This window comes from Sphingomonas sp. 7/4-4, assembly GCF_027941955.1.
Lineage (GTDB): Bacteria > Pseudomonadota > Alphaproteobacteria > Sphingomonadales > Sphingomonadaceae > Sphingomonas.
Window position 1 is genome coordinate 226156 of sequence record NZ_CP115960.1, and the last position, 922746, is coordinate 1148901.

Genomic DNA, 922746 nt, shown 5'->3' on the forward strand with positions numbered 1-922746 from the left:
ACCGCGCCGATCAGAACGAGCGCGATCCCGATCGCCAGCATTCGCTTTGCCCAGCGACCGCGGCGGCCGGTGGGATCGAAGAAGATGGGCGGGCGCATGCCTGGGCTTTCCTGTGAGCGTTCGGAATGCACCGTCGCTACAACGCCGAAGATGTCACCCAACTGGGAGCCAGCTTAAATTTCCGTCATGTTGGCGCTGGCGGACTTCATCTCGTCAGGCCCGATCCGCACCAGCGCCGGATCGCAGGGAGACGGCACAGCTCGTACCCGCGGAGACGACAATGGCATGCTGTACGCCTCCGGCATCCACCCAGAGCTTGTATTCGAGGCATGGCGGCCCGCGAGACAGGTTAGGCGCGATCTCGAAGGGTCCGAGGTGCAGAGGTTGTGGTCTCGCACACGCCGGAGATGCAGATGACCGACGCCCAATCGAGGTTTGGTTTACCTCTGCGCAGAAAACAAAGTTGTGGGAGCGGTGGAAGCGAGGCGAGAGCATATCGTCTATCTCGCGATCATTGGACCGGCGGAGCAAGAGCGGGGTTCAGCAGATCATCAGCCTTCGCGGAGGCATCGTCCACCTGCGCGGCACCGGGCGGATCGCGCTCTTCGTCTGGGAGGAGCGCGAGGAGATCTCACGAGGGCTCGCGTCAGGTCTGCCGGTCCGGCTATTGCGCGACGGACCGGCCCGCCGAAGCCGAGGATCGCGCCGTCCCCGGTCACCGGGAAAGCGATCTGCTCATCGGCGCCGGCGACACACGCATCGCGACGCCCGTCGAGCGGCACAGTCGGTTCACGATGCTGGTGAAGCTGAGGAAGCGGGACTCGGCGTCGGCCGTGCGGGCTCTGGCCCGGAAGATCGGCAAGCTACGCCGGGGAGCCAAGGCGCTCGCTGACCTGGGACCAGGGCAAGGAAATGGCGCGTCATCGAAGCTTCACCGTCGCCACGAATGTGCAGGTCTACCGCGCCGCTCGGTCAACGTTTGAACGATCTATCGCACTGGGTACAGATCTACTATTTGACGCCCCGCCAAAGGGTGCGGGTTGCCGGATAATGCTGTGTAAAAAGCCCCTGACTGTCGCCATATTTCCGATGGCAGGTTGCACAAGTGTTTCCAGGCGGCAGGGCTGATGTCTGCGTCACACCGCCGGGGAAGCTGTAGAAGCGGCGCCCCTCCGAATGATTGCTGTCGAGTACCTCTACCCCCACGAAGCGCTCGCCCGTCTGCGCGAGGAGTGCGGGTTCCCCGTTTCGTTCCGGGGAATGTGCCGGATCTGCCTTGAGGCCATGGAACGTTACGATGAATGTCGCGCCGTCGGGAAAGTGGCCATCTCGACGGAATCGGGCATAGGAGTCGGGTCGAACCTGCACATGCCGCATCTCGTCAGGCAGGCCCGACCCATCAGTCCGTAAGCGTAGCGTCGTCCCTAACGTCACCCACGCCTGCACATCTGTCGGGCGCGTCAGCTGCGCGGCCGCCTCGGGATCTGATTGAAGGGTCAGGCCCGAACTCTTGCTTGTCGTCGCAACAATAAGAAGTGCCAGTCCGGCGCAGAGTCCTGTGAGACCTCGCTGCCGTCCGGTAGCCCGTTTCTGCTTCGCCAGATGCGGCGATCTCGTCTCGATGTGCATGCGCCCGGCATATACATGGTCGAGTGTCGGGCCCAGTTGGACGGGCTGCTATGGAGCGCTCTCGCGGATTTTCTGCAAGTGCCCGCTCGTGAGCGCAGCCGTGCTTTCGGCCCGGGGAGCCGTACCGAACGTCAGCCGGCGCGATGTGCTGCGCTCTGCCGCAGCAGATGGCTCAGCGAAGCCCATGCCGATTGAAGCGGAGCAGGTGACTGCTCCGCTTTCGAGAGGTTCATCGCGCCGGAATATGCCGAGACGACCAGCGTCGCGAGATCGTCGGCTGCTGCGTGGCTCATGTTCATCGGGCCGGACATGCGGAATCGCTCTGCAATCGCGTCGCGCCATTCGGCGAAGATGACGAGCAGAGCCTGACGAAAGTCGGGATCCGCAAAGGCAAGCTCGACCGCGAGATTGTTCAATGGGCACCCTCTCACGAAGCCTTGGGCGAGCAGTCCCTCGCCGATTGCGCGGAAAGCCGCCTCGATGCCGTCGATCGGCGTCTCCGCCTCCCGCACGGGTGCGATCCAGCCCTCGCGCACGGCGTCCGCGACCCGATCCCGCACGACGGCCAGTCCAAGTTCCTTCTTGGAGGCGAAATGATGGTGGAGCGCTCCGCTCGTTACGCCCGCTGCACGGATGATGTCCTGCATCGAGGCGTCATGATAGCCCTTGGTCTGGAACAGGTCCGCCGCGGCATCGAGAATGCGCGCGCGCGTTGCCGCCGGATCGTTGGTTCGCAGGCGCCGGTTATCGGATTTGGTCATGCAAGCCTTCTGAACGTGCCGCAGGCTGCCGGAGCCGGACGATGGGCAGGCGGGCGTGGCGAACCTAGCGGACAATCCGCGCCACCCGCAACGCCCACGGTAGGGCAGCATCCGCCCTTCACCAACCTCCGGCACTCACGCGACGCATCATCGCCGATTACATTCGCTTGACAAAACAGGTCAACCGGTCTGTTTTGATCATGCAATGGAGGGACGGAAATGATTTGGAAGTCGACGGCGGGGATCGGCATCACCGCAATTCTGGCGGCCCTCGGGCACGCCGGCGCGGCGGGACAGGCCGCTCCGAGTATCGATCATCCCGTTCTCGAGCTGCGCCAGTACAAGCTCGTCTCCGGCAAGACGGCTGCGTTCGTCTCGCTCTTCGAGGCGAAGTTCGTCGAGAGCCACGAGGCGGTGGGCATCCGGCTGATCGGCCAGTTTCGGGATCATGATCGGCCGGACAGGTTCACCTGGCTTCGCGAGTTTTCCAGCATGACGGCCCGCGGAAAGGCGTTGAACGATTTCTATTTCGGCTCCGTCTGGCAGGCCAATCGCGGGGTCGCCAACCCGATGCTCGACGACAATGACAATGTATTGTTGCTGCGGCCCGCCCGCCCCGGAGCGGGGTTTGCGCCCACTGCGCCACGGCCAAAGCCAGGGGCGGCGCATGGTGTGGTCATCGTGATGATCGAGTATCTCTGGAAAGACCCGAACCAGGCATTTTCAGGCTTCTTTCTCGATCGGGTGGCCCCCGCGCTACGGTCGGCCGGACTGCCGGTGCTGGGAAGCTATGTCGCCGAGGAGCAGCCGAACAATTTCGCGCGGCTGCCGGTCCGCCAGGGCGAAAAGGTTCTCGTCTGGTTCACCAGGGCGGAGAGCCTGCAAAGCTACGACCTCATGATGAAGCGCCTTCAGCGCACTACGGCCTGGCGCACGGATATCGCACCTGGTTTGAAGGATTTTCGCGAGCGGGACCCGCAGGTGCTGCGGCTGGACCCGACCCTCGATCGGCGCTGCGCTGATGCAGTGGCCCGTACGCGCCGGTGCACTGCGCTTGATCGGACCGCGCATTTCTGCCGCTGGGATTGCCCGCTCGAAGCCGACCGCAGTGCCAGCCGAACCTCACAAGGGCATTTGTTGGAGACCGGAAAATGAATGATCTGCTGGAAAGGGAAACGGGCCGGCGCGCGGTCATCGCCACGGGCGGCACGCTGGCCGCCGCCGCCATGATGCCGTCGCCGCTTTTCGCCGGCGCCCGAAGTCCCGGCTCGGAGGGCTTCGACTTCCTGTTGGGAGAGTGGCAGGTTCTCCACCGCAAACTCCGCACCCGCCTCGAGGGAAGCTCCGACTGGTACAGCTTCCCGGGAACACTCGCTGTCCGGCCGATCCTGGCCGGCGGCGGGAATGTCGACGAGAACGTGCTTGAGGACCCTGCCGGACGCTATCTGGCGACGTCGCTCCGTATCTTCGATCCGAAGGCCAGGCGCTGGTCGGTATATTGGATCGACGGTCGCTCCACCGGCATCGAGAAACCGGTCATAGGCCGGTTCGCCGGGCGGATCGGCAGTTTCTACAATGACGACGAGTTTCGCGGGCGGCCGATCAGGGTTCGCTTCACTTACGAGGATCTGGGCCCCGGGCGAGCGCGCTGGGAGCAGGCATTCTCCCCGACAAGGGCCGAAGCTGGGAGCCGAACTGGACTATGAACTTCACGCGCGGGGAGAATGGCTGATGGACCAGCAGGCTGGTCTCAATGCGTTCGCGTTCCAGAACGGCAGATGGTCCGTCGTTCACCGCAAGCGCAGGCGGCGTCTCGTCGGCGAGACGGAGTGGTTGACGTTTCGCGGCTCCTGCAACGCCTGGGAGATCCTGGGTGGCGCGGGCAATGTCGATGATCACTGGCTTGAGGATCCCAGCGGCGCCTATGCGGCTGCAACGATACGCCGGCTCGAGCCGGACGGAAATTGGTCGATCTGGTGGATCGACCCCCGCTTTCCCGGTCTTGCTTCGCCGATGCGCGGAAGCTTCACGGACGGGGTCGGGACCTTTCACGGTGAAGAGGTCCTGGCGGGCCGGCCTGTGCTGGTACGCTTCATCTGGTCGAATATCAGCGCACAGGCCGCACGATGGGAACAGGCCTTCTCCGCCGACCATGGCCTCACCTATGAAACGAACTGGGTGATGGAATTCGAACGGGCGGCCTAGCAGCCCATCGTAGCGCGGCATCCGGTGAACTGCATCGCCGAGGATCGCGGTTTCGCCGGACTTGAAGTTCGATAATTGAAGGGGAAATAGCATGCGTGCAGTTTCCATCGGGCGGCGTGGGCTGCTCGGAGTCGGTGGCGCCATGGCATTGTTTCCATCCGGGCGAGCATCTGCCAGCGCCGGCGACATGCGCGGCGAGCAGCTGATCCGGCGATACTTCGAGGTCTGGAACACCGGGGTTCTCGAGCCGCTCGATGAATTGCTGAGCTCCGCTTATATCAATCACACGCCTTCCACGCCCAACCCGCCGCGCGGTCCGGAGGGCCTCAAGCCCATCATTGTGGCGATGCGGACGGCGTTCCCGGACCTTCATTACCGGATCGAGGACATCGTCGCGACGCCAGACCGAGCGGTAGCGCGCGTCGTTATGACCGGGACCCATCGCGGTGCGTTTTTCGGCTTTCCCGCGACCGGCAGGCCGGTCCGGGTCAATCAGATCAACATCGAACAGATCGACCGCCAGGGACGCATTGCGGAGCATTGGCGCGTAACCGACGAACTGACACTGATGCGCCAGCTGGGACAGGCCGGCTGACGATCTGGAGGGACGGGTCAGTCGGCGTCAGGCGGCGTCCGTCCCGCAATCTTCACAGGCCGGCCGCGAACAGGTCCGGCTTGCCGAGCCGAACCCCTTCGCGCGCAAAATCGCATAGGCGATGCTGAGATGGAAATAGGTGTTGGTCATGGCGAAGACCGACAGCCATTGGCCGGCAGGCAGCGTCGGCTCCATCACGTCGCCGATCCTGAAAGTGATCGGAACCTCGTCGCGTCCCTCAAACTGTCGCGGTGAGAGAGACGCAATGAAGCGGCGGGCATCCGCCATCGCGGCCTTGAATCCGGCCACGTCCGTATTGGCATCGATGCTCGCAGGTTCCGGCAGGCCCGCCACGCGCGCCGGCCATTGTGACGCGAAGTTCACGACCACCATCAGTTGAAAGGCGAGGGGATGCATGTCGTCGATGAGGCGCCATCGGAGGACGTCGGCCGCATCCAGGCCTTGGTCGGCACCATATGCCAAGCCCTTATCCAGCAGGTGATCGGCCGCCACCAGGGTACGGTCGAGCAGGTTCACGAAGCTGTAGAGAGTCACGGTCATCGAAATCGTCCTGGCTGGAAGAACGCTTGGGCGGGAACAGGCACAGTGAGCGACGCAGCGGGTCTTGTCTGCCATGGCCGGCTCTCGCTGACCACCTGGCCATGCAGAAACGGCTCCGTTCGCCGGGCAGGCGCTGGCGATTCCGCATCTCGCCGCACCGCCCGCGCTAGAGATAGGAGAACCACCAGTCGCGCCGTCGCGCCTTGATACCCGCAAACCAGCGGCAAAGCGGATAGCTCGCCACGACGACCGCCAGCCACGCGAGATAGGTGACCCATAGATCGAAGCCGAAGCCGATCGGGAAGCGGTCGCTCGGACCGCCCATCGACGGATAGGGCAGGAAGGCGAAGGCGTAAGCCCCGCGACCATACATCGCGAACGCCAGCGCCGTCGCGATGAGGTGGGCCAGGAAGAAGTGGACGATATAATAGAAGAGCGGCACCCTGCCGAAGACGATCGCTATTGCGACCGGCCCGCGATGGGTTGAGGCAATGCGCCCGAATGCCGCCAGCAGGGCCAATGCGAGGCCCAGTGTCACCAGGACGAAAGCGGGAGACGCCGGATATTTCGTGACGTTGAGAAACGAGATCACGGTATAGGCGAGGCTGCGCTGGTGTTCCCAAGGCACCGGGTCTCCATAGACATTCACCAGCCGCATGATCACGAAGCCTGCCAGCGCCGTGGCGGCGATCAGCCAAAGCCTGCGCGTGCGTTCCGCCTCGCCCATGGCGAAGAGCGGCCCAAGCGTGAACCCGAAAGCCATGATCGCGACCCACGGGATGACGGGATAGGGCGTGACGAACAGGATCCCGTCCAGCCGGAACGCGCCGACCTGATGGAGGATGTTCCATAGACCCGCCGCGGCTCCGAACTGGCGCGCGGTAATTCCGTCCAGCAGCGGATGAAGCAGGATTGTCGCCACGGCCAGCGCGAGGAGGAGCCGGCGCGGCAGCCATATCAACGCTGCGAGAAGGACCATCGAGAGGCCGAGGGACCAGAGAACCAGCAGCAGGACCGGATTGGCCGGCGACCAGGAGAAATAATAGCCGAGCTGCATCACGACCAGTTCCAACGCCATCAACCATAGGCCGCGCGTGGCGAGGAAGCGCGAAAGTGCGCTGCGGGTTCGCCCGTTCTGCCACCACAACCACGCGCCCAGGCCGGCGGTTAACGCGAAGGCAGGAGCGCAGAGGTGCGTTATCCACCGCGTGCCGAAGAGCAATGGCGTCGTGTTCGCAAGGTTGGTTGGCAGCGCCGACATGGCGCCCCGGTGGATGAAGTCCCGAACGTGGTCGAGCGCCATGATGATCATTACCACGCCGCGGAGCAGATCGATCGAGGGGTGCGGCCGAGGGGAGAGCTGGCTGGTGCAGGTTGGCGTTGCGTTTCGCTGTCCATTGAGTCCCCCCGCATTTGTGTCGGGTTCGTAGGGCAGGCGGTGCCCACAGCGCATCAGCGATATGCGCCCCTCGGTATTTGCGCGGTTTTTATGAAATCGCGGAAGCGGTCACACCCTGCGGGTCCGTCGCCACGCTCCGGGTGTCTGATTGCGATATTGCTGAAAGGTGCGCACGAGATGGGGCGCGGAGGCAAAGCCGCTCATCGTGGCGATGTCGCCGATCGAATGGTCGCTCGAGCGCAGAAGTCCGGCTGCATGATCGAGGCGGACTTTGCGCGCAAATGCCGCGGGCGTAGTCCCAACCGTGCCCCGAAACGCGCGCAGGAAGGCGCTGATCCCGAGCCCTGCCGTCCGGGACATGTCGCCCAGCGAAATCGGCACCGCAGGTTCCGCCTTGAGCTGCGCGATGATCCGCGCGAGCGCCGCAGGGTGCAACCAGGCATCATCCCGCCTGCGATCGGCGCGTCCGTAGACTTGGCCAACGTGACGGGCCAGCGCGTGCAGGAGAGTGTCCGCCATCAGTCGGTCGCAATGCGGCGACTGCACCGCCGTCGCGATCTGCTCGGCGAACGAGAATGCCTTTGCGTTCTCCACATTGAACGCCGAGCCCCAGCCGGCGGGCAGGCGCTGTTCGCAGGCGTCTTGCACGAAATCGGCGGCAAGCCCGATTTCCACTCCGCGGATTTCGCCCTGATCGGCGAAGCCGCTCCGGTCACGGCCTCCCGGCGTAAAGGAAATCGACCCGCGCCGGTCACGGCCGGGGCCGGGTTGCGCCGGCCGCGATGGGGATCGAACTCTGGCGAGCGTGGCATGCATGAGATGCTGCTCCGAGAACTGGGCGTAGGTGAGGGGATGGTCGACCGCCACATGGGTCACCCGAAGTGATCCGCCCTCGAACATATAGAACAGGGCCGGACCGAGCGCGGTCGCCTGGCCACTCAGGATCGTAGTGAGCGGCTCGAGCGCCGCGGGCTGCTGGGTTTGCAATCCGGCCGCTCCCGATCCGTCGCCCTTGATCCGGTATCTCTCTCGCATGGCAACAACGCCTTTCTACACCTCATTGCCCGGCGGCAGAAAGCGGCACGGGGGCGTGGTGGCGCGGCCCCGGCAACGCACTCACCGCTAACTCATATGTCGCGAACTCCGGGCCAAGCGTCCACCCGCCGCGCTCATAGATCAGGCGGGTTGTCGCCGCGCATCGCGGTGCCAGGATCGATCCAGCCGGGGAGTGCGGCGAAGCGATCGAGCCAGGCGCTCACGGCTGGATACGACGTGAGGTCGACCTCGGGGAGGTCGCAGTACAAAAGATAGGCGGCGCAGGCCAGGTCGGCGGCCGAGACTTGTTCGTCCAGGAGGAACGATCGGGCGGAAAGATGGCGGTCGAGCGTCGCGAGGTCACTCGCCAGCCGTTCCCGCAACCAGGGGATCGCTTCGTGGCGAGTGTTGCTGGTGAGGAGAGTCAGGAACCGCAGATTGGCAAGCGACAGGCCGATACGGTTCGCCTCCCAGCTCAGCCACTGTGCGACACCATCGGGGTTACGTTCCCACCCGAGCGCGTGGTGCACCCGCCCGAGATGCAGGAGAATTGCATTGGACCGAACCAATGCGCCGCTGTCGGTTTCGAGCACCGGAACTTCGCCGAAGGGGCTGACCCGCTGCCACGCCGGATCGCGCTCTTCGCGAGGCTGCAGGACGTCTACCGTGCGATACTCGTGCTCAATCCCCAGAAGAAGCAAAGCCAGCCTGACCTTGTAGGCGTGGCCCGAGTAGCGATTGCCCCAAAGCAGATATCTCTTGTGTGGCGCTCCCGGTGATATGGTCGAAGCAATCATTCGGCAATATCCGAGCACGTGGCACATGCCGGCGTCCCAGGTCGATGCTCTGGCCACGACTTCGGCAGGAGGCGACCAATCGAGCCCGCCGGAGAATCTCACGGCTCCGCTCGCGGAGCGGAACCATGTTCCAGACTTTCGTCGCCCATGAAAGGCGGGATTTAGGTACAGACCGGTCAACCTGTTTTGTCAAGGGAGCAGCTAACGGTATCCAAGCGCAGGGTACGACAAGGCGCCGGCTGAAGGGCACGAACTCCTCGCCTCCGCACGAATTTTTGAATCGAACGACGCGGGCCTGCCGACGGACGTCGACGTCGATCCCGGCGCGCCGGTCCGACCCGGCGCATCGGCGACGACGGTTCAAGGGTCCCACTGGCGGTCCCATTTCCTTTCGTTGATCTAGAGAGCGCGAGGCTGACGCGCTCGGCCCGCCCTCTTGAGAACATGGACTCGTCGGTAGTCCGCTTGCTACCAATTGCAGACATCCGCCGTCATCTGTCGAGGCCACGGGTCCGATAGCCGCAAGTCATGGCGAGGGGTTCCGGTTCTCGAAAAGCAGCGCTCGCGCATTGGGCGATTTTCGACAGAATTCTCAGAGCAGGCGTTGGCAACCGCCTGGAGCATTTCGCAACGAGCTCGATTGCCAAGTTGGATTTCTTCGGGTTGTATCTTCAGGTTCCACCCGAGTCGGGCACGAGCAAGAGGGGGTATACATGCGGAAATCGCGCTGGCTTGTCGCGTCGGCAGTAACCGTGGTGTTCGGTACTGCTGGAATAGCGCAGGAGACAACGACCTTTTCCTACGACACACTCGGGCGCCTGACCGGAAGTTCAACATCCGGTGGCCCGAATGCTGGGCGAGTGACTGGGGGCTGCTTCGATCCGGCGGGCAACCGAACACGTTACGATGTTGCAACTGCAACGCCCGCGCCCTGTCCAACAGCTACTCCCACACCAGTTCCCCTCCCACGCCATAAAAGGGCCCGCGCTTCAAACGGCGCGGTTGTTGCTCGCGAGGTGTGGTTTGCGAGCGTGCTCTTGTCGCTTGACCGGGCTTCATGCCTGATCATCCATCAGCGACAGGCACGCCGTCGATCGAAACACAATTCTGACGATCCAGGACGGTGACAGATGAAGAGTTCGTGCCGGCATGTTTGTGCGACGATCGCACTCGTGGTCGCTCTCGTGGTTACGGCCCTGCCCGGTTGGGCCCAGGACGGCATCGTGAATAATCCCGCCGAGCACTTTGCCATTGCGCCCGGCGGCGTGGACATGCGGACCGGACGCTATATCCATAACGAGACCGACCTTTCGATCGGCGACAAGACCGGCGGCCTGGCGCTGACCCGAACGACACCGGAGGCGATTTCCGGGCACTATAGTTCGTTCGGCAACTTCGCGAACAATTGGGACGTGTTCCTGGTCGTCTATCCGTTCGACACGCAGCAAGTTGGTACGAATTCCGGCTTCCGGGCCACGTTACACAATAACGGCCTTACTACCACCTTCGACTCCACCTCCAATTTTTACGGGCAGAAGTCAGACGGAGCAGGCGGCAAGCTCACCTATACAGGCGGGACCTTCATGGGTGCTTCGACCGTCTATACCTATACCGGGGACGATGGCACGATCATCGTCTTCCGTCCAATCGGTGGTGCCGATTGCATTTTCGCAGGCCCATCGGGATGTGCGGCAGCCTCGTCGGTCACCCGCCCCGACGGAACCAGGTACGCACTCAGCTACGCTTCCACGGGTAACAACAACGGCAACTATGCCCGACTAAGCAAGGTGGAGAGCTCGCGCGGCTATGCCTTGGTGCTGGAGGGAAATAGCGGTTGGGGCGGCGTCGGCAGCCTGATCACCAAGGCCTGCCTCTACAACCTCACGCTCGGCACCGCTCCCGGCAGCTGCACTGCGAGCGCGCTCGCGACCGCAACCTACAGCTATTCGGGGATGCGCCTCACCAGTGTCACCGGATCCGATGGGGCCATTTCGAGCTTCGGCTACGGAGCGCAGTCGGGCGCCTCCTATACGATGCAGTTCTATAAGCCCGGCGCCAGCACGCCCTGGCTCACCAACACGGTGGGGGTCGATCTCGAACAACGAGGAAGGCGCCCCCATCGAGTATGTCCAGGCGCAAAGCTTCGCCGACGGGCGCAGCTATGCCTATGCCTTTGACTATGCGCCCACCGGGAGCTTCACCGTGAACTATTCGACGATCGTCGGCGGCAGCTATATCGACAATCTCGGTCGCGGTACCCAGGTGCATTACGGATTCCCATATGTGCCGGGAAAGGGCCCGGGCGACACGGTGCCTTGCACGCAATTTCCATGCGAAGTCGACGCACCGGATCAGCACCGGATATTCTATCAACAGACACCCGCACCTCAGACGATTACCGACACGCTCGGGCGTACCACGACCTTCGACTATTGCGATCCGGTGGCACTGGTTTACCTGCCCAACTACGTCAGTCGCTGCGTGGTCGGGCCGCTGCAGAACTTCACGGATCCGGAGGGCATCCGGACCGAGCTGACCTATTACGACCGCTATGTCTCGCAAGCCAAACAGATCGCCAAGCCCGGATCGGGGCTCGCAAATATCGTCAAATCGGCGACCTATGATTGTTCCCAGCCCCGGATCTGCGGCAAGCCGACCTCGATCACCGATGCACGGGGCAACACGACCAACTACACCTATAAGTCCGAGAATGGGGAAGTCCTTACCGAGAGCCTGCCGGCAGATCCGAACGGCGTGCGACCAGTCAAACGTCACGAATATGTCCAGCGCCACGCCTGGCTGAGCAACGGCGCGGGCGGCTTCGTACAGGCCGCCACGCCGGTCTGGCTGCTCTCCACCACCAGGACCTGCCGCACCACTGCCACGGTCAACAATGCCTGCGGGGGCGGCACGGCAGACGAGGTCGTGACGTCTTATGACTATGGTCCGAACAGTGGTCCGAACAATCTCCTGTTGCGCGGCCAGGCGGTCACCGCGGACGGTACGACGCTGCGTACTTGCTTCACCTACGACCCGGCCGGCAACAGGATAAGCGAGACCAGCCCGCGCGCCGGTCTGGCGGTGTGTCCATGAGCGGCGTGGGGAAACGGCCATGAAGAAGGCCATCGCCACGCTGCTTTGCCTTGCCGCCATCGTACTTCCTTCGGCGGTGCTGGCCCAGGTGTCGCCGTCGGACTTTACGACAGCCACCCGGTACGACGCCGAGCGCCGCGTGACGGGTACGATCGCGCCCGATCCCGATGGTGCCGGACCGTTGCACCATCTCGTGACCCGCAACACATATGATCCCGCCGGGCGGCTGGTGAAGGTCGAGAAGGGTGAACTTGCGGCCTGGCAGTCCGAGGCTGTGCGGCCCGAGAACTGGACCGGACTGACGATCTTCAGTCAGATCGACACCGTCTATGACGGGATGGACCGCAAGCTGAAGGAAAGCGTGTCGTCTGGCGGGACGGCCTACCAAGTCACCCAGTACAGTTACGACGCGGGCGGGCGGCTGGAATGCACGGCGGTTCGGATGAACCCTGCGGCATTCGGCACCCTGCCGGCGAGCGCCTGCACCTTGGGGACGCCGGCCACGCAGGGCGCGGACCGGATCACGCGCAATTACTATGACGCGGCCGACCAGTTGCTGCAGGTCCGCAAGGCAGTGGGAACGGCCCTCGAGCAGGGCTATGTCAGCTACGCTTATACGGTCAACGGCAAACAGGCGTCGGTGATCGACGCCAACGGCAATAAGGCCGCCTACACCTATGACGGCCATGACCGGCTGGTGAAATGGCAGTTCCCGGACAAGGTGACGGCGGGCACGGCCAGCGCGACCGATTATGAAGAATATGGCTATGACGCCAATGGCAACCGCACGAGCCTGAGGAAGCGCGACGGGCGCACCTTCACCTACGCCTATGACGCGCTGAACCGGCTCACCAGCAAGATCGTGCCGGATGCCTGCGTGGCTGGCTACGCGTGTACGAATGTGGCGGCATCGGCGACCCGCGACGTCCATTACAGCTATGATCTTCGCGGGCTGCAGACCGCGGCGCGGTTCGACAGTGCGTCCGGCGCCGACGCGGTGACGAGCGCATATGACGGGTTCGGGCGGCTGAGCGCCAGCACCACCAGCATGGGCGGTGGCAGCCACACGCTAGGCTATCAGTATGACGCGAACGGCAATCGCACACGCATCACGCACCCGGACGGGAACTATTTCGACTATGCGGCTGACGGCCTGGATCGCCTCGCTTACGGTAATCTCAATGGGAATGGCGCCGACGTCACCCTCTATATCAACTACGACGCCGCCGGACGACGTCTGTCGACATATCATGCCTACGGGTATCCCGGGACAACCAGCTATATCTACGACGGAATCTCGCGCCTCATGGCGCTGGGCCATAATTTCGCGCCGGGTCCAAGCGATGTCTTGACGACATTTGGCTACAACGCAGCAAGCCAGATCGTTGCGCGCACTCGTCATAACGACGCTTATGCCTTCACCGGCTATGTGAGCGCGAGCCGCAGCTACGCACGAAACGGTCTCAATCAATATACCGCCGTGGGCCCGAACCCCTACGGGTACGATGCGAATGGCAATCTGACGTCGGACGGCATTGCCGTCTATACGTACGACGCTGAGAACAGGCTGGTGGCCACCTCAGCCGGCGCGAGCCTCACCTATGACCCGCTGGGGCGGCTGTTCCAGACCGCCGGCGGAGCCGCAGGAGCGACCCGGTTCCTGTATGATGGCGATGAACTGGTCGCGGAGTATAATGGCTCGGGAAGTCTGCTGCGCCGCTATGTCCATGGCTCGGGCGCAGACGATCCGCTGGTGTGGTACGAGGGCGCGACCTTCAATTCTCCGCGATACCTGTATTCGGACCATCAGGGCTCCATCGTCGCGGTCACCGATCGACCCGGCAATGTCCTGCACGTCAACACCTATGACGAATACGGCATCCCCGGCGACCCGAACCACGCCTATTCGGGCCGCTTCCAGTACACCGGCCAGGCCTGGATCCCCGAGCTTGGCATGTACCACTACAAGGCCCGCATCTACTCGCCGACCCTCGGGCGCTTCCTGCAGACCGATCCGATTGGGTATGACGATCAGGTCAATTTGTATGCTTATGTAGGCAATGACCCGGTAAACATTCGCGATCCCAACGGAACCGATGGGCAGGACCTGTGGAATTGGGCCAAAGAGCAGTGGGATGACTTTAAGGATAATGTTCGAAGGTTTCCAAAGGACTTGGCGGACCTTCCTGGCCACATTGTTAATAACACGACTGGCTTACCACCAACTCTGAGCGGCGGAGCGAATGTAGTCGCAGCACCAGTTCGGTTGGTGAACGCAGTTCGCATTTTTAGAACTGAGGGGCGAACCTTTCAAACATATATCAAAATAAATCCAATTACTAAGATAAAATATACCGGAAAAACGAGTGGATTGGGAACCCCAGCTCAGAATGTTGCTCGACGAGACGCCAGTCATCATATGAATGCGGAGGGATATGGACCTGCAAGCCTTGATCGTTCTTCTAGCAATTCACAGGCAATTAGAGGCAGGGAGCAGCAGATGATTGAGCGGAATGGAGGAGCTCAGTCACAAGGTGGCACGTCGGGCAATAGAATAAACGGCATTTCAGATCGCAACCCGAATGGTGCGGCTTGTCGTGCTGCAGCAACAAAGGAATTTGGGCCGTGCTGAGAAGAGTAAAAAGGAAAGAGGGGCAAGTTCTTAAAATTAAGTTACAAAACGGCATGTTTTCCTTAGGAATTTCGTTGAAGGAGCCCATAATATCTTTCTTCGATAGGGTCTATCGTGAAGATGATCTTCCGCAGAGCGTTAACAATATTCCTATAGCTTTTAGCATTATGGTTATGAATAGTGCGATCACATCTGGCAGGTGGGAGGTTATTTATAGTAGTGAAATACCAGATCAGCTAAAATCTATCCCAAAATTCTGTAAGAAGGATCAAGTCACGGGAGAACTATCAATATATCATGAAATTGTAGAGCTTGCGCCACATTATGAACGACCGGCTTCACTTGAGGAATGTAAAGAGTTAGAAGTTGCTGCGGTTTGGGAAGCGGAGCATGTGGAGGACAGGTTGCTAGACCACTTCTTAGGTAAGCCTAATATATGGGTTGATCAGTTGAGAATTAGATGATAGATGCATATTTCAATGCGAGACAAATCCTCAATTATAAGGAGGCAAGCGACTAGATCACGCTAGCCTCAAAATAGAGATTTAAGAAATTACTTCCCATGATCGCTTTGGATCATAAGAAGTTGTTTGCGCATTGTTTAGATGGCTCGCCGACGATGCCATAGACCCGATTCTGCATTACGGTGACAGTTTACTAAATCTCCGAACTTGCTATCGAGGCGGAATGGCGCGTCTCCCGCGCCTAGTCCTGCCTGGCTATCCCTATCATGTCACACAGCGCGGCAAATCGGCGGCAGCAGGCCTTCTTACTGCGACCTGCTCGGCGAAGCCGCGGAGGGGCCGGGGCGGAGATCTGGTGCTACTGCCTCATGCCCAATCATGTGCACGTCATCGTGGTGCCGGGCGATGGGGACGGGTTGCGCAGAACCTTCAGCCGATGCGCATCTCCGATACACCGGCTTCATAAGCGCACGGCACCGCTGGACAGGGCATTTGTGGCAAGGGCGCTTCGGCGCGGTTGTGATGGCCGAGGCGCATCTGGAGCATGCAATGCGCTAGGTCTTGCTCAATCCGTCGCGCGCGGGTTTGGTGGAGCGCGCGGAGGACTGGCGCTGATCGAGCGTACGCGCGCACTTTGCGGGCGAAGGCGATGGCCTGGTCCGCGTCGCGCCGGGGCTCGATCGCTACGGCGATTTCGCCGCCTTCGGATCGCCGGACGACTATGCCGACGCCTGGCGGACGCTACGGCGCTCGGAGACGACTGGGCACCCCTTGGGCAGTCTAGACTAGATCGCCGCGCTCGAGGCCCAGACCGGAAGAACCCTCGCCCTACAAAAGCGCGGACCCAAGCCCAAAGCTTCGGGTATTTAGTAAACTGTCACCGTAATCGCACCATGCCGCAGACTGCGATTCTCGGCAGAACTTTCAGAGCAGGCGTTGGCAACCGCCTGAAGCGTTTCGCAACGAGCTCGATTGCCAAGTTGGATTTCTTCGGGTTGTATCTTCAGGTTCCACCCGAGTCGGGCACGAGCAAGAGGGGGTATACATGCGGAAATCGCGCTGGCTTGTCGCGTCGGCAGTAACCGTCGTGTTCGGTACTGCTGGAATAGCACAGGAGACAACGACCTTTTCCTACGACACACTTGGGCGCCTGACCGGAAGTTCAACATCCGGTGGCCCCAATGCTGGTCGAGTGACGGGGGTTGCTTCGATCCGGCGGGCAACCGAACACGTTACGATGTTGCAACTGCAACGCCCGCGCCCTGTCCAACAGCTACTCCCACATCAGTACCCCCTCCCACGCCATAAAAGGGCCCGCGCTTCAAACGGCGCGGTTGTTGCTCGCGAGGCGTGGTTTGCGAGCGTGCTCTTGTATCCCAAGGGCGACGCGCCTGCCCCTGATCGGTCTCAGCCTGACGCTCGCAGCAGATTTCGTGCCGACACCTTCATCAAGGATTTCCCCGGATGCGCATGTCAGTATCGTCCTGTGTCTTGATCTTGCTGGTCAATCTGGCTTGTCCCGCAGGGATGCCGGCAGCCGCCCAGACTCCACCGCCGAGGCACGATACCAAAAGCCCTACGGGGGTGAGCTTCCGAAGCCTGACATTCTCATATGACGAGGAAGATCTCTCGATCGGCGGTTCCGGCCATGAGGGTCTTTCGTTCCGCCGCTCGTACAGCAGCAACCCGCCCCCGCGGACCGGCATGTTCTTTGGACTAGGCTGGACGGATAACTTCGCCACCTACATCAATAATGGTGAGGTGCCTTTGCCCCCGGCGTCGAGCCACCGCCTCCCAACGAGCGCGAATGGATGTACAATGTCAGCATTGGCATGAAATCATACGCCTTTATCGGCGGAACGACCGGAGGCACCGCGACTCACCCGACTCACGTCGCCTGGGGGCCCTATCGATCCGTTTCGAAGGATGGCGTGACCCTCGTTTATAACGGGACCAACTACACGTCGGGATATTTTACCCTGACGGAATCCGACGGCACGGTCATCAACTTCACTCCGGGCATCGCTGCCGCGGCGGTATCAAATATAACCTATCCGGACGGCACCCGTCTGGAATTCACCTACGTGGCCGGAAAGCTCGAAAGCGTCTTCAGCAACCGCGGCTGGGCAATATTGCTGGACGCGCCGACCAAGGCGTGCGTGGTCAATCTCGCGGTCACCTATGTTGCACCTGCGGCGACTTGCCCATCAACCGCTCGCGCTGTCACCTATGGGTATAGCTACGGCGTTCTCCACCCTACCGCACAACTGCTGACATCTGTCACGAAGGCTGGGAGCACGGCCGCATATGGCTATGGTACGTCGGATCACCTTTCCTGCGTGAGAAATCCCGGCGAGACCCAATGCAGGATCTCCAACACCTATTCCGACTGCCCGGCCAGCACATGGGATCCGAGCGATACGAGGATGGCGCGGTGGCCGAAGGATCCGATCGCGTCTCAGCTATTGGCTACCGGAGAAGCATATATCTTTTCCATTGACCCCTCACCGTGCGGCCTCACCAACGAAGGCGAGCCGGACCCTTATGTCTGGAATGGCAGTAACACCACCATGACGCTGAATGGCAGCCAGGTGACGTCGGTTGGGGTGGGAACTGGCGGCATGCCGTTGTTCATTTCTGATCCATTGGGCCACTCGACGGTCATCCAGTACGAAAGTCCGGAATGGCCGGTTACCACTGAAACCGTGGATGTAGCGCTCGTCACCAATCCGGAGGGAGACGCAGTCGCTTACCAGCGGGACGATCGCGGGAACGTCTATCAGACAGAACGAAAGGCAAAACCTGGATCGGGCCTGGCCGACATCGTGAGTACCGCATCGTTCCCTGCAACGTGCGCGAACGCGAAGACCTGCAACAAGCCGGCCAGCGTCACCGATGCCAGAGGATCGACCACCAGCTACGCCTATGACATAACCCATGGCGGCGTGTTGACGGAAACCGGTCCTGCTGTGGGCGGGGTGCAGCCGGTGAAGCGCTCCGCTTATGCGCAATATTATGCGTGGCTGAAGACGGCTGGCGGCGGCTATGCGCCTGCTGCAACTCCCGTGTGGTTGCCGACCGAGGAGCGCACCTGCCGGACAACGGCTACGACAGGAAATGCATGCGCGGGCGGCGCCTCCGACGAGATAGTCGTCAGCTACGAATATCAGGCCGGTAACGCTTCGGCCCCGAGCAACCTGCTGCTGCGCGGCAAGATCGTCACGGCGGACGGCATTTCGCTTCGCACCTGCTACGGCTATGATCAGGACGGCAACCGAATCTGGGAAACGAGTCCGCGCGCCGGACTGGGGAGCTGCCAGTGAGCGGGCAGCGGATGCGCGGACTGGCTAAAGCGGCGCTCGCGCTGGCAACGCTGATGTCTTCGGGAATGGCCCTCGCCCAGTCCGCGCCGTCGGTCTTTACGGCGGCCACGCGGTACGACGCCGAGCGCCGCGTGACGGGTACGATCGCGCCTGATCCGGATGCGAGTGGCCCCCTTCATCATCTGGCGGTGCGCAACAGTTACGACGCAGCCGGGCGGCTGGTGAAGGTGGAGAAGGGCGAGCTTGCGGCCTGGCAGTCGGAGGCGGTCGAGCCGAGGCTGTGGGAAAGCTATACGACTTTCACCGTCTTCAGTCAGATCGACACCGTCTACGACGCAATGGACCGCAAGCTGAAGGAAAGCGTGTCGTCTGGCGGGACGGCCTACCAAGTCACCCAGTACAGTTACGACGCGGGCGAACGGCTGGAATGCACGGCGGTGCGGATGAACCCTGCGGCATTCGGCACCCTGCCGGCGAGCGCCTGCACCTTGGGGACGCCGGGCACGCAGGGCGCGGACCGGATCACGCGCAATTATTATGACGCGGCCGACCAGTTGCTGCAGGTCCGCAAGGCAGTGGGAACGGCCCTCGAGCAGGGCTATGTCAGCTACGCTTATACGGTCAACGGCAAACAGGCGTCGGTGATCGACGCCAACGGCAATAAGGCCGCCTACACCTATGACGGCCATGACCGGCTGGTGAAATGGCAGTTCCCGGACAAGGTGACGGCGGGCACGGCCAGCGCGACCGATTATGAAGAATATGGCTATGACGCCAATGGCAACCGCACGAGCCTGAGGAAGCGCGACGGGCGCACCTTCACCTACGCCTATGACGCGCTGAACCGGCTCACCAGCAAGATCGTGCCGGATGCCTGCGTGGCTGGCTACGCGTGTACGAATGTGGCGGCATCGGCGACCCGCGACGTCCATTACAGCTATGATCTTCGCGGGCTGCAGACCGCGGCGCGGTTCGACAGTGCGTCCGGCGCCGACGCGGTGACGAGCGCATATGACGGGTTCGGGCGGCTGAGCGCCAGCACCACCAGCATGGGCGGTGGCAGCCACACGCTAGGCTATCAGTATGACGCGAACGGCAATCGCACACGCATCACGCACCCGGACGGGAACTATTTCGACTATGCGGCTGACGGCCTGGATCGCCTCGCTTACGGTAATCTCAATGGGAATGGCGCCGACGTCACCCTCTATATCAACTACGACGCCGCCGGACGACGTCTGTCGACATATCATGCCTACGGGTATCCCGGGACAACCAGCTATATCTACGACGGAATCTCGCGCCTCATGGCGCTGGGCCATAATTTCGCGCCGGGTCCAAGCGATGTCTTGACGACATTTGGCTACAACGCAGCAAGCCAGATCGTTGCGCGCACTCGTCATAACGACGCTTATGCCTTCACCGGCTATGTGAGCGCGAGCCGCAGCTACGCACGAAACGGTCTCAATCAATATACCGCCGTGGGCCCGAACCCCTACGGGTACGATGCGAATGGCAATCTGACGTCGGACGGCATTGCCGTCTATACGTACGACGCTGAGAACAGGCTGGTGGCCACCTCAGCCGGCGCGAGCCTCACCTATGACCCGCTGGGGCGGCTGTTCCAGACCGCCGGCGGAGCCGCAGGAGCGACCCGGTTCCTGTATGATGGCGATGAACTGGTCGCGGAGTATAATGGCTCGGGAAGTCTGCTGCGCCGCTATGTCCATGGCTCGGGCGCAGACGATCCGCTGGTGTGGTACGAGGGCGCGACCTTCAATTCTCCGCGATACCTGTATTCGGACCATCAGGGCTCCATCGTCGCGGTCACCGATCGACCCGGCAATGTCCTGCACGTCAACACCTATGACGAATACGGCATCCCCGGCGACCCGAACCACGCCTATTCGGGCCGCTTCCAGTACACCGGCCAGGCCTGGATCCCCGAGCTTGGCATGTACCACTACAAGGCCCGCATCTACTCGCCGACCCTCGGGCGCTTCCTGCAGACCGATCCGATTGGGTATGACGATCAGGTCAATTTGTATGCTTATGTAGGCAATGACCCGGTTAATGGGAGGGATCCGACTGGCCAAGAACAATGTGTAGGCCCAGATACAATCTGCGCACAAGCGGCGGCTGCGTTTGATAAAGTCCGAGAAGCCGCCGCCAAGTCACCGAACGGCGCCCAGCTGAGGAGAACTGCAGAGGAATTCGGCCCACGAGGAAAGGGGCAAGTAGTAGTCATTGACTCCAATATTCGCACTGCCGCAAACGTTAGCCAAGAGGATGGCTCCATACATATGAGGCCGGAAGTTGTTGGTAACGCAGAAGTTGGGGGGCAGGCGATCGCGCATGAGGGACCTCATGCTGAGGACTGGAGGAGTAACGGTCCTTTGAAGACGGGCGAGCAAAGAATGGAGACAGAGCGAAGAGCTTTCACGGTTCAAAATGAATATAGTAGCGCAATGAAGATGCAACAAGTTGATGTCGAAAAGAGCGCAAAGCAATCATTCGAAGTGTCCTGCAAGGGTAACTCGGAGCCGTCATGCAATTAGATAACGGAGAATTATATGTGCCTCCGCCTTTCCTGTGTAGCTTTAGCGCTTGGTTTGTTGTCATGTGCGTCGCCGAGCGAAAATCGCGCGCAAGTTATTTCTCCTATGGGAGGAAAATTGTTCAAGGGCGTATTCGTAGCTGGAGAATATGCTTACTTCGAGAGTGATACGGGGAGAATATTTGACATCGAAACAGAAGACAAAACCTTGTCGAAGATTTTAGGTCAGTATATCCCATTGACCTTTGGCGGTCCTCTGGTGTGTGCTCGCCTCGTCTTGGTAGGTGATACCGCTAAGCCCGCAGATGCCACGGGTCGCCCTACTTTGAACGTAACAAAGATTTTAGGACATCAAAAGGTGAATTGTCCAAAGTAATGGAGTGGCATTACGGTGGAAGTTTACTAAATCACTGAACTCCCTATCAAGACGGAATGGCTCGTCTCCCGCGCCTAGTCCGGACTGGCTATCCCTACATCCAAGGATTCGGTCGATCATCGCCTCGCGAACCTCGACCTGAAAACCGTCGGTTGCTGATGGCCACTTTGAACCGTCCGGCGCGTTGCGTCTTAGCCGCCACATTCTCCCAATCAGATCGGCCAGCCTCGGTGCCTGGAATACAGGCACAATTTAGCCCATTGATATGATAAATCTTGACACAATGGCTTGCGCTTTCGAGGATGCGCCGCAGGGCGTCTGAAGGCGCGGGTCGTAGGAGCAGGGTGTTGGCAAGACGATCGACTGGGATGGCCGCGGTCATTCTGATGCTGGCCGTGGCGACGACAACGGCGTCCGCGCAGCAGGCGCAAGTGCCGCCCGGCGCGCCCGAAACCCCTATGTCGATCCCGCCAGGGCCTATCTCTTCGCGCACATGACCAAGGCGCGCTACGGCGTCCTTTATTATTCGGTGAGCGAGGACGGGCTGCACTGGCGGCAGGTCAATGGTGGCCGTCCGGTCTCGGAGGACTATCACGGCCACGCCTCGATCGCGCGCGGTGCCGACGGGCGCTATTTCCTCGTCGGCAACAAGAGCGACGAGGATCCCTATATTCGCTTCTGGGTCTCGGACGATCTGATCCGCTGGACGCCCTGGGGCACCTACAGACCGGACCTTTCGAACATCCCGGGCCATGCGGGCGCGCTTCAACGCATCGGCGCGCCCAAGCTGTTCTTCGATCGGCGATCGGGCAAGTTCCTGCTGACCTGGCACACGCCGAACGTGCCCGGCGATCCGAAGGATCCCGAGCGCTATTGGGCCAGCCAGCGCACGCTCTATGTCCAGTCGCGCGACCTCAAGACCTTCGAGGGGCCCCGCGGCGGCTGTTCGGCTGGGACATGGCGACGATCGACACGATCCTCCAGCCCGACGATGCCGGGCCGGGCTATTGCGCGATCCTCAAGGACGAGCGCTATCCCTCGTACGACTGGACCACGGGCAAGACGATCCGGATGAGCTGCGCGCCGTCGCTGACCGGGCCGTATCCGCAGCCGGGTCCGCCGCTCAGCCCCAATTTCCGCGAGGCGCCGACATTGATCCGCGCGCCCGACAATCAGGACTGGCTGCTTTATTACGAGCAATATGCGGGGGCGAGCTATGGCCTGTCCAGGGCGCCGCGGCTGCGCGGACCCTGGTATCAGGTCTCGGGAAACAGCGGTGTCACGGCGTGGGATCGCTATGCGATGCCGGCGGGCCTGCGCCACGGATCGATGATCCAGATCGACCGCAAGCAATATGATGCGATCGTCGCCGCCTTCCCAGGCAGCGTTCCAGCCGCCGGCGAGGAGAAGTGAGGGTGCAAACCAGGTCCGTGATGCTGCTCGCTGCGGCGGTGGTGCTGGCCGGGGCGGCCGCTGCCCAGACTTCGGATCCGAAGGCGAAAGTCGGTACCTTCACCAACCCCTTGCTCCCGTCGGGGCCCGATCCGTCGGTCCACCGCGAAGGCGACACCTATTACTATATGCACACGCTGGGCGATCGGCTGGAGATCTGGCGGACGAAGGACATCACCGATCTCGCTTATGCCGAGCGCAAATTGGTCTGGCAGGCGCCGCCACAACCCGCGCCCAACGGCGTGGCGATCTGGGCGCCCGAGCTCCACCGCATCCATGGCAGCTGGTACATCTATTACACCGCCGCCGAGACCGGCCATAGTGACGACGCCCATCGCGGCATCTTCGTCCTGCGCAACAATGCCAGCGATCCGCTCACCGGCGAGTGGCAGGACATGGGCAAGCTGAAGACCCGCTATACGGGAATCGACGGCACCATTTTCACGGCGGGCGGTAAGCGCTATTTCGTCTATTCGCCCTATGTCGGGCCGGACAGCGTGCTGTCGATCGTCGCGATGCGCGATCCGGTGACGCTGGAAGGTCCCGAGACGATCATCGCGCGTCCCGACCAGAGCTGGGAGCGCCAGGGCGGCCGCCAGATCCTCGAAGGGCCGGCCTTCTTCCAAGGGCCGCGGGGCGACATCTATCTCTCTTATTCGGGAAGCGCCTGCTGGTCCGACGATTATGCGGTGGGGCTGTTGCACGCGAGGCCGGGCAGCGACCTGCTCGATGCGAAATCCTGGACCAAGCGCCTCCAGCCGGTGGTGACCAAGTCGGAGGCGGCAAGCGCCTATGCGCCCGGCCACAACGGCTTCTTCACCACACCCGGGGGCGAGACCTGGATCGTCTATCACGCCAATCCGGGGCCTGACATGCGCTGCACGCCGAAGCGCTCGCCGCGCATCCAGCGAGTGAACTGGTCGCGTGACGGGCAGCCGGTGTTCGCCCAGCCCTCGGGAGCGAGCGAACGGCTCGCCAAGCCGCGCTGAGCATTTGAAAGACATATAAAGATATCTTTATATGTCCCTTGACCGCGCCGCGGCGCGGTGCCACTCCTGATGCCGTCGAAGGTTCTTCGTCCGGGGCGTGCCCCGCGGCGGAGCTAAGACGGGAAGCCGGTGCGATGCCGGCGCTGCCCCCGCAACTGTAAGCGGTGAGCTGTGGTCCACTTGTGTCACTGGGGTTCGCGCCCCGGGAAGACGGACCGTCGGCTGTGACCCGCGAGCCAGGAGACCTGCCTGCGACGCATAACGTCCACCGGCGGGGTGTCCGGGCTGGCCGCTTGCATTCCGCCGCGGGGTCGTCCTCGCGGCGCCTGCTCGTGTCTGGTCCATGCTCCGCCCCTCTTCGGGGTTGAAGAACATGACCGTCACGATTGCCACATTGGGTTTTCCGCGCATCGGGCCGCGCCGCGAATTGAAGCACGCGCTCGAGGCGCGTTGGGCCGGCAAGACCTCTGAATCCGAACTGCTCGACGCCGCCTCGGGCCTGCGCACCGCAGCCTGGGCGCGGCAGAAGGCACTCGGCGCCGACTGGCTGCCGTCGAACGATTTCTCGCTCTACGATCACGTCCTCGATACCAGCCTGATGCTGGGGGCGATCCCCGATCGCTATCGCAGTGCCGCCGGCGAGGCGGGCCTCGCGACCTATTTCGCGATGGCGCGCGGGACGACCGGCGACGATGACGGCTGCGGCCATGCGCATGGCAGCGTCACTGCGTGCGAGATGACCAAGTGGTTCGACACCAACTACCATTATCTCGTGCCCGAACTCGCGGCGGGGCAGAAGCTCGCGCTCAATCGCCTGAAGATCGTCGACGAATATCGCGAGGCCAAAGCGCAGGGCTTCGAGACGCGTCCGGTACTGCTCGGGCCGGTTACCTGGTTGAGCCTCGCCAAGGGGCGCGGAGTCGATCCGTTCGACATGCTCGACGAAGTGCTCGGGCTCTACGCCGCGATCCTCGGGCAGCTCGCGCATGCCGGCGCCGAATGGGTGCAGATCGACGAGCCGGTGCTCGTGCTCGATCTCGACGAGAAGCAGCGGCGCGCACTGACCCGCGCTTATGCCCGACTGTCGCGGGCGGGGCCGAAGCTGATGCTCACCACCTATTTCGGCGGGCTCGGCGAGAATCTCTCCTTCGCCGCGGCCTTGCCGGTGGCTGGGCTGCACGTCGATCTGGTCCGCGCACCCGGGCAGCTCGATCCGCTGCTCAAGGCCGCGCCGAAGACGATGCTGCTGTCGCTCGGAGTGATCGACGGCCGCAACGTCTGGCGCGCCGATCTCGACGTGCTGCTCGACCGCCTTGCCCCGATCGCGGCGACGCGGGATCTGGTGCTCGCGCCGTCCTGCTCGCTGCTCCACGTGCCGGTCGACCTGGCGCTGGAAAGCAAGCTCGGCGACGTGGCCGAGTGGCTCGCCTTCGCGGTGCAGAAGGTCGAGGAACTGTCGGTCCTCAAGCGTGCGCTCAACGACGGGCGGGCGAGCGTGGCCGGGGAACTCGACAAGGCCTCGCGGGCGAATGCCGATCGACGGGCCTCGCCACGGGTGCACGATCCGGAGGTCGCGGCGCGCACCGCGGCGGTGACCGATGCGATGTACGAGCGCCGCTCCGGCCTTGGCGAGCGCATCGCGGCGCAGGCGGCGGTGCTCGATCTGCCGGCGTTCCCGACGACGACGATCGGTTCGTTCCCGCAGACCGCCGAGGTCCGCAATGCCCGGGCGCGACGCAATCGCGGTGAGCTGGACGGTGCTGCGTATGAGGCGTTCCTGCGGGAAGAGACGGCGCGGACGATCGCCTGGCAGGAGGAGATCGGGCTCGACATGCTCGTCCATGGCGAGTTCGAGCGGAACGACATGGTCCAGTATTTCGGCGAGCAATTGTCGGGCTTCGCGTTCACGGTGAACGGCTGGGTGCAGTCCTATGGCTCGCGGTGCGTGCGGCCGCCGATCCTGTTCGGCGACGTCTCCCGGCCGCAGCCGATGACGGTCGAATGGTGGCGCTACGCCCAGAGCCTGACGACCAAGCCGATGAAGGGGATGCTCACCGGGCCGGTGACGATCCTCAACTGGTCGTTCGTCCGGGACGACCAGTCGCGGGAGGCGTCTTGCCGGCAGATCGCACTGGCGATCCGGGACGAGGTGGTCGATCTCGAAGCGGCGGGGTGCAAGGCGATCCAGATCGACGAGGCGGCGCTTAGAGAGGGACTGCCGCTGCGCCGGCGGGACTGGGAGGCCTATCTCGACTGGGCGGTGGCCTGCTTCCGGCTCTCCGCGGCGGGGGTGGCGGACGCGACCCAGATCCACACGCACATGTGCTACTCCGAGTTCAACGACATCCTGCCGGCGATCGGGGCGATGGATGCCGATGTGATCTCGATCGAGACCGCCCGCTCGCAGATGGAGCTGCTCGAGGGCTTCGCCGCATACCGCTATCCCGGTGCGATCGGGCCGGGGGTGTACGACATCCACGCGCCGCGGGTGCCGGGCGAGGAGGAGATGGTGACGCTGATGCGGCTGGCGCAGCTGCACCTCAAGCCCGAGCAATTGTGGGTGAACCCCGATTGCGGGCTCAAGACGCGGAAATGGGATGAAGTGAAGCCGGCGATCGAGGCGATGGTCGCCGCGGCGCGGACGCTGCGCACCGCGGCGTGAGGCGGGCCGGCGCGCAGGGGTTGGGCCTTGCGCGCCGGTCTCATTCGCCTGTCACCAGCGGGTGCTTCCCGCGGAAATCGTCGAGCAGGCGCTCGATGATCGCATTCTCGCCGTTGCTGCCCGAGGGGGCGACCGACCAGTTGCAATGCGGATGCGTCTCGGGGCTGTAGACGCGGACCTTGCCCAGGGCCGCGCGCCAGTCGCGCTTGCTGCCACCGGCCTTGCGCACCAGGGCCGTCACCAGCAGGTCCTGCAATTCGCCCGCGGTCATTGCTCGGTCGGGCGGCCGCCGGGCTTCCACTCGGGCTTCGCCTTGCTGTCCGCGAGGCCGGCCAGCGGGGCGACCAGCGACTGGATCGCGCGGGCCATGAACGGCAAGTCGAGCCGCTCGATCGTGTCCTCGGGCGTGTGATAGGTCGGGACCGTCGCCCAGCCCGACACGGTGTGCGCGACCACGCCCTTCAGCGCCAACGCGTAATTGTCCGAGCGCTGGAAGAAGTTCTGCTCGGGGTAGGGATCGGTGGTGACCAGCGCCCCGTGCGCCTTCAGCGTCTCGCCGAAGGTCGAGCGCTCATAGCCGGTCATCATCATCGTGCCGGCGGGGAGCTTGGGATCCTGCTGGCCGATCATCTCGATCTCGAGATTGGCGACGATGTCCGAGAGCGGCACCGGGGGATGCTCGGCGAACCAGCGTGCGCCGAAGCCGCCGGCCTCCTCGCTGCCATAGGCCACGAACAGGATGCCGCGGCGATGCTTCCTGTTCGAGAGGGTGCGCGCCAGCTCGAGCACCGCGGCGGTGCCCGAGGCGTCGTCATTGGCGCCGTACATCACCTTGCCGTCGGGGCGGACGCCGAGATGGTCGACATGCGCGGTGATCAGCAGCACGCCCGCCTTCGGGTCGGTGCCGGGGAGCCAGCCCACCGCATTGGTGGTCACCTGCGCCTGCTCGACCAAGCCGGGCAATTCGAGCGCGATCTCGGCGCCGTCCTGCGCGGCGAGCTTGTCGAACGCGGCGTCGTTCAGCGCGACGACGGTCGGGCGGAGGCGCGGCGTCTCCCCCTTGATGGTGCGGGGCAGGCGGGGGCGGCCGCCGATGCGCTCATAATAGCCGCGGACCTGCTCAGTGGCGCGGATGATCACCAGTTTGACCTTGGACGGATCGACACCGCCGGCGAATTGCAGCCCGTTGACCCCCGCGCCGGTGACGATCACCGCGTCGGCGGCGGGGACGGCCTTGGGATCGGTGCCGGCGAACGCCACGAGCTTGCCGCGGACCGGCTGGCCCATGGAGGAGAAGAGCAACGGCGCCTCGACAGCGGCGCCATTGGCAGTGAGCACCGGCGTGCCGTCGAGCCGCAGGCTGACCACGTCGATCGGCTGGGTATAGCCGGTCATCCCAGGCGCCGTGGCGAGGCCATAGCCGCGGAACATCGCCGCGACATAGGCGGCCGCCGCGGCCTCGTCCGGCGTCGCGCTGCCGCGGCCGCGGAGCGCCGGGCCGGCGAGGATGTCGACATGCGCGCGGACATGCTCGGGCGTGATCTTCGCCGGCGCGCGCTGGGCGGTGGCGGGCGTGGTGAGACCCGTTGCCAGCGCGCCGGCGAGGAGGATGGTCTTCAGTCTGTGCATATTGCCCCGTGTCCTGGAATTTGCGCGGACCTTAAGAACGCGCGGGGAGGAGGGCAACGGGGCGCGAACGACAATGCCGGCTTTGACGCCGATCTGGTTGACTCGGTTGACTCGATATAAGGTTTGTCGGGCGGCGTTGACTCGTCAAGTCATTGAAATTGCTGAATTGGCCTTCTGGCGCGGTTGACTCGATGTGGGACCTGCGCAGCGGTGTGGCGACCCAAAGGTCACACGAAGGTCACACTGGTGGGGGCATCCACGCGCCGCTTGTGCGACGGCTGCGCGTCGCTTCCGCAATACCGGGGGCACCCGCGGCGACTTGACGCGAAGGTAACGCGCACGCGCCGTGCGGCGCGGTGGCGAGAGCAGGATCGATGCGACGAATCAAAGAGCGGGACGGCAAGGCCGACCGCCCGAGGCAAGCAGACGAAATCCTACATTGCAAGGGGAGGGGACAGGGTCGCTGTGGTTTTGATGCGGATAGTTTCAAAAGCGCCGCACGGATCTGATCGGTATAGAAATAGCCAATCGATACTGCTAATCGCTTGCTAGGAGTGGGGGAAGCTTTGGCTAACGCGAACGTACCTGAAATAGTGGATGACGGTTTGCGGCTCATCCAAGCCGATGTTTCGGAAGCGCTCGACCTGATCGACGACGAGACAGTGCAACTTGTCTTGACCTCGCCGCCATATAATCTCCGCAAAATCTACGAGCGCGACAAGGCGATGTCTCTCGAGGAATATATCGAGTGGCTAACACCGATTGTTGAGAAAATATGCAAAAAGGTCGCAGTTGGAGGCAGTGTCTGCTGGCAGGTAGGTAACTATGTTCGCGAGGGCGAGGTTGTTCCTCTAGATTATCATTTTTACGGCATGTTTCTCAGCCAAGGCTTTAAACTACGCAACCGCATCATTTGGAAGTTCAACTTCGGCCTGCACGCCAATAAGCGTCTGTCGGGTCGCTATGAGACGCTGCTGTGGTTTACCAAGTCCGACGAGTATGTCTTCAATCTCGATCCAATCCGTGTTCCGCAACTCTATCCGGGAAGCGTCATTCTGCCAGGAAGGGTGAGGCTAAAGCGGGCAGGCCGAGCGGCAACCCGCTTGGTAAGAATCCCTCAGATTTTTGGACCTTTTCGGCTGAAGACTGCTTCAGTGAGAATCCGATTTGGGAGATCCCCAACGTAAAAGCCAATCATCCGGAACAAACGATTCATCCCTGTCAGTTCCCGCATGAACTGGCGGAGCGATGCGTTCTCGCCTTTTCCAATGCCGGGGATGTCGTGCTGGATCCCTTCATCGGTGCTGGCACCAGTGCGATAGCGGCGATCAAGGCTGAACGGGACGTGATTGGCATCGATCGCAGCGCCGAATATATCGAACTTACCCACGAACGGGTAAAAGCGTTGCACATTGGAGCACTTGAACTGCGGCGGTCGGGTAAGGAAATACGTAGACCTCGTGCGGGTGAGAGGGTTAGCGAGATTCCCGAGGAATGGTCTGAAGCGGCCGAGTGATGGCGGCGGCGAAATCTTCGGTGGCGACGTCCGCTAAGGGTAAGCTCAAAAAGGCGAAGAAATCGCCGTTGTCGGCGACTGAGAAGGCCGCCAACAAGTTGAAGGCCGACCATCGCTCGATGATTCGCGCGTCTTTCACCCGGGCGGGATTTCATCGTGTGACGGGCGTGAGCGACCGCGAGTTCGTCTACGACAACCAGAAGTCTGACCTAGATGATATTTTCGTCTATGAGAACGTCATCATTCTCGCCGAATACACCTGCGCGCAGCCTTCGGGTGTCGGTGAGCATCTAAAGAACAAAAAGCATATCTACGATAAGATATTGGCCGATCCGGAAGCGTTTCTGACATTTCTGGCGAACAAATTCCCGGCCAGCGCGGAGCAGCTGGCGAAGGCCTATCATGTGCAGCAGGCGATTGTGAAAATCATCTACTGCTCGCGCCATGACTTCGAGGAGAGGCACAAGGTCAATGTGCCCGCCCCAGTCTATTTGGACTATCCGGCAGTTCGATATTTTGCAGCAGTCTCTGATGCAGTTCGCAAATCTTCGCGCTTCGAGCTGCTCCACTTCCTCGGCATCAATGACGCGCAGGTCGGCGTAAATGGCAAGATCGAGGTGAGCAGCCGCTCAAAGGATTATTCGGGATCTCTGCTCCCCGAGGCACATTCGCATTTCGACAAAGGCTTCAAGATCGTCACCTTCTATGCCGATCCCGATGCACTGCTCCGCACGGCTTATGTGCTGCGCAAGGACGGCTGGCGGGATTCGATGAATCTTTATCAGCGGATGATCTCAAAGCAAAAAGTCGAATCAATCCGAACCTACCTGAAAAAGCAAAAGCGCGTCTTTATCAACAATATAATTGTCACCCTTCCTCCAGAAGTTCGGCCGCTGAAAGGGCAGGAGACGGTTGATTCCGCTACGCTAAAGCAGACTGCGCCCGTCACTATCAAATTGCCCGAGAAGCCAAACAGCATCGGCATCATCGATGGTCAGCACCGCGTTTTTGCCTATCACGAAACGACCAAGGACGATCCGGAGATCGCGCTGCTGCGGGTCCAGCAAAATCTTCTAGTTACCGGCATCATATATCCGGAAGGCGTTTCGGATATTGAACGGGAGAAATTCGAGGCGCGACTATTCCTCGAAATCAACTCGACCCAGACGAACGCCAAGTCGCAGCTTAAGCAAGCAATCGGACTGGTGCTCGAACCCTTTTCGAGCGAATCGATTGCGGCGCGCGTTCTATCGCAGCTCGCAAAGACGGGACCTCTACAAGGAGTGGTCGAGCAATATTTCTTTGATACGGACAAGCTCAAAACCGCGTCGATCGTCAGCTTCGGGCTCAAGCCGCTAGTGAAAACCAGCGGCACGGATTCGCTCTTTTCGATCTGGAGGCATTCGGCCCGCGATGATGTCGCGGAAGGCAGGAATGATGAGGCGCTTGCAGAATATGTGGGCTTCTGTGTCGTGATGATCAACAGGCTTCTGGTAGCAATTAGGAAAAACCTGTCGTCGGGCCGGTGGACGACCTCTGCTAAAGTAGAGAAGCGTGTCCTCGCTACGACGTATGTGAATAGCTTCCTGATTACCCTCCGTTTGCTCATTAAGGCAGGGAATTCGCTGGCTGAAGCGGATCTTGAGAAGGCCCTTGCTGGTATAGATGAATTTGACTTCAGCAAGTATCATTCAAGCCAGTACAAAAGAATGGCTGAGCAGATCGTTGAGATTCATTTTGGTATCAAATCAGAGGAGCCAGCATAGCGCATCCAACCATTTTTGTCGGTTAGCTAACCGCCCCGCTTCACCGCCACCACCGCCGCATCCAGCGCCTGCAGGAAGCGCGAGCGATCCGCCGGCGCGAAGGGCTTTGGGCCGCCGAGCTGGTCGCCGCCGGCGCGAAGGTCGGCCATGATGGCTCGGGTGGCGATGGCGCTGCCGATCGAGCTGGTGGTGAAGGGCTTGCCGGTGGGGAGAGGACGCGGGCGCCGGCTTTCAGGGCGCGGTCGGCGAGGAGGATGTCGGCGGTGATCACGATCGCGCCGGGGGCGGATTGCTCGGCGATCCAGTCGTCGGCGGCGTCGAAGGCGTCGCTCACCACCTGCCGGGCGAGCAAGGGGTGCTGGGGCACGCGGAGGTGCTGGTTGCTGACCACGACCACGGGGACCTCGTGGCGGAAGGCGACCTTGTAGATCTCCTCCTTCACCGGGCAGGCATCGGCGTCGACTAGGATGCGGGGGTGGGCATCTGGGTTTCCCTTTCGGTGGCGCTTCAGCTTATTCTCCTCTCCCTGTGGGAGAGGTAGCGAAGCTTGGCACCCCGGCCTTCGCCGGGGCTAGCGTAGCTGGGTGAGGGTTTCCCGCTATCGAGGGCCCGATCCCTCACCCAGCTCCGACTAGGGCCCGCTGAAGAAGCGGACCCAAGTCTACGCAACCCTCTCCCGATGGGAGAGGGAAGAGTTCCCGTTCGGCCTGAGCTTGTCGAAGGCCACCTGCGGTGCGCTTGCGGATGGCCGTCCTTCGACAGGCTCAGGGCGAACGGGTGTGGGACCTCAGCGCTGCGGCGGGGGCTTGCGGTGGGGTTTGGCCTTGTAGGGGGTCTGCGGGCGGCTGGGGTCCTGGCGGCGCAGGGTCGGGCGGCCTTCGCCCTGGTGCGGGGGCGGGGGCCGCTGTGGTGCGAGGGGCGGCCGCCGCCGCCGGAGCCCTGGTGGGGGCCGCGGGCGCCGCCGCCATGTTGCGGCGGGCCGTCGCGCGAGGGCTCGATGCGGACGTCCTCGTCGCCTTCATGGGTGCGGGCGATCGCGGCGGCGAACTTGGCGGCGATGGCGCTGGGGACCTGGAAGAAGGTCTCGTTCGGGCCGATGCGGATCGCGCCGATCTCGTTCTTGGTGATGTGGCCGCGGCGGCAGATCAAGGGCAGGATCCAGCGCGGATCGGCGTTCTGGCGGCGGCCGATGTCCATGTGGAACCACGCGATATCGTCGAAGCCGGGGCGGTGGCGCTCCTGCTGCGCGGCGCGGCGGCCGTCGGGCGTCTGCTCGATCATCTCCTCGGGCTGCGGCATCGCGGCGCGGTGGGCGTGGACGAGCGCGGCGGCGATCTCCTGCGGCGTCTTCTCGGCGAGCAGGCGCTCGGCGAGGGCGGCATCCTCCTCGTCGGTCTCGACGGGGGCGAGGAGGGCCGCAAGGAGCCGCTCGCGATCATTGGCGCGGATCGCTTCGGGCGTCGGCGCGTCGATCCACTCGGCTTCGATGCGCGCGCCCTTGAGCATCATCTCGACGCGGCGGCGGCGCGGATAGGGGACGAGGAGGACGGCGGTGCCCTTCTTGCCGGCGCGGCCGGTGCGGCCCGAACGGTGCTGGAGCGCCTCGGCGTCGCGCGGCAGCTCGACATGGATGACGAGGCTGAGGGTGGGGAGATCGATGCCGCGCGCGGCGACATCGGTGGCGACGCAGACCCGCGCCCTACGATCGCGCAGGGCCTGGAGCGCGTGGTTGCGCTCGGACTGGCTGTGCTCGCCGGACAAAGCGACGGCGGAGAAGCCGCGCTCGACGAGGGTGGCGTGCAAGTGGCGGACATTGTCGCGGGTGGCGCAGAACAGCATCGCGGTCTCGGCTTCGTGGAAGCGGAGCAAGTTGATGACGGCGTGCTCGATGTCCGAGGGCGAGATGGTGACGGCCTGATAGGCGATGTCGCCATGGCCGCGATCCTCGCCGACGGTCGAGATGCGCAGCGCATCCTTCTGGTAGCGGCGGGCGAGCGCGACGATCGGCTTGGGCATCGTCGCGGAGAAGAGCAAAGTGCGGCGCTCGTTGGGCGTGGCGTCGAGGATATGCTCGAGATCGTCGCGGAAGCCCATGTCGAGCATCTCGTCGGCTTCGTCGAGCACGGCGGCCTTGAGTGCCGACAGGTCGAGCGCGCCGCGTTCGAGATGGTCGCGCAGGCGCCCGGGGGTGCCGACGACGATGTGCGCGCCGTGGCTGAGCTGGCGACGCTCCTTCGAGGCATCCATGCCGCCGACGCAGGTCGCGATGCGCGCGCCGGTGGGGCCGTAGAGCCAGATCAGCTCGCGGCTGACCTGGAGCGCGAGTTCGCGGGTGGGGGCGATGATCAGGGCGAGCGGTGCGCGCGCGGGGACGACGCGGCTGTCCTCGCCGAGCAATTCGCCGGCCATGGCGATGCCGAAGGCGACGGTCTTGCCCGAGCCGGTCTGGGCGGAGACGACGAGGTCGCGGCCCTTCGCTTCGGGTTCGAGGACGGCGGCCTGGACGGGGGTGGGCGCGGAGTAATCACGCGCGGCGAGCGCTTCGGCGAGAAGCGCGGGGAGGTTCTGGAATTCCATGGAACCGCGCACATGGGGGTGCGGAGGAGGAAGGGCAAGCGAATTCGAGGTTAGCGGGGAAGTCTTGAGGCGGGCGGGGGATTAAGCGGCGGTTCAGTCGGCGGGGGAGAGGCTGGGTGGAAGGGCTCGAAAGGGGAGACTGGCGCATGCGTGTGGTTGCGATCGGAGCAATTGTTCTGGCTGTCGTGGCGGCGGTGCCGGCCTCGGCGCAGATCGCCGGATCGATGCGGGGGCTTTCGGGTAGCAACGGCCCCTCGATCCGCGGCGATATCCGGCGACCGGTGCCGGTCGATCCGGGGCTGGTGCGCGGGGTTTCGGTGTCGCGCGAGGTCCGTGGGGTCCGGGAGGACATCGAGGCCGGGCGTAAGGCGGGGCAGCTCAGCCGGAGCGAGGCGCGGGTGCTGCGCCGCGAGGCTTATCGGATCGAATCGATGCGTGCGCGCTTTTCGAGCGGCGGCTATACCGAGGCCGAAGTGGCGCTGCTGCGCGGCCGCACCGAGGCGCTGCGCAGCGCGACGGTGGCGAAACGGACGCAGGGGCTGCAGGGCAAATAGCGGGCTAGAGCACCTGCGCGGCGGCCCAGCCGCTGGCCCAGGCCCATTGGAAATTATAGCCGCCCAGCCAGCCGGTGACGTCGACTGCCTCACCGATCACGTAGAGGCCGGGGACTTTGCGGGCTTCCATCGTCTGCGAGGAGAGGTCGGCGGTGCTGATCCCGCCGATCGTGACTTCGGCCTTGGCGAAGCCTTCGGTGCCATTGGGGAGGAAGGGCCAGGCGGCGAGGCGGCGCTCGGCCTCCTGCAGCTTGCGATCGGGGAGGTTGGCGAGCTCGCCGGGGAGCGCGAGCTGTTCGGCCAAGGTCTCGGCGAGGCGATCGGGAAGGGCTTCGGCGAGGGTCTTGCGCAGCGTCGTGCGGGGGCGGGCGCGCTTGGCTTCGACCAGCCAGCTGGCGGGGCGGCCGGGGAGGAAATCGATATGGATCGGCTCGCCGTGACGCCAATAGCTCGAGATCTGGAGGATCGCGGGGCCCGAGAGGCCGCGATGGGTGAAGAGCGCGGCTTCGGGAAAGGCGGCCTTGCCGGCGCGGGCGATCACGTCGGTGGCGACGCCGGAGAGCTCGCGGAACAGCGCCTGGTCCGGGGGCAAAGTGAGCGGGACGAGCGCGGGGCGGGGCTCGACCACCTTGAGGCCGAAGCGGCGGGCGAGATCATAGGCGAAGCCGGTGGCGCCCATTTTGGGGATGGAGGGGCCGCCGGTGGCGATCACTAGCGCCGGGGCTTCGTCGTCGCCGACGCGGTAGCGGCCGTCGGCGTGCGCGATCTCACCGACGGGTCGGCCGGTGCGGATCTCGACCTGGCCCGCTGCGCATTCGTCGAGCAGCATGTCGACGATCTGGCGGGCCGAGCCGTCGCAGAAGAGCTGGCCGAGCGTCTTTTCGTGCCAGGCGATGCGGTGGCGCTCGACCAAAGCGAGGAAGTCCTGCGCGGTGTAACGGCCGAGCGCGGACTTGGCGAAATGCGGGTTGGCCGAGAGATAGCGGTCGGGTGCGGTATGGATATTGGTGAAGTTGCAGCGGCCGCCGCCGGAGATGAGGATCTTCTTGCCGACTTCGGGCGCGTGATCGAGCAGCAGCACGCGGCGGCCGCGCTGGCCGGCGATGGCGGCGCACATCAGGCCGGCGGCGCCGGCGCCGAGGATGATGGCGTCGTAGGGTCTGTTCACGGATTCCCCCGCGCGTCGCGGCAGATTGGCGCACTCTCAATCCTCCCCCGCCAGGGGAGGTGTCAGCCGCAGGCTGACGGAGGGGCGGATGCCAGAACGCAGCGGCGTGCTTCCGCCCCTCCGTCGCGCTGCGCGCGCCACCTCCCCTGGCGGGGGAGGATTTGGGAATGGCGGACACGCTCAATGCAGCTTGGCGATGCTCAGGCCGTCGAGCTTGGCGCGTTCCTTGACCGATTCCTCGCTGCGGGTCAGCGCCTTGGCGATCGCCCGCAGGGGCATGCCCTTCTTGGCGAGGGTGTGCAGCTTCTGGATCTCGTCGGTCCGCCAGGGCTGGCGGTGGCGTTCGAAACGCTCGGACATGCTCGTCTCCTGTTCAGTCCCGCAATGCCAGCCTGGCGGACTTGTGGCCAGTTCCAGGGGAAATTGCTCCATATCCACTGGAGGCGAAGATTTCTGTGGAAAAGCCCGGCGAACGGGGCCCGGGAAGACCGCAGCACCCGGATCTGGCCTCGATTTCGCACTCGACGAGTCGGGTACCGGGGAGTCGCAGACCGCCGGTTCATCGTCCGCCCGGCGGCCGATTCCGCCGCCGCGCTCGACTGAAACGCGAACGGGGCGGGCCTCTTCCGAGACCCGCCCCGCTGCTGTCTGTCAGGCGTGCCGGCGTCTCGCCGGCGGCAGCCTTACTTGACGTGCTTCGAGATGTGCTTGTTCATCTCGAACATCGTGACCTTGTCCGCGCCGAAGATCGGCTTCAGGGTCGCGTCAGCCAGAATTTCCCGCTTGTTTTCAGGGTTCTGGAGGTTGTTCTTCTTGATGTAGGCCCACATCTTGCTGACAATCTCGCTGCGGGGCAGATCGGCGGTGCCGACGATCTTGGCCAGCTCGGGCGAGGGGTAACCGGCTTGGCGATGCCACCGCGTGCTTTCGTCTCAGCCATATTCTTCGTCTCCTGTTCTGCCCGTTGCCGGGCTATTCCTTCGTCAGCGCCCCCGGCTTGTGGGAAGCCTTTCCGCCGTTGTCGCTCTCGACGATGTACTGCGGTTCGTGCTCGGATGCACGTACCTGACCCCTTTGATCGTGGTATCGCGCGTCTGTCTAGAGAGCAGTTTGCGGTGTGCGGCGCGTCCATGCGATTTCCTGGTCGCCTCGTCGCTCTCGTTCAAATGCGGTTTCGTCGAATTTATCCTGTAATTACAAATGCAAGACTCCTGTCGGCGTATCAGGTTGCGCTTCCGGAACGGTTCGTCGCGTTCGGGAGCCGCCTTGGCGGAAAGCGCAGGAGCCGTTGGATGCAGGCGCGGACGCATGCTATCAAGGCGACGCTCAGAGGGGGATAATGATGCGATTGCTGCTGGTTGGGGGATTGCTGGCTCTGACGGGGTGCGGCGGTGGCGGGACCACGGGCACCAATTATTCGGATCCGCCGCCCATGGCCGAGATCGTCGCGACACCGAGCCCCAAAGCCAGCGAAACGCCCGAAGCGCCTGCCGCTGCGGAGGAGTCCACGCCGGACAATGCCGCGGAACCTGCAGTGGACAACGCAGTGGATGCCGAGGCTGTGGCGAACACTACCGCATGACCGGGGCGCCTGAGCGGAGCGCCTGACCGGGAAATCGGGGCTTTGGCACCCCGTAGATCAACGATGGTGGACAAAATCGCCGTGCCCGCTAACAAGGGCATCGTGACGAACGCGCTGCGCCTTCTGCGACTTATCCGCCCTTAGGGGCCGAACCGCTGCGCGCGCACGCCTCTAAGGGCAAACGGCCGAGGGCCAAAGAACTTCCAGCTTGAACTGGCACGCGCTACGGCGCGTCCGCGATCCCTTGAGAGGCACCCATGTTGCGCGATCCTAGCGTAAAATACCGTCCCTTCCCGCAGGTGGACCTGCCCGACCGGCAGTGGCCGTCGAAGACGATCACCAAGCCGCCGCGCTGGCTCTCCACCGACATGCGCGACGGCAATCAGGCGCTGATCGACCCGATGGACGGCGAGAAGAAGCAGCGCTTCTTCGACCTGCTGGTGAAGGTGGGCATCAAGGAGATCGAAGTCGGTTTCCCCAGCGCAGGCGCGACCGAGTTCGACTTCATCTCGGGACTGGTCCGCGAAGGGCGCATTCCCGACGACGTGATCGTCCAGGTGCTCACCCAATCGCGGCAGGACCTGATCGAGACCAGCTTCCAGAGCCTCAAGGGCGCGAAGAAGGCGATCGTCCATCTCTACAACGCCGTATCGCCGGCATGGCGGCGCATCGTGTTCGGGATGAGCCGCGACGAGATCCGCGAGATCGCGGTGGCCGGCGCCAAGGTGCTGCGCGACGAGGCCGCGAAGCAGCCCGATACCGATTGGCATTTCGAATACAGCCCCGAGACTTTCTCGACCGCCGAACTCGATTTCTCGGTCGAGGTGTGTGAAGCGGTGATGGAGATATTGCGCCCGACGCCGGAAAAGCCGCTGATCCTCAATCTGCCGGCCACGGTCGAGGCGGCGACGCCCAACATCTATGCCGACCAGATCGAATGGTTCGGGCGCAACATCCGCAACCGCGACAGCATCGTGATCAGCCTGCACACGCACAACGACCGGGGCACCGGGGTCGCCGCGTCCGAGCTCGGGCTGCTGGCGGGCGCGGACCGCGTCGAGGGCTGCCTGTTCGGCAATGGCGAGCGGACGGGCAATGTCGATCTCGTGACACTGGCGCTCAACATGTACACGCAAGGCGTTGATCCGGGGTTGAATTTTTCGGACATCGACGAGGTCATCCAGACGGTCGAATATTGCAACCAGCTGCCGGTGCACCCGCGCCATCCTTATGCCGGCGAACTGGTGTTCACGGCATTTTCGGGCAGTCATCAGGACGCGATCAAAAGGGCTTCGCGGCGCAGGAAGCGCGCAACGACCAGTTCTGGGACGTGCCGTATCTGCCGATCGACCCCAAGGATCTCGGGCGCGACTACGAGGCGGTGATCCGGGTGAACTCGCAATCGGGCAAGGGCGGCGTCGCCTGGGTGCTCGAGCAGGATCGCGGGCTCAAGCTGCCGAAGCGGATGCAGGCGGACTTCTCGCGGCATGTCCAGGCGCTGGCCGACGAGACCCGCCGCGAGCTCAACGCGGCGGACATCCGCCAGAAGTTCGAGGCGGTGTATCTGCCGGGGGATGGCGACCGGATCGCATTGGTCGATTACGAAGAGACCGGCGCGGCGGGGCAGCGGGTGTTCGTCGGCCGGATCGCGGTGGACGGGGTCGAGCAGTCGATCTCGGGGCGCGGCAACGGGCTGATCTCGGGCGTGATCGACGCGCTTGCGGGGACCACGGGGCCGTCGCTCGACGTGGTCGATTATAGCGAGCACGCGATCGGCCACGGCGCGGACGCGCAGGCGGCCGCCTATGTCGAGTGCCGGACCGTGGATGGGCGGACGGTGTTCGGGGTGGGGATCGATGCCGATATCGCGACGGCTTCGGTGCGCGCAGTGCTGAGCGCAGCGAACAGGGCCTGACCCAAATCCTCCCTCGCGCAGCGGGGGAGGGGACCACGAAGTGGTGGAGGGGCTTGGCCGCGGGCGATGTGCTTGCGGCCAAGCCCCTCCGTCACGCTGCGCGTGCCACCTCCCCGGTTCCCGGGGAGGATTTTTAGCGCGTCGGGTCGATCAGGTATTTCTCCCCGGTGGCCTTCTTCGCATAGGCGGTGACCACCGCCGGATCGAGCGTATCCGCCAGCGAGATCGTGGCGGTGTAGTGGCTCGCGAAGGTCGTCTTCAGTTCGGCCGCGACGCGGGCGCGCAGGCGCATCGTGCCTTCCATGCCGAGCTTCATCAGGAAAGGCGTGAGCAGGAAGCCGCTGACGCCCCAGGCGAAGCCGTAGCCGCGGTCGAGTTCGGTGGGTCCGAGATCGAGCGCGCCGTAGATATAGACCTGCTTGAAGGTCGACGAGCCGTAGCGGCTATATTCGGTCGCGTTGCGATTGGCCGCGGCTTCCATTGCGTGGAGGATCGTGTTGGCGAGCTTGCCGCCGCCGATCGCGTCGAAGGCGAGCGTGGCATTGGTCTCGGCGATGGCATCGGTCAGCTTTTCGCGGAAGTCTTCGGCGCTGCTGTCGATGATGTATTTCGCGCCGATGCCGCGCAGGATCGCGGCCTGCGCTTCGCTGCGGACCACGTTCACGAGGGGCACGCCGTCGGCGATGCAGATGCGGTTGAGCATCTGGCCGAGGTTCGAGGCGGCAGCGGTGTGGACCAACGCCTTGTGCCCCTCGGCCCGCAGCGTTTCGACGAACGCGAGTGCGGTGAGCGGATTGACGAACATCGAGGCGCCGTCGGCGGCGCTGGCGCCTTCGGGGAGCGGGATGCAGTCGCGCGCGGCGATTTTCCGGTACTGCGCATACATCGCGCCGCCGATCATGCCGACCTTCTTGCCGAGCAGGCTGGCGACATTATCGCCGGCCTGGACGACGGTGCCCGCGCCTTCGTTGCCGACCGGCATCGGCGTGTCGAGGCGGGCCTTCATCGCGCCCATCCGGGCCGGCGGGATCGCGGCGGTGAGGGTGGGGCGGTCCTTGTGCCGCCGGGCTGGAGCGTCGCGAGATCGGCGGGGCCGAGCAGCAGGCCGAGGTCCGAGGGATTGATCGGCGCAGCCTCGACGCGGACGATGACTTCGTCGGGGCCGGGCGGGGTGAGCGTGACTGGTTCGAGGGTCAGCGTGAGCTCGCCGCCGCTGGAAACGGTCGAGCGCAATTCGAGGCCGGTCAACGGGTCGGGCATGACACTCTCCTGTCGTTCAGTCGCGGCGGCGGGTGATCTCGCAGCCGATGCGGGCGTCGGGATAGACATCGAGCTTCATCGAGCGGACGCGCACTTCGCGCACGCGGGCGTCGCGCAATGCGAGCGCCGCCACTTCATCGCACAGAACCTCCTGCAGCGCGAAATGGCGCGAGGTGGCGAGCGCATGGATTTCGCGGCGGAGGAAATCATAATCGACCACCGCATCGATCCGATCCTCAGGGGCGCATCGTAGCGGCACGTCATCGCGACGTGCAGCGTCACGCGCTGCGGCGCCTGTTCGTGCGGATGGATGCCGAGGCCCATCTCGATCACGAGTTCGTCGAGCAGGATCGTATAGTCAGGCATCGGGACGTGTCCGGCCTTCGAACATCACGTCGCCGTCGCGCGGCAGGAAACGCTGGCCGCAATCGACGAAGACGTTCTGGCCGGTGATGCTGGGACAAGTCAGCAGATGTTCGACCGTCGCGGCGATGTCGTCGAGCGCGACGGGGCGCTGGAGCAGGTTCTGGCGGGCGTGCTCGGAGAATTGCTCGGGGGTCTGGTCGAGGCTGGGGAGGGTGAGGCCGGGCGACACCGCGTTGACGCGGATGCGGGGGCCGAGCGCCTGCGCCATCATTTGCGTCGCGGCGGCGAGTGCAGCCTTGCTGCAGGTGTAGGTGAAGAAATCGGGGTTGAGATTGGCGATTTTCTGGTCGAGCAGATTGACCACGGCGCCTTCGTCGAGATCTTCCTGCGCTGCCAGCGCGGAGGCGAGCGCCACGGGGGCGCCGAGGTTCACCCGCATATGCTGGTCGAGCAATGCGAAATCGGTGATCGGGAGCGCATCGAAGGCGAATTGCGACGCGTTGTTGACGAGGCCGGTGACCGGTCCGCCCAATCCCTCGCGGGCGGCGGCGATCAGCGCGGGCGCGGTGGCGGCATCGGCGAGCTCGCCCGACACGACACAGGCGTTGCCGCCCGCCGCCAGGATCGCGTCGCGCAGTGCCTCGGCGTCCTGGGGCGCGTGATGGTGATGGATCGCGACGGCGTGCCCGCGCAGCGCGAGCCGGCGCGCGATGCCCGCACCGATCCGCCGCGCGCCGCCGGTGACGAGGATGTTCATTGCCATGAACACCCCGTAACCGTTCGCTTCGAGCGAAGTCGAGAAGCCTTCGCTCCGCAACCGTTTCTCGACTTCGCTCGAAACGAACGGGAGCGCATCAATAACCCATCAAGGCGAGCACCTCGCGGCGGCTGCGTTCGTCTTCGCGGAACACGCCCATCATCCGGCTGGTGACCATGCCGACGCCGGGCGTGCGCACGCCGCGGGCGGTCATGCAGGCATGCGTCGCCTCGATCACGACCGCGACGCCGACGGGCTTCAATTGCTCCCAGATGCAGTCGGCGACTTCGGCGGTCAGCCGCTCCTGGACCTGCAGGCGGCGCGCGAAGGCGTTGAGCACGCGCGCCAGCTTCGAGATGCCGACGACGTGATCCTTCGGCAGATAGGCGATCGACGCCTTGCCGATGATCGGCGCCATATGGTGCTCGCAATGCGACTGGAACGGGATGTCCTTCAGCAGCACGATTTCGTCATAGCCGCCGACTTCCTCGAACACGCGCGAGAGATGGTGCGCGGGGTTCTCGCCATAGCCCTGGCAATATTCCTTCCACGCGCGGGCGACGCGCTGAGGCGTGTCGATCAGGCCTTCGCGGCGGGGATCGTCGCCGGCCCAGCGGATCAGCGTGCGGATCGCATCGGCGACGTCTTCGGGCACCGCGATCTTGGCGGGGGCGGCGACCAGATCGCCATCTTCCGCTGGATCGTGATTTTCCGCCATCGATTATGTCCTTCCTCGCCTTGATCCATGTTTACGCTACGGCAGGGCCGATTTCGCCGCGCCACACCTGTTGCCTATCTGTACCGCCTCGCGAAAAACGGCGGGAAACCGCGGAGTTCCGCACCGCAATCCCGTTGACGGCTCGAAAAATGCAGCGTTAGTTGCATGCGTAATAAAAGCAACGCCGACACCGGATAACGAACCGGGAGGCGATCAGGAGAGGGGACTTTCTCATGAAGAAGCTCGATTTGCTCGCGGCGACGGCGCTGAGCCTGCTTTTGGCGACGCCTGCGTTCGCGCAGGACACGGCCACTACCGCGGCGCCGGACGATACCCAGACGCAGGAATATCAGAGCGCGAACGACATCATCGTCACCGCCACCCGGCGCAACGAGACCGTGCAGGACGTGCCGATCGCGATCACTGCGATCGGGCCCGAATTGCTCCAGAACGCCGGGGTCGACAATGTCCGCGACCTCGAGCAGCTCGCGCCTTCGCTGCAGAGCTCGACCGGCCAGTCCTCGGCGACGGGCACCACCATCTATCTGCGCGGCATCACCACCGGCGGCGACAATCCCGGCTTCGAGCCCGCAGTGGGCGTGTTCGTCGACGGCGTCTTCCGCGCCCGCGCCGGCGTCGCGATCTCCGAGCTTCCCGAGCTCGAGCGGGTCGAAGTGCTGCGCGGGCCGCAGGGCACTTTGTTCGGCCGCAACACCTCGGCCGGCGCGCTCAGCATCTACACCGCGCAGCCGCAGTTCGAGACGCACGGCTATGTCGAGGGGATGTACGGCAACTACAACGCTTACGGCGTCAAGGGCGCGATCACCGGGCCGGTGAGCCAGTCGCTCGCGCTGCGCGTCGATGCGGGCTATCGCAAGCGCGACGGCTATATCAAGGACGCCAATAGCGACCGCGCGATCAACGACGTCAATCGCTGGAACGTGCGCGGCCAGGCGCTGCTCGACAGCGGCGACATCACTTTCCGCCTGATCGGCGACTATTACCAGACCGACGAGCAATGCTGCGGCGCGGTCTCGGTCGTCCGCGGGCCGCTCGCGCCGGCGCTCCAGAGCATCGCGGCGGCACAGGGGCTGGTCGGGCTCTATACCGGCGATCCGAGCAACCGCATTCAGGCGATGTCGCCCAACCGCGACTATGCCGAGAAGATCAAGGACTGGGGTTTCTCGGGCGAGCTCAACTGGGATCTGGGCGGCACCAAGCTGACGTCGATCACCGCCTATCGCAACTGGCGCGTGGTCCGGAACCAGGACATCGATTTCTCGGGCGTCGATCGCGCTTATCGCAACGGCTATCGTAACGAGCTCAACGATTTCACCCAGGAGCTGCGCCTTCAGGGCTCGGCGTTCGGCGACAAGCTCGACTGGCTGATCGGTGGCTTCTACCTCAACGAGACCAACAAGCTGCGGGACGTGGTGCAGATCGGCAATGACGGCAATCGCTATGTCGATACCGTATTCGCCGGCCAGCTTCGCGCGGGCTTCGGCACGCCGCTGCAATTCTACGGCTCGCTTGGGCCCACGGTGCCGACGTTCGGCGCGGCTCTGCTCAACCCCGCGGTTCCCAACACCCTGCCGGCGCTGACCGCGGCTTATGGCGCGCTTGCTCCGCTGGTCGGCTGTTTCCGGGCGCAGGCGGGCACCGCGCCGGCGGCGACCTGCGTAATCCCGGGCTATCCGCGCACGCCGATCCCGGGCCTGGCCGCGCTCGCGGCGAGCCCGCTTCCGGGCGCAGTGCCGGGGCAAGGCAACAGCCCCGACGATTTCCGCGTCAAGACCAACGCCTTCGCGCTGTTCACGCACAACATCATCAACGTGACCGACAAGCTCTCGGTGACGCTGGGTGCGCGCTGGAACCACGAAACCAAGGACATGACGGCCTCGATCAACAACAATCTGGGCAGCTGCACCTTCTTCAACCGCGTCCGCGCAGGCGATCCGGCAGCAACCGCCTATGCCAACGTGCTGCGTCAGGTCCCGGGGCTGTTCAACAACCTGTTCCTGCTCAGCTGCAACCCGGCGGTGAACACAGAATTCAACGGCAATTACGAAGACGAGTTCACCGATAACGAGATCACCGGCACCGCCAAGCTGGCCTACAAGTTCTCGGAGCACCTGCTGGCCTATGCGAGCTTCGATCACGGCTACAAATCGGGCGGTTATAATCTCGACCAGGCGACCTTCGATTCGGTGCTGCTCGGCGGCAACGGCGCGCAGGGTTCGGACCTGCGCTTCGGCGCCGAGACCAACGATGCCTATGAAATCGGCTTCAAGGCCAGCCCGAGCCGCGAATTCTCGCTGAACGTCGCGGCGTTCTACATGAACTTCTACAATCTCCAGTCGCTGGTGTTCTCGGGCAACAACTTCGTCGTCCAGAACGTGCCGAAGAGCATCAGCAAGGGGCTCGAGATCAGATCGACGATTCGCCCGACGCGCGACCTGACCTTCCAGCTCGGCTATAGCTGGATCAGCGCGAAATATGACGAGAGCAACAACTTCACCGGAACGCCGCTCGCGGGACAGGAAGGCCGGCAGTTCAACAACCAGCCCGAGCACACCGTCACGGTCTCCACGACCTGGACTCCGCCGCTCACTAACAAGATCAACGGCCTCATCCATGTCGACATGCGCTACAACAGCGAAGTGACGATCCCCTCGGGCAGCCCCAACCCGGTGACCGGCCGGACGCCGATCAACAACGAAGGCTATCCGCTGATCAGCGCGACGATCGGCGTGGAATCGGCGAACAAAAGGTGGCGGGCCGAGTTCTTCGTCGAGAATCTGACCAACCAGTTCTACTATATCACCGGCTTCGCGGTGCCCGAGCAGACCGGCAATTATGCCGGCTATCCCGGAACGCCGCGCTTCTTCGGCGGGCGCGTGCGCCTGGGCTTCTGAGGCGCGATCACCAAGGGGCGGCCGGGGAGCGATCCCCGGCCGTTTTCTTTGCGTCAGCGCTCGAACAGATGATCGAGCGCGCTGGCCGGCAGGCACCAGAAGATCGCGACCAGAGCCGCGCAGGCGAGGCCGAGCGCTGGCGAGACGAAAGTGAGCGCGATGCCGGAGGCATAGACGGCGCTCGCCGCCGCGCCCTTGCGGAGCGCGAGCCGGTGATAGGTCTTCGCCTCTTCCGACTGGCTGCCGGTGCGCCGGATCGTCCGCTGCAGCCACATATAGGTGAAGGACGGCAGCAGCATGATGCCCATGTAGACGAGCGTCGCGTCGCGGCTGAAGATCTGTTCCCCCAGATAGGCGGTGCCGAAGGGGATCAGCGAGAGCGTGAAGATCAATGCGATGTTCGACCAGAGCAGGCCGTTGGTCACGCGGGTGGCGTGGTGGAACAGCCGGTGGTGGTTGACCCAGTAGATCGAGACATAAGCGAAGCTGAGCGCATAGGCGACGAACACCGGCCAGAGATGGAGCAGGTGGCCCCAGCCGGGCTCCTCGGGCGCGTGCATCTCGAGCACCATGATCGTGACGACGATCGCGATGACCGCGTCGGAATAGGCCTCGACGCGGGTTACGCCGGCGCGGCCTTCGGTTTCTTCGGGCATTTGGTTCCCCTATTTGACCGACGAGACTCTGGGCGAGCGGGGGTGTCGAAGTCAAAAAATCCTCCCTCGCGAAGCGGGGAGGGGGACCACGAAGTGGTGGAGGGGAGCGCGGGGTCGAACATGCCCCGCATGTTCGAGGATCGTCCGGGGGACGATCCGACCCCGCACTCCACAAGCTATTCGCCCGTGGCCAAGCCCCCTCCGTCATGCTGCGCATGCCACCTCCCCGGTTCCCGGGGGAGGATTAGGGTGGCTCAGTTCTTGTCCTTGTCGACCAGCTTGTTGGCGCTGATCCACGGCATCATCGCGCGCAGTTCGCTGCCGACCTGCTCGATCGGGTGGGCGGCCGCGGCCTTGCGGCTGGCCTTGAGTTCGGGCTGGCCGGCGCGGTTGTCGAGGACGAAATCCTTGACGAAGCGGCCCGACTGGATGTCGGCGAGGACGCGCTTCATCTCGGCCTTGGTCTCGTCGGTGATGATGCGCGGGCCGGTCTTGATGTCGCCGTACTCGGCGGTGTTCGAGATCGAATAGCGCATGTTGGCGATGCCGCCCTCATAGAGCAGGTCGACGATCAGCTTGGTCTCGTGGAGGCACTCGAAATAGGCCATCTCCGGCGCATAGCCCGCCTCGGTCAGCGTCTCGAAGCCGGCCTGGATCAGGTGGGTGATGCCGCCGCAGAGCACGGCCTGCTCGCCGAACAGATCGGTCTCGCATTCCTCGCGGAAATTGGTCTCGATGATCCCCGAGCGGCCGCCGCCGACGCCCGACGCATAAGCGAGCGCGACGTCGTGGGCGTTGCCGCTGGAATCCTGGTGGATCGCGATCAGGCAGGGCACGCCGCCGCCGCGCTTATACTCGCTGCGCACGGTGTGGCCGGGGCCCTTGGGGGCGATCATGATCACGTCGATGTCCGCGGGCGGCTCGATCAGGCCGAAATGCACGTTGAGGCCGTGCGCGAAGGCCAATGCCGCGCCGGGCTTCATATTGCCCTTGAGGTCCTGGTCCCAGATGCCGGCCTGGTGCTCGTCGGGCGCGAGGATCATCAGGATGTCGGCCCAGCCGGCGGCTTCCTTGTTGCTCATCACCGTGAAGCCGGCATCCTCGGCCTTCACCGCCGAGGGCGAGCCGGGGCGGAGCGCGATCGCGACTTCCTTGACGCCGCTGTCGCGCAGGTTCTGGGCATGGGCATGGCCCTGCGAGCCGTAGCCGAGGATGGCGATCTTCTTGCCGGTGATCAGGTTCAGATCGGCGTCGCGATCGTAGTAAACGCGCATGTTCGTTCAGTCCTTTCTGGAATGTGCCCCTGCGAAAGCAGGGGTCCAGGGTTGCTTGGCCCTGGGCTCCTGCTTTCACAGGAGCACGTGATTGAAATTCAGGCGGCTTCCTTGCCGCGGGAAATGGCGACGACGCCGGTGCGCGCGACCTCGACGAGGCCGACTTCGCGCATCAGCTCGACGAACTTGTCGATCTTCTCCGAGCCGCCGGTGACTTCGAACACGAAGCTTGAAATCGTCGCATCGACGACGCGGGCGCGATAGACCTCGGCGAGGCGCAGCGCCTCGATCCGGTGATCGCCGGTGCCCGCGACCTTCACCAAAGCGAGCTCGCGCTCGACATGCGGGCCGAAAGCCGTGAGGTCGGTCACCTTGTGGACCGGCACGAGGCGCTCGAGCTGCGCGATGATCTGCTCCATCACCGCGTCGGACGCGGACGTCACGATGGTGATGCGGCTAATTCGATTGTCCTCGGTGATCTCCGAGACGGTGAGGCTTTCGATATTGTAGCCGCGCGCGGTGAACAGGCCGGCGATCCGGGCGAGGATGCCCGGCTCGTTGTCGACGATCACGGCAAGCGTATGCCGCTCTTTTTGCTCTTCCTTGATGTGCATGTCAGCGAACCTGTTCGATGGCGTCTAGCCAATCCTGCCATTGGGCAGCGTCCAACGGCTTGTTGTCGTTCAGGGTGCGAGTGCCCCAAGCAGCGTCGCGATGTCGTCGCTCTGCTTGCCACCACGTTCCCAGTAAGCCTCCAGAAACTGGCGCATGGCAGCGAAGCCCTGCGCCACGGAAAGTGGCGAGGTGTCCAAAATGGTGTTCATTACACCAGTGCCTTGGCTTCGTCGTCCATTTCGCCGGAGACTTCGGCGGCCTGGAGCAGCATTTCGGTATGGGCGGCGCCCGACGGGATCATCGGGAAGCAGTTGGCGAGCTTGGCCACCCGGCAATCGACGAGCACGGGCCCGTCATAGGCCAGCATTTCGGTAATGCCGGGTTCCAGCTCCTGCCGGCCCTCGATCTTGATGCCCTTCCAACCATAGGCCTCGGCGAGCCTGACGAAATCGGGGAGCGCGTCGCTGTAGCTCTCGGAGTAACGCGACTGATAGGTCAGCTCCTGCCACTGGCGGACCATGCCCATATATTCGTTGTTGAGGATGAAGATTTTGACCGGCAGGCGGTATTGGGTGGCGGTCGCCAGCTCCTGGATGTTCATCTGGATCGAGGCCTCGCCGGCGATGTCGATCACCAGCGCATCGGGGTTGCCGATCTGCGCGCCGATCGCGGCGGGCAGGCCATAGCCCATCGTGCCGAGGCCGCCCGAAGTGAGCCACTTGTTGGGCGATTCGAAGCCGAAATGCTGCGCGGCCCACATCTGGTGCTGACCCACCTCGGTGGTGATGATCGGTGCGCGGTGCTTGGTCGCCTCATAGAGCGCACGAATCGCGCGCTGCGGCATGATCGCGTCGCCCTTTTCCTCGAAATCGAGGCAGCGGGTCTGGCGCCAGCCGTTGATCCGGTTCCACCATTCGGTGAGGTCGGGCTTCGGGTGCTGACGCGCCTTCCAGCAATCGATCATCTCGCGGAGCGCAATGCCGACATCGCCGATGATCGGCAGATCGACGCGGACATTCTTGTTCACCGATGACCGGTCGATATCGATGTGCACTTTCCGGCTGTTCGGCGCGAAGGCGTCGAGCCGGCCGGTGACGCGATCGTCGAAACGCGATCCGAAGGCGATGATCAGATCGGCCTTGTTCATCGCCCAATTGGCTTCGTAGGTGCCGTGCATGCCGAGCATGCCGAGCCACTGGTCCGACGAGGCGGGCAGCGCGCCGAGGCCCATCAGCGTCGAAGTGACCGGCGCGCCGGTCATCGCCGCGAGTTCGCGCAGCAGCTTCGAAGCCTCGGGACCCGAATTGATGATCCCGCCGCCGGTGTAGAAGATCGGACGCTCGGCGGCGGCGAGCATGTCGACCGCTTCCTGGATCTTCGCCGCATCGGGCTGGGTCTGCGGACGATAGGTCTTGTGCTGGATCGGGCCCGGCGCCTCGTAGCGCGCGGTGGCGACCTGGACGTCCTTGGGGATGTCGACGACGACCGGGCCCGGGCGCCCGGAAGTGGCGATGTGGAACGCCTCGTGGATGATGCTGCCGAGCGTCTCGGGGCCCTTCACGAGATAATTGTGCTTGGTGCAGTGCCGCGTGATGCCGACAGTGTCGGCTTCCTGGAACGCATCGGTGCCGATCAGCGCGGTGGGGACCTGCCCGGTGATCACGACCATCGGGATCGAATCCATCAGCGCGTCGGTGATGCCGGTGACGGCGTTGGTCGCGCCCGGGCCCGAAGTGACGAGCACGACGCCGGGCTTGCCGGTCGAGCGGGCATAGCCCTCGGCGGCGTGGGTCGCGGCCTGCTCGTGGCGGACGAGGATGTGCTTGATGCGGTCCTGCTTGAAGAGCGCGTCGTAAATCGGAAGCACGGCGCCACCGGGATAGCCGAAGATGACCTCCACACCGAGGTCGCTCAACGCCTCGATCAGGATGTCTGCTCCGCTCTTCTCGGTCACGTCTGCCTCCTTTTGCTGCGTTGCCGCACAACGCCGGATTGGCGCTGCTAACGGCAAGAAAATGGCACGTCAAGCACTATATGTGAAATTTAGTTTCAATTCTAGCCAGTAATACCTTTGTTTCTGTCGCGCCGCTGCGTTCCCAATCGGGCGGCGGCTGGCGACGAAACCACGTATACTGGCGTTTGGCATATTGTCGCGTGGCAAGTGCGCCGGCGGCCGCGGCCTCGACGACATCGGTTTCGCCGGCGAACAAAGCGCGCAGTTCGGGCACGCCGATCGCGCGGAGGACGGGGGCGTCGGCAGGCACATCGGTGCGGGCGAGCAGCGCCGTCGCCTCGGCGCGTCCCTGATCGACCATGTCGGCGAAGCGCCGATCGATGCGGTCGCCGAGCCAGTCGCGATCGGGGAGGAGGATGAGCGGGGCGAGATGGATTTCGCCGGCGATCCCGCCCAGCCGCTGCTCCTGCCAGTGCGAGAGCGGCTTGCCGGTGGCGCGGACGACTTCGAGCGCGCGGGCGATGCGAATGGTGTCGGTGGGGTTGAGCTTCGTGGCGGCTGCGGGATCGGCGGCGGCGAGTTGGGCATGCGCTTCCGCCACCGGCAGCGCACGCACCTGTTTCCGCACCGACGGATCTATCTCGGGGACGGGAGCGATGCCCTCCAGCAAGGTGCGCAGATACATGCCGGTGCCGCCGACGAGGATGGGCAGGCGCCGTTCGTGGTGCGCCTCGGCGATCGCCGCGCGCGCCTCGGCCGCCCAGCGTGCCGCCGAATAGGCGTCGGCACCGTCGACATGGCCGAACAGGCGATGGGGAACGCGCGCTTCCTCCTCGGCCGTAGGACGGGCCGTGAGGATGCGGAGATCGGCATAGACCTGCATCGAATCGGCATTGATGACGGTGCCCCGGTGCTTTTCGGCGAGCGCGAGCGCGAGCGCGGACTTGCCGCTCGCGGTCGGCCCTGCGATGAGCGCCACCGTTGGAAGCTCGGCCACGCCCTATCTCCGTTCGTGCTCAGGGCGAACGGGAAGGGAGCGCGCCGCGTCATCAAGGAAATGAACGTGTTCATCGCGACGCTCATAGCAGACGGCCTCAGCGCGGGGCAGCTTTCCGAAGCCGCCGATCGGCTGGCGGGTGTCGATTGCGCGCCGGGGGCGTGGCACTGGCTCGACCACGGCAAAGCGGCGGACCTGCTGTTCGTGTCGCATCCGGGTGCGGCGCGGGCTGCACTTGAAGGCGCGTTTCCTGCCACCGACGTGATCGTCCAGCCGCAGCAGGGCCGGAGCAAGAAGCTGCTCGTCGCCGACATGGATTCGACGATGATCACCGTCGAATGCATCGACGAACTCGCCGATTATGCCGGAATCAAGAGCCGGATCGCCGAGGTGACCGAGCGGGCGATGAAAGGCGAGCTCGACTTCGCCGAGGCGCTCGACGCGCGAGTGGCGTTGCTGGAGGGGCTGGAGGAAAGTGCGATCGACCGCTGCCTCGCCGAGCGGGTAAAGCTGATGCCGGGTGCGAAGGCTTTGGTGCAGACGATGCGCGCGCGCGGGAGCCTGACGATCCTCGTCTCGGGCGGGTTCACCCGCTTCGCCGAGCCGGTGGGCGCCGAGATCGGCTTCGACCGGGTAATCGCCAACCGGCTCGAGATCGGCGATGCCCGGCTGACCGGGAAAGTCGCCAAGCCGATCGTCGACAGCAATACCAAGGAAGCCACTTTGCTGGGCGCGTTGGCCGAGCTGGGACTGCCGGCCGAAGCATCGATGGCGGTAGGCGACGGCGCGAACGACCTCGCGATGATCCGGCAGGCCGGGCTGGGCGTGGCGTACCATGCCAAGCCGATCGTCGCCGCGGCGGCGGGGGCGCGGGTCGATCATAATGACCTGACCGCTCTGCTCTATGCGCAGGGGATTCCGCGAGGGAGTGGGTTGGCGGCTGACGGGTTGTCAGCGGCCGGCGCCGGCTCTCGAACGAACGCCCGCTTCCTACCAACAGCAAGAGCCCTCAGGCGAGTGCCTTCGCTTCGATCCCGGCCAGCCGCATGAAGTTGGCCAGCATCGCGTGGCCGTGCTCGGTGGCGATGCTCTCGGGGTGGAATTGGACGCCGTGGATCGGCAGGTCGCGGTGGCGGAAGCCCATTACCGAGGCGTCGTCGGCGGTGGCGTTGACGATCAGGTCGTCGGGAATGTCGGTCACGATCAGCGAATGATAGCGCGTCGCGGTGAAGGGCGAAGGCAGGCCTTCGAACAGGCCGGTGCCGTCATGTTCGACCGGGCAGGTCTTGCCGTGCATCAGCCCGCCGCGGACGACCTGGCCGCCGAAATGCTGGCCGATCGCCTGATGGCCGAGGCAGACGCCGAGCAAGGGCTTGCCGAGATCGGCGCAGGCGGCGACGAGATCGAGGCTGATCCCGGCCTGGTTGGGGGTACAGGGGCCGGGCGAGATCAGGAAGGCCTGGGCATTGCTGGCGATCGCGTCGCGCGCGGTGAGCGCGTCGTTGCGGACCACCTGCACTTCGGCGCCGAGCTCCATCAGGTAATGGACGAGGTTCCAGGTGAAGCTGTCATAATTGTCGAGGACGAGGATCATGCAGGTCCGGTTAAGGCGTTTTGCGCTTTCTCACAATTGTCTTGGCCCGGAATTGCCTTGGCGTGGCCATAGTGCGGGGCAACGGTATCGCGCACAGGGGCGTTGACCCGTCGAAGGAGCTTGCATGATTTCCAGTCTGTTGTTTGCCGCGTTGATGGCGAGTCCGGCTCCGGCGCAGGTCCGCGGGCCGCAGGACGAGCCGCCCAAGCGCGTGCGCTCGATCCTGCTTTATGGCGACGAGCAATGTCCCAAGACCGAGGATCCGGACGAGATCGTCGTGTGCGCCAATGCCGGCGAATCGCCTTATCGCATCCCCAAGCGCTTCCGCAACCAGCCCAAGGAAGACGCCGGTTCCAACGCGTGGACCAACCGGGTCGAGGCGGTGGAGCAATTCAACCGCGCAGGGCTGCCGAACAGCTGCTCGCCGGTGGGCACCGGCGGCCAGACGGGATGCACGCGCGCGGCGATCCGGCAATGGTATCAGGAGCGGCTCGACGCCAAGGCGAAGGCTGCGCGGGCTGCGACGCCTTGAGGTGAAAATCCTCCCACGCGAAGCGGGGAGGGGACCACGAAGTGGTGGAGGGGGCGTAGCCTCGGGCGATGTCGCTTGGGGAGAGGCCCCTCCGTCAGGCTGCGCCTGCTACCTCCCCGCTTCGCGAGGGAGGAATTTTGGTTACTGGCCGAAACCCGCTTCGCTGGCCCTCGCCACGGCTTCGCGGGCGGCCGCAAACAACGCGCCGGCCTTGGCTTCGCATTCGCGTTGCTCGTAAGCCGGATCCGAATCCGCGACGATGCCGGCGCCGGCCTGGACGTGCATCACACCGTCCTTCACCAATGCGGTCCTGAGCACGATGCAGCTGTCCATCGATCCGTCGGGCGAGAAATAACCGACGCCGCCGGCATAGGGCCCGCGCGTCTCGGGTTCGAGTTCGGCGATGATCTGGCAGGCGCGGACCTTGGGTGCGCCGCTGACCGTGCCGGCGGGGAAGCCGGCGAACAAGGCGTCGAGCGCGTCGCTGCCGGACCTGAGCCGCCCGACCACGTTCGAGACGATGTGCATGACGTGGCTGTAGAATTCGACGGTGTAGCTGTCGGTGACACGGACGCTGCCTGCCTCCGCCGCGCGGCCGACATCGTTGCGGCCGAGATCGAGCAGCATGAGATGCTCGGCGCGCTCCTTGGGATCGGCGAGCAGACTGGCGCGATTGGCCTCGTCCTCGGACGCCGTAGCCCCGCGCGGGCGGGTGCCGGCGATCGGGCGGATCGTCACTTCGCCATCGCGGGCGCGGACGAGGATCTCGGGGCTCGAGCCGGTGAGCGCGAAGCCGGGCAGGTCGAGATGATAGAGGAAGGGCGAGGGGTTCACCCGGCGCAGCGCACGGTAGAGCTCGAACGGCGGCAGCGCGAACGGAGTGGTGAAGCGCTGGGCGAGCACGACCTGGAAGATGTCGCCGGCGGCGATGTAATCCTTGGCGCGTGCGACCATCTCGCCATAGCGGCCGGGTTCGAGCACGGGGGTGAGGGCGACCTCGGGCAGGCCGGCGCGGACGGGGGCGGGCAGCGGGGCGCTCGCCAGTCGCGCGGCAGTGGCGTCGATGTGTTCGGCGGCGGCGGCGATCAGCGCCTCCGGATCGCGGGACGCATCGGGCCAGACCGGCGCGACGAGGAACAAGGTGTCGGCGAGGCGATCGAAGATCAGGACCACCGTCGGCCGCACGAACATCATGTCGGGCACGCCGATCGGGTTCGCCGGCGGACGCGGGAGCTTCTCGACCAGTCCGACGGTCTCGTAGCTGAAATAGCCGACGAGGCAGGCGAGCGCGCGGGGCAGCTCGGCGGGCACGTCCATGCGGCAGCGCTCGACGAGGCCGCGCAATGCCTCAAGCGCGGGTTCGGAGCAGGGCGCGAACGCCTCGCGATCGGTCAGCCAGTGCGGGTTGATCGCGGCTGCGTCACCGGTCGCGCGGAAGACGAGATCGGGGGCGAGTCCGATCAGGCTGTGGCGGCCGCGGACCGATCCGCCTTCGACCGACTCGAGCAGGAAATCGCCGCGGCCGGGCTCGATCAGCTTGAGCGCCGCCGCGACCGGCGTCTCGGTATCGGCGACTTGCCGGCGCCAGAGCAGGGCCGGGCGCCCGGCGGCAAGCGCCGACCGAGCGGCTTCGACGCCCTGGGTCACGATCCGCTGGCCGTCCCCGTGCGGGCGAGATCGGCGCGCAGCTGCTGGATCACCTTTTCGTTACGCGACACCTTCACCTGGTTGCGCACCGAGGCGATGAACTGGCGGGCGAACTCGCCGCCGACCTGCGGGGCGATCTCGCCGCGCACCCGCGTCATCGCCGCCTGATCGCCGGCGGCGCTGTGCTGCTCGACCTGGGCGAGATAGACGACGTAAAAGCCTTCGCGATTGGTGCCCTCGACCAGTTTGGCCTTTTTGGGCGCCATGTTGAACGCCATCTGGAGATAGGGCGCCAGCTGGCGGTTGAGCACTTCCGCACGCTTGAAATCGAAATCCTTGGGCGGCGGGCCCTTGGTGACGCCGGATTCGGTCAGCGCCTGCTGCATCGGCACGCCCTTTTCGAGCTTGGCGACCACGGCGGTGGCGATGGTCCGCGCCTTTTGCAGCGCCTGCTCGACCAGATAATCCTTCACGACGCGCTCGCGGATCTGGGCTAGCGGACGCGCCGCGGCGGGCACGATCCGCTCGAGGCCGACCAGAGCGAAGCTGCCGTCGGGGCCGAGCGGCACGATCTGCGGTTCGTCGCCGGCCTGTTCGATGCCGAAGCCGGCGCGCATGACGGGGACGAGCAGCGGATCGGGCTTGAAGGCGGGATCGTCGGGATTGGCGGCGGCAGGCGTGAGCGCCGGCGAGCGCTCGGCGACGAGCTTGGCGTCGGCCACCGCCTCGTCGAAGGTCTTGCCGTCGCCGATGCCGTCGTCGAGCGACTGGCGCAGCTGCGCCAGCGTCTCGGCGAGCTTGCGCGCGCCGATCTCGGTGGCGAGTTCCGGCCGCGCCTGATCGAGCGTCTTGGCGGCGACCTGCTCGATCTTCTCGACCTGGAGCAGGTGCCAGCCGAGCGGCGAACGCACCGGGCCGACCACCGCGCCCTGCGCCGCGGCAAAGGCGGCATCGGCGACCGCAGGGGCGGTCTGGCCGGCAAGCGCGGGCTTTTCGACGCCGTCGAAACTGGTGGTTTCGAGACCCGCGCCGGTCGCGGCGGCGGCGAGGGTCTTGCCACCCTTCACTTCGCCGGCGATCCGGTTGGCGGTCGCCTGGTCGAGGATGACGAGCTGGCGGACGGTGCGCTTTTCGGTTGCCGCGAAGCGATTGCCGGCCTTCTTATAGGCATCGGCGATCTCGGCCTCGGTGGCGGCGGTGCGCGCCTTGAGCGCGTCGGGCTTGACCGTCGCGAAGCGGACGATGCGCCGCTCGGGCACCATGTAGCGCAGGCGCTTCGAATTATAATAGGCAGTCAGCGTCTTGTCATCCGGATCGGCGCCCGGGTCCATCGCGATCGTGGGCACGAGGCCGACGGTTCCCATGCGGCGCTCGAGCAGCAGCGAGGCATAAGGCAGGACGACGCCGTCGGGAATCTGGCTGCCCAGGGTCGCGCGGTTCAGCATCCAGTTGCTGTAGCGCGTATTGGCGATGTCTTCGCGGAAGGCGACCGGCGAGATGCGGTTCTGCGACAGCAGATCCTCGAACTGCTTCTGGCTGAACTTGCCGTCGAGCCCGAAGAAAGCCGGGTTGCTGGCGATGTCGCCGTCGACCAGCTTCTTGCTGACCTGCATTCCCGAATCCTGGGCGAACTGGACCATGGCGGCGTTGTTGATGATCTCGTCGAGCGCCATCTCGAAGCCGCCCTGGGCGAGGAACTGCTCCATCGTCACATTCTGCCCGCCGCGCTGGAGATTGCGCAGATAGATGTCGATCCGCTCACGGACCTCGCGATCGGTGATCTTGCGGTCGCCCACCTTGGCGACGACGTTGCCGCCGGCGCCGCCCACCGTGGAGCGTGCGCCGGTGATGTCGCCGGCGGCGAAGGCCAGCGCGATGATCGCCAGGAAGACGAACACTGCGATCAGGCCGAAGCGCGACTTGGTGAAGCGGCGGAAGAAACTGAGCATGAAGGGCCGTTCGAAAGAGGAATTTGGCGTGCTTTAGGGCCGCGACACGCTCCTTCAAGCTTGTGCAGCGCGTAAGGCTTGGTATCGCCTGCGACCAAACAGGAGGAGTACGACATGCGTCGCAAGCTGGTCGCCGGAAACTGGAAGATGCACGGGCTGAAGGCGCAGCTGGGCGAAGTCGAGGCGATCGCGGCCGCGGCTGCGGCGAATCCCGGCGTCGATGTGGCGCTGTGCGTGCCGTTCACCTTGATCGAACCGGCAGTGGCGGTGGCGGGCGCACTGCCGATCGGCGCGCAGGACGTGCACGAGGCCGACAAGGGCGCGCATACCGGCTGCGTTTCGGCCGCGATGCTGCGCGACTGCGGCGCGACGCTGACGATCGTCGGCCATTCGGAACGGCGCGCCGACCAGCACGAGACCAGTCACGACGCCTGGGCCAAGGCGGCGGCGGCGCGGCGGCTGGGGCTCAGGGTGATCCTGTGCTGCGGCGAGACCGAGGCCGAGCATGATGCGGGCCGGGCCGAGCGGATCGTCCAGTCGCAGATCGAGAAGTCACTGCCCGAAAGCGCGCATGGCGACTGGCTGACGCTCGCTTACGAGCCGCGCTGGGCGATCGGCACCGGCAAGACCCCGACGCTCGAGGAAATCGCCTCGATGCACGCGATCGCGCGGGCCAAGCTGCGGACGATGGTGGGCGATGCGGCCGACGGGATCCGCATCCTCTACGGCGGATCGGTGACCGGCGCGAATGCGGCGGACATTCTCGCAGTCGACAATGTCGACGGGGCGCTGGTCGGCGGCGCGAGCCTGACCGCGGAGAAGTTCGTGCCGATTATCGAGGCTGCGGCTTCGCTTTCCTGATTTCACCCAGCGTGACCAGGGCCGTCACGCTCGACGCGGCGGCGAGGGCGGCGCCGACCAATGCGCCGCCGTGGAAGGCCGCGATCAACGCGGGTCCGGCGCTGGCGATTACCGCACCAGCTATCGCGATGGCGATCAGCCCGCCGGTGCGCGCGATCGCGCTGTTGAAGCCGGAAGCGGTACCGCCATGGGTATCGTCGACCGAGGCGAGTACCGCGGTGGTGAGCGGCGCGGCGACGCTCGACATGCCGATCGCGATGACGAGGCAGCCGGGGAAGACCGAGGTCCAATAGGATGCGTCCTCGTTCACCAGCACGAGCAATGCGAAGCCGATCGCGACGATCAACGCGCCGATGGTGAGCGGCCAGCGCGGCCCGACCTTCGCAGTCACGCTTCCCATTACCCGCGACGCCAGACCCATGCCGAGGGGCATCGGCAGCAGCGCGAGCCCGGCTTGCAACGCAGTGTAGCCCGCCGCCTCGATCAGCACGAAGGGGAGTAATAGCAATACCCCGCCCAGCGCGCCGTAAAGCAGGAAGGTGAGCACGGTGAGCCCCGCGAAGGCGCGCGAGCCGAACATCGCGAATGGCATCATCGCGCGGGCGCCGCGGTGATGCTCGATCCACAGGAACAGCCCCGTGGCGAGCAGTCCGACGGCGAGGCCGATCGCGACGGTGGTGTCGAACCCTTGCCCGCTCGACCAGAGTGTGAGCGCCCAGGTGAGCGCCCCCAGCGCGATCGTGGCGGCGAAGGCACCGGGCAAATCGAGCGGGAGTTCACCCTCGGCGCTTTCCTCGACGTAGCGCAGCGCGATCAGGATCGCGGCGGCGGCCACCGGCACGTTGACGTAAAAGATCGCGCGCCAGCCGATCGCGTCGACCAGCCAGCCGCCGAGCGGCGGACCGACCGCGCCGGCGATGGCGCCGACTCCGGCCCAGGTGCCGATTGCCTTGCCGCGCGCTTCACCGGTGAAGGAATGGCCGAGCGTCGCGAGGCTGTTGGGGAGCAGGATCGCCGCGCCGATGCCCTGCAGTGCGCGCGCGGCGAGGAGGAGGGTGAGATCCGCCGCCAGCGCGCAGGCGATCGATGCGACCGTGAAGATCGCGATGCCGATGACGAGCAGCTTGCGGCGCCCGAAATGATCGCCCGCCGCACCGCCGATCAGCAGCAGTGCGGATAGCGGCAGCAGATAGGCGTTGATCGTCCATTGCAGCTCGGCAGGCGTCGCATGGAGGTCCGCCCCGATCGCCGGCAGCGCGACATTGGTGACCGATCCGTCGATAAAGGCGAGGCTCGACGCGAGGATGCACGCGACGAGGATGAGCCTGGGATGGGCGGCCTGCATGCGACCGGCGATAGCAGAGGCGCGGGGCGACGGGGAGGGGCTTGGAGTCGGAGGCGCAACGACCTAGGCTCGCGCCGACCAACACGGAGCCGTGCGATGATCGTTCGTTTGCTCGTCCTGCTTGCGATATTGGCGGCGGCGCTGCCCGCCGCGGCGGGGACGATCGAGCATCATCGCATCGACGCGGCGAGCCTGCGCGGCAATCCTGCCGGCGTGGAGAGCGTGCGCGGCGTGACGGTCTATCTGCCGGACGGCTATGCCGCGGGCACGCGGCGGCTCCCGGTCCTCTATTATCTGTCGAGCTTTTCGAGGACGACCGGGCACCGTGGACCGCCAACGGCGCCGAAGCCCTGTTCGATCGCGCAATCGCCGGGCGCGTGATCGGCGATGTGATCGTCGTCACTGCCGACTTCACCACCCCGGCGGGCGGAAGCTGGTACGTCAACTCGGCGGCTACGGGCAATTGGGACGACTTCATGGTGCGCGAGCTCGTCCCGTGGGTCGATGCACGCTATCGCACGCTCGCGCGGCCCGAATCGCGCGGCGTCGCCGGCGACCGGATGGGCGGGCACGGCGCGATCCGCTTCGGGATGCGGCATCCGGAGATCTTCGGGGCCGTCTATGCACTTCATCCGATCGGGACCGGCCCGGGGCTGCAGACGATGTTCTCGCGCCCGGACTGGGCACGGCTGGGCAGCGCGAGATCGATGGATGATCTGCGCGGCGACGGCTTTTCGCTGATCTTCACGTCGATCTTCCAGGCGCATCTTCCCGATCCCGCGCGGCCCTTGCGGTTCGCGCCGCCGGCCAGCCTCGTCGGCGGGCGCCTGGTGGTCGATCCCGCCCGCACCGAGCAGCTCAATGCGAGCTTCTTCCTCGAGCGCCAGGTCGGCCGCTATGCCGACAATCTCAAGCGGCTGCGCGGCTTCATGTTCGACTGGGCGCGCGGCGACACCAATGCCGATCACATCGTGTCCAACCAGGCGTTCACGCGCGTGCTCGACTCGTTCGGCGTGCCGTATGAGGCCGAGGAGTATCGCGGCGGCTGGGGCGAGCGGCATTGGGGCGCCGACGGACGGATCTACACCGAGATGCTGCCCTTCTTCGCGCGAACGCTGGATTTCAGGGAGCCGTAAGCGGCTCAGCCGCCGTAGCGGTCCTTCAGCACCTTCCAGGTCGCGCGCAGGCTGACTGCCTCCGCGCCCTTGGGGCGGCCGGGCTTGGCCGAACCGTTCCAGCAGAAGATGTCGAAATGTGCCCATTGCGCCTTTTCGGGCGCGAATTCCTTGAGGAACAAGGCCGCGGTGATCGCGCCGCCGAAGGGCCCTCGGCCGCATTGACCAGATCGGCGACGTCGGACTTCAGCAGATCCTTGTACGGATCGTAGAGCGGCATGCGCCATATCGGATCCGCCTCGGCTTCGGCGGCGGCGAGCAGTTCCGAGGCGAGCGTGTCGTCATTGGCGAACAGGGCCTGCAGATCCGCGCCGAGCGCAACGCGGGCGGCGCCGGTCAAGGTCGCGAAATCGAAGACGAGCTCGGGGTTGCTCTCGGCGGCCTTGGTGAGCGCGTCGCCGAGGATCAGCCGGCCCTCGGCATCGGTATTGCTGTTCTCGACGCTCAATCCCTTGCGCGAGATCATCACGTCGCCGGGGCGGGTCGCCTCGCCGTTGATCGAGTTCTCGACCGCGGGGACGAGCATGTGGAGGCGCACCGGCAGGCGGTTCTGCATCACCAGCTCGGCGAGCGCGAGCGCGTGCGCGGCGCCGCCCATGTCCTTCTTCATCAGCCGCATGCCGGCGGCAGACTTGATGTCGAGCCCGCCGGTGTCGAAGCACACGCCCTTGCCGATGATCGCGATGCGCGGATGCTCGGGATTGCCCCATTCGAGCTCGATCAGCCGCGGTTCGCGGCCCTCGCCGGCGGCCTTGCCGACCGCCCAGAGCATGCCATAGCCCTTCTCGACTTCCTTGCCCTTCACGACGGTGAGGGTGGCGCCATAGTCCTTCGCCAGATCGGCGGCGGCGGCTTCGAGATCGGCGGGCCCCATGTCATTGGCGCCGGTGTTGATCCGGTCGCGCAGCTTGAAGGTGACGCCGGCGAGGCGGAGGGCCTCTTCCATCTTCGCGGGATCGCCGGTGAGCAGCACGCGCGGGCCCTGGGCCTTGTCGTCCTTCTTCCGGTAGCGGTCGAATTTGTACTGGGCGGTGAGCCAGCCATAGAGCGCCTTGCCGGGCTCGCGGCCGTCGACGCGATAGGTGCCCTCGGGGAGTGTCTCGGCGAGCTTGGCGAGGCACCAGGGAGTGAGGCGCTCGACATTGGCGACCACGGTCACCACTGACCAATCCTCGGGTCCGTCGCCGGGGAGGATCGCGCTCGAATAGCCGGTGGGGGCGAGCTTCTGCGCCTGCGCGGCGGTGCGGTGGCGCGGCGGCTGGGCGGCAAGCCATGCGTCAAAGCCCTTGGCGTCGATCAGGTGGATATTGCGAGCGGGCTGGCCGCGGTCGGGCTGAACAAGCGTCGAGAGATCAGGCATGGCAGTGATCTAGGGGCGCAAGGCCGCTGCGCCTAGCCCCCGAAGTTCAAGATGAATTTTTGTTCATTTTCGGAACCGTTACGGCTTCGGCTGGTTAGCCAAACGCCTCGACGCTCCGGCCTCAAGAGGAGCGCCCCGTTCACGGGAGACTGCGTGTGACCGATGCTCGTGGCACTGCCGACGATCAGCCCGCGGTACAGAGCGAACCTCCTGCCAGCAGACGGCGCTGGGGGAGTTGGCTGTCGATAATCGCGGGCGTGCTGCTTGCGCTGATCGGGCTGGTTCTGGCGGTCGGTGGGGCGTGGCTCGCAGTGCTCGGCGGATCGCTTTATTACCTGCTGACCGGCGTGGCGATGATCGCGGCGGGCGTGCTGTTGGTGCGTGGGCGGATACTGGGCGGATGGGTCTATCTCGCGATCGTATTGCTCAGCGCGCTCTGGGCGTGGTGGGAAGTCGGCGCCAATGCCTGGGCGCAGGTGCCGCGGGTGATCGCGCCGGTGGTGCTGCTGCTCGCGGTGATCGCGGCGATGGCGACGTTGAGCCGGCGGCAGGACCGCTGGCGGTTGGCGCTGATCGGCGTGGTCGCGGCGCTGGTGCTCACCACGGTCGATTTCTGGGTGGCGGCGGCGAACCAGCCCAACCCGGTGCTGGCGGCTTTGCCCGCGGCGGGCACGCGCGGGATGGGCGATCCCTCGGGCCAGCAGGTCGGCGCCGACTGGCCGGCTTATGGCGGCACGACCAGCGCGCGGCGCTATTCGCCGCTCACTCAGATCAACGCGGAGAATGTCGGCAAGCTCCGGCGCGTCTGGACGATCCACACCGGCGATCTCCCGTCCTCACCGCAGATCCGCAACACTTACGGCGCCGAGAATACGCCACTGAAGGTGGGCGACAGCCTGTATCTGTGCACGCCCAAGAACATCATGATCGCGCTCGATCCGGCGACGGGCAAGGAGCGCTGGCGCTATGATCCGAAGGTGCCGGACAATGCGATCCCGTATACCGCGGCATGCCGCGGAGTGGTGCATTATGCGGTGCCGGGAATGGCGGCGGACCAGCCTTGTGCGACGCGGATCATCGAGGGGACGCTCGACGCCCGGCTGATCGCGGTCGATGCGCGCTCGGGGCGGCTCTGCGCCGATTTCGGGATCAATGGGCAGGTCGACGCCAAGGTTGGAATGGGCAAGGTCCCCGACGGGTTCGTCTCGATCAACTCGCCACCGACTCTGGTGCGCGGAGTGCTGGTGACCGGGCACCAGGTGCTCGACGGGCAGGACCGCTGGGCGCCCTCCGGCGTGATCCAGGGGTTCGACGCGCGGACCGGACAATTGCGCTGGGCGTGGGACATGATGCACCCGGAGTGGAGCGGCGCACCGCCGCAGGGGCAGGAATGGGCACGCGGCACGCCGAACATGTGGACTATGGCGAGTGGCGACGAGCAACTGGGCCTCGTCTATCTGCCGATGGGGAATGCGGCGGCGGACTATTATTCGTCGCTGCGCCGCCCGCAGGAGAACGAATTCGCCACGTCGCTGGTCGCGCTCGACGTGACCACCGGCAAGCCGCGCTGGCGCTTCCAGGCGGTGCGCGAGGACGTGTGGGACTATGATTTCGGCGCGCAGGCGACCCTGGTCGATTACAAGGGCGCGCCGGCTTTGGTGCTGCCGTCCAAGCAGGGCGACATCTATGTGCTCGACCGTCGCACTGGGCAGCCGCTGACGCCGGTCGGCGAGATGCGGGTGCCCGGCGGCGGCGTCGAGCCCGAGCAGCGCGCGGCGACGCAGCCAGTGTCGCTGTGGCATACGCTGCGCAAACCCGACCTGACCGAGCGCGACATGTGGGGCATGTCGCCGATCGACCAGATGATCTGCCGGATCCAGTTCCGCCGGGCGAGCTACAAGGGGTTCTTCACGCCGCCGGAAAGCGACCGGCATTCGATCGAATATCCCGGCTATAATGGCGGAACCGATTGGGGCGGGATCGCCGTCGACCCGGCGCGCGGGGTGATCGTCGCCAATTACAACGACATGCCCAATTACGTCCGGCTCGTCCCGCGTGCCGAGGCCGACAAACTGGGCTGGGCGCCGCGCGATCAGGCACGGGGCGAGATCGGCGGTGCCGAAGGCGCGGGCGATCCGCAGGCCAACACGCCCTATGCGATCAACGTCAACGCCGGCTGGCGGCTGCCCTTCACCGGCATGCTGTGCAAACAGCCCCCTTATGGCGGGATCCGCGCGATCGACATGGCCACGGGCAAGACGATCTGGGACCGCGCGTTCGGCGAGGCGCGGACCAATGGGCCGTTCGGCATCCCTCGATGCTGCCGATCACGATCGGTACGCCCAACAATGGCGGTGCGGTGGTGACTGCGAGCGGCCTCGTCTTCATCGCGGCGGCGACCGACAATCTCATCCGCGCGATCGACCTCAACACCGGCAAGACGGTGTGGAAGGACGTGCTGCCGGGCGGCGGGCAGGCGACGCCGATGACCTATGAGATGAACGGCAAGCAGTATCTCGTCCTCTATGCCGGCGGGCACCATTTCATGGAGACGCCGGTGAGCGATGAGGTCGTCGCCTATGCGCTGCCGTCCTGAGGTCCGGGGTCCGGACTCGATTGCAAGCCTATGGTCGCGAGGTTTGGCGCCGCGGGCGCGCATCTTGCGAACCCAAAGGTCACACCAGGGTCACACTGCCGAGCATGTTCCAGTGCGGCGTGGCCATGCGGAAAAATCTCGAAGGTTCAGCCCTACGCGATTGGTGTTCCGGCCGGGATCGACACTGTCAAAGAGCGAGGGCCGAGGCCCGAGCGTCGATCTCAGCAGGCGAAATCCTACATTTCAAGCGGTTTGTCAGGCCGCAGGGTGCGCCTTCACATAGTCGATGAAGGCGCGCAGCGGCGCGGGGACGAGACGGCGGCCGGGATAATATAGGAAGGGGCCGGGGAAGCTTTCCCACCAATCCTCGAGCACCGGGACGAGCGCGCCGCTATGGAAATAAGGGCGCAACAGGCCCTCGAACGAAGTGACGATCCCCGCGCCGGCAACCGCAGTGTCGATCAAAAGGTCGAACGCGGTGCTGAGGCTGACCACCAGCGGACCGTTGGGATCGACGCGAACCGTCTCGCCGTCGCGGACGAATTCCCAGGCATGGAGGCTGCGATTGGCGAAGCGACCGCGCAGGCAGGCATGGTCGAGCAGGTCACGGGGATGCTCGGGCGTGCCGCGGCGCGCGAGATAATCGGGTGATGCGCCGGCCGCGAAACGCTGGACCCGCGGCCCGATCGGCACTGCGATCATGTCCTGTTCGAGCCGTTCGTCATAGCGCACGCCGGCATCGCAGCCCGAGGCGAGCAGATCGACGAAATTGTCTTCGGCGATGATCTCGAGCTGGATCTCGGGATAAGCGGCGAGGAAGCCGGGCAAGATCGCGGGGAGCACCAGCCGCGCGGCGATCACCGGCACGTTGAGCTTGAGCGTGCCGGCAGGCCGATCGCGGAAGAGATTGATGACGTCGAGCGCCGCCGCGACTTCGCCGAGCGCGGGGCCGAGCCGCTCGATCAGGCGGGCACCCGCTTCGGTGGGCGCGACGCTGCGCGTGGTACGATTGAGCAGGCGGACGCCCAGTCTGGTTTCCAGCCGGCGCACCGCGCCGCTGAGCCCCGATGCGCTGGCGCCGCTGATGCGCGCCGCGTCGCGAAATCCCTTCGCGCGAGCCACGGCGAGGAAGGCTTCGAGGTCGCCAAGATCCATTGTGCGAAATTCCGTACAGCCTGTGCCGATTGTGCCGGATTATCGCGTGACGACGCAAGACCTAGATAAGCGGGGTCTCGATACAGGAGTGCAGACGATGACCGCCTATCCGACGACATACCAACTGGGCGACCGCAGCGTGAACCGCGTCGGCTATGGCGCGATGCAGCTTGCCGGGCCCGGCGTGTTCGGCCCGCCCAGGGATCGCGATCAGGCAATCGCGGTTCTGCGCGAAGCGGTGGCTTCGGGCGTCAATCACATCGACACCTGCGACTATTACGGCCCGCACATCACCAACCAGATCCTTCGTGAGGCGCTGCATCCGTATCCGGACGACCTCGTCCTGGTGACCAAGGTCGGCGCCAAACGGGACGAAAATGGCGGGTGGCTGCCGGCGTTCAGCCCTGACGAAATCGAGGCGGCGGTGCACGACAATCTTCGCAATCTCGGGCTCGAGGTGATCGACGCGGTCAACCTTCGTGTGATGGGCGATGGCGGCCATGGGCTCAGCGAAGGCACGATCGCGCCGCAGTTCGAGCGGCTGGCGAAGCTGCGCGAGCAGGGGCTGATCCGCCACCTCGGGATCAGCAACGCCACTGCCACCCAGATCGAAGAGGCGCGAACCATCGCGCCCGTGGTCTGCGTGCAGAACCATTATAATCTCGCGCACCGCGACGACGACGCGCTGATCGATACGCTGGCGGAGGCGGGGATCGCCTATGTGCCCTTCTTTCCGCTCGGCGGCTTCTCGCCGCTCCAGTCGAGCGCGCTCGACACGGTGGCGCAGCAGCTCGGAGCGACGCCGATGCAGGTTGCGCTTGCCTGGCTGCTTCAGCGGGCGCCGAACATCCTGCTGATCCCGGGCACGTCCTCGCTGGGGCACCTGCGCGAGAATCTGGCTGTGCGGGAGCTGCGGCTGCCGGAGGACGCCGTGGCGGTGCTCGACGGCATCGCGGGCTAGCGGGCGACCGGCTTCACCTTGGGCGCGCACATCGCCAGCGCGCGATCGATGATGTGGACGAGGCGGCGGCGGCCCTCGGCGAGACCGTCGGCATCGTCGCCGCGATCGAGGGTCTCGAAGTTGAGATAATCGAGATCGTGGAGCACGGCGTAATTGGAGAGCGATCGGTCGCTTTCCACGACGCGCTCCTGGACGACGTTGAAGTCGGCGGCGATCATCGCGTCGCGGCAGAAGGCGGCGGCGGGGCTGTCGCTGGTGCGGAAAGTGGCGAAGGCGACGGTGTCGTCGTCGTCCCACGGCCAGGCGCGGCCGAGCGAGGGGCTGGGGCGCAGCATATCGTCGCAATAGCGGATCGAGATCACGCCGCTGCCGGATGGATCGGACTTGTTGCAGCGCGATCTCGCCGGTGTCGAAGCCGCGCGCATTGGTGTGGAGCGCGATGATCGGCATGCCCGGCTTCAGATCGGCGAGGATGCGGCGGGCATAGCCGGGCAAAGCGGTGTCGAAATTGCGGTTGGGATCGATCGGGCGGCCATAATCGACCGCGCGGTTCATCCGGGCGCCGTCGTCGGCGATGCCGGCATCGACTGCGATCAGCGTGCCGCCATATTTGCGCACCGCCTCCAGCCCCGCCTCGAACCCGGCATTTTCGTTGTCATGCGGCACCAACCAGAGCGGCCCGCTGCGATGGCGCGCGTTTTCGATGCGCCAGAGCCGCCACGCCGCACGTTCCTCGCGGAACTCGATGCGGCTGACATCGAGGCCTTTCCACTCGGCGGGATCGCGGTGGCGGGCGAAATCGTCGTCCTGCACGGTCAGCGGATCGACGCTGGTCACTTGCGTCAGGGAATCGCTCGGGCTGGCGAGGCTCAGCCAGGCAGCGCCCGAGAAGAGCGTGGCACGGATCAACGCGGCTGGACCAGGAACTGCTCGAATTTGCCCTGCGCGCCCGGCTCGGCATAGGTGATCGCGACCAGCCGCTTGTCGTTATAGACGATCTCGTAGTTGCGGTTGACGAACCCGCCGCGCAGCCGCGGCTTGCCGAGCGGCGTGAAGCGCACCGGATCGCCGAGCGGGGCGAGGCTGTCGTGATAATCGGCGGTCGCCTGCGGGGTGAAATAGTAATTGGCGTCTTCGGTGAGCAGTGCGCGGTCGAGCTTGCCGGTGCGCAACTGATCGAACAGGGTCCGGGCGAGCGCGTCGCGCTGCTGATCGAGACTGGCTGCGGGCTGTGGCGACGTGACCGGGAAGAAGAGATTGGTGATGTCGGCGGTGATATCGCCCGGCGCGCCGCCGAAATCGGCGTTGACCAGGGCGACCACCGCGAAACGCTTCTCGGGCAGGACGAAATTTTCCGAGAGGAAGCCGACGGCCTCGCCGCCATGCTCGACCACCGGAGTCCCTTCGCGCGCGCCGAGCGATACGCCGAGGCCGTAATGCGTGGGGCTGCCGTCGGCGAGCTTCACTTCGCTCTCCTGCGCCGCCCAGTCTTCCGGCGAGAGGATCTTCCGGTCGATCCGGGCGATGTCCCATTTGGCGAGATCGCTGGCCGACATGGCCAGCTCGCCCGCTGCCCAGAGCCAGCCGTGCGCGGCGGGTCTGGCTGGTCGAACGGGACCGAGCGCAAAGCGGTGCGTGCCCTGCGGGAAGCCCTTTCCGACGGCATAGTCCTGGTCCATCGCCTGCATGCCGAGCGGCTTGAGGATCTTCTTCTGGAGATAGTCGAGCAGCTTCATGCCCGAAGCCTTCTCGATGATCATGCCGGCGACGACATAGCCGGTGTTCGAATATTGCCAGGCGGTGCCGGGCTCGAAATCGAGCGGCTTCTTCGCCCAGCGATCGAGGATCTGCTGCGGCGTAACCGGCTTTTCCATCGCCGCGAAATCATAGTCCTGCGGCCAGTAATCCTGGATGCCCGCCGTGTGGCTGAGCAGCTGGCGGACGCTGATCCGGTCGGCGCCAGTGATGTCCGGCACCCATTTCGCAACCTTGTCGTCGAGGCTGAGCTTGCCTTCGTCCTCGAGCAGCAGGAGCGCGGCGGCAGTGAACTGCTTGGAGACCGAGGCGATCTGGTATTTGGCGTCGGCGTTGGCCTTCATGCCCGGGCCCTGATCACCATAAGCCCTGGTGAAGACGATCCGGCCGTCGCGGACGATCGCGACCGAGGCGGAGGGCACGCCCGACGATTTCAATGCGTCGGAGACGATCGTGTCGACCCTGGCGGTTTCGGCAGGCGTGAGCTGCTGGGCGGCAGCCGGGGTGGCGACGATCAGGGCGGCGAGCAGGGTGCGGAACATCGGGCCTCCGGAATAGATGGCTCGAGCTTAGGCCAGCCTTTCCGCGGCGTCATCCCGGTCGCTCTTTCGATGAGGAACGGCCGCCTTGCCCGAAGGGCATGGCTCAGGGCTCAAGCGGTTCGCCCGGGAACAGCGCGAGGCGCGGTGCATAGGTCCAGGCTTCCGAACGAACCGCGCGGGCGAAGGCGAGGGCCGGGTGATCGGCGCCGAGCAAGGCGGCGAGATCAGGCCTAGTATCGGCGGCGGCGACGGGGGCGATGAGCAGATAGGGAGCGGGCGTCTCGCCGATGCCGCGATACCAGCTCGCGCCGATGACGGGGCGGGCGAGCAGCGCGGCCTCGAACCGCTTTGCGTCGGTCACGGCGACGGCATGAACCTGCACGAGCGCTTGCGGCTTTCGCTGTTCGAGCTGCTGTACCTGGCTGGCCTCGCGCCACAGCTCCCAACCCTCGTTGCCGATCGCCGCGGCATAAGCCGCCGCGTTGGCGCGAAAGTCGACGCCGTCTTCCTTGACGCGGGGACGGTTCTCGAGGCGCTCGGTCGTGGTGCCGAACGTGCCGTCGATAAATGCGCCTGCGCGATCCCCCGCAGTCACGTACCAGGCGTACCAGACCAGCTTGTCGCCGATCCGGGCATGCCATTCGAGGTGCTTGCGATACCCGGCCTCGAAGGCGGGTTTGTCGCTGAGCCGATAGGCATAGAGATGCGCGGTGCCCCCGGATTGCGCGGCCGCGGGGAGCGGCGCGGCGAGCATTGCGAGCGCAAGGAACGAGCGAGGACGCATCAGGATTCTCCTTCGTGCGGGAATCTAGTTCGAGATGCTCTGGAAAACAGCCCTCTGTGCCGATGGAAGGCAGAAATCAGGCGGAGACGGGCACGCCGTAGAGATCGTGGTCGTCGGCATCCTCGATCGCGACCTTGACGATGTCGCCCTGCTTCAGATGCCCTGCGTCGCGCAGGAAGACTTCGCCGTCGATCTCGGGGGCGTCGGCCTGGCTGCGGCCGGTGGCGCCGTCATCGCCGACTTCGTCGATGATCACTTCCAGCGTGCGGCCGATCTTGGCCTGGAGCTTGGCGGCGGAGATCGCCGCGGTCTTCTCCATCACGCGGGCGTAGCGCTCTTCCTTGACCTCTTCGGGCACCGGATCAGGCAACGCGTTGGCCGAAGCACCCTCGACCGGCTCGAAGCGGAACGCGCCGACGCGGTCGAGCTGGGCCTCGTCGAGCCAGTCGAGGAGGTACTGGAAGTCTTCCTCGGTCTCGCCGGGGAAGCCGACGACGAAGGTCGAGCGGATCGTGATGTCCGGCGCGATTTCGCGCCAGCCGCGCAGCCGTTCGAGCACCTTCGCCTCGTTGGCGGGGCGGCGCATGCGGCGAAGGACGGCGGGCGAGGCATGCTGGAACGGAATGTCGAGATAGGGGAGCACCAGCCCCTCGGCCATCAGCGGGATGACCTGATCGACATGCGGGTAGGGGTAGACATAATGCAGCCGCACCCACGGCGCGATCTTGCCGAGTTCACGGGCGAGATCGGTCATGTGAGGGACGACTTCCTGCCCCTTCCACATCCGCGGTTCCTTGCGGATGTCGACGCCGTAAGCCGACGTGTCCTGGCTGATGACCAGCAGTTCCTTCGTGCCCGCCTCGACGAGCTTTTCGGCTTCGCGGAGGATCGCGTCGGGGCGGCGGCTGACGAGATCGCCGCGCAAGGACGGGATGATGCAGAAGGCGCAGCGGTGATTGCAGCCCTCGGAGATCTTCAGATAGCTGTAGTGCCTGGGCGTCAGCTTGAGGCCCGCGTCCGGCACGAGATTGACGAAGGGCGAGGGCGGCATCGGCGCCGCTTCGTGGACTGCGCCGACGACTTCCTCATATTGGTGCGCGCCGGTGACCGCGAGTACGCCCGGGAAGCGCGCGCGGATCACTTCGGCTTCCTTGCCCATGCACCCGGTGACGATGACGCGGCCATTCTCGGCGATCGCCTCGCCGATCGCCTCAAGCGACTCTTCCTTGGCGGAATCGAGAAAGCCGCAGGTGTTGACCAATACGATGTCGGCGCCCTGATAATCGGGGGACATCGCATAGCCGTCGCTGCGCAGCTTGGTGAGGATGCGTTCGCTGTCGACGAGGTTCTTCGGACAGCCGAGCGACACCATCCCTATGCGAGGGGACTCAGGGAGTTTGGTTGCCATGATTGCCGCGCGACATAAGCTTTTTCGCGGAAAAAGCTAGCTCAGGCCGAAACCGGAGCCCGGAACAGGAAGAATGCGCCCGCGGCGATCAGCGCGAAACCGATCAGGTGGTTCACCGTGATCTTCTGCCCGAGATAGAGGATCGAGAAGACCGCGAACACCGCGAGGGTGATCACTTCCTGCATTCCCTTGAGTTGGGCGGCCGAATACACGCTGCTTCCCCAGCGATTGGCAGGGACGGCAAGCATATATTCGGGAAGCGCGATCAGCCAGCTCACGAGGATCACGAGGAATAGCGGTGCGGCCTTGAACCTGAGATGGCCGTACCAGGCGAAGGTCATGAAGATGTTGGAGAGGATCAGCAGCCCAATCGGCAGGAGACGATCGATCATGCGGTGACGATCTCGACGATTTGATCTCCGGCCCTCAACGCCGCCGCTTCGGGCGCCTTGTGACCATGGGCGACGCCGTTGCGATAGATGCGGAGGCCGAGGCCGGTCCGGATCGCGGTGAGGGGCTTGCCGACTTCCTCGCTGCGCACCGGGCGTTCGGAGAGTTCGACCTCGCCGTGGAACGAGGCGAGGTCCATCAGATATTCGGAAAGATGCGGGCCCTTGCACGAGCTGGCGAGCAATAGTCCGGCGAAGCTGACCGGATTGACCACGGTGGTGGCGCCGGCGGCGCGCGCGGGGAGTTCGTTATCCTCGTTGCGGACGATGACGCTGATCGGGATCGCCGGGGCGAGGTGGCGGGCGGTGAGGGTGATCAAGACCGAGGTATCGTCGCGGCCCGCGCAGACGATCATCGATTCGGCGCTTTCGATCCGGACGTCCTTGAGGATCTGGTCGCGCGTGGCATCGGCCTGAAGGACGATGCAGCCGCATGCCTTGGCGCGATCGAGATTTTCCTCGCGCGTGTCGATAACCACGATGCGCCCGGGATCGGTGCCGCGCGCGATCAGCTCGTCGACGGTCTCCGAACCGGTGGTGCCGTAGCCGGCGACGATGATGTGCCCCGAAAGGGTCCGCTGGATCACTGCCATACGCCATTTGTCCCAGGTGCGCTTGAGCACGAAATTATAGGCGGTGCCGAGGAATAGCAGCACCACGAAGACGCGGATCGGCGTGACCACGAACGCATCGAACATCCGCGCCGAAGTGCTCACCGGCACGATGTCGCCATAGCCCGTCGTCGTCACCGAGATCGACGTGAAATAGAGGATGTCGAGGAAGCTGACCTGCCCGTCGGCAGTGTCCTTCAGCCCGTCGCGCTCGATCCAGTGGACGCCCACGGCGAGCGCGAGCAGCGCCACCACCGCGAGCACCCGCCACCCGATCGAGAGCCAGACCGGCAGGTTGGATTTGCGCTTGAGCGTCGCAGGGGAAGCACGGCCATGACGCGTTACCGTGCGGGCAGCCTCGATACCGGATCGACCGGCGTGCGCCCCTGGCGGATTTCGAAATGGAGTTCGGGTCGGTCGGCGAATCCCGAATTGCCGGAGAGCGCGATCATCTGGCCCTTCTTCACCGATTGGCCGCGCTGCACAAGCAATTGTCCGGCATGGCCATAGACCGTGGTGGTGGCATTGCCGTGCTTGACGATGACGAGGCCGCCCAGCGCCGGCACGTCGCTGCCGACATAAGCGACGACACCGTCGGCGGCGGCGAGGACGGGCGTGTCGAGCGGGACGGCGATCTTGATGCCGTCGTTGCGTTCGCCGCTCTTGCCGGGGCCGAAGCGCCCGACGATCGCGCCCTTTACCGGCCAGGCGAACTGGCTCGCCGCACGCGTGACCGGAGTCGCGACCGGCGTGGTCGCGGGGAGCACGCGCGCCGAGGAGGCGGTCGGCCTGGCGGGCCTGGCATTGGCCGCCAGCGCGGGTTCGCCACCGGTGAGGATATCGTCGATGTCGAGATGGAAGCGCGCGGCGCGCTCCTCGATCGTCTCGGGCCGCGTGCTCGGGATCAGCAGGCGCTGGCCGGTGCGCAGGATGAAGGGCTCCTCGAGCCCATTGGTCGAAACGACTCGCGACCATTGCACGCCATAAGCGCGGGCGATCGCGATGCCGGTCTCGCCGGCGCGGACGAGGTGATAGCGGCCGCCGGGGATGCCGAGCCGCTGGCCCGGCTGGATGACGAAGGGGGCGGCGAGATTGTTGGCGCGGGCGATCGCTTCGGAGCCGGCACCGGTTTTGGCCGCGATCGAACGGAGCGAATCGCCCGATTGCACGACATAGGTCGCGCTCGCCACCTGCCGCGCGTCGGCGCTGACGCGGCGCGCTTCCCACGCCGGCGGCGGCGCGGGAAGCGCGCGCACGTCCTGATCGAGCGACCGGCGCTCGAACGGCTCCTGTTGCCGATTTTGCTCTGGCGCATCGTAACTGCGCGCTTCCCGCCCGGCCTCAGCCGGTATGCAGCCCGACATCAATATGACGCCGAACAGCAGTGCCCCCATACGGCGCATTGCAGCTCCCCTCACCCCTGAAAATTTAATAAGGGAAACGGGTATGCTTAACAATAGACCGACTTGAGACTTTCCAGCGAGTTGCGGTGCGTCAGATCGAGATGGAGCGGGGTCACCGTGATCCAGCCCTGCTCGATCGCCTCCAGATCGGTATCCGGATCCGGCGTGTGCGGCAATCGGCTCATCGCGAGCCAATAATAAGGAAGCCGCGCGGATCGACGCGCTTGTCGAGCCCGACCCGGCCATAATCGCGCAGGCCCTGCGCGACCGGCTTGATGCCCCTCACGGCTTCGGGCGGTACCGGCGGGAAGTTGATATTGACCAGGGTGCGCGGCGCCCAGGGCGCGTCGAGCAGCGGCTTGAGCGCACGTTCGCCCCACGCCTCGGCGGTGTCGAAGGGGACCTGATCGCCCATGCCGGTGCGCTCGTAACGCTGGCTGAGCGCGACCGAGCGGATTCCGGCGAGCGCGCCTTCCATCGCGGCGGAAACGGTACCCGAATAGCTCACATCCTCGCCGAGATTCCCGCCGCGATTGACCTCGAGAGGATGAGATCGGGCGGCGAATCCTTCATCGCCTCGGCGAGCGCGAACATCACGCAATCGGTGGGGGTACCGCGTACGGCATAGCGATCGTCGGCCAGGCGGCGGACGCGGAACGGCTCGGTCAGCGTTAGCGAGCGGCTCTTGCCCGATTGCTCCTCGGCGGGCGCGACGACGGTGATGTCGTCCGAGATGGTCCGCGCGATGCGTTCGAGCACGGCGAGGCCGCGCGCATGGATGCCGTCGTCGTTGGTGAGCAGGATGCGCATCAGCGCAGCGGTTCGAATCGGTTGAGCCCGCCGAGATAGGGCTGGAGCACTTCCGGTACCGCGACGGCGCCGTCCTCCTGCTGGTAGTTCTCGATCACCGCGACCAAAGTACGCCCCACGGCGAGGCCCGAGCCGTTGAGGGTGTGGACGAAGCGCGTCGGGGTTTTCGAGGATCCGCCTCCGGCGGTTGGCTCCCCTCGGGGCGATAGCGCGCGTTCATCCGGCGGGCCTGGAAATCGGTGCAGGTCGAGACGCTGGAAATCTCGCGATGGCGCGCCTGGCCGGGCAGCCACACTTCGAGATCGTAGGTGCGCGCGGCCGAGAAACCCATGTCGCCGGTGCACAATTTCATCCGGCGGAAGGCGAGGCCGAGCCTGGTCAGGATATCCTCGGCGCAGGCGGTCATCCGCTCATGCTCGGCCTCGGACTGGTCAGGCGTGGTGATCGAGACCATCTCGACCTTTTCGAACTGGTGCTGGCGGATATAGCCGCGCGTGTCGCGTCCCGCGGAGCCGGCCTCGGAGCGGAAGCAGGGCGAGAGCGCGGTGAAGCGCAGCGGCAGCATCTCTTCGGGCAGGATCTGCTCGCGCACGCTGTTGGTGAGGCTGACTTCCGAGGTCGGGATCAGCCAACGCCCATCGGTGGTCTGGAAGCTGTCCTCGGCGAATTTGGGAAGCTGGCCGGTGCCGAACATGGTTTCGTCGCGGACGAGCAACGGAACGACCGCTTCCTCGAAGCCGTGCTCGCGGGTGAGCGTGTCGAGCATGAACTGGCCGAGTGCGCGGTGGAGCCGGGCGGCGCTGCCGCGGACGAAGGTGAAGCGCGAGCCCGAAAGCAGTGCCCCGGTCTCGAAATCCAGCCCGAGCGCGGGACCGATCGCATCATGCTCCTTCGCTTCGAAGGTGAAGGAGGGGGCGAGCCGCGTTCATGGATCAGCGCGTTGTCCTCCTCGTCGGCGCCTTGCGGCACGTCGGCGAGGGGAAGGTTGGGTATCGCGGCCAGCGCGGTCGTAAGCTCCGCGCCTACTGCTTTCTCCTCGGCGTCGATCGCCGGCATTCGCTCCTTGAGCGCCGCGACTTCGGCCATCAAATCGGTAGGATCGTCGCGCCGAGCCTTGGCCGCGCCGATCGCCTTCGAGGCTTCGTTGCGACGCGCCTGGACCGCCTGTGCCTCGGTGATCAGCGCGCGGCGGCGCTCGTCGAGCGCGAGCAGTTCGGCCGATCGCGGCGGCAGCCCGCGCTTCGCCAGTCCGGCGTCGAAGGCTTCGGGGTTTTCGCGGATGAACCGGATGTCGTGCATGGCCGGGCGTATGGCTGGGCGCGTTGGGCTGCGCAACCCTGCGCCGCGCGGCTGCGTTGGAGGTGCAACCAAACGAAGGAGACGAATGATGCAGGTTCCGCACGATACGGTCGTGGTGGTCGCGGATGGCCGGAAGATGCTGTTCCTCAGGAACGAGGGCGATGCCACCATTCCCAACCTGCAGGTCGAGAAGAAAGTGATCGACAAGCACAATCCCGATCACCACGAGCAGGCGACCGATCTCGCCGGCGGAGCGATGGGGACCCGCACCGCGGGCGCGCAATGGGGCGCGGGGAACATGGACGAAGTCGATTTCCACCAGCTCGAAGAGGACCGCTTCGCCGCCGAGACCGCCGCGTTGCTCAGGAAGCGCGCGCTCAACAACGATTTCGAATCGCTGATCATCATCGCCCCGCCCAGGATGCTGGGCGAGCTCCGGAAGCATTATCACAAGGAAGTGAGCGACCGGCTGAAGGCGGAGATCGGCAAGGACCTGACCGGGCACACCGTGCCGCAGATCGAGGAGGCGTTGCTCAAGGCGGAGTGAGGGCGTGGGCTAGTCCGTACTCGTCAACCGGCGAAGGCCGGGGTCCAGAGTTGCTTTGCCGAGTCGCTGGTGGCTCTGGATCCCGGCTTTCGCCGGGATGACGGTCAGGCGGCCGCGATGTCCTTCTTCTTGCCGAGACGCTTGCGCGCGACCAGTGCGGCCGCGGCACCGCCGAAGAGCAGGATCATCGGCGGGGCGGGGACCGGCTCGGGGCCGCCCGACGAACCGGTCGAGCCGCTCGACCCGTGATGGCCGCTCGATCCGCCGCAATGCTTGCCCCATTTGCAGCCCCAGCCGCTCGACGTGCTCCAGCCGCTCGACGTGCTCCAGTTGCCGCTCGACGACGACGTGCTCGACGAAGTCGAGGACGACGTGGACGAAGAGGTCGAGGACGATGTCGATGAGCTCACGCCACTCGAAGTCGAAGTGGACGAACCGCCGGTGGACGTCGACGTCGACGAACCGCCGGTCGAGGTGGAGGTAGACGAGCCGCCGGTGGAGGTCGACGAGCCACCGGTCGAAGTGGACGAACCACCCGAGGAAGTGCTCGTGCCGCCGCTCGAGATCTCGATATTGATGCCGCTGCTGCTGCCCGAGCTGCTCCCCGAGCTGCCGAAGAAGCCGCCGGCGAAGAAGCCGCCGCCGAAGCCGCCATAGCCGCCCGAGCCGCCGACCACGCCTGCCGCCGCGCTGCTGGCAGCGGCGACCACGGGCATTTCGCGCGGGGAAGGGGGATCGGCGCGCTTTGCGCCACGACGACGACCTGGGGCGCTGCCTGAGTCGTTGTGGTCGTGGTCACGCGGCGGACGAGCTTCTTGCGCACGACGCCGGCTACCGGCCCCTTGCGGACGACTCGCTTCTTCGCGACCGTATATTGCTGGACCACGCTGGGCTGCGTCACGCGCTCGACGGCGTAGACGCCGCCGCCGCCGATGACCGCGCCGCCACAGGCACATGCGCAGAGTTTCGCCAAGGCCATGCGAACCGACATGATGTCCCACTCTTCCTGTTGCTGGCGCTCGCTCCCCACGGAACCGTCAGCAGCTTCTGCGCCCTCAATGACCAAGAAACGCAAAACAAACTATTAAGCGCAAGCGTCCCGAGGGCTGTTTACCCTGTTCTTGGACGTTTTTTCACCGGCACGACGCAGAGCTTATGGTTAATGTACGGTTTCGGTACGGTATGCCGCGGCACCGGCGCCATACTTGTGAATAGAGATGGTTAATTTGCAGCTTGGGCGACCGATGTTCATCTGCCGCTAATTTCCTCCAAGTTACCGGGGATTAGACAGGTCGGCTGTCAATAACAGCACGCTTGTCTATGCGTCCCGGCGCAAGTATAGGGCGTCCGGGCAAAAGGCAGTCGTCCAGCGGCTTGGCCACTGGGTGACCGGTTGGAGAGTGGGGATGGCTACTGTTTTGGATCGCTCCGACGAACCCGGGAAACACTTCCCACCGGCGGCGAACGATGGCGACGGCGGTTACCGGCCGAGCAACGACGAACCCTTCATGAATCCGCGGCAGCAGGAATATTTCCGCGAAAAGCTGCTGGCCTGGAAGGACGCGATCTACCGCGAGGCCGCGGGCACGCTCAACCAGCTCCAGACCGATTTGCTGCGCGAGGCCGATCTCACCGATCGCGCATCGAGCGAGACCGACTGGTCGATCGAGCTGCGCACCCGTGATCGCCAGCGCAAGCTGATCGCCAAGATCGACGCGGCGATGCGCCGGATCGACGAAGGCGAATATGGCTATTGCGAAGTGACCGGCGAGCCGATCTCGCTCGCCCGGCTGGAGGCGCGGCCGATCGCGACGATGACGGTTGAGGCGCAGGAGCGCCACGAGCGGAACGAAAAGGTTTCGCGCGACGAATAGCGGTTTTAAGGGGCGCGTGATTTTTGGTCGACGCCCTTAAATTTACGCTTTCGTCAGGGATTGCTGCTCTAATCCGCGCAGATCAATTTTTGGCGTTCGAGCAGCACCGATGGACCAATTCTCTTCCGAATCCGTGAATGCGCTCTCGGCCGATGATTTCACCGGCCAGCGCAGCGGCTCGCGCGACAGCCTGTTGCTGACTGCGCAATTCCGTGTCTTTGGCGACGACAAGGTCGTGCTGGCGCGCGTGCGCAACCTCTCGTCCGGCGGTCTGATGGCCGAATATGCGGCGCCGGTTCAGTCTGGTACACCGGTCGAGATCGAAGTGCGCGGCGTGGGCTGGGTGAAGGGCAGGATCGCCTGGGCGACCGACGGCCGTGTCGGCGTCGCCTTCGATATCGAGATCGATCCGATGTTGGCGCGCAAGCCCGTGGGCAAGGGCGCACAGACCCCGGCTTTCACCAAGCCGCTCATCACGCGCCGCTGAGGCGCGAGCCGGTTTCGGCTGTTCTATTCCTGTAGATCGACGCGTTCCTGAGCGGATTACGCTCCGGATATCGGGGAGGTGCGGCCCCGAGACCACAGCTCCCCGACAAAATATCGCGTCTCCGCGTTAGCGGCTGAGCTCCTCCTTGACGCGCAACTTTCGTTTCTTCAATTCCGCGATCAGCATCTGATCGGGAAGCGGCCGCTGCGACTCGACGGCGATCCGTTGATCCAGTGTCGAGTGCTTGGCGTTGAGTGCCGCGAAATGCGCGTTCTGCATGGAAGCGTTCCTCCTTCGATTGGCGCCGGGGGTAGCTAATAAATCACCTTTGCAGCCGCTTGTCGCCCCCCGTATTGAGTGCAATCGACAGCCCGCGGAAAAGCCGCGATGGTCCGTGCAGAGCTTTCGCGGGTCGTTACGGCGCCAGAGGCAGCGCGTGTGCGTAAAAGGGGCTGGAATGGACGAGAGCGAGACCCAGCGACGGCTCGAGACACTGCGCACGGAGCATCGCGACCTCGACGCGGCGATCGATGCGCTGCGCGGCATCGGCTCGGCGGACCAGCTCCAGCTTGCCCGGCTGAAGAAGCGCAAGCTGCGGCTGCGCGACGAGATCGCCCAGCTCGAAGATCAGCTCGTTCCCGACATCATCGCCTGAACCTCCCGCGCCGGGACGCAAGTGCCGCTATATTAAGCATTCAATTGACGCGCTTGTTATGGCACTCCATCGCAGATGACGCCGCAGGCAACCTCGACGATCCATCGCAAGCTGGTCGACTCGCTCTATGTCGAGGCGATGCTGCTGGCGGACGAGGCGCGCGCCTATTTCGACGTGCTGGGCCGCGCCGAGCGCAATTCGCTCGAAGCGCTGAGCCGAGTCACGTTCTCGTGCGAGTCGCTCAAGGTCACGACCCGGTTGATGCACATCATCGCCTGGCTGCTGACGCAGCGCGCGGTGCAGGCGGGCGAGATCACGCCGGTCGATGCGCTGTCGCCGTCGCGGCGGCTGGGGGAGGCGCCCGAGACCGAGGCCGCCACGCTGGAGACGATGCCGACACAGGCCCGCGCGATCATCACCACCAGCATCGAGCTGCATCGACGGGTGGCGCGCCTCGACGCGTCGCTGGATGAGCCGACCGCGGACACGAGCCCCGCGCGGCGGATGATGGAGCGGCTCTCGGCTTCTTTCTAAGTCTTAATTCCTCTCCCTGTGGGAGAGGTAGCGAAGCTTGGCAGCTTGCTGCCTAGCGCAGCTAGGTGAGGGTGTCCTGCTATCGATAAGGTGATCCCTCACCCAGCTCCGACTAGGATCCGCTGAAGAAGCGGACCCAAGTCTACGCAACCCTCTCCCGACGGGAGAGGGAAAGAGATGTCATCAGCCCAGCGCCGCCTTCGCCGCCGCATATTCCTTCTTCAGCCGCTCGATCTTGACCGCGGCGGACTCGACCGCGGTCACTGCGCCGATCCCCTGGCCCGAGCCCCAGATTTCCTTCCATGCCTTGGCGCCGCCGAAGTTCATCGCGCTGGGATCGCTTTCGGGCAATTTGTCGGGGTCCAGTCCGGCCGCAATGATCGAGCTGCGCAGGTAATTGCCGTGCACTCCGGTGAAGAGGTTCGAATAGACGATGTCGGCCGCCCGGCCCTCGACGATGCCCTGCTTATAGGCGTCGACGGCATTGGCCTCGTCGGTGGCGATGAAGGGCGAGCCGATATATGCCAGGTCGGCGCCGAGCACCTGCGCCGCGAGCACCGCGCGGCCGGTGGCGATCGCGCCCGACAGGATCAGCGGCCCGCCGAACCATTCGCGCACTTCCTGGACGAAGGCGAAGGGGTTGAGCACGCCCGCATGGCCGCCCGCCCCGGTGGCGACGAGGATCAGCCCGTCGGCGCCCTTTTCGATGGCCTTGTGCGCGAAACGATCGTCGATGACGTCGTGGAGGGTGATGCCGCCCCAGCTGTGCACCGCATCGTTGAGCTCGGGCCGCGCACCGAGCGAGGTGATCACGATCGGCACCTTCCACTTTGCACAGGTATGGAGATCCGCCTCGAGCCGGTCATTCGAGCGATGGACGATCTGGTTGACCGCGAAAGGCGCGGAAGGCGCGTCGGGGTTGGCGCGGTCCCACGCGGCGAGCTCCTCGGTGATCCGATGCAACCATTCGTCGAGCAGGCTCTGCGGACGGGCATTGAGCGCCGGGAAGGATCCGACGATCCCCGCCTTGCACTGCGCGATCACCAGATCGGGCACCGAGATGATGAACAGCGGCGAACCGATGACGGGAAGCCGGAGGCGATCGAACAGAGGGGAAGGGCCATGGATCAGTTTTGTAGCGCAACCGGAATGCCTGTCTATCCCGGCACCGGCGACGCTACGGTATGGCGGACCGCTCGACGGACCGGCTCAATCGACTCGGCGAAGGTCCTGCGCATAATCGCGCTGTTTGGCTGCGTAGAGCGCTGCCGAGGCCTTGAGCATCGCCTTCTGCATGTCGTCGAGCGGGCGGATCGCCCTGGCCGGCGAGCCGACGATCAGATGGCCCGGCGGGAAGGTCTTGCCTTCGGTGATGAGCGCACCGGCGCCGACGAGGCAGTCTTCGCCGATCACCGCGCGGTTGAGGATCGTTGCGCCCATGCCGATCAGCGTGCGGTCGCCGATCGTGCAGCCATGGAGGATGGCGTGGTGGCCGACAGTGACGTCCGCGCCTAGAGTGCAGGGCGCGCCGGGATCGGAATGCAGCATCGCGCCGTCCTGGACGTTGGTGCGCGCGCCCACCACGATCGGCGTGTTGTCGGCACGAATCATGGCGCCGAACCAGACGCTGGCCAGTTCGGCGAGATGCACGTCGCCGATCAGGTCGGCACTCGGCGCCACCCAGGCGTCGGGGGCGATTTGCGGCCGGTGGCCGCCGATTTCGTAGAGCGGCATCGCCCTTAGAAGAGCGGGGCGGCGGGAAGCTGCATCTTGAGTCCCAGCACCAGTGCGAGGGCGACTGCGCCCATCAGGATCGCGAGCGTCGAGGACAGCGAGAACAAGCCCCAGCCGACCATCGTCACCATCTGCGGATTGGGACGCTGCTCACGGCGGTTGCGCTGCATCGAGAACAGCACGAACATCGCCAATATGGCATAAACGAAGATAAAGAACTCGGTCATCGCACACCCGCCCGCGTGAACCCCCTGCCGTGGTTAGCGGGACAAGGTTAACGCATCAATGCCGGGATTCTGCGGATCGCCGCATTGCAGCAATTATTGGTCGCGTCGGACTGATGGACGCGGCTCGTGAAAATAAATACCATAGATAAAATATCGGGAGACGGGGCTTGAGGAACTTGCTGGGGGTGGCGGCGCTCGCCGCCATGATGGTGTCCGGCACGGCCGCGGCTTCCGAAGTCGAGCGCGTGGCGCACGGCGTGGTGATCACGCCGGACCAGGGCGCGGCGAAGCGGGTGCGGGTGCTCGCTTATGGCGACGCCAGCTTCCGGGTGACGGCGATTCCGGCGAGCGACCTCGATCTGCCGAAGAGCCTGATGGTGATTGTCGACGCGTCGGGCGATCCGGTGGTCACCGAGGCGAAGGGGCTGGTGACGCTCAAGCTGCCCAAAGCGACCGCCGAGATCCGGCTCTCGGATGGGCACGTGCAGTTCCGCGACGCCGCGGGCAAGCTCGTGCTGGCCGAGGAGGCGCGACGGCGCTTCACTGCGACCAGTGCCGACGGCAAGCCTTTCCTCGCCACCGAACAGCAATTCAACCGCGGCACCGACGAGGGCTTTTACGGCCTTGGCCAGCACCAGAACCGGCAGATGAACTATAACGGCGAGGACGTCGAACTCGCCCAGCACAATATGGACATCGCGATTCCGTTCGTGGTGTCGACGCGCAATTACGGGCTGCTGTGGGACAATGCTTCGATCACGCGGTTCGGCAATCCCGCGCCTTATGCGCATGTCGGGCTGGGACTGAAGGTCACCAGCGGCGGCAAGCCGGGCTGGAAGGCCGATTACTTCCTCGGCGACAAGCTCGCGGTGAGCCGGCAGGAGCCGTTCATCGACTATCAGTTCATCAAGGACCAGAAGAACTGGCCCGATGCCGCCAAGGCGCAGACGGTCGCTTCGCCGCAGAGCGGGCAGAACACCGCGGGCGTGGTGGTCGGCAAGCAGACCGTGGTGTGGAGCGGCAGCGTCACCCCGGACAAGAGCGGCACGCACAAGTTCCGGCTCTATTCGTCGAGCTATGTGAAGGTGTTCGCCGACGGCAAGGAAGTGCTCTCCCGCTGGCGGCAGAACTGGAATCCGTGGTTCCACAATTTCGAGCTATCGATGACCGCGGGCAAGCCGGTCACGCTCCGCATCGAGTGGGAACCGAATGCCGGTTACCTCGCGCTCTATCACTCCGACCCGTTGGCGAAGCCCGACCGCAATTCGCTGTGGTTGTCTTCCGATGTCGGGCGGGCGATCGATTATTATTATGTCGGCGGCCGCAACATGGACGAAGTGATTGCGGGCTATCGGGGGCTGACCGGCAAGGCCGAGATGATGCCGAACTGGGCCTATGGCTTCTGGCAGAGCCGCCAGCGCTACGACACGCAGGAGCAACTGCTGTCGGTCGTACGCGAATATCGCAAACGTCAGATTCCGGTCGATAATATCGTGCAGGACTGGTTCTACTGGCCCGAGGATCAATGGGGCTGTCACTGCTTCGACGCGAAGCGCTTCCCGATCCGGTCGGCATGGTGAACGAGGCGCACGCGCTGAACACCCGCGTGATGATCTCGGTCTGGCCCAAATTCTATCCGAACACGAAGAACGCGCAGGAACTGATGGCGAAGGGCTATCTCTATCTGGGCAATCTGAAGGCGAAGGAGAAGGATTGGGTCGGCAAGGGCTATGAGAATACCGACTATGATCCGTATGTGCCCGAGGCGCGGGCGATCTATTTCCGGCAGATGAAGGAGGCTTTGGTCGACAAGGGCTTCGACGCCTGGTGGATGGATGCGACCGAGCCCGACATCCATTCGAACCTGTCGATCGAACAGCGCATCGACCGGATGGGGCCGACCGCGCAGGGACCTGCCGCTTCGTTCTTCAACAGCTTTCCGCTGGTGCACGCCGAGGGCGTCGCCGACGGGCTGCGTGAGGCGCTTCCCGACAAAAGGCCGTTCATCCTGACGCGCTCGGGGTTCGGCGGGATCCAGCGGACCAGCTCGGCGCTCTGGTCGGGCGATATCACCGCCCGCTGGGACGATCTGCGCGACCAGATTTCGGCCGGGGTCAATCTGTCGATGTCGGGGGTGCCCAATTGGACGCACGACATCGGCGGCTTTGCGCTCGAGGACCGCTATACCAAGCAGGAGCCCGCGCACGTCGCCGAATGGCGCGAGCTCAATCTGCGCTGGTTCCAGTTCGGCGCCTTCTCGCCCTTGTTCCGCAGTCATGGCGAGACGCCGAAGCGCGAGATCTTCGAGATCGCGGCGGGCGATCAGGCGATGTACGACGCGATGGTCTGGTACGACCAGCTTCGCTACCGGCTAATGCCCTATATCTACACCATTGCCGCCGACACCTGGCACAAGGACGGCACGATGATGCGCGGGCTGGTGATGGACTTCCCGGGCGATCGCAAGACGTGGAATCTGGACGACGAATATATGTTCGGCCCGGCATTCCTCGTCGCGCCGGTGACCGAGTTCAACGCGCGCGAGCGAGAGGTGTATCTGCCCGCGGGCGCCGGCTGGTACGACTTCGCGACCGGCGCGTTCGTGAAGGGCGGACAGACGATCAAGGCGGCCGCGCCGCGCGAGCGCATGCCGCTGTTCGTCCGTGCCGGCTCGATCGTGCCGACGGGCGCGGCGATCCAGCATGTCGGCGAGCAGCCCGACGGGCCGATCGTGCTCCACGTCTTCACCGGAGCCGACGGATCCTTCTCGCTCTATGAGGATGACGGAGTCAGCCCGGGCTACAAGCAGGGCAAGTTCTCGCGCGTGCCGGTGAAATGGGACGAGGGGACCGGCACGCTGACGATCGGGTCGCGCGCAGGCGGCTATGAGGGGATGCCGGGCAAGCGTGCGATATCGGTGCGGTTCTACGCGCCGGGCCGTGCGGTCGCGCCGGACTTCGCGGAGTCGGCGCAAAGCTTCGTCTATGACGGCACGGCCATCACGGTGCGGCGGCCATGACGGCCGACTGGTAAAAGGGCCGCTCGCACCCCATATCGGGACCATCGCGCCGACCCTATTCGAGCAAGGCGCGGCTGAGAGATGCGTGCGCTCCCGCTCCAACGGGAGACTTATGTGTCACGCGCAATCAATATCGATGCTGATCGGGCCGACGTCATTGCCATGGCGGCGAAGCACAACGCTGCGATCAGCGCGATCGAGCCCCTGCACCCGCGCGGCACGCGTGTGGTCCTGATGAACATCGATGGCGCCGAGGCGGTGGCGAAGGCATTCGGCAAGCGCGTGTTGACCGGTGCCGTCACGCGTACCCGGCTTCGGCCATGAGCCCCTTCGTCGGCCCGGAATCTACCAAGCCGCGTCAGCAGCCGGGCCCGATTTCGAGCCCGATCCCGGAGCGAAGCCGGCCAGATCACCGCGCAGCCTGCGCCGAGCAGGATCTGCACACCGGGAACGAAGCCTGGTTCGAGATTTACCGCGCCGAACGCGTGAAGCTCACTTCGATCCTGTTCTCCGGCGAGGACTGGCGCTGGCGTTTCTGCTCGAGCGGAGGGCTGATCATCGCCTCCGGCACCGGCTTTCGCACCGAGAACGAATGCATCGCCGCAGTCGACGCCCTGCGCAGGAGCGCGGGCACCGCACGCGTGCGCGGGACGTCAGCGCGACCTAGTTGACGACAGGCTCGCGTCGCACCGGCTGCGGCGCGGTTTCCCAGCCGCCGCCGAGGGCGTTGAACAAGGCGACCTGTGCTTCTGCCAGCGCGGCGTTCGACTGCGCCAGCGAGGCGCGGGCGGTCGCCCGGTCGCGCTCGGCATCGATGCGCTGGAGCAAGGTGTCGCGGCCCGCAGAGAAGCGCAGCCCGGCGATGCGCGCGGCGTTGCTCGCAGCGGCCTCGGCCCGGCGAAGCGCGACGTTGCGCTCGATCTCACCCGAGTAACGCGCGAGCGCCTGCTCGACTTCGCGCAGTGCGGTGAGGACCGTGCCGTCGAACGTGGCGAGCGAACCCTCGGAGGTCGCCTCGGCCTGGCGCAGGCGCGCGCGGGCCTGGCCCATGTTCGGGAAGCTCCAGCTGATCAGCGGCCCGAGCGAGAAGTTGAACGAGTCGGATTTGGCGAGATCGCCGATATCCTGCGCGCCGAGCGAGACCGAACCGAGCAACCGGATCGAGGGATAGAGCGCGGCGGTCGCAACCCCGACGCGCGCGGTATCGGCGGCGAGCATGCGTTCCGCCTGGCGGACATCGGGTCGGCGGGCGAGCAATGCGGCGCCGTCGCCGACCGGGATCAGCCCGCTGACCTGCGGCGGCACGGTGCACTGTGCGGCATCGGCATCGGTTTCGGCCGGTGGACGGCCGGTGAGCGTGGCGAGCGCATAGAGCGCGGCGCGGCGTTCGGCCTCGAACTGCGGAACCTGCGAGCGCGCGCTCTCGGAAAGCACCATCGCCTGATCGACATCGCGCTGGGTGCCGCGCCCGGCCTCGAGCAAGCGGCGGGTGAGGCCGAGCGTCTGGTCCTGAAGCTGCGCGGTTTCGCGCGCGACCGCGGCCTGCGCCGCGAAGCTGCATGCCTGCGCATAGGTGCGTGCAGTCTCGGCGGCGATGGCTATCCGCGCGGCGTCGAGCCCGGCCTGCGCTGCGGCGACGTCGCCTCGGCCGGCTTCGATCGCGCGCGAGACCTGCCCGAAGATATCGACCTGATAGCCTGCGTCTAGCCCGACCTGGAAGACGTCGAACTCGGCACTCTGCACGCCCGGGATATTGGACGCGTTCGCTCCTGCCGTTGGCGGGTATAAGAGGCGCTCAGATCGGTGGTCGGCAGCCGCTGGTTGCGTGCCTCCGACAGCAAGGCGCGGGCGCGCCGCAGATTGGCCGCGGCGACACGGATGTCGGTATTGTGCGCCAGCGCGTCGACTACGAGCCGGTCGAGCGCCGGATCGCGGAACAGATGCCACCATTCGCCCTCGACGATGCCGGTCGAGACCTTGGTGACGCCGGGATCGACGAAATTGCCGGCCGCGGTCGGCGGCGTCGCGGGGCGCTGATAGTTCGGGCCGACCGCGCAGGCCGAAAGCAGCCCGGCGGCAAGGAGAGACAGGCGCTTCATGCCGTGGCCTCCGCTTCGGGCGCTTCGGGCTTCTTGCGGCTCAGTTTCGCACGTTGCCGCTCGGTCCAGCTCGCGAGCTTGCGAACTATCACATAGAAAGCCGGGGTGAAGAGCAAGCCGAAGAAGGTCACGCCGATCATCCCGAAGAACACCGCCACGCCCAGCGCCTGGCGCAGCTCCGCCGCCGCGCCGGTCGCGATCACCAGCGGCAGCACGCCGAGGATGAACGCGATCGAGGTCATGATGATCGGCCGCATGCGCTGATGCGCCGCCTGTTCGGCCGCGGCGCGCGGCTCGAGGCCCTGATCTTCCTCACCCTGTCGCGCGAACTCGACGATCAGGATCGCGTTCTTCGCGGCGAGGCCGATCAGCACCACCAACCCGATCTGCGTCAGGATATTATTGTCCAGTCCCATCAAATTCACGCCGAGGATCGCGGCGAGCAGGCACATCGGCACGATCAGGATAACGGCCAGCGGCAGCACGAGGCTCTCGTACAGCGCCGCGAGCAGCAGGAAGACGAACACCACGGCGAGACCGAAGGCGATCACGCCGGTATTGCCCGCCTGGCGCTGCTCGAAGGCGATCTCGGTCCATTCGAAGCCCATGCCCTTGGGCAACGTCCTGGCGGCGAGCGCTTCCATCGAGTCGAGCGACTGGCCGGTGGAGAAACCGGGTTTGGTGTCGCCCATCAGCTCGGCGGCGGGATAGAGATTGTAACGCACCACGCGATACGGCCCGGCATCGTTCTTCAACGCCATCACCGCGCTCATCGGCACCATCTTGCCGGCAGCCGAGCGCGTCTTCAGCGTCTGGATGTCCGACGCGTCGTTGCGATAGGCCGCGTCGGCCTGCGCCGTCACGCGGAAGGTGCGGCCCAGATAGTTGAAGTCGTTGACATAGGCCGAGCCCAGATAGGAGCCGAGCGTCGAATAGATGTTCGCGACCGGCACGCCCATCCGCTCGGCGCGGTCGCGGTCGACCTCGGCGGTCAGGCGCGGGGTTCCGACGTTGAACAGCGAGAAGGCGCCGGCGACGCCCTCCGCCTGGCCTGCCCCCATCATCATCGCCATCGATGCCTGCGCCAGTGCCTGATAGCCCTGACCGCTGCGGTCCTGGATCATCATCTTGAAGCCGCCGCCGGTGCCGATGCCCGGAACGGGCGGCGGCGCGATCACCATGATGTCGCCGCCCTTGATCCCCGCCAGCGCCGGATACAGCGCTTGCTGGATCTCGTCGGCACTCTGCTTGCGATCGGCATGCGGCTTCAGCGCGAAGAACACCACGCCCGCATTCGGCGCGGTTGAGAAGCTCGCACCGTCGAGACCCGCGAACCCGATCGAGGTCTGGATGCCGGGCAGCTTCATCGATTCCTTGATCGTTTCGCGCACCACCGCATCGGTGCGCTGCAGCGACGATCCGGGAGGCAGCGAGACGACGCCGATCAGATAGCCCTGATCCTGCGGCGGAATGAAGCCGCTCGGCGTGGCGGCGAACCGCCAGCCCACGACGAAGATCAGCGCGATATAGACTACGCCGACGATCACCAGCATGCGCACCAGCCGCGCGGTGAGGCGGCTATATTTGTGCGAGAGCCAGGTGAATCCGGCATTGAACTTCTTGCCTGCGCGCCCGGGCAGCCCCAGCAAGCCCGGCCGCGGCGGCTTGCCGTGCTCGGGCTTCTTCAGCACCAATGCGCACAAGGCCGGCGACAGGGTCAGCGAGACGAACGCCGAGAAGACCGTCGCCGACGCGATGGTGATCGCGAACTGCTGGTAGAATGCACCCGAGATGCCGGGGATGAACATCGTCGGCACGAACACGCCGACGAGCACGAGCGAGATCGCGATGATCGCGCCGGACACTTCGTCCATCGTCTTGTGCGCCGCCTCGCGCGGGCCGATGTCTTCCTCTTCCATCAGGCGCTCGACATTCTCGACGACGACGATCGCGTCGTCGACGACGATGCCGATCGCAAGGACGAGGCCGAACAGCGACAGCGTGTTGAGCGAGTAGCCGAAGGCGAACAAGACCGCGAAGGCACCGACCAGCGATACCGGGATCGCGATGATCGGGATGAGCGCGGTGCGCCAGCTCTGGAGGAAGATCAGCACCACCAGCACCACGAGGATCAGCGCCTCGATCAGCGTGTGCTCGACGGCGCTGATCGATTCGGAGATGTACTCGGTCGGATTGTAGTCGATCGAATATTTCATCCCCGCCGGGAAGCTCTGGGCGAGCGTATCGAGCTCTTTCTTCACGGCGTCGGCAGTGGCGAGCGCATTCGATCCCGGCATCTGGAAGATGCCCATACCGACGGCGCTCTTGCCGCCGAGATAGCCGTTGAAGCTATAGTCCTGCGCGCCGAGCTCGATCCGGGCGACGTCGCGCAGATAGGTCAGCCGGCCCTGGGTATCGCGCTTGACCACGACCTTGCCAAATTCCTCGGGCGTGCTCAGGCGGCCCTTGGCCTGGACGCCCAGCTCGAAGGCGGGGCTCGCCTTGCCGTAAGGCGGCTGGCCGACGGCGCCGGCGGCGACCTGAAGGTTCTGGCCGCGGATGGCATTGACCACTTCGTCCACGGTCATGTCGCGTGCGGCGGCGAGGCCGGGATCGATCCACACGCGCATGTTGTAGTCGCGTCCGCCGAACGCCTGCGCCTGGCCGACGCCGGGCACGCGCGCGATCCGGTCGAGCACCTGCAGCGTCACGTAGTTCGAGATATAGGGGATCTCGAGGCTGTTGTCGGGCGAGGTGAAGAACACCACCATCAGGAAGTCGGGCGAGTTCTTGTTCACCGTGATGCCCAGACGTCGCACGTCCTCGGGCAGGCGCGGCTCGGCCTGCTGCACGCGGTTCTGCACCAGCACCTGCGCCTGATCGACATTGGTGCCCTGATTGAACGCGATCGTGATCTGCGTCTGGCCGTTGCCGGTCGACGACGAGGTCATGTAGATCATGTTCTCGACGCCGTTGATCGCCTGCTCGAGCGGCGCGGCGACCGTCTCGGCCAGCGTCTCCGCGCTCGCGCCCGGATAGGTGGCGGTGACCACCACGGTGGGCGGCGCGATGCTCGGATATTGCGCGATCGGCAGCGAGGGAAAGGCGATCGCGCCGACGATCACGATCAGGATCGACAGCACCGCCGCGAAGATCGGCCGCTCGATGAAGAAATGCGGGAATTTCATGCGGGTCGGTCCTTAGCGGACAGTCGCCTGGCCCGAGGCCGGCTCCTGCGTCGGAGCGGTCGGCGCGGCCTGCTTGGTCGGGTCGGCCTTGATCACGCCCTTGACCGGCGAGACCGGCGCACCGGGCTGCAATCGGCCGACGCCGGTGATGACCACGCGGTCGGTGGGCGCGAGCCCGTCACGGACGATGCGCAGCCCTTCCACCATCGCGCCGACCTCCACCGGACGCGGCACCGCCTTGTTGTCGTTGCCGACGACATAGACGAGCCGGCGGGTCTGATCGGTGACGATCGCTTCGTCGGGGATCAGCATCGCCTTGTAGGTGCCCGAACCGAGCAGCCGCGCACGGCCGAACATGCCGGGCGTCAGGAAGCGAGTCGGATTCTGCACCACGGCATGGGCGCGGATCGTGCCTGAATCCGGATCGACGGCGTTGTCGAGGAACTCCATCCGGCCCGTCCAGCGATACTCGCTCTCGTCGGCCAGCTGGATCTGCACCGGGTTGGCGGTGGTGCGCGAAGAGCCACGCTCGCCACGCTGATCCTGGCGCAAATTCTTGAGATAGAAGCTCTCGGCGCCTTCGAATTCGAACCAGATCGGGTCGAGCGACACGATGCGGGTGAGCACGGTCTGGCCGTCGGCGACCGAGTCGCCGATGCTCACCTTGCGGTCCGACATGCGGCCGCTGAACGGCGCGCGGACGGTGGTGAAGCTCAGATTGAGCTCGGCGTTGGTGATCGCGGCGCGAGCGGCGGCCAGATCAGCCGCAGCGGTGCGCTCGGCGGCGATGTTCGCCTCCAACTCCTCGGTGCTGACGGCCTGCGCGGTCGCCAGCTTGCGGCTACGCGCAGTTACCTGCCGGGCGTTCGACAATGCGGCATTGGCACGCGTCGCCTGTGCCTGTGCCTGTGCCAGCGTGGCGCGATAGGGACGGGGGTCGATCGTGAACAAGGGCGCGCCCTGGCGCACGTCCTGTCCGTCGCGGAAATGGATCGCAGTCACCACGCCGTTGACGCGCGGACGGATCTCGACGTCCTGCGGTGCGACGAAGCGGCCGGTATAGTCGTCCCAGTCGACCACCTCGCGCTGGACCGGAGTCGCGACGGTCACCTGCGGCGGGGGCGGAGCAGGCGGGGCCTGTTCTCCACCGCATCCGGCAAGCAACAACAATCCTGCTAATACGTGCGCGCGCCTCACAGACGTCCCCTTTCTGCGGCGCAGCAATTAACGTTGTCAGCCCGGGTTGCAAGCAGATTCGTACCTATCGGTAGTAATTGTCTGAGATGAGCGTCCATGGCGGAAAGGTCAGGCTCGGCGAATGCACATGCAGTTTTCGCCAACACCGAAAGCGTGACTCTCGATACCATCGATTTTTCCCATTCCGACCGCGAGGAATTGCAGCCCTCACAGCATCAGACGCCGCGGCGGCGCCAAATCCGCACGCGGCCGAAACAAATTATTTACGCCGTTTCGGTGGGGTGTTCCAATCGCCGGAAGGTACCGCCTGCGTCGCCGGCTCGTGCGCACCGACGCCTGACCCGTCGCCGGTGATTTCCAGCGAAGGCGCCCGGGCCGGTGAGGACCAAGCGTTGCCCGCCTCACGCTCGCCACCCTGCGGAGAGAGCCAACTCCCGCAGGGCGGAGATGCGTGCCCTGCGCTACATGCGGAAGGACAGGCTGCCCACGAAGGTGCGTCCGTTCTTGTAGAAGGCGGAGGGCCGATCGGGCGTGCCGCTATATTGCAGATAGGTCTCGTCGAGCAGGTTCTGCGCCTGGACGCTGACCGTGACGTTGTCGGTCAGCTTGAACGCGGCCGAAGCATCGAGCTGATTGTACGGCGCGACCATTTCCTGCGAGCCGAGGCGCCCGATCGTCCGGAAATAGGAAGAGCGATAGCTATAGCTCAGGCGCGCCTGGAACGGCCCCTTCTCGAAATAGGGAATGATGTTGACGGTGTGCTTCGAAAGATAGGGGAGGTTGAGGATCTCGGTCGTGTCGAACGTCGTCGAGGTGCTGCTGTCCTGATAGGCATAGTTCGCCTGGATGCCGAACCCGCCCCAGATCTCCGCCTGCCCGTGGACGAGCACGCCGTTGACCTTCGCCTTGCCGCCATTGACCGGCTGCGAGACGCTGTACCGGTTTTCGAGCTGACCGGTCAGCGAGTTGTAGAGCGTGACGCCCTCGCGGCGGGTGTTGACGATGTAGTTGGAGATCTCGCGGCGATAGAGCTCGAGCGAAAGCAGCGCGCCCGGCGCCGGATAATATTCCGCCGTGACTTCGAAGTTGGTCGATTCATACGGCTTCAGATTGGGATTGCCGCCGCCGGCATCATAGGTGACGTCGTTCTGCGTGATCGACGCCGCCAGATCCTGGTAGCGCGGCCGGGAGATCACCTTGGCCGCCGCCCCGCGGAAGATCAGCTTCGGGCTGACTTCATAGGCGACGTTGAATGCCGGCAGGAACTTCAGATAGTCGTTCGCGGTGCTGGTCGGCACCGGGCGCGGATTGGGATCGGCCAGCGTCGGCAGCGCCAGCGCATATTGCGACAGATTCTTGGTGTAGACGAGCCGTCCGCCGATATTGCCGCGCAGCCCGCCGCTCTCGAAGTTGAACTGGACATAGCTCGCCGCGACCGTCTCCTTCACGCGGGTCGAGGCGCCCACCTTGTCCACGAGCGGCGAATTGATCGCATCGGCGAGGATGTCGATGACCGATTGCTCGGGCAGGTTCAGATACTGGGTCGCGCTACCGCTGCCGCCCGTGCCGCTGAAGACGCCGTCGGGGGTCACCAGCGTGTCGACGCCGAGCTGCGAGCCGAGGAGCGACTGCTGGAGATAGTTGTTCACACCGCGCGCATCGACGCGGTTGATATGATGCGTGAAGCGGCCGCCGATCTGCATCTGGGTGAAGAACCCGCCGACCGGAACCGTCGCGTCGAACCCGGCGAACACGTCGCTGTCGGTGGTGACGCTGTAATCGAGGCCACCAATCTGCGCGGCGTTCAGCGGCGCCCCGTTCACGATCACCGGGTTGCCCTCGATCGTCGCGGGATTATTGTTCGGGTTGGTGAAATAATTGGCCGGATTGGTGAGGTCGCCGACGAAGTTCACATCCGCCGTGGTCGGGCTGATGGAATAGCTGAACGGCAATCGGGTCTGGACGTTGAAGAGATATTCGGGGTTCCGCCCGCCCGTCGCCTTGCTCCAGCCGCCGGCGAAGGACAATTTGGCGCCGTCCTCGCCTTCCCAGTCGGCGAAGAAGTTAAGATTGTCGGTCTTGAGCTTGGTATGACGAACGAGCGTATCGAGCTGCGCGCTCTGGCCGGTGGCGGCGCCGAAGCTGGCGTCGGTCACCACGCCGTTCGAGATGGTGGCCGATTGGAGCACGTCGCCGGTCCACGCGCCGGGGATCGTGTACATCGACTGGCTGTAATTGTTGTAATTGCCCTCGATGTGCGTGCCGTTGAGCGTCAGGGTCAGGTCGCTCGTCGGGCGCAGCTGGGCAGTGCCGGCGACGCTGACGCGTTCGCGTTGCTGCTGAAAATAGGCGTAGTTGATGCCGAACGGCGATGCCGCCTTGTCGAGATCGGCGAGCGAGCCGCCGGTGATCACTGCGGCCGGGTTCTTGAGCACGCGCTCGCCCGCGCCATTCGTCGTCATGAACGGGCTGCCGGAGCCGTCGGCATTGTCGTAGCCGAAGAACTCGACGCCCGAGCGCACGAGATTCTGCTTGTCATAGGTAGCTGCGATCAGGACGCCGAACGTCTCCGCGTCGTTCTTCCAGCTGTACAGGCCGGAGCCGCGGATGTTCCCCTTCTCCGCGCGATCATTGTACGAATAGCCGCCCGAGGCGAAGATCGAATTGGCTTCCAGTTCGAGCGGCCGGCGCGTGCGGACGATCACGGTGCCGCCGAGGCTGCCTTCCTCGATCCGCGCCTCGGGCGATTTGTAGACCTCCAGCCGGTCGACCAGCTCGGGTGCGAGCAGCGAATAATTGAAGGTGCGGCTGCTGGGATCATTGTCGTTCCCGCCCCAATCGGCCGAGGCGAGACCGTGACCGTCGAGCAGCATGCGGTTGAGCGCGGGATCGGTGCCGAGGATCGCGACCTTCTCGCCCTCGCCGAAGCGGCGGTCGATCGAGACGCCGGGAATGTGCGACAGGGATTCGGCGACGTTGCGATCGGGGAACTTGCCGATATCTTCCGAGGAGATCGCATCCATCACGGCGTTCGCGTTGCGCTTGAGCTCGATCGACTGGCGAAGGCTGCTGGCATAGCCGGTGACGACGATCTCCTCGCCGGCGGCATCGGGGCCGGACTGGGCGGTGGTTTCGCTCTGCGTTGTCGTCGCGGGTGGCGTGGCGGGAGCCTGTTGTGCCTGTGCGCTCGCGGCGAAGCCGGTCAGGGCGGAGCTCAGGAGGATCGTCTGTCGCAAACGCATCACAATATTCCCCTTCAAAACACGGACCCCGATGCAGCGGATGTCCAAACTCCCGGCTGACGATCGCGCCGGACTCGCCGCTTCGTCACGATTCGGTTCGGGATCGGGGAAGCGTACCAATCGACATAACCAAAGCATACCAATTGAGCGATCGGCTGATCTCTCCACACGTCGCGATAAACGTGCCTTTTGTCGTGTTTTAGGAGAGGATTGGCGTCTTCAGCCTCAAAGTGAGGCGGAGAGTTGGGCCGTGCCAGGGTGGGGTTAGGCGTAAATGGTATAGTACCAACTACGCGCCTGGAGCGCGGGCGCCGGATCTAGAGGTCGCTGAGCTCCGCGACGAAATCATAGGCGTCCCCGCGATAATAAGAGCGGGTGACCTCGGCAGGGCGGCCGTCGCGCAGAAAGGCGCGACGCTCGATCAGCAGGCCGGGATGGCCGGGGTCGACGCCCAGCATCCGGGCGTGTTCGCCCCCGAAGGGCACGGCCCGGAGCCGCTGCAGCGCCCTCACCGGGCGATTGCCGGCTTTTTCGAGCGCGCCGTACAGCGAGTCCTGCACCACATCGACCGATGCGAGGCAGTAACCGGCGATGGTCGAGAATTCGAGCGCCATCGGCTCGTCATCCGCATAGCGGATACGCGCGAAGCGCAGCACCGGCGCGCCGGGCGAGAGACCCAGCATCATGGCCTCTTCGGGGTTCACCGTGCCGGGCGCGCGGGAGATCCAGCTGCTGCTGGCCTTGCGGCCGCGCGCCGCCATGTCTTCGGTGAACGAAGAGAGCTTGGAGAAACTTTTTCGACGCGACCGGTGACGAACGTCCCCGCGCCACGACGCCGCGTAAGCAAACCTTCCTCCACCAACCCCACGATCGCCTTCCGCACGGTGATGCGTGCCACTTCATATTCGACGGCAAGGTCGCGTTCGGGGGAATCGCATCGCCCGGAGTGAGGATTTCGGAGCTGATTGCGTCGCGGATGATCTGCTGGAGCTGGAGGTAGAGCGGCGATGGATTGTCTGCGCGGAAACGCCCGATCTGATCCGAGAATGCCATCAATACTCCCCGCCGCGCCCTCGCGGCTGTTGCCCCTCGGTTCGCCGCGACGCTATCGCAACATGCCCGATCGGGCAATGGGATGGTTGTGGATTCATATTGGTCTCTTTCTTGCCACCTCAGGATGTGAGCCGCGACGGGCCTCCCGCGGCCGCAGTAGAGCTCGCGTCGAACGCGGCTATTGTGTCGCAGGACCTATATTGGTTACATCATCGGATCGCGTCTTCGGGACGCCAGCGGGAGTAGGCGATGCGGGTTCTCAGGGTGCTGCGGCTACGCCATGTCGGTTGGGCGGCGTTGCTATGCGGTTCCTCGGTACTGGCGCAGTCCGCCGATCCGCTCCCGCTGACGCCGCTCCCGCAATCGATCGTGCACGGGACCGGCAGCATCACGATAGGGGACGGAGCGACGATCGCGGTGGTGCGGGGCGATGCCGGCGCTGAGGCTGCGGCGCGCGTGCTGACGGCGCACGTGAAGGTCGAGCGTGGGCTCACGCTGGCGACTCGCGAGGGCGACGGTACGATCACCCTGGTCCGCGATGCATCGGTGCAAGGGGACGAGGCCTATCGCCTGGTAGTAAACGCCCGGGGCATCCGCATCAGCGCTTCGGGCGATCGCGGTTTACTCTACGGCGCAATGACGGTGGCGCAGTTGCTCAGCCCCGATCGGGCTTTCGGCAAGCCGGTCAAGGTGCCGGCGGTGACGATCGAGGATGCGCCGCGCTTCGGCTGGCGCGGGCTGATGCTGGATCCGGTGCGTCACTTTCAGCCGATCGAATCGATCTACGCCGTGGTCGATCAGATGGCATCGGTGAAGCTCAACACGCTGCACCTGCATCTCACCGACGACCAGGGCTGGCGCTTCGAGGTAAAGCGCTATCCCAAGCTCACCGAAGTGGGCGGCTGGCGCATCCCGCCGTCGACCGGCGGGGCGCCGGGGCCCAAGGTCGGCGGCTTCTACACGCAGGAGCAACTGAAGGCGCTGGTCGTCTATGCCGCCGAACGCGGAATCACGATCGTTCCGGAGATCAATCTGCCGGGCCATGCCCAGGCGCTCGTCGCCGCCTATCCCGAGCTCGGTGTTTTCGGCGACCAGCCGGAAGTATCGCATGATTGGGGCGTCAATCCCTATCTGTTCGATCCCGGATCCAAGGGCATCGCCTTCGTCAAGGAAGCGCTCGACGAAGTGATGGCGGTATTCCCCGGCACCTATATCCATCTCGGCGGCGACGAGGCGGTCAAGGACCAGTGGGAACGCTCGCCCCGCGTTCAGGCGCAGATCAAGGCGCTGGGACTCGAGAACGAGAACCAGCTGCAGAGCTGGATGGTCGATGAATTCGGCAAGTATCTGGCGAGCAAGGGGCGGCGGCTGATCGGCTGGGACGAGATCTTGGAAGGCGGGCTGCCTCCCTCGGCTTCGATCATGTCGTGGCGCGGCGAAAAGGGCGCGGTCGAGGCCGCCAACCAGAATCACGACGTGGTGCTGACGCCGGCGCCGACTCTGTATCTCGACAGCCTGCAAAGCGATCGCAGCGACGAGCCGCCGGGGCGGCTGTCGATCCAGACGCTCGCCGACGTTTACAAATACGAGCCGATGCCGGCGGGGATCGACGCCGAGAAGGCGAAGCATGTGCTCGGCGCGCAGGGCAATGCGTGGAGCGAATATCTGGCGACGCCCTATCAGGTGCAGCACATGATCTTCCCGCGCGCCGCGGCGATTGCCGAGATCACCTGGTCGGCGAAGGAGAAGCGCGATTTCCCGAGCTTCCTGACCCGGATCGACCCGCAGATCCAGCGCTGGCGCCGCTCGGGGGTGGAGGTCGCCGACAGCGCGTTTGCGGTGGGTTTCCAGCTTCAAGGCACGCGCGGCGAGGCACTGCGCGCCAACCGGGCGAGCGTCGCGCTGTCGACGCAAGCGCCCTATGGCACGATCCGCTACACACTCGATGGCAAGGTCCCGACGGCCAAATCGCCGCTGTACAAGGCGCCGTTGTCGCTGAAGCCGGGCGTAACGATTGAGGCCGCCGCGTTCGACACCGCGGGCAATCCAACCGCGCAGCCGCGTAGCTTCGACACCGGCCGCGCTGCATTGCTCACCCGGACGAGCTCGGAACTGGTCGCCTGTCCGCGCGGCGCCTTCGGCCTGCGCGTACCGCTGACGTCGGAATCGCCCGAGAATACCCCGGCGTTCAACGTCAATCTGTTCGACACGTGCAGCGCCTATCCGGCGGCACCGCTCGACGTGGCGAAGAGTTTCTCCGTCGATGTCGCCCGGCTGGCGCGGCATTACGGGCTCGCGCATGAAGCCAAGGCGCTGCGCTCGCATTTCAACGTAACCACTTATGGTGAGCTGGTGATCTCCGCGCGCTGTATCGCCGCAGCCGGAGACAAGACGATCAAACCGATCGTCGTCGCCAGCTTCCCGTTGCCCGATCCGAAAACCGCTCCGACGCGGTTCAGCTTTTCAGGCACATTGCCGGCGATGGCGGGGGACGAGGATCTGTGCTTCCAGTTCACTTCGCCGCTTTCCGACCCGTTCTATGCGGTCGAGCGTGCCACGCTGAGCGAGGCCGCGAAGTGAAAGCGCGCGCACTTGCATTGTTGCCCGCGCTTTTCGCCAGCGTCGCCGCCTGGGCGGCGCCGCGCGAGACGGTTTCGCTCGACGGCGCGTGGGAAGTGCGGATCGATCCTGCCGACGAAACGGCGAAGGCGCACCCGAAGGAGGCGCAATGGTTCCCCGCGCGCGTGCCCGGCAGCGTCCAGCAGGATTTGATTGCCGCCGGCCGCGTCCCCGATCCGTTCAAGGGGATCAACGAAGCAAGGATCCAATGGGCGGGGCTGACCAGCTGGCAGTTCCGGCGCGTGATCGAGGTGACGCCCGCGATGCTGGCGCGCGACCATGTCGAGCTGGTGTTCGATGGGCTCGATACCTTCGCGAGCGTGTCGCTGAACGGTAAGCAATTGCTCGCAGCCGACAACGCGCATCGCCGATGGCGGGTCGACGCAAAGGGCGTGTTGAAGACTGGCCGCAACGAACTGATCGTCCGCATCGCCTCGCCGATCCGCACGCTCCAGCCGATGGTGCTGGCCGAGGCCAATCCGCTGCCAGGCGAATATGATTCTGCATTTGGCGACGAGCCCAAGGGCAAGCAGACTTCGCCGTACATCCGCAAACCCAAATACCAGTATAGCTGGGACTGGGGCCCGCGGCTGGTCAATATCGGCGTGTGGCGGCCGGTGCGGATCGAGGCGTGGGACGAAGCGCGGATCGACGGTTTTCGCGTTGATCAGGAAGCGCTCAACGACGCGGAGGCGCGGCTGGTAGCGCACTGGCGGATCGTCGCGGGCGCTCCCGCTAACGTGACGTTGCGCGCGCGTGTGACCGGGCCGGACGGCAAGCAAGTCGAGGTCAGCCGGTCCGCCAGCCTCGTCGCGGGCGAGAATTGGGTCAGTGCACCGCTGACGGTCGAGAAGCCGCAACGCTGGTGGCCCGCCGGCTATGGCGCGCAGCCGCTTTACGCGGTCGAGGCGACGCTCGATGCCGGCGGCGCGACCGAAGACCGGGTGATCCAGCGGATCGGTCTGCGCACCACCGAGTTCATCCGCAAGGACGGCAGCTTCGGCTTCCGGATCAACGGCGTGCCGATCTTCGCCAAGGGCGCCAACCTGATCCCGTTCGACAATTTCCCGTCGCGGGTGGGCGAGGCGCAGATGCGCCAGATCCTGACCAGCGCGCGCGACGCTAACATGAACATGATCCGCGTCTGGGGTGGCGGCTATTATCTCGACGATGCCTTCTACAGAACGGCCGACGAGATGGGCCTGATGATCTGGCAGGACTTCATGTTCGGCGGATCGATCACGCCGCCCGACGCGGCGTTCCGCGAGAATGTCCGGGTCGAGGCCGAGGAACAGGTCGAGCGGCTCCAGCCGCATCCGTCGGTGGTCGGCTGGGCCGGCGGCAACGAAGTGCTGTCCGGGTGGGAAAACTGGTCCGATCGCAAGGCGTTCAAGAAGCGCATCGGCGCCGACGAGCAGGAACGGATCGGCACGGGCATGGCGGTGCTGTTCGATCGGGTGCTGCGCGAGGCAGTGACCAAAAACGCGCCGGGCACGCCCTATTGGCCCGGTTCGCCCTCGAGCGACTATGAAGGCCCGACCGACACGGACAAGGATGGCGACCGCCATTTCTGGGACGTTTGGTCGGGATCCAAGCCGGTCGAGCGCTATCTCGATTCATGCCCGCGCTTCATGTCCGAATATGGCTTCCAGGGAATGCCCGATCTGTCGACGATCCGCGGCTTCGCGGGCAAGGGCCCGCTCGCGATCGATAGCCCGGTGCTCAAGGCGCACCAGAAGTTCCTGGCGGGCGAGGGCAATGCGCGGCTCCAGCTCTATCTCGATCAAAGACTGCGCAAGCCGAAGGACTTCGCCGACCTCGTCTATCTGACGCAGGTCAATCAGGCGCAGGCGATCGACATGGCGGCGCGGCACCACCGCGGCTGTCGTCCGGTGACCTTGGGCTCGCTCTATTGGCAGCTCAACGACACTTGGCCGGCGATCTCGTGGGCGAGCGTGGATTATGAAGGCCAATGGAAGTTGCTCCATTATGCCGCGCGCCGCTTCTTCGCGCCGCAGGCGATCGTTGCCGAGCACAAGGACGGCGCTACCCGCGTGGCGCTGGTCTCGGATGCAACGACACCCATCGCCGCCGAATGGCGCGTCCGCGCGTTCGACATGGCCGGCAAGGCGCTCCGCACGAGAGGCGCGGTGGTCACGCTCGAGCCGCTGGGAGCGCAGGAGGCGGCGAGCATCGCCGACGCCGAATTGTTCGCGGGTGCCGACGCCAAGGCGAGCTTCGCGGTCGCCGAGTTGCTGATCGACGGGCGCAGCGTCTCGCGCACGATCGTCGAGCGCGCGCTGCCCAAGGACATGGCCTATCCAGCGCCTGCGCTGATCACGCGTTGGGAGGGCAAGCGGGTGACGATCACGGCGGGCTCGCTCGCCCGCGCCGTAATGCTCGATTTCGGCGATCTGGCGGCGCAGCCGAGCGATGACGGTTTCGACTTGCTCGCCGGCGAGAGCGTGACGATTGACGTGGGTTCCGATGCCTCTGCCGCCGCGCTCAAGCGCGCGCTGACGCTCCGCACCTTGGGACCGCAGCGATGATCCTTCCGTTCCTGCTCGCCGGTGCCGAGCCCGACCCCGACGCAGTAGCCAAAGCGATCGCCACGATGACCGTCGAGGAGAAAGCAGCGCAGCTCCAGAGCACTGCGCCTGCCGACACCGAGGCCGAAATCCCGGCCTATGACTGGTGGAACGAGGGGCTGCACGGGCTGGCGCGCAACGGCTACGCCACCGTCTTTCCACAGGCGGTCGGGCTGGCGGCGACATGGGACAGCGCGCTGATGCAGCGCGTCGGCGACGTGGTGGCGACCGAGGCGCGGGCGAAGTTCAACGCGCGTCCAATTGGCGCCGATCGGCGGATTTATGAGGGACTGACGATCTGGTCGCCCAACATCAACATCTTCCGCGATCCGCGCTGGGGGCGGGGGCAGGAGACTTATGGCGAGGACCCGTATCTGACGGGGCATCTCGGCGTCGCTTTCATCCAGGGGATGCAAGGTCCCGACCCGGCGCATCCCAAGGTGATCGCTACCCCCAAGCATTTTGCCGTGCACAGCGGCCCTGAAGCCGGGCGCGACGGCTTCGACGTCGATCCGAGCCCGCAGGATCTGGAATCGACCTATCTCCCCGCGTTCCGGCTCGCGGTGACCGAAGGCAAGGCACGCTCGGTGATGTGCGCGTATAATTCGATCCACGGTGTGCCGGTCTGCGCGCTGCCCTCGCTGATGATCGATCGGCTGCGCGGTGACTGGGGGTTTCGCGGCTTAACCGTCTCGGACTGCGATGCCGTGGCCAACATTCATCTGTTCCACCATTACCGGCTCGACGGCGCGGCGGCGGCGGCGGCGGCGCTCAGGGGCGGCAACGACCTCAATTGCGGATCGGCTTATGCCGCGCTCCCGCAGGCAGTGAAGCGCGGGCTGGTGACCGAGGCCGAGATCGACACCGCGCTGACCCGCGCCCTCTCTGCCCGGCAGGCGCTCGGCACCTTGTTCGGCGCGGAAAGCCCGTGGAACCGGATCGCGCCGAGCGAAGTCGGCACGCCCGCGCACCGCGCGCTGGCGCTGGAGGCGGCACGCAAGGCGATCGTGCTGCTCAAGAACGATGCCGGCCGGCTGCCGCTCGCCAAGGGCAGCCGCATCGCGGTGATCGGCGCCGATGCCGACGATCTGAATATACTCGAAGCCAATTACCATGGCACGGCGAAGGATCCGGTGACCCCGCTGGAGGGCATCCGCCGCCAGTTCGGCGCGGCGAATGTGCGTTATGCCCAAGGCTCGATATTGGCCGACGGCGCGCCGGTGGTGGTGCCCGAGACGGCGCTCGTCGCGGACGGCAAGCCGGGGCTGAAGGCGGAGTATTTCGCGAGCTCCACCGTGACGGGCACGCCCGCGGCCGTCCGGCAGGATCGCCGGATCGACTTCAACTATACCCGCGCCGCGCCCTTGCCCGAACTCGATGCCAAGGGTTTCGCGGTCCGCTGGACCGGCCAGCTCGTGCCGCCGGGCCCGGGCCGCTACACGCTGGCGATCGACCTGCCGGCCTGCTGGAAGGACTGCACCAGGCACGACGCGATGCGGCTGTGGATCGACGGCAAGCCGCTCCATCAGGGGCTGCTCGGCAAGGCGCGCGTCGAAGTCCCGCTGGTGAGCGATGGACGGCGCCACAGCTTCCGTCTCGAGCTCGACCATCACGGCGAGGACGAAGGCATCAGGCTGTTGTGGCTTCCACCGGCCGAACCCTTGCTCGAACAGGCGGTCGCGGCGGCACGGGATTCGGACGTGGTGGTCGCTGTGCTCGGCCTCTCGCCCGATCTCGAGGGCGAGGCACTGCAGGTCAGCGTCCCCGGATTCGTCGGCGGCGACCGGACAGACGTCGCGTTGCCGCTGGCGCAGCAGCGGCTGCTTCAGGCGCTCCGCGATACCGGCAAACCGGTGGTGCTGGTGCTGACCAGCGGCAGCGCGGTGGCAGTGGATCCGGCGATGGCCGACGCGATCCTCACCGCATGGTATCCGGGCGAGGCGGGCGGCACTGCGATCGCCGAGACACTGGCCGGGCTCAACAACCCTTCGGGGCGCCTGCCGGTCACCTTCTACAAGACCACTTCAGATCTGCCGGCCTTCGTCGATTACGGGATGAAGGAGCGCACCTATCGGTTCTTCACCGGCACGCCGCTTTGGGGCTTCGGCCACGGGCTGAGCTATACCAATTTCGCTTATGCCGGGCTGGAGGCGAAGGGCGCGAGTACCGCCGCTCCGGTCGAGATTCAGGTAATGGTGCGCAATAGCGGCGCGCGGGCGGGCGAGGAGGTCGTGCAGGCCTATCTGGTGCCGCCGGCGGCGAAGGGCGGCGCGACGCTGACTACGCCGGTGCTCCAGCGCCAGCTGGTCGGCTTCCGCCGCGTGGCCTTGGCGCCGGGAAAGGCGCAGACGCTGCATTTCGCGCTCGATCGGCGCAGCATCAGCACCGTCGCCCGCGACGGCACGCGCCGCGTGGTGCCCGGCGCTTATCGGCTCTGGGTGGGCGGCGGCCAGCCCGGCGACGGGCCCGGTCAATGGGCCGACTTCACACTGAGTGGGGATGCGCTGGAACTGCCGAAATAGCGCACTGGACGAAACACGATATCGAAGAGGATCCGCATGATCGAGCTTTCCCGTCGTAGCCTGATCGCCACCAGCCTGGCGGCGAGCGCGGTTCCCGCGATCCCGGCATCGGCGCGAGCCGGCGCGGCGCCAAAGCCCTATGGCGCCGTGCCCAGCGCCCGGCAGTGGCGGTGGCATGGCCGCGAGCAATACGCCTTCGTGCATTTTTCGATCAACACTTTCACCGACAAGGAATGGGGCTTTGGCGACGAAGATCCCAAGCTGTTCGACCCCAGCGATTTCGACGCCGACCAGATCGTTGCGGCCGCCAAGGCGGGCGGACTCGAAGGGCTGATCCTCACCGCCAAGCACCATGACGGCTTCTGCCTGTGGCCGACTTTGCGCACCGAGCATTGCATCCGCAACAGCCCCTACAAGGACGGCAAGGGCGATATCGTGCGTGAGATGGCGGAGGCCTGCCGGCGCGCGAAGTTGCCCTTCGGCGTCTATCTGTCCCCCTGGGACCGCAACCATGCCGAATATGGCCGTCCGGCCTATGTCGACTATTTCCGCGCCCAGCTGACCGAATTGTGCACCCGCTACGGCGAATTGTTCGAAGTCTGGTTCGACGGGGCCAATGGCGGCGACGGCTATTATGGCGGCGCGCGAGAGGCGCGGAAGATCGATGCGCCGCGTTACTATGACTGGCCGTCGATCGTCGCCTTGGTCCACAAGCTCCAGCCCAATGCCTGCACCTTCGATCCGCTGGGTGCCGATATTCGCTGGGTGGGCAATGAGGATGGCATCGCGGGCGATCCGTGCTGGCCGACCATGCCGAACAAACCCTATGACCAGAAGGAAGGCAATTCCGGGGTGCGTGGCGGTGCATTGTGGTGGCCGGCGGAGACCGACGTGTCGATCCGCCCGGGCTGGTTCTACCACGCCGATGAGGATTCGAAGGTGAAGGGCCCCGAGCGGCTGATCCGGCTGTACGACGAGTCGGTGGGGCGGGGGACCAATCTCAATCTCAACATTCCCCCGATCGCCGCGGCCGGATCCCCGACCAGGACGTCAAGATCCTGAAGTCCTTCGGCGATGCGATCCGCGCTACCTTCGCGCGCGATCTGGCGCAGGGGGCGGTCGCGCATGCCAGCCACAGCCGCGGTCCGGGCTTCGAGCCGGCGCGGGTGCTCGACGGCAATCGCGAGAGCTATTGGGCAAGCCCCGATGGCGTGACCGATCCGACGCTGACGCTCGATCTGAAGCCGGGGACGCGCTTCGACGTGATCCGTCTGCGCGAATATCTGCCGCTGGGTGTCCGCGTGACGCGCTTCGCCGTGGATGCGGAGATCGACGGCAATTGGCGGACGTTGGCCGAGCATGAATGTATTTCCGCGCAGCGCGTCATCCGGCTCGACGCGCCGATCGCGCCACGGCGTGTGCGGCTGCGCGTTGTCGAGGCGCCGGTTTGCCCCGCGATCAGCGAATTCGCGTTGTTCCGCGCGGTTGCACCGGTGCCGGTGCCGGCGATCGTGTCGACCGATCCCAGCATTCTCGACGTGACCAGATGGACGATCGTATCGGCCAGCGCGCCTGGCGCGGAGAAGCTGCTCGACAACGAGGCGGCGAGCATCTGGGTCCAGCCGCGTCCGACGCCGGGGACGCCGGCCCGCGTGACCGTCGATCTGGGCGCGGATACGCTTCTGGCGGGGTTCAGCCTCACACCCTCGCGCCAGGTGATGACGGATGCGGCACCGCCCAAAGGGTATATCGCCGAAACGAGTCACGATGGCACCAATTGGGAACCTGGCGCCAGCGGCGAATTCTCGAATATCGCTTATGCGCTGTCGACCCAACGGATCGCCTTTGCCAAGACTCGATCCGCACGGTTCCTGCGATTGACCTTTGCCGAACCGGCCGTGCCGGCGGCGCGGCTTGCGATAGCCGGCATCGGTGGGTTCACCGCCCAGCGCTGATTTCATTGCGAGCACAGTTTGCGAAGGGGTTTCGAGATGTCGAGCCCGCCTACTCGACTGCGTGCGCGTGATCCGCTGCGTCGATAGGCGCCCAATATTGCCCTTGGTATGCTTGTTTTGCCGATAGGATAGCACCAAAGCGCTTTTTGGTATTGAAATGTCATTTCATATATGACAACTTCATTGCGTTGCCGGCGCGTGTGAACGACGATGCCGGTCGCACCCGAGTATCAGGGGTCGTGGCAATGAAGACGCCTCGTCGCAGTGCAATCGCACCAGGGCTCGGGAAAGCCGCGATGGCTGCGGCACGGCCTCAGCCGGCCCAGCCCGGGCGATACGTTCAAATCCGGCCGCAAGCGGCCGAGCAGAAGCTTCGTGCCTCGCGGTCGGCGCCGAAAACGGCGTGCCGCGGGGGAACGACGCAGATCGACAAATAATCAACGATAAAAGGGGTCACCGGATGTCACGTTTGAATCGATTGCTACTGGGCACGACTTGCCTTGCAGCCCTGTTCGCGGTGCCTGCGATGGCGCAGGAAGCCGACACTCCCGCCAGCACCGCGGCGGCGCAGAACGAGGGTACCAGCGAGGGTGACATCATCGTCACCGGCAGCCGCATCACCCGTCCCAACATGACGGCCGCGGCGCCGATCACGTCGGTCACTTCCGAATCGATCCGTGCCCAGGCGGCAGTGAACATCGAGGAAGTGCTCAACCGCATTCCGCAGATCGCGCCCGACAGCCAGCAGAATTATCAGGATTCGGACGGCCGCCAGCGCGTCAAGCTGCGCAATCTCGGTTTCGAACGTACGCTGACCCTGATCGACGGCAAGCGCGTCGGCACGATGAACGGCGTCGACGTCAATATGATCCCGACCTCGCTGATCCAGCGCGTCGATGTCCTGACCGGCGGCGCTTCGGCGGTGTACGGCTCGGACGCGGTCGCCGGTGTCGTCAACTTCATCATGAAGAACGACTTCGAGGGCATTCAGCTCAACGGGAATTACAATTTCTACGCCCACGACAATCAGCCGGGCCTCGTTTCGCAGGTTGCCAGCCAATATGGCTTCGGGCAGCCCAGCCACGGCCTCGCAGTCGATGGCGGCCGTATCGACCTGTCGTTGACCGCGGGCACCAAGCTGTTCGACGACCGCTTCCACGTCTCCGGCTATGTCAATTATCGCAAGGGCGAGCTCGTGCCCAATGAGGCGCGCGAGACCGCAGGTTGTCAGCTGATCGAGAACGTCAAGGACGGGCCGCTGGCCTGTTCGACTTCGACCTACAGCTATCACGGTTACGTGTCGCCGCGCACCGGCGCCAATAACGGCAACCAATATGTCAACAATCCGGACGGCAGCCGTAGCTTCGTTCCCTTTTCGGACGCAGTCGCTGCCAATCCCTATAGCGACTATTCCTTCCAGCGCAGGAACGAGCGCTGGAATGCCGGCGGCTTCGCGTCGTTCGCGATCTCGGACGCGGCAGAACTCTATGCCAGCGGCATGTGGTTCCGCGACAAGTCGGCCAACGGCTTCCCCGCGCGGCTCTACAGCTACACCGCCTTCGGCTCGGCGCCCTATCAGGTGAACTGCAACAACCCGTTCCTCTCCGCCTCGCAGGCGCAGGTGATCTGCGGCGCGCAGGCAGGGACCAGTGCCATGGTGCCGATCGAGCTGCGCTATCGCTTCAGCGGCGTGCCGGACCTCGAGGACCGTTATCTGAACGAAGGGCTGCGCATCACCGGCGGCGTCCGCGGTGATTTCGCCGAGGGCTGGAGCTACGATGTCGGCGGCGTCTATGCGCGCAACCAGCAGGACTGGAGCTGGTCGTTTCCGTCCGTCGATCTAGTCAACAACGCACTGAACGTCGTCAACGTCGGCGGCGTGCCGACCTGCGCTTCGGGCGCGGCCGACGGCTGTCTCCCCTCGATCCGTTCAGCTCGCGCTCGACCGTCAACAATACGGCGGTGTTCGATTATCTGACGCGCGACAGCTACGGCAGCCAGACCACGATCAACAAGCTCTACAACGTCATCGCGACGGTGCAGGGCGACCTCGGCACCTATGGCATCAAGAGCCCGTGGGCGGAGCAGGGCGTGGCGATCGCGTTCGGCGCGGAATTCCGCGAAGACCAGCTCGAGGGCTTTGCCGACCAGCTCTGGCGCGACAATATGGGCGGAACCGACCAGAGCCTGTCGCAGCATGTCTGGGAAGGCAATGTCGAGCTCCAGGTGCCGATCGCGCAGCACAAGCCGTTCGCCGACCTGCTGCAGTTCAACGGCGCGTACCGCCTCTCGAAGTACAGCAGCAATCCGAACACCTTCTCGACCTGGAAGGCGGAAGCGCTGTGGGCGCCGATCCCGGACATCACGTTCCGCGCCTCGATCAACCGCGCCCAGCGCGCGCCGACCGTGGTCGAGGCGTATCAGGGCAGCAACCTCAGCTACGACCGCATCACGACTGCGTATAACGACATCTGCGCGCCGACCCGCGTAGGGACCACGACCGACCCGAACACGGGCCAGCAGGTTCCGGTCTATGGCGCTCCCCAGGCGTCGCAGGCAGTGTGCGCCGCCACGGGGCTGGCCGCCAACCTCTATGGCAGCCCCACCTTGCTGTGCCCGACCGACGTCGGCTGCACGGTGCGCCGCGGCGGTTTCACCGTCGATCCGGAAACGGCCTATACCAAGACCTTCGGCCTCGTATTGCGGCCACGGTTCCTGCCGGGCCTGACGCTCTCGGTCGACCGGTTCATGATCGATCTGAACGATCTCGATCGGCTATAACGACTACGATTATTTCTCGAACGGGTGCCTTGCCACCGGCAACGACTTCTTCTGCCGGATGTTCGTGCGCAACGCCGATGGCACGCTCTACAGCGCGCCGGCCGGCAATCCGGCCACCGGCTATCTCCGGGGCGGTACGACCAACTACTATAAGAGCAAGTCGCACGGCTGGGATTTCCAGGGCCAGTATGCACTCCCGCTGGGCGGCGCGGGCCGGCTCGACTTCGACTTCATGGGCTCGCTGACCACCCTCGCGGGCGGCCAGGATTCGCCGATCCTGCCCAAGTATAATTGCGCCGGTTACTATGGCGGCGGCTGCGGTCAGCTGATCCCGAAATGGACCCATGCGCTCCGCACCACCTACACCACTGCCGACCAGTTCTTCAGCGCCTCGGTGAACTGGCGCCATCTGGGTCCGCTCACCAACGTGACGAACTCGGGCGATGCGGCGCTGGGCTGGACCGCGGCGGGCGAGCGGACGACCTTCTACCGGATCGATCCCTATGACTATATCGACCTGGCGCTCAGCTTCCGGGTGAACAAGGCCTATTCGTTCCGGATCTCGGCGAACAACCTGTTCGACAAGACGCCGCCGATCCTGCCGAATTCGTATAATTACGGCCTGTCGCGCAGCAACACGCTGTCGGCGCGGTATGACTCGCTCGGCCGCCAGATCGCAGTGGGAGCGACGCTCAACTTCTAATCTGAATTCCTGAACTCGAAGAGCCTCCCCGATGGCCCACCCCTTCCCCCGGGGTGGGCCCTTTTTGAGGGGCGGTCGGGCTTCACTCGTCCACAGATTTGATTTGTCGGCGGGCAGAGGTGCGCAACCCATGTTGCGTCGGGCGATGCCCAACCCCTAGATGCGGCAACGCTGATTCTGGATACGACATGACCGCTACCCATTCGACTCGCATGCTCATCCTCGGCTCGGGCCCGGCCGGGCTCTCGGCCGCCATCTATGGCGCGCGCGCCGGACTTTCACCGATCGTGGTGCAGGGTATCCAGCCCGGCGGCCAGCTGATGACCACCACCGATGTCGAGAATTATCCCGGCTTCCGTGAAGTGATCCAGGGGCCGTGGCTGATGCAGGAGATGCAGGCGCAGGCCGAGCATGTCGGCGCGCAGATGCTGTGGGACACGATCGTCGAAGTGGACGTCAGCCAGCGGCCGTTCCGCATGGTGGGCGATAGCGGCACGGTCTATATCGGCGACACCCTCGTGATCGCCACCGGCGCGCAGGCCAAGTGGCTCGGGCTCGATCTCGGAGGAGCTGCTGAAGGGCAAGGGCGTCAGTGCCTGCGCGACCTGCGACGGCTTCTTCTTCCGCGGCAAGAAGGTAGCGGTGATCGGCGGCGGCAACACCGCGGTGGAGGAAGCGCTCTACCTCACCAATCACAGCCACGATGTGACTCTGATCCATCGCCGCGACAGTCTGCGTGCCGAGAAGATCCTGCAGCAGCGGCTGTTCGCGAACGAGAAGATCACCACGCTGTGGAACAAGAAGGTCGAGCGGTTCATCGACGGTGGCGGTGTTGCCGGGCTGGTCGGCATCGAATTGAAGGACATGGTGACCGGCGAGGTCTCGACGCTCGAAGTGGATGGCGGATTCGTCGCGATCGGGCATCATCCGGCGACCGAGCTGTTTCGTGGCCATATCGCGCTCGACGACGACGGCTATATCACCGTCGAGAAGGGCACGACGCGGACCAACGTCCCCGGCGTGTTCGCGTGCGGCGACGTGATGGACAAGCATTACCGCCAGGCGATCACCGCTGCGGGCACCGGGTGCATGGCTGCGCTCGACGCCGAACGCTTCCTTGCGGAGGCCGATTTCGAGCAGGTCGCCGAAGCAGCGGAGTGATCTAGGACAGTTTCTTCAGAATTTGTTCGAAGAGCCATTGCTTGTCCCCCACCGAGGCGAAGCTGTGGCTGGCGCTGTCCAACTCCTCGATCCCGGCCTTGGCGCGGGCGGCTTCGAAGGCTGGTCCGGCCCAGGCGTCGCGGAAGGCGATCGCGGCGTTGTCGCCCTTTGCCAGCAAGACGGTGACGGGAATGCGCGCCTCCCCGAGTGCGGTTGCCAACCGGGCGGGAAGGCCGTTCTCTTGCTGAGATTTTGCGCGATAAACCTTGAGTAAGCCACTGACTAGCTTCCGAATATCTACGCTGCCTCGCAGCAGCCGGACCCATTCGCGCGGATCGCGCAGCCGCTCGGCATAGCGCGCGCGGATCGCTGCGGCGGGGGTAGGTCGTCGGTTGCTTCGATTACCCAAGGGTTGGCGAGAACCAGTTGGTCGATCCCCGCGCGGGCGTGGAAGAAGGCGAGGGCGGTGGCCGCGTCGCAATTGCCGAACGCGGCGATACGGGTGAGGTGGGGGCGGCCTGGCGAAATGCGGCTGCGGCTGCGGCAATATCGTCCGGGCTGCTCTCGAAGCCATGATTCTCGCCGCTCGAGTCGCCGACGCCACGGCGGTCGAAGCGAAAGACCGGATGCCCTGCTTCGGCGAGCCGCCCGGCGAGCAGCGCCATACCCCGGTGCGCACCCACGCGGATCTCGTTGCCGCCAGAGACGATCAGCAGGCCGGTAGTGCCGGGTGCCTCGTCGAGCGTGCCGAACAGCGTCTCGCCGGCGCAGGGGAATTCGATCAGCTTTCGCATGCGCGCACCCATGCGGCGATGTCGTCGGCGAGCGATGCGGCCAGCGCAGGGTCGTTGTCGGGCTCGGTCCGGCGCCAGAGAGGCGCGCCCGGAACCTTGAGATCGGCCGGGCGGGCGTCGCTCTCCAGACGGATCGTGCGGCTCTGCGCGGTAATGCCGGCCGCGGGGAGTTCGCCGAGCAGTATCGGAGAAACCGGGTTGCCGCCATATTCGTCACCACCGCCGGCCTGACGCAGTCGCTCGAGTTCGCGGAGCAAGTCGGGGCCTGTGGTTGGCGCGAAATGCCAGCGTCCGCCCAGCATGGCGGTGACGTCGAGCAGCGCCCCACTGCGGATGCCGAGCGCATAGGCAGTGCGGTCCGCATGGCGTGCCGCAGTCGCAAAGGCATCGCGAAGGTGCGCGAGGCGGACCGCGTCGGTCGGAACGAGGCTTTCGCTTTGTCCGGGCAAATCGGGCAGCGCGCCCGCAATGCCACGCTCGGCCAGCGCGCGCAGGATCCTGACGACGAATGCCCGTGTGCGATTGGCTTCCTCGAACAGCGGAAGCGCCGCGACTACGACCGGACCGGTATCGGGGCCGGAGCGAAGCATCGCCTCGCGGCCACCGGCCCAGTCGTAATGGTCGATCAACCGAGCGCCTTGTCGGCGGCGAAGCGGGTGAGCGCGCCGAAAGTCTCGAGCATCTCGCCGTCGACCTCGTCGTCCTCGATCAGGATGCCGAGCCGATCCTCGATCTCCGTGAGCACGCCCGCCACCGCGAGCGAATCGAGTTCGGGGAGCGCGCCGAACAAGGGCGTGTCCTCGTGGAACGCGGCGGCGCGCTCTTCGCTCAACCCCAGCACGTCGCGCAGCACCCCGCGCACGGCGTTTTCAACCTCTGCGAACCCTTCGCGCTGCAATGCATATCCCCTGCGAGCGATTTTTCGTCTCCGTAAGGCTTGGCGGGTGCGCTGCCAAGGCTAAGGTCGGTGATGATGACCGAGCTCGATCCCGTTCCGAAACCGATCGACACGCTGCCCGGGTGCGGCGCGGCGGGCGCCGTGGCGCTGGAAGATCGGGTGGGGGCTGACTTATGGGGAGCTCGAAACCAGGGTTGGCAGCATCGCGCATTGGCTGGCGGGGCAGGGGTTCGCGGCGGGCGAGCGCGTCGCGACTTGGCTGCCCAAGACGCGCACGGCTTGCCTGATGCCGCTGGCGGCCCCGCGCGCGGGGCTGGTGCATGTGCCGGTCAATCCGGTGCTCAAGCGCGCGCAAGCGGCGCATATCCTCGCCGACAGCGGCGCGCGGTTGTTGGTGACGCAAGCGGCGCGGATCGCGGCGCTGGAGCGGGGTGACCTGCCCGATGGCTGCACGGTCGTTACCGAGGAAGAACTCGTTTCCGACGATGTGCTGCCGCCTTCGCGCGCCGATACCGATGCGCTGGCGGCGATCCTCTACACTTCCGGCTCGACCGGCCGGCCCAAAGGCGTGATGCTGAGTCATGCCAATTTATGGCTCGGTGCCATAAGTGTAGCGCATTATCTTCAGATCAGTTCTGAGGATCGCGTGCTCGGCGTGCTGCCGCTGAGCTTCGATTATGGGCAGAACCAGCTCTTCTCGACCTGGGCCGCGGGGGCGGGTGATCCCGCTCGATTATCTGATCGCGCGCGACGTGGTGAAGGCAGTGGAGCGTCATGACGTCACCAGCCTGGCCGGGGTGCCGCCGCTGTGGGTGCAATTGCTGGAGGCGGAATGGCCGGTGGAGACCGCGGCGCGGCTGAAGCGGCTGACCAATTCGGGCGGCGCGCTGACGCCGCGGCTGGTGCGCGGGCTACGTGAGCAGTTTCCGAACGCAGATCTCTATCCGATGTACGGACTGACCGAGGCGTTTCGTTCGACCTATCTGGAGCCTTCGCTGGTCGACGTGCATCCGGATCTCGATCGGCCGCGCGATCCCCTTGCCGAGATCATGGTGGTACGTGCCGACGGCAGCCGCGCGGCGCCGGGCGAGCCGGGCGAGCTGGTCCATGCCGGGCCACTGGTGGCGCAGGGCTATTGGCGGGATGCGGAGCGCACCGCACAGCGCTTCCGTCCGGCCCCCGAATTCGCCACAAGCGGTGGCATGGCGGTGTGGTCGGGCGATACGGTGGTGGAGGATGCGGACGGATTGCTCCGCTTCGTCGGACGTGACGACGAGATGATCAAGAGCGCGGGTAACCGGATCAGCCCCACCGAGATCGAGGATGCGGTGCTCAGCGGCGGCGAAGTGGCCGAGGCGGCGGCGTTCGGCGTGCCGGACGAGCGGCTGGGGCAGACGATCGTGGTGGTGGCGCGGGGTGACGGTTCGCGTGAGCACGATCTGCGCGAGCGGCTGCGGAGGGAGTTGCCGAGCTTCATGCAGCCGGCGCGCTATGACTGGCGCCCGGAATTGCCGCGCAATGCCAATGGGAAGCTGGACCGGACGGCGCTGAAGGCATCGCTCTCTACCGTTCGTGCTGAGCTTGTCGAAGCACCGTTCTCCTCCTTGGGTGGCAGGCGTGAAGGAGGACGGGCCTTCGACAAGCTCAGGCCGAACGGGGAGGGGAATCATGAACGCCAAACCCTTCGGCCCGATACCGCCCGAATTCCGGGACCTCGACGCACTGCCTTGGCTCGACGAGGTGACCCCGGCCTATGTCTATGACTTTCGCATCGTCGCGGCGCGGATCGCGCGGTTGCGGCGGCGCTGCCAGCAGGTGTCGCCGTGCATTATGCGATCAAGGCCAACCCGATGCCGGCGCTGCTCAAGGCGATCGCGCCGTTGGTCGACGGGCTCGACGTCGCCTCGGCGGGGAGATGGACCGGGCACTCGACGTCATGGCGGCGAATGCGATCAGCTTTGCCGGGCCGGGCAAGCGCGATGCCGAAATCGAGCTGGCGATCCGGGCGGGAGTGACGCTCAATGTCGAGTCCGAGAGCGAGGGACAGCGCGCGCTGGCGATCGGGGGATGCTGGGGATGCGCCCGAAGCTCGCGGTGCGGGTGAATCCCGATTTCGAGCTGCGCGGATCCGGAATGAAGATGGGCGGGCGCGCCTCGCCTTTCGGCGTCGAGGCGCAGCATGTCGCAGGGTTGGTCAAGCGGTTGATCATCGGCGGTGCCGAGTGGCGGGGCTTGCACATCTTCGCCGGATCGCAGTCGCTCGACACGCAGGCAGTGATCGAGGCCCAGGCGGCGACGGTGGCGCTGGCGGCGCGGATCGCCGAGGAAGCGCACCGCGCGCCGCCTTTGGTCAATCTGGGGGCGGGTTCGGCATTCCCTATTTCCCCGGCGACGTGGCGCTCGACGTCGAGGCGATCGGTGCGGCGCTGGCGGGCGAGCTCGACCAGCTCGATACGCAGTATGCAATCGAATTGGGACGCTGGCTGGTGGGCGAGGCGGGGGTATATCTCGCACGGGTGATCGACCGGAAAGTGAGCCAGGGGAGACCTTCCTGATCGTCGACGGCGGGCTCAACCATCATCTCGCGGCGACCGGCAATTTCGGCACCGTCGTCCGCCGCAATTATCCGGTGGCGGTGGCCCATCGGATGCAAGACCCAGCCGAGGAGACCGTGACGATCGTCGGGCCTTTGTGCACGCCACTCGATCGGCTGGCAGACCGGGTGGCCTTACCCACGGCGGCGGTGGGTGACGTCATCGCGATCTTCGCCTCGGGAGCCTATGGCGCCACTGCCAGCCCTTCGGCGTTCCTCGGCCATCCGCCGGTGCGCGAAGTGCTGATCGGGGCGAACCACGCCTAACGCTATCTTTACCTCTGAAGACCATAGCTTGCCCTGATCCAGGCGGGGAAGCGGCCGAGACGTTGGCCGTGTTCGACCCTGCCGGGGAGGGAGCTCGAGCATGTTTTTCAAGTCGTTTGGCAGGGTTTTGGCGGGACTTGGCGTCACTGCCGCTTTGCTGTCGGGATGTTCCGGGGGCAACCGTCCCGAACTGCCGCCCGCGGGTGCCGTCGCGGGACGCGAGGCGCCGAGCGAGGAATATGTCATCGGTCCGATGGACCAGCTCAACGTCTTCGTGTGGCGCAATCCCGAGCTGTCGGCGAAGGTCCAGGTGCGCCCCGACGGCCGCATCACCACGCCGCTGATCAGCGACATGCCCGCCGTGGGCAAGACCCCGGCGATGCTCGCGGACGATCTGAAATACGCGCTCGGCGAATATATCAAGGACCCGATCGTATCGGTGATCGTCGAGAATTTCTCGGGCACCTACAGCCAGCAGGTCCGCGTCGTCGGCGCGACCGAGAAGCCGGCATCGATCCCTTATCGCGCCAACATGACTGCGCTCGATGCGATGATCGCCGTCGGGGGCTTGAGCGAATTCGCCTCGGGCAACCGCGCGCGGCTCGTCCGCTACGACCAGCAGACCGGCAAGCAGCGCGAGTACAAGATCCGCCTGGGCGATCTGCTCAAGAACGGAGACATTTCGGCGAACGTCCGCCTCGCACCGGGCGATGTTCTGATCATCCCCGAGAGCATGTTCTGAGGATCGCGGAACATGGGTAGCCTTTTCGACGAACTGCGCGCCGCGCTGCACGCGGTATGGATGCGGCGCTGGCTCGCGCTCGCGATCGCCTGGGGACTGTGCCTCGCCGGGTGGCTGGTCGTGTCGCAGATGCCGAGCAGCTATGAATCGCGCGCGCGGATCTTCGTCCAGCTGCGGCAGATCCTGCCGACCGACGGCGGCGCTTCGGCGGCCGCGCAGCAGCGCGACATCGATCGCGTCCGCCAGACGCTGACTTCGGCGGTCAATCTCGACAAGGTCGTGCGCGGCACCGATCTCGCCAGGACCGTTTCGACCGACCGCGACGTCGCCGATCGGATCGCGGGGCTGCAAAAGGCGATCAAACTCACCGCGCAGCAGGACAATCTGTTCGAGATCAGCGTCACTGCGCCGAGCGGCAAGATGGCGCAGCAGATCACGCAGAAGCTGATCGACATCTTCGTCGAGGAGAATCTCGCCGATGGCCGCGATGCCAGCGGGCAATCGCTGCGCTTCCTCGACCAGCAGCTCGACGTGCGCCAGAAGGCGCTGCAGGAAGCCGAGGCCAAGAAGGCCGATTTCGCGGCACGCTATCTCGGTTCGCTGCCGGGCACCGGCTCGCTCAACGATCGCATCGGCGCGGCGCGCGCCCAGCTTTCGCAGATCGAGTCGGACCTCGCGGCGGCGCAGAGCGGCCTCAGCGCAGTGAACGGACAGATGGCGGGAACGCCGATGAACGTCGCAGGCCAGGGCGCCCCGGTCACCGGGCCGGCGCGTGCGCGGCTCCAGGCGATCCAGGGCCAGCTCGCCGAAGGCCGCAGCCGCGGCTGGACCGACAGCCATCCCGACATGATCGCACTCAACAACCAGCTCGCCGCGGCGCAGGCGGCGGCGCGCGCCGAACCGGCCGTGGGTGGCGCGGCTGGCGCCAGCAACCCGCTCTATCTGAGCCTCAAGTCGATGCAGGCCGACAAGGCCTCGACCGTCGCCGCGCTCACGCAGCGCAGGGGCCAGATCGAAAGCGATCTCGACCAGTTCGAGGCCAAGATGGCCGGGGCGCCCGGGCTCGCCGCCGAGCAGGGCCAGATCGACCGCGAATATCAGGTCCTCAAGGATCAGTATGACAAGCTTCTCTCGGACCGCGAGCAGGTGCGCATCCGCAGCCAGGCGCAGACCGAGACCGACGCAGTGAAGTTCAACGTCGTCGATCCGCCAACGCTGCCGCGCGCACCGACCGCGCCAAATCGTCCGCTGCTGCTCACCGGGGTGCTGATCCTCGGTCTCGGCGCAGGCGTTGCCGGAGCATTCGGGCTGGCGCAGCTGACCACGACCTTCTCCACCGCTTCCCGGCTGGAGAAAGCGAGCGGCATGCCGGTGATCGGGTCGATCGCCGAAGTGGTCACCGCAGCGCAAATCGAGATGCGTCGCAGGAAGTTGATGATGTTCGCCGGCGCCACCGCGGGGCTTGTGATCGCGTTCGTCGGGCTGCTCGGCGTAGAATTCCTCCAGCGCGGCATGGGGGCCTGAGATGAACGACGAAACCCCGCGCCGTTATCGCGGCTCGCTGCTCGAGCGGGCGGCGGAGCAATATGGCTTCTCTCGGCCGGCAGTTGCGCGCACGCCGATCGCGACGCCGGACGAAGAGCCGCTGACGCTGAGCGTCCCCGCGCCCGAGCCCGTGCGCGAGATGCCGGCCCCCGAACCGCAGGCGCCGCTGCTGCGTCGCGGCGTCGAGCCCGAGGCGCCTGCGCCCCTCCGGGCCGAGCCGGAGCCGAAGCCCGCGCCGCACACCGGACGCCTTTATGCACCGATAGACCGCATCGCGCTCCGCGAGGGCGGGATGCTCGTCCCCGGTGGACAGATCACTGCCATGGCGGAGGAATTCCGCATGGTGAAGCGCCAGCTGCTGCTCACCGCACGCGCGGTGGCGACGAAGGACGGCGCCAAGGCCGCCGATCGTGCGCGGATGATCCTCGTCTGCTCGGCACGGCCCGACGAAGGCAAGACCTTCTGCGCGATCAACCTCGCGCTTTCGATGGCGGCCGAGAAGGACATGGAGATCCTGCTCGTCGACGCCGATTTCGCCAAGCCGGATGTGCTCGGCCGGCTGGGGCTTCCTGAGGGCCTGGCTTGCTCGACGCGTTGGCCGGAACCGTTGCCAATGTCGAGGAGTGCATCGTCGATACCGACGTGCCGCAGTTCTCGGTACTCCCGGCGGGCACCAGGACCAACAACGATACCGAGCTTCTGGCGAGCGACCGTGCCCGCGCGATCCTCGACGGACTGGCAAAGGCCAATCCGCGCCGTATCGTGATTTTCGATTCACCGCCCGCGCTCGCGGCGTCGCCCGCGGCGGTACTCGCGGCACAGGCCGGGCAGGTGATGCTCGTCGTCCGCGCCGATCGCACCAGCGAGAGCGACCTGCGCGAGGCGGTCAGCGTTCTCGACGGCTGCGAGCATATCCAGCTGCTGCTCAATTCGGTTTCGTTCCAGCCCGGCGGTCGCCGGTTCGGCAATTATTACGGGGAGGCGGGGAGTGACCCGGCTTATCATCGCCACCATGGTCGCGCTCGTCTGCGCGGCCTCGCCGGCCACTGCCCAGCGCACGCGGGTATCACCCTATATCGAGGCGAGCCAGGTGCTCGTCTCCGATCTGAGCAATGGCGGCGACGTGCTGACCTATTCGACGGTCGGCGCCGGCATCGATGCGCAGGTGACCACTCGCCGCGTCGAGGTACAGGTGAGCTACCAATACGAGCACCGCTTCTCGTACGACAAGGATCTCGCGGACGATTCGATGCACAGCGGCCTTGTCCAGGCGCGCGCGAAGATCACGCCTGAGCTTACGATGGAAGGCGGCGCCATCGCGACGCGCGGCCGTTCCGACATCCGCGGCGATGCGTTGGGCACCGCGCAGGGTAATGTCCGCAACAGCAGCCAGGTCTATTCGGTCTATGCCGGGCCGAGCCTCGCCACGCATGTCGGCAAGGTATTCGCCAATGCCGCCTATCGCTTCGGTTACACCAAGGTCGAGGCGCCCAATGGCGGCACCGGCGTTCCGGCCGGATCGCCGCCGCTCGATCGCTACAATGATTCCAAGGTTCATGTCGCGACCGCCAGCGTCGGCGTGAAATCGGGCAACGGGCTGCCTGTGGGCGTTACTGCCAGCGGTTCGTTCACCCGCGAGGATGCCGGGCAGCTCGATCAGCGCTTCGAGGGCAAGTTCGCCCGCGGCGACGTAGTGCTCCCGGTCGGCCGCGGCGTCGCGCTCGCAGCGGGCGTGGGTTATGAGAAGATCGAGGTCAGCCAGCGCGATGCGTTGCTGAGCGGCGGCCTGCCGGTGATCGACGGCAATGGCCGCTTCGTCACCGATCCGTCCTCGCCGCGCCGGATCGCTTATAATTTCGACGGCACCTTCTGGGATGCCGGCGTGATCTGGCGCCCCAGCCGCCGCACCTTCCTCGAGGCGCGTGTGGGCCGCCGCTACGGTTCGATGAGCTATACCGGCTCGGCCAGCTACCAGATCGGTCCGGGCAGCGGCGTGCAGATCGGCGTCTACGACAGCGTCGAGACCTTCGGGCAGCAGCTCAACGGCTCGCTCACGCGGCTGCCGACCAGCTTCGTCAACACCACCGATCCGTTCGGCAACCAATTCAGCGGCTGCATCTTCGGCACCACCGGCGCCGCGGCGGGCGGCTGCCTCAACCAGGTGTTCGCATCGACGGTGACGTCGGCCTATCGCTCGCGCGGCGTCACCGGCGTCGCGGTGCTCAATCGCGGCAGCACGCGGATCGGCGTGGGCGGCGGCTATGCGCGCCGCACCTTCCTCACGCCGCAGAGCGTGGGCGGGGTGAGCATCGACGGCACGTCGGACGAGAGCATCTACGCGCAGCTCTTCGCCTCGGGCGACGTCGGCCGCAACGGATCGATCAGCACCAGCGTGTTCGGCAGCTACTACAATAGCGATCTCGCCGGGGCACAGGGCATTGTCGGCTACGGCGCGAACACCGCTTACACGCACATGTTCGGACCGCTCGGGGCGACGGCGTCGCTCGGGCTGTTCGGCTTCGACAGGGAAGGCGATTCCAACGCGACTGCGCAGGCGCAGGCGTTGGTGGGGCTCCGCTACGGATTCTAGGACCGAGGCACGCAGATGTACGACGATCATTATGGACTGAGCGGCAGGCCGTTCCAGCTCACGCCGGACCCGCGCTTCTGGTTCGACACCGCGACGCATCGCAAGGCGATGGCCTATCTCGGCTATGGGCTGAGCCAGGGCGAAGGCTTCGTGGTGATCACCGGCGATCCCGGCGTGGGCAAGACCACGCTGATGGGCCATCTGCTCGGCGAGATCGACGAAGAGCGGCTCAACGTCATCAAGATCGTCTCGACCCAGCTGCGTCCCGAGGACCTGCTCCAGACCGTCTGCGCGGGGCTCGAGATCGACGCGAACGGCGCGAGCAAGTCGGCGATGCTGGCGGCAGTGGAGCATGGCCTGCACGCGGTCGCGCGTGACGGTCGCCGCACCTTGCTGATCATCGACGAAGCGCAGGCGCTTCCGGCGGAGAGCCTGGAGGAGCTGCGCATGCTCTCCAATTTCCAGGCCGGCGGCTATGCGCTGCTCCAGATCTTCCTGCTCGGCCAGCCCGAATTCCGGCTGACGCTGCACGACGGCAAGCTCGAGCAATTGCGCCAGCGCGTGATAGCGATGCACCATCTCGCGCCGATGGATGCCGATGAAGTCGAGCCCTATCTGCTGCACCGCCTGTCGTGCGTCGGCTGGCGGGGCAAGCCGCGCTTCACCAACGATGCGCTGGTGGCGATCCACCGGTGGTCTGGCGGGATTCCGCGCCGGGTGAACCAGCTCGCCGGCCGCGTGATGCTGTTCGGCGCGATCGAACAGCTCGATACGTTCGGCGCGGCCGAGCTGGCGGCAGTGATCGACGATCTCGACAACGATGCCCCGGCGCGCGTCGCACCCGTCCAAAACCATGCGCCGGTCGAGCCGCTCGAGCTACGCGACATCGCGCCCATGGCGATGGGCACGCCGATGCCGTCGGAGCCGGTCGAGGCACGGCCGCTGCGCGCCGAAACCGTTGTCGAGACGCCTGCGCCCGTCGCCGAAGCCCCGCTCGATCGCCGGATTGCCGAGCTCGAGAAGCAGCTCCAGGAGCAGGATGCGGCGCTGCGCCGGGTGCTGACCCTGCTGGTCGATTGGGTCGAGAGCGGCGACAGCGATCGCCGTCCGGACTTGTCGAGCCTGCGCGGGCACGCGGCCTGACCGACATGCTGGTCAACGGCCTCTCGGTAGATGTCGAGGACTGGTTTCAGGTCGGGGCGTTCGAAAAGACGATCGCGCGCGATGACTGGGACGGGCTCGAGCATCGCGTCGAGGCGAACACCGATCGCGTGCTGGCGCTGTTCGGCGCGGCCGGGGTGCAAGCGACGTTTTTCACGCTCGGCTGGGTGGCGAAACGCTATCCCGCGCTGATCCGCCGCATCGCCGAAGCAGGGCACGAAGTGGCCAGCCATGGCTGGGCGCACCAGCGCGTCTTCACGATGGAGCCGAAGCAGTTTCGCAAGGATCTGGCCGATGCCCGGGCGGCGCTGGAGGATGCGAGCGGCACCGAAGTGACCGGCTATCGTGCGCCGAGCTTCTCGATCGATCTCCGGACGCCCTGGGCGCATGCCGAACTGGCCGAGGCGGGTTATCGTTATTCGTCGAGCATCGCGCCTATCCGGCACGATCATTATGGCTGGCCCGAAGCGCCGCGCCGCGCCTTCCGACCGGTCGGCGATGCCGAGCTGATCGAGCTGCCGATCACCATTGCCCGGTTTGCGGGACGCGAGATCACCGCGGGGGCGGGTTCTTCCGGCTGCTGCCCAATAGCGTGACCGATCGCGCGGTGCGCACTGCCAATGCAGCGGGTTCGCCCGCGGTCTTCTATTTCCACCCTTGGGAAGTCGATCCCGACCAGCCGCGCGTCGCCAATGCGCCGCTCAAGTCGAGGCTGCGGCATTATGCCCGGCTCGGCGCGATGGCGGGCAAGCTCGAGCGGCTGATCGCCACCCATGCCTGGGGGCGGATGGACGCGATCGCCGCGCGCGAAGCGGAGCGGCTGCAATGAACGCGCCGCTGCTGACCCGCCCGCTGGCCCTGCGTGCCGCCGATCTGGGCGATGCGGGCGAGCGTGCGCGGTTCGGCGCCTGGGTACACGACCATCCGGAAGCTACGCCGTTCCATCTGCCGGCGTGGAGCGTGGCGGTGGCCCGCGGGTGCCGGCAGAAGAGCCATTACCTCGTCGCCGAGCGCGGCAATGGCGATATCGCCGGCGTGCTGCCGCTGACCGAGATGCACTCGCCCTTATTCGGGCGGGCGCTGGTTTCGGCAGGGTTCGGGGTCGGTGGAGGCGTGCTCGCCGACAATGCGGCTACTGTGCGCACACTGGCCGAGGCAGCCTGGGCGCTTGCCGGACGGTTGAGCTGCCCGAGCGTCGAACTGCGCGGCGGGGCGCTGCCCGGGCCGGACTGGCACGTCGACGATAGTACCTATCTCGGCTTCGTGCGCGATCTTGCGCAGGACGACGAGGCCGAACTGCTCGCGATCCCCGGAAGCAGCGCGCCGAGGTGCGGCGGTCATTCGGCAACGAACTGGAGGTCGTCACCGGAGACGACGCGGCGACGCACTATGCGCTCTATGCGGAATCGGTACGCAATCTCGGCACGCCGGTGTTTCCGCGTACGCTGTTTTCCGAAGTGCTGAACGAATTCGGCGAGGCCGCCGACGTCCTGACCGTGCGCCACCACGGCATGGGCGTATCGAGCGTGCTGAGCCTCTACTGGAAAGACGTCGTATATCCCTATTGGGGCGGAGGCGGCGATGCGGCGCGGGCGCTGCGGGCCAACGATGCAATGTATTTCGGGCTGATGCGGCATGCGCGCGAGCGCGGCTGCAAGCGCTTCGATTTCGGGCGGTCCAAGACGGGGACGGGCGCGGCGGCGTTCAAGAAGAACTGGGGCTTCGAGCCGGAGCCGCTGGCCTATTTTTCCCGCGCAGCCGACGGTGCGGCGCCCCGGAAAGTGAATCCGCTCGATCCGAAGTACACCCTGCAGGTAAAGGCGTGGAAGCGCATGCCGCTATGGCTCGCCAACCGCATCGGTCCGTGGATCGCGCAGGGGTTGGGCTGATGGGGGACGTGCTCTTCCTCGCGCACCGCGTGCCGTATCCGCCCGATCGCGGCGACAAGATCCGCAGCTTCCACATGCTCCGGCACCTGGCGAAGCACCGGCGCGTCCACCTCGCCGCTTTTGCCGACGATCCTCGCGATATGAACCGCCCGGAGCTGGCCGAATTCACCGCCAGCCGCGCGATCGTGCGGCGGAGGAAATCGCAGGCGGTGGCAGGGGTTCAGGCGCTGGCGTCGGGGCGGCCGCTGTCGCTCGCCGCGTTCGACGATGCGGCGATGCGGCGCACCGTCGTGGACGTGCTGGCGCGCGAGGATGTGGAGACGATCTTCGTCTTCTCGAGCCAGATGGCGCAATATCTGCCGGCCGAGCCGCATGCCCGTGTGATAATGGATTTCGTCGACATGGATTCGGCGAAGTTCGCGTCCTATGCGGAGGCGGCGAAGGGACCGATGCGCTGGATACTGGCGCGCGAGGCGCGGCTGCTGATGGCTTATGAGGGCGCTGTCGCGGCACGCGCCGATGCGAGCCTGTTCGTTAGCGAGGCCGAAGCAAGTTTGTTTCGCCAGAGCACCGACGCCGAGCGCGTGCAGGCGATCGAGAACGGCATCGACACCACGCATTTCGATCCGGCGGCGGATTTCGCGCACGTGGATGCGGGGCCAGCGTTGATCGTCTTCACCGGCCAGATGGACTATCGCCCCAATATCGAGGCAGTGACCTGGTTCGCCGAGGACATCCTGCCGTGCGTGCGCGCAACGCATCCCGATGTCCGCTTCGCGATCGTCGGCCGTAATCCCGCCGAGGCGGTGAAGGCACTGGCGAAAAGCGGCGATGTTATCGTGACCGGCGAAGTCGAGGATGTCCGCGGCTGGCTCGCCGCAGCGGCACTGGTGGTGGCACCGCTCAAGCTCGCGCGCGGGATCCAGAACAAGGTGCTCGAGGCAATGGCGATGGCGCGGCCGGTTGTGGCTTCGAGCGCCGCGGCGGAAGGCATCGACCACAAGGGAACGATCGCGGTCGCCACCAGTGGCGGGGACATCGCGGATGCCGTGACGCTGCTGCTGTCGGATCGGCGGAAAGCCGCCGAGCTTGGCCTCGCTGCCCGGGCGCGTGTGATGGCGCGCTATGGTTGGGACGCACGGCTGGCGCCGCTCGATGGCCTTATCGGCTTGCCGCCGCGTCTGGGGCGAGCGGCATGACCGTCGCGGTGCCGCAGAGCGATTTCACTCGGGACGAGGCGCGTTTCGATGCGCGCTGGAAGCGGCACGCGGCGATTCTCGCGGGGGCTTGGGTGGTGCTCTTGCTGCTGTTCCGCCGCGACGCGATCGATCTCGCGGCGATCTACTGGACCAACACTACCTTCGGGCACTGCCTGTTCGTCGCGCCGGTGATCGGCTGGCTGGTCTGGCAGCGGCGGCGCGAGCTTGTCCTGGTGCAGCCGCAGGGCTGGTGGCCGGGGCTGGCGCTGGTCGGAGCGGGCGGGCTCGGCTGGCTGCTCGGCGATGCCGCAGGCGTCGCATTGTTCCGCCATGCCGGGCTGGTGCTGATGCTGCAGGGGACTGCAGTGAGCGTGCTCGGTCCCAATGTCGGCCGCGCGCTGCTGTTTCCGCTGGCGTATATGTTCTTCCTCGTGCCCTTCGGCGATTTCCTCGAAGGGCCGCTGCAGGACATCACCGTCGCGATGGTGATGCCGTTGCTCCATTTGTTCGGGGTGCCGGCAAGCGTCGACGGCGTGCTGATCACCACCTCCAACGGCTATTTCGAAGTCGCCGAAGCGTGTTCGGGTGCCAAGTTCGTGATCGCGATGATCGCGTTCGGCGTGCTCGTCGCCAATGTCTGCTACGTCTCATGGACACGCCGCGCGGCGTTCCTCGCGATGGCGCTGGTGGTGCCGGTGATCGCCAACGGGTTGCGCGCGTTCGGGACGATCTATGCCGCGTGGTGGACTTCGGTCGAGGCGGCCACGGGGATGGATCATATCGTCTATGGCTGGGTGTTCTTCGCGGCGGTGATGGCGGCGGTGCTTGCGATCGGCTGGAAATGGTTCGATCGCGATCCAGATGCGGCATGGTTCGATCCATTGGGGCTGCAGGGACCGGTCACGGGCCGCGCAGGGGCATCGGTGACGGCGTTGCTCGCACTGACGGTCGCGAGCCTGTTCCTCGGCTGGTCGAGCCTGATCGCCGCGCGCGCAGCGCCGCTGCCGGCGAACGTCGAACTGCCGCAGGTCGCCGGCTGGCACCGCGTTGGATCGAGCACGGTCGCGCCCTGGTCGCCTCATTATCCGGGTGCGGATCATTTCCTGATCGGTCATTATGCCGACGGGCGCGGCAGGACGGTCGATCTTGCCGTCGCCGTCTATGCCAGCCAGCACGAAGGCAAGGAACTGGTCGGCTTCGGCATCGGCGCGATCCGCGAGAATGATCGCTGGGTGCGCATCGCCGACCTGCCGGACCTGGCGGGCGGCTACGCGCTGCGCATGACCGGCCCGGGGCGGGTGGAACGCGCGACGGTTAGTTGGTACCGCGTCGGCGATACGCTGACCGGGAGCGACAAACGCGTGAAGTTCGAGACGTTGAAGACCAAGGTGCTGGGGGCAATCAGGCCGCGGTCGCCGTTCTGGTGTCGGCCGAGCAAGGGCCGGATCAAGGCGCGCAGGCGGCGATCGAGGACTTTCTCGGCGCGCTCGGGCCCGTGGACGCGTTCGCCGACCGCATGGCCGGTCGCTAGACGATGTGCGGCATCGCGGGGCTCTATTACCCCGCCATAGCGAAACCCGTGGACCCCGCCCGCATCGTGGCGATGCGCGACGCGCTGGCGCATCGCGGGCCCGACGGAGCGGGCGTGTGGACCGCGCCGGGCGTGGGCCTCGGGCATCGACGGCTATCGATCATCGATCTCGAAGGCGGCGTCCAGCCGATGGCGACGCCGGACCAGAGCGTGGTCGTCACGTACAATGGCGAGATCTACAATTTCCGGGAAGTGCGCGCCGAGCTCGAGGCGAAGGGCGCGCGGTTCCAGACCGAGAGCGATACCGAGGTACTGCTCCATGGCTGGCGGGCCTGGGGTCCGGGGATGCTCGAAAAGCTGAACGGGATGTTCGCCTTCGCACTGTATGACGCGGAGAAGCAGAGCCTTTTCCTCGCGCGCGACCGGTTCGGGGTCAAGCCGCTCGTCTACACGAAGCTCGCAGATGGCGGCGTGGCTTTTGCTTCCGAAATCAAGGGGTTACTGGCGCATCCGCTGTTCCGTCGGCGGCCGGATTTTCGTGCCGTCGAGGATTATCTCGGGCTCGGTTATGTGCCGGACGACGCGTCCCTGCTGGTGGGTGTGAAGAAGCTCCCCGCCGGCCACTTCCTGCTGCTCCAGCGAGGCAAGCGCATGCCGCAACCGGTGCGCTGGTGGGACCTGGACTTCTCGAACCGCGCGACGGGCAAGACCCGCGATCTCGAAGCCGAACTGATCGAGCGGATGCGGGCGGCGGTGCGCGCGCGGATGATCGCGGATGTGCCGTTGGGGGCGTTCCTCTCGGGCGGCGTCGACAGCAGCGCGGTAGTCGCCTTGATGGCCGAGGCGAGCAAGGCGGCGGTCAAGACCTGCACGATCGGCTTCGACGAGGCCGGGCACGACGAGAGCGATTATGCCAGACGCGTATCCGAACGCTTTGCGACCGCACATCGATCGAGAATCGTCGGTTCGGACGATTTCGCGCTGATCGACACGCTGGTCACGGCGTTTGACGAGCCCTTTGCCGACGCATCGGCATTGCCGACTTACCGGGTGTGCGAGCTGGCGCGCGAGACGGTGGCCGTGGCGCTGTCGGGCGACGGCGCGGACGAGGCGTTCGCCGGCTACCGCCGCTACAAATTCTTCGCCGCCGAGGAGCGCGCGCGTGCGCTGTTCCCCGAGAAGTTTCGAACGAGCGTTTTCGGGACCTTGGGGCGGCTTTATCCCAAAGCCGACTGGGCGCCGCGGGCGTTTCGCGCGAAGACGACTTTGCTCGCACTGGCCGAGAATGGCGAGTTCGCTTATTCGAAGGCAGTGGGCGTCACGAGCCCCGCGTTGCGCGACCGGCTCTATACCAGCGCCGCGAAGCACACGCTCGCCGGGCACACCGCCGAGCAGCGTTATGTCGATACCATGCGCAAGGCACCGGCCCGCGACGCGCTCGATCGCGCGCAATATGCCGACATCCAGCACTGGCTGCCCGGCGACATCCTGACCAAGGTGGACCGGACCAGCATGGCGGTGAGCCTCGAGGCGCGCGAGCCCTTGCTCGACTATCGGCTCGTCGAATTCGCCGCGACCTTGCCGCCTTCGCTGCGGATCAAGGCGGGGCAGGGCAAATGGCTGATGAAGAAGGCGCTCGAGCCCTGGCTGCCCAAGGAAATCCTCTACCGGCCCAAAATGGGGTTCGTAACGCCGATCAGCGCCTGGTTCCGTAACGCTCTGGCCGACGAGGCGGCGGCGCTGGCGAAATCGCGCGTGCTCACCGGGACCGGCTGGTTCGAACCCGCAGCAATCGAGAAGCTGGCGGCGGACCACAAGGCCGGGCGGGCCGAACATGGACGGACTTTGTGGCAGCTGCTGATGCTGGAGCGGAGCCTCGAACGACTGTTCGGCTGAGGCCTCGATCGTCCCGGACGCAGAGACCGGGCTTTCGCCGACGGCCATGGCTCCCCATATAAGTTCAATCGCTGGCAAGCAGGCCAAAGGCCCCTCGCGCCGCTTCATAATCCGAGAGGAAATCGCCGATGAGTGACGAGCCAGCTACCAGTCCGGAGGGCGCCCCGGTCGCCGAACGCAAGACCACGCCGTTCCGCAAGAAATTTTCCAGCGCGCGCATGCCTGCCGACAGCGCCGAACGGCAGGGCCGCGTAACCACGCTGGCGTGGCGCCTGCTGGGCGGGCGCGACGAAGCGATGGCGTTCCTGAACAACCATGACGAAATGCTGGGCGGGCGCCCGCTGGACCTCGCAGTCGCCAGCGTCGAAGGTTGCGAGGCCGTCGAACGCGCGATCGCCGCCAAAGCCGCGGCCTGACACCCGCCGGCGCGGGAATCTAGTGCAGCAGCGCGATTCCCGCGTGGAGCGTCAGCGCGACCAGCGCGAACGTCGACAGCACGAACAGGCCGAAGCGCACCGCCACCTTGTTGTAGGTCGCCTGGACGAGGCTGTGGACGATGCGCAAGCCGACATAGGTCCAGGCGATCCACGCATTGATGCCGTCGCCGCTGCCGAGCAGCGCCAGCGCGAGGCAGATCGCGTAGAACAAAGTCGGCTGTTCCATCAGGTGGATGTAATTGTGCGCGGGCCATTGCACGCGCTCGTCGACCATGCCGTCGAGAATGCCGGGGCGGCCGCCGCGCGCCTTCGACATGTCGATCCCGGCCTTTTTGAGCGCGGGCAGGCGGATCGCCATCATCCAGACGAGCATGACGAGCGACCAGGCGACGAGCGCCACGACGGGCGCGAGAATCTGGCTGTGCATTCGGGTCCCCTCCGATTGTCCGGCGAGGCTGCCGCAACCGGTTCGGGAATGCAACGAACCTAGTGCTTCGCCGTCCAGCGCGCGAAAAGCTCGGGCCATAACCGGCCGGGGAAATCGGCCGGCAAGTGCAGCGCGCCAAAGCCGTGGCCGCCCTTCTCGAAGATATGCGCCTCGACCGGCACGTTCGCGGCGCGGCATTTCTCGATCGTCACCAGGCTCTGCGCTACCGGCACGGTGCCGTCGTCGACGGCGTGGACGAGGAAGATCGGAGGTGTCGCGGAGGTGATCCGATCGCTGGTTTCATAGCGGGCGAGCAGCGCGGGATCCTTGCTGTCGCCGAGCAGCATTCCGGACGAGCGGCTGTTGAGGCCAGCGGTGCTGAACGACACGACCGGATAGACGAGCCCGGCAAAGGAGGGACGGGCGCTCTGCCCGTCCATGGCGTCGATGGGCGCATAGACGGGATCGGCATGCCCGACCGCGAGCGAGGCGCCGAGATGACCGCCGGCGGAGAAGCCGCAAATGCCGAGCTTCGCCGGATCCACGCCATATCTGGCCGCATTGGCGCGGATCAGCCGCATCGCGCGCTGGGCGTCCTGCAGGGGCACGTCGGCGCGGTTGGTCCAGCCTTCGCCGGGAAGGCGATAGGCGAGGACGAATACGGTGATGCCGTGCGGCGTGAGTGCCTTGGCGACGTCGACGCCTTCATTCTCGATCGAGACGAAGTTGTAGCCGCCGCCCGGGATCGAGAGGACCGCCCGGCCGTCGGGTCTGGCCGGGCGATAGACGCCGACCATCGGTTCGGAGACGCCGCGCAGCCAGAGCTCCTTGAAGCTGCCGTTGACGGTGAAGTCGTTGGCCGGGAGTGGATTGGGCGCGCCCGGAGGGGTGCCGGGCCAGAGCTTGAAATGCTCGCGCGGGGGCCAAGCGGCGGTGCCGGTGCCAAGGACATAGGGAGTCGGTGCGCTCTGCGCGCGGGCGGCGGCGGGGGCCAGCGTAAGCGCGGCGGCACCCCGATCAGCGTGCGGCGGTCAATCGGCATGCGGCATCCTCCCTGTTTTCGGCAAACCTAGCGCGTCGGTGTCAGTGGGCAAGACAGTTGCGGCGAACGGCTAGTTCGCCTTTTTCTGGAGCGCGGCGATGGCGCGGGGGCGGTCTTGTGGCCCTGGAGCGCGGCGCGGCGGAGCAAAGCGAGCGCCTTGCTCACGTCCTTGCCGCCGCCTTCGCCCTTGGCGAGCATCGCGGCGAGATTGAACATCCCATCGGCATCGTCGCCCGCGGCGCCGGCCTCGAACCATTTGCGTGCGATGGCGAGATCTCGGGGCACCAGCTTACCCTCGTAGAAATAGGTGCCCATCGCGACCTTGGCGGCGGCGTTTCCGCCCAGCGCGGCGGTCTTGTAGAAGCCCATTGCCAGTTCGGGATCGGCCTTGACCTCTTCGCCGAGATCATAAGCGCGGGCCAGCGCATACAGCGCGCCGGCATGGCCGTTGCGCGCCGCAGCCTGATACCAGCCGAGCGCGGCCTTGCGGTCCTGCGGCACGCCGTCCTCGCCCTCCCACAGGATGTCGGCGAGCGCGACCTGCGCGCCGGGGTGATCGAGCTTCGCGGCTCGTTTGTAATAGCCGACCGCCCTGGCCACGTCGCGCGGCGTGTCCACGCCTTCGAAATAGATGTCGCCGAGCCGCTTCATCGCGGGGATATGGCCGACATCGCCGGCGCGATCATACCATTTGCGGGCCTCGGCCGGGTCTTTCCCGACGGCGCCGAAGCCGGCGCTGTAGACATTGGCGAGGATCACCGCGGCTTCGCCGACCGCGGTGTTGCGATCGGGCTGGCGCGGATCGAACATCGGCGTTTCGTTCTGCGGGTTGAACGGGGCTGTCGCCACCTTCTTGAGCCATTTGACGCCTTCGACCGGATCCGATTTGTCGCCCAGACCCTGGAGAGTGATCTTGCCGACGAACAGAGCGGCTTCGTCACCGCCCTCGCGCATCTGGAGCTTGTTGGCGGCCTTGCGGAACCAGTCGAGCGCTTCGCCGTAGCGGCCCTGATCGAAAAGCGCGAAGCCCATCGGCAGCGTCTGGTCACGGCTGGCGATGAACGAGCGTGCCTGGAGATAGCGGGCGTTCGCCGCCCCAACGCGCCATTCGGGGCTGGCCATCGGCGCGCCCTTTTCCGAATCGCCGCTGTTCGCCGCGATGAACCCGGTGTTGCCGCCGCTCGCACTGGTGTCGCCGACGCCACGTGCATAGGCGCCGCGGCACGCCGCGATTGCGGAGACGAGGCTGTTCTGGTCGAGCGATGCGGCGGTGCCTCCGTCCGCAGCGGTATCGTCGAGGGCGCTGGGGCCGAAGCTGGTCGCCACATCGCCGCCCGCGACGTCGCGCATGCCGAAGCGCGATTTGGCAAGGTCCGGCAACGGCGAGCCGGGAGGCACCGAAGGCGGCGCGCTGTAGTCGGGGCTTCGAGTAAGTCGCGTCGGCAAATAGGCGCGGTTGGCCATTCCGGATGCGCGCAGGAACGGATCGCGCGCGAGGACCTCGCAAGTCGAAGAGCGCGGCGCCTCGGCGGTAGGCATGCGCTGGCCGGTCACCTTGAGCTGGTCCTGATCGCCGGGCTCTTCGGATTGCGCCGGCGGGGAAGGCGCAGTCTGCGCATGGCTTTGCCCCGCGGCGAGCAAGGCGCTGCCGATCAACATCGCCCAGTTCCGGATCATAGGCACTCTCCCGGCACTTGTTCTGCGGAAGGGCTATCATGGACCCGTCGGGGACGGAATAGAACGCGCCACATGGCAAAACGGCCGGGGATCGCTCCCCGGCCGCTTCTTTTGTCCATCGCCTCAGGCGAAGAGCTTCGCCCAACCACGCTTGGCGCGGTCCTTCCAGTGGCCGCGGTGGTACGCGTCCGAGGCGAGGAGCGGCATCACGCTGCCCGCTTCGGCGAAGACCATCTGCTCGATGCCGGTATTGACCTTGCCCCACGATGCCGCCTCCTGCAGCGTCGAGGACGAGCAGGCGCCGTCGCGGACGTCGGCGACGGTGATCTGGACCGCATATTTGTGGACGGCAACGTCCTCGTGGCCGAGGATCTCGGCACAGACGACGGTATCCTGGATGAAGTTCTTCGGCACGCCGCCGCCGATCATCAGCAGGCCGGTGGTGCCCGCCGCGATCTTGATGTCGGTCAGCTCGCGGAAATCCGCGACCGCGTCGATCATCAGATACGGGCGGCCTTCCTTGGCCGCGTCGACCTGGTGCTTGACGAGGCCGAAGCCGGCCGAGCTGTCGACGAAGGCCGGGCAAAAGATCGGCACGTCATGCTCGTAAGCGAGCTTGACGAGGCTGTTCTCCTTCTTGCCGTGCTCGACGAGATACTTGCCCATCTCGCGGATGAACGCGCGGCTCGAATAGGCCTTGGGCTCGAGGCTCTCGGCGATCTCGAAGATCGTGTGATCGACGTTCTGAAGATCGGTTTCGTCGATGTACGTGTCGTAGATGCGGTCGATGTAGAGCGAGCGCAGCGTGTCGTCGTCGGGGATCTCGAGCGCCTGATAATGCTTGTGGCCGAGGCCCTCGAAGAAATCCATGTCGACGATGGTCGCGCCGGTGGCGACGATGCCGTCGACCATGTTGTTGCGCACCAGCTCGGCATAGAGGTCCATGCAGCCGCCCGCCGAGGTCGATCCGGCGATGACGAGGAAGATCGTGCAATCCTTGTCGGCCAGCATCTGGTTGTAGATGTTGGTCGCGCGGCCGAGATCGCGGCTGGTGAAGCTCATATCGGCCATCGCATCGACGATCGGGCGCGCGTCGAACTTGGTGATGTCGATATGCTTGACCTGCTTCGACAGCAATTCCGCCTTGCGGGTGTCGTTGATCGGCGGATTGGCCGCAGCGGTCTTGGTGAGGGTGTCGGTCATGGGATTCCCATCTTCATGGCCGTCGTCATTCAAAGGGGACGCGGAAACCCGTGAGGAGGCGGAGCGCGCAGCACCCCGCCTTCCGATTCGCTATTGGTCAGCCGTTACAGCTTGACGACGTTGTTCGCCACGGCGGGTTCTTCAACCTCGGTGTAGAGCGACACCATCGGCTCGTCGTCGACGATCACCGTCTGGTCCGATCCGAAGCCGTTGAACGCGGTGCGCATTGCCGAACCATAGGCGCCGAGCATGCCGATCTCGATATAGTCGCCGGCACGGATGTCGGCTGGGAGCAGGAACGGGCCTGCCATGTGATCGAGATCGTCGCAGGTCGGGCCGTAAAAGCTGAACTCCATATCCTTGGCGTTCGAATCCGGCTCGCGAAGGAGGCTGACCGGGAAGCGCCAGCCGACATGCGCGGCATCGAACAGCGCGCCATAGGCGCCGTCGTTGATGTAGAGTTCGGCACCACGGCGACGCTCGACGCGGACGATCAGCGAGCTGTATTCCGCGCAGAGCGCGCGGCCGGGCTCGCACCACAGCTCCGACGAATAGCTGACTGGCAGCGATCTCGAACGCGCGGTGGATCGTCGCGAAATAACGCTCGAGCGGCGGCGGCTCCATGCCGGGGTACGACGAGGGGAACCCGCCGCCGACATCGATCACGTCGACGGTGACGGCAGCCTCGACGATCGCGGCGCGGACGCGCTCCATCGCATTGGCATAGGCTTCGGGCGACATCGCCTGGCTGCCGACATGGAAGCAGATGCCAAGAGCATCGGCGACCTGACGGGCGGCCATCAGCAATTCCTTCGATCTGCCGGGGCCCGCGCCGAACTTGGAGGCGAGGCTGAGCTTCGAATGGTCCGACGAGACGCGCAGCCGCACGCAGAGCGTCAGGTCCTCGGCGCCCTTGGTGGCGGCGACGATCTTGTCGAGCTCTTCGAGCGAATCCAGGCTGAAGACACGGACGCCGTGCGTAAAATACGCCTCTGCGATCGCTTCCTCGGCCTTGACCGGGTGCATGAAGCAGAGCGTCGCATCGGGCAGCGTCGATGCGACGAGACGCACCTCGACAATCGAGGCGACATCGTAATGCGTGACACCGCTATCCCACAGGATCTGCAGCAGATCCGGAGACGGGTTTGCCTTCACGGCATACATCGAGCGGCCCGGGAACTTCTCGACGAAGAAGCGGGCGGCACGCGATGCGGCGTGCGGACGAGTCAGCGTTACCGGCTGAACCGGGCGCTGGCTGGCGATGTCGATACCGCGAAGTGCGGTCGATTGGGCCGACGCTAGCCCCAGCGCGCTAAGATGCTTGTGCAATTCAAGGGACCTCCAAATGCCTCGCGGCAAACATTGACGAAAAGCTGCCTTGCGGTTGGAAGTCCCATGGGGCAGCGGAAGGCGGCATTTAGGGACGAGGTCCCCCATGTAAAGTGATTCGGTATCCGGAAATGTACGGCGGGGTTAAACTGTGACGATTGTGCGACAGCCTACCCGGGCGGGGGTTCGTGACGCTGCAGCGAAAATTGCGGCAATCCTGCCGCAAACCCCTCTGTTTACAGCGGAAATTCGCGGGCATCTGGTGTGCTTCAAGGCGGAATCGCTGCAGCCGGTCGGTGCGTTCAAGATCCGCGGGGCATGGCATCGGCTGACCGCGTTGGACGCCGAGGCACGCGAACGGGGCGTCGTCGCCTTTTCGTCGGGGAATCATGCGCAGGAGTCGCCTGGGCGGCGAAGCGGCTGGGCATCCCGGCGGTGATCGTGATGCCGGCCGATGCGCCCAAGGTGAAGCTCGACGCGACGCTGGCGATGGGCGCGGAGGTCGTGAAGTACGACCGCGACACCGAGAGCCGCGAGAAGATCGCCGCGCATCTGGCGCATGCGCGCGGCGCAGTCCTCGTCCCGAGCTTCGACGACCCCTGGATCATCGAGGGGCAGGGAGTGCCGGGATCGAGGCGATGACCCAGATGATCGAGATGAAGCTGCCCGATCCTTCGAACGTGGTGGTGCCGTGCGGCGGTGGCGGTTTCGCCGCCGGACTGGCGCTGGCACTCCCCGATGCGGAGATCATCGTGGCCGAGCCGGAGGGCTGGGACGATATGCGCCGCAGCCTCGAAGCGGGATGGATCGAGCCGGTGGGCGACGATCCGCCGCCCACTGCGTGCGATGCGCTGCAGACGAAGCAAGTCTCGCCGCTCACCTTCGACGTGCTCAGCCGGCGGGGCGCGACCAGGTCGCGGTGAGCGAGGCCGAGATCCGGCACGCACAGCGCTGGTCGGCGGCGAAGCTGCGGCTGGTGCTCGAACCCGGCGGATCGGCGGCGCTGGCGGCCCTGCTGGCCGGCAAGGTCGATGCGAAGCCGGGATTGCTGGTGATGCTTTCGGGCGGCAATGCCGATCCGGACGCCTATGCGGCGGTGCTGGGATCGGAAAACTGATGAAGGAAACTCCGTTCGGCGCGGTTCTCGCCAATGTGATGAGCGTCGGCGCGCGCGGGCTCGGCTGGTTCCTCTGGTATTTCCTGCGGCTGATCTATCGCGGCGAACCGAGGGTGATTGCGGGATTCGTAAGCGCGGGGTTGCTCATCGCCGCACTGGTTTGGGCGATCGTGCGATGATGGATCCGCAACTCAATCCGCTGCTGCTGAGCATCGCCGTGGTGGCGATGTTCGCACTGGTCTGGGGCGGCGTGCGGACGTGGCGTGGCGGCGACCGGCAGAAGGGCGTGCTGATGGTGATCTGCGCGCTCGTGCTGCTGGGGAATCTGCTGATCTGGTCGCTGTGAATTCCCTCTCCCCTTGTGGGAGAGGGAGGGAGGCGACGCAGTCGGCGGAAGGGTGAGGGGGACGCCGGGCCTCACTCCCCTCATCCTTCCCACTCGCTTCGCGAGCGGGCCCCTTCCTTCTCCCACAAGGGGAGAAGGAGTTAGTTTCACCGAATCGGCGAGTTGGGGTCGAGCCGCATGTCGAGATAGCGGTCCACCGAGCCCATCAATTGCTCCATCTCGTCCTGGAAGAAATGGTTCGCTTGCGGGATCGTGTCGTGATGGATGGTGATGTGCTTCTGCGTGCGCAATTTGTCGACCAGCTTCTGGGTCGCGGCCGGAGTCGCGACTTCGTCGCCTTCGCCCTGGATGATGATGCCCGAGGAAGGGCAGGGCGCGAGGAAGCTGAAATCATACATGTTTGCCGGCGGGGCGACCGAGATGAAGCCGCGGATCTCCGGGCGGCGCATCAGCAGCTGCATGCCGATCCACGCGCCGAAGCTGACGCCGGCGATCCAGGTGGTCGAGGCTTCGGGGTGGAAGCTCTGCACCCAGTCGAGTGCGCTGGCGGCATCCGAGAGCTCACCGATGCCGTTGTCGAACGTGCCCTGGCTCTTGCCGACGCCGCGGAAATTGAAGCGCAGGGTCGCGAAGCCGCGGCGCTGGAAGGTCTTGTAGAGCTCCTGGACGATGCGGTTGTTCATCGTGCCGCCCGCATTGGGGTGCGGATGGAGGATCATCGCCACGGGCGCGCGCGGACGCGGAGCGGGGCGAAACGGCCTTCGAGACGGCCTTCGGGACCGGGGAAAATGACTTCGGGCAATGTGGCCTGCCTTGAATTGGGTGCGCGCAGTGGAGCGCGGGGAGTTGCGCGCTATATAGGCAGCGCCGCCCTTCACGCAATTGGAACCAACTTGGCCGACCGTATCTATCTGGACCATGCCGCAACGACACCGATGACCGAAGCCGCCACGGCGGCGGTGATCGAGGGCATGGCGCGCTGGGCCAACCCTCGTCGCCGCATGCCGAGGGGCGTGCGGCACGGGCGGCGCTGGAGGCGGCACGAATGAAGATCGCCGCGGCTTATGGCTGGGCGCACGAACTCGTGCTGACCTCCGGAGCGAGCGAATCGCTGCACATGGCGCTGACGCGATCCATGGCCGAGCACCGGCTGATCACCGCGGTGGAGCATGATTCGGTGCTGCGCCACTCCGAAGGCGCAAAGGTATTGCCGGTGGATGCGAACGGCATCCTCGATTTAGAGGCGCTGCAGGGAGCGCTGGCGGGACGCGGGCGGACGTTGCTCTGCGTGCAATGGGCGAACAGCGAGACCGGGGTGCGCCAGCCGATCGCGGCGATCGCCGAAATGGTGCATGCGGCGGGCGGCATCCTGCTCGTCGATGCGGCGCAGATGCCGGCGCATGCGGACGAGGCGGTGCTCCGCCATGCCGATCTGGTCGCGGTCTCGGCGCACAAGCGCGGCGGGCCGCCGGGGATCGGCGCGCTGCTGGTGCGCGACTTCGGGACGCTGCTGCCGATGGGCGGACAGGAAAAGGGATATCGCGCGGGGACCGAGAATCTGCCCGGCGCGCTGGGCTATGCCGCGGCCGTGAGCGAGGCCGAGGATCTGGCACGGATGGCGGGCCTTCGTGCCGGGCTGGAGCAGGCGATCCGCGACGCGGGCGGTGCAGTCGTGGGCGAGGCGAGCCCGCGCAGCCCGATGATCGGCGCATATCGCATGCCGGGAGTGTCCTCCGCGGCACAGCTCATCCGGTTCGACCTGGGCGGAATCTCGGTCTCGGCCGGAAGCGCCTGTTCTTCGGGGAGCATGCGGCCGAGCCATGTACTCTCGGCGATGGGCTGGAGCGAACCGGCCTTGCGCGAAGTCGTGCGGGTGAGCTTCGGGCGAGGCACGACCGAGGCCGAGGTCGATGCGTTCGCGGCACTCTGGCGCAGGACCGCCGACGAGGCACGGGCGCGCGCGGCATGATCTATCTCGATTATCAGGCGACGACGCCGCTCGCACCCGAAGCGCTCGCCGCAATGCTCCCCTGGCTCGAGAGCCAGCACGCCAATCCCCACTCCGCCCACGCGCCCGGCCGGGCTGCAAAGGCAGCAGTGGAGGCGGCGCGCGACGATGTCGCCGCGCTGATGCCCGCGGGGGGATGGTGAGCTTCACCAGCGGTGCGACCGAGGCGCTCAATTGGGCGATCAAGGGCACGACGGGCGCGATCGTCACGCTGGCGACCGAACATGCCGCAGTGCTCGACACGGTCGAGGCCGAGGCGCGCAAGGGACGCGACGTCACTGTGCTGTCGCTCGGCAGCGACGGGCTGGTCGATCTCGCCGCGGCGCGTGCGGCGATCCGGCCGGGGACAGGGCTGGTCGCGGCGATGCTGGTCAACAACGAGATCGGGACGATCCAGCCGGTCGAGCAATTGGCCGAACTGGCAAAGGCGGCCGGCGCGCTGCTCTTGTGCGACGCGGTGCAAGGCTATGGCCGCGTGCTGATCCCCGAAGGCTGCGACCTCGTCGCCGTGTCGGCGCACAAGATTCATGGGCCGAAGGGGTGGGAGCGCTGTGGATCCGCGACGGCGTGACGCTCGATCCGCTGCTGCACGGCGGCGGGCAGGAGCCGGCGGGGCGATCGGGCACACTCTCGCCCGCTCTGTGCGCCGGTTTCGGCGCGGCGGCGCGGCTCGCGAAGCAGCGTTTCGGGGCGGACCATGCCCATGCCGAACAACTTTTCCGCGCGGCGCTGGCGCATCTCGATGGCGATTGGGTCCTCAACGGCTCGCGCGACGAGCGCTATCACGGAAATCTCAACATCCGCCGCAAGGGGCTCGACGTCGCGCGGCTGATGTCCGATCTGCGCGACATCGCCTTTTCGGCCGGTTCGGCCTGCGCCAGCGGGTCGGGACGGCCGAGCCACGTCCTGCGCGCCATCGGGCTTGGCGATGCCGAGGCGCGATCGAGCATCCGGCTGGGCTTCGGTCGCTATACGACCGAAGAAGAGCTGCTGACGGCGCTCGACCGGATCATCGCCGCGTCGCGATCCCAGAAGGTTGCGGCATGATCCGGGTGCGGTTCGTCAGTACCGAGGGCAACAGCCGAGACGTCGAGGCCGAAGCGGGCGCGATCCTGCTCGAAGTGGCGCAGAATGACGGACAGCCGCTGGAGGGCACCTGCGAAGGACAGATGTCGTGCTCGACCTGCCACGTCATCGTCGCGCCCGAGGATTTCGCCCGGCTGCCGCGCGCGAGCGAGGAGGAGGAGGACATGCTCGACCTCGCGATCGGCGCGGCGCGGACCAGCCGGCTCGCCTGCCAGATCGTGCTTTCGCCCGAGCTCGACGGGCTGACCGTGCGGATGCCCCCGAGCACCGCGACATGCAGGGGCGCTGACTGATCCACGTTGCGATTTTCGGAACGGCGCGCGCGCCGGGTAGTTTCAGCGCCGTGTCGAAGCGGACGATCAGCCAGGCCCTTTATGTGATCGGCTGCCGTATCTCGGACGCCGGCGCGAACGTCGCGGGGCATCCGATGGCGCAGATCGTGCTGGTGCTCTTCTGCCTCGCCTGGTTCCTGTTGCCGCTCGGCGACAAGGCGACGGCGGTGCTCACGCTGGTGCTGTCGGTGCTGGCGATCACGCTCACCCAGATGGTCCTCAATCAGCAGAAACGGCACGAGGCGGCGCTGCACCTCAAGATCGACGAGCTGATCCACGCGATGAAGGGCGCGCGCGACGAAGTGATGGGGATCGAGACCGCGAGCGAATCCGAACTCGAGGCGCTGCGCATCACCGGCGACAAGGCCGGGGAGGTCCTCGCGAAACGTCGCGGCAAGCCTGTCGTCACCACCGACCCGAATGGCCCTGAGACTTGAGCAACGCGCGGAACAACGCCGCCGTTTCGGGATTGTAACGGCCTTGGGGTTTTCGCCCCGAGGTCAGGAGAGAGCCATATGAAAATCCTCACCCTAATCGCAGCCGCCGCCGCGGCGGTTCTGGCGGTCCCGGCCGCATCCGCCGCTACCGTCGCCGCACCCGGCGTCATATCGGTCGCCAGCTTTGCCGCCAGCGCGCCCGCCGCGCAGAGCGGCCGCTGGGAGCGCGAACGCCGATACGAACGCCGCACCACCAACCGGCATCGCCGCGCTGCCTGGCGGACGAGCTGCACGCGCAAATGGCGCAACGGCCACCGCGTCCGCATCTGCCGCAAGATACGCTATTGGCGCTGAGCAAAAGCGCGGGGGCGCGTATGCGCGCTCCCGCACTTGCCTAAGCCGCGGACTTTGCCCATATGCGCCGCGGGAGTCGGGCGGACGATGCCGTCGCCAACCCGGTCAGATCCGGAAGGAAGCAGCCGTAACGATTTCGTGTCGGGTCGTCCCGGCTCCCACCATTCCTTGAAGACGCAGAGCCCTCGGCCCGCTAGTCTGGCGCGCAATGTCTGATTCCTTTCTCGGCCTCGACGAACCGCCCCAGCCCAAGCAGGAGGCGTATCGCGTCCTCGCGCGCAAATACCGCCCGCAGACCTTTTCCGAGCTGATCGGGCAGGATGCGATGGTCACCACGCTCGGCAATGCGATTCGGCGCGACCGGCTGGCGCACGCTTTCCTGCTCACCGGCGTCCGCGGGGTCGGCAAGACCTCGACCGCGCGGCTGATCGCCAAGGCATTGAACTGCATCGGGCCCGACGGGCAGGGCGGGCCGACGATCGATCCGTGCGGCGTGTGCGAGCCGTGCCGCGCAATCGCAGAGGGACGCCATATCGACGTGATCGAAATGGACGCCGCCAGCCATACCGGCATCGACGATATCCGCGAGATCATCGAGGCGTCGCGTTATTCGGCGGTCTCGGCGCGCTACAAGATCTACATCATCGACGAAGTCCATATGCTCTCCAAGGCCGCGTTCAACGGCCTGCTCAAGACGCTCGAGGAGCCGCCGGCGCATGTGAAGTTCCTGTTCGCCACGACCGAGGTGAACAAGGTGCCGGTAACGGTGCTGTCGCGCTGCCAGCGCTTCGACCTGCGGCGGATTCCGGCGGAGAAACTGGCGGAGCATTTCGCGCGCGTCTCGGCGGCTGAGGGTGTCGAGGTCGAGCCCGAGGCGATGGCATTGATCGCGCGCGCGGCGGAGGGGTCGGCGCGCGACGGGCTGTCGATCCTCGATCAGGCGATCGCCCATGCCGGTCTCGAAGGCGGCGGGGTGCGTGCCGAGGCTGTCAGCGCTATGCTGGGCCTTTCGGATAGGGGCGCGATCCGCTCGCTGTTCGGGCTGCTGCTCGCGGGCGACGCTATCGGCGCGCTGGCGGCGCTGCGCGAGCAATATGATCTCGGCGTCGATCCGCAGGCAGTGCTGCGCACCTTGCTCGAAACCGTCCACGGCGTAACCCTCGCCAAGCTCGGCACCGCGGCAACCACTGGGCAATCTGCCGAGGAGTTGAAGGCGCTGCGGGACTGGGCGGCAGGTCTCTCCTTCCCGGCGCTGCACCGGCTCTGGCAATTGCTGCTGCGCGGGCATGACGAAGTCGCGAAGGCGGCACTGCCGATCGAAGCGTGCGAGATGGCGCTGCTGCGCGTGATCCACGCCTCGCAACTGCCTGATCCGGGGGATCTCGCGCGGCAGCTGGCGAACGGCAGCGTCAGCGCGCCGACGCCTGCAGCGGCATCGACGAAGCCTGCCGAGCCCGCAATGCCTTCGAGCATAGCCGAGCTGGCCGCGCATCTGGAGATGGGCAAGCGCTTCCAGCTCGCGCAACAGGTGCGCGACTATCTGCGGCCGGTGCGGTTCGAGGGATCCGAATTCGAGTTCGGCGCGGCGCGCGAGCTGCCGCACGACTTCGTTCGCGAATTGGGAGCGGCCCTTCGCGAGGCGACAGGGGTCAATTGGCGCCTGAAGTGCGTTGAGGAAGCTGCGGCGCCGACGCTGCGCGAGGAGCAGGCGGCGGGCGAGGCTGCCGAGCGCGCGGCGGTGCTGGCGTCGCCTGTGGTCGCCGCAGCGATGCAAGCCTTTCCCGAAGCCGAGCTGATCGGCTGGAACAATGTACGGAGTAACCAGGCATGAAGAGCCTCGAAGACATCATGGCGATGGCGCAGAACGTCCAGAACGAACTGACCAAGGCGCAGGCGACGCTCGACACGATCGAAGTCGAGGGTGCGTCGGGCGGCGGGCTGGTCAAGGTCAAGGCGAGCGCCAAGGGCCGGATCATCGGAGTCGATATCGACAGAATCGCTGCTGGCGCCGTCCGAAAAGGGCATGCTCGAGGATCTGGTCGCCGCGGCCTTCAACGACGCACGTGCCAAGGCCGACGCGGCATCGGCGGCCGAAATGTCCAAGATGAGCAGCGGTTTGCCCCTGCCGCCGGGCTTCAAGCTGCCCTTCTAAACGAGGCCGAAGCGGAACAATCGGCCCAGCCCCTCGGTTCGTGCGAACGTAACGGAGGAGTGAGTTGTCATGGCCGACCGAATTGTCGAACGAACCGACGGCGTGACCGCCGAGCGCGTCACCGAGACCGATTCCGGTCCCAGCACGGTGGTGGTCGAGCGCCGCGGCAGCGGAGCCGGGCTGCTGATCGGGTTGGCGGTGCTGATCCTCGTCGTGGTCGGCGCGCTGTACCTGATCAATCAGAACAATCGCGAGAATGTGAAGACTGACGCCATCACCCAGGCCGCAAAGGATGTCGGCGGTGCGGCGAAGGACGTGGGCGGTGCTGCGAAGGATGCTGCCAAGAAGATCGAATAGTCAGCGCAGGCAAGAGTCGAGCCCGTCTCCCGTCACGACGCCGATCCGGCGATTGATCGAATTGCCATAGCGCCGCGTGAAGCCCCTCGGGTCGATCGCGGCGCGTTTCTTGGGTAGCGGCAGGACGGCGGCGATCAGCGCGGCCTCGCGGTCGCTCAATTGCGAGGCGTCGTGCTTGAAATAGCGCATCGCGCCGGCATTGACGCCATAGGTGCCGATCCCCGTCTCGGCGACGTTGAGATAGACCTCCATGATCCGGCGCTTGCCCCAGATATTCTCGATGAGCAGCGTGAAATACGCCTCGAGGCCTTTGCGGAAATAGCCGCCGCCCTGCCACAGGAAGACGTTCTTGGCGGTCTGCTGGCTGATCGTCGAGCCGCCGCGGATGTGCTTCTTGCCGATGGCGTTGCGCGCGGCCGCCGCGGCGATCGCTTTGTAGTCGAAGCCGTTATGCTGGCAGAATCGCGAATCCTCGGCGGCGATCGCGGCGCGGGCCATGCTGGGATCGATGCGGTCGAGGCGCATCCAGCTTTTGCTGACGCCGTGTCCGGAGACCACGTCGCCGATCATCGTGAAGGTGATCGGCGGGTTGATGAAGCGCAAAGCCGCGACCCAGAGCAGCGAGCCGAGGAAGAAGATCAGCACCGCCTTGGCGATCCAGCCGAGGATGCGGCGCTTGAGCGACCTGCGCGGGCGCGGCGGCGCGGGCTCCGGCGCGTCGATGCGCGTCGTTACCTGCGGCGCCGGTGTACGCGCCAGATCATCGTGCCGTTCGTCACTCATTCCGGCACGATTGGCGGCGCTGGTCGCTCAACGCAACCGCTTCGTCGTCAATAGGCCGCGAGCAGCCGCTTCTCGCCCGCAAGGCGCATCATCGCCTTCTGGAGCTTTTCGAAGGCGCGGACCTCGATCTGGCGGACGCGCTCGCGCGAGACGCCATAGACTTGGCTGAGTTCCTCGAGGGTCTTCGGATCGTCGGTCAGGCGACGCTCGGTGAGGATGTGCTTCTCGCGCTCGTTGAGATCTTCCATCGCGTCCACGAGCATTTCGTGGCGGACATCGGCCTCCTGCGCTTCGGCGACGGCCTCGTCCTGGAGCGGGCCATCATCCTGTAGCCAATCCTGCCACTGGCTCTCGCCATCCTCGCGCATCGGCACGTTGAGCGAGGTATCTCCGCCCATCGCCATGCGGCGGTTCATCGAGGTGACCTCTTCCTCGGTCACGCCGAGATCGGTGGCGATCTTGGCGAGATGCTCGGGGAAAGGTCGCCATCCTCGAACGCGTCGAGCTTGGCCTTCATCCGGCGCAGGTTGAAGAACAATTTCTTCTGCGCCGCAGTGGTGCCCATCTTCACGAGCGACCAGCTGCGCAGGATGAATTCCTGGATCGAGGCGCGGATCCACCACATGGCGTAGGTCGCCAGGCGGAAGCCCCGATCGGGCTCGAACTTCTTCACGCCCTGCATCAGGCCGATATTGCCCTCCGAGATCAGTTCGGAGACGGGCAGGCCATAGCCGCGATAGCCCATGGCGATCTTGGCCACGAGTCGCAGGTGCGACGTGACGAGCTGCGCGGCCGCATCGGGGTCGCCATGCTCCTGGAAGCGCTTGGCGAGCATATATTCCTGCTCGGGCGCCAGGATGGGAAACTTCTTGATCTCGGACAGATAGCGGTTGAGGCTCGCCTCTCCGCCGAGTGCAGGAATCGTCGCCGGGACGTTGCTGCCATTTGCCATGATCAATCTCCCTTCACTGGACGCAGCACCACACGGGTTGCGCCACGAAAATCATACGATGAGCTTATTGAACAGTTCCTGCATGTCCGCAGGCATTTCGCTATCAAACGCCAAAGCGTGGCTTGTCAGGGGTGAATGAACCCGAGATGCGCCGCATGCAAGGCCTGCCGCCGGAAATTCAAGGTTGCCAGAAGTGCACGATGGATCGGGCGCGTGCTCCCATAGACCGGATCGCCCAACAGCGGATGACCGATCGAAGCCATGTGCACGCGGACCTGATGCGTCCGCCCGGTTTCGAGCCGGCATTCAACCAGGGTTGCTTCGCGAAGTTGTTCCCGAAGTTGACACCAATGCGTGATCGCGTGCTTTCCTGAACCTTCGCGGACGACTGCCATTTTCTTCCGATTCGTGGACGATCGCCCTAGGAAAGTGCAAATTGTACCCGCCGAAGTTGACACTTTTCCCGCAACGATTGCCCGATAGCGCCTGTCGATGGAGTGTGCCTTGAACTGCGCGGCGAGTCCGATATGTGCGCGATCGCTCTTGGCGGCGACCATCAGGCCCGACGTGTCCTTGTCGATCCGGTGGACGATCCCCGGCCGCGCGACTCCGCCGATCCCCGAAAGCTGCCCCGCGCAATGGTGGAGCAGGGCATTGACCAGAGTGCCGTCGAGATTGCCCGCGGCAGGATGGACCACCAGCCCCGCGGGCTTGTCGATCACGATCAGATGCTCGTCCTCGAACACCACGTCGAGCGCGATATCCTGCGCCTCGTTATGCGCCGGAGTCGGATCCGGCACTGCGATGCTGAACAGCGCACCGCCGGGCGCCTTTTTCGAGGGGTCGCGGGCGAGACCGTCTGGGCCGGTCACCGCACCGCTCGAGATCAGCACCTTCAGGCGCTCGCGCGAAAGCGCGGGCACGGCATCGGCAAGTGCACGGTCGAGCCGCCAGCCGTTCGCGGCATCCGAAATCCGCGCTTCGAGTGTAGTAACCCCCGATCCATTCTATAGGTGTAAATGGGGATGAGGGCGCATGTTTCAAGATCTGTACTGATCGGTATTCAACGCATTTTCGCGGATGCCGCCCCGCGCGAGGCGTGCGGATTGCTGTTCGGCGCACCGGATCGGATCACCGACTGGCAAGCCGTTGAGAATGTTGCGGAAGAGCCCGAGCGGCGCTTCGAGATCGAGCCTGGAGCATTGTTCGCAGCACTCCGCGCCGAGCGCGCGGGCGGGCCGAAAATAGTCGGTTACTGGCACTCGCATCCGAGCGGGGACGCGACTCCTTCGGTCACCGACGCGGCGATGGCGCAACCCGACGGCAAGCTATGGCTTATCGTGGCGCAGGGGGCGAGACGCTATGGCGGGCAGGGGATCGGGGCCCGCTGCACGGCCGCTTCACGCCGGTGGAGCTGATCCACGCCTGAAGGCTCCAGCCAAGGCGGCGCATCGTGGAACGTTTCACTCCCGTGCCACGTTTGCTCATCATAACAAAAAGGACTTCCCGGATGCTCTGGACCATCGTCGTCATTCTGCTCGTGCTCTGGCTATTGGGCTTTACGCTTCATATCGGCGCCGGGCTGATCCACATCCTGCTGGTCGTCGCGCTCGTCGTCGGGCTGATCCAGCTCTTCTCGGGGCGCCGCGTCGTCTAGCGCGGTGCACGGGCGCAGCTTGCAGCGGCAACGCGGCTGCGCCAAAGAGGCGCTGGGGTAACCGGAGCCACTTCCTTGAACATCAGCCCGACCGATTTCGCGAGCCTTTTGTGTTCAAGGCTTTGCCACGATTTGCTCAGTCCGGTTGGCGCGCTCAACAACGGGCTCGAACTGCTCGCCGACGAGCATGATCCGGAGATGCGCGCGCGCTGCCTCGAGCTGCTGAGCGAGAGTGCGAAGGCATCGGCCAACAAGCTGAAATTCTTCCGTCTCGCCTTCGGCGCGGCGGGCGGCTTCGGCGAGACCGTAGACACGCGCGAGGCGCAGGCGGCGATCGAGGGGCTGTTCGGCGAGAACCACCGCGTCAATGTCGGCTGGATGGTCGAGGACCCGGTATTGCCCAAGCAGGCGATCAAGGTGCTGCTCAACCTAGCCCTGATCGGCGGAGACGCATTGATCCGCGGCGGCCAGCTCGACATCGGCGCCGAGATCGTCGACGGATCGATCGAGATCGTCGTGCGCGCCGATGGCCCACGGATCGTGCTCGATTCCGAGCTGCGCAGCGCGCTTGCCGGAGGGCAGGAGGACATGCCGGTCACGCCGCGCGCGGCGGCGGCGTTTTGGCGCACGCGCTGGTGACGCAGGGCGAGGGGACATTGCAGGTGAGCCCGCCGGATTCCGAAGTGCTGCTGTTCGGGGCGAATTTCCGGGTGGCGTGACCGGCATGTTTATTGGGAAGCGACCGCTACCGGAGCGCTAGCCCCGGTTCGTCGGCCGCTACAAGACTTCATGCCCCATCGCGGTAAGCAGTACGGCTATGATCGCGTCGAGTGATTAGCTGAAACGCGTGCCAGTGAGCGCCTCGGAGACCTGCCACAGGCGCTCGGCTGCGACCCGGTCCAGGGTCTGTGCCGGCGTTTTCGCCAACACCGGATATCCGCGCGTCTCGCTCAGCCGGTCTGGGCCGTAATAGCCGCCGGGTTCGGCCTGGGACGAGGTTGCGGCGAAAAGTGTGGGGAGCACGCCCTGCGCCGCGGGCTGGAACAGGAACCAGAGGACGGAACGCGCGACGCCTATGGGGCTCCAGCGGCCGGGCGCACTGTGCTGGAGATCGGTGCGGGAAATACCCGGATGCGCTGCGATGCTCGCGATACCCCAATCGGCAGCCTCGCTGCGCCGCTGCAACTCGAAGGCGAACATCAGGCAGGCGAGTTTCGATTGGCTATAGACCGGCATCGGTTGGTAGTTTCTGGTCGCGTTCAGGTCATCGAAGTCGATCGCCCCGTTCCGGGCAGGAAGCGATCCGCGACGCCGTCGTGGCGGTTTGCGCACCAATCCCCGTCGACGATATGCTCGCGATCGACCGCGTGATGCGCTCCAGCGAAGCGGTCCAGGCACGAAAGCAGGCGAGCTATATTCAACATGAAAGAACGCTGTTCTCAGCGCTGCGTGAACGGTGGCCCGAGCCCGAGCGGGAAACCGGCCTGAGGCTCATCGCGATGCTCGCTATCGGCGCGATGCGCCTCTCATTCGACGCCCTGAGCCGGGAGAATGGCAAGCGTCCGATCGCTGAGCTGCTGTACGAGACGTTTGGCGCGCTGCAGGTCGTAACGCCCGAAGGCCGATAGCCCGCGGCCGTCCCTATGTGCCTGCCGATCACAGCTGAAAGGCGTCAAGCGGGACGCTCGCCGAATGAGAGTTCAAGATAGTTTCTCAAGCGTGATCGGCAGGCTTGGAAGCTGCCGCCCAGACTGCGGCGGCGCTGCTCGATGACCATCTCGATCATGCTGTCTCGGAAGCGTTCGAAATATCGACGATATCGGCATATTCGGGATGGCGGGCATAATAGGCCGCCATGAACGGGCAACGCAGAACGGCCTTGCGGCCGCTCGCGCGCAACCCGTCAAACACGCCCCGCGCAAGCGCTGAGCCGATCCCTTGCCCGGAGAATCGTTCCGGAACGATGGTATGGGTGAGAATGAAATGATCCTTCCCGATGCCGTAATAGACCGCGGCGATTTCGTGGCTGCCATCGATCGCCAGTTCGAAACGATGTTCGGCCGGATTGTCGCGCACCTTGCTCACGCCGTGTCGATCCGTGTTTGGATTGCGGATTGCCTCACTCGACATGAGTCGATTCCTTATGGTCTGAATGAAGATCAGGTCGCCGCGCGAATGATCGGCGCGACTTCGAGGCCCAGAAGTTCGATCGACCGCTTCATCGCCGCCGTCTCGATCGAGGCGCTGGTCATCTGGAGCGTGATCCGGGACACGCCGCCGAACGTCTCGCTGGCCAGGAGCATCTTGGCGGCGACCGTCTCGGGATCGCCGATCAGATACGCGCCTTCCGGGTCGGCCATGGAGTCGAACTGCTCGCGCGTCGGGGGCGCCCAGCCGCGTTCCCGCCCGACCCTGGCGAACAGATGCTGCCAGCCGGGGAAATAGGCATTGCGCGCCTCGTCGTCGGTATCCCCGACGAAACCGACCGCGTGCACGCCGACCTTGAGGGTTTCGGGATCGTGACCGGCGCGGGCCCCGGCCTCGCGGTAAAGGTCGACGAGCGGACGAAAGCGCTCGAACGTCCCGCCGATGATCGCTACCATCAGGGAAGTCCAAGCGTGCCGGCGCGCACGAAGGACTGCGGCGTGCCGCCGACTCCCAGCCAGACTGGTAGGCGCGGCTGGTGCGGACGCGGATAGACGCCCTGTCCGTCGAGCGCCGGACGAAAGCGGCCTTTCCAGGTGATGTTGGTGGCCTCGCCCAGCTTCAGGAACAGGTCGAGATTCTCGGCGAAGAGGTCGTCATAGGCACGGGTGTCGAGGCCGAAAAGCGGGAAGGCCTCCCCGAACGATCCCCGACCGACGACCAGTTCGGCTCGGCCCCTAGAGATCAGGTCGAGCGTCGCGAACTGCTGGAAGACGCGCACCGGATCGGCCGCGCTCAGGACCGTCACGGCGCTCGTCAGGCGGATCTGCGAAGTGCGGGCGGCCGCGGCGGCCAGGATGATGACCGGAGCGGAATCGAGGAACTCGGCGCGGTGGTGCTCGCCGACGCCGAACACGTCGAGCCCGACACGATCCGCGACCTCGATCTCGTCAAGGAGCTCGGCCATCCGATCGGTCGCGGCGGGCAGTGCGCCCGTTGCGGGGTCGGGGAGGATGGCGGCGAAACTGTCGATGCCGATTTCCATGAGAAGTCCTTCAGACGTTTCGGCTGGCAAGGCACCGGCGCCGCGTCGCTGTTCGGCGACGCGGCGCGCGGAACCGCCCTCATCCTGTCCGGATCAGAGGCCGGAACGCTCCAGCGTCTCCACGGGCGTGTTGAGGAGCTGTTGCTCCCACAGGAATGCGATACCGCTGCCGCCGAGGTGCGAAATCAGGATTTCAGTCACCGCTTCGACGTGCTCGGTGCGCGCCCAGTCCCGCTGCCATTCGCCCGCAAGAGCCATCCATGTCATCATGTTCACGCCGGCCGCGATCATGCGCTGGATGGCGACCTCGTGAGACTCCTTCGTAACTCCGCCGGATGCGTCGGTGATCACGGTGACGTCCCAGCCTTCACCAGCCGCCTGGATCGCGGGCATCGCGACGCAGACTTCGGTCCACAGCCCTGCGATGATCAGTTGCTTGCGGCCGGTCGCCTTGACCAGGTCCACCACCTTCTTGTCCTCCCAGGTGTTCACCCAGGTCCTGTCGATCACTTCCTGGTCCGGGAAGACGTCAGTGATCTGCTTGAAAAGAAGGCCACCACGAGCTGCGAGCACGCTGGTGAGAATGGTCGGAACATCGAAAGCTTTCGCCAGCTTCGTCAACGCGGTCGTGTTGTTGACCACCGTCTGAGGATCATGACTTCCCAGTCCCGCGAGCTGGAAGGCCTGATGATCGATCAGGACGAGGACCGAGTCCTCGGGACGAAGAAGCGAGTCGAGGCCGTTGCGAAAGCTCATGATAATCCTCTGTGCCGTTTGAAAGGGAGGGTTCGCTGACAAACCCCGGGGAGGCGCGTTGCCCGGGCAGAGCATTGCCATTCCCGCTTTTGACACGGTAGTGCGCCTTCGAGACACACTGTGTCGCGCATCGGGGAACGCCGAATGGACATCGAAGAGCTGCGAACCTTCGTGGAGGTTGCCGATGCCGGGGGTGTTTCGCCTGCCGCGCGCCGTCTGGGCGTGTCGAAATCGATCGTCAGCCGGCGGCTCGCCCGGCTCGAGGCAGACCTCGGCGTCCAACTGCTCGCACGAACGACACGGGGCGCTGCGCTCACGGAGGCCGGGACCACTTTCCGGGACTATGCCGCACGGGTCTGTGCCGAGATCGACAACGCGAAGGAGGTGATCCTGCCTGCCGGCGAACTTCGCGGCCGGCTTCGGATCGCGGCGCCGCTCACCTTCGGCCCGACCCATCTGGCGCCGGTGATCGCAGACATGGGGCGGCGCCATCCCAGGCTTGAAATCTACACCTGTTACGCCGATCGCTTCGTCGATCTCATCTCGGAAGGGTATGACTGCGCGATACGGGTTGGATTTCTTCCGGACTCCAACCTGCTCGCCCGCCGCGTCGGACCCATTCGCGGAAGCGTCGTTGCGAGCCCGAGCTATATCCGCGCGCATGGGGCGCCGGAGACGCCGGGCGCGATCCTCGCGCATGAGGCTCTCACGCAAGTGAACGAGAGTTGGAATTTCATGGATGGCGACAAGAGGATCACCATCCGCCCGCAGGGCCGCTTCAGGGCCGATAACGGCACTGCCCTGGTTTCCGCCGCAGTGGCGGGAGTGGGTATTGCCTGCCTTCCCGACGGGGTCATCGAGGCCCATGTGAGGGCCGGCGAGCTGGTGCGGATCATGACGCACTATCCGCTGCCTGAAGCAGGTATCTTCGTCATCCGGCCGCCAGGACAGCATCCCTCGCGCAAGATACGAGTGCTGACCGAGATGCTGATCGAGTGCTTTGGGTCTATGTCGCACGAGGGAGCCTGACGAACGGCGCCATCGCGTGTCGCCGGAAGCGATCTCACGCAGTGGCGCGCTTCGCGCCAATATCGGTCAATCAGTGCAGCACCGGTGGAACCTGGTAGCAGTCGTTCGTCCAGCCAACCGATCAGCGTCCGCTTTCGCTCATCGCCAGGTGTTGACGACAAACTGGGATGTAAAGGAAACTTGTGTAAAAGAGGCTTGTCATCGAGCTGCGGCCGGAGTATGGAAAAGAAGCTTTCCATAATGAGGGGCGTATCGCCGTGATGCTTAGACCCGAAGTCCGCCGCGCGATGATGATTCAGGGTAGCTGGACGTTCGCTTATGTCGCGGTGATGATCGCCGCGGTCTATGTTGCAATCGGCTATCCGCAACTGGGCAACTGGCGGACGCCGATCATGCTGCTGCCGCTGATCCCCGCCTTCGGGATATTGCGCTTCACTATCGCCCAGTTCCGCAGCAGCGACGAGATGATGCGCAAGAACCAGCTGATCGCCGTGGCCTGGGCCTTCGGCATCTTGCAGTTCCTGATGATCACCTGGTGTCTGCTCGAGGTCGTGGGATGGGCGCGGCTCCCGATGTGGACGATCTTCACGGCCGCGCAGATGGTCTGGATCGCCTGCATCTGGACGCAAGTGCTGCGTTACCGGTGAGGAACCGCCTCAAGGAACTTCGCGCCGAACGCGGCTGGTCGCAGGTCGATCTCGCCGCCAAGCTCGCGGTGTCGCGCCAGACCGTGAACGCGATCGAGAATGGCCGCTACGATCCGAGCCTGCCGCTCGCCTTCGATATCGCCGAACTGTTCGAAATGCCCATCGAGATGCTGTTCTTCAAAGACTGAACGCTCAAGGAGACGAATGATGGTCCGTGCAAAGCGCCTCGTTGCGCTGATGGTGGCGCTCGCGCTGGTGACTCCGGGTTTCGCCGCGGCTCCCGACCCCGATCGCGCCGCGATCGAAGCGCGGGAGGCGGCGATCTTCCCGACCGCAATCCGTGAAGTCCGCAGTGCGAGCGGGGTGGTCGCGGGTACTGCCTCGCCGATCGCAGTGGAGGCGGGGGCTCGGGTGCTGCGCGAAGGCGGGACCGCCGCGGACGCCGCGATCACTACCGCGCTCGCCCAGGCGACGACCATGCTCGGCGCCAATGTCTCGCCGGCAGGCGTGCTGCAGCTCGTCTATTATGAGGCGCGCACGAAGAAGGTGCATGCCCTCGACGCAGGATGGGGAACCTGGCGCGGCGAGCGTTCGCCGGCGACGATCCCCGCCACCGACCTCAGCATCGTCACCGGCGGCGCGGCCACCGTCGCGGCGGGCGCGCAGGGCCGCAAGACGCTGGTGCCCGGCTTCATGGCCGGGATCGAGGCCATGCATCGCCGTTTCGGTCGACTGCCGATGCAGCGGCTGTTCGCACCCGCAATCTGGTACGCCGATCATGGCGTCCCGGTCAGCGGATTGCTCACGGCCTACTTCCAATTGGGCACCGCGCAGCTGCTCAAGACCGCCGAGGGCCGCCGCTTCGCGCTGCCCGACGGGACGAACCTCCCGAAGCTGGGCGCACGCTATCGCCAGCCCGAACTCGCGGCTCTCTACCGCGCGGTCGCCGCCAATGGCGCGCGGGAGATGTACCGCGGCGCATGGGCGCGTCATTATGTCGAAGCCGTGCGCAGAGCTGGCGGTGCCGCGACGATGGCGGACCTGCACGCTTATGCTCCGCGCTGGGGCGAACCGCTCCGCCTCGCTTATGACGGCGCCACCGTCGCCGGACCCGATGCGCACAACATCAGCGGTTGCGCCGCGCTCGAGGCGCTCAACCTGATCGGTCATGTCCGTGGAAAAGGCGACGCCGACGCCTTCCGCAGCACCGCGCTGGCGCTCCGCGTGGCGATGTTCAGCCATTGGGGCTCCGCAGCGGCCACATTCGAAAAGGCCGCGGGCATTGGCGGCAATTGCCTGGCGCGTGTCGGCCAAGCCTATGGCGTTGCCGCATCGGCCGCGATGGAGACGATGCTCGGCGGCAGCGCCGATCCCGCGCCGGAAGGGCATCACAGCGCGTCGGTCGTGGTGGTGGACCGTTGGGGCAATATCGCAGCGCTCGTCCATTCGAGCAACACGCCGATCTGGGGCGATTCGGGGATGGTGGTGGACGGCGTGCCGATCCCGGCTCCGGCCGGCACCTATCGCCACTCGCTCGTCAACCTGGCACCCGGTGCCCGCGTCCCCAGCGATATGGCGCCGGTCATCGTCCTGGAAAGCGGCAAGCCGCTGTTCGCGGTCGCGACGATCGGATCGTCGGTGGTACCCGAGACCGTCCGCCTGGTAGCCGCGTTGCGCGGTTCGGACAGCCTCACCAATATCGTGGGCGCGCCGCCGCTGCTGCTCAATTACGAGGACCAGACCCCGCCGATGCTGGCCCGCGAGGAGTATGTCCCTGCCGGCCGCTATCCGCCTGCCCTGCTCGACGTCGTTCGAGCAAGCGGGCTGCGCATCCGCGAAATCGACGTGCAGCGCACGCTCACTCTGCGCGGTACCGCAGCGGTAGTGGTGATCGGCAGAGATCGGCGCAGCGCCGAGGTTCCGGGTGTGCTCGCCTTCGCTGCGGCGGAGTAGAATTGCCTTCTCGTGCATTCATGTCTGCCAACCCAATCGTCGGCCCTGTAAGCTGCCGGACCGCTTCCGGCCCTTTCCGGACATGCGATACGGATCAATCAAGGACGCCGGAGCAAGAACGCCCTGGGACGCAAGGTAGCGGTCGAGTTACCTACAAGGAGTGGAGGTTTACAGCCATGTCTCGACTCCTCGATGCTCAGTCAGCGAGTAGGGACAAAGTAAGAAGGTCTGCTGCCGCCGATTGCCGCGCTGCGTGACTAGGATAGTCAGGCAGGATCAGGCGGGGAGACGAGCCATTCCGCCTTGATAGCAAATTTCGGTTTATTTAATAAACTGTCCCCGTGATGGTAATGTCACCGTAATGCGTATGGGTCCAGCGATCACTTAGAACATGGTCGTACAAAGTTAGATGCTCGTTGTACTCAATCGGATCAGCCTACAATCGGGACTGTTCCACGACACCTTCTCCGATGATTCCTATCTCCCTCAACACGAATTTCGTGCCTACGGTGCAATAATCTTTAGCTAGATCGGGATAGAGAAATTGCACCGGCACTCTGGCCCTATCGCCCGGCATCAATGATCCATGATCATTGAGATTAATTCTTATATCGAAGGCATGGTTGCTTGCTTGCATAATGCAGTTGAATTTATCTTTTGGTGTCGGACCTTGTCTTCCTCCTAAGTCCGTAGAGTACATGGTAATTTCTGCTACAATATCCCAAGATTCATCCATAGCGCGATTCCTCACGGAAGTATTATTGGAGTAGCTAAACTAGGCAATACATGGGTAGGTATCACGAGTGAACTAATTCTACGATCAACCGTCGCAGACATTGCAGGAGTTAATAATGTATTCTTAATACTAGTTTGCACGAATGTATAGGGAGCATCTCCGAATCTTGCGACAGCTTGAGATGCATAAGATTGCGCACCTTCCAAGGTCGTGGCAAAATACTTGCCCTCTATTCCAATTGGATTGGAGAATCCTCCTGAAGATCTTATACTCCCCAACTCCGCGCTGCCCACGGCGCGAAATAGTGCGGTCGATTCACCAATCGCAGCCAACCCTCGGATGCCCGCCGCAATTCCGCCTATGGCTTCACCGCCGCTGAGAACGCCTAGCGCCGCGCCACCCCACTCCACGGCAGTTTCAGTGGCGAGGTCGCGCCATTGGCCGATGCCTCCATCAGCCGAGCGCTCATAGAAGCCTCCGGCCTCCATAATACGTTCACGCCCACCGGGACCTTCTGTACTGGGCAGGCTGGCAGGATCTCTTCGTTCGCCTTGAAGCGGGCCGCTAGCCACAGGCGGGCAAGGCTCCGGATCACAACTCATCATTCCCGTGGGGTCGCGGCCATTGACCGGATCGTTGCCAACATACGCATACAGGTTGGCTTGATCGTCATACCCGATGGGGTCGGTCTGCAGGAAGCGGCCGAGTGTCGGCGAGTAGATGCGGGCCTTGTAGTGGTACATGCCGAGCTCGGGGATCCAGGCCTGGCCGGTGTACTGGAAGCGGCCGATATTGTTCGCGGCCGGGATGCCGTATTCGTCATAGGCATTGACCCCGATTACGTTGCCGCCGCCATCGGCGACCGAGACCACCGAGCCCTGATGATCGACCTGCAGGCTGCGAAGGCCGGTTAGGCCAGCACCTTCGTACCAGAGCAGCGGATCGTCTTCGCCGGAGCCGTGCACGTAGCGGCGCAGCACCGTTCCGGAAGCGTCGAATTCCTCGACCAGCTGGTCGCCGTCGTAGAGGAAGCGCGTGGGGGTAGTGGACGGGCTCGTCGTTTGAATGATCCTGCCCAGGGCGTCATACACGATCTGGACGCCAGTGGAGGTCAGGATCAGCCGGTTCTCGGCGTCATAGGTGTAGCTCGTGCCGCCACTGCTGGTCAGGTTGCCGTTGGAATCGTAGCCGAAGCCCACGAATTGTACTGGTTGAGCCCGCTGACCGCGTAGCTGCGGTTCACCCCGACAGAGCCGGTAAAGGCATAGGCGTTGTGGCCGCGTAATTAGGTATAGTGTCCCCGGAACTGAAACGCGCTTTGGCCCGATTACCGCCGGCCAAAGGAGCATCTGCGCACGATCGGCGAGGTGGAGCGCATCTTCAAGCAGCACATCCTGACCGAAAAGAGGTGGCTTAGGACTTTTCTGCCGCTTGGATGACAGACGCAATGGCGGCTCTCGTCGTTAGCAAGTTAATTCGACAGATAAGTAGAATCGCCAAGTATCATCCAGCCCATGCCCGCGTAGAAATATCCACCGACCCCGCGAATATAACATCTAATATATCTTGCTTGAATGACAATCGTACATGAAACAACTTTAAATCAGCTATCGTCTCCATAGACTCAGCAGTAATCCATCTTATCATTGACGAATTATTTATAATAACAGAAAATTTATCCAATACACCAAAGTTATTCATATAGTTATTGCATAAAAGCATAAATCTTTCTTCAGTTTTTCTATAAGAAATAACATTGGAAATGATTAATTCTAGCTTTTCTCCGGATGCATCCAGCAGTAAAATACGGAGCACATCCCGATCATCGCCTATAGAAAGCAGATCTGGTATTCCTTTTACGGTGAGCCCGATGGATAGCTCCTCGTATAATTCATCTCTGCGTATTTCACGGTCTTGAGCCATATCTCACCTCATAACCACGACCGTTAGGACGTCTAACTTCCACAGTAGGACGGCCTTCCTTGCTTATGGGTCTTACGATAATTGTTCGCCCATCAGGAAGAGTTCCAACCCGAATTCCGTTTCCCTTGTTCGATACGTTATTCGGTTTAGATTTATCGAAGTCTTCGTTTGCCTCTTTGATGCCTCCGGGTTTTTCAAACTGCCTTGAGGGGCCTTTGGTTTCGGGGCCCGGTTCTGCGCCCTCACTTGGCTCAGTGCTCTCGTTGCAAAGTGCTCCAGTCCAATTACATATATTGCGCTTGCCGTTCTCTATGGATGGCCAAGTGAATCTTAAGTTTTTGACCGCCCACTCGGTCCACATGGTATTCTCTATAGTTCCTGGAATGACAACTAGAGGAACAAATAGCGGTCGCTGCCCTACGACAACAATATCCCCACAATCTGCCCAACCATCTTCCTCGGTGCACTCTCCGGAAGGATCAGTCCGATTCACCGGATCATTCCCAACATACGCATACAAATTGACCTGATCGTCATACCCGATCGGATCGGTCTGCAGGAAGCGCCCGAGGGTCGGCGAGTAGATGCGGGCCTTGTAGTGGTACATGCCGAGCTCGGGGATCCATGCCTGGCCGGTGTACTGGAAGCGGCCGATATTGTTCGCGGCCGGGATGCCGTATTCGTCATAGGCATTGACCCCGATTACGTTGCCGCCGCCATCGGCGACCGAGACCACCGAGCCCTGGTGATCGACCTGCAGGCTGCGAAGGCCGGTTAGGCCGGCCCCTTCGTACCAGAGCAGCGGATCGTCCTCGCCGGGGCCATGCACGTAGCGGCGCAACACCGTTCCGGAAGCGTCGAATTCCTCGACCAGCTGGTCGCCGTCGTAGAGGAAGCGCGTGGGGGTAGTGGACGGGCTCGTCGTTTGAATGATTCTGCCCAGGGCGTCGTACACGATCTGGACGCCGGTCGATGTCAGGATCAGCCGGTTCTCGGCGTCATAAGTGTAGCTCGTGCCACCGCTGGCGGTCAGGTTGCCGTTGGAATCGTAGCCGAAGCTCACCCCGCCGGCCGAATTGTACTGGTTGAGCCCGTTTGCCGCATAGCTGCGGTCGACGTTCACGTAGCCGGTGAAGCTGTAAGCGGCGTTGGAGCGCGTCCGGTTGGTGATCTGGTTTGCGGGATTATAGCCGAACGTGGTCGTGAGATCGTAGGCGGTGCCCGCCAGATCATTGCCTGCGCTACTCAGTCGAGAAATCGAGTCGTAGCCGTAGGAAGAGAAGATCGCACCTCGCCACTCTCCCCAGCGGCGGCCCTGATTGTCCCAGTCCGAATGGGCACGCTGATAGGTGCCGTTCTCATACACGTCGGTCGGCCGGTCCAAACCGTCAAAGTCGTAACGGAAGTAAGTGCCGTCCGGGTGCGTGATGCGCGTGCGATTGCCGTTCGCGTCATATTGATAATTGAGCGTTCGGTTGGTGATGCCACCGCCCATGATGGTCGTGCTGGCGGTCAACCGGCCGAAACCGTCATAGCTGCTCATGACACCGTCTGTGCCGCTGGCGCTGTCGAACCGCGCCGCCGTCTGCAGCCCGCGAAGATCATAGTTGTAATAGACATCCCGCGTCGCCCATGCCGCCACATTGGTACACGCGTAGCCAGCCACGCATGCATCCGGCACGATCTTCGCCGTTATCCGGTTGAGCGCGTCATAGCTATAGGTGAAGCTGCGGCCGTCCCGCTTCCTCAACGACGTGCGGTTGCCATTGGCGTCATAGCCATATTCCTCGCGGTCATTGCTGTTGACCGCACCCGCCGTGGCCAGCGCATTGGCCGGGGTCGAGGGATTGTACCCGCTCGGCGCGGCATTGGACGGGAACTGCCACTGCACCTGGCGATCATGGCCGTCATAGACCAGCTGCGCCTTGTTGCCGTTCGCGTCGACGACAAACTCCTGTTTGCCGTTGAGCGTGTAGCCGTAAGTGACATACGCCTGTTCGAGGCTCGTCCCCACTGCCTTGCGCACCTGCAGCAGCTCGCCGGCGGCGTCGTAGATGTTCTTCGTGATCCGGTCCGGGCCCTGGCTCCCTTGCGTCCCCAATGTGCAGGCGCTCGCCGGCAGCGCGCCGAACGCCGCCGGGTTCATTCGCACCGCGGTGCATTCCAACCGGCCGACCACATCATAGCTGTACTGCGTGATCTGGTAGGTCACCCCGCCAGACGACACGCTTTCCTTCAGCTTGCGGTCCATGGCGTCGTAGGTCGTGTCGACCTGACTGAAGACGGTGAAAGTCGTATAGCTTTCCCACAGCCTCGGCTCGATCGCCTCCGACTGCCAGGCCGCGAGCTCGCCCTTCTCTTGCCTGACCAGCCGCCCAGCGTCGTCATAGCTGTTGCGCACCGCCAAATGGTGGAGCGGACCCGCCCCATCCGGATCCGGCGCGATGGTTCCCGTCACGCGGCCCTGAAGATCGTAGCGGGTGGCGCTGGTAAAATCCGATGGCGAGGCTTGGGCGAGCGCCGCCGAAGGAAGTGCGAAGGCGGCAAGGCACAGCAGCCCGGCGATGGTCTTCTTCATGGCCGTTCCCTCCACGCCGCTCATTGGCACACCGACAGGCCGGCGCGCGGGCTGGTCTCCCAGATCTTGTTGCCCTTCCAGTCATAGCCGTAACAAGTGCGCCGGTTCACTCCGCTCGAGCTCACCACCACGCCGCGCGGCCGCAGGTTATCGGCGGTGCCATCCGCGCCATATTCATAGGTGGTCACCATGATCGGTGCCGCCGGGTCGCAGGTTGCTGCGCTGCTCCCCGAATAGGTCTGGCACAAGGTCTCGGTCGACGGCAGCCAGACCGGCGCCACGGCGGGCACCAGGCTCCCGCCCGAATCCTTCACCCAGGCATACTTCTGCGCATAAGTGAAAAGCTTCAGCGGCCGCGCCGCGCCTGCGCTCGGCGCTGGATCCATCTCCGAGGCAAGGTCGCCAGTAGCCGTATAGCTATAGTCGGCCTGATTGCCCTTGGGGTCCTTCTTCCAGAGTGGTCTGGTGCAATTCAATCTGGTGGCGGGCGAAGCACAGGATGGCGCATAGCCGTACTCGATAACGGAGTCGGCCAGCCCAGATCCGGGCTTCGGTGTCCAGGTCTGTTTCGTAACGGAATTATGTGGTCCGAAATATTGCGCCGTATACTTGTTCCCCTCGGGGGATGTCATTTCCACAAGCATGCTGCCTTCGGACAACGGCAAGCCCGCTATCGGATCCACGCCCCCTCCACTATATCGATACTGCCAGACATGACCGTTCGCATCGGTTCTTTGATAGGGCGAGGTCTGGGTGAATATATAGCTTGAAACTTTGCCGGCAGGGTCCGTGATACTGGCAGAAATATTCCCGTTGTAAGGACTGGGCGGATCCGGGTTACGCGTGTCCGCGTCTACTCCAAGATGACTGTACTGCCAGACTGCGCCGTCCGCCATCGTCTGCTTTTCGACCATGAAAGCGGAATATTCATTGGTCACTTGACAGGATAAGAATCCCGGCGGCGTGATGCATGAGAGATGGCCGGTAGCGGAATACTGATAGGATGTCGTCTGGCCACGAACGTCAGTGACGGAAGTTAGCTTACCCCCGGTATAGCCATAGCTGACCTTGAACGTCGCGGACGAGCAGGCGCTTGCTGCCGACACGTAGTTCACAGCGAGATTGAATCCGCAGGCCGCGGAGACGGTCTGGTCCGCGTTATAGTCGAACACGATAGCATAGCCGGTGCTGTCGCTCACCAGTTTCAGCTGCCCGCTGGCATTGTAGGAGAAGCTCTGCGTCCGGCCATTGGGGTAGGCAATCGACGCCACGCGCTGGGAGCCCGCGCTTCCGCTGACCACGTTTGCAGCCTGAACGGAAGGGTTGAACGTGTATCGTGTTCCGTCTTGCGCAGTGTACACGTAGGCGGTGCCAGATTTTGTCAGCTCGCCGGAATATCCGTCGCCGTCCTGTGGCGGCCAGCTCGAGACACCGTTTTTCTCCAGATAGGGTCCAGCTGAAGCGGTACCCATGTGGATGACAGGCTTGTAGTTGTAATAAGAGCCTGAGGGCTGGAAGTTTTTCGCTACGTAGATGTCGAACGTGTGATCCATTTTGGGCCCGAAGAAGGGTCTGTTCGGATCCTCGGCGCCACCAAGGTAGAAGCGATTCAGGGAGAGCTGTCCTAGAGACAGGTCCGTCTGCGTGTGAATAAAGGATCCATCGGCAATATTGACGCCAGTGGGAGTGGTCGTATCCACCTTGGGAGGGATGTAGTCGCTCGTCTGGGCCGTTGCCTGTTGTTGCGCTCCAAGGGCTACGACGATCAAATAGCCCAGGGCGTGTACAAGAGAAAATCGCATTTTAGTCGCCCGCTGCTTGTCAGTGTGACGGCGCCGGGGCGCCCGCGAAACAAGAGATAGGACTATTTTCTCTGCTCCCGTTCAGGCTCGGGGCTCCGATTCTGCGGCTGGGGAGCTTGCAGGCCTGTAAATTGCGTCGTGCAGGCGGGCAGTCCCGTCGTGCCCACGACATATTGAACTCGATTGCCGGCACTATCGAAGCAGATGCCCGTGGAGGTGCCGCTATTGGGCCCACCGCTCGTGCTCGTGCTCACCAGACGCCCCAGGGCATCATAGGAGTAGCTCGTGGACTCCTGTGCGCGGGCATGGCTCGACGTGGCGACCAGTGCGCCGAGCGCAGACCCGGTCATCCAGCAGGCGCGCAGGAAAGTTCGGCGCGCCGAAGGCCGCAGATTCATTTTAGATGTCCCCCATACGAGCGGGTATGCGGCCGCCGTAAGAAACCGAATTCAATCGCTATCGTGAATTTCGCCTGCGAGCCCCGTGGCGAATCGATTTTCGTTTCTAGGAGAATGTGAGCGCAAGCCACGCTTATGCGCAACATTTTATTGGATGGTTATCGAGCGGCTAAGTACGAACTCTCTCTGTGCCCGCCAGCAGACCGGTGCGCACGGTGGACCGGTGCTGGATTCGCCAACCTTCACAGCTGTGCGTCAGGTTTCGGCCACGACCTGGTCTTACGGCTCCTCGCTCACCGATCCGCCAGGTTCGAGCGTCCTCGTCGCGTCCGTTGACTGGCTGGAAGGAACGTTGCTCGGCACGATCGCGACGACCGTCGCCGTCATTTCCGTCGCCAGCATCGGGTTAATGGTGCTCCCGGCAGGGTGGACCTGAGACGCGCTGCCACCGTCATATTGGGATGTTTCATCCTGTTCGGGGCGTCGAGCATCGTCGCCGGACTCGAAGGCATGGCGAGGGAGGGGAACGCACTCGGGCTTGCGCCGCAGCAGATCGTCTTGGCGGATCTCTCGCCGCTCGCGCGGCCGCCACAGCGTCCGACCGGCTATGATCCGTATGCGGGAGCTTCAATTCCCATGCGCTAGCATCGAGTGTCGACGGCTAAGATCGTCACCTTCGAAACGCTTGGTCGCAAACACGAACGCGCGTTTTACCGCGATCGCCGGATTGACCGCATGCCTTTGGAATGGGACGTAGCGCGGGCAAGCGAGGGGTCGTATGCCGAATGAGGAAGCACTCGTTTTTATCGACCGGGCTACGAAGACATTTGGCGACAAGCTCGCGCTGACCGAAATCTCGTTCCAAGTCCCCGCCGGGCAGATTTGCGGGTTGCTCGGTCCGAACGGCGCCGGAAAAACCACTCTGTTTCGCCTCTTGATGGGAATTCTCAAGGCGACATCGGGCGTTCTGCGGGTGGCCGGGCTCGATGCCTTCGAAGAGCGCGTCGCGACGAAGCGGCTGATCGGTTTTCTGCCCGACGAACCCATATTCTATTCCTATTTGTCGGCGCGCGAGCTGCTGGAATTGAGTGCCGGGATGCATGGTCTCGATGTCGATGCGGCGATGGAGTGGGCCGAGACGCTGGCTCGGCGGCTTCGGCTGGCCGACGATCTCGACAATTACGCCGAGGATTTCTCGCGCGGGATGAAGAAGAAACTCGGCCTGCTAATGGCGATGTTGCACGGGCCGCGATTGCTGGTGCTGGATGAGCCGACCAACGGGCTCGATGTTGAATCCACGCATATCTTCTACGAGTTGATCCAGGAAGCCGCGGCAGCCGGCACGACCATCCTGTTTTCGACTCATCTGATGGATCACGTGACCCGCCTCTGTTCGCATGCCGTGATCATCAACGACGGTACAGTGATTGCGCAGGGATCGCTGGCGGAGCTGCAGGAACGCCATGGGGAAGCGAGCCTGGAATCGCTGTTCCTGAAGCTGACGTCGAGACCGCAACAGGTATGACGAACGGGGCCTCAATCGGGTTCTGGAAGACTGTCCGCCTGCTGCTTGCCGCGTCATGGCGGCGTTCGAGCGGGCGGCGGGAGCGGCAACGGGAGCTGCTGGGCAATCGCAGCGGCGGGAAAGCCACCGATTGGAGCGGACTTGCCACGATTTTTTCCGTCGGCCTGATGGCGGTGCTCCACGGCGCCGCGGCCTTCGCCGTCATCGCCGCCGTGGATGCCGGCCAGCGTCGCGAGACCGAGCGCCAGGGCAAGATCGTCGTCCATGGCTGGTTCCTCGAGGAGGTGCGAGACGCGGAGAAGCCGGCCGACACCTCGCAGGAGGATGCCTCGCAGGAGGACGGAAGCAGGATCGGACCGGACTATCCCAGGGAAGCCAAGGACATTGCCGAGCGGTCCGGGGGCGATCCGGTGGAAATCGAACGACGGCTTCACGCGGCGGTGGCCGCATCGGGCAGCCACCGGCACGACTGGGGGCAACGGCGTCACCTCTGCCGGCGCGTTCAACGATCGGCAGTTGGCGGCGCTGGTGCGGCCGGCGTGATCACAGGTTAGCGCGGGGGTGTCGGGAAACGCCGCCGCGTAGGAGCCGGGAGGATCATGCCTTGTCCCCTCCCGGCTCCGATCAATACGAAATCTCAGGCCTTACCCGGGTCAATTTCGTCATAGAATGAGCTAATCGAATGCTTCAGTGCCTGTTTGATGCCGTCTTCATCATACCCGACATAATTCACCCCGACTGAGCTGCCGATTGCTCGTTTTGTTATCGACGCGCGAAGCTTCCCATCTTCCACTCGAACTACGGTTGTGTTTGCCTGAACCTCATAGGTGCTCGAATCGAGCGGGCGCTTCTTCGGGCCGAACAGCTGAAACTCTACAGCCGGATCCGTGAATCGCTCGCGCTCCCAGTTTCTTGCGATGACCGGTCGCATGCCCTGAGCCTCACACGCGCGCTTCGCCTCATCGAGGAGCGGCGTCGCGACCGTTTCGAGAAGGGCGATGTCGCGATCCCAGCCGGCGTGCCGGTCATCGCGCTCTTTCGCCTCTCGCACCTCGTGATCTGCGGTTCTCTCTTGGTGGTCACCGCTCAACTTGCGCGTGAAGTCGTCGAATTCTCCCATCCCGCTCCCTTTCATTCCGGCCTTGCCACACCGGCCTTACCAGTCTTGCGCGAGATGGGCACGCGCCGCCGCCGCGCAGTGCGTCCGAAGGTTGAACTCGACCGCAAATCAGCCGTAGATATCGAAACTGCGGGAGGAGCATACTATGACTCTTATCGATCTCACATATCTGATCATCCAATTGAATGCGGCGATCGATTCGGGCGAGAAGGCCGAATTTAAGGAAATTAAGCAGCACATCCGAGACGGTGACGTTTTCCAATGGCTGAAGTCCAACGGCTTTTCTGTGGACGTCAGTCTCGTAACTGGTGAGCGCAACAGCGTGGGTGCAGAAATTGTGGATGAACTGCAAAGCATTTTGGAAGGCTATGACGGCAGCGAGCGCCGCAAATGGGGCATCGAGAACAACGGCCTGAACCTATTGCTGGCTTGGGTAAACGAGATCATCCAGCTGCGATTCGGTAAGCTCTGATCGCTCACCAGACGGTCGCGCCGTTCTCCTCGAGCCAGTCGCTCCACGAGCTGCCTGCGGTGCAGTCGTGGAACGGGCCACCGACTTACCCCGCGCGCATCCTGAAGATCCCGCCTGCCATCTTCCCGCTATCGATGAAGCGAATCCTATGCGCTTCCAAGGCCGAGCGCAGCTTAGCGACTGTCGCATCCTGCACGGACTTGCCCAGTTCGAACCTCGCCACCGTCGCGTAGCCCACGCCCGCCGCGTCGGCGAGATCTTGGGCGGACCACTCAAGGGCCGCTCTAGCCATCCTGCACTGGGTGGGTGTCATGGTGATAGAGATTATATCAATGCGCCTATTGCGGCAAGCTCGTCAGCCATGATAGAAACTCTATCACCATCCCAAAGCGGGGTGCGGCCGAACGGGGAAGGTGGAAGCTCCCCGCGCCCGGCCTAACCACAACCGTCGATAGGAGACGATCATGGCTAATCCGTCTGTACGGACTTCGGGCACGCCCGCCAATTCCGCGAACGAACCTCTTGCATCGCCAAGGATTGGTGAGATGGCTGGCGATGGTGCCAGCCTCCCCGAACCTAGGAGTGCTGCCATGAACATGATGACCGCGATCAATCCGGCTCGCGCAACGACTGGACGCTATCTTGATGAGAAGGGTCTCCCTTCGGAGCGCCACGGCCCTGACCTGACCAAAGCAGAATCGATCGAGGATATGCTCGCCGAGCTCTATGGCCGTAAGACCGGTCCGCACGGAACATACAGCGCGGTATTTTACTCCGCTGCCAAGGGTAGCGGCATTGAGCTGGTGCTCGAAGTAGATGAAGCGGGCGAAGAATCGGTGCGCTTCATGCTGCCCTGCGATTCGCAAGAGGATCTCAGGCGGCCTCGATATCGGGCTCTCAATGATCACCTGTACGCCAAACCCCGGCGCCTGCAGCACGTGATTGAACTTCTAGTCATATTGGGACGCTTCCACGACGCCAGACCGTTTGCGTCAATCGAGGAGGCAGCCGAAGCATATGCGGCCGCCGGGGGGCGAATCTATGTCCATGATCATTACGGCAAGATCTCGTGCGAAGAGACGATGCCGACGACCCACTGGCTAGACCTCCAAGACTCATGGGCGAGGTACCCACGGAAACGAATGCTTCAGCACTATGCGAACACGCTGGCAAAGCCTGGCGCGCGAGAGAAGCTAATCCAGCTCGTTCGGGAACGCGGAGTGCTGAATGAGGAAACGGGTTCCTACACCTACGGCTGAGACAGAGGCGGGGGCTTCGGCTCCCGCCATATTTCTTGGCCGCTTGCGTACCAATTGCGATCTGCCGAGAAGATGGCGCATGCAGGTCAGGATCATCGGGCAGGGCGAATGGGATCGCCACGACGACCTCCTTCGGTTCAACGCGACGATCGACGGCAAGGAGGTCCCGTTCTCGATCGACAGCGGCGGACTGTGGGTGATCCGCATGTCGATGAGCATCGACAGCACCGACCAGCTTCAGATCTACCAGGTCAGCGGGAGACTGCTCGCTCGAATGGTAGAGGCCGTCTATCGGGAGGGCGGGTGCGACCCTTCACGGCCCTATTATATCGGCTACAACGAAGCGATGCGCGTCACCGGCTTGGCAGAGGAGCCGGGAGCGCCGACGCCGAAGAAGTGGTTGGGCTGACGGGTGATCGACTAAGAGCGCCTCGGCCGCGGCGCCGCGCGCGAGAGATCGGCGACACAATCGACACGCTGATCGCCTTCATGGACCACCTGAGCGGCGATCCAGACCTGGAGGACGACGACTGCGACCGCTGCGTGGCTGGGGACGATCACATGATCGCCGGGCCGGTCATCCAACGTGAATGGTGGTACGGCTGCGGCCAAGCGATCGGGGACGACACCGACGCGGAGGAAAACGGAGACCGCGAATATAACGGCGACGAAGGCGACCACAGCGGCGAACCGCACGCCTGACACTCTCCCGCCGGGTTTCGGCTGGGCGGGTTTCTTCACTCATCACGATTTCCGGACACTGTGCGGACACGTTCTGCGCGAGCCGTGTCCGCTATCCGACAGGGATGCTAAACTGTTGAATAATTGAGAGTTTTGGTGGACGCACTTGGGCTCGAACCAAGGACCCGCTGATTAAGAGTCAGCTGCTCTACCAACTGAGCTATGCGTCCATTCCGGGGCGTTTCCCGGCGCTCTTGGTGAGTGCGCCGCCGCGTTTGGAGGGGCGCGGTTAGCAAAGCTGGGGCGGATTGCAAACCCTAAAATGCGCCTGCCTCGAAACTTTACCAGCGCTGCTTGCGGCGGCTCTCGCGATCGATCGACATCAGGATGCCGAAGCAGATCATGAAGGTCATCTGCGCGGTGCCGCCGAAGCTGATCAGCGGCAGCGGAATGCCGACCACGGGCGCGAGGCCCATCACCATCCCCATGTTGATCGCGGTGTAGAAGAAGATCGTCGCGGAGAGCCCGGCGGCGGTGAGCCGGCCGAAGCGGCTCTTGGCGCGCATGCTCACGCTGATGCCCCAGCCGATCAAGCAGCCGAAGGCGACGATGATGAACAGGCCGCCCATCAGCCCCCATTCCTCCATCATCGTGGCGAGCGCGAAATCGGTATGGCCTTCGGGGAGATAGTCGAGATGGCTCTGGGTGCCGTTGAGGAAGCCTTTGCCGAAGATGCCGCCCGATCCGATCGCGATCTTGGACTGGCTGATGTGATAGCCGGTGCCGAGCGGATCGCTCTCGGGATCGAGGAACACGAGCACACGGTTGCGCTGGTATTCATGGAGTACGAAATTGACGACGAGCGGAACCGCCGCCGCCAGCGCCAGCCCGCCGCCGATGAACAGGCGCAGCGGGATGCCTGCGAGGAACATCACCGCGATGCCGCCGCCGGTGATCATCAGCGCGGTGCCGAGATCGGGCTGGAGCATCACCAGCGCCGCGGGGAGGCCGATCAGCACGGCGCCCGGCCATAGCGCGCCGAACTTGCGGATCTCGCTCGCGGGCAGGATCTCGTAGAAACGCGCCATGGTGAGGACGATCACCGGCTTCATCAACTCCGACGGCTGGAGGCGGATGATGCCGAGGTCGAGCCATCGCTGACTGCCCCCGGCGACCGCGCCGAGCGCTTCGACGCCGAGCAGCATCAACAGGATCACCCCGTACATCGGAAAGGTGGCGTGCGCCCAGAAGCCTTCGGGCACGCGCGACAATACGATCGCCATGCCGAAGAAGACGAAGAAGCGCACGCCCTGCGAGAACGCCCAGGGATAGAGGCTGCCGCCCGCGGCCGAATAGAGCACGACCAGCCCGAAACAGCCGACCGCGAGGACGAGTAGCAGGACCTTCCACGGCAGCTGCGCGAGCGGCGCGGGGATCATGCCGGGGCCGAGCGTGCTCATTCGTCGCGCTCCACCGGGGCGCCGGCCACGTCGCCGACCGGCACGGTGGCATTGGCGGCTTCGGAAACGACATTGCTCGCCGCCGCTTCGGCATCCTCGGGAACGGGCGGGGGAGGGCTGCCTTCGCCGCCGCCTGCGCTGCCTTGAACGCCTCGCTCTTCGCCGCCATCCGCTCGGTATAGGTGCCGCCCCAGCCTTTCTCGAGCGCGTGCAGCGAGGCCATCGCCTTCTCGCGATCGAACAGGAAGGTCATTACGTCGCGTGCGGTGGGTGCCACGTCGGTGACCGGATTGACGTGGCCATGATGCTCGAGGACGATCGAGGCGGCGTAACGCGGATTGTCCCACGGCGCGAAGCAGACAAACAGCGCATGGTCGCGCAGCTTGAAGGGCAGCGCGGCGTTCTTGAGCACGCCTGAGCTGCGTTCTGCCGACGTGATCGCGCGGACCTGCGCGGTGCCGGTCTTGCCGGCCAGTTCGATACCGGCGATCGGCAGGCGCGCCTTGCCGCCGGTTCCGCCGCCATTGATCACTGCCCACATGCACTGACGCACCGTCTGGATATGCTGCGGGTCGATGCCGAGCGACGGCGCCGGCTGGTGCGGCTCGTCGAGCAGCAGCCGCGGCACAATCGCACGGCCCTGCGCCATCCGCGCCGCCATCACCGCAAGCTGGAGCGGGTTGGCGAGGACATAGCCCTGTCCGATCGACGCGTTGACCGAGTCCGCGATCGTCCAGGGCTGTTTGTACTTCTTCAGCTTCCACGCGCTGTCGGGCACGGTGCCGAAGCGCTGGCTGGTATAAGGCAAGTCGAAGCGCTGCCCGAGGCCCATCTCGCGTACCGTCGGCGCGAAGCGGTCATAACCGAGTTCGCGCGCCATCGAGTAGAAATAGATGTCGCAGCTCTGCGCGACGGCACGCTCCATGTTGACCGCGCCGTGCCCGCCGCGTTTGTGGCAGTGAAAGGCGCGATTCCCGACCTGCAGCGCGCCGCTGCAATGCACGGTGGCTTGGGGCGATATGCCCGCGCGCAGGATCGCGAGCGAATGCATCGGCTTGACGGTCGAGCCCGGCGGATACAGCCCTTGCAGGACCTTGTTCATCAAGGGAACGTGATCGTCGCCGGAGAGCATCTTCCACTCGCTCTGGCTGATCCCGTCGGAGAAGCTGTTGGGATCGTAGCCGGGCATCGAGACCATCGCGAGCACGTCGCCGGTCAGGCAATCGAGGACGACGATCGAGCCCGAATTGTCGGCAAGCCGCCGCGCGCAATATTCCTGCAGCCCTGCGTCGATGGTCAGCTTGACCGTCTTGCCGGGCACGTCGGGTCGCGTCGTCAGCTCGCGCACCAATTTTCCGCGCGCGGTGACCTCGACGCGCTTGGCGCCGGGCTCGCCGCGCAGTCGGCTCTCGAGCGTCTTCTCAAGTCCGTCCTTGCCCATCTTGAACCCGGGCGTGACCATCAACGGATCCTTGGTCTCCTTATACTGCTCGGCCGAGGCAGCACCGACATAGCCGATCAGATGGCCCACTCCAGCGCCGAGCGGATAGTTGCGCGTGAATCCCTGCGTCGCCTGCACCCCCGGCAATTCGGGCAGCCGGACGAGCACTTTGGCGTAGCGCTCCCAGTCGAGGCTTTCCTTGACCTGCACCGGCTTGAACCCATGGGCGCGCTTCAGGTCGGTGGCGACGCGTGCCATATCCTCCGGGGTGAGCCCCAGAATGCGCTGGAGCTCGGCCAGCGTCTCCTCGCGCTTCTCCAGCCGGTCGGGGATGAGGTCGACGCGGAAATCGGTACGGTTGTTGGCGAGCGGCTGGCCGCTCCGATCGACGATCCAACCGCGGCGCGGCGGGCTCAGTGTCCGGCTGACGCGATTGTCCTCGGCCATCAGCTTGTAGCGCTCGTTCTCGAACACCGAGAGCCAGGTCATGCGCGCGGCGAGCGCCAGCGCGACGGTGCCCTGCGCGCCTCCCATCAGCAACGCGCGCCGCGAGAAGCTGTATGCCTGCGACGCCTCGGTGACCTTCAGCACCTCAATGCTTCCTCACGTCGCTGTCGAACCAGACGCAGAGCCGGTAGATCAGTGGAAACAAGGCCGCGGAGGTGACCACCTGCAGCAGCAGCGCAGTGTCGGCATGCGAGCCCAGAGGCGAGGCGACCAGCCGCCCGGCGATCAGGCAGAAGCCGATGGCGCCGGAAGCGATCAGCCAGTCCTGCCAGAAATCGCGCCATACCAGCCGCGTATCTAGCACGTCGATTGCGAGCACGCACAATGTCCACAACAGCATCGCCGAGCCGAGCGGCTGGCCGCTCACCATATCGTCGAAGAAGCCGAGCAGCACCGGCGCCCAGACGCGCATCGAATCGCCGCGCACCATCCGCCAGCCGAGCAGGATCATCAGCCCGAACGGCGGCAGGAACGGCACCACTGCGACGACCGGGAACAAAGTGACCAGCGAGCCGAGCATCACCGACAGCGGCGCGAGCCATACGGCGCGCGGCGGCTTCTCGGCGCGGCCCATCGGGATGAATTCTACGGGGCTCACGGCGCAGCCTTGGGTTGCGCGGCACTCGGCGAGGAGGAAGGCGTCGGCGTCGCTACCGGCTCGGGCAGGAAAGTCTGCTGGACCAGCGCGAAATCGAGCGCGTCGGGATTGGCCGCGGGCTGCGCGACTGCGATGTCCCCCTGAGTGCGAACCACGCGCGCGACGGGAATGTTCGGCGAGAAGACGCCGCCCGTCCCCGAAGTGACGAAGACGTCGCCGGGGCGGAAGCCCATCGTGGCGACGCTGGCGGAGCGGATGTCGATCAGCCCGTCGCCGCGTCCCGAAGCGATCGCCGGAAGCCCGTCGCGGGTGCGGCGTACCGGCACGATGCTCTCGGGATCGACGAGCAGCAGCACGCGGGCGCTGTTGGGGCTGGTCTCGATGACCTGCCCGATCAGGCCGGTGGGATCGCGCACCGGCTGGCCGCGCTTCACTCCCTGCCAGGATCCGGCATTGAGCGTCGCATAGCGACGCGTGCTCGATGACGAGCTGTTGACCAGCCGCGCCGCGACGATCGCGTCGGTGGTCACGTCGCGCAGCTTGACCATCTCGCGCAGCCGGCGGTTCTCCTGGTCGAGCGTCTGCGCGCGCGACACTGAAAGTGCATTGTCGGCAAGTTGCTTCTTCAGGCGAGCATTCTCGCTATGGACGTTGAAATAGCTGCTGATTCCCTGGGGTATACTCCCCAGGCTGCGCCGCACCCAGTGGAACCCGGAAGCGACCGGCGTGGTCACTTCGGCGAACACGCCGCGCACCGCCGCGAAAGCGGGCGGATTGAAGGTAGAGAGTAACAGCAGCACTGCGCCGATCAGCGCACCGCCGGCCGCACCGACATAACCGATGAAGAGCCCGTATTGCGCCCGCCGCGAAAATCCGGGGCGCCGGGTCCGTGGCGGCGCCATCCGTCGCGCCCTAGACCTGGATCAGCACGCCGCGGAACATCGGGTCCTCGAGCGCGCGTCCCGTGCCAAGCGCGACGCAGGTCAGCGGATCCTCGGCGACCGTCACCGGCAGGCCCGTCTCGTCGCGAAGTACTTCGTCCAACCCTTGGAGCAGCGCGCCGCCGCCGGTGAGCACGATGCCCTGGTCGACGATGTCGGCGGCCAGTTCGGGCGCGGTGTTCTCGAGCGCGATGCGCACGCCCTCGACGATCGTGCCGACGGGCTCGCTGAGCGCCTCGGCGATCTGACCCTGGTTGATCTGGATTTCCTTGGGCACGCCGTTGACGAGATCGCGGCCCTTGATGTGGATCGTCGCGCCGATGCCGTCGGCCGGCGGCTTGGCGACGCCGACTTCCTGCTTGATCCGCTCGGCGGTGGCTTCACCGATCAGCAGATTGTGGTTGCGGCGGACGTAGGAGACGATCGCCTCGTCCATCTTGTCGCCTCCGACGCGCACGCTGGTCGAATAAGCGAGGCCGCGCAGCGAGAGCACCGCGACTTCGGTGGTGCCGCCGCCGATATCGACGACCATCGAGCCGATCGGCTCGGTAACCGGCATGTCGGCGCCGATCGCCGCCGCCATCGGCTCCTCGATCAGCCACACCTGGCTGGCGCCGGCATTCTGCGCGGCGTCACGGATCGCGCGCCTTTCGACAGAAGTAGAACCGGACGGCACGCAGATCACGATCTGCGGCCAGCGCATGAAGCGACGCCCGCCATGCACCTTTTCGATGAAGTGCTTGATCATCTGCTCGGCGACATCGATGTCGGCGATCACGCCGTCGCGAAGCGGGCGAATCGCCTCGATCGAGCCGGGCGTCTTGCCCATCATCAGCTTGGCGTCGTCGCCGACGGCCTTGACCCGCTTGACGCCGTTCAGCGTCTCGACCGCCACAACCGACGGCTCATTGAGGACGACGCCGCGTCCGCGGAGATAGACGACGGTGTTCGCGGTGCCCAGATCGATCGCCATGTCGTGGGACATGAATTTGAAAAAGCGGGAAAAAGCCATTCGTTGTTCCGTCCTGCCGCACGGGCGCCCGCCGCCGGCTGTTCGCACCAGATTTTAGCCCGGACCCTTCCGGGACGGATAAAAATCCATCTCGATGCATGCGCTTGCGGGTCGCGGGATGCCGCCCGTTGGGCTAGACAGACTGCCATGTCAATACGCCGTCTCCCCGAGCATCTTGTCAACCGAATTGCAGCCGGTGAGGTGGTCGAACGCCCTGCCAGCGCGCTGAAGGAACTGGTTGAAAACGCTGTGGATGCGGGCGCTGCCCGGATCGCCGTCCGGCTTACCGCCGGCGGCACCGAATTGATCGAGGTCATCGACGACGGCTGCGGGATGAATCCCGCCGATATGGCGCTCGCGCTCGAGCGCCACGCTACCTCCAAACTGCCCGATGATGCGATCGAAGCTGTCGCGACGTTGGGTTTTCGCGGCGAAGCGTTGCCCTCGATCGCGAGTGTCGCGCGGCTGACGATCGAGAGCCGGCTGCGCGGCGCCGACGGCTGGTCGCGCACTGTGGACAATGGCGAACTGGTCGCCGAGGGTCCGGCCGCGCTGCCGCCGGGCACGCGCGTACGCGTCGAGCAATTGTTCGCCCGCGTGCCGGCGCGCCGTAAATTCCTGCGCTCGCCGCGTGCCGAATATGGTGCCAGCCTGGATGTCGTGAAGCGGCTGGCCATGGCGCGGCCGGACATCGCTTTTTCGGTCGAGCATGACGGACGGCGCGTGCTTTCGGTGCAAGGCGGCGAAACCCGTCCCGAGCGAGTCGCCGCGCTCACCGATCGCGATCTCGCCGGGAACAGCGTCGCGATCGACTTTCAGCGCGAGAGCTTGGTCCTCGGCGGCGTCGCCGGTTTGCCGACCTTCAATCGCGGCGTGGCGGATCACCAATATCTGTTCGTCAACGGCCGCCCGGTGAAGGACCGGCTGCTCGCGGGTGCGGTGCGCGGCGCCTATGCCGAGATGCTCGCACGCGATCGCCATCCGGTGGTGGCGCTGTTCCTCGATGTCCCCGCCGACCAGGTCGACGTCAACGTCCATCCCGCCAAGACCGAAGTCCGCTTCCGCGATCCCGCGCTCGCCCGCGGCATGATCGTCAGCGGCCTGCGCCGCGCGCTCGACGAAGCCGGTCACCGCAGCGTCCAGCGCCCGAGCGAGGCGGCTTTGGGGATGTGGCAACCGGGACATGTGAGCGGGCCTGATCCGGAGGCACTCACGTGGAGTCCTGGAGGTCCCGCAGCAGACGGGGAAGAGTTGAAGCATTATTCAGGCCTCGCGCTCCACGATCGCCGCCCCACCTTCTTCACCCCGCCGCCGCAAGCCCGCGCCGAAGCCGCGCATGCGCCTGTCCCTCAGACGATAGACTTCCCCTCGGTGTCGCCCGCGGGCAGGTCGCGAAGACCTATATCGTCGCCGAGGCCGAGGACGGGCTCGTCCTCGTCGACCAGCATGCCGCGCACGAGCGCCTCGTCCTCGAGCGGATGCGGCGGGCGATGCAGGGCGGTGGCGTCGCCAGCCAGGCGCTGCTGCTGCCCGAAGTCGTCGAGCTCGAAGAGCCCGCCTGCGATCGGCTCGAGGCACGCATCGAGGAACTGGCGCAATTCGGCCTCGAGCTCGAACGTTTCGGCCCGCGCGCGATGCTTGTCCGCGCAACGCCCGCAGCGCTGGGACAGGGCGACGTCCACGGCCTCGTCACCGATCTCGCCGACGAACTCGCCAGCTTCGACGAGGCATTGTCATTGAAGGAGCGGCTCGACCACGTCGCCTCGACCATGGCGTGTCACGGCTCGGTGCGCGCGGGCCGGGTCCTTTCGGTCGCCGAGATGAATGCGCTGCTCCGCGAAATGGAAGTCACGCCGCATTCGGGCCAATGCAATCACGGCCGCCCGACCTGGGTGAAACTGGCGCATGGCGACATCGAGAAATTGTTCGGACGCAAATAGCGCGTGGCGTGATCGCATACCGTCGGCACCACTCGCGTAGCGGCGACCGCTATACGTGTGCAATACAGTATGTTATGGCGTTGCTTTGCTATCTTTCAGGGGGTGGGGATGTCGATCCGCTTGCTCGCGGCTGCTGCTGTTACGTGCCTGTTTTCGCACGCCGCCATTGCGCAGGATGCGCCGATTGATCCGGCCAAGCCGGTCCAGGAGAAGAAGCTCTGCCGTTCGGTCACGCCGACGGGAAGCGTGATGTCGAAGCGCATCTGCCTGACCAAGACCGAATGGGCGAAGCTCAACGGGGAATATGAGAAGCGGAACGAAGCCTTTCGCGAGAATCAGAGCCGCGGCGGCCAGCTCGGCGCGCAATAAGCGACCTGCCTCAGCGGGCGCGGGCGCGAACCGGTGCGGAGCGCGCGCCGTGGGCGGTCCATTGCGGCAGGCTCGGCCGACCGTCGGCGGTTGCGGCGAAATCGACGACGCAGATATGGCCATAGCGGCGATGCTCCCCGCAGCCGATGCCTGCAAAGCGGAAGTCGTTCTTGAACAACAGCGTGCGATGGCCGCGGCCGGGCACGCCGTCGTCGACGATCATCTGGCGGACCACCGCGTCGGCATCGGCCATGCCATAGGAAATGCTTTCGCCGACGAAAATGTCGCCGCCGCGGCGGCGGACGCGCTCGCCGGGGCCGGATCCGTCGCGCGACACATGGCCGATCGCGCCAATCATGCCCTGATCGTCGGCATGATCCTGCGCGGCGAGCGCGAGCAGGTCGCCCCGTTCGAGCGGCGGGAGCGGGGCCTGGCGTTCGAGAAAGCGGATCGCCTCGTCGACCGCGGACACGCCTTCGCGCGTGTAAGTGCCTTCCTCGCCCGGCAGGAACAGCATGTCGCCGTCGAAATAGTCGCGATATTCACGCAATTCGTCGGCAAAGGCGCGGGGATCCTGACGAACATCGTTGATCCGCTCGAGCACCTGCGCCTCGATCGAACGGCTGCGGGGTTCGCTATCGGTGGCGGCAATCAAAAGGGCTGAGCAGGCCGCGAGCGCGGCGGTGGCGAAACGCCCGATACGCATGTTACAGATCCCCCGGAACCCGCCGCGTACGCGCGCCGGACGTCTATGGTGATGCGGCACATCCTAACCTCATGACGAGGCGTGTGGATAGTCCGGAGTTAACCCTAAATGCGGGTTCAGCGGCGCCCGTCCGGTTTGCGCGCGAATTCGGCGACGCACATCACGCGGTAGGTCTTGTGCGGCCCGCAGCCGATTCCGACGAACCGCATCTCGGCCGCGAACACCGTGCGGCGGTGGCCGCGATTAGGCACGTCGTCGTCGACGATGAGCTGGCGCACGACTTCGACTGCAGAGGGTGGACCGTAGGTGATCGTCTCCGCGACATAGTCGCCGCCGCCGTGCCGCCGGATGCGGTCGCGCGGATCGTCGCCGTTCTTCGAGAAATGACCGGTCGCTCCGCGCGGTCCCTGTTCCGAGACATGCGCGCCGGCTGCTTGGGCGAGAAGCCGGGCAGGGGAGAGTGGCGGCACCGGCGGCTGACGTTCGAGGAACGCGATCGCCTCGTCGACGGCGGCGACGCCCTCCGCGGTGCGCAGGCCTTCGGGCTTGGCGGGATACTGCACGATCTTGCCGCGGAAATAGCGGCGATATTCGCGCAGGCGCCCGGCGTATCGGCGCGGATGCTGGCGCGCGAAGTTCAGTTCGGTGACGATCTCGCGTTCGAGCGCACTCTCGGGCACGGCAAGCGTCGCGGCGAGAGGGAGGAGGGCGGCCAGCATCCTCCAATTTTTGCGTCCCTGCCGGCTGAATGCAAGCCGCGGATCGATCATGCACGAAAAAGGCCGCCCCGGATGCTCCGGAGCGGCCCTTTATTTCGGAGTGCGACGAAAGCCTCAGCCCTCGGCGTTCTCGCTCTCGTCCGCGGCAGGCTCGGCCTGCACTTCGGCGGTCGCGCCCGGCTCGGCGTTGGGATCGTAATCCTCGGTGAAGCCGGCTTCGTCCTTCTCGAACATCGCCGTCATCACGTCGACGCCCTGCGACTGCATCTCGGCCTCTTCCGGCGAGCGGGCGACGTTGACCTTGACGGTCACCGACACCTCGGGGTGCAGCGCAACCTTGATCTCATATACGCCGATCGACTTGATCGGGCGGTCGAGCACGATCTGCGCCTTGTTGACCTTGTGGCCGTCGGCAGTGATCGCCTCGACCAGGTCACGAACCGCGACCGAGCCGTAGAGCTGGCCGGTGTTCGAAGCCTGACGGATCAGCGTGACCGAAACGTCGTTGAAGTTGCCGGCTTCCTTCTCGGCGTCGCTGCGGCGCGAAGCGTTGTCGGCTTCGATGCGCGCGCGATTGGCCTCGAAGACCTTGCGGTTGGCGGCGTTCGAACGGAGCGCCTTCTTGTTGGGGAGAAGGAAGTTGCGGGCGAACCCGTCCTTGACCTTCACCACGTCGCCGATGGCGCCGAGCTTCTCGACGCGCTCAAGCAGGATGACTTCCATGTTCTCTGCTCCTTACTTGACGATGTAGGGCAGCAGGCCCAGGTGACGGGCGCGCTTGATGGCCTGGGCCAGCTCGCGCTGCTTCTTCGCGCTCACCGAAGTGATGCGCGACGGGACGATCTTGCCGCGCTCGGACACGAAGCCCTGAAGCAGACGGACGTCCTTGTAATCGATCCGGGGCGCATCCTTCGCGGAGAAGGGGCAGCTCTTGCGGCGGCGGAAAAATGGGCGTGCCATGATCTATATGCTCCTTATTCGCCGCCGAAACCGGTGTTGCCGCCGGCATCGTCGCGATCGCGACGGCCACGGCCGCGCTCGCGGTCCTGACCCTTGCGCATCATCACGCTGGGACCTTCTTCCAGCCCATCGACTTTGACGGTCATGTAGCGGATGACGTCTTCGTTGATCTGCGTCTGGCGCTCGAGCTCGGCGACGACACCCGCGGGGGCATCGATCTCGAGCATCACGTAATGCGCCTTGCGGTTCTTGGCGATGCGATAGGCGAGCGAACGAAGGCCCCAGGTCTCGGTCTTGACGACCTTGCCCTTGTGATCCTCGACGATCTTGGTGGCGGCTTCCGCTAGTGCGTCCACTTGCGCCTGTGCCAGGTCCTGGCGCGCAAGGAACACGTGCTCGTAAAGAGCCATGCGTTTCTTCTCACTGTTGGCCGATCGCTGACGTGCACCCCATGTGCAGCGCCCCTCCGGCTGTCGTCTCAAAAGCAATCGGGCGGAGACACGTCTCCACCCCGACCGGGCGCCTATGCGGGCAAAGCGGCGGAAATGCAAGCGCCAAGGTGCACGCTTATGGTTAGATGGTCCGCCGCACGAAGCAATCGATACCGCTCGCCTGCGCCCGCGCGCAGAGCCCTTCGGTTTCGGTGCGCATCGCGGGCAGGCTCTGCAGCCGGTGGAGCGATCCGACCTGCTCGACCGTGACAGAGACCCCGGCCTCGATCAGTCGCGCGCGCTGGCGTTCGGCGGCATCGGCGGAGCTGAATGCCCCCAATTGCGCCTGCCACGCCTCGCCGGGCGGCAGATCCGCGGCCGCGGCCAAAGCGAGGCGCTGCGCGCGGGCGCGGCGCTGTGCTTCGATCAGCGCACCCAATGTGACGGTAGCCGGCCTGTCGATATGGCGGCGCGGTTCGCGACGGGTGACGTCGAATGCCGCTGCTGGGCCGGGGCCTTGCCGCGACGCCTGTGCGATGCCGAGGATTGGAAGCACGCCGACGACCGGCAAGCTCGCCAGCGCGACGAACAGCCGCCACCGGCGCGGGCGCCTGCGCAATACGATCGGAAAGGAGGAATCGATATCGGTCACACACGACTCGTTACGGTTAACGACCGTTAACGCACGAGCCCCGGATATTGCTACCCGGTCCCGAAAAGAGACGCGAAAACGGCGGAGCCCGAAGGCCCCGCCGTCTCGTGCCGGTGACAGGCCGGCGGTTTAGCGGATCATGTTGGCGAACACGGCGCCGATGATCCCGCTGGTGATCGCGACCAGCACCGCATCGTTGCCCGACTGGACGTAGCGATAGCCACGGGGCGGGGCGCGGAGACCGCGATACTGGCGATAGTCGATCTGCCGGTAGTTGCGGGCATAGCGGCTGTCGAAGCGCTGACCGCGCTGCCAGCTGCGGTTCTGATGACCGCGATCGTTCCGGTAGCCATAGCCGCGCTGGTCGTCGCGATGGACAACCTGCTGGCGGGGCGCGTCATAGCCGCGATACTGCTGCGGTGCTGCGGCGGCCATTGCCGGGGTGGCTGCGATCGAAGCGGCGACCAGGCCGAGAATGATCTTCTTCATGACTTTACTCCTCTTGTTCGCGCCGTTCCCGGCGTTGAGACCTATCTAGGAGGCGCTTGTCGCAGCCCTGTCCCGGCGATCGGGCAAAATGGTCGCGATTTGTCGCGTGGGCGTCTGGTTCGTTCAGGTTGGGAAGCGGACAGGCTTGCCCGCATTGCGCAACGGCACTAACCCGCGCGCCTTCACCAAGGAGAGGCAAATGCGCGCGTTCATCTTCCCCGGACAGGGCAGCCAGGCCGTCGGCATGGGCAGTGCGCTCGCCGCCGCGAGCCCGCATGCGCGTGAAGTTTTCCAGGAAGTCGACGAGGCGCTTGGCCAGAAGCTGTCGAAGCTGATGGCGGAAGGCCCCGAGGACCAGCTCACCCTCACCGCCAACGCCCAGCCCGCGATCATGGCCAACGCCATCGCCGTGCTGCGCGTGCTCGAGAGGGATGGCGGCATTCGTCTGGGCGAGAAGGCCGATTTCGTCGCGGGCCACAGCCTCGGCGAATATACCGCGCTCTGCGCCGCCGGTGCGTTCGATCTCGCCACCACTGCGCGGCTTCTGCGCACGCGCGGCGATGCGATGCAGGCCGCGGTGCCCGTCGGCGTCGGCGCGATGGCGGCGTTGCTCGGAACCGATCTCGCCAAGGCACAGGCGATCGCCGATGCGGCGGCGCAGGGCGAGGTCTGCACCGTCGCCAACGACAACGATCCCGGCCAGGTGGTGATCTCGGGCCATCTCGGCGCCATCGAGCGCGCGCTGCCGCTCGCCAAGGAAATGGGCGCCAAGCGCGCGCTGCTGCTGCCGGTCTCGGCGCCGTTCCACTGCCCGCTGATGCAGGCCGCCGCCGACGCGATGGAGGCGGCGCTCGCCGCAGTCGCGGTCCAGTCGCCGCTCGTCCCGGTCTATGCCAATGTCACCGCCGCGCCGGTCACCGATCCCGCGACGATCCGCACCTTGCTCGTCGAGCAGGTCACCGGGATGGTCCGCTGGCGTGAATCGGTGCTCGCGATGCAGGAAGCGGGGGTGACCGAGTTCGTCGAGTTCGGCGGCAAGGTCCTCGCCGGCATGGTCAAGCGCATCGCCCCCGACGCCGTCACCACCAGCCTCGTCACGATGGACGACATCGAGGCGCTGGCGAAGAGCCTTTGATTTTCTCACGCGAAGGCGCGAAGACGCGAAGATGCACGACATCGAAGCGACCGCTGCAGATATCATCGATGCGGCGTTGAAGCTGCACAAGGATCTCGGCCCGGGCCTGCTGGAGAGCGTCTACGAAACGATCCTGCTGCGCAGCTGATCAGGAGAGGGCACGAAGTGGCACAGCAGCGCCCCATCGACATCGAATATGACGGCCTACGTTTCCAGGCAGCATTTCGGGCCGATCTGATCGTCAATGGCTGTGTGTTGGTTGAAGTAAAATCGGTCGAACGGTTGACCGCTGTGCATGGCAAGCAGGTGCTGACCTATCTGCGCTTGCTCAAGCAGCCCCTCGGGCTGCTCATCAATTTTGGCGGCGAGACGCTCAAGGAAGGGCTGCGCCGTATCGTCAATGACTACAAACCCTTAGCGCCTTCGCGCCTTCGCGTGAATCAATAAAGAAGGACTACTCATGTTCGACCTCACAGGCATGACCGCCCTCGTCACCGGTGCTTCGGGTGGGATTGGTTCGGCAATCGCTCACGCGCTCGTAATGCAAGGCGCTCGTGTGGCGCTGTCCGGCACGAGCGAAGAGAAGCTCATTGCCGCTCGGCGAGACATTCAAACTCTCAAGGATGGGGAGAGTGTCCACTTTTCCTTGGCTGCGGCGAATGAAGAGCGCCTCGAAAACCCTATACTTCCTTGCAATCTCTCGGATGCGAGCGCGGTAGATGCATTGGTCCCGCAAGCTGTCGAAGCTCTAGGCGGCAAGCTCGACATCCTCGTCAACAATGCCGGCGTCACGCGCGACAATCTCGCGATGCGGATGAAGGACGAAGAGTGGGACACGGTGATCCGCGTCAATCTCGAAGCCGCTTTCCGCCTGATGCGCGCCGCCGCCAGGCCGATGATGAAGGCGCGTTATGGCCGGATGATCTCGATCACGTCGGTGGTGGGCGCGACCGGCAATCCGGGGCAGGCGAACTATGCCGCCTCGAAGGCGGGTCTCGTCGGCATGTCCAAGGCGCTCGCGCAGGAACTCGCCAGCCGAAACATCACCGTAAACTGCGTCGCTCCCGGCTTCATCCGCTCGGCGATGACCGACGTGCTGCCCGAGGCGCAGAAGACCGCCTTGCTCACCCGGATCCCCGCGGGTGACCTCGGCACCGGCGAGGATATCGGCGCGGCGGTGGTCTATCTCGCCAGCAAGGAAGCAGGGTACGTCACCGGCCAGACCTTGCATGTGAACGGCGGGATGGCGATGCTCTGAGCCCCGGGGCTGGAGTGACCATCATGCGTATCCTCGCAACCGCCGCGCTGCTGGTGCTCGCGGCACCCGCGCACGCCGCCGATCTCGCGACGATCGATTGCGTCGCGGGGAAATTGAACCCCGTCGTCACTGCGAAGCTCCACGCCGACGTCTCGCGCAACATGGCCGAGAGCGGCAAGCGGCCGAGCTACGATCCGGCGGTCGGCGGCAGCATCGCCAGCGCCGCCGCGGCCTGCGGGCTCGAGCATAATTGGTCCGAAGCGGCGATAAAGGCCGCGCGGATATATACGCTCGCCAAGCTCGGCATGCCGGTTGCCCAGCGAGTCATCGGCGAGCGGGGGTTCGATGCCGCGGCGCTGGAGGATCAGTTCCAGACGTTGCCCGAAGAGGCGCGCAATCGTCCGCTCACGCCGGCGGAGAACCAAGAACTGGTCAAGGGATCGGTGACCGAGGAAGCGAAGCAGACCCGCGAGAATGCCGAGCTGCTGGCCGAATATTTCGCCTTCCTCAGCACGATCCAATATGCGAGCTTCGCTTTTTCGCAGGCCTGAACGTCACGGCCGCGGGGTGTGCCCCTTGCAACGGCACCCCCGGCATTCTAGGTGCGTTCACACAGAATTCAGAGCCCAGACAAAGGAAAACAGGGACTATGGCCAACCAGGAAGAGATCACCCAGCGCGTTGCCGCGCTCGTCGTCGACCATCTGGGCGTCGATGCCGGCGAAGTGAAGCCCGAAGCGAGCTTCATCGACGATCTGGGTGCGGACAGCCTCGACATCGTCGAGCTGGTCATGGCGTTCGAGGAAGAATTCGGCGTCGAGATCCCCGACGACGCGGCCGAGAAGATCACCACGGTCGGCGATGCGGTCTCGTACATCAACGAGCACCAGGAAGGCTGATCGCCCTCCGGCGACCTGCCCGGATGGGCCGGCACTGCCATATAGCGGCTTCCCGTCCGGGCTCGAAAGAGAGGGCGGGGAGCCGTTTCGTTTTCGTAACGAGGCACATGTTGATGCCTTTTATGCGCAAAGTTCGAGAAGTTTGACGGAGAGAATGCCATGCGCCGCGTAGTCGTAACCGGCCTTGGGCTCGTCACCCCGCTGGGTGCCGATGTCGAGACGGCCTGGAAGAACATCATCGCCGCCAAGTCCGGCGCGGCCACGATCACGCGCTTCGACGCGACCGACTTCCACAGCAATTACGCGTGCGAAGTGAAGTCCGTCGATCACGAATATGGCTTCGATCCCAACAAGCGCGTCGATCACAAGGTCCAGCGCCAGGTCGATCCGTTCATCGTCTACGGCATCGATGCCGCTGGCCAGGCGATCGAGGATGCTGGCCTGCTCGACATGGACGAGGAAACCCGTTTCCGCGCCGGCTGCTCGATCGGCTCGGGCATCGGCGGCCTGCCGGGCATCGAGAGCGAATCGCTGGTGCTCGCCGAAAAGGGGCCGAAGCGGGTCTCGCCGCACTTCGTCCATGGCCGACTGATCAACCTGATCTCGGGCCAGGTCTCGATCAAATACGGCCTGATGGGTCCGAACCACGCGGTGGTGACGGCCTGCTCGACCGGCGCGCATTCGATCGGCGACGCCGCGCGGATGATCGCGATGGACGATGCGGACATCATGCTCGCGGGTGGGGCCGAGGGCGCGATCTGCCCGATCGGCATCGCCGGCTTCGGCCAGGCGCGCGCGCTTTCGACTGGTTTCCGCGACGATCCCACGAAGGGCAGCCGCCCCTGGGACCAGGACCGCGACGGCTTCGTGATGGGCGAAGGTGCGGGCGTGCTGGTGCTCGAGGAATATGAGCACGCGAAGAAGCGCGGCGCCAAGATCTACGCCGAAGTCATCGGCTATGGCCTGTCCGGCGACGCATATCACGTCACTGCGCCGCATCCCGAAGGCTCGGGCGCGTTCCGTTCGATGCAGATGGCGATGAAGAAGTCGGGCCTCGACCTGAGCGACATCGACTACATCAACGCCCACGGCACTTCGACGCCGCTCGGCGACGAGCTCGAGCTGGGCGCGGTCCGCCGCCTGTTCGGCAACAACATCGGGGCGTTGTCGATGAGCTCGACCAAGTCGGCGATCGGCCATTTGCTCGGCGGGGCAGGGGCGGTGGAGTCGATCTTCTGCATCCTCGCGATGCGCGATCAGATCGCCCCGCCGACGCTCAACCTCGACAATCCGAGCGAGAATTGCGCGGGCGTCGACCTCGTCCCGCACAAGGCCAAGGAACGCAAGATCAAGGCCGTGCTCAACAACAGCTTCGGCTTCGGCGGCACCAATGCCAGCCTGGTCATGAAAGCTGTCTCGAGACGGTGCCTCCGCGTCGTCTGCGACGGGCCGGCGGCTGTGCGATCCTCGTTGTCCTGCTCCTCGTGGCGGCGATGGGGCTCGGCGTGCTTCAGCTGTGGGCGGGCAGCGGCCCTTCTCCGGCAAATATGTCCGTGCTGATCCCGCAGGGCGCGACGCTCAGCCAGGCGGCGACCGAGCTGGAGAAAGCGGGAGCGATCCGATCGGCGCGGCAGTTCGTGCTGCTTGCGCGGGTCTTCGGTGGCGGCAGGCAGATCAAGGCAGGCGAATACCGCCTGCTCGCGGGCGAGAGCCAGTCGGACATCCTGAAGGATCTGCAGGGCGGCAAGACGCTCCAGCGCAAGATCACCGTCGCCGAAGGCGTGCCCTCGATCCTCGTTCACGAAGCGCTGATGAAGGCCGACGGGCTCAGCGGCCAGGTCGCTGTGCCGGCCGAGGGAAGCGTGTTGCCCGACACCTATGCCTATAATCGCGGCGAGACCCGTGCGGCGGTGCTGGCGAGGATGCAGAAGGCGATGACCGACTATCTCGCTCAGGCATGGGCGCGCCGCAAACCGGGCATTGCGGTCTCGACTCCGGCACAGGCGCTCACGCTCGCGTCGATCGTCGAGAAGGAGACCGGCAAGCCCGAGGAGCGGCGGATGGTCGCGGCGGTCTATTCGAACCGGCTCAAGCAGAACATGATGCTCCAAGCCGATCCGACGATCATCTATCCGATCACCAGGGGCAAGCCGCTCGGCCGGCGCATCCTCCAGTCGGAACTGCGCGCGGTGAACCAATACAACACCTATGCGATGACCGGCCTACCGGTCGGCCCGATCGCCAATCCGGGGCGCGAGTCGATCGATGCGGTGCTCGACCCGGCGCAGTCGACGGCGCTCTATTTCGTCGCCAAGGGTGACGGCGGCCACGTGTTCGCCGACACGCTCGAGCAGCACAACGCCAACGTCCAGAAATGGTATGCCCTGCGGAGAGCGCGCGGCGAGATGTAAGCATTCGTCACCCCGGCGCAGGCCGGGGCCCAGAGTTTCTCTGCTGTTTCGCTCGTGGTTCTGGATCCCGGCTTTCGCCGGGATGACGATTATGCCTTCAGCGCCGCCGCTTCGCGCGCCAGCGTCTCGACCTGATCGAGGCTCGCGCCCTTGGGGGTGACCCAGCTGCCACCGACGCAGAGCACCGGATCGAATGCCAGCCATTCCGGCGCGGTCGCAAGGCTCACGCCGCCGGTGGGGCAGAATTTAGCCTGATAGAAAGGCGCCGCCAGCGCCTTGAGCGCCTTCAGTCCGCCCGAAGTCTCGGCCGGGAAAACTTGAAATGCGTCAGCCCGAGATCGAGGCCGCGCATGATGTCGCCTGCATTGGCCACACCGGGAAGATAGGGCACGCCGCTCGCGACGATCGGCTCGCCAAGCCGCTCCGTCAGCCCCGGCGAGACGATGAACTCGACGTCCGCGTCCATCACCTGCTTGAACTGCTCGGTGTTCACCACGGTGCCGGCGCCGACGATCGCGCCTTCGACCTTCTTCATCTCCGCGATCGCCTCGATCGCCGCGCCGGTGCGCAGCGTCACTTCGAGCACGCGCAGCCCGCCTTTGACCAGCGCTTCAGCGAGCGGGCGGGCATGCGCCACATCGTCGATCACCAGCACCGGGATCACTGGAGCCGTGCGCATGATGTCCTGGATCGTCGTCGTCAAAGTGCGTGCTCCTGGGCGAAGGCCGCCGCGGCGCCATAAAGGCCCGGCTGCGGATGCGTGATCAGCTTGACGGGGATCGACGCCATCAGGTTCCGGAACCGGCCCTTGGCAACGAAGCGCTCGCCGAAGCCCGATTGCAGCAAATGGTCCTTGAGACGCAAGCCCAGACCGCCCGCGATCACAACGCCCGTTGGTCCGTGAGTCAGCGCGAGGTCGCCCGCCACCGCGCCGAGGCTTAGGCAGAAGCGGTCGAGCGCGGCGACGGCGAGGCTGTCCTCGCCTTCGAAAGCGAGTTCCCAGATCTTCTTGTCGTTATGCCGCGGGACCGGCCGCTTCTCGAGCTCGGCCAACGTCTCGTAGATCGCGACGATTGCGGGGCCGGCGACGATCCGCTCGGTCGAGACGCGGTTATATTCGCGCCGCAGCCGCTTGACGAAGGCGTCCTCGATCGGATCGAGCGGGGCGAAATCGACATGCCCGCCCTCGGTCGCAATGATGTCATAGCCGCCCTTGTGGCGGAAAACCTGCGCGACGCCCAGCCCGGTGCCGGGCCCGCATACCGTGATCGATCCGCGCTCGGGCAGCGGCATTTCGGGCCCGCATAAATGCAGGAAGTCCGTATCGCCGAGCTGCGCGACGGCATGGCCGATCGCCGCGAAATCGTTGACCATCGTCCAGGTCTCGGCGCCCAGCCGCTCGGGGATCAGGGCAGGACGGATGATCCACGGATTGTTGGTGAGCTTGATCACCTCGCCGCCGACCGGCGAGGCGACTGCGATCGCCGCCGCCTTGGGCAAGGGGCGCCCAAGCGTCTCGCCGAACGCCTGCCAGGCGAGCTGCAGGCTCGGATGCTCGGCGACCTTCTGGGTTACCGGCTCGCTGATCGAGACGACGCGACCCTCGGCTACTTCGGCAACCGCGAAGCGGGCGTGAGTCCCTCCGATATCGACCGTGACGACTTCCATGCCTTCTCCCTGAACCTCTCATGCCCGCCGCCTGTCAACGTTGGCATACGGTGCGCCGCCCTTCTCTGCGCTGGGCCGCAAGTTGTAAAGCGGGTGTCTAGAGTCCGGCCTCCGCCAGCATCGCGGATCCGCCCATTTCGGCCTCGCTGGCATAATGGCGCATCATCGCGAACAGCTCGCGACCCGTGCCTTCGGCAGGCGGCGGCGCCACGCATTGCTCGCGTGCCGCCCATTCGGCCGGATCGACCAAAGCCTCGAGCAGACCTTCTTCCGCGCAGACACGCACCACGTCGCCGTCGCGCAGCTTGCCGATCGGTCCGCCGCCCAGTGCCTCGGGCGACAAATGGATCGCGCACGGCACCTTTCCGCTCGCCCCGGACATCCGCCCGTCGGTGACCAGCGCCACCCGAAAGCCGCGATTCTGGAGCACGCCCAATGGCGGGGTGAGCTTGTGGAGTTCGGGCATACCGTTGGCGCGGGGACCCTGGAAGCGGACCACGACCACCACGTCGCGCTCGAGCTCGCCGGCCTTGAACGCGGTCTGGACCTCGCTCTGATCGGAGAAGACGCGGCACGGCGCCTCGATCGTCCAGCGATCAAGCTCGACTGCCGAAACCTTGATGCAGGCACGGCCCAGATTGCCTTTGAGGATGCGGAAGCCGCCTTCGGGCGAGAAAGGCGCGTCGATCGTGCGGACGATGGTCTCGTCGCCGCTCTTCTCGGGGTGATCGTGCCAGACGAGGGCATCGTCCTCGACGGCCGGCTTGCGCCCGTATGCAGACATGCCGTCCTTCGCGACGGTCAGCGTGTCGCCGTGCATGAGCCCGCCCTTGAGCAACTCGCGGATCACGAATGACGGCCCGCCGGCATCCTCGAAGCCGTTCACGTCGGCCGATCCGTTGGGATAGACCCGCGTCAGCAGCGGCACGGCGCGCGAGAGCCGGTCGAAATCGTCCCAGTCGATCAGGATACCGGCCGCGCGGGCGAACGCCGGGACATGGATCAGGTGATTGGTCGATCCGCCCGTCGCGAGCAGCACGATCGCGGCATTCACGATCGCCTTCTCGTCGACGATATGGCCGATCGGCCGATAGTCGTTTCCGTTCCAGCCGATCTCGACCAGCCGCTGCACCGCGGCCCGCGTCAGTTCCTGCCGCAGCTTGGTGCCCGGATTGGCGAAGGCGGCGCCGGGCACGTGGAGGCCCATCGCCTCCATCATCATCTGGTTCGAATTGGCAGTGCCGTAAAAGGTGCAGGTACCCTTGGAGTGATAGGCTGCGATCTCCGCTTCCAGCAGCTCCTCGCGGCCGACCTTGCCCTCGGCATAGGCCTCGCGGACCGCGGCCTTGGCCTTGTTGGCCAGGCCTGAGCGCATCGGCCCGCCAGGGATCATCACCATCGGCAGATGCCCGAAGCGCAGCGCTCCGATCAGCAGGCCGGGAACGATCTTGTCGCAGATGCCGAGCAGGGCCGCACCTTCGAACACGCGATGGCTCAGCGCGATCCCGGTGGAGAGCGCGATCGTATCGCGGCTGAACAGTGAGAGCTCCATGCCGGCATAGCCCTGCGTCACGCCGTCGCACATCGCGGGCACGCCGCCGGCGACCTGCGCGGTAGCACCGGCTTCGAGCGCCCAGATCTTCATCTGCTCGGGGTAGCGATAATAGACTGCATGCGCCGAAAGCATGTCGTTGTACGACGTGACGATGCCGATGTTCATCCGGTTCGCCGGCGTCATCAGATCGCGCTGCTCGTCGGTTCCCGCATAGGCATGCGCGAGGTTGGCGCAGCCGAGCTTCGGCCGGTCCGCGCCGCTCTCCCGCTCGCGGCGGATCAGGTCGAGATAGGCGGCGCGGCGCTCCTTTGAGCGCACGATCACGCGATCGGTGACTGCGGCGATTTCTGAATGGAGACTCATCTCACAACTCCGTTCGCCCTGAGCTTGTCGAAGGGCTGTCTTTCTTCATTTCCCGATCGCGCCAGGAAGAGCGGTGCTTCGACAAGCTCAGCACGAACGGGTTGGGCGGTTTCATGCCGCCCAGTGGATATCCACCGGCAGTTCGACATCAGCGAGAACGCGTCCGACCGGATAGTTGGACGACGCCCCCTGCTCGATAGCCTGCTCCAGCACATCGCGTTTCGCCTGGCCGGTAACCGCAATCATCAGCGCGCGCGCCGAGACGATCGCGGCCTTGCTCAGCGTAACGCGGGCGACCGGTGCCTCGGGCGGCAGCGGATCGGGCATGACCCCGGTCGCGCGGCGCTCCTTGGGGCCGTTCAGCGCTTCGTCGAAATCGGGGCCCGGGAAGATCGACGCGCAATGACCGTCGCCGCCGACGCCGAGCAAGCAGAGGTCGAGCGGCCAGTGCAGGTCCTGCAGGATCGCATCCGCGGCGCGGCCGGCTGCCTTGTAGTCGGCGACGGTCGCGCTGATCAGCGGGATCACGCGCGCACCCCTGGGGATGAAGACCTTGCCGATTGCAGTGACGTTGGAGAGCGGATCGCCCAGCGGTACGAGGCGATCGTCGCCGGGGACGATCGTCACGCGCTTCCAGTCGAGCTTGGCAGCGGCGAGTTTCTCGTAGATCGGCAGCGGCGTCTTGCCGCCCGCGAGCGCGACGACGGCGGCGCCGCGCGCATCGATCGCGCTTTCGATGATGAACTGCACGTCGCCCGCGACGGCCGCGGCCATCTCGTCTGCGTCGTCATAGTCCCACCATTCGATTTCGGTCGTCATGTATGCTCCTGCGTGTTCGGTGGGTTCGTCATAATATGGGGTGGCAAGGCTATTCGTTCCACGTCACCCCGTCGCGCTCGGTGAGTGCGATCGCGGCCGACGGGCCCCAGCTGCCCGAGGCATAGGGCCTTGGCTTGATGTCGTTGGCTTCCCAGCCGGCGCGAATGCCGTCGATCCATTCCCATTGCGCCTCGACCTCGTCACGGCGGACGAACAAGGTCGGGTCGCCTTCGATCAGATCGAGCAACAGCCGCTCATAAGCGATGCGGCGAGGCGTGCTGGCGAATTCGGTGTCGAGGCTGAGGTTGAGCGGCACTTCGCGCAGCCGCACGCCCTCGCGGTCGAGCCCGGGCTGCTTGGCCATCACCAGCAGCCGGACATATTCCTCGGGCTGAAGTCGGATCACCAGTGTGTTGGGCTGCAGCATCCCGCCGCGATCGGCGAAGATCGAGTGCGGCACCGGCTTGAACTGGATGACGATCTCGCTGCGACGCTCGCCCAGCCGCTTGCCGGTGCGCAGGTAGAAAGGCACACCCTGCCAGCGCCAATTGTCGACATGTGCCTTGATCGCGACGAAGGTCTCGGTGGACGAGGGCTTTTCGAGATCGCTGGCATAATCGCGGACGATCTCGCCCTTCACTGCGCCGCCGCCATATTGGCCGGTGACGGTGAGCTGCGGCGTTTCCTGCGCGCTGATCTTGCGCAGCGAGCGGAATACCTTGACCTTCTCGTCGCGTATCGCAGTGCCGTCGAAGCGGGCAGGGGCTCCATCGCGATCAGCGCAACGAGCTGGAGCATATGGTTCTGCACCATGTCCCGCAGCGCGCCGGTCTCGTCATAGAAGCCCGCGCGGCCTTCGAGACCCACCGTCTCGGAGACGGTGATCTGGACGTGATCGATTCCCTGCGCATTCCACACCGGCTCGAACAGCGAATTGCCGAAGCGGAGCGCGAGGATGTTCTGCACCGTCTCCTTGCCGAGATAGTGATCGATGCGGAAGGTGCGGTCTTCGGGGAAGGCGCCCGCGACGAGGTCGTTGATCTCGCGGCTGGAGGCCAGATCCTTGCCCAAGGGCTTCTCGAGGCTGATGCGGACATTGTCGCTCGCGAGGCCGGCGCTCTTGAGCCCTTCGATCGTCGGGCCGAACAGCCACGGCGCCGTCGACAGGAAAATCGCCAGTCCGCCGGAGATGTCGCCGACCTTCTCGGCCAGCGCCGCGAAGCCGTTGATGTCGGAGGCGTCGAGCGGCTGATAGGAAAGCCGTTCGAGAAAGCTCCCGACAGCGCTGTCATCCTTGCGGTCGGCGGGAAGGAACTCGTCGAGCGCGTGGCGGGCGAACTCGCGATATGATTGGTCGTCCTTTTCGGAGCGCGCAGTACCGGTGATGGTCAGCCCGGCCGGCAGCAATCCGTCGGCGTGCAGCGCATAGAGCGACGGCAGCAGCATCCGCTGGGCGAGATCGCCGGTGGCTCCGAACAGCAGCAATTTGCCCACGGGTTGGTGCATCATTGGCCTCTCGTCGACTGTTTCGACCGCGAGACACCAACGGGCGTCAAAGATCAAGCCGGTTAGCCGGAATAGCGATGCCTCAGCCCGTGACCCTCCATCGCCATTCCGGCTTTTGCCGGAATGGCGATGGAGGGTTAGAGAACCAGCCCCGCGGTCGGGTCGAGCCCCGCCATGATGTTGAGGTTCTGCACCGCGGCGCCCGCCGCGCCCTTGCCGAGATTGTCGAGCGTCGCCACCAGCCGCGCCTGGCCGCGCTCGGCATTGCCGAACACCCGCACGCTGAGCCGATCCGTCCCCGCATCCTCTTCGACCGATACCGTCGAGACGTCGCCGGGCAGCACGCGGATCAGCGGGCTGTCCTTATAGGCATCGCGCAGCGCGTTCTCGATCGCTTCCAGCGACGGACGCCGCGTGAAGGTGTGGAGAGGCAGAGGCGCTTCGACGACCATGCCGCGATAGGTGCGCACCACTGCGGGCTGGAAGATCGGCGGGTGCTCGATCCGCGCGTGCTTCTGCATCTCGGGCACATGCTTGTGCTCGAGGCTCAGGCCATAGCCGCGGAAGGCGGTGGCGGTGAAATTGTCGGAATTCTGGTCCTCGAACTCCGCGATCATCGACTTGCCGCCGCCCGAATAGCCCGAGACGGCGTTGACCGAGAAGACATGGTCGAGCGGCACCAGCCCGGCACGCACCAACGGACGGACCAGCGCAAGGAAGCCGGTGGGATAGCAGCCGGGATTGCTCACCCAGCGCGCCTCGGCGATCGCGGTCATCTGGCCGGGCTCGAGCTCGGCGAAGCCATAGACCCAGTCAGGGGCCACGCGGTGCGCCGTCGAGGCGTCGATCACGCGCACCTTGTCAGCGCGAGATCATCGCCACCGCCTCGCGCGCCGCATCGTCGGGCAGGCAGAGGATGACGAAATCGGCCGAATTGAGCGCATCCTCGCGCTTCGCCGGGTCCTTGCGGTCGGCCTCGTTCAGGATCAGCTGCTCGATTCCCGCGCGGCCATCCAGCCGCTCGCGAATCTCGAGCCCGGTCGTGCCGACGGCACCATCGATGAATACGCGGATCGTCATTGCGGGTCGGCCAGCGCGGAAGCGGGAATGTAGCCGACGAGACCGGCACCGGGCGCCACGCCCCAGGCATGGCTTCCCGCCAGCTCGAGCACTTCGAACACGTCGCCTGCGGCGAGGTTCGCCAGCACTTCGGAATCGGCTGCGGCGCTAAGGCGAAGATCGACGGGAACGGAAAGCGTGCGCGGCATCGGTGCGGCATAATGCGGAGCGAACACCCGATCCGCCAGCCGGACGTCGGCAAGATCGCGACGCACGGCGTCGACACGCGAATCGATGGTCGCAGAGCGGCCCTTCAGCGAGAAGCGCTTATGCGTTGGCCCTGCGGGCGGCTGGCTGGCCGATGTTGTCGCCGGCGAGGAAGTGCCCGAACTCTGCAAGAAAATCTGCCCCTTCAGCGGTACGCGCAACGAAGATGTTGCGTTTGTCTGTATCGTCTCGTTGGCGGCGCAGATAGCCGAGCGTCCCCAGGCGATTCAAGGCGCGGGTAACTACGGGCTTCGATACGTTGAGGGCCCGCGCCAATCCGCGGACCGTATGCGGCCCCGGATCGAGATACACAAGCATCAGGAGAGCCATCTGGCGATTGGTGAGGTCGGGCTCGCCCGATCGCACATAGTCGATCAGCGTGTTCTTCCACGACGATAGCGATTGGTCCGGCATCGCGTTCACGGCATCTTCTCATGGTTACGTCCCCGGTTCTGCTCGGGGACACTCACACAAACGCAGCTTGGGCACAGTGGTTTCAGTGCGTTGGCGAAATGTTATCGCTTTGGCCCGGATGCTCGTCGTCACGCCCCGTAATCACCCGCGGATAGACGCAGGTTGATCCCCGGCGGCCGCTCCCCTATGTCGCCGCTTTCGCAACAGGTCCGGTCTCAATGTTCACCTTTCTGCTCGTCGTCCACGCCATCATCGCGGCACTGCTCGTGACCGTGATCCTCATGCAGCGCTCGGAAGGCGGCGGCTTGACTTCGGGCGGCAGCCCCTCCGGACTGATGTCGGCGCGCGGCGCCGCGGACTTCCTGACCCGCGCGACTGCGATTCTCGCGACCCTGTTCATCGTGATGAGCATCGTGCTGGCGTTCATCGCCGCATCGCGGCACTCGACGACGATCGACACGTCGCTCCAGCGCGCGCCTGTCGCACCGGTCACCGCGCCGACCAGCGCGCCGGTGCCCTTCGCGGTCGGCAACAGCACCGCGCCGGCGAACGCAACTGCGCCGGCCAACGGCTCGGTTCCGCTCGCGCAATAACCCGCCGCTCTCCTCCTACGGAGAGCACAAATGAAAAAATAAGTGAGTCGCGCGCTTGTCGGCGCGCGGCCAATGACGTTAGGCGTTTACTCCCATGGCGCGGTATATTTTCATCACCGGCGGCGTGGTCTCCTCGCTTGGCAAGGGTTTGATGGCGGCGAGCCTCGCGGCTTTGCTCCAGGCCCGTGGCTATCGGGTCCGCATCCGCAAGTTCGATCCCTATCTCAACGTCGATCCCGGCACGATGTCGCCGCACCAGCATGGTGAGGTCTACGTCACCGACGACGGCGCCGAGACCGATCTCGATCTGGGCCATTACGAACGCTTCACCGGCGTAGCCTCGCGCCAGTCGGACAACGTCACCTCGGGGCGCATCTACAAGACGATCATCGAGCGCGAACGCCGCGGCGATTATCTCGGCGCCACCGTGCAGGTGATCCCGCACGTCACCGACGCGATCAAGGCATTCGCGCAGGACGAGACCGAGGATCTGGATTTCGTGCTCTGCGAGATCGGCGGCACCGTCGGCGACATCGAATCGCTGCCCTTCATCGAGGCGATCCGCCAGCTCCGCAACGATCTCGGCCGCGGCCAGACCGTCAGCATCCACGTCACGCTTGTGCCGTATATCTCGGCCGCCGGAGAGCTGAAGACCAAGCCGACCCAGCACAGCGTGCGCGAATTGGCGGCCCTCGGCGTCCAGCCCGACGTCCTGGTCTGCCGCTCGGAGCGCGAACTGCCGGCCGGCGAGCGCGCCAAGATCGCTCAGTTCTGCAACGTGCCCACATCGGCAGTGATTCCGGCGCTCGATGCGAAGAGCATCTACGCGGTGCCGACGCAATATCACCGCGAGGGTCTCGACGTCGAAGTGCTGCGCGCATTCGGGATCGATCCGGGCGAGGCGCCGAACCTCGAGCGGTGGGAGCGTATCGTCAGCCGTCTCCAGAATCCCGAGGGCGAGGTCACGATCGGCGTGGTCGGCAAATATATGGGCGTTCCCGACGCCTATAAGTCGCTCCACGAGGCGCTGGTCCATGGCGGCATCGCCAACCAGGTCAAGGTCAACATCCGCTGGCTCGACGCCGAACTGTTCGAGAAGGACGAGGATGAGATCGCGTCGAAGCTCGAGCCGATGCATGGCATCCTCGTTCCCGGTGGGTTCGGGGAGCGCGGCAGCGAAGGCAAGATCGCCGGCGTGCGCTTCGCCCGTGAGCGCGGCGTGCCGTTCTTCGGCATCTGCCTCGGCATGCAGATGGCCTGCGTCGATGCCGCGCGCGATCAGGGGCTGGCCAACGCCTCCACCACCGAATTCGGCCCGACCGAAGAGCCGGTGGTCGGCATGATCACCGAATGGATGACCGCCGAGGGCATCCAGAAGCGCGAGGAAGGCGGCGATCTCGGCGGCACGATGCGGCTGGGCGCCTATCCGGCGAAGCTTGGCGGCAACAGCGTCGTCGCCTCGATCTACGGTGCGGAAGAGATCAGCGAGCGCCACCGGCATCGCTACGAGGTCAACACCCACTACAAGCCGCTGCTCGAAAAGGGCGGGCTCGTCTTTTCGGGCATGTCGCCCGACGGCACGCTGCCCGAAATCGTCGAGCGGCCGGATCATCCGTGGTTCGTCGGCGTCCAGTTCCACCCGGAATTGAAGTCCAAGCCGTTCGATCCGCACCCGCTGTTCGCGAGCTTCATCGAAGCGGCGGTCAAGCAGAGCCGGCTCGTCTGATTCCTCGTCACCCTGGCGAAAGCCGGGGCCCAGAGCCAAACAGGACATCGCTTTCGGCTCTGGATCCTGGCTTTCGCCAGGGTGACGGTGAAAGGAATCAAATGCTGAACGCCGACACCACCTGGCCGCTCTGGGACGACGCACCCATCGAAGGTGCATTCACGCTCGCCGATCCGGCAGCGGCGCCCGAAGCTGCCGTGGTCACCGCCGTCGATCGTCCCGTCCTGCTCGGCTACGCACCCGCACGCCCCAACGGCCGCGCGATGCTGATCCTCGGCGGAGGCGGCTATACCCAGCTCATGGCCGGGCGCGAGGGTGTCGCGGTGGCGCAGTGGCTCTCCGGCCTGGGCTATCACGCCTTCGTCCTGATTCACCGCTTTCCCAATGCCGGGCACGGCATCGCCGTACCGTTGGACGATGCGATGGAAGCGATGCGATCGATTCGCGCCAGCGGGCACGCCGATAGCGGACTCGGTGTCGTAGGACTGTCCTCGGGCGGGCACCTCGCCGCGTGCCTTGCGGCCGACTATCCGGCGGAGTGGACGGCACCCGCCACACGCCATGCCGGGCTAGCGACGCGGCCGGACGTGCTGGTGGTCGGCTATGCGCCGATCTCGACCAACGCCAGGGGCCGAACGATCGTCGCGGACAAGCCGCCGCTGCCGCCGGCCGAGAAGCAGGCGATGTACGATCGCCCCCAGCCCGATGCGCAACTGATCGCGAACCCGCCGCCCGCTTTCATCGTCTATGCGGCAAATGATGCAATAGTCCCGGTCGAGAACGCCCGACGGCTGCATGCGGCGCTCACTGCGGCGGGCGGCGCGGCCGAACTGCATGTCTTCGCAGACGCGCCGCACGGTTTTGCGCTGGATGCGCCGGACATGCCGGTGTCGATCTGGCCGCGCCTCTGCGAGGCGTGGCTGCGGCAGGTTGGCTTCCTCCCGGCCTGAAGGGTCTTCACCCGCAGGCGCGCTTCGATTAGCGACACGCGCCATGCGTATCCTTGTCGCCTTCCTCGCTTTTCTCGTCTTCGTCCCTGCCAGCGCCGCGCAGCAGCGTCCGGTTCCCGGAATGATCCGTGTGAAGATCGAGACATCCGAAGGCGCGATCGTGCTCGCGCTCGATGCGAAGCGGGCGCCGAAGACGACGGCGAACTTTCTGGCCTATGTCGATGACGGCCGCCTCGACGGTACCGGTTTCTACCGGGCGTCGCGGCGCACCGGAAATCCGAAGTTCGGTTTCGTCCAGGGCGGCATTGCCAGCGATGCCCGGCGCGTGCTCCCGTCGCCGCCGCTCGAGCCGACCAACGTCACCGGCATTCGCCATACCGACGGCGCGATCTCGATGGCGCACGGCGTGAACATCGACGGGGCCACCGGCAATTTCTCGATCATGGTGGGCGACAATCCTTCGCTCGACGCGCGCGGTACCGGTCGCGGCGGCTATGCGGCGTTCGGTCATGTCGTGGGAGGGATGGATGTCGTCCGGAAGATTCTGGCCAAGCCCACGGGCGGGGGCAGGGGACCGATGCGCGGCCAGATGATCCAGTCCGGACCGGTCAAGATCCTCCGCGCGGTTCGCCTCGATGGCGCACCCCAGCCTACTGGCCGGGTCAAGCCGTGGCAGATCAGCCCGACTCCGTGGATCCAACCCAACTGAAGACAAGCGGACCGCTCTTCCGTTCGCCCTGAGCCTGTCGAAGGGCGCCACGCCTCAAGCGAGGTGCCTGCGGCCGTGCTTCGACAAGCTCAGCACGAACGGTTGGTTCTCCTGAACCTCACGCGCAAAACAAAAGGCGCCCGGGCAATGCCCGAGCGCCCCTGCTGCGGCGCCCAAAGGGAGAAAAGCGCCGCGAGCCGTGGTGGTTCTTACGCCGCGTCGCGATGCGGAATCGCGGCCGCCGGCTGGCTGCCGGCGTTCACGGCGATCTTCTTCGGCTTCATCGCCTCGGGAACCTCGCGGACCAGCTCGATGACGAGCAGGCCGTCGGCCAGGTTCGCGCTGTCGACGCGGACGAAGTCGGCGAGTTCGAAGCGGCGCTCGAAGCTGCGGTTGGCGATGCCGAGATGCAGGAACGCGCCCTGGTTGTTCTCGTTCTCGTTCGCCTTCTTGCCCTGGACCAGCAGCAGGTTTTGCTGCGCAGTCACATCGATCTCGTCGGGCTTGAAGCCGGCGACGGCGAGCGTGATGCGATAGCGGTCCTCGGCAAGGCGCTCGAGGTTGAAGGGTGGGTAGTTCTCGCTGCTGGCCTGACGCGCACTGGCCTCGAGCAAGTCGAACAGCCTGTCGAACCCGACGGTCGAGCGACGGAATGGAGTAAAGTCGAACTGACGCATTTCAAATTCTCCTGTGAGCAAGTTGAACGTCTACTTGCGCAGCGCCCGGAAATCCGCAGCGCTGCTTGCCTGGCCCATATGGCACCGTGGCAAAGCGAATGTGGTTCTGTTGCCGGCTTATTCAAGATGCGCTGAAGCGAAGGCTCCTCGCGGCGGAGAAACGGAGCTTCGGCTTCCCAAAGATTCGCTTGCTGGCTAATGCCTATCAATCTGGTGGAGATTGGCTGCGACAAAATTAGGGGATGTTGATGCGCCGTTCTTCGCTCTCACTGCTGCTGCTTCTCGGGGCCTCGCCCTTCGCCGCCGGCACTGCCCTCGCGCAGGAGGTGCCGACCGTCACTGCCCCCGACACGAACGTACCCAGCATTCCCGGCGAACAGGACCGCACCCCGAAGATGTCCAGCGCAGCTCGGCGGCCTCGGACATCGTGGTCACCGCGCGCCGCCGCCAGGAGCAGGTTCAGGACGTGCCGATCCCGATCTCGGTCGTCGGCGTGAAGGAGCTGGACAGCACCGGCAGCTTCAACGTCCAGCGCCTCCAGCAGCTGCAGCCCGCGCTGCAATTCTATTCGTCGAACCCGCGCAATTCCTCGATCAACATTCGCGGCCTCGGCGCGCCGCTCGGCCTCACCAATGACGGCATCGATCAGGGCGTCGGCGTCTATATCGACCAGGTCTATTTCAGCCGCGTCGCGGTCGCCACGCTCGACTTCCTCGACGTCCAGCAGGTCGAGACGCTGCGCGGGCCGCAGGGCACGCTCTACGGCAAGAACACCGTCGCCGGCGCGATCAGCATCACCAGCAAGGCGCCGAGCTTCGATTTCGAGGGGCGCACCGAAGTGACTCTCGGCAATCTCGCCTTCAAGCAGGCCAAGGCTTCGGTCTCGGGCCCGCTCGGAGACACCGTCGCGGTGCGGCTCGGTCTCTCGACCACCAGCCGCAAGGGTACGATCTTCAACGTCGCCAGCGGCAATTACGTCAACGAACAGGACAATATCGGCCTGCGCGGCGCTTTGCTCTGGCATGCGAGCGACAGCCTCAGCCTGACGCTGTCGGGCGACTATAACCGTCAGGATCCCGAATGCTGCGCGCAGATCTATGTGCGCTACGGGCCGACCCAGCGCGCGGCGAACCGGCAATATCCGGCGCTGACCGCGGCGCTCAATTATGCCGTGCCGAGCACCAATCCGTTCGACCGGCTGACCGATGTCGATGCCGATCTCAACGCGCTCAACGTGCTTGGCGGCGTCTCGCTGCGCGGCGAGCTCACGCTCGGCTCGGGCACGCTCACTTCGGTCACGGCGTGGCGCTTCTGGGACTGGGGCCCGGCGAACGATCGCGATTTCACCGGCCTGCCGATCACCACGCGCTCGCAGAATCCGACGCGGCAGGACCAGTTCACCCAGGAATTCCGCTACGCCGGCGAAGGCAATGGCTTCGACTATGTCGTCGGCGTCTTCGGCTTCTATCAGAAGATCCACACCACCGGCATCCAGGAGCAGGGCTCGGCGGCAAGCCGCTGGCTGCTGGCTCCCAGCAACCCGCTCTCGAACGATCCCACCGTGCTCAACGGGCTGACCGCCAGCAACGACATCCTGCTCAAGAATTTCAGCGGCGCGATCTTCGGCAAGTTCAACTGGGACGTGACCGACTCGATCACCCTCTCACCCGGCCTCCGCGTCAATTATGACGACAAGGTCGGCAGCTATGTCAGCATCGTCCGCGATGCGCAGGGCAATCTGGTGCCCTATAGCGGCGGCACCGCGCGCCAGGCCGCCCAGCGCGAGGCGATCCAGCCGCAGGCGTTCACGGACGAAGCCTATCGTGCCTGGAACCTCACCTACGATCTGACCGCGTCGTACAAGCCGTCGCGCGATATACTGCTCTACGCGACCTATGCGCACACCTTCAAATCGGGCGGCCTGAACCTCAACGGAGTGCCCGTGGTCAACGGCGTGGTCCAGACCGATCTCGCCCAGATCGATCCCGAGAAGGTCGATCACTTCGAATTGGGCGTGAAGTCGCAGTTCTGGGACCGCAAGGCGACGCTCAACGTCTCGGGCTATTGGACGATCATCAAGGATTATCAGGCGATCGTGAACAACAGCTCGACCTCGACGCTGCGCGGCTATCTGGCGAATGCCGGCGAGGTCCGCGTCCGCGGCGTGGAAGCCGATTTCTCGATCCGCCCGACCGAGCGCTTCAACGCCTATGTCAACGGCGCCTATACCGACCACGAATATGTCGAGTTCAAGAACGCGCCGTGCCCGCCCGAGCTTTCGGGCGGCACCGCGGCGCCGGTCGGCAGCCCCGGCGGCACGCCCGGCGTGCCCGGCCAGCTCAGCCCCGTGGTGTGCGACATCTCCGGGCAATGGCTGCCCGGCATCTCCAACTGGGCCTTCTCTTATGGCGCCGAGTATAACGTTCCCGCCAAGCTGCTCGGGCTGGATGGCGAATTCTACCTCGCTGGCGACGCCAATTACCGCTCCAAATTCTCGTCCAACGCCTCGCGTTCGATCTACACCGATATCGAGGGATACACGCTGGCGAACTTCCGCCTCGGCTTCCGCACCGACGATTTCAACGTCTTCGGCTGGGTCCGCAACGCGTTCGACGAGGAATATTTCGAGCTGCTCGCGACGACCCCGGGCAATACCGGCCTGGTGGCCGGCAATCCGGGCGATCCGCGCACTTATGGTTTGACGATCAGCAAGGCCTTCTGATCGGATCACGCACTAGCGTCTCGCCATGGCCGGGGGACGTTAGGGGAGGGAGGCGGCGCCCGCACCGCCTCCCTCTTTCCCTTGGGAAAAGCGGGCGTCGGGAGCCCGGAAACGGCAAACGCCCGGACCGTTTCCGATCCGGGCGCCTGCGTGACGACTGCTCGTCAGCCCCCTTTGTAAGGCTCTGCCCGCACGCTCGTACTTGCCTACGAGCGGGGCTGAGCCCTCCCCGAACCACGGCCATTTGCTGCCTGCGTTTCGACGAGCGTTTGCTACGTCGCCGGGCGGCTTTTGTCACCGGGTTTACAAGGACTAGCCGCAGATTGGTGTCACCCTGTGATGATTCGGCAACATAGCGGACATACCGCCTTTTTCGCGGCTCCATTGCCAGCCGCCACTGCCATGCCCTAGAGCGGCGGCGAACACGCACGTCAGGGCTCCCCGACCGCATGCTATTGTCGCGTTACGAGCGGATGATCGCCCGCCGCTATCTCCTGCCTGGCCGCAGCGAGGCGTTCATCGCCGTCGTCGCCGGATTCAGCCTCGTCGCGGTGATGCTCGGCGTCGCCGCGCTGATCGTGGTGATGAGCGTCATGAACGGCTTCCGGGCAGAGCTGTTCGACAAGATCACCGGGCTGAACGGCCATGCCGTGGTCCAGGGCTATGGCGGGCAACTGCGCAATTGGCGCGAGATCGCCGCGCAGGCCAAGGCCACGCCCGGCGTGATCAGCGCGACTCCGCTGATCGAACAGCCCTTGTTCGCGAGCTTTAACGGCCGCGTCGAATTCGCCCAGATCCGCGGCATGCGGGTCGAGGACATTCGCAGCAACCCTGCGCTCAAGGGCAAGGAAGTCATCGGATCGCTCAATCGTCTCCGCGCCGGTGGCGAGCAGATCGCGATTGGATCGCGGCTCGCCGAATCGCTCGGCGCGACCGTCGGCAGCAAAATCACGATCATCAATCCCGCCGGCGCCGCCACACCGATGGGCACGATGTATCGGTCGGTCAGCTACACGGTGGAGGCGATCTTCGAAGTCGGGGTCTATGATTTCGACAAGATCTTCGTCGTGATGCCGATCGAGGATGCGCAGACCCTGCTGCTGCTCGGAGACTCGGTGAGCATGGTCGAGATGGACACCAACGATCCCGACAACGTCCAGCAGATCGTCTCGCCATTGATCGACAAGGTAGGCAAGAGCGGCCAGATCGTCGACTGGCGTCAGATGAACCGCGAGCTGTTCGAGGCACTCCAGGTCGATCGGATCGTCTCGTTCACCGTGCTGTCGATCATCCTCGTCGTCGCATCGTTCAATATCGTCTCGTCGCTGATCATGCTGGTGCGCTCGAAGACGCGGGACATCGCGGTGCTCAGGACGATGGGCGCCACGCGGGGCGGCTTGATGCGGATCTTCGTGACCGTGGGCACCACGATCGGCGCGCTGGGCGTCGCAGCGGGCGGACTGCTCGGCTTCCTGTTCATCACCTTCCGCGCGCAGGTGGTGCAATTCATCGGGCTGGTGACCGGGCAGCAGATCTGGGACCCGTCGATGCGTTTCCTCACCGAGCTCCCGGCCAAGACCGATCCGTTCGAGACGATCGGCATCTGCGCGATGGCCTTGCTGTTCGCGTTCCTCGCCACGCTCTATCCGGCGTGGAAAGCGGCGAGCACCGATCCGGTGCAGGTGCTGCGTTATGAGTGAGCCGATCCTCCAGACGCGCGGGTTGAAGCGCAGCTTCCGTCAGGGTGAAGCGGTCATCGAGGTCCTGCGCGGCGTCGATCTGGATGTGAATCCCGGCGAGATCGTCGCTCTGCTCGGACCCTCGGGCTCGGGCAAGTCGACCTTGCTGCAGGCGGTAGGCCTGCTCGAGGGCGGTTTCGAGGGCTCGATCCGCATCGCCGGCAAGGAAGCCGCGCAATTGCCCGCGGGCGGCCGCACCGAGGTCCGCCGCAACAGCCTCGGCTTCGTCTATCAGTTCCACCATCTGCTGCCCGATTTCAACGCGATCGAGAATGTGGTGCTCCCGCTGATGATCCACGGCGCCACGCGCGCCGACGCCGACAAGCGCGCGGCGCAATTGCTGACCGCATTGGGGCTCGCGGAGCGGCTGACCCATCGCCCGAACCAGCTCTCGGGTGGCGAGCAGCAACGCGTCGCGGTTGCCCGCGCGCTGGCCAACCGGCCGGCTTTGGTGCTCGCCGACGAACCGACAGGCAATCTCGACGAGGCGACCGCCGACCGGGTCTTCGCCGAATTCCTCAATCTGGTGCGCGGGGAGGGGTCTGCGGCATTGGTCGCGACGCACAACGAGCGTCTCGCCGAACGCATGGACCGCGTGGTGCGGCTGCATGAGGGCCATCTCGAATGAGCGTCTGGCGCGAGACGCCGACGCTAAAGGGGCGCCATGTGACGCTGCGCCCGATGGTCCGCGAGGACCGTGAAGAGCTGCTCGAAGCCTTTGAAGGCCTGCATTCGCTGTTCCACACCACGGTGCCGACCGCCGACACCTTCGATGCCTGGTATGATCGCGTGGCGTTCGACACGGCGGCGGGGCGCAACCTGCCCTTCACCGTGCTCGATGCGGACGGCCGCATTTCAGGCGTCACGCGGCTGATGCGGATGAGCGAGACGCATCGCCGCGTCGAGATCGGCGGCACGCTCTATGCGCCGCGCGTCCAGCGCACCGGGCTCAACACCGAGGCGAAGTATATGCTGCTCGGCCATGCCTTCGAGGTGCTGGAAGTCAATTGCGTCCAAATCCGCACCGATTTCCTCAACCACGCCTCGCGCCGCGCGATCGAGCGGCTCGGTGCGCGGCTCGACGGTATCCTGCGCGGGCATCTGATCCTGAATGGCCATTTGCGCGACAGCGCGGTCTATAGCATCCTCGCACACGAATGGCCGGGCGTGCGCCGCAATCTCGATCTGCTGATGGCCCGCTACGATGGAGATGTCGCATGACTGCGTTCACCGATATCCCGGTCCGCAAGGCCGATGGCAGCGAGGCGACGCTGGCGGATCATGCCGGCGAGGTGCTGCTGATCGTCAACACCGCGTCGAAATGCGGGTTCACGCCGCAATATTCCGATCTCGAGGCGCTGCAGCGCCAATATGAGGACCGCGGCTTCTCGGTGCTGGGGTTCCCGTGCAACCAGTTCGGCGGGCAGGAACCGGGAGATGCGGCGGAGATCGCGAACTTCTGTTCGCTCACCTATGACGTGACCTTCCCGGTCTACGCCAAGGTGGACGTCAACGGTGCGGAGGCGGCGCCGTTGTTCGAGCATCTGAAGAAGGAAGCGCCGGGATTGCTGGGGTCGAAGGCGATCAAGTGGAACTTCACCAAGTTCCTCGTCGATCGCAACGGCAAAGTGATCGATCGCTATGCGCCGACCACATCGCCCAAGGACATCGCCGGCGATATCGAGAAGTTGCTCTAGCATCTTCCAAAAACGTCGTTCCCGCCTTCGTGGGGATGACGGTGGTGCCGATGAAAACTGTGGATAGCGGCGCATGCGCATTGGCAAAGCCGCCGGCGGGCGCCTAGGGTATCGCGATGGCGCATTCGGGATTCGTACCGCTCCGGGTCTTCTCCTCCTACACGATGCTCGAAGGCGCGATCGAGCCCAAGGCGATCGCGAAGCGCGCGCGCGAACTGGGCTTTCCCGCGGTGGGGGTTACCGATCGCAACGGCCTTTACGCGGCCATGCCCTTCTCGGACGCATGCAAGAAATCGGGCGTGCAGCCGATCGTCGGCACCTTGCTCGCGGTTAAGCGCCCCGAACTCGCCGAGGGCGCGCCGGTCGCGATCGATTGGCTGGCGCTCTATGCGCAGGACGAGACCGGCTATCTCAACCTCTGCAATCTCGTTTCCGCGGCGCATCTCGATCGGCCGATCGAGGAAGACGCCCATGTCCCGCTCGACGCGCTCGAAGGCCGCACCGACGGGCTGATCTGCCTCACCGCGGGCGCCGAGGGTGCGCTCGCACGGCTCTATGCCGAGGGGCAGGACAGCGCCGCCGAGGCCTATGCCCGGCGGATCGAGGCGTTGTTTCCCGATCGACTCTATGTCGAGATCGTCCGCCGGCTGAACGAAGTCGAGGGGCGCGCCGAGGCCAAGCTGCTCGATTATGCCTATGCGCGCGACTTGCCGCTGGTCGCGACCAATCCCTGCTGCTTCGCCGACGAGAGCTTCCACGAAGCGCATGACGCGATGCTGTGCATCGCCAATTCCTCGTACATCGCCAGCGACGATCGTCCGCGCTCCTCGCCCGATGCGTGGATGAAGCCCGCCAACGAGATGAAGTCGCTGTTCGCCGATCTGCCTGAGGCGATCGCCAACACGCTCGTCGTCGCGCAGCGCTGCGCCTATGCCGCTCCCCAGCGCAAGCCGATCCTCCCCAGCCTCGCCGGCGACCGCGAAGGCGAGGCGGCGATGCTGCGCGAGCAGGCCCGTGAAGGGCTGGAGATGCGGCTGAAGAAGATTGCCGAAATCGAGGGCAAACCTCTCCCCGTTCGTGCTGAGCATGTCGAAGCACCGCTCTCCACTCTTCCCGCAGATCCAGAACAAGAACGGGCCTTCGACAAGCTCAGGCCGAACGGGGAGGGAAATCCTCCAACAGCGCAGAAGACTGGACCAAGCCCTATTTCGACCGCCTCGAGTTCGAGCTCGACGTCATCATTCAGATGGGCTTCCCCGGCTATTTCCTGATCGTCGCGGACTTCATCAAGTGGGCCAAGGCGCACGACATTCCGGTCGGCCCGGGCCGCGGTTCGGGCGCTGGTTCGGTGGTCGCCTGGGTGCTGACGATCACCGATCTCGATCCACTCAAGCTCGGCCTGCTGTTCGAACGCTTTCTCAATCCCGAGCGCGTGTCGATGCCCGACTTCGACATCGACTTCTGCGAAACCCGCCGCGGCGAGGTGATCCGCTACGTCCAGGAGAAATACGGCCGCGATACCGTGGCGCAGATCATCACCTTCGGAACGATGAAGGCGCGCGCGGTGCTCAAGGACGTCGGCCGCGTGCTCCAGATGAGCTATGGCCAGGTCGATCGCCTCGCCAAGCAGATCCCGAACCACCCGACCGATCCCTGGACACTCGAGCGCACGCTGAACGGCGTCAGCGAATTCAACGCCGAATACAAGAACCACAGCGACGTCCGGCACCTGATCGACTTGTCGATGCGGCTCGAAGGCCTGCCGCGCCACTCGTCCACCCACGCCGCGGGCGTGGTGATCGGCGATCGCCCGCTCGCCGAGCTCGTCCCGCTCTATCGCGATCCGCGGTCGGACATGCCCGTCACGCAGTTCGACATGAAATATGTCGAGGCGGCGGGGCTGGTGAAGTTCGACTTTCTCGGCCTCAAGACGCTGTCGGTGCTCAAAAAGGCCGTCGAACTGCTCGCCGACCGCGGCATCGAAGTCGATCTCGATACTCTCGGCTGGGACGATCCCGAAGTCTATGACCTGCTCCAGCGCGGCGACACGGTCGGCGTGTTCCAGCTCGAATCGGAGGGCATGCGACGCACGCTCACCGCCGTGCGCCCGACCAATTTCGGCGACATCATCGCGCTCGTCTCGCTCTATCGCCCGGGCCCGATGGACAACATCCCGAGCTTCGGCCACCGCAAGGGCGGGCGCGAGGAGATCGTCTATCCGCACGCCCTGCTCGAGCCGATCCTGAACGAGACCTACGGGATCTTCGTCTATCAGGAACAGGTGATGCAGGCCGCGCAGGTGCTCGCGGGCTACACGCTCGGCGGCGCGGACATGCTCCGCCGCGCGATGGGCAAGAAGATCAAGGCGGAGATGGACGCGCAGCGCGCGATCTTCGTCGAAGGCTGCGGACGCGTGAACGGGATCAAGCCCGCCAAGGCCAACGAGCTGTTCGACTTGATCGACAAGTTCGCCGGCTACGGCTTCAACAAGTCGCACGCCGCCGCTTATGCGCTGCTCGCGTATCAGACGGCGTGGCTCAAGACCCACCATCCGCACGAATTCTTCGCCGCGTCGATGGCGTACGACATCCATCAGACCGACAAGCTCGCGATCTTCGCCGACGACATGCGTCGCCTGTCGATCGAATGTCTGCCGCCCGACATCAATGCCAGCCTCGCCGACTTTCATGTCGAGAAGCACAACGATGGGCTGGCGGTGCGCTATGCATTGGGCGCGCTGAAGGGCGTCGGCGAGCGCGCGATGGAGCTACTAGTCGAGGAACGCGATACCAAGGTCGCTTCCAGTCGCTCGACGATTTCGCCAAGCGAGTCGATCCACGGCTGCTCAACAAGCGCCAGGTCGAGACGCTCGCCGCCGCGGGCGCGTTCGACGGGATCGAGCCCAACCGTGCCGGTGTCCATGCCGCAGCGGAGACGATCCTCGCAGTGGCCCAGCGTACGCATGACAGCCGGACGAGCGGGCAGGGCGGCCTGTTCGGCGAATCCGAGCCGAGCGGCGGCGCGATCAACTTGCCGCGCAGCGCGCACTGGTCGCTCGCCGACAAGATCGCCGCCGAAAAGGACGCATTCGGCTATTATTTCTCGGCGCATCCGCTCGATCGCTATTCGCACCTCGTCCGCAGCCAGGGAGCCCGCGAGATTGCGTCACTCGGCGAGGTCCAGATCCCCGAGGGTGCCCGCATCGGCGCGACGATCGCGGCGCTGATCGAGGATGCGCGTTGGCGCACCTCGGCGCGCGGCAATCGCTATCTGATGGCGACGATCTCCGACCAAAGCGGCCAGGTGCTCACCACCTGCTTCGACGATATCGCCGCCGCGGACATGGAAGAGGCCGCGCGTGCGGGTGGTTGCGCTGTGCTCACCGTCGAGCTCGACAAGCGCCCGGGCGAGGATACACCGCGGGTGTCGGTCAAACGCGTCCAGCCTTTCGAGAGCATCGCCAATGTCGCGCGATTGCTGGTCGATCTGGTCGTCGACGACGCGGCTGCGCTGCCCCGCCTTGCCGAGATGATCGGCGAGGCGCGCGGCGGACGTTGCACTGTCCGGCTATGGGCGCCGCTCGGTGCCGCTGGGCAGGCCGAAGTGGTGATCGGCCGCAACTTCCGCATCGATGAGGAGCTGCTCGTGCGGATCGCCGGGATGCCCGGCGTGCGCTCGGCGGAGTTTGCCAGCACCGCAGCGATGCTCGCCGTGGCCGCCTAGCCAAGAATTCGCCATCCCGGCGAAAGCCGGGATCCGGGGTGATTCTGTCCCGTCGGTGCCGCTTGGCTCTGGGTCCCGGCTTTCGCCGGGATGACGTTGGGAATTGAGGCACGTCGTAACGAATCGTTGCCAACCGCCTCGCCCCTCGACTCCTCTACCTCTCCGGGCATACCCTCTCCTCAAAAATAAGAGCGGAGAAGAGCGATGCTGGGTGGAATGCAGGATTTCGAGCTGCGCGTCATGCGCCTGCTCGATCACGCCGCGCGCGAGCATGGGCCGCGCGAGATCGTCACGCGCTGGGCCGACGGCACCGAGACCCGCACCAACTGGGCCGGGATCGCGCACGATGCCCGCCGGCTCGCGCAGGCGCTCGAACGGCTCGGGGTGAAGCCCGGTGAGCGCGTCGCGACGCTCGGCATGAACCACAGCCGCCATCTCGTCGCCTGGTACGGCACGATCGGCATGGGCGGTGTCATCCACACGATCAACCCGCGCCTGTTCGAGGACCAGCTCGCCTTCATCGCCAACCATGCCGAGGATGAGGTCCTGCTCTACGATCGGGCCTTTCAGCCCATCGTCGACAAGCTCAAGCCGCAATGGACGACGATCCGCCATTATGTCTGCTTCGACGACGGCGCATTCGAAGCGCTGCTCGACGCCGAAACCGGCAACTATGCCTGGGTCGAGGGCGGCGAGCGCGAGCCGTGCATGCTGTGCTACACCAGCGGTACCACCGGCAATCCCAAGGGCGTGCTCTACACCCACCGCTCGACCGTGATCCATGCGATCACCGAGCTCCAGCCCGCCGAGTTCGATCTTTCCACGCAATCGATCGCAATGCCGATCGTGCCGATGTTCCACGCCGTCGGCTGGGGCCTGCCCTTCGCCGGCGCGGCGGTGGGGGTGAAATTCGTCTTCTCTGCGATCAACGAGCCCAAAGTGCTGTGCGAGCTGATGAATCGCGAGAAGGTGACGCACAGTGCCGGCGTTCCTACCGTCTGGTTCGCGATGTTCCAGTATATGGACGCGACCGGCGCCGCGCCCGAGCATCTGAAGATCGTCACGATCGGCGGCTCGGCGGCGCCACGCGCGATGATCGAGCGCCTGATGAAGATGGGCATTCGCGTCAATCACGCCTGGGGGATGACCGAGACCTCGCCGATCGGCACGATGGGCGCGCCGTCGCCCGATTTCGACGATCTGACCTTCGAGCAGCAGGTCGATCAGGTTTCGAAACAGGGCAAGGTGCCGTTCGGAGTCGAGCTGCGCGTGGTCGACGAGGAAGGCGTGGAGCAGCCGCGCGACGGCAAGAGCTCCGGCCGCCTCCAGGTCCGCGGCCCCTGGATCATCCGCCAATATTTCGGCGAGGAGCAGCTCGCAGTCGATCCCGACAATTGGTTCGACACCGGCGACGTCGCTGTCCTCCACCCCGACGGGACGATGCAGATCACCGATCGCGCCAAGGACGTGATCAAATCGGGCGGCGAATGGATCAGCTCGGTCGAGCTGGAGAATGCCGCAGTCGGCTGCGCGGGTGTCGCCGAGGCGGCGGCGATCGGGGTGTTTCATCCCAAATGGGATGAGCGCCCGATCCTGCTGGTGGTCCGCAAACCCGATGGCGCAGTGACCGCCGAGCTGATCCAGGCGCATCTGGAGAAGCATGTCGCCAAATGGTGGCTGCCCGACGAGATCCACTTCGTCGAGAGCCTGCCGCACACCGCCACCGGCAAGCTGCTCAAGACCGCGATCCGCGCACAGTACAAGGACTTCAAGCTGGCGGCGGCTTGAATGTCCCCTCCCTTGCAGGGAGGAGTCCTGTCGGTTACCTACTTGGCTGCCAACACTGCCGCGCTGACCTCGCTCGCCTTCGCGTCCTTGAACCGTGCGCAGTTGCGGATCGCCTCCAGCGCGCGGTCGAGATCGAGCGTACTGTCGTTGGCGAGTTGCGGTCGCAATTTGGCGTCGACCGCGTCCGCCGCCTCGTTGGTGCACAGCACGTTGAACATCTGCGCGGCACGTGCCGAGAAGATGCCGCCGCCGCCCGCCGCCTTGGAGAAAGTGTCGAAGTTGGTCAGCATATAGTCCGAGGCGATATCGCGGGTCTTCGCCGAGCCGAGGAAGCTGGCCGTGGCATAGAGCCGGCCGACCTGCGGCAGACGCGGATCCTTGAACTCGTTCAGGAACCAGCGCGCAACGTCGGGATTGCCCGAGTTGCCGATCGCCTGGAACGCGGCTTGGCGCAGCATCGGATCCTGCCCGGCGAGGCCCTTCTCGGCGACGGCCTTCGCCAGCGGCACGCCCTTATCCTCGATGTCGAGCGACAGTGCGAGTTGCCCGAATTGCGGATCGAGCGCCTTGGCGTCGCCGGCCAGATACGCGTCGGCTGCGGCGGTCAGCTTGGCCCGCACGGCCGCGTCGCCCCCGGCGCCTGCCACGAGCTGGACCATGTCGCTGCGCAGCTTCTTGCGGTCCGGCGTGTCGGATGCATGCGCGCCCACCGTCGGATCGAAGCCGAGCTGGGCGAGCTTGGGCCCATAGATGTCGGCGATCAGCTTGCGGTAGGCGGGAAGCGCCGCGTCGCTGATCAGTCCGCGCCGCAGCATCCCGCGCAGCCGCGTGCCGTTGTCGAGCGCGGCGTTGGAGGCGGGGTGCGCCGCCATCGCGCGCGCCAGCGCCACCAGCTGCGGATATTTGGCCTTGCCCGCATAAAACGACGCCCAAAGGCTGTCGGTGACTGCCAGCGCCTCGCCTTCGGGAAGCGTCGGCGCAGCTGCGATCAGCGCGTTCCACTCCGCCGGGTCCATGTCGAAGCGGTAATAGCCCCAGCCGCCGGCATTGGGGACGATCACGCCGTCGCCCTTGGCCTCGATCGCCCCGCTCGGCTTGTCGAGCAGCGTGCAGCTGCGCACCGCCGCGCGGCGGACGCAGACCGGCACGATCCACTGGGTGGCGGGCAGGTTGCTGCCGAAATAGGCATAACGCGATTGGCTGGCGGTCAGTGCATCGCCGTCGCGCTTCAGCGCCACTACCGGCACGCCCTGCTGATCGACGAAGCTCCTGAGCGATGCCAGCACGCGTGGATCGTGCGCGGCGCTGGCGAGTGAATCGAAGAACTGGTCGGTAGTGGCGTTGCCGTGATGGTAGCGCTGCATGTGCAGCCGCACGCCGTCGCGGAACTTCTCCTCGCCCAGATAGGCGGCGATCATCGCCACCACCTGGCCGCCCTTGCCATAAGTGATCTGGTCGAACGCCGCGTCGATATTGGCGTCGTTGGTGATCTTCTCGTGGATCGGGCGCCCGGCGGCCAGCGCGTCGATCTGCATCGCGTCGAATGCTTCGTCGATTGCCGAGACGCCGATGTTGAGGTCAGGCCGCCACTCGTTGCCGATGCGATAGCCCATCCAGTTGGCGAAGCTCTCGTTGAGCCAGATATCGTCCCACCACGCGGGGGTGACGACGTCGCCGAACCATTGGTGCGACAGCTCGTGCGCGACGACCATGCCGAAGGTCTGCTTGTCCTCGGTCGGCGAGTCCTCATCGACGAACAATATGCCGTCGCCGTAAATGTCGGCGCCGGCATTCTCCATCGCCCCGGGCATAACCGGCGAGCCGATCTGATCGAGCTTGGGATAGGGGAAGGGCTGGTCGAAATAATGCTCGAGCAAGGCGACGATCTTCTTGGAGCCCTCGAGTGCATAGGCCATCTGCCCGGCATAGGGCTTGGTCCCGACGATGCGCAGCGGCAGCGGCTTCGGGCGTTGCGGGGTTGCGGGAACGGTGCCCTGAACGGTCACGAACGGCCCGGTCACGAACGCGACGAGATAGGTCGGCAGCGGCTCGGTCGGCGCGAAGCGGTGCTTGACCAGCTTGCCGGCGGAGAGCGGCTTGCCCTGCTCGGGCGCGTTGCTGACCGCGACGAAGCCGGGCTTCGTGGTCACGCTGACGGTGAAGGGTGTCTTGTATCCGGGCTGGTCGAATGACGGAAACGCAGCGCGCGCATCGATCGATTCGAACTGCGACCAGCTATACCAGTCGTCACCCACCTTGATCCGGTACAGCCCCGAGGGCCCACCTGCGAACGCGGCGTTATAGTCGAACTTGAGCGTCAGCTTACCCGCCGGAATCGTCCGGCCGAAATCGACCTGCGCCAGCCCGGTCGGGCTCTTCTGCGTGAAGGTCACCGGCGTCTCGCGCTTGCCGATCTTCACCACCGCCCTGCTGACCTTGAGGTCGCGTCCGTGCATGAAGATCGATGCCGCGGGCTGCTTCAGCTCCACGTCGATCTCGGTATGGCCGGAGAAACGCTCCCGCTCGGGCAGGATCGTCATGTCGAGCCGATAAGCGATCGGCTTCACCGTATCGGGGAGCTTGCCGGTCGGGAGCGGCGAGGCGGATTGGGCGAGGGCGGAGGCGGGGACAACGAAGGCGCAGAGCGCAAGCAGGAAGACGCGCATCGGGATTCCTTGAAGGGATAAAGATGCTTAAGCGGCGAACTGCCCTAGGGCAATAGCACACCGGAGGCCTTGCGGGCCGCCTGCGCTTGGTTCACCTTCGCATGCGCAAAACGAGGACGCTGCATGGATCAGGCGGATGGGGTGACGATAGGAACCGCGGCGGCGAGCGCGGCGGCGGTGACGTTACCGGCGCGGCCCGAGCCGATCCGGGTCGTCCCGTCCGAGACCGCCGTCGTCGTGATCGACATGCAGAACGCCTATGCCTCGCCCGGCGGCTATGTCGATCAGGCGGGGTTCGACATTTCAGGCGCGGCGGGGACGATCGGCCAGATCGCCAGGGTGCTCGAAGTGGCGCGTGGGGCGGGGGTGCAGGTGGTCTATCTGCAGAATGGCTGGGACCCGGAGTATGTCGAGGCGGGCGGCCCGGGCTCGCCCAATTGGCACAAATCCAACGCACTCAAGACGATGCGCAAGCGCCCCGAGCTGGCCGGCCAACTGCTCGCGCGCGGCGGTTGGGACTATGATCTGGTCGACGGGCTCAAGCCGCAGCCGGGCGACATCGTCATCGGCAAGACGCGCTATTCGGCCTTCTTCAATTCGCAGCTCGATTCCGCGCTGCGGTCGCGCGGCATCAAGACCATCGTCTTCGTCGGCATCGCCACCAATGTCTGCGTCGAGAGCACGCTGCGCGACGGCTTCCACCTCGAATATTTCGGCGTGATGCTCGAGGACGCGACGCACCATCTCGGCCCGCCGATGATGCAGGAGGCGACGGTGTATAATGTCGAGAAGTTCTTCGGCTGGGTGAGCACCACCGCCGATTTCTGCGGCAGCTTCGGGCAACTGCCCAAATGACCCGTAAATCACGCGTCATCCCGGCGGAAGCCGGGATCCAGAGTCAAATGCGATGTGGCATGTGGCTCTGGGCCCCGGCCTACGCCGGGGTGACGAGATAGAGGAGATCCGATGCCCTTCGAACCGATCAACCCGACGCAATTCCCCACCCCGATCGCGCCCTATTCGGCCGGCGCGAAGGCGGGGAACACGGTCTATGTCTCGGGCGTGCTGGCGCTGGGCGAGGGCGGGGTGGTGCTCCATGTCGGCGATGCCGCCGCGCAGACCCGGCACGTGCTCGACGTGATCAAGATCACGCTGGAGGCCGGTGGCGCCACCCTCGAGGACGTGGCGATGAACCACATCTTCCTCAAGGATTTGGGCGACTATGCCGCCTTCAACGCGGTCTATGCCGAGTATTTCCCCGGCGCCAAGCCCGCGCGCTATTGCATCAAATGCGATCTGGTGAAGCCCGACTGCCTCGTCGAGATCGCCTCGGTTGCCCACATTGGGTGAAGCCAATAGCGTCATCCCGGCGAAAGTCGGGATCCGGAGCGATCGAGCGCGTCGCCTGCGACTCTGGATCCCGGCTTTCGCCGGGATGGCGAAGGTGACGTAGGTGCCCCTGCTCGACGGGCTTTATTACGAAGAACATGGCAGCGGCCCGCCGCTGATCCTTTCGGCAGGGCTGGGCGGATCGGGCAATTACTGGCTGCCCAACCTGCCGGCGCTTGCCGAACGCCACCGCGTCATCCTCTACGACCATCGCGGCACCGGCCGCAGCGATCGGACGCTGCCCGAGACGGTGACAGTCGAGCAATTGGGCGACGATATCCTCGCGCTGATCGAAGGGCTCGGCCTGAGCAGCGCCACGATCCTCGGCCATGCCGCCGGCGCAGTGGCGGGGCTGGCGGCGGCGCTCGCGGCCCCCGACGCATCGACCGGCTCGTCCTCGTCAATGGCTGGCCCGCACCCGACCCGCATTTCCTGCGCTGCTTCGAGACGCGGCTAGCCTTGCTGCGCAACAGCGGCCCGCGCGCCTATCTGCGCGCCCAGCCGCTCTTTCTCTATCCGGCCAACTGGATGTCCGAGAACGCCGCGCGGCTCGCCGCCGAGGATGAGGCCCATCTCGCCCGTTTCGCCGGGGCCGAGACCTATGAGAAGCGCATCGCTGCGCTCGCCACCTTCGATGTCGATGCGCATCTCGGCGAAATAACAATGCCCACTCTTGCGCTTGCCGCCACCGATGACATGCTCGTGCCCAGCAATTGCTCGAAGCGGCTGGCGGAGGGCATCGGAGGGGCGAGGCTGGCAACGATGCCTTGGGGCGGCCACGCCTGCAACGTTACCGATCCCGAAACCTTCAACCGCCTCGTGCTCGATTTTCTGGGGGAATAGCCATGCAAGTCGGTGTCTTCGTGCCCATCAACAACAATGGCTGGCTGATCAGCGAGAACGCGCCGCAATACATGCCGAGCTTCGATCTCAACAAGGAGATCGCGATCCGCGCCGAAAAGCATGGCCTCGATTTCCTCCTCTCGATGATCAAGCTGCGCGGATTCGGCGGCAAGACCGAGTTCTGGGAATATGGCCTCGAAAGCTTCACCCTCATGGCCGGGCTCGCCGCGGTAACCGAGAAGATCAAGATCTACGCCACTTGCCCGACTTTGGTGATCCCGCCCGCCTTCGCCGCGCGGATGTGCAACACGATCGACAGCATCAGCCATGGTCGCTTCGGATTGAATCTGATCACCGGCTGGCAGCGCCCCGAATACAGCCAGATGGGGCTGTGGCCGGGCGACGAGCATTTCCGCAACCGTTACCAGATGCTCGACGAATATGCCCGGATTCTGCGCGAGCTGTGGGAAACCGGACGCAGCGATTTCAAGGGCGAATATTACCAGATGGACGACTGCCTCGTCCGCCCGAAGCCCGAAGGCGACATGAAGATCATCTGCGCAGGCTCCTCGGACGAAGGCCTCGCATTCTCGGCAAAGTGGGCGGATTATGCCTTCTGCCTCGGCAAGGGCGTCAACACGCCCACCGCCTTCGCCTTCAACAACGAGCGCCTCGCCGCCGCGACCGAAAAGACCGGACGCGACGTCTCGGTCTTCGTCCTCGTCATGATCATCGCCGCCGAAACCGATGCGGAGGCAATGGCCAAGTGGAAGTCGTACAATGACGGCGTCGATATCGATGCGATCGCCTGGCTCAAGGACCAGGGCGCGGCCGACAAGCACAATGCCACCACCAACGTCCGCCAGCTCGCCGCGCCGGAAGGCGCAGTCAACATCAATATGGGCACCCTGGTCGGCTCTTACGAAAGCGTTTCGCGGATGCTCGACGAGATGGCCGAAGTGCCCAATACCGGCGGCGTGCTGCTCACCTTCGACGACTTCCTCGAAGGCGTCGAGAATTTCGGCACGCGCATCCAGCCGCTGATGAAGAGCCGCCAGGGCTGATCTCCCCGCCGAGCCATTGCCACCTCCGCCGCCGCGCTTATGGTAGCGTTATCGCAGCCGGGAGAGCTTTGGTGAGGGTGATGAGAGGTGGCGCGCTGATCGGCCTGCTGGCGGCGTTGTGCCTCGCGAGCACCGCAGTTGCGCAGGACAAATCGCACTGGGTGGCGAGCTGGGCCACTTCGCAGATGGTGCCGACGAACGAGAATGTCGCCCCCGCCGAGGACCTCACCGATGCGACGCTCCGGCAAATCGTCCGCGTCTCGATCGGCGGCAAACGCGTGCGCGTGCGGCTGTCGAACGCGTTCGGGACTGCGCCGCTCGTGATCAATGCAGCCAGCATCGCGCTCTCGGCAGACAACACCTCGTCGCGCATTGTGCCCGCGTCGCTCAAGCCACTGACCTTCGGCGCCGCCGCCAGTGTCACGATCCCCGCCGGCGCGGACTATCTCTCCGATCCGGTGGACATGACGATCGCGCCCGGTGCCGATCTGGCGATCACGCTCCACCTGTCGAGCCCGCCCGATCGCCAGACCGGCCACCCTGGCGCGCGGTCGCATAGCCATTTCGCGCACGGCCAGCAGGTCATGGCCGAGTCGCTGACGGGCGCGAAGACCTCCACCCGCTGGTATTTGATCGGCGGCGTCGAAGTGGACGCGCCCGGCGCCCGGGCCCTCGTCATCCTCGGCGATTCGATCACCGACGGCTATGGCGTCCAGCCCAACACCAATGCGCGCTGGCCCGATCGGCTCGCAATGCGGCTGCGCGCCAATCCGGCGACCCGGAACATGGCGGTGCTCAACGCCGGCATCGGCGGCAACCGGCTGCGGCTCGACGGCACCGGCCCCAACGCACTCGCCCGCTTCGAGCGTGAGGTGCTGACTCCGCCCGGTGTCACGCATTTGCTCGTGATCGAAGGGATCAACGATCTCGGCACGCTCACCCGCGATGCGCCCGCTACGCCCGAGCAGCATGCCGCTCTGGTCCGCGAGATGATCGGCGCGCTCCGGCAGATCGTCGCCCGATCGCGGGCGCACGGCATCAAGGTGATCGGCGGCACGATCATGCCCGACGGCACCTCCGGCTATTACCATCCCGACGCCGCCAACGAAGCCGACCGCGCCGCGGTCAACGCCTGGATCCGTGCCCCGGGCAATTTCGACGCAGTCGTGGATTTCGACGCCGCAATGCGCGATCCGGCGAACCCGACGCGGCTGCGGCCCGATCTGGACTCGGGCGATGGGCTGCATCCTTCGATCGTCGGCTATCAGGCGATGGCCGATGCCGTGCCGCTAGCAGTGCTGGCGCCGCGAAAGCGCTAGAACAACTCCCCTGCGGCCCCGGCGGCGGGCGGAACAGGTCGGTCCGCAGCCGCAACCGCTCTCCATCCAGCCCATAGCGTTTCGCCGCGATGTGGAAGCGTTTGCGCAGCAATTCGGCCCAGGGCCTTGCCCGCGCATCCGCGTATGGAAATTGGGATCGTTGTCGCGCCCACCGCGGATCGACTGGATCGTCGCCATCACCTTGCCCGCGCGATCGGGGAAATGCGTGTCGAGCCAGGCACGGAACAGAGGCGCAACTTCGTGCGGCAGCCGCACCGGCAGGAAGAACGCCCCACGCGCCCCAGCCTCCGCGGCCTTTTCGAGGATATGCTCCATCTCGTGATCGGTGACCGCCGGAATCACCGGCGCCATCGACACGAACACCGGGATACCCGCATCGGTCAGCGTGCGGACTGCCGCGAGCCGCTTGGCGGGGAGGGTGCGCGCGGCTCCACCGTCATCGTGATCCGCGGATCGAGCGAGGTGATCGACAGCATCACCGCCGCCAGCCCCTTCGCCGCCATCGGTGCCAGCAGGTCGATGTCGCGGGTCACCCGATCGGACTTGGTGGTGATCGTGATCGGATGGTTGCACGCGGCCAGCACTTCGATACAGCCGCGGGTGATCCGCCATTTGCCTTCGATCGGCTGATAGGGATCGGTGTTGGTCCCGAACGCGATCGGCTGGCAAGCATAGCCGCGCTTCGCCAGCTCGGCACGCAGCAGCACGGGCGCATCGGGCTTGGCGAACAGCTTGGTCTCGAAATCGAGCCCCGGCGACAGATCGTGATACGCATGGCTCGGCCGCGCGAAGCAGTAGATGCAGCCATGCTCGCAGCCGCGATACGGATTCACCGATCGATCGAAAGCGATGTCGGGCGAGTTGTTGCGCGTCAGGATCGTCTTCGGCTTCTCGACGGTTACCGTGGTGCGCAGCGGCGGCAGCTCGCCGTCCACGGTCTCGCGTTCGTCGCGCCAGTCGCCGTCCTCCTCGCGTTCGGGCAGGTTGAAGCGAATGCTGTCGCGATTGAGCGTGGCGCCGCGAATGGCCCGAGTCTTTGCCATTGCCACATGCTACGCGGCGAACTAGAACATATCAAGAACAATGGAGGAATTGATGGCACGTATTTCGTATGTCGAGTTGCCGGTGAGGAACGTTGCCGGAGTGCGCGATTTCTATGCGAAGGCATTCGGCTGGGGCTTCACCGATTTCGGCCCCGATTATTCGGCGACGACCGGCGGCGATGTCGATGTCGGGCTCAACGGCAGCAAGGATCAGGCGATCGCGCACCTGCTCCCGATCGTCGAGGTGCAGGATCTCGAAGCGGCGCTGGACAGCGTGACGGCGGCGGGCGGCGAAGTGACCGTGCCGATCTTCACCTTCCCGGGCGGCCGACGCTTCCACTTCCGCGATCCCGACGGCAACGAGCTGGGCGTGTTCGTCAACGAACCCGAATAGCGCGGATTGCGCGAACGGAGGTGGCTGCTAAATCTCGCGGCTCACCAAGGGGAAATCGATGCGCCAGCTTCCGTTCGCCGCCGGCATTGCCGCGCTTTGCCTGTCGGCACCTGCATCCGCCGAGGATGCCAAGCCCTGTGGCGCCGGGCTGATCTGCGCGAGCAAGCCCGAGACCGTGATGGCGGCGATGGAGAAAGCGGAGCTCAAGCCCAAGCTGACCAAGGACGGCGAAGGCGATCCGATGATAGAGAGCGATGAATCCTCCTATCATTTCGACGTGATTTTCTATGGCTGCGCGGAGCACAAGAACTGCGACTCGCTGCGTTTCGAAACCGTGTTCGAAAAGGCGCCGGAGAACACCCCGAATTCGTCAACAAGTGGAACTCGAAGAAGCGTTTCCTCCAGGCCTTTGTCCGCACCGACGGGCAATTGGGCGTCGCCTATGACGTGGCGACCATCGGCGGGCTCAACGCGGCGAACTTCGCCGACGTACTCGCCTGGTGGAATTCGCAGCTCGCCGAGCTTGCCGATTTCTTCAAGGAAGAGCTGAACCTGCCGGACGCCAAGGCGGACAAGCCGAAGAGCTGAGCCGAAATTCCTCCCTCGGGAACCCGGGGAGGAATAAGAGATCACCGCTCCAGCAGCCGCGGCATCAGCTCGACGAAATTGCACGGCTTGTGGCGGATATCGAGCTGGCTCGCGAGGATCCCGTCCCACGCGTCGGTGACCGCGCCGGTCGATCCCGGCAGCGCGAAGATATAGGTGCCGCGCGCCACACCCGCGGTCGCGCGCGACTGGATCGTCGAGGTACCGATGCTCTGATAGCTCAGCCAGCGGAACAGCTCGCCGAAGCCGGGGATCTCCTTGTCCCACACCCGCGCCAGCGCCTCGGGGGTGATGTCGCGCCCGGTCACGCCGGTGCCGCCGGTGGTGAGGATCACGTCGATTTGCGGATCGTCGATCCACGCATGAAGCCGGCTGACGATCACTTCGGCATCGTCGCGCACGATCGCGCGCTCGGCGAGTTCGTGGCCCGCGCCGGTCAGCCGTTCGACCAGCCGGTCGCCCGAACGATCGTCCGCCAAAGTCCTCGTGTCGGAAACGGTGAGCACCGCGATCCGGACCGGCCGGAACGCGATCGTCTCGTCAATTGCCACCGACAACCTGTGCGCTGGCCGTCAGCTGCGGCGCGAGGCGCGCACTGACCTTGACTGCCTTTGCGCCCGGCAGCCCGGGGAATTTCGGCCACAGGCCCTGCGTCAGCGCCTGCCGGCTCGCCGAGGCGCGGCCTTCCTGGTTCTCGTACATCCAGTAGTTGCGCAGCACGGTCATCACATAGCCGCGCGTCTCCCAATACGGGATGCTCTCGATGTAGAGCAGCGGATCGCCGTTATCGCGGCTCATCGTGTTCCACAGCGCGACCGGGCTCGGCCCGGCATTGTAGGCGGCGATCACCTTGGGGAGCAGGCCCTGGGTGAAAGGCTGATCGCGGAGCTGTTCGAGATAGGACTGGCCGATCTCCATGTTGACCGAAGGCTTGGTCAGATCGGACGCGGCATAGGTCACGCCCTGACGGCGGCCCACGTCGATCGCCGCGCCGGTCTTGACCTGCATGAGGCCCATTGCGCCGGCGGCGCTGCGGACCTCGGCATTGAAGCGCGATTCCTGCAGCGTGTGCGCGAACACCAGAGCCTTGTCGACGCGCCAGCCGCCCGCGGGTGTCCAGTTGGGCGAGGGATAGCGCGCCTGGATCAGCGGCTGCGCGCCCGCCGGGCCGTTATGCGAGAGCCAGAGCTGGGTCGCGGCGAGATTGAGCCGGCCGGCGAGACGCGTGAGCGAAGCATGGTCGCCGGGCGTGCAGAATTTGGCCTGGTGGCGCAGCACTTCGTTGGCGAGGCCGTCCTCGCCGATCTCGGTAAGCGCCGCGGCGACATGGACGTTCGGGCGCCGCTCGAGCGCGCGCCAATCCTCGGCGACGAAGCGTTCGCCGGTCACCGGCTTTTCCTGGATGCCCAGCGCCGCCCTGGCGAGCAGCCCGTAATAGGTCTCGCCGAACTGCGCCGCCGCCTTGAGCCGCACGCTGACCTTTTCGGGCCGCCCGCACGCCATGTCGGCGCGCGATGCCCAATAGAAGCCTGCCGAGCGGAGTTCGGTATCGCTGGCACGCATCGCCACACGCTCGAAGGCGATGGCGGAAGCGTTGCAATCGCCTTGCCGCCACGTCGCCAGCCCGGCGACCCAATCGGCCTGGCCGACCCAGTCGCCCACACCGAGCTGGGCCTTTTCGGCCACGCGGCGCGCATTGATGTCGTCGCCGGCGACATAATAGATCCACGCGACCTTCTGCTGCCATTCGGTCAGCGCCTCGGGGGTGAGGTCGAGCGCGAATTTCTCGACTACCGCCTCGGCCTGGAGGCCGTCATCGGCCTTGACGAAGGGCTGGATCTCGATCGCGACCGAAGTCGCGGCAGTGTCGCTCCTGATCGAGCGCGCGCGCTGGCGGACCGGTGCGCCGTCGAACCAGATCAATCGCGAGGCGGCGGGGAGGACGGGGTGTCCATCGCGCCGCGCGCCTTGGCCATCCGCACGAGCTGCTCGGCCTGCGGCAGGTCGGGCGCCTCGGCGAGCAGGGCCATGATCGCCGCGACGTCGACTTTCGGCGAATTCTTGGCGGTGTAGATTTCGGCGCGTGCGAGGGCGTGGAGCGGTCCGGGCTTCATCGAGATCGAGCTGGAGCTGCGCGTCGGTCCATTGTTCCGCGCGGATCGCGGCGAACACGCGGCGATATCCGGCGCGCTGATCGGCATCGAGCTGGTCGGGCACGCCGTCGCCGTCGCGCATCGTACTCGGCGCGGCCGGGCGTGCATCGGCAGTGAGATCGTCGGCATGCGCCGCCGCAGGCAGTGCGAGCAGCGCCGCGGCAAGGATGGTACGCTTGATCACTCGGTCCCCCGGCTCAACAGCAGCAGATGCTTCCAGGCTTCGCCCTTGGCTGCCGGCCGCTCCAGCAGGAAGCGGGGATGAAAGCTCGCCACCGCGAGGGTTTTGCCACCAAAATGGTTAACGGCGCGTATAGGATTTGTTAGGGAATCGCCGTTCGTCTCATCCAGTACACGGCTTGCCGATTGTCCGAGCAGAAACAGCTTCTGCGGGCGGAGCAGCGACAAATGATGCCGCGCCAGCTCGATCAGCCGGGCTTCGTCGTCCGGCGCGATCCGTCCGGTCAGCGGCCGCGCCCACGCGAGCGGCAGCAGGTGGACCGATTCGCGGCTCAATCCGATCGCCGCGAGCATCCTGTCGAGCAGCCGGCCTACCGGTCCCGACATCAGGGTTTCGGAATCCTCGCCTTCGGGAACGTCGGTGACGAACACCCATTCGGCATCGGCCGGGCCCGTCGGTGCGAAGCGCGGCATATGCCATTCGGCCTCGGGCGCGGCGTCGCTCATCCGCCATTCGACGAAGGCTTCGAGCGTGTCGGGCAGCGCCTCGACCGCCGGCGCCGCTACGGCAAGCTCCGCCGCTGCGGGTGCGGCAGGCGGCGGCGTCCGCGCCAGCCAGTCGCGCACATCGTCCTCGACGAGCATGTCGACGCCGGCGTCGCGCCACCATTCGAGCGTGCTCGCGACGGCCTTTTGCCAATCCTGAACTGGTTCCCCTCCCATACCCTATCTTTGAATCCCTGGTTGACGTCGCGGTCAATCTTCTTCCAATCCCGAGCGGACAGGACGTTGCGGAACCACGACGACAGGCGCGACGCTACGTCCCACGGACAGACTCGGCAGGGATTAAGAGGATGAGTGAACGAGAGTCGATGCCTTATGACGTCGTGATCGTCGGCGCGGGCCCCTCGGGCCTCGCCGCGGCGATCCGGCTCAAGCAGCTGGCCGCGACAGGCGGGCAGGAGCTTTCGGTGTGCGTTCTCGAGAAAGGCTCCGAGGTCGGCGCGCACATCCTGTCCGGCGCCGTGGTCGATCCGCGCGCGCTCGACGAATTGCTGCCCGATTGGCGCGATCAGGGCTGCCCGCTCGCCGCCACGCCGGTCACCGAGAACCACCACTGGATCCTGACCGAGAAGGGCAGGGCCAGCTTCCCCGAGTTCATCACGCCGCCCTATCTCCACAACAAGGGCACTTATACCGGCTCGCTGGGCAATCTCTGCCGCTGGCTCGCCGGCAAGGCCGAAGAGCTCGGTGTCGAGATCTTCCCGGCTTCGCCGCCGCCGAGATTCTCTACAATGACGACGGCAGCGTGAAGGGCGTCGCCACCGGCGACATGGGCGTCGCGCGCGATGGCACGCACAAGTCCGATTACGCTCCCGGCCTCGAGCTCCACGCCAAATACACCCTGTTCGGCGAAGGCGTCCGCGGCCATCTGTCGAAGCAGCTCCAGCGCCAGTTCGATCTGTGCAGGGACGCCCAGCCGCAGGTCTATGGCATCGGCATCAAGGAACTCTGGGATATCGATCCGGCGAACCACGTCCCCGGCAAGGTGATCCACACCCAGGGCTGGCCGCTCAAGGATGGCGAATCCAACGGCGGCGGCTTCCTCTATCATCAGGCCGACGGGCAGGTGGCCTTGGGCTTCGTCGTCTGGCTCAACTACAAGAACCCGTATCTCTCGCCCTTCCACGAAATGCAGCGCTGGAAGACCCACCCGGCGATCGCCGCGATCCTCAAAGGCGGCAAGCGCGTCTCCTATGGCGCCCGCGCGATCAGCGACGGCGGCTGGCAATCGGTGCCCAAGCTGGTGATGCCCGGCGCCGCGCTGATCGGCGACACCGCCGGCTTCCTCAACGTGCCCCGCATCAAGGGCACCCACACTGCGATGAAATCGGGCATGATGGCCGCCGAAGCCGCCTTCGCCGCGGTCCAGGCCGGCCGTGCCGGCGACGAGCTCACTGCCTATCCCGAGGCCTACAAGACCAGCTGGGTCGAGAAGGAGTTGCGCGGCGTCCGCAACGTCGTGCCTCTGGTCAAGAAGTTCGGCGACATTTGGGGAACGATTCTATCAGGCGCGGCGATGTGGATGGAACTGCTCGGCCTGCGCTGGCCCTTCACGATGAAGCACCATCCCGATCACGAGAGCCTGTGGCACGCCAGCGCGGCCTCGCCGATCGAATATCCCAAGCCCGACGGCGTGCTGACCTTCGATCGCCTCTCCTCGGTGTTCATCTCGAACACCAATCACGAGGAGGACCAGCCGGTCCATCTGACGCTCAAGGATCCCGACATCCCGATCGGTTACAATCTTCCGGTGTACGCCGAGCCGGCCCAGCGTTACTGTCCGGCGGGTGTGTACGAGGTCGTAGGGGAAGGTGATGATCTGCGGTTCCAGATCAACGCGCAGAATTGCGTGCACTGCAAGACCTGCGACATCAAGGACCCCACCCAGAACATCAACTGGGTGGTCCCCGAAGGTGGCGGCGGCCCCAATTACCCGAACATGTAGCCTTTTGGCGCTCCTCCTCGCCGGAGCGCCGCTCGCGCACGCCGCCCCCGATACGATCGCGCCCGATCCGACTGCCTATGTCCGCGCCCGCGCCGCCGATGCCGAGGGCGCGGCACAGGCCGCCGCGGCGGGCTATGCCGAGGCGCTGGCCGCCGCGCCCGACGATGCGGTCATCGCGTTGCGCGCCTATCGCCAGGCGCTCGCCGTCGGCGATTATGTCCTCGCCAGCCGCGCCGGTGCGGTGCTGGTCAAGGCAGGGGTCGCGCCGCCCGATGCCGCGGTGCTCGCCTTTGCGATCGCGCTCAAGAGCCGCGACGCCATCGGCGCCCGCCGCGCCGCCGATCTTCTCGCCAAGGGTCCGTTCGATTTTCTCGCGCCCGCGCTTCGGGCATGGCTCGCCTTCGATCGCGGCGAGGACGCCGTCGCCTTGCTCGATTCCGCACCCGGCGATGCGCTCGCACGGCGCTACACCCAGCGGCACCGCATGCTGCTGCTGATCGCCTCGAAGCGCACCAATGAAGCGATGGCGGCGATTGCCTCCGAACTCGCCGTCACCGACAGCGAAGATGCCCGGATCGACGCGGCGACATTGCTCGGCGAAACCGGCGCGCGCGATTCCGCGCGCCAGTTGCTCGCGGGCGGCCGCCCCGGATATGAGCGGCTGCGCAAACAGCTCGGCAAGCGCCACAAGCCCGATGCCGCGTTCGGCGCCTCGCGGATGTTCCTCGAACTCGCGGTAGAGATCGCCGGCGAGGACATGGAATCGCTGTCGGTGGTGCTCACCCGCGCGGCTTTGCTGCTCGATCCCCGCGACGACCGCGCCCGCCTGTTTCTCGCCGAGGCGCTGTCGCGGGGCGGCGCGCACGATCTCGCGCTCGGCGTGCTGGCGGAAGTGGGCAAGGACAGCCCCTTCGTGCGCGGCGCGGCGGCGGGCCGGGTCGCGGTGTTGCGCCGTGCGGGCCGCACCGACGAGGCGCTGGCGCTAGCCGGAACGCTCGCGACCGGCGCGCAGGCGACCAGCGCCGACAGCGAGACTTGGGGCGACCTGCTCGTCGATCAGGGCCGCTTCGATCTTGCCGCCGCGGCCTATGGCGCCGCGATCGCGCGCGACGGCGGCGACGATAATTGGCTGCTGCACTATCTCCACGGCCGCGCGCTCGATCGCGCCGGCCACTGGAGCGAGGCGCTGCCGGCACTCCAGCGTGCGGTGGCATTGGGTCCCGATCAGGCGCCGGCGCTCAAATATCTCGGTTATGCGCAGGTCGCACGCGGCGAGAACATCGCCGAGGCGCAGAAGCTGCTCGAGCGCGCCCGGACGCTCAAGCCCGAGGATGCGGAGATCGCCGATCTGCTCGCCTGGGCCTGGTATCAGAGCGGCGATGTCGCGAAGGCGCTGCCCTTGCTCGAGCGCGCGGTGCAGGGCGATCCCGCCGCGGCGCGCGCCAACGAGCATCTCGGCGATGCTTATTGGCGGCTGGGGCGGCATTACGAGGCGCGCTATGCATGGCGCGCCGCCGCGCTCACGGCCGAGAATGAAGCGACTGCGCGGCTCGATGCCAAGCTCGCGCACGGATTGAAGCCCCGGGCCAATTGATGCTGACCGAAATCGCGCGCGCCAAGCTCAATCTGGCGCTCCACGTCCGCGCCCGCCGCCCCGACGGCTATCACGAGCTGGAGACGCTGTTCGCGTTCGTGAAATTCGGCGACGTGCTGCGGATCGCGCCCGCCGCGGCGCCTGCTTTCCGGATCACGGGACCGTTCGCCGACAAGCTGACCGGCGAAGGCGACAACCTCGTCACGCGCGCCGCGGCGCGTTTCGCCGAGGGATTCGGTGGCGGCGCGCATGCCATCGAGCTCGAAAAGCATCTGCCCGTCGCCTCCGGCATCGGCGGCGGCTCGGCCGATGCCGCCGCAACCTTGCGTGCGCTGGCGAAGCTGCACGGCGTGGCCCTCGACGATTCCCGGCTCTTCGCGATCGCCCACAGTCTCGGTTCGGACGTCCCCGCCTGTCTGCTGGGCAGGACTGCGCTCGGCAAAGGCAGAGGCGAGCAGCTTCAGCCGGTACCGGGCATGCCCGGCACGCCGGTGTTGTTGGTCAACCCCGGCGTCGCGGTCTCCACCGCCGAAGTGTTCTGCCGCTGGGACGGTATCGACCACGGGCCGCTCGGCCCCGATCCGCTGGCCGGCCGCAACGATCTCGAAGCCCCGGCCCGCGCGATTGCCCCGGTGATCGGCGAAGTGCTGGCAGCGCTCTCCGGACTACCCGGCGTCACGCTCGCGCGCATGTCCGGTTCGGGCGCAACCTGCTTCGCGTTATTCGAAACCGTCGAGGCCTGCGCTGAGGCTGCTGCAGCGGTGAAACGTCCAGGATGGTGGAGTGTCATGACGAAACTGGCCTGATCTCGCTCCCCTTCCGCTTGCGGGAGGGGTCGGGGAGGGAAGCTAGTTGCTCAGTCGACCCTTCAACTCCGCTTCCCCGTCCACGCCACCAGCGCATGACGAACCCCCGCGTCACCGGCGTAACCCGATGGATCATCCGCGACCGGAACAGCCGCGCCCCACCGCGCGGCAGCGTCCGCGGCAATCCCATCGCCGGCGCGATCTCCAGCACGCCGCCTTCGTAATCGCCTGCGTCGGACAGTTCGACCGAAACCGAGATCCGCCGTTCCTCATAGCGATCGATCCCGGCATCCGAATGCCAGGTCTGGAAATGCGCCCCCACCTCGTAGCGGATGAACTGAATGTCCTCGAACACCGGATCGACCTCGGTCTCGAACCGCGCTGCGGCCTCGGCGAACAGCGCGTCGAGCCGATCGTGGATCCAGGCGGTTTCGGAATCGCGGGACCAATAGCAGCGTTCGGCCTGCCGCGTCCGCGCGTCGACATGATCTCGCGGCGCCGTTCCACACCGTCGCCGGCTCGAGGGTTTCCCGCGCCGCAAGCGCGATGATCGCCGCGCATTCGGAGGCACCGAACGCCTCGGGAAAATCGAGATAGGGCAGGGCCACGCCTCTTGGCTAGGACGGCCCGTACCGAGAGACAATAGTTCGTCGAAAGCCTCGTTTCGGCGGCGCGAAGTTCCCCTCTTGTTCCATGAGAACAAATGCTGTACATGCTGCACGCACAAGGTTGAACGCGGCAGTCAAACGCTCTAGCGACGGGGATACAAAATGGCAGCTTCACTCAAGGTGATCGACGGCAACATGGCAGTATCCACGGACAAGCAGAAGGCGCTCGACGCCGCATTGGCGCAGATCGATCGCGCCTTCGGCAAGGGTAGCGCGATGCGCCTTGGCTCGAAAGAGACGATGCAGGTCGAGACGATCTCCACCGGCTCGCTCGGGCTCGATATCGCGCTCGGCGTCGGCGGGCTGCCGCGCGGCCGCGTCATCGAAGTCTACGGCCCGGAAAGCTCGGGCAAGACCACGCTCGCGCTCCACGTCATTGCCGAGGCCCAGCGTGGCGGTGGCACCGCGGCGTTCGTCGATGCCGAGCATGCGCTCGATCCCGTTTATGCCAAGAAGCTCGGGGTCAATATCGACGAGTTGATCGTCTCGCAGCCGGATACCGGCGAGCAGGCGCTCGAGATCGTCGACACTTTGGTCCGCTCGAACGCAATCGACGTGCTCGTCATCGATTCGGTCGCCGCTCTGGTCCCCCGTGCCGAGATCGAGGGCGAGATGGGCGACAGCCATGTCGGCCTGCAGGCGCGCCTGATGTCGCAGTCGCTGCGCAAGCTCACCGGCTCGATCAGCCGCTCGCGCTGCATGGTGATCTTCATCAACCAGCTGCGCATGAAGATCGGCGTGATGTACGGCAATCCCGAGACCACGACCGGCGGCAACGCGCTCAAATTCTATGCCTCGGTCCGGCTCGACATCCGCCGCACCGGCCAGATCAAGGACCGCGACGAGATCATCGGCAACACCACGCGCGTGAAGGTCGTCAAGAACAAGGTCGCGCCGCCGTTCAAGCAGGTCGAGTTCGACATCATGTACGGCCAGGGTATCTCCAAGATCGGCGAGATCCTCGATCTCGGGGTCAAGGCCGGACTGGTCGAGAAATCGGGTGCGTGGTTCAGCTATGACAGCATCCGCATCGGCCAGGGCCGCGAGAATTCGAAGACCTTCCTCAAGGAAAATCCCGAGCTCTGCACGCGCCTCGAAGCGGCGATCCGCAACCGCACCGATCAGGTCGCCGAAGGGTTGATGGCCGGTCCGGAGCCGGATGACGATCTCTGAGCGGACCCTCACTAGTTTTTCGACCGCGCCGGCGTGAATCGCGCCAGCGGCGGTCACGGGCTCAGCCCATCGGAAGACCCGGCGCATTGCCCTGCGCCGGGTCTTTCCGTTTGTTGCTTATAGGCGCAACTTAATGAGCGAATCCGCGGGCAAAGTGCGAAGCTAAGGGAAGCCAATCCAACATGATCACGGTCCATCACCTCGAGAATTCACGCTCGCAGCGTGTCTTGTGGCTGCTCGAGGAGCTGGCGCTTCCCTACACGGTGAAGCGCTATCAGCGGAACAAGGCGACGATGCTCGCTCCGCCCGAATTGCGGCAGGTTCACCCGCTCGGCAAGTCGCCGGTGATCGACGATGACGGCCTCGTCGTCGCCGAGACCGGGGCGATCGTCGAATATCTGGTCGAAAAGGCCGATGGCCGCCTCGGCGCGCCGGCGCATCGCGACGATGCGCTGCGCTATCGTCATTTCCTCCATTATGCCGAGGGCTCGCTGATGCCGCCCTTGTACGTCAAGCTGGTGCTCGGCCGGGTTCCGCTGTTGGGCAAGACCGCGCAGAAGAAGTACCAGCCGATGATCGACGTCCATCTCGATTATGTCGAAGCCGAGCTCGCCGCGCGCCCCTGGTTCGCCGGCAAGGACTTCACCGCCGCCGACATCATGATGAGCTTCCCGCTCGAAGCCGGAGCCAACCGCGCCGCCGCCACCGAAGGCCGCCCGCACATCGCCGCCTGGCTCGGCAAGATCCACGCCCGACCCGCCTATCAGGCGGCGCTGAAAGCCGGCGGACCTTATGCTTATGCCTAGGTCGGGGTTCTTCTCCTCTCCCGGTGGGAGAGGTAGCGAAGCTTGGCAGCTTGCTGCCTAGCGTAGCTGGGTGAGGGTTTCCTGCTATCGTTGGGGCGATCCCCTCACCCAGCTACGACTAAGCCTCTGCTGCGCAGAGACTAAGTCTGCGCAACCCTCTCCCGACGGGAGAGGGGTCGCACGCTTGCAATGTAGGATTTCGTCTGCTTGTCTCATGAAGCCGGAAGCCCGGCCGCTCTTTGACCTGGTCGACACCCTGCAGCCGCGAAAACCCACGCAATAAAGTTACGAGATCAACTGCGTTTCGGCCAACTGAGTCAATTTAAGCGCCCGATAGCCTTCGCAGGACCACGGCCTAGGCCGGGGGTTTGCCGTAATCCTCGAACCGCTCCTCGGCGCCGGGAACCGGTGCCTGCGGCAGCACGATCGCCTCGTCGGGAGACTGCGGCGGATCGAGCTGGCCCTCCCAGCGCGCCACCACCGTCGCGGCGACGGCGTTGCCGATCACGTTGGTCGCGGTGCGGCCCATGTCGAGGAAATGGTCGACGGCGAGGATCAGCAATATGCCCGCTTCGGGGATCTGAAAGTGCGACAGCGTGCCGGTGATCACCACCAGGCTGGCGCGCGGCACGCCGGCGATGCCCTTGCTGGTGATCATCAGCATCAGCAGCATCGTGATCATCGTCCCCCAGTCGAGGTGGATGCCGTAGGCCTGCGCGATGAAGATCGACGCGAACGTCATGTACATCATCGAGCCGTCGAGATTGAAAGAATAGCCGAGCGGCAGCACGAAGCTGGCGATCCGCGGCGGCACGCCGAACTTGTCGAGCGCCTCGAGCGTCCGCGGATAGGCGGCCTCGGACGAAGCCGTCGAGAAGCCGAGCAGGATCGGATCGCGCAGATAGCGCAGCAGCGTGCCGGTGCGCGGGCCGACGAACACGAAGCAGGCGCCGAGCAGCACCGCCCACAGCGTGAACAGGCCAAGATAGAAGGTGCCCATGAAGTAAGCGAGGTCGCCGACCACGCCCAGCCCGCGCGTCGCCAGCGTCCGCGCCACCGCGCAGAACACCGCCACCGGCGCGAACAACATGACATAGCCGGTGACCGTCAGCATCACCGCGACCAAAGCCTCGAGGCCACGGACCAGCGGGGCGCCTCTTTCGCCCACCGCGGCGAGCCCGACGCCGAAGAACAGCGAGAAGATCACCAGCTGGAGGATGTCGTTGGTCGCCATCGCATCGATCGCGGAGGTCGGCACGATGTGGATGAAGAACTTGGCGGCGTCGAAGCCAGAGCGGTCGACTCCGCTCGATGCCGCCGCATCGGGCAGCGGCAAATTTAGGCCGACGCCCGGCTGGAGGAGGTTGACCAGCAACAGGCCGAGGGTCAGCGAGACGAGGCTGGCGGTGACGAACCAGAAGAACGCCTTGATGCCCACCCGGCCGATCGCGCCGGTGCCGCCCATATGCGCGATGCCGACGACCAGGGTCGAAACCACCAGGGGTGCGATGATCATCTTGATCAGGTGGAGGAACATCTGGGTCGGGATGTCGAACCAGTAGCTGATCGCGGCGAGGTGCGCGGTTCCCGCCGCGGTGCCGTCGTCATAGGCGACATTCAGTCCCCAGCCGATCAGGCCGCCCAGCAGCAGCCCGGCCAGAATGAACCACGTCAGTCGCTTACCCACGAATTTCCCCTAAGACAGTTCGCGGCAGGGAAGGGGATTGTCGCGGCCGGGTCAAGCACCCTATCGCAGCCGTCCACGCAATTCTTGCCGGAGTCGTCCCGATGCTACACCCGTCCAGCCTCAGCCGCCGCACGCTGATCCGGGCGGCCGGCGCGGTGCCGCTGCTGGCGCTGCCGGGGGTGCTCCGTGCCGCCGATATCCATGTGTCGGACCTGAAGGACATCACCACTGGCGCGCAGCCGATCGGCCCGGGGAGCGCAAGGCGCGCATCGCCCGCGCGCAGGCGCTGATGCAGGCGAACGGCATCGGCGCGGTGCTGATCGAGCCGGGATCGTCGCTGATCTATTTCACCGGCGTGCGCTGGAGCCGCAGCGAACGGCTGACCTGCGTCGTCCTCCCGGTCGAAGGCGAGCCCTGCATCGTCACGCCGTTCTTCGAAGAGCCCTCGGTCCGCGAGAGCCTCGCCATCCCCGCGGAGGTGCGCGTGTGGCAGGAAGACGAGGACCCGCTCAAGGTGGTCGCCGGCTTCCTCAAGGACCGCAAGCTCGCCACGAAGCCGGTCGGGATCGAGGAGACCAACCGTTATTTCATCGTCGACGGGCTCCAGCGCGCGCTGCCCGGCGCGAAGATCGTCTCGGCCAATCCGGTCGTGCGTGGCTGCCGGATGATCAAGACCGCGCCCGAGCTCGCGCTGATGCAGCTCGCCACCGACGTGACGATTGCCGCCTATCGCTGGACATATCCCCGGATCACCGCGGGCATGACCCCGCAGGACATCGCCGCATTGATGAGCGCCGCGACGCGCAAGCTCGGCGGCTCGAACGAGTGGAACCTGATCCTGCTCGGCGAGGCGGCCGCCTATCCGCACGGCAGCGGCAAGCCGCAGAAGGTGGTGCCCGGCGAAGTCGTGCTGATGGATTGCGGCTGCAGCGTGCAGGGCTATCAGTCCGATGTGTCCCGCAGCTTCGTCTTCGGCACGGCGAGCGCCGAGCAGCGCAAAGTCTGGGACACAGTCGCCCGCGGCCAGCAGATCGCGCTCGAGGCGGCGAAGCTCGGCGCGCCCGCCGGGTCAGTGGATGACGCGGTGCGCGGCTATTATACGTCGCTCGGCTATGGCCCGGACTACAAGCTGCCCGGCCTCTCGCATCGTACCGGCCACGGCATCGGCATGGACGGGCACGAGCCGGTAAACCTCGTCCGCGGCGAGAAGACCCGGCTCGCGCCCGGTATGTGCTTCTCGAACGAGCCGGGCATCTACATCCCCGGCAGCTTCGGCATCCGGCTCGAGGATTGCTTCCATATGACCGAGACCGGCCCGAAATGGTTCAGCGTGCCGCCCAAGTCGATCGATCGCCCGTTCGAGTGAACCAAGCTATCCCCGTCCTCGTCAACCGCAGCGGAGGCACTGCGGCGGCACGAGGCGAGGCACTGGAAGGGGAGATCGAGAAGGCGTTTGCCGACGCCGGCATGAAAATCGACCTCCAGCTCCTGTCCGGCCACGGCATGGCGGACGCGGTGGCGAAGGTCGCCGGCCGCAAGCTGGTGGTGATCGGCGGCGGCGATGGCACGCTCGGCAGCGCGGCCGGAGCGCTGGCGAAGAGTGGCTCGACGCTCGGGATACTCCCGCTCGGAACACGCAACCACCTCGCCCGCGAACTCGGCGTCCCGCTCAAGCTGCCCGAAGCGGCGAGGCTCATTGCGAGCGGCACGCAACGCCGGATCGATATCGCCCGCCTCAACGGCCATGTCTTCGTCAACAATGCGTCGATCGGCTTCTATCCCGATCTCGTCCAGCAGCGCGAAGGCATGGCGCTTCCCAAGAAACTCGCGACATTGCCCGCCGTGGCGGCCGCGCTGCGGTGGATGCGGCACCGCCGGTTGCGGCTCGAAATGCCTGGGCGCGAGGAGCACATCGTCACGCCGATGCTGTTCGTCGGCAACAATCGCTATGTACTCGAGGCCGGCAGGCTAGGTCAGCGCGCCGCGCTCGATGACGGCGTGTTGTCGGTCTATGCCGTCGCGTCGCGTCGCCGCATGGCGCTGATCGGCTTCGCGCTCCGGGCACTGATCGGCCGCGTCGATCCGGACCGCGATTTCACCGCGATCGGTGACGCGCCCGAATTGCGCGTCACCGGCCCGAAGCGATGCATCGATGTCGCGCTCGACGGCGAAGTGAAGTCGCTCGCCGTTCCGCTCGCCTTCACGCTCGATTCGAGAGCGCTCAGCGTCATCGCACCGGTTGAGGAACGGACCTAGTCCCCCTGAACGATGTCCGCCGCAGCCTTCTCGAAAACCCGTGCAACAGGAGCATTGCAGGTCCGAAGCCCGCGCTCACACAGTCTGCGCCACCGGCCGTCGTGCGATGAGCGCGAAGGCGAGGATGACGCCGAAGGACAATGCGGGCACCAGCATCGCGGCGGTGATACCGGCCAGATCCGACACCCGGCCCATCACCGCAGTGAGCGCCGCGCCGCCGATGATCGCCATGACGATGAGCGAGGCGCCGAACTTGCGCAGCGGCCCCAGGCCCTCGACACCCAGTGCGAAAATGGTCGGGAATTGGATCGACATGAAGAGGCTCGCGGCAACCAGCGCGTATAGCCCGAGCTCTCCGCCGATCGTTCCGGCCACCAGTGCCAGCGCCATCGAGGCGGCGGCGAACACGGCAAGCATCAGTGCCGGGCTGATCCAGTTCATCAGCGAGGTCCCGACGAAGCGGCCCACGGCAAAGAGCAGGAGCGACACGAACAGCATGTCCGCGGCCGCGCGTTCGCCCATCCCCGGCACATTGGCCTGGGCATAGCGGATCGTATAGCTCCACAGGCCGACCTGCGCGCCGACATAGAAGAATTGGGCCAGCGTCGCGAACAGCAGGCGCGGCTTTCCGAGCAGTTCGGCGAAGCGCGCATCGCCCTTGTCGTCGGCGTGGTGGATCGCGCCCGCGGGAAAGCGGATCAGCATCGCCGCAACGGCAAAGGCCAGCACTATCGCCCCGAGGATCAGATAAGGCGTCTGAACCGCGAGCACTTCCATGCGGTAGTAATCCAGCCGCTGCGCTTCGTTCAGCGCGGCGAGCGATGCTTCGTCATGCTGGATGCCCGACAGGATGAAGTTGCGCCCGATCAGGATGCCGGTGATGGCGCCCAGCGGGTTCGCCGCCTGCGCCCAGTTGATCCGCCGCGCCGCGCCGCTCGGCTCGCCGAGCTCGGTCATCAGCGGATTGGCGGCGGTCTCGAGGAAGGCAAGGCCGCTGGCGATCACGAACAATGCGAGCAGGAACAGCAGATACTGGCTCGCCAGGGCCGCCGGATAGAAAAGCAGCGCGCCGACACCGTAGAGCAGGAGCCCGGTGACGATCGCTGCCTTGTATCCGCGTGCACGCATGAGCAGAGATGCCGGAATCGCGAGCAGGAAATAACCGAGATAGAAGACCTGCTGGACGAAGCTCGTGCCGAAGTCGGAAAGAACGAAGGCTTTTTTGAACTGGGCGATCAGGATGTCGTTGAGATTGTTCGCGACGCCCCAGAGGAAGAACAGGCTCACCGTGAGCGCGATCGCCGGAATATAGGATCGGCTGCCGCCCGTTCCCGTCGCCGTCGTCTCATCGGTCTCCATTGCTTCCCCTCCTGTTCGTTATTGTTGTCCGAGTGCACGATCCAGATGCGTGTATCCGCCGTCGACGAACACCCATTGGCCGGTGGTATGCCCTGCGCGATCCGAAAGCAGAAACGCTACCGTATCCGCGATCTCGCGCGGCTCGGTCATGCGGTTCCCCAGCGGAATCCGCGCACGTATCGCCGCCAGCGTTTCGTCCGGATCGGCGAAGTTGCGCAGATAGCGCTCATAGGAAGCCGTCATCACTTCTGCCGGCACTACGGCGTTGACCCGGATGCCGTCACCCGCCAGCGCCGCCGCCCATTCGCGAGTCAGCCCGAGCACGCCCGCTTTCGCCGCGACATAGCCGCTGGTCGATCCCTGGCCGGTGACGGCGGTCTTGGAGGCGATGCCGACGATCGCGCCGTGGGTGCGACGCAGATGGGGAAGGCAATGGTGCGCCATCGAATAATGATGGCCGAGGTTCCTCTCGACGGAGTCGAGAAATGCGCGCGTTCCCGCCTCGAGCCCGATACAGTCGTTGTTCCCGGCATTGTTGACCAGCCCGTCGATCCGGCCGAACCGCCCGGCGACCGCCGCGACGGCTTCCGCGCAGGCCGCGTCGTCGGAGAGGTCGAGCTGCACCGACATCGCGGCCATGGATGCAAGCGGATCGGCTGTGATCGGATCCCTGTCGAAGACGACCGTGGTCGCACCTTCCTCCGCAAGAACCGAAGCGATCGCGGCGCCGATCCCGTCGGCACCGCCGGTCACGATCACGACCTTGCCGACGAAGCCGAGATTCATGCCGCCTCCTCCAGCGGCCGAAAGCGATAGCGCTCGATCGATTCGGGTTTCATCTCGATCGAGAAGCCTGGCCGTTCGGGCGGCATATAGGCCGCGCCGCGAATGACGCACGGATCGACGAAATGCTCGTGCAGGTGATCGACATATTCGATGACGCGGCCCTCCCGTGTCCCCGATATCGCCACGAAATCGATCATCGAGAGATGCTGGACATATTCGCACAGGCCGACGCCGCCGGCATGCGGGCAGACCGGAAGCCCGTATTTCGCCGCCATCAGCAAAACGGCGAGAACCTCGTTCACGCCGCCGAGCCGGCATGCATCGATCTGCACGACGTCGATCGCGCCGGCCATGATGAACTGTTTGAACAGGATACGGTTCTGGCACATCTCGCCGGTCGCGACCTTGACCGGACCGATCCCCGCGCGGATCGCGGCATGCCCCATCACGTCATCGGGGCTGGTCGGCTCCTCGATGAACCAGGGCTCGGCAAAGGCCAGGGCATTGACCCACGTGATCGCCTGATCGACTTCCCAGATCTGGTTGGCGTCGATCATCAGCTTCACATCAGGCCCCACCGCCTCGCGCGCGATCCGCAAACGACGGATATCGTCGTCGAGATCGCGGCCGACCTTGAGCTTGACGTGCCCGAAGCCCGCCGACACCGCCTCGGAGGCGAGCTGCCGCAGCTTTTCGTCGGAATAGCCGAGCCAGCCCGCCGACGTGGTATAGCAGGGATAGCCCTCTGCCTGGAGCAGGGCGATACGTTCGGCCTTGCCGGCCTGCTTCTCACGGAGCAGCACGAGTGCTTCTTCGGGCGTGATGCAATCGGTGAGGTAGCGAAAGTCGATCGCTGCGACGAGCTCCTCGGGAGACATGTCGGCGACGAGACGCCATAACGGCTTGCCGGCCTGCTTTGCCCACAGATCCCACACCGCGTTGACGACGGCGCCGGTGGCGAGGTGGATCACGCCCTTGTCGGGGCCGATCCAGCGCAGCTGGCTGTCGCCGGTGAGATGCCGCCAGAACCGCGCCGGATCCGCTTGCACCCAGGCGAGATCGAGCCCGACGACCAGATGCCGCAGCGCCTCGATCGCGGCGATGCATATCTCGTTGCCGCGTCCGATCGTGAAGGTGAGGCCATGTCCTTCGAGAGCAGGATCGTCGGTCTCGAGGACCACATAGGCGGCCGAATAATCGGGGTCGGGATTCATCGCATCGGAGCCGTGCAGCTCGAGGCTCGTCGGAAACCGGACGTCGGCCGTGCGCAGGCCGGTGATACGAGTCATAGGACGGTCCAGCCCCCGTCGATGATGGCGGTGGTGCCGGTCGTGAAGCTGCTCTCGTCCGAAGCCAGATGGACCGCGAGTGCGGCGATCTCCGCGGCGCGCCCGAGCCGGCCTATCGGCTGACGAGACGCGAAGGCGCGATGGCATTCGTCGAAGCTGATGCCGTCGCGCGCAGCCTGCTCGCTGATACGCGCGATCAAGGATGGCGTCTCGACCGTGCCGGGGCAAATGGCATTGCAGCGTATCCCTGCGCCGACGAAATCCGCCGCAATCGATTTTGTCATCCCGATCACTGCGCCCTTCGATGCGCCGTAAGCGAAGCGGTTCGGCACGCCGATGATCCCCGAGGCCACCGACGCGATGTTGACGATCGAGCCGCTGCCGCGCGCCAGCATTCCGGGAAGAAAGGCGCGGATCACCCGGAACATCGCGCCCGCGTTCAGATCGAAGGCCAGTTCCCAATCGGCATCCGAGCAGTCGAGGGCGGTGCCCGAATGAACGATGCCGGCGGCATTGACCAGAATGTCGATCGGCCCGACCCGCCCGGGCAGCGCCGCGACAGCCTCCCGGTCGGTCAGGTCCATCACGATCGCATTCGCGAAGTCCCGCAGCGAATCCGCATCGCGATCGAGCGGCACCGATTCGGCACCTTCCGCCAGAAACGCCTCGTGGATCGCGCGACCGATGCCGTTACCCGCGGCGCTCACCAGTGCCCGTTTGCCCGAAAGGCGCTTCATCGACGGCGCCCTTTCGCTGCCACGGACATTGAAACTGCGGACGTATCACATCCACAAGTGATAACAATTTTCATATATGCAATTTACGTGCGTCGGCGAACGGGCACAAGGCAAAATCGTCGCCTTTGCTTTCACCTCACCGTACTGAATCTATTCGCGCTTCGACCAGGCTTGATAGGCGTCGAGGGCGTGCTGGGGGTTGGTAACCCACCAATTATAGCCGTTGCGGCGGCCGATCGAGATGCCGTTGACGTCGGCGTGGATCGTTCGGTCCTTGTCGCCGAAGATCGGCTTTGCGGTGACGATGTCGTAGTTGCGCGACCAGAGCGGCCCACCGCCTTTTTGCGGGATTAGCTTGCGGCCCTCGGCGGTCTGGGTCCACGCATGGTCCATCACCGCGCTCGCCTTGAGCCAGGCGACGCCGCCCTCGATCGCAGAGCAGATCTCGGGCGTGGGCGTGCGCTGACGCATCAGGAAGATCAATATGTCTGTCGTCTCGGCGCTCGCGATCGACCGCGGCTCATAGTTGCGCGCTGAGATCGGTTCGAGTGTGAGCGGATCGACCTGTTGCGGCCAACCCGTGAGGCGGCCGTTCTGGTGCACCTGCGCTGCGAGGATCGCCTTGACGGCGGCCGCGACGGCACGTGCGGCTTGCTGGCGTAGATGCTCGGGCACGAAGCGCAGGGCAGGGTCCTCGGCGACGTTCTCGAGCAGCATCGCCGCCTTGGAGACCGCGTCGTCGTTGAAGGTGACGCCGTCATGGAACCCGCCTTCGAGCGGCCAGATCTGTGGCCAGCCGCCATTGGGATATTGCGCGGCGAGCAAATAGCGCACGCCGTCGACGAAGCTCTGGTGGTAACGTGCGCCCGCCTCGCCCGGAAGCGCGGTCGCGACACACGCGAGGAAGCGCATCTCGGTGGTGGTCGCGCCGTTGTCGAGCGTGCCGACAAAGGTCCAGAACCGGTCCTGCGGCGCGTCGAAATTGGCGGGGTCCTGGACCATCATCTCCGCGTCGTTCGCGAACCGCTGGCCGGGGAGGCGCGGCGGCCCCGCGCGATTCTGGTTCTTGCTCCAGCCGCCGGCGGGAGTCTGGAAGCTCACGATCGTATCGGCGATGCGGCGCGCTTCGGCCGAGCCGTAATATTTGGCGTCGCGGTCGAACGGCATGCTCTTTTCGCCGCCACCGAAAGCCCGGGGTGGGGGCGGGGCGGGTTGTCCGGGCGCAAGCTCGGCGACGAGCGCAGCGCGGTCGGCCCGGCGCTGCGCCTCGGAGCGCAGCAGATAGGCACGCCATGGCGCCTGCTCGGCATCGGGAAGCGTGGCTATCCTGCCCTCGGACAGGGTCTGTGTGGGCTGGTTGATCGCGATTACCTGCGCTGCGGCCGGAACCGGCAGCACCGCAACGCCGGCCAGCAGAATCGCGAACACTCTCTCCATCCCCTTCTCTCCGTATCGTTGCGCAGCGGGTATTTAAATCCCACAATGCGGCACATTGTTTCAATTAACGCTATACATGCCGGCGAAAAAGAGTCATTTTCGTCCCCCGGCTGCCGGAAGGCGCAGAAATACACCAGTGACACCCGGTAGACGAAACCGCACCGCCGTAGCTCGCGTATCGCGTGCAGAGTGACGGAAACGGACAAGAGGGGCGGTCGCTGAGTCGTTCCCGATCGGAGAGGAGCTTGTCGTTTTGACCGAGGATCATCGCGCCGCCCGACGAGCCGCGATTGCGCCACGGCGAGGGGTGATGCGCGCCGGTGCACTGGGCGCGATGTTGCTGGCCATGCTGCCTGGCGCGATCTTCGCCCAGAACGCGCCGCGCATCGACCGCGAGGCGCTGGTCCGCCGGCACAATCCGACCTTGGTGGCGGTCGATCCGCACGCGCCGGCGATGCTCGGAAACGGCAATCTCGGATTCACTGCGGACATCACCGGCCTGCAGACTTTCCCAGAACTTTATTCCGAGCTCGCTCCGTTGCTGACCATGGCGCAATGGGCGTGGCACAGCCTGCCGAACCCCCAAGGCTATACCGAGGCGAACGGGCTGGTGGACGTGGCGGTGCCGGGGCGCGGCGAGCAGCCCTACGCGTACATGAAATCGTGGGACGCGGCGGAGAAGAACCCCGCTTTCACCTGGCTCCGTGCCAATCCGCACCGCATCTCGCTCGCGCGGCTTGCCTTCACGATCGACGGCAAGGCACCCGACTTCGCGCGTATCGCCGCGCCGCGCCAGACGCTCGACATGTGGAGCGGCACGCTCGACAGCCGCTTCACCTATGACGGACAGCCCGTCCATGTGCGCACGCGCGTCCTGCCGAGGCCAGACGCAGTGTTCGTGGACGTCCAGTCGCCGCTGGTCGCCTCGGGCCGGCTGGGCGTCACCGTGCGCTATCCGGGCGTCGATCCGAAGATCAATCCCGACCCCTCGCGTTGGGACGGGGTGGAACGACCGCGATCCTGTCGCGCCGGCCGGATCGCATCCACCTCCGCCGCACGCTCGACGCGACGCATTATTGGTCGACGGTCTCGACCAACGGTGTGCTGGCGCAGCAGGGAACCGCAGCAATCGCGGCGCGCAGCAAGAGCGGCGACCGGCTGACGGTGATCGCGTTGTTCGACGACAAGGCGGCACCGGCCCGGCTTCCTTCCGTCCAGGCCGCGGCCACAGCGGTTGCGGACCATTGGCGCGATTTCTGGACGCGCGGTGGCGCAGTCGATTTCTCCGGCAGCACCGATCCCCGTGCGAAGGAGCTCGAACGCCGCGTGGTGCTCTCGCAATATCTCTCCGCGATCAACGGTGCCGGTACGCTGCCGCCGCAGGAGGAGGGGCTGTTCTCCAACAGCTGGTACGGCAAGTTCCATCTCGAGATGCATCCGTGGCACGCCGCGTGGCAGCCGCTATGGGGCCATCCCGAATTGCTCGAGCGCAGCCTGCCCTGGTATGTCGCGCATCTGCCCAAGGCGCGTGCCGAGGCGCAGCGGCACAGGGTGAAGGGCGCATGGTGGCCCAAGATGACGGGGCCTGAGGGGCGCAACAGCCCGAGCCTCGTCTCGCCCTTCCTGATGTGGCAGCAGCCGCACCCGATCCTGCTCGCCGAACTGGTCTGGCGGTCGCGCAAGGATACGGCGACGCTCGATCGCTATGCCGAACTGGTCGAGGCGACTGCCGATCTGCTCGCATCGTGGCCGCTGGCGGGCGGGCGCCGCAATCTCGGTCCGCCGCTGATTCCGGCGCAGGAGAATTATGACCCGATGACCACGGTGAACCCGGTCTTTGAGGTCGAGTATTTCCGCTGGGGGCTGGAGACTGCGCAGGCCTGGCGCGAGCGGCGCGGGCTGAAGCGCCGTGCCGATTGGGACGCGGCGCTCGCCAGCATCGCACCGCCTGCAGTGCGCGACGGGCTATACCTGCCGGTCGAAACGCTCCCCGATTTCTGGACCGTCGCGCAATCGGCGGAATGCCGCGGCAATGCCGGTGCGGCGCGCTGCAAGAACCGCGATCACCCTTCGTTTCTGATGGCCTATGGCTTTATCCGCGGCGCGCGGATCGATCCGGCGATCATGCGCCGCGCCCTCGATGCGGTCGCGGCGAACTGGGATCTGCGCCAGACCTGGGGCTGGGACTTCCCGATGATGGCGATGACCGCGGCCCGGCTCGGCGAGCCCGAAAAGGCAGTCGATTGGCTGTTCGCGGATCGCAAGAACAACCAATGGGGTCCGACGGGCATGACGCCGCGCGTCCATCTCGACGAGCATGCCAGCGAGCTGGTTCCGGTATCGGGCGGGGCGGGCGGCGTGGCGATGGCCAGCAATCCGGACGGCCCCGGCTATCGCCGCGCGGCGGAGACCTATTTCCCGTCCAACGGCTCGCTGCTGATGGCGGTCGGCATGATGGCGGCTGGGTGGGACGGCGCGACCGGGCACGCTCCAGGCTTTCCCAGGCGGGGTTGGACCGTGCGGGTGGAGGGGATCACTCCCGCACCGTGATTTCGAGATGAAGGAGCGATCATGACGGCCGGAACACGTCGCACCGCCCTCAAGGGACTGATGAGCGGCGCGGTCGCGGAGCCGGCGCTGGCGGGCGTTGTGGCGCAAGCGACGGCGCCGGGAGGCCCGCCGCTGCACGAATGGATCGACCGCAAGACCGGCCGCCGTGTCGTGCGCGTCAGTCCAGATGAGGGCGGCGGCAAGCTCTATTTCTACTCTGCTACGGAACTCAAACACGTGTTTTCGCCGTGTTGATCGGTCCCGTCCTCGGTCATTATGCCCCTGCGCCGCGCAGCGCCTGATCTACCAGACGTCCGACAACGTCCTCAGGAAGCGGGTCGGCAGACTCTACGAAAACGAGGAATTTCAGCATCGGCGCGGTCAGCAAGTCGTGCAACGCGGAAAGATCGGTATCGGCGTGCAACTCTCCCGTTTCGACACCGTGCTGAAGTCGCGCCATGAAGGCCCTGCGGCGTGGGATCACATGCTCGCGCATGTAGCGGGCGACCAACTCATTACCCAAAGTCCCACCGGCGAGCATTGCTGAGGTCATCAGGCGGGTGCGGCGGAAGTCGATGCCGATGACGTCACGCATCAGCCGCATGAGATCCGTGCGTATGTCCTGGTACTGGCTGGGTTGCAGCACCGGTTCGCGCAGATGGTCGAGGAGGGCGGCGAGGAAGGCGCCCCGGTCAGGCCAGCGCCGATAGAACGACGCTTTGCTGGCGCCGGCGCGATCGCAGATCGCGTCGATGGTGAGGCCCTGGATCGTGCCGGCGGCTTCGACCAGCGCGACAGCCGCGTTGGTCAGCCGGTCTTCGAGATCTGCGGATTGGGGGCGACCAACGGAGCGTTTGACGATCAATAAAGGCCCAGTCCCATGGCAATCATGATGGCGACGATAGCAGCCATCGCAGCACCGGTCACGAGCATCATTTGACGCGCCAGCGGACGCAACAGTGGTTGCGGCTCGACGTTCGCCTCGATGATGGCCTGGATGCGGCGGCGTTCGAAGACACCGATGAACGTATGGACAAGAACCAGGGCGAACGCGCCGACGACAAGGAGGCCATAGCTGGACGTCAGATCATCGAAACTCGAGATCCCGCCGCCCACCCAGGCCCGCAACGGACCGGTGATCAAGATAAGACTGCCGCTCACCCCCATCAGCCGGGCGGCGCGCTTGCCCCAGCTGTGCTGGAACTTGAGGATCGTTTCGCGGTCCTGTTCGAAGAATGCGGGATAGACCATGAACGCCATCGCAATCGCGCCGCCGGCCCAGATTACGCCGGCCATGACATGTACGAAGTGTAGAATCGGTAGCCAATCCATCGGCGGTCTCCGTGTGGCCGAGTATTTTGGCGTGCGCCAGGATGGCTTCAGCCTTGCTCCACCCGCGTCATCATATAGAAACGAAACCGTACCGTTTCACAAGGCGATAATTATGGCGCTTGGGGCGATGTCCTGCGGGTTGCCAGATCATCAGAAGGGAATTCGGACGATGACGATACTTCCCACGCGGCGCGCCGTGCCCGGCAGATCCTCACGATGTGGACAAGAAAGCTCTCGAGATCAACGTGGCTGTATCACGTGTGGGTACGTCAGAACGGCCGGAGATCGTTCCCTTAACCCCAACCGAGCATCCGGCCAAAACTGCCCCTTTGCGGGGTGGTTTCGCCTGCCGGACAAATGCGTTCCGGCGCAAACACCTGACCTGCGAGAGAAGGATCGCCGATATACCTGACCTGCAATGTCCGACGGGCAAACTTCCATCGGCCATGATCTTTACGGACCTCATCGTCGTAAAACGCAACGGCGCACCAGCCATGGCCGCTTTCCTTCTCTCGGCCGAATTCAATCAAGGTGCTTGTCACCTTCGTCCGACTTGCATCCTCCATCATCACGTTGACACCGGAACAGCTTTGGACGAGCAAATCCTGGCGCAACACAGAGTTTCGCAAGCCGTTCATAACCGCTTCGTGCCCGTCGAACCTCAGGTTGATCGGGACGTGCGCTTCCCACACCGCATCGGATGCGAACAGGGTGTCGAGCAACTCCCAGTCATGACGGTTGATCGCGGCATGATAGCGGTCGATCAATTCGCGGATCGCAAAGCGGTCAGCACTCTCTCTGGATAACATCCCAACCTCCATCTGGCAGCATGGATGGCAAGATAGTGGCTTCAAGATCTTGAAATAGTCGTCGAAATATAGAATAATTCTCTCATGTCAGAGAGAATGACGCGCACGTTGAACGGTATCGTTCTGTTCACGAAAGTGGCCGAGCTCGGAAGTTTCACGGCCGCTGCCAAAGCGCTGGGCGTGCCGCTGCCGACGGTCAGTCGACGCGTTGCCGAATTGGAAGCGGACATCGGTCTACGGCTTTTTCACCGCACCACTCGGCGCTTGAGCCTCACTGAAGTAGGCGATCGCTATCTGGAGCACGGCAGGCGGATCGTCGAGGAATTGATCGCGGCGGGAACCGAAGCGGCGAATACGAAGCGAGAACCCGCCGGAAGGCTCAAGCTCACCGCGCCCGTTCTCTTTGGGCGTGACCAGATTGCGCCGATCGTCGCGGACTATCTGGCAGCATATCCCGAGGTTCATTGCTCGTTTCACCTTTCAGATCAAACCGTTGATCTGGTAGAGCAGGGCTATGATCTGGCGATCAGGGGCGGCGAGTTGACCAACTCCGCTATGATCGTTCGTCGGATCGGGCAAATCGTCTCGGGCCTATACGCTTCGCCGGATTTTCTCGCCCGACAGGGTGAAAAGGTGGAGCCGGGCAATCTCGGCCGCTATCCACTGATCGACGTTCGGGCCGACAGCCTGAGGCGGAGGTCCTGGATGCTGTCCTCCGGTCGCGATCAGCGTGAGGTTATATTCACTCCGCGACACGAGGCGAGCGATGCCGAAGCGGCGGCCCAGCTTGCCGAGCGCGGGTTGGGAATCTGTCAATTGCCTACATTCATCGGCGACCGCCGCTGTGAGGCAGGCAGGTTGACGCGCGTCTTGCCGAGCTTTCTCGCAGGGGAGGTCCCGGTCAGCGCGATCTATCCCTCCCAGCACGGGCAGACGCCGGCGGCGCGCACGCTCATCGACTTCATCGCGGCTCGCCTGGCCGGACAATAGGCTTCGAGCCGCGCGAGGCGCTCAAATAACAATGCTGCCCGGCAACGGCTTTGGCTTGCGGCGAAAAGACGTCTTGATGACGGGCGACATGATCCTTGCCCGGCTCAAGCTCCGTCCGGACACGCCGTAGCGCTACAAGGACATCACTTTCCGCAACATCACACTCGACAATGCGGGCGGCACAATCGGCGCGGTCGTCAACGGCAGGGACGTGCGGAGCTAACGGTTGCCTGGGTGATCAGCCGTCCGAGGTATGCACAGAGCATATCGGCCAGCGCCTCCGACCAGGCGGCAATCTCCGCCTCAGTCCGCGGCGTCTCGGAGAAGCTACTGCCCACGCCGCTGAGCGTCATCTTGATCAGGTCCCCGGCGAGCATTCGCACGTCGTCCGCCACGCCCGGCAGCGCCTCACGCAAGAAGGTCCGGAAGATCTGGGCGTTCTCCTTCTTCGCTTCGATCGCCTCGGGCGCATCGCGGTAGAGCGGTGCCGCATCGCTCAGGGCGGTGCGGATCGCCGCTTCCTCGCATTCCGATTGAATGAAGGCATGGATCAGCCGGCGCAGCCGGGCGGTCGGGGAGGTGGCCTGATCCTCCAGGATGCTCCGCAGCAGCGCGGAGGTGCGTTGCCACTCGTCGCTCTGCAGCCGGAACAGGATCGCGGCCTTGTTCGGGAAATATTGGTAAAGCGAGCCGACGCTCACGCCGGCGCGCTCGGCGACTCGCGCAGTGGTGAAACGCTGCGCACCTTCCTTCATCAAAACCTGAACAGCCGCGTCGAGCACTGCTTCGACCAGCTGGTTTGAGCGAGCCTGTTTGGGGCTTTTGCGCGAGGCGATACTTGCGTTGCGACCGAGCGGCATTCGGGCTTCCTGCCAATGCGAATAGTCAAAGCTGACGAACTAGTCGTATTTTTCGGCCAGGCAAGCACATCCCTGACTCGCCGATCGGAGAACCCAAATGACCACGCTCTCGAGCGCCCCCGCGGCGCCCCTTCTCGCGCGCCTATTCGCCGAGGCGGCGGCCAACCCGCCGGCGCAAAGCCCGGCCTTTGCTGGCATGACCAGCGAGGATCATCGCCGGATGATGCGCAGCAAGACCGACTATCGCGACTTCTACGCCAAACTCGGTGATTTCGCGCTGCCGGTGTCGCCTGAAGTGGGCGGCCTGCTCTACATGCTGGCGCGTGCCATCAATGCCCGCTCGATCGTCGAGTTCGGAACCTCGTTCGGCCTGTCGACGCTCCACCTGGCGGCCGCGCTCCGTGACAATGGCGGCGGCCGGTTGATCACCAGCGAGTTCGAACCCGGCAAGCTCGCCCGGGCCAAAGCCAATCTTGCCGAGGGTGGGCTGATCGACCTGGTCGAGTTTCGCGAAGGCGACGCACTGGAGACGCTGGCGGCGGACCTGCCCGAGACGATCGACCTGGTGCTCCTCGACGGTGCCAAGGCACTCTATTCGGATATTCTCGACCGGGTGGAGAGCCGATTGCGGCCGGGTGCGATCTTGATCGCCGACAATGCCGATTATTGCCCGGAATATCTGGAGCGCGTCGGCAACATCGCCAATGGCTATATGTCGATGCCTTTCACCGACGAGGTAGAGCTGTCGATCCGCCTCAGTTGATCCACGGCCGCCCTCTCGATGCGATCGGCGGCCGGCTCCCGTTAACGAACGGGCGCCGGCCGCAACGCGCCCAATGCCGACCGTCCAACACGGGAGATTGACGCGGTTCTGAAATGATAGCGTCCCGGATCTTGCATCGATCTGTCGATCAAGCGTCACGGACGCTCCCTAGCTGAACCCCGAGAACAAAAACGGGGTCGCAGATAATGAATTTCCTTTCGTGCAGAACGGCTCGTCACCTGTTGCTGGCATCGGCGCTGGCGTACCCCGGCTTCGCTTATGCGCAGCAAGGCAATCCCGTTTCGGACGCTGCCGAGACAACGGAATCAGAGGGCGAGGAGATCGTCGTCACCGGCACGGCCTTTCAGAATCAGAAGGCGATCGCCACGCGGCGGGAGTCGCCCGTCGTGGTGGATTCACTGATCCAGGACGACACCGGCGACTTGCCCGACCAATATCTCTCCGAGGCTCTGGCTCGCGTGCCCGGCGTTTCGACGATGCAGGTGCTCTATGGCGAGCAGGAGAGCCAGTATGTGGCCGTCCGCGGCATCACCCCGGACCTGAACTACGTCTCTCTTGACGGGATCGGGATGATCTCGGTCGCCAATCAGGGCGCCGGACAGCGTCGGGTCGATCTGGCACTGATCCCGAGCCAGGCGTCGAGCCGCACCGACGTGTTCAAGACCTTCACCGCCGATCAGGAGGCGGGCGTGATCGGCGGGGTGATCAACATCGTGCCGTACAGCGCGTTCGACGGCCGCAAAGACCGCTTCTTCGTCGACGTCAATGCCAGCTACACCGATTATCGCGATATTCCCGGCGGCAATTCGCTGGGCGGCTATACCGACACGCATTGGGGCGGCGGCGCCAGGGACTGCTGACCAAGCGGTTCGGCGCCAACGAGCAGTTCGGCGTGGTGCTGAGCGGCAGCTACAACCAGCGCACCTATGACGAGACCAAGCGTAACCCCAACGGCCGGACCTATTACACCGCGACCGGGGCGACGACCTCGCCGTTCAACCCCAACTGGAACGGCTTCGATCCCGCACCGACGGCATTCGTCAGCTACGATTTCACCAATTTCGTGAAGACCTATGGCGGCACCGCCGCCTTCGAGTTCCAGCCCGATCCGAATTGGTATTCGTCGATCCTCGTCTACGATTACCGCCAGACGGAGGATCAGACCAACCCGATCTTCAACCTGCGCGCGTTCGATCAGTTGCGGAACCAGACCGAGCATGGCGGTACGTTGCGTGTGCCCGACATTCGCAGCACCTATAATTACGACCGGTTCGAGACCGAGAGCCGCGGCGTGCTGTTCAAGACGCGCTACACTGCCGGCGACGGCACCGAAATCGCCTTTCGCGCCGGCTATAACGACAACAGCTTCCTCGATGCCGAGCAATCGGCGACCTATCAGGCCAAGCCGACCAACCAGTTCGTCACCTATGACAGCAGCAACCGTTCGCTCAGCTTTACGCTCACCGATCCGGCGGCGCTGCTCGACGCCTCGAAATACGCGCTGCTGACTGCGGCCGACACGACGTACGACGCGCTGGGCAAGGCGTGGGAGGCCCGGCTCGACGTGGCGAACAACGCCGATGGCGGCGATCGCGGTTTCGGAATCAAGGGCGGTGTCGGGCTGCGCGGCTTCAAGATGGAGCGCGACGTCACGGTGACCAATTATACGGTCGACAAGTCGCCGCTGACGCCGGTCGCTTACGACCCGAACTTCGTGCCCTGGATGTTCGGCTACAACGTGCTGTGGATCGATTATCCCAAATTCGCGGAAACGGTGAAGCCGAGGCTGCCGGTAACCGCCGCGTCCTCCGCGACCGGCTCGCTCGAGCAGGATTACGATTATCGGGAGACGATCGGCTACGCCTATCTGAGCGGCGTCTGGGCGACCGATCACACCCGTGTCATCGCCGGTCTGCGTTATGATCTCGCCGATTACAGCGCCCATACCCCGCTGCAGATCGGCGGCGTCTATCAAGGCGCTTTCGGCAAGAATAGCGGCGATTATCGCGATCTCCTGCCTTCGCTGAACCTTGTCCAGGACGTGACCGGCAATCTGCGGCTCAAGGCCAGCTACAGCCGCACGATCGGCCGCCCGGCGCCCGAGGACATCGCGCGGCCGACGACGCGCAACGACACTTCGTTCACGATCGCGCGGGGCAATCCCGGCCTCAAGCCGCGGCGCGCGGACAATTTCGACCTCGCCGGAGAATATTATTTCAATGGATCGCAGGGGCTGATCAGCCTTGGCGGCTTCGTCAAGCATGTGAAGGACGACATTTACGACCTGAAGGAAGAGCAGGTCATCGACGGCTTCACCTACACCGTCACTACACCGATGAATGCGAGTTCGTCGAAGCTCAAGGGCGTGGAATTCCAGGTGATCGACAATGCGATCGGCTGGCTGCCGGGCTTCCTCAAAGACCAGCTCGGCTTCTCGTTCAATGTCACGCGCGCGTGGGGAGACATGGATTATCTCGTCGGCGGCGCACCGATCCACAAGGACGCGTTGCTCTATCAGCGCGAATGGATCGGCAATGCGGCCTTGTTCTACAAGCTGCCCGCCGGCGGCGAGGTTCGCGTCGCCTATAGCTATGGCGACGGCTATTATGACGGCATCGGCGCCGATGCCACGCTCGATCGCGGGCCGGAGGCGCGGGGACAGCTCGACGCTTCGGCCCGGGTGGCGCTGGCGCGGGACTGGATCGTCAAGTTCCAGGCGAAGAACATTCTCGGGGAGGACGTCTTCCTCGGCTACGGCGAGAACCTGCGTTACCGGCGTGCCGAGATGAACAAGGGCACGCAGTTCTTCGTGAACCTGATCTTCAAACCCTGACGATTGCCTCCGAGGCGGCACGCCACGTGCCGCTTCGGACGCTCATGCCTTTCCGAGGACCTGACCCATGAAGCTCGAACGCCGCAATCTGCTCAAGGCCGCCGGCCAATTGGCCATTTTCGCGGGCCTTGCGCCGCATGCCGGCTGGGCGGCGGCGCTGACCGGCTATCCGTTCACGCTCGGCATCGCCTCGGGCGATCCGGTGGCGGACGGTTTCGTATTGTGGACCCGGCTGGCGCCGCGCCCGTTCGAACCGGGCAGCGGCATGCCGATGAAGGTCGTGCCGGTCACCTGGCAAGTCGCCGAGGACGCGCAGTTCGCGCGGATCGTGCAGTCCGGGGAGGCGCAGGCGCGCCCCGAGCTCGGCCATTCGGTGCATGTTGAGGTGAGCGGGTTGCTGCCGTCGCGACCCTATTGCTATCGCTTCTTCGCGGGTGCCGAGATGAGCCCGGCGGGCACCGTCCGTACCGCGCCGGCGCGCGGCGCGTCGGCTGAGCGCCTGCGCATCGGCGTCGCCGGATGCCAGCATTACGAGGGCGGCTATTTCACTGCCTATCGGCATCTCTCCGAGGAGCCCGATCTCGACGCCATCTTCCATTATGGCGACTATATTTACGAGCATGCGCCCGAACGCGGCTGCCCGAAGGCAGGTGGTAAGCCCGCTTGCGTGCGCGTTCACGACAGCGACGAGATCTATTCGCTGGATGACTATCGCCGGCGCTATGCGCTCTACAAGCTCGATGCCGATCTTCAGGCGGCGCACCGTGCGGCGGCCTTTCTGCCGACCTATGACGATCACGAGGTCGAGAATAACTGGGCAGGTCAATGGGACGAGAACGGCACCCCGCCCGAGCTGTTCCTGCTGCGCCGTTTCGCCGCGATGCAGGCGTGGTACGAGAACATGCCGGTACGCAAGGCACAGCTGCCCGCAGGCGGGCAGATGCGGATGTTCCGCCGGCTCGATTATGGCGACCTGCTGCGGGTCCATTTGCTCGACACGCGGCAATATCGCACCGATCAGCGCTGCGGCGCATCCGGCGACAAGATCTGCCGCCCCGCCAGCGACAAGGGGCCGTCGGAGATCATCGGTGCCGAGCAGGAAGCGTGGCTCAAGCAAGGCATGACTCGCGACTTCCGCTGGAACCTGCTCGCTCAGCAGGTGATGGTGATGCCCTTCCGCTATCCCGAACACCGCGCCGACGGCGTCACCAACATGGATTCGTGGAGTGGCTATCCCGAAGCGCGCGCGCGTCTGACGGCGGCGATACAGGAACGGCGGCTGACCAACGTCGTTATCGCCACCGGCGACGTCCACAAGCACCATGCCGGCGTGCTCCCTTCGCGCGAAGGCGATCTGCTCAGCACGCCGGTAGCCACCGAATATGTCGCGAGCTCGATCTCGTCCGGCGGCGACGGGAGCGATATGCCGGCCGGATGGGAGCAGGTGCTCGCCAACAATCCTCACACCCGGCTGGTGAACGACCGCCGCGGCTATCAGCTGTTCGACATCGGCCGCAACGAATGGCGCACGGAGGTGATCGCGGTCGACCAGATCTCCACCCGCGGAGGTGCGCGCAGAAGAGTGGCGAGCCTAGTCACGGTTCCGGAGCGTCCGGGAGTCGAGGTGTAATCTGAAACCAAGCGGTTTGCGCACCGTCGCTTGGGCAATGCGTCACTTGGCGAATCTCGCACGCGGTGTCGCTGATCCGCAGCGCCGGAAGCTGTAGAGGAACGGGTCAGTCGGTGGAGGGTATCGGCAGCACCGCGCCCACATGCGCCTCGCCGCGGGCCTCGGCGAGCAGCGCCTGGCGATGGCGTTCGGCATAGCGTTCGCGCTGCTCGTCGCTGCGCTCGTCGTGGCAGGCGGGGCAGGCGACTCCTTCGACATAAAGCGGCAAGCGTTGCGCGTCCTCGCTGACCGGCATCCGGCAGGCGCGGCAAAGAGCATGCGTGCCGGGCTGGAGACCGTGAGAGACCGCCACCCGCTCGTCGAACACGAAGCATTCGCCCTGCCACCGGCTCTCCTCGGCGGCGACCTTCTCCAGATAAGCGAGGATGCCGCCCTTCAGGTGATAGACCTCGTCCAGACCTTCGGCCTTGAGGAACGCGGTTGCCTTCTCGCAGCGTATTCCGCCGGTGCAGAACATCGCGATCTTCGGCTGCCTGCCTTCCTCCTGCCATTCGTCGCGATGCGCGCGTACCCATTCGGGGAAGTCGCGGAAGGTCCGCGTGCCGGGATCGATCGCGCCGGCGAAGGTGCCGAGCGCGACTTCATAGTCGTTGCGCGTATCGATCACGACCGTGTCGGGCTGTGCGATCAGCGCATTCCAGTCCTGCGGCGCGACATAGGCGCCGGCATCGGCCAGTGGGTCGATCCCGGGCTCGCCCATCGTCACGATCTCGCGCTTGATGCGCACCTTCATCCGGTGGAACGGCATCGTCGCCGCGCGTGATTTCTTGACGTCGAGCGCCGCGCAGCCGGGGAGGGTGCGGATATGCGCGAGCACCTGATCGATCGCGCTGTCGCCGTCTGCGATCGTGCCGTTGATCCCTTCGGAGGCCAGCAGCAACGTTCCCTTCACGCCCGCGGCAGCGCAGGCCGCGGCAAGGCGCGCCTGTATCGCCGCGCAATCGTCGAAACGAGTGAACTGGTACAATGCGGCGACGCAAATGGGGAGAATTTCGGTCACGATCACTTTTTCCGGGGTTGGCCACGGCAACGGCCGCCGCGCCCTAGCAGAAGGGCACGCACAGGTCATCTGCGGCGCAAACGGCGAGGGGTTGATCAGGATCAGTCCTGGAAACCAATCTGCATTTGCGTCGTTTGATCGCCCGGAAAAACAGAAACGAGGAGCATTTCATTGCAGCCTTCTGGTGTAGACCGGTTCGTGGACCTGATCAGGAAGCTCACTTCGCTGAACAACCTCAGCGAGGAGGAGATTGCCGGCATCCGGTCGCTCCCGCTCCGGGTCCAGCGTTTCAAGGCGGGCGCCACCATCGTCAGCACCGGCCAGCTGATTTCGGAATGTTGCCTGCTGGTCGAAGGCTTTGCCTGCCGCCACAAGCTGGCGAGCGACGGCGGCCGCCAGATCGTCTCCTTCCATCTGGCAGGCGACATCCTCGACATCCAGCATCTGCTGTTCGAGAAGGCCGACCATAACGTCCAGGTGATCACCGACGCCCAAGTGCTCTTCTTCCCGATGCGCGACTTCCGTCGGCTGATCGAGGACCGGCCCGAAATCGCCAAGGCACTGTGGCGCGATTGCCTCGTCGATGCGTCGGTCTTCCGCGAATGGGTGCTCAATGTCGGGCGGCGCGACGCCAAGATGCGGATCGCGCACATGCTCTGCGAGTTCGCGGCACGGTGCGAAGCGGCGGGCCTCGGCTCGCCGAACCAGTTCACGCTTCCGATGACGCAGGAGGATATCGGCGACGCAACCGGCCTTACCTCGGTGCACGTCAACCGGATGCTGCGGGCGTTGAGCGAAGAGGGCGTGATCGAGCGATCGGGCCGTCAGATCCGCATCGCGGATTGGGAACGGATGAAGCAGGTCGCCGATTTCGATCCGGACTATCTCCACCTCGCCGCCTAGGGCGGCGGCGTAGGAGTCAGTCTCCGGCGTTCTCGATTCCGCCCGCGATATAGGTCTGGACATAGTCCTTGATCCACGCCTCTTCGCGGAACCACTTGGTGACGATGTACTTCATCCCTTGCAGCACGCGCATGCCTTCGTGGAGCGTATCGTAATTGGGAGTGCCGTCGGGCGTCATGTTGTTCCAGATGACGAGCAGCCCGCGCTTCGGCTTGAAGCGAATGCCCGCGCGCGGGAACCAGGTGGCGCCGCCTTCGGCCACGTCGTTGAGATAGGCCATCGCGGTCCAGGTCCGCTGGCCGCCGGTTTCCTTCATCTTGGGCCAATAGGCGCTCGATTCGTGGAAATAGTCGCAATGCGCGCGGAACTGCTGGTTCACCGCATAGCGCTGGCCCTGGAGCGTCTCGGCATTCTCCTCGGGGATGCCGAGAAGATGGGCGATGCGCTGGTCGATCGCGAGGATGTCGGGCGACCAGCGATACAGGTCCGAGCTGTGGCTGGTACGGTATTCCGGATCCTCGCTCTGCGCGAGCAGAGTCGACGGGCGTGAATTCGAGTCGATCAGGTCGATGAGCGCGTCGCATTCGGCGTCGCTCAGGAAATGCGGGAACGTATACATCTGCGCCGTCTCGACCTTGGCGCGCCGGACGGCGGGGTTCGCCTCCAGCCGCGCCGAGACGTCGCGCCCGATCTTCGCACGCACCGGCGAGGGACCGCCGGAGACTCTGCCTTCATTCTGGTTGATCTTGCTCACGCCTTGCGAAATCGCGCGGAGCGGCTCGATTTGCAAGCCGCAACCACATCTTGACGGCAAGGAGCCCGGTGTCGCCACCGGGCCCCAGGATCTCCGATAAGGCTGCGGGCGTCCTTACCAGAAGATATCGTAGATCGTGTCGACCACTTCGCCGGTGTAGATGTCGACGAGCAGCGCATCGTTGTAATAGCGCACCCAGCGATAGGGGCCGTCGACCTCGGGCAGGCGATAATAGAACGGATCGTTGATCCAGTAGTTCGACGAGAACAGGATCGAATCCAGCGTGAAGCCGATCCCGAACCGCCGATATCCATATCCCCAGCCGCTCGGCGCGTAATAGCGCGGCAGGCGATAGATGTTGCGGTTGCTGCTGCGATAGCCGCGCCAGTCGTAGCGGCGGTCGTTGCGCCAGCGGTTGTTCCAGCTCCCGCGGTTGCGGTCGTTGTTCCAGCCGCGGTTGCTGTCGTAGCGATTGCGGTCGCCGCTCCAGTTGCGCGTCCGGTCGCGATCGTTCCAGTCGCGATTGCCCCGGTCGTACCGGCTGCGGTCGCGATTGCCGTCGTTCCAGCGGGTGCGATCGCCGTCCCGGTTGCGGTCGTTCCAGCGGCTGCGGTCGCCGTCGCGGACCTGCTGCTGGCGCTGTTGGTCGAACTGCCGCTGCCGATCCGCATCCTGACGACGCGTGCCGCCGTTCCACTGGCTGCGGTTGCCGGTCCATTGGCTGCGGTCGCCACTGTTGTTCCACCGGCTGCGGTCACCACGGTCGCCGCCCCAGCGCTCGCGCTGCTGCTGGACCGCCTGCGGTGCCTGCTGCGGCTGCGCCTGTTGCTGCGGACGGTTCCAGCCGCGCTGACGCTCGCCGCCGCCGCTCCATTGGCGCTGCGGCTGGGCCTGCGGCGTCTGCTCGCGCTGCTGCTGACGCCATTCGCCGCGGTTCTGGCGAACCTCGGACTGGCCGCTGTTATTTGCCGAACGGTCACGGCCGCCCCAGCGCCCCCGGTCCTGCGCAAGCGCCGCCGGCGGGACCAGAGCCGTTGCGGCGATGATCACCGCTAGCAAGGTCTTCTTCATCTCAACTGTCTCCGTCGAGACCGGCAAGGGGCCGGGCTACATCGTAGGACTGGATTAGGCTTCGTCGCATGAGCGGTTGCTGAATTGCGGCGAAAGGTGATTGAAAGAATTGCGAAAGACTATTCGGGCGCGGGCGCCTCCGGTTCGGGCCCGGCGGCCAGTGGCGCATCGCCGCGCGCCAGTCGGGCAGCGTCGGTGATCACGCCGATCAGCCGCGGATAGATGCCGCACCGGCAGATGTTGGGGATCGCACCCTTGATGTCCTCCTCGCTCGGGTTGCGATTGTTGCGCAGCAACACGGACGCGGCCATCACCACGCCGGGGATGCAATAGCCGCACTGGACCACGTTGGTCGCGAGCAGCGCCTGCTGGACGGGATGGCTGCGATCCTTCGAAAGCCCCTCGATCGTCGTGACGAAGGTCCCTTCGAGCGCGCCGATCGTTTCCTGACAGGCGAGCCGCAGTCCTCCATCGACGTCCACCGCGCAGGCGCCGCAATCGCCGGTGCCGCAGCCATATTTGGTGCCGGTCAGGTTGGAGGCATCGCGCAAGGCCCAGAGCAGGGGCGTGCGCGGGTCCATCTTGTACTCGACCGGCTGGTTGTTGACGGTGAAGCGAGTCATGGCCGGGGTGTAGCCGGAAACGCGATGTTTCCGAAACCGGCATTGTCGCGGCTCGCTGTCCCACCGATGTTGGATTCGCCGGGCTTAACTTCACACTTTGCCCGCGCTTTGTGAACAAAAGTTGCGCGTTGATGGAATCTTGTTTCGTGCTTCGGTTTTTGGCTCGCGATGGAGTCGGGCACGCCATCTGAGAACAATAGCAGAACATCGTCTTGTAGGACAGCATTATGACGACCTTGCCGACCTTCTTCATCCCGCATGGCGGTGGACCCTGTTTCTTCATGGACCCGGACGGCGGCCCCGCCGATCCCATGTGGCAGTCGATGCAGGCCTATCTCGCGGGGCTGATCGACAGCTTGCCCGAGCGGCCGAAAGCGATCCTGCTGGTGTCGGGACATTGGGAGGAGGATCGGGTCACGGTCCACAGCGGTGACGGGCAGCCATTATTGTTCGACTATTACGGGTTCCCCGAGCACACCTATCGCCTGCGCTGGGACGCGCCCGGCGCGCCGGAGGTGGCGGCGCGGACAAAGGCTTTGCTCGAAGGCGCCGGCTTTCCGGTCGGCGAGGAGCGTGAACGCGGCTGGGACCACGGTGTGTTCATCCCGATGATGGTCGCCGTCCCGGGCGCCGACATTCCGCTCGTCCAGCTTTCGCTGCGCAAGGACCTCGACCCGGCGGCGCACATCGCAATCGGCCGTGCACTGGCCCCGCTGCGCGACGAAGGCGTGCTGATCCTGGGCAGCGGCATGAGCTTCCACAATCTGCGCGCCCGCGGGCCGCAGGTGACGCCGGTGGCGGACGAATGGGATGCAGCGCTGGTCGACGCGGTGACCGATCCGGATCCGGTACGGCGGGCGGAGCGCGTGGCGGCGTGGGATGAACTGCCGCACGCCCATTTCGCCCATCCCCGCGAGGAGCATCTCCTGCCGCTGATGGTCGCACTGGGCGCGGGCGCGGACGGGCCGGCGGTGGCCGATTACCGCGATCACGTGATGGGCTGGGCGGTTTCGGGGTTCCGGTTCGGGTAGTTGTCGGTGCTAGCAATCCTCCCCCGGAGGGGAGGGGACCGCCGTAGGCGGTGGAGGGGTAGTCTCCGCGAGCATTTTCGACGATTTGACGAACCACAGCTTCAAGATCGTTCAACACCGCTGTCGCGGGGATACGAAGCACTTGCACACCTTGCGTTCGGAGCCACGCGTCGCGATTCGCATCATGTTCAGGAGCATTACCTCGGCCGTGCGCCTCTCCGTCCACTTCGATGGCAATGCGGTGCTCAGCGCAAAAGAAGTCCAGCACGTAGCCGCCTGCCGGATGCTGCTTTCGAAACTTTAAACCACCGGGACGCTTCCTCAGCTGAATCCACAGCAGCACCTCGGGCAGACTCAACTGCCTGCGAAGCTCCCTGGCGCGCTTTTGGGTTCGTTTCGGGCCGTGCAGCATGCGGCGACTACCCCTCCACCAGCTTCGCTGGTCCCCTCCCCTCCGGGGAGGATTATCACTCCCGCCAGCTCCGATCGATCCGATCCACCAGCCGCACCATCGCGGCGAAGTCCGCAGCGCCCGGGCCGCCGGGGACTTGGGCCATGTGGAGGTCGCGCTGGTGGACCGCGACGACATCGTCGGACACCATCAGCGGCTCGCCCATTGACAGGGTCGCCACCTGGATCTCGCAGGCGCGCTGGAGCGACCAGTGCTTGATGAATGCCTCGGGCAAGGTGCGACCCATCACGAGGATGCCGTGGTTGCGCAGCAGCATCACGCGCTTGTCGCCGAGATTGGCGAGCAGCCGCTCGCCTTCCTCGTCGCGCACCGTCACGCCTTCGAAATCGTGATAGGCGATCTGCCCGGCGAAGTTGCACGCGTAGAAATTGACGGGGCGCAGGCCGCCTTCGACGCTGCTCACTGCCATCCCGGCTGTTGTATGCGTGTGCATGATGCAATGCGCGTCGGGGAGATGGCGATGGAACAATGCGTGCTGGACGAAGCCCGCCCGGTTCACCGGATAGGGAGAGTCGCCGAGCTTGTTGCCAAGGATGTCGATCTTGACGAGGTTCGACGCCTTCACTTCGCTGAAGTGCAGCCCGAACGGATTGATCAGGAACGCGCCTTCGTCGCCCGGCAGCTTCACGGTGATGTGGTTGTAGATCATCTCGGACCAGCTGAGCATGTCGAACACGCGGTAGCAGGCGGCGAGCTGCTGGCGCGCCTCCCATTCGGCATCGCTGACGCCAAGGGGGTTGCCGGCGTCTTGCTGAAGCGCAGTGGCCATCGATCCTCTCCTATTTTGGTTGCAATATGCCACGCATGTGCGGGCGCGGGCAACCGCCGTGCGTGCCCGTCCGTTGAGATTCCATCCGGATCAAAATCGCTGCGAGTGCGTTACGCGTTCGCAACGACTGAGGGGATCTGCCGAATGCGAGGAGTAAAATTGCGCCAGGGTGTCACTCTGGCAGGATTGTTCGTGCTGGGCGCGTGCGGCGGCTCCGGCGCGGGAAGCGGCGGGAACGGATCGACGGAGGCAGTGGCGACTTCGCCCGCCACCGCGGCCAAATTGAGCGCCTATACCGAGGCGTATAACGCGTTGCTCGAAACCTATGGGCTGCCGGCGACGGCGAAGACCTACAAGGAGGCTCGCGTGGCCAGCCAGTCGCCGAGCGAGACCATTACGATCAGCGATGGCCACATCGAATACGAGGCGGCCAAGCTCAAGGCGGCGCGCGCGCTGCCCGGCGCGCTCGGCTCGCTCGATGCGGCGGCGGAGACGCTCGATACCGCGCTGCAAAAGGTGCTGGCACGGCTGAAGCCGCTTTATGCCTATTACAACACCAAGGCGTATCGCGCGGACGGGCTCAAGCGCGGCAAGGCGGAAGACGCCCAGATGACTGCCGAATTCGATGCAGCGCTGAAGGCGATGGACGATTTCAACGCCGCATTGACCAAGCAGCGCCGCGCCGGCGCCGACGCCGAGCTCTCCAGGCTCAAGCAGAGCGGCGACACCGTCGCCTACAACACCAAGCTGGCGATGCAGCAGGCCGAGGATATGGTGGGCCTGTTCGGCAAGCCCGAAGACCTCCGCGATCCGGCGGTTTTCGCCAAGGGGATGCGCTCGCCGCGTCGCTTGAGAAATTGCTGGCCGATCAGCAAAAGGCGATCGCGGACGCCAAGGCCAAGGCGAAGGAACCGATAGAGACGAGCCGGCTCGGCATCTCGGCGCTGGTGGTCGACATGCTCGGATCGATGATCGGCCAATATCGTGAGGTGAAGCAGTCGCATTCCGCCAACGACGCGGAGGCGATGGTCGATTCCTATAATCGTGCGGTGGGGCTGGCGAACGACATGCCTTGAGGGATGGGACACTCACCAATTCCCTCCCTGCAAGGGAGGGATGATCGGGTCGGCCATGCTCCCAGCATGGCCTGAACAGCGTGGGACGCTGTTCATCCGATCATGGGTGGGTGCGAGCCCGGCGAAGGCCGGGGAGCCCATCGAGTTGCAGGGAATGAAGAAAAGGCCGGGCATCGAGCCCGATCTTTTCTACCCACCCCGGCCCCTCCCTAAGAGGGAGGGGAGAGGCTAGCGGAACGCATAGGGCACGACGCTGCGCCGGTCGGCGTCGATCTCGATGACCGATCCGGCGGGCGGGAAGGCGCGCTGGTCGCAGTCCGTCCGCGGGCAGATGCGGCAGCTCGCGCCGATCGGTGTCGCAGCGCCGCCAGGACGCAGATCGTCGGCATAGACGAAGTCGGCCGCATGCGCCTCCTCGCAGCCGAGCGCCACGGCGTAGCGGCGGGCGGGGCGGGCATAGCTGCCCGACGGCTTGACCAGCCCCTTGGCCATCGAGACGTAGCGCGTGCCGTCGGGCATCTCCGCCAGCTGCACGAGGATGCGATCGGGGATCGCCACTGCCTCGTGCACCACCCAGAGCGGACAGGCGCCGCCGAGCGCGGCGAACTGGAGCCGCGTCGCCGAGTGGCGCTTGGTGATGTTGCCCGCCATGTCGACGCGGCAGAAGAAGAAGGGCAGGCCCGCTGCGCCGGGGCGCTGGAGCGTCGAGAGGCGGTGGCACGCCTGCTCGAAGCTCACCCCGAAGCGTTGGCGGAGGCGATCGATGTCGTGGCGGACTTCGCGGGCGCGGGTGCGGAACTGGCCGTAGGGCATCAGCAGCGCGCCGGCGGCGTAATTGGCGAGGCCCACGCTGAGCAACTCGCGCGAGGCCTGGCTTGCGAGGCCGGCCTGTTCGACGACATGCCGCATCTCGTTGGCGAATTCGTAGCGGACGAGGCGGTGCGCGAGCAGGAAGGCGCGGCTCTCGGGGGCAAGCCGGAGTTGAGCGCGAGCGTGCGTTCGCGCTCGTCGAAGCGGCTGAGCTGGCTGCCGTCGCTGTCCTCGGCGATCACGCGGACGCCGTGCCAGCGGCGGAGGCGATCCTCGAGCGCCTGGCTCACCGAGCCTTCGAGCGTGTCGGCGAGCGCCTCGGCCGAGCGGTCGATCGCGTCGATGTAATTGCCTTCCGCCTGGAACCAGTCGCGGACTTCCTCCCAGGGGAGCGGCGCGGCGTCGCTCGAGCCCGTGTCGAAGCGATCGTCGAGCACGCGAAGTTGCTCCTGGCTACGGCGCCATGCCTCGTGCACCGCGACGAGACGGCGGGCGAGCAGGGGCTGCTGCTCGAGCCCGCGGCGGACGTCGGTTTCGCTCAAGGGATGCGCGGCGATGCTGGTGTCGGTGGCGGCATCGATCGTGCGGAGCAACGTCGAGGTTTCGGCTTCGGCGCCGATGTCGGCCGCTTCCATCGGGAACTCGCGGGCGAGCGCGAGCAGCACGACATCGGTGATCGGGCGGCCGTTATTCTCGATCTGCGAGAGATAGGGGACCGAAATGCCCAGCCGCGCCGCCATCGCCGCCTGGCTGAGCACGAGACGGCGGCGCAGGTCGCGCAGACGGAAGCCTTCGAACAGGCGGCGGCGGGGGGGCCATGCCGCCACCATATTCTGCAAACCTGCCCGCCGCAACTTTGCAACATTGCATTTGCCTCCGCGCGTATGCCCTGTGCAGAAGGCGCCACCTCTCGGGAGCCTGCAATGTCGTCGACGATCGAGGAACTGGAGCGCCGCCGCGCCGCAGCCCGCCTGGGCGGCGGGCAGAAGCGGATCGACGCGCAGCACGCCAAGGGCAAGCTCACTGCGCGCGAGCGCGTCGAGGTGCTGCTTGATCAGGGATCGTTCGAGGAGCTCGATATGTATGTCGAGCACAACGCCGTGGATTTCGGCATGGCGGACCAGATCGTCCCCGGCGACGGCGTCGTCACCGGCAGCGGCACGATCAACGGCCGCCTCGTCTTCGTGTTCAGCCAGGACTTCACGGTGTTCGGCGGCTCGCTCTCCGAGCGCCACGCGCAGAAGATCTGCAAGATCATGGACATGGCGATGAAGGTCGGCGCGCCCGTCATCGGCCTCAACGACAGCGGCGGGGCGCGCATCCAGGAAGGCGTCGCCAGCCTTGCCGGCTATGCCGAGGTGTTCCAGCGCAACGTGCTGGCGAGCGGCGTGGTGCCGCAATTGAGCCTGATCATGGGCCCCTGCGCAGGCGGGGCCGTATATTCTCCCGCGATGACCGACTTCATCTTCATGGTGAAGGATTCGTCGTACATGTTCGTCACCGGCCCAGATGTAGTGAAGACCGTTACAAACGAGATCGTCACGCAGGAGGAACTGGGTGGAGCGGTGACGCATACCACGAAGTCGGGGGTCGCCGATGTGGCCTTCGATAACGACATCGAGGCGCTGCTCGCGGCCCGCGACTTCGTGGACTTCCTGCCCGCATCCAATCGGGAAAGCGTTCCCGAGCGGCCGTGCGACGATCCGTGGGATCGTATCGAGGAGAGCCTCGACACGCTGATCCCGCCCAGTGCCAACCAGCCCTATGACATGCACGAGTGCGTGCGGAAGGTGCTCGACGAAGGCGAGTTCTTCGAAATCCAGCCGACGCACGCCGCCAACATCCTGATCGGCTTCGGCCGGATCGAGGGGCGCACCGTCGGGGTGGTCGCCAACCAGCCGATGGTGCTGGCCGGGGTGCTCGACATCAATTCGTCGAAGAAGGCGGCGCGCTTCGTGCGCTTCTGCGACGCGTTCGACATCCCCATCCTGACCTTTGTCGACGTTCCCGGCTTCCTGCCGGGCGTCGGGCAGGAGCATAGTGGAATCATCAAGCACGGCGCGAAATTGCTCTTCGCTTATGCCGAGGCGACCGTCCCCAAGATCACCGTGATCACCCGCAAGGCCTATGGCGGCGCGTACGACGTGATGGCGTCGAAGCACCTGCGCGGCGATCTCAACTATGCCTGGCCCACTGCCGAGATCGCGGTGATGGGCGCGAAAGGTGCGGTCGAGATCATCTTCCGGGGCAAGACGCCGGAGGAAATCGCCGAGCGGACCGCCGAATATGAGGCGCGCTTCGCCAATCCGTTCGTGGCGGCGAGCAAGGGCTTCATCGACGAAGTGATCCTGCCCCATTCCACCCGCCGCCGGATCGCGCTGGGGCTACGCAAGCTCCGCAACAAGCAGCTTGAGAACCCGTGGAAGAAGCACGACAACATCCCGCTGTGAACGGCGCCGCGGCGGTGGCCGACTGCATGCAAGGATAGAGATGATCAGCTTCCTCTTCGCGCTGGCCTTCGGCGCCCAGACTGTCCCCGCGTCGGCTCCGGCAGCCGCTCCCGCCGCACCTGCGCCGGGCGTCTGGACGTTCCGCGAGAGCGCCGATCCGGCCCAGCCGAAAAGCTCGACCGCGACGGTGCGCGCTGCCGACGGTTCGCGGCTGCTGCTGCGCTGCGACACGGTCAACGTGCCGATCGTCTCGGTGCAATTCATGCCCAAGCCCGCCGTCGCGGCCGGTGATTCGCGGATCGTCACGCTGACGCTCGACGAGGGCATGGCGGACATGACCTCGTGGCTGTTTCCCGGCAAGGGCGCCTATAACGGCGAAACTGCCGAAGTCTTCCTGATCGCCGAGGAGATCGCCAAAGCGAAGAAGGTCCGTATCGGCTTCCCCGAAGGCGAGACCATGGTCGAGCGCGAGTTCACCGGCCCGGGCGGCGACGCGATGTTCCGCAAGGTCTACGCCACCTGCGGCATGCCTTATGCGATGCCGTCGGTCACGCCGGCGCCGAAGAAGCAATGAGACGCGCGCAGTGACGGTGGGGACCTTCGAGCGGATCTGGCCCTGGCTCCTGTTTGCGGGAGCGGGAGTGCTGACGCTTGCGGTGATCCGCACGTGGCGGCGCGGCTGGCTGAAGGACGAGGATGGCGTGGTGTTTCATCGCAAGGATCACCCGCGGTCCTTCCTTGTCAACGATCTGCTCGGCGTGGTGAGCATCGGCGTGATGGTCTATGTCGGCTTCGGCGCGCTCAACGGATGGAAATGACATCATGAAGCTCGGCCGCCTCAACCATGTCGGCATCGCGACGCCTTCGATCGAGGCGTCGATTGCCTTTATCGCGACGTGATGGGTGCGCAGGTGATCCGCGCGCCCTTCGATTTGCCCGCACAGGGCGTGAAAGTGTGCTTCGTCGATACGCCCAACACCCAGATCGAGCTGATCGAACCGCTGGGCGAGGGATCGCCGATCCACGGCTTCCTCGCGAAGAACCCGGGCGGAGGGCAGCATCATCTGTGCTATGAAGTGCCCGACATCCACGAGGCCAAAACATGGTTCGAGGGCGTTGGGTGCAAGATACTCGGCGAGCCGCGGATCGGGGCACACGGCACGATGATCTTCTTCGTGCATCCGAAGGACATGGGCGGCGTGCTGACCGAGATCATGGAAACGCCGAAGGACGGACATTGAGCGACGACACGATCCTCTACGCGCTCGATGGCGACGTCGCGGTCCTCAAGCTCAATCGGCCGGACGAGCTGAACGCCGTGACGCTCGACATGCTCGATCTGCTCGCCGCGTCGCTGCGCCGGGCAGTCGAGGACGGCGCACGCGCTGTATTGCTCACCGGCACGGGGCGGGCCTTTTGCGCCGGCGCCTCGCTGAAGGAAGGCTCGGGTGGCGATCCCGGGGACCGGCTGCGCAACCATTACAACCCGGTCCAGCAGACCATGGCCGATCTGCCGATCCCGATCGTGACGGCGATGAACGGCCCGGCGGCGGGGGCGGGGGCGTCGCTGGCGCTGGGCGGCGACATCGTGATCGGCGCGCGCTCGGCCTATCTGCTGCTCGCCTTCGCCAATATCGGGCTGGTTCCCGATGCCGGGGCGACGTGGCTGATCGCCAAGGCGGCCGGGCGGGCGAAGGTGCTCGAAATGGCGTTGCTCGGCGAGCGGCTTTCGGCGCACGACGCGCAGGAGGCGGGATTGCTCACCCATGTGGTGGACGACGGCGTCGTGTTCGACACGGCGATGAGCTATGCCCGCCGCCTCGCCGCGATGCCCACGGTGGCGCTCGGGCTGATCCGCAAGCAGGTCAAGGCGGCGCTGAGCGGCACGCTGGAGGAGACGCTGGCGCTGGAGGCGGAGCACCAGTCGGTCGCGGCGCGCTCACACGATTTCCAGGAGGGCGTCGCGGCGTTCCTCCAGAAGCGCAAGCCGGAGTTCAAGGGACGGTGATATATGTACGTTCGTCCTCCCGGCGGAAGCCGGGATCCAGAGCCACCATGGGCGTCGCTCGCGACTCCTGGATCCCGGCTTTCGCCGGGGTGACGATGGGAATGTACGGTGCCTGAGGATCCCACCCTCGATACCTGGGCTCGCCTCGCCGCGAAGGAAGTGAAGGACGCCGACCTCACCTGGCACACGCCCGAGGGGATCGCGGTCAAGCCGCTCTACACCGCCGCCGACGCACCCGATCCCGGCCTGCCCGGCTTCGCGCCGTTCACCCGCGGCGTGAAGGCGACGATGTATGCCGGGCGGCCGTGGACGATCCGCCAATATGCCGGCTTCTCGACTGCCGAGGAATCGAACGCCTTCTACCGCCGTAATCTCGCCGCGGGGCAGAAGGGACTGTCGATCGCCTTCGATCTCGCCACGCATCGCGGCTATGACAGCGATCATCCGCGCGTCACCGGCGATGTCGGCAAGGCGGGGGTGGCGATCGACACGCTCGCCGACATGCAGATCCTGTTCGACGGAATCCCGCTCGATCAGATGTCGGTATCGATGACGATGAACGGCGCGGTGCTGCCGTGCCTCGCTTTCTACATCGTCGCCGCCGAAGAGCAGGGGTGCGGCAGGACCAGCTCACCGGGACCATCCAGAACGACATCCTCAAGGAGTTCATGGTCCGCAACACCTATATCTATCCGCCCGAACCCTCGATGCGGATCGTCGCGGACATCATCGCTTATACCGCGCAGCACATGCCGCGGTTCAACTCGATCTCGATCTCGGGCTATCACATGCACGAGGCGGGAGCGACGGCGGTGCAGGAGCTCGCCTTCACGCTGGCGGACGGCATGGCCTATGTCCGAGCGGCGATCGCGCGCGGGCTGAGCATCGACGAGTTCGCCGGGCGGCTCTCCTTCTTCTTCGGCATCGGCATGAACTTCTTCATGGAAGTGGCGAAGCTGCGCGCCGCGCGATTGCTGTGGAGCCGGATCATCGCCGGTTTCGGCGGCAGCGCGCGTTCGCAGATGCTGCGCACGCACTGCCAGACCTCGGGCGTGTCGCTGCAGGAGCAGGACCCGTACAACAACGTCATCCGCACCACGATCGAGGCGATGGCGGCGACCTTCGGCGGCACCCAGTCGCTCCACACCAACAGCCTCGACGAGGCGGTGGCGCTGCCCACCGATTTCTCCGCCCGGATCGCGCGCAATACCCAGCTGATCCTGCAGGAAGAGACCGGGATGACGCATGTCGTCGATCCGCTGGGCGGCAGCTATTATGTCGAGGCCCTGACCAACGAACTCGCCGAAAAGGCGTGGGCGCTGATCGAGCAGGTCGAGGCGCTCGGCGGGATGACGCATGCGGTCGAGAGCGGCATGCCGAAAGAGCATATCGAACGCGCCGCCGCCGCCCGCCAGGCCCGGGTCGATCGCGGCGAGGACGTCATCGTCGGCGTCAACAAATACCGGCTCACCGAAGAAGCGCCGATGGACATCCTCGACATCGACAATGCCCGCGTCCGCGCCGACCAGATCAAGCGGATCGAGCGCACCCGCGCCGAACGCGATACTGCGCAGGCCGAGCAATCACTCGGCAATCTCCGCCGCGGCGCGACGGGCACCGACAATTTGCTCGCACTCTGCGTCGAGGCGGCGCGGGCGCGGTGCACGCTCGGCGAGATGTCGGCGGCGATGGAAGTCGCGTTCGGGCGGCACGCAGTGGGCGTGACGCCAATCAAGGGCGTCTATGGCCCCGCCCATGCCGAAGACAAAGGCTGGCTGCGCGCCGAGGAGGGCGTGGCTGCGTTCGAGCGCCGGCAGGGACGCAAGCCACGCGTGCTGGTCGCCAAGATGGGGCAGGACGGGCATGACCGCGGCGCCAATGTCGTGGCCAGTGCCTTTGCCGATCTCGGCTTCGACGTGATCTCCGGACCGCTCTTCCAGACCCCCGCCGAGACCTGCGCGCTGGCGCTGGAGAAGCAGGTCGATGTGGTCGGCGCCTCGAGCCTGGCCGCGGGACACAAGACGCTGATCCCGGAGCTGGTCGATGCGCTCAAGGAAGCCGGGCGGCCGGATATCAAGGTGGTCGCCGGTGGGGTGATTCCGCCACAGGATTATGAATTCCTCCGCGCGCACGGCGTGCAGGCGATCTTCGGTCCCGGTACCAACCTTGTCAGCGCGGCCGCCGAAGTGCTCAAGCTGCTCGGGCATAATCTACCGCCGATCGACGAGGCTGCCGAATGACCGACGAAGACGAGCAGATGGCGCTCGATACGGGCGGCGGCGAGGCGCTGCTATATGATTACTTCAAGCATCTCACCCAATTGTCCCTGTTCTCGCTGGGCGGGGTGCTGGCGCTGGCCGGTCCGGCGCGTGGGGCGCGCTGGCTGTTGATCGGGGCGCTGGTGGTGATCGGATCGTCGGCATTGATCTCGTTCAGCGGCGCCGGCGAGATTGTCCGCACCCGTTTCCACGGCAAGCCGACCGCCAAATACCTTGATTTCTACCGCATCTCCGCGCCGCTTCTGCTCTCGCTGGGACTCGGCATCTTCCTCTATCTGTTCATCAAGACATTGGGACCCGCATGATCCGTACCGACTGGACCCGCGACGAGATCGCGGCCTTGTTCGACCTGCCGTTCGGCGAACTCGTGTTCCGCGCGCAGACCGTGCACCGCGAACATCACGCGCCGGATCAGGTCCAGATGTCGACCCTGTTGTCGATCAAGACCGGCGGCTGCCCCGAGGATTGCGGCTATTGCAACCAGTCGGTGCATGCCGAGACCGGGCTCAAGGCAACCAAGCTGATGGACGTGCGCGCGGTGCTCCAGGCCGCGGCGCAGGCGAAGGACAATGGCAGCTCGCGCTTCTGCATGGGTGCGGCGTGGCGCAACCCCAAGGACCGCGACATGCCCGCCATCGTGGAGATGGTACGCGGGGTCCGCCAGATGGGAATGGAGACCTGCATGACTTTGGGCATGCTCACGCCGGCGCAGGCAGCGATGCTCGGCGATGCCGGGCTCGATTATTACAACCACAATATCGACACGTCGCCCGAGCGCTATGGCGAGGTGATCACCACGCGGAGCTTCGAGGACCGGCTCGACACGCTGGAGCATGTCCGCGAGGCGGGGATCAATGTGTGCTGCGGTGGGATCGTCGGGATGGGCGAGACGCGCGCCGACCGCGTCGGCTTCGTCCACGCGCTCGCCACGCTGACGCGGCACCCCGAGAGCGTGCCGGTCAATGCTTTGGTGCCGGTGAAGGGCACGGTACTCGGCGACATGCTCGCCGATACGCCGCTGGCCAAGATCGACGATATCGAGTTCGTGCGGACGATCGCGGTGGCGCGGATCACGATGCCGGAGTCGATGGTGCGGCTGTCGGCGGGACGCGAGAGCATGAGCGATGCGACGCAGGCACTCTGCTTCATGGCGGGCGCCAATTCGATCTTCACCGGCGACAAATTGCTCACCACCGGCAACGCCGGCGACGACAAGGACGCGGCGCTGTTCGCGCGCCTCGGAATCACGCCGATGGCGGCGGAGTGCAATATGGAACTGGAGGCGGCGGAGTGATCCTGCTCGCGCTCCTGATGGTCCAGACCGATAGCGATGCAAATACCAAGCAGGAAATTGCATTCTGCGCCAGCAAGGAGAACATTCAGCCTTACCGCTTCTGCTTGGTAGATCAAAGATACGAACGCGCGCGCAAGGAGCTTGCAGTGGCGCTGATCGACGCCCGTCGGGCTGCAATCGCGAAAAGACGCGAAATTGCTGAATCGAGACGTCTTGGGATTGGCGTGACACTTTCTGGGGACCCTGTGAGAGCCCTCCAGCTTTCGCAACGCGCATGGGAGCGCTCCTATCGCGCTGACTGTTATGTGGTTGGTCTTGGCGTAGCGACCGGGAATGCTGGCACCCAAGGTGTCACAACGGATTGGGAGTGCGAGATGCATAGGGTGCTGGACCGCGTCGCATTTTTGAAAAAGGCCTTTTAGGTCAGGAGAGTTAGACGTTGTTCAAGAAGATCCTGGTCGCCAATCGCGGCGAGATCGCGTGTCGGGTGATGCGCACCGCCAAGAAGATGGGGATCGCCACCGTCGCGGTCTATTCGGATGCGGACGCGCGCGCGCCGCATGTGCGGATGGCCGACGAGAGTGTGCGGCTCGGGCCGGCGCCGGCGGCGGAATCCTATCTCAAGGCGGAGCTGATCCTGCTCGCCGCCAAGGAGACCGGGGCGGACTGCATCCATCCGGGCTATGGCTTTCTCTCCGAGCGCGAGAGCTTCGCGCGCGCCTGTGCCGAGGCGGGGATCGCATTCGTGGGGCCGCCGCCCAACGCCATCGCGGCGATGGGCGACAAGATCGAGTCCAAGAAGCTCGCCAAGGCGGCCGGCGTGAATGTCGTCCCCGGCTTTGTCGGCGAGATCGACGATACCGAACATGCGGTGCGGATCGCCTCGGAGATCGGCTATCCGGTGATGATGAAGGCCTCGGCCGGCGGCGGCGGCAAGGGGATGCGGCTGGCCTTTGGCGAGCAGGACGTCCGCGATGGCTTCGAGGCGACGAAGCGCGAGGGCCTCGCCAGCTTCGGCGACGACCGGGTGTTCATCGAGAAGTTCATCGAGCAGCCGCGCCATATCGAGATCCAGGTGCTGGGCGATCAGCACGGCAACATCGTCTATCTCGGCGAGCGCGAATGCTCGATCCAGCGGCGGCACCAGAAGGTGGTCGAGGAAGCGCCGTCGCCCTTCGTCACGCCCGAGATGCGCAGGCGGATGGGCGAACAGGCAGTCGCGCTGGCGCGGGCGGTGGGCTATTATTCGGCGGGCACGGTCGAACTGATCGTCAGCGGCACCGACACCACCGGCGAAGGCTTCTACTTCCTCGAGATGAACACAAGGCTGCAGGTCGAGCATCCGGTGACCGAGGAAGTCACCGGGCTGGATCTGGTCGAGCAGATGATCCGCGTCGCCGCGGGCGAGCCGCTCGCCTTCGCGCAGGAGGATGTGAAGCTCACCGGCTGGGCGATAGAGAACCGGGTCTATGCCGAGGATCCCTATCGCGGCTTCCTGCCCTCGACCGGGCGACTGGTGCGCTATCGCCCGCCCGTCGAGGCGCGCGACGAGGCCGGTGTGACGCGGGTCGACGACGGCGTGACCGAGGGCAGCGAGATCTCGATGTTCTACGATCCGATGATCGCCAAATTGGTCACCTGGGCGCCAACGCGCGAAGAAGCCGTCGATCGGCAGGTCGCAGCGCTCGATCGCTTCCGGATCGACGGGATCGGCCACAATATCGACTTCCTCTCGGCGATCATGCAGCACCCGCGCTTCCGCGAAGGCGCGCTGACCACCGGGTTCATCGCCGAGGAATATCCCGAAGGGTTCGGGGCGCACCGGCCTCCTCCGAGCTTCGACGCAAGCTCGCGGCGGCGGCGGTGGTGCTCGATCTGGAGCGCAGCTACCAGGGTTCACGCATCTCCGGGCAGCTCGGAGGACGGGTCGTGGGTACCACCGAGCGTGTGGTTCTGATCGACAGCGAACGCTTTGAGATCAGCGTCGACGGATATGAGGGAGGATTGCTCGTCAATTTCGACCCGGATGAAGCACCGCTCGACATCGTCGGCCATTGGCGCCCGGGCGAGCCGCTGTTCGCGGTGCGGATCGACGACGCGCCGCTCACCGTGGGCGTCGAACGCAAGGGATCGGCCTGGCGGTTGACCGCGCATGGTGCGTCGCACCGCATCGAAGTGCTGCCGCCGCATATCGCTCAATATCGGCATCACATGATCGAGAAGATTCCGCCCGACATGAGCAAATTCCTGCTCGCGCCGATGCCGGGGCTGCTCACCCAGCTCCACGTCGCGCCGGGTGACAAGGTCGAGGCGGGGCAGGCGCTCGCGGTGGTCGAGGCGATGAAGATGGAGAACATCCTGCGCGCCGAGCGGACGGGGGTGGTGAAAGCCGCCAATTTCGCGCCCGGCGAGAGCCTTGCGGTGGACGCAGCGATCCTCGAGTTCGAATAGTCGCCGCTTCGTCATCCCGGCGAAGGCCGGGATCCAGAGCCAGAAATGCTGTCCGATTTGACTCTGGATCCCGGCTTTCGCCGGGATGACGGCGGTAAACTAAACCAACCCGCGACCGTCTATCCGCAGCACGGGGACGAAATCGTCCGGACCGCCGCGCGGCAAAGTCACCGTCAGCCCCGCGTCGCTGCGTTCGAACTTTATCCGCCCGCCGCCGACCAGCGTGACGCGCTCGATCGCGGCGTCGGGCAAAGCGGCCTTGCCCAGCCCGACGATCGTCACCGGGCGCTCGGGCCATGCCAGCAGCGCGGCGTAGAGCGCGCCCTTGCGCGTGGTGAAGCGCACGTCGTCGGCAGTGAATTCGACCTTGCCTTCGTTGAACATGCCGCCGCCGACCTTGGTCGGGCCCTCGCCATAGATGCGCCACGGCCGCGAGCCGAAGATCGCGGCGTCGCCGTTGCGCTGCATCCAGCGCGTGATGCCGGCGACGATCTTCTCCTCCTCGCCATCGATCGTGCCGTCGCCGCGAACCGGGATCGACAGCAACAGATTGCCGTTCTTGGAGACGACGTCACATAGCCGCTGGATGACCTTGGCCGCGGGCACGTATGATTTCTGCTCGTAGCGTGCGCGGTTATAGTGCCAGTCGCCGATGCAGGTGCAGGTCTGCCACGGCTCTTCGCGCAGCCGATCGCTGAAGCCGCGCTCGACATCGTCGACCAAGGCGGTGCGCTGATACGGGGTCAGCTGCTTGGCAGTGGCGACGACCTCGACCTGGCCGTCGCGCGCGATGCTCTGGCTGTAGTAATGCGCGATCGCTTCGAGCCCGACATTGCCGAAGGGCAGGCCGAAATTGTCGAAATAGACCATGTCCGGCCGGTATTTCTCGACCAGATCCTGCTGGCGGAGCAGCCATTTGGCGACGTGGTGCGGATTCTGGGGCGGGGCGAATTCCATCCAGCGGCCGCTATGGACGTCGTGCCAGTCGCGCATCGCCTTCGCGCTTTCGATTCCCTCGGGCGGGACCATCGACGGGCCGGTATAGAGCTCCTGCGGGTCGAGCCCGTCCCACCATTTGCCGGCACCGTCGGCCTTGGTGAGCTTGAACGCGTCGTAGCGCTCGCCGGCGCGGGGGCCTTCTGCGTCATAACCATAGGCGGTCTGCCACCAATGCCAGGCATGTGCGCTGTGATTGGAGACTGCGAAGCGCAGCCCATTGGCGCGCGCGATCTTCTCCCAGGTGCCGATGATGTCGCGCTTCGGCCCGACGCGCAGCGTGTTCCACGGATGATATTTGCTGTCGTACGTATCGAGATTGTCGTGATGATTGGCGAGCGCCATGAAATAGCGGGCGCCTGCCGCCTTGTAGAGCCGGACCAGATGCTCGGGGTCCCAATTCTCGGCCTTCCACGCATTCTCGATCTCGAGGAAGCCGCGATCGGCCGGATGGCCATAATTCTTCAGATGATGCTCGTAGACCGGGTTCCCCTGGAGATACATCTGGCGGCCGTACCAGTCGCCGAATTCGGGGACGCATTGCGCGCTCCAATGCGCCCAGATCCCGAACTTGGCGTCGCGGAACCAGTCGGGCACGCGGAAGGCCTCGACCAGGCCCGACCAGTCGGGCGCGACTTCGGCACTGGCGGAAGGGGCCATGCCCGCAGCGCTCACGCCCGCAAAACTTCCGAGCGCCTGTCTCCGCGTAAGCCGCATGCCCCCACCTTTTCATTCATGAAAATTGTTTTCGCGAGAATATCGAAGGCGTGGCGCAGAGGCAAGGTCTCGTGTGCGTTTCGCATCCCGGGAACCTGCAACTACGGGTTTCTGCCATGTTTCCACGGTCGGGAATCTAGGATAAAAGGTTTGTTAAGTAGCCGAGATTGCGTGCGTTCCCTGCAAGCGTTCCGGCGACATCCGGAGCGTGTCTATGGGGGACAAGCGGGGCATAGAGCCCGTGCGTTATTCGACTGCGGGGATAGATCCCGCCGAGCGTCACGAAACATGGTCTGATCGCGGGTGGCCCAGCGTGGCCGCCTTGTTCGATTCCACGCCGATCGGTCCGTTCTCGACCTCGGCGGAGAATGTCTATCTCGACGGGATCGCAGTCTCCTATTCGACGGGAACCGCGCGCATTCTGGAACGGACGCCCGAGCGGATCGCAGCGGACCGGATCGACATTCTCGGCGTGGGCGTGCTGCTCGAAGGCGAGATGCAGGGCGTGGCCCGGTTGCGCGAGTTCGAGGCGCGATCCGGCGAGATATTGCTGTTCGACATTGCCCAGCCGATCACGATGACGATGTCGATCGCCCGGTCGATCCAGCTGGCGATCCCGCGCGCATTGGCCGAGGCGGAGCTGGGACCTGTGGCGGATCTGCACGGGCTGGTCATCGGGCGCGAGCAGGCGACTCTGCTCTACGCGCATCTGGTCAAGCTGAGCGAAGCGCTGCAATCGATTTCCGAAGAGGATGCGCCGCGCATCGCACGGACGCTGCTCGATCTGCTCGTAGTGGCGGTCCATGCCTCGGAGCACGCCGATCGTGACGCGCCCCGGCTCATGGTCGGCATGGCGGCGCGGGCGCGGAGCGAGATCCGCGCCAATCTCGAATCTGCCTCGCTCAACGTCGCCAGTCTTTGCCGCCGGCTGAAGATCTCGCGAAGCACGCTGCACCGGCTGTTCGAGAGCGAGGGCGGGGTGCAGACCTATATCCGCACCAGCCGGCTCGACGCCGCCAAGATCGCACTTCTCGATTCCACCAACGAGGAGCGGATCGGGGCCATCGCCGAGCGGCTCGGCTTCAGCGATGCGGCGCATTTCAGCCGCCTGTTCCGCGCGCGCTTCGGCGAGACTCCCAGCCAGTGCCGGGGCGGGCGCAGGGACGGCTAGAAGAGCAGGGTCAGCGCGTAGAATCCCGCGCCCACGAGCGCCGAGGCGGGGATCGTGATCACCCACGCCATGACCACGCTCTGCGCGACGCCCCAGCGCACCGCCGATGCGCGGCGTGCGGTGCCGGCACCGATGATCGAGCCGGTGATCGTATGTGTCGTCGAGACCGGGATGCCCAGCGCCGATGCCGAGAACAGGATGATCGAGCCGGCGAGCGACGCGCTGAAGCCCTGATGCTGCGACAGCTTGGTAATGCGCGAGCCCATCGTCTCGATGATCTTCCAGCCGCCGGTCATCGTGCCGAGCGCGATCGCGACATAGCAGCTGATCGCCACCCAATGGGGAACGTGGAATTCGCCGGTCAGATTGCCGGTGGAATAGAGCAGCACCGTGATGATGCCCATCGTCTTCTGCGCGTCGTTGAGGCCGTGGCTCAGCGAATAAGCGGCGGAGGAGATGAGGTGCAGGCCGCGGAAGCTGCGCTCGGCGGTGCGCGCGGTGGCGCGATGCAGCAGCCATGAGCTGACGAGCATGACGAGCATCGCCAGCAGCATGCCCAGCGTCGGCGACAGGACGATTGCGAGCAATGTCTTGTTGAGCCCGCTCCAATGGATGCCGGTGAGGCCGGCATGCGCCACGCCCGCGCCGATCAGTCCGCCGACCAGTGCGTGGCTGCTCGAGGAGGAATGCCCTTCATCCAGGTCAGCACGTTCCAGAACATCGCCCCGCCGAGCGCGCCGAAGATCACTGCGGGTGTCACGACATCCTTGTCGACCAGCCCCTTGCCGATCGTCTCGGCGACGGCGTGAAGCGAGGGGATTGCGATCGTCAGGAAATAAGCGGCGAAATTGAACACCGCGGCGAACAGCACCGCCTGCACCGGCGACAACAGCCGGGTCGCGACCACTGTGGCGATCGAATTGGCGGCGTCGTGAAGCCCGTTGAGGAAGTCGAACGCCAGCGCGACGGCGATCAGGCCGATCAGCAGGGGCAGGGCTAGTTCGTGCATGTCGGCGTGTCAGGCGTGATCGATGACGATGCCGTCGATCTCGTTCGCGACATCCTCGAACGCGTCGACGATCCGCTCGAGATGCTTGTAGAGCTCGCGCTCGACGACGAACTTGAGCGTATCGGTCGCGCCATGTTCCTTGAGCGAGCGCTTGAGCCCGGCGGCGTGGATGTCGTCGGCATGGCCTTCCATGCGGACGAGGCGCTCGGTCAGCTCGTGCAGGCGAGCGCTGTTCTGTGCGACGTTGCGGAGCAGCGGCATCGCCTCTGCCGTGACTCGCGCGGCATCGACGACGATGGCCGCCATGTCCTTCATCTCGGGTGAGAAGCTCTCGACCTCATACAGCGCGATCGCGTTGACCGTCGCCTGCATCTCGTCGATCGAGATCGTCGAGCGCGCCGATCAGGCTGGTGATCGCGCCGCGATCGAACGGCGTGAGGAAGGTCTTCCGCACGGTCTGGAGCACTTCGCGGGTGATGTTGTCGGCATCATGCTCGCGTTCGATGACTTCGCGGATATGCTCCGCGCTCGCAGGGCCGCCCTCGAGCAGGCGCGCCAGCGCATCTCCGGCGGCCATGACGGTGACCGAATGCGCCTCGAACAGTTCGAAGAAGTTGCCCGTGCGGGGCAACAGGCGCTGGAACCAGGCAAACATCGGACCTAACCTCGATTTTTCAGCGACGGCGCCGAGGACGCCGGTGCGCTGGGTTGCAGCCTTGAACTCGGACGCGCCGAACGAACGGATGAGATCGCGCAGATCGGGCTCTTCCACCGCTTCCGCCGCTTCCGAAAGCGTGAACCAGCGCCGCTCGCGTTCCTGCTGCTCTTTCCAGCTGGGAAGCTCGCGCGTCACGGCGAGGGGAAAGACATCGACGTCCATCATCAGCGACGCGCCGCTGCCGCGCCGCTTGCGATAACGATAGGAGCCGAGTGGCGTCGGGCAGACGGGGCCGACCACGCCGGCCTCTTCCTCGGCTTCCAGCGCGGCCGCGGCATGTGGCGGCGTGCCCGACATGGGATTGCCCTTGGGTATCACCCATCGGCCGGTACCGCGCGAAGTGACCAGCAGGATGTGGACCGCGGCATCGGTTGCCGGGTCTTCGTTGCGATAGGGCAGGGCGGCGATTTGGCGAATGACGGAGTTCCGGGGCTGCCGGCGTCTGGCCGGCTCGCCGCAATGGCTCCAATCGTCCCGCAATTCAAGCGGGACCGCGACTTGCCCGCTGCCCTTCAGCCCTTGTTCAGACAAAGGGTGTCATGATCGCGCGATGCGCAAGTTCCTCACCATCCTGATCCTCGGCGCCGCAGTCATTGCCACGCCTGCCATCGCGGGCGAACGTGACACTCCGGAGGTCAAGCTCCAGAAGCTGCTGGACGGGCGCGTCGCGGGCAAGCCGGTCGACTGCATCAGCCTCTCGTCGGTGAGCAACAGCCAGATCATCGAAGGCAAGGCGATCGTGTATCGCGCGGGCGGGCGCCTCTACGTCAACGAGCCGCGCTCCGGCGCGGACCAGCTCGACGATGACGTCATATTGGTAACGCGCACCTCCGGCTCGCAATTGTGCAGCATCGACACGGTGCATCTCATCGATTCGGCCAGCCGCTTCCCGCGCGGCTTCGTCCAGCTCGGCAAGTTCGTGCCCTACACCAAGCCCAAGCCGGCGAACTGATCGGTTCCGCCCCTGGGGCGAACAAACCTGGCTGATGGACTTGGCGCAGGCCTGTCCCTAGGATTCGCGCATGTCGGCTCCCGGGACTGGACCAGCTTCGTGGTTTGACCGTCTGTTCCTTGCACGGGGATTTTCGCCGGTAGCCCGGTTCGGGCTGGTGTCGGCGGTGCTCTGCGCCGTGGTGCTGCTCTTCTTCTGGCCCGGCGTCGCGCACTACGACACTGTGGCGCAGTATCAGCAAGTCGTTTCCGGTGCCTATTATGACTGGCATCCGCCGGCGATGGCGCGGCTCTGGTCGGTCTTCCATGCATTGGGCTGGGCGGGGCAGGGGCCGATGTTCCTGCTCCAGACCGTGCTCTACTGGATCGGGCTGGGATTGGTTGCAGCGGCACTCGCGCGCGGCGGTGCGCGGATCGCCGCGGTGGCGGTGCTCGCGCTCGGGCTGTGGCCGCCCGCCCTCGGCTGGCAGGCGGTGGTGGTCAAGGACGGCCAGATGGCCGCCGCCCTGCTCGCCGCGACTGGCCTCGTCGCGTGGAAGCGGCTCGCGGGGAAGCCGCTCGGCGCGATCGGCACGGCTGCTCTGGTCGTACTCCTCGGCTATGCGGTGCTCGTCCGGTCCAATGCCATTTTCGCAGTGGCGCCGCTCGCAGTGGGACTGTTCGCGCCCTGGCGGTGGCAGGAATGGCGCTCGCGCTTCCTGCTGATCGGCGCGGCGACGGTGGCGACGCTGGCCTTGTCCCCAGCGATCAATCACGGCCTGCTCGGCGCCGAGGCGAGCGGAGTCGAGGCGACCCAGCCGATCTTCGACATGGCCGGCATCGCGCACCGCGCGGGCCCGGAGGCGGTGCCGCTGCTCCCGCCCGAGACGTGGCGGCAATTGGAGGCAAAGCGCTGCTATTCGTCGATCCTGTGGGACATATTCTCGATCGGAAAGCGCTGCGATTTCATACAGCATGGCCTCGCTGGCCGACCCCGTCAGGAGATATTCTCGGCCTGGATGCGCGCGATCCGCGAGCATCCCGTTGCCTATCTGTCCCACCGACTCGCGCACTGGAATGCGACCATGCGCTGGTTCGTCCCCCGGCATTTCCCGCAAGCGGCGCCGCAGGCCGAATCCCAGCCGAACAAATTCGGGCTGGGCTCGCCCGGAAGCCAGGTAGCAGCCTATGATCGGCTCGCCGGCTGGTTGGTGGATAGCCCCCTGGGCGCGCCGATCTTCGCCTTGGCCGTGGCGCTGGCGGTGCTGGCGCTGGCCCGGCCCGCGCAAAGCGCAGCGCACGGGCTCGCGGTCCCGCTCGCGCTGTCGGCGACGGCGATGGAATGGAGCTTCCTCGTCGTCAGCATCGCGATCGACTGGCGCTATCATCTCTGGTCGACGCTCGCGGCCGGGCTGTCGGCGATCCTGCTCGTCACCGAGCCTTTGCCCAAACGCGGTGCGCGGATCGCGCTGGCGGCATTGGCGTTGATCGCGCTCACCGCCCTCGCGGCGCGGCTAATGCTGCCGCAGATCGGCGACAGTTACGAGGCGCTAATCCGCTGAGCCTGAGTTACAGCGGTCCCGGCACGCGTTCGAAGATATAGACCGCCGGGCCGCCGCGCAGCCCCGGAGCCGGGTCGATGACCTGCCGCAGCGTGCTTCCCTGTGTGAGCGCGGCATAGCGCCGCCATTCGGAGGCATAATGCGTCCGGTCGTCGCGATAGCGGTCATAGTGGCTGAGGACGAGGTAGCGGGCGCGGCAGCCGTCGAGGCGCGGCAGATCGACATTGCCGAGATCTACGACAGGACGCCCCGAGCGCAAGGTCTCGGCCTCGGCGTAGCGGATGTTCCGCGCGAGCAGTTTCCGCGCGTCGATGCACCCCGCGCTGCCCAGCGGGAACAGCAAATTCCAGGGGCCGGAGACGAGATCGATCGCGGAGTGCTCGACCAGCACCGTGCTGCCCGGCGGGGCGTGCGTGCGGATCCAGGCGGAGGCGAGCTGGCGGGTGTCGTTCGCGCGTTCGGCGGCCCGGTGCTGCGCGGCCTGCAGCATCGGCACCATCAGCAGCATAGCGGCGAGCGGTTCGAGCAGGGGCAGCCTCCGGCCGGTGCGCAATCGCAACTCATCGGCGAGCACATGCACCGCGTATCCCAGGGCGATCGCCGCAAGGGAAGCAACGGGATCAGCCAGCGCTCCCAGCGCAGCGCCTGGATCGAGATCAGCACGGCGAAGGCGGCAATTCCCGGCAGTACGGCGACGGCAGCGGTACGGTTGCGCAGCGCCATCAGGACGATGCCGAATGCGCTGAGAGCAAGTCCGCCCACGCCCAGCGAGCCGAGCAGGGGATGGCCGACATACCAGGCGAGATTGACGAAGAAGCCGCCCCCGGTGGCGCCGGGGTGCATCGGTCGCGCTTCGCCGGCGAGATCGCGGACGACCGCGGGATAATCGAGCAGGAGATAGGGCGAGGCCAGCAACAACGTAGCCACAGCGGCGGCGGCGAACAAGGCGAGCCGCGTCACCTCGCGATTTCCCGGGCAATGCGCCAGAGCCCGGCGACGACCGGGCTCAGCGCGATCGTTGCCGCAGGCCATTTGGTCGCGCAGCCAAGCCCTACGAAGACGCCCGCGAGCAGATAATCGCGCAGCCTGCCGTGCTCGACGATCGCGATCGTGGTGAGCAGGCAGAGCAGCATGAAGACGCTGGCCTGGATATCGGTGCGGATGACCTGCGAATAGTCGATATGCACAGCGTTGACCGCGAGGAACGCCGCGGCGAGCAACCCGGTGTGCGATCCGCCGATCCGCTTGCCCAGCCGCCAGGTCAGCAGGACGCAGGCGACACCGCAGGCGGCGATGAGCAGCCGGACGGGGACGAACAGGATCGCCGGATCGGCATAGACCGCGCTGACGAACGCATCCGTATCGGCATAGCGCCCGGTCGCGATGCCGATCCCGCCGACGGCGAGGCTGACCAGCGCGATGGAATAAAGGGTGATCGTGCCGGGATGGCCGAACCATCCCGGATTCAGGCTGTGGTTTCGCAGCAACTCGACGGCCGTCATCATGAATAGCGGTTCGTCGGGATCGTTGAGCGCGGGCAGGCCGAAGCCGATGCCGCGCACGCGCAGGCCCGCCGCGATCAGCAGGATCAGGAGCAACAGGCCGCGTTCGATCCATGAATCGCGGTTCGGCTTACGGGCTGGGGGCAGGGCTGCGTCATCGTGCTGAAGTGATGACGTGGAGTGACGATGCGAACCGTAATCCTGGCTGCCTATTCGGCCGCCGCGAGCCAGGGTTCGCTGTCCGTCGCCGCCTGAGCCGGGGCAGTCGCCAGCGTGAGCATGTTGCCCAGCCGCAGACCCAGGGAGATGTCGGGCAGCGGCACGCGGTCGAGCTTCAGGCCCAGCGTCCACGCCGCCTGGCGCGCGAGGAACGGCAGCGGGAAATAGTTTCGGCTGCGCGTCACCTGCACTGCGGCATAGCCGGCGCGGCCGAGCAACGCAGTGATCGTCGCCGGATTGTAGAGCTCGGGATGCTGCAGGCAGAAGGGCGGCCAGCGCGTGCCCATCAGGCGGCGCAGCAGCGACTTCTCGTTATGCGTCACGATCAGCAGCGTGCCGCCCGGGCGCAGCTTGGTGCGGATCTGCGCCAGCATCGCCAGCGGATCGAGCAGGTGATCGAGCACGTGCACCATCACCGCCAATCCCACCGAGCGATCGGGCACGGGCGACAGATCGTCCATGTCGGTAAGCAGGGTCGCCGGCTTGCCCCCTGCCGAGGCGCGGAGCGTATCGTGGATCGCGCGATTGGGCTCGAACAGCCAGAAATGCTCGAAGGCAGCGCGTGCCGCGGCCTCGCGCACGATATAGCCGGCATCCGGCCCTATCTCGAGATAACCGCCGCCGAGAACGGTGTCGGCCACGGCCGCGTCGAAATAGCCTTTCTGGGTAGCGGCGATGGCGTCATTGGAGACGATCTCCATGTTCGGCGCCATGCTCGAATAGAGTTCGCCGAGCCGTTCGCGATCGAAGAATGCGGGGTTGTAGAGCAGTTCGCAGCCAAGGCAGCGATGATACGTGAAGAAGCGCTTCTCGCCGAACAGGCCCGACCAATAGGGACGCAACGCGTCGACGGTCATGGTTTCGGCGCGAACCGGGCTATGCGCTTCCTCGCGCATATGACTGGCGCCGCAGGCGGGGCAGGCGCGCTGGAGGAATTCGCTCATACAAGGCCTCCGGCGGATCGGAAGGTGACGCGGCTGTGCCAGAACCAGCTGCCCAGGATCAGAAGCGCAGTGAAGCCGAGCTGCGCAAGGATCGGGGGCGCGCCGCCGAGCTCGACCAGCAGCGGCAGCGCAGCCCAATTGGCGGCATAGTTGAACAGATAGAAGCTGGAGAAGGTGCCGAACTCGCGCGCGACGTTGCCGCGGGTACGAAACACGCCGATCTTGTAGGTCGCGAAGGCGAAGCACAGGCTGATCGCCTGCGCGACGCCGAGGGCGATCAGATAGTGCGTGTGGAACGCCGGGACGCTCCACAGCAGCAGCGGATAGATCGCCAGCCCGAACGCCGTGTTCGCAGCTCCCGCGAGCATGAAGCGCAGCGGGCGTTCGGCGCGGGGCATCATTCCTCCTCCAGCAATGCGATGCGCATATTCTCGCGCAGCGTCTCACGCGGCAGGAACGGCGAGAGGTCTTCCAGCGGCGGCGAGGTTATGCGGCCGTCGGGGTGCGCCTTGGCGCTGAGCTTGGGGGCGAAGGCGACATGCTCGTCGATCATGATCTCGCAGACCACCGGCCCTTCGGCGGCGAGTGCGTCGGCGATCGCGCCGGGCAGGTCGTTGTGCGATTCCGCGCGGAAATAGCTGAAACCGAACGCCGCCGCGACCTTGGAGAAATCGGGGAAAGTGACGTTGCTCTTGGGCCCGCCGCCGACCTCGACGCCGTTGAAGAAGTTCCGGTGCGTCTGGAAGATCGACACGTAACCGTTGTTGTTGATCAGGAAGATCTTCACCGGCAGGCCGTAGCCGGCGATGGTCTGCATCTCCTGCAGGTTCATCATGATGCTGCCGTCGCCGGCGATCGCGATCACCCGCTGCCTGCCGCCGGTCGCGGCGCAGACGCCGATCGCGGCGGGGAGGTCGTAGCCCATCGTCGCGCAGCCGGAGTTGGTCCACAGCCGCTGCCCGCGCTTGATCTCGGCGACCTGGAAGCTGACCACGCAGGCACTGCCGTTGCCGGTGACCACGACATCGTCCTCGCCGAGCTGCGCGAACAATGCGTCCATCGCGGCATAGGGATGGATCGAGGGACCGTGCTCGCGATATTCGGGCAGCATCGCAGGGAAGCGCCGGACGCGCTCGCGCGACCATTCGAGCCATTCCCGATGCTCCGGCGTCGGCCCCGCATAGGGCGCTTCGATCAGGGCGGGGATCAGGTCGGCGAGGTCCGCCACGACGGGCATGTCGGGCGACACGGTAGGCTTGCGCAGCTCCACCGGATCGATGTCGATCCAGATCTTGAACGCCTCGCGTGCGAAGGTCTTCCAATTGTAGCTGACCTGGCGGATGTTGAGCCGGCTGCCGAGGATCAGCAGCAGGTCGGCGCTTTGCGTCACCATGTTGCCGCCGCGATCGCCGACCGTGCCGGGGCGCCCGGCATAGAGCGGATGCGCGTTCCACAGCACGTCGTGCGCGTTCCAGCCGGTGACCACCGGCACGCCCAGCTTCTCGATCAGGCGGAGGAAATCTGCATGCGCGCCGCTCAATCGCACGCCACTGCCGGCGAAGACAACGGGACGCTCGGCGGTGCGGAGCTTTTCCAGGATGGCGGTGGCCGCGGCCCCCAGATCGGTGACCTTCCACGGCTCGTCGAGCTCGGCGGGGTCGAAGCCCGCGAGCTGATCGGGATCGATCTTGGTGGCCTGCACGTCGAGCGGGATATCGAGCCAGACCGGCCCGGGCCGGCCGGAGGTGGCGAGATACAGCGCCTTCTCAAGATGGTAGCGGATGCTGAGCGGGTCGAGGACCATCGTCACGTACTTGGTGATCGGCCGGACCAGTTCCTCGATATCGAGTTCCTGATCGCCGAACTGGCGCAGCGGCAAGCCCGTGGCGCGAACCGTCGTCTCGGTCTTCACCTGGCCCGAGATCACCAGCATCCCGATCGAGATCGACATAGGCGCCGTAGACGCCGGTGATCGCATTGGTGCCGCCGGGGCCCGACGTGACGTTGACCACGGCGAGGCGGTTGGTCAGCCGGTAATAGGCCTCGGCCGCCATCGACAGCGCCTGCTCGTGATGGGTGAACGTCGTGGTGAGCTTCGGATGCGTCCCGAGCGCGTGGTTGAGGTGCATCGCGCCGCCGCCGGTGAGCATGAAGACATGGTCGATGCCATGCGCGGCGAGCCGATCGGCCACCCAGTCGGCGAGCTTCACTTGAGTCATGGTTTCCATCCGTTGGAGAGCGCGGTGCGGCGGATCGCGTCGTCGAGGCTGGTCGTCGCGGCGACGCCGAGTTCGCTGCGAATGCGCGCGGTCGAGGGTACGTAGCGGCCGGGGTTCCAGCCCGGATCGGGCTTGCCGAGGATCTCGACGCCCGGGCCGCCGAGCAGCGACGCGGTGCGGCGGGCCAGTTCGGCGATCGACACCGCCTCTTCCGAGCCGACGTTGCAGACTGCGCCGGGCTTGCCGGCGATGAGCAGTGTCCACAGCCATGCGGTGAGATCGGCGGCGTAGAGGTACGAGCGCACGGCTTCGCCCGATCCGACGACGCGGATCGTCCGGCCCTGCATCGCGTCGTGGATGAAATTGCCTGCGGCGAAGTGGGTGTCGAGCGAGAGGAGCGGCCCGAGCAATGCGAAGATCCGGGCGTTGACCACATTCAAGCCGAACTGCTTCGCGTAGATCGCGCAGAGCATTTCGGCCGCACGCTTGCCTTCGCCATAGGCCGAGAGCGGGTCGCAGGGATCGGGGCCGCCGCGCCAGTCCTCGGCGACGTGCGTTACGTGCTGTGGCTGTGCGCCATAGACTGCGCCCGAGCTCAGGAAGAAGAAGCGCGCACGGCAGTCCGTCGCCAGATCGAGCGCGCGCCTGGTGCCATGAACGATCGTGTCGAACATCCGGCGCGGGTCGTTGGCGTTGAGCGCGGCGCTCGCGTCGGTCGCGGCATGGATGACATGCGTATAGTCGTTGGCGGGAGCGGCGAAGCTGGTCGTGTCCCCGGCCACGAGGCGGAAGCGCGCAGCGAGATGCGGTACACGTTCGGCAAAGCTGTCGGGATCGCGGCTGAGCAAAGTCACTTCTGCATCGACACCCGAGCGGGCGAGCGCTTCGAGCATCCATCGGCCGATGAAACCGGTGCCCCCGGTCATGAATATCCGCGTCCCGGAAAGCCGGGGCCAGAGCGGTGCGAGCGTGCGGTCGATCGCCGCGAGGTCCTGCTCGAAGATCATGCCGCTGCGAGCCCCAGCGACGGGCGGTGCATGCGGTGTGCACGGACCACCCGGACGATGCTGTCGAGCGCCAGCGCCCAGAGGATCAATGCCACCAGCCCCGGCCGGACGAAATGGCCGATCGCCAGCCCGAAGCTCGGCGTCACCGGCTGGCCGCTCAGCCAGCTGTTGGTGGAGAGTTCGAGCACCGTCGACAGCGGCCAATCGGTGACGAGGCACAACAGATAGGTGCAGACGATCGCAACGATCGGGCCGATGCCTTTCCACGGCTCGAGCAGCACGAGGAAGAGCAGGAAGGTCTGGGTGTATCCGCCCGGCGACTGAGTCACGAGATAGGCGGCGAGCAGGATCGTCGACACGCGGTGGAGGGGTAGGGCCTTGGGCTGGAGCCATGCGCCTGCCAGTGCCAGCAATGCGATCGCCTGGCTGGCGCGGATCACGATGGGGACGAGGAATTCGATTCCCTCGACGGTGCGCGAGGGTACGAACTGGAGTATCGGAATTTGCGAGCCGCGGACCAGCAGCAAGGGTGCGTAGCTGGTCGAATAATGGATCTCGTTCCACACCTGTCCGCTCTGGAAGACGACCCAATTGGCAGTGTTCGCCACCAGCTCGACCGGCGTGCCGGCGCCGACGATCGCCAGCGTGACCAGATAGACGAAGATCGTGGCGATCCCCGCCAGCTCGAGCGCGCGCCAGTCGCGCTTCACGGCGTGGGCGAGCACCGGGAGCAGCAGATAGGGCTTGAAGTTGATCGTCGCCGCTTCGGCCAGCCAGCGCCACGGTCCGCGCGTGACGAGCGGGCCGTGGGCGATGACGAAGCACGCGAAGGCGACCAGGATGAGGTTTCCGCGCTCGAGCGTGAAGAGGAGCGGCAGACCGAGCCCGAAGGCGATCGCGCGCATCGGCGCGGTGCGTGGATCGGCGCGGCGGAAGCTCAGCCAGACCAGTACCACGTCGAGCACGTAGAAAGCGAGGATCGTCGCGGTGCCGAGCCAGTCGCAGTCGCGGGCGTAGAACGGTGACTGGAGATAGCAGCCGGGCAGGCTGAACAGGTCGAGGAAAACGAACGAGAGCGGCGGATAGATGCTCCGCCACACGTCGTAGGCGCCGGGGCGGTTGGCCCAATATGCGGTGTTGAACCAGTCCATGAACGTGTCGTTGGTGTCGAACACGAAGGGCTGCGGCAGATAGCCGGTCGCGCGGAACGCCATGGCGGTAGAGACCATGCTCGCCACCACGGCGAGTGCGAGCAGCAGCTCCGGCAGCAGGCGCAGCCGTCCGTTCACGGCCGCCGGATCAGGGTGCGCGCCGCCGGGCGTGCGCGGTCGGCGGGGAAGTTGACTCGCTCAGCCTCGATCACCAGCGGAACGTTGCGGCTTCGCTCGGCGAGCACGCGGACCTGCTCGCCGATCAGGCCGAGGAACAGCAGCAATATGGCGAACATGGCGAAGCCGGTGGCGAAGCCGAGCAGCGCTAGCCAGGGCCCGTTCAGAAGCCCCGCCACAATTGCGCCGAGCAGTGTCAGCAACGCGATACCGGCGGCAAGGAACGCGAGCAGGATCGGCATCCGCAGCAGCGACTTGGCCGATCCGGCGAGGCCCGACAGCGCGAAGGAAGCCAAAGCGGCGAAGTCGTTCTTGCTGGTACCGGCCGCACGCTCGGGCCGGTCGAACGGCACCACCGCAAGCCGGAAACCGCTTTCGACGAGCATGCCGCGGAAGAAGGGCTCGGGTTCGTTCCACGCTGCCAGCGTATCGACGACCACGCGATCGTACAGGCCGAAGCCGGTCACGCCGGGGATCACCGGATAGTCACCGAACCGGCGCAGGAAGGCGTAGCCCAGCCGGCGCGTGGCGCCGAGCAGTGCCGAGGCGCGCTCCGACCGCCGCTGGCCGAGCACGACCTGCGCGCCGGCGCGCCATTGGCTGACGAATTCGCCGATCATCGCCGGCGGGTCCTGGAAGTCGGCGCACATGCCGATCACCGCCGCGCCCTCGGCCTGGTAGATGCCATAGGTCGGCGAGCGCATCTGGCCGTAATTGCGGTTGTTGAAGATCGCGCGGATGCGCGGGTCCTCGGCGCAAAGCGTGCGCATCAGGTCGCGGGTGCCGTCGGTCGAGTTGTTGTCGATCAGCACTATCTCGTGCGAGCGGACGTGCCGCGCCGCCTCGGCGGTCACCGCGGCGCAGATCGCGCGGACATTCTCCTGCTCGTTGTAGCAGGGGATGACGATCGACAGCTCCGGTTTCATTGCGCGGCCCTGGGACGCAAGCGCAGGTCGATGCCGGTCGCGGGGGCATAGACCTCGGTGAACAATGCGAGGGCGATCAGCAGCGCCAGCAGCGCCACCGCAGGAATGTTGTACTTGCGCTCGGAATCGAGCCGCGGCGCCTCGATCAGCTGGACGTCCGACGCCGTCTCGGCCGCGAGAGTCTCCACCGCGACTTCCTCGGAGGACCGCGCATAGACCTCGTACAGCGCCTGCGCGAAGCGATAGTCGCGATAGAGGTTGAGATACTCGCCCGAAACTTCGGACAGGCCCGCCACATTGGGGCCGGCGACGCCGGCGCTCGGGCTGGCGGTCCGCGCGATCTGGCCGCGCAGCGACGCGACTTCGGACTGCACCGCCTGAAGCTGCGGGTTCTCCTCGCCCTGGAAGCGCAGGAGCGTCTGCAGCTCGACCAATTTGGCCTGCAGCTGCGCCTCCAGCCCCGCGCGCAGCGACAGTGCCGAGCCGAGCTGCGCCTCGGGTTCCGCCAGCCGGTTGCGGCGTCGGAAGGCATTGAGCGCGGCTTCGCTCTTCACGACGCGGTCGGCCGCTTCCTTGAAGCGCTCCTGCACCACTTCGCGCTTGCGCTGGACCCGGTCCCGCCCGAGCGCGATGATCCGGTCGCTGATCGCCTGCACATAGGCCCGCGTCATCGCCTCGGCCTGGCGCGGATCATGGGTACGCACCTCGACTTCGACGATACCGCCGGTCAGCGAGTGGATGTCGGCCTTCTTTGCCAGAGCGACGCGGGCGCGGTCCTGGCTGGCATAGCCGCCCGGACCGACCAGCTCGAGCTTCTGGATGACTGCGTCGGTGACTTCGGTGCCGCGCGCGATCGCGAGGTACATGTCGATCGGCTGCTTGGCACCGCCGAACAACGCCGCGAAGCCCTGAAGCTGCCCACCCAGCGCGTTCATCATCGAGCCCAGCCCGATGCTGTTATTGTCCTGCGGCACCAGCTTGGCGCGGGCGACATAGGGCTGCGGGAAGACGCACAGGACTGCGAGGAGCACCGCCAGCACTGCATAACCGATCCTGCGGCGGCGCGGCTCCTGCACGAATGCGATCGGGTTCAATCTGTCAGCCCCTTGATCGTAGCCGCGCCGACCAGCCCGCCGAACAGGCTGCCGGTGATGTCGCGCAGCCGTGCCCAGAATTCGCCGCGGTTGGCGTCGATCGGCACATAGACGAGGTCACCGGGCAAAGCGGGCGCGCGCAGCACGCGCTTGCCGTCTGCCAGCACGGTGCCGTTGGCGCGCACGACGAAGACTTCGCCCTTGTCGCCCATCTTCTGCACGCCGCCCGCCAGCCGGACGAAATCGCCGATCGTGGCGCCGTCGCGATAGGCGAAGGAGGCGGGCGTCGGCACCGCGCCGAACACGCCGACCGTCACCGGGCGCGGGGGCACGTAGATGGTGTCGTTATTCTCGAGGATCAGGTCTCCCGGAAGCGCGTTTGCAGTCACCGGCAGGTCGAAGACGAGCCGCCCGCTGGGTTTGCGTTCGCGCAGCTGATCGACGATCGAGCGAACCAATGTGAGGTTGGCGGGCTGGACCAGCTGGGCGCGATTGGCCGAAGTCACCGGCTGCGAAGTCAGCAGGAGCTCGACATCCTCGACGGCGCGTTCGAAGCTCTGCTGCTGCTGTGCCTTGACACTCTCGCGGGTGATGACGCTGGCATAGGGAAAGGCCTGTGCGGTCAGCCCGCCGGCCTGCGTCACCACGTCGGCGAGGCGCGTGCCCGGCTTGAAATAATAGCGGCCGGGCTTGGATATCTCGCCGCTGATCGTGACGAGGACCGCCTGTTGCTCGAGCGGCCTGGCGATGCCGACATTGGAGAGCACGCGGACGATGTCGCCGCGGCGCGCTTTCCGGGTCGTCGCTTCGGTCGCGCTCAATTCCTCCCAGCCGGTCTGTCCGCGGCCGAGCGAGTCGAACACCATCAGCCGGCTCGCATCCGCCACCGTGTTGACGCCGCCGGCATAGAGGATCGCGTCATTGAGCGTCTCGCCGGGCGCGAGCTCGAAGATCGCCTCGCGATTTACGCTGCCGATAACGGCAACCTGCTCACCCGCCGGGGCTATGTAGAGCACGTCGCCGTTCTGGAGGACGGAATCGCCGCTGCGATCGCCCTTGAGCAGCAGATCGTAGAGATCGAAATCCGAGACGATCCGGCCGTCGCGGCGCAGCTGGATCGAACGGAAGCTGCCACCCGCGGCCGGACCTCCCGACGCCAGCACGGCGTTGACCAAGGTCGACAGGCTGCCGACCGTGTACGAGCCCGGCGACGCGGCGAAGCCGGTGACATAGACCGTCACGCCGTGCAGGCGCCCGACCGCGACCTCCAGCTGAAAGCCGCGATATTGCCGGGATACCCGGCGCGCGATGACGTCGTGCACGTCGCCATAGCGCACGCCGCCGACGGTGATCGCGCCGATGCGGGGGACGAAGATGCGCCCCTCGCTGTCGATCGTCAGGCGGAGATTGGCGGCTTGCACTGAGCCGGTGAGGCCGAGCAGCAGTTCGTCGCCGGGGTTTAGGCGATAGTCTGGCGGCACGGTCGCGCTCGGCCCGGCAGTGAAGTCGCGCGCGCCGGGCACGAGCAGGTCGGCGCCGAAGCGCCTGAGCGGCGTGCCGGCCGCGGCGGAGACGAAGCTCTCGAATTCGCTGGGCGGTGTCGAGGGGGCAGGCCGGGTCGCATTGTCCTGCGGCCGATCAGTGCCGCCGCGTGGATCGGGCGCGGGGACGTCGATGACGGTCGGTTGATAGGGTGCTGCCTCGGCCTGCGGGACCGCGACCTGCGCCGCGGCGGCGCGGCGGCCGAGCGGGTCCGCTTGCTGCTGCTGTCCCCCGCGACCGGCGAGGCGAGTTGGGCAGTCGCGGGCAAGGGCGCGGCAGCGAGCGCGCAGCCCGCCAAGAGCTTCCATCGGGCAATCATGCGGCGAGACGATCCTCTTCGACCAATCCGGCCGCAGGGTGGAGAAGGGCATTGGCGGCGCGTTCCCACAGCCACGGGCTGGCGGCGGCGAGCACGCCCACGCCTCGGCCGCCGACGCGCCACGGCGAACCATCCCAATGCGTGACGAGCCCGCCCGCCTCGGTCACGAACAGCGCGCCGGCGGCGTGATCCCAGGGAAGGATGCGCTGGAACAAAGCGACGTCGTCCTCGCCGTGCACGAGGCGCGGATAGCTTGCGGCGGCGCAGCGGGGGACGGGGACGACATCCAAGTCCAGATCGGCCCGGGCGTGCACCCGCGCGCGACGATCCGGGGCGAGGAAATGGGTACCGAGCGCAGCGCGCGGACGTGGCGCGCCGCTCGGACGGGCACGGACGACGGCGCCGTCGCAGGTCGCGCCCATGCCGCGCACGGCATGGCACATCCGGCCGCTCAGCGGATCGAGTATCCACCCGGCAACCGTGCTGCCATTCTCGACCAAGGCGACCATCATGCCGAACGGCGCACGGCCGCCGGCGAAATTGGCGGTGCCGTCGAGCGGGTCGATCAACCAGACCAGGCCTTCGCTGACGCCGTCAAGCAGCGCCGGATCTTCCTCGGCTGCTTCCTCGCCGATGATCCGTGCGCCGAGCCCGAGCGCCGCCAGTCCGTCGTGCAGGCGAAGCTCGGCCTCGCGGTCGACCACGGTGACGACTTCGCCTGCGCTCTTGATGGCGATCTCTGCGTCGGCGAGGCCGCGGAAGCGCGGCATCATCACTTCGGCGGCGACCATGCGCATCAGCGCCGAGACCTCTTCGTGGAGCGGCATCGGATCAGGCAGCCGCGCTCGCGAGACGATCGATCGCCGCGGCGGCGCTGCGCTCCTGGATCATCCGGATGCGCGACGAATCCTCGTCGGCGATCGCGCTGTAATGATCGCGCTTGTTCTCCAGCCAGGCGAGCTCGAATGCCACTGCATTGGCGATGCCTGCCTCGAACGACGAAGACGTGGCCGCCGCGCCGTCGAAGATCACTTTCCGGGTCTCGAACCGGTCGAGCCGCACGCTGCGGATCTCGCGCAGGGCAGGGCCCGCCTCGACCGCGACCGAGCCGCCGACCACCAGCGTGAGATCGTGCGTGGCGCAGGCCTGGGCGACCCGGAGCACCGCGTCGGTGATCTGGCGATCGTTGATCGCGTTGCGGGGCAACCCGCGCGAAAGCGTGAAATCGACGCGGCCGAAGACGATACCGTCGAGCTTTTCCTTGGCGATCGGCAGCATCGCGTCGAGATTGCCGAGCGTCGCCTCGGTTTCGAGATTGAACAGGAACTGCGCGCCCTCGGGATTGTCGCCATAGGTCTTGTCCCTGGCCTCGGCGAACTTGGTCAGGGCATAGGGAGTCTCGACCATCGGCGCGATGATGTGATCGACGCCGTAGAGCCTGGACGCGAGCAGATCGGACACCGCTTCGCATCCGCCGATCTTGAGCGCGACTTTCAGGTCGGCGCGATGTGCGAGTTCGAGCAGGCGCAGGAATTCGTCGGGCCGCGTGCCCTCCGCCTCGAACTCCGCCTTGACCGCGACGACGCCGTAGCGATCGCGGCCTTTCCTGAGCATGTCGAGCATGCGGCGTTCCGTGGCATTCATCCCTCGCCTCCCTGGCTGAAAAGCATGTACTGACGGGGAGTGAGACGGACCTTGCGAGGCGTTTCCGCAACGCTTCGGCGCAGGAAGATTTTTTCGATTTCGGCTTACGGGTCGAGCCGGACGGCTACGTCAGAACGATGATGCCCGGCATGTTACCCATTCACCTGTCCATGCTGTTTTGGTCCCCCCGGACCCTGGACTGGTGACGCCGGGCATCACCCTTGAACTTCCCGGCGGCGGCAGCCCGGTCTTTCGGAAGCAAGTCGTCGACACGAAGCCGCCCGCGCCGAAGCCGCGGATCGACACCGAAAGCGATGCCCTGCCGGCGCGCACGGCGCTTCCCCGGCTTTCCTCACGCTTCGGGCGGCGCGGCGATCCGTTCCGCAGGACGGCCGCGATGCATTACGGCGTCGACATGCCGGGCCGCATGGGCACGCCGGTGCTGGCCTCGGCGCCGGGCGTGGTGCGCTTCGCCGGCGCTGCCGGAAGCTATGGCGAAATGGTGGAAATCGATCACGATGGGGCGCTCTCGACGCGCTATGCCCATCTCTCGCGGATTCTCGTGCGCCCCGGCACTCGGGTCGAGCAGGGAGAGCCGGTTGCATTGATGGGGTCGACGGGACGCTCGACCGGCAGCCATCTCCATTTCGAAGTGCGCATCGGCGGCCGCGCGGTCGATCCGCTGCCATATCTGGGCAGCAGCGCGCCCACTCCGTTCAAGGCTTGGATCGGGGCCGACGCGCCCCATATTTCCGCCTTCGCCCGGGCGCGCGCCGACCAACTGCAGGGACGCGCCTTCTGAACAGCCATGGACTCTCGTTTGCACCAGCAGGTCGTTCTTTGCGTTCCGGACGTCCCGGCCCGGGCTTGGCAAACGCCCCGACATGTGGCTTGCCGCGCGCAATGACCCCGGACGACGACATCAGCGGGCTCCAGCGCGTTATCCTCAACGAGCGCAGCCGGCTGCTCCGCTTCCTCGCCGCGCGCGGGATGAGCGACGACGCCGAGGATGCGCTGCATGATCTGTGGCAACGCGTGGCGGCCGCGCCGGCCCAGCCGATCGCTGATCCGCTCTCCTACCTGTTTCGCGCCGCGGAGAATCTCGTCAGGGACCGCCGCCGTTCGTCGGTGAGCCGCGATCGGAGGCATCAGGACTGGCACGAGACGAGCATGCCGAGCGAAGAGGCGCCCACAAGCGAGCGATCGCTCATCGCCCGCGAACGCCTGCGCGAAGTCCATTCGACGCTTGCGGCATTGGGGCCGCGAGTCGAACTCGTGTTCCGGAAATGCCGGCTCGACGGGCTCGGCCAGGCAGCGATCGCGCGTGAGCTGGGAGTCAGTTTGAGCTCGGTCGAGAAGGATCTGCAGAAGGCGTATCGCGCGCTCGCGCAATTGAGGGCGCAATTCGATGCGGAATGATCGCCCCCGCTCCGTCATAGGGACATCATGACGATGAGCGCACAGCATCTGGAACTCGCGGAAGCCGCCCGGCTCTGGGCGATTCGCGTCCAGGATCCGGCGTTCGCCGACTGGGAGGGCTTCACCGAATGGCTGGAGCGCGATCCGGCGCATCTCGGTGCCTATGAGACGGCGCTTGCCGATGGCACCTGGGGAGCCGAGCTGCTCGCGTCGGCGCCCGTCGAAGTGCAGCCGCGGCGGAACTGGTGGCTTCCGGCCGGCGCGGCCGCTGCGGCGGCAGTCGCAGTGGTCGGCGGCTGGGCGGTGCTCGATCGCGATGCGCCGGCGCAGCAGATCGCCACGGCAGCGGGCGAGCATCGCACGATCGATCTGGCCGACGGATCGAAGCTTGCGCTCAACGGCGGCACGCGCGTGATGATCGATCCCGATACGCCGCGGCAAGTGGTGCTCGAGCAGGGCGAGGCCCGGTTCGAAGTTCGGCACGACGCGAGCGATCCGTTCGTCGTCCTGTCGGGCGGGACCCGGCTGGTCGATGCGGGAACGGTCTTCAACGTCGTGCAGGACGGCGATGCGCTGGAAGTTGCCGTGGCGGAAGGCGCGGTGATCTACGAACCCGGCCCGAACGAGGTGCGGCTCGCTCCGGGCGATACGCTCAAGCGGGCGGGCAAGAGCGCCAAACCGGTTATCGGCACGGCAAATCCCCAGGCGATCGGCAGCTGGGCATCGGGCGCGCTGCAATATGACCGGCCGACGCTCGATCAGGTGGCGCGCGACCTGACGCGGAGCATCGGCCGCCCGGTCCGTACCACCGGTGGCACCGAGCGGCTCCGCTTCACCGGAACGCTCCTGCTGGGGGCTCGCCGGAAGAAGTGCTGGCGCGCGCGGGTCCCGCGCTCGAAGTGAAGTTCGTCAAGAATAGGGAAGGATGGACGATGTCCCCGGCCCATGGCCCGCCGCTTTAGTCTCCTTGTTCTTCCCCTGATGGCAACGTCTCCTGCGCTTGCGCAGGAGCGAGCGGCCGAGGTCGCCATCGATACGTCTAGCCTCGACGGCGCCATAAAGCTCCTCAGCCGGCAGACCGGCACCAGCATCGGCTTCCGCGATCCCGGCCTCGCGGGGACGCAGGTGCGCGCGGTGCGGGGGCGATTCACTGCCTCGCAGGCGCTCGAACGCATGCTGACGGGAACGATGATCCGCGCCCGCCGCATCGCGCCGGCGACGTATCTGATCGAGCGTGTGACCCGGCAGCCGGTCGTCGCAAGCCCGCGTCGCCAGCCGCCACCGCGTCCGGCGATCGAGCAGGCGCCGCCGCCCGAGGAAATCGTCGTCACGGCGACCAAGCGGGACATTCCGATCGGCTTCTATCCGGGCGGCGTGCAGATCGTCGAAGGCTCGGAGTTGAGCGCGGCGGAGAGCCTGCGCGGGACCGAGGCGATCGAGGCGCGGATCGCCAGCGTCGCCTCGACGCATCTCGGCCCCGGCCGCAACAAGCTGTTCATTCGCGGCATCGCCGATTCGAGCTTTGTCGGCCCGACCCAGTCGACCGTCGGCCAATATTGGGGAAACAGCCGCATCACCTATAGCGCGCCGGACCCCAATTTGCGGCTCTACGACGTGCGCAGCGTCGAAGTGCTCGAAGGGCCGCAGGGTACGCTTTACGGCGCCGGATCGCTGGGCGGCGTCGTGCGCGTCGTGCCGCGCTCGCCCGACCTTCACACCTTCGAAGGCTCGGCATGGGGCGGGGTGCTCGGGGTCCAGCACGGCAAGCCGGGCGTCGATGGCGGCGCGATCCTCAACATCCCGATCAAGGAAGACGTGATCGGCTTCCGCGCGCTTGCCTTCGGATCGGTCGAGGGCGGCTATATCGACGATGTCCAGCGCGGGCTCGACGACGTCAACCGCGTCCGTACCTTCGGCGGGCGCGCCGCGCTCCGCGTCGATCCGGGCGACGACTGGACGATCGACCTGAACGCAGTCGGGCAGCGCATCGACGGCGACGACAGCCAATATGCCGAACGCAATGTCGGCGAGCTCGACCGGGCGAGCGCGATCGCCCAGCCTTTCCGCAACGATTATTGGCTGGCCGATCTGGTCACGCGGAAGAACTGGGGATCGCTCGAGCTGACCGCATCGCTGGGCTATGCCGGCCAATATGTGTTCGAGCGGTTCGAGGGGCCGATACTCACCGATCCGGACGACCCCGCCGTCGGGCCCACGGTGAGCGCGAGCGTCGCCGCTGCGGCCTACACGCAGGCCAACCGCATCTCGATGGTCACCGGAGAGGTACGCCTGGCCCGTCGTGGGGAGAATGGCACCGGGTGGCTGATCGCCGCGAGCCTGCTGCACAATCGGGCCGAGACCAACCGCCGCATGGAGGCCTTGCCCTTCGGCACGCCGCTAACCGGCGTCAACAACCAGGTCGAAGAGGCGACGCTCTACGGCGAAGGCACCGTCGAGCCGCTCGATCGCTTCACGCTGACATTGGGCGGCAGGCTGACGCATGCCCGGCTGTCGGGCAGCTCGGAGGATGTTGCCGAGGCGCTCGCCTTCCGCGTCGATCCCGGCGCGCGGGCCTCGCGGTCCGAAACGCGCTTCCTCCCTCGCTGGCGGCGGCCTATCGCGCGACCGACAGGTTGACGCTGTTCGGGCGTTACCAGCAGGGGTTCCGGCCCGGCGGCATCGCCGTGCGCCGCGAGTTCATCCAGCGCTTCGCCGGTGATCGGGTTTCCACGATCGAGGGCGGGGCGCGCTATCGCAGCCCCGTGCTCGATCTGTCGGTAAGCGCGTCCGCGACGCGCTGGACCGATATCCAGGCCGATCTGGTCGATGGTTTCGGCTTTCCCACCACCGCCAATGCCGGCGACGGCCGGGTCCTCTCGATCGGTATGGTCTCACGCTGGCGCCCGGTCGCGGGGCTGGAATTCGATGCGGCGCTGTATCTCAACAACAGCAAGGTCACCGAACGGGCGTTCCTGACGCTGCCGTTGGAAGATGCCGTGACGGCGGAGATCGAGCGTCTTCCGAATGTCGCCGACGCGACCGGCAGGATCGGCGTCGCCTATACGCACGCGCTGGGCGACACGCTCGAACTCACTACCAACGGCTATGCGCGCTACGTCGGCAAGTCGACGCTCGGGATCGGGCCGATCCTCGGCCGGCTGCAGGGCGATTATGTCGACACCGGCGTCGAAGTACGCGTCGGCGAGGAGCGCCGGGGCGTGAGCCTGGCGCTCACCAACCTGCTCGATGCGCGGGGCAATCGCTTTGCTTTGGGCTCGCCCTTCCTGATCCGCGATCGCGACCAGACCACGCCGCTCCGGCCCCGGAGCATCCGGCTGGGCTTCGATCTGAGCTTCTAGAGCCCTAGTCCGAACGGCATCGGGGACATCGCCCCACCATTTCCACGATCGGGCGCGTCACGCGAAACCCGGAGCGTTCGGCGGCAGTCTCGATCCTGCGAAACGGCTCCTCGCTCACCACCCGTCCAACCGCACCGCAGACGGTGCAGCTGAGGTATATTTCATTCATGGAGCGGGTGAGCACATAGCCGCGGCTCGTCAGCAGCTTGTGCACGACGCCGCGTTCGACGAGCTTGCACAAGGCACGAAACACGAGGCTGAGCGCAACGGCTTCGCCTTGTTCCCGCAGCATTCCGGTGAGCATCAGGCCAGTCAGCGGGCGATCTCCGCGCTCGAGAAGCGCGAGGATAAGTGCGTCCAGCTCGCCCGCTGCGCGCCGCTTGCTAGCCATGGCGATGCGGCCAATGGCGCCTGCGCAGATTTACGATGTGCGCGCTTGCGAGGCACAGGCTTCCGCCGACCGTCATTGCCGTTTCGATGGGCGTTTCGGCGAATGCCACCGCGCCGGCCAGCATCAGCGCCAGCCCGGTGCCGCCCAGTAACAGCGTTTCGCCCCGGCCATGGCGGCGAAGGCCGGTCACCAATGCGATCGCCGATGTCGGGATCGCGAATGCCAGCATCCACAGATGGAAGCTCTCGGGTATCGCGATTGCCCGCGACAAAGCGGGCAGGGTCGCAAGGAGAAGCGGGAGGCCCGCGCAATGGATCAGGCACAGAAACGAAGCGCCGATCGCGGTTCGATCGAGCCAGGTGATGACGGAAGCACGCGCAACCTGTTCGTGGTGCATGCTCTTCTCCAAACATGAGTGTCGGGCGGCGGCGCTGTCGTCGCGCCGCCTCGGACTACGGCGGCGCCAACCGCATCGCGCCTGAAGCGCGACTGCGGACCGGCACCGCCGCCCCCTTCAGCTTCGCCTAGAAGCCGACGCGCACCGTCGCCCGGAGGTCGCGCCCGCTGAGCGGGGCGAAGTCCTTGAGGAAGCTCGAATGCCGCCGGGCCTCCACATCGAAGATGTTGTTCGCGCTCAGCAACAGCGAGATCTTGTCGTTGCCGGAGAACGGCTTGAACCCGATCGAGGCGTTCACGAGCGTATAGTCGGCCGTAGGAGTCTCGAACGGCGCTATGCGGTTCTGCTCGAAGACATGCTCCGCCTCGGCGCGTGCGGTGACTCGATCGGACTGCGCCTCGATGCCGCCCAGCACGCGGGCCGGCGGAATGCGCGGCACCGGGCCTTCGTCGACGATCGAGGCGTGCACATAATCGCCCAGCGCATCCACGTTGATGGCGTAGCTGCCGATCTGAGCGAGCCGGAATGAGGCGTCGGCCTCGAAGCCGTAATAACGCGCGTCCGCCTGCTGATATTGGAAGCAGGGCAGATCGACTTCGCGACCGCTGGGTGCCGCGACCGCTTCACAGACCGCCGGATCGACCTGGTTTTCCGAGATGTAGTTGGAGAACCAGTTGTAATAAGCCGATGCATCGAAGTTGAAGCGGTCCTGATGGACGTGGAGCGTACCTTCGAGGCCCCAGGATTTCTCGAGCTTGAAGTCTTCGTTGCCGACCTCCCACGATTGGGTGCCGGCGTGGCCGCCGCGCGCGAAGAGCTCCTCGCCCGACGGCGCGCGTTCGGTGCGTGAGGCGTTGAGCCCGATCCGCACGCCGTCCGCCAGTTCGTAGGAGAGCCCGGCCGAACCGGAGACCGCATTGAAATGCCGCGTGCCGGAGAAGAAGCGCGTGTCGCCGAGGAGCGGCGTTGCCGCAAGGTCGGTGGATTCATAGCGCAGGCCGCCCTCGGCCCGAAGCGCGCCGAACTCCAGCTGCTGCAGCGTGAACACGCCCAGCTGGCTGGTGCGGTTTTTGGGTAGGAAGGCCTCGTCGCCTACCACGTTGAAATCGCGGTGGAAATATTGAACGCCCGAAGCGCCGCTCCAATCGCCGCGCTTCGCCTGGACCAGTTCGAGGCGGCTCTCGATGCCCTTGTTGTAGAAGGCAGTGCCGATCTCGCCGTCTTCCTCGAGCTCGAAGTGGCGATAATTGGCATAGCCCGCACGGACGCGGATCTTGTCGAGGAAGCCGCCGCCGGTTTCGACTTCGCCGCGCAGGTCCACCCGATTCTGGATGACGCTCAGCCGCGGCGCTTCCTGCTCCTGTCCGGACTCGGTCGCGTAGCGGATGGGCACGCCGTACAGGCTGTCATAATGGCTGTACGAGATGCCGAGATTGCCCGTGTCGGTGATCAGCGCCGCGCCGACGCCCGCGGTCCAGGTTCGCGCCGCGGTGTTGGGAAGCGTGCCCTTGAGCGCGGCTGAGGCTGCGAAATCCGGATCGTCGGGCGTGGTGGGTCCGGCTGCTGCCGCCAGCGCTGCGGCCCGCGCACTCGGCGACAGGACATAGCCGCCGATATCGAGGTCGTCGCTCTTGAGATACGAGCCGTCGGCGTGGAGCACGATCTTGCCGAGCCCGACATCGCCGGCTGCGCCGACCGAGCGCTCGTTCGCGGCCGAGCCGTAGCTGCCGATCGCGTTGACGCGATAACCGTTCTCGGGAACCGCGCGCGGGATACGGCTGTCGATCACGTTGACTACGCCGCCGACCGCCGAAGAACCGTAGAGCAATGCCGACGGGCCGCGAACGATCTCGACGCGATCGGCAAGCAGCGGATCGATGATCACCGCGTGATCGACCGAGGTGTTCGACACGTCGATCGAGCCGATCCCGTCGGTGAGCACACGGATGCGCTCGCCCTGGAAGCCGCGCAGGATCGGGCGCGACGCACTGGGGCCGAAGGAAGTCGCCGAGACGCCGGGCTGCCGCGCCAGCGTCTCGCCGATGCTCGGCCGCAGATCGCGCGTGAGTTCCTCGCCCGAGACGACCGAGGTGCCCGCGAGCACGTCGCGCTCGCTGGTGGGCAGGATGCCGGTGACGACGATCTCGTCGCCCTTGCTCACCCCTTGTCCTGCCCGTCGGGCGCGGCATCGGCGGGGGTCGCCGGCGAGGCGGGGGAATTGTCGGGATTGGGGGTCCGCGCGGCGGCGGGAAGGGCAAGCGCTAGCGAGGCTGCGCTCAGCAGAAACAGATGACGCATTTGTTCAACTCCAGGAACCTTGTCAGTTTTTTTCGAAAGGAGCCGCATGCGGGCACGCGCAAAGCGATGCGCGCAGCCGTCAGGGCGGTCCTAGGCCTGGATTGGGTGTGGCGGCGCGCGGCTCTGCCAGAGATGCGACCGGCTCGCGCGTTGAAACCGGAGCGGACGGAGTGCCGTGGTGAAGAAGGCGACCGTGGTGGGTATTGCGATAGTGACAGGCGTCGGCAACAGCGCCGGACCTACGCTCGCTACCTCGAGGCAGATCGGACAGGTTTTGGGTGAATCGGGGGCAGGTTCATCGCGTCCGGGCTTGTTCGCAAGGCTGCGTTCGGACTGCGAGGCGTCGAGCCCGACCGAACGGTGCTGATGCGCCTGCGTGAGGACGCTCTGCCAGAGAAGCGCGAGCAGCAATGCGCAAAGCACGACGAGCCGTTTAGCCGGGCGGGGGCCGCCTGCGCGCATGTCCCTTGGCAGCCGACCTGCGGCCGCATGAGCCTTGGCGGTTCGGTTGAGGGAAGGGATGCGGATCAAACGAAACCGGCCTCGGCTTGGGTGCAGTGCGGCGCAGTTGATATGTTGTACTGTCTCATCATGCAAGACAAAATCCGGCCCAGATCCCCTTTGAGAAACGCCGCGGCGCAGCAATCCGAAGGTTCACCGCTCATTGAACAGAGCCATGAGTCCTGCATCGCACCGACGGTCCGCGGATCGTGCTCGATTCCGAACTGCGCGGCGCGCTTGCCGGAGGGCAGGAAGACATGCCGGTCACCCCGCGCGCGGCGGCGGCGTTTCTGGCGCACGCGCTGGTGACGCAGGGCGAGGGGACGCTGCTGAGCCCGCCGGATTCCGAGGTACTGCTGTTCGGGGTGAACATCCGGGTGGGTTGAAAAGCCCCGTCTGTTTCAATTGAATAACACGCTTTGTTCGCGCATCGTCCGGCTTCGGTTCGAATGTGACTGGAAAGGCGCTTATGAAACGGCTTGTCTCCATTCTGCTTGCCGGGTTCGTGGTGTGCGCTGGCCCGGTTGCCTCGGCCCAATCCTATCACGACATCGCGGATGGATTTGTCGAGACCGACGGCTTCAACGGGGTCGTGCTGGTCGGCCAAGGGGCCACGGTGGAGGCAGTCGAGGCCTTTGGTACGGCCCGTGCCGCATGGGGCGTACCGATGACGACGAATACCCGGTTCGAACTGGGATCGATGTCGAAGTGGTTCGCGGCGATCGTCGTGCTGAAGCTGGTCGATCAGGGCAAGCTGGACCTCGACGCACCAATCAGCCGCTATCTGCCGGATTACCGCGCGGACACGGGAGCCAGGCTCACCCTGCGGCACCTGATGAGCCATTCGAGCGGACTCCCCAACGACGTCCTCAAGGCGCGGCAAGCCGATCCTTCTAGCCGTGGCGTCGAGCTAAGCCAGGTGGAGGCGGTGCGGCGCTATGCCAGCGGCACTCTTACCTTTGAGCCGGGCACGGCCTGGGACTATTCGCATTCGAACTGGCTGGTGGTGAAGGCGGTGGTCGAGCGCGTGTCGGGCAAGGGTTATGCGACATTGGTCGACCAGTTCCTCGTCAAGCCGCTGAAGCTCAAGGATACCGGAATTTTCCACGGCGATTCTAGCCAGGTGAAGAGCATGGCCGCGGGTTACGCAGCGCTGGCGCCCGAACCGAAGCCGAAGCCCAACCCCATGCCCGACTTCATGGCGATGGCCGGAGGCTTTTATGCAAGCGCACCCGATCTGCTCAAGCTGATGGACAAGGTGCTCGACGGGCATGTGCTGAGCCCGCGTCGCGGCGAGCATTGACGACTGTTCTGATGCCGGATCAGCATTATGCACTGGGCGGTCGGGTGCGGATCGAGAAGATCGGCGGCGCGGATCGCGAGACCGTGTGGGAGGACGGCTCCAATGGTGGCTTTCGTATGCTGGCACGGCGCGCGCTGGCGGACGGTCACACGGTGATCGTCCTGAGCAATGCGAGCTACGACTATATGCGGCTTGGCGATCTCGGTACGCAATTGCTCGACAGGAGCTATATGCGCCATGGGGATGTCGTAAACTAACCCCGCCTTAACCACCCTTGGCCCACAACGGCCCCGCAAATTTGCTCCGGGGCCCCATGGACGACCTGATTCAGGAATTCATCGCCGAGACGCGCGAGACGCTCGAGGCGCTTTCGGGCGAGATCGTCGCCTGGGAGGCGCATCCCGAGGATCGCGCGCGGCTGGATGCGATCTTCCGCTTCGTGCACACCGTCAAGGGGAGCTGCGGCTTCCTCGATCTGCCGCGGCTAGGGCGGCTGAGCCACGCCGCCGAGGATGTGCTCGCGCAGGTCCGCGAGGGCGTGCGCACGCCGGACCGCTTGCTGGTCAACGCAGTGCTCGCCGTGGTCGACCGGATCGGCGAGCTGGTCGAGGCGATCGATTCGGGGACGAGCCTGCCCGATCAGGGCGACGAGCTGTTGATCGCCGCGCTGGCCGAAGGCGCCGCGGAGATCGTACAGTCGAGCACGCCCGGGCTGCACCGCACCGCGGCACGCAGCGTGCGGCTCAACGTCGACCTGCTCGACCGGATGATGTCGGGCATGTCGGACATGGTGCTGGCGCGCAACGAACTGGCGCGGCGGCTGCGCGGCGGCGACATCGATCCGACGATCGAGGCGGCGCTCGAGCGGCTTTCGCTCACAGTCTGTGAGATGCGCGACACGGTGACGCGCACGCGCATGCAGAAGATCGATGCTTTGTTCTCGGCATTGCCGCGAATGGTACGCGATACCGCGGCCGGGCTGGGCAAGTCGGTGTCGCTGCATATCGAGGGGTCGGACGTCGAGCTCGACCGCGAGATGATCGAGATGATGCGCGACCCTTGGTCCACATCATCCGCAATTCGATCGATCACGGCATCGAGGCGCCGGTGGAGCGCCGTGCCCTCGGCAAGCGCGAGAATGGCCGGCTGGTCGTCTCTGCGCGTCAGTCGGGCAATCAGATCATCATCGAGATCACCGATGACGGCCGCGGAATCGACACCGAGAAGCTGATCCGCAAGCTCGTGGCGAACGGTCGCGACGAAGCGAGGCTGCGCGCGCTTTCGAGCGGGCGAAGCTCGAACTGGTGTTCGAGGCCGGCCTGTCGAGCAAGGACGAGGTCAGCGAAGTTTCGGGCCGCGGCGTGGGAATGGACATCGTCCGCGCCTCGATCGAGCAGATCGGCGGCCGGGTCGATCTCGACAGCGCGCCGGGCAAGGGCTGCGCCTCGCGATCCATGTGCCGCTGACGCTGTCGATCATCTCGGCGATCGTGGTGGGCGTGGGCGACCAGCGCTTCGCGATCTCGCGCCAGGCGATCGAGGAAATCGTCACCGAGCGCAGCGAGGCAATCCGCCTCGACGTGCTGGGCGGGACGCCGATCGCCACCGTGCGCGACCGGCGCATGCCGCTGGTCGCTCTCGCGCAGCTGCTGGGCGTCGCGCGGCAGGACAATGCCGACGGGCAGATGCTCGTGATCGTCAGCGTCGGCGAGGGGAGCTATGCGCTCGCGGTCGATACCGTGCTCGACAATGAGGAACTGGTGATCAAGCCGGCATCGCCCGCGGTGATGTCCACCGGAGTTTATGCCGGTCAGACCCTGCCCGACAGCGGGCTGCCGATGCTGATGCTCGATTGCGCTGGCATGGCGAACCGCGCCGGGCTCGATTTCAGCCGCGACGCGGAGCACGATTTCGAAGAGGAAGAGGTCGCTCCGGAAACGCTCGGCATCCCGGCATTGCTGTTCTGCGACCTCGACGGCGTGCGCCGCGCAGTGCCGCTGGCGGCAGTGGACCGGGTCGAGCAGGTCGACGGCGCGAGCGTGCGCTTCGCCGCGGGCCGTTTCCGCGTGACGATCGACGACCGTATCCTGCCGCTCGCCTCGCAAGGCGAGATCGAGGGCCGTGCGCGGCTCAACGTGCTGCGCCTGAAGGACGGCGCGAACGAAGTCAGCTATGCGATCGAGGAAGCCCTCGACATCATCCGCCTGCCCGAGGAACTGGTGCCGGCGCGCGAGCCCGGGCCGATCGCCGCAGTGGCGCTGATCGACGGCGAGCAGGTGGAATTGCTCGATATCCTGTGGGTGTTCGACGAACATGCCGACCGCGACAGCGAAATCGACGCGCCGCTCTGCCTGATCGCCGGCGACAAGGACGGCTGGATGGCCTCGTTCGTGCGGCCGTTGCTCGAGACCGCGGGCTACCGCGTCGTCGCGCAACTCGCCAAGGGCGAGACCCCGGCGGTGGTGCTCTCGACCGAGGAAACCCCGCCGAGCTGGCCGGCAAGGCGCCGGTGGTGCGGCTGCGCAGCCGCCGTGCCGCTTCGGGCGCCGGCGACGACAGCGTCTATCGCTATGACCGCGCGGGACTGCTTTCCGCGCTCGAGGCCCGCGTGGCCGGGAAGGGCCGCTGATGACTCACCTCTATCTCATCGCGCAAGTGGCCGGGCGCGCCGTGGCGATCGATTCCGACCAGGTCGAATCGGTGGTCGATATCGGCGAAGTCACGCAAGTGCCGCTGGCGTCGCAGCATATCCGCGGGCTCGCGGCCTTGCGCAGCCGGGTGGTGACCGTGGTCGACACGCACACCGCATTGGGGCTCGACAGCGCCAGCCAGGCGAAGCGTGCCGTGATCACCCTTGTCGAGGGACATCATTACGCCTTGCTGGTCGATGCGCTCGACGACGTCGCGCCGTTCGAACTGCTGCCGCTGGCCGGGGGCGTCGCGCTGGATACCGCGTGGCAGCGCGCCGGCCGCGGGATCGTCGAACGCGACGGCGAGCCGATCCTGGCGATCGATCTCGCATCGCTCGTGCCCGGCTATTCCGGGGCGCTCAATTGATTTTGTCCGATTAACGCGACGCTTACATCTGTGCCGCACTATGATGGAACAGACGCCTGGCTATCGGGGAACAGGGTAACATGAAGACTTGTCTCGTCGTCGACGACTCCAAGGTGATCCGCAAGGTCGCGCGGCACATCCTCGAGACGCTCGATTTTGAAGTCCGCGAAGCCGGTGACGGCCGCGAGGCGCTCGATTCCTGCCTGGCGACGCCGCCGGACGTGATCCTGCTCGACTGGAACATGCCGGTGATGAGCGGGATGGATTTCCTGCGCGCGCTCAAGGATTCCGGTCTTCCCCAGCGCCCCAAGGTGGTGTTCTGCACCACCGAGAACGGCATGGCCTATATCCGCGCGGCGATCGAAGCCGGGGCGGACGAATATGTCATGAAGCCGTTCGATCGCGAGACGCTGGAGAGCAAGCTGCAGATCGTCGGCGTCGCCTGATCGCGGGAAACCGGGGATGGCCGTCGCACTCAGTTCCGTCCTGACGGATACGCGCGCGCCCCTTCCCCGGCGCGGGTGCTGATCGTCGACGATTCGGTCGTTGCGCGGTCGGTACTCGGGCGGATGGTGGACGGCACGCGGCGTTTTCGCGTGGCGGCAGCACTGAGCGACGTGCCCGCGGCGCTCGACTATCTCGAGACGCACCGGGTCGACATCATCCTGCTCGACATCGACATGCCGGGGATCGACGGACTGACTGCGCTGCCCGACGTGATCGCTGCGGGCAAGGGCGCGCGGGTGCTGATCGTTTCCTCCGCCGCCGACGAAGGCGCGGCAGTGACGGTGCAGGCGCTCGCATTGGGCGCGGCCGACACGCTGGTGAAGCCGGGGATCGGAACGTTCGGCGGGCGCTTCGCCGAAGTGCTCGAGGAGCGGCTGTCGCGGCTGGTGGAGGCATATGCCGACTGGTCGCCGGTGCCCAATTCGACCACGAGCTTCGGTCCGGTGGCCACGCCCGCCGATTTCGACGTGGTCGCGATTGGCGCCTCGACCGGGGGATTCACGCGCTCAGCCAGTTCCTGCGCGCGATCCCTTCGAGCTTCCAGGTCCCGATCCTGGTGACGCAGCATCTGCCGATATCGTTCATGGGCTATTTCGCCGCGCAGCTCGCGGTATTGGGCAGCCGCCCCTGTGAAGTGGCGAGCGACCGGATGCGGATACGGCCGGGCCGGATCATCGTCGCGCCGGGCAATGCGCATATGCGGGTGGCAAAGATGTCCGATGGCTGGTCGGTACGGCTGAGCCAAGAGAAGTCGCTGAGCGGCTGCATGCCCTCGGTCGATCCGATGTTCGAATCGCTCGCCGAGGTGTTCGGCAAGCGCGCGCTCGCCGTGGTGCTGAGCGGCATGGGGCGTGACGGCGCGGAGGGCGCCAAGCGGCTCGTCGAAGTGGGGGCGAAGATCTTCGTGCAGGATCGTGCGAGCTCGGTGATCTGGGGGATGCCGGGCGCAGTGGCCAATGCGGGGCATGCGAGCGCGGTATTGCCGCCCGACGAGATCGGTCGGCTCGTGGCATGGCAGGGCAGGGCATGATGCACTTTCCGGCCTCGACATCGATCGCCTCATCGGGATCGATGAACCTGATCTCGGCGCTGCTCGAGCAGCGCACGGGACAGCAGATCGCGGCAAATCGTGCGTGGCGGATCGAGACCGCGCTCAAGCCGCTGCTGCGCGAGAGGGGTTGGCGTCGCTGGACGAGCTGGTCGCCCAGCTCGTCGCGACGCGGACAGGGGATTTAGGGGATCAAGTCGTGGATGCGCTGTTGAACCAGGAGACGAGCTTCTTCCGCGATGCGGCAGTGCTCGACATGATCGCCGATGCGACAAAGGCGATGCAGGAGGAGGCACCCGATCGCAAGGTCCGCATCTGGTCGTCGGGCTGCTCGACTGGGCAGGAGCCGCTGAGCCTTGCGATGCTGTTCGACGAGCGCGGGATGGGCGAGGGCAAGGCCGCTCCCGAGATCGTCGCGACCGATATATCGCCCGCGGCGCTGACCCGCGCACGCGCCGGCCATTATTCGCAGTTCGAAATCCAGCGCGGACTTTCGGTCCGGCGGATGATGACGTGGTTCGACAGCAATGGCGGCGATTGGGCCGCCAGGCCCGAGCTGCTGCGCCGCATCCAGTTCCGCCAGCAGAATCTGACTGCCGACGCGCCGCCGCCCGGCAAGTTCGACGTCGTGCTGTGCCGCAACGTCTTGCTCTATTTCTCGCAGGAGGTGCGCCGCGACGTGTTCGCGATCCTCGCTTCGGCGATCCGTCCGGGCGGGCTGCTCGTGCTGGGTGCGGGCGAGACGGTGATCGGGCTTACCGACCGTTTCCGCCCGTGCGACCAGTATCGCGGCTTCTATCGCGCGGTCGAGGCGGCACCCGTGAAGCGCGCCGCTTTCGGCTGACCCCTTGCGGCGAACGCATCCGCGCTCGTACGGTCTGCGGCGATGACCAGCGGCCTCTATATCATCGACGCGCCCTCGCCCAATTTCGACGCGCGCGAACTGCCCATCTCGATGATCGTGCTCCATTATACCGGCATGGAAAGCGCGCAGGCGGCGATCGACCGGCTGCGCGATTCCGAAGCCAAGGTCTCGGCGCATTATCTGGTCGACGAGGATGGCAGCATCCTGCGGCTGGTCGACGAGCGCCACCGCGCCTGGCATGCGGGCCGCTCGCACTGGCGCGGCGTGACCGACGTGAACTCGGCTTCGATCGGGATCGAGATCGTCAATCCCGGGCATGAGTTCGGCTATCGTCCCTTCCCCGAAGCGCAGATGGGCGCGCTGATCCCGCTCGTCGCCGACATCAAGGATCGCCATTCGATCACCCGCGGCAATGTCGTCGGTCATTCGGACGTGGCGCCGGCCCGGAAACAGGACCCGGGCGAATTGTTCAACTGGCATGCGCTGGCGCGGCTGCGGCTGGCATTGCCGCGGCCGACCCGGAACCTGGTCGATCCCGGCTGGCCCGATGCGGGATTCATGCTCGCGCTCGAACGCTTCGGCTATGACGTGCGCGACGCCGAGGCGGCAGTGACGGCGTTCCAGCGGCGCTTCCGCCCCGAACTGGTCGACGGCGAGATCGACATGGAATGCCGCTGCATCCTGCTGGCGCTGCTGCTACCCAAGCCGCAGGGCGACGATTGAGACACCTGCGTAAAAGAAGGTTTGCGCGGCGTTCATGCTTTCCGGACATTTCGTGGCAGTCAGTCCGCGGCTATTCGGCAAGGCTGGAGGCAGAACGAATGCTCTATGGTAGCGGAATGGCCCGGATGGGGCCGGTGCAGGTGCGGCTCAGCGGCGTGATCAAGGTCGACGAGGGCGACAGGGAAATCCCCGCGGTCAACACGCCGACGGTGGCCGAGGCGACGGCGTTGCTCGATCGCACTGCGCGGGTGAACGGCGCCGATGGAGTGATCGGCGTAGGTTCCGACTATCGCCGCATCGCGATCGGCCGCGGACCGCTTTCGACCCAGACACTGGTAGCGGTGCAGGCCTGGGGCACGGCGGTGAAGCAGGCCGAGGCCGTGGTCGAAGAGCTCGAGGCTCCTGAAGCCGACGCCGCATAAGCCTTGCGCGCCGCTCGCGTGGCGCTAGAGCGGTTCCGCCAGAGGGTCGGGCGGCCGCGTCGATGCTTGCATCGCCGAGGAAAGTCCGGGCTCCACGGAACCACGGTGCCGGGTAACGCCCGGCGGGCCAGCTTGCTGGTTCAGGGAAAGTGCCACAGAGAGCAGACCGCCCACTGGTCCTTCGGGACTAAGGGCAAGGGTGAAAGGGTGCGGCAAGAGCGCACCGCGCGACCGGCAACGGAAGCGGCACGGCAAACCCCACCGGGAGCAAGACCGAATAGGGGCGGCATATGGGCATGGTTCCGGCCCGTCGCCCGGGTTGGTTGCTTGAGCGGCGGAGCAATCCGTCGCCTAGAGGAATGGCCGCACATCGCGTTTCGACGCGAGGACAGAACCCGGCTTATAGACCCTCTGGCATTTTTCCTGTGCTCCGGCGAAGGCCGGAGCCCTGCGTTTCGAGCAACCTGCCTGCGGCCCGGGCTCCGGCCTTCGCCGGAGCACAACGGGGTGGCGTTCGCACGTCCCGGCCCCTATCTGGCCAGTCATGGCACGGGCAACACGTTCATCCGACTGGGGCTTTCCACGCTGGCGCGCTTACGGTGCCGAGCGCGAGGCAGTGCAGGTGCGGCTGTGCGACCGGCATGGCTGCGAGGAACCGGGCGATCGGCCCGCGCCCAAATCGCCCAACAGCCCCGAGCGCTGGTATTTCTGCGAGACGCATGCCGGGGAATACAACCGCAACTGGAATTACTTCGAGGGACTGACCGCCGAGGAAGCGGCCAAGCGCGAGGCCGAGGAACGGCGCGACGCCGGGGGATTCTCCGAATCGAAGCACAATAGCTGGGCGGGCCCCGGCGACGGCAGCCGCTCGCGCGACGAGATCCGCGCGCTCGAAGTGCTTGATCTCGAAGTCGACAGTGATTTCGAAGCGGTGCGCATGGCGTGGCGCCGGCTCGCCAAATCCAACCACCCCGACGTGAAGCCGGGCGATGCCGAAGCGGCCAAACGCTTCCAGGCGATCCAGGCCGCCTATGACGTGCTCAAGGTCGCCGAAGAACGCCGGACGTGGAAGCCCGATTGAAGACCGGCATTCGTTCCAACTGGTCCAATGCCGTCCTCGTCTGCACGAAATGCTCGAAGAAGCTGGGGGCGGATTCGGTTCGAAGGGCAGGACACCGCTCGCCAAGGCGCTGCGCAAGCATCTCGGGCTGAAGAGGGGCAGGAAGAGTGCGGCGGGGATCGTCGAGGTGAAATGCCTCGGCGTATGCCCGCGCGGCGCGGTGACGGTGGTCAACGGCGCGGCGTCTCGCGAGTGGCTGCTGGTGCCGGAGGGGGCGGATCTGGATGCGGTGGCGAGGGAATTGGGACTTAACCCTGACCGTCATCCCGGCGAAAGCCGGGATCCAGAGGCGCAAGCGACACGGCAGAGAAACTCTGGGCCTCGGCTTTCGCCGGGGTGATGGAAGTTATTGCGCGTAACGCTGCGCGGTGTCGCGGATCAGGGCGATCATGTTGGGGATGCCCTGGGTCCGGTTCGAGCTGAGCTGGTTGCGCAGGTCGAAGGGGGCGAGGGCGGCTTCCACGTCGGTGGCGAGGATGTCCGCCGGTGCGCGGTCCTGCACCGTGAGTAGCACCAGAGCGATGATGCCCTTGGTGATCGCGGCATTGGAATCCGCGAGGAAGTGGAGCGTGCCGTCATCGCGGCGCGTGGGATAGACCCAGACGGCTGCCGAGCAGCCGCGGACGAGGGTGGCGTCGGTCTTGAGGGGTTCGGGCATCGGCTCGAGTGACCGGCCCAGATCGATCAGCAGGCGGTAGCGATCGTCGGCGTCGAGGAACTCATATTCGTCACGGAGGTCGGCCAGGCTGGTCATGGCCGATCCGCTAGCCGGGTGGACCCTAGAGGTCCACCCCGGCGGCGATCGCCTCGAGCTTGCGGATGCGCTCCTTCAGGTCGGCGATCTCGATCCGCGAGCCCGCGGAAGGCATTGCCGGTTCTGCCTGCGATGCGGATGCGCGGTGCTCGGCGAGTTCCTGACGCTTGAGTGCCAGCCAGCCGCGCCAGCCCGACAGTCCCGCCGCAGTGATCATCGCGAGGCCGGCGAGGCCCGAGACGGAGAGCGTGATGTAGAGATTGGGATCGACGGTCATTTCATGCCTCCCTGATCAGGGGTTTTTGTCCCGCAGCGCTTCGATCTCGCGGTCGAGACGCAGGCTGCTGGCTTCACTGTCGGTAATGACCCGTTCGAGGACCTGGACACGGTCCTTCAGCGCGCGGACCTCGTCGCGGAGCTTCGCGGCATCCGAGGATGCCGTGTCGCCGCCGCGGAAGGTCTCGTTGCCGTGCTTGTCCTTGTGGATGCCGTAACGTGCCTTGAGGACGCTGCCGATCGTGACGATGACGATGATCGCGACAACCATTTCGAACGGGTTCATTCCCTGTACTCCCTTGGTGGCGCCTCAGGCGGCGCCCTGTTGCTTTTCCCGGGCCAGCTTTTCCGCGCGGCGGACAGGACGGTCCCGGGCTTCGGCGAGGGCAATAGCTCCCCCGCACAGTGCCGTCAGCACTGCGAACACGACGATAATCATTTTACTGGTCCTCGGATTTGGCTGCGCCTTGGCGCAGCGGGGTTAGTTGAGCGGCGCTTCGCGCAGCTTTTCGATTTCATCCGCGACGGCGATGCCGCGGTCGGTGACGATCCGTTCGAGAACCCGGACCCGCTGTTCGAGCCGCTCGACATGGGCGCCATATTGGGCGGCCTGCTCGGCGGTCTGGGCGGCGATGACCTGGACCATCGCTTCCTTGTGCTTGAGCCAGCGCTTGAACATGTCGTTGGCGACGCCGAAGATGATTGCGACCATGCCGCAGGCGATGCCGAGAATGGGGATGACGATCGGGTTCATCTCAGGATCTCCTCAGTTGCTCTTGGTGCGCAGCTGTTCGATCTCGCGATCGAGGCTGTGCGAACTGTCGGTGACGATGCGCTCGACGTTCGCCAGCCGATCCTTGACCGAACCGAGCTCGGCGCGGAGCTGGGCATTTTCCTGGCTGATCAGCCGAATGCGTTCGACCATCTCGTCGTTCTTCTGCGGATAGATCGCCTTGCCCCAGCTGTTCTCGAGCGGGTAGCCGTTCTTGATCCTGAGCCAGGTGGTGAAGATCCAGCCCGCGATCCCGAAAGCTCCCAGCAGCAGCGCGCCGGCGACAACCCAGGGAAGGTTGTTCATCACGATCATCTCACTCATGTCGATGGTCCTTCCCTCAGCGCAGTGAGTCGATTTCGCGAGCGACGCGCTCGGCGGGGTCGGTGGCGATCCGTTCGAGGACGGCGATCCGCTCCTCGAGCCGGCTGATCTGGCCGGTCAGCCGCTCATTCTCGGTGGAGAGCAGGGCGATCTTGCGATCGGCCTCCAGATCGCCGGCGGGCTGGCCGCGGCGGTTCCGGCGGCTTTCCTCCATCGGGTAGCCGTGCTTCGCGCGGACCCAGGTCTGGAAGGCCTTGGATGCCATGACCGCCGCGACGATCAGCACCGGTACCAGCCAACTCAACTCCCTCATTGTCTTGCTCCTTTTGACGGCCGCGCTCAGCGCAGGCTGTCGATCTCGTCGGCGAGCCGGGTGTTGCGGCTCGTATAGTACATCTCGATGTCGGCGAGCCGGCGATCGATGTCGCGGAAGGTCGAGCGGACCTGGGCGGTCGAGCGGCTCGGGTTCGAACGCACGCCCTGCCAGAACTTCTCTTCCTCGGGTCCCTGATAGAGGCCGGCCGGCTTGCTCGGCGCGAGCCATGCGATCAGAAAGTAGATGAAGGTCGACGTGCCGCTGGTCGCGAAGGCGAGGAAGACCATCCCCACCCGGAGCCAGATCGCCTCGATGCCGGTGTAGTCGGCGAGGCCCGAGCAGACTCCGAGAACCTTGGCATTCTGCTTGTCGAGATAGAATTTGGTGCGTGTACCGGACATCTCAGTTCCTCCGCGAAATATCGAAGGGGCTCGGTTCCTGGCGCGAGGCCGAGACCGGGCGGAAATCGGGGTTGTCGGCGGCGATGATGCGTTCGACGGTGAGCAGGCGCTCCTCGAGCTGGCGAGCGGTGAAGTAGAGCTCGTCGAGGAGCTTCTCGTCCTCGCCGGTGATCGTCGCTGCCGTCTTCCACCGGGTGATATAGTGCATGATCACCCAGGGAAGGCCGACGAACAGGATCCCGACGATGACGATGGGCAGGAATACCTCTTCCATCGCTTACGCTCCCTTGGCCAGCCGTGCCTTCAGTGCTTCGAGCTCGGCATCGACCTTCTCGGACGAGCGCAGCTCGGCGATCTCCTCTTCGAGCGTCTTGGGGTCGCCGCCCAGGCCTGCCGCATCGGCGCGGCCCTCGGCGAAGTCGACCCGGCGTTCGAGGACATCGAAGCGCGAGAACGCATCGTGCATCTTCGAGCCGTTGGTGATCTCGCGCAGGCGGGTGCGGTTGTTGGCGCTCTCCAGCCGGGCGACGATCGAGTTCTGGCGAACCCGCGCCTCGCGCAGCTTGTTCTGGAGCTTGGTGATATCCTCTTCGGAACCCTTCAGGGCCTCGTCGAGCACGCCGATCTCGGTGGAGAGCTGCTCGACCATGTCCGAAGCCTTCTGCTTCTCGACCAGGGCGGCCTTGGCGAGGTCTTCGCGGCCCTTGGAGAGCGCCAGCTCGGCCTTCTCGGTCCAGCTCTCCTGGAGCTTCTCGAGCTTGGCGATGTGGCGGCGCATTTCCTTCTGGTCGGCGATGGTGCGGGCTGCCGAGGCACGAACCTCGACCAAGGTCTCTTCCATCTCGAGGATGATCATGCGGATCATCTTGGCCGGGTCTTCAGCCTTGTCGAGAAGGTCGGTGACGTTGGCGGCGATGATGTCGCGGGTTCGTGAGAAAATACCCATTCTAACACTCCTTCGTATTGGGACCGCCGGGAGGAACTAGGGGGAGACCCTCCCGGCGGGGTTCCGCTCACCAGGGCAGGTGCGCGGGGAGACTTCGTGGTGCCTCAGGCGATCGCCGGGCCCACCGCACCGGCCATCAGGACGGCGCTGGCGAGGAAGGCGATGGTGACTGCGACAAAGGCGTTGCGGACATTGGCTGCTTCGTAGGTCATGATCTTGTTCCCTGAACCTGGTGTTTTCGTGGCCCGTTACCGAGCTTGCCAACATCTTTGCAGGAGGCGTGCCAATTGCCCGAAACCGCAGAATTCCGCCATTTTTGCCATTCATCTGGCATTCAGCCCCAACTTAGGACTTGCCAAGAGTTGGGAAAATTCGCCAAAGGTTTGGCATGGAGCGCGCAACCCAGGTAATCGGCCAATCGGGGGCCTTTCTCGACGCACTCGAGCGGGCCAGCCGCGCGGCGGCGCTCGACCGTCCGGTGCTCGTCATCGGCGAGCGCGGGACCGGCAAGGAGCTGGTCGCCGAACGCCTCCACCGGCTGAGCCCGCGCTGGGACCAGCCGCTGATCGTGATGAACTGCGCGGCGCTTCCCGAGACGCTGATCGAGGCCGAATTGTTCGGACATGAATCCGGGGCGTTCACCGGCGCGACCAAGGCGCGCGCAGGGCGTTTCGAGGAGGCGCATCGGGGCACGCTGTTCCTCGACGAGCTCGGCACGCTGTCGATGGCGGCGCAGGAGCGGCTGCTGCGCGCAGTCGAATATGGCGAAGTCACGCGGATCGGCTCGTCGCGGCCGCTCCACGTCGATGTCCGCATCGTCGCGGCGACCAACGAGCATCTGCCCGAGAAGGTCGAGAAGGGAACGTTCCGCGCCGATTTGCTCGACCGGCTGTCGTTCGAAGTGGTCACCTTGCCCCCTTGCGGGCGCGGCGGGGGATATCGAAGTGCTCGCCGAATTCTTCGGGCGGCGCATGGCATCGGAAATCGGGCTGGCCGACTGGCCGGGCTGGGGCCCGAACGCACTCGATGCGCTGCTGACTTATGACTGGCCCGGCAATGTCCGCGAGCTGCGCAACGTGGTCGAGCGCGCGGTCTATCGCTGGGAGCGCGAGGGGCCGGTTGATCTCGATCGAGATCGATCCGTTCAAGTCGCCGTTCCGGCCGCGAACCGCGGTTTCCCCTGCTTCGACACCCGCTGCCTCGACGCCGATCGTCGCGGTGGCGGCCGAAGAGGAGGCGCCGGCGGCGTTCGATGGCGGCACCGATTTCAAGACGCGAGTCAATGCCTTCGAGCGGCAGTTATTGGCGCGTGCGCTTGCCGAACACCGCTTCAACCAGCGCTCGACCGCTGACTCACTGGGGCTGACCTACGACCAGCTCCGACATGCGCTCAAGCGGCACGAGCTGCTGGGAGCGGGGGCTGACCTCTTGCTCCCCTCCAGGGGTTAGGCCGTATCGACATTCAAGAAACTGACTCCCTCCCTGCAAGGGAGGGGCTGGGGGTGGGTGCGAGCGTAGCGAGCCTCTTCTTCCGGTCGACAAAAGGAAAAGGCAGGGGGATCTTTTCCACGCACCCCTAGGGCGTACCGGCATTCAGCCCATACTTCCCTCGCCCCCTGCAAGGGGAGAGGGTTGCGCAGACTTAGGTTTTGCGAAGCAAAGCCTTAGTCGGAGCTGGGTGAGGGTGCGGCCGCAAAGCGGCCGCGCGGAGCTTCGCTCCGCTCTACCCTCACCAAGCTGCGCTAGGCAGCAAGCTGCCAAGCTTCGCTATCCTCTCCCCTATCAAGGGGAGAGGGAGTTTTAGGTTGAATGTCGGTACAGCCTAACCCCTCCCTGACAGGGAGGAGGGGTTTTGTGGGCCCTCAATGATAATTCGTCATCGCCAGCAGCATCGGCAGCGAGAGCAGCACGTTGAGACGTGAGGCGATCATCGCGGCCTTGGCGGCTTTCGCCTTGGTGGCGTCGTCGGCCTCGACCAGTCCGAGCGCCTTTTTCTGGTTGGGCCAGATGATGAACCAGACATTGGCCGCCATCACCAGCGCCAGCCACATGCCGATGCCGATCAGCCGGGCGTTCTCGCGCAGCAGCAATGCGTCCTCGAGCTCATTGTAGAGCCAGGCGAGGATCAGTCCGGTGACCACCGTCAGCAACGCCGCCCAGCGGAAGAAGAACAGGGCCTTGGGTGCGATGAATTTCGATATGCCGGGTTTCAGCTCGGCCGGGATTTTGGGCATGGTCGGGATCTGGACGAAGTTGAAATAATAAAGCAGCCCGATCCAGGTGATCCCGAAAAAGACATGGAGCCACTGGAACACGCCGTTCCACAAGCCCAGCGGCGGATTGAAATAGGGCGCGAACATCAGCCCGATCGCCAGCACGAGGCTGACCGCGAGCACCGCGTGCAGATTGCCGAAAAACTTGTCCATGTGGCTGCTCCCTCGATTTGCGGCGCCGATTGCCCCCGGCGCCGCGCACGCCAGCTTATGATCGGAATTTTCGTTTGTCACACGCAATGAAATTTGCGGGACAGGATGGGATTTTCGGGGCTAGGGGGACCGCTTCCCGCCGCGGTTCGTTGGGCGGGTGAACCGAACACGGAGTATCCCCATGGCTTTCGAACTTCCCGCGCTGCCCTATGACAAGGGTGCGCTCGCCCCGCACATGTCGGCGGAGACGCTCGAATTCCACCACGGCAAGCATCACAAGGCCTATGTCGACAAGACCAACGGCTTCGTGACCGAAAAGGGCCTCGAGGGCCTGAAGCTGTCCGAGGTCATCCAGAAGGCCAAGGAAACCGGCGACAAGGGCCTGTTCAACAACTCCGCCCAGGTGTGGAACCACAGCTTCTTCTGGCAGTGCCTGAGCCCGGAGAAGCAGGCGCCGACCGGCAAGCTCGCCGATCTGATCAACGACGGCTTCGGTTCGGCCGACGCGCTGGTGAAGCAGCTCGTGACCGAATCGACCAACCATTTCGCCAGCGGCTGGGGCTGGCTGGTGCTCGACGGCGGCAAGCTCAAGGTGACGTCGCTGCACGATGCCGACACGCCCGTGGTGTATGACGGCATGTTGCCGCTGCTGACCATCGACGTGTGGGAACACGCTTATTACGTCGATTACCGCAATGCGCGCCCGGCCTATCTCGACGCGGTTTCCGCGAACCTGATCAACTGGGAATTCGTCGCGCAGAACCTCGACGGGGCAGGCGTCAGCCGCGCCGATCAGGGCTGATCTTCTTTCCCTCTCCCCTTGTGGGAGAGGGAGGGAGCCGATGAAATCGGCGGAAGGGTGAGGGGAGTGAGTCTTGATAGACGTCCCCTCATCCTTCCCACTCGCTTCGCGAGCGGGCCCCTTCCTTCTCCCACAAGGGGAGAAGGAGTTCTTCTCACCCCTCCGGCGGGAGCGGCGCATCCTCGGGCTTCTCGAGCTGAAGGCCGTGCTTGAGCAGCATGGGGATGTTGAGCATCGCGAAGACCAGGGTCATCGGGATGACCGCCCAGGTCTTGAAGCTGACCCATTGGTCCCAGGTCAGCACCTGGCGCATGACTTCGTTGAGCACCGCCATCGCGAGGAAGAAGCCGGTCCAGTTGATCGTCAGCAGCCGCCAGCCCCTGGCCGACAATCCCGGATAGGCGGTCTCCAGCAGCATCTGGAGCAGGGGCTTCCTGGTGATCAGGCCGTAGCCCAGGATCACCGCGAACATCGTGTAGACGATCGTCGGCTTCATCTGGATGAAGGCTTCGTTGTGGAAATAGATGGTGAGCGCGCCGAAGGGCAGCACCAGGGCGGCGGTGATCCACAGCATCGGCGAGATGTGCTTCGCCTTCCACCACGACAATAGCATCGCGGCCACCATCGCGGCCATGAACGCGCCGGTCGCGGCGATGACCCGCTGGATTTGAAGACCGGGTGCATAGGCGTTGACGAGGAAGAACACCGCCAGCGGACCGAAATCGATCAGCATGCGCAGGCCCGGCGAAGGGGCGGGACGGGGGTTGGACTGGTTCATGTTTGCTTCCGTTCGCCCTGAGCTTGTCGAAGGGCCGTCCTTCTGCTCGCCGGGAATAAAGGGGTAAAGCGGGCCTTCGACAACCCCGGATCAGGTCCGGGGCGAACGGGGAGAGGTGAGTTCCTCTACCCCCGCGATGATGCGCGCCACTTCGTTGGCGTCGAACGGGCGCAGGTCGTCGACCTTTTCGCCCACTCCGATCGCATGGATGGGGAGGCCGTATTTCTCGGCGGCGGCCACCAGGACGCCCCCTCGCGCGGTTCCGTCCAATTTGGTCATGACGAGGCCGGTGACGCCGGCGACTTCCTTGAACACTTCGATCTGGCTGAGCGCGTTCTGGCCGGTGGTGGCGTCGAGCACGAGGACGACATCGTGGGGCGATGCCGGGTTGAGCCGGCCGAGCACGCGGCGGATCTTGGCCAGCTCGTCCATCAGTTCGCGCTTGTTCTGGAGGCGGCCGGCGGTGTCGACGATCAGCACGTCGATGCCGGTCGCAGTCGCCTGCTTGACGGCTTCGAAGACGATGCCGGCGGCATCGCCGCCCTCGGGGCCGGTGACGATCGGCACGCCGATCCGCTCGGCCCAGGTCTTGAGCTGGCCGATCGCGGCAGCGCGGAACGTGTCTCCCGCGGCGAGCATCACGCCGTAATCCTGCTCGATCAGCAGATTGGCGAGCTTGGCGATGGTGGTGGTCTTGCCACTGCCGTTGACGCCGATGACGAGGATCACCTGCGGGCGCGGGAAGGCCTCGATCTCGAGATGCTTCGCGACGGGTGCGAGCGCCTTCTCGATCTCCTCGGCGACGACGAGGCGGATGCCCAGCTCTTCCATGTTGCGCTCATATTGGCCCTCGGCGAGGCGCGCGCGGACGCGCGCGGCGGTGGCGGGGCCGAGGTCGGAGGCGATCAGCGCCTCCTCGATATCGTCGAGCGTCGCTTCGTCGAGCCGCGCGCCGGAGAGGCCGGCGAGGTTGCCGAGCAACTTGTCCGAGGTTTTCTTGAAGCCGCCGAGCAGCCGATCGTGCCACGAGGAGTGGTGCTCATGCGATCAGCTTTCCGTCCTGCACGGCCTTGATGGTAACGGTCACGATGTCTCCAACTTCGGAATGCGGCATGCGGACTTCGGCGAAATTGCCGGCATGGCCGCGATCGCCGGGGCGCTCTACCAGCACTTGCTGCGCGCTGCCTATCAGGCTTTGCAGCCAGCGCGAACGGCGCGTTGCGGCGGCTTCGCGAAGACGGGCGGCGCGGGCCTTGACGATCTCGGGTGCGACTTGCGGCATGCGCGCGGCGGGGGTGCCGGCACGGGGGCTGTAGGGGAAGATGTGGGGGTGAACCACGTCGCAGTCTTCGAGCAATGCGAGGGTATTGGCGAACATCGCTTCGGTTTCGGTCGGGAAGCCGGCGATCAGGTCGGCGCCGACGGCGATTTCGGGGCGAGCGGTCTTGAGGCGTTCGACCAATGCGATGCTCTCGGCGCGATTGTGGCGGCGCTTCATCCGCTTGAGGATCATGTCGTCGCCGGCCTGGAGCGAGAGGTGGACGTGCGGCTGGAGGCGCGGCTCCTGCGTGAGCAAGGCGAACAGGCGGTCGTCGATCTCGATACCGTCGAGCGAGGAAAGACGCAGCCGGTGGAGTTGGGGTACATGCGTCAGGATGCGCTCGACCAATTGGCCGAGGCTGGGCGCGCCGGGGAGGTCGGGGCCGTAGCTGGTGAGATCGACGCCGGTGAGCACGATCTCGGCGTGGTTTTCGGCGAGCGCGGCGATGCGGTCGATCACGGCACCCGCGGGCACCGAACGGCTGTTGCCGCGGCCAAAGGGTATCACGCAAAATGTACACCGATGTTGACACCCATTCTGCACCTCAACAAACGCCCGGGCGTGGGTGGAGAAGCTCGCGGCGAGATGCGGCGCAGTCTCGCGGACGGCCATGATGTTTTGGACGAGAACGGCCTCGTGAGCCTGCCAGGCTTCTGGCGAGAGTTTCTCGGCATTGCCGATGACGCGATTCACTTCGGGCATCGCCGCGAAGCCGGCGGGATCGATCTGCGCTGCGCAGCCGGTGACGACGAGTTCGGCATCCGGCTTTTCGCGACGGGCGCGGCGGATCGCTTGACGGGTCTGCTTGACCGCTTCGTTGGTTACCGCACAGCTGTTCACCACGATCGTGTCACGCCCCGCCAGCAGCGCACGGATCGACTCGCCCTCGGCAAGGTTGAGGCGGCAACCCATATTGATGATCTGAGGAGAGGAGATCGGCATTGGCGAGCGATCTAGGGTCGACGGCGTCGGAAGTCCACGTGATGGCCGAGGAAGTGCTCGGCTTCTGGTTCGAGGGGCTGATGCCCGAGCAATGGTTCGCGAAGTCCGACGAGCTCGATCGGGAGATTGGCACGCGCTTCGAAAGCCTGCGCCGAGAGGTGCTGGAGAGCAGTGCCGCCGGCTGGCGCGACGACCCGCGGACGTTGCTCGCGGCGGTGATCCTGCTCGACCAGTTCAGCCGCAATGTGCATCGCGGCACGCCCCAGGCGTTCGCCGCCGATCCGCTCGCGCAGGAACTGGCGAGCCTCGCGGTCGAGCGCGGCTGGGACCGCGATATGACGCCGGAGCAGCGCCAGTTCCTCTATCTCCCGTTCGAACATGCCGAGAGCCGCGAACTGCAGGCAGTGAGCCTCAGCTGCTACGGGGCGCTGGGGCAGGAGGAAGCGCTGGAATATGCGCGGCAGCACGCCGAAGTGATCGCGCGCTACGGACGGTTTCCGAGCCGCAACGCGGCGCTGGGGCGTGAGTCGACGGCGGAGGAGAAGGCGTATCTGGCCAAGCCGGGGGCTGGTTGGTGACTCCCGTCATCCCGGCGAAGGTCGGGCCTCGTGCCATGTCCCGTTCGCTTGCCGCCTGAGATTCCGGCCTTCGCCGGGATGACGGTTAACCGACGAGGCGTTGGTCCGTGACTGCCACCGGCGCTTCGACCGGGCTCGAATGGCGGAGCAGGCGGCGTTCGGCGAGCAGGCGGCGGACGCCCGCGGTCGAGAGCGGCTTGCCGTAGTGCCAGCCCTGCGCCTTGGCGCAGCCGAGCGCGCGGAGTCGTTCCTCGATGGCCGCATCCTCGACACCCTCGGCGGTGATCGGCAGGTTCAGGCTGTCGCCGAGGCTGATGATCGCATTGACGATCGCCGCCGAATCCGCGCTCTGGTTCAGGGACATGATGAAGCTCTTGTCGATCTTGATGCGATCGAAGGGCAATGCGCGCAGATGGGCGAGCGACGAATAGCCGGTGCCGAAATCGTCGAGCGCGAGCTGCACGCCTTGATTCTTGAGGCTGCCGACGATCGACTGGGCCAGCGCGAGATTGTCGAACAATGCGCTCTCGGTGATCTCGACCTCGAGACGATTGGCGGGGAAGCCGGTCTCGGTGAGCACCTTGATCACCTTTTGCGCCAGCCAGGCGTCGCGCAGCTGCCAGGGCGAGATGTTGACCGAGACGCTGAGCGAGGGGTCCCAGTCGCGTGCCGCGAGGAACGCCTGCCGCATGATCGACAGCGAGAGCTCGCCGATCATGCCGGTTTCCTCGGCGATCGGAATGAACAATTCGGGGCTGATCGTGCCGCGCGTCGGATGCTCCCAGCGCGCGAGCACTTCGAAGCCGTACAGGTGCCCGGTCGAAAGATCGATCTGCTGCTCGAAATAGGGGACGATTTCCTGCCGCGGGATCGCGAGGCGCAGGCCCGATTCGAGATCGTTGCGAGTCTGCAGCTCGCGCTCCATCGACTGATCGAACCAGGCGAAACGGTTCCGGCCGGCCTTCTTGGCCTGGTACATCGCGATGTCCGCGGCGCGCATCAACGCGTCGATGCCGGTGCAGTCGAAGTCCGAGCGGGCGATGCCGAGCGAACAGCTGATGTGGAGGCGCAAACCCTCTGCCTCGAATGGCTGGGCCATACGGCTGATCAGTTTCTCGGCGATGCGCTCGACTGTCGAGGGATCGTCGCCGTCGAACAGGAAGCCGCAGGCGAATTCGTCGCCGCCCAGCCGCGCGGTGAGTGCGATCGGCGGCATGAAATGCGCGATCTCGCCGGCGACGGTGCGGAGCAGCGCGTCGCCCACGGCATGGCCGTGCATGTCGTTGATCGTTTTGAAATGATCGAGGTCGAGCATCACCAGCGCCATCGCCTTGCGGCGGCGCTGGGCACGAACGAACATCGCGGCGCCTTCCTCGGCGAGGCTGCGGCGATTGAGGAAGCCCGTCAGCGGATCGCGGCTGGCGAGCTGCTGGGCGCGCTCTTCCGCTGCGGCGCGGATCTGGAGCTCCCGGTGGAGCGCGGAATGGCGGCGCCAGCCGAACAGGATCAGCGCGACGTTGAGCAGAAGTGCAATCACCAGCGGCTGCGCCGGCGGCTCGGCGCCCTGGAAATAATGCTGCAGCGACTGGGACAGCACTGCGCTGCCGATGCCCACGAACAGCAGGATCGCGGTGACGCTGATTGCGCCCGTGACCACGCTGGTGGGCGGAGCGCGGTCTTGCATCATGTCTTCCTCGAAATCTCGCGACATGGCCGACGCACGCCCCCTAAACGATAACGCGTGTTTTCGCTGTTGAGGGTGTAGATCGGGTTAAACACGGAGCTTTCCGAAACCTTACCGTGGCGCGAGGTGCGAGGTTGCGCTTCGCATCATCTGCCGCTATGTGCGCCTCCGACCGTTCCCGTGGAACGCGAACATTGTGCGCCCCGAGGGTGACGCCGGCCGACGAGGTTTCGTCCGCCGGCGTGTTTTGCGTTTAGCGGGTCCGGTTGTGGATCTGGAGTGGTTTTGGTCTCATGTTCGATAGTCTGAGCGAACGGCTGGGCGGCGTCTTCGAGCGCCTGCGCGGGCGTGGCGCGCTCAACGAAGGCGATGTCCGCACCGCGATGCGCGAAGTGCGGATCGCGCTGCTGGAGGCCGATGTCGCGCTTCCAGTGGCGCGCGACTTCGTCGAGAAGGTGACCGAGCAGGCGATCGGCCACCAGGTGCTGCGTTCGGTCACTCCGGGCCAGCAGGTCGTCAAGATCGTCCACGACGCGCTGATCGACATGCTCGGCAGCGACACCTCCGAGCTCGAGCTCGGCGTCACGCCGCCGGCGGTGATCATGCTCGTCGGCCTGCAGGGCTCGGGCAAGACCACGACGACCGCCAAGCTGGCGAAGCTGCTGAGCAAGACCCAGGGCAAGAAGGTGATGATGGCGTCGCTCGACGTCAATCGCCCGGCCGCGCAGGAGCAGCTCGCGGTGCTCGGCACGCAGACCGAAGTTTCGACGCTTCCGATCGTCGCGGGCCAGACCCCGGTCGAGATCGCGAAGCGCGCGCTCTCCTCGGCGAAGCTGCAGGGCTTCGACGTGCTGATGCTCGATACCGCGGGCCGCCTCCACGTCGATCAGGCGCTGATGGACGAGATGAAGGCCGTGGCGGACATCGCCAAGCCGGCCGAAATCCTGCTCGTCGTCGACAGCCTGACCGGCCAGGACGCCGTCAACGTCGCTTCCAGCTTCTCGGCGCAGGTGCCGCTGACCGGCGTGATCCTGACCCGCATGGACGGCGATGCCCGCGGCGGCGCGGCGCTGTCGATGCGCGCGGTGACCGGCAAGCCGATCAAGTTCGCCGGCATGGGCGAGAAGCTCGACGCGATCGAGCCGTTCCATCCCAAGCGCGTCGCCGGCCGCATCCTCGGCATGGGCGACGTCGTCTCGCTGGTCGAGCGCGCCGCCGAGTCGATCCAGCAGGAAGATGCCGAGCGGATGGCGAGCCGGCTCGCCAAGGGCCAGTTCGACATGAACGACCTGCGCAGCCAGCTCCAGCAGATGCGCCGGATGGGCGGGCTGGGCGCGCTCGCCGGGATGATCCCCGGCATGAAGAAGGCGCAGGCGGCGATGGCGTCGGGCGCCGTCGACGAGAAGATCCTGCTCCGCATGGACGCGATGATCGGATCGATGACCCCAAGGAGCGCGCCAAGCCGGAACTGCTCAACGCCAAGCGCAAGATCCGCGTCGCCAAGGGCAGCGGGACGACCGTCCAGGACGTCAACAAGCTCATGAAGATGCATCAGGAGATGCAGACGGCAATGAAGCGACTGAAGAAGATGGGCGGTCTCAAGGGCATGCTGGGGATGCTCGGCAAGGGCGGTCCCGGCGGCGGGATGGCTGGCGTCGGCAACGCGCTCGGCGGGCCCGAAATGGGCGAGATGATGGGCAAGATGGGCGGCGGCCTTCCCGGGCTCCCCGGCGGCGCCAACCTGCCGCCCGGTTTCGAGAATTTCCTGAAAAAGAAGTAATTTAACTCAAGATTGTAAGAAGGAATAGTAATGGCACTCTCTATGCGTCTCTCGCGCGGCGGTTCGAAGAAGCGTCCGTATTACCGGATCGTGATCGCCGATGCGCGCAGCCCGCGCGACGGCAAGTTCATCGAGAAGATCGGCACCTACAACCCGCTGCTCGCCAAGGATTCGCCCGAGCGCATCAAGCTCGACGGTGACCGCGCGAAGCATTGGCTGAGCGTCGGCGCGCAGCCGACCGACCGCGTCGCCCGCTTCCTCGACGTCATCGGCGTCAAGGAGCGCGCCGCGAAGAACAACCCGAACAAGGGCAAGCCGGGCGAGAAGGCCGTCGAGCGCGCTGAAGAGCGTGCCGAGAAGGCCAAGGCCGCCGAAGAGGCCGCTGCCGAGGCAGCCGCAGCGCCGGCTCCCGAGCCGGTCGCTGAAGAGCCCGCCGCTGAGGAAGCTGCTCCGGCCGCCGAGGAAGCCGTTGTCGAGGAGGCTCCCGCTGCTGAAGTGACCGAGGAAGCTGCTCCGGCCGCTGAGGAAGCCGTTGCCGAGGCTCCTGCTGCCGAAGTGACCGAAGAAGCCGCGCCTGTCGCCGAAGAGGCTCCGGCCGCCGAAGCGACCGCCGAGGAGGCTCCGACCGAAGAGGCAGCTGCCGAGGCTCCGGCCGAAGCCGCCGAAGAAAAGTCGGAAGGCTGAGGCACTTGCGGGCCATCATGCGTTTGTCCGGGCGAACCATGTCCAGAGGAGCGCAGGATGGCCAGCAAACCCGATACCGGTCCGGACACCGAGGATCGTGAGAACCCGGGAAGCAACCAGACCAACCCCGCGGGCGCATCCACCGATGCGCCCGCGGAAGGCGGCGACGATGCGCCGCCGCAGCAGCCGGGCTCCCCTGAGGGGTGATGCCCGCAACGCGCACACGGGGAGGGCGGCATGAGCGCCGACCGCCCCGTCACGCTCGCCGCCGTCATCGGCGCGCATGGCATTGCCGGCGAAGTCCGCCTGAAGGTCTTCGCCGAGGATCTCGTCAGCTATAAGAGCTTCAACAACGGCGCGCTGACGCTCAAGAGCCTGCGCGCCGGCTCGAACGGCGCGATCGCGCGCTTCGCCGAAGTGGCCGACCGCAACGCCGCCGAGGCACTGCGCGGCACCCAATTGACCGTCCCTCGCTCGGCGCTGCCGCCGCTTGAGGACGGCGAATATTATCACGTCGATCTGCTCGGGCTTCCCGCGGTCTCCGATGCCGGGGACGCGCTGGGCAAGGTCGTCGCGATCGACAATTACGGCGCGGGCGACGTGCTCGAGATCGAGCGACCCGACGGTAAGCGCTTCATGGTGCCGATGCAGCCCGAAGCGGTGCCCGAATGGGATGCCGAACGGCTGGTGGTCCATAGCGGTTTCGCCGAATGAACCGCATCGCGGTTCTCTCCGATATCCACGGTAATTTGCCCGCGCTCGAAGCGGTTGTCGCCGACGCGGAGGCGCGGGGCTGCACGCGGTTTGTGAACCTCGGCGACATCCTGTCGGGGCCGCTCTGGCCATCCGAGACCGCGGATTATCTCATCGCGCGCGAATGGCCGACGATCGCGGGCAATCACGAGCGGCAATTGCTCCATATCCCGCCCGCCCGGATGAACGATTCCGATGCGTTCACCTGGTCGCTTCTGTCGGAAGCGCAACTTCGCTGGCTGGACGCGCTGCCGGCGACGCTGGCGTTGGAGGCGCTGTTCCTGTGCCACGGAACGCCCGGCAGCGACCTGGAGCATTTCCTCGAAACCGTAGAGCAGGACCGGCTGCGGCGCGCCACGGAGACCGAAGTCGCGAACCGGCTGGGCGACCGGGCGGAACCGCTGACGCTCTGCGGCCATTCGCATATCGCCGGGCTTTCGCGGCTGGCGGATGGGCGGCGCATCGCCAATCCGGGCAGCGTCGGCCTGCAGGGATATCATGACGATCACCCGCATCCCTATGTCGTCGAAGGCGAGGATGCGCGGGCGCGCTATGCGATCGTCGAAGCGACCGAAATCACGTTCCACGCGGTGGAATATGACCACGCCGCTGCCGCCGAGAAGGCGGGGCGCGAGGGGCGGGACGACTGGGCACGGGCGCTGGCTACGGGGAAGCCGTGAGCGGAGTTTCGCTTGCCTCTGAATACCCATTATGCTAATGGATATTCAGATGCGAAAGGCCCCTGGTCTTACCGCTGAAGCTCCGGGCCACCCCATCTGGTCTGCGCTCTCTTATTACACCATCGGTCCCGAAGACGGGGCGCTGAGCTTTGCCGAACGGCTGGCGCGCGAGAATGGCTGGAGCCGCGCCGAGGCGGAGCGCGTGATCGAGGAGTATAAGCGCTTCTGCTTCCTCGCGGCCACGGTCGACCATCCGGTGACGCCCTCGGATCAGGTCGATCAGGCGTGGCACCTGCACCTCACTTATAGCCGCGATTATTGGGAGCGCTTCTGCCCGGTGCTGGGGCGGCCGCTCCATCACGGCCCGACCGCCGGCGGTGCGGACGAGCAGCACCGCTATTTCACGCAATATGCCGAGACGCTGCGCAGTTACGAGCGCGTTTTCGGCTCCCCGCCCGCGGATCTGTGGCCCGACGCGGCGCGGCGGCTGAACGAGGACCACAAAGCGCGCCGCGTGCACCCGCGCGACGCGATCATCGTGCCCCGAAAGACGATCCGGACGGCATTGCTGCTTGCGGCAATGCTGGCCGTGTTCGCTCTGGGGGTTCTCTTGCTGAGGAGCTAGACTTTATGCCACTCGGACCCTTCGATCTCACCGGCGGGCCGTTTCTTCTGCTCTACGGCGTGCTGTTGATCTTCACCATCATCGTGGGGATCGCCATTCCGCGCTGGCTCAGGCCCGAGGGCAGGGCGCCGCGCAATCCCGACATGGATCATCTCGCTTTCCTCGCCGGCGGCACTTCGCGGCTCGCCGAGGCAGTGACCACCCGGCTGCTCGCGACCAAACAGCTGGTGATGGATGGACAAAAATTCCTCGCCGGCGGGCTCGGCGGCACCACGGCCGCCGAACGCAGCGTGCTCGCGCTGCCCCAGCCGGCCAATTGGGACGCGGTCGCCGGCGCTATCGGACGCCACGCCGATCCGATCCGCGAGCGGCTGGTCGCGGACGGGCTGCTGATGGACGGCTGGACCGGGCTCCAGCTGCGTTTCTGGCAGACTTCGCCGTATTTCCTGCTGTTCGCCTTCGGCTGGATCAAGCTCCAGATCGGCGAGGCTCGCGGCAAGCCGGTCGGCTTCCTCATCGCGCTGCTGGTGATCACGGGCGTGCTGGCGATGCTCCGCTTCGCCGTGCTCGACCGGCGGACCCGTGCGGGGCAGGAAGTGGTCGACGAGGCGCGCGAGCGATCGGAACGGCTGCGCCGCGCCCCGGCGGAAGGCGAGACAGGGCTCGCGGTGGCGCTGTTCGGCACGACGGTGCTGGTCGGCTCGACCTGGGGCGACTTTCACCGGATGCGGGCGAACAGCGGCGATAGCGGCTCGGGCGGCGGCGGTGGCGACGGCGGCGGTGGTGGCGGCGGAGGCTGCGGCGGGGGCGGTTGCGGCGGCTGCGGCGGCGGCTGATCAGCGCCGCAGGGGCGCTGCTCGGCGAGCATGTTGCGGATCGTCGTGGCAGCGACCCCGGCCTCGCCCATCGCGTGGCTGATCTGGTCGAGCCCCTTGGCGACGTCGCCGGCAGCGAACAGGCCGGGTACCGAGGTGCGCTGGTGATCGTCGACTTCGAGGCACCCGTCCTCGGCCGCCCGCGCACCGGCCTGGATCGCAAGGCCTGAACGGATACGCGAGCCCAGAGCGGGATAGACGCTGTCGAAGGCGAGACGGCCCTGCGCGGTATCGAAGGTGAGCTGGTCGCCTTCGATCGCATAGTTGCCGCAGGGGCCATCGATCCGGGCGATACCGGCTTCGTCGAGTTCGGCCATGCGTTCGTCCGGCAGTTCGTGCTCCGCTTGCGGCGCGACCAGCGTCACATCGGCGGTGTAGCCGCGCAGGAAGAGAGCCTCGTTCGCGCCCCTCTCGCCGGTGCCGATGACGCCGACGCGCCTGTCGGTGACTTCATAGCCGTCGCAGATCGGACAATAGCGGAGCAGTCCGCGCTGGAGCGCTTCAGCGTGGAGCGCGTCGTCCATCTCGGGGCGGTGATTGACCACGCCGGTGGCGAGCAGGATCGCGCGTGCCGGATAGTCGCGCTCATCGACGCGCGCGATGAAGCCGGTCTCGGCGGCGCGCAAGGCGGTGACTTCGGCGCGTTCGCGCACGGCGCCGTATTTCTCGGCCTGCTCGGCCATGCGCGCGAGCAAATCCTTGCCTGAAATCCCTCCGGATAGCCGGCATGGTTGCGCGTGCAGGGGATCAGCGCCGCGCGGCTGGTGCCGCAGTCGAACAGCCGGATCCTGAGGTGGAAGCGGGCGAGATAGATGGCGGCGGTCAGCCCCGCGGGCCCCGCGCCGATGATGATGCAATCGTCCATTGCGCCCTAACGCACGCCGCGCCGTTTCAGCGCACTCGGCGGGCGACGATAGGTCTGGCGGAAGGCAGCGTTGAACGATCGCACGCTGCCGAACCCCGCCGCCAGCGCGATCTCGGTCATGCCGAGATCGGTCGTGTCGAGCAGGCGCTTGGCGCGCTGGATCCGCGCGGTGCGCGCCGCCGCCAAGGGCGTGGTGCCGAGATAGTGTTGGAACAGCCGCGACAGGTGCCGCGCGCCGATGCCGAGCCGGGCGGCGAGCGCCTCCACCCGGGCATCGTCGAGCGCGCCCTGCTCGATCAGCCGCAGCGCCCGGTCGACGGTGGCGCGCGTGCCCTTCCAGGCCGGCGAATGCGGGGCCGCCTCGGGCCGGCAGCGCAGGCAGGGACGGAGTCCAGCCGCTTCGGCTGCGGCGGCGCTGGGGAAATAGGAGACGTTGCGCGACAAGGGCTGCCGCACCGGACAGATCGGACGGCAATAGATGCCGGTCGATTTGACGCCGATGAAGATCACCCCGTCGAACGCCGGATCGCGGGCATAGCGCACGCGTTCGCAGTGGGCGAAGTCGAGTTCCGCATCCGGGGCGTCGAGCGGCGTCATCGGGCCGATCATAGGCCTTTGCGGGGTGCCTGTCCTCCTGTGCCGGGTGACCGCGTCCGAGATCCTGCCAGCGGCCAAGCGCGAGTGGCGCTATCCGGTGTGCAGACGCCGACAAAGAGAGGCTCCATGGCATCGATTCATCACGACATCTTCATCGCCGCGGCGCCCGAGGCGATATGGCGCGCCGTGCGCGCGGTCGATCGGCTGCACGATTTGCTGGTACCCGGCTTCGTCACTGCTACCGAGATGCTGGACGGCGAGGGCGCGCCGGTACGCCGCGTCACGTTCGCCAACGGCCATGTCGTCGACGAAGCGATCGTGTCGGTCGACGACGGGCGCCGCCGCCTGGTCTGGACCGTCAAGCAGTTCGAGCATCATAACGGCGTGCTGACGGTGATGGAGGCGGAGGGCGGCGCCCGGGTAGGCTGGACGGCCGATCTGCTGCCCGATGCGCTTGCCGCGACGGTCTCGCCGATGATGGCGCAGGGACTGGCGATCATGAAGGCGCATCTCGAGGGCGCGGAGGCCTGAGCACTTGCCAAGCCGGAGCGGTGCGGGCCATGGGATCGCATGCCGTTCGCCGCCACCGTCCTGACGCTCTATCCCGAGATGTTCCCCGGCCCGCTCGGTATTTCCCTGGCCGGGCGGGCGCTGCGCGAGGGGCTGTGGAGCCTCGATGCGGTGCAGATCCGCGACTTTGCGACCGACAAGCACCGCTCGGTCGACGATACGCCGGCCGGCGGCGGGGCGGGGATGGTGATGCGCGCGGATGTGCTGGCAAGCGCACTCGACAGCGTCGCGCCCGGGCGCCCGGTGCTGGCGATGACGCCGCGCGGTGCGCCGCTCACGCAGGAGCGCGTGCGGGGGCTCGCGGAGGGCGAGGGCGTGACGATCCTGTGCGGGCGCTTCGAAGGGATAGACGAGCGGCTGTTCGAGGCGCGGGAGATCGAACAGGTCTCGATCGGCGACTATATCCTCTCGGGCGGCGAGATGGCGGCGCTGACCTTGCTCGACGCTTGCATTCGGCTGCTTCCCGGAGTAATGGGCGCGCCTTCCAGCGGCATGGACGAGAGCTTCGAAACGGGGCTGCTCGAATATCCGCAATATACCCGACCTGCTACATGGGAAGGGCGCACGATCCCCGAAGTGCTGCGATCGGGGGATCATGCGAGGATCGAGGCCTGGCGACGCGCTCAGGCCGAGACCGATACACGGCTAAGGAGGCCGGACCTTTGGGAGCGCCATGAGGGCGCTCGGGTCCATCCTCCCTCTGGCGCGCAGCGACGAAACAGGAACGACAAGTCATGAACGTCATCCAGACGCTCGAAGCCGAGCAGATCGCCAAGTTCAACGAAACCAAGAAGATTCCGGAATTCCGCCCGGGCGACACCCTCCGCGTCGGCGTGAAGGTCGTCGAAGGCGAGCGCACCCGCGTGCAGAACTATGAGGGCGTGTGCATCGCCCGTGCCAATCGCGGCATGGGCTCGAGCTTCACGGTCCGCAAGATTTCGTTCGGTGAGGGTGTCGAGCGCGTCTTCCCGCTTTATTCGCCGAACATCGACACGATCGAAGTCGTCCGCAAGGGCATCGTCCGTCGCGCCAAGCTCTATTATCTGCGTGGCCGCACCGGCAAGTCGGCGCGTATCGCCGAGCGCCGCGACGTGCGCCCGACCGACGAGGTCGCCGCAGCCGAATAAGCTTTCGAGCAGGGCAATGAAGAGGGCGCGGTGGCGAAGGCTACCGCGCCCTTTTTCGTGGTATCACCCGTAGCTGACGATCTCGAACTCGGTGCCGTCGTAATCGAGGAAATAGAAGCGGCGGCCGGGGTCGTAATCGGCGTGGGCGAAAGGCACGAGCCCGGCGTCGATCACGCGGCGCTCGATATCGTCGAGATCGTCGACGAGAATGCCGACATGGTTGAGCGGCCGGCCCTTTTCGAAATCACCGGCCTGCGGGCCGCCGAGCGGGGTATAGACCGCGAGATAGGTGCGCTCGTCGCCGACATGGATGACGCGGCCATTGTCGCGCGCGGCACCCTCCCAGCGGACATGCCAGTCGAACAGGCGATGGAGCAGGTCCGCCATGCGCTCGGGATCGCTGACGGTCAGATTGACGTGTTCGATATAAGGCTGCGGCATGGGGTCCCTTTCCCGGTTGGAGGCCATGCCGCAAGCAGCTACAACCTCAACCTAAGTTGAGGTCAAGCACAAAATCGGAGAGTGGCATGGGGCGCGGAAACGAGCTTCTGACGATTGGCGAGCTGGCGGCACGCACGGGGCTGTCGGTGTCGGCGGTGCGTTTCTACGAGGGCAAGGGGCTGGTGCATCCGATCCGCACGAGCGGCAACCAGCGGCGCTTCCTGCGTGCCGACATCCGCCGCATCTCGTTCGCGCTGATCGCCCAGCAATTGGGGTTCACGCTGCCGCAGATCGCGACCGAGCTGGCGAAGCTGCCAGAGGAAGGGCGCCGAGCGCCGCCGACTGGAAGCGGATCAGCCACGGCTTCCGGCAAGTGATCGAGACCCGCGTGGCACAGCTCCAGCGCACGCTCGACGATCTCGACGGCTGCATCGGCTGCGGCTGCCTGAGCCTTCGGAAATGCGCGCTCTACAATCCCGGCGATCGCGCCGCAGCGAACGGCGCGGGGCCGCGCTTCATCCTCGTCTCGCGCAAGGTGGCGCTCAATCTGCAGGACTAGCAGGACTTTACCCGGCGAGCAGGCCCCGCAATAAGGTGGGTTCGCCCGCGTTCGCGGTGCGCGAACTCCGGAGAGTCGGGAATGCGTGAATGGTTGCTGGGATTGGCTTTTGTCGCGCTGGGAGCACCAATGATGACCAGTGAAGCCGCCGCGCAGGGCAAGGACCTCACGCTCGAACGCGTCTTCGCCAGCCCCGATCTCACCGGCGGCGCGCCGCTCCAGCCCAAGCTTTCGCCTGACGGCAAATATCTCACGCTGCTGCGCAATCGCGCCGACGAGAAGGAGCGCTACGATCTCTGGGCGATGGACACCGCCACCCGCCAGTGGCGGATGCTGGTGGATTCGAAGAAGGTCGGCACCGGCGCCGAGCTTTCCGAAGCCGAGAAGATGCAGCGCGAGCGCGACCGCAGCATCGTCGGCAAGACCGGCATTGTCGGCTATGACTGGGCGCCGGACGGCAAGGCGATCCTGGTGCCGCTGGACGGCGAACTCTATCTCGCGACGTTGGACGGCAAGATCACTCGACTGACCCAGGAAAAAGGCTCGAAGCTCAATCCGGTGATCAGCCCCGCGGGCGGCTATGTCAGCTATGTGAACGACCAGAACCTCGTGGTTGGCAAGCTGGCGGGCGGCGCGCTCGCCAAGATCACCGAGGATGGCACCGGCACCGTCCATTGGGGCGAGGCGGAGTTCGTCGCACAGGAGGAAATGAACCGCTTCACCGGCTATTGGTGGTCGCCGGGCGACCGCTATATCGCCGTCGAACGCTTCGACGAGGCGCCGGTGGGCGTGGTGACGCGCACTGCGATCGGGGCTTCAGGCACCAGCACTTTCCAGCAGCGCTATCCCAAGGCGGGCACGCTCAACGTGCTCGTCGACCTCTACGTGATGGACCCGGCGGGAGCGAACAAAATCAAGGTCGATCTCGGCAAGGAGACCGACATCTATCTGACCCGCGTCGACTGGGCGCCCGACGCCAGCGCGCTCTACGTCCAGCGGATGAATCGCGACCAGAGCGTGCTCGACATGCTCAAGGTCGATCCGGCGACGGGCAAGTCGATTGTGCTGTTCAGCGAGAAATCGGGGCCGAAGAGCTGGGTGAACCTTTCCGACGCATTTCATGCGCTCGGCGACGGCAGCCTGATCTGGTGGTCCGAGCGCGACGGCCACGGCCATCTCTATCGCTGGAAGGCGGGCAAATGGACCCAGCTGACCAAAGGCGACTGGGAAGTCGCTTCCGAGCTGGCCGGCGTGGACGAAGCGAAGGGCCGCATCTTCTTCCTCGGCAACAAGGACGGCGTGCTCGAACGGCATTTGTATTCGGTCGACCTCAAGAAGCCCGGCGTGGTGACGCGGCTGACCGAGGCGGGTTGGTGGAACAAGGCAGTGATGGACGCGGTGGCGACGCGGGCGATCATCACGCGCTCGAACACCAATCAGCCTTCGCAGGTCTATCTCGCCGACGCGGCGGGCAAGCGGATCGCCTGGGTGGAGGAGAATGCCGTCAGCAGTGCCGCGCATCCCTATAACGCCTATCTCGCCAGCCATCGCGAGCGGCGCTTCGGGACGATCAAGGGTCCCGACGGCAGCACGCTCAACTGGGAGATGATCACCCCGGTGCTCGAGCCCGGCAAGCGCTACCCGGTGTTCTTCCAGCATTATGGCGGGCCGCATTCGCAGACCGTGAGCAAGGCGTGGGGCGGGGCGCTCCAGCAATATCTGGTCGATCGCGGCTATATCTGGTTCCAGATCGACAATCGCGGATCGGCCAATCGCGGCAAGGCATTCGAGGACGCGATCTTCCACGCCATGGGCTCGGTCGAGGTCGAGGACCAGGTTGCGGGGGCGAACTATCTGAAGACGCTGGGCTATGTCGATCCGGACAAGATCGTGACCTATGGCTGGTCGTATGGCGGCTATATGACGCTCAAGATGCTCGAAGGCGCGCCGGGCGTGTTCGCCGCGGGCGTGGCCGGGGCGCCGGTGACCAAATGGGAACTGTACGACACCTTCTACACCGAGCGGTACATGGGCGATCCGACCAAGGTGCCGGCGGCCTATGCGGCGTCCGATGCGATCGGAAACGCAGAGAAGATCGCCGATCCGCTGCTGATCCTGCACGGCATGTCCGACGACAATGTCGTACTCGACAACACCATGGCGATGGCATCGACGCTCCAGAAGCAGAAGGTGCCGTTCGAGATGATGCTCTATCCCGGCCAGACCCACCGCGTCGGCGGGCCGGGGATCAGCGAGCATCTGTGGGGCACGATCCTCAACTTCCTCGATCGGCATACGAGCGAGGCGAAGAAGTAATCGGCAATCCTCCCCCGCCAAGGGGAGGTGGCAGGCGCAGCCTGACGGAGGGGAGGACTCACGGCGTTCGGTGGTTCCTCCCCTCCGTCGCCTTCGGCGCCACCTCCCCTGGCGGGGGAGGATTAGTTTCGCTTTCCGAAAATTATAGATTTTGCCCCTCGTCACGCAGCTTTTGGTCTGTTAGGGGCGCCGCATGCTTCGAAAACCGCGAACTAGCACGCGAATTACCAAAGGCGCCTGACCTTCAGGCGCGCGCGAAGCCGAGCTTTGCGTCGAAGCAACTGGAATGCGCTGGCATTCCACCTCATCTACCACCAATGAACCGTTCGTCGGCGCAAGTGCGACGATCCTGATGGAAGGACGAAAATGGGCTACCGTGTCGTGGTCGCAGGCGCCACCGGCAATGTCGGGCGTGAAATGCTGAACATCCTCGCCGAGCGGGAATTCCCGATCGACGAGATCGCCGTGCTCGCCTCCGCGCGCAGCCAGGGCGACGAGATCGACTTCGGCGAGACCGGCAAGAAGCTCAAGGTCCAGAATATCGAGCATTTCGATCCCAAGGGCTGGGACATGGCCTTGTTCGCGATCGGATCGGAGGGCTCGAAGCTCCACGCCCCGCGCTTCGCCGCGGCGGGCTGCACGGTGATCGACAATGCGTCGCTCTACCGCATGGATCCGGACGTGCCGCTGATCGTCCCCGAAGTGAACCCCGAGGCGATCGACGGCTATCGCAAGCGCAACATCATCGCGAACCCGAACTGTTCGACTGCGCAGATGGTGGTCGCGCTGAAGCCGCTCCATGACGCCGCGAAGATCAAGCGCGTCGTCGTCGCGACCTATCAGTCGGTCTCCGGCGCGGGCAAGGCCGGGATGGACGAATTGTTCGAGCAGAGCCGCAACATCTTCGTCGGCGATCCCGCCACGCCGAGCAAGTTCACCAAGCAGATCGCGTTCAACGTGATTCCGCACATCGACAGCTTCCTCGACGACGGATCGACCAAGGAAGAGTGGAAGATGGTGGTCGAGACCAAGAAGATCCTCGATCCCAGGATCAAGGTGACCGCGACCTGCGTGCGCGTGCCCGTGTTCGTCGGCCATTCGGAAGCGATCAACATCGAGTTCGAGGACGAGATCTCGGCCGCGCAGGCCAAGAGCATCCTGCGCGAGGCGCCGGGGGTGATGCTGATCGACAAGCATGAGGACGGCGGATACGTCACGCCGATCGAATGCGTCGGCGAATATGCCACCTTCGTCAGCCGCGTCCGTGAGGATCTGACCGTCGAGAACGGCCTGTCGCTGTGGTGCGTGAGCGATAATCTGCGGAAAGGTGCCGCGCTCAACGCAGTGCAGATCGCCGAGCTGCTGGGGCGGCGGCATCTGAAGAAAGCGGCCTGATGATCGCGGGCGGCTGCCGTTGCGGCGCCGTCCGTTACTCGTTGGCGGTGGATGCAGTTCCCGGCACCTATGCGTGCCACTGCACCATCTGCCAGCGCATGACCGGCGCCTCGTTTGCGCATCAGATGCCGGTGGCGGAGGAGGTGCTGACGGTGACGGGCGAGCTGACCCCCGTCCCGATGGCGACGCTGTCGGGTGGCCTGTCGGTGCAGCGATATTGCGCGAAGTGCCTCACGCGGATCTACAACACCAACAGCGCACGACCCGGCGTGGCGATCGTCCGTGCGGGGACCGTCGACGGCAGCGAAGGGCTGAGTCCCCGGCTGCACATCCATACCTCGACCAAACAGCCCTGGATCACGCTGCCCGAAGGCGTACCGGCCTATCCCGAAGGCGCTCCGCTAGAGGTCTGGCGAACGCTCTTCTAATGCCCTGCCGCCGCGGGATCGGGCTTCTCGACCGGGCCCTTGGGGCGGCGGAGAAAGATCACCAGCGGGATCGACAGCGCCGTTACGATCGCCATTCCCCAGAAGTCGTTGAGGTAGCCGATCATCATCGCCTGGCGGTTGATCTCGGCATCCGCCATCGCATAGGCGGTCTGGCCGATGCCGCCCAGCGCCTGAAGGAAGCTGGGATCGAGCCCGTCGAGCGTCTGCGCCGAGATGTTAGGCGCCAGCGCGGCGTGGCTGGTCTGGATGCTGCGGGAAAGCATCGTCGTCACCAATGAGATGCCCACCGACGCGCCGATGTTGCGCGTCAGGTTCATCAGGCTCGAGCCTTCGGTGCGGTATTGCGGGGGCAGGGTGGCGAAGGCCATGCCTTGCAGCGGCATGAAGATCATGCCGAGGCCGAGCCCCTGGATGAATCCCGAGATAATGACGGGAGTCGAATCCATCTCGAGCGACCAGTGCGTCATCTCCCATAAGGAGAGCGCGGCGATCACGAAGCCGGTGCCGACCAGCCAGCGCGGATCGAGGCCGCGCTGCACGAGTTGCGCCGAGATCGCCATCGTCAGCACCACGCCTACGCCGCGCGGCATCAGCAGCACGCCGGTGTCGAACACCGAATGGCCGTAGAGCGTCTGGAGCATCGGCGGCAGCAGCGCCATCGTCGCCATCATCACCACGCCGATCACCAGCATGAACAGCACCGCGGTGACGAGGTTGCGGTTCTTCCACAAATCGCGGTCGAACATCGGGTTCTTCGCCGTGAACATATGCACCGTGAACATCCAGAAGGCGATGATCGCGATGAGCATCTCGATCCACACTTCGGTCGACTGGAACCAGTCCTCGGTCTGGCCGCGATCGAGCATCAGCTGGAGTCCGGCGATGCCCAATGAGAGCATCGAGAAGCCGAAGATGTCGAACTGCCGCTTGCGCATCGGCCGCGAAGGCAGCAGCCACCAAAGGATCGCGATGCAGATCACGCCCAAAGGCAGATTGACGTAGAACACCCAGCGCCAGTTGAAATTGTCGGTCAGCCAGCCGCCGATTACCGGGCCCATGATCGGCCCGACCATGATCCCCATGCCCCAGATCGACATCGCCTTGGCCTGCCGCTCGGGCGGGTTGATGTCGAGCATCACCGTCTGGCTGAGCGGATTCATGAAGGCGGCGGAGACGCCTTGGAGCAGGCGGAACGCCACCATCTCCTCGAGGCTCTGCGCCATGCCGCACAGGGCCGAGGCGATGATGAAGCCGACGGTGGAAATCAGGAACAGGTTGCGCGAGCCGATCCGGTCCGAAAGCCAGCCGGTGATCGGGATGGCGATCGCCGAGGCGACGATATAGCTGGTCAGCACCCAGGTGACGGTGTCGGCAGTCGCGCCCAGCGACGTCTGCATGTGGGGCAGCGCGACATTGGCGATCGTCGTGTCGAGGATCTGCATGATCGTCGCCAGCATGACGCCGAACGTGAGCAGTCCGCGATTGGTGACGGGGAGCGCGGCCACGCCGGGCTGCGGCGCGGAGGGCGCGGCGGCTGCGGGCTGGGCAGGGCGGGCGGTGGCCATATTACGCTAACACTCTCGTTCGTCATCCCGGCTTTCGCCGGGGCGACGATTGGTCACTTGCACTGATTCCGCAGATCGATTTCGACGTCCGATGACAGGCCGGCGATCAGTGCGCGCGGGCTCTTTTCGTCGATCATGATCCGCACCGGCACGCGCTGGGTCACCTTCACCCAATTGCCGTTGGCGTTCTGCGCCGGGAGCACCGAGAATTCGGAGCCCGTCCCCGCGCCGATCGAGCCGACATGGCCCTTGAGCTTCAGCCCCGGATAGGCATCGAAGCTCACTTCGGCGCACTGGCCGACGCGCATCTTGTTGAGATCGGTTTCCTTGAAATTCGCCTCGACCCACGAAAGATCGCTGGTGACGATCGTCACTGCGGGCAGTCCGGTCATCATCTGCTGGCCGACCTGCAGGCGCTCGGTCTGGCTGACGATACCGTCGGCAGGGGCGTAGATCCGGGTGCGGCTGAGGTTGAGCAGCGCCTGCTCGCGCTGGACGCGCGCCGCGGCGATCGCCGGGTTCTCGCCGGGCACCGCCGCGCCGGTGGCGAGCTTCGAGCGCGCCTCGGCGGCGTCGGCCTGCGCGCTCTGCAGCGAGGCGCGGGCCTGTTCGAGCGCGTGCTGCGCGGCCTGGAAGCTGGCGCGCGTCGTGAAGCCGCGCTTCATCAGCTCGGCCTGGCGGCCATAATCTTCCTGCGCCTGCGCGATGCGGTCGCGCGCGGCCTGGATGTCGGCGCCGGTGCCGACATAGCTGGTCTGCAGCGTCTGGAGTTCGACCTGCGCGTTGGCGATCGCCGCGTCGGCCTGCGCCACTGCGATGCGATAGGGGCGGGGTCGATCTCGAAGAGCAAGTCCCCTTTCCTGACGCGCTGGTTCTCGCGCACCGCGACCTTGACGATGCGTCCGGCGACTTCGGCCGAAACCGAGACCTTGTCATGCTGGACATAGGCATTGTCGGTCGAAGCGAAGCGGCCCGAGGTCAGCCAGAAAAAGCCGACGATCGCGAGGATGATCAGCGGCACGCCGAACATCAGCAGCGGCCGCAGCCAGCTGCGCTTCGCGCGGGGCTCGGTGGCTTCCTGCACCGGCTCCGTCTGTGTGGCGGGTTCGATGACGATCGCCTCTGCGGGCGTCTTTTCGATCTTGGGATCGGCGTCAGCCATTTGCGGCCTCTTTGGTCTCGGGTCTGGTTTCGGTCATGTTAGATCGGATGACGTTGAGCGAAGCGACCAGCGCATCGCGCTGCGCAGCGTCCAACCCATGAAGCGCCGCTTCGATCATCTCGTTGGCGATATCGTGGAGCTCGGCGAGCACCGGGCGGGACTTTTCGGTGAGATGGATGCGCCAGGCGCGCCGGTCGGCGGGATCGGGGCGGCGCTCGACGAGCCCGGCTTCCTCCAGCCGGTCGATCATCCGGGAACTGGTGATCGGCTCGACTTCGAGCAACTCCGCGAGCTGTCCCTGGTTTAGTCCCTCGTGGCGTTCGAGGAGCTTGAGCGTGCGCCATTGCGGCCCCGTCGCGCCGCTCTTGCGCGCGCGCTCGTCGAAGCGGCGACGCATAATGCGCGAGACATCGCTTATCAGGAAACCGACATTATGGGCCATAGCACGCACATAGTAAGCAGGCTTATAGATTGCAATCGAGGACCAGCTTGCATTGTGCGATGCAGCAATTGCACGGAGGACAATCATGGCGGGTGAGATGACGGGCGGATGCCAGTGCGGGCGCGTGCGCTATCGCGCGACGGTGCACGACGACGAGGCCTATCTCTGCCATTGCCGGATGTGCCAGCGCGCCACCGGCGGGGTGTCGATCGCGTTCAAGAACCTGTTCAAGAGCGACGTGCATTGGGAGACCGAGCCGGATCGCTACGATTCGTCGCCGATCGCGCAGCGGGGCTTCTGCTCGACCTGCGGGACCTCGCTCACTTATGAGGCGCACGGTCACGACCGGATGGATATGACCGTCGGCAGCTTCGACGATCCCGGGGGTTTCGTGCCCACCGAGCATTCGGGATGCGAGAGCTGGCACCGTGCCTGGCTTGACACCAGCCACCTGCCCGCCTCACGGACCGATCAGAACCCGAGCCTCGTGCAGCGCTGGATGAGAACCGTTGGCAAACTTCCCGACTGAGACGCACCGCTTCAAGAGCTTCGACGGAGTCGAGCTCGCCTGGACCGAGATGGGAGAGGGACGCCCGGTGGTGCTGATCCACGGCTATTTCTCCACGGCGCACGTCAACTGGATCAAATACGGCCATGCCGAGAAGCTCGCCGCGCGCGGCTTTCGGGTGATCATGCCCGATCTGCGCGGGCACGGGCTGAGCGACCGGCCGCACGATCCCGCCGCTTATCCGCCCGACGTGCTGATGCGCGACGGCTTCGCGCTGATCGAGCATCTCGGGCTGACCGATTACGACCTTGGCGGCTATTCGCTGGGCGGGCGCACGACGCTGCGCATGCTCGTCCACGGCGCGAAGCCGCGGCGGGCGGTGCTGTGCGGCATGGGGCTGGCGGGGCTGACCGACACGCATGGGCGGGGCACCTATTTCAGGCGGGTGCTCACCAATCTCGGCACCTTCGAGCGCGGTAGCTCGGAATGGATGACCGAGGCGTTCCTAAAGACGACCAAGGGCGATCCGGAGGCGCTGCTGCTGATCCTGCAGACCTTTGTCGATACGTCGAGGGAGGAGATCGCGGCGATCGATCTTCCCGCGCTGGTGGTCACCGGTGCCGAGGATTTCGACAATGGTTCGGCGCAGGAGGTGGCGGATCTGCTGCCGCAAGGGCGTTTCGTCGAGATACCGGGCAATCACATGAGCGCGGTGACCCGGCCCGAGCTGGGGGATGCGATCGCGGAGTTTTTGGCGGACTGATCTCTACACCGTCACCCCGGCGAAGGCCGGGGCCCAGAGCCAGGAACGACATCGCTCGTGACCCTGGATCCCGGCTTTTGCCGGGATGACGAAGAGGAATGCTTGACCCCGTCCAGCCGCCGCGCGACTGTCCGCCATCCTAAGATCCTCGGGGTTTTTCCACATGATCCGTACCGGCATCTCGATGCTCGCGCTCGTCTCGTTCCTGGCCGCTCCCGCGGTCTCGCAGACCGCGCCGGCGACACCTGCGACCAGTGCGCCCACTGCCGCCGAGGCACAGGCGTTCATCGACCGCGTCCAGAAGGAATATACCGAGTTCAACCTGATCAGTCAGCGCGTCGCGTGGATCAACGCGACCTACATCACCGACGACACCGATGCGCTCGCCGCCGAATATGGCGCGCGGGGCACCGAAATGGCGGTGCGCTATGCGCTCGAGGCGGCGAAGTACCAGAATGCGCCGGGGCTGAGCGCCGAGCAGAAGCGCCAGCTCACCATGCTGCGCAGCGCGATCACGCTTCCCGCGCCGACCACGCCGGGCGCCGCGCAGCAGCTGTCGGACATCTCGACGCGGCTCGGATCGATGTACGCCAAGGGCAAGGGCACGCTGAACGGCAAGCCGATCAACGGCAGCGACATCGAGGCGGCGATGGGTGAGAGCCGCAATCCGGCCGAGCTCAAGGAGATGTGGGTCAGCTGGAACGACAATGTCGGCGCGCCGATGCGCCGCGATTATGCCAAGATGACCGGCATCGCCAATCAGGGCGCAACCGAACTCGGCTTCCCCGACACCGGCACGATGTGGCGTTCGGGTTATGACATGCCGCCGGAAGAGTTCGCGAAGCTGACCGACAAGCTCTGGGCCGACGTCAAGCCGCTCTACCTGGCGCTCCACACCTATGTCCGCCGCAAATTGAACGAGAAGTACGGCGATGCGGTGCAGTCGAAGACCGGGCCGATCCGCGCCGATCTGCTCGGCAACATGTGGGCGCAGGAATGGGGCAACATCTACGACGTTGTCGCGCCCGCCGGCGCCGGGGATGTCGGCTATGACGTCGGCGAACTGCTCAAGGCCAAGAGCTACGACTGGAAGAAGATGGTCCAGACCGGCGAGGGTTTCTATTCCTCGCTCGGCTTCACGCCGCTGCCCGAAAGCTTCTGGCAGCGTTCGCTGTTCCTCAAGCCCGCCGACCGCGAAGTGCTGTGCCATGCCTCGGCATGGGATGTCGACGAGAAGGACGATCTGCGCATCAAGATGTGCATCAAGGTGAATTCGGACGATTTCGTCACGATCCATCACGAACTCGGCCACAATTACTATCAGCGCGCGTACAAGGATCTGCCGCAGCTCTATCGCAACGGCGCGAACGACGGCTTCCACGAGGCGATCGGCGATTTCGTCGCGCTTTCGATCACGCCCGAATATCTGGTCCAGATCGGCCTGCTCGACAAGAGCGCCGTGCCGGGTGCCGACAAGGACACCGGGCTGCTGCTCCGCCAGGCGATGGACAAGGTGGCGTTCCTGCCGTTCGGGCTGCTGGTCGACAAATATCGCTGGCAGATCTTCTCGGGCGAGATCAAGCCCGACGGCTATCAGGCCGGATGGGACAAGCTCCGCCTGCAATATCAGGGCCTCAAGCCGCCCGTCGCGCGCGACGAGACGCGCTTCGATGCAGGCGGCAAATATCACGTTGCAGGCAGCGTATCCTATACGCGCTACTTCCTCGCGCGGCTGCTCCAGTTCCAGTTCTACAAGGCGGCGTGCGATCAGGCCGGCTGGAAGGGTCCGCTGCATCGCTGCTCGTTCTACGGGAACAAGGAAGTCGGCGCGCGGCTCAACAAGATGCTCGAGATGGGCGCGTCGAAGCCTTGGCCCGACGCGCTGCAGGCATTCACCGGCACGCGCGAGATATCGGGCAAGCCGATGATGGAATATTTCGCGCCGCTCAAGAAGTGGCTCGACGAGCAGAACAAGGGCCAGCCGCAGGGCTGGTGACACGCCGCGCTTCAAAAGGGGAAACAGGATGATCAAGTACGTGATGGCGCTCGGGCTGGCGGCAGCGCCGTTGGCGGCCCAGGCGCAGACGGTGGGACCGGTCTCGGTGGAGATCGTCACGACCGGGCAGGTCAGCGTGCCCGCGCAGCGCTATCGCATGTCGGTGGCGCTCACTGCCAAGGGCAAGGACGAGGCAGCCGCGGGCGTGGCGCTCGCGGCCAATCGCGCCAAGGTGATTCAGGCACTCACGACGCTCAATATCCGTGAAGGGCAAGGCGAGATCGGTACGACCAACTCGCTGATGGGTCTGATCTTGTCCTTCGCCGGCGCCAAGTCGAAGCCGAGCTTCAGCCTCGAAACGCTCGAGGAGGATAGCAAGGAGACGCCGCAATCCACCGCCACCGAGACGCTGCAGTTCGACGCGCCGACGCGCGCCGCGATCGAGAGCGCCAAGGCGCCGATCGAAGCGAATGGCGGCAAGCTCGACGACGACGTGCTGCCGCTGCTCACCGACTATGTCGCGCCGACGCGGGCGGCCAAGGCCGCGGCGATCAAGAAGGCGCAAGGCGAGGCCGATGCCTATGCTGCGACGCTCGGGCTCAAGCGCAGCGCGATCGTCAAGGTCAGCGAGAAGCAGGATCCGACCGCCGGCGCGCTCGCGCTGATCGGCGAACTGGTGACGATCGTCGCACCGAAGAAGGATGGTGCCGCCGATCAAGTCACCGTCAACGCCAGCCTGGTAGTGGAATTCCAGCTCAGCCGCTGAGGCGGATCATTCGGGCAATTCCTCGGGGATCGTGTTCTCGTCGGCGATCCCCGCAGCAAATTCGGCGGAACTGTCGGTGCCGTCGGGCTGATGCGCGTGCGGGGTTTCGGTTTCGGGCTGTTGCTCGGGATCGATCATGGCGTTCTCCTTCGAGGGGAGAACGCTTGGGGTGCCCTGATCCTCCCCGCTGCGCGAGGGAGGATCAGGGAGTTACCGGAACGGCGGTTCGTTGAACGCCCGCAGCTTGCGGCTGTGCAGCTTGGCGCCTTCGCGGCGGAGCTCCTCGACGGTCTCGATGCCGATGCGGAGATGCTCGTTGATCGCGCGTTCGTAGAAGCGATTGGCCTGGCCGGGGAGCTTGAGCTCGCCGTGCAGGGGCTTGTCCGACACGCAGAGCAAGGTGCCGTAGGGCACCCGGAAGCGATAGCCCTGCGCGGCGAGTGTCGCCGATTCCATGTCGACGCCGACCGCGCGGCTGAGCGAGAAACGCAGGGCCGTAGCCGAATAGCGCAGCTCCCAGTTGCGGTCGTCGGTGGTGACGATGGTGCCGGTGCGCAAGCGCAGCTTGAGTTCGTCGCCCGACTGGCCCGAAACGGTTTCCGCCGCGCGGGCGAAGGCGAGCTGGACCTCGGCGATCGCGGGGATCGGGATTTCCGGCGGCAGCACGTCGTCCATGATGTGATCGTCGCGCAGATAGGCGTGGGCGAGGACATAGTCGCCGATCCGCTGGCTGGGGCGCAGGCCGCCGCAATGGCCGATCATCAGCCAAGCCTCGGGGCGGAGCACTGCGAGGTGATCGGCGATGGTCTTGGCGTTGGAGGGGCCGACGCCGATATTGACCAGGGTGATCCCCGTCCGGCCCGGCGCCATCAGGTGATAAGCCGGCATCTGGTGGCGGCGCCAGGCGCTGTCCGAGATGAGGCGGTCCATGTCGTCGGCGCTCTCGATGACGATGCCGCCGGCACCCGAGACCCCGGTGTAGCGACTGTCGGGCCCGAGCTGGCCGCATGCCCAACGGACGAATTCGTCGACATAGCGGTGATAGTTGGTGAACAGGATGTATTGCTGGACATGCTCGGTCGGCGTGCCGGTATAGTGGCGCAGGCGGGCGAGGCTGAAATCGGTGCGCAGCCCGTCGAACAGCGCCAGCGGCCGGATCCCGTCGGGCGACACCCACAGGCCGTCGGCGATCTCGTCACCGATATGGGCGAGCTCGGTCGCGGGGAAGTGGCGGGCGAGCTCTGTCGCCGAGACTTCATCGAGACTCAGCGCATGGCCCGGATCGAGCACATAAGCGAAGGGGATCTCCTGCCGCCCGGTCGTCGCATCGACCTCGACGTCATAATCCTCGATCAGGAACGTGAGCTGCTCGATCAGATAGTCGGAGAACATCGCCGGCTTGGTGACGCTGATGCGATACTCGCCGGGATCGACCAGCCGGCCGAATGAGCGGGGCGGCGCGGGGCGGTCATTGCCGCCGCGATAGGTGAGCCGGATCTCGGGATAGGCGAAGGAGCCGTCGGTGCGGCTCGAAGGGGCCGGCGGCGTGCCGTCTTCGAGATAGCGGGTGAGGGCGGCCTGGAGGCGTTCGACCGAGGCGCGATAGAGGCGGTCCAGCTCGGCGACGATGTCTGATGCTTGAGTCATCTTCGACCGCTAATGCGCGAAGATGACTCTGGCAAGACTGCGGATCGTCGGCCTCCGCTCGTGAAAGAGCAGAGGCCGATCGAATCATTTCTTCGAGGCCGGTTCCTTTTCGCCGCCCAGTTGGGTGGCGGCATAGACCGCGCCGCCCACCGCAGCGGCGGCACCCGCGGCGACCGCGGCTGCGGCGACCGGGTGGTCCTTCACTGCCTGCACCGTCGCATCGACTGCCCCGGCAACCGTTTCCTGCGCCGAGGCGAGGAAGGACTTTTCGGAACCTTGGCTCTGGACGGGGCTCTCGCTGCCCGAATCGCTCGTGCTGTTGCTGTTGGCCATGACGCTTCCCTTTCGTAGAAGTACCCTGGATCAACTCCCGCAACGGCACGGCAGTTCCGTTACGGGTGCGGCGTTACAGCTGGCCGAGCAGATAATCGGCCGAGCTGACTTCGAACGCGCCGGGCGCCTCGACATGGAGCTGCTCGACGACGCCGTCATTGACCAGCATCGAATAGCGCTTGCCGCGGGTGCCGAGGCCGAAGCCGCTGCCGTCCATCTCGAGGTCCACGGCCTTGGCGAAGGTGCCGTTGCCGTCGGCGAGCATCGTCACCTTGCCGTCGACGCCGCTGGCCTTGCCCCAGGCGCCCATCACGAACGCGTCGTTGACCGCGGTGCAGGCGATCTCGTCGACGCCCTTCGCCTTGATCTCGTCGGCCTTCTCGACAAAACCGGGGAGGTGCTTGGCCGAGCAGGTGGGGGTGAAGGCGCCGGGCACCGAGAAGAGCGCGACCTTGCGGCCGGCGAAATATTCGTCCGAGCCGATCTGCTCGGGGCCTGCCTCGGTCACCTTGACGAGCTGGGTGCTGGGGATGCGGTCGCCAACCTGGATGGTCATTTCACTCTCCTTTTGAGGTCAATGCTCCAATCGGCGCGGTCGATGACATTTTCAAGCGTGACGGACCCGAAACCGAAGCGATAAGTTGTCGCGGCATGGATTCGACGCCTTATCTCACCGGTCAGTTCCTCCTCGCGATGCCGGGGATCGGCGATCCGCGCTTCGAGCATGCGGTGATCGCGATGTGCGCGCACGACGAGGAAGGGGCGCTGGGCATCGGCATCGGCGAGACGATCGAAGGGCTGGGGCTCCACGAATTGCTCAAGCAGTTCGAGATCGATCCCGGCGAGGTGCCCGACGCGCCGGTGCATTTCGGCGGCCCGGTGGAGCCGCGGCGCGGCTTCGTGCTGCACTCGACCGACTGGGGCGGGCAGGACACGATCGATGTCGGCGGGCGCTGGGCGCTTTCCGGCACGATCGACGTGCTCAAGGCGATCGCCGAGGGAAAGGGGCCGAGCCGCTGGCTGGTCGCATTGGGCTATGCCGGCTGGGGCGAGGGCCAGCTCGACGAGGAGATGACCCGGCACGGCTGGTTCAGCACCAGCGGCGACACGAAGCTGCTCTACGATGTCGACGCCCGGCGACGCTGGGCGCAGGGATTCGAGATCGCCGGAATCGATCCGCGGCTGCTGGCGAACAGCACCGGGACGGCGTGAGTCGCGAAGCCGTGTCGTTGGATTTGCGGCGCTTAACTTCGCACTTTTCCCGCGAATTGGGAAATTCCGTTGCGCGGGTGCGCAAGTAAATTTCCTGTGTGCGGTGTTTACGATTGGCCGCTGGGGCGCTGGTTCTTCTGTGAACATAAAGAGAACATAGTTGCTTTAGGCCATGTAGGAAAGAGGCGCTTAGGGCAGGAGGGAAGATTCTAATTCTCCGTCACCCCGGCGAAGGCCGGGGCCCAGAGCCACTGGCGGTGTTCCTCGTGACTCTGGATCCCGGCCTTCGCCGGGATGACGAAGATGGGGCTGGAGGGCGGGGATATCAGTTCTTGGAATCGGCCTTGGCGAATTCGCGCAGGGCGTCCTTGCCGATCCAGCGCCCGGTCTTGTCGGGTGCGGCGGCGAGAGTGGCGGCGAGATCGCGGGCGGCTGTGCGCAGGGCGGGGCTCTTGCTGCCGCCGATCGCGCGCAATGCCCAGCTGACGCCTTTCTTGACGAAATTGCGTTCGTCGCTCGCCGCGGCATGGATCAGCGGCAATCGGGTGAGATAATCGGCCTCCGTGCCCTTGCGGTGCAGGGCGCAGCTGGCGAGCAACGCGAAGGCCGCGCGCCGGCCAAACTCATGGTCGAGCATCGCCCAGCGATCGATCATCGCGAAAGCATGCGGGGTGCGGTCCCACAGCTTGAAGCAGGCGGTGTCGGTGACGGCCCAATTGTCGAGATCGGCGCACCAGCGGTCCATCCGTTCGGGCGTCACCGTGGCGGGATCGTCGACCATGCAGGCGGCCATCCGCGCTTCGTAGACGCCGCTCCGCCAAAGCGCCTCGGCCAGCTCGGGGTCGCGGCCGAGCGGCTTGGCGACGGCGTGGATCTTCGCCATCGGCACGCCGAGGACGCGGTCCGCGGTGACGATGCCGAAGCGCGGGCCCATCGTGTCGCGAAACGCGGTGTCGGCATGCGCCTCGAGCGCGCGGAGGACAGGGGTGATGTCTGGGGTCATCGACGCGCAGGATAAGGCGGGAAGCGGTGATGCGAAATGGTTTCGCTTCCAGATTGGTTAGCGTTAACATGTGGCGCGACCGAGCGACGATTTCGGCGAGGAGAGGGCTATGATCCGGCACTTGCTTGTGGCGTGCGCGATGGCGCTTTGTGCCAGTCCCGTAGCGGCGCAGACCGTCGGAATCTTCGCGAACCATGCCGATATCGGCGAGACCGCGACGCCGGGGAGCGTCAGCCTCGATGCCGACCGTTACCGGGTGACCGCGAGCGGCGCGAACATCTGGGGCGAGAAGGACGCGTTTCATTACGCCTGGGTGCAGCGTTCGGGCGATCTCCACATCGCCGCCGACATCGCGTGGGAAGGCAAGGGCAAGGATCCGCACCGCAAGGCGGGGCTGATGATCCGGCAGAACCGGACGCCCGGCTCGCCTTATGCCGATGTGATGGTGCACGGCGACGGCATGGTCTCGCTGCAATATCGCGCCGAGCAGGACGGGCCGACGCGGCAGATCGTCTCCGCCGTCTGGCATCCGCGGCGGGTCCGGCTCGAGCGCGAGGGGAATTTCGTGACTTTCTCGGTCGCCGGGCCGGACGGCAAATTGGTCCATGCCGGCGGGAGCTATCGGATCGCGTTCCAGGCGCCGGTTCTGGTCGGGCTGGCGGTGTCGGCGCACGACAATGCGGTTACCGAGACCGCGACCTTCGCCAATGTCGAGATGCAGGTGCCGAGCCTCGCTTATGTGCCCGACACCGGATACGCCGCGAAGGTCGAGAGCACGCTCGAAGTGATCGAAGTAAGCGGGGTGCAGAGCCGCCGCGTCGTCCGTCATTTCCCCGGCAAGATCGAGGCGCCCAACTGGACGCGCGACGGCAAGGCGCTGGTCTATAATGCCAATGGCCGGATCTGGCGGATTCCGGTGGAAGGCGGCGAGCCGGTCGCGATCCCGACCGGGCGCAATATCAGGAACAACAACGATCACGGCATCTCGGCCGACGGCAAAGGTCTCGTGATCTCGGATCAGTCCGAACCCGACAATCTCTCGCGCATCTTCGTATTGCCGCTCGCCGGTTCGGACGCGCCGCGCGAAGTGGTGAGCGATCCGAAGGCGCGCTCTTATTGGCATGGCTGGAGTCCGGACGGGAAGACATTGGCCTATGTTCGGGTCGGCACCGATGACGATGGCTACGATATCTGGGCGAAGGATCTGGCGGGCGGTCCGGCGCGGCCGCTGATCGTCGGGCCGGGAGTGGACGACGGGCCCGAATATTCGCCTGACGGCAAATATCTCTATTTCAACTCGACCCGCAGCGGCGCGATGGCGATCTGGCGCGCCAGTGCCGACGGCAGCGATCCGGTGCAGCTGACTCGCGATCCCGATCGGCGCGACTGGTTTCCGCACGTGTCCCCCGACGGAAAGTGGATCGCCTTCGTGTCGTTCGGGCTGGACGTGGCGCTGACCGACCATCCGCCCAATCGCGAGGACGTGGCGCTCGAGATCATGCCTGCCGACGGCAGCGCGCCGCCCAAGGTTCTGACCCGACTGTTCGGCGGGCAGGGGACGATCAACGTGCCGAGCTGGTCGCCCGACGGGAAGCAAGTGGCGTTCGTAAGCTATCGGCTGGTGCGGTGAGCGCCCGATGCGGCGCAGTGCCGCTTTTGCGGGACGAGGTGCGGGCGGCGGCGGCTGGTCCCGGGACCTTTCCAGCGTAATCATCCGGCCGTTGCCAGCCGATCGGGGAGCGTTGGGGATGCGTTACCGCCTTGCCGCCATGTGCGTCGCCATGCTCGCCGCCGGGCCGGCACAGGGGCAGGATTTCCCGGCGATCGGCAGCCAATATATCGACTTCGGTGCGTCGATGGCGTCGGTGGGGCAGATGAACAATGTTCTCGGCTCGACGGTGCGCAGCGGTGGCGGCGATCGTCGGGCCGCTACGCCGACCCGCCCGACCGGGGCTACCAGCACGCGCTATCGCGGCTCTCCGGCGATATCCGCGCAGGTCCGCGCGAAATTCGCCGATTTCGTGGCGCGGGCGGACCCGGCCAATGCTGAACAGCTGCGCAAGGTGATCCAGCAGCAGGACCTGCTGGGCATGTGGGAAAAGCATGTCGCGGTCGACGGGTTGCGGCGCGGCGACGTTGCGGACGCGATGACGAGCTATTGGGTGCAGAACTGGCAGATTGCCAACAAGGTGCCGTTCGCGAGCCGCGCGCAGGTGCAGGCGGTGCGCGGGCAGGTGGCGCGGGCGCTCGGCGAGAGCCCGGCCTTTGCGAAGATGGGCGATGCCGAACGGCAGGCGATGGCCGAGACGTTCATGCTCAATTTCGTCGCGCAGGGGTCGGCTTATTCGGACGCGGTGACCCGGCGCGATGCCGCTGCGGCTGCCCGATTCTCCGATGCGGCGACCGCGCGGTTTCGTACCGATATGAACCTCGATCTGCGTCGGCTCAAACTGACCGAGGCGGGACTGGTCGGCTGAGCGGGTACATATAAAGATATCTTTATATCCCACTTGCGCATTCCCATCTGACGCGGTAGGGCGCGCCAATCGCGGCCGGCGAGTCCGGCGCGCGGACCCTTTTATACCTGCTGGAGATCAGCCCGTGGCTACCGTGCTCGACAAGAACGACTACGTCATCAAGGACATCGAACTCGCCGCTTTCGGCCGCAAGGAAATCGAAATCGCCGAGACCGAGATGCCCGGTCTGATGAGCTTGCGCGAGGAATTCGGCCCGTCGCAGCCGCTGAAGGGCGCGCGGATCACCGGTTCGCTCCACATGACGATCCAGACCGCGGTGCTGATCGAGACGCTGACCGCGCTCGGCGCCGACGTCCGCTGGGCGACCTGCAACATCTTCTCGACGCAGGATCATGCCGCCGCCGCCATCGCGGCCGCCGGCATCCCGGTGTTCGCCGTGAAGGGCGAGAGCCTGGCCGAATATTGGGACTATGTCGGCGACATCTTCAACTGGGGCGCCGATAGCGACGGCACGACTGCCAACATCATCCTCGACGACGGCGGCGACGCGACGATGTTCGCGCTTTGGGGCGCCAAGCTCGAGGCCGGCGCGACGCTCGGCGAGCCGGAGAACGACGAAGAGGTCGAGTTCCAGCGCGCGCTCAAGGCGTTCATCGCCAAGTATCCGGGCTACCTCACCCAGACCGTCAAGAACCTGAAGGGCGTTTCGGAAGAGACCACCACCGGCGTCCACCGCCTGTACGAGATCGCCAAGAAGGGCGAACTGCCGTTCCCGGCGATCAACGTCAATGACAGCGTGACCAAGTCGAAGTTCGACAACCTCTATGGCTGCAAGGAATCGCTGGTCGACGCGATCCGCCGCGCCACCGACGTGATGCTCGCCGGCAAGGTCGCCGTGGTCGCCGGCTTCGGCGATGTCGGCAAGGGCTCGGCCCAGTCGCTCCGCAACGGCGGCGCGCGCGTGCTCGTCACCGAGATCGACCCGATCTGCGCGCTGCAGGCGGCGATGGAGGGCTTCGAGGTCGTGACCATGGACGAGGCCGTGAAGCGCGCCGACATCTTCTGCACCGCGACCGGCAATGCCGACGTGATCACCGCCGATCACATGCGCGCGATGAAGCCGATGGCGATCGTGTGCAACATCGGCCACTTCGACAGCGAGATCCAGATCGCCGCGCTTTCGAACTACGAGTGGGACGAAGTGAAGCCGGGCACCGACCTGGTGAAGTTTCCCGACGGCAAGCAGATCATCATCCTCGCCAAGGGCCGCCTCGTGAACCTCGGCTGCGCCACCGGCCACCCGAGCTTCGTGATGTCGTCGTCCTTCACCAACCAGACGCTCGCGCAGATCGAGCTGTGGACGAAGGGCGAGAACTACAAGAACGACGTGTACGTGCTGCCGAAGCATCTCGACGAGAAGGTCGCGGCTTTGCACCTCGAGAAGCTGGGCGTGAAGCTTTCGAAGCTCAGCCAGAAGCAGGCCGACTATATCGGCGTGCCGGTGGAAGGGCCGTTCAAGCCGGATCACTACCGCTACTGATCGGACGACCGATCGAGACAAGAGGGCCGCGGTGCGAACCGCGGCCCTTTTTCATTGCAGGCCGAGCGCGGCTTTGAGCGGGCCCAGCCAGGGTTCGTAATGGCGCCATTGATCGACCGCGTCGCGGTTGATCGGGCGGCGTACCTGTTCGGAGCTGGCGGTGCGAACCGGGCGCTTGTTCTCGTGCGGAGCGAGACAGGCCGCATCGAACGGCAGCCCGAGAAAATCGAGCATCCGGCGGATTTCGGCCTCGGGATCGGCGAGCAGGGCCTCGTGCTGGATCCGGTGGATCACGCCGGGCATCGCGCCGTCCAGATGTGCCATCAGGCGGACATTGTCGCGATAATAGGCGCCGAGATCCTCGAGCGAATACGCGAAGGTCTGGCCACGCGCGAAATGCTGTTTGAAGTTGGAGAAGCAGCACGCCATCGGATCGCGCCGGGCGTCGATGATCCGGGCGTTGGGCAGGATCAGGTGAATGAAGCCCGCATAGAGCCAATTGTTGGGCAGCTTGTCGATGAAGAAGGGCGCGCCGGTCTTGCGGTGGCGGGCGGCGCTTTCGAGGTAGCGTGCGCCGAGCGCGGCGGCAGTGGCAGAGTCGAGCGCAGTGACGATCTCGGGATGCGCAGCGGCGCGGTCACGCCAGCGTTCGGCGACGAGCGCCTGAACGAGCTGGGGGATGTAGGGGAGCTCCGCGGTTCCTTCGATTTGCGGGTGGCTGGCGAGGATCTGTTCGAGCAGGGTCGAGCCGGCGCGGGGCAGGCCGAGGATGAAGATCGGATCGGCCGCCGGCGTGCCCCAGCCGGCGCGGGCGGCGAAGAAGTCGCGGTCGTAGATGCGGATCGCGCGATCGACTTCGGCGCTCACCAGCTGCCGGTCGTGCGGTTCGAGAGCGAGCCGCAGGCGATTGCCTGCGGCGTAACGCGCGAACGAGCGCGGCCAGTCCCGGCGATCCTCGAGCGCCTTGCCGAGCGCGAAATGGAGAAAGAGCGCCTTCGGGTCGGTGGGCGAGGCGGCGAGCGCGCGTTCCATCGTCGCGACATCCGCATCGGTGATCCGCCCGGCCTTGAGCTCGGCGAGCGACCACCAGGCTTCGGCGAGATCGGGGGCGATGCCGGTGGCGCGGCGATAGGCGGCGACTGCATCGTCCTGCCGGCCGAGCGTCTTGAGCAGATGGCCGTACCACATCCAGACATCGGCATTGTCGCCGATCCGGGCGAGCAGCGCCTCATATGTCGACGCGGCTGCGTCATAGTCGCCGAGCTGGGCGAGGATATTGGCTTTGGAGCCCGCCGCGCGGACATGGGCGGGGTCGCGTTCGATCGCGCGGTCGAGCAATGCGAGGCCTTCGTCGGTGCGGCGCTGCTGGACCAGGACGAGCGCGAGGTTCACCCAAGCCTCGACATGATCGGGGGCGAGTGCGATCGCCCGGCGGAGCTGCGCCTCGGCCTCCGGATAGATGCCGACCGCGCTGGCCACGTCGGCCAGCATCAGAATCGCGACGACGTTGTTCGCGTCCTGACGTAGCACGGCGCGGACCGCGCGTTCGGCGGCCGCCAGATCGCCGCGGGCGAGGGCCGCGCCGGCTTCGCGGAGGAGCGGTACGCTATCGGTGGAAACGGTCATCGGACTGCGATGCCAGCAAATCGGCGATAGCCCAAGAAAAAGGGGCCGGGAATGATCCCGGCCCCCAAAGCTTTGCCCGAAGTTCCGATCAGAACTTGGCGACGAAGCCGGCATAGAGGAAGCGGCCGACATTGTCGTAGATGCCGCTGCCGAAGCCCGCGCCGGTGGTGCCGAGCGGCGGCAGGGTATCGAACACGTTGTCGACGCCGAGGTACAGATTGTACGACTTGTTGACGTCGATCTGGATGCGGGCGTTGTGGTAGAAGGTCGACGGATACCAGGCGATGTCCGAGTAATCCGCATTCTCCGGGTCGCGGCCCTGCACGGTGTGCGTGTCTTCCCAGGCGCCCACGGTCATCTTGCCGACGTAGCGCATCTTGTAGCCGAGCGTGATCGGACCGGTCTGGAAGTCGACGCTCCACTGCGCCTCGTCCTTCGGGAAGCCGAGCTCACCCAGATCCTGATCGCGACGACCCGGATCCGCCGGATTCAGATAAGAGTCATTGCGGAAGTTGTGCGTGTAGATCGCACGGGTCGACAGGTTTCCGAGGTTGCCGATCGCACCGCGATAGCCGACCTCTGCGTCGATGCCGCGAACCTTCAGCTTCGCGTAGTTGAGCGGCTGGCCAATCAGGTTGTTCTCAAGGATCTGCCCGGGAATCTCGCCGCGCGGACCGGTTCCCGCTCCAGAATAGCGCTGGAACAGCGAGCAAAACTGATTGTTGAGATCCGACGCATCGTAGCAAGCGTTGACGATATCCTGCGCGCTGGGCGTCGAGATCGTGTTGTTTACCGTGATGTCGAAGAAATCGACGGTGAGCGACAGACCCCGCACCCAACGCGGCTGCAGGACGAAGCCGACCGTGTAGGAGTCTGAAGTCTCCGCCTCAAGATCGGTATTGCCGCCCGAGCGGAAGCCGAGCGAATCCAGATACTGATAATTGAAGCCAGCGAGGCCCGCCGCGTTGCAGTTCGCCTGACGGGTGGACGAGCCTTCACCGATCTGAAGGGCTGAGCAAGGGTCCTGGAACCCGGGCGCGTAGTTCTGCCCGAACGGCGTGTAGAGATCGACCAGGGTCGGTGCGCGGACCGAGCGCGAATAATTGGCGCGGATGCGCAGATCGCGGACCGGCGACCATTCGAGGCTGCCGTTATATGCCCAGACGTTGCCGGTTGAGCCCTTATAGTCGGCGTAGCGCGCTGCACCGCTCAACGTCAGGCTGTTGAAGAACGGTACGTCCTTCAGGAGCGGCAAGCTGAGCTCGCCGAACACTTCCTTCACTTCGAACGACGTCGGATCGAAAGTCGGGATCGAGTTGTAGAAGGTCAGGCCGGCGTCGGTGAACTCGTCCTGCGTGTAGAGCGCGGTCTCGCGGCGATATTCGGCACCGAACGAGATGCCGACCGGACCGCCCGGCAATTCGAACCACTTGCTCGAATCACCGCTGACGAACGCATTCGCGACGAACTGCGTGATGCGGCCCTTGGCGATCGAATCCTGGAGCAGATAATTCCGCGCGGCATCGCTGACGTTGCCGACACCGAACAAATTGACCGGCCGGCAGGCGGCCACGTCAGCCGCGAGCTGCGAGTTGGCGAAGGCCTGATTAGCAGCACCCTCGAGTGCAATGCGGGCCGCCGGATCGACGGTTGCGCGGCAGACGATGTTGCCGTTGGCCACGCCGTTCTGCACCACACCCTGATCGACCGCATCGATCGCAAGCAGGAAGCGCTGCAGGTTGACGTTGCCGAGGATCTTGTTCGTTTCGTCGAACTGACCGTAATTGCCCGACACTTCGTACGACCAGTTGCTGCCGAGGTCGCCGCGGACGCCGCCGACGAGACGGTAGGTCTCGCGCTTGATCGATTCCTGACGGTTCGTGAGGCTGGTCGCGTTCTCGTTGAAGTAGAAGGGCTGGCTCGTGCCCGCCGCAACGCCGTAATAGTCGTTGAGGAAGTTGCGCGACTGCGCGCTGAGGTAGGGATTGTCGGTGTAGAACACCTCACGCGGCGAACCCGTCACACCGCCGTTGAAGAAGAACGGACCGCTGGCGCTGCCGAGAACGTCGGAACGCACATATTTCGCCTCGACAAACGGCACGAACGCCGGCGAGATCTCGAAATGCCCGATCAGATTGGCGCTGTAGCGGTCTTGCTTGGGCCGAAGGCCGAGCTGGGTGCCGTCACGGAAGTTATCACCGTTTCCGCCGATGAAGCTGCCGAAGCTGCCGACGCCGATGCGGGTTCCGGTACGCGGCAATAAGTCGCCGTTCGGCTGGAAGCCATAGGAGCAGTAGAAAGTGCCGCAGCTATTGCCGAGGAAGGTGCCGCCGTTCGAATACGTGGCGCTGCGGATGTCGCGGGAGAATACGCGGTCGGGCTTGCCGTCGCTGCCGTTGGGCGAGAGCGCGGGATCGCTGTCGACGACCACGAAGCCGTTGTTGTTGCGGTACTCCTTGCGGTCCGAAGCGTAGAAGTCGCCCTGATGCGCATATTCGAGGTTGAGCGCGATGTTGCCGCGGCCGTCGGCGAAATTCTTGCCGGCGAGCGCGCTGATATAATAATCGGACGCGTCGGCATCGTCACTGAGGCCGCCCTGACCGCGGATCTGGAAGCCCTCGAAATTGTCCTTGAGGACGAAGTTGACCACGCCCGCGATCGCGTCCGAACCATAGACTGCCGAGCTGCCGCCGGTCACGATGTCGACGCGCTCGATCAGATCGGTCGGCATGGAGTTGACGTCGGGCGATACGGCGTTGTTGAGGATGTCGCCCGCAACGTGGCGACGGCCGTTGACCAGCACGAGGGTACGCTGCGGACCGAGGCCGCGCAGATCGAGCAGGTTCAGGCCCGCGGTGCCGAGGAAGCGCGTCGAGTTCGACTGGCTGAAGGTGCTGGTGAGCGCCGGTAGCTCGTTGAGGACGTCGCCGACCGAAGTGGTGCCGGTCTGGAAGAATTCCTCGCCGCCGATCGACGTCACCGGAACCGGCGAGTCAAGGTTCGGACGACGGATGCGCGAGCCGGTGACGACGATCGTTTCGCCCGGTGCCTCAGTGGTTTCCTGCGCCTGGTCGACGGTCGGTGCGGCCGCGGGGGTCGTCTGGTCGCCGGTGTCCTGTGCATATGCCGGCGCGGTGCCGATCAGCGCGAGACCGAGCAACGCACCCGAACCCAGTGCAGTGGCGGAAAGAAAGCCCACTTTCATCTCGTTACCCCTAATTTCTTGCTGTTACCCGGGAGGGTTGCCGACGCGTGCGGCCGGTGACAAGTGTCATTGATGTTGCAGAATGTTGCTGGCGAAGAGCGTGGCATTTATGCCACGGTTTAGGCGCTAAAATGTTACCAATCCGTAGAAATACGTAACTTTATTACGTTTACTATTAGGCGGGCCACTGCACGGAAGATGCCGCAACCCGGCTGCGATGCATTTATGACTTGGTCCTGACCCCCGACCGCGTCCCCTCTCCGGAGCGCCATCTGATCGCGTTCATCGGCTCGGCGTGTTGCAACAATGATACACTGTGGTAACAACCGGCATCCGGTGTTGCGATGCAGCGGGAACGGAAACACTGCAGAAACATAGTCCGGAAAAGTCGGGCACTTGTTTAAAAAGGGAATTGTAATGGCGTTTTTCCTTGTTCGCTCGCGTCGGCCAGGTAGCCGCGCGCGTCTCGCTCTGGCCTCGTCGCTTTTGGCAATGACGATCGCCACCCCGGCGTTCGCGCAGGACACGCCGGATCCGGCGCCGGCACAGACCGACACGGCAACGGCCGCCCAGGACCAGGAGCCCGAGACGGAGATCGTCGTCACCGGTTCGCGCATCGCGCGCCCCGAGCTGTCGCTGCCCAATCCGGTGCAGGTGCTCAGCGCCGAGACCATCGAACAATCGGGCAAGGTCAATCTTACTGATTTCCTCGTCAACAGCCCGGCACTGCTCGGCTCGCAGACCAGCATCCTCTCGGCGGGCTCCAATCTCTCGAACGCGCAGGCCGTGGGCACCAACCTGCTCGACCTGCGCAATCTCGGCACCGCGCGTACGCTGGTGCTGGTCGACGGCCGCCGCCATGTCGCGGGTGCGCCGGGCCTTGCGGCGGTCGACATCAACACCATTCCGACCGATCTGGTGGAGAAGGTCGACATCCTGACCGGCGGCGCCTCGGCGATCTATGGCGCGGACGGCGTTTCGGGCGTGGTCAACTTCATCCTCAAGAAGGATTTCGAAGGGCTGCGCGTGCGCGGTCAGACCAGCATCTCGCAGCGCGGAGATGCGGGTGATCGCTTCCTCGCAGTAACCGCGGGCAAGAACTTCGCCGACGGGCGCGGCAATGTCACCTTCGCCTATGAATACAACCAGACCGACCGGTTCAGCCAGCGCGATCGTCTGAATTACGGCAAGACCGGACCGTCCTACGCCTTTGTGCGCAACCTCGACGATCCGAACGGTCCCAGCGACAATGACGGCGTTCCCGATCGTATCCTCTACACCAACCTGCGCTGGGCAGACAGCTCGCCAGGCGGCGCGATCGACCTCGACGGCGATTTCGCGCCCGATCGCACCGGTGAAGGCGGGATCTACGACGTGGGCACCTATCTCCCCGGTTCGGCCTTCACGATCGGGGGATCGAGCACCCCGCGCGAAACCTATTATGGCGACTACACGCCCTATTCGCGGCGCCACATCGCCAATGTGATGGCACACTACGAATTCAGCCCTGCGTTCGAGCTCTATGCCGAAGGCAAGTACGTCCGCTCGAAGGCCTATACCTTCGCGCAGCCGACCTATGACTTCCTGACCGAGCTTGCACCGGACAACGCCTATCTGCAGCAGCGCTTCGGCGCCGATGCAGCGAACGGCGCAGTGTTCAGCCGCGACAATTTCGACTTCGGCATCCGCCGCTACGAGATGGAGCGCGAGCTGTTCCGCACCGTGGTGGGCGCGAAGGGCGAGATCGCGTCGAACCTCAACTATGACGTCTCTTATGTCTTCGGCCAGTCGACGCAGGAGAGCACCAACCGCAACGACCGCATCACCGAGCGTTATTATGCCGCGCTCGACGCAGTATCCGACGGCGCCGGCGGCATCACCTGCCGCATCAACCTGCCCGGGCAGACGACCATCCAGGGCAATAATTACGGCGGCCAGCCGGTCTATAACGGCGCGCCGAAGACCTTCACCCCGGCCAGTGCGTACCGCTCAACATCCTCGGCGCGGGCTCGCCCTCGCAGGCGGCGCTCGACTTCGTGACCGTCGATCACAGCGACTGGGCGCGCATCCAGCAGCACGTCGTTTCCGCGGCATTGTCGGGCAATACCGGTTCGTTCTTCAACCTGCCGGGCGGCCCGATCGGCTTTGCGATCGGCGCGGAGTATCGCAAGGAAAGCAGCAATTACATCCCGTCGGACTATAGCCTGGCCGGCGCACTGATGGACGATGCGCCGAAGCGGGTCGACAAAGGCAGCTTCGACGTCAAGGAAGTGTTCGGCGAAATCAACCTGCCGATCCTCGCCGACATGGCGTTCGCCAAGAACCTGTCGATCGGCGGCGCAGTCCGCTTTTCGGATTATTCCACCATCGGCCGCACCACGACCTGGAACGTCAACGGCAGTTATTCGCCGGTTCGCGACATCACCTTCCGCGGCACCTATTCGGAGGCGGTCCGCGCGCCGAACATCGTCGAGCTGTTCGCCGGCGGTAGCGGCTCGTATGAGTTCATCACCGATCCGTGCGGCATCGATCGCGTCGCGGAAGGAACCCAGTATCGCGCCGCGAACTGCACCGCGGCGCTGACCGCGCTCGGCGTGAATCCGGCGACGTTCGATCCGGGAGACGACTTCACGTCGCCGCAGAACAGCAGCCTGCTGGGCTTCCAGGGCGGCAACCGCGATTTGACCCAGGAGACCGCGAAGACCTGGACTGCGGGCGTCGTCCTGCGCCCGAGCTTCGTGCCCGGCTTCGAGCTGTCGGCGGACTGGTACGACATCCGCCTGAAGCAGGCGATCCGCTATTCGACCGCGCAGGACATCGTCGACCTGTGCGTCGACCAGCCGGACCTCAACAACTTCTATTGCGGCCTTATCCAGCGCAGCCCGACCAACGGCTATGTCTCGTTCTTCACGATCAATCCGCAGAACGTGGCGGCGTACGAGACCGCGGGCCTCGACGTGTCGCTGAACTACCGTTTCCAGCCGTTCGACGATGTCGGCACGTTCAATATCTCGCTCCAGGGCAATTATCTGAACAAGCTGAAGTTCGTGCCGACTGCGGGTGCGGACCCGGAGAACGAACTGGAATCGGCGGTCTATCCGGCGCCGAAGTTCAGCGCGATGTTCGATCTGACCTGGATCAAGGGTCCGGTGAAGATGAACTACGGCATCAACTGGTGGTCCAAGACCCGCCGTGCCACGCCGGAACAGGCAGCGGCCAACCCCGATTACTACCCCGCCGGCTACATGTGGTACAAGGAGAAGTGGGAACACGAATTCTATGTCGCTTATGATGTGAGCGACCGCTTCAACATCTATGCCGGCGTGAACAATCTGCTCGATACCAAGCCGGATGTGGGCGCGACCGCCTATCCGATCAGCGCGGTCGGCCGGTCGTTCTTCCTGGGCGTCAAGGCCAACATCTTCTGATGGCCTCCAGCTGCTGCGGCAGCCGGACTTAAGACAGAGATTGAGGGCCCGGCGATGCCGGGCCCTTTTTCGGTGCTCAAGTCGACCGATCCGGCATTTGCGTCGGATCGTCCCGGCGAGCCCGGCGGTGTTGCGACCGACGAGAGATTGCTTCGTTAGACCTTTGAATTGTGAGGGATAGCGAAGCGCATCTCGATGCCGAGCCCGCACGCGAACGGATCGCCGAGATCCTGCGACTGGCTATGGGCGCGCCCGAAGAAGAGGCGCTGGAGGACGAGACCCGGCGGCTGATGCTGCAGCTCTCGATCGAGCCACTCGACAACGCGCGTCCCGAGCTCACGCCCGCCGTGCCGCCCCGGCAAACGCGGCGGCCGCTTCTCAATCGGCTCCTCGGCAAGACCGCGGAGGCGCCGCGCGCATAGCGGCGCCAGCAAGCCGCTTTCCGATCGGCGGCGCTTTGCCTAAGGGTTGGGCATGATGGTGCAGCGAAGCCGCGGAGGAGCGGCTTGATCGAGATTCCGCAGTCGGCGGCGATAGTGGCGGGGGCAGTGCTGGCTCTGCTGCTGTTTTGCGGCACCTGGATGCTGTTCGCCGGGTTGCGGATCCGCGCGGAGGCACGCGAGAGCACCCATCGGGAAGCACGGCTGATGGCGCTCGTCACCGGATCGCCGGCGCAGGCGATGGTGGTGCGCGCCGACGGACGAGTCGAGGTACCGCGGCGGCTGGCGGACTGGCTGGGGCTGGATCTGATGCCGCGGGAGCTTTCCGACCTCGCCGGCATCGAGAACGGGCTGGTCGCGGCCGACGCCGCCGCCCTTTCCGAACATGTGATCGCGGCGCAAAAGGCGGGGCAGCCGTTCAGCATATCGGTCCGCGCGCAGGGATCCGAACGCGCATTGCTGGTGATCGGCGAGCGCGCCGGCGAGGCAATGCACGCGCCCGGCGGCGTGGTCTTGTGGTTCCTCGACGCGACGGAGAGCCAGGGGAAATCAACCGCCTGCAGCGCGAGGCGATGCTGCTCCGCACGGCGTTCGATGCGCTGACCGCGCTGATCGAGGCGGCGCCGATGCCGATGTGGTATCGCGGGCCCGACCTCCGGCTGCTGATGGTCAATTCGGCCTATGTTCGCGCCGTCGAGGGCCGCGACAGCGAGGATGTGGTCGCGCGCGGGCTCGAACTGGTCGAAGGCGCGGGGTTGGGCGGGCCGCTCGCCAACGCCGCGATCGCCCGCGACACCGGCGAGCCGCAGACCGCGGCGATGCCCGCGACGATCGGCGGCGCGCGGCGGATGCTGCGGCTGCACGATGTGCCGCTGCCGACCGGCGGCGTGGCGGGGTTCGCGATCGACATCGAGGAATTCGAGCAGCTGCGCGGCGGGCTGAAGCGCTTCGGCGAGGCGCAACGTGCGATGCTCGACCGCCTGTCTGCCGGGGTGGCACAATTCGCGCCCGATCGGACGCTGGCGTTCTGCAACCAGCCGTTCCAGCGCATGTTCGCGATGAAGAACGAGTGGCTGGCCGATCGCCCCGAGTTCGATCGCGTGCTCGATCGGATGCGCGAGGCCAATCGCCTGCCGGAAGTGCGCGACTATCCTACGTGGAAGGCCGAGCGCCGCGAATGGTTCATCGAACCCGACGCGGTGGAAGAGACCTGGACCGTCGCGAGCGTGCATCTGCGCGTGGTCGCCCAGCCTTTACCCGAGGGCGGGCTGCTGCTCATCTTCGAGGACCGTACCCAGCAATTCGAGCTGCAGCGCGAGCATGACGAGATGCAGCAGGTGCGCACCGCGACGCTGGAAAGCCTTGCCGAGGCTGTCGCGGTGTTCGGCAAGGGACGGCTGCAGCTGTGGAATCGGAAGTTCCGCCAGGTCTGGGGTTTCGAGGACAGCTTCCTCGACGGGCATCCCCAGATCGGTCAGTTGGTCAAGGCGGCGGGGTCCAGGCTCACCAATCCGGATCGCGCCGAGGTGCTGGGCGATCTGATCCGCATGGCCGCCAAGGATCGGCAGACGCGCGGCAGCAGCGTGGCGTTCGCCGACGGGCGGCATTTCGAGATCACGGCGGTGCCGCTGCCCGACGGCAACGCATTGGTGACGATGCTCGACACCACCGATCACCACCGGGCGGAACGGGCCCTGCGCGATCGCAACGAGGCGCTGGTTGCGGCCGATCGGGTCAAGACCGCGTTCGTCGCGAACATGAGCTACGAGCTGCGTACGCCGCTCACCTCGATCAAGGGCTTCACCGAGATGCTGCACGGCGGCTTCGCGGGCAAGCTGACGAAAAATGCGGTCGAATATACCGAGGCGATCCTGGTCTCGGTCGATCGGCTGAGCGCGCTGGTCGACGATGTGCTCGATCTGACGCAGAGCGAGGGCGCGCCGCTGGAAAAGGTTCCGGTCGATCTGGAGCTGGCGGCCAACGCCGCCGCCGAGGCGATCGCGCCGCTCGCGAAGGACAAGAAGATCGAATTGGTGGTCGAGGATACCGGGACCGCGGGCAGCGTCACCGGCGATCTGCGGCGGCTGCGGCAAGTGATCGAGCATCTGCTGCGCCACGCAGTGGCGAGCACGCCGGAAAATGGCCGCGTGCTGCTCCATCTCGACGGCAACAGGAAGGTGGCGCGGGTGATCGTTTCGGACAATGGACCGGGCATGAGCGCGGAGGCCGTGTCGCGGGCTTTCGACAGCTTTGCCCAGCACGGCATATCGCGCAACGGCGAGCGCGCGCTCGCGCTGGGCATGCCGCTCGCGAGGCAGTTCGTCGAGGCGCATGGCGGGCGGATCGAGCTGATCTCCGAGCCGGGCGAGGGGACGCTGGTGACGGTGGAGCTGCCGCGGTGAGGAGTGCTTTCCTCGATCCTCCCCGGAACGGGGAGGGGGACCATTGGCAAAGCCAATGGTGGAGGGGCTTGCCACGAGCGATTCCTTCGCGGCGCCCCCTCCACCACGCCCTTCGGGCGCGGTCCCCTCCCCGTTCCGGGGAGGATCTTGAATGCTGCTATCCTCTCCCGAAGAATCGCTCGCGCTGGGAGCGCGACTGGCCGAGCTGGTCCGGCCGGGCGACGTGATCGCGCTGTCCGGCCCTTTGGGCGCGGGCAAGACGAGCATCGCGCGCGGACTGCTTGCGGCTTTGGGGTTGGAGGAAGAGGCGCCATCCCCCAGCTTCGCAATCGTCCAGCCTTATGCTCCCCCGAAGTCCGCTTTCCGGTGCTGCACGTCGATCTCTATCGAGATCGAAGAGGCCGGGGAGGCGGAGGAGCTGGGGCTCGACGATGCGCGCGAGGATCTCGCTGCTGATCGTCGAATGGCCCGAGCGGCTGGGCGATGAATATTGGCGCGACGCGCTGTGGCTCAGCCTGGAACTGACGCCGGACGGCGCGCGTGTCTTGACAGCGAAGGTGCCCGCGGCATGGAGGGACCGATGGCCCCTGATATGAACCCGCCCGCCGCGGCGCCCGACTTCCTGATCGCCGCCGGATGGGAGGGGGCCGAGATCCGGCCGCTCGCCGGCGACGCTTCGTTCCGGCGCTATTTCCGCGTGGTACACCACGATCGCAGTGCGATCCTGATGGACGCGCCGCCGCCGCACGAGGATCCGCGCCCGTTCATTTCGATCGCGCGCTGGCTGACCGGGCGCGGCTTTGCGGCGCCGGCGATCCTCTCGGAGAATCTCGAGCATGGTCTCGTCCTGCTCGAGGATTTCGGCGACGCGCGGCTGCGCGAGACGGTCGACGCCGCACCCGAGAGCGAATTGCGGCTGTACGAAGAAGCTGTCGACCTGCTGATCCGGCTGGGGCAGCACGAAGCGGCGGATATCCGCGCCTATGACCTTGCCGAATATCAGCGCGAGGCAGGGCTCCTGCCCGAATGGTACGCCCCGGCGGTGGGCTGCGAAGTCGACAATCAGGGCTATGTCGATGCGTGGGATGCCGTGCTCGCGCCGCTGCTCGCGGGTCATACGCCCGTCACGGTGCTGCGCGATTACCATGCCGAGAACATCATGCTGATCGAAGGCAGTGAGAGCTTGGGCCTGCTCGATTTCCAGGACGCGTTGGCCGGGCACCCGGCCTATGACCTCGTCTCGCTGCTGCAGGACGCGCGGCGCGACGTGGCGCCCGAGCTCGAGACGGCGATGCTCGATCGCTACAAAAGGATCACCGGCGCGGGCGATGCTTTCGACGTGGCCTATCATGTGCTCGGTGCACAGCGGAACGCCAAGATCGTCGGCATCTTCACCCGGCTGTGGAAGCGCGACGGCAAGCCGCGCTATCCGGGATTGTGCCCGCGCGTCTGGGGCTATCTGGAGCGCGACTTGAAGCATCCGGCGCTCAAGCCCGTGGCCGACTGGTTCGACGCGAATATCCCCGCCGAGCTGCGCGGCGACCCTCTCGCCATCGTCGGCGAATGAGCGCGATCTATTCGCTGCGGCCGCAGCCCGATGCTGCCGTGCCCGAGACCGCGATGGTGATGGCCGCGGGGCTCGGCAAGAGGATGCGCCCGCTGACCGCGACGCGGCCCAAGCCGCTGGTCGAAGTCGCGGGCAAGGCGCTGATCGACCACAGCATCGATCACCTGCGCACCGCGGGTGTGAAGCGCGCGATCGTCAACGTCCATTATCTCGCCGACCAGATGGAGGCGCATCTGCGCGCGCGGGTGAAGGATATCGAGGTCCTGATCTCCGACGAGCGCAAGCAGCTGATGGAGACCGGCGGCGGCATCGTCCAGGCGCGCGAACTGATCGGCGACAAGCCGTTTTTGTGCGTCAACAGCGACAATCTGTGGATCGACGGCCCGGTCGACGCGATCCGGGCGCTTGCGGCGCAGTGGGACGATGACCGGATGGACGCGTTGCTGCTGCTGATCCCGCTCGCGCGCGCCAATTGCCACAAGGGGCAGGGCGATTTCCGGCTCGACGCGATGGGACGGATCACCGAACGGCGCAAGCCGGGGCGGCTGGCACCCTTCGTGTTCATCGGCGTCTCGATCCTCTCCCCGCGGCTGATCCGCGACTGGCCCGAGGGGCCGTTCTCGACCAATTTGTTCTTCAATCGCGCACTGGAGGCGGGGCGGCTGTGGGGCGTGGTGCACCAGGGGCTGTGGTTCGACGTCGGCACGCCGGCGGCAGTGGGCGCGGCGGAGGCGGTGCTGGCGCAGATGTGACGCTTTCCGCTAGGGTCACCCGACCAATGCCCGAACGCCTCCATCTCTACACCATCCCGCCGCACCGCGCCTTTGCCGACGCGCTGGCGATCGGGCTGGTGAGGCGGTTCGGGAGCGATCCGCTCAAGCTGGCGCGCGGGCTGGTGCTGCTGCCCAACAACCGTGCCAAGCGCGCGATCCAGGACGCGTTCGTCCGCGCCAGCGAAGGCGGGCTGCTGCTGCCGCGGCTGGTCGCGGTCGGCGATCCCGAGCTCGACGAGGCCGTGTTCGACCGCGCCGACGATGCGGAGCCGATCCCGCCCGCGGTCGATCCGCTCCAGCGCCGGATGATCCTCGCGCGACTGATCCAGGAAGCGGGCGCTCCGGTCGACGCCGCGGAGGCGGTGCGGCTGGCGGGCGAGCTCGCCACCACGCTGGACCAGCTGCTGATCGAGGAAGTCGCCCCGCGCGCGCTCAAGGAGATCGAGCTCAGCCAGGAGCTTTCGGCGCATTGGGAGCGCTCGCTCGAACTGTTCGAAGTGGTGCTGACGCGCTGGCCGAAGGAACTCGAGCGGCTCGGGCGGATCGATCTTGCCGAGCGGCGGCGGCGGCTGATCGACAAGATGGCGAAGCGATGGCGGAGCGCGGCGCCCGAGGGGTTCGTCTGCGCCGCGGGCATCACTGCCTCCGCGCCGGCTTTCGCGCGGCTGCTGCGCACCGTCGCGGAGCTGCCGCAGGGGATGGTGGTGCTGCCCGGGCTCGCCACCGGGATCAGCGAGGCCGAATGGGACGCGCTCGGGCCGCACAAGCCCGATCCGGTCACCGGACGGCGTCGGCGGAGCCTCGAAAGCCATCCGCAATTCCATTTGAAGCTGCTGCTCGATCGGATGGGGGTGCATCGCAGCGAATTCGATCCGTGGCGCGTGGTCAGCGAGCATGATGCGCCGCCGGCGCGCAGCAAGGCGATCGCGTCGGCGATGGCGCCGCCCGAGCTGACGCATGGCTGGACATCGCTTCCCGCCGCCGAGCGCCGCCTCGACGGCGTCCGCGTGCTCGACGTCGCGACTCCTGCCGAGGAGGCGCAGGGCATCGCGCTGGCGCTGCGCGAGGTGCTGGAGACGCCGGGGCGGACTGCGGCTTTGGTCACGCCCGATCGCGCGCTCGCCCGGCGTGTCGCGGCGCATTGCGCGCGCTGGGGGATCGCGGTCGACGATTCGGCGGGGCAGCCGCTGTCGATCCTGCCGCCGGGGACCTTGTTGCTCGCGCTCGCCGACGCGGCGGCGCAGGGCTTCGCGCCGCTGCCGCTGCTGACCCTGCTCAAGCATCCGTTGACGATGGCCGGGCGCCGCGCCGAATGGCTGGAGGGCGTGCGCCTGCTCGATCGCGCGCTGCGGGGACCGCGCCCGGCGCCGGGACTTGGCGGGATCGACCGGCATCTGGCCGAGCAGGACGGCCGCGACGGGCATTTGCGCCGGGCCGCGGAACGCTGGTGGCCGGAAGCCCGGGCGTTGCTCGCCCCGCTGGAGGCATTGTTCGCGGGCGGGCCGCAGCCGGCGCCGGCGCTGCTGGCGGCGCTGCGCGAGACGGCGCAGGCGCTGGGCGGCGACGCGCTCTGGGCACGCGCCGAGGGACGCGAGGCTGCCGGCCTGCTCGATAGCGCCGAGCGCGAGGCGGCGAACGGCCCGCCGCGCGCGGAGCCCGAGACGCTCGCGCCGATGCTGCGCACCTTGATGGAGGAAGTCGCGGTCCGGCCGCCGCAGGGCGGGCATCCGCGGCTCTCGATCTTGGGGCTGATCGAGGCGCGGCTGCAGACTGCCGACCTGATGATCCTCGGCGGGTTGAACGAAGGCGTGTGGCCGGGGCTGCCCGCGCCCGATCCGTGGCTCGCGCCGCGGATCCGGGCGGAATTGGGGCTGCCGGGGCTGGAGCGCCGCATCGGGCTCTCGGCGCACGATCTGGCCGGGGCGCTGGGGGCGCCGCAAGTGCTGCTCACGCGGGCGCGGCGCGATGCCAGCGCGCCGACGATCGCCTCGCGCTTCTGGTTGCGGCTCGAGGCGCTGTCGGGTGGGCTGGAGCGGGCAGGGGAGATCGAAGCGTGGCTGCGCGGGATCGACGATCCGGGCGAGCATCTGCCCGCCGATCGGCCCGCGCCGCAACCGCCTGTGGAGCTGCGGCCCAAGGCGCTGTCGGTCACCGAGGTCGATCGGCTCAAGGCCGATCCCTACGCGTTCTACGCGCGGCGTATGCTGCGGCTGATGCCGCTCGACCCGGTCGATGCCGATCCGAGCGCGGCGTGGCGCGGCACCGCCGTGCACGCGGTGCTCGAACGCTGGTTCGAGGAGGATGATTGCGCGCCCGACAAATTGCGCGCGCGGGCCGAGGCGATGCTGGCCGACGAGCGAACCCATCCGATGATGCGCGCCTTGTGGGCGCCGCGGCTGAGGGAGGCGATCGAATGGATCGCGGGCGCGATCGCCGCCGATCCGTCGCGCAAGGTGATCGCGGTGGAGAAGCGCGGCATGATCCCGTTCGCCGGGGTGGAGCTCAGCGGCACCTTCGACCGAGATCGACCGGATGGGCGACGGCAGCCTTGCGATCGTCGACTACAAGACCGGCAAGCCGCCCAGCCTTGCCGCGGTGCGCGAGGGATTCAGCCTCCAGCTTGGGCTGCTCGGGCTGATCGCCGAGCGTGGCGGATTCGAAGGGATCGCGGGCCGCGCGAAGCAGTTCGAATATTGGTCGCTGTCGAAGAACAGCCGCGGGACGTTCGGTTATATCGAGAGCCCGTGCGATCCGAAACGCCGCGATTATCTGCCGGCGGACGACTTCATCGACCGAGCGGTGGCGCAGTTCGAGGGTGCGGCACGGATGTGGCTGACGGGGGACGAGCCGTTCACGGCGAAGCTCCACCCCGATTACGCGCCTTATGCCGAGTATGACCAGCTGATGCGGCGCGACGAATGGTATGGGCGTGATTGAGGTCGTCCTTCTTGCTCCCTCCCTGTAAGATCGCCGGGTCGGCCATGCCCCCGGCATGGCCTGAACAGTGCGGGGCACTGTTCACCCGGCGATGGGCCGGGGGTGGGTGCGCGGCGCCAGCCGCGCGGTCTCGGCCCGCGTCGAAGTCGCCGGTCGGGGCATCGAGCCCCGCCCGCCGACACCCACCCCTTGATCCCCTCCCTAAGAGGGAGGGGAGAATGAGCGTTCGGCCCCTCCACCCCCTCAAGGGAAATCAGCGCCGCGCCAGCGATCCCGCGCGCCATGTCTGGCTCTCCGCATCGGCGGGGACGGGCAAGACGCAGGTGCTCGCGGCGCGGGTGTGGCGGCTGCTGCTGGCCGATATGGATCCCGGCGCGATCCTGTGCCTGACCTTCACCAAGGCGGGCGCGGCGGAGATGTCCGAGCGAGATCACCAGCCGGCTGGCGCGTTGGGTGCGCGCCAGCGACAAGGAGCTGGTCGCCGATCTCGAGGCGCTGGGCGAGAGCATTTCCCCCGAGGGCCGCGCCCGCGCGCGCACCTTGTTCGCCAAGGTGCTCGATGCGCCGGGCGGGGGATCCGCATCCAGACGATCCACAGCTTCTGCCAGTCGTTGCTTTCGGCCTTCCCGGTCGAGGCTGGGCTGGTTCCGGGCTTCCGTCCGCTCGACCAGCGCGAGGAAGCGGTGCTCGCGCGCGAGGCGCTGGCCGAAATGCTGATCGATGCCGGACGCGGGGGCGCACCGGGCTGATCGACGCGGTCGGGGCGCTCAGCCTGAGGCTGGGCGAAGGCAAGGCCGAGGCGTTCCTGAAAATGTGCGCGTCGAATGCCGAGGCGATGGACACGCTGCCCAGCGGCATCCAGCCCTTCCTGCGCCGCGCGATGGGCTTGCCCTCCGGCGACATTGCCGCCGAGATCGAGCGAAGCTGCGGCGACGATGTGTTCGATCTCGCGGGTATGCGCGAGATCGCCGCGATGAACGCGAATTGGGGCACCAAATCGGGGCTCGCGCGCGCCGAGGAGATCGCGATGTGGCTGACGCTGCCGCCGGGCAAGCGCGCGCTGCGGCTGGCCGATCTCCACTCGGTGTGGGCGACCGCGAAGGGCGAGCCGCGCTCGTTTGGCAAGGGGCAGGCGCCGCAGGAGCCGGGCTATGCGGAGATCGCGATGCGGCTGCACGGGCGTTGCGCCGAGCTGCTCGGGATGAAGGCCCAGGCCGAGTTCGCCGACCTGCTCGCGCGCGGGCTGGAGGCGGGGCGAGCCTATGCCGACACCTATGCGCGGGCCAAGCGCCGGGTGGGCGCGGTCGACTTCAACGACCTGATCCGCCGCACCGTCGAGCTGCTCGGCCAGCCGGGGATGGGCGAATGGGTGCGCTACAAGCTCGATCAGGTCACCGAGCATGTCCTGATCGACGAGGCGCAGGACACCAACCCGCAGCAATGGGCGATCGTCAGCAAGATCGTCGACGAGTTCTTCGTCGGCGAGGGAACGCGCGCCGAGCGGGTGCGCACGCTGTTCACTGTCGGCGACTACAAGCAGGCGATCTTCGGCTTCCAGGGCACCGATCCGATCTATTTCCGCGCGGCATTCGAGCGGTTCCGGGCGCTGTCCAATTTCCGGCCCGATGCCGGGTTCGACGTCGAGCCGCACCCGGTCGAGGAATTGTCGCTGACGCACAGCTTCCGCTCGACCGCGCCGGTGCTCGAATTCGTCGACGCGGCGATCGCCGAGCTGCCCGAGCCGGGCATGGGCACCGACGGCGAATTGCACGCCAGCGAAGTGCCCGGCCCCGGCACGGTGACGCTGTGGACGCCGACGATCGAGGGCGGCACCGAGGCCGAGGAAGAGGAATGGGTCCGCGACGCGACGCGCGAGCACGCGAAGCGGATCGCCCGGGCGATCAAGGCCTGGCTCGCCGATGGGCTGATGCTCGAGAGCAAAGGGCGGGCGCTTCGCCCCGAGGACGTGATGATCCTCGTCAAGCGGCGCGGCGAGCTCGCCTCGCTGATCGTCGCGCGGCTCTATGCCGAGGGGTGCCGGTGGCAGGGGTTGACCGGCTCCGGCTCAATGCGCCGCTCGCGGTGCAGGATCTGCTCGCGGCGGTGCGCTTCGTGCTGCAGCCGGAGGACGATCTGTCGCTGGCCTCGCTGCTGGTGTCGCCGCTGATCGGCTGGAGCCAGGACGAATTGATGGCCGCGGCGCTGCGGCCTCGGCACGCGTCGCTGTGGAGCCATTTGCGCGATATCGCCAAAGATCGGATCGCGCCGCTGGAGGCTTTGCTCAACCGCGCCGATTTCACCACGCCCTATCGCTTCCTCGAGGAGATCCTCTCGGGACAACTCGACGGACGCCGGAAATTGCTGCTGCGGCTTGGCGAGGAGGCGCGCGATCCGATCGAGGAGTTGCTCAACGCCGCGCTCAATTTCGAGAATGTCGCAACGCCTTCGCTCCAGCGCTTCCTCGACTGGTTCGATCGCGGCGATGTCGAGATCGTCCGCGATGCCGCCCAGCCGGCGGGCGCGGTGCGGGTGATGACTGCGCATGGCGCCAAGGGGCTGCAGGCGCCGATGGTGATCCTCGCCGACGCGACTGTCGATCCAACGCGGAGCCCGCGCGATTTCCTGCTCTGGGCGCCGGAGGATTACGAAAATGCGCCGTTCCCGATCTTCCGGCCGCGCACGGCGGAGCGGGGCGGGGCGCTCGATGCCGTGGTCGCGCAGGTCGATGCGCGCGAGCTGCAGGAGCATTGGCGGCTGTTCTACGTCGCGGCGACGCGTGCCGAGGAGCGGCTGGTGATCACCGGCGCGCTGGGGCCGCAGGCGAAGGGCGAGCCGCCCGCCGCGAGCTGGTACGCGGCCTGTGCGCGGGCTTTCGACGCGCTGGGCGTGGCGGAAGGCGATATCCGGGAGTTCCGTGGGCTCGTGCCGCCTGCACCTGTCGTGGCGATTGCGCGAACGGTGGAGTCCGAGGGTTCGCACCCCGCGCTGCCCGAGTGGATTGCGCGTCCGGCGCCCGCGGAAGCCCGTCCGCCGCGGCCGCTCGCGCCCTCGTCATTGGGCGACGACAGCGTCGCCGATCCGCCGCCCGGCCCGGCGATGCGCGTCGCTGCCGAGCGCGGGCGCCTGCTGCATGGGTTGTTCGAGCGATTGCCCGCGCTCGCACCCGACATGCGCGAAGCGGCGGCCGAGCGCTGGCTGGCCGGGCCGGGCGGCGTGGCGGATGCCGCGGCGCGTTCGGAGATTGCGGGCGCGGCACTGGCAGTGATCGGCGATCCGCGTTTTTCTGCGCTGTTTGCACCCGATGCGCTCGCCGAGGCGCCGATCGCGGCGGTGGTCGAGGGGCTGGTCGTGTCGGGCACGGTCGACCGGTTGGTGGTCGGCCCCGACAGCGTCCGCGTCGTCGACTTCAAGACCGGGCGGCGGGCGCCGGGCAGCGTCGAGGATATCCCGCCTTATCATCTGCGGCAGATGGCGGCCTATTCCGCGGCATTGGCGGTGATCTTTCCGGGGCGACGGATCGAGGCGGCGTTGCTCTATACCGCGTGGCCGACGCTGCACATTCTGCCGGCCGGTCTGCTCGAAGCGCACAAGGCGGACTTGGTCGCCAAGGAGCAAAGCTTGGCTTCGCGCGCTTGAGCCGGGAGCGCCGGAGACATAGATACACAGTCAAGAACCTATCAGGAGACGTTTCCATGGCCACTCAGGCTACCACCGACGCCAGCTTCGACGCCGATGTCCTCCAGGCGGACAAGCCTGTGCTCGTGGATTTCTGGGCCGAGTGGTGCGGGCCGTGCCGGATGATCGCGCCGGCGCTCGAGGAAATCGCCGCCGAGCTCGGTGAGCAAGTCAACATCGTCAAGCTCGACATCGACGCGAACCCCGATGCGCCGACCAAGTACGGCGTGCGCGGCATCCCGACGATGATCCTGTTCAAGAACGGCCAGGTCGCCGCGACCCAGGTCGGCGCGATGCCCAAGAGCGGCATCAAGCAGTGGATCGAGCGGGAGCTCTAGGAGCCGCCAGGCTTCAGCGTGGTGCGGCCGGCGGCCTGGCCGTCGACCGCGCTGCGGCTGAACAGCATCGGCTGCATCCTGCCTTCGATCCACGGCGCGTATTGGTCGCGATAATGCGGCGAGCGCGGTTCGTTGGATTGGCCGGGCAGGTTGAGCATCAGCGAATTGTCCCACGCGCCGACGTCGATGACCTGCAGATAGCTCGCGCCGCCGCCGACGCGCCACCCCGGGCCGCTGCCCAGCCAGCGCGCCATCACCGTATAGGAATCGCCGCCCGTTCCCCTGCCTTCGATGGCGGGGAAGGCGGCGGCGATCGCCGGAATGCGCGACAGCGGATGCTGGATGCGCACCTGATGGAGCGTGTCCCAACGCCACGTGGCGGGATCGGCACCGAGCAACTCGCGTGCCGAGGCCCAGGCGGCGGCTAGCGCGGCATCCAGCATCGCATCGCGCGCCGCTAGCGGATCGGCACCGAGCCGCGCGTCGGGTTTCGCGAGCAGGCCGAGCAAGACCGAGGGGGCGATCTCGGTCACCAGCGCCTTTGCGCGAGCAGGCACGATCGCGGCGAGCATGCGCCTGCCGAGATCGCGCCACAATATCTCGAAGAGCGCCGCCGCTCCGCTGTTCGCGTCGAGCCGCGCATCCCATCGGCGCAGCATCGTCACCGCTGGCCTGGCGGCTGGCGACGGATTCGCGGGCAAAAGCGCGATCAGCTGCTTGGCGGGCGTCGACAGCGTGTCGTGGTGGAGCGCGACGCTGTCGGCGAGGCTGTGCCGCTCCTGATGCGACAGGACGTCGACGATGCGCTCGTAGCGATAGGGATCGCGGAACGAGAAAGCCGGTATGCGATCGCGCGGCCAGTCGGCGGGCAGATTGTTCTGGTTGGCCGAGGCGAACCAGCCTTTCGACGGATTATATTCATTCGGCAGCGCCTCGAAATCGCGCATTCCGGTCCAGTCGTAGCGACCGTCGCCGGGCACGGGGAGAAGCCCGTCCTCCTTCTTGCGCACCGGCGCATAGCCGATCACTTGCCAGCCGGTGTTCCCGTCCACATCGGCATAGTGCAAGTTGGTCGGCGAGGGATGCAGGCGGAACGCCGATTTGCGCAGGCTCTTCCAGTCCTTTGCGAGGTTGATCGCGATCATCGCGAACGAACCAGAGGCACCCGGCTGCATTCCGATGGCGGCGACTGCGGTGGCGCGGCGCCGGGCAGGGTTGTGGGATACCACCGGCCCCTGTTCGGAATATCGCAGCGTCACGTTGCGCGCGGGTCCGCCGCGCACCGGAATCGCCACTTCCACCCGGCGGAACCGCTTCCAGCCGCCGTCATGGCGATAGCGCTCGGGATCTTCGGGATCGAGCTCGAGCACGAACAGATCGAGCTGGTCGATGTGGAAATTGGTGCGGCCGAACGCGAAGCGATCGGTGTGGCCCTGCATGATCCCGGGCAGCCCGGGCGAGCCGCCGCCGATCACGTCGAGCCCCGGCGCGCTCAGATGCGCGACATGGCGCGGGCCGAAGCCGCCGATGCCAAGGTGCGGATCGTTGGCGAGGATCGGGCGCCCGGTGGCGGTGCGCGAGGGCGCGACGGTCCAGGCGTTGCTGCCGGCATTGGCGCGCTCGGCCGGGCCCGCGGCGGGATCGGCGACCGGTGTCTCGGCGCTGAACGGCAGGCTGCCGAGCTGGAGCATGCCGAGATCGGCGATCGAGACGGCGGCCGCATCCAGCCCTTCGGGGACCTTCATCTGCCAGGCGGGACGGAGCGGCGCGATGATCGCGTCGAGATCGAGCAGGCCCAGCGCGGCGAGCTGCGCGCGGCGGACTTCGTCATCGGCATTGTCGATCGAGGCGCCGCGCGGGATCACGAGATCCTGCAGTTCCCAGCGAAGCGGAGTGACGTCGAGGATCTTGTATTCGAGTGGCAGCAGCGAACGATCGGCGGCCACTTCGTCGATGCGCGCGTTGATCCCCGCGACATAGGCGCGGGCGCAGGCGAGCACGTCGTCGGGCACATCCCGCAGCTCGGCATCGAGATCGCCGCGATAATGGAAGAGACGGGCGGTGGCGTCGTGCCTCGCGAAGTCGGGCCCGAACGCCTCCGCCAAGCGGCCGAGCTCGCGGCGGTGCGAGAGATCGAGCTGGAACATCCGGTCGCGCGCGACGACATAGCCCTGACCGAAAAAGGCATCGGGGATCGATGCCGCGCGGATGTGCGGCACGCCATAGACGTCGTCGACGATCTCGATCGGGGCCTCGGGCCCGCGCACGACGGCCTCGCGCGCCTGGGCTGGCCGAATGCGGCCGAGCGCCGCTACGGGCGCCAATGCGAGCGTCGCTGACGAGCCAAGCAGGAAGGAACGACGGTCGAACACGGCAATCTTCCCCGCTATGGCACTCGAACGCGAGGCTAGCGCCGTGTGCGCAACGCCGTCTCATGGCGAGGGCTACCCCACCCATAGGGTCAGGTTATGGCCGCAACCCATAGTCCGCGGCTATGGCCCGATAAAGCCAAAGAACTCCGTCCCCTGTTGACGCTTCGCGCGACCACGGCGCACCTTCGGTTCCGCTATGGCCCATGTAACCCAAAAGAGGTTGCAGGATCATGCTGTGCGTCGCCGCGGAGGGCATGCGCGCGGGCCGGTTCGCCGGTCTCGATAATTTATCCCAAGGGGGGCCATAATGACGAATCCACGCCGGCAAGCGGATCTTGCAAGTTTCTCGAGCATGGCCGCGCTGGCGCTGGCCTCTCTGATGGCATTGCCCGCCGCCGCGCAGACGGCCGGGTCCGGCGTCGCGACGGTGCAGGAGACCCCGGCCCAGAGCGAAGCGACGGACGAGGACGAACTGGTCGTCACCGGCACGCGCATCATCCGCGACGGCTTCCAGGCACCGACGCCGCTGACCGTGCTGACGCGCGACGATATCAACAACACCTCGCCGACCAACAACATCGCCGATTTCGTCAATCAGCTGCCGCAGCTCGCCGGTTCGACCAAGCCGGCCAATTCGCGCCTCAACCTGTCGAACGGCTCGGCCGGCATCAACGCACTGAGCCTGCGCAACCTCGGCGAGGGCCGCACGCTGGTCCTGCTCGACGGCCGCCGCTCGGTCGGTTCGACGATCTATGGCTGGGTCGATATCAACACGATCCCGCAGGGGCTGGTCGATCGCGTCGAAGTGGTGACCGGCGGCGCCTCGGCGGCTTATGGTTCGGACGCGGTAGGCGGCGTGGTCAATTTCGTGCTCAACAAGAAGCTCGAGGGCCTGCGCGTCACTGCCGAATCCGGCGTCACCACATATGGCGACGGCTTCAATTATTCGGGCAGCATCTCTGGCGGCAAATCGTTCGCCGGGGGCGCGGCCACTTCCTGTTCAACGCGGAGAAGGCGCACCAGGACGGTATCTTCGATATCAACGCGGTCGATCGCGGGTGGAACCACACCGGCTATGTGCGGGTCGAGGATCCGAACTGGACGGCCAATGCCACGACGCCGCGCTATATCACGACCTTGCGTCAGGTCGGCGCGGCGAACTCGACCCCCGGCGGACTGATCACCGCATCGGCCGGCACCTCGGTGAATGCGCTGCGCGGCCTGTATTTCGGTCAGGGCGGCTCCGTGAACGTCTTCGATTATGGCGTGCTCCAGTCTCCCACCTTCAGCCGCGTGAGCGGCACTTCGCATCCCAGCGTCGTCCAGGGCGGATCCTGGCAGGTCAACGATTCGGGTCGCCGTATCGGCCTGATGCCGAAGGACGACCGCTGGGGCGTGTTCGGCCGGCTGAGCTATGAAGTGGCGGACGGCGTCGAGCTGTTCGCCGAGGGCTCGTACAACCACCAGAAGGTGTTCTTCAACGCGGGTCCGAACCTGTCGACCGGCATTACCTACAACACCACCGGCTGCACCGCGGTGCCGGTGCCGGTGACCTGCAACGCCTATGCGTTGCAGGCACTGGGCGCGGCCCGCCTTGCCGGCGTCACCAGCGTCACCGTCGCGACCACCGCGGCCGACCTGCCGTTCCGTGGCATCGACAATGAGCGCAAGGTGCAGCGCTACGTGATTGGCGCCGAGGGCAGCTTCGAGGCGTTCGGCAATGTCGGGCATTGGGACGTTTATGCCCAATATGGCCGCTCGGACGTGCGCGAACAGTTGCGCAATATCATGCACACCGCGCGGATGAACAACTCCACTGCCGCGGCATTCGCACCTGCCGGCAACACGCGCGGCTATGCGGTCGGCTCGATCCAGTGCCTCGTCAACGTCAATCCCGACCCCGCGGACGACGATCCGAACTGCGTGCCGCTCAACCGCCTCGGCGTGGGCGTCGCGAACGCGGCGGCGGTCGATTATGTGCTGGGCGATCCGTATCGCGACCAGACGCTGCAGCAATATGTCGTCGGCACCAACTGGGCGGTCACGCCGTTCGCCACCTGGGCGGGCGACGTCAGCGTCTCGTTCGGCGGCGAGGCGCGCAAGGAAAAGATCCGCGGCAGCGTGCCGACCGAGTTCCAGCCGGTCATCACCATAGGTTCGAACGGCCGTCCCACCACGGCGAATGCCTGGTCGGTCGGCAACTACCTGCCCTTCACCGGCGAATACAGCGTCAAGGAAGCCTATCTCGAGACCGTCATTCCGCTCGGCCTGGGCCTCGAGTTCAACGGTGCGGTGCGTGGCACCGACTATTCGAACTCCGGCTATGTCACCACCTGGAAGCTGGGGGCGACCTGGGCGCCGATCGAGGATATCCGCTTCCGCGTGACGCGCTCGCACGACATCCGCGCGCCCAACCTCAACGAGCTCTATCAGGCCGGCACCGCCAACAGCGATTCGGTGTCCAACCCGGTCTTCGTTGCGGATGGATCGAAGGGCCCGCGGACCTACAGCTATTCGGGCCTGACCACCGGCAATCCGGACCTGCGTCCGGAAGTCGCCAATTCGTGGAACGTCGGCGCCGTGCTGTCGCCGCGCTTCCTGCCCGGCTTCACGGCATCGGTCGACTATTTCCGCATCGACCTGGCCGATGCGATCGACTCGATCAGCGCGCAGGAAACCGTGAATCGCTGTTATGCCGACGGCAATCAGGACTTCTGCGACGCGATCACCACCGATCCGGCACGTTCGCAGCCCAATGCACCCTATCTGCTGATCCGCACCCAGCCGTTCAACTATGTCCGCAGGCTGGTGCGCGGCATCGATTTCGACGCGGCCTATCGCATTCCCGTCGGCGGCGACAACATCACGCTGCGGGGCGTCGCGACGCGCTACATCGAGAATCTGGCGGTGACGGGCATCGCGGGCTCGGCACCCGTCAACACCGTGGGCGCCAATGGCGGGCAGGCCAGCACGCCGACCTGGATCTTCCGCGGCAGCCTCAACTATGCGTCGCCGACCTTCTCGGCGACCGTCACCGGCCGTGGCGTCAGCGCGGGCAAATATGTCGCGAACGGCATCGAGTGCACCAGCGGGTGCCCGGTCTCGACCACGAACTTCCCGACCTACAACAACAACCAGGTGTCGGGGCTGTTCTATGCCGACCTCAATCTGACGCAGAAGATCGCCGTCAGCGGCACCTCGGAGGCCGAGATGTTCTTCAACGTGACCAACCTGTTCAACCGCTGGCCGCTGCTGGTGCCCGAGACCGGCAACGCCTCGAACAGCACCTATTCGGACATGCTCGGCCGGCAGTTCCGCGTCGGCATCCGCTTCAACCTGAAGTGAGGGGGCGGGCGCTAGGCTGAGGATTCATATTCAAAAAACGTCATCCCCGCGAAAGCGGGGATGACGAAGAGAGGACGAGCCCGTTAGTCAGATCAACAGCTTGAATAGGTTCTCAACCTAGCGCCCACGGACCGGCGCCAGCACCACGGTCTCGCCGCCGCGCGCAGTCATCACCAGCTTGCCGTTTCGGTTGCGGCTCACGCTCAGCGGCTGGCCGAACAGCTTGATCAGTTTCTGCTCCTGCGTGTTGAGCGTACCCGGGCACGCGCGCCGCGTCGTCGCCAGCGGTCCGGCGGTCAGCCGGCCGCGCTCGAAGCGGAAGCCGCCGTTGAAATTGTTGCAGCCGGTGCTGCCGCTCATCTTCGTGTTGGTGAAGGACACGCGCGGGTTGCTTTGTGCCACCGGCGGGCGCCCGGCGATGGACTGGATCCTCCACTCGCCCTCGATCACCGAACTCGGCGCGGGCCGCTCGGACAGCACATCACCGCCACAGCCACGCAGCGTGCGCCCGCGCAGGGTCACCGTGACGGTGTCGTGGAAGGTCCGGTCGCTCATCCCGTCGCTGCACTCGACATGGGTGATGTCCACCGTCAGGCCGCGCGTCACATAGCGCTCGCCATTGAAGCCGACGATCGGCCGCGGCTTGGCGACGGTGACCACGCGCCCCTCTGCGGGCTGGTAGCGAATCCGACTGCCGTCGATCGTCAGCGACCAGAACGGTTCGGTGCCGAGCGCGCGATAGGGCTGGGCGTTCGACTGGGCCAAGGCGGGCAGGGCGGCCAGCGTCAGCAGTCCGGCGGCGGCGATCTTGATCATGATATTTCTCCCTCTTCGCGGCTTTTCTGCCGCCACGCGGCTGAACCGCACGTGGCCGTAACGATCGGCGCCCGTTCAGGATGCTGGCAATGTAGGATTTGCCGTGCCAGCCTCATACCAGCTCTTTGACATCGTCCGGCCCCGTCAACAAACCCACGCACGAATATTATAATTCCGCGCAACGGAATTTCACGATTCGCGGGCAAAGTGCGAAGTTAAGCGCCGCGAATCCTACTCAGCACCTCATATGCCATCACTGCCGTGGCGACCGCCGCATTGAGGCTGTCGGCTTTGCCGAGCATCGGGATCTTGACCAGCAGGTCGCATTCTTCGGCCATGAAGTCGGGCATGCCCTGCGCCTCATTGCCGGTGAGCAGGAAGGTCAGCGCCTGATAGGCCGGCGCCTTATAGTCGTGCTCGGTGTCGAGGCTCAGGCCCACCAACTGCCCCGGCCCCGCACGCAGCCATGGCACGAACTCGGCCCAGCTCGCCTTGGCGACCGGCACCGTGAACAGCGCCCCCATGCTCGCGCGCACGGCTTCCACCGAGAAGGGATCGACGCAGTCGTCGATCAGGATCAGCCCGCCCGCGCCGACCGCGTCGCCGGTGCGCAGGATCGTGCCCAGATTGCCCGGATCGCGCAGCCGCTCGGCGACCAGCCAGATCGGCGCGGCGGCGCGGTCCAGATCGGCCAGCCCGAGCGCGAACTCGGGATAGACGCCCACCACGGCGCCCGGATTATCCTTGCCGGACAGCTTGGAGAGGATGTCGGCATTGGTCTCGATCGCCTCGCCGCCCATCGCCTCGGTGGCCTCGACCAGCGCCCGCACCAGCGGGTGGCTCGCCATATCCCTGGCGAAGAACAGGAACTCGGGCAGCCGCCCAGCCTCGCGCGCCTCGGTCAGGATGCGCAGCCCCTCTGCGAGGAACAATCCTTCCTCGCGCCGGTGCCGCTTGTCGCGCAGCAGCCGGACGCGCTTGATCAGCGGATTGGAAAAGGCGGTTATCTCGCGGGGCATGGGGAAGCCTTAACCCGTTCGCCCTGAGCTTGTCGAAGGGCTCTTCTTCTTTGGTGGAAAATCGATCGAGAAGGTGCTTCGACAAGCTCAGCACGAACGGATCGGGGTGCTCCGCTATTCCTCGCCGAAGCGCGCCTCGACGAGCTCCGCCAGCGCCTGCACGGCTTCGTGCGCGCCGTCGCCCTCGGCGCTGATCGTGATCGAATCGCCCTTGGCGGCGCCGAGCATCATCAAATCGAGGATCGAAGTGCCCGAGGCGCTCGATCCATCCTTCTCGACGATGAGCTCGACCGGCTGGCCGGTGGCGAGCGTGACGAACGCCATGCTGGCACGGGCATGCAGGCCGCGGCGGTTCTCGATCATCACGGTACGGATCGCCCGGCTCACGCGGCGGCCTCTCCCAATACCTCGGATGCGACGGTGATGTATTTGCGCCCCGCGTCGCGCGCGGCGGCGACGGCTTCGGTCACCTTCATCGTCTTGCGCGCGCTGCCCAGCCGGATCAACATCGGCAAGTTGATCCCGGCGATCACTTCGACCCGACCCGCCTCCATCAACGAGATGGCAAGGTTCGAGGGCGTGCCGCCGAACAGGTCGCTCAGCACGATCACGCCGCGACCCTCATCGACGCGCGCGATCGCCGCGGCGATGTCCGCGCGGCGGGCCTCCATATCGTCGTCGGGGCCGATGGAGATCGGTTCGATCCGCTCCTGCTGGCCCACCACATGTTCCATCGCGACCACGAACTCTTCGGCGAGTCGTCCGTGCGTCACGAGCACCAAACCAATCATCTCAAACTCCGCCCCCTGATATGGTCACCGGGGTCCCCTCCAGCGAGTCCTGCGGCGCGGTCTGCAAATCGCGGTGCATCACCGTGGGCGAAAATCCCTCCTCGCGCAACCGCCGCGCCATCCGTTCGGCGACGTGAACCGAGCGATGGCGGCCCCCGTACACCCGAATGCGGCGGTAACATATGCCTTTCCCTCAGCCTGATAGCGCGGAAGCAGCAGCAGCAGCAACGCCTCGATCTGCGCCATCGCCTGTCCATAAGCGGGATCGTCCGCGATATAGGCCGAGACCTCGTCGTCCCGTCCTGTCCCGGGACGAAGCGACTCCACCCAATGCGGATTGCGCAGAAAACGCATGTCGAAGACCAGGTCGGCGTCGCGCGGCAATCCGCGGGCGAGATCCGAACGAAGTGATCGTCAGCACCGTCTTGCCCATCCCGTCGCCCGCGAAGGTCGAGCGGATCTGCTGCTGCAGCTCGTTGGAGGAGAGGCTGGTGGTGTCGATCAGCCGGTTGGACCAGCGCCGGAGCGGCATGAGCAGCTCGCGCTCGCGGGCGATGCCGTCGCTCGCCGGCCGATCCTGCGCCAGCGGATGGCGGCGGCGCGTCTCCGAATAGCGCCGCTCGAGCTCGGCGCCGGCGCATTCGAGGAACAGCGTGCCGACGTGGTGGCCGTCCTCGCTCAGCTTCTTGATGCGCCGGACGATGCTCTCGGCGTCGAAACCGCGAGTCTGCGTGCCGATGCCGAGCGCGAGCGGGCGCTCGTCATCGCCGTCGGCGCCTTCGCCGGGCGGGGTATCGAGCAGGCGGTTGAGCAGCAGAAGCGGCAGATTGTCGACTGTTTCCCAGCCCAGATCCTCGAGCGTCCTGAGCACGGTCGATTTGCCGGCGCCCGACATGCCCGTGACGAGCAGGATATGCTTGGGGCGACGGTTCACTGCGTTGCCCGCTTGACCGCCAACTCCACCTTTATCGGCGCGGAGGGCTCGAGCGCGGCCAGCGCCAGCACCGGCACGTCGATTCCCGCAATGCGCCGCGTCCGCGCATCCTCGGGGAAAGCGGGCGGGGCGTCGAGGATGACGATCAGCAGGTCCACCGGAACGCGCTCCACACTGGGCATCTCGACAATGCCCAGCCCGCGCACTTCGATCCGTCCGGCCAGATGTGCCGGCGCGCTGGCGAGCAGTGCCTTGTCGCTGCGCTGGCAGATCACCTGACCGTCGGCGACCAGCGCGGCGCCGCGATCGATCAGGCGCAAGGCGAGATCGGACTTGCCCTCGCCCGAACGCCCCTCGATCAGCACCGCGCGCCCGCCGATCGCCACGCAAGCGCCGTGCACCGTCTCGGAAGAGACCTCCGGAAGCCTGGCTTCAGGCATCAGTCGCGCTCCGCCAAAGGCAGGCGCACCACGAATCGAGCTCCGCGCAACCGATCTTCTCTCGTTTCCACTGAAATGCTCCCCTGATGGCCTTCGACGATGGTGCGTGCGATGGCAAGGCCTAGCCCGGAATGCTGACCAAAGGCTTCACTCTCCGGGCGGACCGAATGGAATCGCCGGAAGATCGCGTCGCGCGCTTCTTCGGGCACGCCCGGGCCTTCGTCCTCGACCCGCACCACCAAAGTCTCGCGGTAGGACACGGCCGAAATCGTGATCAGGCCGTTCGGGGGCGAGAAGGAGACGGCGTTCTCGATCAAATTCTCGAACACGCGTTCGAGCCGCGCGCCCTCGCCGAGCACGATCAGCGGCGCGTTCGGGCGGCGATCGAAGACGATGCGGATGCCGTTCGCGAGTCCGCGGGCTTCGCGCTGGTCGAGCAGCGCCTGGATCATCGCGCCGACATCCACCGGCTCGAACGTCGCCCGGCTGAGCTGCGCGTCGAGGCGCGACGCATCGGAGATGTCGGTGATCAAGCGGTCCAGCCGGTGAACGTCGTCGCGGACGATCGCCAGCAATTGCTCCTGCAGCTCGGGGTCCTTGACCTTGGACAGGCCTTCCACTGCCGAACGCAGCGAAGCCAGCGGGTTCTTGAGCTCGTGCGTCACATCGGCGGCGAAGCTCTCGGTCGCGTCGATTCGCGCGCGAAGCGCCTGGCTCATGTCCGAAAGCGCGCGGGCGAGCATGCCGATCTCGTCGCTGCGCTCGGGCAATCGCGGCACCACCACTTCGCGCGCGCGCCCCAGCCGGACGCGCACCGCGGCCCGCGCGAGGCGGCGCAGCGGCCGCACGATCGTCCGCGCAAGGAACAGCGAGAGCAGGATCGAAAGCAGCGAGACGATTGCGAGCACCACGCTCAACCGGAAGCGCTCGGAACGCACCGTCTGGGTGATGTCGCGGGCGTTGACCGTGGTCATCACCACCCCGAGCTGGGTGATCGGCGCCGCGGCGGTGATCACCGGCGTACGATCGGGCGCACGCCACACCGTGGCGGGCGTACCATGCGTCTCCCGCGCGGTGCGGACATCGGGCCATTCCATGCCGCCGTCGCGCGGTTTTTCCCGATAAAGCGGCGGACGGTCGGTGCCCACGACCGTGTCGATCACCGCGTCGAGGAAGCGGGCAGTGGACTGGTTGAACGGGTCCTTGTCGGGATCGCGCAGAACCAGGTTGCGCAGCCCCAGTTCGTGGCTGTCGGTGATCAGCTTGCCGTCCTCGTCGAACAGGCGGATCCGCGTGCCGGTGTCGCGGGCGAGGCTGAGTACGAGCAGGTCGCGCCGCTCGGGCGTGGCCGAGGCGATGGCCTGGGCGATCAGCCGAACCTCGCCGCGTGCCTCCGCCACCCGGCTGTCGACGATCCTGCTGCGATAGGAATCGAGATAGAAGAAGCCGCTGCCGAGCAATGCGAGCGCGAAGATGTTGACCGCCAGAATCCTCGGCGTGAGGCTGACGCGGTTCGACCATTTGAGCGCGAGGTCGCGCTCGCTATTCGTCCGAGAAGCGGTAACCGGCGCCATACAGCGTTTCGATAGCATCGAACTCCGGATCGACCTGCCGGAATTTGCGCCGCACGCGCTTGATGTGGCTGTCTATGGTGCGATCGTCGACATAGATGTCGTCCTGATAGGCGGCATCCATCAGCTGGTTGCGCGTCTTCACGATGCCCGGGCGCTGCGCCAGCGTCTCGAGGATCAGGAATTCGGTGACCGTCAGCGTCACGTTGGTGCCGCCCCAGGTCACGCGGTGCCGCGCCGGATCCATGGTCAGCCGCCCGCGATCGAGGATCTCGGCCGGCTCCTGCGGATCGGAGCCCTCGACGGCCGGCTGCACTGCCTCGGTGCGGCGCAGGATCGCGCGGATGCGGGCGATCAGCAGCCGCTGGCTGAACGGCTTGGCGATATAGTCGTCGGCACCCATCGCCAGGCCGAGCGCCTCGTCGAGCTCGTCGTCCTTGCTGGTGAGGAAGATCACCGGGATCGCGCTTTTCTCGCGCAGCCGCCGCAGCAGCTCGAGCCCGTCCATCTTGGGCATCTTGATGTCGAGCACGGCCAGGTCGGGCGGATTCTCGATCAGCGCCTTCAACGCGCTTTCGCCGTCCGAATAGACGCGGGTGAGGAACCCCTCGGTCTGGAGCGCGATGGAGACCGAGGTCAGGATGTTGCGGTCGTCATCGACCAGCGCGATCGTCGCGGTCATGCCGGGCAGCGTGCGTGGCTTGGAAGCATCACCCACGGGTTAAAGCAAAGTCGCGTCCGGCTCAATCGGTTGACAACGCTTACCCGCATTGACGCCCTTTGCGCGCGCTGCCTAAGGCAATGTCATTGATAACGCGGCCCCGCCTTCGGGAAAGGGGCCCGCGATTAGGAGTTGGACCTGTGACCAAGCGCACCCCGCGCCACGGTCTCGATGCCCAGGGCATCGAGACCGGCGCTAAGCTATTCTGGAATCTCGAAACCGCGCCCCTGGTGGAGCACGCCGTCCATCGCGGCGAAGGCAAGCTCGCCAAGGACGGACCATTGGTGGTCGCCACCGGCAAGCACACCGGCCGCTCGGCCAACGACAAGTTCATCGTCCGCGACGCCGGGACCGAAGACACCGTCTGGTGGGGCAAGAGCAATCGCCCGATGCGCCCGGAGCATTTCGCCGCGCTCAAGGCCGATTTCCTCGCCACGCTCGCGCAGCGCGAAACCCTGTTCGTCCAGGACCTGTATGGCGGCTCGCAGCCCGAGCACCGGGTCAATGTCCGCGTGATCAACGAGCTCGCGTGGCACAATCTGTTCATCCGCACGATGCTCGTCCGCCCCGACGAGAGCGAGCTCGACTGGTTCGCGCCCGAATACACCATCATCGATTTGCCCAGCTTCCGCGCCGATCCCGAACGCCACGGCACGCGCAGCGAAACCGTGATCGCCGTCAACTTGACCGACAAGCTGATCCTGATCGGCGGCACGGCCTATGCCGGCGAGATGAAGAAGAGCGTGTTCGGCCTGCTCAACTATCTGCTCCCGCCCAAGGGCGTGATGCCGATGCATTGCTCGGCCAATATCGGCCCCGCCGGCGATACCGCGGTGTTCTTCGGCCTTTCGGGCACCGGCAAGACGACGCTTTCGGCCGATGCCAGCCGCACGCTGATCGGCGACGACGAGCATGGCTGGTCGGACAGCGCGGTCTTCAATTTCGAAGGCGGCTGCTACGCCAAGATGATCCGCCTCTCCCCCGAGGCCGAGCCCGAGATCTTCGCGACCACGAAGCGCTTCGGCACAGTGCTCGAGAATGTCGTGATGGACCCGGAGAGCCGCCAGCTCGATCTCGACGACGCGGGCCTCGCCGAGAACAGCCGCGGTGCCTATCCGATCGACTTCATTCCGAACACTTCGGCCCATAATCTGGGGCCGGTGCCGAAGAACATCATCTTCCTCACCGCCGACGCCTTCGGAGTCATGCCGCCGATCGCGAAGCTCACGCCCGAGCAGGCGATGTATCATTTCCTGTCGGGCTATACCGCCAAGGTGGCCGGCACCGAGATCGGCGTGACCGAGCCCGAGGCGACCTTCTCGACCTGCTTCGGCGCCGCCTTCATGCCGCGCCATCCTTCCGAATATGGCAATCTGCTCAAGGAGCGGATCGCCAGAGGCGGCGTTAATTGCTGGCTGGTCAATACCGGCTGGGCAGGGGGCATGGCCACCCAGGCCGGGATCAAGCGGATGCCGATCAAGCTTACCCGCGCGCTGCTGGGCGCCGCGCTCGACGGCAGCCTGAACCATGCCGAGTTCCGCATCGATCCCAATTTCGGCTTCAAGGTGCCGGTAAGCGTCGCCGGCGTGGATTCGTCGGTGCTCGATCCGCGCGAGAGCTGGGCGAACAAGACCCAATACGACACCATTGCGGCGAAACTGGTCGACCTGTTCAACGAGAACTTCGCTCAGTTCGCCGATCATGTCGACGAGAGCGTGCGACAATCGGCACCGCGCGCCCCGCTACCCGCCTGACTTGCCCGGTCATCGATCGGACCTCTAGGAACCCGATCGATGACCGACTTCTCCCCGCCTGTTCACCTCCGATGCCGAGGTCATTCGTCTCGGCGAAGGGCTGCTTGCGTGCAGCCTCGCCAAGGAGGACTGGACGCATGAGGCGCACCTTGCGGCCTGCCTCTATTTGCTGATGCGTCGGCCCGACGTGGATGTCGACGCGGAGATCGCCGGGATCATCTCGCGTTTCAACGAGAGCGTCGGCGGCGTGAACGACGATCAAGGCGGCTATCACGACACGATCACCCGCACCTGGCTCGCGGGCGTGCGGCTGTTCCTGCGCGCGCCTCCCGAAGGCGGCCTCGCCGATCGGGTCAACGCGCTGCTGGTCTCGCCGGTGGGTCGTCGCGATTGGCCACTCGGCTTCTATAGTCGCGAGCGGCTCTTCTCGGTGGCGGCCCGCCGAGGCTTTGTCGAACCGGACCGTGCGCCTTTACCAGCGATGTGCTAACGAGTCGCGGCAGCGTTCACCCAGGAGATCCGCGATGAGCATTTTCGATGGTATTCTCGGCCAGGTTACCCAGAACGTCGATATCAAGAACCTCGCGACCAAGATCGGGCTCTCGCCCGAGCAGGTCGAGTCCGCGGTCGGCGCGCTCGCCAAGGCGCACCCCGAGCCGGGCGACACCGCGGAGGGCGCCGCCTCGGCAACGGGCCTCCCGCTCGACAAGGTCCAGGAGATCATCGGTCATATCGGCGGCGAGGGTGCACTGGCCAATTTCGCGTCGCTGCTTCAAGGGCAGGCGGGCGGGGTCCTCGGCGCGCTCGACAAGGACGGCGACGGCAATCCGCTCAACGACGTGGGCAGCATGATTTCGGGGCTGTTCAACAAAAATAACCCCGGGGCGTCAGCCCTTCCGCGCGGCGACGTACCGGTCGACGACGTGCCCCAGCACCGTCATCGGCACGTTGCCGCCGAGCACAAGGGCGTCGTTGAACGCCTTGAAGTCGTATGCCGGCCCGAGCGCCGCTTTGGCGCGGTCGCGGAGGCGATTGATCTCGCTATGGCCGACCTTGTAGCCGCATGCCTGTCCCGGCCACGAACAATAACGGTCGACTTCGCCGCTGACTTCCTCGACCGATGAGCCGTTGGCGGTGACGAACCAGTCGATCGCCTGTTGTCGCGTCCAGCGCTTGGCATGCAGCCCGGTATCGACCACCAGCCGGCACGCGCGAAACCCCAGCGACTGGAGATAGCCGAGCTTCTCGGCCGGATTGTCGGCATAGACGCCGAGCTCGTCGGCGAGTTGCTCCGCATAGAGCGCCCAGCCTTCGGAATAGGCGTTGAACTGGAGCAGGCTCCTGACAAGCGGGAGCTTGAAGGTGTATTCGCCTTGCCAGACATGGCCGGGGATCGCCTCGTGATAAGCGAGATCGGGCAGGCTGAAGCGCGTGTGCAGGCTCGTCGTGCGCAGGTTGATCCAGAACTTGCCGGGGATGGTGCCGTCGATCGAACCGGGACCGCCATAAGCGCCGGGTGCGCCCGGCTCCTCCTCGGGCGGCATGCGACGGACCTCGACATTGCCCTTCACCAGCGTGTTGAATGCCTGCGGCATGCGCCCGCGGATGTCGGCGATGCGCGTGTTCAGGAACTTCATGATCTCGGCGCGACCCGGATCGCCTTCGGGGAAAGTGAAGCGCGGGTCCTTGGCCAGCGCCTCCATCCGCGCGCCGACGCTGCCCTGGCTGTATCCCTCCTTCTTGAGGATCGTGTCCATCTCCGCCTGGATCGTGCGGAGCTGGTCGAGGCCCATCTGGTGGACTTCCTCAGGAGTCATCCTGGTGGTCGTGCCGGCGCGCAACGTCCAGGCATAATAGGCTTCGCCGTCGGCGAACTTCCAGACACCGGCGTCCGGCGTGGCGCGCTTGCGATGGCGTTCGAGCTCGGCGATCTGCCGGTCGAGCGCGGGCGCGATCTTGTCGTTCGCCAGCATCCACGCGCCGTTGCCGAAATCGCCTTCCATCCCGGCGGTGCGATTGGCGAGCGACGTGACCAGTCCCCAGCCGGCGGTGTTGCCGCCGCGCGCGAGCTTCAATTGGTTGAGGTTCTTGTCCAGCAGGAAGTCGGGGGCGATCACGCCCTTCGCGGCGGCGATCTTGAGCCGCTCGGTCTCGCCGTCGAGCTGATCGGCATAGGATTCGACGCGATCGAGATAGGCCTCGGCATCCTCGCGGGTCTTCACCTGATGATCGGTGTCGAGCATCCGCGGGACATCGATATAGGCGCCGACATTCTGCGCCACCACATAGGGCGTATTGCGCCAGCTGCCGACCGCGACGTCGCCATAGCCGAAGCCGAAGCCCTCCAGTCCGTTCGCATAGGAGGCCTGCACCACCTCGACATTGGTCCGCATCACCGGGCTCAGTGCCGCGGCATCGAGCCTGGCCAGTTCGGCGAGCGTCTGGCGAAGATGCGCGACGATCTTGCGCTGCCCCTCGGGCGATCGATCGGTGAGCTGGTGCTTGAGCAGCGCGCGCTTGTCCTTGTCGATCCCCAGCGAAGTGGCGTTTTCGGGATAGAGCTTGAGGAAGGCCTCGGCAGTGCGCGTGAGCAGCGTGTCGGCCGCCGTGTCCGCATCGGCGAACAGCGCGCCGGCGGAACGGGGCAGGGCAGTGGCCGCAAGGGTCCCGGCGGTGCCGAGCAGGAGCTGGCGGCGATTGGGTCGCATGGTCATTCCTCGAAAATCAGGCAGTCACGGGCTCGACGGTGAGCGACGTACCCGCCGCGCCGACGATCCGCACATGCGTGCCGATCGGTGCGTCCGGCCCGGAGGCGAGCCACTCGCCGTCGCCGACGCGGACCTTGCCCTTTCCGGCGACGATCGGTTCGACGACGGTCACCACTTCGCCGATCAGCCGCGCGACTCGGTCGTTGAGCAGCGGATCGGCGCTCGCAACCGGGTTCTGCGCATACCAGCGCCGCCCGATCGCCACCGCCGTCGAAGTTGCGAGGATGAACACCGCGACCTGAAACAGCACTGCGAATTCGGGGATGATCAGCGTCACCACCCCGGTCAGCGCCGCACCGGCTGCGACGAAGACGAGGAAGATGCCCGGCATCAGCAATTCGGTGATCGCGAGCACCGCGGCGAGGATGAGCCAGGCGAGCCCGGGGTGGCGAGCAGTGCGTCCATCGATCAATCCTCCTTCGGGCCGAAGGGTGCGGGACGTGCGCGCGATCCAGGGGCAGCGGGCGGTGTCGATGGCCGGGGCGGGGAGCCGCTGATCGCTTCCCGCGCCAGCTCGCCGATCCCGCCCAGCGTACCCATCAGCTGGGTCGCCTCCACCGGGAACAGGATCGTCTTGGCATTGGGCGAGGTCGCGAACTTGCCGATCGCCTCGACATATTTCTGCGCGATGAAATAGTTGATCGCCTGGGTGCTGCCGCTCTCGATCGCGTCGGACACGGCGCGGGTGGCAGTCGCTTCCGCCTCGGCGGCGCGCTCGCGGGCCTCGGCGTCGCGGAACGCGGCTTCGCGGCGGCCCTCGGCCTCGAGGATCTGCGACTGCTTCTGACCCTCGGCGCGCAGGATCTCGGACGCGCGCATGCCCTCGGCTTCGAGGATGTTGGCGCGCTTCTCGCGCTCGGCCTTCATCTGGCGGCCCATCGCGTTGACGATGTCGGCGGGCGGACGGATGTCCTTGATCTCGACGCGGGTGATCTTGACACCCCACGGCGTAGTCGCGTGATCGACGACGTTGAGCAGCCGCGCATTGATCTCGTCGCGCTTCGACAGCGTCTCGTCGAGGTCCATCGAACCCATCACGGTGCGCAGGTTCGTCGTCGTGAGCTGGAGCAGCGCCAGATAGAGGTCCGAGACCTCATAGGCCGCCTTGGCGGCATCGAGGACCTGGAAGAACACCACGCCGTCGGTGGAGATCATCGCATTGTCCTTGGTGATGATCTCCTGGCCGGGGATGTCGATCACCTGCTCCATCATGTTCACCTTGCGGCCGACGCGATAGAAGAAGGCGGGGTAGAAATTGAGGCCGGGTGAGGCGACCGCGGTGAAGCGGCCGAAATATTCTATCGTATATTGATAGCCTTGAGTGACGATCTTCACGCTGGAGAAGAGGTAGAGCAGCACCACCGCGACCAGCACGACCAGAAATATGTTCAGCACGTCCATGCCCCGACTCCCCTCGCAATTCCTGCGCCTTGCTAGCATAGAGTCGCGCCATGACCACAGCCCCACTGGCCCCGCGCACTGCGCTGTTTCTGCCCGCCTCCAATCCGCGCGCCATTGCCAAGGCGAGGGAATTGGCGGCGGACCTGGTCATCCTCGATCTGGAGGACGCAGTACGCGACGATGCGAAGGCCGCCGCCCGTATTGCGGCTGTCGAGGCCACGGCGGAAGGGTTCGGGGACCGTTTGTGTGCGATCCGCGTAAACGGCCTCGAATCCAGAGAGCATGCGGCTGATCTGGCCGCCGTCGCCGGCTCCGCCTGCGATTTCGTGGTGCTGCCCAAGGCCGAGACTCTGAAAGACGCCGCAATGGTCGCCGATGCGGCGGGCAAGCCGCTTCTCGCCATGATCGAGACGCCGAGGGGCGTGCTCGCCGCAGCCGAGATCGCGACGGTGTCGGGGGTGAGTGGCCTGATCGCCGGCGTCAACGATCTGCGCGCGACGCTCGGCATACCCGCGGATGGCGGCCGCGAAGGGCTCGTCCTTTCGCTGCAGATGATCGTGCTGGCCGCGCGTGCCGCCGAGATCTGGGCGCTCGACGGAGTCTTCAACACCCTCGACGATCCCGAGGGCCTCGCTGCCGAATGCCGGCACGGACGCATGCTCGGTTTCGACGGCAAGTCGCTGATCCACCCCAACCAGATCGAGATCGCCGCCGCCGCCTTCGGCGCGAGCGCAGCCGAACTTGCCGAGGCACAAGCGCTGATCGCGGCAGCCACCGGGGGCGCCGAGCGTTTCGGCGACCGGATGATCGAGGCGATGCATGTCGAGCAGGCGCGGGCGCTGATCGCGCGGAACTTACGCTGACCTCCGGGATTTCCCGCTGATTGTCAGTTTCGGCGGGGGATTGTGGCGAAATCTCAGCCGCGAGGGCGACCGCCGCGCGTGGCACCGAGGGCATATCGACATTAATTTCCCTCTCCCGTCGGGAGAGGGTTGCGCAGACTTGGGTCGCGCACCTTCTGCGCGGCCCTAGTCGGAGCTGGGTGAGGGGATCACCCCAACGATAGCGGGAAACCCTCACCCAGCTACGCTAGGCAGCAAGCTGCCAAGCTTCGCTACCTCTCCCACCGGGAGAGGAGAAGAGCCGATGAGTCGATACAACCTAGCAGTTTGCCCTGACCGCGGTTACATGGGCCGCCAACCTCCGACTCAGGACTTGGCGCACCTCATGGATATCCCCCTCGGCCTCACCTTCGACGACGTCCTTCTATATCCGGGCGAGTCCGAAGTCCTGCCGAGCATGGCGGACACCCGCACCTTCGTGACGCGCAGCCTCGCGCTCAACATCCCGATCATCTCGTCGGCGATGGATACCGTCACCGAAGCCGACATGGCGATCGTCATGGCGCAGCTCGGCGGCATCGGCGTGCTTCACCGCAATCTCGACATCGAGGAACAGGTCGAGGCGGTCCGCGCGGTCAAGCGCTTCGAGAGCGGCATGGTGGTCAATCCGATCACCATGGCGCCCGACGGCACCCTGGGCGAGGCGCGCGCACTGATGCAGCGCCACAAGATCAGCGGCATCCCGGTGGTCGAGGCGAGCGGCAAGCTCGTCGGCATCGTCACCAATCGCGATGTCCGCTTCGCCGAGAATCCCAGCCAGCCCGTCGCCGAGCTGATGACGCACGACAATCTCGCCACGGTTGCCCTGGGCGTCGGCAAGGAAGAGGCGCGCCGCCTGCTCCACCAGCGCCGGATCGAGAAGCTGCTGGTGGTCGACAACGACTATCGCTGCGTCGGATTGATCACGGTCAAGGACATCGAGAAAGCAGTCAACTTCCCCAACGCGACCAAGGACCCCGCCGGCCGCCTCTGCGTCGCCGCCGCCACCACCGTGGGCGACAAGGGTTTTGAGCGGACCGAGGCGCTGGTCGACGCCGAAGTCGACCTCATCGTCATTGATACCGCGCATGGCCACAACAAGGATGTCGGCCGCGCGGTCGAGCGGGTGAAGAAGCTCTCGAACCGCGTCCAGGTCGTCGCCGGCAACATCGCCACTGCCGAGGCGGCGAAAGCCCTGATCGGTTCCGGCGCCGACGGGCTCAAGGTCGGCATCGGCCCGGGCTCGATCTGCACCACGCGGGTCGTCGCGGGTGTCGGCGTGCCGCAGCTCACGGCGGTGATGGACGCGGCAAACGAAGCGGCGAAGTCGGGCGTGCCGGTGATCGCCGATGGTGGGCTGCGCACTTCGGGCGATCTCGCCAAGGCGCTCGCCGCCGGTGCCTCGACCTGCATGGTCGGCTCGCTGCTGGCGGGCACTGAAGAGGCGCCGGGCGAGACCTTCCTCTATCAGGGGCGGGCCTATAAATCCTATCGCGGCATGGGTTCGGTCGGTGCGATGGCACGTGGCTCGGCCGATCGCTATTTCCAGCAGGACATCAAGGATCAGCTCAAGCTGGTGCCCGAGGGCATCGAGGGGCAGGTGCCGTTCAAGGGCACTGCGCGTGACGTGGTTCACCAGCTCGTCGGCGGCGTGAAGGCGGCGATGGGCTATGTCGGCGCACCGACCATCCCCGAGTTCCAGAAGAAGGCGAAGTTCGTGCGGATCACCGGCGCCGGCCTGCGTGAAAGCCATGTGCACGATGTGACGATCACGCGAGAGGCACCGAACTATCCTACGCGTTGAACCAGCTCGCCGCAGTTTGAGCTTCCAATGTAGGATTTCTTCTGCTTCGGGTTGGCGATGGGGTGCGCGGCAAATCTCGGCCTGCTTTTCGAGCGCGCAATGATCTTCGATCCAAAGTTTACGAATGACCCGCGACTCCCGCAACTTTGGGATGTTGTCAGGTGACCCCGGCTGCCCGCAGCCAGGCGGCGATCGATCTGCTCGACCGGATCATCGCGGCGGCACGCGATCAGGGCGCCGCCGCGGATACGCTGATCGCGCGCTGGTTCGCCGAGCGGCGCTATGCCGGATCGAAGGACCGCCGCGCCGTGCGCGAATTGGTGTACGACGCGATCCGGCTGTGCGGCGAGCGCCCCGAGAGCGGCCGCGCCGCGATGCTGGCACTGGTCGCCGATCGGCCGGAACTCGCGGAGACCTTCGACGGATCGCCTTACGGTCCGGCGGCGATCGAGATCGGCGAGCCCGTTGCGGTGCCCGGCCACGCGCCGGGCTGGCTGATCAAGAAATTGCGCGGCTCGGATATCGGGATCGAGGAACAGGCTGCTTTGCTCGAGCGCGCGCCGCTGGATATCCGGGTCAACACGCTCAAGACTTCACGCGATCGGGTTGCCGCCACGCTTCCGGGCGCCGAGCCGCTCGGATCTCGCGCCCGATGCACTGCGCCTGTCGCACGATATCAGAGTCGATCAGCTTCCCGCTTATGCCGCAGGCGAGTTCGAAGTGCAGGACGCCGGCAGCCAGCTGGTGACGTTCGCCGCGGGTGCGGAACGGGGGCAGCACGTCGTGGATCTCTGCGCAGGCGGCGGCGGCAAGACACTCGCGCTGGCGGCGCTGATGGCCAATCACGGCAGCATTCTCGCCTGCGACGTGGATCGCGGGCGGCTGCAGCGCCTGCCCGAGCGCGCCGCGCGGGCCGGGGTGACGATCGCCGAGACGCGGCTGCTCAATCCCAATCGCGAGGCCGAGCAGCTCGCCGATCAGGTGGGGCGGGCCGATATCGTTCTCGTCGACGCGCCGTGTTCGGGGACGGGCACGTGGCGGCGCAACCCCGAGGCGCGCTGGCGGCTGAGCCGCGAACGGCTCGACAAACTGGTCGCGACACAGCGCCACATCATGGGGCTCGCAGCGGAGCTGGTGCGGCCGGGCGGCGCGCTGGTCTATATCGTCTGCTCGGTGCTCGACGACGAAGGCGCGGGGCAGGTCCAGGCATTTCTCGGCGCTTATCCCGGCTGGACCACGGAGACCCTGACGCCCGGCGCGGGCGCGCCGCGCGGCGCGGGAATTCGGCTCACGCCATTGGCAGACTCGACCGACGGCTTTTTTGTCGCGAAAATGATTCGGCCATGATAGCGCTACGCACTTCAGTTTCGGAGATTTTCATGCGGATCACTGCGATTTCGGCCGCCGTCGCGTTAATGGTGCTTTCGGTCTCGACGTCGTTGATGGCGCAGCGTCCCGACGATCAGATCGATCCCAAGTCGCTTGCGTTGCTCCAGGAAGGACGCGCCGCAAAGACGGCCGGCAATCTCGATGGCGCGCAGGATGCCCTGGAGAGCGCACTGGCAGTGGATCCGCGCAACCGCGAGGCCTTCCTCGTGCTCGGCGAGATCGCGCGCGCACGCGGCCTGCCGGGCAAGGCGATCCGTCTTTACCGCGAGGCGCTCACGCTCGAGCCGAACGATCTCGCCGCGCTGCGCGGTCAGGGCGAGGCGCTGGTCGTCAAGGGCGCGACGGCGAAGGCGAAGGAGAATCTCGCCCGGATCAAGACGATCTGCAATGGCGAGTGCAGTGATGCGACCGTGCTCGCGGCGTCGATCGCCAAGGGGCCGCCCGTGACGGCGACCGCACAGGCCGAGCCGGCCAAGCCGTCGCCCGCCAAGCCTTAGCCGAGGGCGCGGGCGAGCGCGACGAACTCCTCGACGGACACCGTCTCGGCACGGCGGCTCGAATCCACGCCCAATTGCTCCATCGCCTCGATCGCACCCGGCACGCCTTTGAGGCTCTGGCGGAGCATTTTCCGGCGTTGGCCGAACGCGGCGGCAGTCAGTTTCTCAAGCGTCTTGAGCTGCACGCCCTCCGGCGCCGGCGCGGCGACGATATGGACCACGGCCGACATCACCTTCGGCGGCGGCGTGAAGGCGGAGCGGTGCACCGTCATTGCGATCCGCGGCGTCGAGCGCCACTGCGCCAGCACTGCGAGCCGGCCATAGGCATCGGAACCTGCCGGCGCGACGATCCGCTCGGCGACTTCCTTCTGGAACATCAGGGTTAGGCTCGCCCACCACGGCTCCCACGCCGCCGAGAGCCAGCCCACCAGCAACGCAGTGCCGACATTGTAGGGCAGATTGGCCACGACGTGCGGCTTGCCCGCGAACAGCGCGGGTGCGTCGACTTCGAGCGCGTCGCCTTCGATCACCTTCAGCTTGCCGGGGAAGAATTCGCCCAATTCGGCCAGGGCGGGGATGCAGCGGCGGTCGCGTTCGACTGCGGTGACCGAGGCGCCGGCCTCCAGCAATGCGCGAGTCAGCCCGCCCGGGCCGGGGCCGATCTCGAAGACTTCGGCGCCGGTCAGGTCACCCGGCACCTTGGCGATGCGCGCGAGCAATTGATGGTCGAACAGAAAATTCTGCCCCAGCGCCTTGCTCGCGCTGAGACCGTGCCTGCGGATGACGTCACGAAGCGGCGGCAGTTCGGTCACTGGCTCAGCGCGGTCGCTTCCACCCGACGCTCGGCCTGCGCGGCGGCCATGCGGATCGCGGCGATCATCGCCCCGGGATTGGCCTCGTCGCGTCCGGCGATGCCGAAGGCGGTGCCGTGATCGGGCGAAGTGCGGACGATCGGCAATCCCAAGGTGGTGTTCACGCCGTCGTCGAAATGGAGCGTCTTGATCGGGATCAGCGCCTGATCGTGATAGAGGCACAAGGCCGCATCATAGCCGGCGCGGGCGCGGGCATGGAACATCGCGTCGGCGGCGAAAGGACCCACCGCGTCGATGCCCTCAGCGCGCAATTGCTCGATCGCAGGCGCCAGGATGTCGATCTCCTCACGGCCGATCGCACCACCCTCGCCGGCGTGCGGATTGAGACCAGCAAAGGCGAGACGCGGCCGATCGATGCCGAAATTGCGATACAGGCCTCGCGCAGTCACCCGCGCTTTGGCGAGCACCAGCTCGATCGACAGGAGATGCGGCACATCGGCGAGCGGCACATGGACGGTGATCGGCACCACCCGCAGCGTCGGCCCGGCCAGCATCATCACCGTATTGTCGCTGGCGACACCGCAGCGCTCGGCCACGAACTCGGTTTGCCCGGGATAGGTGAAGCCGATGCGGTAGAGTTGGGCCTTGGAGACCGGCCCGGTCACCAAGGCGCTCGCCGCCCCCGAACGGGTCAGGCCGCAGGCCATTTCGAGCGATTGCAGGGCGCAGCGCGCGCTGTCGACATCGGGCACACCGGGCGCAATCTCTCCGGCATCACCCACCGAGACGATCGGCAGCGCATTCGCAAAGACGGCCTCGGCCTCGGCAGGGTCGCTGATCACGGCGACGGGACCGTCCCAAACCTTCTCGACCGCCCGCGGATCGCCGACCGCGAAGAAGGGTGCGAGCGAATGCAGGTCGCGCGCACTCCACGCCTTGGCGGTGATCTCCGGGCCGATTCCGGCGGAATCGCCCATGGCGATGGCGAGCGGGTTGGTCATCCGCTCGCCGCGCACCTCAGCGATATTCGACCAGCGCGTCGCGGCGCAGATCGCGCAGCATGCGCTGGGCGCGCAGGTTGGTACGTTGCTCCTCGAGCTGGTTCTGCACCTGCTCGACCGACGGCTCGTAAGCGTCCTTGGGGTCGTCGCGACCGCACAGAACGAGCACGCGAACGCCGTCCTCGACCGATCCGAAGGGCTGGGTCACCTGACCGACCTGGAGCGGCAGGATCATGTTCTGAAGCGCGGGGGAAGTTCCTTGATCGCGATGCCGTCACGATCGACGACTTCCGCGCTCTGCGCCTGGGCGACACCGGCGACGTCGCCGCAGCCCTTGATCGCGCGCGTCGCCGTGGCAAACTCGCCGGCGCGCGCAGTGGCGGCCGCTTCGGTCGTGCCCTTGGGGAAGTTGATCGCGAGCTGGCGCAGGCTCAGCTTGGCATCCTTGGGATCCGCCGTCAGCACCTTGCGCTTCTCGGCGAGGTACAGGATCGAGAAGCCGGTGGGGAGCTGGATCGGGCCGGCTACCTGGCCGGGCTGCATTTCCTGCGCGGCGCCGGCGAGCTGCTCCGGCAGCATCGCGGGACGCACCCAGCCGAGATCGCCGCCGACCGACTTGGTCGACGCCTCCGAATAGGTCTTGGCGAGATAATCGAACGGTGCGCCTTCGCGCATCTGCTGGATCATCTTCTGCATGCTCGCATGCACTTCCTGCGCGCGATCGGGCGTCGCGTTCATGTAGATCTCGTAGACGTGAAATTCGTCGCTGCCCTTGGCCGCCTTCATGCGGTCGATCATCGCCTTCACTTCGGCTTCGCCGACGTTGATGTTGACGCGACGGCGCAGCAGTCGGTTCCAGGCGATGTCGGCCTCGATCTGACGGCGGATCGTGCGCTCAGAGGCGCCCACTTCCTTGAGCCAGGCACGCATCTGCTCGGGCGTCCGCTGAAAGTTCTTCGAAACGCGGGCGAAGCTCGTTTCGATTTCCTTGGGGTCGACGGTGATCTCGTTGGCCTTGGCCTCCTGGATCTGGAGCGCCTCGTCGATCAGCTGGCGCAGCATCTGCAGGCGAAGCTGATCGCGCTCTTCGGGCTTCAGGTTGAGCTTGCTGATGCCGATGACCATCGCCATGCGCTGATCGACATCGGTGCCGGTGATCACCGTGTCGTTGACGATCGCGGTCGGCTTGCGGATGTTGGGATCGGACTTGCCGAACAACTGGAAGTTCTTGGGAATATCCAGGCCGGTATCCGGCACCTGCTGATCGGGAACGGTCTGCGCGATCGCGATCGACGCGACCCCGGCCAGGCCGAACGCCAGAATAGTCTTGCGGCCGAAGCGAGCCGCCTTTGCAACACCCATGTTCACGTGGAGCCGTACCCTCATCCATCTCGGGGAGATCGTGGCGCATACTCGCCAATTGTGCCTGAACCAAGGCTTGACGGGATTCGGATTACGCCCCGTCGGGCGCTACGCTAGCGCCCCAGATTCTTGAATGCCAGCGACAAAGAAAGCTGTTGCCGCGCCGCGCATCGCCAGTTGTCTCGTAATCGCGCTTCCAGGTGAGGCCGAGGCGAAGGCAATCGTCCTCATAGGTCACGCCGAGCCGGTGGCGCACCGGATCGAAGCCGTCGGCCTGGGAGAGGATGTCCTCGTCGCGGTTGGTCAGGTCGACGAGGAGCGCGCCCGAGACCGACCAGAAGCGCGCGATCTGGACGCGCCCGCCGATGCGCGCTTCCTCGCGGTCCTGCAGATCCTCGAGCGTCGCGTCGATGTTGCGATTGAGGCGGAGATAACCGACCTGGAAATAGGTGCTTCGCGAGCCGACGGTCGCGTCGATCTCGTTGCGGCGAATGGCGAAGGTGTCCTTGTCGATCCGATAGCGATGGGTGAAGCTCACGAAATCGCGGAAGCGGACCACGGTGCGCCCGACGATGTCGGACACGCGATCGGCGAGGCCGGTGCCATCGGGGAAGATCGTCGGCCGCGAGGTGAGACGATAGCTCTGGCCCACATTAGCGTCGACGCTGAAGCCGGGCAGGTACAGCGCATAATCGACGCCCCAGGTGAAGCGGGTCGAATCCTCGAACCGATCATAACCGGGGAAGCGATTGAGCGCGAAGAGGTTCGAATCCTCGAGGTCCACGGCGCGCGCATCCTCGTTGGGGACCGCGAGATTTTCGAGCCTGGGTGCGGCGACGATCTGGATCCGCGGCGTGATTTTCTGGGTGCCGCCGAGGAACTCGCCGACGAACGGCCATTTTACATCGACAGCGGCCGCGGCGATGCCCCGGAACCGGAACCCCTCGTCACCGCGATAGCTGGGAACGAGAGTGGAGAGCGTATCGTCGGTATTATAGGCGTCGGCGCGGCCATAAGCAGTGAAGGTCACTTCCTGGCCCCAGTTGGTTAGCTTGCGCAGGTCCCAACGGGCGCTGGCGAAGGCGCGCTGCGAGATCCTGGCCGTCCGAACGCCCGATCGCCAGCGTGTTGAGCTGGAATTCGAGCCGTCCGCCGAGCAGGCCGTCATCCATGCGCCGGCGATAATCGAGCTCGGGCAGAACGAAGGGCTGGGAACCCTGCCGGTCGCCGACCCGCAGCGTCTGCACCGCCCAGGCATTGATCGAGAAATAGCTGTCGGAGTCGATGTGCTCCAGCCGCACATTGTTGCGCAGTCGATCGTCGCGCGAAATGTCGTAGCGCCGGAGGAAGGTGCGATCGGTGGTGAGGCGGATCGAGGCGCTGGCGCTCCATTCGGGCGAGAACTGGAACCGGCCCGCCGCGTCGAGATAGCCGCGGAAATTATTGCTCGACGTGGCGGGCGTGGTCGGAACCGTCAGGTCGTCGGCGCGGCGGCTATAGGTGCCATAGCCGGTCACGCGATAGGCGCCGAAGCTCTCGACCGCGCGATACTCGCCCTGCAGCATCGGCAGTGCTTCGGTGAAGACGCGCGGCGTGATCGTCAGGTCGCGGTTCGGCGCGAGGCTGAAGAAATAGGGCAGGGCGATCTGGAAGCCGTTGGTGCGATCGAGGCGAACGTCGGGCGTCAGGAAGCCGTCGTCGCTGGTGCCGCCCGCCGGATGCGAGAAGACGGGGAGCGGGATCGAGGCGATGCCGAACACCGAGATGCGCGCACCGGTATAGCGGATCCGCTTCTTGTTCGGATCGTACACCACGCGCCGGGCGGTGATCTTCCACGACGGCTCTTTCGGGCAGTCGTTCGAATCGGTCACTGCGCAGGGGGTATAAGCCGCGTTCTCGACCGTGATGATGCCGTTGTCGCGTTGCCCGCGCTGGGCGGCGATCCGCCCGCCCGCCTCGAGCACGACGAGCATGTTCTCGACGGCGCCGTCCTTGAGCGTGTCGGTCAGCTCGATCCGGTCGCCATAAGCGGCGTCGCCCTCCGGATTGACGATGACGATATTGCCCTCGGCGACGACCTTCCCGGTCTTGCGGTTCCAGACGATCTTTTCGGCGCGGAGACGATCGCTGCGGCGGTACAGCCGGACATCGCCGCTCGCGGTGACGACGTCGTTCTCATAGTCGTAATCGAGCTGATCGGCGTTGAACTGGACTTCGTCGGGATTGGTCGACGTCGCCTCGGTCGAAGGGGGCGGGGCCTCGACGGGGCGGTCCTGCAGGTTCGCGGCGGGCACATCGACGGTTTGCGGCGAGACGGGCTGGCTCGCCGGCGTCTGGCGCGGATCGGCAGTCTCCTGCGCCCGCGCCTGCGCCGCGAGGCACAGGCCGAGCGCGGCCGAGAGCAGCAGTGCCTTGCGCGAAACGACCATTCCCACCTTTATCTTCACTCCCGGGCACGCGGCACCGTCCGCCCTATCGCAGCGGTTGCGGCATCGCAACGTCACGTGCGTTGGCCCGAACGCACGGAACCGCTAACAGGAGCCATGCAGGTCGACTTCTACCATCTCACCAAACTGCCCCTGGAGCGGGCATTGCCGCAGATCGCCGAGAAGGTGCTCGCCACCGGCGGACGGCTGATAATCGTGGCGGGCGAGGAAGGCCAGCGCGCCCGGCTCGATCAGTTGCTGTGGAGCTATGCGCCCGAGAGCTTCCTGCCGCACGGCCAGGCGGGGGCGAGGACGATGCGCGCCAGCCGGTGTTGATCGCCGACACGGCCGCGGCGGCGAACGGCGCCCGCAACATCGCGCTGGCGGACGGCATCTGGCGCGAGGAGGCACTGGGCTTCGACCGCGCCTTCCATTTCTTCGACGAGGAGCGGATCGCGGAGGCGCGGGCGGCGTGGAAGGGACTGGCCGATCGCGACGAAGTCGAGCGCAACTACTGGAAGCAGAACGACTCCGGGCGTTGGGAAAAAGCGGCATAGATTCCCCGTTGCCTAAGGGAAGGGGCAAGGATTTTTCGCAGTTTCGGCGAGCAAGGCGCGTTTGTGACGATTCGCTCAGGGGAAAGTGCACAAAAGCGTCTTCGAAGTTTGCACATGCACTTCTTGCATTCGTCATTCCGCCCCGGCTGCGGAATCGGGTTCAACCATGTCAAAGAGCGGCCTCGGCGGGACGCTGGAACAATAGCAGAACATCGCCTTGTAGGAAAGCGCGAGGGCGTGCGCGGCTTGCATCCGCGGCGCCCGGGGACTAGGGAGCCGCGACTTTTCCACAACCCAAATACAGGAGCCGCACGGCCATGGCCGCGACCCGGACCTTTTCGATCATCAAGCCCGATGCCACTCGCCGCAACCTGACCGGTGCGGTCACCAAGATGCTCGAGGAAGCCGGCCTGCGCGTCGTCGCTTCGAAGCGCATCCAGATGAGCCGCGAGCAGGCCGAGGGCTTTTACGGCGTCCACCGCGAGCGCCCCTTCTTCAACGACCTGGTCGAATTCATGATCTCGGGCCCGGTCGTCGTGCAGGTGCTCGAGGGCGAGAACGCCGTCCAGCGCAACCGCGACATCATGGGCGCCACCAACCCCGCCAACGCCGAGCCCGGCACGATCCGCAAGGAACTGGCGGAATCGATCGAGGCGAATTCGGTGCACGGTTCGGATTCGGAAGAGAATGCGGCGATCGAGATCGCCTTCTTCTTCAAGCCCGAAGAGATCGTCGGCTGATTTTGGCGCTGCCCCAATGGGGCGGCGGCGAGATAGGGAAGCGCCGGTGGGGATTAACCCCGCCGGCGTTTTTCGTTTCCTCGTCATCCCGGCGAAGGCCGGGATCCAGAGCCACGAGCGACGCTGCAGAGAAACCCTGGGCCCCGGCTTTCGCCGGGGTGACGGAGGGGCTTTGGGCGGGGTTACGGATTCCGGCCTAAAGCAGGAAATCGGAGCTGTAGAGGTTGAGCTCGCCGTTCAGCTGGAGCTGGAAGTCGGCGACGCCGTCCCCGTCGGCGTCCGCGAAGACGAAGGTGTAGCCGCCCGTCTTCTCGTAACGCAGCTGCCCGGCGGTGCCCGTGAAGGCGTTCGCGCCGAGGAAAGCGAAATTCTGGTTGCCGGAAAGAAGCAGGTCGGCGTCGATATTGGTCACCGAGATGCGATCGCCCTGGCCCCGGCTGAAGTCGAAAATCATGTCCGGGCTGCCCACGCTCGAATCGGTGAGCGCGTCGAAGCGGAACACGTCGCTGCCGGCGCCGCCGAGAAACTGGTCCACCCCGGCGGCGCCGACCAGCGTATCGCTGCCGGCGCCGCCGTCGAGCAGGTCCGCCCCGTCGAGCCCGAACAGCGTGTCGCCGCCTTCGCGGCCGGCGATCGTGTCGGCATTCGTCGTGCCGGTGATCGTGTTGCTGGAGGGGTGCCGGTGAAGCTCGATTCGGCCGCGGCGTTGGACACCGTCACTGCGAGCGTCTGCGTGACGATGTTCGTGCCGTCGCTGGCGCGCACGATGACGTCATAGACATTGTTGCCGCCGGCATCGGCCGGCGCCTCGAAATCGGGCACGGCGCGGAAGGACAACAATCCATTCCAGGGATTGATCAGGAACAATGCGGCGTCGGCGCCGCCGGCGATCGCATAAGGCGTGCTGAGGAGAGCTTCCGGATCGACCGCGGCGACCGTCGCGACGACCAGGCTGTTCTCCGAGACCGTCACCGACGCCGAAGCCGCGCCGCCGAACGACGTGAAGCTCGGCGCTTCGTTGGCGTTGTAGACCCGCACGGTCAGCGCCTGTTCGTCGCTGTCCACACCGTTGCTGGCGGCAACCACGACTTCGTAGCGATTGTCCCCGTCCGCATCGGCGGGCGCCTCATAGTCGGGATCCGCGTTCCAGGCGAAGCGGAGCGCGCCCGAGACCGCGTTGATCTCGAACCGGGCGGCGTCCGCGCCCCGACGATCGAATAGGCGATGCCCGAACCCACATCGCCGGTCGCCTCGACGCGCGTCAGATAGCCTACCTGATTCTCGGTCCAGACGAGGTTCGCGGCGTCGGCGCCGTTTTCGGAAGTGATGGTGACGGTATCATCCACGTCGAGCGTGCCGACTGCCGTCAGATCCTGCGTGTTTCTTGCGGGGATGGAAAATGTCTGGCTGCCGTTAACGGCGTCGTGCCTGAGAAACGCCTTCAGTCCAGCTGCAGGCATCGTCGAATCGAACCAGTTATGTGCGGCCATGATTACACCCTCCCTTGCAATCCATAGCTTCATGCTCGCGAAAACTTGTTGCCGATTTATGAATCTATGCCGGAGTTATCGCCGGATATTCTTCGCGGGACTGTGCAGATCGGCAGTTGTCAGGTTCGCTGAAAGACCGGCCAGGCGACGCAACGCCGCGCCGAACGAAAATCGTGTTGATCCAGATTGATCGCTGCAACCGGTCGAAATTCAGCGCGTTTCAGCCGGTATGCCGCTCTATTTCTTCAGCCTGAAAACAAGAAACGCGATCCCGCATGCGGAGCGGCAGGGCGAGTTTCCGGATCTGCGCGCCGCGCTTGCCGAAGCGCATTCCACTGCGCGGGCCATGCTGCACACCCGCAGGCGCCACGCGCCGCTGGACGTGCATGGCAGCCTCGACGTGGAGGACGAGCATCACCGGCCGGTGGCACGGATCCTGCTCGCCGACGTGGCGCGGCAAATCTCCTAGACGCGGGGCGTCGGGTTCAGCCCGCGGGACGCCGCTTCGCCGTTTCCTTGAACAAGGCGATCGCATTGTCCGCGCTGGCTTTTGCGCCTGCCACCGACACTTTGACGAACTTCTTGCCGCGGATCGCGCCGGCGGCCCAGCCGCCCAGCTCCGGGACGACGAAGCCCTTTTCGCCGAGGTCCGGCACTTCGCGGAAGCCTTCGGCCAGCGAGGGCACTTCGGCATAATTGGAGGGCACCGCGACGACCATCACGTCGCCTTCGCCATCGCTGGCGGTCCACTGGCAGCCCATGCCGCCGGCCGCGTTGGCGCCGGCGTTGACCGATCTCGCCGATAAAGGCCTCAAGGTCGGCGGGCGTGAAAAGCTTGCAGTTCGGATTGTCCGCGGCCGAGCCTTTCGCGTCGCCGGTCAGGGCATCGGCGGTCTTCTGCGCATCCTTGGGGACGTTGCCGCCCCCGCATGCCGCCAACGTCAGGAACAGGGTAATCCCGAGAGCGTGCCGCATCTTCCTACTCCGCCTGCCCCGTCGCAGCGAAGGGGATGGTGCGATCATACGCCGATCTCGGACGAGCGAAAAGACCCCGCCCGGCGTGGCGATCAGCTCAGCCGCGCGGCAGCGTGATCGTCGCGGTGAGGCCGCCGCCTTCGCGGTTGGCGAGCGCGATGTCGCCGCCTGCGTCGTTGACGATCGCCCGGGCGAGGGCGAGGCCGAGGCCGATGCCGCCGGTGTCGCGGTTGCGCGAGGTTTCGAGGCGGGTGAACGGATCGAATACCGCGGCCAGCTTGTCGGGCGGGATGCCGGGGCCGCGATCCGCCACTTCGATCGCCACAGCCTGCTCGCCGGGCAGCAATCGGACTTGCGCGCCACCGCCATATTTGACGGCGTTCTCGATCAGATTGCGCACCGCGCGGCGCATCAGCGAGGGGCGCAAATGCATCTTGAGGCGCGGCGCTTCCTCGAACTCGACCTGATGATCGAGCTCGCGGAAATCGTCGACCACGGCATCGATCAGCGCTGACAGGTCGACATCGGTCGGCGGCTCGCTGGGACGGCCGAGCCGCGCCAGCGACAGGATGTCGTCGAGCGTGCGGTTCATCTCGTCGATCGTGTCGGCCATGCGATTGCGGTCGTCGTCGTCCTCGACCGATTCGATGCGGACGCGAAGCGCGGCGAGCGGCGTGCGCAAATCGTGGCCGATCGCGCCGAGCATGCGATCCTTCTCGCCGAGCATCGCGTTCACGCGCAGGCTGAGCGTGTTGTAGGCGGCGATCACGGCGCGAACGTCGCTGGGGCCGCGCTCCTCGAGCGGGCCGGCATCGTCGCCGGGGCGGAAATCGCGCGCGGCGTCGGCGAGCGAGCGCAGCGGCTTGGAGATGCGACGGACGATCCACATCACCGGCAGGAGGATGATGACGTAGAGGATCAGCGTCTGGAAGATCAGTGCCCCGATGAGGCGTCGATCGGAGCGGTTCCAGGGGGCGGTTACGGTCAGCCAGCCGGTTCCGGGCTGTTCGACGGCGATGACGAGCACGCTGCCGGGACCGCGGCCGCCGCGATTTTCTTCGGCGGTTTTCGTGCGGATGCCGGTGTCGATCCTGCCAACGGTGATGCCGAGCTCGGTGAGCTGGCCGCGCAGTTCCTCGGCGACTTCGTTGCGGCGTTCGAGCGTGGGTGGGATCGGATTGGCGGCGACGCGGCGCACACGGCCGCGATCGGGCGCGATCGGGCGGCCGGTGCTGCGCTCACGCTCGAGGGCGTCGACGATGCGGGTGATCGCGGGGCGGGTTGCCTGGGCGAGGCGGAACTGGGCGCGATCGCGGACGGCGATGGCGAAGTTGAGCGCCTGTGCGGTGAAGAGCGCGACGGCGATGAGCAGCGCCATCTGGCCCGCGAGGGAGCGGGGGAGGAGGCGTCGGATGTCAGGCACTCCGCCGCGGTGAAACGACGCGACCCTTATCCGTCATCCCGGCGAAAGCCGGGATCCAGAGCCAAGCAACTCCGACAGGCCAGGGCAACTCTGGGCCCCGGCTTTCGCCGGGGTGACGATTTGGTTTGCGTAGGGAACGGTTGAAGAGTGTCACAGCCGAGTCACTTCGGCGGCGAGGGTGTAGCCGCCGCCCCAGACGGTCTTGATCAGCGAGGGGTTCTTCGCGTCGGGCTCGATCTTCTTGCGCAGGCGGCTGACCTGGTTGTCGATCGCGCGATCGAACGCGGCGGCCTCGCGGCCCTGGGTCAGGTCGAGCAACTGGTCGCGGGTGAGGACCTGGCGCGGGCGGGTGACCAGCGCGTGGAGCAGGTTGTATTCGCCGGTGGAGAGCGGAACCGACACGCCTTCGCGATCGACCAATGCGCGTTCGCCGGTCTTGAGCACCCAGCCGGCAAAGGCGAAGCTGCCGGTCTCGGGCGCGTGCTGCTTCGCGCCGCCGGCCGCCATGCGGCGGAGGATCACCTTGATGCGCGCGGCGAGCTCGCGGGGGAGAAGGGCTTCACGACATAATCGTCGGCGCCCATTTCGAGCCCGACGATGCGATCGGTCTCCTCGCTGCGCGCGGTGAGCAGGATGACGGGAATCTCGCTGGTCTCGCGGATATGGCGGCACAGGCTGAGGCCGTCCTCGCCGGGCATCATGATGTCGAGGATGACGAGATCGATCGCATAGGCCGCCATCCGCGCCCGCGCGCCCTCGGCATCGCCCGCCTGCGTAACGCGAAACCCCTGTTTGGTGAGATATTGCGCGAGCGGCTCGCGGATCGAGCGTTCGTCGTCGACGAGGAGGAGATGGGGGCTTCGGACATGATGCGACCGTAACAACTCCGGCGGTGAAAGAAGTGCCGGGCGGCGAGAGGAGGGTGCCGCCCGGCCAGGGAGAAGCTCAGTTGGCCGCAGGCTTGTCGCCGCCGCGGCGTTCCATCATCCCGCGCATGCGATCGCGCGCGGCGTCGCGCTCGGCCTGATCGATCTTGCCGTCGCTGTTCGCGTCGAGGCGATCGAAGCGGCGAATGGCCTGCGCGCGCTGCTCGTCGAGCGAGATCGCGCCATCGCCATTGGTATCGGTGCGGCTCATCATCCGGCCGCCGCGGCCTTCGCCGCCATCGGGGCGCTCGTCCTTGGTGATCTTGCCGTCCTTGTTGGCATCGAGCTTGGCGAAACGCGCGTCGACATCGGCGAGATATTCTTCCCGGGTGATGACGCCGTCGCTGTTGGCGTCGGCCTTGCCGATATCGCCGCCGCGCATTGGGCGATCCTGGGGAGCGGGGGCGGGCGCCTGTTGCGCGGCATAGGCGCCGCCGGCGAGGAGGGAGGCACCGAGCAGGGCGGCGGCGAGGGTCTTCTTCATGGCAAACTCCAGCATGAGGGCGGCCCGTGCCGCGACTGGTGTGCGTTTTGGGGTTCGCCTGTCGCAGGGATTTGTCAGGGGCGGGGGAAGTTGTCGCAAATTGTCGCGAACGATCTCGGGGAGCGGAGCGCGAGCTTAAATCCTCCCCCGCCAGGGGAGGTGTCGCCGAAGGCGACGGAGGGGAGGTAAGCGACTTACCCGCCGTCGTGCTTCCTCCCCTCCGTCAGGCTGCGCCTGCCACCTCCCCTGGCGGGGGAGGATTTGGGATGGGGCAAGCCGAAGATTGCAACGCGTCTTTGTGGAGGCTCAGCCAAAAATGGCAACGCGTCTTTGTTGGGGCTCAGCCAAAGATGGCGACGCCTTGCATCGCCTCGGCTACCGGCTCGCCGGCGGCGTTCCAGATCGCCATGCGCTGGCTCGAATAGCCGTGATGCGCGGTGTCGGCGCGGGCGTGGAGCAGCCACCAGCCGTCGTGGGTGACGGGCTGGGGAGTGAGGAAGTTGATCTGCCAGTTCAGCGAGCTCAGCGGGGTCTGGCGCTCGGCGGCGAGCTTGAAGGCGCCGGGCGGCAACGCGTCGCCGATCGCCAGCAGCTCGACCATGGGATGCAGGCCGTCGCGGCCGCGCAAGCGGGCCCAGCGCAGCCATTCGGCCGGGCCGAGATCGCCTTCGGCATCGCGGAAATTGAAGTTGCCGGTGAAGAAGCTGTCGGGGCCGGTGTAGAGTTCGGCGTCGGGCGCGGGCGGCGCGGCCGAGGCGCGCGGTGCGGCGTCGTGCGCGACCTGCGAGGCGAGTTCGGCCATGAAGACGAAGGTCGCGCGCAGGCCGAGGCCGGCTTCGGACGCGACGTCGGACTGGAGGAAGGCGGCGTTGCGGCCGCGGCGGAGCCTGGTGGCAGTGACGGTCACGTCGCCGGCGAGCGGGCCGATAAAGGCGACCTGCGCCGAGCGGAGCGGGGGCAGATCGGGCTCGAGATCGAGCGCCGCCTGCAGCGCGAGCGCGGCGGACAGGCCGCCGAACGCCGTGCGGCCCTGCATCCAGTCGGCAGGGATCGCGGTGCGGAAGCCGGTGGCGTGACGCTCGGCCGCGGCGAGGACGTCGGCGATCAGAGTCATGAATGAAGGTCGCGCAGCTCGCGCTTGAGGACCTTGCCGATCGCGTTGCGCGGGAGCTCCTCGACGCGGCGCAGATCGGCGAGGCGCTGGGTCTTGCCGAGCTTCGCATTGCACCAGGCGAGGATCTCCGCGGGTTCGCCGCTGCCGACATAGAAGCCGACCGGGGTTTCGCCCCATTGCTCGGACGGCATGCCGACGACGGTGCAATCCGCTACGCCGGGATGCTGGGCCAGCACCGCCTCGATATCCGAGGGATAGACGTTGAACCCGCCCGAGATGATCAGGTCCTTCTTGCGATCGAGCAGGGTCAGGAACCCGTCCTCGTCGAAGCGGCCGATATCGCCGTGACGGATGAAGCGGTTGCCGGCCGCGTCATGCCAGGTCGCGGCGTCGGTGGCGTCGCTGCGGCCGTGATAGCCGCTCATCATCGCGCCCGAGCGGCCGACGACTTCGCCGATCTCGCCCTGCGGGACTTCGCGGCCTTCGTCGTCGATCAGGCGGATGTCATGGCCGTCGAGCGGCTTGCCGACGGTGTGGAGCTTGTCGGGATGCGCGTTGCAGATGAGGATCGTCGTGCCGCCGCCCTCGGTCATCCCGTAATATTCGATGAGCAGCCCGGGCCAGCGCGCGAGGACATCGGCCTTGAGCGCGGCGGAGAAGGGCGCGCTGGTGCAGGTCTTGAGCATGAAGCTGGAGAGATCGAAGCGGTCGAACTCGGGATCGGCCATCAGCCGCTGATATTGGACGGGCACGAGCATGGTGACGCTGCCGCGGTGCTTTTCGGCGAGCGTCAGATATTCGCGCGCGTCGAACTTCGCCATCAGCACCACGGTGCCGCCCCAGCCGAGCGTGGGCAGGAAGCTGACCAGAGTGGTGTTCGAATAAAGCGGCGTGGCGACCATCGTCACCGCCTCACCGAAGCCGGGAGGGGCGCGGCTGATATGGACCCAGCGCATCGCATGCGGCTGGACGATGCCCTTGGGCGTGCCGGTGGTGCCGGAGGAATAGATGATGTTGAACGGGTCTTCGGGAGTGACCGCGGCCGGAGCAGGTGTGCCATCGCCGAGCCGGTCGTCGAGGCGTTCTAGGGCGACCTTGCGGACGGGCACGGGGATATCGTGCGCGGCGTCGTGGAAGAGGATCGGCGCGCCGCAATCGGCGACCATCGCGGCGAGCTGCTCGGGCGTCGCCGAGGGGGCGAGCGGCGCGGCGACGCAGCCGGCCCGCAGCGCGCCGAGGAAGACGAGGCCGTATTCGAGCGAATTGGGACCGAGGATCGCGACTGCCTGGCCCTGCTCCACCCCGTCGCGCTGCAGCGAGAAGGCGATCCGGTCCATCGTCCGGTCGAGCTCCGCATAGGTGACGATGCGGTCGCCGAAGAGGAGCGCGGGCTTGTCGCCGCGTTCGCGGGCATGTGCGCGGATGAGATCGGGCAAGGCCGCGAAGTCGCTCGCGAGCATCGTCCCGGCGGTTGGTGCTGTGTCCCCCATATGTCCGGAACGCTAACCGACCGCCGGCACGAACGCCATACGCAAGTTTCGAAAAAGTGGATCAGCCGGTCGCGGGCGCCGTCCTGACGCGCGGCACGACCCGCAGGACCACGATCAGCAGGGCCGCGAGCGCGAGGGCGGCGGCGAAGATGAAATTGCCCGCGGGAAAGCCGCGTTCGGCGCCGAAGGCCAGCGCCTGGCTGAGCATCAGGGGGCGAGGATCAGCGCCACGCTGTTGAGGCTGGCCATCCCGCCCTGCAATGCGCCCTGATGCTGCGCGTCGGTCATCCGCGACAGCAGCGCATTGATCGAGGGATAGGCCAGTGCCTGGAACGCGCTGAGCGGGATCAGCGCATAGACCATCCAGCCGTGGCGCACGAAGACATAGCCGAGAAAGACCGATCCGCCCGCGAGGATGCCGAGCACTACGGTCCTTTCCTCGCCCCAGCGCTTGATCGCGCGGCCGGTGACGAGCGTCTGAACGAGCGCCATCGCCAGCCCCGAGGCGGCAAGCGACCAGCCGATCGCCTTCTCGTCCCAGCCCAGGGCGATCTCGCTCCAGAACGCCCAGGTCGACGGATAGACCATGTGTGCGAACTGCCAGAGGAATGCCGCCAGCAACAGCCAGCCAGCATTGCCGGCGTGGAGCAGGGGCTTGAACGCGGCGAAGACGTGCGCATTGCCCCAGCGGAACGCGCGTCGGCGCTCGGGGAGCATCGTCTCGGGAAGCGCGATGAGGATCCACAATGCATTGAGCCCGGCGAGCACCGCCGCGGCGATGAACGGCGCGCGAGTGCCGAAACCGGCGAGGAGCCCGCCCATCGCGGGCCCGAGAATGAAGCCGATGCCGAACGCGGCGCCCATCAGCCCGAAAGTGGCGCCGCGCTTCTCGGGCGGCGTGACGTCGGCGAGCACGGCGTTGGCGGGTCCATAGGACGCGCCGGCGATGCCCGCGATCATGCGGCCGACGAACAGCCAGGCGATCGTCGGCGCGGCGGCCATGAAGGCGTAATCGGCGGCGAAGGCGAGCATCGAGAAGAGCAGGACCGGGCGCCGGCCGAAACTGTCGCCGAGCGTGCCGAGGACCGGGCCGGCGAAGAACTGGGTGACGGCGTAAGCGGCGAGCATATAGCCGCCGATCCGCGCGGCATCCTCGAGGCTGACATGCGCAAGCTGGACGATCAGCCGCGGCAGCACCGGCATGACGATGCCGAAGCCGATCGAGATCGATCAGGATGGCGCAGAGCACGATCGGCACCGCGCGGTGGTGGAATTGCATATGGCCCCTCTTCCCGACCGATCCTATCAGAGCGCGCCCGCCGGGAAAGCCGCAAAAGACTCTCCCGTGCAGGGCATGTGCGGCTCAGCGATGTTCCCAGATGAACGCGACGAGATTGTCGCAGGTCCGGCTTGTGCCCTTGGCGACGCCGAGCTGGACATAATGTTCGAGATGCTCGGCCGAGTTGCAGACGATCTCCACCGTCATCCGCGTGCCGCGATCGCTTTCGGCGAGGAGGACCCGACCGGTGGCGTCCATCGCCGTGAATACCAGCCGCTCCGGCGGGGCGATCTCCAGATAGGTGCCGGTGAAGGGCATGTGCGCGTGGCTGGGGAGACGAAGCGGAAGCTGCCGCCGGGACGCAGGTCCATCTCGCATTCGGTGAGGCGCGTGCCGCCGGCATCCCACCAGCAGGACAATTCCTCGGGCGTGGTCCAGGCCTGGAAGACGATTTCGCGCGGTGCGGCGAATTCGCGGACGAAACGCAGCGTATGCGCGTCGCGATCGATCTCGAAATCGAGGGGCGCGGTGGCCTGGGCAGTGGCGGGCATCGTCATTTCTCCTTCTGCATCTTGCTGGCGAGGTGTCGGTCCAGATTGTCGAAGCGGCGTTCCCAGAGCATCCGGAACGGCTCGATCCAGTCGGCAATGTCTTTCATGGTTTCGGCCTTGAGGCGGCGGGGGCGGCGCTGGGCGTCGCGATCGGTCTCGATCAGCCCGGCACTTTCGAGCACCTTGAGATGCTTCGAGATGGTCGGCTGGCTGAGCGCGAAGGGTTGCATGAGCTCGGACACCGTCGCTTCGCCGAGCGTGAGCCGGGCAAGGATCGCCCGGCGGGTGGGGTCGCTGAGTGCGGCGAAAGTGGTGTCGAGGCGGTGTGATTCGATAGCCATATGGCTATATAGCTATTAGGAAATATAAGAGTCAAATCCGACTTGGGTTTCAGCCGGGCTTGACGCTTGCGTCGCCATACCGCATTTTCGAAACGAGCCGAACACGGCATGGAGAGGATGATGGCGACTACAGCCGAGATCGACGCGCCGACGGATTCGCTGGAGGCGTTCCGCGCGCATGCCCGCGAATGGCTGGCGGCGCATTTCCCGCCTTCGCTGAAGGGCAAGGACAATGCGATGTCCGCAGTCGAGGGGCCGCATGAGAACTCGCCCGAGGAAGATGCCTGGCAGCAGGCGATGGGCGAGAAGGGCTGGGGCGTGCCGACCTGGCCGAAGGAATATGGCGGCGGCGGGCTGAGCCGCGCCGAGGCACGCGTGCTGCAGGAGGAAATGGCGCGAGCGGGCGCGTGGAATCCGATCGGCGGAATGGGCGTGATGATGTTCGGGCCGACCCTGCTCGAATATGGCAGCGAGGCGCAGAAGAAGGAGCACATCCCGGCGATCGCCAAGGGGACGGTGCGCTGGTGCCAGGGCTATTCGGAGCCGGGCGCGGGATCGGACCTCGCCAGCCTCCAATGCTTCGCCGAAGATCGGGGCGACCATTATGTCGTCAACGGCCAGAAGACATGGACCAGCGGCGGGCAATGGGCGGACAAATGCTTCATGCTCGTCCGCACGGACAAGACGAAGAAGCACGAGGGGATCACTTTCGTGCTCTGCGACATGGACACGCCGGGCGTCGAAGTGAAGCCGATCCGGCTGATCTCGGGGTCATCGCCATTCTGCGAGACCTTCTTTACCGATGTGAAAGTGCCCAAGGCGAACCGCGTCGGCGAGGAGGGGCAGGGCTGGACGATCGGCAAGAGGCTGCTCCAGCATGAGCGCTCCAGCCTGTCGGGCGGCGGATCGACTGCGGGGCGGATGTTCGCGGGTGTACCGCTGGGGCAACTCGCGAAGAAATATGTCGGCGTGGACGAGCAGGGGCGGATCGCCGATGCCGACCTGCGCATCCGGATCGTGCGGCACGAGATGGACCTGCGCGCCTTCATGCTGACGCTGCGCCGGGCTTCGCTCGAGGCGAAGTCGAGCCAGGGGCCGTCCGCCGCCACGTCGATCATGAAGAATGTCGGCGCACGGATCATGCAGGAGCGCTCCGAGCTGCTGATCGAGATCCGCGGGCTGGCCGGGCTCGGCTGGGAAGGCGAGGGGTTCGAGGAGGATGCGCTCAAGGATGTCCGTGCCTGGCTCTTCGGCAAGGCAGTGTCGATCTATGGCGGATCGAGCGAGATCCAGAACAATGTGATCGCGAAACGCATCCTCGGGATGCTGGATCATCAGTGATTTTCTCCCTCTCTCCGCTTGCGGGGAGAGGGTCGGGGAGAGGGGCATGAAGAGAGTGGGCCGCACTTGCCCCTCTCCCCAGCCCTCTCCCTGAAGGGGAGAGGGAGTTGATATGGCCGTACTGACCGAAGAACAGACGATGCTGCGCGACATGGCGCGCGAATGGGCGGACAATGAATCGCCCGTCACCGCGTTCCGGAAGATGCGCGATGCGGCGCCGGCGGAATTCTACGATGCGGCGGCGTGGAAGGCGCAGGCCGAAATGGGTTGGGCCGGGATATTGATCCCCGAAGCGCAGGGCGGCGCGGGGATGGGCTATCTGTCGCTGGGCCTCGTGCTCGAGCAGCTTGGGCGCAATCTTGCCGCGACGCCGCTGGCCGCGACCGCCGCGGCGACGAGCGCACTGATCCTCGGCGGATCCGAGGCGCAGCAGGCGCAGTGGCTGCCGCGGATCGCCGCGGGTGAGGTGGTGGCGGCGCTGGCGGTGGACGAGGGGCCGCGTTTCGCGCCCGAGCGGATCGAGACGCGGGTCGAGGGCGGCAAGCTGACCGGCACCAAGCAGTTCGTCGCCGAGGGCGACAGCGCGCAATTGTTCGTCGTGGCCGCCATGGACGGGCTCTATCTGGTCTCCGGCGAGGGGGTGACTCGCTCGCCGCGCAGATTGACCGATTCACGCAGCCATGCCGAAATCCGGTTCGAGGGCGCGCCGGCGGAGAAGCTGGAAGGGGAGCCGATCTGCTCACCCAGGTGACCGATCGTGCCGCGGCCGCGCTATGTGCCGAGATGCTCGGCATGGCCGAGGCGGCGTTCGCGCAGACCAACGACTATCTCAAGACCCGCGTCCAGTTCGGGCAGGTGCTCGCCTCGTTCCAGGCGCTGCAGCACCGGATGGCGAAGATGTTCACCGAGCTCGAACTGATGCGATCGGTGGTCGAGGGCGCGCTGGAGGCGATCGATTCCGGGCGGGGGAACGTCAGCCAGGAAGTCAGCCTCGCCAAGGCAGTGGCCGGTGAGACGCTCCACCTCGTGAGCCGCGAGATGATCCAGCTATATGGCGGCATCGGCATGACCGACGAGCATGACGCCGGCTTCTATCTGAAGCGCGCGCGGGTGCTCGAGGCGATGTGGGGCAATGCCGCGTGGCATCGCGAGCGGTTTGCGCGGCTGGGGGGTATTGAGGCCGGTAAGTCCTGCGCGGTATCGACATTCGACCGGCTCTTCTCCTCTCCCTGTGGGAGAGGTAAGCTTGGCACCCCGGCCTGCGCCGGGGCTAGCGGAGCTGGGTGAGGGTTTCACGCTATCGTTAGGGTGATCCCTCACCCAGCTCCGACTAGGGCCCGCTGAAGAAGCGGACCCAAGTCTGCGCAACCCTCTCCCGACCGGAGAGGGAAGTGAATGGGCGATATCTCGCTTTCCGAAAGTCGGTTTGCTGTCGCGCGCTTGCCTGGCGACTGGTGCAATCGGGCAACACCTGAGAGCCAGTCCCGCTTTGCAACCTTTGTTATGCTTGACGGCCTCTAGGGAAAAGGCTGTTATTCGAGGGTAGGGTATGGAACCGCAAAGTGTTCCGGCCCGTGGTGGGAGAGAAATCATGATGCGGTTACGCCTTCTGTCGGCCTGTGCGGCTCCGGCAATGATCATGGCGCTCGCGGCGCCCGCTTATGCGCAGGATACTCCGGACAGCACGACGAGCGAGACCGACCAGCAGGGCAGCGGTTACGATTCGAACGAGATCGTCGTCACCGCGCAGGGCCGCGCCCAGGTGCTCGCCGACGTGCCGCTCGCGGTTTCGGCGATCAGCGCCGAGACGCTCCAGCAATCGGGCGCCACCGACATCCGCCAGCTGAACCAGGTCGCGCCTTCGCTGCTCGTGTCCTCGACCGGCAGCGAAGCGAACGGCTCGGCACGTATCCGCGGCATCGGCACGGTCGGCGACAATCCCGGCCTCGAAAGCTCGGTCGCGGTGTTCATCGACGGCGTCTATCGCTCGCGTTCGGGCATCGGCCTCAACGAGCTGGGCGAGATCGACCGGATCGAAGTGCTGCGCGGGCCGCAGGGCACGCTGGGCGGGCGCAACGCATCGGCGGGCCTGATCCACATCTTCAGCAAGGCGCCGGCGCCGACCTTCTCGGCGGGTGCCGAAGCCACCTATGGCAATTACAACCAATTGCGCCTGTCGGGCTATGTCAACGCGCCGCTGGGCGATACGCTCGCCGCGCGCGTGGACGGCGTCTATGTGAAGCGCGACGGCTTCTATCACGACGTCGTCAACGATCGCGACATCAACGACCGCAACCGCTTTTTCGTGCGCGGGCAGCTGTTGTTCGAGCCTTCGAGCGACCTCTCGATCCGTCTGATCGGCGACTATACCAAGCGCGACGAGGAATGCTGCGCCGCGACCTATCTCAACGGCAGCATGAACCCCCATATCGGCGGGCTCAACGATCCGGCGCAGAACAACATCGTCCGCGTGCTGGGCGCATTGGGGCAGCCGGCGGCGGCGTTCACCGAAGGCTATAGCCGCGACGTCTATGTGACCCCCGGCCGCAGCTACAAGGGCACGACCGAGGACTGGGGCGCATCGCTGCAGATCGACTGGAATCTCGGCGGCGCCAAGCTGACCTCGATCACCGGCTATCGCGACTATTTGAGCGATCAGGGATCCGACACCGACTATAGCTATGCCGACATCCTCTACCGCGCGGCCGACGGCAATTCCGCGCGCAGCTTCAAGACCTTCAGCCAGGAACTGCGGCTGCAGGGCACGGCGTTCAACGAGAAGCTCGACTGGCTGATCGGCGGCTATTACGCCAATGAGGATCTCGAGGTCACCGACAACCTTCGCTTCGGCAGCCAGTACGGCCGTTTCGCAACGTGCCGCCTGATCTCCGGCGGCGGTTTGGCGGCGCTCTATTCGCCGACCTCGGCCGGATGCCTCGCGGCGCGCCCGGCGGCATTCGGCGCCGCATCGCCGCTGATCTATGCGGCGATCGACCGGCTCGACGGGATCAACAATCGCGGTTCGACGCTCGACGTCTATGACCAGAACAGCCGCAACTGGGCGCTGTTCACGCACAATATCGTCCATGTCGCCAAGGGCTTGGATCTGACCCTGGGCCTTCGCTACACCAACGAGCGCAAGAAGTTCGATGCGACCTTCGGCAACGACAACACTGCGTGCGCGATCAACCAGCAGAACATCCTGGCGCTGCGGGCGAATGCGGCGCTGACCGCAGTGGTCGACGGCATCCTCGGCCTCTCGTGCCAGGGCAATTCGACTTCCGAGCTCAACGGCGTGTCGATCCACGACGAGCGCAAGGAAGACCAGTTCACCGGCACCGCGGTGATCTCGTACAAGGCGACCGAGGACCTGCTGCTCTACGGCAGCTATTCGCGCGGCTACAAGGCCGGCGGCTTCAACCTCGATCGCTCCGCGCTCAAGGTGCCGATCCTGCCGTTCGGCGGGCAGGCGGGCGCACAGGCGCTGGTGCACAATCTCCAGTTCGATCCCGAGACGGTCAACGCCTTCGAGATCGGTCTCAAATATTCGACCGGGCCGTTCAGCCTGAACATCGCCGCGTTCCGTCAGGAGTTCAAAAACTTCCAGCTCAACACGTTCAACGGCACGGTCTTCCTCGTCCAGAACGTCAACGGCTGCAGCGACAATCTGAACGGCGGCGACCGCGACCAGAGCAAGTTCTCCACCGCGAGCAACTACAACGCCGCGGCCGGCACCACCGGGGCATGCGCGGCGGACAACGTCACGTACGGCGTGCGTTCGCAAGGCGTCGAGCTCGAGGCGTCGCTGGTGCCGCACCGCGACATCCGCGTCGGGCTGGGCCTGACCTATTCCCAGGCCAAGTATCGCAATCAGCTCGTCGGCACTGCCGCCGGCGCGCCGCTCGACCAGGCGCTCCGCAAGCTGCCGGGCGACAATCTGTCGAATGCTCCCGAGATCGTCGCGACGGCATCGTTCGCGTGGACGCCCGACATCGGCAGCTCGGGGCTGAGCGGCCTGGTCTATTTCGACAGCCGCCTGACCGACGACTACAACACCGGATCGGACCTGTTCCCGCAAAAGGAACAGGACAGCTATGCGATCTTCAATGCCCGCATCGGCATTCGGGGCAAGGACCAGCGCTGGGCGCTCGAATTCTGGGGCCAGAACGTCTTCAACCAGAATTACACCCAGGTCGGCTTCAACTCGCCGTTCCAGGAAGGCGCGGCGGGCGCTCCGTTCACCGACCCGCAATTCCCGGGCGGGCGGCAGATCTTCTCGGCCTATCTCGCCGAGCCGCGGACCTATGGCGTGACGGTGCGTTCGCGCTTCTGATCTCGGCGTACTGGTCGAAAACGGGCTCGCGGGAGATCGCGGGCCCGTTTTCTCAGGCGCCCAGCACCCGATCGTCGAACAGGCCGAAAGCGAGCGTCGAGGCATAGAAGGCGACGGCCTTTTCGCGCGGCATGGTGCTGGCCCATTTGCGCATGTCGAAGGCGGCATTCTGGAGCGCCATCAGCGCCTGCGACGCGACGAGCGGGTCGATCGCGCGGATCGAGCCTTCGGCGATGCCGTCCGACAGCATGCCGGCGAAGCGGCGGGCGATGCGGTTCGAGCGGTCGATCATCGTGGTGCGCACGCGCGGCGGCAGGCCTGACAGCGCGGTGGTGCGCAGCAAGGGGCCGCGCTCGGAGAATTGATAGTCGAGCAACGTGGCGACGGTGCTCTCCAGCCGCTCCCAATGGCTGCCTTCATGGCTCTCGGCGAGGCGCTGGGCATCGGCGATGATGTCGAAGCTGCGCTTGTAGCAGGCGATCACCAGCTCGTCCTTGGCATCGAGATGGTGGTAGAAGCTGCCCTTGGTGACGTTGAGCTCGGAGGCGATGCGCTGGACCGAGGCGCCGCGATAGCCGAGCTCATTGATCAGCCGCGTGGCGGCGAGCAGGAAGGCCTCGCGCCCCGGCTCGGGCTCGTCATGCTCGAGATCGAGCATCCCGGGCGCCCAGTCCTGCTCCGGCGCGGCGATACCGGAGCGGAACACGTCCATCAGCCGCGCCTCGACCCGCGGATATTCGTCGACCTCGTAGCGCGGCAGCCATGCGGTGAGCCAGAAGGTGTTCTCGAGCAGCACATGCGCGCGAGCACCGTGCAGATCGGTCTCGGCGCGGGTGGCGCCATTGCCCCACAGGCTGCGGGTCTTGCGGAAGATGTTGCGCCAGCCGGTGAGAAGCTGGCCCTTCATCGGGTCCTCCATCGCGCGCAGGTCCGAGAGGATCGCGAAATCGCGCTCCTCGCCGCGGCGGATGCGCGCGAGCCGCTCCATGTTGATGTTGAGATAGCGCGCGACCCGGGTTTCGGGCGTCGGCTCCTCGAGCGCGGCGTCGAGCATCGCGTCGAGCCGTTCGAGCGTCTGCTCGAAGGCGGCGGCGGCGAGATCCTCCTTGCGCTTGAAATAGTAAGTGACCGAAGTCGTGTTGAGCCCGACGCGGCGCGCCACGTCGGCGAAGGTCATTCCCTTCGCGCTCTGTTCGTTGATGGCATCGGCCGCGGCCGCGAGGATCGCGTCGCGCTTTGCCTGGAAGCGCTTGGTGCTTCCGCCTTCGATGTTGCCCGGTGCATTCATTGCAACTCAGCTTAGCGATTTCGCCGCGCAGCCAAAGCGTTTTTTGAAGGTGCATGTCTCGAATTTCGCTGCGCCGTTCCCCTTTACCGAATATGCGGTACGGTCTAGGCAGATCCAAACAACAGTCTGGAGAGTGCTGCGATGGACTTCACGCTGAGCGAGCGGGAAACCTGGTTCCGCGACCGGGTGAAGGCGTTCATTGACGGCGAGATCCGTCCGCGCGACGGCGATTATCGCGCGCAGCAGCGCGAGGGCGACCGGTGGAAAGTGCTCCCAGTGATCGAGGAAATGAAGGCCAAGGCCAAGGCCGCCGGGCTGTGGAATTTCTTCATGCCGCCGAACTCGGGCCAGGCCCATGTCGACGACAGTTTCGCGTTCGAAGGCACCCAGCTCAGCAACCTCGAATATGCCTTGTGCGCCGAGGAGATGGGGCGGCTCGGCTGGGCCTCGGAATGCTTCAATTGCTCTGCGCCGGACACCGGAAACATGGAAGTGCTCCACCGCTACGGGACGCGCGAACAGAAGGACCAGTGGCTCAAGCCGCTGATGCACGGCGAGATCCGATCGGCCTTCCTGATGACCGAGCCGGCGGTCGCCTCCTCCGATGCGACCAACATCGAGACGCGGATGGAGCGTGACGGCGATCATTATGTGGTCAACGGGCGGAAATGGTGGTCGTCGGGCGTGGGCGATCCGCGCTGCAAGATCGCCATCGTGATGGGCAAGACCAGCCCGGAAGCTTCACGCCATGCCCAGCAGAGCCAGATTCTGGTGCCGCTGGATGCGCCGGGCGTGAAGATCGAACGCATGCTTTCGGTTTTCGGGTATGATCATGCCCCGCATGGGCACGGCGAAGTGCTGCTCGAAAATGTGCGCGTGCCGGTCGCAAACGTGCTGCTCGGCGAGGGGCGCGGGTTCGAGATCGCACAGGGCCGGCTCGGGCCGGGGCGGATCCATCACTGCATGCGTACCATCGGCGTGGCCGAGGAAGCGATCGAGGCGATGGCGAAGCGGCTGGTCAGCCGGGTGGCGTTCGGCAAGCGGCTCTCGGATCATTCGGTGTGGGAGCAGCGCATCGCGCGCGCGCGGATCGATATCGAGATGACCCGATTGCTGTGCCTCAAGGCGGCGGACATGATGGACAAGGCGGGCAATAAGGCGGCGCAGCTCGAGATCGCGATGATCAAGGTGCAGGCGCCGACCATGGCACTGCAGATCATCGACGACGCGATCCAGGCGCATGGCGGCGCAGGCGTGTCGGACGATTTCGGGCTGGCGCACGACTGGGCGGGGATCCGCACGCTGCGCCTCGCTGACGGGCCGGACGAAGTCCACAACCGGGCGATCGCGCGGGCGGAGTTCGGGAAATATGGGGACTTCAAGGCGGATCGGGTGAGCAGCGGGGATGTGGGGGTTTCGCGCTAACCCTCGTCATCCCGGCGAAAGCCGGGACCCAGAGTTACTCTGCGATGTCCTGTTTGGCTCTGGGCCCCGGCTTTCGCCGGGGTGACGGAGAGGAGAAGAGATGAAAGCAGCCGTACTGTTCGAAGCCGGGAAGCCGCTGGAGATCGCCGAGGTGCAGGTCTCGAAGCCGGGACCGCGCGAGGTGCTGATCCGCACGGTGGCGTGCGGGGTGTGCCGTTCGGATCTGCACTTCGTCGACGGGGCGTTTCCGCATCCGGTGCCGACGGTGCCGGGGCATGAGGCCGCCGGTATCATCGAGGCGGTGGGCAGCGACGTCGCACATCTGAAGCCCGGCGATCATGTCATCACCTTCTTCACGGTGTTCTGCGGCTCCTGCGAGATGTGCGTCACGGGGCGGCCGTCTCTGTGCATCGATCCCTCGACCCGGCGCCCGGCCGATGCCGAACCGCGATTGAAGCTTGCCGACGGAACGCCGCTGGCGCCGTTCCTCAATCTCTCCGCCTTTGCCGAGATGATGCTGGTCCACGAAAATGCCTGTGTGGCGATCAGCAAGGAGATGCCGCTCGATCGCGCCGCGTTGCTCGGCTGTGCGGTGATCACCGGCGCGGGGGCGATCTTCAACGACAGCCGGGTGCGGCCCGGCGAGACCGTCGCAGTGATCGGGGCCGGTGGAATCGGGTTGGCCGCGATCAATGCGGCGAAGATCGCCGGGGCGGGGCAGATCCTCGCGATCGACCCGATGCCAGAGAAGCGCGAGCTGGCGATGAAGCTCGGCGCCACGGGCACGCTCGATCCCAATTCCGAGACGATCGTCAAAGACGTGATCAAGCGCACCAATGGCGGCGTGCATTATGCGATCGAGGCGGTCGGCCGGCCCAACACCGCCGAGCTGGCGTGGAACATCCTCCGCCGCGGCGGCACCGCGACGATCCTCGGGATGATCGCACCGGGGGTAATGTCAGCCTGCCGGGGCCGACTTTCCTGACCGGCAAGAAGATCCAGGGCTCGCTGCTCGGGAGCACGCGGTTTCCGATCGACATGCCGCGGCTGGTGCAGATGTATCTCGACGGGCTGCTCGATCTCGACTCGATGGTGGCCGAGCGGATCAGTTTGGGCGAGGTCAACGAGGCGATGGAGAAATTGCGCGGCGGGCACAGCGTGCGCTCGGTGATCGAATTCGCATGAGCGACCTCGACGAAGCGAAACTGGGCGAATGGCTGGCGGGCAACGTTACGGGCTTTGCCGGGCCGTTCGGCGTCGAGAAGTTCGCAGGCGGACAGAGCAATCCGACTTATCGCATTGATGCAAAGAGCGGATCCTATGTACTGCGCCGGAAACCGTTCGGGCCGATCCTGCCTTCGGCGCATGCCGTCGAGCGCGAGCATCAGTTGATCGCGGCGCTGCATCCGACCGGCTTCCCGGTCGCGCGGCCTTACGGGCTTTGCGAGGATGTCGAGGTGATCGGCGCGCCGTTCTACATCATGGAGATGGTCGAGGGGCGGACCTTCTGGGACGGATCGCTGCCCGACATGGCGCCGGGGGAACGGACGGTAGTGTACGAGGCGATCGTCGATACGCTCGCGGCGCTGCATTCGGTGGATTATGCCGCGGTGGGGCTGGGGGACTACGGCAAGCCGGGCAATTATTTCGAGCGGCAGGTGGCGCGCTGGTCGAAGCAATATCGGATGAGCCAGACCGACGACATGCCCGAGGTCGAGAAATTGATCGAATGGCTGCCGCGGACGGTGCCCGCCCAGACGCGGACGAGCATCGTCCATGGCGACTTCCGCATCGACAACATGATCTTCGATGCCGCGCAGCCCAGGGTGCTGGCGGTGCTCGACTGGGAGCTGTCGACGCTCGGCGATCCGCTGGCGGATTTCTCTTATTTCCTGATGAGCTGGGTGACCGAGCCCGAGGGGCGTTCCGGGGTGAAGGGGCTGACCGGGCCGGCGACGGGGATTCCGACGATCGAGGCGGTAGCCGAGCGCTATTGCGCAGCGACGGGGCGCGACGGGGTGCCCGACCTCAACTGGTATTTCGCCTACAATCTGTTCCGGCTCACCGGGATCGTCCAGGGGATCAAGAAGCGGATCATCGACGGTAACGCTTCGAGCGATCAGGCGGCGGCGACGGTCGAGCGGCTGCCGGGGCTGGCTGCGTCGGCGTGGCGTTTCGCGCGGGAGGCGGGGGCGTGACTCCTATTTCGTCATCCCGGCGAAGGCCGGGATCCAGAGCCGCGAACGGTATGGCATGGAAACTCTGGGCCCCGGCTTTCGCCGGGGTGACGATTTGGAGGGGATATGATCAACCTGTTCGACCTGACCGGCAAGGTAGCGATCGTCACCGGATCGACGCGCGGGATCGGCCGAGCATCGGCCGAGGCACTGGCGGCGCACGGCGCGAAGGTGGTGATCTCGAGCCGCAAGCAGGATGCGTGCGACGAGGTTGCGGCTGCTCTTGACGCGCAATTCGGCGAAGGCACGGCGCTGGCGGTTGCGGCGAGCATTTCGGACAAGGCAGCGCTCGAATACCTGGTCAACGAGACCCGGCGCGTGTTCGGACGCGTCGACATTCTCGTCTGCAATGCGGCGTCGAATCCCTATTACGGGCCGCTCGAAGGGATCGCCGACGATCAGTTCCGCAAAATCCTCGACAACAACATCCTGTCGAACCACTGGCTGATCCAGATGGTCGCGCCCGAGATGCGGGCGCGGAAGGACGGATCGATCATCATCGTCTCGTCGATAGGCGGCCTGCGCGGGTCGCCGGTGATCGGCGCGTACAACGTTTCCAAGGCGGCGGACTTCCAGCTCGCGCGCAACTATGCCGTCGAGTTCGGGCCTGACAATGTGCGGGTCAATTGCATCGCGCCGGGGCTGATCAAAACCGATTTCGCGCGGGCATTGTGGGAGGATCCCGAGCGGATCAAGGTCACCAATTCGACCACGCCCTTGCGCCGGATCGGCGAGCCGGAGGAGATTGCCGGCGCCGTGGTGTATCTGGCGAGCAAGGCCAGTGCGTTCATGACCGGGCAGGCGATGGTGATCGACGGCGGGGTTACGATCTAGGTCTGACGAGGAGGGAATATGCGCTTCAGGGACAAGGTCGTCATCGTAACCGGCGCAGGATCGGGGATCGGGCGCGCCACCGCGCGGCTGTTCGCCGCGGAGGGTGCGCATGTCGTCGCCACCGACCTGAGCGAGGCGGTGGACGAGACCGTGGCCGGGCGGGGCAACATGCTCGCGGTGCGGATGGATGCAGGCGATGAAGGCGATGTCGAGCGGCTGGTCGCCACCGCGTGCGGGCGCTTCGGCGGGCTCGACATATTCTACGCCAATGCCGGCATCTCGGGCGGGGCTTCGGGCATCTTCGATTCCACCGTCGAGCTCTGGACCGAAGTGCTGCGCGTGAACCTGATCGGTCCGGCGCTCGCGATCAAGCATGCGGGTCCGAAGATCGTCGAGCGCGGCGGCGGAGCGATCCTGTGCACGGCCAGCGTGGCGGGACTGCGCTCGGGCGCAGGCGGGCCGGCTTATTCGGCGAGCAAGGCGGGGGTGATCAACCTTGTCCAGACCGCGGCGCAGCAGCTCTCGACTTCCAACGTGCGGGTCAACGCGATCTGCCCCGGGCTGATCGAGACAGGGATGACTGCGCGCGCCTTTGAATATGCGCGCGAGGCGGGCAAGGAAGACAAGCTCGGCAGGCTTAATCCGCTTCGCCGCGCGGGCGCGCCGGAAGAGATCGCGCAGGTGGCACTGTTCCTCGCGAGCGACGAAGCGCGTTACGTCAATGGCCAGGCCTGGGTGGTGGACGGAGGGCTATCGTCGAGCCATCCCGTGACGCGGCAGGAGTTCGGCAAGCCGGCCTTCTGATTGACAGCTTCGTTTCGACTTCGCACCTTTCGCTCGGGAAAAGGGAGGGGTTGCCATGCGAAGGTTCATCCGGACGTCGGTCGTGCTCGGCTTGCTGGGCGTGGCGGCGCCCGCGCTGGCGCAGGAAGTGGTGGTCACCGGCCAGCGCCGCGGCGCCTATCTCAACGCCGAGACCAACCAGAGCAGTTCGCGTCCGATCATCAATCTGCGCCGCACCGCCGATTTCGCGGTGCAGACGGTGCACGTCATCGGCGACACGCGCGAGGAGGACAAGCGCCAGGAAGAAATCTACGCGATGGTGCGGGGCGCGATCGAGCTGGCGGACAAGCACGGCGTCGAGCTCTCGACCGGCGATTACATCGTCGAGCCGCTTACCCTCGCCAATTACAAGAGCCTGATATTGGGCAGCGGTGGCCGCTCGGACACCAATGTCGCCAACTTCCTCGTCAAGGCGAAGCTCACCGCGGGAATGGACGCGAAGACTGCGCTCGACCGGATCACCAAGTTCGTCAAGGCAGTGCCACCAGTCGGGCGCGCCGAGATCGAGATGCTCGGATCGCTGACGCTGTCGGTGATCAACCCCGATCAGTATCGCGCGCAGATCACCGACTTGATCGTCGCCGACGCCGCGGCGACCGCAGCAAAGTTCGGACCCGATTACGGCGTGCAGGCGACCGGGCTCGACCGGCCGGTCGAATGGGCGCGGGCGAGCCTGACCGAAGTTTTCCTCTACCTCCCGGCGGCATATACCGTGCTGCCCAAGCGGCGCTGAGGTCGGTGATGCGAGGCTTTGCCAACATCCTGATCGGACTAAGCGCGCTCGCCTGCGCGACGCCCGCGCTGGCGCAGGACGACGAGGGGCAGGAGATCATCGTCACCGCCTCGCGCACCCTGGCGGGCTATCGCGGCGACGGCGAGCCGATGGCGGTCGCGGTCAAGCCCGCACCCGCATTGCGGCTGCGCCGGACGGCGGATTTCGCGGTGCAGAGCGTCCGGATCATCGGCGACACGCGCGACGAGGCCAAACGTCGCGAGGAAATCTACGCGATGCTCAAGGGCGCGATCACGCTCGCTGGCAAACATGGTGTCGAGCTGGCGACGGGCGACTATATCGTCGAGCCGCTGACCCTCGCCAATTATCGCAACCTGACGCTCGAGGAGGATGACAACCGCGAGGATGCCGAGGAAGCGACTTTTCTCGTCAAGACGCCACTGGTGAAGGGTGCGGATGCGAAGGCCGCGCTCGATCGGATCACCAATTTCGTCAAGGCGGTCCCCGCCGTCGGCCGTGCGGAGATCGAGGCGGAGGGCGATCTGACGCTGTCGGTGGTCGGGCCTGACCAGTATCGCGGCCAGATCATCGACCTGGTTGCTGCCGACGCCGCAAAGACCGCGGCGAAGTTCGGGCCCGATTTCTCGGTGACGGCGAGCGGGCTCGATCGTCCGGTCGAATGGTCGCGCGTGGGGCTGACCGAGGTCTCGTTGTACCTGCCGGTCAGCTACAGCGTGGTGCCGAAGCCGTAGGTTTAGGTACTCCCCTCCCTGCTTGCAGGGAGGGGCAGGGGTGGGTGCGCGCGTCTGCGCGCTCAAAGGAATCGCGCGCCGGCTTGAAAGTCTCGGTCGGGGCATCGAGCCCCGCCCGATACTACCCACCCCTGGCCCCTCCCTTGAAGGGAGGGGATTTGAGAGGCGGTACCTCTAAAGCGTCGCCGCGCCGCGCAGCACGGGAACGCAACTGCCGCCTACGCTGGCGCGGATGCCTTCGGCAGTGCGCCAGGCGCGGAGGCGGAGGTCGCTCGGGCGGCCCATTTCCACGCCCTGGGTGACTTCGAAGCGGGCTTCGTCGCCGCCCAGGATCGACAGCAGCAAAGCCGCGAGCGTCGCGTTCGCGCTGCCTGTCGCCGGGTCTTCCCAGGTGCCTGAGAGCGGCGAGAACATGCGGGCACGGATGCGATTGCCGTCGCGGGCGTAGAGGAAGATCGAGAGACGATCGCCGGCACCGAGATGCTCTTCCGCCACGCGGCGATAGATGGCGATGTCTGGAAGCGCGCGCGACAGCGCGTCGGCGGCGACTTCGACGAGAGTGAAATCGACGCCGACGGATGCGCGGGTGGGGATGTGCGTGGTGGTGACGAGGTCCGCGGGAGTGAGGCCGATGCACGGCGCGATCGCTTCGGCAGGCAGGGTGCCGAGGATCTGGAGCGGTTGTGGGGCATCGATCTCGGCGCCGGTGGGGCGGCCCTCGGCGTCGCGGGCGATGCGGATTTCGACGAGGCCGGCTATCTCCTCGAAGCGCAGCACGTCGCCGGCTTCGGGCCGCAGGCCGGCGAGGACATAGCCGGTGCCGACATTGGGGTGGCCGGCGAACGGCATCTCGGCGGTGCGGTGGAAGATGCGGACCCGAGCGGTGTTGGCCGGATCGGACGGCGGGAGGACGAAGGTCGTCTCGCTATAGTTCATCTCGGCGGCGAGCGACTGCATCTCCGCGTCGCTCAGCCCCTCGGCGGCGGTGAAAACTGCGAGTGGATTGCCGCCGAAGCGAGTGCCGGTGAACACGTCGAGGGTGACGTAGGGGAAGCTGCGCGTTGCCATGCGCCGCTCTTAGTTCCTAGCGGTCGTTGCGCAAGCGGATCAGGCCTTCCTGCGCTACGCTGGCGACGAGGCGCCCGCCGCGGCTGTAGATCTTGCCGCGGTTGAATCCGCGCGCATGGCCGGCCCACGGGCTGTCGGTGGTGTAGAGCAGCCATTCGTCGAAGCGGAACGGTTCGTGCAGCCAGATCGCATGATCGAGGCTCGCTGTCTGGACGTCGCCGGTCATCCAGCTGACCCCGTGGGGCAGCAGGCAAGTGCCGAGCAAGGTCATGTCGCTGGCATAAGCGAGCATCGCCCGGTGGAGCGCGAGATCGTCGGGGAGCGGCACGACGACGCGGAACCAGCTGTGCTGGACGGGCTCCATCCTGTCGGGGGCGAACCAGTTGCGCGGGTTTACCGGGCGGATCTCGATCGGGCGGGCACGCAGGAAGAAGCGGCGGAATTTCTCGGGAACCTGATCGCGGATCTGCTCACGCAGCTCGCGTTCGGAGCGGAGGTCGTCGGGATCGGGGACGTCGGGCATCGCGTCCTCGTGGTGCAGGCCCTCGGACGGCGTCTGGAAGCTCGCCGTCATGTTGAGGATCGGCTGGCCCTTCTGCATCGCGATGACGCGGCGATTGGCGAAGCTGCGTCCTTCGAAATCGCGGACGACGCGGAAGATGATCGGGTGGTTCTCGTCGCCCGGACGCATGAAATAGGCGTGGAGCGAATGGGCGGTCTTGGCCCCCTCGACGGAACGCTGCGCGGCCTGGAGCGCCTGCGCGATGACCTGGCCTCCGAATACGCGGCCGACGCCACCGGGGAGGCGGGGGCCGCGATAGAGATCGGTGTCGATCTCCTCGACGTCGAGGAGCGTGGTGAGCTGGGTTACCAGCTCGGCGGGCGTGGGTTCAGGCATTGGCCACTCCATCGTTCCCATCCTCTTCCGTCATCCCGGCGAAAGCCGAGATCCAGAGCCACAAGCGGCGCGGCAGAGAGACTCTGGGCCCCGGCTTTCGCCGGGGTGACGTTGGGTGCGGGGAGGCCATCAATATCCAACCGCCTGGGCGAGCGCATCGGCGTGGAAATTGGTGTCGCCGAACAGCTCGGCGAGGACTCGCGCGCGCTTCATGTAGAAGCCGATATCATATTCGTCGGTCATGCCGATGCCGCCGTGCATCTGGATGCCTTCCTGAACTGCGAGCGTGGTGGCGAGCCCGGTCATCGCCTTGGCGACCGAGACGGCATCGGATGCGCGCTCGTCGCCGGCATCGAGCAATTGCTGCGCCTTGAGCACTGCGGCGCGGGCGACTTCCATTTCGCTGTAGAGATGCGCGGCGCGGTGCTGGAGCGCCTGGAAGCTGCCGATCAGCTGGCCGAACTGTTTCCGTTCCTTGAGATAGGCGACGGTCATGTCCATCGCGCCGCCGCCTACACCGAGCAGCTCGGCCGAGGCGCCGGTGCGGCCGGCGGAGAGCAAGCGGGTGAGGGGGCCTGATCGACTTCGCCGACCACGGCATCGGCATCGACCTCGACCCCGTCGAAGCTGAGGCGCGCGGCGAGGTTGGCATCGGCGAGGCGCTGGGGATCGGCGGTGAGGCCCTTGGCGTCGGCGGGGACGACGAAGAGCGTGGTGCCGTGATCGGTCGCGGCGGCAACGAGAAGCAGGTCGGCGACGTGACCGTGCGCGACGAATTGCTTGGCGCCGGTGAGGCGGAAGCCGTTGCCGGAACGCTCGGCTTTCATTGCGATCTTGCCGTCATGCTTGGCGCGCTCGTCGATCGCGAGCGCGGCGACGGTTTCGCCGGCGAGGATGCCGGGGAACCAGCGCGCGGCGTGCGGGGTGCCCTTGAGCGCTTCGACCGCGGCGACGGCGGTGGTGAGGAACGGGGAGGGCGAGAGGTTGCGGCCGATCTCCTCGAGCACCACGCCCGCCTCGACATGGCCGAGGCCGAGGCCATCGTCGGCTTCGGGGATCAGGATGCCGGTGAGGCCGAGTTCGGCGAACTGCTTCCACAAGTCGCGCGAGAAGCCGGTGGCGTCGTCGGCGTCGCGCAAGCTCCGCATGTGGCTGACGGGGGCGTGCTCGGCGATGAAGTCCTTCGCAGTATCGCGGAGCATCTGCTGTTCGTCGGTTAGGTAGAGGGGCATTTCTTCTTTCCTTGCTCCCTCTCCCCTTTGGGGAGAGGGCTGGGGAGAGGGGCACGGAGGAGAGGGCATTGAGCTGCCCCTCTCCCAACCCTCTCCCCGGAGGGGAGAGGGCTTCATTGTCAGCTCGGCAAATCCAATATCCGTTTGGCGATGATGTTGAGCTGGATCTCGCTGGTGCCGCCTTCGATCGAATTGGCCTTGGTGCGCAGCCATGCGCGGGGTGCGGCGCCGTGGTTGCTGGCGTCGCTTTCCCATTCGAGCGTGTCCGATCCGCCTGCGGCCATGATCAGCTCGTGGCGGGTCTTGTTCAGCTCGGTGCCGTAATACTTCATCATCGAGGGCTGGGCCGGATGTGCTCGACCCGCCTTGAGCTCGTCGATGAAGCGCTCGGACATTGCGGAGAACGCCTTTGAGCGCACCTCGAACAACGCGATCTGGGCGCGCAGGATCGGATCGACACCTTTGCGTGCGGCCTCGATCAGCGGGTCCTCGCCACGGCTGGCGAGCCCCATGCCCGAGATCATCTCGCGCTCGTGGCCGAGCAGATATTTGGCGACGTCCCAACCCTTGTTCTCGTCATGGACGCGATTGGCCTTGGGGACCTTCACATTGTCGAAGAAGGTCTCGCAGAAGGGGGAATAGCCGCTGATCAGCAGGATCGGTTTGGTCGACACGCCTTCGCTGGCCATGTCGAACAGTACGAAGCTGATGCCGCCCTGTTTCGACTCCTTCGAGGTGCGGACGAGGCAGAAGATCCAGTCGGCCTGGTCGGCATAGCTGGTCCACATCTTCTGGCCGTTGACGATATAGTGGTCGCCGGCGTCTTCCGCCGAGGTGGCGAGTCCGGCAAGGTCCGAGCCGGCATTGGGCTCGCTATAGCCCTGGCACCAGCGGATCTCGCCGCGGGCGATCTTGGACAGATGCTCGAGCTTCTGTTCCTCGGTGCCGTATTTGAGCAAAGCCGGGCCGAGCATCGAGATGCCGAAGCTGTTGAGCGGATTGCGGCACTTGAGCCGCGCCATCTCTTCGCGGAGGATCTTGGTCTCTGCTGGTGAGAGCCCGCCGCCGCCATATTGCTTCGGCCAATCGGGGACGGTCCAGCCGCGTGCGCCCATGCGGCCCATCCAGATCTTCTGGTCGGGATGCGCGAATTCGGGATTGCGGCCGCCCCAGGTGGCGTCCTTCTCGCCGCGCATCGGAGTGCGCATGGTGGGGGGACAATTCGCCTCCAGCCATGCGCGGGCTTCGGTGCGGAAGGTTTCCAGATCCTCTGCCATTCTCTTTTCCTTCTAACCCTCTCCCCTGCGGGGAGAGGGTTGGGAGAGGGGCAGGAGGGGAGAGTGCGCTGCACTTCCCCTCTCCCCGACCCTCTCCCCGGAGGGGAGAGGGAGATTGAGTGTCACTTGTTGAACTTCTCGCCCTTTTCCGCCTTCTCACGGAGCAAAGGCGCGACTTCGAAGCCGTATTTCTCGAGGCCGTCGACGATCTTCTTGAGACCTTCGGTGTCGGCCCAGAACATCGGGCCGCCGCGGTACGGGGGCCAGCCATAGCCGTAGACCCACACCACATCGATATCCGACGCGCGCTGGGCCATGCCCTCGGCGAGGATCAGGGCGCCTTCGTTGACCATGGTGTAGAGTGTGCGGACGACGATCTCTTCCTCGGTCACTTCGTGCTGGGGCACGTTCAGCTTCTCGCGCCACTCGACGATCAGCTCGGCGACGCGCGGGCTGTTCGAGGGCGTGCGCTTCTCGTCATAATCGTAGAAGCCGGCGCTCTTCTTCTGGCCCCAGCGGCCTTCGGCGGCGAGCGCGTCGCGGATGTTCTCGATGCGGTTGGGATCGCGGTGCCAGCCGATGTCGACGCCGGCGAGATCGGCCATCTGGAACGGCCCCATCGGCATGCCGAAAGCGACATGGACCTTGTCGATCTGCTCGGGCGTCGCGCCTTCGAGCAGCATCTTGTTGGCCTCGACCTGGCGCGGCATCAGCATGCGATTGCCGATGAAACCGTAGCAGACGCCCGCGATGACGGCGACTTTCTTGATCTTCTTGGAGAGCCCCATCGCGGTCGCGAGCACGTCGTCGGCGGTCTTGGCGCCGCGGACGATCTCGAGCAGCTTCATCACGTTGGCGGGCGAGAAGAAGTGCAGGCCGAGCACGTCCTGCGGGCGGCTGGTGACCGCGGCGATCTCGTCCACGTTGAGGTACGACGTGTTCGAGGCGAGGATCGCGCCGGGCTTGGCGATCTTGTCGAGCCGACCGAACACGTCCTTCTTGACGTCCATGCTCTCATAGACCGCCTCGATGATCAGGTCGCATTCGGCGAGATCGTCGAAGTTCAGGCTGGGCTTGAGCAGGCCCATCGCGCCTTCGACCTGCTCGGCGGTCATCCGGCCCTTGGCGGCGGTCGCCTCGTAGTTCTTGCAGATCGTGCCGGTGCCGCGGTCGAGCGCCTCCTGCGCCATCTCGACGATGGTCACCGGAACCCCCGCCGTGAGGAAGTTCATCGAGATGCCGCCGCCCATCGTGCCGGCGCCGATCACGCCGACGCGCTTGATGTCGCGGAGTTGGATGTCCTCGGCGATGCCGTCGATCTTGGCGGCCTTGCGCTCGGCAAAGAAGATGTGGCGGAGCGCCGCGGACTGCGTGCCCATGATCAGCTTCATGAAGCCCATGCGCTCGGCCTGGACGCCCTCGGCATAGGGCTTGCCGGCGGTCTGCTCGATGAGATCGACGATCGCGTTGGGAGCATCCATGCCGCGGAAGCGCTTCGCATTCGCCTTGCGGAAGGCTTCGAACACTGCGGGGTCGACAGTGACGGGGCGCTCGCTCGATCGCGAAACGGGCTTGCCGATGACTTCCCGCGCGAAGGCGACGGCGTCGGCGAGGAGATTGCCTTCGGTCGCGAGGCGATCGACAAGGCCGACGGCTTTCGCTTGCTCGGCCGAGATCGGATCGCCCTTGGTGGCGAGCTCGAGCGCGGTTTCGACGCCCGCGACGCGCGGCATGCGCTGGGTGCCGCCGGCACCGGGGAGGATGCCGAGCTTGACTTCGGGGAGGCCGAACTTCGCCGAGGGGACCGCGATGCGGTAATGCGAGGCGAGCGCCACTTCGCAGCCGCCGCCCAACGCGGTGCCGTGAACCGCGGCGATCACCGGCTTGTCGAGCGCTTCGATCTGATCGACCAACACCGGAAGCGAGGGTTCCTGCATCGCCTTGCCGAATTCGGTGATGTCAGCGCCGGCGAAGAAGGTCTTGCCCGCGGCGATGATCACGACCGCCTTGATGCTGTCGTCGTTCCTGGCTTCCTCGATGCCCGCCTGCAGGCCCTGGCGGACGGCGGCGCCGAGCGCGTTCACCGGCGGATTGTCCGATGTGAGGATCAGGACGTCGCCCTGGCGGCTGGTAGTGATGGGGGAAATCATTTTTGTCTCCTGCTTCTGTTTCGTCATCCCGGCGAAAGCCGGGATCCAGAGTTACGCACGGTGTCGTCCGTGGCTCTGGGCCCGGCTTTCGCCGGGGTGACGGGAAATGGGTGGGTTGGTCGCCGAATCATGTCAGCGCCGAATAGATCATGGTCTTGAGTTCGCGGCGGATCGGGTAGCGCATCGAGGGGTGAGCTGGGTCATGAACACCATGTGGATGCGCTCGACCGGATCGATGAAGAACGCAGTCGAGAACATCCCGCCCCAATAATATTCGCCCGCCGAGCCGGGCATAAGGGTGCGCGCGACATCCGCGGTGACGGCGAAGCCGAGCCCGAAGCCGACGCCGGCATTGGTGGTCTCGCTGAACAGCGCTTTCGACATCGTCGCAAGGTCCGAACCGCCGGGGAGGTGATTCATCGTCATCAGCTCGATCGTCTTGGGGCTGACGAGGCGGACGCCGTCGAGTTCGCCGCCGTTCAGGCAGAAGCTGCAGAAGCGGTGATAGTCGAGCGCGGTCGAGACGAGGCCGCCGCCGCCGGAGATCAGCCGCGGGAAGCGCGACCAGGCCGAGGCCTCGCCGCGATCGTACATCACGCGCTTGCCGCTCGCTTCGTCGAGCGCCCAGCAATCGGAGAGGCGGGCGATCTTGTCCTCGGGCACCTGGAAGAAGGTGTCGTGCATGCCGAGCAGGGCGAGGATGCGTGTCGTGAGGAAGGCGTCTAGCCGCATGCCCGAGACCCGCTCGACCACTGCACCGAGCACGTCGGTCGACACCGAATAGTTCCATTCGGCGCCAGGCGAGAATTCGAGCGGGAGCTTGCCGAGCGCTGCGACGAATTCGTCGAGCGTCAGATTGCCATGCCAGCTTTCGATCTTCGACTCGCGATAAGCGGCGTCGACATTGGTGCGGTTCTGGAAGCTGTAGGTCAGGCCCGAAGTGTGGCGGAGCAGGTCGATCATCCGCATCGGTTCGGCGGTGGGCGTGGTGACGAACGAAGAATCGCCGCCCCCGCCGGCATAGACGCCGACGCCCTTGAGTTCGGGCAGGACGTGATGGACGGGCGTATCGAGCGACACCTTCGCCTCCTCGACCAGCATCATGAAGGCGAGGCTGGTGATCGGCTTGGTCATCGAGGCGATGCGGAACAATGTGCCTTCGTCGACCGGGGCGCCGCCTTCGCGTGCGGGGCCCTGATGCGAGAAATGCACGATCTCGCCGCCCTGGGCGAGGAGCAACTGGGCATGGGGCAGCTTGCCCGAGTCGAGATAGCGCTCCTTCATGAACGCATCGATCCGCGCGAGCCGGGAAGCATCGAATCCGTAGCGTCCGGGCCGTGTCATGTGCATCGGAAGCGGCATACCTCTCGTTCGAATCCGGTCAGGCGCACCTTATCCGCGGTGCGCTTCCCCTATTGCCTTGAGCGCGACACGAATCAACACTAACGTTGCTTTCGGTTGGGCCGTGATGCCCAAACCCAATGTTCAGAAATATGGAGAGACTTGGCTTGGCTCCCGAACCGATCGTGCCGCTCGACCCCGACTGGCCCAAGATGTCGCTAGAGCAGACGAAGGCGCTGCTGACTGCCCCCGGCGCGAAGTTCGAGATGGAGACGATCGACATTCGCGGGGTGCCGACCCGGGTGTGGAAGAACGCACCGCCATCGCTGCGGATCCTGGCACAGATGGTGCGGGCGTATGGCGCGCGCGAGTTCACGATCTATGAGAAGGAGCGGGTGACCTTCGAGGCGAATTATCGCGCCACTGTGCAGATCGCGCACAAGCTGGTCGAAATGGGTGTACGGAAGGGCGACCGCGTCGCGCTGGCGATGCGCAACTTGCCCGAATGGCCGGCGATCTTCTTCGCCGCGGTGAGCATCGGCGCGATCATGGTGCCGCTCAACGCCTGGTGGACCGGCGGCGAGCTCGAATATGCACTGAAGGATTCGGGTGCGAAGGTGCTGATTGTCGACGGCGAACGGCATGAGCGGCTCAAGAGCTGCTATGCGGATCTGCCCGATCTCCAGCGCGTGGTGGTGAGCCGGGCCAAGGGCGCGCTGGACACACCGGCGGTGGCACTCGAATCGCTGATCAGCGAGACGAATGGCTGGGGCGCGCTCGAGGATATCGGTTTCCCCGATGCCGAGATCACGCCCGACGACGATGCGACGATCTTCTACACCAGCGGCACGACCGGCAGCCCCAAAGGCGCGCTGGGCACGCACCGCAACTTCGTCACCAACATCATGTCGAGCGCCTATGTCGCGGCGCGGACGATGCTGCGCCGGGGCGAGACGCCGCCGGCGATGCCCGAACCCAAGGTCATGCTGCTCGTCATCCCGCTGTTCCATGTGACGGCGTGTTCGGCGGCGATGATGGGCGCGGTCGCGTCGGGATCGACTCTGGTGTTCATGCGCAAATGGGAGCCCGAGCTGGCGATGGAGATCATCCAGCGCGAGAAGGTCAACGCGACCGGCGGCGTGCCGACGATCGCATGGCAGCTGCTCGAGCATCCGGCGCGGGCCGATTACGACCTGTCGAGCCTCGAGACGATTGCTTATGGCGGCGCGCCCTCCGCGCCCGAGCTGGTCAAGCGGATCTACGAGGAATTCGGTGCGCTGCCCGGCAACGGCTGGGGGATGACCGAGACCACCGCCACGGTGACGACGCACTCGGGCGAAGACTATCTGAGCCGGCCGACCAGCGCGGGGCCGCCCGTGGCTGCCGCGGACCTCAAGATCATGTCGGTCGAGGGCGACCGCGAATTGCCGCTGGGCGAAGTGGGCGAATTGTGGGCGCGCGGGCCGATGATCGTGAAGGGCTATTGGAACAAGCCCGAGGCGACCGCGGAGACCTTCGTGGACGGCTGGGTGCGCACCGGCGACCTCGCGCGGCTCGATGAGGACGGATTCCTCTACGTCGTCGACCGCGCCAAGGACATGATCATCCGTGGTGGCGAGAACATCTATTCGAGCGAAGTCGAGGATGTCCTCTACGCGCATCCCGCGGTGACCGACTGCGCGCTGGTTGGCGTGCCGCACAGGACGCTCGGCGAGGTACCCGCGGCGATGGTGCACCTCGCGCCGGGCAAGTCCGCCACCGAGGCCGAGCTGCAGGACTGGGTGCGCGCGCGGCTGGCGGGCTTCAAGGTGCCAGTACAGATACGCTTCGCAACCGATGTGCTGCCGAGGAACGCCCAGGGCAAGATCCTCAAGACCGATCTGCGGGGGTTGTTCCTGGACGAAGAGGCGGTTTAGCCTGCCGCACTCGAGTCGACCTGCAGTTCCCGGCTCGATCCACGAGGGATGCGTATGGCCAGGACGTGGTTCATTACCGGAGCGTCGAGCGGATTTGGCCGAGCGTTAGCGGAAGCCGTGCTGGCGCGCGGCGACAATGCCGTGCTCGCGGCGCGGCGTAGCGAGCCGTTGCGCGCGCTCGCCGAGATGCATGCCGGCCGGGCATTGCCGGTCGCTCTCGACGTGACTGACCCAGGCGCGCGGATGGCGGCGCTCGCGGCGGCGATCGATCGCTTCGAGCATCTCGACGTTCTCGCCAACATCGCCGGCCGCGGTTCGCTCGGCGCCGCCGAGGAATTCTCGCCCGATCAGCTTCGCGACCAGATGGAAGTCAATTTCTTCGGCCCGGTCGAGCTGATCCGCGCCGCGCTGCCGCAGATGCGGCGGCAGGGCAGCGGCCATATCCTCAACCTCACGAGCATCGGCGGCCTCATCTCGATGGGAGGATTTTCCGTCTACTGCGCCTCCAAATTCGCGCTCGAAGGCTGGAGCGAGGCGTTGCGCGACGAAGTCGCGCCGCTCGGCATTCGCGTGACGATCGTGGAGCCGGGGGCGTTCCGCACGGAATTTGCCGGGGAAGCAACATGCGGCCCACCGAACGGCTCGATGCCTATCGCGGAGTCATCGATCCGGTGGAGACCTATCTCTACGGCAACGACGGCATGCAGCCGGGCGATCCTGCGAAGGCGGCGGACGCGATGATCGCTGTCGTCGAAAGCGGAAATCCGCCGCTCCGGCTGATGCTCGGAGCCGATGCGCTCGCCGGATGGGAAGGAAGCGCGCGGCGGTGGACGCTGATGTCGAGGCCTGGCGCGCGGTCGGCAGCGCCACGGCCTATTCCGACGCCGAGACGCATCCAATCGGCGGTCGAATGGCCTGACACGCCGGTGTCGGGCCTAGGCGGGCCCGGCGAGTCCTTCGGCCACGTTCCGTACTGCGTGTGCCCAGCCATCGAGCCGTACCTGCCGTTCGTTCATACCGAGCTTCGGTTCGAAGGTTGTGCCCGAGCCGCGCATCGCCGCCGCCGCCTCCAGCCCGCTGAACAGCCCACAGCCTATCCCCGCCAGCATCGCGGCCCCCAGCGCGGTGGTCTCGGCGAAATTGGGGCGGTCGACGGGCACATCGAGCATGTCGGCGAGGTCCTGCGCCAGCCAGTCGTTGGTCACCATCCCGCCGTCGACGCGCAGCCGCGCCCAGTCGGCGCCATCGGCAGCGAAGGCGGTTTTCAGGTCGTGGCTCTGGTGTGCCATGGATTCGAGCGCGGCACGGACGATGTGCGCGCGGGTGCTGGAGAAGCTGAGCCCCGAGAGCGACGCGCGCGCCTCCGGTTCCCACCACGGGGCGCCGAGGCCGCTCAGCGCGGGGACGAGATAGACGCCTCCATTGTCGGGAACCGAACGGGCCAGCGCCTCGGTCTCGGGCGCGGTCTGGATCAGGCCGACCGAATCGCGCAGCCACTGGATCAGGCTGCCGGCGACGAACACCGAGCCTTCGATGGCATAAGTGCGGCGGCCGCCGAGCTGCCAGAGCACTGTGGCTAGCAGGCGGTTCTTGGAAGCGGGTGGGGCGGTGCCGGCATTGGTGAGGACGAAGGCGCCGGTGCCGTAGGTCGCCTTGGTATCGCCCTTGGCGAAGCACGCCTGGCCGATCGTCGCGGATTGCTGATCGCCGGCGAGGCCGCAGATCGGGATCTCGCCGCCGAAGAGTTTGGTCGTGCCGAAGCGACCGGCGCAGTCGACGATCTCGGGGAGGGCGTCGCGGGGCGCAGAGAACATGTCGAGCAGGCCGTCGCTCCAGCCGCCCGATCCGAGTCCCATCAGCAAGGTGCGCGAGGCGTTCGTGGCGTCGGTGATGTGGAGGCCGCCCTGACTCTCATTGGCGGTGAGCTTCCACACCAGCCAGCTCTCGATCGTGCCGATGGCGAGGCGGTCGCCGGCTTCCTTGAGTTGAGGCCAGTTTTCCATCGCCCAGGCGATCTTCGTGCCTGAGAAATAGGGATCGAGCAGCAGGCCGGTGCGGGCCTGGACGCCGGGTTCCTCGCCCGCCTCGCGCCACGCGCGGCACATCGCGGCGCTGCGCCGGTCCTGCCAGACGATCGCGGGGGCGAGCGGCTCGCCGGTCGACTTGTCCCAGAAGACGATCGTCTCGCGCTGGTTGGTGATGCCGATCGCGGCGATTGCCTGCGCGCCCCCTGCCTTGTCGACCATTGCCTGTGCACAGGCCCGGCTGCGGGTCCAGATCTCGGCGGCGTCGTGCTCGACCAGGCCGGGGCCGGGATAATGCTGGGTGAGCTCGGCGGATTGGGTGCCGACGCATTTGCCCGACGGTTCGAACAGCATCGCGCGGGTGGAGGTCGTGCCCTCGTCGAGGACCAGCAGGAGTTCGCCCATACAGCCAGCCTAACCCGACTGGCAGGGCGTTGCTACCGCCCCTTGCGGCTCCTAGAAGTGAGGAGAAGGAGAGAGCAGGGTGGACGATCAACCCGGGGCGATAGACGGCAGTAGCGAGGGCGAGGGCATTCGACCCGTGGCGCCACGCGAGCCTTTGCCGGCGCCCGAAGGCCAGGAAAGTCTTGGCGACGGGCTCAAGCGCGACCGGCTGATGGCCGCGCTGGCGCTGATGATCGGCATCGGGCTGCTGTTCCTCATTCCCTTCGCGCTCAAGGAGGGGTCGCCCTTCTTCCTGCCGCTCACTGCCGCGCTGGTGATCGCGATCGCGATGGTGCCGATGCTCGAATGGCTCGAGCGGCACCGGATGCCGGCGCCGCTGGCTGCCCTGACCTGCGTATTGCTCTTCCTGATCGCCGCGAACATCGCGCTCGCCTCGATCGTGGTCCCGGCCTGGCAATGGATGCAGCGGTTGCCCGAGAGCATTCCGCAGATCCAGCACAATCTCGAGCCGCTGATCCGCTTCTATTCGAACCTCGAGCGGTTCGTGGATCGCACGCTGACCAATTTCGCCGCCGCGCCGGCGCGACAGCCGGAGACGATCGCAGTGGCACCGCCGCGATCGCTGCTCGATCTGTTCACCACGTCGGCACCGTCGGCGCTGATCGAGATGTTCTTCGCGATCCTCGTGATCTATTTCTTCCTCTCGGGCTGGACCCGGCTCAGGCGCAACGCGATCACCCGGCGGGCGAGCTTCGGCGGCGCGATGGCGACCGCGCGCGTGATCCAGGACGTGGTCGACGACACCTCGGCCTATCTCGGCACGATCACCCTGATCAACGTCACGCTGGGATTGATCGTCGCGGGCGCGCTCTGGGCGATCGGCATGCCGACGCCTTTGATGTGGGGCGGCATCGTCGCCTTGCTCAACTATATTCCCTATATCGGCCCGGTGATGGCGGCGTTGCTGCTCGCGATAGGCGGATTGATGAGCTTCCCCGACATCTGGTGGGCACTGCTGCCCGCCGTGCTGATGATCGGCGCGCACCTGATCGAGGCGAATGTGGTGACGCCGCTGATCGTGGGCCACCGGCTGACGATCAGCCCGATCCTCATCCTCGTCTCGCTGAGCTTCTGGGGATGGGTGTGGGGCACGCCTGGCGCGCTGCTCGCAGTGCCGCTGCTGATCATCATCCAGACCGTGCTCAACGCCGCGGGCAAGCCCGATATCGCGGGATTCCTGTTCGAACACGGCACGCTGATCCGCCATCCGGGGAAACCCATGCGCACCGCCGGCAAAGTCGCGACCAATCCGGTTGACACCCCCGGAAGCCGGGGTTAGTGGCGCCTCCTCGCTTCGAGAGCGGGTGTAGCTCAGTTGGTTAGAGCGCCGGCCTGTCACGCCGGAGGTCGCGGGTTCGAGCCCCGTCACTCGCGCCACGCGGGATCCCTTGCGGGAATTCCGATGTGGTCAAACTCGTAGCGCCTTCCAAGATGCGGCATGCGTCGCCCCGCCTGGTTCAAGCGGGTGTAGCTCAGTTGGTTAGAGCGCCGGCCTGTCACGCCGGAGGTCGCGGGTTCGAGCCCCGTCACTCGCGCCATGCCGTTCCCGTCGCTGTCATTGACAAGCGGGGGCACTCCTATAGCTTCCCATCTGCATAACAAAGCAGGTCGCCGTCCGTCCATCCGAGGAGGAAGCGATGCGATCCCGTGTCTTCGCCCAAGTTTTTTCGGCGCCTGCCTTGCTGGCGGCTGCCCTGCTGCTTTCGGGTTGCGGAGCCCAAAGAGACTCCGCGGAGAATGTCAGCGCGGTGGACTATGGCGAAGACACCTATACCGGCGACAACGCAGCCGAGAACGTCGAAGCCAACGCCACGGGGCCGGAATCGAACGTCGTGACGGTGAACGCCAGCGCCGGCGACGAGACCGTCTTTTGCGAAGCGGTCGACCAGGACGCCAGCGCGTCGGAATGCCGGCGCTACACGCGCGAGCGCGCCAATCTGCAGGCCGGTCTCGGGGTGTTCGAGGCGCCCAAGGAGATGAAGCTGGGCGAGAGCCGCGATCTGGTGCTGAGCGTGGGCAAGAAGGCCAATGCCGAAGACGTGCACGCCACGGTCGGCACCGAGCGCGCCAAGCATGTCGAGATCACCACCCAGGTCGGCCATTACATGACCGCGACCTTGAGCGGCGGCGGGTTCGACATCACGCCTTCGGGGCCGCAGGCCAAGACGCTGGCTGCGGACCGAAGCGAGGTCTGGCAGTGGCGGATCAAGGCGAAGGAGGAAGGCGCGCAGAAGCTGATGCTGACCATCTCGGTCGACGCCCAGGCGGCGGATGGCTCGCGCTCGCGCTATGACCTGGAGACCAAGGCCTTCGACATCGCAGTGAACGTCACCGACAGCGAGCGCCGCGCGCGCAAGGCGCAGGAGATCAAGAAGAGCCTCGACGCCGGCACCACCGTGCTGAGTGGGCTCGAGAAGCTGTTCATCGCGCTGGCGGCGGTCGTCGTGGCGCTGGGCGGGGTGTGGATCGCGATCCGGACCTTCGGCAAGAAGAAGGACGCCGAGAAGCCGAAGGGCGAGGCCCCGAAGGACGATAGACCCAAGAAGGACTAGCGGCGGGAGAACATCGCGTCGATCGCATAGCGGCCGGCGCCGAGCGTTGCGAAGAGCAGCCCGAACAGGATCAGGCTGGTCGCGGGAAAGGCGGCGCGGATGCCGAGCCTGGCATCGACCATCGCGACCGCGACGGCGAAGTTGACTGCGCAGAGCAGCCCCGCCCAGCGCGTGGCGAACCCGAGCACGAAGGTGACGCCGCAGGCGAACTGCGCCCAGACCGAGATCAGCGCCATCCATTTAGGCTGGGGAAAGCCGTGGCCGGCGAGGAAGCGCGCGAACTCGGCCATGCGCGCGGCGCTCTGGATATTGTCCCAGACGCCCCAGATCAGAAAGCCGCCGACGACGAGGCGCGCCAACAGCAATGCCGCATCCGAATACCCTGCGAAACCCGCGCTACGCCTGCGCCCGAAAGCCATATTCTCTCCCTTGTTCCCCGATATGCGACTGCTCAGTCGCGTATTATTCTCCAGCGCCCGGTCTCCATCCAGAGCAGCAGGGGCTTGAGCGGCGCGATCCAGACGATGCCGAGCACCACGTAGATCACCAGCTGGACGAGGATCGGCAACGCGCCGATCTCCGCCGAGAAGCTGGCGACCAGCACCACCCAGACGAGGATCAGCAGCAGGATCGCGAGCATGCCCGCGGGCTTGCGCCAACTCGCCTTCACTTCTCCGCGTGCCACAACATGCCTTCCTCGGTGATGATCGCGTGCAGGGGCACGTCCCAGATGTCGGCGGGGATAGCAGGGACTTCCTGCACCGACCATGCCACGCCGACGCGCCACGCGCCTTCGTAGCGGGCGAAGGCGCGGTCATAATGGCCGGCGCCCTGGCCGAGGCGATTGAGGCGGCGATCGAAACCCAGCAATGGGGTGAGGATGAGGTCGGGCGCGACTTCGGGGCTCGCGGGATCGGGCTGGCGCAGGTTGAACGGGCCCTCGATCAGGGGCTCACCGAGCTGCCATGCGAGGAAGCGGATCGGCGTGGCGCGATCGACGACGAAGGGTAAAGCGAGCCGGCATCCCGCGGCGGCTGCGGCAGCGGCCAATTGGGAAGGGTCAGCCTCGCTTCCCACGGCGCAATAGCTGGCGATGGTGGCTCCGGCCCTGAGCTTTTCGACAAAGGCTTCAGGCGCGAGGATCGCCGTCGACGATTCGGCGGCGAACTGATCGCGATCGGCACGGAGTTTCGCGCGGAGCGCGGGTTTGTCCAGAATCATGCGGGAATGCGGTGGCGGGACCGCCATGGCCGTTTGCCAGAATATCCTCTGACGCTCGTTACGTCAGGTGGGAACCATGTGCGACAGACCAGGATCTGCACAGGGACAGCTCCCATGGATGATGAATAGCCTCAGGGATATGCCGAGGCTCGTACCGGGCAGTGCCCGCCGTGACTGCATCTAGGGCGGCGGACGCTGAGAAGCAACCGCGCCGACGCGCGATTTCAAGCTTCGGCGGCGTCTTCTTCCAGTGCGAGGGCCACGGCTTCGAGCCGATCGGCGATCCGCTCGAGCAGCACCGGCGAGACGCCTTCGGGCGGATTGCGCTGCACTTCGTCGACCATGTCGGCAAGAATCAGCGCGAGATACACCAGGGTCCGCTCGGCATTGAGGCCGCCCGAGGCGCGATGCGCGGTGACGGCATGCTCCTGCAGGATCGATTCGAGGTGGCGCAGATGTGGTTCGTCGCCTTCGCGCGCGGCGACGGAATAGGTACGTCCGGCGATGGTGAGGTCGATATCCGCCATTACTCGGCTTCCACGTTCGACGTTTCGCGGGCGATCAGCGCATCGAGCGAACTCACCGCCTCTTCGATCCGCGCGCGCAATTTGGCGTGACGGCTGGCGAGGCGTGCGGTTGCATAAGCGCGCGCGGCTGCTGCTGCCTCGATCCGCGCGAGCGCCTGTTCGATCCGGTCTGCAGGGCTTTCGGCCATGTTATATCGATTAGGCAGAGCGAGCGGGCGCGGCAAGAGCGCATGCGCCGAACGGCCCATCGATTCTTCGAGAGCGGCCAGCGGCTTTGCCGAACCGGACCCGTGGAGCGGTTGACGCGCGGGCGTGTGCGTCCCAAAGGCGTCCGCGACCAGCAGGGGAGTCCACGTGTCCGCATCCTTCACCGACTGCGCCAATGCCATCCGCGCGCTATCGATGGACGCCGTGGAGGCCGCCAATTCGGGGCATCCCGGCATGCCGATGGGCATGGCCGACGTCGCCACCGTCCTGTTCCAGAACTATCTGAAGTTCGATCCCGCCGATCCGCACTGGCCCGACCGCGACCGGTTCGTGCTCTCGGCGGGGCACGGATCGATGCTGATCTACTCGCTGCTCCATCTGACCGGCTATGCCCGGCCGACGCTGGAGGACATCCGAAACTTCCGCCAGGTCGGCAGCCCTTGCGCGGGACATCCCGAGAATTTCGAGCTGGCCGGAGTCGAGGCGACCACGGGACCGCTTGGGCAGGGTCTGGCGATGGCGGTGGGCATGGCGATTGCCGAGCGGCACCTCAACGCCAGCTTCGGCGACGCGCTGGTCGATCATCGCACCTGGGTGATCGCCGGCGACGGGTGCCTGATGGAAGGCATCAACCATGAGGCGATCGGGCTCGCCGGGCATCTCAAGCTCGGGCGGCTGATCGTATTGTGGGACGACAACAAGATCACGATCGACGGCGCAGTATCGCTCTCGTCGAGCGAGGACATCCCGGCGCGCTACACCGCGACCGGCTGGCATGTCGTCGAATGCGACGGGCACGACGAAGCGAGCATCGCCGCGGCATTCGACGCGGCGCTCGCCGACAATCGGCCCTCGCTCGTCCGTTGCCGCACGATCATCGGCAAGGGCGCGCCCAACAAGCAGGGTTCGTCCAAGGTGCACGGTGCGGCGCTGGGCGCCGACGAAGTCGCCGCGGCGCGCGAGACGCTTGGCTGGCATTATCCTGCTTTCGAGGTTCCCGAGGAGATCCGCGCGGCGTGGCTCGCGGCAGGGAAGCGTGGGGCCGAACCTCATGCACAGTGGAAGAAGCGGCTAGCAAGCAACGGTAATCGTGCAGCTTTCGAGAGGCGCGGTAATGCCTCCTCCGACTGGCTGAAGCCCTATGTCGATGGCCTGCTCGCCAATCCGCAGAAAGTCGCGACCCGGAAAGCGTCCGAGATGGCGCTCGAGGCGATCAACCTCGCATTGCCCGAGACGATCGGCGGCTCGGCCGACCTCACCGGCTCGAACAACACGCTGACCAAGGGCCTCAAGCCGCTCACCGCGGCCGATTATTCGGGCCGCTACGTCTATTATGGCATCCGCGAGTTCGGCATGTCGGCGGCGATGAACGGGATGGCGCTGCACGGCGGCGTGATCCCTTATGGCGGCACCTTCCTGGTGTTCTCCGACTATGCCCGGCCGGCGATCCGGCTCTCGGCGCTCCAGCGGACGCGCGTCGTCTATGTGATGACGCACGATCTCGATCGGCCTCGGCGAGGACGGCCCGACGCACCAGCCGATCGAGCACATCATGAGCCTGCGCGTCATGCCCAATCTCGATGTCTATCGCCCGTGCGACACGATCGAGACCGCGGAATGCTGGGCATTGGCACTGGAGAAGACCGACGGCCCATCCCTGCTCGCGCTCTCGCGACAGAATTTGCCGCAGCTGCGCACCGACGGCGGCGAAAACCGCTCAGCGAAGGGTGCGTATCGCCTGCTCGCTGCCGAGGCCGAGCGGCAGGTGGTGCTGATCGCAACGGGATCGGAAGTCGAGATCGCGGTCGCCATCCGGACGGAACTGGAAGCGCGGGGAATCGGCACCGATGTGGTGTCGATGCCGAGCTGGGAGCGCTTCGATGCCCAGAGCGCGGAGTATCGCGACGATATCCTGCCGCATCACGTGCTGCGCGTCTCGATCGAAGCGGGCACGACGATGGGCTGGGAACGCTATACCGGGATCGCCGGCATGCGTTTCGGCATCGACGGGTTCGGCGCATCGGGTCCTGCGCCCGCGCTCTACGAGCATTTCGGCCTCACCGCCGCGGCAATCGTGCCGCAGATCGTGGCGGCGCTCGCCTGAGCACCCATATACGAGCCGAACGGCTCAAATACGAAGCAGGAGTGAAGCGATATGACGAAGGTTGCGATCAACGGTTTCGGGCGCATCGGACGGCTGGTCGCGCGCGCGATCCTCGAGCGCCCCGACAGCGGGCTCGAGCTGGTCACGATCAACGACCTCGCCGATGCCAAGTCCAACGCCTGGCTCTTCTCGCGTGACAGCGTTCACGGCAAATATCCGGGCACGGTGAGCGCCGATGGCAACGATCTCGTCATCGACGGCAAGCGCATCAAGGTGACCGCGGAGAAGGACCCGGCCAACCTGCCGCACAAGGACAGTGGCGTCGAGCTGGTACTGGAGTGCACCGGCTTCTTCACCGATCGCGCTTCGGCGCAGAAGCACATCGATGCGGGCGCCAAGAAGGTGCTGATCTCGGCGCCGGGCAAGGGTGTCGACCTGACTGTCGTCTTCGGTGTCAACCATGACAAGCTCGAGGCCGGTCACACGATCGTTTCGAACGCTTCGTGCACCACCAACTGCCTCGCGCCGGTCGCCAAGGTGCTCAACGACAGCGTCGGCATCGAGCGCGGCCTGATGACCACGGTCCACGCCTATACCAACGACCAGAAGATCCTCGACCAGATCCATCCGGACCTGCGCCGTGCGCGCGCAGCGGCGATGAACATCATCCCGACCACCACCGGCGCCGCGCGGGCGGTGGGCGAAGTGCTCCCCGAACTGAAGGGCAAGCTCGACGGCTCGGCGATCCGCGTTCCGGTCCCCGATGGCTCACTGGTCGACCTGACCTTCACCCCGAAGCGCGATACGACGCGCGAGGAGATCAACTCGATCCTCAAGGCGGCGTCGGAAAGCGGCCCGCTCAAGGGCGTGCTGGTCTATTCGGACGAGCCGCTGGTCTCGATCGACATCGTCCACACGCCGGCCTCGTCGACCGTCGACAGCCTCGAGACCGCAGTGATCGACGGCAAATTGGTCCGCGTGGTCAGCTGGTACGATAACGAATGGGGCTTCTCGAACCGCATGGTCGACACCGCCTCGGCGATGGCGAAGCTGTCGTAACACGTTCCCCTCCCGCTCGCGGGAGGGGCCAGGGAGGGAGCGCCTCAGGCGACGCGGTTTGCGGCCAGGCCCTCCCCGACCCCTCCCGTAAACGGGAGGGGAGCGCATACGGATAGGACGAGTCAATGGCGCGCAACTTCAAGACGCTCGACGACATGGGCGATGTCACCGGCAAGAGGGTGCTGGTTCGCGAGGACCTCAACGTGCCGATGGCGGACGGCGTGGTGACCGACGACACCAGGCTGCGCGCTGCAGTGTCGACCGTCGCCGAGCTGGCGGACAAGGGCGCCAAGGTGATCGTCCTCGCGCATTTCGGGCGTCCCAAGGGGCAGCGTGATCCGAGCATGAGCCTCGCTTTGGTCACCTTGCCGTTCCAGCAGGTGCTGGGGCGTGAAGTGCGCTTCATCGACGATCAACATGCCGCCGAGGTCATCGACAAGATGCAGGACGGTGAAGTCGGCATTCTCGAAAACACGCGTTTCGATCCGGGCGAGGAGAAGAACGCGCCCGACACTATCGAGCGGCTCGCCGCGCTGGGCGACCTCTATGTCAACGACGCCTTCTCGGCGGCGCACCGCGCCCACGCCTCGACCGAAGGGCTGGCGCACAAATTGCCGGCATTCGCGGGCCGGCAGATGGAGGCCGAGCTCGACGCGCTCGACAAGGCACTCGGCAATCCCGAGCACCCGGTCGCGGCAGTCGTCGGCGGCGCCAAGGTCTCGTCCAAGCTCGACGTCCTGCGACATTTGGTCGAGAAGGTCGATCATCTGATCATCGGCGGCGGCATGGCCAACACCTTCCTCGCCGCGCGCGGCGTGAATGTCGGCAATAGCCTGTGCGAACACGACCTGACCGGCACCGCCGAGGAGATCCTCGAGGCAGCCGACAAGGCGAACTGCACCGTCCATCTGCCCTATGACGTGGTGGTGGCGAAGGAGTTCAAGCCCAATCCGCCGACACGCACGGTCAATGTCCACGAAGTCGCGGCGGACGAGATGATCCTCGATGTCGGTCCTGCCGCCACCGAGGCGCTGGGCGACGTCCTCAAGAATTGCCGCACGCTCGTCTGGAATGGCCCGATGGGCGCTTTCGAGACGCCGCCGTTCGACGCCGCCACCGTGGCGCTGGCCAAGACCGCCGCGGCGTTGACCAAGGAAGGCTCGCTGGTTTCGGTCGCAGGGGGCGGGGATACCGTCGCGGCGCTCAACCAGGCCGGCGTGGCGGACGATTTCACCTTCGTCTCGACCGCGGGCGGCGCGTTCCTCGAATGGATGGAAGGCAAGGAACTGCCGGGTGTCGCTGCGCTCGCGCGCTGATTATTGCGTGGGCGCGGGCTCGCGCAGCAGCGGTACGAGCTGCTCGTTGAGTATCTCGAGCGTCAGAGCACCCGCCTTCGCGTAGCGAACCTTGCCGGATCGATCGATGATGTAGTTGGTCGGGACTCCGCCGTCGATCGGGCCGTACGGCCCTTTGATCTTCCGGGCGGGGGCGATCTGGAGCCGCCCGAACAGGGGCTTGAGCCTGTATAGCGGCACCGATCCCTCGGTCGTCACTGCATAGACTCGCAGGCCGTGACGCTTCTGGATCTGGTAATAGGTGTCGAGGATCGGGAGTTCGGTCCTGCATGGGACGCACCAGGTCGCCCAGAAGTTGAGGACCACGACATCCCCGCGCATCTCGCCGAGATTGAGCTTGGTGCGGTCGACGAGGGTGAGTTCCGCATCCGGCGCGGTCTGGCCAACAACCGGCTTCTTGCCCGCCGTGGCGCCGCTCAGGGCCAGTGGCAGCAATGAGAGACAGACGAGACGCAAGCTCCGCGCTGAAAGTCGATCCATCTGCATATTCCCCCGTTGCCTTATTGCTGCGGTGCCGGCTCGCGGTCAACGCGGACATTGGTCCACGCTCGCCAACGGGAGCGTGGACCAATGTCGATCCCGTGCGGTCCGGCGCCCAACGGCGCCGTTTCGCCTCGTTGCGCACCCGGAGCACGCTGGTCAGCGTTGTCAGCAGTTCCCGCCTCTTGTGCAGTGCGATAGGGACCGCGGCATAGCCACCGAATCAGGGGAATCATGAGCATCACGCCTGCCGTCAAAGCCATTCTCGCCAATTACGAGTCCGATAATCCGGGCGTGAAGGCGAACCTCGCCCGCATCCTGATGCAGGGCAGACTGGGTGGAACGGGCAAGCTGATCATCCTGCCCGTCGATCAAGGCTTCGAGCACGGTCCAGCGCGCAGCTTCGCGGTCAATCCCGATGCCTATGATCCCCATTATCACTTCCAGCTGGCGATCGACGCCGGGCTTTCGGCCTATGCCGCGCCGCTGGGCATGATCGAGGCCGGCGCCGATACCTTCGCCGGGCAGATCCCAACGATCCTCAAGGTCAACAGCTCGAACAGCTGGGCGACCGGCATCAACCAGGCCGTGACCGGCGGCGTCGATGACGCGCTGCGGCTCGGCTGCTCGGCGATCGGCTTCACCATCTATCCGGGCGCCGACGACGTGTTCGACATGATCGAGGAGATCAAGGAACTCTCCGCCGAGGCCAAAGCGGTGGGGATCGCGACGGTGATCTGGTCCTATCCGCGCGGCGGCAAGCTCTCCAAGGAAGGCGAACTCGCGCTCGATGTCGGCGCCTATGCCGCGCATATGGCGGCCTTGCTCGGTGCGCATATCATCAAGGTCAAGCTGCCGAGCGCGCATATCGAGCAGAAGGACGCAGTGAAATCCTATGAGGGCACCGACTGGTCGGCACAGGCCGATCGCGTCCGTCATGTCGTGAAGAGCTGCTTCAACGGCCGCCGGATCGTCGTCTTCTCGGGCGGCGCGGCCAAGGGCGAGGACGCAGTCTATCAGGACGCACGCGACATTCGCGACGGGGGCGGGAATGGGTCGATCATCGGCCGGAACACGTTCCAGCGCCCTCGTGCGGACGCGCTGGCGATGCTCGACAAGCTGATCGGCATCTACAAGGGCGCCGAATGAGCGTCGCGCGCCGTCCGGTGCTTGCTGGCCTTGCGCTCGCGATGCTGGGCGGCCGCGCCATGGCGAAGGGGAGCACGATGGAAGATCCAATACCGTTCGGCATGATCGGCAAGATCAAGGCGCAGCCGGGCAAGCGCGCCGAGCTGATCGCGATCCTCACCTCGGGCACCGGCACGATGCCCGGATGCCGCGCCTATCTGATCGCCGAGGACGTGAAGGATGCGGATGCGATCTGGATCACCGAGATCTGGGACGACGCATCGAGCCACAAGGCATCGCTGCAGCTTCCCGCGGTGCGCGAGGCGATCGCCAAAGGGCGGCCGCTGATCGCCGGGTTCGAGCTGAGCGCCGAGACCCGGCCGGTGACGCCCCCCGCCTGAAGGTCAGTCAGAGAGCGGGACCGGGTCCGCCGCCATTGCCGCCATGACGTTGGGCACGGTCGACCCGACCACCACTTCATGGTCCTTGTCGTACGAGATCACGCCGACATCGTCGCCGGCGAGGTTGATCGTCGCGACGGTGCGTACCAGCGACAGGTTGACCAGGATCGGATCGCCGTTGATCGACTTGAGCAACAGGAAGCGGGGTTTGTCAGACGTCATTCGATCAGCTCCGTTCATCGCCGGCGGCCTCGCCGCTGGGCATAGAGTATTGTTATAGCGTCATCGGAGGCCCGGCGGGCCGTTGAGTGGCCGGAATGAAGCGAATGGATATTGTCATGGACGATCGGACGGCACGCAGCAGAGAAGTCGATGCCTTTATCGAGGACAAGCTTCTCGCCCGTGATCCGGCGCTGGAAGCCGCACTGCGGGCCAATGCGGAGGCGGGACTTCCGGCGATCGATGTCTCGCCTGCGCAGGGCAAGCAACTGCAGTTGCTCGCCCGGATGGCGGGCGCGCGGCGGATCCTCGAAGTGGGCACGCTGGGCGGCTATTCGACGATCTGGCTGGCGCGCGGGCTGCCGGAAGGGGCATGCTGGTCACGCTCGAGCTCGAGCCGCACCATGCCGAAGTCGCCGCCGCCAATATTGCCGCGGCAGGGCTGGCGGATCGCGTGGACATCCGCATCGGCCCCGCCGTTGCGACGCTCGATGCGATGATCGCCGCGGGGGAAGCGCCCTTCGACCTGATCTTCGTCGATGCGGACAAGCCGAGCAACCGCGCCTATCTGCGCGCCGGGCTGGCGCTGTCCCGGCCGGGTACGGTGCTCGTGTTCGACAATGTCGTCCGCGACGGCGCGGTGCTCGACGCGGCCAGTGTCGACCCCAGCGTGCAGGGCACCCGCGCGCTCTACGACGCGATTGCCGCCGAACACCGGATCGACGCAACCGCGATCCAGACGCTGGGCGCCAAGGGCTGGGATGGGTTCCTCATCGGCATCGTAGGCGCCTGATGCGTTTCGCTTTGCGGCGAGACGCGCTAGGGCGGGCGCATGATCGACCAAGACGACGATACCCTGCCGCCGCTCGGCCCCGAATTCGCCGCGCAGTTCCACCGCGATGATCGGCGGCCCGCCTGCCAGCTCTACCTGATCTCGCCGCTCGATGTTTCGGGCGGATTTGCCGACCGGCTGGCGCGCGCGTTGGATGCCGGCCCGGTGGCGGCGTTTCAGTTTCGGGTGAAGGGCGTGGACCAGCATGCGGCGGCGGCGCTTGCCGAGCCGCTCCAGCGGATCTGCGGCGATCGCGACGTGGCGTTCCTGATCAACGACAGCATCAGCCTCGCCAAGAGGCTGGGTGCCGACGGCGTGCATCTGGGGCAAGGCGACGGCGATCCGCGTGAGGCGCGCTCGGTGCTCGGGCCCACCGCGCAGATCGGCGTGACGTGCCATGACAGCCGCCATCTCGCGATGGAAGCGGGCGAGGCGGGGGCCGATTATGTCGCATTCGGCAGCTTCTACCCGACCACGACCAAGGAAGTACGCCATCATCCCGATCCGTCGATCCTGAGTTGGTGGGCGACGGTGTTCGAGATTCCCAGCGTCGCGATCGGCGGAATCACACCGGCCAATGCGCGGCCGCTCGTCAAAGCAGGCGCGGACTTCCTCGCGGTGTCCGCGGCGATTTGGGGTGGCGACGAGGCGGCGGCAGTGAAGGCGTTCGAGGCGGTGCTCGCGGGTTAGGTCGCCCCCTGCGAGCTCCTCTATCCGGAAACAACCCGGCAGGCATTCGTTCTCGCACTAACCTATGTCGGTCGGGAGCTCTTGTTTTGCATAAGATTTTTGGTGCCGCGGCGTTTGCAGCAATTGTGGCGTTCAGTCCGGTGGCGGCAGCCCCGACGCGGATGCGCCCAAGGGCAAGCCGCCGATCGATTACACGATCCTGCACGCGCAGGTGATCCTCGATTCCTCGGCTTCTCGCCGGGGATCGTCGACGGGCGCGAGGGCCAATCGCTCACCGCGGCGCTCAAGGCCTTCCAGTCGACGCGCGGATTCGAGACGAGCGGCAAGCTCGATCGCGCGACATTGGGTGCGCTCCACCAATATCGGGCACGGCGCCCAGTGACACGGGTGACGCTCGATCCGGCGATGCTCCAGGGCCCGTTCGTCAATCCGATCCCCAAGGAGTCCGAGAAGCAGGCCGCGCTTCCGTCGCTCGGCTATGCCCGCCCGCTCGAGAAGCTTGCCGAGATGTTCCACACTACGCCCGAAGTGCTGGTCGAGCTCAATCCAGGCGGCGGGACGATCCGGCCGGGCGCAACCTTCGTCTTCCCCAATGTGCTGCCCGCGTCGCGCGACTATCCCGACGATATCAAGCCCGAATGGCGCCAGACGCTGACCGACCTCAATGTCGAGGCGCGCCAGCCCGCGGGCGATCACATCGTCGTCGACAAATCGGAGAAGGTGCTCAAGGTGTTCGACGCCGAGGACCGGCTGGTGGCCCAGTTCAGCGCGACGATGGGGAGTCAGCACGATCCGCTGCCGGTCGGAACGTGGAAGATCAACGTCGTCGATACCAACCCGAAGTTCCACTATAATCCCGACCTGTTCTGGGATGCGAAGAAGGACGACGAGAAGGCGATGCTGCCGCCAGGGCCGAACGGGCCGGTGGGCGTAGTGTGGCTCGACCTGTCCAAGGAGCATTACGGCATCCACGGCACGCCCGAACCGCAGAATATCGCGCGTACCCAGAGCCATGGCTGCATCCGGCTGACCAATTGGGATGCGGCGCGGCTGGCGCTGATGGTCAAGCCCGGCACTGAAGCGGTGTTCCAGAACTAGCGCCATGCTAAAGCGGTTGACCATGGGGGTGGGGATCGTCTTGCTTCTGGGCCTGGCCGCGCTGGCGTCGATGATCCGCATCGTGCCCGGGACTCCACCCACGCCTGCCGCCCAGCCCGCGCCGCAGACGGCCGCAGTGGCACCGGCGCCGGCCGGGAGCTGGTCGCACCCGCTGCTCACGATCCCCGTGCAGGGCGTCACGCGGGCGCAGATCGTCGATACCTGGGGGCAGTCGCGCGCCGGCGGAGCGCGGGCGCATCGGGCGACCGATATCATGGCCCCGGGCGGCACCCCGGTAATCGCCGCCGCGCCGGGCAATGTCGAGAAGTTGTTCTACAGCGAGGGCGGGGGCGGGATCACGCTCTATGTCCGCTCACCCGACCGGCAATGGAGCTATTATTACGCGCATCTTACGCGCTATGCGCCGGGCGTGGCGGAGGGGGTGCCGGTGCGGGCCGGCGATCTGCTCGGGTTCGTCGGCGACACGGGCAATGCCGGGACGGGCAATTTCCACCTCCACTTCGCCATGTCGCACATGCAGCCGGGTGACAGCTGGTGGCAGGGGCAGCCGGTCAATCCCTATCCGCTGCTTGCGGGTCGCAGCGGCGCCCCTTAACCTCAGGCGAGAGGTAGGGAAATTCCAATGCAGGGCGGGTGCAACTGCCGATATGTCCGCTTTCGGCTGACATCGGCGCCGATTTTCGTGAACGGGTGTCACTGCCGCGTCTGCCAGCGCGAGACGGGTTCGGCGTTGGCGATCAATGTGATGATCGAGGCGGACCAGGTCGAGATGCTCGGCGAGGGTGAGCCCGAGATCGTCGTCACCCAATCCGGCACCATGGTGACGCGTTCGGCGCGCTGCCCGCGCTGCGGTGTGGGCCTATGGGGAACGCATCCGGATTTCGGCGACGCTATCCGCTTCGTCCGCGGCGGCACGCTCGACGAACGCGTGATGCCCGATGCGCATTTCTTCACGGTGACGCGCCACCCTCTGGTCCAGGTGCCCGAGGGCGTGCCGAATTTCCCCGGGCTGCCGACACCCGAAGACCCGCCGCTATGGGACGAGGAGGCGCAGGGCCGGATCGATGCTGCGATGGCCGCGTGCTTGCCGGAACGCTGATGCATCGCTAAAGGCCCGGCCTTCGCTCTTTCTCAGCTTACAGGTCTCGATCCATGAAGATCAGCGGCGTGGACATCCGTCCCGGCAATATCATCGAATATGAAGGCGGCATCTGGCGCGCCGTGAAGATTCAGCACACCCAGCCCGGCAAGGGCGGTGCGTACATGCAGGTCGAGATGAAGAACCTCATCGACGGCCGCAAGAACAACGTCCGTTTCCGCTCGGCGGAGACCGTCGAGCGCGTGCGCCTCGACACGACGGACTTCCAGTTCCTGTTCCGCGACGGCGACCAGCTGACGTTCATGGACAAGGTCACCTATGACCAGATCACGCTCGACGCGGGCATCCTCGGCGACGCCGCGGCGTTCCTGCAGGACGGCATGGACGTAGTGATGGAGCTCTATGACGAGCGCCCGATCTCGGTGCAGCTGCCCGACACGATCGAGGCGACGATCGTCGAGGCCGATGCAGTGGTGAAGGGCCAGACGGCGTCGTCTTCGTACAAGCCGGCGGTGCTCGAGAACGGTGTCCGCGTGATGGTCCCGCCGCACATCGCCGCGGGAACCCGGATCGTCGTCGACGTTTACGAGCAGACCTACGTCCGCAGGGCGGATTAAAAGCCCTCTCCCCTTGGGAGAGGGTTGGGTGAGGGCGGCCTGCCGCTGTCCTTCACCCTCACCCTCCCATCGCTGACGCGATGGGCCCCTCCCTCTCCCAAAGGGAGAGGGGTTTTGGAGCAGTATTTTGGTTTCCCATTCCGGCATCATCACCGTCATCGAGCGCGCCGTCCGCAAGGCGGGTCCGCGGTTGCGGCGCGACTTCAATGAAGTCCAGCACCTCCAGGTGAGCCGCAAGGGGCCGGCCGACTTCGTCAGCCTCGCCGACAAGCGCGCCGAGGACACGCTGATCGAAGAGCTTCAGAAGGCGCGGCCCGACTGGGGTTTCCTCGTCGAGGAGCGCGGCGAGATCGCCGGTGATCCGAACAAGCCACGCTGGATCATCGATCCGCTCGACGGCACCAGCAACTTCCTCCACGGCATCCCACATTTCTGCATGTCGATCGCCGTCGAGGATCCGCTGGGCGCGCAGGGCAAGCCCGAGATCACCCACGGCTATATCTATCAGCCGATCACCGACGAGAGCTTCTGGGCCGAAAAGGGCAGGGGCGCGTGGCTGCAGGATCAGCGTCTGCGCGTTTCGGCGCGCCGTGATCTGGCCGACGCACTGATCGCGACCGGCATTCCGTTCCTCGGCCATGGCGATTTCGTCGAATGGAGCCGCATTTTCGGTGCGGTGGCGCCCGAAGTCGCGGGCATTCGTCGGATGGGCGCCGCGGCGCTCGATCTAGCCTGGGTCGCGGCAGGGCGGTTCGACGGCTATTGGGAATCGCACCTTCAGCCCTGGGACGTCGCGGCCGGCATGCTGATCGTGAAGGAAGCCGGCGGCTATGTAACCGACTTCCGTGGGCAGGACCTGCCGCGCGAGCGCAATCAGTTCCTCGCGGCGAACGACGTGCTCCATTCGAAGCTGCACAAGCTTGTGGCGAGTTCACTGCGGAACAAATGACCTAGTCGTCATCCCGGCGAAAGCCGGGATCTCAGGCCACGAACCGTCGCTCGATTGCAGGAGATTCCGGCTTTCGCAGGGATGACGATTCGGTGTGGCCGGAGCCTCACTTATTGCGAGTGATTCTCACGCCTTCCGACCCTTGCCGCACTCGGTTCACAGTCCTAGAAGCCCCCAAGATTCCGCATCCGCGAGAAGGCACTTTGGTCGATCTAATCGAATATCTGCCGATCCTGCTGTTCCTCGGCGTGGCACTGGTGCTTTCGAGCGCCTTCGTGTTCCTGCCGATGTTGGTAGGCCGGCTCACCGGCACCCATCAGCCGACGCCGGAGAAGCTCACCGAATATGAGTGCGGCTTCCCCGCCTTCGAGGATTCGCGCAGCCAGTTCGATGTGCGCTTCTATCTGGTGGCGATCCTGTTCATCATCTTCGATCTCGAAGCCGCGTTCCTCTATCCTTGGGCGGTCAGCGTGTTCGACCTCGGCTGGACCGCGTGGATATCGATGATGATCTTCATTGCCGAGCTCGCGCTCGGACTGGTTTATGCGTGGAAGAAAGGTGCGTTGGAGTGGGAGTAGAACTCAGCCCTCCGCCTGCGGGGACGCTCCCCAATGTGGCGTTCCTCGACGACATCAATGCCGAACTGGGTGACAAGGGCTTCCTCGTCACCTCTACCGAGGAGCTGTTCCAGTGGGCCCGCACGGGTTCGCTGTGGTGGATGACCTTCGGGCTGGCGTGCTGCGCGGTCGAGATGATCCACGTCAACATGCCGCGCTACGACATGGAGCGGTTCGGCGCCGCGCCGCGCGCGTCGCCGCGCCAGTCGGACGTGATGATCGTCGCGGGCACGCTCTGCAACAAGATGGCCCCGGCGCTGCGTCGCGTCTACGACCAGATGTCCGAGCCGAAATACGTGATCTCGATGGGGTCATGCGCGAACGGCGGCGGCTATTATCACTATAGCTACAGCGTCGTGCGCGGCTGCGACCGGATCGTGCCGGTGGACATCTACGTCCCCGGCTGCCCGCCGACCGCCGAGGCACTGCTCTACGGCGTGATGCAGCTCCAGCGTAAGATCCGCCGGATCGGGACGCTCGAGAGATGAGGGGGAACAGTGAGAGCGCCTGCACCCCGTACTCTGCCCAATGACGGCGTGATCGATGCCGCCGCGGCCGTGCTCGGCGACATGCTGGTCGAGAGCAAGGACGCTGTCGGCGAGATTTCGCTGACCGTGGTGCGTGAGCGTCTGGTCGATGCGATGCTGGCGCTGCGCGACACCCCCGGCCTCGAATATCAGCAGCTGAGCGAGATCGCCGGTGCCGATTATCCGGCGCGGCCCGAGCGCTTCGACGTGGTCTATCAATTGCTGTCGTTCACGCAGAACCGCCGCATCCGCGTCCGCGTCACCACCGACGAGGAAAAGCCGGTGCCGAGCGTGACGGGGATCTGGCCGGTCGCCGGCTGGCTCGAGCGCGAAGTGTACGACATGTACGGCGTGCTGTTCGACGGGAACACCGACCTGCGCCGGATTCTGACCGACTATGGTTTCGTCGGGCATCCGCTACGTAAGGACTTCCCGCAGACCGGCTATGTCGAGCTGCGCTACTCGGAAGAGGCCAAGCGCGTGGTCTATGAGCCGGTCAAGCTGGCGCAGGATTTCCGCACCTTCGACTTCATGAGCCCGTGGGAAGGTGCGGCCTATGTGCTGCCCGGCGACGAGAAGGCGGCTGCACCGCCTCCGCCTCCCACACCGGCTCCGGCGCCTGCGCCCGCACCGGCTCCCGTTGCTTCGCAGCCCGAGGCAAAGGGTGCGCCGACCCCGTTGACTGCCGACGAGATCGTCAAGGCGGATGCGCCGGCGGCGAAGGCGGCCAAGCCGCGGGTGCGCAAGCCCAAGACCACCGACAGCACGGCCGAGAGCGGCGCGGGCAAGCCGGGCCCCGGGGCAGGTCCGGCGCCGGCCGATCCCGATGTCGTAAAGAAACCGCGGAAACCGCGCGTCAAAAAGGCGCCGGAGGGTGAAGCGTAATGGCTGAGTATCTGGACGAGATCGAAGGTCGCATCGACGCCGGCAAGCCGGAGCCGGGCGATACCGAGATCGCCAACTACACGATCAATTTCGGCCCGCAGCACCCGGCGGCGCACGGCGTGCTGCGCCTCGTCACCGAGCTGGACGGCGAGATCATCGAGCGTATCGATCCGCATATCGGCTTGCTCCACCGCGGCACTGAGAAGCTGATCGAGTACAAGACCTATACCCAGGCGCTGCCCTATTTCGACCGGTTCGATTATTGCTCGCCGCTGAGCATGGAGCACAGCTTCGTGCTCGCGATCGAGAAATTGCTCGACCTCGAAGTGCCGCTGCGCGGGCAGTATCTGCGGGTGTTCTTCGCCGAGCTGACGCGCATCTGCAATCACATGCTCAACCTTGGGTCGCATGTGATGGACGTCGGCGCGATGACGCCGAACCTGTGGCTGTTCGAGATCCGCGAGGATTGCCTCAACTTCTTCGAGCGTGCCTCGGGCGCGCGGATGCACTCGAATTATTACCGCGTCGGCGGCGTCCGCCAGGACGTGCCCTTGAAGCTGCTGACCGACATCGCCGACTGGCTCGACAATCGCCTGCCGCGGCTGTTCGAGGACGCGATCAGCCTCGTCGCCGAGAACCGCATCTTCAAGCAGCGCAACGTCGACATTGCGGTGGTAAGCCGGGACGACGCGATCGCCTGGGGCTTTTCGGGCCCGATGATCCGCGCCGCGGGCATCCCCTGGGATATCCGCCGTTCGCAGCCATACGACGTCTATGATCGCATGGAGTTCGACGTGCCCGTCGGCACCCGCGGCGACTGCTATGACCGGTTCATGGTGCGCGTCGAGGAGGTCCGCCAGTCGGCGCGGATCATGAAGCAATGTCTCAACGAAATGCCCGAAGGCCCGGTGCTGACGCTCGATCGCAAGGTCGCGCCGCCGAGCCGCGGCGAAATGAAGCAGTCGATGGAAGCGCTGATCCATCACTTCAAGCTGTTCACCGAAGGCTATCACGTCCCCGCGGGCGAAGTGTATGTCGCGACCGAGAGCCCCAAGGGCGAGTTCGGCGTCTATCTGGTGAGCGACGGCACCAACAAGCCGTATCGCTGCAAGGTCCGCCCGACCGCGTTCAGCCATCTCCAGGCAATGGACTTCATGTCGCGCGGCCACATGCTCGCCGACATCACCGCCATCCTGGGCGCGATGGATATCGTGTTCGGGGAGTGCGACCGGTGAGTGGAGACAAGGTGGCGATCGCGCGCGAGATGATCGCCCGCTACAACGCGCAGGATGCCGACGCCTATGTCGAGCTGATGACCGATGGCGCGAGCGAGGCGGGCTATCGCGGCGCGGTGGTTCGTGAGGGCAAGGAAGGCGTGCGTTCGGGCCTGAAGGCGATGTTCACCGAGTTCCCGGGCAATCGCGTCGAGATCCTCGGCGGCTGGCAGCTTGGCCAGACCGCAGTGCTGCACGAGAAGGTGATGCGCTCGCCAGAGGCCGAGCCCTTCGAAGTGATGGCAGTCTATTCGTTCTCCGACGACAAGGTCGATCGGGTGGAGTTCATTCGCTGATGGCTGACGCCCCACAACTTCCCGATGAGGCCGAGACCCGCGCGCGCTGGGGCGCGTTTGCGTGGACGGCCGAGAATGCCGAGAAGGCCAGGAAATCCTCGGCCGCTATCCGGCTGGCCGGCAGCAGAGCTGCACGCTCCCGTTCCTCGATCTCGCCCAGCGCCAGGTCGGTGCCGAGACCAACACGCAGGGCTGGCTGCCGGTGCCGGTGATCGAGTTCGTCGCGCGCGAGCTGGAGCTGCCCTATATCCGGGTGTTCGAGGTCGTGACCTTCTACACGATGTTCAATCTCGTGCCGGTCGGCCGCTATCATGTGCAGGTCTGCGGCACGACGCCGTGCATGCTGCGTGGGAGCGACGATGTGCTGGCGGCCTGCAAGAGCCGCGGCATGCACAAGGGCCACACCACCGCCGACGGGCTGTTCACGCTCACCGAAGTCGAGTGCCTCGGCAGCTGCGCCTCGGCGCCGATGGTGCAGATCAACGACGATAATTACGAGGATCTCGATTTCGATCGCACGATCGCGATCCTCGATGCGCTGGCCAAGGGCGAGCAGCCGAAAACCGGCACGCAGGAGCCCGGCCGGCACACGGTCGAGGCGGCCGGCGGCACGACCAACCTCACGGCGATGGTGAACGAGAACCACGATTATCGCGGGGAATGGGCATGAGCCAGGACACCAAGAACCTGTTGTTCGTCATCCTCGCGGTGATCGCCGCGCTGGTCGTCGGCGGATGGCTGCTCAAGATCGCATTCAAGCTGCTCGGAGTCGTGATTCTGATCGGTCTCGCGGTGGTGGCCTATATCCTGATCCAGAAGATGGTGGGGCGGGGACGCTAAATGCTGCAGGACAAGGACCGCATCTTCACCAACGTCTACGGTTTCCAGCCGTGGAACCTGTCGGCTGCGCTGAAGCGCGGCGACTGGGACAATACCAAGGGCCTGATGGCGATCGGGCAGGACACGATTATCGACCGCATCAAGGCATCGGGCCTGCGCGGGCGGGGCGGGGCGGGCTTCCCGACCGGCACCAAATGGTCGTTCATGCCCAAGGAGCCGCGGCCCGACCGGCCGAACTTCCTGGTGATCAACGCCGACGAATCCGAGCCGGGCTCGTGCAAGGACCGCGAGATCATCCGCCACGATCCGCACAAACTGATCGAAGGCGCGCTGATCGCAGGCTTCGCGATGCGCGCGCGCGCCGCCTATATCTACATCCGCGGCGAATATATCCGCGAGGCCGAGACGCTCTTCGCGGCGGTGGCCGAGGCCTATGACGCGGGCATGCTCGGCAAGAACGCCGCAGGCTCGGGCTATGACTTCGACGTGTTCGTCCACCGCGGCGCCGGCGCGTATATCTGCGGCGAAGAGACCGCGATGCTCGAGAGCCTTGAGGGCAAGAAGGGCCAGCCGCGGCTCAAGCCGCCATTCCCGGCGGGCGCGGGCCTCTACGGCTGCCCCACCACGGTCAACAACGTCGAGATCGATCGCGGTCGTCCCGACGATTCTGCGGCGCAGCCCCGAATGGTTCGCGAGCTTCGGCGCGGAGAACAACAAGGGCACCAAGCTCTTCCAGATCAGCGGCCATGTGAACAAGCCGTGCGTGGTCGAGGAAGCGATGAGCATCCCGTTCCGCGAGCTGATCGAGAAGCATTGTGGCGGCATCCGCGGCGGCTGGGACAATCTGCTGGCGGTGATCCCGGGCGGTTCCTCGGTGCCGCTCGTCCCTGCGGCGCAGATCATGGATTGCCCGATGGACTTCGACGGGCTGCGTGGCGTTGGCTCGGGCCTCGGCACCGCGGCCGTCATCGTGATGGACAAGTCGACCGACATCGTCCGCGCGATTTCGCGCCTTTCCTACTTCTACAAGCATGAGAGCTGCGGCCAGTGCACCCCGTGCCGCGAGGGCACCGGCTGGATGTGGCGCGTAATGGAGCGGCTGCGCACCGGCGATGCCGACATCAGCGAGATCGACACGCTTCAGCAGGTGACCAAGCAGGTCGAGGGCCACACGATCTGCGCGCTCGGTGACGCCGCGGCTTGGCCGATCCAGGGCCTGATCCGCCATTTCCGCCCCGAGATCGAGCGGCGGATCAACGAACGCAACGGCACCGGCGAGGCGCCGATGCAGGAGGCTGCGGAGTGAAGATGCTCGCACTTGCCATTGCCGCGCTTCTCGTATCGCCTGCCGCTGCGCAGGACGAAGCGCCCCGGAAGCTCGACCCGATGGCCGTTCAGGTCATCCACGATTTCGGCAAATGCGTCGCCAAACGAAATCCCGGGCTGGTCGACAAGGTGCTCGCGCTCGATTTCCACACGCCCGGGTACAAGGTCGAACTTCGCCGCCTGACCACGGGGCAAAGCGGCTGCATCAATGGGGGCAAGCTCGCTTCCACCACATCGCTGTTTGCCGGTGCGCTTGCCGAAGGCAGGTTGACGGGCGAAGACGCGCAGCTTGCCGAGAAGCTCGGCTGGCACGAAGGCGAGCCGGTTGGTGCTGCGCGCAACGAGCTGGAAGCGATGGGCCTGTGCATCGTGCGCAAGTCGCCCGAGGCAGTCGTCACGCTGCTGCGCACCGAGGTGAACAGCGAGCAGGAGAAGCTGGCCTTTAAAGGCGTCACGACGTTTCTGGGAGAGTGCACCGCCAACGGCACGCAGCTCCGCATCAATCGCCCCGGTCTTCGCGCACAGATTGCGCTGGCGGCCTGGCGCGTCACTCACATGCCCGTTTCGGGAAGCTGATCCGCAATGCCCAAGCTCAAAGTAGATGGAATCGAAGTCGAAGTGCCGCAGGGCGCCACCGTGCTTCAGGCCTGCGAAGCCGCGGGCAAGGAGATTCCGCGCTTCTGCTATCACGAGCGGCTGTCGATCGCCGGCAATTGCCGCATGTGCCTCGTCGAAGTGAAGCCGGGGCCGCCCAAGCCGCAGGCCAGCTGCGCGCTGCCGGCCGCCGAGGGGCAGGAGATCCGCACCGACAGCCAGATGGTGAAGGCCGCGCGCGAAGGCGTGATGGAATTCCTGCTGATCAACCACCCGCTCGATTGCCCGATCTGCGATCAGGGCGGCGAATGCGACCTGCAGGACCAGTCGATCGCGTATGGCAAGGGCCATAGCCGCTACACGGAGAACAAGCGGGCGGTGACCGAGAAATATATGGGTCCGATCATCAAGACGATCATGACCCGCTGCATCCAGTGCACTCGCTGCGTCCGCTTCGGCGAGGAAGTGGCCGGCGTGGATGAGATCGGCGCGATCTATCGCGGCGAGGACATGCAGATCACGACCTATCTGGAGAAGGCGTTCAGGAGCGAGCTCTCGGGCAATACCGTCGATCTCTGCCCCGTGGGCGCGCTGACCCACAAGCCGGTGGCATTCGAATATCGCCCCTGGGAACTCAAGCGGAACCTGTCGATCGACGTAATGGATGCCGTCGGCACCAACATCCGCCTCGACAGCCGCGGCCGCCAGGTGATGCGCGTGCTTCCGCGGATCAACGAGGACGTCAATGAGGAGTGGGCGCACGACAAGACGCGCTACCATGTCGACGCATTGGTCCGCCGCCGGCTCGACAAGCCCTATGTCCGCAGGGACGGCAAACTGGTCGAAGCGAGCTGGGACGAGGCGTTCGACGCCATCGCCGCGGTGAACCCAGGCTCCAGCGTCGCGGCGATCGCCGGCGATCTGCTTGATGCCGAGACGATGTACGCCGCCAAGGCGCTGCTCAAGGGCCTCGGCTCGGAGCTGATCGAAAGCCGCCAGACGGGCATGGACTATGACGTGTCGAGCCTCGGCGCGGTGGCGTTCAACCCGACCATCGCCGGTGTCGAGGATGCGGATGCGATCCTGCTGATCGGCAGCAACCTCCGCTGGGAGGCGCCGCTGATCAACACGCGGGTGCGCAAAGCGATCAAGAAGGGCGCCAAGGTCTTCGCGCTCGGGCCCGAGACCGACCTCACCTACAAGCTCGAATGGCTGGGCAATGATCTGTCGCTGCTCGGCAAGTTGCCCGATCAGGTGGTGCAGGCGTTCGACGGCGCGAAGAAGCCGCTGGTCATCGTCGGTCCCGGCGCGCTGGGGGCCGGTTTCGGCGCGGCGCTCGCATTGGTCGAGCCAATGAAGCTGGTGCGCACGCTCGAGGACGGGACGGCGTGGAACGGCTTCGGCGTGGTCCATATCGCCGCGGCGCGGATGGGGGCATTGATGCTCGGTTTCGCGCAGAAGGGCGGCATCGCCGATGTCGTCGCTGCGAACCCGAAGCTGACGCTCTTCCTCGGCGCCGACGAAGTCGATTTCTCGAAGTTCGAGAGCAGCTTCAAGGTGTTCATCGGTCATCATGGCGACAAGGGCGCGCATCATGCCGATGTGATCCTGCCCTCGGCGACCTATGCCGAGAAGCCGGGCACCTATGTGAACCTCGAGGGCCGCGTCCAGCGTGCCGACCGCGCAGTGTTCGCGCCGGGCGACGCGCGCGAGGACTGGTCGATCCTGCGTGCGCTCTCCGACAGGCTCGGCCGCACGCTGCCGTTCGACAGCTTCGAGGAGCTGCGCGCGGCGATGGCCTCCGAAGTGCCCGAGCTGGGGCAGGAGGGTCTGGCGACCTTCGCGTGGAAGGTGCCCAAGCTCTCCGCCAAGGCCAGCGGTCCGGTCAACTATCCGATCGCCGACTTCTATCTGACCAACGCGATCTGCCGCGCATCCCCGACGATGCAGCGCTGCTCGGCCGAACTGGTCCATGGCGAAGACTTTGCGGAGGCAGCGGAATGACCGCCTTCTTCCAGAACACCATCGGTTTGCCGTTCGGCTGGGCGTGGTTCATCGCCACGATCGTCGGGATCCTCGTGATCGCATTGCCGCTGATGCTCGCGGTGGCGATGATCATTTATGCCGACCGGAAAATCTGGGCGGCGATGGCGCTGCGTCGCGGTCCCAACGTGGTCGGCCCGTTCGGCCTGCTGCAGAGCTTCGCGGACGGTCTGAAGGTGTTCCTCCAGGAAACGATCATCCCGTCGAGCGCCAACAAAGCGCTGTTCCTGATCGCGCCGATCATCACCTTCACGGTCGCGTTGATCGTCTGGGCGGTGGTGCCGTGGCAAGCGGGCGTGGTGCTGTCGAACATCAATGTCGGCTTGCTCTACATCCTCGCGGCCTCGTCGCTCGGCGTGTACGGCATCATCCTGGCGGGCTGGTCGTCCAACTCGAAATACCCCTTCTACTCGGCGATCCGCGCCGCGGCGCAGATGGTGAGTTACGAAGTCTCGATCGGCTTCGTACTGATCTCGGTCGTATTGTGGGCGGGTAGCTTCAACCTCGGCGAGATCGTCGATGGCCAGCGCGGCCATGTGTTCGGCTTCCTCAACGGCTTCGGGTTCAATCCGCTGCTGTTCCCGATGGCGGTGGTGTTCTTCATCTCGTCGCTCGCCGAGACCCAGCGCGCGCCGTTCGACCTGACCGAGGCCGAGAGCGAGCTCGTCGCGGGCTATCAGACCGAATATTCGTCGATGAGCTTCGCGCTCTACTGGCTGGGCGAGTACGCGAACGTGCTGCTGATGTGCACGCTCAACGCGACCTTGTTCTGGGGCGGCTATCTGCCTCCGTTCGACTGGGCGCCGCTCTACTGGGTGCCGGGCATCCTCTGGCTGTTCGCCAAGATCCTGTTCTTCTTCTTCGTGTTCAGCTGGGTGAAGGCGACCGTCCCGCGCTATCGCTACGACCAGCTGATGCGGCTGGGCTGGAAGATTTTCCTGCCATTGTCGCTGATCTTCGTGTTCCTCGTTTCCGGGTATCTGATGTGGACCCGGGTTGGATTTTCCGCATGAGCGTCGCCCAGCTAATCCGTTCCTACACCCTGTGGGAGTTCATCAAGGCCCACTGGTTGACCTTGCGGTATTTCTTCAAGCCCAAGGCGACGATCAACTATCCGTACGAGAAGAACCCGATCTCGCCCCGTTTCCGCGGCGAGCATGCGCTGCGTCGTTATGCCAATGGCGAAGAGCGCTGCATCGCGTGCAAGCTGTGCGAGGCGGTATGCCCGGCGCTGGCGATCACGATCGAGGCCGAGCCGCGCGACGACGGCAGCCGCCGCACGACGCGCTACGACATCGACATGACCAAGTGCATCTATTGCGGGCTGTGCCAGGAGGCGTGCCCCGTCGATGCGATCGTCGAGGGGCCGAACTTCGAATTCTCGACCGAGACCCGCGAGGAGCTGATCTACGACAAGGACAAGCTGCTCGCGAACGGCGACCGCTGGGAGCGCGCGATCGCCGCGAACCTTGCCGCCGATGCACCGTACCGTTAAGCGCACCGCAATCGTCAGGGGCCGCCAGATTCCGTGATCCAGCTTCTCGCCTTTTATCTGTTCGCGTTCGTGGTCTGCGTCAGCGCAGGCTTTACGATCCTGTCGCGCAACCCGGTGCATTCGGTGCTCTGGCTGATCCTCGCTTTCTTCAACGCGGCGGGGCTGATGGTGCTCGCGGGCGCCGAGTTCATCGCGATGCTGCTCGTCATCGTCTATGTCGGCGCGGTCGCGGTGCTCTTCCTGTTCGTCGTGATGATGCTCGACATCGACTTCACCGAGTTGCGCGCCGGCGTGATGCGCTATGCCGCGATCGGCCTAGCGCTCGCGGTCGCGCTGGTCGCCGAGATCATCATCGCGATCGGCGCCTATAGCGCGGGCGGGATCCAGCTCGGCCGCCGCATCGCCCCGATCGACGCGGGCGTGCCCAATATCGAGGCGATCGGCCAATTGCTCTACACGCGCTATCTGTTCGTGTTCGAAGGCGCCGGGCTCGTGCTGCTGGTCGCGATGATCGGTGCGATCGTGCTGACATACCGTCAGCGCAGCGACGTCCGCCCGCAGAACATCAATCGCCAGATCAACCGCCGTTCGAAGGATGCGACGCGCAACATGAACCCACCGGTTGGGCAGGGGGTCGAACTGTGATCTCCGTTACGCATTACCTGGTCGTCTCGGCGATCCTGTTCACGCTGGGTGTGCTCGGCATCTTCATGAACCGCAAGAATTTGATCGTCATCCTGATGGCGATCGAGCTCATCCTGCTCGCAGTGAACCTCAACCTCGTCGCCTTCTCGGCGGCGCTCGGGGATCTCGTGGGGCAGGTCTTCGCGATGTTCGTGCTGACCGTCGCCGCCGGCGAGGCCGCGATCGGGCTCGCCATTCTCGTCATCTACTTCCGTAGCCGGGGCACGATCTCGGTCGACGACGTCAATCGGATGAAGGGCTGATGTCGCCGATTCTCCTCATCGTATTCCTGCCGCTCGCCGCGGCGGTGATCGCCGGCCTGTCGAACAAGACGTTCGGGAGCGTGCTGCCCAAGGCGCTGACGACGGGTGCGCTGTTCGTCTCGTGCGCGCTGTCCTGGCCGATCTTCATCCAGTATCTGCACGGCGGCGGCGAGCAGACCGTGGTCCCGGTGCTAAACTGGATGACCTCGGGCAGCCTGCAGGTCGAATGGGCGCTGCGGGTGGATTCGCTGACCGCGGTGATGCTCGTGGTGATCACCAGCGTCTCGGCGCTCGTCCACCTCTATAGCTGGGGCTATATGAGCGAGGACCCGGATCAGCCGCGCTTCTTCGCCTATCTCTCGCTGTTCACCTTCGCGATGCTGATGCTCGTGACCGCCGATAACCTCGTCCAGATGTTCTTCGGCTGGGAAGGCGTGGGCCTCGCTTCCTATCTGCTGATCGGTTTCTGGTTCCGGAAGCCCTCGGCGAACGCCGCGGCGATCAAGGCGTTCGTCGTCAACCGCGTCGGCGATCTCGGTTTCATGCTCGGCATTTTCGGCACCTATCTCGTGTTCGGCACCGTATCGATCAACGAGATCCTCGCCGCTGCGCCGGGCATGCATGGCTCGACGATCGGCTTCCTGTGGTTCCGCGCGGACACGATGACCGTGCTCTGCCTGCTGCTGTTCCTCGGCGCGATGGGCAAGTCGGCGCAGCTCGGGCTCCACACCTGGCTTCCCGACGCGATGGAAGGCCCGACCCCGGTTTCGGCGCTGATCCACGCCGCGACGATGGTCACCGCCGGCGTGTTCATGGTCTGCCGCCTGTCGCCGATGTTCGAGACCAGCCCGGTCGCGATGGGCGTCGTCACCTTTGTCGGTGCCGCGACCTGCCTGTTCGCCGCGACTGTCGGCCTCGTCCAGACCGATATCAAGCGTGTGATCGCCTATTCGACCTGTTCGCAGCTCGGCTACATGTTCTTCGCGGCGGGCGTCGGCGCTTATGGCGCGGCGATGTTCCACCTGTTCACGCATGCTTTCTTCAAGGCTTTGCTGTTCCTCGGCGCCGGCTCGGTGATCCACGCGATGCACCACGAGCAGGACATGCGCTTCTATGGCGGCCTCAGGAAGCATATCCCGCTGACCTTCTGGACGATGATGTTCGGCACGCTGGCGATCACCGGCGTCGGCATCCCTGCGGTGTTCGGCAATCCGACTGCGTTCGGCTTCGCCGGCTTCCATTCGAAGGATGCGATCATCGAGGCAGCCTGGGCAGCGGGCGTCCCCAGCGCCTTCTGGGTCGGGGTGTTCGTGGCGTTGCTCACCAGCTTCTATTCGTGGCGCGTGGTGTTCCTGACCTTCTACGGCAAGCCGCGTTGGGCGGGCTCGGAGCATATCCAGCACGCCGCCCACGATGCGCATGGCCATGACTCGCATCATGACGACGCCCCCTCGGCCGAGGATGCCGGGTATGCGCCCGACGCCCATCATGCCGCGCACGACGATCATGCCCATGAGGGGACGGCGGGCTATCATCCGCACGAGAGCCCGTGGGCGATGCTGATCCCGCTGGTGCTGCTGTCGATCGGCGCGATCGCCGCGGGCTTCGTCTTCCACGGCTTCTTCATCGAGGCCGAAGAGGGCGCGCATTTCTGGAACAATGCGATCGCCTTCGACGCGCATCTGATGCACGCGATGCATGAGGTGCCGCTCTGGGTGAAGCTCTCGGCCACCGTCGCGATGCTGCTCGGCTTCGGCGGTGCCTGGTACGCCTACATCAAGCGGCCCAGCTTCGCCGGTGCCGTCGCCAGCAACTTCCGGGTGCTCTACACCTTCCTGCTCAACAAATGGTACTTCGACGAGCTCTACAACTTCCTGTTCGTCCGCCCCGCATTCGCGCTCGGCCGGCTGCTCTGGAAGGCGGGTGACGAGGGGACCATCGACCGCTTCGGACCCAACGGCATCGCCCGGCTGGTCCAGCTCGGCAGCGTCGGCACGGCGCGCCTGCAATCGGGATATCTCTACACCTATGCCTTCATCATGCTGATCGGTCTCACCGCCGCGCTCACCTGGGTGATCGCAGGATGACCGGTTTCCCGATCCTTTCCATCATGCTGGCGATACCCGCGATCGCCGCGGTTGCCTGCCTGTTCGCCGGCGCACAGGGCGCCCGCTGGCTCGCCTTGGGGGCAACCCTGATCGACCTGGCGCTCGGCATCTGGCTCTGGGCCAATTTCGACCAGAGCGCGGGTGCGGCGCAGTGGCAGTTCGTCGAGCATGTCCGGCTGTTCGGCATCGGCGGCGTCGATTTCGCCTGGGCGCTGGGCATCGACGGCTTCGCCTTGCTGCTGATCATGCTCTCGGTCTTCCTCATGCCGATCTGCATCGGCGCGAGCTGGGTCGCGATCGAGAAGCGCGTGCCCGAATATATGGCGGCGATGCTCGTCACGCTGATCCTGATGATCGGCACCTTCGCCGCGCAGGACCTGCTGCTCTTCTACGTCTTCTTCGAAGGCGGCCTGATCCCGATGTACCTGATCATCGGCATCTGGGGCGGCGCGAACCGCATCTACGCGTCGTACAAATTCTTCCTCTACACCTTGCTCGGTTCGTTGCTGATGCTGATCGCGATGATCGCGATGCTGCTCAACGCCGGTACAGCGTCGATCCCCGAGCTGATGGTGCACGACTTCCCGGCGCAGTGGCAGACCTGGCTGTGGCTGGCCTTCTTCGCGTCGTTCGCGGTCAAGATGCCGATGTGGCCGGTCCACACCTGGCTTCCCGATGCACACGTGCAGGCGCCAACCGCCGGTTCGGTGATCCTGGCAGGCGTGCTGCTCAAGCTCGGCGGCTATGGCTTCCTGCGCTTCAGCCTGCCGATGTTCCCCGAAGCCTCGGCGCAATTCATGTGGCTGGTGTTCGCCTTGTCGTGCGTCGCGGTGGTGTACACCTCGCTGGTCGCTTTGGTGCAGTCGGACATGAAGAAGCTGATCGCCTATTCGTCGGTCGCGCACATGGCGATCGTGACGATGGGACTGTTCGCCTTCAACCAGCAGGGCGTGGAGGGCGCGATGATGGTCATGCTCGGCCACGGCCTCGTCTCGGGCGCGCTCTTCCTCTGCGTCGGCGTGATCTACGATCGCCTGCACACGCGCGAGATCGATCGCTACGGCGGCCTCGCGATCAACATGCCGCGTTATGCGCTGCTGTTCATGTTGTTCACCATGGCCTCGGTCGGACTGCCGGGAACCAGCAACTTCGTCGGCGAATTCCTCGGGCTGGCGGGCGTTTACCAGGTCTCGACCTGGACCGCGCTGATCGGCACCAGCGGCATCATCCTCGGTGCGGCCTATATGCTGTACCTCTATCGCCGCGTCGTGTTCGGCGATCTGACCAAGGAAGACGTCCGCGCGATGCCCGATCTGAACGGCCGCGAGCTCTGGCTGCTCGCCCCGATCGCGGCGGCGGTGCTGTGGATGGGCGTATACCCTGAGAGCTTCCTCAAGCCGATGCGGCCGGACGTCGAGCGGCTGGTCGAGCGGATGAGCCGCGTGATGCCTGCGGGTGACTCGCAGCCGACCGCCGGCAAGCCCGCGCCCGCCGCCGCGCATGGCGAAGAACATGCTGCCCCCGCTGCTGCTGCGCACGGGGAGGCGCACTGATGAGCTATTCGATGCAATTGATGATGGTCCTGCCCGAGCTGGTGCTCAGCCTGGGTGCGATCCTGCTGATGCTGGTCGCCGCATGGGGCGGGCAGGCTTCCACCAAGCTGGTGAGCTGGGCATCGATCGCCGTGCTGATCGGCGCGGGTATCGCGCTGGCGGGACCGGCTTCGGCCGGCGGCGAGGCGTTCGGCGGGCTCTATCGTCCCGACATGTTTGCGGCGTTCGCCAAGGCACTGATCTTCTTCGCCGCCGCGGTCTCGATCCTGATCGCGCCGCGCTTCTTCCAGACGACCTCCGGCGACGATCTTCGCCCCGAATATCCCGTGCTGATCCTGCTGTCGGCGGCGGGCATGGGGATGATGGTCTCGGCGGGCGATCTGATGAGCCTCTATGTCGGCCTCGAACTGCAGAGCCTCTCGGCGTACATCCTTGCCAGCTTCATGCGCCGCGACACGCGCTCGGCCGAAGCGGGCCTGAAGTATTTCGTCCTCGGTGCGCTCGCCTCGGGCATCCTGCTCTACGGCATCAGCCTGGTGTACGGCTTCTCGGGCACGACGCTCTTCGCGGGTATCGCCGATGCCTATGGTACGACGGATCTACGTAGTCCTCAAGGGATTGGCTTGCTGTTCGGCCTCGTATTCGTCTTCGCGGGTCTCGCCTTCAAGATCAGCGCCGTGCCGTTCCACATGTGGACTCCGGACGTCTACGAAGGCGCGCCGACGCCGGTGACTGCCTTCTTCGCTTCGGCGCCCAAGGTCGCGGCGATCGCGCTCGCCACCCGCGTCGCGATCGAGGCGATGGGGCCGGCGATCCATGACTGGCGCCAGATCGTGATCTTCGCGGCTTTGGCCTCGATCATCTTCGGCGCGGTTGCGGCGATCGGGCAGACCAACATCAAGCGGCTGCTCGCTTATTCGTCGATCAACAATGTCGGCTTCGCGCTGATCGGCCTCGCCGCCGGCGGCGAGGCGGGTGTGTCGAGCGTGCTCTATTACATGGCGATCTACGTCGTCATGACGTTGGGCAGCTTCCTGATCGTGCTCCAGATGCGCGGCCCCGACGGCCAGCCGATCGAGAGCATCGCCAGCCTCTCGGGCATGTCACGCTCGCGGCCGGGTCTCGCGCTCGCCTTCGCGATCTTCATGTTCAGCCTCGCGGGTATCCCGCCATTGCTCGGCTTCTTCGCCAAGCTGCAGGTGTTCGTCGCGGCAGTGCATGCCGGCCTGTTCATCTTCGCGGCGGTGGGCGCCGCGGCCTCGGCGATCGGCGCCTTCTACTATCTGAAGATCGTCAAGACGATGTACTTCGACGAGCCGGGCGAGGCGTTCTCGGGCAAGACCGATCCGGTTGAGGGTGCGCTGCTGGTGGTGGCCGCGGCGGTGATCTCGCCGCTCGGCTGGCCGCTGCTAGGGCAGCTCGAGCTGTTCACTGCATCGGCTGCGAAGGCGCTGTTCTGACCGCGACGATCCGGACCGTCGCCGAGACGGGCTCGACCAACATGGATGTGGCCGAACTCGCACGGAGCGGCGCGAGCGAAGGCCTGTGGCTGCGCGCCGAGCGGCAGACCTCCGGCAAGGGCCGGCAGGGCAGGGCGTGGGACCTCGCCCGCCGGCAATCTCTACATCTCGACTTTGGTCCGCGTGCGGCCCGGCGAGCCTTCGCCCGCGACGCTGGCGCTGGTCGCGGCGGTGGCGCTGGAGGAAGCGGTGTCGCTGTTCGGGGTGCAGCCGATGCTCAAATGGCCCAATGACCTGCTGGTCGACGGCGCCAAGCTCTCCGGCATCCTGCTCGAGCGTGTCGAGGACGCAGTGATCATCGGCTTCGGCGTCAACCTCGCGCAGCATCCGGTCGATCTGGATCGCCCCGCCACCAGCATCGCCGCGCATGCCCCCGCGCCGGACCCGCAGGTTTTCGCAGAGGCGCTCGCCGAGATCTTCGCCCGCTGGCTCTCGCGCTGGCGTGACGGCATCGCCCCGGTACGCGATCGCTGGCTCGCCCGTGCACACCCTGGATACCGCGCTCACCGCGCGGCTGGCGGACGGCAGCTCGATGGAGGGGCTGTTCGGCGGGCTCGATGCGCAGGGCGCGCTCATCCTGCGCTTGGCCGATGGCACTACCCGTGTCATTCACGCGGGCGACGTGTTCCTGCTCTGAAGGGAAGGCAAATGCTGCTCGCCGTCGACGCCGGCAACACCAATGTCGTCTTTGCGCTGGTCGAGGACGGGGAGATCCGTGCGCGCTGGCGCATCGCCACCGATCCGCGGCGCACCGCCGACGAATATGCGGTGTGGCTGAACCAGCTGCTCAACCTCGAAGGTTATGACCGTTCGGTCGTGACCGGAGTGATCATCGGCATCGTGGTCCCGCGTGCGTTGCACAACCTGCAGGTGCTCAGCAGCAAATACTTCAAGACCGAGGCAGTGATCGCCGGGCAGGGGAGTGCCGAATGGGGCTTCCCGCTCGATGTCGAGGAGCCCGGCAGCCTCGGCGCCGATCGCGCGCTCAACATGATCGCGGGGCATGCCCGGCACGAAGGCGACCTGATCATCATCGACTTCGGCACCGCGACCACGTTCGAGCTGGTCGACTATAAAGGCGCGTACAAAGGCGGAATCATCGCGCCCGGCATCAACCTGTCGCTCGACGCATTGGTCACCGCCGCCGCCAAGCTGCCCCGCATCGCGATCTCGGCACCCGAGAAAACCAGCGTGGTGGGGCGCAATACGGTCGACCAGATGCATATCGGCATCTATTGGGGCTATGTCGCGATGATCGAGGGCCTCGTCGCCCGGCTCAAGGCCGAGGTGGGGCGCCCGCTCAAGGTGATCGCCACCGGCGGACTGGCGGTGCTCTTCGAAAAGCATACATCGGTCTTCGACACGATCGAACCAGACCTGACCATCCAGGGTCTGGCCATGCTGTGGGAACGCAGCCAGCAAGGAAATTAAGTGACTCCAGGCAACGAACTCCTCTTCCTCGCGCTCGGCGGCTCGGGCGAGATCGGCATGAACGTCAATCTCTACGGCACGCAGGGCAAGTGGCTGATGGTCGATTGCGGCATCACCTTCGGCGACGCCAACTATCCCGGGGTCGACGTGATCCTGCCCGACCTCCAGTTCATCGAGGAGCGGCTCGACGACCTCATCGGCATCGTGCTGACACACGGCCATGAGGATCATATCGGCGCCTTGCCCTATCTCGCCGGAGACCTCGGCGTGCCGCTTTATGCGACGCCGTTCACTGCGGGGCTGATCTACGGCAAGCTCGAGGAAGAGGGCATCACCGACAAGGTCGAGCTCAACGTCGTGAAGGAGGACGGCCCCTTCTCGATCGGGCCGTTCACGATCACCTACACGCCGCTCGCCCATTCGATCCCCGAGGGCAATGCGGTGCTGATCGAGACACCCTATGGCCGCGTGTTCCACACCGGCGACTGGAAGCTCGAAGAGGCCCCCGCGCTGGGCGGCGCGTCGACTGCGGCGGAGCTGACCGCGATCGGCGACGAAGGCGTGCTGGCGCTGGTCTGCGATCTCGACCAACGTGTTCAACCCCGAGGCCTCGGGGTCCGAGATCGACGTCCGCAAAGGCCTCGACGAGGTGATTGGGGCCGCCACGGGGCGCGTGCTCGTCACTACCTTTGCCTCCAATGCCGCACGGCTTCAGACGCTGGGCGAGGTCGCCGAGGATACCGGGCGCAAGCTGTGCGTCGCGGGGCGCTCGCTCGACCGGATCATCCGTGTCGCCAAGGCGACCGGCTATCTGCGCGACTTTCCCGAGACGATCGATTTCGACACCGCGATGAGCCTGCCGCCGCGGCAGGTGATGATCGTCGCGACAGGCGGGCAGGGCGAGCCGCGCGCGGCGCTCAACCGCATCGCCGAGGATACGCATGTCCTCAAGGTCCATGCCGGCGACACCGTCGTCTTCTCGTCGCGCCAGATCCCGGGCAACGAGATCGCGATCGGCAAGATCATGAACACGCTGGCCGGCAAGGGCGTCGAGCTGATCACCGACCGGCAGGCGTTCGTTCACGTCTCGGGTCATCCGGGGCGCCCCGAGCTCGCCGAGATGTATCGCTGGATCCGGCCGGAGATCATCCTGCCCGTCCATGGCGAAGTGCGGCACATGCACGAGCAGGCGCGCTTTGCGAAGGAGCAGGGGATCCCGCAGGCGATCACGCAGGTCAACGGCGATATCTGGAAGCTCGCGCCGGGCAAGCCGAAGCTGGTCGGTCAGGCGCATGCCGGGCGACTGGTGCTCGACGGCGACGTGATCCTGCCGGCCGACGGTACGACGATCAACGAGCGACGGCGGATCGCGCTGTACGGCCAGATCTCGGTCGCGGTCGCAATCCAGGGCGGGCGGCTCAAGGGTGCGCCGCAGATCTGCGTGCAGGGCGTGCCGGTCGAGGAGGATCGCGATGCGTTCCTCGAGGAAGCCGCCGAAGCCGCGGCCGAGGCCGTAAAGAAGGACGGCCGCGACGTCGAGAAGCTGCGCGAGAGCGTGCGGCTCGCGGTGCGTCGGGCGGCGGTGCGCTTCACCGGCAAGAAGCCGGTGGTCGACGTGCTGGTCGTGGAGCTCTGAGCCATGCGCTGGCAGTCGATGCTCGCGATCTACATCCTGTTCTGGGCGTTTTCGGTTTTCCTGGTGCTGCCCTTCGGGGTCCGCACCGCGCAGGAAGCGGGGGCGGAGCTCGTCCCCGGCCAGGCCGAGAGCGCCCCACACGGCTTCAGCCCGAAGAAGATCGCGATCCGCACGACGATCGTCGCGACGATGCTGTTCGGGCTGTTCTTCCTCAACTACGTCAACGGTTGGGTGACGGCCGACATGCTCGACTGGGTCCACCACCAGTAGGATTTCGCGGGCTTAGCTTCGCACTTTGCCCGCGGTTCGTGAATGAAAATTGCGCGTTCGAGCATGAAAATGTCGTGATGCGCCGAGCCTGATTCCACACTGTCAAAGAGCCGACAGCAAGGCTGGCACAGCAAATCCTACATTGGAAGGTCGAACGCCAAACAACACCTCTCCCCAGAGGGGAAGGGTTCAGGTCCGCAGCCGCTCGATGGCCTGGGCGAGGGCGACGTAGAGCTTGCCCATGTCCGACGAGAGCAGGGTGACGCCCAGGGTCGAGCCGTCGCGCAGGGCGAGGATGTGGCGCAGCATCGATCTCGAAATCGTGGATGTAGCGATTGACGTGCTCGTTGAACGCGGGATCGGCGTCGTAGAGCCGGGCGACTTCGCGGGTGTCGCCCGGATCGAGCAGGCGGACCGCGCGCCGCGTGAAGACGCCGCGGTCGCCCTTGAGATAGGCGGCCCAGGCGCTGTCGGTGACTTCGGCGGAAAAGGCCTTGGCGATGTCGATCGAGGCTGAGTTGAGCGCTTCGATCAGCAAGGTGGTGCGGCGAGCGAAATTGTCGCTGTCGGCGCGTTCGCGATCGACGCGCTCCTCCTCGATCCGCGCTTCGATCTGGGCAGTGGTATCGGCGAGCGCCACCATCTGCTGGGTGAGCCGCTCCGAGGCGCGCGCCGCGGCCGTGACTGCCGCTTCAGTGCTGTCGGCCAGCTGGGCCATCTCGCGGCGCAGGGTGGCGTCGACCACGCGCTTGAGCGCGGTGCCGCTGGCTTCCTCCAGTGCGCTCGCCGCGCCGGGCACGATCGTGGCCAGCGATTCCGGGCGTGCGCCGCGGCGGCGGCGGCGGTCTCGCGCACGCTCACCAGCGCATCGACGAGCTGCGGCGCCGCGGTCTCGGCGAAGCGGCGCGTGGTCTCGATGGTATCGTCGACGATCGCGCCGAGTGAGGCGGCCTGCTCGCTGCCGGTGGCGAGCGTTTCGAGCAACGAAGCCTGGGTCTTGGCGAGCGTGTCGCGCTGTTGCGAGACGACATCGGCGATCGCCTCGATTGCGTCGTGCGTGCTCTCCGCGGCAGTGACGAGCGCGAGCAATTCGGGCTTGGCACCGGACACGACCTTGCGGCTCGCGCTGATCCGATCGTCCAGCCGGGCGAGCGCTTCGGGCAGCGTCTCGTCGATCTCGCGCGCGGAGGCGTCGAGCGCCGTGAGCAGGTCTTCGGAGGTGCCGATCGCCTTGCGGGCGAGTTGATCGCCGGTGCGCAACGCTTCCGACATCGCTTCCATCGAACCGTGGAGCGCGCTGACCGATGCGGCGAGCGACTGGGTGCGATCGGTGCCTGCGGCGTGCAGGACCTGGAGCTCGCGATCGAGCCGGTCGACACCCGAGGAGAGGCCGGCGAAGAGGACGTCGCCGCGTCCCTGCTCCTCGGCGAGGCGTGCGCCGATGCGGCCGATGGCCTCTTCGATCACTGCCATGCGCTCGCCGAGCGCTTCGGCGCTGTCGCGGCCGGCGCGATCGAGTGCGGCTTGATTGGCGCTGAGCATCGCGAGGATCGCCTCGCCCTGCGTGGCGATGCCCTTGCGGGCCTCGTCGACCGCGCCGGCGGCACGATCGAGCACGGCGTCGACTGCGACCGACATCTGGCCGGTGACCTGTTCGAGGCGGGTGCTCGCAGTCTCGCTGGTCGCTTCCATGCGGGAGATGTGCGCCGCCAGACGCTCGGCGGCGCCGCCGGCGATCTGATCGGCCTCGCGGCCGCGCTCGGACAATGCGGTGAGCTGTGTATCGAGCGAGGCGGCGCGCTGGCTGGCGAGCAGGCCGGCATCGTCGATACGGCTTGCCAGCCCGTGCATTTCCTCATGCGCCTTGGGCAAGGTGGTCAGGATGATCTCGAATCGCTTCTCGGCCTGATCCATCGCATCGCCGAAGGTGCGGATGCTGCCGTCCATCAACTGCGCCTGGCGGCCGACCATGTCGGCGGCGCCCTCGACGCGCTCGGCCGCGCGTTCGCCGAGAGAGGCGAGCGCCGTGGTGTGCTCGGCGAGCGCAGTGCGGTTCTCGGCGATGCGGGCGGAGATCGTCGCCATCGCCCGATCGAGCGCGGCAGCCTCGGTACGCATCGCGCGGGCAGTGGCGTCGAAACGGCGGGCTTCCGCGCGACTCGTGCGCATCGCGAGCATGTAGAGGATGCCGATCAGCGCCGGCGGCACGCAGAGCGCCGCGATCAGCTGGATGAGCGCGACCGGCTCCATGCCCTGCTGAAAGGCGGGAAAAGCGAGCCAGCCCATGCCGACGAACCAGGCGGCGGCGGCGAGCCATGCCAGAGCGGGAACGAGCCAGGCGATATTGCGCCCCGGTGCCTCATCCTCGTCGAAAGCAAGCTCCTCCAGCGGCGCCGGCAGGGCCGAATTGTCGGAAAGGACGAGCTCTTCGTTGCCGTTGGACGGCTCGATGGCGACCTGCGCGGTGTTTCCCCAGTCATGGCGCAACTGTACCATGTTTGGACGTTTCGCCAAATATCGCCGCAACCAAGAATTAAGCCTCTTCGGGGTAGCTAGAGGCATGGCATATGATCCCGGTGCAATCGATGCGACGCTGGCGGCAGCGGTGGGCGACGAGCCCGCGCTGATCGCCGAATTGCGCGAATCCTTCCTCGAGAGCGTGAGAAAGTGCGTCGGCGCGATGAAATCGGCGGAAGGGCCCGATGCCTGGGCGACGGCGGCGCTGCGGCTCAAGGGACTGGCGGCGAGTTTCGGCGCGGTCCGGCTGATGGCGCTGGCCTCCGAAGCCGTGAACGGCCCCGCGCAGGACGGCGCAGTGCTGCGCCGGCTGCATCGGGCGATCGATCGGCTTTAGGATATAGGCAGCGCTCTCTTCTCCTCTCCCAGTGGGAGAGGTAGCGGAGCTAGGTGAGGGTTTCCTGCTATCGTTGGGGCGATCCCTCACCCAGCTCCGACTAGGCCCCGCTGAAGAAGCGGGACCAAGTTCGCGCAACCCTCTCCCGACGGGAGAGGGGAAACCTATCGCTTCCTGCTCAGCTCGCGCATCGCAGCGTCCAGTCCCGCGAGCGTGAGCGGGTACATCCGGTCCTGCATCAGCTCGCGGATGATCCGCACCGATTGGGTGTAGCTCCAATGCGCCTCGGGTAGCACGTTGAGCCAGACCGCTGCGGGATAGGTATTGACCAGGCGCTGCATCCACACCGCGCCGGCCTCTTCGTTGAAATGCTCGACCGAGCCGCCGGGGTGGCTGATTTCGTATGCGCTCATCGAAGCGTCGCCGACGAAGATCAGCTTATAGTCGTGGCCATATTTGTGGAGCACATCCCAGGTCGGCGTGCGCTCGGTGAAGCGGCGGCGATTGTCCTTCCACACGCCTTCGTACGGGCAATTGTGGAAATAGAAGAATTCGAGATTCTTGAATTCGCTGGTCGCGGCGGAGAACAGTTCTTCGCAGAGCTTGACGAACGGGTCCATCGAGCCGCCGACGTCGAGGAAGAGGAGGAGCTTGACGGCATTGTGGCGCTCGGGGCGCATGCGAACGTCGAGCCAGCCCTGCTTCGCGGTACCTTCGATCGTCGCGTCGATGTCGAGCTCGTCGGCGGCGCCTTCCCGGGCGAAGCGGCGCAGGCGGCGTAGCGCAACCTTGATGTTACGGGTGCCGAGCTCCTTCGTGTTGTCGAGGTTCTTGAACGCGCGCTGGTCCCAGACTTTCAGCGCGCGGCCGTGTTTGCCTTCGCCGCCGATGCGGACGCCTTCGGGGTTATAGCCGCCATTGCCGAAGGGCGAGGTGCCGCCGGTGCCGATCCACTTGCTGCCGCCCTGATGGCGGGCATGCTGTTCCTCGAGGCGTTGCTTGAGCGTCTCCATGATCTCATCCCACGAGCCGAGCGACTTGATTGCCGCCATTTCCTCTGGGGTGAGGAATTTCTCGGCGATCGCCTTGAGCCAGTCCTCCGGGATATCGGCGGGGGCGACGCCGTAATTCGTGGCGATGCCGCGGAAGACCTTGGCGAAGACCTGGTCGAAGCGATCGAGCAGACCCTCGTCCTTCACGAAGGTGGCACGGGCGAGATAATAGAAAGCCTCGGGGTGCGCTCGATCACGTCGCGGTCGAGCGCCTCGAGCAGGACCAGATGCTCCTTGAGGCTGGCCGGGATGCCCGCGGCGCGCAGCTCGTCGAGGAAGGAGAAGAACATGCCGTCCTTCTAGGGCTGGCGCTCGTACAGCGTCCAGTGGGTGCCGGAGAGGCCGTGGACGCGCGCGCCGGCGATGGGCGTGTAATGTTTGCCGCAGTGCCGGGGATCGGCCGAGAAGCTCTGCCCCTTGAAACGGTCGACGAAAAGAAACCGTGGCGCCGGACAGTCCGCCTTGACGATGGTGAGCGGATAATGCGCCGCCGCCGCGGCGTAGATGAGGATCGGCAGCCCCTGGTCGCGCTCGACGAACACTTCCGCGCCGCCCGGAGACCGGGCCTGCAGTGCCCGCACGGCCGCGCCCGGATCGGCACGCTGATTGCGGATCAGCTCCACATCGCAGGCGATGCTGCCCGCGCTGAACAGTCCGAGGCCGAGGGCGGCGAGCCAGCGCTTCCATCCGCCTGCGACGAGCCCAAGCCAGCCCATCTCGGCAACGAGGATGAGCAGCGCCAGCGATACCAGGAGATAATAACGCGCATAGCTGACATTGCCCGGATGGAGCAGGGCGATCGCGGCGGGAAAGGCGAGAATGGCAAGCGCGTGGAACGAGAAGCGCGATACCCCGCACTCCGTGCGAAGACCACCAGAGCCGGCACCAAGGCGAACCACGCGACGGCAACGTCCGGAAAGCCCAGCGTGTAGCCGACCATCTCCGAGATCCCGCGCAGATAATGCATCCAGCTGAACGGATCCCAGCCGCCGAATTTGAACCCTTTGCCGCCCGCCGCAGCGGCGCCCAGGATGATAGCCGCCACCAGGGCCAGCGCGATGATGCTCGGCGCCAGCAGCTTGAGCGAACCCAGGACCGCGCTCCTGAACCCGTCGCGGTGCCAGAGCGTGAAGAACACCCAGCCCGCGAGCGCGAAGAAGGCGAAGAACGTGATGAGCTGGGAAAAGGCGCCGAGGAAGAAGCACAAGGCGAGGGATGTCGCCGGACTGTGCCTGGCATCGCCCGCGAGCCAGCGGTCCGTGAGCAGCAGCGCGGTGAGGAACGCGAGCGACATCGGCGCATAGCCGCGCGCCTCGGCTCCGAGCGTGACGAGGATCGGCGAGAGCGCGAAGAGCGAAGCGGTGATGAGGCCGAGCAACGGACTCCGCCGCGCACCGAGCAGACCGGCGATGACGATCGCCGCGGTGCTCGTGGCGATCGATAGCGCGCGGGTGAGCGGCGGGGCTGCGCCGAAACCGACCAGCTGCATCCAGAGCGAATTGATATGGTGATTATTGTCGTGGTTGATCTGGAGGAATACGCCCATCGGGGTACCCGCGTCGCGCGCATGGATCGCCGATACCGCCTCGTCGAGCCACAGTCCGCCCAGGGATCCCGCCACGCGCAGCGCGAAGCCGATCGCCGCGAGCGCGCCGAGCCACAGCCACCATCGGCGACGATTTTCCATTTCCCCCATCATGCGTCGTCTGATGCCCTGCCGATGCGGGCGACACAACCTCAGCGCGCGTAGGCGTCGATCAGCGAACCGACATAATCGGGCTGGCGGCTGCTGAGCTCGGCGGCGGGGCGGGCAGGGCGGACCGCCTTGCCCGCGGCGGGATCGGGCGTGCCGTAGATGAAGCCGTGCGCGGGGTAGATCGAGCTGCCGAGCCCGTTGGTGTCACGATACCAGACCTTGACGAGGCTCCAGTCGCCGCGCTCGGAGACGTCGAACAGGGTGACGTCCTGCTCGGCATGCCCGCGCTCGCCGTTGAGGCGGGACCAGTTGGCATGGGTGACCATCAGCACGCGCTTGTCGACGATCCGGCTGACCACGGCGACATGGCCGAGGGGCAGCCGCGCGCTTTTGGAGAAAGCGAGGACCGCGCCGACACGCGGCCTGCGACCGCGCTGGTAGCGGCCATCGGCCTGGTCCCACCAGGTCCAGGCGTCGCCATGGATCTGGATGCCCGACGCCGCGCGGGCGAAGGGCACGCACTGGCCGACATATTCGAGAAGCGACTGCGCCTGCACGGGCGCGGCGGTCAAAGCCGCGGCGGCGAGCGCGAGAGAGAACGCAAAACAACGCATACTCGGGCACCGTAAGGATACCCCCAACTACCGGGTATCCCGGAGTGGTTAAAAATCCGTTAACTCTGTTTTGCGCCCGAACCTCAGAGCCCGAGCTTGTAGCCGTCCTCCGGCTTCACCCACAGCACGCGCTGCGTCATCTCGGGATGCACGACGCCGTCCAAGGTCACCTCGGTCTTGAACGCCGCGCCGTCGGGCGTCTCGCGTATGCAGCCCGTCTTGTCGAGCATCGGCGTGATCGAGCCGACGACCTGGGTACGGATCGCACTCGCCATGGCCTCGTCGAGCGGCTTGCCGTCCATCTGGAACTTCGCGGCCTCGAAATCGGCCTTGCGGATCGGGCCGCACAGTGCGCCGTCCTTCGCCGTGCCCGGCGCCTTCACTTCCATGGTGATCAGCGGCTGCGGCGCCACGACCAGAGTCGTGGTCGATCTCGAAGCTGCCGTCCGAGTTCACCTTGTAGCTGCTCAGCGCCATGCACGTCTTCTTCTCGACATTGGGATTGGCGCACTGGAGCTTGCCGGCCCTGGCCGAAGCCAGCGGGTCGGCGGCGGCTTGCGGCGCGGCGCTCGCCAGCAGGAGGAAGGAAGCGATCATCGGTCGGACTCCATCACGACATCAGCCGAACATGCGATGCGGGCAGCGCCGCGGCAAGCAATCAAGGGCTCAGAGCCCCACGGCATACCCGTCACTGCGGGAGACCCAGGCAACGGGCTGGGTGAGTTCGGGATGCACGACGCCGTCGAGGGTCACGATCATCCGCGTCGCGCCGTTCTCGGTGCGATCGAGGGTGCAGCGCTTCTTGCCCTGCAGCGGCTGGACCGCATCGAGCATCTGCAGCCGCGCCGCGCTTTCCGCATTGGGGGACATCCGCTTGCCGTTGCCCAGCAGCGTGCCGTTCTGGAGATCGCTGGTGCGGATCATCACGCAGACGCCGCCTTCCTCGACCCGGCCAAAGGTCTTGTAGCGCAGCAGGACGCCCGGATCGCTCGAGACGAGGCCCGCTACCGTCGCATCGAAGCTGCCGTCGCTGGCCACCTTGTACCGGATGATCGTGCGGCAGGTGAGTCTCGCCGGATTGGGCGCGACGCAGCGGAGCTTGCCTTCGCGCGCCGGCGCCAGCGGATCGGCAGGGGCGGTGGGTGCGGACTGTCCCGCGAGCAGGCCGGCAAGCAACAGGGCAGCGATCATGGGCAAAAGCCTCCTAACTATCGGCGCTGGATGCGCGCTCACGCGGCGCGCCGCAAGTCCCGCGCTATCCGGTCACATCGCCCTGCCGCACGCGCCGCAGCCGGGGTTCGCGATCGAGATCCGATGCGGCCTTGATCGACTTGCGCATCTCGTCGCGCTTCTCGTGGATCGAAGCGATCACCGGTCCCACTGCCATTCCCAGATCGACGAGCACCGCCTCGGAGAGCTGGAGCGAGCTTTCGAGCGTCTCGGGCACGGCATCGGTCGCCCCCGCCTTGTAGAGTTCGGCGGCGTGATCGGCATCGCGGGCGCGTGCGATGATCGGCAGATCGGGCACCCAGCTCCGCACGCGCTTGGTGAGGCGAACGGTGAGCACGGGATCATCCATCGTCAGCACCAGCGCCTTGGCGTGACCGAGCTTGAGCTGGTCGACCAGCTCGCTGCGGGTCACGTCGCCGAACAGCACCGTATAGCCGTCCTTCCGCGCCGCATTGACGTTGTCGATGTCGGCGTCGACGCCGAGATAGGGAAGGTTATGCCGCCGCAGCATATCGGCGACGGTACGCCCCACGCGCCCGAAGCCGATGACCACCGCGCCGGGGATCGTCTCGTCCACCATGATCGGCGCGGCGTCCCTCTCCTGTTGCTCGATGAGGCGGGAGAAGAGCTGGCCGGCCTTGGCCAGCAGCGGCGTCGCGGTCAGGCCGATGGCCGTGACGGTGGTCCAGAACGCCGCGGTCGTCCCCGAGATCAGGCCCGCCGCGCCGGCCACGCCGAGCACGATCAGCGTGGTCTCGGAGGGACTCGCCATCAGCACGCCGGTTTCGGTCGCGGTGCCGGTGCGCGCGCCGGACAGCTTGAGCAGCCCCGTCGTGACGGCGACCTTGACCACCATCACCATTACCGTCGCGCCCAGCAGGGACGCCCAGTTGGCGAGCACGAAACCGAGATCGAGCCGCATGCCCACCGTGATCAGGAAAACGCCGAGCGCGAGCCCCTTGAACGGCGTGGTGATCGCTTCGACCTCGCCATGATATTCTGTCTCGGCGATCAGTAGGCCGGCGATCAATGCGCCGACGATCGGTGACAGGCCGGCGGCAGTGGTGGCGAGGCTCGCGGCGATCACTACCAGCAGGCTGGCGGCGAGGAAGAGTTCGGGGCTCTTGGTGCGCGCCGCCTGCGCGAACATGCGCGGAAGCAGCAGCCGCCCGCCGACGAACAGGATGGCGACGGTCAGCACGCCCATGCCGAGCGTGAGAAGCAGGCTTGCTCCGCCATGGACGCCGGGCGCGGGGGAAAGGGCGCCGAGCATAAAGATGATCGGAACGAGCGCCAGATCCTCGAACAGCAGCATGGCGAACGCCGCTCGGCCCACCGCACTGGTCGTGCCGGCGATCGGGACCACCAACGCCGTCGAGGACAGCGCCAGCGCCAGCCCGAGTCCGATCGCTCCGCCGGTGCTGAGGCCGGTGAGATAGAGTGCCGCGGCGAGGATCAGCCCGGCGCAGGCGAGTTCGGCGGCGCCGACCCCGAAGACGAGCGTGCGCATCGCCCATAATCGCTTGAACGAGAGCTCGAGCCCGATCGAGAACAGGAGAAGGATGATCCCGAATTCGGCGAAGGGCTCGATCGAATGCGCGTCGGAGATGGTGAGATAGAAAAGCCAGGGGTTCTGGCTGACCAGCGAGCCCAGCCCGAACGGCCCGACCAGCGCGCCGACGAGAATGAACCCGATCACTGGGCTGATCCGGAAGCGCGCGAAAGCGGGGATCACCAGTCCCGCGGCGCCGAGGATCACCAATGTATCGCTGAAGCCGGTATTGTGCAGATCAAGCATGGGACCATTAAAGCGGGCGCGAGCCTACTTGTCAGCCCGTAGACGGCCCAACAGCCATTTAATTAATGCGGCGATCCATGCGAGGACAGGATTGCGCGCCGGGCGAGGCGCCGGAGCCTCGGCGCCGGGAGCCGGTTTGTGGACCGGACTATCGGCCGGCGCTGATCCGGCCTCGATCACGGGCCCGGCTTCGGGCCGAACCTCGGTCGCATGCACTCCGAGGTTCGGCGGAGCACCGGGCTGCGAAGATTGCGCCCGGCTCACAATGGCTGTGTAGAAGCGATAAGATTGGCCGATCGCCGTCCCCGTGACGTCGTACAGGAAGAGATCGACCAGTTGCTGGTAGGTCGGGATATAGTCCGGCGGCAAAGGCGTATCGACCTCGACCGTGATCGTGTCCCAATCCGCTTTGGCGGCGGGGATGCTTTCGACGCCGAGCAGTGTGCCCAGATCGATCGAGACATAGCCGTTCGCGCCGGGCGGGATCACGAGGCCGTGCTGCGCCCCGCATTGGGCGCCGATATCGCCGGCGAGTCGCGCTGCGGTGGCGGGATCCATGCCCACCTGCAACTGTGCCGGATAGGTGGGCGTATGGACCCCGGGTGGGTAGATTATTTCCCAGCAAATCGCCGCGCCGAGATAGCAAAAGGCACCATATTCGCCCGGCGGGTTCAACGTGAGGCCGGGCAGCACGGCGACCGCGCTGACCGTCCATCCCGGGTTCGGGACTGGTGACGGCGGTCCGGCGCCGGGGACAGGCAACATCGGGGCATCGGCGACCAGCGTCCAAGGTGCGCAATCGAAAGTGCCGTCGCTTACTGCCTCCTCGCTGATCAGTGTGCCGGCGGAGAAGCGAAGCTGCGCGGTCGGCGCGGTCGTCGGCGCCAGCCGCACTTGCGACAGATTGCCGTCGTGGCTCCAGTCCTGGCCGGTATCGCTCCAGAACGGCACCTTCACGCCCGGCTCGAGGAAGGCGGCGGCAACGCAGGCGCCGCCTTTGTGCATCGTAGCGTCATTGTCCCACCAGAAGGCGGTGCCGAGCGCGTGAAATCCGTCGGGCGCAGTTGCCCAGTGATAGGTCACGTCACCCGGATTATGCGATCCGTGATCGTCGAGCACCCATGGCATGTCGGTCGCCGCCGCCACCGCCGCGGGCACGCCCGGCGCTGGCGCCAAATAATAGCAATAGGGTGCCGCCGGCACCGGCGAGGGTGGGATTTGGGGGACCGCTACGCCGCCGAGCGGATAGCCGTTCACGAGAGCATCGAAACCGGAGTTGGAATTGTACCCCGAATCATTCTGGTAGAAACTTATCGGGAAATCGCCACGCTGCGAGGTCCAGAAGCTGCCGTCGCCCTCATAGTGCGGGGTGCTGCTCGAATAGCCGCCTATCGGCCCGATCGTATAACCGTCTCTCGGCCCCATCGCGGCCATCAGGAAGGGGCCGTAGGGCACGCCCTTCTGCTGGTAATTCGTTGTGACGATTGCCCGCGATATCGCGCCCGCCGGATCGTTGGTGGGAATACCATATGGTCCGGTCATGCCGCGTCCCCCGATCACGGCAGAACCCGGGCGCGCCGAACTGGCGCGGCCCGGGTGCCGTTGTCGAGGTTAAGCAGCTTTGGGCGCTGATGTCACTCCGCAGCCGTAACGATCCTGGGCTCGACTTACTGCCAGTTGCCCATTTCGTTCTCGAGATTGACGCGAACCGTCTCGAAGAACTGTTCGGTGGTCATCCATGCCTGATCGGGCCCGATCAGCAATGCGAGATCCTTGGTCATCGCGCCGCTCTCGACGGTCTTGATGCAGACCTTCTCGAGCGTCTCGGCGAAGCGCGTCACGTCCGGCGTGTTGTCGAACTTGCCGCGGTACTTGAGGCCGCCGGTCCAGGCGAAGATCGAGGCGATCGGGTTGGTCGAGGTCGCCTTGCCCTGCTGGTGCTGGCGATAGTGGCGGGTGACGGTGCCGTGCGCCGCCTCGGCCTCGATTGTCTTGCCGTCCGGCGACATCAGAACCGAAGTCATCAGGCCAAGGCTGCCGAAGCCCTGTGCGACCTGATCCGACTGGACATCGCCGTCATAATTCTTGCACGCCCAGACGAATTCGCCGTGCCACTTGAGCGCGCTGGCGACCATGTCGTCGATCAGGCGGTGCTCATAGACGATGCCCGCGGCCTGGAACTTGTCCTTGAACTCGGCTTCGAACACGGCCTGGAAAATGTCCTTGAAGCGCCCGTCATAGGCCTTGAGGATCGTGTTCTTGGTCGAAAGGTACAGCGGCCAGCCGCGGCCGAGGCTGTAGTTCATGCTCGCACGGGCGAAGTCGGTGATCGATTCGTCGAGATTGTACATGCCCATCGCGACGCCGGCGTCGGGGAAGTTGAACACTTCCTTCTCGATCGTCTCGCCGTTCTCGCCTTCCCACTTCATCGTGAGCTTGCCCTTGCCGGGCACCTTGAAGTCCGTCGCCTTGTACTGATCGCCGAATGCATGGCGGCCGACGACGATCGGGCGGGTCCAGCCCGGGATCAGGCGGGGCACGTTCGAGATCACGATCGGTTCGCGGAAGATCACGCCGCCGAGGATGTTGCGGATCGTGCCGTTGGGCGACTTCCACATTTCCTTGAGGCCGAACTCCTCGACGCGCTGCTCGTCCGGAGTGATCGTCGCGCACTTCACGCCGACGCCGTACTGCCGAATCGCATTCGCCGAATCGATCGTGATCTGATCGTTGGTCTCGTCACGCTTCTCGACGCCGAGGTCGTAATATTTGAGGTCGATGTCGAGATAGGGGAGGATCAGGCGCTCGCGGATCCACTGCCAGATGATCCGCGTCATCTCGTCGCCGTCGATCTCCACGACCGGCGTTGCAACCTTGATCTTCGCCATGTGCTCGCTTTCCTGTTTAGGGTTTGGGCGAGCGTCTAGGGCGATGGGGGAGGGGATCAAGCGGCCTTGGCGGCGCTCACTTCTTCCACGCCCACCAGAGCTGCGCCGGCGGCAGGTTCCACCATTCGACTGCGTGATCGATATGCTCCCAATAGGGCGTCAGGAAGTTCCGCACCTTGGGATTATATTGATAGACGAGGAACGCGCCGTCCTTGCGCAGGATATCGTGCGTTGCATGCGCGATCGCGTCGCCCACGCCCGTGGGCAGCGTCGAGAAGGGCAGGCCAGAAGCGATGTAATCGGCATGTTCGAAGCCATGATCGGCGATGATCCGCTTGATGTCGGCTGCCGAGTCATTGATCGCGATGAAGCGCGGATCGTCGATCGTGTGCTTGAGATAGCGGATGAAATCCGGGTTGGTGTCGATCACGATCAGCTTGGCGTCGGGCGCGAGGCGCTCGAGAATCGTGCGTGTGAAGGTGCCGACGCCGGGGCCGTATTCGACGAACAGCTTGCAATTGTCCCAATCGACCGGGCTGAGCATGTGCCGCACGAGCCGCTGCGACGAGGACGCGATCGCGCCCACCATCACCGGATGCTTGAAGAAGCCCTTGAGGAACATGACCCAGGGCGAGGACACTCCGGCGGCGCGCATGCTGGCACGGCGATGCTTTGCGGAGGCGGTCGATGCGGGCATTGAAGTCCTTTGCAGCTTTCGTGGCAACCGAGGCGCACGCGCTTTCGCGAAAACGAACGAACATTCAAGCGCAGCAGTTGCTTTAATCGGAGACAATCTGCCCCCGAACTCGAACAGTGTGGCGCGCAGATACACCAGCCGCGGCGTCCCGCAAAGCCGAACTGCAACAATCGGACAATGGGCGGACGCACTCGGCAGCTTGCGCGTCTCCGCGGCCGCCGAGCCCCGGCAGCAACTGAACGGCACGGAAACTCGTTCCACCGTCTAGGAAACGCGGCCATGTGCCGCTACACCGCGCCGCATGGCATCGCTCGACAAGCCCTCCGCCGGTACTTCGACCGTGAAGTGGCGTTTCCCCGATATTCACCCCGAAGGGCGCAAATATGTGCTGATCGCCGGCGCGATCGCGCTGGTCAGCCTGTTCGTCTGGGATTTCATCACCTGGCCGCTCGTCTTCCTGACGCTGGGGGTTGCGGCGTTCTTCCGCGATCCGGTGCGCGTCACGCCGCAAGGCGAAGGGCTGATCGTCTCGCCCGCCGACGGTCTGATCACGATGATCGAGCGCGTGACGCTCCCGCCAGAGCTCTCCGGCCCGCATGCCCTTGGTGACGGTCCGATGCTGCGCGTCTCGGTGTTCATGAGCGTGTTCGACGTGCACATCAATCGCACGCCGATCACCGGCACGATTCGCCACGTCATCTACATCGCCGGCAAGTTCATGAACGCCGACTTCGACAAGGCCAGCGAAGAGAATGAGCGCCAGTACATCATCGTCGAGGACAAGAACGGGCAGCGGATCGGCTTCACCCAGATCGCCGGCCTCGTCGCGCGCCGCATCGTCAGCTTCGTCAAGGCAGGGGACATGGTGGTCGGCGGCCAGCGCGTCGGGCTGATCCGCTTCGGCAGCCGTGTCGACGTGTTCATCCCCGAAAGCTACGGCGTCGAAGTCGCGCTCGGCCAGCGCGCCATCGCCGGCGAAACCATCCTCGCGCGCAAGGGCGCAGTGCGCGCGACCGGCATCGCGCAATGAAGCCGCCCCGAGCGGGCAGGCCTTTCAGACGGCCGCTCCGGCGGCCGCGCCGCGAAGGCGGCATCCGCTCCGCGCGGTGCTGCCCAACACGGTCACGGCGCTCGCGCTCTGTTCGGGGCTGACCGCGATCCGCTTCGCGATTCTGGGGAATTGGGAAGTCGCGGTGCTGCTGGTTCTGGCGGCGGCGGTGTTCGACGGGCTCGACGGCAAGATCGCCCGGCTGGTGCACGCCGAGAGCCGATTCGGTGCCGAGCTCGACAGCCTTTCGGATGCGATCTCGTTCGGTGTGGCGCCGGCGCTGATCCTCTACCTCTGGTCGCTCAACGGGCTGGGTCGTTTCGGCTGGATGATCGCCTTGCTGCTCGCGCTCTTCTGCGCGCTGCGTCTCGCGCGGTTCAACGCCAATATCGACCAGGAGCATCAGCCGCATAAGTCCGCCGGCTTCCTCACCGGCGTTCCCGCGCCGGCGGGCGCGCTGCTGGCGATGACGCCGCTCTATCTGTGGCTGTGGACCGGGGAGGCACTGCTTCGCACGCCGATAGTGATCGCGCTGTGGACCGCGTTCATCGCGGTATTGCTGATATCCAGCATCGCCACCTTCGCGCCGGCGGTGCAGATCAAGCAGCGGATCCGCTTCGAAGCGGTGGCGCTGCTGGTGGTCTTCGTCGCGGCGCTGGTATCGGCGCCCTGGCCGACGCTGGCGCTGCTCGCGATCGCCTATCTGGCGACCATCCCGTTCAGCGTACGCAGCTATCGCCGGGTCATGCGGCTGCGCGCAGCGGCGCCCGTACCGGCATCGGAGCCGGAACTGTCCTCACCGTAACCCGGCTGAGCCGCGGCGGAAGGGCGGGAAACGTCGGCACCGGACCGAACAGCGCCTCGAAGCGATGCAGCTGGGGCCGGATGCTGGCGTAGAGGGTCCATGCTGCCGCCATGAAGGCCGAGCCGAACAGCAGTGCAATGGCGATCCCAGTCATCAATCGGCTCCCAATTCCGCATCCAAACTGCGGGAATTCAATGATTCCAACATCTTGACGATGCGAGGCGTTCCATGCCCCGCTTCTGGGCCCCTTTATGTTCCGCTAACGTTCCGCTGTCAACACGATGTTCGTAGATTGTTCTTCTTGCATAGGGGCGAGCGTTCGGCTAAGCGCGCCGCCTCAACCCGCATGGGAAGCATCATAAACCGGTGCCGTGAACGCTTCACGGTTCCCGCTTCCCAGAGGCTCAACCGGAAGGAGTTATCCCTATGGCGGCACCTGTCGTCACCATGCAGCAATTGCTCGAATCGGGCGCGCACTTCGGTCACCAGACCCACCGCTGGAACCCGAAGATGAAGCCCTACATCTTCGGCGATCGCAACGGCGTCCACATCATCGATCTTTCGCAGACCGTGCCGCTCTTCGCGCGCGCTCTCGAGTTCGTGAACTCGACCGTCGCCGCCGGCGGCAAGGTCCTCTTCGTCGGCACCAAGCGCCAGGCGCAGGAGCCGATCGCCGAGGCCGCGCGCCGCGCGAACCAGCATTTCGTCAACCATCGCTGGCTGGGCGGCATGCTCACCAACTGGAAGACCATCAGCAACTCGATCAAGCGCCTCAAGACGCTCGAAGAGCAGCTGTCGGGCGACACGCACGGCCTCACCAAGAAGGAAGTGCTCCAGCTCACCCGCGAGAAGGACAAGCTCGAAATGTCGCTCGGCGGCATCCGCGACATGGGCGGCGTTCCCGACATCATGTTCGTGATCGACGCGAACAAGGAAGAGCTGGCGATCAAGGAAGCCAACACGCTTGGCATCCCCGTCGTCGCGATCCTCGATTCGAACGTGAGCCCGGACGGCATCGCCTTCCCGGTTCCGGCGAACGACGACGCCTCGCGCGCCATCCGCCTCTATTGCGAAGCCGTGGCGATCGCCGCGACCCGCGGTGGCCAGGAGCAGCGCAACCAGGGCTTCGATTTCGGCGCCGCCGAGCAGCCCCCGGTCGAGGAAGCGCTCGTCGCCCCGGCTCCGGTCGCTGAAGAAGCGCCTGCCGCCGACGCGCCGGTCGTGACCGCCGAGGAGTTCGAGGCTCCTGCCGCCGCAGAGGCAGAAGCTCCTGCCGTCGCCGCAGAGGCAGAAGCTCCTGCCGTCGCCGCAGAGGCCGAGGCTCCTGCAGCTGCCGCAGAGGCCGAGGCTCCTGTCGCCGCCGAGGAGCCCGAGGCTCCCGCCGCCGCGACCACGCCCGAGCAGGCTGAAGAGGGCGAACGTCAGATCGACGCCTGATCCCGTCATCCAACCGTAATGGGGGCGGGGCAGGGCATCACGCACTGCTCCGCCCGATTTTTAGCTGAGGAATAGAACATGGCCGAGATCACTGCAGCAGCCGTGAAGGAGCTCCGCGAAAAGAGCGGCGCCGGCATGATGGATTGCAAGAAGGCGCTCACCGAGACCAATGGCGACCTCGAAGCCGCCAGCGACTGGCTGCGCTCGAAGGGCCTCGCCGCCGCCGCCAAGAAGTCGAGCCGCACGGCCGCTGAAGGCCTGGTCGGCGTCGCAGTCGCCGGCACCAAGGGCGTTGCCGTCGAAGTCAATTCGCAGACCGATTTCGTCGCCAAGAACGAGATCTTCCAGAACTTCGTCCGCGAAGTGACCGGGATCGCGCTCGAAAAGGGCGACAGTGTCGATGCGATCAAGGCCACGCCGATGGCTGCCGGCGGCAGCGTCGAGGAAGTGCTGACCGCGAACATCGCGACGATCGGCGAGAACCAGGTTCTCCGCCGCGCCAAGAAGGTCGAAGTGACCAACGGCGCCGTGATCCCCTACGTTCACAACGCGGCGGCCCCCGGCCTCGGCAAGATCGGCGTGCTCGTCGCGCTCGAATCGGAAGCCGGTGTCGACGTACTCGAGCCGCTCGGCAAGCAGATCGCGATGCACATCGCCGCGGCCTTCCCGTTGGCGCTCGACGAGACCGGCCTCGACCAGGACGTGATCGAGCGCGAGCGCGCGATCGCCACTGAAAAGGCGGCCGAGAGCGGCAAGCCGGCCGACATCGTCGCCAAGATGGTCGAAGGTGCCGTGAAGCGCTTCGCCAAGGAAAACGCGCTGCTCAGCCAGCCCTTCGTGATGGACGGCAAGACTCCGGTCGCCGATGTCATCGCCAAGGCGGGCAAGGACGCCGGCGCGACGATCACGCTCACCGACTATGTCCGCTTCCAGCTCGGCGAAGGCATCGAGAAGGAAGAGAGCGATTTCGCAGCCGAAGTGGCGGCGACCGCTGGTCTCACCAAGTAAGCGAGGCGCCGGGGCGTTCCGCCTCGACGGTCTGTTCCCGGCATCTCCGCTTGTTCCTGCGGCGCGGCACCTCTAAGGTCCGCGCCGCTTCGCTATCCGCCTCTTACCCAAGGCTCAAATGACCGCTCCCCGCTTCAATCGCATCCTTCTGAAACTCTCGGGCGAGGTCCTGATGGGCTCGGGCCAGTTCGGCATCGATCCCGCCACTTGCGACCGCGTCGCCGCCGAAGTGAAGGAGGCCGTCGAGACCGGGCTCGAGGTCTGCATGGTCGTCGGCGGGGGCAATATCTTCCGCGGCCTGGCGGGCGCGGCGCAGGGGTTCGACCGCGCCAGTGCCGACTATATGGGCATGCTCGCGACCGTCATGAACGCGCTCGCGATGCAGAACGCGATGGAGAAGATCGGCGTCCAGACCCGCGTCCAGTCGGCCATCCCAATGGCGTCGGTCTGCGAACCCTATATCCGCCGCCGTGCCGAGCGGCACATGGAGAAGGGCCGCGTCGTGATCTTCGCCGCGGGCACCGGGTTGCCCTTCTTCACCACCGACACCACCGCAGCCCTGCGCGCCGCGGAGATGAACTGCGACGCCTTGTTCAAGGGCACTTCGGTCGATGGCATCTACGACGCCGATCCCAAGAAGGTGCCGACTGCGAAGCGTTACGATTCACTTAGTTACGATCGCGTCCTCGCAGACAATCTCAAGGTGATGGATGCCTCCGCCGTAGCATTGTGCCGCGACAACGACATCCCGATCGTGGTGTTCAACATCCGCGACGAGGGTAATCTCTCCGCCGTCCTGCGCGGTGAGGGCGCCTCGACGATCGTGCAGAACGAAACCGTTCCGGCGTAAACAGATACTGAACAGGAGAGCCGTAAAATGGCCGCTTACGACAAGGCAGATCTCGAGCGCCGCATGGCCGGCGCGGTCGAGGCGCTCAAGCATGACCTTCAGGGCCTGCGCACGGGCCGCGCGTCGACGACCTTGCTCGATCCGGTGAGTGTCGAGGTCTACGGCTCGCACATGCCGATCAACCAGCTCGCGAGCGTCTCGGCGCCCGAGCCGCGCATGCTTTCGGTGCAGGTGTGGGACAAGACCAATGTCGGTCCCGTCGACAAGGCGATCCGCTCGGCCGGCCTCGGCCTTAACCCGATCGTCGACGGCCAGACCTTGCGCCTGCCGATCCCCGATCTGACCGAGGAGCGCCGCAAGGAACTCGCCAAGCTGGCGAACCAATATGCCGAAAAGGCGCGCATCGCCGTGCGCAACGTCCGTCGCGACGGCAATGACAGCCTCAAGACCGATGAGAAGAAGGGCGTGTTCGGCGAGGACGAGCGCAAGCGCCACGAGACCGAGGTCCAGAAGCTGACCGACAGCACGATCGCCGAGATCGACGCCGCGGCGGCGAGCAAGGAAAAGGAAATCCTGGGCAAGTGACGCCGGGCATTCGCCATTCTTCGATGCCGGTCGACTGACATGGCCGCCAGACCCGCTCCCGACCTTCCCGCGGGTACGATCCCGCGTCACGTGGCCATCATCATGGATGGCAACGGGCGCTGGGCGAAGAAGCGCTTCCTGCCGCGCATCGCCGGGCACAAGCAGGGCGTCGAGGCGGTTCGCCGCATCGCCCGCGCCGCGCGCAAGCTCGGCATCGAAGTCCTGACGCTCTACGCTTTCTCGTCGGAGAACTGGCGGCGTCCGGAGGACGAGGTCCGCGACCTGATGGGGCTGCTCCGCCACTTCCTGGCGAGCGAACTCGACGAGCTCGTTTCCGAGGGCGTCAAGCTCCGCGTGATCGGCGGCTGGCGCAGCCTCGCGCCCGATCTCGTTGCGATGATCGACGGCGCCGTCGCGCGCACCGCCACCAATCCGGGCCCGACGCTGGTGATCGCGCTCAATTACGGCGCGCAGGCGGAAATCCTCGCCGCCTCCCGCCGCCTGGCGGAACAGGTGCGTGACGGCACGCTGGACGCCGCCGCTATCGACGAGGCGCGGTTCGAGGCCGAGCTGGAGACCGCCGGCCTGCCGCCGCTCGACCTGCTCATCCGCACTTCGGGCGAGCATCGGCTGTCGAACTTCCTGTTGTGGCAGGCGGCCTATGCTGAATTATTGTTCGTCGACACGCTCTGGCCCGATTTCGACGAGGCGGCGCTTGCCGAAGCGCTCGACCGGTTCGGCCAACGCCAGAGGCGTTTCGGAGGCTTGTGATCAAAGCCAAATCGGATCTCGCGACGCGCCTAGTCGTCGCCATCGCGCTCATTGGACTCGCCGCGGCGGCGCTCTGGGCGGGGGGCTGGGATTCTGGATCGTCATCATCGTCGTCGCATTGCTGATGATGAGCGAATGGGCCGAATTGACGGGAGCGAACCCGCAGCAGAAGCGGCTCTCGCAATATGCCCTGACGGTGCCGCTCGCGATCATGGCGCCGGGCCTCGCCGCGGGGCCGGGCTTCGTCGCGCTCGGCCTGTTGATCGGTGCGATGTTCTTCATCGGAGCAGTGACGCGGCGGCCGTCACTCGCCGGCGGCGTGCTCTATGCCGGGCTGCCGGTGCTCGCGCTGCTGGCCCTACGCGAACAGGATCCGAAGGGGTTGCTCTATACATTTTGGGCGATGGCCCTGGTCTGGGCGTGCGACAGCGGCGCCTATTTCGCCGGCCGGGCGATCGGCGGGCCGAAGCTGGCACCGCGGATCAGTCCCAACAAGACCTGGGCGGGGTTCATCGGGGGCGTGATCAGCGCGGGATTGTTCGCGGGGTTGTTGAACTACTGGCTCAGCTTGCCGCTGGTGTTGGCCATCGCGACGCCCTTGCTCGCCGCGCTCGCGCAGATGGGGATCTCTTCGAGAGCCATCTCAAGCGCCTGGCCGGCGTCAAGGACTCGGGGAACCTGTTGCCCGGGCACGGCGGGATCATGGATCGGCTCGACGGGCTCGTCGTCGTGGCGCCGGTGGCGGCATTGCTGGTATTGGTGCTGACTTGATGAAACGAGTCACGATCCTCGGTGCCACCGGTTCGGTGGGCAGTTCGACGCTGGATCTGATCGAGCGCGCGCCCGAGAAGTTCGAAATCGTCGCGCTGACCGCCAACCGCGACGTCGAAAAGCTCGCCGCGGCGGCGATCCGCACCCGCGCACAGGTCGCCGTGGTCGCGGACGAGACGTGCCTCGAGCCGCTTCGCGAGGCGCTTGCGGGCAGCGGCGTCGAGGCGCGGGCAGGGGCCGAGGCGGTCTGCGAGGCCGCACGGATGGGCGCCGACTGGACGATGGCGGCGATCGTCGGGACCGCAGGGCTCAAGCCGGTGATGGCGGCGCTCGAGGCGGGCGGCACCGTCGCGCTCGCCAACAAGGAAGCGCTGGTTTCGGCAGGTGACGTCATGACGGCGGCGGCGCACGCGTATGCGACGACGCTGCTGCCGGTCGATTCCGAGCATAATGCCGTTTTCCAGTGCCTCGACCGCACTGCGCCGCGCAGCGTGCGGAAGATAATTCTTACCGCCAGCGGCGGGCCGTTCCGCGCCACGCCGATCGAGGCGATGCGCGCGATCACGCCCGCGCAGGCAGTGGCGCACCCCAATTGGTCGATGGGCGCGAAGATATCGGTCGATTCGGCGACGATGATGAACAAGGGGCTCGAGCTGATCGAAGCCTTCCATCTGTTCCCGGTGCGCGCGGACCAGCTCGACATCCTCGTCCACGCCCAGTCGGTGGTGCATTCGATGGTCGAATATGTCGACGGATCGGTGCTCGCCCAGCTCGGCACGCCCGATATGCGCACGCCGATCGCTTATGCGCTGGCCTGGCCCGAGCGGATGGCGACGCCGTGCGAAGCGCTCGATCTGGCACGGATCGGGCGGCTCGACTTCGAGGCGCCGGACCCGGCGCGCTTCCCTGCGCTGACGCTGGCACGCAATGCCCTTTCCGCGGGTGGGGCGCGGCCGGCGATTCTCAATGCCGCCAACGAGGTAGCCGTGGCGGCATTCCTCGGCGGGCGTGTGGGATTTCTTGAAATTGCCGCAATCGTTGCCGATACGCTGGCGCGCTACGATCCGGCCGCCCCGGATCTCGCTGGATGCCGTGCTGGCGATCGATGCCGAAGCGCGGGCGTATGCGGGCGAGCGTGTGAAGGACTGCGTTCTTTGATCGAGATCTCCCGGTATCCTCCTCACCGTCCTCGCGTTCGCGCTGGTGATCGGGCCCCTCGTTTTCCTGCACGAACTCGGACATTATCTGGCGGGCCGCTGGTTCGGCGTGAAGGCGGAGGAATTCTCGATCGGCTTCGGCCGCGAGATCGCCGGCATCACCGACAAGCGCGGCACGCGCTGGAAGTTCTGCTGGCTGCCGCTGGGCGGCTATGTCCGCTTCGCCGGCGACATGAACCCGGCGAGCCAGCCTTCGCCCGAATGGCTCTCGCTGCCTGCGCAGGAACGCGCGAAGACGTTCCAGGCCAAGCCGTTGTGGCAGCGCGCGATCATCGTCGCGGCGGGTCCGATCGCCAATTTCATCATCGCGATCCTGATTCTCGCCGCGTTCGCCTTCGCCTTTGGCCAGAACGGCACTTCATCGGTGGTCGGCGGCGTAACTCCGGGAAGCGCGGCTGCAGTGGCGGGGCTTCAGTCCGGCGACCGCATTACGTCGCTCGGCGGCCGTTCGGTCGACAGCTTCACCGACATGGTGAAATACACCCAGCTCCGCCCCAACGAGCCGGTGCATATCGAATTCGAACGTGCCGGACGGACGCTGGAGACCGACGCCACGATCGGAGTGCGCGAAGAGCGCGACCGTTTCGGCAACCGCTTCAGGATCGGCGTGCTGGGCATCGCCAGCAGCGCGCCGGTAGTGAAGCCTGTCGGCTTGCTGGAGGCGCCGCTGGTCGGAATTCGCCAGACCGGCGACATCATCCAGATGACGGTCGACGGGCTGGGGCAGATCCTCACCGGCCGCCGCTCGATTTCCGAGCTCGGGGGCCCGCTCAAGATCGCACAGGTCTCGGGCGAGCGTCTCGCGCTGGGACCCATCGAGTTCGCATTCCTTATCGCGCTCATTTCGATTAATCTCGGATTCATCAACCTGTTGCCAGTTCCAGTGCTGGATGGCGGGCATCTTCTGTTCTACGCAGTCGAAGCCGTACGCCGCCGCCCGGTCGAGCCCCAGGTAATGGAATGGGCCTTCCGGGGTGGTCTGATCGCAATTCTGGCGCTGATGCTGCTGGTTACTTTCAACGATCTGGGCGGATATGGCGTCTGGAGAAATCTGGCCGGGTTGATCGGTTGATGCGGTTAAGGCAGGGGCGGTTGTTCCGGCGTCGCGTGGGCAGCGGCATTACTCGAAATCCGACTTGGGGTGGGATGTGACGATCAAGGCTAATCATTTCGGCGTACGCGCCACTGCGTTGCTTCTCGCGGGCACCATGCTCTCGGGCCTCGCGCATGCGCAGACCGCCCCCGCCCAGACGCCGCCCGCACCCGCGCCGGCGACTCCTGTTCCGGCGACACCCGCGCCACAGGCTGCTACGCCTGCGCAGCAAGCCGCCGTGCCAGCTCCGCAGGCGGCGGCGCCTGCACCTGTGCCTGTGCAGCAGCCGCGCCCGATCTGCTCGCTGCGCGTCGAGGGTGCACAGCGCCTCGAGCCCGAGACGGTGCTGTCCTATACCCGCCTGCGCGCCGGCGACACGTACACCAACGAAACCGTCGATCAGGCGATCAAGGACCTGCTCGCCTCCGAACTGCTCGCCGACGTCGAGATCGGCGGTATCGAAACCGGCGATCTGGTGATCCGCATCCGCGAGAACCCGGTGATCAACCGGGTGATCTACGAAGGCAACAAGCGGCTCAAGAACGACAAGATCCAGAAGGAAGTGAAGCTGGCGCCGCGCCAGATCTTCACGCGCACCGCGGTTCGCGCCGACGTCGCGCGCATCATCGAGCTCTATCGCCGCCAGGGCCGCTTCGCCGCGAACGTCGAGCCCAAGATGGTCAGTCTCGATCAGAATCGCGTCGACGTGGTGTTCGAGATCAACGAGGGACCAAAGTCGAAGGTCCGCCAGATCAACATCATCGGCAACGAAGTGTTCTCCGACGGCAAGCTGCGCGGCGAGATGGCGACCAAGACCGCCAGCCTGATGCATCTGATGAGCTCGAACACGAGCTATGACCAGGATCGGCTGGCCTATGACCAGCAGAAGCTGCGCCAATTCTATCTGACCGAGGGCTATGCCGATTTCCGTGTGATCTCGGCGGTTGCCGAGCTGACGCCCGACAAGAAGGACTTCATCATCACCTATGTGGTGGAGGAAGGCCCGCGCTATAAATTCGGTCCGGTCACCGTCGACAGCGCGATCCGCGATTTCGACGACAAGCGTCTCGCCACCGCGCTCGCGATCAAGGAAGGTCAATGGTATAACGCCAAGGCAGTCGAGGACACAATCGAGCAGCTGAGCGAGACCGCAGGCGCGTTCGGCTATGCCTTTGCCGACGTGCGGCCCGAATACCAGCGCGACCGCGAAAAGCTCGCCATGACGTTGAACTTCCACATCGGCGAGTCGAACCGCACCTATATCGAGCGGATCGACATCACGGGTAATCGCCAGACGCAGGACAAGGTGATCCGCCGCGAGTTCCGCGTGGCCGAAGGCGACGCGTTCAACACTTTCCTCGTCAAGCGCTCGCAGGATCGCATCAACTCGCTGGGCTATTTCCAGGATAAGTTCGAGGTCGAGCGCAAGGAAGGTTCGGCGCCCGACCGGATCGTGCTCGCCGCCAATGTCGAAGAGCGCCCGAACGGCGAACTGACGCTGTCAGCGGGCTTCTCGAGCCTCGAGCGTTTCATCCTCCAGGCCTCGATCCGCCAGCGCAATTTCCGCGGCATGGGCCAGACGGTGTCGGCGTCGGTCGATTATTCGAGCTATTCGAAGTCGGTCGAGCTGGGCTTCACCGAACCCTATCTGTTCGACACCAATATCGCGCTCGGTGGTACGGTGTTCCGGCAGGATTATAACGCGTTCAACTATATCGGCAGCGATCGCAGCACGACCTACAGCCAGGTGGCGACCGGCTTCCAGCTCGTCGCCGGTCTGCCGCTCACCGAATATTGGACGCTGTCCGGCCGCTACACGCTGCGTCAGGACAATGTGACGCTCGACAAGTCGTCCTTCTACACCAACGGCGTCTGCGATCCGCTCAAGGCGGGCCGTTATTATTGCGAGGCGGTGGGCAATCGCATCACCTCGCTGGTCGGCGTTTCGCTGATCTATGACAGCCTCAACAGCCGCTTGCGTCCGACGCGTGGCCAGCGATTGAGCGTGGGTGCCGATTTTGCCGGCCTTGGCGGCGAAGTAAGATATGCCCGCGCGCGTTTCGAAGGTGCCAAATACTGGAATGTCGGCAGCGGCTTCATCTTCTCGGTCACCGGCGAGGGCGGTTATATCCACAGCCTGGAGAAGACCAGGGCAGGCAGCGATCCGGTCCGCATCACCGATCGCTTCTATCTTGGCGAACCGCAATTCCGCGGCTTCGATATCCGCGGCGTCGGTCCGCGCGTGCAGCGCATCCAGCTGACCGGCGATCCGCTGGCGGCGGGCGGCAGCACTCAGGCGATGGTCGTCAGCGACGACAACGTCACCGATGACGCACTGGGCGGAAAGGCATATTACCTCACCAAGGCCGAACTCGAGATCCCGCTGGGTGCGGGCGCGGCCGAGATGGGGCTGCGGCCGTCGATCTTCGTGATGGCCGGCAGCCTGTTCGGCATCACGCGTCCGGCCAAGACGATCGAGTTCGCCCAGGCGACCGATGGCAGCGGCAAGCCGCTGTTCAACAAGGACGGCTCGCCGACATTGCTGCCCAAGCAACAGGTCGATGCCTCCAATAATCCGCTTTATCTCGTACCGGGCACCAGCGCAGTGACGCCGTGCTCGGTCGGCTATGGTACGGCGCTCACCAATTGCGTGGGCACGTCGATCAACACCGCCGCTGTTATCCCGCCCTTCTATGAGCCTTTCGTGGGCGATACCGCCAAGCCGCGCATCTCGGTCGGCTTCGGCGTAAACTGGAATTCGCCGTTCGGCCCGCTGCGCATCGACATTGCGAAGGTGCTGGTGAAGGCGGACGGCGACGACGACAAGCTTGTGACATTCAACGTAGGGACCCAGTTCTGATGATTACGAAGAAAGCTATTCTCGCAGCGATGCTCGCCGCTCCCGCGGCGCTTGCCATCGCGGCACCTGCAAATGCCCAGGTCGCGGGCATCGCTTATGCGAACCCGACCAGCGTCGTAGCCGCCTCCAAGGCGTTCGGCACCGCCAACCAGCAGATCTCGACGACCTACAAAGCGGCGTTCGACCAGATGCAGCAGCGCCGCACCGCGCTCGACAACGAGCTCAAGCCGCTTGTCGCGCAGCTCGACGCCAACAAGGACGGCAAGGTCAGCGAGGAAGAAGGCAAGGCCGCGCAGACCGCCAAGAATCCGGCGATCGAGAAGATCCGCACCGCGCAGACCAATGCGCAGAACGATCTCGGCCGCCTGAGCAACCCCGCCGCGCGCGCGGAACTGTTCGCGATCGAATCGATCCTGCGTCAGTATGAAGCGGCGCAGCTGCGCGTCGTGAACGCCCGCAAGATCAGCGTCGTGCTGTCGCCGGAAGTGTTCATGTACGCACCGGATTCGGCCAATATCAGCCAGGCGATCACTGCCGAGATCGACAAGGTCGCGCCGACCGTGAGCATCCAGCCGCCGGCCGATTGGCAGCCGTCGCGCGAGACGCTGGCGATCCAGCAACAGATCGCCCAGGCCGCCCAGCTCCAGGCCTATCAGCAGCAGGCGGCCGCGCAGCAGCCGCGTCCCGCTGCCGCTGGTGCCGCACCGGCAGCCACTGGCGCCACCCAGCCTGCCAAGCCGGCCGAGCCTCGGTGAGCGAGAACGACACCGGCAGCGTCTCCATCGGTCCGCGGGATATCCAGCGAGTGATGGCGGCGCTGCCGCATCGTTACCCGATGCTGCTGGTCGACCGCGTCGAGGAATTGATCCTCGATCAGCGCATCGTCGCGATCAAGGCGGTGTCGATGAACGAGGAATTCTTCCAGGGCATTTTCCCGGGCGTCCGATCATGCCCGGCGTGCTCCAGGTCGAGGCGCTGGCACAAGCGGCGGGCGTGCTCGCGGTCGAGAGCCTCGGTCTCGCCGGTTCGGGCAAGCTCGTCTATTTCATGTCGATCGACGGCGTGAAGTTCCGCAAACCGGTCGTGCCGGGCGTGCTGCTCCGCCTGGAGGTCGAATTCATTCAGAAGCGGTCGCGCGTGTGCAAGTTCGCCGGCAGGGCGTTGCTGGACGGCGAAGTCGCCACCGAATGCGAGTTCACCGCGATGATCGCGGACCCACCCAAAGCCTGATCGTCTTCACGCGCAGGGCAGGGAGGTTGCGTTGAGCGGCCCCTCTGCTAACCGCGCGCGTCCGCTGCCGGTCGGAAACCGGCGGCATTTCCAAGGAATTGACCCGTGAAAAAGACACCCATCCCGATTACCACATGATCAAGGTGCAGATGACCGACGGCACCGTGTTCGAGACTCGCTCGACCTGGGGCAAGGAAGGCGATCTGATGACGCTCGACATCGATCCGCTCGCGCACCCCGCCTGGACCGGCGGCCGCGGCCAGATGCTGGATCAGGGCGGTCAGGTCGCGCGCTTCAACAAGCGCTTCGGCGGCCTCTCGCTCGGCAAGAAGTAATCGCGCGCCGCCTGAAGGCGGCCGCTTGCGAGATCATCGTCCCGGTGAACGCCGGATTTTGTTGACGGACCAAGGGGTTCGGGCAAGGTCCGGGGTTCGCCGGGATGTCCTTTTAACGCGCTGTTAGCCGGGCCGGCCTAGCCTTTGCGGCATGGGATCGAGGTCCGCGCCCTTTGCTGCAGAATTCGAGCCTGCGGAGATCCTGGGCGAGCGCAAGAGCCTGCGGGCGCAAGTGTCGCTCGACGCCCGGATCGGTCGCGGAGGGCTCGACCGGGCATTGTGCAAGGTCGTCGATCTCTCGGTCAACGGCGTGCGACTCCAGACCTATTCCGAGCTACGGCCGGGCGTGACGATCTGGCTCGCGCTTCCCAGGATCGGGCGCTGCGCGGCCCGCGTCATCTGGGTGCATGATTTCGAGGCGGGGCTGGAGTTCGAGCGGCCGCTCGCACCCAAGGAGTTCGAAACACTTACGGCTGAATGAAGGCTGGACGAGCCCGAATGAGCCCGAACCGGGTTGCGGCTCCCGGCAAACAGGGTCATGCTCCGGCAACTTCACTGCTTTGGGGAAACGGTGATGCTGAAGGCTGTGGTCGCCTGCGTCATCCTCTGTGGGATTTCGTCACCGGTAGTTGCCGGCGAGCGAACTGGCGTCGCCAAGGCGCGTGCGAACATGCTCAAGGCCTCCGCCGCCCCGGGTCGCGATCCGTCCGCGCGTTTTCGAGCCGCCCCTCGGCCGTTCATGCTTCCTGCCAGCACTGCGCGGCTTCAGGCGCTGCCCAAGGCGGCGCTCCTCGCCGAGCAGTTGGTAAAGCGTACCGACGATGCATCGGAACCGGCGGCATGGGGACCGGGATCGACGCTGCCCGAAGTCACTGCCCGCGCCGGGGGCAGCTATGCCGTTTACGACGTGATGCGCGCACAACCGAGGCCGCGCCATCGTGAATCTGCCTTGAGCACTGCCCTCGTACTCAGGCTCGATGGCGAGGACGACAGCCCCGCCTTCAGCGTCGGCGGTGGCGGCGTGGCGGCGGCGGTATGGCGCGCGGTTCCGAGGTAATCGCCCCAACCGACCGATTTCAGGCTTAATTTCGTTTCCATGGAACTTCCGCACAAGCGGACGGAACACTCGTTCAACGCTAGTTCCGCGCTGATCCGCTATTTGAATTGCATAGTTCGCTGTTGCTGCCAGCCGCATCGGTGATGCGGCAGTGCGCACGCGAGCGACCGGTTTTCGATCCGGGGAGGACGTTTCCCGGCCGCTAACGTGGCCGGGAGACGTTCAGGACGGGGGTTTCGGTCGCCTGTCGCGAAAACCAGAGCGGCCCCGGAAGCGATTCCGGGGCCGTTCTATTTTTCCGGCGATGCCCGTGACCTTACTGGTCGAGGAACGACCGCATCTTCCGCGAACGGCTCGGATGCTTGAGCTTCCTGAGCGCCTTGGCCTCGATCTGACGGATGCGTTCGCGCGTGACCGAGAATTGCTGGCCGACTTCCTCGAGCGTGTGATCGGTGTTCATGCCGATGCCGAAGCGCATGCGCAGCACGCGCTCCTCACGCGGGGTGAGCGAAGCGAGGACGCGGGTGACCGTTTCCTTGAGGTTCGCCTGGATCGCCGCATCCACCGGGATGACGGCATTCTTGTCCTCGATGAAGTCGCCGAGGTGCGAATCCTCCTCGTCGCCGATCGGCGTTTCGAGGCTGATCGGCTCCTTGGCGATCTTCATCACCTTGCGGACCTTCTCCAGCGGCATGGAGAGGCGTTCGGCCATTTCCTCAGGCGTGGGCTCGCGGCCCTGCTCGTGGAGGAACTGGCGGCTGGTGCGGACCAGCTTGTTGATCGTCTCGATCATATGGACCGGAATACGGATCGTCCGCGCCTGGTCCGCGATCGAGCGCGTGATCGCCTGACGGATCCACCAGGTGGCGTAGGTCGAGAATTTGTAGCCGCGGCGATATTCGAACTTATCGACCGCCTTCATCAGGCCGATATTGCCCTCCTGGATCAGATCCAGGAACTGCAGGCCACGATTGGTGTACTTCTTCGCGATCGAGATCACGAGGCGGAGATTGGCTTCCACCATCTCTTTCTTGGCGATGCGCGCCTCGCGCTCGCCCTTCTGCACCATGTTGACGATGCGGCGGAACTCGGCGAGCGCCATGCCGGTCGCCTGGCTGATCTCGGAGACTTCGACGCGAATGCGATCGACCGCCGCCGCCTCATTGGCGACGAAGGCGCCCCATTTCTTGTCGAGCTTCTCGACCGAGCCGAGCCACTGCTCGTCGAGCTCGTGGTTCACATAGCGATCGAGGAAGTCTTTCCGGGGCACCTTGTGGCGCTCGGCGAGGCGCAGCATCTGGCCGCCCAAAGCGGTCAGGCGCCGGTTGAAGCTGTAGAGCTGATCGACGAGATATTCGATCTTGGCGTTGTGGAACTGGACGCTCTCGACCTCGGCGGTCAGCTCCTCGCGCAGCTTGTGGTACTTGCGCTCCTCGGTCGCCGGCAGCTCGCCGCCCGCGGCCATCGCGTCGAGGCGGGCCTGCTGAACCTTGGAGAATTTCTTGTAGACCGACGTGATGTTGGCGAACTTCTCGAGCGCCTGCGGCTTGAGCGTCTCCTCCATCTGGGCGAGGCTGAGGGTATTGTCCTCTTCCTCGTCGTCCGAGATCCGCGGAGCGCGGCGCTCGGTCATCGAGTCCTCGTCCTCCTCCTCGGCGACTTCCTCGGGCTCTTCCTCTTCCTTGAACGACGCGCCGGCGGTCTTCTCGCTGATCTCGCCGTTATCGTCTTCCTCGGCGTTCTCGACCTGCTCGGCCGACGGTCCCTTGGAGAGCATCGCATCGAGATCGAGGATTTCGCGCAGCTGCATCGTGCCTTCGTTGAGCGCGTTCGACCAGCCGATGATCGCATTGAAAGTGATCGGCGACTCGCAGAGTCCGAGGATCATCGTGTCGCGGCCGGCCTCGATGCGCTTGGCGATCGCGATCTCGCCTTCACGGCTGAGCAGCTCGACCGCGCCCATCTCGCGAAGATACATGCGGACGGGATCGTCGGTGCGATCGATCGTCTCCTTCTTCTTCGCGGCTTCGAAGGCAGGCGCCGAATCGTCGTTGCCATCGGCGGCATCGACTTCGTCCGGAGTATCGTCCTCGGCCTGATCGTCCTCGCCGCCTTCTTCGTTCTCGACGACGTTGATGCCCATGTCGTTGAGCGCCGACATCACGTCCTCGATCTGCTCCGAGGACATCTGGTCCTGCGGCAGCATCTCGTTCAATTGATCGACGGTGATGTAGCCGCGCTTCTTCGCACGGGCGACAAGCTTCTTGAGCGTGCCTTCGTTGAGATCGATCAGCGGAGCGTCACCCACGTCAATCGCCGTGTCTTCGCCGCTGCCGCCGCCATTAGCCTTCGCCATCAATAACCCTCGAAATCCAGATGGCGGCATTATACGCCGCCCTAATCGTCGAATTCTTCTTCGTCCGCAAGCATCAGATTCGCAAGCCGCGCTTCGAGCTCCTGGCGCTTCCGCGAAAGCGCCACCTGACGGGTGAACGCTTCCTCCGAGCCGTCCCTGCTCAACGCCGCGGTTGCCTCGGCGAGCGCAGCATCGACCGCCGGCCGTGCCACCATCACCGCTATAGCCTCGTTCAAGTCTTCACGCGCTCTCGCTTCGTCCGCCTGAGAGCGTGTGAAGGAGAAAGGAAGCGTGTCGGCTCTCAAGAGGTCGCTTGCCACAGAATCAAATCCGGATCGCGCCAATATGGTGAGGACTTTGCCGCTATCAAGCTGCCGGTCCTCCAGCGCGACGTCGATCACAGCCTCGAACAACTTGCCGAGCGCCCCCGAGGCGCTGCGCAGCGACCCCAGCACCTCCATATGGCGCGCGATCTCGGCAGGATGGCGGATCAGCCCGGCGAGCACTGCCTTGGCGAGCACCGGGTCGATCCCGCCCGAACGCACGTCGCGCATCGTAACGCCCGGCATGGCCTCGGGGGCTTCCAAGGGCCTTTCTGGCGCGTACGAGGGTTCTGCGGCCGGAATTCGCGCGGCTGACGCGCAAACAGTTCGTCGAAACGGCGCCGGAACTCGGCCTGATACTCCGATTTGACGTTGGGATCGGCGATCGTCTGGGCGAGCTCGCTGAGCCGGCGCTTGAGCCCGGCGCGGCGCTCGGGGGTGTCGAGCGGCTCCGCAGCTACTTCGCTCTGCCAGATCCGGTCGACCAGCGGCTGCGGTGCCCTGAGCAATGCCTCGAACGCCGCTGCGCCCTTGGTACGGACGAGATCGTCGGGATCGAGGCCGTCGGGCAAGGTCACGAAGGTGAGGCTGCGGCCCGGCTGGAGCATCGGCAGCGCACGGTGAGCGGCCCGAAGTGCCGCCTTCTGCCCGGCCGAATCGCCGTCGAAGCAGAGCAGGGGCTCGTCGGCCATCCGCCACAGCCGCTCGAGCTGGTGTTCGGTGAGCGCGGTGCCGAGCGGGGCGACGGCCTCGCCGAACCCCGCCTGAGCGAGCGCGATCACGTCCATATAGCCTTCGACTGCGATGATCCGGTCGGCCTTACGCGCCGCAGCCTGCGCGCGATCGAGATTGTAGAGCGTGCGGCCCTTGTCGAAGAGCGGGGTTTCGGGGGAATTGAGGTATTTCGGCTCGCCATCGCCGATGATCCGCCCTCCGAACGCGATCGTGCGGCCGCGGACGTCGCGGATCGGGATCATCAGCCGGCCGCGGAACCGGTCGTACGGCTCCTTCTCCTCGACCTGGATCAGCATGCCGGCCTCTACCAGCATCGCATCGCCATAGCCCTTGAGCGCTTCCTTGAGCTTGCCGCGCGAGATCGGGGGCGAAGCCGAGGCCGAAGGAACGTGCGATCTCCTCGGTGATCCCACGGCGCTTGAGTACGTTACGCGCCTCGGCGCCCTCGATCCCGTTCAACTTGTCGACGAACCACGCCGCGGCATCGGCCATCGCCTCGTGCAGCCCCTTGGCGCGCTCGGCCTGTTCGGCGGAGCGGCGGTCCTGCTCGGGCATTTCCATGCCCGCGGCCTGGGCCAGCTCCTTCACTGCGTCGATGAAGGGCAGCCCGCGCTGGTCGGTCATCCAGCGGATCGCATCGCCATGCGCCGAGCAGCCGAAGCAGTGATAAAAGCCCTTGTCGTCGTTGACGTAGAAGCTGGGGGTCTTTTCCTGGTGGAACGGGCAGCAGGCACGGAACTCGCGGCCGGCTTTCTGCAGCTTCACCGTCTTGGCGATGAGGCCGGAGAGGAGCGTGCGGGCGCGAAGCTCGTCGAGGAATTGGGGGTTAGGGACATGTCTGGTCCCGAGAGTCAGATTTCTCGACTTCGCTCGAAATGAACGGGGAAAGTGCTTCGATTACTCCCTCAGCGTTCGTCTCGAGCGAAGTCGAGAAACGCTCCTTCGGCGGACGGGCAAAAAAGCCGATCCGCTTCCAGTCACCGGCGATCAGCGCCTCCTTCTTCGCGCGGGACCAGCCGCCGACGATGCGCTCCACTTCCAGCGCTTCGATCCGGCTGACGAACGCTTCGCTCCACACCAGTTCGATGGGGAGGCGGTGCGATGTGTATCCACAAATACCGCTCAGATGCTCGCCAATCCGGCGTTCGAGATTATCGGTGTGGCCGGTATAATACCGGCCGTCCGAACATCTCAGCATGTAGGCCCAGAACGCCATTTTGGTCCGTATCCCCTCCGTTCGCTTCGAGCGTTGTCGAGAAGCCTGTCCCAAGTCTCCGTTTCTCGACTGCGCTCGAAACGAACGGAGGGGATGTGAGCCCCTCAGCTCAAAGCCGCCTTCACCGCCGCACTCGCCTTACTCATATCCAGCGTGGTCGCATGTCGCGCCTTGAGCTCTGCCATCACGCGGCCCATGTCCTTCATGCCGCTGGCGCCCAGCTCGGCCTTGATCGCCTCGATCGCCGCGCTGGTCTCCTCGGCACTCATCTGCTTCGGCAGGAAGCGCTCGATCACTGCGACTTCGGCCGCCTCCGCGTCGGCGAGTTCCTGGCGGCCGCCCTTGGTGTACATCTCGATCGATTCGCGGCGCTGCTTGACCATCTTCTGGAGCACTTCGACCACCAGGGCGTCGTCGTCCTCCGGCGCCTTGCCGGTGCGCGCCTCGATGTCGCGATTCTTGATCGCCGACTGGATGAGGGTGATGGCCCCGCGGCTCGCCTTGTCACCGGCCTTCATGGCGGTGATCTGCGCGGCCTTGATATCGTCGCGAGATCATGATGTCTCTCGATAATCGGAAAGCGATCAGCACTAGCCGATGCCGCCGCATCCGTGAACCGGTTGACGCGAGGCGGGCAGGGGTCTAGCCGCCACCACTTAGCGACATCGTCACAAACCCAAATGGAGCGCCACCCTTAAATGGCCGAAGCCAAACCCATGTCTGCGCCTCCCGGAGCCACGGGAGTATTGGTACTGGCGTCGGGGGACGTGGTGTGGGGACGAGGATTCGGCGCCGAGGGGCAGGCGGTCGGCGAAGTGTGCTTCCACACCGCGATGACCGGCTATCAGGAGATCATGACCGATCCGAGCTTCGCCGGTCAGATCATCAATTTCACCTTTCCGCATATCGGCAATGTCGGCGCCAATCCCGACGATGTCGAAGCGGACGAGCCGCATGCGCTGGGCATGATCGTCCGCGAGGACGTGACCGAGCCGAGCAATTTCCGCAGCAACGAGCATCTCGATGCGTGGATGAAGAAGCACGCGCGGATCGGGCTCGCCGGGATCGACACGCGGGCGCTGACCCGGCGCATCCGCACCGGCGGCGCGCCCAACGGCGTGATCGCGCATTCGGCCTCGGGCGAGTTCGACATTCCCGTGCTGCTCCAGATGGCGCGCGAATGGCCGGGGCTGGAGGGCATGGACCTCGCCATCACGGTCACCGCCGAGACCCATTTCGGCTGGGAAGGCGGCGTGTGGCGATTGGGAGCCGGATACGAAAAGTCACGCCAGGGTCACACTGGTGCACCAAAGCGCCCGCACGTCGTTGCGATCGATTATGGCAGTAAGCACAATATCTTCCGAAACATTGTTCAGGCCGGAGCTGAAGTAACCGTGCTGCCGGCGACGGCGACGTTCGAGCAGGCGATGTCGTTCGCGCCCGACGGCTTCTTCCTCTCCAACGGCCCGGGCGACCCCGCCGCAACCGCCGAATATGCCGTGCCGGTGATCCGCGAGATGCTCGACAGCGGCAAGCCGGTGTTCGGTATCTGCCTCGGCCACCAGTTGATGGCGCTGGCGGTGGGCGCCGAGACCTCGAAGATGTTCCAGGGCCATCGCGGCGCCAACCACCCGGTCAAGCGGCTGAGCGACGGCGCGGTCGAGATCACCAGCATGAACCACGGCTTCGCGGTGCTGGGCGAGACGCTGCCGGAGAACGCGCGCGAGACGCATGTGTCGCTGTTCGACGGGTCGAATGCGGGCTTCGAACTGACCGACCGGCCGGCGTTTGCCGTGCAATACCATCCCGAAGCCAGCCCGGGGCCGCAGGACAGCCTGTACCTGTTCGAGCGGTTCGTGGGGATGATGAATGCCTGACAATGATCAAACATCCGTTCTAAGTGTTTGGGAAATCCGGGTGCTAAGGGGAGTAATTGAAGTTGGCTTCGATGATCGGGCGCACTATGCGTATAATGATGAGTTACGGTCGATTGGCTGGATAACTAGCGGAAGGTTGTCAGCTCATTTGAGATCAGAGAGCTTTATAACTCGTAAATCACTAAGGCGACTCGCTGATTCCGGATATCTAGATCGAGCGTATCGCGACGAAGTTGAGTATTTTAGAATTAATGCCGTTGGTCGCGCCGCTCTAACTCCTCCCGACGAACTTGAAGCACCGTCTGCTTTTAGTTTGACCAAATTTGGGTTAGTGAATGATGAACAAGTTACGAAAATTATAAGAATACTTAGTCAAATTGAAGATTTATCCGAATCCACCCAGGATAATCTACAAAGATCGCAAATATCTGGCTTGGTAAGAAGTTTGAATATTCTGATTCAGCTTCCTCAGGTCCCAAAGGAAGGCATTTTGGCTCTGCTTCGTGACCCAGCATTTGCTAATATCGTGCAATTGGGAACTTTTTGGCGGCGATTGTCGCTGCGGTGAAGTGAACTAGATATGCCCAAACGCACCGACATCTCCTCCATTCTCGTCATCGGCGCGGGGCCGATCGTTATCGGTCAGGCGTGCGAGTTCGATTATTCGGGCACGCAGGCGATCAAGGCGCTCAAGGAAGAGGGCTATCGCATCGTCCTGGTCAATTCGAACCCGGCGACGATCATGACCGATCCCGAACTGGCCGACGCAACCTATGTCGAGCCGATCACCCCGGCGATCGTCGCCAAGATCATCGAGAAGGAGCGCCCCGATGCGGTGCTGCCGACGATGGGCGGCCAGACCGCGCTCAACACTGCGCTGGCGCTGGCGAATGACGGCACGCTGGAGAAGTTCGGCTGCATCATGATCGGCGCCGATGCGGAGGCGATCGACAAGGCCGAGGATCGGCTCAAGTTCAAGGACGCGATGACGAAGATCGGGCTGGAATCGGCCCGTTCGGCGATCGCGCATAGCGAGGCCGAGGCGCTGGCCGCGCTCGAGCATGTCGGGCTGCCGGCGATCATCCGTCCCAGCTTCACCATGGGCGGATCTGGCGGCGGCATCGCGTACAACCGCGAGGAATTCATCGCGATCGTCCGCTCCGGGCTCGATCTCTCGCCGACCACCGAAGTGCTGATCGAGGAATCGCTGCTCGGCTGGAAAGAGTACGAGATGGAAGTGGTCCGCGACCGTGCGGACAATTGCATCATCATCTGCAGCATCGAGAATGTCGATGCGATGGGCACGCACACCGGCGATCTCGATCACCGTCGCGCCGGCGCTGACGCTGACCGACAAGGAATACCAGATCATGCGCAATGCATCGATCGCGGTGCTCCGGGAAATCGGTGTCGAAACCGGCGGTTCGAACGTGCAGTTCGCAGTCAATCCGAAGGACGGCCGCCTGATCGTCATCGAGATGAACCCGCGCGTGTCGCGTTCGTCGGCGCTGGCGTCCAAGGCGACCGGCTTCCCGATCGCCAAGGTCGCGGCGAAGTTGGCGGTGGGCTATACGCTCGACGAGATCACCAACGACATCACCGGCGCGACCCCGGCGTCGTTCGAGCCGACGATCGATTACGTCGTCACCAAGATCCCGCGTTTCGCGTTCGAGAAGTTCAAGGGCGCCGAGGCGACCTTGGGCACCGCGATGAAGTCGGTCGGCGAAGTGATGGCGATCGGCCGCAACATCCATGAATCGATGCAGAAGGCGCTGCGCGGGCTCGAGACCGGCCTCAGCGGCTTCAACCAGGTCGACCGGCTCGCCGGCGCGCCGCGCGACGAGATCGAGGCGGCGCTGGCCGTGCGCTCGCCCGATCGGCTGCTGATCGCCGCGCAGGCGCTGCGCGAGGGTTTCACCGTTGCCGAAGTGCAGGCGCTGACCGCCTATGACCCGTGGTTTCTTCAGCGGATCGCCGAGATCGTCGAAGCCGAGGAGGCGGTGTGCCGCGGCGGGCTGCCGCAGGATGCCGCGGGCATGCGCAAATTGAAGGCGATGGGGTTCAGCGACAAGCGCTTGGCGTATCTGGCGCTCAAATCGGTCAACATGCGCGCGGGCTCCGAGCAGATGGCGCGCAGCCACGGGCTGATCGGCGAAGTCGCCAAGGCGATGAGCGGCGGCGTGACCGAAGCGGATGTGCGGAAGCTGCGCCACAAGCTCGGTGTGCGCCCGGTGTTCAAACGGATCGACACCTGCGCGGCCGAGTTCGAAGCGAAGACGCCATACATGTACTCGACCTATGAGGCGCCGAGCTTCGGCGAGCCCGAGTGCGAGTCGAACCCCACCGACCGCAACAAGGTAGTGATCCTCGGCGGCGGTCCGAACCGGATCGGGCAGGGGATCGAGTTCGATTATTGCTGCTGCCACGCCTGCTTCGCGCTGGCCGATGCGGGCTATGAGACGATCATGGTCAATTGCAATCCGGAGACGGTGAGCACCGACTACGACACGTCGGATCGCCTCTATTTCGAGCCGCTGACCGCCGAGGATGTGCTCGAAATCCTCGAAGTCGAGAAATCGAACGGCAATCTGGTCGGCGTGATCGTCCAGTTCGGCGGCCAGACCCCGCTCAATCTGGCGCAAGCGCTGGAGGATGCGGGTATCCCCATCCTCGGTACCAGCCCCGACGCGATCGATCTGGCGGAGGACCGCGAGCGTTTCGCGGACCTGGTCGCCAAACTGGGGCTCAAGCAGCCCGCCAACGGCCTTGCCCGCAGCCGCGACGAGGCAGTGGCGGCGGCGGAGCGGATCGGCTTTCCGGTGCTGATGCGCCCCTCTTATGTGCTGGGCGGCCGCGCGATGGAGATCGTCGACACGCTCCAGCAGCTCGACGATTATATCCAGACCGCCGTGCAGGTCTCCGGGGATTCGCCCGTCCTCATCGACCAGTATCTGCGCGACGCGATCGAAGTCGATGTCGATGCAATCGCCGACGGTGACGATGTCGTGGTCGCGGGCGTGCTCCAGCATATCGAGGAAGCCGGCGTGCATTCGGGCGACAGCGCCTGCTCGATCCCGCCCTACAGCCTCTCGGCCGAGATCGTCGCCGAGATCGAGAAGCAGACCGAAGCGCTCGCCCGGGCGCTGAAGGTCAAGGGGCTGATGAACATCCAGTTCGCGGTCAAGGACGGCGAGGTGTACCTCATCGAAGTCAATCCGCGCGCCAGCCGCACGGTGCCCTTCGTCGCCAAGGCGATCGGCATCCCCATCGCCAAGATCGCAGCGCGGGTGATGGCAGGCGAGAAGCTCAAGGATTTGCCGAAGATCGATCGCGACATCGATTATATCGCCGTCAAAGAGGCCGTGTTCCCCTGGGCGCGGTTCCCGGGCGTCGATCCGGTGCTCTCACCGGAAATGAAGTCCACCGGCGAAGTGATGGGGATCGATCGCGATTTCGCCACCGCCTTCGCCAAGTCGCAGCTGGGAGCGGGGACGGTGCTGCCGTCGTCGGGTACGCTGTTCGTCAGCGTCAAGGACAGCGACAAGCCGGTGGTGCTCCCCGGCGTGCAGATCCTCGCCGATCTTGGCTTCAAGATCATCGCGACCGGCGGCACAGCCGATTATCTCGAAGCCGAGGGTATCGCAGTCGAGCGCGTCAACAAGGTGGCGCAGGGCCGGCCGCATATCGTCGATCGGATCCAGGATGGGGATGTCGCATTGATCTTCAATTCGACCGAGGGATGGCAGTCGCTCAAGGACTCGGCGAGCATCCGTGCGACGGCGATGGCGCAGAAGGTCCCGTATTTCACCACCGCGCCGGCCAGCGTGGCGGCGGCGCGGGCGATCGAGGCGCTGGGACGCAACAGCCTCGATGTGAAGCCCCTGCAGGCCTATTATGCGGGGCGTGGCTGAGCCGTCACATCCCGGCAAGGCGCCCAATTGCGGCATCAATCGGGCAGGTGCTTGATGTTTGCCCCTCACAGTCTTATTATTCGCAATCGCACAATTGATCTCCCCCAATCGATGTTAATGTGCGGGCGTACCCCTTGTGGGACGCTTGGGGATCGAGGCGTTTGAAGGGCGGAATGGAATGGCGACGGTCGAAAAGATGCCGATGCTCAAGGAGGGCTATGAGAAGCTCACTTCCGAGCTGAAGCGCCTCAAAGCGGAACGCCCGCTGATCGTGGACGCGATCGAGGAAGCGCGCGCGCACGGCGATCTTTCGGAAAATGCCGAATATCATGCCGCCAAGGAGCAGCAGGGCCAGAACGAGGCCACGATCTCGGATATCGAAGGCAAGCTCAGCCGCGCCCAGATCATCGATCCCAAGGATCTGTCGGGCGACAAGGTCGTGTTCGGCGCGACGGTGACGTTGCTCGACGAGGACGAAAAGCCGATCAGGTACCAGATCGTAGGCGAGACCGAGGCGGATGCGAGCAAGGGCCGCATCTCGTACAATTCGCCGATCGGGCGCGCGCTGATCGGCCGCAAGGTCGAAGAGGAAGTCGAGGTTTCGGTGCCCGCGGGCGACCGCTACTATCTGGTTTCCAAGATCGAATTCATCTGAGGCCGGCCATGCGCCGACTATCGGCGACTTCGATCATCGTGCTGGTGACGGCGGCGATCAGCCTTGCCGTCACGCTGGGCAATCATGAGGTGCTCGCGGCCTATGCCGGCGGGTTCATTCCACGCCGCCTGAGCGGGTTCGTGATCGACGACATGTGGGCGGTGCCGGTGTGGCTGACGCCCCTGTCGAGCGCGCTGCTGCACGCCGGCATCTTCCATCTGGCGATGAATATGCTGATGCTGGGCTTCACCGGCAAGGAAACCGAGCGCGCAGTCGGTCCGGCGGGCATCGTCATACTCTATGTCGTCGGCGCCTATGCCGCGGCGTTCGCGCAGTGGCTGCCGGATCCCATGTCGATGACTCCGATGATCGGCGCCAGCGGCGCTGCATCGGCGGTGGTGGGCGCCTATTCTCTGCTGTTCGGCCGCTCGCGGGCCCGGGCGATCGGCCCGATCCCGGCACAGGCGGTGCACGTGCTCTGGCTGGCCGCCGCCTGGACGCTGGTCAATCTGCTGACCGCCTTTGCGTTCCTCGGCGCGGGCGTCGCCGTCGCGGCGGCGGCGCATATCGGCGGGTTCATTGCCGGCCTCGCGCTCGCCAAGCCGCTGCTGGCGTGGAACTGGCGGCGGGCCTGACGCCTCAGGCCGCCGGCTTCTCCAGGTCCGGCTCGAGCAGCCGGTGGAGATGGACGACGACATAGCGCATCTCGGCATCGTCCACGGTCCGCTGCGCGGCGGCGCGCCACGCCTTTTCGGCGCTGGCATAATCCGGGAAGATGCCGACCACGTCGAGCTTGGTCGGATCGGTGAAATCGAGGGTCTGCGGGTCGGTCACGCGACCGCCGAAGACGAGGTGAAGCTTGCTCATCGAAACTCCTGGGGAGAGCGGTTTGACCTGCCCTTACCGGGCAAAGCCGTAACCGCTCAACCCCGATCTCGCCCTTAGGCTTTTTGTCCGGCGCCCTTGGCGGCTTCGAGGAGGTTGCCGAACAGTGCCGTGGCGCGCTCCTTGGTGGCGGCGCGGCCGGGGAGGAGCGATTCGATCTCCTGCTTGCCGGCCTGCTTCACCGCACTTGCAGTGGCGGTGGCGCGGTCGGCGAGCTGGCGGCCGACGGGGTCGAGCAACTCGCGCTCCTTCGCCGAACGGGGCAGCAGCATGCCGATGACCACGCCGAGCGCGATGCCGCCGGCGAGGAGCGCGACCGGATTGTCGCCGATCCCCTCGGCCGCCTTTGCCGCACGACCTCGGGCGCTGCCGTTCTGGTTGGCGGCCTTGGGCGCGCTCACATTGTCGTTGCTCATCTGGGCTGTCCTTTCTTCGCGGGCTTCGCGGATGTCTTTTTGTTCAAACCATCGGCGGCGGGGGCGGTTTCATTGCGGCGGCGAAGCATGTCGGCGATCCAGCCCCGCGCGAAGACGAGGCCCACCGTTCCGGCGATCGCGGCGACGGCGAAGGGACGCGAGCGGACGGCCTCGGCGCCCTTGCGCGCAGTGGAGGCGACGCCCAGCGCGGCGATTTCGACGGCATTTTCCGCGAGATGGGAAGGCTTGAGCCGCTCCTGCATCGCATCGAGTGTCGCGAACAGGCGGGTTCGGGCCGCCTGGACCTGCGCCTCGGCGGCGAGTAATTGCGGATCGGTGCTCATGCATCGCTCCCGAACAGGCGCGCCATCTGCCGGTAGGCGAGCCAGCCGAGCAGGCCGGCAAGCGCGAGCGCGACGACGATCACGATCAGCGTGGCGAGGGCCGGGCCGATCAGCGGCATCAGCGACAGGATCAGCCCGACGAGCAACGCAGTGACCGAGCAGAGCGCGATCACCAGCGCGGCGATGCCGAGGATCAGCCCGGCTCTGGCCTCGCCGACCTTGGTGGTGGCGAGCGTGCGGTAATAATCGATCTCGGCGCGGGCGACGCCCTTGCCGTCCTCGACGAGCCGTCCGATCAGCTCGCCGATGCTCTCTTCCGCTGTCTCTGGCTCGCTCACCCCCGTTATCCCGTCAGGCGTCGGTTTTTTCGGAAGCCGCGTCGACCCCCGACTTGATCAGCCGCGCGACGACGAAGCCGATCGCGGCCGCCGCACCGACGGCGATAACCGGGCTCTTCTTCACCAACTCGGTCGCATCGTTGAACAGATCGTCGACTTCCTTACCGCGCAGGCTCTCGGCGAAGTTCGAGATGCCCTGGGCGGCGGAGCGGGCATATTTGCCATATTGCTCGCCGAGCCGCGCATCGACGTCGAGAGCGGCACCCTCGAACATCTTGGCGACCTCGTCGAGCGCGTTGGTGGCGCGTTCCTTGTTCTCGCCGGCAAAGGCGCGGGCGCGGTCGGCCGCCTGCGTGCCCAGCTTCGATGCCTCGTCCTTGAGCTTCTGAGTCGTGCCGGATGTGGATTCGCCGAGATCGCCCGCCGCTTCGAAGTTGATCGCCGCAGGTCCCGTGCCGCCGGCCGTCGCCTCGAGCTTGGGGTCTCCGAGAGCGACTTGCTCGCCGCCGGTGGATTTTGGGGTCTTCGCGTCAGCCATGGCTTGGGCCCTTTCAGTTACTCGTGCAGAGAACCATGGCCGTACGCGCCGGTTCCATCCTCTGCGTTGCCCGGGAGCACAGGAGCGGTTAGAGGCTCGCGCGCGCCCTCGGGCAATCCAATTACCCTAAGTAGGGAGACCGTTACGTGACCGCAATCATCGACATCCATGCCCGCCAGATCCTCGACAGCCGGGGCAATCCCACGGTGGAGGTCGATGTGCTGCTCGAAGACGGCAGCTTCGGTCGCGCCGCAGTGCCTTCGGGTGCCTCGACAGGGGCGCACGAAGCGGTCGAAAAGCGCGACGGCGACAAGACGCGCTGGCTCGGCAAGGGCGTCGAGGCGGCTGTCCAGGCAGTCAACAGCGAGATTGCCGAGGAAGTGCTGGGGCTCGATGCCGAGGACCAGGCCGATCTCGATCGGGCGATGATCGAGCTGGACGGCACCGAGAACAAGGGGCGGCTTGGCGCCAATGCGATCCTCGGCGTCAGCCTTGCCGCAGCCAAGGCGGCGGCCGATGCACGCGGGCTGCCGCTCTACCGCTATGTCGGCGGAGTCAACGCGCACGTCCTGCCGGTGCCGATGATGAACATCATCAACGGCGGCGAGCATGCCGACAATCCGATCGACTTCCAGGAATTCATGATCGTGCCGGTCGGCGCGGAGAATATCGTCGAGGCAGTGCGCTGCGGTTCGGAGATCTTCCACACGCTCAAGAAGAAGCTCCACGAGAAGGGTCTCGCGACCGGCGTGGGCGACGAGGGTGGCTTCGCGCCTAACCTGAGCTCGACCACCGACGCGCTTGACTTCATCATGGCGAGCATCGAGGCTGCGGGCTACACGCCGGGCGACGACGTGATGCTCGCGCTCGATTGCGCCGCGACCGAATATTACAAGGACGGGGCCTACAAGATGGTGGGCGAGGGGAAGACCTTTTCCTCGGCTGAAAATGTCGACTTCCTCGCCGGGCTGGCCGCGAAATACCCGATCTTCTCGATCGAGGACGGCATGGCCGAGGACGATTGGGAGGGCTGGAAGGCACTGACTGACGCGATTGGCGGCAAGGTCCAGCTGGTCGGCGACGATCTTTTCGTGACCAACCCCAAGCGCCTCAAGCGCGGCATCGACGGCGGCTATGCCAATTCGCTGCTGGTGAAGGTCAACCAGATCGGCACGCTGACCGAGACGCTGGAGGCGGTGAGCCTCGCGCAGCGTTCGTCCTATACCGCAGTGATGTCACACCGCTCGGGCGAGACCGAAGATGCGACGATCGCCGATCTCGCGGTGGCGACCAATTGCGGGCAGATCAAGACGGGCAGCCTTGCGCGCTCGGACCGGCTTGCAAAGTACAACCAGCTCATCCGCATCGAGGAAGAACTGGGCGATGCTGCACGCTATGCGGGCCGCTCGGTTCTCAAGGCTTAAACCATTCCGTCACCCCGGCCTTGTGCCGGGGTCCACTCAGCCTCACGGTCTATCCGTCTATGGCTGATCCAGCCGGTGCCTCCCGGTGGACTCCGGCACAAGGCCGGGGTGACGAGGGGTTTTCGTGTCTTCGGCTCGGCTAAGTGAAACTGCGGCCTTGATTAACGACTCTGGTTACGCAAGAATCAACCCGATGGCGCGCACTTCTCCGATCAATACGCTTCTGCGCCGCGCGGGGCTTCCCGCCGCGGTGCTCATCGCCATGGGCTTTTTCGGCTATAACGCAGTGCTGGGGCCCACGGGCATCGTCGCGGCGCGGGAGTTGAAGACCGAGCTCGCGCAGAAGAATCTGGAATATGCGGCGCTGGCCAAGAAGCGTGCCGAGATCAAGAATCGCGTCGACTTGCTCGATCCCAAGCGCGGCGCCGACCCCGACATGGTCGACGAGCTGGTGCGCAAACAGCTCAACGTCGCGCGTCCCGATGAAGTCATCGTCCCGCTCGACAAATAGTCCGGAACAGCCGCGTTTCGCGGCGTTCGACAGCCTGATAATTGGTATCCCATTTTACCATCTCGGCGTGCACGTGCCGGGAAGCGTGTCGTTTGCGCAACGCGCGGAATGAACGCCGGCCTTTCGCGTGCGTTGACGTTGCGTCGGGGCCGAAAACACGCCTATAGGCGCCGCATTGACCTTCCGGGCATGAGGATTTCCTGTGGCCAAAACGCCGGCACGCAAAGCGTCTACCGAACCTGCGGTACCGAACCGCGAACGACCCAGCGAACCAGAACGGTACAAAGCATCCAAGGAGCAGCTGCTCGAATTCTACAAGCAGATGCTGCTCATCCGCCGCTTCGAAGAGAAAGCAGGGCAGCTCTACGGGCTCGGCTTCATCGGCGGCTTCTGCCACCTCTATATCGGTCAGGAGGCCGTTGCGGTCGGCCTGCAGTCGGCGCTGGACGGCGAGAAGGATTCGGTGATCACCGGCTATCGCGACCACGGCCACATGCTCGCTTACGGCATCGATCCCAAGGTGATCATGGCCGAGCTGACCGGGCGCGGCGCAGGCATCAGCCGCGGCAAGGGCGGCTCGATGCACATGTTCTCGACCGAGAAGAAGTTCTACGGCGGCCACGGCATCGTCGGCGCGCAAGTCTCGCTCGGCACCGGCCTCGCCTTCGCGCATAAATATAACGAGGATGGCGGCGTCGCGATGGCCTATTTCGGCGACGGCGCGTCGAACCAGGGCCAGGTCTACGAATCGTTCAACATGGCCGAGCTGTGGAAGCTCCCGATCATCTATGTGATCGAGAACAACCAATATGCGATGGGCACCAGCGTCAATCGCTCCTCGTCCGAGGACCAGCTGTACAAGCGCGGCGAAAGCTTCCGCATTCCCGGCATCCAGGTGGACGGCATGGACGTGCTCGCCTGCCGCGGCGCCGCCGAGGAGGCTTTGGCCTGGGTCCGCGCGGGCAAGGGCCCGATCATCCTCGAGATGAAGACGTACCGTTACCGTGGTCACTCGATGTCGGATCCGGCCAAGTATCGCAGCCGCGAGGAAGTCCAGTCGGTGCGCGAGAAGTCCGACCCGATCGAGGCGGTAAAGCGCGAGCTCGACCAGCTCGGCGTCAAGGAGGACGAACTCAAGACGCTCGAGCAGGAAATCCGGAAAGTCGTGAACGAAGCCGCCGATTACGCCGAGCAGACCCCCGAACCCGACCCCGCGGAACTATACACCGACGTGCTGGTGGAGACCTATTGAGATGGCGATCGAACTCAAGATGCCGGCACTCTCGCCGACCATGGAAGAGGGCACGCTCGCCAAGTGGCTCGTCAAGGAAGGCGACACGGTGAAGTCGGGCGACATCCTCGCCGAGATCGAGACCGACAAGGCGACGATGGAATTCGAGGCGGTGGACGAAGGTACGATCGCGTCGATCCTGGTCGCCGAAGGGACCGACAATGTTAAAGTCGGCACCGTGATCGCGACGATCGCGGGCGAAGGCGAAGACGCATCGACTCCGGCACCTGCACCCAAAGCCGAGGCGCCCGCCGCCGAAAAGGCGCCTGAGCGCGAGCTCGGCAGCGAGGGCGACGGGCCGAAAAAGGCGGACAGCGGCACCTCGCAGCTCGCCAGCAACAAGGCGGCGACGGTCTCCGATCCCGCGATCCCCGAGGGCACCGAGATGGTCAAGACGACCGTCCGCGAGGCGCTCCGCGACGCGATGGCCGAGGAAATGCGCGCCGATCCGCGCGTGTTCGTGATGGGCGAGGAAGTCGCCGAATATCAGGGCGCGTACAAGGTGACGCAGGGCCTGCTCGAGGAGTTCGGGGCCAAGCGCGTGATCGACACCCCGATCACCGAATATGGCTTTGCCGGCGTCGGCACGGGCGCGGCGATGGGCGGATTGAAGCCGATCGTCGAGTTCATGACCTTCAACTTCGCGATGCAGGCGATCGACCACATCATCAATTCGGCCGCCAAGACCAACTACATGTCGGGCGGGCAGATGCGCTGCCCGATCGTGTTCCGCGGTCCCAACGGCGCGGCGAGCCGCGTCGGCGCGCAGCACAGCCAGAATTACGGTCCGTGGTATGCCAGCGTTCCCGGCCTGATCGTGATCGCGCCCTATGACGCGGCCGATGCCAAGGGCCTGCTCAAGGCGGCGATCCGTTCGGAAGACCCGGTCGTCTTCCTCGAGAACGAGCTGCTGTACGGCCGCCACTTCGAAGTGCCCAAGCTCGACGATCACGTGTTGCCGATCGGCAAGGCGCGGATCGTGCGCGCGGGCAAGGACGTGACGATCGTGTCCTATTCGATCGGCGTCGGCGTCGCGCTCGAAGCCGCCGAGACGCTGGCGGGCGAGGGGATCGAAGCCGAAGTGATCGACCTGCGCACGCTGCGCCCGCTCGATACCGCGACGGTGCTCGAAAGCCTGAAGAAGACCAACCGCATGGTGGTGGTCGAGGAAGGCTGGCCGGTCTGCTCGATTTCGTCGGAGATCGTCGCGGTGGCGATGGAGCAGGGCTTCGACGACCTCGACGCCCCGGTGCTGCGCGTGACCAACGAGGACGTGCCGCTGCCTTATGCGGCCAATCTCGAGAAGCTCGCTCTGGTCGATGCGGCGCGTGTCGTCGCGGCGGTCAAGAAGGTGACGTACAAGGGCTGAGCGACGGACGGGGCGCTCTCGGGCGCCCCGCCGGCGCGTCAGCAGGTCGAGGCGGTGACGCCGTTGACCTTGTACACTCCGTTAGGGTGTGTCGGGTTGGGATTATTCTGCTCGACGCCGTTGACGGTGATCTTGCTGTCGTCGCTGGTGTCGCGACGATCGCGGACCATCATCGAGGCAACCTCGTTCATCTCGCTCGTCGGCGACAGCGAAGTCTTGACCAGCGGCTGATATTTATAGCGCACCTCGACGAACATGGCGACGCCATCGGGCGGCGCGATGATCTGCCGGTTGGCGGGGCCCACGCCGTCGACACTGGTCGCCGAGACGGGAGTGCCGTAGCTCGATGCCCAGCTGGTCATGGTGCCTTTGCAGCGCTGCCAGCGAATCCGGTATTTGTTCGCGGTCGTTGGGTGCGGTTCGACGCTCGATATGATCACGCGCCCGTTGGCGAACAGGTTCAGCTCGCTTGCCTGGAAATTGGCGCCGGTGAGCAGGTCCTCGATGTCGCTCTCATAGACCTTCTTGGATCTCGAGCTGGCTGCCCGAGCCCATGCGCGCGGAATTGTCCGCCAGCTGAAGCGCGATCTGGCTGACGCGCATCCGGGTGATGATGTAGTTGGTCAATTCCGCGCCGGTGAGGCTCATCGCCAGCAGGATCGGCATCGAAAAGGCGAATTCGAGCAGCGCCAGCCCGCTGGTGTCGCGGCCGAACCGCCCCGCGGCCGCCCGGAACAGGGTGAGTCCGTGCTTCACGTGCAACTCCTCACTGCCGGCGCTCCCTGATCGCCATAAGGCTGGTTGCGCAGGATCGTCTGGGCTCTCACCGTGGTCGTGCTCGACCCGCCGATGAAATTGTTGAGCGGAAAGAAGCGCGGATAGGTGACTGTCGCGGTATAGAGCACCGCATCCTTTGCGCCGCCCTGGTTGAGGTTGCCGCCCGTCGCATCCCATCGGCCATTGCCGTTGGAATCCTCATAGGGTTCGCCCGGCGTGAGGCCCTGCGGGCCGTCACAGGTGCCGTTATGGTTGGTGTCGGTATAGGGCTCGAACTGCGAGGCCGCAGCCTGCGCGTAGTTGCGATACCATTGGCGCGTGATCGTCACGACGCCGTTGTTGGCGAGTGCCTTGATCTGGTTCCTCACCTTGTCGTCGAGCGTGGTCTGCGTGGCGCTGTTGAGGCCGGATTCGAGCGTCGCGTCGCGCGCGACCTTCTGCACGACGCCCTGCAGCGCTGCGCGCATATAGAGCGTGTGCGCCACGTCGAATGCGCCGAGAAGCAACAGCCCCATCACCGGCGCCACGATGGCGAACTCGACGACGGTGACGCCGCGCTCGTCGTGCGCGACCCGGCGCAGGTGTTGAACAGGGCCGATCACTTGGTGAGCCTCAACTGCGAGATCTGGTCCGCGATCGATTTGAAGGTCCGTTGCAGACCCACCGAATCCGTCGCCTCGTAATATTCGCCGCCGTCCCTCGCGCAGGCCTTGAGCCGGTCCACGGTCTCCTGTGCCTGCCCTTCGCCGAAATTGATCACCCAGAGCTTGATGTTCGAGTTCTTCACCCAATTGCAGATCGCGAGAAACCGCAGGTTCACCTGCTCGTCGAGCTGCGCCTTGGTGGGGTTATCCGGCGTCTGGCGACTGTCGAAGAAGGGCAGGCCGTAGGCAGCATAGTCGTAGTTGTTCGCGTTGGTGTCGCCGTCGGTCATGAAGATCATGTGCCGTTCGATCTCACCGCCGTTCGGCGTGGTGGCGTTCTCGTTCTTGAAGATGCCGGTGGGCGACATCAGGCGCGCGCCCCAGATCATGCCGATGTCGTGATAGGTGTTGCCGGCCGGATTGAGCGAGTTGACATAGCTCTGGAACGTCGACGCGCTGGCCCAGGACTGGAGCTTTCGCGCCTCGGTCGGACAGTAGAAGGTAGACCGGTTATTGTAATCGGTATTGTTGGTGAGTGGGTTCGTAGTCCAGTTGCTGGTGTTGCCATTTGTCCAGCTGCTGCCGTCGTAGTTGACGCCGGAGGTCGATCCTCGCGTGAAGATCAGCTGCGGCAATGCGGGCCTCCAACGCGAATCGTCGTCGAACGGCACCAGATCGATGTCCAGATCGAGCGCGTCCGTCGGAATCGGGTCGTAGTCGGTGGCCTGGATCGTCGCGCGCTCCTCGATGCACCCGGACCAGGTGATCGTCGCCTGCGGGATGTCCATTCCACCGACGCCGGGTACGGGATCCGCGATCGAATGCGTATCGGGATCCGCCGTCGAGCTCGGCATGGTGAAGCTGTTGTTCCAGCTGCTCCCGCCGGCCTTGAGCCCGCTGACGGTGACCGGAATCTGGTTATACTCCCAGTTCGCGAACTTTTCCTCGTAATAAGTGGTGGTGGTCGTCTTCTTGCGGCGGCAGCTCTTCCTGTTGTCGTTCCAACCGGTCGAGCGGTCGGGTGCGTTGCCCCAGCTCTCGGTCGGGTTCGATCCCGACGACCAGCCCCATTCGCCGGTCGAGGTGTTGTCCGTGGCAGCCCCATCGGTCGGGAAGCTTGATCTGATCGTCGGTGCGGGGACCGGACCACCCGAACTGGCCGGAGTCGGCGTGAAGGACCCAACGGCCTGGTTGTTCATGAACAGGACGCAGTCGCTTTGGGTAAGCGAGCCGCCGCCATAGCTTTCCCAGCGCGTCTCGGTCTTCTGGGGCGGAACGGCAATGTGCGGCAGGCGCGTCTGATACACCCAGCTGTCGACCAGATAGTCGTTGGGCAGCAGCTTGCCGACGTTCACATTGGTCGAATAGGGCACGAAGCCGAAGCGGATCTGCACCTGGTTGCCTGTGCCGCCGCTCGGCTCGTCGCCGTCGCAATCGACATCCGGCACGTCGAGCCGCGCCACGATCTGGTAGAAGCACTTCACTGCCGTGCGCAGCGCGGCGATGCGTGAGTTCGCGTCGCCGTTGCAGCTGGGGTCGCCGTTCGGACAAAAGTTCATCGAGCCCGTTGTATCGAGCACGAACATCACATCGGTGTTCGGCAGCCGCATTTCGGCGTCGCACGTGACGCTGAGCGTCTCGCTGGTCTTGCCGAAGATGCGCATCAACGTCATCGGCACCGTCGCCGATGCCGTCCCGGTCACTTTGCCGGCGGATTCGGTGAAGGTCTTGGCGACCGTATTCGGATCGACGCCATAGGCGTTCTTGTTGTAGTTGGCGTCGAAGAACTTCTCGGCCTGGACCTTGGGGAAGCTCGCGACATTGTTGACCGTCTGCGTCCAGGTGCCGCCGCCCATCGCCTTACGACCTGCTAGCGCGCCGGCGTCGCAACCATGTTGCAGGCGCGTCTTGACGATGTACATGCGGCTGATGTCGATGCCGCCGCCCACCATGCCCGCGAGAGGAATCAGCGCCATCGTCATGATCGCCAGCGTGTTGGCGCGCGTATCCCGGGCGAACCCCGTCAGGAACCCCTTCGCCTTCGCCAAGCTATGCCGATTGCCCACCATTTTTGCGACCCCGGTCCCCGATCAACGCAGCGTCATGCCGCACGCACAGCTAACGCCCCATAAATCGAGCTGGTTAACGGGTGGCTTATGGGCGCCGGGGAAATGACCGGAGCGTCGGCGGGGAACCCGGAACGCGCGCTTGCGCTCTCTTATGCGCCGCGGGGGACTGCGGCTGCGATCGAGGCGCTGTTCGCGCTCGACGACGCACTGGCGCAGTTGCTGCGGACGACGCGCGAGCCTGCTCTGGGCCAGTTGCGGCTCGCCTGGTGGCGCGAGGCGCTGGCGGAGCTGGACAGCGAGCCGGCTCCGGCTGAGCCCGTCTTGCAAGCGTTGGAACGCGAAGTGCTGCCACGGGGCGTGCAGGGTGCCGCGCTGTTGCCGATCGTCCATGGCTGGGAAGTGCTGGTCGAAGAGGAGACGCTCGGTCGCGACGCCTTGCTGCGTTTTGGCGCAGGGCGCGGCCAGCTGTTCGTTGCGGCGGGTATGGCGATCGGCGCCGCGCCGGACGACCCGCTCGCCTCGGCCGGGCAGGGCTGGGCGCTGATCGACCTGGCGCGCCACCTCCGGGCACCTGGCGAGGCCGCCGAGGCGCGCGATCTCGCCGCGCCGCTGCTCGAAGAGGCCGTATCGAGGCGCTGGAGCCGCAATGGCCGGGCGCTCGGGGCTCTGGCGCACCTCGCGCGGCTCGATCTGCGCCTGCCGGAAGGCGAGGAGCCGCCGGTCGGGGCACCGCACCGGGTCGGCCGGCTGCTCTGGCATCGCCTTACCGGCAGCTAGGGGCTTGCCAGCGCGACGGACGCGCGTAGCTTGGCGGCTTCGACTCTCGGGGGAGACGTTGGATGTGGCGCTATTTGGTCGGTGCGGGCGCGGCATTGTTGCTGGGGCTCGCGGGCTTGTTCCTGCTTCGCGGCTCTACCGTACCTGACGTGAAGCTTCCGGGTGCCCCGGCGCCCCGCGCGGCGGCGCTGGCGGCAGAGGATCCGCTTCCCGAGGAAGCACCACGCGCCAGCGCGAAGACGCGCGAGCAGAAGCGCTTCGATCGTTATGACAAGGACCGCAACGACGCGGTGACTCGCGAGGAATATCTGCTCTCGCGGCGGAAGGCCTATGCGAAGCTCGACGCCAATCATGACGGGCGGCTCGATTTCGACGAATGGGCGGCGAAGACCACGACCAAATTCGCCGGAGCCGATGCCGACAAATCGGGGGCCTTGAGTCGTGCGGAGTTCCTCGCCACTGCACCCAAGGCCCGCGCCGGCGCCGAGCCGCGCTGCGCGTGCCCCGCCGCTCCCGCCAAGGAGGAGGCGGAAGACTAAGCCGGCATCCAGCCGCTGAACGCAGCACGCGCGCGGCTGGTGTACATCAGCTTGCGGTCGGCCTTTTTCGAGCGACCCTCGATCGGCGGGAACAGCCCGAAATTGACGTTCATCGGCTGATAGGTCTCGATTTCGGCCTCGCCGGTGATGTGGGCCAGCAGCGCGCCCAAAGCCGTTTCGCGCGGTGGGGCCGGGAGGGTTTGACCGGCGAGCTCGGCAGCGGCGAAGCGGCCCGCGAGCAGCCCGATCGCGGCGCTCTCGACATAGCCTTCGCAGCCGGTGATCTGGCCGGCAAAGCGGATGTTCGGGCGCGCCTTGAGCCGGAGTGTCGGATCGAGCAGCTCGGGGGACTTGATGAAGGTGTTGCGGTGCAGGCCGCCCAGCCGGGCGAACTCGGCCTTTTCCAGGCCGGGGATGGTGCGGAACAGCTCGACCTGGGCGGCATATTTGAGCTTGGTCTGGAAGCCGACCATGTTCCACAGCGTGCCGCTGGCATTGTCCTGCCGGAGCTGGACGACTGCATAAGGCCAGCGCCCGGTACGCGGATCGTCGAGGCCGACGCCCTTCATCGGCCCGTAGCGCAAGGTGTCGACGCCGCGCTCGGCCATCACCTCGATCGGCATGCAGCCTTCGAAATAGGGGACGTTCTCCCACTCGCGGAACTCGGTCTTCTCGCCGGCGAGCAAACCGGCGTGGAAGGCGAGATATTCGTCCTTCGACATCGGGCAGTTGATGTAATCCTTGCCCTCGCCCTTGTTCCAGCGCGACTGGTACCAGGCAGTGGTGAAGTCGATGCTCTCGAAATGGACGATCGGGGCGATGGCATCGAAAAGGCGAGCGCCTCCTTGCCGGTGGCGCTGCCGATGCTCTCGGCGAGGCCGGGCGCAGTGAGCGGGCCGGTGGCGACGATGGTCAGGCCCTCGGCGGGGAGCTGGTCCACGCGCTCGCGGACGATAGTGATGTTCGGGTGGGCCTCCAATGCGGCGGTGACGCCGGCCGAGAAGCCGTCGCGGTCGACGGCCAGCGCCGAGCCGGCGGGGACCTTGTGGATATCGCCCTGGGTGAGGATCAGCGAGCCGAGGTCGCGCATCTCCTGATGGAGCAGGCCGACGGCGTTGCGTTCGGCATCGTCGGAGCGGAACGAATTGGAGCAGACGAGCTCGGCGAGGCTGTCGGTGTGGTGCGCCGGGGTCCTGTGCCCCGAGCCGCGCATTTCGGAGAGCTTCACCTTGTGCCCGGCCTGCGCGAGCTGCCATGCGGCTTCGGAACCGGCGAGGCCGCCGCCGATGATGTGGATGTCGTGAGTCACGGCCGGGCGAATAGCGGCAAGCGGGGCGCATGACAAAGGCTGTGGCCGCGTTATGCTCCGGGGCATGAACCCGGCCGCGCTCCGCTTGCTCTTCCTTGCCGCATTGGTGGCGGGCGGGAGCTTCTATGCCACGCACTGGATCAGCGTGCCCTTCGTGGCGGAGACGGCGTGGAAGGGGGCCGGGGTCGGGCTGCTCGCGCTCTGGGCGGCGGCGCAGGCTCGCGGCACCGACGGGTGGCTGATCGCGGCGGCGTTGGCGCTGGGAGCGACCGGCGATGTGCTGCTCGAGACGCATGGGCTGACGATCGGCGCGATCGCCTTCCTGGCCGGGCATGTCGTCGCCGCGACCCTGTACCTGCGCAACCGGAGCGGGCCGTTGTGGCAGGCCGCCCTGATCGCGGCGGCGGTGGCCGGAGCGGCGTTCCTGCTGCCCGCGGACCGCGCCGCCGCGCCGGGGATCGCGCTCTACGCCGCGGGGCTGGGGGTGATGTTCGGGACCGCGGCGATCAGCCGGTTTCCGCAGGGGAGCGTGGGGCTGGGCGCGGCATTGTTCGTGCTTTCGGACCTCCTCATCTTCGGGCGGATGGGGCCGATGGCGGGATCGGCGCTTCCGGCACTGCTCATCTGGCCGACCTATTTCGCCGGACAGGCGTTGATCGCCTGGGGCGTGGTGCGGAGCTTGCGGGCATGAGGATCTTCACGATCGGCTATGAGGCGACGACGATGGCCGAGTTCATCGCGGCGCTCCACAAGGCCGGGGTCGAGCGGGTGATCGACGTGCGCGCGGTGCCCCTCTCGCGGCGGCCGGGCTTCTCGAAGAACATGCTCGCCGCGAGCCTGAAGGACACGGGGATCGACTATGTCCTCCTCAAGAATCTCGGCACCCCCAAGCCGGGGCGCGACGCGGCCAAGAAAGGCGACGTCGCGACGCTGGAGCGCGTGTACGAAACCCAGCTCGGGCTGCCCGAGGCGCAGGCCGAGGCGGCGCAGATGCGCGCGCTCGCGGCGGAGAAGCCCAGCGCCCTGGTCTGCTTCGAGCGCAACCCCGAACATTGCCACCGCACCCTGCTGCTCGCGGCCGAGGGCGAGGGCGCCGAAATCGTCGACCTGTTTCCCTGAAAGGCCCGTTTCCCTGAAAGGAGTGACCGCCATGATCGACCATATCGGTTTCGCCGTCTCCGACCTCGCCCGCTCCGACACCTTCTACACCGCCGCGCTCGCGCCGCTCGGCATCGCCGAGATCCTGCGCGTCACGCCCGAACAGACCGAGGCGGGCGGCACCGCGATCGGCTATGGCAAGCAGGGCAACCCGTTCTTCTGGATCGGCGACAATGAGCAAGTGGGGCAGGGCACGCATGTCGCCTTCAGCGCCGACAGCCGCGCGCAGGTCGACGCGTTCCACGCCGCGGCGCTGGCGGCGGGCGGCACCGATCACGGCGCCCCGGGCATCCGCGCGCATTACCACCCCGATTATTACGCCGCATTCGTGTTCGACCCCGACGGGACCAATATCGAGGCAGTGTGCCACCGGCCCGAATGAGGCAAAAAGCGGGGCGGCCGGAGCCGCCCCGTAGTTCGGGGAGAGCCGGCGCGGAAGGAGGGGACCTGGCGCCGGCCCGAGCGGCATTGGACGCCGTGCGTTACAGAGATATGTCGCTTTGTTGCAGCGCCCCCGCGCGCGGCACGAATGTTGGATTTGCGCGGCTTGGCTTCGCACTTTGCCCGCGGTTTGGGACATTTCGTTGCGTGGCCGAGCAATTTCATGACTCGCTCGCCTCCGGCGATTGCCGGTCGAGCCACGCCTTTGCTTCGGCGGCGGTGCGTTCGGCCAGCGTGCGCGGCGGACGGTCGGCCGGGCCATGAGGATCGAGCAGGCCGTGGACGCGCGGCCCGTAGACGCGGCGCTCTTCGCGTTCACGGCGCAGGCGGGCGAGCCGGTCTTCGTAGGATTCGACCGGCGCCGCATCCGGCCAGCGCGGGGGCCGAGCCGCAGCCGCGCTTCGATCTGCTCGAGGAAACGGGCCGAGCGTTCGGCGGTGCGGATCTCGTGATCGTACGACCGGTGCTCGGTGCTGCGCCGGTACGCGCCGAGCGCGGCGATCATCAGGCGGATATTGAACTTCTGCTGCCAGCCGATGATCTGGCCGCGGCGCACCACCGGCACGCGCTCGCCATCGAACGCGATCGGCGACGCGGCGTGGAGCTGGAGCGTGAGCCCCTGATCGAGCGCGAGGTCCCACGCCGCGGCGAAGCTGTAGACATAGCCGGGGCCCAGAGCCGCGGCCTGCGCGGGCGTCATCGGCGCGTCGGCGAGATTATGGGTATGCAGCTTGACGCGGGTGCGGAGCTGATAGGCCGAGCGCGTCGACATGCCGACCGACGCCGCCGCCGCCCGCACGACCCCGGTGCGCGCGAGCGCCGCGATGAAAGCGACTTGGCGCTGCGGGGTCCAGCCGCCGGGCTGGACGCGCGCGGGGACGTGGGGAGTGAAGAGGAGGAGGGTGTCGAGCTGTTCCTGCTTGCGCATCGGGGGTGACTCCGTTAGCGAACAAAGAGGGAACATAGTGTGTCGTGAGGGTGTAGGAAAGTCCTAAGCAGCCATCAGCAATTCGATTCGTTCGACCTCGCGTGCAAAGTCGAAACAGAGTTGGTCCCGCTCATCGTCGGGCAGCCATTGCGCCATCTGAGGGAAGACGACCTTGTGATAGAGGTGTGTCCGCTCGTCCCACGGCGCTTCATCGGTCGCCGACCGCGCGGCATCCAGGATCTCAATCAGTTCGGCGCGGACTTCGGCGGGGTCGGGAGCATAGGATACCGGAGCAACTGTTTCCCCGAGATCCAATCCGAACTGTTTGGGACCGGATTCAAAGAGATCGTCCATCGGTCACAATCCGCTAGTTGCTGGGGCGCTCGCCCTGATGCAAGGTGACACTAACGGGGGGATCAGTGACGCAAGCCGACCGGATCAAGAAAGCTGTGGGCGAATTCGGCGCCGCAGCCAAGGCGAAGCTCAACCAAGGCGGTCAGCCTGAGGACCAGCTGCGTAACCCCATCGAGCAACTGTTCGCAGCACTTGCCTCGGAATGCGGGTTTGCGGACGGTGCCGTGACGCTGATCGGCGAGACTTCTCTATCCGACCTTCGTACCCGACCCGACTTCGCGGTCCAGCGCAACAAGGCGCTCATCGGATTCGTCGAAGTGAAGGCACCGGGCAAGGGGGCCGATCCACGCAAGTTCAAGGACAAGCACGACAAAGAGCAATGGGATAAGCTCAAGGCACTGCCTAACCTGATCTACACCGACGGCAACGCCTTCACGCTGTGGAAGGATGGGAAGCTGGTCGGCGAGATCGCCCGGCTGGATGGTGACATCGAGACTTCCGGCGCGGCGTTGGCTGCGCCACAATCGTTGCTCCCACTGATCCACGCGTTCCTGACTTGGGATCCGGTCGCGCCGCGCAATGCAAGGGAACTTGCGACCGTCGCCGCGCGCCTCTGCCGATATTTGCGCGATGAAGTGATCGAGCAGCTTGGCGTGAAGAATGCGAGGCTCGCCGAGCTCGAGGAGGACTGGAAGGCGCTGCTGTTTCCCGATGCAGACGACGAGAGATTTGCCGATGGCTATGCGCAGGCGGTTACCTTCGGCCTGCTGATGGCCAAGTCCCGGAATCTGAGGCTGGCGGATGGTCTCGACAAAGTAGCGAAGGAACTCGGCACCACCAACACGCTGATCGGCACGGCGCTGCGGCTGCTCACTGAAAAGATCTCTCGCTCGGGCCCTCGCTCGACACGATGGTGCGCGTGCTCGACGTAGTGAGCTGGGACAAGGTTTCGAAGGGCGATCCCGAGGCGTGGCTCTATTTCTACGAGGACTTCCTGACCGTTTACGATCCGGCGCTGCGGCGCCAGACCGGCTCCTATTACACCCCGCCGCAGGTGGTGCAGACGATGGTGCGACTGTGCGACGAGGCGTTGAAATCGTCGCAACGCTTTGGCGTGACGCAGGGGCTGGCGAGCGGCCAAGTGCATATCGCCGATCCGGCGACCGGATCGGGCACCTTCCTGCTGGCTGTCCTGCGCGCGATCGCGGCTAATGTGGAGGCCGACGAAGGCGCTGGCGCCGTAGCGGGCGCGATCACCGAAGCAGCGAAGCGCATCTATGGGTTCGAACTGCAGTTCGGTGCTTTCGCTGTCGCACAGCTCCGGCTGCTAGCGGAGATGATCGAACTGGAGGCGGACGGCAGCCCCGGCCTGTTTGTCACCGATACGCTGAGCGATCCCTATGCCGATATCGAGGCTGGCCAAGGCATTTATCGAGAGATTTCGAAATCGCGCGAACATGCGAATCGTATCAAGCGTGAGCAGCCAATCACCGTGGTGATCGGCAATCCGCCCTACAAGGAAAAGGCCAAAGGCAAAGGCAGCTGGATCGAGAACGGCAGCAACCGAGTGGCACCACTAAAGGATTGGGCGCCGCCGGTTGAATGGGGCGTCGGCGCACACGCCAAGCATCTGCGTAACCTATACATTTATTTCTGGCGCTGGGCGGCGTGGAAGGTTTTTGAACAGGGTGCGGGTGGCCAGGATCGTAACCCGCCGGTCGAAGAGAAGCTGTCGGGAATTGTATGTTACATCACCGTCGCAGGCTTCCTGAACGGGCCAGGATTCCAGAAGATGCGTGCTGATCTGCGCCGCGATTGCGATGAGATCTGGATTATCGACTGCTCGCCTGAGGGGCATCAGCCCGAAGTTGCGACGCGGGTTTTCCAAGGCGTGCAGCATCCAGTGTGCATTGTTCTCGCATCGCGTTCACCGGCCAATGACCCTGGCAAACCCGCCCGGGTGCGTTTTCGCGCACTCGCAAAAGGGAGGCGCGAAGCCAAGTTTGAGGAACTTGGCAAGATCACGCTTGATGCCAAAGGCTGGAACGACTGCTCTGCTGACTGGCGCGCACCGTTCCTGCCAGCCTCGGCAGGAGGCTGGTCAAACTATCTTCCGCTCGACGTTGCACTAGGGGACTTTGGTTCGGGCGTGATGCCTGGTCGAACATGGGCTGTCTCGCCGGATCCCGCTACGCTGGAGCGCCGCTGGGACACGTTGGTAAAAGAGGCGAATGCCGACAACAAGGAAGCCCTATTTCATCCTCAATTGCGCAAAGGTGTGGTTTCAGCGCGCCACATTCGAAAGTTCGTCAAAGAACATTTGGGATCCTATCCGACAAGGGTCACTTCAATCATCAATGACCAAGCCTCGCTTGTTCCACCGATTAGATATGGGTTTCGTTCTTTTGATCGGCAGTGGCTTCCCGCCGATTCAAGGCTGCTGAACGATCCTCGCCCGAGGCTTTGGGAAATTTATGGGGACAAGCAGATATTCGCGACCGCGTTGATGGCAAGCAGTCCAAAATCAGGGCCTGCGATTTCTATCACTGCCCTGATTCCTGACCAAGATCATTACAAGGGCTCGTTCGGAGGCCGAGTTTTCGCTCTCTGGAAAGATGCCGCCGCAACCCAGCCGAACATCTCGGCCAAACTCCTCACCGAGCTAGCCAAGACCTACGGTGCGGCGGTCGATCCGGTCGACGTCTTCGCCTATGTCGCGGCACTGCTCGCGCATCCTGCCTATACGGAACGCTTTCGCGAGGACCTGATCCAGCCCGGACTGCGCGTGCCGCTTACCGCCAACGCCAAACTGTTCGCCGAGGCGGCTTCCCTCGGGCGTGAAGTGATCTGGCTGCACAGCTTCGGCGAGCGCTTCACCGAAGGCCATCCGGCAGGACCGCCGCGCGTCGCCATCAACCCGCCGACAAATTCGAAGGAAGGCCGCATTTCCTCAACGTCGGAGGGTTTCCCCGATGCCATCGACTATGACGCGAGCAAGCGCCGGTTGCTGGTTGGCAGCGGATTTATCGAGAATGTCGCGCCCGCGGTCTGGGCCTATGAGGTCTCGGGCAAGCAGGTGCTGCGCCAGTGGTTCAGCTATCGCAAGAAGAACCGCGAACGCCCCCAGATCGGCGACAAGCGCAAGCCTTCGAAGCTGGGCGAGATCCAGCCGGACCATTGGCTGCCCGAATATACCAGCGAACTGATTAATGTCCTCAATGTGCTGACACTGCTCGTGGAGTTGGAGCCGAAGCAAGCCGATCTGCTCAAACGCGTGTGCGAAGGGCCACTGATTCCGGCGGCGAAGGTGACCTAAGCCGCCTTCCGCCGCTCAGCCATCTCGGCATTCAGCATCTCCGCCAGCAAGAACGCCAGCTCCAGCGACTGCCCCGCGTTGAGCCGCGGGTCGCAGTGCGTGTGGTGGCGGTCGGCCAGCGACTGCTCCGTCACGTCGATCGCGCCGCCGGTGCATTCGGTGACGTTCTGGCCGGTCATCTCGGCGTGGATGCCGCCGGCGAAGGTGCCCCCGGCGCAGTGACGGCGAAGAAGCCGCGGGCTTCGGCTCCTCGCGCGAGCGCGCCGCTCCGGCGTCGCGTGCGCCGTTTGCCCGAAGTCGGGCGCGCGGCTATGGGGGAGGGAACGCCCCCGATATCAGGAAGATACGTGACCGCCACCCAGCCGACCCCGCACGAATGGCATGCCGATCACCTGCGGCTTGCGGTGACCGCGGCGGGACTGGCGCTCTGGGCGTGGCAGGTGGACACCGATCAATTCACGATGGACGCGCGGGGCTTCGAGCTGTGGGGGTTGCCTTGGCGCCCGTCAGTGACTTTCGAGGAATTGTCGGCGAACATCCATCCCGCGGACCGCGACCGGGTGCGCGCGGCGTTCGCGGCGACGCGCGCGATGCTGGGCTTCTACGAGACCGACTTCCGCATCCTGGTGGGGCCGGAGATCCGCTGGATCTCGGCGCGCGGGCAGGGCGAGGACGTGGGGATCGTCGGGCGGACGATGTTCGGCATCTTCCTCGACGTCACCGGGCGCAAGCAGGCCGAGGAAGGCCATGAGCTGCTCGCCGGAGAGATGAGCCACCGCGTCAAGAACCTGCTGGCGATCGCATCGGGACTGACTGCGATCACTTCGCGATCGGCAGTTAGCGCGGAGGACATGGCGCGCGACCTGACCGCGCGGCTGACCGCTTTGGGCCGGGCGCACGACCTGGTCCGGCCGCTGCCGCACGACCAGGGCTCCGCCGCGCTGCTGGGCGACCTGATCTCGGTGCTGCTCGCCCCGTATGACGATTCAAGTGCGTTCAGCGGGCGGATCCGAGTGGCGGTCGAGCGGATGGGGGTGGGCCAGCGTGCGGCGACGGGGCTGGCTCTGGTCATCCACGAGCTGGCGACCAACTCGGTCAAATATGGGGCGCTGTCGGAGGCTGCGGGGACGCTCGACGTGACGACCGCGACCGAAGGCGACACGATCACGCTGACCTGGGTCGAGCGCGGCGGCCCCGAGGTCGACGCGCCGGCGGCGCCCGCCGGGTTCGGCAGCAATCTGGTCAAGCGCACCGTTGCCGCGCAATTGGGCGGAACGATCGACTATGACTGGTCCGAGGAGGGCGTGATCGTGACGCTGCAGATGAACCGCGTGCGGCTGGCCCTCTAGCTCGAACGGCGGCTAGGCGGCCGCCTTCCGTCGCTCCGCCATCTCCGCATTCAGCATCTCCGCCAGCAGGAACGCAAGTTCCAGCGACTGCCCCGCGTTCAGCCGCGGGTCGCAGTGCGTGTGGTAGCGGTCGGCCAGCGATTGCTCGGTGACGTCGATCGCGCCGCCGGTGCATTCGGTGACGTTCTGGCCGGTCATCTCGGCGTGGATGCCGCCGGCGAAGGTGCCCTCGGCGCGGTGGACGGCGAAGAAGCCGCGGACTTCGGCGAGGATGCGCTCGAAGGGGCGGGTCTTGTAGCCGTTGGCGGCCTTGACGACGTTGCCGTGCATCGGGTCGCAGCTCCACACCACCGGATGCCCTCGCGCTTGACCGCGCGGACGAGCGCGGGGAGGCCCTTCTCGATCTTGTCGTGGCCATAGCGGGTGATCAGGGTCATGCGGCCGGGGACGCGCGCGGGGTTGAGCGTGTCGAGCAGGCGCAGCAGCGCGTCGGGCTCGAGGCTGGGGCCGCACTTCATCCCGATCGGATTGCCGATGCCGCGCAGGAACTCGACATGCGCGCTGCCCTCGAAGCGGGTGCGGTCGCCGATCCACAGGAAGTGCGCGCTGGTATCGTACCAGTCGCCGGTGAGGCTGTCCTGCCGGGTGAGCGCCTGCTCATAGGGGAGGAGCAGCGCCTCGTGGCTGGTGTAGAACTGGGTGCCCTTCAATTGGGGGACGGTGTCGGGGTTGATGCCGCACGCCTCCATGAAATCGAGCGACTCGCCGATGCGATCGGCCACGTCGGCGAACTTCTTCGACCAGGGGCTGCGGCCCATGAAGTCGAGCGTCCATTTGTGGACCTGGTGGAGATTGGCATAGCCGCCGGTGGCGAAGGCGCGCAGCAGGTTGAGCGTCGCGGCGGACTGGCTGTAGCCCTGCACCATGCGCTGCGGATCGGGGATGCGGCTCTCCGGGGTGAAGGCGATGTCGTTGACGTTGTCGCCGCGGTACGACGGGAGCTCGATGCCGTTGATGGTCTCGGTATCGGCGCTGCGCGGCTTGGCGAACTGGCCGGCCATGCGGCCGAGCTTCACCGTGGGGAGCTTCGACGCGAAGGTGAGGACGACCGCCATCTGGAGGATGACGCGGAACGTGTCGCGGATGTTGTTGGGGTGGAACTCGGCGAAGCTCTCGGCACAGTCGCCGCCCTGGAGCAGGAAGGCCTCGCCGCGCGAGACGCGGGCGAGCTCGGTGGTGAGCTCGCGCGCCTCGCCGGCGAAGACCAGCGGGGGATAGTTGGCGAGCGTGGTGGTGGCGGCGTTCAGCGCGGTCTGATCGGGGTAATTGGGGAGCTGCCGGGCTTCGGCCTGGCGCCAGCTGTCGGGGGTCCAGCCCATGTCTTGCTCCAGATTGCGGACATGGACGTACCAGTCCTGGTGATGGGCGATGCCGTTGGCGGCGATCTGGTTGAGCACGGCGGCGGAGGCGCGCTTGCCGTCTTCCTCCCAGCCTTGCACGGTCGAGCCGGGCGTGTCGAACCAGGCGCCGAAAGCGGCGCGGGAAAGGGCGCGTTCCTCGCGGAAGCGGCGGATCTTGGAACCTGCGAGTGTCGTCATGATGCGGGCGCCTTACCCCGGCGGGGTAAATGGGCGCAAGGGGTAAAATTACCCTGAGCGGGTAAATGTTCGGGGCGCTTGTGTGGAGGGCTGCAGAGGCATAGCCTGTGCGGGCTGTCGGGAGTCGCAGGCCCGGCATGCGGCGCGGCCATGCGCCGGAACGGACATAGCGCGGCCACCGGACGACAGCCACAGGCGCGGACGGACAGCGACGCGCAACGGGAGAGGCAGGAAGCTCCAGACGGGAGAGTTTCGTGCCCTTTGTTCGCGTGCGGGTTTTCATGATCAGGGGTGCCGCGTGAGTTTGCTCGCGTGGGCCGAGGCGTTGGCCGCGATGCTGGCGGCGGGGCTCGCCGCGGGCTTTGCGGGCGGGCTGTTCGGGATCGGCGGCGGTTTCGTGGTGGTGCCGGCGCTGTTCGCGGTGCTGCCGCTGCTGGGCGGCGCGCCCGAGGAGCTGGCGCATGTCGCGATCGGGACCTCGCTGGCGACGATCGTCGCGACCTCGATCCGATCGGTGCACGCGCATGCCAGGCGCGGGGCAGTGGATTTCGAGATATTGAAGAGCTGGGCGCCGTGGATCGTCGCGGGCGTGGGGGCAGGAGTGCTGCTCGCCGCGCGGGTGCCGGGGCCGGGGCTCGCGATCATCTTCGGCACGGGGGTGCTGGTGATGGCGCTGCACTTCCTGTTTCCCTTGCTCGGCGGGCGGCAGCTGGCCACCGAGATGCCCGGCGGCGCGGCGCGCGCGGGGATCGCGGGCGGGCTGGGCGCCTTTTCGTCGCTGCTCGGGATCGGCGGCGGGACGATCGCGATCATCGTGATGACCCTGTGCGGCAAATCGATCCACCGCGCGATCGCGACGGCTTCGGGCGTGGGGGCGATCATCGCCGTGCCCGGCGTGATCGGCTTCGTCGCGATCGGGACGGGCGCGCACGGGCTGCCTTATGGCTCGCTGGGCTATGTCAACCTGCCCGCGGCGGCGGTGGTGACCGCGGCGACCCTGCTCACGGCGCCCTGGGGCGTCGCGGCGGCGCATGCGCTGAGCCCGGTGATGCTGCGGCGGAGCTTCGGAATCTATCTGGTGGCGATCGGGATCTTGATGATCCGCAACGGCCTTTACGGCTGAACAGGGAGACGGGCGATGGTGACGGTATCGAGACGGGGACTGATCGCGGCGGGCGCGGCTACGGCGGCGTGTGCTGCATTTCCGAGGGCAGCGTGGAGCGCAAGCGCGGCGGCGAGCGAAGTACCGCTGTTCGGGCCGGCGAAGGGCGTGGCTTTGCTGTCGCGCAACGAGAACCCCTATGGCCCGGCGCCCAGCGCGATCCGGGCGATCGCCGAATGGTCGGCCAAGGGGTGCTATTATGCCGACGAAGGCGCGCGGCGGCTGACCGCGATGATCGCCGAGCGCTTCGGCGTGACGCCGGACCATGTCGCGATCGGCAGCGGATCGACCGAGATATTGAGCGCCGCAGGCCTCGCCTTCGCCAGCAAGGGCGCGATCCTGTGCCCCGAATTGTTCTGGGACACGACGGCGCTCTATGCCGAGGCCAAGGGGCGAAGCTCCAGCGCGTGGCGCTCAAGCCCGACATGGACGTGGACCTCGACGCGATGGCCGCGGCGGTGGGGCCGGACACCGGGATGGTGCACATCTGCAACCCCAACAACCCGACCGGCCGCGTGCTCGACGGCGACAAGATGCGCGCCTTCGTCCGCGCGGCGAGCCCGAAGGCGACGGTGCTGGTCGACGAGGCCTATATCGAGCTGACCGACCGGCCCGAGTACAATTCGGTCGCTGCTCTGGTGAAGGAAGGGCACGACCTGGTCGTGTGCCGCACCTTCTCCAAGATCTACGGCATGGCGGGGCTGCGTGTGGGCTATGCGATCGGCCAGCCCGAGACGATCCGGAAGATCAGGGGGTACGAGATGAGCTTCGGCGGGAACACCGCGGGGCTGGCGGCGGCGATCGCGGCCTATGACGACAGCGTGTTCACCACCTGGTCGAAGAGCCGCATCCTCGAGGCGCGCGCGATCATGCTCGCCGCGATCGAGAAAGCGGGGCTCGAGGCACTGCCGAGCCAGACCAATTTCCTGTTCGTGAAGGTGCCCGACGCGAACAAGATGAAGGATGCGATGGCGGCGAAGGGCATCCAGATCCGCGGCGCTTATGGCAAATGGAGCCAATATTCGCGCGTCTCGACCGGCAGGATCGAGGACGTGACGCGCTATGCCGCGGCCTTGCCCGAGGCGGTGCGCGCTTGAGGCTGGGACCCGTCCGTGCTCCCGCGGCGTTGATGCCGCGGGGCACGGAGACCGGCAATGGACGATCTGGCGACGGAAGCTTTCGATTTCGACGAGGAACTGGCAGCCGAGGAGGAGCAGGAGCGCGAGGCGTTCGGCGAATCCGATTATGTGGCCGATCCGCGCGCGCTGTTCGGATCGGAGGCGGCGCGGGCGATGCTGGTGGTGCTGACCCGGCGGTTGGGCCCGGATTTCGCGCGCGAAGTGAGCGACGAGATGGCGTCACGGACCTTCTCGTACCAGGCAGGCTGCCCCGACGACCGCAGCGACGGCAAGGCAATGGAGTATCTGCTCCGCGACGCGTTCTGGGACAAATTGTTCGCGATGGCGAAGCCGGGCAAATAGTCGTCATCCCGGCGGAGGCCGGGATCCAGAGCCACAAACGACGCGGCAGAGAAACCCTGGGCCCCGGCCTGCGCCGGGGTGACGATCAGGACTAATACCCCGCCGCCAGATCGACTTCGTTCTTGAGCGGACGGCCTTCGAGGAAGGCGTGGAGATTCTCGACGAAGAGATTGGCGGCGCGGACGAACATGCGGGTCTGGCTACGGCCCGAGAGGTGCATCGAGAGGATGATGTTGGGCGTGCTCCACAAGGGATGCTCGGGAGGAAGCGGCTCGGGCGTCACGGTATCGAGAAAGGCGCCGGCGATGCGGCGTTTGGTCACCGCCTCGATCAGGGCGTCCTGATCGATCAGCTCGCCGCGGCCGACATTGATGATCCAGGCCGAGGGCTTCATTGCCTTGAGTTCGGCTTCGCCGATCATCGCGCGGCTCGCCTCGGTCGCGGGGGCAGCGAGGAAGATCCAGTCGAACTCGCCCAGGCGATCGCGCCACGCGTCGGGGAGGATCGTACCGGGAGCGCCGGTGCGGGTGACGCCGGTCACGGCTACGCCAAATCCGGCGAGGCGCTCCCCGATCAGGCGGCCGATCGTGCCGTAGCCGATGACGAGCGCATTGGTTTCGAACAATTCGAGCTTGCCGGGGGCGTCGAACGGCCATTCACGGGTATCGGCGATGCGGACGACCTGATCGTAGCGCTTGGCGGCGACGAGCGCGCCCATCACGGCATATTCGGCGACGGTGTGCGCATTGACGCCGCTGCCGTTGGTGACTCGGGTGCCGCGGGCGAGGAGCTGCGCCTTGTCGAGCCGATCGAGCCCGGCATAGATCGTCGACAGCCATTTGAGCCTGACGCCGGCGGCCACCGCGCGCGCCCATTCGGGCGGCTTGTTGATGTCGACCCAGCCGATATCGGCGTCGGCGACCATCTCCGCGGCTTCGTCGGCCGAAGCGAACCAGTGCACGTCCAGCCCCGCCGGAAGCTGCGGCTCGATCAGCGGCCGGGCAAGCGCGGGCAGGACGATCTTCATCAGGCGAAGCGGCGGGCGTAGCGGTGTTCGAACTCGGCGTCGGACATGACGAGGTATCGCACGGTGTCGATGAACGACCACAAGGTCGTGACCAGCAGGCCGATGATCGTGGCCGAAATCACGATCATCAGCACCGCGGTGCCGTTGCGGCCGAGATAGAAGCGGTGGATGCCGAGCACCCCGAGGAAGAAAGCGAGCAAAGCGGCGACATATTTGTTGCGATCGTTGGAGGGCGGGCGGACCACGCCGACCGAAGCGACGTCCGAATCGGGCAGGCGGAAGATGCGCAGCGCGCGCGTCCCCTCGATCGCGAAATCGATCCGCGCGCCCACGGCCGGGCCCTTGGCGTCGCTCCAGTCGTCCGGCCGGAACGTGTAGCGATGACCGTCCTCGCCTGAAATCTGGCCCTCGCCGCTGGTGCGATCGACGCCGAGTACTTGTCCCCGCATTTTACTACCCCGTGTTGATGTGCCGCTTTTGGCGAAAGCGGGGGTGGGAACGCAAGGGGCGTCGTCTGGACCTGCCTCAATTTCGTCACCCCGGCCTCGTGCCGGGGTCCACCGGGAGGCAATGGAAGCGCTAGAGGCTCCAGATTCAACCGTTGCCGCTCAGGGGACCCCGACACAGGGCCGGGGTGACAGGTTATGTGTCAGCGACCCCGCGTCTCTAGAGCGCCGGCTTCCAGTCCCAGCCCAGGGGATCGCCGTCCATCACTTCGACGCCGGCGGCGGCGAGTTCGTCGCGGATGGTGTCGGAGCGCTGGAAATCCTTCACGACGCGCGCTTGCTGGCGCTCGACGAGACGGTCGCTGATCTGCTCGGGGGTGAGGGTCGCATTCGCCGGGCGGACGCGCAGCTCCTCGCGGGTGAGGGCGAGCAGGTTTAGGCCGAGCACTGCGTCGAATTCGGCAAGCGCGGCGAGGCGATCGGCCGGCGACAGTTTCTTCTCGGCAAGCAACTCATCGAGGATGGGGAGTGCCCTGGGCGTGTTGAGATCGTCCGAGACCGCCTGATCGAGGCGCTCCAGCCATTCTTGCGGCGCGATGCCTTCGCCCTCGGCCTTCGCCTTGAGCGCGGTCACCGTCATCACCAATCGCTTGAGGCGGGTCAGCGCGGCGGCGAGATTCTCGGCCGAGAATTCCAGCTCCGAGCGATAATGTGCCTGGAGGCAGAGCAGGCGATAGGCGAGGGGTGCACCCCCGCATCGATCAGCGACTGGAGCGTCGTGAAGCCGCCCTTCGATTTCGACATCTTGGCGCCGCGATCGACCAGGAAATTGTTGTGCATCCAGAAATGCGCGCCGGTATCCGAGCAGTCGCAAAAGGCCTGGTTCTGGGCGATCTCGTTGGGGTGGTGGATCTCGCGGTGATCGATCCCGCCGGTGTGGATGTCGAACGGCGCGCCGAGATATTTCAGGCTCATCACCGAGCATTCGAGGTGCCAGCCGGGCGCACCCTTGCCCCAGGGGCTGTCCCATTCCATCTGGCGCTGCTCGCCGGGGGCGACTTGCGCCAGATCGCGAAATCCTGCGGGTGGCGCTTGCCCTCGACCGCTTCGATCCGGCCTTCGCGCGTATCGTCCTGCGATCCGGCGAGCTTGCCGTAATCGGGGACGGTGGTGCTGTCGAAATAGAGGCCGGTGTCGAGCTCGTAGCAGTGATCCGGCGCGATCTTCTTCGCGAAGTCGATCATCTCGTCGATATGATCGGTCGCGACCGACCAGCGGCTGGGCTGGCGGATGTTGAGATCGGCGATGTTCTGCTTGAACGCGGCAGTGTAATGCGCGGCCACGTCCCAGATGCTCTTCGCCTGGGCGCGCGCGGCGGCCTCCATCTTGTCGTCGCCGGCATCGGCATCCGAGGTCAGATGACCGACATCGGTGATGTTGATGACGTGGGTGAGGGGTATCCCTTCCAGGTCAGCACCCGGCTCAGCGTGTCGGTGAACACGTACGCGCGCAGGTTTCCGAGATGCGCGTAATTATAGACCGTGGGTCCGCACGAATAGACGCGGACGCCCTTTTCGGAGTCGAGCGGCGCGAAGGGCTCGAGGCTGCGGGTGAGGGAGTTGTAGAGCGTGAGCTGGGCACCGGACATGGCGAGGGGCCATAGCGGCTCTCGTTTCTCCCGTCATCCCGGCGAAAGCGGGAGCGACGATGTCGAACAGGCTATCACTTCTCCCTCTCTCCGCTTGCGGGGAGAGGGCAAGGGAGGGGCCTATCGAGGGCACACCGCACTTGCCCCTCTCCTCGACCCTCTCCCCTGAAGGGGAGAGGGAGAATTGGGTCAGACAGTCTCTTCCTGGCCGATCGCGGCGCGGACCATTGCGTTCCAGACTTGCGCGGGATCGCCGCCCGCGGCGCGGCCGGCTTCTACCATTTCGGGAGTGGGCTCACGCAGGGTGCGGAGCACCGCGGTCGCGCGGGGGATTTCCTGTTCCCACACTGCGTCGACAGCGCCGCCGGCGCTGACATCCCCGCCGTCGCCGTTGATGCTGAGCGCCTCGGCGGCGATCACGCGGGCGATCTCGCTCGACGGGCGAGGTCACGGAAAGATCGGTCATTCGGGCTGCTCCTGTCGCGGGTCTCGCGACGTGCAACGCATGCCCGGAGACCGCGTTCCTGTTCAGGCGGCGAGCGAAGCGGCCGTGTTCTGACGCCTGACGCCGTTGCCCGATGCGCCGCCGGCGATCAGCGGCAAAGCGGTGCCGCAAAATGCGCATTCGGCGGTGAGTCGACCGATCATCCAGTGCGATCGGCCGCAGCCGGGGCAATGGTTGGTCTCCTGTGGCCGATACGCGATGCGATAGCCGGTATGTGCCTGGCGGATGCCGAAATCATACATTCGTCGTCTCCCGGTAACCGCTGCGAAAACGAGCAGGATTCGCGGCTTGTTCCGCAGCCGGGTCGAACCGGGGGCGACGAGGCGTGCTTTTTCGCCGTCGAGTTACGCAAAAGCCACAGTGGATGAACGGCGGCTAACGGACGTGTTCAGGCTCGTTGCACGTCCGGCATGGCAGAAGAGTCGGCATGTGGAGGCAATCAAGGCCCCCGAAGGAGGATGAAATGATCAAGTCCCTGTTCACTGCCGCGCTCGCCGCGACCGTCACCCTCGGCGGCATGGCTGCAACTCCCGCCGCCGCGCAGGATTATGGCCGCGGTTATTATGAGCGCGAGTATCGCGACGACGGCTATCGTGGCGACCGCGGTTATCGCGGCGACCGTGGCTATCGTGAGGATCGTGGCTATCGCCGTGACTATCGCGGCTATCGCAACCGCAATTATCGTCGCTGCTCGAGCGGCACCACCGGCACGATCCTCGGCGCAGTCGCCGGCGGCCTGCTGGGCGGCGAGATCGGCCGCGGCAGCTCGTATCGCGGCCGGAGCACCACCGGCACGATCATCGGCGCAGGCGCGGGCGCATTGCTCGGCCGCGAAGTGGACGGCGGCGATTGCCGCGGCCGTCGCCGCTGATCGGCGCATAGGCTGAAACACGAAGGGCGTCCGCTGCGAAGCGGGCGCCCTTTCGCGTATCTGTCTGGAAGCGCTGGAGGCCCGACCGGGAATCGAACCCGGGTGCAAGGATTTGCAGTCCTCTGCGTCACCACTCCGCCATCGGGCCTCGAAAGCGAGGGCGCGAAATGCGCGAGGGGTGTGGCGCTGTCAACATAGTTTCAAAATGATCCGGCCCTCGCTTGGCGGCGACGCTGCAGCGCGATAGAAGCGCAACAACGTCAACAAGTGTATTGCGCAACTAATACGGTTGTGCGACAAAGCCGGAGTGATGATGACCCTTCAGGTCGATCCCGCGCCCGTCGAAGCGAGCCGCTTCGAAGCGATGCGCCATGCGATGGTTGCGAGCCAGCTCAGGACCAGCGCAGTCAATGACTCGCGCGTGGTCGAGGCGATGGCCCGCAGCCCACGCGAAAACTATCTGCCGCCCGAACATCGCGGGCTCGCCTATCGCGACACGCTGCTGCCGCTTGCGGGCGGGCGGCGCCACAATTCGCCGCTCGTCATCGGCCGGCTGCTGACCGAGGCGCAGGTGCGCGCCGACGATCATGTCCTGCTGGTCGGTGCCGCCGGGGGCTATGCCGCGGCACTGCTCGCGCTGCTCGCCGGATCGGTGGTCGCGCTCGAGGAAGAGGATCTCGCTGGTCGCAATCGCGCGCGGGGCGCTTGCCGGCGAGGACAAGGTCGAAGTCGTGCAAGGCCCACTGAACGCTGGCTGGCCGGCGGGCGCGCCCTACGACCTGCTGATCGTCGACGGCGCGGTGGAGCAGCTTCCCGACGCGCTGATCGCGCAGGTCAAGCCGGGCGGGCGCGTGCTCACCGGCGTGATCGACCGCGGCGTGACTCGCCTCGCTTCGGGCCGTCGCACCGAAGGGGCTTCGGCCTGATCGACTTTCAAGATATCGAATGTGCCGAATTGCCTGGTTTCCGACGCCTACGGACCTTCACTTTCTGAAGAAGAAGAGATTGATGCGACTTACCTCTTTGCTCCTGGGCGTGAGCCTGACGGCGCTCGCCATGCCTGCCGCCGCGCAGACCACGACGACGCGCAGCGGCACTTCGACTCCGGTACGCGTGCAGATTGCACCGCCGGGCGCGACTCCGGCGCTGGCCCAGACCGGACAGCCGACAACCACGCTGCGCGATGCCCTGGTGCAGGCGTACAACACCAATCCGGATCTCGCCGGCGAACGCGCCAATCAGCGCGCGAACGACGAGAATGTTCCGATCGCGAAGTCGCAGGGACGTCCGGGCGTGAGCTCGACGGGATCGATCAGCGACAGCCTGTACGACACCGATGCGACGTTCCAGCCGACTCGGCGCGGGGCGCTGGGGCTCGATCTGTCGGTTCCGATATTCAGCGGCGGCGCGGTGCGCAATTCGGTCAAGGCGGCCGAGACTCGCGTCGAGGCGGGGCAGGCCAATCTGCGCGGCGCCGAGGCGGATGTCTTCACGCTGACGGTGACGGCCTATGTCGACGTGCTGCGCGATGAGGCGATCGTGCGGCTCAACCAGCAGAACACGCGCGTGCTCGAGGTCAATCTGCAGGCGACGCGCGACCGGTTCGAGGTCGGCGACCTGACGCGCACCGATGTCGCCCAGTCCGAGGCGCGGCTGGCGCTGGCGCAGAGCCAGTTGCGGACCGCCGAAGCGCGACTGATCGGCAGCCGCGAGACCTATATCCGGGTCGTCGGCACACCGCCCGGCGCACTCGCCCAACCGCCGGCTCTGCCCAACTTCCCCGATGACGTGGGTACCGCCGAGCAGACCGCGCTCGCCAACAATCCGTATCTCGAGGCCGCCAAGCTGGCGCGCGATGCGACTCGCTATGACGTCAGCGTCGCCAAGGCCAGCCGGCTGCCGCAGGTGAGCGTCGGCGTCGGCGGCGATTATTACAATTATCTCGGCTCGGTCGGGCGCCAGGCGGCGGCTACGGGACTGCAGAGCGACGGCTTCGCGACGACTTTGGGCGCGCAGGTGACGCTGCCGATCTTCCAGGGCGGGCGCCCCGCGGCGCAGGTCCGCCAGGCACAGGCGCGGCAGGGCGCGGCGATCGAGCAGGTCACGCTCACCGAGCGCGGCGTGATCGCGCAGGCCCGCTCGGCCTATGCGGCCTATGACAGTTCGCTCAGGGTGATCGAGATCGTCGCGCGTCGCGGTCGAGGCCAACAAGCTGAGCCTCGAGGGCGTCCGCGCCGAGAACAGCGTCGGCACGCGCACGATTCTCGACATCCTCAACGCCGAGCAGGAACTGCTCAACAGCCAGGTGAACTACGTCACTGCCGAGCGTGACGCCTATGTCGCGGGCTTCACCCTGCTTGCGGCGATGGGGCGTGCGGAAGCCAAGGATCTCGGGCTCGAGGGTGGGCCGCTCTACGATCCGGCCGCCAATTACAAGCGCGTCCGCGGCCGCTGGAACGACTGGGCGGACGACAAGACGCCGACCGGCACTAGCACCTCGACCAGCGGCACTCCGGCGCAGGGCGCGACGGTGACCAGCACCCCGCTGGATCCTTTGTTGCAGCGATCAGTTGACACCACGCCTGGAAATCCCTGATTTAACCACAGTCAGCGACAGGAGACGTGCCGGCTATGGGGAAATCAGTACCGAGCCGTCGATGGAGGAGATCCTCTCCTCCATCAAACGCATCATCGCCGAGGAAGGCGATGCGGCGGTGGCTTCGCGTACCCGCCGCGGCCGTGCTTCCACTGCGCCGAGCGCACGCCCGGCGCCCGCGGAGGATGAGGATCCGGAGGGCGAGGCTGTGCTCGAGCTGCACGATCAGGTCGAGGAAGAGCCCGCCGACAAAACCGGCGCTGCGCCCGTGCAGCCGGCGCGTACCGAGCCGATCCTGTCCGAGCGCGCGGTCGAAGCGACGCGCGGACCGCTCGAAGCGCTCTCGCGGATGGTGGTGAAGCCCGAGGCGGCGGGCTCCGACACGCTCGAGGGGCTGGTGCGCGAATTGCTCAAGCCGATGCTGCGCGACTGGCTCGACGCCAATCTCCCGCAGATCGTCGAGGCGATGGTCGCGCGCGAGATCACGCGGATTACGGGACGGAACTAGAGCCGGTTTCGCCGGGGTGATGTTTCGAGGGCGATTGTAACGCTCGCAACCATCTGCTTATCTCCGCTCCATGAAGCATCTCCTGCTCGCGAGCGCTCTGCTCGCTTCCGCCGCCGCGCCTGCCCTGGCGCGAGACCTCACCATCCAGGACGTCGCGACGCTCTCGCGGGTGGGGGCGCCTGCCGTCTCGCCCGACGGCAAGTGGCTCGTCTGGCAGCAGCGTGAGACCGATCTGGCGGCCAATCGCGGACGCTACGACCTGTGGCGGCTCGATTTGAGCAAGAAGGGGGCGATTCCGGAGAAAATCGCCGGCGAGGCGGACGTCAACGAAACCAACCCGCAGATCGTCGGAGACATGCTTTATTTCGCCTCCGACAAAGGCGGCGATGACGCAGTGTGGGCAATGCCGCTCGCCGACGGGGCTGCACGCAAGCTCACGGGGTTCTCAGGCGGGTTGGGTGGGTTCAAGGTGTCGCCGGCGGCCGACAAGTTGCTGATATGGGGAGACCGCAAGCCGGGCGCGCCGAGCCTCGAGCCGGCGATGGTCAAGAAGGATGCCAATGCCGGATCGGGCCGGGTCTATGACCAACTCTTCGTGCGTCATTGGGACAGCTGGGCCAACGGCGACCGCTCGCAGCTGTTCGTGCTTCCACTCGGCCGCGACGGCGCGACCGGCAGCGGTGTGGCGATTGGCGGCAAGCTGATCGGCGACACGCCCTCCAAGCCGTTCGGCGGCAGCGAGGAGGTGAGCTGGTCGGCGGACGGCAAGACCGTCTATTTCGCGCTGCGCGAGGCGGGGCGGATCGAGTCGACCTCGACCAATCTCGACATCTTCGCGGCGCCGGCCGACGGCTCCGCGGCGCCGGTGAACCTCACTGCCGACAATGACGGGATGGACAACCTCCCGATCGCGTCGCCCGACGGCAAATGGCTGGCATATTTCGCGATGAAGCGGCCGACCTACGAAGCCGATCGCCAGGTGCTGATGCTCCGCAACCTCGCCACCGGCGAAGTGCGCGCGCTGACCGAGGCGTGGGACCGCTCGGTCGCCTCGATCGCGTGGGCGCCCGACGGCAAGACGATCTACGTCACGGCGCAGGACACGCAGGAAGAGCCGATCTTCAGCGTCGACCCGACCAGCGGCAAGGTAACGCGGTTGACGCAGGAAGGCGCGGTTTCCGCGGTGGTGCCGACGAAGAACGGATTGGTGTTCAGCAGGAACAGCCTGACCGCGCCGGACGATTTCTACCGGCTGACCGGCAAGAAGACCGAGCGGCTCACGTCGGTCAATGCCGCGAAGCTCGCGGGGGTGGACTTGCCCAAGGTCGAGCGGTTCAGCTTCCCGGGCGCAAACAACGATACGGTGTGGGGCTATGCGGTGCGCCCGGCCTCGCTCGCCGAGGGAAAGAAGGCACCGATCGCGTTCATCGTCCATGGCGGGCCGCAGGGGTCGAGCAACAACAGCTGGTCGTATCGCTGGAACCCCGCGGTATTCGCCGGCGCGGGCTATGCCGTGGTCTCGGTCGATTTCCATGGCTCCACCGGCTACGGCCAGGCCTTCAGCGACGCGATCCGCAACAATTGGGGCGGCTGGCCGCTCGAGGACCTGCAAAGGGGCTCGCGGCGGCGACCGGCAAGTTCGCGTATCTGGACGCCGACAATGCCTGCGCGCTCGGCGCATCCTATGGCGGCTACATGATGAACTGGATCGAAGGGCAGTGGCCCGATCGGTTCAAGTGCATCGTCCAGCATGACGGCGTGTTCGACGCGCGCGCCATGGCCTATGAGACCGAAGAGCTCTGGTTCGACGAATGGGAGCATGGCGGGAAAGCCTATTCCGAGGACCCCGAGGCGTTCGAGAAATGGAACCCGGTCAACCACGTCACCAAATGGAAGACTCCGCAGCTGGTGATCACCAGCGAGAAGGACTTCCGCATCCCCTATACCCAGGGGCTGGCGGCGTTCACCGCGCTCCAGCGGCGCGAGATCCCGTCGAAGCTGCTCGTCTTCCCCGACGAGAACCATTGGGTGCTCAAGCCGAAGAACTCGATGCAATGGTATGGCGAAGTGCTCGGCTGGCTGGGGAAATATACCGGCAAGAAGGAGTGAGGCTTTCGCAAGCGCACGCGCGGGCCTATATCGATCGCTGGAGATGACGATGGCAACGCAGTTGAAGACCGTCCGCCCGAGCGACCTGCCGACGAAGCGCGTGCGCGCGCCCGACGGCACGGTCGTGCAACTGAAGGTGGTACAGTCGGACAGCGAGACGCTGGGCGAGGACCTGCTCGCCGCCTTCCGATCGAACGTGCGCCGCATCAAGGCCGATCAGCGGAAGCGGCGTGGCGATCAGGACGCCTCGTAGGCCGGACCGGCCGATCTTCTGGATCGTTGCCGGTCCGAACGGATGCGGCAAGAGCACTTTCTACAATCGCACCGATATCGAGGGTTGGGGCGGATCGGTCTGGATCATCAATCCGGACCTGCTGACGGCGAAGATCGTCGAAGGCGAGAGGACGGATATCGAGGCCGCGAACCTCGCCGCCGTGCAGCGAGATCGAGAAATGGCTGGAAACCTCGATCCAAGCCTATCAGACGATCGGCGTCGAAACGGTGCTGTCGTCCGGCAAGTATCGGCGCCTCGTCGAATTGGCGCACCGGCACGGGTTCGAAGTGCGCATGATCTACATCCTGCTCGGCTCGCTCAAGCTGCAGATGGAGCGGATCGCCCAGCGTGTTCGTGAGGGCGGGCATGATGTTCCCGCTGACAAGGTCGAGGCGCGCCGTACGCGCTCGTTCGAGCAACTTCGGTGGTTCGCGCAGCACGTCGACCGGTGTTGGGTGTTCGACAACTCGACCGGCGAACCCGAATTGGTGGCCGTAAAGGGAGCGCCCGGGCCGTTGCTGCAATTTCGGGCGTTGCCGTTCGACCTGGAAATGCTGCTGCTCCAATCGGACGTTGATCTGCAGCGCGCCTGACGATGGGTTTGCCAATTGGTCGCAGGGCTCGCTAAAGCGCCGCCATGAGCGAGCTCCCCAAGACCTTCGACCCCGCCGAAATCGAAACCCGCTGGTACCAGCATTGGGAAGAAAAGGGCCTGTTCGCGCCCGAGCGGCCCGACGCCGACCCGTGGACCCTGGTCAATCCGCCGCCCAACGTGACGGGCAGCCTGCATATTGGCCATGCGCTCGACAATACGCTGCAGGACGTGCTCGTCCGCCACGCCCGGCTGAAGGGCAAGGATGCGCGCTGGGTGGTGGGCACCGATCATGCCGGCATCGCGACGCAGATGGTGGTCGAGCGGCAGCTCAACGCGAAGCAGCAGAAGCGCACCGATTTCACGCGCGAGGAGTTCGTCGCGAAGGTCTGGGAGTGGAAGGAAGAGAGCGGCGGCGAGATCACGCAGCAGCTCCGCCGCCTCGGCTGCTCGATGGACTGGGCCAACGAGCGCTTCACGATGGACGAGGGCTTCTCGAAAGCCGTCCTGAAGGTGTTCGTCGAGCTGCACAAGCAGGGGCTGCTCTATCGCGACAAGCGCCTGGTGAACTGGGACCCGATGTTCCGCACCGCGATCAGCGACCTCGAAGTGGAGTCGCGCGAGGTGAAGGGCCATATGTGGCACTTCAAATACCCACTCGCGGGAGGCGAGACCTACACCTATGTCGAGCGTGACGCGGACGGGAACGTTACGCTGGAGGAGACGCGCGACTATATCTCGATCGCGACCACCCGGCCGGAGACCATGCTGGGCGACGGCGCCGTCGCCGTACATCCGGGCGACGCGCGCTACCTGCCGATCGTCGGCAAGCTGTGCGAGATCCCTGTGGGGCCGAAGGAATATCGCCGCCTGATCCCGATCATCACCGACGAATATCCGGACCCGGCGTTCGGATCCGGCGCGGTAAAGATCACCGGCGCGCACGATCAGAACGACTATGGGGTGGCGCAGCGCAACGGCATTCCGATGTACCGGCTGATGGACGAAGCCGCGGCGATGCGTTCCGATGGCGCTTCTTATGCCGAGGCTGCTGCGCGCGCGAAGGAAATCGCTACGGGCACGCCCGCCACCGCCGCCGAGATCGACGCGCTTAATCTGGTGCCTGAAACCTATCGTGGACTCGATCGCTATGAGGCGCGCAAGCGGGTGGTGGCGGACATTGACGCCGACGGGCTGATGATCGCAGTCGAGGACAAGATGATCATGCAGCCGTTTGGCGACCGCAGCGGTGCCGTCATCGAGCCGATGCTGACCGATCAATGGTATGTCGACGCGGCAACACTGGCCAAGCCTGCGATCGAAGCGATGCGTTCGGGCGCGACCAAGATCGTGCCGAAGACGTGGGAGAAGACCTATTTCAACTGGATGGAAAACATCCAGCCATGGTGCGTCTCGCGTCAGCTGTGGTGGGGGCACCGGATCCCGGCGTGGTTTGCCGAGGATGGCAGCATCTATGTCGCCGAGAGCGAGGCCGAGGCACAGGCGCAGGCCGGCGAGGGCGTCAAGCTCGTGCAGGACAGCGACGTCCTCGACACATGGTTCTCCTCGGCGCTGTGGCCCTTTGCGACGATGGGCTGGCCGGACGAGGACGTGAAGGCGCTGGGCCGCTATCCGAACGACGTGCTGATCTCGGGCTTCGACATCCTGTTCTTCTGGGATGCGCGGATGATGATGCAGGGTTTGCACTTCATGAAGGAAGTGCCGTTCAAGACTCTGTATCTCCACGGTTTGGTGCGCGCTGCGGACGGGCAGAAGATGTCCAAGTCCAAGGGCAATGTCGTCAATCCGCTGGGGCTGATCGACCAGTACGGCGCCGACGCGCTGCGCTTCTTCATGGCGGCGATGGAGAGCCAGGGGCGCGACATCAAGATGGATGAGCGCCGAATCGAGGGCTATCGCAACTTCGCGACCAAGCTGTGGAACGCCGCGCGCTTCTGCCAGTCGAACGGGATCGGGGCGAGCACCACGATCGAGCCGCCCGCGGCCGAGCTGGCGGTCAATCGCTGGATCATCGCCGAGACGGTGGCGACCGTGCAGGCGCTCGACCTCGCGCTCGCCGATCTGCGCTTCGACGAGGCGGCGAACACGATCTACCAATTCACCTGGAGCCGCTTCTGCGACTGGTATCTCGAGCTGATCAAGCCGGTGATCCAGGGCGAGGGCGGGGTGCCCGCAACCGGCGCCGGTGCCGACGAAACGCGTTCGGTGGCGGGCTGGGTGCTCGATCAGATCCTCGTCACGCTCCACCCGTTCATGCCCTTCATCACCGAGGAATTGTGGTCGAAGATGGGTGCGCGCGAGCACGAGCTGATCGTCGCGCATTGGCCGATGGCGGATGCGCGGGCGCTCGATCCCGAGGCGGCGAAGGAAATCGACTGGCTCATCCGGCTGGTGAGCGAGATTCGTGCGGCACGGACGGAGCTCAACGTGCCGCCTTCTGTTCGAACAAAACTTCGGGTGGACGAAGCTGATACCGACACTCGCGACAGACTCTTCAGGTATGAAAGTACGCTCGCGCGTTTGGCTCGCGTCGAAGGGATTGTTGAGCGCGTAAGAGTTGAATTGGGTGTCCCGTCTGCGAACACGCCAGATGTAGACATTTCGGTGCTCGGTGGGGGCGCGCAAGTTTTGGTCGACGGGGTCCGATACACGCTGCCGCTCGTCGGATTGATAGATATGGAGGCCGAACGTGCCCGCCTGACCAAGGCGATTGCTGCGGCCGAGAAGGAGCGCGACGGGCTCGCCGGCCGTCTCAACAACCCGAGCTTCGTCGAGCGGGCCAAGCCCGAGGCGGTCGAGAAGGCGCGGGCGGATCATGCCGAAAAAGCGGCCGAAGCCGAGCGACTCTCGGCGGCGCTGGCGCGGCTGGGCTAGGTTTCTCCCCTCCCTGCAAGGGAGGGCAGGGGTGGGTGCGACCGAAGGGAGCCTTTCCACGCCCGCAGCATTGCGCGATGACGGAGGCATCGAGCCTCCGTCATCGCAACCCACCCCTAACCCCTCCCTTGCAGGGAGGGGAATCCGAAGGGAACCGATGGCTCAGCCTCCCCAACGCCGCGACCTGACCCAGGGCCCTATCGGCCGCACCTTGATGCTGTTCGCGCTGCCGACGCTCGGCTCGAACATCCTCCAGTCGCTGAACGGCTCGATCAACGCGGTCTGGGTGGGGCGCTTCCTCGGCGAGAGCGCGCTGGCGGCGACTTCGAACGCCAACATCATCATGTTCCTCACCTTCGGCGCGGTGTTCGGCTTCGGCATGGCGGCGACGGTGATGATCGGGCAGGCGATCGGCCGGCACGACGTCGACGCGGCGCGGCGCGCCTTCGGATCGGCGGTGGGGCTCGTCATCGGCGGCGCGGTCATCGTCGCGATCCTGGGCTGGCTGTTCGCGCCCGATATCCTGCGATTGCTCGCCACGCCCGGCGACGCGATGCCGCTGGCGCTCGCTTATCTGCGGGTGATCTTCCTCGGGGTGCCGGCATCGATGCTGCTGGTATTGCTGATGATGGGGCTGCGCGGCTCGGGCGACGCCATGACGCCATTCTGGTTCATGATCCTGAGCGCGGTGCTCGATGCGGGGCTCAACCCCGTCTTCATCCTCGGGCTCGGCCCGGTGCCGCGGATGGGGATCGCCGGAGCGGCGACCGCGACCCTGATCGCCAACCATGTCGCAGCGATCGGGCTGCTCGCGACGCTCTACATTCGCGACCTGCCGATCCGGCTGCGCGGGCGCGAGTTCCGCTATCTGCTGCCCGAGCGCGAAATGATGCGCACGATCGTCGCCAAGGGGTTGCCGATGGGCGCGCAGATGCTGGTGATGTCGCTGGGCGGGCTCACCATGGTCGGGCTGGTCAACCGGCTCGGCGTCGATACCGCGGCCGCTTACGGCGTGTCGCAGCAGCTATGGACCTATATCCAGATGCCCGCGATGGCGATCGGCGCGGCGGTGAGCGCGATGGCGGCGCAGAATATCGGCGCCGGCGCATGGGACCGAGTGAATGGCATCACCCGCGCCGGGCTGATCTGGAACTGCGTGATCACCGGGGCGATGGTCGGCGTCGTGCTGCTGTTCGACCGGCCGGTGATGGCCCTGTTCGTCGGCGGAGACAGCGCCGCCATTCCGATCGCCCGCCACATCCAGCTGATCGCGAGCTGGAACTTCGTGCTGTTCGGCATGACGATGGTGATCTTCGCCACCGTGCGCGCGAACGGCGCGGTGTGGGCGCCGCTGATCGCGCTGATCGTCGCGCTGTATCCGGTCCGCATCGGCTTCGCGCTCGGGCTCGAGCCGCTGCTGGGCGGCGATGCCCTGTGGTGGAGCTTCCCGGTCGGCTCGGCGGCGGCGTTGGCGATGGCAGCGGCCTATTTCCGCTGGGGAAACTGGCGCAAGGGCGCGCTGATCCGCCCACGCGAAGTCGAGGAGCATGCGCTCGCCACCGCCGAGCCCGCCGGGCGCTTGCAACCCACCGGCTGAGGGAGCATCAGCGCCGCCATGAGCCAATATCCCGCACTTCGCCTCCGCCGTACCCGAGCCGCCGCATGGAGCCGGCGGATGCACGCCGAGACCGTATTGACGCCCGCCGACCTGATCTGGCCGCTGTTCGTGACCGAAGGCGGCGAGGAGGAGCCGATCGCATCGCTTCCCGGCGTTTCGCGCTGGTCGATCAAGGCCGTGGCGGAGCGCGCGAAGGAAGCGGCGGCGCTGGGGATCCCCTGTGTCGCCTTGTTCCCGAACACCCCGGCGGGCCTGCGCAGCGACGACGGGCGCGAGGCGCTCAATCCCGACAATCTGATGTGCCGCGCGATCCGCGCGATCAAGGACGCGGTGCCCGATCTCGGCGTGCTGACCGATGTCGCGCTCGATCCCTATACGAGCCATGGCCATGACGGGATCGTCGATGCCGCCGGCTATGTGCTCAACGACGAGACTTCGGCGGTGCTGACCGACCAGGCGCTCATCCAGGCCGAAGCGGGGGCGGACATCGTCGCGCCTTCGGACATGATGGACGGGCGCGTCGGACTGATCCGCGCCGCGCTCGAGGCGAACGGCCACGTCAATGTCCAGATCATGGCTTATGCCGCGAAGTATGCCAGCGCGTTCTACGGCCCGTTCCGCGACGCGGTCGGCAGCCGCGGACTGCTGAAGGGCGACAAGAAGACCTATCAGATGGACCCGGCCAACGCCGAGGAAGCACTGCGCGAAGTCGCGCTCGACATCGCCGAGGGCGCGGACAGCGTGATGGTCAAGCCGGGGCTCCCGTATCTCGACATCATAGTGCGTGTGAAGAATGCCTTCGAAGTACCGGTGTTCGCATACCAGGTGTCGGGCGAATATGCGATGATCGAGGCGGCGGCGGCAGCCGGGGCGGGGGACCGCGAGGCGCTGGCGATGGAGACGCTGATGGCATTCAAGCGGGCGGGCTGCTCGGGCGTGCTCACCTATCACGCGCCGCTGGCTGCGCGGTTGATGGGCGCGTGATCCGGTTCGTATTCTCCCTCTCCCCTTTGGGAAGAGGGTCGGGGAGAGGGGTAAGTGCCGCTCATTCACCGCACTGCCCCTCTCCCAACCCTCTTCCCAAGGGGGAGAGGGCTTTATGATCGAAACCCCTCGACTCCTCCTCCGGCCGTGGCGCGAGGCGGACAAGCCGGTGTTTCACGCGCTGGTGAACACGCCGGCGATGATGGAGCATTTCGGCGGACCCGTCGCCCAAGCGAAGCACGACATGATCATCGACCGGCAGATCGAGCAACAGAGGCGCTTCGGCCATTGCATGTGGGCCGTGGAACTGCGCGACGGCGGCGCGCTGGCGGGCGTGTGCGGTGTGCGGATCGGCGGACATGCAGGGACGCCGGTGCCCGAAGAGCTCGAGATCGGCTGGCGGATCGGTGAGGCCTATTGGGGGCAGGGGATTGCGCGCGAGGCGGCGCAGGCGAGCCTCGCCTGGGGCTGGACCAATACCGATCGCCCGCGGATCGCGGCATGGACCACGCAGTCCAACACGCGCTCCTGGGGGCTCATGGAGCGGCTAGGCATGCGGCGCCGCGCCGATCTCGACTTCCACCATCCCGAATATCCTGCCGGCGACCCGTTTGGCGCGATGATCGTCTATGCGATCGACCGGCCGGCATGATCGAGACCGAACGCCTGATCCTGCGCGGCTGGCGCGATTCCGACCGCGAGCCCTTTCATGCCATGGGCCAGGACGAACGCGTGATGGCGACGCTCGGCCCGTTGCTGTGGCGCGACGAGACCGATGCGCTGATCGATCGGATGCAGGCGATCCTCGACACGAACGGCTTCACCTTCTGGGCGATCGAACGCCGCGCCGATGGTGCGTTCCTCGGCTTTTGTGGCCTCAAGCCGGGCGCCGAGGACACGCCGATCGAAGGTGAGATCGAGATCGGCTGGCGGCTGGCGCACGCATATTGGGGCCAGGGCCATGCCCGCGAGGCGGCGCAGGCGAGCCTCGACTGGGGCTGGGCGCACCTCGATGTGCCGAGCATCGCAGCGATCACCACCGTCGAGAATGTCCGCAGCTGGGGACTGATGGAACGGCTCGGTATGGTCCGCGCGCCCGAGGACGATTTCGATCATCCCCGGGCGATCGAGCGGTTGCGGCCGCACATCACCTATCGCATCGCGCGACCTGCGGTTAATCCCGCCTAAATCGGATATCGTGCAGGCGGTCCGCAGGGGAGAAGGATTGCATGGCGGACGAGGTTGAACAGGCGGACGCGCCCCGGACGCGATTCCATTGGCTGTTCGTCGTCGCGATCCTCACCGGATCCTTCCTGCTCTTCCTCGTCCAGCCGATGGTCGCGCGGATGGCGCTGCCCCGGCTCGGCGGCGCGCCGGCGGTGTGGAACAGCGCGATGCTGGTCTATCAGGCGCTGCTGCTCGGCGGCTATGCTTATGCGCATTGGCTGGGGCGCGTGCCCGTGCGGATGCAGGCCGGGATCCACCTCGTGGTGCTCGCGGTCGCGGCGATCTGGTTGCCGATCGGGCTGACGGCGATGGAATTGCCCGCCGATGCCGAGCCGGCTTTCTGGGTGCCTTGGCTTTTCGGCGCCTCGATCGGGCCGTTGTTCTTCGCGATCTCGGCGCAGGCGCCCTTGCTCCAGCGCTGGTACAGCGTCGCCAGCGGCGGGCGCGATCCCTACGCGCTCTATGCGGCGTCGAACATCGGCAGCTTTGGCGGGCTGATCGCCTATCCGCTGATCGTCGAACCGAGCCTGGCGCTCAAGGGGCAGAGCTGGCTTTGGACGATCGGCTATGCTCTGGTCTTCGTGCTTATCGCCGGTTGCGCGACATTGCTGCCCCGGAAGGCCCCGCAGGAACCGCACGTCGCGCACCACAGCCCGCCGCCAGGCAAGCTGCGCGTGCTCCACTGGATCATCCTGGCCTTCGTCCCTTCGGGGCTGATGCTCGCGACGACCACCTTCCTGACCACCGATATCGTCGCGATGCCGATGCTCTGGGTGCTGCCGCTCGGCCTGTATCTGCTGAGCTTCTCGGTGGCGTTTCGCGAAGGCGACACGATTCCCGATCTGCTCGCGAAGTTCGCGCCGATCATCGTGCTGCTGTTCGGCGCGACGCTGATCGCGGGGCACCAGAAGCTCGCTTATCTCAACGCGCTGATCGGCCTCGCCCTGCTGTTCGTCGTCGCGGTGGCACTGCATTCGTGCATGTACCGGCTGCGACCAGCGGCCGACCGGCTGACGGGTTTCTATCTCGCGATGTCGGTCGGCGGCGCGCTGGGCGGCGTATTTTCCGGGCTGCTCGCGCCGGTCCTGTTCGACTGGACCTATGAATATCCGCTGCTGATCCTCGCCGCGGGCGTGCTGATGCCGCAGACGTTCCTGTTCTCCACATTCGCCCGGCTTTGGCGCGGCACCGGGCAAATCCTGCGGATCAAGATACTCGTGGCGACGCTGCTCGTCGCGATCTTCGTCTGGCTCGGCACGACCAACCCGGGGGCATGCTCGGCGAGATGCACGAGCAGGTCGCCTTTCTGGCCGTCGCCACCGTCGGCCTGATCGCGACCGGCAGGCGCGTCCCTTATCTCGTCGCGCTGGCAGGCGGGCTGTTCCTGTTCGGCGGCTATCGCGCGATCGAGACTTCGCTGAGCGGGGATCGAACGCGCAGCTATTTCGGCGTCTACACCGTGAACGACGAGCCCGGAGAACGACGGCTCGCGCATGGTACCACGCTGCACGGCATCCAGCTCAAGGGCGCGCGCTCGCGATTGCCGACGACCTATTATGTGCCCGGTTCAGGCATAGGCCGTGCCATGCTGGCGGCACCGACGCTGTTCGGCCCCGCCGCGCGGATCGGCGTCGTCGGGCTCGGGACCGGCACGCTCGCCTGCTACGCGCAGCCTGGCCAGCAGTGGCGCTTCTACGAAATCGATCCAGAGGTGGTCGATCTGTCGCGCGATTCGGGCAAATTCACGTTCCTCCGGCAATGCGCGCCTCAAGCCCGGATCGCCGTGGGTGACGCCCGCATCCGCCTCGCCGAGGCTGCACCGGCAAGCCTCGACCTGCTCGCGCTCGACGCCTTCTCGTCGGACGCCGTTCCGATGCACCTGATGACCACCGAGGCGTTCGGTACCTATGGCCGCGTGCTCGCGCCCAATGGCTTGCTGCTGGTGCATATCTCCAACCGGTTCCTCGCGCTGTCGCCGGTGGTCGCCGGCGCGGCCGCGCAGGGCGGATGGCATGCCGCACGGCTCGTCTATCAGCCGAGTGCGCTCGAGGCGCGCAACGAAGCGGCCGTCTCGGACTGGATCGCGCTCTCGCGCGACGCGAACATGCTGGCGCGGCTGACGGCGAACGATCCGCAATGGTTTGCGCTGACGCCCAAGCCCGGCTTCACGCCCTGGACCGACGATTATGCCTCGGTGGTGCCGGTGATGCGCGCGTTCAATCCGTCGCTGGCAGACGATTAGGCGCCGGCGAGCGCCGCCTCGATCGACTTGATCCGGTTGCCCTGCGCGGTCGTCATCGTATCGGCGGCGGTAATCGCCAAATCGAGCGCCGGATAAGGCTGCTGCCCTGCTTTGCCGCGTTCGATCGCGATCTCCTCCAGATCGGAAAGCGCGATCAGCAGCGGAGCGCGCAGCGATTCTGAGCCTGCTGAGCGCCGTCTGTGCGTCCAGCCAGGCGTCGGAACCCTGGGGAACCCCGCGCGCCACCGCCACCTTCGCCTCGGCCTCCTGCGCCGCGGCGGCGAATTGCTGATTTCCCGCCGTCAGCGATGCGTTGAACTCGGCGATCCGCTTGTCGAGCGCCGCATCGGGGGCCGCGACCGGCGCCGGGCGTTGCGGCTCCGCGAAGCTCCCGCCCTCGATCGGCCGCGGCAGCAGCGAGGGATAGGCACCGGGGCTCTGGGTGCAGCCCGCAAGGGCGGCAACAAGGGCGATGGGGGCGAACGAGAGGAGGCTGCGCATGGCCGTGCTCTATGCTTGTGGAAAACCGCACGCAACGGGGTTGCGCTATTGGAAAAGCACTTCTAAAGGCACCCCTCCAATGCGCGCCCGTAGCTCAGCTGGATAGAGCATCAGACTACGAATCTGAGGGTCGGACGTTCGAGATCGTTCCGGGCGCGCCATTAAAAACCCCGGCAAGCCACGTGCTTGCCGGGGTTTTTATGTTCTTGCGCGGGAAGGCGCTGCGCGCATCAGAGGGCTGTGCCGAGCTGACGTCACGGTCGCTGCCCCGCCGTCACGTCGATGCCGACGCTTCGCCACCAATCCTGTTGCCCGCCGGCCATGCCGCGTCCGTCCGGCGCTGTGACGCCAGCAGGTCCCCAACCAGCCACAAAGCTGCGGCCATGCACAGGCTGATCGCGGAGCCCTCCCAACGTAACCACTCTGTGGGATGGGTGAACGCTCCGGGCAGCCAGGCGAGCAGGACGAAGCACATGTACATCGATGCACCGAGCCGCGTCGCCGGGACCGCAAATCGATTTGCGATCAGGCCAAGGCCAACGGCCGCATGCCCTACGCCTGTGGCGATCGCCCAGAACACCTGGCCGCCAGGCAGCCACTCGGGCACCATATTCCCGGTCTGCACCGGCGCCACGAAATGCGCGAGACCGAAAATGAGCGAGCAGACGCCGAATGTGATCCGGGCGACCGTCGCTCCGGCCGGTCCGCTCCCGCGCATCTGCAGCAGGATTACCCCAGCGCCCACGACCACCGACGTCTGCTCCGCGAGCCCCATAAGGGCGTTCGCGTTGAGAGGCGGCCCGATCAGGAGCCGCAGATAACATGCGTCGTACAGCGCGAATATCAGGAGCAGGAGCATCGCCGCGGGGCGAACGGTGCGTGCCATCAGCAAGCCCGATCCGCTCACCACCAACAATCCGGCAGCGAGGTAAGCGAGCGGCTGCCGCAGGGGCAGGTTTTCCGGCACCGGCTGCCAAAAGTCATGAAATTCGCCCTGGAGGAAGCATGCGATCCCGTACAGGATGGCCACTACTCCCAGGAACACGGTCCCCAAGGCGGCCTCATCCAGACGCCGCAGTATCTTTTGCACCTGCATCGAACGTTTGTCCTTTCGCCCGCCGACGCCAATCATGCTCGGCCTGGCCGTGGATGGGCGGGGCACGAAGGGGAATGCGAATAAAGAAACGCTGAATTTGTTCTAATCAGCCCGATCCCGCCCCGACCCGGTTTCCTTCCCCGCGGCTAAGGTGCGAAGGCAGAGGGCAGAAGGACATTGCGAATCCAGATGACGAGCCACAGCATAGGGGATTGGTCGTTCGAGCCGGACGCCAACGAATTGCGTCGCGGCGATGAGCGCCGTCGCCTGGAACACCGCGCCGCGCGCACGCTCGAACTCCTTTGCAGCCGCGCGGGCGAGATGGTCACCCCGGACGACATATTGGCGCATGTCTGGAAAGGCCGCGCGATCAGCGCAAACAGCGTGCCGGTGGTCATCAGCGATCTGCGTCAGGCGCTGGAAGACGACGCCCGGAGCCCACGCTATATCGAGACGGTCGCCAAGCGCGGCTATCGCCTCATGGTGGCGCCGCCTGCCGATACGCCGGCTGCGTCCCGCCCGAACCGGCTTCGTCCCGTGGTCATCGCACTCGCGATGCTGGCGCTCGTGATCGCGGCGGCGCTGGCCTGGGCTATATTCGGGCGTGCGGCAGACTTGCCGGCGCTCGTCGTCACGCCCGTCCAGAATGCCACCGGCAACCGCGCCTATCAGCCGCTCGTCAATGCCAGCAGCGCCATGCTCATGGCGCAGGCCGATCAGCTCAGCGGTGTCCAGACCTTCCGCGGCAGCAGCCCCCGCAAGGACGCGGTCCGGCTGGAGTCGTGGCTTTTCATCTGGAATGGCCGCCTGACACTCATGATGTCCGCGCAGCGACCCGACGGCTCCATATTATGGACGGGAATAACGACGGGCGGCGAGCAGCGCATCCCGAACGACATCGCGCGTCAGATGCAGAGTCTCGGCGAACGGCTGCGGCGCAAAACCGCAAGATAGGAGCCGCTGCGCCTGCTCCAGAGGACAACCGACGTGCGACGAGACGAACCGGCCTGTCTTTTTGCCGCCATAGAGTGATCCTATCGCGTCGTGCGCGGCAATTCCGAAAAAGGAAGGCCGCAGAGAGGGGATGACTCGGAAAAGGACTCGCCATGCGCCTTGCGTTCGCCTCGCCCGCAGCTTCGACTCTCATCGACGGCGCGCGTTGCTGGCGCCGTACACGCGATCTCGGCGAGCCCGTCCAGCCAACGCTCGCCGCCGCCTTCCCCAATTCTGTCGGCGGGTTTCTCGCCCCCGTCCTGGACGGTTTACTGACGCTGTTCGAAGCCGCATTCCGGCGCCGGTTTGAAGCGGGTGACCCGTGTGACGACGAACTCACCCGCGACGAGGAACAGCTGCTCGCACTGTTCGATCACGACGGCGTGGCCGCCCCGGCGGGTGTCCGTCCGGCTCTTGCCGGAGCGTTGCGCGCCGCATTGCGCTCGACCCGCCTCATGCTGCGGCTCCTGTTGCCTGGCGCCCCGCATGCGCGTGCTTTGCCCGGGCAATAAGGCCGGTAGCAGCTATCGGGGAACATCGAAGGTATCGAGGATCTTGGCGCCGGCCATGAACACGGCCAGCGGGCAGAGCACGAACAGCATTTTGCCGCCGAGGCCGGGAAAGCGATCGAGATAATGCATGCCGCGCTCCACTGCGCCGGTGCCGAGCCCGTAGATCACGAGATAGGCCTCGAACTTGGTCTTGATCGTGAAGAGGCGGCGGACGCGATCGAACATGCCGAATATGAAGCAAGCGCCGGGCCAAGTCCGGAAATCCGCCATTCGCGCGTTAACGAAGATGGTTACCTGTCAATTAATTCGACAGTTCCGAGCGTTTCCAGCAGCGCGCGGCGGGCGGACTCGATGCGCGTTACCAGTGCCGGATCCCCGATCGCATCCGCATCGATCGCCTCGGGCCAATGCATCTCCACCACCGATGCGATCCGATCCAGCCGCGCCGCGTCGACAAGGAAGCGCGAGTCGATCGTGGCGGGGTCGGCGACGACGCGGAGCCGCAGGCAGGCGGGGCCGCCGCCATTGGCCATCGACTGGCGGACATCGACGACTTCGACCTGGCGGATCGGCCCGTTGCCCGCGACGTGCGTCTCGAGCCACGCCTGGACGCTCGGCGTCTCGCGGGCTTCCTCGGGGACGATCAACGCGGTTTCGCCTGTGGGAAGCGTCACGAGCTGGGCGTTGAACAGATAGGAGGCGATGGCGTCGCCGAGGCTGACCTGGTCGGCAGGCACCTCGACGATCTCGACTTCGGGCAACGCGGCGCGGAGATCGTCGTAGAAGCGATCCTGGTCAGCAAAGGCCTGTTCGTGCGCGAACAGCACACGGCCGTTGGCGACCGCGACGACATCGTTGTGGAACGCGCCGGCGGCGATCGCCTCGTCGGATTGCTGGACGAATAGGGTTCGGGCGGAGTCGAGGCCATGACGTCGCGCGACGGCGCGGCTGGCCTCGGGATGCTGGCGGGCAGGGAAGGGGCCGCCGGGCTCGCCGTAGACGAAGACCTCGACTCCCGGAGCGTCATGCGTGGCGGCGAGGCGCATATGATTGGCGGCACCTTCGTCGCCGAACGGGGCGGGAACGGGCGCGTGGACCGCGAAGGCGGGGTCGGCGAAGGCGAGGCGGAGCTGCGCCAGCGTACCGGGCCATTCGTGGCTGCGATGCGGCATCGTCACGAGATTGGCGGCGGTCAGGTGGCAGCGGCCGTCGGCAGTGTCCGGAGCCGGCGAGACCGTCGCGGCATTGGCCGCCCACATCGCCGAGGCGGACATGGCCTGCGCCTGCAGGTGGCTGTCGGCATCGGCATAATCAGAGGCAAGCGCCGCAAGCCAGTCATGGTCGGGCCGCGCGTGGGGCAGGAGGATGCCCTGGGTCAGCCCGAGCCGCAGGTTCGCCCGCATCTTGGCGATGCCCTGAAGCGCGGCCGCGCGGGGGTGCGCGGTCAGGCCGCGGTTGCGCGTCGCGGCGAGATTGCCCGGGCTGAGGCCGGCATAATTGTGGCTTGGGCCGATGATCCCGTCGAAGTTGATCTCAACCAGCATCGATCTCACCGCGCGACATGGAGCACTTCGTCGCCGGTAGAGACGCCGAGCACCGACGCGGCGGCAGGATCGATCGCCACGCCCTCGTCCGATGACGTCACCTTGCCATAACACGCCTGGAAACTGGCCAGCCGGCCCGAGGCGAGCATTGCGGGTTCGCAGCCCGGTCCGATACCGGTCACGCGCGCTGCCTTCGCCTCGCGTACCGTGCGGACCAGGTCGGTGCGCGCGGTCATGGTCGGGCCGCCGTCGAAGATGTCGATATAATTCTCGAAGGCGAAGCCCTCGCTTTCGAGCATTCGCATCGCCGCCCGGCCCGAGGGATGGGGCAGGCCGATCACCGAGCGCGCGCTCTCCTGGAGCATCGCGGTGTAAATGGGATGCTTGGGCATCAGATCGGCGATGAACTGGTTGCCATGCGTGGCGTTGAATTCGTCGGCCTGTTGGAAGTTCATTCCGAAGAAGCGCCCCGCGACGCCGTCCCAGAACGGTGAGCCGCCTGCCTCGTCGATCACGCCGCGCAATTCGGCCAGCACGCGCTCGGCGAAGCGTGCGCGATGCCGGGCGATGAACAGATAGCGGCTGCGCGCGAGCAGCATGCCGAGCCCGCCGGCGCGCTCGCCGGGATGCAGGAACAGCCCGCCGACTTCGCTCGAACCCTCAAGATCATTGACCAAGCTAAGGATTTCAGCGCGAAAAGTCCGGTCGAGCTCCTGGCTGTGCTTGGTCACCGTGCCCATGCGATAGCTGTAGAAGGGCCAATGCTGGCCGACATGCGTGAAGATCTGGCAGGTGCCGCGAACCTCCCCGGTGTCGACATTTTCGAGCACCAGCACGAACAGATCGTCGAACAGCCCGTCCTCGTCGCGCGCGAAGGCGGCGTGGCTGCGCACCAGCTTGGCGCGGAGCGCGTCCTTTTCGGGCGGCAAATTGGTGAAGCCGCCGCCGGTCAATTTGGCCATCTCGTAGAGCGGCTGCAGGTCTTCGTCGCGCGCGGCGCGGATGCGGAAGGTCATGCGAACGCTCCGTTGGCGATGCGCAGGATGGTGACCGCCGACAATGCGGCGCGCTCGGGCAGGCTTTCGGGGATCAGAAATTCCTCCGCTGAATGAATGGCGCCCCCACGCGCGCCCATCGTGTCGACCACGGGGACGCCGCAGGCGGCGATGTTGTTGCCGTCGCAGACACCGCCGGTGTCCTTCCACGCGACGGGAATGCCGAGATCGGAACCCGCGTCGCGCACCAGGCCGAACAGCCGTTCGGCGCCCGAATCGATCGGCTTGGGCGGGCGATTGAAGCTGCCATGGACTTCGATGCGGACGTCGTGCGACGCCATGACGTCACTCGCCGCCTTCTCCAGCGCGGCCTTGGCGATCGCGATGCTCCATTCGTCGCGCGGGCGGAAATTGACGCGCAGGATCGCGAGATCGGGGACGACGTTGTTGGGCCCGCCGCCGTCGATCCGCGCCGGATTGACCGCGAGCCCGGCGGTCTTGGCCTCGGCCAGCCGTACCGCGAGCGCCGCCGCGGCGACCAGCGCGTTGCGGCCCTCTTCGGGATTGCGCCCGGCATGCGCGCTGCGGCCATGGACGACGAGCGAGAAATTGCCGGTGCCACCGCGGGCGCCGGCGAGCGTGCCGTCGGGAAGCGCGGGCTCGTACGTCAGCGCCGCGATCTTGCCGCGCGCCGCACCTTCGATCAACGCCCGCGAGGAGAAGGAGCCGGTCTCCTCGTCCGAATTGATCAGCACTTCATAGCCGAGCTGCGCAGCCACCGGGCTCGCCTCCACCGCCTCCAGCGCCGCCAACATCAGCGCCAGGCCGCCCTTCATGTCCGCGGCGCCCGGGGCATTGAAGCGGCCGTCGTCGAGCCAGCGACCGGCCTGGAAGGGGTGGTCGGCGCCGAACACCGTGTCCATGTGTCCGGTCAGCAGCATCTGGACCGGCGCATCGGGGCGCACCGCCAGATGGAGGTGCCGGCCATGCCCGATCGACTCGACCCGGCCGTCCGACGTCACGCTCTCCGCCGGTGCGGGATCGACCAAGGCGAGATGGCCGGGGAGCGCCGAGAAACTGTCGGCGAGCATCTCGGCGATCGTCGCCAGCCCGGCCAGGTTGCGCGTGCCGCTGTTGATCGCCGTCCAGGCTTCGGTCCGCGCGAGCATCGGCGCCTGCGCCACATGCTCGACCGCCGCCTGCTCGATGCTGGAAAGCCCGCTCATCCCCGGCTCGTAGCGCGAAATATTATTGCCGTCATCCCGGCGAACGCTCGGACCTCATGCAGGGCGGGCATGGCATGACCCGCCAAATCCTCCCCCGCGGCGCGAGGGAGGATTTACCATGCCCTCAGAAATCTACGACGAGCGCCGCGCGGCTAGTGGTGTCGGTGGTTTGGCGCCCGATCGGCGGCGTGCTTTCATATTGCAGCGTGTACGAGAATTGCGCCGAGAAGGGCCCGAACAGCTTCGCCAGCAGCGCCGAGCGGCTCGATACCGTGCTGTTGGCGTCCTGCAGATAGGCCGAGGCATTCTGCGTCACCGAGATGCTGGGTGACAGCTTCAGGCCGAAATCCATGCTGCCGCGCGCCGCGAGGTTGCTTTCGGTCTTGTCGTCGATGAAGCGGGTGAGGCGGTATGCCGGCCCGAGTTCGAGGTCGAGCTTGACCGCCGGCGACTTGATCGCGCTGTAGCCTGCGCCGGATGATACCGAGATGCGATCGTAGAAGCCGGAGAAGCGATCGCTCTCATATTGCGCGGCGCCATACATGTAGGCGCGGTCGTCGAACTTCCAGTTGGGCTCATAGGCCGCCAGATAGCGCTCGCGCGTGACGAGGCCGAGGCTCTCCTGGTAATCGGCCTGGAGGCGGAGCTTGTGACGCCATTCGAGCGCCTCGCGCTTGACTTCGATCGCGGCGGTGAGCCCGATATTCTCGGTGTTGCCGGTGCTCATATAGCCGCCCAGCTCGGCGCGGCCCTTCACCAGGTCGAAGAAATCCGCCTCGCGGATCTTGCGGTTGGCCTGAGCGAGGCGGTCGTTGCGCCAGTCGGTCGCGGTTTTGACCACGAGGTCCGCGCTCGCCGGATCGGCGTTCCTGGCATATTTGACGATCACCGCGACGTCGCCCTCGCTGCCCGATTGCATTGCGGCATCGAGCATCGATTTGATCGTCGGGGGAATGACGGGATCTTCGGCTGCGGTGTTGGCCAGCAGCAGCGGCAGGACAAGGAGCAGGGCGCGCATGCCGCTCCCCTAGTCAGATTAATAGGGCATCAAAAGGGCAGCGCGCGACGGAATGATCGTTACGCCGGACGAGATCGTTTCGAGCTGTTCCGTGAAAATGTCGAGGAGCTGGCGATAAAGCTCTCGTTTGAAAGGGACGATGATGTCGGGCAGCTCGGCGGGCTCGGCCCAGCGCCAGGCGCGGAACTCGGGTTCGGCAGTGGCGATGTTGACGTGGCGATCCTCGCCGGTGAAGCGGAACAGGAACCAGCGCTGGCGCTGGCCGCGCCATTTGCCCTTCCAGACCTTGGCGATCAGATCCTCGGGCAGGTCGTAGGTGAGTTCCTCCGGTGCGGCCGCGACCAGTTCGGCATGCTCGCGCGCGACGCCGGTCTCTTCCCACAGCTCGCGCCACGCGGCTTCGAGCGGATCCTCGCCCGGATCGATCCCGCCCTGCGGCATCTGCCACGCCTCGAGCACCGAATCGAGCCGCTGCCCGACAAACACGCGACCGTCGCGATTGACCAGCATCACGCCGGCGCAGGGACGATAGGGAAGGGATGCGATATCGGTCATGGCGACCCCATACACATTCCCCTCCGTGCAAGGGAGAGGGTTGCGGTGGGTGTCGCGGCAAGGGTCTCGATTCCCGCCTCGGGACGGCAGCGCAAAGCCCCCATTGCAGCCCTCGTGGCATTTTCTACCTTGGGCGTATCGCAAGGGAGGCGTAGAGCACTCGCAACGATAGACAAACCGCAGGAATAAAGACCGGCCATGGCCACCGCTGCCCACCAGCTGACGCCCGAGGCGTCGGCCAATTCCGCACCCGAAGCGATCGTCGTCCGCTTTGCCGGCGATTCCGGCGACGGCATGCAGCTGACCGGGGGCCAGTTCACGCTGGCCACCGCGCTGGCGGGCAACGATCTCGCCACGTTCCCGGACTTTCCGGCGGAGATCCGCGCGCCGCAGGGCACGTTGTTCGGCGTCTCGGCCTTCCAGATCAATTTCGGCTCGACCGAGATCGATACCGCCGGCGACCAGCCCGACGTGCTGATCGCGATGAATCCGGCGGCGCTCAAGACCAATGTCGATGCGCTCAAGCCTGGTGGGCTGATCATCGCCGACCAGGGCGAATTCGGCCAGCGCAACCTCGACAAGGCCAAATATGCCGCCAATCCGCTCGAGGATGACAGCCTCGGCAAATGGCAATTGCTCAAGCTCGACATCTCGCAGCTGACTCTCGATGCCGTGAAGCCGTTCGGGCTCGGCAACAAGGAGGCGCTGCGCTGCAAGAACATGTGGACATTGGGGCTGGCGCTATGGATGTTCGACCGTGATCGCCAGCCGATCATCGACTGGCTCAAGGCCAAGTTCGCCAAGGCGCCCGAGCTGGCCGAGGCCAATATCGCCGCATTGAACGCGGGCCATGCCTATGGCGAGACCGCCGAGCTGGGCGCCATGGGCATTTCACAGCGCCACGTCTCGGCGGCGCCGTCCGAGCCGGGCCTGTACCGCACGATCACCGGGGCCGAAGCGATTTCCCTCGGCCTCGTCGCGGGCGCACAGCTGGCGGATTTGCCGATGTTCTTCGGCGGCTATCCGATCACGCCCGCCTCGGCGATCCTCCACCATCTCGCGCGCTTCAAGGAATATGGCGTCACCACCTTCCAGGCCGAGGACGAAATCGCCGCGATCGCCTCGGCACTGGGCGCCAGCTATGCCGGCTCGCTCGGCGTGACGTCATCCTCGGGGCCGGGTATCGCCTTGAAGGGCGAGGCGATGGGCCTCGCGATCATGACCGAGCTGCCGCTGGTGATCGTCAATTCACAGCGCGGCGGGCCCTCCACGGGGCTTCCCACCAAGACCGAGCAGTCGGATCTCTACCAGGCGGTCTACGGCCGCAACGGCGACTCGCCGATGCCGGTGCTCGCCGCGCGCTCGGCCGCCGATTGCTTCGACGTCGCGATCGAGGCAGTGCGCATCGCCACGCAGTACATGACCCCAGTGATGCTGCTCACCGACGGCTATATCGCCAATGCCGCCGAGCCGTGGAAAGTGCCCGACATGAGCGGCTACGCGCCGTTCCCGGTGACCTTCCACACCGAGCTTCCGGCCGAGGGCGAGAAGTTCCTGCCTTATGCGCGCGACGAGAAGCTCAAGCGTCCCTGGGTCAAGCCGGGCACGCCGGGGCTGCTCCACCGCATCGGCGGGATCGAGAAGGCGCTGGGCACCGGCAATATCGATTATTCGCCGGGCAACCACCAGGCGATGACCGACATACGCCGCGACAAGGTGCTCGGCATCGACATCCCCGATCAGGCGGTCGAACAGGGGCAGGCGGGCGGCAAGCTCGTCGTGGTCGGCTGGGGCTCGACCTATGGCCCGATCGCCACTGCGGTCCGCCGCGCTCGTGCCAAGGGGCTCGACGTCAGCCATGTCCATCTCCGCCACATCTGGCCCATGCCGAAAAATCTTGGCGATCTGCTGAAGAGTTACGAGCACATCCTCGTACCGGAAATGAACACCGGCCAGCTCAAGACCGTGCTGCGCGACCAGTATCTCGTCAACGCCGTGCCGCTCAACAAGGTGTCGGGCCAGCCCTTCACCATCGCCGAGGTCGAGGCCGCGATCGCGCGCCACCTCCACAGCGACCGCGCCGAGGAGCTGGGGCCAGACGATACGCAATTGCCGAGCCCGGAAGCGGTGAATCCGTGACCCGCGCGGCTGCCCAAGGAGGGATGCCATGCTAGCGACTTGTCCGCATTGCAAAGCCGAGCAAGCATTCGTCGCTTATGGTGAACCCGGATCAATGGCGGCAGCCCGCTCGATGTTCACCCTCATGAAACCGTTGGCTTCGGCGGTCGACGACCTCCTCGATGACGCACGGAAGCGAGATCTCGCTGGAGTGCACGGGTTGCCAGATGCTTTCGAGCCAATGCGCCCGATGCAAAACCTTGTTCATGCACACGGGCGACCTATGGTGCCCCGCATGCCACTCTAATTCGACGGCGGACGGATGAACGACCTGACCCCCATCAAGCCCAGCACACCCAAGGACTGGGAAACCGACCAGGAAGTCCGCTGGTGCCCGGGCTGCGGCGACTATGCGATCCTCAAGGCGGTGCAGCGCACCATGCCCGAGATCGGCGCCACGCCCGAGAACACCGTGTTCGTCAGCGGCATCGGCTGCTCGTCGCGCTTTCCCTATTACATGGAGACCTATGGCTTCCACACCATCCACGGCCGCGCGCCGGCGGTGGCGACGGGGTCAAGCTCGCCAATCCCGATCTCGACGTGTGGATCATCACCGGCGACGGCGACGCGCTGTCGATCGGCGGCAACCATACGATGCATCTGCTCAGACGGAATCTGAACTGCCAGATCCTGCTGTTCAACAACGAGATCTATGGCCTCACCAAGGGGCAATATTCGCCGACCAGCCGCGAAGGCACGCGTTCGCCGTCCACGCCGTTCGGCTCGGTCGATCACCCCGCCAAGCCCTGCGCCTTCGCGCTGGGCAGCGGCGCGCGGTTCGTCGCGCGCGCGATCGACGTGCACAAGAACCTGCCCTCGGTCCTGAAGGCCGCGCATGCGCACCAGGGCGCGGCGTTCATCGAGATATTCCAGAACTGCATCGTCTATAACGACGACGTGTTCGAACCGTTCACGGCCAAGCCGAACGCCCAGCTCAACCAGATGTGGTGCGAGCACGGCAAGCCGCTGCTCTTCGCGGGCGGTGCCAAGGGGCTTTCGCTCGACGTGGAGCGGCTGACGCTCAAGGTCGTCGACGTCGTCGACGGCGATTGGGAAGCCGCAGGCGTGATCGTCCACAACACCGCCAATCGCGCGATCGCGCACATGCTGGTCGAGATGCCGTTTGGGCCGTTCCCGATGGCGCTGGGCGTGCTCTACGACGATCCCGCACCGACCTTCGAAAGCGCCGTAGTCGCGCAGAACAAGGCGGCGAGCGAGGGCAAGAAGCCCGATCTGCAGAAGCTCGTGGCCAAGGGCCAGACCTGGCTGGTCGACAAGGCACCGCACGCATTGTGAGGCAGGGCGCCAAGAGGAGCGATTGAGCGAGGAGATCGAAGCGCTTGCCCGAGTAGCGGTGGACTGCGGCTTCAAGCTGCACGAAGCGCTCGGGCCGGGGCTTCTCGAGTCGGTCTATGAAGTGTGCCTGTTTCAGAGCCTAAGAGAACGAGGCCTGTCCGCAGAACGGCAAAAACCGATACCCATTTGCTTCAACGGGATAGTGCTCGAAGAAGGCTTTCGGGCAGATCTGCTGGTCGAGGGGCGGCTGCTGATCGAGTTGAAATCAACAGAAGCCTTTGTCCCGGTTCACGGCAAACAGGTGCTGACCTATCTCCGTCTGATGGAACTCCCGCTTGGTCTGCTGATGAATTTCGGCGCGCCCACTTTCCGGGACGGCGTGCGGCGTATTGCCAATAACTATTTTAGATAAAACAGATTTCTCACACGAAGGCACGAAGGCACGAAGAAGCAGTTGTGGAACAGGCGCGAAGCGCTCCTCCGAACCTTCTTCGTGCCTTTGTGTCTTCGTGTGAGTCATTTTTCCTTCTGAATGCGCTTGCCCGCACCGCCGCCGCGTGCATGTAGGGGCGTGATGAACGCGCCGACGCGAGGACAGGGTCGCAGACAGGAAACGGGACGCGGCGGCGGACCGTTGGAACTGCTGGCGCCCGTCTTCCATCGCCAGCTCGACCGGCTCGATCGCGGGATTACCGAGGGCAGCCTCGAACTGCTGCTGCCCAGCGGCCGTGCGCGGTTGCTCGGCGGACGGGCGGACGGTCCTGCCGCGGTGGTCGATCTTCGCAGCTGGCGGGCACTGCTGCGGCTCGCGTTGAGCGGGTCGATCGGCTGGTACGAGGCCTGGGCGGCGGGGAGTGGGCCAGCCCCGATCCGGTGCAGCTCTTCGCCCTGTTCAGCCGCAACCGCGCCGGCCTGGCGCAGCCCGCGCGGGCGACCGGTCCGTGGCGACTCGCCAAGCGGCTCTGGCACTGGCTGCGGCGCAACCATCGCGGCGGATCGCGCCGCAACATCCGCTTCCATTACGATCTCGGCAACGATTTCTACCAGCCGTGGCTCGACGCGGGGATGACCTATTCGAGCGCGCGGTTCGCCGACCCCGGCCAGCGGCTCGAAGAGGCTCAGCAAGCCAAGCTCCAGGCGATGCTCGATCGCACGGCCACCGTGCCCGGCAATGCGATCCTCGAGATCGGCTGCGGCTGGGGTTCGTTCGTCGAACTGGCGGTGCGGGCGGGGCGGCACGTGCACGGCATCACGCTGTCGACCGAGCAGAAGGCCTGGGCCGAGGCACGCACCGCGGGCATGAGCGGCGCCAGCTTCGCGCTCACCGATTATCGTGACGTCAGCGGCCATTACGACGCAGTCGTCAGCATCGAGATGGCCGAGGCGGTGGGCCGCCAATATTGGCCGGCCTATCTCTCCGCGATCTCCCGCGCGCTGAAACCCGGAGGCCGCGCGGCGCTGCAGGTGATCATCTTCGACGATGCACTGTTCGAAGGCTATGCCGGCAATGTCGATTTCATCCAGCGCTACATTTTCCCGGGCGGGTTGCTGATCCGGACAAGCGAATTCCGGCGTCTTGCCGCCAGCAACGGCATGGACTGGCGCGATCAGGTCAATTTCGGGCTCGATTATGCCGAGACGCTCCGGCGCTGGCGCGAGAATTTCGAGGCGGCGGCGGCTGGCGGGCTGCTGCCCGCACAATTCGATGCGCGTTTCATCGCCTTGTGGCGCTATTACCTGATGTATTGCGAAGGCGGATTTCGCGGCGGCGGCATCGATGTCGTCCAGGCGACACTGGTCAAGGAGGGGTGATGAAGACCTGGATGCTGGCGAGTGCGCTCGCACTCGCAACGATGGCGGGTGCCGCGACGGGGCAAAGCGCGCCGCAGGATACCAGCGGTCTCAGGAAAGTCGGCGCCGAAGTGCTGTTCTGGAGCCAGGAAAAGCGCGACGCCAATTTCCCGCACATGGAGAAGATCTTCCCCGGCCATGTCGTCAAGGCCGGGGGCAAGGTCCGCGCGCTGCCCGCGGGCAAGCCGCTGCCGTTCTCCGACGCCGAGCTCGATGCCTTCATCGCCAGCCAGAACATTGCGGGGCTGATCGTCCTGCAGGACGGCAAGATCCGCCTCGAACGTTACGCGCGAGGCTATGGCCGGGAAGGGCGCTGGACCAGCTTCTCGGTCGCCAAGTCGTTCACGTCCACCTTGGTCGGCGCCGCGATCAAGGACGGCTACATCAAGTCGGTCGACGAGCCGGTGACCAAGTACATCCCGGAGCTCGCCGGCAGCGGCTATGACGGCGTCACCATCGCGCAATTGCTCACCATGACGTCGGGCGTGAAGTGGAACGAGGATTATACCGACGCGAAGTCCGACGTCGCCCGCATGTTCCTCGAACCGGTGCCGGCGGGGAGGACCCCACCGTCTATTACATGAAGAAGCTGCCCCGCGAGACTGCGCCGGGTTCGAAGTGGGTCTACAAGACCGGCGAGACCAATCTCATCGGCGTGCTGGTGATGCGCGCGACGAAGAAACCGCTCGCCGATTATCTGAGCGAGAAGGTCTGGCGGCCTTATGGGATGGAGCAGGATGCCTTCTGGATGATCGATCCGTCGGGGCATGAGGTCAGCGGCTGCTGCCTGTCGGTTTCCCTGCGCGACTATGCCCGGATGGGGCAATTGGCGCTCGAAGGCGGCAAAGGCGTGGTCCCGGCCAACTGGTTCGCCGAATCGACTCGCGTCCATGCCGATATCGGCGTGCCCGGCCGCGGCTATGGCTATCAATGGTGGACCTACCCGGAAGGGCGCTTCGGCGCACAGGGCATTTTCGGCCAGACGATCCGGGTGGATCCGAAGAGCAAGACGGTGATCGCAGTGTCCGCAGCAGCCGACAAGGCGAGCGACCGCGACTACGGGCTGGCTCGGACGGCATTCCTCGACAGGCTGTTCGCGGCGGCGACCCACTGATCGTCACCCCGGCGAAGGCCGGGGCCCAAGGTTTCTCTGCCCGGGCGCTCGTGGCTCTGGATCCCGGCTTTCGCCGGGATGACGGGGAAGGGCTACTCCACCCGCTCGAAATGCCCGGTCTCGAACCCGGCAACGGCCAGCGCCAGGATACGCTCCGCCACAGCCTCGGGCGCCTTCACCGTCTCCGGGTTCTCCCCGGAAACGCCCGCGCGCGCATCTTGGTCCGGGTCGCGCCCGGGTCGACCACGCCGACGTGCACGCCGCTGATATGGCGGACTTCCTCGCCATAGCTGAGCAGGAGGTTCTCGAACGCCGCCTTGGACGCGCCATAGGTGCCCCAATAAGCCCGCGGCGTCCGCCCGACGCTGGAGGTGATCCCCAGCACGCGCGCCTGCTTCGCCGCCTTCAGCAGCGGATCGAACGCCGCCAGCATCGCCGCCTGGGCAGTGACGTTGAGCGTCAGCACCTTGGCGAATTCCTTGAAGTCGATCGCCGGCACTGCGCTCAGGCTGCCCAGCGACGCCGCGTTGAGCACCAGCAGGTCGAGCGCCGGCCAACGCTCGCCGACCGCGCCGGCGAGCCGCGCCACGCTCTCATTCTCGGTCAGGTCCATCGGCGCGATCGTCGCCGAGCCGCCCGAGGCGTAGATCGCCTCCTCGACTTCCTCGAGCCCGCCGGCGGTGCGTGCGGTGAGCACGACATGCGCGCCCGCGGCGCCGAGCGCCCGGGCAGTGGCAGCGCCGATCCCGCGGCTGGCGCCGGTGACGAGCGCGATACGGTCGGCGAGGGGCTTGTCGGTCATTCGAACTCCGGGAGAATCAGGTCAGCCGACCCGTTCCTCCAGAAGCGCGAACTGGTCAACCGGCTGCAGCTCATCCTGGTCGGTGAGCGTGGTCGGATATTCGCCGGTGAAGCACGCGTCGCAATATTTGGGGTGGATGTCGGCGCGGTGCGCCTCGCCCAGCGCCTTGTACAGCCCGTCGATGCTGACGAACGCCAGGCTGTCGGCATGGATGAAGTCGGTCATCCCCTCGACATCGAGCTTGGCGGCGAGCAATTTGGCGCGCTCGGGCGTGTCGACGCCGTAGAAGCACGAATGCCGGGTCGGCGGCGAGGCGATGCGCAGATGCACCTCGGCCGCGCCGGCCTCGTGCATCATCTGAACGATCTTGAGGCTGGTCGTCCCGCGCACGATCGAATCGTCGATCAGCACGATGCGCTTGCCCTTGATCAACTCCTTGTTGGCGTTGTGCTTGAGCTTGACGCCGAGGTGGCGAACCTTGTCGCCGGGCTGGATGAAGGTGCGCCCGACATAATGCGAGCGGATGATCCCCAGCTCGAACGGAATGCCGCTCTGCTGGGCATAGCCGATCGCAGCGGGCACGCCCGAATCGGGCACCGGCACGACCAGATCGGCCTCGACCGGCGATTCGATCGCCAGCTGCGCGCCGATCGCCTTGCGCACCGAATAGACGCTGCGGTCTTCGGCGATCGAATCGGGGCGCGAGAAATAGACATATTCGAAGATGCACGGCCGTGACGCGACCGGCGGGAAGGGCTTGTGCGAAGTGACCTCGCTGCCCTTGACGATCACCAGCTCGCCGGCCTCGACGTCGCGGACATATTCGGCGCCGACCACGTCGAGCGCCACCGTCTCCGAGGCGAAGATGATCGAATCGTCGAGCTTGCCCATCACCAGCGGACGGATACCGAGCGGATCGCGGCAGGCGATCATGCCCTCCGGCGTCATCACGATCAGCGAATAGGCGCCCTCGACTTGCTTGAGCGCATCGATGAAGCGATCGATCAGCGTGCGATATTGCGAGGTCGCGACGAGGTGGATGATCACTTCGGTGTCGCTGGTCGACTGGAAGATCGCGCCGCGCCGGACGAGATCGCGCCGCAGCCGCATCGCGTTCGAGATGTTGCCGTTATGCGCCACCGCGAAGCCGCCGCTCGCCAGCTCGGCGTAGAGCGGCTGGACGTTGCGGATCGCGGTGTCGCCGGTCGTCGCATAACGGACATGGCCCGCTGCGGTGTTGCCGGAGAGGCTGCGGATGATGTCGTCGCGGTCGAAATTGCCCGCGACATGCCCCATCGCGCGATGCGTATGGAACTGGTGGCTGTCCCAGCTGGTGATGCCGGCCGCCTCCTGGCCACGGTGCTGGAGCGCGTGGAGACCCAATGCCACGAGCGCAGCAGCGCCCTCGGAATTGGAAACACCGAAAATGCCGCACTCTTCGTGCAGCTTGTCGTCATCAAACGGGTGCGTGGTAAGCATCAGCCCTCGAGGGGTTGGGAACTCTTGAGGGCCATATAGGCACTCCGTCGCGATTTGTCGCCGGTTTGTCACAAGGAAATGAACCACGGGGCTGTTTCGCCGGTTTTTCAAGGCGAAAGGAGCCACATCATGGCCAAGGATCATGGATCGCAGATCAAGAATGACGACCTCTACGAGAAGCTGCGCGACGACGGAGCGTCGAAGGAAAAGGCAGCGCGAATCGCCAATGCGAAGGAGGCGGGCACGCTCGACAAGGGCGGCACGCATCTCGAGAACCGTTCGAAGGACGAACTCTATGACGAAGCGAAGGACATCGGCATCGAGGGCCGTTCGGAGATGGACAAGGATGCGCTGATCGACGCGATCCGGGGGCACTAGCAGGCTGCGGGCCAAGCCCTCCCCGACCCCACCCGCAAGCGGAAGGGGAGCGCATTGGGCGAACGTTGCGGCTCCTTCGCTCCCCTTCCGCGAAGCGGAGGGGTCGGGGAGGGGCTCTTCCGTGATCTGGACGAGTTGGGTAGAGCAGGGATGTGACCGACAACCGCGACACCAGCCTCGCCCTGAACCCCAAATACGACGCCGCCGGCCTGATCACCGCCGTCGCGACCGACGCCGCGACCGGCGAGCTCCTCATGCTCGCGCACATGAACGCCGAGGCGCTCGAGGCGACGCTCGCCACCGGCGAGGCGCATTTCTGGTCGCGCAGCCGCGGCCGGCTGTGGAAGAAAGGCGAGAGCTCGGGCCATGTCCTTCGCGTGATCGAGGCCCGGATCGATTGCGATCAGGACGCCTTGTGGCTCAAGGTCGAGGCGGCAGGCCCCGCATGCCACACCGGCGAACGCAGCTGCTTCTTCCGCCGCATCGAGGACGGGCGGCTGGTCCGCGACGCATGAGGGCATTCGCTCTGGTCCTCCTCCTTACCGCATGCTCAGGGGGCGGGCAGGGGAGCGGCAATGCCCAGGCGCCGCAGGATCTCGAAAGCGCCGCGATCGAACGCGGGCTGGTCCGCGATCCCGACGACAGCGACCTGACCGGCCTCTACGCCCGCGACACCGACCGGATCTGCGTCGTCCGGAAGGGCTCCAACTATCGGATGGGCGCCTATGTCGATTATGGCGACCGCATCACTTGCAGCGGTTCCGGCACCGTCGAACGGAGCGGCGAAACCCTCAAGGTGACGCTCGGCAAGGACGGGTGCAATTTCGAGGCCCATTACGACGGCGACCGCATCAAATTCCCCGGCGCGCTCCCCGACGCCTGCAGGAAGCTCTGCGCCCGCCGCGCCTCGTTCACCGGGCTGGAAGCCACCCGCCTGAGCGAGATCCGCCGCCGAAGCCGCCGCGATGCGCGATTCGAGCGGGCGACGGCTGTGCGGGGAGTAGAGAAGGGCTCACCCTCTTCCCGTCACCCCGGCGAAAGCCGGGGCCCAGAGCCAAAAACGATATCGCTCGTGACCCTGGGCCCCGGCTTTCGCCGGGGTGACGGATACGCTTCTTCGTGTCTTCGTGCCTTCGTGTGAGCCAATTTTCTCCGCGCCACCCATGCGCTGTCACACAAGGTTGCCCCCATTGCGCGCCGCTCCTAAAGCCCGGGCATGGCCGATCCCTTCTACATCTCGACAGCAATCCACTATCCCAATGGCCGTCCGCATATCGGCCATGCCTATGAGATGATCGCCGCCGACGCGATCGCGCGCTATCAGCGCCAGCACGGCCGCGACGTCTTCTTCCAGACCGGCACCGACGAGCACGGCCTCAAGATGGTCAAAACCGCGCGCGAACGCGGCATCGAACCGCGCGAACTCGCTGACGAAATGTCCAGCTATTTCCGTGAAATGGCCGACATTCTCGATATTTCGTACGATCGTTTCATCCGTACCTCCGAGCCCGAGCATTATGCCGCCAGCCAAGCGATCTGGCAGGCGATGGCCGATGCCGGCGACTTGTATCTCGATCGCTACGAAGGCTGGTATTCGGTCCGCGACGAAGCCTTCTACGAAGAGAAGGAACTCACCGACGGGGAAGGGGGAAACTCTCGCCCCAGGGCACTCCGGTCGAGTGGACCGCCGAGGAGACCTGGTTCTTCAAGCTCTCCAAATATCAGCAGCCGCTGCTCGATCTCTACGCCGCCAACCCAGACTTCATCCGCCCGGAATCGCGCCGCAACGAGATCATGCGCTTCGTCGAAGGCGGACTGGTCGATCTGTCGGTCAGCCGCACCAGCTTCGATTGGGGCGTGCCGGTGCCGGGCAGCCCCGACCACGTCATGTACGTCTGGGTCGATGCGCTGACCAACTACATCACCGGTGCCGGCTATCCGCACGACGTTCCGCGCTTCGAGAAATTCTGGCCCGCTGATATCCACTTGATCGGCAAGGACATCGTCCGCTTCCACGCAGTCTATTGGCCTGCCTTCCTGATGTCCGCGAACCTGCCGCTGCCAAAGCAGATCTTCGGCCACGGCTTCCTCCTCAACCGCGGGGAAAAGATGTCCAAGTCGGTCGGCAACGTCGTCGATCCGATGCAGCTCGCCGAGCTCTACGGCGTCGACGCCTTGCGCTATTTCCTGCTGCGCGACGTCAGCTTCGGCAATGACGGCACGTTCAGCGACGAGGCGATCGTCACCCGCGCGAACGCCGACCTCTCGAACAGCTTCGGCAATCTCGCCCAGCGCGTCCTCGCCTTCATCGCCAAGAATTGCGAAGGCCATGTGCCCGAGGGCAGGGCAGAGGAGGCCGACGCGGTGCTCCTCGCCGAAGTCGACATCGCCTGCGCGGGCTTCCGCGTGGCGTTCGACGATCTCGCGCTCAGCCAGGGTGTCGAGACGTGGATGACTGGGGTGTTCGCCTGCAACCAATATATCGACGCACAGGCGCCCTGGGCGCTGCGGAAGACCGATCCCGAGCGGATGAACGCGGTCCTCCGCACGCTGCTCCGCGCGATCCGCCATCTCGCCACCACGATCCTGCCGGTGATCCCCACCTCGGCGGGCAAGCTGCTCGTCCAGCTGCCATCCGCCGACGACGAGGACTTCCGCATCGCCGCGCCGACCCCCATCTTCCCGAGGCTCGAGCTGCAGGCGGTGGAGGAAGCGTGAGACTGGCCGACAGCCATTGCCATCTGATCTACAAGGGCCTCGGCGAGCAGCAGCCCGAAGTGCTGGCGCGCGCCCGCGACGCCGGCGTGGTGGCGATGCTCAACATCTCGACCCGCGAGAACGAATGGGATGACGTCATCCACGTCGCCGAGCGCGAGGGGGACGTCTGGGCCAGCGTCGGCATTCATCCGCACGAAGCCGACCAGCATCCGCACGTCAACACGGCCAAGCTGGTCGAACGCGCCGCGCACCCCCGCGTCGTCGGCATCGGCGAAAGCGGCCTCGATTATTATTACGACCATTCGGACCGCGACCGCCAGCGCGTCAGCTTCCGCGCGCATCTCGCCGCATCGCGCGAGACCCAGCTCCCGATCATCGTCCACACCCGCGATGCAGAACCCGACACCGCCGAGATCCTCCGCGACGAAATGGGGAAGGGCGCCTTCCCCGGCGTGATCCACTGTTTCACCGCGAGCGGCGAATTCGCCGACATCGCGCTGGAACTCGGCTTCTACATCTCGATTTCAGGCATCGTGACCTTCAAGAACGCGAAGGACCTGCAGGAAACCGCCGCGCGCCTTCCGATCGACCGCCTGCTGATCGAGACCGACGCCCCGTTCCTCGCTCCCGTCCCTCATCGCGGCAAGACCGGCGAGCCCGCCTTCGTCGCCGACACGTGCCGCTTCCTCGCCCAGCTCCGCGGCGAGGACCCCGAGGCACTCGCCGACGCCACCCGCCACAACTTCCACAAGCTCTTCGCCAAGACGCTGGCGTGAGTCCCAGAGCCCTCCAAACCCCCAATCGTCACCCCGGCGAAAGCCGGGGCCCAGAGCCACGAAGGATATCGCGCGTGACTCTGGATCCCGGCTTCCGCCGGGATGACGATCGAGGGGCTATTCGTCCTCGAGCGGATCGAACCCGAAATCCTCCGCCAGATCCCGCCACGTCGGATTGCCCTTTTCGATCAGCGCCAGCTTCCACTCCCGGCGCCACTCCTTGATCCGCTTCTCGCGGATGATAGCCGACTCCATCTCCGCATGAACCTCGAACCACACCAGGCGATCGACATCGTGCTTCGCCGTGAAGCCGTCAAAGGTCTTGTTGCGATGCTGATGGATACGACCGATCAAATGCGAAGTGACGCCGGTGTAAAGCGTCCCGTTTCGTCCGCTCGCCATGATGTAGACGACTGGAATCTTCTCCATGTTGTGCAACATACCCTGTCGTCACCCCGGCGAAAGCCGGGGCCCAGAGCAACAGGCGACACGGCTCTTGGCTCTGGGCCCCGGCGTTCGCCGGGGTGACGGAGGGAACTGAATGAAAATCCGCATCCTCGGCTCCGGCACGTCCTCCGGTGTGCCCCGGATCGGCAACGATTGGGGCATTTGCGACCCGAACGACCCGCGCAACCGCCGCACCCGTGCCTCGGTCCTCGTCACCACCGAAACCACCACGATCCTCGTCGACACCAGTCCGGATATGCGCGAGCAGCTCCTCGCCGCGGACATCTCCGATGTCGATGCCGTGATCTGGACGCATGATCATGCCGACCACACCCACGGCATCGACGATCTGCGCCAGCTCATGCACGCCCGCGGCGGCGAGCCGGTGCGAGGGCTCGCGCGACCGTTCACGCTCGAGCAGCTCCAGGCCAAGTTCCACTATGCATTCTTCGGCCGCGCGCTCTATCGCCCGACGGTCGCGATCGAGCCGCTGCCCGACAGCCTCGTCATCGGCGATATCCGCATCACCATCGCCGATCAGCCGCACGGGGGCATAACCTCAGCCGGCCTTCGTTTCGATAGTAACGGAAAATCAATAGGTTATGCCACAGACTTCCATGAAATGACGAGTGATATGCGCGCGCTTTACGCCGGACTCGACATCTGGGTGGTCGATGCGCTGCGCCGTGCGCCGCATCCCACGCACCCGAACCTCGAACAGGTGCTGGGCTGGATAGGGGAGCTCGCGCCGCGGCGTTCCGCGCTGGTTCATATGGATCAATCGATGGATTATATGCAGCTGGCCGCCGAGCTGCCCGCAGGGGTCGAACCAGGCTTTGACGGCCTGGAGATGCGCGCGTGAATTCGTCCTGGGACACGATGGACCTGATCTGGCTGGTGGGCGTGCTCGTGCTCGTCCTCAGCGCGCTTTCGGTGCGCCGGCTCTCGTTCGGCTTCGTCGTGCGCTCGCTGGTCAGCTGGGCGCTGATCATCGTGCTGACCGTGCTCGCAGTGGCGCATCGGAATGAGATCGGCGCCTTGTTCGCCACGGCATCGGCGAAGCTCGGGATCGACGACCAGCAGGTCGACGGCAAGACCGTGCGCATCCGCATGGCGCCCGACGGCCATTTCTGGGCGCGCGTGAAGCTCAACGGCGTCGAGCGGCGGATGCTGATCGACAGCGGCGCGACGATCACGGCGATCTCGGACGAGACCGCGGCGTCGGCGAATATCGGCACGAGCAACGGTCTGCCGGCGATGATCGAGACCGCCAACGGCACTGTCGCGGCGAAACGCGGGCGGATCGAGAAGCTCGCGATCGGCCCGCTGGAGACCGAGGATCTCGGCGTGGTGGTGTCGGAGAGCTTCGGCGACTTGGACGTGCTCGGCATGAACTTCCTGTCGCGGCTGCACAGCTGGCGCGTCGAGAACCGCACGCTGATTCTCGAGCCCAGGGCCGGCGCGAGCGACGAAGGCAGCGATGCCACGACGGTGCCGACCGATGCAGAACCGCGCCGCAGGGCTCCGAGAGGGGCCGCGGGGAGCGACGAGGGTATCTGAACCGCAATCCCGGTCTCAATTTAACATAATGTATATTATCGTTCTGGCATAATGTAGGGCCCAGTTAGAGCACCTCGCCTAGGCATCGCGCATATCAGCGTTCCCGGCCGGCTTCGTCCAGGGTTTGCGCTATGGGTGACAGCAGATATTGAATGATCCGGCGCTCGCCGGTCCGGATCTCCGCCTGCACCGCCAGACCGGGTCCGATCGGCATGTCCTTGCCACGCACGGCGATGGTCCGGCGCTTCAGCCGGACGCGCACTGCGTAGATCAGACCGCGCTTTTCGTCCTCGATAGCGTCGCGACTGATCGAGGCCACCTCGCCTTCGATCAGGCCATAATCAGTGAAGGGAAAGGCTTCGAGCTTGACCCGAACCGGCTGCCCCACCCGAATGAAGCCGATGTCGCGGTTGAGTATCTGCGCCTCGACTTCGACTTCCTCGGCGGAGGGCACCACTACCATAAGCGCCTGTGCGGGCTGGACGACTCCGCCCACGGTGTTGATAGCGAGCTGCTGGACGACACCGTCCACCGGCGAACGAAGCTCCTGATATTGCCGCCGTCGTGCCGTCTTGCGGATCTCCTCGCCGGCGACGGCACCCTTGTCTTCCGCCTCCGAAAGCTCGGTAAAGGCCGCTTTCCCGAACGTCTCTCGCAGGCGCGCGATCTGCGCCTCGATATTGGCGATGGCGGCCCGCGCCTTGGCCGCCGAGCTTTGCTGTACGGCGATATTCTGGATGTGCTCGACGCGCAGCTGTTCGTATTCGAGCAGCTTCAGCTTCGAGAAATAGCCTTTGTCGCTCAGCGTCCGCCGGCCTTCCAGCTGCTGATCGACCAGGGGCAGCGTCTGGTTGAGCTTTGCGATCTCGGCATTGGCGCCGGCAAGGTCCGCGGCGCTTTGCGCACGGCTTCCTGCAGACTCGCGCGCTCGGCTTCATATTCCGCAACTGCGGCGCGCACGAAGCGCGCCTGGGTTTCGGCCACGGCAGCCGGGATTCCGGGCGGCGGCGAATAAGAGAGGCGGCCCGTCCCAAGATAGCGGAGCAAGGCATCGTTGCGGGCCTGCGTCATCCGGGCGGAGAGCAATCCCTGCGTGGCTTGCGCGTCGTCCGCCCCGGCCAGCGTGGGATCGAGCGCGATCAGCAACTGTCCGCGCCGCACATGCTGGCCGTTGCGGACATGGATGGCCCGCACGGCACCGATCTCGATCGGCTGGATGATCTTGACGTTGGCCGAAGGCACCACTTTCCCCGTCGCCACAGCAACTGTGTCGACCTTGCCGAGGCAGGCCCAGAGCAACGCGATCGCGAAGAGCGTGCACAAGATCAGCATCAACCAGCGCAACCCCGGACTCGGCGGCTTCTCCATGATCTCGAGCGCGGCCGGCAGGAATTCATGATCGAGCCGCGGGCGGCGCGCGGCTTTCGCTTCGCTCTCCAGCCGCCACGCGGTCCGGAGCACGCGCCAATGATGCATCAGATTGGGCATGCGATCGGCGAAACTCATGCGACGACGCCCATCTGCTTCGAGTAGAGCTGCGCATAGCGCCCGCCGGCCCGAAGCAAGGTGTCATGGTCGCCGTCCTCGGTTATGCTGCCCGCTTCCACGGTTACGATGCGGTCGCATTGCCGGACTGCGGAAAGCCGGTGGGCGATGATGATTACCGTGCGCCCTCTGGCGATGACGTTCAGGTTCTGCTGGATGACCTCCTCGCTCTCGGCATCCAGCGCGCTCGTTGCTTCGTCGAGGATCAGGATGCGGGGATCGGTCACCAACGCGCGGGCGATCGCAAGCCGCTGTCGCTGGCCTCCCGAGAGATTGGCGCCGCGCTCATCGATCACCGTGTCGTAGCCATGCGGGAGTTCGAGCACGAATTCGTGCGCACCCGCCATCTCGGCGGCGGCGATCACCTGCTCCATCGGACGCGTAGGATCGGTCAGCGCGATGTTTTCCCGCACCGAGCGATTGAACAGGATATTCTCCTGGAGGACCACGCCGATCTGGCGCCGCAGCCATGCAGGATCGACCAGCGCGAGATCGACACCGTCGACCAGCACCCGGCCCTGTTCCGGAACATAGAGCCGCTGGGCAAGCTTGGTCAGCGTCGACTTGCCCGAGCCCGACGGGCCGACGATGCCGAGCATCTCCCCTGCCGCGATCTCGAGCTCGACGCCCCGGAGCGCCTCTGGTGCGTCGGGACGATAGCGGAAGCGAACATTGTCGAACCGGATCTCGCCGCGGATCGCGGGAAGACTCGCGCGATTGGGATTGTGCTCGGGCTCGGCCGGCGCGTTCAGCACGTCTCCGAGGCGATCGACGGAGATGCGGACCTGCTGGAAGTCTTGCCAAAGCTGGGACAGACGAAGGATCGGCGCTGCGACGCGGCCGGAGAGCATGTTGAAGGCGACGAGGGAGCCGACCGTCAATTCGCCGGCGATCACCTGCTTCGCGCCGAAATAGAGGATTGCGACGGTGGTGAGCTTGGAGACCAGCTGGATCGCATGGCTGCCCCAATTGGCCAGGGTCATCACCGAGAAACCGGTCTGGGTGTAACCGGCGAACTGCCTTTCCCAACGCGCGCGCATCTGCGGCTCGACAGCCATTGCCTTCAGGGTTCCGATGCCGGTCACGCTCTCCACCAGAAACGCCTGGTTTTCCGCCCCGCGGCGAAATTTCTCGTCGAGGCGCGCGCGCAGCACCGGCGTGATCAGGATCGAAATCGCCGCATAAAAGGGGATCGACAGCACCACGATCAACGTCAGGATCGGGCTGTAGAGATACATCACCGCGAAGAAGACGATGGTGAAGAAGAGATCGATGACCACCGTCACTGCGTTGGAAGTGAGGAATTCGCGAATCCGCTCGAGTTCGCGCACCCGCGCGACGCTGTCGCCGACACGGCGCGCTTCGAAATAGGATAGAGGCAGGTTCAACAGGTGGCGGAACAGGCGCGAGGAAAGCTCCGCATCGACCCGGTTGGTCGAATGCGCGAACAGCCAGTTGCGCAGGCCCGAAAGCGCGGTTTCCCAGGTGAGCACCACCGCCAGCCCGATCGCGAGCACGTCCAGCGTCGACAGCGACTGATGGACCAGCACCTTGTCGATCACGAGCTGAAAGAACAGCGGCGAGACCAGCCCCATCAGCTGCAGGAAGAACGAAGCGATCAGGACGTCGCGCAGCGGCTTGCGATATTTTACGAGCGCGGGGATGAACCAGCTGATGTCGAAGGGCCGGCTGGTGCCCGCAATCGCTTCGCGCGTGGTCATCAGCAACAGGCGGCCGGTGAAGTGTGCAGCGAACTGATCCTCCGGCCATATTTCGGGCCGTTCGGCATCGCCGCGCTGGATGAGTAAGCGGCGGCCCTCCTCGCTCTCGTCGATCTTGAGGAGGATCAGGGCGTCGCCGGACTCGATCTCCGCTAGAGCCGGAAGCGGCCGCTTGATCAGATCGGCAACCCTGGTTCGCTGAATCCGCGCTACGATTCCGATACGCTTGGCTGCGCGGGCCAAATCCTCGAGCCGGAAACCCTCGGCGGTTCCCTGCTCATGCGCGATCTGTGCCGGATCGGCGGGGACTCCCAGAAAACGCGCCACAAGTACGAACGCGTTCAACGCGGCCGACGACGCGGCCTGGCCCTCGATCACGATAAATCCCCCAACCCGCAGCCCCGACCTGCGCAATTTCTCAATATTTCAAATGCCTGCGTAAAACAATTTGTAAATCACGCCGTCGCTTTCGCCACGGTTTGTCCCAATCAATTCCTGTTCCGCGATCAATCAGGCCGTTCTCAGGTCGGCGTTCCGGACGCCGTCGCGCTCACTTGCGCAGCGATAGCTTCGGCCAGTTTTTCTCCCGCATCTGCATCGACGCGCTGGGCCGTTCTCACGCCCGTCGCCGGATCGGTGCGATGGAACTGGAAGCTGCGTCCGCGCAGCGGCTTCGAGATCAGGTCGGCCATCATGATCTCGACATGCTTGTTGGTCGCGTCGGCAAAAGGCGCGATCAGATCGACCAGCCAGAGCCGATCGCCGCCACTCCATTCTCCCAGCGTCAGGCGGTTCTCGGGCTCGATCATTCCGCGCCCCAATTTGGCCTCCCCTTCGGCCGTGGTTTCAGCCCAGAGCGCCAGCCCGACCGGCCGGTCCCCGTCGCGGAACAGGTAGAATTGCTCGTTCAGCAGCGCCGGCATGACCAGCCATTCGAGATCGCCGATCGCGAGCGCCCGGTGCAAGGGCGACTGGGTAAGCAGCCACGTCATCTCGCCAAGGAGATGGCTTACGGTGGGAGGCGTGTTGTTTTCGTTCATATTCTTCCCAGTCACGCCGCGGTTGCAGCGTAGAAATCATAGCCCCGGCCGATATCGGCTTTGTCGAGCCGAGTCTCGGCTGCGGAACCCGTGCCGAACCCGCTCATGGCCTGCCGCATCAGCGCCAGCCGGCTGTCGATCGGGCCCGTCATATCCGTCAATGCGCCGGGTGACAGCATGTCGTCGTCTTTCAGATTCGGCAACATCGGCAAGGTGCCTCGGCCAATGGCTGGCGCGGGCGCGTTGGCCGAAGGTGAGAAGGCGAATGCGACATCCGCGACAGTCTTCGTCTTGCCGTTCTGCGTGAACACCGCCGTCGACAGCATGATGTTCGATCCGACCTTCTGGTTCGAGACCTGCGACGCGCTGTTCCGGAGGCCGATCTCGGTGATGCCGAAGTCCGCGAGCGACTTCAATTCGCCGTCATCGCTGATCCCATCGCGATCCCGGTCGAACCATATCTTGAGTTCGCCGAAGCGTGTGTCGGCCGCCGTGATCTTGCCGTCCTTGTTGGCATCGAGGGTCGCCAGACCTTCGAAGTTCGTGCTCGCGCCCGATTTTTCGCCGAGGAAGGACAATTCGGCACCGGTGGTGATGCGGCCGTCGCCGTTGCGGTCGATGACGAGGAACCCGTCGCCCTTCGCGACCCAGCCGGTGTTGTCGCGTCGACCATTGCCGTCCATGTCGAACGAGGCATCCGAATTGCGTTGATGCTCGAGGTCCATCCCGTCGCCGTCGAGATCGAGCACGAGTGCGCCCAGCATGCCGACGGTCTTGTCGCGGAATTTCAGGAACGTCGCCGGAGCCATCGCCCCTGCCGCGGGATCGAACAACGACTCCGTGCCGCGCTGGCGGACGATGAGCTGGCCGTTCGCGGCGCTGATGCGTGACGTGCCGGATTTGAGATTGAAGCGGTCCTCGGCGAGCACCGGCTTGGTCGTCCACGCGCCCACCGCACCCTGCCCCGCCGTGTCGAAGGCGAGCCCGACGTCGCTGAGACTGCCTACAGTGGCGTTCGAAAGTGTGTAGTTCGCCGTGTTGAAGATCACGCTCTGCCCGCCGGTGCGCTGCGCCGCCGTCTGTCCGGTCGGCGCTCCGTTGAGGCTGATCGAGGTGATTTCCGCCTGCGCCAGGCTCTGCAGCTCGCCGGCATCGGTGCGGCCATTGGCATTGGCATCGATCCAAACGCTGAACCCGACAAAGCTGGCATCGTTGGCGTCCAGAATCCGGTCGCCATTGTCGTCGAACGCGACCAGCCCCTCGAGATCGGTCTTGGCACCGGCCTTGTCGCCCACGAACGAAATCTCGCCGATCCCGTCGACCACGCCGTTGCCGTTGCGATCCCGCACGAGGAACCCGTCCCCGCTATCTGCCCAGGCCGTTTTGTGGAGCTGGCCGTCGCCGACCATGTCGAACAGCGTCGTGCTCTCCGCCAGCGGCACGATCGTCTTCCCGTCCGCATCGAGGTCGAAGATGATTGGAGCGGCCAAGCCGTCGTTCTGATCGATATCCCGTGGGGCTTGAACGTCATTCCGATCGAGCGGATCGGCCGCCGCCGCTTGCTCGTCGTCTGGCGGGACCATGCCGTTGGCGTGGAGATAGCCGAGAACCAGGTCGTGCAGCGTGCCCCGGCTTCCGTCCGTCCGGATGAAGTCGGCCGTGGCGAGCGTGGTGCCGTTGCCGCCGGTGTAGCTTTCGCCGGTCGCAACGCCGCGGAGCGACAGCGAGCGGATTCCCGCATCGGCGAGCGAGCGCAGTTCCTCAGCCTGGCTGACTCCGTCCTGGTTGGCATCCTGCCAGATCCGGAACGCGCCGAAGCGCGCGTCCTGCGCGTCGAGCACACCGTCGCCATTGTCGTCAAACCCGGCGAGCCCTTCGAGATCGGTCCTGGCACCGGCCTTGTCGCCGACGAAACTGATTTCGTCGTTGCCGGTGATCATCCCGTCGCCGTTGCGGTCGAGCGCGAGGAAAGCGTCGCTGGCGCCGATCCAGCTCGTCCGATCGCGCCAGCCATCGCCGTCGCGATCGAAGAAGACGTTCGTCGTCAGCATGTCGGTGAGCGTCAGTCCGTCGCCGCCCAGATCGATGCCGATCGGGAAGCCTCCGCCAAACACGGTGTTGGTGTTGTTCTCGTCCTCCGAATAGACCGACCAGACCGACGAATTGCCGATCTTGGTGTAGCCCATGGCATAACGGCCGGTGCTCTCCGGCCGATTGCGGAACATGCCCTCATATTGGTTGTACTCGGAATAATAGCCGACCAGACCTTCGGGCCCGTAGAGGAACCATTCGTTGAACCAGCCGTCGCCGCGGACCGGCACTGCCTGAGGCGACGATTCTGCCACCCGCCATCGCTTGCAATTCCGCCCCCTGCATCTGCGGTCCGCCGCCCGTGTAGGTCGCCTGCCAATCGGGCGTATAGGCCGGATTGAGCTGGTTGTTGTTCCACAGATATTTGCGCTGGTTGTCGACTTCGATACGGACATTGGCGCCGATCGTGTAGCCGCCGTCGCTGGCATAGACGAGCAGATCGTAATATTTGCCCGAATTGCCCCCGGCCGTCCAATAGCTCGCTTCATAGTCGAGCGTGGCGTGAGTCAGCTTGATCTGACCGGTGATCGGATCGATCGAGAAGATGCCGCCCGCATTATAGGACGGATCGAGCGAGTAACGGACCGTGCTGCTGCCGTCCGCGTCCGCCGCGGCAACCACCGCGCCCAGCGCCTCGCCGGGCATGTTGGCGTTCTCCATGACCCGCGCACCCTGGATGCTCGTCCAATAGGGTGCGTTATCATTGGTGTTGCGCACCCCGATATCGACCCGCGCGAAGGACTGGGTATAGCCCGGATTGCCCGCGTAATCGCGCGCGGTGACGGTATAGGCGAAAGTGTTCGCGGCCTCGTAATCCAAGCCGGCGTTGGTACGGATCACGCCGCTCACTGCGTCGATCGCAAAGCGCCCGTCCGATGAAGTGCCGCTGATGTTGGACCCGTCCCAGAAATAATAACGCTGGTCGCGATAGGGCGCCCAGAGGTCAGGATCGCTCGCCACCACGGTGCCCACCGCAGTGCCGACGCCGACATTCTCGTCGACCCCGAATGCAGCGTTCCCGAGCGCGTTCTGCTCGTTCCGCTCTTCGATATAGACATTGTAAGTGAAAGGATCCGACACGCCGCCGCGATCGTCGTTGGCGCGCAGCTGCAACGTGGCGATGCGGATCTCGGGGATGCCGTTGCCGTTGGTATCGTAGTTGAAGGCGGCGTCCTGCCCGTACGCCCCCAGGGTACTGCGCAGCCAATCGGCGGTCCAGTTGGCGCCGGTGACCTGGATGTGCTGGCCGTTGACCTGGAACCAGCCGTTGCCGTTCCCGCCGACAATCTCGAGCCGCGGGGTCGTGCCATCCGGATCGCTCAGACTGAACCGGGCCTGGAGCAGCCCGGCATGGCTGCTGCCGTCGCCGGTTTCCTTGAAAACGTTGCTTGCCTCGAGCACCAGATTGTTCGGGCGATCGTTGCTGTCGCTGATGAAAACCTGGGTCAGGACATCGGCCGAGTTGAGCCCGCCGTCCGTGGCGCGGACATAGACGTCGGCGATGTGCGCCTCGAGCCGGCCGTCGCCGCTCCAGTCGTTGATGCCATAGCCTTGCGCACGCAGGCTCTCGAAGTCGAAATTGAATCCCGCGCGTAGCCGCAGCGTATTGCCCGAGATGTAGAACCAGTTTCCCGGATTGTTGACGAGCTGAAGCGTGGGCGTGGTGCCGTCACCGTCGCTCATCGCGAAAGTCGCGACGATCTGATCGGCATTGGCCGCGCGTGCGCCGCCGAGACCGGTCTCGTCGAGGAACTGCCAGCCGCCGCCGCTGGTGATCACCGGGGCTTCGGGGACGTCGCTGATGAACACCTGCGTGAGCTTGTCGACATAGTTCACGCCATCGGTCGCGCGGACCCAGACATCGGCGATATGTGCTTCGAGCCGGCCGTCCCCGTTCCAGTCACTGATACCGTAGCTGCCCGAATCGCGGAACGCCTCGAAGCTCAGATTGGTACCTGTGAAGCGCAACGTCGAACCGACGAGCGTGAACCAGCCGTTGGGATTGTTGAGCAGCTGGAAGCTCGGCGTGGTGCCGTCGGGATCGGCGGCGGTGAAGGTGGTGATTACGGTGCTGGCGTTCGCCGGGTTGGCGCCCAACCCGGTCTCATCGAAGAAGCGCCAATCGCCGCCGCCGGTGAAATAAGGAGTCTCGTTGACGTCTTGGACATAGACCTTGACGGTCTTGGTCGTCGAACCGAGTGTCCCGTCCGTGGCACGTACCACGACGTCTCCGACAAAAGCTTCGGTGCGGCCGTCGCCGTTGAAGTCCCCGGTGGAATAGCCGGCACCACGCAGCGTCTCGTAGTTAAGCGCGGAGGCGAACTGGACGCTGTTGCCCGAAATCGCGAATAGTCCCCCCGGATTGGACACGAATTGCAGCGTGGGCGTCTGCCCGGCGTCGGGGTCGCCCAGCGTGAAGCTGGCGAAGACGCCGCCGACAGTCGCCGGTGCGGCGCCCAGCCCGGTCTCGTCATAATAGACCGCGGTCGGCCCGCCCGAAATCGTCGGCGCCTCGTTGACGGCTGTAACCGTGATCGTCTTGGTCTGGCTGAGCTGCGCGCCCCATCCATCGGTGACGCGCACCGTGACATTGTGGCTCGTCGCCGTCTCATAATCGAAGGCAGTGCCCACCGCGGTGACCAGCCCGGTGACCGGGTCGATCGCGAAGCGGCCGCCGGCACTGTCGGTCAGCGCGAAGCTATAGTCCTGCTGCTCCACGACCGGCTGGTACCATTGGCCGCTATAGCCCGACGTGCCTTCACCATAGAAGCTGAAGAAGCGCACATTGGTGTCCGCCGCGCCCGGCGCGAACCGGAAGGTGGTGGTGTTGCCCACCTTCGCGCCGGTAACGGTATCGTAAACGCCGCCGAAAAGGCCCTGCGGCACCAGCGCAGATCCGGTCGGCAGCACATAACCCTCAATCCGGTACCAGCGGTCCTGCACCAGCGTGCCGGCCTGTTGATACCAGAAATAGGGATTGGTATCGGCTGTACCGCTGGCGGCATTCTCGACATTGCCGCGCGTACCGAAATAGAGCGTCTGCGGCGAGTTGTTCTCGGCCTTCACGTAGATCGTGTATTTATAGACCTTGGTCGGATCGACCGCGCCTGCGCTCATGTCGAATACCCCGCCGCCGGTCGGATCGCCGGTGCCGTTGAACTGGCCGGTCTCGAGCAGCGATACGCTGCCCCCTGCCGGGCCGGTGCCGGTGATGATCCGCTCTTCGCCGGTCCCGCGTCTTGGCATCGCCGCGAAATCGGTAGTGACCCGATTGCGATCGAGTGAATCGGGATCGACCGGCCCGACCACCCCGACGACGGCGCCCGAGGGATTGCTGCTCGGCGTGAACTCGACGACCGCAGGGCCGGTGATGCCGTTGCCGCCGAGCCGCATGTCGATCGGTGCCGCGTTGATTACCATGGCGGCGCTGGCGGTTGCGATCGCGGTCTGATTGTTCTCGGTCGCGCGCGCGCTGAGCGTGAGCGTCATGTCCTTGCTCCACCCCGCCGGGGTGATGACCTTGAGTCCCGCTGTCTGGGCCTTGGTAAGCTTCCAGGTCGCGCTCGCGCTGTCATAGGTGCCGGCGCTCAGCGTCGCGCCGGCGGGCACGCCGGTGATCCACAGCTCCTGCGTCTCCGAACCATCGCCGTCCGGGAAGGTCACGTTGACATTGAGCGGCAGGCCGGTGCCCCCGAATTGCCCGAGGTTGCCGAGAAGCCGGCGATCATCGGCGTGTCGGCGACTGCGTTCACCGTCACGATGAAGTCGCGCACGTCGCTCACCACGCCGCCGGCGTCGGTGGCGGTCAGACGGATCGTAGCGGTGCCGGCGACGTTCGCCGCCGGCGTGATCGTCAGCGTGCGGCGCCCCTGCAGATCGGGCAGGCCCCAGACGAGATTGCTCGCGGGAATGACCGTCCCGCCCGACAATATCTGCGCCGTGGTGGTGATGCCCGCGGCGGGCGTGATGTCGTCGGTCGCAGTGACCGTCAGCACCAGCGGCACATCCTCGTTGACGCTCTGATTGGCGATCGCAGCGATCACCGGCTTGGCATTGGTGCCCCAATAGGTCGCCCAACGCGCCTTGTAGGTGGCGTCCGCCATGATGGCGTCGCGCTGCGCGACGGTGGTCGGCTTGGTCTTGGACGCCATCAGCTGGACCAGGGCCTCGACATTGATCGTCTTGCTCTGCGCGACGCCCGCGATGATGAAATCGATCTTGAAATTGGCACCGTCGACGCCCGGCATCGTGTACCAGCCTACGATCCGTGCGCTCGACGTGGTGCCGATCACCGAGACGATCATGTCGTTGCCGCTGCGCTCGAACCAGATATCCTGATCGAGGATCGGAGTAGCGTCCTGAAGACCGATCACATCGATATCGGCGCCGGATGGATCGTAGTTGTTGATCGTGTCGGCACCCGAACTGCGCGTCATGATATAGGTGTCGTTCTCGAGCCCGCCGTTGAGCACGTCGTCGCCCGCGCCGCCGTCCAGCGTGTCGTCGCCATTTTCCGCGAAGAGCTGATCGTTACCGAGACCGCCACGCAGCGTGTCGTTGCCGATGCCGCCATAGATGATGTCATTCCCGTCGCCGCCGTCGAGCAGGTCGTTGCCATCCCCCCGGAGAGATTGTCGGCCCCTGCACCGCCCTCGAGCGTATCGTCGCCCGCATTGCCGACGAGCGTGTCGTTGCCCGCACCGCCGCGTAGCGTGTTGGCGTTCGCGTCGCCACGGAGCGTGTCGTCGAGGCCGGTACCGATCAGATTCTCGATCGAGACGAAGCTGTCGCCCGCCGCGAGCCCGGTATTGTTCGCGGGCGCCGCGAGATCGGCGACCACCGCCGCGGTCGCTGCGACGCCTTCGCTCTGGAAGCTATAGTCAGCCCAGTCGCTGCCGAGCCCGCCGTCGAGCACATCCGCGCCCACGCCGCCGGTGAGCAGATCGTCGCCATCCTCGCCGTAAAGCGTGTCGTTGCCGGCGTCACCGAACAGCGTGTCGTTGGTGCCGACGTTATTGGCGCCGCCATAGAGCGTGTCGTTGCCGTCGCCGCCGATCAGCGTGTCGGCATCCTCCCGGCCATAGAGGGTGTCGATGCCCAGGCCGCCGATCAGCCGGTCGTTGCCCGCGCCACCGTCGAGCATATCATCGCCGGCGCCGCCGTCGAGCGTGTCGGCACCGCCATAACCGTAGATGAGATCGCGATTCTGCTGGCCGATATAGCTGTCGTTGCCTGACGTGCCTTCGATCACGTCGTCGCGATTGGTGACGGTGATGGTCACCGGCCTAGCGATCGACTGGGGCGTGGTCGAGGTGTCGGTCGCCGTCACCGTCAGCGCGATCGACGTCGCCGTCTCATAGTCGAGCGAGACACCGGCCTTGAGCTGCAGGCTGTTGCCGACGAACTCGAAACGGCTGTCGTCGACCGTGTAGGAGAAGATGGCGAAGGTGGATCCCGCAGTGTCGGGATCGGTGACGCCGAAGGTGGCGAGAACAACCGCCGCACGCGCTGCGTCGGGTGCGCTGGCAGCGATGCGATCACGCTCCTGGACGCTGATCCCTGTCGGCGTCCAGCTCATTGCGGTTGGCGCTTCGTTGACGTCGGTGACGGCGATCGTGAAGCTCGTCTGTGCCTGGAAATAGGGCGCCGCGCCGGCATTGTCCCGCGCAATCACGGTGTAGGAGGCGCTCGGCGTCCCCGCTTCGAAGTTGAGCGCCGCTACGGTCTTGATCACGCCGGTGACCGCGTCGATTGTGTAGCGACCGTCTGACGAGGTCGCGCTCGCCGTTGTTCCGTTGAGGAAATAATAGCGCTGCTGGCCGAAAGCCGTTCCCGCTCCGTCGGGATCGACCGCTGCGACGATCGTGCCGACGGTGGTGCCGATAGCGACGTTCTCGGCGACCGTCATATTGGGAGTGGTCGGCAAGCTGTTCGCTTCGTTGACGTCGTTGACGGTGATCGTCACATCAGTCGCCGCCTGATTGTAGGGCGCAGTGCCCGCATTGTCGCGCGCGATCACCTTGTAGGTGCCCGATGCGCCTGCTTCGTAGCTGATCCCGATCGCGGTCTTGATTGCACCGGTGACGGCGTCGATCGTGTATCGGCCGTCGGCCGAAGTCGCGCTCGCAGTGGTGCCGTTGAGGAAATAATAACGCTGCTGGCCGAACGCGTGCGTGCCGTCGGGATCCGCCGCCGTAACGGTGCCTGCGGTCGTACCGGTCGCGACATTCTCGGTCACGCTCATCGCCAGCGTCGCGGGCAGGTTGTTGGCCTCGTTGATGTTGGTGATGCCGATGGTGACGTCGGACGTCGCCTGATTGTAAGGCGCGGTGCCGGCATTGTCGCGGGCGATCACCTTGTAGACCAGGCTTGGATTGGCCGCCTCGAAATTGAGCGCAGCCGCCGTCTTGATCACGCCGGTGACCGCGTCGATCGTATAGCGGCCATCCGATGAGGTAGCACTCGCGGTGGTGCCGTTGAGGAAATAATAACGCTGCTGGCCAAACGCGTGCGCGTCGTCGGGATCGGTCGCGGCGATGGTGCCGACCGTGGCGCCGATCGCGATGTTCTCGGCGACGCTCAAGCTCGCGCTGGCGGGCAGCGCATTCGCCTCGTTGACGTTGGTCACTGCGACGGTGAAGCTCGCCTGGCGCGTCCCGCCCTTGCCATCCGAAGCCTGGACGGTGACCGCGTGGCTCTGCGCCGCTTCGAAGTTGAGCGAGGCCGGCATCTTGACGCTGAGCTGGCCATTCGCGCTGATCTGGAAGCGGCCGCCGGCATCGTCGATCAAGCTGAAGGTCAGCGAGTCGCCATCGACATCGCTCGAGACGAGCTGGCCGACCACGGTCCCCACCGCAGTGGCGCTGCCCGTGCCTGCCTCGGCAACGCCGAGCGCCGTGCCCGACACGGTGATCGCGCCCGGAGCGTCGTTCACCGCCGCGATCGTGACCGCGACCGCGACCTCGACCGATTGGCCGTCGGCATCCGTGACGACGATGGAGAAGCCGTCGTTGCCCGAATAGTCTGCGCCAGGGGTGTAGATGAACTGCCCCGACGTCGCATTGAGCGCGACGCTGCCATGCGCCGCGGCATTGCCGATGGCATAGCCGGTGATGTTGTCGTCATCATCGACTGCGTTGACGAACGTCGCCGCGGTGGCGACGTCCTCGCTCGTGGTGAGCGTGATCGCGCTCGCCTTCGGCACGGCCTTGTCGCCTTGATGCCAGTAATCCGCAAGCAGCGCCGCGACGGAAGCGGGCATCGCTCCCGGCGCAGGGACCTGGAGCGCGGTCATCGCATCGATCAATGGCGCGGAATGCGCAAGGAACAAAGTGTGCGTCGCCGTCGACACCGAATGCATCATGCCGGTTGCGTTGGGAGAGAAGTAATTGACCACTCGCACCCGGCTGCTGCTGCCGATGATGCCGATCACCAGGTCCGTGTACGAGCGTGCGAACCAGAGCTGGTCAAAACTTACCGAGGTGTCGAAGACGATACTGTTCTTGCCGGATAGATCGATAAGCGCATCGTCCCCCGACCGTGAGTCGAACAGATAGACGTCGTCCCCGCCCCCGTCGGACAGGGTGTCGTTGCCGGCACCGCCGCTGATCGTGTCGTTGCCAGCGCCGCTGTCGATCGTATCGATGCCGTCGCCGCCGGAGAGCGTGTCGTCGTCGTCGCCGCCATACAGCGTGTCGCGGTCCGCGCCGCCGGTCAGCGTATCCTTTCCGGCATCGCCATAGATCGTGTCCGCGCCGTCTCCACCGTCGAGCCGGTCGTCGCCCGCGCCGCCCCAGATGCGGTCGGCCCCCTCGCCGCCCGAGATCGCGTCGATGCCATCATCGCCGTAGAGGAAGTCGTCGCCGCCGTCGCCGAGCAGCACATCATCGCCGCCGCCGCCGCGGAGCGTGTCGTTGCCGTCGAGTCCCGCCAGCCGGTTCCCGCCCGCGTCGCCGGTGATCGTGTCGACCAGCTGCGAGCCAACGACATTTTCGATTCCCGCCAGCACATCGCCCGCAGCATCGCCGCCCACCTGCGCCCCAGCGACCGTGAGATTGACCGTGACGCCGGCCGCGGAACGCACATAGCGGACCGTGTCGCCGGCCGTCTCGGTCGTGCCGATGGCAGTGTTGGCGCCGCCGTCGAGCATGTCGGCGCCAAGGCCGCCCTCGAGCACGTCGTCGCCATCGCCGCCGAACAACTGGTCGTCTCCGGCATAGCCGACCAGCGCGTCGTTGCCCGCGCCGCCCGCGAGGTTGTCGGCAAGCGCGCCCGCCTGGCCGGCGAGGAGGTCGTCGCCGGCGGTGCCGACCAGCTGAGTCGAACTCGCCGCGACGAGCACATTGGCCAGTGATACAGCGAGGCCGTCGGCCAGCTGGAGCGTCTCGATCCTGGTATTGGCGTTGGCCTGTCCCTGCAGCGTCACCTGCTGGGTGGTGGTGTTGTCCTTGCGCAAATAAAGGTCGTTGCCCGACCAGGCGAACTGCATGTCGGTGAGGCTGAGCCCCGCGCCCAGTTCGAGTATGTCGATACCCGCATCGACCGTGGTGTCGAAGGTTGGCGTGACGCCGGTGACCCCAAACGCGGCGTCGTACACCGTGTCCACACCATAATTGAGGTTCCACACATAGACGTCGTCGCCGGTATTGCCCCACAGGCTGTCGGTGCCCGCTCCGCCTTCGAGCTGGTTCTGCCCGGTATCGCCGCCGAGTGTATCGTTGCCCGAACCGCCCAGCACGCCCTCGATCCCGTAATATTCGTCCCCGACGGCATCGCCGAGATTGGCGCTGGTCAGCGTGAGATAGACGCGCACCGCGGCGGTGGCGGACTTGTACGACGCGATGTCGAAGCCCATGCCGCCGATCAGCAGGTCCTTGCCGGCACCGCCGTCCAGCATGTCGTTGCCTGTGCCGCCGTACAGCACGTCGTCACCACCCTCACCGCGCAGCGTGTCCGAACCCGAATTGCCCGCGATGATGTCGTTGCCGAGCCCGCCTGCGACGACGTCGTCGCCCGCCCCCGCGGTCATCCAGTCGTCGATCGCGCTGCCGCCGAGCGGCGTGGCGTCGGCGCCGTCGGCTGCGTCGGTGCCGGCATAGAGATTGCGCTTGATGGTCGGGGTGCCGCCGACCAAAGTCTCAATGTCGAGAACGCCGGTCTGATAGAAAGCGAGCTTCTCGATCTGCCCACCGCCGCCGACGGCGTACCAATCCTTGACCGTGAGACTGTCGGCGAGCGCGAGCGCATCACTGCTCTCGGCATCGTCGTCGCCAACCGCGAATACCAGGTCGTTGCCGACGCGGCGCAGCACCACGTCCTGGATGTCGATCCCCGGCGCGAACTCGATTGTGTCCACGCCTGCGTCCTGCACCACCGAGCCGGTGGCCGGACCAACGAAGCGCCGGAGCGTGCCGCTGCCGGCATCCCAGTTGAATTTACCGCGCCATTCGAGATCGAGATTCTGCGGATTACCGGTGCGATTGAACGCAACCACTTCGACCGTGCCGTCGCCCCAGGTATAGCGGACGCTGCCCTGCGCATCGATGGTGTAGCCGGCCTGGTAGGCGCCGCTGGCGAACACCGTGGTCCAGCCGGCATCGTTATAGTCATCGAAGATCAGGTCGCGGCCGTCGCCGCGCGTGAACTTGAACCGGTCGTCGCCCTTGCCGCCGACCACGACATCGCCGTCGCCGCGCCCGCCCGAGACGATGTCGTTGCCGTCCCCGCCATAGACTTCGTCCAAGCCCTCGTCGCCGGTGAGCAGATCGTTGCCGCTGCCACCGAGCACCTGATCGTTGCCGAGGCCGCCGACGACGATGTCGTTGTCGGCGTCGCCCGACACGAGATCGTCGCCAGCGCCGCCCAGCGCTACGTCGTTGCCGGCCAGAGCGCGGATCGAGATCATTGCCGGCGCCGCCCCAGATGAAGTCGTTGCCCTGGGTGCCGATCAGCAGGTCGTTGCCGGTGCCGCCAATGACGAAGCTGGTGATGTCGCTGAGCTTGATGCCGTTGCCGTCGGCGAAGCGCAGCCATTCGATGCGCTTGAATGCGTCGACAAACCAATCCTTGAGCACCAGGCGCGCGCTCTCGACCTGGGTGCCATTGACCGTGTCGAACACGGTGACGATCAGATCGGCGCCGGGGGCGGCGCTGGTCCCCGACCGCTCGAGCCGGACATCGCCCAGCCCGATCCCGGCCGCGAACACCACCGCGTCCTCGCCACCGTCGATCCTGCCCTGGCTGACACCGATCGCTCCGCCGACCCAGTCGGGGCGCAGTGCACCCGCCTGGAGTGCGTTGACCTTCCATTTCTCGATCGCAGTCATGCGCGCGACGATGTAGTCGCCGACCGTGCCGGTGCTCGCCGCGGAGCCGGTCTCGATCGCGTCGTCGCGCCCGTCGCCGCGGCGCACCAGATACTGGTCGGACCCGAGCCCGCCCTCCAGCCGGTCGCCAGCGCCCGCCCCACCTGCGAGGATGTCGTCGCCGGCGCCGCCATAGAGCTGGTCCACGCCCGCGCCGCCTTCGAGCCAGTCCGAGCCCTCACGCCCGCGAAGCACGTCGTCGCCATCGCCGCCGTCGAGATAATTGCCGTCGCCGCCCAGCGTGCCTATGACCGCGCCGCCGGCGTCGAGCGTGTCGTTGCCGGCGCCGCCGAGAAGCCAGTCATCGAGGCGACCGCCATAGAGCGTGTCGTTGCCCGCACCGCCGAGCAAATTGTCGCCGAGATTGGACGCATAAATCGTGTCGTCGCCCGCGCCACCGTCCACGGTGGCAGCGATCGCGATATCGACACCGCGGCGATCCTGCACCGCATAGGCGACACTGGCTGCAGTGCCGGCACGCGAACGCGACACAGTGAAGGTGGCGGTGCCCGTCGCCTCATGGACGACCACATTATCGATCCATACCAGCGGTGTCGGGCTGGCGCCGTCCAGGATGGTGGCCTCGCCGGTCACCGGAGCCGCGCCATTGCCGAGCGCGGCGGCGCCCGAGGTGACCGTCGCCGTCAACGTGAAGCGCTCGCCGTGCTCGACATTGGTCGCAGCCCCACCGGCACCAATGCCGTTATCGGCGATCACCGGCGTGCGGACGAACAGCTGCGTGGCGCCCGCTGCGAAGGTGGCGGTGCTGGCGCTGGTCCAGTTCACACCGTCGCTCGAGACCTGCAACCCAGCGCCATAATCGACACCGTTGCCGCTGGCAGTAGCGTCGCCGAGCACCAGCGCGACCGACACGTCAGTCGAAGCCGCCTTCGACAGGCTCAGACGGAAGACCGCATAGCCATCGGCCTCCGCGGCATAGCTGTTGCCTACCATCAGCGACGGCAGGCCGTCTTCGGCGATGGTGGCGACAGCCGCGTTGCCCACCACGGTGAGCCCAGTCGCGGCGGAGAGCCTGGCCAGGAAGCGTTCGACACCCTCGGCGACAGAGTCCGCCGTCAGCGCCACCGTGAAGCTCTTGCGCAGATCACTCGCCGCAAAGCTGAGCGTTCCCGACGCGGCGGTGAAATCAGTGCCTGCAAGCGCGAGATCGTTTTGCAGCACGCCGTCGATCGTGAGGCCGCGCTGGTCGGCGAGACGCCCGGTGGTCAGATCGATCACGTCGTTGCTGGCAGTGCCTCCGATCATCGTCTGTGCGCCGGGCTGGATAGTGTCCTGAATATAGCCCAGCTGGGCGCCGCTCGCTTCGTAGACGTTCCAGAAGCGCGTGCCGCTCAACGCATCGAGCTTCATCTCGATAAGCCCGGCATGAAGCGCGGCGCCGCCCATCCGATCGTCGACCGCCTGATCGAGGAACGCATTATAGCCGCCGATCCAGTCGGTATAAGCACGGCGATCGAGGCCCAGCTCGCTCGCGCGCGACAGCGTGACCAGCCAGCCCGCGGCGAAAGCGCTGTCCGGATTGGCTGCGATCATGGTATTGATCGTCGAAGGATCGGCGACATATTCGGCATAGTCGCTGGCAACCGAGAAATCACCGAGCAGCGTCGTCATGTCGAACTGCCCGGCGGCGCCCACCGCATTGCTGTTCGGATTGCCCTGCGCATTGGCCAGCGAAGTCGCCAGTGTGCGCTTGGCATAGACGTCGCCCCCGGCGAGCTGACCGACCATGTCGGACAGCGCGATATAGGTGCCGTGCGTCACCAGCTGTTCGGCGCCGCTCTTGCCCGAAAAGCGCGCCGTGATCGCATTGGTGTCCTGCGTCGATGTTGCGCGATACACGAAGTCCTTCTTGCGCATCCCGTAATTGCCGGCCTGAACGGCCTTGGCATCGAGAAGCACGGCACCGCTGGCAGAGAGCACCGAATTGAGATTGCCGCTGACCGCGGTTGCCATCTGGCGCGCGGCATCCTTGGATCCGCCCTTGCGCGCATAGACATTGGCGGCGACGAACTCGTTCTTGCTCGCATCCCAGGTGGCGTCGGCGCCTGAGCGCGGAGTGCCGCCGAAGATCGAGCCGATCAGCCCACCCAGCAGCGAGATCGACCAGCACTATCACGGCAACGACAGCGATCGCGACGATCGGATTGGCGGCCGCGAAGGCGGCGGCGTTCGCCAACGTGCCGGCGCCGGCCGCGGCAACGCCGGAACTCGCCGCCAGGCTAGCCAGCGCGCCCGTCGCCGCGAAGCTGCCATAGATCGCGCCGACCGCCGAGCCGATCTGCCCACCAACCGTGTCGAAAGTCTTGATCTCGGCGGCGAGCTTGGTGCCGATGTACGAACCGATGGCGTTGACCAACAGGCTCGGCCCGATCTGACTGAACAGGTTGCGCGTCTCGGTGACCAGCTGGCCATTGCGCACCACTTGATAGGTTTCGCCGAGATGCAGGCTGTTCGAGATGATCTGCGAGATCACCGCGCCGCCCACGCTGTTCGCCACTTCGGCCGGAACGCCGCCGAGGCCGATCGCCTTGACCAGCTCCGCAGTGAGATAGGAGGAGACTGCGCCGATCGATCCGCCCTCGATGTTGGACAGGATGGTCTTGCCGAAATTGCCGCTCAGACCGATCTGCTCCTTGCCGCTCAGCGGATCGCGGGTGCGCGTCAGGAAATTGGTGGTCGTCTGGGTGCCGCCGAATACTTCGGTGTCAATGAATTCACCCAGCGCTCCGAGCACCGCGCTCAGCGTGGCGGAGGCCACGATCTGCGCCAACGGCTGATCGGAGAGCCGCTTGCCGAGCGTCGAGCCCAGCGCCATGCCGAGCTGGCCGCCGTCGACCGTAGTCAGCGCGCCGCCGATCGCGCCGAAAAAGGCACTGACGGTCGTGCCCTCGCGCTGGATGTAGAGCGGGACTTCGCGATTGCCCGCGTTGATGCGGTGGTTCTTGCGATAGAAGGTCTCGACGGAATCGCGTCGCTCGATGGCGCGGAGCGTGAAATACTCGGTGTCGCTCAACACCCAGACGGTGTGCCCGGCGCTGTCCGTGAACGAATAATTGCCCGACAGATTGGCGGCGGGAACAGCCGCGATCTGCGCTTCCGTCCAGCCCGATCGCCGGAGCAACGCCTTGTACCCGTCCACGGTGAGGGCGAGATTGCCCGTGGCCATCGTCGGGTGCGCCGCCTGCAAAATCGACGCGCCTTGCGCGTTGACCGCGGCCGGCACTCCCAGTTCGCTGTCGACTCGGAAGTCCATCAGATAGACGCCGTCGCGAAGCACGCGCTGATAATCGCCCGGATAATTGTTCCAGACGTGCCTACCGTAACGCGGGTGTCCGATCCCTTCGTGCAGAAACACTTCCGCCATGGCGTCATAGTCGATAACGCCGTTGAACGTGTTGCCGGTAATGGAGAGATAGGCACGCAGCTCGAAGGGTACGCTGGGCCGGTTGACGAACACGCCAGTGCCTTGATTATCGCCGTTCCAATTGGCGAAGCCGCCGACCAAACGTGGGTCGACGCGAGTGGCTTCGTTGGGGTTGGTGTTCAAGTAACTGGTATTGGCGTTGTAGGTGACGCCGCTCAGGACGATTCCCTCGGACCCCGCCCATTTGAGTTCGTTGGCATAAGTGGGCGAAGCGTCAATCTTGCGATTGAGCGCATCGACGAAGGACTGGAGGTTGATCCCGGCCAGCCCCGTGCCGACCTTGATCACCGGCAGCCCGCTGCCCGCAACGGGCGTCAGGCGGCGATTGGCACCGGTGCCGGTGATCGTATAGCTGTTGGGCATCGACAGCTCCTGTTAAGGCCGGGGAATGGAAGGGATTTCGAGAGGTCGGTAATAAGAAGCAGCGTTGGGCACGCCCTGATCGCCGGCGAGCCGGTATCGGTGGGCGGCCTCGACGGGAGATCCGCAGAGACGAAGGAGATTGCCGGCGACGATCGAGGCGACGGCATCGCCTTGGTCGCTCGCCGCGAGCAGCAGCGCGCGATTCGGCGCGTCGTCGCAGCGGTGCAGCTCCAGGATCAGCGCGAGATACGCCGTCCGCGCCTTGGCGTGCCCGGTGCGCGCGAGCGTCACCACCTCGCTGATGCGCGGCGGCGTCAGCAGGCAATTGGGCGGCACCGCGACCAGCGCGCCGAGGATTTCGGTGTCGAGATATTCCTCCACAGTCGCATGGCGCGCCGCCTCGGCGCAGGAGGCCACAGGCTGTGCGGGATAGACCGCGAAGCGCGTGCGAGTTGCCAGCCCCGCCAGCGCCGTCTCGGCGGTGCGGCGATCGATCTCGCGCAACGGGTCCCGGGCTCTGCCGGCCCCGCGCCGCGCCGCCAGCCGCTGCTTGGCGGCGGACAGCCCAGGCTCAAATGGGCCCGTGTTGACCGGCATCGCTTGCACGGCGCCATTGCCGCGCGGGACGAAGACCAGACGGCGGCCTCCCCTGTCGCTCGCCGCCGCTTCGAGGAGTTGCTCGGCACGTCGCGGATCGGCGGCGATGCTGTCACCCGCGGCGAAGCGGTCCGACAGGTCCATCTGCGCCTGCTTGTCGCCCGCACGGGCCTGTTCGGCGAGCGCCTGCAGGTCCGCCGGTGCGCGGCCGGGGCGAAGGTCGATTCCGGCGTAGGAGTGCGGCGTGCAGCCGCAAGCCGACAACATCGCGGAAATCGCGATGGCGCCCTGCAGCAACTCGACGCGATGCCGACGCAATAACCCCTCCCCGCGGCCAAGCACTGCTAAGCGCTTTGCCGTCAAAAAGCATGTGCGACACCGCGGCTTTATGAATTTTCTGGAACAACCGCCGCAGGGACGAAATTGACCGCTAGAACCGTGATCGTCAAGCGGCTTCCGGGTCGATTCCAAGAAATTCAAGCGCCTGCCAGGGTGTTCTGGCAAGATCGCGGGCGACCGAATATGCTCGACCCGACAGGCCCTCCCATGGGACACTTATCCCTCTCGCATCGCCGGCAATGCGGACGGCGCCACTTCAGGCCCCACCACCGCCGCCAGCGCTTTGTGTCCGCGCGGCGGTGGTGGCATGGAGGCAGCAGCGTTATGCTCCACCCGCGAGTCTCTTTTCAAAATGGCGCTAACCCAAAACAGCCCGAGAGAGCCCCACATGACCTCCCCGATATCGAACGGCTCGTCACGATCATGGCGCGGCTGCGCGATCCGAAGACCGGTTGCGAATGGGACACCGTCCAGACCTTCGAGACGATCGCGCCTTATACGATCGAGGAAGCCTATGAAGTCGCCGACGCGATCGAACGCGGCGATATGGCCGATCTCAAGGACGAGCTCGGCGATCTGCTGCTCCAGGTCGTCTTCCACAGCCGCATGGCCGAGGAAGCCGGCCATTTCGCGCTTCCCGACGTGATCGCTTCGATCAGCGACAAGATGGAGCGCCGCCACCCGCACATCTTCCTGGGCGCCGCGGAGGGCGGCCACCATTTATGGGAACAAATCAAGGCCGCAGAGCGGGGGCGAAGGCAGAGGAGCGCGCGCAATCGGCAGGCGCGCTTGAGGGCGTCGCACTCGGCCTCCCCGCCTTGCTTCGCGCCGAGAAGCTCCAGAAACGCGCCGCGCGCACCGGCTTCGACTGGCCCGACGCAAGCGGCGCCCGCGCCAAGATCGACGAGGAACTGGCCGAAGTCGAAGCCGCGGTCACGCATGAGGAGCGCGAGGAAGAGATTGGCGACCTGCTGTTCGCAATGGTCAATTGGGCACGCAAGCAAGGCGTCGACCCCGAAGCCGCGCTGCGCGGCGCCAACGCCAAGTTCGAACGCCGCTTCCGGGCAATGGAGGCCGAAGCCGGCGAGGCATTCGCCGGGCTCGATCTCGACGGCAAGGAAGCCTTGTGGGTCAAGGCCAAGGGCGGATGAGGCTCTGGCAATGGGTGCGAAGCCAGCGCCCGGTCGGCCTGCTCCTCTACGGTGCGATCGGAGCGATCCTGATCGCCCTGATCGTACTGCCTCGATTATTCCCGGATGGCCTCGAAGTTGCCGGTCCCACGCCCGACGAGGGCTTGTTGGCCATCGGTTCCGACGGTTGGGAAGGTGCGACCTTCCATCCCCTCGCCCTTCTCGTCGAGAATGAGCAATTGCGGGCAAAGGGCCAGCAGCGCGTCGGTGAACTGTGCCTGGACCCCGCGGCGGCGCGCGCCGAACTCGATCGCGCGTTCGGCCGGACGCGCGCGGACCGCAGCGGCACGCGCGCCGTCTGGGTGAAGCTGGTCGCGCGCAAATATCTCGTCAGCAATGCCTGCACCAATCGCAACCGCACGCGCGCCGGCCGCCATTATGGCTACGTCTATCGCATCACCGCGCTGCAGGCGGTGCATCCGATCGACTGCGGCTATCTGCGTTTCATCTTCAACAGTCGCCGCTGCCCCGCACCTCCTCTCCGCCCAAAGCGATCCACATAGACGCCGCGCAGAGTTACCCAGCCGAAGCGCTCGGCCGCGGCGCGCAGGGACTCGCGACGATCGAGGCGCTGGTCGGGCCGGGCGACAAGGTGATCGCCTGCAAGGTGACTGCGAGCGCCGGCGACGCAGCGCTCGATCGTGCCGCCTGCGATGTCTTTGCCGCCAATGCCCGGTCCTATGCCGGAAAGGGCTCGACTGCCGGGCTGGCCTCGGGCGTGCGCCGGATCCGCACCCGGATCCGCTTCGAGCTCGAAAAGCCCGCGCCGAACAGCGCCCGGCCGGCGCCCTGATTGCAATGTAGGATTTCGTCTGCTCGACTGGACAAGACCGTCATCAGTCCTTGCCTTCGCAACGCTCTTTGAACGCGTGAACCCTCGACATCCGGCCAACACCGGGATCGCCCCCCAATCGTCACCCCGGCGAAAGCCGGGGCCCAGAGTAGGCGGCCGTGCCGCTCGTGGCTCTGGATCCCGGCATCCGCCGCGATGACGGATGCGCGCGCCCTCTCACAAACAGGGAATCCGCACGCACGCCTGTGTCAACTTCGGCGACTATTTGTTCCCCGTTTCCCTTAGCGAACGGACAATATCGGCACACCCCGCCAAAACCCGCATTTTCGCGTTCCCCATTGTCCGCGTTCAGTCTGCCGGATCGGGAATCGCCCCGTTTCAGCGGGCCTGAACGCGGATTATCGGCAAGGTGCCCGGCGCGAAGCGCGAATAGGTCATGTTGATCGCGGCGATGTTGCGGCGCTGCCCGTTGAGCTTCTGCGGCGCGGTGCAGGTGCCGGCGTTGAGGATCCGGCGCACCGGCAGATCCTGCACGCCGCCATTCTGGAACCGCACGGTCAGGCGGGTGAAGTGGATCGGGCGATTGAGCGCGCAGACGCGGATCTGGCGATCGCGCGCATTCCCGCGGAGATTGACGGTGTCCCGATCGCTGCCGCGGCTCACCGTCTTGTAGCCGACGGTGCGCCAGCCCGGCTGTGCCTGCGCGGCGGTGGCAGTGCCAAGGGCGGTGGCGCCGAGCGACAGGACAAGGAAAGGAAGGATTTTCATAGGCATCACTCCATGTCCCCCGCCCGTGCCGATTTTAGCACAAACGTTCCGGCATCAAAACCAGTTCGGAATCGTAGCGCTATGCGCGGCGCGTCTCGAACCGCTCGTAATCCCGCGGCGCCATGCGGACTTCGTAGACCGATTGCGGGCCTTCGACTCGCTGCTCGATCACTTCGCCATGCTGGTGGAGCCAGGCGGCCCCCGCCCCGTCGGCCGGATCGAGCGCGATCGTGTAGCGGCGATGCCCCTCGGTGAGCCGCGCGGCGACGGTCTCGATCAGCGTGTCGACCCCTCCCCGGTCACTGCGGAGATCGGCATCACGTCGTCGCGCTTGCCGGCATCCTCCAGCAATTGGGCGCGGCGTTCCCCGTCGAGCAGATCGAGCTTGTTCCACGCCTCGAACCGTGGCGTCGCCTCGGCCACGCCGATCTCGCTCAGCACTTTCTCGACATCGGCACGCTGCGCCTCGCTGTCCGGATGCGCGATGTCGCGGACATGGATCAGCAGGTCGGCCGACACGACTTCCTCCAGCGTCGCCTTGAACGCCGCGACGAGCTGGGTCGGCAGTTCAGAGACGAAGCCCACCGTGTCCGACAGGATCGCCTTGTCGATGCCCGGTAGCGAGATCTGCCGCAGCGTCGGATCGAGCGTGGCGAAGAGCAGATTCTCCGCCATGACGTCAGAACCGGTCAAGCGATTGAAAAGCGTTGATTTTCCGGCGTTGGTATAGCCGACCAACGCGATCACCGGCCACGGCGCGCGCTGGCGCCGGTCGCGGTGAAGCGTACGCGTGCGGCTGACCTGGTCGAGCTCCTTGCGCAGCCGCGCCATACGGTCGCGGATCAGGCGCCTGTCGGCCTCGATCTGGGTCTCGCCCGGGCCGCCGAGAAAGCCGAAGCCGCCGCGCTGACGTTCGAGGTGCGTCCAGCTGCGCACCAGCCGGCCCGCCTGATAATCGAGATGCGCGAGCTCGACCTGGAGCCGGCCCTCGGCGGTGCGCGCGCTCGCCGAAGATCTCGAGGATCAATCCGGTACGGTCGATCACCTTGCAGCCGAGCGCCGTCTCGAGATTGCGCTGCTGCACCGGCGTTAAGGCCGCATCGAAAACAGCGAGCTGAAGTTCTTGATCTCGAACGGTTTCTGCGATGGCATCGACCTGCCCAGACCCGATCAGCGTCCCCGGCTTGGGCTGACGTAGCTTGACCGCCACCTTCTCGCGCACCTCGACGCCGATCGCCGCGGCGAGGCCGGCAGTCTCCTCGAGGCGCGCCTCGGCGTCGCGCGAGCTGCCGCCCATCTCGGGATAGACGACGATCGCCCGCGCGCCGCGGGAGAACTCGTCGGCGTCACGATCGAAACCGGTACTCATGCGTCCTCAATCGCCGTCGGGGACGGCGGTTTCCTCGGCGAGGTTGAGCGGATGCGCCGGCTGGATGGTCGACACCGCATGCTTGTAGACGAGCTGTGCCATGCCCTCGCGCTGGAGCAGCATGCAGAACAGGTCGAACGCGGCGATCTGGCCCTGGAGCATGACGCCGTTCACCAGGAACATCGTCACGTTTTCCTGCTGCTTGCGCACGGCGTTGAGGAAAATCTCCTGCAAAACCGGGTTCTTGTGCTGGAATTCTCCGGCCGCTTCGAGAAGCGCGGCGAGGTCCACCGGCCCTGCGGGCATGATCGTCGAGATGGCGTGCTTGTAGATCAGCTGCGACTGGCCGTCGCGGCGGAGCAGCACCGAGAAATTGTCGAACCAGGTGACGATCCCCTGGAGCTTGACGCCCTTCACGAGGAACATCGTCACCGGCACCTTGGAGCGCCGAAGCGAGTTGAGGAAAAGGTCCTGAAGCGAGGTCTGCTTCTCGGCCATGATGGTTTCCTTCTATTCTTGGCGGGGTCTGTCCCGCTTCGCGCCGGTTCCCGGCGTCGGAATGCCGCGCCACCTCGGCACGGAGCCCGCAGTCTATTGGTTCTGCGGGGCTGCGTCCAACCTATTCCTCGCGAGTCTCGGTGATGCCGAGCAGCTTCAGCTTGCGGTGCAGCGCCGACCGCTCCATCCCGATGAAGCTGGCGGTGCGCGAGATGTTGCCCGAGAAGCGGCGGATCTGGACGCGCAGATATTCGCGCTCGAAGGTCTCGCGCGCTTCCTTGAGCGGTGCGCCCATGATCGCATTGGCGCCGACGCCGCCCCCGATATCGCCGGGCTTGCCGAGCACTTCGGGAGGCAGCAGGTCGAGGTCGATCCGCCCGATCCGGTCGCCGGGGGCGAGGATCACCGTGCGCTCGACGACGTTGCGCAGCTGGCGGACATTGCCCGGCCATTCATAGCTCTGCAGCGCAACCATCGCATCGGGCGCCACTTCGGGCGTCGGCACGCGGCGCTCGCTGGCGTAATGCGCGACGAAATGCTCGACCAGCACGGGGATGTCCTCACGGCGCTCGGTGAGCGGCGGGATCAGCACCGGCACGACGTTGAGCCGGTAATAAAGGTCCTCGCGGAAGCGCGCCGCGGCGATCTCCGCCATCAGGTCGCGCGCAGTGGCGGAGACGACGCGGACATCGACCTTGACCACGCGGGTGCCGCCCACCCGGCTGAAGCTCTGGTCGGTGAGCACCCGCAGGATCCGCGCCTGCGTCGCGACCGGCATGTCGGCGATCTCGTCGAGGAACAGGGTTCCGCCATGCGCCTGTTCGAGCAGGCCCGGGCGGACGAGATCGCCCCCTCCTCCACCCCGAACAACTCCTCCTCGACGCGTTCGGGAAGCATTCGCGCCGCGCTGACGATCACGAAGGGAGCCGTCGTGCGCTGGCTCCAGCCGTGGAGCAATCGCGCCGCGACTTCCTTGCCCACGCCCGGCCCGCCGGTGATCAGCACGCGGCTGCCGGTCGAGGCGACGCGCTTCAGCGTGGCGCGCACGGTGTTGATCGCCGCCGAATTGCCGGTCAGGTCGTTCTCGCGACCCGCCGAGGCGCGCAGCGACACGACTTCGCGGCGGAGGCGTTCGGTCTCGGTGGCCCGCTCGACGAGCAGCAGCAGCCGCTCCGCCTCGAACGGCTTTTCGATGAAATCGACTGCGCCGCGGCGGATCGCGGCGACCGCGGTGTCGATATTGCCGTGCCCGGAGATCACCAGCACCGGGATCGAAGGATCGCGCCGCTTCATTTCGTCGAGCAGTTCGAGCCCGTCGAGCCGCGAGCCCTGGAGCCACACGTCGAGCAGCACCAGGCTCGGCCGGCGCTCGGCGATGGCTTCCAATGCGGCATCGCTGTCGGCGGCGCCGCGCGTGGCATAGCCTTCGTCCTCCAGCACACCCGCGACCAACTCGCGGATGTCGCGTTCGTCGTCGACGACGAGGATATCGAGGCTCATGAGGATTTTCCGGTTCTGGTAAGTGCCGCCGGCCGCGGATCGGCGGCCTCGGTCTGGGTGTCCTGAAGCGCCAGCTTCTCGAGCGCTTCGGTGTCGAAACAGATGATGACGACGGTGCCGCCGCCCTCGCGATCCATGAAGGCGATCGTGCCGAAATGCTCTTCGACGATCTTCTTGACGATCGCGAGGCCGAGCCCGGTGCCGCGGCTGCGCGTGGTCATATAGGGCTCGACGATGCGATCGCGCTCGACCGGCAGCCCGACGCCGTTGTCGGCGACGGTCAGCAGGATGCGGTGCGCGTCTTCCCGGCGGATCGTGAGCACCACTTCACCCTGCGCCAGCGCTTCGCCCTCGCCGCGCGCTTCGATCGCCTCGACGGCGTTCTTGATGACGTTGGTGAGTGCCTGCCCCATCTGCCGGCGATCGCTGACCAGGCTCGGGGGATCCTCCGGCGAGTCGAGCTCGAAACGGATCGTCGGGTGCGCGACTTCGTGGAGGAACATCGCCTGCCGCGCGATGTCGAGCAGCGACTCGCGGCGGAACAGCGGCTTGGGCATCCGCGCGAAGGACGAGAATTCGTCGACCATGCGCCGCAGATCGCCCACCTGCCGTATGATCGTGCCGGTCAACTGGCCGAACACGCCCTCCTCCCTCGATCTGCTTGCCGTAGCGGCGCTGGAGGCGCTCGGCGGCGAGCTGGATCGGCGTGAGCGGGTTCTTGATCTCGTGCGCGATCCGCCGCGCCACGTCGGACCAGGCGGCACGGCGCTGATCGAGCAATTGCTGGGTGATGTCGTCGAAGGTGAGCACCTGCCCCGCTTCGTCCGAAGTGATCTTCACCGCGAGCGTCCGCGCCTCGCCGCCCACGGTGACCTGCGCCACCGCTTCGCGCTCGGGGCTGTCGAGCAAGGCGTCGAGCTCGGGGGCGATCCCGGCGAGCGGTTTGCCCACCGACTCCTCCTCGCTTCGGCGCAGGAGCGTCAGCGCCGAGGCATTCACCAGGCGCACGACCCGATCGGCCCCGATCGAGACGACGCCGGCGGAAACCCCCGACATCACTGCCTCGATCAGTGCGCGGCGGCTCTCGAGCTGCGCATTCGCGGTGACGAGAGCCGTGTTCTGGAGTTCGAGCTGCGCAGTCATCCGATTGAAGGCATCGCCCAGCGTGCCGATCTCGTCCGCGTGCTTCGGCACGGCAACTCGCGCGCCTAGATCGCCCCCGCGACTCGCCGTGCTGCCGTCACCAGTTCGTCGATGGGACGAACAAGCCGGTCCGCAACCGCGAGCGCGATGGCCGTCGCGAGCCCGACGATCAGGAGCGCGACGCCAAACAGCACCGCGTTGAACTGAATCTGAAGCGAGCGGGCGCGCTTCTGCAGCGTCTCATACTCGGCGATGATCCCGGTGGCGGCCTGGCTCTGTCGGTTGAGATAGTCGACGTTGACAGGGGTGGCGACGTAGAGAAACAGGTTCTGCGCCCGGTCCACCGGCGTCACCACCCACAACACGTTGGAATCATAGTTTGTCGCGCTGTCCCGATTGCGCAACTGGCTGAGAACCTGCGCCGATACGCGCGCAGTGAAGAGTGCGGGCTCCGGTGCTTCGTACGCGTAAAGTGCCTTCACGGTTTTGCCGTCGACCACCCGGAACAGCACGGATTGGTAGAGGCTGCGAAGATAGGTCTGCTCGAGAAAGCGGAGTTGGAAGTCCGAGGATCCCTCTGGAATCTGCGGATATCTCGCCAACAAGTCGTCTACCATGGTCCGCGCCTCGCCGGTCCATCGCTTGACGATGAGATTTTGCCCCTCCTTCGCCATCGCCACCGTTGAATTGAAGGCCTTCTGAGCGCGTTCGGAACCCCAGAGCTGCACGCCCGACTGGAACATCACGGAGGCGGCGATGACCGTGAGCACAATAGGGATCGTCGCCATCAGGCTGAACACCGCGACGAGGCGGACGTGCAGTCGGCCCCGTTCCGCCAATGCGCGCTGGGCAGCACGACGGATCGCGATCCGCCGCCCGACCAGCACAATCAGCGCGACGCAGGGAAGCAAGTTGGCGAGCAGCAGCAGCGCCGCAACGCCGGGGCTGAACAGCTGACCACTCCAAAAATGGGTAACGAAGAGATAGGTACCGAGCGGAGCCGCCAGCACCAATGCGACTACCGCGATCTCCAGCATACGGGTGCGTGCGAAGCGTCGTTTGCTCTCAGCCCCTACAATCGCTGGCTCGGTCACGGCGTCCATCGTTGCTTGGATACAACGAGATTGTGGCCGAAAGAACACATAATTTTCGGCTAATCGTCACAAACTGTCGCTAAGCGGCACCGTCCGATCGATCCGCGCCCATCTCGATCCCCAGCGTATCGAGCCGCTTCCGGAGGGTGTTGCGGTTGATCCCCAGCGCGCGGGCGGCGCGGAGCTGATTGTTCTGGTGGCGCGCCAGCATCGCCTCGATCAGCGGGCGCTCGACTTCGCCGATGATCCGTTCGTAGAGGCTGCCGTCGTCGAGCGCGCGCGGTTCCTCGATCGCCATGCGCTCGAGCCGGGCGCGCACTGCGGCATCGATCCCGGCGTCGCGTGTCTCGGGCTGGAAACTGCCCGCCTCCCCAAAGCGCGGCGGATCGCATCGGCATCGATCCACTCGTCGCGGCTGAGCGCGGCGATGCGGCGCATCAGATTTTCGAGCTGGCGGACATTGCCCGGCCAGTCGAAGCCCTCGAGCACCGCGACGGCGTCCTTGCCGAGCTGTTTCCGCGGCAGCCCCGCCTCGGCGGCGCGATCGAGGAAGTGGCGCGCGAGCAACGGCACGTCCTGGCGGCGCTCGCGCAAGGCAGGCAGGCTCACCGGCACGACATTGAGCCGGTAGAACAGGTCTTCGCGGAATTGCCCGGTCTGGACGAGCTGGGCCAGATCCTTGTTGGTCGCCGCGACGATGCGGACATCGGCGCGGATCGTCCGCGCCCCGCCCACGGTGGTGAACTCGCCCGACTGGAGCACGCGCAACAGCCGCGTCTGCGCGTCCATCGGCATGTCGCCGATCTCGTCGAGGAACAAAGTGCCTCCCGCCGCCTGCTCGAACTTGCCTGCGACGCGCGTTGCCGCGCCGGTGAAGGCCCCGCGCTCGTGCCCGAACAGTTCCGCCTCGATCAGCTCGCGCGGGATCGCCGCCATGTTGAGCGCGACGAACGGCGCACGGCGGCGCGGACCCATTTCGTGGATCGCCTGCGCGACCAGTTCCTTGCCCGTTCCCGATCTGCCCGAGATCAGCACGGTCAGGTCATTCGAGACCACGCGGGCGATCACCCGGTAGACCTCCTGCATCGCGGGCGAGCGGCCGATCAGCGACGGCCCCCGCCGACCTCGGCCTCGGCCAGCTCGGCCGGCTGGCGCTGCCGCCTTGCGATCGCCCCGCGCACTGCCTGAGCGAGCACATCGAGGTCGAACGGCTTGGGCAGATAATCGAATGCGCCCACTTCGGTCGCGCGCACTGCCGTGGCCAGCGTGTTCTGCGCGGAGAAGACGATGATCGGCAGCTCGGGATGCTCGCCGGCAAGGCCTGCCGCCACATCGAGCCCATTGCCGTCGGGAAGCACCACGTCGGTCACCAGCACGTCGGGCACTTCCGATGCCAGCGCGCGGCGCAGCTCCGCGATGCTCGCCGCAGTCGTCACCCGGTGCCCCTCGCGCTTGAGCGCCGCCGCGACCACGGTGCGGATCGCGCTGTCGTCGTCGACGATCAGGACCGAGCCGCTCATGACGCCCTCTGCAGCAGGATGCGAAACACCGTAACCTCGGGATCACGCTCGCGGGCATATTGGACGATCCCGCCCATGTCGCGGACCAGCTTCTCGACCAAAGGCAATCCGAGCCCCTTCCCTTCCGGCTTGCCCGAGACGAACGGCTCGAACAGGTGCTCGGCGATATCAGCCGGAGCGCCGGGGCCGTTGTCGGTCACGAGGATCTCGATCGGCAAGGGTTGGCGCGGGAGGCCCGGGCCGGCGCTCACCGACATGCCGTGGCGATAGGCGGTCGCGAGCGTGATCCGCGGCGCGGCGGTGTCGCACAGCGCCTCGGCGGCGTTCTTGAGCAGGTTGAGCAACACCTGGAGAAAGGCATCGGAGTCGATCAGGACCGGCGGCAGCGAAGGATCGAAGCGTTCCTCGATCGTCGCTTCGCGCGCGAAGCCCGCCAGCGCTACACGCCGCGCGTGATCGAGCAGCGGATATACGTTGGTCGGCTCCAGCTTGAGCGGGCGCGTGTCGGTGAAATCCTGCATCCGGTCGATCAGCGTGACGATCCGGTCGACTTCGGTGGTGATCAGCTGGGTGAGTTCGCCATCCTCGCCGCCGCTCCGGAGCAATTGCGCCGCGCCGCGGATTCCGAGAGCGGGTTCTTGATCTCGTGCGCGAGCATCGCCGCCGCGCCCACCGCCGCGCGCGCGCCGGCGGTACGGTCGGCACCTTGCGCCACGCGGCGCGACTGGGGGCGTGGTGGAGTGTGACGATCCGCCAGCCGGGCTGATCGGCGATCAGCGTCTCGACGAAATCGACTCGGATGCGCGGCCCGCGGATCGCCTCGATCTCGATGTCGAACGCCGCGAAGCCGTGGCCGTCGCGCCGGTCGGCATAGTCCGCCGGCGGGAGCAGCACCGCGTCATAGGGCTGCCCGACCATCGTCGTCTCGCTATGGTTGAGCAGCAATTCGCAGGCCGAATTGGCATGGGCGATACGGCCATCGGGGTCGATCACCAGCACGGCCACGGGCAAAGCCGCGAACAATTCGCCAAAGCCAGGTCCCTTTACCGGTTCCGGCCTGGCGCGCCTCAGGCCGCCGCGCGCGAAGACCATGGCGCGTAGAATTCGGCGAGCATGTCGAGCACGCGCACGGGATCGGAGATCTTGTTGACGTTGTTGCGGAACTCGGCCGAGCCATGGATGCCCTTGGTGTACCAGCCGATATGCTTGCGCATCATGTTGACGCCGACCTCGTTGCCATAATGGCCGAGCGTGTCGATATAATGCTCTAGGATCACGCGATATTGTTCGTCGAACGACGGATCGGGCAGCGCATCCTTGCCGGTCAGCGCGTCCATCACCTGGCGCAGGATCCACGGTTTCCCGTAGGCGCCGCGGCCGATCATCACGCCGTCCGCGCCCGATTGCGCCAGCGCGGTGCGTGCATCCTCTATTCCGCAGATGTCGCCATTGGCGATCACCGGGATCGACACCGCATCCTTCACCGTGCGGATGAAGCCCCAGTCGGCCGAGCCCTTGTACATCTGGTTGCGGGTGCGGCCGTGAACGGTGATCATCTTAGCACCCAGATCCTCGGCGATATGCGCGAGTTCGGGGGCGTTGAGGCTGGCATGGTCCCAGCCCATCCGCATCTTGACCGTGACGGGCACGCTGACCGCCTTGACGCACGCCTCGATCAGCGACGCCGCGAGCTTGAGATCGCGCATCAGCGCAGAGCCGGCGTCGCCGCTGGTCACTTTCCGGACCGGGCAGCCCATGTTGATGTCGACGATCGCTGCGCCGCGATCCTCGCTCAGCTTCGCCGCCTCGGCCATCTCATAGGGCGTGCAGCCGACGAGTTGCATCGACACCGGGTCCTCGATCGGATCCCATGCGAATTTCTGGAGCGACTGGCGCGTCTCGCGGATCGCCGCCTGGCTGGCGACCATCTCGGTGACGTTGAGCCCCGAACCATAGCGCCGCACGACCCGGCGGAACGGCAAATCGGTCACGCCGGTCATCGGCGCGAGCAGCACCGGTGCTTCGACCCGGACAGGGCCGATCTGGATGGGGGCGAGTTCGCGCATGGTCTGCCTGAAAAATAGGCAGCGACGCCTAGCGGCACAAGCCCGGATTGGCAAGGCAGGGGTTCCCCGCTACCCGCGCCTCATGGGCAAGACTGCAGCGTTGATCGTCGCCGCCGGGCAGGGAACGCGGATCGGCGGACCGGTGGCCAAGCAATTCGCGCCGCTCGCCGGCAAGCCGATGCTCGCGCACAGTTTCGCTGCCCTGTCGTCGCATCCCGCGATCGACAGCGTCATGGTGGTCATCGGCGAAGGACAGGAAGCGGCACTGGACGCCGCGCTCGGCCAGGTTTCCTTCGTAATCGGCGGTCCCACGAGGCGCGAGTCGGTGGCGAATGGTCTCGCCGCGATCGCCGCCGAGCAAGTGCTGATCCACGACGCCGCGCGCCCTTTCCTCTCGCACACCGTGATCGACGCCCTCCTCGCGGCGCTCGAGACACACGAAGGCGCCCTCCCCGCCCTCCCCGTCGCCGACACGCTGGCGCAAGGCGGCGAGGCACTCGGCGAAACCGTGCCACGCGACGGCCTCGTCCGTGTCCAGACGCCACAGGCATTCCGCACCGCCACTATCCGCGCGGCGCATCAGGCCTGGCCCACCGACCGCGAGGCCACCGACGACGCGCAGATGGTCCGTGCGCTCGGACGCACGGTCGCCATCGTCCCCGGAGACATCGCCCTGGAAAAGATCACCCACCCCGCCGACTTCGCCGCCGCCGAAGCACGGCATGCCGCCGCGATGCGAGTCCGCACCGCGCAGGGCTATGACGTCCACCGCTTTGCTGTGGGCGAGGAATTGTGGCTCGGCGGCGTCCGCATCCCCCATGACAAGGGCCTGTCGGGGCATAGCGATGCCGATGTCGCGCTTCATGCGATCACCGATGCGCTGCTCGGGGTCATCGGCGCAGGCGATATCGGCATGCATTTCCTCCGAGCGACCCGCAGTGGCGCGGTGCCGCCTCGGCGCGGTTCCTCGAGCATGCAGCAAGCCTGCTCGCTGCGCAGGGCGGCGTGATCGACTTCATCGACCTGACGATCATCTGCGAGGCGCCGAAGATCGGCCCGCATCGGGACAGTATCCGCGCGAGCATCGCGGCGATCCTGCACCTGCCGGCCGCACGGATCAGCGTGAAGGCCACCACCACCGAGAGGCTGGGCTTCACCGGGCGCGGCGAAGGCATGGCCGCGCAGGCAATCGCCACGGTTCGTCTCCCTGCGGACAACGCCTGACTCGCGTTCGACACATCTCGGTGGCACAGGGCCTCGCCATGGACACGATTCTCCCGCCCCAGCTCGTTGACGCCGCGCGCCGCGTGCTCGAAGCCAATCGCGCCGTCGGGCGCCGCATCGCCGTGGCGGAAAGCTGCACGGGCGGCCTCGTCAGCGCCGCGCTCACCGAGATTCCGGGCTCGTCCGATGTGTTCGACGCCGGCTTCGTGACCTATTCGAACGAGGCCAAGACCGAAGTGCTCAAGGTCAGCACCGACGTGCTCGAAACCTTCGGTTCCGTGTCGATCGCAGTGGCGTGGAGCATGGCGCAAGGCGCGCTCAAGCGGAGCACCGCCGATGTCGCGGTGGCGATTACCGGGATCGCCGGCCCCGATGGCGGCAGCGAGAAGAAGCCGGTGGGCACGGTGGTGTTTGCCCAGGCCGAGCGCGGCGCCGATCCGCAGCACATCGTCGCCGATGCGCGCCATTTCGAGGATAATGGTCGTGCCGGCGTCCGGCTTCAGGCGGCGTTGTGTGCGCTCGAACTGCTGATGCCGGGCGCGGTCGCGTCGGAAGCGCCCGCCGAGTCGCCGTAAAGCCGCGCAGCACGCTCCTCGAACGCGTTGATCATTTTCCGCAGCGCGCGATCGAACACCTGCCCCGCGAGCATCTCGAACACCCGGTTCTTGAACGCAAAATCGACGCAGAAATCAACGAGGCACCCGCCCTTCCCGTCCGACCGGAACTTCCAGTCGTTATTGAGGTGCTTGAGCGGCCCTTCGAGATAGTCGACCCGGATATGCCCGGGCCGCTGTTTTTCCACACGCGAAGTGAAGCTCTCGCGCAGTCCCTTGAAGCCGACGATCAGGTCCGCGACCATCTGGGTATCACTGTTCGAGCGCACCCGCACCGCCGAGACCCAGGGCAGGAACTCGCCATAGCGCCCGACATCGGCGACCAGATCGAACATCTGCTCCGGCGAATAGGGCAGCGCGCGGGTCTCGCTATGCTTGGGCATTGAACTTAGTCCGTCACCCCGGCGAAAGCCGGGGTCTCGCAGTGAGACGTCGTGCGCTTGCGGCCTGAGGTCCCGGCTTTCGCCGGGATGACGGCGAGACGCATCAGATGGCCGCTTTCGCCAGCTTGGCCGCCCGCGCGTCGCGCATCTTCGCGAAATCGTCGCCGGCGTGATAGCTCGACCGCGTCAGCGGTGACGAGGCGACCAGCAGGAAGCCCTTGGCGCGGGCGATCGCGCCGTACGAGCCGAATGCCTGCGGCGTCACGAACTCGATGACCTTGGTGTGGCGCGGGGTCGGCTGGAGATACTGGCCCATCGTCAGGAAATCGATATCGGCCGAGCGCATGTCGTCCATCACCTGATGGACCTCGAGCCGCTCCTCGCCCAGCCCGAGCATGATGCCCGATTTGGTGAAGATCGACGGGTCGAGCTTCTTGACCGTCTCGAGCAGCCGCAGCGACGCGTAATAGCGCGCGCCCGGACGGATCGTCGGATAGAGCCGGGGGACGGTCTCGAGATTGTGATTGTACACGTCGGGCCGTGCCGCGACGATCATCTCGACCGCCGCTTCGTGCTTGTTGCGGAAATCGGGGGTCAGGATCTCGATCGTCGTCGTCGGGTTCGACTTGCGGATCGCCTCGATCACTTTGACGAACTGCTTCGCGCCGCCATCGGGCAAGTCGTCGCGATCGACCGACGTGATGACGATGTGCTCGAGCCCCATCTGCGCCGCGGCATCGGCGACATTCTGCGGCTCCATCGGGTCCACGGCGCGCGGCATGCCGGTCTTGACGTTGCAGAAGGCGCAGGCGCGCGTGCAGGTGTCACCGAGGATCATCACCGTCGCGTGCTTCTTCGACCAGCACTCGCCGATATTCGGGCAGGCGGCTTCCTCGCACACCGTGGTCAGGCTCTTCGAGCGCATCAGCGCCCGTGTTGCCGCGAAGCCCTCGGAAGTCGGCGCCTTGACGCGGATCCAGTCGGGTTTGCGGACGCGTTCCGGACGCGGCAGCGGAGACATCTCGTTCATAGGAGGCCAGATAGCGATGCTCGCGTGCACGCACAACAACCGTGCAAGCATCCCTGCTTGCAGTCCGCGAACGCGAACGGGGTTCGCAAACGCTACGGAAGCGGTATGGAGCCGCCATGACCGACTTCAGCGACCTGCTCAGCGGCTATCGCCGCTTCCGCCAGACCGAATATGGGCGCCAGCGCAATCGCTGGGATGAGCTGTCGGAGGGCCAGGCGCCCAAGGTGATGGTCATCGCCTGCTCGGACAGCCGCGTCGATCCCGCGCAGGTTTTCGATACTTCGCCGGGCGAGATCTTCGTCGTGCGCAACATCGCCAATCTCGTTCCCCCGTTCGAACTCGGCGGCGGGCGTCACGGCGTCTCGGCGGCGCTCGAATTCGCAGTGACTCAGCTCGAAGTGCCCGAGATCGTCGTGATGGGCCACGGCGCGTGCGGCGGCGTCCATGCCGCGCTCACCCGCCGCTTCGAGGGTGCACCTCCAGGCGCCGGTGGCTTCATCGCCCATTGGGTCGACATGCTCGACGAGGCCCGCGACCGAGATCGTCGCCGAACATGGCGAAGGCGAGGAGGCAATCCGCGCGCTCGAACTCGAAACCGTCCGCGTCTCGATCGCCAATTTGCGAACCTTCCCCTGCATCCCGGAGCGCGAGGCGGCAGGCACGCTCAAGATCCATGGCGCCTATTTCGCCATCCGCGACGGCGTGCTCCACGTGATGGACGATGGCGGGGCGTTCGCACCTGCCTGAGTGCGGTTGACGACAGGCGTCGCCGGACGCAGCTTGGCTCCCGAAGGGGAAAGCATGATCCGGTTCGTGGGGCGTCAATTGCGCGAGCTCTATCGCCGCGGCTTCGCGCTTTTCCTGCTGGCGCCGGTGATCATTGCCATCGTCGTAGTGCCCGAGTTCGTCCAGCACTGGTTCGAGATCCGTAGCAGCATGTTCGAGTCGGCCGAGCGTGCACGAGCGCTGGCCAATGATCCGCAGCGCTGGGCATTCGGCTATGCCAAGCTCGCGGGATTGCTGATCGCGATGTTCGCAGCCGCCCGTTTCTGGAACGCGCAGGCGCGGGGCGGCAGATGGTGGGACGTGCGCGAGATCGCGTGGCTTCGGCTCGGGGTGGCGCTTGCGCTGTTCGCGTTGCTGCCTGCGCTCGCGGATCTCCTGCGCGGCCTGGCCTATTGGGTCGCCTCTATTGTGCTCAGCATCGCGGTGTTGCCGCTGCTCTTCGTGATACTCGGCGCGCTTTTCGGGGCGCAGCGGCCAGGACTGGTCGAGAGCCTGCGAAGCGGCTGGCGCCGGCTGCCGTTGCTCGTGCTGCTACTCGTTGCAGCCTATCTGCCGCCAATGGCCGCGCATTACGGGCTGCATCATGTCGCGCGCGGGTTGGCCACGCCGCTGGTCTGGGTGCTGATGACGCTGGATTCGCTCGTCGTCGGCCTGATTGCCGCGTTCACCGGCGCCGCCTTCGCACTCGCCTATGACGCGGCCTGGCCGCCGGCTACTTCAACCCCAGCGCCTTCTTCGCCGCTTTCTTGACCTCAGGATCGAGCTCCGGCGGCTCCATCGGCACCTTCGCCTCCAGTGCATCCGCGATCGCCGTCAGCGCTGTGATCCGCGCCGTCTTTTTGTCGTTGCCGTCGATCACGATCCAGCGCGCATGCTTCGTATCCGTGCGCTCGAACATCTCGGCCATCGCTTCGAGGTAGTCCGCCCGCTTCGCCCGGTTGCGATAATCGTCGAGGCCGGTCTTCCAGCGCTTCCACGGATGCTCCAGCCGATCGCGCAGGCGCTTGTCCTGGGTCTTCTGCGTCACATGGACGAAGACCTTGATCAGAGTCGCGCCGGTCTCGACCTGCTGGGCCTCGAAATCGTTGATCTCGTCATAGCCGCGTTGCCATTCGGCCTTGCTCGCGAAGCCTTCGACTCGCTCGACGAGCACGCGACCGTACCAGCTGCGGTCGAAGATCGCGATGTTGTGCTGGGCAGGCAGCCGCCGCCAGAAGCGCCAGAGGAAGTGATGCGCCAGCTCCTCAGGCGTCGGTGCCGAGATCGGCCAGACCTCGAAATAGCGCGGATCCCATTCGGCGGTCAGCCGCTGGATGATCCCGCCCTTCCCCGCCGCGTCCCAACCCTCGAACACGATGATCGCGCGGCGCTTGTGGACGATGTGCGCATAATGGATATGGCTGAGGCGCTTTTGCAGCTTCTCCAGCGCGTCCTTGTAATGCCCGTCAAAGGGTTCGCCTGACTCATAGTCGCTGAGATCGATCGCCATTCGCCCTCCTGGTTCGGGACGAACGTACAGCCAGTCGACGCGATCCTGCAATCAGCAGGCGACGACGTTCACTGCCAGTCCGCCCTGCGCGGTTTCCTTGTATTTCGATCGCATGTCCTCGCCGGTCTGGCGCATCGTCTCGATCACGGCGTCGAGGCTGACGATGTGGCTGCCGTCGCCGTGCATCGCCAGATAGGCGGCGTTGATCGCCTTGATCGCACCCATCGTGTTGCGCTCGATGCACGGAATCTGGACCAGCCCGCCGATCGGATCGCAGGTGAGGCCGAGATTATGCTCCATGCCGATCTCCGCGGCGTTCTCGATCTGCGCATTGTTCGCCCCAAGCGCAGCGGCCAGCCCGGCGGCCGCCATCGAGCAGGCGACTCCCACTTCGCCCTGGCACCCCATCTCCGCCGCCGAAATCGATGCGCGTTTCTTGTAGAGAAAACCGATCGCCGCGGCGGTGAGCAGGAAGGTCCGCGCCCCCGCCGGCGTCGGTGCCGCGCAGAAGGTCTCATAATAGCGCAGCACCGCCGGGATCACCCCCGCTGCGCCATTGGTCGGCGCAGTGACCACGCGCCCGCCCGCGGCATTCTCCTCGTTCACCGCCAGCGCCCACAAACTCACCCAGTCGAACACAAGGGACGGATCGCTGCGTGGGCCGCGCGCGATGAGGCGTTGGTGCAGGTCGCGCGCGCGCCGCCGCACCTTGAGCCCGCCGGGCAACTCCCCTCTCCCCGGCACCCGCGATCGATGCACGCGGACATCGCCGCGCGCAGGCTGTCGAGAAAGGCATCGGTCTCGGCATCGTCGCGCCACGCTGCTTCGTTGGCGCGGACGATATCGGCGATCGACACGCCCTGCGCCTCGGCGACGGCGAGCAGCTCGGCACCCGATGCGAAGGGCAGTGGCAGCTTCACATTGGTCTGCGGCAGTTCGCACCCGCCCTCGACGATCGCGCCGCCGCCGATCGAATAGTAAAATGTCTCCCAATGCTCGCCCTCGGCATAATGCGCGACGAAGCGCATGCCATTGGGATGCGAAGGCAGGAACCGGTCGTTCCGGAAGACAAGGTGTTGCCCGTCGACGAAGGGCACTGGCACGTGCCCGCCCAGCGCCAGCTGCGCCTCGGCGCGGATCGTCGCGATGATCATGGAGACCGCGTCGGGATCGACTGCTTCGGGGCGATAGCCGGCGAGCCCCAGCATCACCGCGGTGTCGGTGGCATGGCCGCGCCCGGTCAGCGCCAGCGATCCGAACAGTTCGCACGAGACCGAAACCGGTGTCCCGCGGTCGAGCGCCGCCTCGGCGAAGGCACAAGCCGCGCGCATCGGGCCCACGGTGTGCGAACTCGACGGGCCGATGCCGATCGTGAACAGATCGGCCAAGCCAATGGTCGCTTCCGCGCGGGCCCGCGCCCGGGCGTTGTTCTCGTCCAACATTCTCGCTCCCGCCCCGGCTCTGACGGCCGGTCTGGTTTCCGTTGTTACCAAACCGGCTGTAGCGCTCCTTGCCGCGTTAAGGGAGAGGTATCAGCCCGCCGCTGGATCGACCACGCCGTCGATGCTCTTCTTGTTGAGATCGGCGGCCACCTGCGGCGCGAGGCGGATGTTGAGTTCCTTGAGCTGCTTCTCGCTCACGAAGCTCGGTGCCTGCATCATCAGGTCCTCGGCCTTCTGGGTCATCGGGAAGACGATGACCTCGCGGATGTTGGGCTCGTCGGCCAGCAGCATCACGATGCGGTCGACGCCCGGGGCCGAGCCCCGTGCGGCGGCGCGCCGAACTTGAACGCGTTGATCATGCCGGCGAAATTGGTGTCGACGTCCGCCTGGGTGTAGCCGGCGATCTCGAACGCCTTGTACATGATCTCCGGACGATGGTTCCGGATCGCGCCCGAGCTCAGCTCGACGCCGTTGCAGACGATGTCGTACTGGAAGGCGAGGATATCGAGCGGATCCTTGGTCTCCAGCGCTTCCAGCTCGCCCTGCGGCATGCTGAAGGGATTGTGGCTGAAGTCGATCTTGCCGGTGTCCTCGTCGGCCTCGAACATCGGGAAGTCGACGATCCAGCAGAATTCGAAGCGGCTCTGGTCGATCAGCTCGAGCTGCTCGGCGGCGCGGGTGCGCGCCAGCCCGGCGAGCTTGGCGGCCTGCGCTTCCTTGCCCGCGGCAAAGAAGATGCCGTCATTGGGGCCGAGGCCCATCGCGTCGGCAATCGCCTTCATGCCTTCCTGGCCATGGTTGTTGGCGATCGGGCCGCCGAACACGCCGTCCTTCTGCGTCGCATAGCCGAGCCCGGGGAAGCCCTCGCTCTGTGCCCAGCTGTTCATGTCGTCGAAGAACTTCCGGCTCTTCTCATGCGTGTTGGGTGCCGGGATCGCGCGGACCACGTCGCCGCCTTCGACCATCGAGGCGAAGCGGCTGAAGCCCGAGCCCTTGAAGAACTCCGAGACGTCAGTGATCAGGATCGGGTTGCGCAGGTCGGGCTTGTCGTTGCCGTATTTCAGCATCGATTCGCGGTACGGGATGCGCTTGAACGGCAGCGGCGAGACGGTGCGGCCCTTATCCTCCCAGTTCGCGAACTCCTCGAACACGCCGTGTAGCACCGGCTCTATCGCCGCGAAAACATCATCTTGCGTGACGAAGCTCATTTCGAAATCGAGCTGGTAGAACTCGCCGGGCGAGCGATCGGCGCGGGCATCCTCGTCGCGGAAGCACGGCGCGATCTGGAAATAGCGGTCGAAGCCCGCGACCATCAGCAGCTGCTTGAACATCTGCGGCGCCTGCGGGAGGGCGTAGAACTTGCCTGGATGGACGCGACTGGGGACCAGATAGTCGCGCGCGCCCTCGGGGCTGCTCGCGGTCAGGATCGGCGTCTGGAACTCGGTGAAGCCCTGCCCGATCATCCGGCGGCGCAGCGATGCGATGACGTTCGAGCGCAGCAGGATGTTCTTGTGGAGCCGTTCGCGGCGCAGATCGAGGAAACGATAGCGCAGGCGGATATCCTCGGGATATTCGGCGTCGCCGAACACCGGCAGCGGCAGCTCCTGCGCCGGGCTCTGGACAACCACTTCGGCCGCACGGACCTCGATCTCGCCGGTCGGCAGGTTCGGGTTCACTACGCTGGCGTCGCGCGCGATCACTTTTCCCGTCACCGTGATCACCGATTCGGCGCGCAGCGACTCGATCACCGCGAAGGCCGGGCCGCTGACATCGGTGACGATCTGGGTGATGCCGTAATGGTCGCGCAGATCGATGAAGACGAGGTCGCCATGATCGCGCTTGCGGTGGACCCAGCCCGAAAGGCGGACTTCCTCGCCGACATTGGTGGCGCGGAGCTGGGCGCAGGTGTGCGAGCGATAGGCGTGCATTTTCATTCTCTCACTGGTTCGTCACCCCGGCGAAGGCCGGGGCCCAGGGTCACGAGCGACACGGCCTGGGGCTCTGGGTCCCGGCTTTCGCCGGGATGACGCGATAAATTCGATAGCGCGGGCGCATCTCTGCCACGCACCCTTTTGTCAACCCGAAGACCAGTATATGGGCCCCCGATGCATATCCATGGTCTGATCGAGGACAGCGCCGCCCTCGCCAATCTCTGTGCGCGCTTCGCCAACAAGCCGTACATCTGCGTGGACACCGAGTTCATGCGCGAAAACAGCTATTGGCCCGAGCTCTGCCTGATCCAGATCGCCGATGACGAGGAGGCCGCGGCGATTGATCCGATGGGCGGAATCGACATGACGCCCCTGCTCGAGCTGATGACCAACAACGAGGATGTCCTCAAGGTCTTCCATGCCGGCGGCCAGGATATCGAGATCGTCTACAATCTCACCGGCAAGACCCCGCATCCGCTGTTCGACACCCAGGTCGCGGCGATGGCGCTCGGTCAGGGCGAGCAGATCGGCTATTCGAACCTTGTCGATACCTATCTCGGCATCACCGTCGACAAGGGCGCGCGCTTCACCGACTGGAGCCGCCGCCCGCTCGACAAGCGCCAGATCGACTACGCCATCTGCGACGTCACCTACCTCTCCGAGATCTTCCCCAAGATGCTCGAGAAGCTCCGGAAAACCGGCCGCGGCGCGTGGCTCGACCAGGAGATGGAGCGGCTCGCCGATCCCGAGAATTACCGCAACGACCCCGATCAGGCGTGGCAGCGCGTCCGCGTCTCCAGCCGCAAGCCTGAAGTGCTCGGCCGCCTGAAGGCGCTGGCGCGGTGGCGCGAACTCGAGGCGCAGGGCAAGGACTTGCCGCGCGGTCGCATCATCAAGGACGAGACGCTCGCCGATCTCGCCGGCACCCCGCCGCGCAAGCAAGTTGATCTGGCACGAATCCGCGGTCTCTCCCCGCCTGGGGCGGCAACGATATCGGTGGCCGGCTGATGGCGGCGCTCGAAGGTGCGAAGCCGATGTCGGCCGACGAACTTCCTGCGCGCGACGATCGCAAGCCGGCACTCGGCAAGGACGGCGCGCTGGTCGCCGATCTGCTCAAGCTGCTCCTCAAGATCCGCGCCAAGGAGATCAATGTGGCCGCGCGGCTGCTCGCCCGCTCGGACGATCTGGAAGCGCTGGCCGCGGGCGTGCGCGAGAATTTGCCGATCCTCGAAGGCTGGCGCTTCGAGCAATTCGGCCGCGACGCGCTCGAACTCGTCGAAGGTCAGCTGGGGTTCACCGTCCGCAATGGTAAGCTCAAGATGACTCGAACCGAGGAGCCGTCATGATCCGCGCGATTCTCCCGCTCGCCATTCTCGCCACCTCCGCGTGCCATTATGGCGATGGGCCCGAAGCCGCCCCTTCCCCGCCTCCCGGCAAATGCGTGGCCGACGGGCTCGCCAGTCTCAACGGCAAGACCCGCACCGACGCAGTCGAAAAGGAAGCGATGCGACTCTCGGGCGCCAAGACGGTCCGCTGGATCTCGCCCGGCATGGCTGTGACGATGGATTTCAGCGAGGCCCGCCTGAACCTCGATCTCGACGACAAGGGCAGGATCGTCCGCGCCCACTGTGGCTAGGCTCTCGGTGCCGCGCCGAACAGGCTGTCGGCGAACAGGTCCAGCGTCTTTTGCGAGAGGCCCGTGTTGTTGAGGATCACGATAGTCTCGCGCGTATCGTAGCGATGGCCGAGTACCGAGCGATAGCCGGCGGTACGGCCGGTTTCCCAGGCCGCAGGCACCGGCACGCCGCCGATCGTCAGCGTGCGGACGCGGCCGCCGAGCGCATAATCCTGCTCCGGCACACGGATAGTGCGTAGCACCCGGAGTGATTCGGGCTTGAGGAAACCCGAGTCGAACACTTGATGCGCAGCATGGATCAAGTCGCCGGCGGTGCTGAAATAGCCACCGCCAGCGGCCATCACCGGCGTGCCCGGATCGGGCCAGGCAACCGGCGGTTCAAGCGTGCGATAGGAAATGGCAGTACCGGGCGCGGATGGTACCACGGCATCGGCTCGCGTGTGCCGCAACCCGAGCGGATCGAGCGTAATCGCGCGCATCGCATCCTGGAAAGGCCTGCCGGTGAGCCGCTCGATGATCGCCACGACCAGAAACCAGTTGGTCATTGCATAGTCGAACTTGCTCCCCGGCTCGAAGGCCAGATCGCCTTGGCAGAAGCGGCGCACCGATTCGGCCGTACCGAGATCAGTGGTTACGAGTGACGGGTTGAGCTTGGCGGCAGCGATGAAGCCGTTGGGGATGCCGCTCGTGTTCGAGAGCAGGTGCGCAAGCGTCACGCGGGCGCCGGTATCGGCGCGATAACCGGGGAGCAAAGTGGAGATCGGCGTGTCGAGCGTCATTCGGCCTTTTTCGATCAGCCGGAGCACCGTCACGCTGGTCAACCATTTGGAGATCGAGGCGATGCCGTAGACGGTGTCGAGTGTTGCCGGGCGCTTCGCTCCGACATCCGCCATGCCGAAGGCGCGGGCGTAGTCGATGCGGCCCGCGCGCGCGGTGGCGATCACACCGTGAAAGCCATTGGCGCGAACAAAGGCCTCGATTCGCGGATCATCGCCCTCCGTGCGGGCAAGGGACAGTACTGGCGCCAGCGTCGCGATCCCCATGAGGCTACCCTGCAGGAACAGACGTCGATCGATCATTTGGTCCCCCACGCGCTATGCGGATAACAAGTCATTGCGGGAGCGGCATCAACTTCCAATGACCGTCACACCTCGAGCACCGGCTCCCTGCCGAACGTTGCGGCGAGCGCTTTGTGGCGTTTCTCGACTGCCTCGCCGTACAGCGCCTCGTCCTGGTGATCGAGGGTCAGCGTGAGCGTGCCTTCCTCCAATGCCACGTGCGAGCGCCCGAGCGGCGCGGCGACGCCGCCGCTCAGCCGTTGCCCCAGCCGGATCGCGAGGCCCCATAGCCGCGCCCGCGCCAGCGACTCCGCGTCGGCCAGCCGGCCGAGTGCTTCGGGGCAGCCGAGCCCGCCGCCCAACGCCGTGTAGAGCGCCTGGGCAAGGATCGCTCTTCCCACTGCGTCGATCGCCACCCAATTGCCGTGGAGTGCGATCTCCATGCCGCGTTCGGCGCGGAACTCGGGGTTCGCGCGCCAGCCGACATCGGCGAGCAGGCACGCCGCGTGACGCAGCCGGGCCAATTCGGGCGCGTCGTCGAACAACGGCGCGATCCACGCGTCGAGCAGATCGCCATGCTCGGGGAAGCGCCCGGAGCGCTCGCCTTCGTCGCGCGCCGCCGCGATCAGCGGATCCTCGAGGCGCTGCTCCGGGGTGAGCCGCTGATAGAGCAAGCCCTCGCGCAGTCCGTAGGCCGATACCACGCTGCCGCTGCTCCCCAGATGCCTGAGCACGCTGAGCAACAATGCAGTCGCGTCCGGCAAGGTCGGGATACGCGCGCCGGAGATGTCGGGAATCGCCTTGAGCTCGGCCTTCGGGATCTCGGCGAGCACGCGCTGCAGATCGCCGACGCGTTCGAGCGCGATCGGATATTGGTGCACCACCGGCAGCGGATAGCCGGTGCGGTGCATGTCGAGCCGCGCGAGCGCGCGCCACGATCCGCCGACCAGATAGAAAGGCAGTCCCTTCCCCCGCCCGCTCCAGCCCGAATCGGCGAACAATTTCGCGACCTTGCGGTCGAGCATCCCCTTGCCCTCCGCGCGGATCACGCCGAGCCGGAGCACGCCGAGTGGAAAGGACACGCGATCGGTGACCGTCCCCGCGACGACGCGCACCAGCTCGAGGCTGCCTCCGCCCAGATCGCCCACCACGCCGTCGGCTTCCGGGATGCCCGAGAGCACGCCCATGCCCGAGGCCATCGCCTCCTCCTGGCCCGAAAGCAGCTCGACTTCGAGCCCCAGCGCCTCGGCCGCGCGGATCAGTTCGCCGCCATTCGAGGCGTCGCGCACCGCGGCGGTCGCCACCGTGCGCAATTCGCTCACCTGCATCTCGCGGGCGAGCGCGGCGAAGCGCGCCAATGCGGCGCGCGCCCGCGCCAGCCCGGCCTTGTCGATCGCGCCGGTCTCGCTGAGCGACCGGCCGAGCCCCGCCATCACCTTTTCGTTGAACAATACCGCCGGCAGCCGCGCCGCGCCGTCATAGACGACGAGACGCACCGAATTCGATCCGATGTCGATGATCGCCACGCGCGCCTTCGCCGGCACGGTGCGTTGCTCCGGCTTTCGGAGGAGCGTGGCCATCAGGTCAATGTTCCTTCTTCGCCCCGCGCCGCCGCTTGAGCGACAGCTTCGGCACCGGCTTGCGCTTCTCGAGCGCAGCGCCGCGGCCCGAAAGCGAGGGGTTGGTCATGAAATAGCGGTGCAGGTTGAACGGTTCCGCGCCCGGTTCGGCGCGGACATAGCGGCCGTCGGGCTGCAACTGCCAGCTCTGCTCGTCGTCGAGCAGATTGGCGACCATGACCTGATCGAGCACCTGATCGTGCACCGTCTTGTTGAGGATCGGCAGCATGAACTCGACGCGGCGGTCGAAGTTGCGCGGCATCCAGTCGGCCGAGGAGATGAACAGCTTCGCCCCGTCGCCCGGCAGCCCCTTGCCGTCGCCGAACGCCCAGATCCGGCTGTGTTCGAGGAAGCGTCCGACGATCGACTTGACCCGGATATTCTCCGACAGGCCGGGAACGCCTGGGCGCAGGCAGCAGATGCCCCGGATGATCAGGTCGATCTCCACCCCGGCGCCACTGGCCTCGTAGAGCTTCTCGATCACCGTTGGATCGACCACTGAATTCATCTTGGCCCAGATCGCCCCCGGCCTGCCGGCACGGGCATGGCCGATCTCGACGTCGATCAGCCGCACCAGCTCGTTGCGCAGGTCGCGCGGACTGATGTTGAGCAGGTTGAGCGCCTCGGGCTCGACATAGCCGGTGACGTAGTTGAACAGCTGCGCCGCATCGCGACCCAGCCGCGGATCGGCAGTGAAGAAGCTCAGATCGGTATAGATGCGCGCCGTGATCGGGTGATAATTGCCCGTCCCGAAATGGCAGTAGGTGCGATAGCCGTTGCCCTCGCGCCGCACGACCATCGAGACCTTGGCATGGGTCTTCCAGTCGATGAAGCCATAGACCACCTGCACACCCGCACGTTCGAGCGCAGTCGCCCAATAGAGATTCTGTTCCTCGTCGAACCGCGCCTTCAGTTCGACTACCGCGGTCACCGATTTGCCCGCTTCTGCCGCTGCGATCAGCGCGTTGATCACCGCCGGCTGCTTGCCTGCGCGATAAAGCGTCTGCTTGATCGCGACCACGTCCGGATCGCTCGCCGCCTGCCCGAGGAACGAGAGCACCACGTCGAAGCTCTCATAGGGGTGGTGGACGAGGATGTCCTTGGCGCGGATCGCCGCGAAGCAATCGCCGCCATATTCGCGGATCCGCTCCGGGAAGCGTGCGACGAAGGGCGTGAACTTGAGGTCGGGCCGGTCTTCTTCGACCAGCGCCGAGAGATCGCCGATGCCGAGGAAGCCGCCTGTCTCGGTCAGCAGCGCCTCGCTCCCGCCCAGCTCCTCCTTGAGCACCGCCTCGAGTTCGGCGGCGATCCCGTCCTCCATCTCCAGGCGGATCACCCGGCCGCGCCGGCGGCGCTTGATCGCCGAGCGGAAGGTCATGACGAGGTCCTCGGCCTCTTCCTCGATTTCGAGGTCGCTGTCGCGCAGCACGCGGAACGCCGCCGATCCGAGCACGTCGTAACCGGGGAAGAGCAGGTGCGAGAAGCGTTTGAGCAGCACCTCGACCGCGACATAGCGCGCCGGCTCTCCGGGCAGCCGCACGAAACGCGGCATCGTCGTCGGCAGCAGCACCAGCTCGCGGATCGGCTCGCGATCCGATCGCCGGACCAGGTCGAAGATCACGCTCGATCCCTGATTGGGGATGAACGGGAAAGGATGCGCCGGATCGAGCGCCTGGGGCGTGAGGATCGGAAAGATCTGCTCGCGGAAGTGGCTTTCGAGCCAGGCCTCGGTCTCGCCTTCGATATCGACGGATTCGAGGACGTGGATGCCCACTTCGGTCAGCTGCGTGCGGATGTCGTGCCACACGCTCTGCTGGCTGTCGGCGAGGATCTCGGCCTCCTCGGAGATCGCGGCGAGCTGCTGCCCAGGCGTCCGCCCGTCGGCCGAGCGCGCCTCGACCTTCTGGAGCTGCTGCCCCATCAGTCCGGCGACGCGGACCATGAAGAATTCGTCGAAGTTCGATCCGGAGATCGAAAGGAAGCGCAGCCGCTCCAGCAGCGGGTGCGCGGGGTTGCAAGCTTCCTCCATCACCCGGCGATTGAACGCCAGCCAGCTCAGCTCGCGGTTGAAATAGCGCTTCACCGGCTCTCCCGGACTATCGGTCATCAAGGGTCCCTCTTCGGCCCGCATTCTTGCTGCCTTGGTCATGGCCCTAGGGATCGTCCGTTGCGGTTATGAGACCATTCGCCGCGAGTGTCTCGCGCACTGCGGAGATCGACAAACGGTTGTCCGATCTCGCACTCCAGTGCGTCGGCAACGCGCAGGATCGCGACATGGCTGCGTTCGATGCGTTTCGCGACCCAGGCGATCACGTCCGGTTTGGCGTGCAGCAAATGCTTTTCGAAAGCTCGTTCGATCAGCTGCGGCATCAGCGTATCGTCGGGCGGCCCCAGCTCGAGCAGAGGCGAGGCGGCTAGTCGCGAGCGCAGATCGGGCAGCTTGACGTCCCAGACCGGTGGCGCCGCCTCCGCGACGATCAGCAGCGGCCGTCGCTCCTGCTGCGCCTCGTTCCACGCGTGGAAGATGTCGGTTTCCTTCGCACGATCGGCATCATCGAAGATCCGTCCGCCGCTCTTCGAGGCGAAGATCCGCGCGAGCAGGCTGCGGCCCGATTTGCGCGGGCCTACCAGCAACGCACTCATCACCGGCCAGGTCGCCCAATGTTCGAGCTGGTGGACGGCACGGGCATTCGATTCACCGACCAGGAATTCCGTCTCATGCGCTTCCGGCAGCCCCAGCGGCAGGCGCAGCTGGCTCATTTGGCCGCCGGTGTCGCCGTGTTCTGGGGCGTCGGCGAGGGCGCGGGAGCGGCTGCTCCGCCACCACGGCGGATGCGCAGCACGCCGGGCCCTTCCTGAACCTGCCAGCCGCGCGCCTCGAGCGCCGCGCGCAGGCTCGCCAGCGAGCCGTCATAGGAGACTCGCATAACCGAAATACCCCCGAGCGCGAGGCTGGTGGTCGCCGCCGAACGTATTCCCGGCAAGCTGCGAACCGCCGATTCGGAGGCGTTGAGCGCCGCGACATTCGGCGTCTCGGCCTGCACGGTGTAGCTCGCCGTTGCGGCACTGCTGGCGTTCGGGTCCGGCGTAGCCGCGGCTGCGGCAGCCGCTGCGGCGGCTTCGGCAGCCAGCTGTTCGGGGGTCTTGGGCGTGGGCGGACGCACCACGAGCAGCGAGATCGGTGCGCAGCGCGCCCGACGCCAGCGCCTTCTGATACGCCTGGTCGAGCCGGACGATGCCCGCATCGAGCAACGCATCGAGCGAATCGCCATTGTCGACACGCAACGCGAAGCTCGTGATCGGACGGCGATCGGGGCCATGACTCGCGGCGAACACGCCCACGATCGGCCCGCCCGGATATTCGCGGCGGAGTTGCACTTCGGCGACCAGCACGTCGGATGCGCCATATTGATCGAGGATCGTGCGCCACCAGTTGCGGCCGCGGCGCATCGTCTGGCCGGCATTGACCAGCATCGTGTCGGGCCCGGTGCCGCGCAAACGCACATAATCGATCGTGCTGCCGCCGCTGCGGAAGCGATTCCATGCGCGGGACCAGGCAGTCTCGCGCTCGAACACCCGGCCGACTCCGCCGGAGAATTCGAGCGGGACCAGCAGCATCGGCGGTGAACGCGTCACCACCGTCGATACGCCGAGGATCGCGCCGGCCTTGCCGCGGTCGAACAGCACGCCGAGACGGGCTATGTAGCGCGTCGGGCCGATCTGCTCGCGCTCGACGACGATTCCGGTGACAAGCGCATCGAGCGCCGAATCATTCAGCGTGGATTTCTTGCCGGTGAGTCGCTCGGAGAGCATTTCCCAGCCCTTGCGCTGGGCGATCCGCCAGCCGCCCTGCCGCGCGACATCGGCGTCCTTGCCTTTGACATCGACCTGCACGCCCGAGACTTCGAAGCTGCCCGAGGCGTCGATCGGCACGGCGCTCGCGCCTGCGCCCTGCCCTTGCGCGACGACCACGCCAGCGCCTGCGAGTGCGAGCGCGCTGGCCAATCCGATGGTGAGCGAAATGCGGGACAACTGCATGCGGCCGCCCTTTTGGCGAAGCAGACGTGGAAATCCAAGCGCCATGTGTCCAATCCCTCTTTTGTCATCCCGGCGAAAGCCGAGATGACAACTATGAGAACCAAGGCTCAGCCGGGGTGACGGGAAGGCAAGTCGGCGCTAAGCGGCTGCGCATGAGCGAACCCAAAGGTTACACCTACGCCCAGGCGGGCGTCTCGATCGCGGCCGGAAACGCGCTGGTGCGCGCCATCGGCCCGCTGGCGAAATCCACGCGCCGGTCCGGTGCCGATGCCGCGCTGGGCGGATTCGGCGGCGTGTTCGATCTCAAGGCGGCGGGGTTCACCGATCCGTTGCTCGTCGCGGCGAACGACGGCGTCGGCACCAAGCTCAAGCTCGCGATCGAACATGATCACCATGATGGCGTCGGCGTCGACCTGGTCGCGATGTGCGCCAACGATTTGATCGTCCAGGGCGCCGAGCCTCTGTTCTTCCTAGATTATTACGCCAGCGGGAAGCTCGTTCCCGAGACCGCCGAGCGCGTGATCGCCTCGATCGCCGAGGGCTGCCGTCAGGCCGGCTGCGCGCTGATCGGTGGCGAGACCGCCGAGATGCCGGGCATGTATGCCGAGGGCGATTACGACCTCGCCGGCTTCTGCGTCGGCGCCGTCGAGCGCGACCGGTTGCTCGACGGCAGCGCGATCCGCCCCGGCGACGTGCTGCTTGGCCTCGCCTCGACCGGAGTCCATTCGAACGGCTTCTCGCTCGTCCGCCGACTCGCCGCCGACAAGGGCTGGAAGCTCGATCGCCCCGCGGTGTTCGATCAGGATGTCCGCATGATCGACGCATTGATGGCGCCGACGCGAGATCTATGTCGCCAGCCTGCTGCCTCAGCTGCGCAAGGGCACGATCCACGGCCTCGCGCATATCACTGGCGGCGGGCTGCTCGAGAATGTCCCCCGCGTGCTGCCGGAGAATTGCCAGGCCCGCATCGATGCCGCGGCCTGGCCGCTGCCGCGGCTGATGGCGTTCCTCCAGGCGCAGGGCAATATCGAGCCCGAGGAGATGGCACGGACCTTCAACTGCGGAATCGGCATGGTCGCCGCGGTCGCCGCCGAAGATGCGGACGCCGTTGCCGCAGAACTGACCGCAGCGGGCGAAACGGTGTTCCGCATCGGCGTGGTCGAAGAGGGACAGCGCGGCTGCACCGTGTTCGGACCTGTCGAAACCTGGAGCGCCCGTGAGGCATGGTCCGTCACGCACAATGACTAGCCGCACGAAGCTCGGCATCCTGATCTCCGGCCGCGGCTCGAACATGGCATCGCTCGTCGAAGCCGCCCGCGCCGCCGATAGCCCTTACGAAGTCGCGCTCGTCGCCAGCGACAAGCCCGAAGCCGCGGGCCTCGCCTGGGCCCGCGAACAGGGCGTGGCCACGTTCGCGCAGTCGCCCAAGGGCATGCCCAAGGCCGACTACGAGGCCAGGATCGACGCGGCCCTGCGCGACGCCGGCGTCGAGGCGATCGCGCTCGCGGGTTACATGCGCCTCCTCTCCGACGATTTCGTCGCGCGTTGGCGGGGCCGGATCGTCAACATCCATCCCTCGCTGCTGCCCAAATATAAGGGCCTCGATACCCACCAGCGCGCCCTCGACGCCGGCGACGCGCTCGCCGGCTGCTCGGTGCATATCGTCACCGAGGAGCTCGACGGCGGCGCGTTGCTTGGTCAGGCCGACGTTCCGATACTGCCCGGCGACACCGCGGACAGCCTGGCAGTACGCGTGCTCGCCGAGGAACATCGTCTCTATCCCCGGGTTGTCGCGGAATGGCTGAAGCAATGACATCCCCGCTCGAACAGGTCCGCGCGCTCGCGCTCGACTTGCCCGAGAGCGAGGAGCGCGTCAGCCACGGCCAGCCGACCTTCTTCGTCGCCGGCAAGATGTTCGCGCAGTTCCGCCACGATCATCATGGCGACGGCCGCACCATCGTCGCGGTCAAGACCGCCGATGCCGACGAGGCGCGGATGCTGATCGAGGCGGCCCCCGACGATTATTCGCGCGTCGCCTATTTCCGCGCCGAATGGGTCGGTCTCGCGGTCGGCGCCGACGATACCGACTGGGCGCATGTCGGCGATCGCATCGCCCGCAGCTGGGAACTCGCGGCGCCGCGCCGCCTGCTCGAAGCCGGCGGGCGCTGATTGTCGCCGAGCCCCTTGCCCATTCCCCCCGGCCCCGCGATAAGGGGCGCACATGATCAAGGTCGCCAGCTACAATATGCGCAAGTCGATCGGCACCGATCGGCGGCGCAGGCCCGAGCGGACGCTGCAGGTGTTGTGCGAAATCAATGCCGACGTGATCGCGCTGCAGGAGGCCGATCGCCGCTTCGGCCCGCGCGAAGCAGTGCTCACCGGCCATTTGCTCGCCGAGCATGGCGACTGGAAGGCAATCCCCTTCGGCATGCGCGCACGATCGATGGGCTGGCACGGGAATGCATTGCTCGTCCGCAAGGATGCACAGATCATGGATTGCGAGGCGATCCACTTGCCCGCACTCGAGCCGCGGGGCGCGGTGATGGCCGATATCCGGGTGGGCGGGCAGGCCCTGCGCATCGTCGGCATGCATCTCGATCTTTCCGGCCTGTGGCGCCGCCGCCAGGCGCATGCGATCATCGCACATCTCCAGGCCAGCACGCGGCAATATCCGACGGTGCTGATGGGCGACCTCAACGAATGGAGCCCCCACAACGGCTGCCTGCGCGATTTCGCCCAGCATTTCGATTTCGCCGCCACCGGCAAGAGCTTCCACGCCCGCCGCCCAATGGCGCGGCTCGATCGCATCATGGTCAGCCGCGATCTCGCGATCGGCGCCTCGGGCGTCCATGAGAGCATGAACGCGCGCACCGCGTCGGACCATCTGCCCATCTGGGCGACGATCCGGCCCGCCGGATGAGCGAGACCCGTGACAAGGAATTGCGGCTGGCGCTGGTCTGCTATGGCGGGATCAGCCTCGCCGTCTACATGCACGGCATCACCAAGGAGATCTGGCGGCTCGCGCGCGCCAGCTGCGCCGCGCGCGAAGGCGAGGAAGGCAATGGCGTCTATCGCCAGCTGCTCGACGAGATCCGTGAGGCTTCGGGCATCAATCTGCGCGTGCTGGTCGATATCCTGTCGGGCGCCAGTGCCGGCGGGATCAACGCGATCTTCCTCGCCCGGGCGATCTCCACCGGCGAGTCGCTCGATCCGCTCACCGACATGTGGATCGAGCAGGCCGATGTCGAGGCGCTGCTCGAACCGCGCCACGCCCCGTCGCATCGCTTCGCCAAGATCTGGGCGACGCCGATCGCGTGGATCGTCGCCAATCGCAGCAAGACCATCGACGAGACCGTCGATCCGATCGCGCGCGAGGAAGTGCGGCTCAAGCTCGAGCGCTTCGTCCGCTCGCGCTGGTTCGAGCCCCCTTCGGTGGCAAGCGCCTGCTCGGCATGCTGCTCGATGCGTTCGACGCGATGGCGAAGGGCCCGCGCTACAAACGCCTGTTGCCCGCGGGCCAGCCGCTCGACCTGTTCGTCACCGTCACCGATTTCCGCGGCCATCCCGAGGAGCTTCGCCTCAATTCGCCGCCGCACGTGATCGAGACCGAGCATCGCCTCGTCTTCCGCTTCACCGATCACGGCGATGAAGGCGTGCCCTTCGCCGAACCTCCCGGCCTCGCCTTCGCGGCACGCGCGACTTCCAGCTTCCCCGGCGCCTTTCCGCCCGCCACGGTCGAGGAGATGGACGACTTTCTCGCCGAGCGCGGCACCGCCTGGCCGGATCGCGACGCGTTCCTCGAATGCATGCTGCCCCAGCAATGGTCGGACAATCGCGCCGAGAAAGCGATCCTCATCGACGGCTCGGTGCTCGCCAACGCCCCTTTCCGCCCCGCCATCGATGCACTGCGCGAACGCCCGGCCCGACGCCAGATCGATCGCCGCTTCGTATTCATCGACCCCGCGCCGGGGATGCGCTTCGATTTCTACGGCACGCCGCAGGAGAAGCCCGGCTTCTTCCAGACGATCATCGGGGCGCTGTCCGAACTGCCGCGCGAACAGCCGATCCGCGACAATCTCGAGGCGATCTCGGCCCGGTCGGACCGGATCGAACGCATGCTGGCGATCGTCGCCGAGATTCGCGCGGAGGTGGAGACGCAGGTCGAGGCACTGTTCGGCTACACCTTGTGGCTCGATTATCCGACGCCCAAGCGGCTGGCGAGCTGGCGCCGCCGCGCGCAGGTCGCCGCGGCTGCCAAGGCGGGCTATGGCCACACCGCCTACGGCCTGCTCAAGGTCGACGGCGCGATCGATCGCATCTCGCGCCTGCTCTATACGATCGGCGATCGCCACGGCCCCGAACGGTTGCGCGAAATTCGCGAGGCAGTCACGCATGCGGTCCAGTCCCGCGGTGCCGATCGCTTCGGCGCCACCCAGTCGAACGGAGCAAGCCCGCAAACCCTCGAATTCCTCCGCGCCCACGATCTCGGCTTCCGCATCCGCCGCCTGCGGCTGCTCGCGCGCCGGCTGACCGAGATCGACTTGCCCAGCTCGCATACCGAATTGCTGCCGATGCGCGAAGCGATCTACGAATCGCTCGCCGCCTATCTCGAGCTCAAGCGCTCGGACACTTTCGCCGATCTGCGCGGCGCGGTGCGCGACATGACCGACGATGCCGGCCCGATCCTCGATCTGCTCGCCGAGCGGATGCAATTGAAGGCGCTCGATCAGGCCACGGACGCGCGCTTGTCCGACGGGTTCAGCACGCTTTCGAAGGATCTTCGCCGTCCGATGCTGCTCGCGCATCTCGGCTTCCCCTTCTTCGACATCGCCACGTTGCCCCTGCTCCAGGGCGAGGGGATGGACGAATTCGATCCGATCCGCGTCGATCGCATCTCGCCCGAGGACGCCTGTGCGATCCGCACCGGCGGGGCCGCCGCGACATTGAAGGGCATCCAATTCAACAGCTTCGGAGCGTTCTTCAGCCGCGCCTATCGCGAGAACGATTATCTCTGGGGCCGCCTCCACGGCGTCGACCGGTTGATCGACATCGTCCTGTCGGCCTTGCCGTTCGAGGATCGGCTCGCCGACGATCGTGTCGCGGCGATCAAGCGGGGCGCCTTCCACGCGATCCTCGACGAGGAGGAGACGCGGCTGACCTTGATTCCCGGCCTGCTGGCCGATCTGCGCGAAGAGATCGGCTAGGATGAGGGGGACATGAGTCTCACCCCCTCACCCTTCCGCCGACTGCGTCGGCTCCCTCCCTCTCCCACAAGGGGAGAGGGAGTTGGCAATTCGCCGCTCGTGCGACTATCGTTGCGCCTCCACAGCGGAAGGGAGAGGCATGCGGTTTCTGAAGGTGCTGTTCTGGCTGTTGCTGGGCGGCCTCGTCGCGGCCTTCGTGATCTATAATGGCGGGGAGCGCGTCGAGATCCGGCTCTGGGGTGGTCTCATCGCCGATTTCAGCCTGCCTCTGCTGCTCATCCTCGTCTTCCTGCTCGGACTGCTGCCCTCGCTCGTCGCCTTCCAGGCGCTTCGCTGGCGGTCGCGGCAGCGACTTGCGGGACTGGAACGCGCACTCGCCGATCTGCGCGCGGTAGCACCTTCGCCCGAGCCCGCTGCGGACGTCTCCGCCTCCCCTGGCCTCCCCTGCTGGCCGAGCCCAGATCATGAGCTCGCGCATCTATGTCGCGCTCGACACGCCGGACATCGAGCGCGCCAAGGCGATCGCGCAGCGCGTCCACAACCATGTCGGCGGGATCAAGCTCGGGCTCGAATTCTTCATGGCCAATGGCCGCCAGGGCGTCCGCGAGATGGCGGAGATCGGGCTGCCGATCTTTCTCGATCTCAAGCTCCACGACATTCCCAACACCGTCGCCAAGGCGATCCAGGCGTTGCGCCCGCTCGAGCCCGCGATCCTGACCGTCCACGCCGCGGGCGGCCGCGCGATGCTCGAGGATGCAAAAGCGGCTGCCCCCAGCGGCACCAAGGTGGTCGCGGTGACGATGCTCACCAGCCTCGACGATCGCGATCTGGTCTCGATCGGGCTCAACCCCGATCCGCACGAGCAGGTCGTCCGCCTCGCCGAACTCGCCAAATCGGCGGGCGTCGACGGCATCGTCTGCTCGGGCGAGGAAGTCGCCGCCGCGAAGAAGTTCTGGCACGACGGCTTCTTCGTCGTCCCAGGCGTGCGCCCGGCGAACGGCACGGTGGGCGACCAGAAACGCGTGGTCACGCCGCGTGCCGCGCTCGACGCCGGCGCCTCGATCCTGGTGGTCGGCCGCCCGATCACGCAGGCGCAGGATCCGGACATGGCAGCGCGCGAGATAGAGGCAACCTTATAGCGGGTTTATAACGGGGGGACGGCAATGTTGCGGATCGTAGGTTTGGGATTTTTTGCCTGTCTCTTCGCCTGGTTCGGCCTCCACGCCGCAACGCCGCCCCAGTCCGCCAGCTTCGACTGTGCCAAGGCCAGCCACCCGCTTGAAAAGACGATCTGCGCCAGTCCGAAGCTGTCGAAACTCGATGGCGAAGTCGCCGCACTCTACAAGGCTCGCCTCGCGCAGCTTTTCGACAAGGAAAGCTTCCGCAGTCAGCAGCGCGACTGGCAGCAGCTCCTGCGCACCCGCTGCGCGAAGCGCTGCGACCCGGCCGCCGTCGAAACCGACTACACGCGCCAACGCGATACGCTCAACCACTTCGACGAAGAGACCTGGGAGGCGAGCTACAAGACCGCCGATGTCGCAACGCTGACGATCACGCATATCGACGGCAACGCGTTCGACTTCGCGCTGATCCGCGATCGCGAGGGCGAGGAGCTCTGCAAATTGCCGGCGAACGACAGCGAAGCCGGCGCCGTCGCCACGCGCGTCTCGCCCGTCAAATCGAGCTGGAGCGCCGGGAAATGCCGGATCGATTTCGCGCTCACTCGCGACAAGACCGGGCACGTCACCCGGATCGACACCACCGCCTCGGCTGGCTGCAAGCGCTACTGCAAGGGCAATTACGGCCTGAGTGACAATTTCCTGCCCGCCAATAATTGGGTCGCCGGCAACCAATAGCCTGCCTCTTGCCAAAGCCGCGCGGGCGTTCGACAGAGCGCGCATGCCTGACATCGTGACAATACGCGTCGCCACGCACGAAGACCTGCCTGCGCTCCACCCTGTGATCGAGCGCGCCTATCGCGGCGAAACCGCGCGCGGCGGCTGGACGCACGAGGCTGACCTGATCCAGGGCGCGCGCACCGACATTTCGACCCTCACCGCGATCGTCGAAGACTCGGCCCAGCGCCTGCTGATCGCGCTGCAGGACGATGCGACGATTGGTTGCGTGCAGGTGAGTGATCGCGGCGACGGGCTCGCTTATCTGGGCCTGCTGTGCATCGATCCCACGCTGCAGACGGGCGGCTATGGCAAGCAGCTCGTTGCCGCGGCCGAGGACGCGGCACGCAATGCCTTCCACGCACGCCGCATGGAGATGACCGTGATCGACGTTCGCCGGAAGCTGATCGAATTTTACGAGCGGCGCGGCTACTCCGTTTCTGGCGAGAAGCGCGACTTCCCGATCCCGCTCGATCCGCTTTTGTTCATGGACGTGCTGGTCAAGGACCTCTGATGCCCATCACCGCCAAGATCTGCGGCCTCTCGATGCCCGAAACGCTCGACGCTGCGGTCGCCCAGGGCGCCGCACAGGTCGGCTTCGTCTTCTTCCCGCCTTCGCCGCGCACGCTGAGTTTCGAGCAGGCGGCGGGACTGGCGGGCCGCGTCCCCGATCATGTCCGCAAGGCCGGCGTGTTCGTCGATCCCGACGATGCGCTGCTCGATGCCGCGATCGTCGCCGCGCGCCTCGACATCCTCCAGCTCCACAAGACCACGCCCGATCGCGCCGCGGCGATCCGTGCCCGCACCGGTCGCGAAATCTGGGCCGCAGTCGCAGTGAAGACCCGCGCCGATCTCGCTCCCGCCGCGAGCTTCGCAGGCGCCGCCGATCGCCTCCTCTATGACGCCAAGACGCCGGATTCGGCCGCGCTCCCCGGCGGCATGGGCCTGCGCTTCGACTGGACGCTGCTGCAGGGGCACGCCCATCCCTTGCCTTGGGCGCTCTCCGGCGGCCTGACCTCCGACAATGTCGTCGAGGCGATCCGCGTCACCGGCGCCACTGCAGTCGACGTCTCCTCGGGCGTCGAGTCCGCGCCGGGCGTCAAGGATGTGGACAAGATCGCCGCTTTCCTTAAAGCGGTGGCGCAATGCTGAACCGTATCTCTTCTGTCTTCTGCCTCGGAAATCGATGGCGCTGATCGCCTGACGACGCACGTCGGCGCCCACGCACCCAGTTTCCGGAGACAGAGCATGCCCGATACCGTTACCCTACCCAATTCGCTGCGAAACCTGCCTGACGAGCGCGGGCATTTCGGCCAGTTCGGCGGCCGCTTCGTCGCCGAGACGCTGATGCCGCTGATCCTCGATCTCGAGCGTGAATATCGCGCGGCCAAGGCCGATCCCGCCTTTCAGGCCCAGTTCGACGATCTGCTCGAACATTATGTCGGCCGCCCCAGCCCCCTTTACTATGCCGAGCGGCTGACCGAGGCTTTGCGCGAGGGCGCGCCCGCTGGGCACGGCGCCAAGGTCTATTTCAAGCGCGAGGAGCTGAATCACACCGGCGCGCACAAGATCAACAATTGCATCGGCCAGATCCTGCTCGCGATCCGCATGGGCAAGACCCGGATCATCGCCGAGACCGGCGCCGGGCAGCACGGCGTCGCCACCGCGACGGTTGCGGCACGCTTCGGGCTGCCGTGCACGATCTTCATGGGCGCGAAGGACATCGAGCGGCAGAAGCCCAACGTCTTCCGCATGCGGCTGCTCGGTGCCGAGGTCCAGCCGGTGACCAGCGGCTCGCAATCGCTCAAGGACGCGATGAACGAGGCGCTGCGTGACTGGGTCGCCAACGTCCACGACACCTTCTACATCATCGGCACCGCCGCGGGGCCGCATCCCTATCCCGAGCTCGTCCGCGACTTCCAGTCGGTGATCGGCACCGAAACGCGTGCGCAGATCCTCAAGGCCGAGGGCCGCCTCCCCGACCTGCTGATCGCTGCGGTGGGCGGCGGATCGAACGCGATCGGGCTGTTCCACCCATTCCTAGACGATCCCGACGTGGCGATGCTCGGCATCGAGGCCGCGGGCAAGGGTATCGAGACCGGCGAGCACGCCGCCAGCCTCACCGGCGGCGCCCCCGGCATCCTCCACGGCAACCGCACCTATCTGCTCCAGGACGAAGACGGCCAGATCACCGAGGCGCATTCGATCTCGGCGGGGCTCGATTATCCCGGCATCGGCCCCGAGCATAGCTGGCTCCACGAGAGCGGCCGTGTCGACTATCTCCCGATCACCGACACCCAGGCGCTCGAGGCGTTCCAGCTCTGCTGCCGCCTCGAAGGCATCATCCCGGCGCTGGAAAGTTCGCACGCACTCGCAGCAGTGCCCGCCAAGGCACGCGAAATGCGGCAGGACCAGATCATCGTCGTCAATGTCTCAGGCCGCGGCGACAAGGACATCTTCACCGTCGCCGATGCGCTGGGGTTCGAGCTGTGAGCGCGCGTAGCCGTCTCTCCAATGCATTCAGCGCCGCGCAGGAGCAGGGCCGTTCCGCGCTCGTAACCTTCGTCACCGCCGGCGACGGCGATACCGCCGCCATCCTCGACGCCCTCGTCGAGGGCGGCGCCGATGTGATCGAGCTCGGCATGCCGTTCACCGATCCGATGGCCGACGGCCCCGCGATCCAGGCCGCCAACCTTCGCAGCCTCGGTGCCGGCACGCGCACCGCCGACGTGCTCGCGATCGCCCGCGCCTTCCGGCAGCGCCACGCGAACGTCCCACTGGTGCTGATGGGCTATGCCAACACCATGACTCGCCCCGATCCCGCCAGCTTCGCGGCGGCGGCGCTCGATGCCGGCGTCGACGGGATCATCTGCGTCGATATCCCGCCCGAGGAGGCCGACACGCTCGCCCCCTTCGGCGAAGTCGGCCTCGACGTCATCCGCCTCGCCACCCCGACCACCGACAAAGCGCGCCTGCCTGCCGTGCTCTCCGGCGCCTCGGGCTTCGTCTATTACGTCTCGGTCGCAGGGATCACCGGGCTCCAGCAAGCCGCGCAGGCCTCGATCGAGACCGCAGTCGCGCAGCTCAAGGCCGCCACCGACCTGCCGATCGCCGTCGGCTTCGGCGTCCGCACGCCCGAACAGGCGGCGCAGATCGGCCGCGTCGCCGACGGCGTCGTGGTCGGCTCGGCGATCGTCGAGCTGGTCGGCAAATACGGTGCCGATGCGCCCGCGCACGTCCGTGCCTATATCCAATCCCTTTCCGCGGCGCTCGCCGCACCCAAGGAAGTCGCATGAGCTGGATCAGCCGCGTCCGCAACGCCCTCGCCTATGTCACTACGCGTCCCGGCGAGACCGCCGACAATCTCTGGCACAAGTGCAAGGGGTGCGGGACGATGGTCTTCTCCAAGGAGCTGGAGGAGAATCTCTACGTCTGTCCGACCTGCGATCATCATGAGCGCATCGGGCCGGCACGGCGCTTCGAATATCTGTTCGACGAAGGCAGCTACGCCGTGCTGACCAGTCCCAGGGTCGTCGACGACCCCCTCAAGTTCCGCGACCAGAAGCCCTATCCCGCCCGCCTCAAGGCCGCCCGCACCGCGACCGGCGAGCCCGACGCGTTCCTCAACGCCAGCGGCACGATCCTCGGCCAGAAGGCCGTGATCGGCGTCCAGGACTTCGCCTTCATGGGCGGGTCGATGGGCCAGGCGGTCGGCGAGGCGTTCATCGCCGGTGTCGAGGCCGCAATCGCCGCCAAGGCGCCGTATATCGTGTTCACTGCCTCGGGCGGCGCGCGCATGCAGGAGGGCATCCTGAGCCTGATGCAGATGCCGCGCACCACCGTCGCGATCGAGATGCTCCACGATGCGGGCCTGCCCTATATCGTCGTGCTCACCGACCCGACTTCGGGCGGGGTGATGGCAGCTTATGCGATGCTCGGCGACGTCCAGATCGCCGAACCCCGCGCGACGCTCGCCTTCACCGGCCGCCGCGTGATCGAGAACACCATTCGCGAGAAACTGCCCGACGATTTCCAGACCAGCGAATATTATCGCGACCACGGCCTGGTCGACATGGTCGAGCACCGCAAGGACCTACGCGAGGTGCTCGGCCGCCTGATCGGCCTGCTGGTCGACGCGAAGGCGGCGGCGTGAAACTCTCCCTCTCCCCTTCAGGGGAGAGGGCTGGGGAGAGGGGCAGTGCGACGCACCTTCCTCACGCCCCTCTCCCCGCAAGCGGAGAGAGGAGTAGATGGACTTCGCCACCTCCACCGATCCCGCCGTCCAGCGCCAGCTCGACCGGCTGACCGCGCTCTCCCCCGGCGCCGACATCCTCGGCCTCGAGCGCATCACCCGATTGCTCGACCGCGTCGGTAACCCGCATCTGCGACTCTCCCCGTCCTCCATGTCGCCGGCACCAACGGCAAGGGCTCCACCTGCGCCTTTCTGCGCGCTGCGATCGAGGCCGCCGGCCTGACTGCCCACGTCTATTCGAGCCCCCACCTCGTCCGCTTCAACGAGCGCATCCGCCTCGCCGGCACGCTGATCGCCGACGACCAACTCGCCCCGCTGCTCGCGGAGGTGCTCGATGCCGGCGGCGATATCGGCGCGAGCTTCTTCGAAGTCACCACCGCCGCCGCCTTCCTCGCCTTCGCCCGCACGCCCGCCGATGCGTGCATCGTCGAAGTCGGCCTCGGCGGCCGCCTCGACGCGACCAACGTGGTCCCGAAACCGGCCGTCACGGCGATCGCCCAGCTCGGCATCGATCACCAGTCGTTCCTCGGCGACACGCTTGCGCAGATCGCCGCGGAGAAAGCGGGCATCGCCAAGCCCGGCGTGCCCCTGGTGACGATGGCCTATCCCCCGACATCGCCGACGTAGTCGACCGCTTCGCCGAGACCGTCGCCGCGCCGGTCCTCGCGCAAGGTCAGGCCTGGTCGTTCGAAACACGGAACGACGCGCTGCACTATAGCGACGCCATGGGCGAGCTGATCACGCCCCTCCCCGTCCTCGCCGGTCCGCATCAGCCCGCCAATCTCGCGCTCGCCATCGCCGCTTTGCGCCACCAGCGCGCATTGACCATTCCGGACGACGCGCTGCGCACCGCCGCCGGCACCGCACGCTGGCCGGCACGCATGCAGCGCCTCTCGCCCGGGCCGTTGACGGCGCTGCTCCCCGCCGATGCCGAGCTCTGGCTCGACGGGGGCCACAATGCCAACGCCGCCGAGGCAGTCAGCCGCGCTGCCGCCGGTGTGGCGCAGGGGCGCCCGCTCCACCTCGTCCTCGGCATGCTCGAGAACAAGGACGCCGCCGCGGTAATCGATCGCTTCGCGCCGATCGCCCGCTCGCTCACCGCCGTTCCGGTTCCCGGTCACCCGCACCATGCCCCGTCTCACCTCGCAAATCTCGCCCGGCGCAGCGGGCTCGCGGCAGGCGAGGCAGTCGATCTGCCCACGGCGCTCGCGGCCATCCCGCAGGACGACGCGCCGGTCGTGCTGATCCTCGGATCACTCTATCTTGCCGGTACGGCGCTCGACGCGAACGACGAACTGCCCGACTGATTCAGTTATTGCGATTGACTTGCAATAGCGGACTGGCGACAATCCCCGCATCATTCACGCGGAGTCGTTCATGTCCGCTACCAAGACCCTTGCCGCTGCCCTGCCCGCGCTCCAGCCCGAGGATGCCGGCGCCCGCCTGTTGCTGTTCGGCATCCGCCAGATGGGCGCGCATGGTCTCCACGACGCCTGCACCGCGCACGCCTTCGTCACGGCATTCGGCAAGGGATTTCAGCGCCCGCTGGTGCTGCTCCGCGCATTGATGGCGGAGATGTCGACGGCATCGGCCGGCCCGATCCAGATCGCGCCCTGGTGCTGCGCGCGGATGACCGGCCCCGAGGCGACCTTGCTGCAAGTGATCGCTTGCGTCCGCACCCATCCGGCCCGCGCCAACATGCTCCTCGCCGACCTGCTCGGCGTCCGCGACGCCGCCAGCATCGGCTTCACGGCGCATGCGCTGGCGAATGCCTTTGCCGATCTGGCGCTGCCGCTGGATGAGGCGGCAGTGGCGTAAGGACGATCTTAGCCCCTCCCCTTCAGGGGAGGGGTTGGGGTGGGGCAGTGCGGCAGGCTTTGGGCTCGGTGAGACGGACAGGCCCCACCCCCAACCCCTCCCCTGAAGGGGAGGGGCTTAAGCTCAAACCGCCCCACGCTTCCGAACCAGCGCCAGCCCCAGCAGGCTCAGCGCCGCGGCGCCGGCGAGATACCAGCCCACCAGCGCCAGCCCGCCTTTCTCCGCCAGCGCCTGCGCGATGAACGGCGTGAGCCCGCCGCCGATGATCCCGCCGATGTTGAAGGTCACCGAAACCCCGGTGTAGCGCACCCGTGCCGGGAACAGGCTCGGCAGCCATCCGCCCAGCGGTCCATAGACGAACCCCATCACGAACAGCCCCAGCGCCAGCCACGCGAACACGCCGGCCAGCGCGTTCGCAGTGACGAACAGCCCGATCGTCAGCCCAACGAACACCGTGGCGACGCAGCCGATCGCCAGCACCCGCGCGGCGCCGATGCGATCGGCATAGCTCGATGCGATCCAGATGCCCGCCGCCATGAACAGGATCGCGACCAGCTCGACCGCGAGGAAGCTCTCGCGGTCATAGCCGAGCCCGCGGGTGGCATAGCCGATGATGAACACGGTCGAGATGTAGAAGAGCGCGAAGCAGGCGACGGTGCCGATCGTGCCGGCCGCGGTCGGCAGCCAATGCTCGCGCAGCAGCTCGCCCACCGGAATGCGCGGCGGCGGCGCGGCCTCCTGCGCTTCGACGAAGGCGGGGGTCTCGGTCAGCTTGACCCGTACCCATAGCCCCAGGCCGACCAGGCCCGCGCTGGCGAGGAACGGCAGCCGCCAGCCCCATTCGCGGAACTGGTCGTCGGTGAGCAATGCGCCGAGCAGCAGGAAGAAGCCGTTGGCGAAGATGAACCCCACCGGCGCGCCCATCGGCGGGAAGGCGCCATAGCGATAGGCCCAGCCGCGCGGCGCATTCTCGACCGCGAGCAGCGACGCGCCGCCCCATTCGCCGCCCAGCCCCAGCCCCTGGCCGAAGCGCAACAGGCAGAGCAAAGCCGGTGCGACCCAGCCGATCATCGCATAGGTCGGCAGGAAGGCGATCAGCACGGTCGAGATGCCCATCAGCATCAGCGAAGCGACCAATGTCGTCTTGCGTCCCATCCGGTCGCCATAATGGCCGAAGACGAGGCCTCCGAGCGGTCGCGCGAAGAAGGCGACGCTGAAGCTGGCATAGGAAGCGAGCTGCGCGAGTGCAGGGTCGGTCGCGGGGAAGAACAGCGCCGGGAACACCAGGGCCGCCGCGGTCGCGTAGATATAGAAATCGTAGAACTCGACCGAAGTGCCTACCAGGCTCGCGAACAGGATGCGGCGGTGCGATGCGATCGGAGTGACGGTCATGGATTTCCTCTCTCCCGACCCTCCTAGAAAGGAAGCGCCGGCTTGGGGAGCCCCGTTCATCGCCGCGACAGTTTCGCCGGCGTATCGAAGGGCCACCATCGCAGCACCGGAATTAGGGAGTCGGCCATGCGCGAGTCAGCAGGACGCAGGCTAGTTGTAGCGATGCTCTTCGCATTCGCTGCAGGCGCGCTGGTGCATTTCTACAATCCGATGGACCATTTCCGCGCCGATCTCCGCGCGGATACCGGCGGCGTGCGGTTCACCCTCGAAATCGCGGCGCACGCAGTCGAAAAGGTCTGTGAGAGGATCTGAGCGGCTGCCTCAGCTCAGCCCGTACGCCTTCACCACGGTCAGCATCAGCCAATAGAGCCCGCCCGACAGCGCCATCGCGGCCGGCAGCGTGAGCAGCCACGCTGCGGCGAGCTGGGCGATCGTCCTGCCCTGCAGTCCCTGGCCGTTGGCCACCGACGCGCCCGCCACGCCCGAGGAGAGGATGTGCGTGGTCGATACCGGCAGCCCGAAGCGGTCGGCGCTGAGGATCGTCGCGGCGGCGACCAGTTCGGCGGTCGCGCCCATGCCATAGGTCATGTGCTGCTTGCCGATCCGCTCGCCGACGGTGATCACGATCCGCTTCCAGCCGATCATCGTCCCCAGCCCCAGTGCGATCGCGACGACGATCTTCACCCATAATGGGATGAAGCGCGTCCCCGCTTCGAGGCTCGTCTGGAACGCCTTGATCGCTTTGAGCTCGTCGGGCTGGAAATCGTCGGGCTGCTTGGTCGCCAGCCTGGTGGTGTCGAGCACCAGATACATGTCGTTGCGCACGTTCGAGGTCGCCTCGGCGGGCACCTTGCTCAGCGAGCCATAGCTCGCGACGCGCTGGGTCAGGTCGGTCGACAGGCTTTCGAGCGCGGCGAACACCGTCGGCCCCTCGGCCTTGCGCTGCTGGAGCGCTCCGGTCAGCGTCGCGCGCGCCAAATCGGGCGCCATCACGATCCCGCCGCTGCGCGCGTCGAACGCCGCGGTCGCGGTGTTCGCGGTCTGCACGAAGGCGGGGTCGCGCTCGTCGGCAGCGTCCGGTTGAGCGCATAGGCCGTGGGCGCGCAGCCGATCAGGATCAGCATGATCAGCCCCATGCCCTTCTGGCCGTCGTTCGAGCCATGGCTGAACGAGACTGCGGTGCAGGTGAAGATCAGCAGCGCACGCACGCCCCGCGGCGGCGCCTTGTCGCCGTCGGGCGCCTTGTAGAGCTCGGGCCGGCGGACCACTGCGCGCATCACGAGGAGCAGCAGCAATGCCGCGCCGAAGCCGATCAGCGGCGCCATCCACAAGCCCGTAAGCACCTTCTGCGCCTGGCTCCAGTCGACGCCCGCGGTGCCGCCGCGCGATCCGGCCTGGATCAGCTGGTTGGCGAAACCCACGCCGAGCACCGATCCGATCAGCGTGTGGCTCGAGCTGTTGGGCAGCCCGACATACCAGGTGCCGAGGTTCCACAGCACCGCCGCGAGCAGCAATGCGAAGATCATCGCGAACCCGCCTGCCGAACCGACATTGAGGATCAGGTCGACCGGCAGCAGCGTGATGATCGAATAGGCCACTGCCCCGCTCGAGAACATCACCCCGAGGAAGTTGAAGAACCCCGACCAGACCACGGCAAAGTGCGCGGGCATCGAATTGGTGTAGATCACCGTCGCGACGGCGTTGGCGGTATCGTGGAAGCCGTTGACGAACTCGAACCCCAAAGCGATCAGCAGCGCCAGCCCGAGAAAGGCAAACACCCCCAGCGCCAGCTCCTCGCCCACGCCGCGCGTATCGGTGAGCACGTTCCACCCGGCAAAGGCCATCCCGCCGAGCAGCAGCGCCGCGAACAGATATTTGGCCAATGGGTGCGGCTTATAGTCGAATCGCGAGGTCCGCGGCGTGTCGGCCGTCGGAGCCTGGTCCAGTGCGAGTGTGGCCATGATGCATGGCCCTGACTCGCGGACGTGACAGAGTGATGACACCCTCGTCACGAATCTGTGGATTTACTTCTCGAAGCAGGTGGTCCGAGTGACCTTGATCACCTTGCCGCTGGCGTCCTTTTCCTCGTGTCGCCCGGGCTCGCACGGCTTGGCCGGCGCGGTCTGGTTGGTCCGCCATGCCACATACGCCGCGATCACGGCGATCCCCAGCACGATGCCCAGCCTCAATTTCCGGTTGCGCCACATATGCCCGCCCTAGCCGCCCGCCGCGCCCGAAGCAACTTGCTCCCGACGCTCGCGTTCCCTACCTGTTCGCCAATGACTCTCCCCGCGCCCGCCCCCGATGACGCCCCCTATCTGCGGGGTCTGAACGAACCCCAGCGCGAGGCCGTGCTCACCACCGAGGGTCCCGTTCTCGTCCTCGCCGGCGCCGGCACCGGCAAGACCGCCGCGCTCACCGCGCGCCTCGCGCACCTGCTGTTCACGCGAAAGGCATATCCCAGCGAAATCCTCTCGGTCACCTTCACCAACAAGGCCGCACGCGAGATGCGCGAGCGCGTCGGCCGCCTCGTCGGCGACGCGGTCGAGGGCATGCCGTGGCTCGGCACCTTCCACGCGATCGGCGCGAAGATGCTCCGCCGCCATGCCGAGCTGGTCGGCCTCCAGTCCAACTTCACCATCCTCGACACCGACGACCAGCTCCGCCTGCTCAAGCAACTGATCAGCGCCGCCGATATCGACGAGAAGCGCTGGCCCGCACGCCAGCTCGCCGGGCTGATCGACCAATGGAAGAACAAGGGCCTCACCCCGAAGGAGATCGACGCCGGCGAATCCGAAGCCTATGCCAACGGCAAGGGCCAGGCACTCTACGCCGCCTATCAAGACCGCCTTCGCACGCTCAACGCCTGCGACTTCGGCGACCTGCTCCTCCACATGCTCGTGATCCTGAAGACCGATCGCGAGATATTGTCCCAATATCAGAACCGCTTCCGCTACATCATGGTGGACGAGTATCAGGACACCAACAGCGTCCAGTATCTCTGGCTCCGCCTGCTAGCGCAGGAGCGCAAGAACATCTGCTGCGTCGGCGACGACGATCAGTCGATCTATTCGTGGCGCGGCGCGCAGGTCGAGAACATCCTCAAGTTCGAGAAGGACTTCCCCGGCGCCAAGGTGATCCGCCTCGAGCAGAATTACCGCTCCACCCCGCACATCCTCGCCGCCGCCTCCGGCGTCATCGCCAATAATGGCGGCCGCCTCGGCAAGACCCTGTGGACCGAGAAGGACCAGGGCGAGAAGGTCAAGGTCCTCGGCATCTGGGACGGCCCCGAGGAAGCGCGCCGCGTCGGCGAGGAGATCGAGGGCCTCCAGCGTGGCGGACTCAGCCTCGACGACACGGCGATCCTCGTTCGCGCCCAGCACCAGACCCGCGAGTTCGAAGACCGCTTCATCAGCATCGGCCTGCCCTATCGCATCATTGGTGGCTTCCGTTTTTACGAGCGTGCCGAGATCCGCGACGCGCTCGCTTATCTCCGCGTCGTCGCCCAGCCCGCCGACGACTTGGCCTTCGAACGCATCGTCAATGTCCCCAAGCGCGGCCTGGGCGACAAGGCGCTGGCAAAAGTCCACCAGTTCGCCCGCGCGCAGGGCCTGCCGCTCACCACCGCCGGCGCGCGCATCCTCGACACCGACGAACTCACCCCCAGGCCCGGCGCTCGCTCGGCAATCTCATAGGCGACATCGCCCGCTGGCGCAGCATGGGCGACACCCTCCCCCACCCCGAGCTCGCCCGCATCATCCTCGACGAGTCCGGTTACACCGCGATGTGGCAGGCCGATCGCACCGCCGAAGCCGCCGGCCGGCTCGAAAACCTCAACGAACTCGTCCGCGCGATGGAGGAATACGAGTCGCTCACGGCCTTCCTCGAGCACGTCTCCCTCGTGATGGACAACGAAGCCTCGGCCGACGAGCCCAAGGTCACGATCATGACGATCCACGCCGCCAAGGGCCTCGAGTTCGACACGGTGTTCCTTGCCGGCTGGGAGGAAGGCATCTTCCCTCGCAGCGCGCGCTCGACGAAGGCGGGCTAGCCTCCCTCGAGGAGGAACGCCGCCTGGCCTATGTCGCGATCACTCGCGCCCGCCGCCGCGCGACGATCCTCCACGCCGCCAATCGCCGAATCTACGGCCAATGGACCTCGTCGCTCCCCAGCCGCTTCGTCGCCGAATTGCCCGGCGAACACGTGGAGAGCGAGACCACCATGTCCGGCGGCGAGAGCCTGTGGCGCGCCAACTGGTCCGAGCGCGCCGACCCCTTCGCCGATGTCGGCCGAAGCACCGGCCGCGGCCCCGGCTGGCAGCGCGCCGCGGGCATCGACGCGAAGAACCCCGGCGGCAGCTTCACCAGCCGCACCTTCTCCCGCGAACCGACACGGGTGCTGGAGAGCCATGCCTCCGTGGTGAGCTTCGGCGCCAAGCCGCGGGCTGATTTGTCAGTGGGGCTACGCGTGTTCCACCAGAAGTTCGGCTACGGCGTGATCGCCGAGATCGAAGGCAACAAGCTCGAGATCGACTTTGAGGTCGCCGGGCGGAAGCGGGTGATGGATAGTTTTGTGAGCGTTGACTAGCGTATCCAAAGATAGAGCTGGATGCATCCGACGACAATTCCAACGCAAGCACTAACTGCGGCGATCACACGAAGCCCGTCGACTCTCAAGCAACCTATCAATCCGATTTATAAACGCTTTCCCGGAAGTTTTTAGCTTACCCTTTATCGAAGAACTTATGACGTAACTGAAAAATCCTACCTTTGCGATGGTGGAGGTATTCATCCGAATGAAATCCTTAACCTTAAATGCCTCCGCTTCCTCGGCACCGGTTAGAAATCCTTGTATCTTTCCTCCATTCAGATTCATCAGAGATAGCATTCTAGGATCTGGTACATAATCTTCTCCGTAGCGCGCCTTAAGAGCATCGTTAAGGTTGTAGCGCACCTCAACAGGAATGCTCGGAGGTTCTTGGCCCGTCAGCTTACGATATCGGTGTTCCAGGTGTTCGAACCCAAACACGACATTCCGCATATTCCAATGGATCCAATATTTTTCCCTACGATCCCGCGCAAAATTATAGAATTTTACCAGTAAGTCTTTTTCAATCTCGTCGTATTGAGCCTCAACCTGATCCGGCCCGATGCCAAGCGATTCAGCAGACGTATGAGTCGCAAAACTAACGGTCTGGCCGGTTTTGTAGTGCCGAACGACGACAGAGGTAATTCTGGGAGACAATGCCCCCGCCTCAGCGTCAAAAAGAGATTGAGATGAATAGTGGATAATGAAAAATCGGTCGGGATGACGATCGATCTCCTCGAAAATATCGCGATTGCGCATTACCCCTCCGCCGTTTGTTATTATTGCTTGTAGGGTAGCGCGTTTTTTTCGCAGGACAAGCTTGAGGACATTTCGCCTTTCGCGCTGTCGAAGTTCCGTGATATAGTCACCAAACTAGTCAGGAGCCCCTCGCCACCATGGAACGCATCAACCTGGCCGACGCCAAGGCGCGCCTCAGCGAGATCGTCGATCGGGTTGAGGCCGGCGAGAGCATCGAGATCGTTCGCCGCGGCAAGCCCGCCGCGCGGCTGGTCCCGCCGCTGCCCGAGAAGAAGCCAGTTGATGTCACCGCACTTCGCCTCGCCGCGAACAAGCTGCCCTATCAGCACGAAAGCGCCGCCGACCTGATCCGCAAGATGCGCGACAGCGGCTATTGATGTTCTACCTCGACACCTCGGCGGCGGTCGCCTCGATCACGCAGGAAGAACATAGCGAGCGCATCTGGCACTGGCTCGCCGATCACGCCGACGCGCCGATCCTGTGCAGCGGCTGGGTGGCTACGGAGGTTTCCAGCGCGCTCTCGATCAAGGTCCGGACCGGCGCATTCACGCTGGAACAGCGCGTGGCCGCCTGGAACGACTGGCGGCGCTTCCGCGACAACAACCTTGCCGACATCGCCGTTGCGCCGGACCATTTCGAGGCCGCCGCAACCCTTTGCGATCGACCCGATCTCGGCCTTCGGGCGGGAGACGCGCTTCATCTGGCGATCGCGCAAAGCGGCGGGCTGTCGCTTGTCACGCTCGATCGAACCATGGCGGGCGCGGCGCTCCAACTCGGGATCGCCATCGAGCGGATCTGAGCCGCGCCGCACGCCCTCACCATAGATTCTTCCCGTCGAGCACCGTCACCGGCCAGTCCGCCGCCTCGAAATCGTCCAGCAGTCGTGCGTTGATCGCGATCCGGCGGGTCTTTCCGTCCCAGCTGCCGTCCTTCTGGAAGTCGGGACTGTCGGCATAGAGGTCGCACCCGCAGGCCGGGCAGAAATGATTCGCGACCTGCCGCGAGTTCCAGCGGTACACCGCGTCGCTATCCGCCAGCGTGACCCGCAGCTGCTCGGGCGTGTAATAGGCATAGAGATGCCCGCGCTTCGAACAGAAGGAGCAGGTGCAGCGCGTCAGTGCCTCGGGCAGTTCGCCATCCACCTCGAAGACGTTGCGCCCGCAATGGCATCGCCCGGTCAGCGTCATCGGTATTCCTCCACGGATTCCGTCCTCAGGCCTCTACGCGCGGCACCGTCGCCGGTTGCACCACTGAGCGATGGCACCAGCTGCGCGCGCCCGCGTTGATGCGCCAAACTCCAGGAATCCGGCATGCTAACCATAACCCCCTCTCCCCCGCGCGATCGAGGTCGTCGCCGAGGGGCATTTCGCCGCCGCCGATGTCTTCGCCGCGCTGGAGCGCATGGCCGCGCTCCTCGACGACATGCCGCAGCTCGACGTCCTCGCCGATGTCCGCGGCTCGCCCTCCATCTCGCTCTCGGCGATCGCCGAGGAATTGAAACACCTCACCCTCGTCTTCCGCATGATCCGCCAGATCGAGCGCGTCGCGATCGTCGCCGATGCCGGCTGGGTCCGGACCGTCAGCCGGATCGAGGGCGCGGTGATCCCGGGGTGCATTACGAAGTCTATGAGCGCCACGAGGCCGCGCACGCCCGCGAATGGCTGCTCCGCCACACCGACGAACCCCGCCCCCGCTGAGCCCCCGTTCAGCCGCTGGCAAGCCCCGCGCGGCATGCTACCACCCGGCAAATACCGGGGAGCACAACATGATCCACGCCACGTTTCTCATCCTCGCAGCGGCACCCGCCGCCGCGCAGACTCAGGCGCCGCCCAGCGTCGAGGCCGTCCAGCACGCGCTCGACGCCGAGCTGGCCGCACCGCACGGCGAGATCACCGTCACTCATGCGCGCGACGACATGAAGAAGACCTCGCTGCTCGTCCGCACGATCACCACCAGCAAGACGCTCCGCCGCTGCGAAACCGAGTTCGCGACGCCGGTCGAGAAGATCAACGCCAATGCCAAGTCCGCGCGCAGCTGGCGCGTCGACTGGGGCAGCATCGCGGAAATCCGCCGCGACGGCCCGTTCAAGCTCGAACTGGTGGCGAAGAAACCCGACGGCACCCGCACGATCCTCGCATTCCCCGATGCCGAGTTCGCGGCAGACCTCGGCGAGGGATTCGATTTGCTGCGGCGGGACTGCGCCGGCTGATCGCGGCTTCCAATGTAGGATTTCGTCTGAGATAGAACTCGTAGATGACCGAGTCGCCCTCCCCTTCGCCGCGATCAAGCTCGCGCCCCGCCCCGACTGGCCGGCGGAACGCCAGCGCGCCTTCCTCTATATGCTGCTTCGGACCGGCGACGTGTCCGCCGCGGCCGCCAGCATCGGCGCCAGCGCGCACGCCGTCACCTGTTTCCGCCGCAGCCTTGGCCGGCGCAGCGCCTTTTCGCGGGCGTGGCGGCGCGCAGTCGAGGAGGCGGAGGCCGATGCCCTCGCCACGCGCTTCCTGCGCCGGGGCGGTCTCAATTCCACGCAACTGGCACGCGTCGATGCAGCCTGCCATGGGATGGCCAAGGCACGGCTGGCGCTCGCCTTGGCTCACCGCGCCATCCGCGCCGCAAAGGGTTCGGCTTGTGGCTGAATCCCCGCCCGCTTCGCCCGAGGCCGAGGAACCCGATCCCCTCGCCTTCACACCCGTCGCGCTCGATCGCGTCCGTCACAATGGCTGGACCGAGCGCCGGCAGCGCGATTTCATCGCCGCGCTTGCCGTGATGGGCACGGTGCTCCGCGCCGCCCGCGCAGTCGGCATGACCAAGCAATCGGCCTATAATCTCCGCGATCGGCCCGGCGCCGAAAGCTTCGCCGCCGCGTGGGACGTGGCGCTGCAGATGGGCTATGACGACGCGTTCGGCCAGGCGATGGAGCGCGCGATCCACGGTATCACCAGCCCGCGCTTTTATCGGGGCAAGCAGGTCGGCACGCGCCACCGCTTCGATTATCGCCTCGCGCTTGCCGTGCTCAACGCGCGGCGCGAGCCGCCGCGCAAGAAAGTTACGCAATGAATCGCGTTTCGGCCAAAAGAGTCAATTTAGCGCACGGATTTCGAGCATGTCGCCCGACGTTCAGTCACGCTTCACGCATATTGCCGGAACGTTTCGGAGTCGCCGTCCGTATCACGGCATTGGAGGAGAGCATTATGAAGACCATCACCAGCCTTGCGGCCCTCGCCGCTGCGCTCGTCGTCGCCGCACCCGCTTCGGCGCAGACCAGCACGCGCTACAACGGCAGCAGCTCGTATCAGGACGAGGAGGCGCGCTTCGATGCCGCGCAGCGCCGCTTCGACAATGAATATGAGCAATATCAGGCGGCGGTCGATCGCTATCGCCGCTCGCGCGCCTCGTCGCGCCCGACCTCGTACGATCCGCGCTACGACGACGATCCCAATTACGATCCGGCGCGCGATTATCGCTCGGGCAATTACCAGGAGCGCACGCTGTCGCAGGACGAGCGCGTCTATCGCGGCGAGGACGGGCGCTATTATTGCAAGCGCAACGACGGCACGACCGGGCTGATCGTCGGCGCGGCGGCGGGCGGATTGTTCGGCAACGTCATCGCCGGCCGCCGCTCGAGCACCGTGGGCACCTTGCTCGGCGCGATCGCCGGCGGTGCGGCCGGCTCGGCGATCGATCGCAACCAGCAGCAGGTCCGCTGCCGCTAAAGCATTTTCTAGTCAGGTGCACCTGGTGCACCTGACGACTCGGAAAATGCGAAAACAAAAGCTGGCCTTTCGGCCGGGATCAGGCCGCGGTGCGTTCCACCGCGAGCAGGGTCTCGGCCGCGAAGCGTTCGTCGGCGGGATCGAAGATGTTGCTGGGCGTGAAGCCGCGATCGGCGAGCGTGAAGCCGCCGAGTCCGGCGAGCTTGAACAGGCCGAGCTTCTCTTCCTTGGGAGGCACGCCGTCGCGCTCGATCGTGGTGGCGCCGACATAGACTTCGCCGTGACGCGTGAAGGCGACGTGCGGGGCAAGGATCACGCGGCCGCCATTGTACGTCGCCTCGACGCAGCGGGTGCGGACGATGGCTTCGAACAGGGTCGGCACGGTGCCGCTCGGCGCGGTCTGGTCTGAGTCGCTGAGATACATGGCGCGAGGAATATAGGCTTTATGCCGCAGTGCAGCAAGACCGGATTCGGCGCGGCTGTGCAACCACGTCCGTAGCAACACCATTACGGCCTTCCCCGGAGCCGCGGGTTTACCCGGCATTCGCTAACAGGCTGCACAGGGGAGCCAGGAGTATCGTCCCCCAATGTCCGTCGATCGTCTGCTCGCCCAACATTGCCGCATCCTCGCCAACGTCGACGCGGTGGAGCGTTTCGCCGCAGGCCCGCCCCCGCCCCCAGGCAACACCATGTCCGACAAGCGCTGGGCCTTCACGCGCGACTTGCTGTTTCATTTCGCCCGGATGGAATCGATGGTCTATGGTCCGATGATGAGCGATCGCCGCGAGCATGCCCAACGGGCGGCGGCGCTGGCGAGCGTCGAGACTGCGGCGCTGATGGCCGAATATCGCCAGCACGTCACGCGCTGGCACGGCCCTCATCCCGCCGACCACTGGGAAACCTATCGCCGCGGCATCGCCCGGCTGATGCAGCGGATCCGCATCCGGCTTGAGGCCGAAGCGGCCGATATCGTCCCGCTGCTCCCGGTCCAGCCCGACGGTTCTCGCGAGGGTCCCACCCGCGAAACCTATGCCGCCGAAGCCTGGGAGATTCGCGGCGCGCTGTTCGACGGCATCAAACTGCCGGCCTGACAGGGGCTATTTCGCCGCCAGGCAATCCCGAGTTGCAGTGCAGGGCGGGACGCGCCAAGAGCGGCGGCATGCCGATCCACCCTTTTGCGATTGCCAATTTCCGCGCTTACTGGGTGGCCCGCTTCGCCGCCACGCTGGGGCAGATGGCGATGGTGATCGTGATCGGCTGGCAGGTCTACGACATCGCCCGCGAGACGATGACGATCAAGGAAGCCGCGTTCCAGCTCGGGCTGATCGGCGTGGCGCAGTTCCTGCCGCTGCTGGCGCTGTCGCTGTTCGCCGGCTGGCTCGCCGACCGCATCGATCGCCGCTGGATCGCCCGGGCGGCGTTGGCGCTCGAAGCCCTGTGCGGCCTGAGCTTGGGCTGGCTCACCTGGACCGGCACGATCACCCTCCCCGCCCTGTTCGGCATCGCTGCGCTGCTGGGTGTAGCGCGCGCATTCGCCAGTCCTGCGCTTGGAGCGCTAGCGCCCAATCTCGTGCCCAAGGAGAGCCTGCCCACGGCGATCGCATTGAGCTCGGTCTCGTGGCAGATCGGCACCGTGATCGGCCCGGCGATGGGCGGCTATCTCTACGCCGCAGGTGCTTCGGTGCCCTATTTCGTCGCCGCGGGGCTGTTTACTCTCGCGCTGGTGATGATGCTGCTGATCTCGCCGGTCCCGCGCACCAGCATGAAGTTCACCGGCAGCCCGTGGGCGCAGATGGTCGACGGCCTCCATTATGTCCGCCGCAACCGGCTCGTGCTCGGGGCGATCTCGCTCGACCTGTTCGCGGTGCTGCTCGGCGGCGCCACGGCGATGCTGCCGGTCTATGCCCGCGACATCCTCCAGGTCGGCTCCGAAGGCCTCGGCCATCTCCGCGCTGCGCCCGCATTGGGCGCGGTGATGATCGGGTTGTTCTTCTCATGGCGCCCGCTCAAGACCGAGGTGGGCAAGAAGATGCTGCTCGCCGTGGCGATCTTCGGGGCCGCGACCGTGGTGTTCGGCGCCTCGGCACCCTTGCTGATCCGGCTGATCGGCCCTTCGGCGGTCGGCCATGACTTCGCCCCCGCGGTTTTGCTCTCGCTCGTCGCATTGTTCGTGCTCGGCGCGGCCGACATGGTATCGGTCTATGTCCGCCAGTCGCTGATCCAGCTCTACACGCCGGATCAGATGCGCGGCCGGGTCGGGGCGGTATCGACCTTGTTCATCTCGGGCTCGAACGAACTGGGCGAAGCCGAATCCGGCTTCCTCGCCGCACTGATCGGCCCGCTGGCCGCGGTGATCGGTGGCGGCATCGGCGCGATCCTTGTCACACTGGTGTGGGCCAAGCTATTCCCCGAACTCAGGCGGGCTCGCACCTTCGATCCTCCGGCCAACCTCGAAGTGCCTCCCAAGGAGATGACGACATGAAGGCGAACACGATCCTCGATACGATCGGCAACACTCCGCACATCCGCGTGCAGAAGCTGTTCCCCGGCGCCGAGGTCTGGATCAAGTCCGAGCGCGCGAACCCGGGCGGCTCGATCAAGGACCGCATCGCGCTGGCGATGGTCGAGGCGGCCGAGGCTTCCGGCGACCTCCAGCCCGGCGGCACGATCGTCGAGCCGACCAGCGGCAACACCGGCGTCGGCCTTGCGATGGTCGCCGCGGTCAAGGGCTACAAGCTGATCCTCGTCATGCCGGAGAGCATGAGCCTCGAACGCCGCCGCCTGATGCTCGCTTACGGCGCCAGCTTCGATCTCACGCCGCGCGAGAAGGGCATGAAGGGCTCGATCGAGCGGGCGATGGAGATCGTCGAGAGCACCGAAGGCGCGTGGATGCCGCAGCAGTTCGAAAATCCTGCGAATATCGATGTGCATGTGCGTACGACCGCGCAGGAAATCCTCAACGACTTCGCCGATACGCCGATCGACGTGATCGTCACCGGCGTCGGCACCGGCGGCCACATCACCGGAGTCGCCGAGACGCTCAAGAAGAGCTGGCCCGGCCTCAAGGTGTTCGCAGTCGAACCCGAGCTGTCGCCGGTGATCTCGGGCGGTACGCCGGGCCCGCACCCGATCCAGGGCATCGGCGCCGGCTTCGTGCCCAAGAACCTCCACACCGATGCGATCGACGGCGTGATCAAGGTCGATGCCGGCGTCGCCAAGGACATGGCCCGCCGCGCCGCACGCGAGGAAGGCATGCTCGTCGGCATCTCGTCCGGCGCGACGCTCGCGGCGATCCTGCAGAAGCTGCCCGACCTGCCCGACGGCAGCCGCGTGCTCGGCTTCAACTACGATACCGGCGAGCGCTATCTGAGCGTTCCGGAGTTCCTGCCGGAGAGCTGATCGCGGCGCCGGCATAATGCAGGTCATCGGGCCATTGCGGCGTTTCGACGGCGCAATGGTTCCAAATTCGTACTTGCTGCGTTATGGGCGGCGACCCCGCTGGAGCAGTATCTTGTCCGTTCGCCGTTTCTCGACCTCGATTTGCCAGCCCGTGCGGCGGGGCTGAGGGCAGCGGCGAAGATGCTCATGCAAACCCGTGAGGCCGCGCTTGCGCCGCCAGAACCCCGGCGCCCCGCCCCGCTCTATCTGCGCATCGTCATTGCCTTGCTGGCGCTCGTCGCAGTCGCGGTGCCGGTGCTGCTCGTATCCAACACGCCGCGCACGGTTGTTCACAAGCGCCCGCCGGTGGTGATCTCGAAGCGGGTCGTCCCCAAGCAGGAGCTGCCGCCGGTCGATCCGCTCAAGCTGCAGGAAGTCGCCCCCGAGGATGCGCGTGCGATCAACGCCGCGATCCCCTTCTCGACCCTGCCCAACCCCGCGGCACGCGCCTTCCACCTTTCGGGCGCCGCCGACAGCCAGGCCCGGGCCGTGGATTGCCTCGCAGCAGCGGGCTATTACGAGGCCGGCGACGATGCCAAGGGGCAGCGCGCGGTCGTGCAGGTGATCATCAACCGGATGCGCCACCCCGCTTTCCCCAAGACGATCTGTGGCGTGGTCTTCCAGGGATCCGAGCGGAGCACCGGCTGCCAGTTCACCTTCACGTGCGACGGTGCGATACTGCGCTATTCGCCGAGCCCGGCGGCGTGGCAACGCGCCCGCGACGTGGCGCGCGCGGCGCTCGACGGTTCGGTCTATCGCGCGGTCGGCCACGCCACGCACTATCACACCAACTGGGTCGTCCCCTATTGGAGCGCCAGCCTCGAGAAGATCACCGCGGTCGACACGCATTTGTTCTTCCGCTGGACCGGCTGGTGGGGCACGCCCCCGGCCTTCACGCGCGGCTATGCCGGGGTCGAGCCGAACGTGCCTCAGATGGCGCGGCTGTCGAATGCCCACCAGGGTGACACGACCAATCCGCTCGAGGCGGCGTTGCAGGGCGACGGTTCACTCATCGATCCCGCGACGATCCCCGACAGCGCGGTGCCCAACCCTGTCGGGGCGGGACTGGACGCCAATCATTTCCTCGTCGTGCTCGACAAGAAGATGAACGCCGATGCTTTCGCGGCGCTGGCGATCAAGACCTGCGGCGAGCGGCTCTACTGCAAGTTCATGGCGTGGACCGATCCGAAGCAAAAGCCCGCCAAGCTCCCCGCCACGCCGGCGCAGACCGCGGCGATGTCGTTCAGCTATCTGCGCGATCAGGCGCAGGGCTATGCCAAGGCGCTGTGGAACTGCGGGCAGTTCAAACGCCCCAGCCCGCTCCAGTGCATGCGCGTGCAACCGCCGGCACTCGCTCCGGTCGCGACGGTACAGCCCGGTGCGGCGGCGACTCCACTCCCCGACACCAAATCGGCGGTGGCCGGGCCGGCGCCGCTGACCGGCGTGCGTCGCAAGACCGATCCTGCGCCGGCAGCGCCAAAGCCCCAGATTTCGCTGTCGCTGCCGGTCGTCAACGCTTCGCCTGCGCCACGTCCGGCCGAAAGCCACTGATTCGGTTGTCACCTGAAGGGCCTGAGAGCCGCTCTACCCCCGCAAATCGAGGCGCAAAGGCGTCTTAAATTGACTCTTTTGGCCGTAACGCGATTCATTGCGTAATTTTATTGCGCGCGCGACAGCCTGTTTCGAGCATGGAACCCACGGGGTCAAAGAGCGGCGGGACAGTCCCGACAGCTCAGCCAAGCAGGCGAAATCCTACATTGCAAGCGGGGTGTGCGCGGCGGGGCGGCGAATATGACGCTGGACCGTAACGACATTCAAACTGTTCTTCTCCTCTCCCGGTGGGAGAGGTAGCGAAGCTTGGCAGCTTGCTGCCTAGCGTAGCTAGGTGAGGGTTTCCCGCTATCGAGAGGGTGATCCCTCACCCAGCTCCGACTAGGGCCCGCTGAAGAAGCGGACCCAAGTCTGCGCAACCCTCTCCCGACGGGAGAGGGATTTAGGCTACAATCCTATTCATTGTCCGAGAGCCTGATTGAGTCTCCAACCTACGCCGCCCGGAACATCTCCGGATCAAGCGCCATCACGGCGTCGCTGCCGCTCTCGACCTTGCGCCGGAGCGCGCCGGCATCCGGCAGGAAGCGTTCGGCATAGAAGCGCGCGGTGACCAGCTTGGCTTCGAGGAACTTCGCATTCTCGCCGCCCGCTGCCAACGCGTCGGCCGCCGCCTTCGCCATGCGCAGCCACATCAGGCCCAGCGCGACCGTGCCGGTGAGCTGCATATAGGGATAGGCGCCGGCGCCGACATGATTGGGGTTCTGGAAGCCGTTCGCCGCCAGCCACATCGTCGCGCCCTGGAGATGACCCAGCGCCTTTTCCAGCGCCTCGGCGAAGGTCTTGAGCTTCTCGTCGCCCTTCGCCGCGGCGATTTCCTCGCTGACCAGCTTGAAGAACGCCTGCACCGCACGCCCGCCGTTTATCGCGAGCTTGCGGCCGACCAGATCCATCGCCTGCACGCCGTTGGTGCCTTCGTAGATCATCGAGATGCGGGCATCGCGGACATATTGCTCCATGCCCCATTCGGCGATGTAGCCGTGCCCGCCATAGACCTGCTGCGCGTCGGTCGCGACCTTGTAACCGATATCGGTGCCGACGCCCTTGATCACCGGCGTGAGCAGGCCGACCAGATCGGCGGCGAGCTGGCGCTCCTCCTCGGTCGCGGCGGCATGTTCGAGGTCGACCTGCAGCGCGCCCCACAGGCACAATGCGCGTAGCCCCTCGGTCTGCGCCTTGGCTTCCATCAGCATGCGGCGGACGTCGGGGTGGACGAAGAGCGTGTCCGCCTTTTCATTGGGCTCGGCCGGACCGGTCAATGCGCGTCCCTGGCGGCGATCTTCGGCATATTGGACCGCGTTCTGAAAGGCGGTCTCGCCGACACCGAGGCCCTGCAGCCCCACGCCGAGCCGCGCCGCGTTCATCATGATGAACATCGCGGCGAGGCCCTTCATCTCCTCGCCGACCAGCCAGCCCTTCGCGCCGTCATAATTCATCACGCAGGTGGAGTTGGCGTGGATGCCCATCTTGTGCTCGATCGAGCCGCACGTCACTGCGTTGCGCTCGCCCAGCGATCCGTCGTCGCCGACCATGAACTTGGGCACCACGAACAGCGAGATGCCCTTGGTGCTCTCGGGCGCGCCGGGGGTCTTCGCCAGGACGAGGTGGATGATGTTGCTCGTCAGGTCATGCTCGCCCGACGAAATGAAGATCTTGGTGCCGGTGATGCTGTAGCTGCCATCGGCATTGGGCTCGGCGCGGGTGCGGATCAGCCCGAGATCGGTGCCGCATTGCGGCTCGGTGAGGTTCATCGTGCCGCCCCACTCGCCCGAGATCATCCTGGGCGCATATTTGGCCTTCTGCTCGTCCGAGCCCTTGACCAGCAAGGCGGCGATCGCGCCGTGGGTGAGCCCCGGATACATGGCGAAGGCCATGTTGGCGGAGATCATATATTCCTGGAACGCCGTCGAGATCACGTGCGGCATCTCCTGGCCGCCAAACTCCGCGGGCGCGCTCAACGTGCCCCAGCCGCTCTCCACGAACTGCTGGTACGCCTCCTTGAAGCCGTCGGGCGTGGTGACGCTGCCGTCGTCGTGGCGCGTGCATCCCTGCTGGTCGCCCGAATGGTTGAGCGGGAAAAGCACCTCGGCGACGAACTGGCCGCCTTGCTCCAGCACGGCCTCGACCATGTCGGGCGTCGCGTTCTGGAAGCCGGGCAGATTGGCGTAGCGTTCGAGCCCGATCACCGAATCCAGAATGAAGCGCGTGTCGCGCACGGGCGGCGTATATTGCGGCATTTCAGGTTCCTCAGTGGCTGTCGCTGCTTGTGAGCAGTTCGACGAATTGCTGGAGCTCGGCGATGTGCGCGTCGATATCGCGCTTCTGGTTTTCGAGCAGCTGGATGCGATCGCGGCAGCGCGCGAGCGTCACTTGCTTCTGGATGCGGCGGCCGTCGTCGACATCGTAGAGGTCGATCATCTCCTTGATCTCGGCCAGGCTGAAGCCGACGCGCTTGCCGCGCAGGATCCAGGCGAGCCGGGCGCGATCGGCATGCGAATAGATGCGCTGGGTGCCGCGCCGCTCGGGTGCGATCAGCCCTTCATCTTCGTAGAAGCGCAGCGCACGCGGCGTGACGCTGAACTCCGCGCACAGATCGGAGATGGAGAAGGCATCCTGTTCGGGACGCGGCTCGATCGGCGCCAGGGCCTCGATCGGAAAGGCGGCAGCGGGCATGGCCGCTTTATAGCTTTACCTTTACGTGAACGTCAAGCGATCAGCGTGGCGACAAGCGCGCGATCAACCCCGACATCTCGAACACGGTGGCGCCGGCATCGAGCGATAGCCCGGTCGCCGCTCCCGCCAGCTCACGCGCTTCGGCATAGGCGTCGAGTGCGGTGCGCAGTCCCTCTCCCGATCGCGTGCGGGCACGCTCGGCGATGAAGCTCGGCGAACGGTGCAGGAACGCTTCGTAGCGCGGTTGCGCGGCCTTAGCGCCGAGCAGCTTGGCAAGCCGCGAGCGCACTGCGTTGGAAGGATCGCCGGTCTCGGCGAGCGCGGCCATGTCGCCTTCCAGCGCGGCGAGGTCGAGCCCGGCAAAGCCGAGTGCGCGGCCGGGCGAGCCTTCGCCGGCCCGCACCAATGCTTCGATCTCGCTGGCGCTCGCTTGCGGCAGCTCGGCCCGCAGGATCGTGGCGACCTGCTCGGCGGGCAGCGGCTCGAAGCGCAGTAACCGGCAGCGCGAGCGGATCGTCGGCAGCAATTGCCCCGGCGCGTGGCTGACGAGCAGGAAGATCGTTCCCGCGGGCGGTTCCTCGAGATTCTTGAGCAGTGCGTTGGCGCCGCCGCGCTCGAGATCGTCGATCGAGTCGATGACGACGACACGACGGCTGCTGAGCGACGGCTTGGTCGCGAACAAGGGCTGCAGGCTGCGCACCTGCGCTATGGTGATCGAGCGGGCGAGCGCCTCATCGGGCTTGGCCGCGTCCTTGGGCAGCCGCACCAGCTCGCGGTAATCGGGGTGTGCGCCCGCGGCGATCAAATGCGCGGTCTGGGTGGTTTCGGGGACTTCCCAGCCGGGGCCGAGCTTTTGCGGCTCGCTGCCCTCGGCGAGCATCCGCGCCGCGGCGATGCGCGCGAATGCCCCTTCCCTACGCCTTCGGGTCCGGCGATCAGCCAGGCATGATGCAGCGCACCGCTGGCCATCGCAGCGGCGAGCGCGTCACGGGCGGATTCGTTGCCGATCAGAGCCATCCGATGGTTTAACCCCCAACGTCATCCCGGCGAAAGCCGGGACCCAGAGCCAAGGGCGATATCGCGTGTGGCTCTGGGCCCCGGCTTTCGCCGGGGTGACGGATTAGCCGAACAGCGACGTCAGCCCCAGCCATACACGGCGGAAGAAGCCCGCTTCGCCGACATCCGCCTCCGCCACCACCGGCAGCGTCTGGGTCGGCATGCCTGGCGTCTCGACGATCAGGTCGGCGATGTGCTGCCCCGCCTTGATCGGCGCCTTTACCGGCCCGAGATAGACCAATTTGCCGGTCATCTTGAGCGAGGTGCCCGCGGGCACGGTGGCGTTGAGGTCGCGCGGCGCGACGACGCCGACGCTGCTCGATCCGCCGCCCTGCACTTCGACTTCGCCGATCCTCTTGCCCTTCGACGCGATCGGCTGCGGGCTCCACGCGCGGAAGCCCCATTGCATGAAACGCACCGATTCCTCGGCGCGCTGGCCGTAGGTGCTGAGACCTGCAACGACCATCACCAGCCGTCGCCCGTTCTGATCGGCCGATCCGGTGAAGCCATAGCCCGCCTCGTCGGTATGCCCTGTCTTGAGCCCATCGGCACCCTGGACGCGGCCGAGCAGCGGATCGCGATTGCCCTGCGTGATCGCTTCACCGGCGCCGAGCGTCTTGCCCCAGGTGTAGGAGGTGCGGCTGTAGAACTGCTTGTAGAGCTGCGGGTGATCCTGGATCGTCGCCTTGGCGAGATGCGCCAGATCGCGCGCGGTCACGAAGGTGCGGCCCTCGTCGGGCCAGCCGTTCGACGTGCCGAACTGGCTGTTGGTGAGGCCAAGCTTCTTGGCCTGCTGGTTCATCAGATTGACGAACGCTTCCTCGGTGCCCGCGATCTTCTCGGCAAGCACGACGCAGGCGTCGTTGCCCGAAAGCGTGACGATGCCGTTGAGCAGATCCTCCACGCGCGGATTCTCACCGACGGCGAGGAACATGGTCGAGCCCTGCGAATGCCACTTCTTCCACGTCTCGGGGCGGACTTCGGCGGTGTCGCTGAGCTTGAGCTTGCCCTGCTTGATCAGGTCGAACGCGACATAGACCGTCATCATCTTCGCCATCGATGCCGGCGGGATGCGGCGATCGGCATCCTTGGCATAGAGCACCGCGCCCGAGGACAAGTCCTCCAGATAGGCGATCGGCGCCGGCGTATCGAAGGGCGGAGTCTGCGCAGTGGTGGGATAAGCGACGGCGAGGGCCAGGATCGAGGCGGCGAAAAGCTTGTTCATCGGTGTCCGGGTCCCCGGGTTACTCAGTTGACGGCGATCACGCGCGCGTCTCCATAACCCGCGCGTGCGGCCCCGGCCCGTGCAGCATCCGCCTCCCGCTTCGTCGCAAAGGGGCCGAGCTGCACGCGATGGAGCCCTCCGCCCTGCTTTACGAAGCCGCCCATCCTCTGTGCAAGCGATTGCGCATTCCTGGCGTTAGAAAGTGCGGCGACCTGAACGTAAAAGCCCCGGCCCGATGCCGGACGTGCCGCACGCGGCGCCGGCGCGGGGCGCGAAACGCTCGGGCGAGGTGGCTGCGTGGCGGGCCTGACCGTCGCCGGAGCAGATGCGGCCGCGATTGCCGGGGCCCCGAGATGCTTGCGTAGCGCGTTGAGCAGGATCGGCGGCGTATCCGGCCGCGTCGCCGCCGAGCGGCCCGAACGAAGCGCGAGCATGTCCCCCGGACCGGCAGCGACTTTCCGCACGCGCACGGCGATCGGCCCGGCGCCGTCATGGCCAAGCGCGCGGGCTGCGCCGCTCGAGAGATCGATCGGGCCGCGGGTTCCCGGCGCCATGGCCCCGGTGATCAGCACCACGATCGTGCGGCCATTCTCCAGTGACGTCACTTCGACGAGCGTATCGGGCGCGAGCGAGGCGTGGAGTCCCGTGACGCTCGCATCCTCGAACCCGATTCCGGCGTAACCGACTTCGTCGTAACGCTGCTCGCCAGGGGTTCGCTGCGACGAGCCGCGCGGGCCTGCGGCGTTTGCGGCCGGGTCGGCATAGCTGTCCTGCGCGGGCGGGGGCGGTGCGTTGCCCGGAACGGCATAGCTTGCACCGGGCGCGGCCTGGCCGCCGGGAACGACAGCGAACGCCCCGATCGAAGGCGTGTGCTGCCCTGAATTCCGGGCGGCGACCGAGCCGGCGAGCTCGGGTGCGATATTGGCAAGGCTCCGGTCCCCGCCGCATCCGGCGAGGAGGAGAAGAGCAGCGATTGCGCTAGCGTTCCACTTCATCGGCGAGCAGGCCTACCGACAAAGCGTAAAAATTCGAGCAATTATAGTCGAGGATCACGCGATAATTGCCGGTGAGCAAATAGGCGGTCCTTCCCGGGCCGTCGGGCTCGAGCAAGGTCGCCTGGACATTGTCGGCGGGCCAGCCTTTGCCCTGCGGAACCAGCCCCAGCGCGCGCCATTCCGCAATCGTCTTCCAGCGGCTGTGCCGTTCGAACACCCGAGGACAGCGCGGCGCGGTGGTGCGCCCGGCGATCGCCGCGCGGTTGAACCCGTCGGGCACGCGCACTGCGATGCCCCAGGGCTGCCCGGGCCTCCAGCCGGCATTGACGAAATAATTGGCGATCGAGGCGAGCGTGTCCGCCTCGCTGCTCCAGATATCGGCGAGCCCGTCGCCGTCACCGTCCACCGCGAGCCGCAGATAGACGCTCGGCAGGAATTGCGGCCCGCCGAACGCACCCGCCCAGCTCCCGACCAGCTTCTCGCGCGGCACGCCCCGGTCGATCATCTTGAGCGTCGCGATGAACTCGCTCGCGAACAAGTCGCGCCGCCGCCCTTCATAAGCGAGGCTGGCGAGCGCGCGGGGCAAATCGAATCCGCCCATCACCCGGCCGTAATTGGTCTCGTGCCCCCAGATCGCGACCATGATCGATTCGGGAACGCCGGTCTCGCGCTCGATCCGCGCGAGGCGCGGCCGCTGGCGCTGCCAGGCGCTGCGCCCCTGCCCGATCCGCGCCGCATCGACATGCTTCACGCGATAAGGCTCGAAGGGAGAGATCGGCGCATTCGGCCGAGTCTCGGGCTGCTGCCGGTCGAGCTCGACGACGCGGGCATTGAAAGTGAGGGTCGGGATGACCCGGTCGACCGTGCGCCGCGTGACGCCCTCCGCCACCGCCTGCCGCCCGAGCGTCTGGAGATAGGCCTGGAAGCCGCTTTCGTCCTGCGCGATCGCCGGCGCCGCCGCCGGGGTAGCCAACACCACGGCCACGGCCAGAGCCGCCACCTTCCCGATCATCGCACGCAAAGCCAACATGCCGGTTTTGTGCCACAGCCGGGCGCGGGCATGAAGCCCCTCAAATCGGCAGCCGGGCAAGATTTTGTGGCGCGCCGCCGCGGAGCGCGATAGCGGGGGCGCCAGCGGAGAGGTGGCCGAGTGGTTTAAGGCAGCGGTCTTGAAAACCGCCGTGGGTGCAAGCTCACCGTGGGTTCGAATCCCACCCTCTCCGCCACTTCCTTCCCCTATCAGGCTGATATCTAAAGATACTTCTTCGGCGGAAGGATTTCGGTCCCACTTAGGGTCCCATTTACATCCGGCGATCTGATGGAGCGTCTTCGGACCTCCGTAGACGCGATCTCCACCACCGGAAGGCTAATGCGCCGCGCAGCCTCGCAATTGATCCGTCGTCTGGAGGCGGAAAGCTGCCGGACCGCTACCGCCCAATGTCAGTCCTTCCAGGGTGCGATTGACGGTTCCCGATGGCGGACATCTCCTAACGGTCCTACGATCGGTTAATGGTTCAATCCGCAGTCGCATATTCCGCCAACGGGAAAATCATTATCGCTCCTGTGGTCCGCACAACGACGGGGCTTAGGTTGGAGGTCGATCCCAGTGTCTATCTCCCCATCGCAGCTGACATTGCTTTTGGTCTAAAGGACGCGTTGGCGAAGTCAGCGGTAGTTGTGCCACACCCGCTGCAGGGCGAGTGGAAGGGCCTCTTCGAGCCGTTTCAAGATGCCGCCGGAGTTCGCAGCTACGCGGCCTTCATGAAAGCGGCGCAGTGCGTCAGCATTGATGTTGGGGACGACCAAGTTGAGATCACGCCGCAGCGTAACTTAGGGCCCAAGGAAGGCTTTGAGCCTATTGCCGATGCCGCTGTGCTGTTTCCCGTCGAGGACGAACTCGGCGCTGCGTCGGCCCTGTTGCAGTTTCTGAGCTGAAGGGCCGCTTTTCGAGAGCAGGTGACCGAAAGCCGCCAGGCGACTTCCCACCCGAAACCCGACGTTCGCGGATCATTAGTCTGCAGCAGATACGCTCCGTCTTCGTACCCTCGGACCATCCGGTGCGGGCTCGCGTGTAGCCGGGACGCAAGAACTGGACGAGAGCACCGAGCGCCCCGGCGTCTCATTTGAGACGGCGTTGAAGTACACGGTCTTCAGAATTCGGCTAGGCCTTCCAGGCCATATCGATTCTGTTCATCGAAGTCCGCCTAGGGCCGGATGTCGCCCCGGCAACGGACAGCAATTCGCGCTGGGGCGGCTACAGCTGCGACCCATCCGGCAACGCGCAATCGCGCGACCTCCGCGCACCTTACGCCGTGAGACGGCCTCGGTGGAAGATGGAAGGGTTAGGCAGCGCGGGAGGAATCCAAGATTCTGCCTTAATGGTTTGATTTATCTATCGAACATCTCGCCCCTCTGCGGGCTACCCCACACTTTTCCCCACACTTGGCGTGAGATTTTGCGGAGCCTGGCGGCACAGCTCGCGACCGCTATGCGCCCCAACAGCAGACGATCGCCGGCTGATCGCGAAGGCCTAATAGCGGCCGCTCCTTTATTCTGTGCCCGAACTGCTCGATCTCATCACGAAAGTACCGGCTAGGTCAGCGGCTCGACAGGTTCTCGTCGATTGCGTGGCTCGACGTCATTTGCCCATCCCGCCGGGCGCCGTGCCATCGGGCATAAGTATGTCGATTATACCATTAAGAACACTGATCTAATTTTGGAAATATTCTCCCCCATGAGGGTGATATAAAATTATTAAAAGTTTTTCTACGTAGATAATAATGATATAAAATTGGCCTCATCGGCGATAGCATGTTGCATTTTCCAATCATTCCTGAAAGGATCCAGGCGACGCTATGTAAACTCAAAGCGATTCCAATCCCGTAAAATGACGGGTCGCATACCTTTCACACGCCGAGATTTATTCTGGCAAATGAAGAAGGTGCGCGATGGCAACCACGGTATTGGTAGTTATTGATGGCGGCTTCCGCTTCAAAAAGGACTCAGCTCCTCCAAGCGATGCCGATCGCGATTTCACCTATTCGACGCTGACCGACGCGCTCGAAGCCGCGGGCATGCTGGTGACCCGGGCCCATCGCCAGGACGACAGCACCGCCACCTCGGGATGGACCGGGTTCAAGTTCGATGCCCTGCCAGCCGGGCACAGTCTGGCCGAGTTCGACGTGATCTGGCTGATCGGCCTGCAAGGCCGGAATGTGGCGCTAAAAACCCTCTGAACACCAATCCCAGTGGCACTTTCGAGCTGACGGACGCCGAATTGCGGGACATTGCCCGCTATATGGACGCGGGCGGCGGCGTCTTCGCAACCGGCGATCATGACAGTATCGGTGCCGACATGTGCGGCCGCATCCCCAGGGTCCGGGCGATGCGTGCATGGTATGGCGAAGGCGACAGCTATCCCAAGATTCCCGCCAACCTGCCCCGGAACAATCCCCGTAACGGGGCGACCCGGAAGGATACGACGCGCCGCAACCCGGCAGGGCATTACGACGCTTCCACCAACTCCGACGGTGCGACCAACCACGTCTGGTTCGAAAACCAGTCCGACTCGGTGCCGCAGACGATCGTCCCCGCAACCGCGCCCGCACATCCTATCCTGCGCCTGAACGGGAATGACATTAAGGTCTATCCAGACCACATGCACGAGGGCAAATGTCTTGGCGACGTCGCGGGATATCATTACGATCAGACGCTGGACTTCGCCGGAGAGCTCTTCGAGGAATTCCGGACGATCGGCAGCCCGCAGGAACGTCCGGAGATCATTGCCAACGGCTCGACCCAGCCCTTTGCATCGCGCGGAGCCGATGCCGTTAGCAACGGAGCGCTTATCGAGGGGGCCGCCCTCGCCAACGCGGATGCGGAGGTTGCCTCGCTAAGCGTTTATGACGGCCGGGCCGTCGGCGTCGGACGAGTGGTGACGGGCTCGACCTTCCACCACTATGTCGACATCAACCTGACCGGCGATTTCGATATCAAAACCCCGGACATAGACCCGGTCCCGGTCGGACGCACCGGTCCCGACGCCGTGAAGGGCATTGGCTTCAACGCGAATTCGACCGTGTTCGAGGAGATCAAGGCGGTCTTCGTCAATATAACCAACTGGCTGGCGAGGCCCCGGCCGGTCATCACGCTCAATCTCGAGCGCAGCACCTTCGGCCAGGACGAAGTGACCGGAAATCCGCATTTCGCCGGCGCGATCCGGGTTACGGTGGATGGGCTGAGGCCGAGCGATTTTCCGGACGGGCCGGTAAACACGGGTCCGTTCAATCCCGCCTGGGCGCCCATTGTCGCGCCGGACGGAACCGCCTTCATCGACATTGCGCCGGTTGCGGTCTCCAGCGACGATCCAGGCATGCCGGAACGGCTGCAGCGCTTCACTTTCCTCTACGATGTGGATTTCTCCAGCAGCGCGTTCGGCACGCAGGTGGTTCCGATCAACGCGTCGCTCACTTCGTCCGCCGCACCCGCTCCGCTGACCGACACGGCGTTCTTCCAGCTGGTCACCTCCGCCAATCCGTTCATGCTGGACCAGGACGGCGGGGACAATCCGACCTGGCTGAGCACCGACCTGAAGGTCTTCCGGGTGGTCGCCGGCGAAAGCCTGCACGGCGTGATGCTGCCGAACAACGCCAACCGCGCGCAGGCGTTCACCTTCATCAATACGCTGAAGGACAACATCACCGTTCCGCAGTTCGTGTCGATGACCGGCGATCAGCAGGCGTCGGCGCTTAGTGCCATGCCGACCACCACGATGAGCGGGAAGAACGTCTATAATTTCGCGATCGCGCGCGTGCGGCGTAACGGCACGATGCTGTCCGCCAATGACGTGCGGGTGTTCTTCCGCATCTTCACCTCTCAGACCACCGCGGCACTGACCTATAATGGCGGCGTCGGCGACGGCTATCCAAAGACCGGCGGCGGCGCGCCCATCGCGCTCCCCGGCCCGTCCGGCGGGCAATGGCTGTCCTTCCCCTGCTTCTCGGAGGATCGCAATCCCGATCCGAATGCGCAGAACGACGACCAGAATGTCCGGACCATCGACAATACCGACAGCGAGGAATTTTTCGGCGTCCTGCTGGATACCAATCTGGCCGTGAACTACCTGCCGACGATCCCCGGCGGTGGTGGCGGCAACAAGTCGCTGCGCACCCTGCTCGCCGGCCATCATCAATGCCTGATCGCGCAAGTCGAATTCAGCGGGACGCCAATACCCAATGGCGCGACGCCGTGGACATCGGACAAGCTGTCGCAGCGCAACATCGCGATCAGCGAAGTTGCCAATCCCGGCATGACCGCCTCTCGCGCGGCGTTCCACACCTTTGAGATCGAGGCGACGCCGCAGCCGATCACCGAGGACTTGCTGCCGGACGAATTGCTGCTCGACTGGTCGTCCACCATTCCCGACGACAGCTACGCGCGCATCCACATCCCCAGCTGGAATGCGCGGGATGTGGTCGAGTTGGCGGATCGCTTCTATCCGCGGCACGAGATCAAGGTGGTGGACGAGCGCACGATCGAGATACCCGCAGGCGGGATGCGTTATGTTCCCTTGCCGCGCACCCTCTACCGGCAAACGGGCGTGCTGACCGTCGACCTCCCTTTGGGCATCAAGAGAGGCCAGCGCTTCGACGTCTCGGTGCGCCAGATCACCAATCGCGGCCGCGACGTTCAATGGCCGCTGCCCAAGGTGGAAGAGATTCCGCTGGCGGAAGCGGCCGGATTGCTCGCCACGCTCGGTGTGGCTGCCGGGCCTCCGGCAGCCACGGCCAAAAAGGCTGTGGTTCCCAAGGGTGTTTTCGATCTGGGCGACAACCGCACCCTTGTGACCGATCTTTCGGTTTTCGACGATGCGGGAGACCACGCCCTGCTAATCGAGCATCCCGATCCCCAGCTGGTCGCAAAGGCACGGGCCGATGCGCGGATGTGGCGAGAAACGATCGGCGCGTTCCAGTTGGGCATTCCGGTTTCTACGCGCAAAGACATGCTGCTCGATCACATGCGCCTGTTTTCGCTGATGCACTGGCGCCTGGCGCACATGCCGCGCCAAAGCCGCTGGTACGCGACGATGCAATATTATGTCGGGCTGCTGTCGGACAAGGTGCAGGCGCTGGGGGCAACCCTGGGAGGTGCCTGCCACGCCGGATGGCGCGATCCCGCAATTGCCGTGGGTTGGTGACGGCGTCCCGGGCAACGGCTCGACCGTTGACGACGGTTCGCTGGAAGGCACGATCCGGAAGCTGGCCTATCCTTGGGGCTGCCTGCTGGTGGCTATCCTGCTGCTCCTATTGCTCTGGCTGCTGTTGCGTTGAATCGCGTTTTTTGCGTACTCGGTGAAACTTAGCGCATCATCGCGGGAAGCTCTGAAATTCCTCCGCGGGGAATGGTGCTGCCGGAGAGGGTTGAACCCAGGACCTCAGTCTTACCCGGAATGCGCTCTCTCCGGCAGCTTTCAGTTGGGTGCTCTTCAAAGCTGTCAGGCTGTTATCGGCCCAATTGCTGCCGTTGCAGTGCTCTCAAGGCGAAAACACGGGTTCGAGTCCCGTAGGGGTCACCAGCGTCAAGCGCAAAACGGCGAAACTGCGCCGTTTCGGGCGATCTACCCAAAGTCGTCCCCACATTTCGTCCCACACTTTTGCACGGCTTTGATGGCATGATCTGGCATGTCATGAGCAATCCATTGCGATTCTCGATCCCGTTCAATCGCAAAGTGACGATCTTAGCGGCGGCTTTTGGGCCGTTTGCTGCCTGACTGCTCTCGGGCGGAACAGCCGCGAAACCGGACCTGCTGAGCGCAGGTGCACCGCCACGAACCTGTGGACGAGATCCTGCAATTGCCCGGCAGGCCTTTACCTGACAGGCTCGCGGAGAGAGCGTCGGCAGCGAGTTGAACCGGAAGGCCGATAATCTGCACTAACAGGCCATGCGGCACGGACAAGGCGCGTTGGACGGACAGAGCTCAACGAAGGGTGGGACAAATGTGACCGCGCGCGGCGATCACGAGGAGGAACTGCGTCTCATCGCCCGCGTGTCCGAGCGCGATCTGGAGGCATTCGAGCAGCTCTATCGCATCTATCACAGACGGCTGTCGCGCTTCCTTTTCAATCTCCTGCGCCGTCCGTCGGTGATCGAAGAGGTTCTGAACGACACGATGATGGTGGTCTGGGAAGGTGCCGGAAGCTTCAATGGCGCGAGCAAGCTTTCGACCTGGATCTTCACCATCGCCTATCGCAAGGCGGCCAAGGCGCTGCGCCGACAGGACGAGCCAGTCGAGGACGATCGCAGCGAGGAACTCGTTTCGCTCGATGCCGGCCCTGACGAGGAACTGGCGCAGGAACGCCGTCAAGCACTGCTCGCCGAAGCGGTGGCGACTTTGTCTCCGGACCATCGGGCAGTCGTGGATCTCACCTATTTCCACGAAATGGGATATCGCGAGATCGCGGGGATCATGGATTGCCCGGTGGATACGGTGAAGACGCGGATGTTTCATGCTCGGCGTCAACTTCGGCGCAAACTTGGCGGCGGCCTGGCGGACTGGATATAGGATCATCGCGTTGAGCAATGTCATCAAACTCCATGGCGATCCGCACGAGCAGACGCAGGCGCTGCTTCCCTGGTACGTCAACGGCACGCTCGATGCGGCCGAGGCCGCGATGGTCGAGGCGCATCTGATCGACTGCGCGGAGTGCCGGGGCGAACTGGAGTTCGAACGCGCAATGGGTGGTCGGATCGGAGGGCTTTCGATGGATGTAGAGCAAGGCTGGGCGGCGATGCGCCAGCGACTGGAAACGGCCGCACCCGCCGCACCGACCGCGCGCGTGATTCCGTTCCTGCGCCGTCGCGTCGCCCTGGGCTGGGCAATTGCCGGCCAGGCCGCCGCCGCGGCGCTCATACTCGTCGCCGCCGGTTCGCTCCGGCAGGCGCCGAACGTCGCGGAATATCACGCGCTCGGCTCGGCCGGCGCCGCGCAGGCCGGCAACATGGTGGTCGTCTTCCGCCCCGAGACCGCCGAACGCGATATCCGCACGCTGCTGGACGGCGCGCAGGCCCGCGTGGTGGAGGGGCCGCTGACGACGGGCGCATGGGTATTGCGCGTCGACGGCGCGCGTCGCGACGCGGCAGTCGCGCAGCTCCGCGCTTCGCCACGCATCGCCCTTGCCGAGCCGCTGGACGGCGACGGCAAGCCGTGAGCCGTCTCGCCATTCTGCTCGGTGCCATCCTCGCATTGTGCGCCCCGGTCGGCCTCGCCCACGCACAGGACGCGACGATCCAGCAGCCGTCAACGAACCGGCAGATCCTCGTCATGCTGCGGCTACCGGCACCCCATTTCCGCCCCAACACGAGCTATTCCGGCGCCTATGGCGACAAGGCCTCGGCAAGCGCGCGGCGCCGCATCGCCGCGGCGATCGCGCGTCGAAACGGGCTGACCATCGAAGACAGCTGGCCGATGCCGTTGATCGGCGTCGACTGTTTCGTGATGCGCGTGCCGGAGGACAACACCGTCGACGACATGGTGACGCGCCTCAACGGCGACCGGCAAGTGCTCTGGGCGCAGCCGATGCAGCTCTACCACGCGCAGGGCAGTATGCAGTCCGAAGGCGATCCGCTCTATGCCGTGCAGCCCGCCGCGAGCGCCTGGCGGCTCGCGGACCTGCACCGCGTCGCCACCGGGCGCGGGATCACCGTCGCGGTGATCGACAGCAAGGTCGAAGCCAGCCATCCCGACCTGATCGGCCAGTTCGCGGCGAGCCGCGATTTCGTCGTCGGCCACCCCAGTGGCGCCGAGCAGCACGGCACGGGCATCGCCGGCGTGATCGGAGCGAAATCCGGCAATGCGCTGGGCATTGCCGGAGTGGCGCCGGGCGCGCGCATGCTCGCACTCCGCGCCTGCTGGCAGGTGCGGCCGACGGTGGCTGTCCCTACGGTCTGCGACACACTGAGCCTCGCCAAGGCACTGCATTTCGCGATCGACAGCGACGCCAAGGTGATCAACCTCAGCCTGAGTGGCCCGTTCGACCCGTTGCTGGCGCGGCTCGTCTCGATCGCGTTGTCGCGCCATGTTTCGGTCGTGGCAGCCTATGATCCGAGCTTGCCCAAGGGCGGATTTCCGGCTTCGGAGGCAGGCGTGGTAGCGGTTACGGACCAGGTTTTGCCGTCCCGGCCCGCCGGGGTGTACGGTGCCTTGGGGCGCGACGTGCCAACAACACAGGCCGGGGGCAAATGGTATTTCGTGAATGGCAGTTCCTACGCCGCGGCCCATGTGAGCGGGCTGCTCGCTCTGACTCGCGAAGAGCGCAGGACGGCATCTCCCCGCATCGTGACGGCGCCCGGCGCGCGAGGGAATATTGATGCCTGCGCGACACTCTTGCCGATATCCACGAACTGCGATTGCAGCTGCTCACTCCAGATCGCCGTCGCCAAGCGCCGTTAGGCTGTTCTGCCGTGCTCTTCGCCGTGTAGGGTTGCCGATCGCGATCGTCGGCACAAGCCAGATTCTGCCGGCCGAGGCTCAGATAATCGGCAGCGTCAGCATGGAAAGCGACGTTCGGTTCAGGGGTATTCGCTGAGCAGCGGCGATCCCGCCGCGACAATCGACCTCGGCTACGATCATGAATCGGGCCTCTATCTGAACGGCTCGGCGACCGCCGGCTTCGACCAGTCCGATCCGGCGTTGCTGGGCTGGCAGCTCAACGCAGGCTATGCGGCACGGATAAGCCCGAGCGTCGCGATCGACGCCGGCGCGGTCCGGAGCTGGTATACGCGCCACTCCAGCGCGGGCGACACGCACTATACCGAAGTCTATCTCGGCGTGACGGCGCATGGAATCTCGTCGCACGTCTATTACTCGCCCGATTATCTTCGCCCGGGAGTCCACACGCTCTATGGGGAGGTGGAAACCACGCTGAGCCTGGCGCCCAAATGGCGGCTGACCGGGCATGCCGGCCTTTTGACCCACCTCAGCGACCCGCCGCGCTATGTGCGGCGCGAACATTATGATTGGCGCCTGACGCTAGGCCGAGACCTGGGCAGGCTGGACCTGCGCGCCAGCCTTTCGGGAGCGGGGCCCGGGCGCGATTATTATTCCGGCCGGCGCCACAGCGCCACGGCGCTGACCTTCGGGGCCTCGCTCCCTTCTGAACGCCGGCTTTTGAACCTCGCTGCGCGCGGGCGGCACTTACGGGATGTCGGCGCGATCGGGCGTCGGTCCTCGGCCGCGAGCTCCCCGGTGTTCGTTCGTCCGTTCCGACCGCGCCGACTCCATCGAAGGGAGCGCATATGCAGGATTCAGGAAAAGCCCATCCCTCTCGCCGCGGCCTGCTGCGGATCTCGGGCGCCGCGGCGCTGCTGACTTTCGCCCTGGCCACCACGGCGACAGCCCCGGCGACTGCACGATCGCCGGCGCCTCAGAAATACACCGTGGTGATGGCGAATATGAGCTTCGGCAAATTGCCTGGCGGCGTGAAGGTCGGCGACACGATCGTCTGGGTGAACCGCGATAGCGTGCCCCACACCGCCACTGCCCGCGACAAGAGCTTCGACGTCCGCGTCCAGCAGGGCCAGAGCGTCAGCATGGTCGTGAAGAAGGCAGGGAGCATCGCCTTCTACTGCATCTACCATCCCGCGATGCGCGGCACCCTCACAGTCGCCGCGCAATGAGCCGGTGGGGGCGGCCGCGCTCGTCTCCCGAGCGCGGCCGTTTCAGCGTTTGACGATCATTCCCTGGCTCCAGGGTAACGCGATCAGGGTCTCGGGCTTCCCGCCGAAGAAACTCTCGAACGTTTCGCGCACGCCCGGATCGGCATAGTCGTCGCCGAGCAGGATGCCGCCGGGGAGCAGACGCGGATGGAAGAATTCGAGCGCGGCGCGCGTACCTTCGGGCAGGTCCAGATCGAGATGGACGAAGGAAAAGCGCAGATCCTCCAGCCCCGCCGCCGTGTGCGGGAATATGCCGGGATGAAAGGAGATGCCCGCAAAGGGGCCAGCAGGCCCTCGACGGCCGCCAGCGTGCCATGGACGCCGCCGAAATGCGCGCCCAGCGCGGTCCGGGGCGCATCGCTCGCCTGCAACGTCTCGAACACGTCGAAAAGATGCAGCGGCGCCCTGCCCTTCGCCGTCGCGATCAGGCGCGCGCTGCCGCCCATCAGCACCCCCGCCTCGGCCATCGCGCCGTCCAGCCCGGAAGCGGCACGCACACAGGCGACGAGATGGAGCGCCGCCGCATCGGTCATCAGCAGCGCGGTCCGGCGGCGGGTCTCGTGCACCAGCGCGAGGTCGTCTCGCGCCTGCGCGGGCAGCCGCGCCAACACCGCGCCGCGCCGCGCGAGGAACCGCCGGGCCAGGGCACCTTTCCACGAATGGGTGCGCAGCGCCGGCGGGACCGCGGCAGACCTCACAGCCGGATGCGCAGCGATGCCTGCACCACCGTCTGCGATTCGGTCGGCGGCAGGTCGAAATGGACTCTCCGCGTGCCCCGCGTGCTGCGCACATGGAGCAGTTCCAGAAAGCCGGTCATCATCGGATTGAACGTCCAGCGGCCCGCCGCGGTGAGCGCCCAGCCGCGTTGCTTCTCGTCGTCATGCGACATCTCGCTGCCATGCTCGCTGGTATCGAAGGCCTCGATCCGGCCGGATATCTCGCCCGCGCCGATCTCCTTCGCGAGCAGCGCATAAGCCGAGCGATAGCGCGTATCGACCCAGACGACGCCATTGGTCTTGAAGCCCATCTGCGTCGTCCCCTCCATCGCCTGGGCAAGGAGGCGCAGCCCCGGCGCCAGTTCGGCAGTGAGCCCGATATTCGCGAAGCGCGTGCGCCATCCCCATTGGCCGGTGGGCTTGAAAGCCTGTGGGTTGCCGCGATTGTCGTAGTAAAAGGCGTTGATCGTCACCGGCACGGGCGGTCGCCATTCGAGGCGCCCATAGAAGCCCACACGATTGTCGAGCTCGATCAGCGACCGCGTCCGGTCCTCCTGGAGGTGAACGATGAAGTCGTTGAGCGGCGGCAGATCGAAATGGCCGAATGCGGTCGCCTTGATATCGTGCAGCGCCCAGCCGCGGAACGAGAGCAAGGTACCCGAAGTGTCGTTGAACCCGAACACGCCGGCCGTCGCCGAAAAGTCGCTCTTGCCGAGCGTGGCCATCATCGAGACCTCGGCGCCGACGACCTTCACTTCCTCGCCGACCCAGGAATTGATCGCCGAGGGCGTGATGGTGTGCACCGTGCTCCATGCGCCGCCGGTGGCATGCTCGAGCGAGATCTCCGGCCAATAGAGCCCCGCTTTGGCCGAGAAGCTGACATTGCCCGATCGCTCGGGCAGGAAGGTGAGGAACGCCTCCATCACGTCGACTTCATTCTCCTGGTCGCGCTGCCACGCGACGGAGACATTGCCCGCGAGCGAATTGGTGAAACGGGGCGTCCAGATCAGATCGGCCTCGATCGGCAGCGGATTGACTCGGAAATCGCCGTCGTCGGTGCCCGAGAAGCGCGTGATCGAAGGACCGCCGGTGGAGAAGCGCTCATGACTGTTGGCGGCCACCAGCCGCGCGTCGAGCAGGATCGAGAGCGTGCGGCCCGAGAGGATATCGGTGGAAGGCGGCGGTGGCGTGTCGGCGGGCACTTCTTCCTGTGCGGGATCGGTGGCGGCGGCGGCATCGGGTGGGGGTGCGGTTTCGGCCGGAGTCTCGGTCTGGGCCCAGGCAGTGCCGGTGCCGGCCAGGAGCAGCGCGGCGAGCAGGGAAGTCTTGGCGGCAAACGTCATTGGAGTGCACCCACTGTTGAGAGAGATTCGGTTCCGCGCGGCGGGATCGCGGGGGCGGATCGGCCGCCGACGCGTTGGTCCAGCGGCGGAGGTTGCCGTGCCTGCGGATGCGGCCGACGGCCGCCAGCGCGCCCAGCGCCGGCACGAGATCGAGCCGCGCGACGCGGGGAATGCCGTCTACCACCACCAGCGCGACATCCTCGGCGCGCGCTTCGAGCAGCGGCCTGGTCAGCACGACGATATCGGCCGCGGCACCGGGATCGAGCGAAGGCGCCGGGAGCCCGAGACGCCGCGCGGCCGTGACGCCGACCGCATCCGCAAGTCGCGCATCCGACAGCAAGGCGAGCCGGCGGGCGACGCGCAGCTCGTCGAGCAGGTCGCCGTCGCCGGTGAGCAGCGAGTCACTGCCCAACAGCACGTCGAGGCCGTCGAGCAGTTCGCGCGACACGGTGCGCCCGAGCAGGAACAGGTTGGACGTCGGGCACCAGACCAAAACCGCGCCCGACGCGCGGAACCGCGCTATGGCCTCGCCCTCGATCCCGACGCCGTGGACGGCGATCAGCCGGGGCGAGAGCAGGTCCATGCGCTCGAGCTGGTCGACCTCGCTTGTGGCGGCCGCGCTGACGCCCTCCGCGACGTGCAGGCAGAAGCGCGGTGCCGCCGCGGGAACCGCGAGCTCCTCGATCATGCCGAGCGAGATCCATGCTGGGGACGCGGGCGACGCGTACCGGGAAATCGCGGTCGAAATCCGCTTCCCACCGGTCGTGATGGACAACGGTCGTCACGCCGGCGAACAAATTCTTCCAGGCGCCCGCCAGCAGCGCCTCGCGGCGCGGAGCGCGCGGCGTTCGGCGATCAGGTCGGCGTGCCGAAGCTGGATGTCCTGCGCCCAGGCATAGGCGTCCGGATAGGGTGGTTCGCCGAGCCGGCCGTAGTGATTGCGGTGAAGATGGTCGTGCGCGTTGATCAGGCCGGGACGGACTTGGCCCTGGGCGAAGTCGAGCCGGATGTCGAAATCGCCCGAGGGCTCGATCAGCGTCGCGCCATGGATCGCGACATCGCGATCGGGCGTGCGGATCAGGATCCGCATCGATCTTCCTTCACGAGGGAAAGCGCGAGCACCACCGGCAGCCCGCGATGCGCGTCGTACAATGCGATCCGCCCGGCGCGTTCGTAGAAGGACCGGACCGAAGGGCCGATCTCCGCCTCGCGAACCACAGTCAGCCGCAGCCCCGCGGCGCGCGCGGCCTCGCGATGCGTCGCCAGCGCGTGGACATAGTGCTCGACTTCATGGACGTCGTCGCCGTGGCGGAAGGTCCGGCGATGGCCCGCCGCGTGCGCCGCCGGATGGAAATCGGTGACGATCACCTGTCCGCCGGCGGCGGTGACGCGTCCGAGCTCGGCATAGGCCGCCTCGCATTCCGGCAAATGCCCGATCACGAGGCGGCACCAGACCAGGTCGAACCCGGCATCGGGAAGCGGCAATGCCCGCACGTCGCCGACCAGCAGGCGGACTGCGGGATCAAGATCCGCACGGCCGGCGATCATCTCGGGGCTCAGATCGATCCCGGTCGCCATGGCCGCACCGCAATCGCGCAGCCGCCGGCCGGTACCGCACCCGGCATCGAGCAGGCGCAGTCCGGCGAGCGGCGGAGTCATCTCGGTCACCAGCGCGGCCTCGAGCTGCGACACCGCATTCTCGGCGCTGTAGGTCGGCGCCCAGAGCCGATAGCCTTCGCGAACCGGGAGCGCGCTCATGCCGCCACGTCCAGTGCGTCGGCGCCCTGGCGCAGATGGCCATAGGCCTGGCGGTCGTCGCGCGTACGCTGGGCCAGCCGGCGGACGCCGCGCAGCAGCACCGGGTCGCGATAGTCCTCGCGCGCCCAGCTGCGCAGCGCGAGGATGCGGCCGACCAGCTTGCCCCAGGCGCGCGTCCGGCCGTCATGGACGGAGGGGAAGCGGCTCTTGAGCACCAGTTCGAAATTCTCCACCCGCGCCTTGATCCGCCGGTCCATCCACGGGAGGTGCGGATCCTCGTGCGTCATCCAGTTGACCCAGTCGGGCTGGATCCATTCGTCGAGATCGGTGGGCGTGCCGGTGAGCGGATCGACATCGCCGTACGTCGCGGCGCGCTGGGGCGTCGGGGTGTAGAAATAGGTGATCAGCTCCATCTCGGGGTTGATCGCCTTGAGGCGGCGGATGAAGCGGAGCGTGTTGTCGGTCTCGCGCTCGGGCTCGTCCGGATCGCCGAACACGAACGAGAATTCGGGGATGATGCGGTGCTCGCGCGTCTTCGCCGCGACTGCCAGGATCTGATCGGTCGTGGTGCCCTTCGACATCTTGGCGAGCACTTCGTCCGATCCGGATTCGGCACCGCAGAACACCATCCTGAGCCCGGCACGGCGGAGCAGGTCCCAGGTGTCGTCGGAGAAGCGCGAGAGCGTGTCGACGCGCGCCTCGCACCACCAGCTGATCCCCAGCGGCAGGAAGGCTTCGCCGATCGCGCGGGCATGCTTCTCGTTGAGGAAGAAGTTGTTGTCGTAGAAATGGACCGAGATCCATCCCGTGCTCGCGCACCAGAAAGGCCAGGTTCGCGGCCACGCGGTCGGCCGCCTGAACCTTCTCCTTGCGCCCGAACACCGAGATCACGCCGCAGAAGCTGCACCCGAAGGGACAGCCGATCGACGCCTGATAGACGCCCGAGCGGCGACCGAGGATGGTCGGGTGCAGATAGGTGCCGATATGGATCTTGTGGAACGGCGGATCGCGCAGCTCGTCCGGCCCCACCCAATTGCGCTCGGCTCCGATCCAGTGCGTCCCGTCGGCCTGGCGGAAGGCAAGGCCCTTCACGCTGGTGGGATCGCGCCCGCTCTCGATCACTTCGAGCAGCTCGAGGAAGGTCTGCTCGCCCTGCCCGCGGATCACCCAATCGACATAAGGCGCGTTGAGCACCGGGGCGGGATAGAGGCTGCCGAAATAGCCGCCCCAGATGATCGGGATATCCGGATATCGCGCCTTGAGCGCCTTCGACAGCGGCACCGCACTGACGAGCTGCGGCCCCGGCATCACCGTAAGCGCGATCGCGCGCACCGGGTCCGGCGTCGCGGCGCGCGCGTCGATCATCGCGGCCGCGCTGGCGAGCAGGTCCATGCCGGGCAGATTGCCGTCCAGTATCTCCCAGTCGGTGCCCTGAGGCAGTGCGGCGCCGATCGCCATCAGGCTCAGCGGGAAGCGGCGGTTCTTGGGCCGGGTGGCGCGGGGATTGATCAGCAGGATCATGGGGTTTGCGCGGTCCAGATGTCGAAGCGGGAGGGCATGCGGGCGCGGCGCAGGCGCGCAACAAGCGGACGCAATTCGTACCAGAGCGGATAGGTGACCCGCCGCCGCCGCCAGATGAGGCCGAGCGGCGCCGAGGCCCCGTGCAGCCGCGCGGCGGTCAGATATTCGATGTGCGGCAGCGCGAGCAGGCTGCACGCGCGATCGCCGAAGCGCTCGGCGGCTTGGGCATGCTTCTCTGCGACCATCGCCGCGCCCTGCGCGTCCTTCGTGTAGAAGGGGAATCGAGGATGACGAGCGTGCCGCCGCGCCGCGTCGCCCGCGCGGCCTCCGCCAGCGTCGCGCCCAGATCGGTCGCATAGTGCAGCGCGGCGTTGAAGATCGTGAGATCGGCAAAGCGATCGACTACCGGCAGCGCGTCGAACGATGCGACGAGACAGTCGAACGGCACCCGCGCGCGAAAGGCTCGAGCCGCGCCGAGACCATCCACACGGTCGTCGCGGATGTCGACGGCAGTGCATTCGTGCCCACGCAGCGCGAGCCGATAGGAAAGCCAGCCATTGCCGGCGCCGAGATCGAGGATGCGCAGCGGCCGCCCCGCATCTCGGGCGATCGGATCAGCGACATGCTCGAGAAAGGCTTCGAAGGTGCGGGCCCGCACACCCCATTGCCGCGCCAGCGGTCCGCTCCGCAGCCGGGGGAGATCGAGCAGCTCCGCCTCCACGAGCCCGCGCCCCTCGGCGGCACGATGCGCGGCATAGTCGGCACGGAAGCGGTCGAGCGTGTCGGTGAGCGGCGCGTTCATGCGGCGTCCCCCTCACGGCGTCGCTCGAAACAATAGAGGATGTGATCGCCGAAAGGCGCGAGCCGATGGGCGGCGATCCGGTCGGCCGCTTCGAGTCCCGCCAAAAGGCTGGGATGCCGGGAAATCCAGGGCTCGGCCGCACTCGGCGGAACGAACAGGCCTATCGCGGTGCGCCCGGCATAGCGAAACTCCGGCGCCATCGCCGCCATGATCGCTGCCCTGCGGTAATAGCGCACGCTGAAGCTACGCCCGGCGAGCGTGGCCGGGACATCGCCTTTGCGTGCCCGGCGCAGCACATTGCGGAAGCGTCCTCGTACGGCTTCCGTGATCATCTCGCCGGGGCAGCAGCATCCGAAGACCACCAGCACGACATGCCCGCCGGGCCGCACCAGCCGCGCCAGGCTCCGGCCCATGGGTGCCAGGTCCGAAACGCAGTTGAGCGCGGCGAAATTGGAGAAGGCGCCGTCGAAACGCTCGCCGCGCTCGGCAAGACGGTCGAGCTGCTCGATCGCGACGACTTCCGCCGCATCGGGCCCCAACTTGCGCGCCGCCTCCGCCACCATCGCCGGCGAGGCATCGGTGAGCAGCACCTCCCGTCCGCGCGCCTTTAACCAAGCCGCGTCCACGCCGGTCCCGCCGCCCATCTCCAGCAGGCGCGCCCTTCGGGAAACAGATCGACGAGCGCGCGGCGCACTGCACGCCGCTGTGCCTCGACGCTTTGCCAGTCGCCGAAACGCGCATCGAAATTGCCGGCGATCGCATCGAAGGCCGCGCCCGCGGGCAGCAATTCCGCAGCCGCGTTCACGCGCGAAGCTCCATGCCGACCGGGCTGGACGATCGATGCGCGTCCGCCCGCCGGGCAAGGTCGTGCCAGCGCAGCTCGTCGACCATCCCGGTATCGACGTCCGCGTGCAACGCGTCGCGCACCAGCCGGTAGAAGGCAGTGTCGAACGTCCCCTGGAAGAGCATCGCGAGCTCGTCGGTGTCGCGCCAGTTACGGCGCGCGCCGAGTTCGGCGACTACGCGATCGTGGAACACCGTGCCCGGCAACGGATAGGAGACCGAGACACCGATCTCATCGGGCCGCTCGTCGCGGAGCAGATCGCGGGTGAGGAGGATGTCCTCCCAATCCTCGGGCGGATAGCCGAGCTGGAGAAACCAGCCGGAGCGGATCCCGTGGCGGCGCAACGTCCGCGTGGCGACGCGCACCGATTCGACGCTTGTGCCCTTGTCCATCGCATCGAGGATCCGCTGCGAACCCGATTCGACTCCGAGCCACACTTCCTCCGCACCCGCCGCGGCCAACGCCGCGGCTACCGGTTCTGTGATCAGATTGGCGCGCGACTGCATCATGAAAGGAATGCGCGCGTCCCGCCGCACCACCTCTTCGGCGAAGTCGGCGATCCAATCCCCGGTCATCCCGAAAATGTCGTCGGCGAACCAGATATGGTCGGGCGCGACTTCGTGTTTCAGCCGCGCCATTTCTTCCGCGATCGAGGATGCCGATCGCTGGGTGTAGCGCCGCCCGAAGGTGGGCTTGGCGCACCAGTTGCACGAATAGGGACAGCCGCGCGACGCCGCCATGTTCCAGGAGAAATGACCGTGTGCCCGCGTCCAGGTCTCGCGATAGGCAGCGACGTCGACCAAGTCCCAGGCGGGAAAGGGCAGTTCATCCAGCGCCTGTTCCTGCCGGCGCGGCGGTGTGTAGCGCAGCTCTCCAGCCTCGAGCAGGATCAGTCCCGGGATCGCCTGGAGCGGGGCGCCACGCTGGAACGCGTCGACGATCGCCGTCGCTCCGAGCTCGCCCTCGCCCGTCATCACCGCATCGGCACCGGCATCGAGATACAGGCGCGGATTGTCGGAGGCGTCCGGCCCGTTGACCGCGACGCGCGCGCCGGCTTTGCGCGCGGCCGCGACGATGTGCAGCGCATCGGCACGCCGATCCTCGGTGCACATCTTGGTCAGATAGTTGAAATTATCCTCGATCAGCAGGACGATCTGCGGATCGAGCGCAGCGATCCGCGATCCGAACCCGTCGACGCAAGGCTCGAACGTCGCATCGAACAATGCGACCGGATGACCCCGTTCGCGAAGGATCGCCGCGGCGAGCAAGGTGGCGAGCGGCGCATAGGGTTTTGATCGTTCGAATTGCTTGCGGTCGCGCCGCTGACAGAAGGAATGAGCGACCAGAATCACATTGCCACCCCGTTTCTACGCACTGGTTTGAGGTTAGTGGCGGCGCGACCTGCCGAGGTTCAAAGCGGGGCCAAGGAAAGCGGCAGGGTGATTTGAACCTTCGCGTGCATCCCGCCCACTCAGGAAGTGGAGCAAGCGGGGCGCAGAGTGATGAGCGCGGAAATCGGAACGGAACGAACAACGGACGCGCCGCCGACGGGCGACTGCGCCTTCGCCTATTTCTCACCGCTCGGCGTGACGCTCCGCGTGCAGGCCGGCCACCCGCGACTGATCGAGGCGGTCGCCGCGGCGTGTCGCGGCTGGGAAGCGCCGCCCGATGTGCACGGACCCATGCTGCATTTGTCGCTGAAAATAGGCCCGGTTCCGGTCGACGGCACCGGTCCGATGATCGGCACCGATGGGCTTCATCTTTCGATCCGCGGCGACGTCGAAGCGCATGCCGACGCCGCGCACGGCCAGGCCTGGTGCCGCGTCGCCAATGTGGACGCATTCGACGACGCGGTGTTTCGCGAACAAGTGCTCGACTGCCTGATTCTGTGGCTGCTCACGCGCAATGGACGAACGCCGATCCACGCGTCAGGCTTTGTCGTGGGGCCGACGGCGATCCTGCTCGCGGGGCGCAGCGGTTCAGGGAAGAGCTGCCTTGCGCTGGCCGCGCATTCGGCGGGCTTCCCACTGCTCTCCGACGACACCGTCTATCTAGAAACGGAGGGCAGGTTCCGCGTCTGGGGTATTCCCCGCCCGGTGCATCTCTTCCCCGAAGATGCCCCCGACTACCGGACGCGCCGATCCGCCTGCGCAACGGCAAGCGCAAGCGCGCCATTGCCCTGCCCGCGCCCCCACAGCCCGTCACGGCGGGCGCTGCGACCCTGTGCGTGCTCCATCGCGGGGAGCGCGCGTCGCTGGAGTGGCTGGATCCTTCGACGGCAATTGCGGCGCTTGGTCCGCTCGAGCCGGGGTTCGACCTGCTCGCGACGGAGATCGAAGCCGGGCTGCGCCGGATCACGCGGCGCGGGGCATGGCGCCTGACGCTCAGCGCGGAGCCGAAGGAGGCGATCGCGCTTCTCGCTGCGAACCTGCCCCGGCTGATCGAGCATGCTTCCTCGTGACGTTGCGCATCGCCCAGGTGAATTGCGTCCTCGATCCGCAGCGGCGTGAGCCGGAAGCGCTGCTGGCCGCCTGGCAGACCTTGCCGGCGATCGCGGAGGCTGCGGCCAGCGCGGGTGCCGAAATAGTGGTGATGCAGGCGAGCCACGCCGGGGCCCGGTTCACCCGGCGCGGCGTGCGCTACCATTTCATTCCCGTCGGAGCGGCGCGCGCTTGCGCCTTGGCGCCTGCGGCACGCGGTGCGGGAAGTGGCGCCCGACATCGTCCATCTCAACGGCCTCGATTTCCCGTTGCATGCCCGATTGCTGTCTACCCTGCCGCCGCCGGTGGTGGTGCAGGACCATGCCAGCAACGCCGCCCGGCCCCGGCTCGGACGATTGCGACGATGGGGACATGCCCATGCCGCCGCCGCGCTGTTCACGGCCGAAGCGCAGGCCGAGCCGTTCCGCGCTGCACGCCAATTGCCGGCAAGGGCGTTGATCTTCGCCGTGCCCGAAAGCTCCAGCGGCTTCGAAACCGGCGACCGGGCCGAAGCGCGCGTGCGAACCGGCGTGCGCGGCGATCCGGCGATCCTGTGGGTCGGGCGGCTCGACGCCAACAAGGATCCCTTCACCGCGATCCACGCCTTCCGCCTGGCACGCGAGCACCTGCCCGGGGCGGAGCTCTGGTGCGTCCACGGCACGGACGCGCTGCTTCCCGCGCTCGAACGAAGCCTCGCGGAGGATCCCGCGCTGGCCAGCCATGTACACCTGCTCGGACGCGTGCCGCATGCCCAGGTCGAGCAGCTCTGCCGGGCCTGCGACTTCCTGCTCGCTACCAGCCACCGCGAGGGCTCAGGCTATGCACTGATCGAGGCGCTGGCTTGCGGCCTGCCGCCGGTCGTCAGCGACATCGCGCCGTTCCGCGCGCTGATCGGCAATCTGGCCGAGAGTCGTTTCGTGGCACCCGGCGATGCGCCCGCCTTCGCCGAAGGGCTAGTATCGCTGGCGCGAGAGGCGAACGACCAGCGCCGCGCCGCGGTCCGCCGGCACTTCGACGCGCATCTGGCATTTCCGGTCGTCGGGCGCCGGCTCGTCGAGATCTACCAGAGCGTCATCGCGCGGAGCGCGCGCGCATGAGGGTCGCGCTGATCGCGCCGGGCGGCGTCGACCGCACCGGCAGCCATCGGGTCATTCCGTGCATGCTCTGGCTGATCGAGCGGCTGACACGGGCCGGCCACGACGTCCAGGTCATCGCCCTCCAGCAGGAGCCGCGGCCCGATCAGTGGCGGCTCCTTGATGCCGATGTCCATAATATCGGATCGCGGCCCCGATCATTGCGTGGCGTCGCCAAGCTGCTGGCGCTGCATCGCGAGAAGCCGTTCGACATCGTCCACGCCTTTTGGGCGAGTATCCCGGGACTCATCGGCGGCGCCGGACGGGCGCTCGCGGGCATTCCGATGATACTGACCTTGCCGGGTGGCGACATCGTGCGCCTGCCTGAAATCCATTATGGCGGCCATCTGACTCTAAAGTCGCGCGCCATCACCGCGCTGTCGCTTCGCGCCGCATCCTTCATCACCGTGCCGAGCGAGACCATGCGCGCTTATGCTCGCTCGGTCGGCGTCGACGCCTTGCGCGTGCCCCTGGGAGTCGCGCTCGACCGCTGGCCGGCCGCGCCACCGCGGCGCCGCGATCCTGCCCAACCCCTCCGGCTCCTGCAGATCGCCAGCCTCAATCGCGTCAAGGACCAGCCGACCCTGCTCGCGGCCGCTGCGCAGCTGCGCGACGCGGGCCTGCCCTTCACGCTCGACATCGTCGGCGAGGACACGCTCGACGGGGAAATCCATGCAGCGATATCCGCGCTGAAGCTGGGAGGTCACGTGCAGCTGCCGGGATTCCAGCCTCAGGCGAGATTGCGGGACTGGGTCGATCGGGCGGACCTGCTGGTCGTCAGTTCGCTCAGCGAGGGCGCGCCGATCGCGATGCTGGAAGCCGCGGTCGCCGGGGTGCCCACGGTCGGAACCGCGGTTGGCCATGTCGCGGAATATGCTCCCGAGGCGGCGATCGCGGTGCCGAGACGCGACGCGGGTGCGCTTGCCGCGGCGATCCTCCGTCTTGCCGGTGATGAGGAACTCCGCTTGCGGCTGGCCAATGCGGCGCAGGCGCGTGCGCTGGCGGAGGATGCGGATTTCACTGCCGCGGCCTTTCTCGACCTTTATGCGCGGGCCGTTCACGCCAGGAAAGCGGCATGAGACCGTCGCGCGCCGCGTTGATGCATCCATCCGATATGCGAGGTTCCCGCATGAACATTCCCGCTTCCTTGCCGGCGATCGATATCGAGCGACGTTTCGACGAGGCGGTTCGCGCGGGGCGGCCCGAATGGCTCTGGTTCGAGGTCGCGGAGCCGGACTGGGCGAAGGCCGTGGCCACGATCGAAACCGCCCTGCGGGACGTGCTCGCCCTCGGCCGCAGCGATGACGCGCTGATCGACGATCCGGTAGCGCTCAGCATCGCTTGCTACACCTCGGGCACCGGCCCGCTGCTCGGCTCGTGGATGGAGCAGGGCAAATTGACGACGACTGCAGCGAATGCCGAAATCCTGCGCGTCCACCTGGAGCATAATCGCGCTCGAATGGAGCAATTGACTGCGCGGGCCGAGGAAGCCGTCAATGCGTTGTCAGAAGGCGGAACAAGCCCGGTGGTGATGAAGGGAATGCACACCGCGCATCATTATTTCGACGAGCCCGGGCAGCGCAACGCTTCCGATATCGATTTGCTCCTATGTCCGGACCAGCTGCCGGTCGCAGCCGAGATTCTCGCAAGGCTGGGATATGAACCCCGGAAAGGCGCATTTTGCCAGCGCAGCTGGGCTATGCCCGGCGTCGCGACGCAGCCCGTCACGCTGACGTATATCCATCGCGACGATCCATGGTCGATCGATTTGCATGAGGGCGTCACACGCAAGCTCGCCGGTGGCTCGCGCAGGATCGAAATCGACGCGCTCATCCCGACCATAGCGCTCGAAAAGTGGCACATCTCCAACGGCGGCGGCATCTTCCCGCCCCCGCTCCTCCTGGCGCACCTCCTGACGCACGCAGGCTGCTCTTTCGAAAGCCTGACTCTTCAGCGGCAATATGAAATCGGCCTGGTGATTCGTAAGCACGGCGGCCGCGAGGGGTTCGACTGGCCGGCCTTCACCGTCCTTTGTGATCGCGCCGGCCTGTGGCCCTTTCTCTACCCCGCGCTGTGCTGCGCGGAGCGCCTGTCGCCGAATCTCGTTCCCGATCCGATCATGCTGCGGTCGCGCGACGCGGCGCCGCCCATGGTGCGGAAGCTGGTAGAATCGCATTCCGCCGCTTCTATCCACCGGGCAGCCCGCTGGTCATGGGCCGAACGATATATGTGGGCCGACGGGGTGTTGCCCCGTCTTCGCCAGTTAATCGACGACCTCGGAATGCCGGATCATCTGAACTCAAGAGAGTTATTGCAGGCATGGCAAAGGCGGATTTACCGTCAGTTGCGCCGCGCCATCTCAAAAGCCAGAGGCCTGTCTAAACGGAACGCGCCGTAGCCAACCAATCGCGGGCATTCCACGGGTCAACCGTTGGCCGCGTTCATGTCCCCCGAGGCTGGCGCGCGTTCCATATTCCGTGCGGCGTCTAAGGCCGTCATTTTCCTATCTCTTATCACCCGCCGCCTAAAGGACCCGGATCAGGTTCGGGGTGAGGATTGAAGAACCGAGGCTGCGGCAACTGCCTCGCCAACGCCGTCCAGCTTGGAGCTGAACGAACAGCGGCTTTCAGGATTCGCCGCAATGGCGCTAAACGACTGCAATGGGCGCATTGCTGCCGCTCGGGCTACTTCGATCTAAAATCCCTGCCGCCATCGCTTCGATCTTTCAATTTGCTCGATTTTCCGGCGCAAGCGACGGCAGCGCGTCGTGAGCGACGGCGCTAATCTCCTAAATTTCACAACCACATGCGCCTCCCCCGACAGCGGCGCTTTTATCTTGCGCTCAATTCGATCGTACATCTGGCTAGAAACGGCGGCCAATCGAAGGGAAAATGGATGCAGCTCAATCAGCGGCCAAACGGCGCTCGCAGACCTGCTTGACGAGCGACTGGAGCGAAGCAACTCGCTCGGCGCGCCAGCGCAATTCCTCGTCGCTGATCTCGTAGTGCACCGAGCAGCGCGCTATCCGCCTGCTCGAACCACCGATCAAAGTGCCGCTGCGCCTCCGCCCTCGTCTCTTCAGGCGGCAGGTCACGGGGCTGCGCGAATGGAAACCCCTCAGCCTCGTACAGCGCGATCCCTTGGCTAACGATGTCCTTGAAGAAGGGCCGCCCTTTCTCGAGCTGCGCATTAACGTCGGTCAGCGAATGGACGATGAAGTTGACCGGCGCGCTGAGCGCCTTGGTGATCGTAGTGTTTCGCGCCCGGCCTTCATGCGCGCAGCCGGGATGGTCCACACCTTCTTTCCCCTGTCGATCTCATCCCACTGCGGCCCCAGCACCTCCGCGGAACGGGCGGCGGTGAGGATGGTGAACTCCAGCGCCCGCGCTGCAACGGCGCTACGCCCCCGCAGGTCTGCCATGAAGTCCGACATGGCATCATAGGGCAGTGCGGCGTGATGTCCGCGCGAAAGCCGTTGACGCCTGGGCAGGAGCTGGTCGAGATGCCCGCGCCAGCGCGCAGGGTTCTCCCCGACCCGGTGGCCTTTGGCCTTCGCCGCGTCCAGCACGTTCTCGATCCTGCCGCGCAGCCTCTCGGCGGTTTCAGGCGTGCGTTTCCACAGACCTTGCAACACGTCGAGCACGTCATGCGTGCCGATGGCGTTCACCGGCTTGCTGCGCATCGGCATGGCATATTTGGTGAGAGTCATCGTCCACTGCGCCGCGTGCTTGGCGTTACGCCACGATGGCTTCATCGCTTCCACATAGGCATCGGCACACTCGCCAAAAGTGGGCATGCGTTCGTCCTTCGCGCGCTCGGCCTTGGGATCGCCGCCAGTCGCCAATATCTCGCGTAGCTTCGCGGCCTCGGCATGGGCACTGGCTAGCGAAAGGTCACGGCCGCCACCAAGGCCAAGCTCGGTACGCTTGCCTTCGCGAACATACATGAAAATCCAGCGCCGCCGTCCGTGCGGGTCGATGAAGAGATAAAGGCCGCCGCCATCAGAGTGCCGGCCCGGCTTGCTCGTCTTCGTCACCTGCGACGCGCTCAGCTTTGTTGAGTGCCCGTCCCGCCATGATCGCGCCTCCGGGGCCCGGATGTGGTCCCATTTTATACGCGCGACAGAGCGAAATGTCCAGGAACAGGGTAAGATCGAAAATGCACGTAAAGCACTTAAAATTGGAGAGTTATGATAGCATCACCATATCCCATCGCCATCCATCGGATACCAAGTTTGGCGGACACCCTCTCCGCCAAAACGGTCCGGGCACATCGTGCGCCCGGACCGCATTTGCGTCAGAAGCCGTAGGAGAGGCGCAGATAGCCGAACTGGCCCGGCAGGTCGTAAGTCGTCGGGTCGAAATTCGCGCTGTCGCACGTGAAGCACTGCGGCGGATCGCGATCGAAGATGTTGTTGACGCCCGCGGTCAACCGCAGGCGGTGATCCATCCAGCCGGGTGACAGATAGAGCTGGACGTCGCCGTAGAAGACATTGCCCATGCGGTGCACGCCGTCACGCTCGTCGACCGCGGCGATGTACCGGCCGGTGAACGAGATGCCGTAGCTGGGCGCCGACCAGTCGATCGTGCCGTTCAGCTTGAACTTGGGATAGGCCTGGTCGGGGCTGCCGCGCTCGGTGCCGGCATATTCCTGCGTCGGCGCATTGAGGTCCGACGGCGGCACGATGTTGTACTTGATCAGATGCGCCGCGTTGACGTTGAGCCCGACCGATCCGCCGCCGAACTCGGCCGAGCGGAAGGCGAGCGTCCAGTCGACGCCCGAGGTCTCGATCGCGTTGAGGTTGAGCAGCCGCGCGTTGATCGAGGCGACCGCGCCGCTCCCGGTGCGGACGATCGCCGCGCAGCTGACCGGATCGGCATTGAACGCGCAGCGCGAGAGCGTGAGCGTCGCCGGGACCGAGTCGATCGCGTTGCGCAGCTTGATGCTGTACCAGTTGACTTCGAGGCTCAGCGCGCTGGCGAAGCCGCCCCGCGCCCAGCTCGGGCTGTAGACGCCGCCCGCGGTCCAGGTTTCCGCCGTTTCCGGCTTCAGCGCGGTGTTGCCCTGCGAGAAGACGCCGAGCTGGCCGCCGGTCGGCTCGGCATAGCTGCCACTGGCGGGAACGCCGTTCGCGATGCAATTGGCTCGGACGGTCGCGTTGGTCTGGAACGAGCCGCCGGCCGCGCTGGTGCAGGGATCGTCGATCGTCGCGTCGAACCGCGACGCGCCGGCATAGAGTTCGCCGATGCTCGGTGCGCGCAGGCTCTCGGCATAGCCGCCGCGGAAGAGCAGGTCGGGGACCGGCTTCCACAGCCCGGAGGCCGTGAAGGTGGCGTTGCTGCCGAACGACGAATAGTCCGAATAGCGCGCCGCGCCGCTGAGCTCGAGCGAGTGGAAGAAGGGGTATTCGACAGAAGCGGTATGCGAAGCTCGCCATAGACTTCGTCGACATTGAAGCCGCCGCGCGCCGGGCTGGTCGGCACGTCCGCGCCGAGGCCGGCGACGATGATCGGATCGGGATCGTAGCTCGCATGCTGATCGCGATGCTCATAGCCGATCGCGACTCCCACGGGGCCGGCCGGCAGGTCGAAGAGCTCGCCCGACAGATTGGCAGTGAAGTCCCACAGCCGCTGGTTGCTCTTGTCCTTCTCGTCGAAGGTCACGTAATCGAGCATCGCCTGGGTGACCGAGCCGGCGCCCCCGAAGATGTTGAACGGCACGCAGGCGCCCGTGCAGGCCGAAACGGGTCCGAGCGCACGGGCGAGGTTCGCGGCGTTGACGTTGCCGGTGAACAATTGGTGCGCGTCGTTGACGCCATAGACGCCGTTGACGTCCCAGAACCATTTATGGTCGCCGATATCGAATGAGCCGTCGAAAGTGAGCGTGGCGGAAAACGTATCGACGGTCTGGCTGAAGACGCGTTGTCCGGCCTCGACGAAGCGGCGACGTACCGTCGAATAATTGGCCGGCGTGCCGTTGGCGCCCGACGAGAGCGTGACCCCGAACGGATTATAGGGATTGGTCGCGTCGATCGAGATCGTGTCGAGCAGATTGCCGTTGCCGGCATCGGGGCCGACGAACAACGGCAGGAACGCGGCTTCGGTGGTCGACTGGCGGTGATTGGCCACCACCTTGGCGCGCATGTTGATGTTCTCGCCAATCTCCTGCTTGAAGTTGACGAAGCCGCCGTAGCGCTCCGAGGGCGTCAGCAGATAATTGTACGGCGCGAAGTTGAACGAGTCGTTGGCGGAGGAATAGGCCCTGAAATCGGTCGGATAGACCGGCTTCCGCCCGATCACCGGCGCGACGAGGGTCAGGCTCTGGCCGAGCACGTCGTAGCGCCCGTTCGGGATCGCGCTCGAGCAGCCGCCCGCGGCGCAGCTGGTCGCGCCCGGCGTCGGAAACAGCGAGATCGAGCGATCGGCGGTGCTGACGCCCTCCTGCTTGGTGTAATAGCCGCCGAACACCAGCGAGGTACCCGTATCGGGCGACTGGATGCCGTAGCTCGCCTCATAGGTCTGGGTATGGCCGTCGCCCTGGCGATAGGTGCCGAACTGCGCCGAGGCGCGCAGGCCTTGCTGCGCCTGCTTGGTGATGATGTTGACGACGCCCGCGACCGCGTCGGTGCCGTAGAGCGGCGAGGCGCCCGACTGGAGCACTTCGATGCGTTCGATCATGCTGGTCGGCAGCGCGTTGAGGTCGACCGACGCGGGGATGCCGCCTGCCGCGGTACCGTTGACGTAGCGCAGCCCGTCGACGAGCACGAGCGTCCGCTTGGCGGCGAGATAGCGCAGGTCGATCTCCGCCGAACCCGAGCTCACGCCGGTTCCGTCAGGCGGACCGCCGATATTGCCGGCGTTGTTCACCTTGGTGTTCAGGCCGCCGCCCGCACTGGGCAGGCGCTGGAGGACATCGGCGACGGAGCTCAGGCCGGTGCGCGCGATCGCGGCTTCGTCGACCGTGACGACGGGCTTGTCCTGATCGAGCGGGCTTCGCCGGATGCGCGATCCGGTGACGACGATGTCTTCGTTGGCGGTCTGTTGATCATCGGCCGGGGCTGTCTGGGCCCGGGCCGGCATCGCCGCGAGAGCGGCGGCAAGCGCAACGGTCGCAACGCCGACATTCTTCCACAAGGTAACATCACGCATGAATCGATCCTCCACTGGGCTCTGCGAGACATCCTCTTTTTGTTATTGTCACAGGAGAGAAACAAACGTGCGGCGTTTGCGCAATGGCGATCGCCGGCTTTCGGCACGATCGCGGACGCGGTGTGGCTTTGGCGTTACAGCCGTAGATTGCCGTGGCGGCGGGAACTACGGGCAGCGGCGTTCATTGCTTGCAGGCGAGACTCGGTCGCACGAAAGCGCGTCGGATATCGTTCCGGCGTCTTGGAGAGTTCCGGTCATGATCGAAGCCACCAAAGCGCAAAAAGCCGCGGTGCGTCGCAGCATCCTGTCGCTGGTCATCATGCTTGTCGTCATGGGCGCTCTGCTGTTCGTGCCCGCCGGCACGCTGAACTGGCCGCGCGGGTGGTGGTTTTGCGTTGCGTTTGTCGTGGCGGTGCTGATCGCGATCACATTGCTCTGGCGGGTCAACCCGGAAATCTTCACGGCACGATCGCGTGTGCAGCCGGGTACCAAGGCACTCGACTACCTGTTCCTCGCGATGGTTATGGGAGGCTTCTTCTTCATTCTCCCGGTCGCAGCGCTCGGTTTCCGGTTCGACCGGGCACAAACGCCCGATTGGGTAGTCTGGCTCGGATATTCGATCTTCGCAGTGAGTTTCGTCGGGCAGATCTGGCCGCAGGCGGTGAACCGTCATTTCGAGCCGGGCGTACGCATTCAGAAGGATCGCGGGCAGACGTGATCGATAGCGGCCCCTATGCGATCGTGCGTCATCCCGGCTACATCTCGGGTTCCCTGCTCGCCGTCGGCACGGCGCTCTCTTTGGGCTCTTTCTGGGCGCTGGTCCCGGCGCTCGTCGTCGTGATCGGGCTGATTCCGCGGACCCTCTTCGAGGAGCGCGTGCTTGCCGCCGAACTCCCGGGTTATCGGGAATATATGCAGCGGGTGAAGTACCGTTGGGTACCGGGCGTGTGGTGAAGGACAATCCAGCGAAGCCCTGATGCTCGGCGTTCGGTCGGAGCCGGCTTGACCACAAATCCGGCACGCTCCAATATAGTTGCATGATGCAACAATTAACATGGTTGCCGGTGACCCTGACGCATTCCACCGTCGACGATATCCGCGCCGCATCGCGGCAGCTTGTCCGCGAACTCGGCTTCATGGGCGGCACCTTCGCCGGAACCGACCTGCCGCCTTCCGCCGTCCATGCGCTGATCGAAATCCAGGCCAGAGACGGGATTTCGGCGCGCGATCTCGGCGGGCTTCTTCGCCTCGAGAAGTCGAGCGTCAGCCGGATGCTGCGTAAGCTGGTCGTCGCCGGCGACATCCTGGAGAAGCCGGACGCGGAGGATGCGCGCATCAGGAAGCTCTCCCTGAGCGCGGCGGGGCGAAAGCGTGTCGCCGCGATCCATGCCTTCGCCCGTGCACAGGTCGCGCGTGCGCTGGAAAAGCTTCCTGCCGAACACCGCCGGACGGTCCTCGATGGCCTCCGCCTCTATGCCGACGCACTGGCGGCGAAGCCGGACTCGCCGAGCGCCGCTCCGCACGCCGAGATCGTCGCCGGCTATCGGCCCGGTCTCGTTGCCCGCGTCACCGAGATGCACGCGCTTTATTATGCACGCGAGGCCGGTTTCGGCAGGCGCTTTGAAACCGTCGTCGCCGGCAGCCTCGCGTCCTTCTGCGAACGTCTCGATACGCCGATGAACGCGATCTGGACCGCCCTTCAGGACAAACGGATTGTCGGCTCGGTCGCCATCGATGGCGAGGATTTGGGTCCGGGCATCTCGCACCTGCGCTGGTTCATCGTCGACGATGACGTGCGGGGTACGGGCACGGGACGGCGATTGCTCGAGACCGCGCTCGATTTTTCGGACAAGCGGAACTTCGCCGAGACGCATTTATGGACTTTCGCCGGCCTTCATGCCGCCCGCCGTCTCTATGAGGAGAACGGCTTCATCCTGGCTGAGGAGCGTCACGGCGATCAGTGGGGCAAGGAAATGCTCGAACAGCGATTTGTGCGGAGGCGGCGATGAGGGCGCCGTCTTGCATCACGGAACCGGCAAAGGGGCATGTTTGCATCTTCAGCGCGACTGCTGCAGCCAGGCGGCCTCGGGCGTCCAGAAGATCACATTAACCCCCAGATAGTCGCGGGCGAAGGCAAGAATTTCCTCCCGTGTGAAGGGCCGGCCGGTTTGTGGGTTGCGATAGGTCAGGGTCGGCTCCTGCACTGCCATCGCGACCAGTTTCAGGCGCCCTTTATATCGGCCGAAAAAGGGGTAGGCATTCTTCATCTGGTGCTTTTGCCAGGGCACGATATCCGGGCCACCGAGCCCCGCACCGATCTGTTCGGCGAGCCGGAATGTCCGCTCCATGTAGCCGCGCTCGTTTTCCCACTCGCAGGGCCAGAAGTTTACATATTGCACCACATGCGAGGTTTTGAAGACCCGACGGGCATAAGCGAGATTCTCGAGCTCCGCGTCCACATAGGCATCGCAGGTGAAGCCCGGCGGAGCGGGATCCTTGACCAGATCGGCAGAGGTCTCGGGCAAGTTGATGCCGAATATCCGCCCGTCGAAACGTTGGGCAAGCGCCGCGAGAAGCGCTTGATACCGACGGCGTACGCCGGGATTCCATTGCTGTGCCACCCAGCCCGCGGCAACGGGACTGCCTTCGCCCGGATGATCGAGCTGGGGCGCGAGGCCGCCCGCGAATTCGGGCTCGGTGAGCAGATATTCCGGCACATTCCGCGCGCGCGCTTCGAAGAAGCGATCCTGGACCTGCACGAACAGCGCCTTGCCCGCGCGCCTGACGACGGCGAGATCGCGCTCGAGGCCGGAGAAATCGTAGCGACCCTTTTCGGGCTCCAATTCCTTCCAGCTATAGACCAGCTGGGCGCCGGCAATGTCGGGGCGTCGGAGCAAGTCGGCGTGGGCTCGCAACTCGCCGGAGCCGAGGAACAGGAAGTTGCGCGGCGCCGCCTCGATCTTTGCTTCGGTTCCGACGGGGGAACCGCCGACAGGCCCCTCCGTGGCGGAGGGTTGGGCGCTCGCCGGCGCTGCCCATGCGCTCAAAACCAGCAGGAACGGCGCGATCGTGAGCCTGTAAGTCATCTTCAGCTCCCGCCACGCGTCTCTCAATTGGTCAGGCCAATTGTAACCCCAGCACCTTCAAGCCGAACCGATCTTGAGCCGGCGGGCCACGCTGTCCCGGCGCGCGTCCAGTTCGCTGCGCGCGCGCTCCATCACTTCGAGTTCGGTCGCGGCGAGGAGATCGTCGACCACGCCGCGCAGATGCTTGCGCATCGCACTCCGCGCGGCGTGCGGATCGCGTGCGCGGAGCGCCTCGACGATCGGGCGATGCTCCTCGACTCGCGGGGTGATCCCGCCGCGCTTCGCCCGCGCGAACATGTTCGCCGACAAGGGCGAATTGGTGCGCAGCTCCCACAGATATTCGATCACGCTGCGGATCGCGGCATTCCCCGTCGCATTGGCGATCGCGAGATGGAAGCGGTGATCGGCGTCCATCACCGACGGCTCGTTCGAGATCGTCGGCCGCCATCTCGACGAGCAGCTGGTCGAGCTCGTCGAGCTGCTCGTCGGAGATCGATACCGCAGCCAGCGCGACCGCCTCGCCTTCGAACAGAATCCGCGCCTCGGTGAGATCGAACGCGCCGACGTCGAAATTGAGTGCGTCCTCGCGCTGGCCGGTGCCGTGATCGCGCTTGGTGACATAGAGGCCCGAGCCGTGCCGCGCCTCGATCCAGCCCTTCATCTCGAGCGCGATCATCGCCTCGCGGATCGTCGGGCGGCTGACGCCATATTCCTCGGCGAGATCGCGCTCGCCGGGCAGCCGGGTGCCGGGCGACCAGCGTCCCGCCTCGATCGCCTCGGTGATCGAAGCAGCCACCCGCTGGTACAGCTTTTTGCCCGTGATCTTCATAACATGCCCACCCTAGGTTGACACGGCACCCATCACAAGCGGATATTGGCCTGACCACTTCTTAGGATTATCTAACTTGCCTCGCATCACTTCCGCGCGCGTCATCGTCACCTGCCCTGGCCGCAATTTCGTCACGCTCAAGATCGAGACCGACGAGGGCGTATACGGCGTCGGCGACGCGACGCTGAACGGCCGCGAACTGGCAGTGGCGAGCTACCTCAATGATCATGTCATCCCCTGCCTGATCGGCCGCGACGCGCACCGGATCGAGGACATCTGGCAATATCTCTACAAGGGCGCGTACTGGCGCCGCGGCCCGGTGACGATGAGCGCGATCGCCGCCGTCGACATGGCGCTGTGGGATATCAAGGGCAAGCTCGCCAACATGCCGGTCTATCAGCTGCTCGGCGGCGCGGCGCGCGAAGGCTGCATGGTCTATGGCCATGCCAACGGCTCGGACATCGCCGAGACCATCGAGCGCGCGCAGGAATATCTCGAGCAGGGCTATAAGGCCGTCCGCCTCCAGTCGGGCGTGCCCGGGCTCGCCGCCACTTATGGCGTATCGGGCGAGCGCTTCTATTACGAACCCGCCAAGGGTTCGCTGCCCGACGAGACGGTCTGGTCGACTTCGAAATATATGCGTCATGTACCGGAGCTGTTCGACAAGGGGCGCGATGCGCTCGGCTGGGACATCCACCTGCTCCACGACGTCCATCACCGCCTCACGCCGATCGAGGCGGGCCGCCTCGGCAAGGATCTCGAGCCGTACCGCCTGTTCTGGCTCGAGGATGCGACTCCGGCCGAGAACCAGGCCGGCTTCCGCCTGATCCGCCAGCACACCACCACGCCGCTCGCGGTCGGCGAGATCTTCAATTCGGTGTGGGACGCGAAACAGCTCATCGAAGAGCAATTGATCGATTACGTCCGCGCCACCGTGGTCCACGCGGGCGGCATCACCCATCTGCGCCGCATCGCCGCGCTCGCCGATCTCCATCAGGTCCGCACCGGCTGCCATGGCGCGACCGATCTCTCGCCGATCACCATGGCGGCGGCGCTCCATTTCGGCCTGTCCGTCCCCAATTTCGGCATCCAGGAATATATGCGGCACACCCCCGAAACCGACGCGGTCTTCCCGCACGCTTACAGTCTCACCAGCGGCCTGATGCATCCGGGCGACAAACCCGGGCTCGGCGTGGATATCGACGAGGCGCTGGCTGCGAAGCATGAGTATAAGCGCGCTTATCTTCCGGTGAACCGGCTCGAAGATGGGACGATGTGGAGCTGGTGATTTACTTGGACAACGATGCGATGCTCCTGCGAAAGCAAGAGCCGGGACGACGTAATAGTTCGTAATCCTGCGCTTCTGCCTCCAGGGGAGCACTTGGATAATATGAATTCCTGTTTCTCCACAAACCACGACTGAACGGTAAATTCGCCGTCAACCACGTATTTACGTGCTTCGGTATATCCCCGGGTTGCATAGCGAGCGCGCCGGTATCTCCGGCAGCTCAGGGATTTGGGGGCAGAATGCCGTTTGACACCGCACAGATCGCCCGTCTCGGTGGCACATGGGGAGCGATGGGTTCGCTCGTCGCCTCCGACGGCAGCGCGAGATCACCCCTATCTCCAGAACCTCGCCGAGAATCTCGAGCCGCTGCGCGACCTCGCCGACGCCGCCCATTTCATCTGCGTGCTGCATGGCCGCCATCCGGGCGTGGTCGACCATGCGCTCGACCATGCCCGCGTCTCGCTCGAGCGCGACTGGCTCGAGGCCGCCGCCGATGCCTTTGCCACCGAGCGCGCTTATCTCGTCCGCATCGTCGCCGCCGCCGGCCCGCTGCCGAGCACGCCCGGCCATGCCGAATCGGAAGCCGCGGCGCACGCACAGCGCCATGCGCTCGACATGCTCGCCCAGTCCGATCGCGCAGGCTGCGCCGCCGGTGCCGCGCTTGCCCTGGCGATCGATTGGGCAACGATCCGCGAAGTCCTCGACGCCGTCGCCACGCGGCTCGGTCTGACCATCCCCGTCTCGACGCTCCCGCTGGCGGAAGAGACGGTCAGCGTCGTCGATGCGCTGGCCCGCGAAAGCGCGATGGAGCGCGCGATGCTGTTCGGCGCGCAACAGGTCTTCGCCCAGCATCGCGGCCTGTGGGACCTGCTCGAAGCCCGCACGAGCGCCCGCAACCGCGCCTGACCTGCGGAGCAGGCCGCGCCTGCACGCACGGCATTGTCGCTTCCGGATTTTGCAGATACGCTCCCCGGCAGGGCGCCAGTCTCCGCGTACATTTCTGCTCCGCAACCGATGCATCGCAACAGCGGCCTCGGTCCGCGGGTCCGTATCCGGTTACTGCCAGGGGGACTCATGCGCTCGTTTCACCACATCTCGATGCTTGTCTTGCCGCCTTTGGCGACGATCGCGCTTCAGGCCTGTACTAGGCCCGCTGTAGCGCAGGGCGCGCCCGCGCCCGCGCCGGTCGCATGCACCGGCACTGCTGCAAAAGACACCGTGCGCACACTCACCATCGAAAGCTGCCTGTCGACGGACGCCAAGGATACGGGCCTCGAAGGCAATCTGGGTAGCTATTACGGCTGGGTCGCGCTCGATACCGGCGGCGCGTTCACCGTGCAAAAGAATAGTCCCTTTCTCAAGCAGCTGCTCGGCGCGCTGACCGGCTTCAACGAGAAGAAGACGACGATCGTCAGCGTCGTCATATCGCGCAACGTCGGCGGCACCGATATGGTGGTGTTTGAACGGCCGCTCGCCGAGATCATACGCGTTTCGGGCAGCAGCGATGAGATCAAGGTATCGACCATGGCTACGGCCGATACACGGGTGACGCCCTTTTTCGTTCCTGATTCGGGCAGCACCGATCTGAAGGCGCGAATCAAGCTTTCGGTGGTGGAGACCTACAAGGGAGACGACCTCAACAAAGCGCGCGAGGAGTCGATCCGGGTACCAACATCACGGGATCGGTGGTGTCCGGGATCGGCGAGTTGCCTTATGCCGTCATCGTCAACCGGCTCTACATCGGCCTGCTCTCGGCTCTTTCGACGTCCGCCGACTATTCCAACGACGTCACGATGAGTTTCGACGGCGCGACGGGCTACAAGACCGCCAGCTTCCGGATCGCGCTCGATGCGGCCAGCAGCATCCGTTTCAGCCTGAAGCTCAGGGGCCGAAAGTCACTGGTCACCACCGCGAAGACCGCTGCCGGATTGCTCGATTTCTCGGACCTCAGCGACAGCCGCTTTGCCGACCGGATCAGCCTGCTCGATCCCAACACCAGGCTGCCGGTCACGCTCAGCAGCTATCTCGACGCGAACAACGTTCCCCGCAGGCTCACCGAGCTCGCCACGGGTACCACCACCGCCCGGACCGACAAGGAAGCGGTGGACCTGGCGTGCCAGGATCTCCGTCAGGCGCTCTTCTCGTCGCCGGTCAAGCTCGGCCTCAGCGACGCACGAGCGGTGCTTCATAACGAGATGAAGCGGCGCGGCCTTCTCGCTCGATTCGATGCGCGAGATCTGGCCTGCACTGCCGATCAGGTCACGCGGTGGCAAAGCGACTTCGCCGGGCTCGCGGTGCCCGACGTGGCGCGGACGGTGCCGATGGCGGTGATCGACAAGAACAAGCGGCTCGATCTCGTCGCCACCGCATGGGCCCAACCGGATCAGAACGCCCGCACGGCGCAATTCGCGTACAGCATCTCAGGCAGCAGCATCAACGTGGTCGCCCCGGCGGAGCTGTTTCCCAATGCGTTCATCACGCCGGGTGCCGACGGGCGCATCGCGCAGCCGCTGTCGGCCCCGGGGCTGGCGTCGCGCCAGAAGAAGTGCTTCGGTAATTACAAGCCCAGCTCGCCCGAGACGCTTTCCGAGGGGACGGCGTTTGCGCAGTTCGAAGGGTTTGAAGCGAGCTATCTGATCAAGATACAGTTCGAGGACCGACAGAATTTTGATCCCGACGTCGGTCCGCGAGTCAGGGCTCTCGACATCAAGGTCGCCGATGCGAACGACAAGGCGATGTACAATCAGAAGAGCGCCGGCGAGAAATGTTTCTGAGCCGCCGCGCCGCTTGCGTTGCGGCCAAACGAGCCTCTAAGCGGTTGCATGCGCTTCGAAGGTACCCAAAGCTATGTCGCGACGGAGGACCTGAAGGTCGCCGTCAACGCGGCCGTCACGCTCCGCCGCCCCCTGCTCGTCAAGGGCGAGCCGGGCACCGGCAAGACCGTCTTGGCCTATGAGATTGCCAAGGCGGTGGGCGCGCCGCTGATCGAGTGGAACGTCAAGTCGACCACCAAGGCGCAGCAGGGCCTCTACGAGTATGACGCAGTCGCACGCCTGCGCGACGGTCAGTTGGGCGACGAACGCGTCCACGACATCGCCAACTATATCCGCAAGGGCAAACTCTGGGAGGCATTCACCGCCCCCGAGGTCCCCGTCCTGTTGATCGACGAGATCGACAAGGCCGATATCGAATTCCCCAACGATCTCCTCCAGGAGCTCGATCGCATGGAATTCCATGTCTACGAGACGAAGGAGACGGTCCGCGCCGCCGAGCGGCCGATCGTGGTGATCACTTCGAACAACGAGAAGGAGCTGCCCGACGCTTTCCTGCGCCGCTGCTTCTTCCACTACATCAAATTCCCCGACCGCGAGACGATGCAGGCGATCGTCGATGTCCATTTCCCCGGAATTCAGAAGATTCTCGTCAGCAAGGCGATGGATATCTTCTATGACATCCGCGAGGTGCCCGGCCTCAAGAAGAAGCCGTCGACCAGCGAACTGCTCGATTGGCTCAAGCTGCTCCTCCACGAGGAAATGCCGCTGGAGGTGCTCCAGAACAAGGATCCCACCAAGGCGATACCGCCGCTCCACGGCGCGTTGCTCAAGAACGAGCAGGACGTGATGCTGTTCGAGCGGCTCGCGTTCATGAGCCGGCGGCAGAGCAAGTGACGCGCTAGATCAGCCGCTGCGACGATGGCAGCTGAGATCAGGCCGCGACCTTCGCCTCCGAGAGAGCGTCTTTGACCGCTTCGATCGCCTCGGCACCCTTTGAACCGTCCGGACCGCCGCCCTGCGCCATGTCGGGACGGCCGCCGCCGCCCTGCCCGCCGAGCACCGCAACCGCGGTCTTGACCAGGTCCACTGCGTTCAGTCCGAGCCCCTCGCTGACGCCGACCGCCACCGAAGCGCGACCTTCATTCACCGCGACCAGCGCGACGACGCCTCCGCCGATCCGCGCTTTGGCTTCGTCCACCGCGCCGCGAAGCGCCTTGGGATCGAGCCCGTCGAGCACCTGACCGACGAAGTTGATGCCGTTCACCTGCTCGGGTCCAGCCGGAGCAGCGGCGCCGCTTCCACCCAGCGCCAGCGCCTTCTTCGCATCGGCCAGCTCACGTTCGAGCCGCCGGCGTTCCTCGACCAGTGCGGCGACACGCGCCGGCACTTCGTCGGGCGAGGACTTGAGCGCCGCGGCCGCTTCCTTCAGCCGCTCGTCGCGGGCGTTGAGCCATTGCCGCGCGGCCTCGCCGGTCAGCGCCTCGATACGGCGGATGCCCGAGGAAACGGCGCTTTCCGAGACGATCTTGAAGATCGCGATGTCGCCGGTTGCGTTGACATGGGTGCCGCCGCACAATTCGACGGAATAATGCTGTTCGTCCCCGCGGCCCATCGAGAGCACGCGGACCTCGTCGCCATATTTCTCGCCGAACAGCGCCATCGCGCCGGCCGCGATCGCGTCCTCGGGCGTCATCAGCCGGGTGCCGACGCTCTCGTTGTGGCGGATCTGCGCGTTCACATCGGCCTCGATATCGGCGATCTCCTGCGGCGTGAGTGCGCTCGGGTGCGAGAAGTCGAAACGCAGGCGATCAGGCGCGACCAGGCTGCCCTTCTGCGTGACGTGCTCGCCCAACCGCTTGCGCAGTGCCGCGTGCAGCAGGTGGGTTGCCGAGTGGTTGGCGCGGATCTGGTCGCGGCGTGTGGCGTCGACCGACAGCTTGACGGTATCGCCGACCGAAAGCTCACCGCTTTCGATCTTCGTGTGATGCGCGTGCAGGCGGCCGAGCGGCTTGGAAGTGTCGTCCACCACTGCGTGCAATTTGTCGTTGGTGATCGTGCCGGCATCGCCCATCTGGCCGCCCGATTCGCCGTAAAACGGCGTCTGGTTGGTCAGAACGGTGACGCTGTCGCCCGCGCCTGCCTTGTCGACGCGCGCGCCATCCTTGACGATCGCGACGACCTCGCCCTCGCCGTCGGTGCTGCTGTAGCCGGTGAATTCGGTGCCGCCGAGTTCGTCGGCGATATCGTACCAGACCTCGTCGCTGGCCTTGTCGCCCGAGCCCTTCCACGCGGCGCGCGCGGCACGCTTCTGCTCGGCCATGGCCGTGTCGAAGCCGGCGCGGTCGACCGAGATGCCGTCGGCACGCAATGCGTCCTCGGTCAGGTCATAGGGGAAGCCGAAGGTATCGTAGAGCTTGAACGCGGTTTCGCCGGGAAGCGTATCGCCCTCGGCAAGCCCCTTGGTCGCCTCGTCGAGCAGGCGCAGGCCGTTGGCGAGCGTCTGGCGGAAGCGCGTCTCCTCCTGCAGGAGCGTCGCTTCGATCAACGGCTGGGCGCGGACGAGCTCGGGATAGGCGGCGCCCATCTCGGCGACGAGGCTCGGCACCATGCGGTACATCAGCGGGTCCTTGGCGCCGAGCAGGTGCGCGTGGCGCATCGCGCGGCGCATGATGCGGCGGAGGACATAGCCGCGGCCCTCGTTCGCCGGCAGCACGCCGTCGGCAACGAGGAAACCCGAAGCGCGCAGGTGATCGGCGATCACGCGGTGGCTCGCCTGGTTGTCGCCCGTAGTCGACGCGCCGGTCAGCGCGCCGCTCTCGGCGATCAATGCCTTGAACGTGTCGGTGTCGTAATTGTCATGGACGCCCTGGAGCACCGCGGCGACGCGTTCGAGACCCATGCCGGTATCGATCGACGGCTTGGGCAGTTCGCCGATCTGGACATCGTTCTCCTGCAGATACTGCATGAAGACGAGGTTCCAGATCTCGACGAAGCGATCCCCGTCCTCCTCGGGCGACCCCGGAGGACCGCCATAGATATGGTCGCCGTGATCGTAGAAAATCTCGGAGCAGGGACCGCACGGGCCGTCCGATCCCATCGCCCAGAAATTATCCTTGGTCGCGATGCGGATGATGCGGCTCTCCGGCAGGCCGGCGATCTTCTTCCACAGATCGAATGCCTGATCATCGGTGTGATAGACGGTGGCAGTCAGCTTCTCTGCCGGGATGCCCCATTCCTTCGTCAGCAGCGTCCACGCATGCGTGATCGCCTGCTCCTTGAAATAGTCGCCGAACGAGAAGTTGCCGAGCATCTCGAAGAAGGTGTGGTGGCGGGCGGTGTAGCCGACATTGTCGAGGTCATTGTGCTTGCCGCCGGCGCGGACGCATTTCTGGCTCGAGGTGGCGGTCGAGTACGGACGCGTCTCGAGGCCGGTGAACACGTTCTTGAACGGCACCATGCCCGCATTGACGAACATCAGCGTCGGATCGTTGTGCGGGACCAGCGGCGCGCTGGGCACGCGGGCGTGGCCCTGACTTTCGAAATAGTCGAGGAAGCTGCGGCGGATATCGTTCGTGGACGTCATGGGTGCGACGTAGGGGAACTAGGTCCGTTCCTCAAGCGGCGCGATGACGCTGAGCGGGCCTGTGCCCTTTTGAAAGAGACGGCTGCCGGATAATCAGATCGCGGCCACGAACAATATGCAGGCGAGCGTCGAGGAAAGCGTGCGGACGTGATTCCACGGCATCCACCGCCGAAGATAGAGAGACCATGCCGCACCACCGTCGTCCCGGGCCGCCGCCAGCATATTGTTGAGCGGGACGTTGAAGACGAGAGTCACGACGAACATCCCGACCACATAGATCGCGCCGCCTGCCGCCATTGCCGGCCCGCCGGGCACGCGACCGGCCAGCCCGATCGCGACCAGCGCGAGGCTCGTCAGCGTCGTTCCGAGAAAGAGCGGCATGAACAGCGATCGCAGGATCCTGACGTTGATCGCGTTCATCGCCTGCGCGCCGCGCTCGGCGCCGAGGCGATCGAGCGCCTGCACGATGAAGGTCGAGAAAGCGAAATAGAGCCCGGCAATCAGCCCGCAGCCGATCGCGGAAAACCAGAGCAAGGCGTGCACCACGGTCTCGGCCATCTCATCCCCCGCGATTCACCACATGATAATGGACACGATAGAGATCCATTCCGCCCTCACCGCGCTGTCCGGAAAACGTCAGCCTGTCGCGGTCCGACCAGTCGAGCATCGGGCCGTACGTGTCTCGATCATTGTTCACTGCCGCCGGAAGCGTGGTTCCCGCATCGTAGCCCAGCCTGGAGGGAACGGCAAAAAGCAGATCGACGCGATCCGTGCGGAAGTCCATCGCCCGCGCGAAGACGATCGTCTTACCGTCGCGCAGGAAAGTGGCGTCGAACTCGTTGGCGGCGGTGTTGAGTGCGCCGGGCACCCGCCGGGCACTTGCGAAACCATCGCGCGACCGACGCGCAGTGAAGAGATCATGGCCGCCTGCGCCGCCGCTCCGATCGCTCGAGAACAGCAGGGTGTTCCCGTCGGGCGACAGCATCGGTGCGAATTCCTTGCCGGCGCTGTTGACCGTCGGCCCCAGATTGACCGGAGCCCCGAAGCCTTCGCCGCGCACCGCTACCCGGTAGATATCGTCGCCGCCCGATCCTCCCGGCCGATCCGAACAGAAATAGACGAACCGCCCATCCGCCGAAAACGCAGGATCGAAGTCGCGCCCACCGGCGTTGAACGACACCGGCGTGGCGGGAGCCCACATGCCGTTCGACCGGCGCGACACCCAGATGTCGTAACCGCCGGGCCCGCCGGGCCGATCGCGGCTGAACCACAAGGCGGTCTTCCCATCCGGGCTCAGCGTCAGGCGGATCTCCGAATAGCGTGTCGACGCGATCCCCGGCGCGAACACCTCCGCTGCGCCCGCTATTTCCAGCCGTACCCGCTGTCCGTCCGCCGAAGCGCCGCCTAGCAGCATCAGGCAAGCCACCGCCTTCGACCAGCTTCGAACCAGGATCATGCGATCATCCCTTCCGACGGAAATCGCTGATCCAGTTGGTCTCCCACGTCGCGCCACCGTCGCCGGACATGGCCTGCTCCCAGCGTGCGGCGTTCGCCGTGATTCCGGACCAGCGCACCCGCGTCTTCACCGGACGGCCATCGAGCGTGTCGTCTCCCTCGAAGACGCCGACGCCGTTCACGAAGCGGCCGCGCACCGGCGCCGCGAACCCGGTCGGGCTGCGTCCGTCGAGCCACCAGCTCGACCATTCGCCGCTTGCCGGATCGAAGGTGCGCAAGCCGATCCCGCGATGCGCGCCGCCGGCGCGCGCGAAGAAATTGTCCCCGATATTGCCCTGGCCGCCCAGCACCGGCCAGTTGACGAGGGTCCCGGCGAATTCTTCCCATTCGCTGCTCCCCGCGAGCCGCTGCTTGCGGCGGCGATGCTGGACGGACCAGCTGCCGTGGAGGAAATCGAAATCGCGCCGGCGATCGGCCACTGCCGGCAACGGCGTCGCCACCGGCGCGGTGCGCGTGAAGAAATTCTCCCAGTTGATCTCCCAGCGCTTGCCGCCGTCGGTTGAGAGCGCCTGTTCCCAATGCGGGCGTTCGCTGTGGATATCGAGCCAGCGAAAGCGCGCCGTGACGGGCCTGCCCTTGAAGACGTCAGGGCCCGTGAACACGCCTGTGTTCCCCGCAAAGCCGCCGCGCACCGGCGCGTCGATCACTGTCGGGTTCCGGCCATCGACCCACCAGATCGCCCATTGCTGCCGCTCCGGATCATAAGCGCGCACGGTGAGCCCGCGATACGTGCCGCTCGGCACGTCGACGATATTGTCGTCGATCGTGCCGAGCCCGTCGAGCGCGAGCCACAATGCGCTCTTCCCGGTAAACTCCTGCCATTCGTTGCTGCCGGCGAGCCGGTCCTTGAGCCGGCGGTGCCAGACGTCCCAATTACCGACCAGCCAGTCCCAGTCGTGCGCATGCGCGGAAGCGCCCTCCCTCGCCCGCCGCGCAGCAGCGCTGCGGATGCCGGCATGGAGAGCGCTCCTCCCGCCATCGCCGCGCCGAGGAGCAGATCCCTGCGCCCCAACGCACTGCGCAAACCCTCAAACATCGGCATCTCCTCAGCCCCTCCTCATCCGGGCGCAGAAGACATCGCGGCATGAATTCTGGCTATGCGAAGCTTGGGTGGAGAGGCTAAGTCATATTTATGCTCGACCGGCCGCTTCCTTCGCTCGCCGCGATCCGCGCCTTCGAGGCGGCGGCGCGGCTGGAGAGCTTCACCAAGGCAGGGCACGAGCTCGGCACATCCTCGGCTTCGGTCAGCTATCATGTCCGGCAGCTGGAGGCGCAGCTGGGCGTGAAGCTGTTCCGGCGGCATCCCCACCGCGTGGAGCTGACCGACGCGGGGACGCTGATCGCCACGGAGGCCGGCAAGGCGTTCGCCGCGCTGCGTGCGAGCTTCGCGCGTGCCGCCGAAATGGACGAAGGGCGGCTGTCGCTGACGACATTGCCCACGTTGGGATCGAGCTGGCTTACGCCGCGGCTCGGCCTTTTCCGCGCGGCACACCCGGACATCCTCGTCGAGCTCGACGTCTCGGACGCCGCCGAAGACCTCACCACCGGTCGCTTCGACATGGCGATCCGCAACGGCGACGGGCGCTGGCCCGGGCTCCGCACGATCGAGCTGTTCCCGAGCAGCTTCATGCCGCTCTGCGTGCCCGCATTGAAAGCCGCAGCCGCCGGGATCGCCGATCCGCGCGCGCCGCTCGCCGTGCCGTTGCTCGGCCGCCAGGACTGGTGGTCGCTCTGGTATCAAGCGCTCGGCTGGGCGGAAGGTCCGCCGCAGTCGCGCTTCGGCACCAGCTTTTCCGCCGAGCATCTGGATGTAGCGGCGGCTTTGGCCGGCCACGGCGTGGTCATCGCCTCGCCGATCTTGTTCCGCGGCGAAATCGATTCCGGACGGCTGGTGCCCGCCCACGACATGGTCGTCCCGGCCGGGCGATCCTTCTGGCTGACCTATCCGGTATCGCGCCAGAACAGCCGCAAGATCGGGCTGTTTCGCGAATGGCTGTGCGGCGAGGCGGCGGCGGCCCGCGCAAGCCACGACACGGCTTTCGGTAAAAATCGCACCGCTTCGAACATGGCGGCCGTCGCCCGCCTATAATAGTAAACAGAATGCTAACGCGAAGGCGGGCCCGATGATCAACGCGAATGTTTCACCATCTGCAGGCGGCGGCCACGAGCGGGGCAGCGGTCGCTTCCCGGCCGACGAGCTCGCGCATTTCGAGCTTTGCCCGATGTGCAGCCAGGCAGTCGATCGCCGCGACATCCATGCCGTCATGCATCATCTGCCGGTCGGCCACGCGCCTTTGCCCGTCCACTAGCCGCGCGGCCTAGCGCCCGCCCCGCTGACGGCACTGATCCTTCACGGTGCGCGAGCAGGGCGGATATTCGCGCGCCGCAGCGGGTGCCGGAGCAGCGGTCATCGGTGCCGGGGCCGCAGCCGTGGTTGGGGGCGCCGGAGACGTGGCTGAGGTAGAAGGTGCCGGATCCGGTTCGGCGGCGAGGCTCGTTGTCCCTGAACCGGTGGTGCCCGTCTTGGGATCGGACGGTGGCGTATTGGCGTCGGGCGTGGTCGTCGTCGGCGACGGAGTCTGCGGCGTATCGGCCGCGGGCGGAGTCTGTTGCGGCGTATCCTGTGCGGCAGCAGCGCCGCCGATCACAGCGAGAGCGGCTGCCAATGCAATGAGCTTCATCGGGCTTCTCCTGACACGGTTTCCGGACGCAGCATGCGCGCCCGGATCGTCAACGCAGCAGGGCGCCCGATGCTCCGCTGGCTCCTGCGGCGTTTCGCTCGTACTGGGGAACCCATCATGACCGAAACCCGCGACAAAGCCCCTATCCCCCGGTCGGCTTGTTGCTGCGCGAGTGGCGCGCCGCGCGGCGCATGAGCCAGCTCGACATGGCGTTCGAATGCGGCATGTCCGCCCGGCACCTCGGGTTCGTCGAGACGGGCAAGGCGCAGCCGTCGCGCGACGCGATCGGCCGCATCGCCAACGCGCTTTCGCTGCCCCTGCGCGAGCGCAACGCGCTGCTGCTCGCCGCGGGCTATGCGCCGCAATATGCCGAGCGCGAACTCGCGACGCCCGCGCTGGAGCGCATGCGCGACGCAGTGGACTTGATCCTGCAGCACCAGAATCCTTATCCGGCCTTCATCCTTGACCGGCGATTCGACGTGCTCGGCGGCAATGACGGCGCGATGAACATCAATCGCTTCGTGATGCAGGGGCGCGAGAGCCGCCACACCAACCTGCTGCGACAGATCTTCGATCCCGACGATTTCCGCCCGGTGATTCTCAACTGGCCGGCGGTCGCTGCAGGCTTCCTGCGCCGGCTGCACGATCATCTCGCGATCACGCCCGGTGACGAATATGGCCAGGCGCTGCTGACCGAACTACTCGGCTATCCCGGCGTGCCGCAGGAATGGCGTTTCCGCGGCATCGGCAGCGAGATCGAACCGGTGCTCACGCTCGATTTTCGCAGTCCGGCGGGGCCGCTGCGCTTCTTCGAGACGATCACGACGTTCGCCGCTCCCTTCGATGTGACGCTGGACGAGCTGCAGATCGACTGCGCGTTTCCGGCCGACGCATTGACCGCTTCGGTATGCGCCAGGCTCGCCGCCGGCGAAATGCCCTGAGGTTGTATCGACATTCAGCCCATACTTCCCTCGCCCCCTGCAAGGGGCGAGGTTGCGCAGACTTAGGTTTTGCGAAGCAAAGCCTAAGTCTGCGCTGGGTGAGGGTGCGGCTGCGCAGCAGCCGCGCGGAGCTTCGCTCCGCTCTACCCTCACCAACCTCCGCTAGACAGCAAGCTGCCAAGCTGCGGTATCCTCTCCCCTATCAAGGGGAGAGGGAGTTTTAGGTTAATGTCGATACGCCCTAGCCGTTTCTGGCCGCACAACGGGCCAACGACCTTCCAGGTAATTTCGCCGGCGCAACGGTCGCGATAGTCATCCTCCCGGATCATCGCGGAAATTGCGGTGACAGTCGGAGGGACTGGAATGCATTTCGGCCGCAGGGATTTCCTGAAACTGGGCGCGAGCGCCGCCACCGCCCTCGCTTTGCCGGGCGCCGGACTCGCGTCGCGCGCCGCGCAGGCGGGGCCGATCATCGACGTCCATATGCATGCCTATCCGGCGGCGACTCCGTTCGGCAATCCGATCGTCAATCCGATCAGCGGCGTGAAGAGCCCGATCCGGAACGGCGCAGAGCATCTGTCGGCCTGCATCGCCGAGATGAAGCGGCACAATGTCGTGAAGGGAGTGGTGAGCGGCGGAGACGGTGACCGGCTGCAGGCCGCGATCGATTGGCACAATCGCGATCCCGGCCGCTTCGTCGTCGGCGCGGGTATTCGCGGATCCGACGATACGCCGCTGCCGCCGGTGGAGCTGCTCAGAAAGGCTTTCGTCGGAGGCAAGCTGCAGGTGCTCGGCGAAGTCACTTCGCAATATGCCGGCCTGTCGCTGAGCGATCCCAAATATGATCCCTATCTCGCGATGGCCGAGGAACTCGACATCCCGGTGGCACTCCACACCGGAACGATGCCCGAAGGCACCACCTTCGATCCCTGCTGCCGTCCGGCCCGGGCGCGCTTCGGCAATCCCGAATATGTCGAGGAGGCGCTGAATCGCCACCCGAAATTGCGGCTGAACCTGATGCATTGCGGCTGGCCGTATCTCGAGGACACCATGGCCATCCTGATGCTGTACCCCAATGTGAACGTCGATACCGGGGCGGTGGACTGGCTCCTGCCCCGGGCGCATTTCCACGATTGTCTCCGCAAGCTGGTGGAAGCGGGCTTCGGCAAGCGCATCATGTTCGGCTCGGACCACATGTTCTGGCCCGACGGGATCGGGCTGGCCATCGAAGGGATCGAGAGCGCCGCATTCCTGACCGAAGAGCAGAAGCGCGACATTTTCTACAACAACGCCGTCCGCTTCTACAAACTGGCGGACGGCACCTGAGCGGGGTGAGGTTGATCGGGACTCATCTTCTTCCTTCGTCACCCCGGCCTTGAGCCGGGGTCCCGCTGCCTTCAAGTCGGACAGAAGAAGCGGGATCCCGGCTCAAGGCCGGGATGACGGCAAGGGGTTTCGCGATGGAGCTCGCATCCCTCCCTGCAATCTTATTGCGATTGACTTGCAGTATAAAATCGCCGCTGCTAGGCGCCCCGCAACAGACCTGCCGGCATGCGGCCGAGCAGGCGGGGAACCCCATGTCGCGTCGCTCACATTTTTCACTGCCCCTGTTAGCGTTGGTCGCAACCCTGCCCTGCACGGCGTTCGCGCAGGATGCCGCCGTCACGCCCGCGGCTGCGGATGAACCGGCCGATGCCGACGAAATCGTCGTCACCGCCGCGCGCACGATCCTCCCGCCCAATGCGTTGCCGCTCACCATCGACGTGATCGACAAGAAGACGCTCGATCAGCAGATCGCGATCTCGGGCTCGGTCACCGATGCCGTGGCGAACCTCACGCCTTCTTTCTCCCCTACCCGCCAGAAGCTCTCGGGCGCGGGCGAGACGCTGCGCGGCCGCTCGCCGCTCTATGCGATCAACGGTATTCCCCAATCGACTCCCTTGCGCGACGGCAGCCGCGACGGCTTCACCATCGACGGCTTCTTCGTCGATCGAGTCGAGCTGATCTACGGCTCGAACGCGTTGCAGGGGATCGGCGGCACCGGCGGCATCGTCAATCAGGTGACGGTGGGCGCACCGCAGCAGGAGGGCTTGAGCGGCCGCGTCTTGCTGCAGGGCACCGGCGACAATGATTTCCGCGGAGACGGGATCGGCGGCAAGGCCGCGGGCCTCGTCCAGTACAAGGCCGGGCGCTTCGATGCGACGGTGGGCGCCGCTTATGAGAAGCGCGGCGTGTTCTACGACGGCGACGGCCGCCGCGTCGGCCTCAACCTCACGCAGGGCGAGACGCAGGATTCGAACACGCTCTCGCTGTTCGCCCGGCTCGGCTATCAGGTCGGCGAAACTGGGCGGCTCGACCTGATCGCCAGCCGTTTCGAGCTCGACGGCGACGGCGACTATGTCGCGCTCCCCGGCAATCGCGCGACTGGCGTGCCGACCAGCGCAGTGCGCGGCGATCCGCCCGGCACCCCCGCCGCGAGCCGCACCGAGAGCATCGCGCTTTCCTATACCGACACGTCGCTCTGGGGCGGCAACCTCGTCAGCCAGATCTTCTTCAATCGCACGCACGACACCTTCGGCGGCGAGATCGCACCGATCCCGACCTTCCAGGATCCGGCCATCGCGCCGGCGGGCACCTTGTTCGACCAGTCCGAAAATCGCTCGCGCAAGCTGGGCGGCAAGATCAGCTATGAGCGCGCCGTCCCGGGCTTCGAGGCGCTCACCGCCACGCTCGGCTTCGATGCGCTGACCGACCGCACCGAACAGCGGCTGATCGCGACTGGCCGGGTCTGGGTGCCGCCGACCGATTTCCGCAGCCTCGCGCCGTTCGCCCAGGCGAACCTCGCACTCTTCGACAAGAGGCTGCGCCTCGCCGGCGGCGTGCGCTACGAGAATGTGAAGATCACCGTCGACGATTATCACACGCTGGCGTCGACCACGTTCCGCAACAACAATCCGGCGACCTATGGCGGCGTCGCGGTGGCGGGCGGATCGCCCACCTTCTCCGATGCCCTGCTCAACGGCGGCGTCATCCTCGAGCCGGTGCCGGGCATCCGCGCGTATGCGAGCTATGCCGAGGGCTTTACCGTCCCCGATATCGGCCGCATCACGCGCGCGGTCGGCACCGCGGGTGTCGATATCGACAATTTCCTCGATATCGCGCCGATCGTGTCGAACAATCGCGAGATCGGCATGGAAGTGAAGCGCGGGCCGCTCGATGCCTCGGTGACCTATTTCTGGTCGTCGAGCGACAAGGGCCAGCTGCTCATCGCCAATCCGGGCGGCATCTTCGACGTCCAGCGCCTGCGCGTCGAAATCCAGGGGCTTGAGGTTAATTTGGGCGTCAGGCTGCCGATCGACGGGCTGCGCGTGAATGTCGGCTATGCCCATCTTGCCGGGCGCTACGACAGCGACACCGTGCCCGACGGCAAAGTTGACACCGATCTTGACGGCACCAACATCTCCCCCGACCGCCTCAACCTCGCCGCCGATTATTCCAGCGGCCCGTTCAGCGCGCGCGTGCAGACCCAGTTCTTCCTGTCGCGCCGCTTCGATGGCAGGGCCCGCGCGATCGACGACGCCAACTCGGCGCACCCGCAGAAGCTCTACCTGAACGATTTCGGCGGCTACACGCTCACCGATGCGTATCTGCGCTATCAGACCGGGCTCGGCGGACTGACGTTCAGCGTGTCGAACCTCTTCGACAAGCAATATATCGACTACAGCTCCGACACGCGCCTGCCGACCGACAATCTGAGCTATTTCGCCGGGCGCGGCCGCGCATTCACACTCGGCTGGGACTATCGGTTTTGAGCAGAAAGCGCTTCCGATGAAGCTGCTCGACCTGATTCATCGCTGGACCGGCGGGATCGTCGGTCTGGTGCTGGCGATCATGGGGCTGACCGGCACGATCCTCGTCCACAAGGAGAGCTGGCTGCTGCTCCCCCATGCCGGCGATGCGCTGGTCACGGATCCTGCGGCGATCGGCGCGGCGACCGAGAAGCTGCTCACCGCGGAGCCCAAGGTACAGTCGATCCTGTACGCCAGCGAGCGGTTCGGGCTGCATCAACTACGTCTGCCCAAAGGCGCCGGCGCCTATGCCGATCAAGCGGGCAACGTGGTCACGCGCTGGCAGAGTCAGTGGGAACGCCCCGAACTCTGGATCTTCGATCTCCATCATCACCTCTTCACCGGCGATGTCGGTGAGACGATCATCGGCGTGGCGGGGCTCGCGGCGATAGTGTTCGTCGTCACGGGCGCGATCCTGTGGTGGCGGACGCGGCGGACGTTCAACTTCAGGCTCTGGCCCAGAAGGCTGAGCCGACCGGCGATCGTGATGCAGCATCGCGATTTCGGCATCGTTATGGCACCGCTGCTGCTGCTTTCGGCGGTCACCGGCACGATGATGATCTTCAAGCCCTTCGCCGCCACCGTGATCGCACCCTTCGGGGCGCCGTGGCAGGCGCTCGCGGCGAATGCAGCGCCCAAGGTGAAGAGCGGCCCGCTCGCCGCGCATCCGGACTGGCGTGCGATCGTCGCCGCGGCGCATGCGCGTTTCCCCGATGCCCGGATCCGCCTCCTGGCACTGCCCCGCAAGCCGGGCGATCCGATCGCGATCCGGATGAAGCGCGCCGCCGAATGGCTGCCCAACGGCCGCTCGACGCTCGCCTTCGATGCCGGCGACGGCCGCCTGCTCGCCGCGACCGACGCGCTGGCGCTCCCGGCGGGGACCCAGGTCTTCAACGGCGCCTATCCGCTGCACGCCGCCAAGGTCGGCGGGCTCGCCTGGCGGCTGGTGATGACGGTCTCCGGCCTGGCGCTGATGCTGCTCGGCAGCCTCACCGTCTGGACCTTCTGGTTCAGACGGCCCCGGCAGAAACGTCCCCGCTGATCCGCGCCCTCAATCGATCTTCTGCAGCTCGATGTTGCGGAACTCGATCTGATGGCCCTCGCTCTGCAGCGCGATATAGCCCTGCTGCAGCTGCAGCTTGCCGCCCTGCGCGGCGATCAGCGGCTGCGCGTCCTTGTCGCCCGGATCGAGCTCGATCGCGGAATAATGCAGCACGGCCTTGCCGTCGATGAAATGGGTGATCTCGCCATTGGGCAGCACCTCCAGTCCCGCCCGCACCCAGCGGCCCACCGGCTCCAGCGGCGAAGAGGAAAGGATGCAGTGGCGCGGATCGCGCTTGCCTTCGAACACCACGGTAGTGCCGGGCGTGCACAGGTTTCCGGTCGGCTCCCGCGTCGGGCGCGGAACGCCGAGAATCTGGAACTCGAGGCTCACCGGAAAGTCCTGATCGCGCCGCATCGTCTCCGGCGCCTGTGCGTGGAACATCAGCCCCGAATTGCTGGCCTGCCAGCTCTGGATGCCCGGCAGCGATTCGCCGAACAGCCGATATTCGAAGCGGATGCGATAAGCCTTGAGCGGGGCCTTCCAGAAGAGATGGCCGAACTCGCCGGTGAACTTGGTGTAGTTGGCGTGCGAGACGCGGATCGCGCCGTCCTTCACGATGAACATGTGCAGCGGGTCCTCGCCCGCGGCGCGGCCGGCGATCTTGGGTGTCCAGCCGGCGAGCGTCTTGCCGTCGAAGATGCGCTGCCATTTCGCGGGCGCGGGAGCGGGGCGGCGCCGAGCAGCGCCAGCATGGGGAGAAGGTAAAGTTTCATGAGGCTGTCGGCTCCAGTTGCAGGCATTTCGGCTTCACCAATCGGTTCGGCCATCTCTCACGCGGGGGCGCTGGCTCGACGCTCGTCGAGAAGGCGCGCGAGCGAAGTCCATTTCGCCGCACCGCCGCTGTTCTCGATCATCGCCTCGACGAAGGTCATCGTCCGCAGTCCGTCGGCGATGCCGGGGAACCAGTCCGCCGCGCCCCATTGCGGCGGCGTAGGCGCTCCGTTGCGCACCGCGCGGCCAAAGCTGCGGTACAGATTGGCGAACGCCTCGATATAGCCCTCGGGATGGCCCGCCGGGGTGCGCAGCCGCGCCGTGGTCAGCGGATCGAGTCCCGGCCCGGCCGCGCGAACGATCTCCGCCGGGCGGTCGAGCCAGCGCAAGGTCAGCGTGTTGGGCTCCATCTGCGACCAGTCGAGCCCGCCTTTTTCGCCATGCACCCGGAGCCGCAGCCCGTTCTCGTCGCCCGCCGCGATCTGGCTGGCCTTGAGCACGCCGCGCGCGCCGCCCTGGAACCGCAGCAAAGCCGCCACATCGTCGTCGAGACGGCGTCCCGGCACGTGCGTGGTCAGCTCGGCACTGAGTTCCTCGACCGCGAGCCCCGAGACATGCTCGGCCAGCTGGAAAGCATGCGTGCCGATATCGCCGAGACACCCGCCCAACCCGGCCCTTGCGGGATCGGTGCGCCATTCGGCCTGCTTCTGGCCGTCGCGATCGATGGGCTGGCTCAACCAGCCTTGCGAATATTCGACCTGCACCAGCCGGATCGCGCCCAGATCGCCGCGCGCCACGCGCACGCGAGCCTCCTCGACGAGCGGATAGCCGCTATAGGTGAAGGCGAGCCCGTACAGCCTGCCGCTGCGCGCGACTGCCGCTTCGATCGCCAGCGCCTCGGCAAGGTCCAGCGCCATCGGCTTTTCCGACATTACGTGGAAACCCGCGTCGAGCGCGGCGATCGCCGCCGGAGCGTGGAGGTGATTCGGCGTGACGATCGCCAGCACCTGCATCCGCTGGTCCTCGGGCAATGCCGCCTCGCCGGCGAGCAGCGCATCGAGCGTCGCGTAAGCGCGCGCGGGATCGATGCCCAGCCCCGCGGCGCTGCGCTGGTTGCGTCCCGCATCGCTGCTGAATGCGCCGCATACCAGGTCATATTCGCCGTCCAGCGCCGCCGCCATGCGATGCACCGCGCCGATGAACGCGCCCTCGCCTCCCCCGACCATGCCATAGCGTATCCGCGCCTGCGTGCCCGTCTCCATCGTCTCTCCTTGTTAGCGCTACCGACGGCGAACGGCCCGTCGATTTTATGTCTGATAAATGGTTGCGCGGCGTGCGGGCAACAGGTTAGAGGTGCGAACCGATCGTTGCCAGACCGGAGAGGATAATGAAATCTCTGATCGCACTGCTGCCTGCTGCAGCAACATTGTGCGCACTTACACTGACAACGTTGCCGTCAGTTGCAGCCCCTCCCGTTCAGGATGCGGGCGCGCAGGCTTTCGGCGCGTGCCGGGCGTGCCATACGCTTCCGGCCGGTGGAAAGAGCCTGATGGGACCCAATCTCCACGGCCTGTTCGGCCGCAAGGCGGGTTCCGTGCCGGGTTTCAACTACAGCCCGGCGCTCAAGGCATCGAAGATCGTCTGGAATGCGCAGACGCTCGACCAGTTTCTCGCCGCCCCGGCGCAGAAGGTGCCTGGCACCCGCATGCCGATGAAGGTGACCGATCCTGCCAAACGCGCCGCGCTGATCGCCTATCTCAAGGCCGAAACCGCGAAGTGACGATCGAGATCTGGGAGAGCGGTGGCATGAAGGGTCCGGCGGTTTTCCTCGCCCAGTTCATGAGCGACTCCGCGCCGTTCGACACCTTGCCCTCGGCCGCGCGCTGGATGGCGGATGCCGGCTATGTCGGCGTCCAGATTCCGACATGGGACAGTCGCTGCATCGATCTTGCCAAGGCGGCCGAGAGCCAGGATTATTGCGACGAGCTCGCCGGCACTTGCCGCGAGGCCGGCGTCGAGATCACCGAGCTCTCGACGCATCTGCAGGGCCAGCTGGTCGCAGTGCATCCGGCCTATGACGTGGCGTTCGACGGCTTCGCGCCCGAGGCGTTGCGCGGCAAGCCTGCCGAGCGTCAGAAATGGGCAGTCGAGCAGCTCCATCTCGCCGCCAAGGCGAGCCGGCGGCTGGGACTGAACGCGCATGCGACCTTCTCGGGTGCGCTCGCCTGGCCCTATCTCTATCCCTGGCCCCAGCGCCCCGCCGGACTGGTCGAGGAAGCATTCGGCGAGCTCGCCAAACGCTGGCGCCCGATCCTCGATGCTTTCGACGAACAGGGCGTCGATCTCGCTTATGAGATCCACCCCGGCGAAGACCTGCACGACGGCGTGACCTTCGAGCGCTTCCTGGCGGGCGTCGACAATCATCCGCGCGCCAACATCCTCTACGATCCCAGCCATTACGTGCTGCAGGCGCTCGATTACCTGGCGTTCATCGACATCTATCACGAGCGGATCCGGATGTTCCACGTCAAGGACGCGGAGCTCAATCCGACCGGGCGCTCGGGTGTCTATGGCGGCTTCCAGGACTGGGTCGACCGCCCCGGCCGCTTCCGATCGCTCGGCGACGGACAAGTGGATTTCGGCGGGATATTCTCGAAGCTGACGCAATATGGCTATGCCGGCTGGGCCGTGCTCGAATGGGAATGCTGCCTAAAGCATCCCGAGGACGGCGCCCGTGAAGGCGCGCCGTTCATCGCGGCGCACATGATCCGCCGCGCGGACAAGGCGTTCGACGATTTTGCGGGCGGCAGCGATCCGGGGCTGAACCGCAAGCTGCTGGGACTGACCTGACGACGTAAGCGGGCAAGAACGATAAGGGAGGGGCGCCAAAAATGGCCACGACATTGAACAAGGGACGGCTGTTCTGGCTGGGCGTGCTGGCCCTGTTCACCGCCGCGTCGAGCCTCGCGATCCGCGGCGCGATCGCCAGCGGGCTCAAGGCCGAATGGATCGATCCGATCGCTCCGTTGCAGGCCGGCGAGCTGCTCGCCGCCGCGCTCGGCGCCGCGTTCCTCAGCTTCGCGATCACGCTGTTCGTCGCCAGCGCGCTGCTCGACCAGATCGGCATGAAAAGGTGCCTGCTGGGCGCCGGTGTGTGCTTCATCTTCGGACCGCTGCTGATCGTCACCGCGGGCCATCTCGCGACCGGCATGACGGTCTATACGATCGTGTGGCTCGGCATGCTGCTCAGCGGCATCGGCTGGGGCCTGACCGAGGCGGCGATCAATCCGCTGACCGCACAGCTCTATCCCGAGGACACCACCCACCGGCTCAACGTGCTGCATGCCTGGTTCCCCGGCGGCATCATCGTCGGCGGGCTCGTCGGCTTCTTCCTCTCGGCGACCCTGCCATGGCAGGGCATCATGGCGCTGGTGATGATCCCCGCCGCCCTGACGGTGGTGATCGCCGCGACCACCACTTTCCCGCCCCCTTGCGCAGCGAGACCGGAGTGAGCTTCGGCGAGATGGTGGGTGAGGTGTTCCGCCGCCCCAGCTTCTTCATCTGGTTCGGCGCGATGTTCCTCACTGCCGCGTCCGAGCTTGCTCCCGGCCAGTGGATCGACGTCGCTTTGTCGAACCGCGTCGGCATGCGCGGCATCCTGCTGCTGGTTTACGTCAACGCGCTGATGTTCGTGTTCCGCCATTTCGCGGGCCGGCTGGCGAACAAGATCTCGAACCCGGGGCTGCTCTGGGTATCGAGCCTGCTCGCCGCGATCGGACTGTTCATGCTCTCGCAGGCCCAGACGCCGGTGACGGCGGTCCTCGCCTCGACGGTGTGGGGGCTCGGCGTGTGCGTGATGTGGCCGACGATGCTCGCCTCGGTTGCCGAACGCTATCCGCGCGGCGGGTCTTGGGCGATGGGACTGGTCGGATCGGCAGGCGCGCTCGCCAGCTTCTTCGTGCTGCCGCTGCTTGGGGCGATGTTCGACAAGGCCAAGATCGAGTTCGCCGGCGGGCCCGAAGCGTTTGCGCAATTGGCCGGCGCTGCGAAGCTGGCGGTCGAGGATGCCGCGGCATCGGTGTCGTTCCAGCGGCTGGCGATCCTGCCGGTGATCCTGCTGCTGGTGTTCGGCTTCATCTGGCTGCGCGAGCGCGGCAAGTCGCGTGCCGTCCTCGCGGGCGAAGCGGCGTGAGGCTGAGCCGGCGATCGGTATTGGCGGCCAGCGCCGTGACAGCGGGTGCGGCGACAATGGGCCGTGCGGCACCGTCGCAAAACGCCGCGCGTTTCTCGCTCGGCTTCGCGCCGCACGAAGGCAGCTTCAAGAGCCGCGGCGATCGGCTCGAGCAGATCGCTTTTGCTGCCGATCAGGGCTTCACTGCCTGGGAAGACAATGAGGCGGCGGGCCGCCCTGTTGCCGAGCAGACCGCGATGGCGCGCGCGCTGCAGCAGCGCGGCATGACGATGGGCGTTTTCGTCGCAAGCATGCCCAGATGGGCCGAGTTCCGCCCGCTGCTCGGCGGCAACGACGATGGCGAGCGTCAGGCGTTTCTCGCGGATATTCGCGCCTCGATCGACGTCGCCAAGCGCCTCAACGCCAAATGGACGACCGTGGTCACCGGCTTCCTCGACCGCAAGGTGCCGGTCGAGATCCAGACCGGCCGGATCATCGACACGATGCGCCGCGCCGCCGAGATCGTCGAGCCGCACGGCCTGGTGATGGTGATGGAGCCGCTCAACACGATCGTGAATCACCCGGGCGTGTTCATGCAGACCATCCCCCAGGGCTTCGCGATCGCGAAAGGCGTCGACAGTCCCGCGGTGAAGGTGCTCGCCGATCTCTATCACGCGCAGATCCAGGCGGGGAATCTGATCAACACGCTCGACACCTGCTGGGACGAGATCGCCTATATCCAGTTCGGCGACAATCCGGGGCGCAAGGAGCCGTCGACCGGCGAGATCAACCATCGCAACGTGGTGCGCTGGCTGCGCGCGAAGAAATATGCCGGCGTGATCGGCATGGAGCACGGCAATTCGATCGAGGGACGCGCCGGCGAAGACCGGCTGATCGCCGCCTATCGCGAGATCGACGCGGCATGAGGGAGAAAGTAGTGACGCGTATCGGATGGGGCGCCGCGATTGCGGTGACCCTAATGACGGGGAGCCCCGCCCTCGCGCAGGAGAAGCCCGGCTTCAAGGACACGCCGATGCTGCCCGACGGCAAGTGGCGCGTCCACGATGCCGACCGGCCGTATCCGACGGTAGTGACGCCGGGCGCGGTGCCGGGCGTGGCGCCTTCGGACGCGGTGGTGCTGTTCGACGGCAAGTCGCTCGACGCATGGCAGCCCCAGACGACGCCGTGGACCGTCAAGGACGGTGCCGCCACTTCGGTGCCGCGCGCGGGCGGCGGCGGCGAGAATGCACTGGTCAGCAAGGCGAGCTTCGGCGACGTCCAGCTCCATCTCGAATTCCGCTCGCCCAATCCGCCGACCAAGACCTCGCAGGATCGCGGCAACAGCGGCATCTGGTTCATGCAGCGCTACGAGATCCAGATCCTCGACGGCTATCAGAACCCCACTTATGCCGACGGCACCGTCGGCGCGATCTATGGCTGGAAGCCGCCGCTGGTGAACGCGTCGCGGCGGCCCGGCGAATGGCAGAGCTACGACGTGGTCTTCGAGCGGCCGCATTTTGGGCCCGACGGCAAGTTGCTGCGCCCGGCCTATATCACCGCGTTCCTGAACGGGGTGCTGGTGCAGAACCGCCAGCCCTGGCTGGGCGGCACGATCTGGCGCAAGGTCGGCACGTACGAAGCGCATGCCGATGCCGCGCCGATCCAGCTCCAGGACCATAATTCACCGGTTTCGTTCCGTAACATCTGGGTACGCCCGTTGCCTGAAGCGGCGGCGAGCTACGACTTTGAGGGTATCGTGAAATGATTATCGATCGCAGAGATGCGCTGGCCGGAATGGTCGCGATGTTCGGTGCCAGCCTCTTCGCGCCGATCGCGCGCGCGGCGGCGGCGCAGATGACACCGATCAGCGACGGGCCGCCGAGCACGCCGGTGTTCACCGCGCAGCAGCGGGCGCTGATGACCGCGCTCAGCGAGCGGGTGATGCCGACCACGGACACGCCCGGGGCGATCACCGCCGGCGTGCCCGCCTTCATCGAGAAATTGCTCGCCGACTGGGCCGCACCCGGTGATCGCAAGCCGATCGTCGCCGGTCTCGACGCGATCGAGACGCGCAGCCAGGCCGACTATAAGGTCGCGGCCGACAAAGCGACGCCCGCGCAGCAGGACGCGCTGCTGACGCTGGCGATGGAAGACAAGATTCCCGGCGGCAAGGACTTCTTCGAGAAGTTCCGCCAGCTCGTCATCACCGGCTATTTCACTTCGGAAGTCGGCATCACCCAGGAGCGCGAATATCTGCCCGTCCCGGGGCGGTATGATGGCGCCTATCCCTATTCGAAGGTCAACAAGGTGTTTTCGTCATGATGATCAGCCGACGGCAATGGATGGCGGGCGGCGCCGCGCTCGCGACTACGCTTGCGGCCGGACCGCTGGTGGCGAAGGGCCTCAAGCCCAAGCCGGTCGGGCTTCAGCTCTATACCGTGCGCGAACTCTTCTCGAAGGACCCGATGGGCACGCTCGAGACGGTGGCGAAGATCGGCTATCGCGAAGTCGAATATGGCGGCGGCGGCTATGACAAGATGGATCATGCCGCGCTCCGCAAGACGATGGACCGGCTCGGACTCAAGTCGCCCTCGCTGCACATCGGCTACGACGCGCTGAGCAGCGATTTCGCCGGCGCAGTGAAGATGGCGAAGACGCTGGGCGCCGATACGGTGATCCTGCCGTACATGACCGCCGAGCAGCGCAACGCGGAGAGCTGGAAGGCCGCGATCGCCAATTTCAGCCGCTGGGCCGAACAGCTCAAGAAGTCCGGGCTCGACTTCGCCTATCACAACCATGATTTCGAGTTCACGACCAAGCCCGACGGCCGTAGCCTGTACGACACGCTGCTCGCCGATACCGATCCGGCCCTGGTCAAGCTCGAGCTCGACCTGTTCTGGGCCGTCGCCGCGGGCGAGGATCCCAAGGCGATCATCAAGCGGAACCCGGGCCGCATCTATGCCTATCACGTCAAGGATCGCACCGCCGACGGCAAGATGACCAGCGTCGGCAAGGGCGTGATCGATTTCGCCGATATCTTCACGCTCAACGGCACGGCCGGCGTGAAGCATTTCTACGTCGAGAACGATCAGTCGCCTGCGCCGTATCTTCCCGACATCCAGACCAGCTTCGCGACGCTCAGCCGTCTGCGCGCGTAACCCAGTATTCGAGGATCTTTAGCATGGCTGACAAGTTCGATGCGATCGTCATCGGCTCCGGAGTGAGCGGCGGATGGGCGGCGAAGGAATTGACCGAAAAGGGCCTCAAGGTCCTGATGCTCGACCGCGGCATCATGGTCGAGCATGGCGAGGATTATGATTTCGACGGCAAGCCCGCTTATGAGATCCCGGCGCGCGACATGATGCCCAAGGCGCTGCTCGACAGCGACTATTTCATCGCCAAATACGGCTATGTCTCGCCCGGCACCCGCAAGTTCTACAATAACGACCGGCTCAATCCCTACGCATATGACGAGGGCGAGAAATTCTACTGGATCCGTCCCGGCGCGGTCGGCGGCAAGTCGCTGATCTGGGGGCGCTGGAGCTTCCGCTGGAGCCCTGAGGATTTCGAGGCCAACAAGCGCGAGAGCGTCGGGATCGACTGGCCGATCCGCTATGACGACCTCGCGCCGTGGTACGATTATGTCGAGAAGTATATCGGCGTCTCGGGCTCGCGCGAGAATCTGCCCCAGCTGCCTGACAGCGCCTTCCAGCCGCCGATGCAGATGAACATCGCCGAGAAATGGGTGAAGGGGCGGCTCGAGGCGACGTCGCCCGGCCGCAAGCTGATCAACACCCGCCTGTCCAACATGACCGAGGACAAGGAGGCGCAGGGGCGCACCAAATGCCAGTTCCGCAATCAGTGCGGGCGCGGCTGCTCGTTCGGCGCCTATTTCTCGACCCAGGCAGTCACTCTCCCCGCCGCGCGTGCCACCGGCCGGCTGACGCTGCGCCCCGACGCGGTCGTGTCCAATCTCGAATATGATCCCAAGACCAAGAAGGTCACCGGCGTCCGCGTGGTCGACGCGAAGACCAAGCAGGCCGAAGTGATCCCTGCCCGCCTCGTGTTCCTCTGCGCATCGGCGATGGCATCGACCCAGATCATGATGAACTCGCGGATCCCGGGCACCGGCAAGAGCCATTTCGACAATAGCGGCACGCTGGGCCGTTACGTGATGGACCACATCTTCCGCGTCGGCATCTCGGGCGACATCCCGGGCATGACCGAATATATCGAATATGGCCGGCGCCCGGGCGGGGTCTATATCCCGCGCTTCCGCAATGTCGGCGGCGAGGAAGGTATCGGCTTCCGCCGCGGCTATGGCTATCAGGGCGGCGCGCGGCGCGATCCGGCCTATCCGCAGGGCTTCGGCGCATCGATGAAGCAGGGCATGCGCCAATATGGCGGGTGGAAGTTCGGCATGGGCGCGTTCGGCGAATGCCTGCCGTACGAGGACAATCGCGTCAGCCTCCACGCCGACAAGGTCGATCGCTTCGGCATTCCGCTGATGCGCTTCGACGTCACTTTCCGCGACAACGAGATCAAGATGATGGACGATGCGCGGGCCGAGGGCGAGAAGATGCTCAAGGCCGCCGGCCTGCTCAACGTGACGAGCAACCGCAGCGAGCACGTTCCCGGCGACGCGATCCACGAGATGGGCGGCGCGCGCATGGCGGCGGATCCGCGGCAATCGGTGCTCAACAAATGGAGCCAGGCGCACGACGCGGCCAATCTGTTCGTCACCGACGGCGCGCAGATGGCGTCGATCTCGTGCGTGAACCCGTCGCTGACCTTCATGGCGCTCACTGCGCGTGCGGCCGATTATGCGGTCAAGCAGCTGAAGGCAGGCGCGATCTAGGCCGGAATCGCCCCGTCCGCGACGGGGGCGATTGCCGCTCGCTCAGCTCGGCGATGAAGCGGCGCATCCACCAGGTCACGTCCTCGCGCTCGACATTCGCCATCAACGGCAACCACCGAGCAATCCTCTCCTCACGCGGCATCGCCAGCGCCGCCGCGATCGCATCGGCGACATCTTCGGCGCTATAGGGATTTACGAGCAGCGCCTCTCGAAGCTGCTCCGCCGCGCCCGCGAAACGCGAAAGGATCAGTACGCCCGGATCGTCGGGGTCCTGCGCCGCGACATATTCCTTGGCGACGAGGTTCATCCCGTCGCGCAGCGGCGTCACCAGCCCGATCCGCGCGGCGCGATACATCGCCGCCAGCTCGTCGCGCGGATATCCCTGGTTGACGTAGCGGATCGGGACCCATTCGGCGCTGGCATAGGCACCGTTGATGCGGCCCGACACCGCTTCGAGCGAGGCGCGGATCTCCTGATAGCTGTTGACCTCGACGCGTGACGGCGGAGCGATCTGGAGCAGGAACACTTGTTCGTGCTTCTCCGGATGCGCGGCGAGGAAGCGCTCATACGCAAGGAAACGCTCCTCGAGCCCCTTCGAATAATCGAGCCGGTCGACTCCGATCAGCATCGCCCGCCCGTTCGCGCTTTCCAGCATCGCCTCGTGCGCGGCGCGCGCGGCGGGATCGTCGGCGGCGCGGCGAAAGCCGGCGGCGTCGATCCCGATCGGGCAGGCGATCAGCTTCACCACGCGGCCGGCGACGTGGATGATGCCGTCCGATCCGACGAACATGCCGAGTTCGCCCTGGACATAATCGACGAACGCATCGAGCGAGTCCGCGGTCTGGAAACCGATCACGTCATAGGCGAACAGCGACTTGACCAATGCCGCGTGGCTCGGAAGCGTCAGCAGCAGCCGGCGCGGCGGCCACGGAATGTGGAGGAAGAAGCCCATCCGGTTGGTGCATTCGCGCCGCCGGAGCGCCAGCCCCAGCGGAATCAGATGATAGTCGTGCACCCAGATCAGGTCGTCCGGCTCGATCAGCGGCCGCAGCGTATCGGCGAACCGCGCATTCACCCGGGCATAACCACCGGCGAAGCTGCGCTCATATTCCGCCAGGTCGATGCGGTAATGGAAGAGCGGCCACAATGTCCGGTTGGCATAGCCGTTATAATATTCGTCGGTATCCTGCGGTTCGAGATCGATCGTCGCCGTCGTGACGCCGTCGTTGCGCTGATAGTCGATCACGCCGGTGTAGCGGTCGACCTCCTCGCCCGACCAGCCGAACCATATGCCCTCGCTCTCGCGCAGCGCCGCGGCAAGCGCAACCGCGAGCCCGCCCTGATTGGCATTGCCGCCGCTCGGCGGCGAGACGCGATTGGAAACCACGATCAGCCGGCTCATCGGATCGAGCTCCACGGCCTGCTCAGCAGCACCGCGCAATTGATCATGCCGACTAGCGAATAGGTCTGCGGATAATTGCCCCAGAGCTCGCCGGTCAACGGATCGATGTCTTCGGACAGCAATCCTGCCGCGGTCCGGCGGGATAGCATTTCCTCGAACAACGCCCTTGCGTCCGCGATCCGGCCGGTCGCGTGCAGCGCCTCGATCAGCCAGAAGGTGCAAACGTTGAACGCAGTCTCGGGCAGCCCGAAATCGTCCTCGGTCGCATAACGCAGCATGTGGCTGCCGCGCCGCAGCCCTTCCTCGACAGCGAGCAACGTGCCGCGGAAGCGCGGATCGTCGGGCGGCAGGAAACGCAGATCGAGCAGCTGGATCAGGCTGGCGTCCAGATCGTCGCCGCCGAAGGTCGCCGAGAGCCGCGAGGTTCCCTCGCGCCACGCGGACTGCTCGATCAGGACACGGATGCGGTCGGCGCGATCCTGCCAGAAGGCGGCCCGTTCGGCGAGCCCGAGCTTCGCCGCGGCATTGGCCAACCGATCGCACGCCGCCCAGCACATCGCGACCGAATAGGTATGGACATTGCTCTTGGTGCGCAGCTCCCACAATCCCGCGTCAGGCTTGTCGTGCACTTCCCAGGCCCGTTCGCCGATCGCTTCCAGTGCTTCGAAATCGGAAATGCCGCTCATCCGGAACAGCCGCTGATCGAAGAAGCTCTGCGTGTTCGACAGCACGATCTGGCCATAGGCATCGTGCTGGATCTGCTCATAAGCCTGGTTGCCGACGCGCACCGGCCCCATGCCGCGATAGCCGGTCAGGCCGGGTGCCTCGCGCTCCTCCAGCCGCGCCTCGCCGCCGACGCCGTAGAGCGGCTGGATGTGCCCGCCTCTCGCATTGTCGACGATGTTGCGCAGATATTCGAGATAGGTTTCCAGCACATCGAGCGCACCCAGCCGGTTGAGCGCCTGGACGGTGTAATACGCGTCGCGGATCCAGCAGTAGCGATAGTCCCAATTGCGCTGCGAGCCGGCATGTTCGGGGATGGAGGTGGTGAGCGCCGCGACGATCGCCCCGGTTTCCTCGTGCTGGCACAATTTGAGCGTGATCGCGCTGCGGATCACCGCTTCCTGCCATTCCAGCGGCGTAGCGAGCCCCCGCACCCATTCGCGCCATTCCTGCGCGGTGCGGTCGAACATCGTCTCCAGCGCGACGCGGATGTCATCGGCGAAGCTCTCGTCCGGGCCGAGGAAGAAGTGGAGCGGGCGCTCGACGCGGAACAGCCGCTCGTCCTCGATCCAGCCGATCGGCGCGGTGGTGCTGAGCCGCAGCACGGTATCGGCGAGCAGATAACGGATATGGTTCGATCCGCGCGTCGTCGCCGCGTCGCTCGCCCCCCAGTCGCGCGCCGGGCGCAGGCGGATGCGGATCCGCGGCGAGCCGATGATCGGGCGGACGATGCGCGCGAACGCGACCGGCCGGTACATGCGCCCGCTGCGCCGGAAGCGCGGACAGAAGTCGATCACTTCGATCGCATTGCCGTCGCGATCGGTATGGCGCGTCACCAGGATCGGCGTGTTTTCCAGATAATGCTGCGCGGTGTCGACACAGTCCTCGAGGTCGATTTCCCAGAAGCCGCGCGCGCCCTCCGCCGCGCGCGGCGCCGCGTCGAGCAGCGAGGAGAATGCGGGATCGCCATCGACGCGGGGTACGCAGCCCCAGACGAAACGTCCGTTGCGGTCGACGAGCGCGGAGACCTGGCAATTGCCGATCGGCCAGAGATCGAGCGTCGCGGTCATGCTGCCGCCTGCTCCAGCCAGGCGCGCACCGCCGCCGGGCTCTCCAGCAGATACTGCGCGCCGGTCTCGCCGGTCTCGCCGGGCTTGCCGACGAAGATACCTGCGCCGCCCAGCTCGGCGACGGCCTCGAAGCCGTTCTCGTCGGTACGGTCGTCGCCGATGAAGATGGGCGTGGTGCCCTTCATCGGCGCGAGCCGCATCATGCGCCGCACCGCTACGCCCTTGTCGCCGCCGGGAACACGCAGCTCGATCATCATCTTGCCCTCCTGCAATTCGAGTTCGAGGTCGCGCGCGACGTGCCAAGCCAGCGCGACGGCCTCCTTCTCGATTTCCGGGCAGAGGCGGTAATGCAGCGCCACGCCGTAGCTCTTCTCCTCGATCAGCGCGCCGGCAAAGCGTTCGGCGAACGGGCGTATGCGTTCAGCTGCCTGATCGAGCGTCGGCGGACGGTGCGGCTGGGCGGAAATGCCCTGCCAGCGATGCTCGCAGCCATGGCTTCCCGACAATGCGACTTCCTGCGCGACCGGCCCCAGTATCGCGTCGAGCTGGGCGATCGAACGTCCGCTGATCACTGCCATCCGACCATCGAGGCGGAGATTGAGGCGCGCAAGGAGGGCGCGCAGTTCCTCGTCGGCGACCACCTCGTCGGGCCGGTCCGCCAGATCGACCAAGGTCCCGTCGAAATCGAGGAAGAGACTCGCATTCGTCAGCAACGATGCGGGAGGTGGCGATAGCGTATTGGTCCGGCCGATCGAGATGTCCGCGCCCTTTCAAAGCAACAAGGCGCAGCGCGAGTGCCGCCCGCGCGCCCTTTCAGGGAACGGGCGGGAGGCGATCGGGTTCCGCCTGTTGTGAGCTACGCGGGCAGGACGGCTACATGGTCGCTATGCGCAGCCGCGGGTTACGGCCGGCGCGGCTTGTTTCCCGGCCCCGGTCCGCGCTTGGGACCCTGGCCGTCGCGTGGGGGCCTGCGATCGCCCGATCCCCCGCGCGGGCGATCCCCCGGCCCGCCCCTCGGACGATGCGTCGGTGCGGAGGCAACCGGCGGCGCGCGGCGCTGCTCGACGCCCTGCGCGACCGAATAGCCTTCCTTGAGCAGCCGGGTGAACGCCGAACGGACATTGGTCGCGATCGCCGCCTGCACTTCTTTGGGCAGATCGGCGTAGGTCGTGTTCGGGTGGATGCTGTTGAGCTCGCGCAGCAACGGGTTGGGAAGCCCGTTGGCAGCGTCCTTCAGCGCCACGATCGAGATCGAGGACGGTGGAGAACAGGATCTCCTGCATCAGGTCGGTTGCCGATTTTGCCATAGCCGCGCCTCAACGCCCGTCCGCGCGCCCGGTGTCAAGCCCCGGTATCAAGCAATGAGTTCGCCGGGTGCGGCTAAACGGTCTCCAGCTCGGTGAATTGCACTGCCATCACTTCGCGGATCGTCAGCTCGCTCCCGTCGCGCGTCACCTGCACCAGCCGCTGCGCCCCGGTTCGCCCAGCGGCATCACCAGCCGCCCGCCTTCGGGCTTGAGCTGGCCCACCAATGCCTCCGGCAGCTCTTTCGCCGCCGCGCTGACCAGGATCGCATCGAACGGCGCCGCTTCCGCCCAGCCGCGCGATCCGTCGCCGATCCGGATGGCGACGTTCCGGTATCCCAGCGCGACCAGCCGCGCATCGGCGATGCCGGCGAATTCCTCGACGATCTCGACGCTCCATACGTGCGCTGCCAGCCCGGCGAGGATCGCGGTCTGGTAGCCGAGCCCGGTCCCCACCTCGAGCACCGAATCCCCTTCCTGCGGATCGAGCAGCTCGGTCATCAGCGCCGTCATGAAGGGCTGCGAGATCGTCTTGTCGAAGCCGATCGGCAGCGGACTGTCCTGATAGGCGAGCGCTGCGAACTGCGCCGGCACGAACAGATGCCGCGGCACCGCCAGCAACGCCTCGCGCACGCGCTGGCTCGGCGCCGGCCGCTCGATCTCCTCGCTCAGCAGGTCGAACTCGATATCGATCACTTCGACCATGTGGCGCCGGAGGATCGCGAGATGCGCTTCGGTGAGCGGTTTCATGAGGGTCTGCCTCGAGGGAGTTCGACCAGATGAACGCACGAACCGCCCGCTGGCAACATCCCCTTCAGCCGTGGAGGTTGAGCAGCGAGATCCATCAGCCCGTCCTCGGCGCTGGAGCATACGCCCAGCACCACCGCCTCGTCGCAGCCCTCGGCCGCGACATACGCATGGCCCATGTTCGAGATCGATGTAGATCGATTCGCCGGTGTCCAGCGTGACGGGATCGTAGAATTCGGTGTGAACCACGATCCGCCCGCTGACGATGTAGATGAACTCCTCGCCCGAATGGTGGACGAGATCGCCGAACTCCTCGACCGATTTGGCACGCACCCGCGTGATCACCGGGATCATCCGCTTTCGCCGCAGCTCGGTGCAGAGATAATAATAATCGTAATTCGGCGTGTTCACGCGCACCGCATGATCGAGATCGCCGATGCTGCGCCGCGCCGTGACCGGCGCCTCGGCCGCCGAGATCATTCTCCGCGAACAGCTCGGACATGCGGATGTTGAGCCGCTGGCTGAGCTGGAGAAGCTTGTCATAGGTCAGCGTCAGCCGGTCATGTTCGACCTTGGACAGAGTCGACACGGGAATGCCGCTGCGGACACTCATCTCCTTGAGCGTCCAGCCGTTCCGGCTGCGCAGCGCACGCACCAGCGTACCGAGCGTTGGTTGTTCCGGCTTCAGGCGCGTGGCCATCCGATTCCCCAGTTTGACATTTTTCCGAACAGGATCATTATGTCTCAATCAGGCGTAACTAGTTCGTTGGGGATATAGCCTAACCGCAGACGCAAACCGGCGCAATCACATGCCGGCGCTGCGGGAAACATAAGGGAAGCGCGATGTGGAAACGTTCGCTGGCGGTGCTCGCGGCAGGATTGCTCGGCATTGCAATCGGGGTACCGGCCTTCACACAGGCGCCCGCCCCGCTGACCCCGGTCGCGCAGACGCCGCCACCGGCGGCTCCGACGACGCCCACGGGCCTCGCCACGCTGACCAAGGCCGACGCCGATGCGTGGCTCGACGGCTTCATGCCCTATGCGCTCGCGCGCGGTGACGTCGCCGGCGCGGTGGTCGTCGTCGTCAAGGACGGGCAGGTCGTCACGCAGCGTGGCTTCGGCTATTCCGACGTCGCGAAGCGCGCGCCGGTCGACCCGGCAACCACGCTGTTCCGCCCGGGCTCAACTTCGAAGCTCTACACCTGGACCGCAGTGATGCAGCAAGTCGAGGCGGGCAAGCTCGACCTCGACGCGGACGTGAACCGCTATCTCGATTTCAAGATCCCGCCTTATCAGGGCAAGCCGATCACGCTGCGCAACATCATGACGCACACCGCCGGCTTCGAAGAGATCATCAAGGGCCTGCTCACCTTCGACAAGCCCGTCCCCAGCCTCGGCGACGTGCTCAAGCACCGCATCCCCGAGCGTATCTACGCCCCCGGCACCACGCCGGCCTATTCCAACTATGCCACTGCACTGGCCGGCTATATCGTCGAACGCGTCTCGGGCATGCCCTTCGACGATTATATCGAGCGCAACATCTTCGGCCGGCTGGGCATGCAATATGCCAGCTTCCGCCAGCCCCTCCCCGCCCGTCTCAAGCCGTACATGTCGCAAGGCTATGAGCTCGGCTCGGGCCCGGCCAAGGGTTATGAACTGATCGGCATGGCCCCCGCTGGCGCATCGGCGATCAGCGGCGGCGACATGGCCAAGTTCATGATCGCGCACCTCGCCAATGGCGGCCCGCTGCTCAAGCCGGAAACCGCGAAACTGATGCACGCCCCCAGGCCAGCGCGATCCCCGCGATCAACCAGATGGCGCTCGGTTTCTACGAACAGCGCATCAACGGCCACCGCGCGATCGCGCATGGCGGCGACACGGTCTATTTCCACAGCGACCTGTGGATCTTCCCCGAAGACAATGTCGGGCTCTACATCTCGATGAACAGCAGCGGGAAGGACGGCGTCACGCGTGTCCTCCGCGGCTCGCTGTTCGACGAATTCGCCGACCGGTACCTTCCTGATTCCAAAAGGCCGCTCCTGTCGGGCTTGCCACTGCCAAGGAGCACGCCAAATTGCTCGTCGGCAGCTGGACCAACAGCCGCCGGATCGATTCGAGCTTCGCCAAGATCATCGGCCTGCTCGGCGATACCAAGGTCAGCCTCGACGCCGACGGCCGCCCGGTCATTCCCGCGCTGACCAGCCCCGGCGGCGCGCCGCGGAAACTGATCGAAGTCGCGCCGTTCGTCTGGCAGGACGCCTATGGCCATGAGCGCCTCGCCGCGCAGGTGATCGACGGCAAGGTCGCGCGTTGGAGCTTCGGCGAAGTCTCGCCCTTCATGATCTGGTATCGCACACCGGCCTCGCTCGACAGTGCCTGGGTGATGCCCGCGCTCCTGTTCGGCATCGGCGTGGTCCTCCTCACTGCGCTGTCCTGGCCTGTCGGCTGGTTCACGCGCCGCCGCTACGGCGCGCCGCTCGCGCTCGAAGGCGAGGCACGCCGCACCTATCGCGCGGTCCGCGGCTTCGCCTGGCTGGTGCTGCTCGTGCTGGTCGGCTGGACGATCGCGATCTCGGGCCTCGAGGATTTCGAGAGCCACGGCTCCACCGATTGGCTGATCCTGCTGCTCCAGATCGCCGGCACGCTCGTCTTTTTCGGGATGTTCGGCCTGTCGATCTGGAACGCCTGGCTGACGTGGAAGGCCAAGCGCGGCTGGTTCGCCCGGATCTGGAGCGTGTTGCTCGTGCTCGGCGCCTTCTTCATCCTGTACACGGCGCTGGCCTTCAAGCTGATCAGCTTCGGCACCGAGTTCTAGGGCAATGGTGCAGCGTCTCTCGTGCGACGTGGCGGTGGAACGGCTTCCCTTCGCGAAGCCGTTCCGGATCTCGGGCCATGTCTTCACCGAGTCTCCGGTGGTGGTCGTCACGCTGAGTGACGGCCTCCACACCGGGCGCGGCGAAGCGAGCGGCGTCTATTATCTCGGCGACGACGAAACGACGATGACCGCCGCGCTGGAGACGGTGCGCGAAGGCCTGATGGGCGGCATGACCCGTGCCGAACTCCAGCAGGTCCTCCCTCCTGGCGGCGCCCGCAACGCCGCCGATTGCGCGCTTTGGGAGCTCGACGCGAAGCGCGCCGGCGTGCCCGTCTGGAAGCTCGCCGACCTGCCCGAACCGAAACCGCTTCTCACCACCTTCACGCTCGGCGCGGAAGATCCCGAGGTGATGGCCGAGGGGGCGTTGGCTTATGCCGATGCCCGCGCGCTCAAGCTCAAGCTCACCGGCGATCTGGACCTCGACATCGCTCGGGTCCGCGCGGTGCGCGCGGCGCGAAAGGACTGCTGGATCGGCGTCGACGCCAATCAGGGGTTCAAGATCGACGAGCTCGACGCACTGATCGCCGTGCTGGTCGAATGCAGTGTCGCCTTGCTCGAACAGCCGCTCGCCCGCGACCACGAGGCCGATCTCGGCGGGTTCAGCTCGCCGATCCCGATCGCCGCCGACGAGAGCGCGCTCACCCTCGCCGACCTCGATGCGCTGGTCGGCCGCTTCGACACCGTCAACATCAAGCTCGACAAATGCGGCGGCCTCACCGAGGCGATCGCCATCGCCCGCCGAGCGCGGATGCTCGGTCTCGACGTGATGGTCGGCAACATGGTCGGATCGAGCCTCGCAATGGCGCCCGCCTTCCTGCTCGGCCAGCTCTGCGACGTCGTCGATCTCGACGGACCGACTTTCCTCGCCGCCGATCGCGAACCCGGCATCCGTTACGAGGACGGCTATATCCGCTGCCCAGAAGCGGTCTGGGGTCACCGCGCGCTGCCGCATGCAATCTGATTGCAATATCGGTTGACTATTCTCCAATCCGGATCATATCATCCTAATTAGAGAATTAGCCATCGAACTCCTGGGGGAGGACCGACGATGACGCGCATGACCAATCGAACCAAATTGCTGATCACCGTGACGGCAGGCGCGTTGCTCCTGCCCGTGGCCGCGCTGGCACAGGACGCACCGCCGTCGGCACCCGAGGCCGCCGTGGCCGGCGACGACGAGATCGTCGTCACTGCGCAGAAACGCGAAGAACGCCTTCAGGACGTGCCGATCTCGATCAGCGTCGTCGGCGGCGCGCAGATGCAGCAGGCCGGCGGATCGCAGCTCACCGATTATGCCGCTTATGTCCCCGGTTTCCAGGTCGACAATGCCGGCTCGCCCGGCCGTTCGACTTTGTCACTGCGCGGCGTCGCGCCGATCGGCCCCAGCGCCACGGTCGGCATGTATCTCGACGACGCCCCGATCGGATCGAGCGGCATCTACAATCGCGCGCAGACCTTCTCGCTCGATCTGATGCCCTATGACATCGCCCAGCTCGAAGTGCTGCGCGGGCCCCAGGGCACGCTCTACGGCGCCAGCTCGATCGGCGGCCTGCTGAAATATGTCACGGTGCAGCCCGACCTCAACAGCCTGTCGGTCCGCGCGGGCGGCGAGGTCTTCACCATCGCGCATGGCAGCGACATGGGCTGGGCGGCGAACGCCATGGTCAACGTGCCGCTGGTCAGCGACAAGCTCGCCGTCAGCGCCAGCTACTCACGCCGCGAGACGCCGGGCTATATCGACAACATCTTCACCGGCGAAGAGGACGTAAACGATGCGGTCCAGCAGGGCGGCCGCGTCGCCTTGCTATGGAAGCCCGACAGCAACCTGACCATCAAGCTCAGCGGCCTGTGGCAGTCGGTGGATTCGGACAATTTCGGCATCCTCTACGAAACGCCGACCTATGGCCCGCTGGAGCCCGGCGCCGACTGGCTGAGCACCAATTCGCAGCTGCCCGAGCCCTTCACCAGCGACTTCCAGTTCTATGCCGGCACGCTCGCCTACGATTTCGGTTTCGCCGAGCTGAGCTCGACCACCTCGTACAGCAAGCTCGACATCCTCGAGACCAGCGATGCCTCGCGCGTCTATGGCGTCATCTGGGGCGGGCTCGCCAATTACCCGGCGACGCTCCACCAGAAGAAGTGGACCAAGGAACTCCGCCTCACTTCGGCTTCGAGCGACAGGTTCGAATGGCAGCTCGGCTTCTTCTACACCGACGAGGACAACAGCCACGACCAGATCGTCCGCGCGCTCGACGCCTCGGGCGCGGTGCTCCCGGCGTTCGATCCCTTCGCGGTCGTCGCGCTGCCGAACACCTACAAGGAATATGCCGTCTTCGGGAACGCGACGTACAAGTTCGGCGACGTCTTCCACTTGACCGGCGGCCTGCGCTGGGCGCGCAACGACCAGACCTTCACGCAGGTGACCCAGATCCCGCTGATCGGGCTCGACACCAGCGGCGACGGCAGCTCGTCGGAAGAAATCGTCACCTGGAGCGTCAGCCCCCAGATCAACATCAACCCGGACACGATGGTCTATGCCCGCGCCGCCACCGGCTATCGCCCGGGCGGCCCGAACATCGCCTTGCCCGGCTTCCCGACGACCGTGGATTCGGAGAAAGTCACCAGCTACGAAGCCGGCATCAAGGCCCGCTTCCTCAATCGGGCAGTGACCTTCAACGCCGCCGCCTTCCTGCTCGACTGGAAGGACCTCCAGACGAGCGCGGCCTTCTCCAACGGCATCAACGGCCTGGTCAATGCCGGCACCGCGCGCAGCAAGGGCTTCGAAGCCTCGCTGCTGCTTCAGCCGATCGACGGGTTCAGCGTCGGTGGCAACATCGCTTATACCGACGCCCGCTGCACCGAGACGACCGACAATTGCACCGACGGCGATCAATTGCCCAACGTGCCCAAGCTCGCCGCGGCGATGACCGCGGATTACAGCTTCCCGGTCGGCGGCTCGGCGCAGGCGCATATCGGCGGCGCGGTCCGCATCGTCGGCGATCGCATCTCGGCGGTCGAGAGCTCGCCGCTCGCGGTGCCTGTCGACGGCTATGCGACCCTGGACCTCAACGCTTCGCTCACCTTCGGCGGCAAGTGGACGCTGCGCGCTTATGCCCGCAACCTCACCGACGAGGCGGGCCGCATCACCACCAACGTCGCCACCGTCAATCCCGGCTTCCTCTCGACCGTCCCGGTCCAGCCGCGCACGCTGGGCCTCGCGGCCGAGCTGGCATTCTGATCGGAGCGCGCGCGTGCTGCCCCAGCCCTATCTCCTCTTCCTCGGCGACACCACCGAGCCGGGATTCGCCAAGACCGCCTTCGGGCTTCGCGACTGGGCCGGGGACAAATGCGTGGGCGAGTTCGCGTGCGGCGCCACCGTCACCACCGACCTCCCGCGCATGACGCCTACCCAGGCAGTGGTGGAAGGCGCGAAAGGCCTCGTGATCGGCGTCGCCAATCCCGGCGGGGTGATCCCGCAATCGTGGCGCAAGTCGCTGGTCGAGGCGCTGGAGGCAGGGCTCGACATCGTCTCGGGAATGCACGCCCGGCTGGCCGACATCCCCGAGCTGGCCGAAGCCGCGGCCCTGCTCGGGCGGCAGCTGATCGACATTCGCGTGCCCCCGGTCGACATCCCCGTCGCCACCGGCCGCAAGCGCAGCGGCAAGCGCCTGCTCACCGTCGGCACCGATTGCGCGCTCGGCAAGAAGTACACTGCACTGGCGCTTGCCCGCGACTTCCGGGAGCGCGGCGTCGACAGCGATTTCCGCGCCACCGGCCAGACCGGGATCATGATCGCCGGCGGCGGCATGCCGATGGACGCCGTGGTCTCCGATTTCGAGGCAGGCGCGGCGGAGATGCTCTCGCCCGACGCGGCGCCCGATCATTGGGACCTGATCGAAGGCCAGGGCTCGCTTGTGCACCCCGCTTATGCCGCGGTCTCGCTCGGCCTGCTCCATGGCAGCCAGCCCGACGTCTTCGTCGTCTGCCACGAGCCCGGCCGCACCGACATGCTCGGCACCGCGGGCTACAAGGTCGCGACGATCGAGGAGATCATCGATCTCACGCTGGCGCTCGGGCGGCGGACCAATCCCGCCATCCGCTGCGGGGGCGTGAGCTTCAACACCTCGGCGCTCGACGAAGCCCAAGCGACCGCGCTGATGGAGCGCGAAAGCGAACGCCTCGGGCTCCCGGTCGCCGATCCGATCCGCGGCGGCCCCGCCTTCGACGCGCTCGTCGCCAGCTGCCTCGCATGAGCATCCCGGCGGCAGGATCTAGCTGGTTCCAGCGCTTCCTGCTGCCGGGTTTCGCGATGAAGGCCGTCATCATCGGCGGCGGCTATGCCACCGGACGCGAGCTGGCCGAGTATTTCCTGCCCTCGGGCCCGTGGGGCGGCCTCGCGGGCATGCTGCTGGCGATGCTGCTGTGGATCGTCATCGCCGCCACCACTTTCGCGTATGCCCGGCTGGCGGGCGCGCTCGATTATCGCGCGTTCTTCGCGGACCTCCTCGGCCCGGCCTGGGTGGCGTTCGAGATCGCCTACATCCTCTTCGTCGTGCTGATCCTCGCGGTGTTCGGCGCCAGCGCGGGCGCGATCGGCGCGGCGATGTTCGGCTGGCCCAGCTTCGTCGGCGCGGTGCTGCTCGCGGTCGCGATCCTCGCCACCGTGTCGCTCGGCAATTCGGCGGTCGAAGGCGTGTTCAAATACGTCTCCTTCCTGCTCTATGGCGTCTATGCGCTGTTCCTGATCCTCAGCCTGTTCAGCTTCGGCGACCGGATCGCCGCCGGCTTCGCCACGCCCGCGCCCTGGACCGGCTGGGCTTCGGGCGGGCTGACCTACGCCAGCTACAACATCATCGGCGCGGTCGTGATCCTGCCCGTCCTGCGCCACCTCACCAGCACGCGCGACGCAGTGATCGCAGGCGTGATCGCAGGCCCGCTGGCGATGGCGCCGGCGATCCTGTTCTTCGTCTGCATGGTCGCCTTCTATCCCGGCATCGGCGCCGAGACCTTGCCTTCCGACTTCCTGCTCCGCCAGTTGAACGCCCCGGTCTTCCACTGGCTGTTCCAGCTGATGATCTTCGCCGCCTTGCTGGAAAGCGGTGCCGGCGCAGTCCACGCGATCAACGAGCGCGTCGCCGGCGTGCTGCGCCGCCGTCGCGGGATCGAGCTCAGCCCGCGCGCGCGCGCCGCGATCGCCGGCGGGCTGCTGCTCGTCTGCATGTTCGTCGCTGAGCGCGTCGGGCTGATCGCGCTGATCGCCAGCGGCTATAGGCTGCTGGCCTACATGTTCCTCGCCGTTTTCGTGCTGCCGCTGATGACGATCGGGCTGGCGCGGCTGATCCGGCGCCGTTCCGCCGCTCCCAGGGAGGTCGCCGCATGATCCTGCGCCATCTGCTCGCCTTGCCGCTGCTCGCGCTCGCAATGCCTGCGCTCGCCGATCCACCCGCGGGCCTCGAGGCCAGGGTCGAAGCGCTCCGCAAGCAGACCGGCGCGCCCGGCATCGCAGTCGCGATCGTCGAACACGGCAAGACCACGCTCGCCAAAGGCTGGGGCGTCCGCAAGCTGGGCGATCCCGCGAAGGTCGATGCCGACACGATCTTCCAGACCGGATCGACCGGAAAGGCGTTCACGGCCGCCGCACTCGCGATCCTGGTCGATCAGGGCAAGATCGGCTGGGACGACAAGGTCATCGATCACATGCCGTGGTTCCGCATGTACGATCCCTGGGTCACGCGCGAGATCACCATCCGCGACCTGCTCGTCCACCGCAGCGGCCTGGGCCTCGGCGCGGGCGACCTGCTCTTTGTCCCGCGCGGCAGCCTCTCGCGCAAGGAGAGCGTCAAGCGGCTGGCGTACATCAAGCCGGCGACGAGCTTCCGCTCGAACTACGCTTACGACAACGTTCTCTACATGGTCGCCGGCCAATTGATCGAAGAGGTTACCGGTCGAACCTGGGAGGATTTCGTAACTGCCGAAGTCCTCAAGCGCGGCGGCATGAACAGCGCCACCGCCACTTATGAGGCGCGTTGGGCCACGCCCGACCGCGCCTTCCCCCACGCCCGGATCGGGGGCGCGGTCCGCGGCGACGGCGTAAACCAGCCACTGAACGAGCGCGAGGAACTCGGCCGCGCCGCGGCTCCCGCGGGCAACCTCGCGCTCAGCGCCAATGATCTCGCGCAATGGCTCAAGATCCAGCTCGGCCACGGCGCGCTGCCCGGCGGCGGGCGGCTGTTCAGCGAGGCCCAGGCCGCCGAGATGTGGAAGGGCGTCACCGTCCAGCCGATCACGTCCTATCCGGGCAGCCTCGCGCCGCTCACGCCCAAGTTCAGCACCTACGGCCTTGGCTGGGAAGTCGAGGACTATCGCGGCGCCCGGATCATCTCGCATGGCGGCGGTGTGTTCGGTTCGATCACCCACATCATCCTGCTCCCCGACCAGGACGTCGGCATCGCCGTGGTGGTCAATTCGGAGGACATCGCGCTGCTCCGCGGCGTCGCGCACATGCTGGCCGATCATTATCTCGGCGTGCCCGACCAGGATTGGCCGGCGCGCTTCGGCGAATTCATGGAGCAGCGTCTGGCTGGCGGAAAGGCAGCGCTCTCCGCCGCCAAGGCCGCGCCTGCCAAGGTCGGCCCTCGCTCGCGCTCGAGCGCTATGCCGGCACCTATCGCGACCCCTGGTATGGCGACGTCGCGGTCACCGGCGGCGCCGACGGGCTGCGCATCGACTTCAAGAGCACGCCGCGCATGGCCGGCAAGCTGGTCCATTGGCAATACGACACCTTCGTCACGCGCTTCGACGACAAGGCGATCGAGCCCGCCTACGTCAGCTTCGCGCTCGATGCCGACGGCAAGGTGTCGCGCGTCTCGATGAAGGCGGAGAGCCCGATCGCCGACTTCAGCTACGACTATCACGACCTCGATCTGCGCCCGGTGGCGGAGGTGAAGAAATGAACGGTCCGTTCTTCAATCCTCCCCGGAGGGGGAGGGGACCGCGAAGCGGTGGAGGGGTATTCTCCACGAGCGATGTCGCTTGCGGCACCTACCCCTCCACCAGCCTGCGGCTGGTCCCCTCCCCTCCGGGGGAGGATTTGCCTTGGCGCTGCTGCTCCTCGCCGGCTGCGCCACCACGCAAGCGGGTCCGCCCCACAAGTCGCACCGCGATTTCCTCGTGCTCGACACGCACCTTGATACCCCACTCCATTTCGCCCGGCCCGGCTGGAGCTTCGCGGGCCACCACGATCCGGCGACCGACCTCGTCCAGGTCGATCTCGAGCGGATGGATTCCGGCGCGCTCGATGGCGGCTTCTTCGCGATCTACACCGAGCAGGGGCCGCTGACGGCCAAGGGCTATGCCGACGCGCTCGCCTTTGCGCGCAAGCGATCGGACCTGATCGACACCACCCTGTCGGCCTTTCCCAACCGGCTCGACTTCGTGACGACTGCCGCTGAAGCGCGCCGTGCGGACCGCATCGGGCTGCGTGTCGCCTTCAAGAGCATGGAGAACAGCTACGAGCTGGGCGAGGATCTCTCGCTGCTCGAGGAGTTCCATGATCGCGGCGTGCGGCTCGCCGGGCCCGTCCACGGCGCCAACAACCAGTTCGCCGATTCCTCCGGGGACAAGCCCAGATGGAATGGCCTCTCACCCCTCGGGCGCCAATGGGTGAAGGAGATGAATCGGCTGGGCATGGTGATCGACGCCAGCCATTCGTCGGATGCCACGTTCGATCAGATGCTCGCGCTGTCAAAAACGCCGTTGCTCCTCTCGCATTCGAGCGGGCGCTGGGCGTTCGACCATCCCCGCAACCTCGACGACGCGCGCATCCGCAAGCTGGCGGCCAAAGGCGGTGCGATCTGCGTCAGCACGATCTTCCTGTCGAACATGAACATGGGGCCCGAGCGTGCGGCGCTGTTCGCCAAATATGAGCATATCGCCGATCTATCGCCGGAAGAGCAGGCCGACCTCACCCGCCGCTGGCGCGCGCTCGATGCGACCCAACCGATCTGGAACGCCGATTTCGAGCGCTACATGGCGATGGTGCTGCACGTGATCGAAGTGGCGGGCGTCGACCATGTCTGCTTCGGCGCGGACTGGGACGGCGGCGGCGGGCTGCCGGGGATCGAGGACATCTCGGCGCTGCCCAAGGTCACCGAGCGGCTGCGCGCCGCGGGCTATTCCGATACCGATCTCGCCAAGATGTGGAGCGGTAACATCCTCCGCATCGTCGAAGCCGCCGAGCGCGGCCGCGAGAACTAGCGGCCAGGCGCCGGAGCCGCATGGCCCCGGCCCGGCTCAGCTGGCCTTCTTGCGCTGCTCGCGGACGTATTGGAGCTCATCCTTGACCTTCTGATCGTCGGGCGTGAGCTCGAGGCACTGGGCGAGCACCTTCTCCGCCTCTTCGAGCTTTCCGAGTTCGATGAGATCGTAGCCCATGCCGAACCAGGCGCGGCGGAGCGATTTCTTGCGCTGATCGCCTTCCTCCAGCGCTGCGCCGGCGGCAGCGCGCTGGTACATGTCGTGGGAGAGCTGCCACTTCTTCTGCACCTGATAGGCATAGCCCAGCTCGGACAGATAATGCGGATGCGACGGCGACAGCGCGACGGCACGCTCGAGAAACGGCACCGCCGCATCGATCTGGTTCAGATCGATCAGCGCAAAGCCGCGTGCCCAGAGCGCGGTGCACCAATTCGAGATCGAGTATGAGCGACTTTTTATCCGCGGCTTTCGCTTCGCTCACATAGAGGATGGCCTGTGCCGGATAATGCGCGCAGTAGATCTTGCGCTTCTCGCCGGCGTAACGCTTCTCGTATTTGACAAGCAGCGGATCGACGATCGCAATCGCCTCTGCCGGCTTCCCCGACTGGATCGCGTTGATCGCTTCGCCCAGCTCCGTATCGATTGCGGTCTGTTCGAGTGGATCCTCGTGCTTCTGCGCCGAGGCCGGCACTGCCGCGACCAGCGCCAGCGCCGCGAGCCAATGCATTCGAGATCATGGCGAACCTCCCCAGTTCGCCAACAGGCTATCAATCCGGCTGCGGCATGTCTCGCTTACTCTGCGGCCTGCGCCTCGGGCAGATCGGGATCGCCGGCATGGCTGGCGAGGAGTTCGACGGGCGGGATCGTCTCGATCTCGCGAGCGCCGGTTTCGATGTTGAGGTCCTTGAGCTTGCGGGCGCTCACCAGCGCACGAGTCTCGAGGCTGTTCGCGAAGGCGTTGAAATTCTTGACCGCGGTGTTGAGGCCGCTGCCGACGACGCGCAGATCGCCGAGTGCCTTGGCGAGGCGGTCGTAGAGTTCCTTGCCGAGCTCGCCGATCTGCCGGGCTTCCTTGGCGAGCTTTTCCTGACGCCACACCGCCGCGACCGTCCGCGCGATGGCGATGAGGTTGGTCGGCGTGGCGAGCAGCACGCGCTTTTCGAAGGCGAAGTCCCAGAGCGTGTGATCGTGCTCGAGCGCCGCGGAGAGGAAATGCTCGCCGGGCACGAACATGATCACATAATCGGGCGCGTCCTCGAACTGGCTCCAATAGGCCTTGTTGCCGAGTGCGTTGATGTGCGCCTTCATCGAGGCGGCGTGCGCGGCGAGGCCGATATGGCGCTCGCCGTCGTCCACTGCGCCGAACGCGTCCTGATAGGCGTTGAGCGAGACCTTTGCGTCGATCACCAGCGCACGGCCGCCGGGCACGCGGACGATCGCATCTGGGCGCAGCCGGCCGCCATCCTCGTGCGCGACGCTGACTTCGGTAGCGAAATCGGTGTGCTCGGCAAGCCCGCAGGTCTCCAGCACGTTCTTGAGCTGCTGTTCGCCCCAGCGACCACGCGACTTGGGGGCGTTGCGGAGCGAATTGACCAGCTTGGCGGCTTCGGTGCTGACGCGCTCGGTGCCGATCCGCATCTGCTCGATCTGGCCCTTGAGTTCGCCGAAAGCATTGCGCCGCTCGGCCTCGACCTTGGCGACGCCTTCCTCGTAGCGCAGCAGGCGATCGTTGACCGGCTGGAGCAGCGACTTGAGATTCTCCCCCGCCATCGTCTCGGATTGCTTGAAGCGATCGTCGGCGCGCTTGAGGAACACCTCCTGCGCCTCGCCCAGCGCGCGCGCGGCGAGTTCGGCGAAACGCGCTTCGAGGCCGTTGGTCTCGGCCTTCAAGGTCGCGAGTTCGATATCCTTGCGATTGAGGTCGGAGATTGCCGCCTTGAAGTCACTTTCGCGCTTGTCGCGCTCGACGCGGGCCTCCGCGACGCCGCGGGTGCCGAGGAACCAGCCGAGCGCGAGGCCGCCCAGCAGGGCGCCCAGGATTGCGATGAGAGCGAGCGGGTCCAACTTTGCCTCCGGGAACAGAAGGCGAACTTATCCGCTAGTGACTCTGGAGGCAACCCATAGTCGTCACCCCGGCCGAAGTGCCGGGGTGACGGAGGGCTTACGCCGCGGCTTTCCGCGCCTTGGTGAGCTTCTTGAGGATCATGTCGCGCTTGAGGCGGGAGAGATGGTCGATGAAGACGATGCCCTCGAGATGGTCCATCTCGTGCTGGATGCAGGTGGCGAGCAGGCCCTCGAAGTGCTCGTCATGCGCCTCGCCCTGCTCGTCGAGCCATTTCACCCGGCAGCGTGCGGGGCGTTCGACATCGGCGAACTGCTCGGGGATCGAGAGACAGCCTTCGGTATAGACCGAATGCTCTTCGGTGGGATCGAGGATCTCGGGATTGATGAAGACGCGGGGTGCACGGATCGGCTTGCCCTCCTCGTCTTCCTCCTCCTGCAGGTCCATGACGATGACGCGCTTGGGCACACCGACCTGGATCGCGGCGAGGCCGATGCCGGGGGCGTCGTACATCGTGTCGAACATGTCGGCGATCAGCGCGCGCAGTTCGTCATTCACCTCCTCGACGGGCTGGGAGATGAGGCGCAGGCGCGGGTCCGGGACTTCGACGATGGGTAACAGAGCCATAAAGCCGATTTAATTCGCGACCCGCTCCGCCGCAAGGGTGGGAAATTACGCGACGGGCCGCCGGGCGCGAAGTGCCTGGGCGAGCGTGCCTTCGTCGAGATAATCGAGCTCGCCGCCGACCGGCAGGCCGTGGGCGAGCTGGGTGATGCGCACCGGATAAGCCTCCAGCCGTTCGGCGAGGTAATGCGCGGTGGTCTGGCCGTCGAGCGTGGCGTTCATCGCGAGAACGACCTCGTCGATCCCGCCGGCGGCGACGCGGCGGACAAGGCCGTCGACGCGAAGATCCTCGGGGCGGATGCCTTCGAGCGCCGAGAGACGGCCGCCGAGCACGTGGAACTTGCCGGGGAAGAGCCGCGAGCGATCGAGCGCCCAGAGATCGGCGACTTCCTCGACCACGCACAGCGCGCGGGAGTCGCGGCGGGGATCGGCGCAGATCGCGCAAGGGTCGCTGGTATCGACATTGCCGCAGATCCCGCAGGTGCTGAGCCGGCGGCTGACCGCGGTGAGCGCCGAGAGCAACGGATCGAGCGCAGTCTCGCGCTTCTTGAGCAGATGGAGCACCGCGCGCCGCGCCGAGCGCGGGCCGAGCCCGGGGAGGCGGGAGAGCGCCTGGGTCAGTGCCTCGATTTCGGGGGATGCCATGCGGGAGAGATAGCCATGCGGGAACAGAAAGGAAACTCCCTGCCCGCTCCGTCATCCCGGCTTTCGCCGGGAGGACGATTGTGGGTAAGGCGATCTTATGCGGATCATCTTCATGGGAACCCCCGAATTCGCCGTCCCCGTGCTCGACGCGCTGGTCGCGGCTGGGCACGACGTCGTGGCGGCATATAGCCAGCCGCCGCGGCGCGGAATCGGGGCAAGACCGCGCCCTCGCCGGTGCATGCGCGCGCCGAGGCACTGGGGATCGAAGTGCGTACCCCGCTTTCCTTCCGCAAGGAGCCCGAAGCAGTGGAGGCGTTTGCGGCGCTGGCGGCGGATGCGGCGGTGGTCGCGGCCTATGGGCTGATCCTGCCGGTTGCGGTGCTCGAAGCACCGCGCCTGGGATGCCTCAACGTGCACGGCTCGCTGCTGCCGCGCTGGCGGGGGCGGCGCCGATCCAGCGGGCGATCCTTGCGGGGGATGCCGAGACAGGGGTCGGGATCATGCAGATGGAGGCGGGGCTCGACACTGGACCGGTGCGGCTCGAAGGGCGGACGCCGGTGGATGGCAAGACCGCGGGCCAGCTCACGGCCGAGTTGAGCGCGATGGGCGCGCGGCTGATGGTCGAGGTGTTGGGCGATGTGGAGCGCTATCCGGCGATGCCGCAGCCCGAGGATGGCGTCACCTATGCGGCGAAGATCGACAAGGCCGAGGCGCGGCTAGATTTTTCGCGGACGGCCGAGGAAGTCGAGCGGCAGGTGCGCGCGTTCAACCCAGCGCCGGGGGCGTTCTTCGAGGTCCATGGCGAGCGCGTGCGGGTGCATGCGGCCACCGTCCTGGCGGAGCGCGGAGAGACCGGCATTGTGATCGACGATCAGATGACGATCGCCTGCAGCGAAGGCGCGATCCGGCCGATTCTCGTCCAGCGCGCGGGGCGTGGCGTCATGACGTCGGAGGAGCTGCTGCGTGGCTTTGCTATCCCGGCGGGCACGCGGCTTTGATGCGGTTCGCGCTCACGGTGGAGTTTGACGGGCGGCCGTTCATGGGCTGGCAGCGGCAGGACCATGGCCCGAGCGTCCAGCAGGCGATCGAGGACGCGGCGTTCGCGGTCACCGGCGAGAAGGTCGTGGTGCATGCGGCCGGGCGCACCGACGCGGGCGTGCACGGACTGGGCATGCGTGCGCATCTCGACATCGGCCGCGAGATCACGCCGTTCCGGCTGATGGAGGCGCTGAACGCACGGCTGCGGCCGCATCCGGTGGCAGTGCTCGATTGCGTCGGGGTGGCGGACGACTGGCATGCGCGCTTCTCGTGCCTGGCGCGGCATTACGAATATCGCATCGTCACGCGGCGCGCGCCGCTGACCTGGGAGAAGGGGCTGGCGTGGCGGATTCCCGCCGAACTCGATGCGCACGCGATGCACGCGGCGGCGCAATCGCTGGTGGGGCGGCATGACTTCACCACCTTCCGCTCGGCGCATTGCCAGTCCGAGAGCCCGGTCAAGACGCTCGACCGGCTCGACGTGTCGCGCGACGGCGACCGGCTGCTGGTCCATGCTTCGGCGCGCTCGTTCCTGCACCATCAGGTGCGATCGATGGTCGGGTGCCTGGGGCTGGTGGGCCAAGGCAAATGGAGCGCGCGAGACCTGCGCGACGCACTGGAGGCGCGCGACCGTTCGCGGCTGGGACTGAACGCGCCGCCCGACGGGCTGTTCTTCGTGCGGGCGGATTATCCTAGCGACTGAACCGTGCGGCGAGCTCGACATGCGTCGACCAGCGGAATTGGCCCACCGGGCGAGATCCAGTCGAGGCGATATCCGCCTTGAGACAGAATTTCCGCATCACGCGCGAAGGTGCTGGGATTGCACGATACATAGGCGACGAGCGGCGCAGTGGACTTGGCGATCTCGGCAATTTGCTCGCGGGCGCCGGCGCGGGGCGGATCGAGGATGACGGCGTCGAAATTGGAAAGGTCGCTCGCCGTGACCGGGCGGCGGAACAGGTCGCGATGTTCGGCGAATACGGGCCGCCCGGCAGCGCCCGCCGCGGCCTTCAATGCCATGACCGGATCGCGGGCGGCTTCGGCGGCATAGACCTTGGCCTTGGGGAAAGCGAAGGTGAAGGTGCCCAGGCCGGCGAAGAGATCGGCGACCGCCTTCGCCTTGCCGGCGATCTCCTGCACCGCTGCGACCAGAGCGACCTCGCCCTCAAGCGTGGCCTGGAGGAAATTGCCCGGCGGGAACGGCACCGGAACGCCACTCAGCGTCACGGTGACCGGCTCGGGCTCATAGCGCGCAGTGGGACCGAAGCCCTCGTCGATCGACAGGCGGGCGAGGTGATGGCGGTGCGAAAAGGCGCTCAGTGCCTCGGCCGCGGCTAGGCCTTCGGCTTCGAGGCCGTCGATCAGGACATCGGGCCCCTGATCGGTCTGCGCGAGATGGACGTTGATCCGCCGCGTCCCCGGGATCAGCGCCGCCAGCATGCCGCGCATGGGGCCGACCAAGGCGAACAGCTCGGGAGCGAGGATCCAGCATTCCTCCACGTCGATCAGTTCGTGGCTGCCCTGCCGGGTGAAGCCGAGGCGCACCTGCCGGCCGCGGCGCTCGGCGTGGAGCGTGGCGCGGCGGCGCGTGTTGGGCGGCGAGAGCAAAGGCGCGCGAATATCCGCCTCGAGTCCGTGCGCGGCCAGCGCGCCGGCGATGCGATCGGCGATGAACTGCGACCAGCTGATATCGTCGAGATGCTGGAGCTGGCAGCCGCCGCATTCGGGGAAATGCTTGCAGGGCGGCGTCTGATGGTGCCGGCCCGGGACGATCGTCCCCTCGGACGTGACATGGTCGCCCGGCGCCGCGAAGGCGACATGGCGGCCGTCCGCAGTGACGCCATCGCCACGCGCGGCTACCCGCAGGACCTCATCGTCGTTCACAGGCATTCCGAAACCGCCCCCGGGATATGCATGACCAGTGCATCGGCGATCAGCGCCGGTCCCGCAAGCTGCGCGGCGCGGGCGTGGAGCCAGGTTGCGGCCTCGGCCGGTGCGGCCCCCTTCCCGCCCTGCACGATTTGCGCCGCGAGCAGGCCGGCGAGTACGTCGCCGGTCCCCGCGGTGGAGAGCCAGGGCGAGGCGCCGGCTAGGACACGGACGTCCCCTTTCGGCGAAGCGATCACGGTGTCGGCGCCCTTGTGGACGATCGTCGTGCGAGCTTCCGCGGCGGCGGCGAGCGTGCGATCGAGCTTGCTGCCCTCGCCCGCGAACATCCGGTCGAACTCGCCCGAATGTGGCGTGATCCAGGTCGGCGCGGCGCGGGTCTCGAGCCAGCGCGACGCGCCGGTGCCGAGCAGGGTCAGCGCATCGCCGTCGAGGACCAGGGGCTTGGGCACGGCGAAGGCGGCGCGGAGAAAGGCCTCGGCGCGGCGATCGCGGCCGAGACCGGGGCCGAGCACGACGGCGTCGATACGGTCCCAGCCGAGGAATTCGGTCAGATCCTCGGCGCTGCGCACTTCGCGGCGGACGAGCGCATCGGGGCCGTCGCCCCAGGGGCGATCGCCGGCGAGCACGACATAGCCCGCCCCGCCGGCCATCGCGGCGCGGGCGGCGAGGCGCGCGGCACCGGGCATCGCGCCCTCGATCACCGCCACGAGGCCGCGGCTATATTTGTGGCTATGTGCGCCCGGGGCCTCGAGCCGGGGCCGCGAAACGGTGCGGCAGCGCGTGTCCACCGGGATATCCAGATCGGCGAGCAGCACCTTGCCGCAGCGCTCGAGCCCGGCATCGAGAACGTGGGCCGGCTTGAGCGCGCCGAGCGCCAGCGTGACGTCAATGCCCCTGGGAGCGCCGAGATCGGCACCCGTGTCGGTATCGAGTCCCGAAGGCAAGTCGATCGACAGCGTGAACTCGGCCTGTTTGCACAGATCGGCGAACACCGCAGCGAGGCCGCGTTCGAGCGGGCGCGTCATGCCGGTGCCGAACAGCCCGTCGACCAGCACCGGGCTCGGGCGCGCGGCGTAGAGCGCGCTGGTGGACCCGTGCCACAATGCCTGCATGCGCTCGGCGGCACCCGATGCGGGCGCGCCGGTGGCGACGAGATTGACGTCATGGCCCTCGGCCTTGAGCAGCCGCGCAGCGACATAGGCGTCGCCGCCATTGTTGCCGGGACCGGCGAGGATCAGGATCGGACGGCCCATCGCAAAGCGCGCAGCTTCGCGGGCGACTGCCGCCCCTGCCTGCTCCATCAGCGTGTCCTGCGCGACGCCGCTGGCGAACAGGGCCTGCTCGGCGGCGCGCATCTCGGCGGCGGTGACGATCGGGGCGCCCGAGGGAATCATTGCGCCGGTTCGCGGACCGTGGCGGGTAGCCGATAGCGCGCGCCGCCGAGTTCGACTTCGATGCGGTCGGCGGCGAGCGGCGTCACCTTTGCTGGCTCGGCGCCGTCGGCGGCGATCACGCCGCGGCCGTCGCGCGTGATCTGGAGGCGATGAAAGCCGCCGTCGGGGTGGCGGAGGGTGAGGATGACGCCGTTAGGGGTTTCGGTGCGGTCCACGGTGCAGACGGGGGCGAACTCGGTGCTGCCGGGGGCGGCGCAGGGGATTTTGGGGGCTTCGGGTTGGGTTGGTGCGGCGGCGGCCGGGCCGGGTGCGCCCGGATTCGCCGCCGTGGCGGCGTTGTTGGCGGCCTGCTCTCCACATCCCGCAAGAAACAACGGCACCAACAAATACCACCGTTCGCCCTGAGCTTGTCGAAGGGCGACTTTGCCGGCCGGTGGGCGCAACAACGACCGGCGCTTCGACAAGCTCAGCGCGAACGAAAATTTGAAGAGCGCGCCAAAGGTTCGGGTGGAAGCGCTAGATATCCGCGTAGACATGGCGTTCGGCGCTGGCTCCCGGATGCGTCACTGCGCCCTTATAGGCAGGGCCGACGGTTCGGGAATAGCGCCACAGCGCGCCGGACTGGTAATCGTTGACGCGCGGCTGCCATTTGGCGCGGCGCGCGGCGAGCACGTCCTGGGGAACGTCGAGGTCGATCGTGCCGGCCTCGGCGTCGATGCGGATGATGTCACCATTCTCGACCAGCGCGATCGGCCCGCCCTCCGCCGCTTCGGGCCCGACATGGCCGATGCAGAAGCCGCGGGTGGCGCCGGAGAAGCGTCCGTCGGTGATCAACGCCACCTTCTCGCCCATGCCGAGGCCGTAGAGCGCCGCGGTGGTCGAGAGCATCTCGCGCATGCCGGGGCCGCCCTTGGGGCCTTCGTAGCGGATGATCAGGACCTCGCCTTCCTTGATCCGGCGATTCTCGACCGCCTCGAAACACTCCTCCTCGCAATCGAACACGTGCGCCGGGCCGGTGAACTGGAGGCGGTGCATGCCGGCGACCTTCACGATCGCGCCCTCGGGCGCCAGCGTGCCCTGCAGCCCGACCACGCCGCCGGTGGGCGAAAGCGGCGTCTTGACGTCATAGATGACCTTCTGGTCGGGGTTCCATGTGACCTGGTCAATATTCTCGCCCAGCGTCTTCCCCGTCACGGTCATGCAATTGCCGTCGAGGAACCCGCCGGCGAGCATCGTCTTCATCAGCATGTAGACGCCGCCGGCTTCGTGCATATCCTTGGCGACGTACTTGCCGCCTGGTTTCAGGTCAGCGATGTAAGGTGTTGATTTGAAGGCCTCAGCCACGTCGTGGAGATCGAATTCGATCCCTGCCTCGCTGGCCATGGCAGGCAAGTGGAGCGCGGCGTTGGTCGAGCCGCCGGTTGCCGCCACCACGCGCGCCGCATTGATGAACGCCTCGCGGGTGCAGATGTCGCGCGGGCGCAGGTTCAGCTCGATCAGGTTCATCACCTGGTGCCCCGCCGCGACGGCGATCTGCTCGCGCGACTGGTATGGCGCGGGGACCATGTTCGAATTGGGCAGCGACAGGCCGATCGCCTCGCCGACACAGGCCATGGTGTTGGCAGTGAACTGGCCGCCGCAGGCACCATGGCCGGGGCATGCGACCTTTTCGAGCGCGGTCAGCTCGTGGAGCGGGCAATTGCCGGCGGCGAACCTGCCCACCGCCTCGAACACGTCGACGACGGTGACGTCCTTGTCGTGGAAGCGGCCGGGCAGGATCGAACCGCCATAGACGAAGATCGACGGCACGTTGAGGCGGAGCATCGCCATCATCATGCCGGGGAGCGACTTGTCGCAGCCGGCAAAGGCGACGAGCGCGTCATAGCAATGGCCGCGGACGCTGAGCTCGACCGAGATCGGCGATCACTTCGCGGCTGACCAGCGAGGACTTCATCCCCTGATGGCCCATCGCGATGCCGTCGGTGACAGTGATCGTATTGAAGCGGCGCGGCATACCGCCATTGGCGATCACGCCCTCGCGCGCGGCATCGGCCTGGAAATCGAGCGTGGTGTTGCACGGCGCGCTGTCGTTGCCGGCGCTGGCGATCCCGACGAAGGGCTTGGCGATATCCTCTTCGGGGATGCCCATCGCGTAATAATAGCTGCGGTGGGGCGCGCGCTCGGGTCCGACGGAAACGTGGCGGCTGGGAAGGCGGGACTTGTCGAGATCGGTTTGTCATGGCGCGCAAGCCTATGTCGCGGGAGGGGCATTTGGCGCAAGACTATTGCGCAAAGAATTTGCCAGCCCGGCTAAAGTCTGGCTCCATCGCTCGATCCCGGCGGCATCGCGGATCAGATCGTTGCGGACTTCGATCGCGATCGAGGGAATGCCGTTTGCCTCGGCGTGGCGATTGAGCGTCGCGTTGAGCAGGCGGCCCGAATAGGGCTCGTTATCGCCGGTGACGAGGCCTGCGGCGCGGAAGAACTCGATCGCCGGACGCGCGGCGCGGGCGTCGCGATTGTAGAGTATGCCGACCTGCCAGGGGCGATCGGTGCCGCCATGTTCGAGGCATGGCGTGAAGCTGTGGATCGAGAGGATCAATTTCGGCCGCTGCGCACGGATACGGCGCGCGAGAAGGCGGTGGTACGGCGCGTGAAAGCGGGCGATCCGCGCGGCGCGATCGACGGTATCGTTGCCGGGGATCAGATGGCCGTCGCTGCGATGGGGGATCAGGCTGACATGGTCCGGCTCGCGGTGGAGGTCGATCACCAGCCGCGAGACGGTGGCGAGGATCGCAGGACACTCGAGCCGCGCGGCGAGGCTGCGGGTGAGCGGGCCGGCGCCGATATCGACGGCGATGTGGAGATCGAGCAGCTCGGGGGCGATGCCGAGATCCACATCGGGCGGCACTGCATTTGAGGCGTGATCGCAGAGCAGCAGGATATTCTGCTGTTTTCCTTCGATGATATCGGGGACTTCGCTCATTGGTAGAGCGGCTTCCGCCGTTCGCGGAACGCAGTGAGGCCCTCGGCGAATTCGGCGCCGCCGAACGTGTCGTCGAAGGCCTGATCGAGTCCCTCGCCACCGCGTAGCGTGCGCTTGAGCAGGCGCACCGCCTGCGGCGCGTTGCCGGCGATCGCAGCGGCGAGCGCGGCCGCGGTTTCATCGGCTTTCTTCGACCGTAATTCGACCAGCCCGATGCGCTTGGCCTCGTCCGGGACGAGCCGGTCGCCGGTGAACAGCATCAGCGAGGCCATGCCCTGCCCCACCTTCGCCACCAGCCGGGCGACATCTTCCTGCGGATAGCCCAAGCCGAGCCGCGCGGGCGTGGTGGCGAACTCGGCATGGTTGCCGGCGATGCGGATATCGGCGGCGAGGATCAGCGCGACCGCCGCGCCGAAACAACCGCCGTCGATCGCGGCAATGACCGGCATGGGAAGCGCCGCGACTGCCTCGATCGCGTCGCGCATCGCGGTGCGGAAGATCGGGCGTAGCGCCGGATCTTTCTGCAGCGTCTCGAACTCGCGGACATCGGCGCCGGCGGAGAAGATGCCGGGGACGTCGGACTTGAGGATCACGGCACGGGCATCGCCGACATCGCGCGTGGCAGCGGCGAGCGCCTGCCATGCGGCAATGGGGAGCGCATTCTTCGCTTCGGGGCGGGCCAGCGCGATGGTCGCGACCGGGCCTTCGCGGGTGAGGTGGATCATGTCCGCGCTCTGCCCGATCGGGCCGCGCCTGTCACGCCGGTGGGTTGCGGCGCCGGGCATTGCCCGATAGCCCGCCGCGCATGACCCGCATCGTCGGCCATGTCGCGGCGCTCAACCGCTTTCCCGTCAAGTCGATGGCGGGCGAGAAGCTGGCGGTCGCCGAGATCGACTGGCAGGGCATCGAAGGCGACCGACAATATGCCTTTCTTCGGAAGGCCAACGGCACGCGGTTTCCCTGGCTGACCGCCCGCGAAGTGCCGGCGATGGTGCTGCACCGCGCCAGCTTCGCCGATCCGGGGGCACCCAAGACCTCCGCAGTGCTGGTCGAAACGCCCGACGGCGCGGCGGTGTCGCTCCACGATCCGCTGCTCCACGCGCATCTTGAGACTGCCGCGGGCGAGCCGATCGGGCTGGTCCAGGTCGCGCGCGGCATCTATGATTCGATGCCGATCTCGATCGTGACGACCGCGAGTCACGCGAGCGTTGAGGCGGTCCATGGCTGCGCACTCGACCCGCGGCGGTTTCGCGCGAACGTGGTGATCGAAAGCGAATTGCCGGTGAACGAATGGCAAGGGCTGCGGCTCGCCTTCGGCAACGAGGCGGACGGCGCGATAGTGCAGATGGCCGATCCGATCCCGCGCTGCGTGCTGATCACGATCGATCCCGATACCGCCGCGAAGGATGTCCGTGTACTGCGGACGGTCGCGCAGCAGTTCGGCAATGCATACGGCGTCTATGCGACGCCGGCGCGTCCGGGGCTGATCAGTGTGGGGGATCCGGTGCAGGTGGTGGACTGACGTCGGCTTCCGCCCCACTAGCAGACGTTCAGCCTTCCTCACCGAATACGGATGGTTCTAGCTCCATGGTCGCGCCTGCCATGCGATCTTTGGCACACCGCGCGTGAATGTAGATGTTCTGGAAGGGATCATCTTTCCCGCGCTTGCCCTCTGCCCAGCGCCAAAGACTCTCGACGCTAACCAGCAGTGCGCCTCTGTCATCGCGGTCGATACCCTCACCGCAGAACCAGCATTGAAAATCGAGCATGTCCGGATGGTGCGAGAGATCGCCATCGGACGCAAGGTCCGCTTCCCACCCATTTGCAGACGTGCTTGCAATGTAGGATTTCGTCTGACAGCCTCACTTAGCTCTTTGACATCGTAACGCCCCTCTCATCGCTGCTCGTGCGAAAGCAGGAGTATAATGCTGCTTGGCCCACATCATCCTGGATCTCCTGCGCAGGAACACGGCCCGCCAGAACGATGCAGTCAGTGTGACCTTAGTGTGACTTTCGCGGCCAACCACCCAATAGCCGATATTCCATCGGCATCCGCGATCCTCAGTCCAGCCCGTTGAGCGCCTTTTCCACGCCGTCCATCGTGAAGGGCTTGGAGAGGATCGGGCGGTCGCGCCAGACCTCCGGGATGGTGTCGCCTGCCCCGCCGGTGGCAAGGATGAAGGGGATGTCGAGTTCGGCGAGACGGGCCGCGACCGGCCAGCTCTGCTCGCCGCCGCGCAAATTGACGTCGAGGATAGCCGCTTCGACTCCGCCCGCGTCGATCCGCGCCAGTGCGCTCTCGACATCGTCGGCGGTGCCCGCGGCTTCACGTTCGAGGGCATCGAGGAAATCCTCGAGCATCATCGCGATCAAGGGTTCGTCTTCGACGATCAGGACACGGCGGGGAGCGGGCATATCCGGGCCTTTGCAGGAAATTTCCGCGTCGCCAAGAGATTATTTCGTAGCGAGAACGTCGCGTGCCGCTTCGGCAAGCTGTTGAACCGAAAAGGGTTTGGGGAGGAAAGCGACGTTGCCGAGGTCGATCGACTTGCGAAGCTGCTCCTCGGCATAGCCCGACATGAACAGGATCGGCAGGTCCGGATATTTGGCCCGGATGCGGCGCGCCATGGTGGGCCCGTCCATCGAGGGCATGACGACGTCGCTGATCAACAGATCGGGCTTGCCCATGCCTTCCAGCGTCTCGAGCGCGACTTCGCCATTCTCGGCGGCGACGACGGTGTAACCCTGTCGCGTGAGCGCGCGTTCGGCGACGGCGCGGACCATGTCCTCGTCCTCGACCAGCAGGATGGTGCCCGAACCCCATAGATCGATCTGGCGCGGCTTGACCGGCGCCTTGGCGACCACAGCCTCGGGTGCGGAATGGACCGGCAGGTAGACAGTAAACTCGGCGCCGCCGCCGGGGACATTGTCGGCGAAGATGAACCCGCCCGATTGCTTGATGATGCCGTAGACGGTCGACAGGCCGAGCCCGGTCCCCTTCCCCACTTCCTTGGTGGTGAAGAACGGCTCCCAGATCTTGCCGAGGATGTCGGGCGGGATGCCGGTCCCCGTGTCGGTGATGCGCAACGCGGTATAGTCACCGACGGGAAGCACGTCGTCGTCCATCTGACGGACTTCCGCCGCGGCGACGCTGGCCGTGGCGATGGTGAGCGTGCCGCCGCCATTGGGATTGGCGCTCAGCATCGCATCGCGGGCGTTGACCGCGAGATTGACCACCACCTGCTCGAGCTGGCCCGGATCGGCGCGGACGGGACCGAGATTGCGGCCGTGCTTGACCTCGAGCCGGACGGTTTCGCCGAGCAGACGCTTGAGCAGGTTCGAGACCTCGGAGATGACGTCCGGTAGTTGGAGGACCTGCGGCCGCAGCGTCTGCTGGCGCGAGAAGGCGAGCAATTGGCGGGTCAGCGAGGCGGCGCGGTTCGAATTGGCGCGGATCTGCTGGATGTCGTCATAATCGCTGTCGCCGGGCGAATGGCGCATCAGCATCAGATCGCAATGCCCGATGATCGCGGTCAGGATGTTGTTGAAATCGTGCGCGACGCCGCCGGCGAGCTGGCCGACCGCCTGCATCTTGGTGGCCTGGGCGATCTGGCGCTTGAGCTTGCCCTCCTCGCCCGAGATCCTTGAGGCTGATCAGCACCGCGGCATCGCCGAGCCCGCGCGCACCGGCGATGGTGAGCGCGACCGGCTCCTCGGGCGCGTCGACGAAGCGGACCGTCATCTCGACCGACTGGGCAGCGCCACCGGCGAAACGGCGGACGGCATCGGCGAGCGCGGCCTTGTCCTCGCGCACGACGAGATCGATCGGATAGAGCGGCGGGGCGGCGGCGTTGATCCGCGCGGCGCGGACGAACGCGTCGTTCATGCTGACGAAGCGGCCGTCGCGATCGACCAGAGCCAGCCCCGAGGGCAGCATCGCGATCAGCGAACGGACATGCGCCGAGGCGCTCGCGCCGATCGCAGGCGACGGCAGGTTGAGATTCTCCTCGTCGAGCAAGGCGACGAGCATCGGCGAATCCTCGCCGTCGAGGAACGGTATCTGGAGGACCCGAAGCGGCGTGCCGTCCATCCCCTCGCGCTCGAAGCGGACCAGCCCCATCGAGATCGGTGATTAAAAAGCGCGTGAAGTCGCGGCCCTCGGCGGGCGCGTCGGGGAGCCCATCGCCCGCGCCTTGAACACGCGATTGGCAGCGCGGACGCGGCCCTCGGGCGTGACCATCACCGTCATGATGCCTGCGGCGGCGAGCCGCTCGCCGGTATGGCCATGGATCAGCGCCTCGACCTGCACCGCGAGATCGAGCGCCTGGATGCCGACGAAGCGCCAGACGAGGGATTCGTCGCCGACGCGGGAGACGCGCGCGGAGACGGGCGCGCCGAACACATGGACATTCTCGACCTGCGCTTCGCCGTCGCGCCACGCGCCGCGCGCGGCGATGCCGAGATCGTCGATCGCGGCATCGCTGACCGGCAAATTGGGCGGCGTCGGCCAGCCGGCGAAGAGGATCTCGTAGCGCGCATTGGCGCAGACCAGCCGGCCGGCACGATCGGTGACCGCCAGCGCATCGTCGGAGGCGGCGGCGAGGCTCTGGGCCACCGCCCAGTCGACATGCGTCTCGGCGACATCTTCGCTGTGGAGCAGCCTGCGCGCGCCGAGAAGCACGCCGGCCGCGAGTATGCCCGCAGCTGCGAAGCCGAGCGCGACCGCGCGATCGTTGAGCGTCAGCAGGATGAGCGCAGCGGCGACGAAGCCGGCGACCACCGACGCCATCAGCGGCAGAAATCTCCGGGAGTGCGCAGGATTGGGCAGCGTGGCCATGACGCTACCGATGTTCGGTACGCAGGCGCGGGTCAAGCCTTACTCCCTCTCCCATTGGGAGAGGGAGGGAGCCGCGAAGCGGCGGAAGGGTGAGGGTCATATCGCCGCCCTCACCCTTCCCACTCGCTCCGCGAGCAGGCCCCTTCCCTCTCCCACACGGGGAGAGGGAGCCTTGATATTACCAGATCCGGACGCGCTGCTCGGGCGTCAGGAACAACTTGTTGCCCGATGCCGGCGCGAAAGCCGAGTACCAGGGATCGAGATTGCGCACGACCCAGGTGCGCTGCTGCGACGGGCTGTGCGGATCGGTGAGCAGGCGCTGGCGCAGATTGGCCTCGCGATAGTTGCGGCGCCAGACCTGCGCCCAGCCGAGATAGAAGCGCTGATCGCCCGAAGTGCCATCGAGCACCGGCGCGCTTTCGCCGTTCAGCGAATGCTTGTAAGCGTCGTATGCGACGGTGAGACCCGCCAGATCGGCGACATTCTCGCCGAGCGTGAGCGCACCCTTTACGTGCATCCCCGGCAGCGGCTCATATTGATCATATTGCGCGACCAGCGCGTCGGTGCGCTTCTTGAATGCCGCGACGTCGGCCGGAGTCCACCAATCGGTGAGGCGGCCCTCGGCGTTGTACTTGGCACCCTGGTCGTCGAAATGGTGGCTCAGCTCATGGCCGATCACCGCACCGATGCCGCCGTAATTGATCGCGGGATCGGCGTTCGGATCGAAGAAGGGCGGCTGGAGGATGGCTGCCGGGAAGACGATCTCGACCATGCCGAAATTGGCATAGGCGTTCACTTCCATCGGAGTCATGCCCCATTCCCAGCGCCGGATCGGCTGGCCGAGCTTCGAGATCTGATCCTCATGCGCCCAGTTGTTGGCGCGGACATTGTTTCCGAACGCGTCGCCGGCGACGATCTGCAGGTTCGAATAATCGTGCCACTGATCGGGATAGCCGATCTTGGGCGTGAAAGCGGCGAGCTTGGCGTGCGCCTTTATCTTGGTCTCGGGCGCCATCCAGTCGAGCTGATCGATGCGGCGATCCATCGCGGCGATGACGTTCTTGACCAGATCGTCGGCCGCAGCCTTGGTCGCGGGCGGGAAATATTTGGCGACATAGGCCTTACTGACTTCGTCCGACACCGCGCCGGTGGTGAACTCGACCGCGCGCTTCCAGCGGACCTGCTGCTCGGGCGTGCCCGAGAGCGTGGTGCCGTAGAATGCGAACTGTTCCTTGTCGAAGGCCGAGGGGAGCACGTCGGCGAAATTGTCGAGGCTGCGGACGAGGAGCTGGTCCTTGAGCACCGCGACCGGCGTCGCCTGGACGAGCTTCGCGATCCCGGTCACCGCGCTCGGCTGGGCGACGATCACGTTGGTTACCGGTGCACCGATGCCCGCGAAATAGCCCTTGAAGTCGAAGCCCGGCGCCTTTCGCGGGAGATCGGCGACCGTCATCATGTTGTAGGTCTTGTTCGCGTCGCGGCTCTCGATGCGCGTCCAGTGCGCCTGCGCGATCCTGGTCTCGAAGGCGACGATCGCCTTGGCCCGGGCCGCGGCATTGGGTTCGCCGGCGAGAGTCAGGACGTTGGTCAGGTGCTTCTCGTACGCCGTCTTGGTTTCGACGAGCTTGGCGTCCTTCGACAAATAATAATCGCGATCGGGCATGCCGAGGCCGCCCTGCGACAGGTTGAGTGCATAGGCTTCGGGGTTCTTGTCGTCCTGGCCGACATAGCTGCCGAACAGGCCGCCCACGCCATTGCGGTCGGCCTGCGCATAGAGCGCGGCGAGGCCGGATTTGGCCTTCACGGCCTTGATCTGGTCGAGCCATGGCTGGATCGGGGCGAGGCCCTTGGCGTCGATCGCGGCGGTATCGAGATAGGTCGCGTAGGTGGTGCCGATCTTCGAGTTCGGATCATTCTTCGCAGCCTCGAGGATCTCCTGCGTGCGCTGCTTCGACAGATCGTCGATGACGTTGAATGCGCCGTAATTCGACTTGTCCGCCGGGATCGGCGTGGTCCGCGCCCAGATGCCGTTGGCGAAGCCATAGAAATCGTCACCCGGCGCAATCGACTTGTCCATGCCGGCTTCGTCGAAACCGTAATTGCCGAGTTGCGGGCGCGGCGCAGTGGCCGGGGCGACCGGGCCGACCGAAGCCTGCGCGACAGTTGCAGTCTGGGCGGCGACAGCCTCGGGCGGCGGGGTTTCACCGCGCGTGCAGCCGGCGAGCAACGCGGGCGCGGCAAGGAAGGTGGTGGCGAGAAGCGAGAGACGCATGGAGGGCCCTTCGAAAAGAGAAAGGCGCTGTCTTAAGCGGCTATTACGCCGCGTCAATCTGCCGCGCTGCGCGCTCGGCCGACCGCCTGCGCCACTTGCGCGAAATCCACAGCCGCCACGCCAGCGCGGTGACGAAATAGCCCAGCACGCCGCCCAGCACGGCGCAGATCGCCATGCCGACTGCAGTGGGCAAGCCGACATCCGCCGCGAGCCAATGCAGCCACCCGGTATCGACAACCGCGGTCTTCGCAGCCGTCGCCGCGGTCGTGCCGCCCAGATGCAAGACCCAGCCGCCGATCTTGTAATAGAGGACGAGGAGGAACGGCGTGGTCAACGGGTTGGTGAAGAAGGTGGTCAGCGCCGCCGCCGGCACGTTTGCGCGCAGCGGCAGTGCGAGCACCGCGGACGCCGGAATCTGGCCCATCGGGATCAGGATGCCGGTGAACATGCCGAGCGCGACGCCGCGCGGCACCGAGCGCCGCGTCATCCGCCACAGCGACGAATGCAGGATGCGATGCGCAATCGGCTTCAGCCAGCGGTTCGACTCGAAGCTCTCGCGCGTCGGCAGGTTGCGATCGACCCAGGCGCGGAAGCGCGGGCCCAGCCCCGCTCAACCACGATCGCGGAGGAGTCGGCCTTGCTCTCGCTTCCAGTCCCGTTCCTTGATCGAGTCACGCTTGTCATGCGTCTTTTGCCCTTTGCCAGCGCGAGTTCGACCTTGGCACGCCCTCTTGCGTTGAAGAAGATCGAAAGCGGGACGAGCGTCATGCCCTCACGTGCGACGGCACCGTGGAGCTTGTTTATTTCGCGCTCATGAAGGAGCAATTTACGAGGCCGCTTGGGCTCGTGATTATAGCGGTTGCCGTGGCTGAATTCGGGGATGTTCGAATTGACCAGCCAGACGCCGGTATCGTTGACCTCGGCATAGGCCTCGGCAATCGATCCCTCGCCGAAACGCAGCGATTTCACTTCGGTGCCGGTGAGGGCGATGCCGGCTTCGTACACCGTGTCGATGAAATAATCGTACCGCGCGCGCCGGTTCTCGGCGACGGTCTTTACCTTTTCGGAATGGGCGTGCGGGCGAGCCATGAGAGGGGCGCATGTAGGGGGCCGATGGGCTTAAGGGAAGCCGTGGATCGGGCGCGGAAAGAAAAGGCCTGGCGTGGGCCAGGCCTATCACAATCCTCCCCCGCCAGGGGGAGGTGGCATGCAAAGCATGACGGAGGGGGCGGAAGCACTGCGTTCCGTTGGAGAGTGCTTCGCTTACCTCCCTCCGTCGCCTTCGGCGACACCTCCCCTTGCGGGGAGGATCGATTGGGCTCAGCGCATGCGGGTGCTGAACGAGACGCCGATGATCCGCGGATCGTTGAACACCGCGGCCATGTAGTTCTCGATCACGCCCTTGAGGTTCTTCTCGTTGGTGATGTTGCGCGCGAACGCAGCGATTTCCCACTCGCCGTTATTGCCTTCGTAGCCGATCTTCAGGCCGCCTTCGAAGTTGCCGTCGGACGTGAACTCCTTGGTGTCGTACAGCACGAAGCTGGTGAAGCCCTGGAGGTTCCAGTCGGTCGAGACGAAGAACTTGCCGTCGTTCGCCGTCGGGATGTCGTAGCGCGCCGCGACGTTGAGATTGTACTCAGGCGCATTGGGCAGGCGGTTGCCGTCGATCCGGGCGAAGGTGCCGCGGCCGGCGATGGTCACGGTCGGGTCCTTGACGGTGCAGACGATGACGCCGCCGAGCACGCAGACCTGCGCGAGCGCATTCTGGTCATCGATTTCGGTGTGCAGCCAGCTGCCGCCGAGCGAGAGCGCGAAATTCTCGATCGGATGCAGGTCGAGCTCGGCCTCGACGCCATACGCCTTGGCCTTGTCCGCGTTGAGCAGCACGCCGTTGCCGTTCACGTCATTGGCGTTCAGCTGGATGTCGTCGACCGTGTAGTAGAAGCCGCTCAGGTTGAAGCGGACGCGGTTGTCGAGCAGCGTGCCCTTCAGACCAGCTTCCCACGACAGGATCGTCTCCGAATCCGCCGTGGTGAAGTCCGAATTGAACACCGCCGAACGGCCCTGAATCGTCGGTCCGCGGAAGCCCTTGGCGACGCGGGCATAGAGGCTGGCATTGTCGCCGAGCTTGTAGAGTGCGCTGACGTCCCAGCTTTCCTTGGTGTCCTCGAGCTCGACGAAGCGGCGGCCGGTATAGGTCACCGCGCCGGTGCCGGTGTCGGCGGTCTTGAGCAGGCGAGTCGACTTGCTGTCGTTGGTGATCCGCGCGCCGGCGGTGATCGTCAGATTGGGGACGACCTCGTAGCTGGCCTGACCGAACGCCGCCCAGCTGGTGTTGATGTTGTGCAGGCGCACCCAGTTGTTGGGGTTGCGGCTGTTGGGGTTGGCCGGATCGAACGGTGCCGAGAGGAAATAGCGGCGCTGGTAGAAATCGGTGATGTCGCGCAGAATCGAAATAATAGCCGCCGAACTGCCAGTTGAACTTGCCGGTGCCCGGGCTGGCGAGGCGCAGCTCCTGGCTGAACTGGTCGAGATCGCGGACATTGCCCTGCGACTGGCCGTAGAAGGGCGTGCCGGTGAACAAGGGCGCTGCGCCGCCGTCGGTGTCGCCGCGGCTATAGCCCGAGGTCGTCTCCCAGGCGGAGATCGAGGTCAGCACCGCGCCGCCCAGATCGTAGCTCGCGCGAAGCGAGGTGCCGTAGGTGTTATAGGCCTGCGGGTTGTCCATCGCCTCGTCATAGGCGACGCGGTCGCGCGGCTCGTTCTCGACGCTGTTCGAGCCCTTCACCAGCGCGCCGCGGTGGAACAGCGTGGAGGTCCCCTTGTACCAGCGGCCATGGCCCGAGAGATCGAAAGTCAGGCGATCGGTGGGGGTGAAGCGGAGCTGGAGGCGGAGGTTGCGGTCGTCGAAGCCGCCCATCGCGTTGAAGCTGCCGCGGGTGCCGTCGAAGCTCGGACCGGTATAGGTGTTGTCGACCCAGTCGTCGCGGTGCTGGTAGAGCCCCGAGACGCGGAACGACAGGACATCGTCGACGATCGGGCCGCCGAAGCCGACGTCGATGTTGCTGCTGCCATATTCGCCGACCGAAAGCGCGGCGCGGCCCTGAAAGGTGTCGCTCGGGCGGATCGTGTCGAACTTGACGATGCCGGCGGTGGTGTTGCGGCCGAACAGCGATCCCTGCGGGCCGCGCAGCACTTCGACACGGTCGAGATCATAGACCGGGTTGGACTTGAGCACGACATGCTCGAGCACGACATCGTCCTGGATGATCGACACCGGCTGCGAGGCGCCGAGGTAGAAGTCGATATTGCCGAGGCCGCGGATGTAATAACGCGGGAAGATGCGGCCCGTGGTCGTCTCGGCATAGAGGCCGGGGACGCGGCCGGCGAGCGCGAGCGTATCGTCGCCCGCCGCCTGGAAGTCGCGGAGCGAATCGCCCTGCACCACCGCCACCGAGACCGGCACGTCGACGAGGCGCTCTTCGCGGCGCTGCGCGGTGACGACGATGTCGCCATTGTCGGCCTGCGCCTCAGGCGCGGTTGCGGCTTCCTGCGCGAATGCGGTGCCGGCGTAGAGCAAAGCGGCGATGGCGGCGCTCGAACGAAGCGCGCGGCGGGCAGATACGAATTTCATCGGTTCCCCAATCTTGTTCTTTTGGTTCGCGGACGCACGCAACAATCGCCCCGCACGCTTGGTGCGCGGGACGGCTGGTGTTCGCGAAAGGGCTTGTTCCCTGAGCGGGCGGCTAGGCGCCGAATGTGATCGGATTGTGACAGCCGCGTGCGGTTTACCGCAACGCAAGATGCATGCTTTGCAACCGGGAGTGCCGGTCAGATCAGTCCGGCGTGCGCCAATGCAGCGTCGACCGCGGAGCGGCTCGCCTCGGAGGCTTCGGTCATCGGCAGGCGGATCTCGCCGGGGAAGCCGGGGCGGACCCTGCCGAGCGCATATTTGACCGGGCCTGGCGAGGCATCGGTGAACATCGCGAGGTGGAGCGGATAGAGGCGGTCGTGGAGCTCGAGGGCGCGGGCGTTGTCGCCGGCCGCCCAGGCGGCCTGGAAATCGGCGCAAAGCCCCGGCGCGACATTGGCAGTGACCGAGATGCAGCCCGTGCCCCCCATCGCGTTGAAGGCGAGAGCAGTCTCGTCATTGCCCGAGAGCTGGATGAACCCGGCGCCGCAGCCGGCGCGCTGCTCGGAGACGCGGCCGAGCTGGCCGGTGGCGTCCTTGACGCCGATGAAGCGATCCGGAAACGCTTTGACGACCCGCGCCATCGTCGCCGGCTGGATGTCGGTCACCGTGCGGCCGGGGACGTTGTAGAGCACGATCGGCAGGTCGGTCGCATTCGCCACCGCCTCGAAATGGCGGAAGATGCCTTCCTGGCTCGGGCGGTTGTAATAAGGCGGCACCATCAGCACCGCGTCGGCGCCCGAAGCCTTGGCAGCGTAGACATTCGCGATGGCGACCTGGGTATCGTTCGAGCCGGCGCCGGCGAGCACGGGCACCCTGCCCTTCGCCTGATCGACGCAGACGCGCACGACTTCGAAATGCTCGTCCTTGGTCAGCGTTGCTGCCTCGCCGGTGGTGCCGCACGGAACCAATCCCGCCGAACCTTCGGCAATCTGCCATTCAACAAGATCGCGGTAATCTTGTTCGGCAAAGGCGCCGTTACGGAACGGCGTGACCAATGCGGGAATCGACCCGGAGAACATGGCGTGAAAATCTTTCTTAAGTCCCGAGATCGGGACTGGCAGATAGTCGGCGATTCCGTATGATGTCCAGCATGCTCGGGTCGTTTATCAAGAGCGCTGTATTGCTCACGGGGGTGTCGGGGGTCGCGGTTTCATCGCAGCTCTCGCATGATCAAATCCGGTCGTTCGCGGGGGCGTTGCAAAATGCGGTCTCGCCTGCTCCCCCGCTTATGCCCAGTCGGACCCATTGTCCTACGCGCTGATCGAGTGGAAGCGGCTCCAGCAATCCGACAATTGGCCCTTCCCTGACTACGCCAATTTCCTGCTCTCGCATCCGGGCTGGCCGGGTGAGACCAGCCGGCGCGCGGCGGCCGAGACGGTGCTCGACAGCGGGAGCTACGCACCTGCGCTGGTGATGCGCTTCTTCGAGCGCTTCCCGCCGCTGACGGCTGCCGGGCGCCTCCGTTTTGCCGAGGCGCTGGCGGCGTCGGGCAGGCGCGCCGAAGCCAATGAGCAGGCGCGCCAGGCGTGGCGCTCGGGGACGATGCGGGCTGCCGACGAGAGCAAGCTGATGTCCGGCTTCTTCCCGGCGCTGACGCCCGCGGATCACGACGCGCGGATGGACATGCTGCTGTGGAAGAATGCGACCAGCACGGCCGTGCGGCAGTTGGCTTTCGCGTCGCCCTCGAAGCGGTCGATCTTCGAAGCGCGGATCGCGTTCCGCACCAGGGCGGCGGACGCGGCGCTCAAGGGCGCGACGGCGTTGGACATCGGGCGTAGCGATCCCGGCTATATCGCCGATCGCGCGCGCTGGCTGCGCGACACCGGCCAGAGCCCGGCGATGCGCTCCTACCTTGCGCAGCGGCCGCGGCTGACTTCGTACCCGGGCGACGCTGAGGCGTGGTACGAGGCGCTGCTGCTGGCGGCACGCGGTGCTTCATCCGACAACCAGCACAGCCTTGCCTATCAGATCGCCAGCCAGGTCGACGACGCGTTCCCGTCGACCACCGTCATCGCCGAGCTGCCGCTGGGCGAGCGCGACGATTATACCAGCCTTACCTGGCTGGCGGGCACGACTGCCTTCTACAATCTCGCCCGTCCGCGCGATGCGATCGGCATGTTCGAGCGCTATTCGCGGGGTTCGAAGACGCCGACCACTCAATCCAAGGGACTGTACTGGGCCGGGCGCGCCGCTGAGGCTGCGGGCGATCAGGTCGCGGCGCAGGACTATTTCACGCGGGCTGCGGGCTTTTCCGACCTCTATTACGGTCAGCTCGCCGCCGAGCGGCTGGGCCGAGCGCTGAAAGGGCCGCCGCCGCTCGACACGCGCGTCGCCGCCCCGGAGGCACGCGATGCCTTCTATCGGCGCGAGACGGTGCGTGCGGCGCAATTGCTCGGGACGATGGGCGATCGCGTATCGCAGGGAATGTTCATCCGCCAGATCGCGCGCGATGCCACCACCGACAACGATCATGTCCTCGCCGCCGAGCTCAGCCGCACGATCGGGCGGCCGGACTTGGGCGTGATGGTGGGCCGCAGCGCGCTCGAGAACGGCCTGTCGGACTATACCGCCGCGGGATACCCCTCGGTGCGCGTGCCCGAATCGCAGCGCGACTATTGGACGATCGTCCACGCCATTGCGCGGCAGGAGAGCCAGTTTGATCGCGCAGCGGTGAGCCATGCCGGCGCGCGCGGGCTGATGCAGCTCATGCCCGGCACCGCGGCCGAGACCGCGGGCAAGCTGGGGCTGAGCTACAATCGGGAATCGCTTACCACCGACACCGATTACAACATCAAGCTCGGCTCGAGCTATTTCCAGCGCGTCTTCAGCCTTTATGGCAGCTATCCGCTGGCGGTGGCGGCGTACAATGCCGGGCCGGGCAATGTGAACAAATGGCTCCGCGCTTATGGCGATCCGCGGCTGCCCGGCGGCGACATGGTCAAGTGGATCGAGCAAATCCCGATCTTCGAGACCAAGAACTATGTCCAGCGGGTGCTCGAGAACGCCGTAGTCTATGACCTGATGAACCCCGAATATGCCCGCTCGCGGGGACCGGCGAACATGAGCTGGTATCTCGGCAAGAGCCGACCGGGCTAGGCGGCCCCTTCTTCGTCATCCCCGCCTTCGCGAGGATGACGGTTTGGGTTAGAGGGCAGCATGGATCGCCCGAACTACATCACGCCTGCCGGATATGCCGCGCTCAAGGCCGAATATGACGCCTTGTTCGCCGGCGAGCGCCCGAAGCTGGTGGAGACCATCTCCTGGGCGGCGGGCAATGGCGACCGCTCCGAGAACGGCGATTACATCTATGGCCGCAAGCGGCTGCGCGAGATCGACCGGCGGCTGGGTTTCCTGTCGAGGCGCATGAAGGCGGCAAAGGTCGTCGATCCGGCGCGGCAGGAGGATCGCAGCAAGGTGTTCTTCGGCGCGACGGTGACGGTGGCCGACGAGGACGACAACCGCCGCGAACTGACTTTGGTAGGCGACGACGAGACCGACGCCGGCAAGGGGTTGATCGGGTGGAATGCACCGCTGGCGCGGGCATTGCGCGGCGCCGCGGTGGGCGATCTCAGACGCGTCACCTTGCCCGGCGGCGAGCGGGAATATGAAGTAATTGCCGTAACCTACCCCTGAGGCGTGCCCCGGACGCGGTGAACCGAATCGCCGCTCCGCTTCGTTTTCGACGGTCCGTGGTAAACAGGCGACGGGGCCCTTGGTTCGGGTCCGGGTTCAGTGTGGGGATTATGGTAACACAGCGTATTCTGGTTTCCGGCCGCGTCCAGGGCGTCGGCTATCGCGACTGGGTGGTGCGCACGGCGCAGCGCACCGGCCTTACCGGCTGGGTGCGCAACGTCAGGGATGGACGCGTCGAGATCCTCGTTTCCGGCGATGACGATACTGTCGCCCAATTGATCGAGGGATGCCGCGAAGGCACGCCGCTGGCGCGGGTCGAGAATGTCGAGGCCTATTCCGCCGAGGGCGAGAAGCAGGCCAAGGGCTTCACCAAACGCTTCACCGCCTGACGCGGGAAACAGCCGCGCCGCCGATTGAACGGGAAACGCTGGGTTTCGCCGGTGCCGGTTGATTCGGCGGCGCGGGCGTGAAAGGTTCCGCTTGTGAAACGGCGTGATCGCGCGCCGTCAACAGGAGGAACGCAATGCCCATTCCCGCAAGCTGGTCCGGCCCCTTGCTGAGCGTGCTTCGCATCGCCGCTGCGCTGTCTTTCCTGCATCACGGCACGTCGAAATTCTTCGGACTCCCGCCCTTCCCGGTGCCGGCACCGCTGCCGCCGATGCTGCTCGCGGCGGGCGCGATCGAACTGGTGGGCGGCGCGCTGCTGCTGATCGGCTTCTTCACCCGGCCGGTGGCGTTCATCGCATCGGGCATGTGCGCAGTGGCCTATTTCATGGTGCATGCGCCAAAGGGCCTCTACCCCTCGGTGAACGGCGGCGAAGCGGCTCTGCTCTACGCCTTCATCTTCCTCTACCTCGCCGCTGCCGGCGCAGGCCCGTGGAGCGTCGACGCGGCGCGCAACCGCGGCTGACGATCGGCCGCAGGACGCGATCGCGTCCTGCGGCTGCGGTCCGCTAGCGCAAGCGCCGCAGCATCTTCTCAATCGCCGCGGTCACCCGTGCCAGCCGGGCATAGTCGATCTTGTCGGGCGTATCTTCGCGCGTATGGTAATGCGGATAACGAAAAGGCGCCGTGTCGGTGATCATCAGGGCTGGCACGCCGATCTGCTCGAACGCCCAATGATCCGACCAATCGATCCCCTGGACGACGCTCGGCGCAGTGCCGCCCTCGCTCGGAAACTGTCCAACTGCACGGAAATTGCCGACTGCCTTGCGGACGAAGCTGCGCGACGAGATGGTGCCGACAAAAGCGACGAAGTTCCCCGTATCAGGATAGAGCAACCCTAGCGGAAAGGGATAATGCTGGCTTCCCGGACGATCGCTATAATAGCCTAAAGTCTCCAGTGAGAGCATGCCCCGCACCTGCTCGCCCGATGCCTTGAGCCGATTGGCATATACCACACTGCCCATCCGATCGGTCTTGAAGAAAGGCGGCTCCTCATTGGCAAAGAAAACGAGGTGGATCGGGGAACTGATCTGTCCCTGCAGATCAGCAAGCATCCGCGCCAGCTCGAGCAAAGCCGCCACGCCCGAGCCATTGTCATTGGCTCCCGGCGCGGTGAAGGCGCTGTCATAATGCGCACCGATCACCAGTGCCGGCCCGGGTTCATCATCGGGGACAAGCGAAACTTCGATGTTTCGCGCATGACCATCGTCGAACGGCTGCGCATATATCTGGTAGCCGAAGCCTCGCAGCGTGCTTTCGATATAGCGCGCCGACCGTTCGAGCGCCTCCGGGTGCCCCGCATTATGCGGTTCGCGCGCAATCGCCTCCACATGTCCGCGCAACCGTTTCGCCAGATCGGTTTCGGTGGCGCTGAGCGGCGGCAATGGACCGCTCCATGATTTGCCCGGCACCGCGGTCATCCAGAATAACGCGAGGACGGGCGTCACGAAGAGTGCGAGTACGAGGCCGAAGGAAGCGACCCGAATCCAGTGTTCATGAAGCCAGTCGCGCATTGCCTCTCCCCCAGATGAGAGGGTTACCGCGCCCGCCCGCCCGACGCCAAGAGCTTTAGGCCGGGCGTCAGGAAAGTGCTTTGCGCTGAATCACTACCGGGATTCCCCGTGCGTCCACTTCGAAACCGGTGATATGGAAGCCGTGGCGCAGATTGAGCAGGATCATCGGATTGTTGGCGGCGCGGGTGCGGGTTTCGACGAAGCGGTAGCCGACGGCCGCAGCATGCGCGTGCTGGCGCTCCATCAACTCCGAAGCGACGCCCTGCCCGCGCAGCCGCGGATGGACGCCGCCGAGCCATGAATAGAGCAGCGCGTCGCCGCGGCGATAGCCGAGCTTGAACCCGACCCATTCGCCGCCCTCGATGGCCAGCCAGAGATCGGGATCCGCGACGCGGGGCAAGCGGTCGAGCAGATAGGCGGAATCGAATTCGGCGAAGACGGCCTTGCAGAGTGCGAGCAGCGGATCGGCGGCGTCGGCGATCGGTCCGGCCCAGCGCTGATAATCGGTGTCTGACATATCGGTTCGTTACACGAATGGGCGGCGGGAACGAAAGTCAGTGCGTCTTCGAACCACGTATCGTGTCCTTTCGGCACCGGCTATGAATCACGGCATGAGGCATTTTCTCGCGCTGTCCGTAATCCTGTTCGCCGGCATCGGCACTGCCACGGCACAGGAGCTGCGGCCGCTCTGCCCCGACCGTCCGGGGCTGGGCACGCCAGCCTGCACGGTGGACCGCGGTCATGCCGTGGCCGAATTGGGCAGCGTCGACTGGTCGCTCGAACAGGACGGCGCCGAACGCATCGACAACTGGACGCTGGGCAACGTACTGCTCCGCTACGGCGTGACCGACGATCTAGAGGTCCAGGCCGGCTGGACCGCGTTCGGCTCGGTCCGCACCCGCGACAGGGTCACCGGCTCGATCGCGCACGGCGCCGGCACCGGCGACGTCACGCTCGCGCTACGGCGCAACCTCTCCCATCCGGACGGATCTGGCTTCTCGGCGGCGGTCATGCCTTATGCCACGCTTCCCGCCGGCGGCGCGACGATGGGCGCGGGGGACTGGGCCGCGGGGCTGATCGCGCCCGTCAGCTACAGCTTGAACGACACTTTCGGCATCGCACTGACGCCCGAAGTCGATGCGGCCGTCGACGAAGACCGGCGCGGGCGGCACTTCGCTTATGGCAGCGTGATCGGGCTGAGCGCCGCGCTGACCAAGTCGGTAAGCAGCGCGCTCGAAATCGAGGCAATGCGCGACGAGGATCCGTCGGGCAGTTCGACCGAAGAGCTGGCAGGCCTGTCTGTTGCCTGGCAACCACAGGGCGACCTGCAGATCGATGCCGGTGCAGTCGCCGGGCTGAACAAGACGAGCCCCGACGTCGAACTCTATGTCGGGATCGCGCGGCGCTTCTGAGTTCGTGCCGCGGAAGGTCTCGACGCGCCCTCCCCGCGGGGAAGAGCGCGTCAGGCGATCAGCGCGTCAGCTTCTTGTACGACAGTGCCGTAGGCCGATCGGCGGCGTCGCCGAGGCGGCGGCGCTTGTCTTCCTCATAGGATTCGAAATTGCCTTCGAACCATTCGACATGGCTGTTACCTTCGAAGGCGAGGATGTGCGTGGCGAGACGATCGAGGAAGAAGCGATCGTGGCTGATCACCACCGCGCAGCCCGCGAAATTCTCGATCGCTTCCTCGAGCGCGCCCAGGGTCTCGACGTCGAGATCGTTGGTCGGTTCGTCGAGCAGCAGGACGTTGCCGCCGCGCTTGAGCATTTTCGCGATGTTCACGCGATTGCGCTCGCCGCCCGAGAGCTTGCCGACGTTCTTCTGCTGGTCGGCGCCCTTGAAGTTGAACGCGCCGACATAGGCGCGGGTCGAGGCGTCGTGGCCGTTGACCTTCATGTAATCGAGCCCGTCGGAGATTTCCTCCCAGACGTTCTTCTTCGGATCTAGGTGATCGCGGCTCTGGTCGACATAGCCGAGGCGGACGGTCGAGCCCATCTCGATCGTGCCGGTGTCCGGGGTTTCCTGGCCGGTGATCATCTTGAACAGAGTCGATTTGCCGGCGCCGTTGGGGCCGATCACGCCGACGATGCCGCCCGCGGGCAGCGTGAACGACAGATTCTCGAAGAGGAGCTTGTCGCCATAGGCCTTCGAGATATTCTCGACTTCGATGACCTTGCCGCCGAGGCGCTCGGGCACCTGGATGACGATCTGGGCACCGCTCGGCTTGCGATTCTTCTGCGTTTCAACCAGCTGCTCGAACTTGGCGATACGCGCCTTGGACTTGGTCTGGCGCGCCTTGGCGCCCTGGCGGATCCATTCGAGCTCGTTCTTGATCGCGGTCTGGCGGCTCGATTCCTCGCGTTCCTCCTGTTCGAGGCGCTTGGATTTCTTCTCAAGATAGGTCGAGTAATTGCCCTCGTACGGGAAATATTTGCCGCGATCGATTTCGAGGATCCAGCCGACGACGTTATCGAGGAAATAGCGATCGTGGGTGATCATCAGCACCGCGCCGGCATATTCCTTGAGGTGATTTTCGAGCCACTGGACGCTCTCGGCATCGAGATGGTTGGTCGGTTCGTCGAGCAGCAGGATCGACGGCTTCTGGATCAGCAGGCGCGTGAGCGCGATGCGGCGCTTCTCACCGCCCGAGAGATTCTCGACCGGCCAGTCCGACGGCGGACAGCGCAGAGCCTCCATCGCGACTTCGAGCTGGTTGTCGAGCGTCCAGCCGTCGACCGCGTCGATCTTGGCCTGGAGATCGCCCATCTCCTCCATCAGTGCGTCGAAATCGGTATCGTCCTTCGGATCGCCCATCTCGGCCGAGATCGCGTTGAAGCGATCGACGAGGTCGGCAGTGGCGCGGGCGCCCTCCTTGACATTCTCGAGCACGTTCTTGGTCGGATCCAGCTGGGGCTCCTGCTCGAGATAGCCGACGGTGATGTACTCGCCGGGCCATGCCTCGCCGGTGAAATCCTTGTCGACGCCCGCCATGATCTTCATCAGCGTCGACTTGCCGGCGCCGTTGGGGCCCACGATGCCGATCTTGGCGCCCTGATAGAATTGCAGGTTGATGTTGCTCAGCACCGGCTTGGGAGCGCCGGGGAAGGTCTTGGTCATGTCCTTCATGACGAAGGCATATTGGGCGGCCACGATTAGGGTCTCCGATGGGTATCTGGGAAATGCTGGAAGTTTGGCGGCGATGTAGCGATCGAAGCGCCAAATGGCAACGCGGCCGCGATGGAAACAAAAAGGAAACACGCGGACCATTGGCAAACGTTACGGGGGTGGCTAGCAACGCACCCCATGACCAAGCGCATCCTGCTCGCGGCCGCCGCCGCGCTCGCCCTTCCTTTCCCTCGCTGGCCCAGACGCATGACGTCGCGGCGTTGCGCGACGCGGCGCTCAAGGACGATCTCGCCTGGGAGATCACCGAGGGGCTGACCACCGAAGTGGGGCAGCGGCTGGCGGCGACCGAGGCCGAGGCGCGGGCGCGGGCCTGGGCAGTGAAGAAGCTGACCGCGCTCGGCTTCCAGAACGTCCATATCGAGACCTACAGGATGCCGCTCTGGGTGCGTGGCGAGGAGACCGCGGCGGTGCTCGGCGCTTCCGCGCAGAAGCTGACGGTCGCGGCGCTGGGCAATTCGGGATCGACCGGGGCCAAGGGCGTCGAGGCGGAAGTCGTCTTCTTCCCGACGCTCGCCGATCTGGAGGCCGCGCCGGCCGAAGCCGTGAAGGGCAAGATCGTGTTCGTCAGCCATTCGATGACCCCGACGCAGGACGGCTCGCAATATGGCACGTTCGGCGGCGCGCGCCGCGCGGGACCGAATATCGCGGCGACCAAGGGCGCCGCCGCAATCCTGATCTCGCTCGATCGGCACCGACCATCATCGCAATCCACATACCGGCGTCACCAACTGGGCGCAGGGCGTGAAGCCGATCGCCGCGGCGGCGCTGTCGCTCCCCGATGCCGATCAGCTCGAGCGGTTGCTCAAGCGCGGGCCGGTGCGGCTCAAGCTCCTCGTCACGCCCGAATTCAAGGGCGAAGCCGAATCGGGCAACGTCATCGCAGATGTGCCAGGGAGCGACCCCAATGCCGGGATCGTGCTGATCGGCGGGCATCTCGACAGCTGGGATCTCGGCACCGGGGCGATCGATGACGCTTCGGGCGTCGGCATCACCACCGCGGCCGCCAAGCGGATCATGGACGCGGGCCAGCCGCGCCGGACGATTCGCGTCGTCTGGTTCGGCGCCGAGGAAGTCGGCGGGTTCGGCGGCGAGGCCTATGCCAAGGCGCATGCGAGCGAGCGCCACGTCTTCGCCTCGGAATCGGATTTCGGCGCCGATCGGGTGTGGAAATTCGAAACCAACCTGCCCGACAGCGCCAAGGCGGTCGGCGATCGACTCGCCACGGCTTTGACGCCGCTCGGCATTTCGCGCGGGCGCGGCAATGCCGGCGGTGGCACCGATGTCGGCCCGGTGCTGCGCACCGGCGTCGCGGGGATCGATCTCGGCCAGTCGGGGCTGCGCTATTTCGACTATCACCACACGCCCGACGACACGCTCGACAAGATCGACCCCGAGCAGTTGCGCCAGAATGTGGCAGCGTGGACCGCTTTGCTCGCGATCGTCGCCAATGCGCCCGAGGATATCGGCAAGGTGCCCCCGCCGCGCACTGAGTCTCTCGCGCCGCAAGGCGCTCGAATGTCCGAAATCGGGCAAAAAAGTGGCAGAATTTTTGCGGTTCGACGCATTTGCGATTGACGGAAACGCAACGACCGCTATTTCAGCACCTTCGCGTCGGCATTCGGGCCGGGTGCGAAACGTTTAATGTTCCATAGGAGCACCCCGTATGAAGAAGATCCTCATTGTTGCTGCGACCGCCGGCCTGATGTCGCTCGCGGCTTGCAACGGCGGCACCACCAACACCACTGCCGAGAACGTCGCCGACAGCCACGAGGCGAACGCCGCGATCTATGACGACGCTGCCGACAACACGACCAACGCCGCTGCCGCGGACGTGCTCGAGAACGCTGCCGACGTCGAAGAGAATGCCGCTGACGCCGCTGACGCGAACGCGCATTGATCGGCGTTCCGGTCCTACGGGATCGGAGCTGAGAGTTAGGAAGGGCGCTCCCGAAAGGGGGCGCCCTTTTCCGTTTGGGGCGGACCTGCGATCGGCATAGAAAAGACGCGAAGGGAATGAGGATGGGGCCGATCACGGCAGAGCACGGGCAGAAGCAGCCTTTCTGGCGGCTGCTCTATTTCTGGGTGCTGGTGGGCATCATCGCCGGCGTGGCGGTCGGCACCTTCGCGCCGGCGTTCGGGGCGAGCCTGCAGCCGCTGGGCGAGGGATTCATCTCGCTGGTCAAGATGATCATCCCGCCGGTGATCTTCCTCACCGTGGTGACCGGCATCGCGGGATCGCACCAGCTCGCTGCGCTGGGCCGCGTAGTGGTCAAGGCCTTTGTCTATTTCCTGTTCTTCTCGACATTGGCGCTGATCGTCGGGCTGATCGTGGCCAATGTCCTCCAGCCGGGCGCGGGAATGCACGTCGATCCGCGTACGCTCAACGCCGCGGCGGTGCACGGCTTCGAGGAAAAGGCGCACGAGACCACGCTCACCGGCTTTCTGCTCTCGGTGATCCCGACCACTTTGGTGTCGGCCTTCACCAGCGGATCGATCCTCCAGATCCTGTTCGTGGCGGTGCTGTTCGGCGTGTCGCTCACGCTTGTCGGCGAGGCGGCACGGCCCGTGACCGACATGCTCGAGCGAATCGCGCTGGTCGTATTCCGGCTGGTGACGATCGTGATGTGGGCGGCGCCCGTCGGCGCATTCGGGGCGATGGCGTTCACGATCGGCAAATACGGCCTCGGCAGCCTGTGGAGCCTCGGCGCGCTGGTCGGGACCTTCTATCTCACCGCCCTGATCTTCGTGCTGGTGGTCCTCGGCACAGTGGCGGCGCTCAACGGCTTCTCGATCCTCAAGCTGCTCCGCTATCTCAAGGCCGAATTGCTGCTCGTCCTCGGCACCTCCTCGTCCGAAGCCGCCCTCCCCGCGCTCATCCAGAAGATGGAGCGCGCGGGGTGCGACAAGGAAGTGGTCGGCGTGGTGGTACCGACCGGCTATTCGTTCAATCTCGACGGCACCAACATCTACATGACCCTCGCCGCCCTGTTCATCGCACAGGCAACCGGCGTCCAGCTGACCCTGGGCGAGCAGCTCGCGCTGCTGGGCGTTGCGATGCTGAGCTCGAAGGGCGCGGCGGGTGTCACCGGATCGGGATTCATCACGCTCGCGGCGACGCTGGCGATCGTGCCCAAAGTCCCGATCGCAGGCATGGCCCTGATCCTGGGCGTGGACCGCTTCATGAGCGAATGCCGCAGCCTGACCAACTTCATCGGCAATGCCGTGGCGACGATCGTGGTGGCGCGCTGGGAAGGTGCGCTGGATCGGGAGAAGCTGGCGCGGGCGCTGAACGGGGTGCCGGAGGAAGTGCCGGCGGCGGCGTCGGTGGAGAGCGATCCGGATTGAGCGCCCCGGAGAAGGCGATTCGTCCGCGTCTAGCAGGACTTCACGGGCTTAACTTCGCACTTTGCCCGCGGTTTCACTCATAAAATTGGCGATTATATACTTGACAAATCAGCCGTGATGCGGGCATATAATCCGCATGACGAACCTTACCGCCCCCCGCTTCACCGACGAGACCGCAGCCCGCGAGCATCTTGAAGCTCTGCGCTGGCCGGAAGGTCCGTTCTGCCCGCACTGTGGCTCGTTGAACGCGGCGCGGCTTCCTGCTCAGCGCGGTCGTCCCACCAAGGCGCACCCTGAGGGCGCGATCCGCTCTGGCGTCGTCCAGTGCCGCGATTGCCGCAAGCAGTACTCTGTGACTGTCGGGACCGTGTTCGAGGGCAGCAAGGTCCCGCTCAACAAGTGGCTGCTCGCCAACTACCTGCTTGTGTCCAGCAAGAAGGGCATGAGCGCGCACCAGCTGCACCGCATGCTCGGCGTCACCTACAAGACCGCATGGTTCATGTTCCACCGCATCCGTGAGGCAATGCGCGAGGAAGGCGGCGACAAATTCGGCGGCGACGGCGGCACGGTCGAGATTGACGAGACTTATATCGGCCGCGACCGCTCCAAGGAGCAGAAGGGCGCCGGTTCCTCGCACAAGATGAAGGTTCTCACCCTCGTTGACCGCGAGACTGGCCGCGCTCGTTCGCTGCGTTTCGAGAACTTCCGCAAGGAGGAAATCGGCATGATCGTGCGTCACAACGTCGCGCACGAAGCGGTCCTGATGACCGACGAAGCTGCCATGTATCGCGGCCTCGCCAAAATGCATGCCGGTCACAAGGTCGTCACCCACGGCAAGGGCGAGTACGTCAACAAGGACGACGCCACGACCCATACGAACACGATCGAAGGCTTCTTCTCGATCTTCAAACGCGGGATGATCGGTGTCTATCAGCACTGCGGCAAGCAGCACCTGAACCGCTACCTTGCCGAGTTCGATTTCCGCTATTCGAACCGCGCCGCGAACGGCGTTGACGATGCGGAACGCGCCGATCTGGCGCTCAAGGGTATCGCTGGTCGTCGCCTGTTCTATCGGCGGCCTAGCTTCGCAGCCTAAGCTTCCTGCGCTCGGACGTAGGCGCAGGATTCCGAGGAAGCGGGAGGAGTAACTGCGGCGTGTGCGCAGGATGTCATAAAGTTTGCGGGTACCAAGATACCTGTGGTATCCTGATACCCGCAAGGAGGTATCTATGAAGCACGAAATGACCTATCCGCGACGTGTCGTTGCCGCGCTGTGCCTACTCGGCCTCTGGTCGCCAAACTGGCTACCGAAGCGAAGCGGGCCCACTACTTCGTAGCAGCGATCAGTCGCCAACGAATGGTGCCCTGAGCATAAGTGTGCTGATGGTGATTTTGCGGCGGCATCGTGTGCCCGAACGTGGAAACGATATTATCGCCGCAGCCTTCACACCGGTAGATGCCGGAATGAGGCGTGTCGTGACCGGGTTGAGTGATTGTATCGAACGCAGCATGGTTCGATTGGCTCAGATATTGCTGGTACTTAAAGTTTGCCATTGCGTTCGGCTCCTTGCCGTTAGTCGCAATCGCCTTGACCCTTCGCTCTGGGAGAGTACACTTCCTCCCGCAAACATTGCTTGTCCGCTGGCGATTGCAAGATCGTAGCGGATGATCCGGGCCGGGGCCTCCACAGCCCCGGCCTTTTTCATGTCATCGTTCTCTATCTGATCCAAGCTTGGCACTGTCGAGTCTCGACTGCCAACCTGTTGCGTTTCTGTTAACCGTAGTGACGGAAAAACAACGATCACATATGCGCATGTCTTTATATGTTCAGAGTGGCTCGGTCACAGCGACCGGGCCTTTCTGCTATGTGACTGGCTCTTCGGGTGAGCCGTCGCGACGCTTGTACAACAGCGTCCAACCCGTTCCCCATATCACCGTAAACACGGCGCCCTGAACGGCAAAATCCAGCCACATTGCTACGTTCTCTGGCAATACCCAGCGCGCTACAGCACTGCTGACCAAGAGGGCGACAAAGGCCAATAGGAAGCCGCGTGCCACGGCTACCGCACGGCCCTGTGGTTCTCGCCTTCCGGCTTACGGGGACGGCCCCGCCGTCGCTCTCCCGTTGACTCTGGCAGCGGTTCGTGCGGCTTTGGCGGGGTACTCAGCAACCGGCGGAGTACGTCATCTTCGGATAGAGGCGTCTTCATCGACATGGCTTTAGCACCTGACTGCAGGCCCGACGATAAAACCGAGCTAGCGTTTGGCCGATATATGACCGCTTGGGGCGATGTGGAATACGCCTTGGGCAACATCTTCACATGCCTGTCCCAGACCCCTTACGCGAGTATACTCATAGATCGGCTCTCCCAGCAGCAGTTTCGCGAGATCATCCAGGCCATCAGTGAGGAAGCTCTCCCACCGGCTGAGCATGATCGCCTCAATTCAGTCCTTGAGCGCGTTCGGCGGAAAACGACGATCCGAAACAACATCGTGCATGGCAAGTGGGGCATTCTCGACGGCGCGCCCGCGCGGTTCTTCCGTGTTGGAATCCCGAAAAGCACGAAAGAAGCTCAAAGCATGCGGGATAGGCAAATCTTCACAGCCGCCGATCTGGATCGAAGGGCAGCGGAGCTTGTGGAGGTTTGCACCGAGCTAGACGCGATTTTCCGTGACGTAGTGCTTCCACATCATATCGAAAACTTGCGACGCAACCGAGGCAAGTGAACTCCGCGGACTGTCGGACGACATCCCGTCTCCCAGCAGATCCGCCAGCGCATACGCGCCAGCTTCCGCCATCCCGTCTGTAATCTCGAACGCCGGCCTGTCGCTATCCGGCTTAGCAATGTCATGGCGCTTTGTCATGTATATAATCGCCATAAAATTTCGCAGCTCGGAAACTTTCGTGCGTGCGCGCCAAATCGTTGCACCAGGTTCAAAGAGCGGCGGCCGTTCGTGGCCGCGCCTCGAGTGCACCAGACGAAATCCTACATTGCAATGGGAAGCTGGCCGGGAAAACGGCGCACCACGAGAACTGTTCTCGGACGCGTCACTTCCCGATACGGGCAGGCTTTTTCCACCAGGACATCGTGTGAACGTCATGCGACGTCGTCCACACGCCCTTTCGGGTATATCGCAGGGCGCCGCTGCCGGTTCCCTTCCCGACCCGCGCGCGAATGGCGAGCGTCCGGGGATCGATCACGACGAACGTCTGGCCGGCAGTGGTGCGCAGCCAGATCTTGCCGCCGCCTGCGTCGATATCCCCATATTTCAGCGTCTCGTCGACCTTCACGCGGCCGGAGACCTCTCCGGTCTCGGGGTCGATCCGGGCCAATGTCCCGTCTCCCTGCTCTTGAACCCAGACCGCGCCTTCCCCTGCGACGAGGAAGCCGGGCTCTCGGCCCAGTGCCGTTCGTTTGACGATTGCGTTGGTCTGCGGGTCGATCTTCTGAAGGCTCTGATGCTCGGCACTGACGGCCCATAATGATCCGAGACCGAATGCCAGATAATAAGTGCCCGGATCGACCTCGATCGCGTTCGTCACGCTGTTGCTGGCCGGATCGACGCGGGCGATGACGCCCTTCTGGTCGCTCGCCACCCAGACCGATCCGGCGCCGGCCACGACATTCAGTTCACCCTTGGGATTGGCGATGCCGGTGGCGATCACGGCCGTTTTCCGCGCCGTCTTGAGATCGATCCGGTTGAGGGTCCCGTCCTTGCAGTCGGCGACCCACAAGGAGCCGAACGCGACCGCCATCGCGCCGCAGGGGTGCGACATCGCGACTTCCGCGAGTTTGCGCTTGTTCGACCAGCGCTCGACCCGTCCGCTATTGGTGGTCCAGACCGACGATCCGTCCACCGCGAGGAAATCGGCGAATCCCGGGACGTTGAGTACTCGCTCCTCCTGGGCGGAGGCTGCGGAGGCGGATACCAGCGCAAGGCCTCCCGCGATCGCCAGGAGAAGCGAGTTCCTGTTCAAACACCCAATGATCATCAGGAAACGTCTCCAGATCGATATCCAAAAATAGCGGACGGCGACATCCATCCGCATCGGCCCGGCTGGGCGCAGTCTAGGCGTAACCCCGTCTCGCTTTGATCTTCGCGATCAGCGGCTGGAACGGGAAGAGCATTTGCTCGCCGATCGACAGGCGCCGGCGTTCATCCTGGCCCACCAATTCAGCCTCTCCGTCGCGATAAGTGCCGAAGATGCGATCGAGCAGGATCAGCGAGTTCCCATAGTTGCAGCGCGTTTCCTCATACCCCACCGAATGGTGCAGGCTGTGGTTCTTGATCGTCGTGAAGAAGAATGCGTACCACCGGGGCGGATCGCACCGCGTATTCGCGTGCGCGAACGTCGATACCACCGAGAGAATGTGGAAGGCGCAGAACAGGGCGGCCAGCGGCAGATCGAACAATGCGACCACGCTGAGGCTGATCAGGAAGAGTTCGATCGGATTGCCGACCGCGCCCTTCATCGCATTCAGCTGGGTGATGTGATGGTGCGGCGCGTGCGTCAGCCAGAACGGTGTGAAATTGTGCATCAACCGGTGCATCCAATACTGGCCGAACTCGACCAGGAAGACGACCAGCGCGACCTGCACGACGAAGGGCAGATGCATGGCCCATTCCGTGGTGATGCCCAGTGCGTGCTTTGCTGCGATCAACGGCTCTTCGGCCAATCGGGCAGTGACCCACGCGATCGCCGTCATGCTCAGGACCATGTAGAAGAGGTCGGTGAAGAATTCCTTCTTCGTCAGGCGCCAACTGGCATGCCGTTCGTTGAGCCATTCGAGCCCCAGAACGAACAGCGTCGTGAGCGATATGCCTATGGTGAGCGTCCAGGCGTTCTCGACCCAGGCCTTGGGAACGAGCGCCCAGAAGAACAGGACCGCCACGACCATCGCCGGCTGTACGTAGCTGAACAGGAACTTCTTCATAGCATTTGCTCCGGTCACGTCAGCGAAAGGAGGGCTCCCGGGATCGCTCTAGGAGGGCGTCCCGGGAGGCGCAGGTGGCCGAATAACGTAGCCTCGCGCGCCCCGGCGATGGCGCCGGCCCGTCCCTCGATCGCAAGCAGATTGCTGTCGACAGGCACGGGCCGGTGGTCGCTCAATAGTGAATACGGAAGTCGACACCCACGCGGCGCGGCGTCAGCACGCCGCGCGAATAATAGCGCTCGACCACATCGGTGCGGACCTGGTTGTGGGACGAGATGTCGTTGCTGATCGCAGTCACTGCATATTTGTCGAAGATATTGTCTGCGAACAGCCCGATCTCGAAGCGTTCGGTAATGTAGTTCAGCGATGCGCCGTGCGTGACATAGCCCGGGATTTTCTCGCCGTTGCCTTGGAGACCCACGCGCGAATAGATGTCGCCGCGATAGATGGTGGCCCAGGTCGCTTCGATCTTGCGTCCGTCACCCAGCGGATAGCTGTAGATGAGCTGGCCGCTGGCCGAATTCTTCGCCGATCCGGGCAGCCTGTCGCCGGCGGAGGCGTCGTAGCGAACGCCCTGGCTGACCACCAGCCCCGCTACATCCTCGGTCAAATGCGCGTCGACATAGGAATAGGTGCCGAGCAGGCTGAGGTTCGGCGTGATCTTGAGCGCGCCCTGGAAATCGAAACCCTTGGAGACGGCGTTGGCGCCGTTCACCGTGATGCCGATGGCGCCGTTCACCGTCTGGCTCGGCACCTGCACGCCGTTCCATTTGATATGATAGCCGTTGAGCGTCAGCTGGAGCCGCTTGTCGAACAGGCTGGCGCGCACGCCCAGTTCGATGTTGCGTGTCTTGTCCGGCCCATAGACCAGCTCATTGGGCAGCGCGCAGAGATTCTGGCCGGGCGCCAGCACCGGGGGACAAGGCACCACCCGGTTGACCCCGCCGATGCGATAGCCCGTCGAATAGGTGAAATAGGCCAGTAACTCGTCGCTGAACTTGTAGGAGGTGTTCGCCTTCCAGACGATCCCGTCCTTGCCCGTCGATCCGGTTCGGATCCGGTTCGGGAGGATCGTCGTCGATGGATAAGGGCGACGCCGCTCCCCAGCAGCGGCAGCGCGGACCCGCCGGCGACATCCGCGTCATATTTGAAGTAACGAATGCCGCCCGTCACCTGCCACTCTTTGGTCAGGTGCAACGTGCCCTCGCCATAGACCGCCTTCTCGACGTTCTTGCTGTCGACCATAGAGATATATTCGAGGTTGTCCGGGCGATTGACGCCCCAATAGACGGAAGATTCCGCAAAACCGGGCGTGTATTCGTGCCGGTCGGAAGTAAATTCCAGGCGGTTGTAGAACCCGCCGATTACCCAGTTGAACGGGCCGCCATGGGTCGAGACGAGCCGCACCTCCTGATTGAGCTGCTTATATTGCCGCTCGTTGTTCGCGTAGGAAGAGAACTCGGGAAAGGCTTCATAACCATAGTCCAGGTCGAGAAGCAGATCGGTATTGTCGTCCCGATTGTAGATGTTCTGCTTCGTGTAGGCTGTGGTGCTGACAAGCTGTGCGATGTTGAAGAGATTGACGTAAATCTCGGCCGAGAAGAGATCCGACTTGCGATCGAACGGTTCGAGATAGCGCCAGGGCCCTTCATATTTCCCGGTACCGAGCACGCCGGCACCATTGGCCTGACGCCCGCCGCTCTTGGTGCTCTGATGGGCGTAGGTGAGATACGCCCTGATATTGGGGTTATATTCGAGCAGCAGCTGGTTGCGCGTGGTGAACGTGTGCTCATAGTTCACGTCTTCGGCGCGCTTGAAATTGGCGAGATAGTCGGCCGGACCGCCAAGGGCACCGGTCGATCCGCCCGACGCGCGCACCGGCTGGGGATCGGAGACGCCCGGCTGCTTCAGCAGATAATTGTAATCGATGAAGCCGGCGTTGCTGTAATAGCCCGTCGCGGTGCGGAACGCGATATGATCCTTCAGGATCGGCAGGTTGACGGCGATATCGCCGATGCCGCCGAAATCATCCGAATGCGATTGCGCGTAGCCGCGGCCATGCACGTCGACCGAGAAGCGATCCGTATCGGGCCGATTGGGGATATAGCGCACCGCTCCCGCGAGCGTGCCGAGGCCATAGAGCGTGCCCTGCGGCCCTTGCAGCACTTCTACGCGGCTGACGTCGATCAGCTTGAAGTCCAGATAGAGCGGAACCTCGCCGAGATAGACGCCCACCGCATCATTGGCGTTGAGGCCGAAGACGCTGGTGTCGCCGGACGAAATGCCGCGCAGGATGATCTCGCCCGTCGATGCCGGGCCGGTATCCGCGATCGTGACGCCGGGCGTGAAGTTGCCGAGCGCGCGGATGTCATCGAGCCGCAGGCTTTCGATCGTCTCGCCGGATACTGCGCTGATGTTGATCGGGGCATCCTGGAGCGTGGTCCGCCGGCGGCTGCCGGTCACCACGATCTCGTTCGAGGCGGTAGCGGAGCCGGAGGATGCCTCCTCCTCCGGAGCGGACGCTTCCTGCGCCAGTGCCGGCGCGGCCGCGACGCTCACGAGCGCGGTCGCGCAAAGCAGGCCCGTGCGAGAAAGTCGTCCCATCTTCTACCCCTTGGCTTTTGTGATCCCGAGCGCCTCCTTCGACATCCTTCCCCTGCGTCGGCTTGCTTCGAGCTTTCGCGTATTACGAATATGCTAAACGATAATAACGGCCCTGTGACATGGGGTGTTTGACGTAAGCGGATCGGCGGGCGGCGCGCCCTACGTCAAACTGCCCATACCGCCGTGAGGCGGGGCCCCATATCCGACCCCGATGATTGCCTCCGCCCGGACTAGGCCCGCATCGAGAGTCCTCTGCTTCTTCCTGGGTCTCGCAATGGTTGCGATTCCGGGCAGTGCCGTCGCCGCGCCAAAGGCACGGCTGGTCCATTGCGGCGACGCGACCTGCCTGCGCATCTCCGGCCGCCGTCCCCATGCCGCAGTGGCGGTCCGGGTAGCGGGCCGTCCCCTTATGGTCGAAGGCAAGCGCTCCTGGCGCGCGACAGTGCCGCTGGCGACGGCGCGCGACTGGGCGAGCGCCGAGGGCGGCAGGCTGACGGTGACCCTGACCGACGCACGGAACGGCGGCGAGAGCATGGAAATCGTTACGCTGCCGCCGGGCGCGCTTGGCAAGCGCATCGAACTCGCCAGTTTGATAGTAAGCGCATACTGATCTTCTATTTAGTAATACTCATTATCTACTTGCAACGACTGTCGGCCAGCACTAATTGGCCGTGACCTGATCGCCGGAGAGCGGTTGGGCAGAACAGACGCAGGAGATGATGATGAAGATCGGCATAGTGGCGCTCGCCGCGCTGATGGTAGCGGCGCCTGCCTTGGCGGCACCCCGCGACAATCCCTTTTCGGCGGACAGCGCAGTGCTCGACTTGCGCGGGCTCGATCTCACCAGCGTCGAAGGCCAGCAGCGCCTCGCGATCCGGATGGATCAGGCGGCAAATATGGTCTGCGGCGAGGGGATGAGTTCCATCCATCTCGCGCTCGGCGCCCAGGCGCGTGCCTGCCATGCGGACGTGATCGCCAACATTCGCTCGCGTATCGCGGCCGCGACGGCCGCCAACGACACCAGGGCAAACCAGCTGGCATCGCGCTGAGATTGCTTCCGGCAGCGTTCGGGTCCGGCGCCTGATTGCGGGCGCCGGCCCGATCGCCGGTGCGCGGCTCAGTCGACGGCGATACCTTGCGCCTCCAGCCACGTGCGCATCGGCGCCAGCGCGGCAGCATGCTTCCGCCAGCGCGCCACGGAATCCCGATAGATCGGGCGACGGACCTGCGCCGCGCTCGGTGTCGACACGGCACCGGAATAAGCGTGGAAATTCATGCACTCTTCGGACCAATCGAGCCCGCAATGGGCCAATAGCCGGCGAGTCTCCCTTCCTGATCCTCGACCAGCTCTTCGTAGCTGAGCTCGAGGATGCGACCCGGCAGCGCCGCGCGCCAGAACGCCATCAGCCGGTCGAACCGCACATAATAAGCGGCGATGTCGAAAAGATCGTAACTATAGTCATAGTAACGCGATCCGATCGCGAACAAATTGCGGAAATTGGCAAGGATCGTATCCATCGGATTCCGCCGCAGACAGACGATCGCCGCGTTCGGCAGCGCACGCGCGGCGATCCCCGCATAGAAGAAGTTGCCCGGGAACTTGTCGACGAAGCGCAGCGCCGGGGTCCGCCGGTGATGGGCCGCGCGCGCCAGATAGTTGCGGCCGATCGCGCCCGCATCGCGCCCGGCGGCGGCCAGGATCGTCTCGGGATCTAGGACATTGCGGCTGCGGGTCTGCGCCGCGGCCTTCAACGCGAGCGGCAGCGCCTGAAGCTCGCCGACACTCTCGACTTGGGGGTGCGATGCCAGGATGCGGTCGACCAAAGTCGTGCCGGTGCGCGGCATCCCGATCACGAGGATCGGCGCCTCGGTCGCCCCTCCCCGACCGGTGCCCGTGCGGCGACGGGCCACGCCGCCTCGACTGCATCGAAGATCGCGGCATCGCGCGCGAAATCATAAGCGAGCGTGGCACGGTGCGCGCTGTTGATCGCGACAAGGCGCTCGAACGCTTCGTCCGCATCACCCACGTCCTCGAGTTCCTTCACCAGCGCATAGCCCGTCAGCAAGCGATCACGCCCCGGCGAGGCGCGGTCGTGCGCGGAGCGAAGCCGCTCCACATGGTTGCGTGCGGGGTCTGCTTCCGCAGCCCGGCCAACAGGTGATGGGCCCTCGCGTCGTTCGGCGCGCGGCCGAGGATCAGTTCGAGCACCACTTCGGCTTCCTCGGTCCGGCCGAGGAAGCTCAAAGTCGCCGCATGATTGTAGCGAAACTGGTCGTTTTCCGGCGCGAGATCGACCGCGGCGACGAAATGCGGAAGGGCAGCATGGTGATCGCCGAGGCGCGCATAGACGCACGCCATCGTGTCGCGCCCGAGGGCATCCCCGGGCGGCGCGGCCTCGGCCGCGCGGAGTGTGGCGGCGGCATCGCCGTCGCGGCGGACGAGCGTGTAGAGCCGCGCGAGCTGCGCGCGATATTCGCCGTGCGGTGCGATCGCGACCGCCTGTTCGACCTGGCGGATCCCGTCCTGTACCCGGCCGGCCTCGGCATCCGCGATACCGAGCAGGAAATATGCTTCTGCCTTGCCGGACGGCTCCGACATGCGGACCGCGGCCAGGCGGCGTGCCCCGGCAAAATCACCACTCTCCAGAACGGCTCGCCCTGCCGCGCTCAGGGGTTCCCTCTGCGGCGTTCCTGTCATGACCTATTGCGAGAGCGTGGCGACCGCGATCGCGGTGGCAGAGGCCCGATTCTCGACACCCATTTTCTCGAAGACCTGCTCCAGATGCTTGTTCACGGTACGCGGGCTGATGTGCAGGATTTCGCTGATCTCGCGATTCTGCTTGCCACGGCTGATCCAGACCAGAACCTCGGCCTCGCGCGACGTGAGGCCATGCCGCTCGGCGAGAAGGCGCTCGGCGTCTCCCTCGCGCCGCTCGGTCAGCCGGAACAGCCACTCGTCGGCGCTGCTCTGGCGCAGGAACGTGCATTCCACGGCACTCTGATCGATCTTGAACGAAGCCTGGGCTCCCGGCGGCACGCCGGGTTGCTGCAGGGGCCTGACCGTCGCGGCAAGCTGTTCCGGCAGCAGGCCGTCGCGCGGCGCCCAGCCGGGGAACAGCCGCTCGATCGTCGCGGTCGCCAAGGGCGTCAGCCAGATGGTCGCGCCGGTCTCGTCGATCGCGAAGGACGGCCGGCCGGCGGTGTCTAGCGCGAGCTGGCTGCCCTGCGCGATGCGGGCATTGGCAAGGTGCACCGATACGCGCGCCAGCAATTCGTCGACCACGATCGGCTTGTGGACATAATCGACTCCGCCCGCTTCCAGCCCGTGCACGACATGCTCGGTCTCGGTCAGTCCGGTCATGAAGATCACCGGCAAATGGTGGAAGCGGCTGTCCGACTTGATCCGGCGCGTGGTCTTGAAGCCGTCCAGGCCCGGCATCACGGCGTCCATCAGCACCAGATCAGGCGTGACATGCTCGAGCAGCTCGAGCGCGGCGAGCCCGTCGACTGCGATCAAGACGGTCATGCCGGCGTGCTCGAGCGTGCTGGTCAGAAAGCGCAGCGATTCAGGCGTATCGTCGACGACGAGGATCGTCGCGCGCGTTCCGCTTCCCGGACTAGTCGCCATTGCCGAGCCTCCGGGCAAGCCCGCGCAGATCGAAATCGTCCAGGTGTCGCCGCATCTCGGCAACCGCCCCGGCACTGTCCGGCACTTCAGCCTCCAACTCGGCGAGGAGCTTTTCGATGCCGCGGACATGGCCGGTTTTGACATGGTGCCGCAGGCTCACGAGATAGGGTTCGGCGGCACGGGGAAGCGAGCCGGAAGACGGGCCCGCCGCGCGCTCGACCTCGCCGTCACCGGAGGCGATCCAATCCAGGCCGAGCTGCCGACCGACCATATCCAGCAGCGCGTCGAGATCGACGGGTTTGGAAAGAAAGGCGTCATGGTGGCTCTGGCCGTCGCCGCCCGCACGATATTCATGGGCATTGGCGGAAACCATGACGATCCGCAGCGACCGGCCGAGGGTCGCGCGCAACTGCGCAGCAACTTCCCATCCGGTGCAGCCCGGCATCTGGATGTCGAGCAAGACCAGATCGGGAGCGCAACTCTCGGCGAGTGCAAGCCCCTCGGCGGGGCTCGTCGTCGCGAAAACGAGGAAGTCCAGCGGCAGCAGCAGGCGCTGCACGACGATGAGCTGGGAGGGATCGTCGTCTATGACGAGGATCGTCTTGCGATCCCCGCTATGGCCGGTCACGCGCTCATAAGCCGGCGCCCAGGTTGGCGCGACCATCGGTTCGGGCAACAGCATCTGGAGGCGGAAGCTGCTGCCGCGGCCCACCTCACTCGACACCGTCACTTCCCCGCCGAGTATCCGCGCGAGCACACGGGTAATGGCCAAGCCGAGGCCGATCCCGGGCTGCATCGCTGAATCGGGCAAAACGCCGCGCTCGAACGGCTCGAAGATCCTCTCCAGATCCTCGGGCGCGATTCCGATGCCGGTGTCGGTGATGTCGATCTGGGCCATTTGGCTGCGATACCGGATCGTCAGCGTCGCGCCGCCCCTGTCGGTATATTTGATGGCGTTGGACAGCAGATTGATGAGGACCTGCCGCAGCCTTTTCTCGTCGGTGCGGACGAACGGAGGCAGCCGGCCCTCGACCTTGTATTCGAGCGAGAGGCCCTTGGCCGCCGCCTGCATGCGGAACATGTCGACGACCTGATCGAGAAGAGCAGGCAGGCGAACGACGTCCTGCCGCAGCTTGAGCACGCCGCTCTCGATCCGCGATATATCCAGCAGACCTTCGACGAGGTTGGTGAGATGCTCCGCGGAGCGCCGGATCACGCTGCCTGCCTCGACCGGCGGAATGGCATCTTCGCGCTCGAGAAGCTGGGCATAGCCATAAATGGCATTGAGCGGCGAACGGATCTCGTGACTCACCGCGACAAGGTAGCGGGTTTTGGCGGCGTTGGCAGCCTCCGCCGCCTCCTTCGCGCGGGCGAGTTCTCCATGGGTCAGCCGATGGGCGGCGATCTCATCCTGCAGGATTTGTGTCTGGCGCAGGCTTTCCTGCCGCGCTTTCCGGCGCGCGGCGCGCGCCATGATGAACAGCGCCCCGATCAGACTGACGACGACGACCGCCGCACCTGACAATATCCATCGGGACGCATGTGCCATCGCGCAGCCTATCCTCGACGCCGCCGGAGATCGAGCGCCGACCTAGCCGCCGGGCCATCTCGAATAGTGCGCAAATGACGCATTGCAGCATCATAAAATGAGGTGACACGTCTCATGGACTCGATATATATTTTATTACTGGATTGCGCAAACGTAATATCGGCGGCAATGTGCATCCCACGGTTTCCGGGCGTTTCGGGCGCGCGGCGCGAAGCAAGGGAAGAACCATGGCAAACTGGATGTCCAAAACAGGTTTGGCGGCTGCAGCCGCAGCCTTGCTTCTCACCACCTCATGCGGTGGCGGTGCACAACAAGATGCTGCACCGCGACATGATTTCTCGATCGGATGGTCGATCTATGCCGGCTGGATGCCGTGGCCCTATGCCCAGAAAGCCGGCATCGTGAAGAAATGGGCCGACAAATACGGCGTCAAAATCAACTTCGTGCAGGTCAACGACTATGTCGAGTCGGTGAACCAGTTCAACGCCGGCAAGCTCGACGGCGTCACCGTCACGAATATGGACGCGCTCACCATCCCCGCCGCCGGCGGCAAGGACACGAGTGCGATCATCCTGGGCGACTATTCGGACGGCAATGACGGCGTGGTCCTGAAGAACGCATCGAGCCTGGCCGACATCAAGGGGCGTACCGTCTATCTCGTCGAACTATCGGTTTCGCACTATCTGCTGGCACGCGCCCTCTCCACCGCCGGGCTCCAGCTTTCCGACGTGAAGACGGTGAACACGTCAGACGCCGACATCGTCGGCGCCTTCGCCAATTCCGCCACAAATGCTGCGGTCACCTGGAATCCGCAGCTCACCGAGCTCGCCAAGATGCCCAACGCCAAGCTGGTCTTCGATTCGCATCAGGTGCCCGCCGAAATCCTCGACCTGCTCGCGATCGACACTGCCACGCTCAAGGCCAACCCCAATCTCGGCAAGGCACTGGCCGGCATATGGTATGAGACGATCACGCTCATGCAGCGGAAGGACGCTGCGGGCGCCGCGGCCCGTGCCGAGATGGCGAAGATGGCCGGATCGAGCCCGCAGGCATTCGATGCGCAGCTCACCACCACGCACTTCTACGCCACGCCGCAGAACGCCGTGGCCGCGCTCAAATCGCCTGCTCTCGCCACTACGATGATCAAGGTGCGTGACTTCAGCTTTTCGAAGGGCCTGTTCGGCACCGGCGCCAAATCGGCCGATGCCGTCGGCATCAGCCTGCCCGGCGGAAAGACGCTCGGCAACCCGAACAATGTGAAGCTGCGCTTCGACCCGAGCTTCATGGAACAGGCCGCGGCGGGCAAGCTCTAAGGTTACCACGATGCGCTGGGTGAACATCAAGCCAAACCGTCGCACCGCGGTCCTGCTCGGCACGTTGCCGCTGCTGGTGGCCCTGATCGGGTATCTGATCGCTTCGGCGACCCGCCACGCAGCCAATGCCTCTGACAAGGTGCTGCCCACGCCCGCGGCGATGGCTGACGCGATGCGCGGCCTGCTCTTCGAGGCGGATCCGCTGAGCGGCCGGATCATCTTCTGGGCGGACACGGCCGCGAGCCTCGAGCGGCTCTTTCTCGGGCTCGGCATCTGCGCGCTCTCGGCGCTGCTCGTCGGCATGGTGCTGGGCGTCCTGCCGGCGGCGCGCGCGACCTTCGGGGCATTCGTCACGACCATTGCGGTGATCCCGCCAATCGCGCTCCTGCCGATCCTCTTCATCGCCTTCGGGCTTGGCGAGACGGCGAAGGTCGCGCTGATCGTGATCGGCGTCGCTCCTTCCTGATCCGCGACCTCGCCGCGCATGTCGCGGCACTCCCGCAGGAACAATTGGTCAAGGCGCAGACGCTGGGGGCGAGCAGCTGGCAGCTCGCATTGCGGGTCGCCCTCCCGCAGGCGCTCCCGCGGCTGATTGCCGGACTTCGCCTGTCGCTCGGGCCGGCCTGGGTCTATCTCATCTCGGCCGAGGCGATCGCGTCCGATGTCGGGCTTGGATACCGGATATTCCTCGTCCGCCGCTATCTCTCGATGGATGTCATCATTCCCTATGTCGCCTGGATTTCACTGCTCGCGATCGTAACGGATGTGCTGCTCCTGCAGCTTAGCCGCCGCGCCTTCGCATGGGCACATCAGGGCCAGCGATGAGCGACCTCCTCGCCTTCGACAATGTCTGGCTCGAATATGGCGAGAAGATCGTGCTCGAGCGCGTGAATCTCGGCATTGCCGAGCGCAGCTTCGTCTCGATCGTCGGCCCGTCCGGCTCGGGCAAGAGCAGTTTCCTGCGGCTTGCGCTGGGTCAGGAAATCCCCAGCCGTGGCAACATCCTGCTCGACGGCAAGCTTCTCACGCCCGAATGCGGGCCCGATCGCGGCGTGGTCTTCCAGCGTTATTCGGTGTTTCCGCACCTGACCGCGCTGCGCAACGTGATGTTCGGGCAGGAGTGCGCGAAGGCGCCCTTCACCGCGCGCCTCTTCGGCGCGGCCCGGCGCCGCGCAGCCGAGGAAGCCGAGGCGATGCTGATCGAAGTGGGTCTCGGCGATCTCGCTCGATCTGTATCCGTCCCAGCTTTCGGGCGGCATGCAGCAACGCCTCGCGATCGCCCAGGCACTGATGGCGCGGCCGCGCGCTTTGCTGCTCGACGAGCCGTTCGGCGCGCTCGATCCCGGCATCCGGCAGGACATGCATCGGCTCATCCTGCGGCTGTGGGAGGAACATGGGCTCACGGTGCTGATGGTGACGCACGACATCGTCGAAGCCTTCAAACTCGGCACGCGCGTGCTGGCATTCGACAAGCGCCGCGTCGATCCGCACGCGCCGCACCGCTTCGGCGCGACCGCGGTCTACGACATCCCGCTCACGAACAAACTGCCGCTGGATGCCCCCGACGCATCGGTGTCAATTATTACGATTGACAGAATCAGTAATAACTTTGAGGGTTAAATCCGTGAACGACACCCCTCCCTCCAGTCTGGCCCGGCTCAGTATGAGCCTGCCTGCCGAGCTCTCCCGTCAGCTTGACCTGATGGTGGAGGAGCGCGGCCTGCCCTCGCGTTCCCAGCTGATCGCGGAGCTGATCCGCAACGAGCTTGCCCAGCACGGCGCCACCATGCGGCCCGAGGACATGCTCGCCGGCACGATCACGTTGGTCTATCGCGGCGATATGGGGCGGGTGCGCCACCAGCTCGCGCAGACCCAGGGCGAATATCTCAAGGAAGTGATCTCCTCGCAGCACGTCTTCCTCGAGGACGACCAGTCGCTCGAGGTGCTGCTCGTGCAGGGTCCGGCGGTCCGGCTGCGCGACCTGTGCGATGCACTGCGCAAGGTGCGCGGCGTGCAGCAGCTCCGGCTCTTCACCACCACGGCACTGCTGCCGCCGCTCCACGAGCAGGAGCGCGGCGCGGCACAGGCGGGGGACAGAGCGGCATGAGCGCAGCACTTGCCGATCCCAATGCCGCCCGCGCGCATGCCCGTTCCATGGAGGGCACCATGGTCGAGGCGATGCCGATCCTGCCGCCCCGCGCCGACGATTTGCCGGCGGGCGTTTCGCCCGACGATCTGCTCTGGGAAGAGACGATCGCGGGCGGCGGCTATGCCTCCCGGGTTCTCGCACGGGGCACACGGCTGCGGCTGATCGACCTCGAAGGCGATGCCTGCGCCTCGCTGCTGCTGTTCAACGCGGCCACGCCGACCGAGCGGCTCAACATCGCCGATACCGTCAAGGTGCAGTGGGACGCCTACCCATCAGCGGGCAGCCTGCTGCTCTCGGACATGGGCCGTGTCCTCGCCAGCATCGAGCAGGACGATGCCGGCACCCATGATGCCTTTTGCGGCGCCTCCACCGAAGCGTCGAACCGGCATTATTATGGCGATGGGCGCAACTCCGGCGCCCATCCTAACGCGCGCGACCGGCTGCTGCTCGGCGCCGCGAAACACGGGCTGGGCCGGCGCGACGTCCATCCCTGCATCAATCTGTTCAAGGGCGTGCGGATCGCCGCCGACGGCGCAATCGTGCCCGAACTCGGCCCCTTCGCACCGGGCCGCTCGCTCGTCCTGCGCGCCGAGATGGACCTGATCCTGGTCCTCGCCAACTGCCCGCATGTTCTCGACGGCCGGCCGTGGCGCATCATGCCGCTGCGCGCCACCGCCTGGCGCGGCCCGGTCACCGACCCGGACGACCCGATCCGCAATGCGACGCCCGAACGGCGGCGTGCCTTCCTCAACACCGAAGATCTGTATCGCCGCTGATGGAAAACGATCCGCATTTCGCCGGCCTTGCCGGTCAGCTCGTCCACGACGAAATCGTGGCCGCCCGCGCTCCCTGGATGCACCGCATGCGTGCCGGGGAAACGCTCCGCATCATCGACCTCGAAGGCAATCAGGCCGTCGATTTCCTGCTCTACGCCACCGACGACGATGCCGAGCGCTACAGCGCGCAGGACACGGTCGCGGCGCAGGCCAACATCTTCCTGCGTACCGGCAGCGTACTGCTTTCCAGCGAGGGGCGGCCGATGATGACGATCACCGGCACATCGGTCGAGTATCACGACACGATCGGCGGCGCATGCTCGTGCGAGTCCAACAGCCTGCGCTACGGCCATCACACCAAGGCGCAGCACAGCTGCGTCGACAACTTCCTCGAAGCCAATCTGCGCGACGGCCGCGGCAAGCGCGACATGGTTTCGAACGTCAACTTCTTCATGAACGTGCCCGTCGAGGCGGACGGTGCTCTCGGCATCGTCGACGGCATCTCCGCACCCGGCCTTTCGGTCGACCTTCGCGCCGAGATGGACGTGACCGTGGTCGTCTCGAACTGCCCGCAGATCAACAATCCCTGCAACGGCTTCAATCCCACTCCGGTCCGCATGATCGTGACGGCATGAGCTTCGGGACAGTCCTGATCGCCAATCGCGGGGCGATCGCCTGCCGGATCATCCGCACGCTGCGCAACATGGGCATTCGCTCGGTCGCCGTCTTCTCCGACGCCGACGAGGCTTCGCGCCATGTCGCCGAAGCCGATATCGCCGTGCGGATCGGCCCCGGCCCGGCCGCGGAAAGTTATCTCGACACTGCGCGCATTCTCGCCGCCGCACGCGAGACGGGCGCCGACGCGATCCATCCCGGCTACGGCTTCCTCTCCGAGAATGCCGATTTTGCCGAGGCCTGCGCCGCCGCCGGCATCGTCTTCATCGGGCCGAAGCCGGACAATATGCGCGCGTTCGGCCTGAAGCACAGCGCCCGCGCCCTCGCCGAGGCCGAAGGCGTGCCGCTGGCGCCGGGTACCGGGCTGCTGGCGGACGCGGAGGCGGCAATCGAAGCCGCGGCGCGGATCGGCTATCCCGTGATGCTCAAGGCGACCGCCGGCGGCGGCGGAATCGGCATGCGCGTATGCGCCGATCCTGCAGCCGTGCGCGAGGGCTATGCCGCGGTGGCGCGGCTCGGCGCCGGCAATTTCGGCGACGCCGGCCTCTTCCTCGAACGCTTCGTGCCCCGCGCCCGGCATGTCGAAGTGCAGATCTTCGGCGACGGCACGGGCCGCGTCGTTGCGCTCGGCGAGCGCGACTGCTCGCTCCAGCGCCGCAACCAGAAAGTGATCGAGGAGGCCCCTGCCCCCAATCTTCCCGAGCATGTCCGCGTCGCGCTGACCGAGGCGGCGGTGCGGCTTGGAGCAGCGGCCCGCTATCGCTCGGCTGGCACCGTCGAATTCCTCTACGACGCGGAGCGGCAGGACTGGTTCTTCCTCGAGGTCAACACGCGGCTCCAGGTCGAGCATGGCGTGACCGAGGAAGTGACCGACATCGACCTGGTCGAGTGGATGGTGCGCGGCGCGGCCGGCGACTACGCTTTTCTCGACGCCCCCGTCCCGGCCCCGCGCGGCTGGTCGATCCAGGCGCGGCTCTATGCCGAGGACCCTGCGGTCGACTTCCGGCCCGCCGCTGGTTTGCTCACCGAAGTCGCCTTCCCGGACGAAGCGCGGATCGAGACCTGGGTCGAGAGCGGGGCGAAGGTCTCGCCCTTCTACGACCCGATGATCGCCAAGCTGATCGTGCGCGGGAAGGATCGCGACACTGCGGTCACGGCGATGCAGGCGGCGCTCGACGCGACGCGCTTGGCCGGTATCGAGACGAACCTGCGCTGGCTGCGCGACGTGGCGCGCGCCGACGATTTCGTGTCGGGCGACGTCTCTACGCGCTCGCTCGAGCAGGTCGAGCATCATCCACGCAGTATCTCCGTGCAAGCGGCCGGCACGCTCACGACCGTGCAGGATTTTCCGGGGCGGATCGGACTGTGGGATGTCGGCGTGCCGCCGTCCGGACCGATGGACGCCCGCGCCTTCCGGCTCGGCAATGCGCTGCTCGGGAACGACTCGGCGGCCACCGGCCTCGAGATCACGGTGACGGGCCCAACGCTCCGGTTCAACACGCCGACGCGCATCTGCCTGACCGGCGCCGAGTTCGATGCCACGCTCGACGGCAAGCCCGTACCGCGTAACCAGGCCTTCACCGTCGACAAAGGCCAGCTACTGGCGCTCGGCCGCGTCCGCAGCGGCGGCATGCGCGGCTACATCCTGTTCGCTGGCGGTCTCGACATTCCCGCCTATCTCGGCAGCGGCAGCACCTTCGATCTGGGGGAGTTCGGCGGGCATGGCGGCCGCAGGCTGCTCGCGGGGGACACGCTTCACCTGGCGCCGCACCCGCCCGCGGTGATCCCGGGACCGCGGGTGGTCGAACAGCCGGCCTTCGGCCCGGATTGGACGATCCGCGTGCTCTACGGTCCGCACGGCGCGCCCGATTTCTTCGCTCCCGAGGATATCGAGACGTTCCTGACGGCCGACTGGCGCGTGCATTATAACAGCAACCGTACCGGCGTCCGGCTCGTCGGGCCGAAACCCCATTGGGCGCGCCGGGACGGCGGCGAGGCGGGGCTCCACCCCTCCAATATCCACGACAATCCCTACGCGATCGGCGCGCTCGACTTCACGGGCGACATGCCGATCATTCTCGGTCCCGACGGCCCCTCGCTCGGCGGGTTCGTCTGCCCTTTCGTGGTGATCGCGGCCGATCTCTGGAAAATCGGCCAGCTCGCGCCGGGCGACAGCATCCGGTTCGAAGACGTCAGCCTCACCGATGCGGATGCGGCGAGTGCGGCCGAGGAGGAGTGGATCGAGGGCCGCTCCGCCCGCCCCTCTGCGATGACCGCGGGCGGCGGATCGGACGCGATCCTGGCTGAGATCGCGCCGCAGGGTCGCAGCCCGCGCGTCCTGTATCGCCGGCAGGGCGACCGCAATTTGCTCGTCGAATATGGCCCCATCACGCTGGATCTCGAGCTGCGCCTGCGGGTCCATGCCGCCACGACTGCGCTTGCCGCGCTGGAGCTGCCCGGCATCCTCGACATCGTACCCGGCATCCGGTCCTTCCAGGTCCATATCGACGGCGTGCGCATCCGCGAGGACGAACTCCTCGACCGGCTGATGGCCATCGAGCAACAGCTCGGCGAGCTCGACGACTTCGCGATCCCCTCGCGCATCGTGCATCTCCCGCTCAGCTGGGACGATCCCGCCATTCACCAGACGATCGAGCGCTACATGGCCGTAGTGCGCGACGACGCGCCATGGTGCCCGGACAATATCGAGTTCATCCGCCGCGCAAACGGGCTGGAGAGCGCGGACGACGTCTATCGCACGGTCTTCGACGCGAGCTACCTCGTTTATGGGCTTGGGGACGTCTATCTGGGGGCGCCGGTGGCGACACCGATCGATCCGCGGCATCGGCTGGTGACGACCAAGTACAACCCGGCGCGCACCTGGACCCCACCCAACGTCGTCGGCATCGGCGGCGCCTATATGTGCATCTACGGGATGGAGGGCCCGGGCGGCTATCAGCTGTTCGGTCGCACCATCCAGGTGTGGAACACCTGGCGGCAGGGCGGTGCCTTCACCGAAGGCAAGCCCTGGTTGCTGCGCTTCTTCGACCAGATCCGCTTCTTCCCCGTCAGCCATGAGGAACTCACCGAGTGGCGCCGTGATTTCCCACTCGGCCGTCGCACGATCGAGATCGAGGAGACCGAATTCCGCCTCGCCGACTATCGCGCCTTCCTCGCCGGGAATGCCGAATCGATCACGGCGTTCGAAGCGCGCCGCAACGCCGCCTTCGCCGCCGAGCGCGCCGAGTGGGAGCGCCGTGGCGAGTTCGATCGCATCGCGAGCCTGACCGAAGCGGTCGATGACAAACCTGCCGATGCCATCGTGCTTCCCGAAGGTGCCGAGCTGGTCGAGGCTCCCTTGGCGGCAGTATCTGGAAGTTGATGAAAGCACCCGGCGACCTTGTCGCTGCCGGCGAGACCATCGCCGTGATGGAGGCGATGAAGACCGAGTTTCCGCTCGTGAGTCCGGCCGCCGGGACGGTGGCGGCCCTCTATGTCGCCGAACGGCAAAGCGTCATGCCCGGCGCGCCGATGCTGGCACTGATCCGCACATGACCGCGCTCGATCGTCTGTCCGTCGAAGCCATCGCCGCCGACGTGCGATCGGGGCGCCGCACCGCCGCCGACGTGATGGAAGAGGTCATCCGGCGCCTCGATTGCTACGACGCCGTCCAGTCCGCAGTCTGGATATCCCGCTTCGATGCCGCCGCGCTCCGCGCCGCCGCAGCCGCGATCGACCAACGGGTCGCCGGCGGCGAAGCGCTGCCGCTTGCCGGCGTGCCGTTCGCGGTGAAGGACAATATCGACGTCGTCGGCCTCGATACGACCGCCGGTTGCCCTGCTTTCTCCTACGCGCCGTCGCGACCGGCGACGGTGGTCGAGCGCCTGGTCGCTGCCGGAGCCATTCCCGTCGGCAAGACCAATCTCGACCAGTTCGCCACCGGCCTCAACGGCACCCGCAGCCCCTACGGCATTCCGCGCAACGCCTATAACCGGGCCTGGGTGAGCGGCGGATCGAGCTCCGGCTCGGCGGTCGCGGTGGCAGCCGGGCTGGTCGCTTTCGCGCTCGGCACCGACACTGCGGGATCGGGCCGCGTTCCTGCAGCCTTCAATCACCTGATCGGCTTCAAGCCGACACGAGGGCGGTGGAGCAGCCGGGGACTCGTTCCCGCCTGCCGGTCGCTCGACTGCATCACGGTCTTCGCCGGGACAGTCGAGGACGCCGGGCTTGTCGACGACATCGTCGCCGGCTTCGATCGCGAGGACAGCTTCTCGCGCGCGTTCGACGACGTGCCGCGCGCGCGCCGCCGGATCGGCATCCCGCGCATCGATCAGCGCCCCTGGTTCGGCGATATCGAGTCCGGCTTCCTCTACGATGCGGCGCTGGCCGGCCTCGATGCCGAGCTGGTCGAGATCGACATGGCGCCGCTCAACGAAGCAGCCCGGCTGCTCTACAACGGCCCCTGGATCGCCGAGCGGACCGCCGCACTTCAGGACCTGCTTCGTGACGATCCGGATGCGATCCATCCGGTGGTCCGCAGCATCGTCGATGAGGGGCAGGCCTACAGTGCAGTCGATGCCTTCGCGGCAAGCTATCGGCTTGCCGACCTCGCCCGAGTGGCGGAGGAGATGTGGGCGACGGTCGACCTGCTTGCCTTGCCGACGGCCCCGACCAGCTATCGCGTGGCCGAGATGCTCGCCGCGCCAATCGCGCTCAACGCGAGCCTCGGTGCCTATACCAATTTCGTCAATCTGCTCGACATGGCCGCGATCGCGGTCCCGACGGGCCGGTATCACAGCGGTGTCGGCTTCGGCATCACGCTGATGGGCCCCGCCGGCAGTGACCGCAGCCTGATTGATCTTGCGAAGACTCTTTTACCCGCGCCGGTGGTTCCGCCGCCGCTCGATCTGGAGGGACGAATGGAAACCGTGAAGCTGGCCGTCGTGGGCGCGCATCTGAAAGATATGCCCTTGCACTGGCAATTGACCTCCCGCGACGCGCGCTTCGTCGGCGAGGCCCGCACCGCTCCCGCTTATCGTCTCTATGCGATGGCGGAAAGCGTGCCCCCAAGCCCGCGCTCGTGCACAGCGGCGACGGCGCCCCGATCGCGCTCGAAATCTATGAGCTCGACATGGCGGCGTTCGGCAGCTTCGTCGCCGAGGTCCCGCCCCCTCGCGATCGGCACTGTGACGCTGGAGGACGGCAGCCAGGTCAAGGGCTTCGTCGCGGAGCCGCGCGCGACCGTCAATGCCGAGGACATCACCGCGCTGGGCGGATGGCGGCGCTATCTCCAGCGATAGACGCTCGGGACGCATCGAAAATCAACCGGCGGCGCTCCGGGCCGGAGCGCGCGCTTTTGCACGGAGTGAAACGAGCATGACCGAAGCCGCCCCGGGAACACCGATCCAGCTGCATGTCCTGGATCTGGCGGGCGAGACCCGCATGATCGAGGGCGCGATCGGCAATTCGCTCATGGAGATCATCCGGTCGGCCGGAATCGATGACATTCCGGCCTTTTGCGGCGGCTGCTGCTCCTGTGCGAGCTGCCACGTCCATGTCGATCCGGCCTTCGTCTCGATGCTGCCCGCGATGTCGCAGGACGAAGACGATTTGCTGGACGGCTCGGAGCATCGCGCGGCCGGTTCACGCCTGTCGTGCCAGATTCCGGCCTCGGCGGCGCTGAGCGGCATCCGGCTGACGATCGCCCCACAGGAATAAAATGGGCAAGATGCACGACGCAGGCACTCGCACCGACTGGACCCGCGACGAGATCGCCGCCTTGTTCGACCTGCCGTTCGGCGAACTGATGTTCCGTGCGCAGACCGTGCACCGCGCGCATCACGCGCCGGATCAGGTCCAGATGTCGACCTTGTTGTCGATCAAGACCGGCGGCTGCCCCGAGGATTGCGGCTATTGCAACCAGTCGGTGCATGCCGAAACTGGGCTCAAGGCGACCAAGCTGATGGACGTGCGCGCAGTGCTCCAGGCGGCGGCGCAGGCGAGGGACAATGGCAGCTCGCGCTTCTGCATGGGCGCGGCGTGGCGCAACCCCAAGGACCGCGACATGCCCGCCATCGTCGAGATGGTGCGGGGTGCCCGCCAGATGGGGATGGAGACCTGCATGACTTTGGGCATGCTCACGCCGGCGCAGGCAGCGATGCTCGGCGATGCCGGGCTCGATTATTACAACCACAATATCGACACGTCGCCCGAGCGCTATGGCGAGGTGATCACGACGCGGAGCTTCGAGGATCGGCTCGACACGCTGGAGAATGTCCGCGAGGCGGGGATCAATGTCTGCTGCGGCGGGATCGTCGGGATGGGCGAGACGCGGGCGGATCGCGTGGGCTTCGTCCACGTGCTCGCCACGCTGACGCGGCACCCCGAGAGCGTGCCGGTCAATGCTTTGGTGCCGGTGAAGGGCACGGTGCTCGGCGACATGCTCGCCGATACGCCGCTGGCCAAGATCGACGATATCGAGTTCGTGCGGACGATCGCGGTGGCGCGGATCACGATGCCGGAGTCGATGGTGCGGCTGTCGGCGGGACGCGAGAGCATGAGCGATGCGACGCAGGCTTTGTGCTTCATGGCAGGCGCCAATTCGATCTTCACCGGCGACAAGCTGCTCACCACCGGCAACGCCGGCGATGACAAGGATGCGGCATTGTTCGCGCGGCTGGGGCTGACGCCGTTGCGTCACCTGCCCGAACAAGCGACCGATATACGTCCGATGACGTATGCCGCCGCTGCGGGGTCCCCGATATTCTAGAGCCGACACTCGATATCGCGGGGACAAGATGGACGGAATTCGCGTCGGCAAGAGAGTGATCGGAGCACAGGCGCCGGTAACCGTGGGCTGGGAGAACATCCCCAGGGTGGAAGGTGGCCCGGTGAAGCAGTTCATCTTCACCTGGTTCCAGCCCACCATGTTGTTCGCGCTGATCGCATTCTGGTACTATGCGCCCAATTCCATCGCCAAGGCATCGACCGCGATCGGTATCGGCATCGGCTTCAAGGTGCTGCTGCTGGGGCTCGAATGGGTGAACCCGCGCTACGCGAGCTGGCGCCTGACCTGGAAGGAACTGGTCACCGACCTGTTCTATGTCGGGCTCGGCTATACGCTGCTCCGCCTGGCCGACAACTATGTTGGCGACGGTGCCATGATTGAAGCCATCCAGCACTCCTTCGACTGGGACAAGTTCGCGTGGTTCATCGGGCTGCCGCTCCTGGTGCAGGCCTTCCTGATTTCGTTCACCTTCGATTTCGGCCAGTACTGGATGCATCGCGGCATGCATAACTGGCACCCGCTGTGGCTGACCCACGCGCCGCATCACTACATCACCCAGTTGAACATCAACAAAGGCGCGGTCGGCAATCCGGTCGAATTGTTCCTGATCGGACTCGGCATCGGCGGATTCTTCGATTTCCTGCCGCGCGCCGCCCTGCTCGCCGGCTCCATCGGCCTGGCGGTCGGCACCTACCAGCACATCAATGTCCGCTTCAACTCGCCGCGCTGGTGGCGCTTCCTGTTCAACACCACCGAGCATCACAGCCTGCACCATTCGCAGGACTATGAAGCCAGCCGCAGCAATTATGCCGGCAGCTGGATCGTCATCGACCGCATGTTCGGCACCTGCGTGGACGGCGAGGCGGAACTGCTCGGGATGGAAGGCGGTCGCCGCATGTCGATCCGCGAGACGATGGTCTATCCCTTCGTAGAAGGCTGGAAGACGCTCAAGGAACGCTTTGGCCGGCCGGTCGGGATTGCGGTGCCGGCCGAATGAGCGACCTGCGTGACATTCGTCGTGTCCAGGCGGGCGCCGCCATGGCCAGTCGGGCTTGGGCCTCGCCGCCAAGGCAGCATCGCAAGGCTCGCTCAAAAGGAGATCATGTGGGCCTGCGTTTCATCGACTGGATCTGGCAGGTCAAGGGCAGTTTGGCGCTCGCTCCCGAGCAATCGGGCGACGATGCCTTTGACAAGCTTGCCCCTCTGTTCCGCCAGACCGGCACCAGCCACGAACGGACAAACGACACGCTGACTTTCCGGAAGAAGGACCCGGCGGCCCAGGACAAGATGTCCGTTTTCGACAGCGGCGTCTTGCAGATCGAAAAAGGCGCAGCCGGCTCCGTGCTGCGCTATCGGCTGAGCAGCCGGATATTGATGTTCTGCTTTCTGGCGCCGCTGCTGTTTCTGGGCTTTGCTCAGCTTACCATAGCCCTGAACAAGTTCGAAAAGCCGACAACCGAAGCATCGGAAAAGTCCGCTAAAAAGGACGTAGTCATTCCGTTGAACCCGATAGACAAGGCTCTAGGCGCACCCGCACCCGAAAAGCCCAAAAAGAGAAGGGCAAGGACGAGAAAGGCAAGGGTCCCTCGCCTACGCCCGCTTATGTCTTCGCGGCGATCTTCGCCGCTCTCTATGTCGTCGGACGAGTTCTCGAAGACAGGCTGATCAAGGCGCTGCTCAGAAAGAGCCTGCTGGGCGCATAACCCTCACAGACCCAGTTGATCGCCCAGCCGCTCTTCGACGGGTTCAGCCTCGACCGGCATGGGCGCTTGGGACGCTTGAAGAGGTCCCGAGCCTCCTGGGAAAGAGATGATGGTCGGGGAGACAGGATTCGAACCTGCGACCCTCTGGTCCCAAACCAGATGCGCTACCAGGCTGCGCCACTCCCCGACGTCGGGCCGCTTAGAGCTTCGCGAACCAGGGCACAAGGCATCGAGTGAACTATTACGGCGCCGCTGGTGGGCCCGGCAGGACTCGAACCCGCAACCTAGCCGTTATGAGCGGCCAGCTCTAACCATTGAGCTACAGGCCCCCAGCGCCCGCGGCAGTAGCGGAGGATGGGGCCGCGCCGCAAGCGGCGTCGAGCAACTCGGCGAGCGATGCCGGCGCGACGCCCAGCCGGGCGAGCAGCCCGAAGACTGCGTCCCACCAGCGATGGAAGGCGACGAGGTCCGCCGCATCGCGGACATAGGGGTGTGGCCGGGCTCGACCGACGGCGAATGGAAGCTGAAGTTGAGCAGACGCGCCCCTCGCCCACCGCCACCCGTACTGCTTCGAGCGCATCGTCGAGCGGCATATCCTCGGGGGTCAGCGCGACACGCGACAGCAGGTTGAGGCGTGCGGCGATGCCGCGGCCATGCGGCAGGCTGCCAAGCCGGCGGTGGAGGCCCGCGCCGCCGCGGCGCATGGCGCCGGTGAAGACCGTCGTCAGGGGCAATTCGACGATCGCTCCGTCGGGGCCGGTGCGGAAGGCGTGGTTCGGGATCGCGGAGAAATCCGGGCCGCCATCGGGCAGATAGTCATAGGCCGAACGCATCGAAGTATCGGCACGGTAGCCGAGCCGGGCGAGCGCGGCGAAGGTATCCGGGCCGATGCCGTAGCGCCCCGCGCGATAGATCGACGGGCGCGTGCCGAAGACCGAAGCGATGGTGTTGGTGAGCAAGGCGAGCTTGGCTTCTTCGAGCGCGGCCGGAAGATTACCTGAGAAGCTGTTATAGGCGCTCACTTCCTCTTCGAAGGGCGGATTCACCCAGGGATGGAGCTGGGTGCCGATTGTCGAGCGGCCATCCTCGATCAGCCGGCGCAATATCTCGACCGAACGTGGACAGGTGGCGATCGGATGATCGACCAGCCAGGTGAGCGGGACACCGTGCGCGGCGAAGCGGGCATGCGCCTGAGGCATGGCGGCCATGTGGCCGGTGCCGCGCGCTTCCCGGCTGAACGAGGCGCTCCAGTCGAACTCTTCCTCGGTATCGACGAAAACCGCAAAGCGGGTACCGAAGCTTTCGGGCCATTGCACCATCGCGGCGCGCGGCGGCGCCGGCGGGCGATAGCCCGTGCCGGAATGGCGGTCCCCCACCGTCAGTTCAGATCGCCTGGCCCACCTGGCTGTTTACGGCTGCGGGAAGCCGCAAAGTCAAGATCGACGGCTCGATCACGAGGCTGCCGCCGAGCTCGCGCGCGAGATTGCGGGCGAGGCGCAGCGCGAAGCCGGTGCCGAGCAAAGTCGCATCCTCACGCTCGTCGTCGATGCCGAGCACCAGAATCGCCGGGATAATCGGCGAGCGCGCGGGGCCGATCGATCGCCACCGCGACCTTTTGGTCGCTCTCCAGCGCCATGTTGACGCCGATCCGCTCGCCCGGGCCGCTGGCCGAGACCAGCGTGGCCATCAGCCGCGCGAGCAGCCGCTCGATCGCGCGGCGATCGCCGGTGACGATGAGGTCCTCGACCGGCAAGGCGATCAACGAACCGCGCAGTTCGAGGAGCGGCGCGAGATCGTCGGCAATCGTCGCGAGCACGGGGCGCAGCGCCACCCGGCCGGGCACGAGCGCCAGCGCGGCGCTGTCGATCCGCGCGGCGAGATCGAGATCGTCGATCGCGCCAAGCAGTTCACGTGCCTGGCTGCGGATGACGTCGGCGCGACCGCGATAAACCTCGGAAACGGGCCCGAGCATCTGCGTCTCGATCATCTCGGCGAAACCGGCGATGGCGTTGATCGGGGTGCGCAATTCATGGACCAGCTGCCGCAGCGATTCGGCGGGCGAGCCGACCGGCACACGCACGGGCTCGGCACGCTCGTCATTGCGCGGGCGCCGCGCAGTGCCGCGATAGCCGGTGAAGCGGCCGTTGGCGGGATCGAACACCGGGATCGCGGAGATCAGCCAGTCGCCGGCCGCGTCCGAATTGCCCTCGATCTGCATCCGCGCGGTCGAGAAGCCGGCGCGGCGGCGGAAGGCCCCGGCGGCGATCCCGTCGACCTGCGAGCCGTCGCTTCCCGGCAGATCGATCGAGAGGCCGATCACCGCCGCGCGGCTGACGCCGTCGACCCAGCGGACCACGCCCTTCTCGTCGGTTTCGAAGCGGAACTGCTCGACGACCGGCGGTGCCGGCGTCGGCACGGCCCCGGCTTCCTCGCGATTGCGCCAGAACGCGTCGATTCGCGCCACGACTTCGGCGATTTCGAACGGACCCTCGTCCTCGACCTGCGCGGGTTGCGCGACCGAGCGTGCCAGCGCCTCACGAGACGCCGCGGCCGAGATCCTCTCGCTGTGGTCCATAATGAGGTTCTGCGCGTCCGGCTCCGCGTCCGCAATCGATCCGGCAGAACTATCCACAACTTCCGTTGCGCGGGCGTGCTCGACACCGGTTTCCGAGGCCTCGCCGCTGTCCGGCAGCACGAAATCGACCGATCCGAAGCTTTCGAGCGCGCGCTGGACCGCGGGCGGGAGGTCGCGGCGATTGCGCAGGACCCCGCGTGCGCCGGGGGCGAGATCGGGGAGCAACTGGATCCACTCGGACGCCGAGAGCCGGGCGCTGCGCAGCACGGGAATCGCGATCGGCAGGTCGTCGCGTGCGAACAGCCGGACCAAAGGCGCCGGCGGATTGGAAAATTCGAGCGCGCGGGCGCTGGCGATCCGCACCTGCCGGGGTACTTCGCTCCTGATCGCGCGCAGCGTCGCCATCGCGCGCGTGGCGGGTGGCACGCGGCGGCGACCGATCAGGTCGACCAGCTGACGCCATGCCGACTGGACGCCGTAAGGCGTGCCCAGATCCGCCGCGAGCACGGTCTCGAGAGTGTCGTCGAAGCGCACGCGCTTGTCTTGGTCCCCCGGCGCGGAAATGCACCGTTCAATAAATTCTTAACGTTCGGGGGTGGCCCTAGGAACAGCCCATTTCGGCACGTCGCATTGTGGGACAATTGCGTTGCGTTGTAATTATCTTATAGTCTAGCAACCCCTGCATGCAACGAATCCACAATGAAAGAGACGACCTCATGCGATTCGACGATATCGACGTACGGATCCTGGGGCTGCTGCAAGATAACGGCCGGATGACCAATGTCGAGCTGGCGGAGCGCGTCGGGCTGACTGCCCCGCCCTGCCTGCGCCGCGTCCGCGCGCTCGAACAGCAGGGCGCGATCAGCGGATATCATGCCGCGCTCGATCCGGCGGCTTTGGGCTATAACCTCACCGTTTTCGCGATGGTGAGCCTCAAGAGCCAGGCGGAGAGCGACCTGCGTGCGTTCGAGCAACTGGTGGCGGACATTCCCGAAGTCCGCGAATGCCACATGCTCAATGGCGAGATCGACTTCATCCTCAAGATCGTCGCGCCCGACCTGCAGAGCTTCCAGCAGATTCTGACGACCAAGCTGACCACTGCGCCCAATGTCGAGCATGTGAAGACGTCGCTGACGATTCTGCACGTCGAAGGCGCTGCCCGGCGTTCCCGTTCCCGAAATGTGAAAAGGGCGGCATCGCTGCCGCCCCTTTCCTGCTTGTCGTGGCCGCGTCGCTCAGGCGAGCGGCGGGAAGTCGATCGAGGCCTGCCAGAGCAGCGCCAGATTGGCATGCGCGCCCTTGACCGCCTGGAACGCCGTGCGTGCCTCGTCCTTGCGGCCGAGCGCGCGCAGCGCGACGCCGCGGTTGAGGTTCACTTCGTCGGCATCGACGCTGCCCTTCTGGAGCGACAGATCGTAGAGCTCGAGCGCGCGGGCATAATTGCCCGAGGCGAGGAAGGCATCAGCGGTCTGCTGCGCGGTGCGGCCGTCCTTGGCCGACGTCGCCTGCTTGGCGAGCCCTTCGAGCGAGCCTTCCGATTTCACTGCGGTCTGCGAAGCCGTGTAGGTGCGCTGCGTGTCGGCATCGGCCGCGGGGATCTTGCCCGCCTTGCGGCCCTCGTCGATCACTGCGACGGCCTCCCAGGGCAGGCCCGATTGCTGCGCGGCGAAGCTGTAATCGGCATAGTCGCCGCGATCCGCCAGCGCATTGGTGGCGCGCATCAACCGGTACAGGTTCATCTTCTCGGTCTTGCCGGTCGCCGCAGTGCCCTGGCGATAGACCTGGATCGCCCAGCGCCAGTTCTGCACGGTGGGATATTCCGCGATGTAGCGCTTGAGCCAATCGGCCATCGCGGCACGATCGCCGGTGGCGTTCACGCGCGGAATCGCGAACTTGTACCAATCGACCGGCGGCTTACGGCCGGCGGCCTTGCTCGCCTCGATGGCGCGGTTCACTTCGGCGATCGACTCGTTCGGCTTGCCGGTGGCGGCATAGGCGTTGGCGAGCAGGACCGGGAGATCTTCCTGGGTGGAACCAAGCTCGCGCGCCTTGAGCAGCGGCGCGATCGCATCCGCAGGCTTCTTCTGGGCGAGATATTGCGAGCCGACCATGTAGTTGTAGATCGCACCATAGACCTTGGCCCGATCAGGCGGCGTCTTGGGATTGCTGGCGAGGGCGCCGAGCGCCTTCATCTGGCCCGCTTCGTTCTTCTTCTCGAGCTCGAGCTGGAGACGCAGGAAGCCCGAATAATATTTCTCGTCGTCGTTCGCGGCGACGGTTTCGGCGGCGGTGAGCTGCGTATCCGCGGTGGCGAGGTCCTTGGCCTTCAGCGCGGTCTCGGCAGCAACGGCCGCCTTGCGGAACGCGTCGCTCACCTTGAGCTGGGGTTCCGCATTCTTGTCCGCCTTCTGCGCCAGCGCCGGCGCGCTGCCCACGGCGGAGGCGCCCAGCGTCAGCGCGGCGGCCAGCGCGAGCTTCGAAACGAACTTCATGTACAACTCTCCTCGTGGGAACGGCATACTGGTCGGCGGCCCCTGTAAATGCCCGGCGCGCGCCGTTCAAGCGGACGTAGATGAGATAGCGGTGGCAAGGGCGCCCTGAACGACGATTGAACGTCGCTGATCGTTCCGCGACTGGCATTCGATCGGCGATATCGCTTAAGCTGGCCGTGTTTTACCGGGGGAGGGACCGTTTTGATGTTGGCCATGTTCGCGCTCGCGCTCCAGACGCCCACGCTGGAAGCGGACAATGCCAAAGCCGCGATGACGTGCGCGCAGGCGGTGACGATCGTGGACGCCTCGACCAGGACGCCGTTGCAGCTTACCTCGCAATTCACGTATCTCGCGATGCAATCGGTCAAGGCGAAGCCGGGCACGGGTTCGTTCTTCGATCAGCTCAATGCGCTTTCCGAACAGGCCGGCAAAGGGACCGCACTCACGCCCGAACAGGCAAAGCCGCTCGCGCCGCTCTGCGATCGCCGCTTTCCGATTGCCCGCGGCAACGCGCCCGCGCGGCTGCCGGCCGATCCGCTTCGGCGCGACATGCTGTGCTTCAGTATGCTTTCGGTCCTGCAAGGCGCCGCCGAGGAGATCGCAAAGAGCGGCAGCGATTCGGACCTGACGAAGATCAAGGCCGCACTCTTGCCGTTGACCGAAAAGGTGACCGACGCTGAGCTCAAGAAGCGTGGGTTCGCCACCGAGGATGCATTCGTCAAAGCACTGGGCGACGAGATGCTCGCGTCGCTGGCGAGCGGCAACCCGCTGACCATCGCGGCGGCCTGCGGCGTCACGTTGCGCTGAAGGCAAATTCTCCGTCTCACGCGCGCGTGTACGCGCACGCGCGGGTTGGCAGGTGGTATCGGGCGCGCTAGAGCCACATGTAACGTAACAAACTCCGAAAGCGTGATCCTTTGACCGACGAGACCCTGCTCGCCGACCCTTCCGATATTACCCCGATCTCGATCGTCGACGAGATGAAGACCTCGTACCTCGATTACGCGATGAGCGTGATCGTGGCGCGCGCGCTCCCTGACGTTCGTGATGGTCTCAAGCCCGTTCACCGCCGCATCCTCTATGCCGCGCAGGAAGGCGGCTATGTCGCCGGCCGCGCCTATCGCAAATCGGCGCGCCTCGTCGGTGACGTGATGGGTAAATATCACCCGCACGGCGACAGCTCGATCTACGACGCGATGGCGCGCATGGCCCAGGATTGGGCGATGCGGGTGCCGCTGATCGACGGCCAGGGCAATTTCGGGTCGATGGACCCCGATCCGCCCGCGGCGATGCGCTACACCGAAGCGCGGCTCGCCCGAGTCGCTTCGGCCCTGCTCGACGATATCGACAAGGACACGGTCGACTTCCAGGACAATTACGACGGCTCGGAAAGCGAGCCGACGGTCCTGCCCGCCCGCTACCCGAACCTGCTGGTCAACGGCGCCGGCGGCATCGCGGTCGGCATGGCGACCAACATTCCGCCGCACAATCTCGGCGAAGTGATCAACGCCTGCCTCGCTTATATCGAGAATGGTGCGATCTCGATCGAGGAGCTGATGGAGATCGTCCCCGGTCCCGATTTCCCGACCGGCGCGATCATCCTCGGCCGCAGCGGCTGCCGCTCGGCCTACCAGACCGGCCGCGGCTCGATCATGGTGCGCAGCCGCCACACCACCGAGCAGCGCGGCGAGCGGCGTTCGATCGTGCTCACCGAAATCCCGTATCAGCAGGGCAAGAACGCGCTGGTCGAGAAGATCGCCGAGGCCGCGAAGGAAAAGCGGATCGAGGGCGTCAGCGACATTCGCGACGAATCGAGCCGCGAAGGCGTGCGCATCGTCATCGATCTGAAGCGCGACGCAACTCCCGAAGTCGTGCTCAACCAGCTGTGGCGCAACACGCCGGCGCAATCGTCCTTCCCGGCCAACATCCTCGCGATCCGCGGCGGGCGCCCCGAACTGCTCAACCTGCGCGACATCATCGAGGCGTTCGTCAAGTTCCGCGAAGAGGTCATCACCCGGCGCTCGAAGTTCGAGCTCGCCAAGGCGCGCGACCGGGCGCACATCTTGCTCGGCCTCGTGATCGCAGTGACCAACCTCGACGAGGTGGTGAAGATCATCCGCGGCTCGCCGAGCCCCGCGGTGGCGCGGGATCGCCTGCTCACCCGTGAATGGCCGATCGCCGAGATCGCACCGTACATCCGCCTCGTTGAGGCAATCGATACCGAAGTCACCGGCGACAGCTATCGCCTGAGCGAAGTGCAGGTCCGCGCGATCCTCGATCTGCGCCTGCATCGCCTCACCGCGCTCGGCCGCGACGAGATCGGCGACGAACTCGCCAAGCTCGCCGAGACGATCGCCGAACTGCTCGAGATCCTCGGCAATCGCGCCAAGCTCTACGAAGTCATCGTCGAAGAGCTGACCGCGGTCCGCGATACCTATGCGACCCCGCGCCGCACCGAGATCGCCGCCGCCGCCGACGGGATCGAGGACGAGGATTTGATCGAGCGCGAGGACATGGTCGTCACCGTGACCATGGAAGGGTATATCAAGCGCACGCCGCTCGACACTTTCCGTGCCCAGAACAAGGGCGGCAAGGGCCGCGCCGGCATGGCGACAAAGGACGAGGACGCGGTCACGCACCTCTTCGTCACTTCGACCCACACGCCGGTTTTGTTCTTCTCCACCGAGGGCAAGGTCTATCGCATGAAGGTCTGGCGCCTGCCCGAGGGCGGGCCGGCCACACGCGGACGGCCGATGATCAACCTGCTGCCGCTGGCGACCGGCGAGACCATCTCTACCGTGCTTCCGCTGCCGGAGGACGAAGCGACCTGGGGCGATCTCCATGTGATGTTCGCGACCGCCAAGGGTTCGGTGCGCCGCAACTCGATGGACGCGTTCGCCAATATCCGCACCAACGGCAAGATCGCGATGAAGTTCGAGGAGGGATCGGAGGATCGCCTGATCGGCGTTTCGCTGCTCACCGAGGAGGACGATGTCCTGCTCGCGACGAAGCAGGGCAAGGCGATCCGCTTCGCCTCGACCGACGTCCGCGAGTTCCAGAGCCGCGATTCGACCGGCGTGCGCGGTGCGCGGCTGGCCGAGGGCGACGAGGTCATCTCGCTCTCGGTGCTGCGCGGCTTCGACGCGACGCCGCAGGAGCGCGAGGATTACCTCAAGGCCGCGCCGTGGAAGGAGGGCGATCGCGAGATCACCCTCAGTCCCGAACGGATGAAGGAGTTCGAGGATGCCGAGGAGTTCATCCTCACCGTAACCGCCAACGGCTATGGCAAGCGCACTTCGGCCTATGAGTATCGTCGCACCAATCGCGGCGGCCAAGGCATCACCAACATCGTCAGCTCGGACCGCAACGGCCCGGTGGTGGCGAGCTTCCCGGCACATAATGGCGAGCAGCTGATGCTGGTCACCGATCAGGCGAAGCTGATCCGCACCACGGTGGGATCGGTCCGCGTGACCGGACGCAATACGCAGGGCGTGATCCTGTTCCGCGTCGCCGATGACGAACATGTCGTCTCGGCCGCGCGGATCGAGGAGAGCGAGGAAGAGGCCGAGATCAATCTCGCCGACGGCGCAGTTGCGGGTGAGCCGACGCCGGATGGTACGACGAGCGAGGATCTGGCCGCGGGGCCGGAGGACGGGCAGTAATACTAACCGTCACCCCGGCCTTGTGCCGGGGTCCACCGCGCAGCGCGCACCAGCATCAGTTGCTGAAGGTTTCGTGCGCGGCTTGGTGGACCCGGAACAAGTCCGGGGTGACGAAGTAGTGCTGCTATGGCCAGCCCCTTCCGGAGGACAGCATGCCCGATTCCACTGCCTATAAAGTCCTCACCACCGACCAGATGTCCGTTCTCGAAACGGACGGCAGCTTCGCGGGTGCGCCGGTGGACCTGGCCGACGGCTATATCCACCTCTCCACCGAGGCCCAGCTGCAGGAGACGATCGACAAACATTTCGTCGGGCAGGACGGACTGTGGCTCGCAGCAGTTGATCTGGAAGCGCTGGGCGACGCGGTGAAATGGGAGCCGTCGCGCGGTGGGCAGCTTTTCCCGCATATCTACGGACCGCTGCCGCTCGACGCAGTCACTGCCTATAGCGAACTCCATTACGAGCCTGACGGTAGCCTGCGCCTGCCGGTCACCGGGTGAGATTGGACAAAATGTCCGCTTGTGTCCGCGCGGTGGTTCGGCAAAGGGCTGCCGGGTGAATCGATCGGCATCCGTGCAACAGACCTGTTTGCGGCGCCTCGCGCTGCTGCTGGTCGGCTGCGCATTGCTCCTGCGGATGGCGGTTCCCGCCGGCTGGATGCCGCAGGCGAACGCCGCGGGCGTCACGCTTTCCTGGTGTGCCGATAGCGGAGCGAGCGGCCCCGCGGCACTCAGCGAGGCGAAGGCATTGCTCGCCGAGGCGATCGGCAAGAACGCCCCTGCCGAGCACAAGAAGAGCGCCGACCAGCCCTGTGCCTTCGCAATGGCCGCCATGCCGTTCGCGCCTGTCGACCCGATCGTCGCACCGCCGGCGCCGGCCCGTGCCGAACCGGCCCCGCACGTGCGTCTCGAGACCGCGCCGGGCCGCGGCCTCGCCGCCCCTCCCCGCTCGCCACCGGCCCCCTCGCCTCGGCTGACGCTGCCGGCGTGCTCCGCGCACGCCATTGCTCGTTATCTACCGAGGATCCGTTCATGTCGAAATTCGTTCGCGCGCTGCTCGGCGCGCCTGTCTTGTTCGCCGCCCTTCCCGCTTTCGCGCAGGAAGCCCCCGCCCGATCCGACGAGATCGTCATCACTGCCGAACGGCTGGTCGAAGAGGCGATCCAGCGCGTCGGCGAGACGCCGGGCGGCGCCAATGTCGTCCCCGCCAGCGATTTCGACGAGAAAGTAGCGGTCTCGCTCCGCGACGCGCTCGCTTTCTCTCCCGGCGTCTATGCCCAGCCGCGCTTCGGGCAGGAAGTGCGCCTGTCGATCCGCGGATCGGGGATCAGCCGCGGCTATCATATGCGCGGGCTGACGCTGTTGCAGGACGGCGTGCCGATCAACCTCGCCGACGATAATGGCGATTTCCAGGAGCTCGATCCCGCGTTCCTCCAGCACATCGAGGTGTTCCGCGGCGCCAATGCACTACGCTTCGGTGCATCGACGCTCGGCGGGGCGATCAACGGCGTCACGCCGACCGGGCGCTCGTCGAACGGCGTGCGTCTGCGAGTCGACGGCGGAAGCTTCGACACGCTGCGCGGCTTCGCCAGCGCGGGCTATGCCGATGCACGCGGTGATGCGTGGCTGGCGATCGCCGGCGATCGCTCGGATGGCGACCGCGATCATGCCCGCCGCAAGGCGCTGCGAGTCAATGGCAATGTCGGGCTGCGGCTGAGCGAGAGCGTCGAAACCCGCTTCTATGCGAGCGCGCAGACGATCCGGCAGGAACTTCCCGGCGCGTTGACCTATGCCGCCGCGCGCAGCACGCCCGGGAGCGGCAACTTCGCCGGCGATCAGGCGCGCGACATCGACTCGCTGCGACTGCAGAACCGGACGAGCATCGCGATCGGCAGCGGCAATCTGGATGTCGGGCTGTTTCTCAATGCCAAGCAGCTCCACCATCCGATCTACCAGCTGATCGACCAGAAATCGCTCGATTGGGGCAGCTATGCGCGGCTCGACCAGGATTTCGGTGCGTTCGGGCTGACCGCCGGCGTGACCGCCCGTTTCGGCAGCGTCGCCTCGCGCCGCTTCGTCAACGTGAACGGCGAACAGGGCGCGAAGACTTTCGATGCCGACCAGCGGGCGCGGACGATCGATGCTTATGCCGAGGCACGCGTACACCCGGTGCCGGCGCTGACGCTGATTGCCGGCGCGATCTACACTTCGGGGCTGCGACGGCAGGATCAGGTCTTCCCGACCCTGGCGAGCGGCCGTGCCACGTTCGACCAGCTCTCCCCGAAGCTCGGGCTGCTGTTCGAGCCGACGGGCGGCGTGCAACTCTATGCCAATCTCAGCCGCAGCCACGAGCTGCCCGGCTTTATCGAGCTTGCGCAGATTTCGAGCTTCGTGCCGCTCGATGCACAGCGCGGCTGGACCGCCGAGATCGGCAGTCGCGGCAAGATCGGGCTGCTGCGCTTCGATCTGAGCTATTATCGCACGGATCTCGATGGCGAGCTGCTCCAGTATAATATCGCGCCGCCGACGATCCCGGCCGCCACGTTCAACGCCGGACGTACGCGGCATCAGGGCATCGAGCTGGGACTCGATCTCGATCTCGCCGCATGGGCGCGGCTGCGGCAGGTCTATATGTGGAGCGACTTCCGCTTCCGGGGCGACGCGCAATTCGGCGACAATCGTCTGCCGGTCGTGCCCGAGCATTACTATCGTGCCGAGCTGCGGCTGGGCGGAGATGCGCTGCACCTCTCCCCGAACCTGGAATGGACGCCGCGCGGCACCTGGGTCGACTATGCCAACAGCTTCCGCACCGGCGGCACTGTGCTGTTCGGGCTGAGCGCCGAGACGAAAATCGATGACCGCTTCACGCTGTTCGCCGACGCCCGCAACCTCGGTGGACGCAAGGCGGCGGGAGATATCTCGGCGGTGGTGCAGTACACACCGGCGAGCGCGATCTTCACTCCGGTCGAGCGGCGCAGCGTCTTTGCCGGCGTGCGGGCCGCCTTCTGATGGCGACCGCTCCGGGCACGCGCTGGGACAATGCGGTGTGGCGCTGGCATTTCTATGCCGGGCTGTTCTGCATGCCTTTCGTGCTGTGGCTCGCGACGACGGGGACGATCTATCTCTGGAAACCGCAGATCGAGGCGTGGCTGGAGCGGCCTTATGACACGCTGGCGCCGTCGGGCCCGCGGGCCAGTGCCGAGGCCCAAGTGAAGGTGGCGCTCGCCGCCCTGCCGGGCGCGACGCTGCACAAATACCAGCTTCCCCAGGCACCCGGCGAAGCCGCGCGCATCATCGTGGGAAAGGACGGGAACGAGACGCGCGTCTATGTCGATCCGTACCGCTTGCGCGTCCTTCGGACCGAGGCTGAGAGCGAACGGCCGATGCGCGTGATCTCGGACCTGCACGGCACGTTCCGCGCGGGCAATCCGGGGAGCTGGCTGGTCGAGATCGCCGCCTGCTGGACGGTGACGATGCTGCTGACCGGGCTCTATCTGTGGTGGCCGCGCCGCGCGCGCGGGCTGGCCGGCGTACTCTATCCGCGACTGCGCTCCGGCAAGCGGCTGTTCTGGCGCGACCTGCATGCCGTGGCCGGGATATGGGTCGCGGCGCTGGCGCTGTTCCTGATCTCGACCGGCCTGCCCTGGGCCAAATTCTGGGGCAGCTATTTCAAGGACGTGCGCGCGGTCACCGGCACGCTCGACGGGCCACAGGACTGGCCGACGGGCGCCCGGAGCGCAATGCTGGGCGACCATGCCGAGCATGAAGGGATGACGATGCCGCATGCGGTCGCGCGCGGGGGCGATCTCGATCGCGTCGCGGCCGCCGTCTATCCGCTGGGCATCGCGCCGCCGGTGCTCCTCGCCCCGCCCGGCGCCAAAGGCACGGAATGGACCGTGACATCGGATGCCGCTAACCGGCCATTACGCACCACGATCACCGTGGACGGCGCGACCGGCGCCCTCACCTCGCGTCGCGACTTCGCCGAGCGACATTGGATCGATCGCGTGGTCGGTTACGGCATCGCCGCGCACGAAGGCGCACTGTTCGGGATCGTCAACCAATTGCTCGGCACGCTGACGGCACTGCTCCTCGCCACTCTGTCGGTTTCGGGAGCGGTGATGTGGTGGCGCAGGCGTCCGGACGGCTTGCTGGGTGCACCGGTTCCGCTTTCGCGGCCGCGCTACGGGCCATTGCTGATCGGCGCCGTTTTGCTGCTCGCGGCGGCGATGCCGTTGTTCGGCGCCACGCTGGCGCTGGCCGCGATTTGCGACCGCCTGCTGCTTCCCCGCTGGCCCGCCGCGCAGCGCTGGCTCGGACTGGTGCCGATACGTGCTTGACGGACCGGCAAGCGCCCCGTAATTGCGCGCCTTCCGCAGCACATGGCCCCTTCGTCTAGCGGTTAGGACGTCGCCCTCTCACGGCGAAAACACGAGTTCGATTCTCGTAGGGGTCACCAGCGTTTTCAAGTACTTAGCTTGAACAAGCGGATTGCAAAAGGCGACACATCTCATTTTCGTCCAATAAGCGCAGACGGAAATGCCCGGACTTTGTCGGATTAGATGGCGCGATTCCCATTCATCGCGGCGACGGGCAGCGGCTAGACCGGCGAGACGTAGCCGTTCGCCTTCCCCGTCCTGGCAGGCTTTGCCGGGACCTGCGTCCGCGCCGCGAGCGGATTGAGATTGCACGCGCCGATCTCGCCCAGATCTCTGCCGTTCTGATGCAGCTTCAGCCACATCTGATGGAATTCACTATCCTTTGTCTTTCTCAGTCACACCGCTGTGACGCGACTTAGCCGGCCGGTGCCGTTTGGGAAGCCTTGCAGTGACGATCGATGAAATCCTGATGCGAAGTGATCTCCTGCGCCGAACGCATGATCTCTTCGCGGCGCAACTCCATACCCGTGCGGATCTGCTCCAACGGATAGAGATCAGCCGATACATTGTAGCGCGCTGGAATGGCACCGTTGCCCAACAGGATGGCGAGCCAACTCGGCTCCATATAGGATTCAGAATCGCCCAGCGCGATTTGTCCGCTGGCGTTCCAGACATCCAGCTTGTGTCGAAGGCTGTCGGGTATCTCCATGTCGCGGCACGCAGACCACAATGGCTCGGGACGGCGCGAGAGGTGATAGTGCGCAATGATGAAGTCGCGGATGCGCTCGATCTCGCAGGTGGAGAGCCGGTTATATTCGTCGCGCAGAACGGGGTCGATGATCCGTTGGGGGAAGTATTTAAGCAACTTCAAGACACCCATGACGATCAGCTGTATTCCGGTTGACTCCAGAGGTTCGAGAAAGCTGGAGGCAAAACCGATTCCCACACAATTTCGGTTCCAGAACTGCCTGCGGTGGCCAGAGGTAAAGCGGAACAGCCGCGGCTCGGCAATCGGTTCGCCGTCGATATTGCCCAGCAAGGCGTCGCGCGCCGCATCGTCGCTCCACAGATTCGAATTATAGACCATGCCATTCCCGCTGCGATGTTGCAGCGGGATGGTCCAGCGCCACCCCCGGCGTGCGCGGTGGACCGGGTGAACGGCATGGGCGCGCCGGTGCGTTTCGATGGCACCGCGATGGCACTGTTGCAAAGTAACCAGCGCGACCAGTCGACAAAAGGCGTGTTCAACGCCTTTCCCAGCAATGCGGACGCAAAGCCGGAACAATCCAGGAAGAAATCGCCGGGAACGGTGAGGCCGTTTGCAAGATGGATGGCGGCAATATTGCCGGACTCGCCATCCAGATCGAAGTGCGTCATCTTGCCTTCGATACGCTGCACGCCCAGTTCGGTCGCCACGTCCCGCAGATAGCGGGCGTAAAGTCCGGCATCAAAATGATAGGCATGGTGATAGCGCGAATTCTGCGGATCGCTCGGGGCGAAATTGTTGTTTTTCGCAACGGCATAGGCGAACGAATAATCATCGATCGGACGATCTTCGCCGGATTGCCGCATTCTCAGCCAATAATGGTGGGTCGATACCCCTTCGACCGGATGACCGTAATCGCTGAAGGCATGGAAATGCCGGTTTCCGGCGGTTCCCCAGTCGCAGAATTCAATGCCCAGCTTGAACGTGCCCTGGGTGCTGCGAACAAAGTCGAATTCATCGATGCCGAGCAAGGCGTTGCACTGCGCCAATATCGGGATCGTCGCCTCCCCGACACCGATGATGCCGATCTCCTCCGATTCAACCAGAGTGATGCGCGTTTGATGGCGATCCGTCTTCTTGGCCAGCAGCGCGGCCGCTATCCACCCCGCCGCGCCGCCACCCAGAATGACGATATTCTGTCGATGATCGCCGTTCATAAAACATGCCTCGAACCGGATTCAGGCCTATGGGGTTTGATGTCGATCAAGGCACGCGCCAACCGACGGTGCCTGTGACATGCGACCGGCATGAACCGGCCGCAATACTGTATTCGAAAGGAGGAAGGGCGCTTCATGATGAAGCGCCCTTCCCCGTTCAGATCGTCAGAAGCGCACCCGCATGGTGAGCTCGTAGCGCCGATCGCTGACGTAATAGTCGTACGGCTGGAACACGCCAGGCACAGGCTCCTGAAGGGTTCGCGAAATCGTGTTGAGAAGGTTGTTCGCGTTGAACGACACGGAAATCCTGTCGCTCAACTTGTAGTCGAAACCCAAATCCAGGTAACCGGCCGCCGCCATGTAGGCCGGAACCATGTTGTACACGGGATAGGAATGGTCCGAGTCAAAGTTGGTCGGGCTGGTGTTGAGCGTGTAAGGATTGCCACCGCTCGTCGCATAGGACAGCGGATTGACGTTGGTCGATAGCAACGCCTTGTCGCGCCAATTGTACGCCAGGCGGACATTGACCTTGCCGCGGCTGTACAGCAACTGGATGTTGTAGGCCCACTTCGACAATCCGGAGTAGGGAAGGTTCGGGTAGGTCTGCGGTATCGTGCCGTCCGGATTGAGGCCCCCGTCCGCCGGCGGGGTGGGACCCAACACGCTGTTGGCCTGCTGAGCAGGGTTGCTGCTGTCGATATAGGTCAGGTTGCCCTCGATACCCAGCCCCCGGAGCAATCCCGGCAATTGGTCGAAGAACTTGCGGCCACCGATCTCAAAGCCCTTGATATGGGCCTTCTGCGGCGACGACTTGTTCTGCAGGTAGAGCCACGGAAGATCCAGGGTTGTCGGCGTCCCAGTCCCGGTCGGCGGGGTCGCACCATCGGCGTATGCCAGGGCCGGAACAGGAAGATTGTCGGCGATGAACGAATAGAATAGCGGTTCATCCTTGATCTGCTTGGCGAACAGATCGATGTAGAGGAAGCTGGACGACGACGGATAGTATTCGAACGTCAGATCTTCACTCGTGATCATGGTCGGTTTCAGATTCGCGCCCGCGTCACGGGCGGCAAAACCCGTGAGAATCCTGGGTGCCAGCGAATTGGTGGGGTTGGGAAGAGACCTGACGTCGATCCAGCCGCCCGCGCGAATGTCATTGAGGCTCGGCGGAGAAGTCGACATCGACGCCGCACCGCGAACGATGAACTTGTCGGATACATCGAACTTGATGTTGAACGAAGGCAGGACGCGCGTGTACTCATAGCTGCGGGTCTGCATGGTATAATCTTCGGTAAACCCATAGAGCGTCGGGTACGCGTTCGACGATCCCGGCAAACCCTGCTGCGCGTTGAAATATGCCGTGCTGTCCGCTTCGGACAGAGCGAGGTTCGCAACGTCCGGCGTTCGCAGCAGGCCGCTCGCCCGCAGTGAATCGCGGAATACACGAACGCCGATATTACCCGAGAATGCCGGAATGAATCCGACACGATCATGCGCGAACCTGGCCTGGACATAGGCAGCCATGTTGGTGATGCGGCTCTCGGTTTTGTTCAGGCCCTGATCGATAGATTGCGTCCAATACTGATCCGCGGTCCCGTTGGGGATGTCACCGTTGTACGTCTTGAGCATATGGTACCAGTCATAGCTCTGCATGAGCGATTGGCTGGCGACGAAAAGCTGCGCTGGAACAGGCGCTGCGCCGCCGAAGAAACGCGGGAAGGTAGCAACTTCATAATCCGACTGCCGGACATTTGGGTTATTGAGATATTGAATGTTCCCCGGCCCAAACGTCGGGTCCCCGGGATGCGACCCAAAATTTTTCCCCATCCATGGCTGGCCAAGCGGTGCCCAATATGTCCCCACGAAGTTGTCGTTTTCGGTACGCCTGGCGGCACGAGCGCCAATAGTGATACTGCGCAGGAATCCACCGTCGCTGACCTTATATTCAAGGTCGAGATGGCCAGCCAGCATCTTCCCCACATTTTTGGGTTCATGATAACCCATCGCGGAGAAGAAGGCCGTACTCTTGTCGAGCACGCCGGCAGAGGGCATGCCGGACAAGGCCGGCAGCGACCCCGTCAGATCGACGTCCACCGAACTAACCAGCGGGCTGGACTGATCGAGGCCTACATACATCTGCTGCCCGGTCGAGCGGGAAGAAACATATTGCACGCCTCCACGCACCGCCACCCGGTCCCCGGGGTCCAGACGAAACTCTGCGAAATATCCAGCGTGGAATTCTTGTTGTGCGATGCCCCCGCGCCGCTGTTGGGGTTCAACGTGGCGGCGGGGCCGCACTGCGCCAGACGGGGTGCACCTGCAGGAAGAGTCGCCGGATCCACACCCGCATCAACCGACCAGTCCCACTGAATCGACGATGCGGGAGCGCCGTAGGAAGCACCGCAATCGATCTGGTACCAGGCGGGCAGCCAGCTGGTGCCGGTGGTCGTGTTGGTGAACTCCACCGACTTGCCGGTGGATGCGAACATCAGGCTTCCCTTGCGGAAGACGCCATTGGCATCATATTCAACCGGACTGCCGGCCACGGGCATAACGGTAGTCGACGCGGACGGGATCCCTCCCACCTTACCGCTGGTCTGCTGACTATTCTCGACATATTGCGAGAAGAATATGGTGTTGGTCAGCGTTAGGTTCGAAGCCGGCCTCCACTGAAGGGCCTGATACGCACCGTACCTGTCGCGCCTGTTCCGATTATTGTTCCAGTTGAACTGGCTGGGAACAAAAGCCAGGTGATCGGCACGCTTGGAGGTCGGCACATATTCGGCAAACATGGCGCCCACCTGCAGATTGCTGCTCTGCTGGTACAGACGGCTGTAGGCCAAATCCCACAACACGCCAATTTCGCCGATGCCTGTATCGAAACGCTTGGAGAACATGCCGGAAATGCGGGGCGAAGCCTTTCGCGCCTGGGTGCCATAGCTGCCGCCCGCGGTGACGTTGAACTGGGTATCCTTGAAATCGAACGGCAGATGCGTACGAAGATTGATCGAGGAGGCACCCCTTCGATGAGGTCGGCGCGCGTCGCTTTGTAAACATCGACCCCGGCCATCAGTTCGGGCGTGATTTCGTTCCAGCTAAAGGAGCTTGCGCCGTTGGCGCTGAACAACTGCTGCCCGTTGAGCATGCTCGAATTGAAGGGAAGACCCCGCACGGTAAGGCCCGTACCCTCGATCTGGAACGCGCTGCTGCCGCCGTTACTCCCAGCGAAACGCGAGATCGTCACACCCGGCACGCGCTGAAGAACTTCGGTAATCGAATTGTCCGGAAGTTTGCCAGCCTCGTCCGCGGTCACCGAGTCGACGATCGTGTCGGAGTTCTTCTTGATGGAGATTGCATCCGCCAGCGCCCTGCGCCGGGCGGTGACGATGATTTCCTCTTCGGGGACGTTGGTGCCATCCTGCGTTGCATCGTCGGGACTCGTCGTCCCCGCATCCTGCGCCCATGCCGGCGTCGCCACGCTCAGGGTTGCAAGGATGAGCGCTGAGGCACTGGCACTCAACATCAAGTTTCGCGTCTTCATTCATACTCCCCCAATTTTATAAGTTTTTCAGATACGCGTCGTATTTTTATACGTGGGCGGTATCAGTTACGGTCGAATGCTGCTGACCAGCTGCTGTCCGATGGCCGCGATATTGACGATGGACCGACATGGGTTGCGCCGCGCGCGCACCGCATTGGAACACAGCGCCGGCGGTTCCGTCGTTGTCATTTTCCGTGAAAAGGATTGTCGCCCATCGAGATTGAACTTCGGCTGCCTTGCACCGGGCAACCTGAAATCGCCTCCGGCAATGCCTCCGCAGTAACGCCAGGCATGCGGTGAGCAATGACCATGGGAAACCCTCCATTCTTATAGCAATCGGAGGGCATTTGCCGCCACAAGTATCCTCTCTCCCTACAGTCTATTTTTTACCAACTCTAAAGCGGTCGGCCATACTTCACCGGCAGATCTATTTAGTCACACAAATCAGAGACCTCGTCCACGGAGAGCACGAATTGAACTAGTCAAATCGCGAGAAAAGCTTGGTGAATATTAGGCGCGGAATCCGCGCTGCAAATTGAGAGGCCGGAAAGCGAAGCAGGAGTCCGTTTCGGAACATTTTTGGAAAATCCCGGCCGCGAGGCTTGGCCGAGCCCGCCGCTTGACCGTAACAGGGTGAAGAAGCCGCCCATGGGGTGGGGTGGGCTAGCCTCGAGATCGTCCCGAGCCCCGTTTAAGTCCCGGGTGTGGCAGCCCGACCCTCTTGTTCAACGAGCGGGAAGTGCAGGAGAGGCTATGAAGCTCGTCCGTCGCTCGGCAGCGGCAATCGCCGGCCTGGGCCTTATTCGGCGTGCCAAACGGAGTGCGAGCGCTCCTGACTGGAAGACCCAAGCATTCTGGCCAGGAACCGGGTATGGATGGCAGTCAACCATGAGTTCCGATGCCACAATCTTAGCGAGCGATGCACGAGCAAGCGCCGTGGGCGTTGAGGCAGGCGGCCGTTCGAATCCCACCTGGCTCCCCGTGCTCAGATCGGCGATTCTCGTCTTTCTGGCCTGGACCTGCGTCGGCGTGTTCCACGCAGTGCCGGATATATTCACGGGCTTCGATTGGCTCATGTTCGCATCGAAGATCATCGATGCCTGGGCATGGGCCTTGCTGACTCCGGCCCTTTTACTGATCGTCCGCAAGCTCTCGTCAATCGAGCAGAATATCGTTGGCCTGGCGCTCCTGCTGCTCCTGCTGAGCATCCCCTTCAGCCTCGTCCATACCTTTTTTACCGGTCTGCTTTTGTATGGGATCCCCCAGATATGGTGGAATCCGTTGCTCAGATCCGATTTCGCCGTCTATTTTTTTCTGGGGGCTGGCAGACATTTTGTGCGCTCGTCGGGGTCATATATGCGTTCAAATATTATAACCGGCTCCTGACCAGCCGCCTTCAGCTGGAGCGTGTCGAAAAGAGTTTGCTCGCGTCGCGGCTGAACGCGCTGCGTCTCCAGCTTGAGCCGCATTTCCTCTTCAACGCGCTCAATACGATTTCGTCGGAAGTTACGACCAACCCCAATCTTGCGCGGGATATGATCGGAGACCTGGGCGCACTGCTTCGGCAGTCGCTCGACTGCAAGGACAGGACGGAAATAACGCTGGCGCAGGAGTTGTCGCTTCTCGAGCATTATCTCTCCATCCAGCGGATACGCTTCGGGGACAGGATGGAAATCGGCATCGATATCGAGCCGGAGACGCTGTCTATCCTGGTGCCTTCGATGCTGCTGCAGCCGCTGGTGGAAAACGCGATCCGCCATGGGATCGAGGGCCGGCTTTCAGGCGGCAAGGTCATGGTTTCGGCATGGCGGGCGGGAGATCAATTGCAGATCCGCGTCCTCGACAATGGCGTCGGCCTGCCACCCAATTGGCGGATGGACGCGTCGACTGGACTTGGCGTTCGCGTCGCGCGCGAGCGTCTGGCGGCGCTTTACCCCGATTTGGGCGAGCAGGGTTTCGTGATCCGTCGCCGCGAGGGAGGCGGCACCGAAGTGGCAATGAGCGTGCCAGTGCACAGCGTCGGAGGCGACGAAGCGTGACAGCGTCGTCTGAGCAGATCCGTGTGCTGGTCGTCGATGACGAGGCTCCGGCCCGTAAGCGCCTGATGGACTTGCTTTCAAAGGACCCAGATGTCGGAAAGATCCTTGAGGCAAAGAACGGCGTCGATGCCGTTGCGCTGATCCAGGATGCGCATCCCGATATCGTATTCCTCGACGTGCAGATGCCGGGCGTGGACGGCTTTGGCGTGATCGATGCCATGGGCGCCGAAAACATGCCGCTGACGGTGTTCGTAACCGCCTATGACCAGTTCGCGCTCAAGGCATTCGAAGCGGAGGCGGTCGACTATCTGCTCAAGCCCTTTGGCGACTCGCGTTACGAAAAGATGATGGAGCGGGTCAAAAAGCGATTGGATGAGAGTCACGCAGACAGCGACGGCGACGCGAATGCCTTTGGTCCGGAGCTGCTCAAGCTGGCCGCAAGTCGTGCCAAGCCGGGCGCACTGTGGAACTGGATGGTCGTCAAGAAGAAGGATGCCACCCACTTCGTCATGACGCAGGACATCGACTGGATCGAAGCCGCCGGAGTGTATGTCACACTCCATGCCGGGGAAGAAGAATTCCTGTACCGCGCCGGCCTCGCCACTGTGGCAAGCCGGCTGGACCCTTTCAAGTTCGTACGTATCCATCGCTCCAGCGTGGTAAACCTCAGATCGATCGCGTTCCTCGAGCGCCGTTCCCATGGCGAGTTCGAGGTCGTGCTGAAGGACGGCACACGCCTCATGATGAGCCGCTCCTATCGCGCCGAGGTTGAAGCAATGCTGGGGCAGAACCTCTAATAATCCTATGATTCGGCCGGGCGAGCGGGCGCCGCAGCCAGTTCACTGTCGCCCCGTCCATTTCGCAGCCATCATTTTCCGGCCCGAAACAATTCCCGGCGCGCTATTTTTGTTGGCGTATAGCCCGGCATGAACTCGGCGGCAGCGCGCAAGCGTTAGCGGTCGACATGTTTGGGGGAGATGAAATGAAATTTTGGCGGGTGCGCCGGCGGGTGCTGTTGTCGGGTCTTGTTGCGCTCAGCCTGACTGCTTGCGGCGGAGCCGCAGCCGGAGGCGGAACGCCAACACTCACGCCAACGCCAACGCCCACACCGACGCCGGCCCCCACCCCAACCCCAACCCCAACCCCAACGCCGACCCAGGCGCTTGCGGCGGTCAGCACGGCCGAGCTCGGCAAAGGGTGGAACATCGGCAACACGCTTGAGTCGCTAAACGATTACGGCAAGCCCCATACGACCTCTCAGGAGACCGTTTACGGCAATCCCGCGGTAAACCAGAAATTGCTGAACGCAGTCGCAGCCGCCGGCTTCAAGAGCGTGCGCATTCCCGTTGAGTGGGCACAATATATCGACGGCACCGGGAACGTCGCGCCGTTCTGGCTCGCCAGGGTCAAGGCAGTGGTCGATATGGCACGCAGCGCCGGGCTGTACGTCATCATCAACCAGCATAAGAGCGACTGGTACAACCCGACGGCTGCGAGCCAGGCTGCCGGGAACGCGGCATACACAAAATTGTGGACGCAAATCGCGAACAATTTCAAAGATTACGACAACCATCTGCTATTCGCCGGCACTAACGAAATCCACGTCGACTATGGCGTGCCGTCGCCGGAAAATTGCTCGGTTCAGGCGGGCTTCAACCAGGTGTTCGTCGACGCGGTGCGCGCGACCGGCGGCAACAATGCGTCGCGAACACTGGTGTTCCAGGGTTATAACACCGACATCAACAATACGATTGCAGCGTGCGGAGCTCCCGTCCCAACCGACACGGTCAGCGGCAGGCTGATGATGGAGTTCCATTATTACGATCTGTACAATTTCACGCTGAACGACAAGAGCGCCATCTGGCAGTGGGGATCGATCGCGACCGATCCCGCAGCGACGGAAGCGTGGGACAACGAGGCACATGTCGACGCCCAATTCGACAAGGCGAAGGCGGCCTATACTGACAAGGGCATCCCCGTGATCATCGGCGAATACTGCGCCATCTCGAGGACCGAATATGATCCGTCGCTGAAGTACAGGGACTATTGGACCAAATACGTCACCGGATCCGCGATCCGGCATGGCTTCGCAACCTTTTACTGGGACACCGGCGCCTTTCCCAATCACACCTGCGGACTGTTCGACCGCAACACCGGTGCCGACTTTAACCCCTCGACGATCGCCGCGGTTTTCGCCGCGCCCTAGATGTCCGGGCATCGTGCTCCGCGCCGGGGATCGTCAGTCGACGATCTCTGGCCCGCCATCGGCTTCACCAACGCCAATGCCGAAGAAGGAATTGGAATGATTCCGCGCCTGCCTCCACGCACGACCTGTATCTCGCCGTCAGGGGAGCAGGCGGTCCGACGATCTTCGCTCCTGACCTGGATTGCCCGCAGCGCCCTGCTGCTGAGCATCGCCATGCCTGCCTGCTTGCTGGCTGCCGACCCTGCGCCGGGCAGCAACCCGCTGCTGCGCGATGTATTCACCGCCGACCCCGCGCCACTGGTCGTGGGCGACACGGTCTATCTCTACGTGGGGCATGACGAAGCCAAGGGCGACGACTTCTTCCTCATGAAGGAGTGGCTGTGCTATTCGTCCAAGGACCTGCGCCACTGGACCGCCCACGGTGCCATCATGAAGCCCACTGACTTCAAATGGGCGCTGGGCGACGCCTGGGCCGCGCAGGTGGTGCGGCGCAATGGCCACTATTACCTTTACGCCACTGTAAAGCACGGTGGCACGCAGCCCGGCATGTCTATCGGAGTCGCGGTGGCCGACAACCCGTTGGGCCCGTTCAAGGATGCGCGCGGCTCGGCACTGGTCACCGATGCCACGACGCCCAGCCCCTATGGTTGGAACGACATCGACCCCACCGTCTTCGTCGACGACGACGGCACCGCCTGGATGGCCTGGGGCAACCCGGTGCTCTATCTGGCCCGGCTCAAGCCGAACATGACCGAGCTGGACGGCCCCATCGAGAAGATCGCGCTGCCCAACTACACCGAAGGGCCGTGGCTGTCGAAGCGCAAGGGGATGTACTACATGACCTACGCATCGATGGCGCACCAGAACGTCTGGGAGCGCCTGTCCTATGCCACCGCGCCCAGCCCCCGCGGGCCCTGGACCTACCAGGGCGAGCTGACCGGCCAGACCCGCAATAGCTACACCATCCACCCGGGCATCATCGACGACTTCAAGGGCCAGTCCTATCTGGTCTATCACAATGGAGAGCTGACCCTGCCCGACGGCCAGACCGGCAGCGGCAACCGGCGCTCCGTCACGATCGACTACCTCCATTATGACGCTGACGGCCGCATGTGGCCCATCACGCAGTCCGAGGCCGGCATCAGCACGCCGCCCCGGCCGCCTGCCGGCAAGGTGCCCGCGCCGGCGGACCCTGGCCGCTCCGACCCCCGCGTGGCCGTCCGGCAGTTCGCCCAGGGCTATCCCGAAATCTGGCCGGGCCGCCCGGCGCTGGCCTCGGTCACCCGGCCTTTCGACCAGGCCCCCAATCCCGTGGGCTTCAACAGGGAGGGCGGCGCCAGTCGGCTGGCGCAGACCTTCGTGCCGCGCGCCGACATCGCACTGGGCCGGCTCAGCCTCTACGCCGGCGACGGACTCGGCACGGACGCCGCGCACCCATTGCGGCTGTCGCTGCGAGACGTGGAGGGTGGCACCGAACTGCTCAGCGCCGGCCAGGGCCTCGCCATCGCCTACCGGCCGCAAGGGGCCGGCCTGCTGAGCTTCGACTTCAACACCCATCCGCCTATCGTCCTGCGGGCCGGGCGCCGCTACGCGCTGGCGCTTCAGGGCGAAAAGGGGGCACTGACGCTCTATCTGCGCGCCAGTCGCGACGACGCCTATGCCGACGGCGAGGCTAGCCTCGACGGACTGCCGCTGAAAGACGCGCAGGGCCACCCCGCGGACATCGCATTCGCACTGTACGCACGCGGGGCGCGCTGAGCCTGCCCACGCGGCGCATTCAGTTCCGCGGCGGGCCAGACGCTCTGCCGCGCGCCGTGTGATGTTGGCAACTCAAGTTTGAAAGATATTCATAATATGAACTTCCAGAAAAACGTGCGGGAAATGAAGGCCTTGGCATCCTGTTCGATGAGCCTGGCGGGCGTTGCCCTGCTGGCCGGATGCGCCGGCGGCGGGGCGCCTGCCGGTTTATCCTCTTCATCCCTGGCGCCGTCTCAGGGAACCTTTTACTGGAAATCAAGCGCACCGCTGATCGGGCCGCAAGCTGATCCATCCCAAACCGTTTACGCTGTAAAGGATCCATCCGTCGTATTTGCGAACGGAAAATACCATGTCTTCATGACCACGGCCGGATCGAAGGGATGGGGCATCGCCTACACGAGCTTCGCCGATTGGTCGTCCGCATCGACGGCGCCGATATTCCCCCTCGAAAAATCGCCGATAGGCCCCGGGTACCGCGCAGCGCCGGAAGTGTTCTACTTTGCTCCGCAAAAGCTCTGGTATCTGATATTTCAGGGCGGCGACCCCATGTATTCTACCACGACCAACATCGAGGACCCGATGTCATGGAGCCCTGCCCGCCCGTTCTTTGCCACGGCGCCGGACATAACGAAGCCGCCGACGGGGAAGGGGTGGCTCGATTTCTACATTATCTGCAATGACACCAAGTGCTACCTCTTCAATACCGACGACAATGGCCACGTCATGCGGTCGGAGACATCGATAGATCAGTTCCCGAATGGCTTCCACAATACCGTCATCGTCATCGACGAGCCCCGGGACGACGCATTCGAGGGAAGCAGCCACTATCGGGTAAAGGGGACCAATACTTACCTTACCGTCGTAGAGGCGATCAGCCCGAAGGGGCGTTATTTCCGGATTTGGAAAAGCGACGGTTTGGAAGGCGTCTGGGTGCCGCTGGGCACAGCCGCCAAGAATCCCTTCGCGACAGGCGACAACGTGGGGAGCATCTGGTCCGAGGGTATTTCCCATGGCGAACTGATCCGGGACACGAAAGATCAGACTCAGGTCATTGACCCCTGCAAGCCGCTTCAGTTCCTGTTCCAGGGTAACGACCCGCTGGTCCACCCCTCCGATTACATCCAGCTTCCGTACCGGCTCGGCCTTCTGACAGCCAAGGGATCAAACCCGATCACGGACATGTGCGCCAAATAGGACCCGAGTTTCGATTCTGTGTGGCCTTACGGATCTGAATTCCGGCTCATTGTCGTCTCGACCGCCTCACCGTGGCGATTTGCCGGTCCGGAACAATTCTTACACGGTCGAAATTGCATCGCTATAGTTCCGGGCAGCACGCGCCTTGGTTGATGATCGGCACCATGGCACCGGATTTACTATCAGTGGTTCCACCGATCATGATTAATAATATTTGTGTGGGACTAAAGATTAGTAGCTTACGACCCCTTTACTCGGATCCAGCGCGCCAATGTTGATCCGCGATGTTGAACTGGGCGGCCATGTTCGTTCCCAGCCCCAAGACCCTCCCTAGGCCGGGGATGACGTTCCCGGCCCCTTTTTCCTGTAGCGGGTCGAGGCCTGCCAACTGCAGGAACAGTGAAGATTGGGGAGCGCAGTTCGGTGCTGACGCTGGCGCTTGCCACGATCATCACCCCTTCGCCGCGGCTCCCCAAGCGCAGATGCGGCATCAAGACAAAAAAGGCAAAGCATCATGCGGCATAGGTCGAATGCGTCCGGAATTGTGATGTCCGGGCTGGTATCATGCGTAGCCTTGACGCTGGTTCCCTGCGCGGCGCCGGCATCTGCGCAGAATCGGGACGCTCCAGCGGCGAGCGCGTCCAAGGGCATGTCGACCGCGACCTGGACGCCGGATAACGGCGACGGGACGTTCACCAATCCTTTGTTTTATGACGAATTCTCAGATCCGGACCTGATCCGCGTCGGCGAGTGGTTCTACCTGACCGGCACCACTATGCACGCCATGCCGGGCCTGCCGATCCTGCGCTCGAAGGACCTGGTGAACTGGGAATTCGTCGCCTACGCCCTGGACAAGCTCGACCTCGGCCCGGCCTATCGGCTGGAGGACGGGCGCAACATCTACGGCCAGGGTATCTGGGCCCCGTCCTTCCGCTACCATGACGGCAAATTCTACATCTTCTCGAACGTCAACGACCAGATGACCCAGATGTTCACGGCCACCGATCCGAAGGGGCCGTGGACGCGCACGCCGATGAAGCGGAGCTTTCACGACCTGTCCGTCCTGTTCGACGATGACGGCAAGGCCTATGTCGTCTGGGGTCACCAGGATATGCATCTGGCCCAGCTTACGGACGACTTGACCGACGTGGTTCCGGGCACCGAGCGCGCCCTGTTCACCACCGACGCCGGGATGGGCGAGGGCGCGCATTTCTACAAGATCGACGGCAAATACTACATCATCAGCGCCAATTATGCCGGCGGCTTTCGCATGCCGGCGGCGCGAGCTGATCATGTGCTGGGCCCCTACGAGGTCCATCAGTCGATCAGTTCGCACGAGGACTTCGGCATGGCGTCAAGCATACGTCTGGGTACGCCCAAGCCGCCGTTCGGGACCTGGGGGCCTGACCCCGCCGCCAAACATAGCCTGGCGATGCACCAGGGGGCATCATCCAGACGCCTGAGGGCGAATGGTGGGGCTTTTCGATGATGGATTTCAATTCCGTCGGTCGCCTGCTCGGCCTGTCTCCGATCACCTGGAAGGACGGCTGGCCCTATTTCGGCCTGCCGGGTAATCTGACGCGCACGCCGCGGACCTGGGTGAAGCCGAAGACCGCCAAGCCGCAGCCGGTGCGTGTGCCCTATCGGCGCAGCGACGATTTTTCGGCGACGCGGCTCCAGCCCCTATGGCAATGGAACCATGTCCCGGTCGATGGCAAATGGTCCTTGTCGGAACGGCCGGGTTTCCTGCGGCTTCACTCCCTGCCGGCGACGTCGTTCTACGATGCGCGCAATACCCTGACGCAACGGGCGATCGGGCCGATGTCGGCGCCGAGCGTCCTGCTCGATGTATCGAATCTGAAACCAGGCGACACGGCGGGATTGGGCCTGCTCAATCTCCCCTATGCGACTTTGGGTGTCGAAAAGCGCACCGACGGTCTCGATGTCGTCTTTTATGACCAGCGCCGCGACCAGGCAGCGCGGGCGAAGATGACCGGGACGCGCATCTGGCTTCGGGCCGAGTGCGATTTTCTCACCGAACGGGCGCGCTTCAGCTATTCGTTCGACGGCGTCACCTTTACCCCTATCGGCGACGAGGTCGTGCTGATCTACCAGACCTTCACCTTCCAGGGCGTTCGCTATGGATTGTTCAACTACAACACGACCGACAGCCAGGGCGGCTTTGCCGATTTCGACAGCATCCATGTCTATCAGCCGCATACCCGCGGCCTGATGCGGCCCATTCCCTACGGTCGATCGATCCGGCTGGCGTCGTTTCGCGCGACCACCGGACTGGCGGCCGGGCATGAGCACCTGGCTTCGGGTGTCCCGACCCGGTTCGAGATCGTCGACCGCCGATTGGGCCGCGTCGCTCTGCGATCGGGCCGACGCTATGTCACGGTCGGCAAGGATGGAGGGGTGACGCTTGGGGCCGGCCAGTCCGGCATGGCGCAAACCTTCCAATGGATTGAAACGCCGACGGGCGAACTGGTGCTGATGTCATTGGCCACCAACCGCTTCTTGCGCATCGATCCGCAGACCAGGGACATCCGAGCCGACAGTCCCGGCCCCATGCCGGACGACAGCGACGGTGCGCGCTTTATCTGGTCGGAATAGAACGGGCGGCGCCGGTGAATCCAGAGATTCACCGGCGCAATGCATCATCACGCGCTCAGCGAAATCGCGAAGGCTGCGCGCGCTGTGCCGGACAGTCGATCTCTCCAGGAGCAGTGGGCGTGCGCGCGCAATTCTGAACCGTTGCGGGCCCTCGTCATAGTCCTGCAACCGGGACCCGGCACGAGTAACCCCCTTACGAAAGCATCGCTTCATGACCTCTCGCATTGCAATCGCCGTTCTGCTCACCCTCGCCGGCCAGCCTGCCCTGGCCCAGGATGCCGCACCCGATCTGTCCCGGTTGGCGCGCGGCGATGTGCGCTTGCCGGGCGGCGCGCGGCGGCTCCCCGGCGACATGCGCGAGACTTATCGGAAGTTGAGCGCCGAGGGCGAGGTGCGAAATGTCATCCTGCTGATCGGCGACGGCATGGGCGATTCGGAAATCACCCTCGCGCGCAACTATGCCGAGGGTGCCGGGGGCTATTTCAAGGGCATCGATGCCCTGCCCTTCACCGGCCAGTACACGCATTATTCGCTCGACCGCGAGACCGGCAAACCCAATTACGTGACCGATTCCGCAGCATCCGCTACCGCCTGGGCCTCAGGGGTCAAGAGCTATAACGGCGCGATCGGCGTCGATATCGACGGCAAGCCGCACCGGACGCTGCTCGAACGCGCCAAGGCGGCAGGGCTCGCCACCGGCGACGTGTCGACCGCGGAAATTCAAGACGCGACTCCCGGCGCGCAGATCGCCCATGTCGTTCAGCGCAAGTGCTTCGCGCCGACAGTGACCAGCAAGACTTGCCCGGAGAACGCGCTCGAGAATGGCGGCGCCGGCTCGATCACCGAACAGTTGCTCGACACCCGCGCCGATCTCATCCTCGGCGGCGGCGCCGCAAGCTTCGCCGAGTCCGCCAAGGCGGGCAAGTGGAAGGGCCGCACGCTGTTCGATCAGGCGCAGGCGCGCGGCTATCGCATCGTTCGCGATGCCGCCAACCTCGACGCCGTGACCCGCGCCGACGATCGCCAGCCGCTGATCGGTCTGTTCGCGGAAGGGAACATGCCGGTGCGCTGGACCGGTCCACGCGCGAGCCTCCACGGCAATATCGACAAGCCCGCGATCACTTGCCAGCCCAATGCCGAGCGCACCGCCGCCACGCCGACGCTCGCGGCGATGACGCGCAAGGCGATCGCGCTGCTCAAGGGCAACCCCAAGGGATTCTTCCTTCAGGTTGAAGGTGCCTCGATCGACAAGGAGGATCATGCCGCCAATCCGTGCGGCCAGATCGGCGAAACGGTCGACCTGGACGAGGCGGTGCAGGTCGCGCTCGAATTCGCGAAGGCGGACGGACACACATTGGTCATCGTCACCGCCGATCACGCGCATACCAGCCAGATCGTCGGCAACGGCACGCGCGCACCGGGTCTCACCGCGGCGCTGAACACGCGCGAGGGTGCCGTGATGACGGTCAATTACGGCACCGCCGAGGAAGGATCACAGGGTCATACCGGCACCCAACTGCGCATCGCCGCTTATGGTCCGCGCGCGGTCAATGTCTCCGGCCTGCTGGACCAGACCGATCTCCACTACATCATCCGGGACGCGCTCGCGCTCGATTGATCGAGCATCCGTCCGCGCTCGGGCGGTCAGGATATCTCGTTCAACGTCATCTCGGCGACACGGACATGAAACGCTTCTGCAACGATCTCGCCGCTGAAGCGCAATAGCGGGAGCTTATTGGCGGCCTCGCCGGGGATCACACCCGGGGAGAAACTCAAAATGTCGCGCACTTCACGCCTGCTTCGGGCCACGCTTCCGTTCACCTTCGCCGCATTGGGCATCGCCCAGTCCGCACACGCCCAAACCGTCGCGGCGAGTGCAGATGAAAGCGCGCAGGACGTGCCGGCCGGGTCCGACGAGGAAATCGTCGTGACCGGCTCCTATGCGCAGAGCCTCGCAGCGGCGACCGAAACCAAGCGGCAGGCTGGCTATGGCGTCGACTCGATCGCTTCGACCGATATCGGCAAATTCCCCACCCAGAATGTCGCCGAGGCGCTCCAACTCGTCACCGGCGTCACGATCACCCGGCCGCGCGGCGAAGGTCTATATGTCAGCGTGCGCGGGCTCGGGCCGCAGTTCCAGAGCACGATGCTCAACGGCCGCAGCGTCGCGATCAACGACCTGATCGAGAATGGCGGCGCCGCCGGCCGCCAGTTCCGTTTCGAGATGCTGCCGGCCGAGTTCGTCTCGCAGATCGACGTGGTGAAGACGCCGACCGCCGACATGACCGAAGGCGCGCTGGGCGGCAATATCGACGTCAAGACCTTCCGCCCGCTCGATGTCGGCAACAAGACCACGCTCAACCTGCGCGGCACCTATACGACGATGACCGACAAGGTGAAGCCGAACGCCACCGCGCTCACCAGCTTCAAGAGCGGCGACGGCACTTTGGCCTCCTGGCTGGCGCGCAATATTGGGCCAAGTCGGTCCGCAACGACCGTTGGTACAATACCGGCTGGACCCTCGACCGGTTCACTTCGGTGCTCGGCACCGGCTATTACACGCCCACCCGCACCCGTCCGACGATCGAGACCGAGGAGCGCAAGCGCGTCTCCGGGCTGATCTCGGCGCAGTGGCGCCCCTCGCCCGAGCTCGAGACCACGCTCGACGTGCTCGGGACGCGGCTCGACGTCGCTTATGATGAATTCGGCCTCGACATCTATCCCGACGACACCAGCGTCGCGGGACACCGCCCGACGCTGGTGCCGGGATCGTTCAAGCTCGACGGCAACACCGTCGTCGCCGCGACGATCAACGACGTGCGTTTCATGGCGTCGCGCGAATACAGCCTCAACCGCCACGACCTGCTCAGTGTCGGCCTCAAGCAGAGCTGGAAGCCCGAAGGCTGGGACGTCTCGGCCAATATCAACTGGTCCTATGCGCACAGCTTCCATCCGAGCTATGCCGAAGGCACGGTGCGCAGCCGTGCGATGTTCTTCGCGCCGCTGACCTATGACGCGTCGGGCGGGTACAAGGTGATCCCGACCTTCACCACGCCGGTCGACCCGACCAATGCCGCCAACTATGTGCTCTACCCGTTCAACATCGCGCCCAAGAACAGCAAGGACTGGGACTGGTACGCCCGGTTCGACGTCGGCCACGACATGGACGGCTTCCTCAGCAAGATCGCGGCCGGCGGCGAATATCACTGGCGCAAGCGCGACTATTGGCGCCGCGATTTCACCGTCAATCCGGGCCAGGTTCCGCTGACCAGCTTCGCGCCGAACGGGTTCGAGCAGATCCCGTTCGACGACTTCCTGAGCGCCGTGCCCGGAAATGCGCCGCGCAGCTGGCTCGTGCCGATCACCAGCGTCTTCTACGACAAGCTGTTCACCGACGCGGTGGCCAACGCGCCGCTGAGCGCGGGCGATCTGCGAGCCTCCTATGTCGTGACCGAGAAGACCGTGAGCGGCTATGTTCGTGCCGATTACGCGCTGGGCACCAGCATCACCGGCAATATCGGCGTGCGCTATGTGCACACCGATCAGGTGGCGAGCGGCACGCTGACGATCGGCACCGCGCCGACGCCTGCGAGCTTCCCCAAGACCTTCAATAACTGGCTGCCGAGCTTCAACCTGCGCGCTGAGCTGAGCCCAACCTTGGTCGCGCGCCTCGCCGCCAGCCGCGTGCTCACCCGGCCCAACGTGACGCAGAGTGCGCCGCAGATCAGCGTCTCGACCGACGCGCCGACCGGGAGCGGCGGCAATCCCGAGCTGGTGCCATTCCTCGCCACCCAGTTCGACGGCTCGCTCGAATGGTATTTCAATCGGAAGGGCTCGCTCACCGCGGCGTTGTTCTACAAGGCGATGGACAATTACATCACCGCGCAGAACATCAATGTCGAAATCCCCGGCCGCGGCACGATCCTGCTGAGCACGCAGGTCAATGGCGGCGACGCCAAGGTCTATGGCGCCGAAGCCGCCTACAACCAGGTATTCACGTTCCTGCCGAAGCCGTTCGACGGGCTGGGCCTCCAGGCATCGTACACCCACACTTCGGTGCAGGCGAACTACACGGCGGGCGCCCGCACGATCGAGGACCAGCTGATCGGCCTGTCGAAGAACAGCTTCAATCTGGTCGGCTTCTACGATTACGGCCCGGTATCGGCGCGGCTTTCCTACACCTGGCGCGACAAATATCTCTCCGGCACGGGCAGCACCACCCAGACGCCGAGCTATGTCGACGCATTCGGTTCGCTCGACGGCAACCTCTCGTTCCGGGTTACCGACAAGACGACGGTCAGCCTCGAGGCGATCAACATCGCCGGAGCGCGGCAGTATAGCTATAACGACGATCCGCTGCGCTACGGCGAAATCCATTATTGGGGCCGGACGATCCTGTTCGGTGTGCGGACGGAGTTCTGATGATGAAGACTTTCCTCGCCGCCGCTGCGCTGGCCCTGCCCGGCGCGGCGGCCACGCCGCAGGCGATGAACGACGTCCAGGTCGTCGGCTCGCACAATAGCTTCAAGGCGCGCATCCCGGCGGCGGTGATGGCGAAGATCCGTGCCGCGGATCCGAAGACGGCGGATCTCGCTGGACTATTATCATGTTCCGCTGACGCAGCAGCTCGAGGCGGGCGTGCGCCAGATCGAGCTCGACGTCTTCGCCGACCCGGAGGGCGGCCGCTACGCCGATCCCAAGGGCGAGATCTGGGCCAGGGCCGCCGGCGAGCACACCGGCTTCGATCGCGCCGTGATGCTGAAGCCTGGGTTCAAGGTGTTTCACATCCCCGATATCGACTATCTCAGCACCTGTGCGACTTTGGTCGGCTGTCTGCGCGAAGTCGATCGCTGGTCGCGCGCGCATCCCGATCATCTGCCGATCATGATCACGATCAATGCCGCCGACACGTCTTCGGGACGGCCGGGAATCGCCAGCCCCTTGCCGCTCGACAACGCGGCGTTGCTCGACGCGCTCGACGGCGAGATCCGCACAGTGCTGCCCGGCAAACGCCTGATCACGCCGGATGAGGTGCGCGGAAGTGCAGCGACGCTGCGCGAGGCAGTGCATAACCGCGGCTGGCCACCGCTGTCGGCGGCGCGCGGCCGGATCTACATCCTGCTGGACGTGCGTGCGGTGGTGTCGGATGCGTATCGTGCAGGGCACCCGTCGCTCGCTGGGCGGGCGATGTTCGGCTGGTATCCGGAGGACCAGCCCGAATCGGCGGTCCAGATTGTCCAGGATCCGCTCGTTGACGGCGTGAAGATCCGCAAATGGGTCCGCGAGGGCGTGATCGTGCGGACTCGCACCGACGCCAATACGGCCGAGGCGCGCAGCCGCGACTACTCCAAGACGAAGGCCGCGGTGGCGAGCGGAGCGCAAGCGGTGAGCACGGACTATTACCCGGGCGCTCCCGACCCCTAAATCTCGGGTTCGTGGTGACCCTCCCCGAGCACGCGATGGCACGATGCAGCCCGGTGCGGGTTTCTGCCGGCTGCCGACTCCGCCCCTGACTGTACGTATCAGGCGGCGAGCACCCTCTACCCTCTCGAAGCATTCATCCGAGATGGACCGCCATTGAACGCAACCGCCGGCGGACCGCGATAATCGCCGGCCCGCCGGCACTGTCACACAGTAAATCGTTTCGTCATCGTGACGTCATCCCCCGGACTCTGGAAAGTCATTGCTGCACTGCAAGGCGGCGCGACATCATCCGGGAATCGATCATGAACCGTTCTGCAATCGCGCTGCTCACATCCGTTGCGAGCCTCACGCTCGTGCCCGCGCTCGCGCATGCCCAGGAGACCGCGCCAGCCAGCGAGAAAACGACCGCGGAGGGCGAGGTCGAGAGCGGTGCGGACATCGTCGTCTATGGTTTCGGCGAGACGCGCCAGGTGCAGACCGTCGGCGAAGCGGACATCGCGCTGCTCACCCCGGGCACCACTCCGCTCAAGGCCGTCCAGAAGCTGCCGGGCGTCAACTTCCAGTCGTCGGACGCGTTCGGCGCCTATGAATGGTCGAGCCGCATCTCGCTGCGCGGGTTCAACCAGAACCAGCTCGGCTTCACGCTGGACGGTGTGCCGCTCGGCGACATGAGCTATGGCAATTACAACGGCCTGCACATCAGCCGCGCGATCATCTCGGAGAATCTCGGCGCGGTGACCGTCAGCCAGGGCGCGGGCAATCTCTCGACCGCATCGGTCAGCAACCTCGGCGGCACGCTGATGTTCACGTCGCGCGATCCTTCGCGTGAGATGGCCGTGGCCGCGTCGGGCACCTATGGCAGCGACGATACGTATCGCGGCTTCGTACGGCTCGAGAGCGGCGACATGGGCGGCGTGCGTGGCGCGATCAGCTATGGCTATCTCAACACCGGCAAATGGAAGGGCGACGGCGAGCAGCGCCAGCACCAGGTCAACGCCAAGCTCGTTGCCGACGTCGGCGATGGGCGCATCACTGCCTTCGTCAACTTCTCCGACCGGCGCGAAAACGACTATCAGGACATGTCCGCCGAGATGATCGGGCGGCTGGGGCGCGACTGGGACAATTTCGCTTCGGATTGGGGGACCGCATACGCCGTCGCCGCAATCGTCAACAATCAGGCGTGGCAGGCAGCGGGTGGCGCCGGTACGCGGCCGTTCCCGACCTACGGCTTTGCCTTTCCGGCGCCGGTCAAGACGCTGGACGATGCCTATTATGACGCGGCCGGCCTGCGTCGCGACTGGCTGACCGGCGTGACGTTCGAGACACCCCTGAACGAAAAAGTCCGCGTCAAGCTTCAGGGCTATTACCACAATAACCACGGCCAGGGCCTGTGGTGGACTCCTATACCCCGACGCCCGGCGGCGCGCCGATGTCGGTCCGCACCACCGAATATGACATGGACCGGTTCGGCGCGATCACCAGCCTCGTCGCCGAGCTGGGCGCGAACACCGTCGAAATCGGCGGCTGGTACGAGAATAACGACTTTCGGCAGGCGCGCCGCTTCTACGGGTTGGCGAACACGTTGTCGGGCTCGTCGCGCGACAGCCTGCAGTTCCAGCACGATCCCTTCTTCACGCAATGGGATTATGACTATGGGACCGAGATCCTCCAATATCATGTGATGGACCGAGTCGATCTCGGCGCGCTCACTCTCTCGGGCGGGTGGAAGGGCGTGCGGGTCAGCAATCGCGCCAATGCAATCGTCGCAGGACCGCTCTCGTCCGGGCGCATCGCCTCGCAAGACTGGTTCCTGCCGCAGATCGGAATGCTGTTCCGCCTCACCAACAATGCCGAGCTGTTCGCCAACTACACCGAGAATTTCCGGCCGTTCGTGTCCGCCGGTACGTCGGGGCTGTTCGCAACCAGCCCCGCCAGCTTCGCCGCGAGCGTCGAGGACCTTCGGCCCGAGCGCTCGAAGACGATCGAAGGCGGTGGCCGCTTCCGCTCGGGCGGCTTCCAGGGCGTGCTTGCCGGCTATCATGTCGACTTCAGCGATCGTCAGCTCGGGGTCCAGGTCGGCGCGCCGATCGAGGGTCGCCCCTCCGAACTGCAGAATGTAGGCTCGGTGCGGTCCTGGGGTGTCGAGGCATCGGGCACGCTGACCCTCATGCGCGGCCTCTCGGCGACGGCTTCCTACGCCTACAACCACTCGACCTATCGCAACGACGTCCTCAACGGCGTGACGATCATCCCGCTGGAGGGCAAGACGGTGGTGGATAGCCCGCGGCACATCGCCTCGGGCGAGATCGCCTATGATGGCGAGCTGTTCTTCGGCCGCGTCGGCGCCAATTACATGTCCAAGCGCTATTACAGCTATCTCAACGACGTGTCGGTCGACGGCCGCGTCGTCGTCGACGCCAGCATCGGCATCAAGGTTCCGACCGGCATCGGCTTCCTGTCGGGCTTCGCGCTCGAAGCCTCGGTGACCAACCTGCTCGACAGGGATTATGTCGGTACGGTCGGATCAGGTGGCTATGGCAATAGCGGCGATGGCCAGACGCTGCTGCCTGCCGCGCCGCGCCAGCTGTTCGTGACGTTGCGCAAGGGCTTCTGAGGCTGGCGGGCGAGTTGGCTGCACGACGCTCATCAAGGCCGGGATCGCCGCCACGTCATTGGCGGCGATCCCGGCACTCGCCCTCCCCTGCGACAAGACGCTGACGCGCATCGCCTTCGGATCGTGCGCGCTCTGCGCAAGAAGGCCATTGGCCCGGACCTCTATTCGTCAGCCAAGCCCGCTTTGTTGCGTGTCCAGCCTCGTCCCTGTCCCCTAGACGGCCTGATAGGTCCCGTAGGTCGAACAAAAATCATTATCGAACAGGAAATTGGTGAACGTCACCGTCATGCTGAAATCCAGCGCGCGAACGCGGTGCCACCAGCCGACCGGAATGAACAGCAATTCCCCCGGAGCCAGATCGTGGCAAAGGATGTCGACGTTCCGCATCCTCGGGAAACGATCATAGTCGACATTCTCGAGATCGACTTCGCTGTAGACGTGGAGATGGTTGTACAGATTGGCGACTTGCAGCCCGTCGACCAGATGTACGCGCTTGCGCCCGGTGATCTGCGCCATGAAATTATTGGTGAGATCATGATGGGTCGGCGTGATCGTGCCGGGCGGCCCGATCCAGAAGAAGCCGCGGTTCGCCGGATTGGTGCCGTCGAGATATTCGGGAATCTGGACGATCCCGTCCCACAATTCGTGCAGGGCTGAGGCGTTGGCGCCGCCATTTTTGGCGGTCATGTAGATGTCGTTGCTTTCGCCCTGCTCCTGGACGCGGGCCATGAACGCGTCGAACGCCATCCTGGTGACGTGCCTGTCGGCCTGCGCTTCATAGTGCGGATTGGCGTTGCGGTTGACCTGTACCTCCACCGCGCGCCCGGCAAAGGCGCGTGCAAGCTGCTCGTCGGTCCAGCCAAGTGCCGGCCAGTCGTCCATCATCCCGCTGATGACCACCGGCCGGTTGGCGCTGTAATAGTCGTTGAGGAAGGTCGCACGGTCGAGCTTGTGACGACGCTCGATGATGCCATTGCCGCGCGCGCGCATTTCGCGCGTCTTGTGCTGCACCTCCAGGGTCCAGTCACGTTTGGCGACACGGCTGGCCAGATGCCGCGCCGCTTGTAGATAGGGGCTACGATTGGCCTTGTCGATTTCGCGCTGCGCTTCGCCCGGGTGGAAGTTATTGGCGACCAGGGTCGGCAGCAGCCCTCCCGGCGAAGCGCCAAGCGCGAGATTCTGGCCGATCCATGCACGCCAGTCATCGTTGAAAACGTCGTGGACGGGCTCGGGCAAGGAAGCATCGGGAGATGGCATGATGGTCTTCATCTGCTTCATTCCTGGATTTGCAGCGGGCAGCAGCCATTGCCGAAGGATGGCATCCATACGGCCGGCGTCGATCAGCCATTTCACCACGGCATGGGGTGCTTCCGCGATCTCGCTCGACAGTGACTCCTGTCATGCCGGCGAACCGGCGCGCATGGATCTCATCCAGATTGGCGCTGCCATCCGCCTCTGGCCCGGTGCCGAACAGGATGTGGACCGGCGGCGACGACTGCCCGGCAAGCAGCGCGGGCAGATCGTCGTACGGTCTGGCGGGGGATAGCGATCAAGCGTCTCCATGACGCGAAGCCAGCGTGTGTCGCCGTCGCGCCGCGCCCAATCGCTGCGAAGATAGGATAATGGGCCGAAGGCAAGCACCTGGTCCGCCCCCAGCAGGGTGCCGAACAGGATCGCCGCATAGCCGCCCATCGATTGACCGACGGTGCAGACCGAAGTCGGACGGATGTCGGCGATGATCCGGCGCAGCGATGCCGCGACCGCATCAACGTCGCGCCCCAACCCGCTCACGCCATGCTGATACCAGAAATTGGCGGTATCGCGGATCAGGATATGGTTGAGCGGCTGACCAGCCGTGACCTCCAGCTTGCGGAGACGGCCGGCAAAATCGAACCTGGGGAAGGCCATCCAGTCGACAAAGCCGAACGTGATGACGAGCGGCGCCCCTTCATGCGGGGCGTCGACGATATAACCGATATCAGGGTCGGCTTGTGCAACCTCGAATTGCCTGTTGTCGGATCGTGCCATCATTGGAGACTGCCCACCGGGATATGCCGGGAATACGCCATGGACGCATTCCCGGCAGGAGCCCCGGTCAGAAGCGGATGCTGAGCCGTCCGCTGACGCCGTGCGCCGTCATGCCGGATCCGAAATCCCCATTGTACGAGATCGCGACCGAAACATCGTCCGACGCCCGGAAATCCAGCCCGGCCCGCACGGTCGCCGCATCCTTGGCGATCGGCGCACCGGCTATCAGGAACGATCCCGTAGTGTCGGGCAGGGTCATTGTCGCGAACGGCGTGGTATCGTGGAAGGCGTGGCGCCATCCCAAGCCACCAAATGCCTTTGCCCGCATATCGCCCAGGCGGAACCCGGTCGATCCGCGCATCCCCAAAGCGGTGAAGAAAGTCTCCATGCTCTGCGACTTCACGGTAAGCGCAGTGGCACCGCCATTGGCGGCGACGCTCTTCTCGGCGAAATCGTCGAGATCAAGCCGCACATAGGCGACATTGGCATAGGGCTCGACCGTGACATTGCCCGCCCGATATTGCCACGCAAGCTCGCCAAACGACTGGAAGGTGTTGCCCTTGTAATCGGCCTTGAGGTGATCGCTGAAGCCCGGGAAGGCTGCGATCCGGTCGGTCGAAACGTCGTGCCAAGTATAGGACAGTCCGGCGCGCAGCGACAGGCTGTCCCACTGCGTTCCACCATAAACACCGAGGTGGATATTGTCGCTTTTGCCATCCGACTGCTGCCGGCGAACGTTGAAATCGTCATGGCTGTAGCCCGCAAACACGCCCAGGCGCGCATTCGATCCAACTGCGCCGTCGAGCCCGAGCAGCAGGCCGCCGGTGGAATTGCGCACACGGGCGCTATCCCCATCCCGGCCCAGGCGGCTCCAGTTGCCCAGCCCCTGGCCCCATATGGCGAGGCCGGACTCCACGCTCTTGTCACGCACATAGTCGCTAAAGTCATAGTTGAGCGCGGCGACCTCCGTCGGTTCGGCGGTGTCCGGCGTCTCACGCAGTCGGTCGAACGCCGCCTCACGCAGGGACTGGCCTTGCGAAATCAGCGTCGATTGCGCCGAGGCATGGACACTACCTGACAGACTGTCGAACGCAGCGCGCCCTTCGGTCGCATCGAGCACAAGCAGAGCATTATACAACGCAAGCGATGGACCGCTCTGCTTGAGCGTGTTGAGCGCAAGCGCCGTGTTGTACTGGTTCGCCGTCTCCGCGACATTCTGGAAGACAAGCGGTGGTGTCGGCGTAGGCGTCGGGGTTGGGGTCGGAGTTGGTGTCGGAGTTGGCGTCGGTGTCGGTGTCGGAGTTGGCGTCGGTGTCGGAGTTGGGGTCGGAGTTGGGGTCGGAGTTGGGGTCGGAGTTGGGGTCGGGGTCGGTGTCGGTGTCGGCGTCGGAGTTGGGGTCGGAGTTGGCGTCGGTGTCGGTGTCGGGGTTGGCGTCGGGGTTGGCGTCGGGGTTGGCGTCGGGGTTGGGGTTGGCGTCGGTGTCGGGGTTGGCGTCACCGCGATCTTCAGATCGACCTGGTTCGCTTGATGATCGAGGCTGACATTGAGGAACGCCGATTTGCTGATCGCTTGTGCAAACGTGCCGTTGATGCCGCCGGCCGCTGTCAGGATCGTGTAGATCTGGCCGTTCTGATAGCTGACCGTCGGGTCGAGGGCGGTCACTTCGACATTGACGCCGTTGCCGATCTTCACGCCGCCCTGCAACGGGCCGGGCGCACTCGCGCCGACCGGTAGTACCCGGATGAGGTCGCTGCTGCCGTCGCCGCGGATATCGACCTCGTAGATCGAGTTGTTGCCGAATTCGAGGTCGCCCATCACGGTCAGCGTGCCGATCCCATTGTTACCGGGCGAGATGACCGCCTGTTTGCCGCTGCCGGTGCTGAGGCCGTAGAGCCGCACCGATCCCACGGTCCCCGTGCCGGCCAGGCGGCCGAAGCCGGAATCCGTAGCGGTCTGGCCGCCGACATAGACCCGGCTGGTATAGCTGGTGCCGAACACGCCGTTGCTGAAGACATGCCCGGTTTGGCCATTGACGACGAGCGTGCCGTTATCGACCAGGATGAGCGTGCTTGGCCCGGTGAGGCCATATCTGCCGTCGTTGCTGGCATCGGTCCCGAAATCGCTATTGATGACCAACCGGCTGCCGCCCTTCACCACCACGCCGCCGGTCACGCTGTCGGTGCCGAGGAACTTGGTCATGTCGCCCGACAGGATCGTCTCGCCAGCCAGGCTGACGATCGTTCCGTCGCCCGCGATGGCGTTCTTGAACGCGTAGCCGGTGCCGGTGTGGTTGAAGAGCAGCTGGCCGTCCCTTCCCGCAAAGGTGATGCGCGCATCCTCGTTGAGCGTACCCGCCGCCTCCGCTGCGACCGAGGTCGCTTCGTCGAAGACGTTGAACGTCACCTTGCCGCCAAAGGTGAGCGCGCCGAGGTTGACGCCGGTGAGCGGGTTTCCGCCGAGCACGATCTCCTGCGCCGACAGGCTGGCACCGTTCGCCACGACCAGATTGTGGTTGCTGTCGTCGCCGATCGTGATCTTGCCGGTGGCCGCGAAGGAGGAGCCGGTGCCGGTGACATAGGTCGTCGCGAGCGAGGTGGACATGCCGTGCAGTTCGGCATTGGCCGTGGTCAGCTTGCCGCCGTCCTGGATGGTCATGCTGCGGTAGTTGGTGAACATTCCGCTATTCGCCCACGCCGATCCCTGCCCGGTGATCAGCGTCTGGTTCGCCTTGCTCGAATCGTCCGCCGGCGACCCGTCCAGCTCGACGGTGATCGTGGAGATCCTGCCGCCGTTCTCGATCGTGATTGCGCCCGCGTTGTTGACGTCGTTATCCCACGAGCGGTTACGCAGCGTATCGGCCGTTATCGCAGACCCAACGCCACTCACCTTGATCACGCCGCCGCTGTTGTCGACCGTGGGGGCGCTTCCCATGACGATGTCGCGCACCGAGACCTGCCCGCCGTTCTCCACATTGAGCGTGCCGAGGCCGCCCCCACCGATCTCGAGCAGATTGTTGAGGATATTGGTGGTGCGCGTCACCTCCAGCTTCGAACCGGCGCCGGTGACGGTGATCGTGCCGGACGATCCGCCGCGCTCGCCGATCGTGACCTTCTTGGCCACCACCACGTCGGCGCCGTCGTTGATCGTCAGCGAAACATCGGGCTTCGTCTGCCCGACGACCAGCGCTTCAGGAATGGTGTGATCCGTGGACCAGGTCGTGCTGCCGCTGTCGAGTACGGTATTCTGCGCGAGGGCACTGCCGGGAGCCACCATCAGAATGACCGGCAAGGGCAGCAATGCGGCGGCCGCCCGCCCGTTGCTGAGCGCAGTCGAAGCACCAAGAACTCGCCTGAAGCGCGCGATCGTTCTGATCATTTAAGAACCCCTTGATAAGCGTTACAAGAATAAACCGTCACGAGAGTGCGGCCGAAGATTTTATATCGATGATATTCCGAGATATTTTCGGAAAATACTTTCAGATTGGCGCCGTATCGGAGCGAGTGCTTCGCTCCTCAGGCGTATCAAGGCAGCGCTTTCGAAATGAGCTCGAAAACGCAGTGACGGTGGCATTGATTTCTTTTTTAACTCCCGGAAACGGCGATCATCATTTGTCGACGATCGCCATCACGGCGCACGGTCACCGATGAAAGTCCCATTCCGGCGAATGGCGATGTCCTCAGGCGGAAATGACGCATTTTTCTGCGAATGGCTTAAACGGGCCGTCGAACGGCACTCGACACCAATCGGCAATTGAGAGAATGCTGGTTCATGGAAAATGCGAATAAAGTGGCGCCGCTCGGCACCAGCAAGGACCGCATATGTCGGGCGACGCTTCGCCTCGGCCTCGTTTACTGGGCGATCGTCTTTATTTCTTCGAGCATTCTTTGGAGTATCGTCGGCACCGACCCAATTAAATCGGCACTCGGCAAACTTGAGGTCTATTCAATTAGCGCCATGATAGGCTTCGGTATTGCCGTTCTGTTGTTCAGATTGCGCAACCTGTCGGTGGTATGGAAGATGGTGCTTTGCTCCGCGCTATCGATCCTGATTGCGCCCGTTTATGCCCTTCTCGACTTTTACGCGTATGTCATTTGCATTTACCCAACACCCTATTCATTGGATTGGGAAGATTTCGGCTACACGATGGTTTACGGAGCCTCCCTATTCTTCGGTTGGTTCTGCATGTTTCTGTGGCTCCTCTACAGTTTCGAGATCCGCGATCACGAACAATTGCTGGCGGCCGCGCGCGAAGAAAGCCTGTCCGCGCAAATGCGGGCCTTGCGCTACCAGATCAATCCGCACTTCCTGTTCAACACGCTCAATTCGATCGCCGGGCTTGTCGAGGAAGGCGCCGCCACCCAGGCCGAACGCATGATATTGGCGCTGTCCGATTTCCTGCGCACCACATTGACGCTCGATCCGCTCCATGACGTCCGGCTGGAAGAGGAGCTTGCGCTTCAGGCGGGCTATCTGGAAATCGAGCGCGAACGCTTCTCGGACCGCATGGACGTGAAGATCAACATAGCCCCCGAGCTGCACGACGCGATGGTGCCGAGCCTGATCCTTCAACCGCTGATCGAGAACGCAGTGAAGCATGGAGTCGGCGGAGCACCGGGTAAAGTCGAGATTGTCATCTCCGCGACTTCCGCGGGACAAAGCCTGAGCCTGTCTGTGGAAAATGATGCGCTTCCGCCCGGGCATCCCCATGCTCCGCGGATCGAGAGCACGGGAATAGGCCTGAAGAACGTCGCCGATCGTATCACGGCGCGCTTCCCGGGCCATGGCTCCTTCACCGCCGCGCATACTGCGCCAGGGCGTTTTCGCGCCTCACTCACCCTGCCGTTGAGGCTCGCATGAGTGAAATATCGATCCTGATCGTTGACGACGAGCCATTGGCGCGGCGGCGTTTGACGCGACAATTGGCCAGAATGGAAGATGTGCGGGTCATCGGCGAAGCGGGCAACGCCGCGGAGGCCCATGATTGCGTCATGAAATTTCGTCCGGATATCATGCTGCTTGATATCCAGATGCCCGGCGAAAGCGGGTTCGACCTGCTTGATCGGCTGAACGGCGCCATGCCCGCCGTGATTTTCGCCACCGCCTTCGATCATCACGCCATTCGCGCCTTCAATGCCAGCGCCGTGGACTATGTCACCAAGCCGATCGAGCCGGTCCGCCTTGAAGCTGCCATTGCCCGGGCACGAACCGCGGTAGCCGCCAGAGCCGGGGAGGAAAAAGTCGCGGAGTTGCACGAAACTGTCGCGGCCTTGCGCAAGGCCCTTCGCGAACATGAAAGCCGGACAATTGAATTCTGGGTAAAATCAAAAGAGGATTATCTTCGCGTCCCTTCCGACCAGATCATCCGGTTTCAGGCCGAGCGCGACTATGTCCGTATCCATAGCGGTGATGAATCCTATCTGCACCATGAGAGCTTGGCCTCGCTGGAACAGCGCCTTGATCCGATGCAGTTCATTCGTATCCATCGTAGTGCGATTGTCCGCCGCGATTGCATCAAGCGCCTGCGGCAGGCGCCGTTCGCCTCGCTGATCGCCGTCCTGACGGATGAGAGCGAAATCCGGGTTGGCCGAACCTACTCCAGCAAAATCCGTGCGTTGATCGCCCAAAAGCACGGCTAGGTGCCATCAGGCCTTTCAGCCGCGCCATACTATAATCTGGTTCTTGGGGCGATCATGACGTGCTGATCGCCTTCCCTGATGCCAGTCCCCGCCTGAGCGGCGATCCGCGCTACGCCATCCGCCCGGCGAACGCAGACGATCCCGCCAAGCGGCAAGGATGGAAGCAATGCTGGACGCATTTCGTACCGGCACCAGCGTCCGGGCGCGATGATCCGAACGGTCAGATCGGCAGTTCGGTGGTCGACTTGATTTCGGACAAGGCGACGGTCGAGTTGATTTCCTGCACGCCCGGCAATTTGCTCAACTGGTCGAAGAAGAAGCGCTCATAGGCTTCGATGTCCTTGGCCACGATGCGCAGCATGAAGTCCATCGAGCCCATCAGCACATAGGCGTCGAGCACTTCGGGAAAAGCGCGGATCGCTTCGCTGAACTCGTCGAGATTGGCCCGGCCGTGTGCATTGAGCTTTACCTGCGCGAATATCTGCGCGTTGAGCCCCACCTTGCGCCGGTCGACCAGCGCGACGCGGCGCCGGATGATGCCGTCGCGTTCGAGGCGATCGATCCGCCGCCAGCAAGGCGATGCGGAAAGGCCTATCCGCTCGGCGAGGCCGGCGGTGGTCAGGCTCGCATCTGCCTGCAGCTCGCGAAGGATTCTACGCTCATACGCGTCCAGATCGGTCATAATATCCCCATATTACATCTTTACGGGTGAATGTAACCGGCTATCGGACATAAATCCGAACACTTAGGTCAGACATTTCCGGTCGATCGCGGCATATTCGCCGGATCGAGGAGATGTCGGATGGTCGAAGGGACGCACGGGACAATGATGGAGCTGGTTCGACTCGACGATCCGCGTTCGGGCTTGTCGGGCGTCATCGCCATTCACTCCACCGCGCTCGGCCCGGGCGCGGGCGGATGTCGGCTGTGGCAGTATCCGGACGAGCCCTCCGTCGTCGCCGATGCGTGCCGACTGGCCGAAGGCATGAGCTACAAGAACGCGCTGGCCGGCCTGCCTTTCGGCGGCGCCAAGGCGGTGCTCCGCATGCCCGAAGGGCCGTTCGACCGCGATGCGCTGTTCCGCGCGTTCGGCCGCGCGGTGCGCGCGCTCGACGGCCGCTATGTCACCGCCGAGGATGTCGGCACGCGGGTGCGCGACATGGAGGTGGTAGCCGAGGAGACGCACCATGTCGCCGGCCGCACCGCGCGAGATGGGCTGGCCGGCGGCGATCCCTCGCCCTGGACCGCACTCGGGGTGTTCGAGGCGATGGCCGTAGCGGCCCGCCATGCGCTCAACGCGGACCTCTCGGAACTGACGGTCGCGGTGCAGGGCACCGGCAATGTCGGCGGGATATTGTGCCGCATGCTCGCGGATGCGGGCGCGCGCATCGTCCTCGCGGACGTGGATCCGGCCCGCCGCGACCGGCTCGCCGCGATCCACGACGCGCAGGTGGTCGATGTCGCCGATATCGTTGCGGCCGAAGCCGATATCTTCGCCCCCTGCGCGCTGGGCGGCGTGCTGGACGCACGCAGCGTCGCCGCGCTGCGCGCGAAACTGGTCTGCGGCGCTGCCAATAATCAGCTTGCCGGACGCGAGGTCGGCGCCATGCTGCGCGATCGCGGCATCACCTATGTGCCCGATTATGTCGCCAATGCCGGTGGCATCATCAACGTCGCGACAGAGTATCTCGGCGAGAGCCCGCTCGACGCAGAGGCGCGCGTCATGGCGATCGGGCCGCGTGTCGCGAAAATCCTCGATCAGGCGAAGCGTGAAGGCCAGCCCCTTCCCTCGTGGCGGATCGCATGGCGCAGGACGCACTCGCGTCTGCCGCGCAACTCGCGGCTTGAGTGACCGCTTCTCTGCGCATCCGCGCGGACGCCGATCCGCAGACACTCCCGCGCATCCTGGGATTGCTGTCGCAGCGCTGGCTGGTGCCGAGCCTGTTCTCGGCGCGGCGTGACGGAGACGTGCTCGACATCCGTTGCAGCGTGCCGGAGCTGGCCGGGCCCGCGGCGGCGGTGGTGGTGGCCAAGCTCGAGCAGATCGTCCTCGTCCACGCAGTGGAGGTTCTGGCCGGAGGCTGATCCGTCGACCAGCTCAGGACGGGTGTTCGGCCGTATGACGGCAGCTATGCGGGCCGTAATTTCGTGATCGGGCTTCGGGCAAACTTCTGAGGATCAATCAGAGATCACAGATACTCCATCAGAAGAATGCCGCTTGATGGACCATGCACGGCACCAAGTCGAAGCTACGCCGAACGCTCAAATGCTCGGCAACCGCTCCAGGAACTTGTCCAGCGTGATCGGATATTCCCGCACCCGGACGCCTGTGGCGTTGTAGACCGCATTTGCCACTGCCGCCGCCACGCCGCAGATGCCGAGCTCGCCCACGCCCTTGGCCTTCATCGGCGACGAGATCGGATCGGTTTCGTCGAGGAAGACCACTTCCTGATGCGGAATGTCGGCATGGACCGGCACTTCATAGCCGGCGAGGTCGTGATTGACGAAGAAGCCGAAGCGCTTGTCGACCGCCAGCTCCTCCATCAGCGCCGCGCCCGCCGCCATCGTCATCGCGCCGATCACCTGGCTGCGCGCCGACTTTGGATTGAGGATCCGGCCGGCGGCGCAGACCGCGAGCATACGGCGGATGCGGATCTCGCCGGTGTAGCTGTGCACCGCGGTCTCGACGAAATGGCCGGCGAAGGTCGATTGCTGGTATTTCTTCGCGAGATCGCCGAACTCGATCGCGTCCTCGACGACGATCTCGCCGGCGGCAGCCGCTTTGGCGAGCGGCGCACTGCGGTTGCCCGAACGGACCTTGCCGCCCGCGAACACCGCGTCTGCCGAGTTGAAGCCGAGCTTCTGCGCCACGGCCTCGCGCAGCTTGACGCACGCGGCATAGACGCCCGCCGTCGAGCTGTTGGCGCCCCATTGTCCGCCCGAGCCGGCCGAGACCGGAAAGCTCGAATCGCCGAGCTTCACATCCACCCGGTCCAGCGGCACGCCCATCATCTCGGCGGCGGTCTGGGCGATGATCGTATAGGTGCCGGTGCCGATATCGGTCATGTCGGTCTCGACCATGATCCGCCCGTCCGGGCCCAGCCGGACACGCGCGGCCGACTTCATGACGAGGTTGTTGCGGAAACCCGCTGCGACGCCCATCCCGACCAACCAATGGCCGTCGCGCACCGCCGCCGGAGTTGCGCTGCGCCGACTCCAGCCGAAGCGCTCGGCGCCGAGGCGCAGGCATTCGATCAGCTGGCGCTGCGAGAACGGGCGCTCCGGCTTCTCGGGATCGACCTGGGTGTCGTTGAGGATGCGGAACTGGACCGGGTCCATCCCCAGTTTCTCGGCCATCTCGTCGATCGCGATCTCGAGCGCCATCAGCCCGGGCGCCTCGCCCGGCGCGCGCATCGCATTGCCTTCGGGCAGGTCGAGCGTCGCCAGTCGCGCAGTGATCAGCCGGTTGGGGCCGGCATAGAGCAGCCGCGTCTGCTGCACGGCATTCTCGATCCCGCCGCCGGGCAAGTCGCCCGACCAGTTCTCGTGGCCGATCGCTATGATCTTGCCGTCGCGCGTCGCGCCGATGCGGATACGCTGGATGGTCGCAGGGCGATGCGTGGTGTTGTTGAACATCAGCGGCCGCGGCAGCGCGACCTTGACCGGGCGTCCCGCCGCCTTTGCGCCCAATGCGGCGAGGATCGCGTCGGCGCGGACGAACAGCTTCCCGCCGAACCCGCCGCCGATATAAGGCGAGATCAGCCGCACCTTCTCACGCGGAATACCCAGCGTCCTGGCGACGTCACCCTGACCCCAGGCGATCATCTGGTTCGCGGTCCACAGCGTCAGCTGGTCGCCTTCCCATGCGGCGATGGTCGCGTGCGGCTCCATCATCGCATGCGCCTGGTCAGGCGTATGATAGGTCGCGTCGATCGTCACCGGCGCGGAGGCGAACGCCGTGGCGAAATCGCCGACCTTGATGTCCGCTTGCTCTCGGGAAGGCTGCGCGCCGTCCTTCGCGGCGGCAAGGTCGAAAGCGCCCTTGGCGCGCACATAATCGACCCGCACCAGCGCCGCGGCCGCGCGCGCCTGTTCGAAGCTCTCCGCGACGACCAGCGCCACCGCCTGATGATAATGCTGGATCTCCGGGCCGCCGAGCAGGTTGGCGGTGTTGAAATTGCCCTTGGTCAACTTGCCGGCATTATCGGCGGTGACGATCGCCAGCACGCCGGGCGCGCCCTTGGCGGCGCTCAGATCGATCGAGGCGATACGGCCCTTGGCGATCGCCGCACCGACGATCGCGCCATAGGCCGCGTTCGGGGCGGGATGCTCATAGGCATAAGGCGCGGTGCCGGTGGTCTTGAAGGGGCCGTCGATCCGGTCGGTCGGCCTGCCGATCACCTTGAGCTGGTCGATCGGATTGGTCCCGGCGGGCGTGTCGAACTTCATGACGATCAGCCCCTCACCTGCGCCAGCACCGCGCCGAGCGTACGCTCGACCAATGTCAGCTTGAATGCATTGTCATGGGTCGGCCTGGCACCGGCCAGCAGCCATTCCGCCACAGCTTTCGCCCCGCGCGGCATTGCCGCCTCGGCCGCCTCGATCCGCCACGGCTTGTGCGCGATGCCGCCCACCGCGACCCGGCCGCTGCCGTCACGCTGGATGATCGCGCCCACCGAGACGAGCGCGAAGGCGTAAGACGCCCGGTCGCGCACCTTGTGATAGATATGCGTGCCGCCAACCGGTGCGGGCAATGTCGCCGCAGTGATCAGCTCGCCGGGCTCGAGCACGGTCTCGATATGCGGCGTGTCACCCGGCAGGCGGTGGAACTCGGCGATCGGGATCGCGCGGGTGGCGCCGTCTGGCTTGACCGTCTCGACCGTCGCATCCAGCGCACGCATCGCGATCGCCATGTCGCTCGGATTCGTCGCGATGCAGGCCTCGCTCGTCCCGATCACGCCGAGCTGGCGGCTGTACCCGCCGATCGCCGCGCAGCCGCTGCCCGGCTTGCGCTTGTTGCACGGCTGGTTGGTGTCGTAGAAATAGGGGCAGCGGGTGCGCTGGAGCAGGTTGCCCGCGGTCGTCGCCTTGTTGCGCAGCTGACCTGACGCGCCTGCGAGCAGCGCGCGCGACAGCAGAGCATAGTCCTTGCGCACCCTTTTGTCGGCGGCGAGATCGGTATTGCGGACCAGCGCGCCGATGCGCAGCCCGCCTTCCGCTGTCGGCTCGATCCGGTCGAGCCCGATGTCGTTGACGTCGATCAGATGCGTCGGCGCCTCGATCTCCAATTTCATCAGGTCGAGCAAATTGGTCCCGCCCGCGATGAACTTCGCGCCCTGGGTACGTGCCGCGGCATTCGCGGCTTCGGCGGGCGTGGCGACACGCTCGTAGCTGAACGGTCTCATGCGCGCCTCCCGGCGACTTCGGTCATCGCGTCGAGGATGTTCGAATAGGCGCCGCAGCGGCAGATATTGCCGCTCATCCGTTCGCGCATCTCGTCGTTGGTCGCGCGCGGACGGGCGTTGAGATCGCGTGTCGCATGGCTGGGAACGCCCTTGCGGATCTCGTCGAGCACCGCGACCGCCGAGCAGATCTGACCCGGCGTGCAATAACCGCACTGATAGCCGTCATGCTTGACGAAGGCCGCCTGCATCGGATGCAGCTTGTCGGGTGTGCCCAGCCCCTCGATCGTGGTGACTGCATCGCCTTCGTGCATCACCGCGAGGCTCAGGCAGGAATTGATCCGGCGGCCGTCGACGATGACGGTGCAGGCACCGCACTGGCCGTGATCGCAGCCCTTCTTGGTACCGGTCAGATGCAGATGCTCGCGCAGTGCGTCGAGCAGCGTGGTGCGGGTGTCGACGTCGAGTGCGCGTTTCTTTCCGTTGACGGTGAGCGCGACCTTCATCGCGGTCGACATGGGCTGGGGTGCAGGTGGTATCTGCGCACGCGCCGGCGGGACGGTAGCGATCGCGATCGAGGCGCCTCCGCTCGCCAGGACGCCGCGCCGCGTGATGCCGAAATCGTCATCCTTCATATCGTCCTGGCTCCCGTTCCGTGGCCAACGTTCGTCACAGCTTCCCGGTTCAACGCCGATGACGATAGTGCGTATCGCTCACCGGCTCCATCCAGATCACATTCCGTTCCTCGCCGCGCTCGGACGCCATTCGGGAAACGAAGATAGTCGATTGCGGCTAATGCGATTAGACAGGCAAAACAGCTTGAGCCTATGACTTGAATTCATGAAACCAGAATGGCGGCACCACGATGCGGCGTGAGGAACTGGGCGCGCTGGCGATGTTCCTCGCGGTCGCCGATGAGCGCAGCTTCACCCGCGCGGCCGCCAGGCTCGGCATCTCGCAATCGGCGCTCAGCCATTCGATGCGGCGGCTGGAGGCGAGGCTGGGTCTCCGCCTGCTCACCCGCACGACTCGCAGCGTCGCCCCAACTGAAGCCGGCGAACGGCTGATCGAGACGCTTCGACCGGCGCTCGACGAGATCGATGTCAAACTCGCCTCGTTGACCGAGCTTCGCGAACGGCCGGCGGGCACCGTGCGAGATCACGGCGTCGCGGCACGCGGTGCGTACTTTGCTCTGGCCGGCCGTCGATCGGCTGACCGCCGAGCATCCGGACATCAACATCGAAGTGAATGTGGAAAACGGCCTTACCGACATCGTCGCCGAACGCTTCGACGCGGGCATTCGCCTGGGCGAACGGCTGGAAAAGGACATGATCGCCGTCCGCATAAGCCCTCCGCTGCGGATGGCTGCGATCGGCGCACCTTCCTATTTCGCAGGGCACGGCATACCCGCGTCGCCGGATGATCTGGCCCGGCACCGATGCATCAACATGCGCTGGGTGAGCGCCGGCGGCCTCTACGCCTGGGAATTCGAAAAGGCCGGGCGTGAACTGAATGTCCGGGTGGACGGGCAACTCGTGTTCAACGACAGCGATTTCATCATCGACGCAGCCGTCGCCGGACACGGCATCGGCTTCGTGATGGCAGACCATGTGTCGCAGCAGCTCGAGGACGGAACGCTTGCCCGTGTGCTGGAAGACTGGTGCGAGCCCTTCGACGGCTATTATCTCTATTACCCCAGCCGCCGTCAGCCTTCGCCTGCCTTCAGCCTTGTTCTCGAAGCGCTGCGGTGGCGGGAATAGATGCAGGGGTCAATCCGGCCAACCCGCAACGTGAGTCCGGTTCTTGCCCGCCGGGGCCGGGCACGGCAGATATGCGGGCAGGCCAACCGAAGGACGCGCCCGTTTCTTCCCAGTCATCCGGACTCGCCCAAGCCTATACGGAAATGCGCAGCGAATTGCTGCGGTTCCTGACTGCGCGGCTTGGCAATGCGGCCGCCGCGGAAGACGTGCTGCAGGATCTCTGGCTTCGGATTCAGACCATCGACACCGGGCCGGTCGCCAATGGCAGGGCTTATCTCTATCGCGCAGCGCAGAATATCGCGCTGGACGCTGTCCGGGCACGGCATCGCAGTTCGGTGCGCGAGCGCCTATGGGCCGCGGCGCATAGCGGTCCCGGGGGCGAGCCGATCGATCCCTCTCCCGGGGCAGAGGCAAGCATGCTGGCGCGAGAGGAAGCCGCCGCGTTGGCCTCTGCGATCGCATCGCTGCCCGATGCGGCCGGGCGGGCCTTCCGTCTGCACAAATTCGAGGGACTGTCGCATGCGGAGGTCGCTGCGCGGCTGGGGATCAGCCGCAGCGGCGTCGAGAAGCATATCGCAGTCGCGATGGCGCACCTGCGACGCGCGATGAAGGACTGAGGTATGCGGGACCGGCGGCGTCTAAAGGGAATGATGGGAGAGCACGACCGCAAGGCCGCGCCGATGGTGACGGCATGAGCGCAGAGATAGACGAAACAGCGGCGCGCTGGCATCTGGCACAGGCGCATGACGATATGGACTGGGGCGCTTTCACCGAGTGGCTGGAGGCCGATCCGCGCCACCGCGAAGCCTATGACGCGATTGCCCTGCTCGATGCACGGATCGACGCCGCACGCCCCCTTCTGTCCCAAATGCTGCCGAGCGAGGCCGCGCCGCTACCGCGCCGGGCTCTTCCTCGCATTGCAATCTGGGGCGCGGTCGCAGCGGTCCTGATCGCCGTGATCGCGATCGGCATCCTGCGATTGCCGACCGGAGGAGCGCCGGAAATCATCGCCTATCACACTCCGGCGGGCCAGCCGCGCGACGTGCAATTGCCCGGCGGCTCGGTCGCCACATTGGCGCCGGGCAGCGTCCTGCGCGTCGCCAACTCACGCGATGTCCCGATGACGCTGGAAGGCAACGCCTTTTTCGATGTGCGCCACGATCCTGCACGCATCCTGGTTGTACGGGTCGGCGGCTATGAGATCCGCGATGTGGGCACCCGATTCGACGTTTCTACGAGTGGCGGCATGGTCCGGGTCGCCGTCGCCGAGGGGCGCGTAGCTGTCCGCTCTCCGGGCGCCGCGGGCGAAGTAGAGGTCGATGCGGGAAAAGCCCTGACTCTGACGGGAACCGGCGCGGGGGAGATGCGCCCGGCGAGCACCCAGTCCATCGGCGCCTGGCGGAAGGGTCCGCTGGTCTATGACGACGTGCCGCTGGCGATGGTCGCAGCGGACATTGCGCGCTTCAGCGGACGGCCGGTGACGATCGATCCCGCCCTCGCCGTCCGCCGCTTTTCCGGCGTGATCGCACGGGGCGATCGCGATGCCATGACAAGCGCGCTTGGCGAAGTGACTGGCCTCAAAGCACGAACGGACGGCGATGCGATACGTCTTGGCGACAGCGCTGGCCGCTAGCGCCGCGCTTTGCTCCCATCCGGCACAGGCCCGCGATCCCAGATATCGGATCGATATCCGCGCGGGCGATGCTGCCGATGCGCTCGCCACATTGTCGGCGCAGACCGGCATCTCAGTCGCCGCCGAGATCCCGCTTCCACGGCGCGCGGTGGGCGCGATACGTGGCGAAATGACCGCGGGCGACGCGCTCGACCGGATGCTTCGTGCGCTTGACCTTCGCGCGGTCCGCGTCGGCCCACGCACCTATCGTATCGTCTCACGCGAACGGGCTGTGGAGAGAGCGGCGGTCGCCGAACCCTCCCCTCTCATAGCCGAGGACATCGTGGTTACCGGACGCAAGCAGTCCGAGATGCTGTCGGCCATGCCGGCACCGGTGGCAGTGTATGTGCCGGAGAGCGAAGGTCGATCCGGAATCGCCACGACGACCCGCGACGTCGCACGCGGAACCGAAGGGCTCATGCTCACCAATAGCGGCTCAGGGAGTGATCGGCCGTTCATTCGCGGCATTGCCGACAGCCCCTTCAACGGGCTGAGCCAGGCGACGGTGAGCATCCAGCTCGACGAGGCGCGCCTGACCTACAACGCGCCCGAGCCGGGCCTGCGCCTGATCGACATCGCGCGCGTGGAAGTCCTGAAGGGGCCGCAAGGACCGCTCTACGGCACCGGCGCGCTCGGCGGCGTCTATCGCATCGTCACCAATCGCCCGGTGCTCGGACTGACCGAGGGGAAGACCAGCCTGGGAGTGTCGTCGGTCACCGGCGGCGGTTTCGGTGCGCAGGCGGAAGGCGTGATCAATCTGCCGCTGATCAGCGACCGTGCGGCTGTGCGGATCGCGGGCTACGCAGCGACGGATCCCGGATGGATCGACAGCCCGAAATTCGGCCGCGACTTGAATCGGTCAAATATTTGGGGCGGACGGGTTGCCGTGCGTGCCGCGCCTTTCGACGGCTGGACCGTAGACCTGAGCGCCCTGACGCAAACGATCGACACCGGGGACAGCCAGTATGTGAACCGCACCGGCACGCGCACGCGCGATGCGCGGATTCGCGAACCCCGCTATGGAAAGATCGAAGTCTTCCAGAATGTGATCGCGGGATCGATAGGCTCGCTTCGGCTGACGATCGCGACCGGCCTGACCAGACAGAAGCTGGCCGAGACCTATGATGCTTCGGCATCGGCGGTGGTGCTCCCACTCCCTTGCCCGGGACCTATTACGATTGGCGGCGCTATCTGGTGCTCGATCAGGAAATCCGCCTCGCCTCGGCACCCGGCAGCAGCTTCACCTGGGTCACCGGTGCTTCGTTCATGCTGGCGAGGACGGATGCGGATGGCCCCTTGTTGTCGGGCAACGGACCGTTGAAGGGAGTCCTGTCGGCGCATCGCCGCATTCTTGAAACCGCCATCTTCGCGGATGGCTCGTTTCCCTTGTCTACCAAGTTGCGGCTCGGCATGGGATTCCGCGGTTTCCATACGGATACCCGGGATGAGCGGTTCGCGCCCGATTCCCAGGAGGCTCTGGCCGAGAGCTCGATTAGCGTCACGCCCAGCGCCTCGCTCTCCTACGAGATCGCGCCGGACCAGCCTGTCTATGTGCGCTTCGGCACTGCCTTCCGGCCCGGTGGCCTTGATCGGAGCGCGCCGGGCGCCCGGCGCTATGTCGCTGACGAAGTACGCAACATCGATCTCGGCGGCCGCGTACGGCTGGGCGGCGGGCGGCTGAGCCTGGACGGTAGCCTGTTCAGGGCGAACTGGAAGGACATCCAGTCCGACTATCTCGGAGCCGACGGCCTGATCGCCACGCACAATGTCGGCCGCGCGTCGATCATCGGCGCGGAGCTGTCGGCGGATTGGCGATTGTCCGGCGCATGGCGGCTGCGCGCGGGCGCGACCTGGCAGCGGCCGCGCCTCACCCATGACATGAGCGGCAACGCACTGCCGCAAAGCGTGCGCCTGCCCGTGGTGCCGGACATATCGGCACGGATCGGCCTCGCGCACGACATCGATCTCGGGGGCTGGCATGTCACGCCGGACCTTTCGGCAAATCTCGTCGGCGCCGCCCGCCTGAGCCTTGATCCCGATCTTGATCGGCGCACGCCCGCCTACGTCGTTGGCCGGTTCGGCACCTCGGCCGCGCGCGACCGGCTGACGCTCTGGATCAAGATCGATAATTTGCTCGACGCGCGCGCCGATACCTTCTCCCTCGGCAACCCCTTCTCGATACGGTCGACCCGCCAATACACGCCGCTCCGCCCGCGCACCGTCTCCCTCTCGGCGTCACGCCGCTTCTAAAATAATCTTGAACGGCCGACTGCGGTTTCGGCGGACGGGCACGTCATAGCGCCGATGACGCCCGAAGAACCCATTGGCCGCCTTTGCCAAGCCCCTGGCGGGTCGTCTTCCCAATCATCCCAGGAGGAACGAATGCGACTATCTGCCGCAGCCCTTGTGCTGTCTGTTATCAGCGTAACGCCCGCCCTTGCGCAGGAAGCGTCCGACCGACCCTTCGAGGGTGCCACCGTCACTGCGATCGCAGGTGCCGACCTCCGGTTCGAGACCCGTTTCGTCTATGGCGGCCAGCTCGGCTATGATTGGCAGCGCGACGGGACCGTCTTCGGCGTGGAAGCGGAAGCCACCGGCGTGGCGGACTCGGAAAGATGCTATGCGCACATCACCTCGCCCACCGCGCCCGACCGCCTCTGCGGCAAGGCAGGCCGCGATCTCTATATCGGCGGGCGGATAGGCCGCGTCGTCGGGGGCAGCAACTTGCTGTACCTGAAGGCGGGTTATGCCAATGTCCGCAGCGATTTTTCCTATCAGGACGGCGGATCGGGCACCAACGACTATAGCGGCTCCGATATTTGGAGCGGCGTCCGCGTCGGCGCCGGCGTCGAAAAGGCCGTCGGCAGGAATGTGCTGCTCAAGGCCGAATATCGTTATTCCGACTATGCGGAAGGCTATAGCCGGCACCAGGCCATGGCGGGCATCGGCCTGCGTTTCTGAACAAGTTGGAACTGCCTGAGCTCGTGCCACTGCCCCATCGTTGGAAAGGAAGCCTGCATGATGAAGACGACATTGCTGCTGTTGGCTTTTGGCATGTTTGTCGGCACCGGCAAGGGAACGATTAGTGGCGCCGGCGCTCGCATTGCGCCGGCGCAGAATGCCTGCCTGATCGAAGGTGAGGTCTACAGCGAGCCCATTCGGGACTGCACCGAGACCAGCCTTGCGGTTCCACCGGCAGAATATGCCTCTCAATGCACGTCCAATGCGAGCGGGCCGCTCAGGGCGACGGTTCTCAAGGCCTGCCCGGCAAAGGCGCAGGCCATGTGCGTCAATGCGTATGGCGTCCCCAACAAGGCATATTATTGCCTTCGCAGCCCCCAGTCGTTGGCCGACACCAGGAAGAGCTGCATCGCGATGAAGGGGAAATGGGTGGAACGCCCGAACTGATTGTCGGCAGCGCCCGGCCCGACCGGACGACGTAGGGCTTGCTTATTCCGGTGACGCGGGCCTTCTCTGAAGGGCGCGTCTCGATCCTCACGCCCGCGGACCGGGGTACCCGCGAGAAATGAAGCCGGGGTCCTTCGTTCAGGTCCACGCAATGAAGTCGTGGGTCATAGGCAGCGTGGAAGCTTCGTCGGCGCGGCTCGACGAGCTCGACCCCTTTGTGCGCTGCCATGCCGCCGCGCGCCGAAGCTGTCGAATGCAACGGATACAACATCATGCGATTGCCCGGATTCCTTTCTCGTACCTCCTGGGATCTCGCGATCGACCTGGGCACCGTGAACACCGTCGTTTACCTGCGCGGTTCCGGCATCGTGCTCAACGAGCCGTCGGTCGTGGCGATGGAAACGGTCGGCGGGGTTTCCCGCGTGCGGGCGATCGGAGCCGAGGCGAAGCTGATGCTGGGCAAGACGCCGGATAATGTTCGCACCATCCGCCCCATGCGCGACGGAGTCATCGCCGACATCGAAGTGGCCGAGCAGATGATCAAGCACTTCATCAACAAGGCGCGCGGCGGATCGGGCCTTCTCCGGTCCAGGCCCAGGATCGTGATCAGCATCCCGAGCAGTGCGACTCCGGTCGAGCGCCGGGCGATCCAGCAAGCGGCAACCAATGCAGGCGCGGGCAAGGTGTTCCTGATCGAGGAATCGATGGCCGCCGCGATCGGTGCCGGACTGCCGGTCACGGAGCCGCGCGGCGTCATGGTCGTGGACATCGGCGGCGGCACGACGGAGGTCGCGATCCTGTCGCTTCGCGGGCTGACCTACAGCAATTCGGTTCGTGTCGGCGGCGACAGGATGGACGAGGCGATCGCATCGGGCATCCGGCGCAAGCATAATCTGATGGTGGGAGAAGTAACCGCCGAGCGCATCAAGATCGACATCGGGACGGCGCAGATCGCCCAGGGGCCGGGCGCCGTCAGGACGGTCCGGGGCCGCGATCTGGTGCGGGGGTGCCGGCGGAAGTCGAGGTCAGCCAGGCCGAGATCGTTCATTTCCTCTCCGACCTGACTTCGCAGGTCGTGGAGGCAGTGCTCTCCGCTTTGGAGAAGGCCGAGCCCGAGCTGGCTTCGGATATCTACGATGAAGGGATCGTGATGACCGGCGGCGGCAGCCTGTTGGCACAGCTCGACGCCGTGCTTGCCAGTGCAACCGGCCTTCCGGTCAGAGTCGCGGACGATGCCTTGATGTGCGTCGCGATGGGTGCCGGGCGGGCGCTCGAAGATCCGGTATATCTCGGGGTGATGTCCGAGGTCTGATCGCACCTGCGGTCTGGAAAGGACTGTTCGCAGGTAGCGCGGCCGGTGATGGGTGGACATCCCTCGCCGGCCGCACCGCCATGGCCTCAGAACTCCGCGTTGAGGCCGATGAAGAAGGTCCGTCCCGCCACATCGTACACGCCCGGATAGGTGTTGCCGTTGCCGAAGCTGTAGAGCAGCCCCTGGGCGACCGCCGGCGGATCCTTGTCGAGCAGGTTGTTCACCCCAAGGCGAAACGCAATGTTCTGCTGGACCTTCGCCGAGAGCGCGAGATCGAAATAGCTGTACGCCGGCAGGCTGGCGTTGAGCGTGTAGGCTGGCCCCGTGAGGAACGGATCGTCGGTGTTGTTGGTCAGCTTGGTCGGCCCGATATAGCGCCAGTTGAGCGAGACCGAGGCGATGTCGGCCTTGTCCGACCAGCTCAGCCGCGCCTGGTGCCGCCATTCGGGGCTCGGCTGGCCGCAAGTCGGCCCGAACAGCCCGACGCAATCATAGCTGCCTAGGCCCGGCAACGGCTCGGTGCGGAGCTCCTTGAGCCAGGTGCCGATGAACGAGAGGCTGAACCCGCCCACTCCGGTGTCGACCGCGTAGTTCGCGCCGATGTCGAAGCCCGAGGTCTTGAGCGAACCCGTATTCTGCGTGGTCGAGATCACATAGCCCTGTTCGCCGAACAGCACGCCGGTGCGCGGGTCGCGGTGGAACAGCGAGCAGAAGAACGGATCGCCGGTGGCGATGCACTGGCTGATCGTCAGCGATGCCGGGATCGACGAGATATAGTCGCGCACCTTGATGTTGAAATAGTCGATCGACAGCGAGAAGCGCTTGAGGAAGCGCGGCGCGAGCACGACGCCCGCGGTATAGGTGTCGGCCTGTTCGGGCCGCAGCGCGGGATTGCCGCCGCCCTGCGCGACGCAAACCTCGCTCGGGCATTCGATGATGTGCCCATATTGCGCCGCGGAGACGCCCGTCGCCGCGCACTGCGCCGCAGTGGCGCTGGGCGACGCCCCCGAGCACGGATCCTGCGCCGAGATGTTGCCCAGCCCCTGCGCCGCGAACAGTTCCGAAATATTGGGTGCGCGGATCGCGCGGTTGTAGCCGGCGCGGAAGCGGATGTCGCGGATCGGCGCCCAGGCGATCTCGCCCTTGTAGGTCGATATGCCTTCGTCGCGGGTGCTGTACTTCGAATAGCGATAGCCGCCGGTCAGCGTCAGCTCCTCCGCAAAGGGCCGGTTCTCGAATATGGGCAGGCGGACTTCGGTGAAGAACTCGGTGACATTGAACGCACCCCGAGCCTCGAGCGTGCCCTTCTGTTGCGCGAGCGCGTCGGCGTGGAAGACCAGGCTTTCGCGGCGATGCTCGACGCCGAGCACTATTCCCAGGCCTTGATCGGCCCAGGGGCTCTGCACGCCATAACTGGTCAGGTCGGCAGTGACCGTGCCGCTGAGCACCGTCTCCTTGTCCATCCCGCGGGTGAAGGTCGGCGAATAGATGTAATCGAGCGATTCGGCCGAGAGCCCGGCATATTGGAAGACGTTGAGCGGCACGCAGGCAGGGTCGCTGCCGTCGACCACCGACGCGCAGGTCGGCACGCCGTTGACGTTGACCACGTTCAGGCCGCGATTGGCGCGGACCGGATCGATGTCGTTCTGGTAGTTCTCGTTGAACAGCACGCGCGAGAACAGGCCGTTGACGTCATAGCTGATGCCGGGCGCGATCTCGCCGCGAACGCCGCCGGTGACGCGGAAGTCGGTGTGGCGCAGGTCGTCGCGTCGCGGCCGGGCCGGCGCCTCCACCGGGCGATAGCCGATGAACAGGTCCTGCGTCGCCGCCGTGCCGTACGCCGGACCGCACAACAATTGCCCCTGCTGCACGCTTATCAGGGGATTGTTGCAATTGACCGTGTAGGTCGTGCCCTGGAACAGTGCGGAGGGCGCGACCTGCGAATTGGTGCGGTCGTCCATGAACATGAAGCTGGCGTAGAATTCGGCCGCGGGATCGGCTTCGAACCGTGCAAAGGTGCCGGCGGTGTAGCGCTTGTCGTTGCGCTGGAAATAGTTGAGCGGCGCATAATTATAGCGAAAGCTGCTGTTGTACGGCACCCAGGTCTTGGCGCCGTCGCGGGTGTTGTTGAAGGCGACGCCGGCATTGGGCCCGGTCAGCGGCTGAAACAGCCCGAATTCGTTGTTCGACGAGCCGCCGCAGGTGAATTCGGTGTTGTTGTTGGTCGGGTCGAGCGCGCAGGCGGAGACGTCGCGGTTGGCCTGGGTGATCGGTTGCACCTCGCGATAGCCGAAATAGGCCATGATGTTGCCGCGCCCGTCCGCGAAGTTCTTGCCGACCGCGATATTGGCGTCGAAGCGCTGTCCGTCGATCGGCGAGGACAAGGCGTTCTGATAGCCACTGGCGGAGATCAGGGCGCGGCGTGCCTGATCGTCGTTATGATGATTGGAGAAGCCGTATTGGACGTCGGCGAGCACGCCGTTCAGGTCCTTGCGCAGAATGAAGTTCACCACGCCCGAGATCGCGTCCGAGCCATAGACCGCCGAGGCGCCACCGGTGACCACGTCGACGCGGTCGACCAGGAACGAAGGCAGGAAGTTCACGTCGGTCGCCTGGATCGGCAGCAGGCGCTGCCCGTTGACCAGGACCAGGTTCCGGTTGCTGCCGAGATTGCGCAGATTGACTCGCGCCGTGCCGTCGGACCCGTTGGAGACGTTCTCGTTGGCGTCCGCGGTGACCTGCGGTAGCCGGTTGAGCACATTCTCGATGTTCGTCGCGCCCTGGAGGCGGATTTCGTCCGAGTCGACCGTGGTGACGGGACTGGTGCTGATCAGGCCCGGTTGCTGGATCCGGGTGCCGGTGACCGTGATTTCGGTCTGGGATGCTTCCTGAGGGGATGCGCCCTCGGCGACGCTCTGGGCCGCCGCTGACGAACTATAGGCGACCAGGGCTGCCACGGCGGTACCGACCAGCAATGCACGATGCTTCCGCATATCTCGTCCCCTTCATCATATATCTGATATCGTGTACGGTATACAATGTCAGCGATCGATACGCTTTGCAACGGGATTGTAACGAGCCAGACACAGCTCACCGTCGCCCGGCATCGTCCTGCGGAGCGGCGATCCATCTCCTTTGGAGCGCGCAGAGCGCACATCCGCGCCCTCCAATTGACCCCGGCCTTCGACACTTCGCCTGTCTCGCTCAGCCGTCGAACGACTGTTTCAGTCTCTTGACAGCGGCAAACTCGGTCATATGGTATACATTATATAGTATAGCCGAGAACGGCAGAGGGGAGAAACGAGATGAAGATTCGGGTCGGAATGAATTTTCGCGGCGTCGCGCGGGCCTTGGCATTGGCCACGGTCTCGGCAGGCGCATTAATCGCGACACAGGCGATGGCACAGGAGGCTCAAGCGCAGGACGAGGCCGAGACGGCAGAACCTTCGCAGGACCAGATCCTCGTGGTCGGCATCCGCGGCAGCGTCGACTCGGCGAACGAGAAGAAGCGCAACGCCAAGCAGATCGTCGACTCGGTCGTTTCCGAGGACGTCGGCAAATTGCCCGACAACAACGTCCCCGAAGCCCTGGCACGCGTGGCCGGCGTGCAGATCGATCGAGCGCATGGCGAGGGCCAGGCCGTCACGATCCGTGGTCTCGGCGACGTCCAGACCACGATCAACGGCAACGAGGCCGGCGCCGCCGGTTCGCGCGCGCTCAATCTTGCCGACATTCCCGCGGAGCTGCTCAAGTCGGTCGAGGTCTACAAGACCCGTAGCGCCGATCAGGTCGAGGGCGGCATCGCCGGCACAGTCAATGTCGAGCTGCGCCGCCCGCTCGATCTGCGAAAGGGCCTGACGGTCGCCGGCAGCTTCCGTGAGACCTTCTCGGATCTCGGCGATACCAAGAGCCCATATGCCAGCCTGCTGCTCGCCGAGCGTTTCGACACGCCGATCGGCGAGATGGGCTTCCTGCTCAACGGCTCCTACACCAAGAACAACTATTTCGAGAATTACGTCGTCAGCGAATCGCCGCAGCAGATCGGCTTCTTTGTCGGCAGTCCCGCGAACCTGACGCTGCCCGTAGCATTGCGGGAAACGCTCATTCCCTATGCCATCAATTACGGCGTGGAATCGGGATCGATCAAGCGCCCGTCGCTCAATGCCTCCTGGCAATGGCGCGCAAACGAGCATCTCGATTTCGTGATCGAAGGTTCCTATCTCGGGGTGCGCTCGGACGACGAGCGCAACAATCTCCGCATCCAGACCAACAACGATCAGGGCTCGTTCAGCAATGCTGTCGTAAATCCCGACGGGACAATCCGCTCGGTGACGATCACCAATACCGGCGCTCAGGGCGTCCCGGGTGGTCCGCTAAACATCTACCAGAAGACCAAGAGCGACACCTACAACACCAATTTCGAGACGCATTGGAACTCGGACAAGGTGCAGATCAATTTCGGCACCCAGTATAACTGGTCCGGCATGAGCCAGTATTTCGTCCAGAGTCAGAACCGCTTTAGCGGCGGCACCGTGGCGAATGTCGATTTCAATTCGCCCAATGTTCCCGGCGGCGGCCCCTTCGTCACCTTCCCCGGCGTCGACATGGGCAATCCTGCCAGCCACAAACTTTACCAGATCCACGATCAGCGCGGCACCAACAACGATACCTTGTTCGCATCGAACCTCGATTTCACGGTCCAGACCAGCGCCACGGGCCTGCTGCGCTCGGCGCAGTTCGGTGCGCGTTTCACCAAGCACACGATGGCGCGTGATTACGGCTATCGCGATGCCTTCTACTTCACGACGGCGACCGCACCGACGATGAACGCCGTGAGCGCCGCCACCGGCATCAGCGTCGCTTCGACGACCCCCGACATCGAGGGCGCGCCGACCTGGTATCATCTCGACGGTGCCAGCCTGTACGACAATTTCACCGCCATGCGGAATTACATCATCGGCAACGGCGCCGATCTCACCGGCCGCGACTGGACCCTGGCCCAGCCCGCGACTACCGATCCCGGCGAGAGTTTCAAGGAGCATGAGCGCACCTTCGCCGCCTATGGCCAGCTCAACTACGGCTTCAACGCGTCCTTCCCGGTCGATGGCACGATCGGCCTGCGCTACGCCAACACCTGGGGCACGGCGGTAAGCTCGCGCTACCAATGGAAGGCATTCCTGCCCAACGGCACGCCCGATTATGCCCAGGGCGTCGCTTTCATGCCGACCGGCAGCAAGGCCAATTATGTCGACCTGTTGCCCAGCGCGACGGCGATCCTGCATTTCACCCCGAAGGTGCAGTTGCGCCTTTCCTACACGCACAACGTCCAGCGCCCGCAATTCTATGACATGCGCTCGGCTCTGAACATCCTCGATGCCGCGACGCAGGGACGGGTCTATGCGGGCAACCCGGATCTCAAGGCGATCCAGGAAAACAATTACGATGCCTCGCTCGAATATTATTGGGGCAAGGGCGGAATGGTCTCGCTGGGCACGTTCCTGAAGAACCAGACCGGCTTCATCTTCTACACCGAGCAGCGTGAGGCGGTTCCGGGACTGGCGCCCAACCCGCTTGCCGCCGACGGCCTGTATATTGTCGGCAAGCCGCGTAACGCGGGCCCGGGCAAGATCTTCGGCTTCGAAGGACAGGTGAATACGTTCTTCGACTTCCTGCCCGGCTTTGCCAAGCATTTCGGCATCAATGCGAACTTCACCTACATCCCGGAAGCGTCGCTCCATCTCGCTTATGGGGATGACGATCTGAACGTGCAGGGGCTGTATGATGCGCCCTACACGTCCAAATATACCGGCAACGTGGCGCTCCTCTACGATACGCCGATGTTCAGCGCCCGCGTCGCCTATAATTATCGCTCGAAGTACAAGACCTATATCGATTATGTGAACCCGGGCTATTCGATCTACACCAAGGCGACTTCCCGCCTCGATGCTGCAGTCAACTTCACGCCGTTCAAGTTCCTGACGTTGAGCGTCGAAGGCACCAATTTGCTGCACGACAACGCCGACTCCTATTTCGGTGCCTATGACGCGCTTCCGGTGGGTGTCCGGGTCCAGGCGCGAACGATCCAGACCAGCGCCCGCTTCCGTTTCTAGAGGGCTCCCCGCTCCTCACACTTTTGACGGGTCGCGGCATATGCCGCGGCCCTTTTTTAGGGAAGGGTCTCGTGCTACGGGTCGTCGTCGTGCGCGACTGAGCGTCGAGGGGCGTCGCAGCCCCTTCCTTCACTTGCCCTCGACGCGCAGCATCACCGCGCCGTGCGCCGGTACATCGAACGTCAGGGCATCGGCCGCCACCGGCTTTCCGCGCCACAAATCGCGCGCGGCGGTGATCGATTCGAAACCCGCATCCGCGGCACGCGCGTCCATCCTGGCCGCGGCGTCGCCCCGGTTGAACAGTGCCAGCGCGACCGATCCGTCGCCCAGCGGTTTGGCCCAGATCTCGAGCGTGCCGTCCTTGCGCACCGCCTTGCCCTGCACGCCCCTTTCGTCCTGATCGACGGCGATCACTTCGCGGTTCTCTAGCAATGCCAGCATCTCGGGCGGCGTCTGGCGCAAGTCATGCCCCATCAGCAGCGGGGCGGCCGAGATCGCCCAGAGCGTCATGTGCGTGGTGTATTCGTCCAGCGACATGCCGCCATTGCCCACTTCGAGCATGTCGGGATCGTTGAAGCCGTTCGGACCGGTGTGCTCGGGCTTGCCGTTCTTGTCGAAGCCGATGCGCGCCATGGTCGCATAATCGTCGGTGATGTCGCCGGTGGTGCGCCACAGATGCCCGCCGACTTGCTGTCCCCAGGCGCCGACGTCGAACCGGCCATATTCGCACAACGAATAGACGATCGGCCGGCCCGTCGCCTTCAGCGCCGCGCCCATCTCGGCATAGCTGCGCTTCACCGTGTCGGCATCGGCGTAGAAATACTCGCCCGAGCACAAATCGTATTTGAGATAGTCGATGCCCCAGTTGGCAAAGGTCTGCGCGTCCTGCCGGACATGGCCGTAGCTCCCTTCGAACCCGGCGCAGGTGCGCGGCCCCTGCGAGCTGTAGATGCCGAGCTTGAGCCCCTTCGAATGGACATAGTCCGCCAGCTTTTTCATGTCGGGGAAGTTGGCGTTGGGGCGGATGCGGCCATCGGCGCCGCGCGTGCCCTGCCAGCCGTCATCGATGTTGACATAGGCATAGCCGGCGTCGCGCAAGCCGGTGGAGACCATCGCATCGGCCATCGCGCGGATCGTCTTGTCGTCGATCTTCTCCGCAAACTTGTTCCAGCTGCTCCATCCCATCGGGGGCCTGGGCGCGAGTGATGCCTGCTCCACCACCGCCCAGTCGGGAAGCGTCTGGAAGCGGAAGGCACGCACTTCGGCATCTTTCACCGTGCCGCGGCGGCCCGCCGCGTCGATTTTGGAGAACCACATTTGCCCCACGAGCTGCACGCCCTTCGGCGTCTGCTTCACGGTCCAGCTGCGCGTGGGATGCTCGCGGTCGTTGAGATTGCGCACGTCGAAGGTGAGCACGCCCTTGTCGAGCCGCGCATTCCGCATCGTCACCGGGCCGTACCATTTGGTGGTCACTGCGCCGGTGATGCGGTCGCCGTCGCTGGCGACCTGCAGCATGGTGACGCCCGGATTGGGCCCGGCGTGGTCGAACAGCCAGACGCCGTCGAAGCGCGTCTGGGCAAACGCCGCCCCGGACGTGAGCGATGTCGTGAAGGCAAGCGCGGTCAGCAGGTGTCGCACAGGGCTACTCCTTGTCGGTAAGCGGTAATGAAAGTCCGAAACTCAGATCAGGCGGGCAGCGCCTGCCGCTTCACTTCGCTGTGCCGCCAGCCATAAGCGAAATAGACGGCCAGCCCGATCAGGTTCCAGACGATGAAGCGCAGGATCGTCGCCGAGGGCAGGCTGAACAGCAGATAGAGGCAGCCGAGGATCGCCAGCGTGCCGACCACATAGGGTGCTGGGCAGCGGAACAGCCGCGGCGCATCCGGCGCGCGCCGGCGCAGCACCATCAGGCAGGCGCCGACCGCAATGAACGCCAGCAACGTCCCGGCATTGGCGAGCTCGGCGATCTCGTCGAGGCGAAAGAAGCCCGCGACTGCCGCGATCACGACGCCCGTGATCAGCGTGATCCGTGTCGGCGCGCCGGTGCGCGGAGAAACCTTGGCAAGGCTGCGCGGCAGCAGCCCATCGCGCGCCATCACGAAGAAGATCCGGCTCTGGCCGTACATCATCACGAGGATCACCGACGGGAGCGCGATCACCGCGGCGAGCGCGATCAGATGGCCGGCGACCGGCTGGCCGAGCGACCGCAGCACTAGAGCCAGCGGTTCGGCCGAATTGGCGAGCTGCTGATAAGGCAACGCACCGACCGCGGCGACCGCGACGAGCATGTAGATGATCGTGCAGACCAGCATCGAACCGACGATGCCGATGGTCAGGTCACGGCCGGGGCGCTTGGCCTCCTCGGCCGACGTGGCGACCGCATCGAACCCGTAGAATGCGAAGAACACGATCGCCGCCGCGGCCATCACCCCGCGCTTTTCGCCGCCGACTTCGGTCGAGCCGAAGCCATAGGGCATGAACGGCTCGAGATTATGGCCGTCGAACGCAGGCAGCGCGAAGGCGACGAACACGCCGAGCGCGACGAGCTTGATGATGACGAGGACGATGTTGAGCGTAGCACTCTCGCGGGTGCCGGCGACGAGCATCCCCATCACGCCCAATGCGACGACCACAGCGGGCAGGTTGATGATGCCGCCCGCATGCGGCCCGGCGAGAAGCTCGGGAGGCAGATGCACCCCGGCGGCGTGCAGCCAGCCGACCAGGTAGCCCGACCAGCCGACCGCCACGGTCGAGCACGCCAGTGAATATTCGAGCACCAGGCTCCAGCCGACGACCCAGGCGACCTTCTCGCCGAGCGCGGCATAGCTGAAGGTATAGGCGCTGCCCGCGGCGGGGATCATCGTCGCCAGTTCGGCATAGGCAAGCGCGGCGCAGGCGCAGACCGCGCCGGCAATGGCAAAGGCGAGGATCACCGCCGGCCCGGCGCGCTCGGCGCCGACGCCGGTGAGGGTATAGATGCCGGTGCCGACGATCGCGCCCACGCCGAGCGCGATCAGATGGGGCCAGCTGAGCGTCTTGGCGAGTGCATGGCCCTCCGCGTGCTTCGTTACTGAATCGAGCGACTTGCGCGGACCAAACATGCAGCTTTTCCCCTGATTCTCTGTCGTCTAGGTCGTCGAACCGAATTGCTGGCGCAGGTCGTCGAGCGTGCCCTGGATGTGGCCCGTGAGCAGCGTCGTCAGCTTGGCGCCGTCGCGTGCGAGCCAGGCGTCGAGCAAGTCCTGATGCTCGGTATGCGCCCGCGATTCGCGGCCCGCGGGCTGCAGATGCGCAACGACGTAGCGTTCGGCGAGGATCGACAGCCGCTCCACCAATTGGGTGGTCAGCAGCCGGCCGCCGGGGCGCACCAATGCGGTGTGGAAATGGCGATTGCGCACCGCGACTTCGGCGAGGTTGCTGGCGGCCGCACCATCGAGCTCGCGAAAGGCCTCGACCGCTATGTCCCGATCTTTGTCGGTTGCCCGTTCGGCGGCATAGACCGCGGCAGGCGGTTCGATCGCGAGGCGGAGCACATAGATCTCGTCGACCTGCAGCGCGGACATCGGCTGGACGAAATAGCCGCGATTTGCGTGGCTGGTCAGCAGCCCTTCCTGCTCGAGTCGAGCCAGTGCCTCACGCAGCGGGATCTTGCTGACGCCCAGTTCGGTAGCCAGGGCATCCTGGCGGATCGGCAAATTGTCCGGCAATTGTCCGATCACGATCTGCTCGCGCACGATCTCGAAGACACGATCGGCAAGCGTACGTACGACGATGCTCATGACCGTCTCTCCTTGCAGTGGGAGCGCCTGTGTTCGAATGAACGGCGCGAAAGCCAAACCATTACTTGACCTGGAACCCTTCCCAGAAAGGATCAGCACGATCAATCCAGATCGTGTTGAAGCCCGTTGCGATTGCCGACCCTTCCACTGACGGAATGATTGCAGGCTGATCGCCGAGGTGCGTTTCCGCCTCGACGCGGCCGATGAAGCGGCTGCCGATATAGCTCTCATGGACAAAGCGATCGCCGACCGCGAGCTTGCCCGCCGCCGCGAGATGCGCGAGCCGCGCCGAGGTCCCGGTGCCGCAAGGACTGCGATCGATCGCCTTGTCGCCATAGAACACCGCATTGCGCCCGTCGGCGCCGTCCCCGCGCGGCTTGTCCGCCCACAGGAGGTGGCTGACGCCGCGGATGGTGGAGTCGAGCGGATGCACCGGCTCGAACTTTTCGCGCACTGCCTCGCGAATGCGCAGGCTGAGGTCGATCAGCCGCGACGCGCCGAGATCGTCGAGCCCGGTATAGGCGCCCTGCGGCTCGATGATCGCGTAATAATTGCCGCCATAAGCGACGTCGATCGAAAGCGGGCCGATGCCTTCGACATCGACCTGGATACCCCGCGCCGCGACATAGGCAGGCACATTGGTGATCCGCACTGCGGTGACCTTGTCACCTTCCCGCGTGTAGGCGATGTCGATCACCCCCGCGGGCACTTCGATCCGCAGCTTGCCGGGCTCGGCGGGCTGGATCAGCCCGTGCTCGAGCCCGAACGTCACCATCCCGATCGTGCCGTGCCCGCACATGGGCAGGCAGCCCGAGGTCTCGATGAACAATATGCCGACATCGGCGTCGGGCCGCGTCGGCGGGTAGAGGAACCCGCCCGACATCATGTCGTGCCCGCGCGGCTCGAAGCAAAGGCCCGTGCGGATCCAGTCGAAGCGCGCGAGGAAGTCCTGCCGCCTTTCCGACATCGACGCGCCCTTGAGCAACGGCGCGCCGCCGGCCACCAGCCGGACCGGATTGCCGGCGGTGTGGCCGTCGATGCAGAAGAAAGTATGCCGCATCTTGTGCGTCAGGCCGCCTGCGCGACGCTCAGCGAAGGCCGCGTCGCCGCCGCCTTCTCGACCATGGCGATCACTTCGGCGCGGCGTGCGCCTTCGAGCGGATAGCGCGGCGGCAGCACGCGTTCCGCACCGCGACCCATCACCTGCTCGGCGAGCTTGATCGACTGGACGAGGTCATGCTCGGCATCGAGATGGAGCAAAGGCATGAACCAGCGATAGATTTCGAGCGCCTTGGCGTAGTCGCCACGCTCGAACGCCGCGACCAGTTCGACCGATTCCTTCGGAAACGCATTGGTGAGGCCCGAGACCCAGCCCTGCGCGCCGAGGAACAGGCCCTCGAGCGCGACATCGTCGAGGCCCGCGAACAGCACGTAGCGCTCGCCGAATGCGTTGCGGAAATCGGTGAAGCGGCGCGTGTCCGGCGCCGATTCCTTGACCGCGACGATGTTCTTAACCGGGCGCAGCGCTTCCAGCACTTCATTGTCGATCACGCTGCGATAGGCAGGCGGATTATTGTAGAGCATGATCGGCAGCCCGGTCTTCTCGGCCACTCCCCTGAAATGCGCGACCATCTCATGCGGCTTCGGCACATAGACCATCGGCGGCAGCACCATCAGGCCATCGGCGCCGGCCTTTTCCGCGGCCTGGGCGTAACGAACCGCGCGCCGCGTATCATATTCGGAAACGCCGGTGATCACCGGAACCCGGCCATCGACCACTTCGACGATCGCGGAGAGCACACTGACTTTCTCTTCGAAATCCAGCGAGTTGTTCTCGCCCACCGTCCCCAGCGCGATCACGCCGGTAATGCCGTCACGGATCAAATCGTCCACTACGCGCTGGGTATCGGCCAGGTCGATCGACAGATCCTCCCTCAGCTGAGTCGTCACTGCAGGAAAAACGCCCTTCCAACCGATCGTCATTTGATACCCCGTTCTTGAAGTCGAATAACGTATACGATACGGATTTTTGCGTTGCAATAGAGGAGTGCCGGTGAAGCAGGTTACGATCGTTGGCGGCGGGGTGATAGGGCTGAGTTGCGCGTCCGCGCTGCTCCGCGCCGGGCATCGAGTCACCGTGCTGGAGACGTCGTCGGCGCGCGACGCGGCGTCCTGGGGAATGCCGGGCACATCGCGACCGAACAGGTGGCGCCCCTCGCCTCGATGGCCAGCCTGCGATCGGCCTGGAGCCGGCGCTTCGCCGCCGGCGGCGCGCTGGACATGCCGATGCGTGCGATCGGCGACTGGCTTCCCTTTGCGTTGCGCTTTCTCACCGCGGCGCGACCCGATCGCTTCCGCGCGGGCAGCGATGCCCTGCGCAGCCTGCTCGCCGAGGCGCTCCCCGCATGGCAGCGCGCGCCCTGGGCGCCGGAGCTGGTGAAGACTGACGGCCATTTCGTCGCCTGGGCGGACGCGGCCAAGGCGGAAGCCGGCAAGGCGACGTGGCGCGCCGCCGATATCGGCACTGCCCGCATCGGCGATGCCACGCCCGAGGATCTCGCACGGATGCGGGCGGTGACGCACGCGCCGATCACAGGCGCCCTACGCTTCGAAGGCACCGGCCAGATCGCCGATCTCGGAAGACTGGCGGACGCACTGGAGCACGACGTGATCCGCCGCGGCGGGCAGATCCTGCGCGAGTCCGGCACGCTGACCGTCGAACACGGCCGGGCCCGGATACCCGGGCATGATGCCGATCTCGTGCTCGTCGCCGCGGGCGTCGGCAGCAAGGCACTGGTCGAGCGCGCCGGCCATCGCGCGCCGATCATCGCCGAACGCGGCTATCACATCCGCGCCGCCGCGGATCAATGGCCCGCCGACTTGCCGCCGATCGTGTTCGAAGACCGATCGATGATCGTCACCCGCTATGCCGATACCGTGCAGGCGGCGAGCTTCGTCGAGCTCGCGCGCGCCGATGCCCCGCCCGATCCGCGCAAATGGGAGCGGCTCGAACGCCATGTCGCCGAGCTCGGCCTGCCGATGCATCCGCCGTTCACCCGCTGGATGGGCGCCCGCCCCACTCTGCCCGATTATCTGCCGGCGATCGGCCGGTCGCGCCGCGCGACCAATCTGCTTTACGCCTTCGGGCACCAGCATCTGGGCCTGACGCTCGCGCCGATCACGGCCGAACTGGTGGCGGCGCTGGCCAACGAAACCAATCCCCACATCGATCTGACGCCGTTCGACCTCGAACGATTCGGCGGCAAGGAGGACGCGCATGACCATCGGCGGCTCGACTATCGCGGCGGAACTCGCCGCGCTGGAGCAATGGCCTTCCCCTGCCCCGCCCATCGGCAAAGACGAGCGCGACACGCGCCTGGAACGCGCCCGCGCACGTCTGGCGGCGATCGGTGTCGACGCCCTGCTGGTCAATGCCGGGCCGAGCCTGCGCTACTTTACCGGGATCGGCTGGTCGCCGACCGAGCGGCTGGTGGCGATGCTGCTGCCGGTCAGCGGCAAGCCGTGGATTATCTGCCCCGCATTCGAGCGCGGATCGCTGGAGGCCGAGCTGGCAATCGATGCCGAATTGCTGCTGTGGGAGGAGGATGAGAGCCCGTTGGCACTGATCGCCGACAGCCTTGCGCCGAACGCGGTGCTCGCGCTCGATCCGCTGCTCCCGTTCCATTGGTCCGAGCCGCTGCGCGCATCGTTCCGGCCGGTCTCCGGCGCGTTGGTGATCGACGGCCTGCGCATGGTCAAATCCGCGACCGAGCTCGCGCTGATGCATCAGGCCAAGCAGATGACGCTCGAAGTCCATCGCCGCGCCGCGCGCATCCTCGAACCCGGCATGCGCGCGAGCACGGTCAAGCGGTTCATCGACGATGCGCATCGCGCGCTGGGCGCCGCCGGCTCTACCTTCTGCGCGGTGCAGTTCGGGATCGCGACTGCCTATCCGCACGGCTTGCCCGGCGACCAGCAGCTCGAGGAAGGCCAATTGGTGCTGATCGATACCGGTTGCACGGTCCATGGCTATCATTCGGACATCACGCGCACCTATGCGTTCGGCGCGGTCGATGACGAGATCCGCGCGCTTTGGGCGCTGGAGAAGGAAGCGCAGGCCGCCGCATTCGACGCAGTCGAACCGGGCGCGCCGTGCGAGAGCGTCGATGCCGCCGCGCGCCGCGTGCTCGAACGCGCCGGGCTCGGCCCCGATTATCGCCTGCCCGGCCTTCCGCACCGCACCGGACACGGCATCGGACTGGCGATCCACGAGCCGGCCTATCTGGTTCGGGGCGACCGCACGCCGCTGGCGCCCGGCATGTGCTTCTCGAACGAGCCGATGATCGTCGTGCCGGAGCGCTTCGGCATCCGGCTGGAGGACCATATGTACGTGACCGAAACCGGCGCCGCCTGGTTCACTGAGCCGCAGCATTCGATCGACCGCCCCTTCGCATGAGGCGTGCCTTTCCGCTGCTGATCGTCGCCACGCTCGGCGCATGCGTCGGCAAGCCCGTGCCGGTCGGCCCGCCGCCGGTCGCGCTCGGGCTCGACTCCTTCTACGTCAAATCGGTCGATGCGGACGGCATTCCGGTGTCGTCCTCATTGGCAGTGCCCGACGAAGCCCTGCAGGTCGCGCGGCGCATGATGGTAGCGATGCTCGCGCGCCGCCCCGATCTCGCCCGCGAACTGGTGCGGGCCGGTCAGCGCGTGATGGTGATGGGAGTCGACGAACGCACCACCGACGTCCCCGAGCAGCGCGACTGGAAAAAGCCGGCGATCGACGATCCGCGGCTCACGCGGTGCGAGCGCAAACTATATGACGTGCGGATCGGCCGGCTGACCGACCGCGAATATTGGGGCCGCCGCGCGCGCGGCATGGGCGGGCTGCTGACCAGCGCCGCCACCGAGAATCTGCTCGCGATCCCCGGCACCAAATATTATGGCGAGACGATCCTCGTCCACGAATTTTCGCACGCGATCCTCTACGCGGTCGAGGCAGTGGACCCAACGCTCTACGCGCAGGTCGAGAAGGCCTATGCCGCGGCGAAGGACAAGGGCCTGTGGACCGGCGAATATGGTGCGACCACGGTCCAGGAATATTGGGCCGAGGGCACGCAATTCTGGTTCAACTCGAACAAGCTCGCAGTGGTGGACGGCGTGCGCATCCTGTCCGACACCGACCTGCGCTGGCACGACCCGGCGCTCGCCGCAGTGCTGCGTGCGGTCTATGGCGACCGGCATCGCCTGCCGGGCGACCCCTTTACAAGCATCCGGCGCGCGTGCCGCCGGGACCGATCCCGAAGAGCACCGCCGAGGTGTGCTGATCGGGCAATTGATGATCCTGCGCTGCGGCCGATCTCGGCCTTGCAATGTAGGATTTCGTCTGCTTCCCTCGTCACCCCGGCCTTGAGCCGGGGTCCCGCTACCTTTCGGGCGAGCCGAAGAAGCGGGATCCCGGCTCAAGCCTGTCCTGAGCGCCTGCCTTGCAGGCAGTCGAAGGGGCCGGGATGACGATATTTTATCAATGGTTGTCGAGCTCTCCACCCAGGGGTGTGGCGTATCGCAACCGGCTCTTTGACATTGTCGGACGGATCGATCAGATTCAGGAGATCCACACAGCGCGCGTGCGATCGCTTCGATGTCGCGCAGCGGGCGCATCAGTGTCAACTTAGTGTGAACTTCCATTGAATTTCGTGATGGCGAATGTCCGCAATGGGTGGGTTTCGGACTTCGCACGGGGCTATTTGCGAACTCGGTAGCGGATGTGCGTTGCGTGCGGCGTGTCTACGACGCCGATGATTTCCAGCTCGATCTCCCGAGGCAATATGTCGAACATGCGACGGCCGCGTCCAAGTAGCACTGGTATGTGGTGAATTCTCAGCTCATCCAGCACTCCAGCCTCAAGCGCTCGCTGTGCAGTGTATCCACCGCGGACCTGCACCTCCCGATCGCCGGCTGCGGCCTTCGCCTGTTCCATCGCACTGGCGATCCCGTCGTTGACATAGGTAACCAAGGGGTAGCCCCAACGAGCGGCAGGGCTGGGCGGCCGGTGGCTCGGGACGAAAATGGGCGCGCCGTTATGACTGCCGCCCCAATGATCCATCAGCTCAGCCGTCCGCCGGCCAGCAAGGACGGCACCGGCTTTGCCCATCTCCTTCTCCAGCTCTTGCGCGAGGTCGCCAGCCTTGGCCCAGTCGTGCAGCCGTTCCCCGTCCTCACCCCCGAGATAGTCGTTCTCATCGGCGATATAGCCATCGAGGGACATGGACATGTCGAGTACCGATATGGACATCCTGACACCCTCTGAAACGGAGCTTCCAAGGCGACTTTCGCAGTCTTCCTCAGTATCCGCAACGGGTCGAAAACAGGCAGGGAACCCCTCGATGGCCTCATGGCGGCTTTTCGATCTTCGCGGCTCCAGAGCGGATGTCGATACGCCCTAGTTCTTCCCGCAGGCAGAGGCTGCAACGCCCGGCGCCGCCGGCACGCGGGGCCGCGGCGCGAGCACTTCCCATTCCTGCACACCCACCCCCGCATAGGGGCTGCTACCCGAAGCATCGAATACCATGCGCAGGCAGCGCGTCATCACCGGCGCGAAGCGAACTTCCTCGAATGCGCCGGGCGTCGTGCCGTAGCCGCTTGTCCCGGCCACCGGCTTCCATGCGCCATCCCAATATTCGAGGTGCCACGCCGCGGGCGGCGCGACGCCGATCCCCGATCCGGCTGGCTGGTCGGCGAAGAAATAGACGCGCGACCCGTCGATCGTCACCGGCTTCGCCCAGCGATATTCGATCCAGGGCCGCTTCGGGTTGTTGCCGTTCCACGTGCCCCACATCTCCGGCGGCAGCGGGTTGGCGCGGACCTTGCCGTCGTTGAGCGCGGCGATCCAATATTGCACCGGCACCAGGTTCGATGACACCGCCGAAGCCGAACCGGCGATGTTGCGCGTCGGCTTGGGCGCGGGCCGCGGTGCGCGGGTTGGCACCACCGGTCGGATCGCGGCGGGCGAGACGCTGTCGTCCCACTGCATTTCGTCGATCGCCACGCTGCGGCGGAAATGGCCCCCGCCCATAGCGTCGGCGGTGTGATACGCCATGTACCACTTGCCTTTGAATTCCACGGCACCGGCATGCGAGGTGGTCGAGGAAACCGGGCGCAGCGCGACCCCGCGATAGGTCCACGGCCCCAGCGGCGAGGTCGCGGTGCCCCAGGCCTGGCAGGCATAATAAACCGCCGGCGTGCACGCGCTGTCCGGGCCCGCCTTGTTGCCGGCGTAGAGCATGTAATAGACGCCCTTGCGCTTGAGGATCCACGGCGCCTCGAAGAAGCCGGTCAGCCCTTCGATCCGCGTCTCCGGCCCCTGGGCGTGATCATGTCGCGTTCGAGCTCCATGCCGCGCAGCTGACCGAACGTGCCCCAATAGAGGTACACCCGGCCGTCATCGTCGAGCAGCACGGTCGGATCGATATTCTGGATGTCGTTGGCGACCGGTAGCTTCTGCGAGACGATCGGCCCGGAAGGATGCGCATCCTTCCACGGTCCGGTCGGGCGATCCGCCACCGCCACGCCGATCGCGAAGCGGTCCTTGGCGTCGCTGCCCTTCTCGAGCACCGGTGCGTAGAAATAGAAGCGCCCGTCCGCGCCCTTGACGATCTGCCCGGCATAGGCCCGCGCCGGCTCTGCCCAGGCGAAGACATTCTCGGGGCGGATGAAGCCGGGCGTGTGTTGCCACTTGCGCGACGCCGGATCGCGCGTCGACAGCAGCTGCCATTCGGGCATGATGAAATCGTTGATCTCAGGCTCGGCCATGTCGCGCCCGGTGAGGATGTAGAGCGTGTCCCCGTCGACCAGCGGCGCCGGGTCCGTCGTATAGAAGCGGCCGTCGGCGAGGATCGGGTTGCCCTTCGCAATCACCGTCTCGGACGCGGTCTGCGCGCCGGCCGCGCCGGGAAGCACCGCCAGCAGCGATGCGAGGGCAACCAATCGCTTCATGTCATTCCTCGTCCGGGTAAGGGCCCTTGCCGCCCTCGGCGATGAGCTGGTCGACGCGGCGGTCGATCTCGGGGATGGGCACCGATCCCAAAGCGAGCACCGCGTCGTGGAAGGCGCGGAGGTTGAACTTCGCGCCGAGTGCCTTTTCGGCCCGGGCGCGCGCGTTCAGGATCGCCAGCTCGCCCGTGTAATAGCTCAGCGCCTGACCGGGCCAGGCGATATAGCGATCGACTTCGGTCTCGATCTCGTGATCGGCCAGTGCGGTGTTGTCGTGAAGGAATTGCTGCGCCTGTTCGCGGCTCCAGCCCTGCGCATGGATGCCGGTGTCGACCACCAGCCGCGCCGCGCGCCACATCTGGTAGGAGAGCATGCCGAACACCTCGTACGGTGTCTGGTACATCCCCATCTCCTCGCCCAGCGCCTCGCAATAGAGCGCCCAGCCCTCGCCATAGACCGAGAGATAGGTGTCGCGGCGGAACGCCGGCAGGTCCTTGTTCTCGCCGGCGAGCGGCATCTGGAACGCATGGCCCGGCGCGCTCTCGTGCAGCGTCAGCGCCGGCAGCGAGTAAAGCGGCCGCGCCGGCAGATTGTACGTGTTGATCAGGTACACGCCCGGCCCGCCGCGCCCGCCGGTGTAGAAGGGCGCGATATCGTCGGGCACCGGGATGATCGCGAAGCGGCTGCGCGGCAGTCGCCCGAAATATTTGGAAGCCTTGCCGTCGAAGGTCTTGGCGATCCACGCGCCGCGATCGAGCAGCGCCTGCGGGGTCTTGGCGTAAAATTGCGGATCGGTGCGCAGGAACTTAAGGAAGGCGGCAAGGTCGCCGTTGAAGCCGACCTGCTGCATCACGTCATGCATCCGCGCACGGATCTTGGCGACTTCGGCGAGGCCGATCGCATGGACCTGCTCGGGTGTCTGGTCGAGCGTTGTATATTCGGCGACCTTGGACTGGTAATAGGCCCGCCCGTCGGGAAGGTCATAGGCGGCGAGGGCGGTGCGGGCGCCGGGGATATATTCCTCGCGGAGGAAGCGCAGCAGCCTGGCGTGCGCCGGCACCACCGCCTCGCGGATCGCCGCCTCACCCTCGGCGCGCAGTTTCGCCTGCGTCTCTGCCGGCATGCCCGAAGGAAACTTGGCGAAAGGCGCGAAGAAGGGCGAGATTGCCGCCGACTTCGCCTTGGCGACCTTGGCCACCCCGGCATCGCGCCCCTGCAGCGTGATCCGCGACGGCGTGAAGCCGCGCTTGAGCCCCGCGCGCATGTTGACGATCTGCTGGTCGAAATAGCGGGGCACATCGCGCAGCGTCGCGAGATAGCGGCGATAATCCTCCTCGCGGACGAAATCGCCGCGCGCGGATTCGGCGAGATCGCCCCAGAAGCTCGAATCCGCGTTGAGCGGCTTTTCGTAGTCGCGATACTTCTGCTCGTTGAGCAGCCCTTCGATCTGGCCCTTGAAGACTGCATAATTGACTCGCTCTGCGGGCGAGAGCCGCGCCGGGTCGATCTTGTTCAGCGCGGCGAGCGTGGCCGTCCAGCGCGCCAGCCGCTCGGCCTGCGCCGTGGGGCCGACATCGGGCAGCCCCAGCTTCTGGTCCTTCGGGCTGTCTTCGTTGGGTGCCTGCTGGCGCTGCCGCCACGCATATTCCTCGGTGTAGAGTTTCCGCAGTTGCGCGTCGGGTCCGGGCAACGGCGCCGCCGCCGTCAGCATCGCCGCTCCCGCCAGCAAAATCCCTGCCTTGCGCCAAGCCTGCACGTTCAAACTCCGATCGCCATAATGTCCGCATATAGCGCAGCAGGAATGGTCACACCCTCGGCGAGACTGCGCGCCCGCGCGGCATAGCGCCGCTGCGAGGGCAGCCGGGCACCCTGCCCTTCGATCGCCGCAAACATCGCCTCCGCGCGCTCGAGATGCGCCTGCACCGCATCGCCCAGAAAGCCCGCCGGATCGATCGCGAGGATCAGTTCGCCGCCGATCGGCGAACCGCCACGCCCCGCATCGGCAGCGATCGACTCCGCACTGGTCATGTCGGCGATCAGCGGCCCGGCGAGCAGCTCGACCATTGCCGCCAGCGCCGAGCCCTTGTGCCCACCGAAGGTGCGCATCGCACCGTTCAGGACCGCCTCGGCATCGGTGGTGCTGTTGCCATTGGCGTCATAGCCCCAGTCGTCGGGGATCACCTGGTCTTCGCGCCGATGCAGCTCGATCTCGCCGCGCGCGACGGCGCTGGTGGCGAAGTCGAACACGAACGGCTCGCGTCCCGGCCGCGGCCATCCGAACGCGATCGGATTGGTGCCGAACACCGGCCTGGTTCCACCCGCAGGTGCGACCCAGGCGTGGCTGGGGGTGAAGGCAAGCGCGACCAGCCCTGCCCCGCCAGAGTCTCGACCTCCGGCCAGAGCGCGGCGAAGTGAACGACATTGTTGAGCGCCAGCGCCGCGATGCCATTGGCGCGTGCCTTCTCGACCAGCAGCGGCATGCCGCGCTCGAAGGCGAGTTGGGCGAAGCCACCCCCGCCGTCGACCCGCACCAACCCGGCCTTGGGTTCGAAGACCTGCGGCACCGCATCGGGCACGACCACTCCGGCGCGAATGCTGCGATCGGCGACGAGCAACCGGTAGATGCCGTGACTGGCGCAACCGTCGCGTTCACCCGAGACCATCGTCTCGGCCACCGCATCGGCATGCTCGCCCGCAAGCCCGGCCGCGCGCAGCTTGGCTCGGGCGAGTTCTCGCAGTTCGTCGAGCGTCATCGCGACGCCGGCCGCGGCCTCGCTCAAATCTTCGCGCCCGGCTTGGCGGTGAACAGCCGCACGCCAAAGATCGGGCCCGCGGTGCTGCGATCATGCGGCACGATCCGCACCCGCACTTCCTTCTTGCCCTTGGTCAGCGGCTCGGGGAGCGGATATTCCATGTCGAAGAACTTGCCCGGTCTGTCATTGTCGAGCGTCTGGGTGGCGACCTTCACATTGTCGACGAGGATGTCGAAGTCGCGCTTGCGCTCGCCGCCCCAATAAGTCGCCTGCAGGATCAGCGGGCCGTCCTTCGGCTTGAGTGTGAACTCGATGAACCCGCCCGAACGCGCATCACGCCCCTGCCGACCGCGATAGGTGACCGGGTACGAGATCTCCGAGGTGAGGTTGTGGTCGCGCTCGGGCTGCATCTCCCCGAGGAACATGACGTCGACCGAACGCGCGGCGATGTCCTTGAGCCGCGCCTGCTCAGCGAGGAACACCTTTTCCTCAGCCGCCCAGGCGCTTTCCGAGAAGCGCTTGAAATAGGTCGCGCTGCGGCGGTTGTACTGGCGATAGAAAGGCACGAACTGCAGATCGGCGGGGCGCACGACGCCGCGCGTATTGAAAATGCCCTTCGCTGAATCGGCGGGACTGAACGCCGCGAGCAGATCGGCGCCGACCAATGCCGGATCGGCCTGCTCCCATTTGACTTCCTTCGCCCCCAGATCGGCGGCGAGCACCATGGGTCCGCTGAGCACGGCGATGGTATTCTCGTCGCCCGGCGCCGCTTCTATCCGGAGTTCAAGCGGCAGCGTGATCGACATCGTGTCACCAGCCTTCCAGCGCCGGTCGACCACGGCATAGCCGCGCTCGAATGCCGGCGTGGCCGGCTTACCGTTGACGCTGACCACCGCCTTGCCCGCCGCCCAGCCGGGCACGCGCAGCGCCACCGGGAAACGACCTGCCTTGACCTTATTGAAGGTCAGCGTGCTTTCGGGCGCGAACGGATAATTGGTCTCCAGCGTCAGCGCCGCGTTGCGCTTCGTCCAGGTGACGTCGGCGGGGATGTAGAGATTGACGATCAGCCCGCCGGCATCGTCTTCCCAAAAGATCGACTCGCCATGCTTGGAATGCACCTCCATCCCGCTGCCGACGCAGCACCAGAAAGCGTCATCGTCCACCGTCGAATAGCCGCGCTCGCTGCCGGTCATCAGCGGTGTCATATACGTGAAGCCGCCGGTGGCCGGATCCTGTGCCGACATCACATGGTTGAGATGCGCGCGCTCATAATAATCGAACAGCGCGCCGTCAGGCTGCCAGCCATAGAGATGCCGGGTCAGCTTGAGCATGTTGTAGGTGTTGCAATGCTCGCAGGTCTGCTCGGTGATGTGATCGGCGACCGTGTCGGGGGTGAAGAAGTATTCGCGGTCGGCATTGCCGCCGATGACGAAGCTGTGATGCCCGGTGACACGCTCCCAGAAAAAGGTCGCCGCGGTCCGGCGCTTTTCGTCGCCCGTAATATCGTAGATGCGCGCCAGCCCGATCAGCTTGGGCACCTGGGTGTTGGCGTGGAAATTGGCGAGCTTGTCCTCGCGGTTGCTCAGCGGATCGAGCACGCGGTTGTCGTAGAGCGTCTCGGCCATCTTGAGCCAGCGCGGATTGCCGGAGCGCTGGTGCATTTCGGCATAGCTCTCGTTGAGCCCGCCATATTCGCAGCCCAGCACTTCCTGGACCTGCGCCGGCGTGAGCGCGGCGAACACGCGCTCGAAATAGCCGCCCAGCCCTTCGACCACGGTGAGCGCCTTCTTGTTGCCCCACGCGCCATGGACGTCGAGCAGCCCGGCGAACAATTTGTGCACCGTGTAGAGCGGCGACCAGGAACCGTTGAGATCGAACCCGCCCGACTTGATCTCGCCCTTCATCACTTCGCCGAAGATCTCCTCGCCGTCGACGACGGTGCCGTCCTTCCGCTTGCGGCCGAGCGCGCCGACATATCCGGTGCCGCGCTTCGCCTGCACCTCGGCGAGCTCGTCGACGATGTAATCTGCACGGGTGCGCATTTCGGCGTCGCCGGTCTGCTGCCACATCAGCACCAAAGCGGTCAGATAATGGCCCAGCGTATGGCCGGCGATCGTGTCGCTTTCCCAGCCGCCATAAATCTCGGCCTTCGGCGCGAGCCCGGCATATTTACGAAAGTTATGCAGAAGTCGATCGGGGCTGAGCCGATGGAGATACTTGCGGTTGACCTCGACCGCGGTGGCATAGTCCGACGGCCGCAAGCGTACCGAAGTAAGCGGCAGCGGCTTGACGCCCTTGGGCGCGAACGCCCCGGCGGCGGCAGCGCGCGCAATCCCGGCCTGCGCCGTCACCGCCAGCACGGCGGCTCCGAACATCAATTCCCGCCGGGAAGCGCGCATCGTCTGCATTTTGATCTCCTGAATACCGTATACGATTATCGTTGAGGCTGTGGAGCGTCAATCCTCGAATGGAGCGTCACAAATTCCTCCTCGCTGCGCGGGGAGGAATTTTCTCGCTCCCTTTCAAGGCTCGTCGAGCAGCGAGATTTCGGTGTCGGCGAGCGCGAGGCGGACGAGTTCGGTCATTGCCGCACGGGCGCCTTCGATGTCGCTGGCAGCGATCGCGTCGAGCAGCGCGCGATGCTCGGGGATCGGATCGCGCGGCAGCGCACGCTTGCGCTGCTTGTAGATCGTCGTCCAGGCGATCGCCGCGAGGATCGAACTCGCCAATGCGATCATCGCATCGTTCTGCGTCGCCTCCATCATGATCATGTGGAAGCGCTGGTCGGCGAACCGTCCCTTCTCGGTGGCGAGCCCGTGCAAGGCCATCATGTCGAGCGCCTCGCGCATCGCGGTCAATTGCGCCTCGCTGCGCCGTTCGGCGGCGAACGCGGCGGCATTGGGTTCCACCACCATGCGCAGCTCGAACAGGTCGAACACGAACTTGAGGCTAGGCTTCGCCTCGAACTGCCAGGCGAGCAGATCGGGATCGAGCAGGCTCCACTGGCGGCGCGGCGCCACGCGCGTCCCCGCCTTTGGCCGGCTCTCGACCAGCCCCTTGGCGGAGAGCATCCGGAATGCCTCGCGCAACGCCGAACGCGACATGCCGATCTGCTCGGCATAATCGAGCTCGCTCGGGAAGACATGTCCTTCGGGCAGTTCGCCGGACAGGATCATCACGGCGAGCTGCTGGGCGAGCGAGCCCTGCAGCCGCTGCGCACTGTCGCTCTGGAGCAGCGTGCCCCGCCTGATATGGGTACTATATCCGCCCAATCTGTCTCTCCCGGGTTTAACGCTACCGTGTCCGGAGCGAAATGCAACGGCGTCATACCATATACCGTATAATTTAGTTGAGCTGCCGTCCCTGCCCCGATATGCCGGGGCAAGGGAGGGCACGGATGCAACAGGATCGAGCAGGATGGCGACCGGGGCTGGTCGTCGCTTTACTGCCGGGAGCGCTGCTCCTGGCGGCGAATGCCGATCCGACGCCGACCCCGAGCATCGCCGACCGCTATGCCCGCGCCGATCGATATCTGCGTCCCGAACTGGACAAGCTGATCATAAACGCCGACCTGCGTGCCACCTTCACGCGCGACGGCACAGGGATCCTCTATCGGCTCGGTAGCGCAGGCAAGCGGCAGATCCTCTATCTCGATCTCGCGACGAGCCAGTCGCGTGCGATCGTCGACGAGGCGCGGCTGGCTGAACTGCTCGCCAGGGCGACCGGCAAGGAAGTCGACGCGCTGGCGCTGCGGCTCGAAGATGCCGATTACAGCGCGAAGGACGGCGCCCTCACCTTCGGCGTCGCCGACAGGCAGTGGACGCTGAACAGCGCCGGTGAACTGGCCGAAGCGAAGAAGGGCGCACCCGACGGCGAAGGCGCCGTGTCGCCCGACGGCCGCTTCGAGATCGTCGCGCGCGATTTCAATCTGTTCGCGCGCGATCGAAAATCCGGCCGCCAAGTGGCGCTGACCACCGACGGCACGCGCGAGCAGCCTTATGGCCGCAGCATTCCGCAGCTCGCGGATATCCTCAAGGCCGGCACCGAAGAGCCGAAGATGCCCGTATCGGTGATATGGTCGCCCGACAGCCGCAGCATTCTCAGCTGGCGGCTCGATACGCGCGGCGTCGAACGGCTGTCGATCACGCAGGAAAACCCGCCGGGCAGTTTCTATCCGCGCAGCTTCCAGTACGTGTATCCGCTCGCCGGCGCTGCCAAGCTGCCGCAAGCGACGCGCTTCACGATCGATGTCGAAAACGCCCTCAAGCGCAAGCGCGCCACCATCGTACCGCTCGACGTGCCTTCGGAATCGATCCTCTACCCCTCGCCGCCGGACATGGGCTGGTCGGGCGGCAAGGTGCGAGTCCAGTGGACCGAGCGCGGCTACAAGCAGCTCGTCGTCTATGAAGCCGATCCGAAGACCGGCAAGGCGACCATCACTGCACGCGAAGCGGTCAAGCCGATCGTCACGGTGACATCGAGCAACCTGCGCCCCGCACCCGAGCTCGGCGGCGAACTCGCCATTTCCGAGCGCTCCGGCTGGGCGCAGCTCTATTTCGTCCAACCCGGCGATCCCGATGGCGGCATTCCGCTCACCCGCGGCGATTGGGAAGTGCTCGACGTCGCGCATCTCGACGCGGAGGAGCGCACGCTTCTCGTCACCGGCGTCGGCCGCGAACGCGACCGCAATCCCTATTACCGCGCGCTCTATCGCGTGACCTTGGACGGCAAGCAGCCCGGGTTGCTCACCCCCGAGCCGCTCGACCACGAAGTCGAAGTGTCGCCCGACGGAAAATATTTCATCGATGCGATGTCGAGCCCGACGTCTCCAACCCGGACCGTCGTGCGGGACACGCGGGATGGCCGCATCGTCACCGAGCTCGCCAAGGCGGACGGAAGCGCGTTGTTCGCGAGCGGCTATACCCCGCCCGAACCGTTCACCGGCCTCGCCGCCGACGGCAAGACGCCGCTGTACGGGATGATCTGGCGCCCGGCGAACTTCGATTCCAGGGCGCGCTACCCGATCATCGATGCGGTCTATACCGGTCCGACCACGACCAACGTGCCGACCAGCTGGAATGGCGCAGTTACCGCCGGCGCGAACAGCGTCGCGCAATTAGGTGCGGTCGTCGTCACCATCGATGGCACCGGCACTTCACGCCGCGGCCAGGCCTTCCGCCTTCCTGCCTGGCAGAATCTCGGCGAAGTCGGGCTGGACGACCATATCGCGATGATCCGCCAGATGGCCGCCAGATATCCGTACATCGATGCCACCCGCGTCGGCGTCTATGGCGGCTCGGCAGGCGGCTATGACGCTGCGCGCTTCGTGCTGCGCCGGCCCAAATTCTTCAAGGTCGCGGTCGCCTCGTCGGGCAATCACGACCTGCGGCTCGACAAGGCGTGGTGGCCCGAAGTGTCGATGGGCAATCCCGACGAAGCCGTGTGGGAGCGCAACTCCAACATGTCGGTCGCGAAGAACCTGCGGGGCAAATTGCTGCTGATCCATGGCGACATCGACGACAATGTCCCCGTCACCGAAAGCATGCGCCTGGCGAATGCGCTGATCACCGCGGGGCGCGACGTCGATGTCGTGATCCTGCCCAATACCACGCACCGCGTCGCCCAGCCCTTCTTCTGGCGCAAGCTGCGCGATTATTTCACGCGGCATCTGCTCGACGAGAAGCCGCCGGTGCTACCTTTGCCCGAGCCGGATCCCGCCATGCCGGCGATCGGCGCAACCACGAAATGAGAACCTTCATGCGCACTACCCGTTTCCTCGGCCCCGCGGCCCTGCTCCTCGCCGGTACCTCGTCCGCGATCTGCGTTCCCGCGCTGATGGCGCAGGAGCGGCCCAAGCCGGTCTATCCGCCGGTCCACACCACGCCGTACAAGGTCGGCAGCTTCGAAGTCGCGCTGCGCAGCGATACCCAGACGCTGGCGCGCCTCTCGCCCGCGGCCGAGCCCGCTTTCAGCTTCGTGCCGACTGCGCGCGAGCCGGAACGCGCAGGCGACGGCTACAACCATATCGGCGACCTGAACCTGCGCGCCCGCGCGCCCGGCGGCGAATGGCACGATTTCGCCTCGGCGCAGGCGCGCAAGCCGATCCGGCTGCTCGCGAAGACCGGCAAGGTGATCGCCGCGGCAGACATCACCGCGAGCATGGGCGCCGACGCGCCGTTCAAGGTCGAGCGTCGCTGGGTGAACGAGGCCGGGCTGCTCGCCTTGCGCTTCCGCATCACCAACAGCTCGGGCCAGCCGCTCGAAATCGGCGCGCTCGGCATGCCGATGGTGTTCGACAACATCATCACCGATCGCAACCTCGATCAGGCACATGCCGAGGCGAGCTTCGTCGATCCCTATATCGGCCGCGACGCCGGCTATCTGCAGGTCACGCGGCTCAACGGCCAGGGTCCCGCGCTGTTGGTGCTTCCCGAGAAAGGCAGCCCGCTCGAGGCCTGGGCCCCGCTCAAGAACCCGCGCGAAGCCAAAGGCTCGATCTTCACCGACAAGAGCCCGCGCGGCCAGACCTCGGAGGGCTTTTACGACTGGACCGTCCACAGCATCGGCTATGCCGACCGCGAGTGGAAGGACGCCGGCGAGCAATGGAACGCGCCGACCGGGCGCACCCTCGCGCCCGGCCAGACGATCGAGGTCGGCGTGCGGATGACCGAGACGCCGTCGATCCGCGACATCGAGACCACGCTGATCGCCAGCAAGCGCCCGGTCGCCGTCGGCATCCCCGGCTATGTCGTGCCCGAGGACCAGTCGGCGACATTGTTCGTCAAGGCGCCCAGCGCGATCCGCAAGATCGAGAGCTATCCGGTGGGCGCAGTCGAGGCGACGGCCGGTGTAGCGCAAAAGCGATGGGCCAGGCTCAACATCCGCGGCAGGCAATGGGGCCAGGCGCGGCTGACGCTGACCTATGCCGACGGGCAAGTGCAGACGGTCAGCTATTTCGTCACCAAGCCGCTCGAGCAGACCATGGCCGATCTCGGCCGCTTCTCGACGACGAAGCAATGGTATGAAGGCAAGGACGATCCGTTCGGGCGTTCGCCTGCGATCCTCACCTACGATAATGAGGCAAAGAAGATCGTCGACGTCGAACCCCGCGTGTGGATCGCCGGGATGAGCGACGAGGGCGGCGGCGGCGCGTGGGTCGCGGCGACGATGAAGCAGCTCGACAATCCCGATCCCGCCGAGGTCGCCAAGCTGGAGCGGCTGGTGAACGAGACGGTGGTCGGCAACCTCCAGGTCGCCGACGGCCCACAGGCTGGCGCGGTCAAGAAGAGCCTGTTCTATTACGATCCGGTCAAGTTCCCGGGCCTCTACAAGGACGCCGACAAGTGGAAGTCGTGGACCTCGTGGAAGGAGAAGGACGCCAACGATCTCGGCCGCGCCTATAACTATCCACACGTCGCGATCGGGCATTGGGTGCTCTATCGCACTGCGCGCAACCATCCCGGCATGGTCAGGACGCACGACTGGCGCTGGTATCTGGAGCACGCGTACCAGACCACCGTCGCGATGATGCGCGACGCGCCTTATTATGCCGAGTTCGGGCTGATGGAGGGCGACGTGTTTGTCGACATCCTCAAGGACCTGAAGCGCGAGGGCCTCACCGCCGAAGCCGCCGAGATGGAGCGGTTGATGAAGAAGCGCGCCGATCACTGGCGCACGCTCAAATTCCCGTTCGGATCGGAGATGCCGTGGGATTCGACCGGCCAGCCCGAAGTCTATGCGTGGATGCGCTATTTCGATTACCAGCCGCAGGCCGACGTCACCCGCGAAGTGATCCTCGGCTATGATCCGACGATCCCGAGCTGGGGCTATAACGGCAATGCCCGCCGCTATTGGGACTTCCTCTATGGCGGCAAATATCCGCGGATCGAGCGCCAGATCCACCATTACGGCTCCGCGCTGAACGCCGTCCCCTTGTTCGACGCCTATCGCCAGAATCCCAAGGACCTGCACCTTCTGCGCGTGGCATATGGCGGGATGATGGGCGGTATCACCAATATCGACCAGGAGGGCTTCTCGTCCGCGGCGTTCCACGCCTGGCCCGACATGATGAAGTGGGACCCGTATACCGGCGATTACGGCATGGGTTTCTACGGCCATGCGCTGACGGCGGCGACCTATCTCGTCAACGACCCGACCTTCAGCTGGCTCGGCTTCGGCGGCGACGTGACGATGGGCAAGGACGGCGTGCAGATCCAGCCGAAGGACGGCGCAAGATCGCGCCTGTTCGTTGCCCCTGCGGGCGCGTGGATCACGCTCGATGCCGGCAAGATCGCCAACGTCACCTACACGCCGGCCAGCGGCGCGATCAACGTGATGCTCGACCCCGCGACGGCCACGACTCCCACTGCACGCCTGCGGATCGAAACCACCACCGCCGGGGCCCGCGCGCTCACCCCTTCGACGGGCACGCTGGAGCGCGATGCCTACACGATCCCGCTCGGCACCGCGCCGACCATCGTCAAGCTCAGCCCGCGCTGAACGCCATGCATCTGCTGCAGACCACCGTCCTCGCTTTTGCCGGCTTCCTCGCCGCAACCCCGGCACTGGCCGGGGAGAATGCCAAATGCACGGGCGGCATTTGGAAACCCGTCGCCACCAATCCGTCGGACCCCAATTCCAAACTGCCGCTGCGCTATGAGACTCCGCATTTCGCCTTCCATTGGGCGGGCGATCTCGTTTCCGCCGACGTCGCCAGATCGGCGGGCGAGCATCTCGAAACTGTCTGGTCCTACTTCCTCGGCACGCTCGACTTTCCCGAACCCGATTGCGCGTCGGTCGCCAAGCGCAAGGCGAACGTCTTCATCGACGCCAGCTATGGTCTGACCGGCGGCGTCGACGATGCCGGCAATATCGGCATGTGGATCGGGCCGGGTGGGCTCAAGGACCGCTTCGGGCTCGCGCACGAGCTGACCCATTCGCTCCAGGGCGGCACCGGATCATTTCGCGACACGCCCTATGGCGGCTGGCTGTGGGAGAGCCATGCCAACTGGATGACCACCCAGCTTCCCGAATTCCGCGGTAATACGCATTGCTCGGTGCTGTCGGTGAATTATCCGCACCTCTATTACGGCTCGACCCGGGTGCGTTACTGCAATTGGCAGTTCCTCGAATATCTCAAGGACCGCTTCGGCTACGCCGTGGTCAACGACATCTGGCGCAAGGCTCCCAAGCGCGGCGAGCCCGGTGCCGACAAGGCCGATCCGATCGACGTGCTGATGCGCAATCAGGGCTGGACGCTGGCGCAGCTCAACGACGCGTTCGGCGACTGGGCGATGCACAATGCCCATTGGGACTACATCAATCCCAACGGATCGGACCAAGGCGCGATCTACCGTCGCGAATATGGCGGATATGAGCCGCAAGCCAATGACCGGTTGCTGCGAACCACGGTGCTCGATCCGCTCGACCTGAAGCGGCGCCGCTTCGCCGTGCCCGCTTCATGGGCACCGCAGCGCTGGGGCTACAACCTCGTCAAGCTCCACCCCGATACCGGCGTGGCCAGCGTTACCGCCACTTTCCGCGGCGTGGTCCAGAACACTCCTGCCACCACGAGGCTGCCCGGTCTCGCCGACGAACCCGCCGCGATCCCCGAGCCCGCCTCTGACTGGCGCTGGGGGCTGATCGCCGTCGATGCGGCAGGCAAGAGCCGTTACTCGCCGCTCCAGCGCGGCGCCGATGGCACCGCCACCCTCGCGCTCCACCCTGGCGACCAGGGCCTGTACATGGTCGTGGTCGGCACGCCTTCGCAGTTCCACCACATCCAGTGGGACCAGCCCTGGCATTCGATCTACCGCTATCCGTGGATGGTGCAGTTCACCGGCGCAATGCCCGCGAGCGTCCCCCCGATCGCCGGCGGGCAACGTCACGCTTATGGCGGCGGCTGGGTCGCGGCCGGAGCGACCGTCGACGCCTCAGCCTATGTCGGGCCTCATGCGCGGGTGCTTTCGGGCAGCGTGCGCGGCAATGCCCGGGTCGAGGACCATGCAGTCATCCATGGCGGCCAGTTGCTCGACAACGCCCGCGCCTCGGCGCTGTCGGTGATCCGCGGCAACACGGTCGTGAAGGAGGACGCCCGCGTCGCCACGACTTTCGCCGGCATCGGCGAGTTCGAGCAGAACATCGTCCTGTCGGGCAACGCGCAGCTGATCGGCGACGTCGAGCAGCGCGGCGCCTCCTTCGCCCGCGGTGCCTATTCTGGCTTCGTCGATCAGGCAGCAGCAAGCGATCCCAAGCGCGGCGCGGAGCTGACGAGCGCGCCCGCCGAGGTCACTGCCACGCCGAATTACGTGTGGCGGAAATGAATCGCTCGATAGAGGTGCAACGATGACCGACACTGTCGAGCAAAGCGGCCGCGTCGCGGGTCACCCCAAGGGCCTGGCCTATCTCGCGGCGACCGAGCTGGCGGAGCGCTTCTCTTATTACGGCATGACCGCGCTGCTCGCGCTCTACCTCGTCAAGCAATTGCTGCTGCCCGATCATGCCGGGCACGTCCTCGGCCTCGCGCCATTGCGGGCGCTCTTCGAGTTCCGCGGGCCGATTTCCAACCAGGCCTTCGCCTCGCTGATCTTCGGCTGGTACAGCGGCCTCGTCTATTTCACGCCGATCCTCGGCGGGCTGCTCGCCGATCGCTGGCTCGGGCCGCGGCGCACCGTGATCCTCGGCGCTCTGCTGATGAGCGGCGGGCATCTGGCGATGTCGTTCGACGCGAGCTTCCTCGCCGCACTGGTGATGCTGATCCTCGGATCGGGCTGCCTCAAGGGCAATGTCGCGGCGCAAGTCGGCACACTCTATCCGCCCGCCGCAGAATCGCTGCGCGCCCGCGGCTTCACGCTCTATGCGACCGGCATCAACATCGGCGCAGTGCTCGGCCCGCTCGCGACGGGGAGCGTCGCGGCGCTGTATGGATGGCATGCGGGTTTCGCATTGGCGGCTACGGTGATGCTGACGGCGTTCTGCATCTATCTCGCTGGGCAGCGCCACTTCCCCGAGGACGGACCGAAGCGTGCCGATCGCGTTGCCCTCCCCCGCTTACCGCCGAGGAGCGTCGCAGGACCTGGGCGTTGATCGGCCTGATCGCGCTGACCATCCCCGCGAACATCGCCTATCCGATGATCTGGAACATCGGGGTCGTCTGGATCGACCAGCATGTCGACTTGCTCTCGCCCTTCGGCGCGGTTCCGGCGAGCTGGTTCAATTCGGTTGAGAGCTTTTCGAGCATCGTCGTCGCGGCGCCGCTCGTGGCGCTGTGGGCATGGCAGGCACGGCGCGGGCGCGAACCAGGCAGCATCGTCAAGATCGGTATCGGCTCGGCGATCGTCGGCGCCGCGGCTTTGCTGTTTGCGCTGGGCTGCCTGACCGCCGGGGGAGATGGCCAGGTTTCGGTGCTGTGGGCGCTGGCCGGCTTTGTCGGCATGGGTGTGGCGTTCATGTGGTTCTGGCCGATCCTGCTCGCGTTGATCTCGCAGGCGGCACCGGCCAAGGTCAACGCAACGCTGATGGGCGGCGCCTATCTGTCGCTGTTCGCCGGCTCGACGCTGATGGGCTGGGTCGGCAGCTTCTACGATCGGATGAGCAACGCAGCCTTCTGGACGCTCGATGCGGCGATCGCCCTTGCCGGCGCGCTGCTGATCTTCGCGCTTCGCAAGCCGCTGCAGCGCCTCCTCGGTCCTCGGCAAAGTGCCGATTGAGCCGCGCTCGCGATGATCCAAAAAGGGCCAGCCACATGGTGGCTGGCCCTGAACCGGCATTCGACAGGAGGGCGTCAGAATGCCATGCGTGCGCCGAACACGAATTGCCGCCCGCTATGGGTCAGCACATTGAGCCGGTTGGTCTCATCGACGAATTGGTCGTTCTTCTCGTCGGTGAGGTTGATCATCTCGAGGCTGAGCTTGAGATTGTCGGTGACGTTGTACGAGATCTGCGCGTCGAAATTGGTCGTCGCGTTGGTGCCGTTATAGGCATTGCCTTCGGTGCCCGGCACTGCCGTGAGATAGTTGGAGCGATACGCCACCGAGCCGCGGATCGAGAACTTCTTCGTCTCGTAATAGAGCGTGGCGTTCGCGGCGTTCTTCGAGAGCCCGAGCAGCGACGCCTCGACCGTCGCCGAGCCGTTGGCCGCCAGCAGATATTCGATGTCCGAGTTCACATAAGTGTAGTTCGCGAGCACGCCGAAGTTCGAGAGGAAGCCCGGCAGGAAAGTGAAGGGCTGCTGGACGTTGACTTCGAAGCCGCGCAGTAGGCCGCCGTTCGAATTGACCGGCTGGCTGACGATGAACGCGTCCGAAGGGCTCGCGGTCGTTCCCGCCAGCAGCGAGTCCGGCAGGCCGAGGCTGCTATAGGGAACGGTCGTGCTGAGCGTCTGGACGAAGGTGCCGATATCCTTCTGGAACACCGACACCGCGTAGAGCGAACCCGGGGCCGGATACCATTCGACCGACGCGTCGAGATTGGTCGATTCGGTCGGCAGCAGGTTCGGGTTGCCCGAGCTGAAGGTACGGTTGCCACCCGAGACGTTGAGGTTGCCGCCCGGGGTTAGCGAACCGATCCCGGCGCGGGCGATGGTCTTGGCTGCGGCGACACGGACGAGCAGATTCGGCGTCACGTCGAAGACGAGGTTGGCCGAGGGCAGCCAGCGATCATAGCTGCGGTCCGCGCCGACCAGATCCACGGTCGCGCCTTGCCCGGCATAACCGGTCGAGAACTGGTCCGTCTTGACGTAGCGCACGCCGACATCGCCGCGCACCGGCAGGCCGGCATCGGCGAGGTTGAATTCGGCCATGCCCCAGAAACCGAGATCCTTCTCCTCGACAGTGACGAACGAACCGCGCGCAGTGGCGTTCTCGACGCCGCCGGTCGCGTAGAGCGGATTGCTGTAGGTGTTGAGCGCGTTCTGGAAGGCGGCGAGATTGGGGACGATCCAGGCAGTCGGCGTTCCATCCGGCACGTCAAGCCCGCGGCCGAAACCCGAATAGAGCATCGTCAGCGGCGCGAGCTGCGCCCCGGTGAGCGTGGTCACCACCGTCTCGCCCTGGAGGCGGCGGCGCTCGGTCGACGCATATTCGAACTTGCGCCAGTCCGCCCCCGCCTTGAGCTTGACGATCGGGCTGACCGTCCATTCAACGAAGCCCTTGGCATTGGTGAAGCTGTTGTCGACGGTCTGCGGGCGGATGCGGACTTCGGACGTGCCGTTGGTGAACGCGAAAGTGGCCGGATTGGTCACGTCCACGCCCGGACGGATCGTCGGGAAGCGTGTCGAGAAATCGTAGAAGAAGCCGTTGGTGTTCGCCGCATCCATCGTGACGGTGGTCTGCACTGGATTGCGGAACTCCGAGCGCGAATAGCCGACAACGCCGCCGATCTTGAAGTTCTCGCCGATCTTCTGGTCGAGTGTGGCGGTGACCTGATAGAAATCGGTCTTGAGCTCGTCGTAGCGCGACTGGGTGCGCAGATCGACGGCGTCGAAGGTGCCGCTGATGATGTTGTTGTCGGCATCGACGGTGCCCGAGCGGATGATCGTCTGTGGCTTGCCGGTGCCCGAACGGCTGAAGCCGATCGCCTGGAACTGGGCTTCGGTGCGGGTGCCGTCGAGACGCGAATAGAGGCCGTCGATCGAGAGCAGGGTCTTGTCGGTCGGCTGGAACTGGAGCGACAGCGCCGCGCCGAGCCGCTTCTGCTCGATATCGTAGCTCACCAGCCCCGGGATGCGCGGATGATAGAGCGCCGTCTCCGGATTGGTGTCGTTGATCTGGGCGATCGTCTTGCCCGCGATCGTCGAGGCGGGATTGAAGCCGCCGTTGAAGCCGCCATAGGTCCAGCGCGTGATGTTCGCGCCTTCCTCGATGAGGCGGCGCTCCTCATAGGCGACCGAGAGCAACACGCCGAACTTCCCGTCGTCGGTAGTGGCGGTGACGAGGCCGGAGACGCGCGGCTTGGTCTTGCGCGCGAGATCGTTGTAGCTCGCCGCCGCCGCGATCACCGCGGTGTTCTTCTTGTAATCGAACGGCCGCGCGCTCTGCAGGTCGACGGTGCCGCCGAGCGACCCTTCCTCGACATCGGCGGTCGCGGTCTTGCGCACCGCGAGGCTGTTGAACAGGTCCGACGAGAAGATGTTGAAATCGAAGCCGCGGCCGCGATTGACGCCGCCCGAATTGTCGGTGCCGCCGGTGGTGCCGATCGCTTCCATGCCGTTGATCCGCACCCGGCTATATTCGGGACCGAGCCCGCGGACGGAGATGTTGCGCCCCTCGCCGTTGACCCGGCTGATCGCGACGCCGGGGATGCGCTGAAGCGATTCCGCGAGGTTGAGGTCCGGGAACTCGGCGATGTCTTCGGCCTTGATCACGTCGACCGTCGCGGTCTCGTTGCGCTTGATGTTGATCGCGCTGCTGAGGCTGGCGCGGAAGCCCTGGACGACAATGTCCTGCCCGGTGGTATCGTCCTGCGCATCCTGGAGCGCGGGCGGTTCGGCCGGCGCGTCGGTGGCGGCGCTGGTTTCGGGCTGGGCCTGCGCCCAAGCCGAGGACGCAGCTAGCGCGGCGGCCGCGCTCGACAAAGCGAAGACGGTCTTCAGGATCTCGAATATGCGACATATGCCTCAGCCTCTCCTTGGGGCGCCCGGCTTCGTGGCGAGCCGGCTGTACAGGCTGTGGGTAGCCGTCCCGCCGCGGCAAACGCCAACCTCAATCGAACATGGATCGATGCACGCCCTGCACTGATCGGAGGGCCTCTCGCGCACGCGTGGTGCCATTGAGCCAGTATCTGACTGGATCATCCCCCTTTTGGCTTGGACCGCCTAGGGCGCCACGGTTAGGGAGGGGACATCGGTCAGACCGTCCATCAGGCGGCGCCAGGCGAGGAGAGACGATTTGAACGACCTGCGCGCCAGGCCGACCCGCGTGCGCTACGCGATCATCGCGCTGATCTTCCTGATCACTTCGGTCAATTACGCCGACCGGGCGACCTTCTCGATCGCCGGCAGCGCCGCGGCGCGCGAACTCGCCCTCACGCCGGTGCAGACCGGCTTCATTCTCTCCGCTTTCGCCTGGGCCTATGTGCTGGCGCAGATCCCCGGCGGCGTGCTGCTCGATCGCTTCGGCACCAAGCGCGTCTATGCCGCGGCGATCCTGCTCTGGTCGCTGTTCACCGCGAGCCAGGGCTTTGCCGGCTGGATCATCGGAATCCCCGTCGTCGCGATGCTGTTCGCGCTGCGCTTCCTCGTCGGCCTTGCCGAGGCGCCCTCCTTTCCCGGCAACGCCCGCCTCGTCGCGGCGTGGTTCCCCGCCGCCGAGCGCGGCACCGCCTCGGCGATCTTCAACTCGGCGCAGTACTTCTCGCTCGTCGCCTTCGCGCCGCTGATGGGCTGGCTGGCGCATAGCTATGGCTGGCGCTCGATCTTCTGGACGATGGGGGTCCTCGGCGTGCTGGCGACCCTGGCCTTCGTCCGCTTCATCCACAGCCCGGCGAACCATCCGCGCATCAACGCGGCCGAGCTCGCGCATATCGAGGCCGGCGGTGGACTGGTCGGCATGGAGGATTCCGCCGCGAGCAAGGCGCCTGCGTTCGCGTGGAGCAACGTCCGGCACCTGATCGCCAACCGGATGATGCTCGGCATCTATCTCGGCCAATATTGCATCAACGTGCTGACCTATTTCTTCGTGACGTGGTTCCCGATCTACCTGATCAAGGAGCGCGGCCTGAACGTGCTCGAAGCCGGCTTCGCGGCCGCCGCCCCGGCATTGTTCGGTTTCGCCGGCGGGCTCGCCGGGGGCTTCATCTCGGATCGCATCCTCAAGCGCACGGGCTCGCTCGACTGGGCGCGCAAGACGCCTCTGGTCATCGGCATGCTGCTCGCCTCGCTGATCATCGCCTGCGTCTGGGCGCCGAGCGAATGGCTGGTGGTGACTTTGATGTCGGTCGCGTTCTTCGGCAAGGGCATCGCCTCGCTCGGCTGGGCGATCATGGCCGATGTCGCGCCGCGCCGGCTCGCCGGGCTTTCGGGCGGGGTGTTCAACATGTTTGGGAACATCGCCGGCATCGTCACGCCGATCGTCGTCGGATACATCGTCGCGGCGACGGGCTCGTTCGATCTCGCATTGATCTTCGTCGGTGCGCATTGCCTGCTGACGATCTTCGCCTTCCTCGTCATCGCCGGCCCGATCCGGCGGATGGAGCTGCCCGAATGAAGCTGAGCCGCCGCCATCTCCTTGCCGGCGCCGCAGCAGCCACGATCCCCGCCGCCGCGCGTGCGGCCCCACGTGAGCTGGTGGCACGCTCGCCGATGGCGCCGCCGGATTGGGCATTGCTCCAGCGCCGGCTGCTGCGGGCGAATGCCGAGGCGTGCGAGGCCTTCTACGCCAAATATGTCGACCGGCGGGACTGGCTGCGCGTGTTCGAGCGCTGGGGCGCCAACGACGGCCCCGACGATGCAGCGGAGGCAACCAACGACTGGGCGCTCCTTCACGCACTCGGCGGACCGGACCGGATCCTCGACCTGACCCGGCGCTTCTGGGAAGGGCATCTCCGACAATATAGCGCCGCGCGCACCGTCGAGGTGCCGATCGCGCGCACCGGCATGTATTTCCGCGAATTCCCGGTTCAGATGGACTGGCAGCACAATTCGGAAGGGCTCACCACCTTCAACTTGATCGGCATGTCGACGCCGCGCGACCGCAAGCTGCTCGAGCGGACCCGCCGCTACGCCGATTTCTACACCGGCCGCGATCCGATCGCGAAGAATTACGATCCGCAGCGCCGCGTGATCCGGTCGATGCTCAACGGCAGCCGCGGGCCGATGCTGCGGAACGCGACGCCGCTCGATTGGGCCGGCGACCCGTTCGAGGCGGGCGCCCGCTTCCATATGGAGCACGGCGAAAATACGTATCAGCAGACCCTCGACCATTATGCCGAATATGGCGACGTGGTCTGCGACAATCCGCTCAACCTGCAGGCGACCACGCTCGGGCTGAACGCCTATGCGCTAGGCGGCGGCGAACGCTATCGGCGCTGGGCGCTCGACTATCTCGACGCGTGGGTCGAGCGCGCCAAAGCGAATAACGATATCCTGCCGAGCAAAGTCGGGCTCGACGGCAGGATCGCGCCCGATTGGTGGGGCGGCGTCTATGGCTGGGGCTTCTCGCCGGTGGTGCCGCAGACGGGCAAGCGCGAAGACCGCAACCGCGTGCCGCGATCGATCACGGCGTTCATGAACGGCACGCTGCTGACCGGCGACCCGGCCTATATCGAGCTGTGGCGGCGCCAGACCGCGCGGATCAACGCGGCCGGCAAGCAGATCGACGGCAAGCACCAGACGCCGACCATGTACGGGCCGCAGGGCTGGTATGGCTGGAAGCCGGGCGCGTATCGCACCAACGGATTCGAGATCTGGTACATGACCCAGCGCGCCGACGATCGCGCCGCAGCGGGTGATCATCCGTGGCTCGATTTCCTCGAGGGGCGCAATCCCGATTATCCCGCCAAGGCGCTGCAGGCCGATCTCGACCGCGTCGCGGCGCGCGTGACGGCGCGGGAGAAGGATCCGACCACGCCCGAAACCCGGCTCGCCGACTGGCCGATCGGGATCAACCCGGCGAGCGTGACCAGCCTCGTCCAGCTGATGACCGGCGGGCTGCACATCGCCCGGCCGTCCTGGTCGCCGACCTCCCCGCCGCAAGGCGGCGTGCCGCTGCATTGCCGGCTGCGCTATTTCGATGCCGACCGGCGGCGCGCCGGCGTGCCCGAGGAGGTCGCGGCTCTGGTGCACGCGATGGGGGATGCTTCGGCCGAGGTGACTCTGGTCAACCTGAGCCGCACGCAGGCACGCACCGTGACGGTGCAGGGCGGCGCCTATGCCGAGCATCGCATCGAAAGCGTGGTGCTCGACGGGCGCGCGACGCCGGTGGGCAGCCGCGACTTCACGATCCGGCTGGAGCCGGGCTGCGGCGCGCGGCTGCGACTGGCGATGCGGCGCTACGCCAACCGGCCGACACTGGCGTTCCCGTGGCATCGCTGAGGCGACCGAAGCGAAAGGTCACACTAAGGTCACACTGCCGCGCATGTTTCCGGGCAGCGATTTCGCCTATATCAAATCATGTCAAAGAGCGGTCGGCAGCGGCGGACGCCCGAGCCAAGCAGGTGAAATCCAACATTGCAAGCGGGGTCAGCCGCCCGGCTTGATATAGGGTGCCACCGACCAGAGCAGCCGCTCCTCGCGGCGGGGATCGCTCACCACCCGCGTGTCGGTGTCGAAGAGTATCGTCAGGCGCCGATCGAGTTCGTATTTCGGCCACGCGGGAATACTCGCGCAATTCGGGTCGCCGGTACGGGCGAAGGCGATGAACGCATCAGCCATGCGTCCTGCCAGCCGCCGCGCCTCGGGACTGGTGCCGGTGTGTGAGCCCGGCGCCGCGACATTGTCGAACACCAGGGGGATGTCGAGCGTGTGGAAAGCGCCGAGCACGCCATTATGTTCGGGTGCGGGGAAATCGAGCTGGTACATCCACGCTGGCGCGCCGATCTTGGCGCGTTCCTCGACCTGGATCAGATGGCCGGGCCATGACCGGCCGGCCGTCGTTGCCGCGAGCAGGATCTGGCCGGGGTCTTGTCCGGATAGATCTCGCGATAGCGCCGGGCGACCCAATCGGGCGCGACGTCCTTGGTGATCTGCGACGCGATGCGCGCGGGGAGGTTCTCCCAATTGGTGTCGCCGCGCTTGAGCCAGTCGGCGATCCAGCCCGCGGTCTCGTCATGGGTGTTGCCGACGATCAGCGGGATGTGCGCGGCTTCGCGCGGGGCGTCGGGGACGAAAGGATGGCGCGGCAGCACGCCGTGATCGAGCGTAGAGACGAAGCTGATCTCACCCTTGCCTTCGAGCGGATCGGTCATTGCCATCGCCTCGACGAGCGTCTCGACCGACAGCGCGCGGAGTGCGGCGACATCGGCAGCGCCGGCCTTGGTCATCCACGCCTTCGCCCGCGCAGTGGCGTGCATCGGGCCGGCGGCGGTGACGTGCTGGCCGCTCATCGTCGCGGCGCGGTGGAAGAGCGGGCGCGCCTCGGGCATCGCCATCAAGGTCACCACCTTGGCGCCGCCGCCCGACTGGCCGAACAGCATCACGCAGTCGGGATCGCCGCCGAAACCGGCAATGTTGTCGCGCACCCATTGCAGCGCGAGGGCGATGTCGAGATTGCCGACATTGCCCGATTCCGCCGGCCCGCCCAGCCCCGCGAGATAGGCATAGCCGAGCCCGGCGAGGCGATGGTTGAGCGTCACCACCACCACGTCGCCGCGCCGGACGAGATTGGTGCCGTCGTAGAGCGGGTCCGACCCCGAGCCGTGGGCATGCGCGCCGCCGTGCAGATAGACCATCACCGGCCGGCGTCGGCGATCGAGCGCCGGGGTCCAGATGTTGAGGAACAGGCAGTCCTCGCTGGTCGGCTCTTCGGCGCGAGTCTGCGGCGCGGCGGGCCCGTAGCGCGTGGCATCGGCCACGCCCGACCATGGCACCGGCGATAGCGCACGCTGGAAGCGGCGCGGCCGGGTGTCGGCGCCGTAGCGGATGCCCCGGAAGATCAGGACGCCGTTTTCGGTGAACCCCCGCACACGGCCGAAGCGCGTGGTGGCGACCGGATCGGCTCCGCGTGCCCAGCCGGCCGCGGGCAGCAGCAGCGAACCCGCCAGCAGCGTGCGGCGCGCGATCACGTCGCGGCGGTCTGCGCGCAGAGCAGGCGCATCGGCTCGAGCGCGGGGTTCGCATTGTCGCGCCGCCACGCCATGTGGAGCTCGACCGGCGCCTCGGGATCGGTCTGCAGGGTGCGGAACTGGACGTCGATCAGATGCAGCCCCGAGGCCGATTGCGGCACCACCGCCGCCGCCAGCCCGGCCTGCACCAGCCCGAGCATCGAATGGATCTGAGTGACGTGCTGGACGTAGAGCGGCGACACGCCGGCATCGTCGAACAGCCGCAGCAGCATGTTGTGGAAATAACCGGCGCCCTCACGCGAATACATGATCAGCGGCTCGCCATCGAAGTCCGCAAGCGCGAACTCGGCCTTACCGAGGCCCGGATCGCCCGGCGGCAATGCCACCACCAAAGGCTCGCGCGCGACGCACAGAGTGTCGAACTCATGCCGGTCGACGGGCGGGCGGACGAAGCCGATGTCGATCAGCCCGGTGAGCAACGCATCGACCTGATCGCCCGATACCATCTCGCGCAGTTCCAAATCGATATTGGGAAGCCGCGCCCGCGCCTGCGCGACGATGCGGGGCACGAGGCTGTAGCCCGATACCGCAGTGAAGCCGATCGCGACCTTGCCGGTATCGCCCTTGGCGACACGCCGGGCGGAAAGCGCCGCGCTCTCCGCAAGGCGGACGATACGGCGTGCCTCGATCAGGAAAACCCGGCCTGCCGGGGTCAGGCTGACCTGACGGCTGGTCCGTTCGAGCAAGGTGATGCCGAGAATGCGCTCGAGCAGCTGGATCTGGCGGCTGAGCGGCGATTGGGTCATGTTCAGCCGCTGCGCCGCGCGGCCGAAATGGAGTTCCTCGGCGGCGGCGACGAAGCAGCGAAGCTGGCTCAGCTCGAACATGGGCCCGTCTATCGCACCCCCGGCACCCGAGTCACGCGGCGTGCGCGATCGCTCCGGCGTTGACGCGTTCGATCAGCGCGCGTAGCTCTTCCTGCTCGGCAGGGGTCAGATCGGTGAGCGGCGAGCGCACCGGACCCGCGTCGCGCCCGACCACGCGCATTCCCGCCTTGACGATCGACACCGCATAGCCGCGGCCGCGGTTGCGCAAGGTGATGTAAGGAAGAACGAACGCGCGGAGTTGGGCGAGCACTTCGGCGCGGTCGTCAGCGCGGACCGCACGATAGAAATTCAGCGCCCATTCGGGCATGAAATTGAAGATCGCCGAGGAATAGGTGGTGACGCCCATCGTCAGATAGGGCGCGGCGAAGGTCTCCGCGGTGGGGAGCCCGCCGATATAGGTCAGCCGGTCGCCCATCCGCGCATAGATCCGCGTCATCAGCTCGATATCGCCTACGCCGTCCTTGAACCCGACAAGGTTGGGGTTGCGTTCGCAAAGCCCCGCGAGCGCTTCGTCGTCGAGCACCGCATTGTCGCGATTATAGACGATCACGCCGAGCCCGGTCGCCTTGCATACCGCCTCGACATGCGCGGCAAGCCCGGCCTGCGACGATCCGACCAGATAGGGCGGCAGCAGCAGCAGCCCGTCGGCCCCTGCCTTTTCGGCGCCGCGCGCGATCTCGACGGCGATCGCGGTGCCGTAGCCGCAGCCAGAGATCACCGGCAGCTTGCCGTTCGCCTCGGCCGCCGCGGCGCGCACCACATTGACGACTTCGTTCGGTGTGAGCGAGAAGAATTCACCGGTTCCGCCGGCGGCGAACAAGCCGGCCAGCTCGTGTGAGAGCATCCATGCGCAATGCGCGCGATACGGCCCTTCGAGGAACGCGCCGTCGGCATCGAAATGGGTCACGGGGAAGGACAGCAGCCCGCCACCCAGAGTGCGGGCCATGTCGGCCGGGCTCATCGTCGTCACAGAGGCATCTCCTGGGCCGCGCCGCGATCGATGCGCCGCGGGTCTCGCCTGTTCAATTAGGCGGTCTGTGGCACTCGGTCCAAGCCAAAGCGGCGATGGATCGATGCACGGGTTGGCATGAAAACATCTCGGACATCGGACGAGCGGCGGCTTTCGGACTCCGCCATGGAGGCACTGAACGGCCGCGGGCCGTCGTCCGACTTACGGGCGCCAAAAAACTAGCTGCAATAGCTCGCCAGGAATTCGGCGTGGCTCGGCAGCTTCGGGAGCTGGGCGGCGATCCCGGCGCGCAGGTCGTTCAATGCCCTCTCCAGATCGGCGCTCGGCATCACTGCCGGCATGTGGTGATAGTCGCTCGGCATCACGCCCTGCCCCATCATCACGGCGTTCCAGCTATCGACACGGAACAGATCGTCCGAGCCTTGATAGGCCATCGCGCTCTCGCGGAAGAGCGCGATGCGCGCGGCGAGGCTGTCGGGAATTTCGCGCGCGGCATGCTCGCGCCAGAAGGGCTCGTCGCGCTGGTTGAGCTTGTAGTGGAGGATGATGAAGTCGCGGACATGTTCGGTCTCGGCGCGCGACTGGCGGTTGAACTGCTCGGCAAGCGCAGCCATGTCGCGGCGAAGCGGAAAGTTCTGGAGCAGCCGCGTGACCGCGATCATCACCAGATGGATGCTGGTCGATTCGAGCGGCTCGATGAAGCCGCTGGAAAGACCGATCGCGATGCAGTTGCGGTTCCATGCCTGCTTCCGCGCGCCGGTGCGGTAGCGGAGCAGGCGTGGATCGAAGAGCGGCTTGCCCGGAACCGCCGCCAGCAGTTGCTCGCGTGCCGCGTCGTCCGAGAGATGCGCGCTGGAGAAGACGAAGCCGTTGCCCATGCGATGCTGCAGCGGGATGCGCCAGCGCCAGCCCGCGCCGTGCGCGATCGCGCGGGTATAAGGCACGGGCGGCTCGGTCGTTTCCGATTGCACTGCGAACGCACTGTCGGTGGGCAGCCATTCGCCCCAGTCGTCGAAACCGGTCTCCAGCGTGCCCTCGATCAGCAGCGCGCGGAAACCGGTGCAATCGATGAAGAGGTCGCCTTCGATGCGCGTGCCCGATTCGAGCACCAGCGCCGCGATGTCGCCGCTCTCGCCGTCACGCTCGACCGTGGTGATCTTGCCCTCGACGCGCTTCACTCCCGCCGGCTCGGCGAGCGAGCGGAGGAAGGCCGCATAGGCAGTCGCGTCGAGATGATATGCGAAGGAGAGCGGCGACGGATCGCCGGTGGCGAACTTGCCTGCTATCGCCGCCTGGGTCTCGAGCGAATAATCGGTATAGGCGCCGCCAAAGCCGCGGCTCCGCGCCTCCAGCCAGAAATGCTGGAAATCGGCGAGGGGCAGCGATCGGCCGACCGTGCCGAAGGGGTGGAAATAGCGATCGCCGTCGTGCTTCCAATTCTCGAACGAGATGCCCAGCTTGAAGGTGGAGTTGGTCTCGCGCATGAAGATACGCTCGTTGATCCCGAGCAATGCGTGAAAAGTGCGCGCGGTGGGGATCGTCGATTCCCCACGCCGACCGTGCCGATCGCATCCGATTCAACCAATGTGATGTCGAGCAGCGGCCCGAGATGCCGGACCAGCGCCGCGGCGGCGACCCAGCCCGCCGTCCCTCCGCCGGCGATCACGACACGATATTTGGATTGTTCGGTCATTGCGAAGCCTTGTTGGGAGGTTGATGCTCTGGCGCTTTGGGTCATGCCATCCGATCATAAACAAGAAAGGCCGCCCTGCGCGAGCGGCCTTTCCAGATTGCAGCGGCGTCGCCTCAGAAGCGGAAGCGCGCACCGAGCAGGTACCGGGCGGATCCCTCCGCCTCGTACCAGGTGTTGATATAGTCGCGGCTATAGGTCCGGACGCCTTCCTCCAGCAGGTTGATGCCCTCGAACGTCACCGAGATGTTCTTGGTGACATCGTAGCTCATGCTGATGTCGAGCTGGCCATAGGGGTCGTTGAAGACCGGGTTATGGGCAGCGCCGCGATTGACGTCGCTGAGGAACTTACCGCGCCAGTTATAGGCCAAGCGTGCCGAGATGCCGTATTTCTCGTAGATCAGCGTCGCGTTGGCCGTATCGCTGAGGCCCACCAGCGCGAACTGGTTCGCGGTCGGATCGGCGGTGATGTCGAACCCGATATTGCCGCGTACCAGCGTGTAGCTCGCCGCGATGCCGAGGCCGGTATCGCCGAGGAAATACTGGCCGGCGATCTCGACGCCGTAGATTTCGGCGTCCTTGTTGTTGATCGGCGTGTTGACCGCGAAGTTGAGCAGCGGATCCCCAGCCGTCGGCTGGACGTCGAGCGTGGCGATGATGTTGGCGATGTAGTTCGACGTGAACGTGCGCGTTCCCGCATCGTAGTTTGCGGACAGCTCGGTCGTCGCCTGCGCGGTATTGCCGTTATACTTCTGAAGAACGGCGGCGCTGGTGAACAGGTTGACGTTGGTGATGTCGCCCCCCAGCGCGTTGACGATGCCGCGGGCGGCGGTCGCATTCGGGCCGGAAGTCGGGTCGCGCAGGCCGAACAGGTTGCGCTGGACGACGGTGTTACCGATGAAGTTGTGCACCCGCTTGTCGAAGAAACCAACCGACAGATACACGTCCTTGTGCGGATACCATTCGAGCGAGACGTCGAAATTGTCCGAATCCAGCGGCTTGAGGTTGGGATCGTTCTGGAAGCCGGTCGCGGTTCCGCCCAGCGGCGACGGATTGTTGAGCGCGCCGGCGCTCGTCGATGCGAACAAATTGCCATAAGGCGCGCGGGAGATCGTCTTGCTGTAGGAGAAGCGGGCGATCACATTGTCGATCGGCTCGACCTGGAAATCGAACGACGGCAACAGGTTGTTGTAGCTGCCCTCTCCGGTGACCGCCTGGCGGTCGGCCGAATTGGCGACGTTGAAGTCGTTGTCGGCCTGCCACACCACCGCGAGCGGGACCTGCTGCAGCGACGTCGAATGCACCTTGGTGCTTTCGAACCGGGCGCCGGCGACCAGGCTCGCCTTGCGACCGCCGAGTTCGCCCTTCCAGGTCACCTGGCCATAGACTGCCCAGATGTCTTCCTTCACGCGGTTGTCGGCGTTGCTGTCGATGTTGTTGGCGTGATTCACGCCGTCATTGGTGATGCCGATATAGTGGTTGTAGAGCGCGTTGTAGAGCGCCGTCGTGTCCTGCGCGCGCCATGCGACGAGCCCGGCCGTATCCGCTTTCGCATTGTTGTGGCTGAACAGGCAGGTGAGGCAATATTGCTCGACCAGGCCGGGCGCCAACGCATTGACGTCGGGAGCCAGCGCATTGTTCCAGTCGCCCAGCACCTGACGGGTGTTGTACTGCGTCTGGCGCGTGTCGGTGGTGCGATAATCGGCACCGAAATCGAAGCGGCTGCCGGCGCCCAGATCCCAGCCGGCGTCGATCCGCGCTTCCTTGATGTCCTGCGTCTGCGCCGAAGCGAACTGGCGCTGGACGGCGGCCGAGAGATCGGCCGCGTCGAACACGCCGTTGCAATTGCCGGTGGTGAACGGCGTGCCGGTCGGGGTCGTGTTGTGGAAGCAGTCGTTGATCGTCAGCGTCTGGGTCGGGAAGCCGTCATCGTCCCATGACAGCGAGTGTGCGCTCACGATATTGCCGTTGAACGCCACCGTGGTCGACGTCTGGCCGTTGGGGTTGTCGGGCAGGCTCTCCGCCTTGCCGAGATGGCCGTCCAGCGTGATGCTGAAATTGTCGGCGACATCCCATTTCGCGTTCGCGCCGATATCGTACAGCTTGTTCTTCTGCGCGCGATAGGCGTTCTCGAAGCCCTCGTCCTTCACGCCCGGAAGCGTCTCGTGGAGGAATTGCGTCGTGGCGATGCCGTTGCTCGCATCGTCGAAGGTCACTTCGTCGAACGGGCGGCTGAACCAGTTCGACTGGCTCGAACGCCGCTCGGACTCCTGCAGCTGGGCATAGAGGCCGTCGACCGTAAGCGTCAGCGAATCGGCCGGGCGGAACTGGATCACGGCCTGGCCATTGATCCGCTCGCGGCTCGCTTCGGAGAAGTGATGGCGATAATCGTCGGGAACGGCGACCAGCACGTTTGGATCGCTCGGGCGGTTGTTGATCACCGTCGTCGCGCGCACGAAGCCCTTCGAGGGATCGAGGAAGTCCGTCAGCGTCGGCATGTTCCAATAATTGTTCGCCTGGCTGACGAAGCTGAAGTTGCGCTTCTGATAGCTGCCGAACAGCGTGACGCCGAAGTTGCCGGCCTCATTGGCCCAGCTCGCGATACCCGAGAATTCCGGCGTCACCTTGCTGCCGCAATCGATGCAGTCGTCGGTGCTGTTGTCGTAGCTCGCCTTGGCACCGATCGAGCCGGTGAAACCCGGTCCCCGATCCAGAGGCTGCACGCCGACGATGTTGATCGTCGCGCCGATGCCGCCCGACGGTATCGCCGCGCGGCCGGTCTTGTAGACTTCGAGCGTCTTCACGCCTTCGGAGGCGAGATTGGCGAAGTCGAACGACCGTCCGAAGCCCCTGCGCCGTCGCCATTCTGATCGCCGCCGACCGCGACGATGTTGGAGGTGGCGAGCTGGCGGCCGTTGAGGGTGACCAGGTTATACTGCGCGCCGAAGCCGCGCACCGTCACCGTCGAGCCTTCGCCGTTCACGCGATCGATCGACACGCCGGTGATGCGCTGGAGCGATTCCGCGAGATTGGTGTTGGCGAACTTGCCGATGTCCTCAGCCGAGATCGCGTCGACGACGCCAGTCGACTCGCGTTTGATCGCGATCGAACGTTCCAGCGACGCGCGCACGCCCGTCACGACGATCTCGTCCGGATCGGTCTGCGTCGCGTCCGCTTGCGCGTCCGTCGCCTGCGGATCCGCGGTTTGCGCCCTTGCGATGCCTGGCGCAGCAAGTGCAACAGCGATTGCCGCGAAAGAAGCAGCCTTATTGAGCGCCAATTGATTGAACTTTTTCATAACACCCTCCCTGCCGATGATTATGGCTCGGCTTAGTTATTAGTGAACACTTCAGTCTTCACAGTATTTAACGACAGCGTTGTCAAATATAACTATACGTTCCTTGTTATTTACTCTGGTTTTCGATTGATCGAACTTGCAATGCCGCGGGCGCCACGGAGAGCAAGCGTGCAAAGGTGACAGAGGCGCGCTTCCCGATCATCTATCGGCGAAACCCTGTTGGAGGCGCCTCGCAGCGCGTCGGCGTGACCGATCCCGCCCATGGCAAAGGCGCGGCCATCGCCCGAGCGTCGAGCGATGGCCGCAGAAATCCGACCGCTTGTGGGTAGGTCGGAGGGGTAGCGGAGGGAAATCGAGCGCGTCCGGCGCAGCTCGAACCAAATGCAGTCGGGAAGAAAGGCGCGCGTGCCGCAATGATGCAGTCGTCGTGCATGGTTTCCTCCCCCATTGCATCTTTTCAGCCAATGCTCATGGTTTCTGACAGCGATGTCTGACGCGATCTGACATCGATGTCAAGTTGCGCATTGCATTGCTTCGCATGGGGGATAAGGTCCGCCCGTGCGACGCCTTCCCGTCACCTCCGATAACGCCTCGAGCACCGACCGGCTGTTCCGGCTGTCGGTCGGCATCTTCTTCATGGGCGGCTTCGTCACCTCGCTCGTCAGCCTGCTGGGGCCGCGGCTGACGCTCATCGACAAGCTCGATTATACCAGCGGCGCGCTGGTGCAGCTGGCCTTCCACTCCAGCTATCTGCTGTTCGCGCTGCCGATAACCGCGATGCTGGTGCGGATCGGGTACATGCGGTCGATTTCGCTTGGGCTCGTGGTGATGGCGAGCGGGTGCCTGGGACTGGCGGGCGCCGCCTGGGCGGCGAGTTACCCGGTCGTGCTGGTGGCGCTGCTCAGCCTTTCCGCCGGGATCACGTTCCTGCAAATCGCCGCCAATGTGATCCAGCCCGTGCTCGAACGATCGGGCCGCGGGATTTCGCGGCTGACCTTGCTCCAGGGCTTCAATTCGATCGGGACCGTGCTCGCGCCGCTGATCGGCGCGGGCTTCCTGCTGGGGAGCGCCGACGTGCGCGCCGGGGCACCGGGCTGGCTGACGCTGGCACTTCCTTCCTCGCCTGCGCGGCGGTTCTGCTCGGACTGGGCTTCGCCTTCTGGCGCGCCCGTGCATTGCTTGCGTTCCTTGCCGTACCACGCCGGCTGCCGCTGGCGCAGCTCCGGCGCGTGCTGGCCGAGCCGCGGCTGGTCTTCGGGGCCCTTGCGATGTTCGGCTATGTCGGGGCGGAAGTAACGATCGGCAGCCTGCTCGCCAATTATCTGGCGCAACCGACGATCTTGAACGCCGATCCGACGAGCGCCGGGCGGCTCGTGAGCCTCTATTGGGGCGGCGCGATGATCGGGCGGTTCGCGGGCGCCTATGGCATGACGCGCTGGCAGCCCTCCGCGCTGTTGACCGCAGTCGGGGTCGGCGCCGTGGCCCTGGTGGCGATCGCGACTCAGGCGCAGGGCATCGTCGGCGCGGCGGCGCTGATCGCGGTCGGCCTGTGCAACGCGATCATGTACCCCACGCTGTTCGCGCTGTCGCTGCCGGAGGACCGGTCCTGCGCGCCCTACGCCTCGATGGTTCTGTGCATGGCGGTGGTCGGCGGCGCGGTGATCCCGGTGCTCACCGGAATGCTCGCGGACCATCTCGGCCTCGCAGGCGCGCTGGCCCTGCCCGCTTTTGCTATCTCGTGATCACTGCATTCGCGCTAGTGGTAGCGCTAACGGAACGATAGGCTCTACGCCCTGCCCATGAAGACCATCACCATCAAGGACGTCGCGGCGCGCGCGGGGTTTCCCCGAAGACGGTTTCGCGCGTCATCAACGGTGAATCCTATGTGCGCGCGGAGCTGCGCGAGGCAGTGCAGCGCGTCGTCGACGAGCTGGGCTATCGCCCGAACGCGTTCGCCCGCGAACTGTCGAGCGGGCGCTCGTTCCTGCTCGGGCTCTTCTTCGACGATCCCGCCTCCGCTTATGCCGTCGACGTGCAACGCGGGGCACTCGCGCGCTGCCGCGAGCTCAGCCATCATCTCGTGGTCGAGCAGGTGGTCTCCGACTGTCCCGGCTGGCTGGAGGAATGCGAGGCATCGCTGCGCTCGGTGCGGCTGGGCGGAGCGATCCTGACGCCGCCGCTGTGCGACTGGTCCGAACTGCTCGATCTGTTCGAGCGGCACCGGATACCCGTGGTGCGGATCTCCCCGGCGACTTCCCGGGCAGGACACCGCAGGTCCGGATGGACGATCGCGGCGCCGCGCGGGAGATGACCCAGCAGCTGATCGGGCTCGGCCATCGCGACATCGCTTTCATCCAGGGAAACCCGACCCACCATGCCGCCGCGCAACGTCTCCAAGGATTTGTGGCGGCGATGAAGGAGGCGGGGCTCGAAGCTTCGGAGTCGCGCACGCTGCAGGGCGACTTCACCTTCCGTTCGGGGCTCGACGCTGCCGACCGGTTGCTCAGTGCGCCCGACCGTCCAACCGCGATCTTCGCGGCAAACGACGAAATGGCGCTGGCGGTGCTGGTCGCGGCGATGCGCAACGGCATCGTCGTTCCGGAGCAGCTTTCCATCGCGGGGTTCGACGATGCGCCCATCTCGCGCATGGCGTGGCCGCAGCTCACTACGGTGCGCCAGCCCAATGCCGATATGGCGATAACCGCCGTGGATATGCTCGTGCGCATGCAAGGTCGGGCAAGCGATGCGACGGCGGAGGCGTGCCAGCTCCCCCACGCACTGATCATGCGGGCCAGCACGGCCGCCCCAGCGGCACGGTCCTCCAGCGCGGAATAACGCCACGCCAGCCTCCTCCAGGCCTCGATGCAGGCAGCTTCGTCTCTCAAGCCGAACTGAGGTAAGGCGTGCGAGACGGCCAAGCGAATCGGAGGGCGAGCACCGATGACGGCGCATGCAGATTCACCGCAGCGACACCGGGTGGTCATCGTCGGTGCAGGTTTCGGCGGTCTATGGGCCGTGAAACATCTGAAGGGCGCGCCTGTCGACATCACCCTCATCGACCAGCGCAATCATCACCTCTTCCAGCCGCTCCTGTACCAGGTCGCCACCGCGTCGCTCGCGCCGTCGGAAGTCGCCTGGCCGATCCGATCGATGCTTTGCGATCGCAGCGATGTCACGACGATCCTCGGCACCGTGGTCGGCGTGGATCCGGCAAACCGCATTGTGCACCTCGCCGACGGCGGCACGGTGCCCTATGAAACGCTGGTCCTCGCGACAGGTGCGCGCCACGGCTATTTCGGCCACGATGAATGGGAAGCTGCGGCTCCGGGTCTCAAGACGGTGGAGGACGCCACAGCCATTCGCAGCCGCATCCTGCTGGCGTTCGAGGAGGCCGAGCGCGAAACCGATCCCGCGCGGCGGGAGGCGCTGCTCACCTTCGTGATCGTCGGTGCCGGCCCCACCGGCGTGGAATTGGCCGGCACCATCGCCGATCTTGCGCATGACACGCTCCCGCGCGAGTTTCGTGCAATCGATACGCACCGGACGAAGGTGCTGCTCGTGGAGGCTGGACCAAAGGTCCTGAACGGGTACCCGGACGATCTCTCGGATTATGCCAGGCGGGCGCTGGAGAAGCTCGGCGTTGAGGTGAGCCTGGGCGCCGCGGTAACGCAGATCGAACGCGGTGCGGTGACCTTCGGCGAACGAAGCGTCAAGGCGCGCACGATCATCTGGGCTGCAGGCGTGCGCGCTTCGCCGGCAGCGGAGTGGCTGGACGCGCCGGCGGACCGGAACGGGCGGATCATCGTCGAGCCGGACCTCAGCGTTCCCGGTCATCCGGATATCTTCGCGGTGGGAGATACGGTCGCCGTCAAGGCGCTGGACGGATCGCCGGTCCCGGAATCGCTCCCGCGGCGAAGCAGGAAGGGGCGTTCGTTGCCGAAGTGATACGGCGCCGGCTCTTCGCGAAGCCGGAGCCGCAGCCGTTCCGTTATCGCCATGAAGGCAGCCTCGCCCAGATCGGCAAGCGCAAGGCCGTGATCGATTTCGGATGGCTGAAGCTGCGTGGCACGATCGCGTGGTGGCTATGGGGGATCGCCCACATCTATTTTCTGGTCGGCGTACGCTCACGGCTGAGCGTCGCACTCAACTGGTTGTGGGTCTACACGCGCAACCAGCGCAGCGCACGGCTCATTACCCGGGCCGAACACGAGCAGGCGGTCGACTGAGGGCGTGCAGGAAGCAGCGGACGCGATCCGCGAACCAGTCGACACAGTGATGCTGCGCCGGAACGAAGAAGGCGGCCTCTCGATCGATATCGAAGGCCGCCTCGACGCTCTCTTGGGACTTGGCTTCTCCACCAGTTCGCCCCTTGTCGGGGGAAAGGTGGTAGCGGAGGAGGGACTTGAACCCCCGACCCCAGGATTATGATTCCCGTGCTCTAACCAACTGAGCTACTCCGCCGAGCGGCGCTCCAAGTCCCTAAGGAGCGCGCCACATAAGTCCCGCCTTTCGTCCGGTCAAGCGAACATGTGCCGCGAATGCGGCTCCCATGGCCCGCCGCGATACCACCAGCTCGCCAGCCCCGCGATTTCGACCTCGCGCGGCCGGAAATCCCGCGCCAGAGCGCCCATCACCACCTTGGCGAGCGAGGGCCGCACCTTGTTCTGCACCGTGACGTGCGGCCGCCAGCGCCCCGCGTCCTGCGGCATCAGCATTCCCGTGAACGCCTGCGCCAGCCCCTCTCTAATAGCCACCAATTCCGGCACCTCGATCCGATAGGCCACGCCCCCGCCCAGCGACATCAGCCCGGTTACCTTCGCGCGCGGCGCCCGCACGCAGCGGGTCTCGTCCGACAGTCGCCGCTTGAGCTCCTCGCTCACGCTCGGCGGCAGATGGTGGAACAAGGTCAGGTGCGCGGGCAGCATGTTGCGCTCGGGCGGATAATGTTCGCGTCGCAGCACGTCGAACCACGCCTGGTCCTGCCGCCCGAGCAGCGCCGTCACGATCAGCGGCGCGGGCCTGTCACCCCGGACTTGATCCGGGGTCAAATCTCGACCTGGCTCCCCAGCTCGACCACGCGGTTGGTCGGCAGGCGGAAGAATTCCATCGCGCTTTCGGCGTTGCGCAGCATCCACGCGAACAGTTTCTCGCGCCACACCATCATCCCCGGCTTGGCCGAGGGCAGCAGGGTCTGCCGCGCGAGGAAGAAGCTGGTGTCCATCATCTTGAACTCGGCGCCGCACGCGCTGACCTGCTTCAACGCCGCGGGCACATCGGCTTCCTGCATGAACCCGTAGAACAGGATCATCCGGTGGAAACCCTTGCCGAGATCGTCGATCTTCATGCGCTTCTCGTCGGGCACATACGGCACGTCGGCGATCTTCACGGTGAGCAGGATCACGCGCTCGTGCAGCACCTTGTTGTGCTTGAGATTGTGGAGCAGCGCGTGCGGCACGCCGTCCGGAGTCGAGGTCATGAACACCGCGGTACCGGGCACCCGGGTGGCGGCGATCGCGGCCGATTCGATGAAGATCTTGATCGGCATCGCGCTCTCGCGCAGCCGCTCGATCATCAGCTTGCGCCCCTTGGCCCAGGTGGTGAGCAAGGTGAACACTACGAAGCCCACCAGCAGCGGGAACCAGCCGCCATCGGGCACCTTGGTCAGGTTCGCCGCGAAATACGCGAGGTCGACCGTGAAGAAGAGCGCGAGCAACGGCAGCGCATAGCGCTTCTTCCAGTTCCACAGCCCGAACAGCACCACGGCGAGCAGGCAATTGTCGATCAGCATCGCGCCGGTCACCGCGATACCGTAGGCGGCCGTCAGGTTCGACGAGGTCTGGAACGACAGGACGAGCAGGATCACCATCGTCATCAGCGCCCAGTTGATGATCGGGATGTAGATCTGCCCCGCGGTCGAGGCGCTGGTATGCTCGATCCGCAGCCGCGGCACGAAGCCGAGCTGGATCGCCTGCTGGGTCACCGAGAAGGCGCCGGAGATTACTGCCTGCGATGCGATGATCGCCGCCATGGTGGCGAGGATCACCAGCGGCAGCTGGAGTCCCTCCGGCGCGAGCATGTAGAAGGGGCTGGTCAGCGCCGGAGCCCCGTCGCGCATCAGCAGCGCTCCCTGCCCCATATAATTGAGGATCAGCGCGGGCAGCACGAACCACAGCCACGAGACGCGGATCGGCTTGCGCCCGAAATGCCCCATGTCCGCATAGAGCGCCTCGGCGCCGGTCACTGCCAGCACGACCGAGCCCAGCGCCAGGAATGCCCGCACCGGATCGAGTGCGAAGAACTGGACCGCATGGGTCGGCGACAGCGCCCAGAGGATTTCCGGCGTCCGCACGAAGCTCAGCACCCCCAGGGTCGCGATGACCAGGAAGTACAGCATCATGATCGGGCCGAAGAACGCCCCCACCCGCGCCGTACCGGTGCGCTGGATCGAGAACAGCATCACGAGGATCACCACCGCGATCGGGATCACGAGGTTGGCGAAGCCGGGTGCCGCGATGGCGATGCCCTCGACCGCCGACAGCACCGAAACCGCCGGAGTGATCATCGAATCGCCGTAGAAGAGCGCAGTCGCGAACACGCCGAGCAGCACGATTCCCTGCGTCCAGCGCTTCTGGTTGGCACTGCGCGAGATGAGCGCGAGCAGTGCGAGGCTGCCGCCCTCGCCCTTGTTGTCGGCACGCATGATGATCGTGACGTATTTGAGCGTCACCACTGCCATCATCGACCAGAACATCAGGCTGATCACGCCCATGATGTGGACGGTGTCGAGCGTCAGCGTGTGGTGTCCGGCAAAGGTCTCGCGGAATGCGTAGAGCGGGCTGGTGCCGATATCGCCGAAGACGATGCCGATCGCGCCGAGCGCGAGCTTCCATGTCGCGTCCGCGGCATGCGCGTGAGCGCCGTGCGGCTCGTCTGGAGCGGGGAGCGTTTCCGCCTGCCCGCTTGCATTGATGTTCACTGTCGCGGCGTTCGCGCGAGAGAGGAAACGGACCTGGTCATGCGACCTGTGTTCTCGTCTTAAAATGTGGGCGGGCCGTTAGCACGTGCAGCATAGGCTGGCAACGGCCCGACCCGCTCAGATGGTAAGCCACGCGGATACACGCAAGTGGAGCGCCGATTCCGGTCACGCGCCGGCGAACAGCGCGTCGGCTTCGCTTCGAGTCGGCACGGCACGCAGCACGAAGCTCGAATTGATCGTCACCACGCCCGGCAGCCGCCCCAGATGCTCGCGGTGCAGCCGTTCGTAATCGTCGAGATCCTGCGCCAGGATCTTGAGCCGATAGTCCTGACCGCCGGAAACCAGCGCGCATTCGACTACTCCGTCGATCTCGGCGACCGCGCGTTCGAACCGCGCCAGATCCTCCTCGATCTGGGTACCGAGCGTGATGTCCACCAAGGCGGTGATCCGGAAGCCCAGCCGCCTGTGCCCGAGTCGCGCGCCATAGCCGGTGATGTGCCCCGAACTTTCGAGCGCCTGGATCCGCCGCGTGCATGCCGATTGCGACAACCCCACCTGCGTCGCGATCGCGCTCACCGGCGCACGCGCGTCGGCTGCGAGCAATTTGAGGATTGCACCGTCGATCCTGTCCATTGCGCATGATTCTCCTGTCAGACGGCACGATACAGCATTTCCATGTGCAATATCCAGCTTTCGCAGCAAAACTTGCAGAGATTCGCGCCGGCATCCTGCGTTACTATGCGGCAACAACGGATTCTGGAGAGAAGCCATGCGCATCGGTGTCCCCAAGGAAATCAAGAACCACGAATATCGTGTCGGCCTCACGCCCGCTTCGGTCGCCGAGCTGGTGCACGCCGGCCACCAAGTGCTCGTCGAAACAAGCGCCGGCATGGGCATCGACTTCGCCGATGAGGCCTATACCAGGGTCGGCGCCAGGATCGCCCCCGATGCCGCCACGGTGTTCGCCGGCTCGGACATGATCGTAAAGGTCAAGGAGCCCCAGCCGCAGGAAATCGCGCTGCTCGAGCCGCGCCATGTGCTCTTCACCTATCTCCATCTCGCCGCCGACAAGCCGCAGGCCGAGGGCCTGATGCAGTCCGGCGCGACGTGCATCGCTTATGAGACGGTGACCTCGAATTCGGGCACCCTGCCCCTGCTCAAGCCGATGAGCGAAGTCGCCGGCCGCATGTCGATCCAGGTCGCCTCGCACTATCTCGAAAAGGAACAGGGCGGCCGCGGCGAGCTGCTTGGCGGCGTCCCCGGCGTCGCGCCGTGCAAGGTCGCGATCCTCGGCGGCGGCGTCTCCGGCATCAACGCCGCGCAGATGGCCACGGGCCAACGCGCCGACGTGACGATCTACGACATCAGCAACGAGCGCCTCGCCGAGCTCGACATGCATTTCGGCAGCCAGATCAAGACCGCTTATGCCAGCAAGGCCGCGATCGCCGAGGCGGTCGCACGCTCGCAGGTCGTGATCGGCGCAGTGCTCGTTCCCGGCGCGGCGGCACCCAAGCTCGTCACCAAGGACATGCTCAAGACGATGATGCGCGGCTCGGTGCTGGTCGACATCGCGATCGACCAGGGTGGCTGCTTCGAGACCAGCCATGCCACCACGCATGACAATCCGGTCTACGAAGTCGATGGCATCATCCACTATTGCGTCGCCAACATGCCTGGCGCGGTCGCCCGCACTTCGGCCTTCGCGCTCAACAACGCGACTTTGCCCTTCGTGCTCAAGCTCGCCAATCTCGGCGCAGAGGGCGCGATGAAGGCCGACAAGCACCTCGCCAACGGCCTCAACGTCTACAAGGGCAAGATCGCGTTCAAGGCAGTCGCCGACGATCTCGACCTGCCGTACGAGGCGTGGGCCGGCTGACGCTCTAAATTCCCCTCCCTCTTAGGGAGGGGCTAGGGGTGGGTTAGAAAAGGTCGGGCTCGATGCCCGGCCTTTTCTTTTGTCGATAGGCACCGAAGGGCTCGCTGACGCTCGCACCCACCCCCAGCCCCTCCCTTGCAGGGAGGGAGGCAGGTCAGGGCTGCGCCCCCGCCTTCTCCTCGGCCGCCTTGGCCTCCAGAAACCGATCCAGCAGGAACAACCGCCCCACCAGCTGGGCGCGGTACGTCGCCTTTGCCGGCGTCAGCTCGACTGCTTTGGCCCAGAACGGCCGCGCCTCCTCGAACTTGCCCTCGCGGATCAGTGCGAGGCCGTGGAAGAAGGGCGGCCCCGGATGCTGCGGCGCAAGCTGTGCCGCGCGATCGAATGCGTATTTCGAGGCCGGCGAGATCTGGTTGCCGTCATTCTCGGCGAGCTTGATGCCGAGCCATGTCCATGCGCCCACGTCGCCCGGCGCCTGGCGCACCGTCAGGATCATCGCCCGCACCGCAGTGTCGGGCGCGCCCGCACGCGTCATCGCGTCGGCGCGCGCGAACGAGCCCCAGGTGAAGTTGAAGCGCCCGAACATCCCGTCGCGAACCGCCACGATATCCGGATCGATCTCGCCCGCTTTCTGGACGGCGGTCACCGGATGACCCGCGAGCCCCGGGCTGCCCTGCCAGGCATAGCCGGCCGCACCCAGGGTCAGCGCCGTCGCCGCGACCGTCCACAGCCTCCGGGAAATCCCGTCGCCCACAGCAGCAGCGCTGCGCCGAGCGCTATCCCCGCGAGGATCGCCCAGCCCATCACGGCCTGCGCCTCGCGAAATTGCGCCGGGCGATCAGCACGCCCAGCCCGAGCAGCACCAGGGGGCGAGCCACAAGGGCGCAGTGATCCAGCTCAGCGGCGGATCATAGGTCACATAGTCGCCATAACGCTGCACCAACCACTTACGGACCTCGCCGGGGCTCTCCCCGCGGCGATCCGCTGCCGCACCAGCGCGCGCATGTCGCCGGCCATCTCGGCATCGCTGTCGGCGATCGACTGGCCCTGGCAAACGAGGCAGCGCAGCGTGTCCATCAGCGCCTTGGCCTTCGCCTCCTGCGCGGGATCGGCGAGCTGGGTGTAAGCGAGGTCCGCCGGGGAAGCTTCGAGTCTGCGAACACTGTCGTCGAAAAACCAACGTCACCCCGGCGAAGGCCGGGGCCCAGAGTCGCAAGCGACGTCCTTGTGGCTCTGGGCCCCGGCCTTCGCCGGGGTGACGGGAAAGCGGAATCACTTCGCCTTCTCCAGCTGCGCCAGCAACAACGGCACGTCGTCTTCGCGAATGTCGCCGATATGCTGATAGGCGATCCGCCCCGCGGCATCGATCACGAAGGTCTCCGGCACGCCCGACGATCCCAGCGCAAGCTGCGCGCGGCTCGCTTTGTCGTCGCCGATCCGCATGTACGGATCGCCGTGCCGCGCGAGGAACGCCTGTACCGCCTCGGTGGTGTCGCGCACCGCGATCGCGTCGATCTCGACGCCCGCCTGCTTCAACTTCATCAGCTGCGGCGCCTCCGCGATGCAGGGAATGCACCAGCTCGCAAACACATTGAGCAGCCTCGGCTGGCCCTTCAATTCGGCAGTGGCGACCCCCGGCTTGCCGGGCAGCAGCGCCGGCAAGGCCATCGTCGGCACCGGCTTGCCCACCATCGCCGAATGCACCGTCCGGTCGCCCGGCTTGATCAGCCCACTCGCGACCAGCGCGAACACCAGCGCGAAGAACGCCAGCGGCGCCCAGATCAGCACCCGCCTCACGCCCAGGACTCCGCTTCGGCCACGCGCCGCTCGCGCCGCACCCGGCCGACCAGCGCCAGCGCACCGCCTAATGCGATCAGCCCGCCACCGAGCCAGATCAGAGTCACGAACGGCTTCCACCACAAACGGATCTGCCAGCGGCCCTGTTCGTCGCCCTGCCCGAGTACGGTGTAGAGCTGCCCGTCGAGCATCGTCGTGATCGCCGCCTCGTTGGTGTTGGTCGGTGGCGTGTTGAAGAAGCGCTGCTGCGGGAACAATTCGAACATCGGTCCGTCGCCGCGCCGAACCTGCAGCCGCGCCTCGAGCGCCGACCAGTTCGGCCCGACGGTCGGATGCACATCGGCCAGGGTCACCCGGAACGGTCCGACGGTGACGTTCTGCCCCACTGCGATCGCCGCCAGCCGCTCGGTCTTGAACGCGGTGTCCGCGGCCATGCCGGCGATACTCACCGCAACGCCGAGATGCGCGAGCACCATGCCCCACACGTGCAATGGCGTCCGGCGCAGGTTGCGCCGGACCACGGGCACCACGCTCGCCACGCCCAGCCCGACGGCAAAGGCAATGCCGAGCACCGGCACGAAATGCGCGCCACCCGAAAGCGCGAAGATCAATGCGAATGCCGCGCCCGCCGCCGCGGTCGGCACCAGAACGCGCTTCGCCAGCGCATTCAGATTGTCGCGCCGCCAGCGGAGCAGCGGCCCCGCCGCGGTCGCCGCAACCAGCGTCAGCGCCACCGGCACCAAGGCCTTGTTGAAGAACGGCGCGCCGATCGAAAGCTGCACCCCAGCCGCCTGCGCCGCCAGCGGATAGAGCGTGCCGATGAAGACGACGCCGAGGATCACCGAGAGCAGCAGATTGTTGAGCACCAGCGCGCCCTCGCGGCTCACCAGCTGGAAGGTCGATCCCTGCGTGATGGTGCCGACACGCGCCCCGAACAGTGCCAGCGCCCCGCCGATATAGATGCCGAGAAGCGCGAGGATGAACGTCCCGCGCGTCGGGTCCACCGCAAAGGCGTGCACGCTGACGAGGATGCCCGATCGCACGAGGAAGGTGCCGATCATCGACATCGCGAACGCCACCAATGCGAGCATCAGCGTCCACGCGCGCAAACCGTCGCGCGTCGCCAGCACCGTCACCGAATGGAGCAAGGCAGTCGCCGCCAGCCACGGCATCAGCGATGCGTTCTCGACCGGGTCCCAGAACCACCAGCCGCCCCAGCCGAGTTCGTAATAGGCCCAGTAACTGCCCGCCGTGACCCCGATCGTCAGGAAGATCCAGGCGGCGAGCACCCAAGGCCGCATCGCCTTGGCGAAAGCAGGCCCGACGTCGCGCATCAGCAGCGCGCCCACCGCGAAGCTGAACGCCACCGAGAGCCCGACATAGCCGAGATACAGAGTCGGCGGATGGAACGCCAAACCCGGATCCTGCAGCAGGGGATTGAGCCCCTGCCCGTCCGGCGCGGGCGGGTTGAGCCGCACGAACGGGTTCGAAGCGAAGGCGAGGAAGGCATAGAAGCCCAGGGCGATGGCCGCCTGCGCGCCGAGCGTCGCGGCCAGCGTGCCGCCCGCCAGCCGCCGCTCGAGCATCGCGACCCCTGCGCCCGCCACGGCCAGCACGGTCACCCAGAGCAGCATCGAGCCCTCATGGTTCCCCCACGCGCCCGCCACCTTGTAGATCATCGGCTTGAGCGAATGGCTGTTCTCCGCGACCAGCACCACCGACATGTCGCTCCGCACGAACAAGGCGATCAGCAGCCCGAACGACAACAGCGCCAGCAGCCCCTGCACCAAGGCGGTCCGCCGCAGCGCCGTCATCAGCGCACCGATATTGGCGTTCTCGTGATGCTTCGCCGCGCCCCAGGCGAGCATCAGCTGGACGAGCGCGAACGCCGCCGCCAGCCACAAGGCCGCAAGCCCCGCCTCGGCGATCATTTGGAGCCAGTCATTATTCTAGCGTCTCGGTCTTGTGCATCTTGCCGGCCACTTGCGGCGGCATGTAGCGCTCGTCGTGCTTGGCCAGCAGATTATCCGCGGCGAAGCTGCCATCGGGATTGAACCGCCCTTCGGCGACCACGCCCGATCCTTCCTTGAACAGATCGGGCGCCACGCCGCGGAACGCCACCGGCACCTTCGCCTTCCCGTCGGTCACGACGAACGTCATCGAAATCCCGTCGGGCTTGCGCACGATCGATCCCGTCTCGACCATGCCGCCCAGCCGCACCGCCTTGTCGGTAGGCACCGGCTTCCCGGCCACGTCACCCGGCGCATAGAAGAACGCCGCCTGGTCCTGCAGCGCCGACAGCGCCAGCCCCGCCGCGCCCGCCACCGCGCCGAGCGCGAGCAGCCCCAGCACCAGCCGCTGATGCTTGGGTTTCATGGCTTACGCCTCAGCGAATCCGCCGCCGTCTCGGCCCGCCGCATCGAGCGCCACGCCCACAATGCCAGCCCGCCGGTACCGAGCAGGGTCACGGCATAGGCCGCGGTGATGAACGCCCAATGGTTCACTGCGCCGCCATCCGCCGCATCCGCGCCTCGACCTTCTGCGTTGCGAGCATGGCCCGCATCCGCATCAGCACCACCGCGACGAAGAACAAGGTGAACCCGCCGATCGTGAAGAAGAGCGGCCACAACATCGAACCGTCGATGCTCGAGCTGGTCAGCCCGATGCTCTGCCCCTGGTGCAGCGTGTTCCACCACACCACCGAATAGCGCACGATCGGCAGCAGCACCGATCCCGCCACCCCGAACAAGGCCGGCACGCGCCCGTCGCCGCCGCGATCACTATCGGCGCGGGCCAGCGCGATATAGGCGATATAGACGAAGAACAGCAGCAGCATGCTCGTCAGCCGCCCGTCCCATTCCCACCAGGTGCCCCAGGTCGGGCGCCCCCAGATCGAACCGGTGATCAGGCAGAGCGCCGCGAACACCGCCCCTGCCGGCGCCGTGGCACGCGCGGCGATGTGTGCCAGCGGATGCCGCCAGATCAGATAGCCCAGGCTCGCGAACGCCACGCCGCTCCAGCCAGCCATCCCCAACCAGGCGGCGGGCACGTGGATGTAGAGGATGCGCACGCTCTCCTTCTGGAGATAGTCCGCCGGGGTCTGGGTCAGCCCGCCCCACGCGCCGAACAGCGCAAGCGCCACCCCGGCCCAGAACAGGACCGGAGTCAGCGGGCGCGCGAGCTTCAGGAAGCGCGTGGGGTTGGCGAGAGCGTGGATCACGATATTCGCCAGCCAATAGCCGCCTTCGCCCGCGGAATCTACGCCGGGATGTTCGCGGCGAGCGCCCGATTGCAAACTCCGCGCTTGCCCGCAGCCGCCGCTGTCATCATGCTTTCGTCACGGGATCGTAAGGATATGGCGCGGCCGCATTCCCGGGAGAGGCGTGCGCACGCGGATCGGCGCCGGCCTTCCCCGGCTACGCAAACTCAACAAGGACCAGGGCCATGCCTTTCATCACTACCAGCGACGGCACCGAGATCTTCTACAAGGATTGGGGTCCCAAGACCGCGCAGCCGATCGTCTTCCACCATGGCTGGCCGCTCTCGGCGGACGATTGGGACAACCAGATGATGTTCTTCCTGGAACATGGCTATCGCGTCGTCGCGCATGATCGCCGCGGGCATGGCCGCTCGACCCAGACCGATACCGGCAATGAGATGGACACCTATGCCGCCGACGTGATCGCGCTCGCCGCGGCGCTCGATCTCAAGGGCGCGATCCATATCGGCCACTCGACCGGCGGCGGCGAAGTCGCGCATTATGTCGCGCGTGCCGAGCCCGGCCGCGTCGCCAAGGCGGTGCTGATCGGCGCGGTTCCGCCGATCATGCTCAAGACCGAGGCCAATCCCGGCGGCCTGCCGATCGAAGTGTTCGACGGGATCCGCGCCGGCGTCGCCAACAACCGCGCGCAATTCTACGTCGACCTGCCGACCGGCCCCTTTTACGGGTTCAACCGCGAAGGCGCGAAGATCGATCAGGGCGTGATCCATAATTGGTGGCGCCAGGGAATGATGGGCGGCATCAAGGCACATTATGATTGCGTCAAAGCCTTTTCGGAGACGGACTTCACGGAAGATCTTAAGAAGATCGACGTGCCGGTGCTGCTTCTCCACGGCGAGGATGACCAGATCGTCCCGATCGCCGATGCCGCGCTGATCGGCATCAAGCTGCTCAAGCACGGCTCGATCAAGACCTATCCCGGCTTCCCGCACGGCATGGCGACCACCCATGCCGACATCATCAACGCCGACCTGCTCGCCTTCGTCCGCAGCTAAGCTACCCGCCCTCTCCGCATCGCGGGGAGGGCCCCACATCCGATCGTCCACGTCGTTGCCGGATGCTCGAGTCGGATCGTGCGTGCCTCTGTGACGGCGACTCGAGCCTGTCGCCCATTCCGTCCCGGCCGCGCATTCCATATCCTGGATCCCATGAAACGCGCCGGTCCACGATCACGACCGATCGATCATGCGGGGCATCGCCGGCGAATTCACGGGACAACAAGAAGCGGGTTCCCCGCTGGAGAAGGAGAGGCTGAGCGAAGCGGCGGAGCTGCCGCGCAACAACAGGGGAAGTGTAATGCGTATCCTATGCATACGCGCGCTCGCAAGCTTCGGTTTCGCGTGCGCGCTTGCGGCTTGCTCGGGCGTGACGGACCCAGGGTCCACTGCCGAAACCGAGGGCAAGATCGTCGTGGCGGCGCCGGCCGAGACAGCTATCGCCGTCGCCGGCCCGGTATCGGCCCGGCCGCTCGCCGCATCGGCGCTTGCCGCCCCTCCCGATTTCGCCGATTTCGACTTCGCGAACGGCACCAGATATCCGGAACAGGCCACGGCTTCGGTCGGCCCGGCCTTCTATCGGCCCGGCTCGAACATGGCCTATGTGCCCATCTCGCTCGATCGCCCGACGCCCAACACCGTCATCGCCCGGGTGATGACCGAGGACGGGACCGGGCTCGTCCGGGGCGTGGCCGGCATCAATTATCAGAGCATCTACACATCGGTGATCTTCCGCCCGGGCGATCCGTTGACCAAGACGGTCGAGGTGCCGATCATCCTCGGCATTCCGCAAGCCGATTTCATCGTGCGCTTCGTCGAAGCCCCCTGGGGCGGCAAGATGGGGACCGATCGCGCAGTCGTTCAGTGCGACTTCCTCCAGCCGCCGACCGCGGAGCAGATCGAGGGCCGCGCCCCGCGGACCTTCGCGCCGTCGGGCACGCTCCAATGGGGGATGAGCCGGGAGACCATGAAATGGTCGGACGCGGGCCATGACAAGGCGTGGTCCACCAAACTGCCCAACGGCCGCTCGCAGCCGGGCAACCAGGAGACCGGCATCTATCTCGATGGCTGGGTCTATCGCGACTACGGCATCGAAGCGCCGCTTCGCTACACCGACGACGGGCTCGTCATGCACACGCAGAAGCTCGACGCACCGATCTTCTGGGACGGCGTCGGCTATAATTACGGCGCAATCGCCCTGAGCGGCCACAACACGCGCCCCCTGCAGATCGGCTATGGCCAGTATGAATTCACCGCCAGGATGCCGACGCGGCGCGGCTCCTGGCCCGCCTTCTGGCTGATCTCGACTTCGGGCTGGCCGCCCGAGATCGACATCTACGAGGGCTTCGGCTTCGAAAGCTGGTGGAACTTCGACCGCCACACCGCCAACACGCTCCACGGCGGCGCCAACATCATGCGCACCTTCCAGCGCGGGACGTTCATGGACACCCAGGAAGTCTATGGCATCGGGGGCTTCACTTCGGATTTCCACGTCTTCGCGGTGGACATCCAGCCCGATTACATCACCTGGTTCATCGACGGTCGGGAAACCTATCAGGCCGTGAACCCGTTCGCCGGATTCCGCTGGTATCCGATCATGAACGTCGCGGTGAAGACGTTCAGCGACTATACCGACGGTTCGGGCGACATGGTCGTCAAGGACGTGAAGGTCTATTCGAACTGAAGCCCGCCGGGCGCGGCGCGGAGCGCGTCACCCCATGCATCCACCCTGCCCGATGCGCGTTGTAGCCCACCGGACAGCAAGGAGCGCCATACCATGACCGAGGCACCGGATCCACGCGCAACCGCGGCGATCGCCGCGATGTCGCTCGACCTCGCCGAGCTTCTCGCAACGATCGACCAGGTCCGCGCGCAACTCCAGCGCTTCCATGCCGGCCTGGTCTGTGCCCAGCTCGACGCCGCGGAACATATTCCAACGTTCGAGCCGCAATAGGGCGATCGGCTGCCAGCGAGCCGGTTGCGAATATCCAGCCCTTCCCCTTCAGGAGAGGGCCTGGATTGTCCGCTTTCCACCACCAGCAGTGCTGCCCCCTAATGCACCGCCCCCAAATGCCGCAGCTTGTCGGGGTTGCGCATGATGTAGATGCCGACGATCTTGCCGTCCTCGATCGCCAGCGCGGTCGTCTGGAGCAGGCCGTCGGCCTCGACCGTGACGAATCCGGGCAGGCCGTTGATCATTCCCCAGCGCTGCACCTGCGACATGTCCTTCGCGAAGAAGCGCGCCAGCGAGCCATGCAGCTTCATCACATCCTCGATGCCGAGGATCGGGCGCAGCCCGGCATGGACCTTGCCGCCGCCGTCCGAATAGACCGAGACATCGTCGGCGAGCAGGCTGCGCAGCCCCGCCATGTCGCCGTTGCGGGATGCCTGAAAAAGGCCGCGGCGATCTCCAGCCCGCGCTCCTTCGGCACGTCGAAGCGCGGCCGCGCCGCGCGCACATGCGTCCGCGCCCGGCTGGCGAGCTGGCGGGTCGCGGCGGGATCGCGCCCGATCGTCTCGGCGATCTCGTCGAAGCCGAGGCCGAATACGTCGTGGAGCAGAAACGCCGCGCGCTCGAGCGGCGACAGCCGTTCGAGCGCGAGCATCAGCGGCAGCGTCACGTCGTCGGCATCGTCCTCCTCCTCGACCACCGGCTCGGGCAGCCACGGCCCGACATAGGTCTCGCGCCGCGCCCGCGCCGATTTGAGCTGGTCGAGGCAGAGCCGCGTCACCACGCGGCGCAGGAACGCCTCGGGCTCGCGGATTTCGACACGATCCGTGCCCATCCAGCGGACGAACGCGTCCTGCACCACGTCCTCCGCGTCCGCGACCGAGACCCAGCATGCGATAGGCGATGCGGGTCAGCCGCGGACGCAGCGGATCGAACGACGCTGCAGCGTCGCCGGTCACGCGGCCTGCGCCGCCGGCTTGGCGTCGTAGAACAGGCCGCAGCCGACCGCGAGGCGGTTCCATCCGTTGATCACGTTGATCATCAGCGTCAGTTGCACCTGTTCCTCCTGCGTGAATTCCGCGGCGAGGGCGTCATACACTTCGCGCGGCGCCCGCGACGTCGATATCAGAGTCAGCGCATCGGTCCATGCCAGCGCCGCGCGCTCGCGCGCCGAATAGACCGGCGCATCGTGCCACGCGCTCAGCAGGTAGATGCGCTGCTCGGTCTCCCCGGCCTTGCGCGCATCGGCGGTGTGCATGTTGATGCAATTGGCGCAGCCGTTGATCTGCGAGGCGCGGATCTTGACCAGCTCGAGCAGCGAATGCTCGATCGCCGGCGCGATCTTGAGCGACATGTTGAGCCAGGTCTGCATCTGGGCGGGCGCGGCGGCGAAGGGGTCGAGGCGTTGGGTCATGGTCGTTCTCCTTGGGGTTACGGAGACATGACGAGACAGCGCCGGCAGATGTGACATGGCGGTGCGATTTTTATTCTCCCCTCCCTGCAGGGAGGGGAACATGGCCGGCGCTACTTCAAATGTAGGATTTCGTCCGCTACGCACGAGGCGCTCTTTGAACCCGTGAAGTCCAAAAGGCCCTCGGCGCTCACGTAACATTCTTACGTCAGCCAGCAATTTTCTTAGTCAATTCGCGGGCAAAGTGCGAAGTTAAGCCTTCGAAATCCAACGAACCGCTGAGCGAATCACCCGCGCCCGATCAGCCTTTGCGCGATGCGATCGGCGACTTCGCTCTCGGGATCGCCGGTGCGGTCGCTTTCGTCCCACACTTCGATCAGTCGCTCGGGGATCTTGTCGACGCGCGACTGGACCTCGGCCATGTTGCCCTGGCCGAGATATTCGAGCCCGACATTGATGATGCCGCCCGCGTTGATCACGTAATCGGGGGCATAGAGGATGCCGCGATCGTGGAGCCGCGCGCCGTCCGCGCGCGTCGCGAGCTGGTTGTTCGCGCCGCCGGCCACGACCTTGGCCTTGATCTGCGGGATCGACTGTTCGGTCAGGATCGCGCCCAGTGCATTGGGGCTGAACAGCTCGGCGTCGAGCGTCAGGATGTCGCCGGCGTCGACTGCTTCGGCACCGAGCTCAGCCGCGAGCGCCTTGGCCCGCTCGGCATTGACGTCGGCCAGTACCAGGGTCGCGCCGTCTTTCGCCAGCAATCGGGCGAGCCCGCCGCCGACCGAACCGACACCCTGGATCGCGACGCGCACACCGCGCATGTCGTCGGCGCCGAGCCCGCGCTTCGCCGCTGCCTTGACGCCCAGATAGACGCCGCGCGCAGTCACCGGGCCCGGATCGCCGCCCGCGCTGCCCGCCGCGACGGGCAGGCCGGAGACGTGCTTGGTCCGGGTCGCGACGATCTTCATCCGCGCCTCGGACATGCCGACATCCTCGGCGGTGACGTATTTGCCCTGCAGCGATTCGACCGCGCGGCCGAATGCCTCGAGTTGCTCGGTGGTGACCGTGGCGCCGGGTTCGGCGGCGAGGATCACGCCCTTGCCGCCGCCCATCGGCAGGTTCGCCATCGCGTTCTTGTAGCTCATTCCCCGCGAGAGCCGTAGCGCATCGGTGATCGCCGCATCCGAGATCGGCGTAATGCCAGAAGCGCACCCCGCCTGCCGCCGGCCCGAGCGCAGTCGAGTGAATCGCGATGATCGCGCTCAGCCCGCTGGCGTGGTCGGTGAAGAGGTGAACGCCCTCATGCTCGTCGAAATCGGGGAAGCCCCAGTCGGTTTTCAAGGGAAATATCCGGGCTGTGGAAAATGGGGCGACCGACGGGACTTGAACCCGCAACTTCCGGCATCACAAGCCGACGCTCTAACCAATTGAACTACGGTCGCCGCGAACGTTGGCCGCTTAGCGAGGGCTTTCGCGAAGCGCAAGATCATTGCGCGATGCGCCGACGGCTTCCTCGGGCGCGATCATGCCATCGCGCGCCAATGCCCTTGCCGCTGAGGCGAAATTGGGCGCCGAAAGATAGGCGTGGCGCGCGAGCAAAGGCGCGTCGGCACCATCATAGATCAGCCGCCGCATCGCCGGATCGACTTCCACGCCCTCGAAGATCTCGCACCGACGCCCCCGCCCGCTCCCGGCGCACGCATCGCACCCCGGCGCCGACCACAGGATCGCGCCGGGGTCGAGCCCCAGCAGCGCCGCGGTCGATCCGAACGCCTGTTCGGGCTGACGGCAGCTGCGGCAGAGTCCCGGCGCGATCCGCTGGGCGATCACGAGGCGCAGCGCCGCGGCCAGCGCGAAGCGGTCGCTCGCCAGCCGCCGGAGCGTCAGGATCGTACCCACGGCGTCGCCGCCGTCGAAACAGGCGATCACCAGCCCGCGATCGGCAGCGTCGACCGTCAGGTTTGCTGCCGCGCGGTCCGCGATCACGCCGCCGAGGGAATCCCGAACCGCCGGTGCAGCGCCGCGGCGGTTTCTTCGGCGCCGGGCCCGGCGATCGCGATCATGCCGGTCAGCCGATCGGCCGCACGCTCGATCGCAGCGGCCAGCCTCGCCGGCACGCCCAGCGCGTCCAATGCGTGCGGGTCCGCGAAACGCGGCATTTCGGCTTCGAGCTGCGCGTCGAGGGCCATGTGCCGTCGAGTGCCTGTGATATGTGACGGCTTGCTTGCGCTTTTGTTACGCCGGGCGCCACGGACACGCGATACTGGCGAAATGCCGCCGAATTTGGCAGAATCGCTCGCGATGCAGACCCTCGCCGACTCTTCGCCCGTCGTTCCCAATTTCGGCGCGGGCCATCCGTCCGAACCTGTGATCGAGCACATATTGCGCCAGCCGGGCATCCAACGCGTGCCCAATCCCAAGGTCGCGATGTTCATCGGCAAGAAGTTCATCGAGCCGGAGATGTGCCGGCTCCTCATGCTCCAGATCGATTCGAAGCGCCGCCCCTCGACTCTCGCCGACGCCAATGGCGATTATGCCTTCCGCACCAGCGAGACCTGCGATCTCGATCCCGACGATCCGCTGGCGATGGAATTGAAGCGCCGCATCATCGCGCTGACCGGGCTCGACCCCGCGCATGCCGAGCCGATGCAGGGCCAGCGCTACGAGGTGGGCCAGGAGTTCAAGGCGCACACCGATTATTTCGAGCCTTCGGGCGCGGACTTCGAGAAGTTCTGCAGCGTCGCCGGCCAGCGCACCTGGACGGTGATGCTCTACCTCAACCAGGTCGAGGCCGGTGGCGTGACGCGCTTCAAGGCGATCGACAAGATGATCGAGCCCGAAGTGGGCAAGGTCCTCGCCTGGAACAATCTGCGTGCGAACGGCACGCCCAACCCGTCGACCATCCACCACGCGATGAAGGTCCGCGCGGGCTCCAAATACGTCATCACCCAATGGTTCCGCGAGCGGCCCTGGGGCTGGTGACATAGAAAGGCCCCGGCGGGCTTTCGCCCGGCCGGAGCCCTCTCCCCTTTTACCCGATCAGAAGTTGATGCTGAGGCCCAGCGTGCCGCTCGTGCCGACATTGTACAAATTATAGTAGATGCGGTTATCGCCGCTCTCCTGATATTCCTTGTACTTGGTGCCGGTGATGTTGCGGAGCTCGAGCTTGGCTTCCATGTTCACGCCGGCAATCTTGATCCCCTGCCGCGCGACGAAATCGAGATGCAGACCGGGATATTCGTAAATGTCCGGCAGCAGACCGGGACCACGGCTGGTGAGCCGCTTGCTGGCATAAGTGAGCATCAGCGTCTGCTGTGACAGCCTGTCCTGATCCTCAAGACCGAATTCGAGATTGCCGATGTGATCGGACTGGCCGGTCAGCGGCCGCCCGTCGAGGAAATAGTTCGACGCCGGCTGGACGTTGCTCGCGGCGTTACCGGTGTAGATCGTCGTCGTATCGCCGGGGCGCACCTGCACCTTGGATTTAGAATAGGTGTAATTGGCGATCACCACCGCACGCCGCGAACCCCAAACGTCGAAATACTTCTGCGCCTCGACCTCGGCGCCGTAGAGATTGGCGCGCGGAGCATTGGCATAGCTGGTGAACGGATCCTCGGCGATGAAGCTGCCATAGGCCTCGATCGGCTTGTCGATCCGCTTGAAGAAGCCGGCCAGCGCGATCCGCTGGTCGCGGGCGAAATACCATTCGTACCGCGCCTCCAGATTATAGAGCTGACTGTCCTGGAGCGAGGGATTGCCGCGGAACAGCCGGTTGCTCTCCGGATCGTAATATTGCTGGAACAGCAATTCGCGGAACTGCGGCCGCGCGATCGTCTTCGATGCGCTCAGCCGCACCTGCATCTGCGGCTGAAGCTCCCAGGTCAGCGTCGCCGCCGGCAGCCAGTAATCGCGCTCGATCTTGTTCGACGCCCCCGAATTGCTCGGCGTGTTGAACACCTGCAGCGGAGCAACCGCCTGACGCGCCGTCTCGAAGCGCGCACCGAGTTCGAGGCTCAGGCTGTTCAGAAACTGACTGCGGGCCTTGAGATAGTATGCATGGCTGGTGAGGCTCGCCTTGAACGCCGGATCGCCTTCGGTGGTCTCGATCAGATCGATGCCGAAGTTGCGGATGACGGCGCCACCGAGCAGATTATCCGGCCGCATCAGGCTGACGCCTTCCGGCAGCGTGCTGGGCGCCAGAAACTGAAATTCGCGGCGCGAGGAGGTGCGGTCGGTGTCCATATAGGCATAGCCGCCGGTCACCGTCAGATTCGCCGAAGCACGGTACGAAAAGTCGATCCCGCCCGACCAGAGATTCTCGTTCAGTCGCGAGAAGGACACGTCCGCCGAGCCGAGCCCGGCATTCAGGCGGTTCAGATAATTGCCTGCAAAGGGGCCGGTCTCGCGCAGGACATAGCCGATCGAGGTCTCGTACGGTGCACGCCGTTTCGAGTTCGCATAAGCGAGCCGGGTGTCGATCGACATGTCGCCGACCTTGAACTCGCCGACGAACTGGCTGTCGACCAGCTGGCGCTCGTACCAGGCGGTGTCCTGGAGCATGCGCTGGCGCTCGCCCGAGGTGAAATCGGTTCCGCTTGCAAGCCGTGCCTGCTTGAGCGTGTCGCGGATGTAGAGATTGGTCCAGCGCAGCGTCTGTTCGCCGAACTCGAGCCCGAGGCCGAGCAGCCCGTTCACTACGGTGCGATTGTCGGTGATCACGCGCTCATAGTCGAAGCGCTTCGTCGACAGGTCGCTCGAATCGGTCGCCTGCTGCGTCGTGTCGCGGGTGCGCCACTTGCTCGAATAGGCACCGGTCGCGATCACGCCCAGTCGCGCGCCGCCGAGGTCGAATGCCGTGCCGCCGGTAATTCCGGCCGACCAGTTGACCGGGATGTCCTTGTTGCGCTGGAGCAAGGCGGTATTCGCATTGACCAATTGGCTCGCCACATCCTGCCGCTGCGCAAGCGTCAGGTCGCTGATCCGGTTGCCGCTGGCGAGAAACGATTCGAGTGCAGGCGGCGTCCGCCGGGTGCCGTCGTCGAAACCAGTCCAGTCGCGACCGCCGCCGGCATAGACATAGCCCAGCTGGCCGGTGGTGCGCGTGTCGCCCCCGATCCCGCCGCTGATGCTGAGGAAACTCTCCTTCGGAACCGCGCGGGTCGTCAGGTTGATGACGCCGCCGCCGAACTCGCCGGGGAAATTCACCGAATAGCTCTTCTGGACGAGCGACGAGGCGATCACGTTGGTCGGGAAGATGTCGAGCGGCACCACGCGGCGCAGCGGCTCGGGGCTCGGCAACGGCGATCCGTTGAGGAGCGCCAGCGAATAGCGATCGCCAAGGCCGCGAACATAGACAAAGCCGTTGCCGACGACGCTGAGGCCGGTCACGCGGCTCAGCGCGCCGGCGATGTCGCCTTCTCCGGTGCGGGCAATGTCGGCGCTCGAAAGCACCGAGACGACCTGCGCCGCCGATTGCTGGACGTTGGCCTGGTGGCGGCCGACGACGACGATTTCGTCACCCGGAACCGAGATATCGGGCGTTTCCTCGACCTGCTGCTCCGGTGCCGCAGTTGCCGCCGACTGGGGATCGGCAGGGACGCCGGCATCGCCGACATTCTGC

783 protein-coding genes, 11 tRNA genes, 2 other RNA genes, 140 pseudogenes and 1 riboswitch (2 of these 937 cut by a window edge) are annotated in these 922746 nt (G+C 65.6%); of the genes and pseudogenes, 509 read left to right on the forward strand and 427 right to left on the reverse strand.

Annotated elements, in window-relative coordinates:
- The 3 genes and pseudogenes from PIB19_RS01200 to PIB19_RS01215 all read right to left on the reverse strand — a co-directional run.
- Positions 1-98, reverse strand: a pseudogene (locus PIB19_RS01200) (polysaccharide deacetylase family protein) (it extends 3217 nt beyond the left edge of the window).
- Positions 99-1011: 913 nt separating this feature from the next.
- Complete coding sequence (locus tag PIB19_RS01210) at positions 1012-1629, reverse strand: cytochrome P460 family protein (protein ID WP_271239352.1); 618 nt, start codon at positions 1627-1629, stop codon at positions 1012-1014.
- A gap of 131 nt (positions 1630-1760) precedes the next feature.
- Entirely contained in the window at positions 1761-2390 is a 630-nt protein-coding gene (locus PIB19_RS01215) for a TetR/AcrR family transcriptional regulator (RefSeq protein WP_271239353.1), read from the reverse strand.
- A gap of 219 nt (positions 2391-2609) precedes the next feature.
- Between PIB19_RS01215 and PIB19_RS01220 the strand changes: the two genes are divergently transcribed.
- From PIB19_RS01220 to PIB19_RS01235, 4 genes are all read left to right on the forward strand, one after another.
- Positions 2610-3545 carry an NIPSNAP family protein gene (locus tag PIB19_RS01220; protein ID WP_271239354.1) on the forward strand — a complete coding sequence of 312 codons (936 nt, stop codon included), beginning with the start codon at positions 2610-2612 and terminating at the stop codon, positions 3543-3545.
- Positions 3542-4096 carry a DUF1579 domain-containing protein gene (locus PIB19_RS01225; protein ID WP_271239355.1) on the forward strand — a complete coding sequence of 185 codons (555 nt, stop codon included), beginning with the start codon at positions 3542-3544 and terminating at the stop codon, positions 4094-4096. Before PIB19_RS01220 ends, PIB19_RS01225 begins: the two co-directional genes overlap by 4 nt.
- A gap of 25 nt (positions 4097-4121) precedes the next feature.
- On the forward strand, positions 4122-4595 hold the full coding sequence (locus tag PIB19_RS01230) for a DUF1579 domain-containing protein (protein WP_271239356.1): 474 nt from the start codon (positions 4122-4124) through the stop codon (positions 4593-4595).
- A 91-nt stretch (positions 4596-4686) separates the two neighbouring features.
- On the forward strand, positions 4687-5190 hold the full coding sequence (locus PIB19_RS01235) for an ester cyclase (RefSeq protein WP_271239357.1): 504 nt from the start codon (positions 4687-4689) through the stop codon (positions 5188-5190).
- Between the two features lie 27 nt (positions 5191-5217).
- Here the strand turns inward: PIB19_RS01235 and PIB19_RS01240 are convergent, their stop codons facing one another.
- From PIB19_RS01240 to PIB19_RS01255, 4 genes are all read right to left on the reverse strand, one after another.
- Entirely contained in the window at positions 5218-5751 is a 534-nt protein-coding gene (locus PIB19_RS01240) for a DUF1993 family protein (RefSeq protein WP_271239358.1), read from the reverse strand.
- A gap of 166 nt (positions 5752-5917) precedes the next feature.
- Positions 5918-7063: a DUF1624 domain-containing protein gene (locus tag PIB19_RS01245; protein WP_336297353.1), complete on the reverse strand. Its 1146-nt coding sequence runs from the start codon at positions 7061-7063 to the stop codon at positions 5918-5920.
- Positions 7064-7258: 195 nt separating this feature from the next.
- Complete coding sequence (locus tag PIB19_RS01250) at positions 7259-8050, reverse strand: helix-turn-helix domain-containing protein (RefSeq protein ID WP_271239360.1); 792 nt, start codon at positions 8048-8050, stop codon at positions 7259-7261.
- 269 nt (positions 8051-8319) lie between these two features.
- Entirely contained in the window at positions 8320-8982 is a 663-nt protein-coding gene (locus tag PIB19_RS01255; RefSeq protein ID WP_271239361.1) for a glutathione S-transferase family protein, read from the reverse strand.
- Between the two features lie 1130 nt (positions 8983-10112).
- Between PIB19_RS01255 and PIB19_RS01260 the strand changes: the two genes are divergently transcribed.
- From PIB19_RS01260 to metE, 12 genes are all read left to right on the forward strand, one after another.
- Entirely contained in the window at positions 10113-11159 is a 1047-nt protein-coding gene (locus PIB19_RS01260) for a hypothetical protein (RefSeq protein WP_271239362.1), read from the forward strand.
- Positions 11160-11184: 25 nt separating this feature from the next.
- Positions 11185-12075 (forward strand): hypothetical protein, encoded by an 891-nt coding sequence (locus PIB19_RS01265; protein WP_271239363.1) that lies wholly within the window; start codon positions 11185-11187, stop codon positions 12073-12075.
- A gap of 19 nt (positions 12076-12094) precedes the next feature.
- Positions 12095-14707, forward strand: a complete 2613-nt coding sequence (locus PIB19_RS01270) for an RHS repeat-associated core domain-containing protein (RefSeq protein WP_271239364.1) — start codon at positions 12095-12097, stop codon at positions 14705-14707.
- Positions 14701-15171 carry an Imm26 family immunity protein gene (locus PIB19_RS01275; protein ID WP_271239365.1) on the forward strand — a complete coding sequence of 157 codons (471 nt, stop codon included), beginning with the start codon at positions 14701-14703 and terminating at the stop codon, positions 15169-15171. Before PIB19_RS01270 ends, PIB19_RS01275 begins: the two co-directional genes overlap by 7 nt.
- 1527 nt (positions 15172-16698) lie before the next feature.
- A complete protein-coding gene (locus PIB19_RS23430) occupies positions 16699-17007 on the forward strand; it encodes a DUF6531 domain-containing protein (RefSeq protein WP_443018766.1) in 309 nt (102 codons plus the stop codon).
- Positions 16983-18494 carry a hypothetical protein gene (locus PIB19_RS01280; protein WP_271239366.1) on the forward strand — a complete coding sequence of 504 codons (1512 nt, stop codon included), beginning with the start codon at positions 16983-16985 and terminating at the stop codon, positions 18492-18494. The genes PIB19_RS23430 and PIB19_RS01280 overlap by 25 nt, the downstream gene beginning before the upstream one ends.
- Complete coding sequence (locus PIB19_RS01285) at positions 18491-21052, forward strand: RHS repeat domain-containing protein (RefSeq protein ID WP_271239367.1); 2562 nt, start codon at positions 18491-18493, stop codon at positions 21050-21052. The genes PIB19_RS01280 and PIB19_RS01285 overlap by 4 nt, the downstream gene beginning before the upstream one ends.
- A 117-nt stretch (positions 21053-21169) precedes the next feature.
- On the forward strand, positions 21170-21427 hold the full coding sequence (locus PIB19_RS01290) for a hypothetical protein (protein WP_271239368.1): 258 nt from the start codon (positions 21170-21172) through the stop codon (positions 21425-21427).
- Between the two features lie 493 nt (positions 21428-21920).
- Positions 21921-22502, forward strand: a complete 582-nt coding sequence (locus PIB19_RS01295; RefSeq protein ID WP_271239369.1) for a hypothetical protein — start codon at positions 21921-21923, stop codon at positions 22500-22502.
- Positions 22385-22840, forward strand: a complete 456-nt coding sequence (locus PIB19_RS01300) for a hypothetical protein (RefSeq protein WP_271239370.1) — start codon at positions 22385-22387, stop codon at positions 22838-22840. The genes PIB19_RS01295 and PIB19_RS01300 overlap by 118 nt, the downstream gene beginning before the upstream one ends.
- Positions 22841-22842: 2 nt before the next feature.
- Entirely contained in the window at positions 22843-23868 is a 1026-nt protein-coding gene (locus tag PIB19_RS01305; RefSeq protein ID WP_336297231.1) for a glycoside hydrolase family 43 protein, read from the forward strand.
- Positions 23869-23930: 62 nt separating this feature from the next.
- A riboswitch (cobalamin riboswitch) is annotated at positions 23931-24135 on the forward strand.
- A 106-nt stretch (positions 24136-24241) separates the two neighbouring features.
- Complete coding sequence (metE, locus tag PIB19_RS01310; RefSeq protein ID WP_271239372.1) at positions 24242-26530, forward strand: 5-methyltetrahydropteroyltriglutamate--homocysteine S-methyltransferase; 2289 nt, start codon at positions 24242-24244, stop codon at positions 26528-26530.
- A gap of 40 nt (positions 26531-26570) precedes the next feature.
- Here metE and PIB19_RS01315 read toward each other — a convergent pair whose 3' ends face one another.
- Together PIB19_RS01315 and PIB19_RS01320 are read right to left on the reverse strand one after the other, a co-directional pair.
- Positions 26571-26801 (reverse strand): hypothetical protein, encoded by a 231-nt coding sequence (locus PIB19_RS01315; RefSeq protein ID WP_271239373.1) that lies wholly within the window; start codon positions 26799-26801, stop codon positions 26571-26573.
- Entirely contained in the window at positions 26798-28159 is a 1362-nt protein-coding gene (locus PIB19_RS01320) for a M28 family metallopeptidase (RefSeq protein ID WP_271239374.1), read from the reverse strand. Before PIB19_RS01320 ends, PIB19_RS01315 begins: the two co-directional genes overlap by 4 nt.
- A gap of 662 nt (positions 28160-28821) precedes the next feature.
- Here PIB19_RS01320 and PIB19_RS01325 point away from each other — a divergent pair.
- The 3 genes and pseudogenes from PIB19_RS01325 to PIB19_RS01335 all read left to right on the forward strand — a co-directional run.
- Positions 28822-29136, forward strand: a pseudogene (locus PIB19_RS01325) (DNA methyltransferase); the annotation flags it as partial.
- Positions 29136-29675, forward strand: coding sequence for a site-specific DNA-methyltransferase (locus tag PIB19_RS01330; protein WP_271239375.1), 540 nt, complete (start codon positions 29136-29138; stop codon positions 29673-29675). The pseudogene PIB19_RS01325 and the gene PIB19_RS01330, both read left to right, overlap by 1 nt.
- Positions 29675-31441, forward strand: a complete 1767-nt coding sequence (locus tag PIB19_RS01335; protein ID WP_271239376.1) for a DGQHR domain-containing protein — start codon at positions 29675-29677, stop codon at positions 31439-31441. Before PIB19_RS01330 ends, PIB19_RS01335 begins: the two co-directional genes overlap by 1 nt.
- Before the next feature lie 26 nt (positions 31442-31467).
- Here PIB19_RS01335 and PIB19_RS01340 read toward each other — a convergent pair.
- A pseudogene (locus tag PIB19_RS01340) lies at positions 31468-31952 on the reverse strand (YaiI/YqxD family protein).
- Between the two features lie 371 nt (positions 31953-32323).
- A pseudogene (locus PIB19_RS01345) lies at positions 32324-34018 on the reverse strand (DEAD/DEAH box helicase); the annotation flags it as partial.
- Between the two features lie 146 nt (positions 34019-34164).
- On the opposite strand from PIB19_RS01345, the gene PIB19_RS01350 reads away from it, so the two are divergent.
- Positions 34165-34572, forward strand: coding sequence for a hypothetical protein (locus PIB19_RS01350; protein ID WP_271239378.1), 408 nt, complete (start codon positions 34165-34167; stop codon positions 34570-34572).
- 4 nt (positions 34573-34576) lie between these two features.
- Here the strand turns inward: PIB19_RS01350 and PIB19_RS01355 are convergent, their stop codons facing one another.
- The 4 genes from PIB19_RS01355 to PIB19_RS01370 all read right to left on the reverse strand — a co-directional run bounded on the left by PIB19_RS01355 (position 34577) and on the right by PIB19_RS01370 (position 36775).
- Positions 34577-35689, reverse strand: a complete 1113-nt coding sequence (locus PIB19_RS01355; RefSeq protein ID WP_271240878.1) for an NAD(P)/FAD-dependent oxidoreductase — start codon at positions 35687-35689, stop codon at positions 34577-34579.
- Between the two features lie 231 nt (positions 35690-35920).
- Entirely contained in the window at positions 35921-36100 is a 180-nt protein-coding gene (locus tag PIB19_RS01360) for a hypothetical protein (protein WP_025494730.1), read from the reverse strand.
- Between the two features lie 323 nt (positions 36101-36423).
- The gene (locus PIB19_RS01365) at positions 36424-36624 is read right to left on the reverse strand and encodes an SWIB/MDM2 domain-containing protein (RefSeq protein WP_336297310.1); all 201 of its coding nucleotides are present in this window, start codon (positions 36622-36624) and stop codon (positions 36424-36426) included.
- A gap of 88 nt (positions 36625-36712) precedes the next feature.
- Complete coding sequence (locus tag PIB19_RS01370) at positions 36713-36775, reverse strand: hypothetical protein (RefSeq protein ID WP_271240880.1); 63 nt, start codon at positions 36773-36775, stop codon at positions 36713-36715.
- Positions 36776-37079: 304 nt separating this feature from the next.
- Between PIB19_RS01370 and PIB19_RS01375 the strand changes: the two genes are divergently transcribed.
- A complete protein-coding gene (locus tag PIB19_RS01375) occupies positions 37080-37322 on the forward strand; it encodes a hypothetical protein (RefSeq protein WP_271239379.1) in 243 nt (80 codons plus the stop codon).
- 257 nt (positions 37323-37579) lie between these two features.
- A pseudogene (leuA, locus tag PIB19_RS01380) lies at positions 37580-39237 on the forward strand (2-isopropylmalate synthase).
- 133 nt (positions 39238-39370) lie between these two features.
- On the opposite strand, the gene PIB19_RS01385 reads toward leuA, so the two are convergent.
- From PIB19_RS01385 to folE, 5 genes are all read right to left on the reverse strand, one after another.
- A complete protein-coding gene (locus tag PIB19_RS01385) occupies positions 39371-40243 on the reverse strand; it encodes an NADH oxidase (protein WP_336297232.1) in 873 nt (290 codons plus the stop codon).
- The gene (locus tag PIB19_RS22710; RefSeq protein WP_336297233.1) at positions 40240-40497 is read right to left on the reverse strand and encodes a hypothetical protein; all 258 of its coding nucleotides are present in this window, start codon (positions 40495-40497) and stop codon (positions 40240-40242) included. Before PIB19_RS22710 ends, PIB19_RS01385 begins: the two co-directional genes overlap by 4 nt.
- Positions 40498-40513: 16 nt before the next feature.
- Complete coding sequence (locus tag PIB19_RS01390; RefSeq protein WP_336297234.1) at positions 40514-40756, reverse strand: dihydroneopterin aldolase; 243 nt, start codon at positions 40754-40756, stop codon at positions 40514-40516.
- A gap of 99 nt (positions 40757-40855) precedes the next feature.
- Positions 40856-41626, reverse strand: coding sequence for an SDR family oxidoreductase (locus tag PIB19_RS01395; protein WP_271240881.1), 771 nt, complete (start codon positions 41624-41626; stop codon positions 40856-40858).
- Between the two features lie 91 nt (positions 41627-41717).
- Positions 41718-42338, reverse strand: a complete 621-nt coding sequence (gene folE, locus PIB19_RS01400; protein WP_271239380.1) for a GTP cyclohydrolase I FolE — start codon at positions 42336-42338, stop codon at positions 41718-41720.
- A 233-nt stretch (positions 42339-42571) separates the two neighbouring features.
- Between folE and PIB19_RS01405 the strand changes: the two genes are divergently transcribed.
- Positions 42572-45253, forward strand: coding sequence for a TonB-dependent receptor (locus PIB19_RS01405; protein ID WP_271239381.1), 2682 nt, complete (start codon positions 42572-42574; stop codon positions 45251-45253).
- 53 nt (positions 45254-45306) lie between these two features.
- Here the strand turns inward: PIB19_RS01405 and PIB19_RS01410 are convergent, their stop codons facing one another.
- The 6 genes from PIB19_RS01410 to miaA all read right to left on the reverse strand — a co-directional run bounded on the left by PIB19_RS01410 (position 45307) and on the right by miaA (position 50749).
- Positions 45307-45909, reverse strand: coding sequence for a TMEM175 family protein (locus PIB19_RS01410; protein ID WP_271239382.1), 603 nt, complete (start codon positions 45907-45909; stop codon positions 45307-45309).
- A gap of 254 nt (positions 45910-46163) precedes the next feature.
- Complete coding sequence (gene ilvC / locus PIB19_RS01415; RefSeq protein ID WP_271239383.1) at positions 46164-47183, reverse strand: ketol-acid reductoisomerase; 1020 nt, start codon at positions 47181-47183, stop codon at positions 46164-46166.
- Positions 47184-47281: 98 nt separating this feature from the next.
- Complete coding sequence (gene ilvN / locus PIB19_RS01420; protein ID WP_271239384.1) at positions 47282-47797, reverse strand: acetolactate synthase small subunit; 516 nt, start codon at positions 47795-47797, stop codon at positions 47282-47284.
- Positions 47798-47866: 69 nt separating this feature from the next.
- The gene (locus PIB19_RS01425; RefSeq protein ID WP_271239385.1) at positions 47867-48007 is read right to left on the reverse strand and encodes a hypothetical protein; all 141 of its coding nucleotides are present in this window, start codon (positions 48005-48007) and stop codon (positions 47867-47869) included.
- Positions 48007-49752 carry an acetolactate synthase 3 large subunit gene (locus PIB19_RS01430; RefSeq protein ID WP_271239386.1) on the reverse strand — a complete coding sequence of 582 codons (1746 nt, stop codon included), beginning with the start codon at positions 49750-49752 and terminating at the stop codon, positions 48007-48009. Before PIB19_RS01430 ends, PIB19_RS01425 begins: the two co-directional genes overlap by 1 nt.
- A gap of 76 nt (positions 49753-49828) precedes the next feature.
- Entirely contained in the window at positions 49829-50749 is a 921-nt protein-coding gene (gene miaA / locus PIB19_RS01435) for a tRNA (adenosine(37)-N6)-dimethylallyltransferase MiaA (RefSeq protein WP_271239387.1), read from the reverse strand.
- Positions 50750-50815: 66 nt separating this feature from the next.
- On the opposite strand from miaA, the gene serB reads away from it, so the two are divergent.
- On the forward strand, positions 50816-51799 hold the full coding sequence (serB, locus tag PIB19_RS01440; protein ID WP_271240882.1) for a phosphoserine phosphatase SerB: 984 nt from the start codon (positions 50816-50818) through the stop codon (positions 51797-51799).
- On the opposite strand, the gene PIB19_RS01445 is transcribed toward serB, so the two are convergent.
- Positions 51759-52343: an anthranilate synthase component II gene (locus PIB19_RS01445; RefSeq protein ID WP_271239388.1), complete on the reverse strand. Its 585-nt coding sequence runs from the start codon at positions 52341-52343 to the stop codon at positions 51759-51761. The two genes, serB and PIB19_RS01445, sit on opposite strands and share 41 nt — an antisense overlap.
- Before the next feature lie 124 nt (positions 52344-52467).
- On the opposite strand from PIB19_RS01445, the gene PIB19_RS01450 reads away from it, so the two are divergent.
- Positions 52468-52875 carry a hypothetical protein gene (locus tag PIB19_RS01450; RefSeq protein ID WP_271239389.1) on the forward strand — a complete coding sequence of 136 codons (408 nt, stop codon included), beginning with the start codon at positions 52468-52470 and terminating at the stop codon, positions 52873-52875.
- A 141-nt stretch (positions 52876-53016) separates the two neighbouring features.
- Here the strand turns inward: PIB19_RS01450 and trpE are convergent, their stop codons facing one another.
- Complete coding sequence (gene trpE, locus PIB19_RS01455; RefSeq protein ID WP_271239390.1) at positions 53017-54522, reverse strand: anthranilate synthase component I; 1506 nt, start codon at positions 54520-54522, stop codon at positions 53017-53019.
- Complete coding sequence (locus PIB19_RS01460) at positions 54519-56471, reverse strand: peptidylprolyl isomerase (protein ID WP_271239391.1); 1953 nt, start codon at positions 56469-56471, stop codon at positions 54519-54521. Before PIB19_RS01460 ends, trpE begins: the two co-directional genes overlap by 4 nt.
- 114 nt (positions 56472-56585) lie before the next feature.
- On the opposite strand from PIB19_RS01460, the gene tpiA reads away from it, so the two are divergent.
- Positions 56586-57332 (forward strand): triose-phosphate isomerase, encoded by a 747-nt coding sequence (gene tpiA, locus PIB19_RS01465; RefSeq protein WP_271239392.1) that lies wholly within the window; start codon positions 56586-56588, stop codon positions 57330-57332.
- Here tpiA and PIB19_RS01470 read toward each other — a convergent pair.
- The gene (locus tag PIB19_RS01470; protein ID WP_271239393.1) at positions 57304-58677 is read right to left on the reverse strand and encodes an MFS transporter; all 1374 of its coding nucleotides are present in this window, start codon (positions 58675-58677) and stop codon (positions 57304-57306) included. The two genes, tpiA and PIB19_RS01470, sit on opposite strands and share 29 nt — an antisense overlap.
- Before the next feature lie 96 nt (positions 58678-58773).
- Between PIB19_RS01470 and PIB19_RS01475 the strand changes: the two genes are divergently transcribed.
- Both PIB19_RS01475 and PIB19_RS01480 read left to right on the forward strand, forming a co-directional pair.
- A complete protein-coding gene (locus PIB19_RS01475; RefSeq protein WP_271239394.1) occupies positions 58774-59058 on the forward strand; it encodes a hypothetical protein in 285 nt (94 codons plus the stop codon).
- Positions 59055-59813: an alpha/beta hydrolase-fold protein gene (locus tag PIB19_RS01480; RefSeq protein ID WP_271239395.1), complete on the forward strand. Its 759-nt coding sequence runs from the start codon at positions 59055-59057 to the stop codon at positions 59811-59813. Before PIB19_RS01475 ends, PIB19_RS01480 begins: the two co-directional genes overlap by 4 nt.
- 5 nt (positions 59814-59818) lie before the next feature.
- Here the strand turns inward: PIB19_RS01480 and PIB19_RS01485 are convergent.
- A pseudogene (locus PIB19_RS01485) lies at positions 59819-61212 on the reverse strand (leucyl aminopeptidase family protein).
- 680 nt (positions 61213-61892) lie between these two features.
- Here PIB19_RS01485 and PIB19_RS01490 point away from each other — a divergent pair.
- Positions 61893-63808: pseudogene (locus PIB19_RS01490) on the forward strand (pyrroloquinoline quinone-dependent dehydrogenase).
- 255 nt (positions 63809-64063) lie between these two features.
- On the opposite strand, the gene PIB19_RS01500 reads toward PIB19_RS01490, so the two are convergent.
- The gene (locus tag PIB19_RS01500; protein WP_271239398.1) at positions 64064-64963 is read right to left on the reverse strand and encodes a LysR family transcriptional regulator; all 900 of its coding nucleotides are present in this window, start codon (positions 64961-64963) and stop codon (positions 64064-64066) included.
- Between the two features lie 97 nt (positions 64964-65060).
- On the opposite strand from PIB19_RS01500, the gene PIB19_RS01505 reads away from it, so the two are divergent.
- Positions 65061-65924, forward strand: coding sequence for an aldo/keto reductase family oxidoreductase (locus tag PIB19_RS01505; protein WP_271239399.1), 864 nt, complete (start codon positions 65061-65063; stop codon positions 65922-65924).
- On the opposite strand, the gene PIB19_RS01510 is transcribed toward PIB19_RS01505, so the two are convergent.
- The gene (locus PIB19_RS01510; protein WP_271239400.1) at positions 65921-66259 is read right to left on the reverse strand and encodes a hypothetical protein; all 339 of its coding nucleotides are present in this window, start codon (positions 66257-66259) and stop codon (positions 65921-65923) included. The genes PIB19_RS01505 and PIB19_RS01510 overlap by 4 nt on opposite strands.
- Positions 66260-66308: 49 nt before the next feature.
- Here PIB19_RS01510 and PIB19_RS01515 point away from each other — a divergent pair, with 49 nt between their 5' ends.
- A complete protein-coding gene (locus tag PIB19_RS01515) occupies positions 66309-66887 on the forward strand; it encodes a hypothetical protein (protein ID WP_271239401.1) in 579 nt (192 codons plus the stop codon).
- On the opposite strand, the gene PIB19_RS01520 is transcribed toward PIB19_RS01515, so the two are convergent.
- The 8 genes and pseudogenes from PIB19_RS01520 to serS form a co-directional block, all read right to left on the reverse strand.
- Positions 66830-68221, reverse strand: a complete 1392-nt coding sequence (locus PIB19_RS01520) for a serine hydrolase domain-containing protein (protein WP_271239402.1) — start codon at positions 68219-68221, stop codon at positions 66830-66832. The genes PIB19_RS01515 and PIB19_RS01520 overlap by 58 nt on opposite strands.
- Before the next feature lie 103 nt (positions 68222-68324).
- The gene (locus PIB19_RS01525; RefSeq protein ID WP_271239403.1) at positions 68325-69005 is read right to left on the reverse strand and encodes a hypothetical protein; all 681 of its coding nucleotides are present in this window, start codon (positions 69003-69005) and stop codon (positions 68325-68327) included.
- A 76-nt stretch (positions 69006-69081) separates the two neighbouring features.
- Positions 69082-70413 (reverse strand): 30S ribosomal protein S12 methylthiotransferase RimO, encoded by a 1332-nt coding sequence (rimO, locus tag PIB19_RS01530; RefSeq protein WP_271239404.1) that lies wholly within the window; start codon positions 70411-70413, stop codon positions 69082-69084.
- A gap of 41 nt (positions 70414-70454) precedes the next feature.
- On the reverse strand, positions 70455-70805 hold the full coding sequence (locus tag PIB19_RS01535; protein ID WP_271239405.1) for a DMT family protein: 351 nt from the start codon (positions 70803-70805) through the stop codon (positions 70455-70457).
- Positions 70802-71836 (reverse strand): potassium channel family protein, encoded by a 1035-nt coding sequence (locus PIB19_RS01540; RefSeq protein WP_443018727.1) that lies wholly within the window; start codon positions 71834-71836, stop codon positions 70802-70804. The genes PIB19_RS01535 and PIB19_RS01540 overlap by 4 nt, the downstream gene beginning before the upstream one ends.
- A complete protein-coding gene (locus PIB19_RS01545; RefSeq protein WP_271239407.1) occupies positions 71815-72876 on the reverse strand; it encodes a M23 family metallopeptidase in 1062 nt (353 codons plus the stop codon). The genes PIB19_RS01540 and PIB19_RS01545 overlap by 22 nt, the downstream gene beginning before the upstream one ends.
- Positions 72877-72923: 47 nt before the next feature.
- Positions 72924-73686, reverse strand: a pseudogene (surE, locus tag PIB19_RS01550) (5'/3'-nucleotidase SurE).
- Positions 73686-74985: pseudogene (gene serS / locus PIB19_RS01555) on the reverse strand (serine--tRNA ligase). The pseudogenes surE and serS overlap by 1 nt, the downstream one beginning before the upstream one ends.
- Before the next feature lie 88 nt (positions 74986-75073).
- Here serS and PIB19_RS01560 point away from each other — a divergent pair.
- The 6 genes from PIB19_RS01560 (at position 75074) to PIB19_RS01585 (ending at position 77893) form a co-directional block, all read left to right on the forward strand.
- Positions 75074-75532 carry a host attachment family protein gene (locus tag PIB19_RS01560; protein ID WP_271239408.1) on the forward strand — a complete coding sequence of 153 codons (459 nt, stop codon included), beginning with the start codon at positions 75074-75076 and terminating at the stop codon, positions 75530-75532.
- A 69-nt stretch (positions 75533-75601) separates the two neighbouring features.
- Complete coding sequence (locus tag PIB19_RS01565; RefSeq protein WP_271239409.1) at positions 75602-75781, forward strand: hypothetical protein; 180 nt, start codon at positions 75602-75604, stop codon at positions 75779-75781.
- Between the two features lie 24 nt (positions 75782-75805).
- Positions 75806-76189, forward strand: a complete 384-nt coding sequence (locus PIB19_RS01570) for a hypothetical protein (protein ID WP_271239410.1) — start codon at positions 75806-75808, stop codon at positions 76187-76189.
- An 88-nt stretch (positions 76190-76277) separates the two neighbouring features.
- Positions 76278-76757, forward strand: a complete 480-nt coding sequence (locus PIB19_RS01575) for a hypothetical protein (RefSeq protein WP_271239411.1) — start codon at positions 76278-76280, stop codon at positions 76755-76757.
- A gap of 181 nt (positions 76758-76938) precedes the next feature.
- Positions 76939-77406: an RNA polymerase-binding protein DksA gene (gene dksA / locus PIB19_RS01580; protein ID WP_271239412.1), complete on the forward strand. Its 468-nt coding sequence runs from the start codon at positions 76939-76941 to the stop codon at positions 77404-77406.
- Between the two features lie 109 nt (positions 77407-77515).
- Positions 77516-77893, forward strand: a complete 378-nt coding sequence (locus PIB19_RS01585; RefSeq protein WP_271239413.1) for a PilZ domain-containing protein — start codon at positions 77516-77518, stop codon at positions 77891-77893.
- Positions 77894-78019: 126 nt separating this feature from the next.
- Here PIB19_RS01585 and PIB19_RS01590 read toward each other — a convergent pair whose 3' ends face one another.
- On the reverse strand, positions 78020-78172 hold the full coding sequence (locus PIB19_RS01590) for a YdcH family protein (RefSeq protein WP_081855594.1): 153 nt from the start codon (positions 78170-78172) through the stop codon (positions 78020-78022).
- A 178-nt stretch (positions 78173-78350) separates the two neighbouring features.
- Here PIB19_RS01590 and PIB19_RS01595 point away from each other — a divergent pair, with 178 nt between their 5' ends.
- Positions 78351-78548, forward strand: a complete 198-nt coding sequence (locus PIB19_RS01595; protein ID WP_271239414.1) for a YdcH family protein — start codon at positions 78351-78353, stop codon at positions 78546-78548.
- Between the two features lie 75 nt (positions 78549-78623).
- On the forward strand, positions 78624-79082 hold the full coding sequence (locus tag PIB19_RS01600; protein WP_271239415.1) for a DUF1465 family protein: 459 nt from the start codon (positions 78624-78626) through the stop codon (positions 79080-79082).
- A gap of 183 nt (positions 79083-79265) precedes the next feature.
- Here PIB19_RS01600 and PIB19_RS01605 read toward each other — a convergent pair whose 3' ends face one another.
- The 3 genes from PIB19_RS01605 to PIB19_RS01615 all read right to left on the reverse strand — a co-directional run bounded on the left by PIB19_RS01605 (position 79266) and on the right by PIB19_RS01615 (position 81043).
- Entirely contained in the window at positions 79266-80138 is an 873-nt protein-coding gene (locus PIB19_RS01605) for an NAD(P)H-dependent flavin oxidoreductase (RefSeq protein ID WP_443018673.1), read from the reverse strand.
- 153 nt (positions 80139-80291) lie between these two features.
- Positions 80292-80816, reverse strand: coding sequence for a gamma carbonic anhydrase family protein (locus PIB19_RS01610; protein ID WP_271239416.1), 525 nt, complete (start codon positions 80814-80816; stop codon positions 80292-80294).
- A 5-nt stretch (positions 80817-80821) separates the two neighbouring features.
- Positions 80822-81043, reverse strand: a complete 222-nt coding sequence (locus PIB19_RS01615; RefSeq protein ID WP_271239417.1) for a hypothetical protein — start codon at positions 81041-81043, stop codon at positions 80822-80824.
- Between the two features lie 206 nt (positions 81044-81249).
- Between PIB19_RS01615 and PIB19_RS01620 the strand changes: the two are divergent.
- From PIB19_RS01620 to PIB19_RS01635, 4 genes and pseudogenes are all read left to right on the forward strand, one after another.
- A pseudogene (locus PIB19_RS01620) lies at positions 81250-83663 on the forward strand (TIM-barrel domain-containing protein); the annotation flags it as partial.
- A gap of 27 nt (positions 83664-83690) precedes the next feature.
- Complete coding sequence (locus tag PIB19_RS01625; RefSeq protein WP_271240884.1) at positions 83691-84062, forward strand: DUF5110 domain-containing protein; 372 nt, start codon at positions 83691-83693, stop codon at positions 84060-84062.
- Between the two features lie 114 nt (positions 84063-84176).
- Positions 84177-84386: a hypothetical protein gene (locus PIB19_RS01630; RefSeq protein WP_271239418.1), complete on the forward strand. Its 210-nt coding sequence runs from the start codon at positions 84177-84179 to the stop codon at positions 84384-84386.
- Positions 84383-84733, forward strand: a complete 351-nt coding sequence (locus PIB19_RS01635) for a YegP family protein (RefSeq protein ID WP_271239419.1) — start codon at positions 84383-84385, stop codon at positions 84731-84733. The genes PIB19_RS01630 and PIB19_RS01635 overlap by 4 nt, the downstream gene beginning before the upstream one ends.
- On the opposite strand, the gene PIB19_RS01640 is transcribed toward PIB19_RS01635, so the two are convergent.
- The 6 genes and pseudogenes from PIB19_RS01640 to PIB19_RS01660 all read right to left on the reverse strand — a co-directional run bounded on the left by PIB19_RS01640 (position 84726) and on the right by PIB19_RS01660 (position 94841).
- A complete protein-coding gene (locus PIB19_RS01640; protein WP_336297235.1) occupies positions 84726-85805 on the reverse strand; it encodes a TolC family protein in 1080 nt (359 codons plus the stop codon). The genes PIB19_RS01635 and PIB19_RS01640 overlap by 8 nt on opposite strands.
- Positions 85766-86161, reverse strand: a complete 396-nt coding sequence (locus PIB19_RS22715) for a TolC family protein (protein ID WP_336297236.1) — start codon at positions 86159-86161, stop codon at positions 85766-85768. The genes PIB19_RS01640 and PIB19_RS22715 overlap by 40 nt, the downstream gene beginning before the upstream one ends.
- Positions 86158-89349, reverse strand: a complete 3192-nt coding sequence (locus tag PIB19_RS01645; RefSeq protein WP_271239420.1) for an efflux RND transporter permease subunit — start codon at positions 89347-89349, stop codon at positions 86158-86160. The genes PIB19_RS22715 and PIB19_RS01645 overlap by 4 nt, the downstream gene beginning before the upstream one ends.
- A gap of 12 nt (positions 89350-89361) precedes the next feature.
- Positions 89362-90459, reverse strand: coding sequence for an efflux RND transporter periplasmic adaptor subunit (locus tag PIB19_RS01650; protein WP_271239421.1), 1098 nt, complete (start codon positions 90457-90459; stop codon positions 89362-89364).
- Positions 90460-91007: 548 nt separating this feature from the next.
- Entirely contained in the window at positions 91008-93788 is a 2781-nt protein-coding gene (locus PIB19_RS01655; protein WP_271239422.1) for a TonB-dependent receptor, read from the reverse strand.
- 317 nt (positions 93789-94105) lie between these two features.
- A pseudogene (locus PIB19_RS01660) lies at positions 94106-94841 on the reverse strand (GntR family transcriptional regulator).
- Positions 94842-95090: 249 nt separating this feature from the next.
- On the opposite strand from PIB19_RS01660, the gene PIB19_RS01665 reads away from it, so the two are divergent.
- The 8 genes and pseudogenes from PIB19_RS01665 (at position 95091) to trxB (ending at position 109170) form a co-directional block, all read left to right on the forward strand.
- A complete protein-coding gene (locus PIB19_RS01665; protein ID WP_271239423.1) occupies positions 95091-97421 on the forward strand; it encodes a beta-N-acetylhexosaminidase in 2331 nt (776 codons plus the stop codon).
- On the forward strand, positions 97418-100009 hold the full coding sequence (locus tag PIB19_RS01670) for a beta-mannosidase (RefSeq protein WP_271239424.1): 2592 nt from the start codon (positions 97418-97420) through the stop codon (positions 100007-100009). Before PIB19_RS01665 ends, PIB19_RS01670 begins: the two co-directional genes overlap by 4 nt.
- Positions 100006-102570 carry a glycoside hydrolase family 3 C-terminal domain-containing protein gene (locus PIB19_RS01675; RefSeq protein ID WP_271239425.1) on the forward strand — a complete coding sequence of 855 codons (2565 nt, stop codon included), beginning with the start codon at positions 100006-100008 and terminating at the stop codon, positions 102568-102570. The genes PIB19_RS01670 and PIB19_RS01675 overlap by 4 nt, the downstream gene beginning before the upstream one ends.
- A 36-nt stretch (positions 102571-102606) precedes the next feature.
- Positions 102607-104525: pseudogene (locus PIB19_RS01680) on the forward strand (alpha-L-fucosidase).
- Positions 104526-104985: 460 nt separating this feature from the next.
- Positions 104986-106503: a TonB-dependent receptor plug domain-containing protein gene (locus PIB19_RS01685; protein WP_271239426.1), complete on the forward strand. Its 1518-nt coding sequence runs from the start codon at positions 104986-104988 to the stop codon at positions 106501-106503.
- On the forward strand, positions 106437-107306 hold the full coding sequence (locus PIB19_RS01690) for a TonB-dependent receptor domain-containing protein (protein WP_271240885.1): 870 nt from the start codon (positions 106437-106439) through the stop codon (positions 107304-107306). The genes PIB19_RS01685 and PIB19_RS01690 overlap by 67 nt, the downstream gene beginning before the upstream one ends.
- Before the next feature lie 58 nt (positions 107307-107364).
- Positions 107365-108009 carry a TonB-dependent receptor domain-containing protein gene (locus PIB19_RS01695; RefSeq protein ID WP_271239427.1) on the forward strand — a complete coding sequence of 215 codons (645 nt, stop codon included), beginning with the start codon at positions 107365-107367 and terminating at the stop codon, positions 108007-108009.
- 188 nt (positions 108010-108197) lie between these two features.
- A pseudogene (gene trxB, locus PIB19_RS01700) lies at positions 108198-109170 on the forward strand (thioredoxin-disulfide reductase).
- 1 nt (position 109171) lies between these two features.
- On the opposite strand, the gene PIB19_RS23435 reads toward trxB, so the two are convergent.
- The 4 genes from PIB19_RS23435 to PIB19_RS01715 are packed head-to-tail and all read right to left on the reverse strand — an operon-like array spanning position 109172 to position 110862.
- On the reverse strand, positions 109172-109579 hold the full coding sequence (locus PIB19_RS23435) for a hypothetical protein (protein ID WP_443018674.1): 408 nt from the start codon (positions 109577-109579) through the stop codon (positions 109172-109174).
- Positions 109572-109964: a hypothetical protein gene (locus PIB19_RS23440; protein ID WP_443018676.1), complete on the reverse strand. Its 393-nt coding sequence runs from the start codon at positions 109962-109964 to the stop codon at positions 109572-109574. The genes PIB19_RS23435 and PIB19_RS23440 overlap by 8 nt, the downstream gene beginning before the upstream one ends.
- Positions 109952-110593, reverse strand: a complete 642-nt coding sequence (locus PIB19_RS01710; RefSeq protein ID WP_271239428.1) for a hypothetical protein — start codon at positions 110591-110593, stop codon at positions 109952-109954. Before PIB19_RS01710 ends, PIB19_RS23440 begins: the two co-directional genes overlap by 13 nt.
- A complete protein-coding gene (locus tag PIB19_RS01715; RefSeq protein ID WP_271239429.1) occupies positions 110590-110862 on the reverse strand; it encodes an acyl carrier protein in 273 nt (90 codons plus the stop codon). Before PIB19_RS01715 ends, PIB19_RS01710 begins: the two co-directional genes overlap by 4 nt.
- A 75-nt stretch (positions 110863-110937) precedes the next feature.
- On the opposite strand from PIB19_RS01715, the pseudogene PIB19_RS01720 reads away from it, so the two are divergent.
- From PIB19_RS01720 to PIB19_RS01780, 13 genes and pseudogenes are all read left to right on the forward strand, one after another.
- A pseudogene (locus tag PIB19_RS01720) lies at positions 110938-112427 on the forward strand (acyl-CoA ligase (AMP-forming), exosortase A system-associated); the annotation flags it as partial.
- 103 nt (positions 112428-112530) lie between these two features.
- Positions 112531-113722 (forward strand): annotated as a pseudogene (locus tag PIB19_RS01725) (pyridoxal-dependent decarboxylase, exosortase A system-associated).
- Between the two features lie 100 nt (positions 113723-113822).
- Positions 113823-114464 (forward strand): XrtA/PEP-CTERM system exopolysaccharide export protein, encoded by a 642-nt coding sequence (locus PIB19_RS01730; protein ID WP_271239430.1) that lies wholly within the window; start codon positions 113823-113825, stop codon positions 114462-114464.
- Positions 114465-114476: 12 nt separating this feature from the next.
- Entirely contained in the window at positions 114477-115988 is a 1512-nt protein-coding gene (locus PIB19_RS01735) for an XrtA system polysaccharide chain length determinant (RefSeq protein WP_271239431.1), read from the forward strand.
- A gap of 1 nt (position 115989) precedes the next feature.
- A pseudogene (locus PIB19_RS01740) lies at positions 115990-116996 on the forward strand (AAA family ATPase); the annotation flags it as partial.
- Between the two features lies 1 nt (position 116997).
- On the forward strand, positions 116998-118599 hold the full coding sequence (locus tag PIB19_RS01745; RefSeq protein WP_271239432.1) for a hypothetical protein: 1602 nt from the start codon (positions 116998-117000) through the stop codon (positions 118597-118599).
- Between the two features lie 15 nt (positions 118600-118614).
- A complete protein-coding gene (locus PIB19_RS01750) occupies positions 118615-119742 on the forward strand; it encodes an ExeA family protein (RefSeq protein WP_271239433.1) in 1128 nt (375 codons plus the stop codon).
- 5 nt (positions 119743-119747) lie between these two features.
- Positions 119748-120589: pseudogene (locus tag PIB19_RS01755) on the forward strand (XrtA system polysaccharide deacetylase).
- A pseudogene (locus PIB19_RS01760) lies at positions 120586-121649 on the forward strand (FemAB family XrtA/PEP-CTERM system-associated protein). Before PIB19_RS01755 ends, PIB19_RS01760 begins: the two co-directional pseudogenes overlap by 4 nt.
- Positions 121649-122848: a TIGR03087 family PEP-CTERM/XrtA system glycosyltransferase gene (locus PIB19_RS01765; RefSeq protein ID WP_271239434.1), complete on the forward strand. Its 1200-nt coding sequence runs from the start codon at positions 121649-121651 to the stop codon at positions 122846-122848. Before PIB19_RS01760 ends, PIB19_RS01765 begins: the two are co-directional and overlap by 1 nt.
- Positions 122845-124419, forward strand: a complete 1575-nt coding sequence (gene xrtA / locus PIB19_RS01770) for an exosortase A (protein ID WP_271239435.1) — start codon at positions 122845-122847, stop codon at positions 124417-124419. Before PIB19_RS01765 ends, xrtA begins: the two co-directional genes overlap by 4 nt.
- Positions 124383-126275 carry an XrtA/PEP-CTERM system amidotransferase gene (locus PIB19_RS01775; RefSeq protein ID WP_271239436.1) on the forward strand — a complete coding sequence of 631 codons (1893 nt, stop codon included), beginning with the start codon at positions 124383-124385 and terminating at the stop codon, positions 126273-126275. Before xrtA ends, PIB19_RS01775 begins: the two co-directional genes overlap by 37 nt.
- A gap of 128 nt (positions 126276-126403) precedes the next feature.
- Positions 126404-126691 carry an antitoxin Xre/MbcA/ParS toxin-binding domain-containing protein gene (locus PIB19_RS01780; protein WP_271239437.1) on the forward strand — a complete coding sequence of 96 codons (288 nt, stop codon included), beginning with the start codon at positions 126404-126406 and terminating at the stop codon, positions 126689-126691.
- A 19-nt stretch (positions 126692-126710) separates the two neighbouring features.
- Here PIB19_RS01780 and PIB19_RS01785 read toward each other — a convergent pair whose 3' ends face one another.
- The 5 genes and pseudogenes from PIB19_RS01785 to PIB19_RS01805 all read right to left on the reverse strand — a co-directional run bounded on the left by PIB19_RS01785 (position 126711) and on the right by PIB19_RS01805 (position 132390).
- Positions 126711-127139, reverse strand: coding sequence for an MAPEG family protein (locus tag PIB19_RS01785; protein WP_271239438.1), 429 nt, complete (start codon positions 127137-127139; stop codon positions 126711-126713).
- A 59-nt stretch (positions 127140-127198) separates the two neighbouring features.
- Complete coding sequence (locus PIB19_RS01790) at positions 127199-127936, reverse strand: alpha/beta hydrolase (RefSeq protein ID WP_271239439.1); 738 nt, start codon at positions 127934-127936, stop codon at positions 127199-127201.
- 272 nt (positions 127937-128208) lie between these two features.
- Positions 128209-129858: a tetratricopeptide repeat protein gene (locus tag PIB19_RS01795; RefSeq protein ID WP_271239440.1), complete on the reverse strand. Its 1650-nt coding sequence runs from the start codon at positions 129856-129858 to the stop codon at positions 128209-128211.
- A gap of 123 nt (positions 129859-129981) precedes the next feature.
- Positions 129982-131061, reverse strand: a complete 1080-nt coding sequence (locus PIB19_RS01800) for a 1,9-bis(guanidino)-5-aza-nonane synthase (RefSeq protein WP_271239441.1) — start codon at positions 131059-131061, stop codon at positions 129982-129984.
- 104 nt (positions 131062-131165) lie between these two features.
- A pseudogene (locus PIB19_RS01805) lies at positions 131166-132390 on the reverse strand (type III PLP-dependent enzyme).
- A gap of 262 nt (positions 132391-132652) precedes the next feature.
- Between PIB19_RS01805 and PIB19_RS01810 the strand changes: the two are divergent.
- The 4 genes and pseudogenes from PIB19_RS01810 (at position 132653) to PIB19_RS01825 (ending at position 133853) form a co-directional block, all read left to right on the forward strand.
- A pseudogene (locus PIB19_RS01810) lies at positions 132653-133313 on the forward strand (threonine ammonia-lyase).
- Entirely contained in the window at positions 133310-133507 is a 198-nt protein-coding gene (locus PIB19_RS01815; RefSeq protein WP_271239442.1) for a hypothetical protein, read from the forward strand. Before PIB19_RS01810 ends, PIB19_RS01815 begins: the two are co-directional and overlap by 4 nt.
- Positions 133507-133686, forward strand: a complete 180-nt coding sequence (locus tag PIB19_RS01820) for a hypothetical protein (RefSeq protein ID WP_271239443.1) — start codon at positions 133507-133509, stop codon at positions 133684-133686. Before PIB19_RS01815 ends, PIB19_RS01820 begins: the two co-directional genes overlap by 1 nt.
- Positions 133683-133853, forward strand: coding sequence for a hypothetical protein (locus tag PIB19_RS01825; RefSeq protein WP_271239444.1), 171 nt, complete (start codon positions 133683-133685; stop codon positions 133851-133853). The genes PIB19_RS01820 and PIB19_RS01825 overlap by 4 nt, the downstream gene beginning before the upstream one ends.
- A 146-nt stretch (positions 133854-133999) precedes the next feature.
- Here PIB19_RS01825 and PIB19_RS01830 read toward each other — a convergent pair.
- Positions 134000-134655 (reverse strand): annotated as a pseudogene (locus tag PIB19_RS01830) (alpha/beta hydrolase).
- A gap of 91 nt (positions 134656-134746) precedes the next feature.
- Between PIB19_RS01830 and PIB19_RS01835 the strand changes: the two are divergent.
- The 9 genes and pseudogenes from PIB19_RS01835 (at position 134747) to PIB19_RS01875 (ending at position 140579) form a co-directional block, all read left to right on the forward strand.
- Positions 134747-135822: pseudogene (locus tag PIB19_RS01835) on the forward strand (cysteine desulfurase family protein).
- Positions 135819-136908 (forward strand): annotated as a pseudogene (locus PIB19_RS01840) (cysteine desulfurase family protein). Before PIB19_RS01835 ends, PIB19_RS01840 begins: the two co-directional pseudogenes overlap by 4 nt.
- A pseudogene (locus tag PIB19_RS01845) lies at positions 136905-137236 on the forward strand (2Fe-2S iron-sulfur cluster-binding protein). Before PIB19_RS01840 ends, PIB19_RS01845 begins: the two co-directional pseudogenes overlap by 4 nt.
- A 54-nt stretch (positions 137237-137290) precedes the next feature.
- Positions 137291-137716 carry a low affinity iron permease family protein gene (locus PIB19_RS01850; protein WP_271239446.1) on the forward strand — a complete coding sequence of 142 codons (426 nt, stop codon included), beginning with the start codon at positions 137291-137293 and terminating at the stop codon, positions 137714-137716.
- Positions 137717-137794: 78 nt separating this feature from the next.
- Positions 137795-138070, forward strand: a complete 276-nt coding sequence (locus tag PIB19_RS01855) for a hypothetical protein (protein WP_271239447.1) — start codon at positions 137795-137797, stop codon at positions 138068-138070.
- A 68-nt stretch (positions 138071-138138) separates the two neighbouring features.
- Positions 138139-138236: signal recognition particle sRNA small type (ffs, locus tag PIB19_RS01860), an RNA gene on the forward strand.
- Between the two features lie 42 nt (positions 138237-138278).
- The gene (locus tag PIB19_RS01865; protein ID WP_271239448.1) at positions 138279-139901 is read left to right on the forward strand and encodes a DNA polymerase III subunit gamma/tau; all 1623 of its coding nucleotides are present in this window, start codon (positions 138279-138281) and stop codon (positions 139899-139901) included.
- Positions 139898-140222: pseudogene (locus tag PIB19_RS01870) on the forward strand (YbaB/EbfC family nucleoid-associated protein). Before PIB19_RS01865 ends, PIB19_RS01870 begins: the two are co-directional and overlap by 4 nt.
- A gap of 69 nt (positions 140223-140291) precedes the next feature.
- The gene (locus tag PIB19_RS01875) at positions 140292-140579 is read left to right on the forward strand and encodes a hypothetical protein (protein WP_271239449.1); all 288 of its coding nucleotides are present in this window, start codon (positions 140292-140294) and stop codon (positions 140577-140579) included.
- Here the strand turns inward: PIB19_RS01875 and mtgA are convergent, their stop codons facing one another.
- The 3 genes and pseudogenes from mtgA to PIB19_RS01890 form a co-directional block, all read right to left on the reverse strand.
- Positions 140580-141362 (reverse strand): monofunctional biosynthetic peptidoglycan transglycosylase, encoded by a 783-nt coding sequence (mtgA, locus tag PIB19_RS01880; protein ID WP_271239450.1) that lies wholly within the window; start codon positions 141360-141362, stop codon positions 140580-140582.
- Between the two features lie 47 nt (positions 141363-141409).
- Positions 141410-142314, reverse strand: a pseudogene (rpoH, locus tag PIB19_RS01885) (RNA polymerase sigma factor RpoH).
- A gap of 51 nt (positions 142315-142365) precedes the next feature.
- Positions 142366-143288, reverse strand: a pseudogene (locus PIB19_RS01890) (RluA family pseudouridine synthase).
- Between the two features lie 51 nt (positions 143289-143339).
- On the opposite strand from PIB19_RS01890, the gene PIB19_RS01895 reads away from it, so the two are divergent.
- The 3 genes and pseudogenes from PIB19_RS01895 (at position 143340) to PIB19_RS01905 (ending at position 144690) form a co-directional block, all read left to right on the forward strand.
- Positions 143340-143732: a M67 family metallopeptidase gene (locus tag PIB19_RS01895; protein WP_271239451.1), complete on the forward strand. Its 393-nt coding sequence runs from the start codon at positions 143340-143342 to the stop codon at positions 143730-143732.
- Positions 143733-143824: 92 nt separating this feature from the next.
- On the forward strand, positions 143825-143971 hold the full coding sequence (locus PIB19_RS01900) for a lmo0937 family membrane protein (RefSeq protein WP_156022210.1): 147 nt from the start codon (positions 143825-143827) through the stop codon (positions 143969-143971).
- A gap of 75 nt (positions 143972-144046) precedes the next feature.
- A pseudogene (locus tag PIB19_RS01905) lies at positions 144047-144690 on the forward strand (histidine phosphotransferase family protein).
- 115 nt (positions 144691-144805) lie between these two features.
- On the opposite strand, the gene PIB19_RS01910 reads toward PIB19_RS01905, so the two are convergent.
- The gene (locus PIB19_RS01910) at positions 144806-145207 is read right to left on the reverse strand and encodes a hypothetical protein (RefSeq protein ID WP_271239452.1); all 402 of its coding nucleotides are present in this window, start codon (positions 145205-145207) and stop codon (positions 144806-144808) included.
- A gap of 113 nt (positions 145208-145320) precedes the next feature.
- Between PIB19_RS01910 and PIB19_RS01915 the strand changes: the two genes are divergently transcribed.
- Entirely contained in the window at positions 145321-145599 is a 279-nt protein-coding gene (locus tag PIB19_RS01915; RefSeq protein WP_271239453.1) for a hypothetical protein, read from the forward strand.
- A gap of 154 nt (positions 145600-145753) precedes the next feature.
- Here PIB19_RS01915 and PIB19_RS01920 read toward each other — a convergent pair whose 3' ends face one another.
- The 3 genes and pseudogenes from PIB19_RS01920 to PIB19_RS01935 form a co-directional block, all read right to left on the reverse strand.
- The gene (locus PIB19_RS01920) at positions 145754-146056 is read right to left on the reverse strand and encodes a GNAT family N-acetyltransferase (protein ID WP_271239454.1); all 303 of its coding nucleotides are present in this window, start codon (positions 146054-146056) and stop codon (positions 145754-145756) included.
- 74 nt (positions 146057-146130) lie between these two features.
- Positions 146131-147161 (reverse strand): annotated as a pseudogene (locus tag PIB19_RS23445) (LLM class flavin-dependent oxidoreductase).
- A gap of 93 nt (positions 147162-147254) precedes the next feature.
- Positions 147255-147917 (reverse strand): hydrolase, encoded by a 663-nt coding sequence (locus tag PIB19_RS01935; RefSeq protein WP_271239456.1) that lies wholly within the window; start codon positions 147915-147917, stop codon positions 147255-147257.
- Between the two features lie 144 nt (positions 147918-148061).
- On the opposite strand from PIB19_RS01935, the gene PIB19_RS01940 reads away from it, so the two are divergent.
- The 4 genes from PIB19_RS01940 (at position 148062) to PIB19_RS01955 (ending at position 151546) form a co-directional block, all read left to right on the forward strand.
- Positions 148062-148946 (forward strand): LysR family transcriptional regulator, encoded by an 885-nt coding sequence (locus PIB19_RS01940; protein WP_271239457.1) that lies wholly within the window; start codon positions 148062-148064, stop codon positions 148944-148946.
- A gap of 260 nt (positions 148947-149206) precedes the next feature.
- The gene (locus tag PIB19_RS01945) at positions 149207-149593 is read left to right on the forward strand and encodes a hypothetical protein (protein WP_271239458.1); all 387 of its coding nucleotides are present in this window, start codon (positions 149207-149209) and stop codon (positions 149591-149593) included.
- Entirely contained in the window at positions 149590-149781 is a 192-nt protein-coding gene (locus tag PIB19_RS01950; protein WP_271239459.1) for a helix-turn-helix transcriptional regulator, read from the forward strand. Before PIB19_RS01945 ends, PIB19_RS01950 begins: the two co-directional genes overlap by 4 nt.
- 19 nt (positions 149782-149800) lie before the next feature.
- Positions 149801-151546 carry a gamma-glutamyltransferase gene (locus PIB19_RS01955; protein ID WP_271239460.1) on the forward strand — a complete coding sequence of 582 codons (1746 nt, stop codon included), beginning with the start codon at positions 149801-149803 and terminating at the stop codon, positions 151544-151546.
- A gap of 436 nt (positions 151547-151982) precedes the next feature.
- On the opposite strand, the gene PIB19_RS01960 is transcribed toward PIB19_RS01955, so the two are convergent.
- From PIB19_RS01960 to PIB19_RS01980, 5 genes are all read right to left on the reverse strand, one after another.
- Positions 151983-152282: a hypothetical protein gene (locus tag PIB19_RS01960; RefSeq protein WP_271239461.1), complete on the reverse strand. Its 300-nt coding sequence runs from the start codon at positions 152280-152282 to the stop codon at positions 151983-151985.
- An 11-nt stretch (positions 152283-152293) separates the two neighbouring features.
- Positions 152294-153481 carry an RHS repeat domain-containing protein gene (locus PIB19_RS01965; protein ID WP_271239462.1) on the reverse strand — a complete coding sequence of 396 codons (1188 nt, stop codon included), beginning with the start codon at positions 153479-153481 and terminating at the stop codon, positions 152294-152296.
- A gap of 304 nt (positions 153482-153785) precedes the next feature.
- Positions 153786-154205, reverse strand: a complete 420-nt coding sequence (locus PIB19_RS01970; RefSeq protein ID WP_271239463.1) for a hypothetical protein — start codon at positions 154203-154205, stop codon at positions 153786-153788.
- On the reverse strand, positions 154189-156783 hold the full coding sequence (locus PIB19_RS01975; RefSeq protein ID WP_271239464.1) for an RHS repeat domain-containing protein: 2595 nt from the start codon (positions 156781-156783) through the stop codon (positions 154189-154191). Before PIB19_RS01975 ends, PIB19_RS01970 begins: the two co-directional genes overlap by 17 nt.
- A gap of 20 nt (positions 156784-156803) precedes the next feature.
- Positions 156804-158552: an RHS repeat domain-containing protein gene (locus PIB19_RS01980; protein WP_271239465.1), complete on the reverse strand. Its 1749-nt coding sequence runs from the start codon at positions 158550-158552 to the stop codon at positions 156804-156806.
- Positions 158553-159137: 585 nt separating this feature from the next.
- Between PIB19_RS01980 and PIB19_RS01985 the strand changes: the two genes are divergently transcribed.
- The 3 genes from PIB19_RS01985 to PIB19_RS01995 all read left to right on the forward strand — a co-directional run bounded on the left by PIB19_RS01985 (position 159138) and on the right by PIB19_RS01995 (position 161062).
- Entirely contained in the window at positions 159138-159419 is a 282-nt protein-coding gene (locus tag PIB19_RS01985; protein WP_336297237.1) for a hypothetical protein, read from the forward strand.
- A gap of 342 nt (positions 159420-159761) precedes the next feature.
- Complete coding sequence (locus PIB19_RS01990; RefSeq protein ID WP_271239466.1) at positions 159762-160508, forward strand: ABC transporter ATP-binding protein; 747 nt, start codon at positions 159762-159764, stop codon at positions 160506-160508.
- A complete protein-coding gene (locus PIB19_RS01995) occupies positions 160505-161062 on the forward strand; it encodes a hypothetical protein (RefSeq protein ID WP_271239467.1) in 558 nt (185 codons plus the stop codon). The genes PIB19_RS01990 and PIB19_RS01995 overlap by 4 nt, the downstream gene beginning before the upstream one ends.
- Positions 161063-161145: 83 nt before the next feature.
- On the opposite strand, the gene PIB19_RS02000 is transcribed toward PIB19_RS01995, so the two are convergent.
- Positions 161146-161628: a hypothetical protein gene (locus PIB19_RS02000; protein ID WP_271239468.1), complete on the reverse strand. Its 483-nt coding sequence runs from the start codon at positions 161626-161628 to the stop codon at positions 161146-161148.
- A 145-nt stretch (positions 161629-161773) separates the two neighbouring features.
- Between PIB19_RS02000 and PIB19_RS02005 the strand changes: the two genes are divergently transcribed.
- Positions 161774-162100 (forward strand): hypothetical protein, encoded by a 327-nt coding sequence (locus tag PIB19_RS02005; RefSeq protein WP_271239469.1) that lies wholly within the window; start codon positions 161774-161776, stop codon positions 162098-162100.
- Between the two features lie 85 nt (positions 162101-162185).
- Here the strand turns inward: PIB19_RS02005 and PIB19_RS02010 are convergent, their stop codons facing one another.
- Positions 162186-162413, reverse strand: a complete 228-nt coding sequence (locus PIB19_RS02010; RefSeq protein ID WP_336297238.1) for a helix-turn-helix domain-containing protein — start codon at positions 162411-162413, stop codon at positions 162186-162188.
- A gap of 277 nt (positions 162414-162690) precedes the next feature.
- On the opposite strand from PIB19_RS02010, the gene PIB19_RS02015 reads away from it, so the two are divergent.
- The 3 genes from PIB19_RS02015 to PIB19_RS02025 all read left to right on the forward strand — a co-directional run bounded on the left by PIB19_RS02015 (position 162691) and on the right by PIB19_RS02025 (position 164061).
- A complete protein-coding gene (locus PIB19_RS02015; RefSeq protein WP_271239471.1) occupies positions 162691-163359 on the forward strand; it encodes a hypothetical protein in 669 nt (222 codons plus the stop codon).
- A 79-nt stretch (positions 163360-163438) separates the two neighbouring features.
- Entirely contained in the window at positions 163439-163768 is a 330-nt protein-coding gene (locus PIB19_RS02020; RefSeq protein ID WP_271239472.1) for a hypothetical protein, read from the forward strand.
- Positions 163756-164061 carry a hypothetical protein gene (locus tag PIB19_RS02025; RefSeq protein WP_271239473.1) on the forward strand — a complete coding sequence of 102 codons (306 nt, stop codon included), beginning with the start codon at positions 163756-163758 and terminating at the stop codon, positions 164059-164061. Before PIB19_RS02020 ends, PIB19_RS02025 begins: the two co-directional genes overlap by 13 nt.
- A gap of 133 nt (positions 164062-164194) precedes the next feature.
- On the opposite strand, the gene PIB19_RS02030 is transcribed toward PIB19_RS02025, so the two are convergent.
- The 6 genes and pseudogenes from PIB19_RS02030 to PIB19_RS02055 all read right to left on the reverse strand — a co-directional run bounded on the left by PIB19_RS02030 (position 164195) and on the right by PIB19_RS02055 (position 169999).
- A tRNA-Lys gene (locus PIB19_RS02030) sits at positions 164195-164270 on the reverse strand.
- 111 nt (positions 164271-164381) lie between these two features.
- The gene (gene rodA, locus PIB19_RS02035) at positions 164382-165500 is read right to left on the reverse strand and encodes a rod shape-determining protein RodA (protein WP_271239474.1); all 1119 of its coding nucleotides are present in this window, start codon (positions 165498-165500) and stop codon (positions 164382-164384) included.
- Between the two features lie 115 nt (positions 165501-165615).
- A pseudogene (gene mrdA / locus PIB19_RS02040) lies at positions 165616-167475 on the reverse strand (penicillin-binding protein 2); the annotation flags it as partial.
- 58 nt (positions 167476-167533) lie between these two features.
- Positions 167534-168046, reverse strand: a complete 513-nt coding sequence (gene mreD, locus PIB19_RS02045) for a rod shape-determining protein MreD (RefSeq protein ID WP_336297239.1) — start codon at positions 168044-168046, stop codon at positions 167534-167536.
- Positions 168043-168948 carry a rod shape-determining protein MreC gene (mreC, locus tag PIB19_RS02050; protein WP_271239475.1) on the reverse strand — a complete coding sequence of 302 codons (906 nt, stop codon included), beginning with the start codon at positions 168946-168948 and terminating at the stop codon, positions 168043-168045. Before mreC ends, mreD begins: the two co-directional genes overlap by 4 nt.
- Before the next feature lie 10 nt (positions 168949-168958).
- Positions 168959-169999, reverse strand: a complete 1041-nt coding sequence (locus tag PIB19_RS02055) for a rod shape-determining protein (protein ID WP_271239476.1) — start codon at positions 169997-169999, stop codon at positions 168959-168961.
- A gap of 147 nt (positions 170000-170146) precedes the next feature.
- On the opposite strand from PIB19_RS02055, the pseudogene mutL reads away from it, so the two are divergent.
- Positions 170147-171939: pseudogene (gene mutL / locus PIB19_RS02060) on the forward strand (DNA mismatch repair endonuclease MutL).
- Positions 171940-172047: 108 nt separating this feature from the next.
- Entirely contained in the window at positions 172048-172308 is a 261-nt protein-coding gene (locus PIB19_RS02065) for a hypothetical protein (protein ID WP_056612567.1), read from the forward strand.
- 10 nt (positions 172309-172318) lie between these two features.
- Here PIB19_RS02065 and PIB19_RS02070 read toward each other — a convergent pair whose 3' ends face one another.
- The 7 genes from PIB19_RS02070 to PIB19_RS02100 form a co-directional block, all read right to left on the reverse strand.
- On the reverse strand, positions 172319-173014 hold the full coding sequence (locus PIB19_RS02070) for a CAP domain-containing protein (RefSeq protein WP_271239477.1): 696 nt from the start codon (positions 173012-173014) through the stop codon (positions 172319-172321).
- Between the two features lie 116 nt (positions 173015-173130).
- Positions 173131-173733 (reverse strand): CAP domain-containing protein, encoded by a 603-nt coding sequence (locus PIB19_RS02075; protein ID WP_271239478.1) that lies wholly within the window; start codon positions 173731-173733, stop codon positions 173131-173133.
- 114 nt (positions 173734-173847) lie between these two features.
- Positions 173848-174456 (reverse strand): 50S ribosomal protein L9, encoded by a 609-nt coding sequence (gene rplI, locus PIB19_RS02080; protein WP_056612571.1) that lies wholly within the window; start codon positions 174454-174456, stop codon positions 173848-173850.
- 12 nt (positions 174457-174468) lie between these two features.
- Entirely contained in the window at positions 174469-174693 is a 225-nt protein-coding gene (gene rpsR / locus PIB19_RS02085; protein WP_010543816.1) for a 30S ribosomal protein S18, read from the reverse strand.
- A gap of 14 nt (positions 174694-174707) precedes the next feature.
- Complete coding sequence (gene rpsF, locus PIB19_RS02090; RefSeq protein ID WP_056612573.1) at positions 174708-175103, reverse strand: 30S ribosomal protein S6; 396 nt, start codon at positions 175101-175103, stop codon at positions 174708-174710.
- Positions 175104-175266: 163 nt separating this feature from the next.
- The gene (locus tag PIB19_RS02095; protein WP_271239479.1) at positions 175267-175776 is read right to left on the reverse strand and encodes an SPOR domain-containing protein; all 510 of its coding nucleotides are present in this window, start codon (positions 175774-175776) and stop codon (positions 175267-175269) included.
- 129 nt (positions 175777-175905) lie between these two features.
- Positions 175906-176265, reverse strand: a complete 360-nt coding sequence (locus tag PIB19_RS02100; RefSeq protein WP_271239480.1) for an RcnB family protein — start codon at positions 176263-176265, stop codon at positions 175906-175908.
- Between the two features lie 199 nt (positions 176266-176464).
- On the opposite strand from PIB19_RS02100, the gene fabD reads away from it, so the two are divergent.
- From fabD to mltG, 8 genes are all read left to right on the forward strand, one after another.
- On the forward strand, positions 176465-177400 hold the full coding sequence (fabD, locus tag PIB19_RS02105) for an ACP S-malonyltransferase (protein ID WP_271239481.1): 936 nt from the start codon (positions 176465-176467) through the stop codon (positions 177398-177400).
- Between the two features lie 31 nt (positions 177401-177431).
- A complete protein-coding gene (locus PIB19_RS22720; RefSeq protein WP_336297240.1) occupies positions 177432-177548 on the forward strand; it encodes a GxxExxY protein in 117 nt (38 codons plus the stop codon).
- A 17-nt stretch (positions 177549-177565) separates the two neighbouring features.
- Entirely contained in the window at positions 177566-177847 is a 282-nt protein-coding gene (locus PIB19_RS02110) for a GxxExxY protein (RefSeq protein ID WP_336297241.1), read from the forward strand.
- 13 nt (positions 177848-177860) lie between these two features.
- Positions 177861-178658: a 3-oxoacyl-[acyl-carrier-protein] reductase gene (fabG, locus tag PIB19_RS02115; RefSeq protein ID WP_271239482.1), complete on the forward strand. Its 798-nt coding sequence runs from the start codon at positions 177861-177863 to the stop codon at positions 178656-178658.
- 23 nt (positions 178659-178681) lie between these two features.
- On the forward strand, positions 178682-179209 hold the full coding sequence (locus tag PIB19_RS02120; protein ID WP_271239483.1) for a hypothetical protein: 528 nt from the start codon (positions 178682-178684) through the stop codon (positions 179207-179209).
- 98 nt (positions 179210-179307) lie between these two features.
- Positions 179308-179556, forward strand: a complete 249-nt coding sequence (locus PIB19_RS02125) for an acyl carrier protein (protein WP_025494681.1) — start codon at positions 179308-179310, stop codon at positions 179554-179556.
- Positions 179557-179715: 159 nt separating this feature from the next.
- Positions 179716-181116 carry a beta-ketoacyl-ACP synthase II gene (gene fabF, locus PIB19_RS02130; RefSeq protein WP_271239484.1) on the forward strand — a complete coding sequence of 467 codons (1401 nt, stop codon included), beginning with the start codon at positions 179716-179718 and terminating at the stop codon, positions 181114-181116.
- Positions 181050-181967 carry an endolytic transglycosylase MltG gene (gene mltG, locus PIB19_RS02135; RefSeq protein WP_271239485.1) on the forward strand — a complete coding sequence of 306 codons (918 nt, stop codon included), beginning with the start codon at positions 181050-181052 and terminating at the stop codon, positions 181965-181967. The genes fabF and mltG overlap by 67 nt, the downstream gene beginning before the upstream one ends.
- A gap of 89 nt (positions 181968-182056) precedes the next feature.
- Here mltG and eda read toward each other — a convergent pair.
- The 8 genes and pseudogenes from eda to PIB19_RS02175 all read right to left on the reverse strand — a co-directional run bounded on the left by eda (position 182057) and on the right by PIB19_RS02175 (position 189618).
- Positions 182057-182646 (reverse strand): annotated as a pseudogene (eda, locus tag PIB19_RS02140) (bifunctional 4-hydroxy-2-oxoglutarate aldolase/2-dehydro-3-deoxy-phosphogluconate aldolase).
- Between the two features lie 20 nt (positions 182647-182666).
- Positions 182667-183635: a glucokinase gene (gene glk, locus PIB19_RS02145; protein ID WP_271239486.1), complete on the reverse strand. Its 969-nt coding sequence runs from the start codon at positions 183633-183635 to the stop codon at positions 182667-182669.
- Between the two features lie 97 nt (positions 183636-183732).
- Positions 183733-185553, reverse strand: a complete 1821-nt coding sequence (edd, locus tag PIB19_RS02150) for a phosphogluconate dehydratase (protein WP_271239487.1) — start codon at positions 185551-185553, stop codon at positions 183733-183735.
- Positions 185554-185664: 111 nt separating this feature from the next.
- Positions 185665-186372 carry a 6-phosphogluconolactonase gene (gene pgl, locus PIB19_RS02155; RefSeq protein ID WP_271239488.1) on the reverse strand — a complete coding sequence of 236 codons (708 nt, stop codon included), beginning with the start codon at positions 186370-186372 and terminating at the stop codon, positions 185665-185667.
- A 49-nt stretch (positions 186373-186421) separates the two neighbouring features.
- A pseudogene (zwf, locus tag PIB19_RS02160) lies at positions 186422-187881 on the reverse strand (glucose-6-phosphate dehydrogenase).
- Positions 187882-188015: 134 nt separating this feature from the next.
- Positions 188016-188958, reverse strand: a pseudogene (gene argC, locus PIB19_RS02165) (N-acetyl-gamma-glutamyl-phosphate reductase).
- Positions 188955-189212, reverse strand: a complete 258-nt coding sequence (locus PIB19_RS02170; protein ID WP_271239489.1) for an SH3 domain-containing protein — start codon at positions 189210-189212, stop codon at positions 188955-188957. Before PIB19_RS02170 ends, argC begins: the two are co-directional and overlap by 4 nt.
- A gap of 52 nt (positions 189213-189264) precedes the next feature.
- A complete protein-coding gene (locus tag PIB19_RS02175; protein WP_029727285.1) occupies positions 189265-189618 on the reverse strand; it encodes a MarR family transcriptional regulator in 354 nt (117 codons plus the stop codon).
- Positions 189619-189836: 218 nt separating this feature from the next.
- On the opposite strand from PIB19_RS02175, the gene secG reads away from it, so the two are divergent.
- The 4 genes from secG (at position 189837) to PIB19_RS02195 (ending at position 193596) form a co-directional block, all read left to right on the forward strand.
- Positions 189837-190211: a preprotein translocase subunit SecG gene (secG, locus tag PIB19_RS02180; RefSeq protein WP_056612601.1), complete on the forward strand. Its 375-nt coding sequence runs from the start codon at positions 189837-189839 to the stop codon at positions 190209-190211.
- Positions 190212-190305: 94 nt separating this feature from the next.
- Complete coding sequence (locus PIB19_RS02185; protein ID WP_271239490.1) at positions 190306-191937, forward strand: CTP synthase; 1632 nt, start codon at positions 190306-190308, stop codon at positions 191935-191937.
- 101 nt (positions 191938-192038) lie between these two features.
- The gene (locus PIB19_RS02190) at positions 192039-192887 is read left to right on the forward strand and encodes an alpha/beta hydrolase (protein ID WP_271239491.1); all 849 of its coding nucleotides are present in this window, start codon (positions 192039-192041) and stop codon (positions 192885-192887) included.
- 43 nt (positions 192888-192930) lie between these two features.
- On the forward strand, positions 192931-193596 hold the full coding sequence (locus PIB19_RS02195; RefSeq protein WP_443018678.1) for a peptidylprolyl isomerase: 666 nt from the start codon (positions 192931-192933) through the stop codon (positions 193594-193596).
- A gap of 209 nt (positions 193597-193805) precedes the next feature.
- Here the strand turns inward: PIB19_RS02195 and PIB19_RS02200 are convergent, their stop codons facing one another.
- Complete coding sequence (locus PIB19_RS02200; protein ID WP_271239492.1) at positions 193806-194273, reverse strand: Hsp20 family protein; 468 nt, start codon at positions 194271-194273, stop codon at positions 193806-193808.
- 427 nt (positions 194274-194700) lie between these two features.
- Between PIB19_RS02200 and PIB19_RS02205 the strand changes: the two genes are divergently transcribed.
- From PIB19_RS02205 to PIB19_RS02235, 7 genes and pseudogenes are all read left to right on the forward strand, one after another.
- Positions 194701-196995 (forward strand): TonB-dependent receptor, encoded by a 2295-nt coding sequence (locus PIB19_RS02205; protein WP_271239493.1) that lies wholly within the window; start codon positions 194701-194703, stop codon positions 196993-196995.
- 449 nt (positions 196996-197444) lie between these two features.
- A complete protein-coding gene (locus tag PIB19_RS02210) occupies positions 197445-198695 on the forward strand; it encodes a lipoprotein-releasing ABC transporter permease subunit (protein ID WP_271239494.1) in 1251 nt (416 codons plus the stop codon).
- Positions 198688-199362, forward strand: coding sequence for an ABC transporter ATP-binding protein (locus PIB19_RS02215; RefSeq protein ID WP_271239495.1), 675 nt, complete (start codon positions 198688-198690; stop codon positions 199360-199362). The genes PIB19_RS02210 and PIB19_RS02215 overlap by 8 nt, the downstream gene beginning before the upstream one ends.
- On the forward strand, positions 199359-199955 hold the full coding sequence (locus PIB19_RS02220; RefSeq protein ID WP_271239496.1) for a GNAT family N-acetyltransferase: 597 nt from the start codon (positions 199359-199361) through the stop codon (positions 199953-199955). Before PIB19_RS02215 ends, PIB19_RS02220 begins: the two co-directional genes overlap by 4 nt.
- On the forward strand, positions 199952-200431 hold the full coding sequence (locus PIB19_RS02225) for a glutathione peroxidase (protein WP_271239497.1): 480 nt from the start codon (positions 199952-199954) through the stop codon (positions 200429-200431). Before PIB19_RS02220 ends, PIB19_RS02225 begins: the two co-directional genes overlap by 4 nt.
- Positions 200432-200547: 116 nt before the next feature.
- Positions 200548-204154: pseudogene (dnaE, locus tag PIB19_RS02230) on the forward strand (DNA polymerase III subunit alpha).
- Positions 204155-204358: 204 nt separating this feature from the next.
- Entirely contained in the window at positions 204359-205942 is a 1584-nt protein-coding gene (locus PIB19_RS02235) for a long-chain fatty acid--CoA ligase (RefSeq protein WP_271239498.1), read from the forward strand.
- Between the two features lie 38 nt (positions 205943-205980).
- Here the strand turns inward: PIB19_RS02235 and PIB19_RS02240 are convergent, their stop codons facing one another.
- Entirely contained in the window at positions 205981-208608 is a 2628-nt protein-coding gene (locus PIB19_RS02240; RefSeq protein ID WP_271239499.1) for a M1 family metallopeptidase, read from the reverse strand.
- Positions 208609-208731: 123 nt separating this feature from the next.
- On the opposite strand from PIB19_RS02240, the gene rutB reads away from it, so the two are divergent.
- From rutB to PIB19_RS02270, 6 genes are all read left to right on the forward strand, one after another.
- Positions 208732-209463, forward strand: coding sequence for a pyrimidine utilization protein B (gene rutB, locus PIB19_RS02245; RefSeq protein WP_271239500.1), 732 nt, complete (start codon positions 208732-208734; stop codon positions 209461-209463).
- A gap of 111 nt (positions 209464-209574) precedes the next feature.
- Positions 209575-209958, forward strand: a complete 384-nt coding sequence (gene rutC, locus PIB19_RS02250; RefSeq protein WP_271239501.1) for a pyrimidine utilization protein C — start codon at positions 209575-209577, stop codon at positions 209956-209958.
- 103 nt (positions 209959-210061) lie between these two features.
- Positions 210062-210454: an alpha/beta fold hydrolase gene (locus tag PIB19_RS02255; protein WP_271239502.1), complete on the forward strand. Its 393-nt coding sequence runs from the start codon at positions 210062-210064 to the stop codon at positions 210452-210454.
- A 2-nt stretch (positions 210455-210456) separates the two neighbouring features.
- A complete protein-coding gene (locus tag PIB19_RS02260; protein ID WP_271239503.1) occupies positions 210457-210840 on the forward strand; it encodes a hypothetical protein in 384 nt (127 codons plus the stop codon).
- Between the two features lie 2 nt (positions 210841-210842).
- Positions 210843-211904: a pyrimidine utilization protein A gene (rutA, locus tag PIB19_RS02265; protein ID WP_271239504.1), complete on the forward strand. Its 1062-nt coding sequence runs from the start codon at positions 210843-210845 to the stop codon at positions 211902-211904.
- 80 nt (positions 211905-211984) lie between these two features.
- Entirely contained in the window at positions 211985-213223 is a 1239-nt protein-coding gene (locus tag PIB19_RS02270; protein WP_271240889.1) for an SGNH/GDSL hydrolase family protein, read from the forward strand.
- Positions 213224-213230: 7 nt separating this feature from the next.
- On the opposite strand, the pseudogene PIB19_RS02275 reads toward PIB19_RS02270, so the two are convergent.
- Positions 213231-214287, reverse strand: a pseudogene (locus PIB19_RS02275) (PA0069 family radical SAM protein); the annotation flags it as partial.
- 52 nt (positions 214288-214339) lie between these two features.
- Here PIB19_RS02275 and PIB19_RS02280 point away from each other — a divergent pair.
- Both PIB19_RS02280 and PIB19_RS02285 read left to right on the forward strand, forming a co-directional pair.
- Positions 214340-214681: a VOC family protein gene (locus tag PIB19_RS02280; protein ID WP_271239505.1), complete on the forward strand. Its 342-nt coding sequence runs from the start codon at positions 214340-214342 to the stop codon at positions 214679-214681.
- A 309-nt stretch (positions 214682-214990) separates the two neighbouring features.
- Positions 214991-215269: a YbjN domain-containing protein gene (locus PIB19_RS02285; RefSeq protein ID WP_271240890.1), complete on the forward strand. Its 279-nt coding sequence runs from the start codon at positions 214991-214993 to the stop codon at positions 215267-215269.
- Between the two features lie 41 nt (positions 215270-215310).
- Here the strand turns inward: PIB19_RS02285 and moaB are convergent, their stop codons facing one another.
- The 3 genes from moaB to PIB19_RS02300 are packed head-to-tail and all read right to left on the reverse strand — an operon-like array spanning position 215311 to position 218343.
- Complete coding sequence (moaB, locus tag PIB19_RS02290; RefSeq protein ID WP_271240891.1) at positions 215311-215838, reverse strand: molybdenum cofactor biosynthesis protein B; 528 nt, start codon at positions 215836-215838, stop codon at positions 215311-215313.
- On the reverse strand, positions 215828-217624 hold the full coding sequence (locus PIB19_RS02295) for a lytic transglycosylase domain-containing protein (protein WP_271239506.1): 1797 nt from the start codon (positions 217622-217624) through the stop codon (positions 215828-215830). Before PIB19_RS02295 ends, moaB begins: the two co-directional genes overlap by 11 nt.
- Complete coding sequence (locus PIB19_RS02300; protein ID WP_271239507.1) at positions 217621-218343, reverse strand: uracil-DNA glycosylase family protein; 723 nt, start codon at positions 218341-218343, stop codon at positions 217621-217623. The genes PIB19_RS02295 and PIB19_RS02300 overlap by 4 nt, the downstream gene beginning before the upstream one ends.
- Positions 218344-218474: 131 nt before the next feature.
- On the opposite strand from PIB19_RS02300, the pseudogene PIB19_RS02305 reads away from it, so the two are divergent.
- The 3 genes and pseudogenes from PIB19_RS02305 (at position 218475) to PIB19_RS02315 (ending at position 222529) form a co-directional block, all read left to right on the forward strand.
- Positions 218475-220129 (forward strand): annotated as a pseudogene (locus PIB19_RS02305) (electron transfer flavoprotein-ubiquinone oxidoreductase).
- Positions 220130-220133: 4 nt separating this feature from the next.
- Positions 220134-221723, forward strand: coding sequence for a tetratricopeptide repeat protein (locus PIB19_RS02310; protein ID WP_271239508.1), 1590 nt, complete (start codon positions 220134-220136; stop codon positions 221721-221723).
- Positions 221723-222529: a 4-(cytidine 5'-diphospho)-2-C-methyl-D-erythritol kinase gene (locus PIB19_RS02315; protein ID WP_271239509.1), complete on the forward strand. Its 807-nt coding sequence runs from the start codon at positions 221723-221725 to the stop codon at positions 222527-222529. Before PIB19_RS02310 ends, PIB19_RS02315 begins: the two co-directional genes overlap by 1 nt.
- Here PIB19_RS02315 and PIB19_RS02320 read toward each other — a convergent pair.
- On the reverse strand, positions 222510-223070 hold the full coding sequence (locus tag PIB19_RS02320) for a 2OG-Fe(II) oxygenase (RefSeq protein ID WP_271239510.1): 561 nt from the start codon (positions 223068-223070) through the stop codon (positions 222510-222512). The genes PIB19_RS02315 and PIB19_RS02320 overlap by 20 nt on opposite strands.
- Positions 223071-223299: 229 nt before the next feature.
- Here PIB19_RS02320 and recA point away from each other — a divergent pair, with 229 nt between their 5' ends.
- Together recA and PIB19_RS02330 are read left to right on the forward strand one after the other, a co-directional pair.
- On the forward strand, positions 223300-224370 hold the full coding sequence (gene recA, locus PIB19_RS02325; RefSeq protein ID WP_271239511.1) for a recombinase RecA: 1071 nt from the start codon (positions 223300-223302) through the stop codon (positions 224368-224370).
- 182 nt (positions 224371-224552) lie between these two features.
- On the forward strand, positions 224553-225176 hold the full coding sequence (locus tag PIB19_RS02330) for a glutathione S-transferase family protein (RefSeq protein WP_271239512.1): 624 nt from the start codon (positions 224553-224555) through the stop codon (positions 225174-225176).
- Positions 225177-225531: 355 nt separating this feature from the next.
- On the opposite strand, the gene PIB19_RS02335 is transcribed toward PIB19_RS02330, so the two are convergent.
- Entirely contained in the window at positions 225532-226863 is a 1332-nt protein-coding gene (locus PIB19_RS02335) for a dicarboxylate/amino acid:cation symporter (protein WP_271239513.1), read from the reverse strand.
- A gap of 101 nt (positions 226864-226964) precedes the next feature.
- Here PIB19_RS02335 and PIB19_RS02340 point away from each other — a divergent pair.
- A pseudogene (locus tag PIB19_RS02340) lies at positions 226965-228229 on the forward strand (M24 family metallopeptidase).
- Entirely contained in the window at positions 228226-229119 is an 894-nt protein-coding gene (locus tag PIB19_RS02345; protein ID WP_271239514.1) for a diacylglycerol/lipid kinase family protein, read from the forward strand. The pseudogene PIB19_RS02340 and the gene PIB19_RS02345 overlap by 4 nt, the downstream one beginning before the upstream one ends.
- A 75-nt stretch (positions 229120-229194) precedes the next feature.
- Here the strand turns inward: PIB19_RS02345 and fucP are convergent, their stop codons facing one another.
- From fucP to pelA, 5 genes are all read right to left on the reverse strand, one after another.
- Entirely contained in the window at positions 229195-230478 is a 1284-nt protein-coding gene (gene fucP, locus PIB19_RS02350) for an L-fucose:H+ symporter permease (protein ID WP_271239515.1), read from the reverse strand.
- An 18-nt stretch (positions 230479-230496) separates the two neighbouring features.
- Positions 230497-231264 (reverse strand): SDR family oxidoreductase, encoded by a 768-nt coding sequence (locus tag PIB19_RS02355; protein WP_271239516.1) that lies wholly within the window; start codon positions 231262-231264, stop codon positions 230497-230499.
- Entirely contained in the window at positions 231261-232553 is a 1293-nt protein-coding gene (locus tag PIB19_RS02360; protein WP_271239517.1) for an L-fuconate dehydratase, read from the reverse strand. The genes PIB19_RS02355 and PIB19_RS02360 overlap by 4 nt, the downstream gene beginning before the upstream one ends.
- Positions 232550-233290: an SDR family oxidoreductase gene (locus PIB19_RS02365; RefSeq protein ID WP_271239518.1), complete on the reverse strand. Its 741-nt coding sequence runs from the start codon at positions 233288-233290 to the stop codon at positions 232550-232552. The genes PIB19_RS02360 and PIB19_RS02365 overlap by 4 nt, the downstream gene beginning before the upstream one ends.
- Before the next feature lie 150 nt (positions 233291-233440).
- Positions 233441-234727 carry a pectate lyase gene (pelA, locus tag PIB19_RS02370; protein ID WP_271239519.1) on the reverse strand — a complete coding sequence of 429 codons (1287 nt, stop codon included), beginning with the start codon at positions 234725-234727 and terminating at the stop codon, positions 233441-233443.
- A 993-nt stretch (positions 234728-235720) separates the two neighbouring features.
- On the opposite strand from pelA, the gene PIB19_RS02375 reads away from it, so the two are divergent.
- Positions 235721-237277, forward strand: a complete 1557-nt coding sequence (locus PIB19_RS02375; protein WP_271239520.1) for a hypothetical protein — start codon at positions 235721-235723, stop codon at positions 237275-237277.
- 21 nt (positions 237278-237298) lie between these two features.
- Positions 237299-237532 carry a hypothetical protein gene (locus PIB19_RS02380; protein WP_271239521.1) on the forward strand — a complete coding sequence of 78 codons (234 nt, stop codon included), beginning with the start codon at positions 237299-237301 and terminating at the stop codon, positions 237530-237532.
- 19 nt (positions 237533-237551) lie between these two features.
- Here PIB19_RS02380 and PIB19_RS02385 read toward each other — a convergent pair whose 3' ends face one another.
- The 3 genes from PIB19_RS02385 to PIB19_RS02395 all read right to left on the reverse strand — a co-directional run bounded on the left by PIB19_RS02385 (position 237552) and on the right by PIB19_RS02395 (position 239418).
- Complete coding sequence (locus tag PIB19_RS02385) at positions 237552-238142, reverse strand: TetR/AcrR family transcriptional regulator (RefSeq protein ID WP_271239522.1); 591 nt, start codon at positions 238140-238142, stop codon at positions 237552-237554.
- Positions 238139-238609 (reverse strand): hypothetical protein, encoded by a 471-nt coding sequence (locus tag PIB19_RS02390; RefSeq protein ID WP_271239523.1) that lies wholly within the window; start codon positions 238607-238609, stop codon positions 238139-238141. Before PIB19_RS02390 ends, PIB19_RS02385 begins: the two co-directional genes overlap by 4 nt.
- A 293-nt stretch (positions 238610-238902) precedes the next feature.
- On the reverse strand, positions 238903-239418 hold the full coding sequence (locus PIB19_RS02395; protein ID WP_271239524.1) for a nuclear transport factor 2 family protein: 516 nt from the start codon (positions 239416-239418) through the stop codon (positions 238903-238905).
- Between the two features lie 96 nt (positions 239419-239514).
- Here PIB19_RS02395 and PIB19_RS02400 point away from each other — a divergent pair, with 96 nt between their 5' ends.
- Positions 239515-240408 carry a LysR family transcriptional regulator gene (locus PIB19_RS02400; protein WP_271239525.1) on the forward strand — a complete coding sequence of 298 codons (894 nt, stop codon included), beginning with the start codon at positions 239515-239517 and terminating at the stop codon, positions 240406-240408.
- A gap of 197 nt (positions 240409-240605) precedes the next feature.
- On the opposite strand, the gene PIB19_RS02405 is transcribed toward PIB19_RS02400, so the two are convergent.
- Positions 240606-241268 (reverse strand): TetR family transcriptional regulator, encoded by a 663-nt coding sequence (locus tag PIB19_RS02405; protein ID WP_271239526.1) that lies wholly within the window; start codon positions 241266-241268, stop codon positions 240606-240608.
- A gap of 97 nt (positions 241269-241365) precedes the next feature.
- Between PIB19_RS02405 and PIB19_RS02410 the strand changes: the two genes are divergently transcribed.
- From PIB19_RS02410 to PIB19_RS02425, 4 genes are all read left to right on the forward strand, one after another.
- Positions 241366-242031, forward strand: a complete 666-nt coding sequence (locus PIB19_RS02410; RefSeq protein WP_271239527.1) for an O-methyltransferase — start codon at positions 241366-241368, stop codon at positions 242029-242031.
- Between the two features lie 206 nt (positions 242032-242237).
- Entirely contained in the window at positions 242238-242912 is a 675-nt protein-coding gene (locus tag PIB19_RS02415; RefSeq protein WP_271239528.1) for a TonB-dependent receptor plug domain-containing protein, read from the forward strand.
- Positions 242885-244885 (forward strand): TonB-dependent receptor domain-containing protein, encoded by a 2001-nt coding sequence (locus PIB19_RS02420; RefSeq protein WP_271239529.1) that lies wholly within the window; start codon positions 242885-242887, stop codon positions 244883-244885. Before PIB19_RS02415 ends, PIB19_RS02420 begins: the two co-directional genes overlap by 28 nt.
- Positions 244886-244952: 67 nt before the next feature.
- The gene (locus PIB19_RS02425; RefSeq protein WP_271239530.1) at positions 244953-246515 is read left to right on the forward strand and encodes an alkaline phosphatase D family protein; all 1563 of its coding nucleotides are present in this window, start codon (positions 244953-244955) and stop codon (positions 246513-246515) included.
- 106 nt (positions 246516-246621) lie between these two features.
- Here the strand turns inward: PIB19_RS02425 and trhO are convergent, their stop codons facing one another.
- The gene (gene trhO, locus PIB19_RS02430) at positions 246622-247578 is read right to left on the reverse strand and encodes an oxygen-dependent tRNA uridine(34) hydroxylase TrhO (protein WP_443018728.1); all 957 of its coding nucleotides are present in this window, start codon (positions 247576-247578) and stop codon (positions 246622-246624) included.
- 195 nt (positions 247579-247773) lie between these two features.
- Here trhO and PIB19_RS02435 point away from each other — a divergent pair, with 195 nt between their 5' ends.
- Positions 247774-248478 carry a Crp/Fnr family transcriptional regulator gene (locus PIB19_RS02435; protein WP_271239532.1) on the forward strand — a complete coding sequence of 235 codons (705 nt, stop codon included), beginning with the start codon at positions 247774-247776 and terminating at the stop codon, positions 248476-248478.
- Between the two features lie 16 nt (positions 248479-248494).
- Here PIB19_RS02435 and PIB19_RS02440 read toward each other — a convergent pair whose 3' ends face one another.
- From PIB19_RS02440 to PIB19_RS02450, 3 genes are all read right to left on the reverse strand, one after another.
- Complete coding sequence (locus tag PIB19_RS02440; protein WP_271239533.1) at positions 248495-249232, reverse strand: 2OG-Fe(II) oxygenase; 738 nt, start codon at positions 249230-249232, stop codon at positions 248495-248497.
- 114 nt (positions 249233-249346) lie between these two features.
- Entirely contained in the window at positions 249347-250303 is a 957-nt protein-coding gene (locus PIB19_RS02445) for an RcnB family protein (RefSeq protein WP_271239534.1), read from the reverse strand.
- Between the two features lie 119 nt (positions 250304-250422).
- Positions 250423-250926 carry a (2Fe-2S)-binding protein gene (locus tag PIB19_RS02450; protein ID WP_271239535.1) on the reverse strand — a complete coding sequence of 168 codons (504 nt, stop codon included), beginning with the start codon at positions 250924-250926 and terminating at the stop codon, positions 250423-250425.
- Positions 250927-251153: 227 nt separating this feature from the next.
- On the opposite strand from PIB19_RS02450, the gene PIB19_RS02455 reads away from it, so the two are divergent.
- A complete protein-coding gene (locus PIB19_RS02455) occupies positions 251154-251957 on the forward strand; it encodes a DODA-type extradiol aromatic ring-opening family dioxygenase (RefSeq protein WP_271239536.1) in 804 nt (267 codons plus the stop codon).
- Positions 251958-252090: 133 nt separating this feature from the next.
- Here PIB19_RS02455 and PIB19_RS02460 read toward each other — a convergent pair.
- Positions 252091-252369: pseudogene (locus tag PIB19_RS02460) on the reverse strand (endonuclease domain-containing protein); the annotation flags it as partial.
- A 55-nt stretch (positions 252370-252424) separates the two neighbouring features.
- Positions 252425-253198: a class II aldolase/adducin family protein gene (locus tag PIB19_RS02465; protein WP_271239537.1), complete on the reverse strand. Its 774-nt coding sequence runs from the start codon at positions 253196-253198 to the stop codon at positions 252425-252427.
- Between the two features lie 159 nt (positions 253199-253357).
- Here PIB19_RS02465 and PIB19_RS02470 point away from each other — a divergent pair, with 159 nt between their 5' ends.
- Positions 253358-254116 carry a DUF3829 domain-containing protein gene (locus tag PIB19_RS02470; RefSeq protein ID WP_271239538.1) on the forward strand — a complete coding sequence of 253 codons (759 nt, stop codon included), beginning with the start codon at positions 253358-253360 and terminating at the stop codon, positions 254114-254116.
- Positions 254056-254274, forward strand: coding sequence for a hypothetical protein (locus tag PIB19_RS02475; RefSeq protein ID WP_271239539.1), 219 nt, complete (start codon positions 254056-254058; stop codon positions 254272-254274). The genes PIB19_RS02470 and PIB19_RS02475 overlap by 61 nt, the downstream gene beginning before the upstream one ends.
- 228 nt (positions 254275-254502) lie before the next feature.
- Here PIB19_RS02475 and PIB19_RS02480 read toward each other — a convergent pair.
- Positions 254503-255914, reverse strand: a pseudogene (locus tag PIB19_RS02480) (helix-turn-helix domain-containing protein).
- Between the two features lie 93 nt (positions 255915-256007).
- Between PIB19_RS02480 and PIB19_RS02485 the strand changes: the two are divergent.
- From PIB19_RS02485 to PIB19_RS02530, 10 genes and pseudogenes are all read left to right on the forward strand, one after another.
- Positions 256008-257534 (forward strand): acyl-CoA carboxylase subunit beta, encoded by a 1527-nt coding sequence (locus PIB19_RS02485; protein ID WP_271239540.1) that lies wholly within the window; start codon positions 256008-256010, stop codon positions 257532-257534.
- 40 nt (positions 257535-257574) lie between these two features.
- The gene (locus PIB19_RS02490; RefSeq protein WP_271239541.1) at positions 257575-258108 is read left to right on the forward strand and encodes a hypothetical protein; all 534 of its coding nucleotides are present in this window, start codon (positions 257575-257577) and stop codon (positions 258106-258108) included.
- A 10-nt stretch (positions 258109-258118) separates the two neighbouring features.
- A complete protein-coding gene (locus tag PIB19_RS02495; RefSeq protein WP_271239542.1) occupies positions 258119-258352 on the forward strand; it encodes a hypothetical protein in 234 nt (77 codons plus the stop codon).
- 4 nt (positions 258353-258356) lie between these two features.
- A pseudogene (gene mce, locus PIB19_RS02500) lies at positions 258357-258775 on the forward strand (methylmalonyl-CoA epimerase).
- Positions 258772-259542: an enoyl-CoA hydratase-related protein gene (locus PIB19_RS02505; protein WP_271239543.1), complete on the forward strand. Its 771-nt coding sequence runs from the start codon at positions 258772-258774 to the stop codon at positions 259540-259542. Before mce ends, PIB19_RS02505 begins: the two are co-directional and overlap by 4 nt.
- Positions 259543-259650: 108 nt before the next feature.
- Positions 259651-261782: pseudogene (gene scpA, locus PIB19_RS02510) on the forward strand (methylmalonyl-CoA mutase).
- Positions 261779-262126, forward strand: a complete 348-nt coding sequence (locus PIB19_RS02515; protein WP_271239544.1) for a hypothetical protein — start codon at positions 261779-261781, stop codon at positions 262124-262126. Before scpA ends, PIB19_RS02515 begins: the two are co-directional and overlap by 4 nt.
- Entirely contained in the window at positions 262123-263115 is a 993-nt protein-coding gene (gene bioB, locus PIB19_RS02520; protein WP_271239545.1) for a biotin synthase BioB, read from the forward strand. The genes PIB19_RS02515 and bioB (PIB19_RS02520) overlap by 4 nt, the downstream gene beginning before the upstream one ends.
- Complete coding sequence (locus tag PIB19_RS02525; RefSeq protein WP_271239546.1) at positions 263112-263537, forward strand: lysozyme inhibitor LprI family protein; 426 nt, start codon at positions 263112-263114, stop codon at positions 263535-263537. The genes bioB (PIB19_RS02520) and PIB19_RS02525 overlap by 4 nt, the downstream gene beginning before the upstream one ends.
- A gap of 17 nt (positions 263538-263554) precedes the next feature.
- Positions 263555-265566: pseudogene (locus PIB19_RS02530) on the forward strand (ATP-binding protein).
- 99 nt (positions 265567-265665) lie between these two features.
- Here the strand turns inward: PIB19_RS02530 and PIB19_RS02535 are convergent.
- Positions 265666-267279 (reverse strand): alpha-L-fucosidase, encoded by a 1614-nt coding sequence (locus tag PIB19_RS02535; protein WP_271239547.1) that lies wholly within the window; start codon positions 267277-267279, stop codon positions 265666-265668.
- A gap of 313 nt (positions 267280-267592) precedes the next feature.
- Here PIB19_RS02535 and PIB19_RS02540 point away from each other — a divergent pair, with 313 nt between their 5' ends.
- A complete protein-coding gene (locus tag PIB19_RS02540; RefSeq protein ID WP_271239548.1) occupies positions 267593-268450 on the forward strand; it encodes a helix-turn-helix domain-containing protein in 858 nt (285 codons plus the stop codon).
- Here the strand turns inward: PIB19_RS02540 and PIB19_RS02545 are convergent.
- Together PIB19_RS02545 and PIB19_RS02550 are read right to left on the reverse strand one after the other, a co-directional pair.
- Positions 268447-269459: pseudogene (locus PIB19_RS02545) on the reverse strand (inorganic phosphate transporter). The gene PIB19_RS02540 and the pseudogene PIB19_RS02545 sit on opposite strands and share 4 nt — an antisense overlap.
- Positions 269460-269468: 9 nt before the next feature.
- Positions 269469-270594, reverse strand: a pseudogene (locus PIB19_RS02550) (DUF47 family protein).
- 133 nt (positions 270595-270727) lie between these two features.
- On the opposite strand from PIB19_RS02550, the gene PIB19_RS02555 reads away from it, so the two are divergent.
- Together PIB19_RS02555 and PIB19_RS02560 are read left to right on the forward strand one after the other, a co-directional pair.
- A complete protein-coding gene (locus PIB19_RS02555; protein WP_271239549.1) occupies positions 270728-271129 on the forward strand; it encodes a hypothetical protein in 402 nt (133 codons plus the stop codon).
- A gap of 70 nt (positions 271130-271199) precedes the next feature.
- Positions 271200-272669: a hypothetical protein gene (locus PIB19_RS02560; RefSeq protein ID WP_271239550.1), complete on the forward strand. Its 1470-nt coding sequence runs from the start codon at positions 271200-271202 to the stop codon at positions 272667-272669.
- Positions 272670-272676: 7 nt separating this feature from the next.
- On the opposite strand, the gene PIB19_RS02565 is transcribed toward PIB19_RS02560, so the two are convergent.
- The 14 genes from PIB19_RS02565 to PIB19_RS02630 all read right to left on the reverse strand — a co-directional run bounded on the left by PIB19_RS02565 (position 272677) and on the right by PIB19_RS02630 (position 285413).
- Positions 272677-273177, reverse strand: coding sequence for a hypothetical protein (locus PIB19_RS02565; protein ID WP_271239551.1), 501 nt, complete (start codon positions 273175-273177; stop codon positions 272677-272679).
- Positions 273168-273629, reverse strand: coding sequence for a hypothetical protein (locus tag PIB19_RS02570; protein ID WP_271239552.1), 462 nt, complete (start codon positions 273627-273629; stop codon positions 273168-273170). The genes PIB19_RS02565 and PIB19_RS02570 overlap by 10 nt, the downstream gene beginning before the upstream one ends.
- Positions 273626-274267: an ArnT family glycosyltransferase gene (locus tag PIB19_RS02575; RefSeq protein ID WP_271239553.1), complete on the reverse strand. Its 642-nt coding sequence runs from the start codon at positions 274265-274267 to the stop codon at positions 273626-273628. The genes PIB19_RS02570 and PIB19_RS02575 overlap by 4 nt, the downstream gene beginning before the upstream one ends.
- 113 nt (positions 274268-274380) lie before the next feature.
- Positions 274381-275334: a class I SAM-dependent methyltransferase gene (locus PIB19_RS02580; protein WP_271239554.1), complete on the reverse strand. Its 954-nt coding sequence runs from the start codon at positions 275332-275334 to the stop codon at positions 274381-274383.
- Complete coding sequence (locus PIB19_RS02585) at positions 275331-275732, reverse strand: GtrA family protein (RefSeq protein ID WP_271239555.1); 402 nt, start codon at positions 275730-275732, stop codon at positions 275331-275333. Before PIB19_RS02585 ends, PIB19_RS02580 begins: the two co-directional genes overlap by 4 nt.
- The gene (locus PIB19_RS02590) at positions 275732-277138 is read right to left on the reverse strand and encodes a thiamine pyrophosphate-binding protein (RefSeq protein ID WP_336297311.1); all 1407 of its coding nucleotides are present in this window, start codon (positions 277136-277138) and stop codon (positions 275732-275734) included. Before PIB19_RS02590 ends, PIB19_RS02585 begins: the two co-directional genes overlap by 1 nt.
- A complete protein-coding gene (locus tag PIB19_RS22725) occupies positions 277101-277553 on the reverse strand; it encodes a thiamine pyrophosphate-binding protein (protein WP_336297242.1) in 453 nt (150 codons plus the stop codon). Before PIB19_RS22725 ends, PIB19_RS02590 begins: the two co-directional genes overlap by 38 nt.
- Positions 277550-278560 (reverse strand): NAD-dependent epimerase/dehydratase family protein, encoded by a 1011-nt coding sequence (locus tag PIB19_RS02600; RefSeq protein ID WP_271239557.1) that lies wholly within the window; start codon positions 278558-278560, stop codon positions 277550-277552. Before PIB19_RS02600 ends, PIB19_RS22725 begins: the two co-directional genes overlap by 4 nt.
- A complete protein-coding gene (locus tag PIB19_RS02605; protein ID WP_271239558.1) occupies positions 278557-279849 on the reverse strand; it encodes a hypothetical protein in 1293 nt (430 codons plus the stop codon). The genes PIB19_RS02600 and PIB19_RS02605 overlap by 4 nt, the downstream gene beginning before the upstream one ends.
- Positions 279846-280814, reverse strand: a complete 969-nt coding sequence (locus PIB19_RS02610) for a glycosyltransferase family 2 protein (RefSeq protein ID WP_271239559.1) — start codon at positions 280812-280814, stop codon at positions 279846-279848. The genes PIB19_RS02605 and PIB19_RS02610 overlap by 4 nt, the downstream gene beginning before the upstream one ends.
- Positions 280811-281908, reverse strand: a complete 1098-nt coding sequence (locus PIB19_RS02615; RefSeq protein WP_271239560.1) for a capsule biosynthesis protein — start codon at positions 281906-281908, stop codon at positions 280811-280813. Before PIB19_RS02615 ends, PIB19_RS02610 begins: the two co-directional genes overlap by 4 nt.
- Positions 281905-283821: an SLBB domain-containing protein gene (locus PIB19_RS02620; protein WP_271239561.1), complete on the reverse strand. Its 1917-nt coding sequence runs from the start codon at positions 283819-283821 to the stop codon at positions 281905-281907. Before PIB19_RS02620 ends, PIB19_RS02615 begins: the two co-directional genes overlap by 4 nt.
- Positions 283766-284596, reverse strand: a complete 831-nt coding sequence (locus PIB19_RS02625) for an inositol monophosphatase family protein (protein ID WP_271239562.1) — start codon at positions 284594-284596, stop codon at positions 283766-283768. The genes PIB19_RS02620 and PIB19_RS02625 overlap by 56 nt, the downstream gene beginning before the upstream one ends.
- 4 nt (positions 284597-284600) lie before the next feature.
- Positions 284601-285413, reverse strand: a complete 813-nt coding sequence (locus PIB19_RS02630) for an aldolase/citrate lyase family protein (RefSeq protein WP_271239563.1) — start codon at positions 285411-285413, stop codon at positions 284601-284603.
- 202 nt (positions 285414-285615) lie between these two features.
- On the opposite strand from PIB19_RS02630, the gene PIB19_RS02635 reads away from it, so the two are divergent.
- From PIB19_RS02635 to PIB19_RS02655, 5 genes are all read left to right on the forward strand, one after another.
- A complete protein-coding gene (locus tag PIB19_RS02635) occupies positions 285616-286215 on the forward strand; it encodes a M23 family metallopeptidase (RefSeq protein WP_271239564.1) in 600 nt (199 codons plus the stop codon).
- Between the two features lie 101 nt (positions 286216-286316).
- Entirely contained in the window at positions 286317-286832 is a 516-nt protein-coding gene (locus tag PIB19_RS02640; RefSeq protein WP_271239565.1) for an RNA polymerase sigma factor, read from the forward strand.
- A gap of 33 nt (positions 286833-286865) precedes the next feature.
- Positions 286866-287735, forward strand: a complete 870-nt coding sequence (locus tag PIB19_RS02645; protein ID WP_271239566.1) for a FecR family protein — start codon at positions 286866-286868, stop codon at positions 287733-287735.
- A 78-nt stretch (positions 287736-287813) separates the two neighbouring features.
- Complete coding sequence (locus tag PIB19_RS02650) at positions 287814-289469, forward strand: TonB-dependent receptor (RefSeq protein ID WP_271239567.1); 1656 nt, start codon at positions 287814-287816, stop codon at positions 289467-289469.
- Entirely contained in the window at positions 289466-290191 is a 726-nt protein-coding gene (locus PIB19_RS02655; RefSeq protein WP_271239568.1) for a TonB-dependent receptor, read from the forward strand. Before PIB19_RS02650 ends, PIB19_RS02655 begins: the two co-directional genes overlap by 4 nt.
- Positions 290192-290195: 4 nt before the next feature.
- Here the strand turns inward: PIB19_RS02655 and PIB19_RS02660 are convergent, their stop codons facing one another.
- From PIB19_RS02660 to PIB19_RS02675, 4 genes are all read right to left on the reverse strand, one after another.
- Positions 290196-290582 (reverse strand): Fur family transcriptional regulator, encoded by a 387-nt coding sequence (locus PIB19_RS02660; RefSeq protein ID WP_271239569.1) that lies wholly within the window; start codon positions 290580-290582, stop codon positions 290196-290198.
- Entirely contained in the window at positions 290575-290979 is a 405-nt protein-coding gene (locus PIB19_RS02665) for a MerC domain-containing protein (RefSeq protein WP_271239570.1), read from the reverse strand. The genes PIB19_RS02660 and PIB19_RS02665 overlap by 8 nt, the downstream gene beginning before the upstream one ends.
- 127 nt (positions 290980-291106) lie before the next feature.
- Positions 291107-293140 carry a TonB-dependent receptor gene (locus PIB19_RS02670; protein WP_271239571.1) on the reverse strand — a complete coding sequence of 678 codons (2034 nt, stop codon included), beginning with the start codon at positions 293138-293140 and terminating at the stop codon, positions 291107-291109.
- Positions 293137-293277 (reverse strand): hypothetical protein, encoded by a 141-nt coding sequence (locus tag PIB19_RS02675; RefSeq protein WP_271239572.1) that lies wholly within the window; start codon positions 293275-293277, stop codon positions 293137-293139. Before PIB19_RS02675 ends, PIB19_RS02670 begins: the two co-directional genes overlap by 4 nt.
- A gap of 710 nt (positions 293278-293987) precedes the next feature.
- Here PIB19_RS02675 and PIB19_RS02680 point away from each other — a divergent pair.
- The 16 genes and pseudogenes from PIB19_RS02680 (at position 293988) to PIB19_RS02755 (ending at position 303162) form a co-directional block, all read left to right on the forward strand.
- Positions 293988-294164 (forward strand): hypothetical protein, encoded by a 177-nt coding sequence (locus PIB19_RS02680; protein ID WP_271239573.1) that lies wholly within the window; start codon positions 293988-293990, stop codon positions 294162-294164.
- A gap of 83 nt (positions 294165-294247) precedes the next feature.
- Positions 294248-295081, forward strand: a complete 834-nt coding sequence (locus PIB19_RS02685) for a serine hydrolase domain-containing protein (RefSeq protein WP_271239574.1) — start codon at positions 294248-294250, stop codon at positions 295079-295081.
- Positions 295078-295338 carry a hypothetical protein gene (locus PIB19_RS02690; RefSeq protein WP_271239575.1) on the forward strand — a complete coding sequence of 87 codons (261 nt, stop codon included), beginning with the start codon at positions 295078-295080 and terminating at the stop codon, positions 295336-295338. Before PIB19_RS02685 ends, PIB19_RS02690 begins: the two co-directional genes overlap by 4 nt.
- Before the next feature lie 56 nt (positions 295339-295394).
- Positions 295395-295616: pseudogene (locus tag PIB19_RS02695) on the forward strand (Hpt domain-containing protein); the annotation flags it as partial.
- 769 nt (positions 295617-296385) lie between these two features.
- A complete protein-coding gene (locus PIB19_RS02705; protein ID WP_271239576.1) occupies positions 296386-296547 on the forward strand; it encodes an ATP-binding protein in 162 nt (53 codons plus the stop codon).
- A 32-nt stretch (positions 296548-296579) separates the two neighbouring features.
- Positions 296580-296894, forward strand: a pseudogene (locus tag PIB19_RS02710) (chemotaxis protein CheW); the annotation flags it as partial.
- 814 nt (positions 296895-297708) lie between these two features.
- On the forward strand, positions 297709-298137 hold the full coding sequence (locus PIB19_RS02715) for a chemotaxis protein CheW (RefSeq protein WP_271240892.1): 429 nt from the start codon (positions 297709-297711) through the stop codon (positions 298135-298137).
- An 80-nt stretch (positions 298138-298217) separates the two neighbouring features.
- Complete coding sequence (locus PIB19_RS02720) at positions 298218-298583, forward strand: response regulator (RefSeq protein ID WP_271239577.1); 366 nt, start codon at positions 298218-298220, stop codon at positions 298581-298583.
- Between the two features lie 75 nt (positions 298584-298658).
- Positions 298659-299674: pseudogene (locus PIB19_RS23450) on the forward strand (chemotaxis protein CheB).
- A complete protein-coding gene (locus PIB19_RS22740) occupies positions 299674-299880 on the forward strand; it encodes a hypothetical protein (RefSeq protein ID WP_336297244.1) in 207 nt (68 codons plus the stop codon). The pseudogene PIB19_RS23450 and the gene PIB19_RS22740 overlap by 1 nt, the downstream one beginning before the upstream one ends.
- 11 nt (positions 299881-299891) lie before the next feature.
- Complete coding sequence (locus tag PIB19_RS02730) at positions 299892-300536, forward strand: CheR family methyltransferase (RefSeq protein ID WP_336297245.1); 645 nt, start codon at positions 299892-299894, stop codon at positions 300534-300536.
- A 42-nt stretch (positions 300537-300578) separates the two neighbouring features.
- A complete protein-coding gene (locus PIB19_RS02735; protein WP_271239578.1) occupies positions 300579-301280 on the forward strand; it encodes an N-acetylmuramoyl-L-alanine amidase in 702 nt (233 codons plus the stop codon).
- Between the two features lie 98 nt (positions 301281-301378).
- On the forward strand, positions 301379-301702 hold the full coding sequence (locus PIB19_RS02740; protein ID WP_271239579.1) for a hypothetical protein: 324 nt from the start codon (positions 301379-301381) through the stop codon (positions 301700-301702).
- Between the two features lie 38 nt (positions 301703-301740).
- An RNA gene (rnpB, locus tag PIB19_RS02745) (RNase P RNA component class A) lies at positions 301741-302121 on the forward strand.
- 125 nt (positions 302122-302246) lie between these two features.
- The gene (locus tag PIB19_RS02750; RefSeq protein ID WP_271239580.1) at positions 302247-302783 is read left to right on the forward strand and encodes a J domain-containing protein; all 537 of its coding nucleotides are present in this window, start codon (positions 302247-302249) and stop codon (positions 302781-302783) included.
- A pseudogene (locus PIB19_RS02755) lies at positions 302780-303162 on the forward strand ((2Fe-2S) ferredoxin domain-containing protein). Before PIB19_RS02750 ends, PIB19_RS02755 begins: the two are co-directional and overlap by 4 nt.
- Positions 303163-303168: 6 nt before the next feature.
- On the opposite strand, the gene PIB19_RS02760 reads toward PIB19_RS02755, so the two are convergent.
- From PIB19_RS02760 to pspA, 10 genes are read right to left on the reverse strand one after another with little or no spacing between them, the layout of a single operon-like run.
- Positions 303169-303576: a SufE family protein gene (locus PIB19_RS02760; protein ID WP_271239581.1), complete on the reverse strand. Its 408-nt coding sequence runs from the start codon at positions 303574-303576 to the stop codon at positions 303169-303171.
- Between the two features lie 25 nt (positions 303577-303601).
- Positions 303602-303853, reverse strand: a complete 252-nt coding sequence (locus PIB19_RS02765) for a hypothetical protein (protein WP_271239582.1) — start codon at positions 303851-303853, stop codon at positions 303602-303604.
- Positions 303854-303868: 15 nt separating this feature from the next.
- The gene (locus PIB19_RS02770) at positions 303869-304138 is read right to left on the reverse strand and encodes a hypothetical protein (protein WP_271239583.1); all 270 of its coding nucleotides are present in this window, start codon (positions 304136-304138) and stop codon (positions 303869-303871) included.
- Between the two features lie 24 nt (positions 304139-304162).
- Positions 304163-304291, reverse strand: coding sequence for a hypothetical protein (locus tag PIB19_RS02775; protein WP_271239584.1), 129 nt, complete (start codon positions 304289-304291; stop codon positions 304163-304165).
- 42 nt (positions 304292-304333) lie between these two features.
- Complete coding sequence (locus tag PIB19_RS02780) at positions 304334-304606, reverse strand: hypothetical protein (protein WP_271239585.1); 273 nt, start codon at positions 304604-304606, stop codon at positions 304334-304336.
- A 12-nt stretch (positions 304607-304618) separates the two neighbouring features.
- Positions 304619-304939: a hypothetical protein gene (locus tag PIB19_RS02785; RefSeq protein ID WP_443018729.1), complete on the reverse strand. Its 321-nt coding sequence runs from the start codon at positions 304937-304939 to the stop codon at positions 304619-304621.
- Positions 304940-304964: 25 nt separating this feature from the next.
- A complete protein-coding gene (locus PIB19_RS02790; RefSeq protein WP_443018681.1) occupies positions 304965-305261 on the reverse strand; it encodes a hypothetical protein in 297 nt (98 codons plus the stop codon).
- 26 nt (positions 305262-305287) lie between these two features.
- A complete protein-coding gene (gene pspC / locus PIB19_RS02795) occupies positions 305288-305665 on the reverse strand; it encodes an envelope stress response membrane protein PspC (RefSeq protein ID WP_271239587.1) in 378 nt (125 codons plus the stop codon).
- 1 nt (position 305666) lies between these two features.
- A complete protein-coding gene (gene pspB, locus PIB19_RS02800) occupies positions 305667-305939 on the reverse strand; it encodes an envelope stress response membrane protein PspB (RefSeq protein WP_271239588.1) in 273 nt (90 codons plus the stop codon).
- 3 nt (positions 305940-305942) lie between these two features.
- Positions 305943-306611 carry a phage shock protein PspA gene (gene pspA, locus PIB19_RS02805; RefSeq protein ID WP_271239589.1) on the reverse strand — a complete coding sequence of 223 codons (669 nt, stop codon included), beginning with the start codon at positions 306609-306611 and terminating at the stop codon, positions 305943-305945.
- Positions 306612-306999: 388 nt separating this feature from the next.
- On the opposite strand from pspA, the pseudogene pspF reads away from it, so the two are divergent.
- Positions 307000-308060, forward strand: a pseudogene (gene pspF / locus PIB19_RS02810) (phage shock protein operon transcriptional activator).
- Between the two features lie 413 nt (positions 308061-308473).
- On the opposite strand, the gene PIB19_RS02815 reads toward pspF, so the two are convergent.
- A complete protein-coding gene (locus PIB19_RS02815; RefSeq protein ID WP_271239590.1) occupies positions 308474-309037 on the reverse strand; it encodes a urate hydroxylase PuuD in 564 nt (187 codons plus the stop codon).
- A gap of 181 nt (positions 309038-309218) precedes the next feature.
- On the opposite strand from PIB19_RS02815, the gene PIB19_RS02820 reads away from it, so the two are divergent.
- Positions 309219-309839 (forward strand): superoxide dismutase, encoded by a 621-nt coding sequence (locus PIB19_RS02820; RefSeq protein WP_271239591.1) that lies wholly within the window; start codon positions 309219-309221, stop codon positions 309837-309839.
- Positions 309840-309993: 154 nt separating this feature from the next.
- On the opposite strand, the gene PIB19_RS02825 is transcribed toward PIB19_RS02820, so the two are convergent.
- From PIB19_RS02825 to mtaB, 3 genes are all read right to left on the reverse strand, one after another.
- On the reverse strand, positions 309994-310617 hold the full coding sequence (locus PIB19_RS02825) for an inner membrane-spanning protein YciB (RefSeq protein WP_271239592.1): 624 nt from the start codon (positions 310615-310617) through the stop codon (positions 309994-309996).
- Between the two features lie 90 nt (positions 310618-310707).
- On the reverse strand, positions 310708-311598 hold the full coding sequence (gene ftsY / locus PIB19_RS02830; RefSeq protein WP_271239593.1) for a signal recognition particle-docking protein FtsY: 891 nt from the start codon (positions 311596-311598) through the stop codon (positions 310708-310710).
- A 58-nt stretch (positions 311599-311656) separates the two neighbouring features.
- Positions 311657-312880 (reverse strand): tRNA (N(6)-L-threonylcarbamoyladenosine(37)-C(2))-methylthiotransferase MtaB, encoded by a 1224-nt coding sequence (gene mtaB / locus PIB19_RS02835; RefSeq protein ID WP_271239594.1) that lies wholly within the window; start codon positions 312878-312880, stop codon positions 311657-311659.
- Between mtaB and PIB19_RS02840 the strand changes: the two genes are divergently transcribed.
- Complete coding sequence (locus tag PIB19_RS02840; protein ID WP_271239595.1) at positions 312880-313458, forward strand: DUF924 family protein; 579 nt, start codon at positions 312880-312882, stop codon at positions 313456-313458. The genes mtaB and PIB19_RS02840 overlap by 1 nt on opposite strands.
- Before the next feature lie 85 nt (positions 313459-313543).
- Here PIB19_RS02840 and PIB19_RS02845 read toward each other — a convergent pair whose 3' ends face one another.
- Positions 313544-315142 (reverse strand): putative bifunctional diguanylate cyclase/phosphodiesterase, encoded by a 1599-nt coding sequence (locus PIB19_RS02845; protein WP_271239596.1) that lies wholly within the window; start codon positions 315140-315142, stop codon positions 313544-313546.
- A gap of 293 nt (positions 315143-315435) precedes the next feature.
- On the opposite strand from PIB19_RS02845, the pseudogene ffh reads away from it, so the two are divergent.
- From ffh to PIB19_RS02880, 7 genes and pseudogenes are all read left to right on the forward strand, one after another.
- A pseudogene (gene ffh / locus PIB19_RS02850) lies at positions 315436-316922 on the forward strand (signal recognition particle protein).
- A gap of 30 nt (positions 316923-316952) precedes the next feature.
- Positions 316953-317426: pseudogene (gene rpsP / locus PIB19_RS02855) on the forward strand (30S ribosomal protein S16); the annotation flags it as partial.
- A 237-nt stretch (positions 317427-317663) separates the two neighbouring features.
- On the forward strand, positions 317664-317813 hold the full coding sequence (locus PIB19_RS02860) for a hypothetical protein (RefSeq protein ID WP_156404979.1): 150 nt from the start codon (positions 317664-317666) through the stop codon (positions 317811-317813).
- 30 nt (positions 317814-317843) lie between these two features.
- On the forward strand, positions 317844-318320 hold the full coding sequence (gene rimM / locus PIB19_RS02865; RefSeq protein WP_271239597.1) for a ribosome maturation factor RimM: 477 nt from the start codon (positions 317844-317846) through the stop codon (positions 318318-318320).
- Positions 318317-319039, forward strand: coding sequence for a metallophosphoesterase family protein (locus tag PIB19_RS02870; RefSeq protein ID WP_271239598.1), 723 nt, complete (start codon positions 318317-318319; stop codon positions 319037-319039). The genes rimM and PIB19_RS02870 overlap by 4 nt, the downstream gene beginning before the upstream one ends.
- Positions 319040-319088: 49 nt before the next feature.
- The gene (locus tag PIB19_RS02875; protein WP_271239599.1) at positions 319089-319664 is read left to right on the forward strand and encodes a glycine-rich domain-containing protein; all 576 of its coding nucleotides are present in this window, start codon (positions 319089-319091) and stop codon (positions 319662-319664) included.
- A gap of 5 nt (positions 319665-319669) precedes the next feature.
- Positions 319670-320500: a TIGR04222 domain-containing membrane protein gene (locus PIB19_RS02880; protein ID WP_271239600.1), complete on the forward strand. Its 831-nt coding sequence runs from the start codon at positions 319670-319672 to the stop codon at positions 320498-320500.
- An 11-nt stretch (positions 320501-320511) separates the two neighbouring features.
- On the opposite strand, the pseudogene PIB19_RS02885 reads toward PIB19_RS02880, so the two are convergent.
- Together PIB19_RS02885 and PIB19_RS02890 are read right to left on the reverse strand one after the other, a co-directional pair.
- Positions 320512-321404 (reverse strand): annotated as a pseudogene (locus PIB19_RS02885) (NAD(P)/FAD-dependent oxidoreductase); the annotation flags it as partial.
- Between the two features lie 6 nt (positions 321405-321410).
- Positions 321411-322013, reverse strand: a complete 603-nt coding sequence (locus tag PIB19_RS02890) for a bifunctional transcriptional activator/DNA repair enzyme AdaA (protein WP_271239601.1) — start codon at positions 322011-322013, stop codon at positions 321411-321413.
- Between the two features lie 114 nt (positions 322014-322127).
- On the opposite strand from PIB19_RS02890, the gene PIB19_RS02895 reads away from it, so the two are divergent.
- Genes PIB19_RS02895 through rplS form a run of 3 tightly spaced genes read left to right on the forward strand, consistent with a single transcriptional unit; the run spans position 322128 to position 323698 of the window.
- Entirely contained in the window at positions 322128-322532 is a 405-nt protein-coding gene (locus PIB19_RS02895; protein ID WP_271239602.1) for an SRPBCC family protein, read from the forward strand.
- Positions 322533-322571: 39 nt separating this feature from the next.
- Positions 322572-323309, forward strand: coding sequence for a tRNA (guanosine(37)-N1)-methyltransferase TrmD (gene trmD / locus PIB19_RS02900; RefSeq protein WP_271239603.1), 738 nt, complete (start codon positions 322572-322574; stop codon positions 323307-323309).
- Positions 323306-323698, forward strand: a complete 393-nt coding sequence (gene rplS / locus PIB19_RS02905) for a 50S ribosomal protein L19 (protein ID WP_056619667.1) — start codon at positions 323306-323308, stop codon at positions 323696-323698. The genes trmD and rplS overlap by 4 nt, the downstream gene beginning before the upstream one ends.
- Before the next feature lie 63 nt (positions 323699-323761).
- On the opposite strand, the gene PIB19_RS02910 is transcribed toward rplS, so the two are convergent.
- Complete coding sequence (locus PIB19_RS02910) at positions 323762-324139, reverse strand: VOC family protein (protein ID WP_271239604.1); 378 nt, start codon at positions 324137-324139, stop codon at positions 323762-323764.
- Between the two features lie 86 nt (positions 324140-324225).
- Between PIB19_RS02910 and PIB19_RS22745 the strand changes: the two genes are divergently transcribed.
- The 5 genes from PIB19_RS22745 to PIB19_RS02930 all read left to right on the forward strand — a co-directional run bounded on the left by PIB19_RS22745 (position 324226) and on the right by PIB19_RS02930 (position 328837).
- The gene (locus PIB19_RS22745) at positions 324226-324516 is read left to right on the forward strand and encodes a MerR family transcriptional regulator (protein ID WP_336297246.1); all 291 of its coding nucleotides are present in this window, start codon (positions 324226-324228) and stop codon (positions 324514-324516) included.
- An 11-nt stretch (positions 324517-324527) separates the two neighbouring features.
- A complete protein-coding gene (locus tag PIB19_RS22750; RefSeq protein WP_336297247.1) occupies positions 324528-324698 on the forward strand; it encodes a hypothetical protein in 171 nt (56 codons plus the stop codon).
- 81 nt (positions 324699-324779) lie between these two features.
- A complete protein-coding gene (locus PIB19_RS02920) occupies positions 324780-327014 on the forward strand; it encodes a S9 family peptidase (protein ID WP_443018685.1) in 2235 nt (744 codons plus the stop codon).
- A 366-nt stretch (positions 327015-327380) separates the two neighbouring features.
- Positions 327381-328409 carry an aspartate-semialdehyde dehydrogenase gene (locus PIB19_RS02925; protein WP_271239606.1) on the forward strand — a complete coding sequence of 343 codons (1029 nt, stop codon included), beginning with the start codon at positions 327381-327383 and terminating at the stop codon, positions 328407-328409.
- A 47-nt stretch (positions 328410-328456) separates the two neighbouring features.
- On the forward strand, positions 328457-328837 hold the full coding sequence (locus PIB19_RS02930) for a GFA family protein (protein WP_271239607.1): 381 nt from the start codon (positions 328457-328459) through the stop codon (positions 328835-328837).
- On the opposite strand, the gene PIB19_RS02935 is transcribed toward PIB19_RS02930, so the two are convergent.
- Genes PIB19_RS02935 through PIB19_RS02950 form a run of 4 tightly spaced genes read right to left on the reverse strand, consistent with a single transcriptional unit; the run spans position 328834 to position 331982 of the window.
- On the reverse strand, positions 328834-330423 hold the full coding sequence (locus tag PIB19_RS02935; RefSeq protein ID WP_271239608.1) for a DHA2 family efflux MFS transporter permease subunit: 1590 nt from the start codon (positions 330421-330423) through the stop codon (positions 328834-328836). The genes PIB19_RS02930 and PIB19_RS02935 overlap by 4 nt on opposite strands.
- A gap of 53 nt (positions 330424-330476) precedes the next feature.
- Positions 330477-331088 carry an HlyD family secretion protein gene (locus tag PIB19_RS02940; protein WP_271240894.1) on the reverse strand — a complete coding sequence of 204 codons (612 nt, stop codon included), beginning with the start codon at positions 331086-331088 and terminating at the stop codon, positions 330477-330479.
- Entirely contained in the window at positions 331088-331585 is a 498-nt protein-coding gene (locus PIB19_RS02945; RefSeq protein ID WP_271239609.1) for a biotin/lipoyl-binding protein, read from the reverse strand. The genes PIB19_RS02940 and PIB19_RS02945 overlap by 1 nt, the downstream gene beginning before the upstream one ends.
- Entirely contained in the window at positions 331578-331982 is a 405-nt protein-coding gene (locus PIB19_RS02950) for a MarR family winged helix-turn-helix transcriptional regulator (RefSeq protein WP_271239610.1), read from the reverse strand. Before PIB19_RS02950 ends, PIB19_RS02945 begins: the two co-directional genes overlap by 8 nt.
- Before the next feature lie 130 nt (positions 331983-332112).
- Between PIB19_RS02950 and PIB19_RS02955 the strand changes: the two genes are divergently transcribed.
- The 4 genes from PIB19_RS02955 (at position 332113) to PIB19_RS02970 (ending at position 336060) form a co-directional block, all read left to right on the forward strand.
- A complete protein-coding gene (locus PIB19_RS02955; RefSeq protein WP_271239611.1) occupies positions 332113-332556 on the forward strand; it encodes a GFA family protein in 444 nt (147 codons plus the stop codon).
- Positions 332537-333298, forward strand: a complete 762-nt coding sequence (locus PIB19_RS02960; protein WP_271239612.1) for an alpha/beta fold hydrolase — start codon at positions 332537-332539, stop codon at positions 333296-333298. Before PIB19_RS02955 ends, PIB19_RS02960 begins: the two co-directional genes overlap by 20 nt.
- Positions 333299-333461: 163 nt before the next feature.
- A complete protein-coding gene (locus PIB19_RS02965; protein WP_271239613.1) occupies positions 333462-335294 on the forward strand; it encodes a M2 family metallopeptidase in 1833 nt (610 codons plus the stop codon).
- Between the two features lie 28 nt (positions 335295-335322).
- Positions 335323-336060, forward strand: a complete 738-nt coding sequence (locus PIB19_RS02970) for an SIMPL domain-containing protein (protein ID WP_271239614.1) — start codon at positions 335323-335325, stop codon at positions 336058-336060.
- Between the two features lie 6 nt (positions 336061-336066).
- Here PIB19_RS02970 and PIB19_RS02975 read toward each other — a convergent pair whose 3' ends face one another.
- The 4 genes from PIB19_RS02975 to PIB19_RS02990 all read right to left on the reverse strand — a co-directional run bounded on the left by PIB19_RS02975 (position 336067) and on the right by PIB19_RS02990 (position 338596).
- Positions 336067-336198, reverse strand: coding sequence for a hypothetical protein (locus tag PIB19_RS02975; RefSeq protein ID WP_271239615.1), 132 nt, complete (start codon positions 336196-336198; stop codon positions 336067-336069).
- 72 nt (positions 336199-336270) lie between these two features.
- Positions 336271-337707: an AMP nucleosidase gene (locus PIB19_RS02980; protein ID WP_271239616.1), complete on the reverse strand. Its 1437-nt coding sequence runs from the start codon at positions 337705-337707 to the stop codon at positions 336271-336273.
- Positions 337708-337791: 84 nt separating this feature from the next.
- Positions 337792-338040, reverse strand: a complete 249-nt coding sequence (locus tag PIB19_RS02985; protein ID WP_271239617.1) for a hypothetical protein — start codon at positions 338038-338040, stop codon at positions 337792-337794.
- 73 nt (positions 338041-338113) lie between these two features.
- Complete coding sequence (locus tag PIB19_RS02990; protein ID WP_271239618.1) at positions 338114-338596, reverse strand: peroxiredoxin; 483 nt, start codon at positions 338594-338596, stop codon at positions 338114-338116.
- Between the two features lie 95 nt (positions 338597-338691).
- On the opposite strand from PIB19_RS02990, the gene PIB19_RS02995 reads away from it, so the two are divergent.
- Positions 338692-339252: a YqgE/AlgH family protein gene (locus PIB19_RS02995; RefSeq protein WP_271239619.1), complete on the forward strand. Its 561-nt coding sequence runs from the start codon at positions 338692-338694 to the stop codon at positions 339250-339252.
- A gap of 325 nt (positions 339253-339577) precedes the next feature.
- Here the strand turns inward: PIB19_RS02995 and PIB19_RS03000 are convergent, their stop codons facing one another.
- On the reverse strand, positions 339578-340255 hold the full coding sequence (locus PIB19_RS03000; protein ID WP_271239620.1) for a DNA alkylation repair protein: 678 nt from the start codon (positions 340253-340255) through the stop codon (positions 339578-339580).
- Between the two features lie 109 nt (positions 340256-340364).
- On the opposite strand from PIB19_RS03000, the gene PIB19_RS03005 reads away from it, so the two are divergent.
- The 3 genes from PIB19_RS03005 to ahcY all read left to right on the forward strand — a co-directional run bounded on the left by PIB19_RS03005 (position 340365) and on the right by ahcY (position 344272).
- Positions 340365-341885 carry a TolB family protein gene (locus PIB19_RS03005; protein WP_271239621.1) on the forward strand — a complete coding sequence of 507 codons (1521 nt, stop codon included), beginning with the start codon at positions 340365-340367 and terminating at the stop codon, positions 341883-341885.
- A 118-nt stretch (positions 341886-342003) separates the two neighbouring features.
- Entirely contained in the window at positions 342004-342732 is a 729-nt protein-coding gene (locus PIB19_RS03010) for a DUF6683 family protein (RefSeq protein ID WP_271239622.1), read from the forward strand.
- Between the two features lie 124 nt (positions 342733-342856).
- Entirely contained in the window at positions 342857-344272 is a 1416-nt protein-coding gene (ahcY, locus tag PIB19_RS03015; protein ID WP_271239623.1) for an adenosylhomocysteinase, read from the forward strand.
- A gap of 51 nt (positions 344273-344323) precedes the next feature.
- On the opposite strand, the gene PIB19_RS03020 is transcribed toward ahcY, so the two are convergent.
- On the reverse strand, positions 344324-345898 hold the full coding sequence (locus tag PIB19_RS03020) for a tetratricopeptide repeat-containing sulfotransferase family protein (RefSeq protein ID WP_271239624.1): 1575 nt from the start codon (positions 345896-345898) through the stop codon (positions 344324-344326).
- A gap of 88 nt (positions 345899-345986) precedes the next feature.
- The gene (locus tag PIB19_RS03025) at positions 345987-349103 is read right to left on the reverse strand and encodes a TonB-dependent receptor domain-containing protein (RefSeq protein ID WP_271239625.1); all 3117 of its coding nucleotides are present in this window, start codon (positions 349101-349103) and stop codon (positions 345987-345989) included.
- Between the two features lie 492 nt (positions 349104-349595).
- Between PIB19_RS03025 and PIB19_RS03030 the strand changes: the two genes are divergently transcribed.
- The 12 genes and pseudogenes from PIB19_RS03030 (at position 349596) to trxA (ending at position 364663) form a co-directional block, all read left to right on the forward strand.
- Complete coding sequence (locus PIB19_RS03030; RefSeq protein WP_271239626.1) at positions 349596-351143, forward strand: TonB-dependent receptor plug domain-containing protein; 1548 nt, start codon at positions 349596-349598, stop codon at positions 351141-351143.
- The gene (locus PIB19_RS03035; RefSeq protein ID WP_271239627.1) at positions 351140-352531 is read left to right on the forward strand and encodes a TonB-dependent receptor; all 1392 of its coding nucleotides are present in this window, start codon (positions 351140-351142) and stop codon (positions 352529-352531) included. The genes PIB19_RS03030 and PIB19_RS03035 overlap by 4 nt, the downstream gene beginning before the upstream one ends.
- Positions 352532-352701: 170 nt before the next feature.
- The gene (locus PIB19_RS03040; RefSeq protein WP_271239628.1) at positions 352702-352953 is read left to right on the forward strand and encodes a hypothetical protein; all 252 of its coding nucleotides are present in this window, start codon (positions 352702-352704) and stop codon (positions 352951-352953) included.
- 84 nt (positions 352954-353037) lie between these two features.
- A pseudogene (locus tag PIB19_RS03045) lies at positions 353038-355373 on the forward strand (ATP-binding protein).
- A gap of 151 nt (positions 355374-355524) precedes the next feature.
- Positions 355525-355860: a tRNA (adenosine(37)-N6)-threonylcarbamoyltransferase complex ATPase subunit type 1 TsaE gene (locus PIB19_RS03050; RefSeq protein ID WP_336297248.1), complete on the forward strand. Its 336-nt coding sequence runs from the start codon at positions 355525-355527 to the stop codon at positions 355858-355860.
- A gap of 105 nt (positions 355861-355965) precedes the next feature.
- On the forward strand, positions 355966-356940 hold the full coding sequence (locus tag PIB19_RS03055; protein ID WP_271240895.1) for an aminoglycoside phosphotransferase family protein: 975 nt from the start codon (positions 355966-355968) through the stop codon (positions 356938-356940).
- Complete coding sequence (locus tag PIB19_RS03060) at positions 356937-357692, forward strand: nucleotidyltransferase family protein (protein ID WP_271239629.1); 756 nt, start codon at positions 356937-356939, stop codon at positions 357690-357692. Before PIB19_RS03055 ends, PIB19_RS03060 begins: the two co-directional genes overlap by 4 nt.
- A gap of 26 nt (positions 357693-357718) precedes the next feature.
- Positions 357719-360650 (forward strand): annotated as a pseudogene (gene addB / locus PIB19_RS03065) (double-strand break repair protein AddB).
- Positions 360651-360868: 218 nt separating this feature from the next.
- Complete coding sequence (locus PIB19_RS03070) at positions 360869-361399, forward strand: UvrD-helicase domain-containing protein (RefSeq protein ID WP_271239630.1); 531 nt, start codon at positions 360869-360871, stop codon at positions 361397-361399.
- Positions 361400-361461: 62 nt separating this feature from the next.
- Positions 361462-362817 (forward strand): UvrD-helicase domain-containing protein, encoded by a 1356-nt coding sequence (locus PIB19_RS03075; RefSeq protein ID WP_271239631.1) that lies wholly within the window; start codon positions 361462-361464, stop codon positions 362815-362817.
- 401 nt (positions 362818-363218) lie between these two features.
- Positions 363219-364286 (forward strand): PD-(D/E)XK nuclease family protein, encoded by a 1068-nt coding sequence (locus PIB19_RS03080; protein WP_271240896.1) that lies wholly within the window; start codon positions 363219-363221, stop codon positions 364284-364286.
- A gap of 56 nt (positions 364287-364342) precedes the next feature.
- Positions 364343-364663: a thioredoxin TrxA gene (gene trxA / locus PIB19_RS03085; RefSeq protein WP_056619782.1), complete on the forward strand. Its 321-nt coding sequence runs from the start codon at positions 364343-364345 to the stop codon at positions 364661-364663.
- On the opposite strand, the gene PIB19_RS03090 is transcribed toward trxA, so the two are convergent.
- A complete protein-coding gene (locus PIB19_RS03090) occupies positions 364660-367035 on the reverse strand; it encodes a penicillin acylase family protein (RefSeq protein ID WP_271239632.1) in 2376 nt (791 codons plus the stop codon). The genes trxA and PIB19_RS03090 overlap by 4 nt on opposite strands.
- A 307-nt stretch (positions 367036-367342) precedes the next feature.
- Between PIB19_RS03090 and PIB19_RS03095 the strand changes: the two genes are divergently transcribed.
- Entirely contained in the window at positions 367343-368215 is an 873-nt protein-coding gene (locus tag PIB19_RS03095) for a TonB-dependent receptor plug domain-containing protein (protein ID WP_271239633.1), read from the forward strand.
- A complete protein-coding gene (locus PIB19_RS03100; RefSeq protein ID WP_271239634.1) occupies positions 368113-370380 on the forward strand; it encodes a TonB-dependent receptor domain-containing protein in 2268 nt (755 codons plus the stop codon). Before PIB19_RS03095 ends, PIB19_RS03100 begins: the two co-directional genes overlap by 103 nt.
- 117 nt (positions 370381-370497) lie before the next feature.
- Here PIB19_RS03100 and PIB19_RS03105 read toward each other — a convergent pair whose 3' ends face one another.
- From PIB19_RS03105 to PIB19_RS03140, 8 genes and pseudogenes are all read right to left on the reverse strand, one after another.
- Complete coding sequence (locus PIB19_RS03105) at positions 370498-371196, reverse strand: META domain-containing protein (protein WP_271239635.1); 699 nt, start codon at positions 371194-371196, stop codon at positions 370498-370500.
- Between the two features lie 215 nt (positions 371197-371411).
- Positions 371412-372215, reverse strand: coding sequence for a TrmH family RNA methyltransferase (locus tag PIB19_RS03110; protein WP_271239636.1), 804 nt, complete (start codon positions 372213-372215; stop codon positions 371412-371414).
- A 114-nt stretch (positions 372216-372329) separates the two neighbouring features.
- Positions 372330-372602 carry an HPr family phosphocarrier protein gene (locus tag PIB19_RS03115; protein ID WP_271239637.1) on the reverse strand — a complete coding sequence of 91 codons (273 nt, stop codon included), beginning with the start codon at positions 372600-372602 and terminating at the stop codon, positions 372330-372332.
- Positions 372599-373006, reverse strand: coding sequence for a PTS sugar transporter subunit IIA (locus PIB19_RS03120; RefSeq protein ID WP_029934455.1), 408 nt, complete (start codon positions 373004-373006; stop codon positions 372599-372601). Before PIB19_RS03120 ends, PIB19_RS03115 begins: the two co-directional genes overlap by 4 nt.
- 1 nt (position 373007) lies before the next feature.
- Positions 373008-373901: pseudogene (gene rapZ / locus PIB19_RS03125) on the reverse strand (RNase adapter RapZ).
- A gap of 35 nt (positions 373902-373936) precedes the next feature.
- Entirely contained in the window at positions 373937-374380 is a 444-nt protein-coding gene (locus PIB19_RS03130) for an HPr kinase/phosphorylase (RefSeq protein ID WP_271239638.1), read from the reverse strand.
- Positions 374380-375954 carry a sensor histidine kinase gene (locus PIB19_RS03135; RefSeq protein WP_271239639.1) on the reverse strand — a complete coding sequence of 525 codons (1575 nt, stop codon included), beginning with the start codon at positions 375952-375954 and terminating at the stop codon, positions 374380-374382. The genes PIB19_RS03130 and PIB19_RS03135 overlap by 1 nt, the downstream gene beginning before the upstream one ends.
- Complete coding sequence (locus tag PIB19_RS03140) at positions 375923-376633, reverse strand: response regulator transcription factor (protein WP_271240897.1); 711 nt, start codon at positions 376631-376633, stop codon at positions 375923-375925. Before PIB19_RS03140 ends, PIB19_RS03135 begins: the two co-directional genes overlap by 32 nt.
- A 179-nt stretch (positions 376634-376812) precedes the next feature.
- Between PIB19_RS03140 and PIB19_RS03145 the strand changes: the two genes are divergently transcribed.
- Positions 376813-378426, forward strand: a complete 1614-nt coding sequence (locus PIB19_RS03145) for a phosphoenolpyruvate carboxykinase (RefSeq protein WP_271239640.1) — start codon at positions 376813-376815, stop codon at positions 378424-378426.
- Between the two features lie 172 nt (positions 378427-378598).
- Positions 378599-378916: a hypothetical protein gene (locus PIB19_RS03150; protein WP_336297249.1), complete on the forward strand. Its 318-nt coding sequence runs from the start codon at positions 378599-378601 to the stop codon at positions 378914-378916.
- A gap of 397 nt (positions 378917-379313) precedes the next feature.
- Here PIB19_RS03150 and PIB19_RS03160 read toward each other — a convergent pair whose 3' ends face one another.
- From PIB19_RS03160 to PIB19_RS03170, 3 genes are read right to left on the reverse strand one after another with little or no spacing between them, the layout of a single operon-like run.
- Positions 379314-381134, reverse strand: coding sequence for a DUF885 domain-containing protein (locus PIB19_RS03160; protein WP_271239641.1), 1821 nt, complete (start codon positions 381132-381134; stop codon positions 379314-379316).
- 16 nt (positions 381135-381150) lie between these two features.
- Positions 381151-381606: an NfeD family protein gene (locus tag PIB19_RS03165; protein ID WP_271239642.1), complete on the reverse strand. Its 456-nt coding sequence runs from the start codon at positions 381604-381606 to the stop codon at positions 381151-381153.
- On the reverse strand, positions 381603-382595 hold the full coding sequence (locus PIB19_RS03170; protein ID WP_271239643.1) for an SPFH domain-containing protein: 993 nt from the start codon (positions 382593-382595) through the stop codon (positions 381603-381605). Before PIB19_RS03170 ends, PIB19_RS03165 begins: the two co-directional genes overlap by 4 nt.
- A 50-nt stretch (positions 382596-382645) precedes the next feature.
- Between PIB19_RS03170 and PIB19_RS03175 the strand changes: the two genes are divergently transcribed.
- The 4 genes and pseudogenes from PIB19_RS03175 to PIB19_RS03190 all read left to right on the forward strand — a co-directional run bounded on the left by PIB19_RS03175 (position 382646) and on the right by PIB19_RS03190 (position 387166).
- The gene (locus tag PIB19_RS03175) at positions 382646-383458 is read left to right on the forward strand and encodes an HpcH/HpaI aldolase/citrate lyase family protein (RefSeq protein WP_271239644.1); all 813 of its coding nucleotides are present in this window, start codon (positions 382646-382648) and stop codon (positions 383456-383458) included.
- Between the two features lie 364 nt (positions 383459-383822).
- A complete protein-coding gene (gene guaB, locus PIB19_RS03180; protein ID WP_271239645.1) occupies positions 383823-385280 on the forward strand; it encodes an IMP dehydrogenase in 1458 nt (485 codons plus the stop codon).
- Between the two features lie 161 nt (positions 385281-385441).
- Positions 385442-386627: pseudogene (locus tag PIB19_RS03185) on the forward strand (RsmB/NOP family class I SAM-dependent RNA methyltransferase).
- A gap of 32 nt (positions 386628-386659) precedes the next feature.
- The gene (locus PIB19_RS03190; RefSeq protein WP_271239646.1) at positions 386660-387166 is read left to right on the forward strand and encodes a tetratricopeptide repeat protein; all 507 of its coding nucleotides are present in this window, start codon (positions 386660-386662) and stop codon (positions 387164-387166) included.
- On the opposite strand, the gene rsmA is transcribed toward PIB19_RS03190, so the two are convergent.
- The 4 genes and pseudogenes from rsmA to PIB19_RS03210 all read right to left on the reverse strand — a co-directional run bounded on the left by rsmA (position 387163) and on the right by PIB19_RS03210 (position 392770).
- The gene (gene rsmA / locus PIB19_RS03195) at positions 387163-387978 is read right to left on the reverse strand and encodes a 16S rRNA (adenine(1518)-N(6)/adenine(1519)-N(6))-dimethyltransferase RsmA (protein WP_271239647.1); all 816 of its coding nucleotides are present in this window, start codon (positions 387976-387978) and stop codon (positions 387163-387165) included. The genes PIB19_RS03190 and rsmA overlap by 4 nt on opposite strands.
- Positions 387975-388979, reverse strand: a complete 1005-nt coding sequence (pdxA, locus tag PIB19_RS03200; protein ID WP_271239648.1) for a 4-hydroxythreonine-4-phosphate dehydrogenase PdxA — start codon at positions 388977-388979, stop codon at positions 387975-387977. The genes rsmA and pdxA overlap by 4 nt, the downstream gene beginning before the upstream one ends.
- Before the next feature lie 16 nt (positions 388980-388995).
- A pseudogene (locus tag PIB19_RS03205) lies at positions 388996-390341 on the reverse strand (peptidylprolyl isomerase).
- A 113-nt stretch (positions 390342-390454) separates the two neighbouring features.
- Positions 390455-392770, reverse strand: a pseudogene (locus PIB19_RS03210) (LPS-assembly protein LptD).
- 114 nt (positions 392771-392884) lie between these two features.
- Between PIB19_RS03210 and PIB19_RS03215 the strand changes: the two are divergent.
- Both PIB19_RS03215 and ndk read left to right on the forward strand, forming a co-directional pair.
- Positions 392885-393324, forward strand: a pseudogene (locus PIB19_RS03215) (DNA polymerase III subunit chi).
- 317 nt (positions 393325-393641) lie between these two features.
- A complete protein-coding gene (gene ndk / locus PIB19_RS03220; RefSeq protein WP_271239649.1) occupies positions 393642-394064 on the forward strand; it encodes a nucleoside-diphosphate kinase in 423 nt (140 codons plus the stop codon).
- Positions 394065-394260: 196 nt separating this feature from the next.
- Here the strand turns inward: ndk and PIB19_RS03225 are convergent, their stop codons facing one another.
- Positions 394261-394758: a M10 family metallopeptidase C-terminal domain-containing protein gene (locus PIB19_RS03225; RefSeq protein ID WP_443018730.1), complete on the reverse strand. Its 498-nt coding sequence runs from the start codon at positions 394756-394758 to the stop codon at positions 394261-394263.
- A gap of 346 nt (positions 394759-395104) precedes the next feature.
- Positions 395105-395554, reverse strand: a complete 450-nt coding sequence (locus tag PIB19_RS03235; RefSeq protein WP_271239652.1) for a hypothetical protein — start codon at positions 395552-395554, stop codon at positions 395105-395107.
- Positions 395555-395783: 229 nt separating this feature from the next.
- Between PIB19_RS03235 and PIB19_RS03240 the strand changes: the two genes are divergently transcribed.
- Positions 395784-396023, forward strand: coding sequence for a DUF6894 family protein (locus PIB19_RS03240; protein WP_271239653.1), 240 nt, complete (start codon positions 395784-395786; stop codon positions 396021-396023).
- 16 nt (positions 396024-396039) lie between these two features.
- Here PIB19_RS03240 and PIB19_RS03245 read toward each other — a convergent pair whose 3' ends face one another.
- The gene (locus PIB19_RS03245; RefSeq protein WP_271239654.1) at positions 396040-396315 is read right to left on the reverse strand and encodes a hypothetical protein; all 276 of its coding nucleotides are present in this window, start codon (positions 396313-396315) and stop codon (positions 396040-396042) included.
- A 25-nt stretch (positions 396316-396340) separates the two neighbouring features.
- Here PIB19_RS03245 and PIB19_RS03250 point away from each other — a divergent pair, with 25 nt between their 5' ends.
- Entirely contained in the window at positions 396341-396646 is a 306-nt protein-coding gene (locus tag PIB19_RS03250; RefSeq protein ID WP_271239655.1) for a hypothetical protein, read from the forward strand.
- Here PIB19_RS03250 and PIB19_RS03255 read toward each other — a convergent pair.
- From PIB19_RS03255 to PIB19_RS03300, 9 genes and pseudogenes are all read right to left on the reverse strand, one after another.
- A complete protein-coding gene (locus tag PIB19_RS03255; protein WP_271239656.1) occupies positions 396627-397907 on the reverse strand; it encodes a sensor histidine kinase in 1281 nt (426 codons plus the stop codon). The two genes, PIB19_RS03250 and PIB19_RS03255, sit on opposite strands and share 20 nt — an antisense overlap.
- A 195-nt stretch (positions 397908-398102) precedes the next feature.
- A pseudogene (locus PIB19_RS03260) lies at positions 398103-398836 on the reverse strand (response regulator).
- 61 nt (positions 398837-398897) lie between these two features.
- Positions 398898-399362, reverse strand: coding sequence for a ca2+ sensor protein (locus PIB19_RS03265; RefSeq protein ID WP_271239657.1), 465 nt, complete (start codon positions 399360-399362; stop codon positions 398898-398900).
- A gap of 340 nt (positions 399363-399702) precedes the next feature.
- Entirely contained in the window at positions 399703-400476 is a 774-nt protein-coding gene (locus tag PIB19_RS03270) for a thioesterase family protein (protein ID WP_271239658.1), read from the reverse strand.
- Entirely contained in the window at positions 400473-401936 is a 1464-nt protein-coding gene (locus PIB19_RS03275) for a class I adenylate-forming enzyme family protein (protein ID WP_271239659.1), read from the reverse strand. The genes PIB19_RS03270 and PIB19_RS03275 overlap by 4 nt, the downstream gene beginning before the upstream one ends.
- Before the next feature lie 91 nt (positions 401937-402027).
- Complete coding sequence (locus tag PIB19_RS03280) at positions 402028-402174, reverse strand: hypothetical protein (protein WP_271239660.1); 147 nt, start codon at positions 402172-402174, stop codon at positions 402028-402030.
- Positions 402174-403169, reverse strand: coding sequence for an MFS transporter (locus PIB19_RS03285; protein ID WP_271239661.1), 996 nt, complete (start codon positions 403167-403169; stop codon positions 402174-402176). The genes PIB19_RS03280 and PIB19_RS03285 overlap by 1 nt, the downstream gene beginning before the upstream one ends.
- Positions 403170-403329: 160 nt before the next feature.
- Positions 403330-403802 (reverse strand): annotated as a pseudogene (locus PIB19_RS03295) (SRPBCC family protein).
- Positions 403799-404137: an ArsR/SmtB family transcription factor gene (locus PIB19_RS03300; RefSeq protein ID WP_271239663.1), complete on the reverse strand. Its 339-nt coding sequence runs from the start codon at positions 404135-404137 to the stop codon at positions 403799-403801. Before PIB19_RS03300 ends, PIB19_RS03295 begins: the two are co-directional and overlap by 4 nt.
- Positions 404138-404257: 120 nt before the next feature.
- Between PIB19_RS03300 and PIB19_RS03305 the strand changes: the two genes are divergently transcribed.
- The 3 genes and pseudogenes from PIB19_RS03305 (at position 404258) to PIB19_RS03315 (ending at position 409811) form a co-directional block, all read left to right on the forward strand.
- Complete coding sequence (locus PIB19_RS03305) at positions 404258-405478, forward strand: acyl-CoA dehydrogenase family protein (protein ID WP_271239664.1); 1221 nt, start codon at positions 404258-404260, stop codon at positions 405476-405478.
- A gap of 112 nt (positions 405479-405590) precedes the next feature.
- A pseudogene (locus tag PIB19_RS03310) lies at positions 405591-406651 on the forward strand (acyl-CoA dehydrogenase family protein); the annotation flags it as partial.
- 418 nt (positions 406652-407069) lie between these two features.
- Entirely contained in the window at positions 407070-409811 is a 2742-nt protein-coding gene (locus tag PIB19_RS03315) for a TonB-dependent receptor (RefSeq protein WP_443018687.1), read from the forward strand.
- A gap of 52 nt (positions 409812-409863) precedes the next feature.
- Here PIB19_RS03315 and PIB19_RS03320 read toward each other — a convergent pair whose 3' ends face one another.
- Positions 409864-411099 (reverse strand): TetR/AcrR family transcriptional regulator, encoded by a 1236-nt coding sequence (locus PIB19_RS03320; RefSeq protein ID WP_271239665.1) that lies wholly within the window; start codon positions 411097-411099, stop codon positions 409864-409866.
- A gap of 141 nt (positions 411100-411240) precedes the next feature.
- Between PIB19_RS03320 and PIB19_RS03325 the strand changes: the two genes are divergently transcribed.
- The 7 genes and pseudogenes from PIB19_RS03325 (at position 411241) to PIB19_RS03355 (ending at position 417923) form a co-directional block, all read left to right on the forward strand.
- Complete coding sequence (locus tag PIB19_RS03325) at positions 411241-412524, forward strand: acyl-CoA dehydrogenase family protein (protein WP_271239666.1); 1284 nt, start codon at positions 411241-411243, stop codon at positions 412522-412524.
- Positions 412525-412624: 100 nt separating this feature from the next.
- Positions 412625-413709 (forward strand): annotated as a pseudogene (locus PIB19_RS03330) (Zn-dependent alcohol dehydrogenase).
- Positions 413706-414722: a phosphotransferase family protein gene (locus PIB19_RS03335; protein WP_271239667.1), complete on the forward strand. Its 1017-nt coding sequence runs from the start codon at positions 413706-413708 to the stop codon at positions 414720-414722. Before PIB19_RS03330 ends, PIB19_RS03335 begins: the two are co-directional and overlap by 4 nt.
- A gap of 108 nt (positions 414723-414830) precedes the next feature.
- Entirely contained in the window at positions 414831-415595 is a 765-nt protein-coding gene (locus PIB19_RS03340; protein ID WP_271240901.1) for an SDR family oxidoreductase, read from the forward strand.
- Between the two features lie 18 nt (positions 415596-415613).
- Positions 415614-416399 (forward strand): SDR family NAD(P)-dependent oxidoreductase, encoded by a 786-nt coding sequence (locus PIB19_RS03345; RefSeq protein ID WP_271239668.1) that lies wholly within the window; start codon positions 415614-415616, stop codon positions 416397-416399.
- A gap of 55 nt (positions 416400-416454) precedes the next feature.
- Positions 416455-417171, forward strand: a complete 717-nt coding sequence (locus PIB19_RS03350; protein WP_271239669.1) for a TonB-dependent receptor — start codon at positions 416455-416457, stop codon at positions 417169-417171.
- An 8-nt stretch (positions 417172-417179) separates the two neighbouring features.
- Positions 417180-417923: a TonB-dependent receptor gene (locus tag PIB19_RS03355; RefSeq protein WP_271239670.1), complete on the forward strand. Its 744-nt coding sequence runs from the start codon at positions 417180-417182 to the stop codon at positions 417921-417923.
- A 174-nt stretch (positions 417924-418097) separates the two neighbouring features.
- Here the strand turns inward: PIB19_RS03355 and PIB19_RS03360 are convergent, their stop codons facing one another.
- From PIB19_RS03360 to PIB19_RS03385, 6 genes and pseudogenes are all read right to left on the reverse strand, one after another.
- Complete coding sequence (locus PIB19_RS03360; RefSeq protein WP_271239671.1) at positions 418098-418991, reverse strand: PhzF family phenazine biosynthesis protein; 894 nt, start codon at positions 418989-418991, stop codon at positions 418098-418100.
- Positions 418992-419007: 16 nt separating this feature from the next.
- Positions 419008-419889, reverse strand: coding sequence for an acyl-CoA thioesterase (locus PIB19_RS03365; RefSeq protein ID WP_271239672.1), 882 nt, complete (start codon positions 419887-419889; stop codon positions 419008-419010).
- 129 nt (positions 419890-420018) lie between these two features.
- Positions 420019-421121, reverse strand: a pseudogene (locus PIB19_RS03370) (acyl-CoA dehydrogenase family protein).
- Positions 421122-421240: 119 nt separating this feature from the next.
- The gene (locus PIB19_RS03375) at positions 421241-422398 is read right to left on the reverse strand and encodes an acyl-CoA dehydrogenase family protein (protein ID WP_271239673.1); all 1158 of its coding nucleotides are present in this window, start codon (positions 422396-422398) and stop codon (positions 421241-421243) included.
- A gap of 122 nt (positions 422399-422520) precedes the next feature.
- Positions 422521-424548 carry a 3-hydroxyacyl-CoA dehydrogenase NAD-binding domain-containing protein gene (locus PIB19_RS03380; protein WP_271239674.1) on the reverse strand — a complete coding sequence of 676 codons (2028 nt, stop codon included), beginning with the start codon at positions 424546-424548 and terminating at the stop codon, positions 422521-422523.
- Positions 424549-424675: 127 nt separating this feature from the next.
- Positions 424676-425910 (reverse strand): annotated as a pseudogene (locus tag PIB19_RS03385) (serine hydrolase domain-containing protein).
- A 131-nt stretch (positions 425911-426041) separates the two neighbouring features.
- Between PIB19_RS03385 and PIB19_RS03390 the strand changes: the two are divergent.
- Positions 426042-427805 (forward strand): class I adenylate-forming enzyme family protein, encoded by a 1764-nt coding sequence (locus PIB19_RS03390; RefSeq protein ID WP_271239675.1) that lies wholly within the window; start codon positions 426042-426044, stop codon positions 427803-427805.
- Between the two features lie 117 nt (positions 427806-427922).
- A complete protein-coding gene (locus PIB19_RS03395; RefSeq protein WP_271239676.1) occupies positions 427923-428546 on the forward strand; it encodes an SDR family NAD(P)-dependent oxidoreductase in 624 nt (207 codons plus the stop codon).
- A 194-nt stretch (positions 428547-428740) separates the two neighbouring features.
- Here PIB19_RS03395 and PIB19_RS03400 read toward each other — a convergent pair whose 3' ends face one another.
- A complete protein-coding gene (locus PIB19_RS03400) occupies positions 428741-430234 on the reverse strand; it encodes an FGGY family carbohydrate kinase (RefSeq protein WP_271239677.1) in 1494 nt (497 codons plus the stop codon).
- A gap of 211 nt (positions 430235-430445) precedes the next feature.
- On the opposite strand from PIB19_RS03400, the gene PIB19_RS03405 reads away from it, so the two are divergent.
- From PIB19_RS03405 to PIB19_RS03420, 4 genes are all read left to right on the forward strand, one after another.
- Positions 430446-431573, forward strand: a complete 1128-nt coding sequence (locus PIB19_RS03405; RefSeq protein ID WP_271240902.1) for an AI-2E family transporter — start codon at positions 430446-430448, stop codon at positions 431571-431573.
- 21 nt (positions 431574-431594) lie between these two features.
- Positions 431595-431671: transfer RNA gene (locus PIB19_RS03410), tRNA-Asp, on the forward strand.
- An 84-nt stretch (positions 431672-431755) separates the two neighbouring features.
- A tRNA-Asp gene (locus tag PIB19_RS03415) sits at positions 431756-431832 on the forward strand.
- A gap of 210 nt (positions 431833-432042) precedes the next feature.
- Entirely contained in the window at positions 432043-432846 is an 804-nt protein-coding gene (locus PIB19_RS03420; protein ID WP_271239678.1) for a hypothetical protein, read from the forward strand.
- Here PIB19_RS03420 and PIB19_RS03425 read toward each other — a convergent pair.
- The 5 genes from PIB19_RS03425 to PIB19_RS03445 form a co-directional block, all read right to left on the reverse strand.
- Positions 432843-433265 (reverse strand): DoxX family protein, encoded by a 423-nt coding sequence (locus tag PIB19_RS03425; RefSeq protein ID WP_271239679.1) that lies wholly within the window; start codon positions 433263-433265, stop codon positions 432843-432845. The genes PIB19_RS03420 and PIB19_RS03425 overlap by 4 nt on opposite strands.
- A 32-nt stretch (positions 433266-433297) precedes the next feature.
- Positions 433298-433486, reverse strand: coding sequence for a DUF2842 domain-containing protein (locus PIB19_RS03430; protein ID WP_271240903.1), 189 nt, complete (start codon positions 433484-433486; stop codon positions 433298-433300).
- 26 nt (positions 433487-433512) lie between these two features.
- Positions 433513-434067, reverse strand: a complete 555-nt coding sequence (locus PIB19_RS03435) for a 5-formyltetrahydrofolate cyclo-ligase (protein ID WP_271239680.1) — start codon at positions 434065-434067, stop codon at positions 433513-433515.
- A gap of 224 nt (positions 434068-434291) precedes the next feature.
- Positions 434292-434594, reverse strand: a complete 303-nt coding sequence (locus tag PIB19_RS03440) for a cell division protein ZapA (RefSeq protein ID WP_056612897.1) — start codon at positions 434592-434594, stop codon at positions 434292-434294.
- Positions 434594-434782, reverse strand: a complete 189-nt coding sequence (locus tag PIB19_RS03445; protein WP_056612899.1) for a hypothetical protein — start codon at positions 434780-434782, stop codon at positions 434594-434596. Before PIB19_RS03445 ends, PIB19_RS03440 begins: the two co-directional genes overlap by 1 nt.
- Before the next feature lie 166 nt (positions 434783-434948).
- Between PIB19_RS03445 and tkt the strand changes: the two are divergent.
- The 3 genes and pseudogenes from tkt (at position 434949) to PIB19_RS03460 (ending at position 439280) form a co-directional block, all read left to right on the forward strand.
- Positions 434949-436905, forward strand: a pseudogene (gene tkt / locus PIB19_RS03450) (transketolase).
- A 51-nt stretch (positions 436906-436956) separates the two neighbouring features.
- Entirely contained in the window at positions 436957-437964 is a 1008-nt protein-coding gene (gene gap, locus PIB19_RS03455; protein WP_271239681.1) for a type I glyceraldehyde-3-phosphate dehydrogenase, read from the forward strand.
- A 125-nt stretch (positions 437965-438089) separates the two neighbouring features.
- Positions 438090-439280 (forward strand): phosphoglycerate kinase, encoded by a 1191-nt coding sequence (locus PIB19_RS03460; RefSeq protein WP_271239682.1) that lies wholly within the window; start codon positions 438090-438092, stop codon positions 439278-439280.
- Here the strand turns inward: PIB19_RS03460 and PIB19_RS03465 are convergent, their stop codons facing one another.
- Positions 439281-439799, reverse strand: a complete 519-nt coding sequence (locus PIB19_RS03465) for a TlpA family protein disulfide reductase (protein ID WP_443018689.1) — start codon at positions 439797-439799, stop codon at positions 439281-439283. It lies immediately after the preceding gene.
- Positions 439800-440033: 234 nt separating this feature from the next.
- Here PIB19_RS03465 and PIB19_RS03470 point away from each other — a divergent pair, with 234 nt between their 5' ends.
- Both PIB19_RS03470 and PIB19_RS03475 read left to right on the forward strand, forming a co-directional pair.
- Complete coding sequence (locus tag PIB19_RS03470) at positions 440034-440948, forward strand: class I fructose-bisphosphate aldolase (RefSeq protein ID WP_271239684.1); 915 nt, start codon at positions 440034-440036, stop codon at positions 440946-440948.
- Positions 440945-441328, forward strand: coding sequence for a putative quinol monooxygenase (locus PIB19_RS03475; protein WP_271239685.1), 384 nt, complete (start codon positions 440945-440947; stop codon positions 441326-441328). The genes PIB19_RS03470 and PIB19_RS03475 overlap by 4 nt, the downstream gene beginning before the upstream one ends.
- Before the next feature lie 3 nt (positions 441329-441331).
- Here PIB19_RS03475 and PIB19_RS03480 read toward each other — a convergent pair whose 3' ends face one another.
- Entirely contained in the window at positions 441332-441550 is a 219-nt protein-coding gene (locus PIB19_RS03480; RefSeq protein ID WP_271239686.1) for a hypothetical protein, read from the reverse strand.
- Positions 441551-441666: 116 nt separating this feature from the next.
- On the opposite strand from PIB19_RS03480, the pseudogene PIB19_RS03485 reads away from it, so the two are divergent.
- The 30 genes and pseudogenes from PIB19_RS03485 to PIB19_RS03630 all read left to right on the forward strand — a co-directional run.
- Positions 441667-441855 (forward strand): annotated as a pseudogene (locus tag PIB19_RS03485) (methyltransferase); the annotation flags it as partial.
- A gap of 65 nt (positions 441856-441920) precedes the next feature.
- Positions 441921-442340, forward strand: a complete 420-nt coding sequence (locus PIB19_RS03490; RefSeq protein ID WP_271239687.1) for an O-methyltransferase — start codon at positions 441921-441923, stop codon at positions 442338-442340.
- Between the two features lie 39 nt (positions 442341-442379).
- A complete protein-coding gene (gene thiE / locus PIB19_RS03495) occupies positions 442380-443069 on the forward strand; it encodes a thiamine phosphate synthase (protein WP_271239688.1) in 690 nt (229 codons plus the stop codon).
- Between the two features lie 102 nt (positions 443070-443171).
- On the forward strand, positions 443172-444167 hold the full coding sequence (locus PIB19_RS03500) for a L,D-transpeptidase family protein (RefSeq protein ID WP_336297252.1): 996 nt from the start codon (positions 443172-443174) through the stop codon (positions 444165-444167).
- Between the two features lie 40 nt (positions 444168-444207).
- Positions 444208-444783, forward strand: coding sequence for a M23 family metallopeptidase (locus PIB19_RS03505; protein ID WP_271239689.1), 576 nt, complete (start codon positions 444208-444210; stop codon positions 444781-444783).
- Positions 444784-444810: 27 nt separating this feature from the next.
- On the forward strand, positions 444811-445287 hold the full coding sequence (locus PIB19_RS03510; RefSeq protein WP_443018690.1) for a GFA family protein: 477 nt from the start codon (positions 444811-444813) through the stop codon (positions 445285-445287).
- A gap of 53 nt (positions 445288-445340) precedes the next feature.
- Positions 445341-445904, forward strand: coding sequence for an elongation factor P (gene efp / locus PIB19_RS03515; protein ID WP_056612920.1), 564 nt, complete (start codon positions 445341-445343; stop codon positions 445902-445904).
- A gap of 127 nt (positions 445905-446031) precedes the next feature.
- Positions 446032-446853, forward strand: a complete 822-nt coding sequence (locus tag PIB19_RS03520; protein WP_271239691.1) for an inositol monophosphatase family protein — start codon at positions 446032-446034, stop codon at positions 446851-446853.
- A 203-nt stretch (positions 446854-447056) separates the two neighbouring features.
- Complete coding sequence (locus PIB19_RS03525; protein WP_271239692.1) at positions 447057-447431, forward strand: NADH-quinone oxidoreductase subunit A; 375 nt, start codon at positions 447057-447059, stop codon at positions 447429-447431.
- On the forward strand, positions 447422-447958 hold the full coding sequence (locus PIB19_RS03530; protein WP_271239693.1) for a NuoB/complex I 20 kDa subunit family protein: 537 nt from the start codon (positions 447422-447424) through the stop codon (positions 447956-447958). The genes PIB19_RS03525 and PIB19_RS03530 overlap by 10 nt, the downstream gene beginning before the upstream one ends.
- A gap of 9 nt (positions 447959-447967) precedes the next feature.
- Entirely contained in the window at positions 447968-448882 is a 915-nt protein-coding gene (locus PIB19_RS03535; protein WP_271239694.1) for an NADH-quinone oxidoreductase subunit C, read from the forward strand.
- Positions 448882-450117 carry an NADH-quinone oxidoreductase subunit D gene (locus PIB19_RS03540; protein WP_271239695.1) on the forward strand — a complete coding sequence of 412 codons (1236 nt, stop codon included), beginning with the start codon at positions 448882-448884 and terminating at the stop codon, positions 450115-450117. The genes PIB19_RS03535 and PIB19_RS03540 overlap by 1 nt, the downstream gene beginning before the upstream one ends.
- A 29-nt stretch (positions 450118-450146) precedes the next feature.
- Positions 450147-450452 carry a nuclear transport factor 2 family protein gene (locus PIB19_RS03545; protein WP_443018731.1) on the forward strand — a complete coding sequence of 102 codons (306 nt, stop codon included), beginning with the start codon at positions 450147-450149 and terminating at the stop codon, positions 450450-450452.
- A pseudogene (locus tag PIB19_RS03550) lies at positions 450452-451122 on the forward strand (complex I 24 kDa subunit family protein). Before PIB19_RS03545 ends, PIB19_RS03550 begins: the two are co-directional and overlap by 1 nt.
- Positions 451119-451292, forward strand: coding sequence for a hypothetical protein (locus PIB19_RS03555; protein ID WP_271239697.1), 174 nt, complete (start codon positions 451119-451121; stop codon positions 451290-451292). Before PIB19_RS03550 ends, PIB19_RS03555 begins: the two are co-directional and overlap by 4 nt.
- Positions 451293-452598, forward strand: a pseudogene (nuoF, locus tag PIB19_RS03560) (NADH-quinone oxidoreductase subunit NuoF).
- On the forward strand, positions 452595-453194 hold the full coding sequence (locus PIB19_RS03565) for a hypothetical protein (protein WP_271239698.1): 600 nt from the start codon (positions 452595-452597) through the stop codon (positions 453192-453194). Before nuoF ends, PIB19_RS03565 begins: the two are co-directional and overlap by 4 nt.
- Positions 453195-453200: 6 nt before the next feature.
- Complete coding sequence (gene nuoG / locus PIB19_RS03570) at positions 453201-455216, forward strand: NADH-quinone oxidoreductase subunit NuoG (protein WP_271239699.1); 2016 nt, start codon at positions 453201-453203, stop codon at positions 455214-455216.
- Entirely contained in the window at positions 455213-456268 is a 1056-nt protein-coding gene (gene nuoH / locus PIB19_RS03575; protein ID WP_271239700.1) for an NADH-quinone oxidoreductase subunit NuoH, read from the forward strand. The genes nuoG and nuoH overlap by 4 nt, the downstream gene beginning before the upstream one ends.
- The gene (gene nuoI / locus PIB19_RS03580; protein WP_271239701.1) at positions 456265-456750 is read left to right on the forward strand and encodes an NADH-quinone oxidoreductase subunit NuoI; all 486 of its coding nucleotides are present in this window, start codon (positions 456265-456267) and stop codon (positions 456748-456750) included. Before nuoH ends, nuoI begins: the two co-directional genes overlap by 4 nt.
- A gap of 33 nt (positions 456751-456783) precedes the next feature.
- Positions 456784-457395 (forward strand): NADH-quinone oxidoreductase subunit J, encoded by a 612-nt coding sequence (locus tag PIB19_RS03585; RefSeq protein ID WP_271239702.1) that lies wholly within the window; start codon positions 456784-456786, stop codon positions 457393-457395.
- On the forward strand, positions 457392-457697 hold the full coding sequence (gene nuoK / locus PIB19_RS03590; RefSeq protein WP_056612953.1) for an NADH-quinone oxidoreductase subunit NuoK: 306 nt from the start codon (positions 457392-457394) through the stop codon (positions 457695-457697). Before PIB19_RS03585 ends, nuoK begins: the two co-directional genes overlap by 4 nt.
- Positions 457697-459784 carry an NADH-quinone oxidoreductase subunit L gene (nuoL, locus tag PIB19_RS03595; protein ID WP_271239703.1) on the forward strand — a complete coding sequence of 696 codons (2088 nt, stop codon included), beginning with the start codon at positions 457697-457699 and terminating at the stop codon, positions 459782-459784. Before nuoK ends, nuoL begins: the two co-directional genes overlap by 1 nt.
- Positions 459781-461358, forward strand: a complete 1578-nt coding sequence (locus tag PIB19_RS03600) for an NADH-quinone oxidoreductase subunit M (protein ID WP_271239704.1) — start codon at positions 459781-459783, stop codon at positions 461356-461358. The genes nuoL and PIB19_RS03600 overlap by 4 nt, the downstream gene beginning before the upstream one ends.
- Positions 461358-462818 carry an NADH-quinone oxidoreductase subunit NuoN gene (nuoN, locus tag PIB19_RS03605; protein WP_271239705.1) on the forward strand — a complete coding sequence of 487 codons (1461 nt, stop codon included), beginning with the start codon at positions 461358-461360 and terminating at the stop codon, positions 462816-462818. Before PIB19_RS03600 ends, nuoN begins: the two co-directional genes overlap by 1 nt.
- A gap of 41 nt (positions 462819-462859) precedes the next feature.
- Positions 462860-463515: pseudogene (locus PIB19_RS03610) on the forward strand (biotin--[acetyl-CoA-carboxylase] ligase).
- 11 nt (positions 463516-463526) lie between these two features.
- Positions 463527-464309 (forward strand): type III pantothenate kinase, encoded by a 783-nt coding sequence (locus tag PIB19_RS03615; protein WP_271239706.1) that lies wholly within the window; start codon positions 463527-463529, stop codon positions 464307-464309.
- Positions 464310-465945 (forward strand): annotated as a pseudogene (locus PIB19_RS03620) (ribonuclease J).
- A 3-nt stretch (positions 465946-465948) separates the two neighbouring features.
- Positions 465949-466215, forward strand: coding sequence for a DUF1467 family protein (locus PIB19_RS03625; RefSeq protein ID WP_271239707.1), 267 nt, complete (start codon positions 465949-465951; stop codon positions 466213-466215).
- Between the two features lie 295 nt (positions 466216-466510).
- Positions 466511-466732, forward strand: a complete 222-nt coding sequence (locus PIB19_RS03630) for a hypothetical protein (RefSeq protein WP_271239708.1) — start codon at positions 466511-466513, stop codon at positions 466730-466732.
- Positions 466733-466746: 14 nt separating this feature from the next.
- Here the strand turns inward: PIB19_RS03630 and PIB19_RS03635 are convergent, their stop codons facing one another.
- On the reverse strand, positions 466747-468711 hold the full coding sequence (locus tag PIB19_RS03635) for a hypothetical protein (protein ID WP_271239709.1): 1965 nt from the start codon (positions 468709-468711) through the stop codon (positions 466747-466749).
- 64 nt (positions 468712-468775) lie between these two features.
- Here PIB19_RS03635 and PIB19_RS03640 point away from each other — a divergent pair, with 64 nt between their 5' ends.
- The gene (locus PIB19_RS03640) at positions 468776-469069 is read left to right on the forward strand and encodes an Hpt domain-containing protein (RefSeq protein WP_056612968.1); all 294 of its coding nucleotides are present in this window, start codon (positions 468776-468778) and stop codon (positions 469067-469069) included.
- A gap of 164 nt (positions 469070-469233) precedes the next feature.
- Here PIB19_RS03640 and PIB19_RS03645 read toward each other — a convergent pair.
- The 10 genes and pseudogenes from PIB19_RS03645 to PIB19_RS03690 all read right to left on the reverse strand — a co-directional run bounded on the left by PIB19_RS03645 (position 469234) and on the right by PIB19_RS03690 (position 479044).
- A pseudogene (locus PIB19_RS03645) lies at positions 469234-470411 on the reverse strand (vWA domain-containing protein).
- Positions 470412-470420: 9 nt separating this feature from the next.
- Positions 470421-470744 carry a hypothetical protein gene (locus PIB19_RS03650; RefSeq protein WP_271239710.1) on the reverse strand — a complete coding sequence of 108 codons (324 nt, stop codon included), beginning with the start codon at positions 470742-470744 and terminating at the stop codon, positions 470421-470423.
- Positions 470735-471808 (reverse strand): hypothetical protein, encoded by a 1074-nt coding sequence (locus PIB19_RS03655; RefSeq protein WP_271239711.1) that lies wholly within the window; start codon positions 471806-471808, stop codon positions 470735-470737. Before PIB19_RS03655 ends, PIB19_RS03650 begins: the two co-directional genes overlap by 10 nt.
- 50 nt (positions 471809-471858) lie before the next feature.
- Entirely contained in the window at positions 471859-472431 is a 573-nt protein-coding gene (locus tag PIB19_RS03660; protein WP_271239712.1) for a CHAP domain-containing protein, read from the reverse strand.
- Between the two features lie 83 nt (positions 472432-472514).
- Positions 472515-472844, reverse strand: coding sequence for a hypothetical protein (locus PIB19_RS03665; RefSeq protein WP_271239713.1), 330 nt, complete (start codon positions 472842-472844; stop codon positions 472515-472517).
- A 253-nt stretch (positions 472845-473097) separates the two neighbouring features.
- Positions 473098-473622 (reverse strand): hypothetical protein, encoded by a 525-nt coding sequence (locus PIB19_RS03670; protein WP_271239714.1) that lies wholly within the window; start codon positions 473620-473622, stop codon positions 473098-473100.
- Positions 473623-473686: 64 nt separating this feature from the next.
- Positions 473687-475459: a cation:proton antiporter domain-containing protein gene (locus tag PIB19_RS03675; RefSeq protein ID WP_271239715.1), complete on the reverse strand. Its 1773-nt coding sequence runs from the start codon at positions 475457-475459 to the stop codon at positions 473687-473689.
- Between the two features lie 24 nt (positions 475460-475483).
- Entirely contained in the window at positions 475484-477001 is a 1518-nt protein-coding gene (locus PIB19_RS03680; RefSeq protein WP_271239716.1) for a hypothetical protein, read from the reverse strand.
- A gap of 125 nt (positions 477002-477126) precedes the next feature.
- The gene (locus tag PIB19_RS03685) at positions 477127-478347 is read right to left on the reverse strand and encodes an NADP-dependent isocitrate dehydrogenase (RefSeq protein WP_271239717.1); all 1221 of its coding nucleotides are present in this window, start codon (positions 478345-478347) and stop codon (positions 477127-477129) included.
- Between the two features lie 76 nt (positions 478348-478423).
- Positions 478424-479044: a class I SAM-dependent methyltransferase gene (locus tag PIB19_RS03690; protein WP_271239718.1), complete on the reverse strand. Its 621-nt coding sequence runs from the start codon at positions 479042-479044 to the stop codon at positions 478424-478426.
- Between the two features lie 301 nt (positions 479045-479345).
- Between PIB19_RS03690 and PIB19_RS03695 the strand changes: the two genes are divergently transcribed.
- From PIB19_RS03695 to PIB19_RS03770, 16 genes and pseudogenes are all read left to right on the forward strand, one after another.
- Entirely contained in the window at positions 479346-480074 is a 729-nt protein-coding gene (locus PIB19_RS03695) for a phosphatidylserine decarboxylase (RefSeq protein WP_271239719.1), read from the forward strand.
- Between the two features lie 76 nt (positions 480075-480150).
- Positions 480151-480897, forward strand: a complete 747-nt coding sequence (pssA, locus tag PIB19_RS03700) for a CDP-diacylglycerol--serine O-phosphatidyltransferase (RefSeq protein WP_271239720.1) — start codon at positions 480151-480153, stop codon at positions 480895-480897.
- A 426-nt stretch (positions 480898-481323) separates the two neighbouring features.
- Positions 481324-482163 (forward strand): annotated as a pseudogene (gene rpsB / locus PIB19_RS03705) (30S ribosomal protein S2); the annotation flags it as partial.
- A gap of 249 nt (positions 482164-482412) precedes the next feature.
- Positions 482413-483342: a translation elongation factor Ts gene (gene tsf / locus PIB19_RS03710; RefSeq protein WP_271239721.1), complete on the forward strand. Its 930-nt coding sequence runs from the start codon at positions 482413-482415 to the stop codon at positions 483340-483342.
- A 118-nt stretch (positions 483343-483460) separates the two neighbouring features.
- Positions 483461-484192, forward strand: coding sequence for a UMP kinase (gene pyrH / locus PIB19_RS03715; protein WP_271239722.1), 732 nt, complete (start codon positions 483461-483463; stop codon positions 484190-484192).
- Between the two features lie 27 nt (positions 484193-484219).
- Positions 484220-484777: a ribosome recycling factor gene (frr, locus tag PIB19_RS03720; protein WP_029724523.1), complete on the forward strand. Its 558-nt coding sequence runs from the start codon at positions 484220-484222 to the stop codon at positions 484775-484777.
- Positions 484778-484816: 39 nt separating this feature from the next.
- Positions 484817-485548 carry an isoprenyl transferase gene (locus PIB19_RS03725; protein ID WP_271239723.1) on the forward strand — a complete coding sequence of 244 codons (732 nt, stop codon included), beginning with the start codon at positions 484817-484819 and terminating at the stop codon, positions 485546-485548.
- Positions 485545-486319: pseudogene (locus PIB19_RS03730) on the forward strand (phosphatidate cytidylyltransferase). Before PIB19_RS03725 ends, PIB19_RS03730 begins: the two are co-directional and overlap by 4 nt.
- A pseudogene (locus PIB19_RS03735) lies at positions 486319-487477 on the forward strand (1-deoxy-D-xylulose-5-phosphate reductoisomerase). The pseudogenes PIB19_RS03730 and PIB19_RS03735 overlap by 1 nt, the downstream one beginning before the upstream one ends.
- A gap of 45 nt (positions 487478-487522) precedes the next feature.
- On the forward strand, positions 487523-488608 hold the full coding sequence (gene rseP, locus PIB19_RS03740) for an RIP metalloprotease RseP (RefSeq protein ID WP_271239724.1): 1086 nt from the start codon (positions 487523-487525) through the stop codon (positions 488606-488608).
- A 136-nt stretch (positions 488609-488744) separates the two neighbouring features.
- Positions 488745-491489, forward strand: coding sequence for an outer membrane protein assembly factor BamA (gene bamA / locus PIB19_RS03745; protein WP_271240904.1), 2745 nt, complete (start codon positions 488745-488747; stop codon positions 491487-491489).
- On the forward strand, positions 491489-492244 hold the full coding sequence (locus PIB19_RS03750) for an OmpH family outer membrane protein (protein ID WP_271239725.1): 756 nt from the start codon (positions 491489-491491) through the stop codon (positions 492242-492244). The genes bamA and PIB19_RS03750 overlap by 1 nt, the downstream gene beginning before the upstream one ends.
- Positions 492245-492297: 53 nt before the next feature.
- Positions 492298-492719, forward strand: a pseudogene (gene fabZ / locus PIB19_RS03755) (3-hydroxyacyl-ACP dehydratase FabZ).
- Between the two features lie 134 nt (positions 492720-492853).
- Positions 492854-493054: a 50S ribosomal protein L31 gene (gene rpmE, locus PIB19_RS03760; RefSeq protein WP_271240905.1), complete on the forward strand. Its 201-nt coding sequence runs from the start codon at positions 492854-492856 to the stop codon at positions 493052-493054.
- Positions 493055-493205: 151 nt separating this feature from the next.
- A complete protein-coding gene (locus PIB19_RS03765) occupies positions 493206-493535 on the forward strand; it encodes a PilZ domain-containing protein (RefSeq protein WP_271239726.1) in 330 nt (109 codons plus the stop codon).
- A 93-nt stretch (positions 493536-493628) separates the two neighbouring features.
- Positions 493629-494111 (forward strand): hypothetical protein, encoded by a 483-nt coding sequence (locus PIB19_RS03770; protein WP_271239727.1) that lies wholly within the window; start codon positions 493629-493631, stop codon positions 494109-494111.
- Between the two features lie 316 nt (positions 494112-494427).
- Here PIB19_RS03770 and rpoD read toward each other — a convergent pair whose 3' ends face one another.
- The 4 genes and pseudogenes from rpoD to PIB19_RS03790 form a co-directional block, all read right to left on the reverse strand.
- Positions 494428-496467: an RNA polymerase sigma factor RpoD gene (gene rpoD / locus PIB19_RS03775; protein ID WP_271239728.1), complete on the reverse strand. Its 2040-nt coding sequence runs from the start codon at positions 496465-496467 to the stop codon at positions 494428-494430.
- Between the two features lie 41 nt (positions 496468-496508).
- Positions 496509-498380, reverse strand: a pseudogene (dnaG, locus tag PIB19_RS03780) (DNA primase).
- Positions 498352-498741: a GIY-YIG nuclease family protein gene (locus tag PIB19_RS03785; RefSeq protein WP_271239729.1), complete on the reverse strand. Its 390-nt coding sequence runs from the start codon at positions 498739-498741 to the stop codon at positions 498352-498354. The pseudogene dnaG and the gene PIB19_RS03785 overlap by 29 nt, the downstream one beginning before the upstream one ends.
- 104 nt (positions 498742-498845) lie before the next feature.
- Positions 498846-499259 carry a GatB/YqeY domain-containing protein gene (locus PIB19_RS03790; RefSeq protein WP_271239730.1) on the reverse strand — a complete coding sequence of 138 codons (414 nt, stop codon included), beginning with the start codon at positions 499257-499259 and terminating at the stop codon, positions 498846-498848.
- A 180-nt stretch (positions 499260-499439) separates the two neighbouring features.
- Between PIB19_RS03790 and carA the strand changes: the two genes are divergently transcribed.
- The 5 genes and pseudogenes from carA (at position 499440) to PIB19_RS03815 (ending at position 505819) form a co-directional block, all read left to right on the forward strand.
- Positions 499440-500618, forward strand: coding sequence for a glutamine-hydrolyzing carbamoyl-phosphate synthase small subunit (gene carA, locus PIB19_RS03795; RefSeq protein ID WP_271239731.1), 1179 nt, complete (start codon positions 499440-499442; stop codon positions 500616-500618).
- Positions 500611-501186, forward strand: a complete 576-nt coding sequence (locus PIB19_RS03800; protein ID WP_271239732.1) for a hypothetical protein — start codon at positions 500611-500613, stop codon at positions 501184-501186. The genes carA and PIB19_RS03800 overlap by 8 nt, the downstream gene beginning before the upstream one ends.
- A 12-nt stretch (positions 501187-501198) precedes the next feature.
- Positions 501199-504529, forward strand: a pseudogene (gene carB, locus PIB19_RS03805) (carbamoyl-phosphate synthase large subunit).
- A gap of 178 nt (positions 504530-504707) precedes the next feature.
- Complete coding sequence (gene greA, locus PIB19_RS03810; protein ID WP_271239733.1) at positions 504708-505184, forward strand: transcription elongation factor GreA; 477 nt, start codon at positions 504708-504710, stop codon at positions 505182-505184.
- Between the two features lie 8 nt (positions 505185-505192).
- Positions 505193-505819: a rhomboid family intramembrane serine protease gene (locus PIB19_RS03815; RefSeq protein ID WP_271239734.1), complete on the forward strand. Its 627-nt coding sequence runs from the start codon at positions 505193-505195 to the stop codon at positions 505817-505819.
- Between the two features lie 4 nt (positions 505820-505823).
- Here the strand turns inward: PIB19_RS03815 and PIB19_RS03820 are convergent, their stop codons facing one another.
- The 5 genes from PIB19_RS03820 to PIB19_RS03840 form a co-directional block, all read right to left on the reverse strand.
- On the reverse strand, positions 505824-506051 hold the full coding sequence (locus tag PIB19_RS03820; protein WP_056612715.1) for a DUF4170 domain-containing protein: 228 nt from the start codon (positions 506049-506051) through the stop codon (positions 505824-505826).
- 74 nt (positions 506052-506125) lie between these two features.
- Positions 506126-506485 (reverse strand): hypothetical protein, encoded by a 360-nt coding sequence (locus PIB19_RS03825; RefSeq protein ID WP_271239735.1) that lies wholly within the window; start codon positions 506483-506485, stop codon positions 506126-506128.
- Positions 506482-506829: a DUF3618 domain-containing protein gene (locus PIB19_RS03830; RefSeq protein WP_271239736.1), complete on the reverse strand. Its 348-nt coding sequence runs from the start codon at positions 506827-506829 to the stop codon at positions 506482-506484. The genes PIB19_RS03825 and PIB19_RS03830 overlap by 4 nt, the downstream gene beginning before the upstream one ends.
- Positions 506826-507167 (reverse strand): phage holin family protein, encoded by a 342-nt coding sequence (locus PIB19_RS03835; protein ID WP_271239737.1) that lies wholly within the window; start codon positions 507165-507167, stop codon positions 506826-506828. Before PIB19_RS03835 ends, PIB19_RS03830 begins: the two co-directional genes overlap by 4 nt.
- Positions 507168-507180: 13 nt before the next feature.
- Positions 507181-507705 (reverse strand): hypothetical protein, encoded by a 525-nt coding sequence (locus PIB19_RS03840; RefSeq protein ID WP_271239738.1) that lies wholly within the window; start codon positions 507703-507705, stop codon positions 507181-507183.
- A 146-nt stretch (positions 507706-507851) separates the two neighbouring features.
- On the opposite strand from PIB19_RS03840, the gene eno reads away from it, so the two are divergent.
- The 4 genes from eno (at position 507852) to PIB19_RS03860 (ending at position 512300) form a co-directional block, all read left to right on the forward strand.
- The gene (gene eno, locus PIB19_RS03845) at positions 507852-509129 is read left to right on the forward strand and encodes a phosphopyruvate hydratase (protein WP_271239739.1); all 1278 of its coding nucleotides are present in this window, start codon (positions 507852-507854) and stop codon (positions 509127-509129) included.
- 193 nt (positions 509130-509322) lie between these two features.
- Positions 509323-509640 carry an FtsB family cell division protein gene (locus tag PIB19_RS03850; protein WP_271239740.1) on the forward strand — a complete coding sequence of 106 codons (318 nt, stop codon included), beginning with the start codon at positions 509323-509325 and terminating at the stop codon, positions 509638-509640.
- 202 nt (positions 509641-509842) lie between these two features.
- Positions 509843-510892 carry a pyruvate dehydrogenase (acetyl-transferring) E1 component subunit alpha gene (gene pdhA / locus PIB19_RS03855; RefSeq protein WP_271239741.1) on the forward strand — a complete coding sequence of 350 codons (1050 nt, stop codon included), beginning with the start codon at positions 509843-509845 and terminating at the stop codon, positions 510890-510892.
- Position 510893: 1 nt separating this feature from the next.
- Positions 510894-512300: a pyruvate dehydrogenase complex E1 component subunit beta gene (locus tag PIB19_RS03860; RefSeq protein ID WP_271239742.1), complete on the forward strand. Its 1407-nt coding sequence runs from the start codon at positions 510894-510896 to the stop codon at positions 512298-512300.
- Positions 512301-512338: 38 nt separating this feature from the next.
- On the opposite strand, the gene PIB19_RS03865 is transcribed toward PIB19_RS03860, so the two are convergent.
- The 4 genes from PIB19_RS03865 to PIB19_RS03880 form a co-directional block, all read right to left on the reverse strand.
- A complete protein-coding gene (locus PIB19_RS03865) occupies positions 512339-512662 on the reverse strand; it encodes a hypothetical protein (RefSeq protein WP_271239743.1) in 324 nt (107 codons plus the stop codon).
- A 151-nt stretch (positions 512663-512813) separates the two neighbouring features.
- Positions 512814-513056 (reverse strand): TadE/TadG family type IV pilus assembly protein, encoded by a 243-nt coding sequence (locus PIB19_RS03870; protein ID WP_271239744.1) that lies wholly within the window; start codon positions 513054-513056, stop codon positions 512814-512816.
- Positions 513053-513679, reverse strand: coding sequence for a TadE/TadG family type IV pilus assembly protein (locus tag PIB19_RS03875; RefSeq protein ID WP_271239745.1), 627 nt, complete (start codon positions 513677-513679; stop codon positions 513053-513055). Before PIB19_RS03875 ends, PIB19_RS03870 begins: the two co-directional genes overlap by 4 nt.
- Complete coding sequence (locus tag PIB19_RS03880; protein ID WP_271239746.1) at positions 513676-515769, reverse strand: TadE/TadG family type IV pilus assembly protein; 2094 nt, start codon at positions 515767-515769, stop codon at positions 513676-513678. Before PIB19_RS03880 ends, PIB19_RS03875 begins: the two co-directional genes overlap by 4 nt.
- Before the next feature lie 123 nt (positions 515770-515892).
- Here PIB19_RS03880 and PIB19_RS03885 point away from each other — a divergent pair, with 123 nt between their 5' ends.
- On the forward strand, positions 515893-516567 hold the full coding sequence (locus PIB19_RS03885) for a squalene/phytoene synthase family protein (protein WP_271239747.1): 675 nt from the start codon (positions 515893-515895) through the stop codon (positions 516565-516567).
- Between the two features lie 62 nt (positions 516568-516629).
- Positions 516630-517106 (forward strand): EF-hand domain-containing protein, encoded by a 477-nt coding sequence (locus PIB19_RS03890; protein ID WP_271239748.1) that lies wholly within the window; start codon positions 516630-516632, stop codon positions 517104-517106.
- On the opposite strand, the pseudogene trmFO reads toward PIB19_RS03890, so the two are convergent.
- Positions 517103-518415, reverse strand: a pseudogene (trmFO, locus tag PIB19_RS03895) (methylenetetrahydrofolate--tRNA-(uracil(54)-C(5))-methyltransferase (FADH(2)-oxidizing) TrmFO). The gene PIB19_RS03890 and the pseudogene trmFO overlap by 4 nt on opposite strands.
- Before the next feature lie 64 nt (positions 518416-518479).
- On the opposite strand from trmFO, the gene PIB19_RS03900 reads away from it, so the two are divergent.
- From PIB19_RS03900 to PIB19_RS03920, 5 genes are all read left to right on the forward strand, one after another.
- The gene (locus PIB19_RS03900; protein ID WP_271239749.1) at positions 518480-519106 is read left to right on the forward strand and encodes a lysoplasmalogenase family protein; all 627 of its coding nucleotides are present in this window, start codon (positions 518480-518482) and stop codon (positions 519104-519106) included.
- Positions 519103-519534 carry a DUF488 domain-containing protein gene (locus PIB19_RS03905; RefSeq protein ID WP_271239750.1) on the forward strand — a complete coding sequence of 144 codons (432 nt, stop codon included), beginning with the start codon at positions 519103-519105 and terminating at the stop codon, positions 519532-519534. The genes PIB19_RS03900 and PIB19_RS03905 overlap by 4 nt, the downstream gene beginning before the upstream one ends.
- A 31-nt stretch (positions 519535-519565) precedes the next feature.
- Complete coding sequence (locus tag PIB19_RS03910; RefSeq protein WP_271239751.1) at positions 519566-519955, forward strand: VOC family protein; 390 nt, start codon at positions 519566-519568, stop codon at positions 519953-519955.
- A gap of 319 nt (positions 519956-520274) precedes the next feature.
- A complete protein-coding gene (locus PIB19_RS03915; protein WP_271239752.1) occupies positions 520275-520466 on the forward strand; it encodes a hypothetical protein in 192 nt (63 codons plus the stop codon).
- Positions 520463-520951: a hypothetical protein gene (locus PIB19_RS03920; RefSeq protein ID WP_271239753.1), complete on the forward strand. Its 489-nt coding sequence runs from the start codon at positions 520463-520465 to the stop codon at positions 520949-520951. Before PIB19_RS03915 ends, PIB19_RS03920 begins: the two co-directional genes overlap by 4 nt.
- Positions 520952-521005: 54 nt before the next feature.
- Here the strand turns inward: PIB19_RS03920 and PIB19_RS03925 are convergent, their stop codons facing one another.
- Positions 521006-521296: a hypothetical protein gene (locus PIB19_RS03925; RefSeq protein ID WP_271239754.1), complete on the reverse strand. Its 291-nt coding sequence runs from the start codon at positions 521294-521296 to the stop codon at positions 521006-521008.
- 65 nt (positions 521297-521361) lie between these two features.
- Here PIB19_RS03925 and PIB19_RS03930 point away from each other — a divergent pair, with 65 nt between their 5' ends.
- Both PIB19_RS03930 and PIB19_RS03935 read left to right on the forward strand, forming a co-directional pair.
- A complete protein-coding gene (locus PIB19_RS03930; RefSeq protein WP_271239755.1) occupies positions 521362-522228 on the forward strand; it encodes a hypothetical protein in 867 nt (288 codons plus the stop codon).
- Complete coding sequence (locus PIB19_RS03935) at positions 522207-524612, forward strand: type ISP restriction/modification enzyme (RefSeq protein ID WP_271239756.1); 2406 nt, start codon at positions 522207-522209, stop codon at positions 524610-524612. Before PIB19_RS03930 ends, PIB19_RS03935 begins: the two co-directional genes overlap by 22 nt.
- Here PIB19_RS03935 and PIB19_RS03940 read toward each other — a convergent pair.
- A pseudogene (locus tag PIB19_RS03940) lies at positions 524609-524859 on the reverse strand (3-deoxy-7-phosphoheptulonate synthase); the annotation flags it as partial. The gene PIB19_RS03935 and the pseudogene PIB19_RS03940 overlap by 4 nt on opposite strands.
- 100 nt (positions 524860-524959) lie before the next feature.
- On the opposite strand from PIB19_RS03940, the gene PIB19_RS03945 reads away from it, so the two are divergent.
- Positions 524960-525961, forward strand: coding sequence for a sensor histidine kinase (locus tag PIB19_RS03945; protein ID WP_271239757.1), 1002 nt, complete (start codon positions 524960-524962; stop codon positions 525959-525961).
- A 12-nt stretch (positions 525962-525973) separates the two neighbouring features.
- On the opposite strand, the pseudogene PIB19_RS03950 reads toward PIB19_RS03945, so the two are convergent.
- Positions 525974-527340 (reverse strand): annotated as a pseudogene (locus tag PIB19_RS03950) (class II 3-deoxy-7-phosphoheptulonate synthase).
- Between the two features lie 553 nt (positions 527341-527893).
- Here PIB19_RS03950 and PIB19_RS03955 point away from each other — a divergent pair.
- The 3 genes from PIB19_RS03955 (at position 527894) to PIB19_RS03965 (ending at position 530202) form a co-directional block, all read left to right on the forward strand.
- A complete protein-coding gene (locus tag PIB19_RS03955; protein WP_271240906.1) occupies positions 527894-528682 on the forward strand; it encodes a sulfite exporter TauE/SafE family protein in 789 nt (262 codons plus the stop codon).
- Between the two features lie 464 nt (positions 528683-529146).
- Entirely contained in the window at positions 529147-529818 is a 672-nt protein-coding gene (locus PIB19_RS03960; protein WP_271239758.1) for a pyridoxal phosphate-dependent aminotransferase, read from the forward strand.
- Positions 529819-529875: 57 nt separating this feature from the next.
- Positions 529876-530202 (forward strand): hypothetical protein, encoded by a 327-nt coding sequence (locus PIB19_RS03965; protein WP_271239759.1) that lies wholly within the window; start codon positions 529876-529878, stop codon positions 530200-530202.
- Between the two features lie 91 nt (positions 530203-530293).
- Here the strand turns inward: PIB19_RS03965 and PIB19_RS03970 are convergent, their stop codons facing one another.
- The 7 genes and pseudogenes from PIB19_RS03970 to PIB19_RS03990 form a co-directional block, all read right to left on the reverse strand.
- The gene (locus tag PIB19_RS03970; RefSeq protein WP_271239760.1) at positions 530294-531229 is read right to left on the reverse strand and encodes an NAD(P)-dependent oxidoreductase; all 936 of its coding nucleotides are present in this window, start codon (positions 531227-531229) and stop codon (positions 530294-530296) included.
- Complete coding sequence (locus tag PIB19_RS03975; protein WP_271239761.1) at positions 531229-531678, reverse strand: TM2 domain-containing protein; 450 nt, start codon at positions 531676-531678, stop codon at positions 531229-531231. The genes PIB19_RS03970 and PIB19_RS03975 overlap by 1 nt, the downstream gene beginning before the upstream one ends.
- Positions 531679-531895: 217 nt before the next feature.
- A complete protein-coding gene (locus PIB19_RS23455) occupies positions 531896-532315 on the reverse strand; it encodes a hypothetical protein (protein WP_443018695.1) in 420 nt (139 codons plus the stop codon).
- Positions 532316-532335: 20 nt separating this feature from the next.
- Positions 532336-533144, reverse strand: a pseudogene (locus tag PIB19_RS23460) (hypothetical protein).
- Positions 533090-533323: a hypothetical protein gene (locus tag PIB19_RS23465; protein ID WP_443018696.1), complete on the reverse strand. Its 234-nt coding sequence runs from the start codon at positions 533321-533323 to the stop codon at positions 533090-533092. Before PIB19_RS23465 ends, PIB19_RS23460 begins: the two are co-directional and overlap by 55 nt.
- 189 nt (positions 533324-533512) lie before the next feature.
- Positions 533513-533743, reverse strand: coding sequence for a hypothetical protein (locus PIB19_RS03985; protein WP_271239762.1), 231 nt, complete (start codon positions 533741-533743; stop codon positions 533513-533515).
- A 108-nt stretch (positions 533744-533851) separates the two neighbouring features.
- Entirely contained in the window at positions 533852-534070 is a 219-nt protein-coding gene (locus tag PIB19_RS03990; protein WP_271239763.1) for a hypothetical protein, read from the reverse strand.
- 221 nt (positions 534071-534291) lie between these two features.
- Here PIB19_RS03990 and PIB19_RS03995 point away from each other — a divergent pair, with 221 nt between their 5' ends.
- Positions 534292-534699: a glycine zipper 2TM domain-containing protein gene (locus PIB19_RS03995; RefSeq protein WP_271239764.1), complete on the forward strand. Its 408-nt coding sequence runs from the start codon at positions 534292-534294 to the stop codon at positions 534697-534699.
- Between the two features lie 74 nt (positions 534700-534773).
- Here PIB19_RS03995 and PIB19_RS04000 read toward each other — a convergent pair.
- Positions 534774-534847: transfer RNA gene (locus PIB19_RS04000), tRNA-Cys, on the reverse strand.
- A 162-nt stretch (positions 534848-535009) separates the two neighbouring features.
- On the opposite strand from PIB19_RS04000, the pseudogene PIB19_RS23470 reads away from it, so the two are divergent.
- The 14 genes and pseudogenes from PIB19_RS23470 (at position 535010) to PIB19_RS04070 (ending at position 550406) form a co-directional block, all read left to right on the forward strand.
- A pseudogene (locus tag PIB19_RS23470) lies at positions 535010-535693 on the forward strand (protein-L-isoaspartate O-methyltransferase family protein).
- A 14-nt stretch (positions 535694-535707) separates the two neighbouring features.
- Positions 535708-537295 (forward strand): annotated as a pseudogene (locus tag PIB19_RS04010) (TolC family outer membrane protein).
- Positions 537296-537356: 61 nt separating this feature from the next.
- Positions 537357-537803, forward strand: a complete 447-nt coding sequence (locus PIB19_RS04015; protein WP_271239765.1) for a DUF2497 domain-containing protein — start codon at positions 537357-537359, stop codon at positions 537801-537803.
- 70 nt (positions 537804-537873) lie between these two features.
- Positions 537874-539912 (forward strand): annotated as a pseudogene (locus PIB19_RS04020) (prolyl oligopeptidase family serine peptidase).
- A gap of 49 nt (positions 539913-539961) precedes the next feature.
- The gene (locus tag PIB19_RS04025; protein WP_271239766.1) at positions 539962-540165 is read left to right on the forward strand and encodes a hypothetical protein; all 204 of its coding nucleotides are present in this window, start codon (positions 539962-539964) and stop codon (positions 540163-540165) included.
- A gap of 248 nt (positions 540166-540413) precedes the next feature.
- Positions 540414-540779, forward strand: coding sequence for a hypothetical protein (locus tag PIB19_RS04030; protein ID WP_271239767.1), 366 nt, complete (start codon positions 540414-540416; stop codon positions 540777-540779).
- Between the two features lie 44 nt (positions 540780-540823).
- Positions 540824-543673 (forward strand): valine--tRNA ligase, encoded by a 2850-nt coding sequence (locus PIB19_RS04035; protein ID WP_271239768.1) that lies wholly within the window; start codon positions 540824-540826, stop codon positions 543671-543673.
- A 157-nt stretch (positions 543674-543830) separates the two neighbouring features.
- Positions 543831-545270: an MATE family efflux transporter gene (locus PIB19_RS04040; protein WP_271239769.1), complete on the forward strand. Its 1440-nt coding sequence runs from the start codon at positions 543831-543833 to the stop codon at positions 545268-545270.
- 18 nt (positions 545271-545288) lie between these two features.
- Positions 545289-546275 carry a porphobilinogen synthase gene (hemB, locus tag PIB19_RS04045; RefSeq protein ID WP_271239770.1) on the forward strand — a complete coding sequence of 329 codons (987 nt, stop codon included), beginning with the start codon at positions 545289-545291 and terminating at the stop codon, positions 546273-546275.
- 115 nt (positions 546276-546390) lie between these two features.
- Positions 546391-546927, forward strand: coding sequence for a GNAT family N-acetyltransferase (locus PIB19_RS04050; RefSeq protein WP_271239771.1), 537 nt, complete (start codon positions 546391-546393; stop codon positions 546925-546927).
- Entirely contained in the window at positions 546924-547463 is a 540-nt protein-coding gene (locus tag PIB19_RS04055) for a GNAT family N-acetyltransferase (protein WP_271239772.1), read from the forward strand. The genes PIB19_RS04050 and PIB19_RS04055 overlap by 4 nt, the downstream gene beginning before the upstream one ends.
- Positions 547464-547504: 41 nt before the next feature.
- Positions 547505-548833 carry a hypothetical protein gene (locus PIB19_RS04060; RefSeq protein WP_271239773.1) on the forward strand — a complete coding sequence of 443 codons (1329 nt, stop codon included), beginning with the start codon at positions 547505-547507 and terminating at the stop codon, positions 548831-548833.
- Positions 548776-549744: a spermidine synthase gene (locus PIB19_RS04065; RefSeq protein ID WP_271239774.1), complete on the forward strand. Its 969-nt coding sequence runs from the start codon at positions 548776-548778 to the stop codon at positions 549742-549744. Before PIB19_RS04060 ends, PIB19_RS04065 begins: the two co-directional genes overlap by 58 nt.
- A 584-nt stretch (positions 549745-550328) precedes the next feature.
- A tRNA-Arg gene (locus tag PIB19_RS04070) sits at positions 550329-550406 on the forward strand.
- Between the two features lie 113 nt (positions 550407-550519).
- Here PIB19_RS04070 and PIB19_RS04075 read toward each other — a convergent pair.
- Positions 550520-551377, reverse strand: coding sequence for a hypothetical protein (locus PIB19_RS04075; protein WP_271239775.1), 858 nt, complete (start codon positions 551375-551377; stop codon positions 550520-550522).
- 153 nt (positions 551378-551530) lie between these two features.
- Between PIB19_RS04075 and PIB19_RS04080 the strand changes: the two genes are divergently transcribed.
- Both PIB19_RS04080 and PIB19_RS04085 read left to right on the forward strand, forming a co-directional pair.
- Positions 551531-552295, forward strand: a complete 765-nt coding sequence (locus PIB19_RS04080; protein WP_271239776.1) for a winged helix-turn-helix domain-containing protein — start codon at positions 551531-551533, stop codon at positions 552293-552295.
- Between the two features lie 152 nt (positions 552296-552447).
- Complete coding sequence (locus PIB19_RS04085) at positions 552448-552846, forward strand: hypothetical protein (protein WP_271239777.1); 399 nt, start codon at positions 552448-552450, stop codon at positions 552844-552846.
- A 12-nt stretch (positions 552847-552858) separates the two neighbouring features.
- Here PIB19_RS04085 and PIB19_RS04090 read toward each other — a convergent pair whose 3' ends face one another.
- The 6 genes from PIB19_RS04090 to PIB19_RS04115 form a co-directional block, all read right to left on the reverse strand.
- A complete protein-coding gene (locus PIB19_RS04090; protein WP_271239778.1) occupies positions 552859-553071 on the reverse strand; it encodes a hypothetical protein in 213 nt (70 codons plus the stop codon).
- 65 nt (positions 553072-553136) lie between these two features.
- Positions 553137-554390, reverse strand: coding sequence for an N-succinylarginine dihydrolase (locus tag PIB19_RS04095; protein ID WP_271239779.1), 1254 nt, complete (start codon positions 554388-554390; stop codon positions 553137-553139).
- A 5-nt stretch (positions 554391-554395) separates the two neighbouring features.
- On the reverse strand, positions 554396-555406 hold the full coding sequence (locus PIB19_RS04100; RefSeq protein WP_271239780.1) for an arginine N-succinyltransferase: 1011 nt from the start codon (positions 555404-555406) through the stop codon (positions 554396-554398).
- A complete protein-coding gene (locus PIB19_RS04105; RefSeq protein WP_271239781.1) occupies positions 555403-556611 on the reverse strand; it encodes a hydrolase in 1209 nt (402 codons plus the stop codon). Before PIB19_RS04105 ends, PIB19_RS04100 begins: the two co-directional genes overlap by 4 nt.
- A 124-nt stretch (positions 556612-556735) precedes the next feature.
- Entirely contained in the window at positions 556736-557629 is an 894-nt protein-coding gene (locus PIB19_RS04110) for a DUF481 domain-containing protein (protein ID WP_271239782.1), read from the reverse strand.
- An 18-nt stretch (positions 557630-557647) separates the two neighbouring features.
- Positions 557648-558184, reverse strand: coding sequence for an RNA pyrophosphohydrolase (locus PIB19_RS04115; RefSeq protein WP_271239783.1), 537 nt, complete (start codon positions 558182-558184; stop codon positions 557648-557650).
- A gap of 198 nt (positions 558185-558382) precedes the next feature.
- Here PIB19_RS04115 and PIB19_RS04120 point away from each other — a divergent pair, with 198 nt between their 5' ends.
- The 6 genes and pseudogenes from PIB19_RS04120 (at position 558383) to PIB19_RS04145 (ending at position 564623) form a co-directional block, all read left to right on the forward strand.
- Positions 558383-560323, forward strand: a complete 1941-nt coding sequence (locus tag PIB19_RS04120; RefSeq protein ID WP_271239784.1) for a 2-oxoacid:acceptor oxidoreductase subunit alpha — start codon at positions 558383-558385, stop codon at positions 560321-560323.
- A 301-nt stretch (positions 560324-560624) separates the two neighbouring features.
- Positions 560625-561658: pseudogene (locus PIB19_RS04125) on the forward strand (2-oxoacid:ferredoxin oxidoreductase subunit beta).
- Positions 561659-561680: 22 nt separating this feature from the next.
- A complete protein-coding gene (locus tag PIB19_RS04130; RefSeq protein WP_271239785.1) occupies positions 561681-562070 on the forward strand; it encodes a GxxExxY protein in 390 nt (129 codons plus the stop codon).
- Between the two features lie 162 nt (positions 562071-562232).
- Positions 562233-563470: pseudogene (locus tag PIB19_RS04135) on the forward strand (class I SAM-dependent methyltransferase).
- Entirely contained in the window at positions 563470-564093 is a 624-nt protein-coding gene (locus tag PIB19_RS04140; protein WP_271239786.1) for a serine hydrolase domain-containing protein, read from the forward strand. Before PIB19_RS04135 ends, PIB19_RS04140 begins: the two are co-directional and overlap by 1 nt.
- Positions 564090-564623 carry a serine hydrolase domain-containing protein gene (locus tag PIB19_RS04145; RefSeq protein ID WP_271239787.1) on the forward strand — a complete coding sequence of 178 codons (534 nt, stop codon included), beginning with the start codon at positions 564090-564092 and terminating at the stop codon, positions 564621-564623. The genes PIB19_RS04140 and PIB19_RS04145 overlap by 4 nt, the downstream gene beginning before the upstream one ends.
- Positions 564624-564715: 92 nt before the next feature.
- Here PIB19_RS04145 and PIB19_RS04150 read toward each other — a convergent pair.
- Together PIB19_RS04150 and purF are read right to left on the reverse strand one after the other, a co-directional pair.
- Positions 564716-565425, reverse strand: a pseudogene (locus PIB19_RS04150) (SDR family NAD(P)-dependent oxidoreductase).
- 21 nt (positions 565426-565446) lie between these two features.
- Positions 565447-566904 carry an amidophosphoribosyltransferase gene (gene purF, locus PIB19_RS04155; RefSeq protein ID WP_271239788.1) on the reverse strand — a complete coding sequence of 486 codons (1458 nt, stop codon included), beginning with the start codon at positions 566902-566904 and terminating at the stop codon, positions 565447-565449.
- 129 nt (positions 566905-567033) lie between these two features.
- Between purF and PIB19_RS04160 the strand changes: the two genes are divergently transcribed.
- From PIB19_RS04160 to PIB19_RS04180, 5 genes and pseudogenes are all read left to right on the forward strand, one after another.
- A complete protein-coding gene (locus PIB19_RS04160; protein ID WP_271239789.1) occupies positions 567034-567282 on the forward strand; it encodes a DUF7218 family protein in 249 nt (82 codons plus the stop codon).
- A 152-nt stretch (positions 567283-567434) separates the two neighbouring features.
- Positions 567435-567797 carry a phosphoribosyl-AMP cyclohydrolase gene (gene hisI / locus PIB19_RS04165; RefSeq protein WP_056612814.1) on the forward strand — a complete coding sequence of 121 codons (363 nt, stop codon included), beginning with the start codon at positions 567435-567437 and terminating at the stop codon, positions 567795-567797.
- Positions 567794-568423 carry a hypothetical protein gene (locus tag PIB19_RS04170; RefSeq protein ID WP_271239790.1) on the forward strand — a complete coding sequence of 210 codons (630 nt, stop codon included), beginning with the start codon at positions 567794-567796 and terminating at the stop codon, positions 568421-568423. The genes hisI and PIB19_RS04170 overlap by 4 nt, the downstream gene beginning before the upstream one ends.
- Positions 568424-568498: 75 nt before the next feature.
- A pseudogene (gene metG, locus PIB19_RS04175) lies at positions 568499-570000 on the forward strand (methionine--tRNA ligase).
- Complete coding sequence (locus PIB19_RS04180) at positions 569997-570776, forward strand: TatD family hydrolase (RefSeq protein WP_271239791.1); 780 nt, start codon at positions 569997-569999, stop codon at positions 570774-570776. Before metG ends, PIB19_RS04180 begins: the two are co-directional and overlap by 4 nt.
- Positions 570777-570893: 117 nt before the next feature.
- Here the strand turns inward: PIB19_RS04180 and PIB19_RS04185 are convergent, their stop codons facing one another.
- Positions 570894-571205: a GIY-YIG nuclease family protein gene (locus tag PIB19_RS04185; RefSeq protein ID WP_271239792.1), complete on the reverse strand. Its 312-nt coding sequence runs from the start codon at positions 571203-571205 to the stop codon at positions 570894-570896.
- Positions 571206-571317: 112 nt separating this feature from the next.
- Between PIB19_RS04185 and PIB19_RS04190 the strand changes: the two genes are divergently transcribed.
- Positions 571318-572085: an MBL fold metallo-hydrolase gene (locus PIB19_RS04190; RefSeq protein ID WP_271239793.1), complete on the forward strand. Its 768-nt coding sequence runs from the start codon at positions 571318-571320 to the stop codon at positions 572083-572085.
- Positions 572082-572783, forward strand: a complete 702-nt coding sequence (locus PIB19_RS04195) for a retropepsin-like aspartic protease family protein (RefSeq protein WP_271239794.1) — start codon at positions 572082-572084, stop codon at positions 572781-572783. Before PIB19_RS04190 ends, PIB19_RS04195 begins: the two co-directional genes overlap by 4 nt.
- A gap of 94 nt (positions 572784-572877) precedes the next feature.
- Here PIB19_RS04195 and PIB19_RS04200 read toward each other — a convergent pair whose 3' ends face one another.
- The 12 genes and pseudogenes from PIB19_RS04200 to PIB19_RS04250 form a co-directional block, all read right to left on the reverse strand.
- Positions 572878-573648 carry an HlyD family type I secretion periplasmic adaptor subunit gene (locus PIB19_RS04200; protein WP_271240907.1) on the reverse strand — a complete coding sequence of 257 codons (771 nt, stop codon included), beginning with the start codon at positions 573646-573648 and terminating at the stop codon, positions 572878-572880.
- Positions 573585-574289, reverse strand: coding sequence for a biotin/lipoyl-binding protein (locus PIB19_RS04205; protein WP_271239795.1), 705 nt, complete (start codon positions 574287-574289; stop codon positions 573585-573587). Before PIB19_RS04205 ends, PIB19_RS04200 begins: the two co-directional genes overlap by 64 nt.
- Entirely contained in the window at positions 574286-576427 is a 2142-nt protein-coding gene (locus PIB19_RS04210) for a type I secretion system permease/ATPase (RefSeq protein WP_271239796.1), read from the reverse strand. The genes PIB19_RS04205 and PIB19_RS04210 overlap by 4 nt, the downstream gene beginning before the upstream one ends.
- Positions 576428-576570: 143 nt before the next feature.
- Complete coding sequence (locus PIB19_RS04215) at positions 576571-577089, reverse strand: toxin-activating lysine-acyltransferase (protein ID WP_271239797.1); 519 nt, start codon at positions 577087-577089, stop codon at positions 576571-576573.
- Positions 577090-577100: 11 nt separating this feature from the next.
- Positions 577101-579434 carry a hypothetical protein gene (locus PIB19_RS04220; protein ID WP_271239798.1) on the reverse strand — a complete coding sequence of 778 codons (2334 nt, stop codon included), beginning with the start codon at positions 579432-579434 and terminating at the stop codon, positions 577101-577103.
- Positions 579319-582843 (reverse strand): cadherin repeat domain-containing protein, encoded by a 3525-nt coding sequence (locus tag PIB19_RS04225; protein WP_271239799.1) that lies wholly within the window; start codon positions 582841-582843, stop codon positions 579319-579321. The genes PIB19_RS04220 and PIB19_RS04225 overlap by 116 nt, the downstream gene beginning before the upstream one ends.
- Complete coding sequence (locus PIB19_RS04230; protein ID WP_271239800.1) at positions 582840-583652, reverse strand: Ig domain-containing protein; 813 nt, start codon at positions 583650-583652, stop codon at positions 582840-582842. Before PIB19_RS04230 ends, PIB19_RS04225 begins: the two co-directional genes overlap by 4 nt.
- Positions 583653-583670: 18 nt before the next feature.
- Positions 583671-583787: pseudogene (locus PIB19_RS23475) on the reverse strand (calcium-binding protein); the annotation flags it as partial.
- A 50-nt stretch (positions 583788-583837) separates the two neighbouring features.
- A pseudogene (locus PIB19_RS04235) lies at positions 583838-589084 on the reverse strand (cadherin domain-containing protein); the annotation flags it as partial.
- 28 nt (positions 589085-589112) lie between these two features.
- Positions 589113-591176 (reverse strand): annotated as a pseudogene (locus PIB19_RS04240) (Calx-beta domain-containing protein); the annotation flags it as partial.
- Positions 591157-593352 (reverse strand): hypothetical protein, encoded by a 2196-nt coding sequence (locus PIB19_RS04245; RefSeq protein ID WP_271239802.1) that lies wholly within the window; start codon positions 593350-593352, stop codon positions 591157-591159. The gene PIB19_RS04245 and the pseudogene PIB19_RS04240, both read right to left, overlap by 20 nt.
- 12 nt (positions 593353-593364) lie before the next feature.
- A complete protein-coding gene (locus tag PIB19_RS04250; protein ID WP_271239803.1) occupies positions 593365-594429 on the reverse strand; it encodes a hypothetical protein in 1065 nt (354 codons plus the stop codon).
- 282 nt (positions 594430-594711) lie between these two features.
- Between PIB19_RS04250 and mazG the strand changes: the two are divergent.
- The 3 genes and pseudogenes from mazG (at position 594712) to PIB19_RS04265 (ending at position 596271) form a co-directional block, all read left to right on the forward strand.
- A pseudogene (mazG, locus tag PIB19_RS04255) lies at positions 594712-595439 on the forward strand (nucleoside triphosphate pyrophosphohydrolase).
- A complete protein-coding gene (locus tag PIB19_RS04260; RefSeq protein ID WP_271241075.1) occupies positions 595436-595981 on the forward strand; it encodes a hypothetical protein in 546 nt (181 codons plus the stop codon). Before mazG ends, PIB19_RS04260 begins: the two are co-directional and overlap by 4 nt.
- A gap of 68 nt (positions 595982-596049) precedes the next feature.
- A complete protein-coding gene (locus PIB19_RS04265) occupies positions 596050-596271 on the forward strand; it encodes a hypothetical protein (RefSeq protein WP_336297315.1) in 222 nt (73 codons plus the stop codon).
- Between the two features lie 378 nt (positions 596272-596649).
- On the opposite strand, the gene PIB19_RS04270 is transcribed toward PIB19_RS04265, so the two are convergent.
- The 12 genes and pseudogenes from PIB19_RS04270 to dusB form a co-directional block, all read right to left on the reverse strand.
- The gene (locus tag PIB19_RS04270) at positions 596650-597039 is read right to left on the reverse strand and encodes a hypothetical protein (protein ID WP_271239804.1); all 390 of its coding nucleotides are present in this window, start codon (positions 597037-597039) and stop codon (positions 596650-596652) included.
- Between the two features lie 79 nt (positions 597040-597118).
- Positions 597119-598408: pseudogene (hflX, locus tag PIB19_RS04275) on the reverse strand (GTPase HflX).
- A gap of 6 nt (positions 598409-598414) precedes the next feature.
- On the reverse strand, positions 598415-598906 hold the full coding sequence (gene hfq / locus PIB19_RS04280) for an RNA chaperone Hfq (RefSeq protein WP_056614873.1): 492 nt from the start codon (positions 598904-598906) through the stop codon (positions 598415-598417).
- A 121-nt stretch (positions 598907-599027) separates the two neighbouring features.
- The gene (locus tag PIB19_RS23480) at positions 599028-599456 is read right to left on the reverse strand and encodes a helix-turn-helix domain-containing protein (RefSeq protein WP_443018733.1); all 429 of its coding nucleotides are present in this window, start codon (positions 599454-599456) and stop codon (positions 599028-599030) included.
- A gap of 38 nt (positions 599457-599494) precedes the next feature.
- Positions 599495-600406, reverse strand: a pseudogene (locus tag PIB19_RS04285) (sigma-54-dependent transcriptional regulator); the annotation flags it as partial.
- On the reverse strand, positions 600403-601047 hold the full coding sequence (locus tag PIB19_RS04290) for a sensor histidine kinase (protein WP_271239805.1): 645 nt from the start codon (positions 601045-601047) through the stop codon (positions 600403-600405). The gene PIB19_RS04290 and the pseudogene PIB19_RS04285, both read right to left, overlap by 4 nt.
- Before the next feature lie 567 nt (positions 601048-601614).
- Entirely contained in the window at positions 601615-602586 is a 972-nt protein-coding gene (locus PIB19_RS04295; RefSeq protein ID WP_271239806.1) for a hypothetical protein, read from the reverse strand.
- Between the two features lie 136 nt (positions 602587-602722).
- Positions 602723-602941, reverse strand: a complete 219-nt coding sequence (locus PIB19_RS04300; protein ID WP_271239807.1) for a helix-turn-helix domain-containing protein — start codon at positions 602939-602941, stop codon at positions 602723-602725.
- Entirely contained in the window at positions 602863-603729 is an 867-nt protein-coding gene (locus tag PIB19_RS04305; RefSeq protein WP_271239808.1) for a sigma-54 interaction domain-containing protein, read from the reverse strand. The genes PIB19_RS04300 and PIB19_RS04305 overlap by 79 nt, the downstream gene beginning before the upstream one ends.
- 17 nt (positions 603730-603746) lie before the next feature.
- Entirely contained in the window at positions 603747-604163 is a 417-nt protein-coding gene (locus PIB19_RS04310) for a response regulator (RefSeq protein WP_271239809.1), read from the reverse strand.
- Positions 604160-605255 (reverse strand): annotated as a pseudogene (locus tag PIB19_RS04315) (two-component system sensor histidine kinase NtrB). The gene PIB19_RS04310 and the pseudogene PIB19_RS04315 overlap by 4 nt, the downstream one beginning before the upstream one ends.
- On the reverse strand, positions 605231-606229 hold the full coding sequence (gene dusB / locus PIB19_RS04320; protein ID WP_271239810.1) for a tRNA dihydrouridine synthase DusB: 999 nt from the start codon (positions 606227-606229) through the stop codon (positions 605231-605233). The pseudogene PIB19_RS04315 and the gene dusB overlap by 25 nt, the downstream one beginning before the upstream one ends.
- A gap of 82 nt (positions 606230-606311) precedes the next feature.
- Between dusB and PIB19_RS04325 the strand changes: the two are divergent.
- Positions 606312-607453: pseudogene (locus tag PIB19_RS04325) on the forward strand (bifunctional 2-C-methyl-D-erythritol 4-phosphate cytidylyltransferase/2-C-methyl-D-erythritol 2,4-cyclodiphosphate synthase).
- Between the two features lie 38 nt (positions 607454-607491).
- The gene (locus tag PIB19_RS04330; RefSeq protein ID WP_271239811.1) at positions 607492-608028 is read left to right on the forward strand and encodes a CinA family protein; all 537 of its coding nucleotides are present in this window, start codon (positions 607492-607494) and stop codon (positions 608026-608028) included.
- Here the strand turns inward: PIB19_RS04330 and PIB19_RS04335 are convergent.
- Together PIB19_RS04335 and lipA are read right to left on the reverse strand one after the other, a co-directional pair.
- Positions 607953-608450 (reverse strand): type II toxin-antitoxin system RatA family toxin, encoded by a 498-nt coding sequence (locus PIB19_RS04335; RefSeq protein ID WP_271239812.1) that lies wholly within the window; start codon positions 608448-608450, stop codon positions 607953-607955. The genes PIB19_RS04330 and PIB19_RS04335 overlap by 76 nt on opposite strands.
- A 103-nt stretch (positions 608451-608553) precedes the next feature.
- Entirely contained in the window at positions 608554-609480 is a 927-nt protein-coding gene (lipA, locus tag PIB19_RS04340; protein ID WP_271239813.1) for a lipoyl synthase, read from the reverse strand.
- A 116-nt stretch (positions 609481-609596) separates the two neighbouring features.
- Between lipA and PIB19_RS04345 the strand changes: the two are divergent.
- Together PIB19_RS04345 and PIB19_RS04350 are read left to right on the forward strand one after the other, a co-directional pair.
- Positions 609597-610227: pseudogene (locus PIB19_RS04345) on the forward strand (carbonic anhydrase).
- A gap of 54 nt (positions 610228-610281) precedes the next feature.
- Positions 610282-611016 carry a hypothetical protein gene (locus PIB19_RS04350; RefSeq protein WP_271239814.1) on the forward strand — a complete coding sequence of 245 codons (735 nt, stop codon included), beginning with the start codon at positions 610282-610284 and terminating at the stop codon, positions 611014-611016.
- On the opposite strand, the gene PIB19_RS04355 is transcribed toward PIB19_RS04350, so the two are convergent.
- From PIB19_RS04355 to aspS, 3 genes and pseudogenes are all read right to left on the reverse strand, one after another.
- Positions 610979-611755, reverse strand: a complete 777-nt coding sequence (locus tag PIB19_RS04355) for a polyphosphate kinase 2 family protein (RefSeq protein ID WP_271239815.1) — start codon at positions 611753-611755, stop codon at positions 610979-610981. The genes PIB19_RS04350 and PIB19_RS04355 overlap by 38 nt on opposite strands.
- Before the next feature lie 51 nt (positions 611756-611806).
- Positions 611807-613197: pseudogene (locus PIB19_RS04360) on the reverse strand (L-serine ammonia-lyase).
- A 90-nt stretch (positions 613198-613287) separates the two neighbouring features.
- Positions 613288-615125, reverse strand: a pseudogene (gene aspS / locus PIB19_RS04365) (aspartate--tRNA ligase).
- Between the two features lie 177 nt (positions 615126-615302).
- Here aspS and rnd point away from each other — a divergent pair.
- Together rnd and PIB19_RS04375 are read left to right on the forward strand one after the other, a co-directional pair.
- Positions 615303-616474, forward strand: a pseudogene (gene rnd / locus PIB19_RS04370) (ribonuclease D).
- On the forward strand, positions 616471-616764 hold the full coding sequence (locus PIB19_RS04375; protein ID WP_271239816.1) for an I78 family peptidase inhibitor: 294 nt from the start codon (positions 616471-616473) through the stop codon (positions 616762-616764). Before rnd ends, PIB19_RS04375 begins: the two are co-directional and overlap by 4 nt.
- On the opposite strand, the gene PIB19_RS04380 is transcribed toward PIB19_RS04375, so the two are convergent.
- The 6 genes from PIB19_RS04380 to PIB19_RS04405 form a co-directional block, all read right to left on the reverse strand.
- On the reverse strand, positions 616761-617843 hold the full coding sequence (locus PIB19_RS04380) for a serine hydrolase domain-containing protein (RefSeq protein ID WP_271239817.1): 1083 nt from the start codon (positions 617841-617843) through the stop codon (positions 616761-616763). The genes PIB19_RS04375 and PIB19_RS04380 overlap by 4 nt on opposite strands.
- Before the next feature lie 65 nt (positions 617844-617908).
- Positions 617909-619402 (reverse strand): Ppx/GppA phosphatase family protein, encoded by a 1494-nt coding sequence (locus PIB19_RS04385; protein WP_271239818.1) that lies wholly within the window; start codon positions 619400-619402, stop codon positions 617909-617911.
- A 4-nt stretch (positions 619403-619406) separates the two neighbouring features.
- Positions 619407-621548, reverse strand: coding sequence for an RNA degradosome polyphosphate kinase (locus PIB19_RS04390; RefSeq protein WP_271239819.1), 2142 nt, complete (start codon positions 621546-621548; stop codon positions 619407-619409).
- 38 nt (positions 621549-621586) lie between these two features.
- A complete protein-coding gene (locus tag PIB19_RS04395; RefSeq protein ID WP_443018697.1) occupies positions 621587-622201 on the reverse strand; it encodes a chromosomal replication initiator DnaA in 615 nt (204 codons plus the stop codon).
- Positions 622198-622368 (reverse strand): hypothetical protein, encoded by a 171-nt coding sequence (locus PIB19_RS04400; RefSeq protein ID WP_271239820.1) that lies wholly within the window; start codon positions 622366-622368, stop codon positions 622198-622200. The genes PIB19_RS04395 and PIB19_RS04400 overlap by 4 nt, the downstream gene beginning before the upstream one ends.
- Positions 622352-623479, reverse strand: a complete 1128-nt coding sequence (locus PIB19_RS04405) for a heavy-metal-associated domain-containing protein (protein ID WP_271239821.1) — start codon at positions 623477-623479, stop codon at positions 622352-622354. Before PIB19_RS04405 ends, PIB19_RS04400 begins: the two co-directional genes overlap by 17 nt.
- Positions 623480-623631: 152 nt before the next feature.
- On the opposite strand from PIB19_RS04405, the pseudogene purM reads away from it, so the two are divergent.
- From purM to PIB19_RS04475, 14 genes and pseudogenes are all read left to right on the forward strand, one after another.
- Positions 623632-624727, forward strand: a pseudogene (gene purM / locus PIB19_RS04410) (phosphoribosylformylglycinamidine cyclo-ligase).
- Positions 624720-625292, forward strand: a complete 573-nt coding sequence (gene purN, locus PIB19_RS04415; RefSeq protein ID WP_271239822.1) for a phosphoribosylglycinamide formyltransferase — start codon at positions 624720-624722, stop codon at positions 625290-625292. Before purM ends, purN begins: the two are co-directional and overlap by 8 nt.
- Positions 625289-625648, forward strand: coding sequence for an MmcQ/YjbR family DNA-binding protein (locus tag PIB19_RS04420; RefSeq protein ID WP_271239823.1), 360 nt, complete (start codon positions 625289-625291; stop codon positions 625646-625648). The genes purN and PIB19_RS04420 overlap by 4 nt, the downstream gene beginning before the upstream one ends.
- Before the next feature lie 52 nt (positions 625649-625700).
- On the forward strand, positions 625701-626399 hold the full coding sequence (locus tag PIB19_RS04425; RefSeq protein WP_271239824.1) for an endonuclease/exonuclease/phosphatase family protein: 699 nt from the start codon (positions 625701-625703) through the stop codon (positions 626397-626399).
- Positions 626396-628683, forward strand: a pseudogene (locus PIB19_RS04430) (patatin-like protein). The gene PIB19_RS04425 and the pseudogene PIB19_RS04430 overlap by 4 nt, the downstream one beginning before the upstream one ends.
- A gap of 464 nt (positions 628684-629147) precedes the next feature.
- Positions 629148-629822: an orotidine-5'-phosphate decarboxylase gene (gene pyrF / locus PIB19_RS04435; RefSeq protein WP_271239825.1), complete on the forward strand. Its 675-nt coding sequence runs from the start codon at positions 629148-629150 to the stop codon at positions 629820-629822.
- Positions 629823-629846: 24 nt separating this feature from the next.
- Complete coding sequence (locus tag PIB19_RS04440; protein WP_271239826.1) at positions 629847-630539, forward strand: lysozyme inhibitor LprI family protein; 693 nt, start codon at positions 629847-629849, stop codon at positions 630537-630539.
- A 43-nt stretch (positions 630540-630582) separates the two neighbouring features.
- Positions 630583-631092, forward strand: coding sequence for a GNAT family N-acetyltransferase (locus PIB19_RS04445; protein ID WP_271239827.1), 510 nt, complete (start codon positions 630583-630585; stop codon positions 631090-631092).
- Positions 631092-631730 carry a phosphoribosylanthranilate isomerase gene (locus tag PIB19_RS04450; RefSeq protein WP_271239828.1) on the forward strand — a complete coding sequence of 213 codons (639 nt, stop codon included), beginning with the start codon at positions 631092-631094 and terminating at the stop codon, positions 631728-631730. The genes PIB19_RS04445 and PIB19_RS04450 overlap by 1 nt, the downstream gene beginning before the upstream one ends.
- A 96-nt stretch (positions 631731-631826) precedes the next feature.
- A complete protein-coding gene (gene trpB / locus PIB19_RS04455) occupies positions 631827-633071 on the forward strand; it encodes a tryptophan synthase subunit beta (protein WP_271239829.1) in 1245 nt (414 codons plus the stop codon).
- Positions 633068-633874, forward strand: coding sequence for a tryptophan synthase subunit alpha (gene trpA / locus PIB19_RS04460; RefSeq protein ID WP_271239830.1), 807 nt, complete (start codon positions 633068-633070; stop codon positions 633872-633874). The genes trpB and trpA overlap by 4 nt, the downstream gene beginning before the upstream one ends.
- Positions 633871-634731 (forward strand): acetyl-CoA carboxylase, carboxyltransferase subunit beta, encoded by an 861-nt coding sequence (gene accD, locus PIB19_RS04465; protein ID WP_271239831.1) that lies wholly within the window; start codon positions 633871-633873, stop codon positions 634729-634731. Before trpA ends, accD begins: the two co-directional genes overlap by 4 nt.
- A gap of 97 nt (positions 634732-634828) precedes the next feature.
- Positions 634829-636137: pseudogene (locus PIB19_RS04470) on the forward strand (bifunctional folylpolyglutamate synthase/dihydrofolate synthase).
- A gap of 70 nt (positions 636138-636207) precedes the next feature.
- Positions 636208-636648, forward strand: a complete 441-nt coding sequence (locus PIB19_RS04475) for a DUF6628 family protein (protein ID WP_271239832.1) — start codon at positions 636208-636210, stop codon at positions 636646-636648.
- Positions 636649-636771: 123 nt separating this feature from the next.
- Here the strand turns inward: PIB19_RS04475 and PIB19_RS04480 are convergent, their stop codons facing one another.
- Complete coding sequence (locus PIB19_RS04480; protein ID WP_271239833.1) at positions 636772-638040, reverse strand: MFS transporter; 1269 nt, start codon at positions 638038-638040, stop codon at positions 636772-636774.
- A 162-nt stretch (positions 638041-638202) separates the two neighbouring features.
- Between PIB19_RS04480 and PIB19_RS04485 the strand changes: the two genes are divergently transcribed.
- The gene (locus tag PIB19_RS04485; RefSeq protein WP_271239834.1) at positions 638203-638352 is read left to right on the forward strand and encodes a hypothetical protein; all 150 of its coding nucleotides are present in this window, start codon (positions 638203-638205) and stop codon (positions 638350-638352) included.
- Positions 638353-638361: 9 nt separating this feature from the next.
- Here the strand turns inward: PIB19_RS04485 and PIB19_RS04490 are convergent.
- Positions 638362-640001, reverse strand: a pseudogene (locus PIB19_RS04490) (inorganic phosphate transporter).
- Positions 640002-640064: 63 nt separating this feature from the next.
- Complete coding sequence (locus PIB19_RS04495) at positions 640065-640247, reverse strand: hypothetical protein (protein ID WP_271239835.1); 183 nt, start codon at positions 640245-640247, stop codon at positions 640065-640067.
- Positions 640248-640319: 72 nt separating this feature from the next.
- Here PIB19_RS04495 and PIB19_RS04500 point away from each other — a divergent pair.
- A pseudogene (locus tag PIB19_RS04500) lies at positions 640320-642627 on the forward strand (ATP-dependent helicase).
- 51 nt (positions 642628-642678) lie between these two features.
- On the opposite strand, the gene PIB19_RS04505 reads toward PIB19_RS04500, so the two are convergent.
- On the reverse strand, positions 642679-643386 hold the full coding sequence (locus PIB19_RS04505) for a hypothetical protein (RefSeq protein ID WP_271239836.1): 708 nt from the start codon (positions 643384-643386) through the stop codon (positions 642679-642681).
- A 137-nt stretch (positions 643387-643523) separates the two neighbouring features.
- Between PIB19_RS04505 and PIB19_RS04510 the strand changes: the two genes are divergently transcribed.
- Complete coding sequence (locus tag PIB19_RS04510) at positions 643524-643763, forward strand: type II toxin-antitoxin system Phd/YefM family antitoxin (RefSeq protein WP_271239837.1); 240 nt, start codon at positions 643524-643526, stop codon at positions 643761-643763.
- On the forward strand, positions 643763-644185 hold the full coding sequence (locus PIB19_RS04515) for a type II toxin-antitoxin system VapC family toxin (protein WP_271239838.1): 423 nt from the start codon (positions 643763-643765) through the stop codon (positions 644183-644185). The genes PIB19_RS04510 and PIB19_RS04515 overlap by 1 nt, the downstream gene beginning before the upstream one ends.
- Before the next feature lie 16 nt (positions 644186-644201).
- Here PIB19_RS04515 and PIB19_RS04520 read toward each other — a convergent pair whose 3' ends face one another.
- Positions 644202-644573: a GFA family protein gene (locus PIB19_RS04520; protein ID WP_271239839.1), complete on the reverse strand. Its 372-nt coding sequence runs from the start codon at positions 644571-644573 to the stop codon at positions 644202-644204.
- Between the two features lie 214 nt (positions 644574-644787).
- Between PIB19_RS04520 and PIB19_RS23485 the strand changes: the two are divergent.
- The 5 genes and pseudogenes from PIB19_RS23485 to PIB19_RS04545 form a co-directional block, all read left to right on the forward strand.
- Positions 644788-644937 (forward strand): annotated as a pseudogene (locus tag PIB19_RS23485) (hypothetical protein); the annotation flags it as partial.
- Positions 644938-645151: 214 nt separating this feature from the next.
- Complete coding sequence (locus PIB19_RS04530) at positions 645152-645595, forward strand: hypothetical protein (protein ID WP_271239841.1); 444 nt, start codon at positions 645152-645154, stop codon at positions 645593-645595.
- A 130-nt stretch (positions 645596-645725) separates the two neighbouring features.
- On the forward strand, positions 645726-646025 hold the full coding sequence (locus PIB19_RS04535; RefSeq protein ID WP_271239842.1) for a hypothetical protein: 300 nt from the start codon (positions 645726-645728) through the stop codon (positions 646023-646025).
- Positions 646018-646446, forward strand: coding sequence for a hypothetical protein (locus tag PIB19_RS04540; protein ID WP_271239843.1), 429 nt, complete (start codon positions 646018-646020; stop codon positions 646444-646446). The genes PIB19_RS04535 and PIB19_RS04540 overlap by 8 nt, the downstream gene beginning before the upstream one ends.
- Before the next feature lie 134 nt (positions 646447-646580).
- The gene (locus PIB19_RS04545; RefSeq protein ID WP_271239844.1) at positions 646581-647102 is read left to right on the forward strand and encodes a glycine zipper 2TM domain-containing protein; all 522 of its coding nucleotides are present in this window, start codon (positions 646581-646583) and stop codon (positions 647100-647102) included.
- 79 nt (positions 647103-647181) lie between these two features.
- On the opposite strand, the gene PIB19_RS04550 is transcribed toward PIB19_RS04545, so the two are convergent.
- Complete coding sequence (locus PIB19_RS04550; protein WP_271239845.1) at positions 647182-647526, reverse strand: hypothetical protein; 345 nt, start codon at positions 647524-647526, stop codon at positions 647182-647184.
- Between the two features lie 163 nt (positions 647527-647689).
- Here PIB19_RS04550 and PIB19_RS04555 point away from each other — a divergent pair, with 163 nt between their 5' ends.
- The 4 genes from PIB19_RS04555 to PIB19_RS04570 all read left to right on the forward strand — a co-directional run bounded on the left by PIB19_RS04555 (position 647690) and on the right by PIB19_RS04570 (position 652091).
- Complete coding sequence (locus PIB19_RS04555) at positions 647690-648193, forward strand: hypothetical protein (RefSeq protein WP_271239846.1); 504 nt, start codon at positions 647690-647692, stop codon at positions 648191-648193.
- Between the two features lie 68 nt (positions 648194-648261).
- Positions 648262-649584, forward strand: coding sequence for an MFS transporter (locus tag PIB19_RS04560; RefSeq protein ID WP_271239847.1), 1323 nt, complete (start codon positions 648262-648264; stop codon positions 649582-649584).
- Positions 649581-650501, forward strand: a complete 921-nt coding sequence (gene cysK, locus PIB19_RS04565; RefSeq protein ID WP_271239848.1) for a cysteine synthase A — start codon at positions 649581-649583, stop codon at positions 650499-650501. The genes PIB19_RS04560 and cysK overlap by 4 nt, the downstream gene beginning before the upstream one ends.
- Before the next feature lie 186 nt (positions 650502-650687).
- A complete protein-coding gene (locus PIB19_RS04570; protein WP_271239849.1) occupies positions 650688-652091 on the forward strand; it encodes a cell wall hydrolase in 1404 nt (467 codons plus the stop codon).
- A gap of 491 nt (positions 652092-652582) precedes the next feature.
- Here the strand turns inward: PIB19_RS04570 and PIB19_RS04575 are convergent, their stop codons facing one another.
- The 6 genes and pseudogenes from PIB19_RS04575 to PIB19_RS04600 all read right to left on the reverse strand — a co-directional run bounded on the left by PIB19_RS04575 (position 652583) and on the right by PIB19_RS04600 (position 659127).
- Positions 652583-654385, reverse strand: coding sequence for an acyl-CoA dehydrogenase C-terminal domain-containing protein (locus PIB19_RS04575; protein WP_271239850.1), 1803 nt, complete (start codon positions 654383-654385; stop codon positions 652583-652585).
- 10 nt (positions 654386-654395) lie between these two features.
- Positions 654396-654821, reverse strand: a complete 426-nt coding sequence (locus tag PIB19_RS04580) for a MerR family transcriptional regulator (protein WP_056613000.1) — start codon at positions 654819-654821, stop codon at positions 654396-654398.
- A gap of 40 nt (positions 654822-654861) precedes the next feature.
- Positions 654862-655838, reverse strand: a pseudogene (locus PIB19_RS04585) (DNA polymerase III subunit delta').
- A 103-nt stretch (positions 655839-655941) separates the two neighbouring features.
- Positions 655942-657102 carry a D-alanyl-D-alanine carboxypeptidase family protein gene (locus tag PIB19_RS04590; protein ID WP_271239851.1) on the reverse strand — a complete coding sequence of 387 codons (1161 nt, stop codon included), beginning with the start codon at positions 657100-657102 and terminating at the stop codon, positions 655942-655944.
- Positions 657103-657125: 23 nt separating this feature from the next.
- A complete protein-coding gene (locus PIB19_RS04595; RefSeq protein WP_271239852.1) occupies positions 657126-658097 on the reverse strand; it encodes an SPOR domain-containing protein in 972 nt (323 codons plus the stop codon).
- On the reverse strand, positions 658081-659127 hold the full coding sequence (locus PIB19_RS04600; RefSeq protein ID WP_443018699.1) for a lytic murein transglycosylase: 1047 nt from the start codon (positions 659125-659127) through the stop codon (positions 658081-658083). Before PIB19_RS04600 ends, PIB19_RS04595 begins: the two co-directional genes overlap by 17 nt.
- A gap of 106 nt (positions 659128-659233) precedes the next feature.
- Here PIB19_RS04600 and PIB19_RS04605 point away from each other — a divergent pair.
- From PIB19_RS04605 to PIB19_RS04645, 9 genes are all read left to right on the forward strand, one after another.
- A tRNA-Ser gene (locus tag PIB19_RS04605) sits at positions 659234-659323 on the forward strand.
- Positions 659324-659687: 364 nt separating this feature from the next.
- Positions 659688-660032, forward strand: coding sequence for a hypothetical protein (locus PIB19_RS04610; protein ID WP_271239853.1), 345 nt, complete (start codon positions 659688-659690; stop codon positions 660030-660032).
- Positions 660033-661045: 1013 nt separating this feature from the next.
- Positions 661046-661333 carry a hypothetical protein gene (locus PIB19_RS04615; RefSeq protein ID WP_271239854.1) on the forward strand — a complete coding sequence of 96 codons (288 nt, stop codon included), beginning with the start codon at positions 661046-661048 and terminating at the stop codon, positions 661331-661333.
- A gap of 41 nt (positions 661334-661374) precedes the next feature.
- Positions 661375-664293, forward strand: coding sequence for a hypothetical protein (locus tag PIB19_RS04620; protein WP_271239855.1), 2919 nt, complete (start codon positions 661375-661377; stop codon positions 664291-664293).
- Between the two features lie 801 nt (positions 664294-665094).
- The gene (locus tag PIB19_RS04625; protein ID WP_271239856.1) at positions 665095-665658 is read left to right on the forward strand and encodes an RNA polymerase sigma factor; all 564 of its coding nucleotides are present in this window, start codon (positions 665095-665097) and stop codon (positions 665656-665658) included.
- Positions 665603-666304, forward strand: coding sequence for a zf-HC2 domain-containing protein (locus PIB19_RS04630; RefSeq protein ID WP_271239857.1), 702 nt, complete (start codon positions 665603-665605; stop codon positions 666302-666304). Before PIB19_RS04625 ends, PIB19_RS04630 begins: the two co-directional genes overlap by 56 nt.
- Complete coding sequence (locus PIB19_RS04635) at positions 666301-667545, forward strand: S8 family peptidase (protein ID WP_271239858.1); 1245 nt, start codon at positions 666301-666303, stop codon at positions 667543-667545. The genes PIB19_RS04630 and PIB19_RS04635 overlap by 4 nt, the downstream gene beginning before the upstream one ends.
- A 159-nt stretch (positions 667546-667704) precedes the next feature.
- Positions 667705-668463 (forward strand): TorF family putative porin, encoded by a 759-nt coding sequence (locus tag PIB19_RS04640; RefSeq protein WP_271240910.1) that lies wholly within the window; start codon positions 667705-667707, stop codon positions 668461-668463.
- Positions 668391-668771, forward strand: coding sequence for a cupredoxin domain-containing protein (locus PIB19_RS04645; protein WP_271239859.1), 381 nt, complete (start codon positions 668391-668393; stop codon positions 668769-668771). The genes PIB19_RS04640 and PIB19_RS04645 overlap by 73 nt, the downstream gene beginning before the upstream one ends.
- Before the next feature lie 42 nt (positions 668772-668813).
- On the opposite strand, the gene PIB19_RS04650 is transcribed toward PIB19_RS04645, so the two are convergent.
- The 11 genes and pseudogenes from PIB19_RS04650 to PIB19_RS04700 all read right to left on the reverse strand — a co-directional run bounded on the left by PIB19_RS04650 (position 668814) and on the right by PIB19_RS04700 (position 677719).
- Positions 668814-669602, reverse strand: coding sequence for a TylF/MycF/NovP-related O-methyltransferase (locus tag PIB19_RS04650; RefSeq protein WP_443018700.1), 789 nt, complete (start codon positions 669600-669602; stop codon positions 668814-668816).
- A gap of 1025 nt (positions 669603-670627) precedes the next feature.
- Positions 670628-671557 (reverse strand): amidohydrolase family protein, encoded by a 930-nt coding sequence (locus tag PIB19_RS04655; RefSeq protein ID WP_271239861.1) that lies wholly within the window; start codon positions 671555-671557, stop codon positions 670628-670630.
- A 93-nt stretch (positions 671558-671650) separates the two neighbouring features.
- Positions 671651-671959 carry a hypothetical protein gene (locus PIB19_RS04660; RefSeq protein ID WP_271239862.1) on the reverse strand — a complete coding sequence of 103 codons (309 nt, stop codon included), beginning with the start codon at positions 671957-671959 and terminating at the stop codon, positions 671651-671653.
- Positions 671947-672627: a class I SAM-dependent methyltransferase gene (locus PIB19_RS04665; protein WP_271239863.1), complete on the reverse strand. Its 681-nt coding sequence runs from the start codon at positions 672625-672627 to the stop codon at positions 671947-671949. Before PIB19_RS04665 ends, PIB19_RS04660 begins: the two co-directional genes overlap by 13 nt.
- On the reverse strand, positions 672624-673256 hold the full coding sequence (locus tag PIB19_RS04670) for a hypothetical protein (RefSeq protein ID WP_271239864.1): 633 nt from the start codon (positions 673254-673256) through the stop codon (positions 672624-672626). Before PIB19_RS04670 ends, PIB19_RS04665 begins: the two co-directional genes overlap by 4 nt.
- Before the next feature lie 559 nt (positions 673257-673815).
- A pseudogene (locus tag PIB19_RS23490) lies at positions 673816-674148 on the reverse strand (hypothetical protein); the annotation flags it as partial.
- A 157-nt stretch (positions 674149-674305) separates the two neighbouring features.
- Positions 674306-674950, reverse strand: coding sequence for a class I SAM-dependent methyltransferase (locus PIB19_RS04680; RefSeq protein WP_271239866.1), 645 nt, complete (start codon positions 674948-674950; stop codon positions 674306-674308).
- Positions 674947-675594 carry a class I SAM-dependent methyltransferase gene (locus tag PIB19_RS04685; protein ID WP_271239867.1) on the reverse strand — a complete coding sequence of 216 codons (648 nt, stop codon included), beginning with the start codon at positions 675592-675594 and terminating at the stop codon, positions 674947-674949. The genes PIB19_RS04680 and PIB19_RS04685 overlap by 4 nt, the downstream gene beginning before the upstream one ends.
- Complete coding sequence (locus PIB19_RS04690) at positions 675558-675755, reverse strand: hypothetical protein (RefSeq protein ID WP_271239868.1); 198 nt, start codon at positions 675753-675755, stop codon at positions 675558-675560. Before PIB19_RS04690 ends, PIB19_RS04685 begins: the two co-directional genes overlap by 37 nt.
- Positions 675752-677146: a B12-binding domain-containing radical SAM protein gene (locus PIB19_RS04695; RefSeq protein ID WP_271239869.1), complete on the reverse strand. Its 1395-nt coding sequence runs from the start codon at positions 677144-677146 to the stop codon at positions 675752-675754. Before PIB19_RS04695 ends, PIB19_RS04690 begins: the two co-directional genes overlap by 4 nt.
- A gap of 222 nt (positions 677147-677368) precedes the next feature.
- Entirely contained in the window at positions 677369-677719 is a 351-nt protein-coding gene (locus tag PIB19_RS04700; protein WP_271239870.1) for a hypothetical protein, read from the reverse strand.
- 302 nt (positions 677720-678021) lie between these two features.
- On the opposite strand from PIB19_RS04700, the gene PIB19_RS04705 reads away from it, so the two are divergent.
- From PIB19_RS04705 to PIB19_RS04720, 4 genes are all read left to right on the forward strand, one after another.
- Positions 678022-678255, forward strand: coding sequence for a hypothetical protein (locus tag PIB19_RS04705; protein WP_271239871.1), 234 nt, complete (start codon positions 678022-678024; stop codon positions 678253-678255).
- Positions 678256-678501: 246 nt separating this feature from the next.
- A complete protein-coding gene (locus PIB19_RS04710) occupies positions 678502-679371 on the forward strand; it encodes a glycosyltransferase family 4 protein (RefSeq protein WP_271239872.1) in 870 nt (289 codons plus the stop codon).
- On the forward strand, positions 679368-680486 hold the full coding sequence (locus PIB19_RS04715) for a glycosyltransferase family 4 protein (protein ID WP_271239873.1): 1119 nt from the start codon (positions 679368-679370) through the stop codon (positions 680484-680486). Before PIB19_RS04710 ends, PIB19_RS04715 begins: the two co-directional genes overlap by 4 nt.
- Positions 680487-680536: 50 nt before the next feature.
- A complete protein-coding gene (locus PIB19_RS04720; RefSeq protein ID WP_271239874.1) occupies positions 680537-681805 on the forward strand; it encodes a nucleotidyltransferase family protein in 1269 nt (422 codons plus the stop codon).
- Between the two features lie 801 nt (positions 681806-682606).
- On the opposite strand, the gene PIB19_RS04725 is transcribed toward PIB19_RS04720, so the two are convergent.
- Together PIB19_RS04725 and PIB19_RS04730 are read right to left on the reverse strand one after the other, a co-directional pair.
- Complete coding sequence (locus PIB19_RS04725; protein WP_271239875.1) at positions 682607-683443, reverse strand: tyrosine-type recombinase/integrase; 837 nt, start codon at positions 683441-683443, stop codon at positions 682607-682609.
- Positions 683444-683703: 260 nt separating this feature from the next.
- Positions 683704-686555: pseudogene (locus tag PIB19_RS04730) on the reverse strand (TonB-dependent receptor domain-containing protein).
- Positions 686556-686811: 256 nt separating this feature from the next.
- Between PIB19_RS04730 and PIB19_RS04735 the strand changes: the two are divergent.
- From PIB19_RS04735 to PIB19_RS04745, 3 genes are all read left to right on the forward strand, one after another.
- Positions 686812-687273, forward strand: coding sequence for a hypothetical protein (locus PIB19_RS04735; RefSeq protein ID WP_271239876.1), 462 nt, complete (start codon positions 686812-686814; stop codon positions 687271-687273).
- The gene (locus PIB19_RS04740; RefSeq protein WP_271239877.1) at positions 687270-687509 is read left to right on the forward strand and encodes a methyltransferase family protein; all 240 of its coding nucleotides are present in this window, start codon (positions 687270-687272) and stop codon (positions 687507-687509) included. The genes PIB19_RS04735 and PIB19_RS04740 overlap by 4 nt, the downstream gene beginning before the upstream one ends.
- Before the next feature lie 110 nt (positions 687510-687619).
- A complete protein-coding gene (locus PIB19_RS04745) occupies positions 687620-688564 on the forward strand; it encodes a bifunctional helix-turn-helix transcriptional regulator/GNAT family N-acetyltransferase (protein ID WP_271239878.1) in 945 nt (314 codons plus the stop codon).
- 48 nt (positions 688565-688612) lie between these two features.
- Here the strand turns inward: PIB19_RS04745 and PIB19_RS04750 are convergent, their stop codons facing one another.
- The 3 genes and pseudogenes from PIB19_RS04750 to PIB19_RS04760 form a co-directional block, all read right to left on the reverse strand.
- Positions 688613-689641 (reverse strand): hypothetical protein, encoded by a 1029-nt coding sequence (locus PIB19_RS04750; RefSeq protein ID WP_271239879.1) that lies wholly within the window; start codon positions 689639-689641, stop codon positions 688613-688615.
- Between the two features lie 57 nt (positions 689642-689698).
- Entirely contained in the window at positions 689699-690055 is a 357-nt protein-coding gene (locus tag PIB19_RS04755) for a FadR/GntR family transcriptional regulator (protein WP_271240911.1), read from the reverse strand.
- A 262-nt stretch (positions 690056-690317) separates the two neighbouring features.
- Positions 690318-690470 (reverse strand): annotated as a pseudogene (locus PIB19_RS04760) (FadR/GntR family transcriptional regulator); the annotation flags it as partial.
- Positions 690471-690546: 76 nt separating this feature from the next.
- Between PIB19_RS04760 and manD the strand changes: the two are divergent.
- The 5 genes from manD (at position 690547) to PIB19_RS04785 (ending at position 695426) form a co-directional block, all read left to right on the forward strand.
- Positions 690547-691758: a D-mannonate dehydratase ManD gene (gene manD / locus PIB19_RS04765; RefSeq protein WP_271239880.1), complete on the forward strand. Its 1212-nt coding sequence runs from the start codon at positions 690547-690549 to the stop codon at positions 691756-691758.
- A gap of 273 nt (positions 691759-692031) precedes the next feature.
- Entirely contained in the window at positions 692032-692664 is a 633-nt protein-coding gene (locus PIB19_RS04770; RefSeq protein ID WP_271239881.1) for a DUF6975 family protein, read from the forward strand.
- A 168-nt stretch (positions 692665-692832) separates the two neighbouring features.
- Positions 692833-693555 (forward strand): hypothetical protein, encoded by a 723-nt coding sequence (locus PIB19_RS04775; RefSeq protein ID WP_271239882.1) that lies wholly within the window; start codon positions 692833-692835, stop codon positions 693553-693555.
- A complete protein-coding gene (locus tag PIB19_RS04780) occupies positions 693447-694532 on the forward strand; it encodes a hypothetical protein (RefSeq protein ID WP_271239883.1) in 1086 nt (361 codons plus the stop codon). Before PIB19_RS04775 ends, PIB19_RS04780 begins: the two co-directional genes overlap by 109 nt.
- A gap of 48 nt (positions 694533-694580) precedes the next feature.
- A complete protein-coding gene (locus tag PIB19_RS04785; protein ID WP_271239884.1) occupies positions 694581-695426 on the forward strand; it encodes an AAA family ATPase in 846 nt (281 codons plus the stop codon).
- 37 nt (positions 695427-695463) lie between these two features.
- Here PIB19_RS04785 and alaS read toward each other — a convergent pair whose 3' ends face one another.
- The 4 genes from alaS to PIB19_RS04805 form a co-directional block, all read right to left on the reverse strand.
- Complete coding sequence (gene alaS, locus PIB19_RS04790) at positions 695464-698115, reverse strand: alanine--tRNA ligase (protein WP_271239885.1); 2652 nt, start codon at positions 698113-698115, stop codon at positions 695464-695466.
- Positions 698116-698208: 93 nt separating this feature from the next.
- Positions 698209-698673 carry an anthrone oxygenase family protein gene (locus tag PIB19_RS04795; RefSeq protein WP_271239886.1) on the reverse strand — a complete coding sequence of 155 codons (465 nt, stop codon included), beginning with the start codon at positions 698671-698673 and terminating at the stop codon, positions 698209-698211.
- 1 nt (position 698674) lies between these two features.
- Positions 698675-699571 (reverse strand): TolB family protein, encoded by an 897-nt coding sequence (locus PIB19_RS04800; protein WP_271239887.1) that lies wholly within the window; start codon positions 699569-699571, stop codon positions 698675-698677.
- Positions 699572-699575: 4 nt separating this feature from the next.
- Positions 699576-700424, reverse strand: a complete 849-nt coding sequence (locus PIB19_RS04805) for a hypothetical protein (protein ID WP_271239888.1) — start codon at positions 700422-700424, stop codon at positions 699576-699578.
- A 338-nt stretch (positions 700425-700762) separates the two neighbouring features.
- Between PIB19_RS04805 and PIB19_RS04810 the strand changes: the two genes are divergently transcribed.
- Positions 700763-701719, forward strand: coding sequence for a LysR substrate-binding domain-containing protein (locus PIB19_RS04810; RefSeq protein WP_271239889.1), 957 nt, complete (start codon positions 700763-700765; stop codon positions 701717-701719).
- Between the two features lie 34 nt (positions 701720-701753).
- Positions 701754-701939: a hypothetical protein gene (locus PIB19_RS04815; RefSeq protein ID WP_271239890.1), complete on the forward strand. Its 186-nt coding sequence runs from the start codon at positions 701754-701756 to the stop codon at positions 701937-701939.
- Positions 701940-701948: 9 nt separating this feature from the next.
- Here PIB19_RS04815 and PIB19_RS04820 read toward each other — a convergent pair whose 3' ends face one another.
- Positions 701949-702311, reverse strand: coding sequence for a hypothetical protein (locus PIB19_RS04820; protein WP_271239891.1), 363 nt, complete (start codon positions 702309-702311; stop codon positions 701949-701951).
- Between the two features lie 191 nt (positions 702312-702502).
- Here PIB19_RS04820 and PIB19_RS04825 point away from each other — a divergent pair, with 191 nt between their 5' ends.
- From PIB19_RS04825 to PIB19_RS04840, 4 genes are all read left to right on the forward strand, one after another.
- The gene (locus PIB19_RS04825; RefSeq protein WP_271239892.1) at positions 702503-703252 is read left to right on the forward strand and encodes a helix-turn-helix domain-containing protein; all 750 of its coding nucleotides are present in this window, start codon (positions 702503-702505) and stop codon (positions 703250-703252) included.
- Between the two features lie 363 nt (positions 703253-703615).
- On the forward strand, positions 703616-704578 hold the full coding sequence (locus PIB19_RS04830) for an amidohydrolase family protein (protein ID WP_271239893.1): 963 nt from the start codon (positions 703616-703618) through the stop codon (positions 704576-704578).
- A 251-nt stretch (positions 704579-704829) separates the two neighbouring features.
- Positions 704830-707064, forward strand: a complete 2235-nt coding sequence (locus PIB19_RS04835) for a TonB-dependent receptor (RefSeq protein WP_271239894.1) — start codon at positions 704830-704832, stop codon at positions 707062-707064.
- 16 nt (positions 707065-707080) lie between these two features.
- A complete protein-coding gene (locus PIB19_RS04840) occupies positions 707081-708142 on the forward strand; it encodes a PepSY-associated TM helix domain-containing protein (protein ID WP_271239895.1) in 1062 nt (353 codons plus the stop codon).
- A 9-nt stretch (positions 708143-708151) separates the two neighbouring features.
- Here the strand turns inward: PIB19_RS04840 and PIB19_RS04845 are convergent, their stop codons facing one another.
- Together PIB19_RS04845 and PIB19_RS04850 are read right to left on the reverse strand one after the other, a co-directional pair.
- Positions 708152-708844 (reverse strand): 3-keto-disaccharide hydrolase, encoded by a 693-nt coding sequence (locus PIB19_RS04845; protein ID WP_336297316.1) that lies wholly within the window; start codon positions 708842-708844, stop codon positions 708152-708154.
- Between the two features lie 131 nt (positions 708845-708975).
- Positions 708976-710178, reverse strand: a complete 1203-nt coding sequence (locus PIB19_RS04850) for a Gfo/Idh/MocA family protein (protein WP_271239896.1) — start codon at positions 710176-710178, stop codon at positions 708976-708978.
- Positions 710179-710303: 125 nt separating this feature from the next.
- Here PIB19_RS04850 and PIB19_RS04855 point away from each other — a divergent pair, with 125 nt between their 5' ends.
- From PIB19_RS04855 to PIB19_RS04895, 9 genes are read left to right on the forward strand one after another with little or no spacing between them, the layout of a single operon-like run.
- Positions 710304-710696 (forward strand): c-type cytochrome, encoded by a 393-nt coding sequence (locus tag PIB19_RS04855; protein WP_271239897.1) that lies wholly within the window; start codon positions 710304-710306, stop codon positions 710694-710696.
- A 26-nt stretch (positions 710697-710722) separates the two neighbouring features.
- Entirely contained in the window at positions 710723-711766 is a 1044-nt protein-coding gene (locus PIB19_RS04860) for a sugar phosphate isomerase/epimerase family protein (protein ID WP_271240913.1), read from the forward strand.
- A gap of 41 nt (positions 711767-711807) precedes the next feature.
- The gene (locus PIB19_RS04865; RefSeq protein WP_271239898.1) at positions 711808-712428 is read left to right on the forward strand and encodes an MFS transporter; all 621 of its coding nucleotides are present in this window, start codon (positions 711808-711810) and stop codon (positions 712426-712428) included.
- The gene (locus tag PIB19_RS04870; protein ID WP_271239899.1) at positions 712425-713108 is read left to right on the forward strand and encodes an MFS transporter; all 684 of its coding nucleotides are present in this window, start codon (positions 712425-712427) and stop codon (positions 713106-713108) included. Before PIB19_RS04865 ends, PIB19_RS04870 begins: the two co-directional genes overlap by 4 nt.
- Positions 713105-714013: a hydroxypyruvate isomerase family protein gene (locus PIB19_RS04875; RefSeq protein ID WP_271239900.1), complete on the forward strand. Its 909-nt coding sequence runs from the start codon at positions 713105-713107 to the stop codon at positions 714011-714013. Before PIB19_RS04870 ends, PIB19_RS04875 begins: the two co-directional genes overlap by 4 nt.
- A gap of 11 nt (positions 714014-714024) precedes the next feature.
- The gene (locus PIB19_RS04880) at positions 714025-714852 is read left to right on the forward strand and encodes a 3-keto-disaccharide hydrolase (protein ID WP_271239901.1); all 828 of its coding nucleotides are present in this window, start codon (positions 714025-714027) and stop codon (positions 714850-714852) included.
- A complete protein-coding gene (locus PIB19_RS04885; RefSeq protein WP_443018734.1) occupies positions 714852-715409 on the forward strand; it encodes a gluconate 2-dehydrogenase subunit 3 family protein in 558 nt (185 codons plus the stop codon). Before PIB19_RS04880 ends, PIB19_RS04885 begins: the two co-directional genes overlap by 1 nt.
- Positions 715406-716245, forward strand: coding sequence for a sugar phosphate isomerase/epimerase family protein (locus PIB19_RS04890; protein WP_271239903.1), 840 nt, complete (start codon positions 715406-715408; stop codon positions 716243-716245). The genes PIB19_RS04885 and PIB19_RS04890 overlap by 4 nt, the downstream gene beginning before the upstream one ends.
- A gap of 23 nt (positions 716246-716268) precedes the next feature.
- Positions 716269-717945, forward strand: a complete 1677-nt coding sequence (locus PIB19_RS04895; RefSeq protein WP_271239904.1) for a GMC family oxidoreductase — start codon at positions 716269-716271, stop codon at positions 717943-717945.
- Here the strand turns inward: PIB19_RS04895 and PIB19_RS04900 are convergent.
- From PIB19_RS04900 to PIB19_RS22775, 6 genes and pseudogenes are all read right to left on the reverse strand, one after another.
- Entirely contained in the window at positions 717917-719347 is a 1431-nt protein-coding gene (locus tag PIB19_RS04900) for an alpha,alpha-trehalose-phosphate synthase (UDP-forming) (RefSeq protein WP_271240914.1), read from the reverse strand. The genes PIB19_RS04895 and PIB19_RS04900 overlap by 29 nt on opposite strands.
- Positions 719344-721140: a glycoside hydrolase family 15 protein gene (locus PIB19_RS04905; protein ID WP_271239905.1), complete on the reverse strand. Its 1797-nt coding sequence runs from the start codon at positions 721138-721140 to the stop codon at positions 719344-719346. The genes PIB19_RS04900 and PIB19_RS04905 overlap by 4 nt, the downstream gene beginning before the upstream one ends.
- Positions 721137-721853, reverse strand: a complete 717-nt coding sequence (gene otsB, locus PIB19_RS04910; RefSeq protein WP_271239906.1) for a trehalose-phosphatase — start codon at positions 721851-721853, stop codon at positions 721137-721139. The genes PIB19_RS04905 and otsB overlap by 4 nt, the downstream gene beginning before the upstream one ends.
- A 188-nt stretch (positions 721854-722041) precedes the next feature.
- The gene (locus PIB19_RS04915; RefSeq protein WP_271239907.1) at positions 722042-722383 is read right to left on the reverse strand and encodes a hypothetical protein; all 342 of its coding nucleotides are present in this window, start codon (positions 722381-722383) and stop codon (positions 722042-722044) included.
- Between the two features lie 208 nt (positions 722384-722591).
- Positions 722592-723671: a protein-L-isoaspartate(D-aspartate) O-methyltransferase gene (locus PIB19_RS22770; RefSeq protein WP_336297254.1), complete on the reverse strand. Its 1080-nt coding sequence runs from the start codon at positions 723669-723671 to the stop codon at positions 722592-722594.
- Positions 723672-723726: 55 nt separating this feature from the next.
- Positions 723727-723891, reverse strand: a pseudogene (locus PIB19_RS22775) (helix-turn-helix domain-containing protein); the annotation flags it as partial.
- Between the two features lie 143 nt (positions 723892-724034).
- On the opposite strand from PIB19_RS22775, the gene PIB19_RS04930 reads away from it, so the two are divergent.
- The 9 genes and pseudogenes from PIB19_RS04930 to PIB19_RS04965 all read left to right on the forward strand — a co-directional run bounded on the left by PIB19_RS04930 (position 724035) and on the right by PIB19_RS04965 (position 734322).
- On the forward strand, positions 724035-725135 hold the full coding sequence (locus PIB19_RS04930) for a serine hydrolase domain-containing protein (protein ID WP_271239908.1): 1101 nt from the start codon (positions 724035-724037) through the stop codon (positions 725133-725135).
- Between the two features lie 130 nt (positions 725136-725265).
- Positions 725266-726006 carry a hypothetical protein gene (locus tag PIB19_RS04935; protein ID WP_271239909.1) on the forward strand — a complete coding sequence of 247 codons (741 nt, stop codon included), beginning with the start codon at positions 725266-725268 and terminating at the stop codon, positions 726004-726006.
- Positions 726007-726010: 4 nt separating this feature from the next.
- Positions 726011-727027 (forward strand): dipeptide epimerase, encoded by a 1017-nt coding sequence (locus tag PIB19_RS04940; protein ID WP_271239910.1) that lies wholly within the window; start codon positions 726011-726013, stop codon positions 727025-727027.
- An 87-nt stretch (positions 727028-727114) separates the two neighbouring features.
- The gene (locus PIB19_RS04945) at positions 727115-729304 is read left to right on the forward strand and encodes a TonB-dependent receptor (protein WP_271239911.1); all 2190 of its coding nucleotides are present in this window, start codon (positions 727115-727117) and stop codon (positions 729302-729304) included.
- A 13-nt stretch (positions 729305-729317) separates the two neighbouring features.
- On the forward strand, positions 729318-730319 hold the full coding sequence (locus tag PIB19_RS04950) for a DUF1611 domain-containing protein (RefSeq protein WP_271239912.1): 1002 nt from the start codon (positions 729318-729320) through the stop codon (positions 730317-730319).
- The gene (locus PIB19_RS04955; protein ID WP_271239913.1) at positions 730316-731446 is read left to right on the forward strand and encodes a YkvI family membrane protein; all 1131 of its coding nucleotides are present in this window, start codon (positions 730316-730318) and stop codon (positions 731444-731446) included. The genes PIB19_RS04950 and PIB19_RS04955 overlap by 4 nt, the downstream gene beginning before the upstream one ends.
- A 41-nt stretch (positions 731447-731487) precedes the next feature.
- A pseudogene (locus PIB19_RS22780) lies at positions 731488-732480 on the forward strand (serine hydrolase domain-containing protein); the annotation flags it as partial.
- Positions 732481-732605: 125 nt separating this feature from the next.
- A complete protein-coding gene (locus tag PIB19_RS22785) occupies positions 732606-733019 on the forward strand; it encodes a DUF3471 domain-containing protein (RefSeq protein ID WP_336297255.1) in 414 nt (137 codons plus the stop codon).
- 142 nt (positions 733020-733161) lie between these two features.
- On the forward strand, positions 733162-734322 hold the full coding sequence (locus PIB19_RS04965) for a dipeptidase (protein ID WP_271239914.1): 1161 nt from the start codon (positions 733162-733164) through the stop codon (positions 734320-734322).
- Positions 734323-734358: 36 nt separating this feature from the next.
- On the opposite strand, the gene PIB19_RS04970 is transcribed toward PIB19_RS04965, so the two are convergent.
- From PIB19_RS04970 to recR, 5 genes and pseudogenes are all read right to left on the reverse strand, one after another.
- Positions 734359-734688: a tetratricopeptide repeat protein gene (locus tag PIB19_RS04970; RefSeq protein ID WP_271239915.1), complete on the reverse strand. Its 330-nt coding sequence runs from the start codon at positions 734686-734688 to the stop codon at positions 734359-734361.
- A 3-nt stretch (positions 734689-734691) separates the two neighbouring features.
- A pseudogene (locus tag PIB19_RS23495) lies at positions 734692-734781 on the reverse strand (hypothetical protein); the annotation flags it as partial.
- Positions 734782-735114: 333 nt separating this feature from the next.
- A complete protein-coding gene (locus PIB19_RS04975; RefSeq protein WP_271239916.1) occupies positions 735115-736386 on the reverse strand; it encodes a DNA recombination protein RmuC in 1272 nt (423 codons plus the stop codon).
- A 97-nt stretch (positions 736387-736483) separates the two neighbouring features.
- On the reverse strand, positions 736484-737011 hold the full coding sequence (def, locus tag PIB19_RS04980; RefSeq protein ID WP_271239917.1) for a peptide deformylase: 528 nt from the start codon (positions 737009-737011) through the stop codon (positions 736484-736486).
- A 45-nt stretch (positions 737012-737056) separates the two neighbouring features.
- Positions 737057-737653, reverse strand: a complete 597-nt coding sequence (gene recR / locus PIB19_RS04985; protein ID WP_271239918.1) for a recombination mediator RecR — start codon at positions 737651-737653, stop codon at positions 737057-737059.
- A gap of 97 nt (positions 737654-737750) precedes the next feature.
- Between recR and fmt the strand changes: the two are divergent.
- Both fmt and truA read left to right on the forward strand, forming a co-directional pair.
- A pseudogene (gene fmt / locus PIB19_RS04990) lies at positions 737751-738651 on the forward strand (methionyl-tRNA formyltransferase).
- The gene (gene truA / locus PIB19_RS04995; protein WP_271239919.1) at positions 738648-739394 is read left to right on the forward strand and encodes a tRNA pseudouridine(38-40) synthase TruA; all 747 of its coding nucleotides are present in this window, start codon (positions 738648-738650) and stop codon (positions 739392-739394) included. The pseudogene fmt and the gene truA overlap by 4 nt, the downstream one beginning before the upstream one ends.
- On the opposite strand, the pseudogene PIB19_RS05000 reads toward truA, so the two are convergent.
- The 6 genes and pseudogenes from PIB19_RS05000 to PIB19_RS05025 form a co-directional block, all read right to left on the reverse strand.
- Positions 739384-740581: pseudogene (locus PIB19_RS05000) on the reverse strand (class I SAM-dependent RNA methyltransferase). The gene truA and the pseudogene PIB19_RS05000 overlap by 11 nt on opposite strands.
- Entirely contained in the window at positions 740572-741975 is a 1404-nt protein-coding gene (locus tag PIB19_RS05005; RefSeq protein WP_271239920.1) for an NAD(P)H-hydrate dehydratase, read from the reverse strand. Before PIB19_RS05005 ends, PIB19_RS05000 begins: the two are co-directional and overlap by 10 nt.
- Positions 741972-742355 (reverse strand): hypothetical protein, encoded by a 384-nt coding sequence (locus PIB19_RS05010; protein WP_271240916.1) that lies wholly within the window; start codon positions 742353-742355, stop codon positions 741972-741974. The genes PIB19_RS05005 and PIB19_RS05010 overlap by 4 nt, the downstream gene beginning before the upstream one ends.
- Positions 742356-742491: 136 nt before the next feature.
- A pseudogene (ilvD, locus tag PIB19_RS05015) lies at positions 742492-744124 on the reverse strand (dihydroxy-acid dehydratase).
- A gap of 102 nt (positions 744125-744226) precedes the next feature.
- A complete protein-coding gene (locus PIB19_RS05020) occupies positions 744227-744961 on the reverse strand; it encodes an N-formylglutamate amidohydrolase (RefSeq protein WP_271239921.1) in 735 nt (244 codons plus the stop codon).
- Positions 744958-745686 (reverse strand): enoyl-CoA hydratase/isomerase family protein, encoded by a 729-nt coding sequence (locus PIB19_RS05025; protein WP_271239922.1) that lies wholly within the window; start codon positions 745684-745686, stop codon positions 744958-744960. The genes PIB19_RS05020 and PIB19_RS05025 overlap by 4 nt, the downstream gene beginning before the upstream one ends.
- Before the next feature lie 80 nt (positions 745687-745766).
- Here PIB19_RS05025 and PIB19_RS05030 point away from each other — a divergent pair, with 80 nt between their 5' ends.
- The gene (locus tag PIB19_RS05030) at positions 745767-746483 is read left to right on the forward strand and encodes an MOSC domain-containing protein (RefSeq protein WP_271239923.1); all 717 of its coding nucleotides are present in this window, start codon (positions 745767-745769) and stop codon (positions 746481-746483) included.
- Positions 746484-746511: 28 nt separating this feature from the next.
- Here the strand turns inward: PIB19_RS05030 and PIB19_RS05035 are convergent, their stop codons facing one another.
- From PIB19_RS05035 to dapA, 8 genes and pseudogenes are all read right to left on the reverse strand, one after another.
- A complete protein-coding gene (locus PIB19_RS05035) occupies positions 746512-746730 on the reverse strand; it encodes a hypothetical protein (RefSeq protein WP_271239924.1) in 219 nt (72 codons plus the stop codon).
- Positions 746731-747022: 292 nt separating this feature from the next.
- Positions 747023-747376 (reverse strand): response regulator, encoded by a 354-nt coding sequence (locus tag PIB19_RS05040; RefSeq protein WP_271239925.1) that lies wholly within the window; start codon positions 747374-747376, stop codon positions 747023-747025.
- A 39-nt stretch (positions 747377-747415) separates the two neighbouring features.
- A pseudogene (locus PIB19_RS05045) lies at positions 747416-749798 on the reverse strand (response regulator).
- 178 nt (positions 749799-749976) lie between these two features.
- Positions 749977-752070 carry a M13 family metallopeptidase gene (locus tag PIB19_RS05050; protein WP_271239926.1) on the reverse strand — a complete coding sequence of 698 codons (2094 nt, stop codon included), beginning with the start codon at positions 752068-752070 and terminating at the stop codon, positions 749977-749979.
- A 43-nt stretch (positions 752071-752113) separates the two neighbouring features.
- Positions 752114-752557, reverse strand: a complete 444-nt coding sequence (locus PIB19_RS05055; RefSeq protein ID WP_336297256.1) for a DUF2062 domain-containing protein — start codon at positions 752555-752557, stop codon at positions 752114-752116.
- A 123-nt stretch (positions 752558-752680) separates the two neighbouring features.
- A pseudogene (smpB, locus tag PIB19_RS05060) lies at positions 752681-753159 on the reverse strand (SsrA-binding protein SmpB).
- Between the two features lie 231 nt (positions 753160-753390).
- A pseudogene (locus tag PIB19_RS05065) lies at positions 753391-755704 on the reverse strand (TonB-dependent receptor).
- Between the two features lie 197 nt (positions 755705-755901).
- Positions 755902-756783, reverse strand: a complete 882-nt coding sequence (dapA, locus tag PIB19_RS05070) for a 4-hydroxy-tetrahydrodipicolinate synthase (protein ID WP_271239927.1) — start codon at positions 756781-756783, stop codon at positions 755902-755904.
- 226 nt (positions 756784-757009) lie between these two features.
- Between dapA and PIB19_RS05075 the strand changes: the two genes are divergently transcribed.
- The 4 genes from PIB19_RS05075 to PIB19_RS05090 all read left to right on the forward strand — a co-directional run bounded on the left by PIB19_RS05075 (position 757010) and on the right by PIB19_RS05090 (position 760307).
- Positions 757010-758860 carry a lytic transglycosylase domain-containing protein gene (locus PIB19_RS05075; protein WP_271239928.1) on the forward strand — a complete coding sequence of 617 codons (1851 nt, stop codon included), beginning with the start codon at positions 757010-757012 and terminating at the stop codon, positions 758858-758860.
- A gap of 60 nt (positions 758861-758920) precedes the next feature.
- A complete protein-coding gene (gene greB, locus PIB19_RS05080) occupies positions 758921-759397 on the forward strand; it encodes a transcription elongation factor GreB (protein WP_271239929.1) in 477 nt (158 codons plus the stop codon).
- A 110-nt stretch (positions 759398-759507) separates the two neighbouring features.
- On the forward strand, positions 759508-759786 hold the full coding sequence (locus PIB19_RS05085; RefSeq protein ID WP_271239930.1) for an acylphosphatase: 279 nt from the start codon (positions 759508-759510) through the stop codon (positions 759784-759786).
- A gap of 134 nt (positions 759787-759920) precedes the next feature.
- Positions 759921-760307: a DoxX family protein gene (locus PIB19_RS05090; protein WP_271239931.1), complete on the forward strand. Its 387-nt coding sequence runs from the start codon at positions 759921-759923 to the stop codon at positions 760305-760307.
- A 43-nt stretch (positions 760308-760350) separates the two neighbouring features.
- On the opposite strand, the gene PIB19_RS05095 is transcribed toward PIB19_RS05090, so the two are convergent.
- Both PIB19_RS05095 and PIB19_RS05100 read right to left on the reverse strand, forming a co-directional pair.
- Positions 760351-761355, reverse strand: a complete 1005-nt coding sequence (locus PIB19_RS05095) for a M28 family peptidase (protein WP_271239932.1) — start codon at positions 761353-761355, stop codon at positions 760351-760353.
- Between the two features lie 67 nt (positions 761356-761422).
- Positions 761423-761872: a GNAT family N-acetyltransferase gene (locus PIB19_RS05100; protein ID WP_271239933.1), complete on the reverse strand. Its 450-nt coding sequence runs from the start codon at positions 761870-761872 to the stop codon at positions 761423-761425.
- Between the two features lie 94 nt (positions 761873-761966).
- On the opposite strand from PIB19_RS05100, the gene PIB19_RS05105 reads away from it, so the two are divergent.
- Positions 761967-762767 carry a transporter gene (locus PIB19_RS05105; protein ID WP_271239934.1) on the forward strand — a complete coding sequence of 267 codons (801 nt, stop codon included), beginning with the start codon at positions 761967-761969 and terminating at the stop codon, positions 762765-762767.
- Between the two features lie 58 nt (positions 762768-762825).
- On the opposite strand, the gene ettA is transcribed toward PIB19_RS05105, so the two are convergent.
- A complete protein-coding gene (gene ettA / locus PIB19_RS05110) occupies positions 762826-764505 on the reverse strand; it encodes an energy-dependent translational throttle protein EttA (RefSeq protein WP_271239935.1) in 1680 nt (559 codons plus the stop codon).
- A gap of 209 nt (positions 764506-764714) precedes the next feature.
- On the opposite strand from ettA, the pseudogene PIB19_RS05115 reads away from it, so the two are divergent.
- The 4 genes and pseudogenes from PIB19_RS05115 to PIB19_RS05130 form a co-directional block, all read left to right on the forward strand.
- Positions 764715-766014: pseudogene (locus PIB19_RS05115) on the forward strand (M20/M25/M40 family metallo-hydrolase); the annotation flags it as partial.
- A gap of 190 nt (positions 766015-766204) precedes the next feature.
- Positions 766205-766438, forward strand: coding sequence for a hypothetical protein (locus tag PIB19_RS05120; RefSeq protein WP_271239936.1), 234 nt, complete (start codon positions 766205-766207; stop codon positions 766436-766438).
- Between the two features lie 122 nt (positions 766439-766560).
- Positions 766561-767886, forward strand: coding sequence for a dicarboxylate/amino acid:cation symporter (locus PIB19_RS05125; RefSeq protein ID WP_271239937.1), 1326 nt, complete (start codon positions 766561-766563; stop codon positions 767884-767886).
- A gap of 136 nt (positions 767887-768022) precedes the next feature.
- Positions 768023-768982 carry an IS1595 family transposase gene (locus PIB19_RS05130; protein WP_271239938.1) on the forward strand — a complete coding sequence of 320 codons (960 nt, stop codon included), beginning with the start codon at positions 768023-768025 and terminating at the stop codon, positions 768980-768982.
- 230 nt (positions 768983-769212) lie between these two features.
- Here PIB19_RS05130 and PIB19_RS05135 read toward each other — a convergent pair whose 3' ends face one another.
- Positions 769213-769440 (reverse strand): hypothetical protein, encoded by a 228-nt coding sequence (locus tag PIB19_RS05135; protein WP_271239939.1) that lies wholly within the window; start codon positions 769438-769440, stop codon positions 769213-769215.
- A 720-nt stretch (positions 769441-770160) separates the two neighbouring features.
- On the opposite strand from PIB19_RS05135, the gene PIB19_RS05140 reads away from it, so the two are divergent.
- Positions 770161-770613, forward strand: a complete 453-nt coding sequence (locus tag PIB19_RS05140; protein ID WP_271239940.1) for a hypothetical protein — start codon at positions 770161-770163, stop codon at positions 770611-770613.
- A 322-nt stretch (positions 770614-770935) separates the two neighbouring features.
- Here PIB19_RS05140 and PIB19_RS05145 read toward each other — a convergent pair whose 3' ends face one another.
- From PIB19_RS05145 to PIB19_RS22795, 4 genes and pseudogenes are all read right to left on the reverse strand, one after another.
- Entirely contained in the window at positions 770936-771880 is a 945-nt protein-coding gene (locus tag PIB19_RS05145) for a Vgb family protein (RefSeq protein ID WP_271239941.1), read from the reverse strand.
- A gap of 76 nt (positions 771881-771956) precedes the next feature.
- Complete coding sequence (locus tag PIB19_RS05150) at positions 771957-772823, reverse strand: sterol desaturase family protein (protein WP_271239942.1); 867 nt, start codon at positions 772821-772823, stop codon at positions 771957-771959.
- Positions 772824-772995: 172 nt separating this feature from the next.
- Positions 772996-773895: a TonB-dependent receptor domain-containing protein gene (locus tag PIB19_RS22790; RefSeq protein ID WP_336297317.1), complete on the reverse strand. Its 900-nt coding sequence runs from the start codon at positions 773893-773895 to the stop codon at positions 772996-772998.
- 1100 nt (positions 773896-774995) lie between these two features.
- Positions 774996-775427, reverse strand: a pseudogene (locus PIB19_RS22795) (TonB-dependent receptor plug domain-containing protein); the annotation flags it as partial.
- 274 nt (positions 775428-775701) lie between these two features.
- Here PIB19_RS22795 and PIB19_RS05160 point away from each other — a divergent pair.
- Both PIB19_RS05160 and PIB19_RS05165 read left to right on the forward strand, forming a co-directional pair.
- Positions 775702-776037 (forward strand): hypothetical protein, encoded by a 336-nt coding sequence (locus tag PIB19_RS05160; protein WP_271239943.1) that lies wholly within the window; start codon positions 775702-775704, stop codon positions 776035-776037.
- Between the two features lie 112 nt (positions 776038-776149).
- Complete coding sequence (locus PIB19_RS05165; RefSeq protein ID WP_271239944.1) at positions 776150-776476, forward strand: UrcA family protein; 327 nt, start codon at positions 776150-776152, stop codon at positions 776474-776476.
- A gap of 68 nt (positions 776477-776544) precedes the next feature.
- Here PIB19_RS05165 and PIB19_RS05170 read toward each other — a convergent pair whose 3' ends face one another.
- The 6 genes from PIB19_RS05170 to PIB19_RS05195 form a co-directional block, all read right to left on the reverse strand.
- Positions 776545-776703: a hypothetical protein gene (locus tag PIB19_RS05170; RefSeq protein ID WP_271239945.1), complete on the reverse strand. Its 159-nt coding sequence runs from the start codon at positions 776701-776703 to the stop codon at positions 776545-776547.
- A complete protein-coding gene (locus PIB19_RS05175) occupies positions 776700-777338 on the reverse strand; it encodes a sulfotransferase family protein (RefSeq protein ID WP_271239946.1) in 639 nt (212 codons plus the stop codon). The genes PIB19_RS05170 and PIB19_RS05175 overlap by 4 nt, the downstream gene beginning before the upstream one ends.
- Positions 777278-777493 carry a hypothetical protein gene (locus PIB19_RS05180; RefSeq protein ID WP_271239947.1) on the reverse strand — a complete coding sequence of 72 codons (216 nt, stop codon included), beginning with the start codon at positions 777491-777493 and terminating at the stop codon, positions 777278-777280. Before PIB19_RS05180 ends, PIB19_RS05175 begins: the two co-directional genes overlap by 61 nt.
- Positions 777487-778026 carry a tetratricopeptide repeat protein gene (locus PIB19_RS05185; RefSeq protein ID WP_443018702.1) on the reverse strand — a complete coding sequence of 180 codons (540 nt, stop codon included), beginning with the start codon at positions 778024-778026 and terminating at the stop codon, positions 777487-777489. Before PIB19_RS05185 ends, PIB19_RS05180 begins: the two co-directional genes overlap by 7 nt.
- A gap of 102 nt (positions 778027-778128) precedes the next feature.
- The gene (locus PIB19_RS05190; RefSeq protein WP_271239949.1) at positions 778129-779055 is read right to left on the reverse strand and encodes a response regulator transcription factor; all 927 of its coding nucleotides are present in this window, start codon (positions 779053-779055) and stop codon (positions 778129-778131) included.
- Positions 779045-780604 carry an ATP-binding response regulator gene (locus PIB19_RS05195; protein WP_271239950.1) on the reverse strand — a complete coding sequence of 520 codons (1560 nt, stop codon included), beginning with the start codon at positions 780602-780604 and terminating at the stop codon, positions 779045-779047. The genes PIB19_RS05190 and PIB19_RS05195 overlap by 11 nt, the downstream gene beginning before the upstream one ends.
- A 227-nt stretch (positions 780605-780831) precedes the next feature.
- Between PIB19_RS05195 and PIB19_RS05200 the strand changes: the two genes are divergently transcribed.
- From PIB19_RS05200 to PIB19_RS05255, 12 genes and pseudogenes are all read left to right on the forward strand, one after another.
- Entirely contained in the window at positions 780832-781917 is a 1086-nt protein-coding gene (locus tag PIB19_RS05200; protein WP_271239951.1) for a putative urea ABC transporter substrate-binding protein, read from the forward strand.
- A gap of 10 nt (positions 781918-781927) precedes the next feature.
- Positions 781928-782742, forward strand: a pseudogene (locus tag PIB19_RS05205) (ABC transporter permease).
- A pseudogene (locus tag PIB19_RS05210) lies at positions 782739-783537 on the forward strand (ATP-binding cassette domain-containing protein). The pseudogenes PIB19_RS05205 and PIB19_RS05210 overlap by 4 nt, the downstream one beginning before the upstream one ends.
- Before the next feature lie 43 nt (positions 783538-783580).
- The gene (locus tag PIB19_RS05215) at positions 783581-784024 is read left to right on the forward strand and encodes a CopG family ribbon-helix-helix protein (RefSeq protein ID WP_271239952.1); all 444 of its coding nucleotides are present in this window, start codon (positions 783581-783583) and stop codon (positions 784022-784024) included.
- Positions 784021-784842 (forward strand): urea amidolyase associated protein UAAP1, encoded by an 822-nt coding sequence (locus PIB19_RS05220; RefSeq protein ID WP_271239953.1) that lies wholly within the window; start codon positions 784021-784023, stop codon positions 784840-784842. Before PIB19_RS05215 ends, PIB19_RS05220 begins: the two co-directional genes overlap by 4 nt.
- A complete protein-coding gene (locus PIB19_RS05225; RefSeq protein WP_271239954.1) occupies positions 784842-785477 on the forward strand; it encodes an urea amidolyase associated protein UAAP2 in 636 nt (211 codons plus the stop codon). Before PIB19_RS05220 ends, PIB19_RS05225 begins: the two co-directional genes overlap by 1 nt.
- Positions 785474-789072: pseudogene (uca, locus tag PIB19_RS05230) on the forward strand (urea carboxylase). The gene PIB19_RS05225 and the pseudogene uca overlap by 4 nt, the downstream one beginning before the upstream one ends.
- A complete protein-coding gene (gene atzF, locus PIB19_RS05235; RefSeq protein ID WP_271239955.1) occupies positions 789069-790817 on the forward strand; it encodes an allophanate hydrolase in 1749 nt (582 codons plus the stop codon). Before uca ends, atzF begins: the two are co-directional and overlap by 4 nt.
- 142 nt (positions 790818-790959) lie before the next feature.
- A complete protein-coding gene (locus tag PIB19_RS05240) occupies positions 790960-791235 on the forward strand; it encodes a 2Fe-2S iron-sulfur cluster-binding protein (RefSeq protein WP_443018735.1) in 276 nt (91 codons plus the stop codon).
- A 1-nt stretch (position 791236) separates the two neighbouring features.
- Positions 791237-792286, forward strand: coding sequence for a biotin synthase BioB (gene bioB, locus PIB19_RS05245; protein ID WP_271239957.1), 1050 nt, complete (start codon positions 791237-791239; stop codon positions 792284-792286).
- Between the two features lie 28 nt (positions 792287-792314).
- Entirely contained in the window at positions 792315-793301 is a 987-nt protein-coding gene (locus PIB19_RS05250; protein ID WP_271239958.1) for a sterol desaturase family protein, read from the forward strand.
- Positions 793298-793969 (forward strand): hypothetical protein, encoded by a 672-nt coding sequence (locus PIB19_RS05255; RefSeq protein WP_336297257.1) that lies wholly within the window; start codon positions 793298-793300, stop codon positions 793967-793969. Before PIB19_RS05250 ends, PIB19_RS05255 begins: the two co-directional genes overlap by 4 nt.
- A 148-nt stretch (positions 793970-794117) precedes the next feature.
- On the opposite strand, the gene PIB19_RS05260 is transcribed toward PIB19_RS05255, so the two are convergent.
- The 3 genes from PIB19_RS05260 to PIB19_RS22800 all read right to left on the reverse strand — a co-directional run bounded on the left by PIB19_RS05260 (position 794118) and on the right by PIB19_RS22800 (position 794587).
- Positions 794118-794194, reverse strand: a tRNA-Pro gene (locus PIB19_RS05260).
- Positions 794195-794260: 66 nt separating this feature from the next.
- Positions 794261-794336 (reverse strand) — tRNA-Ile (locus tag PIB19_RS05265).
- A complete protein-coding gene (locus PIB19_RS22800; protein ID WP_336297258.1) occupies positions 794327-794587 on the reverse strand; it encodes a hypothetical protein in 261 nt (86 codons plus the stop codon). The genes PIB19_RS05265 and PIB19_RS22800 overlap by 10 nt, the downstream gene beginning before the upstream one ends.
- 73 nt (positions 794588-794660) lie before the next feature.
- Between PIB19_RS22800 and PIB19_RS22805 the strand changes: the two genes are divergently transcribed.
- Positions 794661-795008, forward strand: coding sequence for a hypothetical protein (locus PIB19_RS22805; RefSeq protein WP_336297259.1), 348 nt, complete (start codon positions 794661-794663; stop codon positions 795006-795008).
- 382 nt (positions 795009-795390) lie between these two features.
- On the opposite strand, the gene PIB19_RS05275 is transcribed toward PIB19_RS22805, so the two are convergent.
- Positions 795391-795564 carry a hypothetical protein gene (locus PIB19_RS05275; protein ID WP_271239959.1) on the reverse strand — a complete coding sequence of 58 codons (174 nt, stop codon included), beginning with the start codon at positions 795562-795564 and terminating at the stop codon, positions 795391-795393.
- Positions 795539-797116, reverse strand: a complete 1578-nt coding sequence (locus PIB19_RS05280; RefSeq protein WP_271239960.1) for a sensor histidine kinase — start codon at positions 797114-797116, stop codon at positions 795539-795541. The genes PIB19_RS05275 and PIB19_RS05280 overlap by 26 nt, the downstream gene beginning before the upstream one ends.
- 182 nt (positions 797117-797298) lie before the next feature.
- Here PIB19_RS05280 and PIB19_RS05285 point away from each other — a divergent pair.
- Positions 797299-797767, forward strand: a pseudogene (locus tag PIB19_RS05285) (Lrp/AsnC family transcriptional regulator).
- Positions 797768-797817: 50 nt separating this feature from the next.
- On the opposite strand, the gene PIB19_RS05290 reads toward PIB19_RS05285, so the two are convergent.
- Complete coding sequence (locus PIB19_RS05290) at positions 797818-799074, reverse strand: hypothetical protein (RefSeq protein WP_271239961.1); 1257 nt, start codon at positions 799072-799074, stop codon at positions 797818-797820.
- 204 nt (positions 799075-799278) lie between these two features.
- Here PIB19_RS05290 and PIB19_RS05295 point away from each other — a divergent pair, with 204 nt between their 5' ends.
- The 6 genes from PIB19_RS05295 to PIB19_RS05320 all read left to right on the forward strand — a co-directional run bounded on the left by PIB19_RS05295 (position 799279) and on the right by PIB19_RS05320 (position 807194).
- Positions 799279-799881, forward strand: coding sequence for a hypothetical protein (locus PIB19_RS05295; RefSeq protein ID WP_271239962.1), 603 nt, complete (start codon positions 799279-799281; stop codon positions 799879-799881).
- A gap of 110 nt (positions 799882-799991) precedes the next feature.
- Positions 799992-802736, forward strand: a complete 2745-nt coding sequence (gene gyrA, locus PIB19_RS05300) for a DNA gyrase subunit A (protein WP_271239963.1) — start codon at positions 799992-799994, stop codon at positions 802734-802736.
- A 152-nt stretch (positions 802737-802888) separates the two neighbouring features.
- Positions 802889-803236: a DUF952 domain-containing protein gene (locus PIB19_RS05305; protein WP_056613245.1), complete on the forward strand. Its 348-nt coding sequence runs from the start codon at positions 802889-802891 to the stop codon at positions 803234-803236.
- 531 nt (positions 803237-803767) lie between these two features.
- The gene (locus PIB19_RS05310) at positions 803768-805744 is read left to right on the forward strand and encodes a TonB-dependent receptor family protein (protein WP_271239964.1); all 1977 of its coding nucleotides are present in this window, start codon (positions 803768-803770) and stop codon (positions 805742-805744) included.
- Positions 805744-807075 carry a PepSY-associated TM helix domain-containing protein gene (locus PIB19_RS05315; RefSeq protein ID WP_271239965.1) on the forward strand — a complete coding sequence of 444 codons (1332 nt, stop codon included), beginning with the start codon at positions 805744-805746 and terminating at the stop codon, positions 807073-807075. Before PIB19_RS05310 ends, PIB19_RS05315 begins: the two co-directional genes overlap by 1 nt.
- 44 nt (positions 807076-807119) lie before the next feature.
- Positions 807120-807194: transfer RNA gene (locus tag PIB19_RS05320), tRNA-Glu, on the forward strand.
- A 141-nt stretch (positions 807195-807335) separates the two neighbouring features.
- Here the strand turns inward: PIB19_RS05320 and PIB19_RS05325 are convergent.
- The 6 genes and pseudogenes from PIB19_RS05325 to PIB19_RS23500 all read right to left on the reverse strand — a co-directional run.
- Positions 807336-807476, reverse strand: a complete 141-nt coding sequence (locus PIB19_RS05325; RefSeq protein WP_271239966.1) for a hypothetical protein — start codon at positions 807474-807476, stop codon at positions 807336-807338.
- A gap of 53 nt (positions 807477-807529) precedes the next feature.
- A complete protein-coding gene (locus tag PIB19_RS05330; RefSeq protein WP_443018703.1) occupies positions 807530-808201 on the reverse strand; it encodes a tryptophan 7-halogenase in 672 nt (223 codons plus the stop codon).
- A 101-nt stretch (positions 808202-808302) separates the two neighbouring features.
- Positions 808303-809037, reverse strand: a pseudogene (locus tag PIB19_RS05335) (tryptophan 7-halogenase); the annotation flags it as partial.
- 165 nt (positions 809038-809202) lie between these two features.
- Positions 809203-811131 carry a TonB-dependent receptor domain-containing protein gene (locus tag PIB19_RS05340; RefSeq protein WP_271239968.1) on the reverse strand — a complete coding sequence of 643 codons (1929 nt, stop codon included), beginning with the start codon at positions 811129-811131 and terminating at the stop codon, positions 809203-809205.
- Between the two features lie 32 nt (positions 811132-811163).
- Complete coding sequence (locus PIB19_RS05345) at positions 811164-811934, reverse strand: hypothetical protein (RefSeq protein WP_271239969.1); 771 nt, start codon at positions 811932-811934, stop codon at positions 811164-811166.
- Positions 811935-812134: 200 nt separating this feature from the next.
- Positions 812135-812578: pseudogene (locus PIB19_RS23500) on the reverse strand (TonB-dependent receptor plug domain-containing protein); the annotation flags it as partial.
- A gap of 76 nt (positions 812579-812654) precedes the next feature.
- Between PIB19_RS23500 and PIB19_RS05350 the strand changes: the two are divergent.
- The 10 genes from PIB19_RS05350 (at position 812655) to phoA (ending at position 824009) form a co-directional block, all read left to right on the forward strand.
- Positions 812655-812861: a hypothetical protein gene (locus PIB19_RS05350; protein WP_271239970.1), complete on the forward strand. Its 207-nt coding sequence runs from the start codon at positions 812655-812657 to the stop codon at positions 812859-812861.
- A 470-nt stretch (positions 812862-813331) separates the two neighbouring features.
- Positions 813332-813964: a hypothetical protein gene (locus PIB19_RS05355; protein ID WP_271239971.1), complete on the forward strand. Its 633-nt coding sequence runs from the start codon at positions 813332-813334 to the stop codon at positions 813962-813964.
- Positions 813965-813999: 35 nt separating this feature from the next.
- Entirely contained in the window at positions 814000-814617 is a 618-nt protein-coding gene (locus tag PIB19_RS05360) for a sensor histidine kinase (RefSeq protein ID WP_271239972.1), read from the forward strand.
- Between the two features lie 23 nt (positions 814618-814640).
- Positions 814641-815414, forward strand: coding sequence for a LytR/AlgR family response regulator transcription factor (locus PIB19_RS05365; RefSeq protein ID WP_271239973.1), 774 nt, complete (start codon positions 814641-814643; stop codon positions 815412-815414).
- A gap of 167 nt (positions 815415-815581) precedes the next feature.
- Positions 815582-816823: a glycoside hydrolase family 5 protein gene (locus PIB19_RS05370; RefSeq protein ID WP_271239974.1), complete on the forward strand. Its 1242-nt coding sequence runs from the start codon at positions 815582-815584 to the stop codon at positions 816821-816823.
- A 96-nt stretch (positions 816824-816919) separates the two neighbouring features.
- Complete coding sequence (locus PIB19_RS05375; RefSeq protein ID WP_271239975.1) at positions 816920-818581, forward strand: glycoside hydrolase family 43 protein; 1662 nt, start codon at positions 816920-816922, stop codon at positions 818579-818581.
- 96 nt (positions 818582-818677) lie between these two features.
- On the forward strand, positions 818678-819775 hold the full coding sequence (locus PIB19_RS05380; protein WP_271239976.1) for a non-reducing end alpha-L-arabinofuranosidase family hydrolase: 1098 nt from the start codon (positions 818678-818680) through the stop codon (positions 819773-819775).
- 649 nt (positions 819776-820424) lie between these two features.
- The gene (locus PIB19_RS05385) at positions 820425-821264 is read left to right on the forward strand and encodes a glycoside hydrolase 43 family protein (protein WP_271239977.1); all 840 of its coding nucleotides are present in this window, start codon (positions 820425-820427) and stop codon (positions 821262-821264) included.
- The gene (locus PIB19_RS05390; protein ID WP_271239978.1) at positions 821264-822391 is read left to right on the forward strand and encodes a hypothetical protein; all 1128 of its coding nucleotides are present in this window, start codon (positions 821264-821266) and stop codon (positions 822389-822391) included. The genes PIB19_RS05385 and PIB19_RS05390 overlap by 1 nt, the downstream gene beginning before the upstream one ends.
- 211 nt (positions 822392-822602) lie before the next feature.
- On the forward strand, positions 822603-824009 hold the full coding sequence (phoA, locus tag PIB19_RS05395; protein WP_271239979.1) for an alkaline phosphatase: 1407 nt from the start codon (positions 822603-822605) through the stop codon (positions 824007-824009).
- Positions 824010-824035: 26 nt separating this feature from the next.
- On the opposite strand, the gene PIB19_RS05400 is transcribed toward phoA, so the two are convergent.
- Positions 824036-824179 (reverse strand): hypothetical protein, encoded by a 144-nt coding sequence (locus PIB19_RS05400; RefSeq protein ID WP_271239980.1) that lies wholly within the window; start codon positions 824177-824179, stop codon positions 824036-824038.
- Between PIB19_RS05400 and PIB19_RS05405 the strand changes: the two are divergent.
- The 5 genes and pseudogenes from PIB19_RS05405 to PIB19_RS05425 all read left to right on the forward strand — a co-directional run.
- A pseudogene (locus tag PIB19_RS05405) lies at positions 824169-824636 on the forward strand (TonB-dependent receptor plug domain-containing protein); the annotation flags it as partial. The gene PIB19_RS05400 and the pseudogene PIB19_RS05405 overlap by 11 nt on opposite strands.
- A 209-nt stretch (positions 824637-824845) precedes the next feature.
- Positions 824846-826813, forward strand: a complete 1968-nt coding sequence (locus PIB19_RS05410; RefSeq protein WP_271240918.1) for a TonB-dependent receptor — start codon at positions 824846-824848, stop codon at positions 826811-826813.
- A 141-nt stretch (positions 826814-826954) separates the two neighbouring features.
- A complete protein-coding gene (locus PIB19_RS05415; protein ID WP_271239981.1) occupies positions 826955-827815 on the forward strand; it encodes a Ca2+-dependent phosphoinositide-specific phospholipase C in 861 nt (286 codons plus the stop codon).
- 302 nt (positions 827816-828117) lie between these two features.
- A pseudogene (locus PIB19_RS05420) lies at positions 828118-828522 on the forward strand (TonB-dependent receptor); the annotation flags it as partial.
- Between the two features lie 749 nt (positions 828523-829271).
- Positions 829272-830429 carry a TonB-dependent receptor gene (locus tag PIB19_RS05425; protein ID WP_271239982.1) on the forward strand — a complete coding sequence of 386 codons (1158 nt, stop codon included), beginning with the start codon at positions 829272-829274 and terminating at the stop codon, positions 830427-830429.
- 213 nt (positions 830430-830642) lie between these two features.
- Here PIB19_RS05425 and PIB19_RS05430 read toward each other — a convergent pair whose 3' ends face one another.
- The 3 genes from PIB19_RS05430 to PIB19_RS05440 form a co-directional block, all read right to left on the reverse strand.
- Positions 830643-831698 (reverse strand): cupin-like domain-containing protein, encoded by a 1056-nt coding sequence (locus PIB19_RS05430; protein ID WP_271239983.1) that lies wholly within the window; start codon positions 831696-831698, stop codon positions 830643-830645.
- A 129-nt stretch (positions 831699-831827) separates the two neighbouring features.
- Positions 831828-832457 (reverse strand): hypothetical protein, encoded by a 630-nt coding sequence (locus PIB19_RS05435; RefSeq protein WP_271239984.1) that lies wholly within the window; start codon positions 832455-832457, stop codon positions 831828-831830.
- Positions 832458-832524: 67 nt separating this feature from the next.
- Positions 832525-835833: an autotransporter family protein gene (locus PIB19_RS05440; protein ID WP_271239985.1), complete on the reverse strand. Its 3309-nt coding sequence runs from the start codon at positions 835831-835833 to the stop codon at positions 832525-832527.
- Between the two features lie 393 nt (positions 835834-836226).
- Here PIB19_RS05440 and PIB19_RS05445 point away from each other — a divergent pair, with 393 nt between their 5' ends.
- Both PIB19_RS05445 and PIB19_RS05450 read left to right on the forward strand, forming a co-directional pair.
- The gene (locus PIB19_RS05445) at positions 836227-837315 is read left to right on the forward strand and encodes a sensor histidine kinase (protein ID WP_271239986.1); all 1089 of its coding nucleotides are present in this window, start codon (positions 836227-836229) and stop codon (positions 837313-837315) included.
- Positions 837312-838094 (forward strand): LytR/AlgR family response regulator transcription factor, encoded by a 783-nt coding sequence (locus PIB19_RS05450; RefSeq protein ID WP_271239987.1) that lies wholly within the window; start codon positions 837312-837314, stop codon positions 838092-838094. The genes PIB19_RS05445 and PIB19_RS05450 overlap by 4 nt, the downstream gene beginning before the upstream one ends.
- Before the next feature lie 220 nt (positions 838095-838314).
- Here the strand turns inward: PIB19_RS05450 and PIB19_RS05455 are convergent, their stop codons facing one another.
- Positions 838315-838776 carry an Lrp/AsnC family transcriptional regulator gene (locus PIB19_RS05455; protein WP_271239988.1) on the reverse strand — a complete coding sequence of 154 codons (462 nt, stop codon included), beginning with the start codon at positions 838774-838776 and terminating at the stop codon, positions 838315-838317.
- A 120-nt stretch (positions 838777-838896) separates the two neighbouring features.
- On the opposite strand from PIB19_RS05455, the pseudogene PIB19_RS05460 reads away from it, so the two are divergent.
- Together PIB19_RS05460 and PIB19_RS05465 are read left to right on the forward strand one after the other, a co-directional pair.
- Positions 838897-839942, forward strand: a pseudogene (locus tag PIB19_RS05460) (Leu/Phe/Val dehydrogenase).
- A complete protein-coding gene (locus PIB19_RS05465; protein ID WP_271239989.1) occupies positions 839943-840179 on the forward strand; it encodes a hypothetical protein in 237 nt (78 codons plus the stop codon).
- Between the two features lie 177 nt (positions 840180-840356).
- On the opposite strand, the gene paoC is transcribed toward PIB19_RS05465, so the two are convergent.
- From paoC to paoA, 3 genes are read right to left on the reverse strand one after another with little or no spacing between them, the layout of a single operon-like run.
- On the reverse strand, positions 840357-842543 hold the full coding sequence (gene paoC, locus PIB19_RS05470) for an aldehyde oxidoreductase molybdenum-binding subunit PaoC (RefSeq protein ID WP_271239990.1): 2187 nt from the start codon (positions 842541-842543) through the stop codon (positions 840357-840359).
- A gap of 5 nt (positions 842544-842548) precedes the next feature.
- A complete protein-coding gene (locus tag PIB19_RS05475) occupies positions 842549-843499 on the reverse strand; it encodes an FAD binding domain-containing protein (protein WP_271239991.1) in 951 nt (316 codons plus the stop codon).
- On the reverse strand, positions 843496-844131 hold the full coding sequence (paoA, locus tag PIB19_RS05480; protein ID WP_271239992.1) for an aldehyde dehydrogenase iron-sulfur subunit PaoA: 636 nt from the start codon (positions 844129-844131) through the stop codon (positions 843496-843498). Before paoA ends, PIB19_RS05475 begins: the two co-directional genes overlap by 4 nt.
- A 230-nt stretch (positions 844132-844361) precedes the next feature.
- Here paoA and PIB19_RS05485 point away from each other — a divergent pair.
- From PIB19_RS05485 to PIB19_RS05520, 8 genes and pseudogenes are all read left to right on the forward strand, one after another.
- A pseudogene (locus tag PIB19_RS05485) lies at positions 844362-845256 on the forward strand (LysR family transcriptional regulator).
- A gap of 143 nt (positions 845257-845399) precedes the next feature.
- A complete protein-coding gene (locus tag PIB19_RS05490; RefSeq protein ID WP_271239993.1) occupies positions 845400-845873 on the forward strand; it encodes a sigma-70 family RNA polymerase sigma factor in 474 nt (157 codons plus the stop codon).
- A 74-nt stretch (positions 845874-845947) separates the two neighbouring features.
- On the forward strand, positions 845948-846889 hold the full coding sequence (locus PIB19_RS05495; RefSeq protein ID WP_271239994.1) for a FecR family protein: 942 nt from the start codon (positions 845948-845950) through the stop codon (positions 846887-846889).
- Positions 846855-848249, forward strand: a complete 1395-nt coding sequence (locus tag PIB19_RS05500; RefSeq protein WP_271239995.1) for a TonB-dependent receptor plug domain-containing protein — start codon at positions 846855-846857, stop codon at positions 848247-848249. Before PIB19_RS05495 ends, PIB19_RS05500 begins: the two co-directional genes overlap by 35 nt.
- Positions 848138-849178 carry a TonB-dependent receptor domain-containing protein gene (locus tag PIB19_RS05505; protein ID WP_271240919.1) on the forward strand — a complete coding sequence of 347 codons (1041 nt, stop codon included), beginning with the start codon at positions 848138-848140 and terminating at the stop codon, positions 849176-849178. The genes PIB19_RS05500 and PIB19_RS05505 overlap by 112 nt, the downstream gene beginning before the upstream one ends.
- Before the next feature lie 156 nt (positions 849179-849334).
- Complete coding sequence (locus tag PIB19_RS05510; protein WP_271239996.1) at positions 849335-849889, forward strand: outer membrane protein; 555 nt, start codon at positions 849335-849337, stop codon at positions 849887-849889.
- Positions 849890-849946: 57 nt separating this feature from the next.
- A complete protein-coding gene (locus PIB19_RS05515) occupies positions 849947-850336 on the forward strand; it encodes a hypothetical protein (protein WP_271239997.1) in 390 nt (129 codons plus the stop codon).
- Positions 850337-850608: 272 nt separating this feature from the next.
- Positions 850609-851648 (forward strand): annotated as a pseudogene (locus PIB19_RS05520) (rod shape-determining protein).
- An 86-nt stretch (positions 851649-851734) separates the two neighbouring features.
- Here the strand turns inward: PIB19_RS05520 and PIB19_RS05525 are convergent.
- Complete coding sequence (locus tag PIB19_RS05525) at positions 851735-854641, reverse strand: TonB-dependent receptor domain-containing protein (protein WP_271239998.1); 2907 nt, start codon at positions 854639-854641, stop codon at positions 851735-851737.
- A 312-nt stretch (positions 854642-854953) separates the two neighbouring features.
- Between PIB19_RS05525 and PIB19_RS05530 the strand changes: the two genes are divergently transcribed.
- Positions 854954-857758: a TonB-dependent receptor gene (locus PIB19_RS05530; RefSeq protein WP_271239999.1), complete on the forward strand. Its 2805-nt coding sequence runs from the start codon at positions 854954-854956 to the stop codon at positions 857756-857758.
- 129 nt (positions 857759-857887) lie between these two features.
- On the opposite strand, the gene PIB19_RS05535 is transcribed toward PIB19_RS05530, so the two are convergent.
- From PIB19_RS05535 to PIB19_RS05555, 5 genes are all read right to left on the reverse strand, one after another.
- Complete coding sequence (locus PIB19_RS05535) at positions 857888-859396, reverse strand: glycoside hydrolase family 27 protein (RefSeq protein ID WP_271240000.1); 1509 nt, start codon at positions 859394-859396, stop codon at positions 857888-857890.
- A gap of 47 nt (positions 859397-859443) precedes the next feature.
- The gene (locus PIB19_RS05540; protein WP_271240001.1) at positions 859444-860859 is read right to left on the reverse strand and encodes an amino acid permease; all 1416 of its coding nucleotides are present in this window, start codon (positions 860857-860859) and stop codon (positions 859444-859446) included.
- 27 nt (positions 860860-860886) lie between these two features.
- Positions 860887-861537, reverse strand: coding sequence for a GntR family transcriptional regulator (locus tag PIB19_RS05545; protein ID WP_271240002.1), 651 nt, complete (start codon positions 861535-861537; stop codon positions 860887-860889).
- A 61-nt stretch (positions 861538-861598) separates the two neighbouring features.
- On the reverse strand, positions 861599-862597 hold the full coding sequence (locus PIB19_RS05550) for a 4-hydroxyproline epimerase (RefSeq protein WP_271240003.1): 999 nt from the start codon (positions 862595-862597) through the stop codon (positions 861599-861601).
- A gap of 8 nt (positions 862598-862605) precedes the next feature.
- Positions 862606-863520 carry a dihydrodipicolinate synthase family protein gene (locus PIB19_RS05555; RefSeq protein WP_271240004.1) on the reverse strand — a complete coding sequence of 305 codons (915 nt, stop codon included), beginning with the start codon at positions 863518-863520 and terminating at the stop codon, positions 862606-862608.
- Between the two features lie 100 nt (positions 863521-863620).
- On the opposite strand from PIB19_RS05555, the gene PIB19_RS22810 reads away from it, so the two are divergent.
- From PIB19_RS22810 to PIB19_RS05570, 4 genes and pseudogenes are all read left to right on the forward strand, one after another.
- On the forward strand, positions 863621-863977 hold the full coding sequence (locus tag PIB19_RS22810; RefSeq protein WP_336297318.1) for a hypothetical protein: 357 nt from the start codon (positions 863621-863623) through the stop codon (positions 863975-863977).
- Positions 863920-864681: pseudogene (locus PIB19_RS22815) on the forward strand (NAD(P)/FAD-dependent oxidoreductase); the annotation flags it as partial. The gene PIB19_RS22810 and the pseudogene PIB19_RS22815, both read left to right, overlap by 58 nt.
- 133 nt (positions 864682-864814) lie before the next feature.
- Positions 864815-865993, forward strand: coding sequence for a M24 family metallopeptidase (locus PIB19_RS05565; protein ID WP_271240005.1), 1179 nt, complete (start codon positions 864815-864817; stop codon positions 865991-865993).
- A complete protein-coding gene (locus tag PIB19_RS05570) occupies positions 865990-867048 on the forward strand; it encodes a glycoside hydrolase (protein WP_271240006.1) in 1059 nt (352 codons plus the stop codon). Before PIB19_RS05565 ends, PIB19_RS05570 begins: the two co-directional genes overlap by 4 nt.
- A 229-nt stretch (positions 867049-867277) precedes the next feature.
- On the opposite strand, the gene PIB19_RS05575 is transcribed toward PIB19_RS05570, so the two are convergent.
- From PIB19_RS05575 to PIB19_RS05605, 7 genes and pseudogenes are all read right to left on the reverse strand, one after another.
- Positions 867278-867829, reverse strand: a complete 552-nt coding sequence (locus tag PIB19_RS05575; RefSeq protein WP_271240007.1) for a dihydrofolate reductase family protein — start codon at positions 867827-867829, stop codon at positions 867278-867280.
- A 147-nt stretch (positions 867830-867976) separates the two neighbouring features.
- Complete coding sequence (locus PIB19_RS05580; protein ID WP_271240008.1) at positions 867977-868957, reverse strand: family 43 glycosylhydrolase; 981 nt, start codon at positions 868955-868957, stop codon at positions 867977-867979.
- A complete protein-coding gene (locus PIB19_RS05585) occupies positions 868870-869529 on the reverse strand; it encodes a family 43 glycosylhydrolase (RefSeq protein WP_271240009.1) in 660 nt (219 codons plus the stop codon). The genes PIB19_RS05580 and PIB19_RS05585 overlap by 88 nt, the downstream gene beginning before the upstream one ends.
- Position 869530: 1 nt before the next feature.
- The gene (locus PIB19_RS05590) at positions 869531-871237 is read right to left on the reverse strand and encodes a DUF885 domain-containing protein (RefSeq protein ID WP_271240920.1); all 1707 of its coding nucleotides are present in this window, start codon (positions 871235-871237) and stop codon (positions 869531-869533) included.
- A gap of 47 nt (positions 871238-871284) precedes the next feature.
- Positions 871285-872279 (reverse strand): annotated as a pseudogene (locus tag PIB19_RS05595) (Ldh family oxidoreductase).
- A gap of 23 nt (positions 872280-872302) precedes the next feature.
- Positions 872303-874687 (reverse strand): glycoside hydrolase family 127 protein, encoded by a 2385-nt coding sequence (locus PIB19_RS05600; RefSeq protein WP_336297261.1) that lies wholly within the window; start codon positions 874685-874687, stop codon positions 872303-872305.
- A 114-nt stretch (positions 874688-874801) separates the two neighbouring features.
- Entirely contained in the window at positions 874802-875551 is a 750-nt protein-coding gene (locus tag PIB19_RS05605; protein ID WP_271240010.1) for a FadR/GntR family transcriptional regulator, read from the reverse strand.
- 125 nt (positions 875552-875676) lie between these two features.
- Between PIB19_RS05605 and PIB19_RS05610 the strand changes: the two genes are divergently transcribed.
- The 5 genes from PIB19_RS05610 to PIB19_RS05630 are packed head-to-tail and all read left to right on the forward strand — an operon-like array spanning position 875677 to position 883987.
- A complete protein-coding gene (locus PIB19_RS05610) occupies positions 875677-878028 on the forward strand; it encodes a S9 family peptidase (RefSeq protein ID WP_271240011.1) in 2352 nt (783 codons plus the stop codon).
- 8 nt (positions 878029-878036) lie between these two features.
- Positions 878037-880778 (forward strand): DUF5695 domain-containing protein, encoded by a 2742-nt coding sequence (locus tag PIB19_RS05615; RefSeq protein WP_271240012.1) that lies wholly within the window; start codon positions 878037-878039, stop codon positions 880776-880778.
- 5 nt (positions 880779-880783) lie between these two features.
- The gene (locus PIB19_RS05620) at positions 880784-882601 is read left to right on the forward strand and encodes an Svx/AvrXca family virulence/avirulence protein (RefSeq protein WP_271240013.1); all 1818 of its coding nucleotides are present in this window, start codon (positions 880784-880786) and stop codon (positions 882599-882601) included.
- 22 nt (positions 882602-882623) lie between these two features.
- Positions 882624-883364: an oligopeptide:H+ symporter gene (locus tag PIB19_RS05625; protein WP_271240014.1), complete on the forward strand. Its 741-nt coding sequence runs from the start codon at positions 882624-882626 to the stop codon at positions 883362-883364.
- On the forward strand, positions 883361-883987 hold the full coding sequence (locus PIB19_RS05630) for a POT-type proton-dependent oligopeptide transporter (protein ID WP_271240015.1): 627 nt from the start codon (positions 883361-883363) through the stop codon (positions 883985-883987). Before PIB19_RS05625 ends, PIB19_RS05630 begins: the two co-directional genes overlap by 4 nt.
- Positions 883988-884061: 74 nt before the next feature.
- Here the strand turns inward: PIB19_RS05630 and PIB19_RS05635 are convergent, their stop codons facing one another.
- On the reverse strand, positions 884062-886851 hold the full coding sequence (locus tag PIB19_RS05635) for a TonB-dependent receptor (protein WP_271240016.1): 2790 nt from the start codon (positions 886849-886851) through the stop codon (positions 884062-884064).
- Positions 886852-887164: 313 nt separating this feature from the next.
- On the opposite strand from PIB19_RS05635, the gene PIB19_RS05640 reads away from it, so the two are divergent.
- Both PIB19_RS05640 and PIB19_RS05645 read left to right on the forward strand, forming a co-directional pair.
- Positions 887165-888481, forward strand: coding sequence for an MFS transporter (locus tag PIB19_RS05640; protein WP_271240017.1), 1317 nt, complete (start codon positions 887165-887167; stop codon positions 888479-888481).
- Positions 888478-890307, forward strand: a complete 1830-nt coding sequence (locus PIB19_RS05645; protein ID WP_271240018.1) for a hypothetical protein — start codon at positions 888478-888480, stop codon at positions 890305-890307. Before PIB19_RS05640 ends, PIB19_RS05645 begins: the two co-directional genes overlap by 4 nt.
- A gap of 147 nt (positions 890308-890454) precedes the next feature.
- On the opposite strand, the gene PIB19_RS05650 is transcribed toward PIB19_RS05645, so the two are convergent.
- From PIB19_RS05650 to PIB19_RS22820, 7 genes and pseudogenes are all read right to left on the reverse strand, one after another.
- On the reverse strand, positions 890455-890793 hold the full coding sequence (locus PIB19_RS05650) for a carboxylesterase family protein (protein ID WP_271240019.1): 339 nt from the start codon (positions 890791-890793) through the stop codon (positions 890455-890457).
- A gap of 41 nt (positions 890794-890834) precedes the next feature.
- Positions 890835-891995 carry a carboxylesterase/lipase family protein gene (locus PIB19_RS05655; RefSeq protein WP_271240020.1) on the reverse strand — a complete coding sequence of 387 codons (1161 nt, stop codon included), beginning with the start codon at positions 891993-891995 and terminating at the stop codon, positions 890835-890837.
- On the reverse strand, positions 891992-892882 hold the full coding sequence (locus PIB19_RS05660) for a LysR substrate-binding domain-containing protein (protein WP_271240021.1): 891 nt from the start codon (positions 892880-892882) through the stop codon (positions 891992-891994). Before PIB19_RS05660 ends, PIB19_RS05655 begins: the two co-directional genes overlap by 4 nt.
- Before the next feature lie 31 nt (positions 892883-892913).
- Positions 892914-893843, reverse strand: coding sequence for a 5-dehydro-4-deoxyglucarate dehydratase (kdgD, locus tag PIB19_RS05665; protein WP_271240922.1), 930 nt, complete (start codon positions 893841-893843; stop codon positions 892914-892916).
- A 227-nt stretch (positions 893844-894070) separates the two neighbouring features.
- A pseudogene (locus PIB19_RS05670) lies at positions 894071-895545 on the reverse strand (tryptophan halogenase family protein).
- A 113-nt stretch (positions 895546-895658) separates the two neighbouring features.
- Positions 895659-898346, reverse strand: coding sequence for a TonB-dependent receptor (locus tag PIB19_RS05675; RefSeq protein WP_336297262.1), 2688 nt, complete (start codon positions 898344-898346; stop codon positions 895659-895661).
- Positions 898343-898840, reverse strand: a complete 498-nt coding sequence (locus PIB19_RS22820) for a TonB-dependent receptor plug domain-containing protein (protein WP_336297263.1) — start codon at positions 898838-898840, stop codon at positions 898343-898345. Before PIB19_RS22820 ends, PIB19_RS05675 begins: the two co-directional genes overlap by 4 nt.
- Before the next feature lie 558 nt (positions 898841-899398).
- Between PIB19_RS22820 and PIB19_RS05680 the strand changes: the two genes are divergently transcribed.
- The 6 genes from PIB19_RS05680 to PIB19_RS05700 all read left to right on the forward strand — a co-directional run bounded on the left by PIB19_RS05680 (position 899399) and on the right by PIB19_RS05700 (position 903066).
- The gene (locus PIB19_RS05680; protein WP_271240022.1) at positions 899399-900136 is read left to right on the forward strand and encodes a hypothetical protein; all 738 of its coding nucleotides are present in this window, start codon (positions 899399-899401) and stop codon (positions 900134-900136) included.
- Positions 900109-900582 (forward strand): hypothetical protein, encoded by a 474-nt coding sequence (locus PIB19_RS05685; protein ID WP_271240023.1) that lies wholly within the window; start codon positions 900109-900111, stop codon positions 900580-900582. The genes PIB19_RS05680 and PIB19_RS05685 overlap by 28 nt, the downstream gene beginning before the upstream one ends.
- A gap of 143 nt (positions 900583-900725) precedes the next feature.
- Positions 900726-901151: a hypothetical protein gene (locus tag PIB19_RS22825; RefSeq protein ID WP_336297264.1), complete on the forward strand. Its 426-nt coding sequence runs from the start codon at positions 900726-900728 to the stop codon at positions 901149-901151.
- Positions 901121-901675, forward strand: a complete 555-nt coding sequence (locus tag PIB19_RS22830; RefSeq protein WP_336297265.1) for a substrate-binding domain-containing protein — start codon at positions 901121-901123, stop codon at positions 901673-901675. The genes PIB19_RS22825 and PIB19_RS22830 overlap by 31 nt, the downstream gene beginning before the upstream one ends.
- Before the next feature lie 105 nt (positions 901676-901780).
- Positions 901781-902785 (forward strand): NAD(P)/FAD-dependent oxidoreductase, encoded by a 1005-nt coding sequence (locus PIB19_RS05695; protein WP_271240024.1) that lies wholly within the window; start codon positions 901781-901783, stop codon positions 902783-902785.
- Positions 902782-903066, forward strand: coding sequence for a hypothetical protein (locus PIB19_RS05700; RefSeq protein ID WP_271240025.1), 285 nt, complete (start codon positions 902782-902784; stop codon positions 903064-903066). Before PIB19_RS05695 ends, PIB19_RS05700 begins: the two co-directional genes overlap by 4 nt.
- A gap of 158 nt (positions 903067-903224) precedes the next feature.
- On the opposite strand, the gene PIB19_RS05705 is transcribed toward PIB19_RS05700, so the two are convergent.
- From PIB19_RS05705 to PIB19_RS05720, 4 genes are all read right to left on the reverse strand, one after another.
- Positions 903225-903301: transfer RNA gene (locus PIB19_RS05705), tRNA-Met, on the reverse strand.
- Positions 903302-903357: 56 nt separating this feature from the next.
- Positions 903358-903843, reverse strand: coding sequence for a 2'-5' RNA ligase family protein (locus tag PIB19_RS05710; RefSeq protein WP_271240026.1), 486 nt, complete (start codon positions 903841-903843; stop codon positions 903358-903360).
- Between the two features lie 41 nt (positions 903844-903884).
- Positions 903885-905810 (reverse strand): potassium transporter Kup, encoded by a 1926-nt coding sequence (locus PIB19_RS05715; RefSeq protein WP_443018736.1) that lies wholly within the window; start codon positions 905808-905810, stop codon positions 903885-903887.
- A gap of 171 nt (positions 905811-905981) precedes the next feature.
- On the reverse strand, positions 905982-906449 hold the full coding sequence (locus tag PIB19_RS05720; protein WP_271240028.1) for an Lrp/AsnC family transcriptional regulator: 468 nt from the start codon (positions 906447-906449) through the stop codon (positions 905982-905984).
- 136 nt (positions 906450-906585) lie between these two features.
- On the opposite strand from PIB19_RS05720, the gene ald reads away from it, so the two are divergent.
- On the forward strand, positions 906586-907692 hold the full coding sequence (gene ald / locus PIB19_RS05725) for an alanine dehydrogenase (RefSeq protein WP_271240029.1): 1107 nt from the start codon (positions 906586-906588) through the stop codon (positions 907690-907692).
- Between the two features lie 154 nt (positions 907693-907846).
- On the opposite strand, the gene PIB19_RS05730 is transcribed toward ald, so the two are convergent.
- From PIB19_RS05730 to ccmC, 7 genes and pseudogenes are all read right to left on the reverse strand, one after another.
- Positions 907847-908446: a tetratricopeptide repeat protein gene (locus PIB19_RS05730; protein WP_271240030.1), complete on the reverse strand. Its 600-nt coding sequence runs from the start codon at positions 908444-908446 to the stop codon at positions 907847-907849.
- A gap of 49 nt (positions 908447-908495) precedes the next feature.
- Positions 908496-908832: pseudogene (locus PIB19_RS05735) on the reverse strand (cytochrome c-type biogenesis protein); the annotation flags it as partial.
- Between the two features lie 132 nt (positions 908833-908964).
- Entirely contained in the window at positions 908965-909489 is a 525-nt protein-coding gene (locus PIB19_RS05740; RefSeq protein ID WP_271240031.1) for a DsbE family thiol:disulfide interchange protein, read from the reverse strand.
- Positions 909486-911420 carry a heme lyase CcmF/NrfE family subunit gene (locus tag PIB19_RS05745; RefSeq protein ID WP_271240032.1) on the reverse strand — a complete coding sequence of 645 codons (1935 nt, stop codon included), beginning with the start codon at positions 911418-911420 and terminating at the stop codon, positions 909486-909488. The genes PIB19_RS05740 and PIB19_RS05745 overlap by 4 nt, the downstream gene beginning before the upstream one ends.
- A 13-nt stretch (positions 911421-911433) precedes the next feature.
- Positions 911434-911865: a cytochrome c maturation protein CcmE gene (ccmE, locus tag PIB19_RS05750; RefSeq protein ID WP_271240033.1), complete on the reverse strand. Its 432-nt coding sequence runs from the start codon at positions 911863-911865 to the stop codon at positions 911434-911436.
- Complete coding sequence (locus PIB19_RS05755; RefSeq protein WP_271240034.1) at positions 911862-911993, reverse strand: heme exporter protein CcmD; 132 nt, start codon at positions 911991-911993, stop codon at positions 911862-911864. The genes ccmE and PIB19_RS05755 overlap by 4 nt, the downstream gene beginning before the upstream one ends.
- Positions 911990-912709, reverse strand: a complete 720-nt coding sequence (gene ccmC / locus PIB19_RS05760) for a heme ABC transporter permease CcmC (protein WP_271240923.1) — start codon at positions 912707-912709, stop codon at positions 911990-911992. The genes PIB19_RS05755 and ccmC overlap by 4 nt, the downstream gene beginning before the upstream one ends.
- A gap of 224 nt (positions 912710-912933) precedes the next feature.
- On the opposite strand from ccmC, the gene PIB19_RS05765 reads away from it, so the two are divergent.
- The 3 genes from PIB19_RS05765 to PIB19_RS05775 all read left to right on the forward strand — a co-directional run bounded on the left by PIB19_RS05765 (position 912934) and on the right by PIB19_RS05775 (position 915718).
- The gene (locus PIB19_RS05765; RefSeq protein WP_271240035.1) at positions 912934-913764 is read left to right on the forward strand and encodes an alpha/beta fold hydrolase; all 831 of its coding nucleotides are present in this window, start codon (positions 912934-912936) and stop codon (positions 913762-913764) included.
- Positions 913765-914065: 301 nt separating this feature from the next.
- On the forward strand, positions 914066-915448 hold the full coding sequence (locus PIB19_RS05770) for a glycoside hydrolase family 16 protein (RefSeq protein WP_271240036.1): 1383 nt from the start codon (positions 914066-914068) through the stop codon (positions 915446-915448).
- A 93-nt stretch (positions 915449-915541) separates the two neighbouring features.
- Positions 915542-915718, forward strand: coding sequence for a hypothetical protein (locus PIB19_RS05775; RefSeq protein WP_271240037.1), 177 nt, complete (start codon positions 915542-915544; stop codon positions 915716-915718).
- A 98-nt stretch (positions 915719-915816) separates the two neighbouring features.
- Here PIB19_RS05775 and PIB19_RS05780 read toward each other — a convergent pair.
- The 6 genes and pseudogenes from PIB19_RS05780 to PIB19_RS05805 all read right to left on the reverse strand — a co-directional run bounded on the left by PIB19_RS05780 (position 915817) and on the right by PIB19_RS05805 (position 919315).
- A pseudogene (locus PIB19_RS05780) lies at positions 915817-916674 on the reverse strand (sigma-70 family RNA polymerase sigma factor).
- Complete coding sequence (locus PIB19_RS05785) at positions 916671-917129, reverse strand: carboxymuconolactone decarboxylase family protein (protein WP_271240038.1); 459 nt, start codon at positions 917127-917129, stop codon at positions 916671-916673. The pseudogene PIB19_RS05780 and the gene PIB19_RS05785 overlap by 4 nt, the downstream one beginning before the upstream one ends.
- Positions 917130-917413: 284 nt before the next feature.
- Positions 917414-918467 (reverse strand): annotated as a pseudogene (locus tag PIB19_RS05790) (Glu/Leu/Phe/Val family dehydrogenase).
- 24 nt (positions 918468-918491) lie between these two features.
- A tRNA-His gene (locus PIB19_RS05795) sits at positions 918492-918568 on the reverse strand.
- 16 nt (positions 918569-918584) lie between these two features.
- Positions 918585-919112, reverse strand: coding sequence for an ATPase, T2SS/T4P/T4SS family (locus PIB19_RS05800; protein ID WP_271240039.1), 528 nt, complete (start codon positions 919110-919112; stop codon positions 918585-918587).
- Positions 919109-919315 (reverse strand): hypothetical protein, encoded by a 207-nt coding sequence (locus PIB19_RS05805; protein WP_271240040.1) that lies wholly within the window; start codon positions 919313-919315, stop codon positions 919109-919111. Before PIB19_RS05805 ends, PIB19_RS05800 begins: the two co-directional genes overlap by 4 nt.
- A 112-nt stretch (positions 919316-919427) precedes the next feature.
- On the opposite strand from PIB19_RS05805, the gene PIB19_RS05810 reads away from it, so the two are divergent.
- Positions 919428-920108 (forward strand): prolyl hydroxylase family protein, encoded by a 681-nt coding sequence (locus PIB19_RS05810; protein WP_271240924.1) that lies wholly within the window; start codon positions 919428-919430, stop codon positions 920106-920108.
- Between the two features lie 57 nt (positions 920109-920165).
- Here PIB19_RS05810 and PIB19_RS05815 read toward each other — a convergent pair whose 3' ends face one another.
- Positions 920166-922746, reverse strand: partial view of a TonB-dependent receptor domain-containing protein gene (locus PIB19_RS05815; RefSeq protein WP_271240041.1) — the 3' portion only. 113 nt of this gene lie beyond the right edge of the window; the window shows 2581 of its 2694 coding nt (coding positions 114-2694); its start codon lies off the right edge, out of view — the gene reads right to left on this strand; its stop codon occupies positions 920166-920168.

Bases quoted from the DNA above. Each gene is read 5' to 3' on its own strand.
- PIB19_RS03640 (WP_056612968.1), top strand. From the start codon at position 468,776: ATGGCATATGATCCCGGTGCAATCGATGCGACGCTGGCGGCAGCGGTG.
- PIB19_RS02955 (WP_271239611.1), top strand. From the start codon at position 332,113: ATGGCGGGTGAGATGACGGGCGGATGCCAGTGCGGGCGCGTGCGCTAT.
- PIB19_RS22740 (WP_336297244.1), top strand. From the start codon at position 299,674: ATGCACTTTCCGGCCTCGACATCGATCGCCTCATCGGGATCGATGAAC.
- PIB19_RS01775 (WP_271239436.1), top strand. From the start codon at position 124,383: ATGTGCGGCATCGCGGGGCTCTATTACCCCGCCATAGCGAAACCCGTG.
- nuoI (WP_271239701.1), top strand. From the start codon at position 456,265: ATGAGCGTCGCCCAGCTAATCCGTTCCTACACCCTGTGGGAGTTCATC.
- PIB19_RS01425 (WP_271239385.1), bottom strand. From the start codon at position 48,007: ATGAACACCATTTTGGACACCTCGCCACTTTCCGTGGCGCAGGGCTTC.
- PIB19_RS04755 (WP_271240911.1), bottom strand. From the start codon at position 690,055: ATGGACGCCGATCACCGCTTCCATCTCGCGATCGCCAATGCGACGGGG.
- PIB19_RS05130 (WP_271239938.1), top strand. From the start codon at position 768,023: ATGACGAACCTTACCGCCCCCCGCTTCACCGACGAGACCGCAGCCCGC.
- PIB19_RS01780 (WP_271239437.1), top strand. From the start codon at position 126,404: ATGAGTGACGAGCCAGCTACCAGTCCGGAGGGCGCCCCGGTCGCCGAA.
- PIB19_RS03130 (WP_271239638.1), bottom strand. From the start codon at position 374,380: ATGCCTGAAGCCAGGCTTCCGGAGGTCTCTTCCGAGACGGTGCACGGC.
- PIB19_RS04645 (WP_271239859.1), top strand. From the start codon at position 668,391: ATGCAGGATTCAGGAAAAGCCCATCCCTCTCGCCGCGGCCTGCTGCGG.
- PIB19_RS04835 (WP_271239894.1), top strand. From the start codon at position 704,830: ATGTCGCGTCGCTCACATTTTTCACTGCCCCTGTTAGCGTTGGTCGCA.
- PIB19_RS05315 (WP_271239965.1), top strand. From the start codon at position 805,744: ATGGCGACCGCTCCGGGCACGCGCTGGGACAATGCGGTGTGGCGCTGG.
- PIB19_RS03540 (WP_271239695.1), top strand. From the start codon at position 448,882: ATGGCTGAGTATCTGGACGAGATCGAAGGTCGCATCGACGCCGGCAAG.
- PIB19_RS01510 (WP_271239400.1), bottom strand. From the start codon at position 66,259: ATGCTGCGCCCCAGCCCCTCGCTCGGCCGCGCCTGGCCGTGGGACGAC.
- PIB19_RS01675 (WP_271239425.1), top strand. From the start codon at position 100,006: ATGATCCTTCCGTTCCTGCTCGCCGGTGCCGAGCCCGACCCCGACGCA.
- PIB19_RS02400 (WP_271239525.1), top strand. From the start codon at position 239,515: ATGACGCGCACGTTGAACGGTATCGTTCTGTTCACGAAAGTGGCCGAG.
- PIB19_RS05195 (WP_271239950.1), bottom strand. From the start codon at position 780,604: ATGGCACATGCGTCCCGATGGATATTGTCAGGTGCGGCGGTCGTCGTC.
- PIB19_RS02190 (WP_271239491.1), top strand. From the start codon at position 192,039: ATGCTGAACGCCGACACCACCTGGCCGCTCTGGGACGACGCACCCATC.
- PIB19_RS01595 (WP_271239414.1), top strand. From the start codon at position 78,351: ATGGACGAGAGCGAGACCCAGCGACGGCTCGAGACACTGCGCACGGAG.
- PIB19_RS02920 (WP_443018685.1), top strand. From the start codon at position 324,780: ATGCGTGAATGGTTGCTGGGATTGGCTTTTGTCGCGCTGGGAGCACCA.
- rutA (WP_271239504.1), top strand. From the start codon at position 210,843: ATGCAAGTCGGTGTCTTCGTGCCCATCAACAACAATGGCTGGCTGATC.
- PIB19_RS04785 (WP_271239884.1), top strand. From the start codon at position 694,581: ATGCGCTTCGAAGGTACCCAAAGCTATGTCGCGACGGAGGACCTGAAG.
- PIB19_RS03120 (WP_029934455.1), bottom strand. From the start codon at position 373,006: ATGATTGGTTTGGTGCTCGTGACGCACGGACGACTCGCCGAAGAGTTC.
- PIB19_RS04040 (WP_271239769.1), top strand. From the start codon at position 543,831: ATGGCTCAGCCTCCCCAACGCCGCGACCTGACCCAGGGCCCTATCGGC.
- PIB19_RS02970 (WP_271239614.1), top strand. From the start codon at position 335,323: ATGATCAAGTACGTGATGGCGCTCGGGCTGGCGGCAGCGCCGTTGGCG.
- PIB19_RS03490 (WP_271239687.1), top strand. From the start codon at position 441,921: ATGCTGGTCACGCTCGAGCTCGAGCCGCACCATGCCGAAGTCGCCGCC.
- PIB19_RS01220 (WP_271239354.1), top strand. From the start codon at position 2,610: ATGATTTGGAAGTCGACGGCGGGGATCGGCATCACCGCAATTCTGGCG.
- PIB19_RS01350 (WP_271239378.1), top strand. From the start codon at position 34,165: ATGCGTGTGGTTGCGATCGGAGCAATTGTTCTGGCTGTCGTGGCGGCG.
- PIB19_RS04110 (WP_271239782.1), bottom strand. From the start codon at position 557,629: ATGCGCGCCCTGCTCCTTGTCCTGCCGCTGCTGCTGGCCAACACCGCA.
- PIB19_RS02195 (WP_443018678.1), top strand. From the start codon at position 192,931: ATGCGTATCCTTGTCGCCTTCCTCGCTTTTCTCGTCTTCGTCCCTGCC.
- PIB19_RS04355 (WP_271239815.1), bottom strand. From the start codon at position 611,755: ATGGCGATCGATCTCAGCGACTATGAGTCAGGCGAACCCTTTGACGGG.
- PIB19_RS01730 (WP_271239430.1), top strand. From the start codon at position 113,823: ATGTTTTTCAAGTCGTTTGGCAGGGTTTTGGCGGGACTTGGCGTCACT.
- PIB19_RS02410 (WP_271239527.1), top strand. From the start codon at position 241,366: ATGACCACGCTCTCGAGCGCCCCCGCGGCGCCCCTTCTCGCGCGCCTA.
- PIB19_RS05375 (WP_271239975.1), top strand. From the start codon at position 816,920: ATGATTCCGCGCCTGCCTCCACGCACGACCTGTATCTCGCCGTCAGGG.
- PIB19_RS01385 (WP_336297232.1), bottom strand. From the start codon at position 40,243: ATGAAGGCCCGCCTCGACACGCCGATGCCGGTCGGCAACGAAGGCGCG.
- PIB19_RS03660 (WP_271239712.1), bottom strand. From the start codon at position 472,431: ATGCGTTGTTTTGCGTTCTCTCTCGCGCTCGCCGCCGCGGCTTTGACC.
- PIB19_RS22770 (WP_336297254.1), bottom strand. From the start codon at position 723,671: ATGATCTCGGCGGCCGAGGCGCCGGTCACGGCGCGGCGCAGCATCGGC.
- ilvC (WP_271239383.1), bottom strand. From the start codon at position 47,183: ATGCGCGTTTACTACGATCGCGACGCCGATCTGAACCTGATCACCGGC.
- PIB19_RS01795 (WP_271239440.1), bottom strand. From the start codon at position 129,858: ATGATCCGGAACTGGGCGATGTTGATCGGCAGCGCCTTGCTCGCCGCG.
- ald (WP_271240029.1), top strand. From the start codon at position 906,586: ATGCGCATCGGTGTCCCCAAGGAAATCAAGAACCACGAATATCGTGTC.
- PIB19_RS01820 (WP_271239443.1), top strand. From the start codon at position 133,507: ATGAAGGAAACTCCGTTCGGCGCGGTTCTCGCCAATGTGATGAGCGTC.
- trmD (WP_271239603.1), top strand. From the start codon at position 322,572: ATGCCGTTCGCCGCCACCGTCCTGACGCTCTATCCCGAGATGTTCCCC.
- PIB19_RS02720 (WP_271239577.1), top strand. From the start codon at position 298,218: ATGAAGACTTGTCTCGTCGTCGACGACTCCAAGGTGATCCGCAAGGTC.
- PIB19_RS01990 (WP_271239466.1), top strand. From the start codon at position 159,762: ATGCCGAATGAGGAAGCACTCGTTTTTATCGACCGGGCTACGAAGACA.
- PIB19_RS01695 (WP_271239427.1), top strand. From the start codon at position 107,365: ATGTTCGTGCGCAACGCCGATGGCACGCTCTACAGCGCGCCGGCCGGC.
- PIB19_RS23430 (WP_443018766.1), top strand. From the start codon at position 16,699: ATGCCGGCAGCCGCCCAGACTCCACCGCCGAGGCACGATACCAAAAGC.
- rimO (WP_271239404.1), bottom strand. From the start codon at position 70,413: ATGGCAACCAAACTCCCTGAGTCCCCTCGCATAGGGATGGTGTCGCTC.
- PIB19_RS02740 (WP_271239579.1), top strand. From the start codon at position 301,379: ATGCTCTATGGTAGCGGAATGGCCCGGATGGGGCCGGTGCAGGTGCGG.
- PIB19_RS05660 (WP_271240021.1), bottom strand. From the start codon at position 892,882: ATGTTCGAGCTGAGCCAGCTTCGCTGCTTCGTCGCCGCCGCCGAGGAA.
- PIB19_RS04270 (WP_271239804.1), bottom strand. From the start codon at position 597,039: ATGAAAATCCTTCCTTTCCTTGTCCTGTCGCTCGGCGCCACCGCCCTT.
- PIB19_RS01800 (WP_271239441.1), bottom strand. From the start codon at position 131,061: ATGACCGACACCCTCACCAAGACCGCTGCGGCCAATCCGCCGATCAAC.
- PIB19_RS02270 (WP_271240889.1), top strand. From the start codon at position 211,985: ATGAGAGGTGGCGCGCTGATCGGCCTGCTGGCGGCGTTGTGCCTCGCG.
- PIB19_RS02425 (WP_271239530.1), top strand. From the start codon at position 244,953: ATGAAGCTCGAACGCCGCAATCTGCTCAAGGCCGCCGGCCAATTGGCC.
- PIB19_RS05450 (WP_271239987.1), top strand. From the start codon at position 837,312: ATGAGTGAAATATCGATCCTGATCGTTGACGACGAGCCATTGGCGCGG.
- PIB19_RS01915 (WP_271239453.1), top strand. From the start codon at position 145,321: ATGCTCGCGATCGACCGCGTGATGCGCTCCAGCGAAGCGGTCCAGGCA.
- PIB19_RS03675 (WP_271239715.1), bottom strand. From the start codon at position 475,459: ATGCTTGATCTGCACAATACCGGCTTCAGCGATACATTGGTGATCCTC.
- PIB19_RS04720 (WP_271239874.1), top strand. From the start codon at position 680,537: ATGAACATTCCCGCTTCCTTGCCGGCGATCGATATCGAGCGACGTTTC.
- PIB19_RS05025 (WP_271239922.1), bottom strand. From the start codon at position 745,686: ATGATCCACCTCACCCGCGAAGGCCCGGTCGCGACCATCGCGCTGGCC.
- PIB19_RS05140 (WP_271239940.1), top strand. From the start codon at position 770,161: ATGACCGCTTGGGGCGATGTGGAATACGCCTTGGGCAACATCTTCACA.
- PIB19_RS03885 (WP_271239747.1), top strand. From the start codon at position 515,893: ATGACCGGAGCGTCGGCGGGGAACCCGGAACGCGCGCTTGCGCTCTCT.
- pspA (WP_271239589.1), bottom strand. From the start codon at position 306,611: ATGGGTATTTTCTCACGAACCCGCGACATCATCGCCGCCAACGTCACC.
- PIB19_RS03190 (WP_271239646.1), top strand. From the start codon at position 386,660: ATGCGGATCACTGCGATTTCGGCCGCCGTCGCGTTAATGGTGCTTTCG.
- PIB19_RS03965 (WP_271239759.1), top strand. From the start codon at position 529,876: ATGGACGATCTGGCGACGGAAGCTTTCGATTTCGACGAGGAACTGGCA.
- PIB19_RS03690 (WP_271239718.1), bottom strand. From the start codon at position 479,044: ATGCCCGCATCGACCGCCTCCGCAAAGCATCGCCGTGCCAGCATGCGC.
- PIB19_RS01460 (WP_271239391.1), bottom strand. From the start codon at position 56,471: ATGCTCAGTTTCTTCCGCCGCTTCACCAAGTCGCGCTTCGGCCTGATC.
- PIB19_RS05145 (WP_271239941.1), bottom strand. From the start codon at position 771,880: ATGATCATTGGGTGTTTGAACAGGAACTCGCTTCTCCTGGCGATCGCG.
- PIB19_RS02715 (WP_271240892.1), top strand. From the start codon at position 297,709: ATGACTCACCTCTATCTCATCGCGCAAGTGGCCGGGCGCGCCGTGGCG.
- PIB19_RS03445 (WP_056612899.1), bottom strand. From the start codon at position 434,782: ATGGCCGAAAGCCCTGCAGACCGGATCGAACAGGCGCTCGCGCGGATC.
- PIB19_RS01280 (WP_271239366.1), top strand. From the start codon at position 16,983: ATGTACAATGTCAGCATTGGCATGAAATCATACGCCTTTATCGGCGGA.
- PIB19_RS04080 (WP_271239776.1), top strand. From the start codon at position 551,531: ATGACGAGCCACAGCATAGGGGATTGGTCGTTCGAGCCGGACGCCAAC.
- PIB19_RS02585 (WP_271239555.1), bottom strand. From the start codon at position 275,732: ATGCCCCGCGCCGAACGCCCGCTGCGCTTCATGCTCGCGGGAGCTGCG.
- PIB19_RS05290 (WP_271239961.1), bottom strand. From the start codon at position 799,074: ATGAAGTTCGTTTCGAAGCTCGCGCTGGCCGCCGCGCTGACGCTGGGC.
- PIB19_RS04475 (WP_271239832.1), top strand. From the start codon at position 636,208: ATGTCCGCTACCAAGACCCTTGCCGCTGCCCTGCCCGCGCTCCAGCCC.
- PIB19_RS01245 (WP_336297353.1), bottom strand. From the start codon at position 7,063: ATGATCATCATGGCGCTCGACCACGTTCGGGACTTCATCCACCGGGGC.
- PIB19_RS22745 (WP_336297246.1), top strand. From the start codon at position 324,226: ATGGGGCGCGGAAACGAGCTTCTGACGATTGGCGAGCTGGCGGCACGC.
- PIB19_RS05355 (WP_271239971.1), top strand. From the start codon at position 813,332: ATGAAGCTCGTCCGTCGCTCGGCAGCGGCAATCGCCGGCCTGGGCCTT.
- PIB19_RS03105 (WP_271239635.1), bottom strand. From the start codon at position 371,196: ATGATCAAGATCGCCGCCGCCGGACTGCTGACGCTGGCCGCCCTGCCC.
- hemB (WP_271239770.1), top strand. From the start codon at position 545,289: ATGAGCCAATATCCCGCACTTCGCCTCCGCCGTACCCGAGCCGCCGCA.
- PIB19_RS04405 (WP_271239821.1), bottom strand. From the start codon at position 623,479: ATGCAGTTGTCCCGCATTTCGCTCACCATCGGATTGGCCAGCGCGCTC.
- PIB19_RS05160 (WP_271239943.1), top strand. From the start codon at position 775,702: ATGGTTGCGATTCCGGGCAGTGCCGTCGCCGCGCCAAAGGCACGGCTG.
- PIB19_RS04380 (WP_271239817.1), bottom strand. From the start codon at position 617,843: ATGATCGATCGACGTCTGTTCCTGCAGGGTAGCCTCATGGGGATCGCG.
- PIB19_RS05170 (WP_271239945.1), bottom strand. From the start codon at position 776,703: ATGAATTTCCACGCTTATTCCGGTGCCGTGTCGACACCGAGCGCGGCG.
- PIB19_RS02365 (WP_271239518.1), bottom strand. From the start codon at position 233,290: ATGAAGCGCCTTTCGGGCAAACGGGCACTGGTGAGCGCCGCGGGTAAC.
- PIB19_RS05185 (WP_443018702.1), bottom strand. From the start codon at position 778,026: ATGTCGGAGCCGTCCGGCAAGGCAGAAGCATATTTCCTGCTCGGTATC.
- PIB19_RS05030 (WP_271239923.1), top strand. From the start codon at position 745,767: ATGACCCGCATCGTCGGCCATGTCGCGGCGCTCAACCGCTTTCCCGTC.
- PIB19_RS03390 (WP_271239675.1), top strand. From the start codon at position 426,042: ATGGAGAGACTTGGCTTGGCTCCCGAACCGATCGTGCCGCTCGACCCC.
- PIB19_RS04855 (WP_271239897.1), top strand. From the start codon at position 710,304: ATGAAATCTCTGATCGCACTGCTGCCTGCTGCAGCAACATTGTGCGCA.
- PIB19_RS03140 (WP_271240897.1), bottom strand. From the start codon at position 376,633: ATGACCGCGACGATCGCGCTGGTCGATGACGACCGCAACATCCTGACC.
- PIB19_RS05055 (WP_336297256.1), bottom strand. From the start codon at position 752,557: ATGACGCGGCGCTCGGTGCCGCGCGGCGTCGCGCTCGGCATGTTCACC.
- PIB19_RS05530 (WP_271239999.1), top strand. From the start codon at position 854,954: ATGAAGATTCGGGTCGGAATGAATTTTCGCGGCGTCGCGCGGGCCTTG.
- PIB19_RS04735 (WP_271239876.1), top strand. From the start codon at position 686,812: ATGATCGAAGCCACCAAAGCGCAAAAAGCCGCGGTGCGTCGCAGCATC.
- PIB19_RS01355 (WP_271240878.1), bottom strand. From the start codon at position 35,689: ATGTGCGCCGCCATCGCCGGCCAGCGCGGCCGCCGCGTGCTGCTGCTC.
- tpiA (WP_271239392.1), top strand. From the start codon at position 56,586: ATGCGTCGCAAGCTGGTCGCCGGAAACTGGAAGATGCACGGGCTGAAG.
- PIB19_RS02940 (WP_271240894.1), bottom strand. From the start codon at position 331,088: ATGAAGCGCGGCTTCACGACGCGCGCCAGCTTCCAGGCCGCGCAGCAC.
- PIB19_RS02590 (WP_336297311.1), bottom strand. From the start codon at position 277,138: ATGGTCCTCGACCCGCTCAGCATCCGCTACCATCTTGAGAAGGCGCTG.
- PIB19_RS05785 (WP_271240038.1), bottom strand. From the start codon at position 917,129: ATGACCCAACGCCTCGACCCCTTCGCCGCCGCGCCCGCCCAGATGCAG.
- PIB19_RS05430 (WP_271239983.1), bottom strand. From the start codon at position 831,698: ATGAAGACCATCATGCCATCTCCCGATGCTTCCTTGCCCGAGCCCGTC.
- PIB19_RS04215 (WP_271239797.1), bottom strand. From the start codon at position 577,089: ATGAACGAAAACAACACGCCTCCCACCGTAAGCCATCTCCTTGGCGAG.
- PIB19_RS05005 (WP_271239920.1), bottom strand. From the start codon at position 741,975: ATGATTCCCTCGGGCGCCCCGATCGTCACCGCCGCCGAGATGCGCGCC.
- PIB19_RS05720 (WP_271240028.1), bottom strand. From the start codon at position 906,449: ATGGACAGGATCGACGGTGCAATCCTCAAATTGCTCGCAGCCGACGCG.
- gap (WP_271239681.1), top strand. From the start codon at position 436,957: ATGACGAAGGTTGCGATCAACGGTTTCGGGCGCATCGGACGGCTGGTC.
- PIB19_RS02015 (WP_271239471.1), top strand. From the start codon at position 162,691: ATGAACATGATGACCGCGATCAATCCGGCTCGCGCAACGACTGGACGC.
- PIB19_RS02355 (WP_271239516.1), bottom strand. From the start codon at position 231,264: ATGAATCTCGGCTTCGTCGGCAAGGTCGTGATCGTGACCGGCGGTGCC.
- PIB19_RS04260 (WP_271241075.1), top strand. From the start codon at position 595,436: ATGAGGCTCTGGCAATGGGTGCGAAGCCAGCGCCCGGTCGGCCTGCTC.
- PIB19_RS04495 (WP_271239835.1), bottom strand. From the start codon at position 640,247: ATGTGGCGCAACCGGAAATTGAGGCTGGGCATCGTGCTGGGGATCGCC.
- PIB19_RS03305 (WP_271239664.1), top strand. From the start codon at position 404,258: ATGGCGACTACAGCCGAGATCGACGCGCCGACGGATTCGCTGGAGGCG.
- PIB19_RS05190 (WP_271239949.1), bottom strand. From the start codon at position 779,055: ATGGCGACTAGTCCGGGAAGCGGAACGCGCGCGACGATCCTCGTCGTC.
- PIB19_RS01750 (WP_271239433.1), top strand. From the start codon at position 118,615: ATGTACGACGATCATTATGGACTGAGCGGCAGGCCGTTCCAGCTCACG.
- PIB19_RS02630 (WP_271239563.1), bottom strand. From the start codon at position 285,413: ATGAATGCCACGGAACGCCGCATGCTCGACATGCTCAGGAAAGGCCGC.
- rplS (WP_056619667.1), top strand. From the start codon at position 323,306: ATGAACGTCATCCAGACGCTCGAAGCCGAGCAGATCGCCAAGTTCAAC.
- PIB19_RS02845 (WP_271239596.1), bottom strand. From the start codon at position 315,142: ATGCAAGACCGCGCTCCGCCCACCAGCGTGGTCACGGGCGCAATCAGC.
- nuoL (WP_271239703.1), top strand. From the start codon at position 457,697: ATGTCGCCGATTCTCCTCATCGTATTCCTGCCGCTCGCCGCGGCGGTG.
- PIB19_RS04830 (WP_271239893.1), top strand. From the start codon at position 703,616: ATGCATTTCGGCCGCAGGGATTTCCTGAAACTGGGCGCGAGCGCCGCC.
- PIB19_RS03905 (WP_271239750.1), top strand. From the start codon at position 519,103: ATGAGGATCTTCACGATCGGCTATGAGGCGACGACGATGGCCGAGTTC.
- PIB19_RS04090 (WP_271239778.1), bottom strand. From the start codon at position 553,071: ATGTTCGATCGCGTCCGCCGCCTCTTCACGATCAAGACCAAGTTCGAG.
- PIB19_RS03785 (WP_271239729.1), bottom strand. From the start codon at position 498,741: ATGGCGTTCTGGGCCTACATGCTGAGATGTTCGGACGGCCGGTATTAT.
- PIB19_RS01410 (WP_271239382.1), bottom strand. From the start codon at position 45,909: ATGCCCGAAGAAACCGAAGGCCGCGCCGGCGTAACCCGCGTCGAGGCC.
- PIB19_RS05570 (WP_271240006.1), top strand. From the start codon at position 865,990: ATGAGGCGTGCCTTTCCGCTGCTGATCGTCGCCACGCTCGGCGCATGC.
- PIB19_RS05040 (WP_271239925.1), bottom strand. From the start codon at position 747,376: ATGCCCGCTCCCCGCCGTGTCCTGATCGTCGAAGACGAACCCTTGATC.
- PIB19_RS04820 (WP_271239891.1), bottom strand. From the start codon at position 702,311: ATGAAGCTCATTGCATTGGCAGCCGCTCTCGCTGTGATCGGCGGCGCT.
- PIB19_RS02515 (WP_271239544.1), top strand. From the start codon at position 261,779: ATGACCGACGAAGACGAGCAGATGGCGCTCGATACGGGCGGCGGCGAG.
- PIB19_RS02790 (WP_443018681.1), bottom strand. From the start codon at position 305,261: ATGAGGGAGTTGAGTTGGCTGGTACCGGTGCTGATCGTCGCGGCGGTC.
- nuoH (WP_271239700.1), top strand. From the start codon at position 455,213: ATGACCGCCTTCTTCCAGAACACCATCGGTTTGCCGTTCGGCTGGGCG.
- PIB19_RS02775 (WP_271239584.1), bottom strand. From the start codon at position 304,291: ATGATTATCGTCGTGTTCGCAGTGCTGACGGCACTGTGCGGGGGAGCT.
- guaB (WP_271239645.1), top strand. From the start codon at position 383,823: ATGGATATCCCCCTCGGCCTCACCTTCGACGACGTCCTTCTATATCCG.
- PIB19_RS04245 (WP_271239802.1), bottom strand. From the start codon at position 593,352: ATGCCCAACAGCTATACGATCACCGGCACCGGTGCCAATCGCCGCCTG.
- PIB19_RS05455 (WP_271239988.1), bottom strand. From the start codon at position 838,776: ATGACCGATCTGGACGCGTATGAGCGTAGAATCCTTCGCGAGCTGCAG.
- PIB19_RS03235 (WP_271239652.1), bottom strand. From the start codon at position 395,554: ATGGCCGCACATAACTGGTTCGATTCGACGATGCCTGCAGCTGGACTG.
- PIB19_RS02055 (WP_271239476.1), bottom strand. From the start codon at position 169,999: ATGGCTTTTTCCCGCTTTTTCAAATTCATGTCCCACGACATGGCGATC.
- PIB19_RS02610 (WP_271239559.1), bottom strand. From the start codon at position 280,814: ATGAAACCGGAGCTGTCGATCGTCATCCCCTGCTACAACGAGCAGGAG.
- PIB19_RS04205 (WP_271239795.1), bottom strand. From the start codon at position 574,289: ATGAGTTTCGCCGATCGCATGCCCAATCTGATGCATCATTGGCGCGTG.
- PIB19_RS03915 (WP_271239752.1), top strand. From the start codon at position 520,275: ATGAGGATCGAGCAGGCCGTGGACGCGCGGCCCGTAGACGCGGCGCTC.
- PIB19_RS04890 (WP_271239903.1), top strand. From the start codon at position 715,406: ATGATGATCAGCCGACGGCAATGGATGGCGGGCGGCGCCGCGCTCGCG.
- PIB19_RS04375 (WP_271239816.1), top strand. From the start codon at position 616,471: ATGATCCGCGCGATTCTCCCGCTCGCCATTCTCGCCACCTCCGCGTGC.
- PIB19_RS04420 (WP_271239823.1), top strand. From the start codon at position 625,289: ATGACATCCCCGCTCGAACAGGTCCGCGCGCTCGCGCTCGACTTGCCC.
- PIB19_RS04095 (WP_271239779.1), bottom strand. From the start codon at position 554,390: ATGCTGGTTGAGATCAACTTCGACGGGATCATCGGCCCAAGCCACAAT.
- PIB19_RS03255 (WP_271239656.1), bottom strand. From the start codon at position 397,907: ATGGCGCTGCTCATCGCCGTCGCGCTCTTCACCGCACAGGCGCTCAAC.
- PIB19_RS01260 (WP_271239362.1), top strand. From the start codon at position 10,113: ATGAAGAGTTCGTGCCGGCATGTTTGTGCGACGATCGCACTCGTGGTC.
- PIB19_RS01985 (WP_336297237.1), top strand. From the start codon at position 159,138: ATGGTTATCGAGCGGCTAAGTACGAACTCTCTCTGTGCCCGCCAGCAG.
- PIB19_RS01645 (WP_271239420.1), bottom strand. From the start codon at position 89,349: ATGAAATTCCCGCATTTCTTCATCGAGCGGCCGATCTTCGCGGCGGTG.
- PIB19_RS04595 (WP_271239852.1), bottom strand. From the start codon at position 658,097: ATGAAGTGGAACGCTAGCGCAATCGCTGCTCTTCTCCTCCTCGCCGGA.
- mtaB (WP_271239594.1), bottom strand. From the start codon at position 312,880: ATGCCGATCTCCTCTCCTCAGATCATCAATATGGGTTGCCGCCTCAAC.
- PIB19_RS03800 (WP_271239732.1), top strand. From the start codon at position 500,611: ATGCCTGACAATGATCAAACATCCGTTCTAAGTGTTTGGGAAATCCGG.
- purF (WP_271239788.1), bottom strand. From the start codon at position 566,904: ATGCTTACCACGCACCCGTTTGATGACGACAAGCTGCACGAAGAGTGC.
- PIB19_RS04750 (WP_271239879.1), bottom strand. From the start codon at position 689,641: ATGACTTACAGGCTCACGATCGCGCCGTTCCTGCTGGTTTTGAGCGCA.
- PIB19_RS02760 (WP_271239581.1), bottom strand. From the start codon at position 303,576: ATGACCAGCCTGGCCGACCTCCGTGACGAATATGAGTTCCTCGACGCC.
- PIB19_RS01975 (WP_271239464.1), bottom strand. From the start codon at position 156,783: ATGAAGAAGACCATCGCCGGGCTGCTGTGCCTTGCCGCCTTCGCACTT.
- PIB19_RS02235 (WP_271239498.1), top strand. From the start codon at position 204,359: ATGCTGGGTGGAATGCAGGATTTCGAGCTGCGCGTCATGCGCCTGCTC.
- PIB19_RS04900 (WP_271240914.1), bottom strand. From the start codon at position 719,347: ATGAGCCGGCTGATCGTGGTTTCCAATCGCGTCTCGCCGCCGAGCGGC.
- PIB19_RS02010 (WP_336297238.1), bottom strand. From the start codon at position 162,413: ATGACACCCACCCAGTGCAGGATGGCTAGAGCGGCCCTTGAGTGGTCC.
- PIB19_RS05610 (WP_271240011.1), top strand. From the start codon at position 875,677: ATGCAACAGGATCGAGCAGGATGGCGACCGGGGCTGGTCGTCGCTTTA.
- rpoD (WP_271239728.1), bottom strand. From the start codon at position 496,467: ATGGCGAAGGCTAATGGCGGCGGCAGCGGCGAAGACACGGCGATTGAC.
- PIB19_RS03470 (WP_271239684.1), top strand. From the start codon at position 440,034: ATGAGCATCACGCCTGCCGTCAAAGCCATTCTCGCCAATTACGAGTCC.
- PIB19_RS01545 (WP_271239407.1), bottom strand. From the start codon at position 72,876: ATGCGCCGTATGGGGGCACTGCTGTTCGGCGTCATATTGATGTCGGGC.
- PIB19_RS23455 (WP_443018695.1), bottom strand. From the start codon at position 532,315: ATGACGGTGACCGCGCTCAAGGCGAAGGCCGAGGGCGAAGGCATCGCG.
- PIB19_RS05515 (WP_271239997.1), top strand. From the start codon at position 849,947: ATGATGAAGACGACATTGCTGCTGTTGGCTTTTGGCATGTTTGTCGGC.
- PIB19_RS04085 (WP_271239777.1), top strand. From the start codon at position 552,448: ATGCGCCTTGCGTTCGCCTCGCCCGCAGCTTCGACTCTCATCGACGGC.
- PIB19_RS03285 (WP_271239661.1), bottom strand. From the start codon at position 403,169: ATGCCGGTGCTGCCGCGGCTGATCGTCCAGCTTGCGCATGTCAGCCTC.
- PIB19_RS03070 (WP_271239630.1), top strand. From the start codon at position 360,869: ATGAGCGTTCGGCCCCTCCACCCCCTCAAGGGAAATCAGCGCCGCGCC.
- PIB19_RS03050 (WP_336297248.1), top strand. From the start codon at position 355,525: ATGCTGCTATCCTCTCCCGAAGAATCGCTCGCGCTGGGAGCGCGACTG.
- purN (WP_271239822.1), top strand. From the start codon at position 624,720: ATGACTAGCCGCACGAAGCTCGGCATCCTGATCTCCGGCCGCGGCTCG.
- PIB19_RS03695 (WP_271239719.1), top strand. From the start codon at position 479,346: ATGGCATCGCTCGACAAGCCCTCCGCCGGTACTTCGACCGTGAAGTGG.
- PIB19_RS04425 (WP_271239824.1), top strand. From the start codon at position 625,701: ATGATCAAGGTCGCCAGCTACAATATGCGCAAGTCGATCGGCACCGAT.
- PIB19_RS02315 (WP_271239509.1), top strand. From the start codon at position 221,723: ATGCTGACCGAAATCGCGCGCGCCAAGCTCAATCTGGCGCTCCACGTC.
- PIB19_RS01865 (WP_271239448.1), top strand. From the start codon at position 138,279: ATGTCTGATTCCTTTCTCGGCCTCGACGAACCGCCCCAGCCCAAGCAG.
- PIB19_RS03335 (WP_271239667.1), top strand. From the start codon at position 413,706: ATGAGCGACCTCGACGAAGCGAAACTGGGCGAATGGCTGGCGGGCAAC.
- PIB19_RS01475 (WP_271239394.1), top strand. From the start codon at position 58,774: ATGATCGTTCGTTTGCTCGTCCTGCTTGCGATATTGGCGGCGGCGCTG.
- PIB19_RS03405 (WP_271240902.1), top strand. From the start codon at position 430,446: ATGGCCGCGCTGGCGCTGATGATCGGCATCGGGCTGCTGTTCCTCATT.
- PIB19_RS03815 (WP_271239734.1), top strand. From the start codon at position 505,193: ATGCGCCGACTATCGGCGACTTCGATCATCGTGCTGGTGACGGCGGCG.
- PIB19_RS05240 (WP_443018735.1), top strand. From the start codon at position 790,960: ATGATCGAGGGCGCGATCGGCAATTCGCTCATGGAGATCATCCGGTCG.
- PIB19_RS03355 (WP_271239670.1), top strand. From the start codon at position 417,180: ATGCGAGGCTTTGCCAACATCCTGATCGGACTAAGCGCGCTCGCCTGC.
- PIB19_RS02600 (WP_271239557.1), bottom strand. From the start codon at position 278,560: ATGATCTTCGAGCAGGACCTCGCGGCGATCGACCGCACGCTCGCACCG.
- PIB19_RS04115 (WP_271239783.1), bottom strand. From the start codon at position 558,184: ATGACCGATATCGCATCCCTTCCCTATCGTCCCTGCGCCGGCGTGATG.
- PIB19_RS05020 (WP_271239921.1), bottom strand. From the start codon at position 744,961: ATGAGCGAAGTCCCCGATATCATCGAAGGAAAACAGCAGAATATCCTG.
- PIB19_RS04680 (WP_271239866.1), bottom strand. From the start codon at position 674,950: ATGAACGCGCCGCTCACCGACACGCTCGACCGCTTCCGTGCCGACTAT.
- PIB19_RS02735 (WP_271239578.1), top strand. From the start codon at position 300,579: ATGACCAGCGGCCTCTATATCATCGACGCGCCCTCGCCCAATTTCGAC.
- PIB19_RS02200 (WP_271239492.1), bottom strand. From the start codon at position 194,273: ATGCGTCAGTTCGACTTTACTCCATTCCGTCGCTCGACCGTCGGGTTC.
- PIB19_RS03005 (WP_271239621.1), top strand. From the start codon at position 340,365: ATGATCCGGCACTTGCTTGTGGCGTGCGCGATGGCGCTTTGTGCCAGT.
- PIB19_RS01955 (WP_271239460.1), top strand. From the start codon at position 149,801: ATGGTCCGTGCAAAGCGCCTCGTTGCGCTGATGGTGGCGCTCGCGCTG.
- PIB19_RS02675 (WP_271239572.1), bottom strand. From the start codon at position 293,277: ATGCGTCATCTGTTTCTGCTGAGCGCAGCCTCGCTAGCGCTTGCCCTT.
- PIB19_RS04295 (WP_271239806.1), bottom strand. From the start codon at position 602,586: ATGCTGGAGATCGCGGTAGTCGCATTGGTGCTGGCGGCTCCGCTCGGT.
- PIB19_RS02560 (WP_271239550.1), top strand. From the start codon at position 271,200: ATGTCGGCTCCCGGGACTGGACCAGCTTCGTGGTTTGACCGTCTGTTC.
- PIB19_RS05225 (WP_271239954.1), top strand. From the start codon at position 784,842: ATGGAAAACGATCCGCATTTCGCCGGCCTTGCCGGTCAGCTCGTCCAC.
- PIB19_RS02770 (WP_271239583.1), bottom strand. From the start codon at position 304,138: ATGAACCCGTTCGAAATGGTTGTCGCGATCATCGTCATCGTCACGATC.
- PIB19_RS04305 (WP_271239808.1), bottom strand. From the start codon at position 603,729: ATGCAGGAGGTCTACCGGGTGATCGCCCGCGTGGTCTCGAATGACCTG.
- PIB19_RS02390 (WP_271239523.1), bottom strand. From the start codon at position 238,609: ATGGATTGGCTACCGATTCTACACTTCGTACATGTCATGGCCGGCGTA.
- PIB19_RS04600 (WP_443018699.1), bottom strand. From the start codon at position 659,127: ATGTTGGCTTTGCGTGCGATGATCGGGAAGGTGGCGGCTCTGGCCGTG.
- PIB19_RS03830 (WP_271239736.1), bottom strand. From the start codon at position 506,829: ATGAGCACCGATCCGCAATTACTCGCCGCCGAGGCGCAGGTCCAGGCG.
- PIB19_RS05350 (WP_271239970.1), top strand. From the start codon at position 812,655: ATGCTGCTGACCAGCTGCTGTCCGATGGCCGCGATATTGACGATGGAC.
- PIB19_RS03635 (WP_271239709.1), bottom strand. From the start codon at position 468,711: ATGGTACAGTTGCGCCATGACTGGGGAAACACCGCGCAGGTCGCCATC.
- PIB19_RS05295 (WP_271239962.1), top strand. From the start codon at position 799,279: ATGTTGGCCATGTTCGCGCTCGCGCTCCAGACGCCCACGCTGGAAGCG.
- def (WP_271239917.1), bottom strand. From the start codon at position 737,011: ATGGCTCTGTTACCCATCGTCGAAGTCCCGGACCCGCGCCTGCGCCTC.
- PIB19_RS22805 (WP_336297259.1), top strand. From the start codon at position 794,661: ATGCGGCAGGCTGCCAAGCCGGCGGTGGAGGCCCGCGCCGCCGCGGCG.
- PIB19_RS01450 (WP_271239389.1), top strand. From the start codon at position 52,468: ATGATTTCCAGTCTGTTGTTTGCCGCGTTGATGGCGAGTCCGGCTCCG.
- PIB19_RS04650 (WP_443018700.1), bottom strand. From the start codon at position 669,602: ATGTGCGCAGCACGCGGGGCACGCGGAGAGTCCATTTCGACCTGCCGC.
- PIB19_RS03655 (WP_271239711.1), bottom strand. From the start codon at position 471,808: ATGGAAAATCGTCGCCGATGGTGGCTGTGGCTCGGCGCGCTCGCGGCG.
- PIB19_RS02965 (WP_271239613.1), top strand. From the start codon at position 333,462: ATGATCCGTACCGGCATCTCGATGCTCGCGCTCGTCTCGTTCCTGGCC.
- PIB19_RS02950 (WP_271239610.1), bottom strand. From the start codon at position 331,982: ATGCGTCGCCGCTTCGACGAGCGCGCGCGCAAGAGCGGCGCGACGGGG.
- dksA (WP_271239412.1), top strand. From the start codon at position 76,939: ATGGCTACTGTTTTGGATCGCTCCGACGAACCCGGGAAACACTTCCCA.
- PIB19_RS04795 (WP_271239886.1), bottom strand. From the start codon at position 698,673: ATGGCCGAGACCGTGGTGCACGCCTTGCTCTGGTTTTCCGCGATCGGC.
- recR (WP_271239918.1), bottom strand. From the start codon at position 737,653: ATGGCATCCCCCGAAATCGAGGCACTGACCCAGGCGCTCTCCCGCCTC.
- PIB19_RS03170 (WP_271239643.1), bottom strand. From the start codon at position 382,595: ATGGACGTGCTGAACATATTTCTGGTCGTGCTGGTCGCGGTGGTGCTG.
- PIB19_RS01520 (WP_271239402.1), bottom strand. From the start codon at position 68,221: ATGTTCCGCACCCTGCTCGCCGCCCTGATCGTCGCCACCCCGGCTGCC.
- PIB19_RS05345 (WP_271239969.1), bottom strand. From the start codon at position 811,934: ATGTTCTCCAAGCGTTTCGATACAGGCATCGGCGAAATTGGCGTGTTG.
- PIB19_RS04895 (WP_271239904.1), top strand. From the start codon at position 716,269: ATGGCTGACAAGTTCGATGCGATCGTCATCGGCTCCGGAGTGAGCGGC.
- PIB19_RS22800 (WP_336297258.1), bottom strand. From the start codon at position 794,587: ATGCGCTCGAAGCAGTACGGGTGGCGGTGGGCGAGGGGCGCGTCTGCT.
- PIB19_RS01875 (WP_271239449.1), top strand. From the start codon at position 140,292: ATGGCCGACCGAATTGTCGAACGAACCGACGGCGTGACCGCCGAGCGC.
- PIB19_RS05085 (WP_271239930.1), top strand. From the start codon at position 759,508: ATGGTAACACAGCGTATTCTGGTTTCCGGCCGCGTCCAGGGCGTCGGC.
- cysK (WP_271239848.1), top strand. From the start codon at position 649,581: ATGAAGGCGAACACGATCCTCGATACGATCGGCAACACTCCGCACATC.
- PIB19_RS05135 (WP_271239939.1), bottom strand. From the start codon at position 769,440: ATGGCAAACTTTAAGTACCAGCAATATCTGAGCCAATCGAACCATGCT.
- PIB19_RS05545 (WP_271240002.1), bottom strand. From the start codon at position 861,537: ATGAGCATCGTCGTACGTACGCTTGCCGATCGTGTCTTCGAGATCGTG.
- PIB19_RS03320 (WP_271239665.1), bottom strand. From the start codon at position 411,099: ATGAATGCACCGGGCAACATCGAAGGCGGAAGCACCAAGCGCTTCCAG.
- PIB19_RS05590 (WP_271240920.1), bottom strand. From the start codon at position 871,237: ATGCTGACGGCGGCGGCGCCGTTGCCCGGACCCGACGCGCAACTGCGG.
- PIB19_RS04905 (WP_271239905.1), bottom strand. From the start codon at position 721,140: ATGACCGCGACGCTCGATCTCTGGCCGATCGGCAATTGCCAGGTCTCC.
- PIB19_RS03825 (WP_271239735.1), bottom strand. From the start codon at position 506,485: ATGAGCAACGACAATGTGAGCGCGCCCAAGGCCGCCAACCAGAACGGC.
- PIB19_RS03765 (WP_271239726.1), top strand. From the start codon at position 493,206: ATGGGATCGAGGTCCGCGCCCTTTGCTGCAGAATTCGAGCCTGCGGAG.
- PIB19_RS02785 (WP_443018729.1), bottom strand. From the start codon at position 304,939: ATGATCGTGATGAACAACCTTCCCTGGGTTGTCGCCGGCGCGCTGCTG.
- PIB19_RS02065 (WP_056612567.1), top strand. From the start codon at position 172,048: ATGTCGATCCGCTTGCTCGCGGCTGCTGCTGTTACGTGCCTGTTTTCG.
- PIB19_RS02395 (WP_271239524.1), bottom strand. From the start codon at position 239,418: ATGTTATCCAGAGAGAGTGCTGACCGCTTTGCGATCCGCGAATTGATC.
- PIB19_RS04810 (WP_271239889.1), top strand. From the start codon at position 700,763: ATGCTCGACCGGCCGCTTCCTTCGCTCGCCGCGATCCGCGCCTTCGAG.
- PIB19_RS01230 (WP_271239356.1), top strand. From the start codon at position 4,122: ATGGACCAGCAGGCTGGTCTCAATGCGTTCGCGTTCCAGAACGGCAGA.
- PIB19_RS05165 (WP_271239944.1), top strand. From the start codon at position 776,150: ATGAAGATCGGCATAGTGGCGCTCGCCGCGCTGATGGTAGCGGCGCCT.
- PIB19_RS22710 (WP_336297233.1), bottom strand. From the start codon at position 40,497: ATGCCCGACCCGTTGACCGGCCTCGAATTGCGCTCGACCGTTTCCAGC.
- greA (WP_271239733.1), top strand. From the start codon at position 504,708: ATGGCGACGGTCGAAAAGATGCCGATGCTCAAGGAGGGCTATGAGAAG.
- PIB19_RS05445 (WP_271239986.1), top strand. From the start codon at position 836,227: ATGGAAAATGCGAATAAAGTGGCGCCGCTCGGCACCAGCAAGGACCGC.
- PIB19_RS01315 (WP_271239373.1), bottom strand. From the start codon at position 26,801: ATGACCGCGGGCGAATTGCAGGACCTGCTGGTGACGGCCCTGGTGCGC.
- ccmE (WP_271240033.1), bottom strand. From the start codon at position 911,865: ATGAAACCCAAGCATCAGCGGCTGGTGCTGGGGCTGCTCGCGCTCGGC.
- secG (WP_056612601.1), top strand. From the start codon at position 189,837: ATGTTCACCTTTCTGCTCGTCGTCCACGCCATCATCGCGGCACTGCTC.
- PIB19_RS04065 (WP_271239774.1), top strand. From the start codon at position 548,776: ATGCTCGGCGAGATGCACGAGCAGGTCGCCTTTCTGGCCGTCGCCACC.
- PIB19_RS02535 (WP_271239547.1), bottom strand. From the start codon at position 267,279: ATGCGGCTTACGCGGAGACAGGCGCTCGGAAGTTTTGCGGGCGTGAGC.
- PIB19_RS05765 (WP_271240035.1), top strand. From the start codon at position 912,934: ATGCCTTTCATCACTACCAGCGACGGCACCGAGATCTTCTACAAGGAT.
- PIB19_RS04530 (WP_271239841.1), top strand. From the start codon at position 645,152: ATGATCCACGCCACGTTTCTCATCCTCGCAGCGGCACCCGCCGCCGCG.
- PIB19_RS01320 (WP_271239374.1), bottom strand. From the start codon at position 28,159: ATGCACAGACTGAAGACCATCCTCCTCGCCGGCGCGCTGGCAACGGGT.
- PIB19_RS01505 (WP_271239399.1), top strand. From the start codon at position 65,061: ATGACCGCCTATCCGACGACATACCAACTGGGCGACCGCAGCGTGAAC.
- PIB19_RS02380 (WP_271239521.1), top strand. From the start codon at position 237,299: ATGACGGCCGGAACACGTCGCACCGCCCTCAAGGGACTGATGAGCGGC.
- PIB19_RS05370 (WP_271239974.1), top strand. From the start codon at position 815,582: ATGTTTGGGGGAGATGAAATGAAATTTTGGCGGGTGCGCCGGCGGGTG.
- PIB19_RS02360 (WP_271239517.1), bottom strand. From the start codon at position 232,553: ATGACTCGTATCACCGGCCTGCGCACGGCCGACGTCCGGTTTCCGACG.
- PIB19_RS03865 (WP_271239743.1), bottom strand. From the start codon at position 512,662: ATGACCAGCTGGGCATCGAGCTACGGCACTCCCGTCTCGGCGACCAGT.
- rpmE (WP_271240905.1), top strand. From the start codon at position 492,854: ATGATCAAGGTGCAGATGACCGACGGCACCGTGTTCGAGACTCGCTCG.
- PIB19_RS05440 (WP_271239985.1), bottom strand. From the start codon at position 835,833: ATGATCAGAACGATCGCGCGCTTCAGGCGAGTTCTTGGTGCTTCGACT.
- pgl (WP_271239488.1), bottom strand. From the start codon at position 186,372: ATGACGACCGAAATCGAATGGTGGGACTATGACGACGCAGACGAGATG.
- PIB19_RS01910 (WP_271239452.1), bottom strand. From the start codon at position 145,207: ATGCCGGTCTATAGCCAATCGAAACTCGCCTGCCTGATGTTCGCCTTC.
- PIB19_RS02445 (WP_271239534.1), bottom strand. From the start codon at position 250,303: ATGAAGAAGACCTTGCTAGCGGTGATCATCGCCGCAACGGCTCTGGTC.
- PIB19_RS01970 (WP_271239463.1), bottom strand. From the start codon at position 154,205: ATGGCTCAAGACCGTGAAATACGCAGAGATGAATTATACGAGGAGCTA.
- PIB19_RS03685 (WP_271239717.1), bottom strand. From the start codon at position 478,347: ATGGCGAAGATCAAGGTTGCAACGCCGGTCGTGGAGATCGACGGCGAC.
- PIB19_RS03475 (WP_271239685.1), top strand. From the start codon at position 440,945: ATGAGCGTCGCGCGCCGTCCGGTGCTTGCTGGCCTTGCGCTCGCGATG.
- PIB19_RS02075 (WP_271239478.1), bottom strand. From the start codon at position 173,733: ATGCTGGCCGCCCTCCTCCCTCTCGCCGCGACGCTTGCCGTGCCCGAG.
- PIB19_RS04955 (WP_271239913.1), top strand. From the start codon at position 730,316: ATGAGCATCCCGGCGGCAGGATCTAGCTGGTTCCAGCGCTTCCTGCTG.
- PIB19_RS04775 (WP_271239882.1), top strand. From the start codon at position 692,833: ATGCGCTCGTTTCACCACATCTCGATGCTTGTCTTGCCGCCTTTGGCG.
- PIB19_RS02580 (WP_271239554.1), bottom strand. From the start codon at position 275,334: ATGAGCGAATTCCTCCAGCGCGCCTGCCCCGCCTGCGGCGCCAGTCAT.
- PIB19_RS04515 (WP_271239838.1), top strand. From the start codon at position 643,763: ATGTTCTACCTCGACACCTCGGCGGCGGTCGCCTCGATCACGCAGGAA.
- PIB19_RS03970 (WP_271239760.1), bottom strand. From the start codon at position 531,229: ATGAAGATCGTCCTGCCCGCGCTTGCCCGGCCGCTGATCGAGCCGCAG.
- PIB19_RS03545 (WP_443018731.1), top strand. From the start codon at position 450,147: ATGATCGCCCGCTACAACGCGCAGGATGCCGACGCCTATGTCGAGCTG.
- PIB19_RS04510 (WP_271239837.1), top strand. From the start codon at position 643,524: ATGGAACGCATCAACCTGGCCGACGCCAAGGCGCGCCTCAGCGAGATC.
- PIB19_RS03630 (WP_271239708.1), top strand. From the start codon at position 466,511: ATGTGGCGCAGCATCGATCTCGAAATCGTGGATGTAGCGATTGACGTG.
- PIB19_RS02175 (WP_029727285.1), bottom strand. From the start codon at position 189,618: ATGCCGGACCAATCGCTATCGTCGTGGAAGAACACGCTGATCGACTAT.
- PIB19_RS02985 (WP_271239617.1), bottom strand. From the start codon at position 338,040: ATGGCCAACAGCAACAGCACGAGCGATTCGGGCAGCGAGAGCCCCGTC.
- PIB19_RS02665 (WP_271239570.1), bottom strand. From the start codon at position 290,979: ATGCACCACGAACAGGTTGCGCGTGCTTCCGTCATCACCTGGCTCGAT.
- PIB19_RS02465 (WP_271239537.1), bottom strand. From the start codon at position 253,198: ATGGCCACTGCGCTTCAGCAAGACGCCGGCAACCCCCTTGGCGTCAGC.
- PIB19_RS01500 (WP_271239398.1), bottom strand. From the start codon at position 64,963: ATGGATCTTGGCGACCTCGAAGCCTTCCTCGCCGTGGCTCGCGCGAAG.
- PIB19_RS02820 (WP_271239591.1), top strand. From the start codon at position 309,219: ATGGCTTTCGAACTTCCCGCGCTGCCCTATGACAAGGGTGCGCTCGCC.
- PIB19_RS04035 (WP_271239768.1), top strand. From the start codon at position 540,824: ATGAGCGAGCTCCCCAAGACCTTCGACCCCGCCGAAATCGAAACCCGC.
- PIB19_RS04105 (WP_271239781.1), bottom strand. From the start codon at position 556,611: ATGAGCGGGCTTTCCAGCATCGAGCAGGCGGCGGTCGAGCATGTGGCG.
- PIB19_RS05650 (WP_271240019.1), bottom strand. From the start codon at position 890,793: ATGTACCAGCTCGATTTCCCCGCACCCGAACATAATGGCGTGCTCGGC.
- fabF (WP_271239484.1), top strand. From the start codon at position 179,716: ATGCGCCGCGTAGTCGTAACCGGCCTTGGGCTCGTCACCCCGCTGGGT.
- PIB19_RS03555 (WP_271239697.1), top strand. From the start codon at position 451,119: ATGAGCCAGGACACCAAGAACCTGTTGTTCGTCATCCTCGCGGTGATC.
- kdgD (WP_271240922.1), bottom strand. From the start codon at position 893,843: ATGAGCCCGGCCGACATGGCCCGCACTCTGGGTGGCGGGCTGCTGTCC.
- PIB19_RS23440 (WP_443018676.1), bottom strand. From the start codon at position 109,964: ATGCGAAAGCTGATCGAATTCCCCTGCGCCGGCGAGACGCTGTTCGGC.
- PIB19_RS04545 (WP_271239844.1), top strand. From the start codon at position 646,581: ATGAAGACCATCACCAGCCTTGCGGCCCTCGCCGCTGCGCTCGTCGTC.
- PIB19_RS04570 (WP_271239849.1), top strand. From the start codon at position 650,688: ATGCAAACCCGTGAGGCCGCGCTTGCGCCGCCAGAACCCCGGCGCCCC.
- PIB19_RS05490 (WP_271239993.1), top strand. From the start codon at position 845,400: ATGCGCAGCGAATTGCTGCGGTTCCTGACTGCGCGGCTTGGCAATGCG.
- PIB19_RS05525 (WP_271239998.1), bottom strand. From the start codon at position 854,641: ATGCGGAAGCATCGTGCATTGCTGGTCGGTACCGCCGTGGCAGCCCTG.
- PIB19_RS03300 (WP_271239663.1), bottom strand. From the start codon at position 404,137: ATGGCTATCGAATCACACCGCCTCGACACCACTTTCGCCGCACTCAGC.
- PIB19_RS03935 (WP_271239756.1), top strand. From the start codon at position 522,207: ATGGTGCGCGTGCTCGACGTAGTGAGCTGGGACAAGGTTTCGAAGGGC.
- PIB19_RS01935 (WP_271239456.1), bottom strand. From the start codon at position 147,917: ATGAGCTTTCGCAACGGCCTCGACTCGCTTCTTCGTCCCGAGGACTCG.
- PIB19_RS02620 (WP_271239561.1), bottom strand. From the start codon at position 283,821: ATGCCCTTCTCCACCCTGCGGCCGGATTGGTCGAAGAGGATCGTCTCG.
- pdxA (WP_271239648.1), bottom strand. From the start codon at position 388,979: ATGACCAACCCGCTCGCCATCGCCATGGGCGATTCCGCCGGAATCGGC.
- PIB19_RS01360 (WP_025494730.1), bottom strand. From the start codon at position 36,100: ATGTCCGAGCGTTTCGAACGCCACCGCCAGCCCTGGCGGACCGACGAG.
- paoC (WP_271239990.1), bottom strand. From the start codon at position 842,543: ATGAAGTTCGACACGCCCGCCGGGACCAATCCGATCGACCAGCTCAAG.
- PIB19_RS01765 (WP_271239434.1), top strand. From the start codon at position 121,649: ATGGGGGACGTGCTCTTCCTCGCGCACCGCGTGCCGTATCCGCCCGAT.
- PIB19_RS04145 (WP_271239787.1), top strand. From the start codon at position 564,090: ATGAAGAAGCTGCCCCGCGAGACTGCGCCGGGTTCGAAGTGGGTCTAC.
- PIB19_RS05035 (WP_271239924.1), bottom strand. From the start codon at position 746,730: ATGCTCGATTTTCAATGCTGGTTCTGCGGTGAGGGTATCGACCGCGAT.
- PIB19_RS01335 (WP_271239376.1), top strand. From the start codon at position 29,675: ATGGCGGCGGCGAAATCTTCGGTGGCGACGTCCGCTAAGGGTAAGCTC.
- PIB19_RS03110 (WP_271239636.1), bottom strand. From the start codon at position 372,215: ATGCCCCGCGAGATAACCGCCTTTTCCAATCCGCTGATCAAGCGCGTC.
- PIB19_RS03000 (WP_271239620.1), bottom strand. From the start codon at position 340,255: ATGACCCCAGACATCACCCCTGTCCTCCGCGCGCTCGAGGCGCATGCC.
- PIB19_RS04160 (WP_271239789.1), top strand. From the start codon at position 567,034: ATGGCCAAGGATCATGGATCGCAGATCAAGAATGACGACCTCTACGAG.
- trpB (WP_271239829.1), top strand. From the start codon at position 631,827: ATGCCCGATACCGTTACCCTACCCAATTCGCTGCGAAACCTGCCTGAC.
- PIB19_RS03375 (WP_271239673.1), bottom strand. From the start codon at position 422,398: ATGGCAGAGGATCTGGAAACCTTCCGCACCGAAGCCCGCGCATGGCTG.
- PIB19_RS05550 (WP_271240003.1), bottom strand. From the start codon at position 862,597: ATGCGGCATACTTTCTTCTGCATCGACGGCCACACCGCCGGCAATCCG.
- PIB19_RS05150 (WP_271239942.1), bottom strand. From the start codon at position 772,823: ATGAAGAAGTTCCTGTTCAGCTACGTACAGCCGGCGATGGTCGTGGCG.
- PIB19_RS02975 (WP_271239615.1), bottom strand. From the start codon at position 336,198: ATGATCGATCCCGAGCAACAGCCCGAAACCGAAACCCCGCACGCGCAT.
- PIB19_RS01600 (WP_271239415.1), top strand. From the start codon at position 78,624: ATGACGCCGCAGGCAACCTCGACGATCCATCGCAAGCTGGTCGACTCG.
- PIB19_RS04940 (WP_271239910.1), top strand. From the start codon at position 726,011: ATGGTGCAGCGTCTCTCGTGCGACGTGGCGGTGGAACGGCTTCCCTTC.
- mreC (WP_271239475.1), bottom strand. From the start codon at position 168,948: ATGGCGCCGCCACGGACCCGGCGCCCCGGATTTTCGCGGCGGGCGCAA.
- PIB19_RS22720 (WP_336297240.1), top strand. From the start codon at position 177,432: ATGCACGACATCGAAGCGACCGCTGCAGATATCATCGATGCGGCGTTG.
- mltG (WP_271239485.1), top strand. From the start codon at position 181,050: ATGGGGCTCGGCGTGCTTCAGCTGTGGGCGGGCAGCGGCCCTTCTCCG.
- PIB19_RS02020 (WP_271239472.1), top strand. From the start codon at position 163,439: ATGCAGGTCAGGATCATCGGGCAGGGCGAATGGGATCGCCACGACGAC.
- PIB19_RS05540 (WP_271240001.1), bottom strand. From the start codon at position 860,859: ATGTTTGGTCCGCGCAAGTCGCTCGATTCAGTAACGAAGCACGCGGAG.
- PIB19_RS02990 (WP_271239618.1), bottom strand. From the start codon at position 338,596: ATGACCATCCAGGTTGGCGACCGCATCCCCAGCACCCAGCTCGTCAAG.
- PIB19_RS01470 (WP_271239393.1), bottom strand. From the start codon at position 58,677: ATGCAGGCCGCCCATCCCAGGCTCATCCTCGTCGCGTGCATCCTCGCG.
- PIB19_RS05050 (WP_271239926.1), bottom strand. From the start codon at position 752,070: ATGCGTCTCTCGCTTCTCGCCACCACCTTCCTTGCCGCGCCCGCGTTG.
- PIB19_RS03820 (WP_056612715.1), bottom strand. From the start codon at position 506,051: ATGAGCAAGCTTCACCTCGTCTTCGGCGGTCGCGTGACCGACCCGCAG.
- PIB19_RS02945 (WP_271239609.1), bottom strand. From the start codon at position 331,585: ATGGCTGACGCCGATCCCAAGATCGAAAAGACGCCCGCAGAGGCGATC.
- PIB19_RS04520 (WP_271239839.1), bottom strand. From the start codon at position 644,573: ATGACGCTGACCGGGCGATGCCATTGCGGGCGCAACGTCTTCGAGGTG.
- dapA (WP_271239927.1), bottom strand. From the start codon at position 756,783: ATGTTCTCCGGGTCGATTCCCGCATTGGTCACGCCGTTCCGTAACGGC.
- PIB19_RS02000 (WP_271239468.1), bottom strand. From the start codon at position 161,628: ATGGGAGAATTCGACGACTTCACGCGCAAGTTGAGCGGTGACCACCAA.
- PIB19_RS05775 (WP_271240037.1), top strand. From the start codon at position 915,542: ATGACCGAGGCACCGGATCCACGCGCAACCGCGGCGATCGCCGCGATG.
- PIB19_RS02910 (WP_271239604.1), bottom strand. From the start codon at position 324,139: ATGCCGCAGCCTTATATCGAACACGTCAATCTGACCGTCAGCGATCCC.
- pyrH (WP_271239722.1), top strand. From the start codon at position 483,461: ATGACCGCTCCCCGCTTCAATCGCATCCTTCTGAAACTCTCGGGCGAG.
- PIB19_RS01610 (WP_271239416.1), bottom strand. From the start codon at position 80,816: ATGCCGCTCTACGAAATCGGCGGCCACCGGCCGCAAATCGCCCCCGAC.
- PIB19_RS22820 (WP_336297263.1), bottom strand. From the start codon at position 898,840: ATGAAAAAGTTCAATCAATTGGCGCTCAATAAGGCTGCTTCTTTCGCG.
- PIB19_RS01900 (WP_156022210.1), top strand. From the start codon at position 143,825: ATGCTCTGGACCATCGTCGTCATTCTGCTCGTGCTCTGGCTATTGGGC.
- lipA (WP_271239813.1), bottom strand. From the start codon at position 609,480: ATGAACGAGATGTCTCCGCTGCCGCGTCCGGAACGCGTCCGCAAACCC.
- bioB (WP_271239957.1), top strand. From the start codon at position 791,237: ATGGGCAAGATGCACGACGCAGGCACTCGCACCGACTGGACCCGCGAC.
- PIB19_RS04190 (WP_271239793.1), top strand. From the start codon at position 571,318: ATGAAAATCCGCATCCTCGGCTCCGGCACGTCCTCCGGTGTGCCCCGG.
- rutC (WP_271239501.1), top strand. From the start codon at position 209,575: ATGCCCTTCGAACCGATCAACCCGACGCAATTCCCCACCCCGATCGCG.
- PIB19_RS04075 (WP_271239775.1), bottom strand. From the start codon at position 551,377: ATGATTGGCGTCGGCGGGCGAAAGGACAAACGTTCGATGCAGGTGCAA.
- phoA (WP_271239979.1), top strand. From the start codon at position 822,603: ATGACCTCTCGCATTGCAATCGCCGTTCTGCTCACCCTCGCCGGCCAG.
- PIB19_RS04660 (WP_271239862.1), bottom strand. From the start codon at position 671,959: ATGCGGATCCTGATCCGCACGCCCGATCGCGATGTCGCGATCCATGGC.
- accD (WP_271239831.1), top strand. From the start codon at position 633,871: ATGAGCTGGATCAGCCGCGTCCGCAACGCCCTCGCCTATGTCACTACG.
- PIB19_RS04185 (WP_271239792.1), bottom strand. From the start codon at position 571,205: ATGGAGAAGATTCCAGTCGTCTACATCATGGCGAGCGGACGAAACGGG.
- metE (WP_271239372.1), top strand. From the start codon at position 24,242: ATGACCGTCACGATTGCCACATTGGGTTTTCCGCGCATCGGGCCGCGC.
- PIB19_RS05220 (WP_271239953.1), top strand. From the start codon at position 784,021: ATGAGCGCAGCACTTGCCGATCCCAATGCCGCCCGCGCGCATGCCCGT.
- PIB19_RS02780 (WP_271239585.1), bottom strand. From the start codon at position 304,606: ATGAACCCGATCGTCATCCCCATTCTCGGCATCGCCTGCGGCATGGTC.
- PIB19_RS01785 (WP_271239438.1), bottom strand. From the start codon at position 127,139: ATGCACAGCCAGATTCTCGCGCCCGTCGTGGCGCTCGTCGCCTGGTCG.
- PIB19_RS04665 (WP_271239863.1), bottom strand. From the start codon at position 672,627: ATGAGCGCGCTCCCGGTTCGCGAAGGCTATCGGCTCTGGGCGCCGACC.
- PIB19_RS04140 (WP_271239786.1), top strand. From the start codon at position 563,470: ATGAAGACCTGGATGCTGGCGAGTGCGCTCGCACTCGCAACGATGGCG.
- PIB19_RS03615 (WP_271239706.1), top strand. From the start codon at position 463,527: ATGCTGCTCGCCGTCGACGCCGGCAACACCAATGTCGTCTTTGCGCTG.
- PIB19_RS04015 (WP_271239765.1), top strand. From the start codon at position 537,357: ATGGAGGAGATCCTCTCCTCCATCAAACGCATCATCGCCGAGGAAGGC.
- PIB19_RS04655 (WP_271239861.1), bottom strand. From the start codon at position 671,557: ATGATCGAGGAGCTCGCGGTTCCCGCGGCGGCACCGCGCTTCTGCCTG.
- PIB19_RS03175 (WP_271239644.1), top strand. From the start codon at position 382,646: ATGACCACAGCCCCACTGGCCCCGCGCACTGCGCTGTTTCTGCCCGCC.
- rpsF (WP_056612573.1), bottom strand. From the start codon at position 175,103: ATGGCTCTTTACGAGCACGTGTTCCTTGCGCGCCAGGACCTGGCACAG.
- PIB19_RS01685 (WP_271239426.1), top strand. From the start codon at position 104,986: ATGTCACGTTTGAATCGATTGCTACTGGGCACGACTTGCCTTGCAGCC.
- PIB19_RS02660 (WP_271239569.1), bottom strand. From the start codon at position 290,582: ATGGCTAGCAAGCGGCGCGCAGCGGGCGAGCTGGACGCACTTATCCTC.
- PIB19_RS04480 (WP_271239833.1), bottom strand. From the start codon at position 638,040: ATGACCGTCACTCCGATCGCATCGCACCGCCGCATCCTGTTCGCGAGC.
- PIB19_RS05200 (WP_271239951.1), top strand. From the start codon at position 780,832: ATGGCAAACTGGATGTCCAAAACAGGTTTGGCGGCTGCAGCCGCAGCC.
- PIB19_RS01225 (WP_271239355.1), top strand. From the start codon at position 3,542: ATGAATGATCTGCTGGAAAGGGAAACGGGCCGGCGCGCGGTCATCGCC.
- PIB19_RS04350 (WP_271239814.1), top strand. From the start codon at position 610,282: ATGATCCGGTTCGTGGGGCGTCAATTGCGCGAGCTCTATCGCCGCGGC.
- PIB19_RS03480 (WP_271239686.1), bottom strand. From the start codon at position 441,550: ATGACGTCTGACAAACCCCGCTTCCTGTTGCTCAAGTCGATCAACGGC.
- PIB19_RS05250 (WP_271239958.1), top strand. From the start codon at position 792,315: ATGGACGGAATTCGCGTCGGCAAGAGAGTGATCGGAGCACAGGCGCCG.
- PIB19_RS05305 (WP_056613245.1), top strand. From the start codon at position 802,889: ATGCCCGATTCCACTGCCTATAAAGTCCTCACCACCGACCAGATGTCC.
- PIB19_RS05310 (WP_271239964.1), top strand. From the start codon at position 803,768: ATGTCGAAATTCGTTCGCGCGCTGCTCGGCGCGCCTGTCTTGTTCGCC.
- PIB19_RS01895 (WP_271239451.1), top strand. From the start codon at position 143,340: ATGAGGGCGCATGTTTCAAGATCTGTACTGATCGGTATTCAACGCATT.
- rplI (WP_056612571.1), bottom strand. From the start codon at position 174,456: ATGGAAGTCATCCTGCTTGAGCGCGTCGAGAAGCTCGGCGCCATCGGC.
- PIB19_RS02225 (WP_271239497.1), top strand. From the start codon at position 199,952: ATGACTGCGTTCACCGATATCCCGGTCCGCAAGGCCGATGGCAGCGAG.
- PIB19_RS03890 (WP_271239748.1), top strand. From the start codon at position 516,630: ATGTGGCGCTATTTGGTCGGTGCGGGCGCGGCATTGTTGCTGGGGCTC.
- PIB19_RS05425 (WP_271239982.1), top strand. From the start codon at position 829,272: ATGGACCGGTTCGGCGCGATCACCAGCCTCGTCGCCGAGCTGGGCGCG.
- PIB19_RS05695 (WP_271240024.1), top strand. From the start codon at position 901,781: ATGACGGCGCATGCAGATTCACCGCAGCGACACCGGGTGGTCATCGTC.
- PIB19_RS04715 (WP_271239873.1), top strand. From the start codon at position 679,368: ATGAGGGTCGCGCTGATCGCGCCGGGCGGCGTCGACCGCACCGGCAGC.
- PIB19_RS01855 (WP_271239447.1), top strand. From the start codon at position 137,795: ATGAAAATCCTCACCCTAATCGCAGCCGCCGCCGCGGCGGTTCTGGCG.
- PIB19_RS05645 (WP_271240018.1), top strand. From the start codon at position 888,478: ATGAAGCTGAGCCGCCGCCATCTCCTTGCCGGCGCCGCAGCAGCCACG.
- PIB19_RS05600 (WP_336297261.1), bottom strand. From the start codon at position 874,687: ATGCAGACGATGCGCGCTTCCCGGCGGGAATTGATGTTCGGAGCCGCC.
- PIB19_RS01405 (WP_271239381.1), top strand. From the start codon at position 42,572: ATGAAGAAGCTCGATTTGCTCGCGGCGACGGCGCTGAGCCTGCTTTTG.
- PIB19_RS02870 (WP_271239598.1), top strand. From the start codon at position 318,317: ATGAACCGCATCGCGGTTCTCTCCGATATCCACGGTAATTTGCCCGCG.
- PIB19_RS05120 (WP_271239936.1), top strand. From the start codon at position 766,205: ATGAAGAAGATCCTCATTGTTGCTGCGACCGCCGGCCTGATGTCGCTC.
- PIB19_RS02415 (WP_271239528.1), top strand. From the start codon at position 242,238: ATGAATTTCCTTTCGTGCAGAACGGCTCGTCACCTGTTGCTGGCATCG.
- PIB19_RS03315 (WP_443018687.1), top strand. From the start codon at position 407,070: ATGATGCGGTTACGCCTTCTGTCGGCCTGTGCGGCTCCGGCAATGATC.
- PIB19_RS03275 (WP_271239659.1), bottom strand. From the start codon at position 401,936: ATGCTCGCGAGCGACTTCGCGGCCTTGCCCGATCTCATCCGCGCACAT.
- PIB19_RS03460 (WP_271239682.1), top strand. From the start codon at position 438,090: ATGGCGCGCAACTTCAAGACGCTCGACGACATGGGCGATGTCACCGGC.
- PIB19_RS03055 (WP_271240895.1), top strand. From the start codon at position 355,966: ATGAACCCGCCCGCCGCGGCGCCCGACTTCCTGATCGCCGCCGGATGG.
- PIB19_RS02875 (WP_271239599.1), top strand. From the start codon at position 319,089: ATGCGAAAGGCCCCTGGTCTTACCGCTGAAGCTCCGGGCCACCCCATC.
- PIB19_RS05380 (WP_271239976.1), top strand. From the start codon at position 818,678: ATGAACTTCCAGAAAAACGTGCGGGAAATGAAGGCCTTGGCATCCTGT.
- PIB19_RS01270 (WP_271239364.1), top strand. From the start codon at position 12,095: ATGAAGAAGGCCATCGCCACGCTGCTTTGCCTTGCCGCCATCGTACTT.
- pspC (WP_271239587.1), bottom strand. From the start codon at position 305,665: ATGTCCGGTACACGCACCAAATTCTATCTCGACAAGCAGAATGCCAAG.
- rimM (WP_271239597.1), top strand. From the start codon at position 317,844: ATGAGCGCCGACCGCCCCGTCACGCTCGCCGCCGTCATCGGCGCGCAT.
- PIB19_RS05625 (WP_271240014.1), top strand. From the start codon at position 882,624: ATGACCGACACTGTCGAGCAAAGCGGCCGCGTCGCGGGTCACCCCAAG.
- PIB19_RS03380 (WP_271239674.1), bottom strand. From the start codon at position 424,548: ATGATTTCCCCCATCACTACCAGCCGCCAGGGCGACGTCCTGATCCTC.
- PIB19_RS03265 (WP_271239657.1), bottom strand. From the start codon at position 399,362: ATGAAGAAGACCCTCGCCGCCGCCCTGCTCGGTGCCTCCCTCCTCGCC.
- PIB19_RS01235 (WP_271239357.1), top strand. From the start codon at position 4,687: ATGCGTGCAGTTTCCATCGGGCGGCGTGGGCTGCTCGGAGTCGGTGGC.
- PIB19_RS03955 (WP_271240906.1), top strand. From the start codon at position 527,894: ATGCTGGCGGCGGGGCTCGCCGCGGGCTTTGCGGGCGGGCTGTTCGGG.
- PIB19_RS02005 (WP_271239469.1), top strand. From the start codon at position 161,774: ATGACTCTTATCGATCTCACATATCTGATCATCCAATTGAATGCGGCG.
- PIB19_RS03020 (WP_271239624.1), bottom strand. From the start codon at position 345,898: ATGACCGTTTCCACCGATAGCGTACCGCTCCTCCGCGAAGCCGGCGCG.
- PIB19_RS04025 (WP_271239766.1), top strand. From the start codon at position 539,962: ATGGCAACGCAGTTGAAGACCGTCCGCCCGAGCGACCTGCCGACGAAG.
- PIB19_RS05495 (WP_271239994.1), top strand. From the start codon at position 845,948: ATGAGCGCAGAGATAGACGAAACAGCGGCGCGCTGGCATCTGGCACAG.
- PIB19_RS01665 (WP_271239423.1), top strand. From the start codon at position 95,091: ATGCGGGTTCTCAGGGTGCTGCGGCTACGCCATGTCGGTTGGGCGGCG.
- PIB19_RS04575 (WP_271239850.1), bottom strand. From the start codon at position 654,385: ATGCCGCAATATACGCCGCCCGTGCGCGACACGCGCTTCATTCTGGAT.
- PIB19_RS03025 (WP_271239625.1), bottom strand. From the start codon at position 349,103: ATGAAAGTGGGCTTTCTTTCCGCCACTGCACTGGGTTCGGGTGCGTTG.
- PIB19_RS03135 (WP_271239639.1), bottom strand. From the start codon at position 375,954: ATGGCGCCGGTTACCGCTTCTCGGACGAATAGCGAGCGCGACCTCGCG.
- PIB19_RS04330 (WP_271239811.1), top strand. From the start codon at position 607,492: ATGGACACGATTCTCCCGCCCCAGCTCGTTGACGCCGCGCGCCGCGTG.
- PIB19_RS04800 (WP_271239887.1), bottom strand. From the start codon at position 699,571: ATGATCCTGGTTCGAAGCTGGTCGAAGGCGGTGGCTTGCCTGATGCTG.
- PIB19_RS04550 (WP_271239845.1), bottom strand. From the start codon at position 647,526: ATGTATCTCAGCGACTCAGACCAGACCGCGCCGAGCGGCACCGTGCCG.
- PIB19_RS04505 (WP_271239836.1), bottom strand. From the start codon at position 643,386: ATGCGCAATCGCGATATTTTCGAGGAGATCGATCGTCATCCCGACCGA.
- PIB19_RS02765 (WP_271239582.1), bottom strand. From the start codon at position 303,853: ATGACCGTCGATCCCAATCTCTACATCACGCTCTCCGTCTCGGGCCTC.
- PIB19_RS02995 (WP_271239619.1), top strand. From the start codon at position 338,692: ATGGATTCGACGCCTTATCTCACCGGTCAGTTCCTCCTCGCGATGCCG.
- folE (WP_271239380.1), bottom strand. From the start codon at position 42,338: ATGGCGGAAAATCACGATCCAGCGGAAGATGGCGATCTGGTCGCCGCC.
- PIB19_RS05330 (WP_443018703.1), bottom strand. From the start codon at position 808,201: ATGGTCTATAATTCGAATCTGTGGAGCGACGATGCGGCGCGCGACGCC.
- PIB19_RS03670 (WP_271239714.1), bottom strand. From the start codon at position 473,622: ATGATCGCTGCCCTGTTGCTTGCCGGCCTGCTCGCGGGACAGTCCGCA.
- PIB19_RS02070 (WP_271239477.1), bottom strand. From the start codon at position 173,014: ATGCGTATCGGGCGTTTCGCCACCGCCGCGCTCGCGGCCTGCTCAGCC.
- PIB19_RS04630 (WP_271239857.1), top strand. From the start codon at position 665,603: ATGCTCGGCGTCAACTTCGGCGCAAACTTGGCGGCGGCCTGGCGGACT.
- PIB19_RS02825 (WP_271239592.1), bottom strand. From the start codon at position 310,617: ATGAACCAGTCCAACCCCCGTCCCGCCCCTTCGCCGGGCCTGCGCATG.
- PIB19_RS04685 (WP_271239867.1), bottom strand. From the start codon at position 675,594: ATGGGCGGCGGGACCGGCGTGGACGCGGCTTGGTTAAAGGCGCGCGGA.
- PIB19_RS01240 (WP_271239358.1), bottom strand. From the start codon at position 5,751: ATGACCGTGACTCTCTACAGCTTCGTGAACCTGCTCGACCGTACCCTG.
- PIB19_RS02860 (WP_156404979.1), top strand. From the start codon at position 317,664: ATGGCCAGCAAACCCGATACCGGTCCGGACACCGAGGATCGTGAGAAC.
- PIB19_RS05385 (WP_271239977.1), top strand. From the start codon at position 820,425: ATGTCGACCGCGACCTGGACGCCGGATAACGGCGACGGGACGTTCACC.
- PIB19_RS03625 (WP_271239707.1), top strand. From the start codon at position 465,949: ATGCGCTGGCAGTCGATGCTCGCGATCTACATCCTGTTCTGGGCGTTT.
- PIB19_RS01375 (WP_271239379.1), top strand. From the start codon at position 37,080: ATGATGCGATTGCTGCTGGTTGGGGGATTGCTGGCTCTGACGGGGTGC.
- PIB19_RS03240 (WP_271239653.1), top strand. From the start codon at position 395,784: ATGCCGCTCTATTTCTTCAGCCTGAAAACAAGAAACGCGATCCCGCAT.
- PIB19_RS04930 (WP_271239908.1), top strand. From the start codon at position 724,035: ATGTGGAAACGTTCGCTGGCGGTGCTCGCGGCAGGATTGCTCGGCATT.
- PIB19_RS04310 (WP_271239809.1), bottom strand. From the start codon at position 604,163: ATGAGCGGCTCGGTCCTGATCGTCGACGACGACAGCGCGATCCGCACC.
- PIB19_RS02490 (WP_271239541.1), top strand. From the start codon at position 257,575: ATGATCAGCTTCCTCTTCGCGCTGGCCTTCGGCGCCCAGACTGTCCCC.
- PIB19_RS02220 (WP_271239496.1), top strand. From the start codon at position 199,359: ATGAGCGTCTGGCGCGAGACGCCGACGCTAAAGGGGCGCCATGTGACG.
- PIB19_RS01790 (WP_271239439.1), bottom strand. From the start codon at position 127,936: ATGGTCGGCGTCTATCGCCCGGCCAGACCCGACGGCCGGGCGGTCCTC.
- PIB19_RS05325 (WP_271239966.1), bottom strand. From the start codon at position 807,476: ATGTGGCTGAAGCTGCATCAGAACGGCAGAGATCTGGGCGAGATCGGC.
- nuoN (WP_271239705.1), top strand. From the start codon at position 461,358: ATGAGCTATTCGATGCAATTGATGATGGTCCTGCCCGAGCTGGTGCTC.
- PIB19_RS03160 (WP_271239641.1), bottom strand. From the start codon at position 381,134: ATGCGACCCAATCGCCGCCAGCTCCTGCTCGGCACCGCCGGGACCCTT.
- PIB19_RS02880 (WP_271239600.1), top strand. From the start codon at position 319,670: ATGCCACTCGGACCCTTCGATCTCACCGGCGGGCCGTTTCTTCTGCTC.
- PIB19_RS03990 (WP_271239763.1), bottom strand. From the start codon at position 534,070: ATGTATGATTTCGGCATCCGCCAGGCACATACCGGCTATCGCATCGCG.
- PIB19_RS05810 (WP_271240924.1), top strand. From the start codon at position 919,428: ATGCAGACCCTCGCCGACTCTTCGCCCGTCGTTCCCAATTTCGGCGCG.
- carA (WP_271239731.1), top strand. From the start codon at position 499,440: ATGGCCGAAGCCAAACCCATGTCTGCGCCTCCCGGAGCCACGGGAGTA.
- glk (WP_271239486.1), bottom strand. From the start codon at position 183,635: ATGGAAGTCGTCACGGTCGATATCGGAGGGACTCACGCCCGCTTCGCG.
- PIB19_RS04535 (WP_271239842.1), top strand. From the start codon at position 645,726: ATGCTGCTTCGGACCGGCGACGTGTCCGCCGCGGCCGCCAGCATCGGC.
- PIB19_RS05565 (WP_271240005.1), top strand. From the start codon at position 864,815: ATGACCATCGGCGGCTCGACTATCGCGGCGGAACTCGCCGCGCTGGAG.
- PIB19_RS02405 (WP_271239526.1), bottom strand. From the start codon at position 241,268: ATGCCGCTCGGTCGCAACGCAAGTATCGCCTCGCGCAAAAGCCCCAAA.
- PIB19_RS03080 (WP_271240896.1), top strand. From the start codon at position 363,219: ATGGTGATCCTCGCCGACGCGACTGTCGATCCAACGCGGAGCCCGCGC.
- PIB19_RS02895 (WP_271239602.1), top strand. From the start codon at position 322,128: ATGGCATCGATTCATCACGACATCTTCATCGCCGCGGCGCCCGAGGCG.
- PIB19_RS04100 (WP_271239780.1), bottom strand. From the start codon at position 555,406: ATGACCTTCCGCATCCGCGCCGCGCGCGACGAAGACCTGCAGCCGCTC.
- PIB19_RS01960 (WP_271239461.1), bottom strand. From the start codon at position 152,282: ATGGATGAATCTTGGGATATTGTAGCAGAAATTACCATGTACTCTACG.
- PIB19_RS04050 (WP_271239771.1), top strand. From the start codon at position 546,391: ATGATCGAAACCCCTCGACTCCTCCTCCGGCCGTGGCGCGAGGCGGAC.
- PIB19_RS03770 (WP_271239727.1), top strand. From the start codon at position 493,629: ATGCTGAAGGCTGTGGTCGCCTGCGTCATCCTCTGTGGGATTTCGTCA.
- PIB19_RS02640 (WP_271239565.1), top strand. From the start codon at position 286,317: ATGACCCCGGACGACGACATCAGCGGGCTCCAGCGCGTTATCCTCAAC.
- rutB (WP_271239500.1), top strand. From the start codon at position 208,732: ATGGATCAGGCGGATGGGGTGACGATAGGAACCGCGGCGGCGAGCGCG.
- PIB19_RS04860 (WP_271240913.1), top strand. From the start codon at position 710,723: ATGAAGGGTCCGGCGGTTTTCCTCGCCCAGTTCATGAGCGACTCCGCG.
- PIB19_RS01585 (WP_271239413.1), top strand. From the start codon at position 77,516: ATGGACCAATTCTCTTCCGAATCCGTGAATGCGCTCTCGGCCGATGAT.
- PIB19_RS02890 (WP_271239601.1), bottom strand. From the start codon at position 322,013: ATGATCGGCCCGATGACGCCGCTCGACGCCCCGGATGCGGAACTCGAC.
- PIB19_RS02935 (WP_271239608.1), bottom strand. From the start codon at position 330,423: ATGGCCACCGCCCGCCCTGCCCAGCCCGCAGCCGCCGCGCCCTCCGCG.
- PIB19_RS02330 (WP_271239512.1), top strand. From the start codon at position 224,553: ATGATCACGGTCCATCACCTCGAGAATTCACGCTCGCAGCGTGTCTTG.
- mtgA (WP_271239450.1), bottom strand. From the start codon at position 141,362: ATGAGTGACGAACGGCACGATGATCTGGCGCGTACACCGGCGCCGCAG.
- PIB19_RS03850 (WP_271239740.1), top strand. From the start codon at position 509,323: ATGGCGCGCACTTCTCCGATCAATACGCTTCTGCGCCGCGCGGGGCTT.
- PIB19_RS03060 (WP_271239629.1), top strand. From the start codon at position 356,937: ATGAGCGCGATCTATTCGCTGCGGCCGCAGCCCGATGCTGCCGTGCCC.
- PIB19_RS04865 (WP_271239898.1), top strand. From the start codon at position 711,808: ATGGCCACGACATTGAACAAGGGACGGCTGTTCTGGCTGGGCGTGCTG.
- PIB19_RS03465 (WP_443018689.1), bottom strand. From the start codon at position 439,799: ATGGATCGACTTTCAGCGCGGAGCTTGCGTCTCGTCTGTCTCTCATTG.
- PIB19_RS03350 (WP_271239669.1), top strand. From the start codon at position 416,455: ATGCGAAGGTTCATCCGGACGTCGGTCGTGCTCGGCTTGCTGGGCGTG.
- bioB (WP_271239545.1), top strand. From the start codon at position 262,123: ATGATCCGTACCGACTGGACCCGCGACGAGATCGCGGCCTTGTTCGAC.
- PIB19_RS23465 (WP_443018696.1), bottom strand. From the start codon at position 533,323: ATGTCCGGTGCCCAGCTCACGCTCTACAACTCCCTCACCCGCAGCCTC.
- hfq (WP_056614873.1), bottom strand. From the start codon at position 598,906: ATGGCCGAGAAGCAGACCTCGCTTCAGGACCTTTTCCTCAACTCGCTT.
- dusB (WP_271239810.1), bottom strand. From the start codon at position 606,229: ATGCGCGAACTCGCCCCCATCCAGATCGGCCCTGTCCGGGTCGAAGCA.
- PIB19_RS01525 (WP_271239403.1), bottom strand. From the start codon at position 69,005: ATGCGTCCTCGCTCGTTCCTTGCGCTCGCAATGCTCGCCGCGCCGCTC.
- PIB19_RS04300 (WP_271239807.1), bottom strand. From the start codon at position 602,941: ATGGCGATCGAGGAACCGCGCGCGCTCGACGACGGCAGCCTCTACGAA.
- PIB19_RS22830 (WP_336297265.1), top strand. From the start codon at position 901,121: ATGGACGATCGCGGCGCCGCGCGGGAGATGACCCAGCAGCTGATCGGG.
- PIB19_RS05685 (WP_271240023.1), top strand. From the start codon at position 900,109: ATGTTCGGCTATGTCGGGGCGGAAGTAACGATCGGCAGCCTGCTCGCC.
- PIB19_RS02750 (WP_271239580.1), top strand. From the start codon at position 302,247: ATGGCACGGGCAACACGTTCATCCGACTGGGGCTTTCCACGCTGGCGC.
- atzF (WP_271239955.1), top strand. From the start codon at position 789,069: ATGACCGCGCTCGATCGTCTGTCCGTCGAAGCCATCGCCGCCGACGTG.
- PIB19_RS02555 (WP_271239549.1), top strand. From the start codon at position 270,728: ATGCGCAAGTTCCTCACCATCCTGATCCTCGGCGCCGCAGTCATTGCC.
- PIB19_RS03995 (WP_271239764.1), top strand. From the start codon at position 534,292: ATGATCAAGTCCCTGTTCACTGCCGCGCTCGCCGCGACCGTCACCCTC.
- PIB19_RS04850 (WP_271239896.1), bottom strand. From the start codon at position 710,178: ATGGAGACGGGCACGCAGGCGCGGATACGCTATGGCATGGTCGGGGGA.
- PIB19_RS05745 (WP_271240032.1), bottom strand. From the start codon at position 911,420: ATGATCGCCGAGGCGGGGCTTGCGGCCTTGTGGCTGGCGGCGGCGTTC.
- PIB19_RS02815 (WP_271239590.1), bottom strand. From the start codon at position 309,037: ATGGACAAGTTTTTCGGCAATCTGCACGCGGTGCTCGCGGTCAGCCTC.
- PIB19_RS01210 (WP_271239352.1), bottom strand. From the start codon at position 1,629: ATGCACATCGAGACGAGATCGCCGCATCTGGCGAAGCAGAAACGGGCT.
- PIB19_RS02215 (WP_271239495.1), top strand. From the start codon at position 198,688: ATGAGTGAGCCGATCCTCCAGACGCGCGGGTTGAAGCGCAGCTTCCGT.
- PIB19_RS03095 (WP_271239633.1), top strand. From the start codon at position 367,343: ATGACGAATCCACGCCGGCAAGCGGATCTTGCAAGTTTCTCGAGCATG.
- PIB19_RS03860 (WP_271239742.1), top strand. From the start codon at position 510,894: ATGGCGATCGAACTCAAGATGCCGGCACTCTCGCCGACCATGGAAGAG.
- PIB19_RS01445 (WP_271239388.1), bottom strand. From the start codon at position 52,343: ATGATCCTCGTCCTCGACAATTATGACAGCTTCACCTGGAACCTCGTC.
- PIB19_RS04400 (WP_271239820.1), bottom strand. From the start codon at position 622,368: ATGCGAGTCTCCTATGACGGCTCGCTGGCGAGCCTGCGCGCGGCGCTC.
- PIB19_RS02645 (WP_271239566.1), top strand. From the start codon at position 286,866: ATGAGCGCACAGCATCTGGAACTCGCGGAAGCCGCCCGGCTCTGGGCG.
- ndk (WP_271239649.1), top strand. From the start codon at position 393,642: ATGGCCGCGACCCGGACCTTTTCGATCATCAAGCCCGATGCCACTCGC.
- PIB19_RS03400 (WP_271239677.1), bottom strand. From the start codon at position 430,234: ATGGGCGAACTCCTGCTGGTCCTCGACGAGGGCACGACCTCCACCCGC.
- fabG (WP_271239482.1), top strand. From the start codon at position 177,861: ATGTTCGACCTCACAGGCATGACCGCCCTCGTCACCGGTGCTTCGGGT.
- PIB19_RS03365 (WP_271239672.1), bottom strand. From the start codon at position 419,889: ATGCCTGAACCCACGCCCGCCGAGCTGGTAACCCAGCTCACCACGCTC.
- PIB19_RS05125 (WP_271239937.1), top strand. From the start codon at position 766,561: ATGGGGCCGATCACGGCAGAGCACGGGCAGAAGCAGCCTTTCTGGCGG.
- PIB19_RS04445 (WP_271239827.1), top strand. From the start codon at position 630,583: ATGCCTGACATCGTGACAATACGCGTCGCCACGCACGAAGACCTGCCT.
- PIB19_RS01560 (WP_271239408.1), top strand. From the start codon at position 75,074: ATGCAGGTTCCGCACGATACGGTCGTGGTGGTCGCGGATGGCCGGAAG.
- PIB19_RS03925 (WP_271239754.1), bottom strand. From the start codon at position 521,296: ATGGACGATCTCTTTGAATCCGGTCCCAAACAGTTCGGATTGGATCTC.
- PIB19_RS02650 (WP_271239567.1), top strand. From the start codon at position 287,814: ATGGCAACGTCTCCTGCGCTTGCGCAGGAGCGAGCGGCCGAGGTCGCC.
- tsf (WP_271239721.1), top strand. From the start codon at position 482,413: ATGGCCGAGATCACTGCAGCAGCCGTGAAGGAGCTCCGCGAAAAGAGC.
- PIB19_RS05100 (WP_271239933.1), bottom strand. From the start codon at position 761,872: ATGTCAGACACCGATTATCAGCGCTGGGCCGGACCGATCGCCGACGCC.
- PIB19_RS03600 (WP_271239704.1), top strand. From the start codon at position 459,781: ATGACCGGTTTCCCGATCCTTTCCATCATGCTGGCGATACCCGCGATC.
- efp (WP_056612920.1), top strand. From the start codon at position 445,341: ATGAAGATCAGCGGCGTGGACATCCGTCCCGGCAATATCATCGAATAT.
- PIB19_RS04335 (WP_271239812.1), bottom strand. From the start codon at position 608,450: ATGCCCAAGCATAGCGAGACCCGCGCGCTGCCCTATTCGCCGGAGCAG.
- PIB19_RS05555 (WP_271240004.1), bottom strand. From the start codon at position 863,520: ATGACGATCGGTTGGAAGGGCGTTTTTCCTGCAGTGACGACTCAGCTG.
- pyrF (WP_271239825.1), top strand. From the start codon at position 629,148: ATGAGCTCGCGCATCTATGTCGCGCTCGACACGCCGGACATCGAGCGC.
- PIB19_RS01735 (WP_271239431.1), top strand. From the start codon at position 114,477: ATGGGTAGCCTTTTCGACGAACTGCGCGCCGCGCTGCACGCGGTATGG.
- rpsR (WP_010543816.1), bottom strand. From the start codon at position 174,693: ATGGCACGCCCATTTTTCCGCCGCCGCAAGAGCTGCCCCTTCTCCGCG.
- PIB19_RS01945 (WP_271239458.1), top strand. From the start codon at position 149,207: ATGCTTAGACCCGAAGTCCGCCGCGCGATGATGATTCAGGGTAGCTGG.
- PIB19_RS04590 (WP_271239851.1), bottom strand. From the start codon at position 657,102: ATGAACAAGCTTTTCGCCGCCTCGATCCTGGCCCTCGCCGTCGCTTAT.
- PIB19_RS05575 (WP_271240007.1), bottom strand. From the start codon at position 867,829: ATGTCCATATCGGTACTCGACATGTCCATGTCCCTCGATGGCTATATC.
- PIB19_RS02280 (WP_271239505.1), top strand. From the start codon at position 214,340: ATGGCACGTATTTCGTATGTCGAGTTGCCGGTGAGGAACGTTGCCGGA.
- PIB19_RS03030 (WP_271239626.1), top strand. From the start codon at position 349,596: ATGACGATCGCCACCCCGGCGTTCGCGCAGGACACGCCGGATCCGGCG.
- PIB19_RS03440 (WP_056612897.1), bottom strand. From the start codon at position 434,594: ATGGCGGATATCGACCTCACCATCGCCGGACGTACCTATTCCGTCGCC.
- PIB19_RS03345 (WP_271239668.1), top strand. From the start codon at position 415,614: ATGCGCTTCAGGGACAAGGTCGTCATCGTAACCGGCGCAGGATCGGGG.
- PIB19_RS04385 (WP_271239818.1), bottom strand. From the start codon at position 619,402: ATGGCCACGCTCCTCCGAAAGCCGGAGCAACGCACCGTGCCGGCGAAG.
- PIB19_RS05615 (WP_271240012.1), top strand. From the start codon at position 878,037: ATGCGCACTACCCGTTTCCTCGGCCCCGCGGCCCTGCTCCTCGCCGGT.
- PIB19_RS03900 (WP_271239749.1), top strand. From the start codon at position 518,480: ATGAACCCGGCCGCGCTCCGCTTGCTCTTCCTTGCCGCATTGGTGGCG.
- PIB19_RS02685 (WP_271239574.1), top strand. From the start codon at position 294,248: ATGAAACGGCTTGTCTCCATTCTGCTTGCCGGGTTCGTGGTGTGCGCT.
- PIB19_RS04615 (WP_271239854.1), top strand. From the start codon at position 661,046: ATGGCAACCACGGTATTGGTAGTTATTGATGGCGGCTTCCGCTTCAAA.
- PIB19_RS02625 (WP_271239562.1), bottom strand. From the start codon at position 284,596: ATGCCGCTCCACGAAGAGGTCTCGGCGCTGATGCGCATGGTCGCCGCC.
- PIB19_RS03245 (WP_271239654.1), bottom strand. From the start codon at position 396,315: ATGGGCTGCCAGTGGACCGCCAGCGATGGCGAAGGCGACGTGATGGTC.
- PIB19_RS05390 (WP_271239978.1), top strand. From the start codon at position 821,264: ATGGATTTCAATTCCGTCGGTCGCCTGCTCGGCCTGTCTCCGATCACC.
- paoA (WP_271239992.1), bottom strand. From the start codon at position 844,131: ATGAAGGATGACGATTTCGGCATCACGCGGCGCGGCGTCCTGGCGAGC.
- PIB19_RS04945 (WP_271239911.1), top strand. From the start codon at position 727,115: ATGACGCGCATGACCAATCGAACCAAATTGCTGATCACCGTGACGGCA.
- PIB19_RS01625 (WP_271240884.1), top strand. From the start codon at position 83,691: ATGCCGCTGTTCGTCCGTGCCGGCTCGATCGTGCCGACGGGCGCGGCG.
- PIB19_RS02485 (WP_271239540.1), top strand. From the start codon at position 256,008: ATGTCGTCGACGATCGAGGAACTGGAGCGCCGCCGCGCCGCAGCCCGC.
- PIB19_RS05805 (WP_271240040.1), bottom strand. From the start codon at position 919,315: ATGGCCCTCGACGCGCAGCTCGAAGCCGAAATGCCGCGTTTCGCGGAC.
- nuoG (WP_271239699.1), top strand. From the start codon at position 453,201: ATGCCCAAGCTCAAAGTAGATGGAATCGAAGTCGAAGTGCCGCAGGGC.
- PIB19_RS05255 (WP_336297257.1), top strand. From the start codon at position 793,298: ATGAGCGACCTGCGTGACATTCGTCGTGTCCAGGCGGGCGCCGCCATG.
- PIB19_RS01535 (WP_271239405.1), bottom strand. From the start codon at position 70,805: ATGATCGATCGTCTCCTGCCGATTGGGCTGCTGATCCTCTCCAACATC.
- PIB19_RS04560 (WP_271239847.1), top strand. From the start codon at position 648,262: ATGCCGATCCACCCTTTTGCGATTGCCAATTTCCGCGCTTACTGGGTG.
- PIB19_RS01395 (WP_271240881.1), bottom strand. From the start codon at position 41,626: ATGGCAATGAACATCCTCGTCACCGGCGGCGCGCGGCGGATCGGTGCG.
- PIB19_RS03790 (WP_271239730.1), bottom strand. From the start codon at position 499,259: ATGAAGGCCGGTGACAAGGCGAGCCGCGGGGCCATCACCCTCATCCAG.
- PIB19_RS05095 (WP_271239932.1), bottom strand. From the start codon at position 761,355: ATGCGCGACTGGCTTCATGAACACTGGATTCGGGTCGCTTCCTTCGGC.
- PIB19_RS03270 (WP_271239658.1), bottom strand. From the start codon at position 400,476: ATGACTCTGATCGCCGACGTCCTCGCCGCGGCCGAGCGTCACGCCACC.
- thiE (WP_271239688.1), top strand. From the start codon at position 442,380: ATGATCGACCAAGACGACGATACCCTGCCGCCGCTCGGCCCCGAATTC.
- PIB19_RS01215 (WP_271239353.1), bottom strand. From the start codon at position 2,390: ATGACCAAATCCGATAACCGGCGCCTGCGAACCAACGATCCGGCGGCA.
- PIB19_RS04390 (WP_271239819.1), bottom strand. From the start codon at position 621,548: ATGACCGATAGTCCGGGAGAGCCGGTGAAGCGCTATTTCAACCGCGAG.
- PIB19_RS01295 (WP_271239369.1), top strand. From the start codon at position 21,921: ATGACCAAGGCGCGCTACGGCGTCCTTTATTATTCGGTGAGCGAGGAC.
- PIB19_RS01940 (WP_271239457.1), top strand. From the start codon at position 148,062: ATGGACATCGAAGAGCTGCGAACCTTCGTGGAGGTTGCCGATGCCGGG.
- PIB19_RS02455 (WP_271239536.1), top strand. From the start codon at position 251,154: ATGACGACCTTGCCGACCTTCTTCATCCCGCATGGCGGTGGACCCTGT.
- PIB19_RS03150 (WP_336297249.1), top strand. From the start codon at position 378,599: ATGCGTCGGCCCGACGTGGATGTCGACGCGGAGATCGCCGGGATCATC.
- PIB19_RS03425 (WP_271239679.1), bottom strand. From the start codon at position 433,265: ATGGCTTTCGGGCGCAGGCGTAGCGCGGGTTTCGCAGGGTATTCGGAT.
- PIB19_RS01995 (WP_271239467.1), top strand. From the start codon at position 160,505: ATGACGAACGGGGCCTCAATCGGGTTCTGGAAGACTGTCCGCCTGCTG.
- PIB19_RS01825 (WP_271239444.1), top strand. From the start codon at position 133,683: ATGATGGATCCGCAACTCAATCCGCTGCTGCTGAGCATCGCCGTGGTG.
- PIB19_RS05620 (WP_271240013.1), top strand. From the start codon at position 880,784: ATGCATCTGCTGCAGACCACCGTCCTCGCTTTTGCCGGCTTCCTCGCC.
- PIB19_RS04815 (WP_271239890.1), top strand. From the start codon at position 701,754: ATGATCAACGCGAATGTTTCACCATCTGCAGGCGGCGGCCACGAGCGG.
- PIB19_RS02980 (WP_271239616.1), bottom strand. From the start codon at position 337,707: ATGACTCAAGCATCAGACATCGTCGCCGAGCTGGACCGCCTCTATCGC.
- PIB19_RS05105 (WP_271239934.1), top strand. From the start codon at position 761,967: ATGAGGCATTTTCTCGCGCTGTCCGTAATCCTGTTCGCCGGCATCGGC.
- PIB19_RS03510 (WP_443018690.1), top strand. From the start codon at position 444,811: ATGCAGGGCGGGTGCAACTGCCGATATGTCCGCTTTCGGCTGACATCG.
- PIB19_RS05475 (WP_271239991.1), bottom strand. From the start codon at position 843,499: ATGAGACCGTTCAGCTACGAGCGTGTCGCCACGCCCGCCGAAGCCGCG.
- recA (WP_271239511.1), top strand. From the start codon at position 223,300: ATGGCAGCTTCACTCAAGGTGATCGACGGCAACATGGCAGTATCCACG.
- PIB19_RS03975 (WP_271239761.1), bottom strand. From the start codon at position 531,678: ATGCGGGGACAAGTACTCGGCGTCGATCGCACCAGCGGCGAGGGCCAG.
- PIB19_RS01300 (WP_271239370.1), top strand. From the start codon at position 22,385: ATGGCGACGATCGACACGATCCTCCAGCCCGACGATGCCGGGCCGGGC.
- PIB19_RS03360 (WP_271239671.1), bottom strand. From the start codon at position 418,991: ATGGCAACGCGCAGCTTCCCCTACGTCACCCTCGACGTGTTCACCGGC.
- PIB19_RS03430 (WP_271240903.1), bottom strand. From the start codon at position 433,486: ATGCTCGCGATCCTGCTGCTGATCCTCGTCTGGGTGGTGCTGGTCGCC.
- fabD (WP_271239481.1), top strand. From the start codon at position 176,465: ATGCGCGCGTTCATCTTCCCCGGACAGGGCAGCCAGGCCGTCGGCATG.
- PIB19_RS03910 (WP_271239751.1), top strand. From the start codon at position 519,566: ATGATCGACCATATCGGTTTCGCCGTCTCCGACCTCGCCCGCTCCGAC.
- PIB19_RS02125 (WP_025494681.1), top strand. From the start codon at position 179,308: ATGGCCAACCAGGAAGAGATCACCCAGCGCGTTGCCGCGCTCGTCGTC.
- pelA (WP_271239519.1), bottom strand. From the start codon at position 234,727: ATGGAGAGAGTGTTCGCGATTCTGCTGGCCGGCGTTGCGGTGCTGCCG.
- greB (WP_271239929.1), top strand. From the start codon at position 758,921: ATGGATCGCCCGAACTACATCACGCCTGCCGGATATGCCGCGCTCAAG.
- PIB19_RS05090 (WP_271239931.1), top strand. From the start codon at position 759,921: ATGCCCATTCCCGCAAGCTGGTCCGGCCCCTTGCTGAGCGTGCTTCGC.
- PIB19_RS01250 (WP_271239360.1), bottom strand. From the start codon at position 8,050: ATGTTCGAGGGCGGATCACTTCGGGTGACCCATGTGGCGGTCGACCAT.
- PIB19_RS04440 (WP_271239826.1), top strand. From the start codon at position 629,847: ATGTTGCGGATCGTAGGTTTGGGATTTTTTGCCTGTCTCTTCGCCTGG.
- PIB19_RS05435 (WP_271239984.1), bottom strand. From the start codon at position 832,457: ATGGCACGATCCGACAACAGGCAATTCGAGGTTGCACAAGCCGACCCT.
- PIB19_RS03325 (WP_271239666.1), top strand. From the start codon at position 411,241: ATGGACTTCACGCTGAGCGAGCGGGAAACCTGGTTCCGCGACCGGGTG.
- PIB19_RS01615 (WP_271239417.1), bottom strand. From the start codon at position 81,043: ATGACCGAGTTCTTTATCTTCGTTTATGCCATATTGGCGATGTTCGTG.
- PIB19_RS22715 (WP_336297236.1), bottom strand. From the start codon at position 86,161: ATGAAGCGCCTGTCTCTCCTTGCCGCCGGGCTGCTTTCGGCCTGCGCG.
- frr (WP_029724523.1), top strand. From the start codon at position 484,220: ATGGCCGCTTACGACAAGGCAGATCTCGAGCGCCGCATGGCCGGCGCG.
- PIB19_RS04670 (WP_271239864.1), bottom strand. From the start codon at position 673,256: ATGGTGTTCTGCGGTGCCGAATCCGGATCGGACGAAGTGCTCGCCAAG.
- pspB (WP_271239588.1), bottom strand. From the start codon at position 305,939: ATGGAAGAGGTATTCCTGCCCATCGTCATCGTCGGGATCCTGTTCGTC.
- ilvN (WP_271239384.1), bottom strand. From the start codon at position 47,797: ATGCACATCAAGGAAGAGCAAAAAGAGCGGCATACGCTTGCCGTGATC.
- PIB19_RS05585 (WP_271240009.1), bottom strand. From the start codon at position 869,529: ATGAAGCGATTGGTTGCCCTCGCATCGCTGCTGGCGGTGCTTCCCGGC.
- PIB19_RS02450 (WP_271239535.1), bottom strand. From the start codon at position 250,926: ATGACTCGCTTCACCGTCAACAACCAGCCGGTCGAGTACAAGATGGAC.
- PIB19_RS03725 (WP_271239723.1), top strand. From the start codon at position 484,817: ATGGCCGCCAGACCCGCTCCCGACCTTCCCGCGGGTACGATCCCGCGT.
- PIB19_RS04580 (WP_056613000.1), bottom strand. From the start codon at position 654,821: ATGCCCGCTGCCGCCTTTCCGATCGAGGCCCTGGCGCCGATCGAGCCG.
- edd (WP_271239487.1), bottom strand. From the start codon at position 185,553: ATGAGTCTCCATTCAGAAATCGCCGCAGTCACCGATCGCGTGATCGTG.
- PIB19_RS05770 (WP_271240036.1), top strand. From the start codon at position 914,066: ATGCGTATCCTATGCATACGCGCGCTCGCAAGCTTCGGTTTCGCGTGC.
- PIB19_RS02120 (WP_271239483.1), top strand. From the start codon at position 178,682: ATGCGTATCCTCGCAACCGCCGCGCTGCTGGTGCTCGCGGCACCCGCG.
- PIB19_RS02565 (WP_271239551.1), bottom strand. From the start codon at position 273,177: ATGCTGCTGATGGTGCCGATGCTGCAGGCCGCGCAGCACCGGGCCGCC.
- bamA (WP_271240904.1), top strand. From the start codon at position 488,745: ATGCTCTCGGGCCTCGCGCATGCGCAGACCGCCCCCGCCCAGACGCCG.
- PIB19_RS01590 (WP_081855594.1), bottom strand. From the start codon at position 78,172: ATGCAGAACGCGCATTTCGCGGCACTCAACGCCAAGCACTCGACACTG.
- PIB19_RS04060 (WP_271239773.1), top strand. From the start codon at position 547,505: ATGGCGGACGAGGTTGAACAGGCGGACGCGCCCCGGACGCGATTCCAT.
- PIB19_RS05500 (WP_271239995.1), top strand. From the start codon at position 846,855: ATGCGATACGTCTTGGCGACAGCGCTGGCCGCTAGCGCCGCGCTTTGC.
- PIB19_RS03075 (WP_271239631.1), top strand. From the start codon at position 361,462: ATGTGCGCGTCGAATGCCGAGGCGATGGACACGCTGCCCAGCGGCATC.
- PIB19_RS02185 (WP_271239490.1), top strand. From the start codon at position 190,306: ATGGCGCGGTATATTTTCATCACCGGCGGCGTGGTCTCCTCGCTTGGC.
- PIB19_RS02210 (WP_271239494.1), top strand. From the start codon at position 197,445: ATGCTATTGTCGCGTTACGAGCGGATGATCGCCCGCCGCTATCTCCTG.
- PIB19_RS01635 (WP_271239419.1), top strand. From the start codon at position 84,383: ATGAGCCCCTTCGTCGGCCCGGAATCTACCAAGCCGCGTCAGCAGCCG.
- PIB19_RS04840 (WP_271239895.1), top strand. From the start codon at position 707,081: ATGAAGCTGCTCGACCTGATTCATCGCTGGACCGGCGGGATCGTCGGT.
- PIB19_RS03750 (WP_271239725.1), top strand. From the start codon at position 491,489: ATGATTACGAAGAAAGCTATTCTCGCAGCGATGCTCGCCGCTCCCGCG.
- trxA (WP_056619782.1), top strand. From the start codon at position 364,343: ATGGCCACTCAGGCTACCACCGACGCCAGCTTCGACGCCGATGTCCTC.
- PIB19_RS22725 (WP_336297242.1), bottom strand. From the start codon at position 277,553: ATGACTCAAGTGAAGCTCGCCGACTGGGTGGCCGATCGGCTCGCCGCG.
- PIB19_RS04395 (WP_443018697.1), bottom strand. From the start codon at position 622,201: ATGAGCCAGCTGCGCCTGCCGCTGGGGCTGCCGGAAGCGCATGAGACG.
- PIB19_RS02100 (WP_271239480.1), bottom strand. From the start codon at position 176,265: ATGAAGAAGATCATTCTCGGCCTGGTCGCCGCTTCGATCGCAGCCACC.
- PIB19_RS02240 (WP_271239499.1), bottom strand. From the start codon at position 208,608: ATGCGCGTCTTCCTGCTTGCGCTCTGCGCCTTCGTTGTCCCCGCCTCC.
- PIB19_RS05215 (WP_271239952.1), top strand. From the start codon at position 783,581: ATGAGCCTGCCTGCCGAGCTCTCCCGTCAGCTTGACCTGATGGTGGAG.
- PIB19_RS04055 (WP_271239772.1), top strand. From the start codon at position 546,924: ATGATCGAGACCGAACGCCTGATCCTGCGCGGCTGGCGCGATTCCGAC.
- xrtA (WP_271239435.1), top strand. From the start codon at position 122,845: ATGACCGTCGCGGTGCCGCAGAGCGATTTCACTCGGGACGAGGCGCGT.
- PIB19_RS04825 (WP_271239892.1), top strand. From the start codon at position 702,503: ATGAGCCAGCTCGACATGGCGTTCGAATGCGGCATGTCCGCCCGGCAC.
- PIB19_RS02925 (WP_271239606.1), top strand. From the start codon at position 327,381: ATGGGCTACCGTGTCGTGGTCGCAGGCGCCACCGGCAATGTCGGGCGT.
- PIB19_RS04450 (WP_271239828.1), top strand. From the start codon at position 631,092: ATGCCCATCACCGCCAAGATCTGCGGCCTCTCGATGCCCGAAACGCTC.
- PIB19_RS01655 (WP_271239422.1), bottom strand. From the start codon at position 93,788: ATGCGTTTGCGACAGACGATCCTCCTGAGCTCCGCCCTGACCGGCTTC.
- PIB19_RS04170 (WP_271239790.1), top strand. From the start codon at position 567,794: ATGAGGGCATTCGCTCTGGTCCTCCTCCTTACCGCATGCTCAGGGGGC.
- PIB19_RS02300 (WP_271239507.1), bottom strand. From the start codon at position 218,343: ATGGGAGGGGAACCAGTTCAGGATTGGCAAAAGGCCGTCGCGAGCACG.
- PIB19_RS01255 (WP_271239361.1), bottom strand. From the start codon at position 8,982: ATGATTGCTTCGACCATATCACCGGGAGCGCCACACAAGAGATATCTG.
- PIB19_RS04120 (WP_271239784.1), top strand. From the start codon at position 558,383: ATGGCCACCGCTGCCCACCAGCTGACGCCCGAGGCGTCGGCCAATTCC.
- fucP (WP_271239515.1), bottom strand. From the start codon at position 230,478: ATGGAGACCGATGAGACGACGGCGACGGGAACGGGCGGCAGCCGATCC.
- PIB19_RS03960 (WP_271239758.1), top strand. From the start codon at position 529,147: ATGGACGTGGACCTCGACGCGATGGCCGCGGCGGTGGGGCCGGACACC.
- alaS (WP_271239885.1), bottom strand. From the start codon at position 698,115: ATGACGTCCACGAACGATATCCGCCGCAGCTTCCTCGACTATTTCGAA.
- PIB19_RS04555 (WP_271239846.1), top strand. From the start codon at position 647,690: ATGTCCGTCGATCGTCTGCTCGCCCAACATTGCCGCATCCTCGCCAAC.
- PIB19_RS03280 (WP_271239660.1), bottom strand. From the start codon at position 402,174: ATGCTCAGCCAGGCGCTGGCCTTCGGCGCCGAACGCGGCTTTCCCGCG.
- PIB19_RS03010 (WP_271239622.1), top strand. From the start codon at position 342,004: ATGCGTTACCGCCTTGCCGCCATGTGCGTCGCCATGCTCGCCGCCGGG.
- PIB19_RS03680 (WP_271239716.1), bottom strand. From the start codon at position 477,001: ATGACCGGACCATATGGTATTCCCACCAACGATCCGGCGGGCGCGATA.
- PIB19_RS03840 (WP_271239738.1), bottom strand. From the start codon at position 507,705: ATGGCTGACGCGAAGACCCCAAAATCCACCGGCGGCGAGCAAGTCGCT.
- PIB19_RS03435 (WP_271239680.1), bottom strand. From the start codon at position 434,067: ATGATTCTGGACAAACCCGCGCTCCGCGCGAAACTCCGTGCCGATCGC.
- rodA (WP_271239474.1), bottom strand. From the start codon at position 165,500: ATGAGCACGCTCGGCCCCGGCATGATCCCCGCGCCGCTCGCGCAGCTG.
- PIB19_RS04485 (WP_271239834.1), top strand. From the start codon at position 638,203: ATGCTCTTCGCATTCGCTGCAGGCGCGCTGGTGCATTTCTACAATCCG.